783 protein-coding genes, 11 tRNA genes, 15 pseudogenes, 1 CRISPR repeat array and 2 riboswitches (2 of these 812 running past the window's edge) are annotated in these 922,746 nt (G+C 31.4%); of the genes and pseudogenes, 322 read left to right on the plus strand and 487 right to left on the minus strand.

The window, feature by feature from the left end; genetic code table 11:
- The 3 genes in view from K8354_RS12545 to K8354_RS12555 are tightly spaced (each overlapping or abutting the next) and all read left to right on the plus strand, a layout consistent with a single transcriptional unit that may run on beyond the window.
- A protein-coding gene (locus K8354_RS12545) for a BatA domain-containing protein (protein WP_223440340.1) crosses the window boundary here: on the plus strand, positions 1 to 17 show its 3' portion. 1,273 nt of this gene lie to the left of the window's left edge; the window shows 17 of its 1,290 coding nt (coding positions 1,274–1,290); its start codon lies off the left edge, out of view; its stop codon occupies positions 15 to 17.
- Positions 14 to 2,242 (plus strand): ABC transporter permease, encoded by a 2,229-nt coding sequence (locus K8354_RS12550; RefSeq protein ID WP_223440343.1) that lies wholly within the window; start codon positions 14 to 16, stop codon positions 2,240 to 2,242. Before K8354_RS12545 ends, K8354_RS12550 begins: the two co-directional genes overlap by 4 nt.
- Positions 2,232 to 3,971 (plus strand): hypothetical protein, encoded by a 1,740-nt coding sequence (locus tag K8354_RS12555; RefSeq protein ID WP_223440345.1) that lies wholly within the window; start codon positions 2,232 to 2,234, stop codon positions 3,969 to 3,971. Before K8354_RS12550 ends, K8354_RS12555 begins: the two co-directional genes overlap by 11 nt.
- 181 nt (positions 3,972 to 4,152) lie before the next feature.
- On the opposite strand, the gene K8354_RS12560 is transcribed toward K8354_RS12555, so the two are convergent.
- The 4 genes and pseudogenes from K8354_RS12560 to K8354_RS12575 all read right to left on the minus strand — a co-directional run.
- A tRNA-Ser gene (locus tag K8354_RS12560) sits at positions 4,153 to 4,237 on the minus strand.
- A 2-nt stretch (positions 4,238 to 4,239) separates the two neighbouring features.
- The gene (gene rimM, locus K8354_RS12565; protein ID WP_223440353.1) at positions 4,240 to 4,764 is read right to left on the minus strand and encodes a ribosome maturation factor RimM; all 525 of its coding nucleotides are present in this window, start codon (positions 4,762 to 4,764) and stop codon (positions 4,240 to 4,242) included.
- A 19-nt stretch (positions 4,765 to 4,783) separates the two neighbouring features.
- The gene (locus K8354_RS12570; RefSeq protein WP_223440357.1) at positions 4,784 to 5,314 is read right to left on the minus strand and encodes a 30S ribosomal protein S16; all 531 of its coding nucleotides are present in this window, start codon (positions 5,312 to 5,314) and stop codon (positions 4,784 to 4,786) included.
- 227 nt (positions 5,315 to 5,541) lie between these two features.
- Positions 5,542 to 5,716, minus strand: a pseudogene (locus K8354_RS12575) (IS1595 family transposase); the annotation flags it as partial.
- 220 nt (positions 5,717 to 5,936) lie between these two features.
- On the opposite strand from K8354_RS12575, the gene K8354_RS12580 reads away from it, so the two are divergent.
- The 3 genes from K8354_RS12580 (at position 5,937) to K8354_RS12590 (ending at position 8,381) form a co-directional block, all read left to right on the plus strand.
- A complete protein-coding gene (locus K8354_RS12580) occupies positions 5,937 to 6,407 on the plus strand; it encodes an Hsp20/alpha crystallin family protein (protein WP_223440359.1) in 471 nt (156 codons plus the stop codon).
- Positions 6,408 to 6,701: 294 nt separating this feature from the next.
- A complete protein-coding gene (locus K8354_RS12585; RefSeq protein ID WP_223440361.1) occupies positions 6,702 to 8,207 on the plus strand; it encodes an IS5 family transposase in 1,506 nt (501 codons plus the stop codon).
- Between the two features lie 12 nt (positions 8,208 to 8,219).
- The gene (locus K8354_RS12590) at positions 8,220 to 8,381 is read left to right on the plus strand and encodes a hypothetical protein (RefSeq protein ID WP_223440363.1); all 162 of its coding nucleotides are present in this window, start codon (positions 8,220 to 8,222) and stop codon (positions 8,379 to 8,381) included.
- A 241-nt stretch (positions 8,382 to 8,622) separates the two neighbouring features.
- Here K8354_RS12590 and K8354_RS12595 read toward each other — a convergent pair whose 3' ends face one another.
- Both K8354_RS12595 and K8354_RS12600 read right to left on the minus strand, forming a co-directional pair.
- Complete coding sequence (locus K8354_RS12595; protein WP_223440364.1) at positions 8,623 to 8,892, minus strand: type 1 glutamine amidotransferase family protein; 270 nt, start codon at positions 8,890 to 8,892, stop codon at positions 8,623 to 8,625.
- Between the two features lie 210 nt (positions 8,893 to 9,102).
- Entirely contained in the window at positions 9,103 to 13,131 is a 4,029-nt protein-coding gene (locus K8354_RS12600; protein WP_223440371.1) for a hybrid sensor histidine kinase/response regulator transcription factor, read from the minus strand.
- A gap of 417 nt (positions 13,132 to 13,548) precedes the next feature.
- Here K8354_RS12600 and K8354_RS12605 point away from each other — a divergent pair, with 417 nt between their 5' ends.
- The 12 genes and pseudogenes from K8354_RS12605 to K8354_RS12655 all read left to right on the plus strand — a co-directional run bounded on the left by K8354_RS12605 (position 13,549) and on the right by K8354_RS12655 (position 29,786).
- On the plus strand, positions 13,549 to 14,667 hold the full coding sequence (locus tag K8354_RS12605) for a PKD domain-containing protein (protein ID WP_223440378.1): 1,119 nt from the start codon (positions 13,549 to 13,551) through the stop codon (positions 14,665 to 14,667).
- Between the two features lie 3 nt (positions 14,668 to 14,670).
- The gene (locus K8354_RS12610; protein ID WP_223440381.1) at positions 14,671 to 17,820 is read left to right on the plus strand and encodes a SusC/RagA family TonB-linked outer membrane protein; all 3,150 of its coding nucleotides are present in this window, start codon (positions 14,671 to 14,673) and stop codon (positions 17,818 to 17,820) included.
- An 18-nt stretch (positions 17,821 to 17,838) separates the two neighbouring features.
- Entirely contained in the window at positions 17,839 to 19,335 is a 1,497-nt protein-coding gene (locus tag K8354_RS12615) for a RagB/SusD family nutrient uptake outer membrane protein (RefSeq protein WP_223440383.1), read from the plus strand.
- Positions 19,336 to 19,664: 329 nt separating this feature from the next.
- Complete coding sequence (locus K8354_RS12620; protein WP_223440385.1) at positions 19,665 to 21,530, plus strand: alpha-1,3-galactosidase-related protein; 1,866 nt, start codon at positions 19,665 to 19,667, stop codon at positions 21,528 to 21,530.
- A 370-nt stretch (positions 21,531 to 21,900) separates the two neighbouring features.
- Positions 21,901 to 23,682, plus strand: coding sequence for an RICIN domain-containing protein (locus K8354_RS12625; protein WP_223440387.1), 1,782 nt, complete (start codon positions 21,901 to 21,903; stop codon positions 23,680 to 23,682).
- Positions 23,683 to 23,746: 64 nt separating this feature from the next.
- Positions 23,747 to 24,670 (plus strand): sialate O-acetylesterase, encoded by a 924-nt coding sequence (locus tag K8354_RS12630; RefSeq protein ID WP_223440389.1) that lies wholly within the window; start codon positions 23,747 to 23,749, stop codon positions 24,668 to 24,670.
- Positions 24,671 to 24,691: 21 nt separating this feature from the next.
- Positions 24,692 to 26,344 (plus strand): sodium/sugar symporter, encoded by a 1,653-nt coding sequence (locus tag K8354_RS12635; protein WP_223440391.1) that lies wholly within the window; start codon positions 24,692 to 24,694, stop codon positions 26,342 to 26,344.
- A gap of 394 nt (positions 26,345 to 26,738) precedes the next feature.
- The gene (locus tag K8354_RS12640; protein WP_223440393.1) at positions 26,739 to 28,628 is read left to right on the plus strand and encodes an alpha-1,3-galactosidase-related protein; all 1,890 of its coding nucleotides are present in this window, start codon (positions 26,739 to 26,741) and stop codon (positions 28,626 to 28,628) included.
- Positions 28,629 to 28,852: 224 nt separating this feature from the next.
- The gene (locus tag K8354_RS12645) at positions 28,853 to 29,002 is read left to right on the plus strand and encodes a hypothetical protein (RefSeq protein WP_223440395.1); all 150 of its coding nucleotides are present in this window, start codon (positions 28,853 to 28,855) and stop codon (positions 29,000 to 29,002) included.
- 11 nt (positions 29,003 to 29,013) lie between these two features.
- A pseudogene (locus tag K8354_RS12650) lies at positions 29,014 to 29,379 on the plus strand (glycoside hydrolase family 2 TIM barrel-domain containing protein).
- An 89-nt stretch (positions 29,380 to 29,468) separates the two neighbouring features.
- Positions 29,469 to 29,600 (plus strand): hypothetical protein, encoded by a 132-nt coding sequence (locus K8354_RS18710; RefSeq protein ID WP_302850509.1) that lies wholly within the window; start codon positions 29,469 to 29,471, stop codon positions 29,598 to 29,600.
- Between the two features lie 3 nt (positions 29,601 to 29,603).
- A complete protein-coding gene (locus tag K8354_RS12655) occupies positions 29,604 to 29,786 on the plus strand; it encodes a hypothetical protein (protein WP_223440397.1) in 183 nt (60 codons plus the stop codon).
- A gap of 32 nt (positions 29,787 to 29,818) precedes the next feature.
- Here the strand turns inward: K8354_RS12655 and K8354_RS12660 are convergent, their stop codons facing one another.
- The 5 genes from K8354_RS12660 to K8354_RS12680 all read right to left on the minus strand — a co-directional run bounded on the left by K8354_RS12660 (position 29,819) and on the right by K8354_RS12680 (position 37,746).
- Positions 29,819 to 31,039: an acyloxyacyl hydrolase gene (locus K8354_RS12660; protein ID WP_223440399.1), complete on the minus strand. Its 1,221-nt coding sequence runs from the start codon at positions 31,037 to 31,039 to the stop codon at positions 29,819 to 29,821.
- A gap of 43 nt (positions 31,040 to 31,082) precedes the next feature.
- The gene (locus tag K8354_RS12665; protein WP_223440409.1) at positions 31,083 to 32,249 is read right to left on the minus strand and encodes a trans-sulfuration enzyme family protein; all 1,167 of its coding nucleotides are present in this window, start codon (positions 32,247 to 32,249) and stop codon (positions 31,083 to 31,085) included.
- Positions 32,250 to 32,399: 150 nt separating this feature from the next.
- The gene (thrA, locus tag K8354_RS12670) at positions 32,400 to 35,801 is read right to left on the minus strand and encodes a bifunctional aspartate kinase/homoserine dehydrogenase I (RefSeq protein ID WP_223440412.1); all 3,402 of its coding nucleotides are present in this window, start codon (positions 35,799 to 35,801) and stop codon (positions 32,400 to 32,402) included.
- Positions 35,802 to 35,865: 64 nt separating this feature from the next.
- Entirely contained in the window at positions 35,866 to 36,318 is a 453-nt protein-coding gene (locus K8354_RS12675; protein WP_223440414.1) for an OsmC family protein, read from the minus strand.
- A gap of 147 nt (positions 36,319 to 36,465) precedes the next feature.
- The gene (locus K8354_RS12680) at positions 36,466 to 37,746 is read right to left on the minus strand and encodes an O-acetylhomoserine aminocarboxypropyltransferase/cysteine synthase family protein (protein WP_223440416.1); all 1,281 of its coding nucleotides are present in this window, start codon (positions 37,744 to 37,746) and stop codon (positions 36,466 to 36,468) included.
- A gap of 193 nt (positions 37,747 to 37,939) precedes the next feature.
- Positions 37,940 to 38,093, minus strand: a riboswitch (SAM riboswitch).
- Between the two features lie 433 nt (positions 38,094 to 38,526).
- Here K8354_RS12680 and metK point away from each other — a divergent pair.
- From metK to K8354_RS12700, 4 genes are all read left to right on the plus strand, one after another.
- Complete coding sequence (gene metK, locus K8354_RS12685; protein ID WP_223440422.1) at positions 38,527 to 39,783, plus strand: methionine adenosyltransferase; 1,257 nt, start codon at positions 38,527 to 38,529, stop codon at positions 39,781 to 39,783.
- 227 nt (positions 39,784 to 40,010) lie between these two features.
- Positions 40,011 to 41,762, plus strand: a complete 1,752-nt coding sequence (locus K8354_RS12690) for an LruC domain-containing protein (RefSeq protein ID WP_223440424.1) — start codon at positions 40,011 to 40,013, stop codon at positions 41,760 to 41,762.
- A 363-nt stretch (positions 41,763 to 42,125) separates the two neighbouring features.
- Entirely contained in the window at positions 42,126 to 44,603 is a 2,478-nt protein-coding gene (locus K8354_RS12695; protein WP_223440426.1) for a zinc-dependent metalloprotease, read from the plus strand.
- Between the two features lie 83 nt (positions 44,604 to 44,686).
- On the plus strand, positions 44,687 to 46,279 hold the full coding sequence (locus tag K8354_RS12700; RefSeq protein WP_223440428.1) for a carboxypeptidase-like regulatory domain-containing protein: 1,593 nt from the start codon (positions 44,687 to 44,689) through the stop codon (positions 46,277 to 46,279).
- Between the two features lie 45 nt (positions 46,280 to 46,324).
- Here the strand turns inward: K8354_RS12700 and K8354_RS12705 are convergent, their stop codons facing one another.
- Positions 46,325 to 47,062, minus strand: a complete 738-nt coding sequence (locus tag K8354_RS12705) for a TrmH family RNA methyltransferase (protein WP_223440430.1) — start codon at positions 47,060 to 47,062, stop codon at positions 46,325 to 46,327.
- A gap of 69 nt (positions 47,063 to 47,131) precedes the next feature.
- On the opposite strand from K8354_RS12705, the gene tamL reads away from it, so the two are divergent.
- The 3 genes from tamL to accD all read left to right on the plus strand — a co-directional run bounded on the left by tamL (position 47,132) and on the right by accD (position 51,842).
- Entirely contained in the window at positions 47,132 to 49,612 is a 2,481-nt protein-coding gene (gene tamL, locus K8354_RS12710; protein ID WP_223440432.1) for a translocation and assembly module lipoprotein TamL, read from the plus strand.
- Between the two features lie 113 nt (positions 49,613 to 49,725).
- Positions 49,726 to 50,793 (plus strand): class II fructose-bisphosphate aldolase, encoded by a 1,068-nt coding sequence (gene fbaA, locus K8354_RS12715; protein WP_223440434.1) that lies wholly within the window; start codon positions 49,726 to 49,728, stop codon positions 50,791 to 50,793.
- A 191-nt stretch (positions 50,794 to 50,984) separates the two neighbouring features.
- Positions 50,985 to 51,842, plus strand: a complete 858-nt coding sequence (gene accD, locus K8354_RS12720; protein ID WP_223440443.1) for an acetyl-CoA carboxylase, carboxyltransferase subunit beta — start codon at positions 50,985 to 50,987, stop codon at positions 51,840 to 51,842.
- A 26-nt stretch (positions 51,843 to 51,868) separates the two neighbouring features.
- Here accD and K8354_RS12725 read toward each other — a convergent pair whose 3' ends face one another.
- Both K8354_RS12725 and K8354_RS12730 read right to left on the minus strand, forming a co-directional pair.
- A complete protein-coding gene (locus K8354_RS12725) occupies positions 51,869 to 52,687 on the minus strand; it encodes a TlpA family protein disulfide reductase (protein ID WP_223440445.1) in 819 nt (272 codons plus the stop codon).
- A 2-nt stretch (positions 52,688 to 52,689) separates the two neighbouring features.
- Positions 52,690 to 53,367: a bacteriocin fulvocin C-related protein gene (locus K8354_RS12730; protein WP_223440454.1), complete on the minus strand. Its 678-nt coding sequence runs from the start codon at positions 53,365 to 53,367 to the stop codon at positions 52,690 to 52,692.
- Between the two features lie 154 nt (positions 53,368 to 53,521).
- Here K8354_RS12730 and rpsO point away from each other — a divergent pair, with 154 nt between their 5' ends.
- Together rpsO and K8354_RS12740 are read left to right on the plus strand one after the other, a co-directional pair.
- A complete protein-coding gene (rpsO, locus tag K8354_RS12735; protein WP_223440463.1) occupies positions 53,522 to 53,791 on the plus strand; it encodes a 30S ribosomal protein S15 in 270 nt (89 codons plus the stop codon).
- Positions 53,792 to 54,042: 251 nt separating this feature from the next.
- Positions 54,043 to 56,295, plus strand: coding sequence for a polyribonucleotide nucleotidyltransferase (locus K8354_RS12740; protein ID WP_223440465.1), 2,253 nt, complete (start codon positions 54,043 to 54,045; stop codon positions 56,293 to 56,295).
- 361 nt (positions 56,296 to 56,656) lie between these two features.
- Here the strand turns inward: K8354_RS12740 and K8354_RS12745 are convergent, their stop codons facing one another.
- Complete coding sequence (locus K8354_RS12745) at positions 56,657 to 57,010, minus strand: DNA gyrase inhibitor YacG (protein ID WP_223440467.1); 354 nt, start codon at positions 57,008 to 57,010, stop codon at positions 56,657 to 56,659.
- Between the two features lie 131 nt (positions 57,011 to 57,141).
- Between K8354_RS12745 and K8354_RS12750 the strand changes: the two genes are divergently transcribed.
- The 8 genes from K8354_RS12750 to K8354_RS12785 all read left to right on the plus strand — a co-directional run bounded on the left by K8354_RS12750 (position 57,142) and on the right by K8354_RS12785 (position 63,381).
- A complete protein-coding gene (locus K8354_RS12750) occupies positions 57,142 to 58,254 on the plus strand; it encodes a tyrosine-type recombinase/integrase (RefSeq protein ID WP_223440469.1) in 1,113 nt (370 codons plus the stop codon).
- A gap of 7 nt (positions 58,255 to 58,261) precedes the next feature.
- On the plus strand, positions 58,262 to 59,341 hold the full coding sequence (locus tag K8354_RS12755; protein ID WP_223440471.1) for a hypothetical protein: 1,080 nt from the start codon (positions 58,262 to 58,264) through the stop codon (positions 59,339 to 59,341).
- Between the two features lie 181 nt (positions 59,342 to 59,522).
- On the plus strand, positions 59,523 to 60,431 hold the full coding sequence (locus K8354_RS12760; RefSeq protein ID WP_223440473.1) for a DUF5694 domain-containing protein: 909 nt from the start codon (positions 59,523 to 59,525) through the stop codon (positions 60,429 to 60,431).
- 64 nt (positions 60,432 to 60,495) lie between these two features.
- Positions 60,496 to 61,578 (plus strand): alpha/beta hydrolase family protein, encoded by a 1,083-nt coding sequence (locus K8354_RS12765; protein WP_223440481.1) that lies wholly within the window; start codon positions 60,496 to 60,498, stop codon positions 61,576 to 61,578.
- Between the two features lie 167 nt (positions 61,579 to 61,745).
- Positions 61,746 to 61,955, plus strand: coding sequence for a hypothetical protein (locus tag K8354_RS12770; RefSeq protein WP_223440483.1), 210 nt, complete (start codon positions 61,746 to 61,748; stop codon positions 61,953 to 61,955).
- Between the two features lie 115 nt (positions 61,956 to 62,070).
- Positions 62,071 to 62,424 carry a hypothetical protein gene (locus tag K8354_RS12775; RefSeq protein ID WP_223440485.1) on the plus strand — a complete coding sequence of 118 codons (354 nt, stop codon included), beginning with the start codon at positions 62,071 to 62,073 and terminating at the stop codon, positions 62,422 to 62,424.
- A 199-nt stretch (positions 62,425 to 62,623) separates the two neighbouring features.
- On the plus strand, positions 62,624 to 62,902 hold the full coding sequence (locus tag K8354_RS12780; RefSeq protein ID WP_223440487.1) for a hypothetical protein: 279 nt from the start codon (positions 62,624 to 62,626) through the stop codon (positions 62,900 to 62,902).
- Complete coding sequence (locus tag K8354_RS12785; protein WP_223440489.1) at positions 62,902 to 63,381, plus strand: hypothetical protein; 480 nt, start codon at positions 62,902 to 62,904, stop codon at positions 63,379 to 63,381. Before K8354_RS12780 ends, K8354_RS12785 begins: the two co-directional genes overlap by 1 nt.
- A gap of 282 nt (positions 63,382 to 63,663) precedes the next feature.
- Here the strand turns inward: K8354_RS12785 and K8354_RS12790 are convergent, their stop codons facing one another.
- Positions 63,664 to 65,160: an IS1182 family transposase gene (locus K8354_RS12790; RefSeq protein WP_223440491.1), complete on the minus strand. Its 1,497-nt coding sequence runs from the start codon at positions 65,158 to 65,160 to the stop codon at positions 63,664 to 63,666.
- Between the two features lie 305 nt (positions 65,161 to 65,465).
- On the opposite strand from K8354_RS12790, the gene K8354_RS12795 reads away from it, so the two are divergent.
- Positions 65,466 to 66,638 carry a gliding motility protein GldB-related protein gene (locus K8354_RS12795; protein WP_496559643.1) on the plus strand — a complete coding sequence of 391 codons (1,173 nt, stop codon included), beginning with the start codon at positions 65,466 to 65,468 and terminating at the stop codon, positions 66,636 to 66,638.
- Positions 66,639 to 66,756: 118 nt separating this feature from the next.
- On the opposite strand, the gene ltrA is transcribed toward K8354_RS12795, so the two are convergent.
- Positions 66,757 to 68,037: a group II intron reverse transcriptase/maturase gene (gene ltrA / locus K8354_RS12800; protein WP_223440495.1), complete on the minus strand. Its 1,281-nt coding sequence runs from the start codon at positions 68,035 to 68,037 to the stop codon at positions 66,757 to 66,759.
- Between the two features lie 604 nt (positions 68,038 to 68,641).
- Here ltrA and K8354_RS12805 point away from each other — a divergent pair.
- Together K8354_RS12805 and K8354_RS12810 are read left to right on the plus strand one after the other, a co-directional pair.
- A complete protein-coding gene (locus K8354_RS12805; protein WP_223439360.1) occupies positions 68,642 to 69,637 on the plus strand; it encodes an IS110 family RNA-guided transposase in 996 nt (331 codons plus the stop codon).
- Between the two features lie 847 nt (positions 69,638 to 70,484).
- Positions 70,485 to 70,769 (plus strand): addiction module antidote protein, encoded by a 285-nt coding sequence (locus K8354_RS12810; protein WP_223440496.1) that lies wholly within the window; start codon positions 70,485 to 70,487, stop codon positions 70,767 to 70,769.
- 372 nt (positions 70,770 to 71,141) lie between these two features.
- Here K8354_RS12810 and K8354_RS18915 read toward each other — a convergent pair.
- The 5 genes and pseudogenes from K8354_RS18915 to K8354_RS12835 form a co-directional block, all read right to left on the minus strand.
- Positions 71,142 to 71,238: pseudogene (locus tag K8354_RS18915) on the minus strand (transposase); the annotation flags it as partial.
- Between the two features lie 24 nt (positions 71,239 to 71,262).
- Entirely contained in the window at positions 71,263 to 71,421 is a 159-nt protein-coding gene (locus K8354_RS12820) for a hypothetical protein (protein ID WP_223440498.1), read from the minus strand.
- Between the two features lie 295 nt (positions 71,422 to 71,716).
- Positions 71,717 to 71,790, minus strand: a tRNA-Asp gene (locus K8354_RS12825).
- Between the two features lie 62 nt (positions 71,791 to 71,852).
- Positions 71,853 to 72,773 (minus strand): DUF58 domain-containing protein, encoded by a 921-nt coding sequence (locus K8354_RS12830; protein WP_223440507.1) that lies wholly within the window; start codon positions 72,771 to 72,773, stop codon positions 71,853 to 71,855.
- A 1-nt stretch (position 72,774) separates the two neighbouring features.
- Positions 72,775 to 75,345 (minus strand): M1 family metallopeptidase, encoded by a 2,571-nt coding sequence (locus K8354_RS12835; RefSeq protein ID WP_223440509.1) that lies wholly within the window; start codon positions 75,343 to 75,345, stop codon positions 72,775 to 72,777.
- A 239-nt stretch (positions 75,346 to 75,584) separates the two neighbouring features.
- On the opposite strand from K8354_RS12835, the gene K8354_RS12840 reads away from it, so the two are divergent.
- Both K8354_RS12840 and K8354_RS12845 read left to right on the plus strand, forming a co-directional pair.
- Positions 75,585 to 76,349, plus strand: a complete 765-nt coding sequence (locus K8354_RS12840) for a polysaccharide biosynthesis/export family protein (RefSeq protein WP_223440516.1) — start codon at positions 75,585 to 75,587, stop codon at positions 76,347 to 76,349.
- A gap of 6 nt (positions 76,350 to 76,355) precedes the next feature.
- Entirely contained in the window at positions 76,356 to 78,725 is a 2,370-nt protein-coding gene (locus K8354_RS12845; RefSeq protein ID WP_223440523.1) for a GumC family protein, read from the plus strand.
- A 126-nt stretch (positions 78,726 to 78,851) separates the two neighbouring features.
- On the opposite strand, the gene K8354_RS12850 is transcribed toward K8354_RS12845, so the two are convergent.
- The 25 genes from K8354_RS12850 to K8354_RS12970 all read right to left on the minus strand — a co-directional run bounded on the left by K8354_RS12850 (position 78,852) and on the right by K8354_RS12970 (position 103,419).
- A complete protein-coding gene (locus K8354_RS12850; RefSeq protein ID WP_223440525.1) occupies positions 78,852 to 79,682 on the minus strand; it encodes a glycosyltransferase family 2 protein in 831 nt (276 codons plus the stop codon).
- Positions 79,683 to 79,726: 44 nt separating this feature from the next.
- Positions 79,727 to 80,263: an LbetaH domain-containing protein gene (locus K8354_RS12855; protein ID WP_223440534.1), complete on the minus strand. Its 537-nt coding sequence runs from the start codon at positions 80,261 to 80,263 to the stop codon at positions 79,727 to 79,729.
- Positions 80,264 to 80,348: 85 nt separating this feature from the next.
- Positions 80,349 to 81,479, minus strand: coding sequence for a glycosyltransferase (locus K8354_RS12860; protein WP_223440536.1), 1,131 nt, complete (start codon positions 81,477 to 81,479; stop codon positions 80,349 to 80,351).
- Positions 81,480 to 81,497: 18 nt separating this feature from the next.
- Positions 81,498 to 82,607: an EpsG family protein gene (locus tag K8354_RS12865; protein WP_223440538.1), complete on the minus strand. Its 1,110-nt coding sequence runs from the start codon at positions 82,605 to 82,607 to the stop codon at positions 81,498 to 81,500.
- Positions 82,608 to 83,690: a glycosyltransferase family 4 protein gene (locus K8354_RS12870; RefSeq protein WP_223440540.1), complete on the minus strand. Its 1,083-nt coding sequence runs from the start codon at positions 83,688 to 83,690 to the stop codon at positions 82,608 to 82,610.
- 3 nt (positions 83,691 to 83,693) lie between these two features.
- On the minus strand, positions 83,694 to 84,776 hold the full coding sequence (locus tag K8354_RS12875) for a glycosyltransferase WbsX family protein (RefSeq protein ID WP_223440542.1): 1,083 nt from the start codon (positions 84,774 to 84,776) through the stop codon (positions 83,694 to 83,696).
- A 10-nt stretch (positions 84,777 to 84,786) separates the two neighbouring features.
- On the minus strand, positions 84,787 to 86,208 hold the full coding sequence (locus K8354_RS12880; RefSeq protein WP_223440545.1) for an oligosaccharide flippase family protein: 1,422 nt from the start codon (positions 86,206 to 86,208) through the stop codon (positions 84,787 to 84,789).
- A gap of 5 nt (positions 86,209 to 86,213) precedes the next feature.
- A complete protein-coding gene (locus K8354_RS12885) occupies positions 86,214 to 87,506 on the minus strand; it encodes a hypothetical protein (protein ID WP_223440546.1) in 1,293 nt (430 codons plus the stop codon).
- Between the two features lie 70 nt (positions 87,507 to 87,576).
- Positions 87,577 to 88,236: a class I SAM-dependent methyltransferase gene (locus K8354_RS12890; protein ID WP_223440548.1), complete on the minus strand. Its 660-nt coding sequence runs from the start codon at positions 88,234 to 88,236 to the stop codon at positions 87,577 to 87,579.
- A gap of 108 nt (positions 88,237 to 88,344) precedes the next feature.
- Positions 88,345 to 89,418: a hypothetical protein gene (locus K8354_RS12895; RefSeq protein WP_223440550.1), complete on the minus strand. Its 1,074-nt coding sequence runs from the start codon at positions 89,416 to 89,418 to the stop codon at positions 88,345 to 88,347.
- Positions 89,419 to 89,542: 124 nt separating this feature from the next.
- Positions 89,543 to 90,592, minus strand: a complete 1,050-nt coding sequence (gene pseI / locus K8354_RS12900; RefSeq protein ID WP_223440552.1) for a pseudaminic acid synthase — start codon at positions 90,590 to 90,592, stop codon at positions 89,543 to 89,545.
- 8 nt (positions 90,593 to 90,600) lie between these two features.
- Entirely contained in the window at positions 90,601 to 91,311 is a 711-nt protein-coding gene (locus tag K8354_RS12905) for a PIG-L deacetylase family protein (RefSeq protein ID WP_223440554.1), read from the minus strand.
- On the minus strand, positions 91,289 to 91,975 hold the full coding sequence (locus K8354_RS12910) for a formyl transferase (RefSeq protein WP_223440556.1): 687 nt from the start codon (positions 91,973 to 91,975) through the stop codon (positions 91,289 to 91,291). The genes K8354_RS12905 and K8354_RS12910 overlap by 23 nt, the downstream gene beginning before the upstream one ends.
- On the minus strand, positions 91,972 to 92,928 hold the full coding sequence (locus K8354_RS12915) for an ATP-grasp domain-containing protein (RefSeq protein WP_223440557.1): 957 nt from the start codon (positions 92,926 to 92,928) through the stop codon (positions 91,972 to 91,974). The genes K8354_RS12910 and K8354_RS12915 overlap by 4 nt, the downstream gene beginning before the upstream one ends.
- Positions 92,929 to 92,934: 6 nt before the next feature.
- Entirely contained in the window at positions 92,935 to 93,633 is a 699-nt protein-coding gene (locus K8354_RS12920) for a metallophosphoesterase family protein (protein ID WP_223440559.1), read from the minus strand.
- On the minus strand, positions 93,630 to 94,304 hold the full coding sequence (locus tag K8354_RS12925) for an SDR family NAD(P)-dependent oxidoreductase (protein WP_223440566.1): 675 nt from the start codon (positions 94,302 to 94,304) through the stop codon (positions 93,630 to 93,632). Before K8354_RS12925 ends, K8354_RS12920 begins: the two co-directional genes overlap by 4 nt.
- Positions 94,305 to 94,307: 3 nt before the next feature.
- Positions 94,308 to 94,880 carry a GNAT family N-acetyltransferase gene (locus K8354_RS12930; protein WP_223440568.1) on the minus strand — a complete coding sequence of 191 codons (573 nt, stop codon included), beginning with the start codon at positions 94,878 to 94,880 and terminating at the stop codon, positions 94,308 to 94,310.
- A gap of 9 nt (positions 94,881 to 94,889) precedes the next feature.
- Positions 94,890 to 96,197: an aminotransferase class III-fold pyridoxal phosphate-dependent enzyme gene (locus K8354_RS12935; protein ID WP_223440571.1), complete on the minus strand. Its 1,308-nt coding sequence runs from the start codon at positions 96,195 to 96,197 to the stop codon at positions 94,890 to 94,892.
- Positions 96,190 to 96,957 carry a cytidylyltransferase domain-containing protein gene (locus tag K8354_RS12940; RefSeq protein ID WP_223440573.1) on the minus strand — a complete coding sequence of 256 codons (768 nt, stop codon included), beginning with the start codon at positions 96,955 to 96,957 and terminating at the stop codon, positions 96,190 to 96,192. Before K8354_RS12940 ends, K8354_RS12935 begins: the two co-directional genes overlap by 8 nt.
- Positions 96,948 to 97,826 carry an aldo/keto reductase gene (locus K8354_RS12945; RefSeq protein WP_223440575.1) on the minus strand — a complete coding sequence of 293 codons (879 nt, stop codon included), beginning with the start codon at positions 97,824 to 97,826 and terminating at the stop codon, positions 96,948 to 96,950. Before K8354_RS12945 ends, K8354_RS12940 begins: the two co-directional genes overlap by 10 nt.
- On the minus strand, positions 97,819 to 98,340 hold the full coding sequence (locus K8354_RS12950) for a GNAT family N-acetyltransferase (RefSeq protein WP_223440577.1): 522 nt from the start codon (positions 98,338 to 98,340) through the stop codon (positions 97,819 to 97,821). Before K8354_RS12950 ends, K8354_RS12945 begins: the two co-directional genes overlap by 8 nt.
- The gene (pseC, locus tag K8354_RS12955) at positions 98,327 to 99,514 is read right to left on the minus strand and encodes a UDP-4-amino-4,6-dideoxy-N-acetyl-beta-L-altrosamine transaminase (RefSeq protein ID WP_223440585.1); all 1,188 of its coding nucleotides are present in this window, start codon (positions 99,512 to 99,514) and stop codon (positions 98,327 to 98,329) included. Before pseC ends, K8354_RS12950 begins: the two co-directional genes overlap by 14 nt.
- 3 nt (positions 99,515 to 99,517) lie before the next feature.
- Entirely contained in the window at positions 99,518 to 100,528 is a 1,011-nt protein-coding gene (pseB, locus tag K8354_RS12960; protein ID WP_223440591.1) for a UDP-N-acetylglucosamine 4,6-dehydratase (inverting), read from the minus strand.
- A 281-nt stretch (positions 100,529 to 100,809) separates the two neighbouring features.
- Positions 100,810 to 102,219 (minus strand): hypothetical protein, encoded by a 1,410-nt coding sequence (locus tag K8354_RS12965; RefSeq protein WP_223440593.1) that lies wholly within the window; start codon positions 102,217 to 102,219, stop codon positions 100,810 to 100,812.
- Positions 102,220 to 102,282: 63 nt separating this feature from the next.
- On the minus strand, positions 102,283 to 103,419 hold the full coding sequence (locus K8354_RS12970; RefSeq protein WP_223440595.1) for a glycosyltransferase family 4 protein: 1,137 nt from the start codon (positions 103,417 to 103,419) through the stop codon (positions 102,283 to 102,285).
- A 1,014-nt stretch (positions 103,420 to 104,433) separates the two neighbouring features.
- Here K8354_RS12970 and K8354_RS12975 point away from each other — a divergent pair.
- The 3 genes from K8354_RS12975 to K8354_RS18860 all read left to right on the plus strand — a co-directional run bounded on the left by K8354_RS12975 (position 104,434) and on the right by K8354_RS18860 (position 105,512).
- Positions 104,434 to 104,694: a class I SAM-dependent methyltransferase gene (locus K8354_RS12975; protein ID WP_223440598.1), complete on the plus strand. Its 261-nt coding sequence runs from the start codon at positions 104,434 to 104,436 to the stop codon at positions 104,692 to 104,694.
- A 63-nt stretch (positions 104,695 to 104,757) separates the two neighbouring features.
- Positions 104,758 to 105,327: a methyltransferase domain-containing protein gene (locus tag K8354_RS12980; RefSeq protein ID WP_223440600.1), complete on the plus strand. Its 570-nt coding sequence runs from the start codon at positions 104,758 to 104,760 to the stop codon at positions 105,325 to 105,327.
- Between the two features lie 68 nt (positions 105,328 to 105,395).
- Positions 105,396 to 105,512 carry a DUF6044 family protein gene (locus K8354_RS18860; protein ID WP_223440602.1) on the plus strand — a complete coding sequence of 39 codons (117 nt, stop codon included), beginning with the start codon at positions 105,396 to 105,398 and terminating at the stop codon, positions 105,510 to 105,512.
- Between the two features lie 234 nt (positions 105,513 to 105,746).
- Here K8354_RS18860 and K8354_RS12990 read toward each other — a convergent pair whose 3' ends face one another.
- Both K8354_RS12990 and K8354_RS12995 read right to left on the minus strand, forming a co-directional pair.
- Positions 105,747 to 106,310 (minus strand): PIN domain-containing protein, encoded by a 564-nt coding sequence (locus K8354_RS12990; RefSeq protein WP_223440604.1) that lies wholly within the window; start codon positions 106,308 to 106,310, stop codon positions 105,747 to 105,749.
- On the minus strand, positions 106,300 to 106,755 hold the full coding sequence (locus K8354_RS12995; RefSeq protein WP_223440605.1) for a helix-turn-helix domain-containing protein: 456 nt from the start codon (positions 106,753 to 106,755) through the stop codon (positions 106,300 to 106,302). The genes K8354_RS12990 and K8354_RS12995 overlap by 11 nt, the downstream gene beginning before the upstream one ends.
- Before the next feature lie 1,172 nt (positions 106,756 to 107,927).
- On the opposite strand from K8354_RS12995, the gene K8354_RS13000 reads away from it, so the two are divergent.
- Positions 107,928 to 108,389, plus strand: coding sequence for a mobile mystery protein A (locus tag K8354_RS13000; protein WP_223440607.1), 462 nt, complete (start codon positions 107,928 to 107,930; stop codon positions 108,387 to 108,389).
- Complete coding sequence (locus K8354_RS13005; RefSeq protein WP_223440609.1) at positions 108,380 to 108,976, plus strand: mobile mystery protein B; 597 nt, start codon at positions 108,380 to 108,382, stop codon at positions 108,974 to 108,976. Before K8354_RS13000 ends, K8354_RS13005 begins: the two co-directional genes overlap by 10 nt.
- Positions 108,977 to 109,362: 386 nt before the next feature.
- On the opposite strand, the gene trxA (K8354_RS13010) is transcribed toward K8354_RS13005, so the two are convergent.
- The 17 genes from trxA (K8354_RS13010) to K8354_RS13090 all read right to left on the minus strand — a co-directional run bounded on the left by trxA (K8354_RS13010) (position 109,363) and on the right by K8354_RS13090 (position 138,324).
- Entirely contained in the window at positions 109,363 to 109,680 is a 318-nt protein-coding gene (trxA, locus tag K8354_RS13010) for a thioredoxin (protein ID WP_223440617.1), read from the minus strand.
- Positions 109,681 to 109,954: 274 nt separating this feature from the next.
- Complete coding sequence (gene metF, locus K8354_RS13015) at positions 109,955 to 110,908, minus strand: methylenetetrahydrofolate reductase [NAD(P)H] (RefSeq protein ID WP_223440627.1); 954 nt, start codon at positions 110,906 to 110,908, stop codon at positions 109,955 to 109,957.
- A gap of 424 nt (positions 110,909 to 111,332) precedes the next feature.
- Positions 111,333 to 114,431, minus strand: coding sequence for a vitamin B12 dependent-methionine synthase activation domain-containing protein (locus tag K8354_RS13020; protein WP_223440635.1), 3,099 nt, complete (start codon positions 114,429 to 114,431; stop codon positions 111,333 to 111,335).
- A gap of 15 nt (positions 114,432 to 114,446) precedes the next feature.
- Entirely contained in the window at positions 114,447 to 115,466 is a 1,020-nt protein-coding gene (locus tag K8354_RS13025) for a homocysteine S-methyltransferase family protein (protein ID WP_223440638.1), read from the minus strand.
- 48 nt (positions 115,467 to 115,514) lie between these two features.
- A riboswitch (SAM riboswitch) is annotated at positions 115,515 to 115,668 on the minus strand.
- A gap of 245 nt (positions 115,669 to 115,913) precedes the next feature.
- A complete protein-coding gene (locus K8354_RS13030) occupies positions 115,914 to 116,243 on the minus strand; it encodes a 2Fe-2S iron-sulfur cluster-binding protein (RefSeq protein WP_223440641.1) in 330 nt (109 codons plus the stop codon).
- A 709-nt stretch (positions 116,244 to 116,952) separates the two neighbouring features.
- Entirely contained in the window at positions 116,953 to 118,491 is a 1,539-nt protein-coding gene (locus tag K8354_RS13035; RefSeq protein ID WP_223440643.1) for a sugar porter family MFS transporter, read from the minus strand.
- Positions 118,492 to 118,501: 10 nt separating this feature from the next.
- Positions 118,502 to 119,968 carry a glycoside hydrolase family 30 protein gene (locus K8354_RS13040; protein WP_437440129.1) on the minus strand — a complete coding sequence of 489 codons (1,467 nt, stop codon included), beginning with the start codon at positions 119,966 to 119,968 and terminating at the stop codon, positions 118,502 to 118,504.
- A 107-nt stretch (positions 119,969 to 120,075) separates the two neighbouring features.
- Positions 120,076 to 121,920 (minus strand): glycoside hydrolase family 3 protein, encoded by a 1,845-nt coding sequence (locus K8354_RS13045; protein ID WP_223440647.1) that lies wholly within the window; start codon positions 121,918 to 121,920, stop codon positions 120,076 to 120,078.
- A 67-nt stretch (positions 121,921 to 121,987) separates the two neighbouring features.
- Positions 121,988 to 122,845 carry a glycoside hydrolase family 16 protein gene (locus tag K8354_RS13050; protein WP_223440648.1) on the minus strand — a complete coding sequence of 286 codons (858 nt, stop codon included), beginning with the start codon at positions 122,843 to 122,845 and terminating at the stop codon, positions 121,988 to 121,990.
- Positions 122,846 to 122,885: 40 nt separating this feature from the next.
- Entirely contained in the window at positions 122,886 to 123,089 is a 204-nt protein-coding gene (locus tag K8354_RS13055) for a hypothetical protein (protein WP_223440650.1), read from the minus strand.
- Positions 123,090 to 123,277: 188 nt separating this feature from the next.
- Complete coding sequence (locus K8354_RS13060; protein WP_223440653.1) at positions 123,278 to 125,968, minus strand: carbohydrate-binding protein; 2,691 nt, start codon at positions 125,966 to 125,968, stop codon at positions 123,278 to 123,280.
- Positions 125,969 to 125,982: 14 nt separating this feature from the next.
- Complete coding sequence (locus K8354_RS13065; protein ID WP_223440655.1) at positions 125,983 to 127,182, minus strand: DUF4959 domain-containing protein; 1,200 nt, start codon at positions 127,180 to 127,182, stop codon at positions 125,983 to 125,985.
- An 11-nt stretch (positions 127,183 to 127,193) separates the two neighbouring features.
- Positions 127,194 to 129,113, minus strand: coding sequence for a RagB/SusD family nutrient uptake outer membrane protein (locus tag K8354_RS13070; protein WP_223440657.1), 1,920 nt, complete (start codon positions 129,111 to 129,113; stop codon positions 127,194 to 127,196).
- A 10-nt stretch (positions 129,114 to 129,123) separates the two neighbouring features.
- Positions 129,124 to 132,240: a SusC/RagA family TonB-linked outer membrane protein gene (locus K8354_RS13075; protein ID WP_223440660.1), complete on the minus strand. Its 3,117-nt coding sequence runs from the start codon at positions 132,238 to 132,240 to the stop codon at positions 129,124 to 129,126.
- 55 nt (positions 132,241 to 132,295) lie between these two features.
- Positions 132,296 to 134,725, minus strand: coding sequence for an Ig-like domain-containing domain (locus K8354_RS13080; protein WP_223440662.1), 2,430 nt, complete (start codon positions 134,723 to 134,725; stop codon positions 132,296 to 132,298).
- 260 nt (positions 134,726 to 134,985) lie between these two features.
- Positions 134,986 to 137,862 carry a helix-turn-helix and ligand-binding sensor domain-containing protein gene (locus tag K8354_RS13085; protein WP_223440664.1) on the minus strand — a complete coding sequence of 959 codons (2,877 nt, stop codon included), beginning with the start codon at positions 137,860 to 137,862 and terminating at the stop codon, positions 134,986 to 134,988.
- A 27-nt stretch (positions 137,863 to 137,889) separates the two neighbouring features.
- Positions 137,890 to 138,324: a winged helix-turn-helix transcriptional regulator gene (locus tag K8354_RS13090; RefSeq protein WP_223440666.1), complete on the minus strand. Its 435-nt coding sequence runs from the start codon at positions 138,322 to 138,324 to the stop codon at positions 137,890 to 137,892.
- A gap of 144 nt (positions 138,325 to 138,468) precedes the next feature.
- Here K8354_RS13090 and K8354_RS13095 point away from each other — a divergent pair, with 144 nt between their 5' ends.
- Both K8354_RS13095 and K8354_RS13100 read left to right on the plus strand, forming a co-directional pair.
- Positions 138,469 to 139,353, plus strand: a complete 885-nt coding sequence (locus tag K8354_RS13095; protein ID WP_223440668.1) for a nuclear transport factor 2 family protein — start codon at positions 138,469 to 138,471, stop codon at positions 139,351 to 139,353.
- A 12-nt stretch (positions 139,354 to 139,365) separates the two neighbouring features.
- Positions 139,366 to 140,235, plus strand: a complete 870-nt coding sequence (locus tag K8354_RS13100; RefSeq protein ID WP_223440670.1) for an SDR family oxidoreductase — start codon at positions 139,366 to 139,368, stop codon at positions 140,233 to 140,235.
- A gap of 364 nt (positions 140,236 to 140,599) precedes the next feature.
- Here the strand turns inward: K8354_RS13100 and K8354_RS13105 are convergent, their stop codons facing one another.
- From K8354_RS13105 to K8354_RS13115, 3 genes are all read right to left on the minus strand, one after another.
- A complete protein-coding gene (locus K8354_RS13105) occupies positions 140,600 to 141,040 on the minus strand; it encodes an eL24 family ribosomal protein (protein WP_223440672.1) in 441 nt (146 codons plus the stop codon).
- A 65-nt stretch (positions 141,041 to 141,105) separates the two neighbouring features.
- Positions 141,106 to 141,429, minus strand: coding sequence for a hypothetical protein (locus tag K8354_RS13110; protein WP_223440674.1), 324 nt, complete (start codon positions 141,427 to 141,429; stop codon positions 141,106 to 141,108).
- Positions 141,430 to 141,432: 3 nt separating this feature from the next.
- On the minus strand, positions 141,433 to 142,917 hold the full coding sequence (locus K8354_RS13115; protein ID WP_223440676.1) for a tyrosine-type recombinase/integrase: 1,485 nt from the start codon (positions 142,915 to 142,917) through the stop codon (positions 141,433 to 141,435).
- Positions 142,918 to 143,896: 979 nt separating this feature from the next.
- Between K8354_RS13115 and K8354_RS13120 the strand changes: the two genes are divergently transcribed.
- Both K8354_RS13120 and K8354_RS13125 read left to right on the plus strand, forming a co-directional pair.
- Positions 143,897 to 144,247, plus strand: coding sequence for a hypothetical protein (locus tag K8354_RS13120; protein ID WP_223440678.1), 351 nt, complete (start codon positions 143,897 to 143,899; stop codon positions 144,245 to 144,247).
- Between the two features lie 23 nt (positions 144,248 to 144,270).
- Positions 144,271 to 145,167 (plus strand): hypothetical protein, encoded by an 897-nt coding sequence (locus K8354_RS13125; protein ID WP_223440680.1) that lies wholly within the window; start codon positions 144,271 to 144,273, stop codon positions 145,165 to 145,167.
- Here the strand turns inward: K8354_RS13125 and K8354_RS13130 are convergent.
- The 9 genes from K8354_RS13130 to K8354_RS13170 all read right to left on the minus strand — a co-directional run bounded on the left by K8354_RS13130 (position 145,161) and on the right by K8354_RS13170 (position 159,988).
- On the minus strand, positions 145,161 to 146,165 hold the full coding sequence (locus K8354_RS13130) for a hypothetical protein (RefSeq protein WP_223440682.1): 1,005 nt from the start codon (positions 146,163 to 146,165) through the stop codon (positions 145,161 to 145,163). The genes K8354_RS13125 and K8354_RS13130 overlap by 7 nt on opposite strands.
- A 147-nt stretch (positions 146,166 to 146,312) precedes the next feature.
- Complete coding sequence (locus K8354_RS13135) at positions 146,313 to 147,074, minus strand: hypothetical protein (RefSeq protein ID WP_223440684.1); 762 nt, start codon at positions 147,072 to 147,074, stop codon at positions 146,313 to 146,315.
- 59 nt (positions 147,075 to 147,133) lie between these two features.
- Positions 147,134 to 148,696, minus strand: coding sequence for a tetratricopeptide repeat protein (locus K8354_RS13140; RefSeq protein WP_223440686.1), 1,563 nt, complete (start codon positions 148,694 to 148,696; stop codon positions 147,134 to 147,136).
- Positions 148,686 to 150,815 (minus strand): ATP-dependent DNA helicase, encoded by a 2,130-nt coding sequence (locus K8354_RS13145; protein WP_223440688.1) that lies wholly within the window; start codon positions 150,813 to 150,815, stop codon positions 148,686 to 148,688. Before K8354_RS13145 ends, K8354_RS13140 begins: the two co-directional genes overlap by 11 nt.
- A 20-nt stretch (positions 150,816 to 150,835) precedes the next feature.
- Positions 150,836 to 151,189 (minus strand): DUF3127 domain-containing protein, encoded by a 354-nt coding sequence (locus K8354_RS13150; protein ID WP_223440690.1) that lies wholly within the window; start codon positions 151,187 to 151,189, stop codon positions 150,836 to 150,838.
- Positions 151,190 to 151,880: 691 nt separating this feature from the next.
- Positions 151,881 to 157,027: a CRISPR direct-repeat array (repeat unit 37 nt; unit sequence GTCTTAATCCTTGTTTTAATGGAACTTACTTTTTGAG).
- Positions 157,028 to 157,169: 142 nt separating this feature from the next.
- Positions 157,170 to 158,141, minus strand: a complete 972-nt coding sequence (gene cas1 / locus K8354_RS13155; protein WP_254713023.1) for a CRISPR-associated endonuclease Cas1 — start codon at positions 158,139 to 158,141, stop codon at positions 157,170 to 157,172.
- Positions 158,142 to 158,153: 12 nt separating this feature from the next.
- Positions 158,154 to 158,582 carry a CRISPR-associated endonuclease Cas2 gene (gene cas2 / locus K8354_RS13160; RefSeq protein WP_223440704.1) on the minus strand — a complete coding sequence of 143 codons (429 nt, stop codon included), beginning with the start codon at positions 158,580 to 158,582 and terminating at the stop codon, positions 158,154 to 158,156.
- Positions 158,566 to 159,639: a CRISPR-associated primase-polymerase type B gene (locus tag K8354_RS13165; RefSeq protein ID WP_223440706.1), complete on the minus strand. Its 1,074-nt coding sequence runs from the start codon at positions 159,637 to 159,639 to the stop codon at positions 158,566 to 158,568. Before K8354_RS13165 ends, cas2 begins: the two co-directional genes overlap by 17 nt.
- A gap of 28 nt (positions 159,640 to 159,667) precedes the next feature.
- Positions 159,668 to 159,988, minus strand: a complete 321-nt coding sequence (locus tag K8354_RS13170) for a hypothetical protein (RefSeq protein ID WP_223440708.1) — start codon at positions 159,986 to 159,988, stop codon at positions 159,668 to 159,670.
- A gap of 87 nt (positions 159,989 to 160,075) precedes the next feature.
- Here K8354_RS13170 and K8354_RS13175 point away from each other — a divergent pair, with 87 nt between their 5' ends.
- Positions 160,076 to 161,149 (plus strand): helix-turn-helix transcriptional regulator, encoded by a 1,074-nt coding sequence (locus tag K8354_RS13175; protein WP_223440710.1) that lies wholly within the window; start codon positions 160,076 to 160,078, stop codon positions 161,147 to 161,149.
- A gap of 3 nt (positions 161,150 to 161,152) precedes the next feature.
- Here the strand turns inward: K8354_RS13175 and K8354_RS13180 are convergent, their stop codons facing one another.
- From K8354_RS13180 to K8354_RS13280, 21 genes are all read right to left on the minus strand, one after another.
- Positions 161,153 to 161,470 (minus strand): hypothetical protein, encoded by a 318-nt coding sequence (locus tag K8354_RS13180; RefSeq protein WP_223440712.1) that lies wholly within the window; start codon positions 161,468 to 161,470, stop codon positions 161,153 to 161,155.
- Positions 161,471 to 163,072: 1,602 nt separating this feature from the next.
- Positions 163,073 to 163,312: a hypothetical protein gene (locus tag K8354_RS13185; RefSeq protein ID WP_223440720.1), complete on the minus strand. Its 240-nt coding sequence runs from the start codon at positions 163,310 to 163,312 to the stop codon at positions 163,073 to 163,075.
- Positions 163,313 to 163,389: 77 nt separating this feature from the next.
- Positions 163,390 to 163,629: a hypothetical protein gene (locus K8354_RS13190; RefSeq protein WP_223440722.1), complete on the minus strand. Its 240-nt coding sequence runs from the start codon at positions 163,627 to 163,629 to the stop codon at positions 163,390 to 163,392.
- Positions 163,630 to 163,706: 77 nt separating this feature from the next.
- Positions 163,707 to 163,946, minus strand: coding sequence for a hypothetical protein (locus K8354_RS13195; RefSeq protein WP_223440724.1), 240 nt, complete (start codon positions 163,944 to 163,946; stop codon positions 163,707 to 163,709).
- Between the two features lie 77 nt (positions 163,947 to 164,023).
- A complete protein-coding gene (locus K8354_RS13200; RefSeq protein WP_223440726.1) occupies positions 164,024 to 164,176 on the minus strand; it encodes a hypothetical protein in 153 nt (50 codons plus the stop codon).
- A 179-nt stretch (positions 164,177 to 164,355) separates the two neighbouring features.
- Entirely contained in the window at positions 164,356 to 164,535 is a 180-nt protein-coding gene (locus tag K8354_RS13205; RefSeq protein WP_223440728.1) for a hypothetical protein, read from the minus strand.
- A gap of 294 nt (positions 164,536 to 164,829) precedes the next feature.
- Positions 164,830 to 166,200, minus strand: a complete 1,371-nt coding sequence (locus tag K8354_RS13210; RefSeq protein ID WP_223440730.1) for an ATP-dependent DNA helicase — start codon at positions 166,198 to 166,200, stop codon at positions 164,830 to 164,832.
- Positions 166,201 to 166,262: 62 nt separating this feature from the next.
- Entirely contained in the window at positions 166,263 to 166,655 is a 393-nt protein-coding gene (csx20, locus tag K8354_RS13215; protein ID WP_223440732.1) for a CRISPR-associated protein Csx20, read from the minus strand.
- Between the two features lie 24 nt (positions 166,656 to 166,679).
- Positions 166,680 to 167,900, minus strand: a complete 1,221-nt coding sequence (gene csx2 / locus K8354_RS13220; RefSeq protein WP_223440738.1) for a TIGR02221 family CRISPR-associated protein — start codon at positions 167,898 to 167,900, stop codon at positions 166,680 to 166,682.
- Positions 167,901 to 167,902: 2 nt separating this feature from the next.
- Positions 167,903 to 170,290 carry a TIGR03986 family type III CRISPR-associated RAMP protein gene (locus tag K8354_RS13225; protein WP_223440745.1) on the minus strand — a complete coding sequence of 796 codons (2,388 nt, stop codon included), beginning with the start codon at positions 170,288 to 170,290 and terminating at the stop codon, positions 167,903 to 167,905.
- A 9-nt stretch (positions 170,291 to 170,299) separates the two neighbouring features.
- Complete coding sequence (locus tag K8354_RS13230) at positions 170,300 to 170,710, minus strand: TIGR04423 family type III CRISPR-associated protein (protein ID WP_223440753.1); 411 nt, start codon at positions 170,708 to 170,710, stop codon at positions 170,300 to 170,302.
- Positions 170,710 to 172,080: an RAMP superfamily CRISPR-associated protein gene (locus tag K8354_RS13235; protein ID WP_223440760.1), complete on the minus strand. Its 1,371-nt coding sequence runs from the start codon at positions 172,078 to 172,080 to the stop codon at positions 170,710 to 170,712. Before K8354_RS13235 ends, K8354_RS13230 begins: the two co-directional genes overlap by 1 nt.
- Positions 172,081 to 172,082: 2 nt before the next feature.
- A complete protein-coding gene (locus tag K8354_RS13240; RefSeq protein WP_223440762.1) occupies positions 172,083 to 173,537 on the minus strand; it encodes a hypothetical protein in 1,455 nt (484 codons plus the stop codon).
- A gap of 3 nt (positions 173,538 to 173,540) precedes the next feature.
- Positions 173,541 to 174,113 (minus strand): RAMP superfamily CRISPR-associated protein, encoded by a 573-nt coding sequence (locus K8354_RS13245; RefSeq protein ID WP_223440764.1) that lies wholly within the window; start codon positions 174,111 to 174,113, stop codon positions 173,541 to 173,543.
- Entirely contained in the window at positions 174,094 to 175,623 is a 1,530-nt protein-coding gene (locus K8354_RS13250; RefSeq protein ID WP_223440765.1) for a Cas10/Cmr2 second palm domain-containing protein, read from the minus strand. The genes K8354_RS13245 and K8354_RS13250 overlap by 20 nt, the downstream gene beginning before the upstream one ends.
- 13 nt (positions 175,624 to 175,636) lie before the next feature.
- On the minus strand, positions 175,637 to 176,305 hold the full coding sequence (locus tag K8354_RS13255; RefSeq protein WP_223440767.1) for a CRISPR-associated endonuclease Cas6: 669 nt from the start codon (positions 176,303 to 176,305) through the stop codon (positions 175,637 to 175,639).
- Positions 176,306 to 176,408: 103 nt separating this feature from the next.
- Entirely contained in the window at positions 176,409 to 177,407 is a 999-nt protein-coding gene (locus K8354_RS13260) for a helix-turn-helix transcriptional regulator (protein WP_223440769.1), read from the minus strand.
- Positions 177,408 to 177,679: 272 nt separating this feature from the next.
- Positions 177,680 to 178,081 (minus strand): hypothetical protein, encoded by a 402-nt coding sequence (locus K8354_RS13265; protein ID WP_223440771.1) that lies wholly within the window; start codon positions 178,079 to 178,081, stop codon positions 177,680 to 177,682.
- 56 nt (positions 178,082 to 178,137) lie between these two features.
- Positions 178,138 to 178,320, minus strand: a complete 183-nt coding sequence (locus tag K8354_RS13270) for a hypothetical protein (protein ID WP_223440772.1) — start codon at positions 178,318 to 178,320, stop codon at positions 178,138 to 178,140.
- Between the two features lie 126 nt (positions 178,321 to 178,446).
- Positions 178,447 to 179,415 (minus strand): hypothetical protein, encoded by a 969-nt coding sequence (locus K8354_RS13275; RefSeq protein ID WP_223440780.1) that lies wholly within the window; start codon positions 179,413 to 179,415, stop codon positions 178,447 to 178,449.
- Positions 179,416 to 179,429: 14 nt separating this feature from the next.
- The gene (locus tag K8354_RS13280) at positions 179,430 to 180,740 is read right to left on the minus strand and encodes a tyrosine-type recombinase/integrase (protein WP_223440789.1); all 1,311 of its coding nucleotides are present in this window, start codon (positions 180,738 to 180,740) and stop codon (positions 179,430 to 179,432) included.
- 701 nt (positions 180,741 to 181,441) lie between these two features.
- On the opposite strand from K8354_RS13280, the gene K8354_RS13285 reads away from it, so the two are divergent.
- Entirely contained in the window at positions 181,442 to 183,679 is a 2,238-nt protein-coding gene (locus K8354_RS13285) for a hypothetical protein (protein ID WP_223440791.1), read from the plus strand.
- Positions 183,680 to 183,804: 125 nt separating this feature from the next.
- On the opposite strand, the gene K8354_RS13290 is transcribed toward K8354_RS13285, so the two are convergent.
- The 9 genes from K8354_RS13290 to K8354_RS13330 form a co-directional block, all read right to left on the minus strand.
- The gene (locus K8354_RS13290; RefSeq protein ID WP_223440793.1) at positions 183,805 to 184,281 is read right to left on the minus strand and encodes a hypothetical protein; all 477 of its coding nucleotides are present in this window, start codon (positions 184,279 to 184,281) and stop codon (positions 183,805 to 183,807) included.
- A 214-nt stretch (positions 184,282 to 184,495) separates the two neighbouring features.
- Positions 184,496 to 184,888 carry a hypothetical protein gene (locus K8354_RS13295; RefSeq protein WP_223440794.1) on the minus strand — a complete coding sequence of 131 codons (393 nt, stop codon included), beginning with the start codon at positions 184,886 to 184,888 and terminating at the stop codon, positions 184,496 to 184,498.
- A gap of 36 nt (positions 184,889 to 184,924) precedes the next feature.
- Positions 184,925 to 186,820 carry a hypothetical protein gene (locus K8354_RS13300; protein WP_223440796.1) on the minus strand — a complete coding sequence of 632 codons (1,896 nt, stop codon included), beginning with the start codon at positions 186,818 to 186,820 and terminating at the stop codon, positions 184,925 to 184,927.
- Between the two features lie 43 nt (positions 186,821 to 186,863).
- A complete protein-coding gene (locus K8354_RS13305) occupies positions 186,864 to 190,271 on the minus strand; it encodes a UvrD-helicase domain-containing protein (RefSeq protein WP_223440804.1) in 3,408 nt (1,135 codons plus the stop codon).
- 4 nt (positions 190,272 to 190,275) lie between these two features.
- The gene (locus K8354_RS13310; RefSeq protein WP_223440812.1) at positions 190,276 to 193,377 is read right to left on the minus strand and encodes an exodeoxyribonuclease V subunit gamma; all 3,102 of its coding nucleotides are present in this window, start codon (positions 193,375 to 193,377) and stop codon (positions 190,276 to 190,278) included.
- Between the two features lie 6 nt (positions 193,378 to 193,383).
- Positions 193,384 to 195,180, minus strand: coding sequence for an exodeoxyribonuclease V subunit alpha (gene recD / locus K8354_RS13315; RefSeq protein ID WP_223440820.1), 1,797 nt, complete (start codon positions 195,178 to 195,180; stop codon positions 193,384 to 193,386).
- 200 nt (positions 195,181 to 195,380) lie between these two features.
- Positions 195,381 to 195,947, minus strand: a complete 567-nt coding sequence (locus tag K8354_RS13320) for a hypothetical protein (RefSeq protein WP_223440822.1) — start codon at positions 195,945 to 195,947, stop codon at positions 195,381 to 195,383.
- Positions 195,948 to 195,971: 24 nt separating this feature from the next.
- Positions 195,972 to 196,181 (minus strand): hypothetical protein, encoded by a 210-nt coding sequence (locus K8354_RS13325; RefSeq protein ID WP_223440824.1) that lies wholly within the window; start codon positions 196,179 to 196,181, stop codon positions 195,972 to 195,974.
- Positions 196,182 to 196,515: 334 nt separating this feature from the next.
- Positions 196,516 to 197,130 (minus strand): hypothetical protein, encoded by a 615-nt coding sequence (locus tag K8354_RS13330; RefSeq protein ID WP_223440826.1) that lies wholly within the window; start codon positions 197,128 to 197,130, stop codon positions 196,516 to 196,518.
- 424 nt (positions 197,131 to 197,554) lie between these two features.
- Between K8354_RS13330 and K8354_RS13335 the strand changes: the two genes are divergently transcribed.
- A complete protein-coding gene (locus tag K8354_RS13335) occupies positions 197,555 to 198,469 on the plus strand; it encodes a helix-turn-helix transcriptional regulator (RefSeq protein WP_223440828.1) in 915 nt (304 codons plus the stop codon).
- Between the two features lie 202 nt (positions 198,470 to 198,671).
- On the opposite strand, the gene K8354_RS13340 is transcribed toward K8354_RS13335, so the two are convergent.
- From K8354_RS13340 to K8354_RS13365, 6 genes are all read right to left on the minus strand, one after another.
- The gene (locus tag K8354_RS13340) at positions 198,672 to 199,076 is read right to left on the minus strand and encodes an eL24 family ribosomal protein (RefSeq protein ID WP_223440830.1); all 405 of its coding nucleotides are present in this window, start codon (positions 199,074 to 199,076) and stop codon (positions 198,672 to 198,674) included.
- Between the two features lie 35 nt (positions 199,077 to 199,111).
- Positions 199,112 to 199,321 (minus strand): hypothetical protein, encoded by a 210-nt coding sequence (locus K8354_RS13345; protein WP_223440832.1) that lies wholly within the window; start codon positions 199,319 to 199,321, stop codon positions 199,112 to 199,114.
- Positions 199,322 to 199,434: 113 nt separating this feature from the next.
- Entirely contained in the window at positions 199,435 to 199,848 is a 414-nt protein-coding gene (locus K8354_RS13350; protein ID WP_223440834.1) for an eL24 family ribosomal protein, read from the minus strand.
- A gap of 85 nt (positions 199,849 to 199,933) precedes the next feature.
- Entirely contained in the window at positions 199,934 to 200,101 is a 168-nt protein-coding gene (locus K8354_RS13355) for a hypothetical protein (RefSeq protein ID WP_223440836.1), read from the minus strand.
- A 222-nt stretch (positions 200,102 to 200,323) separates the two neighbouring features.
- A complete protein-coding gene (locus tag K8354_RS13360) occupies positions 200,324 to 201,646 on the minus strand; it encodes a tyrosine-type recombinase/integrase (protein WP_223440838.1) in 1,323 nt (440 codons plus the stop codon).
- 109 nt (positions 201,647 to 201,755) lie between these two features.
- Positions 201,756 to 201,828: transfer RNA gene (locus K8354_RS13365), tRNA-Met, on the minus strand.
- Between the two features lie 113 nt (positions 201,829 to 201,941).
- Between K8354_RS13365 and era the strand changes: the two genes are divergently transcribed.
- Positions 201,942 to 202,826: a GTPase Era gene (era, locus tag K8354_RS13370; protein ID WP_223440847.1), complete on the plus strand. Its 885-nt coding sequence runs from the start codon at positions 201,942 to 201,944 to the stop codon at positions 202,824 to 202,826.
- Positions 202,827 to 203,038: 212 nt separating this feature from the next.
- On the opposite strand, the gene K8354_RS13375 is transcribed toward era, so the two are convergent.
- Positions 203,039 to 203,563 carry a GTP-binding protein gene (locus tag K8354_RS13375; protein WP_223440850.1) on the minus strand — a complete coding sequence of 175 codons (525 nt, stop codon included), beginning with the start codon at positions 203,561 to 203,563 and terminating at the stop codon, positions 203,039 to 203,041.
- Between the two features lie 81 nt (positions 203,564 to 203,644).
- Here K8354_RS13375 and der point away from each other — a divergent pair, with 81 nt between their 5' ends.
- Positions 203,645 to 204,955, plus strand: coding sequence for a ribosome biogenesis GTPase Der (gene der, locus K8354_RS13380; protein ID WP_223440857.1), 1,311 nt, complete (start codon positions 203,645 to 203,647; stop codon positions 204,953 to 204,955).
- Between the two features lie 148 nt (positions 204,956 to 205,103).
- Entirely contained in the window at positions 205,104 to 207,491 is a 2,388-nt protein-coding gene (locus tag K8354_RS13385; RefSeq protein ID WP_223440859.1) for a GAF domain-containing protein, read from the plus strand.
- A gap of 2 nt (positions 207,492 to 207,493) precedes the next feature.
- Here K8354_RS13385 and K8354_RS13390 read toward each other — a convergent pair whose 3' ends face one another.
- The 5 genes from K8354_RS13390 to K8354_RS13410 are packed head-to-tail and all read right to left on the minus strand — an operon-like array spanning position 207,494 to position 214,720.
- Positions 207,494 to 208,702 carry a Pycsar system effector family protein gene (locus K8354_RS13390; RefSeq protein WP_223440861.1) on the minus strand — a complete coding sequence of 403 codons (1,209 nt, stop codon included), beginning with the start codon at positions 208,700 to 208,702 and terminating at the stop codon, positions 207,494 to 207,496.
- Positions 208,703 to 208,762: 60 nt separating this feature from the next.
- Complete coding sequence (locus tag K8354_RS13395; RefSeq protein ID WP_223440863.1) at positions 208,763 to 209,476, minus strand: DUF2490 domain-containing protein; 714 nt, start codon at positions 209,474 to 209,476, stop codon at positions 208,763 to 208,765.
- Positions 209,477 to 209,490: 14 nt separating this feature from the next.
- Positions 209,491 to 210,090, minus strand: a complete 600-nt coding sequence (locus K8354_RS13400) for a DUF4956 domain-containing protein (protein ID WP_223440864.1) — start codon at positions 210,088 to 210,090, stop codon at positions 209,491 to 209,493.
- A 2-nt stretch (positions 210,091 to 210,092) separates the two neighbouring features.
- Positions 210,093 to 210,866 (minus strand): polyphosphate polymerase domain-containing protein, encoded by a 774-nt coding sequence (locus K8354_RS13405; protein ID WP_223440866.1) that lies wholly within the window; start codon positions 210,864 to 210,866, stop codon positions 210,093 to 210,095.
- A 59-nt stretch (positions 210,867 to 210,925) separates the two neighbouring features.
- Positions 210,926 to 214,720, minus strand: coding sequence for a lamin tail domain-containing protein (locus K8354_RS13410; protein ID WP_223440874.1), 3,795 nt, complete (start codon positions 214,718 to 214,720; stop codon positions 210,926 to 210,928).
- Between the two features lie 340 nt (positions 214,721 to 215,060).
- Between K8354_RS13410 and msrB the strand changes: the two genes are divergently transcribed.
- The 9 genes from msrB to K8354_RS13455 all read left to right on the plus strand — a co-directional run bounded on the left by msrB (position 215,061) and on the right by K8354_RS13455 (position 225,209).
- Complete coding sequence (msrB, locus tag K8354_RS13415; protein WP_223440882.1) at positions 215,061 to 215,513, plus strand: peptide-methionine (R)-S-oxide reductase MsrB; 453 nt, start codon at positions 215,061 to 215,063, stop codon at positions 215,511 to 215,513.
- Complete coding sequence (msrA, locus tag K8354_RS13420; protein WP_223440891.1) at positions 215,506 to 216,042, plus strand: peptide-methionine (S)-S-oxide reductase MsrA; 537 nt, start codon at positions 215,506 to 215,508, stop codon at positions 216,040 to 216,042. The genes msrB and msrA overlap by 8 nt, the downstream gene beginning before the upstream one ends.
- Before the next feature lie 71 nt (positions 216,043 to 216,113).
- Positions 216,114 to 217,670: a protein adenylyltransferase SelO gene (locus K8354_RS13425; protein WP_223440892.1), complete on the plus strand. Its 1,557-nt coding sequence runs from the start codon at positions 216,114 to 216,116 to the stop codon at positions 217,668 to 217,670.
- A 66-nt stretch (positions 217,671 to 217,736) separates the two neighbouring features.
- On the plus strand, positions 217,737 to 218,681 hold the full coding sequence (locus K8354_RS13430) for an aldo/keto reductase (RefSeq protein ID WP_223440899.1): 945 nt from the start codon (positions 217,737 to 217,739) through the stop codon (positions 218,679 to 218,681).
- Positions 218,672 to 219,181: a peptide-methionine (S)-S-oxide reductase gene (locus K8354_RS13435; protein ID WP_223440911.1), complete on the plus strand. Its 510-nt coding sequence runs from the start codon at positions 218,672 to 218,674 to the stop codon at positions 219,179 to 219,181. The genes K8354_RS13430 and K8354_RS13435 overlap by 10 nt, the downstream gene beginning before the upstream one ends.
- A gap of 305 nt (positions 219,182 to 219,486) precedes the next feature.
- A complete protein-coding gene (locus K8354_RS13440; RefSeq protein WP_223440913.1) occupies positions 219,487 to 220,506 on the plus strand; it encodes an XdhC family protein in 1,020 nt (339 codons plus the stop codon).
- A 3-nt stretch (positions 220,507 to 220,509) separates the two neighbouring features.
- On the plus strand, positions 220,510 to 221,109 hold the full coding sequence (locus tag K8354_RS13445) for a nucleotidyltransferase family protein (RefSeq protein WP_223440915.1): 600 nt from the start codon (positions 220,510 to 220,512) through the stop codon (positions 221,107 to 221,109).
- A gap of 14 nt (positions 221,110 to 221,123) precedes the next feature.
- Positions 221,124 to 224,816: a metallophosphoesterase gene (locus tag K8354_RS13450; protein WP_223440930.1), complete on the plus strand. Its 3,693-nt coding sequence runs from the start codon at positions 221,124 to 221,126 to the stop codon at positions 224,814 to 224,816.
- 9 nt (positions 224,817 to 224,825) lie between these two features.
- Positions 224,826 to 225,209, plus strand: a complete 384-nt coding sequence (locus tag K8354_RS13455) for a DUF423 domain-containing protein (RefSeq protein WP_223440933.1) — start codon at positions 224,826 to 224,828, stop codon at positions 225,207 to 225,209.
- Here K8354_RS13455 and K8354_RS13460 read toward each other — a convergent pair.
- The 13 genes from K8354_RS13460 to K8354_RS13520 form a co-directional block, all read right to left on the minus strand.
- Complete coding sequence (locus K8354_RS13460; RefSeq protein WP_223440936.1) at positions 225,206 to 226,042, minus strand: hypothetical protein; 837 nt, start codon at positions 226,040 to 226,042, stop codon at positions 225,206 to 225,208. The genes K8354_RS13455 and K8354_RS13460 overlap by 4 nt on opposite strands.
- 68 nt (positions 226,043 to 226,110) lie before the next feature.
- Positions 226,111 to 226,932, minus strand: coding sequence for a TPM domain-containing protein (locus K8354_RS13465; RefSeq protein WP_223440939.1), 822 nt, complete (start codon positions 226,930 to 226,932; stop codon positions 226,111 to 226,113).
- Positions 226,929 to 227,366 carry a TPM domain-containing protein gene (locus tag K8354_RS13470; RefSeq protein ID WP_223440942.1) on the minus strand — a complete coding sequence of 146 codons (438 nt, stop codon included), beginning with the start codon at positions 227,364 to 227,366 and terminating at the stop codon, positions 226,929 to 226,931. Before K8354_RS13470 ends, K8354_RS13465 begins: the two co-directional genes overlap by 4 nt.
- Positions 227,367 to 227,978, minus strand: coding sequence for a LemA family protein (locus K8354_RS13475; protein WP_223440944.1), 612 nt, complete (start codon positions 227,976 to 227,978; stop codon positions 227,367 to 227,369).
- Positions 227,979 to 228,048: 70 nt separating this feature from the next.
- The gene (locus K8354_RS13480; RefSeq protein ID WP_223440947.1) at positions 228,049 to 228,801 is read right to left on the minus strand and encodes an SDR family NAD(P)-dependent oxidoreductase; all 753 of its coding nucleotides are present in this window, start codon (positions 228,799 to 228,801) and stop codon (positions 228,049 to 228,051) included.
- Positions 228,802 to 229,039: 238 nt separating this feature from the next.
- Positions 229,040 to 230,098: a phosphotransferase family protein gene (locus K8354_RS13485; protein WP_223440949.1), complete on the minus strand. Its 1,059-nt coding sequence runs from the start codon at positions 230,096 to 230,098 to the stop codon at positions 229,040 to 229,042.
- Positions 230,095 to 231,315 carry an acyl-CoA dehydrogenase family protein gene (locus K8354_RS13490; protein WP_223440959.1) on the minus strand — a complete coding sequence of 407 codons (1,221 nt, stop codon included), beginning with the start codon at positions 231,313 to 231,315 and terminating at the stop codon, positions 230,095 to 230,097. Before K8354_RS13490 ends, K8354_RS13485 begins: the two co-directional genes overlap by 4 nt.
- A 247-nt stretch (positions 231,316 to 231,562) precedes the next feature.
- Positions 231,563 to 235,216 carry an AAA family ATPase gene (locus K8354_RS13495; protein WP_223440962.1) on the minus strand — a complete coding sequence of 1,218 codons (3,654 nt, stop codon included), beginning with the start codon at positions 235,214 to 235,216 and terminating at the stop codon, positions 231,563 to 231,565.
- An 11-nt stretch (positions 235,217 to 235,227) separates the two neighbouring features.
- Positions 235,228 to 236,430 carry an exonuclease SbcCD subunit D C-terminal domain-containing protein gene (locus K8354_RS13500; protein ID WP_223440964.1) on the minus strand — a complete coding sequence of 401 codons (1,203 nt, stop codon included), beginning with the start codon at positions 236,428 to 236,430 and terminating at the stop codon, positions 235,228 to 235,230.
- 247 nt (positions 236,431 to 236,677) lie between these two features.
- Positions 236,678 to 237,451, minus strand: a complete 774-nt coding sequence (locus K8354_RS13505; RefSeq protein WP_223440967.1) for an SDR family NAD(P)-dependent oxidoreductase — start codon at positions 237,449 to 237,451, stop codon at positions 236,678 to 236,680.
- Positions 237,451 to 239,265 carry an acyl-CoA dehydrogenase family protein gene (locus K8354_RS13510; RefSeq protein WP_223440969.1) on the minus strand — a complete coding sequence of 605 codons (1,815 nt, stop codon included), beginning with the start codon at positions 239,263 to 239,265 and terminating at the stop codon, positions 237,451 to 237,453. The genes K8354_RS13505 and K8354_RS13510 overlap by 1 nt, the downstream gene beginning before the upstream one ends.
- Before the next feature lie 161 nt (positions 239,266 to 239,426).
- A complete protein-coding gene (locus K8354_RS13515) occupies positions 239,427 to 239,756 on the minus strand; it encodes a MerR family transcriptional regulator (RefSeq protein WP_223440972.1) in 330 nt (109 codons plus the stop codon).
- 92 nt (positions 239,757 to 239,848) lie between these two features.
- The gene (locus K8354_RS13520; protein ID WP_223440975.1) at positions 239,849 to 240,811 is read right to left on the minus strand and encodes a M23 family metallopeptidase; all 963 of its coding nucleotides are present in this window, start codon (positions 240,809 to 240,811) and stop codon (positions 239,849 to 239,851) included.
- Positions 240,812 to 240,970: 159 nt separating this feature from the next.
- Here K8354_RS13520 and alaS point away from each other — a divergent pair, with 159 nt between their 5' ends.
- From alaS to K8354_RS13535, 3 genes are all read left to right on the plus strand, one after another.
- Positions 240,971 to 243,589, plus strand: a complete 2,619-nt coding sequence (alaS, locus tag K8354_RS13525) for an alanine--tRNA ligase (RefSeq protein WP_223440978.1) — start codon at positions 240,971 to 240,973, stop codon at positions 243,587 to 243,589.
- A gap of 220 nt (positions 243,590 to 243,809) precedes the next feature.
- The gene (locus tag K8354_RS13530; protein ID WP_223440981.1) at positions 243,810 to 245,111 is read left to right on the plus strand and encodes a protein kinase; all 1,302 of its coding nucleotides are present in this window, start codon (positions 243,810 to 243,812) and stop codon (positions 245,109 to 245,111) included.
- A gap of 27 nt (positions 245,112 to 245,138) precedes the next feature.
- Complete coding sequence (locus K8354_RS13535) at positions 245,139 to 246,095, plus strand: GSCFA domain-containing protein (protein WP_223440983.1); 957 nt, start codon at positions 245,139 to 245,141, stop codon at positions 246,093 to 246,095.
- Positions 246,096 to 246,256: 161 nt separating this feature from the next.
- Here K8354_RS13535 and K8354_RS13540 read toward each other — a convergent pair whose 3' ends face one another.
- The gene (locus K8354_RS13540) at positions 246,257 to 246,571 is read right to left on the minus strand and encodes a rhodanese-like domain-containing protein (RefSeq protein WP_223440986.1); all 315 of its coding nucleotides are present in this window, start codon (positions 246,569 to 246,571) and stop codon (positions 246,257 to 246,259) included.
- Between the two features lie 10 nt (positions 246,572 to 246,581).
- A complete protein-coding gene (locus tag K8354_RS13545; protein ID WP_223440989.1) occupies positions 246,582 to 248,327 on the minus strand; it encodes an aromatic amino acid hydroxylase in 1,746 nt (581 codons plus the stop codon).
- 296 nt (positions 248,328 to 248,623) lie between these two features.
- On the opposite strand from K8354_RS13545, the gene gpmI reads away from it, so the two are divergent.
- From gpmI to K8354_RS13565, 4 genes are all read left to right on the plus strand, one after another.
- Entirely contained in the window at positions 248,624 to 250,141 is a 1,518-nt protein-coding gene (gpmI, locus tag K8354_RS13550) for a 2,3-bisphosphoglycerate-independent phosphoglycerate mutase (RefSeq protein WP_223440990.1), read from the plus strand.
- Positions 250,141 to 250,758 carry a thioredoxin family protein gene (locus tag K8354_RS13555; RefSeq protein ID WP_223440994.1) on the plus strand — a complete coding sequence of 206 codons (618 nt, stop codon included), beginning with the start codon at positions 250,141 to 250,143 and terminating at the stop codon, positions 250,756 to 250,758. Before gpmI ends, K8354_RS13555 begins: the two co-directional genes overlap by 1 nt.
- Positions 250,759 to 250,938: 180 nt before the next feature.
- On the plus strand, positions 250,939 to 251,742 hold the full coding sequence (gene map / locus K8354_RS13560) for a type I methionyl aminopeptidase (protein ID WP_223441011.1): 804 nt from the start codon (positions 250,939 to 250,941) through the stop codon (positions 251,740 to 251,742).
- 195 nt (positions 251,743 to 251,937) lie between these two features.
- Positions 251,938 to 252,708: a class I SAM-dependent methyltransferase gene (locus K8354_RS13565; RefSeq protein ID WP_223441014.1), complete on the plus strand. Its 771-nt coding sequence runs from the start codon at positions 251,938 to 251,940 to the stop codon at positions 252,706 to 252,708.
- Positions 252,709 to 252,715: 7 nt separating this feature from the next.
- Here K8354_RS13565 and K8354_RS13570 read toward each other — a convergent pair whose 3' ends face one another.
- From K8354_RS13570 to K8354_RS13580, 3 genes are all read right to left on the minus strand, one after another.
- A complete protein-coding gene (locus tag K8354_RS13570; RefSeq protein WP_223441017.1) occupies positions 252,716 to 254,008 on the minus strand; it encodes a hypothetical protein in 1,293 nt (430 codons plus the stop codon).
- Positions 254,009 to 254,183: 175 nt separating this feature from the next.
- Positions 254,184 to 255,506, minus strand: a complete 1,323-nt coding sequence (locus tag K8354_RS13575; protein ID WP_223441020.1) for a hypothetical protein — start codon at positions 255,504 to 255,506, stop codon at positions 254,184 to 254,186.
- A 37-nt stretch (positions 255,507 to 255,543) separates the two neighbouring features.
- On the minus strand, positions 255,544 to 256,536 hold the full coding sequence (locus K8354_RS13580; RefSeq protein WP_223441022.1) for an FAD:protein FMN transferase: 993 nt from the start codon (positions 256,534 to 256,536) through the stop codon (positions 255,544 to 255,546).
- Positions 256,537 to 256,649: 113 nt separating this feature from the next.
- On the opposite strand from K8354_RS13580, the gene K8354_RS13585 reads away from it, so the two are divergent.
- The 4 genes from K8354_RS13585 (at position 256,650) to K8354_RS13600 (ending at position 260,423) form a co-directional block, all read left to right on the plus strand.
- Positions 256,650 to 257,501 (plus strand): OmpA/MotB family protein, encoded by an 852-nt coding sequence (locus K8354_RS13585; RefSeq protein WP_223441024.1) that lies wholly within the window; start codon positions 256,650 to 256,652, stop codon positions 257,499 to 257,501.
- 242 nt (positions 257,502 to 257,743) lie between these two features.
- A complete protein-coding gene (locus tag K8354_RS13590) occupies positions 257,744 to 258,964 on the plus strand; it encodes a DNA cytosine methyltransferase (protein WP_223441027.1) in 1,221 nt (406 codons plus the stop codon).
- Positions 258,961 to 259,293: a hypothetical protein gene (locus tag K8354_RS13595; RefSeq protein WP_223441030.1), complete on the plus strand. Its 333-nt coding sequence runs from the start codon at positions 258,961 to 258,963 to the stop codon at positions 259,291 to 259,293. The genes K8354_RS13590 and K8354_RS13595 overlap by 4 nt, the downstream gene beginning before the upstream one ends.
- Positions 259,294 to 259,295: 2 nt before the next feature.
- Positions 259,296 to 260,423, plus strand: coding sequence for a phospholipase D-like domain-containing protein (locus tag K8354_RS13600; protein WP_223441033.1), 1,128 nt, complete (start codon positions 259,296 to 259,298; stop codon positions 260,421 to 260,423).
- A 50-nt stretch (positions 260,424 to 260,473) separates the two neighbouring features.
- Here the strand turns inward: K8354_RS13600 and K8354_RS13605 are convergent, their stop codons facing one another.
- The gene (locus K8354_RS13605) at positions 260,474 to 260,839 is read right to left on the minus strand and encodes a DUF8840 domain-containing protein (RefSeq protein WP_223441037.1); all 366 of its coding nucleotides are present in this window, start codon (positions 260,837 to 260,839) and stop codon (positions 260,474 to 260,476) included.
- Positions 260,839 to 262,191, minus strand: a complete 1,353-nt coding sequence (locus K8354_RS13610; RefSeq protein WP_223441039.1) for a DEAD/DEAH box helicase — start codon at positions 262,189 to 262,191, stop codon at positions 260,839 to 260,841. The genes K8354_RS13605 and K8354_RS13610 overlap by 1 nt, the downstream gene beginning before the upstream one ends.
- A 100-nt stretch (positions 262,192 to 262,291) precedes the next feature.
- Between K8354_RS13610 and K8354_RS13615 the strand changes: the two genes are divergently transcribed.
- The 9 genes from K8354_RS13615 (at position 262,292) to K8354_RS13655 (ending at position 274,454) form a co-directional block, all read left to right on the plus strand.
- Complete coding sequence (locus tag K8354_RS13615) at positions 262,292 to 263,056, plus strand: TatD family hydrolase (protein ID WP_223441041.1); 765 nt, start codon at positions 262,292 to 262,294, stop codon at positions 263,054 to 263,056.
- Positions 263,056 to 263,550, plus strand: coding sequence for a methylated-DNA--[protein]-cysteine S-methyltransferase (locus K8354_RS13620; RefSeq protein WP_223441043.1), 495 nt, complete (start codon positions 263,056 to 263,058; stop codon positions 263,548 to 263,550). The genes K8354_RS13615 and K8354_RS13620 overlap by 1 nt, the downstream gene beginning before the upstream one ends.
- A gap of 58 nt (positions 263,551 to 263,608) precedes the next feature.
- The gene (locus tag K8354_RS13625) at positions 263,609 to 266,986 is read left to right on the plus strand and encodes a DUF8818 domain-containing protein (protein ID WP_223441048.1); all 3,378 of its coding nucleotides are present in this window, start codon (positions 263,609 to 263,611) and stop codon (positions 266,984 to 266,986) included.
- A 71-nt stretch (positions 266,987 to 267,057) separates the two neighbouring features.
- The gene (locus K8354_RS13630; RefSeq protein ID WP_223441050.1) at positions 267,058 to 267,444 is read left to right on the plus strand and encodes a hypothetical protein; all 387 of its coding nucleotides are present in this window, start codon (positions 267,058 to 267,060) and stop codon (positions 267,442 to 267,444) included.
- 72 nt (positions 267,445 to 267,516) lie between these two features.
- Positions 267,517 to 271,836 (plus strand): CusA/CzcA family heavy metal efflux RND transporter, encoded by a 4,320-nt coding sequence (locus tag K8354_RS13635; RefSeq protein WP_223441053.1) that lies wholly within the window; start codon positions 267,517 to 267,519, stop codon positions 271,834 to 271,836.
- A gap of 2 nt (positions 271,837 to 271,838) precedes the next feature.
- On the plus strand, positions 271,839 to 272,960 hold the full coding sequence (locus K8354_RS13640; RefSeq protein WP_223441056.1) for an efflux RND transporter periplasmic adaptor subunit: 1,122 nt from the start codon (positions 271,839 to 271,841) through the stop codon (positions 272,958 to 272,960).
- A 55-nt stretch (positions 272,961 to 273,015) separates the two neighbouring features.
- The gene (locus tag K8354_RS13645) at positions 273,016 to 273,576 is read left to right on the plus strand and encodes a DUF3575 domain-containing protein (RefSeq protein ID WP_223441072.1); all 561 of its coding nucleotides are present in this window, start codon (positions 273,016 to 273,018) and stop codon (positions 273,574 to 273,576) included.
- Between the two features lie 76 nt (positions 273,577 to 273,652).
- The gene (locus tag K8354_RS13650; protein WP_223441074.1) at positions 273,653 to 274,150 is read left to right on the plus strand and encodes a DUF3575 domain-containing protein; all 498 of its coding nucleotides are present in this window, start codon (positions 273,653 to 273,655) and stop codon (positions 274,148 to 274,150) included.
- A 91-nt stretch (positions 274,151 to 274,241) separates the two neighbouring features.
- Entirely contained in the window at positions 274,242 to 274,454 is a 213-nt protein-coding gene (locus K8354_RS13655) for a YgaP family membrane protein (RefSeq protein WP_223441076.1), read from the plus strand.
- A gap of 54 nt (positions 274,455 to 274,508) precedes the next feature.
- Here the strand turns inward: K8354_RS13655 and K8354_RS13660 are convergent, their stop codons facing one another.
- Positions 274,509 to 276,050: a glycine--tRNA ligase gene (locus K8354_RS13660; protein ID WP_223441084.1), complete on the minus strand. Its 1,542-nt coding sequence runs from the start codon at positions 276,048 to 276,050 to the stop codon at positions 274,509 to 274,511.
- Between the two features lie 45 nt (positions 276,051 to 276,095).
- The gene (locus tag K8354_RS13665; RefSeq protein WP_254713024.1) at positions 276,096 to 276,566 is read right to left on the minus strand and encodes a class I SAM-dependent methyltransferase; all 471 of its coding nucleotides are present in this window, start codon (positions 276,564 to 276,566) and stop codon (positions 276,096 to 276,098) included.
- 259 nt (positions 276,567 to 276,825) lie between these two features.
- On the opposite strand from K8354_RS13665, the gene K8354_RS13670 reads away from it, so the two are divergent.
- Both K8354_RS13670 and K8354_RS13675 read left to right on the plus strand, forming a co-directional pair.
- A complete protein-coding gene (locus K8354_RS13670; RefSeq protein WP_223441105.1) occupies positions 276,826 to 277,395 on the plus strand; it encodes a ComF family protein in 570 nt (189 codons plus the stop codon).
- A gap of 56 nt (positions 277,396 to 277,451) precedes the next feature.
- Positions 277,452 to 279,068 (plus strand): Ig-like domain-containing domain, encoded by a 1,617-nt coding sequence (locus K8354_RS13675; protein ID WP_223441108.1) that lies wholly within the window; start codon positions 277,452 to 277,454, stop codon positions 279,066 to 279,068.
- A gap of 64 nt (positions 279,069 to 279,132) precedes the next feature.
- Here K8354_RS13675 and K8354_RS13680 read toward each other — a convergent pair whose 3' ends face one another.
- Positions 279,133 to 280,281: a cystathionine gamma-synthase gene (locus tag K8354_RS13680; RefSeq protein WP_223441125.1), complete on the minus strand. Its 1,149-nt coding sequence runs from the start codon at positions 280,279 to 280,281 to the stop codon at positions 279,133 to 279,135.
- 483 nt (positions 280,282 to 280,764) lie between these two features.
- The gene (locus K8354_RS13685) at positions 280,765 to 281,220 is read right to left on the minus strand and encodes a DinB family protein (protein ID WP_223441128.1); all 456 of its coding nucleotides are present in this window, start codon (positions 281,218 to 281,220) and stop codon (positions 280,765 to 280,767) included.
- A gap of 42 nt (positions 281,221 to 281,262) precedes the next feature.
- Here K8354_RS13685 and K8354_RS13690 point away from each other — a divergent pair, with 42 nt between their 5' ends.
- Entirely contained in the window at positions 281,263 to 281,610 is a 348-nt protein-coding gene (locus K8354_RS13690; protein WP_223441130.1) for an arsenate reductase family protein, read from the plus strand.
- 24 nt (positions 281,611 to 281,634) lie between these two features.
- Here K8354_RS13690 and K8354_RS13695 read toward each other — a convergent pair whose 3' ends face one another.
- The 3 genes from K8354_RS13695 to K8354_RS13705 all read right to left on the minus strand — a co-directional run bounded on the left by K8354_RS13695 (position 281,635) and on the right by K8354_RS13705 (position 284,146).
- Entirely contained in the window at positions 281,635 to 282,111 is a 477-nt protein-coding gene (locus K8354_RS13695) for a DUF4252 domain-containing protein (RefSeq protein WP_223441132.1), read from the minus strand.
- A gap of 163 nt (positions 282,112 to 282,274) precedes the next feature.
- Complete coding sequence (locus K8354_RS13700; protein WP_223441134.1) at positions 282,275 to 283,255, minus strand: glycosyltransferase family 4 protein; 981 nt, start codon at positions 283,253 to 283,255, stop codon at positions 282,275 to 282,277.
- 69 nt (positions 283,256 to 283,324) lie between these two features.
- Positions 283,325 to 284,146, minus strand: a complete 822-nt coding sequence (locus tag K8354_RS13705) for a DUF8457 domain-containing protein (RefSeq protein ID WP_223441135.1) — start codon at positions 284,144 to 284,146, stop codon at positions 283,325 to 283,327.
- A 124-nt stretch (positions 284,147 to 284,270) separates the two neighbouring features.
- On the opposite strand from K8354_RS13705, the gene K8354_RS13710 reads away from it, so the two are divergent.
- From K8354_RS13710 to K8354_RS13730, 5 genes are all read left to right on the plus strand, one after another.
- The gene (locus tag K8354_RS13710) at positions 284,271 to 284,936 is read left to right on the plus strand and encodes a thymidine kinase (protein WP_223441137.1); all 666 of its coding nucleotides are present in this window, start codon (positions 284,271 to 284,273) and stop codon (positions 284,934 to 284,936) included.
- Positions 284,937 to 285,005: 69 nt separating this feature from the next.
- Complete coding sequence (alr, locus tag K8354_RS13715; RefSeq protein ID WP_223441139.1) at positions 285,006 to 286,106, plus strand: alanine racemase; 1,101 nt, start codon at positions 285,006 to 285,008, stop codon at positions 286,104 to 286,106.
- Positions 286,107 to 286,158: 52 nt separating this feature from the next.
- Complete coding sequence (gene mscL, locus K8354_RS13720) at positions 286,159 to 286,566, plus strand: large conductance mechanosensitive channel protein MscL (RefSeq protein WP_223441155.1); 408 nt, start codon at positions 286,159 to 286,161, stop codon at positions 286,564 to 286,566.
- Positions 286,567 to 286,844: 278 nt separating this feature from the next.
- Positions 286,845 to 287,843, plus strand: a complete 999-nt coding sequence (locus tag K8354_RS13725; RefSeq protein WP_223441158.1) for a glycosyl hydrolase — start codon at positions 286,845 to 286,847, stop codon at positions 287,841 to 287,843.
- 68 nt (positions 287,844 to 287,911) lie between these two features.
- A complete protein-coding gene (locus K8354_RS13730) occupies positions 287,912 to 289,756 on the plus strand; it encodes a PLP-dependent aminotransferase family protein (protein ID WP_223441170.1) in 1,845 nt (614 codons plus the stop codon).
- Positions 289,757 to 289,830: 74 nt separating this feature from the next.
- Here K8354_RS13730 and aat read toward each other — a convergent pair whose 3' ends face one another.
- On the minus strand, positions 289,831 to 290,457 hold the full coding sequence (aat, locus tag K8354_RS13735) for a leucyl/phenylalanyl-tRNA--protein transferase (protein WP_223441182.1): 627 nt from the start codon (positions 290,455 to 290,457) through the stop codon (positions 289,831 to 289,833).
- 122 nt (positions 290,458 to 290,579) lie between these two features.
- Between aat and K8354_RS13740 the strand changes: the two genes are divergently transcribed.
- On the plus strand, positions 290,580 to 291,209 hold the full coding sequence (locus tag K8354_RS13740) for a YqaA family protein (RefSeq protein WP_223441186.1): 630 nt from the start codon (positions 290,580 to 290,582) through the stop codon (positions 291,207 to 291,209).
- 30 nt (positions 291,210 to 291,239) lie between these two features.
- Positions 291,240 to 291,479 (plus strand): DUF1456 family protein, encoded by a 240-nt coding sequence (locus K8354_RS13745; RefSeq protein ID WP_223441189.1) that lies wholly within the window; start codon positions 291,240 to 291,242, stop codon positions 291,477 to 291,479.
- Between the two features lie 177 nt (positions 291,480 to 291,656).
- Here K8354_RS13745 and K8354_RS13750 read toward each other — a convergent pair whose 3' ends face one another.
- Together K8354_RS13750 and K8354_RS13755 are read right to left on the minus strand one after the other, a co-directional pair.
- A complete protein-coding gene (locus K8354_RS13750) occupies positions 291,657 to 292,025 on the minus strand; it encodes a DUF3127 domain-containing protein (RefSeq protein ID WP_223441192.1) in 369 nt (122 codons plus the stop codon).
- A 5-nt stretch (positions 292,026 to 292,030) separates the two neighbouring features.
- Positions 292,031 to 292,891, minus strand: a complete 861-nt coding sequence (locus K8354_RS13755) for a flavin reductase family protein (protein WP_223441195.1) — start codon at positions 292,889 to 292,891, stop codon at positions 292,031 to 292,033.
- A gap of 126 nt (positions 292,892 to 293,017) precedes the next feature.
- Here K8354_RS13755 and K8354_RS13760 point away from each other — a divergent pair, with 126 nt between their 5' ends.
- Positions 293,018 to 294,169 carry a sensor histidine kinase gene (locus K8354_RS13760; RefSeq protein ID WP_223441198.1) on the plus strand — a complete coding sequence of 384 codons (1,152 nt, stop codon included), beginning with the start codon at positions 293,018 to 293,020 and terminating at the stop codon, positions 294,167 to 294,169.
- 177 nt (positions 294,170 to 294,346) lie between these two features.
- On the opposite strand, the gene K8354_RS13765 is transcribed toward K8354_RS13760, so the two are convergent.
- Both K8354_RS13765 and greA read right to left on the minus strand, forming a co-directional pair.
- The gene (locus K8354_RS13765) at positions 294,347 to 294,736 is read right to left on the minus strand and encodes an HIT family protein (RefSeq protein WP_223441201.1); all 390 of its coding nucleotides are present in this window, start codon (positions 294,734 to 294,736) and stop codon (positions 294,347 to 294,349) included.
- Between the two features lie 69 nt (positions 294,737 to 294,805).
- A complete protein-coding gene (gene greA, locus K8354_RS13770; RefSeq protein WP_223441204.1) occupies positions 294,806 to 295,279 on the minus strand; it encodes a transcription elongation factor GreA in 474 nt (157 codons plus the stop codon).
- A 108-nt stretch (positions 295,280 to 295,387) separates the two neighbouring features.
- Between greA and K8354_RS13775 the strand changes: the two genes are divergently transcribed.
- The 6 genes from K8354_RS13775 to K8354_RS13800 all read left to right on the plus strand — a co-directional run bounded on the left by K8354_RS13775 (position 295,388) and on the right by K8354_RS13800 (position 304,306).
- On the plus strand, positions 295,388 to 295,819 hold the full coding sequence (locus tag K8354_RS13775) for a phosphoribosylaminoimidazole carboxylase (RefSeq protein ID WP_223441207.1): 432 nt from the start codon (positions 295,388 to 295,390) through the stop codon (positions 295,817 to 295,819).
- A gap of 52 nt (positions 295,820 to 295,871) precedes the next feature.
- On the plus strand, positions 295,872 to 297,029 hold the full coding sequence (locus K8354_RS13780; RefSeq protein WP_223441211.1) for a 5-(carboxyamino)imidazole ribonucleotide synthase: 1,158 nt from the start codon (positions 295,872 to 295,874) through the stop codon (positions 297,027 to 297,029).
- Positions 297,030 to 297,191: 162 nt separating this feature from the next.
- On the plus strand, positions 297,192 to 297,671 hold the full coding sequence (gene purE, locus K8354_RS13785; RefSeq protein ID WP_223441216.1) for a 5-(carboxyamino)imidazole ribonucleotide mutase: 480 nt from the start codon (positions 297,192 to 297,194) through the stop codon (positions 297,669 to 297,671).
- 221 nt (positions 297,672 to 297,892) lie between these two features.
- Positions 297,893 to 299,908, plus strand: a complete 2,016-nt coding sequence (locus K8354_RS13790) for a M3 family metallopeptidase (RefSeq protein WP_223441219.1) — start codon at positions 297,893 to 297,895, stop codon at positions 299,906 to 299,908.
- Positions 299,909 to 300,248: 340 nt separating this feature from the next.
- Complete coding sequence (locus K8354_RS13795) at positions 300,249 to 303,869, plus strand: CheR family methyltransferase (protein WP_223441221.1); 3,621 nt, start codon at positions 300,249 to 300,251, stop codon at positions 303,867 to 303,869.
- Between the two features lie 20 nt (positions 303,870 to 303,889).
- On the plus strand, positions 303,890 to 304,306 hold the full coding sequence (locus tag K8354_RS13800; protein WP_223441223.1) for a response regulator: 417 nt from the start codon (positions 303,890 to 303,892) through the stop codon (positions 304,304 to 304,306).
- Between the two features lie 152 nt (positions 304,307 to 304,458).
- Here K8354_RS13800 and K8354_RS13805 read toward each other — a convergent pair whose 3' ends face one another.
- Positions 304,459 to 305,628, minus strand: a complete 1,170-nt coding sequence (locus K8354_RS13805) for a glycosyltransferase (RefSeq protein WP_437440130.1) — start codon at positions 305,626 to 305,628, stop codon at positions 304,459 to 304,461.
- 69 nt (positions 305,629 to 305,697) lie between these two features.
- Positions 305,698 to 306,171 carry a heme-binding domain-containing protein gene (locus K8354_RS13810; RefSeq protein WP_223441229.1) on the minus strand — a complete coding sequence of 158 codons (474 nt, stop codon included), beginning with the start codon at positions 306,169 to 306,171 and terminating at the stop codon, positions 305,698 to 305,700.
- A gap of 124 nt (positions 306,172 to 306,295) precedes the next feature.
- Between K8354_RS13810 and lpdA the strand changes: the two genes are divergently transcribed.
- From lpdA to K8354_RS13840, 6 genes are all read left to right on the plus strand, one after another.
- Positions 306,296 to 307,696 carry a dihydrolipoyl dehydrogenase gene (lpdA, locus tag K8354_RS13815; RefSeq protein WP_223441231.1) on the plus strand — a complete coding sequence of 467 codons (1,401 nt, stop codon included), beginning with the start codon at positions 306,296 to 306,298 and terminating at the stop codon, positions 307,694 to 307,696.
- 67 nt (positions 307,697 to 307,763) lie between these two features.
- Entirely contained in the window at positions 307,764 to 309,086 is a 1,323-nt protein-coding gene (locus tag K8354_RS13820) for an anthranilate synthase component I family protein (RefSeq protein ID WP_223441234.1), read from the plus strand.
- Positions 309,087 to 309,141: 55 nt separating this feature from the next.
- A complete protein-coding gene (locus tag K8354_RS13825; RefSeq protein WP_223441237.1) occupies positions 309,142 to 309,339 on the plus strand; it encodes a hypothetical protein in 198 nt (65 codons plus the stop codon).
- A 78-nt stretch (positions 309,340 to 309,417) separates the two neighbouring features.
- Positions 309,418 to 309,657 (plus strand): hypothetical protein, encoded by a 240-nt coding sequence (locus tag K8354_RS13830; RefSeq protein WP_223441240.1) that lies wholly within the window; start codon positions 309,418 to 309,420, stop codon positions 309,655 to 309,657.
- A 14-nt stretch (positions 309,658 to 309,671) separates the two neighbouring features.
- Entirely contained in the window at positions 309,672 to 310,598 is a 927-nt protein-coding gene (locus tag K8354_RS13835; protein WP_223441243.1) for a sterol desaturase family protein, read from the plus strand.
- Positions 310,599 to 310,930: 332 nt separating this feature from the next.
- The gene (locus K8354_RS13840; RefSeq protein WP_223441246.1) at positions 310,931 to 311,575 is read left to right on the plus strand and encodes a LamG domain-containing protein; all 645 of its coding nucleotides are present in this window, start codon (positions 310,931 to 310,933) and stop codon (positions 311,573 to 311,575) included.
- A gap of 86 nt (positions 311,576 to 311,661) precedes the next feature.
- Here the strand turns inward: K8354_RS13840 and K8354_RS13845 are convergent, their stop codons facing one another.
- Both K8354_RS13845 and K8354_RS13850 read right to left on the minus strand, forming a co-directional pair.
- Positions 311,662 to 313,608 carry a beta-helix domain-containing protein gene (locus K8354_RS13845; RefSeq protein ID WP_223441249.1) on the minus strand — a complete coding sequence of 649 codons (1,947 nt, stop codon included), beginning with the start codon at positions 313,606 to 313,608 and terminating at the stop codon, positions 311,662 to 311,664.
- A 211-nt stretch (positions 313,609 to 313,819) separates the two neighbouring features.
- Positions 313,820 to 316,558: a carboxypeptidase-like regulatory domain-containing protein gene (locus K8354_RS13850; protein ID WP_223441267.1), complete on the minus strand. Its 2,739-nt coding sequence runs from the start codon at positions 316,556 to 316,558 to the stop codon at positions 313,820 to 313,822.
- A 268-nt stretch (positions 316,559 to 316,826) separates the two neighbouring features.
- On the opposite strand from K8354_RS13850, the gene K8354_RS13855 reads away from it, so the two are divergent.
- Complete coding sequence (locus tag K8354_RS13855) at positions 316,827 to 319,079, plus strand: inorganic phosphate transporter (protein WP_223441269.1); 2,253 nt, start codon at positions 316,827 to 316,829, stop codon at positions 319,077 to 319,079.
- A 58-nt stretch (positions 319,080 to 319,137) separates the two neighbouring features.
- Here the strand turns inward: K8354_RS13855 and K8354_RS13860 are convergent, their stop codons facing one another.
- From K8354_RS13860 to K8354_RS13895, 8 genes are all read right to left on the minus strand, one after another.
- Positions 319,138 to 321,336 carry a patatin-like phospholipase family protein gene (locus K8354_RS13860; RefSeq protein WP_223441271.1) on the minus strand — a complete coding sequence of 733 codons (2,199 nt, stop codon included), beginning with the start codon at positions 321,334 to 321,336 and terminating at the stop codon, positions 319,138 to 319,140.
- Positions 321,326 to 323,131, minus strand: a complete 1,806-nt coding sequence (uvrC, locus tag K8354_RS13865) for an excinuclease ABC subunit UvrC (protein ID WP_223441280.1) — start codon at positions 323,129 to 323,131, stop codon at positions 321,326 to 321,328. Before uvrC ends, K8354_RS13860 begins: the two co-directional genes overlap by 11 nt.
- 30 nt (positions 323,132 to 323,161) lie before the next feature.
- Entirely contained in the window at positions 323,162 to 323,767 is a 606-nt protein-coding gene (locus tag K8354_RS13870) for a DUF4230 domain-containing protein (protein ID WP_223441282.1), read from the minus strand.
- An 81-nt stretch (positions 323,768 to 323,848) separates the two neighbouring features.
- On the minus strand, positions 323,849 to 324,481 hold the full coding sequence (locus K8354_RS13875; RefSeq protein ID WP_223441284.1) for a lipoprotein signal peptidase: 633 nt from the start codon (positions 324,479 to 324,481) through the stop codon (positions 323,849 to 323,851).
- Positions 324,482 to 324,524: 43 nt separating this feature from the next.
- Positions 324,525 to 325,136, minus strand: coding sequence for a hypothetical protein (locus K8354_RS13880; RefSeq protein ID WP_223441286.1), 612 nt, complete (start codon positions 325,134 to 325,136; stop codon positions 324,525 to 324,527).
- Positions 325,137 to 325,456: 320 nt separating this feature from the next.
- A complete protein-coding gene (locus tag K8354_RS13885; protein ID WP_223441288.1) occupies positions 325,457 to 325,834 on the minus strand; it encodes a TraR/DksA family transcriptional regulator in 378 nt (125 codons plus the stop codon).
- A 4-nt stretch (positions 325,835 to 325,838) separates the two neighbouring features.
- Positions 325,839 to 329,315 carry an isoleucine--tRNA ligase gene (ileS, locus tag K8354_RS13890; protein WP_223441302.1) on the minus strand — a complete coding sequence of 1,159 codons (3,477 nt, stop codon included), beginning with the start codon at positions 329,313 to 329,315 and terminating at the stop codon, positions 325,839 to 325,841.
- A 147-nt stretch (positions 329,316 to 329,462) separates the two neighbouring features.
- Positions 329,463 to 330,221: a TerB family tellurite resistance protein gene (locus tag K8354_RS13895; RefSeq protein ID WP_223441319.1), complete on the minus strand. Its 759-nt coding sequence runs from the start codon at positions 330,219 to 330,221 to the stop codon at positions 329,463 to 329,465.
- Between the two features lie 161 nt (positions 330,222 to 330,382).
- Between K8354_RS13895 and K8354_RS13900 the strand changes: the two genes are divergently transcribed.
- From K8354_RS13900 to K8354_RS13910, 3 genes are all read left to right on the plus strand, one after another.
- Positions 330,383 to 330,793 (plus strand): BrxA/BrxB family bacilliredoxin, encoded by a 411-nt coding sequence (locus K8354_RS13900; RefSeq protein ID WP_223441322.1) that lies wholly within the window; start codon positions 330,383 to 330,385, stop codon positions 330,791 to 330,793.
- A 147-nt stretch (positions 330,794 to 330,940) separates the two neighbouring features.
- The gene (locus K8354_RS13905) at positions 330,941 to 331,180 is read left to right on the plus strand and encodes a hypothetical protein (RefSeq protein WP_223441325.1); all 240 of its coding nucleotides are present in this window, start codon (positions 330,941 to 330,943) and stop codon (positions 331,178 to 331,180) included.
- Between the two features lies 1 nt (position 331,181).
- The gene (locus tag K8354_RS13910) at positions 331,182 to 331,841 is read left to right on the plus strand and encodes an HD domain-containing protein (RefSeq protein WP_223441327.1); all 660 of its coding nucleotides are present in this window, start codon (positions 331,182 to 331,184) and stop codon (positions 331,839 to 331,841) included.
- Positions 331,842 to 331,843: 2 nt separating this feature from the next.
- Here the strand turns inward: K8354_RS13910 and K8354_RS13915 are convergent, their stop codons facing one another.
- Entirely contained in the window at positions 331,844 to 332,029 is a 186-nt protein-coding gene (locus K8354_RS13915; protein WP_223441330.1) for a hypothetical protein, read from the minus strand.
- Between the two features lie 3 nt (positions 332,030 to 332,032).
- Positions 332,033 to 332,905 carry an AraC family transcriptional regulator gene (locus K8354_RS13920; RefSeq protein ID WP_223441332.1) on the minus strand — a complete coding sequence of 291 codons (873 nt, stop codon included), beginning with the start codon at positions 332,903 to 332,905 and terminating at the stop codon, positions 332,033 to 332,035.
- Positions 332,906 to 333,086: 181 nt separating this feature from the next.
- Between K8354_RS13920 and K8354_RS18715 the strand changes: the two genes are divergently transcribed.
- A complete protein-coding gene (locus K8354_RS18715; protein WP_302850510.1) occupies positions 333,087 to 333,218 on the plus strand; it encodes a hypothetical protein in 132 nt (43 codons plus the stop codon).
- An 11-nt stretch (positions 333,219 to 333,229) separates the two neighbouring features.
- On the plus strand, positions 333,230 to 333,811 hold the full coding sequence (locus tag K8354_RS13925; RefSeq protein WP_223441350.1) for a T9SS type A sorting domain-containing protein: 582 nt from the start codon (positions 333,230 to 333,232) through the stop codon (positions 333,809 to 333,811).
- 77 nt (positions 333,812 to 333,888) lie between these two features.
- Here K8354_RS13925 and K8354_RS13930 read toward each other — a convergent pair whose 3' ends face one another.
- The 3 genes from K8354_RS13930 to K8354_RS13940 all read right to left on the minus strand — a co-directional run bounded on the left by K8354_RS13930 (position 333,889) and on the right by K8354_RS13940 (position 337,919).
- On the minus strand, positions 333,889 to 334,671 hold the full coding sequence (locus K8354_RS13930) for an enoyl-CoA hydratase/isomerase family protein (protein WP_223441353.1): 783 nt from the start codon (positions 334,669 to 334,671) through the stop codon (positions 333,889 to 333,891).
- A 43-nt stretch (positions 334,672 to 334,714) separates the two neighbouring features.
- Positions 334,715 to 336,124: a sensor histidine kinase gene (locus K8354_RS13935; protein ID WP_223447685.1), complete on the minus strand. Its 1,410-nt coding sequence runs from the start codon at positions 336,122 to 336,124 to the stop codon at positions 334,715 to 334,717.
- Positions 336,125 to 336,587: 463 nt separating this feature from the next.
- Positions 336,588 to 337,919 carry an MATE family efflux transporter gene (locus K8354_RS13940; RefSeq protein ID WP_223441356.1) on the minus strand — a complete coding sequence of 444 codons (1,332 nt, stop codon included), beginning with the start codon at positions 337,917 to 337,919 and terminating at the stop codon, positions 336,588 to 336,590.
- 96 nt (positions 337,920 to 338,015) lie between these two features.
- Between K8354_RS13940 and K8354_RS13945 the strand changes: the two genes are divergently transcribed.
- The gene (locus K8354_RS13945; RefSeq protein WP_223447687.1) at positions 338,016 to 338,807 is read left to right on the plus strand and encodes a universal stress protein; all 792 of its coding nucleotides are present in this window, start codon (positions 338,016 to 338,018) and stop codon (positions 338,805 to 338,807) included.
- Between the two features lie 89 nt (positions 338,808 to 338,896).
- Here K8354_RS13945 and K8354_RS13950 read toward each other — a convergent pair whose 3' ends face one another.
- Positions 338,897 to 341,635 carry a PD-(D/E)XK nuclease family protein gene (locus K8354_RS13950; RefSeq protein WP_223441364.1) on the minus strand — a complete coding sequence of 913 codons (2,739 nt, stop codon included), beginning with the start codon at positions 341,633 to 341,635 and terminating at the stop codon, positions 338,897 to 338,899.
- A 78-nt stretch (positions 341,636 to 341,713) separates the two neighbouring features.
- Here K8354_RS13950 and K8354_RS13955 point away from each other — a divergent pair, with 78 nt between their 5' ends.
- Positions 341,714 to 342,496: a nitrilase family protein gene (locus K8354_RS13955; RefSeq protein WP_223441367.1), complete on the plus strand. Its 783-nt coding sequence runs from the start codon at positions 341,714 to 341,716 to the stop codon at positions 342,494 to 342,496.
- A 113-nt stretch (positions 342,497 to 342,609) separates the two neighbouring features.
- Here K8354_RS13955 and K8354_RS13960 read toward each other — a convergent pair whose 3' ends face one another.
- The 17 genes from K8354_RS13960 to K8354_RS14040 form a co-directional block, all read right to left on the minus strand.
- A complete protein-coding gene (locus K8354_RS13960; RefSeq protein WP_223441370.1) occupies positions 342,610 to 343,590 on the minus strand; it encodes an acyl-ACP desaturase in 981 nt (326 codons plus the stop codon).
- Between the two features lie 5 nt (positions 343,591 to 343,595).
- Entirely contained in the window at positions 343,596 to 344,324 is a 729-nt protein-coding gene (locus tag K8354_RS13965; RefSeq protein ID WP_223441373.1) for a lysophospholipid acyltransferase family protein, read from the minus strand.
- Between the two features lie 3 nt (positions 344,325 to 344,327).
- Positions 344,328 to 344,750, minus strand: a complete 423-nt coding sequence (locus K8354_RS13970) for a hypothetical protein (RefSeq protein WP_223447689.1) — start codon at positions 344,748 to 344,750, stop codon at positions 344,328 to 344,330.
- Positions 344,751 to 344,869: 119 nt separating this feature from the next.
- On the minus strand, positions 344,870 to 346,519 hold the full coding sequence (locus K8354_RS13975; protein WP_223441376.1) for a hypothetical protein: 1,650 nt from the start codon (positions 346,517 to 346,519) through the stop codon (positions 344,870 to 344,872).
- Between the two features lie 12 nt (positions 346,520 to 346,531).
- On the minus strand, positions 346,532 to 349,066 hold the full coding sequence (locus tag K8354_RS13980; RefSeq protein ID WP_223441380.1) for a TonB-dependent receptor: 2,535 nt from the start codon (positions 349,064 to 349,066) through the stop codon (positions 346,532 to 346,534).
- 218 nt (positions 349,067 to 349,284) lie between these two features.
- Complete coding sequence (gene pgi / locus K8354_RS13985) at positions 349,285 to 350,850, minus strand: glucose-6-phosphate isomerase (RefSeq protein ID WP_223441383.1); 1,566 nt, start codon at positions 350,848 to 350,850, stop codon at positions 349,285 to 349,287.
- Positions 350,851 to 350,853: 3 nt separating this feature from the next.
- Entirely contained in the window at positions 350,854 to 352,125 is a 1,272-nt protein-coding gene (locus K8354_RS13990) for a peptidoglycan DD-metalloendopeptidase family protein (protein ID WP_223441386.1), read from the minus strand.
- Between the two features lie 97 nt (positions 352,126 to 352,222).
- A complete protein-coding gene (locus tag K8354_RS13995; protein ID WP_223441389.1) occupies positions 352,223 to 352,993 on the minus strand; it encodes a DUF3108 domain-containing protein in 771 nt (256 codons plus the stop codon).
- Positions 352,994 to 353,127: 134 nt separating this feature from the next.
- A complete protein-coding gene (locus K8354_RS14000; RefSeq protein ID WP_223441392.1) occupies positions 353,128 to 354,045 on the minus strand; it encodes a tryptophan 2,3-dioxygenase family protein in 918 nt (305 codons plus the stop codon).
- A 467-nt stretch (positions 354,046 to 354,512) separates the two neighbouring features.
- Positions 354,513 to 355,673, minus strand: a complete 1,161-nt coding sequence (gene hppD / locus K8354_RS14005) for a 4-hydroxyphenylpyruvate dioxygenase (RefSeq protein ID WP_223441395.1) — start codon at positions 355,671 to 355,673, stop codon at positions 354,513 to 354,515.
- A 294-nt stretch (positions 355,674 to 355,967) separates the two neighbouring features.
- On the minus strand, positions 355,968 to 357,134 hold the full coding sequence (locus K8354_RS14010) for a homogentisate 1,2-dioxygenase (protein ID WP_223441404.1): 1,167 nt from the start codon (positions 357,132 to 357,134) through the stop codon (positions 355,968 to 355,970).
- A 316-nt stretch (positions 357,135 to 357,450) separates the two neighbouring features.
- Positions 357,451 to 357,957 carry a ferritin gene (locus K8354_RS14015; protein WP_223441407.1) on the minus strand — a complete coding sequence of 169 codons (507 nt, stop codon included), beginning with the start codon at positions 357,955 to 357,957 and terminating at the stop codon, positions 357,451 to 357,453.
- A 113-nt stretch (positions 357,958 to 358,070) separates the two neighbouring features.
- Positions 358,071 to 358,358: a hypothetical protein gene (locus K8354_RS14020; protein ID WP_223441410.1), complete on the minus strand. Its 288-nt coding sequence runs from the start codon at positions 358,356 to 358,358 to the stop codon at positions 358,071 to 358,073.
- 111 nt (positions 358,359 to 358,469) lie between these two features.
- Positions 358,470 to 358,700 carry a hypothetical protein gene (locus K8354_RS14025; protein WP_223441412.1) on the minus strand — a complete coding sequence of 77 codons (231 nt, stop codon included), beginning with the start codon at positions 358,698 to 358,700 and terminating at the stop codon, positions 358,470 to 358,472.
- Positions 358,701 to 359,480: 780 nt separating this feature from the next.
- A complete protein-coding gene (locus K8354_RS14030; RefSeq protein WP_223441414.1) occupies positions 359,481 to 360,536 on the minus strand; it encodes an NAD(P)/FAD-dependent oxidoreductase in 1,056 nt (351 codons plus the stop codon).
- Between the two features lie 72 nt (positions 360,537 to 360,608).
- Positions 360,609 to 360,845 carry a NifU family protein gene (locus K8354_RS14035; RefSeq protein ID WP_223441416.1) on the minus strand — a complete coding sequence of 79 codons (237 nt, stop codon included), beginning with the start codon at positions 360,843 to 360,845 and terminating at the stop codon, positions 360,609 to 360,611.
- Between the two features lie 162 nt (positions 360,846 to 361,007).
- Positions 361,008 to 362,150 carry an Mrp/NBP35 family ATP-binding protein gene (locus tag K8354_RS14040; RefSeq protein ID WP_223441418.1) on the minus strand — a complete coding sequence of 381 codons (1,143 nt, stop codon included), beginning with the start codon at positions 362,148 to 362,150 and terminating at the stop codon, positions 361,008 to 361,010.
- A 237-nt stretch (positions 362,151 to 362,387) separates the two neighbouring features.
- On the opposite strand from K8354_RS14040, the gene K8354_RS14045 reads away from it, so the two are divergent.
- Together K8354_RS14045 and K8354_RS14050 are read left to right on the plus strand one after the other, a co-directional pair.
- A complete protein-coding gene (locus tag K8354_RS14045) occupies positions 362,388 to 362,627 on the plus strand; it encodes a hypothetical protein (RefSeq protein WP_223441420.1) in 240 nt (79 codons plus the stop codon).
- 5 nt (positions 362,628 to 362,632) lie between these two features.
- Positions 362,633 to 363,670: a hypothetical protein gene (locus K8354_RS14050; protein ID WP_223441422.1), complete on the plus strand. Its 1,038-nt coding sequence runs from the start codon at positions 362,633 to 362,635 to the stop codon at positions 363,668 to 363,670.
- Here K8354_RS14050 and K8354_RS14055 read toward each other — a convergent pair.
- From K8354_RS14055 to K8354_RS14065, 3 genes are all read right to left on the minus strand, one after another.
- Positions 363,662 to 363,997 (minus strand): MGMT family protein, encoded by a 336-nt coding sequence (locus K8354_RS14055; RefSeq protein ID WP_223441423.1) that lies wholly within the window; start codon positions 363,995 to 363,997, stop codon positions 363,662 to 363,664. The genes K8354_RS14050 and K8354_RS14055 overlap by 9 nt on opposite strands.
- A 304-nt stretch (positions 363,998 to 364,301) precedes the next feature.
- Positions 364,302 to 364,976, minus strand: coding sequence for a tRNA (guanosine(46)-N7)-methyltransferase TrmB (gene trmB / locus K8354_RS14060; protein WP_223441426.1), 675 nt, complete (start codon positions 364,974 to 364,976; stop codon positions 364,302 to 364,304).
- A gap of 9 nt (positions 364,977 to 364,985) precedes the next feature.
- On the minus strand, positions 364,986 to 365,207 hold the full coding sequence (locus K8354_RS14065; RefSeq protein WP_223441429.1) for a DUF6341 family protein: 222 nt from the start codon (positions 365,205 to 365,207) through the stop codon (positions 364,986 to 364,988).
- A gap of 41 nt (positions 365,208 to 365,248) precedes the next feature.
- On the opposite strand from K8354_RS14065, the gene K8354_RS14070 reads away from it, so the two are divergent.
- Positions 365,249 to 366,178, plus strand: a complete 930-nt coding sequence (locus K8354_RS14070) for a DUF6427 family protein (RefSeq protein WP_223441432.1) — start codon at positions 365,249 to 365,251, stop codon at positions 366,176 to 366,178.
- On the opposite strand, the gene upp is transcribed toward K8354_RS14070, so the two are convergent.
- Entirely contained in the window at positions 366,167 to 366,826 is a 660-nt protein-coding gene (upp, locus tag K8354_RS14075) for a uracil phosphoribosyltransferase (protein WP_223441435.1), read from the minus strand. The two genes, K8354_RS14070 and upp, sit on opposite strands and share 12 nt — an antisense overlap.
- A 150-nt stretch (positions 366,827 to 366,976) precedes the next feature.
- Between upp and K8354_RS14080 the strand changes: the two genes are divergently transcribed.
- The 8 genes from K8354_RS14080 (at position 366,977) to K8354_RS14115 (ending at position 373,939) form a co-directional block, all read left to right on the plus strand.
- Positions 366,977 to 367,894 carry a DMT family transporter gene (locus tag K8354_RS14080; RefSeq protein ID WP_223441438.1) on the plus strand — a complete coding sequence of 306 codons (918 nt, stop codon included), beginning with the start codon at positions 366,977 to 366,979 and terminating at the stop codon, positions 367,892 to 367,894.
- Positions 367,895 to 368,010: 116 nt separating this feature from the next.
- Positions 368,011 to 368,877, plus strand: coding sequence for a YicC/YloC family endoribonuclease (locus K8354_RS14085; RefSeq protein ID WP_223441442.1), 867 nt, complete (start codon positions 368,011 to 368,013; stop codon positions 368,875 to 368,877).
- A gap of 106 nt (positions 368,878 to 368,983) precedes the next feature.
- Positions 368,984 to 369,577, plus strand: a complete 594-nt coding sequence (gene gmk, locus K8354_RS14090) for a guanylate kinase (protein WP_223441444.1) — start codon at positions 368,984 to 368,986, stop codon at positions 369,575 to 369,577.
- Positions 369,578 to 369,657: 80 nt separating this feature from the next.
- Positions 369,658 to 370,242: a nicotinate (nicotinamide) nucleotide adenylyltransferase gene (nadD, locus tag K8354_RS14095; protein WP_223441447.1), complete on the plus strand. Its 585-nt coding sequence runs from the start codon at positions 369,658 to 369,660 to the stop codon at positions 370,240 to 370,242.
- A gap of 51 nt (positions 370,243 to 370,293) precedes the next feature.
- The gene (locus K8354_RS14100) at positions 370,294 to 371,160 is read left to right on the plus strand and encodes a M23 family metallopeptidase (protein ID WP_223441450.1); all 867 of its coding nucleotides are present in this window, start codon (positions 370,294 to 370,296) and stop codon (positions 371,158 to 371,160) included.
- On the plus strand, positions 371,160 to 372,659 hold the full coding sequence (locus tag K8354_RS14105) for a GH3 auxin-responsive promoter family protein (protein ID WP_223441453.1): 1,500 nt from the start codon (positions 371,160 to 371,162) through the stop codon (positions 372,657 to 372,659). The genes K8354_RS14100 and K8354_RS14105 overlap by 1 nt, the downstream gene beginning before the upstream one ends.
- Positions 372,660 to 372,913: 254 nt before the next feature.
- Positions 372,914 to 373,363: a 6-pyruvoyl trahydropterin synthase family protein gene (locus tag K8354_RS14110; protein ID WP_223441456.1), complete on the plus strand. Its 450-nt coding sequence runs from the start codon at positions 372,914 to 372,916 to the stop codon at positions 373,361 to 373,363.
- Positions 373,364 to 373,399: 36 nt separating this feature from the next.
- A complete protein-coding gene (locus K8354_RS14115) occupies positions 373,400 to 373,939 on the plus strand; it encodes a hypothetical protein (protein WP_223441459.1) in 540 nt (179 codons plus the stop codon).
- A 73-nt stretch (positions 373,940 to 374,012) separates the two neighbouring features.
- Here K8354_RS14115 and K8354_RS14120 read toward each other — a convergent pair whose 3' ends face one another.
- The 5 genes from K8354_RS14120 to K8354_RS14140 form a co-directional block, all read right to left on the minus strand.
- Complete coding sequence (locus tag K8354_RS14120) at positions 374,013 to 374,762, minus strand: LVIVD repeat-containing protein (protein ID WP_223441463.1); 750 nt, start codon at positions 374,760 to 374,762, stop codon at positions 374,013 to 374,015.
- Between the two features lie 5 nt (positions 374,763 to 374,767).
- Positions 374,768 to 375,262 (minus strand): hypothetical protein, encoded by a 495-nt coding sequence (locus K8354_RS14125; protein WP_223441465.1) that lies wholly within the window; start codon positions 375,260 to 375,262, stop codon positions 374,768 to 374,770.
- Positions 375,263 to 375,310: 48 nt separating this feature from the next.
- Positions 375,311 to 375,877, minus strand: coding sequence for an aminoacyl-tRNA hydrolase (gene pth / locus K8354_RS14130; protein WP_223441480.1), 567 nt, complete (start codon positions 375,875 to 375,877; stop codon positions 375,311 to 375,313).
- Positions 375,878 to 376,226: 349 nt separating this feature from the next.
- Entirely contained in the window at positions 376,227 to 376,817 is a 591-nt protein-coding gene (locus K8354_RS14135) for a 50S ribosomal protein L25/general stress protein Ctc (protein WP_223441483.1), read from the minus strand.
- A gap of 64 nt (positions 376,818 to 376,881) precedes the next feature.
- A complete protein-coding gene (locus K8354_RS14140; RefSeq protein WP_223441486.1) occupies positions 376,882 to 377,823 on the minus strand; it encodes a ribose-phosphate pyrophosphokinase in 942 nt (313 codons plus the stop codon).
- Between the two features lie 252 nt (positions 377,824 to 378,075).
- On the opposite strand from K8354_RS14140, the gene K8354_RS14145 reads away from it, so the two are divergent.
- On the plus strand, positions 378,076 to 378,318 hold the full coding sequence (locus tag K8354_RS14145; RefSeq protein ID WP_223441494.1) for a GIY-YIG nuclease family protein: 243 nt from the start codon (positions 378,076 to 378,078) through the stop codon (positions 378,316 to 378,318).
- Positions 378,319 to 378,323: 5 nt separating this feature from the next.
- Positions 378,324 to 378,405 (plus strand) — tRNA-Leu (locus tag K8354_RS14150).
- Between the two features lie 263 nt (positions 378,406 to 378,668).
- On the opposite strand, the gene K8354_RS14155 is transcribed toward K8354_RS14150, so the two are convergent.
- From K8354_RS14155 to trhO, 25 genes are all read right to left on the minus strand, one after another.
- The gene (locus K8354_RS14155; protein ID WP_223441497.1) at positions 378,669 to 381,806 is read right to left on the minus strand and encodes a type I restriction endonuclease subunit R; all 3,138 of its coding nucleotides are present in this window, start codon (positions 381,804 to 381,806) and stop codon (positions 378,669 to 378,671) included.
- Positions 381,803 to 383,167: a Fic family protein gene (locus tag K8354_RS14160; protein WP_223441500.1), complete on the minus strand. Its 1,365-nt coding sequence runs from the start codon at positions 383,165 to 383,167 to the stop codon at positions 381,803 to 381,805. Before K8354_RS14160 ends, K8354_RS14155 begins: the two co-directional genes overlap by 4 nt.
- Positions 383,168 to 383,188: 21 nt before the next feature.
- The gene (locus K8354_RS14165; RefSeq protein WP_223441503.1) at positions 383,189 to 383,329 is read right to left on the minus strand and encodes a hypothetical protein; all 141 of its coding nucleotides are present in this window, start codon (positions 383,327 to 383,329) and stop codon (positions 383,189 to 383,191) included.
- A 121-nt stretch (positions 383,330 to 383,450) separates the two neighbouring features.
- The gene (locus K8354_RS14170; RefSeq protein WP_223441506.1) at positions 383,451 to 384,482 is read right to left on the minus strand and encodes a PD-(D/E)XK nuclease family protein; all 1,032 of its coding nucleotides are present in this window, start codon (positions 384,480 to 384,482) and stop codon (positions 383,451 to 383,453) included.
- A gap of 9 nt (positions 384,483 to 384,491) precedes the next feature.
- Positions 384,492 to 387,392 (minus strand): TrlF family AAA-like ATPase, encoded by a 2,901-nt coding sequence (locus tag K8354_RS14175; RefSeq protein WP_223441509.1) that lies wholly within the window; start codon positions 387,390 to 387,392, stop codon positions 384,492 to 384,494.
- 49 nt (positions 387,393 to 387,441) lie between these two features.
- Positions 387,442 to 388,746 (minus strand): restriction endonuclease subunit S, encoded by a 1,305-nt coding sequence (locus K8354_RS14180; protein ID WP_223441519.1) that lies wholly within the window; start codon positions 388,744 to 388,746, stop codon positions 387,442 to 387,444.
- Positions 388,743 to 389,840 carry a PDDEXK nuclease domain-containing protein gene (locus tag K8354_RS14185; RefSeq protein ID WP_223441535.1) on the minus strand — a complete coding sequence of 366 codons (1,098 nt, stop codon included), beginning with the start codon at positions 389,838 to 389,840 and terminating at the stop codon, positions 388,743 to 388,745. The genes K8354_RS14180 and K8354_RS14185 overlap by 4 nt, the downstream gene beginning before the upstream one ends.
- Positions 389,830 to 391,392, minus strand: coding sequence for a type I restriction-modification system subunit M (locus K8354_RS14190; RefSeq protein ID WP_223441539.1), 1,563 nt, complete (start codon positions 391,390 to 391,392; stop codon positions 389,830 to 389,832). Before K8354_RS14190 ends, K8354_RS14185 begins: the two co-directional genes overlap by 11 nt.
- Before the next feature lie 194 nt (positions 391,393 to 391,586).
- A complete protein-coding gene (locus K8354_RS14195) occupies positions 391,587 to 392,426 on the minus strand; it encodes an SPFH domain-containing protein (protein ID WP_223441541.1) in 840 nt (279 codons plus the stop codon).
- 11 nt (positions 392,427 to 392,437) lie between these two features.
- Complete coding sequence (locus tag K8354_RS14200) at positions 392,438 to 392,881, minus strand: NfeD family protein (protein WP_223441544.1); 444 nt, start codon at positions 392,879 to 392,881, stop codon at positions 392,438 to 392,440.
- A 113-nt stretch (positions 392,882 to 392,994) separates the two neighbouring features.
- A complete protein-coding gene (locus K8354_RS14205; RefSeq protein ID WP_223441547.1) occupies positions 392,995 to 393,297 on the minus strand; it encodes a hypothetical protein in 303 nt (100 codons plus the stop codon).
- Positions 393,298 to 394,546: 1,249 nt separating this feature from the next.
- Positions 394,547 to 395,530 (minus strand): DUF4837 family protein, encoded by a 984-nt coding sequence (locus tag K8354_RS14210; protein WP_223441549.1) that lies wholly within the window; start codon positions 395,528 to 395,530, stop codon positions 394,547 to 394,549.
- Between the two features lie 390 nt (positions 395,531 to 395,920).
- Positions 395,921 to 397,234: a lytic transglycosylase domain-containing protein gene (locus K8354_RS14215; RefSeq protein ID WP_223441561.1), complete on the minus strand. Its 1,314-nt coding sequence runs from the start codon at positions 397,232 to 397,234 to the stop codon at positions 395,921 to 395,923.
- Positions 397,235 to 397,239: 5 nt separating this feature from the next.
- A complete protein-coding gene (locus K8354_RS14220; RefSeq protein ID WP_223441565.1) occupies positions 397,240 to 398,001 on the minus strand; it encodes an exodeoxyribonuclease III in 762 nt (253 codons plus the stop codon).
- A gap of 53 nt (positions 398,002 to 398,054) precedes the next feature.
- On the minus strand, positions 398,055 to 398,282 hold the full coding sequence (locus tag K8354_RS14225) for a hypothetical protein (RefSeq protein WP_223441568.1): 228 nt from the start codon (positions 398,280 to 398,282) through the stop codon (positions 398,055 to 398,057).
- Between the two features lie 304 nt (positions 398,283 to 398,586).
- Complete coding sequence (locus K8354_RS14230; RefSeq protein WP_223441571.1) at positions 398,587 to 399,240, minus strand: 3-oxoacid CoA-transferase subunit B; 654 nt, start codon at positions 399,238 to 399,240, stop codon at positions 398,587 to 398,589.
- 39 nt (positions 399,241 to 399,279) lie between these two features.
- Positions 399,280 to 399,537: a four helix bundle protein gene (locus K8354_RS14235; protein ID WP_223441589.1), complete on the minus strand. Its 258-nt coding sequence runs from the start codon at positions 399,535 to 399,537 to the stop codon at positions 399,280 to 399,282.
- A gap of 114 nt (positions 399,538 to 399,651) precedes the next feature.
- Positions 399,652 to 400,353 (minus strand): CoA transferase subunit A, encoded by a 702-nt coding sequence (locus K8354_RS14240; protein ID WP_223441592.1) that lies wholly within the window; start codon positions 400,351 to 400,353, stop codon positions 399,652 to 399,654.
- A gap of 93 nt (positions 400,354 to 400,446) precedes the next feature.
- A complete protein-coding gene (locus K8354_RS14245) occupies positions 400,447 to 402,720 on the minus strand; it encodes a penicillin-binding protein 1A (protein WP_223441606.1) in 2,274 nt (757 codons plus the stop codon).
- Positions 402,717 to 403,223, minus strand: a complete 507-nt coding sequence (locus K8354_RS14250; RefSeq protein ID WP_223441609.1) for a gliding motility lipoprotein GldH — start codon at positions 403,221 to 403,223, stop codon at positions 402,717 to 402,719. Before K8354_RS14250 ends, K8354_RS14245 begins: the two co-directional genes overlap by 4 nt.
- The gene (locus K8354_RS14255; RefSeq protein WP_223441612.1) at positions 403,198 to 404,652 is read right to left on the minus strand and encodes a PSP1 domain-containing protein; all 1,455 of its coding nucleotides are present in this window, start codon (positions 404,650 to 404,652) and stop codon (positions 403,198 to 403,200) included. Before K8354_RS14255 ends, K8354_RS14250 begins: the two co-directional genes overlap by 26 nt.
- A gap of 400 nt (positions 404,653 to 405,052) precedes the next feature.
- The gene (locus K8354_RS14260) at positions 405,053 to 412,306 is read right to left on the minus strand and encodes a thrombospondin type 3 repeat-containing protein (RefSeq protein ID WP_223441627.1); all 7,254 of its coding nucleotides are present in this window, start codon (positions 412,304 to 412,306) and stop codon (positions 405,053 to 405,055) included.
- Positions 412,307 to 412,458: 152 nt separating this feature from the next.
- Positions 412,459 to 413,148, minus strand: a complete 690-nt coding sequence (locus tag K8354_RS14265) for a response regulator (protein ID WP_223441630.1) — start codon at positions 413,146 to 413,148, stop codon at positions 412,459 to 412,461.
- A 15-nt stretch (positions 413,149 to 413,163) separates the two neighbouring features.
- Complete coding sequence (locus K8354_RS14270) at positions 413,164 to 415,065, minus strand: sensor histidine kinase (RefSeq protein ID WP_223441633.1); 1,902 nt, start codon at positions 415,063 to 415,065, stop codon at positions 413,164 to 413,166.
- A gap of 278 nt (positions 415,066 to 415,343) precedes the next feature.
- On the minus strand, positions 415,344 to 416,408 hold the full coding sequence (gene trhO, locus K8354_RS14275; protein ID WP_223441635.1) for an oxygen-dependent tRNA uridine(34) hydroxylase TrhO: 1,065 nt from the start codon (positions 416,406 to 416,408) through the stop codon (positions 415,344 to 415,346).
- A gap of 232 nt (positions 416,409 to 416,640) precedes the next feature.
- Here trhO and pflB point away from each other — a divergent pair, with 232 nt between their 5' ends.
- The 7 genes from pflB (at position 416,641) to K8354_RS14310 (ending at position 424,609) form a co-directional block, all read left to right on the plus strand.
- Positions 416,641 to 418,896 (plus strand): formate C-acetyltransferase, encoded by a 2,256-nt coding sequence (pflB, locus tag K8354_RS14280; RefSeq protein WP_223441638.1) that lies wholly within the window; start codon positions 416,641 to 416,643, stop codon positions 418,894 to 418,896.
- Positions 418,897 to 419,047: 151 nt separating this feature from the next.
- Complete coding sequence (gene pflA / locus K8354_RS14285; RefSeq protein ID WP_223441641.1) at positions 419,048 to 419,770, plus strand: pyruvate formate-lyase-activating protein; 723 nt, start codon at positions 419,048 to 419,050, stop codon at positions 419,768 to 419,770.
- 11 nt (positions 419,771 to 419,781) lie between these two features.
- Complete coding sequence (locus K8354_RS14290) at positions 419,782 to 421,041, plus strand: L-lactate MFS transporter (protein WP_223441643.1); 1,260 nt, start codon at positions 419,782 to 419,784, stop codon at positions 421,039 to 421,041.
- Between the two features lie 188 nt (positions 421,042 to 421,229).
- Complete coding sequence (locus K8354_RS14295) at positions 421,230 to 421,724, plus strand: hypothetical protein (RefSeq protein ID WP_223441645.1); 495 nt, start codon at positions 421,230 to 421,232, stop codon at positions 421,722 to 421,724.
- Positions 421,725 to 421,873: 149 nt separating this feature from the next.
- Entirely contained in the window at positions 421,874 to 422,863 is a 990-nt protein-coding gene (locus tag K8354_RS14300; RefSeq protein ID WP_223441656.1) for an aspartate-semialdehyde dehydrogenase, read from the plus strand.
- 7 nt (positions 422,864 to 422,870) lie between these two features.
- Positions 422,871 to 423,917, plus strand: coding sequence for a 2Fe-2S iron-sulfur cluster-binding protein (locus K8354_RS14305; protein ID WP_223441659.1), 1,047 nt, complete (start codon positions 422,871 to 422,873; stop codon positions 423,915 to 423,917).
- Positions 423,918 to 423,940: 23 nt separating this feature from the next.
- Entirely contained in the window at positions 423,941 to 424,609 is a 669-nt protein-coding gene (locus tag K8354_RS14310; RefSeq protein WP_223441668.1) for a LysE family translocator, read from the plus strand.
- Between the two features lie 54 nt (positions 424,610 to 424,663).
- Here K8354_RS14310 and K8354_RS14315 read toward each other — a convergent pair whose 3' ends face one another.
- The 10 genes from K8354_RS14315 to K8354_RS14360 form a co-directional block, all read right to left on the minus strand.
- Positions 424,664 to 426,502 (minus strand): M1 family metallopeptidase, encoded by a 1,839-nt coding sequence (locus tag K8354_RS14315; protein ID WP_223441670.1) that lies wholly within the window; start codon positions 426,500 to 426,502, stop codon positions 424,664 to 424,666.
- A gap of 23 nt (positions 426,503 to 426,525) precedes the next feature.
- Positions 426,526 to 428,163, minus strand: a complete 1,638-nt coding sequence (locus K8354_RS14320; protein WP_223441672.1) for a S8 family peptidase — start codon at positions 428,161 to 428,163, stop codon at positions 426,526 to 426,528.
- Positions 428,164 to 428,168: 5 nt separating this feature from the next.
- Entirely contained in the window at positions 428,169 to 429,011 is an 843-nt protein-coding gene (locus K8354_RS14325; protein ID WP_223441674.1) for an MBL fold metallo-hydrolase, read from the minus strand.
- A 138-nt stretch (positions 429,012 to 429,149) separates the two neighbouring features.
- Positions 429,150 to 431,531 (minus strand): penicillin-binding protein 1C, encoded by a 2,382-nt coding sequence (gene pbpC / locus K8354_RS14330; protein WP_223441676.1) that lies wholly within the window; start codon positions 431,529 to 431,531, stop codon positions 429,150 to 429,152.
- A gap of 88 nt (positions 431,532 to 431,619) precedes the next feature.
- Entirely contained in the window at positions 431,620 to 437,163 is a 5,544-nt protein-coding gene (locus tag K8354_RS14335) for an alpha-2-macroglobulin family protein (protein ID WP_223441678.1), read from the minus strand.
- 133 nt (positions 437,164 to 437,296) lie between these two features.
- Positions 437,297 to 437,367, minus strand: a tRNA-Cys gene (locus tag K8354_RS14340).
- Positions 437,368 to 437,422: 55 nt separating this feature from the next.
- Positions 437,423 to 437,803, minus strand: a complete 381-nt coding sequence (locus K8354_RS14345) for a VOC family protein (protein WP_223441682.1) — start codon at positions 437,801 to 437,803, stop codon at positions 437,423 to 437,425.
- A gap of 9 nt (positions 437,804 to 437,812) precedes the next feature.
- Entirely contained in the window at positions 437,813 to 438,169 is a 357-nt protein-coding gene (gene folB / locus K8354_RS14350; protein ID WP_223441693.1) for a dihydroneopterin aldolase, read from the minus strand.
- A 63-nt stretch (positions 438,170 to 438,232) separates the two neighbouring features.
- A complete protein-coding gene (locus K8354_RS14355) occupies positions 438,233 to 438,643 on the minus strand; it encodes a DUF2452 domain-containing protein (protein WP_223441696.1) in 411 nt (136 codons plus the stop codon).
- A gap of 247 nt (positions 438,644 to 438,890) precedes the next feature.
- On the minus strand, positions 438,891 to 439,106 hold the full coding sequence (locus tag K8354_RS14360) for a zinc ribbon domain-containing protein (RefSeq protein ID WP_223441699.1): 216 nt from the start codon (positions 439,104 to 439,106) through the stop codon (positions 438,891 to 438,893).
- A gap of 109 nt (positions 439,107 to 439,215) precedes the next feature.
- On the opposite strand from K8354_RS14360, the gene K8354_RS14365 reads away from it, so the two are divergent.
- Together K8354_RS14365 and K8354_RS14370 are read left to right on the plus strand one after the other, a co-directional pair.
- Positions 439,216 to 440,907 (plus strand): glutamine--tRNA ligase/YqeY domain fusion protein, encoded by a 1,692-nt coding sequence (locus tag K8354_RS14365; RefSeq protein WP_223441702.1) that lies wholly within the window; start codon positions 439,216 to 439,218, stop codon positions 440,905 to 440,907.
- Positions 440,908 to 440,960: 53 nt separating this feature from the next.
- Positions 440,961 to 441,266, plus strand: a complete 306-nt coding sequence (locus tag K8354_RS14370) for a DUF6370 family protein (RefSeq protein WP_223441705.1) — start codon at positions 440,961 to 440,963, stop codon at positions 441,264 to 441,266.
- A gap of 45 nt (positions 441,267 to 441,311) precedes the next feature.
- On the opposite strand, the gene K8354_RS14375 is transcribed toward K8354_RS14370, so the two are convergent.
- Positions 441,312 to 442,613, minus strand: a complete 1,302-nt coding sequence (locus tag K8354_RS14375) for a hypothetical protein (RefSeq protein ID WP_223441709.1) — start codon at positions 442,611 to 442,613, stop codon at positions 441,312 to 441,314.
- Positions 442,614 to 442,758: 145 nt separating this feature from the next.
- On the opposite strand from K8354_RS14375, the gene K8354_RS14380 reads away from it, so the two are divergent.
- The 6 genes from K8354_RS14380 to K8354_RS14405 all read left to right on the plus strand — a co-directional run bounded on the left by K8354_RS14380 (position 442,759) and on the right by K8354_RS14405 (position 451,817).
- Complete coding sequence (locus K8354_RS14380; RefSeq protein ID WP_223441712.1) at positions 442,759 to 445,161, plus strand: TonB-dependent receptor; 2,403 nt, start codon at positions 442,759 to 442,761, stop codon at positions 445,159 to 445,161.
- A gap of 97 nt (positions 445,162 to 445,258) precedes the next feature.
- The gene (locus K8354_RS14385; RefSeq protein ID WP_223441714.1) at positions 445,259 to 447,319 is read left to right on the plus strand and encodes a hydantoinase/oxoprolinase family protein; all 2,061 of its coding nucleotides are present in this window, start codon (positions 445,259 to 445,261) and stop codon (positions 447,317 to 447,319) included.
- 2 nt (positions 447,320 to 447,321) lie between these two features.
- Positions 447,322 to 449,001, plus strand: a complete 1,680-nt coding sequence (locus K8354_RS14390) for a hydantoinase B/oxoprolinase family protein (RefSeq protein WP_223441717.1) — start codon at positions 447,322 to 447,324, stop codon at positions 448,999 to 449,001.
- Positions 449,002 to 449,014: 13 nt separating this feature from the next.
- Positions 449,015 to 449,323 carry a cupin domain-containing protein gene (locus K8354_RS14395; protein WP_223441720.1) on the plus strand — a complete coding sequence of 103 codons (309 nt, stop codon included), beginning with the start codon at positions 449,015 to 449,017 and terminating at the stop codon, positions 449,321 to 449,323.
- Between the two features lie 27 nt (positions 449,324 to 449,350).
- Positions 449,351 to 450,649 carry a cytosine permease gene (locus K8354_RS14400; protein ID WP_223441739.1) on the plus strand — a complete coding sequence of 433 codons (1,299 nt, stop codon included), beginning with the start codon at positions 449,351 to 449,353 and terminating at the stop codon, positions 450,647 to 450,649.
- Entirely contained in the window at positions 450,633 to 451,817 is a 1,185-nt protein-coding gene (locus K8354_RS14405; protein ID WP_223441742.1) for a proline dehydrogenase family protein, read from the plus strand. The genes K8354_RS14400 and K8354_RS14405 overlap by 17 nt, the downstream gene beginning before the upstream one ends.
- Positions 451,818 to 451,821: 4 nt before the next feature.
- Here the strand turns inward: K8354_RS14405 and K8354_RS14410 are convergent, their stop codons facing one another.
- Positions 451,822 to 454,455, minus strand: a complete 2,634-nt coding sequence (locus tag K8354_RS14410; RefSeq protein WP_223441745.1) for a DUF5916 domain-containing protein — start codon at positions 454,453 to 454,455, stop codon at positions 451,822 to 451,824.
- Positions 454,456 to 454,695: 240 nt separating this feature from the next.
- Here K8354_RS14410 and rplM point away from each other — a divergent pair, with 240 nt between their 5' ends.
- The 4 genes from rplM (at position 454,696) to tsf (ending at position 457,531) form a co-directional block, all read left to right on the plus strand.
- The gene (gene rplM / locus K8354_RS14415) at positions 454,696 to 455,151 is read left to right on the plus strand and encodes a 50S ribosomal protein L13 (protein ID WP_223441748.1); all 456 of its coding nucleotides are present in this window, start codon (positions 454,696 to 454,698) and stop codon (positions 455,149 to 455,151) included.
- Positions 455,151 to 455,537 (plus strand): 30S ribosomal protein S9, encoded by a 387-nt coding sequence (gene rpsI, locus K8354_RS14420; RefSeq protein ID WP_223441751.1) that lies wholly within the window; start codon positions 455,151 to 455,153, stop codon positions 455,535 to 455,537. The genes rplM and rpsI overlap by 1 nt, the downstream gene beginning before the upstream one ends.
- 166 nt (positions 455,538 to 455,703) lie before the next feature.
- A complete protein-coding gene (gene rpsB, locus K8354_RS14425; RefSeq protein WP_223441755.1) occupies positions 455,704 to 456,534 on the plus strand; it encodes a 30S ribosomal protein S2 in 831 nt (276 codons plus the stop codon).
- Positions 456,535 to 456,559: 25 nt separating this feature from the next.
- On the plus strand, positions 456,560 to 457,531 hold the full coding sequence (tsf, locus tag K8354_RS14430) for a translation elongation factor Ts (RefSeq protein ID WP_223441764.1): 972 nt from the start codon (positions 456,560 to 456,562) through the stop codon (positions 457,529 to 457,531).
- Between the two features lie 135 nt (positions 457,532 to 457,666).
- On the opposite strand, the gene K8354_RS14435 is transcribed toward tsf, so the two are convergent.
- From K8354_RS14435 to K8354_RS14505, 15 genes are all read right to left on the minus strand, one after another.
- Positions 457,667 to 458,200 (minus strand): hypothetical protein, encoded by a 534-nt coding sequence (locus tag K8354_RS14435; RefSeq protein ID WP_223441766.1) that lies wholly within the window; start codon positions 458,198 to 458,200, stop codon positions 457,667 to 457,669.
- Between the two features lie 226 nt (positions 458,201 to 458,426).
- Positions 458,427 to 458,693 (minus strand): heavy-metal-associated domain-containing protein, encoded by a 267-nt coding sequence (locus tag K8354_RS14440; protein WP_223441768.1) that lies wholly within the window; start codon positions 458,691 to 458,693, stop codon positions 458,427 to 458,429.
- Between the two features lie 5 nt (positions 458,694 to 458,698).
- Positions 458,699 to 459,064, minus strand: coding sequence for a rhodanese-like domain-containing protein (locus tag K8354_RS14445; protein ID WP_223441771.1), 366 nt, complete (start codon positions 459,062 to 459,064; stop codon positions 458,699 to 458,701).
- 4 nt (positions 459,065 to 459,068) lie between these two features.
- Positions 459,069 to 460,475 (minus strand): MBL fold metallo-hydrolase, encoded by a 1,407-nt coding sequence (locus K8354_RS14450; RefSeq protein ID WP_223441774.1) that lies wholly within the window; start codon positions 460,473 to 460,475, stop codon positions 459,069 to 459,071.
- A gap of 12 nt (positions 460,476 to 460,487) precedes the next feature.
- Positions 460,488 to 462,215: a SulP family inorganic anion transporter gene (locus K8354_RS14455; RefSeq protein WP_223441777.1), complete on the minus strand. Its 1,728-nt coding sequence runs from the start codon at positions 462,213 to 462,215 to the stop codon at positions 460,488 to 460,490.
- 31 nt (positions 462,216 to 462,246) lie between these two features.
- Entirely contained in the window at positions 462,247 to 463,269 is a 1,023-nt protein-coding gene (gene ruvB / locus K8354_RS14460) for a Holliday junction branch migration DNA helicase RuvB (protein WP_223441794.1), read from the minus strand.
- A gap of 311 nt (positions 463,270 to 463,580) precedes the next feature.
- On the minus strand, positions 463,581 to 465,971 hold the full coding sequence (locus K8354_RS14465; RefSeq protein WP_223441811.1) for a GumC family protein: 2,391 nt from the start codon (positions 465,969 to 465,971) through the stop codon (positions 463,581 to 463,583).
- Between the two features lie 786 nt (positions 465,972 to 466,757).
- Entirely contained in the window at positions 466,758 to 468,536 is a 1,779-nt protein-coding gene (locus K8354_RS14470; protein ID WP_223441825.1) for a cytochrome c oxidase subunit I, read from the minus strand.
- Positions 468,537 to 468,569: 33 nt separating this feature from the next.
- Complete coding sequence (locus K8354_RS14475) at positions 468,570 to 469,574, minus strand: cytochrome c oxidase subunit II (RefSeq protein ID WP_223441828.1); 1,005 nt, start codon at positions 469,572 to 469,574, stop codon at positions 468,570 to 468,572.
- 35 nt (positions 469,575 to 469,609) lie between these two features.
- The gene (locus K8354_RS14480; protein WP_223441831.1) at positions 469,610 to 471,055 is read right to left on the minus strand and encodes a quinol:cytochrome C oxidoreductase; all 1,446 of its coding nucleotides are present in this window, start codon (positions 471,053 to 471,055) and stop codon (positions 469,610 to 469,612) included.
- Between the two features lie 26 nt (positions 471,056 to 471,081).
- The gene (locus K8354_RS14485; RefSeq protein WP_223441834.1) at positions 471,082 to 471,630 is read right to left on the minus strand and encodes a c-type cytochrome; all 549 of its coding nucleotides are present in this window, start codon (positions 471,628 to 471,630) and stop codon (positions 471,082 to 471,084) included.
- A gap of 10 nt (positions 471,631 to 471,640) precedes the next feature.
- Positions 471,641 to 472,168, minus strand: coding sequence for a DUF3341 domain-containing protein (locus tag K8354_RS14490; protein ID WP_223441836.1), 528 nt, complete (start codon positions 472,166 to 472,168; stop codon positions 471,641 to 471,643).
- 2 nt (positions 472,169 to 472,170) lie between these two features.
- Positions 472,171 to 473,634, minus strand: a complete 1,464-nt coding sequence (nrfD, locus tag K8354_RS14495) for an NrfD/PsrC family molybdoenzyme membrane anchor subunit (protein WP_223441845.1) — start codon at positions 473,632 to 473,634, stop codon at positions 472,171 to 472,173.
- A 20-nt stretch (positions 473,635 to 473,654) separates the two neighbouring features.
- Positions 473,655 to 476,729, minus strand: a complete 3,075-nt coding sequence (locus tag K8354_RS14500; protein ID WP_223441851.1) for a TAT-variant-translocated molybdopterin oxidoreductase — start codon at positions 476,727 to 476,729, stop codon at positions 473,655 to 473,657.
- Positions 476,730 to 476,802: 73 nt separating this feature from the next.
- Complete coding sequence (locus K8354_RS14505) at positions 476,803 to 478,113, minus strand: c-type cytochrome (RefSeq protein WP_223441854.1); 1,311 nt, start codon at positions 478,111 to 478,113, stop codon at positions 476,803 to 476,805.
- Positions 478,114 to 478,307: 194 nt separating this feature from the next.
- On the opposite strand from K8354_RS14505, the gene K8354_RS14510 reads away from it, so the two are divergent.
- Positions 478,308 to 478,676, plus strand: a complete 369-nt coding sequence (locus K8354_RS14510) for an SPOR domain-containing protein (RefSeq protein WP_223441857.1) — start codon at positions 478,308 to 478,310, stop codon at positions 478,674 to 478,676.
- An 87-nt stretch (positions 478,677 to 478,763) separates the two neighbouring features.
- On the opposite strand, the gene K8354_RS14515 is transcribed toward K8354_RS14510, so the two are convergent.
- The 9 genes from K8354_RS14515 to K8354_RS14555 form a co-directional block, all read right to left on the minus strand.
- Positions 478,764 to 480,341 carry an NADP-dependent glyceraldehyde-3-phosphate dehydrogenase gene (locus K8354_RS14515; protein ID WP_223441859.1) on the minus strand — a complete coding sequence of 526 codons (1,578 nt, stop codon included), beginning with the start codon at positions 480,339 to 480,341 and terminating at the stop codon, positions 478,764 to 478,766.
- Positions 480,342 to 481,046: 705 nt separating this feature from the next.
- Complete coding sequence (locus tag K8354_RS14520; RefSeq protein ID WP_223441862.1) at positions 481,047 to 481,322, minus strand: transposase; 276 nt, start codon at positions 481,320 to 481,322, stop codon at positions 481,047 to 481,049.
- A gap of 116 nt (positions 481,323 to 481,438) precedes the next feature.
- Entirely contained in the window at positions 481,439 to 482,701 is a 1,263-nt protein-coding gene (ilvA, locus tag K8354_RS14525; RefSeq protein WP_223441865.1) for a threonine ammonia-lyase IlvA, read from the minus strand.
- Positions 482,702 to 482,778: 77 nt separating this feature from the next.
- Positions 482,779 to 484,254: a ketol-acid reductoisomerase gene (gene ilvC, locus K8354_RS14530; protein WP_223441868.1), complete on the minus strand. Its 1,476-nt coding sequence runs from the start codon at positions 484,252 to 484,254 to the stop codon at positions 482,779 to 482,781.
- A gap of 158 nt (positions 484,255 to 484,412) precedes the next feature.
- Positions 484,413 to 484,943: an acetolactate synthase small subunit gene (ilvN, locus tag K8354_RS14535; protein WP_223441871.1), complete on the minus strand. Its 531-nt coding sequence runs from the start codon at positions 484,941 to 484,943 to the stop codon at positions 484,413 to 484,415.
- Positions 484,944 to 485,059: 116 nt separating this feature from the next.
- Entirely contained in the window at positions 485,060 to 486,793 is a 1,734-nt protein-coding gene (gene ilvB, locus K8354_RS14540) for a biosynthetic-type acetolactate synthase large subunit (RefSeq protein ID WP_223441886.1), read from the minus strand.
- Between the two features lie 140 nt (positions 486,794 to 486,933).
- Complete coding sequence (gene ilvD, locus K8354_RS14545) at positions 486,934 to 488,610, minus strand: dihydroxy-acid dehydratase (RefSeq protein ID WP_223441888.1); 1,677 nt, start codon at positions 488,608 to 488,610, stop codon at positions 486,934 to 486,936.
- A 392-nt stretch (positions 488,611 to 489,002) separates the two neighbouring features.
- The gene (gene leuB / locus K8354_RS14550) at positions 489,003 to 490,124 is read right to left on the minus strand and encodes a 3-isopropylmalate dehydrogenase (protein WP_223441900.1); all 1,122 of its coding nucleotides are present in this window, start codon (positions 490,122 to 490,124) and stop codon (positions 489,003 to 489,005) included.
- Positions 490,125 to 490,199: 75 nt separating this feature from the next.
- Positions 490,200 to 491,375, minus strand: coding sequence for a 2-isopropylmalate synthase (locus K8354_RS14555; RefSeq protein WP_223441902.1), 1,176 nt, complete (start codon positions 491,373 to 491,375; stop codon positions 490,200 to 490,202).
- A 131-nt stretch (positions 491,376 to 491,506) separates the two neighbouring features.
- Here K8354_RS14555 and K8354_RS14560 point away from each other — a divergent pair, with 131 nt between their 5' ends.
- From K8354_RS14560 to thrC, 4 genes are all read left to right on the plus strand, one after another.
- Positions 491,507 to 493,072, plus strand: coding sequence for a hypothetical protein (locus K8354_RS14560; protein ID WP_223441904.1), 1,566 nt, complete (start codon positions 491,507 to 491,509; stop codon positions 493,070 to 493,072).
- Positions 493,073 to 493,387: 315 nt separating this feature from the next.
- Positions 493,388 to 495,823 (plus strand): bifunctional aspartate kinase/homoserine dehydrogenase I, encoded by a 2,436-nt coding sequence (gene thrA, locus K8354_RS14565; protein WP_223441915.1) that lies wholly within the window; start codon positions 493,388 to 493,390, stop codon positions 495,821 to 495,823.
- An 89-nt stretch (positions 495,824 to 495,912) separates the two neighbouring features.
- Entirely contained in the window at positions 495,913 to 496,833 is a 921-nt protein-coding gene (locus K8354_RS14570) for a homoserine kinase (RefSeq protein WP_223441918.1), read from the plus strand.
- A 274-nt stretch (positions 496,834 to 497,107) separates the two neighbouring features.
- A complete protein-coding gene (thrC, locus tag K8354_RS14575; protein ID WP_223441934.1) occupies positions 497,108 to 498,391 on the plus strand; it encodes a threonine synthase in 1,284 nt (427 codons plus the stop codon).
- A gap of 171 nt (positions 498,392 to 498,562) precedes the next feature.
- On the opposite strand, the gene K8354_RS14580 is transcribed toward thrC, so the two are convergent.
- Positions 498,563 to 503,032, minus strand: a complete 4,470-nt coding sequence (locus K8354_RS14580) for a collagen-binding domain-containing protein (protein WP_223441948.1) — start codon at positions 503,030 to 503,032, stop codon at positions 498,563 to 498,565.
- A gap of 979 nt (positions 503,033 to 504,011) precedes the next feature.
- Here K8354_RS14580 and K8354_RS14585 point away from each other — a divergent pair.
- The 3 genes from K8354_RS14585 to K8354_RS14595 all read left to right on the plus strand — a co-directional run bounded on the left by K8354_RS14585 (position 504,012) and on the right by K8354_RS14595 (position 506,390).
- Entirely contained in the window at positions 504,012 to 505,661 is a 1,650-nt protein-coding gene (locus K8354_RS14585; protein ID WP_223441951.1) for a sodium/sugar symporter, read from the plus strand.
- A gap of 551 nt (positions 505,662 to 506,212) precedes the next feature.
- Positions 506,213 to 506,284 (plus strand) — tRNA-Gly (locus tag K8354_RS14590).
- A 20-nt stretch (positions 506,285 to 506,304) separates the two neighbouring features.
- Positions 506,305 to 506,390: transfer RNA gene (locus K8354_RS14595), tRNA-Leu, on the plus strand.
- A 455-nt stretch (positions 506,391 to 506,845) separates the two neighbouring features.
- Here K8354_RS14595 and K8354_RS14600 read toward each other — a convergent pair.
- The 6 genes from K8354_RS14600 to K8354_RS14625 all read right to left on the minus strand — a co-directional run bounded on the left by K8354_RS14600 (position 506,846) and on the right by K8354_RS14625 (position 521,296).
- Positions 506,846 to 510,148 carry a chemotaxis protein CheB gene (locus tag K8354_RS14600; protein ID WP_223441954.1) on the minus strand — a complete coding sequence of 1,101 codons (3,303 nt, stop codon included), beginning with the start codon at positions 510,146 to 510,148 and terminating at the stop codon, positions 506,846 to 506,848.
- A gap of 580 nt (positions 510,149 to 510,728) precedes the next feature.
- Entirely contained in the window at positions 510,729 to 511,121 is a 393-nt protein-coding gene (locus K8354_RS14605; protein ID WP_223441958.1) for a response regulator, read from the minus strand.
- The gene (locus tag K8354_RS14610; RefSeq protein ID WP_223441961.1) at positions 511,114 to 511,767 is read right to left on the minus strand and encodes a response regulator; all 654 of its coding nucleotides are present in this window, start codon (positions 511,765 to 511,767) and stop codon (positions 511,114 to 511,116) included. The genes K8354_RS14605 and K8354_RS14610 overlap by 8 nt, the downstream gene beginning before the upstream one ends.
- Before the next feature lie 3 nt (positions 511,768 to 511,770).
- Positions 511,771 to 512,202, minus strand: coding sequence for a response regulator (locus K8354_RS14615; protein WP_223441963.1), 432 nt, complete (start codon positions 512,200 to 512,202; stop codon positions 511,771 to 511,773).
- Positions 512,203 to 512,360: 158 nt separating this feature from the next.
- Positions 512,361 to 516,359: a CheR family methyltransferase gene (locus K8354_RS14620; protein ID WP_223441966.1), complete on the minus strand. Its 3,999-nt coding sequence runs from the start codon at positions 516,357 to 516,359 to the stop codon at positions 512,361 to 512,363.
- A 116-nt stretch (positions 516,360 to 516,475) separates the two neighbouring features.
- Entirely contained in the window at positions 516,476 to 521,296 is a 4,821-nt protein-coding gene (locus tag K8354_RS14625; RefSeq protein WP_223441969.1) for a PAS domain S-box protein, read from the minus strand.
- 466 nt (positions 521,297 to 521,762) lie between these two features.
- Here K8354_RS14625 and K8354_RS14630 point away from each other — a divergent pair, with 466 nt between their 5' ends.
- From K8354_RS14630 to K8354_RS14640, 3 genes are all read left to right on the plus strand, one after another.
- On the plus strand, positions 521,763 to 522,323 hold the full coding sequence (locus K8354_RS14630) for a tyrosine-type recombinase/integrase (protein WP_223441984.1): 561 nt from the start codon (positions 521,763 to 521,765) through the stop codon (positions 522,321 to 522,323).
- 186 nt (positions 522,324 to 522,509) lie between these two features.
- The gene (locus tag K8354_RS14635; protein WP_223441986.1) at positions 522,510 to 523,007 is read left to right on the plus strand and encodes an Xre family toxin-antitoxin system antitoxin; all 498 of its coding nucleotides are present in this window, start codon (positions 522,510 to 522,512) and stop codon (positions 523,005 to 523,007) included.
- On the plus strand, positions 523,007 to 523,468 hold the full coding sequence (locus K8354_RS14640) for an RES family NAD+ phosphorylase (protein ID WP_223441988.1): 462 nt from the start codon (positions 523,007 to 523,009) through the stop codon (positions 523,466 to 523,468). Before K8354_RS14635 ends, K8354_RS14640 begins: the two co-directional genes overlap by 1 nt.
- Before the next feature lie 370 nt (positions 523,469 to 523,838).
- On the opposite strand, the gene K8354_RS14645 is transcribed toward K8354_RS14640, so the two are convergent.
- Complete coding sequence (locus tag K8354_RS14645) at positions 523,839 to 524,954, minus strand: ISAs1 family transposase (RefSeq protein ID WP_223441990.1); 1,116 nt, start codon at positions 524,952 to 524,954, stop codon at positions 523,839 to 523,841.
- Positions 524,955 to 525,146: 192 nt separating this feature from the next.
- On the opposite strand from K8354_RS14645, the gene K8354_RS14650 reads away from it, so the two are divergent.
- The 4 genes from K8354_RS14650 to K8354_RS14665 all read left to right on the plus strand — a co-directional run bounded on the left by K8354_RS14650 (position 525,147) and on the right by K8354_RS14665 (position 528,462).
- Entirely contained in the window at positions 525,147 to 526,682 is a 1,536-nt protein-coding gene (locus K8354_RS14650) for a YifB family Mg chelatase-like AAA ATPase (protein ID WP_223442006.1), read from the plus strand.
- 251 nt (positions 526,683 to 526,933) lie between these two features.
- Positions 526,934 to 527,320: a hypothetical protein gene (locus K8354_RS14655; RefSeq protein ID WP_223442010.1), complete on the plus strand. Its 387-nt coding sequence runs from the start codon at positions 526,934 to 526,936 to the stop codon at positions 527,318 to 527,320.
- Positions 527,321 to 527,365: 45 nt separating this feature from the next.
- Positions 527,366 to 527,815 carry a hypothetical protein gene (locus K8354_RS14660; protein ID WP_223442013.1) on the plus strand — a complete coding sequence of 150 codons (450 nt, stop codon included), beginning with the start codon at positions 527,366 to 527,368 and terminating at the stop codon, positions 527,813 to 527,815.
- 137 nt (positions 527,816 to 527,952) lie between these two features.
- Entirely contained in the window at positions 527,953 to 528,462 is a 510-nt protein-coding gene (locus K8354_RS14665) for a hypothetical protein (RefSeq protein WP_223442016.1), read from the plus strand.
- A 275-nt stretch (positions 528,463 to 528,737) separates the two neighbouring features.
- Here the strand turns inward: K8354_RS14665 and K8354_RS14670 are convergent, their stop codons facing one another.
- Positions 528,738 to 529,571 carry a DMT family transporter gene (locus tag K8354_RS14670; protein WP_223442019.1) on the minus strand — a complete coding sequence of 278 codons (834 nt, stop codon included), beginning with the start codon at positions 529,569 to 529,571 and terminating at the stop codon, positions 528,738 to 528,740.
- Between the two features lie 383 nt (positions 529,572 to 529,954).
- Complete coding sequence (ahcY, locus tag K8354_RS14675; protein WP_223442022.1) at positions 529,955 to 531,262, minus strand: adenosylhomocysteinase; 1,308 nt, start codon at positions 531,260 to 531,262, stop codon at positions 529,955 to 529,957.
- A 62-nt stretch (positions 531,263 to 531,324) separates the two neighbouring features.
- Here ahcY and K8354_RS14680 point away from each other — a divergent pair, with 62 nt between their 5' ends.
- The 4 genes from K8354_RS14680 (at position 531,325) to K8354_RS14695 (ending at position 534,247) form a co-directional block, all read left to right on the plus strand.
- The gene (locus K8354_RS14680) at positions 531,325 to 531,951 is read left to right on the plus strand and encodes a 4'-phosphopantetheinyl transferase family protein (protein WP_223442032.1); all 627 of its coding nucleotides are present in this window, start codon (positions 531,325 to 531,327) and stop codon (positions 531,949 to 531,951) included.
- A 128-nt stretch (positions 531,952 to 532,079) separates the two neighbouring features.
- Positions 532,080 to 532,712: a nicotinamide riboside transporter PnuC gene (pnuC, locus tag K8354_RS14685; protein ID WP_223442034.1), complete on the plus strand. Its 633-nt coding sequence runs from the start codon at positions 532,080 to 532,082 to the stop codon at positions 532,710 to 532,712.
- A complete protein-coding gene (locus K8354_RS14690; protein ID WP_223442037.1) occupies positions 532,673 to 533,275 on the plus strand; it encodes an AAA family ATPase in 603 nt (200 codons plus the stop codon). The genes pnuC and K8354_RS14690 overlap by 40 nt, the downstream gene beginning before the upstream one ends.
- A gap of 33 nt (positions 533,276 to 533,308) precedes the next feature.
- Positions 533,309 to 534,247: a phosphatase PAP2 family protein gene (locus tag K8354_RS14695; protein WP_223442040.1), complete on the plus strand. Its 939-nt coding sequence runs from the start codon at positions 533,309 to 533,311 to the stop codon at positions 534,245 to 534,247.
- 169 nt (positions 534,248 to 534,416) lie between these two features.
- On the opposite strand, the pseudogene K8354_RS14700 reads toward K8354_RS14695, so the two are convergent.
- A pseudogene (locus tag K8354_RS14700) lies at positions 534,417 to 535,253 on the minus strand (serine hydrolase domain-containing protein).
- Positions 535,228 to 535,545, minus strand: a complete 318-nt coding sequence (locus K8354_RS18630; protein WP_254713025.1) for a serine hydrolase — start codon at positions 535,543 to 535,545, stop codon at positions 535,228 to 535,230. The pseudogene K8354_RS14700 and the gene K8354_RS18630 overlap by 26 nt, the downstream one beginning before the upstream one ends.
- A 131-nt stretch (positions 535,546 to 535,676) precedes the next feature.
- Here K8354_RS18630 and K8354_RS18920 point away from each other — a divergent pair.
- A pseudogene (locus K8354_RS18920) lies at positions 535,677 to 535,810 on the plus strand (IS91 family transposase); the annotation flags it as partial.
- 263 nt (positions 535,811 to 536,073) lie between these two features.
- On the opposite strand, the gene K8354_RS14705 reads toward K8354_RS18920, so the two are convergent.
- From K8354_RS14705 to K8354_RS14735, 7 genes and pseudogenes are all read right to left on the minus strand, one after another.
- Entirely contained in the window at positions 536,074 to 536,376 is a 303-nt protein-coding gene (locus K8354_RS14705) for a type II toxin-antitoxin system RelE/ParE family toxin (RefSeq protein WP_223442043.1), read from the minus strand.
- Positions 536,373 to 536,615, minus strand: coding sequence for a type II toxin-antitoxin system ParD family antitoxin (locus tag K8354_RS14710; protein WP_223442046.1), 243 nt, complete (start codon positions 536,613 to 536,615; stop codon positions 536,373 to 536,375). The genes K8354_RS14705 and K8354_RS14710 overlap by 4 nt, the downstream gene beginning before the upstream one ends.
- A 499-nt stretch (positions 536,616 to 537,114) precedes the next feature.
- Entirely contained in the window at positions 537,115 to 537,954 is an 840-nt protein-coding gene (gene dinD, locus K8354_RS14715) for a DNA damage-inducible protein D (RefSeq protein ID WP_223442049.1), read from the minus strand.
- 190 nt (positions 537,955 to 538,144) lie between these two features.
- Positions 538,145 to 539,629: an alpha/beta hydrolase gene (locus tag K8354_RS14720; protein WP_223442053.1), complete on the minus strand. Its 1,485-nt coding sequence runs from the start codon at positions 539,627 to 539,629 to the stop codon at positions 538,145 to 538,147.
- 21 nt (positions 539,630 to 539,650) lie between these two features.
- A complete protein-coding gene (locus tag K8354_RS14725; protein WP_223442056.1) occupies positions 539,651 to 540,316 on the minus strand; it encodes a helix-turn-helix domain-containing protein in 666 nt (221 codons plus the stop codon).
- 184 nt (positions 540,317 to 540,500) lie between these two features.
- Positions 540,501 to 540,782: pseudogene (locus tag K8354_RS14730) on the minus strand (tyrosine-type recombinase/integrase); the annotation flags it as partial.
- 325 nt (positions 540,783 to 541,107) lie between these two features.
- A tRNA-Gln gene (locus tag K8354_RS14735) sits at positions 541,108 to 541,179 on the minus strand.
- 171 nt (positions 541,180 to 541,350) lie between these two features.
- Here K8354_RS14735 and K8354_RS14740 point away from each other — a divergent pair.
- Positions 541,351 to 544,467 carry a glycosyltransferase family 117 protein gene (locus K8354_RS14740; protein WP_223442060.1) on the plus strand — a complete coding sequence of 1,039 codons (3,117 nt, stop codon included), beginning with the start codon at positions 541,351 to 541,353 and terminating at the stop codon, positions 544,465 to 544,467.
- A gap of 314 nt (positions 544,468 to 544,781) precedes the next feature.
- Here K8354_RS14740 and K8354_RS14745 read toward each other — a convergent pair whose 3' ends face one another.
- Positions 544,782 to 545,075: a thioredoxin family protein gene (locus K8354_RS14745; protein WP_223442066.1), complete on the minus strand. Its 294-nt coding sequence runs from the start codon at positions 545,073 to 545,075 to the stop codon at positions 544,782 to 544,784.
- Positions 545,076 to 545,159: 84 nt separating this feature from the next.
- On the minus strand, positions 545,160 to 546,383 hold the full coding sequence (locus tag K8354_RS14750; RefSeq protein ID WP_223442069.1) for a metallophosphoesterase: 1,224 nt from the start codon (positions 546,381 to 546,383) through the stop codon (positions 545,160 to 545,162).
- 105 nt (positions 546,384 to 546,488) lie between these two features.
- On the opposite strand from K8354_RS14750, the gene K8354_RS14755 reads away from it, so the two are divergent.
- The 13 genes from K8354_RS14755 to K8354_RS14815 all read left to right on the plus strand — a co-directional run bounded on the left by K8354_RS14755 (position 546,489) and on the right by K8354_RS14815 (position 564,960).
- Entirely contained in the window at positions 546,489 to 547,319 is an 831-nt protein-coding gene (locus K8354_RS14755; protein ID WP_223442086.1) for a sterol desaturase family protein, read from the plus strand.
- A 43-nt stretch (positions 547,320 to 547,362) separates the two neighbouring features.
- Positions 547,363 to 550,218, plus strand: coding sequence for a DNA polymerase I (polA, locus tag K8354_RS14760; protein WP_223442089.1), 2,856 nt, complete (start codon positions 547,363 to 547,365; stop codon positions 550,216 to 550,218).
- Between the two features lie 143 nt (positions 550,219 to 550,361).
- Positions 550,362 to 553,085: a phosphoenolpyruvate carboxylase gene (locus K8354_RS14765; protein WP_223442092.1), complete on the plus strand. Its 2,724-nt coding sequence runs from the start codon at positions 550,362 to 550,364 to the stop codon at positions 553,083 to 553,085.
- A 433-nt stretch (positions 553,086 to 553,518) separates the two neighbouring features.
- Entirely contained in the window at positions 553,519 to 553,725 is a 207-nt protein-coding gene (locus K8354_RS14770) for a hypothetical protein (protein WP_223442096.1), read from the plus strand.
- 101 nt (positions 553,726 to 553,826) lie between these two features.
- Complete coding sequence (locus K8354_RS14775; RefSeq protein WP_223442099.1) at positions 553,827 to 554,480, plus strand: succinate dehydrogenase cytochrome b subunit; 654 nt, start codon at positions 553,827 to 553,829, stop codon at positions 554,478 to 554,480.
- 7 nt (positions 554,481 to 554,487) lie between these two features.
- A complete protein-coding gene (locus tag K8354_RS14780; RefSeq protein ID WP_223442102.1) occupies positions 554,488 to 556,398 on the plus strand; it encodes a fumarate reductase/succinate dehydrogenase flavoprotein subunit in 1,911 nt (636 codons plus the stop codon).
- Between the two features lie 6 nt (positions 556,399 to 556,404).
- On the plus strand, positions 556,405 to 557,148 hold the full coding sequence (locus K8354_RS14785; protein ID WP_223442105.1) for a succinate dehydrogenase/fumarate reductase iron-sulfur subunit: 744 nt from the start codon (positions 556,405 to 556,407) through the stop codon (positions 557,146 to 557,148).
- 9 nt (positions 557,149 to 557,157) lie between these two features.
- On the plus strand, positions 557,158 to 557,544 hold the full coding sequence (locus K8354_RS14790) for a hypothetical protein (protein ID WP_223442108.1): 387 nt from the start codon (positions 557,158 to 557,160) through the stop codon (positions 557,542 to 557,544).
- A gap of 48 nt (positions 557,545 to 557,592) precedes the next feature.
- Complete coding sequence (locus K8354_RS14795) at positions 557,593 to 558,414, plus strand: alpha/beta hydrolase (RefSeq protein ID WP_223442111.1); 822 nt, start codon at positions 557,593 to 557,595, stop codon at positions 558,412 to 558,414.
- Between the two features lie 91 nt (positions 558,415 to 558,505).
- The gene (gene tilS, locus K8354_RS14800; protein ID WP_223442122.1) at positions 558,506 to 559,825 is read left to right on the plus strand and encodes a tRNA lysidine(34) synthetase TilS; all 1,320 of its coding nucleotides are present in this window, start codon (positions 558,506 to 558,508) and stop codon (positions 559,823 to 559,825) included.
- On the plus strand, positions 559,825 to 561,792 hold the full coding sequence (locus K8354_RS14805; protein WP_223442125.1) for a protein-disulfide reductase DsbD family protein: 1,968 nt from the start codon (positions 559,825 to 559,827) through the stop codon (positions 561,790 to 561,792). Before tilS ends, K8354_RS14805 begins: the two co-directional genes overlap by 1 nt.
- 46 nt (positions 561,793 to 561,838) lie before the next feature.
- Positions 561,839 to 562,225, plus strand: coding sequence for a hypothetical protein (locus K8354_RS14810; protein WP_223442128.1), 387 nt, complete (start codon positions 561,839 to 561,841; stop codon positions 562,223 to 562,225).
- Between the two features lie 155 nt (positions 562,226 to 562,380).
- Entirely contained in the window at positions 562,381 to 564,960 is a 2,580-nt protein-coding gene (locus K8354_RS14815) for a phosphoenolpyruvate carboxylase (protein ID WP_223442130.1), read from the plus strand.
- Positions 564,961 to 565,162: 202 nt separating this feature from the next.
- On the opposite strand, the gene K8354_RS14820 is transcribed toward K8354_RS14815, so the two are convergent.
- Positions 565,163 to 565,516 carry a hypothetical protein gene (locus K8354_RS14820; RefSeq protein ID WP_223442133.1) on the minus strand — a complete coding sequence of 118 codons (354 nt, stop codon included), beginning with the start codon at positions 565,514 to 565,516 and terminating at the stop codon, positions 565,163 to 565,165.
- Between the two features lie 318 nt (positions 565,517 to 565,834).
- Between K8354_RS14820 and K8354_RS14825 the strand changes: the two genes are divergently transcribed.
- The gene (locus K8354_RS14825) at positions 565,835 to 566,662 is read left to right on the plus strand and encodes a universal stress protein (protein ID WP_223442136.1); all 828 of its coding nucleotides are present in this window, start codon (positions 565,835 to 565,837) and stop codon (positions 566,660 to 566,662) included.
- A gap of 88 nt (positions 566,663 to 566,750) precedes the next feature.
- Here K8354_RS14825 and K8354_RS14830 read toward each other — a convergent pair whose 3' ends face one another.
- Genes K8354_RS14830 through K8354_RS14845 form a run of 4 tightly spaced genes read right to left on the minus strand, consistent with a single transcriptional unit; the run spans position 566,751 to position 570,260 of the window.
- A complete protein-coding gene (locus K8354_RS14830) occupies positions 566,751 to 567,608 on the minus strand; it encodes a universal stress protein (RefSeq protein WP_223442139.1) in 858 nt (285 codons plus the stop codon).
- 60 nt (positions 567,609 to 567,668) lie between these two features.
- The gene (locus tag K8354_RS14835; RefSeq protein WP_223442143.1) at positions 567,669 to 568,520 is read right to left on the minus strand and encodes a universal stress protein; all 852 of its coding nucleotides are present in this window, start codon (positions 568,518 to 568,520) and stop codon (positions 567,669 to 567,671) included.
- A 25-nt stretch (positions 568,521 to 568,545) separates the two neighbouring features.
- Positions 568,546 to 569,391 carry a universal stress protein gene (locus K8354_RS14840; protein ID WP_223442146.1) on the minus strand — a complete coding sequence of 282 codons (846 nt, stop codon included), beginning with the start codon at positions 569,389 to 569,391 and terminating at the stop codon, positions 568,546 to 568,548.
- A 23-nt stretch (positions 569,392 to 569,414) separates the two neighbouring features.
- Entirely contained in the window at positions 569,415 to 570,260 is an 846-nt protein-coding gene (locus K8354_RS14845) for a universal stress protein (protein WP_223442149.1), read from the minus strand.
- A 138-nt stretch (positions 570,261 to 570,398) separates the two neighbouring features.
- Here K8354_RS14845 and K8354_RS14850 point away from each other — a divergent pair, with 138 nt between their 5' ends.
- The 6 genes from K8354_RS14850 (at position 570,399) to K8354_RS14875 (ending at position 575,419) form a co-directional block, all read left to right on the plus strand.
- Entirely contained in the window at positions 570,399 to 570,884 is a 486-nt protein-coding gene (locus K8354_RS14850; RefSeq protein ID WP_223442152.1) for a pyridoxamine 5'-phosphate oxidase family protein, read from the plus strand.
- 88 nt (positions 570,885 to 570,972) lie between these two features.
- Positions 570,973 to 571,572: a CDP-alcohol phosphatidyltransferase family protein gene (locus K8354_RS14855; RefSeq protein ID WP_223442154.1), complete on the plus strand. Its 600-nt coding sequence runs from the start codon at positions 570,973 to 570,975 to the stop codon at positions 571,570 to 571,572.
- Positions 571,573 to 571,684: 112 nt separating this feature from the next.
- Positions 571,685 to 572,290 carry a WG repeat-containing protein gene (locus K8354_RS14860; protein ID WP_223442157.1) on the plus strand — a complete coding sequence of 202 codons (606 nt, stop codon included), beginning with the start codon at positions 571,685 to 571,687 and terminating at the stop codon, positions 572,288 to 572,290.
- Between the two features lie 99 nt (positions 572,291 to 572,389).
- A complete protein-coding gene (locus K8354_RS14865; protein ID WP_223442160.1) occupies positions 572,390 to 573,478 on the plus strand; it encodes an efflux RND transporter periplasmic adaptor subunit in 1,089 nt (362 codons plus the stop codon).
- Positions 573,475 to 574,734 (plus strand): ABC transporter permease, encoded by a 1,260-nt coding sequence (locus tag K8354_RS14870; RefSeq protein WP_223442163.1) that lies wholly within the window; start codon positions 573,475 to 573,477, stop codon positions 574,732 to 574,734. Before K8354_RS14865 ends, K8354_RS14870 begins: the two co-directional genes overlap by 4 nt.
- 13 nt (positions 574,735 to 574,747) lie before the next feature.
- Positions 574,748 to 575,419, plus strand: a complete 672-nt coding sequence (locus K8354_RS14875; protein WP_223442167.1) for an ABC transporter ATP-binding protein — start codon at positions 574,748 to 574,750, stop codon at positions 575,417 to 575,419.
- 60 nt (positions 575,420 to 575,479) lie between these two features.
- On the opposite strand, the gene K8354_RS14880 is transcribed toward K8354_RS14875, so the two are convergent.
- From K8354_RS14880 to K8354_RS14890, 3 genes are read right to left on the minus strand one after another with little or no spacing between them, the layout of a single operon-like run.
- On the minus strand, positions 575,480 to 576,445 hold the full coding sequence (locus K8354_RS14880; RefSeq protein WP_223442183.1) for an MlaD family protein: 966 nt from the start codon (positions 576,443 to 576,445) through the stop codon (positions 575,480 to 575,482).
- Positions 576,446 to 576,450: 5 nt separating this feature from the next.
- Positions 576,451 to 577,206 (minus strand): ABC transporter ATP-binding protein, encoded by a 756-nt coding sequence (locus tag K8354_RS14885; RefSeq protein ID WP_223442189.1) that lies wholly within the window; start codon positions 577,204 to 577,206, stop codon positions 576,451 to 576,453.
- Positions 577,203 to 577,985: an MlaE family ABC transporter permease gene (locus tag K8354_RS14890; RefSeq protein WP_302850511.1), complete on the minus strand. Its 783-nt coding sequence runs from the start codon at positions 577,983 to 577,985 to the stop codon at positions 577,203 to 577,205. The genes K8354_RS14885 and K8354_RS14890 overlap by 4 nt, the downstream gene beginning before the upstream one ends.
- Before the next feature lie 525 nt (positions 577,986 to 578,510).
- On the opposite strand from K8354_RS14890, the gene K8354_RS14895 reads away from it, so the two are divergent.
- Together K8354_RS14895 and K8354_RS14900 are read left to right on the plus strand one after the other, a co-directional pair.
- The gene (locus K8354_RS14895) at positions 578,511 to 584,246 is read left to right on the plus strand and encodes a sensor histidine kinase (RefSeq protein WP_223442190.1); all 5,736 of its coding nucleotides are present in this window, start codon (positions 578,511 to 578,513) and stop codon (positions 584,244 to 584,246) included.
- Positions 584,233 to 584,916 carry a response regulator gene (locus K8354_RS14900; RefSeq protein WP_223442193.1) on the plus strand — a complete coding sequence of 228 codons (684 nt, stop codon included), beginning with the start codon at positions 584,233 to 584,235 and terminating at the stop codon, positions 584,914 to 584,916. The genes K8354_RS14895 and K8354_RS14900 overlap by 14 nt, the downstream gene beginning before the upstream one ends.
- 647 nt (positions 584,917 to 585,563) lie before the next feature.
- Here the strand turns inward: K8354_RS14900 and trhA are convergent.
- Entirely contained in the window at positions 585,564 to 586,211 is a 648-nt protein-coding gene (gene trhA, locus K8354_RS14905) for a PAQR family membrane homeostasis protein TrhA (protein WP_223442208.1), read from the minus strand.
- Positions 586,212 to 586,412: 201 nt separating this feature from the next.
- Between trhA and arfB the strand changes: the two genes are divergently transcribed.
- From arfB to K8354_RS14925, 4 genes are all read left to right on the plus strand, one after another.
- A complete protein-coding gene (gene arfB, locus K8354_RS14910; protein WP_223442211.1) occupies positions 586,413 to 586,817 on the plus strand; it encodes an alternative ribosome rescue aminoacyl-tRNA hydrolase ArfB in 405 nt (134 codons plus the stop codon).
- Positions 586,818 to 587,274: 457 nt separating this feature from the next.
- Positions 587,275 to 589,623: a TonB-dependent receptor gene (locus K8354_RS14915; protein ID WP_223442214.1), complete on the plus strand. Its 2,349-nt coding sequence runs from the start codon at positions 587,275 to 587,277 to the stop codon at positions 589,621 to 589,623.
- Positions 589,624 to 589,924: 301 nt separating this feature from the next.
- Positions 589,925 to 590,116, plus strand: a complete 192-nt coding sequence (locus tag K8354_RS14920; RefSeq protein ID WP_223442216.1) for a hypothetical protein — start codon at positions 589,925 to 589,927, stop codon at positions 590,114 to 590,116.
- Positions 590,117 to 590,148: 32 nt separating this feature from the next.
- The gene (locus tag K8354_RS14925; RefSeq protein WP_223442220.1) at positions 590,149 to 591,012 is read left to right on the plus strand and encodes a sigma-70 family RNA polymerase sigma factor; all 864 of its coding nucleotides are present in this window, start codon (positions 590,149 to 590,151) and stop codon (positions 591,010 to 591,012) included.
- A gap of 10 nt (positions 591,013 to 591,022) precedes the next feature.
- Here K8354_RS14925 and truB read toward each other — a convergent pair whose 3' ends face one another.
- From truB to K8354_RS14960, 7 genes are all read right to left on the minus strand, one after another.
- Positions 591,023 to 591,712, minus strand: coding sequence for a tRNA pseudouridine(55) synthase TruB (gene truB / locus K8354_RS14930; RefSeq protein ID WP_223442223.1), 690 nt, complete (start codon positions 591,710 to 591,712; stop codon positions 591,023 to 591,025).
- 10 nt (positions 591,713 to 591,722) lie between these two features.
- A complete protein-coding gene (locus K8354_RS14935) occupies positions 591,723 to 592,532 on the minus strand; it encodes an undecaprenyl-diphosphate phosphatase (protein ID WP_223442227.1) in 810 nt (269 codons plus the stop codon).
- A gap of 2 nt (positions 592,533 to 592,534) precedes the next feature.
- Positions 592,535 to 592,777, minus strand: coding sequence for a DUF3098 domain-containing protein (locus tag K8354_RS14940; protein ID WP_223442230.1), 243 nt, complete (start codon positions 592,775 to 592,777; stop codon positions 592,535 to 592,537).
- A gap of 56 nt (positions 592,778 to 592,833) precedes the next feature.
- Positions 592,834 to 593,712 carry a cell division protein FtsX gene (locus K8354_RS14945; RefSeq protein ID WP_223442245.1) on the minus strand — a complete coding sequence of 293 codons (879 nt, stop codon included), beginning with the start codon at positions 593,710 to 593,712 and terminating at the stop codon, positions 592,834 to 592,836.
- Between the two features lie 235 nt (positions 593,713 to 593,947).
- Positions 593,948 to 594,349, minus strand: coding sequence for a methylmalonyl-CoA epimerase (gene mce / locus K8354_RS14950; protein WP_223447693.1), 402 nt, complete (start codon positions 594,347 to 594,349; stop codon positions 593,948 to 593,950).
- Between the two features lie 9 nt (positions 594,350 to 594,358).
- Positions 594,359 to 595,780: a DUF5689 domain-containing protein gene (locus tag K8354_RS14955; RefSeq protein WP_223442248.1), complete on the minus strand. Its 1,422-nt coding sequence runs from the start codon at positions 595,778 to 595,780 to the stop codon at positions 594,359 to 594,361.
- Between the two features lie 20 nt (positions 595,781 to 595,800).
- Positions 595,801 to 598,557 carry a carboxypeptidase-like regulatory domain-containing protein gene (locus K8354_RS14960; protein ID WP_223442251.1) on the minus strand — a complete coding sequence of 919 codons (2,757 nt, stop codon included), beginning with the start codon at positions 598,555 to 598,557 and terminating at the stop codon, positions 595,801 to 595,803.
- Positions 598,558 to 598,691: 134 nt separating this feature from the next.
- Here K8354_RS14960 and K8354_RS14965 point away from each other — a divergent pair, with 134 nt between their 5' ends.
- Positions 598,692 to 599,747: an endonuclease/exonuclease/phosphatase family protein gene (locus tag K8354_RS14965; protein ID WP_223442255.1), complete on the plus strand. Its 1,056-nt coding sequence runs from the start codon at positions 598,692 to 598,694 to the stop codon at positions 599,745 to 599,747.
- Positions 599,748 to 599,809: 62 nt separating this feature from the next.
- Here the strand turns inward: K8354_RS14965 and K8354_RS14970 are convergent, their stop codons facing one another.
- From K8354_RS14970 to K8354_RS14985, 4 genes are all read right to left on the minus strand, one after another.
- Complete coding sequence (locus K8354_RS14970) at positions 599,810 to 600,283, minus strand: hypothetical protein (protein WP_223442258.1); 474 nt, start codon at positions 600,281 to 600,283, stop codon at positions 599,810 to 599,812.
- A 4-nt stretch (positions 600,284 to 600,287) separates the two neighbouring features.
- A complete protein-coding gene (locus K8354_RS14975; protein WP_223442261.1) occupies positions 600,288 to 601,670 on the minus strand; it encodes a DUF6973 domain-containing protein in 1,383 nt (460 codons plus the stop codon).
- 138 nt (positions 601,671 to 601,808) lie between these two features.
- Positions 601,809 to 603,359, minus strand: a complete 1,551-nt coding sequence (locus K8354_RS14980) for an Rne/Rng family ribonuclease (protein WP_223442263.1) — start codon at positions 603,357 to 603,359, stop codon at positions 601,809 to 601,811.
- 324 nt (positions 603,360 to 603,683) lie between these two features.
- Positions 603,684 to 603,974, minus strand: coding sequence for an HU family DNA-binding protein (locus tag K8354_RS14985; protein ID WP_223442266.1), 291 nt, complete (start codon positions 603,972 to 603,974; stop codon positions 603,684 to 603,686).
- A 141-nt stretch (positions 603,975 to 604,115) separates the two neighbouring features.
- Between K8354_RS14985 and mutY the strand changes: the two genes are divergently transcribed.
- The 4 genes from mutY to gldD all read left to right on the plus strand — a co-directional run bounded on the left by mutY (position 604,116) and on the right by gldD (position 607,582).
- Positions 604,116 to 605,162: an A/G-specific adenine glycosylase gene (mutY, locus tag K8354_RS14990; RefSeq protein ID WP_223442269.1), complete on the plus strand. Its 1,047-nt coding sequence runs from the start codon at positions 604,116 to 604,118 to the stop codon at positions 605,160 to 605,162.
- Positions 605,163 to 605,248: 86 nt separating this feature from the next.
- Positions 605,249 to 605,689, plus strand: a complete 441-nt coding sequence (locus tag K8354_RS14995) for a single-stranded DNA-binding protein (RefSeq protein ID WP_223442271.1) — start codon at positions 605,249 to 605,251, stop codon at positions 605,687 to 605,689.
- 20 nt (positions 605,690 to 605,709) lie between these two features.
- Positions 605,710 to 607,041, plus strand: coding sequence for a gliding motility-associated protein GldE (locus K8354_RS15000; RefSeq protein ID WP_223442274.1), 1,332 nt, complete (start codon positions 605,710 to 605,712; stop codon positions 607,039 to 607,041).
- Complete coding sequence (gene gldD, locus K8354_RS15005; protein ID WP_223442277.1) at positions 607,034 to 607,582, plus strand: gliding motility lipoprotein GldD; 549 nt, start codon at positions 607,034 to 607,036, stop codon at positions 607,580 to 607,582. The genes K8354_RS15000 and gldD overlap by 8 nt, the downstream gene beginning before the upstream one ends.
- Before the next feature lie 60 nt (positions 607,583 to 607,642).
- Here gldD and K8354_RS15010 read toward each other — a convergent pair whose 3' ends face one another.
- From K8354_RS15010 to rplU, 15 genes and pseudogenes are all read right to left on the minus strand, one after another.
- Positions 607,643 to 609,424 carry a MutS-related protein gene (locus tag K8354_RS15010; RefSeq protein ID WP_223442280.1) on the minus strand — a complete coding sequence of 594 codons (1,782 nt, stop codon included), beginning with the start codon at positions 609,422 to 609,424 and terminating at the stop codon, positions 607,643 to 607,645.
- A gap of 5 nt (positions 609,425 to 609,429) precedes the next feature.
- Entirely contained in the window at positions 609,430 to 610,503 is a 1,074-nt protein-coding gene (locus tag K8354_RS15015) for a HesA/MoeB/ThiF family protein (RefSeq protein ID WP_223442282.1), read from the minus strand.
- A 125-nt stretch (positions 610,504 to 610,628) separates the two neighbouring features.
- The gene (locus K8354_RS15020) at positions 610,629 to 611,738 is read right to left on the minus strand and encodes an NTP transferase domain-containing protein (protein WP_223442285.1); all 1,110 of its coding nucleotides are present in this window, start codon (positions 611,736 to 611,738) and stop codon (positions 610,629 to 610,631) included.
- 86 nt (positions 611,739 to 611,824) lie between these two features.
- The gene (gene moaC / locus K8354_RS15025; RefSeq protein ID WP_223442288.1) at positions 611,825 to 612,298 is read right to left on the minus strand and encodes a cyclic pyranopterin monophosphate synthase MoaC; all 474 of its coding nucleotides are present in this window, start codon (positions 612,296 to 612,298) and stop codon (positions 611,825 to 611,827) included.
- Positions 612,299 to 612,463: 165 nt separating this feature from the next.
- Positions 612,464 to 612,753, minus strand: a pseudogene (locus tag K8354_RS15030) (GIY-YIG nuclease family protein).
- 239 nt (positions 612,754 to 612,992) lie between these two features.
- Positions 612,993 to 614,225: a molybdopterin molybdotransferase MoeA gene (locus K8354_RS15035; RefSeq protein ID WP_223442291.1), complete on the minus strand. Its 1,233-nt coding sequence runs from the start codon at positions 614,223 to 614,225 to the stop codon at positions 612,993 to 612,995.
- Positions 614,225 to 614,761, minus strand: coding sequence for a GRAM domain-containing protein (locus K8354_RS15040; protein ID WP_223442294.1), 537 nt, complete (start codon positions 614,759 to 614,761; stop codon positions 614,225 to 614,227). Before K8354_RS15040 ends, K8354_RS15035 begins: the two co-directional genes overlap by 1 nt.
- 83 nt (positions 614,762 to 614,844) lie before the next feature.
- Entirely contained in the window at positions 614,845 to 615,837 is a 993-nt protein-coding gene (gene moaA, locus K8354_RS15045; RefSeq protein ID WP_223442297.1) for a GTP 3',8-cyclase MoaA, read from the minus strand.
- Positions 615,838 to 616,251 carry a YeeE/YedE thiosulfate transporter family protein gene (locus K8354_RS15050; RefSeq protein ID WP_223442300.1) on the minus strand — a complete coding sequence of 138 codons (414 nt, stop codon included), beginning with the start codon at positions 616,249 to 616,251 and terminating at the stop codon, positions 615,838 to 615,840.
- Positions 616,252 to 616,311: 60 nt separating this feature from the next.
- A complete protein-coding gene (locus K8354_RS15055) occupies positions 616,312 to 616,869 on the minus strand; it encodes a YeeE/YedE family protein (RefSeq protein WP_223442304.1) in 558 nt (185 codons plus the stop codon).
- Between the two features lies 1 nt (position 616,870).
- On the minus strand, positions 616,871 to 618,103 hold the full coding sequence (locus K8354_RS15060) for a 3-deoxy-D-manno-octulosonic acid transferase (protein ID WP_223442307.1): 1,233 nt from the start codon (positions 618,101 to 618,103) through the stop codon (positions 616,871 to 616,873).
- Positions 618,104 to 618,318: 215 nt separating this feature from the next.
- Positions 618,319 to 619,041 carry a LytR/AlgR family response regulator transcription factor gene (locus K8354_RS15065; protein ID WP_223442310.1) on the minus strand — a complete coding sequence of 241 codons (723 nt, stop codon included), beginning with the start codon at positions 619,039 to 619,041 and terminating at the stop codon, positions 618,319 to 618,321.
- Positions 619,042 to 619,107: 66 nt separating this feature from the next.
- Positions 619,108 to 621,051 carry a sensor histidine kinase gene (locus K8354_RS15070; protein ID WP_223442338.1) on the minus strand — a complete coding sequence of 648 codons (1,944 nt, stop codon included), beginning with the start codon at positions 621,049 to 621,051 and terminating at the stop codon, positions 619,108 to 619,110.
- Between the two features lie 126 nt (positions 621,052 to 621,177).
- The gene (gene rpmA / locus K8354_RS15075; RefSeq protein ID WP_223442341.1) at positions 621,178 to 621,438 is read right to left on the minus strand and encodes a 50S ribosomal protein L27; all 261 of its coding nucleotides are present in this window, start codon (positions 621,436 to 621,438) and stop codon (positions 621,178 to 621,180) included.
- A 59-nt stretch (positions 621,439 to 621,497) separates the two neighbouring features.
- Positions 621,498 to 621,869: pseudogene (gene rplU / locus K8354_RS15080) on the minus strand (50S ribosomal protein L21); the annotation flags it as partial.
- Positions 621,870 to 622,131: 262 nt separating this feature from the next.
- On the opposite strand from rplU, the gene K8354_RS15085 reads away from it, so the two are divergent.
- Positions 622,132 to 623,445, plus strand: coding sequence for a M16 family metallopeptidase (locus tag K8354_RS15085; protein ID WP_223442344.1), 1,314 nt, complete (start codon positions 622,132 to 622,134; stop codon positions 623,443 to 623,445).
- A gap of 47 nt (positions 623,446 to 623,492) precedes the next feature.
- The gene (locus K8354_RS15090; protein ID WP_223442347.1) at positions 623,493 to 625,541 is read left to right on the plus strand and encodes a M16 family metallopeptidase; all 2,049 of its coding nucleotides are present in this window, start codon (positions 623,493 to 623,495) and stop codon (positions 625,539 to 625,541) included.
- Positions 625,542 to 625,632: 91 nt separating this feature from the next.
- Here the strand turns inward: K8354_RS15090 and K8354_RS15095 are convergent, their stop codons facing one another.
- Complete coding sequence (locus K8354_RS15095) at positions 625,633 to 626,508, minus strand: DMT family transporter (protein ID WP_223442350.1); 876 nt, start codon at positions 626,506 to 626,508, stop codon at positions 625,633 to 625,635.
- A 136-nt stretch (positions 626,509 to 626,644) separates the two neighbouring features.
- Here K8354_RS15095 and K8354_RS15100 point away from each other — a divergent pair, with 136 nt between their 5' ends.
- Positions 626,645 to 627,166, plus strand: a complete 522-nt coding sequence (locus tag K8354_RS15100) for a cation transporter (RefSeq protein ID WP_223442353.1) — start codon at positions 626,645 to 626,647, stop codon at positions 627,164 to 627,166.
- Positions 627,167 to 627,215: 49 nt separating this feature from the next.
- Positions 627,216 to 628,181: an L-threonylcarbamoyladenylate synthase gene (locus K8354_RS15105; protein ID WP_223442370.1), complete on the plus strand. Its 966-nt coding sequence runs from the start codon at positions 627,216 to 627,218 to the stop codon at positions 628,179 to 628,181.
- 67 nt (positions 628,182 to 628,248) lie between these two features.
- Here K8354_RS15105 and K8354_RS15110 read toward each other — a convergent pair whose 3' ends face one another.
- Positions 628,249 to 628,605, minus strand: a complete 357-nt coding sequence (locus K8354_RS15110) for a phage holin family protein (RefSeq protein ID WP_223442373.1) — start codon at positions 628,603 to 628,605, stop codon at positions 628,249 to 628,251.
- Between the two features lie 249 nt (positions 628,606 to 628,854).
- Here K8354_RS15110 and K8354_RS15115 point away from each other — a divergent pair, with 249 nt between their 5' ends.
- The 4 genes from K8354_RS15115 (at position 628,855) to K8354_RS15130 (ending at position 631,378) form a co-directional block, all read left to right on the plus strand.
- Positions 628,855 to 629,406, plus strand: coding sequence for a class I SAM-dependent methyltransferase (locus tag K8354_RS15115; RefSeq protein ID WP_223442376.1), 552 nt, complete (start codon positions 628,855 to 628,857; stop codon positions 629,404 to 629,406).
- 513 nt (positions 629,407 to 629,919) lie between these two features.
- Entirely contained in the window at positions 629,920 to 630,432 is a 513-nt protein-coding gene (locus K8354_RS15120; RefSeq protein ID WP_223442379.1) for a GFO_1088 family ECF-type sigma factor, read from the plus strand.
- A complete protein-coding gene (locus K8354_RS15125; protein WP_223442382.1) occupies positions 630,416 to 630,844 on the plus strand; it encodes a hypothetical protein in 429 nt (142 codons plus the stop codon). Before K8354_RS15120 ends, K8354_RS15125 begins: the two co-directional genes overlap by 17 nt.
- Positions 630,845 to 630,883: 39 nt before the next feature.
- Positions 630,884 to 631,378 (plus strand): hypothetical protein, encoded by a 495-nt coding sequence (locus K8354_RS15130; protein WP_223442385.1) that lies wholly within the window; start codon positions 630,884 to 630,886, stop codon positions 631,376 to 631,378.
- 84 nt (positions 631,379 to 631,462) lie between these two features.
- Here K8354_RS15130 and K8354_RS15135 read toward each other — a convergent pair.
- Positions 631,463 to 631,663, minus strand: a pseudogene (locus K8354_RS15135) (16S rRNA (cytidine(1402)-2'-O)-methyltransferase); the annotation flags it as partial.
- On the opposite strand from K8354_RS15135, the gene K8354_RS18720 reads away from it, so the two are divergent.
- Positions 631,644 to 631,769: a hypothetical protein gene (locus tag K8354_RS18720; protein ID WP_302850535.1), complete on the plus strand. Its 126-nt coding sequence runs from the start codon at positions 631,644 to 631,646 to the stop codon at positions 631,767 to 631,769. The pseudogene K8354_RS15135 and the gene K8354_RS18720 sit on opposite strands and share 20 nt — an antisense overlap.
- Before the next feature lie 92 nt (positions 631,770 to 631,861).
- Here the strand turns inward: K8354_RS18720 and K8354_RS15140 are convergent.
- Positions 631,862 to 632,056: pseudogene (locus K8354_RS15140) on the minus strand (16S rRNA (cytidine(1402)-2'-O)-methyltransferase); the annotation flags it as partial.
- On the opposite strand from K8354_RS15140, the gene K8354_RS18725 reads away from it, so the two are divergent.
- Entirely contained in the window at positions 632,037 to 632,162 is a 126-nt protein-coding gene (locus K8354_RS18725) for a hypothetical protein (RefSeq protein ID WP_302850536.1), read from the plus strand. The pseudogene K8354_RS15140 and the gene K8354_RS18725 sit on opposite strands and share 20 nt — an antisense overlap.
- Before the next feature lie 92 nt (positions 632,163 to 632,254).
- Here the strand turns inward: K8354_RS18725 and rsmI are convergent, their stop codons facing one another.
- From rsmI to K8354_RS15155, 3 genes are all read right to left on the minus strand, one after another.
- Positions 632,255 to 632,926, minus strand: a complete 672-nt coding sequence (rsmI, locus tag K8354_RS15145) for a 16S rRNA (cytidine(1402)-2'-O)-methyltransferase (protein WP_223442388.1) — start codon at positions 632,924 to 632,926, stop codon at positions 632,255 to 632,257.
- A gap of 5 nt (positions 632,927 to 632,931) precedes the next feature.
- Positions 632,932 to 634,056, minus strand: coding sequence for a Fic family protein (locus K8354_RS15150; RefSeq protein ID WP_223442391.1), 1,125 nt, complete (start codon positions 634,054 to 634,056; stop codon positions 632,932 to 632,934).
- Between the two features lie 106 nt (positions 634,057 to 634,162).
- Positions 634,163 to 634,522: a cupin domain-containing protein gene (locus K8354_RS15155; RefSeq protein ID WP_223442393.1), complete on the minus strand. Its 360-nt coding sequence runs from the start codon at positions 634,520 to 634,522 to the stop codon at positions 634,163 to 634,165.
- 170 nt (positions 634,523 to 634,692) lie between these two features.
- On the opposite strand from K8354_RS15155, the gene aspS reads away from it, so the two are divergent.
- The 4 genes from aspS (at position 634,693) to K8354_RS15175 (ending at position 639,814) form a co-directional block, all read left to right on the plus strand.
- On the plus strand, positions 634,693 to 636,447 hold the full coding sequence (gene aspS / locus K8354_RS15160) for an aspartate--tRNA ligase (protein ID WP_223442394.1): 1,755 nt from the start codon (positions 634,693 to 634,695) through the stop codon (positions 636,445 to 636,447).
- Positions 636,448 to 636,556: 109 nt separating this feature from the next.
- A complete protein-coding gene (locus K8354_RS15165) occupies positions 636,557 to 637,270 on the plus strand; it encodes a DUF6503 family protein (RefSeq protein WP_223442396.1) in 714 nt (237 codons plus the stop codon).
- A gap of 1 nt (position 637,271) precedes the next feature.
- Positions 637,272 to 637,907 (plus strand): hypothetical protein, encoded by a 636-nt coding sequence (locus K8354_RS15170; RefSeq protein ID WP_223442397.1) that lies wholly within the window; start codon positions 637,272 to 637,274, stop codon positions 637,905 to 637,907.
- A 125-nt stretch (positions 637,908 to 638,032) separates the two neighbouring features.
- Complete coding sequence (locus K8354_RS15175; protein WP_223442399.1) at positions 638,033 to 639,814, plus strand: chloride channel protein; 1,782 nt, start codon at positions 638,033 to 638,035, stop codon at positions 639,812 to 639,814.
- Positions 639,815 to 639,834: 20 nt separating this feature from the next.
- Here the strand turns inward: K8354_RS15175 and K8354_RS15180 are convergent, their stop codons facing one another.
- Positions 639,835 to 640,368 carry a tubby C-terminal domain-like protein gene (locus K8354_RS15180; protein ID WP_223442401.1) on the minus strand — a complete coding sequence of 178 codons (534 nt, stop codon included), beginning with the start codon at positions 640,366 to 640,368 and terminating at the stop codon, positions 639,835 to 639,837.
- A complete protein-coding gene (glpQ, locus tag K8354_RS15185; protein WP_223442402.1) occupies positions 640,358 to 641,347 on the minus strand; it encodes a glycerophosphodiester phosphodiesterase in 990 nt (329 codons plus the stop codon). Before glpQ ends, K8354_RS15180 begins: the two co-directional genes overlap by 11 nt.
- A gap of 122 nt (positions 641,348 to 641,469) precedes the next feature.
- On the opposite strand from glpQ, the gene K8354_RS15190 reads away from it, so the two are divergent.
- Positions 641,470 to 641,709 carry a hypothetical protein gene (locus tag K8354_RS15190; RefSeq protein WP_223442404.1) on the plus strand — a complete coding sequence of 80 codons (240 nt, stop codon included), beginning with the start codon at positions 641,470 to 641,472 and terminating at the stop codon, positions 641,707 to 641,709.
- 139 nt (positions 641,710 to 641,848) lie between these two features.
- Here the strand turns inward: K8354_RS15190 and K8354_RS15195 are convergent, their stop codons facing one another.
- Positions 641,849 to 642,070: a hypothetical protein gene (locus K8354_RS15195; RefSeq protein WP_223442407.1), complete on the minus strand. Its 222-nt coding sequence runs from the start codon at positions 642,068 to 642,070 to the stop codon at positions 641,849 to 641,851.
- 473 nt (positions 642,071 to 642,543) lie between these two features.
- Between K8354_RS15195 and K8354_RS15200 the strand changes: the two genes are divergently transcribed.
- Both K8354_RS15200 and K8354_RS18865 read left to right on the plus strand, forming a co-directional pair.
- Positions 642,544 to 642,765 carry a hypothetical protein gene (locus tag K8354_RS15200; RefSeq protein WP_223442409.1) on the plus strand — a complete coding sequence of 74 codons (222 nt, stop codon included), beginning with the start codon at positions 642,544 to 642,546 and terminating at the stop codon, positions 642,763 to 642,765.
- Positions 642,732 to 642,860, plus strand: a complete 129-nt coding sequence (locus tag K8354_RS18865; protein WP_367890433.1) for a T9SS type A sorting domain-containing protein — start codon at positions 642,732 to 642,734, stop codon at positions 642,858 to 642,860. The genes K8354_RS15200 and K8354_RS18865 overlap by 34 nt, the downstream gene beginning before the upstream one ends.
- 384 nt (positions 642,861 to 643,244) lie before the next feature.
- Here the strand turns inward: K8354_RS18865 and K8354_RS15210 are convergent.
- Positions 643,245 to 643,318: transfer RNA gene (locus K8354_RS15210), tRNA-Asn, on the minus strand.
- Positions 643,319 to 643,502: 184 nt separating this feature from the next.
- Between K8354_RS15210 and K8354_RS15215 the strand changes: the two genes are divergently transcribed.
- Together K8354_RS15215 and odhB are read left to right on the plus strand one after the other, a co-directional pair.
- A complete protein-coding gene (locus K8354_RS15215) occupies positions 643,503 to 646,238 on the plus strand; it encodes a 2-oxoglutarate dehydrogenase E1 component (protein ID WP_223442413.1) in 2,736 nt (911 codons plus the stop codon).
- Positions 646,239 to 646,461: 223 nt separating this feature from the next.
- Positions 646,462 to 647,685, plus strand: a complete 1,224-nt coding sequence (odhB, locus tag K8354_RS15220) for a 2-oxoglutarate dehydrogenase complex dihydrolipoyllysine-residue succinyltransferase (protein WP_223442415.1) — start codon at positions 646,462 to 646,464, stop codon at positions 647,683 to 647,685.
- Positions 647,686 to 650,707: 3,022 nt separating this feature from the next.
- Here the strand turns inward: odhB and K8354_RS15225 are convergent.
- Complete coding sequence (locus K8354_RS15225) at positions 650,708 to 651,652, minus strand: L,D-transpeptidase (protein ID WP_223442418.1); 945 nt, start codon at positions 651,650 to 651,652, stop codon at positions 650,708 to 650,710.
- Positions 651,653 to 652,685: 1,033 nt separating this feature from the next.
- Complete coding sequence (locus K8354_RS15230) at positions 652,686 to 653,564, minus strand: OmpA/MotB family protein (protein WP_223442421.1); 879 nt, start codon at positions 653,562 to 653,564, stop codon at positions 652,686 to 652,688.
- A gap of 1,426 nt (positions 653,565 to 654,990) precedes the next feature.
- Between K8354_RS15230 and K8354_RS15235 the strand changes: the two genes are divergently transcribed.
- The 5 genes from K8354_RS15235 (at position 654,991) to K8354_RS15255 (ending at position 657,568) form a co-directional block, all read left to right on the plus strand.
- Positions 654,991 to 655,452 carry a hypothetical protein gene (locus tag K8354_RS15235; protein WP_223442423.1) on the plus strand — a complete coding sequence of 154 codons (462 nt, stop codon included), beginning with the start codon at positions 654,991 to 654,993 and terminating at the stop codon, positions 655,450 to 655,452.
- A 12-nt stretch (positions 655,453 to 655,464) separates the two neighbouring features.
- Positions 655,465 to 656,403 carry a DnaJ C-terminal domain-containing protein gene (locus K8354_RS15240; protein WP_223442425.1) on the plus strand — a complete coding sequence of 313 codons (939 nt, stop codon included), beginning with the start codon at positions 655,465 to 655,467 and terminating at the stop codon, positions 656,401 to 656,403.
- A 13-nt stretch (positions 656,404 to 656,416) separates the two neighbouring features.
- Positions 656,417 to 656,677 carry a heavy-metal-associated domain-containing protein gene (locus K8354_RS15245; RefSeq protein ID WP_223442427.1) on the plus strand — a complete coding sequence of 87 codons (261 nt, stop codon included), beginning with the start codon at positions 656,417 to 656,419 and terminating at the stop codon, positions 656,675 to 656,677.
- Between the two features lie 94 nt (positions 656,678 to 656,771).
- Complete coding sequence (locus K8354_RS15250; protein WP_223442429.1) at positions 656,772 to 657,179, plus strand: hypothetical protein; 408 nt, start codon at positions 656,772 to 656,774, stop codon at positions 657,177 to 657,179.
- A 29-nt stretch (positions 657,180 to 657,208) separates the two neighbouring features.
- A complete protein-coding gene (locus K8354_RS15255) occupies positions 657,209 to 657,568 on the plus strand; it encodes a hypothetical protein (protein ID WP_223442431.1) in 360 nt (119 codons plus the stop codon).
- 396 nt (positions 657,569 to 657,964) lie between these two features.
- Here K8354_RS15255 and K8354_RS15260 read toward each other — a convergent pair whose 3' ends face one another.
- From K8354_RS15260 to K8354_RS15270, 3 genes are all read right to left on the minus strand, one after another.
- Positions 657,965 to 658,351 (minus strand): hypothetical protein, encoded by a 387-nt coding sequence (locus K8354_RS15260; protein ID WP_223442433.1) that lies wholly within the window; start codon positions 658,349 to 658,351, stop codon positions 657,965 to 657,967.
- A 503-nt stretch (positions 658,352 to 658,854) separates the two neighbouring features.
- On the minus strand, positions 658,855 to 659,220 hold the full coding sequence (locus K8354_RS15265; protein WP_223442435.1) for an arsenate reductase family protein: 366 nt from the start codon (positions 659,218 to 659,220) through the stop codon (positions 658,855 to 658,857).
- Between the two features lie 31 nt (positions 659,221 to 659,251).
- Positions 659,252 to 659,446 carry a hypothetical protein gene (locus K8354_RS15270; RefSeq protein WP_223442437.1) on the minus strand — a complete coding sequence of 65 codons (195 nt, stop codon included), beginning with the start codon at positions 659,444 to 659,446 and terminating at the stop codon, positions 659,252 to 659,254.
- A 489-nt stretch (positions 659,447 to 659,935) separates the two neighbouring features.
- On the opposite strand from K8354_RS15270, the gene K8354_RS15275 reads away from it, so the two are divergent.
- The gene (locus K8354_RS15275) at positions 659,936 to 661,903 is read left to right on the plus strand and encodes a heavy metal translocating P-type ATPase (RefSeq protein ID WP_223442440.1); all 1,968 of its coding nucleotides are present in this window, start codon (positions 659,936 to 659,938) and stop codon (positions 661,901 to 661,903) included.
- 37 nt (positions 661,904 to 661,940) lie between these two features.
- Here K8354_RS15275 and manA read toward each other — a convergent pair whose 3' ends face one another.
- The 24 genes from manA to K8354_RS15395 form a co-directional block, all read right to left on the minus strand.
- Positions 661,941 to 663,146 (minus strand): mannose-6-phosphate isomerase, class I, encoded by a 1,206-nt coding sequence (gene manA / locus K8354_RS15280; RefSeq protein WP_223442442.1) that lies wholly within the window; start codon positions 663,144 to 663,146, stop codon positions 661,941 to 661,943.
- Between the two features lie 73 nt (positions 663,147 to 663,219).
- The gene (locus tag K8354_RS15285; RefSeq protein WP_223442449.1) at positions 663,220 to 663,975 is read right to left on the minus strand and encodes an SDR family NAD(P)-dependent oxidoreductase; all 756 of its coding nucleotides are present in this window, start codon (positions 663,973 to 663,975) and stop codon (positions 663,220 to 663,222) included.
- A 238-nt stretch (positions 663,976 to 664,213) separates the two neighbouring features.
- Complete coding sequence (locus tag K8354_RS15290) at positions 664,214 to 665,146, minus strand: hypothetical protein (RefSeq protein WP_223442451.1); 933 nt, start codon at positions 665,144 to 665,146, stop codon at positions 664,214 to 664,216.
- A 125-nt stretch (positions 665,147 to 665,271) separates the two neighbouring features.
- On the minus strand, positions 665,272 to 665,721 hold the full coding sequence (locus tag K8354_RS15295; RefSeq protein WP_223442454.1) for a hypothetical protein: 450 nt from the start codon (positions 665,719 to 665,721) through the stop codon (positions 665,272 to 665,274).
- 578 nt (positions 665,722 to 666,299) lie between these two features.
- Complete coding sequence (atpG, locus tag K8354_RS15300; RefSeq protein WP_223442457.1) at positions 666,300 to 667,166, minus strand: ATP synthase F1 subunit gamma; 867 nt, start codon at positions 667,164 to 667,166, stop codon at positions 666,300 to 666,302.
- An 8-nt stretch (positions 667,167 to 667,174) separates the two neighbouring features.
- Positions 667,175 to 667,534: a four helix bundle protein gene (locus K8354_RS15305; protein ID WP_223447697.1), complete on the minus strand. Its 360-nt coding sequence runs from the start codon at positions 667,532 to 667,534 to the stop codon at positions 667,175 to 667,177.
- Between the two features lie 43 nt (positions 667,535 to 667,577).
- Positions 667,578 to 669,155 (minus strand): F0F1 ATP synthase subunit alpha, encoded by a 1,578-nt coding sequence (atpA, locus tag K8354_RS15310; protein ID WP_223442475.1) that lies wholly within the window; start codon positions 669,153 to 669,155, stop codon positions 667,578 to 667,580.
- Positions 669,156 to 669,176: 21 nt separating this feature from the next.
- Positions 669,177 to 669,734 (minus strand): ATP synthase F1 subunit delta, encoded by a 558-nt coding sequence (gene atpH, locus K8354_RS15315; protein ID WP_223442478.1) that lies wholly within the window; start codon positions 669,732 to 669,734, stop codon positions 669,177 to 669,179.
- Between the two features lie 6 nt (positions 669,735 to 669,740).
- On the minus strand, positions 669,741 to 670,241 hold the full coding sequence (locus K8354_RS15320) for a F0F1 ATP synthase subunit B (protein ID WP_223442481.1): 501 nt from the start codon (positions 670,239 to 670,241) through the stop codon (positions 669,741 to 669,743).
- Positions 670,242 to 670,369: 128 nt separating this feature from the next.
- Positions 670,370 to 670,558, minus strand: coding sequence for an ATP synthase F0 subunit C (gene atpE / locus K8354_RS15325; protein WP_027076586.1), 189 nt, complete (start codon positions 670,556 to 670,558; stop codon positions 670,370 to 670,372).
- Positions 670,559 to 670,594: 36 nt separating this feature from the next.
- Positions 670,595 to 671,731 carry a F0F1 ATP synthase subunit A gene (atpB, locus tag K8354_RS15330; protein ID WP_223442485.1) on the minus strand — a complete coding sequence of 379 codons (1,137 nt, stop codon included), beginning with the start codon at positions 671,729 to 671,731 and terminating at the stop codon, positions 670,595 to 670,597.
- Positions 671,732 to 671,811: 80 nt separating this feature from the next.
- The gene (locus tag K8354_RS15335; protein WP_223442487.1) at positions 671,812 to 672,201 is read right to left on the minus strand and encodes a DUF6168 family protein; all 390 of its coding nucleotides are present in this window, start codon (positions 672,199 to 672,201) and stop codon (positions 671,812 to 671,814) included.
- Positions 672,194 to 672,439 (minus strand): AtpZ/AtpI family protein, encoded by a 246-nt coding sequence (locus tag K8354_RS15340; protein WP_223442489.1) that lies wholly within the window; start codon positions 672,437 to 672,439, stop codon positions 672,194 to 672,196. Before K8354_RS15340 ends, K8354_RS15335 begins: the two co-directional genes overlap by 8 nt.
- Positions 672,375 to 672,827, minus strand: coding sequence for a bactofilin family protein (locus K8354_RS15345; RefSeq protein ID WP_223442492.1), 453 nt, complete (start codon positions 672,825 to 672,827; stop codon positions 672,375 to 672,377). The genes K8354_RS15340 and K8354_RS15345 overlap by 65 nt, the downstream gene beginning before the upstream one ends.
- Before the next feature lies 1 nt (position 672,828).
- Positions 672,829 to 675,042, minus strand: a complete 2,214-nt coding sequence (gene porW, locus K8354_RS15350) for a type IX secretion system periplasmic lipoprotein PorW/SprE (protein WP_223442495.1) — start codon at positions 675,040 to 675,042, stop codon at positions 672,829 to 672,831.
- 122 nt (positions 675,043 to 675,164) lie between these two features.
- Positions 675,165 to 675,860: an ABC transporter ATP-binding protein gene (locus K8354_RS15355; RefSeq protein ID WP_223442499.1), complete on the minus strand. Its 696-nt coding sequence runs from the start codon at positions 675,858 to 675,860 to the stop codon at positions 675,165 to 675,167.
- 7 nt (positions 675,861 to 675,867) lie between these two features.
- Positions 675,868 to 677,334 carry a DUF5687 family protein gene (locus tag K8354_RS15360; RefSeq protein ID WP_223442501.1) on the minus strand — a complete coding sequence of 489 codons (1,467 nt, stop codon included), beginning with the start codon at positions 677,332 to 677,334 and terminating at the stop codon, positions 675,868 to 675,870.
- Between the two features lie 50 nt (positions 677,335 to 677,384).
- On the minus strand, positions 677,385 to 678,101 hold the full coding sequence (locus tag K8354_RS15365) for a hypothetical protein (protein ID WP_223442504.1): 717 nt from the start codon (positions 678,099 to 678,101) through the stop codon (positions 677,385 to 677,387).
- An 11-nt stretch (positions 678,102 to 678,112) separates the two neighbouring features.
- Positions 678,113 to 678,811, minus strand: coding sequence for a hypothetical protein (locus K8354_RS15370; RefSeq protein ID WP_223442507.1), 699 nt, complete (start codon positions 678,809 to 678,811; stop codon positions 678,113 to 678,115).
- The gene (locus K8354_RS15375) at positions 678,808 to 679,482 is read right to left on the minus strand and encodes a hypothetical protein (RefSeq protein WP_223442510.1); all 675 of its coding nucleotides are present in this window, start codon (positions 679,480 to 679,482) and stop codon (positions 678,808 to 678,810) included. The genes K8354_RS15370 and K8354_RS15375 overlap by 4 nt, the downstream gene beginning before the upstream one ends.
- 2 nt (positions 679,483 to 679,484) lie before the next feature.
- Positions 679,485 to 680,162 carry a hypothetical protein gene (locus K8354_RS15380; protein ID WP_223442513.1) on the minus strand — a complete coding sequence of 226 codons (678 nt, stop codon included), beginning with the start codon at positions 680,160 to 680,162 and terminating at the stop codon, positions 679,485 to 679,487.
- Positions 680,163 to 680,165: 3 nt separating this feature from the next.
- On the minus strand, positions 680,166 to 680,813 hold the full coding sequence (locus K8354_RS15385) for a hypothetical protein (protein ID WP_223442516.1): 648 nt from the start codon (positions 680,811 to 680,813) through the stop codon (positions 680,166 to 680,168).
- A 4-nt stretch (positions 680,814 to 680,817) separates the two neighbouring features.
- Positions 680,818 to 681,474, minus strand: coding sequence for a hypothetical protein (locus tag K8354_RS15390; protein WP_223442518.1), 657 nt, complete (start codon positions 681,472 to 681,474; stop codon positions 680,818 to 680,820).
- 1 nt (position 681,475) lies between these two features.
- The gene (locus tag K8354_RS15395; RefSeq protein ID WP_223442521.1) at positions 681,476 to 681,814 is read right to left on the minus strand and encodes a PadR family transcriptional regulator; all 339 of its coding nucleotides are present in this window, start codon (positions 681,812 to 681,814) and stop codon (positions 681,476 to 681,478) included.
- 149 nt (positions 681,815 to 681,963) lie between these two features.
- On the opposite strand from K8354_RS15395, the gene K8354_RS15400 reads away from it, so the two are divergent.
- Positions 681,964 to 682,800, plus strand: coding sequence for a heparin lyase I family protein (locus K8354_RS15400; RefSeq protein ID WP_223442523.1), 837 nt, complete (start codon positions 681,964 to 681,966; stop codon positions 682,798 to 682,800).
- Positions 682,801 to 682,803: 3 nt separating this feature from the next.
- On the opposite strand, the gene trxA (K8354_RS15405) is transcribed toward K8354_RS15400, so the two are convergent.
- Complete coding sequence (gene trxA / locus K8354_RS15405; RefSeq protein ID WP_223442532.1) at positions 682,804 to 683,169, minus strand: thioredoxin; 366 nt, start codon at positions 683,167 to 683,169, stop codon at positions 682,804 to 682,806.
- Positions 683,170 to 683,419: 250 nt separating this feature from the next.
- Here trxA (K8354_RS15405) and K8354_RS15410 point away from each other — a divergent pair, with 250 nt between their 5' ends.
- From K8354_RS15410 to K8354_RS18870, 12 genes are all read left to right on the plus strand, one after another.
- Positions 683,420 to 685,486 carry a prolyl oligopeptidase family serine peptidase gene (locus tag K8354_RS15410; RefSeq protein ID WP_437440113.1) on the plus strand — a complete coding sequence of 689 codons (2,067 nt, stop codon included), beginning with the start codon at positions 683,420 to 683,422 and terminating at the stop codon, positions 685,484 to 685,486.
- A gap of 84 nt (positions 685,487 to 685,570) precedes the next feature.
- On the plus strand, positions 685,571 to 687,646 hold the full coding sequence (locus K8354_RS15415) for a M13 family metallopeptidase (protein WP_223442535.1): 2,076 nt from the start codon (positions 685,571 to 685,573) through the stop codon (positions 687,644 to 687,646).
- Positions 687,647 to 688,018: 372 nt separating this feature from the next.
- Positions 688,019 to 688,480, plus strand: a complete 462-nt coding sequence (locus K8354_RS15420) for a T9SS type A sorting domain-containing protein (RefSeq protein WP_223442538.1) — start codon at positions 688,019 to 688,021, stop codon at positions 688,478 to 688,480.
- Between the two features lie 5 nt (positions 688,481 to 688,485).
- Entirely contained in the window at positions 688,486 to 689,256 is a 771-nt protein-coding gene (locus tag K8354_RS15425) for a DUF8740 domain-containing protein (protein WP_223442541.1), read from the plus strand.
- A gap of 3 nt (positions 689,257 to 689,259) precedes the next feature.
- The gene (locus K8354_RS15430) at positions 689,260 to 691,245 is read left to right on the plus strand and encodes a hypothetical protein (RefSeq protein ID WP_223442543.1); all 1,986 of its coding nucleotides are present in this window, start codon (positions 689,260 to 689,262) and stop codon (positions 691,243 to 691,245) included.
- Between the two features lie 103 nt (positions 691,246 to 691,348).
- The gene (locus K8354_RS15435) at positions 691,349 to 691,702 is read left to right on the plus strand and encodes a hypothetical protein (RefSeq protein WP_223442546.1); all 354 of its coding nucleotides are present in this window, start codon (positions 691,349 to 691,351) and stop codon (positions 691,700 to 691,702) included.
- Complete coding sequence (locus K8354_RS15440) at positions 691,702 to 691,821, plus strand: type II toxin-antitoxin system RelE/ParE family toxin (protein ID WP_223442549.1); 120 nt, start codon at positions 691,702 to 691,704, stop codon at positions 691,819 to 691,821. The genes K8354_RS15435 and K8354_RS15440 overlap by 1 nt, the downstream gene beginning before the upstream one ends.
- Before the next feature lie 858 nt (positions 691,822 to 692,679).
- Entirely contained in the window at positions 692,680 to 694,173 is a 1,494-nt protein-coding gene (locus K8354_RS15445) for an ATP-binding protein (protein WP_223442552.1), read from the plus strand.
- Between the two features lie 229 nt (positions 694,174 to 694,402).
- Positions 694,403 to 694,633, plus strand: a complete 231-nt coding sequence (locus K8354_RS15450; protein ID WP_223442555.1) for a hypothetical protein — start codon at positions 694,403 to 694,405, stop codon at positions 694,631 to 694,633.
- 508 nt (positions 694,634 to 695,141) lie between these two features.
- Positions 695,142 to 696,296 carry a hypothetical protein gene (locus tag K8354_RS15455; protein WP_223442558.1) on the plus strand — a complete coding sequence of 385 codons (1,155 nt, stop codon included), beginning with the start codon at positions 695,142 to 695,144 and terminating at the stop codon, positions 696,294 to 696,296.
- Between the two features lie 616 nt (positions 696,297 to 696,912).
- On the plus strand, positions 696,913 to 697,089 hold the full coding sequence (locus K8354_RS15460; RefSeq protein ID WP_223442561.1) for a hypothetical protein: 177 nt from the start codon (positions 696,913 to 696,915) through the stop codon (positions 697,087 to 697,089).
- Positions 697,090 to 697,123: 34 nt separating this feature from the next.
- Positions 697,124 to 697,369, plus strand: coding sequence for a type II toxin-antitoxin system RelE/ParE family toxin (locus tag K8354_RS18870; RefSeq protein WP_223447699.1), 246 nt, complete (start codon positions 697,124 to 697,126; stop codon positions 697,367 to 697,369).
- A gap of 326 nt (positions 697,370 to 697,695) precedes the next feature.
- Here the strand turns inward: K8354_RS18870 and K8354_RS15470 are convergent, their stop codons facing one another.
- The gene (locus K8354_RS15470; RefSeq protein WP_223442564.1) at positions 697,696 to 698,226 is read right to left on the minus strand and encodes an RNA methyltransferase; all 531 of its coding nucleotides are present in this window, start codon (positions 698,224 to 698,226) and stop codon (positions 697,696 to 697,698) included.
- Between the two features lie 450 nt (positions 698,227 to 698,676).
- Between K8354_RS15470 and mutS the strand changes: the two genes are divergently transcribed.
- Positions 698,677 to 701,250 (plus strand): DNA mismatch repair protein MutS, encoded by a 2,574-nt coding sequence (mutS, locus tag K8354_RS15475; RefSeq protein ID WP_437440131.1) that lies wholly within the window; start codon positions 698,677 to 698,679, stop codon positions 701,248 to 701,250.
- Positions 701,251 to 701,252: 2 nt separating this feature from the next.
- Here mutS and K8354_RS15480 read toward each other — a convergent pair whose 3' ends face one another.
- Positions 701,253 to 701,897 (minus strand): hypothetical protein, encoded by a 645-nt coding sequence (locus K8354_RS15480; protein WP_223442569.1) that lies wholly within the window; start codon positions 701,895 to 701,897, stop codon positions 701,253 to 701,255.
- Between the two features lie 24 nt (positions 701,898 to 701,921).
- A complete protein-coding gene (locus K8354_RS18730; RefSeq protein ID WP_302850512.1) occupies positions 701,922 to 702,479 on the minus strand; it encodes a 2Fe-2S iron-sulfur cluster-binding protein in 558 nt (185 codons plus the stop codon).
- A 289-nt stretch (positions 702,480 to 702,768) separates the two neighbouring features.
- Between K8354_RS18730 and K8354_RS15490 the strand changes: the two are divergent.
- Positions 702,769 to 703,110, plus strand: a pseudogene (locus K8354_RS15490) (MutS-related protein); the annotation flags it as partial.
- 67 nt (positions 703,111 to 703,177) lie between these two features.
- Here K8354_RS15490 and K8354_RS15495 read toward each other — a convergent pair.
- On the minus strand, positions 703,178 to 703,684 hold the full coding sequence (locus K8354_RS15495; RefSeq protein WP_223442571.1) for a hypothetical protein: 507 nt from the start codon (positions 703,682 to 703,684) through the stop codon (positions 703,178 to 703,180).
- A 156-nt stretch (positions 703,685 to 703,840) separates the two neighbouring features.
- Here K8354_RS15495 and K8354_RS15500 point away from each other — a divergent pair, with 156 nt between their 5' ends.
- On the plus strand, positions 703,841 to 704,122 hold the full coding sequence (locus tag K8354_RS15500) for a Sec-independent protein translocase subunit TatA/TatB (protein ID WP_223442581.1): 282 nt from the start codon (positions 703,841 to 703,843) through the stop codon (positions 704,120 to 704,122).
- A gap of 87 nt (positions 704,123 to 704,209) precedes the next feature.
- On the opposite strand, the gene K8354_RS15505 is transcribed toward K8354_RS15500, so the two are convergent.
- The 3 genes from K8354_RS15505 to K8354_RS15515 form a co-directional block, all read right to left on the minus strand.
- On the minus strand, positions 704,210 to 704,851 hold the full coding sequence (locus K8354_RS15505) for an O-methyltransferase (RefSeq protein WP_223442583.1): 642 nt from the start codon (positions 704,849 to 704,851) through the stop codon (positions 704,210 to 704,212).
- A gap of 385 nt (positions 704,852 to 705,236) precedes the next feature.
- Complete coding sequence (locus tag K8354_RS15510; RefSeq protein WP_223442585.1) at positions 705,237 to 705,803, minus strand: sigma-70 family RNA polymerase sigma factor; 567 nt, start codon at positions 705,801 to 705,803, stop codon at positions 705,237 to 705,239.
- A gap of 29 nt (positions 705,804 to 705,832) precedes the next feature.
- A complete protein-coding gene (locus K8354_RS15515; protein ID WP_223442587.1) occupies positions 705,833 to 706,336 on the minus strand; it encodes a nuclear transport factor 2 family protein in 504 nt (167 codons plus the stop codon).
- Positions 706,337 to 706,470: 134 nt separating this feature from the next.
- Between K8354_RS15515 and panB the strand changes: the two genes are divergently transcribed.
- Genes panB through K8354_RS15550 form a run of 7 tightly spaced genes read left to right on the plus strand, consistent with a single transcriptional unit; the run spans position 706,471 to position 710,282 of the window.
- Positions 706,471 to 707,289, plus strand: coding sequence for a 3-methyl-2-oxobutanoate hydroxymethyltransferase (gene panB, locus K8354_RS15520; RefSeq protein WP_223442590.1), 819 nt, complete (start codon positions 706,471 to 706,473; stop codon positions 707,287 to 707,289).
- Between the two features lie 27 nt (positions 707,290 to 707,316).
- Entirely contained in the window at positions 707,317 to 707,535 is a 219-nt protein-coding gene (locus tag K8354_RS15525) for a hypothetical protein (RefSeq protein ID WP_223442593.1), read from the plus strand.
- A gap of 2 nt (positions 707,536 to 707,537) precedes the next feature.
- Entirely contained in the window at positions 707,538 to 707,993 is a 456-nt protein-coding gene (locus K8354_RS15530; RefSeq protein ID WP_223442596.1) for a VOC family protein, read from the plus strand.
- Between the two features lie 45 nt (positions 707,994 to 708,038).
- Positions 708,039 to 708,977, plus strand: a complete 939-nt coding sequence (locus tag K8354_RS15535) for a 2-hydroxyacid dehydrogenase (RefSeq protein ID WP_223442600.1) — start codon at positions 708,039 to 708,041, stop codon at positions 708,975 to 708,977.
- A 35-nt stretch (positions 708,978 to 709,012) separates the two neighbouring features.
- Positions 709,013 to 709,471 (plus strand): DUF1801 domain-containing protein, encoded by a 459-nt coding sequence (locus tag K8354_RS15540; protein ID WP_223442603.1) that lies wholly within the window; start codon positions 709,013 to 709,015, stop codon positions 709,469 to 709,471.
- Positions 709,472 to 709,474: 3 nt separating this feature from the next.
- Positions 709,475 to 709,861, plus strand: coding sequence for a VOC family protein (locus tag K8354_RS15545; RefSeq protein WP_223442606.1), 387 nt, complete (start codon positions 709,475 to 709,477; stop codon positions 709,859 to 709,861).
- Between the two features lie 22 nt (positions 709,862 to 709,883).
- On the plus strand, positions 709,884 to 710,282 hold the full coding sequence (locus K8354_RS15550) for a DoxX family membrane protein (RefSeq protein ID WP_223442608.1): 399 nt from the start codon (positions 709,884 to 709,886) through the stop codon (positions 710,280 to 710,282).
- A gap of 264 nt (positions 710,283 to 710,546) precedes the next feature.
- On the opposite strand, the gene K8354_RS15555 is transcribed toward K8354_RS15550, so the two are convergent.
- From K8354_RS15555 to K8354_RS15570, 4 genes are all read right to left on the minus strand, one after another.
- Complete coding sequence (locus K8354_RS15555; RefSeq protein WP_223442610.1) at positions 710,547 to 711,401, minus strand: class I SAM-dependent methyltransferase; 855 nt, start codon at positions 711,399 to 711,401, stop codon at positions 710,547 to 710,549.
- 171 nt (positions 711,402 to 711,572) lie between these two features.
- Positions 711,573 to 713,450 (minus strand): tRNA uridine-5-carboxymethylaminomethyl(34) synthesis enzyme MnmG, encoded by a 1,878-nt coding sequence (gene mnmG / locus K8354_RS15560; RefSeq protein WP_223442612.1) that lies wholly within the window; start codon positions 713,448 to 713,450, stop codon positions 711,573 to 711,575.
- A gap of 45 nt (positions 713,451 to 713,495) precedes the next feature.
- Positions 713,496 to 713,909 (minus strand): rRNA maturation RNase YbeY, encoded by a 414-nt coding sequence (gene ybeY, locus K8354_RS15565; protein WP_223442623.1) that lies wholly within the window; start codon positions 713,907 to 713,909, stop codon positions 713,496 to 713,498.
- Between the two features lie 2 nt (positions 713,910 to 713,911).
- Positions 713,912 to 717,271, minus strand: coding sequence for a DUF4175 family protein (locus tag K8354_RS15570; protein WP_223442626.1), 3,360 nt, complete (start codon positions 717,269 to 717,271; stop codon positions 713,912 to 713,914).
- A 110-nt stretch (positions 717,272 to 717,381) separates the two neighbouring features.
- On the opposite strand from K8354_RS15570, the gene K8354_RS15575 reads away from it, so the two are divergent.
- From K8354_RS15575 to K8354_RS15590, 4 genes are all read left to right on the plus strand, one after another.
- Positions 717,382 to 718,209: a hypothetical protein gene (locus tag K8354_RS15575; RefSeq protein ID WP_223442628.1), complete on the plus strand. Its 828-nt coding sequence runs from the start codon at positions 717,382 to 717,384 to the stop codon at positions 718,207 to 718,209.
- Between the two features lie 220 nt (positions 718,210 to 718,429).
- Positions 718,430 to 719,956 carry a glutamate--tRNA ligase gene (gene gltX, locus K8354_RS15580; protein ID WP_223442630.1) on the plus strand — a complete coding sequence of 509 codons (1,527 nt, stop codon included), beginning with the start codon at positions 718,430 to 718,432 and terminating at the stop codon, positions 719,954 to 719,956.
- Positions 719,953 to 720,504 (plus strand): hypothetical protein, encoded by a 552-nt coding sequence (locus K8354_RS15585; RefSeq protein ID WP_223442633.1) that lies wholly within the window; start codon positions 719,953 to 719,955, stop codon positions 720,502 to 720,504. Before gltX ends, K8354_RS15585 begins: the two co-directional genes overlap by 4 nt.
- A 323-nt stretch (positions 720,505 to 720,827) precedes the next feature.
- On the plus strand, positions 720,828 to 721,748 hold the full coding sequence (locus K8354_RS15590) for an SPFH domain-containing protein (RefSeq protein WP_223442635.1): 921 nt from the start codon (positions 720,828 to 720,830) through the stop codon (positions 721,746 to 721,748).
- A 77-nt stretch (positions 721,749 to 721,825) separates the two neighbouring features.
- Here the strand turns inward: K8354_RS15590 and K8354_RS15595 are convergent, their stop codons facing one another.
- The 3 genes from K8354_RS15595 to rnr all read right to left on the minus strand — a co-directional run bounded on the left by K8354_RS15595 (position 721,826) and on the right by rnr (position 725,146).
- Entirely contained in the window at positions 721,826 to 722,017 is a 192-nt protein-coding gene (locus K8354_RS15595; protein WP_302850513.1) for a Sec-independent protein translocase subunit TatA/TatB, read from the minus strand.
- A gap of 43 nt (positions 722,018 to 722,060) precedes the next feature.
- Positions 722,061 to 722,750, minus strand: a complete 690-nt coding sequence (locus K8354_RS15600) for a head GIN domain-containing protein (RefSeq protein WP_223442638.1) — start codon at positions 722,748 to 722,750, stop codon at positions 722,061 to 722,063.
- A 170-nt stretch (positions 722,751 to 722,920) separates the two neighbouring features.
- A complete protein-coding gene (rnr, locus tag K8354_RS15605; protein ID WP_223442654.1) occupies positions 722,921 to 725,146 on the minus strand; it encodes a ribonuclease R in 2,226 nt (741 codons plus the stop codon).
- 112 nt (positions 725,147 to 725,258) lie between these two features.
- Here rnr and K8354_RS15610 point away from each other — a divergent pair, with 112 nt between their 5' ends.
- From K8354_RS15610 to K8354_RS15660, 11 genes are all read left to right on the plus strand, one after another.
- Positions 725,259 to 726,188, plus strand: coding sequence for a diacylglycerol/lipid kinase family protein (locus K8354_RS15610; RefSeq protein ID WP_223442658.1), 930 nt, complete (start codon positions 725,259 to 725,261; stop codon positions 726,186 to 726,188).
- A 238-nt stretch (positions 726,189 to 726,426) separates the two neighbouring features.
- Positions 726,427 to 727,026, plus strand: a complete 600-nt coding sequence (locus K8354_RS15615; protein WP_223442661.1) for an RNA polymerase sigma-70 factor — start codon at positions 726,427 to 726,429, stop codon at positions 727,024 to 727,026.
- A 77-nt stretch (positions 727,027 to 727,103) separates the two neighbouring features.
- The gene (locus K8354_RS15620; protein ID WP_223442664.1) at positions 727,104 to 728,231 is read left to right on the plus strand and encodes a FecR family protein; all 1,128 of its coding nucleotides are present in this window, start codon (positions 727,104 to 727,106) and stop codon (positions 728,229 to 728,231) included.
- Between the two features lie 45 nt (positions 728,232 to 728,276).
- The gene (locus K8354_RS15625; RefSeq protein WP_223442671.1) at positions 728,277 to 731,564 is read left to right on the plus strand and encodes a SusC/RagA family TonB-linked outer membrane protein; all 3,288 of its coding nucleotides are present in this window, start codon (positions 728,277 to 728,279) and stop codon (positions 731,562 to 731,564) included.
- 3 nt (positions 731,565 to 731,567) lie between these two features.
- Positions 731,568 to 733,013 (plus strand): RagB/SusD family nutrient uptake outer membrane protein, encoded by a 1,446-nt coding sequence (locus tag K8354_RS15630; RefSeq protein ID WP_223442673.1) that lies wholly within the window; start codon positions 731,568 to 731,570, stop codon positions 733,011 to 733,013.
- Positions 733,000 to 734,466: a hypothetical protein gene (locus tag K8354_RS15635; protein WP_223442676.1), complete on the plus strand. Its 1,467-nt coding sequence runs from the start codon at positions 733,000 to 733,002 to the stop codon at positions 734,464 to 734,466. Before K8354_RS15630 ends, K8354_RS15635 begins: the two co-directional genes overlap by 14 nt.
- A 10-nt stretch (positions 734,467 to 734,476) precedes the next feature.
- A complete protein-coding gene (locus tag K8354_RS15640) occupies positions 734,477 to 735,616 on the plus strand; it encodes a cytochrome-c peroxidase (protein ID WP_223442679.1) in 1,140 nt (379 codons plus the stop codon).
- Between the two features lie 29 nt (positions 735,617 to 735,645).
- On the plus strand, positions 735,646 to 737,079 hold the full coding sequence (locus tag K8354_RS15645) for a T9SS type A sorting domain-containing protein (protein ID WP_223442693.1): 1,434 nt from the start codon (positions 735,646 to 735,648) through the stop codon (positions 737,077 to 737,079).
- 134 nt (positions 737,080 to 737,213) lie between these two features.
- A complete protein-coding gene (locus tag K8354_RS15650) occupies positions 737,214 to 737,390 on the plus strand; it encodes a hypothetical protein (RefSeq protein WP_223442695.1) in 177 nt (58 codons plus the stop codon).
- A gap of 909 nt (positions 737,391 to 738,299) precedes the next feature.
- Complete coding sequence (rpiB, locus tag K8354_RS15655; protein WP_223442697.1) at positions 738,300 to 738,734, plus strand: ribose 5-phosphate isomerase B; 435 nt, start codon at positions 738,300 to 738,302, stop codon at positions 738,732 to 738,734.
- Positions 738,735 to 739,062: 328 nt separating this feature from the next.
- Positions 739,063 to 739,503: a GNAT family N-acetyltransferase gene (locus K8354_RS15660; protein WP_223442699.1), complete on the plus strand. Its 441-nt coding sequence runs from the start codon at positions 739,063 to 739,065 to the stop codon at positions 739,501 to 739,503.
- A gap of 151 nt (positions 739,504 to 739,654) precedes the next feature.
- On the opposite strand, the gene K8354_RS15665 is transcribed toward K8354_RS15660, so the two are convergent.
- Together K8354_RS15665 and K8354_RS15670 are read right to left on the minus strand one after the other, a co-directional pair.
- A complete protein-coding gene (locus K8354_RS15665; RefSeq protein ID WP_223447705.1) occupies positions 739,655 to 740,221 on the minus strand; it encodes a pseudouridine synthase in 567 nt (188 codons plus the stop codon).
- 4 nt (positions 740,222 to 740,225) lie between these two features.
- Positions 740,226 to 741,017: an aldose 1-epimerase gene (locus K8354_RS15670; RefSeq protein WP_223442701.1), complete on the minus strand. Its 792-nt coding sequence runs from the start codon at positions 741,015 to 741,017 to the stop codon at positions 740,226 to 740,228.
- Positions 741,018 to 741,132: 115 nt separating this feature from the next.
- On the opposite strand from K8354_RS15670, the gene recA reads away from it, so the two are divergent.
- Both recA and K8354_RS15680 read left to right on the plus strand, forming a co-directional pair.
- The gene (gene recA, locus K8354_RS15675) at positions 741,133 to 742,146 is read left to right on the plus strand and encodes a recombinase RecA (RefSeq protein WP_223442703.1); all 1,014 of its coding nucleotides are present in this window, start codon (positions 741,133 to 741,135) and stop codon (positions 742,144 to 742,146) included.
- A 320-nt stretch (positions 742,147 to 742,466) separates the two neighbouring features.
- Positions 742,467 to 743,006: a GNAT family N-acetyltransferase gene (locus K8354_RS15680; protein WP_223442705.1), complete on the plus strand. Its 540-nt coding sequence runs from the start codon at positions 742,467 to 742,469 to the stop codon at positions 743,004 to 743,006.
- Position 743,007: 1 nt separating this feature from the next.
- Here the strand turns inward: K8354_RS15680 and K8354_RS15685 are convergent, their stop codons facing one another.
- The 3 genes from K8354_RS15685 to K8354_RS15695 all read right to left on the minus strand — a co-directional run bounded on the left by K8354_RS15685 (position 743,008) and on the right by K8354_RS15695 (position 744,579).
- Positions 743,008 to 743,160, minus strand: coding sequence for a PspC domain-containing protein (locus K8354_RS15685; protein ID WP_223442708.1), 153 nt, complete (start codon positions 743,158 to 743,160; stop codon positions 743,008 to 743,010).
- A gap of 89 nt (positions 743,161 to 743,249) precedes the next feature.
- Positions 743,250 to 743,681 carry a dUTP diphosphatase gene (gene dut / locus K8354_RS15690; protein ID WP_223442711.1) on the minus strand — a complete coding sequence of 144 codons (432 nt, stop codon included), beginning with the start codon at positions 743,679 to 743,681 and terminating at the stop codon, positions 743,250 to 743,252.
- Positions 743,662 to 744,579 (minus strand): alpha/beta hydrolase, encoded by a 918-nt coding sequence (locus K8354_RS15695; RefSeq protein WP_223442714.1) that lies wholly within the window; start codon positions 744,577 to 744,579, stop codon positions 743,662 to 743,664. The genes dut and K8354_RS15695 overlap by 20 nt, the downstream gene beginning before the upstream one ends.
- 94 nt (positions 744,580 to 744,673) lie before the next feature.
- Here K8354_RS15695 and K8354_RS15700 point away from each other — a divergent pair, with 94 nt between their 5' ends.
- The 3 genes from K8354_RS15700 (at position 744,674) to K8354_RS15710 (ending at position 747,804) form a co-directional block, all read left to right on the plus strand.
- On the plus strand, positions 744,674 to 745,669 hold the full coding sequence (locus K8354_RS15700; RefSeq protein ID WP_223442717.1) for an NAD(P)H-dependent glycerol-3-phosphate dehydrogenase: 996 nt from the start codon (positions 744,674 to 744,676) through the stop codon (positions 745,667 to 745,669).
- Positions 745,670 to 745,871: 202 nt separating this feature from the next.
- A complete protein-coding gene (locus tag K8354_RS15705; RefSeq protein WP_223442720.1) occupies positions 745,872 to 746,531 on the plus strand; it encodes a hypothetical protein in 660 nt (219 codons plus the stop codon).
- Positions 746,532 to 746,535: 4 nt separating this feature from the next.
- Positions 746,536 to 747,804: an MFS transporter gene (locus K8354_RS15710; RefSeq protein ID WP_223442723.1), complete on the plus strand. Its 1,269-nt coding sequence runs from the start codon at positions 746,536 to 746,538 to the stop codon at positions 747,802 to 747,804.
- Here the strand turns inward: K8354_RS15710 and K8354_RS15715 are convergent.
- Positions 747,801 to 748,574: a DUF547 domain-containing protein gene (locus K8354_RS15715; RefSeq protein WP_223442726.1), complete on the minus strand. Its 774-nt coding sequence runs from the start codon at positions 748,572 to 748,574 to the stop codon at positions 747,801 to 747,803. The genes K8354_RS15710 and K8354_RS15715 overlap by 4 nt on opposite strands.
- A gap of 22 nt (positions 748,575 to 748,596) precedes the next feature.
- Here K8354_RS15715 and K8354_RS15720 point away from each other — a divergent pair, with 22 nt between their 5' ends.
- Positions 748,597 to 749,301 carry a TIGR04283 family arsenosugar biosynthesis glycosyltransferase gene (locus K8354_RS15720; RefSeq protein ID WP_223442729.1) on the plus strand — a complete coding sequence of 235 codons (705 nt, stop codon included), beginning with the start codon at positions 748,597 to 748,599 and terminating at the stop codon, positions 749,299 to 749,301.
- Positions 749,302 to 749,342: 41 nt separating this feature from the next.
- Here the strand turns inward: K8354_RS15720 and K8354_RS15725 are convergent, their stop codons facing one another.
- Both K8354_RS15725 and K8354_RS15730 read right to left on the minus strand, forming a co-directional pair.
- Positions 749,343 to 749,672 carry a hypothetical protein gene (locus K8354_RS15725; protein ID WP_223442731.1) on the minus strand — a complete coding sequence of 110 codons (330 nt, stop codon included), beginning with the start codon at positions 749,670 to 749,672 and terminating at the stop codon, positions 749,343 to 749,345.
- 261 nt (positions 749,673 to 749,933) lie between these two features.
- Positions 749,934 to 751,580: a glycerol-3-phosphate dehydrogenase/oxidase gene (locus K8354_RS15730; RefSeq protein ID WP_223442734.1), complete on the minus strand. Its 1,647-nt coding sequence runs from the start codon at positions 751,578 to 751,580 to the stop codon at positions 749,934 to 749,936.
- A gap of 74 nt (positions 751,581 to 751,654) precedes the next feature.
- On the opposite strand from K8354_RS15730, the gene K8354_RS15735 reads away from it, so the two are divergent.
- Together K8354_RS15735 and K8354_RS15740 are read left to right on the plus strand one after the other, a co-directional pair.
- Positions 751,655 to 754,975 carry a S8 family serine peptidase gene (locus K8354_RS15735; protein ID WP_223442737.1) on the plus strand — a complete coding sequence of 1,107 codons (3,321 nt, stop codon included), beginning with the start codon at positions 751,655 to 751,657 and terminating at the stop codon, positions 754,973 to 754,975.
- Between the two features lie 334 nt (positions 754,976 to 755,309).
- On the plus strand, positions 755,310 to 758,627 hold the full coding sequence (locus K8354_RS15740; protein WP_223442740.1) for a S8 family serine peptidase: 3,318 nt from the start codon (positions 755,310 to 755,312) through the stop codon (positions 758,625 to 758,627).
- Positions 758,628 to 758,671: 44 nt separating this feature from the next.
- Here K8354_RS15740 and K8354_RS15745 read toward each other — a convergent pair whose 3' ends face one another.
- From K8354_RS15745 to K8354_RS15760, 4 genes are read right to left on the minus strand one after another with little or no spacing between them, the layout of a single operon-like run.
- A complete protein-coding gene (locus tag K8354_RS15745) occupies positions 758,672 to 759,214 on the minus strand; it encodes a pyridoxamine 5'-phosphate oxidase family protein (RefSeq protein ID WP_223442743.1) in 543 nt (180 codons plus the stop codon).
- A gap of 2 nt (positions 759,215 to 759,216) precedes the next feature.
- The gene (locus K8354_RS15750; protein ID WP_223442746.1) at positions 759,217 to 759,897 is read right to left on the minus strand and encodes a LytR/AlgR family response regulator transcription factor; all 681 of its coding nucleotides are present in this window, start codon (positions 759,895 to 759,897) and stop codon (positions 759,217 to 759,219) included.
- Positions 759,894 to 760,949 (minus strand): sensor histidine kinase, encoded by a 1,056-nt coding sequence (locus tag K8354_RS15755; RefSeq protein WP_223442749.1) that lies wholly within the window; start codon positions 760,947 to 760,949, stop codon positions 759,894 to 759,896. The genes K8354_RS15750 and K8354_RS15755 overlap by 4 nt, the downstream gene beginning before the upstream one ends.
- Positions 760,936 to 761,592 carry a hypothetical protein gene (locus K8354_RS15760; RefSeq protein WP_223442752.1) on the minus strand — a complete coding sequence of 219 codons (657 nt, stop codon included), beginning with the start codon at positions 761,590 to 761,592 and terminating at the stop codon, positions 760,936 to 760,938. Before K8354_RS15760 ends, K8354_RS15755 begins: the two co-directional genes overlap by 14 nt.
- 219 nt (positions 761,593 to 761,811) lie before the next feature.
- Between K8354_RS15760 and K8354_RS15765 the strand changes: the two genes are divergently transcribed.
- On the plus strand, positions 761,812 to 763,287 hold the full coding sequence (locus tag K8354_RS15765) for a Na+/H+ antiporter NhaC family protein (protein ID WP_223442755.1): 1,476 nt from the start codon (positions 761,812 to 761,814) through the stop codon (positions 763,285 to 763,287).
- Between the two features lie 504 nt (positions 763,288 to 763,791).
- Here the strand turns inward: K8354_RS15765 and K8354_RS15770 are convergent.
- From K8354_RS15770 to pheS, 3 genes are all read right to left on the minus strand, one after another.
- Positions 763,792 to 764,103: a GIY-YIG nuclease family protein gene (locus tag K8354_RS15770; protein ID WP_223442758.1), complete on the minus strand. Its 312-nt coding sequence runs from the start codon at positions 764,101 to 764,103 to the stop codon at positions 763,792 to 763,794.
- 4,156 nt (positions 764,104 to 768,259) lie between these two features.
- Positions 768,260 to 768,655: a hypothetical protein gene (locus K8354_RS15775; RefSeq protein ID WP_223442767.1), complete on the minus strand. Its 396-nt coding sequence runs from the start codon at positions 768,653 to 768,655 to the stop codon at positions 768,260 to 768,262.
- Positions 768,656 to 768,812: 157 nt separating this feature from the next.
- A complete protein-coding gene (pheS, locus tag K8354_RS15780) occupies positions 768,813 to 769,832 on the minus strand; it encodes a phenylalanine--tRNA ligase subunit alpha (RefSeq protein WP_223442783.1) in 1,020 nt (339 codons plus the stop codon).
- 197 nt (positions 769,833 to 770,029) lie between these two features.
- Here pheS and gdhA point away from each other — a divergent pair, with 197 nt between their 5' ends.
- The 11 genes from gdhA to K8354_RS15830 all read left to right on the plus strand — a co-directional run bounded on the left by gdhA (position 770,030) and on the right by K8354_RS15830 (position 778,973).
- A complete protein-coding gene (gene gdhA / locus K8354_RS15785) occupies positions 770,030 to 771,385 on the plus strand; it encodes an NADP-specific glutamate dehydrogenase (RefSeq protein ID WP_223442786.1) in 1,356 nt (451 codons plus the stop codon).
- A gap of 106 nt (positions 771,386 to 771,491) precedes the next feature.
- Entirely contained in the window at positions 771,492 to 772,112 is a 621-nt protein-coding gene (locus tag K8354_RS15790) for a LysE family transporter (protein ID WP_223442789.1), read from the plus strand.
- Between the two features lie 7 nt (positions 772,113 to 772,119).
- On the plus strand, positions 772,120 to 772,959 hold the full coding sequence (locus K8354_RS15795; RefSeq protein ID WP_223442792.1) for an alpha/beta hydrolase family protein: 840 nt from the start codon (positions 772,120 to 772,122) through the stop codon (positions 772,957 to 772,959).
- Between the two features lie 68 nt (positions 772,960 to 773,027).
- Positions 773,028 to 773,513 carry a zinc ribbon domain-containing protein gene (locus tag K8354_RS15800; RefSeq protein ID WP_223442795.1) on the plus strand — a complete coding sequence of 162 codons (486 nt, stop codon included), beginning with the start codon at positions 773,028 to 773,030 and terminating at the stop codon, positions 773,511 to 773,513.
- 11 nt (positions 773,514 to 773,524) lie between these two features.
- On the plus strand, positions 773,525 to 774,244 hold the full coding sequence (locus K8354_RS15805) for a zinc ribbon domain-containing protein (RefSeq protein ID WP_223442798.1): 720 nt from the start codon (positions 773,525 to 773,527) through the stop codon (positions 774,242 to 774,244).
- Positions 774,245 to 774,432: 188 nt separating this feature from the next.
- A complete protein-coding gene (locus K8354_RS15810; protein ID WP_223442800.1) occupies positions 774,433 to 774,696 on the plus strand; it encodes a hypothetical protein in 264 nt (87 codons plus the stop codon).
- A gap of 121 nt (positions 774,697 to 774,817) precedes the next feature.
- Positions 774,818 to 774,943, plus strand: a complete 126-nt coding sequence (locus tag K8354_RS18735; protein WP_302850514.1) for a hypothetical protein — start codon at positions 774,818 to 774,820, stop codon at positions 774,941 to 774,943.
- A gap of 101 nt (positions 774,944 to 775,044) precedes the next feature.
- Positions 775,045 to 775,605, plus strand: coding sequence for a hypothetical protein (locus K8354_RS15815; protein WP_223442803.1), 561 nt, complete (start codon positions 775,045 to 775,047; stop codon positions 775,603 to 775,605).
- Positions 775,606 to 775,771: 166 nt separating this feature from the next.
- Positions 775,772 to 778,033 (plus strand): type I restriction-modification system subunit M/S, encoded by a 2,262-nt coding sequence (locus tag K8354_RS15820; RefSeq protein ID WP_223442806.1) that lies wholly within the window; start codon positions 775,772 to 775,774, stop codon positions 778,031 to 778,033.
- A 417-nt stretch (positions 778,034 to 778,450) separates the two neighbouring features.
- Positions 778,451 to 778,714 (plus strand): type II toxin-antitoxin system Phd/YefM family antitoxin, encoded by a 264-nt coding sequence (locus K8354_RS15825; protein ID WP_223442808.1) that lies wholly within the window; start codon positions 778,451 to 778,453, stop codon positions 778,712 to 778,714.
- A gap of 1 nt (position 778,715) precedes the next feature.
- Complete coding sequence (locus K8354_RS15830; RefSeq protein WP_223442811.1) at positions 778,716 to 778,973, plus strand: Txe/YoeB family addiction module toxin; 258 nt, start codon at positions 778,716 to 778,718, stop codon at positions 778,971 to 778,973.
- A 318-nt stretch (positions 778,974 to 779,291) separates the two neighbouring features.
- Here the strand turns inward: K8354_RS15830 and K8354_RS15835 are convergent.
- Positions 779,292 to 779,365: transfer RNA gene (locus tag K8354_RS15835), tRNA-Ala, on the minus strand.
- Between the two features lie 40 nt (positions 779,366 to 779,405).
- Here K8354_RS15835 and dinB point away from each other — a divergent pair.
- From dinB to K8354_RS15905, 14 genes are all read left to right on the plus strand, one after another.
- Positions 779,406 to 780,488, plus strand: coding sequence for a DNA polymerase IV (gene dinB / locus K8354_RS15840; RefSeq protein ID WP_223442824.1), 1,083 nt, complete (start codon positions 779,406 to 779,408; stop codon positions 780,486 to 780,488).
- Between the two features lie 11 nt (positions 780,489 to 780,499).
- Positions 780,500 to 781,009, plus strand: coding sequence for a GNAT family N-acetyltransferase (locus K8354_RS15845; protein ID WP_223442827.1), 510 nt, complete (start codon positions 780,500 to 780,502; stop codon positions 781,007 to 781,009).
- On the plus strand, positions 781,006 to 781,452 hold the full coding sequence (locus K8354_RS15850; RefSeq protein WP_223442830.1) for a GNAT family N-acetyltransferase: 447 nt from the start codon (positions 781,006 to 781,008) through the stop codon (positions 781,450 to 781,452). The genes K8354_RS15845 and K8354_RS15850 overlap by 4 nt, the downstream gene beginning before the upstream one ends.
- Positions 781,453 to 782,562: an NAD(P)/FAD-dependent oxidoreductase gene (locus K8354_RS15855; protein ID WP_223442832.1), complete on the plus strand. Its 1,110-nt coding sequence runs from the start codon at positions 781,453 to 781,455 to the stop codon at positions 782,560 to 782,562.
- A gap of 68 nt (positions 782,563 to 782,630) precedes the next feature.
- Entirely contained in the window at positions 782,631 to 783,794 is a 1,164-nt protein-coding gene (locus K8354_RS15860; RefSeq protein ID WP_223442835.1) for an NAD(P)/FAD-dependent oxidoreductase, read from the plus strand.
- Positions 783,794 to 784,513: a methyltransferase domain-containing protein gene (locus K8354_RS15865; RefSeq protein ID WP_223442837.1), complete on the plus strand. Its 720-nt coding sequence runs from the start codon at positions 783,794 to 783,796 to the stop codon at positions 784,511 to 784,513. The genes K8354_RS15860 and K8354_RS15865 overlap by 1 nt, the downstream gene beginning before the upstream one ends.
- A 50-nt stretch (positions 784,514 to 784,563) precedes the next feature.
- A complete protein-coding gene (locus K8354_RS15870) occupies positions 784,564 to 785,616 on the plus strand; it encodes a type III polyketide synthase (RefSeq protein ID WP_223442840.1) in 1,053 nt (350 codons plus the stop codon).
- Between the two features lie 61 nt (positions 785,617 to 785,677).
- Positions 785,678 to 786,238 (plus strand): transposase, encoded by a 561-nt coding sequence (locus tag K8354_RS15875; protein WP_223442857.1) that lies wholly within the window; start codon positions 785,678 to 785,680, stop codon positions 786,236 to 786,238.
- Between the two features lie 56 nt (positions 786,239 to 786,294).
- Positions 786,295 to 786,735: a 3-hydroxyacyl-ACP dehydratase FabZ family protein gene (locus K8354_RS15880; protein ID WP_223442860.1), complete on the plus strand. Its 441-nt coding sequence runs from the start codon at positions 786,295 to 786,297 to the stop codon at positions 786,733 to 786,735.
- A gap of 87 nt (positions 786,736 to 786,822) precedes the next feature.
- Positions 786,823 to 788,094 carry a beta-ketoacyl-[acyl-carrier-protein] synthase family protein gene (locus tag K8354_RS15885; RefSeq protein WP_223442863.1) on the plus strand — a complete coding sequence of 424 codons (1,272 nt, stop codon included), beginning with the start codon at positions 786,823 to 786,825 and terminating at the stop codon, positions 788,092 to 788,094.
- 63 nt (positions 788,095 to 788,157) lie between these two features.
- On the plus strand, positions 788,158 to 788,409 hold the full coding sequence (locus K8354_RS15890) for an acyl carrier protein (protein ID WP_223442866.1): 252 nt from the start codon (positions 788,158 to 788,160) through the stop codon (positions 788,407 to 788,409).
- Positions 788,409 to 788,969, plus strand: a complete 561-nt coding sequence (locus K8354_RS15895) for a 4'-phosphopantetheinyl transferase family protein (RefSeq protein ID WP_223442868.1) — start codon at positions 788,409 to 788,411, stop codon at positions 788,967 to 788,969. The genes K8354_RS15890 and K8354_RS15895 overlap by 1 nt, the downstream gene beginning before the upstream one ends.
- Positions 788,962 to 789,513, plus strand: coding sequence for a YceI family protein (locus tag K8354_RS15900; RefSeq protein WP_223442871.1), 552 nt, complete (start codon positions 788,962 to 788,964; stop codon positions 789,511 to 789,513). Before K8354_RS15895 ends, K8354_RS15900 begins: the two co-directional genes overlap by 8 nt.
- A complete protein-coding gene (locus K8354_RS15905) occupies positions 789,494 to 789,952 on the plus strand; it encodes a GreA/GreB family elongation factor (RefSeq protein ID WP_223442874.1) in 459 nt (152 codons plus the stop codon). The genes K8354_RS15900 and K8354_RS15905 overlap by 20 nt, the downstream gene beginning before the upstream one ends.
- Before the next feature lie 37 nt (positions 789,953 to 789,989).
- Here K8354_RS15905 and K8354_RS15910 read toward each other — a convergent pair whose 3' ends face one another.
- From K8354_RS15910 to K8354_RS15925, 4 genes are all read right to left on the minus strand, one after another.
- Positions 789,990 to 790,913: an ABC transporter ATP-binding protein gene (locus tag K8354_RS15910; RefSeq protein ID WP_223442877.1), complete on the minus strand. Its 924-nt coding sequence runs from the start codon at positions 790,911 to 790,913 to the stop codon at positions 789,990 to 789,992.
- A gap of 6 nt (positions 790,914 to 790,919) precedes the next feature.
- On the minus strand, positions 790,920 to 791,405 hold the full coding sequence (locus K8354_RS15915) for an ABC transporter ATPase (protein WP_223442880.1): 486 nt from the start codon (positions 791,403 to 791,405) through the stop codon (positions 790,920 to 790,922).
- A gap of 83 nt (positions 791,406 to 791,488) precedes the next feature.
- Entirely contained in the window at positions 791,489 to 792,100 is a 612-nt protein-coding gene (locus tag K8354_RS15920; protein WP_223442883.1) for a thioredoxin family protein, read from the minus strand.
- 122 nt (positions 792,101 to 792,222) lie between these two features.
- On the minus strand, positions 792,223 to 793,170 hold the full coding sequence (locus K8354_RS15925; RefSeq protein ID WP_223442886.1) for an NAD-dependent epimerase/dehydratase family protein: 948 nt from the start codon (positions 793,168 to 793,170) through the stop codon (positions 792,223 to 792,225).
- A gap of 177 nt (positions 793,171 to 793,347) precedes the next feature.
- Between K8354_RS15925 and K8354_RS15930 the strand changes: the two genes are divergently transcribed.
- Both K8354_RS15930 and K8354_RS15935 read left to right on the plus strand, forming a co-directional pair.
- Complete coding sequence (locus K8354_RS15930; RefSeq protein WP_223442889.1) at positions 793,348 to 793,950, plus strand: hypothetical protein; 603 nt, start codon at positions 793,348 to 793,350, stop codon at positions 793,948 to 793,950.
- Positions 793,951 to 793,952: 2 nt separating this feature from the next.
- Positions 793,953 to 794,471 carry a nuclear transport factor 2 family protein gene (locus K8354_RS15935; protein ID WP_223442891.1) on the plus strand — a complete coding sequence of 173 codons (519 nt, stop codon included), beginning with the start codon at positions 793,953 to 793,955 and terminating at the stop codon, positions 794,469 to 794,471.
- A 378-nt stretch (positions 794,472 to 794,849) separates the two neighbouring features.
- Here the strand turns inward: K8354_RS15935 and K8354_RS15940 are convergent, their stop codons facing one another.
- The 5 genes from K8354_RS15940 to K8354_RS15960 all read right to left on the minus strand — a co-directional run bounded on the left by K8354_RS15940 (position 794,850) and on the right by K8354_RS15960 (position 802,138).
- A complete protein-coding gene (locus K8354_RS15940; RefSeq protein ID WP_223447707.1) occupies positions 794,850 to 795,329 on the minus strand; it encodes a regulatory protein RecX in 480 nt (159 codons plus the stop codon).
- A 72-nt stretch (positions 795,330 to 795,401) separates the two neighbouring features.
- Positions 795,402 to 798,935, minus strand: a complete 3,534-nt coding sequence (locus tag K8354_RS15945) for an efflux RND transporter permease subunit (protein WP_223442894.1) — start codon at positions 798,933 to 798,935, stop codon at positions 795,402 to 795,404.
- Between the two features lie 7 nt (positions 798,936 to 798,942).
- Positions 798,943 to 800,115, minus strand: a complete 1,173-nt coding sequence (locus K8354_RS15950) for an efflux RND transporter periplasmic adaptor subunit (protein ID WP_223442897.1) — start codon at positions 800,113 to 800,115, stop codon at positions 798,943 to 798,945.
- A gap of 10 nt (positions 800,116 to 800,125) precedes the next feature.
- The gene (locus tag K8354_RS15955) at positions 800,126 to 801,532 is read right to left on the minus strand and encodes a TolC family protein (protein WP_223442900.1); all 1,407 of its coding nucleotides are present in this window, start codon (positions 801,530 to 801,532) and stop codon (positions 800,126 to 800,128) included.
- Positions 801,533 to 802,138, minus strand: a complete 606-nt coding sequence (locus tag K8354_RS15960) for a TetR/AcrR family transcriptional regulator (RefSeq protein WP_223442903.1) — start codon at positions 802,136 to 802,138, stop codon at positions 801,533 to 801,535.
- A gap of 127 nt (positions 802,139 to 802,265) precedes the next feature.
- On the opposite strand from K8354_RS15960, the gene K8354_RS15965 reads away from it, so the two are divergent.
- Together K8354_RS15965 and K8354_RS15970 are read left to right on the plus strand one after the other, a co-directional pair.
- The gene (locus tag K8354_RS15965; protein ID WP_223442906.1) at positions 802,266 to 803,237 is read left to right on the plus strand and encodes a polyprenyl synthetase family protein; all 972 of its coding nucleotides are present in this window, start codon (positions 802,266 to 802,268) and stop codon (positions 803,235 to 803,237) included.
- Positions 803,238 to 803,465: 228 nt separating this feature from the next.
- Positions 803,466 to 803,539 (plus strand) — tRNA-Ile (locus K8354_RS15970).
- A 182-nt stretch (positions 803,540 to 803,721) separates the two neighbouring features.
- Here the strand turns inward: K8354_RS15970 and K8354_RS15975 are convergent.
- The gene (locus K8354_RS15975; RefSeq protein WP_223442909.1) at positions 803,722 to 804,378 is read right to left on the minus strand and encodes a hypothetical protein; all 657 of its coding nucleotides are present in this window, start codon (positions 804,376 to 804,378) and stop codon (positions 803,722 to 803,724) included.
- A gap of 87 nt (positions 804,379 to 804,465) precedes the next feature.
- Here K8354_RS15975 and K8354_RS15980 point away from each other — a divergent pair, with 87 nt between their 5' ends.
- Positions 804,466 to 805,011, plus strand: coding sequence for a hypothetical protein (locus tag K8354_RS15980; protein WP_223442912.1), 546 nt, complete (start codon positions 804,466 to 804,468; stop codon positions 805,009 to 805,011).
- A 183-nt stretch (positions 805,012 to 805,194) separates the two neighbouring features.
- Positions 805,195 to 805,860 (plus strand): DUF4468 domain-containing protein, encoded by a 666-nt coding sequence (locus K8354_RS15985; protein WP_223442915.1) that lies wholly within the window; start codon positions 805,195 to 805,197, stop codon positions 805,858 to 805,860.
- A 136-nt stretch (positions 805,861 to 805,996) separates the two neighbouring features.
- On the opposite strand, the gene K8354_RS15990 is transcribed toward K8354_RS15985, so the two are convergent.
- The 7 genes from K8354_RS15990 to K8354_RS18740 all read right to left on the minus strand — a co-directional run bounded on the left by K8354_RS15990 (position 805,997) and on the right by K8354_RS18740 (position 814,552).
- Positions 805,997 to 807,106: a YbjQ family protein gene (locus tag K8354_RS15990; RefSeq protein WP_223442930.1), complete on the minus strand. Its 1,110-nt coding sequence runs from the start codon at positions 807,104 to 807,106 to the stop codon at positions 805,997 to 805,999.
- Positions 807,107 to 807,591: 485 nt separating this feature from the next.
- Complete coding sequence (locus K8354_RS15995) at positions 807,592 to 808,407, minus strand: hypothetical protein (RefSeq protein ID WP_223442932.1); 816 nt, start codon at positions 808,405 to 808,407, stop codon at positions 807,592 to 807,594.
- A 91-nt stretch (positions 808,408 to 808,498) separates the two neighbouring features.
- Positions 808,499 to 809,398 carry a hypothetical protein gene (locus K8354_RS16000; protein WP_223442935.1) on the minus strand — a complete coding sequence of 300 codons (900 nt, stop codon included), beginning with the start codon at positions 809,396 to 809,398 and terminating at the stop codon, positions 808,499 to 808,501.
- Positions 809,399 to 809,543: 145 nt separating this feature from the next.
- A complete protein-coding gene (locus K8354_RS16005; RefSeq protein WP_223442938.1) occupies positions 809,544 to 810,476 on the minus strand; it encodes a hypothetical protein in 933 nt (310 codons plus the stop codon).
- 42 nt (positions 810,477 to 810,518) lie between these two features.
- The gene (locus K8354_RS16010) at positions 810,519 to 811,679 is read right to left on the minus strand and encodes an alpha/beta hydrolase (protein ID WP_223442940.1); all 1,161 of its coding nucleotides are present in this window, start codon (positions 811,677 to 811,679) and stop codon (positions 810,519 to 810,521) included.
- Between the two features lie 27 nt (positions 811,680 to 811,706).
- A complete protein-coding gene (locus tag K8354_RS16015; protein WP_223442943.1) occupies positions 811,707 to 813,425 on the minus strand; it encodes an alpha/beta hydrolase-fold protein in 1,719 nt (572 codons plus the stop codon).
- Positions 813,426 to 813,496: 71 nt separating this feature from the next.
- Positions 813,497 to 814,552 (minus strand): helix-turn-helix domain-containing protein, encoded by a 1,056-nt coding sequence (locus K8354_RS18740; protein ID WP_302850515.1) that lies wholly within the window; start codon positions 814,550 to 814,552, stop codon positions 813,497 to 813,499.
- A gap of 747 nt (positions 814,553 to 815,299) precedes the next feature.
- Here K8354_RS18740 and K8354_RS16025 point away from each other — a divergent pair.
- Both K8354_RS16025 and K8354_RS16030 read left to right on the plus strand, forming a co-directional pair.
- Positions 815,300 to 815,518 (plus strand): hypothetical protein, encoded by a 219-nt coding sequence (locus K8354_RS16025; RefSeq protein ID WP_223442946.1) that lies wholly within the window; start codon positions 815,300 to 815,302, stop codon positions 815,516 to 815,518.
- Between the two features lie 60 nt (positions 815,519 to 815,578).
- Positions 815,579 to 816,580 carry a reverse transcriptase domain-containing protein gene (locus K8354_RS16030; RefSeq protein ID WP_254713027.1) on the plus strand — a complete coding sequence of 334 codons (1,002 nt, stop codon included), beginning with the start codon at positions 815,579 to 815,581 and terminating at the stop codon, positions 816,578 to 816,580.
- Between the two features lie 94 nt (positions 816,581 to 816,674).
- On the opposite strand, the gene K8354_RS16035 is transcribed toward K8354_RS16030, so the two are convergent.
- From K8354_RS16035 to K8354_RS16055, 5 genes and pseudogenes are all read right to left on the minus strand, one after another.
- Positions 816,675 to 817,583, minus strand: a complete 909-nt coding sequence (locus K8354_RS16035; RefSeq protein ID WP_223442947.1) for a helix-turn-helix domain-containing protein — start codon at positions 817,581 to 817,583, stop codon at positions 816,675 to 816,677.
- Positions 817,580 to 818,077, minus strand: a complete 498-nt coding sequence (locus tag K8354_RS16040; RefSeq protein ID WP_223442950.1) for a hypothetical protein — start codon at positions 818,075 to 818,077, stop codon at positions 817,580 to 817,582. Before K8354_RS16040 ends, K8354_RS16035 begins: the two co-directional genes overlap by 4 nt.
- 12 nt (positions 818,078 to 818,089) lie before the next feature.
- Positions 818,090 to 818,905 carry an SDR family oxidoreductase gene (locus K8354_RS16045; RefSeq protein ID WP_223442953.1) on the minus strand — a complete coding sequence of 272 codons (816 nt, stop codon included), beginning with the start codon at positions 818,903 to 818,905 and terminating at the stop codon, positions 818,090 to 818,092.
- Positions 818,906 to 819,794: 889 nt separating this feature from the next.
- A complete protein-coding gene (locus K8354_RS16050; protein ID WP_223442955.1) occupies positions 819,795 to 820,748 on the minus strand; it encodes a Fic family protein in 954 nt (317 codons plus the stop codon).
- Positions 820,749 to 820,925: 177 nt separating this feature from the next.
- Positions 820,926 to 821,636, minus strand: a pseudogene (locus K8354_RS16055) (transposase); the annotation flags it as partial.
- A gap of 240 nt (positions 821,637 to 821,876) precedes the next feature.
- On the opposite strand from K8354_RS16055, the gene K8354_RS16060 reads away from it, so the two are divergent.
- Both K8354_RS16060 and K8354_RS16065 read left to right on the plus strand, forming a co-directional pair.
- A complete protein-coding gene (locus K8354_RS16060) occupies positions 821,877 to 822,848 on the plus strand; it encodes an IS110 family RNA-guided transposase (protein WP_223442962.1) in 972 nt (323 codons plus the stop codon).
- Between the two features lie 81 nt (positions 822,849 to 822,929).
- On the plus strand, positions 822,930 to 823,754 hold the full coding sequence (locus tag K8354_RS16065) for a reverse transcriptase domain-containing protein (protein ID WP_437440132.1): 825 nt from the start codon (positions 822,930 to 822,932) through the stop codon (positions 823,752 to 823,754).
- A gap of 113 nt (positions 823,755 to 823,867) precedes the next feature.
- On the opposite strand, the gene K8354_RS16070 is transcribed toward K8354_RS16065, so the two are convergent.
- From K8354_RS16070 to K8354_RS16250, 37 genes and pseudogenes are all read right to left on the minus strand, one after another.
- Positions 823,868 to 825,478, minus strand: a complete 1,611-nt coding sequence (locus tag K8354_RS16070; protein ID WP_223442965.1) for a hypothetical protein — start codon at positions 825,476 to 825,478, stop codon at positions 823,868 to 823,870.
- Between the two features lie 57 nt (positions 825,479 to 825,535).
- Positions 825,536 to 826,279, minus strand: a pseudogene (locus K8354_RS16075) (transposase); the annotation flags it as partial.
- A gap of 130 nt (positions 826,280 to 826,409) precedes the next feature.
- Positions 826,410 to 827,321: an alpha/beta hydrolase family protein gene (locus K8354_RS16080; protein WP_223442968.1), complete on the minus strand. Its 912-nt coding sequence runs from the start codon at positions 827,319 to 827,321 to the stop codon at positions 826,410 to 826,412.
- Positions 827,322 to 827,505: 184 nt separating this feature from the next.
- Positions 827,506 to 827,961: a hypothetical protein gene (locus K8354_RS16085; RefSeq protein WP_223442970.1), complete on the minus strand. Its 456-nt coding sequence runs from the start codon at positions 827,959 to 827,961 to the stop codon at positions 827,506 to 827,508.
- 26 nt (positions 827,962 to 827,987) lie between these two features.
- Positions 827,988 to 828,485, minus strand: coding sequence for a hypothetical protein (locus K8354_RS16090; protein ID WP_223442973.1), 498 nt, complete (start codon positions 828,483 to 828,485; stop codon positions 827,988 to 827,990).
- Between the two features lie 260 nt (positions 828,486 to 828,745).
- Positions 828,746 to 828,946 carry a hypothetical protein gene (locus K8354_RS16095; RefSeq protein WP_223442976.1) on the minus strand — a complete coding sequence of 67 codons (201 nt, stop codon included), beginning with the start codon at positions 828,944 to 828,946 and terminating at the stop codon, positions 828,746 to 828,748.
- Positions 828,947 to 829,050: 104 nt separating this feature from the next.
- Positions 829,051 to 829,929, minus strand: a complete 879-nt coding sequence (locus tag K8354_RS16100; RefSeq protein ID WP_223442979.1) for a pepsin/retropepsin-like aspartic protease family protein — start codon at positions 829,927 to 829,929, stop codon at positions 829,051 to 829,053.
- Between the two features lie 67 nt (positions 829,930 to 829,996).
- A complete protein-coding gene (locus tag K8354_RS16105; RefSeq protein WP_223442982.1) occupies positions 829,997 to 830,788 on the minus strand; it encodes an AraC family transcriptional regulator in 792 nt (263 codons plus the stop codon).
- A 107-nt stretch (positions 830,789 to 830,895) separates the two neighbouring features.
- The gene (locus tag K8354_RS16110) at positions 830,896 to 832,485 is read right to left on the minus strand and encodes a serine hydrolase domain-containing protein (protein WP_223442986.1); all 1,590 of its coding nucleotides are present in this window, start codon (positions 832,483 to 832,485) and stop codon (positions 830,896 to 830,898) included.
- Between the two features lie 136 nt (positions 832,486 to 832,621).
- Entirely contained in the window at positions 832,622 to 833,422 is an 801-nt protein-coding gene (locus K8354_RS16115) for a helix-turn-helix domain-containing protein (RefSeq protein ID WP_223442988.1), read from the minus strand.
- A 149-nt stretch (positions 833,423 to 833,571) separates the two neighbouring features.
- The gene (locus K8354_RS16120; RefSeq protein ID WP_223442991.1) at positions 833,572 to 835,059 is read right to left on the minus strand and encodes a serine hydrolase; all 1,488 of its coding nucleotides are present in this window, start codon (positions 835,057 to 835,059) and stop codon (positions 833,572 to 833,574) included.
- Between the two features lie 68 nt (positions 835,060 to 835,127).
- Positions 835,128 to 836,900 carry a DUF6624 domain-containing protein gene (locus K8354_RS16125; RefSeq protein ID WP_223442993.1) on the minus strand — a complete coding sequence of 591 codons (1,773 nt, stop codon included), beginning with the start codon at positions 836,898 to 836,900 and terminating at the stop codon, positions 835,128 to 835,130.
- A 38-nt stretch (positions 836,901 to 836,938) separates the two neighbouring features.
- Positions 836,939 to 837,706 carry a CPBP family intramembrane glutamic endopeptidase gene (locus K8354_RS16130; RefSeq protein WP_223442996.1) on the minus strand — a complete coding sequence of 256 codons (768 nt, stop codon included), beginning with the start codon at positions 837,704 to 837,706 and terminating at the stop codon, positions 836,939 to 836,941.
- A 101-nt stretch (positions 837,707 to 837,807) separates the two neighbouring features.
- A complete protein-coding gene (locus K8354_RS16135) occupies positions 837,808 to 838,968 on the minus strand; it encodes a hypothetical protein (protein ID WP_223442999.1) in 1,161 nt (386 codons plus the stop codon).
- 124 nt (positions 838,969 to 839,092) lie between these two features.
- Positions 839,093 to 840,007 carry a pepsin/retropepsin-like aspartic protease family protein gene (locus tag K8354_RS16140; protein ID WP_223443002.1) on the minus strand — a complete coding sequence of 305 codons (915 nt, stop codon included), beginning with the start codon at positions 840,005 to 840,007 and terminating at the stop codon, positions 839,093 to 839,095.
- A gap of 39 nt (positions 840,008 to 840,046) precedes the next feature.
- A complete protein-coding gene (locus tag K8354_RS16145; protein WP_223443005.1) occupies positions 840,047 to 840,409 on the minus strand; it encodes a hypothetical protein in 363 nt (120 codons plus the stop codon).
- Positions 840,410 to 840,443: 34 nt separating this feature from the next.
- Positions 840,444 to 841,364 carry an NAD(P)-dependent alcohol dehydrogenase gene (locus K8354_RS16150; RefSeq protein ID WP_223443008.1) on the minus strand — a complete coding sequence of 307 codons (921 nt, stop codon included), beginning with the start codon at positions 841,362 to 841,364 and terminating at the stop codon, positions 840,444 to 840,446.
- Between the two features lie 3 nt (positions 841,365 to 841,367).
- Positions 841,368 to 841,988, minus strand: coding sequence for a hypothetical protein (locus tag K8354_RS16155; protein ID WP_223443011.1), 621 nt, complete (start codon positions 841,986 to 841,988; stop codon positions 841,368 to 841,370).
- Between the two features lie 81 nt (positions 841,989 to 842,069).
- Positions 842,070 to 842,651, minus strand: a complete 582-nt coding sequence (locus K8354_RS16160; RefSeq protein ID WP_223443014.1) for a Crp/Fnr family transcriptional regulator — start codon at positions 842,649 to 842,651, stop codon at positions 842,070 to 842,072.
- A gap of 777 nt (positions 842,652 to 843,428) precedes the next feature.
- The gene (locus tag K8354_RS16165; RefSeq protein WP_223443017.1) at positions 843,429 to 843,851 is read right to left on the minus strand and encodes a hypothetical protein; all 423 of its coding nucleotides are present in this window, start codon (positions 843,849 to 843,851) and stop codon (positions 843,429 to 843,431) included.
- Positions 843,852 to 843,865: 14 nt separating this feature from the next.
- The gene (locus K8354_RS16170; RefSeq protein WP_223443020.1) at positions 843,866 to 844,381 is read right to left on the minus strand and encodes a hypothetical protein; all 516 of its coding nucleotides are present in this window, start codon (positions 844,379 to 844,381) and stop codon (positions 843,866 to 843,868) included.
- A 372-nt stretch (positions 844,382 to 844,753) separates the two neighbouring features.
- Positions 844,754 to 845,191 (minus strand): toxin-antitoxin system YwqK family antitoxin, encoded by a 438-nt coding sequence (locus K8354_RS16175; RefSeq protein WP_223443023.1) that lies wholly within the window; start codon positions 845,189 to 845,191, stop codon positions 844,754 to 844,756.
- Between the two features lie 265 nt (positions 845,192 to 845,456).
- Positions 845,457 to 846,116, minus strand: coding sequence for a hypothetical protein (locus K8354_RS16180; RefSeq protein WP_223443026.1), 660 nt, complete (start codon positions 846,114 to 846,116; stop codon positions 845,457 to 845,459).
- 113 nt (positions 846,117 to 846,229) lie between these two features.
- Positions 846,230 to 847,060 carry a hypothetical protein gene (locus K8354_RS16185; RefSeq protein ID WP_223443029.1) on the minus strand — a complete coding sequence of 277 codons (831 nt, stop codon included), beginning with the start codon at positions 847,058 to 847,060 and terminating at the stop codon, positions 846,230 to 846,232.
- A 632-nt stretch (positions 847,061 to 847,692) separates the two neighbouring features.
- Entirely contained in the window at positions 847,693 to 848,106 is a 414-nt protein-coding gene (locus tag K8354_RS16190; RefSeq protein ID WP_223447714.1) for a DUF2750 domain-containing protein, read from the minus strand.
- A 218-nt stretch (positions 848,107 to 848,324) separates the two neighbouring features.
- Entirely contained in the window at positions 848,325 to 848,852 is a 528-nt protein-coding gene (locus K8354_RS16195; protein WP_223443031.1) for an RnfABCDGE type electron transport complex subunit D, read from the minus strand.
- A gap of 155 nt (positions 848,853 to 849,007) precedes the next feature.
- Positions 849,008 to 849,523 (minus strand): hypothetical protein, encoded by a 516-nt coding sequence (locus tag K8354_RS16200; RefSeq protein ID WP_223443036.1) that lies wholly within the window; start codon positions 849,521 to 849,523, stop codon positions 849,008 to 849,010.
- 160 nt (positions 849,524 to 849,683) lie between these two features.
- A complete protein-coding gene (locus K8354_RS16205; RefSeq protein WP_223443039.1) occupies positions 849,684 to 850,199 on the minus strand; it encodes an STM3941 family protein in 516 nt (171 codons plus the stop codon).
- Between the two features lie 286 nt (positions 850,200 to 850,485).
- A complete protein-coding gene (locus K8354_RS16210) occupies positions 850,486 to 850,914 on the minus strand; it encodes a hypothetical protein (protein WP_223443042.1) in 429 nt (142 codons plus the stop codon).
- Between the two features lie 86 nt (positions 850,915 to 851,000).
- Positions 851,001 to 851,417 carry a hypothetical protein gene (locus tag K8354_RS16215; protein WP_223443045.1) on the minus strand — a complete coding sequence of 139 codons (417 nt, stop codon included), beginning with the start codon at positions 851,415 to 851,417 and terminating at the stop codon, positions 851,001 to 851,003.
- A 170-nt stretch (positions 851,418 to 851,587) separates the two neighbouring features.
- On the minus strand, positions 851,588 to 852,103 hold the full coding sequence (locus K8354_RS16220) for an STM3941 family protein (protein ID WP_223443039.1): 516 nt from the start codon (positions 852,101 to 852,103) through the stop codon (positions 851,588 to 851,590).
- A 143-nt stretch (positions 852,104 to 852,246) separates the two neighbouring features.
- A complete protein-coding gene (locus tag K8354_RS16225) occupies positions 852,247 to 852,546 on the minus strand; it encodes a hypothetical protein (RefSeq protein ID WP_223443046.1) in 300 nt (99 codons plus the stop codon).
- 372 nt (positions 852,547 to 852,918) lie between these two features.
- On the minus strand, positions 852,919 to 853,533 hold the full coding sequence (locus K8354_RS16230; RefSeq protein WP_223443048.1) for a hypothetical protein: 615 nt from the start codon (positions 853,531 to 853,533) through the stop codon (positions 852,919 to 852,921).
- A 127-nt stretch (positions 853,534 to 853,660) separates the two neighbouring features.
- On the minus strand, positions 853,661 to 855,157 hold the full coding sequence (locus tag K8354_RS16235) for an IS1182 family transposase (RefSeq protein ID WP_223443050.1): 1,497 nt from the start codon (positions 855,155 to 855,157) through the stop codon (positions 853,661 to 853,663).
- A 221-nt stretch (positions 855,158 to 855,378) separates the two neighbouring features.
- A complete protein-coding gene (locus K8354_RS16240) occupies positions 855,379 to 855,855 on the minus strand; it encodes an SRPBCC family protein (protein ID WP_223443052.1) in 477 nt (158 codons plus the stop codon).
- A 366-nt stretch (positions 855,856 to 856,221) separates the two neighbouring features.
- A complete protein-coding gene (locus K8354_RS16245) occupies positions 856,222 to 856,446 on the minus strand; it encodes a hypothetical protein (RefSeq protein ID WP_223443054.1) in 225 nt (74 codons plus the stop codon).
- Between the two features lie 104 nt (positions 856,447 to 856,550).
- On the minus strand, positions 856,551 to 857,087 hold the full coding sequence (locus K8354_RS16250; protein WP_223443056.1) for a hypothetical protein: 537 nt from the start codon (positions 857,085 to 857,087) through the stop codon (positions 856,551 to 856,553).
- Between the two features lie 224 nt (positions 857,088 to 857,311).
- Between K8354_RS16250 and K8354_RS16255 the strand changes: the two genes are divergently transcribed.
- The gene (locus K8354_RS16255; protein ID WP_223443059.1) at positions 857,312 to 857,554 is read left to right on the plus strand and encodes a hypothetical protein; all 243 of its coding nucleotides are present in this window, start codon (positions 857,312 to 857,314) and stop codon (positions 857,552 to 857,554) included.
- 400 nt (positions 857,555 to 857,954) lie between these two features.
- Here K8354_RS16255 and K8354_RS16260 read toward each other — a convergent pair whose 3' ends face one another.
- The 12 genes from K8354_RS16260 to K8354_RS16315 all read right to left on the minus strand — a co-directional run bounded on the left by K8354_RS16260 (position 857,955) and on the right by K8354_RS16315 (position 872,998).
- Positions 857,955 to 858,470: a hypothetical protein gene (locus tag K8354_RS16260; RefSeq protein WP_223443036.1), complete on the minus strand. Its 516-nt coding sequence runs from the start codon at positions 858,468 to 858,470 to the stop codon at positions 857,955 to 857,957.
- Positions 858,471 to 859,269: 799 nt separating this feature from the next.
- Entirely contained in the window at positions 859,270 to 859,962 is a 693-nt protein-coding gene (locus K8354_RS16265) for a DUF6843 domain-containing protein (protein WP_223443062.1), read from the minus strand.
- A gap of 163 nt (positions 859,963 to 860,125) precedes the next feature.
- A complete protein-coding gene (locus tag K8354_RS16270) occupies positions 860,126 to 860,656 on the minus strand; it encodes a hypothetical protein (RefSeq protein WP_068359808.1) in 531 nt (176 codons plus the stop codon).
- 247 nt (positions 860,657 to 860,903) lie between these two features.
- Positions 860,904 to 862,304 carry a hypothetical protein gene (locus K8354_RS16275; protein WP_223443065.1) on the minus strand — a complete coding sequence of 467 codons (1,401 nt, stop codon included), beginning with the start codon at positions 862,302 to 862,304 and terminating at the stop codon, positions 860,904 to 860,906.
- 347 nt (positions 862,305 to 862,651) lie between these two features.
- Entirely contained in the window at positions 862,652 to 863,089 is a 438-nt protein-coding gene (locus K8354_RS16280) for a toxin-antitoxin system YwqK family antitoxin (protein WP_223443023.1), read from the minus strand.
- 1,284 nt (positions 863,090 to 864,373) lie between these two features.
- On the minus strand, positions 864,374 to 865,228 hold the full coding sequence (locus K8354_RS16285; RefSeq protein ID WP_223443068.1) for a CPBP family intramembrane glutamic endopeptidase: 855 nt from the start codon (positions 865,226 to 865,228) through the stop codon (positions 864,374 to 864,376).
- Between the two features lie 201 nt (positions 865,229 to 865,429).
- Positions 865,430 to 866,068 (minus strand): hypothetical protein, encoded by a 639-nt coding sequence (locus K8354_RS16290; RefSeq protein ID WP_223443071.1) that lies wholly within the window; start codon positions 866,066 to 866,068, stop codon positions 865,430 to 865,432.
- Positions 866,069 to 866,184: 116 nt separating this feature from the next.
- Positions 866,185 to 867,309, minus strand: coding sequence for a tyrosine-type recombinase/integrase (locus K8354_RS16295; RefSeq protein WP_223443086.1), 1,125 nt, complete (start codon positions 867,307 to 867,309; stop codon positions 866,185 to 866,187).
- A 936-nt stretch (positions 867,310 to 868,245) separates the two neighbouring features.
- Positions 868,246 to 869,595, minus strand: a complete 1,350-nt coding sequence (mgtE, locus tag K8354_RS16300; RefSeq protein ID WP_223443101.1) for a magnesium transporter — start codon at positions 869,593 to 869,595, stop codon at positions 868,246 to 868,248.
- Positions 869,585 to 870,388 carry a 16S rRNA (adenine(1518)-N(6)/adenine(1519)-N(6))-dimethyltransferase RsmA gene (rsmA, locus tag K8354_RS16305; RefSeq protein WP_223443103.1) on the minus strand — a complete coding sequence of 268 codons (804 nt, stop codon included), beginning with the start codon at positions 870,386 to 870,388 and terminating at the stop codon, positions 869,585 to 869,587. The genes mgtE and rsmA overlap by 11 nt, the downstream gene beginning before the upstream one ends.
- A 360-nt stretch (positions 870,389 to 870,748) precedes the next feature.
- A complete protein-coding gene (locus K8354_RS16310) occupies positions 870,749 to 871,078 on the minus strand; it encodes a DUF4286 family protein (RefSeq protein WP_223443107.1) in 330 nt (109 codons plus the stop codon).
- Positions 871,079 to 871,192: 114 nt separating this feature from the next.
- Complete coding sequence (locus K8354_RS16315) at positions 871,193 to 872,998, minus strand: tetratricopeptide repeat protein (protein ID WP_223443110.1); 1,806 nt, start codon at positions 872,996 to 872,998, stop codon at positions 871,193 to 871,195.
- Between the two features lie 124 nt (positions 872,999 to 873,122).
- On the opposite strand from K8354_RS16315, the gene K8354_RS16320 reads away from it, so the two are divergent.
- Positions 873,123 to 873,266 (plus strand): hypothetical protein, encoded by a 144-nt coding sequence (locus K8354_RS16320; protein WP_223443114.1) that lies wholly within the window; start codon positions 873,123 to 873,125, stop codon positions 873,264 to 873,266.
- Between the two features lie 195 nt (positions 873,267 to 873,461).
- On the opposite strand, the gene serS is transcribed toward K8354_RS16320, so the two are convergent.
- Together serS and K8354_RS16330 are read right to left on the minus strand one after the other, a co-directional pair.
- Positions 873,462 to 874,736: a serine--tRNA ligase gene (serS, locus tag K8354_RS16325; protein WP_223443118.1), complete on the minus strand. Its 1,275-nt coding sequence runs from the start codon at positions 874,734 to 874,736 to the stop codon at positions 873,462 to 873,464.
- A 370-nt stretch (positions 874,737 to 875,106) separates the two neighbouring features.
- Positions 875,107 to 876,045: a bifunctional riboflavin kinase/FAD synthetase gene (locus K8354_RS16330; RefSeq protein ID WP_223443121.1), complete on the minus strand. Its 939-nt coding sequence runs from the start codon at positions 876,043 to 876,045 to the stop codon at positions 875,107 to 875,109.
- Positions 876,046 to 876,166: 121 nt separating this feature from the next.
- Between K8354_RS16330 and K8354_RS16335 the strand changes: the two genes are divergently transcribed.
- The 3 genes from K8354_RS16335 (at position 876,167) to K8354_RS16345 (ending at position 882,928) form a co-directional block, all read left to right on the plus strand.
- Entirely contained in the window at positions 876,167 to 878,527 is a 2,361-nt protein-coding gene (locus tag K8354_RS16335; RefSeq protein ID WP_223443124.1) for a penicillin acylase family protein, read from the plus strand.
- A gap of 157 nt (positions 878,528 to 878,684) precedes the next feature.
- Positions 878,685 to 881,402, plus strand: a complete 2,718-nt coding sequence (locus tag K8354_RS16340) for a TonB-dependent receptor (protein ID WP_223443127.1) — start codon at positions 878,685 to 878,687, stop codon at positions 881,400 to 881,402.
- Between the two features lie 17 nt (positions 881,403 to 881,419).
- Positions 881,420 to 882,928, plus strand: a complete 1,509-nt coding sequence (locus tag K8354_RS16345; RefSeq protein WP_223443130.1) for an SGNH/GDSL hydrolase family protein — start codon at positions 881,420 to 881,422, stop codon at positions 882,926 to 882,928.
- Positions 882,929 to 883,006: 78 nt separating this feature from the next.
- Here K8354_RS16345 and K8354_RS16350 read toward each other — a convergent pair whose 3' ends face one another.
- Positions 883,007 to 884,221 (minus strand): aminotransferase class V-fold PLP-dependent enzyme, encoded by a 1,215-nt coding sequence (locus K8354_RS16350; RefSeq protein ID WP_302850516.1) that lies wholly within the window; start codon positions 884,219 to 884,221, stop codon positions 883,007 to 883,009.
- 101 nt (positions 884,222 to 884,322) lie between these two features.
- On the opposite strand from K8354_RS16350, the gene K8354_RS16355 reads away from it, so the two are divergent.
- Positions 884,323 to 885,645, plus strand: a complete 1,323-nt coding sequence (locus tag K8354_RS16355; RefSeq protein ID WP_223443132.1) for a serine hydrolase domain-containing protein — start codon at positions 884,323 to 884,325, stop codon at positions 885,643 to 885,645.
- A 75-nt stretch (positions 885,646 to 885,720) separates the two neighbouring features.
- Here the strand turns inward: K8354_RS16355 and K8354_RS16360 are convergent, their stop codons facing one another.
- The gene (locus K8354_RS16360; protein ID WP_223443134.1) at positions 885,721 to 886,644 is read right to left on the minus strand and encodes a hypothetical protein; all 924 of its coding nucleotides are present in this window, start codon (positions 886,642 to 886,644) and stop codon (positions 885,721 to 885,723) included.
- A 354-nt stretch (positions 886,645 to 886,998) separates the two neighbouring features.
- On the opposite strand from K8354_RS16360, the gene K8354_RS16365 reads away from it, so the two are divergent.
- The 4 genes from K8354_RS16365 to K8354_RS16380 all read left to right on the plus strand — a co-directional run bounded on the left by K8354_RS16365 (position 886,999) and on the right by K8354_RS16380 (position 889,296).
- The gene (locus K8354_RS16365) at positions 886,999 to 887,319 is read left to right on the plus strand and encodes a helix-turn-helix domain-containing protein (RefSeq protein ID WP_223443136.1); all 321 of its coding nucleotides are present in this window, start codon (positions 886,999 to 887,001) and stop codon (positions 887,317 to 887,319) included.
- A gap of 3 nt (positions 887,320 to 887,322) precedes the next feature.
- Positions 887,323 to 888,126: a DNA cytosine methyltransferase gene (locus K8354_RS16370; protein ID WP_223443138.1), complete on the plus strand. Its 804-nt coding sequence runs from the start codon at positions 887,323 to 887,325 to the stop codon at positions 888,124 to 888,126.
- Positions 888,126 to 888,314 (plus strand): hypothetical protein, encoded by a 189-nt coding sequence (locus K8354_RS16375; RefSeq protein WP_223443141.1) that lies wholly within the window; start codon positions 888,126 to 888,128, stop codon positions 888,312 to 888,314. The genes K8354_RS16370 and K8354_RS16375 overlap by 1 nt, the downstream gene beginning before the upstream one ends.
- A gap of 172 nt (positions 888,315 to 888,486) precedes the next feature.
- Positions 888,487 to 889,296 (plus strand): NgoPII family restriction endonuclease, encoded by an 810-nt coding sequence (locus K8354_RS16380; RefSeq protein WP_223443144.1) that lies wholly within the window; start codon positions 888,487 to 888,489, stop codon positions 889,294 to 889,296.
- A gap of 244 nt (positions 889,297 to 889,540) precedes the next feature.
- On the opposite strand, the gene K8354_RS16385 is transcribed toward K8354_RS16380, so the two are convergent.
- The 11 genes and pseudogenes from K8354_RS16385 to K8354_RS16435 form a co-directional block, all read right to left on the minus strand.
- Complete coding sequence (locus K8354_RS16385) at positions 889,541 to 889,747, minus strand: hypothetical protein (protein ID WP_223443147.1); 207 nt, start codon at positions 889,745 to 889,747, stop codon at positions 889,541 to 889,543.
- Positions 889,748 to 889,897: 150 nt separating this feature from the next.
- Positions 889,898 to 891,211, minus strand: a complete 1,314-nt coding sequence (gene sufD / locus K8354_RS16390; RefSeq protein ID WP_223443150.1) for a Fe-S cluster assembly protein SufD — start codon at positions 891,209 to 891,211, stop codon at positions 889,898 to 889,900.
- A 45-nt stretch (positions 891,212 to 891,256) separates the two neighbouring features.
- Positions 891,257 to 891,656 (minus strand): annotated as a pseudogene (locus K8354_RS16395) (four helix bundle protein).
- Positions 891,657 to 891,680: 24 nt separating this feature from the next.
- Positions 891,681 to 892,430, minus strand: coding sequence for a Fe-S cluster assembly ATPase SufC (gene sufC / locus K8354_RS16400; RefSeq protein WP_223443154.1), 750 nt, complete (start codon positions 892,428 to 892,430; stop codon positions 891,681 to 891,683).
- A gap of 63 nt (positions 892,431 to 892,493) precedes the next feature.
- Positions 892,494 to 893,939 carry a Fe-S cluster assembly protein SufB gene (gene sufB, locus K8354_RS16405; protein ID WP_223443157.1) on the minus strand — a complete coding sequence of 482 codons (1,446 nt, stop codon included), beginning with the start codon at positions 893,937 to 893,939 and terminating at the stop codon, positions 892,494 to 892,496.
- 39 nt (positions 893,940 to 893,978) lie between these two features.
- Positions 893,979 to 894,371: pseudogene (locus K8354_RS16410) on the minus strand (four helix bundle protein).
- A gap of 35 nt (positions 894,372 to 894,406) precedes the next feature.
- Positions 894,407 to 894,736: a HesB/IscA family protein gene (locus tag K8354_RS16415; RefSeq protein ID WP_223443160.1), complete on the minus strand. Its 330-nt coding sequence runs from the start codon at positions 894,734 to 894,736 to the stop codon at positions 894,407 to 894,409.
- Between the two features lie 106 nt (positions 894,737 to 894,842).
- Positions 894,843 to 895,901: a cytochrome-c peroxidase gene (locus K8354_RS16420; RefSeq protein ID WP_223443163.1), complete on the minus strand. Its 1,059-nt coding sequence runs from the start codon at positions 895,899 to 895,901 to the stop codon at positions 894,843 to 894,845.
- A gap of 37 nt (positions 895,902 to 895,938) precedes the next feature.
- Positions 895,939 to 896,691: an MbnP family protein gene (locus K8354_RS16425; RefSeq protein ID WP_223443166.1), complete on the minus strand. Its 753-nt coding sequence runs from the start codon at positions 896,689 to 896,691 to the stop codon at positions 895,939 to 895,941.
- Positions 896,692 to 896,694: 3 nt separating this feature from the next.
- Positions 896,695 to 898,014 (minus strand): hypothetical protein, encoded by a 1,320-nt coding sequence (locus tag K8354_RS16430; RefSeq protein ID WP_223443170.1) that lies wholly within the window; start codon positions 898,012 to 898,014, stop codon positions 896,695 to 896,697.
- A gap of 16 nt (positions 898,015 to 898,030) precedes the next feature.
- Positions 898,031 to 899,275, minus strand: coding sequence for a choice-of-anchor B family protein (locus K8354_RS16435; protein WP_223443173.1), 1,245 nt, complete (start codon positions 899,273 to 899,275; stop codon positions 898,031 to 898,033).
- Between the two features lie 170 nt (positions 899,276 to 899,445).
- Here K8354_RS16435 and thiL point away from each other — a divergent pair, with 170 nt between their 5' ends.
- Positions 899,446 to 900,495 carry a thiamine-phosphate kinase gene (gene thiL / locus K8354_RS16440; RefSeq protein WP_223443177.1) on the plus strand — a complete coding sequence of 350 codons (1,050 nt, stop codon included), beginning with the start codon at positions 899,446 to 899,448 and terminating at the stop codon, positions 900,493 to 900,495.
- A gap of 33 nt (positions 900,496 to 900,528) precedes the next feature.
- Here the strand turns inward: thiL and K8354_RS16445 are convergent, their stop codons facing one another.
- From K8354_RS16445 to K8354_RS16485, 9 genes are all read right to left on the minus strand, one after another.
- Entirely contained in the window at positions 900,529 to 900,984 is a 456-nt protein-coding gene (locus K8354_RS16445; protein WP_223443180.1) for a hypothetical protein, read from the minus strand.
- 561 nt (positions 900,985 to 901,545) lie between these two features.
- Positions 901,546 to 901,848, minus strand: coding sequence for a type II toxin-antitoxin system RelE/ParE family toxin (locus K8354_RS16450; protein ID WP_223443195.1), 303 nt, complete (start codon positions 901,846 to 901,848; stop codon positions 901,546 to 901,548).
- Positions 901,833 to 902,069 (minus strand): hypothetical protein, encoded by a 237-nt coding sequence (locus K8354_RS16455; RefSeq protein ID WP_223443198.1) that lies wholly within the window; start codon positions 902,067 to 902,069, stop codon positions 901,833 to 901,835. The genes K8354_RS16450 and K8354_RS16455 overlap by 16 nt, the downstream gene beginning before the upstream one ends.
- Before the next feature lie 369 nt (positions 902,070 to 902,438).
- Positions 902,439 to 904,811, minus strand: a complete 2,373-nt coding sequence (locus K8354_RS16460) for a TonB-dependent receptor (protein ID WP_223443216.1) — start codon at positions 904,809 to 904,811, stop codon at positions 902,439 to 902,441.
- Positions 904,812 to 904,963: 152 nt separating this feature from the next.
- Positions 904,964 to 906,073: a helix-turn-helix domain-containing protein gene (locus tag K8354_RS16465; RefSeq protein WP_223443219.1), complete on the minus strand. Its 1,110-nt coding sequence runs from the start codon at positions 906,071 to 906,073 to the stop codon at positions 904,964 to 904,966.
- Position 906,074: 1 nt separating this feature from the next.
- Positions 906,075 to 907,193, minus strand: a complete 1,119-nt coding sequence (locus K8354_RS16470) for a helix-turn-helix domain-containing protein (RefSeq protein WP_223443222.1) — start codon at positions 907,191 to 907,193, stop codon at positions 906,075 to 906,077.
- The gene (locus K8354_RS16475; RefSeq protein ID WP_223443224.1) at positions 907,193 to 908,314 is read right to left on the minus strand and encodes a helix-turn-helix domain-containing protein; all 1,122 of its coding nucleotides are present in this window, start codon (positions 908,312 to 908,314) and stop codon (positions 907,193 to 907,195) included. The genes K8354_RS16470 and K8354_RS16475 overlap by 1 nt, the downstream gene beginning before the upstream one ends.
- Positions 908,315 to 909,281: 967 nt before the next feature.
- Complete coding sequence (locus K8354_RS16480; protein ID WP_223443227.1) at positions 909,282 to 909,854, minus strand: PepSY domain-containing protein; 573 nt, start codon at positions 909,852 to 909,854, stop codon at positions 909,282 to 909,284.
- A gap of 73 nt (positions 909,855 to 909,927) precedes the next feature.
- Complete coding sequence (locus tag K8354_RS16485) at positions 909,928 to 910,707, minus strand: alpha/beta fold hydrolase (RefSeq protein WP_223443230.1); 780 nt, start codon at positions 910,705 to 910,707, stop codon at positions 909,928 to 909,930.
- A 92-nt stretch (positions 910,708 to 910,799) separates the two neighbouring features.
- Between K8354_RS16485 and K8354_RS16490 the strand changes: the two genes are divergently transcribed.
- Together K8354_RS16490 and brnQ are read left to right on the plus strand one after the other, a co-directional pair.
- Positions 910,800 to 912,347 (plus strand): serine hydrolase, encoded by a 1,548-nt coding sequence (locus tag K8354_RS16490; protein ID WP_223443232.1) that lies wholly within the window; start codon positions 910,800 to 910,802, stop codon positions 912,345 to 912,347.
- 5 nt (positions 912,348 to 912,352) lie between these two features.
- Positions 912,353 to 913,648, plus strand: coding sequence for a branched-chain amino acid transport system II carrier protein (brnQ, locus tag K8354_RS16495; RefSeq protein ID WP_223443234.1), 1,296 nt, complete (start codon positions 912,353 to 912,355; stop codon positions 913,646 to 913,648).
- Here the strand turns inward: brnQ and K8354_RS16500 are convergent.
- The 5 genes from K8354_RS16500 to K8354_RS16520 all read right to left on the minus strand — a co-directional run bounded on the left by K8354_RS16500 (position 913,643) and on the right by K8354_RS16520 (position 917,570).
- On the minus strand, positions 913,643 to 913,945 hold the full coding sequence (locus tag K8354_RS16500; protein WP_223443244.1) for a type II toxin-antitoxin system RelE/ParE family toxin: 303 nt from the start codon (positions 913,943 to 913,945) through the stop codon (positions 913,643 to 913,645). The two genes, brnQ and K8354_RS16500, sit on opposite strands and share 6 nt — an antisense overlap.
- Positions 913,929 to 914,162: a hypothetical protein gene (locus K8354_RS16505; protein ID WP_223443247.1), complete on the minus strand. Its 234-nt coding sequence runs from the start codon at positions 914,160 to 914,162 to the stop codon at positions 913,929 to 913,931. Before K8354_RS16505 ends, K8354_RS16500 begins: the two co-directional genes overlap by 17 nt.
- A gap of 195 nt (positions 914,163 to 914,357) precedes the next feature.
- Positions 914,358 to 916,109: a T9SS type A sorting domain-containing protein gene (locus K8354_RS16510; protein ID WP_223443250.1), complete on the minus strand. Its 1,752-nt coding sequence runs from the start codon at positions 916,107 to 916,109 to the stop codon at positions 914,358 to 914,360.
- A gap of 305 nt (positions 916,110 to 916,414) precedes the next feature.
- Entirely contained in the window at positions 916,415 to 917,005 is a 591-nt protein-coding gene (locus K8354_RS16515; RefSeq protein ID WP_223443253.1) for a hypothetical protein, read from the minus strand.
- Between the two features lies 1 nt (position 917,006).
- Positions 917,007 to 917,570 (minus strand): YceI family protein, encoded by a 564-nt coding sequence (locus K8354_RS16520; protein ID WP_223443256.1) that lies wholly within the window; start codon positions 917,568 to 917,570, stop codon positions 917,007 to 917,009.
- Between K8354_RS16520 and K8354_RS18745 the strand changes: the two genes are divergently transcribed.
- Together K8354_RS18745 and K8354_RS16525 are read left to right on the plus strand one after the other, a co-directional pair.
- Complete coding sequence (locus tag K8354_RS18745; protein WP_302850517.1) at positions 917,569 to 917,703, plus strand: hypothetical protein; 135 nt, start codon at positions 917,569 to 917,571, stop codon at positions 917,701 to 917,703. The genes K8354_RS16520 and K8354_RS18745 overlap by 2 nt on opposite strands.
- A gap of 2 nt (positions 917,704 to 917,705) precedes the next feature.
- On the plus strand, positions 917,706 to 918,575 hold the full coding sequence (locus K8354_RS16525) for a winged helix-turn-helix domain-containing protein (protein ID WP_223443259.1): 870 nt from the start codon (positions 917,706 to 917,708) through the stop codon (positions 918,573 to 918,575).
- A gap of 8 nt (positions 918,576 to 918,583) precedes the next feature.
- On the opposite strand, the gene ppk2 is transcribed toward K8354_RS16525, so the two are convergent.
- On the minus strand, positions 918,584 to 919,375 hold the full coding sequence (gene ppk2 / locus K8354_RS16530; protein WP_223443261.1) for a polyphosphate kinase 2: 792 nt from the start codon (positions 919,373 to 919,375) through the stop codon (positions 918,584 to 918,586).
- A 206-nt stretch (positions 919,376 to 919,581) separates the two neighbouring features.
- Between ppk2 and K8354_RS16535 the strand changes: the two genes are divergently transcribed.
- The gene (locus K8354_RS16535) at positions 919,582 to 920,364 is read left to right on the plus strand and encodes an alpha/beta fold hydrolase (RefSeq protein ID WP_223443272.1); all 783 of its coding nucleotides are present in this window, start codon (positions 919,582 to 919,584) and stop codon (positions 920,362 to 920,364) included.
- A 58-nt stretch (positions 920,365 to 920,422) separates the two neighbouring features.
- Here K8354_RS16535 and K8354_RS16540 read toward each other — a convergent pair whose 3' ends face one another.
- Positions 920,423 to 921,715 (minus strand): aminopeptidase P family protein, encoded by a 1,293-nt coding sequence (locus tag K8354_RS16540; protein ID WP_223443274.1) that lies wholly within the window; start codon positions 921,713 to 921,715, stop codon positions 920,423 to 920,425.
- A gap of 218 nt (positions 921,716 to 921,933) precedes the next feature.
- On the minus strand, positions 921,934 to 922,746 hold the 3' portion of the coding sequence (locus tag K8354_RS16545; RefSeq protein WP_223443276.1) for a DEAD/DEAH box helicase. It continues 498 nt past the right edge of the window; 813 of the gene's 1,311 nt are visible here — the last part of the coding sequence; the start codon falls outside the window, past its right edge; it ends in the stop codon at positions 921,934 to 921,936.

A 922,746-nucleotide genomic window follows, 5' to 3' on the forward strand; every position in this document is an offset into this window, starting at 1 on the left:
AAATTAGAAAGCAATGATAACTTCTGCTAAAAAAATATTGACAAGATTTACAAAAAAATGGCAATTATTATTGTTGTTAGAAGTTTGTTTGTATGCCTTTGGAATAAGTGCAATGGTGTATTTATTAAGTCAGAATTTTATCCTAACGATTAGTGTTTTTATCATTTCATTTCTTATTTCTTTATTGATTATAAAGCCATGGAAAATTAACATTCAAACAACAACACAATTCGTAGATGCAGAATTAGAAGATTTAGAAAATAGTACCAGCTTATTTTTAAAGGCAGCAGAAGATCTTACTTCATTAGCAAAACTTCAGCGTTCTAAAATTGAGCAAAAACTGCAACAAGAAATAAAAAAAATAAAATTCCCGGTTAAAATAAAACGAGCAATTAGCTACGCTTTTCTTTTTGTTATTATGGGTTTCGTAGGGTTTTTCTTTAATATCAAAAGTTATTTTAGTACTTCTTTTGTTACAGAATCACCAATAAAAACAATTAGTTTCAAAGCAATAGATGCTGTTGGCAATGCATATCAACCACCAAAAATAATTGAACAAAATCTTAGAATTCGTTTTCCAAATTACACAAATTTAAGTACCAAAAACACGGATAATATGAATGTGAAAGCTGTTGAAGGCTCAAGAATAACGTGGTCTCTTAAATTTAGTAATAACATAAAAAAAGTAAGTATAGAAAGTACTAGTAATTCTTATGAAATGTTGTTACAAGACGGAGCATATAAAGGAAGTATTTTGCTGAAAAATTCAGGGTTTTATAACTTTCATTTCTTGGACACTTTAAATCAAAAATACACCTCTAGTTTGTATGCTATTGAAGTATTAAAAGATGAAGCACCCAAAATTGAAATTAATGGCCTAGAGGCTTATAAGAGTTTTAATTTTAACGATGAAAAATTATTAGATTTTATCTCAATTATAAGTGATGATTTTGGTTTAGAGAAAGCACATATAATTGCAACCGTGAGCAAAGGTTCAGGCGAATCTGTGAAGTTTAGAGAAGAGAAAATGTTGTTTAACTCAGTAATAGCGCAAGGAGAAAAATCAGTTGCGCTTCCTAAGCAAATTAATCTGGATAATTTAAAAATGGAGCCAGGTGATGAATTATATTTTTATGTAGAAGCATCAGATTTAAAAAGGCCTCAGTTTAACATTGCAAGAAGCGAAACTTATTTTGCAACTATAAAAGATACGGTTACCGATAACTTTTCAGTAGAAGCTACTTTAGGAGTTAATAGAATGCCAGATTATTTTAGAAGTCAACGTCAATTAATTATTGATACTAAAAAACTGATTGCCAATAAAAAGAAATTAACGGATTCTGAATTTAAATTTAAAAGTAACGAGCTAGGTTTTGATCAAAAAGTTTTGCGAACAAAATATTCGACTTTTATGGGCGATGAAAATGAAAATACAGATTTAGTTACTGAAGAAAATTTAGAAGATTTTGAAAGTGAACATGCAGAACATGGAGATGAAGAAGATGATCCTTTAGCAGCGTATTCTCATAAACATGATACTGAAAACGAACATAATTTAGTGGATGAAAAAAGTAAAAATGATAGCAAAAATCCATTACAAGAATTTACTCATAATCATGCTGATGCTGAGGCAGCAACTTTATTTGAAGCGTCTTTAAAGTCCAAATTATTAAAAGCGCTTCAACATATGTGGGATTCTGAATTGCAATTACGAGTATACAAACCAGAAAAATCTTTACCTTATCAATATAAAGCTTTAAAATCTTTACAAGAAATTAAAAATAGTGCTAGAATTTATGTGCATAGAATTGGTTTTGATCCTCCACCAATTAAAGAAAATAAACGTTTAACAGGTACATTGAAAGATGTAAAAAGTTTTTCTAAACAAGAAGAAATACCTATTGATGATCAATTTAAATTTATGAGACAAGCATCTTCTAGATTAGAACTTATGATTCAAAATAAAGTAAAAACAACAAAAACAGATCAATTTTTATTTGAAAAAGCGGGTAATGAATTAGCATTAATTGCCATTGAAAAACCTGGTGAACATCTTAAAACCTTACAACAATTAAAGGAGTTAACTACGTTTGGAGAAAAATCGATTGTATTCCTAAAATCTACACAAAAAGGCTTGATAAATGCAATTCCTAATTTAAAACCAAACCCCAGTCAATCCAATCGTTTTAAAGATGAATTAACTGAAATATTATTAAAAGAATTACAAATTAATGATCAATAATATTCAATTTGAAAATCAATATTTTCTTTTACCAAGTATTTTAATTGGCATCCTTGTTTTTGCGTTTTTTATTTGGAAAGAATGGAGCAGCAACACTAAAAAAAGATTTGTTGTAAATATCATTGTTAGCGGAATTGCAATAATTTGTCTATCGCTAATCGCTTTAAAACCAACAATTCTTACTGAAGTTAAATCACAAGAAATTGCCATATTGACGGAAGGATATAAAACCAAAACTTTAGATAGTTTACAGAAAATAAATCCAAATTTAAAGGCAGAAAAATATATGAAAGGAAAGCGTTTGTTTGATGAAAAAAATGAACCTTCTTTGATTTATATATTGGGAAATGGAATAGAAAATTTTGATTTATGGCAATTAGAAAATACTCCTTTTAAATACATTGATGGAAAGCCAATTTCTGGAATAACAAAATTAAAATATAATGCGAAACCCATTGCTGGACAACCAATTTCTATTCAAGGTTTATATACTGCTCCAAAAACTGGAAATAAATTGACCTTAGAAGATCCAACTGGAGCTACATTGGATTCTATAGTTTTTAAACATACCGATCATCAGAAATTTAATTTGTCAAGTACATCTAAAATTGCTGGACAATTTTTATATGCTTTAGTAGAAAAAGATTCTTTAAATAAAGTTATTAAAATGAACCCTTTACCTGTTGAAATTATAGAAAGAGAAAGTTTAAAAATTGCTATTTTTAATTCTTTTCCAACTTTTGAGACAAAATATCTAAAGAATTTTTTAGCCGAAAATGGTCATAAAGTTGTTGTGAGAAATCAACTTACTACAAATCGTTCTAAATATGAATATTTTAATACAAGTAAACAAAATATTTCTATCACTAGAAACGTATTAAAAACTGTTGATCTTTTAATTATCGATGCAAAATCATTTTTAAATTTATCCAAGAAACAAAATAATATTTTAATAGACCTTGTTGAAAACGAAGGTTTAGGAATTTTCATGCAACCAGATGTAAGCCTTTTTACAACAAAAAATAAATTTGGTACTTTTCAATTTTTATCAAATAAAAATAGCTCTTTTACAACATCGAGTTCTAAAAATAGTTTTAAAAAATATAACTACGCATTTAAAAAAGAAACTTTCATAGAACCTATACATAAAGATGAGAACCATATTTATGCAGCATATAAAATTACAGGAAATGGTAAAATAGCTAGTACTGTAGCTAAAAACACCTATGAATTACTTTTATCTGGCAACACAAATACATACCAGCAATTTTGGACTGATATCATAAATACAGTCTCTAAAAAACGATTAAACTCAGTTCAATATAAAAGTAAGATGCTTTTTGGTTATGTAAACCAACCATTTTCTTTTGAGTTAAAAACGAACGCAGAAAAACCAATAATTACAAACAAAAATGATGTTAAGATTCCATTAATTCAAGATATTGGTTTAAGACATCTTTGGTATGGAAAAACGTATCCTAAATCTAATGGTTGGCAACAATTAAAAACAGCAAAAGATAGCGTTCATAAATTTTCTTTTTATGTTATGAATTCTGATAGGTTTTCTTCTTTAAGAGCTTATAATACTTCCGTTGAAAACAAAAGATATTTTAATAATTCAAGAACTAAACTTTCTAATTCCACGTCAAATAGAACGATAAATCCTATCTGGTTTTATCTTGTATTTTTAATCTGTGTCGGATATTTATGGTTGCAACCGAAGTTATAAAAAGGTGATTATTTTAATTTATTCTAAAATGAATTATTCATTAAAAGTGAATAATTCGGGTAAATACGACTAAAAGGGTTAAAATCCATAAAAAAAGACCGACAATACAAAAATCATACAAATAAAGAAACTAAAAAACCTCAACTTATTGAAAATCAATATGATGAGGTTTTTTACATCGCAGAGAGGAAGGGATTCGAACCCTCGATACGTTGCCGTATACACACTTTCCAGGCGTGCGCCTTCGACCACTCGGCCACCTCTCTTTTTATAAATACAATTCGATCAATCCTTCCGGAGTATCTACTTGTATAGTTTTGTGTTCTCTGTCTACTTTTTTAATAAACTCATCTACCATCGGAATAAAAATCTCGGTTCCATCTCTATCAATTTCAAAAAGAGGTTGTGCAGCTTTATCATTTATATGAACAATTGTGCCAACTTCACCAAAATTAGCATCTACAACTGTAAAACCAATCACTTCATGAAAATAAAATTTATCACCAGTTAATTCTGGTAACAAAGTTGATGGTAAATAAATACCACATTTTAAAATAGTTTCTGCTTCTTCTTCAGAATATACGTCTTCAAACTGAACACGCAATTGATTCCCTTTATGGAGCGAACTTTTTTCAATAAAAAATGGAACCAGATTACTGCCAAACTCGACATAAACTGATTCCATTTCTGTATACAACTCAGGTTCATCGGTATCAAGCTTGATCACGACTTCGCCTTTAAAACTATATTTTGTAACGATTTTGCCTAAATAAAAACAATCTTCTTTACGCATTTTCGTGATTCTTTATAATTTATTCTGCTGCCTTTGCTGCTGCCTCATCAATTGTATCAGGAGTCTCCTCAACAGCTTCTTCAACTACAACTTCTTCAACAACTGGTTTTGCTGCTTCAATTCTTGCTTCGTTCACTGCTTTTTCTGCTGCTAGTGCTGCTGCTTTTGCATCAGATTCTGCTTTAGACAATCCAGCTTCTTTATCTGCAACTTTTGTAGCTTTTTCTTCTAACCAAGCTGCAAATTTAGCATCTGCCTGCTCTTGCGTTAAAGCTCCTTTTCTTACACCACCAGCCAAATGATTCTTTAACATGGCACCTTTATAAGATAAAATGTTTTTCGCAGTATCAGTTGGTTGTGCTCCATTTTGTAACCATTCTACAGCTTTATCAACATCTAAATCAATCACCGCTGGGTTTACATTTGGATTGTATGTTCCTATTTTTTCTAGGTAACGACCATCTCTTTTTGCACGAGCATCTGCAGCAACGATCCAATAAAATGGCTTGCCTTTTTTACCGTGTCTTTGTAATCTAATCTTTACAGACATAATTTGTTAATTTATTAAGGTTCTCGACCTTGATTATTAAAAATCTTACCATCTCGTAGTAAGTGGGCGCAAAAATACAAAACCTTTTTTAACTAAAACCCTAATTACCAATATTTTTTTGGGCGTTTTAACGAGCTTTGCACAGCACAAAGTTATGCACGCCATAATCGTTCTAAAAGGAAAAGTATCAATAAGTAAAAACAATAAAATTGTTTTTAGGTTAGCAGTTAAGAACATATAATTTTACTTTGATATATTTTTTCAGCGTTCACCATTCTTACTAAAATTATTAAAAATGTTCTTTTTGCTTTTTGAGCGATTAATTCTATAACAAAACTCATCAAGATATCTTTCGATGTTAAAATCGCTTACTGATGAATAGGTAGTTCTTACCCATGATTTTTCAACAGATTTCATTAATTCTCTAATTTTATGCATAAATTTTCTTGCTGTTGCCATCTTTAAATACACAATATAATTGCGACTTTAACGAATTAAATTGGTGTTCATATATATAACATTTTTGAGCAATGATTTTAGAACTGACTTGTATCATTTCAGAAACCTAAATACTATAATAATTTAGCATTAAATATATTGTTTAACTTTAAATATTAAAATTATGTCATTAGTAAAATTTAGAAATAGAAGACGCCCATTTGGAGGTCTCAATACGCGTAGCTTTTTCGATACCGATGGTTTTCTTGAAAATAGATTATGGAATTCACCATTATTATTAGATGATTTTTGGAATGGACATTCAAGCGAACCTGCTTTAAACATTAAAGAGGAAGATGATAAGTTTGAAATTGAATTGGCTGCTCCAGGATTCTCTAAAGAGGATTTTGAAGTAACTATCGATAATGGATTTCTTAACATCTCGGCAGAAAAATCAGAATCTAGAAAAGAGAAAGAAGACAATTATACAAGACAAGAGTTTAGTTATAATTCGTTTTCGAGATCTTTACAGTTACCTGAGAGTATAAAAGAAGAAGACGTAAAAGCGAGATATCATGATGGAATTTTGAGCTTTGATCTTAAAAAGAAGGAAGAAGCCAAAAAATTAGAACCTAAGAAAATAGAAATAGCTTAACAGCTTTAATTTCTATGTAAGAAAATTCTTTCTGGTTATTAAACCAAATCGCCCTCTACCTAAACCAAATAAATGTTAAAAATATTATGGTTTGGTAGAGGGTGATTTTTTAGGTGACCCTTTTTTTCTAATTATTTTTGAATTAAATTAATTCAAAAATGATACCTAGGGCTTGCTGAAAAACACCTTACATCTGTTTAATATTTTTAAAATCAGTTAAATAGGTTCTTATTTTTCATTAAAATCCTTGTCATAATGCAGAGATATTTAACTTACGTTAAATATCTCTGCATTATGATAAATTATATTTCAGAACACCAGTTAAGCATTGAAGGTTTTGCAACACCATTTGAGACGTCGCTTCTGCCAGAAAATCGTTGGGTAAAGTTAGCTCAAATAGTTCCATGGGATACTTTTGCTAGTATTTACATGAGCTTGATGAATACAAAACTAGGTCGACCAGGTATTTCGCCACGCATAGTTTTGGGTGCATTAATCATAAAACACATGGAGAACTTAGACGATAGAGGCGTTATCGCAACGATTCAAGAAAATATTTACATGCAATATTTTATAGGTTTAAAAGGGTATAACCCACATCCTGTTTTTGATCCCTCTTTGTTTGTTGAAATACGTAAACGCATAGGTATAGATAGTTTTGATAAGTTAACCACAGAACTCATAAAGTCAAGTAGTGCCAGTTCAGACAACAAGCAGATTGCAAAGAAAAAAGATGAAGATGAGCATCCACCCAACAAAGGGAAACTTCAGATGGACGCTACTGTTGCCGACCAATATATTACCTACCCAACAGATAGTAAACTTTTAAATGCAAGCAGAAAGCAATTAGAAAAAATGATTGACAAACTCTACGCATTATCAGGTAAAAAAGGAACAAAGCCACGAACCTATAGACGTAAAATGAATACCGCTTTTTTAGACTACGCCAAGAAAAAGAGAAAACCGAATGCTGCTCATCGAAAAATGAACCGTAAACTTTTAGAATGTGTTAAAAGAAATCTAAAGCATATCCATAAGCAGCTCGATTATTTTGAATCCAAAGGCCAAGCTTTTCCTCTAAGCCACAGAGAACAAAAACTGTTTTGGGTTATTCAAATACTTTATGACCAGCAAAAACAAATGTATGACCTAAAAACAAAAAGTTGTAAAGACAGAATCGTCAGTATTTTTCAGCCACATGTACGTCCTATAGTTCGTGGTAAAACAAATGCCAAGGTAGAATTTGGCTCAAAATTAGGTGTAGATTTAGAAAACGGTTTTGCCAGAATCAATACCCTAAGTTGGGACGCTTATAATGAATCATCAGATCTGATTTCACAAGTAGAAAATTATAAAACTTTACACGGCTATTACCCCGAACTTGTTCAAGTCGATAAAATCTATGCCACACGAGAAAACAGAGCTTGGCTTAAACAAAGAAATATCCGAATAACTGCACCACCACTAGGACGAAAAAGCAAAGAGCAGCTTGAAGAATCCTATTATGAAAAACAAAAACGAAGAAAAGAAGCAGCAGAACGAAACCACATAGAAGGGAAGTTTGGGCAAGGTAAAAACGGCTACAATCTAAATAAAATAAGAGCTCGATTAAAAAATACCTCTGAGAGTTGGATTGCTACAATATTTTTTATTATGAATTTGATACGATACCAAAAAATTAATGTTTTTTGGCTTCAAACTTCAATAAAAATATTAATAAATACAATACTATTGGCTTTTAAAAACATCATAGAGCCGTTACAAATTCAAAATAGAAAATATGACAAACAGTATGTATAAAATCATCTTTAAGTGAATTTTAAATTCCTAGTTTCTCAGCAAATCCTACCTAATCCTATTATTATTATTATTATTATTATTATTTCTATTCAAAATGTTGTTCAAAAACTAGATACTGGTATTGATAAAGGATTAAGTTCAAACGAAGTCCATAAACGACTCTCATTCGGATAGATTTTTAAAAGTATACAAATCCGTTAATTGCTGCATTTAATTTTCAAGTGTAGCTGATTCTAATAAATCTAACTTCTTAAATTACAATTCTTACGCAAAAGAAGTCATGCTAATTGCAATTAGAAATAATAATAAATGTTATTTCAATCCTATATGATACATTTCTTTTTTACTTCAATTTTACAACCTATTGAATCCATTCCTGTAACAATTGATCTGTTTTATTGAATGAAATAGGAATTTATTTTTGTTCTAATTGCTCAATAATTTTTAGCGCAACAGATTTTGAAGATAAGTAATTTTGACCTGTAATGAAACGATTATCTACCTCTACATGTACACTATTTCTTGGTGAATATTTAAAATGCCCTCCTCGTTTTTCTATGGTTTTAGTGATAAGAAACGGAAATTGCTCAAAGTAGGCAGCACCTTCCCTTTCAAACGCATCTGGATAGCCGTTTACTCTTTTTACATCAACTAAATATTTTCCATCTTTTGTTTTAAGATGCATAATACCTGCAGTGTTTTTGCCCCCTATAAATTGGCTTCAGGATAAAATGCTTTTTCAATGAACATGCGTGATAAAATTTTATTCAAAAAATGCTCAATAATTAGGGCTTGTAGGTGCTAAGTAATTTATAATACCATTTTAGACAAATAATAGTATAAGCTTTCAGAACTAGTTAATTCGTAAACAAAATTTCATTACCATACCAAAATATTATATGGTAGATTTTAGTTTTTTATCTGCTATATATTTCGTGGCAGTTTTTCCATTATATTTTTTAAATGTATTATTGAAATGTGTATAGCTATTTATTCCCACCGCATCCATTGCCTCTTGTATTCGGTCACAGCCTTCATCAAACATTTTTGCTGCGTATTGCATTTTTATTTTATTTACAAAAGAGGTGGTTGTTTGGCCCAATAAACCCTTTAACTTTCTATGTAATTGCATTCTGCTTAAACCTATTTCTGTGGCAAAATCTTTTGTAGAAAAGTTAGGATTACTCATATTATCTTCAATAATTTTTGAAATTTTTGATATCAATTTTTGGTCATAAGGAGAATATTGATCTTTTACTTGAATTGTAATATTTTGTGTAATCAAAAATTCTCTAAATTTATTTCTAGTATTTAAAATATTTAAAATTTTTTGATGGAGAGATTGCGTATTAAAAGGTTTTGTAATGTAATCCCAAGCACCAGCTTCAAGCCCTATTTTTACATGTTCTTCTGCTGTTTTAGCTGTTAGTAAAAGCAGAGGTATATGAGATGTCTTTATGTTTTTTTTAAGCTCTTTGCACATTTCAATACCATCCATTTCAGGCATCATTACATCGCTTATAATTATATCTGGTAAATATTTTACAGATTTTTCAATTCCTTCAAGACCATTAGACGATTCTAATATTGTGTAGTGAGATTTTAAACTGTTTTTTAGATAGGCGCGTAAATCATGATCATCTTCAATAATAAGAACTCTCTCTCTTTTTTCTGAAATTTCTTTTTTTGGTTTATCAAATTCAATCGATATATCATGGAAAGAACTAATTTCTTTTGTTTCCTTAGAAAATTCATTTTCTTGATAGTCTTTTTCGGAAACAGGAATCGTAACAATAAATTCTGAGCCACCATAATTACTATCTGTAACATTAATATCTCCTTTATGAGCTCTTATTAATTGATAAGTTAGGTGCAAACCAATGCCTGATGAAGAGCGATCTTTGCCATGCACAAAACGCTCAAAAATTTTCATTTTTTCTTTATCAGAAATTCCTTTTCCACTATCTCTAATAATAATATTTGCAATCTTTCTGTTCTTTTTCCAAATAGGTTTTATTTCGATTTCAATAATTCCATTTTTCGGAGTAAATTTAAAAGCATTAGATAATAAGTTGTAAAGAACTTTTTCCACGACATCCATATCAAAATAGCACTCAAATGCATCTGGAGTAATTATATTTAAATTAATTTCTTCTCTTTTAGCCTGCCATAAAAAAGCTTTCGTTGTTTCTTTTGTAAAATCAGCAAGATTATTGAGAGATACATTTAGAATGTTAAGATTCGCATTCACCTTTCTAAAATCTAACAGCTGAGTAACTAAAAACATCATTCGTTTTGTATTTCGTTGAACTATCTGAAAACAAAAATCTCGCCGATCTTTACTTAAAGTAGATTCCATAAGATCGTTAAGAGGACCAATTATAAGGGATAACGGCGTTTTAAACTCATGCGCTACATCAGTAAAAAAAGTAAGTTTAAGTTCATTAATTTCTTGATCCTTGTTATGTTGAATATTTTCTAATTCTATTTGATGTTTCAATTTTTGCCTATTGCTTAGAAAAAAGATAAAACTTAAAATGATGCCAAGTATTAAAGCAATGTAGCATAAGTATGCCCATATTGAAAACCAAGGAGCAGGTAATATTTTAATAATTATTTTTTTGGGGTTACCACTCCAAACGCCATCGTTGTTTGCTGCCTCAACATAAAAAGTATAATTTCCTTGTTCTAAATTAGAATAGGTTGCAAATTTTTGATTACCAACAACATGTATCCATTCTGTATCATACCCATCTAACTTATACTTAAAAAGATTTTCAGAGGCATTTGCATAGTTTGTTCCAGAAAATTCAAATAGAAAATTATTTTGCTTATAATTTAAAGTAAGTGTTTTAGTAAGGTTTATAGATTTTTGAAGCACTTGTTGTCCAAAATAATTTTTTCCAGCAGAAATACTGATGTTGTGTATTTTAAAATCTGAAATAGCAACATTAGTCTTATAAGGATTATCTGTTATTTCTAAAGGATTAAAATAGTTGATGCCTTTAATATTCCCAAAAAACAATTTACCATTTTTATCTTTTCCAACAGCCTCGGTAAAGGTGCTAGACAAGAGTCCGTCTTTATAAGTATAACGATGCACACTGTTTGTATCGATATCAAAACGAATAAGCCCTTGAGAATTGGTGAGCCAAAGATTTCCTTGTTTGTCCTCAATTATTCCCATAATTTTTCTATCTACAATACCTTCTGTAGAAATTTGGATAATTTTATTTGAATCTATTGATTTTTTTAAAAGACCAGCATCAGTTCCTATCCATAAAGTTCCATTTTTACTTTTTAGAAAACACCAAATTGTATTGTTAGTAATATGATAACTATTTTGCATCGATTCACTGTAAACTTCTAATGAAATAAAATTTCCTTCACTCGTTAAATTTAGTTTGTAAAGACCATCAGAAATAGTACCAATCCAAATACAACTTGCATCTTTATCATAAAGGAGACTAAAAATTCGTTTATTTCTTAAAACCTCTGTTTGCGGATATAAATAATGAATCCAATCTGTATTGTCTCCATTTCGAATAATAAGACCCGAAAATGAACCAAAATACTGAGTTCCATTCCCATCTTCAATTATCGAAGAAACGCTTAGTGGAAAAACAGGATTATGATTCGTAATTAATTTATCCTGCCTAAAATTTATATTTTTTTTATCTTTTAAAAATAAGCCCCTATTAGACCCCACAAATACCGACTCCTTGATTTTAGTCATAAAAAGAGGGTCAAAATTAACTTCAGTGTAAATTTTATAGGTTTCATTATTTTTAAATGAATATTGAAAGCAACCATTATTTTGAATCCCATAATAAAGATTATTGTCATCGATCATTAAGGTGCTAATGTTTGTATTCTGTAAAAGTTTTGTAGATTTTTCTAAAGGAATACTACTAATTTTTTTTTGCGATAGATTTGTATAACAGAGACCTTGACGATTTCCTACCCATAAGGTATTTGTGTTATCTAAAAAAAGAGATAAAACGGTATTGCTTAATAAACTTCGTTCTTTATAAAAACTAGAAATATAATTTTTTTCAATTTCATAGCTAGAAACATTCATTTTAAATACCCCAGAGTTCAATGTTCCAATCCAAACAGTGCCGTCTTTAGATTTACAAATTGAACTAATCGTCTTTTCAGAAAAAGCATCTAATTGATCAACTGTAACCTTATTATTTTCACGTTTTATAATATTTAATCTCTGATATCCTCCTGCCCATATATTTTGATTGTTATCCTCTATTAAATCAGAAAATTGTTCGCTATCTATTTTCTTTAATTGACTGCAAATATTGTCTTTCCAAACCCATACCCCTCTGTTTGTTGCAAAATAAAAGGACTTATCTTTACTAATTAAAATTTTATTGACACTTAAACCAGTTAATGGAAGCTGAACTATTTCTGCTTTTGGTTGTTTATCGCTATCAATAATTTTTAATAAACCGTTCCCAGTTGCTATGTATATTTCGCCCTTGTCATTCTCTGAAATATCATTAATTAGATTAAATCCTAGAGGAGTTTTTATTCTTACAAACTTTTCAGTTTCTAAAGAGTAGTAATTAAGACCATTTCCATCGGTTCCAATCCATATTCTTTTTTTTGAGTCTTCGAATAAGCAAATTATTCGATTGCTAGAAAGACTTTCAATATCTCCTGTTTTATTTGAAAAATTTAGTGTTTTAAAACCATCATATCTGTTTAACCCATCATAAGTGCCTATCCAAATAAACCCAAAGCTATCTTGTATAATGCAACTTACATCATGTTGTGTAAGCCCCTCGGTTACAGTTAGGTTATTAAATTGTAACTCTTGGGCATTTAAAGAAGTAAAAAATGTAAAGATATAAAGCAATAAACCTAGCCATAATCTTTTAATAAGGTGCTCTTTTTGAAGTGTTTTCATTTTAATATAATGGCTTACCTTGTGTATTTGCAAAAATTACAAGTTACTTATCATATTTAATGATAAAGGTAAAATATTGTTATGATCAATAACTAAAAAAAGTTCGAATAATTTTTACTGAAATCAATATATGTTACATTAATTGCCAAAAATGTTACATATTCATATAAATACAGAGATACCCATTCTAAATTAAAATCGACAGTTATTATCTAATCTTCAATTATAGTATTGTTAAATTTCGAAAAAAATAAAATTGTTACATTATGTTTAATTGATGTTACATTATTGACAATAGAACAATAGTAATCTATCTAAATTTGTAAACAAGCAGCTGTCAATATTTAAAGTAAAAAACTTTTTGATTTAATTGGCGTCTATACTATCAACTAAAAACAAATTTAAATTTATGGCTTTATGAAAAAATTATTAATGTACAAACCATTAAAGTATGTACTTTATACTTTAATGTTATTATTCGTTTTTACGTCATGTGACGAAGATGAAACAAGCACTCACAGTGGAATAATAGAACTGTTGGCAACAGCTTCAACTGATAAGACAGTTGCAGATGGGGGTGAAGTAAAATTTATTGACTTATCTCTTGGGGTTAAAAATAGAGTTTGGACCTTTCCAAACGGAGATCCTGCAGTTTCAGAAGTGCCTGAAGTTGATGTTATCTTTCAAGAAGAAGGGGAAGTGATAGTTACTTTGGAGGTAGAATTTATTGATGGAACCAAAGAAACAACTCAATTTCCTATTACCGTTTTTCCAGAACTCATTGCAGATTTTACGCCATCGCAAACCAAAATAAAAGTTGGGGAGACTGTAACCTTTACAGATACATCAATTGGTAATCCTACTTCATGGTTTTGGGAATTTGAAGGTGGTACACCGGCTACCTCTACAGAACAAAACCCAACAGTAACATTTAATGTTAACAAACCTGTTACTGTTTTATTAACAGTAATTAGAGCATTAGATGAAAGTGAGGCTATGATTGAGAAGACGGACTTAGTTCAAGTAGGCCCAGTAGAGTTGATGTATAATGGTAGTTTTGAGGATGGATTAGTAACAGATTTTCAAACATGGGCTGGTGTAGGTTTTCCTTTAAATTTAGTTTCAGGAGGAGCTAACGGAACAGGTTATGCTGTATACTATGATCATGCTGATTACGGAGCCGCAGAAATAATGAGTAGAGACAAACCCGCTGATAAAATGATAACAGTTGAAAACGGTAAGAGTTATACTGTTAGTGTATATCTTAAAGCTGATGAAGCTAGTGTTCTGCAAATATCATGGTTTCAATTGGGCAACAATCCTTTGAGTCCATGGGATTATTCATCCGTCTGGGGAACTAATGGTCAAGTACTTACCACCGAATGGCAAAAAGTTTCGTTTGTAGCTAATATTCCAAATGATGGAAAAGTAAGAGGTAATTCCTATCCAAATTTTAGTATTGGTAAAGTAGATGGCTCAGCTACTATTAATACAAAGGTTTATATGGATGAATTCTCGATAAAAATTGTGGAATAAAAAATGAAATATATAGAAAATATAAGTATTATGAAAATAACTACAATTAAGCACATGTTGTTTGTGGTAGCATTACTAGTTACTAGTATGGTTTATTCGCAAACAAAAATTAAAGGAAAAGTTACAGATGAAAATGGGATGCCATTACCAGGTGTAACCATTATAGTTAAAGGAACTAAGAGCGGTACAGCTTCTGATTTTGATGGCAATTATTCAATAGATGCCTCTTCTTCAGGAACACTTGAATATTCGTATCTTGGATTCCTAACCCAAGAAATAAGTATAGGAGGAAAAACTATAATTAATGTCACAATGAAGCCTTCTATGGAATCTATAGATGAGATTGTGGTTATTGGGTATGGATCACAAAGTCGTACAGATGTTACAGGTGCTGTAGCTTCTATAAGCAACAAAGTTTTAGAGTCTAGACCGATTACAAATATTGAGGATGCCCTGCAAGGTCAAGCAACTGGTTTATCTATCAGTGCAACTGGTGGTCAACCTGGTGCGGCAACAAAAATTAACATTAGAGGTGTAAGTTCTGTAAGCGGAAATTCGCAGCCTTTAATTGTTATTGATGGTTTTCCTATAACTGATGTAGCAACTTCAGGAGGCGGGAATTTAGAAGCATTTTCTGGACAAATGAGTCCATTAGCATTTATCAATCCCGATGATGTTGCAACAATAGAAGTGTTAAAAGATGCGTCTGCTACTGCAATTTATGGTAATCGTGGCGCTAACGGAGTCATTATAATTACTACTAAAAAAGGGAAGAGAAGAGGAGAAGCCGGTATCACATATAGTACATACTTAGGTGTGCAGCAGATGAACAAAAGGATGGATGTCATGGATTTTGCTGGATACGCAAAATATCAACAAGAAACCAACCCAGAGAATAGGCTTTTTACATCTGAAAACGGTGTTCCGTATGTTTTTGAGAATCCAGATGCTATGAATTTTAATTGGCAAGATAGAGTATTTAGAACAGGGATTACTCAAAATCATTCTTTATCACTTCAAGGAAGGTCAGATAATACAAATTATGCCGCATCAATTTCGTATAATAAAAATGAGTCTGTTTTAATAGAAACTAATTTTGAGAAATTCACCAATCGTTTTTCAGTAGATCATAAATTTAATGACTTAGTTACAGTAGGTGGAAGTCTTAGTTATAGTAATATTGTTAATAACGGTGTTCCTACTGATGGTAGAGAAGGCACTGCTATTGGTATTGTACTTAATTCTGTAAGTGCAAGTCCGTATGATTTATTTAACACCGATACTCAAGCTTATTTTAGAAGAGCTGGTGTACCTCAGCCTCAAATAGATAATGTTCTACAGACAAGTATAGGTCGACCTGATAACGTAGCCGAAAATACGCAGTTAGACAAAAATATTAACCGTACTCTTAGTAATTTATATGCAGATTTCAAATTCTTTGATTGGCTATCTTTTAAAACTACTTTCGGACTTGATATTTACAATCTTAAAGATCAGCAATTTTATTCTACAAATACACCATGGGGTCAATTAAATAATGGTGTTGCTGTTGAAGCAAATGTTAATTCAAAGAATATTTTAAGCGAAAATTATTTTACTTTATCCAAACAATTTGATAAGCATAGTGTTAATTTGGTTACAGGATTTTCTTACCAAAAAAACCAAAATTCGTTTAGTAGAATTGAAGGAAGAGATTTTCAAAACGAGACTCTAGGTTATAATTCGCTTCAGGGAGCAGGAGAATTTTTAGCGTCATCAGCGGCTGATGAGCTAGTCTTAATATCCTATTATGCTAGAGCAAATTATTCATTCGATAATCGTTTTCTTCTTACTGCATCCTATCGTAGAGATGGTACTTCAAGATTTCAAAAAGATAAATGGGGTGACTTTTTTGCAGGGGCCTTTGCATGGAACGTTCATAATGAAGAATTTCTAAAAGACTCTAAATATATCTCTAACCTAAAGTTAAGAACTAGTATTGGGCAAGTTGGTAACGCTAGTGTACCAGTTCAGGGTGCTTTACTAGATCAACAATTTTCTAATTATACGTTTAACGGAGCTTCTGTTAATGGAGCCAGTCCTCAAAATTTAGAAAATCAAAATCTTTCTTGGGAAACTACAACACAAACGAATGCAGGTATAGATCTTGGATTATTTGATAATTCACTTAATATTTCAGCTGATTATTACATTAAAAAAACTACTGATCTGTTATTACAAACCCCCGTAAGTATTTCTACAGGATTTTCTCAAGGATGGTTTAATATTGGTGAAATAGAAAATAGCGGTATTGAGTTTTCTATTGATTATGCATTAACTACTAAAAGTGGTTTTGGTTGGGATACAAAATTTAATTTTAGTGCTCAATCAAATACAATTAATGCTTTAGGTAATGATGGAGAACCTATTTTTATTGATGTTAATTTTGACTCAATTTCTACAGATGAAGTGATTCTGCAGGTTGGAGGCTCAATAAATGATCTTTTTGGCTATACAACAGATGGCATCTATTTGCCAGGTGATTTTAATCCAGATGGAACTCCAGTAGCTGGAGTAGCCACAGCTGGAGCTGGAGAGCAACCGGGTGATATTAAGTACAAAGATCTAAACAATGACGGTGCAATTGATGGATTTGACCGATCTGTGATTGGTAATACATTGGCTGATGTTTTTGGTTCATGGAGTAACAGTTTCTCTTATAAAGGAGTTGAACTAGATGTTGTGTTTCAATATTCCTATGGTAATGATGTATTTAATGCAACGAATACAAGAATCGCATCATTCCCTGGAGGAGGCGGTAATCATTCTTCAGTATGGCTAGATCGATGGACACCAGAGACTCCAAATAATACGCAATATGCAAGAGTGCCTTCTTTAAGACCAGCAGACTACTTGGTTGAAGATGGTTCATTTATAAGATTACAAACCGTAAGGTTAGGCTACAATTTTCCTTCAAAAATTACATCAGCATTAAAAATAAAAAGTGCAAAAGCATATGTTGCCGGGAACAATTTAGCTTTGTTTACAAATTATTCAGGATTTGACCCTGAAGTGTCATCAAACCTAGGCGGTGCTCCATTTGTCCAAGGATTTGATAATGGTGCTTTTCCTAGAGCTACAACATATTTGATGGGTCTAAACATTCATTTCTAACAATTAAACTATTTAAAAATGAAAAATTTATTATTAATTATATTTTCAATTATTTTGCTTTCTTCTTGTGAGGATCAATTAGACATTCCACCTAAAAGCAATCTAGAATTAGCTAATTTCTTTGCTACCCCAGAAGATTTTGATTTAGCTCTTGTTGGGGCTTATGATCCAATTGCCGTTCATCAAGGTGATAGAGGTTTTGGTACTTATTTTAAAGGCCTATTGATGATGGGACGTGCAGGAACTGATGAAATGTATGTGAATCAAGGGTTTTGGGATGCAACTGGTAAAGAGATAGGTAATTACACCTTTACTTCCTTTTCTAGAATACCAAATGCTGTTTGGGAACAGCAATATGTTGGTATAAATAGATGTAATGTTGTTATTGGAAAAATTAAAAACACGAATGTAACAATGCCAGAGGCTACAAAACAAAGAATTCTGGGAGAGGCAAGTTTTTTAAGAGCATTTTATTATTTCCAACTCGCACGTTTTTACGGAGGCGTACCGATTATAACCGATGAAACAAATTTGAATGAATTTAGAAATATCAGAAGTACATTGGCAGAAACATATGAAAGGATTGTAAGTGATTTAAAAGTTGCTGAAGAGAACATACCAGTTATTAATGAGCCAGGAAGAGCATCTAAATATGCCGCTAAATCATATTTAGCAAAGGTGTATTTGCAAATGTCAGGTGAGCCCCTAAATGATACAGCTGCAGCTCAGAATGCGGCAGCCTACGCAAAAGATGTTATTGATAATGGACCTTATGCTCTTGAACAAATCTATAGTGATGTATTTGAATTAGAGAATGAACATGGTCCAGAATATATTTTTAGTGCAGAATACATAGCAACCGCTAACGAAGGCGGAGAGGTAGCAACCTGGTCTGGACCTCCTGGATTTTATCAACACACAATTGCATATAGTATAGTTCGTGCTATGCCAGAATTATATAATTCATATGCTGTTGGAGATGTTAGAAGAGATCGTAACGTGGTAGACTATATGATAATAGATGCAGAAGGAAATACGGAACCAACAAATGATGGTTTTTATTACGCGTACAAATGGAGACATGATCCAAATCCTGAAACAAGAGGATATGCAACAGAATGGCAATCTCCTTTTAATTTTCCTTTAACTCGTTTTGCTGATGTTTTATTAATATATGCAGAAGCTCAAACCCGTGCAGATGGAAGCCCTAACGCAGATGCTTATACTGCAATTAATAGAGTTCGCACAAGAGCTGGTTTGCCAAATATAAGTGGACTTTCTGGAGCTGATTTCTTAGAAGAGGTTTTGGATGAAAGAAAAAGAGAGCTTTGTTTTGAGGGGCATCGTTGGGCAGATTTAGTTCGATATGGTAAATTAGTTGAGGTTGTGAAAGCATCAACTGAAGGTAATCCTTTTGCGGCAGCAAATATTAGAGATCATCACGTATTGTTTCCTGTGCCAGATAGAGAGATACAAGTTAGTGGTGGCGATTTAGTTCAAAATCCTGGTTACTAATCGTTAAATAAAATCTCTATTAAAATAGTCCCCCAATTTTTTACAATAGAGATTTTTTTAAGCTAATGATAGCTTTTTCCAGTGCGGAAAAGTAGTAGTTGAAAAAATAGGCTAAAAGATATATGTAAGATATTTCTTTCAGTAATTTTTATAACTCAGAAAATTAAAAAAATAATCAATAATTTTTGTAGTACTCAATATCTTCTGTTTCATAATGGTAAGAAGATATAAAACTGGCAAAAGAGTATACAATTAGTACTGAAAATTAAAATGAAATCAAGTGTTCATTTTTAAAATGAGTTACTATATATCATTAAAAAAAAATAATAATGAGCAAATATATAACCCTAATAGCACTATTTTTAGTTGTATCAAGCAGTTGCTCGCTACAAAAAAATAACACAAAACATGTTGTTTTTGAGCCAACAAATAATAATGATGATTATACCTCAAAAGTATTTGATGCGCTTCAAAATGATAAAGAATTAGATTGTAATATCGAGTTCAAGACTGGCGTCTACCATTTTTATCCAGAGAATGCCTATGAAAAATATGTGAAAATTTCTAATAATGATAATGGACTGCGTAAATTTATTTTTGCTCTAGAAGGAAGAAAAAATATAACCATAAATGGTAATGGATCTACTTTTGTATTTCACGGTAGTGTAATTCCTTTTTTAATTGAAGATTCTAAAAATATTCATATTCAAAATTTAAATATTGAATATGATTTTCCTTTTGATTTCGAAGGAGTTGTTGTTGCTAACAATGAAAAAGAAAAAACATTTGATTTAAAAGTTCATCAAGACAATACATACAAGATAAAAGATGACATCCTTTATTTTAGTGGATATGACTGGGAAATAGGTTTAGGTGAAAACATTGTTTACAATGCAACAACAAAATCTCCAGAATATTTTACGGCACACTACGAACATAATTTCCATAAAAATTTCTTAAAAGCTCAGGCTTTAGAAGATCGAATTGTGAGATTTTCAAACACTAACGCCGCAAAAGTACCTCCTGTAGGCAGCATATATTCTGATAAAGGACCTCATAGTGAAAACAGAAATATTGTTGGCTTTCGAGTTTATAAGTCTAAAAATTTAAAACTCGATAACATCAATGTGTACCATTCTGGTGCAATGGCACTAATTGCTGAAAAAACCGAAACAATCTCATTAAATGAATTTAATGTTATTTTAAAAGAAGGATCTTCAAGAGTAATTTCTGCAACAGCAGATGCCACACATTTTATAAACTGTAAAGGCAAGATAACTCTTAACAATTGCAGATTTGAAAATATGCTTGATGATGCAACGAATGTTCACGGAACGTACATGACCAATACAGAAGTTATAGACTCTGTAACTGTCGCTGTCAAATTTGGTCACTTTCAGCAACAAGGATTTAACTTTGCTCAAAAAAGTGATACCTTAAGATTTATAGATAGAAACAATTTACTTCCGGTAGGTATAGGAGTGGTTAAAAACATTCAGATGATTAATGAAAACTACTACACGATTACTCTTGAAGAACAAATTCCTGAGTTTTCTGAGAAAAAAATTGCGATCGAAAATATCACTTGGATGCCTTCCTTAGAAGTCACAAATTGCACGGTAAAACAAAATAGAGCGCGAAGTTTGTTAATTTCAACATCAAGGTCAGTACTGATTGAAAACAACTACTTTGCTTCAATGATGGCAGGTATTAGAATATGTGGTGATGCAAATTTCTGGTTCGAATCTGGGCCAGTATCAAACGTAGTGGTTAAAGGAAATACTTTTGAAAATTTAGGGATTGGCGGTCATGCGCCGCAAGCAATATTGCAAATAGATCCAATTATTGGAAAAAAATATAGAGGAGATGGGTATTACCATAAAAACATCCTTTTTGAAAACAATACTATTAAAACATTTGACCCACTAATTATTTATGCGCTTAGTGTTGATGGATTAACGATAAGAAATAACACAATTATCCAAACAAAAAATTACCCGAAAATTTTTAGTGAATTATCTCAGTTTGATATTCAAAATTCTACTAATATTAAAATAGAAGGAAACACCTATAAAGGTGATAATAAAGCTTCTATTAGCATATTGAATTGTAAAATATTGAAAATTGAATCGAACCAAAATGGTTTCGAAAAAAATGTAATCAAAAACCCCAACAAATATTTTTATCAAAATTAAACTTTGTCTTTTTATCAAAATTAGTTTGATTAATTAGCCTGAAAATGGGGCTGCTGAATTACAGTCCCATTTTATTTAAAAAGACTTAGTAGTACCTAAAAATAAATTAAATAATAAAATTAATGGTTAATAATTAATAGTATGAATACGATTCCTTTAGATGCATCTTCATCAAAATTAAATTTGTTTTTTTTCATGAAAGTTAGTTTGATTAATTAGTTTGAAAAATGGGACTGCTGGATTACAGTCCCATTTATGAAACAATTCTTTTACTAAAAAAAATGTTAAAACTAATCGCTAACAATTAAAATAATAAACACTATTCCTTAAGAATTATTTTACTCTAAAGGATTGAATTAAAAATATCTTTATGAAATACATTCTATTTCCTGTAAATTACAAGGCGCCTACAACTGCATTATTAATAGTTTATATGTTGTTGTTTTCAAGTAACATAATGGCACAATGTTGGTCTTTTTCTATAGATAGCCCGCAAACAATTAGTCAATCAACGTTTCCAAATGATGTTCGCGGTTATTTTCCTGACGGAAATATCAACGTTTTAGAAATTGGTTCGAGCTATTATACATTTTGGGCCATGTACAAAAACTACAGAAGCATCTCTAATTCTCCTTTACTACAAAATCATGTAGGGCAATTAAACCCTTCAACATCAGTTTTTGGTGGGCGCGAACCTGACAATGGTTCATCCAATGGTTTTAGTGATGGGGGCATGTGGTTCATAGGTATTAGAGAATTAGACGATGGTAGGTTAGTTGGATTTTTTCATGCAGAATCACACTGGTATCCACGCACTACTCAAGGGTGGCAAGCATACAAATCAATCGGTGTTGCGTACTCTGATGATAAAGGTTTGACCTGGGGAACTCCAGAATTAATTTTAAAACAATCCACAAACAAACCTGCTGCACCTGAATGGTCTGGATTAGGGGATGGTTGTGTTATTTATAATCATTTAAATAATAAATACTACTGTTATTATACACCCGTTTCTGGAAGTGTAAATCTCAGTATGGCTGTTTCTTCAGACCCTGAGGCCAAACCAGACTCTTGGACCAAATGGTATAATGGTTCTTTTTCTCAGCCAGGTATTGGTGGTTTAGATTCTCCAATAGCAGGTTTATCGAGCAGACCAGGAGCTAATCCGTCGGTTCATTGGAACACCTATTTAAATAAATTCATCATGGTATGGCATGGATGGAATGAAAAACTATATATTTCTGCTAGCGATGATGGAGAAGTTTGGGAATCTCCTCAGATATTGCTTGATGAAGGTGCTAAAACTTGGTATCCTGTTATCGTGGGTACAGATAGCACAAAAGGAGGGCAAACGATAACTTTGTATTATGGGAACAATTTTCAATTAGATGGCAGACGTACGTTATCATACAGAACTATTACTTTTAACAACGGTAAAGACATCGTAGAGACTTCAAGTCAGCTTCTTCAAAACGGAAGATATTCCATTAGAAATGTATCAAATAACAAGAATTTAGCTGCTACAGGAGCTAGTTCTTTTGATGGTGTTCTAGTATTTCCGGATACGTATACTGATCAACGATGGGATATAACCCACTTAGGGAATAATGAATATCGTTTGACGCATGCTTGTTGTGGTGGAGTTTTAGATGTTGAAAACTCGCTATGTGCTAATAATAGTCAAGTATTAAGTGCAACATCTAATAGTGCTAGTACAAGTCAAATATGGAAAATAGACATATTAACGGATGGTAATTTTGTTCTAAGACCAAAAAACTGTTTAACACAAGCTCTAGGCAGGCAAAACTCGTCCTCTGATAATATAGTAACTCTAGATTACGATGCATGTAATGAATTACAAAATTGGTCTTTTGTAGTTGAGAGTTTATCCAATGATGACTTTAAAAAAGAAAATTTAGTATCAATTCAATCAAATCCTGTAAAAAACAAACTAACAATTAAAGGTATTACGAATAGCAATAATATATTAATTGATATCGTCGATATACAAGGATCTATAGTGGTTTCTAAAGCTTATACTGTAGAAAATGATCTTGTAAATGTTCATGTTAAAAATCTAACCTCAGGCTTGTACTTTATAAAAATAAAGTATCAAAATAGTGTTAAAACACTCAAATTTCTAAAAGAATAATCGTATCACAAATCATCTAATTTCAGTGAGTACAATTGATATGTTCGAAATTCTAAAAAAAATTATGCAAAAAAAAATCCTTTTATGCTGCACTATAGTTTTTACAGCGTTTACTCATTTCAGCCAAAATTTAGAGAAAGAAACGTTTAGACTTTTTTTTCTTGGAGGTCAATCCAACATGGAAGGTCATGGATTGAACTCAGAATTACCAGATTCACTTTCTAATACGAATCAAAATGTTTGGATTTTTCATGGCATGTCTGCACCAGATGAAAATGAAAATGGTGGCTTAGGCAAATGGGATCATTTAAAACCAGGAAACGGAGCTGGGTTTAAGTCAGATGGATTTAAAAACAAATTATCTCATAAATTTGGACCAGAACTATCTTTTGGCAAAAAAATACAAGAACTATACCCCGGAGAAAAAATAGCTATTATTAAATATGCCCGAGGAGGTTCTTCGATTGATCGACGAGCTGCTCGTGAATATGGTTCATGGGAAATTGATTTTAACGGATCTGTTGGGGTGAATCAATTTGATCACTTTTTAACCACTTTGAAAGGAGCACTAAATTCTAAAGACATAGATGGTAATGGGATAGAAGACATCTTAGTTCCTAGCGGAATTATTTGGATGCAAGGAGAAAGTGATGCAACAATTACAGAAGATATTGCTAGTAATTATTATTCAAATCTTAAAAGACTTATGGATTTGATACGTGGTGCCTTTCGTGAAGATGACTTAGCTGTGGTAATCGGTAAAATTTCAGATTCAGGAAAAGATAATGATGGAAAAACATGGGAGTTTGGCGAACTAGTTCAGTATGCACAAGAAAAATATGTAAAAACTGATAAGAAAGCTTCAATTGTAAGAAGCACAAAAGATTATAACTACGCTGACCCTTGGCACTACAATAGTAACGGATATATTGATTTGGGAATAAAATTCGCAGAAGCGATCTATAATCTCAATAAAAAGAATGATTAATAATTATTTTGGATTCAAATTATGACATCAAGTTTTGAATTTTTAGATTACGCCATTTTTATAGCGTATGCTATTTTAATTTTAGGAGTCGGTTTATGGGTTTCTAGGGATAAAAAAGGACATCAAAAAAATGCCGAAGATTATTTTTTGGCCAGTAAATCCTTGCCTTGGTGGGCCATCGGAGCCTCCTTAATTGCTGCGAATATTTCTGCTGAGCAATTTATTGGAATGTCTGGTTCTGGATTTGCCTCCGGATTAGCCATTGCTTCGTATGAGTGGATGGCAGCCATCACCTTAATTATCGTAGGAAAATATTTCTTGCCCATTTTTATTGAAAAAGGCTTGTACACCATTCCTGAGTTTGTTGAAAAACGATACTCTACCAACTTAAAAACCATTTTAGCTGTTTTTTGGATTGCTTTATATGTTTTTGTAAACTTAACCACTGTTCTGTATTTAGGTTCTCTTGCCTTAGAAACTATTATGGGAATTCCGATGATGTATGGAGTTGCTGGTCTAGCATTGTTTGCAGCGGCGTATTCCTTATATGGAGGATTATCAGCAGTAGCTTGGACGGATGTAATTCAAGTAGTTTTTCTAGTCATTGGTGGTTTGGTAACGACGTACTTAGCATTGAATACAGTTTCTGACGGACAAGGTATGTTTGCAGGATTGACAACCATTTACGAGGCAGTTCCTGAGCGATTTGCGATGATTTTAGATGAATCGAATCCTGAGTATAAAAACTTACCAGGTATTGCAGTTCTTGTTGGAGGAATGTGGGTTGCGAATTTATATTACTGGGGTTTTAATCAATATATCATCCAAAGAACTTTGGCGGCGAAATCGTTAAAAGAAGCACAAAAAGGGATTTTATTTGCAGCCGGTTTAAAATTAGTAATTCCGTTAATTGTTGTAATTCCTGGTATTGCAGCCTATGTAATGGTCAACGATCCTGTAATTATGGCGAGATTAGGAGCAGCCGGATTAGAAAATTTACCAACTGCCGAACAAGCAGACAAAGCCTATCCTTGGTTATTACAGTTTTTACCAACAGGATTAAAAGGAGTGGCGTTTGCAGCTTTAGCAGCAGCTATTGTATCCTCATTAGCTTCGATGTTAAATTCAACGTCTACCATTTTTACAATGGATATCTACAAACAATACATCAATAAAACTGCAAGTGATAAAGCCACTGTAAATATGGGTAGAATTTCTGCTGGTGTTGCTTTGTTAATCGCTTGTATTATGGCACCATTATTAGGCAATTTAGATCAAGCATTTCAATTTATTCAAGAATATACAGGAGTTGTAAGTCCAGGAATTTTAGCGGTGTTTATGTTAGGATTGTTCTGGAAGAAAACCACGAACAAAGGTGCTATTATTGGTGCTTTGGTATCCATTCCAATTGCCATGTATTTTAAAGTAGCGCCAAAAGGATGGTCTACAAGTTCGCTATTTGTGGATGTGCCGTTTATGGATCAAATGGGATACACTGTAATTTTGACCATGATTGTAATTGGATTGGTAAGTTACGTTCAGCACAAAGGTGCAGATGACGAAAAAGGGATTGATATTTCAAAAGAAATGTTTAAAACAAGTCCGTTATTCAATATTGGTGCATTTGCAATTATGCTGATTTTGGTAGTACTGTATAGTGTTTTTTGGAATTAAGAAAATTTATCAATCTTTTTTAACATTACTGCAAGCATAAGGAGTTGAACTGATTTTACGCTAATTTACAAGTTCTATTGAATTATAGATTTTTTACCTGTGTGATTCTTATTTTGATATTCAGTTGTAAATGCACTTTTATAGACTTTACAAGATTTTAACTCATTAGGAGTCATAACAATTTATGTATAAAGCATTGTATAATTATTCACAATAGCAAGCAAAACAATATAATGATCGCTTTTCTACATATTAATCTGAACACAAATATGTTAGAGTAATCTGTTACATGATAGCTCAATTTTTTAATATGGAATAGAAAAAAAAGTATTACAAAAGCGCAAAATTATAGAAATACATTCTTGAAAATAATATTCTTTAAAACAAAAAAATTATGGCAAATATTAAAAATAACTTAATCCAACTGTTCTTGTTAATGATAACTGGGTCAATATTTACTCAGGAGTTTAAACTAAGTAATTATCTAAAAGAAACAGAAAAAGATGCAACGCTTTCAGTAATTACCATGTTACAGGATGCCTCAAAATATAAAAACAGTTTAATAATCATTGAAAAAGGTACCTATCATTTTTATCCCGAAAAAGCGTATGAACAATATAGTTTTATTACAAATCATGACAATTCTTTAAGAAGAATCGCATTTCCTATAAATGACTTTAACGGATTAACAATTAATGCCAAAGGAGCCAAGTTTATCTTTCATGGTGTAATGATGCCTTTTAATATAGAAAACTCAAAAAATATCGATATTTCTGGCCTCACCATTGATTGGCACCTCCCTCTGCATGGCGAAGGTCTTATTGAAGCGAATGACACCATCAACAACACCTTTGATATTAGACTTGCTGAAAACATGCCATACACAATCCGTAATGAACAACTTTTCTTTATTAAAGAAGGTTTTGAACATGATTTGGCTCATGCCATCTTGTTCGATCCAAAACGTAAAGCAGTAGCATACAAAACCTCTAAATACACACCTTTAAAAATAACAAATCCTATTAAAATCCGAAACAAAGATAAGTTTGATTTTAACAATTATATAGATTTTAGAATTCCAGAATATGAGAAACAAAACCAAGAATATGCAATAAAAGCTAAAGAAATAGCACCTGGCTTAATTAGAATCTACAGCAATAATAAAAAGTTATTACCTCCGGTAGGCATGGTTTTAGTTTGTAAAGGAAGGTTTGGAAAAGATAGGATTGCTAATGCTTTCTATATTCATAAAAGCAGTAATATTAAACTTCGAAACCTTACTATTAATTATGCAGGAGGAATGGGCATTCTTGGTGAACGTAGTAAAGATATTACATTAGAAAGCGTTAACATATTAACAAATCCCGAAAATAATCTTATGGTATCAACGACCGCAGATGCAACACATTTTTCTAGTTGTAAAGGTAAAATTGTAATCAACAATTGCGATTTTAAACATCAGCTCGATGATGCAATAAATGTCCATGGCGCCTATGTTCTAGTTGAAGACGTGCTTGCTCCCAATAAAATAGGTGTAAGAATAGGACACTTTCAGCAAGCTGGATTTCAATTTGCCGAAACTGGAGATACCGTTGGGTTTATCAATCAACATAAATCTGCTGATGTAGCGTTTAAAGCCATTGTAAAATCGTATTATAAATTAAATAAGGATTACTATATCATTACCTTTCATAAAAAAATAGGACATAAACTCAATAAAGCATATATAATTGAGAACTTAGACTGGTATCCAGAAGTAACAATAACCAACAATATTTTTGCAGATAACCGAGCAAGAGGTATTTTATTAAAATCACCCAAAAAAACCATTGTAAAAAACAACTATTTTAGTAATATGATGCAGGCTATACTTATAAGCGGTGGTATAAACACCTGGTGGTATGAATCTGGTGGTGCCCAAGATATAACTATTGAAAATAATAATTTTGGAGATTGTAATTACGATGGAGGAAAAAGGCCTGTGATAAGTATTAGTGGCAAACTGAATAATAAAGGTAGAATGCTGGGTAAAATCATTATTGAAAATAATACATTCAATAATTTCAATCCTGCTATATTAGAAGCAACTGGAGTAAAACAATTGGAATTCAGTAAGAACACTATCCATAATTCAAAAACTTTTAAACCTACCTATCCTAGTGCATACGTTATAAAAATAAAACAGGTTGAAACCTTGAAAATAGAACAAGTAGAGATTGATACTGATTTTATCAATAGGATAAAAATTGAAGAAGTGAAAAAGAATTTATCTGATATTCGGTAAACGATTTTTGAATTACGAAACCATGTTAAAAAACCTGTTTTTACCATATAAAAAAGCACTTGAAAAATAAATACCAAAATTAATGATACTTAAAAAGCAATTCCATTATTCACAATTACACTCTTTATTACAGGGGGGCAATGTTTGCACAAGAACCATGAAAGCCAAAAAATTGAAATAATGGTCGCCTGAAAATCCAAATTTATATGATATAAAGGTAAGGTATGCAGGAAATACAAATTGGATTTAGAACACTTGAAGTAAAAGGAACCAATATTTTGGTGAATAAGAAATCTGCATTTTTACGCGGAATTTCCATTCATAAAGAAAATGGCATACGAGGAGGAAGAGCAAACTTGCGTGAAGATGCTTAGATGTTACTGGGTTGGCAAAAGAATTAGGATGTAATTATGTTCGTCTGGCACACTATCCTCATAACGAAAATATGACGCTTGTAGCTGACGAACTCGGCATAATGGTATGGTCAGAAGTTCCTGTTTATTGAACAATTCAATAGAAAAATCTAGATACTTATAAAAATGCAGCAGCCCAACTTAATGATATGATTAGACGCGACAAAAACCGCGCTTCTATCATTATTTGGTCCATGGCAAATGAAACACCAATCACCACAGAACGAAGGGAATTCTTAAAAAAAATGATTAATTCTGCCAAAAGTTTAGATGCTGTTCGCTTCATAAGTGCTGCATTAGAACGTCATTATAAAAAAGAACAGAGAATACTCACATAATTGAAAATCCACTTTTAGAATACGTTGATGCTGTCTCATTTAACGAATACATTGGGTGGTACGATGGAACGAAAAGTGTAAAACAGCCGGTGTTCGATTTTGAATTTGATAAACCAGTAATCATTTCCGAATTCGGTGCTGGTACTTTGCAAGGCTTACATGGTGATAAAACTGAAGTTTGGACAGAAGAATTTCAAGAGGATTTGTATAAACAAACATGATTAATGTTAGATAAGATTCCCCAATTAAGAGGATTAACCCCATGGATATTAGCAGATTTTAGATTACCGAGACGTGTTCTTACCAATATTCAAGACGGCTGGAATCGCAAGGTTTTAATTTCAGAAACGGGTAATAAAAAGAAAGCATATTATGTGCTGCAGGACTTTTACAAAAAAAAAAGCTAACCAGCAGTATAAACTATTTTTTATTGTCGATGTTAAAACGTTTTGCCAAAAGTAAATTGAAGCGGAATGGCAACACCATCGTTTCTAGTAAAAATATTACCATTTGAATAATGCATCAGACGCAATTCGAAATTATATTTTCTTTCTTTTCCAAAAAACAATCCAAAACCCATGGTATCATGATAGGTTACTTTAGGACCACTTTTAAAACCATCAATATCACTTTTGGTGATAAATGCCGGACCAATGATGGAATAATTTGTATAAAAATCATATGTTTTTTTTCTTAGTAAGTAGAATCTTACTACTGGAAAAATAGAAAATGCAAATACATTTGATTGCCCAACTTCTGATTGAAAATAAGTAATACTAGTACCCCAATCTAAAGAAAAAATCTTTTCTGATCTAAAAAGTAATCGCTGATATGTTAAAGAAAAAGCATGTTGTGCCCTTACGGCTCCTACCCAAAAAATAGGAACTCCAAAACTCTCAAAATTACCAACGGGAAGACTCATAGCAAAAAATTGATTCACTCCAAATCCAAGGGCTCCTGTGCCATAACTCACCTGAAAAATATTCTTTGGAAAAAAGTATCCATTGTTGGTGAATGCTTCAGCAGTTTTATCATCAAGTTGTTGCAAATGATATTCAAAACCCAAAGTTGCTTGCGAAATAGAAGGCTGATTGTGTTTTAGAGCTTTTGGTAAAAATGTTCCGCTTAAAGACAAGCGCCATTTATCATTTAAACGATATTGTAATCCAAACCCATAAATTAAACTCGCAAAATGCGCATCTTCATAAATTACTTGATCCTCGATAGAAAAACCAAATCGAGTTAGATTTGCAATTCCTGCCTCCGCATAAAAAGAAGTTTTATCATAGAGTTTAAAATCTTTTTTTAAAGATAAAGACCAAGCGTTAATCCAAACACTTCTCTCGTAACCAATATTATTTACATTATCATACTTAAACCAAGATGCGGGTCTCATCGTGCCAAATTGAAGAGACCAATTTTCCGTTATCTTATGACCTAACAACAATCTTCCAGAAAACCAGTTTCTACTAAAAGTTTCTGTTTGATATCCATCCATTAAATTAGCATTCGAAAAAGGATAAAAAATACCACCAAAATTTAAACTATAATACGAGTTGGCTAAAAAGTTGGTAAACTTAGTTTTTGGGTTTTCCTTTTTTTGAGAAAAACCATGCATTGTAAAAAACAATAGCATGATTAAGAGGTGTTTTTTTTTCAAAAGTGGGTCGAATTTCCTCAAATATAAGTATTCTAAAACTTTGCTAAAAATCTAAAGCTTGCGAAATATCTTCAATAATATCTTCAATATTTTCTAAACCGACCGAAATTCTTACCAATCCATCTGTAATACCAACTTCTAATCGATCGCTTTCTGACAAACGGCCATGTGTGGTAGATGATGGATGCGTAACAATAGATCTCGTATCTCCTAAATTTGCTGATAAAGAACACATTTTAATATTGTTTAAAAATTTTCTCCCAGCTTCGATACCTCCTTTAATTTCGAAAGCAACGATATTACCTCCTAATTTCATTTGTTTTTTGGCTATTTTGTACTGCGGATGTGATTTTAAAAAAGGATATTTTACAAATTTCACATGGGTATTTCCCTCTAAAAACTTGGCAACTTTTAAAGCATTCTTGCAATGTTTTTTAACTCTAACCACAAGCGTTTCTAAACTTTTTGATAAAATCCAAGCATTAAATGGCGACATTGCTGGCCCAGTATTTCTTGCGAATAGGTAAATTTCTCGCATCAACTCTTTCTTCCCCACAGTGACTCCGCCTAAAACTCTTCCTTGCCCATCAATTAATTTTGTGGCAGAATGAATGACCAAATCTGCTCCAAATTTAACAGGTTGTTGCAAATAAGGTGTAGCAAAACAATTATCAACAATAAAAATTAATTGATGTTTTTTAGCAATTTTACCAAGCAATTTTAAATCTAAAATATCTACTGCCGGATTTGTTGGCGTTTCAATATATAAAATCTTTGTGTTTTCTATAATCAAACTTTCTACCAAATGAACCTCATTTACTTTAAAATAAGAAGTTTCGATGTTCCATTTTGGTAAATATTTGGTAAACATATTATGTGTAGAACCAAAAACGGATCTGCAAGAAACCACATGATCTCCTGCTTTTAGCAACGCTGCAAATGTTGTAAAAATAGCAGACATGCCGGTGGCAAAAGCATACCCAGCCTCTGCCCCTTCCATCGCAACAATTTTATCTACAAATTCGGTTGTATTCGGATTTGTAAATCGGCTGTATAAATTCCGTTCTTTTTCTTCTGCGAAGGATGCTCTCATTTCTTCAGCATCGTCAAAAACAAAACTAGAAGTTACATATAAAGGTGTAGAATGCTCAGAAAATTGAGATCTTTCTGTTTGATTTCTAATGGCTTGTGTTTCGAAATGTTTGCTCATTGATTATAATCATTTGTCCTGCAGGGTCTTTTTTCGACCTTGTAGGTATTTCATTTATTGAAAAGTATCTACAAGATTTTTGGAAATCTTATAGAAGAATTACTAATATAAACTATACCTACAAGGTTTTTGAAACCTTGCAGGAAAACACTAATTATTATGTTTTGCCAGTCGTAAAATGTCTCCAAAAACACCTCTTGCAGTTACATTTGCCCCTGCTCCTGCTCCCTGAATTACGATGGGTTGCGCTCCATAGGATTCGGTATAAATTTCAAAAATTGCATCCGAACCTTTTAAAGCACCTAAAGGCGTAGTTTTTGGAATAGAAACTAATTTTACCTCTAAATTTCCTTTGTTTTTTGATAAATCGCCACTTAATTCGCCGATATACCGCAAAACGTGATTTGGTTTTTGACTGTCTTTTAGAGTCTTGTAATCCTTATTTAACAAGTCCAAATTTCTTAAAAAATTATCGGCAGAACCTTCTCTTAAATGTTCTGGAATTAAGTTTTTAATAACCACTTCATCCAATTCATTTTCCAAATCGAGTTCTCTTGCTAAAATCAGTAATTTCCTAGCAACGTCATTTCCACCTAAATCCTCTCTTGGATCTGGTTCTGTAAATCCTTTCTCAATTGCTTCTTTTAGCACCTTAGAAAAAGGAACATTTTCAGCAGAAAAATTATTAAACAAATAGCTTAATGAACCTGAAAACACCCCTCTAATTTTGGTGATATTTTCTCCGGATTCATGCAATAAACGAATGGTATCAATTAAAGGCAAACCTGCACCCACATTCGTTTCATATAAATATTGCTTTTTATGTTTTTTTAACTTCACCCTTATTTCTTTGTAAAAATCATAAGATAAGGTATTTGCAATTTTATTACAAGAAACCAAATCAAAACCAGCTTCTATAAAAGGAATGTAATTACTCACAAAATTTGCGCTTGCGGTGTTGTCAACAGCTATCAAATTTTCAAAATGATGTGTTTCTGCAAATGCAATAATATCTTTTACTGAAACATTCTCAACACCACTTTCTGATAGATTTTTTTTCCAGTTTTTAGAAACTCCATGCTTGTTTAACAATACTTTTTTAGAGTTTGCCACTGCAAAAACATTGAACTGAATTTTTCTCCTTTCTAAAATAGATAGTGTATTTTCTATAATTTGATCGATTAAGGTTCCGCCGACCAAACCTTTTCCAAAAATGGCAATGTTTATTTTTTTTGTCACTCCAAAAACCTGTCCGTGAATTACGTTAACGGCTTTGTGTAATTCGTTCTTCTTAACCACCAAACTTACATTTTTACCAGTAACTGTGTTATTGAATAAAAGTGGTACAATTTGGTTTTTGATCAAGGCATTATAAGGATGATGAAATTCACTTAAATCTTGACCAATAATTGAAATTACGGCTACATTATTAACAATAGAAATACGATTTACATCTTGCGAATAAAAGTCATTTTCAAATTCTTTTTCTAATGAATAAACAGCTTCTTGCGCCCTATCTGCTTCAATAATTATACCAATGCCTCTTTCTGAAGAACCTTGAGAAATAATACTGATACTAATATTTTTATCGCTTAAAACTTTAAAAATTCGTGCATCTACACCTACTTTGCCTAGCAAACCTCTACCTTCAAAATTTAGCAACGCAACATTATCAATTGTAGAAATAGATTTAATTCCTTTTGTAGACGATTCTGATGTAATTAACGTTCCTTGATCTTCTTTATTAAACGTATTTAAAATACGAAGATCTATGTTTTTTTCTAATAACGGAATGATGGTTTTTGCATGTAAAATAGTTGCTCCAAAATTGGCTAATTCATTGGCTTCCGAATACGATAATTGGGAAATCTTTTTAGCATCTGCAACCAAATCAGGATTTGCTGTAAAAATTCCGTTTACGTGTGTATAATTTTGCAACTCATCCACATCTAAAAAATTAGCTAATAAAGAAGCTGTATAATTACTACCATTTCTTCCTAGAGTAGTGGTTTCTCCTTTTTTATTTGCTGCAATAAAACCTGTTACGATATGAATAATATCCTTATTTTCTTTAAAATAAGCAAGTACATTCTCTTTAGAAATCGGGATGATGGGTTGCGCGTTTCCAAAGTTTTCATCCGTAATAATTAAATCTCTAGCATCTGCTATATTTGTAGCAATGTTTTCTTTTTCTAATAAACTTGCTATTAATTTTACTGATAACAACTCGCCCTGCGCTAAAACTTCATCTTTAATTTTTTGACTATAATCCCCTAACAAAGAAACCCCTTCAAAAATGGTAGCTAATTTTATAAACTCTTCAGAAAAATCTACTTCTTTGTTTGGTACTTGTTGATATTTTTTAAACTTTTCAAACTTTGTTTTATACGCTGTTTTAGCAACAGCTTTCTTCAAAATAGCTTCTAAATCGTTGGTCGTATTCCCCCTAGCAGAAGCCACAACCGTAATTTTTTCTTTATTCTGATATTTACTTTTAATGATTTCTATGGCATTTTCTAAACCTTTTCCGTTGGCTAAAGACTTCCCTCCGAACTTAAGTATCTTCATTTTTTTCTTTCTATAATCTTTATTGAAAATTGGTTCAATAATCACCTGTAATTGATCATATTCGATTAAAAAAGCATCATGACCGTGCACAGAATTTATTTCATTATAGGTAACATTTTCTTTGGTCAATGCTAACTTTTTATGTGTTTGCTTATTTTCTTCTGCTGTGAAAAACAAATCAGAATCTACACCTATAATATGAATATCCGCTGTAATTGAATCTAGAATTTCTATATTTTTTTTACCGCCATCCGTTACATCAATTGACCTAAGTAATTGATTCATCAATTTATAAGACGATAATTGATACCGCTCTTGTAATTTTTTTCCGTGATGCAACAACCAACTTTCTACATTAAAAATACTAGAATTTTCTTTTTTAGAGCGCTGAAAACGTTCCTTAAAAGAGGCTGGAGTTCTATAGCACAGCATGGCATGCATCCTAGCATCATGAACCGGATTACTGGAATTTAGTAAAAACTGTTCTTGAATTTGGCAATTACCAATCAACCAATCTGTAGATTTCCAATCTGTGGCAACTGGAATAAAATGTTGGGTTAATTTTGTGTTTAAGACAACCATTTCCCAAGCAATTCCGCCTCCTAGAGAACCGCCAATTAAAGCAAAAAGTTTATGAATTTGTAACTGCTTCAATCCTAATAAAAAAATATGAGCAATATCTCTGGCAATAAAACTTTTATAATCATCAATTACAAAACCATCAAACCCATTTCCAGGGATGTTAAACCCTAAAATTGTGTAGGTATTTGTATCGATTGTTTTTTCGTTTCCAATAATAGCTGACCACCAACCTTTTTTACCAGCAACATCGCTGTTTCCTGTTAAAGCATGATTCACCAACACCACCGGAGCTGAACCCAATTCTTGACCAAACAATTGATAACTTAACTGAATATTTTTAAATAGCGTTCCGCTTTCTGTCGTAAAATTTTCTATGTTGATATGTTGTAATTTATTTTCCATATGATTTAACAAGGGAGCATGCTCCCTTGCTTTTTAGCCAGCTCACTTGCTTTTTTAGTTTATATTATTGAATTGCGTATTGCTTTTCTATATTGATTTTTATTGGAGTAACATTCAATAAATTGTCTTTTACTGGGCATCTTTCTTGAACTATTTTTAACCAAGAAACTAAGGTTTCAATAGGTGCATTTGTTTCTGGAATTAGTTTTAAGTTTATTGCTTTAAAACCTGCTCTTTCGTTATTAGAAATTCCAAATAATTTATCTGGATTGATATTTCCCGCTACTTCAATTTTTAATTTATCGATTGTAAAATCCAATTCTTTTGCCACTAAATGCCCAACAACATTTAAGCAACCAGCCAAACCTGCCAAAATATATTCTACAGGATTTGCGTTTTCATCTGTTCCTCCTAAATCTTCTGGCTCATCCACCACCAATTGAAAATTTCTTGTTTTTGCAATAAATTTTGCAGGAGATGAACTTTCTCCTTTTACTGTAAATATTAAATCGTTCATATTATTTTATTTAACAAGGGAGCATGCTCCCTTGCTTTTTAGCATGCTTCTTTGCTTTTTAGCAAGACCCCTTGTTTTTGTTTGTTGATGATTTCACTTTTTTACAACAGACTTAAATCTATTGCTATTGCTATTTTATACCAAAACTTATTTTGGAATTTCAGCAAAAGCCGCTGTTAAATCTGCTTTTAAATCTTCTAAATCTTCAATACCCACAGACAATCTAATTAAATCTTGAGAAACCCCTGCACTTGCTTGTTCTTCGACATTTAATTGCTGATGCGTTGTACTTGCCGGATGAATAATTAAAGATTTTGTATCTCCTATATTTGCCAATAAAGAGAATATTTTGGTTTTATCTGCAATTACTTCTGCAGCTTCAAAACCTTTTTTAGGACCGAAAGTTACAATACCACTTTGTCCTTTTGTTAAATATTTATCTGATAAAAATTTGTATTTACTGCTTTCTAATCCCGGATAATTAACCCATGCAACTTCGTCTTGCTGCTCTAACCATTTTGCCAATGCCAATGCATTTGTAGAATGTTGTTTTATTCTAACAGGTAAAGTTTCTAAGCCTTGAATAATATTAAAGGCGTTTATCGGACTTAAAGCACCTCCAAAATCACGCAATCCTTCTAAGATTAATTTAAAAACAAAGGAAGCTGCACCTAAAGTTTCATAATATTTTAACCCATGATATCCTGCAGAAGGTTCTGTAAATTCTGGAAATTTACCATTTGCCCAATTAAAAGTACCCGCATCTATAATGGCGCCTCCCATCGTAGTTCCTTGTCCGCCGATATATTTTGTTAAGGAGTGAATTACAAGATCTGCACCATGTTTAATAGGGTTTAACAATACTGGAGTTGCCACGGTATTATCAACAATAAAAGGAACTTCTGCTTTCTTTGCCTCTGCAGAAATTGCTTCTAAATCTAAAACATCTAATTTAGGATTCCCTAGAGACTCTACAAAAAACGCCCTCGTATTCTCTTGCACAGCTGCTCCAAAATTAGCTGCATCTGAAGCATCTACAAAGGTAGTTGTAATTCCGAATCTTGGCAAGGTTACACTCAATAGATTGTAGGTTCCGCCATATAAACTACTTGAAGCAACAATATGGTCTCCTGCTTTTAAAAGTGTTAATAAACCTGTTGAAATTGCTGAAGTTCCAGATGCGAAAACTACGGCTCCAATTCCGCCTTCTACAACTGCCAAACGATCTTGTAAAATTTGATTTGTTGGGTTGTTTAAACGGGTATAAATAAATCCTAATTCTTTTAATGAAAAAAGATTTGCAGCATGCTCTGAATTGTTAAAAACATAGGCTGTTGTTTGATAAATAGGAACTGCTCTTGCGCCTCCGTTTGCTGTTACGTCGTGTCCTGCATGCAACGCGTTGGTTGCTAATTTTAATGTACTCATTTTTCTGTTTTTTTTGAGTTAATTTAGATTCCCGCTTTCGCTGGAATAACATTTTCAAAAGAACACAATATTGCATATTGTGAATCAATTTGCGATTAAAACAAAAGTCAAATGCATCAATTTTTAATGATGTACCCACTAGAAAAATGTTATTAAGAAAAATAGAATGTTTCCATAAAAGGAACATTCTTTTTTGTTATCTATCCTTTATTGTTTGTCCCTGAAAATAAATTCAGCATAAAGAGTAGAATGTAGCACCTTCTTTGAGATACTGAATAGATTTCAGCATTTACAAAGGGTTGCTAAGGCTTCAATGGGTCTAATCCCTTCACCTTTCTTGATAACATTTCAATAAGTTCTTGAACTTTGTGAGCGCAAATATTGCAACAGAAAATATTAGTATCCAAACAAAATAGTATTTATTTTTAAAATAGTATTAATTTGATACTTTTTCATCTTTTATTTTATGTATTTCTTAAAAATATCAACTTTAAGTGTGCAAAAATCATTTATTGATGATGGTATCACAAATAATTATCACAAAAAAACAATAGACTTTAAATTTATAATGTATTTTTGCGACTTAACCAAGAGGAAAAATTTGAACTGATTGCAACCTCTAGTACTGAAATTAATTCAGTACCTAAATTGTAAAAGAATATCTATTTTAGAGATTCTGAAACAAGTTTAGAACAAAATGCTAAAGCAGTAATTCCATACTACTTTTAGCGACCTAGCAATCTTTTTTATATTCCTCAACAAACTTAAAATAAGATACTTATGTCATATTTATTTACCTCAGAAAGTGTTTCTGAAGGACACCCTGATAAAGTAGCAGATCAAATTTCTGATGCTTTAATTGATAATTTTTTAGCTTTTGATAAAAATAGTAAAGTTGCTTGCGAAACGCTAGTTACCACCGGACAAGTTATTTTAGCTGGTGAAGTAAAATCTGAAACCTATTTAGACGTTCAGAAAATTGCAAGAGATGTAATTAACAAAATTGGATACACAAAAGGCGCCTATCAATTCGATGGAAATTCTTGTGGAGTGCTATCTGCAATTCACGAACAATCTCCAGATATTAATCAAGGAGTAGATAGAGCCAATCCAGAAGAGCAAGGTGCTGGAGACCAAGGAATGATGTTTGGTTATGCAACCGATGAGACTGAAAATTATATGCCGTTGGCATTAGAACTATCGCATAGATTGTTAATAGAACTAGCAGCATTACGAAGAGAAAATGACGAAATTCCCTACCTAAGACCCGATGCTAAAAGTCAGGTAACTATTGAATATTCTGATGATAATGTACCTCAAAGAATAGATGCTATTGTCATTTCTACACAACATGATGATTTTGATGCTTCCGAAGAAGTGATGTTAACGAAGATTAAAAAAGATATTGTAGAAATTTTGATTCCTAGAGTAGTCGCAAAATTACCAATTCATATTCAAAAATTATTTACAGATAACATCACCTATCACATTAACCCAACAGGTATTTTTGTGATTGGCGGTCCTCATGGAGATACTGGTTTAACAGGTCGAAAAATCATTGTGGATACCTATGGAGGAAAAGGTGCGCATGGTGGCGGTGCTTTCTCCGGAAAAGACCCGAGTAAAGTTGATAGATCTGGAGCATATGCTACTAGACATATTGCTAAAAATTTAGTCGCTGCAGGATTGTGTAAAGAAGTTTTAGTGCAAGTTTCTTATGCTATTGGGGTTGCAAAACCTACGAGTATCAATGTAGACACGTATAGAACTTCTACGGTTGATTTAACCGATGGAGAAATCAGTAAAATTGTAGAAACTATTTTTGATATGCGTCCTTATTTTATAGAGCAACGTTTAAAATTAAGAACGCCTATTTATTCTGAAACTGCTGCTTATGGGCACATGGGTAGAACTCCAGAAATAAAAACTGTTACATTTTCAAACCCTATGGGAGAAACGATTTCTGAAGAAGTAGAAACTTTTACTTGGGAGAAATTAGACTATGTAGCTACTATAAAAAAAGCATTTAACTTATAAAATTCCCTGAAAAAAGCATAAAAAGAGGCTGTCTGAAAAGACAGTCTTTTTATTTTTTACATAATTTTAATCTTTACAAGTTACATTCTCTAATTACCATTCATCGACACATTATGGTAATTCCTTGCAACTAAACCCATAATAATCGTATTTTTCTTTCAAAATGACATTCCTAGAGTATCTTGCAGTCCATTAGAACATCATATTAATTTTACAGAATACAAACTATGAAAAATTTTAATCTTTATTTGTTATTAGCTTTTACGATAATTTTAAGTTCTTGTGTATCAAACCAGTTAGACATGCAGCAACCTGAGGAAACAGTAGTATCCGAAGATGCTTTACAAATGCTAGAAAACTTATCAATTCCAAATAATTTTAATTTTGATACCGAAAGAGTTGTCACATTAACGATAAATGACGCGACACCTCATGTAAGATATGATATGTATGCCTATTCAAATGAATATGGTGCCGAAGCTGAAAATATTTCTGAAGCCCTCAATAATTTATTATACTCTGGTAAAACAGACAACAGTGTTATTAATCATGTATTTAGCTTACCTAGCGTTTACGAGAAAGTATATGTAGTAAGAAAAGATGGACTTGAATATTCTTCAGAGATTTTAGATGTGTTAAACAATAAAATTAATTTAACAGTAACGTCAAATAAGTCTGCAAGTAAATCTGCCACTCGTTATAAATCTAACGGCAACCCTTGTACAGAATGTACCGACAATTTCTTTTTAAATAATGATTTTGAAGACGGACCAACACTTCCTAATAATTATATTATTACAGATGAAAATAATGTAGATGGTTGGTCTACAACAGCCTCAGATAATAAAATTGAGCTTTGGAAATCTGGCTTTAATGGCGTACCAGCTAAAAAAGGATCTTATTTCGCAGAACTAAATGCAAATAGAAGTTCAGCTTTGTATCAGCGTATTTGTACAAGTCCTGGTGCAGAGATCAGTTGGTCTGTATGGCATAGAGGTAGATCTGGCGTAGATAACGCGCTCGTTAGAATCGGAGAAAATTTAGCCACTGCAACCACTGAGGCAATTATGACCACTGGTAACACAGCTTGGGTTCAGTATTCAGGAACATATACGGTACCCGAAGGACAAGCAGACACTTATTTTATTTTTGAAGCCGTAGGCTCAGGAAGTTATGGTAACTTTATTGATAATATTCAAATCACAGAAAATAGTCCTGGTGATTGTACCGCAATAAGCAATAAAATGTATTACCCAACTGAGCTCACAAATGCAACTTTAGCATTCGAAGACTTATGGCCATATGCAGGCGATTATGACTTTAATGATTTAGTAATCAGTTACAATATCAAAACTCTTTTAAATTCAGAAAATAAGGTAACGCAAGTAAATTATAATTACACGGTAGAATCAATTGGAGCTAGTTTTAAAAATGGCTTTGGTATTGAATTAGAAGGCGTTTCACCTTCGGCAATTGCCAGTGTAACGGGACCGAATTTAACAGAAGGATTTATAACAAATAATGCCAATGGAACAGAACAAGGTCAACCCAATGCGGTAATTATTTTCTTTGACAATGCACATGTAAATGTTGGGATAAACAATACCATTTCCATAATATTTGAAACTCCTATAACCACAGCTGAATTAGGTACTGCTCCGTTTAATCCTTTTCTAATCATTAACAAAAACAGGCTTAAAGAAGTACATTTACCGAATAAACCAACTACCTATTATCCTACAACAACGACTATTGCAGTAGGACCAACCGTTAAAGATAGTGATGGTGATTTTAAAACACCTGCTGGTTTGCCTTGGGCTATTAATGTGGCAGGACAATTTAAGGCTCCAAAAGAAAAAATAATCATCACCGATGGCTATAACTTCTTTGCAGATTGGGCAACCTCAGGCGGCACTGTTAAAACAAATTGGTATCAAGATTTACCTGGAAATAGAAATAATGAAAACTTAAAAGATTAAAGTTAAACTTTTGCTAGGGCATTTAAAATGTAGAAACTTCAGATGAAAATTTCATTTGAAGTTTTTTTATGTTCATTATTTAAGGTAACTATCTATTACATAAATAATATTAACTGCACTAATTTTACAGAAAATTTCGATGCAATTAAATTTTAATTACATTCGTAAAACCTATGTATTATGCTATTTAAAGTATTAAAAAACTACAAAACAAAAATCTCTAATCACTTATAACCAAATTAAAACGAGCGTAACAATAGTACTTATTTGTCATAAAAAAATCATTTTGCTTTAACAAAAGTTTAAGGTTTATGCATTTATAGATTCAGTAATTTCGAAACCTAATTCAAATCAAATCACATTATGACAAACAAAGTACTATCGCGACTATTTATAGTTGCACTTGTTTTTGGTTTTTCTGTTGATGCACAAGCACAATTTTGGAAAAAGAAAAAGAAGGAAGAACCAAAAAAGGTAGCTCCAAAACCTAAACCTAAAAAAGGAGATATTCAACCCTATGGCAAAGTGGTTACCAAAGACCATAAAACTGATGATGGGTTATTTAAAATTCATACAGAAGACAGTAATTACTTGATGGAAATTCCTAATGATCTTTTAGGAAGAGAGATGTTAATGGTTACAAGAATTGCTAAAACAGCTAGTGGAATCGGATTTGGTGGCGGTAAAACCAACGAACAAGTTTTACGTTGGGAACGCAAAAACAAACAAATTTTATTAAGAGTAGTTTCTCATTCTGTGGTTGCGGATACAATGTTACCAGTAAATGAAGCTGTTGTAAACTCTAATTTTGAACCTGTTTTATATTCTTTTCCTATAAAGGCATTCAATAAAGATACAACAGGAGTTGTTATAGATGCTACAGCATTCTTAGCTGATGATGTAAAACCTATGGGCTTTCCTCAACGCTATAGAACCGCTTACAAAGCCTCTAGATTAGACAAATCGCGTTCTTATGTAGAAAGAGTAAGCAGTTACCCTGAAAATATTGAAATAAGACATGTAAAAACGTATTTTGCAAGTGCTCCTCCTTCAAACAGAAGTTTAGGTTCTATTTCTGTAGAAATGAGTAACTCAATGATTTTATTACCAGAAGAACCAATGAAGCGCCGATATTTTGACGAAAGAGTAGGATGGTTTGGCACAGGACAAACAGATTATGGTTTAGAAGCTCAGAAAAGTAAAACTGTTAGATTTTTAGATAGATGGAGATTAGAGGTAAAAGATGAAGATATCGAGAAGTTTAAAAGAGGAGAATTAGTAGTTCCTAAAAAACAAATTGTTTACTATATAGATAGAGCTACGCCTGAAGTTTGGAGAAAGTATATTAAGCAAGGTATTGAAGATTGGCAAGTTGCTTTTGAAGCTGCTGGTTTTAAAGAGGCTATTATTGCAAAAGATCCTCCAAGCAAAGAAGAAGATCCAGATTGGTCTCCAGAAGATGTTCGTTACTCTGTGGTGCGTTATTTAGCATCTCCAATTCCAAATGCAAATGGACCTCACGTTAGTGACCCACGTACTGGAGAGATTTTAGAGTCTGATATCAACTGGTATCACAACGTAATGAGTTTATTACGTAACTGGTTCTTTGTGCAAACTGCAGCCATTAATCCAGATGCACAATCTGTTGAGTTTAAAGATGAAGTAATGGGCCGTTTAATTCGCTTTGTTTCTTCCCACGAAGTTGGTCATACCTTAGGTTTACCTCATAATATGGGTTCTAGTGTTGCTTACCCTGTAGATTCTTTACGTTCTGCATCTTTTACTAAAAAATTCGGAACAGCACCTTCTATTATGGATTATGCTCGTTTTAATTATGTAGCTCAGCCAGAGGACAAAGGCGTTGCACTTATGCCAGATATTGGACCGTATGATAAATATTCTATCAGCTGGGGTTATAGACCAATTTTAGAGAAAACTGCAGAAGAAGAAAAGTCAATTTTAAACCAATGGATTTTAGATAAAGCAGGAAATCCAATTTATCGTTTTGGTCGTCAGCAAAGAGGTGTTGTAGATCCAAGTTCTCAAACAGAAGATTTAGGTGATGATGCTGTGAAAGCAAGTGACTACGGAATTAAAAACTTAAAGAGAATTATACTAAATCTTGAAAAGTGGACCACAAAAGAAGGTGAAACTTATGAAGAAATGGAAACAATGTATGGTCAGATTGTTGGACAATTTGCAAGATATATGGGCCATGTTTCTTCTAATGTGGGTGGTATTTATGAAAACTACAAAACTACTGATCAAGAAGGTGCCGTGTACACACACGTAGATAAAACGCGTCAAAGAGAATCTTTACAGTTTGTTATTGATCAATTATTTAAAACACCAACCTGGATGTTAGATAAAGATTTCTTTGCTAAAGTGCAATCAAGTGGAGTTTTAGAACAAGTTAGATCTTTACAAGTAAGAACTTTAAACGGTGTTTTAGATACTGGAAGAATGGCAAGAATGATTGAAAACGAAACCTTAAATGGAAACGAAGCTTATAATTTAGTTTCGATGTTTTCTGATTTGAGAAAAGGAGTTTGGTCTGAAATCTACAACGGCAGAAGTATCGATACGTATAGAAGAAACCTACAGAAAGCACATATAGATCGTTTGGCTTATTTATTAAATGATGCGCCAAATCAAAGAGGTCGTTTTGGATCTCCTTCTGTAAATGTAAGTCAGTCTGATATAAAATCTTTTGCAAGAGGAGAGTTAAATAGATTAAAGCGAGATGTAAGAAATGCAGCGTCAAGAGCTTCAAATACTACGTCACGTTACCATTTGCAAGATGTTGTCGCTAGAATTGATATGGCTTTAGATCCTAAATAATTGAATTGTTATTCTATTTTATAAAAAAAACCACGCATTCATTGGCGTGGTTTTTGCTTATAAAAATCTACAAATTATCTTCCTTGAAAAACATACTACTTATTTTATTATTTTTTAGTTGCGCCTTTACAAGCTCATTTTCGCAAAAAAAAATAGCTTGCAGAGTTTTAGATGCTGCTACTAAAAAACCCGTTGTGTATGCAACAATAATGCTACAGAAAATAAACAGAGGAACCCATGCCGATTTTAATGGAAACTTTGAAATACCTAGCCGGTATAAAGAAACAGGAATTATAAGAATATCTTCTATTGGTTATCAAACCAAAGAAATTAAGCTAATGGCACTTAAAAATAATACCTTAAATATTATATACTTGTCTGTTTCCAATAGTCGCTTGAATGAAGTTATAATTACCGCATCAAAAAAGAAAAAGAAAAAACTTTTAGGAGTCCAAATTGTTAGAAAAGCAATTGAAAATATCCTTGAAAATTATCCGATAGAACCTCATTCTTATATTGGCTATTACAAAGACTACCAGCAACCTGTCGGAGACTCCTATCAAAAAATTATAAAATCAGAAAATCCTGTAAAATACATCAATGTAAATGAAGCTATTATAGAATCTTTTGATGATGGCATGGATAGCGATAAATTAAAAAGCAAAAAGAATCAGTCCTTATTATACCATTATAAGGCTAATGACAAATTTATTCAAGACAGCACACTTACAATTCCTTATGATAATAAGAGTAAAAAATATTCAGAAAGTGTTTATATCACCCCTTTGGGAGGCAATGAATTAAATATATTAGACTTAACCAATGCGATTAGAAATCATGATAAAATGTCATTTTCTTACAGCAATGTTTTTGCAAAAGATTTTATTCGAAATCATAAATTTAGAGTAGAAAATATTGTTTTTTCTGATAATGTTCAACTTTATGAAATTTCGTTTTTTTCAAAAAAAGAAAAAACAAGTTATGAATATGCTGCTAAAGGAAGTATTTACATTTCTAAACAAAATTTCGCTATTCATAAACTAAACTATACGCTATATAATAGAAACAGCAACAATCCGCAGTACTCGGTTACGATAGAATACAAGGCTAAAAAAGATAAAATGTATTTAAATTACATCACCTTTAACAACTTTTTTGAAGCCTATAATGGTCACTATTTTAAAATGGATAAAGCAACATTTAACGCTAAAGAAAATGGCTTTAAAATTTCTTTTAATAAGCAAATAGACGTTAGCAGTTTAGAACCTTTTAAAAGGAATTTTAAAATCTATTATAAAAATCAAAGCTTAAAAATTACGGGGATCCATACTTTTGATACTGACAAAAGAACGGTCACTGTTTTTATTGATGAAAAATCAATGGAAAAAATAAACCTTAAAAAGGAAAGAGAAAACCCTAATTACGCTAATTATTTTACATTTGATGTCCATCATATTAAAGACCTCAATGGTTTTAAAATTAATGAAAGAACCAGTTTAAAAATGAACCAATATAGAGAGTTTTTTGTGCAAGAAATTTTTGAAAATAAGCGTCTTCCTCTTCAAAAAAACTTTATTGACAAGCGTTTACCATTATCTAAATCTGTTATTACGCCATTAAAAACAGAAAATGATTATTGGATGAACACTCCTTTAAAAAGTAAAAAAAATAATTAATACCAATACTTTTGCTACGGTTTATGATAACTTTAAAGCTACTCATTAAAAATATGAACTTCGTTTAAACTCACTTAACAAAATAGCGGTTGCAGTGGCAACGTTTAAACTTTCTGTTTCTTGAGTTTCTCCAAATCTTGGAATTGAAATTCTATTTTTGACTAAAGACTTTATGTTCTCAGAAATGCCGTTTGCCTCATTTCCCATAATTAAAATAGCGTCTTTTGGCAACGCTGCTGTGTAGACATTTGCACCCTCCATATCCGCAATAAAAACTGGTAATACAGCTTCTTGTAAATACGTTTCCAAATCTACATAGCGAATAGCAACTCTTGTTAAAGACCCCATACTTGCCTGCACTACTTTTTGATTGTAACAATCTACAGTGTCTTTTGAGCAAATTAATTGCTGAACACCAAACCAATCGCACAATCTTATAATGGTCCCTAAATTTCCAGGGTCGTTTACCGTATCTAAGGCAATAATAATACCCGATTGTTGAAGTACTTTTTCATCAGGAATTTTAAACAATCCTACAACTTGGTTTGGTGTCTTTAGATTGCTAATTTTTTGTAACTCCTTTTCTGAGATTCTAACAATTTTATCCGAAGAAATATTGGTTATAAAATTATCCGTGGCATATAAAATTTCTAATTTAAAAGAAGAATTTAACAACTCATTGACTACTTTTATACCTTCAGCAACGAATAAATGATGTTTTTGTCGATACTTTTTTTGAGATAAACTTGTTATAATTTTAAGTTGATTTTTTGAGATACTCATTAATTGGGTGTAAATAGAAATAAATCATTGAAAAATACTATTTTTGATTTTCTTTGGAGTGCTAAAATAATGAAAAAACTTTCGTTCTATTTTTTATTTATAATCTTTTTTGCATCGTGTAATTCTACAAAACGTGTTGCAGATGGCGAGTTTATGTTAACAGAAAATATTATTAAGATTGATAGCGTAAAAAAGAAAGGATCAGAACTTCAAAAATATATCTTACAAAAAAGAAACCAACGTTTTCTAGGGCTTCCTTTAGGGCTCTATTTTCACAATATAGGAAATCGTAATAAACCAAAAACAGTTACGGATTGGGCAAAAAAAAATCCAAGATCTTATCGGTTTATTAAAAAAATATTTTCAGAAAAACAGAGTATTGCCTATGCCAATTCTTTTATCAAATTAAATAAATTATTTTTAAAATACCCAGGTCCGGAAATCATCAGTAACAGGAAAATAAGAAAAACGACCGAAAATTTATGGGCCTACTATAAAACACAAGGATATTTTAAATCTTCGGTAAGTGCTAAGATACATAGAGATTCTGCTCATAAAAAAGCAACAGTTACTTATTATATTCAGAAAGGAAAACCAACTATTTTAGATACCATAAATATTAAAATAGAATCTACAGTTTTAGACTCTATTTATAAAAATTCTGGCTTAGAAACGTTATTAAAAACCAACGATCAGTATAAAGATCAAACCTTTAGAAACGAAGCAGGTAAAGTTGTAAAACTTTTTAGAAATAATGGTATTTATCATTTTTCAGAATCTGCCTTAGGCTTTTATGTAGATTCTACCAGAACAGATTATAAAACCAATGTAAATTTTATAATGGCGGCAAATAGATTATTAGAAGAAGACGGACGCTATATAGAAAAGCCTTTTAAAGTACATACCATAAAAGAAGTAAATGTTATTACCGATTATTCTTTTACAAGAAAAGATGAAGAAATCAAAGAATCAACCTCCTATAAAGACATTAACTTTGTGTCTTATAATACACTAAAATATAACCCGAAATATTTATCGGAATCTATTTTTCTGAAGCCTGGAGAAGTCTATAAAGATACTTTGATAAATTTAACAAGAACTCATTTAAAATCTTTACAAAATTTTAAATCTACCAATATAAAATTTACACAGATAGCTGGTACGGACAATGAATTAAAAATGGATGTGTATCTATCTCCATTAAAAAAATATACGTTAATTACAGAAACAGAATTAACACACTCTAATGTTCGTAATTTTGGTATTTCTGGTAAATTTTCTATTACCGATAGAAATGCTTTTAAAGGTGCAGAACTATTAAAATTATCTTTTTTAGGCTCTTGGTTTAATGCCAATACGGGTCCTGGTTGGGAAATTGGGGCAGATACCTCTTTAGAAATACCTAGATTTGTAGCTCCTTTTGGCTTAAGCAAATTTGTACCGAAAAGAATGTCGCCAAGAACACTGTTTTCTTTAGGATCTAGTTTTCAAAAAAATATTGGTTTAGATAGACAGACTTTTACCATTTTAACCGATTATAAATGGCAATATAACCCCAGAAAAACCATTCAATTAGAAATTTTAAACACTCAGTATATACAAAACTTAAATGTGAGTAGTTTTTTTAACATTTATAATTCTGAATATGAAAGTTTAAATAATGTTGCCAAAGTATTTTACAATGATAGTAATAGAGCACTAAATCTTCCGGAAGAAGCAATTTCTTTTATGAATAGCTTAGCAGATAATACAAGCTTTAAAAACTCTAACCCAGAAGAATATAATATAAGTTTAAACATTTTAAACCGGTACAATATCATTACTTCAGATTTTTTAATTCCTACCATTGCCTATACTTTTACGTATAATAATCAAATGGATTTTAAAGATAATGATTTCTCTTTTTTTAGAATTAGAGTTGCCAATTCTGGAAATATTTTAGGCTTATTATCTAGCAAGGAAAACGAAAATAATAAAAAAACATTTTTAAGAATTCCTATAGCTCAATATTTTAAAACCGATATTGAATACAAAAAGTTTTGGGACATTGGTAACAACGCAGTATTTGGTTTAAGAACATTTTTAGGTGCCATTATAACCTATGATAATTCTGATGTACCGTTTACTAAAAGTTATTTTGCTGGTGGTTCTAATGATATTAGAGCTTGGCAAACTTATGAATTAGGGCCAGGAAGCAGAAATTCTGGCTTAGAGTTTAATGTTGGTAACTTTAAATTTTTAACCAGCATAGAATACCGATTTGATGTTGTTAGCAAATTAAAAGGAGCCTTATTTATTGATGCTGGAAATATCTGGGATATTTCTGGATCTAGTTTTGTAGAAGATGAAGCTAAATTTAGTGGTTTTTCTTCCTTGCAAAATATAGCTGTAGGATCTGGCTTTGGAACAAGATTAGATTTTAATTTTTTAATTTTACGTTTTGATGTTGGCTTTAAAACCTATGAACCTTATTTAAATGGAAGCAAATGGTTTAAAAATTATAATTTTAATGCTGCCGTTTATAACATCGGAATTAACTATCCTTTTTAATAAAAACGACCTTTAAACGCTATAACGTTTTCGTCAATTAATTGATATTTGGCGCTTTTAATCTACTATTTTTTAGTATTTTTGACAAGAAATTATATCTAAAAAACATAAAGATGAGTCATAACATAAAACCTGGTGTAGCAACAGGAAAAGAAGTTCAAGAAATTTTTAAATTAGCTAAAGAAAAAGGATTTGCTTTACCAGCAGTAAATGTTATTGGTTCTAATACAATTAATGGTGTTTTAGAAACGGCAAGAGATTTAAACGCGCCCGTAATTATTCAATTCTCTAACGGAGGAGCTCAGTTTAATGCAGGAAAAGGTTTGTCTAACGAAAATGAAAAAGCAGCCATTGCGGGTGCCATTGCGGGTGCAAAACATATTCATGAATTGTCTGTTGCTTATGGTGTTCCTGTAATTTTGCATACAGACCATTGTGCCAAAAAATTATTACCTTGGATTGATGGCTTATTAGATGCCTCAGAAAAGCATTTTGCTGAAACTGGTAAACCTTTATATAGTTCTCACATGATAGATTTATCTGAAGAACCTTTAGAAGAAAATATTGAGATCTGTAAAACCTATTTGGCTAGAATGAGCAAAATGGGTATGACTTTAGAGATTGAGTTAGGGATTACTGGTGGTGAAGAAGATGGTGTAGATAATTCTGATGTTGATGTTTCTAAATTATATACACAACCTGAAGAAGTTGCTTATGCTTATGAAGAATTATTAAAAGTGTCGCCACAATTTACCATTGCAGCAGCTTTTGGAAACGTTCATGGAGTTTATAAACCAGGAAATGTAAAATTAACACCAAAAATTTTAAAGAACTCTCAGGAGTTTATCACAAAAAAATATGGCGTTGAAGAAAATCATATCGATTTTGTATTTCATGGCGGTTCAGGATCTACTTTAGAAGAAATTAGAGAATCAATTGGTTATGGAGTTATCAAAATGAATATCGATACAGACATGCAGTTTGCTTTTACAGAAGGTATTCGTGATTATATGCAAGAAAAAGCAGCTTATTTAGCAACTCAAATCGGGAATCCTGATGGTGCTGATCAACCAAACAAAAAATACTACGATCCAAGAAAGTGGTTGCGTTTAGGTGAAGAAACTTTTAAAGCTCGTTTAAAACAAGCTTTTGCAGACTTAAATAACGTAGATACTTTATAACAATTTTTATAATTAAACAGAAAAAGCATTTTGACATATATTCAAAGTGCTTTTTTTTTGATTTAAAATCGCCTCAAAAAAGAATCAATCAAAGGAAATTAAAAGTTCATAAAAATCTTTTACATTTGTAACCTACTTTCTTACAAGAAGAATGATAAAAAATATTCAACAATAAATAAAACAAACTATCTATGGCTTGGTTTAAAAGAACTGATAAAGGAATACAAACTGCTACAGAAGATAAAAAAGACACTCCAAAAGGCCTTTGGTATAAAACGCCTAGCGGCAAGGTAATCGATACTGAAGAACTCAAAAAAAACTTATATGTAAGTCCAGAAGACGGCTATCATGTAAGAATTGGTAGCAAAGAGTATTTTGAATTATTTTTTGATGACAATAAATTTAAAGAATTAAATGAGACTTTAACCTCTAAAGATCCTTTAAAATTTGAAGACACAAAAAAATACCCAGATAGATTAAAAGCTGCTCAAGAAAAAACCAAATTAAAAGATGCTGTAAGAACCGCTGTTGGTAAATCGTTAGGTAAAGATTTAGTAATTGCTGCTATGGATTTTGCCTTTATCGGTGGGTCTATGGGTTCTGTAGTAGGTGAAAAAATTGCGCGTGCCATCAATTATTCTATAGAAAATAAGATCCCATTTTTAATGATCTCAAAATCTGGTGGAGCAAGAATGATGGAAGCATCACTTTCTTTAATGCAACTAGTAAAAACATCGGCAAAATTAGCGCAATTAGCAGAAGTTAAAATTCCTTATATTTCTTTGTGTACAGACCCAACAACGGGTGGTACCACTGCTTCTTATGCCATGTTAGGTGATATTAATATTGCAGAACCCAATGCGTTAATTGCTTTTGCCGGACCAAGAGTTGTAAAAGATACCACTGGAAAAGAATTACCAGAAGGGTTTCAAAAATCTGAATTTGTCTTAGAGCATGGCTTCTTAGATGCTATTTATGAGCGGAAAGATTTAAAAAAACAAGTAAATTTATATATCGATTTAATACAGAATTTACCTGTTAGAAATTAAAAAAAGCCAGCTTTATGCTGGCTTTTTTACTCATTTAAAAGTCTTTCTATTTCACTCTCTAGTTTATATAAAAAAACATCCTTATCACTAATACTCAAACTACCATTAAATCGTATTTTTCCATTTTTCAAAATTATGTTATGAGGGTATTTATTAAAATCTAACTGTCTTGGAATTGTGTCTGATGTTGCAAATAATTTAGGAAATTTATAATTATATTTTTTTATCAACTTTTTAGCATAACCCAAAGTATCATTTCTTATTGGAATGTTTACCGCATAAAAAAGAACATTTGAGTTATTTTTATAACTTAAATATTTTTTCTCAAAATCAGGAAATTTTTCAAAACAAACACCACAATTTGTTGTCCAAAAATCTAAAACTATAACTTTATCTTGGATTGTATCTATTCTAATTTTACTGTTAGTATAAACTAGTTCCATTTTTGGCGACTTAATAATTTTTCTAGCTCCGTAATTTTCTGTAACATACCAAAGATTATTAAATGCATATAATCCAACAAATACTAATGTTATTGAATAAATTATTTTAAAAATAGCTAGTTTACGTTTTAAATAATACCCAAATAAAAAAGTTAATGGGGTAAATATTAAATAAATAATTACATTATTTATTTTACTATCTGGTAAAAATAAATGAATAATCCATATTGTTGTCAAAGGTAAAAATGAAGCTAAAACATCTTTGTAAGATAAGAGCATACTTACTATAAAAGCACCTATCATAAAAATAGGAAATATAATTCTTTGCGTTTTCAAAAAGAAAACACAAAGAATATAAATCAAAATTGTAATAGTGCCATTAAATATTATTTTTTTTAGCACTTTTAATTAATTATTATATCACCTTTACAATAGCCATCACAAACGGTACTACCAAAAACACCACAATCAGTATTTGCTTTTTTACAAACATCAGGTTCACTACACGTATTATTCCAGCCAGGGCAACCACCATCATAATAACACGTGCATGTATCTGGCTCTCCAGAAATCTTTTGTGCTGTAATATTAGATCGAACATTAGCTTTCAAATCCGCAATAGTAAAAAAAGTTAAATATATGAATTCTGAGCTCCAATTAAATTCTTTTGCTCCAATCATTACTTGGTCATACATTTCGTTAGAAAAATCTTTAGATGTTGGAACTTCATAATTAATTTTTTTAAAGGCTTGTTCAAACCATTTTAAATATGCTGTTTCTTCTTCAGGTAACTTTAAATTCAAAATATAATTTATTTTTTCTTGCCAAATTAATTTTCTTTTTTTTGCTGGCAAGGCTTGAAGTATTGCTCTTTGTTTTGCAATAGAAAATTTCTTTATATCTTTTCTATTGTAAGTCAAAATTTGTTTTTTATTTTCTTTTACCCACCGGTTTATTTCATCATCATGTGAAAATTCATGAATTTCATTATCACTACAATTGATGAATAAAACTGTTAAAAATAAAATTAAGCATGTTGAATAAAAATTTTTTTTCGTAATAAAATAATTTAAATTAATCATATGTGTTAAACTTCATAGCTAAGAAGAACACGATAATAATAATAATAATAATAATACTACAATCAAAATAAATCATTTTAAAAAATAATAGTATCTTTGCACCCTCAATGAACACTTCATTGAACTACATAAAAATCATTTAAATAATATTGGCATGTACTTAACTAAAGAAGTAAAAGAAAGTTTATTCGAAAAACACGGTAAAGGAAAAAACGATACCGGTTCTTCAGAAGGACAAATCGCGTTATTTACGCACAGAATTAACCATTTAACAGAGCACTTAAAAAGAAATCGTAAAGATTATAATACAGAGCGTTCTCTAGTAATGATGGTAGGTAAACGTAGAAGTTTATTAGATTATCTAAAGAAAACTGAGATCAACAGATACCGTGCGATTATCAAAGAATTAGGAATTAGAAAATAATTCTTACAAAAAAGAGGGGCTATAAATGTTCCTCTTTTTTTCTTGAAAAAAATTCTTGAAGCACTTTAGCTTCAAAAAATTAAAATTGTTATTCCCATGAATATGGGAATCTGAAAAATAAAAAATCTGATAGTAACTACATCAGCATCAATATAAAAAGTCAGAATTACCAACAATAATTCTGTATTTCCATTGCAACAACAGACAACAACACAGCAACAATTAGTAATTAAAAATTAGCATTAAAATTTATGATTCCAAAAGTATTTAGAGAGGTTATAGACCTTGGTGATGGTAGAGAAATTTCTATCGAAACGGGAAAATTAGCAAAACAAGCCCACGGAAGTGTTGTTGTACAATCCGGAAAATGTATGATGTTGTGTACAGTAGTTTCCAATTATGAACAAAAAGATCTTGGTTTTTTACCATTAACGGTAGATTATAGAGAAAAATTTGCAGCGGCAGGTCGTTATCCTGGTGGTTTCTTTAAAAGAGAAGCAAGACCAAGTGATGGCGAAGTATTAACAATGCGTTTAGTAGACCGTGTTCTACGTCCGTTATTCCCCAAAGATTACACAGCAGAAACACAAGTAATGATTCAGTTAATGTCTCATGACGAAAACGTTATGCCAGATGCCATGGCAGGTTTAGCAGCATCTGCAGCGATACAATTATCAGATTTTCCATTTGAATGTGCAATCTCTGAAGCAAGAGTTGGTCGTATCAATGGCGAATTTATCATCAACCCAACAAGAGCACAATTAGCAGAATCTGATATCGACATGATGATTGGTGCTTCCGCAGATTCTGTGATGATGGTGGAAGGTGAAATGGATGAAATTTCTGAAGAAGAAATGGCAGACGCTATTAAGTTTGCACACGAAGCTATTAAAATACAATGTGCTGCTCAATTAAGATTAGCTGAAGCATTTGGTAAAAAAGAAACTCGGGAATACGAAGCTGCCAGAGAAGATAAAGATTTAGAGCAAAAAGTGCATGACATGGCATACGATAAAGTATATGCTATCGCAGAAGCTGGATCTTCTAAACATGAAAGATCTGCTGCATTTAAAGAAATAAAAGAAAGCATTAAAGCTACTTTTTCTGAGGAAGAATTAGCAGAGTATGGTGGTTTAGTTTCTGAGTATTATCGTAAAGCCGAAAAAGCTGCCATTAGAGATTTAACCTTAAATGTCGGTTTGCGTTTAGATGGTCGTAAGACAGATGAAATTAGACCAATTTGGTGTGAAGTAGATTATTTACCATCCGTGCATGGTTCGTCAATCTTTACTCGTGGAGAAACACAAGCTTTAGCTACCGTTACCTTAGGTACTTCTAGAGAAGCAAATAAAATAGACATGCCATCTTACGAAGGTGAAGAAAATTTCTATTTACATTACAACTTCCCTCCTTTTTGTACAGGTGAAGCAAGACCAATTCGTGGAACATCTCGTAGAGAAGTTGGTCACGGTAATTTAGCGCAACGTGGTTTAAAAGGAATGATTCCTGATAATTGTCCCTATACCGTAAGAGTAGTTTCTGAAGTTTTAGAATCTAATGGTTCTTCTTCTATGGCAACTGTTTGTGCTGGTACAATGGCATTGATGGATGCAGGTGTACAAATGATAAGACCTGTTTCTGGTATTGCAATGGGATTAATTTCTGATGCAGAATCTGGAAAATATGCCGTATTATCTGATATTTTAGGTGATGAAGATCACTTAGGAGATATGGATTTTAAAGTAACTGGTACTTCTGAAGGAATTACTGCTTGCCAAATGGATATTAAAGTAAAAGGACTAAGCTACGAAATTTTAGTGAATGCACTAAAACAAGCGCGAGAAGGTCGTTTACATATTTTAGGAAAAATTACGGATACCATTTCTACTGCAAATGAAGATGTAAAAGAACATGCACCTAAAATGGTTAACAGACGTATACCGAATGATTTAATTGGTGCATTTATTGGACCAGGAGGAAAACATATTCAAGAATTACAGAAAGAAACAGGAACTACGATCGTAATTACCGAAGACGCTGTTACCGAAGAAGGAATTATTGAAATTCTAGGAACAGATCCGGCAGGAATTGAGACAGTAATTACCCGTATTGAGTCGATGCTTTTTAAACCTCAAGTAGGAAGCGCTTATGAAGTAAAAGTAATTAAAATGTTAGATTTTGGCGCTGTAGTAGAATATATGGAAGCACCAGGAAACGAAGTTTTATTACATGTTTCTGAGCTAGCTTGGGAACGCACTGAAAACGTTACTGATGTTGTAAATATGGGCGATATTTTTGATGTGAAGTATTTTGGTTTAGACCCAAGAACTCGTAAAGAAAAAGTTTCTCGTAAAGCATTGTTAACAAAACCAGAAGGCTATGTAGCAAGACCACCAAGAGATGACAAACGTTCTGGCGGACGAGATAGCAGAGGAAGTAGAGATAATCGTGGACGTGATGATAGAAAACCAAGAGCACCAAGAACACCTAGGAAAGAAGAATAATCTTTAATTTCTTTTTTAATTAAAATAACGAACCTGTTACGTATTTTGTACTGCATTCATTTCAGTATAAATACTTAACAGGTTTTTTAGTGTATTTATAATGTTCGGATGATTATTGGAGTGATTATTATTAAGCATACACTAGAATTATACCAATTTATATGTATACTGCTGTGTACATAAATTTAATTCTTTTTTTATTCATTGAAATTAAAAAAGAATTAGCATAGCCCTTGGTACGGTCATTTTTTTAAATAAAAAGTAAGCGCAAAAGAAACGATTTATTACCACATTATATGCCTAAAATGGTATTAATTACGCCCTGTAAAGTTAATTGCAAGCAATATTACATGGCCATATTTTAAAGAGTTCTTTTTCTCACGATTAGTATTTCATCATACGAAAAAGACATCCAACCAAAATCATAAACCCAGTAAAACGTTTTATTATTGCTATTTACATGCCAATGAGTGTTGTATTTAAAATTGAATTTCTTTTTTTCTAAAATTATTCGAGATACTTTTTTTTGCAAAATATTTTTCCCCAAAACTTCTAACAATATAGATCGATTTCTGTGTAAAATAGTATCAATATCCTTTACGGCAATAGCAGTAACTTTTCTTAAATTAACATGATAATAATTTTTACAGCGTTGTGAGCAAAATTTCTTATCGCTTCTTCCCTTTACTAATTTATTACAGATTTTACATTTCATAGTCTCTGTAAAGATATGTTTTTTAGATTATTGTGAATTAGCCGTTTTTAACGGTTAAAATACTACTGCCTTTACATCAACAATATAATCATACTATTATCTACTATATTTGGTATTCTAAGTATAAAATTATGCAACATATACCCATTATTTACCAACCTTTAAAAAATGCTAAAAGAATTAAGGTATATATTCCTTATGAATTAAAGGAATTACGGATTGCTTTTAAGAAGCTAAACACTACTTTTTGGCATCCTAATCAAAAATTATGGTCTATTATGTACACCCAAGAAAACGTTACATTGTTAAAAAAATTATTTGGAAAAAATTATAAAACAGTAAATGGTGTAACACCAACCCCAATTGAAAAAATACCTTTAAATAAGTATGCATCAGAACAACTTTTTAGGTTGGAAAAAGTCCTAGTTTTAAAAAAGTATAGCGCTTCAAGTATTCGTACTTACAAAAACATGTTTTCGGTGTTTTTGACTAAGTTCTCCAGTAGAGACATAAATCTTGTAACTAAAGAGGAAATAGAAGGTTTTGTTTATGAGTTAATTACAAAAAATAAAATCAGCGAAAGCTATCAAAATCAAATTATAAACGCCATAAAGGCATACTATGAACATGTTCTAAAACTGCCAAGAGAATACTATGAAATTCAGCGTCCTAAAAAGTCTGTTAGTATTCCTAATGTTTTAAGTAAAGAAGAAGTTTTAAAAATTTTACAACATCCTCAAAACATCAAACACAAAGCTATTTTATGGACAATATATAGTGCCGGACTTAGAATTTCTGAAGTCCTAAATTTAAGAATAACAGACATTCATTCGAAAGAAGGGTACTTGTTTATAAAAGATAGCAAAGGCAAAAAAGATCGAAAGACTATTTTATCTGATTATCTAGTACAATTATTGAGAGCCTATTATAAAAATGAAAAACCCTCCTATTGGCTTTTTGAGGGTCAGACCGGAGGAAAGTATAGCACTACTAGTGTTCGAGCTATCTTTAGAAAGGCTGTAAAAGAAACTGATTCCAATCCTTGGGCAACCGTGCATACACTTCGCCATTCTTTTGCCACGCATTGTATCGAAGACAATATAAACTTAAGATATTTGCAAAATATGTTAGGACATAGCTCTCCAAAAACAACAGAAATTTATACCAAAACCATTCATATAAATAAAAAAAACATAAAAAGTCCTTTGGATAGGTTACTAGAAAAGACTAATTTTAAAACTTAGAATATATATGCGATATATCAACAATGCGCATATACAATTGTTGGCAACAATTAAAACGAAACCTATGAACAGAACATTACACATTCATAAAAATTTAACAACATTTGGAATACCAATATTGATTATTGGAATGATGATAATCCTTGCGAAATCATCGATTTTTATAACAAATCCTGATGTACTCTCGATTGGAATTACGTTCGACTTATTATTGACAGTCCCTGTCATCTACTTTATGCTTCTCAGAAAAACGAGTATTCCAAAGACAACTGTCGTACCTTTTTTAATTATCGGAATGGTAGTCTGTTCCTTAATACTACCGATAGAAAATCAATATTATCTAGACCTTTTTAAGACTTGGATGTTTCCAGTAGTTGAGTTATCGATAGTGTTATATATCATATATAATGTTACCATAACAATAAAGGGATATAGAGTAAATAAAAGTGATGAAGTTGACTTTTTCAAGGCACTAAAAAGCACTTGTTACGAAATACTTCCAAAAAGATTAGTTATTCCTGTAGTGACAGAAGTTGCTGTTTTCTATTATGGATTTATTTATTGGAAAAAAAGGAAGCTTAAGGAAAATGAATTCTCTTACCATAAAGACAGTGGAACAGTTTCATTACTAATTGCAATAATTTTCGTTATTGCTGTAGAAACTGTTGTTCTGCACATTCTTCTTCAAAAATGGAATGATACGGTTGCTTGGATTTTGACTTTTTTGAGCATTTATTCTGGAATTCAGCTTCTTGGTTTTCTAAAATCATTGTCTAAAAGACCAATATTAATTAAAGATAAAAAACTGTATCTGAAATATGGAATAATGAACGAAACAACTATCGATTTAAATAGTATCGACAATATTGAGATTTCGTCAAAAGATATAGAACTCAACAAGGAAACACGCAAACTATCATTTTTGGGAGAATTAGAAAGCCACAATATCATTATTAGGTTGAAGCAAGAAAACGAACTGACAGGATTATACGGAATTAAACGTAAGTACAAGAATTTAGCCTTACACGTTGACGAGAAAAATGAATTTGTGAACCGAATAAACAACGCCTTACAACAATGGCAATAAGTTATTGTTTGTTCTAGCCTACTTACGTAAACACTCGCGGATTTTCTATTCGGTTTTAATTTGCTAGATTGGGTGACTAAAACACGCAACAAACCATATATAAACATCTTGGCATCAATATTCCAAAACCGCAACAGTCGAACACAAATTCAATTTTTTGTAAAACAAAACATATTTTAAAATGAAAAATCTGATTTATGGGATTACAATGTTAGCACTATTTTCTTCTTGTAAAAAAGAGGTCGAAAAAGTAATACAAGAAAATAAAAAATCAGAGGTAATAAATTCAATTTCAGTACCAAATTCATTTATTGGTAAGCACAAAACAAGAGCTATGGTTTTAGGTGTTTTCCATTTTCATAATCCTGGTTTAGATAGTTATAAGGAGAAATTCGCTTTTAATATTCTCGAAGAAAAAAGGCAAAAGGAATTAGATATTCTTTTAGATAAAATTGCCAAATATAAACCAACCAAAATCTTAATCGAATGGCCTCGAATAAAGATGGACAGTATTACGAATGTACAATATCAAAATTATCTTAATGGGTCATTTAAGCTTGATGATAAAAAAAATGAAATCTATCAAATTGGTTTCAAGCTTGCAAAAAAATTAGGCCATAATAAAATTTATTGTTCCGATGCTTCCGCAGATTGGTTCGGAGCTGAATTGGATTGGGACAATTATGACCGAAATGCTTATTTAAAAGCCAAAGGGCAATATGAAAAAAGCAAGCGTTATGATTACGATTCGTTTTATGAACTCAGTGATTCGTTAAAGTCTGTTCAGACGTTAACTGAACATCTAGCCTTAGATAACAAACTTGAAAATAGATTAAAAGACCATCAAGCCTACCTTACCGAAGTTGTTTTAGAAGGTGCTGGAGACACTTATATAGGGTCCGATGCAGTTGCAAGGTGGTATAGGAGAAATCTGAGAATTTTTGCAAATGCATACGATTTTACAAATTTTGATAAAGAAGAAAGACTTTTGCTTATCTATGGTTCAGGACACGTTTGGCAATTAAGACAACTATTTACAGATTCACCAGATTTTGATTATGTCGAGGCAAACGATTATCTGAAAGAATAAATACTGTTACCAAAAAAGAAGTAACAAACCTGTATATCGATCGTCTTGTAAGAAAGAATATAAAATGATGACCAAAAATATTTACCAAATAATACTTTTAGTTTTAGTGATTTCATTTTCGGGATGTAAAAAAGAAAAGGTATACGAAAATCCAATTTCTGAAAATATTACATTTAAAAACATTAAGGATAACATAACACTTTCTGGAACACTATCAATACCAAGCAAAGATGGAATTTTTCCCGCGGTAGTTTTGATAAGTGGAAATGGAGAACACAATAGAAATGAAGAATTTGGAAATTTCAAACCCTTTTTAGATATTTCGAATTACTTGACAAAACAAGGAATTGCTGTTTTGAGATATGACAAAAGAGGAGTAGGAGAATCGACAGGTAATTACGATTCAGCCAATTCTTTTGATTTTGCAAATGACGTAACTTCTGCAATTGAATATTTGCTTACAAGAGAAGGAATTAAAAAGAATAAAATTGGTTTAATTGGTCATAGCGAGGGTGGTTTAATTGCACCAATAGTCGCTTCTCAATCTTCAAATGTAGCTTTTATTGTTTCTTTAGCAGGACCGAGCTTATCTGGCGACAAAATATTATTATCGCAACAAAAAGCTATTGCTTTAGCAACAGGTACAGATAAATCAGAAGTCAATAAAAATCAAAAATTAAATCGAGATGCTTTTGAGATAGTCAATCTTTACAAAGACGGAGATACCTTGAGAAAAAAAATGACTGAATACATTGAAAAAATGTCCTTAAATGACCCTGATAAGCCTGAAAATATGACTTATGATGAATATGTTAATGCTCAAGTAAATAGTATTTTAAGACCTTGGATGGTAAATTTTTTAAGGTACAATCCTAAAAAATATATTGAGCAAGTTCAAGTTCCAGTTCTAGCTCTAAATGGAACAAAAGATTTGCAAGTTTTGGCTTCTGAAAACTTACCAGAATGGAAAAGAATTTTAGAAAGTTCAGGCAATAAAAATGTAACAATAAAAGAATTGCAAAATCTAAATCATTTATTCCAAACTTGTGAAACTGGTCAGCCAGATGAATATGAAAAACTTAACGAATCCTTTTCTGTAATAGCAATGAGCGAAATAAGCAAATGGATTAAAAAACAAACAAAATAACTGTTGCCAACAATGGCTATAAGTAATTGCTTGTTCTCGCCTACTTTAGAAATTCCTTCGGAATTTCCAACTTGGTGTGTACTTGCAAAGTTAAGTGCTAATCCACGCAACTACTCATAGCCTAGACCGTTGCCATTCATTGCGGAACGCACTCAAAACTGAAAAAAATGAAAGAAAGTAATAAGAAAATTTTATACTACTTAGCATTATTAGTTAGTATTATTCTTTTAATAAAAAGTATTTGCGAACTTGATTTTGAAAATTTAAGTAATGGTCCATTTTCTAATATAATTTCTTATGCTTTTTTTACATTAGTTTTTTTAAGGTTAATTAAAGAACAAAAAGAAAAACTAAAATCTCACTCAAATTCGGAATGAAAATGACATCTGAATTTTTAGCTTGTTTACGGAATCGGATTCTGAATTTAAAACCAAACTTTATACGGAATTTAGCAAGTTGCGGAGTTTCTCACTCAAACGGAATTGATAAACTATGAATAAAGCAGAAATTAAACGGAATAAATTAAAGTCTGTTTTTAAAAACAACTCTTGGTTTCTTTGGGTTATTCCATTGTTTATAATTGTGAGTTATACAAATGGAATAGAATCTGGATTATACATCTCTGGAATAATGATTTCAGGAATTGCATTGGGAATAATTATTCCGATTATAATAGGTGCATTTTCAAGAAAATACAAATTGAAAACAATTTATGGAGAAATAATAATTTTCCTAATTTCTACATCTTTTCTATATTTCTATATTCCTGACAAAAGACTTTTGGCATTTATGATACCGTTTAGTATTCCAATGATAATAATCGGACTTTTAAATTTAAGAAAATAAACTCGCGACTGAATTTAAGTAAAAGAAAAAACAACGAAATGGCAACACCGTATATAAAAAATTGCTAGTTTTAGTTAAACCAAAGTAAGTTGCTCGTTTGCTAGCTTCTGATTTTCCTTCGGAAAATCCTCGCACACAAACACGCAACTTTCCATATACAATCACGTTGGCAACCATTACTCACTCATAATCTGAAAATTTGAAAATAGTTAAATTCCATATTGAAAAAATAAAACCAAAAGAAGAAAGAATTGGAAAATACAATATGGAAGATGTATTTGAATTTAAAACAGTCGGAATTATAGGTTTTATAAAACATAAGAGAAGAAAATGGAAACTAAAAGCTGTTGAATACTTCATAATTACTGATATTTATTTCTTTTGGAAAGGTTTAGAATTAAGTAATAGAATTGCTATAATAGCTGTTATAATTGGTATCATATTATATATTTTAGATAAAACTTATTTTTTAAAATAATGAAAGAAACTTTAGAGTATAAAATATTAAAACACTTATCAGAAAACAATAATGGTAAATTAATTGACATTTCTGGAATAGAGGAAAAAAAAGAGAAATTAAAAAGTGTAATAAAGGATTTAAAAGAACGCGAATTTATAGAAACAGAACGACATCCACCAACTGTTAAAATTAGTGGGAATTGGGTAAGTTCAGGAAATTCGGACAAGCCTGATAAATGTAAAATAAAGTTTTTAGGAACGGAATATTTAGAATCTTTAAAACCCAAAACTATTCCAAACGATAGGAAATTATATTTAATACTTTTCATGGTTTTTAGCTGTATTGGTTCTTATGGAACTTATAAAACAATATTCCCTAATGTTTCAGAGTCTGAATTTGAGAATTTAAATAGAAAATATGATTCCATAGTAAAATTGAATTTATTACCCATAGAAAAAAAGTTAGATAGCACATTAACTTCCAAAAGTCGTGAGTAATTAAAAATAGTTTGAATTTATCAAAGGCGGACTGAAAAAAACGGTTGCCAACACCGTGTAAAAAAAATTGCTTAATTATTGCTTTCATTTTGTTCATTGTTTTCTAATTTTATATATTTATAAATCGGAAAGTAAACGCTCATTTATAACGCAACTTTCCTTACACAAAACCGTCAGTCTGTCTCAAAAATACCCAAAATTATCAATTTTAAGAGTTCTTAAATGTATTTTTTGAAAACTAATTGAGATTTTTGCTCTTTTACTCAAATACGTTTTAAGACTTTAAATTTTTATTATAACAGCATTATATGGCTTTAATATGCTAAAAATACCCGATAATAAAGCCTCTATTACCTTTTTAAAGTTATCCGATAAGTCCTTAAAACTGACTATATTCATAATTCGTTTTAGATTATAAACTAAAGCTATCAATCCAAAGTCTGCACTGGCTCTTATAATACCTTTTTTGGTCATGATGTGATCAAAACCCCAACCACGCTTTATCGTTCCATAAGGATGTTCTACCAAAGCCTGTCTTTTTTTATAGAGGTTTCCACTTTCTTTTATACGTTTGGCATTGTTTTCTATATGCTCTGTATATTGACTACGTTGAATAACCTTTCCGTTAGCTTTTGAAGTAGTGCATTGCTCTCTAACCGGACAGCTTTTACAAGTTTTGGTTTTGTATTGTTTAAAGGTGTAATTTCTACCTTTATAATGTGATCCATTGCTTTTTAAAGTATGACCTTCTGGACACGTATAAGTATCTTCTTCTTTGTTGTAAACAAAATATTCTGCATTATAATCTGGATTTGGCGCTTGACTTTTTCTGCCTATTGCTGGAATCGCTACTAGAGTCTTTATACCAAGTTGATCTGCTGTGTGGAATTCGCTTCCTGTGTGGTAACCTTTATCATAGAGCGCAGTAAACTCATTAGATTTTAAAATATCTTTAGCTCGCTTGAGCATATCACCCATGGCTTTTTTGTCATTCTTATTGGTGATTTTATAGTCAATTAGTAACTTGTGTTCTGCATCTACAGTAGTTTGGGCAGTATAGCATACTTCTGTTATTGATCCTCTTACAATTTGATGTTTACTTTCGGGGTCACTGGTTGAAATTTGAGGATTCTCTGTAGTTTTGTCTTTTTCTAGTTCTTTTTGAAGAGCCTCATATTTCTGGCGTTGATTCTTACGCTTATTAATTTGCTTTTCTATTTCTTCTTTCTTATCACCATCAGCTTTGGAAAGATCTGCATTATGCTCTTCTAACTTCTTGTCGATATAATCCAAATGACGTTTTATCTTCTTTTTATTGTAGTTGTTTTTCTTGCTATTCTGTGCTCTGAGCTTCGTGCTATCACCAGCTATCAAAACACCGCCAATTAAATTAAAGTTCTTGGCCAACTCAACACTATATCTAAATACACGCTTTATAGCTTTAGGATTATCTTTTCTAAATCGGGCAATGGTATTGTGGTCTGGTTTTAAGGTTTTCATTAACCATATAACCTCAATATTACGTCGACATTCCTTTTCTAACACTCTAGAACTTCTCATCCGGTTCATATAACCATAGATATAAAGTTTCAGTAAATCTGCGGGATTATAAGGCGGTCTGCCTTTAGATGCTAGAACATTAAACCCCATTTCTTCTAGGTTTAATGAATCGACAAACTGATCTATTAGACGTACAGTATTATCTTCTGGTACCATATCGTCTATGCAAGTTTTAAAAAGTACAGTTTGTCCTCTGAGTTCTCCTTGTAAATATTCCATGTATAAATATACTGAATATCAATTATTTAATCGAATATTTAGACACTTTTTTTAAGGTGAATTAGGTGCTTTTTGAGACAGTCTGCCGTTGGCAACAAGCTTGACCGAAAACTGTAACAAAATTCAAAAGCCATAGTCTTTAGATGAAACACTAACCAATGAAAAATACAATTTTAATAATACTTTTTACTTTTACACTTTTTGGGTGTGAAAAAAAAACTGATGAATCAAATAAGAATATCATCACTTCAGATATTACAAATTTTTGGAAAGCATAAGATAAAATATCTTCTACTCAAGATTCCATTTTACAATACAAATATCTCGATAGTTTATACTTTAAAAATGGAACTGTAGGTTTAAAAGGAATTAGGCAAGCAAGAAATTATACACCACAAGATTACATAACATCAATTAATAATTACCCAAAATTTTGGGCTTCTATTAGAGAAAACACCTTGCAAGCAGAAAAATTGGGTTCTGAATTGGAAAATGGAATAAAAAAATTAAAGACACTTTATCCTGAATTAAAACCAGCGAAGATATATTTTTCTATTGGCTCATTTAGAACACCAGGAACTACAATCGATAGTTTAGTCCTTATTGGCTCTGAACTTTCAATGGCAGATAGTAAAACAGAAACAAGTGAATTTCCAGAAAACTTATCTCATTTAAAATCTTATTTTAATACCAACCCAAACAAACATCTTGTGTTTTTAAATTTACACGAATATGTTCATACCCAACAAAATCCAAGAGCATTTAATCTTCTTTCTTTAGCTCTTTACGAAGGTGTAGCTGAATTTGTAGCAACAAAAGCTCTTGAAGTTTCATCACCTAATCCTCAAATTAAGTTTGGAAAAGAAAATGCTCAAAGAATTAGAGAAGTATTTGAAAAAGAAATGTTCTATCCTAATAACCGTTACAAATGGTTAGATGGAAATGACCCAAACGAATTTGGAATGAGAGATTTAGGCTATTCTGTAGGATATCAAATTTGTGAAAATTATTATAATCAATCTGAAAACAAAACTGAAGCCATAAAAAAAATGATTGAATTGGATTACACTAACGAAAACGAAATTGAAGAATTTGTTAAAAAAGCTAATTATTTTTCTGAATCATTAGATAAGCTTTATCAAACATTTGAGAGTAAACGTCCTACCGTTAAGAGAATTAAGCAATTTGAAAACAAAAGCCAAAACGTAAGTCCAAAAACTAAAGAAATAACAATTGAATTTTCAGAGCCATTAAACGGACAAAATACGAGTGTAGATTTTGGAGAATTAGGAAAAGACGCATTCCCAAAAGGAACATTAAATGGACGGAGTTGGGGAGAAGATAATACTTCTTGGACAATACCTGTAGAATTAGAACCGAATAAAAAATATCAAATATTAATCGGAAACAATTTTAGGACAGAAAGAAGTATTCCTTTGAAACCATATTTGATTGAATTTACGACAACTGAAAAATAAAAAGCCAGTTGCCAATCGAGTAGACGGCTGACTACCAAAGGTAGCCAGTGCGCCTCTCACACCACCGTACCCTTCGACTGCGCTCAGGATAAACCAAGCGGGTCTCGTATACGGCGGTTCACCAAATTGAAGTTTGCTGCTTATTTATGTAATCTATCATTGGTTTATAACCTTTTCTTTTAAGCCTAGAAAGGGTAATTGTAGTTTTAAGTATAGGGCTTTGGGCTACTGCCCAACCTCCCATTCTTGTTCTACTCCAAGCATACGCTTGTCCTTCTTCGATGCCTAATTGAATGCCATTTTTACGTTTCCTCTCTAGCTTTTTCCAATCGTGCCAAATGCAATATCGTAACCTATTTCGCAACCACTCATCCAACTTTTTAAGTTTAGCATAAATGTTTGTTAATCGGTAATTATTCATCCAACCCCTGCAAACTTGATTTAGTCGCTCGAGTCTTTCTAATAAAGACATTGGTTTGGTTTTCTTGGTTAAACTTTTAAGATTGCGCTTAAACTTTTCCCAACTTGCCTGTTTTACTACTAGTTGATACTGCCCTTTTATACCTTTCTTATAGATTGGCACAAAACCGTGTCCTAGCAATTTAAAATTTACAGGTCTGCGTATACCACTCTTGGCTTTGTTTATAGGTAGTTTTAATTTGTCTCTAAGAAACAAATAAATGCTATTTCCTATTCGTTTTGCCTCGCTTTTGCTTTTAGCATATATACTAAAATCATCCGCATAGCGAACGTATCGTAAACCTTGATTTTGCATTTCTTTATCCAGAACGTCTAATATAATATTAGACAGTAAGGGACTTATTGGACTGCCTTGCGGAATTCCTTTTCGGCGTTTATGGAGTTTTCCATGTATTGATATGGGAACTCTAAGCCATTTCCGGATTAAACACAAGGTGGTTGAGCATTGTACTTTGTTGTAAATAAGTTGTAGTAGGATGCAATGGTCGACTTCATCGAAGAATCCTTTTAAGTCAATATCTACAATATCCTGATAGCCATCATTGATGTATTGCCGGGCTTGTAGTACTGCTTTTTGGATGTTCTTCTGTGGGCGAAATCCGTAACTAAAGGTTTCAAATTCGTATTCGAACTTAGTCATTAATTGCTGACTTACTGCCTGCTGTAGCCACCTATCTACTACCGTTGGTATTCCTAAAAGTCGAGTTTTACCTTTTCCTTTAGGGATCGTTACTCCTAAAATTGCTTGTGGTACATAGCTATTATTACAAATGGATAGCAGTAGTTCTGACCTATTTTCCCTAATGTATTCAGGGAGTTTTTGATGAGACATATTGTCTATTCCACTTGCTCCTTTATTGCGCAGAACTTGACGTGCTGCTTTATAAAGATTCGTAGCTTCTAATACTTGGGCAATCATAGTTTTAAATAATTTGTTTACTCCTGTTGCCCTAAGACTAGGCTAGCAATGCCTCCTAGTCGAATTGCAACGTAATTTAATGTTCTGTCCTTCCTTACTTGTGAGACCGTGAGGGTTTTTCCCTCCTCATTTCCTGCAAGTACTATGACTTCTGCTGACTTCTCTATACAGCCAACTCGTAGCTCTAGAGACCTCCCCAGGTAATGGCATCTTCTTTCTCTCAATTCCTGCCGTATCTACATAAGTACCTTTTTAGTGTTCGTGGGGCGTTACAATGATGTGCTTGCTTACCCAAATACTTATGCCTCTGTACCTGCCTGCCGGCCTTTAGATTTGTAAAACAAAAATATTAACTTAAAAAAAATCATAATTGAATTGATCTTTCTTTTTTTGCTTCTTTTTTTCTTTGTTAATAACTCTAATTTTGTTGATAACTAAATACATAAAAAAGAACGGGGTGAACTTTTCTGTCGGCTAGATTAATGACCTATTGCCTGTATTAGTCCTCGTTCTTTATTAACCAGGTTACAAGGACCAAATAGAATACTAGAATTTACCTTATAAAGGTGTTAGTCAAGGTAACCATTTTAAACTTTATAAAATTATGAATATTAAAGACACAGTTGGCATCGACATGAGCAAATTAACTTTCGATGCAAGAATCCATTCCAGTCAAATTGAAAGTGAATTTCAAAATGACAAAAAAGGCTACAAAAAATTGGTTGATTGGACTTACAAGAATTCTGAGTTACCAAAAGAGAACATCATTTTTGTGTTTGAACACACTGGACTTTACTCTGATGGTTTATCCGTTTATTTAGCATCAAAACACATTCCTTTTTTTCTAGTTCCAGGTCTTGAAATTAAACAATCAATGGGAATGACAAGAGGTAAAAGCGATAAAGCAGATGCAAAAAAGATAGCAAAATATGCTTATCGAATGAGAGATGAGATTACACCTACAAAGCTTTCGTGTAAGGAAGAACAAAGCCTTAAGCACCTTCTTTCTCTCCGCCAGAGGTTAGTAAAGCAAAGAGCTGGTTTTAAAGCTTCGCTTAAAGAACAAAAGCGTGTGCTTGTTAAAAAAGATAATAAAACACTCCTATCCACTCAGCAGAAAATGATTAGCTACTTGACTAAACAAATTCAAGAAGTAGAACATGAAATGATGGATGTTTTAAAGAGTAACCAAAGCATGCTAAATAATTATAAGCTAATAACATCCATTAAAGGTATCGGATCTCAGACAGCTCTGTTTATGATAGCATACACAGCTAACTTTACTAAGTTCAAAAACCATCGAAAATTTGCATCTTATTCTGGTATTGCTCCATTTCAAAATCAATCTGGAACTAGTATAAGAGGTAAAACTAAAGTGAGTAATCTGGCAAATAAAAAAATAAAAAGTCTTCTTGATTTGTGTGCAAAAACAAGTATCCAACATAATGCTGAAATGAGAATTTACTATGAAAAAAGAGTAGCAGAAGGAAAGAATAAAATGAGTACAATAAATATAATAAGAAACAAATTAGTATCAAGAATATTCGCGGTTGTTAATAGAAAAGAGCCTTATATAGACACCATGAAATATGCTGCTTAAAATTGTTGATAACTTTAACATTTCTTGGCTGGTTTAATCATAGAATACAGGCAGGTACGGTTTCTGCTTGGCCTGTCCTGAGCGTAGTCGAAGGGTCAGTACCGAGTTTTGTAGTTCCGCTTCCTTCAGTTCTAACCTCGCGGTTAACAACCTTGCGACTTACTAATGGTTCAAAGCGTTACCCTTGCCCATAAGGGACTTGCACCCTCTAGATTAATTATTTATCTTTCGATAAATTAAAGACGCCCATGCTGGGCACACACAATGGCTAAACGTAATGCGGACTTTAGGGCAAAACCGAAAGGTCTGTGTATATTTATAGTGTCGCTAAATCTTTGGGATTTAGCTTTAGACAAGAAAAAATAAAACTAAACCAAAAGCTTTAGCTTCGTGCGCAGACGGAAACGAAAAGTTTCCTTATTACCGCACTACGCTTAGCCTAGCCGTTGTGGTGCATTTTCACAGACCGCTCGAAACAGATGATATTCTGTTTGATTAATCTAAATATTTGACTATTTTTGTATCTAAATGGATACGACTTAAATGATAGTTACCGAAAAAACAACTGAATTTGATAAGTGGATTAGAAAGCTCAAGGACATAAGAGCAAAAGCAAAAATCCTCTTCCGAATTCAGAAACTCGAAACAGATGAACATTTTGGAGATTGTAAACCTGTTGGAGACGGAATTAGCGAAATGTGAATTAATTACGCTAAAGGCTATCGAGTTTACTTTAAAGAGAAAGACAATAAAATAGTCGTTCTTCTAGTCGGCGGAGATAAGTCGACTCAACAAAAGGATATTGAAAAAGCGAAAAAAATTTGGAACAAAATAAAAAATGATTGAAATGGAAACTACAAGATTTGACATAGCGGATTATTTGGAGAGCGAAGAAATGATTGCTGAATATCTCAATACAGTTCTCGAAGATGGAGACAGCTCTGATTTGATGGTTGCAATTGGACATATTGCAAAATCAATCGGAATGACAAAAATTGCGGAAAAAACTGGAATGAGTAGACCAAGTCTTTATAAAGCATTGTCCGACGGAGCAAAACCACAATTTGGAACAATAATGAAAGTTTTGAAAGCCATTGGCGGACAAATCAACGTAAAACCAGTATCAGCGTAAAAAAACGACACCACAATCGAGTAGTAGACGGCTAACTACCAAAGGTAGCCAGTGCGCCTCTCACACCACCGTACCCTTCGACTGCGCTCAGCATAAACCAAGCGGGTCTCGTATACGGCGGTTCACCAAATTGAAGTTTGCTGCTTATTTATGTAATCTATCCACTAGTGTCCACTTAAAATAATTTGAAAACCAGTTGATTAGTATTTTGTTCATTGACATTATTGTAATCTGATTTCATAAGTAACTCATTTAAAGGTGTTTTATCAATTAATGATGTTGATAAAATTTGCAAAATTTCATAATTTGAACGGTTTATTTGTAAATCTCTTGAGACTATTGAAACTAAACAATATGTTGCAATTGCTACATTGATTTGTATTCGCAAAGCGTTTTCTGATCTGCCCCAAAAAGTTTTCACTTTTAGATGTTGTTTTATCCATTTAAAGAATAATTCTACTTGCCATCTTCAGAGTTTAAATTAAACACCTTTTTAATTTGAAATAAACTCCTTGATACTTTTATTACTTTCCACTTTATGCTGTAAGTTACTATCTAACTCTTTATAGAAGTTGATGTTTGTTAAGGACTCCAAAGAATCTATTGAAATTACATATGAATAAATAGAAGCTCCTGATTTTTTATTAGGCATTAAAAAAGCAATTCTGGAGTGTCTAATACCATTTTAGACATATAATTCCTTAATAAATCGTTTCTTTTTCGCTTACTTTTTATTAAAAAAAATAACCGTAACGAAGGCTACGCTAATTGTTTTTTAATTTCAATGAACCAAAAAATACTTCAATTTACTTACACGGCATTACACATATAAATTGGTATAATATCTCTGCAAATTAACTAAATCCTACAAATTTTTGAATTGATCCGATAGTAAGGTTTTGAAGTAAAATGCAATAAAAAAAGCATCTCATATGAGATGCTTTTTGCGGTCTGGACGGGACTCGAACCCGCGACCTCCTGCGTGACAGGCAGGCATTCTAACCAGCTGAACTACCAAACCGTTGCTTATAGCGGGTGCAAATATAACACACATTTTTAGATATGCAAACAGAAAATGAAAAATTATTTAATTTTTTTTCTTTGAAGCAAATATGCTGTCAAAATATCGTTAAATCCTTGGTGAATATCAACAGGAACATAATCAATTTTATATTGTAAGCATTTGTTTTTTAATCCCTTAAAATAATGAGACGCCAATTCAGCATATTTCTGCTGTATATTTTCCGCAAATACATTTATTTCTTCGCCAGTTTCTACATCTACAAATTTTTTCGGTGCATTGTCAAAATTAAAGTTTAATTCTGTTTTTCCATCATAGGTATGAAACAAAACCACCTCATGTTTGTTATATTTTAAGTGTCTTAAAGCTTCAAATAAAGCCTCATCTTCTTTGGTGGTCTGAAACATATCTGTAAAAAGAAAAATTAAAGAGCGTCTGTGCATCTTTTCTGCAATTTCATGCAAATATTGATAGGTTTCTGTGGCAGCCTTAGATGTAGAAATTAACAACTTTTCTAACTGATGCAATAACATACTTCTATGGCGCTCACTACCTTTTTCTGGCGCATAATATTCATAAGAATCTGAGTACACACTTAAGCCAACGGCATCTCTTTGTCGTTTTAAAATCTCCATTAAAGAAGCCGCTGCTACCGCCGCAAAACCAATTTTATTTAAATTTTCTACGGTTTGCGTTTTTACCACAGGATAATGCATCGAAGCCGAATTATCAATAATAATATGGCAGCGCAAATTGGTCTCTTCCTCATATTTTTTGGTGTATAGTTTTTCTGTTTTTGCAAACAATTTCCAATCTATATGCCGTGTACTTTCGCCATTATTGTATAATTTATGTTCAGAAAACTCTACAGAAAAACCATGAAACGGACTTTTATGAATTCCTGTTATAAAACCTTCTACAACCTGTTTGGCAAGAATGTCTAGGTTTTTTATTTCTGTTGATTTTATTTCAGCTACCTTCATTTTAGTTCTTAATTTTTTGAGCTCGCGTTAAATTATCTGTAGTTTGTAACAACTTTTTTAATAAAATCGGATTGTAATTTGGATGGTCTTTTAAGAAGCTATTCAAGATTTCAAAAGCTTCTTTTGATGAGTAATTTCCGATGGAACTTGCCAACCAGCCTTTTGGAAAGAAAATATCGCCCGTCAATTGCACTTCTTCTAACTTCTCTAAAATAGATTTTAAATATTTTGTAGACGATGCATGCTGCAACGGATGATGTATATTATTCAACGCCACTTGTACCCAAGATTCTTTTTCTCTATGCTCCTTTTGTAAAAGTGATCTCATAAAAGCATCTCTTTCAATTTCATCTTGAGATACTGAAGGCAACAACCACCTAAAACGTTCTAATCTATCCTTATTAGAAATTCTAGTTTGTTGTACTTCTAGAATTTCTGTTGCTTTTGGATGTTTAAAAATCGCTAACTTCATGGCTAAAGAGGTGAAATCATCTTCGTTTAAAAAGAGGTTTTTAATTGTCTTTTCTTCTTTCCAAATTTGATATAAATTTTCTTTTCCTTGATTTGAAATAGCAATAGCCTGATACAATCCGAATAAGGTCTTTTTAATATTTTTAGGAAACCCTTTTTCTAACAACCCAAAAATTTCGCTTTCTGTTTGCTGCTGAATGCTTTTCCGTTGCTTCTCTGTAAGGAAAGTCCAAAATATAGCTTGAAGTCTTCCTGACACATAATTGCTAATCAACTCGTTTTTCTCCACTTTAATCGCCCCTAAATACACTTGAAAAGTTTCTAAAGGAGTAACCTTCCCTATCAGCATATTTTCATACAAATTAATAAATTGATAGCCTCTTGAAACCTCGTCTTTGATGTATTTATAATTTCCTATTTCTTTTTTGTAAATAGGAAAAACGCCATACCCAAATCCGTTTGTATTGTATAAAACCTGACCTGGTTTAAAATCTAATGTTGCCTCAGTAATATCAAAAGATTTACCCATATTTTTTATGTTGATGTTTTTTACATATCCTCTAGCGTCTTTTAGTTGAATTTTAAAAGATTGTGTCCAAACTTTTCTAGAACCATCTTCTGCATTTTGATGAATGATAAATTTGGTTACATTCCCTTTTTCATTGTATTCAATTTCTTCCGAAAAAATGGGTCTTCCTGACGAATTTACCCAAACATCAGACCAATTTTTAATTTCCCCTGCTGATTTTTCATCCAAAATTGAGACCAATTCATTCCAATCTGCATTCGTATTTTGGTACGTTTTTATGTAGTCTTGAATTCCTTCTTGAAAAACAGCATCGCCCAGCAAATTCTCCAACTGGCGCATCATAATTGGCGCTTTATTATAAATAATTCTTCCGTAAATAGAACCTGCATCCTTTAAATTTCCTAAATATTGACGAATGGCATTCGTACCTTTTGTTCGGTCTTCAGAATATGCACTTGGGTAATGCGTCATCATAAAACTTAAGGTATGATTCACTTCAGGAAACACAGGATTGATAATTTTGTCTGCCATAAAATTAGCAAACACCTCTTTCATCCAAACATCATTAAACCATTTCATGGTCACCAAATCGCCAAACCACATGTGCGAAGTTTCGTGTGCAATTAATTTTGCTCTGCCTAACTTTCTGTTTTGCGTGGCGTTTTTATCTAAAAACAAGGAAGATTGCCGATATTGAATAGCGCCAACATGCTCCATTCCTCCATATTGAAAAGGCGGAATTGCTGCAAAATCCATTTTTTGGAATGGAAATTTCACTTGTGTGTAAGCCTCTAAAAATTCAAGCGCATTTTGATGAATTTTAAAAACCTCAGAGACACTTTCTTTTATCTTTTCCTTATTATTTTCTCTGTACAAGAAGCGCATATCAAACGCACCAGGGTTTTTAGTTTCCTCCTTAAAAACGCCCGCTACAAAAGAAAATAAATAGGTACTCATGACATCTGACGTCGCAAAAGTATGTTCCGTAAAATCGCCCTCTTCTTTTGTGCTTTTTTCAAAACCTCCTGCTAAAACTTTCCAGTTTGCCGGCGCTGTAATTTTTAAATTGTACTTGGCTTTAATATCCGGCTGATCAAAACAAGGAAACAAGGTGCTTGCTCTATCCGGAACCAATAAAGTGTATAAAAACTCGTTATTTCTGTTCAGAGATGTTTCTCCAGCATCAAATACTATTTCTACCGTATTTTTGCCTACGTTCAGTTTTGTTTTATCAAGAATGATATGTTCTTTCTGGTGTTTAATTTCTGATACGTTCGTATTTATTTTGATTGATTTTAAGTTTGATGTGGCTTCATTAAAATCTAACAGCACATCATTTTTTAAATCATTTAAAGTGAAGTTAACTTGCAGTCTAGAAGCTATTGGATCTTGCTTTTCTTTAGGGATTTTAAAATCTAAATTGTAGGTAACCTCAGTAATTTGTTGTTTTCTGTATTTTGCCAACTCAAAAGAAATTCCTTTTTCAAGTTTTATTTTAGAATTACTTTTTTTATGACAAGAAACTAAAATGACAAAAAAAGCAAATAATGGGAAATACAAATAATTTTTCATACTAAAGTTTAGATTCTAAAAATAAAGAAAGGCTTGCTGTTAGCCAAACCTTTTAAGGAATAAATCTATTCGGGCTTTTTTATCAAAAAAAGAATAAGCTGCTTTTAAAATAGTCTACTTATTAAAACTTTTTGTAATATTGTGTTCTTTAATAAATAAGAAAAATACTTATAATACTCAGGGTAAACTAGATGAAACTTTATTTAAATAAAACGCTGTTTTCCGAAAATTATTCAAAAATGAACAAAGTTAAAAAAAAGTATTTTAAGCGTTTCGCTGTTATACTATTGAGCAGTTTTCTCTTAGGGTGTGTTTCTTCAAAAAAAATTAATTATTTTCAAGATACTACCAATATAAACATAAAAGAAGAATTAGAAAACTATGAGCCAACGCTTCAAATTGGTGATATTTTATCGATAAACGTATCTACCATTGAAAAAGATGCCGCAATTCCCTTTAATCTTTTTGAGGCTCAAACGTTGGCAAACCAAATACCGTTGCCTTATATTATAAATGCCGATGGCGAAATTAGTTTTCCTGTTTTAGGAAAAATTAAAGTAGTTGCAATGACAACCAAGCAACTTACAAATTTCTTAACAAAAAAATTATTACTTTATTTAAAAGATCCTATTGTTAATGTTCGAATAACCAACTTTAAAATTACGATTCTAGGTGAAGTTAAAAATCCGGGGAATTACCCTGTATTAAATGAAAGAATCTCTATTATTGAAGCTTTAGGACTCGCTGGTGACTTAACTATTTATGGAGATCGTGAAAATATTATGTTAATTAGAGAACAAAATGGTAAACGTATTTTTGAAACCATAGACCTTACCAACAAGGAACTATTTAACAAACCCTATTTCTATCTAACTCAAAACGATGCGCTTTTTATTCCTTCAAACAAAGCGAAAGTAAATGCATCCAATGTGGGGCCAAATACATCTGTAATTATTTCTTCTATATCAATATTAGTTACGCTAATAGCTATTCTTGTAAGGTAAAAAACTATGAAAGAAACCAATAACATTGATTTAAGTTTATCAAAAAAAGACGCCTTTAATTTAAGAGAATTTCTAGAGCAATATTTATTTCATTGGAAATGGTTTGTGTTAGGATTTATCATCTCCATATTTTGTGGCTTTTTGTATTTACGCTACACCACTCCTCAATTTCAAGTGGTGTCTACCATTTTGATACAAGATAGCGAAAACCAAAACATTTCATCAGAACTTTCTGCCTTTCAGGATTTAGGAATAGCAACCAGTGGAAAATCGATGTTTCTTACCGAGATTGGAATTTTAAAATCACGCAGTCTCATGGAAAAAGTGGTCAAAAAGCTAGGCATAAACAAAACCTACTTGGCTAAAGGGAGTTTTCGTGATTCAGAAATATACGGAAATGGCCTCCCTTTTAAGCTAAACTTTTTTGAGAAAGACTCGTTACTTTATAAAAAGGACACATCATTATCAATCATACCAACTTCAAAAACTAATTTTAACCTATTTGATGCCGATGGTAAAAAGGTAGGAAGCTATCTATTTGGCGAAAATGTAGCAAGTAGTATGGCTGATTTTACGGTAACACCTACAAACAAGGAACCCATTGAAATCGGATTAAAAATTAAAATCATCATATCTAAAGTAGAATCTGTTGCAAACTACTACAGGTCTAAAGTGCAAATTGAACCTGTTAACAGAAAATCTAGTTTGGTTGAAATGACTCTTAGAGATGCCAACAAGCAAAAATCCCGAGAGATTTTAAATGTTTTACTAGAGCAATATAATATTGAAGCCATTATAGATAAAAGTCTTATTGCTAAAAATACAGGCATCTTTATAAATGAAAGAATAGAAGCCATATCCAAAGAGCTTACCATGATGGATAAAGATGTGGAAACTTTTAAAACAAGTAATAATTTAACGAATATTGCCTCTGAATCTACTCTTATTTTAAATGCTAACAATGAATTAGAGAAAGAAACAGTAGCTTTAAAAACACAACTAAAACTTGTAGAATATATCATTGAGTATGTTGCTGAAAATGACAACAAGCTGATCCCTACTGATCTTGGTTTGGAAAGTGCAATATTAAATCAGAATACGGTAAGGTTTAATGAAATTTTACTAGAACGCAACAGATTGCTTCAAAGTTCCAATAGTTTAAACCCAGTGATTGTAAATTTAGACAATCAAATATCGAATTTAAAAGCAAATATTGCACAAAGTTTAGAGAATCTAAAATCTTCATTAACAATCTCTTTAAATGATTTAAAAAAACAAGAAGTAAGACTAAATTCTAAAATAACCTCTGTACCAAAAAAAGAGCGAGAGTTTAGAGACATCCAGAGGTCACAACAAATTATAGAATCTTTGTATTTATATTTATTACAAAAAAGAGAGGAAAACTCCATAACCTTAGCCGTTAAAGCACCCAACGCAAAAATAATTGATCCGGCTTATGGTAGCGATATTGCTGTATCTCCAAGGCGTATTATTATTTATCTTATGTCTGGTACCATGGGATTAGTGGTTCCTTTTGTTATTCTTTATCTTATCTTTTTATTTGATAATAAAATACACAAAATTGAAGATTTAGAGTCTGTTTTATCGGTTCCTATTTTAGGAGACATTCCGAAGTTTAAAAAAGCTGAAAACTTTATCATTAGTCATGAAGATGTAAGTCCGTTTACAGAAGCATTTCGTATTATAAGAACGAATATGTTTTTTATGCTTTCTAAGCTAAACAAATCTTCAAAAACCATCTTTGTATCGTCAACAATTAGCGGTGAAGGAAAATCTTTTATTTCCATTAATTTGGCTAGAATCTTATCATTATCTTCAAAAAAAGTATTACTAATTGGTGGTGATATTAGAAGTCCTAAAATTGCGGAGTATATCAATATTCCCCAAAAACAAGGGTTAACCCATTTCTTGGCAGATAATACCCTACAACCAGAAAGTCTTATCGAAAAACCCACGGATCTAGGTTTTGATATTTTACAAGGTGGTTATATTGCCCCTAATCCGTCAGAATTACTGATGAACGGTCGTTTTGATGAATTACTTTCTTACGCTAAAAAACAGTATGACTATATTATTATTGATACAGCCCCTGTAAATATGGTGACAGATACGGTGTATTTAAGTCAAGATAGAGCAGACTTATTCATTTATGTCATCAGAGCAAACTATTTAGATAAACGTATGCTTAAAATCCCTGAAAAATTGCATGAAACCAACCGATTGCAAAACATGGCAATCGTTCTGAATGACACCGATGTAAATGGGGTTCATGGCTATGGGTATGGATATGGTTACGGATATGGGTATGGACAAGGAGCCATCAAGAAAAAATGGTATCAGAAAATTTTTAGATAGTGTATAATAAATTTGGTGTGTTCCGTTTGGTTACGATTTGTGATCTGTTTTAAAAATTAGTATTACTCCAATGTATTAATGAATAGATAAATGCGTTGCAGTGCTCCTACTAAAATTATTATTTCCTTATTTTTTGTAATTTAGTTTCAGCAATGTTTTATGATTAATTTTGGATCGCTCAGCATCAAAAAACCAACCCCATTTATTAAAATATTTGATGGCAGATTGTATGTGATATGATAATAGTTTTTTGCTTTTGTAAGATCCCTTTTCGTAATTATGAACAATCGATACTTTTGGATAATAAACTAAACGACTAACCCCGCTTACTCTGCGACATAAATCAACATCTTCTAAATACATAAAAAAACGATCATCAAAACCATTTACCGTTTTTAGTATAGAAGTTCTTATCATCATAAAACAACCTGATAATACTGGAATTTCTGCCTCTTCATCGTATGAAAAGAAACGCAATTCGTATCTATTTTCGAGTCTCTTTTTCATCCCTTTAAAAGGAATAAAACGTCTTAAAATAAGGTCTTTAGGAGACGGAATCAATTTACAAAGATGCTGAGTATTCCCGTTTGGATAAATCACTTTTGGCATTAACAATCCAATGGAAAGATCTGATGCTGCCTTATGAATTAAATCCTTTATAATGGAAGGTTTAAAATAGACATCAGGGTTTAATAAAATATGATATTCACTTTCTAGTTGATAGGCTTTATTAAAAGCAATATTATGCGCAGCACCAAAACCTATATTTTTATCATTAAAAACATAGACAACTCTCGAATTATCACAAAGCACTTTCAGTGAATCATTGGCAGAATTATCAATAATAAACAGCACTGATTTAGATCCGTATCCCAAAAAGGAATCGATCACTTTTTTGATATCTTCTTTAGCGTTGTGATAGACTACGAGAGATGCTGTTAGCAAAGGTTCTTTCATTGATTGTGATTAATATGTTTTTTAAAGCGATATAAATCTATTTGCTATGAAATGTATTTTTCCCATCGCTGAGACTCAAAATTAAAACTCTTGATAGGTTTTGCCGGAATGCCCACAGCAACAACATAATCAGGTAAACTTTTGGCAACTACAGAGTTTGCACCTACAATAGTACCTTTACCAATAGTAACTCCAGGAAGGACAGTTACAAATTCTCCAAGCCATACATTATCATTAATGATAATACTTTTTGCAGAAAATTTTCTATCATTCGGCGGTGTATTTGGATGATCATCGTTCTCATTACCTGAATAACTGCCATGTAAACAATCTGAAATATATATTTTACTTGCCATTAACACATTATCTCCAATATGCACGGACTGCACCGCAGCGATATGCACATAGTCATTTATTTCGACATTTTTACCTATGGTCAAACAAATTCCATTCTTCTTATTCAAGGGAAAAGCTTCAATTCTACAACCAAAACCTGTTGTAAAATGATCTCCAATTTTGATGTACCTTTTATTCCTGATATCAAAAGGAAGTCTAATTAACCTTGCATTGCTAAAAAACAATTTTGTATAAAGAAATGATAACCTTATTCTTATTGATCCTATTATACCATATTTTTTTATCCTATTTTATTTTTTAGAAAATGACTTATTTTATGAGTAGTGCAAATAATTCGTTCCATCCTTTAACAAAAGGTTGCTCGTACTGAACCGCTTTGGTTTCATGGAACAACAATTTATTTTTTGCAGCATTTATAAATAATTTTGATAATTGAACAGCATCATCCGGATTAAAAAAACATACAAAATCATAATGACCCACTGTTTCCTTTGCATACGGCAAATTAGAAACAAACATAGGCTTGTTAAACTGTTTAAATTCACTTAAAGGTAACCCCCAACTTTCTAATTTAGAAGGAAAGATTAAACCATCGCATTTAGAATAATATTCATACACCTCTTCTCTTTTTATCAACCCAATAAATTTAAGGGTTTTTATATGTTGATATTTTTCAACGATTGTTTTAGCATACTTATTTTCTGAACCGTCAATCGTTATCATAACATTTATGTCTATATTTTTTAATTTTGACATTAATTCCATGGCTTTACAAATCACTTCAATATTTTTAAAAGTTCTGGGGAATGTGGGAAAAAAGAATACTTTTCGGGTCGGCTCTTTTTTTGCGATTTCTATGTTGCTTTTCTCTAAAAATCTTTGCGTTATTTTTGTGATTTCTGGTGGTGCTGTTATAATTTGATTTTCTTTTAGGCCAAACATTTCTTTAAATTGATGTTTAATCCATAACTGTTGCACGATGACAAATTTATTTCTTTTAATATTTATTTGATACAAGTATTTATAAAACAATCTAAAAAAAAATTGAACAGGTTGCAGATAAATATCACTTAAATTTACTGTATTAAAAGGAGTTACATTATGACAATATACTGCTTGTGGTATTGTACCAACATTCGGTGTCATATCATGCAAAGACAACCAAAAAAAAACTTGATGCTCTTTTGCTAATTTGTTGAAATAAATATACTCATAATACAGACGATAAAAATAAGACTTTCTTGATTTTGGGAATTCAATAAACCTTATATTCATATACTCCCTTGTATCAAACAAACTATTTTTATGCACTAAAGCGATAAAGTTGTAGTTCTTTACATAATTGCTTGTATTTAAAAAAGTTAAACAATCTTTGATAATGGATAAGGTACCTCCTTCAAAAAGATTAATACCAGAGATTACAATATTTTTTTTTACCATTTTTTCTAGATAAAATTATTATTCGAGTCGATATCTAAACACATCTGAGTTGATAAAAAGACCTTTATACGGGAGAAATAAATCTGAATATCCGGCTATGGATTGCAATAACAAAAAATAGGAAACTATAAATAATAAAATTAAGAAATGAACCGTGTAATGTTTATCTTTTAAAAGAATAAACTGGCTTGCCAACAGTAAACACTCCATGACACTAAAGTATAAACTCCCTCTATTCACTAAAATTATTAAAGAACTTGAAAATAAAGCATAAATAACCAAACCAACAAAGTATCCGTTAAAGATTATTTTATAATAAGGCAATTTAAGTGTTAAAAAGGTATAATTATACAGGAACAAACCAAAAAATAACAACCTTTTTAATAAACCTAATAGACTTAGTGATCGGGCTTCCTCCTCATACGTACTGCCATAAAACATTACTTTATAGGCACCAACATCTCCAAGAATATTACCGGCAAAAGAAAAAGCTAAAATAGGCAAATTTGTTTTTCCAATAATAAAAGAAATAATTAAAATGGTAAATAGCCAGGATCTCTTTATGTTTATATTTAAAAAATAGTAGACAATAAAAAGAATTGCCGATCTATGAAAGAGAAACGCGAGGCCAATAAAAAGAAAAAATTTAAGGGTACTTTTATTGAACAGATACCGCAACGAAAATAAACAAATTCCTAGTGCAATTAATTGCCTATTAGAACCCATAACGCCCATAGTAGTCGCATAAAAAACGAATAAGGATATAAAAAAGTAGGGTGTTAATTTTTTAAACGCAGAAAAAATTAAAAAATAATAAATAAATGCATGGGCAAAAAGGAATACACTATAATTATTCCAGAAAAGTTTTATAATGAAAACAAACAAATTATACCCACGTTCAAAACCTGATGAAGAATAATAAATATCTGAAATGGAATTGACTAGGTTAAAATGTTCTAAATAAGGCTCCCAATCGGTGCCTGTTTGCCAGCGTAAACCCACTTGAAAAACAAAAAGACAAAACACAAAAACGGCCATCACTTTTTGCTGAATATCCAACAAATTTGTTCTTAATTCAAAAAATGAAAAAATCAATAAAACGACTAGCGTAAAAATGTATATGCTCATTTACATTCGGTTTTTATAGAAGGCATTCAACTGACTTAAAATATGGGCATTTGAAAATGTGTTATCATAAAATGCTCTGTAAGGCCCATTCAATTTCAATTTTGCAAAATTTAATTTTTCAATAATACTGTCAACGGTATTCTCAAATAAAAATTCTTTAGAAATGATCACTTCAGGAATGGCACATCTATTGGACGCAATTACGGGTTTATTAAATAAATAACCTTCAATAATTGGCAAACCAAAACCTTCTGCATACGCTGCAGGTATTAATACAATGTCACATTTTGAATAATATTCCATCAAATCGGCATCACTTACATACCCTAACAATCGAATATTTTTTAAACTCAATGATTCGATTTGATTCTTATAAAAATCATACAAAGGTCCTTTTCCTGCAATGAAAAACTCAAAATCAGTATGCTTTAGTTGTTGGGCTAATTCAATCAGCAAGTCAATTCTAGCTCTTTCTTCCATGCTTCTAACCGTAAATATTTTAATGGCGCCGGGTTTAAATTCTGGTTTTAGTGAAAGGTTCTTTTTACTATTACCCATCATTTTAGCGCTTTCAAGATGTGAAGTGTTCGGAATAATTACAAAGTTTTCGTTGCCAGAAAACAAACTCATTTTTTTTGAATATTTGGAGATAAAATGAACATCATTCACTCTCATATATAAATAAAGCTCTAATACATAAAAAATATTTTTTAATGTATGTTTGATGGCTTTATGTTGATAATACAAAGCATCATGCACGGTAAATAAATGAGTTTGCAAGATACCAAACATACTCATTAAGGTATTATGTGAGTGTATAAAAATGGATTTTTCTCTTCTTTTAATTCTTATCATCAACCAATTGAACACAAAAAATTTTAAAAAATTACTTTTTATACCGATACATAAAAGTCCTTTATATTTATAAACACTCGTTGTATCATCCCAGTGGATATAATAATTTATGGCACTGACACTTGCTTTTGATTGAAAATCTATGACATTTTCTACCCCTCTTTTATGTTTTAACATATTGTTAAAACCTAAATACACCACTTTTGTATTTTTAAAGCTTTGGTTCATAAATTATTTGACAATATGCTTTTTAAGTACCTCTAAATACTTTTTGCCCCATCGCAAGTCTGGCTCCATATAATTACCTTCTGCCCACTCATTCCATGATTTTAAAAATATGATTTTATTTTCTGATTTTTTAGCATCTACAATATCTACCACGCCTTTTACATGTTTTTCAAAATATGCGGGTGTTGAATTGGTTAATACCAAACCTTCCCGACCACTGCGAGCTGTATGATCCCATCCTGGTATGATGGTTGGAAATACTTTTTCTAGGCTATCTTCTTCGGGCGTAATAAAATATTTTGAAACGGTTTTATATGGATATGCTAAAGGCACATTTCTGAATACTCTGTTCAATCTATTGTATACTTTTTGTCCAAAAGTACGATGATTTAAGGTGTAATTAAATAATCTTGTGCTATTCGCAGCATCAAACCCGTTTGCCAATATATCTTTAACCTTTATCTTAGCATCAATCGCATGTCCCACAAAATAAATTCTTTCTAAGCCATTTTCTAGCGCTAGTTTTTGCCAGGTTTCCATAAAAACTTTCACTTCTGGCTCTAAAGGTTTGTAAATCATAAACAACGGTCTATTATTTATGGTGATGTATCTTTTATCCTTAAATGCCGGAAGCACTTCATAAAAATGAGCTGTATAATCTGCTATACCAGGATATTTTTGTTCTATTAAAATATTACGATTGGTCATGCCATGCGCAAAACCTTTCCAGGTTTCATTTGCCCAAGCTAAACTAAACGGAAAATCAGGCTCTCCAGAAGCTAACACTTCATTAAAAGGGCGTTCAATTAAACGTTTACCATTTCCAAACCAGTAATGCCAATAAATAAAACCTTCCACACCATAAGCGCGCGCCATATCTGCTTGTGCTTTTCGTGTTTCAGGAACTCTTAAATCGTAATAGCCTAAATCCGCAGGAACTCGGGGCTGATAATGCCCTTTAAATAGCGCTTTTGCTTTACCAACATTGGTCCATTCTGTAAATCCTTTTCCCCACCAAGCATCATTCTCTGGTATTGGGTGGTATTGGGGTAAATAAAATGCAATGACACGTGCTTTTGTTTTCATGCGACTCTTTTTATTTTTTGATAAAACCTTTTATCATTTTAATTGGATTGATGGAAAGGATTATAGATAACCCAAAAATAACAACTAATAAAGCCATAGATTTTAAGGCTATGGAAAACAGTATATCATCAATTTTAAGGATATAAACCAAAATATAAATGGATACTGCTACCAGCAATAAACTACCAATGGGTCGATAATGGCTTATGTTAAGTTTTGCATACCAAATGGATATAGATAACATTACAGTCATTGCAAAACTTGAAACAATAGCAGCCGTGAACAAGCCATATTTTGGTAAAAAAATCATATTTAAAGTTACACTTATCGTTGCACCAATCATACTTATGAGCGAGTTTATTTTTGTCTTTTCTTTCGCCGTAATTATGGTTCCGTATAACATGCTCAACGATGCGCTATAAACGCCAATGATAATAAGAGGTACATACCAATAGGCTTCATGAAATTTAATATCTGTCATTAATATAAAAAATTCTTTAGAAAAGACGCTTAAACAAAGCACACCAATTAATAAAACATAAACAAAACTATTCCGTATGTTTTCAAAAATAGCTAAGAATTGCTTACTTCCCCAATTTTTAAAAATATAGGGTTCAAAAGCTTTGTATGCGCCATAAGAAAATATATTGAGTATGAATGCAATTGTGGCTGCAATACTATATATTCCTAAGTCGCTAAGGCTTAAATATCTGTCAATTAATATTCGATCTGAAATTGTTGTAAGGTAATATGCGATGGATCCTGGAACGAGGGGCAGTGAAAATGCCAAAACCTTTTTTATTTGTGTTAAATTTAAATTCCAAATAATATGATTACGCACCATCATTAAGAAAATAAATGCAAAAATAAAATTAACAATTAAATTCGCATATAAAACTCCCAAGGCGGTGTAGTTAAAATATATAACTAGCACTAAGGTTAAAATAAAGGTGATGACACCTCTTAAAATATTTAATATTGTTAACGGTAAAGGTTTTTCTATGACTCTAAAAAGTGCAGAGGGAAGGATAGAAAATAAATTAAAAAAATTGATAAAAATGGCCACAACTATATAAGGGTAAAAATCAATATTACTACCTAAGGCGTGCAAAAGAGGTTCGCCAAAAAACAGTAAAAGAGCTACCAGTATCGCATTTAATAAAATAACAAAAGAAGATAAATTTCCTAATAATTTTTTTTGTTCTTCAGAAGATTTACATCGATAATAAAAAACCAAAAAATAGGTATTGATGCTCAAAAATCCTAGCGCCAATAAAAAGGTATTTAAAGTGTTTACGTAGTTTACAATACCGTAATCAGCCGGCGTTAAATATTGGGTAAGAATTGGTAGGGCTATAAAACCAATAAGTCTAGGAATAATATCTCCTAAAGCGTAAATAGTGGTGTTTTTAATTAACTTATTTTTACTCATGCTGCTTAGTTAATTAACTCTTTTAGCACGGATAAATCAAAATCTTGAATATAATCATGTACCAAGCTATAGTCAGTCTGTGCATTCGCTTTGATCATTTTCTCTAATTCAATTTCATCCTCGGCAATCATTAATTTCTCTTCAGAACCATCAAAAGGCGGTACCGATTTATATCCTAAAAGATTGATATCTCCGATCTGTTTTGGATCAAATAAAATATAATTTACGCCCTGAATTAATGCTTCTAAAAGTAAGGTGGAATTCACACCAATCACTAAAGAAGACCTATCCAGCGAAGCTTCTAATGCTTGCGTATCCTTCACGTAAAAATCTTGGTCTAAAAAAGCATGTACCCAATCTTTATTCATTGTAGGGTGTGTTCTATACCGCACTTTCTTTATCCCAAACTTTTGTAAAACCGTTTGTACCATATAAAGATATAAAGCGGTTGTACTTGGGTCTGTAATGACCGTGTTGTCATATTCATGTTGCACCCAAGTTGCCGATGTTGGCGGAATGACCAAAACGTCTGACAAATTAGACCTTACTGTTTTCTTTCTATCTAAATTTTTATATTTAGGATTTCCTACGGCTTTAACCTTTGAAGCGTCAAAACCAGCATCGATATAATTTTGTTTAATTTTTTCACTCCATACCATCAAATAATCAGATCTATTATCTACTTCTAAACTATAAATACCCGGCATTCCATGCGAAAAAATAAAGGAAGGGCGATTCATTTTTTTAAAAATATCAATACTATATTTACTATAAAAGTATTGGTCTGTATACAATAGTAAAGCCCTAAAATTTTGTTCTTGATATTGCGTAACTAGATACTCTTGAAAGACCTCTAATTCAGCATGAAATTTATCATCTAAAAATTTGTGAAATTTATCATTTCTGATGGTCTCTTGCATATTTAAATGCCATTTTAACGTTTTATAATCTCCGAAAATATTTTTCTTCCGTAAGGGGTGCCATATTGGAGAATACAAATCGAAGCCTAGCTGTGAAAAAAGCGCAATATCTTTTTGTGGTATTTTTAAGGTAGATAGTACGCTACTATTTAACGAACTATTTTTATTGGGTTTTACGAATAAGGCATTCGCATATTGAAAAATTTGTTTTAATTTTTCTTCCGTGCTAATCTTCTTGTTTCTAAAATATCCTTCAGACATATACGATTCTGAAATATAAATTTGAAAATCTAATTCCACTTTAAAAAAATCAATATATTTTTTTGACAATTTAGAATCTGCATTGTCTCTTAAATATTTTATTAAATAATTGTTCATTGAAAAGTAAAACTAATTTTAATATAATTTTTGCCTTAGTGATGTTAAAATTTTTAATCGATACTTTAAGCTATTTTAAACTTACTTTTAAAAAAAACTGTAAGCTCAAAAATTCTTCAAAAATGCCAAATGTTAACATATTCAATGTAGTTCTTTTACATTTTATACTCTTTAAGTTTGATTCTATCTTATCTATCTTTAACTCTGGAAAAGATTCAAATAATTTTTTCATGTCTTTTTTACAAAAAAATCTCAAATGAGTCTTATCAAATATCCCATAATCTTCATACTCAAAACTACCTTTTACCACTACTTTATATAAGGCATTTGCGTAACGAAAATTTGGAAGGCTTACGTATATAGAACCATCCTTTTTTAAATAAGGCAACAAGGTGGCAATTGTATTTTCTGCATCTAATAAATGCTCAAGTACATCTGCTAAAATAATAGCATCAAAGTATTTTTTTTTGAATGGTAGCTCTTTTTGTTGTTCAACATTGTCTATTGTAAATGAATCGAAATACTCCTTATTTTCGCAAACATCGACTAAATCATAGGCATGTATTTCTTTGGCAACACCTGTTTGTTTTAGTTCGGTTAAGGTTGCTCCTGTTCCTGTGCCAACTTCTAACACAATCAAATCTTTATGTGTACCTATAAATGAAATTACATCTTTCCGAATATTAGAAAAGTAAAGTTCATTTTTCTTTATTTCATATTGTTCTATCATCCTTTTAAATTTGATTTATACTTATTTATTTTTATCAATAATACTCCCTTTTCTACCAAAATAACTTTATTCAAATATTATAATGCTTTTTTTATGCATTCCATATTGCTACAATACCTTTTCCAAATTGATGGCTGCTACATATACAGATGACCCTCGGGTATTTTCAAAAGAAGTATAGTAGCTAAGCCATAATATATTATCTTTTATTACCATTCCGGGGTATGAGCCATCACCAAAGCTAGGAATATCAATAACTTGCTTGTAGGTATTTGTTTCTAAATCATAGACGCCTAAATAAACCCAACTAAAAAAAGCTCCAGAAAAAAGCAACTTATGATCCTCAAGTATTAAAAAATTGGGACCTCTAAAATTCTCAAAATCAATTTCTCCAAACCAATCCCAATCTTCAGTAGGATTCCGAGTTCTTCCCAACAAGGTAGACCCCTTATTTCTTCTTACCATAGCAAAGAACTCCCCACTAGTACTGACTCTAATTGTGGTCTCTGATGGATCTTTAGGAATGGGGTTAAACACATTTTGTTTTGAAAAAAAAAGACCGTCATTACTCTTATAAAGGTCAAAAATATCATTCCCATTATAACCCACGGAATACGCCTTATTTTCATGCCAAGTAATACGCCAAGGCCACGCCTCATTCCCTAAAATACTATTGGCTACTGGGGCAAGATTATCTAACAAAACAGGTTTTGGTTCTTGCCAACCCGTTGTTTTTGAATACTTTAAATTATACCCTGTAAATGATTTTATTTGTTGATTTTCATATGTTGAACCATGAATATATAATGATAATTCATCGCTGTTTATTGCAAATTTTGGATCTCTTAAATCAATACCCGTTTGAACAATTTCCTGAATAAAATTCCATTCTAAACCATCTGCGCTGCTGTATAAATGCACAACACCATCTTCTCCATAAGCATGCTTGTCTGCCTCTCTAAAGACCAGGAAAAATTGATTATCAAAAAAAGTAATGTCCGTAAAGGCCTTATGTCTTCCTTCTTCATAGGCTACTCTGGTTATTTTTATGGTATCTGCAGCAGGTTCAATTATTTCTTGATCATGGGCGTTACAAGACAAAACAACGCAAACAATAAAACCAACAATTAGGCATTTTATTTGCTTGATACTAATAGGGTATCTGCGTATTATTTCTTTCATAGTGTGTACTTTAATGTCATGACCGAAAACTTATTTACATGTTTTTTATTCATTTAAAAACTTGAATAATATCTATAATTTATCATTTAAAATTACGGGTATAAGCTTTCTTAAAACCTTTAAATTAGGCTAAACCGTCGGCTAGCATATTGAAGCTTAAAGGCGTTCCTCTTTCAATATCTACCTGTACCTTTTTACCTAGTATTTCTTGATAATATTTTGGATGCATTCCAAATCCTGGTCTTATCGACCTCATGTTTTTTTCAGTAATGATTTCACCTACTTTTATATCTTCTACAACGTATAAAGAGCGACAAAAATCTCTACCATGTCGTTGTTTAGCCGTTAATGTATAATCTACAACACCAATAGCACTTTCTGCTTCTCTTACCGCTTTTACCATAGCAGTAAACTCTTCTTCATTCATCGAAAAAGAAGCGTCTGGCCCACCGATTGAGCGATCTAATATAAAATGTTTTTCTATAATTTTAGCTCCTAAAGCTGCTGCCACAACGGGTACCGTGCTTCCCATGGTATGATCAGATAAGCCACTAATAACCCCGTAACGATCCGCTAAATCTTTAATCATACATAGATTTGCCTCTTCTATTGGCGCAGGATAACTAGAAGTACATTTTAACAAAGCAATGTTATTATTCCCCATTCTTTTGCAAGCTTCAAGCGCTAACGCTATGTCTTCTTTTTCTGCAATTCCTGTAGACATAATAACTGGTTTCCCTTTGGATGCTACTAATTCTATCAACGGAATATCTGTAATCTCAAACGAGGCTATTTTATACGCTGGAACCTTTAAATTCTCTAAAAACTCCACAGAGCTTGCATCAAATGGTGAAGAAAAACAAACCAAACCTTCTTCTTTGGCAACTTGCATCAACTCTTCTTGCCATTCCCATGGGGTATATGCTTTTTGGTATAATTCGTGTAGATTTTGATTTTCCCAAATGGTACCTTTTACAATAAAATCGTCCTTATCTGAAGCAATCGTCATGGTATCAGCTGTATATGTTTGTAATTTTATACAATCTGCGCCCGCTCGTTTTGCAGCTCTTACTGTTTCAATAGCGGTCGTTAAACTTCCATTATGATTTGCAGATAATTCTGCAATAATAAATATTGGTGAATTTTTATGTATTTCTATACTTCCTATTTTCATATTACATGTTAATTTATAGATCTTATCAAGCAAAAAGCTTCTGCAAATTTAGTACCGACTGTTATGCCCCATCTTTGCGCCTGAATTTTTAAAGCCTCTGGAGATCTTGGATGCGGATACTCCCGACGCTCAAATTCATAGCTTTCCATGCCTTTTATTTTAGCATTTAGGTTGTTCTCTGCAATACTAAAAAATAAATTCGGTAAAAAATGTTTTGGATCTGAAGGGGATCTCCATTCTGTACCAGAAGGTGTTTCAAAGGTAATAATTGTATTTACTTTTTCATCTTGCAAAGGTCGGCAACTAGTAATGACAGCCTCAAAAGTTCTCTGATGATCTATATTTACATCGCCTCCATGATGTGTGAATATAACTTCTGGTTGAAAACTTTCTTTTTCTTTTTCTATGACCTTAATAATATCTAATAAGGCAACAGCATCGAACCGGTTATCAGGAAAATCAAAAATACTATTACTATGATATCCTATTGCTTTTTGAGCATTTTGAATGTTTTCTCTATGTGTTGCTAACTCTTTTTTCCATAAATCTACATCTCTATCATTAGACCGAGAGGTAATCCCTTCGCCAAGAATAACAACATGTGTTTGCACCTTATATTCACTAATTAACTTATGCATTGTAGCGCCCAGTCCTAATAACTCATCATCCGGATGTGCCACTACAATCATTATCTTTTTATTTCTTAAAAATTCTAACATGTGCAGTAATTATTTCTTCGTCTGTATTCTGATTCGCATTTGTAAATTCAAATTTTAAGGCAGAAGTCTCTAAAAACGCATGAGGATAGCCTTCTGCATCTAACATTCTTATATAATCAAATACTTTTTCTAAATCTTCTATTTCTTTAAGGTTACTCTCTTTTGGGGTACGCCTTTTAAAAGTGACTATTTCACCCGCTTGTTTTTTTGGTTTTAAATCCTTGGCTATAATTTCTAGAATCATCCGCTCTATCATGTCGTTAGCGCTTGTAAAAATCTCTGTAGCACTTCCTGTTAAAGACAATGGTCTTTTTAAATAAATTGGACCTGCATCTAGTTCTTTCACTACTCGTAATGCTGATATTTGGGTTTCTTTATGTCCTCTTACTATTAGATTCTGTAGTGGACTTCCGCCTCTGCCAAAAGGCAAATCTGTCATATGAAAAACGATACACTCATAATTTGAGTATATTGATTCTGGAATGATATACGACCAATGTGGAATAAAAATTTTATCAATTTTTCGTTTACCTAAAAAATTACACGTAAAGTCATCTCTATGATCAATCAATATCCAGTCAGTATTCTTATATTGATTTTCTAACTTAGAAATTAAATCTTTATTCCATTTTTTTTCCGATACTATAATATTCGTTAGTTTCATAATTGGGAAATGTATTCCTCATGACCTTTATAAAATCGTGTACCAATTTTTGGTGTTTTATAGGTTGAAATTTCTTGTTTTAAAATATCTTGTATAGACCACTCTAGATCTTTAAAATCTAAAAGATGTCTAAACAACACTGTACTCGAAAATCGTGGATTTATTTCAAATATTTTAGGCACATTATCTTTAATTCTTAACTGTACGTTGATGCTACCTCGAAGATCTAGTTTTACTGCAATCGTTTCTAATAAATGAGTAATTGTATTATTTTCAACAACCTCGCCATAAACACTATGACCTTCAAGAAGCTCTCTTTTAAAAATTAAAGAGCGGATTATACCTTTACTACTTCTAAACAAACCACAAGTAAATTCTCCTTGATAATCATTTACAAACTCCTGAATGATATAGTTTTCCTTATTGTTTTTAGTATAAAATAAAAACTCATCAAAAGAATTAATTTTATAAATGTCTTTGCTTCCTGAACCTTTTCTAGACTTTAAAATTAACGGAAAAGATGTTATCTCTTTTACATCTTTGGCTAAAACTGTTTTTAGGAAAGGAAACCCTTCTGCCTCTAAAAACTGAACAGTTCTGTATTTATCAAAACCAACTTCTAATGCTGATGCCGATGCTGTTATCATTTTGGCATTCCCTATTTTATACAATAGATTTTGTTCTGAAAAATAACGCAATTCTGGCTCTGACATTGGAATTAGTATATCAATAGCATTCTTTTCAATAAATACCTCCAAATTTTTTAAATACTCCGGATGTTTACAAGGTAGACCAACAGAAAAATTAGGATAGATAAATTGAGCCGCATTTTTATCAGAAATATCAATACCATATAAGTTCTTGGTGAAGGTTGATTTTAAAAGTATTTTCCCGATACTTTGCCCAATATCTCCACCACAGCCTGTTACTAATATGTTATACGTTTTACCCATACTTCTTTAATTTCTTTTTAAAACCTGAGTTAGATATTTAATATCTGAGTCTTTCTTAGCAACCTCATCAATTAATTTTTCAACATTATACGCTGTTGACAACATTTGAAAACACTTATTTTCTGTGTTGATAATGCACCAAGATGCTTTTCCTCCTGCTTGTCTAGATTGCCCCACAGAACCTGGGTTTATTACAATACTATTTGTGTTTTTAACAGCAAATTGATAATGAGAATGCCCAATTAAAACAAAATCATGCTGTTCTGAATCACATTTTTCTATGATTTCCTGATGAACATCTGGGTAAATATAATAATCATTTAACCATGGGCTACCATGAGACATCAATAAAGACGTTTTATCAAATTGAACAGACCTTGTTTCTGGTAAATCTTTTAAAAATTTTAACTGTTCTAAAGACAACTTATCTATTGCATTTTTATGACCACTGCCATACTTTAATCTAATAGATTCCTTTAAATTCGGATTCGCTATTAAATCTTCTAAAATATATTCGTGATTTCCTTTTATCATATCAAAACTCCACTCAGACAATGCTTTCAGTATTTTATCCGGATGATAATAATACCCAACAATATCGCCTAAAATTAAGAGATGCTGCACACCTTCTTTCTTAGCCTTTTTTAAGACTTCAACAAGCGCATCATAATTGCCATGAATATCAGAAATAACAGCTATTTTCATTCTATTACTCCTATTGTTTTAAGTATGTCTTTAGCTACCATAATAGGTGCTTTTAATTGCCCTTCTTTTTCTAACTCTTTAAAGTTTTCAACATCAGGAAAATCACTTTCTCTGATACTTTTTTGCATCCCAGTATCCATCACTCCGGGATCTATGTTAAAAAAACGATGTTGTTTGTATTCGGTTTCAGCAACCTTAAAAAACATTTGAATACTCGCTTTGGATAAACAATACAGAGACCAATTAGGAATGGCGCTGTTTGCAGCTCCTGAACTTATGTTTACAAACGTTAATGTGTTTGTATTAAAATTCTTTAGAAAATATTGCGTTAGCATTATAGTTGATTTTATATTCACTGAAATAGTTTTGTCTATTGCCGCTTCCTGTAACTCCGAAATTTTTGCAATCGGCTCAATGATACTTGCATTATTGATAAAATAGATTGCTTCATTGCCAATGACATCTTTTAAAACCTTTATTTTTTCTCCCACAACATCTGCAGACAAATCAATTTGTAAAAAAAAGAATCGTTCTGAAGGATATTCTTTTTGTTCGTCACTTATACTTCTAGAGATGGAAATTACAAAACAATCTTCCTCTTTCATTAAGGCATCAACAAATGATTTGCCTAAACCTCGATTGGCTCCTGTTATAACGAATGTCTTTTTCATCTTTTAAATTACTTTATGATGATTTGTATTAAACTTACTATGTATAATGACGTCTTTATAGGATCCATTAAAAAAATAGTGCTTTTTTAATATCGCTTCTTTCACAAAACCTGACGCTTCGATGGGTGCATATAAATGCGGCCTAAGATCAAAGGCAAAAGTGAATATTTTATAAAGGTTGAGTTCATGAAATGCAACTTGCTCAATCAATTTTAAAAATGTTTTCCAATGCATTGAAAATTGTTCTTTCTCTAATTTGGTGTTCATAATAAAAGAAATTTCTGCATTTTTATCGATCCAATTAATGTGTACTAGACCACCGTAACCAATACAAATAGTATCTTTTAAATACGAAAATAAGATTTGGTTTGGTTTTTCTTGATGAAACAAGTTGTTTACAATTTTGTTAAAATAATTTTCTTGATCTTCCTCTGTAAGTGGTTTTTCTTGTCTTAAATGATATACCTGTTCATTTCTCCAATGTAAAATATCCATACGATCTTGATATCTAATGGGTACAATTGAGTACTCATTAAATAAAAATTTTTGGTTATTTAAAACTTTGTAAGAATTCATTGGAGTAAATTAGTTTAATCTCTTAAAACCTGAATGACATACAGGTCCTTCTAATAAATCATTAATATGTAAGGTTCCTGACTCGCATTTTGCTATTGTTGCATAAATGGTATCTAACACATCTAAATAGGTTTCTAAATGTTCGTTTGTATGCTTGATACAAGCATAAAATTGGGTACTCGCCAAAAAACCTTTTTTTAGCATTTCTTGGGTAATCAATGTTTTATAGGCAGCCGCATTTTCACTATTAAACCCATACGTAGTCATTGCAGGAATCCCTGAAACTGTAATATCTAAATTGTGGGTTTGGGCTAGTCTTTTCCAACCATCTTGCATTTTACTTCCTGTTTTTGTAATTGTTTTCCAAGACTCTATGCGTTCCATTACTTTTAAAGTAGCTAAGGCAGCTGTAGGACCAATTCTTTCGGTCCAAAAGGTGCTGCTTATAAAAGTATTTTGTGCTGCTTCCATTACAGATTTTTTTCCAACAACTGCTGTTAAAGCATATCCATTTCCTAATGTTTTTCCTAACATAATCATATCAGGCTCTACATTAAATTTTTGAAAAATCCCTCCAAATGTTTCTCTAAATCCAGAAGAACATTCATCAAAAATTAAAACAATATTTTTTTGAGTTGCTAATGCTCGAACTTTCTCTAAAAAGTTATTTTCAGGTCCGAAATTCCGCATCACCTCCATTTTAATAACTCCTATATTGTTGTTTTCAACAATTTCCAAAAGTTCTTCATAATTGTTATAATGAAAAGGGAATACTGAATTTTTTAAATTTTTGGGCACTCCTTTTGGGCTTAATCCAGGAATTAAATGAGAGGACAAATCGTCTCCTCCATTATGATTGGCAGATAAATACCAATCATGCCAACCATGATAACCACAGATAGCAACATTGTCTTTGCCGGCTGCAGCTCTTGCAATTCTAATAGCAATCGCATTGGCTTCACCTCCAGTTCGTGCAAACCTTACCATATCTGCCCAAGGATTCATTTCTATCAGTTTTTCTGCTAGATATGCTTCTTCTGGACAATTTAACGTACTCATATTTCCTTTCTTTACAGTTTCAATAACTGCAGCATCTACTTCATCATTGCCATAACCAAGTGTATTGGTTCCAATACCCATAATTGACATATCTAAATATTCTTTACCATCTAAGTCCCAAACTTTACAGCCTTTCGATTTAGAGAAATACGCGGGCCAATGTTCTGGCAAAAACATTTCTGGTCGTTTAGAAAGCAGCATAGTTCCTCCAGGAATAAGTGTTTTCGCTTTTGTATACAAATCTTGTCCTTTACCCATTTGTGTCGTTTTTTAATGATTTTAAAAGCCCCTCGTTTCTAATAATTTGATTATTCATTGAAATCAAATCATTGTCAATAATATAATTAGTGTACTCTAGCCAGGTTTTCTCTGTGCCTAATTTTTGAATTAAATATTCAATTAAATTAAAATCTCTTGGTTCGTCTACAGTCATTCTAATCTTAGAAAAATCTTTTTCGCAATCAAAATTTTTACTGCTAAACACATTATCTCCTTTTCCATTCGCATTATTGCGAATATAAGGTGTTACATGTTCTAAATCTGATTTTAAGTTTGCATTTTCCCAAGCTTTTTCTAGGGCCGAAAATTTAAAAACCTCTACATCTTGACCATCTGGGAAACGCTCTAATAAACTGTTTGATACATAATCGTACTTATTATTATGAGCAAAACTTATAATATCATCAACCAATTTAGCATCTAATAAAGGGCAATCTGATGTTACTCTTACAATCCAATCAGCATTACTATTTTTTACTGCTTGATAAAAACGATCTAAAACATTTGATTCTGAACCTCTAAAAGCCTGGTAACCCCATTCTTTTGCTTTATCAAAAATGACTTTATCTTGATGATTAATGGTAGTAGCTACAAATATTTCTGAAACTTTTGAGCTTTTTTTTAACCGGTCTAAATGTATTTGAAGTAATGATTGTCCGTTTACTTCTTTTAACACTTTTCCGGGTAATCTTGTGCTACCTATTCTTGCTTGCGATATTAAAACCGTTTTTAATTCCATAGAGAAGGGTTTAATAATTGAACATCTTCTACTTTTATCTTATTTATTTGATCAATTAAGGCAGCGTCTATGCTGTGTTTTACGGACTCTATATTTTGTTCTAGTTGTTTTAATGAATCAACACCTATCAGAACATTGTCAATAAGTGTTTGTTGCAAACAATAATTTAAAGCCAATTGCGCCGTAGAAATTTGATTCTTATTTGATATTTTTAATATTTCTAAAAGTTCTTCTTTTAAATTTTGTGCTATTTTATTTTTTGAATTTATATCCTTAAAAAATAATCCTTGAAGAAATGCTGATCTTGTGTGAATTATTTTTCCTTTTGATTTTGCTTTTTCTAAAATAGTACCTCGCTGACAAATATTATCAAATAAATTAAATGGCAACTGTATAATATCTACATCATCATTTAATAAAACATCTTCAATTTCTTTATTTGTGTACACGGATACACCTACATATTTTATTTTATCCGCTTTTTTCAGTTGAATGAGCGCGTCAAAATAATTGATATTTTCTTTATAACTTAAAAAGCTATGAAACAATAAGGCGTGTAATTTTGTAACCTTTAAATCGTTTAAATAACTAATAACTTTATCACTAATATTTGAGTTAAATTGATGTGGTAATTTTGTGATAATTTCAAATATTTTATCAGGGTTTTTTTCATGAAAAGTCCCGATTACGGAATGAGCATTTCCATAAGCTTCTGCAGTATCTAAAATTTGGATTCCTTGATTAAAAGCATGTTGTAAAATTTGATGACTGCTCTCTAAACTAACTTGACCATTGGTATTATTAATACCATAATCAAGCCCAAACTGAACTGTGCCTAAAATAAGTTTAGAATTTAAGTTTTTAACCATTGATTGACATTCTTAAAGAATTACTTATTGTATGATTATATTCTTTAGTTCCAGAGATAATTTCATCGATTTTAAACCCTATTTTTTTATATAATTGAACAGCTGATCTATTATTTTCAATGACTCCCAGTGTAACTTTTGATAATTTAAGCTCTTTAAAACAAAAATTCAATATTGTATTTGAAGCTTCTTTCGCATACCCTTTTCCCCAACTTTCCTTATCTCCAATTAGAATTCCGTATTCTCCAGATTTTGTTTTCATATTTATGGGATCTATCTTAATATTTCCAATGTGCTTTTTAGAACCTTTTAGGTGAATTGCCCAAAAATAAACTTCATTTTTATATTGACTTTCAATATATTTCTTTAAAAGATCTAAGGTATAACCTCCGCTTGTTTCAAGATACATATTTACTTCGGAATCATTAATCCAATGAACATAATCCATTGAAATATGTTCTTTATTAACTCTTTTATAAAATAAACGCTCAGATTCTAATTCAATATTTCTCACTGTAAAATAAATTTATAGAATCAATCACATAAGCTTGTTCTTCATCTGTTAAAATTGGATACATTGGCAAACTAATACAATGCTTATAATAATTTTCTGCATTTGGCATATCTCCTTCTTTCCATCCAAACTGCTGATAATAAGGCATTAAATGGCAGGGAATATAATGAATTTGAGCAAAGATATTTTTATCTCTTAAATGATTATACAAGCCTAATCGGTCTTGAACCTCTATAACATATAAATGATAAGCATGCCCCTCAATAACCCCCGATTGTCCTTTAATAAAGGATTTATTTTTAAAAGCATCAAAATAATTTGAAGCAATTTCTCTACGTTTTTCAATACCTTTATCTGACCTTGAAAGTTGACTTAACCCTAATGCAGCTTGAAAATCTGTAAGCCTGTAGTTAAATCCTAAATTTTGCATTTCCATATACCAACCAGGGTAGGTTTCTTTACCACCAGCCAATGCAATTGAATTCGTATACGCATTATTATTTTTTACAATACCGTGTGTTCTTAATTGCAATAGTTTTTGATATAGCTTTTCGTCATTAGTGGTAATCATGCCACCTTCTCCTGAAGCAATATGCTTGACTGGGTGGAATGAAAAAATAGCTAAATCGGCATAGTTTCCATTGCCGCAATTTTGAGTCTTATGATTACTATCCTTAAAACTTCCTCCTGGTGAATGACAAGCATCTTCAATGATCCAAAGGTCATGCTGGTCGGCTAATGCTCTAAAAGCCTCTAAGTTATTTGCTCTACCTGCAAAATCTACAGGAATAATTCCTTTATACGTGCCTTTTGGTGAAGCTTCTAAAAGTGTTCTAACTTTATCAATATCTAACAAATAAGTTTCTGGATCAATATCAGAAAAAACGACTTCTCCGCCACAATAGCGCACACAATTGGCAGACGCGGCAAAAGTAATCGGTGTTGTAATTACTTTATCTCCTTCTTTAACCCCTAAGGCTAATGTACATAAGTGCAAGGCAGCTGTTCCATTTGCCAGTGCTATGGCATATTTACTTCCAATATATTTAGCAAATGCAGTTTCAAACGCTGCAATTTTAGGACCCTGCGTTAAATAATCTGACTTTAAAGTTTCAACGACAGCTTTTACATCTTCTTCAGTAATATTTTGGCGTCCGTAAGGTATTGCTTTCATAGTTTACACTTTAAAATTAGGGTCTACATGTTCCTTAATTAAAGTCCGCAGAGAATCTACTGTTTCCCATTCCGTATTTGTTCCCGAATTATAAGCGAACCCACTAGGCACCAATTTTGCTTTAAAATTTGATATAAATTCATTTAAATTCCACATAGTCGCTTGAGGAAGTATCACAAAATATTCACCTATGTCATAGGTAAAAAAGGAATCTGATGAGGTAATCATTTCTTCATGGATTTTCTCTCCTGGACGAATCCCAATAACTTTATGTTCGCAATCAGGTCCTATGGCTTTAGCAATATCCATAATTTTATAGGAGGGTATTTTAGGAATAAAAATTTCACCTCCCCACGCAGTTTTCAAAGCATGCAGCACCATATCTACTCCTCCTTGCAAAGTGATATTAAACCTTGTCATTTCCTTTACGGTAATTGGTAGCACACCCTCTTCTTTCTTTTTTAAGAAAAAAGGAATAACAGATCCGTTAGAACCCATGACATTTCCATATCTCACTACAGAAAACTTGATATTGTTTTGTCCTCGGATATTATTCGCGGCAACAAACAATTTATCGGAAGTTAACTTTGTAGCACCATATAAATTAATGGGAGCACATGCTTTATCTGTAGACAACGCAACAACATGTTGAACTTGTGTTTGAAGTGCGGCTTGAATTACATTTTCAGCTCCTCCTACATTTGTTTTTACGCATTCGTCAGGATTGTATTCTGCAATATGTACATGTTTCATTGCAGCCGCATGAATTACATAGTCAATACCCGAAAAAGCTCTAACTAAACGCTCTCGATCTCTTACATCCCCAATAAAAAATCGTACTTGTGGATATTTAGCTACAGGATAATCCTGCTCCATTTCATATTGTTTTTGTTCATCTCTCGAGAAAATGACCAATCGTTTTACACCTGGCCATTTTTTTAAAATATGGTGGGTTAAAGCTTTACCAAGAGAACCTGTACCGCCAGTAATTAATATCGATTTATTATGTAACATCTTATTTTCTACTATTTAAAACTAATTTTAGAAACTATTTAATTTATTAATTGTGTTGTAATATCTACTTTTTTATTTCGTCTAAACTGAAACTGAACGCATAAAATCATATATTTAGAACTATTATTTTAATGGTTTACTAAAATAAGACTATAAGTTAAATGGCTTCTGTATTTTTATGTAAAAGTTAGCAAATGATAAACCTAAAATAAATCCTCTAGTAGCAAAAATTATGGATTCTCTATAAATTCTACGATGCAAAATTTTATTCATTGTGGCAATTATAGATTACTATAGCTTGTCTTATTCATATATTCTTTTGTTTTTATTCCGTAATTATTCATTACGATCGGAAGAATATCGCAAGTAGGTAATTGTTCTTTAACAAAATTTGAAATCTCGTTTTTAGGGTGATAAGAAAACAAATGCCCTTCTGGAATATGATAAGCCGTACAAGAAGATTTATCATCAATGATTAAGTTCTCTAGCCCACTATCTTCAAAACTAAAATGAACAGCACCTAGACTAACATTTATTTTTTTAACGTTGCGTAATACAATATCTATTGAAAAATAGTTATCGTCTTTCTTTCGGTAGTTAATCTTTTCACCATTAATGGTCAACTTTTTTAGATTTTCTTCAAAAATTTCTACACTACCCTCCTGTAGTATAAAATTAAATTGTGGCACCATTGCCGGCATTTTTTTATATTGGCTGGGCGCATTAATACCCAACATCTTCATAAACTTTTCAGCATCTGCAATAATGACTTGTGTTTCTGTAGGTTCGCATTCAATAGCTTCTTGCCCCATACTAGAAGTAATGATCAATTTATACTCTTGATTTTTATCAATAAACTTTGATAGTTTTTTTAACATCTTATCCGTATGATCCATAGAAAAAAGTATTTCGTTACTATAGGTGCGTATCCATTCACCATCATAGTCTAAATTTTCGTATTCATCAGGAAAAAGTGCCGCCCAATATCGATGCATACTAGACGCTACATGGTTGGTAAAAAAAGTAACAAAATCAGGTTTTTTATCATTTAACTGTTTAAAAAACACATCAAAAGATAAAACTGCTTGAAATGTTCTCCTTCTTACATTTTTCCAAGGATCAATTTTTTCTTCTACCAATTGCTTAGCCACACTAGTCATCGTATCTAGTTTAAATCCGAATTTTGTAATTTGTACAAGTCCAGCCAAGATTTCACCGTACGGTAAAGCGTTATCAACATTACGCCCTGATTTTCTTGATAGATTTAAATTAATTTTCTGAAATAATTCGATATCCTTTGGGAAACATTCGTGATTTGGAGCAAACACGTCAGGTATATAGAAATCATAATTTTCTGTATTTTTTGGTACCGTTTGCGTATGTAAAGACCCAAAAACACCTGTCTTTATGCGATTACTTGATAAGATGTCCCATATTGGAGGAAACTCTTTATCAACTTCGGTAAGATTTTGATTAAAATCGGAAACAAAATGTTGATGACTTGGCACCCCTCTGTGTAATGTTGGCCAAGTGTTCCAAGGAGAAAGATGTCCTTTATTTTCAGTTATCGTTTCGTATTTCTTAAATTTGGGATAATTCTTAGCCAGCCAAGAGTTTGGCCTCATCTTCATGTAATATTGAAAAACTCGAATTGGAACCTCATTTAATTCAAAAAAAATTATCTTATTCATAATGCTTTCATACTTTTGGATGTAAATTTTTATTTTACGAAAATAAGGTATTTGTTAGAGTGGTTAAAATAAAATTTGAATTGCTGAAATTAAATGTTTAAAACTATTTTTTTTTCCAATATTCGCTTTCAGCTTGTAAAATAGCCCTAAAAAGAAGATAAAATAGAAAATCGAAATCCCCAACATTTGAAAACTATTAAAATAGGTAGACATGTATATAATTGAGACCGCTATTAAAAAATTAAGACAGCATAAAAACAAACTCGCTTTAAAATGCGTGAGCCCTGAATCTATTAATATATGATGGATATGATTTCTATCGGGATAAAAAGGACTGCTTTTTTTAAGTAAACGAACTCCAATGACTCTTAGAGTATCAAAACCAGGAATAAAAAAGATTCCGCTAATAACAATAAGTTTATTCTCTGCAACAAAAGAATATTCAGACAATAAAGAAATATCCATTGTTAAAAACTTTAAGGAAAAAACGGCGATGCAGAAACCCATTATTAAAGAACCTGTATCTCCCATAAATATTTTTTTTGTAAGAGACACATTGTATCTAAGATAAGCAAGTAAAATACCTATTAAACTTAAGCAAAACAAAAAATAAAAATAAATACCTGCTGCATAAAATAGAAATGCATAAATACTAAAAATAGCAATTCCGATAACAGAGGCCAAACCATCGATACCGTCTATTAAATTATACGAGTTTATAATGGTTAGCATAACTATCGTAACCAAAATATACGATACAATCGGCGGAATACCTTCAATCCCTAAAAACCCCTCTAAAGAAGTTATCTTATAACAAGCACAAAAAATTACAAAAGAAATAGCAATCAACTCTGCCCCTACTTTAGCTCTGGGTGCAGAAATTACTAAATCATCCTTTAATCCTACAGCGAACATTAAAGCCAATGCCCCTAGCAAATTTATACCAATGCCGTCGACATCCCAATTTTTAATAAAAATAAAAGCAAAAGATATGGTCAGAAAAAATGAGACACCGGCCATTGTAGGCGTGGAAATTTTATGCGAACTCCTTTCAGGTGGCAAATCAACTAAATCTCTACTATGAAGAATTTCTCTTATTTTAGGAATTAAAATAGTTACCATTATAAAAGATCCAATGAGAGAAAGTATGGATATTACATAAAGATTGTCGAAAGTTAAACGCTGTATGAATGATTCCATTACTATTTTCCTTTATTTCTAATAAAATTATAACTTACCTAAATACTTTAATATAAATTATTTTAAATAATCAATATTAAGATATTTTTACTTTATCAAAACAAGGGATTCATTTTTATAGTGCAAGTTAAACATATTTCTTTTAAATGTAATTTAATTGAACACAACAAATAATATACATATTTAAACTCTAAACTAAAGAAAGCTACTAAAAAACATCTTTTGATGAATAAATATCATGATAATAATATTAACAAATATAAAAAAGGAAATAGTAATGTTGTGGAAATGTATAGGTAATTTAAGACATCAATTAAAAGTTATGGCTTACAAATAACAACATAACTAGCTAAATTCAATTTTATTTCCTTTTTATTTCACTATTAAATATACCCTTACTACCCTTTAGACATCTAATGCCGTAATACATGGTTTCTTTTTCGCTTCCTTTTTATTAAAAAAATGACCATCATCAATGCGATGTCAATTCTTTTTAATTTCAATAAATCAAAAAATAATTCAATGGGTGTAATTACCATAATTAAGAAGAAATAAACTTTAAAGAGCATCTATAAATCCAGAAATAGATTGTTTATAAAATTTACAATTTCAATGAAACTATTTGATTTTTAGCAACAGTCTTCTCTTCTTTTCTCTTCTCTTCGGTTTTTCTGATCTTGGGACGCAAGTGTATCCAAAATTTTAATTTTTTTTTAAAAAAAATGACGAGAATACGGAAACCCGTAAAGATTATTAAAATATTGCTAGTAGTTTTGAGGAAAAATATGGAGGATGTATTTGTGATATGAGCAAATAAGAAAAACTCATTCGTCTAAAGTACTGTGTTTGCTAGTTTTTAAATGAAACCGAAAAATCGAATTGATGGTATCGCATTCAAAAAGCATACAAAGGTACATAAAGATTTAAAAAAGAAAAAATAATAACAATTATAGCTATATGCGATATCACAGCAATGAGGGTATATAATTGTTAGTTACAATTAAAACTAAAATTATGAAAAATTTTGAATTAAAAAAACATGACAAATATGATTACTTCTCAGTTGAACCAATGCCTAGTAAAAAGGAACTGAGTACATTTTATAAGAATGAATACTACCAGAAAGATTCTGGTCAATATGCTAAAAATTATTCAGACATTGAACTTGAATACTTTGCGAGTGATTGTAAGGTGTTGCAGCGACTATTTTCAAGAACTTTCCCTAATTCCAATCGGAAATCGATTCTTGATGTTGGTTGTGGCGAAGGGTATTAAAGTAATTTTTTTCTAAAAAACAATTGGGATGTTAATTGTTTCGATTATTCTGAATTTGGTATCATGACCCACAATCCCAATCTTAAAAATCACTTTGTCAAAGGTGAGTTAGAGAACTTGTTAAAAGAAGTAAAACAAAAAGAACAAAAGCATTCTATTATTCTTCTAAAAAATGTCCTTGAGCATGTTATTTCACCAACTTCAACACTTAAGCTTATTAAGGACATAATGGATGAGGAAACTTTGCTGTATATCGATGTGCCAAACGACTATTCTTCATTTCAAGATTTTTTAATTAAGAATAGTTATACTAAAAACACATGGTTTTGCCCACCACAGCACTTGCATTATTTTCAATTCGATTCGATACAAAAACTTCTTCAGGGTGAAGGGTTTGAAATAGTTAGTTTACAAGCTGGTTACCCAATCGAACAATTTTTGGTAAATGAATTTTCTAACTATGTTAAAAATAAACATACTGGAAAATCGGCTCATCTTTCAAGGTGTGAAATCAGTGCTTTTTTATTAAATCAAGGCATAGATAAATATATAAAGCTAAAAGAAGTCTACGGTGATTTGTCATTTGGACGAGAAATTCATGTTAGCGTAAAACTCAAAAACAAAAGCAACTAGCAAGGTGTATAATGCATAACCTTCGGGATACGGCGCCATACAATATACGTTCTATGCAAATAAAACTAATGAAAAAAGAACTTATAATATCAATTAGTCTTCTAATAATTAGCTTTTTACCAATCTTCATATTAGGTGAACAAAGCTGGATTACGATTCATGATAATTTAGATTCGGGAGTGTAATTTTGAAAAAAAATAGGGGTGATGTATTTGTGATATGGGCAAGTAAGAAAAAACCATTCATCTAAAGTACTGTTTTTCTTAGTTTTTAAATGAAACCGAAAAATCGAACTGATGGTATCGCATTCAAAAAGCGTACAAAGTTACAGAAAGATTTAAAAAAGAAAAAATAATAACAATTATAGCTATATGCGATATCACAGCAATGAGGATATACAATTGTTGGCAACAATTTAACTATAACTGAGTATGTAGAAAATCAGCAGTATCTTTTAATCCTCGATTTCTTAATATATCCAAAACTTGAAACTCATCCAAATCAGGATTTCTTCTATTCAAAACTAGCTCTTTAAAAGCTTTGACAGCCAGATCTGGATTTAAATCAACGATATCTGTGAGAAAGTCGTCAGCAGTTTTTGCTGTTAAACCAAAAGATGCTAAATATTCTTTTGGAAAATCCTTAATGTTGTTTGTAACAATAACATTTGCATTTGTCTTAATAGCAGCTGCCAAAACGTGTCTATCTTTAGGGTCTGGTAGTTTAAGGCTACTGATTAAACCCGAATAATTATTAACCAAAGCATCAGGGAATGCTTGATTTGCTCTATTAGCTCTTTTACTTGATTCCTCTAAGCTTACACCTTTTCTCGACATTATGTCTTTCCATTCATCAAAAATATGCTCACTCCATTTTGGAGTAAACATATCATAATATGCAAAACAGAAAAGTAAATCTCTAATCTCAATTGGATAAATAACATTTGTATCTAGGACACATTTAAATCTAACACTATGAATCATATAAACCTAATTCTTCATCCGACTTCATCATATCAATAATATGCTGTTTCTGAATTTTCTTCATGCTCTTTTTATGTTTCATAACATCTTCAAATTTAACCCTTCTATGTTTACCAACTTTAGTGAATTCAATTTCACCTTCTTCAAGAAGTTTAACTAAATGAGGTCTTGAACAACCTAAAATTTCAGCAGCTTTTTGAGTTGTGATCTCTGTCGCAACTGGGACAAGTGAAAAAGGCTTTCCTTGGCTCATTGCTTTTAATATTTCACCAAGAAATTTTAAAGCACTTAAAGGAATTTTAATTTTTTCTTGAGTTTCTTCAATTTCTATCTCTGGATTTTCCGACTTCAATTGTTCTATTACAGAAGCCAAAGCATCATAGGATTCTATTGCTAATTTTTGCTCATCTTTCGAAGGCCTATTGATTTTCTTAAAAGTTTCCATTGTCGCTGTTTCAATATAGTTTTATACAATATTAAACGAAATAAACGAAACAATCTTACAATTTTATGTTAAAATTAAAAAACTATTGCCAATCACGAAGCATATGGCGTGCCGACCTGTGCCGTGTTTCGGTATAGGCCAACGCTATGTGCCTTGTTGACCGATCCATTGCTAAGAATAAGGCAGGAAAACGACGGTTTGGGTTTGGGTTTTAAAAGGAGTGTGATTGGAGAAAAGAGCGCGTTTTCAATATTTCTAGTACATACGAGCTATGTATAATGCGTTTTTTAAATTTTTAGTCCTTTTAGAGCGTGTTTTAGGGCTCATTTTTTTGAGTTTAGACACTAGTATACTACGGGCACATTGCCATTTCTTTACTATTTGTATTTCAATTTTTTACGTATTGCTATCTTGTTATACGCTTTTGGAGGACCTCTACCATCGAATGTTAACAGCGTGATTAAAACTCCTTTTTTACAACTAGGGCCGCAACGATGTACCTATTTTTCTATCAAAACATACTCATCGATCACATCTAAATCTTTATTGGCTAATTGAAGCTGGAGGTGTGGTCGCTTTTTATTACTCTTTTGAGCGTTACAATGATCTGTTTGCTTACCCAAGTAAATATGCCTATGTGCCTGCCGGCAGCCAGGCAGGTAGGATTTCTGCTTGGCCTGTCCTGAGCGTAGTCGAAGGGTCAGTACCGAGTTTTATAGTCTCGCTTTCTTCAGATGTAACTTCGCAGTTACCACCATTGCCACTTACTAATGCTTCAAGAAGCCTGTCCTGAGCGAAGTCGAAGGGTTACTCCTGTGCATAAGGGGCTTACACCCTGTAGATTCATTATTTACCTTTCGCTAAATAAAAGATGCCCATACTGGGCACACACTGCATATAAAAAATAGGCGAAACACTCCTAAATTCATAGCTTTGAACTCGTATCAAAGTTCGTGCTTAGCCCAAAGTTTGGTGCTTCGTAATCGCCTACTTTTCATATACTAAACGTTGGCTTTAATTTAAACGAGAACCTTTTAGACTAATTTATTCATACATATGTGTATGATTATTTACATAAAAGAATACACATAAGTATTCTTTTTTTGTATATTTATACATATTTGTATACTTTTGTTTTGATTTACATACTTATATGTATAAAATATTGACGAATGAGAAACAAGAAAAAACTACTCGTAGAACAATTAGACCAAAAACTGGCTTATTTTAAAGATGCAGGAATGATCCTGGTCCCACAAAAAGGATGGGTAAATACTATTAGAACCACTCTTAATATGACAAGAGACCAATTAGGGACCAAACTTGACTTGACTAAAGGAGCTATTCAAAAAATCGAAGAACGTGAAGCTACAGGTCAGATAACTATAAACAAACTAAAGGATGTTGGCAATGCCTTGAATATGAAGTTTATATATGGTTTTATTCCTAAAGATGGGACCATCGAAAGTCTAATCAACTTAAAGGCTGAAAAACTGGCCCGAAAAATTGTTTTAAGGACCAATCAAAATATGAAATTAGAGGACCAAGGAATCAGTGAAGATAAAATTGAACATTCCATAAATGACTTGGCTAATGAAATAAAAAGGGAAATGAGAAAGTCATTATGGGATTAGATTTAAAATACGCAGATGGCCAAACACCTTTAGATGAAGACGAAAAAGAAGGTCTAAAAATAAAATTAATAACAACTCAAAAAGAACTCGATGAATTTGAACAGTTAAATATTGAAAATGCTGTAGAATGGACTATTCGAGCTAATTTAAAACCTGAAAAAATATTGACTGAAAAGTTTATAAAAGATTTACACAAAAAAATGTACGGCGATGTTTGGAAATGGGCAGGTGAATTTAGAAAGACTGACAAAAACATTGGAATAAAATGGACTCAAATCGGAATAGAACTGAAAAATCTAATTGATGACACTAAATATTGGTTAACTAACAAGACTTATCCACCTAAAGAAATTGCTATTAGATTTAAACATAGAATCGTAGCAATTCACTGCTTTCCCAATGGAAATGGTAGACACTCAAGAATGATGGCTGATATAATTATTGAATCTATTTTCGGAAAAGAAATTTTCAGCTGGCACCAGTCAAATATGGTTAGCCTAGATGCAACAAGAAAAGAGTATATCATAGCATTAAGAGAAGCTGACAATGGACATATAATACCATTAATAACATTTGCAGAAAACTAAAAAACTATTACCAATAACTAACCATATGCCATGCCGACCTGTGCCGTGTTTCGGTATAGGCCAACGCTATATGCCTTGTTGACTGATCCATTGCTAAGAATAAGGGGGAAAAACGACCGTTTGGGTTTGGGTTTGGGTTTTAAAAGGAGTGTAATTGGGGAAAGTAGAGAGTTTTTAATATTCGGCTGTGCTCAGCCTAACGAATACCTTATAAAAAACTAATTTTAAAACGGAAAAATTATCAGACAGAGTTTAAATTACACTCCCAATATTTTTTTAAAATTAGTATTACAATACACTTTTAAATATAAATAATCTGTTCCCTACAAAACAAAAAAGGTTTAACATCCGTTAAACCTTTATACTATTATAAAAAATGAATACTTCTATAATGCAGCATCAATCTTACCTGTATAGGTTTTTTTAGGAGCAACTCCTACTTGCTTATCAATCACTTCTCCGTTTTTAAAGATTAAAACAGTTGGTATGTTACGAACACCATATTTAGCAGCAAATTCTTGATTAGCATCTACATCAACTTTACCTACAATTGCTTTTCCTTCATATTCAGCGTGAATTTCATCTACAATTGGCCCTACCATTCTACAAGGTCCGCACCAAGCTGCCCAAAAGTCTACCAATACTGGTTTGTCTGATTGTAATACTACTTCGTCAAAATTTGCGTCTGTGATTTCTAATGCCATTTTATATCTATTTTAAATTGTTATTTCGTTTAAGATTACAAAAGTAGTCTTTTTATGTTTGCTCAATATTTTACAAAAATTGCTTTTTACTATGTATCTATCAATAGTTCTTATGCTGACAGCTAGAATGTTGCTTAAAAAAATAGTTTCAATTTAACTTATTTTTAGAAATTTATCCCCTGTAATTCCCATCACAAAAAAGTAAAACACACCTGTATCAAGACTCGTAATTAAAACCAAAACTCAACTTTTAAAATTGAAAAACACTTTTATTTTAAAACAACTCTTTCGCAATTGCCTGAATATTATCACTTTTACCCATAGAATAATAATGTAAAACTGGAACGCCTGCCGCTAATAATTCTCTAGATTGCTGAATTGCCCATTCTATCCCCACTTGACGAACCTCTTTACTCGTTTTACAACTTTCTACACTATGAATTAAAGTTTCTGGCAAATCGATTCTAAAAACCTGTGGCAATAATTGCAGATGTCGTTGCACAGCAATTGGCTTAATCCCTGGGATTATAGGAATATGAATCCCCATTTTTTTTGCAGCCTCTACAAACTCAAAATACTTCTGATTGTCAAAAAACATTTGCGTTACCACATAATCTGCGCCTGCAGCTACTTTTTCTTTTAAACGCTTTAAATCGGTTTGTAAAGAAGGCGCCTCCAAGTGTTTCTCAGGATACCCAGCAACACCAATACAAAAATCTGCTTTATTGGTCGCTTCCATTACATCATGTAAATATTTTCCACAATTTAAATTCTGAATTTGAGTAACTAAATCTTTTGCATATTTATGACCTCCATTTGAAGCTTCAAAATATTTTTGATGACTCATCGCATCTCCTCTTAACGCCATTACATTATCAATTCCTAGATAATGACAATCTACCAGCAAGTATTCTGTTTCTTCTTTTGTAAAACCTCCACACAACACATGGGGCACAGTATCAACATTATATTTGTGTTTTATTGCTGCACAAATACCCACAGTTCCTGGTCGCATTCTTGTAAGTTTTCTATCTAATAAACCTTCTTTTTCTATATACACATATTCTTCCCTCGAAGTGGTTACGTCTATAAAAGGTGGATTAAATTCCATTAAAGGATCAATATTGTTGTATAATTCCTGAATATTTTTTCCTTTTTTGGGCGGAATTATTTCAAAAGAAAATAATGTTTTTCCGTTCGATTTTTTAATGTGATCTGTAATTTTCATAAGCCTCCCTTAATCCCTCCAAAGGAGGGAAACTGTTGTGGGTTATTTTCTGTTATTAATTTATTTTATTAGGGCGTTCCCTAAAAAGGTCGCGCTTTCCATTATATCTTTTTATGCCAAATACAATTCAGCATTTGCTTTTTTTATCAGAAAGTATTTTTAAAATCCTGATGACACTAAAATGAGTCAGCATAAAAAGGATGCCATTGCAATCGCTAACGCAACTTATTTGCCAACTTAATTTCGAATACAGTGAAGCAATTTTCCTTTTTAACTGGATATTGCTGCCTCATTCTTCCTCGTAATGACCGACTTTTTCTTTGACGAATTTTCTTTTTTAAATACATTCAAGGCTTTTGAAACCTTGTAACATAATTATATATCGCAGACCTCACAGGTTTTAAAAACCTGTGAGGTCTATAAATTATTCTTCAGCCAGAGTTGGATGCAACCACTTTCTTGCTTTCTCTTTTGTAATTCCTTTTCGCTCTGCAAAATCAGTCACTTGATCGTTCGTAATTTTCCCTAAACCAAAATATTTGGCTTCTTTATTCGCAAAATAATAACCAGATACCGCTGCTGCTGGCCACATTGCCAAGCTTTCTGTAAGCGTAACCCCTATGTTTTCTCTTACTTGTAGCAAATCCCAAATTGTTTCTTTTTCTAAATGATCCGGACATGCTGGATACCCCGGTGCCGGGCGAATTCCTTTATAATTTTCTTTAATCAAATCTTCATTGGTTAAACCTTCATCTGCATCATAACCCCAATGTTTGGTTCTAATTTGTTTGTGCAAATATTCGGCCAATGCTTCTGCAAATCTATCTGCAATGGCTTGTGCCATAATCGCATTGTAATCGTCCTCTTTATCTTTATAACTGTCTGCCAATTCTTGTGCCCCAAAAATTGCCACACAAAAAGAACCCATATAATCTGTTTTGCCTGTTTCTTTTGGAGCTATAAAATCTGATAAAGCAATATTAGGAATGCCTGGTCGCTTTTTTAATTGCTGACGTAAAGTTCTAAAAACGGCTACTTCTTTTCCTTTTTTCTGAACAGAAATATCATCATCATTTACAGTATTGGCTTCAAACAGACCAAAAACTGCTTTTGGCTTTAAAAGCTGTTTTGCAATGATTTCTTGCATCATTTTTTGAGCATCTTCAAAAAGTTGCGTTGCCTGCTCTCCAACAATATTGTCTGTTAAAATAGATGGATATTTACCGTGTAAATCCCAACTTCTAAAAAACGGACTCCAATCTATAAAAGGCACTAATTCTTTTAAACTTAATTGCTTTAAAACCTGAATCCCCAGCTCTTTTGGCTTTTTAATTTCAGTCATTTTCCAATCAATTTTATATTTTCTCCTGCGCGCCTCTTCAATTGAAATGTATGATTTTTCCTTTCCTCGCTTTAAAAACTTAACTCTAAATTCGTCGTAATCTTTTTTTAATTTTGCAACATATAAATGGCTCGTTTTCTTATTCAATAAATCACCCACCACAGTCACAGCTCTCGAAGCATCATTTACATGAACTACCGCGTTTTTATATTGGGTATCAATTTTCACAGCAGTATGCGCTTTAGATGTGGTTGCGCCACCAATAAGTAAAGGAATTTTAAAATTTTGTCGTTCCATTTCTTTGGCTAAATAAACCATTTCATCTAACGAAGGAGTAATTAATCCGCTTAAACCAATCACATCAACATTTTCTCTTTTTGCCGTTTCAATGATTTTTTCTGGTGGCACCATGACCCCTAAATCTACAATTTGGTAATTATTGCAACCCAAAACAACACTCACAATATTTTTACCAATATCATGCACATCACCTTTTACAGTCGCCATTAAAATTTTACCTGCCCCCTCCGCCCCCGAAAGGGGAACTTGCGCATTTTTGCGAATAACTTCTATAACTTTATCTAAATTAAATAAAACATCTTCATTTGTAAATCTAACAACAGAAAGCCCCTTACTTTCTAACCATTCTGTTCGTTGTTTATCATTTTCTTTATTTTCTGGTAATTGATGTATTAGTCCATCTATTTCAATAACTAACTTTAATTTTAAGCAAATAAAATCTGTAATATATGGACCTATTATATGCTGCCTTCTAAATTTATGTTCATCTAATTGTTTATTACTTAAAACATTCCAAAGCATTTTTTCTGCTTCTGTTGGTTTGTTTCGCATTTCTTTAGCAAATTCTTTCAATCTATCATATAAGATTGGGTCCGCAAGTTTTCTATAATCTATTTTTTTGGTCTGCTGAGAAGTTCCCCCTTTGAGGGCGGAGGGGGCTTTTTTTGCTTCCTCTATAAAAGGATTTAAATACCCCACTGCTTTTTTCATTACTCTTGCCGATTTTACCACCTGTGGCAAAAACATTTTTCCTGCACCAAATAAATCTCCAACCACGTTCATACCGATCATTAAATGCCCTTCGATGACTTCAATTGGTGCAGAAGCTTCTTGCCTTGCTTGCTCTACATCTTCTATGATAAAAGCATCAATTCCCTTCACTAAAGCATGTGTAATTTTTTCTTGTAAAGATTTTTCTCTCCAAGATAGATCTGCACCTGCTTCTTTTTTAGAGCCTTTTACAGTTTCTGCAAAATCTAACAACCTTTCGGTAGCATCTTCTCTTCTGTCAAGAATAACATCTTCTACCCGTTCTAATAAATCTTTAGGAATGTCATCATAAACCTCTAACAAAGCAGGATTTACAATTCCTATATTCATACCTGCCTGAATAGCGTGATACAAAAACACGGAATGCATTGCTTCTCGAACGCCATTATTTCCTCTGAATGAAAAAGATACATTGCTAACACCACCACTCACGGAAACATTGGGTAAATTTTCTCGCACCCATCTGGTTCCTTCAATAAAATCGATGGCATTTCTTTTATGCTCATCCATCCCTGTCGCAACAGGAAATATATTTAAATCGAAAATAATATCTTCGGATGGAAAGTGGACAATGTCTACCAATATTTTATAAGAACGTTTGGCTATTTCTATTCTACGTTCATAATTATCTGCTTGCCCAACTTCATCAAAAGCCATGACAATTACCGCAGCACCGTAGCGTTTTATTTGCTTTGCTTCCCAAATAAATTTGTCTTCACCTTCTTTTAATGAAATGGAGTTTACTATACATTTTCCTTGCACAACTTGCAAACCTGCTTCAATGATTTCCCATTTAGAGCTATCAATCATCATTGGTACTCTGCAAATATCTGGCTCAGCAGCAATTAAATTTAAGAAACGTACCATGGCTTCTTTTCCATCAATCAAACCATCATCAAAATTAATATCGATAATTTGTGCACCTCCATCAACTTGATGTCTTGCAACATCTAAAGCTTCATCGAATTTCTCTTCTTTTATTAAACGTAAGAATTTTTTAGATCCCGCTACATTTGTTCGTTCTCCAACATTTATAAAATTGCTGTTTTCGTTTAGAACTAAAGGTTCTAAACCAGACAAATGCATATATTTAGTTTGTTTTACTTTCATCTTCTTTCTATCATTTTAATAAGACCTTTCGACTGCGCTCAAGATGACAGCTTCACGTGGTTTATATTTTGCTGCAATATTAGCAATTACACGAATATGCTCTGGCGAAGTTCCGCAACACCCACCAATAATATTAATTAAATCTTTCTTTAAATACTCTTCTATTTGCTCTCCCATTTCTTCTGGAGATTCGTCATATTCACCAAAAGCATTTGGCAAACCAGCATTGGGATGTGCAGAAATGGCAAAATCTGTTTTATTCGCGATGGATTCTAAGTGAGGTTGCAATAAATTAGCGCCCAAAGCACAATTAAATCCGACAGATAATAAAGGAATATGAGAAACAGAAATCAAAAAAGCTTCTGCGGTTTGCCCAGACAATGTTCTACCAGAAGCATCTGTAATAGTGCCACTTAACATAATAGGAATGTTGATATTTCTTTCTTCCTTTACTTCTTCAATAGCAAATAATGCTGCTTTTGCGTTTAAAGTATCAAAAACAGTTTCTACCAATAACAGGTCAACTCCTCCATCAATTAAAGCTTCGGCTTGCTGTTTATATGCGATTCTTAAATCGTTAAATGTTACAGCTCTATAACCTGGATCATTTACATCTGGAGACATACTTGCTGTTCTGTTTGTTGGCCCTATAGAACCTGCTACAAAACGAGGTTTATGGGGTTCTTTGAGAGTAAATTCGTCTGCAACTTCTTTGGCAATTTTAGCCGATTGATAGTTTAATTCATAGACTAAATCCTCCATTTGGTAATCTGCCATGGCAATTGTTGTACCAGAAAATGTATTGGTTTCTATGATATCTGCACCCGCTTCAAAATATTTACCATGAATGGTTTTTATAGCTTCTGGTTGGGTAATAGACAATAAATCATTATTACCCTGCAAAGAAGTTGGGTAGTTTTTAAAACGTTCTGCTCTAAAATCTTCTTCTGTAAATTTATAAGCTTGCAACATGGTACCCATGGCACCATCTAAGACTAAAATTCGCTCTTGTAAAGCGTTGTATATATTCGACATTTTTTGATATTTTTATCAATATATGTCATCAGGAAAAGTGTTTTTTCGCTGTTATCTGTCAAAATATTCTGAAATTAATTCAGCACGTTTTGTAGAATGTAGCACCTTCTTTTGTCTTTAAAATTAAAGATCTTGATTTTCATCAAGACAAGGGTTGCCAAGGCTTCAACGGGTCTAATCCCTCTACCTTTCGTGATAACATTATCAATAAGTGAATGAACTGGCTACAAATTAACGGATTATTTTTTTAAATAAATAATGTTATGAAGAAAAAACCTACAAATTCATAAACTTTAAAATTGAATGAGGTTCATCTATTTTAATACTTACTATTTTTATTTTATATAACAACTTGCTAGCTCTATATTCGTTGTAATTTAGACCGATTTCTAATATCAAAAAATAGTTTCAACGAGTTCTTTTCTAAAAGTTTAGCACTTTTTAACGCTAGGATTCTGGAGCTAATTCCACTTCTAATCCGTCTAATTCAGAGGTAATTTGTATTTGACAACCTAGCCTACTGTTATCTTCTACATAAAAAGCTTCTGCTAACATGGCCTCTTCATCCGCTGAAATTTCTGGCAATTTATGATCAGATAATATATAACATTGACAAGAAGCACACATGGCCATTCCACCACAAATTCCGATGGTACCTTCCTCTGCTAATTCGTAAGAGCGAATAACCTCCATCAAATTCATTGCCATATCTGTGGGTGCCACCAACTCATGGGTTTCACCATTTCTATCCGTTATTTTTATATTGATGTCTTGCATCTATTTTCTTTTTAATAAAATTATGTGCAAAGTTAAAGAAACCCAACAAGAATATGAGAGTATACCCTTTGAAATTAAGATTTTGTGATCGAGCGTCTAAAAGGAGTTTCAACCTAAATCTTTCACAGAATCGTGCTTAAAAGTCTCTCCTTACACAGCTAAACTTCTTAGTAATTTTTTGACGAAATTTTCCTCTAATAATTGAAATAGCGAAGCAATATCTGTTCTTGCATTATTACGATTTCTAGCACTAGTTCTTTGTAAAACTGAATTTAAGTATTCAATGACTATTTTCTTTGTAATAAAGGTGATGAGATGGCTATAAAGTTCTTTTGATTCTAATCATTTTTCGAATGCTCCTAAAACGTTTACGGTACGTAAAAGTAAGAAAGTTAAAGGCATAAAAAAAGCGGATTGTCGTAAACAATCCGCTCTATTATTGAGGACAACCTAGTAGCGGGAACTGGACTCGAACCAGTGATCTTTGGGTTATGAGTTCGAGGAAAACACTCATTTCTACCCTTTTCAACCCTATTTATTTTAAAATCGTGTTCAGTTTAGATCGGATTATTTATATAATTTTCTCTGTGCAATTTATCAATTTTTATAATGAAAATAAAAACTATTTTTATTATTCGAAAAGTAACAAAACAGTTCAAATTAATACAAAAAAAATCAACAGTTTCTATACAATAAAATTAGTTTAAAACTAATTTTTTATAAACGCTGTTTCCAATTCTTCTAAAGATTTTCCTTTGGTCTCTGGCAATATTTTTATAAAAATTAAAAAACCTATTAAAGCGATGATTCCAAAGATAAAAAAGGTGAGTGCATTCCCTAAATTTGACAATTCCCAAGGAAAAATAAGTTGCACAACCGAACTTATTAAAGAGTTTACAAATGCAATAACACCGATTGCTAATCCTCTATATTTAATAGGATATAACTCAGAAAGTAACACCCACATAACAGGCCCTAAAGAAAATGCAAAACAAGCAATAAAACCTAAAATACCAATAAGTACTAAGTTTGCATTCATAGTGGTTGCTGCTTCTAAAATACTACCGTCATTTTTGCTGTAAATTCTATTTCCTAAAACACTTTTTACATCGTCCTTAAAGTCGATATCATTATCATACACTTTATCAACTAACGGTAATAATTTTTGAGAATCTTGAAAATCAAACTGACTTACTTTATTTTCAGTTAGTTGATAAGTTGCTTGATTAAATCCATATGCGCATAATAATAAACTTACTGCTACACCAGCTGTTCCAATTAACAACAAGGGTCTTCTGCCCATTCTGTCAATTAAATACATCGCAATAAAAGTAAAAATAACTGTAATTGTGCTTAATAAAATTCCGGATGAAAAAGCAGCATCTGTTCCAATTCCTGTTTGTTTAAATATGGATGTTGCATAAAAATATACAGCATTGATTCCTGTAATTTGCTGCAAAATTCCAACAACTAATCCTACCATTAAAATAAAACGTAAAGAAGGTTTTAATAAATCTGTAATTTTTAAAGGTGATTTATTTTTATCTGCTTGTACATTTTTATCAATTGAAGCTATTTCTAATTCTGCTTTTACTTTACCATGAATTTGATGTAACACCTGTTTTGCTTCATCATATTTTTCTCGTAAATACAACCAACGTGGACTTCTAGGAACAAAAAATAAAAAGATAAAATACAACAATGCAGGCACTAGTTCTACTCCTAACATCCATCTCCAAACATTTTCATCTGTTAAAAAAGTATCACCAGAAGTATTGTATTTATTAAAAAAATAATTACTTAAAAAAGCTGCAAAAAAGCCAAGAACTATATTTAATTGCTGAATAGCTACCAGCTTTCCTCTGTTTTCGGCGGTAGAAATTTCTGCAATATACATGGGTGCCAATACTAAGGCTGCTCCAAAAGCCAAACCACCGATCATTCTTGCGATATAGAGTATTTCATAAGACCACGCTAATGCCGAAAAAACAGCTGAAATTGCGTATAAAAAAGCAACGAAAAGTAACATCTTTTTCCTACCTATTTTATCACTTAACCTTCCAGAAAACAACATGGCTATCATTGCTGCAAAAGAAGGCGAACTAACTACCCAACCAGATTGAAGATCACTTAAATTAAACTCAGGACCTGCGTAAGACATTACACCCGAAATAATGCCTGCATCGAATCCGAAAAGAAATCCTCCTAAGGAAACTACAAAGGCTATTAATGTTAATTTTTTGGTCATAAAAGTGATTTTAATTGATTACAATGGTTTGAATTGCATGTGGCAATAGTTGTAATTTAGATGTTTTTAAATCAATTGTAATTGTATAGTCTAAAGTTTTATCAGAAGTATTCATTGCTATAATTGCAATACTGTTATTTGTATTTTTAAAAGCTGTAGAAATAATACTATTAGAACTTGTAACACTGGTAATTCTTTTTGCTCCTGGTCTTATAAATTTAGAAAAATGACCAATGTAATAAAAGGAGTTTGTAAAGGTTAACTCATCTGTTTGTGTGTTTCCATGAACTGGGGCAAAACATAAATTTCCAACATGATTTGGCCCTCCAGTTTCATCTAAAAGGATATTCCAATCTGTCCATGCAACAGTGCCATTGTTAAAATCTTTAATCATCGATTTTCCATAACGTTCTGCTAATGATGGATCTTCATTTTCTAATCTTTTAACGTCATATCCTTCATTACATCCTTCCGTAAAAATCAGTTTTTTATCGGGATACGCTTCTTGTACGCTGGCCACATTTGAAAACATTGGATTGTCGTCTTTCCAATCTTCATACCAATGAAAACCTGTTCCCCAAACGTATTTTGCGGCTTCTGGATCGTTTAAAATAGTACTTGCTCTTTGATATAATAAATCTCTATTATGATCCCAAACTATAATTTTTTTATCGCCTAAACCATCTTTTTCTAATGTTGGTCCTAAATAATTTTTTAAAAAATCGCGCTCTTCTTCTGCTGTATAAATACACGATTCCCAACGTTGCACAGCCATTGGCTCATTTTGAATAGAAAGACCCCAAATTGGAATTCCCTCTTTTTCATAAGCTTTTATAAATTTAGAGTAATAATTTGCCCAAGGTTGGTAAAATTCTTCCTTTAATTTACCTCCTTTTAACATGCTGTTATTTGTTTTCATAAATGCAGGAGGACTCCAAGGACTTGCATACATGGTTAATTTGCCACCTGCAGCTTCAATTGCTTTTTTTGTAAACGGAATTCTATATTTTTTATCATGATCTACAGAAAAGGTTTTGAGTTCTTTATCACCTTCTTTAACATAGGTGTAACTTGCTGTTGAAAAATCGCAACTGTGAATAATTGTTCTTGCTAACGAATAGCCAATCCCTTTTTCTATATCAAAATAGGCTTCTAAAAACAGCTTTTGGTTTTCTTTTGATAATTTATAAAAGGTTTCTGCAGAAGCATCTGTTAAAGCTGCACCTATTCCTACAAATTCTTGAAATTGATTTTTAGGATCAACTACAATATCTATCTCTGTTTCTAACGGTTGTTTAAAGTCTGAAAATGAAATGGTATCTGTTAGTGTAAGTTTTAATTCTGAGTTATGAGCTGTGGTATAAACTTTTACTGTTGCTGTTGCAATATCAAAAGAGATTTGTTCTTTTTCTAATTGATTTTCATCATTGCTTTTTACTTCTTTACATTGATAAAAACCAAAAGAAATAAGAAGCATACAAAAATATAAAGACTGTCTTTTTAAACTTTTTTTCATCTGTTTATTTGTTATTGATAAAGTATCAAATTTAATTATTGTACTAAAAAATCGAAATTTAGTGATGGCTACTTTTTATCACTTTCGTTGTTTTTATAAGTTAAACCGTACCCAAAATTATACAATGGTTCTTTTGATGTATCCCAAAAATTAACACCATATTTTTCATTAAAATCTTCTACAGATTTAGGCCAAGAATGTGGCAATTTACCCATAAAATCGTAATCACCAAAAAGCACCTCTGCAATTCCATCTCCTTCTGATCCTGGCAACCAAGCAGCAATAAATGCATCGGATACATGTATTTGTTTTGTAGTTACTAAAGGTCTTCCAGAAATTAAAACAACTACTGTTTTAACGCCATTTTCAGCATATTTTGTTATGTATTTTTGATGTGACTCACTTAAAGTTAGTTTATTTTCTTTATTCGAATCATTAATATCTCCAAACATTTCTGCATAAGGTGTTTCACCCACAACAATGATGGCTACATCTGCATCAAAATGATTTTCTGTGGCTTCTTTATCATAAACAATTTCTGCTTTGGTAATGGCTTTTATGCCGTCTAAAATAGTCGTTGCACCTTTGTAATTTTCTCTTATACCTTGCCAAGCCATTGTCCAACCACCAGATTGCAATCCTGAATTATTAGCATGTTCCCCTACCACAACTATTTTTTTAAAGTCTTTACTTAATGGTAAAATACGATTCTTATTTTTTAACAATACTAATGATTCACGAACAGCCTCTCTTGCTTTATTTCGATGATTTTGACTTCCAATTTTTGAGATTAAAGATGAATTTGGATATGGGTTTTTAAATAAATCGAGTCTAAATTTTTGTCTTAAAATTCTTTTAACAGCATCATTAATTCTATCAATAGAAACCAAATCATTCGCAACTGCATTTTTTAATCCATTTTGAAAAACTTCTAAATCACCATCAACAGCCATCAACACATCTACACCTGCATTAATTACTTCATTTTTACCAAACCTAGAATAGCCTTTCCAATCAGATATGACAATTCCGTCAAAACCCATATTTTTTTTTAAGGTATCGTTAATTAAAACTTTATGAGCGTGCATTGGTATGCCTGTTAACGTGTTAAATGAAGCCATTACTGCGCCTACTTTCGCTTTTACAGCAGCTTTGTAAGGTGGTAATAATTTTCCTGAAACTTCTTTCATAGATAAAGACGTATTTCCTCCTTCTATTCCGAAATCTGTTGCTCCATCGCCAATAAAATGTTTAGCCGTTGCCATTACTGTATGGCTGTCTTTTAAATTTCCTTGAAGACCTTCTATTGAAGCTTTTGCCATTTTAGTTGTTAGTACCGTGTTTTCTGAAAATGCTTCGTACACTCTTCCCCATTTTTCATTATAAGGAATGGCAACACAAGGGGAAAATGTCCAATTAAAACCTGTAGCTTGCACTTCAATCGCTGTAATTTGAGCAACTTCTTTTACCAAAGTTGTATTTTGAGTTGCGCCCAAACCAATATTATGAGGAAAAATAGTTGCGCCTTGAAAAGTATTTTGACCATGAACAGCATCTACCGCAAATAATAAAGGAATTCCTAAACGCGTTGATAGGGCTTTTTCTTGCAAAGCTTTAAATCTGTTTTGCCATCCTAAAGCATCATTTCCTGGATTTGGGCCTTGAGTATGGATTACAGATCCAATGAATTTTGTGGCAATATCATTATCTGAATCCATATCTGCAAAATGTCGTACTTGAGACATTTGCCCTATTTTTTCGTCTAAAGTCATTAAGGCTAATAATGAATCAACTTTGTTTTCAATACGTCTATCTTCATTAAAATAAGTTTTGTTTTTACATCCGTTTAAAACGGAAATCAAAAAAACAATTGATAGCAAGTAAAATTTAGGTTCAATCCTTGATGGAATCATATATTTTTATGAATAAAAGTTTATCGGTATATTAGGTTTAAAAAGTTGGTTTTATGAAACTTGATGATTATTTATATTCGTGTTTTACCCAATCAACTTCCATAACCCACTCTTTACTCTTCATTGGAGAATCTGTAATTTTAGCAAAATTTAAAATAGCAAACATAGGCTCAGGATATTTGTCTCCTTCACCAACATTTCTATAGATCTCTTTATCATCCACTCTGTACACTAAATCACTACCTTCCCACTCAACAGAATACTCATGATATTCATTTAGAGTAACATCAAAACCTTTTCTCAAGCTCCACCAATCACCTTTATCACATTCGCCTAAACTTTTGATAGCACCTGCTGTAAAATGGTCTTTTTGATGATCTCCGTGATGTTCAAAAATATCAATTTCACCAGAACCTGTTAAAGGCCAACAAATATTTTCATTTTCTTCTTGTACGGGTGATTCGTTATTTTGTGCACCTAAAAGCCACCAAGCAGGAAACATACTTGGCTCCCCATTACTCCCTAATTTTAATCTTGCAGTCCATTTACCTTTGATAAATTCTTTTTTGTTTTTAGATACAATGCGTCCTGCTACATATTGCGTTTCTGGATGCTGTTTTCCATTTTTATCCAAGTTATCACAGGGGCTTGGTTTACCTGTATCTACCACTTTCAATTTTAAGGTACCCTCACTCACTTCTCTTGTTCCAAATTCACCATCAGGCACATAGCAATGTGTTTCATTATTTACCCAAATGCGTTGGTCTTGCCAATTATTTGAATTAAAAGTATCGAAGTTGTCTAGAAAATCTACTTTCCATTCACCCGAAGTTGGGTTTTTATTTGAATCTTTTTTTTCTTTTGGTTTACATGCGAATATTAGTGTTCCTAATAAGATTAAATTTAATAAAAATATTTTTTTCATGATTCGTTTTAAATTAGGTGTTTAATAATGTTATTCAAGTTTAAATGGTAGCTGACTCTATGGCAAAATACAACTCATTATCATCTATAAATCTTAGAATCAATATTTTACTCAATTCATCTATAGTTGATAAATCTTCTTTTTGGTTTTTTATTACTTTTAAATTGTCATCCATTTCTTTATCGCCATAAAAAGGTTTTTGAGCCTCTAGATATTCAACAATTTGTTGTTTGAGTGTTTTCATAGTTTTTCCTGATATCAATTTACTAATACCTTCTGTTTCTATTGCATTTACAATTCAAATTGATTGAAAATACTCTTTTACTTTTTTCAGTAATCTTCTCTTTTGCCCTTTTGATATTGCAAAAGGAATTGTTAGAATTAAATAGATAACATTAAAAGGTGCTGCAATTTTCTTCAAGTTGAATTTGTTTAATTTTTTATTATTTTTTTCTGAAATTGCCCTTTGTTTGTTTCGATTATTAAGAAATAAACTCCCGGTTTTAAGTTCGATAAATTATATACGTTCTTTATTAAATCAGGTTGTATTTTGTTTATCAAACGACCATTCGCATCAATAATACTTAATTTCTGAAGAACTTGTTCATTATTTAATATAATTTGGTAATTCTCTGAAACAGGGTTTGGAAATATTGATATATCATCACTTACGACATCTTCAGTGCTTAAGCTACTTACAAATTCAAACTCAAACCAATTCATATTAAAACCACTTTGTAACACTTTCATTTTTAACGTATAAATACCCTCGTTTAAAGTTGTTTGTGCAGCACTTGTTTGCCAAGATTGCCAGCCACCAGTTACAGGTAAATTCATGATAGAAACACTTTGCACATTCTCATTATTTAATAATTCAAATTCTACTTCACCAACATTTGATTCTGCTGCTGTTCTAACATTTAAATTATAATTTCCACTATCCGCAATATAGATTAAGTATTCTGCATAATCTCCAGCATCTGTGAACCCTATATTTTGCCCTGCACCAGTATCCGTTGTGCTTTCTGTTTGTAAACCAAATTGATTCGAAAAGTCCTCTGCTTGAATTTTTCCAGGCACTAGAAGTCTAGTTATCAAATTATTTTCTACAATTTTACTTTGAAAAGCAGGTAAAGTAGCGTTAAATGTTGATGTAATACTGTTACCGTTATAACTGACTTTAATTTCATCTTGATAAAATAAATAATTCTCTAACTCAATGGTAATTAATCGATTATTAGAAGGATTTATTGCTGATGATGTTATGGTCCTTGTGGCATTATTTACAGTTACTTCAAACAAATCATTTGTAAGTTCTTGACTGTTTAGAGGATGATTTAAAATGATTTTAATCGATTTTTCATCATCATTTGTGCTAGCACTTAAAACATTAAAAGCGGGTATAGCCTCTGTTGATTGTAAGAATTCGATACTACTCATATTGTAAGATGCATTGCCATCTACCAAAATTTTAAGCACATGTGTACCTGCTTCAATATATTTATTGGTAACCGTTTGGAATACAAAGTTATTCCAACCGCCTGTGCTTCCTAAAGTAACAGCTCCTGCAAAATCAACATCATCTAAAAAGAACTTTGGTTTTCCGCCAGTTTGTTCTGTAGCATATCTAAATTTGAAATTGTAGAAACCCGTTTCTTCAACATTTACGGTATATTTTAACCATTCGTTTTTTTGTGTAAAACCAATATGATACCCATTACTATTTGTATTGTCTGTATTGGTTTGAATATCTACACCATCGTTTCTATAGTTCCAACCAGAGTTCCAAGGCTGATAATTGCCCGTAGACAAACTATAATTTCCATAATCCATATCGTTATACGCAATACCATTGCTCCCTAAATCATAATCAGAAAGATAAATGAGCCCTGGAATGGTATGGTTTTTATACGGAATGTGGGTTTCATCTTGTGGTTGTCTAATACAGGCATCCACAACATCTCTATAGTATTCGTTATTATCTACTAATAAATCGTCCGTTAACTGTTTTAATCCGTCGATGGCATCTTGTGCTGATGGCTGTGTAGCTTCGCCTTTCCAATAGTTAATAATGGCTTCGTATTTTGGATTTGAATTTATTGAAAAAGGACTTACTATTGTCTCAATTCTTTTCCAAGGCCACCAAGACCAACCAATATCATTGTCTTCAAATAAATTGATAGCTTCTGTGTACCAAACATTCGAATTTTCACCAGATTCTCCCATCCAAAGTGGTACGTTGTGTTGGTTTCTCATATCTAAAACCCACTGAATGGAAGCAGTATCATTATAGGTCCAATATTTATGGAAACTATAGACCATATTCGAATCCCAAGGAGGCGTTAAACCTGTAAAATCATTGGCAAACCAGTTTCCTTCAATATAAATAATATGATTGGAGTCATGGGCTCTTATGGCATTGGTTGCTCTTACGTACAAATCTCTCAAAACTCCAGATTCTAAAGGCCAGTTGACTTCATTAAGTAAATCATATCCGCCAATCCATTCTTTGTCTTTGTATCTTTCTGCTAACTTACCCCACAAAGCAACGGTTTTGCTTTTATTCAATTCGCTTTCCCAAAGAGAAGGTTTATCTGAGTCATAATCTGAAATTGCTGCGTCTTGACCTTGTCCTCCAGGAGCTGCATGTAGGTCTAGAATAAGATAAATTTCATTTGCTTCGCACCAAGTTAAGAGTTCATCAACCATTTCAAAACCTGTTTCTAACCAAGTATTTTCGCCTTGTACAGGTTCAGCTTCTATGGGTGGTGTAAACAAATTGTAATGCATAGCTAAACGTACACTGTTATATCCCCATTTTTTAATGGAATCTAAATCTTGTTTGGTAAAAAAATTCTTGCGCCAATTGGTGTAAAACGTTTTGGTTTCTTCTTCTCCAATTAACAGGTCTAATTTTTCTATAAACTCATGTTGAGTGTCTGCGGCTCCAGAAGAATTCATCATATAGCCTTCTTGTAACATCCAACCACCTAAGCCTATTCCTTTTAATAAAACTTCTTCTCCTTTTGAGTTGATGATTTTTTTACCTAAAGTTCTTAATCCTTGGGCATTGAGAGAAATTGCACCTATTAAAAACAGATACATTACATATTTTTTTATCATTTTTTTTTTGTTTTTTATAAATTATCTAAACCATATAAGGTAATTTCTGAGCCAACAGTAATCTGAGTACTACCGTAATTTGAAGTGATCGAAAATTTTAAATATCTAAATTGCTCTGAAGTGTTTGGTAAACTAAATTCGTGACCCTCAATAGCTTCTTGAAAAGCCGCTGTAGTAATATTACCTGCTGCATCTCTTGGGTCTCCAATATCAAATTGACCTAATAAATCCCAAGTTTGGCCGTCATTACTGGAGTATAAATCGAACGTTTTTATGTTTTCTTCTTGATAATGATACGTAACACCTCCACCATTAAACCAAAATGCTCTTTGCCAAACTTTAAATCGCTGAATTTTTACATTTTTATTTAAATCAATCACAATATCTAAAGGAAAATTTAAGCTACCTCCATTATTATCTCTGGTGATGATAAAATAACTATTATCGGCATCTGTTTCTACAGTATCAACTACATCATCCCAAAAATTAACGGTTCTACCTTCAAAAGCATCTCCGTTTATGGATTGATTAGCAATAAGTGTCCAAGTTGATTTATCTATCTTTTCTTCAAATAAAGGAGTATATTTTCCTTTTTCTACAAGTTCTGTAATATTACCATCAAAGTCTTCGACCTTAGTGAAAAACGTTAACTCTTTAGCTGCTAAACCTCTTATAAAAATACTTTCTTGAGGATTATTTGATGACAATATTCTAATGGTTTCTTCGCCATCATCAAGAATATGAACATAGACAAAAACAGTTTTAGAGGCTATGTTTTCCCAAGTGATTTTTACCCCTCCTAAATCTGGAGTAATATTGACACTCTCTTGTACTAAAAAAATAAAAGATTCTAAAGGTGTAAAAGCTACTTCTACAGTATTAGATACATTTTTATTCAAATCAATTACATACAACTTTACGTTTACAGGTGTAGATTGATTTAATCCATTTACTTCAATAGAGGTATTATGTTTGCTTGCCACTTTAAAAACTTCTTCTCCTTGCGAATTTGTATAAATTGCTTTTACATACAAAATATCATCATCTGATGGAAGCGAATAATTAATAATGCCTCCTCCATTAGTAGGAGTAACACTCACATTAGATACAATTCCTGGAGCTGTTCTATCTATATTATCATCTTCTGAACATGCAATAATTGTTATAAAAACAAAGATTGCAAAGAATACGATTTTATTAATTTGTTTTCTCATAATGTCTATTTTTACCAACCTGGATTTTGAACTAGATTAGGATTTCTTGATAATTCTGTAAAGCTTATAGGCTGGAAATAATCTCTAGGGGAGTTAAAAGAACGCTGACCTATTTCTTTAATTTGATAATAATTTGCTTCGGAGTCTTCATTAATAGACCAACCTCTAATTGGCGTTGAAAAATACTCTGTTCCTAATTTCCATCTTCGAACATCGTAATAACGATGAGCTTCAAAAGCCAGTTCTATAGATCTTTCTTGCCGTATAATTTCTCTTAAACCTTCTTGACTTAAATGTTTGTTAATAGAAATTGCGTTATCCGGATTACTCCAAGCATCTTCTACTGAGGGTATTCCTGCTCTTTCACGTATCATATTTAAAGATTCATAAACTAGTGCAGATGGCCCACTAACCTCATTTAGTGCCTCTGCATAATTTAAATACAATTCACTTAATCGAATCATTGGCCAAGGATAAGAAATGGCTTTATTATAAGCGTCTCCTTCGGTATCTTGGTGTACCAACTTTTTTAAAGCATAACCCGTTTCTAGAAAATCGCCTGTATTTGCAACTCTACCGTGTGTTTCTCCGCTTCTCATTTTTAAATTCCAAATACTACCCCAAGTTCTATTGATACCCCTATCAAAACCCAAAGATGCATAAAAACGAGGTTCTCTATCTAAGTTTAATTTTGCAGTTCTATTGGCAAATTGGGCATAAAAACGTTGATTAAAAGCGATAGAAGCAACATCATATCTATTGGTATAATCGAAATTTTTATCCTCATTAATGGGTAATCCGTTTTTTGTGTAATAGGTTTCTGCCATTCTTAAAGTTGGCGATAACCATTGCCAAGCAGCTTCTAGAGCAGATGAATTTGGATCTTTCATTAAAGCAGGAGATTGAATTTGCCAAAACTGCCCATTAGTTACTGGGCTTGAGTTACCCCAAACTAATTCAGAATTCCAAGGATCTGTAATTGCAAAACGATTACTATATTGATCTCTAACAAATTTAAATTGAAAATTATTCGCATCAAAAGTAGGTGGAGTATCTGTATAATAATACATACTTACCCCTTGAGCTATCGCAGCATCTAAAGCCTCTTTTGCTGCATCTGCAGCTAATTGCCACTTAGATTCATCAAAATTTTGATTAAAAAAATGTTCGCCATCTTTATTTACGAAATTTGAGTAAAACTCAGTATTTCCATTAAACAAAGGGCTTGCACTATATAAAAGCACCCTTGCTTTTATTGCCCTTGCAATTACCTTGTCTATTCTGCCTAAATCATTATTACCAACAACTCTTTCGGGTAAATTAGTAATGGCCTCATCAATAGTGTTTGTGATGTATAAAAAGCACTCATCTACTGTTTTTCTCTCTACTCTTACGGCTTCGTCAGACGCATCTATAGGCAAATTAATATCTATTATTGGGATAGGGCCATAATTACTTAATAATAAAAAGTGATAAAATGCCTTTAAAAAACCAACTTCCGCTTTCCATTGATTTTTTTCTGATTCGTTCATATCAACAACCAAATCAATATTTTCTATAAGTATATTACAACTTCTAATTCCTTCCCATAAAGACCCTTGTCCTCGGCCAATAGCACCAAAACCAGACCAATACCCCATTAAGGGGTTAGAAACCGTTTGTTGCCCTTTCATAACTCTAATGGCATCGGGTTCTTTTGGCACTGGTACAGCCAATTCATCACTTAAAAGCGCATAACTTGAGTACGTACCATCATTTTGAGGCAAATAACTGTAGCAATTAGCTAGCGCATTATAAGCTGTTTCTTTTCTATTAAAAAGTAACCTTAATTCTTGTGTACCATCTGGTACGATGTCTAAATATTTTTCACAACTACTAAAAGTGAAGATTGAGAAAAATAATACTAGTATAATTTTATTTTTTATTTTCATTTTTTTCGCTTTAAAAATTAACTTGAACTCCTAGATTAAAAACCCTTTGAGGTGGATAGCCTAAACCATTACCTGCCATCTCGGGATCCCATAAATCAAATTTTGAAAAATGGAGTAAGTTAACACCTGTAAAATAGACTCTGGTTTGGGTTTCAGAAAAAACCTTACCTAAGGATTCTGGTAAAGTATACCCAAGTTCAACATTTTTTAGCCTTAAAAAATCTCCACTTCTTAACCACCAAGTAGACTGCTTTTCATTATTATCTATAGCATAAGTAGCTAAACGTGGCCAAAATGCATTAGGATCTGGATTGTTTTCTGACCAATGATTATCTGCGATAATACTTAACGCATTTCGTTCGTTTACAAAAGGAGAAATATCATTTGGATTAATTAAGAATGATGTTCTTGCAACTCCTTGCATAAAGACAGAAAAGTCGAAATTCTTATATTTAGCTGAAAACCCAAAACCATATACAATTTCTGGCACATTTGGCCTACCAATTGGCACTTGGTCAGATTCATTTACAACACCATCATTATTTACATCTGTATATTTAATGTCTCCCGGTAAATAAGAGTTTGTTGTAGAGAAACCATTAAATTGTTCTGGAGAATTATTGATATCTTCTTGATCTACAAATAATCTTTCAGCGATATAACCCCATTGTTGATTTACTGGATGACCAATTCTACTTAAATTTTGATCTTGAAATTCTGGTTCACCATTTATCAATACTTCATTTGTGGCGTATGTAAAATTACCTCTTGCTGTAATGTAAAAATCTCCACTAAATGCGTGATTGTAATCTACAGATAAATCGATACCATTTGATCTTACTTCACCTATATTACTACTAATTACTGTAGTAAGCCCAGAAGTTTCTGGTATAAATTGACGTTCCATATAGATGTCTCGTCTATTTTCTGTAAAAATATCTGCAATAACATTTAATTTATTAAAAAGACCAAATTCTATACCAATATTAGACTTTGTGGCGATCTCCCAACTCACGCTTTCATTTGCATATCTATTAATAATAAAACCATTGTAATAGTTGTTGTAATTAGAGCCAAAAGAATACCCTGTTCCACCATTATTTAAGTTCACATCAGATAAATAGAAAAAACGATCACTAGCACTTGAAATTCCATCATTACCGACTAATCCATAAGAATATCTTAATTTAAATAAGTTAACAGCTGGTAAGTTTTTTTCAAAAAATTCCTCATTAGATAGTATCCAACCAAATCCTACAGAAGGGAAAAATCCGAAACGATTTTCCTCTGCGAACTTTTCTGATCCATTATATCCAAAATTAAATTCGCTAAAATAACGATCGTCAAAGCTATAGGAAGCTCTACCAGAAATACCGGTATTTCTCGAGGGCAATGTAGAAAAAGCAGTATTACCACCAATAGTATTTAGAGCTTCTTGAAAATAATTAACCAATAAACCACTCACTGCGTGTTTTTCGTTAAAAGTTCTATTGTATTCTAAGACAGCTTCATAGTAAAAATTACTATTCCCGTTATTATTTACAGTTGGGTTGTTTAAAAATTCTGTTCCTTCTTGAATTTGAATTAATGAATTGACAACGCCTGTTGGTGTTTGCACCTCAGATGAACCGTAAAAAAATGGCGTAAAACTTCGTTCATTTTGATTTTCTGTATACGTTCTTACAGAAGCCATTGCACGTAATTTTAAACCTTCGGTAATAAACTTTAAATCTTGATTTACTTGAAATTGAGCTAAGGTTGTATTTGCGAATCGATCTCTAAATCCTCTTACACTTTCAGCATATGGATTTGGAAAACCACCATTCCCTTTATTTCCAAAAAGTGTGTGATTAAAGGACTGAGTGTTTTCATCCGCTTCGTAAACTTTTGGAAAATTAGCAGGATTTGCTTGCGAAACTTGATAAAATATATCTGTTGCACTTACTACAGGACCATTATATCTTTCGAACAAAGAATAGAATTTAGCAGAAACCTTTGTTGTTTTAGTTAAGTTTATATTAATATTCGCTCTTAAATTAGATCTACTGATATCAATATTATTATTAAAATTATTTAAAGGATCTACCCTTAACAAACCGGTTTCTTTTGCGCTTGTAACAGATAAGTAATATTGTGCTACTTCTCCACCTCCATTTATGTTTGCGTTAAATCTTCTATTCATTGTAAAATCTTTAAACAACTCATTATGCCAATTTACATCTGGGTAAAGATTCGGGTTTAATCCATTACGAGTTCCTTCAATTTTCTCTTTAGAGTATAATAATGTAGCAGAAGGATCTCTCATTCTTTGTGCTCTATTATATAGCTCCATGTAGTCTACAGCGCCTAAAAAATTATTTACCTGAGAAGGTGCTGACATTGAATTTTCATAACGTACAGATACTTTTGCTTTTCCTTTTTTACCTTCTTTTGTGGTTACTAAAACAACACCATTTGCCCCTCTAGCTCCATATAAAGAGGTTGCTGTTGCATCTTTCATAATTGAAAAAGAAGCAATATTATCTGGTTCTAAACGCGCTAAATCGTCTGTGGTAATTTGTAAACCATCTAACAAAATTAATGGGCTATTGTTAAAACCAAACGTTGTAACACCACGAATAAAAAATGCTGCATTGTCGGCTCCTGGCTCCCCTGATCTTTGATAAGAAATTAAACCAGAAATTTGTCCAGCTAATGCGTTGGTTATATTGGAAGTAGGTTGTTTTATGTCTCCAACTTTCATAGAAGTTACCGAACCAATAACACTAGTTTTCTTTTGTTTAGAAAAGGCAACAATCTGTATTTCCTCTAATTCATCTAAACTTTGTTTTAAAATTACATTAATTTTCTTTTGATTGGAAACAATTACTTTTTTTGTTTCATACCCTAAATACGCAAATACCAAGACTGCATTGGGTGTCTTTATATTGATTGCATATTTACCATCAAAATCTGTACTTATACCATTTGTTGTACCCTCTACTAATACAGATACTCCAGGAAGCGGATTTCCTATATCATCATAAACTTCACCTGAAACTACAACGGTTTGGGAATATGAAGAAAATGTAAGTAAAAAAATTACAAAAGGTAATAATTTTAACAATAATGTTTTTCCTTTTTTCATTGATTGATTATTTAATAGCACAGCAAAAGCAAAGACTTTTGCTGTGCTATACTTTTTATTCTTTAATTAACTTCTTAAACATTCCGTTAATTTCTAGAAAGTAAAATCCAGGTTTCAAAGTTTCTATAGATAATTCATTTGTTTCTATGGTCTTTTTAAGAACTTGTTTCGAATTGATATCAAAAATTCTAATGTCTTTTTTACCATCTAAATTGCTAAAACGAATCATATCATTTGCAGGATTAGGGAAAAATTGAAAACTTGTTTTGTCAAAATCATTTGCAGATGCAGTACCTTGTAATTGTGGTCCTTTTAGATCATCTATATAAAAATCTCCAGTAACGGCTCCATTTCCTGGCCCAATAAAGATAAAAATATGATCAAAGTTTATGCCGTCGGCTAACTCAGACGCATCAATATAAATCGTTTGCCATTGGTTTGCTTCTAGAATATCTCCCCATACTTCAAGATTTGCGTTTTGATCACCATCTTCTTTTGCATCAGAAAGTTTAAACATAAAGTTAGTGGCAACAGAAGAATATACTCTAAAAGAAAAAATATCGTCTTTCGTTGCATCATAAGGTGCATTTAATTGAAAATGAATTCTTTCCCATCCACCCCAAGTATCTCCTTTGGTCCACTTCGTAACCATATTTGCACCCCCTGCTGGATCTGCAACAGTTTCGTAAGCTCCTGGCACGTCTCCCATAGATTCTGAGACTGCTGTTAAAGAAGCGCCATCAAAGTCGTTATAAGTAACCATACTAATACCTGAAGTATTTGTTGTAAAAGTTGCCCAAACTCCTGTAACATTAGTGTTATTTTCTTTGTACTTAATTACATCGTCTTTAATACCAAACCAATATTGTGTATTAGCTTTTAGTAAATCTGATGGTTTTATTGAAATACTATTCTTAACATCATTTATGGAAGTAATTGATGAAACAAGCGTTCCTGAAGCATCACCCTCTCTTAATTCAACAAAAGGAGAAATATCAGTAATTGTTGAGCCGTCTAAATTTACAAACTGAAAATTTGATGAAATTGTAGGATTGCTAAGTAATGAAACTCCTGTTGCGTCATTTTCTGGACTTAAAGTTGTTTCTACTGCAGGTGGCACATTACTTTTTAAATAATCATCAAAATAATAAACGTCTCCTGCTACTGAACCTCCAGAACGATCTCTGTCAAAATAGATTTGTGCTCTATCATAGTTACTTGCTGTAGTTGCACCATAGTTAAAAATTAACTCTACCCATTTATTGGTTTCGGTCACATCAATTATTTGTTCTTCTCCTTGACCCCAATCTGGATAATTTTGTAATTTAACAGTTACAGCCACGGGTTTACTAACCCAAACTTTTACCTTAATAAAGGGGGTTTCTGCAAAATCTAAAGGAGCTAAAGGAGTTGCCCCATCAACTAAACTGTTTTCTAAACCAGAATCGTTACCTGCATGAGTGTACTCTCCAACATTTGCCGAAGTGTTGATTCCTGAGGGATCTGGATTAGCAATTTTTGCAAAACCTGTACCTGCCCAAGATTCAAAACCTACATTTTCATTGGTTGTATCAAAATCAAATAATATTTCATTAACGTCTCCAGTAACCGCTGCTTTTGTAGTGAAACTTGCAGCAAATCCTGTTACAGCTTCGTCTGTTGAGAATTCGATTGTATTATCTAACACGCCGTACCAGTAGGTTGTTGAGTTGCTTAAATCGCTTGTTGGATCTATAATAATTTTGTTTTTATCACCATTAATACTGGCAGAAAAAGGCACATCCGCACCGTTTACATCATCTACTCTCAAAGCAATTTTTCCAGTTAAATCTGTAATTTCGGAATCATCTAAGTTTCTAAAATTTCCATTGGTTCCAATTTCTAAGTTGGTATTAATAGCAACATCTACAGCACTATCCGCTGGACTATATACTGCAGCTGGTGTAGTGTACATAGCAGGCCCTTTTATATCATCAAAGAAATAGAAATCTCCTTCAGTTGTATTTGCACCCCCTATTATGATAACAATATTATTCATATAGATATTAGAATACGCACTAAAATCAAAAGTTAGTTCTACCCATTTGTTAATGTCAGTAGAAGTTATGGAAGATGTTACTTCTATATTATTACCCCAATCTGGTGCATTTTCTAAATGGAAAGTAACATCAATTTCTTCGGTTGCGAAAACCTTCATTTTAAAGACTGGGTTTGATGCTAAATTAAAAGGCATTGGAAATACAGAATTGGGATCTATAACTCCAATTCCAATTCCGTTGTCACTACCGGCTGTAAATTGACCTACAAAACCTGAAACATTCGTTTCATCGGGAGCAGGGTTTGTAACTTTAGCAAAAGTTGAAGATGTATTCCAACTATTAAAAACAATGTTGGGATTGTTTGTGTCAAAATCTACGTGTGTAACCTCTTGGGCATTTGCTATGCCAAAAGTTAAAAACAGCATTAAAAGTAATCTTAGTTTCATAATAAATTAATAATTAGGTTAAAATAACATACATTTTAGATAATTGCTTAGTTGTTCATATTATGAATAAGTCATAATTTTGTTTCATCTAGGAAACGGGTACAAACAACATCATAATTATATTGGACCCCAAAATTGAGCTAAAACTTGTTATTTAACAATTTATTAACCTCTACAAAAATCATATTACAGATAAAATTACCTCTACAAAACCTTTGTTAAAAATTATAAAATACTGATTTTTAGTTATTTGTAATTTTTTAAAACTTTTGAATGTAGTTTACTAAGTTTTCTTCTTTATCTAAATTAAATTTTTTACGTAATCTATATCTACTTTGTTCTACACTTGTAATGGCAACATTCATTAAGGAAGCAATTTCTTTTGAGGAAAGGTTTAGTTTTAAATAAGCACTTAACTTAATTTCATTAGAAGATAAATTGGAATGTTTTTCTCTTAAATTTTCGAAAAATTGTGAGTGAGAATTGCTAAAATGCAGTTGAAAGGTCAACCAATCTTCCTTATCTACTAAATGATTATTAATTTTTTTTACTACTTTTTTTACGGGGTAATGTAATGAACTGTTCACCAACTCTTCATCTATCTTTTTAATATCATTAATTAAATCGGTTAACAATTCGTTTTTCTTAATGTTATTTAAAGTAGAAGAAGCTAAGGCTGCATTTTTCTTTTTAATTTCTAAGTTTAGGTTTTCTTCTTTTAATAAGAGTAATTTTTTGTCTGCCTCTAATTTTTCTAACTCAAATTTCTCCTTTTGCCGCTCTCTTTTTTGTTTTTCTAACTGCTTTAAACGGTTTACATATTTTATGTTTTTTCTATTTAAATATGCCCAATAGCTAAAAAAGATAACAATAAAAGCTATTACATAAAAAGCGATAGCCCATTTACTGATATACCATGGATATGCTATATAAAAAGGAATTTTAACTATTTTAGAAGCTACTTCATTTTCGCCTTTGGCTTTTATTTCTAATACATATCCCCCAGAAGAAATACCTGGAAAATTTATCTCGCGAGTATTTACCCAATTAGACCAACTGCCGTCTTTAAATCCGTTTAGTTTATATTGTATTAGTTTAGAATTTCCTAAAGGTGTTTTTGGTAAGGCAATTTTTACTTTCAAGTAATTATTGGAATACGGAATTTTTAATTCTTCTATTTCATCTATTGGAGCTTTTATCGTATCTGTTACCCCAATTAATTCTATAGATTTAACAAGGGGCTCAGAATTAAAATTTAGTTTTTTATTTCTTTTAATGTTGTGAAAAACAATACCATCTTCTATACCAATTCCAAAAGTATTTTTATCTATTTTTTTGAATTTGTTAAAATCATTTAAATGCTTATTCCAAAAATTATAAAAAGAAGCTTCGTTAATGTTAAAACGATTTTGATCTCTTAACACATAGCCTAAAGATTTTGGTGTAGAATACCAAAATACATTTTCGTCCTGGTAAATATGATTAATATTCTGTATCCCTTTAAAAATTTCTGTAGGGTATTTGGCTTTTGTGAACACATTATCAATTGTGTCATAAAAAAAGAATCCTTTACGATTGTAAAAAACTAGATTGCCATCAATTTTAGCAAAGTAAGCATAAGGGGCTATATTGGGGTTGTCTGCCCCATAAAACTCAACGTCTTCAAGGTGTAATCCATCAAAAGACAATCTTAACCTGTAATACCCTTTAGAAGGATGTGCTACCCAAATTTGATCATATTGATCGAACTCTATAAAACGAGAAGATTCTCCAAAGTTTTCGAACTTTCTTATAAATTTCCATTGATTATTGTTTTTCTTAAAAACAGCTAATCCAGAATAAAAGCCAACATATAATAGGTCTTTGATTTTAGGGTGTTTTTTAAAAATCCAACCACCACCTTCTATATGAATAGTTTGTAACGATTTATTTTTAATAAAAGAAAGTCCTTTTTGACTTCCTACTAAAATTTCATCATCTACTTCATCAATTTCCCAAATTCTATCTGTACTTGCATCAATCAATTGTGGTTCAGATAACGAATTGTGAATGTTTTTTGCAAACAAACCTTGATTGGTACCTAAATAGAGTATAGAATCTTTTAAAAAACTTGTGTATACCGTTCCAAAATTACTTTTGGTATCTAATAAATATTTAGAATTATTATTTATTTCGATATAACTGACCCCCGATTCTGTACTTAACCAAATATTATTGTTTAAATCATTAAAAATTTTTTTAACAGCATTGTTGTCGATGCCTTTTGCCTTGTTAATATGTGTTATTATTTTTCCTTTATCAGAAATAATGTAAAAACCATTTCTTAGAGTTCCTACAATAAATTGTTGGTTAGTATATTTTGCTACATCTGTAATGATAAACTTTTCAAATTTTGTATTTTCTACCCAGTCTTTTTTTTCTAAAGCATTATTTTTAAGACACCAAAAACCATTATTTTTAGTTGCAATTAATACTGTATTGTCTTTTTCTACAAATACATCAATAATATCCATAGCAATATTTTCTGTACCTTTTACTAGTGTTCTTTCACTATTTATTATTTGGAATAAGCCCACAGAAACGTCTTGAAAAAAAGCACTCTTATTAGATATAAAAAGGTTACTAAACCCTTTATTTGCCTGAAAACTTGTTAATTTTTCTGTTAAAGGATCAAACGCATATATAAACTGAAATGATTGAAAAAAAATCTTTCCCTCAATTTCAATAATATTTGTAAACACTGGCAATAATGGCGCTTCTTTACTTGGGTATTTAAAAAACAAACTTTTATAGGTAAGTTTTCCGTTTTTAGTTTTAGACCAAAATCCAAAACCACCATGACCTCCTGTATAAATATGTTGATCATCTTTATATAAAACCGATCTTAGGTCTGACTGATCTTCAACGGAATAACTCGTCCATCTAAATCCATCAAATTCAATTAATGCACCTGAAGTAGCAAAATAAAGCAATCCATTTGCATCTTGAGAGATATCAAAAACCTTTAAATCTTTTTTTACTTCTTCTTTTGAAAAATTTTTAATGAGTGGTACACCTGGAAGATTTGAAAATTGGCCTAGTAAAGAATTTGAAAAACAGAAAAATATTAGAAAAAAAAATAGTCTATTTATTTTCATAGATAAAGTAATTTATTGTTTTTTAACTTAGTTCTTTGTTTTAGCTAGTTTTTCTATATAGTTTTCTATTAACATACTTCCAAAACCAGCTTTATCATTTCTCAAAAATTCCACACTTTCATTATTACCCATTGTAGGATGTACTTCTCTTAAATGCTTATCACTCCAAATTCCTAACTCAATAATTAAAGGCGTTAACTCTAATGCTTTTTCGGTCAAGTGATAGTAAACCGATTTTTTATTAGTAGGTAGTTTCGATTTTGTAATCAGTACAAATTCTTCTAATTGTTTCAGTTTGGTGGCAAGAATATTGGTCGCAATTCCTTCGTCGCTCTCGGTAAAATCCTTGAAAGTTTCTTTGTTTTCAATTAGCATCTGCTTAATAATTACCAGCATCCATTTATCCCCTAAAATATCAAGAGCCGAAGTAAAAGGGCAATTGCATCTAAATTTTATTTCCATTCGTTGTTGCTTTTATCGATTGCAAAGATAGTAAAATATATTTTTTACTTGCAAAATGAAATTAATCTTAGTTATTACTTGCATATTGAAAGTATTTTAGTACTTTTGCTTGCGAAATACAAGTAATAATTCATATAGAATAGAATGAAAAAAGTAATCACAGTAATGATGTTAGCAGGTATTCTTGCTTCCTGTAAAACAACAAAAACGAATAAAACAAGCGAGAGTAATCATTCAAAAACAACAACAATGAGTAAAAAAGAAACCGTAGGCACTTTTTTAGGTGCTGTAATGCAACAAAATCCTGAAAAAATGAGAGAATTGGCGAATACTAATTACATTCAGCACAACCCATTTATCCCAACAGGACTAGAACCATTCATACAAATGCTTCCTATCCTCAAAGAAAACGGAACAACTGCTGAAAATATTAGAATGTTTCAAGATGGAAATTATGTGTTTATGCACAACATTTGGCGAAATGCAAAGCCTTTTGGGGCAGATGAAATGGTTTCATTTGATATTATCCGATTAGATGAAAAAGGAAAAGTAGCCGAACACTGGGACGCTATGACGCCTTTGATAAAAGAAACAGCAAGTGGCAGAACACAAACCGATGGTTCTACAACCTTGTCAGATTTAGATAAAACCGAAGCAAATAAAGCTTTGGTTACTTCTTTTATTAATGATATACCGATGGGTAAAAATCAACATAAAATTGCAGAATACATCAGTATAGAGCAATATGACCAACATAATCCTCAAATAAAAGATGGTTTGAATGGGTTGGGCGAATTTTTCCAATATCTATCTTCACAAAATATAGTATTTAAATATACCAAACTTCACAAAGTATTGGGCGAAGGCAACTTTGTTCTTACCGTAAGCGAAGGCGAATTGATGGGAAAGAAGCAAGTATTTTATGATTTATTCAGACTGAAAAACGGTAAAATTATAGAACATTGGGATGTAATTCAAGAAATTCCAACCGAAGGTTTAGCGAATGATAACGGAATGTTTAACTTTTAAAATTAGATGATAATGAAAAATATAATAATCACAGGAAGTAGTAGCGGTTTTGGTCTAAAAGCTGTTAAAGATTTTGCAGATAAAGGCTATCAAGTATTTGCGACAATGCGAAACCTAGAAGAAAAAAACGCAAAAGTTAAAACAGAATTGGAAGATTATTCATCTCACATTAAAGTGGTTGATATGGATGTAACTAATGATACTTCTGTAGAAGAGGCTATGGACAGCATTCTTAAACAAGCAGGAAACATAGATATTTTAATTAACAATGCAGGTATTATGTATATTGGCATAACGGAAGCATTTAGTGTTGAACAGGCCCGCTTTCAGATGGAAACCAATTATTTTGGTGCGATCAGAACCATGCAAGCCGTTTTACCTGCAATGAGAAAATCAGGTTCTGGCTTAATTATCAACACCTCTTCGCTCGTTGGTCGTATATCGCCACCATTTTTTGGAACTTATACCGCTACAAAACACGCTTTAGAAGGTTATTCTCAAGCCTTACGTTATGAGGTTTCTCCTTTTGGTGTAGATATCGTAATGGTAGAACCAGGACCTTTTGGAACAGGGTTATTGGCATCAGGACAAGCTCCTACTCATAGCGATACTCTGGAATCTTATGGTGAATTGGCAGGTGTTCCTACCGCAATGGGCGAAAGTTTTGCTAAAATGTTACAAAGTGAAGATGCTCCAGACCCACAATGGGTAGTAGATGCCTATTTAAAATTAGCAGAAAGGCCATTTGGCAAACGTCCTACTCGAACTGTTGTAGGAATTACTTGGGGCGTTGATGAAATTAACGAATTAACACAACCTATTCAAGATAGAGTTCTTAAAGAAATGCAGTTAGAAAATGTACTTGGCGGCATTTCGGCATAACCAGTTAACTTTCAAATAATTTAATAAAATCACAAGGGTTTCGGCTCTTGTGATTTTTTTATCGGAATGTTTGGAGAAATTGGCTACAACTTATTAATAACAGCTATGGTTCAGGAATTGCATATACAACTTCTCAAAAAAATTTAAAAAATGATCATACCGTAATCATGAGTGGAAGAAATTTTTCTAAACTCGAAAAAGTAGCGCAAGAAAACCCGAAAATTTATATATTTCAGAGTGATGTGAAAGATGACACAAAAGTAAGAATTATGGTATTTCAAAAATAGAGGCAGTTCAATTTAGAGATGGATTACTCGATTTGATTAAAAAAGCAAAATTAGAAAATAAAACAAAAAGAAGTGTCTTAACTTTTAAACGACAGTCTATTTCCTAAGTAAACTAACTTATTGGTATGTAAATCAAAATAAGGAATTTGTCCCATTAAGTTTGGTGGTAAATTTTTAATTTGATGATATCGTTTTAAACTAGCCGCTAGTTTTAAAACATCCCCTTTAGTTGCCGGTTTATTTTCTTCTGGAGTAAAAATATTTTTAGCAATTTCAACGATACCTGCTCCAATTGCTGAGTTCGCAACTCCGGCTGTACTTATTTCATCTACTTTTACTTTACTAGTCCCCTGCTCTTTCTCTTTTATTTGAAGTTCAGTAGACTTTATTGCTAGTCCAACATTTTTAAAACGATGAAATGAAACCCTGCAAGAATTGCTACAAAACTTCTGTACCTTCCTTCTTTTTGGTACAAAATCCTTTTTACAGTATCGACAGCAATAGTATTGCTCTTCCATATTTTTTGTGTATTAAGCGTTAATTGTACGTACAATTAACGCTTAATTGCAATAAAGTGCAACTTTTATTCGATTTTTATATCAAAAACGGTTTCTAACAAATACTTTTGAGATTCTTCATCTGTAAGATACTGTTGTTTTTTCTTCTTTACTTTTTGTTTAGTTGAAGCAATTTCTTCTTGCAGTATTTCTGGAATATTTAAGTTAATCATAACGCATTCCCGCATAAAATCCTCTTCAGCTTGGGTTTTTCTAAAACTAGGAAAATCTTTATCAATATCTGATTTATGCAACACATAAGCCGCATTTTGTAGCGTAAAATGACCTAAATACTTTTTATACCTTTCATCTTTACTTGAATGAACATCCATGACTAATAATTCTGCCAAATACTACATTGCAAATAAATGATCTTTGTAATTATTAATTAAAATTGAAAATTGTGCTAGATTTAAGACGGATTCATATTCAGCCAAATCAAATAAATTCTCCTTTAAAGCACGTTGCTTTTTGAATACTTCTTGTGATTCGTCTTTATCATCCATAAAAATAATATCCATTTTTTTCCCCGCCATAATTAAGACATCAAATGCCCAATCAATTTCATTGAGCACTTTTTCTTCCATAAAGACTTCAACATAACTTTTTGGTATATAAAACAAGAATGGATACGAAGCTCGGTCTCTTAATTCTTCAAAAATCGCATGTACTTTTCTAGGTTCCTTGTTCATGTTATTTGAATAATTTTGAGTAATCTTCAGGTAAAAATCAGGTAATTCATCAAATAAAATACTAGGAATAATTTTCGTTTTTAACGGGCTATTTTTTGCCTTAAACTGAACTGTTTTTGTATTTAAATTGATGTCTTTTATTTTCAAACGACAAACCTCAATGGGTCTTATAAAAGTATAAGAAACAAATTTTATAAATAGTAATAAAAGGGGGGCTTGTTTTTCTAAATAGGTAAAGATGTTTTCTTGCTCTTTTCGAGTATAGGTTTTATGTCTTGTGGGTTTCGATTTTAATACAGGAATTGTTGGGATGTAGTCTTCAGTGGCCATTTCATTGTTCTTGAGCACTTGAAAAAGACTTCCTAATTCAGTCCGATAGTTGTTCCTACTTCGTGGGCTTGTTTCTAAAAGGATACTATTCAAAAAGGCTGTGAGATCTTTTCTTGTTATCTCTTTGATGTTTTTCTTATCCGGACAGGTCTTTTGTATCCAAGTAATAAACCGGAGTATTTTACTTCTATAATCTCGAATCGTTCCTTTACTGACTTCTTTTTCCTTGAGGTCTAAAGCAGTATCAAATGCTTTTTGAATGGAAATCCCTTCTTCTTTTGGTTGAATTTGTGAAGTTTTTTCTTTTTCAGAAAACTCTTTTTCTTTTGATTTCTTACTCTTTTGTGTGGTCTCTTTTTTGGTATTGACTGTGAATGACTTTTCGTCTATGGCTTCTTGAATAGCTTTTTTTATAGCATTATTGACCCTTGATGAAATAACTTCTTCTTTTTCCTTCTCAATGGAAGTTTTGGTTGCCGATGATCTTTTTAATTGATCGTACAACTCAGCATTATCTGCAAATGGATTGTAGCCTTGGCGCAATAGATACAGTAAATTTTTACGATACGAAGTTAGAATTGTGAGTCGAGCTTCTTTGGTTTTGTATTTATTTACTTTTCCATAGATGTTTCCCAATCTTTTCATTCTTCCTGTTTTAGGATTCCGAAAGGAAAAATACACATACCAGCGCTTGGAAAGGTCTCCGTCTGCTGTATAGATTTTGGGTAGCGAAAAATGGGTTTTCTTTTTCAAATCGTGTCCCAAATCGTGTTCATTTTTAATCGTAAATGTAAGAAATTCGCGAATTAAAGGCATAAAAAAACAGTTTAGTGACCTAAACTGTTGATTTATATTGATTTAAAATAGTAGCGGGAACTGGACTCGAACCAGTGACCTTTGGGTTATGAGTTCGAGGAAAACACTCATTTCTGCCCTTTTTTAGCTATATTTTGATTAAATTGTGTACGAAAGTGTGTACTCTAATTTATAATAATTTTCTTCTCAAATGTAATAAAAAAACTCAAATAATTCTCAATCTATATCTTTAAATAGTTCATCTACTTTTACAATTAACAGATCATAACAATCAACCATATTTTTACCCCAACTTAACCGATTTTCTAATTCAAAATTCATGCTATTATTATTTATTGCAGTGTGTTCGAGTTCATGTACTTTCCTTTCTACTTTTTTATTAAATTTTATTTTTTGTCAATAATTATTTAAAACTAGAGGAGCCTCATCATCTTTTACATTTTTTTTAAAATGAAGTAGTTATTGCGCAATCTTTTAGTATTTTAGAAAATGGTTTGGAGCGTACTAAGTCATAAAATTGATTCCTTGAAATAGGTTTATTTCTTTTAATATTTGTCATAAGTTTAAGTGCTATATCTTAGATAAAATTTATTGATTTTTAGCAATTTAGCGTTAAGCTTACGTAACATTAACGCTAAATACAGGTTATGACTAATTAACGGATATACAATTAAAAAATAAAAAACTATGAATCCCCTGATTAAAGATAAAATTAAAAGTGTCATTTCTAATAAATGGATTGATGGTCTTGTTGAAAAAAAAATTAGAATATTTGACCGAAATGTTTACGTCTGCAATAGAGTTAAATTATGCTAAAAAATAATATAAATTAACTTTTTCCTTTAGAAATAGGCATTCTTATATCTTGTGCAAATAGACTGCACATCACAGAAGTATATTTGTACTGTAAAAAAATAATTTATACTTTTTATCTTGATAAGAGAATTAAAAAAATCAACTACAATTTGAATATCTATTTATGACACCGCAGGAAATTAAAGAAATACTTATTGACAGTTGTTTGCAACAAAATCCTGATATCTTTTTTAAAACGTTGTTTTTAGAGAATGTAAAAACTAGTTTTCCTTCAAAGATAAATTTTTTTCATTTTTTTTGTCATATAATTGATAATACCAAAGAAAATTCTATTGGACAACTTCATTTAGAATGCATAGAAAAAGACATCCCTGATCAACATATCGTTGCTGCGGATACTTTGGAATTTTACAGTCATTTAAAATTTTATGATGAACGCCATACCTATCCAAGAATTATGATTTATTATTTAATTATCAATAAAGAAATAACATTTGATATTAGTCCTTTTTAAAAACTAAAAAACATTGGAAAACCATGAGTGATTATACATATTACATTGATAATAATGCTATCCAATTAGGAGATCTAGCCTATAGTATTGGTGATTTTAAATGTGCTTTTGACAATTATAACAAAGCATTGAATAGATTACGAAAATATCAAGGTGATAGAATGGCGCCTATGATGATAGCTTCTGGTCTCGTAAAAAAAGTAAATGAAACTTCTAATCTAGTACATGGAGGAACATCCACTTTGAAGTTTGATCCTTGGAAGTTGTCAAAAACTTCCTTTGTAAAGGGAAAGCAATGTTTAAAACATCTTTATTTAGATAAACACAAAAAACAGTATAAAACTCCAATTAGTGAGGAAAAAAAGCAATTATTTAAAAAAGGTCATACTTTTGAAGATACTGTTAGAAACACCGCTTTTCCTAATGGAATTAACATTAAGGAAACAGTAGGCTTCAATTTTGGTTATTTCAACTCGTATACAAAGTTTTTACTTCAAAATTATCAAGAACAAGTGCTTTATGAAGCCACCATTATTGAAGATGAAGTTTTGGTAATGTGTGATGTTTTGGTTCAACATAAAAATGGGAAAATTGATGTCTATGAAATAAAGCTACATACCCAAGTAAATGAAGCTGTTTTGGCAGATTTAGCTTTACAATATGCTATTTGTAAAAAACGCTTTGGTTCTAATTTGAACTCTTTTAATTTGATTTTAAGAGCTCCGGGTAAAACGCCGAATTGGAAAATAGAAAATGTAACTGACAATTTGGAACCTCAAATACCCCATGTTGATGAAAAAATTAAAGAATATAAGACTGTTTTATGGGGTAAAGAGCCTAATGTAGGCATGGGAACTCATTGCCAAACACCTTATGAATGTGATTTTATAGACTATTGTAAAAAAGTAAGGAATCAATGATAGTTTAAACCATATTGAGCAACAATCTCGGTATGTTTATTATGTAACTTTAGATATACTTCTAAGTCATAACTTACATCATAATTTTTATCTTTATAATGTTCTGGTAATGGTTTATATTTCTCTATAAAGTATTCATGAAGATCATATATTTTATTAAAATACTCCAACACATGTTCAAATCCTGTTAGATCAATTTTGATGGTTACTTTTTTTATTTTGGCACTAGCAATTGAATTTTTGGAATATTTTTTAGGAAGTTTAAATCTAACAGCACCATATAAATTATCCTGATTTTTGAAAAACCAAATTAACTTTTCTTCTTCTGTTTTAAGTTCTTCAAAATCTAAAAGTGCTTTTGTAGCTTTCTTATTATTCGCATACACTTTACTTATATCATCTAAATCACTTTTTATTCTTTGAGTTTTTTGAAAAAGTCTGTGTCTATTAAACAGCATCTCATAGGGATGACGATTATTGAAATAATCTTTAAAAAACTTATATTTTTTGTACCACTCAACAAATTGTTTTAGTGTTATGGGTTCTTTAAATTTTGAGACTTCATTCACTATATTTTTATACTGATTTTTAATCTGCGTGTATACTTCAGAAGGTTTGAATTTCACTTTATCTTCTTCATAAAACAATATATTTAAATTATATTTTTTTGCCAAATTTCTATTATTACTTAGTTTACTACAAATACAGAGGCCATCTATAAAAACACCATCTTTACTTTCTATTAGTATGTCCAGATAGTGACCCGAATTACAAACAAATGAAAGACCTTCATATCCTATGTGGCAAACACCTTCACAAGTACCTTTATAGCTTTCATCAAACCTAGAATAACCTTGCTTTTTTAATTCATTAAATTCAGATGATATTTTTTTTAGAAAAGTCTTTTTACTGACTTCCATGTATAGTACATTATCATGCAAATATTCTCCGAATTTAGCAGTATTAAAGTTTTTAAGGGCTTGAATAATATGTTGCATACTAGTTTTATGAAAAAATGGCTAATCTAATTTAAACTAGATACTTTTTTAGTGATTGTTTAAAAATTATTTTATTTAAGATTTACTTTTTTTATTTATCCCAAAACGATTCTTTTTAAACTTAAAGGATCCTTTTAATTCTTAATTTTATTTTCTTAAATCTATTTCTTTAAAAACAATTGAATCCATATGAGGTGTTGGTCTATATTCAATAGCATCATCCATTACAAATTCAGTACTATCAAATTGTAATTTTCCTTGTCTAAATTTAACTTTTGTTTTTAAATAAAGAGAAGGGCAACAATGCGCATCTTTATGATGACACATAGATACTCCTTTTAAAAAACCATCTTCTATTTTTTGATATCTAAACGCATTAGGCCAACCTTCTCTTTTACATCCACAAATTTCGGTTTCATTGGTAACATCCTCTAGCACAAAATTAGTACCCTGATTTATAAACACGTAAAAAAAAGTTACTTCATTATAACCATCCGATCTAAAAACACTAATAATACAATCTCGTTTATGGTCTTCATTTAAATCTCCAAATATGATGGAATTATTTGCATACTCTTGTTCATTTATTTTTATTGGAAGCGGGTAATAACTAATGTTTTCCTCATATTCTTTTCCTCCAAATAATTCAATTGAATTTTTTGTATCGTAGTCTTCTATGACTTTTATATAATTACTCTTTTTCTTAAAATTTAGAAATTCTTCTTCTGTTATTGTTTCAGGTTTAAACTCTACAACAAGATTTTTGTATACAACTTCAAAATTATTTTTTTCCTCCTGTATAATTTCTTTATTTATGTCTGAATTATTCTCTGTAGCTTTTTTAACACATTGAATAAACAAACAAGAAATTAAAATTAACAGCCAAAAGAATACATTTGGAGTTTTCATTTTTTTGTACATTAAATTTGATATTTTATGAAAGCAAACTTATTAAAGATATATGCAAGCTATTTGCATCTTTTAAAAACCTTCCATCCCCACTCATTCTTCTTTTTATTGTAAGATAAAATTATTTTCGCAGCAACTTCATCACCATCTTTTAAATGGTGTTTTTTTATAATATCTGGTGAAACAAAGTTCTTGTTTATAAATCCAAAATCTCTGTTTTCAGGGATTCGTATCTTCCCAGAGATTTCTTTTATACATTCTGAAACCTCATCTGCACTTGGTTTTATGGTTAATACTGTGTAAAAACCTTCATCACCCTTTTGGTTTATTCGTGCTTTGTAAATATCACCAATTTTTGGGTTTATTTTTAAATGTTTGTAACTGAAAAAACCATAAATACTTTTGTCTTTGATAAAGTTTGCTATCTTTTTATTCGTATTTACAAAATCGATGGTGATTACTAATTCCTCATGATTGTTGTACAATAGTTCCTCTGCAAGGATGGATTGCTCTTGGTAAAACTTTTTATTACTTTTAAGATCTGGATTTTTTTCGAACCAATTTTGATGTGTATACTTAATTAATTCGTTATTGATTTTCCAATCATTCTTTTTTCTAATATTCATTGCATTTAAAACTTCTACAGAAGCCTCACTGTACAACTCCTTTTGAACCAGCAATTCCGCTAATTTTTGATGCACGTTTACTAAAAAACTTTCTTTAGTATTTAATGTTAATGCCTTGCATAAGCATGGTATTTGTATATCAATATCATCCGCATGTGCTTCACCTAATAATTCCCATACCCAGAAATCATTTTTCTTCTTTTTCACAAAAGGAATTAATGAATTTTTGGCATCCTCAAATCTATTCAAGGCTAACAACAATTTAGACTTGTAATACAATGAATACTGATATTCAGGATGTTTGTTAATGACCTCATTTAGAAAGGATAAAAAATATTCTGTTTTATTAACATCTATTTTAGTTGACATAAATCTGCCTTCAACCTCAATAATTTCTACCTTTAATAATACTTTTGAATAAGCAATAATCACTTGTTCAACAAAAGACATTGTCTTTTTTCCTTTGATTTCAAATGGCTCAAAATCTTCTTCTAAAAAATTATCAAAACCAGCCCATTGAAATACTTCTAAATATGTGCTTCCAGAATGGATCATATCATTTGGGGCTGAATTTACATTAAACGGGTTTTCTTTGAAAGCTTTGTGTAAGGATTTTAACAAAAAACTATGCCCTTTTGATGGTGCTAGTTTTAGCGATTTTATTGCTTCAAAAATTGATTTTGCCGAGTTGAATTTGTCAGTATTATTCAGTGTGCTTTTTAATATTTGAAAATTATGTCCTCCAATCGCCCAACAAAGCTGTTCGTAAAACATCCCTTCATCTTCTGGTAATTTTAATTCAAAAACTTTTAAAATTATTGGTAAAAAAGCATCTTGATTCCCTTGCTGTTTTTTTAACATTGCATAATATACCCAAGCCAAATTTCTCTTCGCCCAAATATTCTCTGGTGTTGCCTCCAGTTCGCTTTTTGCCATCGCCAAAGCTTCTTCTAATTTACCTGAATCTCTTAGTTCTTTGATTTCTTTAGATGGCATATTGTTCTAATTTTTTGATTAATAGTTGTAATTTTATATCCTCTTTGCAGTTGAATGTTTTTGGGAGTGCCCTAGAAAAACTTCCGTTTTTTTTGAAATAGAATTGTATATTGGAAGTTACACTATCCGTAACTAGAAAATATTGAACAAAATATTTATTTACTTGTTCATCAATATTGGTTATGACTATATCTAATTCTTGACAACACGCTCTCACAACAAAATATAATGATTCCAAAAAATCTACACTTGGCTTGTAAGCTAACATGACACCTGTCAAGTCGTTATGATTGAAAATATCTTCAAGTTCTTTTTCTTCGGCAGTACCTCTTTTATTTAGTACTTCAAATTGATTAACAAAATGACCTGAAGCCTTATGACTTGCTTTTAATATAAACTCTTGAGTTGCATTGTAGCTCACGGTATATCTTTCTAAATAATCTCTGGACGCAACATTAATGATTGCATAATTCGTAGCTTCTAATTTTTCTTTTACCTCCCAATACTTTAAACTTTTTGCTTTGTGATCTGTTGCCTTATGAAAGGGTGATGTATTGACGTTTTCCAGATACAATGCATTGTTTGGTATTCTACCAACATTAGTGATCTCTGCTATTTTTAATTTACTAAACGTAGTTAAATGAGGAGGGTTTATCGCATAAACTGTATTTACACCTCGAGTTGTGGCTGTATACGTCCATCTTAAGGCATCATTACTTAAACCTGCTCTGCCAGAATAGTCTACAAACACCTTATCCCATTCACCACCTTGAGATTTATGGCAAGTAATTGCATAGCCATATTTTACCCTCAAAGCATTGTAAAATGGATCTTTGATTAACGCATCTTTAAATTCTTTTGAACCTACTTTGAACTTAGATAATCCGTTTTGTCTTCTCTTTTCTTGTTCTTGATTAAAACGCATTACAAAATTGATATATAATGCCTTTGTCATGTCTAATGTTAAATCTCTATCAATACTATTTAACAAATCATCAATAATATAACAGCATATATCTTCATCAAAATGAGGCACTCTAAATGCTATTTCTCTAAATTTTAATTTGATAATTTCTTTTATTCTTTTGCCATTACGCAGCACATACACTGGGACAGATTGCTCAACCGTATGTTGTGAAACCTGAACCACTTTTGCCAAATCTCCGTTATACAATTCTGTCTTGTACGAATATTGATTGTTATTATTTATCATGATGATATCTCCTGCTACAATTGCTTTCTGGTCTGGAAATAACACTTCTCTTAATGCAAAATTATAATGGTAGGCTTGTGCATTTGAAAATGATATGATTACACCATCTCCTATTTCTGGATTTGGGTAAAGGTTTGTAAACTGATTAACGATATCATACGAATCTAACTTTACAAAACTTTCTTGATCATATTTTAACTCGATTGTATTTCTTGATGATTCTTTTAAAAGTGCTCTAATACTATTTGCATTTTCTAATATTAAATTATCATCTTGTCTCATAACTTGCGTTAGTTCTGAAAACTCACAAGCATATCCTAATTCCTTAAAATAATCAATTTCTAGTGCTTTGGATTGATTATCGCCAACTGGTGGCAGCTGAGCCGGATCTCCTACAAAAATAATTTTATTGTTTTTATTTGTCGTAAAAGTGTGCATCAGCAAATCATTTAGAAGAAAGTTAGTTCCAAAATCAAACAGTTCGTTCTTAGCTTCTTTAGAAGAAATCATAGACGACTCATCTACAATTAACACCCTTTCATTATTTGACTCTAAATCAATTGGGAAGTAATATTTTACACTATGATCTGCCAATTCTTTAGATTCTGCATTAATTGCTTTTAAATCTTCTAATTTATAAATACTGCTATGTATAGTTCTACCAAAACCTGTCTTATCCTTTAATACTTTAGCAGCTCTTCCTGTAGGTGCTATAATATTAAAAAGTCTTTTATTTTCTTCTAAATATTTTACTATCCCACTAATTAAAGTTGTTTTCCCAGTACCTGCATAACCTTGAAGGATAAATATACTTTTATCACTTTCTAGGAAATCATTTATGTGACCAACTGTATTTTGTTGATCTCCATTTAGTCTGATATTTTGGTAAAAATTTTTTAATTTCATGGTTTTTGCAATTCTTATTATTAAAAAGGTAAACCGTCATCTTCCTCTTCCAATTGACTTTGATCAAAAGTTTCTGGTTGTGGGATATTTCCCATACCTACTTTCTCATTTTGCACACTTTCAATTTTCCAAGCTTTAATATCTGTGTACCATCTGTTATTGTATGGTCTACTTTCAATATCAAAATCAACAACAAGCTCTTTACCTACTTGTAAAATCTCGTTGTTAATTTTATCTCCCCAGATAGATATACATATCTTTTTTGGGTACTGTGCATCGGTCTCCACAATAATATCTTGCTTTTTCCATTCTCCGTTTTTGCTCGTTCCTGTTTGTAACGGTAGACATTCTATTAATTTCGCTTTTAGTTGCATTTTTTATTTCTTTTAATATTATAGTACAAAGATGCGATACATGTGTGCAGTGTATTTGCATTATTATTGATTCTCTATTCTTATTTCACTTTTTTAGCACCCTTGAGTTTTTTCGGCTACTTATTTTTTACAAACTCATTTCTAAATCTAATATTCTTAGCATTCGGGTTTTCATTTTGTTTTTTTTAAACTGCTCTACAGTTCTTCTTCTCTTAACAATATAATCGCCTCTTAGAAATCTATTTTCCCTCCCAAAGCTATATCGTAATTACCTCTAAAATTTCATTTTCACTAGAACTTTTTAAATAGCGTGTATACGCTGCGATATTTTTAATTTTATCATAAATTCTTATAAATCCATCACTAAATTTTACTTGAATAGTGCTTCCGCCTGGTTGATGAGATAATGGGTTTGTTCTATATTGGTCTGCTACTAAAAATGAATTATTTGATTCTTGTCCTAAATTGTTAAAAATTGGATTTATGTTATAGCCTATGGTTTATGGTTTTAGTTGTTTACTTGCTATACGAACAATATAAGCCTCGCATAGAAACCTATTTTAAAACTAACATTTATGAAGGAAGCTTTTTATTAGCATAGATATAAAAGAAACAACAAAATCTTTATACTGTATTCATGAACTTACTTTTTCAAAAAAGCAATGGACAGACAAGAATTGGTAATCAGAATGTGTTAATCCTTGTTTTAATGGAACTTACTTTTTGAGACGGTTACAAATTGATTAGTAAAAACTCTAAAAAATGTCTTAATCCTTGTTTTAATGGAACTTACTTTTTGAGACTTTTACATCTAAGGACTTAGAGAAAATGACAAAAAGGTCTTAATCCTTGTTTTAATGGAACTTACTTTTTGAGAAAATGCACGCAATTGGGATAACAAAAGCAGAAGAGGTCTTAATCCTTGTTTTAATGGAACTTACTTTTTGAGCTGGAGAAAAAACTGGGTGGCTGCGTTATTGGAACTCGTCTTAATCCTTGTTTTAATGGAACTTACTTTTTGAGCATTGATATTCATAACATTAGCAATATTTATTTGCGTGTCTTAATCCTTGTTTTAATGGAACTTACTTTTTGAGTCATCCCTAATAGGTTGGTAGATCTGAATGACGAAAGGTCTTAATCCTTGTTTTAATGGAACTTACTTTTTGAGTAAAACATTATATGGATTGTTATGACAAGTGGGGTAAGGTCTTAATCCTTGTTTTAATGGAACTTACTTTTTGAGATAGTTTCACTACAAGTAAAGCAAGATATGCTATAGTCTTAATCCTTGTTTTAATGGAACTTACTTTTTGAACTAAAAATAAAGTAAATTATGCGCTTATTTGTGTAGGAGTCTTAATCCTTGTTTTAATGGAACTTACTTTTTGAGCTGGTCACAAAGCGCTCATTGCTTTAAGCTTTACGGTCTTAATCCTTGTTTTAATGGAACTTACTTTTTGAGTCTTAACAGACCCTTTTTACGTATAGATTGGAAATAGTCTTAATCCTTGTTTTAATGGAACTTACTTTTTGAGTTACAACTGCTGGGTGTATTATTTGTAGCGTAAAAGTCTTAATCCTTGTTTTAATGGAACTTACTTTTTGAGTTGTATCTGTAATGGATATAGAATCTTGCCCTGAATCGTCTTAATCCTTGTTTTAATGGAACTTACTTTTTGAGTAATTCAACCAAGTGGTAATCCTGCATTTCTTACTGTCTTAATCCTTGTTTTAATGGAACTTACTTTTTGAGCCCGAAGATTATCTGTGTCTCTTCACGAGGATACTCTTGTCTTAATCCTTGTTTTAATGGAACTTACTTTTTGAGTGACCAAATGGACACCAAAGGCGAAGGAGGAGAGAGGTCTTAATCCTTGTTTTAATGGAACTTACTTTTTGAGATTGTTAATGAATTTAGTGAATGTGTGGGACCACTTAGTCTTAATCCTTGTTTTAATGGAACTTACTTTTTGAGTCAGAATTTAGAGGAAACTCTACAGGAAATCTAGTTGGTGTCTTAATCCTTGTTTTAATGGAACTTACTTTTTGAGAAAAAAAGTAAATCATAGTTTGTAACCTCTTCACGGGAGTCTTAATCCTTGTTTTAATGGAACTTACTTTTTGAGCAATTAGTACGCCCTGGGTATGTTCTAACAGACATGAGTCTTAATCCTTGTTTTAATGGAACTTACTTTTTGAGCCGTGTACGACGAGCTATATGCTTCTGGTATACGTGAGTCTTAATCCTTGTTTTAATGGAACTTACTTTTTGAGTTTAAGTAAAAGTCAAAAGTTAGAGCTTTTATACAAGTGTCTTAATCCTTGTTTTAATGGAACTTACTTTTTGAGAGGACAAGAAAAGTCCTACCTTTTATTACAATAGCGATAAGTCTTAATCCTTGTTTTAATGGAACTTACTTTTTGAGCTTTGTGAATCCATGGAGAATAGTAATGAATCTGAAATTGTCTTAATCCTTGTTTTAATGGAACTTACTTTTTGAGTGTTTTACAGATTACTTTTCTAAAAGAATTGGCGAAGTGTCTTAATCCTTGTTTTAATGGAACTTACTTTTTGAGCAATAACGACTTCTTGTTACCCACTGAAGTAGAGGCATGTCTTAATCCTTGTTTTAATGGAACTTACTTTTTGAGCAATTAGTACGCCCTGGGTATGTTCTAACAGACATGAGTCTTAATCCTTGTTTTAATGGAACTTACTTTTTGAGTTTAAGTAAAAGTCAAAAGTTAGAGCTTTTATACAAGTGTCTTAATCCTTGTTTTAATGGAACTTACTTTTTGAGAGGACAAGAAAAGTCCTACCTTTTATTACAATAGCGATAAGTCTTAATCCTTGTTTTAATGGAACTTACTTTTTGAGACTTATTGTTCGTCCGACACGAATAGCTTCCAAAGAAGTCTTAATCCTTGTTTTAATGGAACTTACTTTTTGAGGAATTTAAAGAAGCTGGTTTTGAAGGAACAGAACTTGAGTCTTAATCCTTGTTTTAATGGAACTTACTTTTTGAGGAATTTAAAGAAGCTGGTTTTGAAGGAACAGAACTTGAGTCTTAATCCTTGTTTTAATGGAACTTACTTTTTGAGACTCGTGAAGAGTATACAGATGCCCTAAAAACAGATTGTCTTAATCCTTGTTTTAATGGAACTTACTTTTTGAGTCGAGAGAAAGTTTGTATATCATAGCCCTGTTACTGGTCTTAATCCTTGTTTTAATGGAACTTACTTTTTGAGACTTATTGTTCGTCCGACACGAATAGCTTCCAAAGAAGTCTTAATCCTTGTTTTAATGGAACTTACTTTTTGAGGAATTTAAAGAAGCTGGTTTTGAAGGAACAGAACTTGAGTCTTAATCCTTGTTTTAATGGAACTTACTTTTTGAGACTCGTGAAGAGTATACAGATGCCCTAAAAACAGATTGTCTTAATCCTTGTTTTAATGGAACTTACTTTTTGAGTCAATCGAGCAAACGCTAAAACAGCAAGATATGATTAGTCTTAATCCTTGTTTTAATGGAACTTACTTTTTGAGATTATGCCAGAAAAAGCTGCAGGAAAGATGAAAGACGCGTCTTAATCCTTGTTTTAATGGAACTTACTTTTTGAGAACTATAAATTATGAACTTAAACATTCCTGGTGTAAGTCTTAATCCTTGTTTTAATGGAACTTACTTTTTGAGATAACTTAACTTATTACATGGAATATTTCATAAAAATGTCTTAATCCTTGTTTTAATGGAACTTACTTTTTGAGCTAATCAAGAGCTAACTGAAGCCATTAATGAGCGTATGTCTTAATCCTTGTTTTAATGGAACTTACTTTTTGAGTCTTGGTTCAAGTATGGGCAACAAACAAAGAGTGTGAAAAGTCTTAATCCTTGTTTTAATGGAACTTACTTTTTGAGCCAGTCACTTGAACTTCTAGGAATAGAAGTAATTAAAGTCTTAATCCTTGTTTTAATGGAACTTACTTTTTGAGAACACAGCAAATCAAGGTTCCTTAGAGGTATTAGTGGTCTTAATCCTTGTTTTAATGGAACTTACTTTTTGAGATAAAACAAATTTCGATAAACAAAACAAAATATTTTGTCTTAATCCTTGTTTTAATGGAACTTACTTTTTGAGTTGACTTGAAGGACGGAAAAAAAGGATTGAATGCAAGTCTTAATCCTTGTTTTAATGGAACTTACTTTTTGAGTCCTTGAAAAAAACGGTTACAAATTAATAAGTAAAAAGTCTTAATCCTTGTTTTAATGGAACTTACTTTTTGAGACAAAGATTATTTAAGTAAACCAAACCAAGGACTACCTGTCTTAATCCTTGTTTTAATGGAACTTACTTTTTGAGAATTAGCAGAAGCTATTGATGAAAGAATAGCTGATTGTCTTAATCCTTGTTTTAATGGAACTTACTTTTTGAGTTAAAACTTTATTAGCTAAACCTTATAAGCTTGTGTGTCTTAATCCTTGTTTTAATGGAACTTACTTTTTGAGCTGGAAGTAAAGGAGTCTAATGCTGGAAACCTCGTACTGTCTTAATCCTTGTTTTAATGGAACTTACTTTTTGAGCCCAAAGAATTTGGGATAACTATGAACGGGAACAAGGTCTTAATCCTTGTTTTAATGGAACTTACTTTTTGAGTGGAAAAAGATGTCATTTACCAAAATCAGAAACACTAGTCTTAATCCTTGTTTTAATGGAACTTACTTTTTGAGAAAGAACAAATCTTCGAGAAGTACAAAGAAAACCGTCTTAATCCTTGTTTTAATGGAACTTACTTTTTGAGGACAACTTATTAGTTGAAGTGTGGGCTAATAACAGGTCTTAATCCTTGTTTTAATGGAACTTACTTTTTGAGTCAACGTAGAAAAACTAAACTACTATGGTTCAGGAATGGGTCTTAATCCTTGTTTTAATGGAACTTACTTTTTGAGGCTAAGTACATGCATTGGCTTAGAGTTATGGAAGAAAGGTCTTAATCCTTGTTTTAATGGAACTTACTTTTTGAGAAGAAGTACCATACATCTATAAGTATAAGTTAGCGATTGTCTTAATCCTTGTTTTAATGGAACTTACTTTTTGAGCCTGAAACACATGCGTTACATAATATGCGTGTGTATGTCTTAATCCTTGTTTTAATGGAACTTACTTTTTGAGCAATGCTGACGTTTTTATCATCCCTAACGGATTGGTGTCTTAATCCTTGTTTTAATGGAACTTACTTTTTGAGACAATGTTTTAACTTCTGTGAAAGCAGGTGATAGTTTGTCTTAATCCTTGTTTTAATGGAACTTACTTTTTGAGATTAATTTTAAACCTTTAAAACTTTTACAATGGATAGTCTTAATCCTTGTTTTAATGGAACTTACTTTTTGAGTTTTTTAGAAAGATATTTTAAAGATGGATGCCCTTACAGTCTTAATCCTTGTTTTAATGGAACTTACTTTTTGAGTATCAAGTATAGCAAAGAGGAAACTAAAGTCCTTAAGTCTTAATCCTTGTTTTAATGGAACTTACTTTTTGAGCGTTTTTAACAAAGGACGTAGAAAGTGTTTCCGAATTGTCTTAATCCTTGTTTTAATGGAACTTACTTTTTGAGTTTTTTGTTATAACGGTATTACCGAGTTCAATCGTGTCTTAATCCTTGTTTTAATGGAACTTACTTTTTGAGCGTTTACAAGGATTTATCAGGTGCAGAAGCTGTCTATGGTCTTAATCCTTGTTTTAATGGAACTTACTTTTTGAGACTGTTATTTCTTTATTGGAGGAAAGATTAAATTTATTGTCTTAATCCTTGTTTTAATGGAACTTACTTTTTGAGACCTGAATTTCTAAACCGCTAAAAATCAATTTATTAAGATCAATTTTCTTAATAAAACCTTGATATAAACCATATTTTAGTACCTTTTTTTGCGTTTGCAAAACTATAAATTATTTTTAACTAAAGTACATATAATATTTAATTATTCTTTAAAAACTTTTAATTTTTGAGCAAAACTTTTTGCCCAAAGCTCAATATGGTTGGTACGAGATCTGCTATTGCCTTTAATCGGTATAATTTCATCCATATAATTATTAAAACTATTTACTAATATTCGTTTACCATTTTCATTTAACAACCAAACCTGGTTATTAATATCAAAAAAATCTGGAAACATTATTTTTTGCATGCATAAATCTACTACAACAAAATCTGCCCAAACTCTAAAAATCTCTATAACATCATACACTAAAACAGGTCTGTTATAGGTATCTCTATGAAAAACACCCAAATAAGGGTCTATACCCGCTACTATTAAGGCACGCTCTACATGTATATAAAGTATGCCGTAACAATAATTTAGCATGGCATTAAACATATCAAATGCAGGATGCTGGCTTCTCTTTTTAAACTTATACATATCTGGTAAATTGTTATTTAAAACTTCAAAATACAATTTAGAACTATACCCTTCTATCCCCCTTATTTTATCAGTAATTAATTTAGTATTTTCTTCTTTTAAGTTTATCAATTTTTCTATGGACTTTTGTAACTTTTTATAGCTAATTTCTATATGCTGCTTATTAGAGTAATCATATTTTTGTAACGAAATTATGAGCGTTTGCTGGTTTTCTATCTTTTGTTGCATTAAGTTCTTAATCCATACAATGGCTGCATTAGATTTGCTAAATGCAGCTTGGTTTTTACGTATACTAGAAATACTACCGTATTTAGAACTCCAAATACGCCCTTTTGGCGTACCTGTTTTGCCTATTAAAATAACTTCAATTTCATGCGCTATCGCTAAAAACAAAACGTTAGATGTTAATTGAACAGATTTGTTAAGTAATATAGATTTTACCTTAGAAACCGGCACATTATGGTATTCTTTTTCATACCCTACAACAAACATATCGTTCTTCACCTTTATACTTGCACCGTATTTATTTATCACCAACTGCATTGCTTATATAAATAAGGTTGCTTTGTGATGCACAATAATATCAAAATCAATATTTTCTCCAATTATGGTTGTTTTGTTTAAAATATCTTCTCCAATTGGTATGATAAAAATAGAATCTTTGTTGGTATACATATCATTAATCTCTTTTAATGTTTGTTGAATTTTTTGGTACAATTCTCTTTTAATATTTCCAAAAAAAACAGAAAGTTGCACTCTTACTAATCCGTTTCTTTCTAAATAAGTAGAAACATAAGTTCTTATTTTAGAATCGCTTATATCATAAATTATATAAATATAAACACTATTTAGGTTTTTTTTATTTTTACTAATCAGCTCCATAATTTTCGAAATTCTTACATTTATAGCCTCTAAACCATCTACTAATGGTTTTGCCTCTTCAACAAGTTGATTTAGATTAGTCAACCCCGCCATCCGCCTCTTTTGTGTTAATGCTATCAAATTCAAATGCGGATCTTTCTTCTTCTTCTTCATAATTGTCTGAATTGGTATTGTAGATTAAATTTTCTATTATTAAAACGCTTGCTTCTGCTAATTGCGCTGCCGGTTTTTGCGCTAGGTTTTTTACAACCGTAAACCCTTTTTTACCATAATAAATATTAATAATTGTATTTAAACTTGTATCGCCAATCTTAAGTTTTAAGCCGTAATTAATTTCATCTATACTTATTACATTTACATGATGTTTACTAAAATTAGTTGGTAATAGTTCTTTAAGTTCTTTTAATGGTGCAGGTACCGTGTATTGTTTTTGTTTTTTAAGTGTTTTAGGTTTTAGTGTTTTTAATATCTCTGCATACGTTTGGTTAGAGATGGCTGGTTTACCCGGTTTTATTGCTGCACTATTATCTTTATTAAGAACATCTTCTATCTCATCTATAAAAGGAAACATGGTATCTGAGTAAAAATCTACCTCTAAATTGGTTGCATTATTATTATAATACACATTTTCATCATAAGACAAAAAACATATTCTAGTAGCATCACTTGTACTAAAATCTACATAATTTTCTAGAACATACTGTTTTGCAAAACTTCTAGAAAATATCTGATAAAAATTACTGTATTCTTTTAAAGAAGCAATAGGGTTGCTTAATTTAAAGACAACTTTTAGACCGGTACCACTTGGCGAAATAAACGCTAACTTTACTCTTGCATCTTTACATATTGTTTCTTTTAATGTCGTAATTTTCTCTTCATCTCCGTAAGCATCAATATCTATAATAAGAAAATCTACTTTACAAAAGTTTTCTGAACATCGAAAATTATCTTTAAACTCTGCTCCAATAAAATAAGGTAATTTTCTTTTTAAAAAACCGAAAGATGCTTTATCTATACCCCTTACCTTTCTTAGTTTATCAACGGTATATTTTAAAGATTTGTCTGAGAATTTTTGTATTAAATTACTCATAGATATGGCACTAAGAGGCACTGTGTTAGATTTTGAAATGTCTGTACTGTAATAAACCATTAGATTTTGTTTTTTAAATTGTGAATAATTAACTTAAATATTTATGTTTTCTTTTGATGTTTTTCCAGGCTTTTAAGTTTTTATAAACCGTAATAATTGCTGCTCCACTTGCATCTGTCATGACCACTAAATTCATTAAAGAATCTCTTTTTAAAGATTTTGGTACTTCTTTTTTGCCAGTGTTTTTTAAACTGTAAAAACAAAAGCCTTGTTTATAAATTGGCGTGGCATTTTCTAAGATAAAAACAATACTTTCGTTATTTACTCCGCGTTGTTTAGATCTTTTATTAGAATGATCTGTATGGCTATGCATTTGATTAATAGAAGTACTTATTAAATTTGAATTCATAATTGTAAGTTTTAAATAATTAGTTTAAATTTGAGTTATAATTATAATATAGATCTCACTTAGAAATCTATCTTCCAAGCCAAAAAAATGCCTGTTAGCTACTCTCCACATCTTAGATTAAAAGAATTAGAAAAACTATTACAAAATACCTTGCATTATCCAGAAGGTTGCGAAAAAGAAGAATATCAGGGCGTTTGGACAAAACAAGAGTTAGCCGAAAAAATTTCTGAAATATTTAGTTTAGAGAGAACTCTAACAACTAAAACAATAGAAAATGATCTTAAAAAAATGGAAGAAGACTACCACGCTCCCATCGATAAAAAAAACATTTATTTACAAGGTTTTAAAGTAAAATCTAATGGTACAAATGTAAAAAAAGTAGGTTATTTTTATTACGATACAAAAATCTCTATATTTAATAATAATAATTTATCGCAAGAAGATTTAAAAAACTTAAGAACTGTGGTAGATATGCTCAAGCAGTTTAAAGGTTTTAGTTATTTTGAAGATGTAGATGTATTGATAGATAAATTAGAGTTAAAGGCTTCTAAAAATAACCATGCTTCAATAATTTTTGAAACTATAGATGAGTTTACGGGCTTAGAACATGTAGATCTCATTGCAAGTGCCATTAAAAATAGCAAAGTTTTAAAAATAAAATACCAGCCTTTTTATGAAAGTAAACCGGTAACCTATACAATACACCCATACCAACTTAGAGAATATAACAATCGTTGGTTTGTTTTAGCACATACAGAAGAGTTTAAAGAAAGAAAATTAGGTGTTTATGGTTTATCTAGAATAACAGAAGAACCAAAATTAATAGCTAAAACTTTTATTAAAACCTACACCAATTTAGTAAAAACTTATTTTAAAGATATTATTGGTGTTACCAACTTCTTAGATGATAAAGTAGAACATGTTGTTTTTGAAGCTTATGGTATGCGTGCAAATTACATTAAAACCAAACCTTGGCACCCTAGTCAACAAATTGTTTCCGAAACAGCAGATACCTGCACTTTTTCTTTAGATATTAAAATTAATAATGAGCTTATAGCGTTAATCTTACAATTTGGTCTTGATATTAAAATATTAGAACCTGCATCTTTACAAAATACTATTATCGATACATTAAAAAAAGCGACAGATTTATATGCTTAATAATTAAAACTGAAATGTAATTTTTTTCCAGCGCTGGTTATTACAATATTTTAAGGTTAATCTTGCATTTTTAACGGAATGTTTAAGTTCTTGTAAAAACTCAAGAACAGCTTGTAAATTATTTTCTGGCACAAATAACTCGGCATTTTTAAACTGATCTAATTCGTTAATAAGAGACGCAAAACCATCTTCATGATTATTTTCTTTAAAATAAATAATACTTCCTTCAGAAGTGTATTTTTTAGCAATATATTTAATAGAATCTGTTTCTTTGTAAACGACAGTTTGTTTATCTAAAGCAAATTGAGTTGTATTTTTCATATCATTATTTTTAATTGGGTAATCTCTATTTTTTACTATTCTTACTATTTTTATTATTATTACTATTTTCTAAAATGGCTGCTACTAAAGCTAAAGCCGCGAATGCTATTTTATACATAATTTTACTTTTTTTTTGATGATTTAAATGATTTTTTACTTTTCTAATTCTTGTCTTTATTTATTCATGATTACTTTCTTTAACTGCTTTTTCTTCTTCTTGATCTACATAAATTTTTGCTATCGTTAATGCTGCTCCTAAAACTGTTAATATTAATTTTACGTTCATAATTTTACTTTTTTTAATGATTAAAATGATTTGTTACTTGTCTAATTTATTGCTGTTCTCGTTATCTGAATAATTCTTTACTAAGTCAATTGCCAATTCTAAAATGGTTATTATTGTTTTTGTGTTCATAATTTTTGTCTTTTGTTGATGAATAATAATTTGTTACTTCCCTATTTTTTGTTCTTGTTTTTGTCGTTATTTGAATAATTATCTACCAAGGCGATTGCCAATCCTAAAAAGGCTTTGATTACTGCTGGATTCATAATTCTATTTTTTTGTTGATTAATAATAATTTGTTACTTCTCTAATTTTTGTCTTTGTTTATTGATGATTACTTTCTTTAACTGCTTTTTGTTCTTCCTGATCTACATAAATTTTTGCTATTGTTAGTGCTGCTCCTAAAAGTGCTAATATTGTTTTTGCGTTCATAATTTTTGTCTTTTGTTGATTAATAATAATTTGTTACTTCCCTATTTTTTGTTCTTGTTTTTGTTGTTATTTGAATAATTATCTACTAAGGCGATTGCCAATCCATAAAATGGCTCTGATTACTGCTGGATTCATAATTTTAATTTTTTGTTGATTAATAATAATTTGTTAGTTCTTTAATTTTTGTCTTTGTTTATTGATGATTACTTTCTTTAACTGCTTTTTGTTCTTCCTGATCTACATAAATTTTTGCTATTGTTAGTGCCGCTCCTAAAAGCGCTAGTATTGTTTTTGCGTTCATAATTTTTGTCTTTTGTTGATTAATAATAATTTGTTACTTCCCTATTTTTTGTTCTTGTTTTTGTCGTTATCTGAATAATTATCTACTAAGGCGATTGCCAATCCTAAAATGGCTGTGATTACTGCTGGATTCATAATTCTATTTTTTTGTTGATTAATAATAATTTGTTACTTCTCTAATTTTTGTTCTTGTTTTTGTCGTTATCTGAATAATTATCTACTAAGGCGATTGCCAATCCTAAAATGGCTGTGATTACTGCTGGATTCATAATTCTATTTTTTTGTTGATTAATAATAATTTGTTACTTCTCTAATTTTTGTCTTTGTTTATTGATGATTACTTTCTTTAATTGCTTTTTGTTCTTCCTGATCTACATAAATTTTTGCTATTGCTAGTGCCGCTCCTAAAAGCGCTAGTATTGTTTTTGTGTTCATAATTTTTGTCTTTTGTTGATTAATAATAAGTTGTATACTTAGTAATATAATGTTCGCTTAGAAAATTTGTTTCCAAGTGGTTTTTTTTAGTTATTTACCTTCTATACTAACAATATAACTTTCGCATAGAAATCTATTTACCAACTGAAAAACTATATCGGAATCACTTCCAGAATTTCATTTTCACTAGAACTTCTTAAATAGCGTGTATACGCAGCAATATTTTTAATTTTATCATAAATTCTTATAGATCCATCACTGTATTTTACTTGAATGGTGCTTCCTCCTAGTTGACGTGATAATGGGTTCGTTCTATATTCGTCTGCTACTGAAAATGAATTGTTTGATTCCTGTACTAAATTGTTAATAATTGAAGTTCTGTTATAAGACATGGTTTATGGTTTTAGTTATTTACTTTCTATACTAACAATATAACCGTCGCATAGAAATCTATTTACCAACTGAAAAACTATATCGGAATCACTTCCAGAATTTCATTTTTACTAGAATTTGTTAAATAGCGTGTATACGCAGCAATATTTTTAATTTTATCATAAATTCTTATAGATCCATCGCTGTACTTTACTTGAATGGTGCTTCCTCCTGGTTGACGTGATAATGGGTTCGTTCTATATTCGTCTGCTACGTAAAGTGAATTGTTTGATTCTTGTACTAAATTGTTAAAAATTGAAGTTCTGTTATAAGACATGGTTGATGGTTTTAGTTATTTACTTTCTATACTAACAATATAAGCGTCGCATAGAAATCTATTTACCAACTCAAAAATTATATCGGAATCACTTCCAGAATTTCACTTTTATTAGAATTTCTTAAATAGCGTGTATACGCAGCAATATTTTTAATTTTATCATAAATTCTTATAGATCCATCACTGTACTTTACTTGAATAGTGCTTCCTCCTGGTTGACGTGATAATGGGTTCGTTCTATATTCGTCTGCTACGTAAAGTGAATTGTTTGATTCTTGTACTAAATTGTTAAAAATTGAAGTTCTGTTATAAGACATGGTTGATGGTTTTAGTTATTTACTTTCTATACTAACAATATAAGCGTCGCATAGAAATCTATTTACCAACTCAAAAATTATATCGGAATCACCTCCAGAATTTCACTTTTATTAGAATTTCTTGCATAGCTTGGATGCTTCTCTAGGTTTTTCCCTTTTTCCTTTTCTAAATAAATTTGAGCTACTACTGTTGCGAATCCTAAAATGGCTACTACTACTTTTACATCCATAATTTTTGTTTTTATTGGTTTATGATTATTATTTTTCAGTTATTTACTTTCTATACTAACAATATAACTTTCGCATAGAAATCTATTTTCAATCTGAAAAACTATATCGGAATCACTTCTAAAATTTCTTTTTTATGAGCACTTTTCTATGATTTCTGTATTGCTCATAATTCCACTTTTTAAACTGCTACTACTTCTATTTTAATTCTTGACAAATTTATAAAAATACTATGCAATATAATTGCACAAATAATGTCACATTCATAATTTTTCATTTGTCCGAGTTTTTTTTCAAAGGTTTTTACATTTTTAATTTTATCAGAAATTCTAATAGATTCATTACCGTATTTTACTTTCATGGTATTTCCTCCTAGTTGATGTGATAATGGGTTTGCTCCAGATACGTCTGCTACAAAAAATGAATTGTTTGATTCTTGTCCTAAATTGTTAAAATTTAATTTCTTTTATAAGACATGGTTTATGGTTTTAGTTATTTGCTTCCTATACAAACAATATAACTTTCGCTTAGAAATCTATTTACCTACTGAAATTTATGAAGCATTTCATAGCCATAAATACCATAAAAAAAGGCATAGGTATAAGAAGCAATTCCTAAAATTTTATAAAATATAATGAAGTTTAATAGCTGTAAGCTAATAGGAATACGAATATAATTCTTTGGATGCTCTGGTTACAGCAGTATAATTCCAACGTAAGTCTTTCCAATTCGTATTTTTATGTAGATACACGTTTTCCCATTCTCCTCCCTGAGATTTGTGTACGGTTAAAGCATAACCAAATTTGGCTTGCATTGCACTCATATAAGGATCATCATCAGCATTTTTAGATTTTTTGTAACAGTTATTAACTTTAGACTGCTCAATTGCCAATTTTATAAATATTTCCTTACTCAAGTAATCTGTCTCTATATATAAAAAGTCGGTTAATATTTTTGTAGTTACATATATCGAATCCTGATTTAAGTCTGTAAATTCAACTTTTACCGTGTGAAACAACAAACCACCTTTAACACCATCCTCGTTAACTACTTTCACAATTTTACCTGTTTCACCTTTTGGAATAAGGACAGCTCCGTCTGCGTATTTGGAGTTTAAATAAATGATATCACCAACTTCAATTGCTTTTACTTGAGGCCCAAAAATATTTTTCCGAACATCAAGGTTCATTTGTAAGACACTCTTTCTTGTCCATCCCAGAGCGATGGCTTTTTCTAGTTTTGAAGCATTAAATTTTAAAGAAAAATCTTGAATAAACTGCTGGTAAGACTGAAAATTATTGGGGATATTTAAATGTAGAGTCTTGTTATTTAAATCAATTTTATTTTTTACCTGTTGAGCAAGTTCAAGAATATACGAATCGCTTTCTTGACGTAATATTTTTGTAAGTTCAAATTTCTCAATCTCCTTCAAGTAGTGTTCTTTCATATACGCTATATCTAACGCAGGCGCAATGCCAAAATATCCAATTGGAGGAAGTTGGTAGCTATCCCCAACAAATAATATTTTGTTTTCAGCACCTAAATAGCTTACGTGTCTATGCAAGTCTTTTAATAAAGAGTTTTTTGAAATTAAATTTCCTTCTTCTACTGCCTCGTCAGATATCATTGAAGATTCATCAATGATGTATAAGGTTTTAGTTGCTTGGATTTCTTCTAAATCATCATCAAATAACATACTGTTTATTTTAGGAACAAACATGCTCTGAATTAAAACGCCATCTTTATTTTTAATTTCTTTAATTTTATAGATTTCAGAATGAATAGTATTTGTTTTAACACCCGTTTTTTTTGATAAAACTTTAGCTGCTCTATTCGTTGGAGCTAATAAAACTACTTCATCTACATAATATCTTACGTCATTAATAATACTTTTTATAACCGTTGTTTTTCCTGTACCAGCAGCCCCTGTTAAAATAAAAATATCTTGTTTGGAGTTAACAAACGCTCTAATAATAACAACTGCCTCTTTTTGATTTTTTGTTAAAGTAATTTTTGAATTTTTCATGTGTGTTAGTTTAATTTAAACACAGTATATCCTTTAGTATGGAAATCTATTTTCTAAGTCAATTATTTCTGATATTTTCTAAATTGAACATGCTTAAAATTCTTAGAAATTTTAATAGATCCATCTGGTAAATACTCTTCTTCATGAACTCTTTTAGAGGTTGCATAAATGGGGATAAAATCTTGTTCTAAACACCAGTTAATAATATTAAAAGTTACCCCAAAATCTCCCTGAACAATCACAAAATCACTTATAGATGCTTCTGCTATTAACCATTTTTTAATGGGTGCAATAATTGCTACGATGTCTTTGGGTTCTGGAGGAATATTTCCCCATAAATTTTGCAGTTCTACAGGTAACCTTACAATATCGGTAACTTTATAAGTAGTTTTTAACTCTACTATTTGATCCTCTACTAAGTTATGAGAAAATAATACAAATACTTTTTTTTTCATTTTAATTTTAATTTAGCGAGACTATTATTTCATCAATCTAGTTGCCTTACTTAATTGGTTTTCTAAATTATTAAAATCGTTTAAATAGGTGTCATGTCTTTTATCTAACATATGAGCCACATTGTTACGAATTTTGTTTACAGACTTAAAAAGTTTATATAATTCTTTATCAATTCTAGACAATTCTCTTTTTGCTTGATTTCTTATCTCCTCATTAGAAGATTTGTCAAAATCAATCTTCTCAGCGGCATACGTTATTATAGATTCTGTAAGGGTTAAATAAGAAACGCCAAACATTTTTTTTGAAAAATACCATTTCGCTAGGTCTAATTGAAATAAGGAATTCTTTTTAGAAGTATCAAAACTATTTTTAAAATCTTGAAAAGCTTTTTCTGCAATTAATCGTTCTATTGAATCTAATTCAGAAAAATCGAATTTTAAAATACGTTCGTATTGTTTTTTTATTTCATGTGAATAATTAAGACTTAAAGCTGTAGAAAAATTCTTAATTAATTTAGATAAATCCTTATTTTTAGTTTCAAGTAATTTAGCTAATGCAAAACCATCTGCTTTTTCGGTAAAGGTATTGGCAGCTTTAATATTCTCATGTAATTCAGATATGACATCTAACTGCACTATAGGAGCGATATAATTATTCTCTCTCATAATATCTAGCATTCCATAAGAGATCCCTTTAATTTCAAAATTCTTTTTACTTACATCTTTTAAATAATTTAAAACATTCATTAATAATAGCGGAAGAGATCTAAAACTATGTGTTATATCTAGGTACACTTCATCTCCATCATTTATTAATTCTTCTATTTTTAAGACTTGTTGTATGTTAAAATCCAACTCCTCTTTATTTAACCCGTACTGAATTAAAATTGGGATTAATTTTTTTTGATGTTCAAAATGTTTTAAAATTTTGTCTTCATTCTCTAATACTTTAGAATCTTTATTAAATTGTGGTACAACGTCATGTAATTCTAGATAATTATCTGCAAACTCTCCATCTTCACCAATATAGGTTCTATAGACTTCTTCCCACATAGATCTTAATGTACCTATATAAAGTATCTTATCTACATTATAATGCGTATCTAGAACCTTCGTTACAAACGATTCTTCGTATATCTGTTTATCTATTTCATATTTTACAGTTCTATATTCTCTTTTTTCTTTTTTACTTTTATCATTATCAACGCTCCCCGTTCCTAAAAAACTTATTAAAATTTTTGCCATATCTATACTATTTTTTTTAAACAGTCCTTTGCAATATCAGCATCGTACCACTTGGTAATTCTCTTTTCGTTTCCTTTACCTTCTTGCCAGCCATAAGCTAACTTTTTATTCTGTAATTCTAGTTTACCTATTTTAATAAGTAAGGCTAAATGCTCTTCTTCAAAACCAGAGCCTAAAATCGTTTTGTTTGGCAATTTTTTAACCCAATTATCTGTATTATTCGCAAATTGCTTAAAATTATCTTTATTCTTAATATTTTCGGGAACTCCAGAAACTGCTTTTAATTTACGTAAAGCCGCCTCTACTTTGTCTTTATATATTGAAAATTTATAGGTATTCAAAAAGTTTTCAAACTCAGGTATTGAATTAGAACTCATCGCAGTAGTATACGCTTCTGTTTCTTGTTGTTTTGCTTTTTCAAGTTCAATGGATGCTATAAACTGAGGTAGACTTCCATCTTCTTTTACAAGCATAGCTTCTTTATATATTTTTAAAGCTAATACAAATTTACCATCTTTTTTAGCTTGTTCGGCTTCTCGTATTTTAGTATCAAATTTTAATTTTAAAGCGGCTTCTCTTTTTAACTTTTTCTCATGTAAAATTTCTTGTTTTGCATGCATTTCCTTTTTAAATTCTGAAGTCAATAAAGATTGAGGGCCAGTAAATGAATTTAGACTAGAATACTCTGCTAAATATTTACTCTCTGCTTTGTAATTAATAAAATCATTTTCACCTTTACCCCTTCCCATAACAGGGTTTACTAAAGTGGCTTCTGCTTCTTTGCTAGGAGAAGAGATTAATGCGAATAACTCTCCAATAGCTTTTTGCTCAATCCAGTTACTTCCAAGAAAAGTATTCATTGCATACTCAAAAATCTGCATTTCATTCGTAAACTTCTCTATAGTATTCACTTCTACCTTAATTTTACCAAAGCCCAATGATTTTGCCAATCCTAAATTATGAAAACCGTCTTTTTTTGCATGAAATGAAATTGCAGAGACTAAAGCCCCTAACTCAACAGGTCTTAGGTTATGATACCTAATTTTAGTAGTAAATACACTTCCTTTTTCTAAAGGCCTAAATGTTGTAAATACCTTTTTATTTTTTAATTGATCGCTAGAGTATTTGATATTTTTAACATCATTATGAACAGGATATTTTTTAAATCCTTTTAAATTTCCTTGTTTTTGATACGCATTTTTTCCAATTGATTTATCTAAATAAAATGGAAAAAAAGAAGCTTTTGGCCCTCCTAAAATTTCTTCATATTTTTCATTACTAACGACCGCATTAGCACTTTTAGCATGCCCGAACATGACACGACCTTTTAAAGCCTCACTCTCTTCACCTAAATTAGTATATCCAAAAATCGTTGTTGCTAAATCTTGTGAGATATCTTCTTTATTATAGCCAACTATAGGAAACATTTCGTGAATACTGTTTTCGTAAGGCAACTTATACATAAATGCTAACCCAAAATGTTTAATATCTTTCTCACTCTTATTAAAAAAAACAGGAACAGCCTCTCCTTTAACTAATCTTTCACGCCAAAACTCCCAAGCTTTAGAAATATTTACTTTATCATGGTCTAAATAAATAAATTTAAAATCTTTTTGTTGTTTATCTGTTACCTCATAGGTAGTTTTTGTTTCATGAAAAAGCACAAATTCATGGGCTTTTCCCGAAGGTCTACCTCCTCCTCCTCCTTCTTTACGTTGACTAGATTGCCCTGTAAATACAATCGTACCACTTTTCCCCTCATCATCATGAACTGCCACAGATTTATTTTTCCCTTGAACAGAACTAAAAGAATTAGAAAGTTCTTTTCCTTTTACTTTATTATACTTATCAATAATAGAAGTATCAGAAGGTCTTGTTTTGTAATCAGACCTAAATGTTGTCCCTAAAACGGCATCAACTTCTTTATGATGTATATGCAGAAAATCACATTCTTCAATAAGCCATTTTCCTTCTCCTCCCATTTTCATCCATCCAGCACAAACTTTGTTTGTGTTATAAGATTTCATATATAGAGAATTTTGAGTTAAATCTCTAAATGAATATCGGTCATCATTTACCAAGTTTGGGTTTAACCTCGAAAAACTCATGATTTCTAATACAGAACGAAAAAGTCCTTTTAAAGAAGATCCTGGAATAAAGAAATGTTTCTTGCCTTCCTTATCAAAATAATGAGAGAACTCATTCGTTTCAGCATCTTTGTTATGTCCATTTCTTATAAAAATGGGGGTTTCGGCAGTTATTTTTAGCTCAATTTCTCCACTTTCTCCATCAGAAAAAGGCACATCGTGACTCACTTGGTTTGCCCATTCAGGTGTATATACTTGATCTTCATTTGGAGCAGGAACAAAATTATAAGTTGACTTTATCATAGTTTTTTATTATTTGGCTTTATTAAATCCACAAAATATAAGAGCTTTCATTTTTAAAACAGGCATCTCTTCGCATAAATGATCCTCTTCTTCTATCCAAACCTGCTTAAAGTTTACTTTACTAATGTCTTTTAAGCGATGAGGTAAATAAACTTTATTTTCTAAAACAGCTCCTTTTTCTTTCAATGCATTTAAATCATATTCAGCTATTTGATAGTTTCCGGTATGTTGTATATGTATAGCCGTTTTATTTTCTTTACAAAAAAGTAATGCTTCTATTATAAATGGGTTGATTGAAACAGCATCAAAATCGTATATTTCATTTAATACTACTTCTGGTTCGCTTTCATCAGACTTCCAAACATAACCTTCAAAAGCCATTTTGGGTATTTCTTTTAAATTATGATATATCGCTTTCATTAATTCTCATTTTTAGTGTTATAATTATACATTTCTATACCATTTTTCAGCACTACTCCTGTAAATACACCATGCCCTTTAGTGGTCATTCCTCCTAATGGTAGTAATCCTTTCGCAATATCTTTCAATGCTTCTTCAAAAGACTCCGTAATTATTTTATCATTCAACGCTTCTTTTGATTCTTTTACATACACATCAAAACAAAAACCATTTCCCAATAAATTACTCACCTTTTCACTAAACAAAGCACCATTAAGAGCACCACCCGTAAAACGGTCTATAGCAACGTGATTAAAAATTTTATTGTTAGCGATTTCTTCATCTGAATAATACCAATCATTTATAAATACATTTCCCGCTTGTGGCTCAGTAACGTCTTTACCTGCTTTACCAAATAAAGTTCCAACAGCTCTATTATTAGACCCAATAGCACCATTACCTTCATCTGCATATTGCTCTTGTTTTTTATTACAATGAAATGCAGTTCTATGAGCTATCGCTCCCTTAATAGAGGAGGCTGGTATTACTGTTTGCTTTTCGAATTCTTGTGTATTATTTTTATAAACAACAACCTCTTCTTCTAAAGGTTTATTATCGGCATCCTCGTCTCCAAAACCTTCACTAAAAACAAAAAAGGAATCAGGAGATAAATTCAGTCTATAATGTGTATATCCAGCAGTTGGACTCTTCTTTTCTTCTAAACCTATTTCTTTAAAAGGTAAACTGACATTAAATGAAGGACTAAAGTTTACATATGCTTTAAAATCTTCTTCAATTTCTAAGTTATATGTTTTATTAAATAATCCTATTACTTTTAAACTACCATAACCATTTCTGGTTCCTGAGCCAATTCTAAAGGTTGGACTTTGAACTTTTTCTATTAATGATGCCCAAATTTTATTATCATCTAGAGTGCCTTTTAACTCCATTTCAAACACAAATCGAACACCTTTATAAACAACTTCATTGTCAAAAAGTCCATTTGTTTCTGCAACCCCCTTTTCTGTTATCCGAACATGTTGTCGAGATGGTAAATTGTTAAACCTGGCTGTAACTTTAGGTTCAATATTTTCTAAAATTCCTTCACTAACTTTTGTATCGTTCAACATCATGCATGCAGCACTTAACTTCAATAATGAACCTGCTCCATCTTTTTTACTTTCAGCATCTCCAAATATTCGTGAACACCAGTCTTCATTGTTGAATGCATGCCTTAAAACACCTGTGAGTGAAGTTCCTAAAATCATAGGAAATCCATTGACATCTTTTTGTACAAGCGCATCTTTAAGTAATGAAGATTCTCCTGACCCCACAAACAAAGGGGTTTCCGCTTCTATAATAAATCTTGCGATATAACGTATCTTTTTCATAATTAGCTTCTTTTATTTTCTTTTGCCATTTCTGCTGCAAACTTGGCAATAAATACCGTTCCTAAATCTTTATTTTTATCAAATACGTTTTTGAAATTATTGAGGTTTTTATCCCAATATTTTTCATAAGCTACTCCATGTGTTAAATAACCACTCTCTTTATTAAAAAGTTGGTTATTTAAAGCATCCATATCCTTAGCTTTGGTTGCGTATGCACGGATTCCGCCCCATTGGCTTGATGAAATCTTTTTTAAACTTTGTATTTCACGGCTATTTGAGTAAATCTCATTTTGAATACTTTCAGAAATAGCTAAATCAAACTTTTTCAATGCTTGTTGCTGTTTTAAAAATTTTCCTAAAACTGTTTTAGAATCCTTTACCAACTCTGAGGAGCTCTTTTCGAGAGCATTATTAGCTTCCTGTTTAAATTCAAAACCCGCCATTGGTTTTTCAACACCCTCCTTTAAAAACTCCGGATTATAAAGTATTCTTCCAAAGCCTTCTGCTTGATGCAGCCCTACCTGATTGGATGTATTCTCTAGCACCCTATTCTCCACATAGAAGACTGAACCTTTTAAAATACAATCACGCTGCGAATTCGTAGTATTTCTTTTAAAATTCCAAGAAGAATACGAATACGTTCTCACCTGACTCTTCTCCCAGTTAATCTTACCAGAAGATATGCCCAATTGTTCTTCAGTTGGTTCAAATGTAGACTGACCAAATTCATTGTTAAAACAAAGATTACTTTGTGCATACACCAAAACATAGTTTTCATTTTTAAATGAAGAAATTGTGGCTGGATTCGCAATTCGTTGGATCTGTACTTGTCCAAATTCGGCATTTTTAGATTTACCCAAGCGTTGAATTCCTGTTAAACTATCAGAAACCACTTTCATATATTTGTCATCTTTAAAACAAACAGAAAAAATAAATTCTTGACCCTTCCCCAAAGATTCAAAACCAAACATGGCTCCGTCTTTAGAATTTCTTGTTTTTCTATCTTGAGCAGATTTTATGGCAAAATTCTTTTTAATTGATTTCAAAGTTTTGCCATCAGAAAAGACATAACCAGCCCTTTGCTGTTTCAATTGCAAGCGAGTTTGATCAGTTTCTCTTAAAGGATGATTATTCTTGTTTAATAAGTGATGTAAGTATACTTTAGATGTATCTGTACCTATTTCATTATTTAATTTATCCATAAATAAAGAAGAAGGCATTGCATAACCAATGGATTCGTTACTCGAAATAGTAGCATCTCCAAAGGAAACCAAACCAGAATGGAAAACATCAAAAGCTTCTTCTGGTTTGAGTTTACTGTACATTTTCCCGGCAACAATTCCTAAAAAATTACTACCAGGTATATAATCTAACGTGCTCATATTTCCTTCAGTGGCTAACGAACTGTTCAGTACAACATCCGACAATAAGGTGCATTTATAAAATTCTTCTTTCATAACTTAATTTTTTAATTCAATAGTACATCTTCCTAAACCTCTATTTCTATTCGATCCTAAATGGCGTAACATTTTTAATCCCATTTCTAAAGTTGGTACAGCCGCTTTATCCAGACCTGCCATATAGCCCTCAATAACTAAAGGAATACAAACTTCCATTGTTCTTAATGAAGACTGCTTAGCTACTCCAGCATTATCAATTGATGTGGAAGCTATATTGCGATACAAAAATTGAGATAATGTGCCCATAGCCTCGTTTCTTTCAGCGGCAGGAAGCTCTGCATTTGAAAAAAACAAACAACCAGGCATTGTTTTCAAAACCTTTCCTTCTGTATCTCTAACTTCATAGCCAAAATGCTTATCAATAAAAGATTTAGTAACTACATTAGGTTGAACCTCCATAATATCGATTAAGGCGTCCTTTAATAAGCCTTTCATGGTTTTTCCAGGCAGGTAAGGCAAATTATTAGCATCTTTAATCACCACTGCATCTGAATCTGCTCCAGAACCTAAACCTGACCCTGCGTGCCAATCGCTTAAAAAGGTGATTTTATAATTAATTTTCTCTGTTTCCATAATTAAAGCTGTGTAAGGTGATTAAATCTAATAATTGTGATTTGTTATTTTTCTTTGCATTATTTTTTTCATTTTCTAATTGGAGCTCTTTATAAAAATCACTATTGATTTCTTTCATCCGTTCTAACATAAAAAACGCAGTAGCATCATCTTTATAGTATTCCGAAACAATTTGGCGCAGTTTTCCTACTGCCTTTGATTTATCGGATGCATTAGCTTCTTTAGCAATGATGTCTAGTTTGTTATTTAATTGATCTAGTTCATTCATTAAATAAGGCCCAGCATAAAAATCTAGGCCACTAGATGTTTTTAAAGTTCTTTCTTTTAATTCTTTTAAATCTGCTACAAATGAATCTTGAACCTTATAAAAAGCTACCGATGATTTTGGTATGTTACCATATTTATTTTCACAATCGGATGCTTTGACCTTTTTCTTAGCGTCCCCACAAAGATCTTCTGCTAAATTTAATGCGTAATGCAAAGGATAGGATTCTTTTACATAAGCAATACCCGCACAGGCTGTTATTCCTTTTTCGTAACCAGCCAAACCTAAGGCTTCAAATTCCTCTCTACTTGTAATCTCAAATGCTCGTAAAAATACTTTTGTAAATTCTAAGGCTAAATCAGCACGTATAATAACCGTTAAATCATCTCCACCTAAAACAACGGGTCTTATTGGATACCTATAATCTGGTTTATGTTCTTTTGAAATCACATCGCTTGAGATCACATCTCTAAATGCTTGTTGAACCGCATTTTTAGTAGCAGTTTCAATAGCATTTGAGAAAGCACTAAATTTACTTTCTTTCATTAATAAACCACCTACGTTTTGAATGATAGAACCCAAACCATTACCATCTGCATGAATAACAGCAATCCAAGAGTTTTTTCCTGACTTAGTGATATCAGAGATGTCAAATGCTATCTCTCTATTTTTAACATCTAATCCCGATATTTTTTTAAACAGATTTTCTTTTGATTGATCCTCCCCTTTTTCTTTTTGCGAAGCAATAGCACTCCTTTTCTTCGCTGTAGATTCACAGATGACTTCTTTTTTATTATTTCTATCATTTCTTTGGGTATATGCCACACCGCCTGTTCTTCTAGATCTTTCTACACCCATAAACCCCATTTCAATAGGTCTTTGAGATATATTTCGTTGGGTTTTAAGTTTTTTCTCTAACAAATCAATAGCGCTTGGTAAATCATTTTTTTCTAGATTTACAACAGCTTGACTAACCGTTACTCCGGGAGCGTGCTCCATTGCTGATTTAGGGAAGTTTCTCACTACTTTCTTACAATCATCCATATTATCAAATACATACTTTACATTTCCTGCGGCTCCCATGATTAAATTTTCTTTTTTAAAATCTGTTACAGATTTTTCAAATAAAGAAGTGCATAATTGTTCTATCAACTCACTTGCACCAATAATTTCTGCAAGTTTATTGGTCTTAAAAATAAAACTCTGAATACCTTGAACGGAGGCTCCGTATAAATATTTACTCATATAATAGCATTTTTTAATTATAAATAGATTCCAAGACCCCATACCCTAAACTTGCATTTTTACCGATCCCAATATAATTTGGTAACTTAATGTTACAAGAGAATGTTATATTAAAGGCCATTCTAGGGTTTTGTTTAATTGTTATTTTTTTTATGTTATTTACTTTATTAATACGTACTTTTATTTGACTAGTTAGCAGCCACCCGATACCTTTTGCAAAGGATAATATATTTCCAATTATGATTTTTTCGAGAAATTCTAGTTGTTCAATTTCCGATTTTAATGAAAAGTATACTTTATGATTCTTTTGATTTAAAGGCAACCAGTCTATTAGTGTATAATTAAAACTATCAGTGGTAACATTTAAAGAAGCAGTCGCTAAATTTAATTCATCTACAATTAAATCATATTTACGATTTCCTAGCATTATTCCTTCCTGATGATTAGAGAAAAAATGAAAACTACTTTCTACCCCTTTATCCAAACATAACAATAATGGTTTCCCATTTTTTCTCTTATATTGAATTAATGGGTATGCGTATCTAAAACCTTTATCATTATGATTATGAAATAGCTCATGCTCCAATCCTGATGTTTGAATTATGGCTCCCCTAAAATAAGGGATTTCAACAGAGGATATACTGTTTTCAAAAGTAACAGTCAATATTTTAATCTTTTTCATTTATTTTTTTAAAATTATTTTATGTCCACTATAAATTTAAAGTTTATAAAAAATTACAATGCAAATATAAAATTGAATTACGCAACGTAATCGCACAATTGATTTATGAATACAAGTTTATCATTTTACTTGAATTTTCTTTTAGCTGTTCTCTTAGTTCTGCTGGCTCTAAAACCTCTACATCTTTACCATAAGACAAAATTTGTTGTATCAATTCAGGATTTATAATAGCCATAAACCAAACTTGATCTTGTTTATCTTCTTCAAAAAATTCTTCGAAATCTGGAATAAATGGTTTTGTTTTAAAGTAGTTTTGTCTACCGTTATGAAACCGCAAAATAACTTTTTTAATTTCTGAATCTTTAGGTCTCACGACTCCTATCATTGTTCTAAAGAAGCTATCCCAATCCACTTCTGAAGTTTTATGAATTTCATCTTCTATAATCGAAATTTTAACTAATCTTTCATCTAAGGGCACACTCCATGTTTCATTGTAATTGGTATTATTTAAACCAAAAACAAACCATCTTCTGTTGTACTGCTTCAAAATATGAGGGTGAAATTCGAAAGCAGTTGGTATCTCGTCTTGAAAACCTTTATACGTTATGTGCAACACTTGTTTTTTCTTTATGGCAAAGTATAAAGGCTTTAAATGTTTTATTCCTTTGTATTCTTCATTTTGATCGTAGAATAATATTTTTGAAGTATCTGTTTCCTCATCTTCACCTTCTTGAAATTTTACTAAAGCCTCTGCAAGTTTATTGTACTTTGGATGGTTCTCGAATCTTTCTAAGAGTTGTTGAGAAGCGTTAATTAAATATTGTTCATACTCTAATAAAGGTTTCTGTGCTATTGAAAAATTTGGATTTGTATATCTTAAAATTCGAATATTTGCAGGAAGAGGTGCTCCAAAACCTTTTTCTTTATCTCTAAAGATATTTAAATCAGCTCTTAACGTTCTTTTTTCAATACCTTCTCCAGGATATAATTCAGCTATTTTATCATTTATATACTGTAATAATTGATTAAAAGTAAATGTTCTATTTCTAAAACAGTAATCGAGTAAATTATATCTTACATGTGCATGTTTGCTGTTTGCCATTTTTCTTTTTCTTCTCTCTTTTTTAATACCTCCTCGATATGAAAAAAACTTTCACACCGGGACAAAAACCTTGTCATTGAAGTAATTAAATTTAGTTTTATTTGTGCAATTTTGACCTATAAAAGGTAAAACCTAAAGGTATACATTTTGCAGAAGTAAAGCAAAAGGAAGCAGAAGAAATAATTTCAGAAATAATAAAACGTTTTTGTTGTTTTTTGATGAAAATCTTTTTACTTAAAAAGCAAACAGAAAAAATAGTATTAATGTTTTTTTTAATTAGATTTAAAACCAAAAATGGAGCCGTTTTCATTCTTTTTCCTCATTTCGATGAGCTCATCCATTTTAAAATTTAGTTGACTAAGTTCAAGTTTTAGTTGACTAATATCTTGTTTTGTGGCCTGTTTATTCTCGAATTTGGTCATTAAATCCGTAATAATGTTAACACCAAACATTGCAGCTGCTGCATTTCCAACTCCTGCGAAACTCATTTGTTCAATTTTATTTTTCCCTGTCTTGATGTTGTTTGCTATTGTGATTTCTTCCCCTTTTGGTTTTTTGCTTTTCAATTGATGTGTGCGGACTCTGCAACTATCACTACAAAACTTTTGCACCCCTCTTCTTTTGGGTACATACTCTTTTCTACAGTATTGGCATTCATAGGTTCTTGTTTCCATTTTGCGTTAAGTTTACGTACGATTAACGTTTAATCGTGGTTTGTTAAATTTATTTTTCACCTTTTGTTAAAAACATGATCCAATAAATAGCGAATAGACTCCTCTCTTATAAAAACAGGTTTTCTTGTTTTTGGACTCTTGTCAAGTATTTTGAAATCATTCTTTAGTTTTTCAAACAACAACAATTGCTCTTCTTTTGGAAGGGTTTTTGCTACTTGATAAACGGTTTCTGAATTCATTTCTAATCTTTAACTTAGGTGTATTCTAAATTAAGGATTAGGCTGCCAAAAGTGACTTATGAATGGACGTCGGAAAGATGTCTTTTTATGTCCGTAAAGACGGTTTTATGTCTGCAGTGTAATTTTCTAGTTTTTGAGCGTCAGATTTTTAAGTTCTTCTCTGAATTTTTGCACTCTAAAATCGTGTTTTCTGTTATTTTTCTCTGAATAATTTCTAATTTTAGTCATGTTCATTTCATGCCTGTTATTTACATAATCCATAAACAACTTCTTTGTTCCAGATACTTTCTCAAGATCACGCAAAGACTGATACAAACTTTCTATATGTGATGGTTTTTCTTCTGTAAAATTATCTATCTTATACTCTACCCACACAAATACATCAAAACTTACAAATAGATTTTGATATACCTGATAGGCATCTTTTAACTTCCCAAATTTACTGAAGGCCAAATCTTCTATAAATTGGTAGCGGTCATTTAGACTTATCAGGACTTTTAGCTGCTTTTCAAAATATAGCATATGTAAGAATGTTTCATCTTCTTTGAATTTAGAAGATTTAAAATAGGCTTCATCACCACTTAAATATGGAATTAAATTTTCATAAGTAGCAAGTGTTGAACGGACTCCGTTCCTCATTCCTTTTAGTTTCAGAAATCTATTGAATTCTTTTGCATTTTCTATGCCATTTTTAGAAATTTCCTTGTTTTGAAAATCTAGTTTTACATTTATAAGATCGTAAATTTCTCTAAAAATATCAATGGCTATCAACCTTTGATCTCGGTGCTCCATTCCGAAAATACGATCATTAAACTCTTTAAAAAACACATAGAAATAAGTATCAATATCTACTTGATATATCTCTAGTATGTATTCATAAAATTCATCCTTCAACTCTTGATTTGGTTTCTTTTCTATACCTAAATCTGGTAAGTACAAAAAGCCTTCCTTGACGTTTAGTTCTGATGATGAAGCAACAGTCATAGAAACATATACCCCAGCTTCCACTAAAATCTCTAGCTGTTTTTCCTTTGGAACATCATAAAAATCTGTGTTTTTCTTGATGCAGGACCAATACTTTCTTTTCTTCTCCATAGTATCTTATTTTTTTAACTGAAATCCTCTGAGTAATCTTCAGGTAATTCTGCATCAATATCTCTTAAATATTTTTCCAAGGCATCTATTGTAGCATGACCCGTAATCCCCTTCAATTTATTTTTTACTCCCTGTGCACTCATCGTTTCTCTATACTTTACATATAATTTAGTAACATGGGTGTGTTTAAAACTGTAAATTCCGTAATCAGTTCCCAACTTCAGATGATCTTTTACAGATTTGAAACGTTTCGAAAATTCACTTCGTTTATTGATGGGTTCTGCATCCCAAGGCTCTCCTATTTCATAACGACCAAACAAATTAGCCTTTGAGTCTTTTTCTGATAAATCTGGTAATTTTTCTAATAAGATTTTAGGAATGATTTTTTTCTGAACTGGCTTTGTTTTTGCTTTTATGTACATCCTTTTATTTTCAATATCTATATCTTCTACTTTCAATCGACAAATTTCTATGGGACGTAAAAAATTATAGGATACAAATTGAATGAACAACAATAAAAAAGGATCATTCTTCTCTAAATAGGCATAAATATCTTCCTCTTGTTTGGGTGTATAGGTTTTATTTCTTTTGGGGATGGATTTTAATTTAGGGATTCTTCGTACAAAATTCACTCGTATCCATTCGTTGTCTTCTAATAGTTGAAACATAGAAGCGATATCTGTTCTAGTGTTATTTCGAGTTCTAGCACTTGTTCTTTTTAAGACATCATTTAAGTATTCTGTAACAAACTTCTTTGTAATAAAACTTACAGGATTGTTATAATAATTATTTGCTTTCAACCATTTCTCAAAAAGCCCTATCCTACTCTTATACTGCACAAAAGAGTTTTTATTCATCATACTGACCTTTAGGTCTAAGGTGAACGAAATACTTTCTCCAATACTTTTTCCTGGCTCTTCTTGCGTTGTTTGTGGTATTATTCTTTCTGCTTGTGGAACAACTTCTGTTGGTTGTTCTTTTGTTGAAGTTTCGTCCGTGGTTTTTATTTCTTCTGATGAAAATAGGCTCTCTTCTAATTTACTATTATCTTCATAAGGATTAAACCCATATTCCAACAATTCTAAAAGAGATTGTTGCATGGTCTTTAAAAAAGCATAACGTTCTCTTTTGGTTTTATACTTATTTGCCCCTGCTTTGATGTTCGGTTGCCTTTTTAGTTTTCCTGTAGCTGGATTCCGAAATAAAAAATAAACATACCAGGGCCTCTCTAATGCATCTTTTTTTTCTGTAGTTGATAATTTAGACCACATCGAAATATCTATACCACCAGTGTAGATTCTTGGCTCAGAATAATTCAGTTTCATAGTAAAATTGTGCACGTTTTTGTGTACGTTTCGTAAAAGTAAGGAATTTAAAAGCATAAAAAAACGAATTGTGAGACACAATTCGTTGATTTAATTCATTTTATGCTTGTAGCGGGAACTGGACTCGAACCAGTGACCTTTGGGTTATGAGTTCGACAAAATGTCGAAATAAGCCCTTATTTATAGATTATCAACACAAAAACGTTTACGATAGCGTTTACGGTGATTCATAATTAATTTGAAATCAAAGATACATAATTTTGAATGTGTTTTGACCCCTATAAAAAAAGAATTTAAGAATAAACAAGCTGACTGAAAATGCAATTAATTTTACAATATATCCAGTTTATTATGATTCTAGTTGTGCAGGAATGTAAATGGGAATTAGAGAATATTCAATTCAGAATTTATTAATGATTCAGAATAGAATTGAATTGAATTGAACCTTTTTCGGATGAATTAATAACTGATTTTGGATTTTCAGAATTAGAAAAAACAAGAAATTCCAACTAAATTTCCCAATCGAAAACAATAAAATAAAGTTAGCAACTCCTTCAAAAAAAAATTGCTATCTTTAAAACTTATTGCTTTTTTGCAAACTTCTAAATTTCCTTCGGAAATTCCTCGTTCTCAAAATTGCAACTTTACATACAAAACTACGTTAAATGATATGCCTAAAGACAACATAATTTAAAATAAATATGGGACATAGAATTAAGACATATTCGCTTTCTGAATTAAACAAAATTAGTACTCCGGGTAAGGTTGTTCCTGCCCTATTCTGGTTAATACCTATAGGAGAATGGCGCAGTAACGAATTAGAGAGGCTTTGGCATCAGTTTACCAAATCTAAAAGCACCTGCAATGAAATGGGACTCATGTTAGTTAATGACACTTTTGCGAGTAATTATGATCCAAATCAAACTTCAAATTTATCTGATTTAACGGGCAGATTATCTGACATACTTCCCTCAGGCACTTCTAGAATATATGGTGAAGAATTTCAACCTAACAAAAAGCGTAAGAAACAAGCCCTAATTCTTTCAGGTGCATACCCCCAACCAGGATGGGGTGTTCTTATTTCATTTAATAAAGAACTTGATATTGATAAATTAGTTGAAAACGCTATAGACCCTAATTTAAAAACAATCTTTATTGGCGCTTCAAAATCATATAAAGTATGGAATGATTTAAAAGGGAATAAACCTATCAAAGAAAATGTAGAATATCTAAAAAAGGGAAAAGAGCATTGTCTTCGGTTAAATCAACTCTTGAACTCAATATTGTCGGAGTATAACGAGAAGCATATAAATGATTTTTATTTTCAAGTACTAAAAAACAAGCAAAATGCAACATCGTCTATGTTCTATGAAGAATATTTTGGTATACTAAATCCATTGTTTGAGATAGTAGATGATCGATTTATTTTATCTCTTATGATTTTAAAATCTTTAAAAGATTTAAGTAAAGGTGAAATAAATTCGGTTTTAAAGCGGTTTCTTTCGGAACATCACCATAAAACAAATAATCTATTTAAATCAGAAATAAACAACAAAATAAAAGTAGTAGCAGGAAAGCTATTAAAACTAACAGAGAATGAAAAGCCAACAGAAAAATTTGATTTTTGGGCAAATAGCATCTATAATTCTAAAATAGATGAAATAGCAGAGATAATCAAAAGCTTAAATGAAAAATTTATACGTATCATTGGGGATTTAGTCATTACAATAGATAATCAAGAGGAAGTTTATAATTCAGAGCTTAAAGAATGGAATGAAAAAGAAGAGACTTCCCGTATTTCATTTCATAGAAATTTGCAAAAGGTTCTGAACGCACATTTGACTTATGGCCAGGGTTTCTTACTTAATATTGAAAACCTAACGAAAGAATTAAATTTATATTCTAAATCATTTTCTTGGGACCCTGCGAGAATGATTGGCGGGAAAATTATATCAGCAGGAGTCCAAATTGAAACACTTGATATCATTCAAAGGGTAAAAGAGATAATTCCTGAATTTTCTAGCGAATCTAATAACTCAAACTACGATAAATATACTTTAATCAATGGAAGTCTTTTTACTGATTTTGTTCATTACATTTCTTTAAAAGACCCTAGCCTTTCTCCGAGAGAGGCCACCAAACAACTTCTAGAAAAGACAATTCGTTCTTCCGAAATTATAAAAGTTCTTAAAAAAGAAAATAATAGTGAATTTAAAAATAAAACTAACAATCAAATGGTTGAAACATTGTTAGTAGAATTTGGTTGGCCAGCTGATGAAATTAGTAAACAAGATAAGCTTGCTGATTGTATAATAGAAAATCAAGGAATTAACACAATTAATACATCTTTTACAGGGAATCACATTCGGAAAATATGTGAAAATTATTTCAAAGATTTAGTTGATACATTATCTTCTAGTACAGGATTTTCAGCAGAAGAACTTTTTGGCCTAGTGATGAGAAAAGACCCAGAATTTCGTTCAAAAAATAAGGGTTGGCATTATGAAATTAGTAAATTAACATTTGGGAGTGCAAGTCGTATACTTTCCGTGTTGCTAAGTGAAGTTTATCCAGATAAAATTAAGATTTCAGAACATTTCATTAAAAGCATTACAAACTTAGGAAGTAAATTGAATGGTTTAAGTCACGACCCACCTGTAGGAGAAACTTCCTCCTTAATTGAAGATATACTAGCACTTTTGAAATACACAAAAGAACTTATTTCTGAAATGCCATGGCACTTCTATCCAGTTCAAAGAAATGGTTATCAACCAACAGTATTAACAGGAAGTGCCTGGAGTCATAGTTATAAAGAAAGTAGGCAGTTAAGTATAATTCTTTGGACTAATGATAATTCTGAAAGTTTATTGATTTGGAATCCAACTAAAGTTAACCCTGTAGTACCAGATGGAATAATAATAAATAGGCCACAAAACTAAAATACATTTCATATAATAAAACCTAAACTGCATTAAAACGTAGTTTAGGTTTGATTATTATAAACTAGACGACTACTTAGTAATTTTATGACTAATTTTCTTGGGCCACTTTTTAAATATTTTTTTTAATTCAATTCATGGTAAAGCTCAACAGTCTCAGGGAATTTTAACACATAATTTTCAAACACTATATTGGGCATTTTTTGCGTAATGAATTCGCTTAGTTGTTTCGCCTGTTTTTGCTTTGTTTTACTCAGGAATTCCAAGGTGTATTCGAAATTTAAGGATGTCCTACTGTTTCCATTGAATTTATGAGGTATTTTAAAACGGTAGTTTTTTATAAAATCTAGTGACGATGTCGTAATTGAATATGGTTCTTCAGAGATTTCTATACCCATAAAATTTTCAATGTCCAATAAGTCAAAACATACCTCTTTATTTTTAAAATTACTTGTTAAAACGGATGTCTCAATAATTATTTCATAATTTATGAAATCAAGAGCAATAGCATCAATGTCTTCATCTAAGATTAAAAAGTACCTAAATAAAAATTCCTGTAAAGATGCTTTAGAGTTAATTCTTTGAATTTCTGTTAACTCCATTAAGTACCAAAGTGTATTTCTATAAACGAGATCATAATTTTTAACTAAGTCTCGATCAGCATATTTGAAAAAATTTATTAGTTTGAGCATTAATTAAGAGAGTAAAACATTATTTCTGTTTTCTTTTTATGAAATATAATTTTAATTGTATGCACAAGGCAGGGTTTCATCTTTGCATATATAGCCATAGAGGATGGTTTTTAAATATAGTAGCCTATTCATTTGTGCGAACAGAGTTTTTTTTTGATTTATAACACATGTCAATACAGATATAACCTGTTGAGCTTACTGGTCCACAAGCCATACCTGTTTCTGTTATGGCAAAACAGATATGGTTTTCTGTTTCTTCGATTGTGTTAAGTTTTTCCATAAGGCTGTTAAAATCATCAACATCAACCCACATTTCGTCATCAAACTCTACCCCCTGCTCTGTTAATAGGGTTTTTATCCAATCATTTGCATAAGGAAAAAATCCGTTATCAAAATCAAGATAATGAAATATCGTTGCTGGAGAAGGCTTAAAATCGTCTTCAAATAAAATCTGTTGTCCTGTTACCGGGCAAAAAAATGTATAAACATCTGACCTGTTAATCTCTATTGTTTGCATATTATTTATTTTTTATGTTGTAAGAGTCATTAATATTTATCTATAAACAGGCATACCATTTTCCATACCATCAAATAGACCAATATTATATGTTGGTTCTAAATCTGTCTTTAAATCTATAAATTTGGATAGCAGAACCGTTTTCTTTGTTTTCGAATTATAGGTGATAAATTCTCCTACTTCAAAATTCAATATTTCATCTTGTGATATAGTTATTTCAATCGTTTCAAATTTTGATTCAAAGCCCATTAACTTTTTTGCAGACATGATAATGGTTTTATTTTTAGTTTTAAATGACTGCGGGATTAAAAAATCGATATTCGCCATAGCAATTCTATAAGTATCTATCAATCCTGGTATGTAATGGCTTAGTGTGTCCATAAACGCTTTTGAATCGTAAGGCGGATGTGCAAACCTGTTTCTAATAGATACGATTTCATTAAATATATAATTGACGCTTTTTGAACTTAAATCATCATTAAACGTTCCGAAACATTCTAACAATATATTATTTTTTATTAAAATTTTATTTAATATACTTTGGATTCTAGAAAATGTACCATCACTTGGCTTCTTATTATAAAATTCTTGTTCTATAATTTTAATAAAGTCCTCGTCTATTTTATCTGATAACATATATTCTTCTAAAGGAAAGAATAATCTCGTCTTAATTAAAATATTTAAAAGATGTAATCCTGATGTTGCCATATCCATCTCTGAATCTGACCTAACATAATCTCTATAAGCTTTCTCAATGACAAAAGGCAATGGATTCTCATACATTTCGATAAGCTTATGCTGCTCATCATAATACAAATTAAGGTATTGCAACCTTTTACGTGTTAAAATATTTCTCAATTTAAAATGCTCTACATTATTAAGAAGAGAGTTTAATTGACTTTTCATTCTATTCCTATTTATACAATCTTCAAGAATGAATTGTAATTGAGTATATTTTCCTTGAATAAATTCTATCGAAGTTGGGTGTTTTTTATCAAATAAATTAGCCATAATATTTTTCCCTTCAATTGATTTTGACAAAAACTCTCTAATGAAAAAATATGAATTATTCTTTGCTAATCTAAACACAAGGCTAATTGAAAGATTTCTTTCTTCATCAATACCATTAACATCTGAAAAACTAAAAGTTGAATAATCTAAATTACAACCTATATCCCCTTTATTAAAAGATGTCGTTGGTTTTATTTTATCTAAATTACTTGTGTATACTTTTTTTTGCTCATTAATTTTATCAGAAATCAACTCTAAACACTTAGAATATTGATCTTCAATTGAAATTTCAGACATTTCATCTAAAGAACAATTATTCGGTGCATTATATAATTCGTCAAAGATTTTTTTTAAATCAATAAAACTAAAATTCTGTACAAAATTTTTATATGGGAGGATATTTTTCGAAAAATACGGAACATAAACATAAATATTTTCAAATATATCTGTTAATTTTATCTCCTTAAATTTAAATTCTTCTACTAGTCTAAATTTAGGTTTTTTTGCAATTTCTGAGAAAAAGTCGATGATCTCTTTTAAAGTTTCTAGATTCAATAATTCTAAAGAGAATGAATATAATTCAGGCACATATTCTTCACCATCTCCTTCCCAACCCGTTAATCCTTCATAATAAATTGTTCCATAAAGATAAAAAGAGGCTATTAAGTTTGAATCAATCTCAATATTTAACAACTCATGCATATCAGAAATATTTTTTTCTAGTCTACTAGTTTTAGGGTTTAATTTAGGAAACCACAATTCTTCATAATCTTCGTATAGTATTCCACAACCTAAATCAATCTGTAGCCAAAGTAATTTATCTAACTCCTTTTCTTGAATTTCACTATTAATTACTCTCCCTCCATATTCTCTGGCAACAAACTCTTTTATATCATCATAAAAATTATACTTATTTTCCATTTTATTTTATTTTATTTTTATTGATTGTTAATTAATTTTCAATTCAAGTTACAGTATTCAAGCAAAAAATATTCTCTAATTTATTTACTGTTTCTAAAGGTAATTTTGTTGTAAAAATTCCAGTATTAGAATCTTTACGCACTCCTCTTAAAAATACATATATAACACCTCCAAATTGCTTTTCGTAGTCAAAGTATCTTATTTTACTTTCAAGAAAACGCTTGGCTGCCATAGTATATAAAAAATACTGTAAATGATAGTTACTCTCATTCATTGCGTCGTTTAATTTAGTAGGGGTATAATCCTCTAACGTATCTCCTAAATAATTGGATTTCCAATCTAGCACATAATACTTATTATCGTGCTCAAAAAACAAATCAATAAAACCATTTAACATCCCCTTTAGGTTTACGTTCTTAAATGACAACATTACATTTTCTGTTTGCAAATCGTATAACTTACTTAAATGCATCTCATCTATTTTCAGGTCAAACTCAAGTTCGTTAATTCTTTTCGTATTCAAAATTTCACTTAATTTAAAAGGTGAAGCATTATTAATTTCTATTGTTGTATTAAGAATTTGATTAAGGAAACTAGGTATTTGTGGGCGATATAACTCCTGTTTTTTAGGATTATATTTTTTCAAGTTTATATCGATTGTTTTATCCCACTTCTCATCATTTGTAAAATCGATAAACTCGAATATAGCATGCAACATATTACCAACATGAGCCCCCCGTTCTAATTCTTTAAAAATAAAATAATCGTACCCCTCATTATCATTATCAAAATTCTTTTTAACAGTAGCATGAGGCAAGCTTAAGAATGAGAAACTCATTTTAAGCCAGTCTTTGTCTTTAAGCTCAAATACTTCAGGCTCTGCAAAATTTAAATGCTCCACAAAGGTGTTTTTAGGTTCGTAAGTTATCTCATGACTTTCGTATGGCATAGTTTTTAGATAAGCTGAATTTTGTTTCTCTTTAAGTAGTTCACCAATAGAGCCTTTACCTTGCGTAAAGAGATACAATTGGTATTTAGCTCTTGTTAAGGCCACATATACAAGTCTTCTGTTTTCTTGTTCTGACTGAATAATAAATTCAGGATTATTGGCCTCGGGCTTATTATAATTAGGTTCAAAAAGATAAGTGCCATCTTGATTTCTAAAACTAGAAAACGCTCCTTTAGACTTCACTTCCAAATCTAAAAAAGGCGCTATGACGATATTATATTGTAGACCTTTACTTTTGTGAATAGTTACTATTTGTATAGCTTGCTCGTCAGTTTCTAATCGCCTTTCGTATTCATTGCCCTGTATTTCTTCACCTTCTATCGCTCTTTTAAGAAAAGCTATAATGCCATTTAGCTCATAGCCGCGTTCGTTTTGCAAGCGCTGTAAGGCCTCTGCTAGCTGCATAACATTTGAATAAGACTTAAGACCTGATTTTTCTATAGCATCATAACTCCCTAAAAGATTTTTTCGAGTTTGATAATCTTCATAAAAACTAACTAAAGCGGCATACACCCCTTTATTGTTAAATTGTTTAAAATATTTTTTAGCTCGTTCAATATGAAAATTAAGGTTTAATTTTTCTACATTACTTCTTAAATAGCCTGTTAATTTCGATAATAAAGCTTTATTAATATTTGATGGCGATGGCTCTTGCATGGCTTGCAGTGCATAAAGAATATCTTTCGCTTCGGGCACACTAAATATTTTAGAGTCATCAATTAAAATCGAAGGAATGCCTAAAGCATCTAAATTATTTTTTATTTCCTTCCCATCATAACCAGAACGAACCAAAATAGCAATATCTGAAGCTTGGATAGGCTGTTCTTTATCATCTTTACCTTTAATCACTCCCTTACTTAATAAATGCTGCACATGATTTGCTGTGTCTATATATATATTGGGTTTATTATTATATCCATTAAAAATAACGATAGGCTTTTCATAAGTTCCGTCTATATGACAAGCCCTAGTTTCTGTGGATTTGGAAGCGTCGACGCGGTGATAGATTATCTGTTTATCTTCCGTACTTTCTTTCTCATTAGAGAATACACCAATACCTTTTGAATCATCTTTATGATAATCAGTTTCACTAAAAATTTCATTCAACCCATCTATAAGCCGACTTGTAGACCTAAAATTAGTGTTCATTGTATAACAATTAGCCACAGCACTCCTAGCATTAAAATAAGTATTTATATCGGCTTTTCGCCAACCGTAAATAGATTGTTTAGGGTCGCCTATGTAAAATAAAATATTGAAGTCATTATTAAATACCGTGTTAAAAATCTCGTATTGAAATTTATCGGTATCTTGAAACTCATCCACAAAAACAGCTTGATACCTCACTCTAAGTAGGTTTATTAACTTTTCATTTTTATTAGTTACAATCGACCTGTGTAAATTTTCAATTAAATCATCAAACGAAACTTGATTTAATGAATGTAATAGTTGTACAATTTCTGTTTCTTTACTCTTAAAAAGAGTCTCCATTAGTCTATTAAAAAAATTATACTTTACACTATTTTTTTTCTTTCTAAGTTCCTTAAATAATTTAATTTCTTGCTCAAAAATTGCTCTAGCATGCCGTGCCGATGTTTTTAAAAGAAAATTAACAAATTCTCTTTCATCATCTAACTTAACAATATAATTATTTCTTGTACCATTCGCATAACCTGGAGCTTCATAAGTATTAATCCTATTAACATAACCCTCCTTTTCTCGAATTATAATATTCTTTATTTCTTCTTCAACCTCAGTCTCATTATCTTCGATGCTTTTATTGAAATCAAATTCAAATGTATTCTTATTTAGTTTTTTGTTTTCAAGCTTGTTCTTCAAAGCATCTTTAAAAACCCCTAAGTCAAAATAAGAAAACCAATCTTTAAAAATTTTGTATTTAGGAAAATCTCCAATTAGCTTTATTAAATCACACTTGTCAATTTTTGAAACCTCTTCCCTCCAAAAATCCTTTACCATATCTGCCCTAACTTCTGACAAATCTTCTAATAATTTAAGATTATAACCCTGACCTGTTTCAAAAGCAAATTCTGTTAAAATATTTTGACAAAAACTATGTATCGTAATAATACTCATTTCATCTAATTGTTGAATCGCTTTTTCAAGTAGTACTTTAGAGGCTTCTTTTCCATTAGAATCTACTATATCTTTAATATCGTCATTATCAATATCAATATGATATTTAGCGTATTTATAAGCCTCTCGTACAAACTTTCTAATTCGTATTTGTAATTCTGCAACGGCATCATTAGTAAATGTTACCATTAAAATTTCTTTAAGCTGTAATTGTTTTTCGAGTAATAAGCGTAATGCTAATATTGCTATAGAATAGGTTTTTCCTGTTCCTGCACTTGCTTCAACTAAATTACTACCTTGTAGATTTGCAGTGCTTGCCTTAAACGGTTTAAAATTTATTTCTGCCATCTTTTTAGTTGAATTTATTAAATATTGTTTCATTTAGAAACTTAGAGTTATCGTAAAAACGCTTCTTGTTTTCTAAATCCTCAAAAAACAAAGATTCTTGTTCTTTTTTAACATACTCGCTTAAAAAACCATCCTTCTCAAGAATAGGCCCTATGGGCTCTTCAGCTAACGATTCTGAATCTAATTGTAACAAAGCCTCTGATATATAGTCGTTAATATAAAAAGGATTTAGCCCTTTATTTGAAGCTAAAAAATGGTTTAATAATGTTTTTATAAAACTCTCAGAATCCACCACATTACTTATAACACTTGACTGTAACCTTTTATCGAGCCACAAGAAATACAATTTTATGTCTGGCCACATCTGTTTTAAAAACAATAGATTAATAAAAGCCTCAAATTGATATTTTTGTTTACTCTTACTTACATTTGAAAAAATGTGTAATTGCTCTTGGTTATTAACATAAACAGCATCTATTTCCCCTTTAATAAGGTATAAAACACCTTCAATTTCTACTTTATTATTTATTAATACCTGCTCTTGTGTATACCCTTCTTTTAGTTGCTCTATTTCATTAGTTAATTCACTTAACTCATCTTGCAAATTTTCAATACAAATGTCGCCATAGGTTCCTAATGGTAAATTCCCTTGAGCTTTTAATGTTTTTATATCTTGAGAAGTAGGTTTAGGGTTTTGAGTTACCTGAGTTTTTAAATACCACTTTTCCAAAGTACCTAGAGCAAATAACTCTGAATCTTCAAAAACTTCTGTTTCTTCTCGATAATATATTTTCAGTTTTTTATTGTAATAATGTTTAAATGAATCTTTAAAAAAGTTAATAAACTCGTATAACGGAATTTCAATGATTTTTCGGTTGTCTTTATTGTCGTTTTCTTCTTTTGGATTCGATTTATTAAAAGAAGAATCATCATGCGCACCGCTAGAGGTTTTTGTTTTCCCTAAATAAGAATAATAACCTGGTTTATTATTAAAATATTTTGAATTGAAGCTATGAAGTGGATGTTCTTTTACAAAACCTTCTATATTTAAATAATCTAGCAAACCATCTACAAGCGAAGAAGGCGCCAGTTCTGCATTATTTTTTGAACTTTTACCAAGATAACTAATATACAAGTGCTCTTTTGTAGATAAAATTGTTTTAAGAAAAAAGGACTTATCTTTTTCTCTTATATCTTGTAAAATAGATTCAGGATTAGACTTTATTAAATCGTAACTTAATCGTGTAGTTTGTCTTGGGTAATCTTGTGAATTTAAACCCAACATAGCCACTATTTTATTAGGCAATGGAATTGTATTTGATAAAGGACAAAAACGAATACCCTTGTTTGTTTCTGTTTGTGAGGTTTTATCTAATCCTTCTAGTATAGATAAAATAATAGGGTGAATAATCTCAAAAGATATTGTATCACCTAATGTAAACACAAAATCTACTTCGGCCAACTTTGTTGTTAGATATTCAATTTGATATTCCTTTTCTTTATCAAAGAATAAATCTAGGCCATCATGTAAATACAAAATCCAATCTTTTAGATTTCTTTCTACGTTTAATCCATCAAGAAAATCATATAAATTATGAATTAAATAGTTAAATCTAACTAAATCGTCTGCTCCGCTACCCTCTACCTTATCAATAAGTAAATACTCTTCTTCACCATCGTCAAACCATTCTTCACCAGACATTAACATACCATAACACAAACGTTTTAAACCGTTTGTCCAAGAAACTAAATTTGTTTCATTGAATTTATCACCTTTAAAAGCATTTTTAATGTTAGCTTGTTTAATAAGTTCTCGAAGTAATTCGACATCTTTAAACTCATATTTGACTAAAATAGAAGGAAATTCTAATAACTGCATCACTAAAGAAGGTTGCATATATTTTTTATCTATTTGTAATATAGCTTGCAGAGCATTTACAGAAGAATCGATTATATTTTCCTTCTTACCAACAATATGATAAGGAAATGAATAAGGAGTGTTTTCAAACACGGCGCTTATGGCAGGAGCATGTGTATTAAGGTCTGAACAATATACTACGATATCTCTTGCACCAATACCATTTTTTGAATCATCAACTAATTTTACTAAATAGTTATACAACACTTCTACCTCTCTAATTGGTGAAAAACATGAATTAATTGTTATTGAAGTATCGTTATCGTTAACTTTTGGACTTTCTAAATTTTTATCTTCGACTAAAGACATTTTTATTGTATCAAGTAAACTATTTGGTTTTTCATTATTATAATTATCTAACCAAATTAACTCTATACCTTTACTTTTAAAAGCTTTAAGCATATAAGTTGAAATACCTTTCAGGTTATGAACAAGTTCATTATTATAATGCTCCTTAATTTCTTTTATAGTTGATGAATAAAATATTTTTACATCTATTACCTCGCTTATTTCAATAAAAAGATTGAGCAGATAAGTGTTAAAATCTGAAACATCAAATAGATATAAAACAGGCAGTTTTTCCTTTAAAAGTTCTTGTTGCTTCTTTATTTTTAATGCAGAAGTTATATAACCAAATAGTTGATTATCATCTATACAATCAATAGCGTTTATTTTCTCCTTAAAAGCTCGCCATAAATAGTATTGCCATGCTTCATCTGAATCATCAGTATCAAAATCTTCGACTATCCAAGACTCTAACCTATCCGGCATGTATAAACTATACTGATTGAAAAGGGTTGAAATTTTATCTGCTAATGCAATCTGATATGCAGGCTTACCCCTATAGTAATCAGCAATACTTGAAAAATTATCTTTAAATATTTCATCATCGAGCAATTCAAAAATAATCCAGCGCTGTTGTAAATCATTCAATACGAATTTATTTTCATCTTTACCTCCTAAAATTTTATAGACTATTGATAACAAATCTTTTGCAGAACAAGTTTTCAAATTAGCAGCAATTCCGTTTTCTTCAGCAATTTTAATTTTTAAATACTGCATAACTCCAACATTACTGCAGGCAATAAAATCGGGTAAAAAAACAGAATGGGTTCTAATTTTTATCTGATTCGCTAACTCATTAGCTAGAGGTTCTATTGTAAAGGCGCTATATACTTGAATACTCATAATTAACTAATTTATTCTATCTATAATTCCTGAAGTTCTTTTAACTCGCTTTTGTACTATATTAAATATGACATCTTCTGTAGCCTGAATAATAACTTTAGATTTCGCTCTAGTTACTGCAGTATAAAGCAGTTCTTTAGTAAGCAAGTCATGTTTGTTTTTTTCGGGTAAAACAATCAAAACATTATTAAATTCTGAACCTTGACATTTATGAATGGTCATTGCATACACTGTTTCGTAACCACCTATGAAAGAAGGTAATATTCCGTCACGAAGCTCACCATTCTTATCTAAAAAGTAGGCCATCCTTATACCATCTTTGTCTTTTCTCATTAAACCAATATCACCATTAAACAGATTTAACTCTCGATTATTTTTATTCACCAGAATCGGTCTGTTTATATAATTATCAGCATCAATTTTAATTAGGTTATGTTTCTGCAAATACCATTCTACTTCCCTATTAATTGAATACACCCCGTGTTTCCCTTCTCTAACAGCACACAAAACACGAATATCATTTAACTTGCCAATAGCTTTTACAACATCAGTTTCATCAATGTAATCCTTATATTTTTTTATAAACTCTTTAAATACAGCAACATCATAAGCCTCATCAAATCGTATAATTTCAGAACCTGATTTCAAAGTTGTCTTGACAACTTCTATATCTTCATTCATAATTGCTTTACTAAATTTATCAATAACTATAGATTCTTGATTTACCCTCCTATTTAAAACCAATTCTGTTATATGATTCTTTAAAAGTTTTGAATCGATTGGCTTTGTTTCATTTATCGTATTGTTTGCGTTAAGAAAAGAATTTAAAAACCCTAAACGCTCTTTAGAGAATAGGTTAAGAGTCTTCATACCATCTGTTACAGCAGAATTACACAAGTCGCCAAACATACTCCCTGCTTCAACCGATGCTAATTGATTTTTATCTCCAATTAATATAAGGCGTTTTGAAGAATCAACAGCACTTAAAAGTTTTGCAAATAAAGGCACATCTATCATTGAGGCTTCATCTACAATCACCACATCAAAATCTAATTGATTATTTTTATCATACCTAAAATATGGGGAATTAGGTTTATAGCCCAATAAACGATGAATAGTACTAGAGTTTAATTCATCGATTTTACTTTTTAAAGGTTCTTCTTTAGCTAAAGAGTTCTCTTTAAGCGATTCTAGAACCCTAACAGCAGCCTTACCTGTTGGTGCTGCTAAAGCTATTTTAATAGATGAATTAGAAAAACATAAGGCTACAATTAATTTAGCAATTGTTGTAGTTTTACCCGTACCAGGCCCTCCTGTAATTATTGAAAAATTATTTAAATAGGAATTAATACAACCTGTAAGTTGCCAATCTGTTATGTCTAAGTTCTCATCTTGAAGACCAAATAGTTTATCTTTAATATACTTTAGCTCCTGCTTTCTGTTTGAAAGTTCAGATTGTTCAATACGAATAAAATCTTGGATTTTATCAATGATTTGACTTTCGTAGTTAAAATACCTATAAGTGTAAAATTTATTATTGTAAACCACAAAAGGCTTCTTTTCTTCTGTACTAACTGATAATAAATTTGTTGAATTAGACAATGCCTTCTCTGAAAAAGGCTCAATTCTTTCACGCACTTCTGGTGCCCAAGACTCGTACTCACTCTTTAAATCGGTGCCAGATAAATCTATGCATATATGCCTATCCTGTAGCCTTTTTGACAGTAAATACGCATAAGGTTTTAAGTTCTTATCTGCTACTAATTCTGAAAACTGAAAATGTATATCATTAATAAATGTCATATAAATATACTTAATTTGTTTATTCTTAAATTATAGAAATTGTGCTATAACTAGCCCCTAATTTTTCTAATTTTATTTGTGTTGTAATTCGTTCTTTTAGCGCCTCGACATAAAAAAAAATACCAAATCTTTACTTAAATCGATTTTGTGCAGTTGCTTTCCAATGTGCCAATCTGATGTATGTAATATTCTCATATCGTTTAATCAATAAATGATAAATCTAGTTTTAAGGGTTCTTCAGTAGAAATAGGTCTGATAGTTGTAAGACTTTCAAGACCTCGACCACAATCTACTTTTATTTTAAAGTTTGGTTTATCTGGCGAAAAAACATTTGTACTGCTTAATAAGCCATTTAATTGCTCCTTTTCTTTTATCTCCTTGAAACAATCTCTATAGTCATCATGCATTAAACTACACACGTCTAAAGAATACCGATATGGGCATCGTGAAAATCTCATAAAATAATCACCTTGCCACTGCCATTCTTCCACACTCGATTTATACATAACTGTAGCAGCAAACTTAACTGAAGACCACCTAAAATCTACATAATGCATTGTTGTAATGCTATAGTTGCTATTAAGAGAATCGGTTATAGAAAAAACACCATAAGCTTTTTTTATTTCTAGCTCCTGCTTTTTCTCTGTCAAGTTTTGAATATGCTTTTGTTTCAGTTCGATTAGCTTCTCTTTATTGAGAATTATTTGTTCATTCTGGAATTGTATTCCATTAAAATGAGATGATAAATTATTTTTATTTAATGTCATAAGTTATTTGCTGAAAAGGTTATATTACCAATTACTATAGTCTGTTAAATTTAGTTCCGCCCCGTCATAATCACGTTGTACTATTTTAACAACTCCAAGACCTGTTGGTCGAAACTTAAATGTAAACTGGAAGTCCTTTCCAAAAACATCCAAGAACTCATCTGGAATTTCAGGGAGTGCTTTTTTCCATTGAATAATTTTCATGACTTCATCCTTATTTAGTTCAAATTTCATTTCTTTTTGGATTTTAGTTTTATCTTAGAATTAATTCGCTGCACATTACTTTTCAAATAGATAAATTTCTGAGTACTTTATGAGTTACATATAAAAAAGTTTTACGCTAATGAAATAATCTTTCTTAATACTTGGAGGATATTAAAATTATATACTCTCCTAGCTATAACACCTTAATAATTAACAAATTATTACGTACATTTTTTTATTTTGAACATCATTGAAGAGGAACAAAAAATCAATAAAAGTCGATATGTAAAGAGTTGAATTCAAATAGCAATTTGTTTCGATTTTTAAAGATAATTATTATTTTTAACTATTTTATTGCCAATTATCATTTTTTAGGTATTTTTTTTGATGTATTTAAAAGACAATATCGATAGGTGATCAAGCTATCCGTTTCTTTAGTTGGCAAAATCTCACCTTTATAATTTAACCCTATTAAAAGTTTATGTTCGGTCGTAGAATATTGTATATCAGAAATAATAAATTCAAGGGATTCGATAGTAAACTCTTGATTTTCTATAAAATATTTGCCTATCATACCCACTTCTTTTTCAATTAAAAACAAACTTGCATCCTTTACCATTTTAAAAGAGTTGTAGCTAACATTGAACAGCGGAAACAACGTTTCTTGAACAAGTAGGTCTTTGATCGTAAATTTTTGTAAATATTTTCGTCCTCTTTTGATCTCAATTTTATTCTTATGATTATAAATTAAACCACCAAATACCTCAATTTGTAAATCATAAATAGTTTGGTATTCTGGAATACGCAACAATTTAAAAAACCGAATATCTAAAATAGCATCTTCAATAGTTTGCTTTAATTTTGCTGCAGTTTCAATAAAACGTTGAAAATATGTTGAATCAATTTTTAAACTATAAATTTTGAAAGACTCTCCATAAAGACGAACCTTTATTGGGGGCAATAAAGTATTTGGTTTCATTTTTTTTCAATTAGATTCTTAATCCATTCATCTTTCTAAATAGTAATCACTAATTAATTAATAAAAGTGAAAACTTAATAATAGATATATCCCAAGCATTAGAAATCTTAAGTTGAGCTTCAGCAAATGCTCTAGTCCAATTTTCATCCTCAAGGCTATATTTTAAAAGTATGGGTGATGAATTATCATTAGTTCTCCACCGATATTCATTACTGTTATTTGACATGATTCTATTTTTTTAAAAAAATTGCTAATGCGAATATTATAAAACATGAATGCCAAATAATGGCGCACATCATAAAAAAGATGTAAATTGATCTCCTATAACACCAATCATCAATGAAACAGAAAATCAAAACGTATTTTTTGATACCTTTTGGTATTCAAAATCATAGTTCAATAATTCTAAACTAAAAATAGAGAAATGAGTACACACGTAATTTCTAGAAGAATTCAAGATATTATCCAATTTATATATGATACATATTATCCCTCAAAAAATAAAATTATAAGTTTTTTAGAAACACGAGACTTTAAAGTATCTTCAAGAACTTTTGACAGAGACTTAGAAAGAATAAGAAGTGATTTTGGCTTAGTGATTTCATACAACAAAGCAAAAGAAGGTTACTTTATAAACGAACAAAAAAGTATGAAAGTAACCTCTTTTTTTAAATTTTTAGAAATCGTTACCATCGCTGATATTTTTAGTGAAAGTTTAGCTAATAGTAATACAACGCTAGAATATGTATCTTTTGATGATTCAAAATCGTTTCGCGGAATTGATAGCTTAAAAACAATACTTATTGCTATTAATCAAAATCGAAAAATATGTTTTGAGCATGAAAATTACCTAAAAAAAACGGTTAAAAAACATTGCATTAGTCCAATATTACTAAAAGAATATGAAAATCGTTGGTACGTAATAGGAGTAACAGATCTATTGAAAACGACACGTACTTTCGGACTTGATAGGGTCAAAAATATTAAAATAAAGGAGTTATCAAAGGTGAAAAAAGAAGACTATTCGAAAGATTTAAAAGCTTTTGATAATATTATAGGTTTAGATCATGAAAACAATTCCAATCCAGTAAAAGTACAATTATTAATCAATGAGCTACACCTCAACTACCTAAGAAGTTTGCCTTTACACCATTCTCAGGTAATACATTCTAAAAATGAAAAAGAACAATTTTTAGTAGATTTTTACCTTGTGCCCAATTTCGAATTCAAATCTCAAGTGCTAAAAATGGGAAGTGATGCGCTTGTCATCCATCCCAAAAGTTTGAAGAACGAAATCAGAGAGTTGCTGAGCATTTCATTAGCTAGGTATCAAGAATAGTTCAAGATGGTGAAAGTATAAATTTACGACTTATCGGATATCAATTGATCAATAACTTTTTTAAAAATATTTATGGGTTTCCACAAGAGACTGCAAAAAAACCCATTTAATTTGAAATTAATTTCCAAAAAAATATTTTGTCGCTTAACTTTAGGTATATATCTATGGAATAATTAATCGATCGTGATAGTAACTATCATCATTACAGATACAACAAAACACCCAATTCAACGTCAAAGTAAGGACGTTGTCCATTGAAATTAGGCCGCATATTTTTTATAAGGTGATATCTCTTTAATTTATTTGCAATGCTTTGAATGTCTTTTTTGGTAGCAGGTTTGTTTTCTTCTGCAGTGAGTAATTTTTCTGCTAAATTAACGGCCAGATTCCCAATCGCTGAATTTCCAACGCCCGCTAAACTAATCTTATCAATACTCGTCTTTTCAGTTTTAGTAACCCCTTTTAAGGTGCTTAATGCTTTGCTGACTTTTGTTTTTTGGTGGTGTGATTTTGATCTACAACTGTTACTGCAGAACTTTTGAACCTTTCTTCGAGTGGGCAAAAATTCCTTTTTACAATAATCACAACAATATAACCGTGTTTCCATATGCGTTAGTTGAACGTTCATTTGACGCTTAATCCCTATAAAAGCGTTTTTGTTTGACGTTTTCTATTGTTGAAAACGTTTTCTAACAAATACTTTAGAGCCTTTTCTTTGGTGAATACTTTTACTTTTTTAGGGGAATTGAGTTTTGGAGAGATTTCAGAATCTTTCTTTAATTTATCCCATAATAGCTTTTGCTCTTCGATGGGAAGAGCTTTTACTACTTGATAAACTACGTCTGAATTCATATCTAAATATAAATTTAGATACTTCTTTTTTTATGCTTGTCGGCTACGATCATCTAGAACCAGCTAATGTCACTTAAAGTCACTTAGAGTCACTTAACTTTCCTGAAACTGGCTCACTTAAAATCAAAATAAACCACTATTCTCAATTCAACATCAAAGTAAGGACGTTGTCCATTTGAATTAGGCCAAATGTTTTTTACCAGGTGATATCTCTTTAATTTATTGGTAATGCTTTGAATATCTTTTTTGGTAGCAGGTTTGTTTTCTTCTGCAGTGAGTAATTTTTCCGCTAAATTAATGGCCAGGTTTCCAATCGCTGAATTTCCAACGCCCGCTACACTAATCTTATCAATACTCGTCTTTTCAGTTTTAGCAACCCCTTTTAAGGTGCTTAACGCCTTGCTGACTTTTGTTTTTTGATGGTGTGATTTTGATCTACAACTATTACTACAGAACTTTTGGACCTTTCTTCGGATGGGTAAAAATTCCTTTTTACAATAATCACAACAATATAACCGTGTTTCCATATGCGTTAGTTAAACGTTCGTTTGACGCTTAATCCCTGTAAAAGCGTTTTTGTTTGACGTTTTCTCACAAATACTTGATAGCCTTTTATTTGGTGAATACTTTTACTTTTTTAGGGGAATTGAGTTTTGGAGAGATTTCAGAATCTTTCTTTAATTTATCCCATAATAGTTTTTGCTCTTCGATGGGAAGTGCTTTTACTATTTGATAAACTACGTCTGAATTCATATCTAAATATAAATTTAGATACTTCATTTTTTATGCTTATCGGCTACGATCATCTACAATCGGCTAATGTCAACTAATGTCGAATAATGTCGAATAATGTCGAATAATATCAGGGTTCCGAAACACTTTTAACTGAAATCATTCATTTCAAAACCTGTTTAAAGATTTATTCTTTTGATAAAAGTGGAATAAAATAGAGATCTTAGGCAAGTGAACTATTTTGAAGTTTACAAGTTTATTCGTTGTAAGTTACCTCAAAAAGTTTGAGTAATCTTCTGGCAACTCAGCATCAATATCTCTTAAGTATTTTTCTAATGCCACCATCGTAGAATGACCTGTAATGGGCATTAAATTACTTTTAGCTTCATGCTGAGACATTTTCTCTCGAAACTTTCTGTAAAGTTTGGTAATAGAGGTGTGTCGAAAACTATACAGTCCATACTCTACCCCTAATTCAAAGTGATCTTTAATCACCTTAAAACGTTTAGAAAACTCATTTCGCTTGTTGATAACATCTGCAGCCCACTCTTCCCCGATGTTAAATCTTCCAAACAAATTTGAAGTTGGTTTAAAGTTCGATAAATCAGGTAGCTCCTCCAATAAAATTTCGGGAATAATTTTAATCTTCACAGGCTTATTTTTTGCCTTTACATACAATTTCTTATCCTGAATATCAATATCACCAATTCTTAATCTACATACTTCAATGGGTCTTAAGAAATTGTTAGCAAAAAACTTTACAAACAACCATAAATGAGGATCTACTTCTCGCATATGCTCATAAATCTCTTTTTCTATTTTTGGGGTATATGTTTTGTTTCTCTTAGGAACTGATTTTAAGACAGCTATTTTTTTGACAAAATTGTCCTCTATAATTTCATTGTCCTCTAATAATTGAAATAGCGAGGCAATATCTGTTCTCGCATTATTACGATTTCTAGCACTAGTTCTTTGTAAAACTGAATTTAAGTATTCAATGACCATTTTCTTTGTAATAAAGGTGATGGGATTGTTATAAAGTTCTTTTGATTTTAACCATTTTTCAAATGCTCCTATCCTACTCTTATATTGAACAAAAGAATTTTTATTCATCATGTTAACTTTCAGCGATAAGCCAAATGCAATGGTTTCTGCGATCGTTAAGGAAGGTGCTTCCGTTTTTTGGTTTGTTACTTGTTTGTTTTCTGGAATAGTCTGCTGCTCATTTTTAATCTTGACTTGTTTTGGTTTTTTGGCAACTTTATTGCTCACCTCTGGATTCTCCGAAAAAATCGAGGCTTCTAAGGCACTATTATCCTCATACGGATTGAATCCATATTGCAATAATTGCAATAAAGCCTGTTGCATCGTTTTTAGAAAGGCGTACCGTTCTCGTTTTGTTTTTAATTTATTTACACCTGCTTTGATAAAAGGTTCTTTTTTTAATCTGCCTGTCTCAGGATTTCGAAAAGAAAAATAAACAAACCAATCTTTGGAAAGCACTGTCTTTTTTTGTTCAGAAGAAAAGCTCGACCATTGTGAAATATCCACTCCTCCAGTGTAGATTTTTGGTTCAGAATAATTCAATTTCATAGGTAAAACGTTTACGGTAGCGTTTACGGTACGTAAAAGTAAGAAAGTTAAAGGCATAAAAAAAGCGGATTGTCGTAAACAATCCGCTCTATTATTGAGGATAACCTTGTAGCGGGAACTGGACTCGAACCAGTGACCTTTGGGTTATGAGCCCAACGAGCTACCTACTGCTCTATCCCGCGATTTGGATTGCAAATATACTACATAATTAAAGTAATCACCAAACAATATTTCATTTATTTTTTATTCAATCAAAATTTATACTAAAAAATGAAAAAGAAGCTATCTTTGCAGCATGGTACACAAATCAGGTTTTGTAAATATTATTGGAAATCCAAATGTTGGTAAGTCTACGTTAATGAATGCTTTAGTAGGTGAAAAACTATCTATTATTACCGCCAAAGCACAAACTACAAGGCATCGAATTTTAGGAATTGTAAATGAAGAAAACTATCAAATTGTTTTTTCTGACACCCCAGGAATCTTAAAACCAGCGTACGAATTGCAATCTTCTATGATGGATTTTGTAAAATCTGCACTAGAAGACGCCGATATTCTTATTTATATGGTAGAAATTGGCGAGAAAGAACTGAAAAATGAAGCTTTTTTTAACAAAATAATCAATAGTAAGATTCCGGTAATGTTATTGTTGAATAAAATTGACAAATCCTCTCAAGAGGAAGTTGAAGAAAAGGTTGAATATTGGAAAGAAAAAGTACCAAACGCCGATGTATTTGTTATTTCTGCCTTAGAAGGATTTAACGTTGCTGCCGCTTTAGAAAAAATAAAACAGTTATTACCAGAGGGGCCTCCCTACTACCCAAAAGACCAACTAACAGATAAACCAGAACGCTTTTTTGTGAATGAAAAAATTAGAGAAAAAATACTAATTCATTACAAAAAAGAAATTCCGTATGCAGTAGAAGTTGAAACAGAAGAATTTATTGAAGAAGAAAACATTGTAAGAATCCGATCTATCATCATGGTAGAACGTGAAACTCAAAAAGGCATTATTATAGGTCATAAAGGAAGTGCACTAAAAAGAGTTGGTGCAGAAGCAAGAAAAGATTTAGAGAAATTCTTTGAGAAAAAAGTCTTTATCGAATTATATGTTAAGGTGAATAAAAACTGGCGTAGCGATAAAAACCAATTGAAACGTTTTGGGTATAATCAAGGTTAAACCATCAAATATTTTTCATATTTCTTGTGTTTAAAAAATCTTTATAAACTACATTAATTTTAATCGAAAAGAATTCCTCGATGCTCTGCGTCGGGGTTTCCGTTGAAATTGTCATTCCCGTAAAAACGGGAATCTAAAGGCCGGTAGGCAGGCACATCTATGGCGCTACCTCGAGGATAGTTTGTTTCAAGAAATTCTTTATAAATCCAAAATTAGGCACCAATCACTTTAATCATAAAATCGTGCAAGTCTTTCATTTGTTTTTTACCAGTATCTTTTCCTATTTTCCCTAAAAAATAAAGTAAAATCCATAGTAATGGCAAAGCAATAACCATCGCAAGCGGAAAAAAAATAGATTCATTTAAAGAAAATCGCGTATATAGCAATGCGCCAAAAGCTAAAAATGAAATTCCGATTACAAAATGAACAAACATAAATAAAGTCCAAACTTGCGGTTTGGGCCCAAATAAACCTTTTAACTGTGATGTTTTTTTAGTTTCTTCTAAAATCTCTAAATGCAGCTGTGGCGACCAAAAATGTTCGTCCTTTTTAGCCACAGAAATAAAAATATGATCATCAACAATATTGCCGATAAACAAACATTTTTTATTTGTAAACTCTTTAGAAAATCTTTGTATAATTTCTTGATTATTTTCTTCCAAATCTATTGAAAACCTAGGGCGAAGAAAAATTTCGCTATTTTGTTTCTCTATAATAACATTTAATTGATCATTCATAAAAACCTATTTTATAACAGTTTAAATTTACAATTATTTATCATATAGTAAATTGTATCTTTGCAAAAAATTTCAATTCAAATGAATAGCATTGTTGCCATTGTAGGAAGACCAAATGTAGGGAAGTCAACACTTTTTAATAGACTGGTTCAAAGAAGAGAAGCTATTGTAGATTCTGTAAGCGGAGTTACAAGAGATAGACATTACGGAAAATCTGATTGGAATGGAAAAGAGTTTTCTGTAATCGATACTGGGGGATATGCTATTGGTTCTGACGATATTTTTGAGGAAGAAATTAGAAAGCAAGTAAATTTAGCCATTGAAGAAGCCGATTTAATTGTTTTTGTGGTAAATGTAGAAGATGGCATTACCCCTATGGATGCTGAAGTTGCAAAACTTTTACGTAAAGTAAAAAAACCAATTTTTACGGTAGTGAATAAGGTTGACAATGCGATGAGAGAGCCAGATGCCGTAGAATTTTACAATCTAGGTTTGGGAGATTACTTTACCATCGCATCTATTAACGGAAGTGGCACTGGAGATTTATTGGATGCATTAGCCGAAAAAATGCCAGCCAATGAACCAATAGATTTAGAAGCAGAAGAACTGCCAAGATTCGCTGTTGTGGGTAGACCCAACGCAGGAAAATCTTCTTTTATAAATGCATTAATTGGTCAAGATCGAAACATTGTTACGAATATTGCAGGGACTACAAGAGATTCTATTGATACCAAATACAACCGTTTTGGTTTCGATTTTAATTTAGTGGATACAGCAGGAATCCGTAAAAAATCTAAAGTTAAGGAAGATTTAGAGTTCTATTCTGTAATGCGTGCGGTGCGTTCTATTGAATATTCTGATGTCATTATTTTAGTAGTTGATGCCACTAGAGGGTTTGAAGGACAAGATCAAAGTATTTTTTGGCTAGCAGAAAAAAACCGAAAAGGAATTGTAATCCTTATTAATAAATGGGATTTAATTGAAAAAGAAACCAATACATTACGTGATTTCGAAGCGATGGTTCGAAAACAAATTGAGCCATTTACAGATGTCCCTATTGTATTTATTTCTGCGCTAACAAAGCAACGTTTGTTCAAAGCCATGGAAACGGCTGTTGAGGTTTTTGAAAAGAGAAAAAAGAAAATACCAACTAGCAAGTTAAATGATATCATGTTAGAAATCGTTAAAAACAATCCGCCACCGGCAACGAAAGGGAAATATGTAAAGATTAAATATTGCATGCAATTGCCTACAAAAACGCCTCAATTTGCATTTTTCTGTAACTTACCGCAATATGTTAGAGATTCTTATAAACGTTTTTTAGAGAATAAATTAAGAGAAATTTACGATTTTTCTGGCGTGCCAATTACTATTTATTTCAGACAAAAATAAACACAAATATATTCCTGTTTATCTTTTTTAGGTATTTATTAAATTTACAAAACCATCAGGACAAACATAAATTGTTTTAGTGCGTAACGTTTAGCACCTTTTGACGAGTAACATTGAAATCGTATTTTATCAACTTCATTTAAAGTATATGAAAATCATAAAATCTCATTTAGATTCAGAAAAGGAATTACCCTTGCAATTAAAAATATCTTTTCAAAAGGTTTTTGTGTTATTTAAAAAATATGCGGGTTCAGAATTTTTGCAACACCCTTATCATAGTGCCGCAAAAAAAATGTTACTGCTTTTTGAAAAACACCCTGAATTAAACGAAGGTTTTTCTGATTACTCTTTACTAGAAACCTATAAAGATGAAATTGATTTATTACTCAATCCATTATTTCCTGAACCTTTATTGCTGAATGAAATAAAAGCAGTCACTGTGCCTTTTTCATTTATCTCTTTTAAATTTACAGATCGTTTTGAAAATATCATAAATAATGCTGGTGACGATTATAGGTTAAAAGTAACTAATTTTGAAGATGATAGTATGTACATTGTAGCATGTACCTTTATTTTAGCTAATGTGCATGGTTATCATGTTGATGTAAAAAGACCCTTTTATTTTAATATACCAGACAAAACCACTGGTACTATGAAATATTACAGAGCTACCTATAATGCAGATTTTTCTGAAATTATTGCCACCAAAGATGCTCCTAAAATTACCGAAGAAGATTTTAAAGAACTACTAAACAACTTCGATAATATTGAATTATGGAAAGAAAAAATTCCTCCAAATAGTTATATTTTCAAAGGCTTTGGTCTCATGAGTTTATTTGATGTTACTTCAGAAGAAATGCTTTCTTCTATTAAAGCAAACTTGCTAGCTGGTGGTCCTAATTTAGTAAAAAAGTTACAAAATAATTTAAGAGATTTTTATGCCTTAAAAGATTTAAAACTAGGCTTTTCAATTTTTGATAAAATCAACTCAAAAATTTGTGAAACTGTTACCAAAAAAACAAATAGTCTTATCCTAGAACAGCATACAGAAATCAGTTGCGATAAGCGTTATTTTTGTGACGGAATTATACAGAAAGTTTTTACCAATAATGAAACTTTCATCATTTCTGATGTCGAAGAATATGGTAATAACACTGATAAAAATCCTTTTTATAAAAACCTACATAATTCAGGTATAAAAAGCATCCTTTTAATTCCTATTCAATCTAGTATTAATGGAAATTTAGCATTGCTAGAAATTGCATCTCCAAGAGCTTATGACTTAAACTCGGTAAACATTAATAAATTAAAAGATATTATTCCTGTTTTTGAAGCTGCAGTGAAAAGAACTTCAGAAGAACATCAAAATATTTTAGAAGCCACAATTCAAGAACATTATACAAGCATCCATAATGCCGTAAAATGGCGTTTTTATGATGCTGCAGAGAAATATCACGAAGAGCATAAAACGAATGAAAACGTAAAATTAGAGCAAATTGTGTTTAACGATGTATATCCTTTATACGGCCAGAGTGATATAAAAGGCTCATCGGAAGCAAGAAATAATGCAATTCAAGAAGATTTAAGTACGCAATTATCTTTGGCCATTAATGTTTTAAAAGATGCCTGCAAAAGCGAATCTTTACCAATTTACAATGAATTGATGTTTAGAGTATCTACATACTTAAAGGATGTAAAAAAAGGTTTACATGCTGGCGACGAAATAAATATTTTAGAGTTTTTAAAACAAGATATTTATCCTGTTTTTAATCATATTAAAAAAATAAATAGCACGCTTTCTAAGAAAGTAAGTATTTATATGGAACGTTTAGACAAAGAATTGGGCGTTGTTTATGAGAAAAGAAAAAATTACGAAAACAGTGTAACTATTTTAAATAGTAAGCTTGCCAAATACATTGATAAAAAACAGCAAGAAGCTCAAAAAATGTACCCGCATTACTTTGAAAGATATATAACCGATGGTATTGAATTTAATATGTACATAGGGCAATCTATTACTAGAGAAGATACGTATGATGCTATTTATCTCCATAACTTACGTTTATGGCAATTGCAAACCCTATGTGAAATGGAAAACATTGCTTTTAATGAACTTAAAAACATGGAGCAAGAATTAAGAGTTGCTTCCCTTATTTTGTTGCATAGCACTCCTTTGGCTATAAAATTTAGAATGGATGAAAAGCAATTTGATGTTGATGGTGCCTATAACATTCGTTATGAAATTATTAAAAAAAGAATTGATAAAGCACATATAAAAGGAACGGATGAACGTTTAACTACTCCGGGCAAATTGGCCATTGTGTACTCACAAGATAAAGATGCGTTAGAGTATGTAAAATACATCAACTTTTTGCAATCCAAAAATCAATTGGGTACCATAGAGTTTTTGGAACTAGAAGATTTACAAGGCGTTTCCGGTTTAAAAGCACTGAGGGTTGAAGTTATATATCAAAAAGATTTTGACGAGAAAAACACCATTACTTTTAATGATTTAATCAAAGAAATTGAAGCTTAAATTTATAAAAACGTTCCTGTTTCTTGTATTTTAAAAGCAATTGCAAACGTTAAAACACTTACAATAATACCAATCATAAAGACGGTATAGGTAAGTCTTAATATTTTATATTTTCTATTTAAGACCAAGCCTAAAAAATATAAATCTTTGGTGAGAGATCCATATAAATAATCTCTGTCTTGCATCATTTCTGAAATACCCCACTCAAAATCTGATAATTCCATTTGATGAAAATTACCAAAGAACAATAAGTTTACTTTTTTATTGGCAACATCTTCCTTTGTAAACTTACCTTGTGTTACATTGGGTCTTGTTGCTAAAATTGATAAAATAATAGAGGCAACCGTAAAAATTATAAAGACAACTGTTGGTAATATTAAGTAATTATTTGAAGGATTATCTAGTTTTGGCAACAAATTAGACAATGCCAAAGATACGATAATGGCGTTTACAGAAAGTAAAATATTGGCTTTTGTATCTGCAATATTACTTAGTGTCATATGGTTTTTTAACGCGACTCTAAACATCGTTTCTACACCTCTTTCTGGAACGTTGCTTTTATTTTTTTTAAGGTCTAAAGCTTCTTTTTTCTTCTTATTCTTCTTTAATTCGTCTTCTAATTTCTTTTGATTTATAAGTAATTTAGATAAATTTTTGTCTTTTCCTTTGGTCCAGTTTTTTAAAGCATACTCTGAATGATATTTATGTACATTAATCAAAAAATCAATATTAGTAGCAAGCCATTCAGCATCCGTAAATTTTTTATTTGCTAGTGTTTCCCACTCTCTTCTTAGCAATGCTGATTTATCATCAAAAGTTTTATCTCCTAAATGCGCACAATCTGAGTCTGTAATTATTTTTTCTAAATCATTTGCGGGTTTATGCCCCATTTTAGTAGCCATAATTAAAGCTGAAATTGCTTCAATTCTTTTAACTTCTACCTTTTTTTCTTGTAAAAATTGCGTCAGAATTTTAACACTTTCCTGTTCATGGTTTTCTGCTCCTTTTATAAAACCTGTATCATGAAACCATGCGGCAACTAATAAGTTTTCTGCATCTTGTTCAGAAAGTTTTAGAGAATCAATAAAACCTTGAACTTCTTTAACAACTCTTTGTGTATGAGCTAAATTGTGATACACAAATTTATTACTTAGCTTTTTACTAAATAAATCAAAAATGTATTTTTCTGCTTCTTTAACAAGTATACTCATTCTAATTTCATTTTAAATTCTAAAATAAATACAAAGAGTTGGTCAATAAGTTAAAATATTTTAATTTATCGAGTAGCTATAATCTAAACCGAATATGGTAACATCTCGTGGTAATCTTACGATAATACTTCGTTCATAACGATAATATATTCCAAATTTCCCGAACTTCTTTAAATTATAACTAGTCCCAAAAGTTAATCTATATTTACTATAACGCATGGCTTCACCTTTACGGAACCTGTGAAAAGCTTCGGCTGAAAACTCTGGATCTAAAGGCCATTTTCTAATGTTATATTCTAAACCTGTTTTAAATCGTAAGTTTTCACTAGGAATATCTCCTTCTGCTTCGCCAACACCCAACTGGTTCTTGTTTTGATATCGAAATCTATGGGATACCTCAAACCTGTTGATATCATATTTATAAGATAGATCTAAATTATATCTAAAATGATTCTCATAGCCTTGTATTTTACCTTGATCATCGTTCTCATTTATATGCCTTAGACCAACACCTATTTCAAAGTTATCAAATAGCTCATATTCTATATTAAATTGAGAGAAATACTCTTCTATGGTTGTGGCATTATCTTTTAATCTAATATTTTGCTCTACACCAACTTTTAGTTTTTTTCCAATAGAATAATCTACACCTACTGAACTCCAAAATGCGAAGTCATTCGTGTCTTCTAATTGAGAAAAAGCAGTATTTGTGCATACCAGCAAACAAAATAGTACCTGAAAAAAAGTTAATTTAAAATATTTTGCAATTTTCATATTCTTACTTAGAATTATTTATTGTAATGATAAATTCTTATTTCAGCAGAATCTTTCAAAAAATCAACTTTCCCAATGGTTAATTTATTAATAACCAAACCTGTTCTATTTTCTAAATCTTCTTTCAATAAATCGTAATTTTCTGGCTTAATATTATCTATATTCTCGTAAACGATGTCTTTATAAATCTGATGCTTAGAATGCCAAACTTTTTCTAAAATTGCGATTGCACCAACCACCATCAAGTTTCCGAATAAAACCTCAAAATAGCTCATTTTTTTATTTACAAAAGCATTCATGATAGAAACACCAATGACCACAAATAAATACGTCATTTCTTTGATGGCTATGGAATCTGTTCGATACCGAATGATACCAAAAATAGCAAAAAGACCCAAAGCTAAGCCAATATCCAATTTATATTTTTTTAATGTAAAGCACAGCAGAAAAACCACAATACCAATTAAGTAATATGTAAATACATAACTTTTATCGCCAGTTACAGAATAATATAACCACCTAATAATTAGGGTTAAGAATGCAATATTAACAGTGAATAAAAATGCTAATTTAAAAAAATCATCATCAAATAAAGGGACATTAAGAAACTCCATAGTTAGGCAGAAATTTTATCTATTTTAATTAACTTTTGTTTGAACAAATTATACTTCAATTCTTTATACAAATTAACCATTCCTATACAATACTTACTAATACTATAGGGATTATATCTATATTTTTTTAATACTTTAACAACGGTAGACTTTCGGTCAAATTTGCGCTGTTTTACTTCTATTACAACTAAATTATGATACTTTTTTTCTTGGTCTTTTATGGAATATGATAAATTTAGATCAATCGTAGCTCTCTCATTGTCTTTAACATTAGCGAGTGTTATTCTTTTAAAACTATTCCATAAACTTGGTTGTAAATCAAACTTTTTAGAAGTGGTTTTAAAAATAAAATCTTTTAACTCTTGCGATAAATCTAAATCAAAATCTGGAATTCTTATCCTCGATTTATTTGTTTCTCCCTTTCCATTTTTCTGCTTTATTTCTAAAAAAGTTAGATCAGAATCTACATATTTACGTTGTCTTATTTTGGTTCTATGCACCCTTCCATTATGATGATCGAAATAGAATTTAAATTTAGATGTATCAAAATAAACAGAAGAATAGTTCATAATTCTTCTATCTTTTATCTCTAAAACGCGATAATCTTCCTTTAAATCATTTAAAATTTGATCTAAAGAATGTATATTTATGGTGTATTTAGTATCTGTTCTTTTCATTAAAGAAACAGCATCCATACCTTCTAGAGAAATACTTTCGAAACGATTAATTGTAGCAAAAATTTTTTCTAGTACTGTATCTTCTTTTTTAGTCTCCATGAATTCTATGAATCAAAATTGTAATGCCTACACCCGAGCAATAATATTTTTTTTGTTCCTTATTTTTTTATTATTTTTCTATTCATGGTCTTGTTATTAGACGATATTTTTACTAGGTAAACACCGCTTGAAAAAGTGCTCATGTCAATCAATAAATTTGAAGAATCAGTAGCATCCCTGTAAACTAACTTACCAAAAACATTATAAATTGATACTGCATCAATCACTTGACTTGCATGAATTTTTATCTGATCATTAGTAGGATTAGGAAAAACTTTTAAGTCTTGCATGGCATCAAAGGTCTCTGTAGAAAGCGCAGTTTCTATACCCTCAACAGCTATATTGTTTAACAAAACAACTTTACCATCATCCGCAGTCATATTTGCACCACCAAAACGAATTCTTACCTTAAAATTTGGGTTGTTATTGGCTAAAGCTACATTAGAAAAATCTATTTCTTTCTTTTCATATTGTGCTGTAATAGTGGGTGAATACGAAATATTAGTTGCGATCCAATTGGATCCATTCCAATAATCAACAATTAAGCTTTGCGCTGCTCCATCAGAATTTATGGCAAAAGAAACTTTTATTTCTTTAAAGTTGGTTGTTGCCAAATTTAACTGAATCGTATTTTCTAAACTACCAGACCTAAAAGGTTGCTTTACCTGCAACCCTCTCATTACTATTGAGTTATATGGAGTGTCGTTATTTGCAAAAGCACTGTAATTTATAGATGTCGGTGCATTCTTTCTTTCTAAAGATGCTTTTCTCCAATTTGGATTTGTACTTGTAAAAGGATAACCGCTTAAGGACGAAGTATACACCAATTCTGCCGTTAAATTATTTCTAGAATACGTAGAATTTACTGTTTCTAGTGGAGTATCATTGGGTATATTTCTGTCGAACAACCAAAAATAGGCTAGATGAGAGAAATCATCAATCACATCATAATTAGCTTGAATTTGCATATTACTAGTAGGCGTAACTGTAATCACGCTATTTGTTGAACTAACATCTCCTGACCAATTCGAAAAAGAATATCCTGGTTTTGCTTTTGCTTCTAAAGTTATAGGAACACCATTAAAATAGTCACCCGTCCATGGATACGGATTTTCATCAACACCTACTGTTGAAGCATTAATATCTATGGTATTTATTTTAATATGACCTGCTTGGTCGTCAGAAACGTTCAATTCTAAACCAACTGTATTTGTAAAACCAAATAAAGTATTTATTTGACCTTTTAATTCATCAGGTCTTTTTTCTATCCATTTTAAAAGTGCTTCTTTATCTTCATTTTCATAAAATTCAAGTCTAGGCGCACGGTTTTCGTCTTCCTCTAAAATAGGACTAATTTCATCGAAAGTCTCATTTACAACAGATTTAAAACGTGCTTCTTTAAATGCGGTATTTAAAACATCTGCAAAACGGTTTATAAACTTAAACTTAAACTCCTCATTATCTAGCAAATGCCCCATCAATGAACTGTTTATAGAATTATCTCTACCCTCTTCTTCATCTGCGTGCTTTTCTAACCAATTGGCATCATCACTTTTTAAAGCTGCTTCAAAGTCTTGAGTAGTTAAACGCCACTTACCATCTCCAAAACCGTCATTTACTTTTGTTCTTGCTTTCCAGTATTTTATTTCGTAACTATCATCTTCTGCGAAGATTGATAATAAAACATGGTTTATAAATGAATCAATATCTAAAAGCTTTTCTACTTGTGTATAATTAGCCGGCGTAGCCATGTTATTTTCAATAATAAAATCTCTAAAATCTTCATAACTAGCATAATCTGTGTCATCACCTTCATCAATTTCACATTTACCAACTTTACAATCCACAATGACAATATTGTCTTCATCTAAATCAAAGTTGTTTGCAAAATGAAATCTATCCATACGGTCTCTTAAAGCAGTAATTCCCCAAAATTCGCCATTAAAAAAATGAACGGCAGCTTCAATCCTGGTAACTCCATTAAAAATAGGTTGCATTAAACGGCTAAAAACAACGTCATAGGCTACTTCGCCACCGGCACCATTACCTCTTAAAAGCAAACGCTTAAAATTGTCATTATACACATTGGGCGCTCCTGGTATTTGTTGTTTGAATAAATCATGATCAAAATCATTTTCTCCGTAACTGTCTCTTGCATACAAACGAAGATTCTTTATAATATCTTGTCTAGAATTATTTCCATGAATTCTAAAACCTGCATCCGCATTCATTACTGAACTTAAACTAACATCAAAAAATTGAACGTTTATAGGATATTCCCAAGTAGCTCCGCTTCTCCAATAATTATTAAATTCTGGTCTCCACGATTGATTGTTCGTTGGGTTTTCGGTTCTCCAAGTATCAAAATCAACACCTGCAGTATAAATACCATCATTGTAATCAAATAGATGTTTTTCGTTGGTTTGTAAAGATACAACAGGCAAATTATATGGGTTTCCGCCACTCCAAACAAAAAATGTTTTCGAGGAAGTTTTAGACCCCACACCATTCACAAAGGTTCGTGCTTTTACCACCGTTGCTTTTCTTACTGGATTTGGCGGGGTATGCAAGGGTCTTTGAACTGTATTCTTATTCGCTAGTTTATCTGGATCATTAGAACGATCTACAATACGAATGGGTGCGCTATAAGTTTTAGAGGTAAATGTCTCGCTTAAGAGCGGTCCAAAACTCTCTCCTATTTCAAAAGGATACTCGTTTTTATAATTAAAACTTGTACCCGATAAATTATTGATATCGGGTTCAGAACCGTCTAGTGTATAAATTATAACTGAATTTAAATTTTCACTGGTCAATGTTAAATCGAATGCACTTGCATGCAACCCAGATTTATGAGAGAATGCAGGTGGCTTAATTAACGTATTTGAACCTGCTGTAATGTTCGATGATCCAGGTGTTGGTTCATCAAAATACACCCAAGAACCCGTACCATCTGGTTGTTTACCATATGAAACACCAGGTTCTAAATAGACTACTGGCGTACCACTAACTAAGGCACCATTTTTATTGGTTAAAAAAAGAATATCATTGCCCGAACTAATATTAAAATTAGTATGCAATTGCTGCCCAGGCGCTGCTCGGTTCTTACCTGACGCCCAAACTAATATATATTGGTTAGGCAATAAAATAGTTGCAGGGAATTTCCATTTAAAAAGATCATCTCTATCATTAGACAATCCAAATTCTGCTAAATTTATGGTGGTAGTACCATAATTATAAATTTCTATCCAATCTTCAAAATCTCCGTCATTATCAGCGTTTGTATCCTCATTCGCCGTCATAAATTCATTAATTGAAATTTTTTCTGTTGCTACTGGTATCGTTCCTGTGTTACTTGCGTTTGGAGTAGGAGCGCCAAAAACCTCCAAAGATCCATTACCATCAACGCTACGACCATAAGACGTATCTCTCTCTAAGGCTAATGCTGGCACCTCACTTAATTTAGTACCATTCGCTTTGGTTAATACGAGCTCTTCACCACCAGCACTAATTTTAAAACTAGTATGTAATGGCAGGCTTGCGTTAATTCTATTTTTACCAGAAGCCCAAACTAATAAAAAACTTTTAGGCTGAATTGTTACCGTAGGAAAGACCCATTTAAAAGGTTCAGTTACATCATCGGACAGACCATATCCGAATAAATTTATGGGTGTACTACCATAATTATAGATTTCTATCCAATCATTAAAATCCCCATCTTCATCAGCGACCGTAACGCCGTTTGAAGACATCATTTCATTGATTGAAACATCATTTTGAGCAAAGGAACTGAAAACATTAAAAAATAGGATAAGAAGTAATGTAATATATTTTATTTTAAAATTAGGGTGTATCATTGCAACTGTTATTTAATTTTTTTTAATCACTCAAAACGTCTATTAGCATTCATTAAAACATGCTATTCTAGAAAAATTATTTCTACCGAAATAAAATTAATAGGAAAGAACAAATATATATAAAACTTTTTCGGGATATAAAAAAATAATTGCTAAAAACACTCATTTTCAAAGTCCTGTTTGCTAATTTTGAGTTCTAGAACAAATGCGTCACGAAAATTTTTTATAGCAACGACATTGTAAATTTACTAAATGTCATAGAAGATTGTTAGGTACCGATATTTTATGCGTCTAAACGTACCAATAGAATTATCTGACAATTTCTACTAAAAACTAAAATATGTTAACATGGAAAGAGGTTATTAGCTTCGCAACAAAAGGAAACCCAACTCCAGATAAAAGAGTTGAGAAAACAGCGAAAGAATGGAAGGGATTATTAAATCCAGAACAATTTAGAATTACACGACAAAAAGGAACCGAAAGACCACATACTGGCGCTTTATGTAGCATTTATGATGAAGGGCAATACAATTGTATTTGTTGTGATACACCGTTATTTGATTCTACAATTAAATTCGATTCTAGTTCTGGCTGGCCTAGTTTTACACAACCTATTAAAGAAAATGCTATCAAATACCATAAAGACACTTCTTTTGGCATGATAAGAGTTGAAGTGATGTGCAACACCTGCGATGCTCATTTAGGTCATGTTTTTCCTGATGGACCTGAACCTAGTGGTTTGCGGTATTGCATCAATTCTGAATCTATGAAACTAGAAAAAGAAAATGAATAAAAATTTACAAGTTGCCACTTTAGGAGGTGGTTGTTTTTGGTGCACAGAAGCCGTATTTCAAAAAGTAAAAGGGGTAGAAAAAGTAGTCTCTGGCTATGCTGGCGGAAATGCTCCTGGTAGACCTACTTATAGAGAAATTTGTTCAGGTTTAACAGGTCATGCAGAGGTAATTCGAATCACTTTTGATGATACAATTATTTCTTATGAAGATATTTTAGTCATTTTTATGACCACACACGATCCGACTACTTTAAATAGACAAGGCGCAGATAGAGGGACTCAATATCGTTCTGTAATTTATTATCATGATGAAACACAACAAAAAATTGCCACGGAAGTATTGAAACAAATGCAACCCTATTATTCTGATAAAATCATCACAGAATTAAGTGCTTTGCCTACTTTTTATGAAGCGGAAAAAGAACATCAAAATTATTACAGAGAAAATACACAACAAGGATATTGCAGCTATGTTATTGAACCGAAACTGGCGAAATTACGACAATTACATGCTGACAAATTGAAGTAATGAATTTAAAAAATCAAGAAAAATACTGGTTTTAATTGATGAATAACTGATTTCTACAAAAACCAAGATACATGAAATTACAAATAAAAGACACTTTTACCAAAAATTTACCTGCCGATAAAATACTTGAAAACTCAAGAAGACAAGTTACTGAAGCGGTGTTTTCTTTTGCAAATCCCAAAAAAACCAAAGCGCCAAAAGTTTTACATGTTTCGCAAGAAATGGCTTCTGAATTAGGTATTTCCGAAGAAGAAACAAAATCAGAATTCTTTAAAAAAATTGTTACAGGAAATGAAGTTTATCCTAATACAAAACCTTTTGCAATGTGTTATGGTGGTCATCAATTTGGCAATTGGGCTGGACAATTAGGAGACGGAAGAGCTATTAATTTATTTGAAGTTGAGCATAAACAAAAAAACTGGAAAGTACAATTAAAAGGAGCTGGTGAAACACCCTATTCAAGAACTGCAGATGGTTTGGCTGTTTTGCGTTCTTCGGTAAGAGAATATTTATGCAGTGAAGCGATGTATCATTTAGGCATTCCCACCACACGTGCTTTGTCTTTAAGTTTATCTGGCGATGACGTTTTAAGAGATGTTTTATACGATGGAAATCCGGCATATGAAAAAGGTGCCATTGTTACTAGAGTAGCTACTTCTTTTTTACGCTTTGGAAATTATGAAATTTTTGCTGCAAGAAAAGACATAAAAAATTTAAAAATTTTGGTGGATTATACGATTCATCATCATTTTTCGCATTTAGGAAATCCATCCAAAGAAACCTACATACAATTTTTTAAAGAGGTTTCAGAACGTACTTTAGCCATGATTATTCATTGGCAACGTGTCGGTTTTGTGCACGGAGTCATGAATACCGATAACATGTCTGTTTTGGGTTTAACCATCGATTTTGGTCCTTATGGTTGGTTAGAAGGATTTGATTTTGGTTGGACACCCAATACTACAGACCGACAACACAAACGTTACCGATATGGAAATCAGCCCAATATTGGGTTATGGAATTTATATCAACTCGCAAATGCGTTGTATCCCATTATTCAAGAAGTGGCTCCTTTAGAAGCTGTTTTAAATCAGTATAAAATTGATTTTGAACAACAATCTTTAGAGATGATGAAATCAAAACTAGGGTTATATACTTCGGATGAAAATGATACAAAATTAATGCAAAATTTAGAAGATACTTTGCAATTGGTAGAAACTGATATGACCATTTTTTTTAGAAGCTTAAGTAATTTTACAGATGCCGAATCGGGGTTCCAATTGATTAAAAAATCATTTTATGACTTTGATACTATTTCTGATGAGGTAAAATCTCAATGGGACAGTTGGTTTCAAAAATATGCTGAAAGATTGCAAATTGAGCGTCTTTCATCCGAGGAAAGAAAAGAAAAAATGGATACTGTAAATCCTAAATATGTGTTACGAAATTACATGTCTCAATTGGCTATTGATGCCGCAGATAAAGGCGATTATTCTTTAATTGATGAATTATATCAACTCTTAAAAAAACCTTACAGTGAGCAGCCAAAATATGAAAAATGGTTCGCAAAAAGACCCGAATGGGCAAGAAATAAAGTAGGTTGTTCTATGTTATCTTGTAGTTCATAAAACTATTTACAAATTAAGACCTCACAGGTTTTAAAAACCTGTGAGGTCTCTTAAAATAACACAAAAATGAAATTAGGCTTAGGAACCGCAGCTTTAGGAAGACCTCAATACATTAATGTTCGTACAGAAACTTGTGATAATTCAGACTTAACTGAATTTAAAAAACAAAGTTTTGCTGTTTTGGAAGCTGCTTACAAATCAGGAATCAGATATTTTGATACAGCTCCTGGCTATGGTTTGGCAGAAGAATTGGTGTTAGAATGGCTGCAAACAAAAAACGATAGTACTATTGAAATTGCTACAAAATGGGGCTATACATACACCGCAAATTTTGATGCGAATGCCACCGTGCACGAAGTAAAAGAACATAGCATCCAAAAATTAAACGAGCAATGGAATTTTTCAAAACAGCTCCTACCCTATTTAAAAGTGTATCAAATTCATTCTGCCACTTTAGAAACGGGTGTTTTAGAAAATAAGGCAGTTTTAGAGCAATTAGCAATTTTAAAAAAAACACACAATCTTAACATCGGGTTAACCACAACAGGAACCAATCAGGTTGAAGTGATTAAAAAAGCATTAGAAGTTTTGGTGGATGGCGCATTTCTTTTTGATGTTTTTCAGGTAACTTACAATTTTTTAGAGCAAAGTTTACAAGAAATTACTACGGAACTAAATCGTAAAAACAAAACGATTGTAATTAAAGAAGCTTTGGCAAATGGCAGGATTTTTAGAAATTCTAAATATCCACATTATCATGCGCTATATGCAGTTTTAGAGGAGTTATCAAAAAAATACTTGGTAGGTGTAGATGCAGTTTCTTTAAAATATTGTGAGCAAACCATTCCGAATAGTATGGTTTTAAGCGGCGCAAGCTCAATTCATCAATTACAAGAAAATGTAAAGCTCAATAATTTTTCGCTTGCTAAAGAAGATATTGAAACCTTAAATTCATTTAAAAAATCTCCCGATTTCTATTGGTCTGAACGAAAAAAATTACATTGGAATTAACCAAAATTGCATTTGGTGGTGGTTGCCATTGGTGCACTGAAGCTGTTTTTCAATCGTTACTTGGTGTACAAAAAGTAGCACAGGGTTGGGTTGCATCCACAGAAAAAAATAATACTTTTTCTGAAGCCGTAATAGTTTATTTTGATGACAAAAAAATCGATTTAAAAACATTGATTACCATTCATTTAAGAACACATAAAAGCACCAGTAATCACTCCATGAGAACTAAATATCGTTCTGCAGTTTATTATTTTTCTAATCAACAAAAAGAAGAAAGTCAAAAAATAATCGAGCATTTACAATCAGATTTTGAGGCTATAATCATCACACAAATAGTAGCATTTAAAAACTTTCAACCTTCTAAAAAAGAATTTCAGAATTACTATCAATCGAATCCTAACAAACCTTTTTGTAAAACTTACATTAATCCAAAACTAAAATTCCTAATACAGAACTTCCCAAATCATATTGATAAAAGTAAAGTTTCTCGTTGTTATTAAGACAACCCAAAAAAATAAATATCATTAAAAACATTAAAAATAATTTTAATTTTAAAACTGAAAGAATTTGCACAAATTGCCAAGAAAAACAAAAAAAGGAAAGCGAATTTTACAAACTGAATAAAGGAAGTAAACGCATTGGAAAATGATCAAACCTATACTAGTTTTATCAATAAAATTACAGAAAATAATGTTAGTAGAATTGTTCTCTATAAAGATACTTACGAATGTAAAACTTGTAAAATGAGTTCTCAATAATTGCTATAAAAGTTTTATATTTATCAATTAAATTTTAGTTTTTATACATGCTTTACGAATTCAGAGAAATCATTAACCAAGCAGTAATCAACCAACAAAAAGGATTGAAAAACGTGCTGGCAACTGTGGTTTTTCTAGAAGGTTCTTCTTATCGAAAACCAGGTGTTAGAATGCTAATTTCTAATGATTTAAATTCTGTTGGCGCCGTAAGTGGCGGTTGTGTAGAAAAAGAAATTATTCATAGAGCAAGGACTGTTTTTTCTGACAACAAGCCAAAAGTAATTACTTACGATGGTCGCTATAAATTAGGCTGTGAAGGAATTTTATATGTGCTCATTGAGCCTTTTTTTGTTTCTAATGCCTTTATAACTGCTTTTTCTGAAGCAAATTCAAAAAGACAAACCTTAAAAATTGAAAGTCACTATAAAAAAGAAAATGAGGTTTTTGGTGATTTTGGTTCTACAATAAGTTTTGAAAATAAACAACAGTTTCAGTTCGCAGAAACCTTTAAACCTCAAAATAAAAATGAAGTTGCAGTTTTTACACAAATTTTAGAACCCGCATTTAAACTCCTAATTATTGGTGGTGAACATGATGCCGTAAAACTATGCAAAATGGCCTCTAATTTAGGTTGGGAAATAGAGGTCATTACGTCTATTAAAGACCCAAAACAACTCGTAGATTTTCCGGGTGCAAAAACTGTAATTGGCGCTAGTCCAGAAAGCATCGAATTTAAAGATATTGCAGAAAATTGTGCTATTGTAATTATGAATCATAGTTACGTGCAAGATTTAAAATATGTGATAAAGCTTTCTGAATATCAGCCAAAATATATTGGAATTTTAGGTGCGCCTAATAGAAGAGAGCGCTTATTTAATGAGCTTTTTGAGTTTGTTCCAACTATTTCTGATGAATTTATAGGCAACATTTACACACCCGCAGGCCTGCATATTGGCGCACAAACTCCAGAAGAAATCGCACTCTCTATTGTTGCCGAAATAATAGCTGTCACTAGAAAAAAAGAGCCATTTTCTTTGAGAAATTTAAACGGTAAAATTCATAGTTAATCGATGAAAAATATCGCTGTTTTAGTATTAGCTGCCGGAAAAGCATCAAGAATGAATAGCATTAAACAGCTAGAAATAATTAGCAAAAAAACACTATTAGACATCTCTTTAGAGAAAATTAAATGGATTCTTCCCAACACTATTTTCTGTGTTTTAGGAGCAAATTCTACTCAAATAAAACAAGAAATTGCCACAAAAAATATTCAATTTATTATCAATAAAAACTATGAAAATGGCTTGAGTTCAAGTATTGTTGCCGGAATACACTATTTTAGGAAAAATAAATTAAGTTTCTCTGGAATTTTAATTCTTTTAGGAGATCAACCCGCTATTGAAATTTCCTACTTAAAAAATATGATTGATTTATTTGAGAAAAATAACGATACCATTATTGCCTCAAATTATGGAGATAAATTAGGGGTTCCTGCTATTTTTCCTGAAAAATATTTTGAGGCTTTGCTATTGATCAAAGGAGATCAAGGAGCAAAAGAATTCATCAATCAAAGAAAAAATGAAGTTGTTTGTCCGAAAATAGTTACCAACTTTTTTGATATAGACACTCAAGAAGACTTATTCCTATTTAAAAATTCAATTTTAAAATAGCCAATTTTATTCCTATGAAATTATTCAAATACTTCTTATTTTTTATCCTACTTCTTTGTATTTCTGCTTGTGCTACTTTAAAAATGCAAGTGGCAGAAAATGAAGTTTTTGAAGAGAAACAAGACAGCTCAAAATTGGTACATTCTTTTTATTTAATTGGTGATGCAGGAAATTCTACTTTAACTAAAGATTCGCCCGCTTTAATCTATTTAAGAAAGAAAATGAAAGGCGCTTCTAAAAAATCTACCTTACTTTTTTTAGGTGATAATGTGTATGAAAGCGGAATTCCCAAGAAAAAATCTAAAAAATATCCTTTAGCAAAAAGAAGAATTAAAGCACAAACTAAAGTTGCCGAAAAATTTAAAGGAAAATCAATTTTTATCCCTGGAAATCATGATTGGTATCATGGTTTAGAGGGCCTGCAAAGAGAAGAAGAATTGGTAAAAAAAGAGTTGGGAAAAAATTCTTTTTTTCCAGAAAATGGTTGCCCGTTAGCACAAGTAGACATTTCTAAAAACATCGTTTTAATTATTGTAGATACCCAATGGTATGTAACAAATTGGGACAATCACCCAACGATCAATGATCATTGTGAAATTAAAACAAGAAGCAAATTCTTTGATGAATTTGAAGGAATGATAAAAAAAGCAAGAGGAAAAACAACAATTATTGCCATGCATCACCCCATGTTTACCAGCGGCTCTCATGGTGGTAAATTTTCTTTTCGTAGCCACTTAAGTCCTTTACCAATTTTAGGTACGATGAAAAATATACTTCGTAAAACCTCAGGAATTTCGAATGCAGACATCCAAAATAAAAAATATAATGAGCTCAAAAAACGCATTGTAACTTTGTCTCAAGAAAATGACAAAATTATTTTTGTTTCTGGTCATGACCATAATTTACAGTACATAGTACAAGATAATATTCCGCAAATTGTTAGTGGCTCTGGCTCTAAAACAAAGGCAACCAAATTATCTGGCGGTGCAAAATTTACGTATGGTGCGCAAGGTTTTGCCATATTAGACATTTATGAAAACGGATCTTCAGAGGTTCGCTTTTTTACGGTAAAAGACGACAAAATTGTATACCAAACCCAAGTGTTAAAAGCAGATGAAAAAAAGGTCTTTAAAGCATTTACAAATAAAGAAATAACCGGAAAAAAGGCTTCAATTTACACGCAAGAAGAAGTAACTAAAAGCAAAACATATCGCTATTTATGGGGAGAACGGTATCGCAAATATTTTGGCACAGAAGTACATGCACCTACAGTAAATTTAGACACACTTTTTGGCGGATTAAAACCTGTTAGAAAAGGTGGAGGACATCAATCTAAATCTTTACGATTAAAAGATAAAAAAGGGCGCGAATATGTGATGCGCGCTTTGCGAAAAAATGCCGTGCAATATTTGCAAGCTGTGGCTTTTAAAGATCAATATATAGAAGGGCAATTTGATGATACAACTACAGAAAATTTATTGTCTGATGTTTTTACAGGTTCGCATCCTTATGCTCCTTTTACCATTGGAAAATTATCTGATGCCATTGGCTTATATCACACAAATCCTGTTTTATACTATATTCCCAAACAAAATAGTTTAAGACAATTTAATGATGAATTCGGTGATGAATTATATATGATTGAAGAACGTGCAGCTTCTGGACATGGAGACAAAGCGAGCTTTGGTTTTTCTGATACCGTAATTAGCACCGATGATTTATTGATGAATTTAAATAAAAATGAAGACCATATTTTAGATGAAGAAGCCTACATAAAAGCGCGCTTATTTGATATGTTAATTGGTGATTGGGACCGTCATGAAGATCAATGGAGATGGGCGGTTTTTAAAGAAAAAAAGCAAGTAGTTTATAGACCAATTCCAAGAGATCGAGATCAAGCCTTTTCTATTTTTGGTGATGGTGCTTTGTTAAATACCGCTACAAAATTGATACCTACATTGCGTTTAATGAAATCGTATAGCGAAGAGTTAAAAAGCCCTAAATGGTTTAATTTAGAACCCTATCCTTTAGATATGGTGTTAATTTCTAGATCTGGTAAAAATGTATGGGACCAACAAGTTAAAGGTATTCAAAATAATATTACAGATGCGGTTATTGAGGATGCATTTACCGGTTTTCCTGAGGAAGTAAATGATGAAACGATAGCACAAATAAAAAGAAAATTACAAGGCAGAAGACGTAATTTACAGATAATTTCTGATAACTATTTTAATGTTGTCAATAAGTTTCAGGTAATTAGAGGAACTCAAAAAGATGATTGGTTTGAAATTGAAAGATTGCCAAATGGACAAACAAAAATTACTGCCTACACCATAAAAAAAGGTGATAAAAATAATGTGTTCCTTGAGCGCATTTATCATACATCGGAAACCAAAGAAATTTGGATTTATGGTTTAGATGATGAAGATAAATTTATTGTAAAAGGTGATGGCAACAATCTAATAAAATTAAGACTTATCGGTGGTCAGAATAATGACAAATACACCATTCTAAATGGTAAAAACGTAATTATTTATGATTTTAAATCAAAGAAAAACACTTTTAAAACCAAAAAAGGAAGAAGAAAATTAACAGATGATTACGAAACAAATGTGTACGATTACAAAAAATTAAAAAGCAGTAGAAATGTAATTACGCCAACTATTGGCTATAATCCTGACGATGGCGTTAAAATTGGATTTGCAAACACATATACCGCTTATGGTTTTGAAAGAAATCCTTTTACTTCTCAACATTCGCTTGCTGGCGCCTATTATTTTGCAACGAATGGTTTTGAACTTGATCACTCATCTGAATTCGCGAACATTTTTGGAAACTGGAATTTTGGTGTAAACGCAACTTTTACGAGTCCTAATTTTGCAATAAATTATTTTGGTGTAGGCAATAACTCCCCCAATCCAGAAGCCAATGATATCGAAGAAGAGGATTATAACAGAGTAAGAATAAGTAAACTATTTGCAGGTACTTTTATACAATGGAAGAGTGATTTAGATGCAAAAATAAAGCTCGGTGTAAAATATCAAACCATTAGGGTAGAAAATACACCAAATCGATTTGTAAACAGTCAATTCTCGGCGAGCAATGCTATTTTTGAACATCAAGAATTTATAAATACAGAGGGGAGTTATCAATTTGAAAATATAGATAATCGCGCTTTTCCAACCATGGGTATGAAAACGGAGATCTTTGCGGGTTATACTACAAACATTAACAATACCAACCATTTTGGATATCTAATTCCGTCAATTTCTTTTGATTACAAGTTGGTGGCTAGCGGGCAATTGGTATTCGCCACAAAACTAAAAAGTCATTTTACTTTTGGTGACACTTATGAATTTTATCAAGCCGCCAGTATTGGAGGGAATGACGGCTTAAGAGGATACAGAAATCAGCGTTTTACAGGTAAAAATTCCTTTTACCATAGTTCTGATATTCGTTTAAATTTAAGAAGTTTTAAAACAAGTTTAATCCCTTTGGATGTTGGCCTTTTTGGAGGATTTGATTATGGACGTGTTTGGGGACAAGAAAGCTTAACCCTAAATACCTTATTTATAAACAAAAAACTAAACACCTCTGCTGGAGGTGGCGTTTTCTTTAATGCCGCCAATATGGTTTCTGGAAACATTGCTGTTTTTAATAGTGATGACGGTTTAAGATTAGCCTTTTCATTCGGATTTGAATTTTAATATTTTACAATGACACAAATAGCATTAATTTTTGGTTCTTTATTTGGACTTACAGCCGTTATATTTGGCGCTTTTGGCGCGCACTTACTAAAGAAAAAACTTACTTCAGATCAATTACAAAGTTTTGAAACCGGTGTAAAATATCAAATGTATCATGGCATACTTTTACTTGTTTTAGGTTTTAATTTAAAGACAAGTACCGCCTTTGACAACTCTATGATGTATGCTTTTATAATAGGAACTTTTCTGTTTTCTTTTTCTATTTATGGTTTGGTCATTTCATCTGCAAACCATAAGAAATTAAAGTTTTTAGGCCCCATAACCCCTTTAGGAGGTTTATTTTTGGTTGTAGGCTGGGCACTATTGATTTGGAAATTTTTCTTTCCGTACTAGTTGATGGTAATTTCATACAAATTACCACCTTCTCCACCCGCTTTTTCATCGGTAACAAGCAATTTATTGGATCCTTTAAAACAGATTCCTTCTTTTTGAGTTTTATGCTCTAATTCAATTTCTTCAACAGTTCCTGAAAAGAAGTCATCTTCTTTAAAGTTTGAAAAAATAAGAACATTTCTTTGAGATAATAAAGCCACTTTTGTGCCATCATCAGAAATATCTGCTGAAGTTATCCAACATTTTAAATCTTTACAATTTTTATATTCTCCGATTAATTTTGCAACATGATTTCCTTTCTTAGCAGGAAGTTTATAGAGAAAAGTTCTTCCATATTTTTTCTTAACTCTACTTTTTGTAAAAATATAGATGTAATTTTTAAAGTAAAAAAAGGCTTCTGCATCAAAAAGTAAGCTTTTCTTTTTAGATGAAAATTTTTCTTGATTTTCATACTCAAATTCTATCTTTTCTACTTCAGCACTTTTTTTATTTAAATACTTCTTATCAATTTTTAAGATTTTTAAATTCTTTCTTTTACTTAAGTTGTTCCCAAAATCACCGATATAGATATTGCCTTTTTCATCTGAAGTTAAATCTTCCCAATCACGATTTTTAGTTTTTACATAAATCTCTCTTTTAATCTTACCTTTTTTTGAAACAGCGAATAATTTTGGCTGGTTCCCACCATCATTTATCATCCAAATAAAATCCGACTTCACTTCAAATTCTACTCCAGAAACTTCTTTTAAACTTTTGGGCAAATCTGCTAGAATCTTTAATTGCCCAAAATTTTGACAACTAGCAACTATCATAAAAGTAAAAAAAACGACCATTTTTCTTATCATAAAACTTTAATAAAAATTTTTATTTTATTTATAAAATAGCTGTGTAAAAAATTAAATTACCATCCGCCAGAAGCTCCGCCTCCACCAAAACTTCCACCGCCAAAACCACCTCCAAAGCCTCCTCCGCCTGAAGAACCGCCAAAACCACCTCCAAAACCGCCACTTCTGCCAGAGTTACTTAAAACTATGGCAGTAAAAATAGTATCTGCGAGTGAACCTCTTCTAAAACCTCTTCCGCCTCCTTTATTGTTTTTGTTTCCTCTAGAAATTAAAAGAACGATAATGATAATAATGATGACAAAAACGAGCACTCCAGGATCAAAACCTTTCTCATTTTTTTTAGGGGTTCCTGTAAATTCGCCGTTTAACGTTTTAAAAATATAGTCGACTCCCCTATCTAAACCGCTATAAAAATCGCCTTTTTTAAATTCGGGGATCATAACCCTTTCAATAATTCTTTTCGATTGAAAATCTGTTAATACATACTCAACACCTTTTCCTACTTGGATGGCTATTTTCTTGTCATCTTTAGCCAATACAACTAAAACGCCATTGTCTTTTTTTGCATCGCCAATTCCCCATTTTTCGCCCCAATTGGCGGCTAAATAGCTGATATTCTCCCCTTCGGTAGATGCGATAATAGCAATCACAATTTGTGTCGAAGTGGTATCTGAATAACGGATTAATTTATTTTCTAAACGGTTTTTTTGTGCATCCGAAAGTAAGTTTACATAATCATATATACTCGTTTGAAACTTTGGTTTTTCAGGAATTTTAAATCCTTGAGAACATACATTTAAGGCACTAATAAAGGCAAATAAAAAGATAATCTTTTTACCAATAACGATTAACCGAGAACTATCAATTAAATTTTTCATCCTTTAGAAACCTCATTAGAAAGTTCATTGGTATCATTGGTTTGATACGGAAAATGAGCTTTTAATTCTTTACCAGCTATTAAAATTCCTGCAACAATACCTTGTTTAAAATTCCCTTTTTTAAAATGATGCTGAATCCTATCTTTTGTTGCATTCCAAAAATCTTTAGGCACCACGTTATTGATGCCTTCATCTCCACAAATTACAAATTTTTTATCATGTACGGCTACATAAATTAAAACACCATTTGCATCTTTGGTAGCCTCCATTTTTAAGAGATAAAACACTTCTAACGCACGTTCATAGTGGTCTTTCTCTGAGGAAGCTTCAATATGCACACGAATTTCACCAGAAGTATTTTTCTCTGCAGTTTGAATAGCAGAAACAATCTCTTCTTCATCTTTTTGGGTAAGAAATTCTTCTACTTTAGACATTTATTCTTTTTTATTATTAAAATCAAAATTGATATCCGGTGCATTTTCTGATCCCGCATTTGCTTGATAACGATTCATTTCTTTAAAATTAAAGATCCCTGCTAATAAAGAGTTCGGAAAGATTTTAATATGTTTATTATAATTATTAACACCTTCATTAAAACGATCTCTGGCAACATTAATCCTGTTTTCAGTTCCTTCTAGTTGACTTTGTAATTCTAAAAAATTTTGATTCGCTTTTAAATCGGGATACCGTTCTACAGAAACTAATAATTTAGACAATGCTCCGTTTAATCCAGATTGTGCTTGCTGAAACTGCGCCATTTTTTCAGGTGTTAAATTATCAGCATTAATATTTACAGAAGTTGCTTTTGCTCTTGCATTAATAACATCTGTTAAGGTACTTTTTTCAAAATCTGCAGCACCTTGCACTGTTTTTACCAAATTTCCTATCAAATCATTTCTTCTTTGATAGGCACTTTCTACATTAGACCAAGTTGTTTTTGCATCTTCTTGCAAAATCACAGCATTGTTATTAAATCCTTTTGCCCAACTGTAAAATCCGAAGGCGACTGCCACAATTATTATTACGGGAATTAACCATTTTTTCATAATTTCTAATTTTTATTTTTTTGAATGATATTTTTATTTATACAAATTTACTAAATATTCTCGTCAATTTTTAGAGCGATGTTCCGCCATCTAATGTGATGGTTTGTCCTGTAATAAACTTTGTATTATCAGAAGCTAACCAAACCACCGCATCCGCAATTTCCTCAGTTTTTCCATATCGTTTCATGGGAATGACACTTTTTAAAATGGCATCCATTTCTGGTTTTGCATTGAGTAATTGATTTAACAAAGCAGATTCTGTATAACCAGGACACACCGCATTTATACGTATGTTTTTGGAGGCATACTCCATCGCTGCTGATTTTGTCATCCCAACTACTGCAAATTTACTGGCACTATAGCTAATATTATTGGGTGATGCTTTTAAACCTGCTAAAGAAGCAATATTTACAATATTGCCATAACCTTGTATTAAGAATTGGGTCAAAGCTACTTTCATGCAATAAAAAACGCCAGTTTGATTTACTGAAATTACGCGATTCCAATCTTTTAATAATGATTCGTGTGTCTTTAACAAATTAGGACCGATTCCGGCATTATTGACAATGACATCTAAACGACCAAACTGTTCTACCGTTGTGTGTATTAAATTTTCTACTTCTTCAAACTTTGCAACGTTCGCTTTTATAGGTAGCGATTTCCCTCCATTTGTTACAATTTCTTCAGCCACTTCTTGTGCTTTTTCTAAATTGATGTCAGAAACGACCACCGTTGCTCCCTTTTTTGCAAAATGAATTGCTGTTGCCTTCCCGATACCAGAACCTGCTCCTGTAATAATTACAATCTTGTTTTTAACTTTCATATTTATTAATTTGGGCGTTCCCTAAAAAGGTCGGGCTTTACACTATATCTTTTTGCGAAAAGCAAAAAGGATGCCGCTTCAATCCCTAACGCATATTAGTTTTTATTAATGAAGCTAAGGAATTTTATTAAAAATTATTGAAATTTATAATTCCTTTTTTTAATTTCTTTTGACTTTTATAGAATTCTAATAGTTTTTTAAAACACAATATTCTATTTTAAAAACATAGGATGACTTACTAATCTATCGATTTGGTTTGAATTGCTTTTAAAGCCAATTTACAACACAATTCCGATGCTTTATTTAAGTTTGAAAATCGTTCATCTGTAGTAAAACCTTTGGAAAATCGATAATATATTTGTTGTGCAATTACAGCTATTTTAAACAAACCAAAAACGTAGTAAAACACTAGATGCGCTGTATTTCTACCTGATTTTTGCAGATACATTTTTGCAATTTCACTGCGAATCGGATTTCCTTCGAAAATAGTTGGGGAAGGGATTCCTTGTTTCACAAAATCATGATCTGTTGCCACCGTCCAATATCCCAAAGAAGTTCCTAAATCCATAAAAGGATCTCCTAAAGTTGCCATTTCCCAATCTAAAACAGCCGCAACTTCTTGCCAAGAATCGTCTTTAAAAACTACATTATCATATTTAAAATCATTATGAATTAAACAATGTTCGTATGCTTTTGGTTGATGCGCTTCCATCCATTCCATGACCATTTCGGCTTCCAGATTTTCGGCTGTTTTTGCTTTAATATATTGCTTCCCCCAATTAAAAACTTGTCGCTGCACATATCCTTCAGGTTTCCCTAAATCGGCCAAACCAATCGCGTTATAATCTATGGCATGCAATGCTACTAAAGTATCTAACCAAGAATCAGCAATCGTTTTATAATCTTCTGCCGCTATATTTCGTTGATGTGCTTCTTTATAATTTAAGATGATGCCTTCTACCTTTTCCATGATATAAAAATCACTTCCTAAAATCATTTCATCATCAGAAAAAGTAAACATTTTTGGCACTTTAGAGAATGCTTTGTTTACCCCGCTTTGCACTTTGAATTCTCGATGCATATCATGACCTCGTTTGATTGCGCCCTTAGGTGGTTTTCTTAAAACATATTCTTTTTCTTCAATACTTAAAAGATAGGTTAAATTAGAAAATCCATGTGTAAATTGCTGCACAACTAACTCACTTTCCACAGTGCTGATCAGTCCGTTTTCTTGAAGATATTTCTTTAATAAAACGTCATTTAATTCTTCGCCTTTTCTTACTTTTTGATTGCTCATACGTTATTCCCGTATTTTTTAATACAACTTTTACCGAGTTGATACATGTGCACTTCATCGGGTCCGTCTGCCAAACGCAACATTCTTGCAACCGCAAAATAATGTGGTAAATACGTGTCTTGCCCAACACCTTTTCCGCCTAAAACTTGCATCGCTCTATCGATTACTTTTTGCGCCATATTTGGAGCCACAATTTTAATCATTGCAATAATATCTTTTGCCTCTTTATTTCCTACCGTATCCATTTTATCGGCTGCGGATAGCGTTAACAGTCTTGCTTGTTCAATTTCGCAGGCAGATTTTGCAATTTCTTGACGAATACTACTATACTCATAAAACTTCTTGCCAAAAGTTTCTCTTTCTAAAGTTCTTTGAGACATCAATTCTAGAGCATATTGCGCCATGCCAACCAAACGCATACAGTGATGAATTCTGCCCGGACCTAAACGTCCTTGCGCAATTTCAAAACCCCTACCTTCTCCCAGAATTAAATTTTCTTTTGGCACCCTAACATTCTCTAAAATAATTTCCGCGTGTCCTTCTGGCGAATCATAAAAACCTAAAACAGCAAGTGGTCTTATAATTTTTAATCCTTTTGAATTCATAGGCACTAAAATCATGCTTTGTTGCTGATGCCTATGTGCATCCGGATTTGTTTTACCCATGACAATGGCTATTTCGCAATGCGGATCCATGGCTCCTGAAGACCACCATTTGTGACCATTAATCACATACTCATCACCCTCTAAAACAATCGAAGTTTCGATGTTTGTAGCATCGGAAGAGGCTACTTGTGGCTCTGTCATTAAAAAAGCAGAACGAATTTCTCCGTTTAGTAAAGGTGTTAACCATTGTTGCTTTTGAGCATCACTTCCGTATTTTGCTAAAACCTCCATATTTCCTGTATCAGGGGCAGAACAGTTAAAAATTTCTGAAATCCAGATTTTCTTTCCCATAATTTCTGCTAATGGTGCATATTCTAAATTGGTAAATCCTGGACTTAAATCTCCGTACTCTTTTGGAAGAAATAAGTTCCATAAACCCGCTTCTTTGGCTTTTTGTTTTAGCATTTCTGTTTTAGGGAAACGTTTCCATAGATTCGCTACATCATTTTGAAAAGCAATAAATTCTTCTTCTACAGGAACAATATGTTCTTCTATAAAAGCAGTTAACTTTTGTTGTAATTGAATTGATTTTTCTGAATATTTAAAATTCATAGCTTACCATCTAATTTATCCGGTCTCGCGCAGTCATGACCTTATTCATAATTTAAATAATATTTACCTCTCGAGAGCTGCGTTCTTTAATTTCATCAAAAAATATTTTAATGATTAATACTACTCGATAAAATTTTTATACACGAGTTTGCACTGTATTTTTTAAATACAAAACGGATAGTACAATATAACTCAAAAAATTATGACATTAACACTCTAAAATATAATCTATTGAGAATTTCACTTTTTATATCAGCGCAACTGTACTAATTCCGTTACTTTTTTTTGTGATTTTTATTTGGGTTGGAATCCGTTCTTTTAAATTTTCTACATGTGAAATAATGCCAATTAATTTGCCTTCTGATTGCAAAGTCTCTAAAGTAGCAATAACGGTTTCTAGCGTTTTATTGTCTAAAGTGCCGAATCCTTCATCGATAAATAAAGAATCTATTTTTACATTTTTACTAGCCAAATCAGACAATCCTAATGCCAAAGCCAAACTAATAATAAACTTTTCTCCACCACTTGAAGTATCTACTAACCTTGCTTGATCTGTTTGATAATGATCAATTAAATTAAAATTAAGTTCTTCTTTTGGTTTGTAAACTTCTTCCATTTTTAAAGAATATCGTTTGTTTAACTTCAATAAATGTATGTTCGCCAAATCTAATAAATGCTTTAAAGTAAGTCTTTGCACATAGGTGTTAAACGCATCTTTTGAGTTTCCTATAATTCGAAATAATTCTTTCCAAACATCGCAAATTAATTCTTGATTTGTTATTTTTTTATAGATTTCTTGATTCCTATTTTTAATTTCTTGGTCTTTTCTAAATGCTTCAAATATTTTACCTTTTTCCGTTGATAAGTCTTTGTTTTTACTTTTTAATTTCTCTAAAGTAAGCTTACTTTCTTCTTCTGAAATTTCAAAATTTTTGGAGGCATTTAAATCTGCTGTATCCTTTAAATTTGTTTCCTGTAATGTTTTTAATCGAAGTTGTCGCTTTTTTAAACCTTCTTTATTTTCAGTATATTTTAAGATATCTTCTTTATGCAACAAAGCATTTTCAACATCTTGTTTCGAATTCAAATCACTATGTTCTAGTTGTGAAGCTAGTGAGGTAGACCAAACAATGAACTCTTCTTTTAACTTCTTTTGAGCATTCTCATTTTCAATTTTTAGAGCTTCCTTGTTAGTTTTAACGTCTAATAGGTTTTGCCGCTCCTTTTTACTTTCTTCTAATTTATCCGTCAACTGTTTTTTAACAGCTTGTAAACTTTTTCTTTTTGTTTCAACCGATATATTCATGGGTAAAATAGCAACGCGTTCATTTTTTAAATATCTAGAAGTAACCTCAGATTTTTCGATCGATTCTTTACAATCTTTTTCAGTTTTAAAATGAATTTCTAATTGTTTTTGATTATTCACCAAATTAGTATTGATAACCGCAACGTTCGCTTTTAAGGCATCTAACTTCTTTTGAGCAATCTTATAGCGTCTAATTTCGCTTTCAATTTCATCGATAAACCTATTCGTTTGTTCTATTGAAGGTACTTTGAATTCGAATTTAGATAATTTAACTCGCAAACTATCCTCTAAAATTTCACAAGACTTTAATCCTTCCTCAATCAATTTTTGTTTATCCTGAATATCTAATTCTATGTGTTTTATCTTTTCTATGAAAGCGATATCTTTTATTTTTAAAGCTTCTGTAGATTGTCTTTTACCCGTCAAAATCGTATCGGCTTTATCCTTCTGAATTTGCAATTTTCGAGCACTTGTAATTTGAATATTTAAAAGTTTTATCTTTTCTGTGGATGCATCTAATACAGTTTTAATACGAGGTTTATTTGTTAATTCGCAATCCATATTTAATTTTGACGCCTCTAATTCAATGCTCGTAATTTCTTTAACAATCGATTTAATTCGTTTTGTAATCCCAACAATTTCAGTTTGTAAACTAACCTCCTTTTTATCTAAATCAGCTTTAGATTCTTTTATTTTTTCTAATTCAATTTTACGGTTCTGAAACTCTAATTCCGATTTTGAAACACCAATAGTGTCTAGATGTACTGCAAAAGGATGCTCTGTAGAACCGCATAAACTGCAAGGTTCTCCAACTACTAAATTTTGTCGATCCTCTTCATATTTCGCAATACTTTTTTCTAAATTTAAGATTCTCTCTGCATCCAAAACAGCCGTTTCTTGTTTTTTAATTTGCTTCTCAAAATCGATAATTTCCTTTTGAATACTTTCTAATGATTTAACAAAAGCATGCTGTCTCTTTGTAGAAGCATCTTTTTCTTTAAACTCTTTTTGATATTGTTCTGATAAATTTTGAAATTGCTTCCAATTGGATTCAGTGGCTGATACTTTATCTTTTTCCGCCAATAAATTCGTTAAATTATGTTTCTCTAATGCTAGATTAATTAGGGTAAACTCCTTCTCATCCTTCTCAATTTCACGCAGCTTTTCATCGAGATTTTTCTTGTTTTTTAAAAATTCAGATTGGGTAATTTCTAGCTTTTTTTGCTGGCTATCAACAAACAACAAATTTTGTTTTACAGTTTCCTTATTGTTTTTTAACGTGATTAAATCTGTTGTCCAATTTGATATTTGTGCATCAACTTCCTCTAAAAATTTATGACTAGCTACATACGCTTCCCCCTTTTTTATATAGCCTTTTTTTTCATTCAATTCAGTTGATAATTTTGCTTTAGTAGCTTTCAAAGAACTAATTTGTTGAATTAATTCTTCTAATTTATCTGATGTTTTTTTTCTGTTTTCGGCTTCATTCTTAAGCTTGCTGTCTAGTTCCGTAACCAAGTCAAATTTTGGCAACCAATCACGAAATTCCTTTTCAGAATTTTCTAATGATATCGCTTCTTTTGTAGTTTGCTGCTCTATACTTTCAATTTGTGGTTTTAATTTAGATAATTGATTTTTTAAATCAATACCTTGGTTTATGTTGTCGGTGCGAGATTTCTCATTTCTATTTAAATTTTGAATTAATTCTTGAAACTGTGCTGCTTTTTCGTGGATATCTAATAATTGAAAATCATTTTTATGATATATAAAATCAGCTTTTAATACTTCATCAACTGCTTCTAATTGTACAGAATCAGTTGCCAATTTTTTAAAGTTTACATACCAATTTACAGCAAACTGAATTGCTTCTATCTCTTTTTCTGTCCGTAGAATTTCAGCATCTAATACTTTATCTTTTTGATTTAATTCAATTTTCATTTCTTCAGATATCATATCATCCGAATTAATTTTAGCCTGAATATCTCTTAAAAGACTTTCTTCTTTAGATTTTCTATCTGAAATTCCCTGCCCAATTTTCTTATAGATTTCTTCTCCTGTAATTTGCTCTAGCAGTTTTCCTTTTTCGGGACCTTTCGCTGTTAAAAATGAAGCAAATTCCCCTTGAGCCAGCATTACCGATCTTAAAAATTGATTATAATCTAATTGCGTAACCCTTAAAATTTCTTCTTTTAAACTCGTTTTTTGAGTGGCCAGAGTAACCTTACTTGTCAAGTTTTTTAATCTTACCTCCTCTATAGGCTTGTTTAATTTTTTACCTGCTTTAGAAGCCAAACGCATTCCCCAAAAAGCCTCATAAACCAAATGATCGTTTTCGAAAGTTACTCTACTAAAAGCATCATTGGCACCATGACTTACCACATCTATTAAACTACCTTTAGAATTCTTAAAACGCGGAACACTTTGATACAGAGCTATAGTGATGGCATCTAAAATAGTTGTTTTTCCCGCTCCGGTTGATCCTGTAATTGCAAACAAACCAGCGTCTCTGAATTGCTCGTTTTCAAAATCAATCAGAATAGGTTTCTCTGATTTTAGTGAATTTATATTTTGTAATTCTATTTTTAAAATTTTCATAACAAAATACCTTATTGGTTTTTAACAGTTTGTAAAATTTCATTAAATGCATCAGATACTTTTGGCTTTTCGGATAAATTGACACCCATTTCTTTACATTTTAATTTAAAGACTTCTGTTGGCAACAATTCTTTAATAGATTTTGTATTTTTTAAAAGCTCCTCAATTCCGATATTGGTTTGCTGTTTTTTTAACGATGTTTTTAAAATTTCAAACGAATATTTTTCAGCCTCCTTTTTTAACGCGTTTGTATTTATAGTATGATTTTCGTTTAAGATGATTTCAACCCAAGGTGTTAACTCATGGGCATTAGAAATAAGATCTGGAAACTTTTCTATGCATTCACTCACGGTTCCATTGAGGCAATAAAAATTTCTAAAACAAGGGACTACAACGTCTTTAATCGTTGTTATTTTACTTTCTTCTACCGTTAAAACAAGTATTTTTTTATCATAATTTACCTCACTAAAACTTAAAATATTTGGTGAACCAGAATAGCGTACTTTTTCATTTCCGCCAATAATTTGTGGTCTATGTAGATGCCCTAAAGCAATATAATCAAAATATGTTGGAAAATCTGCTGCGCCAATATGGCCTAAAGTTCCTACATAAATATTTTGTTCACTATCAGAAATGGTACCTCCAACTGCAAATAAATGTCCCATGGCAATAACCGGAACCTTTTTTGTATTGATCAATTTACACTGTTCTGCCGCCAATTGATAATGATTAATTAATGCTGTTTTGTATTTATCAGTTAAATCCTCAAAAGATTCGCCTGCAACGGCACGACGAATATCGCCATCGCGCAAATACGGCACAGCAGCAATAATTACCTTTTCGTTATCGATATCAATCTCAAAAATCTCATCTACTATATTTTCAGTTGCCTTGCCTACAACTTTTATCGAAAGTACTTCTAGCAATTCTTTTGGTGCATTTAAAATGCCTGCAGAATCGTGATTTCCTCCTGTAATCACAATAAATTTACAGGTTGTTGTTTTTAATTTTATTAAAAAGTTATAGTACATTTTCATACTTTGATTCGATGGTGAACCCGAATCAAAAATATCACCAGAAATTAAAAGCACATCAATTTTTTCCTCGTTGATATAGTTTTCAATCCATTTTAAAAACAAAGTTTGCTCTTCAAATTGAGAATTTTCATGCAGTCTGTGTCCTAAATGCCAATCTGCGGTGTGAAGTATTTTCATAAAGTTATTGGGGTTTTTCTAGCTTATTTTTTTATTTGATACGACTGTTTAACAACCATAAATCATCCTTAAATAGGATGATTTTAGATAAAAACAAAGAATTGAAAATTGATGTTTTTACCCGCTATTTTTAGATCTCAAAAATACTTAAAGTTTTAAAAAATTAACTATTATTTTTATGCACATCCAAATACTAACCTTGTTTCTAATGGATAAATTTTATTGATTTTAAGAAAATATATAATTTTTAACCCGCAATCATATAACCTCCATCGGCTGTATACACGCCACCTGTCATATAATTGCCAGCATCCGAAGCCAACAAACAGGCCAAACCTACCATTTCTTCTGGCATTCCCATTCTACCACTCGGAATTGATTTTTCTAACTTATGCAGCATTTTTTCGTTTTGCCATAGCGCTGCGCTAAATTTTGTTTTAATCAATCCTGGGCAAATTGCGTTCGCCTTTACACCATATTGCCCCCATTCTTTTGCTTGATTTTTTGTCAGCATTAAAATTGCAGCTTTACTTGTACTATAAATTCCTAGGCCAAAGCCTGGCGTTAAAGCTTCTACGGATGCTATATTAATAATACTTCCTTTTTTGTTCGTTTTAAAATGTGGTAACACCAAGTTAGACAAAGACCAAGGTGCTTTAACATTAACCTCCATAATTTTATCAAAAATTGCTGGATCTACTTCTTCAATCGGACTATACACCGGGTTAATTGCAGCATTATTTACCAAAATATCAATACGCCCAAAAGCTTCAATTGTTTTCGATATCAGATTTTTACGTTGTTCTTCTTTCCCAATATGACAGGCAATTGAGATTGCTTTCAAACCTTCCGCTTTAAACTCTTTAACCACTTCATCACAGGCTTCTTGGCTTCTGCTAGAAATTACAACTTGTGCGCCATTTTGTGCCAATCCTTTTGCAATGGCCTTTCCGATTCCTTTGCTAGAACCCGTGATAATGGCAACCTTATTTTCTAAATTAAATTGTAGTTTTACATTCATTATAAAATATATTCTTTATCATTTTTAATGGTTAAAACTTCATTATTCATTAAAGATTCTGCTAGTGCATTTGTTTTCGGAACTTCATATTTAAAGTAGAATTTCATGGTATGAATTTTACTTTCATAAAAAATTGCTGAATATTTTCTATCCGTATTAATTAAGTTATCTGAAGCATCGACAGCCATTTCTAACCATAACCAACCTAAAACCACAATACTCATATACTCCATAAACAAATTAGCGTCTGCCAAATAGCGCTCGTAATTTCCCTCTTTAGCAAAAGGCATTAATTTACCCAATATTTTTTGAGAAAGCTGTAATTTATTACCTAAAGTAGTTGCGTATGATTTTAAATCTTCATGATTTGAAGCAGCAATAATTGTTTTCAAAATTTCTGCGGATAGCAATTCTAAACCCATACCATTTTGTAGCGTAACTTTTCTACCCAACAAATCTTGTGATTGAATTCCTGTTGTACCTTCATATAAGGCCATAATTCGAATATCTCTATAATATTGTTGTAAAGAAAAATCGGTACAAAAACCATAACCTCCTAAAACTTGCAAACCATTATCGACTGATTCTGCTCCTGCTTCTGATGGATATGTTTTTACAATAGGAATAATCATTTCTAACAATAAATGATACTTTTCTTTCTCTTCTTTTGAGGTTGCTGTGGTTACAATATCATGATATTTTGCAGCCAACATAACCAAACTTAAAGCCCCTTCTACAATCGATTTTTGCAACAATAACATCCTTCTAACATCTGGATGTTCTATAATTAAACTCTGTTTTTCAGTCGGGTTTTTCTTTCCATCGGCAGATAATTTTCTTCCCTGAGGTCTTTCATTGGCATATTGCAAGGATGTTCTGTAGGCAGCCATTGCAATCGCTGCAGCTCCTCTGCCCACAGCAATTCTAGCACCATTCATCATTAAAAACATTTGATTTAAACCCTTATGTTCTTCACCAACAAGCCAACCTCTGCAATCGTCTTGATCTCCAAAACCTAAATGCGTGGTGCAATACCCTTTTTGCCCCATTTTCTGAAAATCGGCAACCGTCATAACATCATTATATGTTAAAGATCCATCAGGTTTTAGTCTGTTTTTTGGAACAACAAACAAAGATATTCCTTTGGTTCCTTGAGGAGCCCCTTCAATTCTTGCCAAGACCAAATGCACAATATTTTCTGCAAATTGATGATCGCCGCCAGAAATAAATATTTTCTGACCCGTAATTTTATAAAATCCGTCTTCGGTTGGCGTTGCTTTTGTGGTAATATCAGAAAGTGAACTTCCTGCCTGTGGCTCTGTTAAACACATGGTACCTCCCCAAACTCCTGATAACATATTCGGAACATAGGTCTCTTTTAAAGCATCTGCACCAAATTCTATGATTAATTCTGCAGCGCCTAAAGTTAAACTAGGATACCCTGGTAAATGATTATTTGCAGCATCCATAATATATAAAGCCGCATGAAAAACAGATGATGGAATCTGTAAACCTCCATCCTCATAATCAAAAAGGGCGGCAATAATGCCCATTTCTCCCGATTGATGCATCACTTTTTGAACTTGCTTATGAACAATAACAGTTCCATCCTTATGATAAGCCGGAGTTTCATCCATTTCTTTAAAATAGGGATATAACTCTCTGTCAGAAAATTCTTTGACAGAATCTATAAACAAGTCTAAAGACTCCATATCATGTTCTTGAAATCTTTCTCTTGATAGTAAATTTTCTAATTTATGAATATCATAAAGAATATATTTTAGTGTTTCTATGTCGACATACTTTTTTGGCATTTTCTTAAAATTTTAGCGTGAATATTTAGAAATTCTGATTGAACAGCTTCTATATCTTCAAATATACTAAAAATTACTATGCACGCATAACAAAATAGAAAAACTATGCATTCTCAAGTAGATACAATTTACTTGAGAAATTCATGATATGAATTTAAATCTTAAAGTTGATTCTTAATTTTTTGTAGTTCTGCCCTCACTGCTTCTAGTCTACTAATAATTTCGTGAGTATTATACACCCCTTCAGGATTTTTTTTGAGTTTCTGTTTTGCGCCTTCTAAAGTAAAACCGCGCTCTTTGACTAAATTGAAAATTAATTTGAAGTTTTTTATATCCTCTTGCGTAAAAAGTCGATTCCCTTTCGCATTTTTTTTTGGCTTAATAATCGAAAATTCTTTCTCCCAAAAACGCACCAAAGAAGTATTTACCTTAAAGGCTTCGGCAACTTCTCCTATTTTATAATATCGCTTTTCGGGTAGATCTATGTGCATTATTGTGTAATTGTGTAATTGTGTAATTGTGTAATTGTGTAATTGAAAAATACGCTTAAACTATTCAACAATTAACCATTTTCACAAAATTATTAATCGTAAGATTGGCTTTCTTCAGATGCCTGTTGCAGGTTTGCAAATTCCCCTAAAGACAAATCTCCATAATAAAAATTAATAGGATTTAACGCAATATTATTTTTATGAACTTCATAGTGTAAATGAGGGGCAACCGATAAACCTGTATTACCAACATAACCAATTAAATCTCCACGCTTAATATCTTGTCCTCGTTTTACAACCATTTTACTTAAATGCGCATAAATAGTTTTATAACCATAGCCATGGTCTATATAAATTACATTTCCAAAAGTACTGCTTCTTTGGGCTCTGTATATTTCTCCATTTCCAGATGCATAAACTGGGGTTCCTTTGGGTGCCGTAAAATCCATTCCTTTATGAAACTTATTAATTTTTAAAATAGGATGCATTCTCATTTTGTAACCAGAAGCTACATAAAAATCTCCTTTTTTAATAGGTAAAATTGCAGGGATAGAAGCCAACATAGCTTCTTTTTCTTTTGCTAAAGCAACTATTTCATCTAAAGATTTAGATTGCACAACCATTTGTTTTGATAAAATATCTACTTCTTTGGTTAATTTTGTGATCAAATTAGAGTTGTCAAATCCTTCTAAATTTTTATACCTATTTACGCCTCCAAAACCCGCCTTACGTTGCTCTTCTGGTATAGGATTTGCCTCGAAATAACTTCTATAAATATTATTATCTCTTTCTTGTAGCTGTGTTAAAATTTTAGAGCTTTCCTCTAATCTTTTATCAATCAACTTATAATGAAATTGAAGGTTTTCTAGTTCTCTTTTTTGAGCACGTTCAGACGGTGATGTAATAATTTGACTAAAACCAATGAATCCAAAAAAGGCAATTAATATAACACCTAAAAAAATAAAAAGTACTCTTCTGTAATGATCACTCTTTTTTACAGTAATTTTTCTGTAAGAAAGCGTATCCTCATCATAATAATATTTTACTTTTGCCATATTGATAAATGTACTATTTTTGTTGTATTAGCGGTTTAATTTGATAAAACTTAGGTACAATAACATGTAAATTTACAAAATGTTTTACAACTGCTTTTTTTAAGCTCTTTTTTTTAAAAATAAATTAACATAATTCCACTTATTGGAAACTTCTCATATATGAAATCTCAAGATATCCGTGCTACTTTTTTAGACTTTTTTCAAAAAAAATCACATTTAGTTGTTCCTTCTGCACCCATGGTAACCAAAGATGATCCAACATTAATGTTTGTAAATTCTGGGATGGCTCCTTTTAAAGAATATTTTTTAGGTAACGGAATACCAAAAAGTAACAGAATTACAGATTCTCAAAAATGTTTGCGTGTTTCTGGCAAACACAACGATTTAGAAGAAGTGGGCTACGATACTTATCATCATACTTTGTTTGAAATGTTAGGAAATTGGTCTTTTGGTGATTACTTTAAGAAAGAAGCAATTGGTTGGGCCTGGGAATTACTGACCGAAGTTTACAAGATTGATAAAGATATTTTATATGTAACCGTTTTTGAAGGTAGCAATGATGCTGATAATTTAAAAATGGACACAGAAGCATTCGATTTATGGAAAGAATTTATTGCTGAAGATAGAATTCTAAAAGGCAATAAAAAAGATAATTTCTGGGAAATGGGCGAACAAGGGCCTTGCGGACCTTGCTCTGAAATTCATGTAGATATTCGTTCTGCAGAAGAAAAAGCCAAAGTAGATGGCCGAACATTAATCAACGAAGATCATCCTCAAGTAGTAGAAATCTGGAATTTGGTTTTTATGCAATACAATCGCAAAGCAAACGGTTCTTTAGAAGAATTACCGCACAAACATATCGATACCGGAATGGGTTTTGAACGTTTGTGTATGGTTTTACAAGGCGTGCAATCTAATTACGATACCGATGTTTTTACACCCATTATTAGAGAAATAGAAACCATTACAAATACCAAGTATGGCTCTAATAAGGAACAAGATATTGCCACACGTGTAATTGCCGATCATGTTAGAGCTGTTGCTTTTTCTATTGCCGATGGCCAGTTACCTAGCAACACCGGAGCTGGTTATGTAATTCGTAGAATTTTACGACGAGCCGTTCGTTATGGATTTACATTTTTAAATAAAAAAGAACCATTTATTTATAGATTGGTGAATGTTTTAAGCAGCAAAATGGGAACTGCTTTCCCTGAATTAAAGGGTCAAAAACAACTAATTGAAAATGTAATTAAGGAAGAGGAAACTTCTTTTTTAAGAACTTTAGAACAAGGTTTGGTTTTGTTAGATGGTATTATAGCAAGTTCAAAAACCAAAAAAATTGCAGGTCATAAAGTATTTGAATTGTATGATACTTTCGGATTTCCGATAGATTTAACGGCTTTAATTTTATCTGAAAAAAATTATACTTTAGATGAAAAAGGTTTTGAAGAAGAATTACAAAAGCAAAAAAATAGGTCGCGTGCTGCCAGTGAAATGAGTACAGAAGATTGGACAATTTTAGTGGAGGATGCAGTTGAAGAATTTGTAGGATATGATTTACTAGAAGCGAATGTAAAACTAACCAGATACAGAAAAGTAACTTCTAAAAAAGATGGAGAAATGTATCAATTGGTCTTTAATTTAACTCCTTTTTACCCTGAAGGTGGAGGTCAAATTGGCGACAAAGGATATTTAGAAGATACGCATGGAGATATTATTTACATCCTAGACACCAAAAAAGAAAACAACGTAATCATCCATTTCACTAAAAACCTTCCTAATTATTTAGATACTAGTTTTAAAGCTATTGTTGATGCAAAACATCGCTCTAAAACAGAAAGCAACCATACAGCGACGCATTTATTACATCAAGCTTTAAGAGAAGTTTTAGGAACTCATGTAACCCAAAAAGGTTCTGCCGTAAACTCAAAATATGTACGTTTTGATTTTTCTCATTTTTCTAAAATGTCTTCGGATGAAATTCAAGATGTAGAAAATTTTGTAAATGCTCGTATTTCTGGAAAACTACCTTTAGTTGAAAAGAGAAATATACCCATGCAACAAGCAATTGATGATGGTGCAATGGCTTTGTTTGGAGAAAAATATGGAGACACCGTAAGAGCCATTCAATTTGGAAAATCGGTAGAATTGTGCGGTGGAACACATGTAAAAAATACTAGTGATATTTGGCATTTTAAAATAAAATCTGAAAGTGCAGTTGCGGCCGGCATTAGAAGAATTGAAGCGATTACCAAAGACGCTGTTAAAGATTTCTACACCGAAAATAACAGTGTTTTAGTAGCAGTAAAAGAACTTTTAAACAACGCAAAAAATCCATTAAAAGCAGTTCAAAAATTACAGGACGAAAATATAGCTTTGCAAAAACAAGTGGAACAATTATTAAAAGAAAAAGCTCAAAATTTATCCGGAGAAATTAAAAATCAATTACAAGAAATTAATGGGGTTCAATTTTTAGCAACAAAAATAGATTTAGATGCAAACGGAATAAAAAATTTAGCATTTGCCATCGGTAAAGAATATCAAAATTTATTTTTATTATTTGCAACCGCTCCATCAAAAGACAAAGCAATGCTAACATGTTACATTTCTAAAGAGTTGGCAAATGAGCGCGGTTATAATGCCGGAACTGTCGTAAGAGAATTAGGAAAACTAATACATGGTGGCGGAGGTGGTCAAAATTTCTTTGCTACTGCTGGCGGTAAAAATCCTGGCGGAATCCCTAAAGCTTTAGAAAAAGCAAAAGATTATTTGGTGTAATTTTTAAATACGTTCATTTGAAAACAAATCGACAGAAATTGATATTTGCTCTAGTAGTTACCATCGCTATCCTTGTATTAATACTTTCGGGTATCGGAATTTGGAGAACAAGTTTATTTCTATTTGATCATCAGTAATTGTTAAGCATCTATAACAATTCATTGTCTTTACTGATAATAAGGCGCAATAATAGTTATATTCGCAAACTATTATTTGATGCATGAAAAATACTTTACAAGAATTAAGATCAGGAAGCCTAATGGGTTCAAAAAGATTAAAACTGGCTTGTGGCCTAAAGCAATTTCCAGAAGAAATCTTATCGCTTGCAAAAACTTTAGAGATTTTAGATTTATCGAACAACCATTTATCTGAGTTACCTGAAAGTATCTCTCAACTGCAGCGTTTAAAAATTATATTTTTCGAAAACAATAATTTCGAAGAATTTCCAAAAGTGCTCCAAAAATGCCCTGAGTTAACGATGATTGGTTTTAAATCCAATCAAATTCATACCGTGCCAGAAAATGCCTTTCCATCAAAATTAAGATGGTTAATTTTAACCAATAATCGCATTCAAAAAATACCAAAAAGTATTGGGACTTGTTTTTGGTTGCAAAAATGCGCTTTAGCAGGCAACCAAATTGAAGCATTACCTTCTGAAATGGCAAACTGCGTAAATTTAGAACTTTTAAGAATTTCGGCAAACAAACTCCAATCAATTCCGGAGTGGTTATTCCAACTACCAAAATTATCTTGGGTGGCTTTTGCTGGAAATCCTGCTTCGTATCAAGTTCCAAAAAATAATGATTTCGAATCTTTTCATTGGAATAATTTCATTTTGAAAGAGCAACTTGGAGAAGGTGCCTCTGGCATGATTTCAAGAGCACATTGGACATTAAAAAAGGAAGATGTAGCCGTTAAGGTTTTTAAAGGAGCTGTAACCAGTGATGGATTGCCTGAGGATGAGATGGAAGTTTCCATATCAGCAGGATCGCATCAAAATTTAATCGAAGTTTTAGGAAAGATAAAAAGCCATCCTGAACAAAAAAGTGGTCTTATAATGAAACTCATATCTCCTTCATTTGTCAATTTAGGAAACCCGCCTAATTTAGAAACTTGTACAAGAGATGTTTTTGATGAAAAAACTGTTTTTACAGCTAAAGAATCACTCAAAGTTGCGAAAAGTATTGCGTCTGCTGCTGCACAATTGCATAGCCGGGGAATTAATCATGGGGATTTGTATGCGCATAATATATTGGTCAACGCCCAAGGAGAATGTCTTTTGGGAGATTTTGGTGCTGCTATGTTTTATGATATAAATTCAACTTTAGCGCATCTTATTCAACGAGTTGAGATTAGGGCATTTGGATGTTTATTAGAAGATCTTTGGAATTTAATAGATAAAAACAAACTTGAGGAAAATTTATTGACCAAATGGCAACAATTAATTATAGATTGTACAATTCCTGAAGTTAGTTTACGCCCTAGTTTTTCGGAAGTTTTAGGCAAATTGAATCACTTTTAAATTGGTAAACTTTTTGAACAATAATTCATGAAACTTCAAACTCAAATACCTATTGGTAAAGAATCTAGAAACCCTATTGGTTACCATTCAAAATTACTGCTACTGGGTTCTTGTTTTTCAGAGAATATAGGTCATCAATTCAATTATTTTAAATTTCAAGCTAGCCAAAATCCCTTTGGAATCCTTTTTCATCCAAGAGCTATAGAAACTTTTATTACTCATGCTATCAATGAAAAAGTATATTCAGAAAAAGACATCATTTTCCAAAATGAACGATGGCATTGTTTTGATGCCCATTCTAGTGCTAGTTCTGCTGATAAAAATGAGCTTTTAATCAATTTAAACACCGCAATAGTATCTACCAATAAAAAGCTAAAAGAAGCTTCTCATATAATAATTACATTAGGCACTTCTTGGGTTTACAGGTTTATCGAAACCGATATCATTGTGGCGAATTGTCATAAAATTCCGCAGAAAAAATTCTTAAAAGAGTTGCTTTCTGTGGATGAAATTTCGGAATGTTTATCTTCGATAATTGCGATTTTAAAATCTGTCAATACAAATATAAATGTGATCTTTACGGTTTCTCCTGTAAGACATTTAAAAGATGGTTTTATAGAGAACACCCAAAGTAAGGCGCATTTAATTGCTGCCATTCATACTGTTATCGATCTTAGAAAAAACACTTATTATTTTCCTTCTTTTGAAATTATGATGGATGAATTAAGAGATTATCGTTTTTATACAGAAGACATGCTGCATCCCAATAAAACTGCCATCAATTATATTTGGGAAAAATTCGTGGATACTTGGTTTTCTTCTGAAACAGCATCGATTATGAAAGAAGTTGATACAATTCAAAAAGGAATTCTGCATAGACCTTTTAATGAAAAATCTAGCGAGCATCAACAGTTTTTAGCCAATTTAGAAAACAAAAAAAAGAGCTTGCATCAGCAATACTCTTTTATAAACTTTGAAAAATAGACTCTTATTACACCACTTTAATTGTATAATACCGAAATAAATTGTTTCTTTTTAGCTTAGTTTTTATCAAAAAAATTATCTTGATACATACTGTGCTAATTATTTTTAATATGGATATATAATTCAATTTATTTATACCACATTAAAAAATGAAATTGGTATTATTTGTCAATATATTGATCTACATTTTGCCAAGGACCACCATTGATTGCATCGATACCATTTTGCTTTAAAAACTGCGTAGCTTGTCCGCTTCTACCTCCACTTTTACAAACCGCAATGATTGGTTTATTCCAAGACTTTATCTTGTCAATTTCTAGAGGAATTAAATTTAGAACGATGTTTTTAGCCCCTTTTATATGACCACTATTCCACTCCATTAGGGTTCTAACATCTAAAACAATGGCACCTTTTTCTAAATACTCTTTAATTTCAACACTCATATCTTTTCTTTTAAACATGTCAAATAACCCCATGTGATTTTTTTTAATTTTGATGCAAATTTAAGCCATTTTCTATAAGTGCTGTGTAACTTTTATTACTTTTTAAATCTATTAAGATGTTTAAAAGATCATTTTTAATCGAAAAATTGTGATTTAAAGCTAATTCATACAATTCTAAAAGCAACAACCAATCGTTCGGAAATTTTAGTTTTAAATGATTCAATATTGCTATAATTTTTTCTTCCGTTACAGAATTTTCTACTCTCATTTCTCTTACTTTACTGTACAAAAAATAGAGTTCTTTCTCTGATTCAGAATAGGTAATTTTATGAGTTTTTATTTCAGAAACTTTGCTATAATCCTCAAAAGAAGCAACATCTGCGGCGCCAGAGTATGCTGAAATTACTTCTTTACCAATTGCCATATCATATAAACCCCATTCGGGCTGAAATAGTATTTCATTTTGGTAAGTAACCGTGCAATCATCTAAAGTAATAATGAGTATTTTACCTCTTAAATCTCTTGTTCCCGTAATTGCTTTTCCTTTTACAATAACACCACTTTCAAACTCCAAGGTCATGAATTCGCCTTCGTAAATTCCGTATGCTTTTAAATCTCTAGGACTCATATCTTCAATAGGCAAATTAATTCCTTTTAATTTACCCACCGGACTCCCAAAACCAGCTGGATGCCTTGTAACACCGTGACCAATTAATTCCTTATCCCTATTTGCCAAAGCAGTTTTTCCGACTGTTTGAAAATACGCAACCTTGTTATTTTTATATTGAATAACGTTTGTGAAGACCCCCGATATTTGAATACCTGTAGTTAATTCAATAGTTCCTAAGTTTTCAGAATTTATGAGTTTCTGAACACCTTTTAAGCCACCAGTTCTTAAAGCCATTGTATTTGCAAATTCGTCTAATACCAAACTCAAATAAGCAAAATCGGGTGTTACAAACAATTGAGGCTGCGGTTTTGTAATATCAAAATTGATGGTTGCTGCATGGATCGAATACGGAACTTTTTTTACTTGAGGCTGCATACACCATGCACTTTCTCCTATCGAAGAAAGCAAACCAGCTCCGTATATTTTAGGATGTTCTAAACTTCCAATTAATCCGTACTCTACAGTCCACCAATGCAAGTTTCTTATTTGCGCCATTTCAGACAATTCGCCCATATTTTCTTGCAACCATTCTACTTTTTCTTGGGCATCATCAATTTCTTTTTGAGTAGCATTCGGATTCTCTTTTAAGATCGATAACCGTCGAATTGCTTCATACACCTCATAATCTTTGGCAGAGGAAATTGCCTTACTCCCAATTTCACCAAAACGTCTTAAATATTCGGCGTATTCAGGATTTGCAATTATGGGTGCATGCCCTGCAGCTTCATGAATAATATCTGGCGCAGGAGTATATTCTATATGATTTATAGTTCTCATATCAGAAGCAATGACCAAAACATTATACGCTTGAAATTCCATAAAAGCATTCGGCGGAATAAAACCATCGACCGAAACTGCTGCCCAACCAATTTCTTTTAAAATTCTATTCATACCCTCCATATGAGGAATATTTTCTAGAGAAATCCCTGTTTTTTTCAGTCCAGGAATGTACGATTTATGTGCAACTTTGCTTAAATAATCCACATTCATTCTCATAACATAACGCCAAACTGCTTGATTTTGAGCAGTATATTCTTGATAAGGCTGTTTTACAATAAATTTATGCAGATGCTTAGGCAACTTGGCAGTAACACTATTGATTTCAAAATGAGTTTCCATTAAAAATATGATAAATTTTGACGGTAAATTTACGAATTTTGCAATGAATTTATACTTTCATTACAGTTAAAAATTAATTTGAAAATAAAAATAACTTATTATTATTGAAAACACAATTATACTATTTATTAGGTAAACCTTATTTTTCCTAATAAATCAGCAGTAATATTTTATTAAGAATCAAAGCAGTTCACAAATCAACATTGCGGTAATAGATAAAAGTTACTTTATCGCTTTCGTAAAAAAATAAGCATACCTTCAAAATCTTTCTTACTTTTACTACTCAATTTAGACAAATGAACAAGAAAGTTATCTTAATGATTTTAGACGGATGGGGAATTACACAAGACCCTAAAGTATCCGCAATTTATAATGCTAAAACACCTTTCATCAATTCTTTATATGACAAATACCCGAATGCACAATTGAGGACTGATGGAGAATATGTGGGGTTACCTGAAGGTCAAATGGGCAATTCTGAAGTTGGCCACATGAATTTAGGTGCTGGTAGAATTGTGTATCAAAATTTGGCTAGAATTAATAAAGCGGTTAAAGAAAAAACGTTAGGAAAGGAAAAAGTGCTTTTAGATACTTTTAAATATGCTAAAGAAAACAATAAAAACATTCATTTATTAGGATTAGTTTCTAATGGTGGAATTCATGCTCACATAGACCATTTAAAAGGATTGTTAGATGTTGCAAAAGAACAAAACGCTGATAATGTCTATTTACACGCTTTTACTGATGGTAGAGATTGTGACCCAAAATCAGGAGCGTTTTTTCTTAACGAGATCCAAGAATACATGAAAAAAAGTACAGGTGAATTAGCGACCGTTACAGGTCGTTACTATGCCATGGATCGAGATAATAGATGGGAACGTGTTCATGAAGCTTATGATGGAATTGTAAATGCCGTTGGAACAAAAACTACGGATATTATTGCAACCATCAAACAAAATTATGAAAAAGGTTTGACAGATGAATTTCATAAGCCTATTATTATTACCAATGAAGATGGATCTCCAAAAGCGCAAATAAAAGAAGGTGATGCCGTAATTTTCTTCAATTATAGAACCGATCGAGGAAGGGAATTAACCAATGCTTTATGTCAGAATGATTTTCCTGAATTTCAAATGAAAAAATTAGATTTATATTTTACAACCATGACTTTATATGACGCTTCTTTTAAAGGCATTCATGTAATTTATAATAACGATAATATTAAAAATACGCTGGGTGAAGTTTTATCAAAAGCTGGTAAAAAACAAATTAGAATTGCCGAAACTGAGAAATATCCTCATGTAACATTTTTCTTTTCAGGCGGACAAGAAGCACCTTTTGAAGGAGAATCTCGTATTTTAAGAAACTCTCCTAAAGTAGCAACTTATGATCTTAAACCAGAAATGTCTGCCTTCGAATTAAAAGATGCTTTGTGTGCTGATTTAAAAAAGGGTGACGCTGATTTTGTTTGCTTAAATTTTGCAAACGGAGATATGGTTGGGCATACAGGAATAATGGATGCCGCCATTAAAGCCTGTGAAGCTGTTGATATTTGTGCCAAAGAAGTAATAGAAACTGGTTTAGCAAATGGCTATTCCACGCTACTAATTGCAGATCATGGTAACTGCGAAACCATGATGAATCCTGATGGCTCTCCTCATACAGCGCACACCACAAATCCTGTTCCTTTTATTTTAATTGATGACGAAATAAAATCTATTCATAGTGGAATTTTGGGCGATATTGCTCCCACAATTTTAGATCTTATGGGAGTTGCACAACCAAAAGAAATGACTCAAAAATCACTTTTATAATGATAAAAAACACGTTCTTACTTTTATTAATCGTCTTAGGTTTGGCTTGTAATTCAAGTAAAACCACTGCAGAAAAGAAGATTGTAATCGAAAACAAAACTGAAAACATAATTAAAATTAAAGAAATTGTAAGGCAAAAAGCAAAACCTATTACTGCTCAGAAAAATGACAGAGGGTATTTAATTGGCATAGCTAATAAATCATCTTTTGCAGACGCTTCTTTTAAGCCTTGGTTTGACAGCAGATACAACGAATACAAAACAGATCAAGAAATCATTGAAAAACTCAAAAAAGAAATAAATAAATTTACAATTAAAGGATTTATGGGCACTTGGTGCGGAGATAGCAGAAGAGAAACGCCTCGTTTTTATAAGATTTTAGAAGAAACTGGTTTTGATGAAACTTATTTTGAACTTATTACTGTGGGCAGAAACAAAAAAACACCAGATAATTTACAAGAAGGATTCAATATCATTAGAGTGCCTACTTTTATTTTCTTTAAAGATGGAAAAGAAGTTGGACGCTTTGTGGAATATCCGAGAGAAACTCTTGAAAAAGATATTTTAAAAATTGTTACTGGACAGCCTTATAAGCACTCTTACGATAAAAGCGAATAAATTTTCATGCATGCTACACTTCTTTTTTTTAATTAGATATGCGGAGGCATACCGATAAAAATGTCTCAAAATAAATTTAATTTCTGTCGTATCTTAGTTTAATAGTTTCTTTTCGCTTTAGACAATCTCCAAGAACTAAATTCTAATAAATATAGTAACTTTGCAGCTCAATTTTTGAAAATGATTAAAATTAAAACCAAAGAAGAAATAGAAATAATGCGCGAAAGTGCACTTGTTGTTTCTAAAACATTAGGAATGCTTGCAAAAGAAGTAAAACCTGGTGTCACTACTTTATATTTAGACAAACTGGCAGAAGATTTTATTAGAGAACAAGGTGCAATACCTGGTTTTTTAGGTTTGTACGATTTTCCGAATACGCTTTGTATGAGTCCGAATTCTCAAGTGGTTCATGGGTTTCCTACCAGCGAACCTTTAAAAGAAGGTGATATTATCTCTATAGATTGTGGTGCTTTAAAAAATGGTTTTTATGGAGATCACGCCTATACTTTTGCCGTTGGCGAAATTGATGTGGCAACAAAAAAGTTATTAGAAGTTACCAAAGAAAGTTTGTACGTCGGTATCCGAGAATTTAAAGCAGGAAATAGAGTGGGTGATGTTGGTTTTGCTATTCAGAATTTCTCAGAAAAACATGGTTATGGTGTTGTAAGAGAGTTAGTAGGCCATGGTTTAGGGCGCACTATGCATGAAGATCCAGAAATGCCAAATTACGGAAAGAGAGGAAGAGGAAAAAAGTTTGTAGAAGGGATGGTTGTCGCCATTGAACCGATGATCAATATGGGAACTCAAAAAATAAGACAGCATTCTGATGGTTGGACAATTACTACGTTAGACAACAAACCGTCAGCGCATTTTGAGCACGACGTTGCTATTGTAAACGGCAAACCAGAACTACTTTCTACCTTTAAATACGTAAATGAAGCTTTAGGAATTGTTACGAACGAGGAAGACGAGTTTAGACAATAGCAAACGCTAAATTCATAAATTATACGAATACCAAATTTATACTTAAATTAATATGACCTTTTTATTCTGCAAACAAGAAGCTTACAATAGTATAGGAGTTTGTATGGAAGTCCATAAAGAATTAGGGTTATTAGTGAATTTTGGAGAAGATCGTTTAACCTACAAAAGAGTTATTTTGTGAAATTAGTGTAATTCGTGTCTATATTCAAAACTATACTCAACACCATACCAAGACCTTTATTAATTAAAGCAAGTTATTTGGTACGTCCAATAATAGCTTTAGCACTAAAAGGCGATACCTTTACAGACCCAATTGACGGCAAATCGTTTCGTAAATTTTTACCTTATGGATATGGAAAACAGCGAGAAAACGCCCTTTCTCCATCCACCTTATCATTAGAAAGACATCGATTAATGTGGCTTTTTTTAAAAGATGAAACTGATTTTTTTACCTCTACAAAAAAATTCAAAACACTTCATATTGCGCCAGAACAATGTTTTTTAGAGGTCTTCAGAAAACAGAAGAATCTAACATATATTACTTCTGATTTAGAATCTCCTATTGCCGATGTAAAAGCTGATATTTGCAATTTACCATTTGAAGATAATTCGTTTGACGTTGTTTTTTGCAACCATGTTTTAGAACATATTCCGGATGATACAAAAGCCATGCGCGAATTATTTAGAGTCCTAAAAAAAGGCGGGTTTGGTATTTTTCAAATTCCGCAAGACATCACTAGAAAAACAACTTTTGAAGACGCTTCTATTACAGACAGAAAAGAACGTGCAAAAATATTTGGGCAATACGATCATGTAAGAGTCTATGGTTTAGATTATTTTGATAAGCTACGTTCTGTGGGTTTTAAAGTGGATGAAGTTGAGTATACAAAAAAAATCGCTCCAGAAAAACTAGCACGATTTTGTTTGATGAAAGGAGAAATACTTCCGGTTTGTTATAAAAACTAAGCACTACTTATTTTGAGAAATTCCTTAAGAAAACAGACATTTTTTCTAATTTTTCTTCTCCTAAAACAATCATTCCATCTCTAATGATTTGATAGTATCCATTTTCTAGTTTTGCAATCCTAGATTTGCCTGCGTAATTATCAGCGATATCGACTGCTTTTCGAACTTGTCTTCCGTTTCTATTGATCCAAAAAGTCTTACCATCTTTAATGGCTTCAAATTTATCATTATAAAATATACCCAAAAATTGATAATCTGTATTTGTCTTTAAAAAACTACCATCTATCGAGCATAAAAAACCTTTTAGCATCGAATTTTCTTCACTATACATTGGGTGCATACCCCCTCCTAGGTGTCCCCCAAAATTATACCAAACTTTATGAATTTTAGCTTTTCCTTTTTTATTATATCGATCAATAATATCTGCTTTGCTTAATTTTCTTAAAAGTTCAATTTCATTAGCAACTCTCACATATTTTCTTGCATTTAAATCATATACTAAAGGCATACTAGCATTGTTAGGATATGTTACTAATCGCCCGTTACCTCTTGGCAACATCACGGTTCCAAAATGAGTAGAAAGCGGATTAAAATTTGATACTTTAGGGAGTTGAAAACCTATTTTATTTTTTGAATTATACGCATAAATTTTAGAAGGATTTACTTTTTCGTTTTTAAGAATTATAAAACCATCAAAACTTAAAAAATCTTTATACTCAGAAGCTTCTAAAACCACTTCTCCCACATCTGTAATGATTCCGAAAAAACCATTATTTTCATAAACAGCAATTCCATTTTTATTAAAGTTATAAAGATTATCTGCCTTTATAGCTAACGTAAGAGATTTATTTTTCCAAATAGTTTTTAAAGAATCTATTCTTCTTAATTCCTTTTCTTTAATAATTTTCTTTTTTAAAATTTCAATATTCTTTAATGCTAAAGATAGAATCTCTTCATTATTCTTATACATTATAGAATATTTATTGTTAGCTAAATCAAAATATTTTAAAGAATAATATTTTGCCTTTTCTAAAAACTCTAATTGCTCTTTTAAAGTTGCTCTTTTATGATGCACCTCAAAGTAAACCGATGCACCGAGAGCTGCCATGTCTCTATTTAATCGAACATTTTTGTATTGAATTGCTTGCTCAAAATAAAGGAGAGCCTTCTGATAGTCAATACTATTTTCTATTGTTTTGTAGGCTTTTGCTATACTTCGATTTGCGAGGGTTCTATTAGATTGTGCTTGAACTATTGAATAAGTCAGTATAAGAATAATTGTGATTAAAAATTTTCTCATATTTTTATTTAATACCATTTAATTTTCGGGTACAAATGTAAGAAAAATTAAGACTTAAGAACACAGTGAAAAAACCAAACTTAATTAAAATTTGGTTTATCGAATATTTATTTTTTTATAAATAATTATTAAAACTCTGAAAACTAGAGATACTATCTGCTAAGAAAACTAATTATTATTTTTTTGGAAATTTTTGTAAAAAAAGTGACCTATTTTCTAATTTTTCTTCTCCTAAAATAATGACTCCTTCTTTTATGATATGAAAACCGCCGGAATCTAGTTTCTTAATCTCAGAATTACCTGAATAGTCTTTGGCTTCTTCTCTAACCTGATTTAATTTAGTTCCGTTTTGGTTTATCCAAAAAGATTCAGTGTCACTTATTGCTTGAAAATTATTATTATAAAAAGTTCCAATAGCTTTATAACCCGAACTTGCCTGCAACAAACTACCATCTAGGGCACATAGAAAACCAAATAATTTAGGGTTTTCAGTTTCATACAAAGGATAAACACCTCCTCCTATATGACCTCCAAAATTATACCAATTCTTACCAATCTTTATTTGATCATCTTTGTTGTATTTATCAATTTTATCTGCCTTTTTGAGATTTTTAAATAAATCTTGAAGATCTTGCGTGAATTTAACAACGTTTTTAGCATTTAAATCATAGATAAATGGCTCATAAGAGTTGTTAGGATAGGTTACTAATATTCCATTTCCTCTTGGCAACATAACGGCTCCATAATGTGTAGAAAGCGCATTAAAATCAGCTATCCTTGGCAGTAAAAAACCTTCAGAATTATTCGTATTAAAACTATACAATTTCGTGGGTTCTGTAATTCTATTTTTCAGAATGATGTATCCGTCAAAAACTAATGCGTCTTTATATTCATCGGCTTCAAAAAGAACATCTCCTACATCATTTATAATTCCGAAAAAACCATTTTTTGAATATAAAGCAATATTGTTTTTATTGAATTTGTAAATACTATCTGCTTCAAAAACTAAAGAATTGTATTTATTTTGCCAAACCGTTTTTAAAGAATCTATTCTTTTTAATTCTTTTTGTTTTTTGATAAATGCTAGTCTCTTCTTTTCTAATTCCTCTTCTAAAACTTCAGTAGCTTCCATTATTTTAATAGAACGAGGTACGTTTGCATTATACTCTTCGGAAGTTACATCTTCAAACAAACTAAAATATAAATCTGAATATTCTTTCGCTTTTTTTAAAAACTCTAATTTTTCTTCAATCGTCGGTTTTTTTAGGTGCAATTCAAAATAAATTGAAGAACCTAAAGAGGCTATTTTTCGATCTGAAATAGTATCAATATTCTCCAGTGCATTCTCAAAATCAGAAAGTGCAGCCTTATAGTCTAAACTACTTTCTATAGCAGTATTTGCTCGCTTTATATAAAAATTTGCAATCGCAACCTTTTTTTGCGCATTAATTAAAGTAAATGATATCAGAAAAACTATTGAGAGGATTGTTTTTTTCATATTTTAAGGCTTTTCTCTTGCAAGATAATAAAAATATCTAATTATACATATAGTTCGTATATTCGTTGATGTTACCGTCAGCATCAGAGAACAATAGAATTGCTTGTATTTTAGGATTTTTCTCTAAAAATACAATACTCTTTTCTAGGCCCATCGCCATAAATGCAGTTGCGTAGGCATCTACATCAGCACAATCTATACTGGCAATTACAGAGGCACTTAATAAATTGCTTTCTGTAGCGAACCCCGTTTTAGGATTGATAGTATGTACATACTTTTTTCCGTTCTCTGCAACTCTATATTTTCTATAGTTGCCAGAAGTTGCCATCGATTTATCTGAAAGATTTATGACCTTAAACCCTTCATTATCTATTGCGTTTACAGGGTTTACCAATTTAATAATCCATGGTTTATTGTTATCTTTGGTTCCTTTTGCACGTATTTCCCCACCAATTTCAATTAAATAATTATCAATATTTTTATCATTTAAAAAACGGGCAACAATATCAATTGCAAAGCCTTTGGCAATAGAATTAAAATCTAAATATATTTTAGGATGCGCTTTCACAATTTGTCCTTCAATTAACGCTACTTTATCTAAACCAACAAATTGCATATACTCCTTTACTTGATCATCTGTGAGATTCAATTTTTCTGTTTTAGGCCCGAAACCATATGCATTTACCAAATTACCAACGGTTGGGTCAAAATAACCATCTGTTTCTTTATAAATCTTTTTTGATTTTTGAAAGACTTCCTTAAAAATAGTATCAATAAAAACGCCTGTTTCTCCTAGATTCACTTTCGAAATATCCGAAGTTGAAATGTAAGTCGATACGGAATTATTAATCCTAAGAAATAAACTATCTAGTTGCTTTTGGTAATTGTCTTTGGCATTTAAATACGTAATTTTGTAGGTAGTGCCGAATATTCCACCTCTTAAAGTAAAGTTTTGCGTTTTTATATCCTGATTACAAGATACAAAAATTGTTAAAACTGCAAAAATCAGTAACGTTTTAGTTGTTTTCATAAAATTTTTAATGGGATACAAAAATACGACATAAAATTTTCACAAATTATGGATTACACGCACTAATATCTATCTATTTTGTTAACTTTGTACTATAAATTTTATTCTAAATTATGAAAAAAATAACAGTATTACTCCTATTAACAACAATCTTAGTAAGTTCTTGTGTTTCTAAAAAACAATTTGTTGATTTAGAAACAACACACGCCCAAACCAAAGATGAGTTACTAAAAACTGAAACAACTTTACAAAAGTATTTAATTGAAAAAGAGAAACAAGAAACCAAATTAGCGGCTCTTGAAGAACAAATTAAATATTTTAAGGATGACAAAAAAACGGCTTTAAAACAAGTAGAAAATTTAACAGTTTTAACGCAATCTTCTTCTGAAAATATTAAAACTGTAATTTCTCAGTTAAACGAAAAAGATAAGTATATTAATGGTATTAGAACTGCCATGACTCAGAAAGATTCTATTAATCTTGCTTTAAAATATCACTTAACAAAAAACTTAACAGAGGGTATTCGAGATGAAGATATTGAAGTTAACGTTGAAAAAACGGTGGTTTTTATTTCAATTTCTGATAAATTATTATTTAAAAGCGGTAGTTACAATGTAACTGATAAAGCTTATTCTGTTTTAGAGAAAATTGCCAAAGTAGTTAAAGATCAACCTAAAATGGATGTGATGATTGAAGGTCATACAGATAACACACCAATTAAGAGAAATTTAATTCAAGATAATTGGGATTTATCTGCTTTAAGAGCTACTTCAATTACCAGAATTTTACAATACAAATATGGTGTAAAACCACAAAGATTAATTGCGGCAGGTAGAAGTCAATATATTCCATTAGCACCAAATGATACTGCTGAAAACAAATCTAAAAACAGAAGAACAAAAATTATCATCATGCCAGAATTAAATCAATTCTTTAATTTATTAGAGCAAGATGCTTCTAACTAATAATAGCTTTTTATAAATTCTAAAACCATCTGAAATTCAGATGGTTTTTTTTATATAAATTTTTTAAAAATAGTAGCGTTGCTCTTATACCTTGAATTTTAGGTTTTGACAACATTACTTTCTCAGAAAATTTAGGTAAATTCGTTTAACTTCAATGCTAAAAAAAACTTTTCGCATTTTCATCAAGCTCGTTGAATTACCAGAATAAAATACTATTTTTGTTTTTAAATACAAAATAAGGTTTGATAACAGAAAAAAAAATGATTGGTATTGAAGAATTTGATGGAAAAAACTATCAAATAAAACTTGTTGAGCCAGAAGATAAAGCTGTTATTACGCACTATTTACATAATGTACACAATGGCGTTTCTAAACATTACAGAGAAGATGCTTTAAAAATTATCAAAAACTTTGTAGAATACAAACAAGACGAAAATATTTCCATTGCAGAAGAAGATGCTTTACAACAACTACTTTTTGAAGTAGAAAATGTTCCTTTTCCAACTCCCGAAAATTATAAATTTAAATTTATAGATTTATTTGCAGGAATTGGTGGATTTAGGTTGGCTTTGCAAAATGTTGGCGGAAAATGTGTTTATACGAGCGAATGGGAAAATGCAGCAAAAAAAACTTATAGAGAAAATTTTGGAGAAATTCCATTTGGCGATATTACAAAAGAAACTACAAAAAATTACATTCCTAAAGGATTTGAGGTTTTGTGTGCAGGTTTTCCTTGTCAAGCATTTTCAATTGCAGGAAATAGAAAAGGTTTTGCAGATACAAGAGGAACTCTATTTTTTGACGTAGAACAAATTATAAATAAACATAGACCAAAGGTTGTTTTTTTAGAAAATGTTAAAAATTTAGTTTCACACGATAAAGGAAAAACATTTAAAACTATAATTGAAGTTTTAGAAAAGAAATTAGGTTATAAAGTTTTTAGCTCAATTTTAAATTCAGTTACTCACGCAAATATTCCTCAAAATAGAGAAAGAATATTTATTGTTGCTTTCGACCCAAATCAAGTAAAAAATTGGAGTAATTTCAAATTTCCAGAAAAAATTGAATTAACAAAAACTATTCATAATATTTTAGAAAAAGGAAAACAAGAAACTAAATATTATTATCCAAAAGAGCATAAATACTATCCAGAACTTGAGAAAACTATGACTTCTAAAGACACTGTTTATCAATGGAGAAGAGTGTATGTCAGAGAAAATAAAAGTAATGTTTGTCCTACATTAACAGCCAATATGGGAACTGGAGGTCATAATGTTCCTTTAATTAAAGATAATTTTGGAATTAGAAAATTAACACCAAGAGAATGTTTTTCTTTTCAAGGGTATCCCAAAAACTACATTTTACCAAATCTTGCTAATAGTAAATTATATATGCAAGCTGGTAACTCTGTAACAACAACTTTAATAGAAAGAATTGCTAAAGAAATAATAAATGTTTTATGAAAAATATAGATACAAAAATTTTAGATATTAATTTTTCTCTTGATAAAAATTTAATATCACTCCCAGAAAATGTTTATGCTATAAAAGTTCATAATATTGATTCAAATTATTATTTTAAAATAGCTGTAAAGCATGATAGTTTTTGCCCAAATATATCATCAAGTTATGAAGAATCTCAGTTTCTTGATTATTTAAGTAATCTAGAATATAAATTGATTGAAGAATATTACAAGTCAAAAAATAAGCAAAAGCCTGAGAATTATAGTACTGTTTTAGAAATAATTACTAATGAAAAAGGCGAATTATATAGGTTAGCAAAAGCGGTTTAATAATGAAATCATTTGCAGAATTAGATTTAGAGAATGATGGGAATTATTTAAAACTACTTTCTGCTGTTTCTAAAATTTCAGGACTTTTTAGTGAAAGTGCCGTACCTTTTATTAATTATAGAGTTGCCGAAAATATATTTTGTAGAAGTTTTGAAGCAAATAACCTATCACGTTCTGATACTGCTTTTGATGCTGATTACAATTCTATCGGCATTGGTTTAAAAACGTTTATTTCAAAAACAAATAACAGCACAGAAAAAGTAGCGGAATTTAATAGCCTTTCAAGAGATTTAAAAAATTATAAAGGTAAAGACCTTGCTTTAAAACTTGGAGAATACAGAAATGAAAGAATTAATTTAGCGAATAGAGTTTACGATATTGAATCTTCACTTTATCATATTGTAGCAAGAAGAGAAAAAGAGTTACTTCTTTTTGAAACAGATTATAATCAAATAGACATTGCAAATATCAATTCTGTAAATAGTAATAAAGCAAGTTTACAATTTGAAGATGGTCATAATTTTTATTCTTTTAATTATTCAAAAAGCACATTATATAGAAAATTCATAATTCCCGAAAAAGCTTTTAGATTACCAATAGATATTATTGAAGACCCTTATAGTTTATTACTTGATTTATTTTCAAGCCATCAATATAAATCTGCAAAAGATAAACTTATAAAAGGAGAAAATTATATTGTTTTACCACTTTATGGAATTAAGAAAAAAGAAAAATATGTTTTTGAAAAAAGTGGTTTAAATCAATGGAATGCAGGCGGAAGAAAAAGAAACTTAGGAGAAATCTATATTCCTATTCCTAAAAATATTCATAATGAATATCCAAAATTTTTTCCAGAAAGAGATGAAACTTTTAATTTGGAAATTCCAACAGGAGAAGTTTTTGAAGCAAAAGTTTGTCAAGATAATTCAAAGGCATTAATGACAAATCCGAACAAAGCTTTATCTGATTGGCTTTTAAGAAAAGTACTTCAATTAAAAGAAGGAGAATTGGCCACAATTGAAAAATTAGATAAATTAGGTTTCGATAGTGTAATAATAACTAAAAATGAAAATTCAGAATTTAAAATTGACATCATGAAAACGGAAAGTTATGATAAATTTTTGGAATAATTAAAAATCGCATATTAGGCAAGAAACCATGCACAAAACATCAAACAATCCTACTCCAAAACCTTTACAAAATCTTCAAAAGCAACATAATAAGGTTGATTTTTAAACACAGGATTTTCAACACTTTCTGCATTGGCAATTCCTACACCGGCAAACCAAACTTTGGCATTTTGCTTTTTGGCATGTGCTATAAAAGTCTCCATCCAAAAAACATCATAGTCATTAGGATTTTGAAGATTGGCCGTTGCTTTTACCAAAACAAAAATGGTAGGTTCTCCTTTTTTAAACAACACATACTGCGGATGTCTTTTTAACTGACTATTAATTGCTTGAAACTCATAGCCCATTTTCTCTAACTTTTCGCCAACAATGTTCATTGCCAAATTATGCAACTCTTGTTCGGTTAAAATCTGCATTATTTCTTTTTATTATGTTTGTTATAATTTTTATCGCCTCTCGTTTTTGGCTTCTTATATTTCTTAGCAATTTCTCTTCTATAAGAACCTCCTAGGTTTACTTGACTGTTCTTTTCGCTCTTTTCATGAAAAGCAGGTCCTGGAACATATTCTAACGATGTTCTATTTTTAGAAATACCTTGATCTTCTCTAGGGCGCTCATCTTCTGTGAGCATTGTAGAAATTTCGACCTCTTCGGGCAGTTCTAAAACCGGAATTTGATACGCCATTAAAGCCTGAATACGTTCTTTTGACTCCTGCTCCTTTTCTGTTGAAAATAGAATTGTTTTTCCTTCTTTTTCAGCACGACCCGTTCTACCAATTCTGTGCATATAATTTTCCGGGAAATCTGGTGTATCAAAATTAATGACGTGACTTACATCATCAAAATCTAAACCACGTGCCATCACATCTGTAGCAACTAAAATTCTATTTTTACCCTCATCGAACTGTCTAATAGATCGAATTCTATAATTTTGTGTTTTGTTAGAATGAATAACGCAGCTTTCGCTGCCAAAAATTTCTTCTAAATGTTTAAAAAGCAAATCTGCAGTTCTTTTAAAACCTACAAAAATTAATACTTTTTGAAAATTTTCTTTGTCTTTTAAGAAATAATTCAACAAATTAACTTTCGTGAAAAAATTAGGAACGTTGTAAGAAATTTGTTCAATATTATCGAGCGGAGTTCCGCTAACCGCAACCGAAATTTTTTCAGGATTTTTAAAGAAATCATTAATTAACAAATCAACATCTTCAGTCATCGTTGCAGAAAACAACACATTTTGCCGCCTTTCAGGCAGTATATCAAAAATATTCATCAATTGAAATCGAAATCCTAAATCTAGCATCACATCCACCTCATCGATCACCAATTTCTGAATCGATTTTAGTTTTAACGCATTGCTCAATCCTAAATCATACAAACGTCCTGGTGTTGCTACAATAATATCTTGCCCTTGCAAAATAGCTTGCTTTTGTGTGTTGATGTTCGCGCCACCATACACACCTAAAACACGTACATTTATGTATTTTGCTAATTTTTCAACTTCTTCAACTACTTGCAAAACCAATTCACGGGTGGGAACTAACACTAAAATTCTTGGGTGTTTTTGTTTAGAAAACTTTAAATCACGCAAAATTGGCATCATATAAGCAAATGTTTTACCCGTTCCGGTTTGCGCAATTCCCACAACATCTTTACCAGATCTCACCACAGAAAATGCCTGTTCTTGAATGGGTGTTGGGTTCTGAAAACCCAAATCGTCAATACCATATTGAAGTTGATTTGATAAGTCTAAATCTTTGAAAGTCATTGTCTAAATTTTATGCAAAGGTACGTTTTATAAAAAAGTGTATCAATAATGATTTCAGTTTTAATATTGTTAATTTTGCTGATAAATTCAATATAAAAAAATGATTACAGATACCCATACACATTTATATTCTGATCAGTTTAACGAAGACCAAGCTGCCATGATGCAACGCGCAAAAGATGCCGGTGTTTCTCGTTTTTTTATTCCTGCTATAGACTCATCACACACAGATAGCATGATGCAATTAGAAAAAAACTTTCCAGAGGATGTGTTTTTAATGATGGGCCTGCACCCTACCTCCGTAAAAGATAATTATTTAGAAGAATTAGCACACGTAAAAGAATGGATTGATAAAAAAGACTTCTATGCAATTGGCGAAATCGGTATTGATTCGTATTGGGATAAAAGCTTTTTAACACAACAACAAGAAGCTTTTAAAACCCAAATACAATGGGCAAAAGAAAAAAAACTACCGATTGTAATTCATTGTAGAGATGCTTTTGACGAAATTTTTGAAGTTTTAGAAACCGAAAAAAGTGAAGATTTAAGAGGAATTTTTCATTGTTTTACAGGAACTTTAGATCAGGCACAACAAGCCATTTCTTACCATATGAAATTAGGCATCGGCGGTGTAGCTACCTTTAAAAATGGTAAAATTGATACATTTCTCCATAAAATAGACATGAAACATATTGTTTTGGAAACCGATTCGCCATACTTAGCACCTGCTCCTTTTAGAGGAAAAAGAAATGAAAGTGCCTACATTACGAAGGTTGTTGATAAATTAGCAACTATTTATGGTCTATCTTTTAAAGAAATAGCTTCCATTACAACACAAAACTCTAAAGATATTTTTGGAATATAATGGAAAAACCACAAACCACTTATTACAAAACACCCATAGGGATTGCTGAAATCACAGGAGATAAAAACGGAATTCAATCTATTTCTGTTTTAGATGACGGAACCATTTCAGAGGATGTATTAAGAGCAAAAACCCCAGAATGCCTGCAAGAATGTGTCGTGCAATTAGAAGAATATTTTAACGGAAAAAGAGCTAGTTTTAACCTAACGGTAAACCCAAAAGGGACTAAGTTTCAAATAAAAGTTTGGAAATCATTATTGAAAATTAACTACGGAAAAACAAAAAGTTACTTAGAACAAAGCAAAGCTTTAGGAGATGTAAAAGCCATTAGAGCCGTGGCAACAGCCAATGGTAAAAATCCTATTTGGATTGTTATTCCTTGTCATCGTGTTATTGGTTCTGACGGGTCTTTAACGGGTTATGCTGGCGGAATTTGGCGTAAAAAGTGGTTATTAGCGCATGAAAATCCTGTAAAACAACAATCTCTTTTCTAATTTGAGGGTTATTAAATCATAAAAAACATATTTTTACGTTAGTACTGTATCGTTTTATATGCTTCAAAAATATTTTCTTTTTGTTCTTTTTTTTGTTGGATTTTCTCTCCAAGCACAAAAAATATCTTCAGATTTTAGAAAGAAAATTATTGAAGTAAAAACAGATACCATTCAATTAGATTCTGTTCCGATCAATCCCCAAAGATTTAAAGTTTTAAACGCCCAGAAAAAGAGGATTTTAGCATCCGAATATCGTGTTAATTTCAGTGAAGCGCTTTTAATCATCAACTCAAAAAAATATCCAAAAATTACCGTAGAATATTTTAGAATTCCTGAATTTATTACAAAAGTATATCGTCCGTTTGATGAAAACTTAATTCTACAAAACACTCCGAACAACGGAACTTTATACAGTTTAACCACCAACAAAAAAACTTCTGAAATACAACTTTTTGATGGTTTACAAACTAGGGGTTTTATTAGCAGAGGCATTACTACTGGTAATAACCAAAATGCCGTAACCAACTCGGCTTTAGATTTAGAAATTTCGGGGAAACTATCAAAAGATGTAACCTTAAGGGCTAATATTTTTGACACCAATATTCCCATTCAAGATAATGGATATTCTCAAAATTTAACCGATTTTGATCGAATTTTTATTGAAATGTTTAGCGATGAATGGCGCGTTAAAGCAGGTGATATTTCTTTAAAAAACAACACCAGTTTCTTTTTACCTTTTACCAAACAAATTGCAGGGTTAGAAGTTGAAGCCAATCTTACCGAAAAGATAAAGGTAGCTGCTTCTGGAGCTGTAGTTCGGGGTAAATTTAACAACTTTAGGTTTATTGGTACCGAAGGAAACCAAGGACCTTATAAACTTTTTGGAGCCAACAATGAAGCGGCTATCTTAATTATTGAAGGTAGCGAGCAAGTTTTTGTGAATGGGGTGCTACTAAAACAGGGAGAAAATAATGATTATACCGTAAATTATAATTTAGCCGAACTGACGTTTACCACTACTTTTCCGATTACGAATGATATGAGAATTACAGTAGAATTCCAATATTCAGATCGGAATTATACGCGTTTTATTACCTATGAAAAAGCAACCTATGAAAGTGATAAGTTTCAGATTTCGGGCTATTTTTATGCTGAAAATGATGCCAAAAACCAACCTTTACAACAAAGTTTAACCGAGGAGCAAAAACAGATTTTAGCAAATGCGGGCAACAATACGGATGCTATGATTGCTGAAAGTGCTTTTATAGATGCTTTTAACGAAAATAAAGTTTTGTATCAGAAAATCAGTTCGGTCAATGAAACATATTTTGAATACTCTACCAATCCAAATGATGAATTATACAGTGTTAATTTTTCTAATGTGGGTCTTAATCAGGGTGCTTATATTCTAGAAAACACCATAGCTATCGGTAGTATTTTTAAATTCGTTGGAAATAATCAAGGGAATTATGATCCTATTATTCGTTTAGTAGCTCCGACAAAATCGCAGTTTTTTGTTATAAAATCAGGCTACCAGCCTACCCAAAAAACCAATGTAGAAACTGAAATTGCCTTGAGTAATAACGATGCCAATTTATTTTCTACGATTGATGATCATCAAAATAAAGCACTTGCTGCAAAAATAGGTTGGCAACAGGTTTTAATGGATAAAAGATGGCAATTATCAGCCAATATCAATCATGAATATGCCCACAAAAATTTTAGAAGTATTCAGCGTTGGGAATCTGTTGAATTTAATAGAGATTGGAATCTTTTAACGAATAATGCCACTAAAAATTATTTTCAGTCTAAACTGTTACTAAAAAACAAAAAGAACGATTTTATTTCGTATCGGTTTAACAACTTGAATTATACGGATACTTTTAACGGAATTAAACACGAGTTTCAATCGAGAATGAACTTCGAAAAAACAACTTTTTTTGCCGATGCAAGTTTCTTGGCAAATACCTCAACTTTAGAAGATAATTCGTTTTTGGTAGCAAAAGCAAAAGCTGAACACTCTTTGAATACCACTTGGTTTGGCGCATTGATGAACTTTGAAACCAATAGCAGAAAAAATATTGAAACGCAAGATTTCATCCATACAAGTCATCGTTTTAAAGAATATGAAGGATATCTTGGACTTGGAGATTCCGTTAAAGTATTTGCTAAAATTGGTTTTAATTATAGAGATAATGACAGTATAAAATCGAACCAATTTACAGAAATTAATCAAAGAAAAACTTTCTACATCAACAGCAAACTCATCAAAAATAAAAAGACCAATTTAAGTGTATATGCCAATTATAGAATAACCAAAAACAGTTTTACGGAGAATGAAAAAGCATTAAACTCAAGACTTGTTTTTAACCAGAAACTATTAAACAACTTTATCAATTTAAGTACTGTTTATGAAACCTCATCGGGCAATGTTGCGCGACAAGATTTTATTTATGTGCAAACCGAACCTGGTTTGGGCTTTTATACCTGGATTGATTACAATGCTGATGGCATTAAAGATTTTAATGAATTTGAAATTGCCTTATTTCAAGATCAAGCAAATTATTTACGGTTGCCAAAACCTAACGTACGTTTTATTGCTACACAGCGCGCAAAATGGAATCAAACCTTAACCATAAACCCTAGAAATTGGGCAACAAAAACAGGCTTTAAAAAAGTAATTTCTCACTTTTATAATCAGAGTTTTTTATCCGTAGAAAATGAACAAGAAAGAACTGAAAATTCATTTCAATTAAACCCGTTTGATTTTAATGAAAATTCTTTAGTACGCCTAAATTTAAACATTAGAAATAGTTTGTATTTCAACAAAGATTTACAAAAAAACAGCATGACTTTTACCTATGGAAACTCAAAACTAAAACAGCAATATTTTATTGGAAATCAAGAAAACAACATCATTTTACAGCGATTAGATTATGAACATAAATTTGCAGATTTTTGGTTGCTAAACTTTATGGGAAAAAATTCTTTAAACGTTCTTGAAACAGAAAACTTCACCGATAGAAACTTTAAAATACAGGCCTATGAAATAAATCCAAAAATTAATTTTTTATACAATGAAAATAATCGATTCTCTGCTTTTTATCACTTTAAAGACAAAAAAAATCAGCTTCAGAATTTAGAACAATTACAACAGCAGCAATTTGGAATTGAATATTTTTTTATAGGAAAAAAGAAAAATCAAGTTTCGGCAAACCTCAATATTTTTTTAAATGATTTTTCTGGAGATGCTAATTCGCCCGTAGCCTATCAAATGTTAGAAGGCTTGCAAGCTGGTAAAAATTATACATGGAGTTTATTATTTAACCGAAAATTAAACTCATTTTTAAACATAAATCTCAATTATTTAGGTAGAAAAAGTGAAAATTCTAAAGCCATTCATACGGGTAGTGTGCAGTTAAGAGCAACTTTTTAATTTGTTAAAGTTTAATGTTTGTAACAATTATTACAACTTTAGTTAAAAAAAAATCTTTCCTTTGTCTTATTATGTTAAAAACTTTTGCAATATTTTTATCAAGCTTAATTCTTTTACAGAGTTTAGATATTGGTTTAGAAGATATTTCTAAAATCAATGTATTGCTAGAGCATGCCCAATTTCATCAAGAAAAATACGGAGATTCTTTTATTGATTTTTTAACTGAGCATTACGGAAGTAGTGAACATGCATCAGATCAGCACAAAGAACACAAAAACTTACCTTTTAAGAAAGACGGTTTAACACATACCCATTTGCCTTCTGTTTTTACTTTAAACGCGCAAATTTTTGAATTGAAAAAAAGCGTTATCGTTCAAACTCAACAAAATTATTTTTATAAAGATTCTTTTTCCTTCTTTGAGAAACCCTCTGTTTTTCAACCGCCCAAGTACTCATAAATTTATTTTAGATTTTTGTATCCTATTTTTTTAAAATAGGAATTTATTTAATTATCAAAATTTTTATAAATTATGTTAGAAAACATTATAAAGTTCAGCTTAAAAAATAAGCTGCTTATTTTCCTCTTTACAACATTTATTGTTGGGTTTGGTATTTTTTCTTTAACCCAAATACCTATTGGTGCTGTGCCAGACATTACCAATAACCAAGTGCAAGTTATTACCACCTCTCGCAATCTGTCTACGCAAGATGTTGAGCAATTCATCACGTATCCTGTAGAGTTAGAAATGGCAAATTTACCAGGGGTAGATGAAATTAGATCGGTGTCCAAATTTGGTTTATCGGTAGTCACCATCGTTTTCGAAGACGCTATGGGCACCTACTTACCTAGACAATTAATTGCTGAAAAAATTAAGTCGGCATCAGAAAAAATTCCAGCTGGCTTTGGAACACCTACAATGGGACCGATTACCACAGGTTTGGGTGAAATTTATCAATATATTTTAGATGTAAAACCAGGGTATGAAGATCGATATTCTACCACCGATTTACGCACCATTCAAGATTGGATTGTAAAACGTCAACTTTCAGGTATTCCTGGGGTGGTTGAAGTAAATACTTGGGGTGGCTTTTTAAAACAATATGAAGTTGCCATCAACCCAAACAAACTAAATGCCATGCAAATTTCGGTGATAGAAATCTATGATGCTTTAGAAAAAAACAACAGTGTTGCAGGTGGTGGTTATATTGAAAAAGGGAATGAAACCTTTTTCATTCGGGGCGAAGGTTTGGTAAAAAACCTAGAAGATATCGGAAATATTGTCGTTAAAAATGAAGGCACACCTATTTACGTTAAAGACGTTGCCAAAATTGGTTTTGGGAGTGCTACCCGTTTTGGTGCCATTACAGGAAATGGACAAGGAGAAAAAGTTCTTGGTCAAATTATGATGTTGAAAGACGGAAACTCTAAAGCCATTATTGATGCCGTAAAAGAACGCGTTCTAGAAATAGAAAGTAGTTTGCCAGAAGGTGTCTATATAAACGGATTTTTAGAGCGTAGCGAACTGATCGGAAAAACAACTTTTACAGTTTCAGAAAATTTAATTTTAGGTTCTTTAATTGTGATTTTTGTGGTCGTATTATTACTGGGTAATTTGCGTTCTGGTTTGGTTGTAGCTTCTGTAATTCCGTTAAGTTTACTGTTTGCTATATCCTTAATGAACGTCTTTGGGGTCGATGCAAACTTAATGAGTTTGGGGGCCATAGATTTTGGAATTATCATTGATGGCGCTGTGATTATTGTTGAATTTATTGCCTTTAAAATTATCAGCGAAAGCGAAAAAATAAAATCTCTTGGCACTGAGGCAAAACAAGAAGAAATTGATGCAATTACCTTAAAAAGTGCTTCAAAAATGATGAATTCCGCCATTTTTGGACAATTAATCATTTTAATCGTTTTCATTCCGATTTTATCTTTAAGTGGTGTGGAGGGTAAAATGTTTAGACCAATGGCACTCACATTTAGTTTTGCCTTAATTGGTGCCATGTTACTATGTTTAACATACGTTCCTGTGGTATCATCGCTCTTTTTAAAACCTCAAAAACAAAGTGCAAAAAACGTTTCGGTTAGAATTATGAAGGTTTTAAACTCTTGGTATGGCCCTTCTATACATTGGGCATTAGGACATAAAAAAATCGTAATTAGTTTAGCCGGATTGCTGTTAGCGAGCAGTGTATTTTTATTTAGCACCATGGGAGGCGAATTTGTTCCTACGTTAGATGAAGGAGATTTTGTAATTCAACCTGTATTAAAAACAGGAACTTCATTAGGAAAAACGATAGAAATTACGACAAAAATTGAGCAAATATTACTCGAAAAATTTCCTGAAGTAGATCAAGTGGTTAGTAGAATTGGAGCAGCCGAAGTTCCTACAGACCCAATGTCTATGGAAGAAAGTGATGTTATCATCAAATTAAAACCAAAAGATGAATGGGTTTCTGCTAAAAGCAAAGACGAACTAGCAGATAAATTTAAAGAAGCGTTGTCTATTATTCCGGGTATGGAAGTAGAGTTTACACAACCTATAGAAATGCGTTTTAATGAATTGATTACTGGTGTAAGAGCAGACATTGCTATTAAAATTTTCGGAGATGATTTATCGATGCTCGCAAATAAAGCAAATGAAGTAAAAGAACTCATTAAAAATGTAGATGGTGCCTCTGATATCATTATAGAAAAAGTAGAAGGTTTACCACAAATGAGTGTTCATTATGACAGAGCTAAAATTGCCCGTTATGGATTAAATATTGCTGACATTAATCAGATGATTACCATGGGATTTGCAGGAGGAACTGTTGGTAATGTGTTTGAAGGTGAAAAACGTTTCGATTTAGTGATCCGTTTGGATAAAAAAAATAGAAAAAATCTAGAAAGCCTAGAACATTTGTATATCGATACTCCAAACGGAACTAAAGTTCCGCTTGATGAATTGGCAGAAATTAAATACACAACAGGTCCTGCAAAAATTTCTAGGGATGATACTCAGCGCAGAATTGTAATTGGTATTAATGTAAGAAACCGAGATTTACAATCGGTTGTAGATGACATTAGAACAATTATTGATGATCAATTGAAATTGCCAGTAGGTTACAAAATAACATACGGCGGACAATTTGAAAATCTACAAAGTGCCAAAGCACGTTTAATGGTTGCCGTTCCGATAGCTTTAACCTTAATTTTTCTATTATTATATTTTGCATTTGGTTCGGTTAAAGAAGCTTTATTAGTTTATTCTGCAATTCCGCTTTCTGCAGTAGGCGGAGTTTTATTGCTTTGGTTGCGAGACTTACCTTTTAGCATCTCTGCAGGCGTTGGTTTTATTGCGCTGTTTGGTATCGCTGTTTTAAATGGTATTGTACTTATTGAGCATTTTAAAGAACTTAAAGAAGATGGGGTAAATGACATTGAAGAACGCATCAAACGAGGAACATCAGAAAGATTACGTCCTGTGCTCTTAACGGCAGCCGCCGCCGCTTTAGGATTTATTCCAATGGCGCTCTCCACAAATGCAGGAGCAGAAGTACAACGACCATTAGCTACTGTGGTTGTTGGTGGTTTAGTTACTGCCACCATTTTAACGCTCATTGTATTACCTGTTTTATATGCCTGGTTTGAAGAAAAAAAAGAAATCAAAATGAATAAAACTGCACTCGTAACAATCATAGGTTTGTTTTTTATGGCACATACCCAAGCGCAATCAAAATTAACCTTAGAAGAAACGTTGGCTCTGGCCATCGAAAATAATGCAGGTTTAAAAGCTTCTAGTTTAAAGGTAGATGAAAGCAATGCCATGATTGGCAATGCCTTCAATTTTAATAAAACATCTATTTATTATAGCTATGATGAAAATAATCTAGCCACCAACAACCTCCCTATAAAGGTGTTTGGAATTGCCCAAGATTTTAAATTTCCAACCGTTTATTTGGCTGATAAAAAGATAAATAAAGCAAAACTAAATTTAGCGCAAACCAATTATAAGATGCAATTTCAGCAACTTCAAAAAACAGTTTATGCCAAATATTATCAATTGAGTTATACTAAAAACAAGGCAGCAACCTATCGTTTTTTAGACAGCTTATATAAAGATTTTGCTAAAAAAGCAACCCGTAGATTTGAGTTAGGGGAAACCAATTACCTAGAAATGATTACCGCCAGATCTAAACAAAAGCATTTAGAAACGTTATATAAACAAGCTTTACAAGAGGTTTCTATTTCTAAAGAGCAACTTAACGCGGTTGTACAACAAGATGGTTTAGAAATTATAGATCAACCGCTTCAAAAATTAGAAATTAAAGATATTTCGATGAATAATAATGTTGGTCTCCAATATTTTGAAGATGCTAAAAACTATCAGCATACATTATATACAAGAGAGAAGCAAAGTTTGTTGCCAGATATTAGTGTAGAATATTTTCAAGGAACCAATAGCCAATTGAATCGAAATATTATTGGGTATCAAGTAGGTTTAAAAATTCCGTTGCTATTTTCTGGGAATGCTTCGAAAATAAAGGCTTCGAAAATAGCTCAAAACATTGTCATAGAACAACAGCAAGATTACAGGGTACTATTAAATGCAAAACACAATGAACTTTTAGCAACTTTAAATCAATATAAAGAAGCGATCAATTACTATGATACGGAAGGAAAAAATCTAAAAAACGAAATTATTAAAACCGCAAATAGAACCTTTCAAGAAGGTGAAATCGATTTTTTTCAGTACATACAAAGTTTGGAGACTGCCAAAGATATTGAGTTATCTTATTTAGACAATTTAAATGCCTATAACCAAACTATTATCAACATTAATCACCTTATTTTAAATACTTTTTAAAGATGAAAAACATATATATCATTTTATTTTCTTTTGCTTTTTTAGCATGTGGAAATCAAGAAAAAAACACCGAAACCATCGAACTAAGTGCAGTAAATAGCAACCTTATAGAAATTACAAAACAACAATTTGAAAGCGAAAACATGCAATTAGGGGCATTGTCAGAGCAAAATTTTAACACTATTGTAAAAGCCAATGGAATGCTTGATGTTCCGCCAGAAAATAGCGCTAGCGTAAGTACTTTTGTAGGTGGTTATGTTACTAAAATTCCGCTTTTAATTGGTGATCAAGTTCAAAAAGGACAACTCGTAGCTAGTTTGCAAAATACCGAGTTTGTGACCATACAACAGCAATATTTAGAAATTACGGCGCAGCTTCAATTTCTAAAAAGTGAATATGAAAGACAAAAAACATTGTTTGCTGAAAAAATTACCTCACAAAAAAACTTCTTAAAAGCAGAAAGTACTTACAAAAGTAATTTGGCAACCTATAACGGTCTGCGCAAAAAATTACAAATGATGAACATCAATCCGAATGCTGTTGAAAAAGGAGAAATCACTACAACCATCAATTTATATGCGCCCATTAATGGTTATATCACCAGCGTAAATGTAAGTAATGGTACTTTTGTGTCTTCTGCGAGCGAATTGTTAGAAATTGTTAATACAGATCACATTCATCTAGAGTTGAATGTTTTTGAGAAGGATATTTTAAAGGTCAAAAAAGATCAAAAAATAGTATTTAGAGTTCCAGAATCTTCAGATAATAGTTACCTAGCCAAAGTTCATTTAGTAGGAACTTCTATTGATGAAAACAGAATGGTAAAAGTACATGGACATATAGAAAATGAAGAAATCCCTTTTATTACAGGCATGTATATTGAGGCAGACATCTTTACAGATTCTAGAAAAATAGTAGCAATACCAAAAAGTGCCATCAAAGAAAATGAAAATAATTATTTTGTTTTAGCTTTAAACCAAGAAAAAGATGACAAGTATATATTTGATAAAATAAAACTGGATATTGGTGTGCGAGACGAAAACTATTTGGAAGTTTTAAATAGCGAGGATATAAAAAATAAAAAAATTCTTACCAAAGGTATTTTTATGCTATTAAATGATTGATAATAAATTTTCGAAACCCAAAAATTTATTATGTTTGTTACTCTAAAATATACAGATGAAAAGATTTTCTTTATTACTATTGATTATTATGTTTTCTCTTTCAGTAAAAGCGCAAGAAAAATTGCCTCAAGACATCAATAAAAAACATGAATTAAAATTAAATGCTTTTAGTTTAATTGTTTTTTCTTCGTTAGATATTTCTTATGAACGTCTTTTAAATAAAGACTCATCCTTTGGTGTTGGTGTTTTTTATAATTTTAATAGTATCGATAATGATTTATATTATCCAAAAAAATTCTCAATAACACCTTATTACAGATGGTTTTTTACAGATAGCAGATTTGCTAGAGGTTTTTTTGTAGAAGGATTTGGCATGCTGAACACCTATGAAGATCAGGAGTACTTTTGGGGAAGTCCAAAACAAACTGAACAGGAAACAAGTTTTGCCTTAGGTATTTCGGTGGGTGGTAAATTTATTATAAAATCTGGTTTTACAGCCGAAGTTTATGCCGGTGTTGGAAGAAATTTATTTAATAATAATAGCGTTGATGATTCTATAGATTTGGGTAATGATATTATTACAAGAGGCGGAATTTCACTTGGATATCGGTTTTAAATCAGAAAACTAAAATTTAGCGCTTTCATGTAATACCAATAGTTACATGAAAGCGTTGTTGTAAAAAACAAAATATATGAAAAAGATTATTGTACTATTTACATTATTTCTAAGTACTTATACTTTTTCTCAAAAAGAAATAAAGTTAGATATTGTTGATGCCATAGCAATTAAAAGTTTAGAGTTGTCTTATGAAAATTACGTGACAGATGATTCTTCTGTAGGTATTTCTGCATTGTTTAATTTGGAAGCGCAAGATGTTGATTTTCGATACAATGAAAACATGATGATTACGCCATATTATCGTCATTATTTTTCTACAGATAAGCAATGGAATTTCTTTGGAGAAGGTTTTATAGGCATCAATTCTGGTAAAAAAGAAACAGTAAAAAATTCTGGAGAGTACGATGTTAAGTATACCGATGGCGCTTTAGGAATTGCTATAGGTACAAAATATTTAGCTACAAGTGGCTTAGTTATTGACGCTTATGCGGGCATTGGCCGTAATTTATTTGGTTCTGAATCGCCCGTAATAGTTCCTAGAATCGGTTTAAATATTGGCTGGAGACTTTAATAAAATTTACAATATAAAATAAAAAACCTAAAAGTTAATCCTTTAGGTTTTTTTATTAACTTTATTCATTCAAATTTTAAATTGTAGGATTATGAAAAAAAACATGGGTTCTATCGATAAGGTTGTAAGAATTCTTATCGCTGTTGTCATTGGCATTCTATTTTATACAAATGTAATAGTTGGTACTTTAGGCATTATTCTTTTAGTTGTAGCTGGCATATTTGTAGCAACAAGCTTTATAAGTTTCTGCCCTCTTTACGCACCATTCGGAATCAGTACTTGTGCTATTAAGGATAAAAAATAAACAAAAAGTCCTCATCAATTTGATGAGGATTTATTGTTTTAAAAAACCAAGTTGCTACATTTTCTGCAACCAAGTTTTTACAGCAACTTCTGCCTTGATAATATCTTTTAAATCTTCAATAGCAACACGTTTTTGCTCCATGGTATCTCTATGTCTTATGGTAACAGAATTGTCTGTTAAAGAATCATGATCTACCGTAATACAAAAAGGAGTTCCTGCCGCATCTTGTCTTCTATAACGTTTACCAACAGCATCTTTTTCATCGTAAAAAACATTAAAATCCCATTTTAAATCATCCATAATTTTACGCGCAACTTCTGGCAAACCGTCTTTTTTCACCAAAGGAAAAATAGCTGCTTTAAAAGGAGCTAAAACTGCGGGTAATTTTAAAACTGTTCTTGTGGTTCCGTTTTCTAATTCTTCTTCTTGTAAAGAATTAGAAAATACTGCCAAAAACATTCGATCTAAACCAATAGAAGTTTCTACCACATAAGGCACATAACTTTTATTTTCTTCATGATCAAAATATTGTAATTTTTTACCAGAATATGCTTCGTGTGCTTTTAAATCGAAATCGGTTCTAGAATGAATTCCTTCTAATTCCTTAAATCCGAATGGAAAATTAAATTCTATATCTGCTGCAGCATCTGCATAGTGTGCTAGTTTATCATGGTCATGAAAACGGTAATTTTCTGCCCCTAAACCTAAACTTAAATGCCATTTTAAGCGGTTTTCTTTCCATTGTTCATACCATTCTTTTTGCGTTCCTGGTTTTACAAAAAATTGCATTTCCATTTGCTCAAACTCGCGCATTCTAAAAATAAATTGTCTTGCCACAATTTCGTTTCTAAAAGCTTTTCCTGTTTGCGCAATTCCGAAAGGAATTTTCATTCTACCCGTTTTTTGCACATTCAAAAAGTTTACAAAAATTCCCTGTGCCGTTTCTGGGCGCAAATAAACTTGTGTAGAATTTTCTGCGGATGCACCAATTTGCGTTCCAAACATCAGGTTAAATTGTTTTACTTCTGTCCAATTTTTAGAACCAGAAACTGGGCAAACAATCCCTAAATCAATAATCAATTGTTTAAAACCTTCTAAGTCATTTTCTTCTTGAACTCTAGATAATTCCGCCGTAATTTCATCCATTTGTTTTTGACGACGCAACACATTTAGATTTGTTTTTACAAACTCATTTTCATCAAAAGACGCACCAAAACGTTTTTGTGCTTTCGCGATATCTTTCTTAACTTTATCTAGAATTTTTTCTCTAAAATCCTCTACCAACACATCTGCCCGGTATCTTTTTTTAGAATCTTTATTATCAATTAAAGGATCGTTAAATGCATCTACATGCCCAGAAGCTTTCCAGGTAGTTGGGTGCATTAAAATAGCGGCGTCGATACCTACAATGTTTTCGTGCATTTGCACCATTGCTTTCCACCAATAATCTCTAATATTTTTCTTGAGCTCAACTCCGTTTTGAGCATAGTCATACACAGCGCTTAAACCGTCATAAATTTCAGAGGATTGAAATACATAACCGTACTCTTTTGCGTGCGATAAAACTTTTTTAAATTGATCTTCTTGTTTTGCCATAATTACGGCAAATATAAAGGTTTGCTACATTTTTTCAAGCAAAAATTACTCGACTTTTTTACATCGATAAATAAAAGCTGGAGGAATATTTAAAGGCTCGAAACCCAGTGAAATAGACTCTTTAAATACTTCTTTTAATTTTTTAAAATAACTTAAACTATATTGGTATTGAATATAGATTCCGTTTGGATGTAAAGCTTGAAAAGATTTTTCTAAAATTTCATCGGAAACTTCCTCGGGAATAATGGTTAAAGGCAAACTAGAAATAATATAATTTACTTTATCAATTTTTAGTTTTTTTAACTCGTAAAGAATTTTTTCTGCCGATACTTTTAAAACAACTAGCTGCGGATGCCTTAATTCTTTTAATTGGCAGTAAAAATTATCATTAATTTCAAAACAAATTAAGATGGCATTTGGTGCCAAATTATTTAAAATGTATTTGGTAATTGCTCCATTTCCTGGACCTAATTCTACTAAAACTTGTGCTTTCGTAAAATCAATTTCTTTTATCATCCTTTTGGATAAAAAACGAGAACTGGGTGCAACCGTTCCTAATGTTTTGATATTTTTTACAGCTTCTTGAAAAAATTTTATTCTACTATACAATTGATTTCTCTTATTTATTAAGTATCTTTCTAAAAAAAGTTTTGTAAAGATGATACTTTTAAAAGATATATTCGATCTTTTTTATCCAAATTTATGTACAATTTGTAATGAGCACTTAGTTACAAATGAAACCGTGATTTGTACGTTTTGTAGACATGACTTACCGATGACTAATTTTATTGATTTTAAAAATAATAAAGTTACCCAAACTTTTTATGGCAGTGTTTTATTGGAAAAAGCGTTTTCTTTACTTTATTACAGAAAAAAAGGAAGTACACAAAGATTAATTCATGACTTAAAATACAAAGGCAATGAAGAAGTTGGTCTTTTTTTTGGGAATTGGATTGGTGAAATTTTAAAAGAAAATCAAGAATTTAATACTGTAGATTTTATAATTCCTGTGCCCTTGCATCCAAAGAAACTGAGAAAAAGAGGCTATAATCAGGTAACAAAATTCGGGGAACGCCTATGTCATCATCTTAAAATTCCGTTTAAAGAAAATAATTTAATTAGGATCTCCGCTACTAAAACTCAAACTTTTAAAGCTCGTTTTGAACGTTTTAAAAATTTAGAAACTAAATTTTTATTACAAAACCCTTCTTTTTTTAACGATAAACATGTTTTGTTAATTGACGATGTAATTACTACTGGAGCAACTTTAGAGGCTTGTGCCAAAGAATTTGAGAGATCTAAAAATTGTAAAATAAGTATTCTAACAATGGCCTATACAGAATGAATTTTATGATTTTAAATTCAAAAATTAATTGTTAATTTGTATCAAATTTATTTTTTGTGAAAACCTTTTACAGATTTTTCTTTTTTATTATCCTACTCGTTTTTATTTCTAATTGCGCTAGAACTGGCAGACCAGAAGGTGGCCCGAAAGATGAAGACGCACCTGTATTTGTTACTGCAAATCCGCCTTACGAAAGCATCAACTTTAATAAAAAAGAAATTAAACTATTTTTTGATGAATTTATAAAATTAAAAGATCTTAATAAGCAGCTCGTGGTTTCTCCGCCCTTAAAATACCCTCCTTTAATAACACCTCAAGGAACTGCAAGTAAGCAAATTACCATAGAAATTTTAGACACGTTGTTTCTGAACACTACCTATATTTTCAATTTTGGAAACGCAGTTGAAGATAATAATGAAAGTAACAAACTTGAGAATTTTAAATATATTTTTTCTACTGGTACTTATATCGATTCTTTAACAACTTCTGGTTCTATTAAAGATGCTAAACTTCTTGAAACTCCAAAAAGAAATAATATTTTATTGTACAGAATAGATAGTACTTTTAATGACTCAATTGTATACAATAAGAAACCAAATTATATTACAAGTACCTTAGATACCACAATTTTTAAATTTACAAATTTAAGAAAAGGTAACTATTTAATGATTGCTTTAAACGAGTCTATAAACGATTATATTTTTGATCCTAAAAACGATAAAATTGGTTTTGTTTCAGATACCATTCAATTACCAAGAGACAGCATAATTGCCCAACCTATCATCCTATTTAAAGAAGAACAACCTTATGAATTTAGAAGAGGCAAAGAGGTTTTTAGAGGAAAAATAGAATTTGGCTTTGAAGGTGATGGAAAAGACATGAAAATAAATATGCTTTCTGACGTGCCTGATGATTTTAAAAGCATTTCGAAATTTGAGGTTGACAAAGACACTTTAAACTATTGGTTTACACCCTTTGAAGCAGACTCCTTAAATTTTACCGTTGAAAACAAACAAATTATAGATACTTTAACGGTAAGGTTACGCAAGGAAAAGATAGATTCTTTAGTAATGAACGCTACTGTAAAAGGGACTTTTCATTTTAGAGACACTTTCTTTTTAACAAGTAATACTCCTATTATAAAAATAGATACTAGTAAAATTAGTTTCTTTGACAAAGATACTATTGCTGTTAATTACAAGATACTTTCTTCTAAAAAAGAAAATAAAATAGGTTTTATTTTTAAAAAAGACCCTGAACAGAAATACAATTTAAAATTTTTACCGAATTCATTCACAGATATTTATGACGTAAAAAATGATACTTTAACGTATAAGCTAGACACAAAAAAGATTGATGATTATGGCAGGATAACCCTCAATATAGAGAACATAAATTCTCAAAATTTAATCATTGAAATCTTATCTGGAAAAGATCAAGATCAACTTGTAGAGCGTCAATTTACAGCGACCTCTACAAAATTAGTTTTCGATTTATTAGAGCCCCAAAAATATACCATAAGAGCTATTATTGATACCAATAAGAATAATAAATGGGATACTGGAAACTACTTAAAGAAACGGCTTGCAGAAAAAATTATCTATAACGAAGCGATTAATAATTACGATTTAAGAGCTAATTTCTTTTTAGAAGAGATTTTTAAAATTGAATAAATTCACAATTTAAAAACAAAATTCATTCGCATACTTGTGCATTCTTAATGATACTCTCATGACTTTATGCATTTAAAGCTTGTTCTAAATCTGCCAATAAATCTTCGATATCTTCAATACCAACACTTAACCTCACTAGTGAATTCGTAATTCCTATTTTTAAGCGTTCTTTCTCTGGAATCGATCCGTGAGACATAGTTGCAGGATGATTTACCAAGCTCTCCACCCCACCTAAAGATTCTGCCAACGTAAACAGTTTTGTGTTTTCTAAGAATTTAAAAGTTGCCTCTATACTTTCATCCTTTAACTTAAAAGAAACCATGCCTCCAAAATCTTTCATTTGCTTTTTGGCAATTTTATGACCTCGATGATTTTCTAAACCCGGAAAGTAAACCTGCCCTACCTTAGCGTGGTTCTCTAAAAAACTCGCTACTGCACGACCGTTTTCACAATGACGCTGCATTCTAATGTGTAACGTTTTTATACCTCTTAATGCCAAAAAAGAATCCATGGGTGCTGCAATCGCTCCCGCTGCAAACTGAATAAAATGGATTTCTTTTGCCAACGTTTCCTCTTTTACCATTAAAGCTCCCATGATTAAATCTGAATGACCTCCTAAATATTTTGTTGCAGAATGCATCACAATATCTGCTCCTAAAGTTAAAGGTTGCTGCAAATAGGGTGTTGCAAACGTATTATCTACCGCTATTAATATGGCTGAATTTATATCTTTTACAGCCACCGAAATAGCTGCTATATCTGCAATTTTCATCAACGGATTGGTTGGTGTTTCGAGCCAAACTAATTTTGTTTTTTCTGTAATTGCATTGGTAATATTCACTATTTCATCGGTATCTACATAGGTAAATTCCAATCCGTATTTTTGGAATAGTTGCGTAAACATTCTGTAGGTTCCGCCATATAAATCGTTTCCAGCAATGATTTCATCACCGGGTTTTAACAATCTTAAAACACAGTCTATGGCCGCCATTCCGGATGAAAACGCAAAACCATGCGTACCATTTTCTATGGATGCCAAACTGTTTTCTAAGGCAGTTCTTGTTGGGTTAGTTCCTCTTGCATAGGCATATCCTTTATGTTTTCCGGGACTAGATTGTGCAAACGTGGATGTTAAAAAAACAGGAGGCATAACCGCTCCTGTTGCTTCTTCTGGTTTTTGACCTCCGTGAATTGTTTTGGTATTAAACTTCATTTTCACCTTTTTTGATGTTATTACAATTATTTTTTGTATTTCCTAAAAGCTAGAACGGAAAGCTGGAAATAGCTCCTAATACCAACTCTGTTTTGAAATTACTATAAAATAAAATGATGATTTTTTTCATTATAGGAAATTAGTGTTGTCCGATTAAAATTAGCTAAAGTGTTTTAAAGTATTGACAGTCTTGATTTTCAAGAGTTTTTAAAGTAGTACACCTTGCTATTAAAACCGCTTTAGAATTTAAGATGTATGAAAAATTTAAAATCGTAAGAATTTTGTTTTTCAGTTAGTTACATTCAAGTCTTTGTTCTTGATTCTAACAGCGAAAGCGGTCTTTTTATCTTTTATCGGACAACAATGATAGGAAATAGAAAAATAAAACAAAGCATTCGCTAAGATTTCTTTTTAATGTTGAAATAGAAAGGAAAAAAGGGCGTTTTATTGCGGTCATTTTTATGCAGAAATGGCATATTACTACTACAAAAACTTTTTAATAGATCGTATAATTCCGTAATGAATACCTTCATGAAAATTATTAAACGGAATGGCAATTTCCATAGAATTTAAAACAATGCCTGTACTCGTTGCATATTCATTATAACTCTTAAAAATACCTGCATTAAAATCTTCTTCTAGAGTATCGGGTAGACCGATTAATAAGTCTATAACTTCCTCAAATTCTTCTTCTGTAAAAACTTTTGTAGGAGCAGTTCCTTTTTTATGTGCTTCGATTAAATCGTCTGGACATAAGCAATCTAAACCCGCTAATTTATAGTGCAACAATTGTTGTGTAACGACTAAATGCGCTACATTCCAAGCAATATTATTTTTGAATCCATCTGGGATTTTGTGCAACTGTTCTAATGTTAATCCTTCTAATTCTTTTAACAGCAGTGCTCTCGATTTTCTTAAAATATCAAATTGTATGTTCATTTTTTATCTGTAATTTTGATTCTGTAAATATAATCCATAAAAATGAAGAAAGTCTATTTTTTAAAAACTTGTGATACTTGCAAAAGAATTTTAAAGGAAGTAAATACAACTGGTTTTGAGCTTCAAAACATCAAAGAAAACCCTGTTACAGCATCTCAATTAGATGAAATGTATGCACTTTCTAAAAGTTATGAAGGCTTATTTAATAAACGTGCAAGATTGTACAAATCTCTAGGTTTAAAGGATAAAAACTTGACAGAAACGGATTTTAAAAACTATCTTTTAGAGGAATATACTTTTTTAAAACGTCCGGTTTTTGTTGTAGAGGGTGAAATATTTATTGGTAATAGCAAAAAAGTTGTGCAAGAATTAAAAGAGAAGATTGGTTAAAATCTTCTCTTTTAATTCTTCATTTTAGTCTGTTGAAATTTTTATATCTGAAGAAGAAATCATTGCTGCTAATTCATCTTTGGTAATTTTGGTTTCTAAGCCAAACAGCACAAAGTTATCATTCTCGCTGTTTGCTCGGATAATAATTTCTCTGATAAAGTTATTCTTTTCTACAAAAAATAATTCAGCTTTACTGCCTTTATCCTTTACTCTCGCTAAGGTTTTTAATTGATTATTTCTTCTAAATTTTTTAAAATCACTCGCAATTACACCATCTTCATTATCAAAAATCATCAACTTAAAATCACTCGATTTTTTTATGATGTTCATTAAATCGCTATCCTCTTCATCATCTAAAAATGAACCCGCTAAAGAGGCTGATAAATTGATTGAAAAAGTTGATTTCTCTTTATTGCTTGTATAAAATTTTTCGAAAGCTACTTTTTGCGCTGAAATAGTAGTCATAAAAAGCGCAAATAAAATGGTTGTTAATTGTTTCATGATTGTCTGTTTTAATTTAAGACGACCAAGTATAGAATTTGTTACAATGGCTAATTTGTAGGAAATATCTTTTGAGTGATCTATCCTTTTTAAAGAAATTATATGAAGACTACTTTTTAATTTAAAAATTTTTCAGGGAGATCCTTAACAACTAAAACTACAGTTATTGCTTATAAATATTCATTAAACCTTCCGCTTCTTTGCTGGCACTCCAGTTTTTAATGATTTCTTTTCTGGCTTGTTTTCCTAAAAACGGAATTTCGCCTTTTAATTGTTTTGACAACAGAGACTCTAATTCAGCACTATTTCCGGCTTCAAATAAATAACCATTTTTTGTATCAGAAATTAATTCAGAATGCACACCCACATTTTTAGTAGCAATTACTGAACATTCGCAAGACATTGCTTCTGCGGTTACGAGAGAAAATCCTTCAGAAAAACTTGGAGCCACTACAATTTTTGCCGCCTGATAATATGAAATGATATCTCTTGTTTCATTGATAAAATAGACTTGATTTTCTATTTGATGCTTCTTTGCTATCAATTTTAATTCTTCTAAAAAAACTGGTTTATCTACTTTTCCCACAATCACTAGCGCCCAATTTTTGTGTTCTTTTAAAACTTTTGCAGCTTCTAGCAAAACAAGTTGCCCTTTCGCCTTTCTTACTCTACCTACATTTAGAATGATATTTTTTTGCTGAACGTCCTTTAGAATACCCTTATTTTTTGGTAAAAATTCACTTACTTTTACTCCGTGACCTACAACAGTATTTTCAATCCCTAAATTATTGCTCATACTTTTAATGAGCGTAATTACTTTGTCCGCTTTCTTTAAAAGAAATTTAGTTAAGCCGGAAGGAACCGTTTCTGCATGCCTGGTTGCAATTAATGTAAATTTTGCTCCTAAAAAACGAAACCACAACATTCTGATAATTTCATTATTTCTATGACAGTGCACAACTGTTTTTTGATCCGAAAATAAAATGGTTTTTAATTTTGATGTGCTAATTTGTGGTCCGTCAATATTAGAACCATAGACGTAAGTTTCAAAATTATCAACAAAAAAAGGAAGCACATTTTCTACACTTCTAGTAACGCCAGTTTTGCGTTTGTGAAAATGTGTATGGATTAAAACTGGTTTCAAGAATTAAAATTTAGATTTTTAAAGTTGATTTTTAAATTTTATCCGTTAAACTCAAAAATTCGAAACCTTTTAAGCGAATTTACGTTCAATAATTTCTAGAAAACGAATTTCCAATTCCTCATGATTAGACCAATTATAATCTGGTTTTACCATTTTATCAATAAAGTCTTTAGCCTCTTGATCTGATTTTAAAGTGTTTAATTGAGAAATTACCCTGTTAAAATCTTCCTGACTACCTTCAAATAGATTTTTTACAAAGACAATTCTGTCATTTAAACCTATTTGAATATGACCAGACAATTTATCATTTAATGATTTCGGTTTTGCCTTTTCAAATAAATCTGCCATTAAATCCACAGAAAATGTATCTTGTAATTCTTCTTCTAAAGACATTGTTTTACGTTCTTCAACTTTAACTACGTCACTTAATTCCATGGAATTTGTTTCGACCTCGACATCCTTAGAAATCTCTTTTTCAGAAAACATGATTTCTTCTAATTCTGCAAATGGCTGTTCTATAACTTCTTCAACTTTAGGACTTTCTTCTTCTGCAACTGGCAAAATCTCAATTTCTTTTTCAACTATTTTTGGTGTATCAATTGTAGTAGAAATTACTTTTTCTTCTGCTCTATTTTCTTCCTCAATAATTTCTTTTTCTGCAAGATGCTCCTCTTTTTTAACGTAGGCTTCTTCAACTATTTCTAATAATTCTGATTTAGTTTCTTTTAAATTAGGAGTTGAATTGACATATTCCTCTACAAATGCCAAAACAGAAAGTTTTTCATAAATTTCTTTCGATTTTTCTTTTAACAAAAACACATTCTCTTTGTTTTTCATCTGTAAAATACTGTGTGCTAAACTTATTAAATCGCCTTCTATTTTCTTGTACATAAATTGTTTGTTCGTGTTCTGAATCAAGTTCAGAATAAATTATTTTTTAAGCCTAAATATGTATAAATTTGTTGACAATCAACGTAAACAAAATTACAAAAATTATAATGCTTAAAATTACAAAATGTTTCTTGAAAATACAGTAAATCATACAGAACAATTTGGATGGATAGAAGTAATTTGTGGTTCTATGTTTTCTGGAAAAACTGAAGAATTAATCAGACGTTTAAAACGTGCACAATTTGCAAAACAAACCGTAGAGATTTTTAAACCCGCTATAGATACACGTTATGATAATGAAGAAGTAGTTTCTCACAACGATTCTAGAATTCGTTCAACTCCTGTGCCTGTTTCTTCAAATATTAGACTACTGGCAAGTAATGTAGATGTAGTGGGTATTGATGAAGCGCAGTTTTTTGATGATGAAATTGTGGCGGTTTGCAACGATTTGGCAAATAGAGGCGTTCGTGTCATTGTAGCCGGACTAGATATGGATTTTAAAGGAAATCCTTTTGGCCCCATGCCTGCACTAATGGCAACCGCAGAATATGTAACAAAAGTACATGCCGTTTGCACACATACAGGGAATTTAGCACATTATAGTTTTAGAAAAGCTCAAAATGACAAGTTGGTAATGCTAGGTGAAACCCAAGAATACGAGCCATTAAGCAGAGCTGCTTATTATAAAGCTAACAAAAAGAAACAAGAGCAAATTGCCTTAGAAAAACAAACTGAAATCAAAAACCTGCAAAAAGCTGAGCATAAAAAAGATATGGAATCGAATTCATAAAAATTGAAATAGATTTACAAATATTTGAAAAATACAAACTAAAGATCCTGAAACGAGTTCTGCATACCTATGAATAATCATGTTACAGTTTTAGAAATTGATGCCCATGCGCTAGAACACAATCTCAATTATTTCAAAAAAAAATTACGACCTGAAACTAAAATTTTAGCGGTAGTTAAAGCTTTTGGTTATGGAAGTGACGGTGTTAAAGTGGCTACTTTTTTACAAGATAAAGTAGCTTATTTTGCGGTTGCGTATACACATGAAGGTGTTGCTTTAAGAAATGCAGGTATAAAAACCCCTATTCTTGTTTTGCATCCTCAAATACCCAATTTAAGAGAAATCGTAGATTATCGTTTAGAACCAAATTTATATAATTTTAAAATTTTTAATGCTTTTTTAAAATTAGCAGATGACATTCCTTTAATCAATTATCCTATTCATATCAAGTTTAATACGGGTTTAAATCGACTAGGTTTTTGGCATACAGATATTCCTAAAATTATTTCTGAATTAAAAAAATGTACGCATGTTAAAGTGCAATCTCTCTTTTCTCATTTAGCAGCTAGCGAAGATTTAGAAGAACAAGAATTCACAGTAAAACAATTGAATAATTTTGCACACATAGCAAAACAATTCTATACATATTTAGACTATGAGCCGATGTTGCATATTTTAAATACTTCTGGGGTTGTCAATTTTGCAAAAGCACAATTTGATATGGTACGAATTGGCATTGGTTTGTATGGTTTTGGAAATGATGATCAAGAAACTGCTCAACTAAAAAACACCCATAATTTAAAATCTATTATTTCTCAAATTCATTTTATTGAACCCGGTGAAACCGTAGGTTACAACAGAGCTTTTGTTGCAAAAAGTCCTACTAAATCTGCTACAATTCCTGTAGGTCATGCGGATGGTATCTCTAGAAAATTAGGAAATAAAAAAGGCTACGTACTTATCAACAACCAAAAAGCAAAAATTATTGGTAATGTTTGTATGGATATGATCATGGTGGATGTTACTAAAATTGATTGTCATGAAGGTGATGAAGTGCTTATTTTTAATAGCCAAAAAGCCATTAAACATATAGCACATATTTCTGAAACCATAGTTTACGAGACTTTAACGGCTATTTCTCAACGTGTTAAGAAAGTATTAAAGTATTAGTTATTTTTACTACTTTCGCATGATAACTAATTAAATTAAAATTAAAATGGGAATGCTTAAAGAATTTAAAGACTTTGCAATGAAGGGAAACCTAATTGATATTGCAGTAGGTTTTGTTATGGGAGCTGCTTTTAAGCAAGTAGTAACCTCTTTTACTGGCGGAATTGTTTCTCCTTTAATAGGCTTATTATTTAGTGCAGATTTAAAAAAATTAAAATGGATTGTTAAAGAAGGTGTTGCCGATGATACTGGAAAAATTATAGGGGAAGTAGTCGTTTTATATGGCGACTTTTTAACCAACGTTATCGATTTTATTATCGTAGCTTTTGTAATGTTTATGATTGTTAAAGGCGTAAACGCTACTAAAAAGAAAGAGGCACCTGCTCCACCTCCAGCTCCTAAAGGACCAAGTCAAGAAGATTTATTGGCTGAAATTAGAGATTTATTGGCGAAAAAATAAATAAAAATATTTTGAACTCAAATATTTAAAACCGAGCAAATGCTCGGTTTTTTTTATGGGTAAGAATTACGCTATTATCAGTGCACAAGTCCAGAATATTTTATGTCTCGGTCTTTTTATGCTATAAATCCTTTTAACATGGCATAATCTTTTTGTAAATTGACGAACATTATAAACTTTTTTGTGCCCTGAAAACTCATTTTACAATCTTTCTACTTATTTTACTTTACACAAATAATACTTGGATAAAAAAATCATCTAAACCAACCCATAAAAAAATGAACCTTAATAAATTTGAACCTAAAGACGGAGAATGCTTATTTTTTATTGGTCAAGATTTAGAGGCCGTTGGTGGGCTAAAGAATTACAACGAAGGCTATGCAGATACTTTTGAAATTCCGGCAGGTGTTACCGTCTATACAAATTTATCTTCTGGAGGTAACTCTTTTGGATATAATTTTAAAGGTTTAGACGGCATAAAAACTAAAGCAAATTGGGGAGCAGGAGATACTTGTGCGCACTATTATATCGAGGATCCTAAATTTAAAAACAGTATGATATCAATAGGTTTGTCTTTGGTAAATGCTGAAAAAAGTATTGCTAAAGGAAAAAATGATGAACTCATTATTGAATTTGGAAATTGGATTAAAGAAATAAAAAGACCCGTTTTTTTAAGAATTGGCTATGAATTTGATGGTTGGGATTGGAACGATTACGAAAAGAAATATTTTTTAAAAGCTTGGAAACGCATTCATAGAATATTTACAGATATGAATGTTAATAACGTAGCCTATGTTTGGCAATCTAAAGGCACTGGTTCTAACCAAGAAATTTTAGAAGATTGGTATCCTGGAGATGATTTTGTAGATTGGTGCGGCTATTCTTATTTCGGAAATCCTGATGAAGAAATGATCACTTTTGCTAGAAAACATAAAAAACCTGTTTTTATAGCAGAAGCAACTCCCGTTTTTCAAGAAGGAAATCTTTATTTTGATGCAGATATATCCAAAGAAAAAATAGCTAAAAAGGCTTGGAATGAATGGTTTATTCCATTTTTTAGGGTGATCAATGAAAACCAAGATGTTGTAAAAGCGTTCAGTTACATCAACGTAAATTGGCCATCTCAACCCATGTGGATTGATAATTTATCGTTTCAAAAAGTAGATTCTAGAATTCAAAATAGTACATATCTTTCTAAAAAATGGATCGCAGAAATTAGCAAACCTAGATATTTAAAAGCTACTGATCGTTTGTTTTCTAAATTAGGTTATGAATAATTATCTTGTTTCTGAACTTTAAAAAAATCTAGTTATTGTATCTTTGATTTCTATTTAAAGTAGGAATTATGCAAGAAAATAAGATACTAGAGTACGTACAAGAGCTATTAGACAATATGCCTATAGATTGGCTAAACCTAACAACTCATAGATTAGATATTTACGACGAAAATTTGGCGAAAACTCAATTTTTACATCAACTAGAAAGCTTATTCCTGCACAATAATTCCGAGGTATCTGCACTCCATAAATTACCAACTGCGTATGATTATATTCGTTTAGGACATCCTTTATCTTGTATCTTAGAATGGGTAATTGCCAAATTAAATAACCAGAAATCAGAAAATGTCATCAGTTTTTCTTCAAAAACGATTCCTATTTTAGCAATTTTAAGAAAGAATTTAGTAGCCAATAAAAATACCCAAATTATGTATTCTGAAGAAATATCAGACTTTTTTGATGCTGAAATTATCAGAAATATTTATGGGTATCATTTTGAATTGAAAAAGGTTAATGCCTTAACAGATATTTCTAAATTTGATGGAAGTACTATCTTTATTTCACAAAATGGGGAAATTTCTAACTTCGAACTTCATCCAAATATTGATTTTTTCATCCAAATTACACCAGAATTAGGAAGTGTTTTATTGATAAACGGCATAAAAAATGAAAATTATATTTCAGACATTCAACATGTAAGAAGAAGAGAAACGATTGCCATGACGCCTGCCAATTCACTCATAGCTTTAAAATCTATCATAGAAAAATCTTCATTTGAGCATCAAAAAAGTGCTATTGAAACTAATAAAAAAAATGTTTTAAACTCCATTAAAGAAATTACGGGCACTACTTTAAAACCTTTAGTTGCTTCCAGCGGACTATCAATTCAGTATGCCATTATGATGGGATTAATTCATGATGCACAAGAAAATCATACCGGAAAAGCGATTAAATTTATTGTTCCGCCAAACTGTTATGGTGGTACCAATGACCAAGCAAGGCGTGTTGCTAAGTGTCTTAAACATGTTGAAGTGGTAGATTTACCTGTAGATGGTGAAAATGATATGGTACAAAGTATTGATACTATTTTAGCTAAAATTGCGATTGAAGATGCTGTTCCCTATATAATTGCAGAAATACCTACAAATCCAAGAGTTGAAGTTCCGAATCTTATCGATTTAGAAAATGTTTTAAGCAAAAAACGTACAACTGCAAATGGAGCAACTGCGATTGATCCTGTTTTTATTTTAGATCAAACATTTTGTCCTAATGTTCACTTTTTAGGTGAAGGAAAAATTCTATCTAGCATTAGAACCATTTCATATGCTAGTGGCTCAAAATTTCCGAGTGGCGGACAATGCACTGCTGGTTATTGTGTAGGAAATGTAAAAACTGCCGCTTTAATGAACAAAATAGAAATCCATTTAGAACTTTGTGATAATAAAGCAACAGCGCTGCAAATGGACATATTGGCAAAACAATTGCCTTCTATGAATCAAAGAATTTGGGATGCTTATAAAAATACACGAGAATTTGTAAACTTTATTCATGAGACTTTACCAACAGCAAAAATTAATTTTGTTTCAGAGCAATTGGCAAAACAACAGTTTACACCTTCTGTTTTTTCTTTAGATTTACCAACGAAAGGTAACAGTGACGAAGAAAAAGAAACTTATAAACGAGCTTTGAATTTGAAATTAATCAACTTAATGATTACAAAAATTCCTGATGAAAGTAAATTCTGTGTTAGCTACGGACAATTAAAAGGATGTTATTGGACAATTCCTGCAACCTCAACGCAAGGAACCACAAAAGAAGGCGATAAAGATTATATTGTGAGAGCTTCTCTTTCACCTAACATGGATTTAGAACTTCATAAAAAAGTGTTTTTAGAATTTGTAAAGATGATTTGACAAACTTAAAAATTGTTTTCTTTTGATTGAAAAGAATGTTTTTTTTTAGAGATTCTCAACAAAAAAACCTAGACTCAACTTTTCAAAATCTCCAAAAACAAATCTCTTTCAATTTCTTTTGCCCCTAAACTTGCTAAATGTTTGTTATAAATTTGGCAATCTATTAATTTATAGTTGTTGCTTTTTGTTAAATGAATAAAGGCCAATTTAGAAGCATTAGAAACCCTGCTAAACATACTTTCTCCGCAGAAAATACTATTAACTTCTACCCCATATAAACCTCCTACCAATTGGTTGTCTAACCAAACTTCGATCGATTTTGCAATTCCTTTTTTATGCAGGTTGATATAGGCTTGCTCCATCTCATCAGTAATCCAAGTTCCAAAACCATCATTTCTGTTTATGTTTTTACAATTGTAAATTACTTCTTCAAAAGCGGTGTTCTCAGTAATTTTGAACTCGTTTTTATGGATAATTTTTCGCATCGATTTTGATACTTTTAAATCACCAGGAAACAAGACCATTCTATCAAAAGGGCAATACCAAACTATGGGATCACCTTCCGAAAACCATGGGAAAATTCCGTTTTTATAAGCATGCACTAATCTTTCCTCAGATAAATCTCCACCTAAAGCTATAATGCCATCTTTCGTAGTCAAATTGTAATTTGGAAATTCTATGTACTCATTTAACCAGATCATGATTTAGCTTCTTTTAATGCGAATTTAATAAATTCTTTAAAAAAAAGTTAATCTAAACTCATAAAGCCATTTATAAAGAATTTGTTCCTATTTTTGCATTGTTATTAAAAACAACTTATTTCTTGGAAGAAAAGCAAAAAAAAAGAAAAAAAAACACTGCATTTATAGGTAAAAGACTCCATGTTTATTATGGAAGAACTGGTTTTTATTTATTTGTTTGGGAGAGTATAAAAAAAGCTTTTTTACCAATAGTGGGGGTTGTTATTGCCTTATATTTCTTTAACAAATACGTTTACGATATTAATGAAGGTTTAGAAAACATTACAGAAACCTTTTCTACGATAGGCGTATTAATTACGTTTTTTACTTCGGAAACATTGCTAGGGTTAATACCTCCAGAAATATTTATCGCTTGGTCTAAAAAAACAGCGCATCCTGTTATTAATTTATCCATTTTAGCAACACTTTCTTACTCAGGCGGTTTACTTTCCTATTTCCTTGGTAAACTAACGTTAAAAATAGAATCTGTAAAAAATTACCTAGAGGTAAAAATGGCTGCAAATCTTAAAAACACTAAAAAATGGGGCGGTTTTTTAATTTTGGTGGGTGCTCTATTACCACTACCTTTTTCAATTGCATGTTTAGCAGCAGGTATGATTAAATATCCTTTTAGAAATGTGGTTTTCTTTGGTTTATTCCGTTTTTTACGTTTTGCTGCGTATGCTTGGGCTATTTTTCAAGTAGTAGATTAAATCAACCTTAAAAATAAGTACCTTTGCCTTATGGGATTAACAAATAATGACATTTTTAAAAAATTAAGAGTTGCACACAAATTAAGGGACACTGATATTATTGATATTTGTGCTTTGGTTGATTTTAAAGTAACAAAAGGTGAATTAGGTGCCATTTTTAGAGCAGAAGAGCATCCGAAGTATATAGAATGTGGAGACCAATTTCTACGTAATTTTTTAAATGGTTTAATTATTCATTTGCGCGGTCCTATGCCTGCTAAAATGAAATAAACTTCTTTTATTGCACCACATACTTATCTATTTTGATATAAGAGTTAAAACAGTATTCAAAACATTTTTAGAAATAAGGCATTTATATACAAATTATAAGAAACAAAAAAGAGTGTAATTTTAAAAAATTACACTCTTTTTTGTTAGGATCTATCCTAATAAATCTTGCCTTATTTTTTAAAATGGTAAATCGTCTGGCTCTTCATCAGAAACTTGAGATGCAGGCTCAAATTGATCTACAGGTGGTAAATTTTGTGCTTGTGGGGCTTGAGACAAACTCTCTATTCTCCAACCTTGCACAGAGTTAAAATATTTAGCTTCACCTTGTGGATTAATCCATTCTCTACCTCTTAAATTAATCGAAACTTTTACATCTTGCCCCACATTATAATTATTTAATAAATCTGTTTTGTCTTGCACAAATTCAATCATAATCATCTGTGGATATTGCTCATCTGTCGTTACAACCAATTCTCTTTTTCTGAATCCGTTTGCACCGAATGTTTGCACCTCACCAATCAATTTTACTTTACCTATAACTTCCATAATATTTATTTTAATAAAAGTACTTTCCAAGCACTTTCTACATCATTCTTTTTTAAATACTCTTGAGCAAATGTATGTTTTTTTGAAGTTTCTAACCCAATAAATTGTGGATGTTCTTTTCCAAAGTTATTAACAGTGGTTTCAGAAGGCAATTGCTCTACATTCCCTAACATCCCCAAATTATTCCCTGTTAAAATGCTACTATTTCGAATTTCTGACGGAATTACATCGATCCCAATTCCCAATGTAGAAATTGGTTTCGGAATTTCAAAAAAGCCATCTTTAGCCCTTGAATAATAACTTCCGCCTGCTCTTGCAACCAAATCAATTTTATGCTGATCTATTGCTCCATTTTCATCTAAAACATCCTCCGAAATATGAATTTTTACAACTTCACAAACAATTAAATTTCCTGCGCCTCCTTCATCACCTGTAAAAATTACATCATTTACCTTACATTCAAATTGCACAGGAGATTCTGCAACTCTAAAAGGTTTTATGATATCTGATTTTAGCATGGTAAATCCTGCCTTTTCAAACTCATTAACACCCGCAGGATATTCTGTAGAACTCAACGACATTTGCTGAACAATAGCATAATTCACCACATTTATTACTACTTCTTTGGTTGCCAAGGCATTTTCTAACGTATGTTTGGTTGTATTATCTCGCACTCTTCTGGCAGGAGAAAAAATCATAATTGGCGGATTTGAGCCAAACACATTAAAAAAACTAAATGGAGACAAATTAGGATTTCCATCAGCATCCACAGTACTTGCAAAAGCAATTGGTCTGGGCGCTACGGCTCCTAGAAGATAACCATGGAGTTTACCTGTTGATATTTCTTTGGGATCTATAGAAAGCATACTCAATAAATTTAAAATGAATGTCCTCTTATCAGTGCACTAAAAATGACTAATAATTTTTCTACTTGTAAAGATACTATCAAATCTTGAAATGAGTTATATACAGGAAACCTTATCTTTGTTTTGATGAAAAATTTTTCGAATATTCTGCTCTTTAAGCGCGTTACTATCTTTATTTCGTTTGTAATTGTAACCTCAATTCTATGGAATACCTATACCTTCTTTCAAAAATTTAAGCAAGAAGAACGTGTAAAAATGCAAATTTTAGCCACTGCTCAAAAAGAAATAGGGAATAACGAAAATTTAGATGCCAATGTAGATTTATCATTAATGGTCATTGAGAATAACCATAGCATTCCTATGATTTTAGTTAGTGAAAAAGGTGAAATTTTAAATTATCAAAATTTAGATTCTGTAAAATCTTTAGACCCCGCATATCTAGAAAGCGAATTGCTAGATATGAAGTCTGAAAACGCTCCGATTGAAGTAAGTTATAAAGGCAAAAACAAACAATATATTTATTATAAAGATTCTGATTTACTGAACAAACTCACCTACTATCCCTTAGCTTTAATCTTAATTTTAGTACTGTTTGTTTCGGTTGTTTATTTGTTTTACAGCTCTAACAAAGCAGCAGAAACAAATCAACTTTGGACCGGAATGGCGAAAGAAACTGCCCATCAAATAGGCACGCCTTTGTCTTCTTTATTAGGTTGGATTGCCATCTTAAAAATGGAAAAAGTAGATGAAACCTATATCGAAGAAATAGAAAAAGATGTGCATCGATTAAATATTATTGCCGATCGATTTTCTAAAATTGGCTCTAAACCAGAACTGAAAAAAGAAAATATTGTAGTACTCACAAAGCAAGCTTTTGATTACTTCGAATCTAGAAGTTCTAAACAAATTTCATTTTCATTTTTTACTACGGATGATGAACTCTACACAAACCTAAATAAAGAACTATTTGGTTGGGTGATAGAAAACCTCATCAAAAATGCTATTGATGCGATGTTAGGAAAAGGTGAATTAACCTTGAATATCACAGGTAATCAAAAAAAGGTAGAAATTACAATTTCTGACACGGGCAAAGGGATGCCTAAAAAATTATTCAAACGGATTTTTACACCTGGTTTTACGACTAAAAAACGTGGCTGGGGATTAGGTTTATCGCTCTCAAAACGTATAATAGCAGATTATCATAACGGAAAAATATTTGTAAAAAAATCTGAAATTGGCAAAGGAACTACTTTTGAAATTTCTTTGGATAAAGTTTAATTTTCGAAATTTTTCTTCATGAAATACCCAAAAGAAAAATCTCTAAAAACCAAATCAAAAAACTAAATACATACTTTTTAGGGTGATAATTTATTGCCCTACATAAGGAGAGATAAAAATCATCATAACCTACACATGGCAAAACTTCAAGCTAAACCAACTCTTATAACTTTTTCATCATTCAAAATTATCAGCAATACTTGCGGCTATAGCAACAAATTCATCCTTTGATAATTTCACTTTATGCGTAAATTGCATGTCAGACATCACATTGGTAGGCACCAAATGCACATGAACATGTGGTACTTCTAACCCGATAACGCTCATTCCTATTCGTTGGCAAGGCACTGCTTTTTCTAGCGCTTTTGCAACTCTGTATGAAAAATCCATTAAGGAGCTGTACGCTTCTTTTGATAAATCAAAAATCTTATTTTCTTCTTTTTTAGGAACCACTAACGTATGTCCTTTGGCATTTGGATTGATGTCTAAAAAAGCAATAAAATCGTCATCTTCGGCTACTTTGTAACTTGGTATTTCTCCTGTAATTATTTTTGTGAATATGCTCATTTTTAAGCTTTTAGTTATTCGATTTTGGCTGTTTGCTAGTGGCTACTCACCAAAAGCAAAAAACTATTTTTATCTAGAAATCGCTACAACCTCAAATTTCATAATTCCGTTTGGCACTTGAATTTCTGCTATATCTCCCACTTTTTTACCCAATAAACCTTTACCAATTGGCGAGTTTACAGACAATTTTCCATTTCTAACATCCGTTTCTGAATCGGCAACCAAAAGGTAAGAAAACTCCATTCCGTTGGCAATATTTTTTATTTTTACTTTAGAATGAATCAATATTTTTGACGTATCTAATTGGCTTTCATCTAAAATACGCGCATTCGAAATCACATTTTTTAATTTGGCTATTTTAAACTCTAAATGAGATTGTTCTTCTTTTGCTGCATGGTATTCTGCGTTTTCACTCAAATCGCCTTTATCTCTTGCATCGGCAATTTCTTGGGTTACTCTTGGTCGTTCAACTTGCTCTAGTTGTACCAATTCATCTTTCAATTTCTTTAATCCTTCTGGTGAATAATAAGATATATCGCTCATCGTTTTTTAATTTAAAAAATCCCATTACCTTCACAGGAATGAGATTAGATTACAAAGGTACAAAATAATTGTAACTTGCAATCGTTTTAGTAAAAACCCAATGTACTTATGTTTAAAAAAATCTTGCTGTTTATTTCATTTATAACAATTTACAGCTGTACAGAAAATAATCTTCCAGAGAATTGTATTCGACCCATTTCTTTTTCCATTAATAGATCCTTAGAAAACCCTGAGTTTAATTCAATTTTAACTGTTGGTAGTGTAGAAATAGATGGCGGATACAAAGGGATTTTAATCATGAACGCTGGCTTAGATCGGTTTCTTGCTTATGATAAAATATGCCCCGTAAACGATTGCAATTCCCCGATGGTTTATGATGAAATTAACAGACCTAATATTTTGAAATGTACGTGTGATGGAAGCGAATATGGTTTGGGAGTAGGAATTGGTGGACAACCTCAAACGGAAGGATTTGTATGCCCTGCGGTAGAATACAGTGCTGTTAAAATTGGTAACTCAATTCGAATCAGCAATTTTTAGTAGCTTCTTGTCATATAGATGATTATTTTTGTGAATTACAAAACTTTACAACGTGATAAATTATTTTTCTTCAGATTTTAAATTAGGTATTTTAGGTGGTGGTCAATTGGGAAGAATGCTCTTGGCAGAAACTCAAAAATTTGACATTCATACTTCAATTTTAGACAGCAATAAAAATGCTCCTTGTGCAGAAATTTGCAACACTTTTGTGGTGGGCGATTTATTAGATTATGATGCCGTTTACAACTTTGGTAAAACGATGAATCTTTTAACCATAGAAATAGAAAATGTAAACTTAGATGCTTTAGATACCTTGGAGGACGAAGGAATAACGATTTATCCGAAACCCAAAGATTTACGGATTATTCAAAGCAAAGCCAGACAGAAAAATTTTTATGTAGATAACCAAATACCCACGGCAGCGTTTTCTCATTATGCTTATTTAGAAGAATTGAAACATTCGTATGAAAACGATATCATCAATTTTCCTTTTGTATGGAAAGCGGCTCGATTTGGTTATGATGGCAATGGAGTAAAAATTGTGAGAAATATCGCTGATTTAAACAGCTTGCCCAATGTAGAATGCATTACCGAAAAATTAATTCCCTTTAAAAACGAATTAGCTGTTATTGTGGCAAGAAATGCCACTGGTGAAACTACAACCTACCCAGTGGTAGAAATGGAATTTCATCCAGAAGCCAACCAAGTGGAGTATGTAATTTGCCCAGCAAGAATAGATTTTAAAGTTGCTGAGAAAGCAAGAGAATTGGCTTTAAAAGTAGTGAGTACCTTAAATTTTGTAGGTTTATTGGCTGTAGAAATGTTTCAAACTATAGATGATAAAATTTTGGTTAATGAAATAGCTCCAAGACCCCACAATTCAGGTCACTATTCTATTGAAGCAAGCTATACCAATCAATTTGAACAACATTTGCGTTCTATTTTAAATCTCCCACTAGGAAATACAGACAGCAAAGTGGCAGGAATTATGGTAAATTTAGTTGGTGAAGAAGGGTTTTCTGGAGAAGTGGTTTATAAAAATATTGAAGAAATTTTAAGAATTGACGGCGTTACACCTCATATTTATGGAAAAAAAGAAACACGTCCTTTTCGTAAAATGGGTCATGTAACGATTGTAAATGCTGATATTGATACCGCTAGAGCGATTGCGCAAAAAGTGAAAGAAACGATTAGAGTGATTTCTAAATAAATTTGATTTAGTGCAAAAAATGCAATAGTTCAAAATTATAGAAAACTCAGTATATGCAAAATTTACACGTACTTAAAATATAAAAATGAACTACCTAAGTTTACTCGGTAGTTCAAAACAAATTTAAAATTTCTTTTTCAAAAGAAATAAAAAACTAATAGTATGATAGGAATAATAATGGGAAGCGATTCAGATCTTCCAATAATGCAAGAAGCTATTGACATTTTAGAAAGTTTTGACATTCAAATAGAAGTTGATATTGTTTCTGCACACAGAACACCCGAAAAATTAGTTGAATATTCTAAAAATGCTCATTTACGAGGCATCAAAGTAATTATTGCTGGCGCAGGTGGCGCCGCTCATTTACCTGGTATGGTGGCAAGTATGAGTCCGTTACCAGTTATTGGTGTTCCTGTAAAAAGTAGGAATTCTATTGATGGTTGGGATTCTGTTTTATCTATTTTACAAATGCCAGGAGGCGTTCCTGTGGCAACTGTAGCGTTAGATGGTGCAAAAAACGCAGGCATTTTAGCCGCTCAAATTATCGGAACTTCAGACCAATGTGTTTTAGACAAAATTATAACCTACAAAGAAGGCCTAAAACTAAAGGTTGAGCAAGCGTCTAAACGCGTAAGAAAATAAAAATGTTTACTTGAGTATAAAAAACCTTAACTGCACTCGAACAGAAACTATTTAGAAGCAGTCTTTTAAGTAAAATTTATAGATTATAGAAATTATTTTTATGAAATATTTTACACATATTCATGAATTTGTGACATAAATTTGCATAATAAAAACGCTAAGAATTAAAATTCAATAAATAAAATATTGAATTTAAAACTTTAAACTCTGAACTTACTAGAATGAATCCACTTTTAAAAGATTTTAATACGGCTCCGTTTTCAAAAATAAAAACGGAACACTATATAACGGCTATTCAAAAAGGAATTGAAATGGCAAAATTAGAAATTGCTAAAATTGTCCAAAATCCTGATGCACCTAGTTTTGAAAACACCACGGTTGCTTTAGATTTTACAGGCGAAAAACTCAACCGAATTACAAGTATTTTTTTCAATTTAAATGCTGCCGAAACCAATGATGAAATTCAGAAAATTGCCCAAGAAATATCACCTTGGCTAAGTGAATTTAGAAATGACATCACCCTAAATGAAGCCTTATTTAAAAGAGTAAAAGCTGTTTTTGATAGTAAAGAAACGCTAGATTTAACTGCTGAACAAAGCATGTTGTTAGAAAAACAATACAAAGGTTTTACCAGAAATGGTGCAAATTTAAAAGATGATGATAAAAATAAACTACGCGAGATAGATGCTAAACTTTCTAAATTATCATTAAAATTCGGGGAAAATGTCTTAGCAGAAACCAATGCTTTTGAATTACATATAACCGATGAAAAAGAGCTATCCGGATTACCCGAATCTATAAAAGAAGCTGCGGCAGAAGTTGCTAAATCAAAAGAAAAAGAAGGGTATATTTTTACATTAGATTACCCAAGTTATATTCCGTTTTTAACCTATGCAGACAATCGAGAATTGCGCAAAAAAATGGCCATTGCTGGGGGTAAAAAAGCGTTTCAAGACAACGAATTTAACAATGAAAAAATAGTTTTAGAAATTGTAAAACTGCGCCATGAAAGAGCCAATTTATTAGGATATAAAACCCATGCGCATTTTGTTTTAGAAGAAAGAATGGCAGAAAACCCAGAAAAAGTTATTGAATTTTCTAATAATTTACTGAAAAAAGCCAAGCCTGCTGCGCAACGTGAATTTAAAAATTTAGAAAATTACGCAAAAAAATTAGATGCTATAGATCAACTTCAAAAGTGGGATAGCGCATATTATTCAGAAAAATTAAAAAAAGAAATTTTCGATTTAGATCAAGAAATTTTAAAACCTTATTTTAAATTAGAAAATGTTATTGCAGGTGTTTTTGAAATTGCAAATCGTTTGTATGATTTAAAATTTGAAGAAGTTACTACGATTGACAAATATCACGAAGATGTAAAAACTTACCACGTCACAGATTCAGAAGACAATTTTATATCGGTTTTTTATGCTGATTTTCATCCCAGAAAAGGAAAAAGAAATGGCGCTTGGATGACGAGTTATAAATCGCAACAAGTTAAAAATAATATTGATGAAAGACCTCATGTTTCCATTGTTTGCAATTTTACAAAACCTACAGCAACCAAACCTTCTTTGTTAACCTTTAACGAAGTGACTACCTTGTTTCATGAATTTGGTCATGCGCTGCATGGCATGTTGGCAAAGACAACTTATAACAGCTTGTCTGGAACTTCTGTTTCTTGGGATTTTGTTGAATTACCAAGTCAGGTTTTAGAAAACTGGTGTTATGAAAAAGAAGCTTTAGAATTGTTTGCCAAACATTATGAAACAGGTGAAATCATCCCGATGAAATATGTTGAAAAAATTAAGGAATCCGCTAGTTTTCATGAAGGCATGCAAACATTACGTCAATTAAGTTTTGGATTGTTAGACATGAGCTGGCATTCTCAAGATCCATCAAAAGTAACATCTATAAAAGAATTTGAAACCAAAGCTTTTGCTGAGACGAAACTCTATCCAGATGTTTTAGAAAACTGTATGAGCTCATCTTTTTCCCATATTTTTCAAGGAGGCTATTCTGCTGGTTATTATTCTTATAAATGGGCAGAAGTTTTAGATGCTGATGCTTTTGAATACTTCTTAGAGAAAGGAATTTTTAATAAAGAAGTTGCCTCTAAATTTAAAGAACATGTATTATCAAAAGGTGGTACAGAAAAACCAATGGAATTATACAAACGTTTTAGAGGACAAGAACCTAAACCAGATGCGCTCTTAAAAAGAGCTGGTTTAATTTAAGTTCTATATTTTACAATTAGAAAATCGATTGCTTATTTAATTTTTCATATTACCTAAACAATCGATTTTACTTATTTAATTTTTAAGACTTTTTAGTTTTGTGTACTACATACAAATCTAAAAAACATGTCTTTTCCCTTCTAACAATTGATTTTTTTAAAAAAAAAATTTATCAATTGATTTTTTCCTTAATTTAGCTTTCAACAAAGAAAGATGTAGTACAAACCTTTTTTGAACAAGTATTTGTTTTACACTTACCGAAAAGAATCACGGATATATTTTAGAAAAATATTAAATCATAAGAGTTTTTTATGTCATTATACCCTAATTCATAAAAATAATGAAAAAGAATAATTCAGATTTACACGTTGTGGGTATTGGTGCATCAGCTGGTGGGCTAAATGCACTTAAAGAATTATTTGATCATACGCCTAGTAATACCGGAATGGCTTTCGTAATTATTCAACATTTATCTCCAGATTTTGTAAGCCTAATGCCCGAGTTGTTAAGCAAGCATACAAGCATGAAAATCTATATTGCCCAAGATAAACTAACCATTAAGCCGAACTGCATCTACCTAAACGAAAGGAATAGTAATTTACGCATAAAAGGGAGAGAATTATATCTTGTAGACAAAGAGCCAAAATACAACCTTAATTTACCTATAGATATATTTTTTCATACATTAGGAGAAGAATATAAAGAAAAATCAATAGGAATTATACTTTCAGGAACTGGTTCTGATGGTTCTCGAGGTATTAAAACCATAAAAGAAGGTGGCGGTGTTGTAATGGTTCAAGAACCTAATTCGGCCCAATTTAATGGTATGCCAAATGCTGCCTTAGCGACCAAGAATGCAGATTTTATTTTAAAACCAGAAGACATAGGGAAAACTCTCCAAAAGTTACCGATTATTAGCTTATCTTTATCTTCTAAAGAATATACTTCAAAATCATCCGACTTCTTAATTGAATCCATTTTAACTGCAGTTTATAAGCATTCTGGCACAGATTTCAGGGAATATAAAAGAAATACCCTTTTAAGACGTATTAAAAAAAGAATGGGTATTAATAATATCGAGGAACTAAACGACTACTATACATTTCTTTTAAGTAATGAATCAGAAAAAAAAGCATTAAAACAAAGTTTTTTAATTAATGTTACTCGATTTTTTAGAGATGATGAGGCATTTCATCTCATGGAAACCAAGATTATACCCACAATCTGTAATTCTATACATAAAAGTAAACCGTTACGCGTTTGGTGCGCTGGTTGCTCTACAGGCGAGGAAGTATATTCAATTGCCATATTAATTGACCAATATATAAGGGCTAAAAAGCTACATCTTGATTTTAAAATATTTGCTACAGACATCGATGGCATAGCCCTAAATGCCGCTAGTTTAGGCGAATTTCATATCAATACTGTTAACGAGATTCGTAAAGAGCATTTAGAACAATATTTTATAAAATTAGGCTCAAAAATTAAAATATCAAAACGAATACGAGAAAAGATTGTGTTCTCGAATCATAATGTTTGTTTAGATCCACCATTTATTAAAATGGATTTAATTACCTGTCGTAATCTGTTAATTTATTTAAACAATAAGGTGCAATCTAAAATAATGAAACGTTTTCATTTTTCTTTAAATAAATTTGGATACTTATTTTTAGGCAACAGCGAATCACTAGAAGGCATCTCAAAAAAATTTAGAACGATAGACGTTAAATGGAAAATTTTTCAAAATATTAACGAAGAGAAATCTCTGATATCAAAGGCAGATATTTATAATCCTGAGAGTATCCCTAATTTTAAAACTCCAAAACGAACATCTTTCAGTAAAACCTATAACAACCCAGAAAATCCTGAACTTGTATTTCATAGATATTTAAGTACCAAGTTTAGCCCAGATGCTATTTTTATTGATAAAGAATATAATATTATTTTTATTAGCGGCGATGCCGGAAAAAGATTGTCTCATAATGCAGGTTTATTTCAAAGAAACTTATTAAAAAATGTTAGTCCACAAATTGCTACAATTATAAGAAATGGTATCAGGCGCTTAGAAAGTGAACAAAAAGATATTTCTATTAAAGATATTGTTAATCAGTACGAAAATTATACCTATAAATTTGATATCACCATATACAAACCCAAAGATAATAAAGACCTACAAGATACCTATGTATTAGAGTTTAGTAAAAACGTAAAAGCTGATATAAACATTCTAGAAATTAAGGATGTACCCTATGATGAGATTTTTCAAGCAAGACATGAATATTTAGAAAATGAGTTAACAGCAACCAAAACTGAATTACAAAATGTAGTTGAAGAGCTAGAGACTAGTAATGAAGAACTCCAATCTTCTAATGAAGAGTTAATGGCCTCTAATGAAGAATTACAAAGCACAAATGAAGAGTTTCAATCGGTAAATGAAGCATTGTACACTGTAAATTCAGAGTTACAAGAAGCTAACAAAAAATTACAATTATCAACGAATGACATTAATAATGTTTTTAACAGCAGCGAAATAGGCACCTTATTTTTAGATACTCAATTATGTATTAGAAGGTTTACACCCTCCTTAAAAGATCTTTTTAATCTTGAAGAATCAGATTATGGCAGACCCATTACTACTTTTGCTTCTAACTTTAGCCGCACCATCAAAGATACGATTTTGGTTAACTCAAAAAAAGCATTAGACGAGCAACATACCATCGAAGAGGAAGTCATGGATTCGACAGGGAATTATTATTTAGTAAAAATTTCACCCTATATTACACAAGAAAAACAAATAGAGGGTATCGTCATAAATTTTATAGATATCGCTTACATAAAAAAAACTGAAACTGAATTAAAAAGAAGTATTGACATGCTTAATATTTCTCAGGCTAGTGTTAAACTAGGAGGATGGGAATTAGATCTGATAACAAATAATTTATTTTGGACAGATGAAACCTATCGAATTCTTGACACCTCTCCAGAAGAACATACCCCAACCGTAGATGACGGTGTATCGCTTTTTTTACCAAAATCTCAAGAAATCGTTTCAAAAGCCCTAGAAGAAGCGATAAAAACGGGCAAAGGATATGATTTAGATCTTCAAATATATACAAAAAAAGGGCGCGTAATAAATGTACGAACAACTTGTATTGTAACCATGAATAACGGCAAACCCGCGAAGTTAAACGGAGTTTTTCAAGATATAACATCACAAAAAAATATTGAAAGGGCGTTAACAAAAGCAAAAGAAAAGGCTGAAGAATCTGATCAATTAAAATCCGCTTTTTTAGCCAATATGAGTCATGAAATTAGAACGCCTATGAATGGTATTCTTGGTTTTACCTCTTTATTACAACAACCTGAACTAAAAGATGAAGATAAGAAAACCTATGTAAAAATTATTGAAAAGAGTGGAAATCGTATGTTAAATACGGTAAATGATATTATAAATATCTCAAAAATTGAAACAGGTCAAATGGAGGTGACTCTGAAAGCGTTTAATATCTCTAAAGAAATAGAAAATATTTATCTTTTTTTTAAAGCGGAAGCCAGCAAAAAAGGAATCGCTTTAAAACTTCAAAATTTGATACCAAAAAATGAGGGTATAATTACCTCTGATTTTCGGAAAATAAATGGTGTTTTCATAAATTTAATAAAAAATGCCTTAAAATTTACCGACCATGGAAGTATAGAAATTACTATTGATAAAAAAGACAAACTACTTACCTCTTCTATAAAAGACACAGGAATTGGTATTCCGACAAAAAGGCTAAAAGCTATTTTTAACAGATTTACACAAGCAGATATTAGCGACGTTCGTGCTTTTGAAGGCTCTGGTTTGGGTTTAACAATCTCAAAAGCCTACGTAGAACTTTTAGGCGGTAAATTATGGGTAGAATCCGAAGTTGGAATTGGTACTACCTTTTATTTTAACATTCCAATACAAACAAAAAAATAAAACTCTGAAAATATAGAGATATGAATAAAAACGAATTTGAAAATACCTCAGGACACAAAGCTACAACCTCCAATAAACTCAAAATTTTAATTGCTGAAGACGATTATGTTAGCTATTTATACATTTCTACCATTTTAAAAAATATAGCCAAAGAATTAATCCATGCCAAAACAGGTATTGAAACTATTGAATTGTGTAAAAAGCATCCTGATATTGATGTCATATTGATGGATATTAAAATGCCAATTCTTAATGGGTATGAAGCGACCAAAAAAATAAGAGAATTTAATAAAGACGTTACAATCATTGCACAAACTGCCTATGCTTTATCGGGCGATAATGAAAAAGCCATCGATGCAGGGTGTAGTGATTACATTACAAAACCGATCAATAAAGAAATACTATTACAAAAGCTCGATAAACAAAGAAGTTCGTAATTTGATGTTTTACTACTATTTTAGAAATATAAAACTCTAATAAATCCCTTCTTTTTAGCTTACTTTTTATAAAAAATAATAAATGGTAGTAAATCAACCATGCATAAACGACTATTTTAATCAACTAAATATTCAAAAAACAGAACGTTATACTACAGCTTATTTTTAGCTTCAATCCATTTACTCATATACTTTGTAGCTTGTAATGTTTGAAGTTGCAACAAATTCCCTAAAAAATTCTGAGTTCTATGCGCTTCTAAATTACCCTGAATTTCTTCGAGTCGGTCTATAAAAAGTGGACTCAATTTCTCTTTATCATATATTTTATTGATAATTTCAACTCCGTTCTTTTGAGCATTCTTCCAGTATTTTTCATCTTGATATAATTGAACAGCTTTCCTCGAAAATTCCTCAAAATCGTTTGTTATAAATCCATTCCAAGGTATGTTTTTATGCATTCCTTCCGCTCCAATAACCGTTGTAACGCTTGGCGTTCCGCAAATCATAGCTTCCGATAATTTTCCTTTTATACCGGCTCCAAATCGTAAAGGTGCTAAAACTACTTTTGCTTTTTCGATGACTTCTTGAGAGTTTTCTGCAAAACCTTTAATCATAAAACCTTCTTTTTTATTTTCTAGTTGTTGTATTTGTTGATTTAAATACGCGCCGTAAATATGTAGTTCTGCTTTGGGTAGCATTTTTCTAATCGTACTCCAAACTTCTTTTTTTAGAGTAATTACGGCATCAACATTCGGTTTATGAAAGAAATTACCAATAAACACAAAATGGTTCCGATCTTTAAAAGGCTTCCACTTTTTAATATGATTCTGATCGATTTTATGGAATAAAAAAGGCAAATAATAGAGAATATTTTCATCAATCTTAAAAACAGTTTTTAGCAAATCCATTTCATAAGTTGAAATAATTAAAGACAAATCGCACCGCAAAATAGCTGCAATTTCTCTTTTTGCATCCTTAGAATTTAATAAAACTTCGTTTGTGAATTTTGTTCCTTTCTTTAACTGCTGATGACGAACTTTTCTTAAAAAATGCAAATCTTCTGTATCTAAAATTCGGATTGCTTTTGGGCAACTTTCCGTCACTCGCCAACCAAACTGTTCTTCGGTCATAAACCGATCAAAAACAACAATTGTAGGCTTTAAATATTGCACAAACACATCAAAAGAAGACGCATTTAGTGCAATAGAAACCTCATCAATTCCTAAAGCTTTTAAATCTGCCGCATTCTCTGATTTTTGCGATGCTGATGCAAAGGTTACTTTAAATTGTTGTTTTAAAAACAACGCTATTAACTGCAACATTCTACTGCCAGCAGCAGAAGAATTTGGTTCTACCCAAACTGTTCCAATAATTAAAACATGTTGTTCCAATTACTTTGCACCCATTTGCGCTTTGTAATCTGCTTGCACTTTTTTACCCCAAGTAACTACTGCATCAATTTGTTCTTGTGTTAAGTTTGCATCTTCATGAGTCCAAGTGTAAGAGTCTAAAGGCATTTCTTTTTCTGCCACTTCTTCATGCAACTCATCCATTTTATGTTCTTTCTTTTTTAAAGAATAAGAACTCCATTCAGAAAAATTTAAATGTTTTTTTCCATCTTGCACATGCTCATCTAGCCAATAATTAACCGGTGTTATATTATTATACCAAGGATAATTAGTCTTCGAAGAATGACAATCGAAACACGTAGTATTTAAAATTTTTAAAACGTCTTTTGGCGGGTTTGTTTCTGCAATAAATGCATTCACAGTATCTAATTCTCCATCATTTTTTTCAGGACCAAAAAACTGTGCAGTTAGCAATGCAACGATGATAACGATTCCTATTTTTTTAAGAATATTCATTGGATAAATTTTTAGATCATATTAAATGTAAATTTAATAAATATAGAACGTAAATCTACTAACTTCCATCAGTATTCTATAAAAATATGCTTATTTTTGTTTGATTTTCAATTAAAAACATCTCATGAAATACGATATTATTGTTATTGGTTCAGGACCTGGAGGATACATTGCCGCAATTAGAGCATCACAATTAGGAAAAAAAGTAGCACTCGTTGAAAAATATGCAACTTTAGGCGGAACTTGTTTAAATGTAGGCTGCATACCGTCTAAAGCATTACTAGATTCTTCGCATCATTATTATGATGCTGTTCATCATTTTGAAGAGCACGGAATTTCTGTAGAAAAACCAATATTCGACTTTACCAAAATGGTGGCAAGAAAAGCCAATGTTGTAGAAACCACCACTGGCGGAATCAAATATTTAATGGATAAAAATAATATTGATGTTTTTGAAGGCATGGGTTCTTTTGAAGATGCCACTCATGTAAAAATCACAAAAAATGATGCGACTTCAGAAATCATTGAAGGAACTAATATTATTATTGCAACCGGATCAAAACCAGCAAACTTACCCTTTATACAACTCGATAAAGATCGTATAATTACATCTACAGAAGCTTTAAAATTAAAAGAAGTGCCCAAACATTTAATTGTAATTGGTGGCGGTGTCATTGGTTTAGAATTGGGCTCTGTATACAAGCGACTAGGTGCAGATGTTACCGTTATAGAATACATGGATAAGATTGTTCCAGGAATGGATGCCGATGTTTCTAAAGAATTACAAAAAGTATTTAAAAAGCAAGGAATTAAATTTGCAACGAGTCATAAAGTAAATTCTGTTGAAAGAAACGGAGATACTATTGTTGTAAAAGCAACGGATAAAAAAGATAGAGAAATAGAATTTTCTGGTGATTATTGCTTGGTTTCTGTAGGAAGAAAAGCATATACAGAAGGTTTAGGTTTAGACAAAGTTGGCGTGGAGGTAAATGAACGCGGGCAAGTTGCTGTAAACGATCATTTGCAAACTAATGTTAAAAATATTTATGCCATTGGCGATGTTGTAAAAGGTGCCATGCTTGCGCACAAAGCAGAAGAAGAAGGTGTTGTGGTTGCAGAGTATTTAGCCGGTGAAAAACCACATATTGATTATAATTTAATTCCCGGTATTGTATATACGTGGCCAGAAGCTGCTGCGGTTGGTAAAACCGAACAAGAATTAAAAGATGCAAAAATAGAGTATAAAGCGGGTAAATTTTCGATGCGCGCTTTAGGAAGATCTCGGGCAAGTGGAGATATTGATGGTTTTGTAAAAGTTTTGGCTGATAAAAAAACAGATGAAATTTTAGGAGTACATATGGTCGGTGCACGTGTTGCAGATTTAATTATGGAAGCTGCGGTTGCCATGGAATTTAGAGCATCTGCAGAAGATTTAGCCAGAATTTGCCATGGCCACCCAACGTATTCTGAAGCGGTAAAAGAAGCTGCAAAAGCGGCATGGGATGGAAAACCATTAAATGCTTAAAATTAGTAATATTCATCTATAGACCTCACCCGTTTTAAAAACCGGGTGAGGTCTTTTTGCTTACCATATGCAGAGAACCAAAAAAACTTATCCTGTTAAAAATGTTCAAAAATTTAAAGGTCGATTATTGCAGTGGGCCCAACAATTTGAAACGGTTGTATGGTTAGATTCTAATAACTACAAACAACAGTACACTAGTTTTAATTGCGCTTTGGCTGTTGAAGAATTCACTTCTATAAAAACGGATTACCACAATGCTTTTGAAAAATTAAAAGAATATCAATCCATCACAAAAGATTATATTTTTGGCTATATTTCTTATGATGTTAAAAATGATGTGGAGCAACTTTACTCTGCCAATTTTGATGGGTTAGATTTTGCCGATTTATACTTTTTTCAACCACAAAAATTATTTTTTATCAAAGGAAATTCGGTTGAGTTTCATTATTTAAATATGGTGGATGATGAAATGGAAGAAGATTTTAAAACAATCTGTAATACGAACACTATAGAAAGATCCTCTAAAAATTTAGAAAACGATATTAAAATAAAACTGCGAATTCATAAAGATGAATATTACCAGAAAATAAACAAAGTTTTAGATCATATTAAAAGAGGTGATATTTATGAAGCTAACTTTTGTCAAGAATTTTATGCTGAAAATAGCGCCATCAATCCTTTTCATGTGTATCAACATTTAAACAACATCTCAGAACCTCCATTTGCGGCTTTCTTAAAAATGGAACATCAATATGCCTTATGTTCATCGCCAGAAAGATATATAATGAAAAAAGGTTCAAAAATTATTTCTCAACCTATTAAAGGTACTGCAAAACGTTTGCGAAGTGCCATTGATGATCAACAAATTGCATCCGATTTATCGAGAGATATTAAAGAACGTTCTGAAAATGTGATGATTGTAGATTTGGTAAGAAACGATTTATCAAAAACAGCAAAAATAGGTTCCGTAAAAGTTGAAGAGTTGTGCAAAGTCTATTCTTTTAAACAAGTACATCAAATGATTTCTACGGTGGTTTCTGAAATTGAAGAAACAATGCATCCTGTAGAAGTAATCAAAAGCACCTTTCCGATGGGAAGCATGACGGGCGCTCCCAAATTTTCTGCCATGAAAATTATAGAAAATTTAGAAGAAACAAAACGCGGATTGTACTCTGGAACTATTGGTTATTTTACTCCAGATGGTGATTTCGATTTTAATGTAGTGATTAGAAGTATTCTTTATAATGAGGAGAAAAAATATATCTCGTATTCTGTGGGTGGCGCAATTACTGCAAAATCAATTCCTGAAAAAGAATATGAAGAGTGTTTGTTAAAAGCAAAAGCCATGAAGTATGTGTTATTACATTCAGAATCCTTTACAATTAATTAATTATATTTTAAACTCTTTACCTTCTTTATCTTGTAAATTGTAATCAAAAAAAACAATGAACTTTAAACTATCTGATAAAGAATACAAGAAATTAATTATTGAAATTGCCATACAAATTAGCCCTATTGTCATTCAAAGACCTCAAAACAATATTGCTGCAGCTGAGCAGGTTGCATCCCTAGCAAAAGACATAACAGATGCTGTAAATACTGTTTTAGAGAAGCAACTTAAGAAAGACAAAACAAAGCTGTAAAAATAATTTTTATTGATTTCTTAAAATAAGCCCTATACCAAAAGTAGTTTTCTTTTTTTTTCTCTTTATATTTACACGATGCTTTTAAACCAAGGGGAAAAATTTCAACTTATTTTTAATAAACTTCAAGAAAAACAAACTGAACAAAATATGTTCAATGCGTTTTTATCCGTGTATCCTGAGGAATGGAAACAGTTAAAAATTACATTTTCTAAATTTAATCGAAGTAAGCAATTCGGTAAAACAATTCCCCTACCAAAACCAGAGCAATCTTTAAGAAAAGAGATTAGAATTTGGTTAAAAAATAATCGTCAATAAAAATATTTAAAATAATGGATTTTACAAACCCGCTTGTCTACGGCGTTCCCTGTTTTTTAGGGCTCATTTTATTAGAACTTACGTACAGTAAAACAACCGAAAAAAAAGAACTTTATAACTGGAAAGACTTAGCTTCGAGTTTAACCATGGGTATTGGTTCTGCGGTTTTGGCACCACTGATTAAAACTATATCTGCCATTATCATTTTTAATTATGTGTATGAAGTTTTTAATCCTTTAGTAGAAGGTGTTCGCACCAATATTATGGGATGGGAATCTTTTGGATATGCTTGGTATGTTTGGCTTATTTGTCAGTTTTTAGATGATTTTAGCTATTATTGGTTTCACAGACAAAATCATATGGTACGCTTTCTTTGGGCGGCACACATTGTGCATCACTCTTCAGATAATTTTAATTTAGGCACTGCAGTTCGTAATGGTTGGTTTACTATTTTGTACAAACCGTTTTTTTATATGTGGCTTCCGGCTATTGGTTTTCCGCCAGAAATGGTGGTGGTTTGTTTAGGTATTGAAGCATTATGGCAATTTCAATTGCATTCTGTTTACATTCCTAAATTAAAGTTTGTCGATGTCATTTTTAACACCCATACCATGCATCAAGTACATCACGCAAAAAATGTGGAATATATGGATAAAAATCATGGTGGTTTTTTAAATATTTTTGACAGAATTTTCGGAACATGGAAAGAGTTAGACGAAGAAATTGATATTCAATATGGGGTTACAAAAGCACCAAACTCCTACAATCCTTGGGTTATTTTAACTCACGAATACAAAGATATTTGGAACGATACCAAAAAATCTAGCAATTGGTATCATAAAGCAATGTATGTTTTTGGACCTCCAGGATGGAGCCATGACGGAAGTACTGTAAGCGTAAAACAAATGCAAAAGATACTTTTAGAGGAAAGAAAAAGTTAGCCATTCTAAACTTTTTGAATTTATTAGAAAAAGTTGTTTTAAAACAATATCATTAAATAGACTTTTATTGCTTATAGCACTGCGCAAAAACCAATTTTAGTAAAATATAAAGGCTATAATTCTATTGCCAATTTGACGATTTTTGCTACTACTACGCTACTATCGTAAAAATTCTTGAACGATAGATTTTAAAATTTATCCTATTTTTACATACTCTTAAATGAATGAGTAAATTTTAATCGCCTAAAAAAATGATTCTCAACTTAAGAAATCGCTTACTTATTTTATGCAGCATTGTGCTATTTGGCTGTAATTCACTCAATACTGTATTTATGAAAGAAAGGGATTCTTTTAAAGAAAATTTTGATGATTTAGAAAAATTTCAAAAAGATTGGGAAAACAATTCTTGGAAAAGTCCTGCATCTTACTCCCTAGAAAACAAGCACCTTAAAATAACAACAAGAGCAAATACCACCGATCGTGTAAAAGTAAGAACGCAAAAAAAAGGGTTTACTACCGGAACTTATAAATGGCGCATCTTTGTACCTAAATTTACCTTGTATGAAAAAGTTAGTATTGGCGCCTTTTTATATCACAATGAAAAAAAAGAATATGAATTTGATTTTGAGATTGGATCCGGGAATAAGGACGATAGAAAAAAAATCAATCTAAAAGATGATGAGGCCATTGTGTACTGTGTTTCGCAATTTTCACCATCCAATTCTAGTCACTTTTCTGTGAAAATGAATGCTTATGCTGATTTCGAAATGGAGTTGATGGACGTTGATGGTTTCTATTTGGTAAAATGGACGATCAATAATAGTTTGGTAAAAACCTTACAAACCAAAGTAAAAAGCAGCATTGGTTTTAGAGTTCATAATAGTTTAGAGAACTTACATTTTATGGGCGATGTAGCGACAACTAAAGAAAATTATGTACTTTTTGACTCTTTTAGTTATAAAAATGACGCTGAATAAGGGGAGAACTAAATCAAAAAAAAAGATGATCTAAAAATTAAATTTTAGACCACCTTTGATAAGATAGCTTTTTTTTACTTTACTTCTTATAATTCAGCTTCAATCCAAGTCCAGCTAGAAATATCCACTTGAGAACCAGAATTGTAAGTACCCGTTAATACTGCTGCAGCACCATCAATAATTACGTTTGCTAAAGGTCCATCATCAGCCATATCTATATTTGTATCATATCCTGATAAATATAAATTTGTGATTGTTGCTCCAGATTGTTTTTTAAATTGTAGCGCAATTCCACCTGTAGTAGAAATAGCAGTTACATTGGTAAATATAGGATTTGCGTTTTCTTTATCTGCCTCAAATGCAGTAGAAAAGTTTGGTATGGTATGAGAAATATACGTATTTGTTACCGTTCCACTCCAACCTTCTGTCCAGTCAACAGAATCATCTTCGTTATTTTCTAAGTAAAGATTTGTTACAGATACTGCACCACCATAAAACTCAACACCATCATCTGCACCATTTATAACCGCTATGTTTTCTATAATAGTTCCAGAACCAACTGCATAGAAAGAAATTCCATTATATTCAGATTCTGAGTTAATTGCAGCACCTGTACCTTTAATTACTAAGTTTTTGATTGAACCAGAACTATCATCATCAGTAGTTCCTCCATACACAAAACCACCAACCTCAGCTGTTGAATTTGCTCCAGATGTTGTAGTTGCTTTACCACAAATTGTTAAACCACCCCAATCACCAGGCTCTCCGTTAGTTGAAGACATTACTACAGGATTTGAAGTAGTTCCTTGAATGTCTATTTCACCATCGATTAAAACAGCTAAATAAACATCTACACCACCAGATCTAGCACTAATTTTTGTTCCAGCAGGAATAGTTAATTTACCATTAGCTTCAACTATAAAAGAAGAACTTAATCTATATTTTTTAGAACTATCTAAGGTTAGCGAAGTACTTAATGTACCGCTTAAATCTACAACTTCTGTAAGTTCTGCACTAGCCCAAGAAAATAATGCAACATCTACGGTAGCTGGAGCATTATAACTTAATGCAGGATCAGCAGTTGCACCATCAATAATTATGTTTGCTAATGGTCCATCATCTGCCATATCTACAGTAACATCATAACCCACTAAAGATAAACCAGTAATTGTTGCACCAGATTGTTTTTTAAATTGCAAAGCTGTACCACCAACAGAAGAAACTGCCGTTAAGTTTATTAATTTAGGATTTCCGTTTTCTTTATCAGCTTCAACCACTGTAGAGAAATTTGCTTTTGTATTTACAATGTATGAGTTTGTTACGGTTCCGTTCCAACCTTCTGTCCAGTCTATTGAATCATCTTCGTTATTTTCTAAATAAAGATTTGTTACAGATACGGTACCACCAAAAAACTCAACACCATCATCTGCACCATCAATAACCGCTAAATTTTCTACTACTGTTCCTGAACCAACCGCATAAAAAGAGACACCATTATACTCTGACTCTGCATTAATAGCTGCACCAGTTCCTCTAATAATTAAGTTTCTAATAATACCTGAACTGTCGTTATCTGTTGAACCTCCATAAACAAAACCACCAACTTCTGCTGATGCATTGGCACCAGCTGTTGTAGTAGCTTTACCACATAAAGTTAAACCTCCCCAATCTCCAGGAGCACTATTTGTTGACGACATAATTACAGGGCTTCCTATGGTACCATTAACATTAATTTTACCACCTTGTAAAACAGCAATATAAGTATCTACACCCCCAGCTACAGCATTAATTTGAGTTCCTGCAGGCACATTAAGCGTTACATCATCTTGAATTAAAAAAGAACCAGATAAAGTATAAGTAATAGAAGCATCTAAGGTATAGTTTTCATCTAATGCCCCGTTCATAATTCCGTTTTTAAGATTCTCTATTACTTGAGAATCTACAGTAATAATTGGATCTGGATCGCTGCTACAACTTGTAAATGTCAATCCTAAGATTGTAGCGAAAAGAAATAAAAATTTTAAATTTTTCATCGTTTAATTTTATTAATTGTTTTGTTTTAATTTTCTACAAAAATGATACTAATTGTTTGCTTGTACTTTAAGTAAATATTAAGTGATTGTTAATGTTAAAAAGAAAAAATTGATTTTTGTTAACTTATTGTTATGCCAAAAAAAATCGATTTTTAACCATTAGGTCAAAAATCGATTTTTTTGAATTTAGAAAAGATATAGTTCTTATCTTTTAAAAAGTGTATTTTAAATTCAATGATAATTGACTACCCTTTTTATATTGTAAAACAGTTTCGGTATTCGTTATGCCTGTATTTATGTTTCTAATATCTTGGGTTTGCTCTATTGAAGGATTTAAAAGGTTTCTTCCAATAACTCTTGCTGTTAATTTTTCTGTAATTTCTTTACTTAGCACCAAGTCTAAAGTCACAAAGCCTTTTTCTATAATTTCATCATTAAATAATGTATCGCTACTTGCAAAACTTTCTGGGCTACCCAAAGCAAATATTTTATCAGAAGAATAATTACCAGATAACGTTGCTATAAACTCTCTTTCTTTTTTGTTGCTATACGATAATGTACTATTTATAATAAAGTCTGATGCTCCTTGTAATGATGATTCTGTTTTATTATTATATTGAAAGTTGGTTAACAAGTCTTGTGTTAGCCACATTTGAGTTACGTTACCTGTTAAGTTTAGTAAATTCTCTTCATCTTCATTTTTTAAAAAGCCTACTCTACCTTCTACCTCTATTCCAAAAATATTAGCCTCATCTCCCGTATTGTTAAATTGGAAAATACCTGCAGAACCTCTAGCTTGTGCTAGGTTGATAGGGTCTTCAATTTTCTTATAAAATGCTGTTGCAGAAATTAATTCTTCACTAGTTGGGTAAAATTCCCATTTTAAATCTACGTTATACACATTAGATCTTTCTATATCTGGGTTTCCTTTTGTGACCCTTCCTGTTGGAGACACATATTCGAAAGGTGCAAATTCTTTAAATTCTGGTAGCGTTTGCGAAATACTTGTTGCAAAACGAACAAAATTTCTATCATCTAACTCGTATTTTAGGTTTATACTTGGGTTTAAGTTATTGTAATCTCTATTTAAAGAACCTGTTCTTCCTTGAAAGTTAGCAACATCCCATTCTACAAAAATTTCATCTCTTTCATATCGAACACCAACATTACCTGTAAACTTATTAAACTTAAAATCAAAATCTACAAAACCTGCTAAAGCATCAAAAGTACCATTATATCTATCTATTGTTCTTTCTACCAATCTTAAACCATTATTAAAACCTGTTGATGTAAAAGTTAAAGAAAAATCATCTACACTAGGCACTTGAAAACCTTCTGCATCCACTCCAATAAAAAGAGAGCTAAATGTTCTCTCTTTATGTCTGTAGTTTGCCCCAAAGTTTAATTTAAATGGCAAGTCATCATCTTCATCTTTTTCACCTAAAGACCAACCATCTTTTATGTATGCGTTGATTTCATTATCCTCGATTTTTTGGCTAGACTTTCTTTGTTGAAAAGCACTATTATTTGCGTATTGAACCGATGTAGGATTTAAAATAGTTACTTCGTTTCTAATTCTATTTGGTTCTTCTGCTAAAATAAAGTTGAACCCAACAGCCCATTTTAAGGTATTATTTTCAAATAAACTATGTTCTCCTAGAATTTGATTTACAAACATCAATGTTTGTTTAAAGTTTTGGTCTCTTACAAAAGCACCATCTTCTTCTGGTTCTTGTTCAAATACAAAACCTAAACCATTTCTACCTTGCTCGTATAAATAATCTACACTTTTTGCAACAAACAAAGAGTTGAACTTAATTTTATGATCTTCATTTAATTTTAAGCCAACATTAGCATACGCAGTAGTATTTACATTTGAACTAAATATTTCTACATCATTAAAAATTTGTTCAACAATATTTGCCCTTGCTATTTTAAAAGTACCTGTTTGATAATTAAATGTTTTTGAATGGGAAGCAGTTGCAAAAACCGACAATTCTTTACCAAATACATCAAACTTTGTACCTCCAGAAAGTGAAACACTAAAGTTCATAGGTGCACTTTGACTTCTAGTATCCCAACCTTGTCTTGTGATTAAATCTTGCACAGCAAATTGCTTTTGATGGAAGCCCATGGTTACATCATCTGTAATAATTGTTCTTCTAAAATCACCAAATTGCCCCATTACGTTTGTATTAGAACCGCCAGAAACTCCTATAGAAAACTCTTTTCTTCTGTAACCTTTGGTCTCAACATTTACATTTCCAGATGCTTGATCTAAATAATTTGAGGTCGTATAAGTTTTGCTAACACCAACATTCTCTATAATATTTGTTGAAAATAGACTTAAGTTAATGTTTTTATTATCAACATTATCAGAAGGAATCGGTAAACCATTCATTGTAGTTGATAAATATCTATCACCTAAACCCCTTACATAAATATCTCCTGATCCTTCACTTTTGGTTACACCAGATATTTTGGTTGTGGCATTAGATGCATTAGATACGCCTGTTTTAGCTAGTCTTTCTGCTCCAATACTTTCAACAATTACTGTTGCCTTTTTTTGCTTTAATAATAAAGCAGATTCTTTTTCTCTACTTGTCGTTGTTTTTATAACCACATCATCTAACGCAACACCTTCCTCTGCAGACATTATTTGATTTAGGGTAATCGTTTCTCCCGCTTTTATTGTGAATGCTTTTTGAACACTTTTATATCCTAAAAAACTAAAAACTACAATATGGTTTCCTACGGGCACTTTTAAAGTATAGTTACCATCAAAATCTGTTGTAGTACCTATTGTAGTGCCTTTTATTTGAACGTTCGCAAATGGCAAAGGTTCGTTATTTGTTTCTTTATCGGTTAATAAACCTTTTAATGTACCTTTATCTTGGGCAGTGAATAACTGACTCAATGTTAACAAAGTAATCAATAGAATTTTCTTCATTTTTAAAATATAAATTTTACGGTACAAAAGTAGGCCCACATCTGTAAATTGAATGTTAGCTATAAATTATGCTTGGGTTAAAAACATGTTAACTAAATGTTATTAGAATTAACCACAAACACTTCTTAATTCTCTTATTTAGTTAGTGTCTCTTATGAATTAAAATGATAAATTTACCAGCGAATTTGGCAAAAATTTCATAACATTAAGATAACACTATCAATTTCTTGTGTATTTAACTTTGCTTTTTTAAAAATGAAAACTAAAAATGGGAGATCCTTATATTTTAATGCTGATTGCTTTAGCTGTTTTAGCTATTGTTGATTTAGTTGTAGGCGTCAGTAATGATGCTGTTAATTTCTTAAATTCAGCCATTGGTTCTAAAGCTATTTCTGTAAGAAATATTATGATTATTGCTAGTGTTGGAGTCTTTTTTGGCGCAATTTCTTCTAGCGGCATGATGGAAGTTGCAAGAAAAGGCATCTTTAACCCTAACATGTTTATGTTTCAAGACGTCATGTATATTTTTATGGCGGTTATGATTACTGATATTTTACTGTTAGATGTTTTTAATTCCCTTGGCATGCCAACATCTACAACAGTTTCTATTGTTTTTGAATTATTGGGTTCTGCGGTAGTTATTGCTATTATAAAGATTACTCAAAGTGATACTGAAAACCTTTCTGCAATTTGGAATTATATTAATTACAATACAGCATCAGAAATTATAGTAGGCATTTTACTCTCTGTCATTGTCGCTTTTACTGTTGGTGCTATTGTACAATATTTCTCTAGGGTTATTTATTCCTTTAATTTTGAAAGTAGACCCGCTTATATAAATTCCTTATTTGGGGGATTTGCCATTACGGCAATTACCTATTTTATTATTATAAAAGGATTAAAAGGAACTCAATTTTATGGCAGTTTAAAAGGATATTTAGAAGGAAATACACTAGAAATTATTTGTATCAGTTTTGTACTATGGACAGCTGTTTCTCATTTAATCACCAAAGTTTTTAAGCTCAATATTTTAGTTTTAATTATTGGTATTGGTACATTTTCTTTGGCAATGGCTTTTGCTGGTAACGATTTGGTAAATTTTATTGGTGTACCTATTGCTGCATTAAATTCTTATGAAGCTTGGAGTATTTCTGGTATTGATCCTGAGTTGTACCCAATGAGTAGCTTAGCAAAAAAAGTACCTTCTAATATTTGGCTTTTACTTTTGGCTGGTACCATAATGGTTATTACCTTATGGACATCTTCTAAAGCAAAATCTGTTATTGAAACTGGTATTAATTTATCTAGACAAGGAGAAGGTCATGAAAAATTTCAACCCAATACTGTTTCTCGCCTTGTAGTTCGTTTTTCTATGTTTATGAATACAGGTATTAATTATATTATTCCTAACAAAACTCAAAATTACATTAACAATAAATTCGAAAAACCTGTTATAAAGTTACCAAAATCTAAAACCTTTGAAATGCCTGCTTTTGATTTAGTAAGAGCATCTGTAAATCTTATTATGGCAAGTGTGTTAATTTCTATAGCTACTTCTATGAAATTACCTTTATCTACAACCTATGTAACTTTTATGGTTGCTATGGGAACTTCTTTAGCGGATAGAGCTTGGGGACGTGAAAGCGCAGTTTATAGAGTTGCCGGAGTTTTAAATGTTATTGGAGGTTGGTTTTTAACAGCTATTTTGGCTTTTGTAGCCGCTGGTATTGTGGCTTATTTAATTAGTTTACATATTGCTTTTATTCCTATTTTGTTAATTCTTGTTACTTTCTTAATCACAAAAAATTCAATAGCGCACAGAAAAAAATCACAAGAAACAAAAAGAAAAACGCATATTGAAAGAACCGAGTTAATTACGATTAATGGAGTTATTGAAGAAAGTGCAGATCATATTTCTGGAGTTGCAGACAGAATTAACAAATTATATACAAATGTTGTAAATGACTTGGCAAATCATGATTTAAATAAACTACGAAAAACAGATAAACACGTAGAAAAACTGAATGATGAAATTGATGAATTGAAAGACAATGTTTTCTATTTTATTAAATCTTTAGATGAAACCTCGGTACAAGCAAGTAGATTTTACATTATAGTATTAGGCTATTTACAAGACTCAGCACAATCTATTAGTTACATTTCTAGAGCTAGTTATAAGCACGTAAACAACAACCATAAAAATTTAAAAAAGGTACAAATAAAAGATTTAAAAGAAATAAATAATCAACTTTCTAATATTTTAAATAACGTTAGTCATGTCTTTAAAACTAGAGATTTTGATGATTTAAATCCTCTTTTAATTGAAAAAAGAGAATTACTAAAAGGTGTTTCTGTCTCTGTAGAAAAACAAGTTGCTCGCATTAGAACAGACGAAACAAGTCCCAAAAACACTACTTTATATTTTAGTGTTTTACTAGAAACTAAAGATTTAATAAAGGCTTTAATGAATTTATTAGAAACGTATGAAGAGTTTTATTATAGCACAAAACAAGTACAATAAAAAAACATCATTACCTGAGTAAACAAAACCATAAATTAAACTTTATGGTTTTTTTTTATTAAAACCAAAATCCTAAATTGAATAACCAATAATTTTGTTTCGTATCTGGAGACCAACTGTATTTTAACTCAATAGGACCAATTATAGAATCATAACTATAGCCCAGCGCATACCCAGAATAAATATTTTTAAAAACATCAATATTTTCAAAAACATTATCTTCTAACCGAGCATAATTAGCAATAACAGTAATATAATTTTTTTCATAAAATCGATATCTTAGGTTAAATTCTGACTTTACAAAAGAATTGTTAGACAAATCTGCAAAATCATAACCATAAAAAGAAACAAAAGTATTTATGTAATTTTGATTGTAGCCACCTAGATAAAAATCAAAAACATTAGAAGTAGGATTATTTAATGTAAACCCTGCTTCATGGGTATTTTGGAACGTGAGTCTATCACCAAAACTAGTAGCAAAACCCAAAGTTCCTTTTGCTTGCCCAAAAGATTTAAAATCTTGATTGTAGTTAGAGGAGGCCATGTACCACTTAAAGTTTAAATCAGCAAAATATCCTTTTGTTACAAAATACTTTTTATCATAGGTGTCTAATGTTAGGTAGCCAAAAGAACTATGATAAGTACTATTGTCTAATATAGTTTCGTTATTATTTGTTGTAATCGTTGCTGTTTTTGCCTTTAAATATTTGTGTTCTATACCTAAACCCAATGCAAATTTTCTATTAAATGTAGTTTGCACAAATAATTGATTGGTAAAATCTGTATAATTTACGTTAATCTTACTAACATTAGGTAAAATTCCTGTAATTAAATTATATTTTGCATTGTCTCTAAAATGGTCATATCGAGATCTAAAACCATAACTTATGTAAAAACCATTATCTACAAAATAGTTTAAATTATATCTTAAATTATCCCCCAACATCACATCTAAAGAAAACAAATCGTTTTTATTTAATAAATGTTTTTGACGATAATTTGCCAATACACCAGATTTATACAAGAAATCGTAATGTGCACCTAAACTAATTGTTGCATTGTCTTTAGTTTCTTTTAAAATAAAGTTTAACAGGTAAGAAGCATCCTCTTTTCTTTTTAAGCTATAAAGTATTCTATCATAATTTTTAGTACCCGATAATAATTGAATTCTCTCTGAAATTTCTTCTCTAGAAAGGCTATCACCTTCTCTAATCTTCAACTTACCTAAAACATAGGCTCTTGTATAATCTTCTATACCCATAATATTGATACTTGAAATACGCCTTCTAGCCCTATTAACCTTAATTGGTTTTCTCTTCTTTTTAATTGTCTGTTTAGCTGCTATTTCTTTAAATATTTTGGTAAATTTTTCTACTTCTTCTTCCCCTTTTTTTATAATTTCATTTTTTTTATCAAAATCAACAACTTTATATTTAAAAATATCTGGGTGAATATACACGTCTAACTTAACTTTTTCATTCTTGCTTTTGTCATACATTTGATAGCCCACAATCTGATTTAAAATAGCAATTAATGATGTTAATTTTTCTTTTTCATACAATCTTCCTTGAACATCAGCACCAATGATAATATCCATCCCTTTAGCTTCCATTATTCCTACGGGAAAATTATTTGCAAGACCTCCATCTATTAAAAGTTTATCTTTTATCGTCACCGGATTTAATAAGGTAGGGAAAGAGCCACTTGCCCGCAATGCCAGTGGCAAAGAACCTTCTTCTAGCAGTACTGCTCCGCCGTTTTCTACGTCGGTTGCAATGCAGAAAAAGGGAATGGGTAGTTTAGAAAAATCTGTGATATCTTCTGTTGTATCTAACAATTCAAAAAGAAAATTCAAAATATTTTGCCCTTTAGAAACTGCCTTTGGTAAACCTACTGAACCCGCTGTGACAGGCAGCGTAATTTTTGTTTTTTCTCCATATTCTTTTTCAAAAAAAGTAGAAGCCTTTCTTGGTAACTCATCTCTTAGCAAAGAAATAAAATCGGTCTTTTTTACAATTTCTTCTATCTCTATAGCAGAATAACCCGCAGCATACAAACCACCAATAATAGCGCCCATACTAGTACCCCCAATATAATCTAACTGAATCCCTGCCTTATCAATTGCTATTAAAGTGGCAATATGTGCAAAACCTTTTGCGCCCCCACCACTTAAAACCAAGCCCACTTTGGGTTGCTTTTGCTGTGCAAAAAAAATAATAGGAATAATAAAAAATAAAAAAAATAATTTATGGTTCATTTGCTTTTTTAGAATGATAAAACTGATAGACTTTCATAGCCCTAGCATTTCCAATTGCTTCTTTAATATCTTCAAAAGAAGCTTCTTTTACGCGCTTTGCCGACTTAAATTTACGCAATAAAGTTGTAATAGTCTGCTGACCTACGTCAGGAATTTGTTCTAATTCCGATTTTATAGCACTTTTACTACGTTTATTTCGATGAAAAGTAATGCCAAATCTATGTGCTTCGTTTCTTAAATACTGGGTAATTTTTAAAGTTTCAGATTTTTTGTCTAAATATAAAGGAATAGGATCGTCTGGATAATAAATTTCTTCTAATCGCTTTGCAATGCCTATGATTGCAATTTTACCTCGCAAACCTAAAATATCTAAACTTTTTAATCCTGAAGATAACTGTCCTTTTCCTCCATCAACAATAATTAATTGCGGCAAAGAGGCGCCTTCTTCTAACAAACGTTTGTATCTTCTATACACAACTTCTTCCATAGAGGCAAAGTCGTCTGGACCTTCTACTGTTTTTATATTATAATGTCGATATTCTTTTTTACTAGGTTTTCCATCTCTAAAAACTACACAAGCCGCAACAGGGTTTGTACCCTGAATGTTAGAGTTATCGAAACATTCTATATGCCTTGGCTCTTCATGTAAACGCAAATCTTTTTTCATTTGCGCCATAATCCTTTTTACATGCCTGTCTGGGTCTACAATTTTAATTTGCTTAAATTGTTCTTGTCTGTAATACTTTGCATTTCTTTCTGATAATTCTACAATACGTTTTTTATCGCCTAATTTAGGAATCGTTACTTTTACACTTTCGCCCAAATCTACCTTAAAGGGTGTGTAAATTTCTGGTGATTGCGAGTGAAAACGTTGTCTAATTTCAACAATAAATAATTCTAATAATTCTTTATCGGTTTCATCTAATTTTTTCTTAATTTCTGTGGTATTCGATTGAATGATTGAGCCGTTAGAAATCTTTAAAAAGTTTGCGTATCCGTGAGTTTCATCAGAAATAATAGAAAACACATCTACATTATTTATCGAAGGATTTATAATGGTACTTTTCGATTGATAATTACCTAATAAAACTAATTTCTCTTTAATTTTTTGCGCTTCTTCAAACTCCATATTTTCGGCAAAGCTCAACATCATCTTTTGAAATTTATCTAAACTTTCTTTAAAATTTCCTTTTACGATGTTTCTAATTTCTTTTATAGACTCGTTGTATTGCGTCTCTGTTTCTAAACCTTCACAGGCACCTTTGCAATTTTTTAAATGATATTCTAAACAAACTTTGTACTTCCCTTCACTAATATTTTGATGACTTAAATCGTAACTACACGTTCTTATCGGATACAATTCTTTTATAAGATCTAATAAAACTCTTACCGTTTTTATAGACGTATAAGGACCATAATATTCAGACCCATCTTTAATGACTCTGCGGGTACTAAAAATTCTAGGAAAACGTTCTTTTTTTATACAAATCCAAGGATAACTTTTATCATCTTTTAAAAGAACATTGTATTTAGGTTTGTACTTTTTTATAAGATTATTTTCTAATAAAAGTGCATCTGTTTCTGTATTAACAACAATGTGTTTTATATTTACAATCTTTTTTACAAGAACTCTAGTCTTTCCGTTTTCGTGGGTTTTAGTAAAGTAAGAAAGAACTCTTTTTTTTAAATTTTTTGCCTTACCGATATAAATAATAACATCGTCTTTATCAAAATATTGATAAACTCCTGGTTCATTCGGTAGTGTTTTTATTTGAAGTTCTAAAGGTACAGACATATTCAAAAGTACTTCTTTTAGAGAAATAAATTAATCAATTATGGCATCAAATTCTGATAAAAAATTTGAGTTTGTGCGGTCTACAATCTGCCAGCCATATACTGCGGATAATTGATACACCTTAGAAATCTCTTCAAAAAATCTTGTTTTTGCTTCCTTCTTTAAATTTGTCAGCACAACAGTTTGTTTAATTTTTTCAATACTTTTTTTATTAATTTGATTCAAATCTTCTTTAGAAAAAGCATTAAACTGACTTTGTTGTAAATCGAAATATTGCACATCGGGCGCAATCGTAATTTCTTCCTCAGGAATTTTATGAATGTAAATTTTCTTTGCTAAAGAATCTATTTGAATCTCTAGTTTAGATAAATCGTAACCCACCTCAACCTTTGCATTTACAGTAACAATGGCTTGTTTATCAAAAGAAACATAATCGTAAAAGTATTTTTTAGAATCAGAAAAGTTGTAAATTTCAGAAAAGTTTCCGCTAGAAACCACGAGTTTACTCATGTTTTTAACAGCGTTTAAAACTACTTTAATTTCTTCTTTAGACTGATGATTTTCTTCTTTTTGATACCAAAATTTGGCAATAAAAAATCCGAAAATAAAAACTAGAATATACCGTGAAATGCGCATAATAAAGAGGTTAGATTTTTAAAATGTAGAGCTCGCGCATGTTCATAAAAAAATGAGATGCTTATTTATACTAAGCGTTCGCTAAACTTTAACTTTATGGGTATCAGCTTTCTTTTCTTCCTTTGGAAAGGCGTGTTTGCTAAAAATAAAAAGTAAAGCGACGCCGATTGTTATAAAAGAATCTGCAGGATTAAAAATATATTGAAAAAAAGTAAAAGAATCTCCACCAACAAACGGAATCCAATTGGGTAAATCGCCACTCCATATCGGGAAATAAAACATATCTACCACTTTTCCAAAAAATAAAGTTCCGTCAGTAACTTCAGGAAATAATGTTGCTACGCTATGTGTAGGATGATCAAAAATAACTCCGTAAAAAACCGAATCTATAATATTACCTACGGCTCCAGAAAAAATAAGTGAAATACCAATAATCACTGCGTTATGAACTTTACGCTTTATATTACCAATTAACCAAAACATAAGCACTGTTACCGCAACCAACCTGAATAATGTTAGAAAAAGCTTGCCTGCTTTACCGCCGAGCTCAAAGCCCATTGCCATGCCGTTATTTTCTGTAAAATGAATTCTGAACCAATCAAAAATAACGACTTCTTCACCTAAAACAAAATTTGTTTTTACGTAAATTTTTATAACCTGATCTAAAATTATTGCGATTACAATCGTAAGAATTGCAAGACTCTTCTTTGACATTTAATTGGAATTTGAACTCACAAAAATAACAATATTATTGTGTTTATTGAGCTGTTAAGAAAATATTAGCTTTTAAAGAGGTTATTGTAAGTTTATTGATTGCATTGGGCTCTTTTTTTTGATATTTTTTTTGATAAAAAACGGTGTCAACTTTAATCTTACCATTGTTAGAAATTACATAAACATTGACATCTTTTGTAGAGGCATATACAAGTCCGGCATATAATTTTAATAGTGTGTTTGCTTTAATTTCGTTCAATTTTACAATACCATTTTCTATATATATTTTCAAATCATTTTTAAAATCTTTGGATTCAATATCAACATTATTTCCAAAAACAATTACTTTTTTACCTTTTGGTACTTTTATAATTGCATTTGCTCGTTGCAGCCTTTCCGTGATAAATTTTCTGAAAATAATTTCTTTTTCTTGAATTTTATCTAGCTTAAATTCTATTTGAATTTCATTATTTTTTTCTTGTACCCCAATATGCTGCTCATCCGAGTTTTTTGCGAACAACGTAATTTCTATAAAATTGGTATCTGAGTTTTCTAGTACAAAATCGTCTAAACCTTCTGTAAGAATTGTTATTTCTTTGAGGTTGGATGTAAACTTTTTTAGAACTTTTTTCTGCGAAAAGCTACTCCATGTCATTGTTAAAAAAACAAATACGAAGCATTTCCTCAAAAATTTAAAAATTACTTTGCTATTTTTATATTTAAAGAGCACAATCTTATTTTAAGAGGTTCGTATAATGACAAAAATTTCAAATTTATTTTGAATTGCAATTTATTTTTTTTCAAAAATTAGTGTTTTCCAAAATAAAAAACCGAAGCTCGTCTTACTCTTTTTAAACTAACCTTTAATACTTTTCATAATTATTTAGAGACTGTTCATTTTAAAAAGCATAAAATTCTTTAACGCTGCCCTTTCAATAAAGTCAGTGTCAAAGAATTTTATAAGCAAGCAATAAATTACTGCTTTCTTTTCGCCTCTATACTCAAGGTAGCGTGTGGCACTATTCTTAAGCGCTCTTTTTGAATTAATTTTTTAGTAACTCTGCAAATTCCGTACGTTTTATTTTCTATACGCAAAAGGGCATTTTTAAGATCTCTGATAAACTTTTCTTGTCTAATGGCCAATTGCACGTTTGCTTCTTTATTCATTACTTCAGAACCTTCATCAAAAGATTTAAAGGATGGTGAAGTATCATCTGTACCGTTATTTGCATCATTCTTGTATGCTGCTTCTAACAAGGCCAAATCCTCTTCTGCTCTTGCTATTTTTTTATGAATAATTTCTTTAAACTCTTTTAAATCTTCTTCTGAGTATCTTACTTTAACATCTGACATTATGCTACAATTTTTCTATTAATATTCTACTTTTAATGGTATCAAATTCAATATCTGTTCCATTATTTAACACATCCACAAAAACCAATTCTTTGGTTAAGGTTTCACTCATAATGTAGTCCTTATTATCCAAGATAGATTGCTGTAAGTCTTGATAGTTTAAGACCGTTAACTTAATTTTATCTGTTACCTCTAAACCGTTATCTTTACGAGCATTCTGAATTCTATTAACCAACTCTCTGGCAACCCCTTCTTTTCGTAATTCTTCTGTTAAAGTAACATCTAAAGCTACTGTTAATGCGCCTTCATTTGCTACTAACCAACCCTCTATATCTTTGGATGATATCTCTACATCTTCGACACCTAAAGTAATATTTTTTCCATTAACGTCTATAGAAATGTTTTTATCTTTTTCTATTTTGTTAATATCTTCTTGTGAAAATTTTTGAACCTCTGCCGCAACAAATCGCATTTCCTTTCCAAACTTTGGACCTAAAGCTTTAAAATTAGGTTTTATTTGTTTGATTAAAATATCTGAAGCATCTTCTAATATCTGAATTTCCTTAATATTTACTTCATGTTTTATTAAATCTGCAACAGCTAAAATTTCCTCTTTTTGCTGCTCATTATCAACAGGAACCATAATTTTTTGTAAAGGCTGGCGTACTTTTATTTTCTCTTTTGCTCTTAGTGAAAGTACTAGAGAAGAGATAGTTTGTGCGTTTTCCATTTTACGTTCCAAGCTTTTATCAACAAAATTGGCATCATATTTAGGAAAATCTGCTAAATGAATACTTTCTGATGTTTCTTTATGCGTAACAGCATTTAAATCTTGATACAATTTATCCATAAAAAAAGGAGCAATCGGCGCACCTAATTTGGCAATTGTAACCATACAGGTGTACAATGTTTGGTATGCAGAAATTTTATCAGTTTGATAATCACCTTTCCAAAAACGTCTTCTACTTAAACGCACGTACCAATTACTTAGATAATCTTGTGTAAAATCTGATATCACTCTCGCGGCTCTTGTAGGCTCATACTCAGCATAAAATGTATCAACTTTATGAATTAAAGTATGTAATTCTGATAAAATCCAGCGATCTAATTCTGGTCTTTCGTTTAGAGTGATGTCTGGTTCGTTATAAGAAAAACCATCAATATTGGTGTATAAACTAAAGAAAGAATACGTGTTATATAAGGTTCCGAAAAACTTGCGTTTCACCTCTTCAATTCCGGCTAAATCAAATTTTAAATTATCCCACGGATTTGCATTAGAGATCATATACCAGCGCGTTGCATCTGCACCATAGGTGGATAAAGTAGTAAAAGGATCGGTTGCATTTCCGAGTCTTTTTGACATTTTATGTCCGTTTTTATCCAAAACCAACCCATTTGAAACCACGTTTTTATACGCAACAGAATCAAAAACCATGGTGGCAATAGCATGTAATGTATAAAACCAACCACGAGTTTGATCTACACCTTCTGCAATAAAATCTGCTGGAAAGGATTCATTTTCATCAATTTTTTGTTTATTTTCAAATGGATAATGCCATTGTGCATAAGGCATAGAGCCAGAATCAAACCAAACATCTATCAAATCGTTTTCGCGTTTCATAGGTTGTCCTGATGCTGAAACCAACACAATTTCATCGACAATATTTTTATGCAAATCTATTTTTGCATAGTTTTCTTCAGACATGTTATCAACTTCAAAATCTTCAAAAATGTCTAATGGGATAAATCCCATTGCTACTGATTTTTTCATCTCAGCTTTTAATTCTTTTACAGAACCAATGCAGATTTCTTCTTTACCGTCTTCTGTTCTCCAGATTGGCAAAGGAATCCCCCAGTAACGAGAACGCGATAAATTCCAATCGTTTGCGTTTGCCAACCAGTTACCAAAACGTCCAGTTCCGGTAGATTCTGGTTTCCAGTTGATGGTTTTGTTTAACTCATACATTCTATCCTTTACATCGGTTACCTTAATAAACCATGAATCTAATGGATAATATAAAATTGGCTTATCTGTTCGCCAACAATTAGGATAACTGTGTTTATATTTTTCTACCTTAAAAGCCTTGTTTTCATTTTTTAGTTTTAAACCCAGTCTTTCATCAACGGATAAATATGTATCTTGATTTTTTAAAACATCTTTTAAACTCTTTTGCTGAATTTTTAATTCAACCTCAAAATCAGCTTCACTCAAATATTCTGATTTTACATATTCTCCGGCAAAACCATAAATAGGATCTTTTATTTCTGATCTGAATTTTCCTTGTAAATCAACTAGAGGCACTAAATTATCATTTTCGTCTTTTACCAATAGAGGCGGAATTTCTGGACTAGCCTGTTTTGCAACCAGAGCATCATCTGCTCCAAATGTTGGCGCTGTATGCACGATTCCTGTTCCATCTTCTGTAGTAACAAAATCGCCAGAAATTATTCTAAAAGCATTTTCTGAATTCTCGAAATTAAGATTATAGTCTAATAATTGTTCGTATTTTATTCCGACTAAATCTTTACCTGTAAATTCTTTAATTATGTAAAAAGGAATTTTCTTATCACCCGAATTGTATTCTTTTAAAGCGGCCGCATCTTGAACCTGAAAATTATTTTTGCCTCCGAATTGTTTTCCAACTAACTTTTTAGCTAGAATTACTTTTATTGGTTTAAAAGTATATTGATTAAAAGTATCAACTAAAACATATTCAATTTTAGGCCCAACAGTTAATGCCGTGTTACTTGGCAAGGTCCACGGAGTTGTGGTCCAAGCAATAAAATGAATATCTCCTAAATTTTGTAAAAAATCTGGAAGTGTTTCGTTTACCGCTTTAAATTGTGCCACCACAGTAGTATCTGTAACATCTTGATACGTTCCTGGTTGATTTAACTCATGAGAACTTAAACCCGTTCCTGCTTTTGGCGAATATGGCTGAATGGTATAGCCTTTGTAAATTAATTTTTTTGCATAAATCTGTTTTAGCAACCACCAAACCGACTCCATATATTTCGGTTCGTAGGTAATATATGGATCTTCCATATCTACCCAATAGCCCATTTTTTGAGTTAAATCGTTCCAAATATCGGTATAACGCATTACTGCTTTTCTACAGGCAGCATTATAATCTTCTACAGAAATTTTTTTACCAATATCCTCTTTGGTAATTCCCAACTCTTTTTCAACCCCTAATTCTATTGGTAATCCATGTGTATCCCAACCAGCTTTTCGCTTTACTTGGTAGCCTTTCATGGTTTTATATCTCGGAAAAATATCTTTGATGGCACGTGCTAAAACATGATGAACTCCTGGAAGTCCATTTGCTGAAGGAGGTCCTTCAAAAAAAACAAAAGGCTCTGCACCTTCTCTTGTAGAAACACTTTTCTCAAAAATGTTATTTTCTTGCCAATAATTAAGTATTTCTTCTGCTACTTTGGGTAAGTCAAGTCCTTTATATTCAGGAAATTTCGCTTTCATTCTGTCTCTTTTCTAATCAGGATGCGAAATTAAGAATTTTCTTGTAATGTTTGTCTTTTGAATGTTTAAAAGTTTCCTTAGATAGTAAACATAAAGGATTTGCAGTTTGCTGAAGGTTCTTAATAAAATGAAATTTTAAACTTTTCTTTAAAGTCCTCTTTCAGCTTTTATTTTTTCATACGCATCTTGAATGCTTTGAAATTTATCTTTGGCTCCTTTTAAATGCTCTTCGCCTAAGTCTTGCAATTTATCTGGATGGTATTTTTTCACCATTTTTCTGTAAGCCGTTTTAATTTGGCTATTGGTAGCTCCTTTTTCGGTCTCTAAAATTTTATAAGCGTTATCTGAATCATCATAAAACATCGCTTTTATAGACTCAAAATCATGAGAATTGATGTATAAATACCCCGCAATCTTTTTAATCTCTTCTACTTCTTTTTCAGTAACAAACTCATCTGCTTTCGCAACACCAAACAGAAAATGTAAAAGCTGTAAACGAGATGCATGTGGCATATGTGCTCTTATTTGAATACAAACTTGACGCGAAGAAATTTCTTTTTTAACAATTCCTTTAAAAAGTTTAAAAGCATTGTTTGCTCTTTCCTTACCATACATTCCTAAAAATTGAGAACGCACAAATTCTAACTCACGCTTGTCTATTTTGCCATCCGCCTTAATAACAATAGACGCTAAAACAAGTAAACTTATTTCAAAATCTCCAGATTGCGTGTTTACATTTCGATTACCTCCTTGTACCCTTCTATCGTAATCTACCCTTTCTTGTGTAAAATCTTCTTTATCAAAACCATCTACAAAACTACCCACTGCAAACCCTATGGCTGCACCGATTGGCCCGCCTAAAGTAAAACCTAAACCAGCTCCTAACCATTTAGAAAAACTTCCCATAAAACATTCATATTTAAGGTCAAATATACAGAAACATCTCAATTTTTAGGATGTTTTATAAAAATCAATTTTATTGATATATCTATCAATACAAGAATTAATTTTCAGTTTGAATGCTACTTTTTTTATTTTTATATTTGCAACTTAAATTATAGACAATTATGTATCCAGAAGAATTAGTAAAACCAATGCGCGATGAGTTAATAAACGCTGGTTTTGAAGCATTATATACCAGTGAAGACGTACAAAATGCAATGGCCAAAGAAGGAACAACTTTAGTCGTTGTAAATTCTGTTTGTGGTTGTGCAGCAGGAACTGCAAGACCTGGAGCTATAGCTTCTTTACAAGCCTCTAAAACTCCTTTAAATTTAACCACTGTTTTTGCTGGGGTTGAAAAAGAATCTACGCAAAAAGCGAGAGAATTTATGATTCCTTTCCCTCCATCATCACCGGCAATTGCCTTATTTAAAGATGGTAATTTAGTGCACATGTTAGAGCGTCATCATATTGAAGGAAGATCTGCACAAATGATTGCGCAGAATTTAGCAGGAGCTTACGAAGAATTTTGCTAGAACTTTATCTTAAATCCTTTAAAAAAGGAATTTAAAATCCACTTTCTTAGTGGATTTTTTGTTTGCTATCAAATCTTTAAAAAACCAATACATTAAAGAGCGCTTGTGAAGTTTACCTCATAAATTTCTAATCTATTACATAAAAATATGGCATCTCCATTTTCTACATATTCAAAAGAAGAACTCTTAAAGAAGTTTAAAAACCAGAAAATATTTATAAGTATTCAAAGTATTGTAGTGCTCTTGATGATTATTTTTGGTGTTTTTTCTACCCTAGAAAAAGGGGTTTCTTTTCATACTTTTTTGCCTTTATTCTTTATTCCGATGTTATTTGTGATGATTTATGAAATGAAAAAAATCAAAAAAGAACTACTTTCAAGAACATAAGATGAATCAAGATACCATTATTCCGAATACAATTGCTTTTGTAAAAGAAGAATTAAAAAATGCTGAAGGCGGGCACGATTGGTTTCATATAGAACGGGTTTTTAGAAACGCTCTGTTGATAGCCAAAGAAGAAAAAGTTGATGTTCTTGTCGTTTCATTAGCTGCTTTACTGCATGATATTGCAGATCCTAAATTTCATCAGGGTGATGAAACTATAGGCCCTAAAAAGGCTACAAAATTTTTAATCGCTCAAAAAGTACCTAAAGAAATTGGGCAACATGTTGTAAAAATCATTAAGCATGTTTCGTTTAAAAATTCTTTAAGTAACGATAAAAGAAAATTCACATCTAAAGAATTAGAAGTAGTGCAGGATGCCGACAGATTAGATGCCATTGGGGCCATTGGAATTGCACGTTGTTTTAATTATGGCGGTTTTAAAAACAGGGAACTGTATAACCCTGAAATTCTACCCAACTTAACCCTAACCAAAGAGGAATATAAAAACTCTAACGCGCCAACAATCAATCATTTTTATGAAAAATTGTTATTGCTAAAGGATCAAATGAATACTTCTACCGGCAAACAAATTGCATTAAAAAGGCATCAATTCATGGAAGAATATTTAAATCAATTTTATAGCGAATGGAATGGAAAACTATAATTTTAGCTTTCTTTTGCCACCTCTAACGCTGTAATCTTATATTCTAAGATTCCTAGTTCTTCGCCAAATTCTACAATTTGTTCTACTGTTAAATCTTTGCTCGAATTTACAAAATCTTTTAATTCTTTACTTTTAAAAGTGTAATATTCTAATGCTTTTTCAATTTTGTCTTCTAAAATAATTTCCATAACTTATTGTATTAAATCTTTCATTTCGCTTCGATATGTAGAAGCCGTTTTTCCTGTAAACTCTTTGAATAATTTATTAAAATGAGAAAAGTTATTAAAACCGCACTCAAAACTAATTGCAGTAATACTCATAGCACTCTCTGCCAACAACTTAGTTGCATGTACTACTCTATATTCATTTACTAATTTTGTAAATGTTTTTCCTGTAGATTTTTTAAAGTACCTACAAAAAGCTGGTTCTGTCATACTAACAATACCGGCTACTTCATCTAAACTCATGTGTTCTTTAAAATTATCATTAATATGTTTATAAATAATTTCAATTTTATTACTGTCTTGACGTGTAGCCTCAAAAGCAAAACCATTTGCATTTAGCAACGTATAATCATCTGTAGTCGCTAAATCATTTAAAATTTCTATAAATGAAGTAATTCTAGAAGGTCCTTGTAACTCAACCAACTGCTCTATTTTTGCACCAATTCTTTGCTTAATTTCTATATTAAACCGAATTCCTTTTTTTGCACGCTCAAATAGCGCATCAATAGCCATCATTTCTGGAATTTTAAAAAAATCCTTTCCTAAAAAATCTGGCATAAACTGTATTAAAGTTTCAGAACCGTTTGTTGTTAAGCGATCTAAATACCCAATATGCGGCAAATTAGATCCTATTAATACTAACTGACTATTATTAAAGTAGCTTATATGATTGCCAATATGTCTTTTTCCTTTTCCTTTATTTACATATACCAATTCTATTTCTGGATGAAAATGCCAGAAGGGTGTATTGGTTTTTAAGAACTCTAGGTGCTTCTTTACTAATAAAGAACTACCAAAATTTGGTGTAATTTTCTCTAGAGTTGGTTTTCTCTGTATCATATGTACAAAAATACAATGAAGAAAAAGAACTATCTATATAAAATTATCAAATTTATATACTAAATTAACTTAACAATAAATTAACACTGTGTATATTGTTAATTTAGAACACAAACTTACCAATTCTATTGTTTTTACATACGTATTTCAACCATAACTTTGCAGTATAAAAATAAAAATTATGTTAAACAAAGAAAGTTTTTTATTTATCACAGTAATGGTAGTTTTTATAATTCTTTTTGCAACACAATTGGTAGCAATAGGATATTTAATTTTAGAGACTAAAAATAACAAAGAAGAGCGTATTAATTAAAAATAATTAAAATGAAAATAATGAAAAGAAAAGTATTGATTATAGTTTTTATGTTGGTAACATTTATAAACTATGCAAACAACTCAGATTTTGAAAACGGGTTCGACGCGAGCAAGGTAAAAGTAGAATTTAATCATGTTAAAAAAGGCCATCAATTAAGTATTAAAGATGAAAAAGGGGTTACGCTTCATTCAGAAAACATCAAAAAACAAGGTAAACTTGTAAAAACTTTTGATTTTTCTGAACTAGAAAACGGGAACTACACTTTAGAATTGGATAAAGATTTTCAAATCGTTATTCAATCTGTTACCATAAAAAACAACAAGGTAACTTTTAATGAAGCGGCTGACAAAATTATCTTTAAACCTTTTATTAGAAACAAGGAAAATAAGTTAATGATTACTAGAAATAATTTTGATAAAAAGCCTTTGGAAATTGATATATACTATAATGGCGAAATTATCTATTCTGAAACTGCCAATAGTGATGTTATTTTAAATAGAGTTTATCGTTTAAATAAAGAGATTAAAGGAGATTATTCAGTTATTGTGCGCAATAATGGAAGAAATTATGTAAATAAATTTAAATATTAGTTTAGTTAGCTGTTGAATTTAAAATGTAAATTCAAAAATAAAACGAGCCTTTATTGGCTCGTTTTTTTTTGTTTATATTAATTTCCAGGAAAATTTGGCTTTCTTTTTTCTAAAAAAGCGGTGGTTCCTTCTTTAAAATCTTGCGTACCAAAGCATTTACCAAATTCTTCAATTTCTACATCAAAACCATTTACGCCATCTTCAAAATTAGCATTTACAGCCTTGATAGCTCCAGAAATTGCCACAGAGGAATTGCGCATTATTTTACCAGCTAATTTTTCTGCCAAGGGCAATAATTCTTCAGGCGTTGTCACATGATTTACCAAAGAACAGTTTTTAGCATCTTCTGCAGAAATCATACTTGCGGTTAAAATTAGTTCCATGGCTTTGCCTTTACCAACCAATTGTGCTAAACGTTGCGTGCCTCCATACCCAGGAATTACCCCCAAAGAAACTTCTGGCAACCCCATTTTAGCATTGTCTGATGCAATTCTAAAATGACATGACATTGCCAACTCTAATCCGCCTCCTAAAGCAAAACCATTGATCGCCGCAATGACTGGTTTCGATAAGTTTTCAATTAAATTAAACAAGATTTCTTGTCCTTTTCTTGCCAAATTAGCACCTTCATCCACAGAAAAATGTGCAAATTCAGAAATATCTGCACCCGCTACAAAAGCCTTATCACCAGCACCTGTAAGAACAACTACTTTAATATTGTCATCTTCTTCTAAAGCCTCAAAAGCTTCACTTAATTCATGGATCGTTTCACTATTTAAAGCATTTAACTTTTTGGGTCTGTTAATGGTTACTTGTGCTAAAGCATTATTTTTTTTTACTAAAATATTGTTGAATTTCATCCTTTATATTTTTTAAAATTTTTCTTGATACGTGTATTATGAATTATTCCTTTGGTAAAATTACGGTAAAAACAGTACCAACTCCAAGTTTTGATGTAAAAGAAATAGAACCATCATATGCCTCAATAATATTTTTAATCATTGGCAAACCTAGCCCCATGCCGCTTGATTTAGTTGTAAATTTAGGCTCAAAAATTAAATCTTTTACGTCTTCAGAAATTCCTTTTCCGTTATCAGAAACCGAAATTTTTATAGTAGTTTTATCCGAGATTACTTTTACTTCTATAATAGGTTTTTCTTCTTTTTCTGAAGCTTGCATTGCATTTTTAACTAAGTTGGTTACAATTCTAATTAATTGTGTTTTATCTAAATTCGCATATATTTCTTCTTCACTTGGTAGGTAAGAAATAAAATCTTCGTTAAAAATATCTAACGCTAATTTTACAACACTTACTACATTAATTTTTTCTTTTTTTTGTGTAGGCATTTTTGCGAAATCAGAGAAAGCCGAAGCTATAGAAGTCATTACATCGATTTGCTGAATGAGTGTTTGGCTATATTCTCTCAGTTTTGCCTTTATATTCTTATCCGTAGGATCAAATTTTCGTTCAAAACTTTGCACTGTTAAGCGCATTGGGGTTAGCGGATTTTTAATTTCATGCGCCACTTGTTTTGCCATTTCTCGCCAAGCTTGTTCACGTTCACTCTTTGCTAATTTCACCGCACTTTCCTCTAACTGATCAATCATATTATTATAAGCATCTACCAACACTTCAATTTCTGAACTGGCAGAGCCCAGCATTATTTTTTCGTTACGTTCATTGATTCGCGTACTTTGCATTCTATCAGAGATTATTTGAATAGAGCGGGTTATATAGGTAGATAAAAAATACGCCAAAGCAATGGCAATCATCAACATTAACAAATACACCAAACTTAACCTTGCTATAAATTCTTTGAGTTCTTTTTCAATTTCTGAATTGTCTTGTGTAAACTGTAGTTCTAGAATTCCGATTCTTTTAAACTTCGGATCATTTATATACGTATAAGATGATTGGTAACTAACGCCCTCTTCTCTTCTCGTTTTTAATATTCTATGATTTGAGTTTTGAGACAACTCGTTTAAACGATTATAAGGTAAAGGTTCAATTGAATTTTCTTCGAAAGCATTTATTTTTGATGACACCAATAAATTACCATGAAGATCAAAAATTGATATATTTAATTTATTAATAGATGAAATTTCATAAATACGTTCTTGAAATATTTTTGCTATATTTTGTGTATTTACAGGATAACTCGTTTTATTTCTTAACTCAAGGTCTATAGTTTCTTGAGTAGTAGCCTCTTTTCTTTCAAAACGCTGAATATTATAGTCTTGTGTTTGTTCATCATACTGAAAAACAGTAACTACCAAAATTAAGATTGATGCTAATAACACCAATAAAATCATGGATAAAAAGATTCTTATTTTTAAGGATACGTTTTTAAAGTTTAGCACTATTCTTCATATTTTAAAGATTTTATAATTCTAAATAACATTTAAATAAATTTAAGGATACCAGTAAAGAAACTTAAATTTTTAACGGATATAAATTCGGATTTTTAAACCTACATCTAGCAAGAAGTATTCCAAAATAGTATTTCTGCAAAAAATTAAAATGTATTCATTTAAAAAGTCCAAGATAGCTAAAATAAAGATTTTAGGTTCCCTGCTAAAGCTAGAAAGAAAATATTAACAAAAACCCTAAAGTACAGTAGCTAGCAACTCTATTTAATTAAAAAAGTGACTCTTTTTAAGAACTAAAAATCCAGTAGCTCAATCTAGATTTATAATGTCCTGTAAATAATAGGAATTACTTTTTAATGGATACAATTAGGAGAAAAAGAAACAATTTTACGCTGTAAATATCAGCTTAAAATGATGTAACCGGTAAAAATTTCTTTCTAAATTTTAAAATTAGCGGAATTCCTCTTGCCAGAATCCAGCAGGTAAAAGCAATCCAAATGGCAACTAATTTATAATCTAACCAATCAAAAAAGAATAATGTAGGAATAAATATAAATCCTGTAGAAAGCAGTAAAACGTTTCTTAAGTATTTCATTTCTCCCATTCCTTTAAACATTCCATCATAAATAAAAGTAATCGCATTAAGTGGTTGCATAAGAATAACAATCCAAAAAACATCATAGAATTGTTCTAAAACGAAAGGATCTTTTGTAAAAATACGACCAATGGAATTATAAAAAGCAAATCCAAAAATGACCATGATAATTCCTGTAAAAAAACCATACTTAACCAGTTTATTGCTCAACAGAATTAAAGACTTATCATCTTTTGCTCCTAATAATTTACCTGCTAAAATATTCCCAGCACTCGAGTATCCATCGACTATAAATGCTCCCAACAACCAAATATTTAAGCCAATTGTGTAGGCAGCAATATATTCTTTACCATATTCTGTGGCAAAAGCAGTCGCTAAGTATAATGCAGTATTTAGGGCGATGGTTCTGATAAACAGATTGCCAATCATTTGTAATAAATTCGGAACTTCTTTATGAAAAGGTAATTTTATTTGTAAAGAAATCGTTGTTTTTTTAAGCAACAATACAACTGAAATTATTGCCATAGTAATTTGTGCAATTACACTAGCATACGCAGCACCCTCTATATTCATTGCAGGTATAAAACCTTCAACTCCGTAGACAAAAATAATATCTAACGCAATATTTAATAAGGCACCAATAATGGCAATTATCATTGGATAAGAAGTATTTTGTAATCCTCTAAAGGTTCCGAAAATAGCAAATACTAAAAGTGAAAAAGGAAAACCAAAAATCCTAATTTTAAAATAAATGACACAATATTCTAAGATGCTACTAGACGCATTGTAAAATTGAAAAATTTGTTTTGCAAACGGATAAGAAATTGACAAAACCAGAAGACTACCTGCAACAATAATAGCAATAGCTTGTGCGGGTAAACTTTTAATTTCATCTAATTTATTGGCACCTACGTACTGTGAAATGATCGAAGAAATTGCACTTCGAACTTGCCCAAAAACCCAAACAAGCATCGAAATAAAAGCACCTACAATGCCTACCGCTGCTAAACTTTCTGTAGCATTTTCTTGAATATTACCAATAATGGCGGTATCTGTAATCGATAATAATGGCTCTGCAATACCCGCAATTAAAGCAGGAATTGCCAATTTATTAATACGTCTAAAACTTAGATCTACTTTCAAAAAAAGAATATTTTTACAAAGGTACAGATCTAAAAAATGAGAAAACACATTACTTACTGAAAAATGAGTAACTTTGTTGCTTTAAAAATTTCTACCATGCAAAACATTTTAGTACCTATCGGATTTACAGAAAACGCTCAAAACACTTTGCAGTATGCCATTGATTTTGCTGCCGACATCAATGCAAAAATATTTGTTTTTAGAGCGTACAGTTCACAATCTAAAGCAGGAACTATTATAAATATTGATGCTATTATTGCTCGTGAAACCAATTTGTATTTGCGAACGATGGTCAATTCTGTTGATAAAAAAAATGTAGATATTAAACTTATCTCAGCCAAAGGGTCTGTGGTAGATAGTGTTTTATCTATTGATGATGAATTGGGAATTGATCTCATTATTGTTGGCGCCAAAAGTAATTCAATAAAAGAAGAAATATTTTTAGGAAAAACGGCTGGTAGTATCGTAAAACAGACTGAACTACCCATATTAACAATTCCTGAAGGTTATCAATATACCCCTGTAAAAAGCATTTTAATGGCTTTTAAATCTGGCATTATAAAAAGTAAAACAGCTTTATCTCCTTTACAATATATAGTAAAGAAATTTAGCGCTCAAGTAAACCTATTATTGGTAAAAACACCAAGTTATACCCAAGAAGATTTAATTTTACATCCAGATTTAGAAAAACTACAAACTACTTTAACCGTTACTGAAAATGCAACAACTTTTCAAGGGGTTTTAGAACATATTAAAACGTATAATCCTGATATGATTTGTGTTATTACACGTAAAAGAGGATTCTTTCAAAAGCTTTGGGAAAAAAATACAATCCTTAAAGAAGAATTTTTTACCAATCTTCCTTTGTTGATTTTGAAAGGCAAGTAAGATTTTAGTAACCCTTAAAAAATAAACGATTTATAGAACCGATTTCATTTTAAGTTGATCTTCAGAAATTATCAAGACTTGTTTGTATATTAATATTTCAAATCAGCTGGTTCAATAAAAGCAATTTCCGAGTTGTAAATTTCTTGGATATAACCTTTTAATTCTGTCATAAATTCTTCTAATTTTTCTTGGGTAATAGCAGTATCTGGTTTTCTATAATTAGACGAAAAATTAATAGCTAAAAATCCTTGGTTCAGATTTTTAAATGAAAATATCCCAGCTTTTAAAGTTTTAGAAAAATCAAAATTTTTGCTTTTTGAATATAAAAACGCATACAATAAAACTTGAATACCTTTATACTGTTGTTTCTCTCTCAATTTTTCAAAATCTAAAACTTTTAATTCCGAACCTTTTACCATTCCAGATTTATAATCTATAATTCTAACTACACCATTAAGCTCATCAACTCGATCTACATTTCCATGAATTTTTATCGGAAAATCAATACCTTCAATTTCTATTTCTGTGGATAAATTTTCTTCTGTAGCAATAATTTTTAGTTGATTACGCTCGTCTTTTAATAATTCTTTTTCTTTAGATAAAAAGTTAGATACAAATCGATTTGCTACTTCAAAAATTAAGCGATTTTTTCCTGTGGATAGATCTCCATTTTTAAAATGTATTTCAAAATGTTTGATAACCAAACCTTTTGCTATTTTTTCCATCTCTAAAATATGATTTACTTTTAAAAACTGCCCCATAAAAGGTTGGTACATTTCATCTAAAGTTTCATGCACAACTGTTCCTAAAGTATTGTATGCCACGGTTTCCTCAACATCATCGAACTCCTTTATTCTTAAAACTTTTTGCTTATAAAAAGCAAAAGGATTGTATAAATAACTCGTTAAAGATGATGGAGAGAAGCCGGCTTTTGCAATTTCTTTTAATCGCTCAAAAACCAACTCATTTTTTTTAATTTCTTTTAATTCAGAATTTTGAGCCACTACTTTAGGAGAGACAATTTTCTGAACAATATCAGTTCTCATCGCTTCTAATTGTGTTATAAATCTACTTTTTTCTCCACTTCCAAAAATATCATGTTCTGTATTATATACGATAAAAATATTTTTTGGCCTTTGCAGTAATCTAAAAAAATGATAGGAAAAAATAGCATCTTTTTCTCTGTAAGTTGGCAACCCATACTCAACTTTTACATCAAAAGGAATAAAAGAATTTTGCTGACTGCTTGCTGGCAAAACCCCTTCATTTGCAGAAGCCAAAATGATGTTTTCAAAATCCAAAACCCGTGTTTCTAGCATCCCCATTAATTGCAATCCTTTTAAAGGTTCTCCTTGAAAAGATATGTTTTCTGATGAAATTAATTGTTTAAAAAACAATGACAATGTTTTTAAATCTGTGAAATAGTGAAACTCATTTTGCAAGGTTTGCAATTGTATAAAAACCGTATAAAAACGAAAAAGGTATTCTTTTTCTAAAGGATTTACAGCTTCTTTTAAAAGGTTGATGAGTCCTAAAATTCTTTCAATAAAATCTTCTACCGAAGTAAACGTTTTAAAAATTCTTAAAATAATATTTTTAACTTCTGTAGTTTCATTTTTTAGAAAATCAGCTAGATGACTTTCTTTAATAAAAGTTTGATTTTCTTTTGCTATTGCTGCCGTTAAATCATCTATAGAATCCAATAAACTATAAATAGCTTGATGTTTAAAAAAACGAATGACCTCTTTGTAATAAAACTCATTTACAATGCTTTTTTGTAATTTTTCTTGTGAAATAAACAACTGAAATATTGAAAACAATAAACCCGTTGTAGGGATGTCTTTTAAAGGATATCCCATCGTAATATTAATTGCACTGATATTTTTTGGTAAAGAATTTAGTGCTACGGGCAAAAGTGTTTCATCTGCTAAGACTAGGGCTGTATTCTTAAAATTGGGAATATTTTCTAATATTTCACCAATATATTTTATTTGTGTATTGTTTTTTGCTGCTCCAATAACTTGAATGTTTTTGGGTGCTGAAAATGAATTTCCTAACGATTTTAATGGATTTTTTTCATAATATCTCCAGCTAGCTTTATACTTTCTAATAAATTTTCCGGCTTGATGATTTGCATTAAAAAAAGCTTCATCTATATCCCAATAAATTTCTGAATTTCCTATTTGTAAAACTCTTTGAAATAATAGTTCTTCTGCTTTATTCAAAGCATTGAAACCAATAAAAAAGAATTTCTTATTCTTGTTTTTTTCTAAAAAATCATCAATTTTACCACAAGCTTCTCTATACATTAAACCCTGATAACCAATATTTTTATGAATCAAAAATTGATAAAAAGCATTATAATACGTATTTAATTTTTCTAAAAAAGAATAATGATCTTTTATAAGATCTGTTTCTTTAAAAGTGCCATGAACCGACCATTTTTTTAGTCGCTCAATATCTCTTAAATACATAAAAATATCGTTTGTATTAATTAAATGCTGATCAATCTCATTGAAATCTTGCAATACCGTTAACGCCCAAGAAGAAAATGTATCAAATGAGTCTGGATTTTTTTCAACACGCTTATAAATCGTGTAAAAATGAAATAATAGCTGAATACTATCTGACTTATGAATACCAGAAACTCTTTGGATAAATTGCTCTATATTCAACATTTCTGGCAAGAAACCTACAGAAATTTTATCTTTAAAGGTTTGTTTTGCAAAAATTTTTGCTCTTTGTGATGGCAAGATAAAAACAGCATCCTCAAAAGAATTTATCGTTTTTAAAATATCATCTATCGTTTCAGAAATAAAAGAATGCATAGGATTTATAGCTTTTTTTAGAGTTTGTAAATTACAAAAACTTACTTTTATACTTCTCTAATCTTTAAATTTATTTTTATGTCTAATGAACTACATGTAGTCGGAATTCAAGCTGATCTGTTTTGGGAAAATCCGTCTAAAAACCGTTCCTTTTTTGAAGAAAAAATAAACAGTTTACCAAAAAACATCGATTTAGTGGTGCTTCCAGAGATGTTTACAACAGGTTTTACCATGAATCCTGAAAAGGTTGCAGAAAAAATGGATGGAAAAACTATTTCTTGGATACAAAAAATTGCATCAGAAAAGCAATTGGCTATTGTAGCTAGTTTCGTAATTGAAGAAAATAACAAGTATTATAATCGATTGGTTTTTGGGCATCCTTCAGGAAAAATAGAAACCTACGATAAAAGACATTCTTTTACTTTGGCAGGAGAAGATAAGGTTTATACCTCTGGAAATGAAAAATTAATAGTTGACTATAAAGGTTGGAAAATTTGCCCGTTAATTTGTTATGATTTACGATTCCCTGTTTGGGCAAGAAATACTGAGAATTATGATCTTTTGATTTTTATGGCAAATTGGCCTACAACAAGAATTAAAGCTTGGGAAACACTTTTAAAAGCGCGTGCTATTGAAAATATGAGCTATGTGATTGGCGTAAATAGAACTGGTAAAGATGCCAATGAATACGAATATTCTGGAAATTCTTTAATCATCGATTATTTAGGCACTACGCTTGCTAGTTTAGAAAAAAATGAAATTGGATGTATACAAACAATTGTAAGCAAACCAAATCAGCAAAAAACAAGAGAGAAACTAGGTTTTTTAAAGGATATGGATTCTTTTGTTATTTCAAAATGACCTATTTTATAGGCAGATCCCCTTCAAATTTTGAAAATCTGAAGGGGATTTGTATTTTGCTCAAGATCAATTATAAACAGAAAAAGCTACTGTTTCTTTACAAGGAAATTATTTTATGCTGGTAACATCCACTTAAATTGAAATTTAGTATCTGGAACTACGATTCTATCTGTAATTCGATACATTCTAGCGGGCAGTTTCATTAAATAATCTCTTGCTTTTTCTGCTTCTGGGGTAAGACCCGTAATCTTATCTATTTCCCAAGTTTCATTTAATTTCTGTAAAATATCTACATAATCAAATCCGGTATAGACACCAACGCGTTGGGCTACCGTAGAAAAATCGTCAAAAAGACTTCCTTTTTCCCCAAACGATTCTCTTAAATGCATTGCTGGCATCACAATTTTATGTTTCATCATGTGCTGGAATGCTAGCATCATTTCACTAGGATCTATCTTAAAAATTTCTTTCACAAAATGTGCGTATGCTTGGTGATGACGCATTTCATCACCTGCAATAATTTTAGACATTTTTGCCAATGCTTTATGTCCTTTTTTTCTTGCAATTTTAGCTACATTATTATGCGAAACATAGGTTGCTAATTCCTGAAAAGAGGTATATATAAAGTTCTTATAGGGATCTGTAGAAGTACCAATATCAAAACCATCTGCAATTAAATGCTGTGTAGAAATTTCTACTTCACGCATGTTTACGCGACCTGATAAATACAAGTATTTATTTAAAACATCACCATGTCTGTTTTCTTCTGCTGTCCAAGTTCTTACCCATTTTGCCCATCCGTTGTCTGGATCTTGATTTACACCATCTAAATCTAGCAACCAAGACTCATAGGTTGGTAAGGCTTCTTCTGTAATGGTATCTCCTACTAAAACGACCCAGAAATCATCATGCAGTTCTTTTGATAACTCACGAATTTCCTCTACTTCTGTGATAAAAGAATCCTTTTGTGAGTTGGGCAGGAAATCTGTAGGTTGCCAAATTTTTTCAGCCGGAATTAAATAAGTATCCACAAAGCTTTGCATACTTTTCTCTAAAGTTAGCATTACTTCTTTTCTAATATTTTTAATAGACATATTTTTTATTTTATGTGTTCTTTAATTGCTATTTCGGTACGTTCCAATAAGGCATCAAAACGCAAAGAATCTATTTTAATGGGTTGGTGTGTAGTAATGGTAATTGGACTCCCGATTCCTAATGGAAATTTACCGTATTTGAATACTTTCCATGAATTATTAATCGTTACCGGAACAATATACCCTTCTTTATTATATTTAGCAAGCATTTTTAATCCATTTGGTGCAAATTTTTTTGGTTCACCAGTTCTACTTCTGGTTCCTTCCGGAAAAATTACTGCCCCCCATTTATTGGTATTGATATTTTTAGAAAACTTAATCAATTCTCCAATTGCTTGTTTTGAATCTTTTCTATTGATGAGTGCTGCGCCACCTTTTCTTAAGTTATAAGAAACACTTGGAATCCCTTTACTTAACTCTATTTTTGACACAAACTTTGGATGATGTTTTCTAAAATACCACCCTAAAGGCGGAATATCAAAGGTAGATTGATGATTTGACACAAAAATAATAGAGGTATTTTTGGGCAATTCAAAATTATTCTTCAGTTTCACCGTAATGCCTAAAAGAAGTAGCGATTTCATCAAACTATAATTCATAATAGCAACTACTTTTGAGTGTCCCTTAGATCCGAAGAGATTAAATGCCAACCACTGAAACGGATGAAAAATAATGAGTAGTGCAAAAAACACTACAGCAAAAATGGAAGAAAGTATATAGCTTATAAACTTCATAATTTAAAACCAGTTACTCCAAGGTATTCTAGACAAGATGAGTAGCAATCCTATTCCATAAAAAATAACAAAAGTTTTAAATTTTGCAACATCTGTAGTTTTCTTTTTATGTTTAGACCAACCTATCGTGATAAAAACAAGGGCTAAAATCATTGTAATTGGGTGTTCTATAGCTAACAAACGAACTTCTTTTGTTTTCATAACGGTACTTGCATCCGTTGTTAACAACTCGAACCAAGGTGACATAAAATACCACACAAAACCGATTAATAATTGAATATGTGATACAATTAAAGCAAACAAACCAATACGTAAATCTTTGTCTGTAAATTGTTTTTTTTGAGTGAAACCAATAATTGCGTTTATCACGGCAACTATTAAAATTAAGAGCACTAAATATGCCCAGTAGGAATGTATGTTTTTCATCATTATGGTTGATTTTTCTAATCAAAACAAAGTTACTAATTTTTATGCATAAAAAAACCACCTACGATGAGGTGGTTTTTAAAGTATTCTAAAAATTTAGAAATTGTACTGATTTACTATTATTGTAAAACGTATTCTGTACCGTTATTAATAACGTTCATAATATACACTGCATCTCCTGGCTCCCAAACATTGTAAGAAACAGAGAATTTTTGATCCAATCCATATTGAGGAAAGTTATTTAATAAAATAGTATTTATTTTTTCAAGTCTTACTTCAATAGTTTCTTCATCTCTACCCGATCTTACATCAAAGTTTTGGAAATTACCATTACCTACTAGTTCGTAATCTGCTGCGGTTAAGGTATACTTAATAGTATTATCTGGCACCCAAGTTACGCCATCATGACCAAACTGTAATACAATTTCAGTACTTTCAGAGATTGTATTCCATTCATTACCATCAAACATGAAATTAACATTTATAGTTGATACACCTCCACTAAAGTTATTATATTGTACTGCAACGAAAGCATCAGCAGCTGCGAAAGGGAATAAAGTTGATTTTAAATAAATTTTAATTCTGCGTTCTGCATCTTCCGTTGTACCACTAAAATTAGCAAAACGACTACTACCTCCCATTATACCATATTCTTCTGGAGTAAAAGTAATTGGCGCATCCCATTCATCCGTTAGAACAAATCTATTTGTAGTTGATTCTAAAGTAAATTCATATATAGCATATATTTTAACATCGAAAATATTGAAATTAGCACCATCATATTGAAGGATCATTGTTAAAATAGGTCTACCTGCTCCATCAAAGGTATCATAAGTAATTACATAAAAATCTCCTGCAACTGCATCTGGGTAATTATTTTGTAAAATTCTTTCAATTTTTTCTCTTCTAACTTCTACATCTGCCTCTGGGCTAGAATCTCTAATATCAAAATTATTAAATTGTCCATTTCCTATAAAAGCATAATCATCATTATTTAATGTGTACGTTGTAGTTTTTGCAGGATCTGTAGGATTTTCCTCTAACTGAACTAACAATTCTAAATCTTTAGAACTACCATCAAAAACTTCATAAGTAACCCTAAATTTTGTTCCAAATTCTGTATCTGGAAAGTTATTTAATAAAATGGTTTGAATTTTAGTTCTTCGAACCTCAAGGTCTTCTTCGGCTCTACCTTCTCTAATATCAAAATTATCAAAACGTCCGTTGCCTACTAGATCATAATCTTCATCTGTTAATGTATATTCTTCTATTGTAGGATCTGTAAGGTATGTTAAGTCATACACTGTTCCTTTTACTTCATTAGGAAATTTAGCACTAAAAAAAGTATTAACATCTCCTAAATCATTAAGAGCAGAAAGTCCGATATCTGAATAATCTGCGTCTGATAAAGTGTATACTTTCTTAGCAATAGCACTTACAGGATTAAAAAGATTATAGGTTACGATTGCAGATGATGCGGCAACAATTTCTCCATTACCATCAAAATCAACCCCTAAATTAGGGTAATTGGCTGTTAAAAATCCTGGTAGCATCGTTTTTGCTTCATCTTCAGTATCAAAGTAAAAATTACTTAAACTTAAAGATGTATAATCATCTTCTGTTAATGTAAAGACAAGATCTTCTACATCACCGTCATTTGCTGTTTCTGCTTCTATAATAGCATCTACTTCCGCATTTACATCCTCTAAAGGATTACATGAAGTAAATAAGAACGCTGTAATTGCGAATAAATAAAATATTTTTTTCATTTTTAAATATGTTTAAAAGTTAATTTTTGCTCCTACACTAAATGTTCTTCCAAAACCGTAATAAACTCTTGCGGTATTAGCTACAGAGCCTGCACCGTCTTGCGAGTCTGAAATATATGTGGTATCAAAAACATTGTTAACTCTGGCGATAATTGAAGTATCAAAATTACCGAATTTAAATTTATGTCTTATAGAAGCGTCAAACAAATCGAATGAAGGAACTTTCCATGCATCTGGTCCTGGCTCTCCTCTGTCGCTTGGGTCAAAATCAGAATATAAATCTGCAAAATGGTTGTAGTCAATTGAAAGCGTAGTTTCTGGTGTTAACTCGTAGCTTGTACCCAAAGCAAATGTAGTTTGGGCTGCATCACCAACGTGTACATCTTTTATGTATAAATCTACAGTTTCTACTACTTCATTATTTTCATTAAAAATTTGAACGTCTAATACATCATTAGCCCATCTCCAATCTCCTAAAGAAGCCATACCAGTAAATTTTAATTTATCTGTAGCTCTGTATATAAAATCTACTTCTATTCCTTGGTGAATCGCATTTACTCCTAAAATGTTAGCAAAAGCTAAAGTACGATCAGGTTGCTGAAAACTTTGAGTTTCTGTTCTATCATTCCAAGTCGTTCTATATAAGTTTACATTACCTGTTAGTTTTGCACTTCTAAAAGTATATCCTAACTCATAACTTGTAATTTTTTGATTTGGCGCATCTTCGTTGGTATCTATGTTGTTTCTATTAGCAAAAACTGCATTAAAGAAAGGTGCTCTTTCAAAATATCCTAAGTTAGCAAATACCCCATGCTTTTCATCTAAATTGTAGTTTAAACCACCTTTAGCACCAAATCCAATAAAAGAAAATTTTTCTGAAGTTTGATTTGGATCTGAGTCTAAATATATAAAACGATCTACTCTTTGATAAGATGTGTTCGATACGTTCAACGATACAAATCCAGAAAGATCATTTTTAGAATATTCTAGTTGCGTAAAAGCACCTAACCAATCTACTAAACCATCATTGTCATATAAAATTCGGTCTCCAACTTGCGCTTGATTGTCTGGGTTATTTATGTTACTGTCATCCGCAAAGAACTGACCTCCTAAAAGATCTGTAACCTCTGTAAAGTGTATTCCTGTATAACCTCTATAATCTAATCCCGTTAAAAAAGTTAATTCATCGGTTAAATCTGTTTTTAATGTTGATAGAATTCCGTACCAATTATGGTCATTTCTAGAAGCTCTTAAAATTGATTCAGAACCGGCATTTCCTAACGCCATATTTTCGTCTACAATTTTGTCGAAATTAATCGTCCCTAGGTTCCCGATTCTATAATTATCATCATCAAAACGGAATTTGTTAACTCCTTGGAATCCACCACCACCACCTGATCCGAAGGATACATAAGCTGCCGTAGAAATAAATGTTTTATCACTTAGGTCCCAATAATGATTTAAAGAAATTTGAGGTTTGTGGTAAAAGTTATCTTCAGAATTTGTTAATTGCCCATCCTTGTAACCCCAGTCAGAATTAAACTTTCTACCGCTTTCAGCTTCTCTAAAAGTAGCTATGGTATGTCTATTTTGTCTTTGTCCGTGTTGTTGCTTTGCACCAAAAGCCGTTAATGCCAAAGTATGCTCTTCGTTAAATTTTTTAGTAACATTAACAAAGTAATTAAATCCTGTAAAAGGAGTACCGTCTACATAACCTCTACCCGTAGTTTGAGCTGCTTGCACAGATACGGCAATACCGTTATCCATTAATCCTGTAGAATATGTTAAACCATATTTTTGGTAACCATCATTTGCTACTGAGTAACCGAAATTACCACCTTCTTCAACATCAGAAGTTTTCGTTAGGATGTTAATTGTACCCCCAATAGAAGGCACGGCTACTTTAGAAGCTCCTAAACCTCTTTGAACTTGCATTGCGCTTGTTACATCACCTAAACCAGCCCAGTTAGACCAAAATACTCTACCATTCTCCATATCATTAACGGGAACACCGTTAATCATTACGGCAACATTTTCCGAGTTAAATCCACGTAAATTAATACGTCCATCACCATATCCACCACCTTGTTTTGTAGCATATACTCCAGGTGTAGATTTTAAAATTTCAGGAAATTCTTGAGTTCCTAATTTTAATTCAATTTCTGCTGCTTTTACTGTAGAAACTGCAACAGGCGTTTTTCTATCTATTGCGAACGAGTTAGAAACTACTACAATTTCATCTAAAGTTGAATCTTCTAGTAAAACGATTTTGCCTAGATTCGTTTTTGCCGAAGAATAGGATACTTCTTTTGTTTTGTAACCGATAAAAGAAACAACAAGAACGCCAGAGTTAGATTTTACGTTCAAGGTAAAGTTACCATCAAAATCTGTTGAAATTCCGTTTTTTGTTCCTTTCTCAAGGATACTTGCTCCTGGCAACAATTGGCCTGTTTCGTCAACAATTGTACCTGTAATTTTAGTTTGTCCTAATACTGTAGCCGTTACAAAAAACAAAGCTGCAAATAATAAGTTTTTCAAATTTTTCATTATTTAAATTAAGTTTTGAATGTTATGCAAAATTGGAGTTTTTGGTTCGTTGGTATGTTAAGTTAATGTTAAGTTTTAACAATAAATTAAGAAATTTAAAATACAAAAAAAACACCTAAAAAACTCTTAATGAATTCTTTAGATGCAATTAAATTGTTTAAGAAATGATAAATTAAAAGTTAAAATTTTAATTTATTAAGTTTTTTTTACTCGTCAAATTAAGCATTCAATAATTTTTTAGCAAGTTCCTTACCTAATTCAACCCCAAATTGATCGTAGCTATAAATATTCCATAGAATACCTTGTGTAAAAATTTTATGCTCATATAAGGCGACTAACTTTCCTAAAGACCTAGGCGTCAACTTATCAAATAGAATGGCATTGCTAGGTCTATTGCCTTCAAACACTTTAAAAGGTAATAATGTAGCTATTTTATCTTCATCACCAGAAAATTTTAATTCTAAATGAACCTCTTCTTTTGTTTTACCAAAGGCCAAAGCTTCCATTTGACCGTAATAATTTGCCATTAACTTTTTGTGATGATCTTTTAAACCATATAAAGATTCTTTATAACCAATAAAATCACAAGGAATTAATTTTGTGCCTTGATGTACCAATTGCATAAATGCATGTTGCATATTGGTCCCTGTACTTCCCCAAACAATTGTACCCGTTTGGTAGTCTATTGCCTCTCCATTTCTATCAACACTTTTACCATTACTTTCCATAATTGCCTGTTGTAAATAATCTGGAAGTTTCTTTAAATATTGCGAATACGGCAATACTGCCTCCGTTTCTGCTAAATAAAAGTTGTTATACCAAATACTTATTAAAGCTAGAATTACGGGAATATTTTTATCGAATGGTGTGTTTTTATAATGGATATCCATTTCTTCTGCACCCTCTAATAAAGATTTATAATTATCAAAACCTACAGACAAACTGATTGATAAACCCACTGCAGACCATAATGAAAAACGACCTCCTACCCAATTCCACATCGGGAAAACATTCTTTTTATCAATTCCGAAATCGTCTACGGCTTTTAAGTTTGTAGAAACCGCAACAAAGTGTTTAGGAATATCAAAAATGGTAGCCGATTTTAAGAACCAATTTTTAAGGGTTTCCGCATTTGTAATCGTTTCTTGTGTTGTAAATGTTTTAGATACAATGACAAACAAGGTGGTCTCCGGGTTCAATTTTTTCATCACTTCTGAAACATGATCCCCATCAATATTAGACACAAAATGTGTTGTTAATTGATTCTTATAAAATTGTAAAGATTCTACAATCATATCGGGTCCTAGATCAGAACCTCCAATACCAATATTTACAATATCTGTAATAGACTTACCGGTATATCCTTTCCATTTTCCTGAAATTACTTTATTGCTAAAGCTTTTTATTTTTCTTAATGCTGCCTGAATTTGTGGTTTTATATTTTTACCATCCACTAAAATAGGTTCATCTGAAGTACTTCTTAAGGCAGTATGCAAAACCTCTCTTCCTTCTGTTACGTTTATAATTTCTCCAGAAAATTGTTTTTCAATGGCATCTTTTAAATCCACTTGGTTGGCTAAATCTACCAATAAACCAAGTGTTTCTTTTGTAATTCTATTTTTAGAAAAATCTACAGATAAATCATCCAATACCAAAGAGAACTCTTCTTGCCTATTTTCTTCTTTATATAAATCTTTAATATTGATATTTTTAATATCACTAAAATGATTTGTTAATGCCTTCCAAGCATTGGTTGAGGTTGGGTTGATATTTTTCAAAGCCATAATTTAATTTTGTGCTATAATTTCTGTTACTTTTTCTGGTTTTTCTGCAGGAACTCGGTTATAATCTAATTGATATTTTAAAGGTTGTATAAAATCAAAAAACATAGGTTTTACATCTTTATTCATTGGTTTTGCTGCTGGTAATTTTTCTTTTAAAGGATCTACTTGCTTGCCATACTTCCAGAAACGATAGCAAACATGAGGACCTCCTGTATTTCCGGTCATACCAACCCAACCTATAACATCACCTTGTTTTACATAATCTCCTTTTTTTACTTTACGCTTGCTCATATGCAGGTATTGTGTAGCATAAGTACCATTATGTTTAATTTTTACATAGTTGCCGTTTCCGCCTCTTCTAGCTGATTCTGAAACAGTACCGTTTGCAGTAGCAATAATAGGCGTACCAATTCTAGCAGCAAAATCGGTACCTCTATGCGGTTTTACCCGGTTTCCGTAATAGGCAATTCTTCTTTTTAAGTTATATCTTGATGAGATTCGATATTGAAATTTAATAGGTGCTTTTAAAAATTGACTTCGCAACATTTTTGCATTCTCATCATAATATTCATGAATGTTTAAAATAGAATCCGCTAAAAAACGAAAAGCATATAAATCTTTACCTTTATGCCTAAAAACGGCAGATTTTACCTTGCCATATCCTGCAAAAGTAGAATCATCAATAAATTTTTCTTCATAAACAAATTTAAAAGAATCCCCTTTTTGAAGTTTATAAAAATCTAACGTCCAAGCATAAATATCTGCAATTGTCCAAGTTAAATTTGTATTCAAACCTAAGCTATCCATGGTGGCAGAGAGGCTAGAGGTAATAACACCTTCTATTTCTTTTTCTATAATTTTAATTGGTTTTTTATAGCGAATTGCGGTAATTGTAGAATCTTTAAAATCGAGTATGGTAGCATTTATTTTATCATGCTTGTAAATAAAAATTTGAGCTATTTCGGTAGAATCTTTGCTTGCTAATATAGTATATGGTTTTCCAGCTCGCACTCTTCTCACATCAAAAGTATCTTTAACAACCGAAGCGATTTGATTTATTTTAGGATACATTACATGATGCCTGTCTAAAATTACACCAAAACTTTCTCCATTTTTTATGGTGTCTTGGATTACTCTATAATCATCAATTTTGTAACCAAACCTAATCTCTGGTACTTTTTTTGCAATAACAGGAGGTAATTTTGGTTTAGTTTCTTGCTTTTTACAGGAAGAAAGAGACAGAATAAAAGCGAATACTATTACTATTTTTCTCAAGAATTTATGGCTTTTGAATCAATTTTCAAAAATACAAATAAAATTGAATTATATGATATCTAAGAAGATAAGTTCATGAAAGGTTTTATTAAAAAAATTAAATTTTCTTAAAAGGATTTGCTAAACCTTCGTAAGATTCTAATTCTGCTCTTAAAGAACCTACAGATAGAGAAGCCATCATTTTAATAGGAATTTTATTCGCATCATCGGTAATCCAAATGGTAACACTTTCTTCTGCCTTAAAAACTCGTCCAGACTGGACTAAGGGTCTAAAAATTAAAGAATTTACTTTTCCGAATTTTGTTCTTAAAACTTCTCTTCCTAAAAACCTTAGTTTAAAAGGATATACTTGAGAATCCATAAATATATCAATCGCAATTTCATCTCCTTTCTCTAAATTCTTTACGTTTTGATTTCTTAAATAATAAAAAGAAGACATCATGTCTTGAATATCTAAAATTGAAATTGTGGTATCTTTTTGATGGATAAAATCTTGAACATATGCAATTTTAGCTGTATGATTAAAAGAAGTTATTCTATGCTTTTTATATCCGCCTTCATTAATTTTTCTTTTAAACAAGTATGGCTTAACACTGTCTTTATCAAAGTAAGATTCATAAACATCATCTACTGCAAAAAACCACTTAATCATCCCAGATGTCCAACCTGAACCTTTTGTATGAAAAACTTTTTTACCATTAAAATCCTCTTCTTTTATCTCTAAAACAGCAGTACCAGCTCTTAAAAAACCACTATAGCTCATTTTATATCGCAATGATTCACCACTTTTAAAAGCAATTTCTTTTTTTTGACTAAAAGTCGTTGTTAAAAAAAATAAGGTAAAAATGAATAGGATTTGTGTTTTCATAGAAATCAAACTTATAAAAAAGTAATGACAATTACCGTTCCAAAATGAAAAAAATTAATTATAATGAATTTATCTAGTACTATTTAACGATTCATTTAGATTTTATAATCATTATATTTAAAGAGCTCTTTTCCTTAAAAGGTTCCCCAATTTTCTAATTCACTTGCACTCCATAAATAAGGATAAAATATTCTTCTTTGATACTTTGGATGCATATATGTACGCCAACTACTGCCACCGGTAGCTTCTAAATCCTTCTCCTTTCCCCCTAAATACTTACCCGCAGCATTATAATGAGCCATTACCCATTTTACGTTTACCGTATAATCATAATGACGCATTGCCTTGATTAAATCTTTATTTTCTTGCACTTCTTTAGGAAGTTGTTTAAATTTTAAGGACAAATTAATGTCATTATAATCTTCCATAAAATCGATAAAATCTCCCATATATTTTTTCTCAAAGAGATTTAATAAGGTTGATTTTTGCCCGGTAGTATAGTTTTTACCTGCTGCTTGCCAATACAAATGATTATATGCATTTTTAAAAGAAGAGTTTCTATCTATGGTTTTTCTAAAACGAGCATCAATTAGATTAATGAGCTCTGTAGATGCAAACTCAATTTTACGGTATTGCGCACTTTGAAATCCACTTGCTGGTGTTAGCGTATTTCTGAATTTTAAATATTGTTCTTTCTCCATGCCCTCTGCCATTACATTAAATGAGCTGCATAACATATCAAAATATCTGCTAATTCTGCCTAAATGCATCGTAAATTTATCCGCAGAAACTTCTGTGGATTTCGCAACTTGATTTATTTCCCATAAAATCATTTTAAACAATAGCTCATTTACCTGATGATACATGATAAAAACCATTTCATCTGGCAATGTTGTTCTAGGAATTTGCAACCCTAAAAGTGCATCTGTCTGAATATAATCCCAATAGGTAATTGGTGTACTCCATAACAAACCCTCTAACATAGCATCCACAGGAACACCTAGTTTGTCATATTTTTCTTCTATTTCTTTTAAGATTTCTTCTCTTTCCATTTTTTTGGTTGAATAATAGTATGAATAACTAACTTAATTTTACAAAATGTATAATTGTTGATGTAATAATTAAAACAAAACATAGAATTAGTATGAAGTAAATAAACAATCTAAGAATAGGGTTTCCTTTTGTTAGCTTATCAACTAAAGGAATCAATGGTTTTAATTGATTTTTCATTGTTTTTACTTTTAATATCAATTTACATTTCAAATGCCGTATAAAATTAGTTTCTTTTTCACCCATTTGTCGTCATAAAATAGAACCGTAGCTATTGCTATGCTTAAATTTTATTCCTAAACTGGATAAAAAATAATTCAAATTTTTAATACGCTATTTAAAACACAAATTGGTATAATCATTACAAATATATAATAGTTTTTAATCAATAAGACCTCACAGGTTTTAAAAACCTGTGAGGTCTACGATTATTTATTGTGCAAACTGCTAATGTAAAACTGCCTATTTTTTAAAGTGTTCCTCTTTTTGCTTGCTCTCTTTCAATAGACTCAAACAACGCTTTAAAATTTCCTGCACCAAAACCTCTTGCCCCCATTCTTTGAATCACTTCAAAAAATAAGGTGGGTCTATCTTCTACGGGCTTTGTGAAAATTTGTAACAAATACCCTTCTTCATCGGCATCAATCATAATGCCTAAACCTTTTAGTTTTTCTATATCTTCTTTTAATTCATGGCTATGCTCTTCTAATCTCCCGGGAACTGATCTGTAATATTCATCGGGAGGTGTCGATAAAAATTCTATTCCGTTTGCTTTTAATTGTGATACTGTTTTGATAATATCGTCTGTAGCAACTGCAATGTGTTGCACTCCAGCTCCTTCATAAAAATCTAAATATTCTTCTATTTGAGAACGTTTCTTTCCTTCTGCGGGTTCGTTTATTGGAAATTTGATTCGCCCGTTTCCGTTAGACATAACTTTACTCATCAAAGCAGAATATTCTGTATGAATCTGCTTGTCATCAAAAGATAAAAAGTTCACAAAGCCCATAACATCTTCATAGAATTTTACCCATGAATTCATTTGGTTCCAACCTACATTACCCACCATGTGATCTATATATTTTAAACCTGAAGTTGGCGGATTATAATCTGATTCCCATTTTTTAAAGCCTGGCAAAAAAGTTCCCTTATAATTTTTACGTTCTACAAACATATGCACAGTTTCTCCGTAGGTATAGATTCCGGCTCTTACAACTTCGCCGTTTTCATCGGATTCTACTGTCGGTTCCATGTAAGATTTTGCACCCCGCTTTATCGTTTCTGCATAGGCTAATCGTGCATCTTCCACCCAAAGTGCTATGACTTTAACACCATCGCCATGTTTTACAATATGATCATTTATGGGCGATTTACTCGTTAATGGCGTTGTTAAAATAATTTTTATTTTGTCTTGTGTTAACACATAACTTACGCTGTCTTTCGAACCTGTTTCTAATCCGCGATATGCGTGCGATTGAAAACCAAATGCAGTTTTATAAAAATGGGCAGACTGTTTTGCATTGCCCACATAAAATTCTACATAATCCGTCCCTAACAATGGAAGGAAATCTTGTGCTCCTTCGAATATTTTTTCGAGTCCGTAATTGACTGATTTTATTTCTTTTGACATCTTTTTTGATAATTTTGTAGACCTCACAGGTGTTAAAAACCTGTGAGGTCTTTGTTGTTTATAAATTAGCTATTGACTTATTGAAAGCAATTAGATTACAAACAAGTTTAGCCCTGATTGCAGCGGCATCCTTTTTGTTTTTCACAAAAAGATATAGCGGAAAGCAGGAAATAGCTTCTAATAATTTTAATTTTTAATGAACTTTTTAATGTTTTAGATTCCTGTCTGCACAGGAATGACAGTATCATTTTTACCACAAACTTTACGCATAAGCGTTTCTTGCGTTTGGGAATATTAAGATGGGCTTTCCAACCAAGATTTATAATATTCCTCATCCGCAATTTTCATGGCTTCTTCGGTAACTTGCAGTGGTTTAAAGGTGTCTACCATCACTGCCAGTTCTTCGGTTTTTGTTTTGCCAATACTGCGTTCTGTTGCTCCGGGATGCGGCCCATGAGCAATTCCTGCCGGATGCAAAGAAATATGTCCTTGATCGATATCGTTTCTACTCATAAAATCGCCATCTACATAATACAAAACTTCATCAGAATCGATGTTGCTATGATTGTATGGCGCAGGAATTGAGTCTGGATGATAATCATACAAACGGGGTACAAAACTACAGATTACAAATGTATTGGTTTCGAAAGTTTGATGCACTGGTGGCGGTTGATGAATTCTTCCTGTAATGGGTTCAAAATCATGAATTGAAAGTGCGTAGGGGAAATTATATCCATCGTAACCCACCACATCAAAAGGATGCGAAGCATAGGTCATTTCTATAATGTCACCTTGCTTTTTTACTTTGATTAAAAAATCGCCCAACTCATCATGAGTTTCTAGTTCGTGAGGTCTTCTTAAATCTCGTTCACAAAAAGGCGAATGTTCTAACAACTGTCCGAACCAATTCCGGTAGCGTTTTGGAGTATACACAGGCGAATAAGATTCAACGATAAAAAGTCTGTTGTTTTCGTCATCGAAATCTAGCTTGTAAATAATACCACGTGGAATTACTAAATAGTCTCCGTATTTAAAATCGATATTACCAAGATGTGTTCTTAATTTTCCAGATCCTTTATGAATAAAAATAACTTCATCGGCATCTGTGTTTTTGTAAAAATAGGTTTTCGTTGATTTTTTTGGGGCTGCTAAAATAATATTGCAATCCGAATTGGTTAAAACAACTTTTCTGCTTTCTAAATAATCATTTTCTGGCGGAACTTGAAATCCAATAAATTTATACGATTGAATGTTGTTTGCTTTTGCAATTTTTGGTTTTACAGAATATTGTTTTCCGATATGCTTGACCATTGTAGGTCTGTGTTCGTGGTAGGAATTGGTAGACATTCCGTCGAAACCAATAGTACCAAACAATTGCTCGGCATATAAGGTTCCGTCTTTTTTGCGGAATTGCGTGTGTCTTTTGGGTGGAATTTTCCCTAATTTATGATAGAAAGGCATTTTCTAATGTATTAAATGATTAATAAATTGAATGATTAAAACCTGAGCGTCTTTAATACTTAAGAGTTTAGAATTTTATTATGAGCATCTTAAGACACTAAAATAAAGCTCAGTATAAACAGAGGAATTATTGTAAGCAATCTCATTCAGGATTACGCTTCATTAAAAACTTTAAGTGTGCTAGTAAATCTAAATACATCTCAATCGATTTAGTGAATTGAACAAAGATAAGAAAAAGAGAAGTAGATATTTAAAAAGAAACAAAAAACCCGAAACTTTTAAGTTTCGGGTTTTATAAATTTATCATCTTAAAGCCTTATTCCGTTGGCAAACGTTCATCAATCATTTTTAATGGCATATCTCCCATTAAATCAAAAACGTCTAGAATACTTCTTACGGCATCTTCTTCTTCTACTTGCTCAGTTACAAACCATTGTAAAAAAACTTCGGAAGCAAAATCATCTACACTTCTTGCTTTTTTAAAGCATTTATAAATAGATTGCGTAACTTGAATTTCTTGATCTAAAGATTTCTCATAGATTTCTCTTAACCCTCCAAATTCATTATTTACCTCTGTAACTGCAGGAGACAAAGATGCGCCACCCGCGTCATTTACAAATTCAAAAATTTTCATTGCATGACCTCTTTCTTCTTCTGCTTGCTTATAAAAAAAAGCTTTACTATTTAAAAGTTCACGCTGATCGCACCAAGATGCCATTGCCAAATAGGAAGCAGATGCATGCATTTCTAATGCTATTTGTTCGTTTAAAACATCCATTACCTCCGGATGAATCGTCATTTGTCTTCTTATTGCTGTTTTCATTTCTCTATATTTTACCTCAAAGATACGGTTAAAATGGGCAGATTACAGGACTGTAAAAAATTTAAAAACATTCTAAATAAAGCTATTTTGTATTAGGTTTGTATTAGGAAACATTAAAAATCAGAAAAGCAGTAGGCTAATTCTTCCTTTAAATCTATTAACTTAAAAATTTCTAAAAATACAAGATGCTTTTTATCAGCAATAAACAACAAAACAAAATTGTCATTTTCAATAATATTTTCTAAATTTTTCGGAGTGGTTAAAAAATTTATTTTGTTTCTTAATTGAAGTAGTTGTGGAAAAGTAAGCGTCATTATTTTTTTATCTATCTTTAATTGATAGTTACAAAAAGTGTGTTTTGTAAGTTGAATACTAAAGGTTACATCACTCAAAATTTCCATGCCTCAAAGTTAATTATTATTTAGAATAAATAAAAACAATAAATATAAAAAGTTTTGACTTTTTTTATTTTACAGGAAATATCCAGTTCCTAACAATTTATAGAGAGTTGTTCATAAAACAACAACAATCATTATAACAGTAATTACTTTTACCCAAATTGATGTTGTTTTTTCTGCAATGATAAAACTTGCGTCTAAAGAATTTGACTGCAATAAAATATCTTTTGTTTGATAAATAGGATTATTCAGGTTTGATATTTTAATTCTTTTTTTAATCTCGGGAGTTATATTTGAATATACTATTAAAGTAGTTATAGAGATTAATACAATTGTGTCAAACATCGAAAAAAAATTACCAAAATTAAAAAACTCAACTAACAGAGTTATGCTAGGAATTATAAATAAAAGATAAATCAATAATCTTGGTAAGCGAGATGTTTGTACTTCTGTTTGAATATCATTTTCCTTGAAATTTCTTTTTGGAATTTTGCTGTACTATAAAAACAACATCGAAATAATAAAGAAAGATCCCAAAGCAAACATTAACAAATCAAAAAATGTTGTATGATTTCCAAAAGGATAAGGACCTAAAAGGCCTAAAGCTATCATATCTCTAATTTTCCTATAAACTAAGAAAAATTACTTTTAGATTAATAATCTTCGATTCATTTTACATATCAAAATAACAAATCGTAATATTTATCATTTCGACTTTAGGAGAAATCCCATAATTTTAAAATCAAAAAATAATGTAACTTTTTGTGATTTCTCCCTTTGGTCGAAAAGACAACTTTTATGCAATTTTTATCATTGTTGTCCGATAAAAGATAAAAAGACCGCTTACGCTGTTAGAGTAAAGAACAAAGACTTGAATGTAACTAACTGAAAAACAATATTATTACGATTTTAAATTTTTCGATACATCATAAATTCTAAAGCGGTTTTAAAAGCAAGGTATACTACTTTAAAGGCTCTTCAAAATCAATACTATCAATACTTTAAAACACTTTAGCTAATTTTAATCGGACAACACTAAATTTTTATAATTATTTTGATCTTTTATAAATACCTACAAGGTTTTGGAAACCTTGCAGGAAATCTTAAAACTTAAAGAAATAAATTTTACTCTATCTTTTTAATCACTGCTTTTGGCGCTTCTTTTCTCGTTCCGTCAAAACCATCTACGCCACCAACAGTTGTATATTTCATCACATATTTTTTATTTGGATAAATACGTTGATACGCGCTTTGACACATTAATGTGGCTTCGTGAAAACCGCAAAGAATTAGTTTTAACTTTCCTGGATACGTATTTACATCTCCAATAGCATATATTCCTGGAATATTGGTTTGGTAATCTAACGCATTATTTACTTTAATAGCATTTTTCTCTATTTCTAATCCCCAATTTCCAATAGGGCCTAATTTAGGTGATAAGCCAAAAAGTGGAATAAAATGATCGGTTTCAATCGTAAAAGATTCTTCTCCTTTTTGAATAACAGTAACACCTTCTACTTTATCAGTTCCAAGAATACCTTTTACTTCGGCAGGAGTTATCAAGGTAATTTTGCCTGCATCTTTTAATTCCTGAACTTTATCTACAGAATCTAAAGCACCTCTAAACTCATTTCTTCTATGAATTAAGGTAACAGATGCTGCCACGTCTGCTAAAAATATAGACCAATCTAAAGCTGAGTCTCCACCACCAGAAATTACCACCTTTTTATCTCGGTAAAATTCGGGATCACGGATGATGTACTCCACGCCTTTATCCTCAAAATCTGTGATTCTTGGTATTGGTGGCTTTCTTGGCTCAAAAGAACCTAAACCGCCTGCAATGGCAACTATTTTTGCTTGATGTTTTGTGCCTTTATTTGTAGTCACAATAAAAGATTCATCCTCTTGCTTTTCTATGGTTTCTGCCCGCTCTCCTAGTGTAAATCCAGGTTCAAACTGCTTGCATTGTTCTAATAATTTCTCGGTTAAATCTCCTGCTAAAATTTCTGGATATGCCGGAATATCATAAATAGGTTTCTTTGGATAAATTTCTGAACATTGTCCGCCAGCTTGCGGCAAGGCGTCTATTAAATGACAACGTAATTTTAATAATCCTGCTTCAAAAACGGTAAATAATCCTGTGGGTCCGGCTCCTATAATTAAAATATCTGTTGTAATCATTAATTTAATCTATAATTTCATTAAAAGTAATTAAATCACTTATGCACTTGTGTTACAAAAGTCACATAAGGTTTAAGCAACATTAATTACTTCTTCTATTTGTGGAGCGTACTTTTTAATGGTTGCTTCTACGCCGTTTTTTAATGTCATTTGATTTACAGAACAACCTGTACAAGCACCTTCTAACTGCACTTTTACAACAAAATCTTCTATAGAGAGTAATTTAATATTACCCCCATCGCTCATCAAAAAAGGACGGATTTCTTCCAATGCTTTTTCTACATTGTCTAAAGTTTCTTGTGCTGTCATATATATAACCCTCTTAATCTCTCCTGTTTAACTGCGCTTTTACAGCCTTGGAAAGAAACTCAAAACGGGTATTTTGTGTTCTTATTTTATTTTTTAATAGCAAACCCATTGTTCCTCTTTTTTTTCATAACATTTGCTTCTCTTAGGCAATGTTACGATGGGCTATTTCTTTTTTACGGCACTACAACCACTCATTGTAGTAATTCTCACCACTTCCGTGGGTGGCAAGTTTTCATTTCTTTTTAATAATTGGGATAGCATTTCTTTGGTAATTTCATTGAAAGAAGCCTCTAAAACAGTACCTTCTTGCAAGGCAACAGGGTGCCCTACATCACCAGATTCGCGAATACTTTGTACCAAAGGAATTTCTCCTAAAAACTTAGTTTTAATATCTTCTGCTAAATTTTTTGCACCATCTTTGCCAAAAATATAATATTTATTATCTGGTAATTCTTCTGGTGTAAAATAGGCCATATTTTCTATAATTCCTAAAACGGGAACTTTAATACTGTCTTGTTGAAACATTGCAACTCCTTTTTTTGCATCTGCCAAGGCAATATTTTGTGGTGTACTAACCACAACGGCGCCATTAATAGGCAACGCTTGTACAATAGATAAATGCACATCTCCTGTTCCTGGAGGCAAATCTATCAACAGAAAATCTAAAGTACCCCAATCTGCATCAAAAATTAATTGCTTTAATGCTTTAGAAGCCATTGGTCCTCGCCAAATTACAGCCTGATTTGGATCTGTAAAAAACCCTAAAGACAATAATTTAACGCCGTAATTTTCTACAGGCTTCATTTTAGAACGCCCATCTACATTTACTGAAAGTGGTTTTGCTTTTTCAACATCGAACATAATATGTTGCGAAGGTCCGTATACATCGGCATCTAAAACACCCACGCTAAAACCCATTTTTGCCAATGAAATTGCTGTATTTGCAGTAATGGTAGACTTTCCAACTCCTCCTTTACCTGAGGCGATTGCAATAATATTTTTTATATTCGGAATCTCTTTTCCTCTTATTAAGTTCGGATCTTGTTTTGCTACTGGCTTTTCGACTTTTAAATTAATTTTTACTTCAATTTTTTTGTCGATTTTCGTTTGAATTACTTTCGTAATTTCAGACTCCATCTTCTTTTTTGCTTGTAATGTAGGATTGCTAATCGTTACATCTACAATTACCTCATTTCCAAAAGTAACTACGTTCGTAACGTTCTTGTTTTCTATTAAACTTTTCCCTTCTCCTGGAGCAGTAATCGTATCTAATACTTTGTATATATCTTGTTTATTAAAACTCATAAATCTTTTTTAGATTATTCTTATTTAATCTAGATTGCAAATATACTGCTTCAAAACAAGAAAATAAAACGAATAAATTGTGATTATTTATAGATTGATAGGTGGAGTTTATAAGTTAAACTTATATATATTTAGTATTATTAATTATAATTTTTATATTTTTGATACGTTATCTATGTATATCTATTCTTGATATGGCATAATTTATGTAACCATTACTACAAAAACCTAAGCGCCATGACTAAAGTTATAAAAGAAATATACAATTCTTTCAATATTGTTTTTGATAATTTTTTTAATTCTGATGATTCTTTAATAAGTAAAGAAGGGCAACAAATTCTTTCTAACTCTAAAGATAAAAAAGCTTATTTTGATGCTTTGGAAGAATTAAAGAATAATAAAACTAACGAATCGAAAGAAGTTTTAACTAAAGAAATCACTTTATCTAATGGTGATAATATTACAGTTGTTTATTAAATGATATGCCAGAATTAGCATTAAACACTATAATTCTAATTGTTCTAATACTATTTCCAGGTTTAATTGTTAGAAGATTTTATTTTATTGGAAATTTTAGCAAACAATATTTCAAGGGAGAATGGAGTGAGAGAATAGTTACAAGCATATTTTGGGGTTTAATTACTCAACTGATATCTCTTTTACTTTTCAGCTATACATCTTGGGCGAAAGTAAATGATTCTAATGAAGTAATTAAAACCATATTTAATGGTAAGATACCAGATAATTTAATTACGGATTCCAATAGTATCATTTTTTTGTTAACTTATATCACATTTTCTTTGATATTATCAGCAACTTTAGGTTATTTAGCTCATAAAATAATCCGTTTATTAGGTTTTGACATTAGGAACTCTGCATTTCGTTATTCCAATAACTGGCATTATTATTTCAAAGGAGAAATTTTAAAAACTGAAGATTTCTCAAAATATAAAAAGTTAAAAATTCTCTTTACTTGGGTAGATGTTATTATTGACACTAAAGATGGGAAAAATAAAATGATTCAAGGTGTTTTGTCACAATATACCATAAATAACAAGACTGGAGATTTAGAATATCTTTATATTGATGAAGCTGAAAGATGGAGTAATAACTCAAAAAGTTTTAAACCTGTAAATAGCCATATCTTTGTTGTCCCTTTCAAAAATGTTATTGATTTTAATATACGCTATAATTACACACTCAGAGTAAATAAATTTTTAACAAATATTAAAAAACTTTTTTCATCAGTTTTAACCCTCGTTGTTATAGGGATAATTTTTATTGCTCCATGGTATATTGCTAAATCGCATATAGGTGTTTTTAGAATAATATTTTCAATTTTTTTAAATATTTTTTTATCGGGAATGATTTTAGCTCCTTTTATAAAAGCAAAACCTGGAACAATAAAGAAAAAATGGGGTATCCAAGAATATTTATTTTATATAATTTTCTTAATTATATTTATAGCTATAATAGCTGTATTGTTAGGATATAGATATAATTTTAATAATTCATTCTAAATTAGTCATAGGATTCCAAAAAACCTTTTCAAAATCTTGAATTTGATTTTCAATAACAACAATCCCTTCATTTTCTAATAATTGTTGCATTAAAGTTGCGCCATCAAAATGATGTTTTCCTGTCAATAATCCTTTTCTATTTACCACTCTATGCGCAGGCACTTCTACAACTTGATTATGAGAATTATTCATTGCCCAACCCACCATTCTGGCAGATTTTGCAGCCCCTAAGTAGGTTGCAATTGCCCCGTAACTCGTAACCCTACCAAAAGGAATTTTACGTGCAACGACATATACTTTCTCGAAAAAATTATCTGATGCTTTCATTTTGTAAATCTATACTTAATAGTGATAATTATTACACATCGTTTTCTCGAAGAACTAGATCAATTCAATGTTTTTTTTAAATAAATTAAATCCCCTAAGGAAAATGAATTATTGCAAAAATTAATAATTCTGATAATTTATAAACTAAGCGTTTAGATAACCATTTGATTTGTCATTCCAAAAAGTTAAAATGAAAGGTTTTACCTTACTAAGATAAAGATTCTTCCATGGCTTCCAATACTTTTTTAAATCACTAAAAGTTTCGATATCAAAAAAAGTGATTTGTCAATTTAGATCTAGAAAATTAAGCGTATTTTAATCTAAACTGAATATAAGTAATCCATTTATCAACCTCTAAATACTGATTTTCATAAAAAGTTTGCGTTTCTGTAACTTCCTTAGGTGCCCCTTCATTATGATATACATTATGATTTGCGTATAAAATTTCATGCCCTGCTCCCTGCAACAGCCCCAAAGTATATCCATGCATAAACTCTGAATCTGTTTTCAAATTAATAATACCGTCTTGTTTTAAAACATGATGATACTTCGTTAAAAAACTAGGATTGGTCATTCTATGTTTTGTTCGCTGGTATTTTATTTGAGGATCTGGAAAAGTAATCCAAATTTCTGAAACTTCATTTTTAGCAAAGATACCATCGACCAACTCAATTTGAGTTCTTACAAAAGCTACATTGTCGAGATTTTCTTCTAGGGCAGTTTTTGCACCTCTCCAAAAACGTGCACCTTTGATATCGATACCAATATAATTTTTATCTGGATTTTTTCTTGCTAAGGCAATGGTATATTCACCTTTACCACATCCCAACTCCACAACAATAGGGTTATCGTTTTTAAAAAAGTGATGCCACTCCCCTTTTAAAGAAAAGTTGGTAACCACTTCTTCCCTTGTAGGTTGAATGACATTTTTAAACGTTTCATTTTCTTTGAAACGCTTCAGTTTATTTTTACTTCCCAAAGTATCGAATTAAGCTCTGTCTTCTGTTCCTTCTGTTAAGAATTTTTTAGACTCCTTCATCCAATACACAAAAAGAACAATTAATATACATAGAAAACCAAAGTTTGGTATGTTAGAAATCCACCAACCTGCATCTGCACTAGCGATTTCTAAACGAATCCAGGTAAAAGGCATAAATAAAACATCAGTAAATAAACTACCAATCCACTCGAAAATATTGCTTGCTATCATAACTTAATTATCTTTACGGCACAAAAATAACAAAAGAATCAATGCTAGCCAATTTTTTAAACAAATCTAAACCGATTAACTTCATTACTTTGTTAATTGTTTTTTTTGTTGATTTTGTACCTACTCTGTATTTCGCGTTTTTTACGGATGGTTTTACAGGAGATAAACTTCTAAAAAGCATCCTCTTACTTTTCCTTTTTTTATTTATTTTCTTTCTTTATAATTTTATTATCGCCAAAAATAAATTGACGTTCGACAATTCTTACGCCTATTTTTTATTTACGCTACTTATCATACCGATTTTACCCAATTTAATAGATTATAAAATCTTAATACTTGCTAGTATTTATCTACTATTTATCCGCAAAATTTATAGTTTACGTTCAGAAAAAAATGTTTTAGAAAAACTTTTTGATAGTGGTTTTTGGCTAGGAATTTTATGTATACAAGAACCTTTTTTCATCCTATTTATTTTGTTAATTTTTGTTGCCGCCTTATTACATAAAAAAATAAATATCCATACACTTTTAGTACCTATTATTGGATTGATTACCCCATTATTTATTTATTTCACCTACTTTTTTTGGGTTGATAAAACGGAAGAATTTATCAATCTTTTTAAACTTCACCTTAATTTTGACGTTCAAGTTTATGCACAAACAAAATATTTTTGGCTAACAACGATCCTATTGCTCTTCACAACTTTAGCAGCATTTTTAAAATCTACAAAGGTTCTATCTATTAATAATACCTTTAGAAAAAGTTGGATTTTACTCATTGTTAATTTTATGATTCTTATTTTTTTCTTGCTTTTTTTACCTGAAAAAAATGGATCAGAACTTATTTTTATTTGGTTTCCGGCTTCTATCATTTTAACCAATGGCATTGAACTTATTAAGAAAAAAGCACTCAAGAACGGTGTACTTTATTTCTTTTTAATAAGCAGTATACTTTTCTCTTTATTGCGATAATTTTGGACCAAAAGCTAAATCACCTGCATCACCTAAACCCGGAATAATATATCCTTTATCATTTAATTTATCATCAATTGCGGCAATCCATAAATGTGTATTTTCTGGAAAATTTTTCGCAACAAAATCAATTCCTTCTTGCGCGCCTATCACAGCGATAATATGCAATTCTTTTGGAGTTCCGTTTTTTTTAATTGCCTCGTAAACAGCCACTAAACTTTGACCGCTTGCCAACATAGGATCTGCCAATAGAAGCGTTTTATTTTCAATCTCAGGAGCCGCAAAATATTCAACTACGATTTCAAATTCATCCTCATTATTTGGGTGATGTCGATATGCAGAAATAAAACCATTTTCAGCTTTATCAAAATAATTTAATAACCCTTGGTGCAAAGGCAAACCCGCTCTTAAAATGGAACATAAAACCAAATCATTATTAGGTAATTGCACTTTTTTACTTCCTAAAGGTGATGCAATCGAAACTTCCGAATAAGAAAGCGCTTTACTTAATTCATAACCCAATATTTCGCCAATTCTTTCGATATTTCTTCGAAAACGTAAAGAATCTTTTTGAATTTTTTTATCTCTTATTTCGGCAATAAAAGTGTTTAAAACTGAATTATGAGCTCCAATATGATGTATTTCCATTTTTGTAAATTATACCAACAAATGTAATATTATAAAATTTGTTTTTTTAACCGTTACAGAAAATGAAAGTTACAATTAAAAAATCTTTTCTTGCTTCAGTATAAAATTAAAATGCAACTTTGCAAACTAATTTTTTCGAGTTTAATTACAATGAATACAAGAACATTGGCGCTCATTGCCGTTTCTATAGCCACACTAATTTATGGCATAAATTACACCATTGCCAAAGAAGTAATGCCTTTGTATGTAAAACCTTTTGGATTTATTTTAATAAGAGTTTTTGGCGCGACTGCTATTTTTTGGTTGGTTAGTTTATTTATAAAGCCCGAAAAAATAGACAAAGCAGATTTTAAGAAAATCTTTATCGCTGCAATTTTTGGTATTGCTTTAAACATGCTCGCCTTTTTTAAAGGCTTGAGTTTAACAACGCCCATAAGCGCCTCTGTAATGATGGTAATGTCGCCAATTATGGTGCTAATTTTTTCTAGTATTTTAATTAGAAAAGCCATTGGTAAGCAAAGAATTTTAGGCGTTTTTATTGGTTTAATCGGTGCTATTTTATTAATTACTTATGGCAACACTGCCAATGGAACACACGCCAATAATAATTTCGGAAACTTATTAGTGTTTATAAATGCGGCTTCTTATGGTTTGTATTTAGTATTGGCCAAAGATTTAAGTAAAAAATATCATCCGATAACCTTTATCAAATGGTTTTATTTATTTGGATTAATTTTAGTAATTCCTTTTGGATATCAAGAAATAACAGCAGTTATTTGGCAACAGATCCCCACTAAAATTTATTGGAATATTGGTTTTGTGGTCATTTTTACAACCTGCATCACTTACCTTTTTAATCTCTATGGATTGTCTAAACTAAAGCCAACAACAGTAAGTGTTTTTATATACTTGCAACCTGTAATCGCTACTATTTATGCTTTAATTGTTGGGAGCGATACTTTAAATTTAATGAAAGTTTCGGCTACTATTTTTATCTTTTTGGGCGTATATCTCGTAACCAAACAAGTAGAAAAAGCTCCTAAAACCATCAAGACCTCCTCATTTTAAAATTAAAAATGAACTAAAGTTTCTCTTTCCATCATTTCAGATATTTCGATTGTTAACAACGATAAAATCAACAAAATAAATAGGTATATTTGCCAATCATTTAAAACAGCGTTTGTATGATTCAATCGATGACTGGTTACGGAAAATCTGTATTGCAATTGCCAACAAAAAAAGTAACCATAGAAATAAAATCTTTAAACAGTAAAAATTTAGATTTAAACGTCAGAATTCCTTCTTACTACAAGGAAAAGGAGTTAAACGTTCGAAAAAAATTAGCAAAAACCTTGGTAAGAGGCAAAGTAGATTTTTCAATTTTTGTTGAAATGACTGCAGATGAAACAGCTACAACAATAAATCACGGTGTTGTAAAACAATACATGCAGCAATTAAGAAACGTTACGCAAACGGGTAATTCTGATGATGTGGAGCTTTTAAAAATGGCAGTTTTAATGCCAGACGCTTTAAAAACAGAACGTGCCGAATTAGATGAAAATGAATGGGCGCTTATAAATCAAAGTGTCGATGCTGCCTTAGAAGAAATTGTACAATACAGAATAGATGAAGCAGCTTCTTTAGAACTGGATTTTAAAGAAAGAATTGCGAATATCCAAACCTATTTAGAACAAGTAAAAGCCTTAGATATTGATAGAATTGAAAACGTAAAAACACGTTTAAAAAAGGCTATTGATGATTTAAAAGTAGATACAGACGAAAACAGATTTGAGCAGGAACTTATTTATTATCTGGAGAAATTAGATATTAATGAAGAAAAAGTTCGTTTAGAAAATCATTTAGATTATTTCTTACAAACACTAAAAACGCGAGATTCTAATGGAAAAAAACTTGGTTTTATTGTGCAAGAAATGGGAAGAGAAATCAATACAACAGGCTCTAAAGCTAATTTTGCACCAATGCAAAAAGCGGTTATTCAAATGAAAAACGAGTTAGAGCAAATTAAAGAACAGATTTTAAATGTACTTTAAAAATTAACTTGTCTCCTTGAGCGCAGTCGAAAGATTCATAAATGTATCGATTGCAATTAGGTTTCGACTGCGCTCAACCAGACAATAGTTATCAATATATATTATTATGAGTGATTTTAAAGGAAAATTATTTGTGTTTTCAGCACCTTCAGGTTCTGGTAAAACTACCATTGTTCGCCATTTATTAAAACAAAAAAGATTTAATTTAGAATTCTCAATATCAGCAACTTCTAGAAAGCCAAGAGGCGATGAAAAAAATGGTAAAGATTACTATTTTATCTCTTTAAAAGAATTTAAAAACCATATTAAAAACGATGATTTTTTAGAATGGGAAGAAGTTTACCGAGATAACTTTTACGGAACTTTAAAGACAGAAGTTGAGCGAATTTGGGCTCAAAAAAAGCATGTTATTTTTGATATTGATGTCGTTGGCGGTTTAAGAATCAAAAAGAAATTCCCGAATGAAACCTTATCTGTTTTTGTAAAACCACCTAGTGTAGACGAATTAAAAATCCGACTTAAAAAACGAAAAACAGAAAGCGACGAAAAAATAAATATGAGAATTGCGAAAGCTTCTATAGAATTAGCAACCGCTCCACAATTCGATAAAATCATAAAAAATTACGATTTAGATGTTGCTTTAAAAGAAGCGGAAGTTTTAGTGAGTAATTTTTTGGGATTAAAAGAGAATAAAGAGTAGAGAAACAAGAAAATAGACATAAAATGAAGGTGGGTAAGGAATCTCTTTTCTTTCGTCTTTTTTATATTATCTTTTAAAATATGAGTAAAATAGGATTATACTTTGGTACGTTTAACCCAATTCACGTGGGCCATTTAATTATTGCTAATTATATGGTAGAAAATTCAGATTTAGATGAAATTTGGATGGTGGTTACGCCTCATAATCCTTTTAAGAAAAAGAGCTCACTATTAGAAAATCATCATCGTTTTGAATTGGTGTACAGAGCTACAGAAAGTTATAAAAAAATTAAACCCTCCGATATTGAGTTTAAATTGCCACAACCTAATTATACGGTGTATACTTTGGCTCATCTAACCGAAGTATATCCAGAGAAAGAGTTTTGCCTCATTATGGGCGAAGACAATTTAAAAAGTTTTCATAAATGGAAAAATTATGAAACTATTTTAGAGCATCATCATATATATGTATATCCTAGAATTGCAGCAGGAACCATATCCCATCAATTTAAAAATCACCCAAAAATTCATCCAATTAATGCGCCTATTATAGAGATTTCATCCACTATGATTAGAAACGGAATTAAAAATAAAAAGAACATACGGCCCATGTTAACCAAAGAAGTTTGGGAATATATCGATGAGATGAATTTTTATAAAAAATAGTTTCGCTATTTTTACGTTATCTATTAAAAACCTATTTAGAAAAATATTTTTTTGAAAAAAACACAGAAGAAAAAAGGAAAACTAAAACAGAAACTAACTGACAAATACAGATTAGTTGTTTTGAATGAAGATACTTTCGAAGAGCGTTTTTCATTAAAACTCTCTGTCTTAAATATTTTTGTTTTAGGAGGTGTCCTTTCTTTTTTATTGATTTTAATAACAACTTTTATCATCACGTTTACACCGATTAAAGAATTTATACCCGGGTATTCATCGACAGATTTAAAAATAAAAGCTACAAAACTGGCATTAAAAACGGACTCTTTAAAAAGAAAGTTAGATTTAATGCACGATTATACAAAAGCTTTACAACCTATTTTAACAGGAGAAATAAAAGCGACCATTATTGATTCTATTCCCATAGATTCTGAAAAAAATATCATAAAAGATAGTTTATTAAATGCCTCTCGAGAAGATTCAATTTTTAGAGAAAAGATAGATAGTCAAGATCGTTTTCCTATTCAAAATAATGGATCTAGCAATGTAAAAATTGTCTTTTTTGCTCCTTTAACAGGTGTAATTTCTCAAGATTTTGATGCAAAAACAAAGCATTTAGCCGTAGATATTGTTGCTAAAAAAAATGCGCCCGTAAAAGCAACTGCAGATGGCACTGTTATTTTTTCTGGCTGGACCACAGAAACAGGAAATGTCATTATTTTAAAACATGCTTACAACTATATTTCTGTTTATAAACACAACGGCAACCTACTAAAACAACAAGGAGATTTTGTAAAATCTGGCGAAGTAATTGCTAGTGTTGGGTCTACCGGAGAGTTCAGTACGGGACCACATTTACATTTTGAACTTTGGAGTGATGGTTATGCCGTAAATCCTACAAATTTGATTGATTTTAAATAATGAGTATAAAATCTTTTTTCGCGATTCCGTTTGCCAAAATTGCTACTGCCCGCGTTTATCAATGGGCAAAAAATCCGCATAAAACACAAGATAAAGTTTTTAAAAACTTAATAAACAAAGCTAAAAACACTGCTTTTGGTAAAGACCATGATTTTAAAAATATTAGTACGTATGCTGATTTTAAAAATCGTGTAAAAGTTACTGATTACGAAGGATTAAGACCCTATGTAGAGCGAATGGTTGCTGGTGAATCTGATGTTCTTTGGACAGGGAAACCCTTGTATTTCGCTAAAACCTCGGGGACCACTTCTGGCGCAAAATATATTCCGATTACAAAAGAATCGATGCCAACGCATATCAAAGCGGCTAGAAATGCGCTATTATTCTATATCAAAGAAAAAAATGATGCAAGTTTTGTAGACGGAAAAATGATTTTTTTACAAGGGAGCCCAATTTTAGAAGATAAAAACGGCGTAAAACTAGGCCGATTAAGTGGTATTGTAGCGCATTATGTACCAAAATATTTATTAAAAAATAGATTACCAAGTTGGGAAACCAATTGTATTGAAGATTGGGATACCAAAGTAAATGCTATTGTAGAAGAAACTGTACATGAAAATTTATCTGTCATTAGCGGAATTCCGTCTTGGGTACAAATGTATTTTGAAAAATTGATTGAAAAAACGGGAAAATCCATTTCAGAAATCTTTCCAAATTTTAATTTCTTTATCTACGGAGGCGTAAATTTTGAACCTTATAAAAATAAGTTTGAATCTTTGATTGGTAAAAAGATAGATTATATAGAATTGTATCCTGCCTCTGAAGGATTTATTGCCTACCAAGATTCACAAACAGAAAAAGGAATGTTACTGCAATTAAACTCTGGCATTTTCTATGAATTTATTCCTGCAAAAGAATTTTACGATGAAAACCCTACAAGAATTTCTTTAATAGATGTAAAAATAGGGGTAAATTATGTAATTATTTTAAACACAACTGCCGGACTTTGGGGCTATAATATTGGCGATACAGTAGAATTTACATCTACAGAACCTTACCGAATTAAAGTTACTGGTAGAATAAAACATTTTATATCCGCCTTTGGCGAACATGTTATTGGCAAAGAAGTAGAAAAAGCTCTAAATAACGCTATATCAGGGACCAATATCAATATAAGTGAGTTTACGGTGGCGCCTCAAGTAAATCCAGAAAATGGTTTACCGTACCACGAATGGTTTATAGAATTTACCAACGAACCAAAAAATTTAGAAGAATTTTCGACTAAAATTGATGCTTCTATGCAAACCCAAAATATTTATTATTACGATTTAATTGTGGGTAAAGTGCTACGCCCTTTAGTCATTAGAAAAGTAAAAAAAGGAGGTTTTCATGAGTATATGAAATCCATTGGAAAATTTGGAGGGCAGAATAAAATTCCACAATTATCTGATAACCGAAAAATTGCAGATGTTTTAAAAAGTTTTTTGAAAGATTCATAAAATTGGAGGCAATTATTTATTTTTAGTTTTAGCATTCCTTTTGGTTATTGTCTACTTTTACAACAAATTTAGAAACAGACGTTAAATAATAAATTGTCAGTTCTAGTGAAATTTGAAAGATGAAAAAATTGTATCGAGAACACTTTAAAATCTAGCAATTTTTAGGTTTAAAAAAAGAAATAATAAAAGTTCTCGATACAATTTCGATAAAAAAATAGAAATCACTCGAACTGACAGTTGCAACACAATATTAAATGAGCACAATTAGAATTACTAAACAATTTAATTTCGAAACAGGACATGCTTTATATGGTTACGACGGAAAATGTAAGAACGTTCATGGCCATTCTTACAAGCTTTCTGTAACCGTTTCTGGCAAACCCATTAAAGATACTACCAACGTAAAATTTGGGATGGTGATTGACTTTGGTGATTTAAAAAAAATTGTAAACGAAGAAATTGTAGACGTTTTTGATCATGCAACCGTTTTTAATAAAAATACACCACATGTGGAATTGGCAAAAGAACTAATAGATAGAGGTCATGATGTTTTATTAGTAGATTATCAACCCACTAGCGAAATGATGGTAATTGATTTTGCTAAGAAAATTAAAATACGATTACCAGAAAATATTAAATTACATGCTATTAAATTACAAGAAACAGACACTAGTTTTGCCGAATGGTTTGCACATGAAAACTAAATTTTAAAACTTATCTTTGTCAAAAAAAAAAATCTCATGAAATTCTTAAAATTTATTTTGGTGCTAAGCATCTCTATTTCGATGTATAGTTGTGGTGACGATTCTAATGAAACACCTCTTGTATTATCGAATGCTAATATTGAAGGTACTTATGATATTACTAGCATGATCGTTGAACAAGTAGAAACTGTTGCATCTTCATCAGGAAATTCAAATCTTATTTTAACTACAATAACGGGTGTTGCAGATTCATTTGATGATATTAATTTTACACTGAATGCAAACGGAACGTATACTGCTGTTGGAGGTTATAGAGTTGTAATCACAGAAGTTCCGAATGGAGGAAGTCCAATTATCGATAATGAAATCATCATAATCAATGCATCAGGATCTTATCAACTAAATACAACAAAAAATACAATTACTTTTAATCCTACAAGTGGAGAATTTATAGAAGGAGCGTTTACCATTGATACATTTACCCAAACAGCAGTTATTATAAGTCAAGAGGATATTAAAGTTGCTGGTAATACAACCTATACTTTAAAAGGTTCTATAAGGCTTTTAAGAAAATAATTACACTTTTTAAATAAAAAAGCTATTTATATTTAGATAGTTTTTTGTTGTTGTTGAAAAACTATAGAGACCACTAGAACGCAAATTCACTAATTTTTTTAAAATCCGTAATATCATTTACATCCAACTGATATTGCGCAATATTATGTTCTGAAATGATAAAAGCATTATGATTTCTGATGATAATATCAAGAGCACCGGTTGTGGGTATTTCGTTTATATATAGTGAATTACTTGGGTCTGTCACATCAAAAATCTTTACAGAATCATCACAAACCAAAAGAAAATTTGAGCCATATAAACTTAATCCTTTAGGCTGTGTTAAACCTCTAGTATTTAATAAAATTGGGTTTTCTATATCTGTAATGTCATAGGTTTTTAATTCATTTACCGAGCCACCACAATTCTCATTCGTATGCAAAGTAACATAGGCATTTGTGCCGTTTGCAACCACAGGATCGCAGGCTCTAAAATGATCTGATTGAGACATTTTTTTTGGCAATTCTGCATTACTAATATCATAAATATACATGGCATTTTGCGAACCGATAAATAAGTAATCTTGAAAACTAAACAAAGTTTCTATATCAAAACCCACATTTATAGAATTCACTTTCACAGGATTTGTAGCATTTTCAATATTAAAAACAGATAAATTACTATAATCTACCGTATATAAGTAACTCCCTTTTAAAGAAAAAGTTGCCATTGATCCGCCCTGACCGTCGGTAAATTCTGAGTTTGATGTGACATCATTAGCGTCTTGACTGCATGAAATAATACATAAAGTGATAATAAATAGTTTGCTTATTTTCTTTAACATAACGTCTATTTTTGAATCCAATTAACCACAACTTTACCCTCTTCATAAAACCATTCTCCATTAGGCGCTTGAAGTGGCGGAAAAACATTTTTGACTCTTTTATTTACAACTGCCGTTAAAGCATTAAAATCAAAAGTTAAAACCACCAAATCTGTTGCTTGATTTATGTAAAGTACATTATTTCTGATGGCAATATCTGTTGCCCCTGGTGCTTTTAGAAATTTCTTTTGAATCGGATTTGAAGGATTTGAATTATCAAAGATGTGAAAGCCTGTTCTTTTATCATTTATAAAAATAAAATCATCAATAATATATATTTTTGAAGCTTCTTCTACAGATTTCTTATCCTGTAAGAGAATAGAATTTTCAAATTCTGTGGTTGTCAATACAATAGGATTATATCTTGAAAACACAGGGTCTACAGAAATATTTTCATTTTCATTGTTAAAAAAACAATTGAAAAAAGAAAAACAGCAAAGAATTAACAGTAATTTCCTCATAGCATCTTATTTAAGGTCTGAATATAACCATTATTTTTGGAGTGCTACTTATTTTCCATTAAATGTATTCATTGTATTTGCTAAACCCGCAGTACCAAAAGAGGTAATTACTTTAGAGGATGTTGGTAAACGTTCAATTAAAGAACTAATTTCCTCTTTACTCCATTCGCCGAGAACATAGTCTACTTGCCGTCCTTTAGAATAATTTGACCCCACTCCAAAACGAAATCTCGGATACTTATTTGTCCCTAATTTTTCTTGAATATCTTTTAGACCGTTATGCCCACCATCACTGCCTTTTGCTTTAATTCTGATGGTTCCAAAATCGATATTTAAATCGTCTGTAACAATCAAAATATTTTCAATAGGTATTTTTTCTTTATCCATCCAATATTTTACAGCTTTTCCACTTAAATTCATATATGTATTCGGTTTTAAAAGGATAAAAGTTCTTCCTTTGTATCGAAAACTTGCAACATCCCCTAATTTCTCGGTTTCAAAAGAAACCTTGTATTCATTGGCAACTTCGTCAACAATTTTAAAACCTATATTATGGCGTGTGTTTGCATATGCATTACCAATATTTCCAAGCCCAACAATTAAAAATTTTTTCATCAATTCTTCGTTAATTTCAACTTTTATATGATATGTATGTAACCCTGTAAAGCGATCATTAATAATTTCTTTTTGATTATTTTTTTATCAAAAAAACACCGAAATAAAGGCTTTGATATTTGTTTTTAATGTCTCAAAAAATAATTCAATTTATTTACACAACATTATAAAATCACATGGAAATTCAATATTTTATAATAGAAGTTTCTTTAATTTATTCTGCAAAAATAGTAAGAAATAAATTCAATAAGACCCTAAAATGAGTTCATGCTAATCTTTACATAAATTTAAGGCAAGAAAAAAGCGTTACAAATTTGTAACGCTTTTTATAAAATTATTATTTTAAAATTTATTCTGCTGCTGCAGTTTCTTCTTCCTCTTCTTCAACTGCCGTTGCATTACGTGAAGTTCTAACTTGAACCACCACTGTATTGTCTGGGTGCATAAATGTATAAGCATCATTAAATATTGATGCTACAGTTAGTTTACTTCCAATTCTTAATTTAGAAATATCTGCAGTTACGAAATCTGGTAAATTAGCTGGTAACGCTTTTACTTTTAATTTACGATTGGTAAAACGTAAAGAACCCCCAGATAAAACTCCAGGCGATACACCTGTTAATTTAACAGGAATATTCATTGTAATTTCTTTATCATCAAATATTTGATAAAAATCTACATGAAGAATCTTATCAGAAACAGGGTGAAACTGAATGTCTTGTAAAATAGCTGCCGTTTTTTGTCCATCAACATCAAGAATTGCAGTATATACATTTGGAGTATATACCAATTTCTTAAACGCTTTTTCTTCTGCTGAAAAGTGTATTGGTGTTTCTCCTCCGTATATAACGCAAGGAACCATACCAGCATTACGTAAGGCTTTAGTAGAAACTTTGCCCACGCTTTCTCTTTTTGATCCTTTAATTGTAATTGATTTCATTACTTTTTGTTTAAATTAATTTTTTCCCGTTTGTCCTCTATTTAGGAAGATTCAGACGGGATATTTACATTAAAAATTGTCCACTAATTGAGGTGTTGTCCTGTACTTTATGCATCACATCCGCAAATAATGGGGCGCAAGATACAACTTTTATTTTAGAGGTCTCTTTTTTTAATGGAATACTATCGGAAACTATTAATTCTGTTAATCCAGAGTTTTCAATTTTTTCATACGCCCCTCCAGAAAGTATCGGATGCGTACAAATAGCTCGCACGCTTATGGCGCCTCTTTCCATCATTAAATTGGCTGCATGGGCTAAAGTTCCTCCGGTATCTATCATGTCATCTACCAAAACTACATTTTTACCTTTTACGTCTCCGATCAACTCCATATGACCAATTACATTTGCTTTTATTCTTTGTTTGTAACAGATAACAACATCACATAATAAATGTTTGGAATATGCATAGGCTCTTTTAGAACCGCCCATATCTGGAGATGCGATTGTTAAGTTTTCTAGATTTAGATTTTTTAAATAGGGTAAAAATATGGTAGATGCATACAAGTGATCTACTGGTTTTTCAAAAAATCCTTGAATTTGATCTGCATGTAAATCCATGGTCATAATTCTTGTAGCTCCTGCAGATTGTAGTAAATTAGCAACCAATTTTGCACCGATTGCTACTCTTGGTTTATCTTTTCTATCTTGTCTTGCCCACCCAAAATAAGGCATGACTGCTGTAATATGCCTAGCAGATGCTCTTTTTGCGGCATCTAACATCAATAACATTTCCATTAAATTATCTGCATTTGGAAAAGTTGAACCAATAATAAAAACACGTCTTCCACGAACTGATTCTTCAAATGCTGGTTGAAACTCGCCATCACTAAAGTAAGTGGTATGTACTTTACCTAAAGGCATGTTGTATTCTTTTGCTATTTTTTCTGCTAAAGCGGTACTTTGCCTACAGGCAAAAAGCTTTGGGGCAAGTGAGCTTGTGATCATAAAATAAGGTTTTTAGTGTGTTGTTTTGTCATAACAAAAGTAGAAATTATTTATTGAGTTTAGAATTAATTTTAATAGTTTAAATTTAAAAATAATTAGTAACTTTGCAATCCATAAAAAGCCAAATTTTGAATTAGGTTTTAGAAAAGCAATCCAAAAAAGGGATGCTCTTTAGCAAAACTTTTAAATTGCTCAAGTGGCGGAATTGGTAGACCTGTCTGCCGACAGGCAGGCGCGCTAAATGAAATTAAAATGTATGTAGTTTATGCTATTTCTAGTTTAAATAGAAATTACATTTATGTTGGATTAACTTCTAATGTAGAAGAAAGATTGAAAAGACATAATGACGGTAGAGAAAGAACTACTAAGGCTTATGCTCCTTTTAAATTAATTTATTTAGAGAAAGCAGCAAATAGAATAGAAGCAAGAAAAAAAGAAAAATATTGGAAATCTGGAATTGGTAAGGAAAAGTTACGATCTTTACGAGATTCTTAGTAATTGCTCAAGTGGCGGAATTGGTAGACGCGCTGGATTCAAAATCCAGTTCTTTCGGGAGTGTGGGTTCGATTCCCACCTTGAGTACAAAAAAACCCTGTAAATCAATTGATTTACAGGGTTTTTACTTTTTAGTAGTAACGTTACGGTAACCAACAATAGCATTATAAGGTCATTCATAAAACTAAAAGCCTTTGATCTTAATTTTTGGCTCAACAGAAATAGCGAAAAGTGACCCTGTATAACTTTTTATTTCCCCCAAGTAATTTCATTCTTTTCATCTAACCTTTCAAGTTCTAATTTAGTTTTTAAAATTAGTGATTATAACTTTTTTGACATTGAAATAAAAATTATCTATGATTCTTAAAATTCTCTGCTTGTTCAAAAATCTCTTTATAAACTTCATCTTTGGTAATGGGCGGATATCCATTTTCTGCTAATAGAATTATTAAATCTACTTTTAATTCTGCTTTTATATCATCACGATGATTCCAATCTGTGTATTTAGCTTTATCATCCACTACTTTCTTGACTTCTTTAGCCAAGTGAATTAATTTATCCTCAGGATAATCAAAATCATATTTATGAGCAATAGCTTTCAGAATATCATAGAATGCTTTTTCTTCAAAATCAATTCCCATATCTTGAAAAGAACTTTTCTCTTTTCTTAATTCTTGGTATAAGTCAATAATTTCATCTGTGAAATCTTCCAAAACTCTACTTTGTAAAATATCATCGTCTTTACGCTCATTGTATTTATCAACGATACTTTTAAACTTTTTAGAAAAATCTATTCCTTGAACTTTATTTGTTTTCTTTAATTCATCGATAGCCTTTAAAAGCAACTGCTGTAATAGCTTTATTTTGGTATTTGGTAGTTTTATTTTTTCAATTTTGGCTAAATATGCTTCATCAAAAATATCTATTTCGCTCTGATTATCTTCACCTAACTTAAAAATTTCCTCAACTCCATCACTTTGTAAAGCTTCTTTTATCAATTCTCTAACTTTAGCATTCATTTGCGCAGTATCGGGCGCATTTCCTTTTGTTAACTTAAACACTATAGAACGAATTGCTACATAAAAATGAATATGATCTTTTTGAAGTTCTGTAAACTCATTAGCTCCACAACAAATATCGTAGGCAGCTTTTAAACGCTTTACAATATTCATAAAACGTGTTTCTAAATTCTTGGTAAGCTGAACAAATTCGGCTCCTTTATTTAAACATTCTAATTGTTTGATGCCTATTCCAGAAAAGTAATCCGAAGCATCAAATCGATGAAACAGTTTTGCTAATAAATCTAATTGATCTTTTACAACAACAATAGACGTTTCTATATCTTCAAAGTTCTGACCATCTAAAGCAGAATATTGTTTTAGAGCCAAATTCATTTGCTTTTTAAAACCAATATAATCTACGACCAAGCCTTTTTCTTTAGTTTTATATTTTCTATTGACTCTAGAAATAGTCTGTATTAAATTATGTTGCTGAATTGGCTTATCTATATACATGGTATCTAAAAAAGGAACATCAAAACCTGTTAACCACATATCTACTACAATAGCAATTTTAAAGTTAGATTTTTCATTTTTAAACTGTCGATCTAGCTCTTTTCTGTCGTCTTTTGTTCCTAATAAGTGGTACATCTCTTTTGGATCATCTTTACCACGTGTCATGATCATTTTGATGCGCTCCATGGGTTTGATTTCCTTCTTTTCTTTTTCTGACAACTCTGAGCCTTCTTCAAATGCTTTTAATGCTGTCCATTCTGGACGTAAAGCAATAATTTCTTGATATAAATTAAATGCTATGGGTCTAGAACTACAAACAAATAAAGCCTTCCCTTTTAAAGTAGCACCTTCTTCAATTCTCGTTTCATAATGTTTTACAAAATCTTCTGCCACTGCTTTAATTCTATCAGGGTCACCAATGACAGCATTCATATTTGCAGAGGCTTTTTTACTTTCTTCTATTTGATAATCGTTTGCGCCTTCTTCTGCACAAACTCTGTAATAATCCTCTATTTCGTATAGTTTTTTACTTTCTAAAATTACTTTTGCGGCTCTTCCTTCATATACGATTCTTACCGTAATATCATCTTTTTCAGATTCTGTCATGGTATAGGAATCTATAATATCTCCAAAGACACTTAACGTTGCATCAATTGGCGTACCTGTAAAACCTACATACGTTGCATTGGGTAGTGAATCGTGCAAATATTTAGCAAAACCGTAAGTTTTCTCTACACCATATTCTGTAACTTTTATTTTTTGATCTAGATTAATTTGACTTCTATGCGCTTCATCAGAAATACAAATTACATTGTTTCGTTCCGTTAGTAGTTCAAGGTCTTCTGTAAATTTATGAATGGTTGTTAAAAAGACACCACCACTTTTTCTGCCTTGAAGTAAGTCTTTTAATTCTTTTCTACTTTCTACACTAACTATGGTATTATCGCCAATAAAACCTTTAGCATTTGTAAACTGCCCCGATAATTGATCATCTAAATCTGTTCTATCTGTTATAATTACTAAAGTTGGACTTTTAAAATGTTTACTTCTCATTAACAAACGAGCCAAAAACAACATGGTGTAACTTTTACCACAACCTGTTGCTCCAAAATACGTTCCTCCTTTACCGTCTCCTTTTGGTTTTTGATGCAGCTTTATGTTCTCTAATAATTTTGTTGCTGCATAATATTGTGGATACCGACACACAATTTTTAAATCGTGTTTATTGCTATCTGGAAAGTAAATGAAATGATGAATAACTTGCCTTAATCTGCTTTTATTAAATAAACCTTGAATCATGGTATACATCGAATTGATGCCGTCTACTTCTTTATCTAATCCCAATACTTTACGCCAAGCATAATAAAACTCATAATTCGCAAAAAACGAACCCATTTTACTATTTATACCATCGCTAATTATACAAAAAGCATTGTATTTAAATAACTCTGGAATATCTCTTCTATATCGAACTGTTTGCTGTTCGTAAGCATTATGTAGCGTTGCATTTTTACGAATTGCAGATTTAAACTCCATAACCACTAATGGCAAACCATTGATGTATAAAATACCATCTGGAATCCGTTTTTCGTAACCGAAAATTTCTAATTGATTTACAATTTTATAAACGTTATTATCTCTTTCAGAATAATCTAACAGATGAATGTATAGGTCTTTTTTAGAACGATCTTCTCTTTCTAATTGAAACCCATTACAAACCAATTTCATAATTTGTTTGTTGGACTCATACAAATCTGAAGCACTAAAAATTTGTAATTTTCTAATTACACTTTCTATTTCATTCGCTGTAATGTTTTCTTTTTGATAATTATTCTGTAAATAATTTTTGATATCTGCTTTGATCAATACTTCATCTTGTTTACGAGCAATTGTATTGCCTAAAACATGAGGAATCCCTTCTTTACCCAATAATTCTATAAAAACATTTTCTAATTGTGCTTCTGTAAATTTCATTGTTTTTTTACGGTTTTGCCTTTTTGAGTTAATCGGTATTTTTGTTTTGAGCTCTTCGGTTTATCCGGAATTGTTAACGCCACTAAACCACTTTCTATTGCTGGTTGCAAATAATTATATAAAAATGTAGGTCTATGTTTTAGACCAACTAAACTCATTAACTCTGTGCTACTATGTTCATTTTTTATAATTTTAATAAGTTGCTCAACTTGTTCGGTGACTTGTTCGGTGACTTGTTCGGTAACTTGTTCGGTAACTTGTTCGGTAACTAGGACTTTTTGGTAATGAGCATTAGGTAAAGTCATTCGTAAAAAATTATCAGAAAACTTAAAACAATCTTTACTATAGTTTTCTAAAATACGCGGTACACCTGAACCTAATTGTTCTACCAAACCAAGATCTTTAAAAATTCGCATAATTTCTTTATTTCTTGGCACAGAATAGCCTTCAAAAAATTCTTCTTTGCTTAATCCGTTTGGCAAACCACCTGTGGATGTTATTTCAATTCTATCATCAAAAATTTCAATTTTTGGAGGTACTTCTGTGGTATAATCATTATGTACAAACGCATTTAAAATAGCTTCACGTAAAGCAATAGGCGACCAAGGACGTAATTCATCACGCTCTTTAGCTGTAATTGTAGTACTTGCTTTATTTTCTATGTCAATTTTATCTAATGTTTGTTTTACTGCCTTTATTAAGGATTCATATCCATAATCTGCGTTTTCTATTAACTGCGCTCTTGTAAGTCCTTTATATTTTGCTACTTTCAAAGAAGTATTATTCGTATCTGCCATTAAATAAGCAACATAATTATAACCTCCAGTTTCTGTTAATAACTCTAAATTTTTAGCAAACTGCCTGTTTAAAGTGATGCCTTTAGCCTGATAATAAATTTTAAGTTGCTCAAAAGCTAATTCTTGATATGTTGCTTTAATTTTTCCAATAGAATTACGTGTCCGTTTTGCATATAATTCATCTATCATTTTTTGAGACATCGGCTCTGATGTAGTTCCTGAACGAAAGTAGCATCCTTTTTCTGACATCCCGTACTTTTTTAAGTAGTATGGCTTTTCGGAACCGCTGGCAACAGTAACCTTAATAATATTCTTATGATCTACTACTACCATAGCAACATCAAACAAACCTAAACAAGATGGTAAAATGTTTGTTTTTAGCTTATCTTTAATTTTTAGCATGTTAGCATCTAAATCAGAAACTCCCTGTGCCACACCATGTTTATCTATGCCGATATAAACGACACCACCTTCTTTGTAATTTAAAAACGCAACAACCTCCTTTTCTAAATGAAGGTCTTTTGTCAGTTCTAATTTATACTCTATTCGGTTTGTTTCAGACATGTATTTCCATATGAGATTGATTTAAAGCACCTCGTAATACTCTTTAACTTTTGCAGGTTTCCAAACAAAAGGAAGTTGTATTTCTGGAATGGCAATTTCGCCAGACTTTATACCACTTAATAAGGTTTCTACGGGTTGTTGATGTACAGAGTATTTTGCCATGAATTATAGTATGTTTTTTACTTAATTGCTTTTTCTAATTTCCTACTCTCCAAAAAAGTTTCTAATTTTTTAAAAATAGACATCAGTTTGTCCTCTTCAATTTTTTTAGCAATAAACTCAGCTAAATTACTAAACGATAAATCTCCTTTTTTTCAAGATAATACCCAATACCTGCAAAATGAGCCCATCCTATATGCTTCTTCGTATAGAAATCGTCATTTAATATTTGCATTTCATCTGAAGTGAAATCTATATTTTTATACCTCGTTAAACCTTCTAACGCTTCACCTTTGAGCTCGACTACCATATAAATTCGTTTTTTATCATCTTCATACAATTCACCAAAAACAATTGTAAACATTAAGTTAGGCAATTTAATACTTGTAAAATATCTTAACCTACCACCTGTATTATTCAACTTTAAAAAAGGTTCATCATTATCATTTAAAATATGACAAGCCTGCTCTACTTGTTGTTTTACATGCTCTTTAAACCTATTTAAAAAACGTGCTGTATAATGTATATTGTTTCTGTTTTTTAAGTAAAATTCAATATCGTTTGTATTCATGGCGTCCGTACTTAAATTTATGATATTTTGATACAAGTCTTTTAAAAACACAACGTATTTGTCATTAGCATCTAACAAATAGTTACCTAGGTTACTCATGACCTGTTTTAATAATTGTAGGTGTGTTATATTAATAAAGTGTGGATGATTTATTCTAGATATTGTTTTTAAAGATAAAATAACTCCTATTTTATTGGTTGCTTTTACATCCTTATAATATAGGTCTAAATCATTATTGAGGTGATGGTACACCTTGTTTTCTATAATAATTGCTTGATCATTATTATGCAATAGAATATCTATCCGTTTTTGATCGCTTACTCCAAGTTCTGTAAACACCTCAAAATCAAAAAATGTTTCAATCTGTTTACTTTCTAAATTAATTAGCTCTAATAAACTACTAACAAACAAGTCTTTTAATTTGTGTACTTCGTTTACGTTAAAATAAAAGGCATACATATTAGACAACACATTCTCGTAATGTGGTTGTTTGGCAATCCCTAAAAAGGTTTTTGGTTTCCTTTTTATTTTTGGGATTTCGTTTTGGTTGAGAAAGGTTTGTAGTTGTTCTGAATTAAAATTCATTTTTTTAGATTATCTAGCCTGAAAGTACTTGTTTTTTCGATTAGTAAAAGCTGGCATTGCTCCTTCAAGAATATTAACAATTGAATCATTAATTTCTTTATTTTCGATACTACCAGAAATAAATGAAAATTTATTATTGTTCTTTTTATCTAATGAAACACTTATTACTTGTTCTGCATCTGCCACTACTGCTAAATTAGGATTATGGGTTACCATAATAATTTGACGTCTTTTTTTAGCTCGCTTTATGAATGGAACTAAAATATTTGCTACACTATGATTATCTAAATTATCTTCAGGTTGATCAATTATCAGCGGGCAGTCATTTTTATCCAATAAAAGATAAAAAACTAATAATAATGCGCCTCTTTCTCCTGGAGATAATTGATCTAAATCTTTATCATCTTGTCTTAATTTATAATTGTAATCTAAATAATCTAGGGAGGAAATATATTCATATAAACCTATAACATCACTAACCTGATCTACAATATATTTTCTAGTTGTAGAATCTCCTTCACTACGCTTGTCAAACTTAAAGGTGTCAAAAATTTCATTTACAAAACAAATAAGATCCTTTTCTGAATTAAAATTTATTTCCGAAATAATTTTTTCTAATTGATTTTCTCCTTCCAAACTCCCTTTGAAGGTTCCTAATTTAGCTTGATTAATATAGCTTAAAAAGTTATTGATAAATCTAACATTCAAAACTAATGATGCATCAATCGAAATCGGATATTCCTCAAGTAGATCTCCATTCTCTTTAATGGTTTCATCCATTTTTGATTTAATTTCCTTGTATATTTCTATTACTGCAAACTTTTTCTTAAAAATTAATTTGATTTTTTCAATCCTGCTATTATATTGAAACTCTAAATCTTTCTCTAAATCTTCATCAACATATCGAATTTGTTCTTTGTAATACTCAACAGTTTCAGAGGTCAATTTATCTCCAATAATATTTTTTTTACTTAAATCAAATGCGGCTTTTTCTAAAATATATTTTTGGTAAACTTGTTGTTCTGAGTCTAACTTTTCTTTTTCAGCTATTAATTCGACATCTAGTAAACTTAATTTATTCAATATACTATTTGTCTTTTCATCTTCTGTGAGTTCTCCTTCTCCTAATTCCTTTTTTAGTTTATCTAGCTGAGTTTCTTTTAGAGCAATGAGTGCTTCAATTGTTGAATAATCAGTGTCGATTTTTATGACATTCAAAATTTCTAAACCAAAATCATTGAATTTTAAGCCGATTGGCTCAAGAAAACTCTTAAATTCTTTAGTCTTAAGTTTGATTGATTCTAGTGAATCAATTAAATATTTTAAATCAATTAATAAGGTTTGTTTTTCAGCAATATTATCAGATTCTTTGTTTTGAAGGTCTGCAATTTCTTTTTTTATATCCTCAACAACTTTTAACTGTTTTGCTGCTTTTTCTTTTTTTAATTCATCAATATTTGGGTCTAAAACAACTGTAGGTTCAACTAAAGCAGCTAATTCCTCCTCTTTTTGTTTTTTCTTAGCCTCTAACCCACTTTTATAAAGAGGATATTCTTTTTTTTCTAGTTCAACAATTGACTTGTTTATTTTAGAAATATCATTTTTAAGTAAATCAATTTCAATTTCTACATTTTCTTTATGATAGTTAAGAAGTTCATCAAACGATTTTTTATCAAATCTATCTGAGTTATCAATGTGATCGAATACCACTTTTTCAATTTCTTGTTGAAACTCTTTAGTGTTTTCAATTTCATTAGTTAACCTTTCAAATTGACCCTGAGGTAAGTACTTTACTTTATCAATAAGCTCAATATCTGTACTTGATAAATTCTTAGCATCACTTTTAGCACCACTCTCCCAAGTAATCATTCCTTCAAAATTATCTGCATGTTTTCCATCTCTAAATTTATTCTTTTTCAAAAATGAAAAATCATCATGCTTACTATATCCAGAACACAGTGCAACAACATCTGCTACAGCACTTTTACCACTCCCTTTATTTCCAATAACAACCGAAAGTTCTTTATTTATAGGTATCTTAATTTTTGTAAACCAATCACCATGTTTTCCATCATACCCATCAATTGAATCAATTTCTAATTCTTTTATGTATTTGGTTCTATTGAGTCTAACTTTATCTAAAATTGAAGGAATCTCTCCAACAAATACTCTTTCCTTAGGTTCATTTGTTACCTGCTTTAATCCTTCAAAAGTCAAATCTGCTTTGATCCAAGTATACTTACTCCCAATTACTCCTATAGAATGAGCATCACTATTTTGGAACAAAGGCATGTCATATTTTAACCAAAACTCACGATCTTGAACTATGTTTAAAGGATTATCACTCGAATGTATCAACAAAGAACATTGTGAAGCTAATTGCTCATAAGTTGTACTAGTTCTTCCGTTCCCTTTACCTCTAGACAAAAAACCTATCAAATACTTTCCTCTTAGATTTAATGATTCATCTTCCAACTGCTCTCTAAGATGATCAAATTGAATCACTGCTTTTTTAAAATCATCCTCGTTCGTTAAATCTGCAGACTTCTTTTTTGTAGCTCCTACATTTACATTTAAGTTATCTAGAAGTTTTTTTATTTCAATTTCTGAAGCCTCTTCAGAAAAAATAACATGTAAATCAAGACAATCATCATCTTTATTTTGATAGTCTAGTCTTAATTCTAAATTCAAAAACACCTGTATATCTTTCTTTCTTAACTTGTTTACAAGAATATACTCTTCTTCTGAAAACTTAAAATAATTAGTAAGACCAACTAATGATATGTTTTCGTTTTCTATTTTTTTTATAAACTCCTCATCTGTTGCTGTATATTTATTCATGAAAGTATGTGGGCTGTGCATATGTAAATCCCATTTTCTCCATTCAGCCCCTTTATTAAATTCTTTCATAGCTTATCTTACTTAAATTATTTAAATGCTTTTTCTAACCTTATATATTTTAAACTACTGCTGCTTTAGTTTCTAATTTTGACATTTTAGAAAGGATTAAATCTTTAAACTTTTGCAAATAAATTTGTTGCTGAACACTTTTATAGTTAAAAAGTAAAGAAATTTTAGATTCAAAAGCAATTAATACTTTTTCTTTAGGTAAAACAATTCTCAAATTCTTAATTTGATCTGGTGAAATATTTGCTTGATTTGCACTACCTGAAGAACCTGCTAAAAGTTCCAGATGCTTTTCTTCTTGAGAGATAAAAAGGTAAGCGAATTGTTTTACTTGATTATACTTTGGTAATAACTTGCAAACTCGTTGATTTAATAAAGAAGGTGTATTAAAATAATATCTCCCAACTTGTCCAACTGCTGAATTAATTTGATTGGCACCAGAACCAGTCATTGTTATTAGAGTATCACCTTTTTCAATTATAACACGTTTAAGTTTGTCATTTAAGATATTATTATAAAATTGAGACTCATCTATTGAAACCAAAGGAGGTTGGATGTTTTTTATTTTTAATATTGGATAATCTCCTTCACTTGAAAAGTCAAAACTTTTAAAAGCAAATCCATTTATAGTTTCTACTACATCTCCAAAAACACCCTTTTCCCAACCAACTGGAATCTCAACATCCAATTCCTCATTAAAAACCATTTCCCCTCCAGACGATTTATAAGGTTTTCCTTCTAATTCAGGTGATCCCGAAACAAGCTCGGGACAACTTTCCTTTGTAATCGGAAAGTTGAAATCTACAAACCAATGTTTATACAAGGCTTGTGCAGTATCTTCTAATTTTTGGTTTAAGGTTTCGTTTAATTTAATACGGTTTACTATGGTGTTGTATTCTTTAACGATTTCGCGTTGTTTTTCTATGGATGGGACTGGTAATTCAATATTAATAAGAGATACCCATGGTAAACCACCTCTTACATCTGCATCAGTATAGAACCAAGCATTTCTATCAAATTCTTTTCTTGAAAACCACATCATTAAATATTCGGGAGCTAATTGCGTCTCATCTTTAATTTGAAAAACATCATAAGCGGGAGATACAATAAAAGGGGTTTCGTCTTTAGATAATGCAATTGGGATTCTATAATCACGACCAACATGCATTCTATTACATGCAAATTGTCCTTTTTTTATTATTTTATATTTTTTTAAATCAACACCGACAGTGTTAGCCACTGAAGGCATAAAAAACTTATCAATATTAATTCCCTGAAGATTTAGATAAATTCCTTCATTATTTTTTATATTGACCTTTTCTATAAAATCGCCTATTTTTCTATACTTATTCCTCATTTTTTTTGTGCCATTTGGAGTTTAAAATTGAGTTTTTCTCTTTCAATTTCTGCCCTTAGTTCTTCTTCGGTAGGTAAATACAACTTGTATTTAGTTGCAAATAATTGTTCGTTTCCTTTTAGTATAGAGTATTTTGCAATATCTGTGTCGGTTTCAGAACACAACACGATGCCAATGGTAGGATTATCGTTTTCGTTTTTTTTATGTTCGTCATACATGCGCACATACATATCCATTTGCCCAACATCTTGGTGGCTTATGCGTTCGGTTTTTAAATCTATAAGTACAAAGCATTTGAGGATGTAATTGTAAAACACCAAGTCTAAAAAATAATCTTTGGCTGCTGTTCTTATCAGTTGTTGCTGTGCTACAAAGGCGTATCCTTTTCCTAATTCTAATAAAAAATGATGCAAGTCGGCTATTATGGCTTTTTCGAGTTCTTTTTCTGTATATCCTTTGTTTGGCGGTAAATTTAAAAACTCTAAAACGGTAGGGTTTTTTATAAAATCGAGTTTGTTTATTTGCAGTTCTTGCGTTTTTTCTAACATCTCATTAATTACATCCTCTTTATGCTCAGAGAGTAAAAGTCTTTCGTAATATTGTGTAGAAATATTACGGTCTAAAGTTCTTACCGACCAATTATTTTCGCTTGCTTCTTTAATATAATAGTTTTTTGCTTTGTTGTTGGTTAATCGCATAATAAGACGAATGTGCGACCAACTTAATTGTGCGAACAGCGTTCGCACAATTTGAATTTCATTGTTATTAGTGTTGTTTGGTACAGAAAGTGCGGACATTGTTCGCGTCATGTCATCTGCAGAAAAAACAGTATAAAACTGGCGATATTCCCAAAGGCTTCTTTTAGAAAAGCCGCTACCAAATTCTTTGGTTAAAGTTTCTGAAAGTGATTGCACAATAAATTTACCATAATCGGCGCGTTCTGCACCACTTTGTTCTTCTTCAACAATTCGTTTTCCTATTAACCAATAAGAAACCACCATAGCCGTATTTACCGAATTATATACTTGCTTTTTAGCTTGTTGAATAATGTCTTTAATTTCGGTAATAAAACCGTTTTCGATATTATAACTCATAACCCAATTCTTTAAACACGTTTAATAAATCTTGTTTAGAGATCGCTTCTTGCTCTAGTAAATCTTTCATTTCACTTTGAAGGGTTTGCATTTTCTCATCAAAATTGATGTTTTCGTCTCTATTAACAAATTCTATATATTTACTGGGCACTAAGGAATAATCTCTTTTACGCACTTCTTCAAGATTTGCAGCATAGCAGAATTCTGGAATATTTTTGTAGGTTCCTGAATCTTGTTGCCAGTTATGAAGTGTTTTTGAAACGTATTCAATGTTTTCAGAACTAAATTGTATAAATTTCTTTTCAAAAGGCACACCAACTTCTCTTAAATCTAAAAATAGTATTTCATCTTCTCTATTTCGATAATTCTTTTCAACATCATTAATTTTAACCTTACGTTCTTTTCTGTTGTTATTTAAAATCCAAATAGTAACACTAATATTAGTCGTATAAAACATGTTTTGTGGCAGAATAACAATAGACTCTACCAATTTGTTTTCAATTAATTTTTTACGTATTTCATATTCGGTTCCTCCGCCAGATAAAGCACCATTGGCTAATATAAAACCCGCAACTCCGTTTTCTGAGAGTTTAGAGACCATGTTTAAAATCCAACCATAATTGGCATTTCCTGTTTGTGGTACGTCGTACCCTCGCCAACGTGGGTCGTCTAATAATTCGCCTGTTGCTCTCCACGCTTTTTGGTTAAATGGCGGGTTTGCCATGATGTAATCTGCCTTTAAATCTGGGTGTTGGTCTTTACCAAAAGTATCTGCTGGCACATCGCCTAAATTGGCTGCAATACCACGAATGGCAAGGTTCATTTTTGCTAACTTATAGGTGGTTGCAGTATATTCTTGTCCGTAAATAGAAATGTCTTTTTTGTTTCCATGATGGCTGTCTATAAATTTCATAGACTGCACAAACATACCTCCAGAACCACACGCAGGATCGTAAATCTTCCCTTTGTAAGGTTCTATTAACTCTGCAATCAAGTTTACAATACTTTTGGGTGTGTAGAATTCACCTTTTCCTTTTCCTTCTGCAATCGCAAACTTGCTTAAAAAGTATTCGTACACACGGCCAACAATATCTTGTTGTTTATCTTTTAAAGTGTCTATATTATTGATGGTATCTAGTAAAGCGGCTAGTTTACTAACGTCCATATTTAAACGAGAAAAATAGTTGTCTGGCAACGCTCCTTTTAGTGATGGATTGTTTTTTTCAACCGTGTATAAAGCGGTATCTATTTTTAGCGCAATATCATCTTGTTTGGCATTGGCGATGATATAGCTCCAACGAGATTCTTCGGTTAAATAAAAGACATTTTTCTGTGTGTAGAATTCCACCATGTCTACAAACTTTTCTTTGCCATCGTCAATAATTTCTTGTCTACGAACTTGAAATTTATCACTTACAAATTTTAAGAATATTAGTCCTAAAACTACGTGTTTGTATTCTGAACTTTCTACTGTTCCTCTTAATTTGTTTGCAGAATCCCAAAGGGTTTCTTCTATTGATTTTTGCTTTTTAGCAGTTGCTTTTTTAGCCATTAATAAGTTCTAATTAGGTATAATTATAGTTTTCAAATAGCGCTATTATTTAAAGACAACTATTTTATTTGATTGTTCTTTAATAAAAATTATTGAAGAAGCATTTTTTTGTTAAAAATACACAATAAAAAATGGCCAACAAATTTGTTGGAGGCAATATCAATAAATTATATACGGCTTGTTACGCAGCAATTTTATTTTTTATTTGTTGATATTTCAAACATTCCTTGAAAATTATTTGGTAAGAAAACTTTGTCACTTGGATTCGCTGTTATTGCTTTCATCCCGTCAATATACTTTTGCGACATAATTATTTGACCTGCAATTTCAGGGCTTGTGTTTTCTTTTAATTTTGATATATAAATACTTTCTGCATCCGCAATTATTTTTATGGCTTCGGCTTGCGCTTGGGCTCTAATTAATGTTGCACTTGCTTGTGCTTTTGCTCTTGTTACTTCTGCCACTGCTTCCCCTTCCGCTTCTGCTGTCAACGCACGTTTTTTTCGTTCCGCTGTCATTTCTTGCATCATCGCTTCTGCCGTTTCACTAGAATAGTTAATTTCCTGAATTTCTATTCGTGTAAATGTAATGCCCCATTTAGAGGCAGTTTCTGCTAATTGGGCAGCAATTTTTGTATTTAAATTCTGTCTTTCAGATAAAACTTGATCAAGTTTAATTTTACCAATATTTGCTCTTAAGGCATTTAAAGCAAGATCCGCAATTGATTTTGGCAAAATATCAATATCGTAAACTGCTTTTACAGGGTCTGTAATTCTCCAGTATATTGAAGCATTTGCATCAATAGTTACATTGTCTAACGTTTGACATTGCCTTGATGGTGTGTCTGTTTGTTGTTCGGATAATTCAATTAGGTAGCTACTTTTATTCGCAGCACTATCCCATTCATAAACAGTTTTAAAACTTTCAATTATTGGTAATTTAAATCGTAGTCCTTCTCTTTGTACTTTTGAATGTTTTCCAAATCGCTTAATTAAAACAACGTGATTTTGCGGAATAGTGTAAATTAAACTCATATTCTTTTTTTTTAGATTATTAACTTATTCGATTTTGTGTCTAAAACTTTATATTTATTTCCATTTTTGATTTCTTTATCCGTTTCAAATTGGTGTAATTCACCATGTATGAAAATAAATTTTTCGCCTTCAAATTCTTTGATAATTCCTTCTTTTCCAATAAATCCTTCAATACCTCCTATATGTTTACTTGGGGAAATAAATTTGTCATTGACTTTTTCTAGAACCTTTCTCCAGACCCAATAATGAAAAACGACAAGCGCAACCCAAATTAATATCCCAAAAAGAATTTGATACAGAATTGGCATATCAATTTCTTTTGCAAACGTAAACGTTAAAATAATGTATGCTATATGTGTTGGGATGTCGGAATTGAAAAATATATCTACAAGTATCAAAATTATTGATGAGACAATTAAAATCTCATTTATGGTCATTCCTACTATTTCCATCATTTTGGATTTTTATTGATTTTTCAATTGTTGGATAATGGTTTGGCTATGAGTAGTTACATAGGTTTGCAATAACTCATAGCTTTTGTTGAGAATAATGATTTGCTTGTTTAAATTCACATATCCATTGTAGCTACTCCGATTGCTCCAAAAACAATAATTAATAAAATAATCCCTATTAATGATATAACTAATCCTGCAATTGATAAACCTTTGGGGGTTTTAAACACACCAACAAAAGATAAAATAAGTCCTAGTACCCATATAATCCATCCTAAAATGGGAATCCATCCAAGAAACAAAGCTATTAAAGCCATTACAAATCCAGCTGTTCCTATTCCATTTGATTTTTTTTCTTCTTGATTAATGATAATTGTTTGACCAGAATTGTCTTGATTACTGTTTTTACTGTCTGTCATTTTTTTTATTTTTGTTGTTTATTATTTGGTTATCCCTTTATATTGTGCCGAACAATTATATATCCTCATTGCTATTATATCCCATATAGCTATAATTATTATTATTTTTTCTTTTTTAAATCTTTGTGTAACTATATGTCTTTTTTGAATGTAATACCAACAATTCGATTTTTCGGTTTCATTTAAAAATCCAAAAACAGTACTTTAGACGAATGGTTTTTTGTTACTTGCCCATATCACAAATACATCACCCCTATTTTTCTTCAAAATTACCTGCAATGTTTTAATATTCTTTACGGGTTTCCTCATTCTCGCAATTTTTTTTAAAAATTTTTAAATTTTGGACACAGCTGTGTCCTATCATCAGAAAATCCGCAGTAAAGAGAAGAGTATTGCTGAAAATCAAATAGTTGCCTTGAAATATAAATTTTATGAGCAATCTATTTTTATTGTGAGCGAAAAAGAAATGATTGGTTATCGCAGTTTAGGATTAAATTCCTATTAAAAATGACATTGAATTGAAACTAAAAAAGGACTGATAGAAAAATAAGGTAAGGATTTTCAATAGTTAAAGGAAGTGCCTATATTTATAATGCTATGTGCATAAATCAAATTATTTTATGATTCATTGAAAATAAAGAATTTTTTGAGACGAACGATCCTCGGGGCAGCTCCATAGAGTTACCCCTCGTTTCATTTTGACCTAAAAAGGTCAAAAACCAAAATTCTATTATTTAGATTCCCGTTACCCAATCTAGTTGAGCATAAATTTCACGGGAATGACAATTTCAACGGAAACCCCAACGCAGCCCATCGAGGAATTCTTTTCTAATTAAAAAACAATTAGCGTAGCCTTCGTTATGGTCATTTTTTTTTAATAAAAAGTAAGCGAAAAAGAAACGATTTATTACGGCATTAGATGTCTAATATGGTATTATACCAATTTACATTTCAAATGCCGTATAAAATTAGTTTCTTTTTCACCCATTTAGAACGCAAATTGGTATTAAAGATAAATATCAAAATAAAAACAGGCGATAGGTTTGGGATTCGCCACAAGGCAAAACTTTTATTTAAAACTTTACAAAATCTAGAAGTACCTATAATCAGAAACCAGTATACCTAAAACGAATTGAACCCTATAATGCTCTAATAACATTATAGGGTTCAATTGCTATCCTTTTCATCTAAAAGTATCAGGACAAGAATTTTATGAATTCAATTTCCTTTAGTTACTAGAAAGAAAAAATTATTGAATCTTCAAGGTTTTTGCAATGGCCTCTAACTCAAAAAGAAAAGCTCTTTTGTTCACAGAGGGTGCGTAGGTAAAACCTTCAATGACTACAAGTCTATTATTTTTTTTATCAATAATCGTATAATTTACAAAAGGACCCGCCATAAAATCATTTTTTACTTCCCATTTTCCACGAGTTTCATACGCCTTTTTGCCATCTATGACGGCATCAATAGTAAACGGAGTATAAGCTTCTTCAGTAATCATGTGCATGGTTTCTGGTTTAGCACCGGGTATGTATTTTTTACCAATTTTATTTCTAATGGATACAATACTATCTACAATTTGTGTTTCATCTATGAGAGGAACTGTATATAATAAAATATTATTACTCCCTGATTTTGCAATACCACTAGTTAAATGATTTCGCAACCATAAAAAATCTCCAGTATCATCTACCGTGTTAAATTTTGTAGGAATCGTTAAAGAAACCCCTAAATTTTGAAGTGTTTTATATTGCGAATTATCTTGCTTATCTTTTAGGAAGATACTTTGCATAAATGCGATGTCTGCATCTAAAAATATTTTCCGAATTTCGTTTTTTCTTTCTTGTAAAATTTTTATAATTTCCGCATCATTTTTCGCTTGAACGTAAACCACTGTTTGAGGCTGTGAATACACATTTGTTTTTACATTAAAACCAGGTACCTCTCCTTCTGTAACTATTAAAATATTTCTACTAGACTTCATCATAGAACTAAAGCCACTTGGTGCCACTTGAGAAACTGATAAAATTGGCTCTGGCTGGGGCAAACCTACCATTAATTCCCCAAAAGAATTTCTAATTTCCTTACCGATATCGCCAGTCCAATCGCTAATTTTTGTAACAACCATCACTTTATTAATCTTCCCTATAGATTCTCTTAAAACCATCTTGTCATTGCCGATACAAGACGTTAATAATATGGTCATAACGATAATTGCAAATATTTTTTTCATGGATTTTGATTTTATAAGATACTTTTTAATTGTTGATTATTTAATGCTCATCAAAAATTGTTCCATTTTTTACTTTGTTTTAAAACCTGATTCGCGTTATTATTGAAAAACATTGTTGTCCGATAAAAGATAAAAAGACCGCTTTCGCTGTTAGAATCAAGAACAAAGACTTGAATGTAACTAACTGAAAAACAGAATTATTACGATTTTAAATTTTTCGATACATCATAAATTCTAAAGCGGTTTTAATAGCAAGGTGTACTACTTTAAAAACTCTTGAAAATCAAGACTATCAATACTTTAAAACACTTTAGCTAATTTTAATCGGACAATACTAATTGAAAAAAACTAAAATGAACATTTTTTATTCACTTTCTTTCACTCCAACTACTAGTAAGGAAGCTTTTTTGGATAAATATACAAACGCTGGCCTATTTTTAATTTACTACTCTTCATTCTATTCCAACTCTTTATACTGCTTACCCTTACCCCAAATTTATTAGCAATTTTACCCAAATAATCACCACTTTTTACCCTATAAAGAATACGTTTATCCATTTCAAAGTATTTCGGCAAGGGTTTTTCTCTTTTAGCATCGTCAGCAGTAGCCAAAGCGTACAATTCTTCTTCCTTGTCCAAAAATTCAACTATCGAACTACTTGGCAGTCTTACCGCATAATTTCTATCCTTTAAAAAAGGAATAATATCTAGTTTATAAGACGGATTTAAATGCCATAATACTTCTTCATCAACATCTATAATTTCAGAAATCTGATCAAAACTAATGGTTCTTTTTACCTGAATTGTATCCGTCTGAAAATCGAAAAACTTCGGAAGTTCTGAATAAATTTTATGCTCTTCTGCATACTCAAAAATATACATTGTTGCATAAAAAGCTGGCACATAACCAGCGGTTTCTCTCGGTAAATAAGGTCTAATATTCCAATAATTTCGATACCCCCCAGAACGCTTGATTGCTTTTCTTACATTTCCTGGGCCAGAATTATAGGCTGCTAATGCCAAATCCCAATCACCAAAAATGGTGTACAATTGACTTAAATATTTACAAGCTGCAATCGTAGCTTTTACAGGATCGTACCTTTCATCAACATAAGAACTTACCTTTAAACCAAACTGCTTGCCGGTTCCATACATAAATTGCCATAAACCAGAGGCACCCACCCTAGATCTTGCTCTAGGTTTTAGTGCAGATTCTACAATCGATAGATACTTCATTTCTAGAGGAATATCATATTGATCTAAATGCTGTTCAAACATCGGGAAATAATATTTTGCCTTTGCCATTAAAGCAGGATAATATTTTTTACGATATAATACATAGCTGTTAATTACTTTTTCTAAAGCCGGATTGTACGCTAAGTTAAAGGGCGTTTTTTCATTTAATGCGGCTAACCTTATTTTTAACAAGTCAGAAGTTAGCGTCTGTTTAGAATTATCAATGATATCTTTATCATTAATTACATACTCTAAAGTATCTATTAATGCTGAATTTAATTTTTTATCAACCAATAAACTGTCCATTAGTTTTAAATCGGCATCCGTATACAATTCATTTACAAATGGGTTTTTTAAAGAATCTATTGCAATCAATACACTATCTTTTTGACGAACGGTAATGCTATCTTTTTGTGCTTGAGAAAACACAGAAATACTCGCCATAAAACACACTAAAAAATACTTCATAAATTTTATAAATCTAATTCTAATGCAATAGGGCAGTGATCTGAATGTTTGGCTTCAGGCAAAATATAAGCTCTAGAAATTTTTTCTTTTAAAGGTGTTGCCACCATAGCATAATCTAAGCGCCAACCTTTATTATTTACCCTAGCATTTGCCCTATAACTCCACCATGAAAATTCTTGCACGCCTTGATGTAAATATCGAAAACTATCTATAAAACCACTATTGATAAAACTACCCATCCAAGCTCTTTCTTCGGGTAAAAAGCCAGAAACTCCTTTCATTTTTGGATTATGAATATCTATTTCCTCATGACAGATGTTATAATCTCCACAAATCACTAAATTAGGAATTTCTTTCTTTAAATTATTGATATATTCCTGAAATTCATCCATATAATTTAGCTTAAAACTGAGCCGCTCTAAATTGTTTCCTGACGGAAGATATAAACTCATCACAGAAACCTTATCAAAATCTACACGAAGGTTTCTACCTTCAGAATCCATAGTTTCTATACCTGTTCCATATTCCACATGATTCGGTTTTTCTTTACAAAAAACAGCTACGGAAGAATAGCCCTTTTTTTGCGCAGAAAACCAATAGTGATAAGGATAACCAGCATCTTCAAATTTTAAAAGATCTAATTGTTCTTTGTGCGCTTTAATTTCTTGAATGCAAATTACATCTGGATTTGCAACTTGCAACCAATCTAAAAAGCCCTTTTTTAAAGCTGCTCTAATTCCGTTTACGTTATATGATATTATTTTCATGAAAAACTCTTATTTTAATTTCCCCAAAGGGGAAAAATGCTCTTGTTTTAAAATTAATTGATTACTATTGGCTTCTTTAAAAAAATCCAAGTAATTTGTGTTTTCTCTCCTGTTTGTGTACTAATTTTCTTTTTTCTTGGCGCTAAAAAAACAACTAAAACTGCAGAGATACCGCCTCTTATCATCGAATTTTCTATTCCGAGAACAAAACCAAAAAGAAACATAAAAATAAGTGTCAGTAAAAAAATAACCAAATAAGGTTTCTTTGCTAAATACTCCATTACAAAACTTATATTTTATGATTTATTACTTTCTTAAAAAACAACCATTTTATTTGTTCTTCCGACCCGTTTTGTTTCTCAATAACTTTCACCTTTGGTGATAAAACATATGCAATTACTGATGATATCAGGGCTTTAATACCTGTATTTTGGATGATTTCAAACCGGTCAAATACTAAAAATAAGATGGTAAAAAGTGCTGGATAGATTAAAAAATATGTTTTCTTAAAGAGTTGCATTAAAGAATAATTATTTGATGAAATACTATTTAGATTTTAAAGATTATTGAAATTTACGCTTTCTATTATATAGCCATTTCTGGAATTTCTCCATGAACCACCAAAGTACCCTCTGTAGCATTTTGAATTTCTTCTACAGAAACTCCAGGAGCTCTTTCTAACAAATGAAAAGCATTATTTTTTACTTCTAAAACCGCTAAATTAGTCACTACTTTTGTCACACAACCCACACCCGTTAATGGCAAAGAACATTGCTTTAAAATTTTAGATTCGCCTCTTTTATTGGTATGCATCATTGCCACAATAATATTTTCTGCGGATGCGACTAAATCCATGGCTCCTCCCATTCCTTTCACCATTTTCCCTGGAATTTTCCAGTTTGCGATATCTCCGTTTTGAGAAACTTCCATAGCGCCTAAAATGGTAAGATGCACATGTTTACCTCGAATCATCGCAAAACTCATCGAAGAATCAAAAAAACTTGCTCCAGGCATGGTCGTAATGGTTTGCTTACCCGCATTGATGATATCTGCATCCTCTTCTCCCTCAAAAGGAAAAGGACCCATTCCTAAAACGCCATTTTCAGATTGAAATTCAACTTCAATATCATCTCTTACATAATTTGCAACCAATGTCGGAATTCCGATTCCTAGGTTTACATAAAATCCATTTTGAACTTCTTGTGCAATTCTTTTTGCGATTCCGTTTTTATCTAACATATCAATGTATCAATTAAATAATTTAAAAATGTACCAATTCTACTTTCGAGATTTAATACTTGTACTTAATATTTTATATAAAATCAATCCTAATTCATTTACCTTTTTACTCAACTCTAAATGAGTAGGATATGTTTTTAATTTTTCACATAAAATTAACCAATATTTAGTTTCCTCTAACTCTATGGCTGCAATTTTCATTTTATGAATAAAATCTGCTTTACTTTCTGCATTTTGTGCTTCGTGAATATTTGCACCAATACTTGTTCCTGATTTTAATAATTGACGAGAAATCACATATTTTCTTTCTGCTTGTAAAACTTCACATTAATTAATGATCGTTAATGCAACTTCAATTGATTTATCAACTACAGGATTTTTCATTGTTATATTATTGTATTGGTAAATTGATTAATTGCGTTTACGCACCGTTCGTTGCTCAATTCTCTTTTCATACTCTTTTCCTTGAAAAATGCGCTGCACAAATATCCCTGGAATATGAATCGTATTCGGATCTAACGCACCAACAGGCACCAATTCTTCTACCTCGGCAACGGTAATTGCAGCGGCACCACACATATTTGCATTAAAATTCCTTGCAGTTCCTTTAAAAATTAAATTTCCAGCAGCATCGCCTTTCCACGCTTTTACAAAAGCAAAATCAGCTTTAAATGCAGGTTCTAATACATGCATTTTGCCATCAAACTCTCTTGTCTCTTTTCCTACTGCTACCTCGGTTCCATAACCTGCAGGGGTGTAAAATGCAGGAAATCCTGCTTGTGCCGCTCTGCATTTTTCGGCTAAAGTACCTTGTGGGGTTAATTCTACTTCCAATTCACCTGATAACATTTGACGCTCAAATTCATCATTTTCACCAACATAAGAAGAAATCATTTTTTTAATTTGCTTATTTTGAAGCAATAAACCCAAACCGAAGTCATCTACACCTGCGTTGTTTGAAATACAAGTAACCTCCCTAACATCTAACTTTACCAATTCTGAAATTGAGTTTTCCGGAATGCCACACAAACCAAAACCACCTAACATAAAAGTCATGCCACTTTTAACCCCTATTAAGGCTTCTTGAACGTTTTTTACTTTTTTGTTTATCATATGAATTCAATAATTTATTTATATTTATTTTGAAACTAAAATACTGAAACGAATTCAACAAAAGCAAGTCTTGAATATTCCTACTATAAAATCTTAAAAATCAGTATCTTCTTCAATAATTGTTTTTTCTGTTTCTTCGCCTAACTTTTTATCACAATCTATATTTATAGATAAATCCTCTGGCTTCTCAAACTCCTCTTTACTAATATTTAAGGATGTATCAGCATAACATTTTTTCATAAATAATGCCCAAGAAGGCAAAGACATCGTTGCTCCTTGACCTTTTCCAATCCCCGCAAAATGAGTGGCTCTATCTTCACCACCCGTCCAAACTCCTGTTGCTAAATTTGGCACCATTCCCATAAACCAGCCATCCGATTGATTTTGAGTTGTTCCTGTTTTACCAGCAATCGGATTTTCAAATTCGTAAGGAAATCCCGTAACTGCCTTTCCTCCTGAAGTCCAATTAGAACGCAATCTAATTCCGGATCCTGATTGTGTTACCCCTTCTAATAAATTTAAGATTACATAAGCAGATTCTTCACTTAAAACCTCTTGTGTTTCAGGTACAAAATCTTTTAAAACCGTTCCGTTTTTATCCTCAATTCTGGTTATAATCATGGGGCTAACTCGCAAACCTTTATTGGCAAAAGTACTATAAGCACTCACCATTTCATATAAAGACAAATCAACGGCACCTAGAGCAATTGAAGGATTTGCTTGAATCTCTGTTCTAATGCCCGCCGCTTTTGCCAAACGTACTACGTTTATTGGTGAAACTTTATCTATTAAATTTGCTGAAATTGTATTTACCGAGCCTGCTAAACCATCTTTTAAGGTGAGCATTCCTCCGTATTTATTACTCGAATTATCTGGCGTCCATGCTTCAGGAATACCGTATTTTCCTTTCGGAATTGTATATCGAATATTCGGTAAAACATCACAAGGAGACATCCTTAACTGATTAATAGCCGTTGCATATACAAAAGGTTTAAAGGTAGAACCCACTTGCCTTTTTTGTTGAGCAACAGCATCATATTTAAAATGTTTATTATCTATACCACCAACCCAAGCTTTGATATGGCCGGTTTGCGGTTCTATAGATAATAACCCTGAACGTAAAAAATGCTTGTAATACTTAATGGAATCGTTTGGAGACATTACTGTATCTTTATCTCCTTTCCATGAAAACACTTTCATTGCTGTTTTTGTATTGAAAATTTTATCTATTTCTTTGGATGTTTTTCCAACTATTTTTAAACGTTTATATCTTTCTGAGTTCTTTTTTGCTCTATCATAAATACTATTAACCTGACTTTTTTCTAAATCATAAAAAGGTGCTGTGCTATTTCTTTTTTGTTCCTTAAAAAAATACGATTGTAAATTTGCCATGTGCTCTGAAACAGCTTCTTCGGCATATTTCTGCATTCTAGAATCTATGGTTACATAAATTTTTAAACCATCACTAAAAATATCATATTCTTCTCCATTCGGTTTTGGATTGTTTTGCACCCATCTACGCATCATTTTTTGCAAGTGTGTTCTAAAATAAGTAGCATAACCATCACTATGACTTTCTGGAGTGTATGAAAGGTTTAAAGGTAATTGTTGCAAATTAACTTTTTCTCCTTCCGTAATAAAATCATTTTTTGCCATTTGAAGTAAAACAACATTTCTTCTTTGTTTTACAAGCGCTTCTCTTCTTAAAGGGTTAAAATAAGATGAATTTTTAAGCATTCCTACAAGCATTGCAGATTCATGAACCTCTAAATCTTTTGGTTCTTTTCCAAAATAAATTCTTGCCGCCGAACGAATACCCACTGCTTGATTTAAAAAATCATATTTATTTAAGTACATCGCAATAATTTCTTGTTTGGTATATTGCGATTCTAATTTAGTAGCAACAACCCATTCCTTCATTTTTTGCCCAACTCTTTTAAAAATATTTCTAGATGCCCTTCCTGTAAACAACATTTTTGCCAATTGTTGCGTAATCGTACTTGCCCCTCCACTTCCTGGTTTTAAAATAGCTCTTGCAGTTCCTTGAAAATCGATACCTGAATGTTGATAAAAACGTTCGTCTTCTGTAGCTACTAGGGCATTTACTAAATTTTCTGGCAACTCTTTAAACTTAACAGGTGTTCTATTTTCTTTAGCATATTTACCAATAGTTACCCCATCTGAAGAAATTACCTCTGTGGCTAAATTGGTTTGCGGATTTTCTAATTCTTCAAAAGTTGGCAAGGTTCCAAACCCACCTACTGAGGCCATAAAAAAAAGACCCGCTATAATAATAGATCCTCCCAAAATGAGGCCCCAAAACCAAATTATATATTTCTTAAAACTTGTGGTTACTTTCTTTGTCATTTTTGTTCTATTTTCTCTATACTAAAACCTACATCTTGCACACCCTCTAAAAAAGGAATTGCATTTACTTCTCCACTTTTTCTCATGGCATGACGAATGTTTAGCACATACCTCCCAGATTCGGGAAATACTTTTTCTTCTTTATAAAATAATTTATTTTCTTTAATATCTGTAAAACCTTTACCTAAATAAGCACCCCTTGCATCCGTCATTTCATACTGTAAAGTATCGATTACTTTAGTGCCGTTCGGAAAATTTAACTCTGTGATTAGGTATAAATTACTAAAAGGGTATTCTCTATTATTCCTAATATGTATAAATAAATTTTTAGGTTGTAATGTATCTACTACATCAAATTCAAAAGAAATATTTTCATGAGCTTTCCAAGCAGCACTTGGCACTGATTTATATTTTGTAAACTCTATTTTATCTGCACAAGAAATACAAAACATACATAATGCCAAAAAAATAAAATTTTTATTTTTCTTGAGGATTATCTCCATTTCTTGGCTTTTTATTATTTCTGTTCCTATTATTTCTTCTTGGTTTTTTAGCCACAGTTCCTGCTCCTCTTGGCTGATTTGGTTTTGATTCAGCTTTTGGTTTGGCAACTACTTTTGATCTTGGAGCTACGTTTGATTTTGTTGCTGCGTTTGGCTTTGGTGCTGGTTTTGGTTTTAAATTCGGATTCGGCTTTTGATTTGGATTCGGTTTACGCCTTCTCTTTTGTTGTTGTTGTTTTTGAGGGGCTTGTGTTGGTTCATTCGCTCCAACAGCAACGGGTTTATTCTTTCTATTATTTTTATTATTTCTTCTTTTACTTTTCTTTGGTGTATCAAAACGAGTTAAACTATCTTCGCCACTAGCATCTTCAAAATCTACTTTTACAGGAATTTCTACATCAGATTCATAATCCTCTAACGACATAGATTTCTCATTATTTTTATTCAATTCAATGATTTCATGCACCTGATCTAATGTTAATCGAAACCATTTAAAACGCTCTGTTTTATAAGTATACCAAAGATGTTTCTTAAAAATATCCATCTTTACATAAACAGCTTCGCCTTTTTCTGTATTTAAAACTAGATCTTGTTTTGGAAAAGATTTTAACGCATCTAAATAGGTATCCAACTCATAATTTAAACAGCATTTTAACTTTCCACATTGTCCTGCTAATTTTAAAGGATTTAAAGACAATTGCTGATAACGCGCTGCCGAAGTGCTTACTTTTCTAAAATCGGTTAACCAAGTTGAGCAACATAATTCTCTACCACAAGAACCAATACCTCCTAATCTAGCCGCTTCTTGTCTTGCTCCTACTTGTTTCATTTCTACTCGAATAGAAAAAGCACCTGCTAAATCTCTAATTAATTGCCTAAAATCTACTCTCGAATCCGCAGTATAATAAAAAGTAGCTTTGTTTCCATCTCCTTGATATTCTACATCAGAGAGTTTCATTTGCAAACCTAGTCGTCCTAATATTTCTCTTCCTTTTCTTTGTGTTTCTTCTTCTTTGGCCCTTGCTGCTTGCCAAACATCAATATCTCTTTGACTCGCTTTTCTATAAATTTTCTTTATATCTTCATGATCAGCAGTAATTTTATGCTTTTTCATTTGCACTTTTACCAATTCTCCCGCCAAAGAAACCGTGCCGATATCGTGCCCAGGAGAACCTTCTACTGCAATAATATCTCCCATAATGATGGGCAAATTATCTACATTTTTAAAGAAATGTTTTCTTCCGTTTTTAAAACGGACTTCGAAAATATTAAAACGTTCTTGTCCACTTGGTAAACTCATGTTAGAAAGCCAATCAAAAACTGCTAGTTTTTCACTTCCACTTCCACAACTGCCAGAACCGCAATTACCATTACTCTTACAACCTTTTGGTACTCCATTTTCTGTTGTACCACAACTTCCACATGCCATGTTAATTATATATTTTTATCCGTTTTTAATGATCAGTAATTTGTTTTAAGCATCAATAACACAAAAACAATTGCTAAAAATTTAAAAACGTATGATTCATAATTTGATTATCAGACTGATACACAAACACAACCTAATCTCCACTAATTCGTAAATATACGTATTCTTTAAGAATGAGAAAACAGGTGTATAAAAGTTCTCAAAACAACTTTTTCTTTTTAATTATACATCAAATGTAGTTTAAACGTTTATTTAATTTTTGTGCTATTTAGAATTTGCAGGCTTTGAATTAGAATTCGCTTAAAATTTGAGTTTTTGTCAAAAAAAAGACCTCAATTAAGAGGTCTTTGTATATTGAATTAATCCTTAATGTCTAATTCTTCTCTTTTTAATTTTATTTTTAATCCTTTACAATTCTTTTATTTATTGCTCCTTTATCTGTAGTAATTTTAATAAAATAAACTCCTGCCGATAATTCTTCAACATTTAAAATGGTGTTATTAGTAGTATTTAATCTTTTACCTGTTGCATTAAAAACTTCTACCTTTTTTAATTTTAAACCATTGGATAATAAAATTTCAACGAAAGAACTTGCTGGGTTTGGATATGCTGCAACATTTTCTTTTAAGAAATTATCAATAGATAATGCGTTACAAGACATACTATAAGTTGCTGTTGCATCTTTTTCCCATCCGGTTTTTGCTAAAGCAGCTTCTACGTTATCAACTTCAATACAGCCTAAATTAGGGTTGTTTGTAACGTCTAATTTTATTAAAATAGCGTTGTTAGCGTTTTTTAAATTTAAAGTTGTTAACCTATTGTTTCTTGCATCTAAATCTGTAATGTCTGTTAAATTAGAAATATTAATCTCTGTTATTAAATTGCCTGAAACATTTAATTTTCTAACTTTATTTTTAGCTCTTGCTAAACTTTTTGTTTGTTTGGTAGATTTAGATATTAAAACCACAGATGACGCTGATAAAAATGAATTTATACTTGTAATTACATTGTTAGAAATATCTATACTACCTGCATTTGTAAAAGCTTCTAAACCAGTAATTGTTGCGATATTTTGACCACTAAAATTTAAATCTCCAGTAAAAGCTTGAGCTTCTTCGTATGTAACCTTTCCATCGCCATCTATATCTAAACTAGGGATTGCTAACACAGCAGCATCAAGATTGGCATCAGTAGTATAAATAGTCCATTCTGCGTTACAATCTGTGTTATAATTTGCTGATGTGTCTTTATTGATCCAATTTGTTTCAGAAAAAGCTACATCATCAACTGCAATACAAGTTAAATCTGGATTGTTTCTAATATCAAAATCTGTAATTAAAGTATTTGCTCCGTTTCTTAAATATGCTCTTTCAATATTATTATTGTTTAAAAACAAGGTTTTAAGATTTACATTTTGATTGATATCAAAATTGATAAAGTTATTAAAACTAGCATCTAAATACTGTAGATTTTTGTTGTTTGTAACATCTAAACCTGTTAAAGAATTGTTTTTAATATATACATATATCAAATTGATATTTTTAGAAATATTTACTGATGTAAAGTTATTATCCCTTAATCCTAAATGCTCTAAATTAACAAGATTGGTAATATTTATAGTTGATAAATTATTTTCATCAACCGTTAAAAGAATCAGTTTTGTGTTTTTAGAAACATCTAAACTTGTAAGCTGATTTGCACCACAACCCAAAGTCGTTAATTCTATATTATTCGTAACATTTAAACTAGCTAAGTTGTTATTATCGGCTTGAACGTATGTTAGTTTTAAATTAGTAGAAAAATCTAAAGCTGAAATGGTATTGAATTGACAATACAACGTTTCTAAATTTATAAACCCTTCTATTCCTGTTAAATCCGAAATTCCTTTAGAAGCAATATTTAACTCAGTAACAACAGCAATATCTGATGTTCTTACTTTTCCGTTAATAATTCCATCAGAATCAATATCCAAATCTAATAAAGCTTGTTCAAAATTTGGATCAGGGATTAAGGTGAAATTCGATGTAATCACCACATCATTGCCATCTCCTCCTTGATAATTGATATAGAACGTAGCTGATGATCCTTTAAAGTTTGGTACTTCATCGCCTTGGTTTAATACAACACCTTGGTAGGTGAATTTTCCTTGAACGGCATCTGTGCCATCGTTCACAACTACTAGAAACTCATTCCCAGCTTGTGGCGTGTAACCGCCTATGGTCGTTAATTCTACATTGTTTAAATCAACCAAACCGGATACTTGCAATGGAAAGTACTGTCCTGCTGTTGCCCCTGTTCTGGTTGGACCGCCTATATAAAAATTCAACTTTGATCCCGTCTCAAACTTCGTTACTTGATTCGCTGATGCATTTTGTACACTCAAGCCTAAATAGTTTGGATAAAATCCGCCTGTTAAACTTGTCAAACTAATCGATCCATTATTCGAGATTGAACCAGCGCCTGTTACATAAATATCAACTCCTTGACTACTGTTTGCTCCTTTGGTTCCTATTAACATAATAGCGCCTGTTGATGTTAATGAACCAACTCCGCCTTGGATACTAATTCCATTATTTGATGAGTTTTGATCGCTTGTAACTAGACTGCTTCCTCCAGTTCCTGTAATCGTAAGAGTACCTGCTGATGAATAACCTCCTGATTGACCTGCCACAACTCCTGTATTTGTCGTTGATGCTTCTATTCCTCCTCCAGTTCCATTGACTACTACTGCGGCTCCTAAACTTGAAATAGCTCCTCCTAAGTTCCCTGAATATACTCCTATATTCGTGTTCCCTGCAGAAGCTCCTCCTGTTCCTTCCACTAATAATGTTCCTGTGGTTCCTCCATAAATACTCCCGCCGGATACCGAAACTCCCCAGTTATTACTGGCTGTAGTTCCTCCTGTACCTTTTACCGTTACTTGACCTGTGCCTGTTGAACGAATACTTGAGATATTTACCAGTTCTACTCCTTTGAAATTCCCTGGGGTTAATCCTGTCGCATTCGCCTCTACATATAAAGCTCCATTCTCGGTAGCGATACTACTGCGTTCTCCTAATGAAATGTTTTTACTTACTTTAAATGTTGCGGTTCCTGTCCCCTTTAAATAAAAACCTGATATAATATTGTTACTCACCGGTTGCATATCTAACCAATCTTCATCACCATCGGATGCATCATCTGTTAAATCGATATTTAAATTTGCATTTTCGGCAAACGTAATCGAGGAACCAAATAAATATACCTTGTCATTGCCTGCTCCTCCATTGACCGTTAAACTTGGCATGTTCGTGAAATAACTATCGAATTCTATTACATCATCGCCGCCTGCACCATTGATCTCTATTGATGTTAATCCTGACATTGGAATACTTATTGGTAATGAACCAATACTTGCTCCATTCGACCTGTATATGCGGTCTGTAGCATTGAACACAATATTACCTGCTTCTTCACTTACTGTCAAAGTATCTCCATTGCCTGAAATATCTATTATTACTAAGTTGCCATCTGTGGTAGTGATCTCGTAATCAGGATTCTCTTCTGGATTAACAACTAACGTGTATACTTTCTCTTGTCTACATCCATTGGCATCGGTAATGATAATGTTATAAACTACAGTATTCTGTGTTGTTAAAAAATCATTTAAAAATTGTGCATTCACATTCGACGCATTCGCCACAAATTGTGGCCATGTTGTGCTATCATCTGGATTTACGCCTTCTACTGGATTGCTTGTGAAAAAGTTTCCTACAAAAGCTCCTCTGGTAGTGAATTCAACTGTAAATGGTGCTGCTCCTGATACAATATCAAAATTTGACATGCGTACCGTTGCTCCATTAAATTCTAATGTAGTTGCGGTTAATGTTCCTACTTCTAACGATCCTGCAACTAAGGGGCAGTTGTCTTCTGTATCTAAAATCCCATCATTGTCATCGTCTTCATCACAAACATCTCCTTGTCCATCTGCGTCGGTATCTAACTGATCCGAATTCGATGTGGTAGGACAATTGTCTTCTGAATCTATGATACCATCGCCATCTGTATCTGATGGATTAACAACTAACGTGTATACTTTCTCTTGTCTACATCCATTGGCATCGGTAATGATAATGTTATAAACTACAGTATTCTGTGTTGTTAAAAAATCATTTAAAAATTGTGCATTCACATTCGATGCATTCGCCACAAATTGTGGCCATGTTGTGCTATCTCCTGGATTTATGCCTTCCACTGGATTGCTCGTGAAAAAGTTTCCTACAAAAGCTCCTCTGGTAGTGAATTCAACTGTAAATGGTGCTGCTCCTGATACAATGTCAAAATTTGACATGCGTACCGTTGCTCCATTAAATTCTAATGTAGTTGCGGTTAATGTTCCTACTTCTAACGATCCTGCAACTAAGGGGCAGTTGTCGTCTGTATCTAAAATCCCATCATTGTCATCATCATCATCACAAACATCTCCTTGTCCATCTGCGTCAGTATCTAACTGATCCGAATTCGATGTGGTAGGACAATTGTCTTCTGAATCTATGATACCATCGCCATCTGTATCTGATGGATTAACAACTAACGTGTATACTTTCTCTTGTCTACAACCATTGGCATCGGTAATGATAATGTTATAAACTACAGTATTCTGTGTTGTTAAAAAATCATTTAAAAATTGTGCGTTCACATTCGATGCATTCGCCACAAATTGTGGCCATGTTGTGCTATCTTCTGGATTTATGCCTTCCACTGGATTGCTCGTGAAAAAGTTTCCTACAAAAGCTCCTCTGGTAGTGAATTCAACTGTAAATGGTGCTGCTCCTGATACAATATCAAAATTTGACATGCGTACCGTTGCTCCATTAAATTCTAATGTAGTTGCGGTTAATGTTCCTACTTCTAACGATCCTGCAACTAAGGGGCAGTTGTCTTCGGTATCTAAAACACCATCATTGTCATCATCATCATCACAAACATCTCCTTGTCCATCTGCGTCGGTATCTAACTGATCCGAATTCGATGTGGTAGGACAATTGTCTTCTGAATCTATGATACCATCGCCATCTGTATCTCCAGGATTAACAACTAACGTGTATACTTTCTCTTGTCTACATCCATTGGCATCGGTAATGATAATGTTATAAACTACAGTATTCTGTGTTGTTAAAAAATCATTTAAAAATTGTGCATTCACATTCGATGCATTCGCCACAAATTGTGGCCATGTTGTGCTATCATCTAGATTTACGCCTTCTACTGGATTGCTCGTGAAAAAGTTTCCTACAAAAGCTCCTCTGGTAGTGAATTCAACTGTAAATGGTGCTGCTCCTGATACAATGTCAAAGTTTGACATGCTTACCGTTGCTCCATTAAATTCTAATGTAGTTGCGGTTAATGTTCCTACTTCTAACGATCCTGCAACTAAGGGGCAGTTGTCTTCTGTATCTAAAATCCCATCATTGTCATCGTCTTCATCACAAACATCTCCTTGTCCATCTGCGTCGGTATCTAACTGATCCGAATTCGATGTGGTAGGACAATTGTCTTCTGAATCTATGATACCATCGCCATCTGTATCTCCAGGATTAACAACTAAGGTGTATACTTTCTCTTGTCTACATCCATTAGCATCGGTAATGATAATGTTATAAACTACAGTATTCTGTGTTGTTAAAAAATCATTTAAAAATTGTGCATTCACATTCGATGCATTCGCCACAAATTGTGGCCATGTTGTGCTATCATCTGGATTTACGCCTTCTACTGGATTGCTCGTAAACAAGTTTCCTACAAAAGCTCCTCTTGTGGTAAATTCAACTGTAAATGGTGCTGCTCCTGAAACAATATCAAAATTAGACATGGTTACTGCTGGTCCGTTAAAACTTAAAATTGTTGGATTTAACGTTCCTATTTCTAAAGTACCTGCCACTAATGGGCAACTGTCTTCGGTATCTAAAACACCATCATTGTCATCATCATCATCACATGCATTACCTAAACCGTCATTATCTGTATCTAATTGATCTGGATTTGAAATTAATATGCAATTGTCTTCTGAATCATTAACGCCATCTCCATCTGTATCTCCAGGATTTACTATAACATCATAAACGCCTTGATATCTGCAGCCATTTGCATCTGTAATTATGATATTGTAGGTAACCGTGTTTGATTTTGTTAAAAAAATATTATAAAATTGACCATTTACATTGGTATCATTTGCAATAAATTTTGGCCAAGTTGAAGAATCTGCTGGATCAACACCTATTGTAGGATTTCCTTGAAAAAAGCTTCCTACAAAAGCACCACTTGTGGTAAACTGGACTTTATAGGGGGCAGTTCCCAATGTAATATCAAAATTGGGCATGGTAGCTGCTGATCCATTAAAAGTTAAGATTGTTGGATTTAATGTACCTGGTATTACACAATTTTCATTAATATCTAAAATACCATCATTGTCATCATCATCATCACAAACATCTCCTAAACCATCAGAATCAGTGTCTAATTGATCTGGGTTAGCAATAGAAGGACAGTTATCATCTTCATTTAAAATACCATCACCATCTGTATCTTCTGGATTTGTCTCTTTTGGGTTAACAACTATATTGTAAACACCTTCATAACTGCATCCATTGGCATCAGTAATTATAATATTGTAGGGTACGTTATTAGATTTTGTTAAAAAATCATTATAAAATTGACCATTTACATTGGTATCATTTGCAATAAATTTTGGCCAAGTTGAACTATCTGAAGGATCTACTCCTGTTGTTGGATTACTTGTAAAAAAGTTTCCTATAAAAGCGCCTCTTGTAGTGAATTGAACGGTGAATGGCGCTACTCCTGAAATAATATCAAAATTACTCATTGTTACTTCAGGACCATTAAAGTTTAAATTTGTAATGTTAAATGTTCCTGGTTTTAATTCTCCTTCAAAAAGAGGACAACTATCTTCTGCATCTAAAATTCCATCATTATCATCATCATCGTCACAAATATCCCCTAAACCGTCATTGTCTGTATCCAATTGATCGGGGTTTGCTGTTGTTGGACAGTTGTCTTCTGGATCATTAACGCCATCTCCATCCGAATCTCCAGCATTTACAACAATTGTATATACACCTTCATAGCTACAACCATTTGCATCTGTAATAATAATGTTATAAACTACATTGTTTGTTTTTGTTAAAAAATCATTTAAAAACTGGCCATTTACATTTGTATTATTTGCAATAAATTGTGGCCAAGTTGTATTGTCTGCTGGATTAACACCTTCTGTTGGATTACTGATAAAAAAGTTACCAATAAAAGCACCTCTCGTAGTAAATTGAACTGTAAATGGTGCTGTTCCTGAAATAATATCAAAATTACTCATTGTTACTGCAGCACCATTAAAATTTAATGTTGTTAGATTTAATGTCCCGGGAACAAGACAGTCTTCATTGGCGTTTAAGGTTTTTTCTTCACTTTTATTATGATCCTTACTTGCAAAAACATAAGAAGTATTTGAAACTTTTGTTTCAAAATTACTATAAGCATACGCTTGATTAAAATCAAAGTTAAACGTTTGATCAAAATCTGAAACCGAAGGAGACCTTATTTGAGATAAACCTAAAAAAGAATTGAAAACTAGTAACGAAAGCAATAATTTTAATTTCATAATGAACTTTGTTTATTTTTTTTTCAAAAACTCTTAGTAATTTTTATTTTTAAAAAAATAGAATTAATTTTTATAAAACAAAGCAAATAAAAAAAGGGTAGTATATAAGAAGTTTGTTCTGAAAAGCTATTTTTTGTTCTGAAATTAAAGAGCTAAAAATACCTTAAAAGATTGTTTTTATAATTTTTAGAAAGTTTAAATTTCTGATCAGCTATGGTTACCGAAACCGCATCTACTCTTTCTACAAATGTTGGGTTTACTGCTATACTTCTACTAATTTGAAATAAACTTTTTGATGGCATTTGATCTAAAAAAGCCTTTAAGGAAGATCTAATTAATGTTGATTTTGATTTGTATAATAATCGAACATACACATGTTCTGCTTCTACATACAACAATTCTGAAAGATGAATATTATAAGTGGTTCTACCTACATTTATAGATGTATACACTTTGTTTTTATCATTTATATTGTCAAAAACAATATCTATTGTTGTAAGAAGTGTTGCATTATTTATAGGCTTATTAATATACCCTTTTGGTGATAGTGCTTTAATATTTTGTAATGTCTCTTTATCATTAAAAGACGAGATAAATAAAAAAGGTATTCCGAAATTTTCGTTAATAAAATGAGCAACATCTAAACCTGTTTTATTTCCAGAAATTCTAATATCTATTAATACCAAATCTACTTTTGTAGTTTTTAACAATAGCTCTGCAGCGTTGTAATTGATGGCTATTCCTGCACAATTATAACCGTGATTTAGAATGGATTTTTTTAATAATTGAGCGATTAGTATTTCATCTTCAACAATTAAAATATTTTTTTTATTTGTCAACATAAATAGTAAAAAAATTTAAAGTTTTTTCTTTAATTTGATTTTATAAGTAGAACCATCTCTAACTATTTTACCCTCTAGTTGCTCTACCATACTATTTATAATAAATAAGCCCAAACTTCTATTATTGTCTTTTATTATAAAACCCTCTCCAGAGTCTTTGTATAAAATAGTAATCCAACTTTTTTCGTAAATTATTTTTAAGTCAATTTTTAATTCATCATTCGTTTTTGCGTGCTCAAGACTATTACTAATAAGTTCATTCATTAATATACCAATAGGTAAAGCAGTGTCAATAGTTACATGTATATTATCTACAAATTGTTTGTATTCAATTTTTCTGGAAGATAAACTTATTAAAGAATTAAATATTTTATCTAAATATTCTTCCAAATTATAAGATTTTCCTAAAATATTATTTTCAGAATAAATAAACTGTTCATGCGCAATAACAATGGCACTAATTCTGTTCTCTAAGTGTTTGAATTTTTCTAGATAAAAAACGTCTTCAATTTCTTCAGATTGAAATTTTATCAAACTAATAATTAGTGATAAATTATTTTTTACTCTATGGTTTAGTTCTTTTAATAAAATTTTACTTTCATTTAATTTTTGATCAATTTGATTTTTAGCATCTTTTAATTTTTTTCTATTTTGAAACATTATCAATAAACTAATGGTTGTAATGACTAAAAGGATTAAAATAAAAACGGTAGAAATTACTACAGTTTTGTATTTATTTTCACTTTCTGACGCTTTTTGAGATATAATTTCTTGTTCTTTTAAAATTTTATTAACTTGATACTTAGCTAAATCGAGATTTCTATTTTTAGAATTTACAGAATCTCTAATAAACTCAAATTTAAAAAGTGTTTCATCGGCTTCTTTATTTTTACCAAGCGCATCTAAAATTCTACTTTTTAGATTGTATAAATTACTTAAATTATTAATTGAAAGTTTTTCCGAACCCACAAAAATGGCATCATTAATATATGTCAATGCCTTTTGATATTCACTATTTTTAAAATAATAGGTACTTATAAAATGATTTGCGAAAACGGCTGTATGGATTTCTCCATAGAAATTTGAATGCGCATTGAGAAGGAATTTTCTGGCAAATTTTAAATTATCTACTGAAAAGTTATTTTGATTCCAATATTGTTGAAGTAATATATAGTCTTTTATATAAGGTCTATATCCTTTTAAATACCCGTCTTTTCTTTTAGAATTTATAACCTGCACGGCTTTTTTTTGGTATATTTTCGCACTATCTAATGCGCTTAATTTTATAAAAATAGTGGCCAAATCATTATATATAATGGCTGTTCTTACGGGTTCAAACAACAAGGAATCTTTAATTAATTTTTGTAAATAAATTTTTTTTGCCTCCTTATAATAACCAGCTCTTATTAAGATTTCTGCATATACTTTATCAAGGTTTTCTGGCTCTGTTTCTTTATAATAATTATATTTCTTACCTAACCTTCTTAAATCAGAAAATTGCTCTAACATATTAGGCGTATTGCCTGAATAACGATAAATATTAAAAATACCCCAATACACATCTATAGCTCCTTTTGAATCTTTTAAGCCAGGTATTTGCAATAGTTTATATAAATAGCTTAGAGCAACATCACTATTTTTAAGCGTTAAATTTGCATGAATGATATAATGGTACAGCGCTGCTTTTTTATATCGGTCTTTTAGATTATCTAAAGTTTTCTCATAATCTTTTGCTCGTTTTTCTAAAGCAATAATTTCGTCTTTTGGTAGATTAATAAACCTTACAATTGTACTATCTATAACCACAAAATTTTTATCATTTTGATATGCCTTTTCTAGTGGTAATTGACACCATAAGAACCCAGAATTAAAGTAGATTCCTAAAGAAAACAAAAAACTAACTACCCAATATTTCATAATAAACCTTAAAAAATTGATTCTGTTATTTTAACACAAAATAGCAAGTACGTTTTTTTAAGTTTCATTTTTATAATTAATGTTCTAAAATAGCTTTTTTTGTTCTAGGTATAGTATTAAAAATAATTTTGAAGTGAAATTATATTTTTTAAAGTACTTTTTAACTCTTAAACTTCTTCTAATCCAACTATTAAAATATCATAATTTAAATATAAGATGTGTATGTACTCAGAAACATTTCAAAAGTATTCATCTAAGCTAGAGTTCTAAAAAAATTGTTACGAAAGTGTACTTTTTTTTTCTGAAAGCTTATTTTTCTTAAACTTCAAAACCTCACTACGCCCTTTTTTAAAGATTTTATTGCTCGCAAATTTTCCTTTTCTGAGTTCTTTTTGTTCCTCATAAGATAAATGAATGATCTCTTGACAATCTGTAGAACAGGTGTTTTCCATTTTTTCTGAACATTCATCACATTGAATAAACAATAAATGACAGCCTTCATTGGCGCAATTGGTATGCGTATTGCAAGGTTTACCACATTGATGGCAATTGGATATCACATCATCGGTAATTTTTTCTCCTCTTCTGTGGTCAAAAACAAAATTTTTACCAATAAATTTATTTTCTATTCCTTCTTCATTTACTTGCCGCGTATATTCTATGATGCCACCTTCTAATTGAAAAACATTTTTAAAACCTTTGTGTTTGTAGTAGGCAGATGCTTTTTCGCAACGAATTCCGCCAGTGCAATACATCAATAAATTTTTATCCTCTTTATTATCTTTTAAATCTTCTTCAATAATATCTAAAGAATCTCTAAATGTGTCTACATCTGGTGTAACAGCGCCTTCAAAATGACCAATTTCACTTTCGTAATGATTCCGCATGTCTACACAAATCGTATCAGGATTCGCCAACATTTTATTAAATTCTTCGGCATTTAAATGAACTCCTTTATTGGTTACATCAAAAGTTTCATCATTTAACCCATCGGCAACAATTTTATTTCTAACTTTTACCTTGAGTTTTAAAAACGACTTGTTATCTTGCTCAATAGCAACATTTAAACGAATATCCTTTAAAAAAGAAATAGTATCTAATTGTTCTTTTAAGGCATAAAAATTTTCTGATGGCACTGATAATTGTGCGTTAATCCCTTCATAAGAAACATAAATTCTTCCTAAAACATCTAAAGAGTTCCATTCTAAAAATAATTTATCTCTAAGAATTTGTGGATTTTTAATTTGGTGATATTGATAAAAAGAAATGGTAAGTCTTTCTTTACCAGCTTTATCAATTAATGCAGCGCGTTGTTTGGCGCTTAACTTATTGTACAGTTGCATGCTATACTTTTTAGGTTAAACAAAATACTTTTATGCAAATGTAATTAATTTTTAAAATTGAAAGCGACTAAAAACCAAACCTTTTATCTTACTGATTTTCAACACAAAAACAACTACAACGTTTTCTTAAATAATTACAAAACCTAACTTTTGTCATGTTTTAAAAATAATTTCACTACTAAATTTGTATCGTAATTAAAAAGAAATACATAGAAATATAAAATATACGATCATGGAAGTACAAGAAATCATTTTAGAAAAACCACAAAAAGCAGCCTTTAAAAAAGGAGTTTGGAATACCTCTATAAACGTTAGAGATTTTGTTGTAAAAAACATTATATCTTACTATGGAGATGATCAGTTTTTAACGGGTATCAGTAAAAAAACTCAAAAACTTTGGGAGGCTTGTAAAAAAGAAACTGAAATTGAAAGAAAAAATGGAGGAGTTCACTCTGTGGATACAGAAACCATTTCTGGAGTTTCAAGTTTCAAAGCAGGTTACATCGACAAAGAAAATGAAGTAATTGTTGGTTTGCAAACAGATGCGCTTTTAAAAAGAGCTATGAAACCTTTTGGAGGTTATAAAGTAGTACAAAAAGCACTTGAGGAGCAAGGTGTAAAACCAAGTGAAGACATTAATACCCTCTTTACAAAGTATGTAAAAACACATAATGATGGTGTTTTCGCAGCCTATAATGCAGAAATCAAAAAGTTCAGATCTTTAGGATTCTTAACAGGATTGCCAGATAATTATGCTCGTGGTAGAATTATTGGTGACTACAGACGTGTGGCTTTATACGGAATTGACAAACTAATTGCGGTTAAGAAATATGACTTAGCCAATATTGAAGGCCCAATGACCGATGCCGTGATTCGTTTAAGAGAAGAAGTTTCTGAACAAATCAAAGCATTAAAAGAGATGATTGTCATGGGAAATCATTACAATTTAGAATTAAATCGTCCGGCAGAAACGGCTCAAGAAGCGGTTCAATGGACCTACATGGCGTATTTAGCTGCTGTAAAAGAGCAAGATGGCGCTGCCATGTCTTTAGGTAATGTTTCTACTTTTTTAGATATCTTTATTGAAAGAGATTTACAAAGTGGTGCCATTACAGAGGTGGAAGCACAAGAATATATCGATCAATTTGTGATGAAATTAAGAATGGTACGTCACTTAAGAATGGCTGCTTATGATGATATTTTTGCCGGAGACCCAACTTGGGTTACAGAAGCAATTGGCGGTATGTTAAACGATGGGCGCTCTAAAGTTACAAAAACGGCATATCGTTTTTTACACACTTTATATAATTTAGGTCCATCACCAGAACCAAATATTACCGTTTTATGGTCTCCTTTATTACCAGAAAACTTTAGAAAATTCTGTTCAAAAGTTGCAATCGATACTTCATCAATCCAATTTGAAAATGATGATTTAATGAGAACTTTAAGAGGTTCTGATGATTACGGAATTGCTTGTTGTGTTTCTTACCAAGAAATTGGGAAACAAATTCAGTTTTTTGGAGCAAGAACCAATTTAGCTAAAACATTATTATTAGCGGTAAATGGCGGTAAATGTGAAATTACTGGAACCCAAATGGTCGTTGGAATTGAGCCTGATACTGATGAATACCTAGACTTTGATAAAGTAATGGCAAACTATAAAATAGCCATGACTAAAGTTGCAAAAGTGTACAATGATGCGATGAACATTATTCATTACATGCATGATAAATATTACTACGAAAAAGCACAAATGGCTTTAATTGATACAAATCCGCAAATTAATATCGCTTATGGTATTGCTGGATTATCTATTGTAGCAGATTCTTTATCAGCCATTAAATATGCAAAAGTTAAACCGATAAGAAATGAAGATGGATTAACGGTGGACTTTAAAATTGAAGGCGAATTTCCGAAATACGGTAATGATGATGATCGCGTAGATATTTTTGCACACAATGGTGTAGAAGACTTTAACAATGAACTTAAAAAGTTAAAAGTATATAAAGATGCAGAGCCAACCATGTCTGTTTTAACCATTACATCAAATGTTGTTTATGGTAAAAAAACTGGGGCTACGCCCGATGGTAGAGCTTTAGGTGTTCCTTTTGCTCCGGGTGCAAACCCAATGCACGGTCGTGACACAAACGGCGCTATTGCTTCTTTAAACTCTGTAGCAAAAATTGATTATAAAGATTCTTTAGACGGAATTTCTAATACTTTTTCAATCGTTCCTAAATCTTTAGGGGCTACAGAAGAAGACAGAATAGACAATTTAGCGACCACTTTAACTGGATATTTTGAACATGGTGCACAACACCTAAATGTAAATGTATTCGATAGAGAAACTTTAATAGATGCTATGGAACATCCAGAAAATCACCCCCAATTAACCATTAGAGTCTCCGGATATGCTGTTAATTTTATACGGTTAACAAAAGAGCAACAAATGGAAGTAATTTCACGTTCTTTTCACGAATCTATGTAGTGCTTTTTATGTATTTATGAGGGATTCAAAAAAAAAAATAAGGTTTGCCCCCTTTACTTTTTAAAAGTAATAGCCTTTTTTTTTTAATAGAATCCCTTTTTTTATTCACTTAAATCCTAATCCCATTAAAACTTCAACAAACATATTAAATGTGCATTCTATTGAGTCTTTCGGAACACATGATGGACCGGGCATTAGAATGGTTATTTTTTTACAAGGTTGTAAATTAAAATGCCAATATTGCCATAACCCAGATACCATTGATACCCATGGAGGTGAAGAATATTCCATAGAAGATTTGGTACAAAGAGCGCTAAAAATGAAGTCTTATTTTGGTGATAAAGGCGGCGTAACGGTTTCTGGCGGAGAACCTCTTTTACAAGCACAGAATCTTATTCCGTTTTTTAAACGATTAAAAGAAGAAGGAATTCATACCAATATTGATACGAATGGACGCATGTTAAATCATCCTGTTGTAGAATTATTAGATTCCTATGCCGATTTAGTAATGCTAGATATTAAACACATGACAGAAGAAGGATTTCAGCAAATTACAGGTAAAAAAAATAAAGAAACTACCTTTAATTTTGCCAAACACAGAGAAGCTTCTGGCAAAAAAATGTGGTTACGATATGTGCTTATCCCCGGAATTACAAATACCCCAGAATTATTACATCAATTAGGGAGTTATTTTAAAGAATATAAAACCATAGAACAAATAGAATTGCAGCCTTACCATAAATTAGGCATTCATAAATGGGAAGCTTTAGGTTGGGATTATCCATTAAAAGATGCTAGAGAAAACACAAAAGAAGAGTTAGAAGAGGCTTTTAATATTCTTAGTAACTACTTTAAAAAAGTTAAAATCAATTAAAAACAATTAAAATGAGTACACCCAAACTAAAAAACAGATGGTTCATTGCGGCTTCTGCGGTAGGCATTCATATTTCCATAGGATCTGTTTACGCCTATTCAGTAATGACTAACCCCGTAAAAGATGTGTTTGATGTGGAAGGAAGTGTAATAAAATGGGCATTTAAAATAGCTATTTTGTTATTAGGTTTGTCCGCAGCCTTTTTAGGACGTTGGGTAGAAAAAGTAGGCCCAAAAATTAGCGGAACCACTGCAGGAATATTTTATGGAGTAGGAATTTTAGGCTCAGGATTGGCTGTACAATTAGAATCTCTTTGGCTATTTTATGTATGTTATGGTGTTATTGGAGGAATTGGTTTAGGTTTAGGATATATTACTCCCGTAAGTACCTTGGTTAAATGGTTTCCAGACAAGAGAGGTCTAGCTACAGGAATGGCAATTATGGGCTTTGGTTTTGCTGCTTTAATTTTTGGTCCAGTAATGGCAAAATTATTTGAAACTGTAGGGGTTTCTAATGCATTTTATGTTTTAGGAGTTATTTATATGGTATTAATTTTATCTTCTGCCAGCTATATCGAAAGGCCTCCAGTTGGTTATGTACCTGAAGGATATAATGAAGGAGAAGGAAAAGTAATCAAAGAAGATTTAACAAATATTACTGCCAATGAAGCTTTAAAATCTACTCGTTTTTATTATATCTGGATCATGATGTTTATCAACATTGCATGTGGTATTGCTATTATTTCAGCTGCAAGTCCTATGATGCAAGAAAAGTTAAATTACACGCCCATGCAAGCTGCAGCTATTGTGGGTTTTATAGGAGTTTTTAATGGATTAGGACGTATTACTTGGTCTACATTATCAGACTATTTAGGAAGAGCTAACACGTTTATTGTCTTTTTTGCCTTTCAAATTTTAGCCTTTTACTTCTTACCAAAAATAGGTATAGAAAGTGTTTTCTTAATTATATTATTTACCGTAATTACCATGTATGGAGGCGGTTTTGCAATGTTACCTGCATTTTTAGGCGATTTATTTGGCACCAAACAATTAGGCGCAATTCATGGAATGGTTTTAGCCGCTTGGGGATTAGCAGGTGTTATTGGTCCAACAATTTATGATATGGTAAAACAACAAACAGGATCATTAGATACAACTCTCCTAATTTTTGCAGGCTTATTTGTTGTAGCATTTATTGTTTCAATAATGATGAAAATCTCCATAACAAAATCTGAAAAATTAAAAAAACACCAATTGAGCATCATCACCTAATCACACTTCAGTTCACTCACAAAAGATCTTTCACTATTTTCATAAGGAAAGATCTTTTTAATTTTAAAAAAAAGTATTTCAAATAGTATTTTAAAGTATCTTTCCGAAATATTGTAACTGCCTAAGGTTATAATTCATTCCTGTTATCAGGTGCAATAAATACTAAAATCTATTCTAAAACCCTAATTATGAAATACCTCTTATTTGTCATTGTGTTAATGCTATCTTTACATAATACTGCAGCTCAAGAACTCCCGAAAAAATCTGAAATTTTTGTACGGGTATACAATAATGTAGGTGAAAAAATTGCTAAAGGAAAAATTCTCAGTATAACTGAAAATTCTCTGATTCTAAAAAAAGGAAGTAGTTCTGTTACAATTCCGTCTAATGAAATTTCGTATTTAAAAACCAAGAGATCTAATGGACATAATGTTTTATTGGGTGCATCTGGAGGTTCTATATTAGGGCTTGCCATAGTTGCTTCCGAAAGTGGAAATTCTAATGCTGGTTTTGGCGGCACAGCAAAAGGTCTCGCGTATGCCGGAGCAATTGTAGTGGTATTTATTGGAAGTGGAGTTGGTTATCTTACCACACTTTTTAAAAATTCTAACCAATATATAATTAATGGAGATACTGCAAAATGGCAAGGTTTTAAAGAAGAAATGTATGCCCCAAAATACTAAAATTACCTCAACTAGTTTAATTTTAAACATCTAAAATTTATCTGCTAAAATTTTAAACTTTCATTTAATTAGTATCAATTAGGTAATTTATTTCGATTTTTTTTTTAGCATCTTTGCATCCTATAATCGTAAAATAAATATTTAATCTGATGAAAATAGCAGTAGTTGGCGCAACTGGAATGGTTGGTACCGTAATGTTAAAAGTTTTAGAAGAACGCAATTTACCAATTACAGAATTAATTCCTGTAGCATCAGAAAGATCTGCTGGTAAAAAATTAAACTATAAAGGCAAAGAATATACCATAGTAACGTTGGCCGATGCTGTAAGTCTAAAACCAGATATTGCTCTTTTTTCTGCTGGTGGAGATACTTCTTTAGAATGGGCACCAAAATTTGCAGAAGTTGGAACCACCGTAATCGATAATTCATCAGCTTGGAGAATGGATCCGACTAAAAAATTGGTGGTTCCTGAAATCAACGGTGCTATTTTAACTGCTGATGATAAAATTATTGCAAATCCTAATTGTTCTACCATTCAATTGGTGATGGCTTTGGCACCTTTGCACAAAAAATATAAAATGAAACGTTTGGTGATTTCTACGTATCAATCTGTTTCTGGAACGGGTGTAAAAGCGGTTCAACAATTAGATAATGAGGAAGCTGGTATTGATGGTGAGATGGCATATCCTCACAAAATTGGGAGAAATGCATTGCCACATTGCGATATCTTTTTAGAAAATGGCTACACCAAAGAAGAAATGAAATTGGTAAAAGAACCAAAGAAAATTTTAGGTGATGAGTCTTTTTCTGTAACAGCAACTGCGGTAAGAATTCCAACTGCTGGCGGACATTCTGAAGCTGTAAATGTGCAGTTTTTAAATGATTTTGATTTGGATGAAGTTCGCGAACTTTTATCAGCAACTCCAGGTGTAATTGTACAAGATGATTTGGCAAATAATGTATATCCAATGCCAATTAACGCCCATAATAAAGATGAAGTTTTTGTTGGACGCATTAGACGCGATGAATCCCAAAAAAATACCTTAAATTTGTGGATCGTTGCTGATAACTTACGAAAAGGTGCGGCAACAAACACAGTTCAAATAGCTGAATATTTAATCGCAAAAAATTTAGTCTAAAACATTTATGGCAACATTTCACAAAGTACACATACAAGAAGTTAAACAAGAAACCGCCAACGCGGTTTCTGTGTTATTTAAGATACCTGAAAATTTACAATCTGATTTTAAATTTACGTCAGGTCAATACGTTACCTTACAAAAAGAAATCAATGGTACCGAAATTAGAAGAGCGTATTCTATCTGTTCAACACCCAAAAGCGGCGCTATTAGAGTTTCTATAAAAGCTGTTGAAAACGGAATCTTTTCTACCTACGCAACTTCTCATTTAAAAGAAGGAGACGAAATAGAAATCACCGCTCCTGAAGGACGTTTTTTACTGAATCCTGAGCCCAATAAAAACTACATTGCATTTGCAGCAGGTTCTGGTATTACTCCAATTTTATCGATGGTAAAATCAGTTTTAGAAAATGAATCAAGCTCAAGTTTTACTTTAGTTTACGGAAATAAAACGGTGGCTGATACCATGTTTTATGATGAACTAAATGCACTAAAAGAAAAGTTTTCAGGCAGGTTCAAGCTACATTATATTTTTAGTAGAGAAAATGTAAAAAATCAATTGCAAGGTAGAATTGATAAAAGTGTGACCAACTACTTTGTAAAAAACATGTACAAAGAAACTTCTTTTGATGCTGCTTTTATATGTGGTCCAGAAGAAATGATTCATGAAGTTTCTAAAACATTAGAAAGCAATAAAATAGCAAAAGAAAACATCCATTTTGAATTATTTACCGTTTCTATTGATGAAGAAGCTGCAGATCAAGTAAAAGAAGGAACTACCCAAATTACGGTATTGTTAGATGATGAAAAAACAACATTTACCATGCAACAAACCGATGATATTTTAGCGGCAAGTTTGCGCAACGAATTAGATCCTCCGTACTCTTGTCAGGGTGGAGTTTGCAGTTCTTGTCTGGCTAAAGTTACCGAAGGGAAAGCTGTTATGGTGAAAAATTCCATTTTGACTGATAGTGAAGTAGCAGAAGGTTTCATCTTAACTTGCCAAGCGCATCCAACAACATCTACCATTACCATTGATTTTGATGACGTTTAAAATCCGTATTTTTGTAAAATTCTATGGACATTTACGACTTTAAAAATGCAATTCTTATCGGGTTTTTCATGGCTTTCATGATTGGCCCTGTATTTTTTATGCTCATTCAAACGAGTATTTTAAAAGGAGCTAGAGCCGCTATTATTTTTGATTTAGGCGTTATTCTTGGCGATATTTCTTTTATTTTAATTGCGTATTATGGCAGTAGATCTTTATTAGAAAAAATTAAAGATGATCCTAGATTATTTTTTATCGGTGGGTTGGTTTTAATTATTTATGGTCTTATTACCTATTTTGATAGAGAAAATAAAAAGGAGGCGATTGCCTCTGCTAAAAGCATTGAAGTACCTATTGTGAAAAACAATTATTTAAAATTATTGGTGAAAGGATATTTCTTAAATTTTATAAATATTGGCGTTTTAGCTTTTTGGCTAGGAACCGTTTTAGTCATTGGCCCGACTTTAAACATGAATCAAAATGCTATTTTTGCCTATTTTTCGGTCATTATTGTCTCTTATTTTATCACTGATTTAAGTAAAATATTTTTAGCAAAACAGTTAAAGAATAAAATGACACCAAACGTTATTTATCGCGTAAAAAAAATAATGGGCATTACTTTAATTATATGCGGTGTCTTTTTAATCTTAAAAGGGTTTATTCCTAATGAAAAAATAAATGAGTTTATGCAATAAAAAAAGAGAGGTTTTATTGGATAAAACCTCTCTTTTTTTTATTTTACTTACTTGTTATTTTGTGACTGTATTGTTTTCTAAATTAATATCTGCCATCAATCCACTTTTATCAATCGTAACCGATTTCACTTCTTTAGTAGCCTTAAAAGTATACGTTGGGTGCGCCCAAGGCCAATCTTCTATCACATTCGCTGTCGTTGGTTTTGATCCTCTCATCATTCGTAAAGGAATATTGAAACTTTCTTTTGTATCGTCTTGATAAACAACTTCTACATCTATAGGCATTGGCATTTGCCCAATTCTTTCTAGGGTTACTGAGTTCCCTTCAACAGATTTAATTCCATAATCGATTGTATGTGTAGTTTGTGTCCACTCATTCAAATACCAATCTAAATGAATACCAGAAACTTTTTCCATAGAACGTTTAATGTCATTTGGCGTTGGATGTTTAAAACTAAAATCTGTAAAATACTTTTTCAAGCCTTTTGCTACATTTTCTGGACCAATTACATATTCTAATTGCGATAAGAAAATATTTCCTTTTGAATAACTAGCAGTTCCATAAGCCCAATTTGTATTATAGCGGTCTGCATGGGTTGATAAAGATTCTTCATATCCTCTTTCTACAATATTTTTGTACCCTCTGTAAGAACCTGCATGTGGATTTTCTTTACCCGATTCTAAAATTTCATTCTCAGCTTTATTAGAAATGTAAGAGGTAAAACCTTCATCCATCCAAGGATGTAAACTTTCATTAGATGCTAATAAAAATTGAAACCAAGTATGTGCCATCTCATGCGCAGTTACGCCAAATAAACTACCAAAACTTCTTTGACCTGTTACTAAAGTAGACATTGCATATTCCATTCCGCCGTCTCCACCTTGAATTACAGAATATTGTTTGTAAGGATATTGTCCAACATTGGCGCTGTAATACGCTATTAATTCCGCAGTTTTAGGTTGTAATTTTTTCCAATTTTCTAAATATTTTGCTGCTAATGTTTTCTTATAATAGAAATGTAAATCAACACCACTTTCTGTTTTTAAAATGTCATGTATGTATTCTGGATCTGCAGCCCACATAAAATCATGCACATTGGGTGCTTTAAAATGCCAGGTTAATTTATCGCCTTTAGGCAAGTTTAACGGTTTTGTTGCATCTTCATAACCATGACCAACTTCTTGCGGGTTTTGCACATATCCTGTTCCGCCCACTACATAATTTTTATCAATATGAATGGTTACATCAAAATCTCCCCAAACTCCATGAAATTCTCTTGCCAAATAAGGAGGTGTGTGCCAACCTTGAAAATCATATTCTGCCATTTTAGGATACCATTGCGCCATAGATAATGCAACATCTTCCTTACTATTTCTTCCTGAACGTCTAATTTGAACAGGAACTTGCGCATCAAAAAGCATCTCAAAAGTTACACTTTCACCAGATTTAATGGGGGTGTTTAATTGCACTTCTAAAATAGTTCCTACGGTTTCAAAAGAAACTGCAGCCCCATTTTGCTTTAAAGAATTTACTTTTATATATCCTATTTCATTAGGTTGTAACTTGCTAATTCTGTCACCAACTCGTCTATCTGGGTCTTTAATATTTAAAGAACGAACGTCCATTTGAGAGCCTGGCTGAAATGCATTAAAATATAGATGATAAAAAACTCGATCTAAATCGTCAGGAGAATTGTTGGTGTATACTAGTTTCTGAGTTCCTTTATATTGATACTTATTTACATTCATATCAATATCCATTGTGTAATCTACATGTTGTTGCCAATAGGTAGATGCAACCGTGTCGTCCTTCTGCAAGTTGGTTACGTTTTTTGTTTCACTGCAGGAAAACAGTAAAAAGGAAGCAAAGACTATAGATAAAATTTTTCTCATGTTTGATTGTATTTTTAGTTTGATTATTTTCTATGCACCATGTTATCTGCCATTATTAGCGCATTGTAAGCATTTACAACTCTCCCTGAAACTGATAAATCTGTAAACGGCACTTTTTCTCCATTCGGATTTTCTCTACTTTGTGAGCCTGGTTTAATGACATCCATCGCAATTAATGATCCAGAATTCATTAAAATGTGCTTTACTTGACTGGCTGTTAACTTTGGATAATAAGAACGAATTAATGCAGCAACACCAGCCGTAGCTGGAGCTGCCATAGAAGTTCCACTAAATTTCTCGTATTCATTCTCTGGAGTTGTTGAATAAATTTGTACCCCTGGAGCAAAAACATCTACATTTAATTTTCCGTAATTAGAAAAATTGGCTGGCAAGTTTTCGTTGTAATTAGCACTCATGGCGCCGATTGTAATAACATTGTCGGAAATTTCTGTTTTTAAATCTTTAGAATCATTCGGATAGGTTAATTCTTCATCAATGTTTTTACCATCATTTCCTGCTGCATTTACAATTAAAACATCTTTTGAAGCAGCATATTGAATCGCTTCCCAAACCCACTCTTTTTTTGGTGAATATCCTTTACCAAAACTAGTATTTAAAACTTTTGCCCCATTATCTACTGCATACCGAATTGCTAAAGCAACATCTTTATCATACTCATCACCATCAGGAACTGCTCTTACCGCCATAATTTTTACATTATTGGCAACGCCATTCATCCCTACTTCATTATTTCTTAAGGCTCCAATAATTCCAGATACATGAGAACCATGAGCTTCTGATTTTATAGAATGCCCCACTTTGTTATCACCATAAATAGTAATTTCCATCGTATTTTCATCATCTCCTATGGCAGTTCTATAATTATTTTTAAGACCATCTCCAGTCAACAATTTATCGGCAGTTTCTACTAAGCCCGTTAATTCGTCAATAGCTTGCTGCATAGAAGTAATACCAAAAGCATACATTTGGTTGGCAACCGACACACTTTGCACAAGAGCAAGTTCTGTTGATTCGATCGCTAATACATCATCTTTCGTGTATTCTGCTTTCTTTAAATGCGATTTTATTATTTTATCAGCATTCGAAACCCCAGCTAACATTTGGCCATATCTCAGCTTGTTCATTTCTGCTGCCTTCACTTTTTTTTCATAGACTGCTTTTGCTCTATCCACAGTTTCTGAATCTGCAATGGCAGGATTGGCAATAATACGACTCAACTCTGTATTTTCTTTATAAATAGATCCTAAAAAGTTCCATCCATGAATATCATCGATAAAACCATTTTTGTCATCATCAATTCCATTGCCTGGAATTTCTTTTGTATTTATCCATGCATTTCCCTTTAAGTCTTCATGTGTTAAATCTGTTCCAGAATCAATTACGCCTACAACAACTTCGTTCCCTTTTTTTCCTGATAAAAAAGCATAAGCTTTCGCCACACTCATTCCTGGAATCGAATCCTGTATTAAATCTAAATGTTGCCAATTTTGACTTTCAACATCTGATAATGGCATTTTTTTGGCCGTTGCAGAAACAGCAGTTGAAGTCCCCATTGGAACCGGAATGTTTGCGATTGATTTACAACCTGTAAATGCTAAAACTGCAAACGCAGTGTATAAAAATGGTTTTATTATTTTCATTCTAATTAATTAAATATATCTGTAAATTTGTGTGTTTCTTTTAATCGTACTCCTTTTTCTGTATGTTTTAATGTGCAAATTTCGTTGTGCGCATCGTGCTCTAAAAAAAGATAATAATTATGATCGGCAGCTTCCTTTAAGAAATTACCTTTTTCTTTTATTGTTAGCAAAGGCCTCGTATCATAACCCATAACATACGGCAAAGGAATGTGACCCGTTGTAGGTAATAAATCTGCCATAAAAACCAAAGTTTTATCTTGGTATGTTAATTTTGGTAACATTTGTTTTTCTGTGTGACCGTCCATAAACAGGACATCAAACCCAACTTGATCCATAGAATTACTGTGGATAAAATTTAACTGTCCGCTTTCTTTGATTGGATTGATATTTTCTTTTAAAAAAGAAGCTTTTTCTCTTGGGTTGGGTTCGGTTGCCCATTTCCAATGTCTGTCATTAGACCAGACTTTTGCATTCTTAAAAGCAGGAATTAGCATACCGTCTTTAGTTCTTTCAATGACACCTCCACAATGATCAAAATGCAAATGTGTTAAAAAAACATCGGTAATATCGTCTCTATGAAAACCTAGTTTCGCTAGAGAAATATCTAAAGAAAAGTCGCCAAATAAATAGTAATAACTATAAAATTTATCCGATTGTTTTGCACCTAAACCCGTATCTACAAGCGTTAAACGATCACCATCTTCAATAAGCATACAGCGCATACTCATCTCTATTAAATTATTGGAATCCGCAGGATTTGTTCTTTGCCAAATTGTTTTTGGTACAACACCAAACATCGCACCACCGTCTAATTTAAAATTACCTGTTTCAATAGGATATATCTTCATGGTTTTCTTCTGTAAGTTATTTGAGTGGTTAAAAATACGCTATTCATCAATATTCACAAAACTATAACTTCTAAGGTTTTCCTAAATAAAGAAATTAATATTCTCTATATTATAAAATACTTAAAAACTACATGAAATTTAGTTCTTAATAATGATTTGTTGTTGAATTTCCTCCCCAAAATTATCGATTACTGTAATCTTATGATGACCAATTTTAGGTGCAATTTGAAACTCATGAATTTCGTTTGTTTTTCCTAAATAGCTATTATTTAAATACCAATATAGCGTAATTTTTTTATTAGCATGAGCAACTTTTAAAATGATTCCGTTTTGTTTTCCCTCAAAATCTCTGGGTAAAAAAATGGTGCTTTTTTCTGTTGGATATATAAATTTCATTCCGTTTTCTATTCCTCTAAAACAATCATTTCTAAATTTTGGCAACGGTTTGTAGAAAGGATTTTTAACCTTATAATAATACTCCATTAAAGGAGGCAAGACAAACCAAGATTTCTGTTTGATGTTTTCTATCGATGCACACGAAGTATTTACCTGATAATTCTCTGATGCGTCTACATGTATAGAAATATGAAAAGGACAAGGTGCTGTTTTTAACCCTGAATTCTGAACATATTCTAGCTTTTTACGTTCACAGATTTCTGTAGCCCTAAAACCACTTTTAGTACAAATTTCGATTTCAGTCATTTCATCAAAAGGTTTTTCAAACCAATCTGATTTTGGTAATTTATCAAAAACATCAAATAAAATAGGCGCTGCACTTTGCACTCCTACCAAACCGGGCCTTCCTTCTCCGTCTGCATTTCCTACCCAAACGCCCACAACATAGTCTTTGGTGGTGCCAATTGCCCAAGCATCTCTACAACCAAAACTTGTGCCTGTTTTCCAAGCAATTTGTTTTGCAGCATCAAAAAATTCCCAATTTCCTTCAGCATTGGGTCTATTTACTTCTTTTAAACTTTGAAAAGTCAAGTAAATCGATGCAGCATCAAAAATAATTTTTTCTGACGATTTTACGCCAAAATCGATTTTTTCATCCCCATAAAAAGTAGGCTCACAAAACTCATTTGTACGATATCTACTAGAGTTTTCTGTATAATGATTTACAGTAGATGCCATGGAAGCGTAACTTTTACATAAATCCCATAAGTTACTTTCTGCACCTCCTAAAACAAGTGTTAACCCATAATGATTCGCATTTCTTCGGATATCTTTTAAGTTTAATTTTTGCAAATAATCATGAAATTTCTGCAAACCAAATTTTTGCAACATTCTAACTGTAGGTACATTTAAAGATTTTGCCAATGCTAATTTTGCTGAAATGGCGCCTGCATACTTTTTATCAAAATTTTCTGGTTGATAACTGCCGTAGTTTATCGGTACATCTGCGACTAAAGTATTCGGTAATAACTCGCCACTATCTAACATCGCTGCATATAAAAATGGTTTTAAAATACTTCCTGTACTTCTTGGTTTCGTAACAATGTCTACATCTTTTTGATGCTTTTTTGAGGTTAGCGTATTTCCTACATAGCTTAAAACTTGTCTTGTTTTTACATCTAAAATCAGTACCGCAATATTATGAATTCCGTTTTTACGCAATTGATTATACTGATTTTTAACAATATCATTTGTTTGTATTTGCAAGCGCTTATCTATAGTAGTTTTTACAATTTCTCCTTTGTTAACTTTATGAATTCTTTGTAATAAATGGGGTGTAATTTGTGGTAAATTATAGGGTTTTTCAGGGATTTTTTCTAAAATTGATAACGCATAGGTTAGTGTATCAATCTCGTTTTTGGCGAGTAATTTTTGTAACAATCGATTTCTTTTCGCTACTAATTTCTGTTGATTTTTTCCGGGATACATTAAATTTGGCGCATTCGGCAACACGGCTAACGTTGCAGCTTCTGCCCAAGATAAATCTGCAGATTTTCTATTAAAATAACGCCAAGAAGCCGCATCTAGTCCAACAACATTTCCGCCAAAAGGAGCATTTGAACTCCAAAAAGTAAGAATTTTTTCTTTGGATGCTCTCAATTCTAATCGTGTTGCCAAAACTAGTTCTTTTAATTTTTCAAAATAGGTTCTTGATCTGTCATCTCTGCTCAATCGAATGACTTGCTGCGTAATGGTGCTCCCTCCTCTTTTTATGCTTCCTGCTTCTAAATTTTGTTGGAAAGCCTTAAAAATAGAAACTGGATTAAAGCCTGGATGTTGATAAAAATGTTCATCTTCAAACTGAATTAAGCAGGTTTTAAATTTATCGGGAACAGCATCATTATGCGGAAATCTCCATTGGCCGTCTTGTGCAATTAAGGCCCCTAATAATTCATTATTTTTACTTGTAATTACTGTAGATGTTGGTTTTGTAAACAGCTGCTTTGGCAAACAAAAGGCATAGAAAATTATCAAAATCAAAAGAAATATTGTTTTCTTTTTGTGTTTCTCCTGCAAGGTTTTAAAAACCTTGTAGGTATAGTTGTATAACTTCTCTTTTTTCAATTTAATTTTTTGGAATAAAACTCAATTGTACAATTATAAACCTACAAGGTCTTGGAGACCTTGCAGGATTGACTAATAAATTATTGATCTACTTCACTACCTCAACCCAACTTCCTTTCGTTCTCACCAAATAATCATTGTCATACATTGCTTCTACTTGAATTCCTGGTAAATAGTAAGTTCCTAAATATGCCGCGTTTAACAACACTGTAAAAGTTTTTGTTTCTGGTACTTTTGATTGCTCTTTCAAATCGAAGTAAAAATTAACACGATCGTCTCTAATATCGGTATAGCGAGCTTCACTTTTTGTCGATGTTCCAAAATCTGTAAAACGAGTGTTTACGATTTCCCATCCTGAAGGAAAAATTTGCGTAAGCGCAATATCATTTATGGCTTCATTTTTAGAAGTACTCACATTAATTTCAGCGACAAAATCCTGACCTTGTTTTAGTGTTTTTATATCAATTTTATTTCCTTGAACATCTTTATAATTCACAGAAACGCTTAAACCTCTACTTTCTGAAAGTTCATCACCTAAAGGCAACTTCCCTAAATTTATAATTCTTGCAAACACAATATTATCATCAACATTCTGAATTGTAATTGAATTTAGACCTTCTTTTAGCTCAATTTTTCTTTGCAGAAAAGAACTATTTGTGGTTATTTTCTCTGTTTTATTAGTATTTGTGTAGTTTAAATTGATGGATTTTCCGCCATTTTTAACCACCATTTTTCCAATAGACACTAAACTATAAGCGGTTGTTTGCGTGCTTAACCAATGATTACTAGACAATTCTTTGGCAATAGTTTCCGCCAACTCTTTTGTGCTTTTATCATTTAGTAATAACATCGTTTCTAAAGCCATCGCTCTATTTCTGGTTACAGAACCATACGTACGATGATCGTAGTTCACAAAGTTTACATTGGCAGTTTTTATAATGGCATCACTCGCCTCTTTTTGCCCCACCAAAGCATAAGCGGCGGCTAATCTCCATTTTGCTTCATTGGTAATTTGTTTAAATTCTCGCAATCTATTCATGGCCGATAAATCTGGACTTCCTGCCAAAGCTAGCGTGTATAACCTGTATGCTTGTGCAAAATCTGTGGTATACTGCGTATAGCTTGGTCGCCAATTTCTAGCTTCTTTTTTTTGATATTTAATAAAATTAGACTTGAACGTTAAGGGCAATACAAATCCTTTTTTTGCTGCTTCTAACATAAAATGACCAGCGTAACTAGTTCCCCAATCACTCACATTATTTTCTCCCATCCAATAACTTAAACCTCCATTTACTTTTTGAAAATCACCTAATCGTTCGATTCCTTTTTCTATATTTTTTTGAACTTCAGAGCGTTTTGCTGAGGTTAAATCAAACAAATCATTTAAAAATAATTGCGGAAAAACACTGGAGGTCGTTTGCTCAACACAACCATGAGGATATCGTATTAAATAATCTAATCTACCAGAAAAATTAATTGGCGGAATCGTTGATAATTCTAAGATTGCCGAGTTTGAACCTTCCACTCCAAAGGTATCAAAATTGATGATTTGTGTTTCTGTACCCTGAATAGTTTTATCAAGGATTGTTGAAGTCATCGGATTAGGATTTACGACATCGAGTTCTACTTTATAAGATGCTTTTTCTCCGTTGCCGGATGCAAGAATCTCCACAGTATGAACACCATTCGCTTTTAAAACATCCAACTCAAAATACACCATTTTCTCGTCTGGTTTCTCAAAGTTTACGGTTTGTGTTTTGTTCCCAACAACAGCTATTCCGTTTGTTGTTTTTATTTGAACTGTTACGTTTTTCACTTTTTTATCCATCGCAAAAACGGAAATTGGCAAAGTAACTTTTTCTTTTGGTGATAATTTTCTTGGTAGCGTTGCCAGCACCATTAATGGCTTTTTAACAGGCACTGTTTTTTCGGTATTTCCGAAAGCTTCATTTTTAACATCACCTGCAACCACCATCGTTCTCACGGAACCGATATAATTTGGCAACCTAATTTTATGGACTTTTTTTGCTCCTTTTTCTAAATAAAAAGGTCCTAAATATTTTACTACAGGTTTAAATCTATTGGCTTTTTGATTTTTTCCTTTTGATACACTTCCGTCTCCACCAATTGCAAAAACTTGATCTATGCTTCCTGAATATGCGCCTATAACGTCATCAAAAATATCCCAAGTTTTTACCCCTAAAGCTTCTCTTGCATAAAAATCGTCGTATGCATTTGGCGTTTTAAATCGTGTTAAATCTAACAAACCTTCCTCTACAATTGCCAAAGTATAAGTCATTGATTTGTTATTCTTTTCCGATACTTTTACAGAGAACTCTTCTTCTGGTTGCAGCACATCTAACATATTAATTTCTGGCTCTAATTTTGTGTTTTTGTCTCCTACCAAAATCGGAATTACACCATACAACCGAATTGGCAAATCGTTTTCTGAAACTTGATGTGGTTGCAATAAAGAAATATTTACAAACACATTGGGCGTCATATTTTTTTGAATCGGAATTTCAACGGAAGTTGTTCCTTTTTGAGTTTCTACCCATTTTGTTTCTAAAACTCTTGAACCATTTTCAATACTGATGAGCGCTCTTCCTTTGCTTCCTGAAGGAAATATTATTTTAGCAGTTTCACCAACATTATAGCTTTCTTTATCCGCAGAAAATACCAACATTTTTGCAGCTTCTTTGTCGCCAGAAGTTGAGTTTTGCCACCAATTTTTATAGAAATAAGCGGTTCTTCCCGTTGCGTGACCACTTTTTTTATCAATAACTCGTATTAAAAATCTTCCTCTATCATTTTCTGGAATATTCAACTTAAAAACACCTTCTCCTTTAGAATTGGTAACCACTTTTAAAGTTTGATAAGGCTTATGATAACTACTAGATGTATATGCTGATAAATTATCTTCAGAAGAACTCCACCACCAACGCCATTTTATTTGATACACCTGCACTTCAATTTCATCATTTTTAATTGGCATTCCTTTTTCATCCACAGAGATTAACGAAAAAGTTTGATTTTCATCAGTAAAAAAAGATCCGTATTTGTTTCCTTTAGGAGATTTTAATCCTACAAAAGAGGTAAAAGGCGCATATTTTTTTGTGAAAGCATCCATTGAAAAATCACCACCATTTTCAAATGCTCTTACTAAAAACTGAACGTTTAACATTCCTGGAGCATTTTTACCAACGGTTAACTTATTGCTAATTTTTGCCAATCCGTTGTTATCTAATTTCCCCTCAAAAAGGGTAATTTCTTCGGATGAAAAACTTCTTGATGGATCTAAAAAAACATACGCTTTATAGTTTTCAAAACTAAAATTTGAGGCCGAAACTTTTGCTTTCACCTCCGCTTTTAAGTTTTTAGCAGGGGTTCCATGCAACCACTTTACATCTAAAGTTCCTTTTATCGGCTTGCTAGAAGATAGAATTTCATCTTCAAAATCTACTTTAATTTTTAAACGGTTTGGTTTAACCGTTTCAATTTTTAAGGTTTTATAAAACTTTGCACCTCCAACTGAAACTTTTGCGGAATAATTCCCTGTTTTTGCCTCTGGCGAAGTAGTTACTGTAAATTTATAAAACTTATGAAGATTTTCTGAAGTTACCTTTTTGTAAACTAACTTTCCATTAGGATCAGTAACTTCTAACTTTATAGGATGATTTTTAGGCAATTCATTCTCTACATCATTCAACAAAAAAGTTAAATGCAAAGAATCTCCAGGTCTCCAAACACCTCGTTCGCCATACAAATAGCCTTTTAATCCTTGCTGAGTTTTGCTGCCAGAAACATCAAACTTACTCAACGACAAGGAATTACCGTCTGCTAATTTAAGATATCCTTTATTTCTTCCTTTCGAAACCATGGCAAAAGCCGCATTTTTTGATGAATTGATGGTTACAAAACCATCTGAATCCGTTGAAGACGATGCGATTTCTTGCTGTTGAAAGTTAAATAATTTTACGTTTGCTCCCACTTCGGGTTGTGCATTTAAAATATTGTTCACTGCCAAGAAGTAAGAGTTTTCGACTCCTTGTTTTACGATAATTCCTAAGTTTGATGCCAATACGTTTTGAGCAATCATTTTATCTTGGTCGTAATACGCTTCGTGGCATGGATTTTCTCGTTCTCGCCAATTATAATTTTCGTTTTTATACCTATATAATTTATTGTCCCAATACAACTCTTCCCTTATTTCCTCATCATCAACTTCGCTATAATCATCCTCATTAAAAGCATTTGAATCATTTTCAGAATTTTCATTTCCTAAAGTGCTACAATCGGCAAAAACTTGATTTTTATTATAATTGAGTTCAATTCTGTAGATTGCTCCGGGTTCGGTAGCCACCATTTTAGAAATATCAATGCTATATGCTTTCCATTTTTGCGTATTGTTTTGTTCATTATTAATTAAAGTAATGGTTTGTTTGGCAACTCTTCTTCCAACTCTTTTTAAATCATACTCGTTGTTGCTATTCAAATTATTATCCTGTAAAAACTGCAACACATTGTCTTCAAAAACTTTAATAATTCTAACATCCACTTCCCGCACATTAACGGCTTCAAAATTGAACTTTAAATTCTTTGAATTCGGTAAAATAGTTCCGTTAGAAATGGCTCTTATTTGTGGTTTTTCCTGTTCAAAAGAGATCGTTTCCTGAAATGTGTCTTTAAGTTTATACTCCTCTGTATCTTTAATTCCTTGAAAAACCGAAACTAAAATATCTCCAGAGAACTTGGCTTCAGAAAAAACTTTTAACTCATTACCGTTGACAATAAATCTTGGTTTTACTAAATTCTCAATCACGACCAATCCGTCAAAATTTTGTTGCTTTTTTAGTGTATTCGAAAAATTAACAGAAATATACTGCTCATTGGTGTTATTCACGCTTATATGAACAACTTTAAAATTATTTTTACCAGGGATGATAATTTCATTTTCACCATTGTTTTCCGCATTTATAGCAGCACCATTCCACTGAACAACTAATTTAGAATCCTCTTCAAAACGGTGAATACTATCAATTTTGAACTCAAAAATTTTTCCTGACTGGTAAGACTCATTCCAAACAACATTTTTATCATCTCCTTTTTGCGAGGCCTTCAGAAGTGTTTTTGCATTTTCTAAGGAAATAATATCTGCAGATTTTACAACACCTTCTAAATATTGATACTCTTTTGAATACGATTGTAACACCTCTGTTTTAATTGAAAAGTTTGGTGCAATTGTTTTAAATTGGAATGTATAATCTTCAAATTTTTCTGGAATACTTTTATAAATTTCCGACAACTTAACCGTTACTGAATATTCGGTATCTGGCTCTAAATTTTCATCAGGAATAAAAATAAAAGCATGTTTATTAAAGATTTCAATTTTTCCGCTTACAAAGGGTTTTATGGATAAAATATCTGCAGAGATTTCTTGATTCGCTTCCCAGCCTTCTACATCTTTAACAAGATTTATATTTAACTTTTTCTTCACCGAAACCACCCCAGACGTTGTGTAACTTATATATTCTTTGAAACTATAAATATTATCGATTGCTATTTTCTCTTTTTTACAAGAAAAAATTAATAAGAAAATAATGAGAATTGAGGGTAAGTTTTTTAGTTTCATAGCTGATGAATTTAATATCACAACCAAAAATAGTGATTTAACCATGGAAAAAATTACGAATTGAGAATTCGTAAGGTTCTTTTTAGAATTCGAAGGATATAAAAAACCTCAATCTTGTAGATTGAGGTTTTTGAGGTGTCTAGCGGATTCGAACCGCTGTACATGGTTTTGCAAACCATTGCCTAGCCACTCGGCCAAGACACCTTTTTTAAATTGAGATTGCAAATTTACGCAAATTTACAAGTACTGCAAGCATTTTTTATGTTTTGATTTTCCAAGGCGGATTTACTCTGTTTTCTCCACCGTAAAATAAAATAATTTGATTGCCATCTATATCTTTTAAGCGCGCCTCACGCCACAACCATGACGTATCATTTGGTTTTTCCTCAAAATGGATTCCTTGTTTCATCAAATCAGCCACCTTTTCATCTAAATCCTCACATTCAAAATAAATATAAATACCATCTCCTCTTTGCATTTGGTCTACTTTATGAATCGAAAAAGTTGAGTTTCCATCTGGGCAAACAAACCTTGCATAGTTTGGTAAAGCCTCGACAATTAATTCTAATCCCAATGTTTTATAAAAAGGAATTGCCTTGGTTACATCTAAAGAAGGAACTGTAATTTGATTTAAATTCATTGATGAATATTACCTTTCTTTTGTCAAAATAACAACAACTTCTTCTACATTTCCGCCAATTGGAGGATTTATTTTTGAAACTGAAACCGTTGCTTTTTCAATCATTTTTAGTTCTCTAAAAAAACGGTCTAGAATCCTCTGAGCAACTTCCTCTAACAATTTAGAACGAATTGCCATTTCTTCTTTTACCACATGATTTAAGTGCACATAATCTACCGTGTCAGCTAATTCATCTGTTTTTGCTGATTTTTTTAAATCAGCTTCTACGATTACATCAACCCTATATGCTGATCCAATTTTTGCTTCTTCGTCTAAACAACCGTGATAAGCGTAAAGTTTGATGTTGTTTACTTTTATGATTCCCAAAATAATTTGATATTTTAAAATACCTACAAGGTTTTTAAAACCTTGCAGGATAAATATAGTTTGTTACTCTATTTTCTCCCACATTTTATCTGTATTTAACCTGAAAGAACCAATGTAATCAAAGCTACATTGTGCTGGTTCTATGATTGATAAAAATGGCTCTCCATTTCTATTATTGTATAAATGATAATTCTCACCAAAAATAGGTTCGAAACTAAACTTTGCGTTGTAAATTAAATCATTGTATTGAAACTTTTGCATTAAGGTTTCATACTCCTTTTTAACTTCGTCAAACTTCGATTTTAGTTGTTTATTTACACGTTGAATTCCGTCATTTTTCCAACTTGCCGTGTTTAATGGCTTAATTACAGGAGAACTTGCAGAAGTTCCGTAAGGTTTTAAAGCCGCATCATATTGTTGCGTTTCTTCATTAAAAACAACTAAATCTGGTTTTTTTTCTGCGTCTTTATTCATCCTGCAAAATTACGATAAAAAATAAACACGAAACTCCGTTTTTAGAAAACTTTAACTGGCAAAAATGCCCGCGTTAGCGATTGAAGTGGCATCCTTTTTATCTCTTTTTCGAGATAAAAAGATATAACGGAAAGCGCGACCTGAAAGGAAACGCCCAAAATATTCAAAATAAATTCTAAAATAAATTAGGAATTAGTTCAATTTGTAATTTCAAATTCGTTTTCAAACCTCTTAAAATTGAGGTTCACTAACTCGTAAAAAAGTCGAAAACGTTGCTTATTGCGCTTGTTTTGGTTTTGTAGAACTCGGTGTACGTGCAGCGTTCGCAAGTTACGCTGGTATATTTCTGATTCTGAATATCGAATATTTTAGATAATGTGCCGCCGGTTGCTCGTAATTGCCCTAATTTATATGTTTTACAATTGCATTTTGGGCAGGTGTAATTTCTAATTTGGTCGCTCATAATTTTTGGTTTTATGTATTAGTTGTTGAAATTACAAATTTGTTACAAATCCTCAATGTCTATAAAGTATTTTATGTAATTTTGTGCTATAATTTTGTATATAAAAAACATGTCTGAAGAGAATAAATCGCTCAATTTTTTAGAGCATATAATAGAAGAAGATTTAGCAAATGGAATGCCGAAAGAGAATTTACGATTTCGTTTTCCGCCAGAACCCAATGGATATTTGCATATTGGTCATACCAAAGCTATTGGCATTAGTTTCGGTTTAGGTGAAAAATACAATGCACCCGTAAATTTGCGTTTCGACGATACAAATCCGGCAAAAGAAGAGCAAGAATATGTAGATGCTATTAAGGATGATATTTCTTGGTTAGGATATTCTTGGGCGAATGAATGTTATTCTTCAGATTATTTTCAGCAATTGTTCGATTGGGCAGTTTTGTTGATCAAAGATGGAAAAGCCTATGTAGATTCGCAAACCTCAGAAGAAATGAGAGTGCAAAAAGGAACGCCCACTCAAGTTGGTACAAATAGTCCTTTTAGAAACAGATCTGTAGCAGAAAACTTGGAATTATTTCAAGGAATGAAAGATGGAAAATTTAAAGAAGGTGCACATACTTTGCGTGCAAAAATTGATATGGAATCTCCGAATATGTTGATGCGTGATCCTTTAATGTATAGAATTATGTACAAAACGCATCACAGAACTGGCGATGATTGGTGCATTTACCCAATGTATGATTGGACGCATGGTGAGAGCGATTATATTGAACAAATTTCGCATTCTTTGTGCTCTTTAGAGTTTAAACCTCATAGAGAATTGTACAATTGGTTTCGTGATAACGTGTATGATTTTAGTAAATCTGAATATCCGAATCCACCAAAACAACGTGAGTTTTCTCGTTTAAATTTGAGTTACACCATAATGAGTAAACGTAAGTTGTTAACGTTGGTTGAAAACGGAATTGTGTCTGGTTGGGATGACCCAAGAATGCCTACAATTTCTGGTTTGCGAAGACGTGGTTATACACCTGCTGCGATTAGAAGTTTTGTAGAAACTGTTGGAGTTTCTAAACGCGAAAATGTAATTGATGTAGCGCTTTTAGAATTTAAAATTCGTGAGGATTTAAATAAAACGGCCAAAAGAGTTATGGGCGTTTTAGATCCTGTAAAAGTGGTTATTACCAACTATCCGGAAGGAGAAGAAGAAATGCTAATGGCTAATTATAACGATTATGAAGAGGGATTTGGAAGTAGAGAAGTTCCGTTTTCTAGAGAACTTTATATCGAAAAAGAAGATTTTAGAGAAGAAGCAAATAAGAAATTTTTCCGATTGAAATTAGGAAGTGAAGTTCGTTTGAAAAATGCCTATTTTATCAAGGCAAATAGCTGCACAAAAGATGAAGATGGCAATGTAATTGAAATTCAGTGTACGTATGATCCGTTAACAAAATCTGGAATGGATACTGAAGAAAGCAAACGTAAAGTGAAAGGAACTTTGCATTGGGTTTCTGTAAAACACGCTTTAAAAGCCGAAGTAAGATCGTATGATAGATTATTTTTAGATGAAGCACCAGACGCTCACAAAGACAAAAATTTTATGGAATTTATTAACCCAAATTCTCTAGAATTCATTGAAGCTTTTATAGAACCGAGTTTGCAAACGGCTGCCATTGGCGATCGTTTTCAGTTTCAACGTTTGGGTTATTTTAATGTGGATGTTGATAGTACGGATGCCAATTTAATTTTTAATAAAATTGTAGGTTTAAGAGATTCTTGGAAATCCCCATTGTCCTAAAGGACATTTCCCCAAAGGGGAATATTAGACTAAACTTTTAAAAAATAAACATTATGAAAAAATTACTTTTAGTATCGGTTTTTTTAATTGCGATTTCCTGTGGCAATAATAAAGAAATAACACAAGTTGCAGAAGTATCTTGTGGTCAGTGTAAATTTGAATTAGATTCTGAAAATGGTTGCAGTTTAGCCATTAGAATTGATGAAAAAGCGTATTTTGTTAAAGGTTTTAAAATTGATGATTTTGGTGATGCACATGATGAACATACTGGTTTTTGTAATGTTATTAGAAAAGGTGAAGTTACTGGTTATGTAGAAGATGGTAAATTTATAGCAAGCTCTATTGAGTTGGTTGAGTAACCTATTTGTAAAAGGCTTGCCTAATACAAATTTGTGTTTTAAACATTAAAGATACTGTTTAATTTTTTCTTCCACAAAGGAATCTACATCACTAAAATTCAAATAAAAATCTTTGTTATTTTTTAATAAAGCATTCAATTTATTGTTGTTTTTCCATAACAAAACTTTTCCGTTTAAAACATCTGCTCCTGAATAAACTAACATATAACTAATAAATAAATCTTTTTCTAGTGGATTAACCCTAATGGAAAACTGCGAAAAAGAATTATTTTTTTCTGAAAATTCAGAAATCAAATAGTTTTCAGTTTTATTAACGCGACCAATACCTTTAAAATTATTATTATTAATCTTTAATGTTAGTTCTCCAAGGCTGTTTAATACTTTGAAATAGATCGGTATTAAATAATTATTATCACCAAGATAGAAGCCACAATATTCACCAATTAAAAAATTTACAATTTCTAAACGGTTTGGAGAAATTGCTAAATCTGAAGCCTTATGAGGTAAAATACTTTCTACTTCCATTCTTTGAGAATATAAATAATGATGAAAAATAGGGTTTACTTCATTCGATTTTACTTTAATTTCTTGTGCTTCTTTATCCTGCACTTGTTCAAAAATCAACTTACCAATTACTGGACTATTGTTTCTATTAAATCCGCAATAAGCCCCTAACAATACGGGTTTAGTTTGCATATTGTTTCCAAAAAATATATTTACAAAACACTCCTTATTAAGATTAGAATTTTCTTTGCTAAAATAAAAAGATAATGCACTTTCACCAGTAGGAACACATTTACCAAAATAGGTGTAGAATATTGGTTGTGAATCTCGTTCCCAATATAAAATTTCCCAAGAAGCTGTTTTCATTTTATAAATGGTGAACTTAGATTTTATAAAATATTGACGATTTTCGATATAATAACCTACATAGTAGAGTGCGTCTATAGCACTTGAATTTTCGTCAATATTGGTTCCTTTTTCCTGTTCTTTTATGTCTTCAGTAATAAAAGTAGAATTATGAATATAATCGCTATAAGAATTATATCCGGCTGCCAATAAAAGTAACGACAAATAATCCCTCCTTAACTTGGTATACTTACTATTTCCTCTATCTATTTCTTTTATTTTATTATATAAATACTTCCCATTAATCCACTGACCTGTAATTTCAGTGATAAATCCTTTTAAACTTGGACGTTCAGCATTGAAGTCTCCAAAACCATATAACTGGAATACAGTAAGTGTTTTTATTTCTATGGAATAATGTTTAGAAAAAACAGCTAAAAGCTCTTTTTGTAACCCTATAATCAAACTATTAGATACTGTAATTCCTCTTGCATTCATAATAAATAAAAATATTAATAGTTCACAAAATACATTTATTCCAGTTAAATTCCTATTTTAAATTAATAATATTAAAATAACAGGAATATAGGAATTAATCCTAATCTATTTGTAAAATTGCGTAACTAATTTAAAATAAGTAAAAATGAAAAATCTAATTTTAACCCTTTTTTGTATCACTTCATTGATGGTATTTGGGCAAAACACAAAAGATATTGGCGGTAAAGTTTTAGATGCAACAGGCAACCCCCTGCCTGGAGCAACCGTTATAGAAAAAGAAAACCCACAAAACGGAACAACAACTGATTTTGACGGTGAGTTTATCCTTAAAGTTAGTCAAAACGCTAGCGAACTCGTAATTTCTTACATTAGCTATGAAAGTAAAACTGTAAAAATTACTGGCAATTACATAAACGTTGTATTAAAGCCAAAAGAAAATCAGCTTGATGAAGTCACTATTAAAGGTTTTCCATCCGTAGCGAGTAAGGCACGTGTTAGATCACAAGCCATTCAGAGTTTACCAGAAACTACTGTGGCCATAAATGCAGCTACTATTGAAGCTAGTGGTATTGATAATATTCAATCCTTTACATCACAAATCTCTAATGTAACTTTTACGCAAGCACAGCAACCAGGTGTAAATTTTTTAACAGTACGTGGTATATCCCAAATTAGAAATGCTGAATCGCCAGTAGCGGTGGTTATTGATGGAATGACTTTACCAGATGCAAGTGCAATGAACATGTCTCTGTATGACATTGAATTATTAGAATTTGTAAAAGGTCCTCAAGGAACACTTTACGGTAAAAATGCGATTGCAGGCGCTGTAAACATCATAACGAAAGACCCTACAAATAATAATAAAACTAAAGTAATGCTCAATACGGGTAATGGTGGTTTGTTAGGTGCTGGTATTTCTAGTTCTGGAGCTTTTGTAAAAAACAAGTTTTATTACAGTTTAAATGGTCGATACTCTTCTTTTGATGGTTTAATAAACAATACATTTTTAAATCAAAAAGTAGACTTTTCAAAAGAATACAATTTTCGTGCAAAGTTAAAATACAAGTTCAATCCACGTTGGTCAGCAACCTTTGTACAAGATAATTTTAAAGTGGAAGCAGGTGGTAATTACTATGTGACTAAAACAGATCTTTTTGATGCAACAATACCTGTACTGGCCGATGATGACTATTCTAGTGAACCTTTTGGAGATGTTTTAGGAGATTCCGATTTATCTAATGCCTTAAGCAGTTTAAAAATCGAAGGTTCCTTGGAGAATGCAAAGTTTCAATCGGTTACTTCTTATAATGCCACAAGACGTTATTACATCGGAGAAAATGATTACTCTCAATACGCCTTTAGCAAAGTTTCTCAACAATCAGATTCAGATACGTTTAGTCAAGAATTTAGACTAACATCAAATGCTGCCGAAGAAACAAAATTAAATTATACTTTTGGTACCCTATTTCAAAATAGTAAACGCTATTTAAATACCTCTACGTTTTTAAATAATACCTACTACGAAGGTGGTTTTGTAGATGCATCTGCTGCAAACGCAAATTATAGTGCAACAGGTTTAGTGGGTAATGACGATGACAACACCATACAAACGATCGCTGCTTTTGGTTTTATAGATTATAAAATTACAGATAAGTTTACATTATCTGCAGGAATGCGTGTAGATTATGATAAATTAACAAACGAGTCTCGTATTTCAAATACTTCCATAGAAAATGACATTACCGTATGGCAACCTAAATTCTCTTTAGCTTATGAATTTTCTGACGCTGTATTGGGATATGCAAATTATGGACGTGGCTATAGAAGCGGTGGATTTAACTCTGATGCAACTGTAAAATTTAATAAAACCTATGAAGCAGAATTTACTAACAACTATGAGATTGGTTTAAAAACAAGTTTCTTAAACAATAGAATTATTTTTAACAACGCATTTTATATCATCGATTTTAAAAACCAACAACAATACACATTTATACCTGTAACGCCAGCTGTATTAGGAATATATAATTTCGATGAATCTAGAATATCAGGTTTTGAAACGGAAATAAAATTTAAAGCAAGTAATACCTTAGACTTTTTTGCAGGTTTAGGATTAAATAACGGTGAAATAAAAAAAGGTACTTACAACAGATTAACTAACGCTGCTGCATTCGATTATACCACAAGTGAAGTAGTAGATGTTAGCGGAAATACCTCTCCTTTTACCATAGAAAGTACCTTTCAAATTGGGACTAATGCCAACTTTAAACTATCAGAAACTTCTAAATTAGGGTTTCATTTAAATGTGGATAGCAGAGGTACACAATATTGGGATCCTTTAGAAGAGTACAAACAAGATCCATACACATTAGTAAACGCCAGAGTAAATTTAAAGTTGAGTAAAATTGATGTGAGCTTGTGGGCAAATAATATTTTTGACACTAAATTCAATACCGAGTTTTTCCCAACAGCAGAGTTTGGTTTTAATAACTTAAGATTTCCAAACACCCCAACAACGGTAGGTGTAGATTTATCTTACACATTCTAAATTTAATAAAGCAGTCCAACCCTTTGTCTTTTATCAAGTAAAAATGATAAAGATTGGCTGCCTGTATAATATATTTAAATAAATAACACGAACATTTATGAGAGTCGCAACAGATATTGGTGGAACCTTTACAGACTTAGTTTTTTTCGATTACGATAAAGAAACTAAAGAGGTTAAAAAAGTAGAGGTATCCAAATCCAGCACAACACCAGGTGAGTTTGAAAAAGGAATCCTAAATACAATTAAAAAAATAGATTTAGATTTAAATACGATTGAATTTTTTGCTCACGGAACAACTGTGGTGATCAATGCCATTACGGAACGAAAAGGATCTAAAACTGCATTAATTACCACCGAAGGCTTTAGAGATGTTCTTGAAATTGCAAGGGGTACAAGACCCGATTTGTATAATTTCAACTTTAAAAAAGAAGAACCCTTTGTAGAGCGTTATTTACGACAAGAAGTAAAAGAACGTATCAGTTATTTAGGTGAAATTATAACGCCGTTAGACTTATCTTCAGTAGATGATCTAATTACAGAATTTATAAAAGAAGAGGTAGAAGCCATCGCCATTTGCTTTTTACATGGCTATAAAAACCCAGTTCATGAGAAACAATTAGCGGAATACATTCGTACTAATTACCCGCAATTTGAAGTGATCACTTCACATGAAGTTACCAGAGAATGGCGAGAATATGAACGTACGAGTACTACCGTATTATCAGCCTATGTAAAACCCATAGCCACAAAATACTTAAATAATTTAACGCATCATTTACAAGAGTTAGGGTATAAAAACAACCTATATATTATGCAGTCTAATGGTGGTATTACTACGATTGAAGATGTAAAGGCAAACCCAATTACCTTAATCGAATCGGGGCCTGCAAGTGGCATGCTTGGTGCTGTAATGTTAGGCAGAACTATTGGTAAAGAAAACTTATTGGTCTTAGATATTGGTGGTACTACTGCAAAATGTTCCTTAATTGAAAACGGCATACCAAAAATAGTAACCACTTATAATATTGAAAAAACAAAAACCCAAGCCGGGTTTCCAATTTTAACACCCGTCATAGATATTGTAGAAATTGGTAACGGTGGTGGCAGTATCGCTTGGTTAGACGATGGTGGTAAAATGCGTGTTGGACCAAAAAGTGCCGCCGCAAATCCTGGGCCTTCTTCTTACGGAAAAGGTGGAACAAACTTTACAACTACAGATGCAAACGTAGTTTGTAACCGTATTCATAAAGACTACTTTTTGGGTGGCGAATTAAAACCAGATTTTGATAGCTTAAAAAACGCAGCAAAACCACTTTGTGATGAATTAGATATGACCATGGAAGAAGTTGCGCGAGGTGTAATTCGTGTCGCAAACTCTAATATGGTAAATGCCTTAAAAAGTGTTTCCGTAAATAAAGGATACGATCCAAGAGATTTTTCTTTGGTGGTTATTGGCGGCGGCGGTCCAATGCATGGCGCTTATTTAGGTGAAGAATTACAAATGCCAGAAATTATAGTTCCCTTAAATGCAGGTGTATTTTCAGCCTTCGGGATGTTAATGTCAGATTTAAGAAGAGATTATATTCGCACAGACGTTATGGCTTTAAATGTTGATAATTTTTCAATCTTGAATAGTGTTTTTCAAGAAATGAAAAATGAAGCTACAAAAGCCTATGAAAGAGATGCATATCAAAAAGAAGACATTCAATTTGAATATTTTTTAGACCTGCGTTATGACGGACAAGAACACTCAGTAAAATTGAAGTTATCTGATATCGATAACTTAAAAATGGATGAAATAGAAAATGATTTTCATCAACTACATAAAAAGAGATATGCTTTTAGCCTTGCAGATACTCACATAGAAATTGTAAACTTTCATCTAGTAGCCGAAGTTATTGTAAATAAACCTGTTATTAGTAAGATTGAAGCTAAAGGTTATTCCGTTGAAGACGCTTTAATTGCTACTGAAAATGTTGATTTTGATGAATCTGGCATCCACGAAAGTCGCTTTTTTGACAGAAATAAATTAGACCCAGGAATGACGATTTCAGGTCCCGCCATTATTGTAGAAAGTTCTACTTCAACAGTTGTGCCTCCAAAACATCAATTTAGTATTGATATCTACGCAAACATCATCATCAGTAAAATAAAGTAATTATGAGCTTAAATAAATTTACATCAGATATAATTCAAGATTCATTGATCTCAATTGGTGAGGCGATGTTTGAAACCATCCAACGAACCAGTATGAGTCCGATTATTTACGAAGCATTAGATTATGCAGTTGGCATTACAGACGGAGAAGGAAGATTGTTGGCACAAGGAAACGGAGTCATTACTTTTTTAGCTGCAATGAGTCTTGTGGTAGAAGAAACAATAGAGCGTTTTAATGATGACAATCCTATAAAAGAAGGTGACGTTATCATTGCAAATACACCTTATGTAGGTGGTGGTACGCATTTATCAGACATTGCCATTATTACCCCTATTTTTTATAAAGGAGAACGTGTAGCTTTTACAGTAAATAAAGCACATTGGACAGATATTGGTGGGACCAACCCAGGTTCTGTATCTACCGTTTCTACAGAAATTTATCAAGAAGGAATGCATTTTCCTTTCATCAAAATTAAGGATGAAGGCAAACTAAATACTGCTATTATCCAAATGATTGAAGCCAATGTACGTTTACCAAAAAGTACCTTAGGCGATTTGTATTCGGGTATTGCGGCTAATGATGTTGGTGCAGAACGCATTCTGAAACTTATAGATAAATATGGTTTAGAAGCTTACAAACAAGCGGCTAAAGAATTTATGGAATACGGCGAGCGCATCAGTTTAAAAGAATTACAAAAAATTCCGAGTGGTGTCTATGAAAACACAGGATATATAGAAAATGATGGCTTTGGAAATGGTCCGTTTCCAATAAAATTAAAAATAACCATCTCTGATGAACATATGATCTGCGATTTTACCGGGTCTCACGAGCAATTAAAAGGTCCCTTAAATTTATCTAGAACAGGATTGGAAACTGCAGTAAGAGCCGCCTTCAAATCGATTACTACACCAACACTACCAGCTAACAATGGGTCTTTTAAACATGTAAAATTAATATGTCCAGAAAAAACAGTCGTAAGTGCTGAATCACCAGCGCCTACATCCGTATATTATGAGGTGTTTTTGGCAGCTATCGATTTATTATTAAAAACATTGGGACCTATTGTTCCAGAAAAATTGCCTGCAGGGCATTTTAGATCGGTGTGTGTAACCTATATTTCGGGTATTCACCCAGTAACCAACGAATTTTATGTGCAAGCAGAACCACTTTCTGGTGGTTGGGGCGCTTGCGCCTATCATGATGGAAACCGTGGACAATTTTCGTATGCCCATGGCGAATCGTACAATATTCCTGCAGAAACCAGAGAACGTAAATATGGTGTTGTTGTAGAAGAATACGCTTTTCATAATGAAGGTGGTGGATACGGTGAATTTCAAGGTGGAAATGGACAATATTTAACATTTGAAATTCTCTCTGACGAAGCATTTTTAACAGGAGCATTTTTAGGATATTCTATTCCAACTTGGGGATTAAAAGAAGGTAAAGAAGGAAGTTACAATTATTTTACCGTAATAAGAACCGATGGCACGGAGGAGGAATATAACATTGTAACCAATGTGAAACTAAATAAAGGCGATAAGGTAAAGTTAGTTACAGCAACTGGTGGCGGTTATGGAAATCCGAAAGATAGACCTTTAGCTAAAATTCAAAATGATATAAAAAACGGTTTTATTACCAAAGAACAAGCATTGGAGCATTATCCTGCAATGATTGAAGCTTAATTCAAAAAAAAATATGGAAGTATTACCGTTGACGTATCCCAAAAAAGATTATCTAAAATACATCATTAAAAAACAAGAAGAAGGTGTAGCTGTAGATTGTGGTTCGGTTGTTTTAAAAAAAGGACAAGTACTTCCGTTTAAAACTCTTGAATCTCATGAAATCACCTATTTAGTTGCTGGTAAATTAAAAGTTTTTACCAAAGATGGGAATGAAAAAATAATGATTCAAGGCGATTTAATCTATTTGAATAAAGACGAAATCCGAAAAACAGAAACCTTAGAGGATAGTAAAATTCTGTTCTTCTTGTTTAAAAAAGTATAAATGACCTCATAAATAAACGCATTTAAAATGGAAGATTCACCAACCAATTCAAAACAAACTTCTGATTGCAATTCAGATGTTATACCATTAAATCAAAGACAACCTTGGCATGTGCCCGCTTTTATTTTTGGGGGATTAGAATTTTGTATTCCTGTATTACTAATAGGTGGTATATTAATAGGTAATTTTAGTCTGTTAGAAATTGTAGGTATTTTAATGATTGCCCTTGTTTTCTTTCAATGGATCGGTAATGCAATACAGGGCTATATTGGTGCTAAAACCGGTTTAACATCATCGGCTTTAGCGGCTTTGAGTTTTGGAAAAGAACAGTCTAGAATTATTGTAGGGATTGTTATTTTAGCTTTAACCTTAGGTTGGTGGGCCATACAAACTTCTGTTGCCGCCGATGCTTTTAGTGCTTTGGTCGGTATTAATAAAAACGACGATACCTTCTTGTATGTTTTAAGTACAGCGCTTATTGGTATCCTTTTTGCCATTCCGTCAATATTAGGGTATGGATCTATAAAATGGGTAGATTATGTCGCTATTCCCGCAGGATTACTCCTAGTTACAGTGGCGCTATATTTATCGATAAATAATATGGGTTGGGAGACCATGGCTGCTTGGAATCCAGAAGGTAGCATGTCTTTTGTTGAGGCAATTAATTTAGTAATAAGCATTAATGTTGCTCAATGGTTAATTGCACCAGATTATACAAGATTTGCAAAACCTACTTGGAGAGACAATATTTTAATTCCTTTAGGGATTATCATTGTTGGTTTTCCCTTATTTATAGTCGGTGGTATTATGTCTATGGGTACAGGGAATTCAGATATTGTTCAGGTGATGCAAGAGTTAGGTTTTCCTGCCTGGGGCTTTGTTGTGCTTTGGGTGGCTACTTGGACAAGTCAATTGGTTAGTAACTACACTGGTGGTTTAGTATTGTGCAATATGTTTAATTTACATAGTGATAAAAGCAGAAAAATAATGACGCTCCTATTTGCTTTAGCAGGTATTATTTTGGCTTTATTAGGTATAATGGATCAGTTTGTAAACTTTTTATACGCCATTGCACTTATTGTTCCTGTAATAGCAGGAGTTATAATGGCTCATTTCTTTTTTGTTGATAAAACTGAAGTAACCACAAATCAATCCTGGAATTGGTTAGCCACTGCAAGTATTTTAGTAGGGCTTATAGTAGGTTATATAACACAATACCCATTTCCTATAGGCTTTCCAGCAGTTCAGTCTTTAGCTATATCTGGCATTTTATATGCCCTTTTAACGAACATAAAGAAAACAAAATTAATTGAAAAAAATATTTGACAACACCGAAATTGCGCTGGCACTAAAATCTGATTCAGAATTAAACAGAGCCTTATTTTTATTTGAAATGATAAAAAAAGCGCCATTAGTTAAAATCGGAGCAGCAGTTACAAATTTTGCTTTAAAGGCAAAATTACCCGTAAAACAATTAATTCGAGCTACCGTTTTCGATCATTTTTGTGGTGGAATCAACCAGGAAGATTGCCGTGTAGTTATCAAAAAGATGCACACTAAAAATGTACATACTGTTTTAGATTATTCGGTAGAAGGAAAAGAAGAAGAAGCCCAATTCGATTATGCGCTTCAAAAAATATTAGAAACATTAGAGTTTGCAAAAGAAGATGCCTCAATACCGTTTATTGTATTTAAACCAACAGGTTTTGGTCGTTTTAAAATTTACCAAAAACTTACAGAAGGAACTACTTTAAATGCTGCTGAAAATAAAGAATGGAACGCGATTAAGGAACGTTTTCATAAAATTTGTAGCAAAGCGTTTGAATATAGTATTCCTATTCTTATTGATGCAGAAGAAAGTTGGATGCAAAATTCTGCAGATGCGCTCATTGAAGAAATGATGGAGAAATACAACAAAAAGGATGTTATTATTTTTAATACACTGCAAGCCTATCGTTGGGACAGATTAGATTATTTAAAAGGTTTACATGAGCGCGCAAAAGGCAAAGGTTTTAAAATTGGAATGAAATTGGTAAGAGGTGCGTACATGGAAAAAGAAAGAGATAGAGCTTTAAAACACAATTATAAAGATCCAATTTGCGTAGACAAAAATACTACCGATAATTTATACAATGAGGTCTTAAACTACATGGTAAATAATTTGAATGATATGGTAATTTTTGCAGGAACACATAATGAAGAAAGTTCTTATCTACTCATGAAAATGATGAAGAAAAATAACCTTTCTGAAAATGACAAAAGAATTTGGTTCGGGCAATTATATGGCATGAGTGATAATATTAGCTATAACTTATCTGCACTAGGATACAATGTCGCAAAATATCTTCCGTTTGGACCTGTAAAAGATGTAATGCCTTATTTAATAAGACGCGCTGAAGAAAATACTTCTGTAGCCGGACAAACTTCAAGAGAACTATGCATCATCAAAAAAGAGAGAGCTCGAAGAAAAATAGAAAATCAAAAAAAGCATTAAGTTATTACCGCGCAAAACGATACGTAAATTTTACAAGGAACGTATCATTTGCTGGCGCTCTAAAAACTTGGTCAGAAACACTATCAACTAAATCATCACTCACTTCTGCACTACCAGAAGAACCTCGTGCCCAAACTAAAAATAATTCTGAACCTGGAATGTATTCCCATCTTGCTACTAAATTTGTTTGTAATTGTACAAATGAAAAATCTGGATTAGAAAAACTATAATCTGTGATTCCATTTGTATTTTCATCAATCGTATAAACGTCATTTTCAAAACTTATTTGTTGCTCGTTATAAACAGATATTCGATCATTTATACTTTCACCTAAAGGATTTAAAACATAATTTAAATCTGTATATTGACCTTTACTAATAAACGGCTGACCGTAAAACTGCAAAGAAATATCTGGTGTAAAACTATAATTTAAGCGCAATGTGGTCGTTAAAGTTTGATTTTTAATTCTTCCTAAAATATATCTCGTATCGTTATTAACTTCTATTCCAGAGGATTCTGTAACATATTGTGTTCTATCAAAGAGGTTTGCATACTCAATATTAAAAGACATGCTAAAAGCATCTGTTGGTTGATAATTAGTTCGAATTACAAAACGATCTCTACCTACAACATTTTCAGAACTACGTCTGTTTGTATATCCTAATGTAAAACTAAATAGTTTGCTATTATCAGAATTCAGAAAAAAGTACAAAAAAGAAGTATCTGGCATCCTCCATCTAGGACCGCCCCTTAAAAAGAAATTATCGTAAGAATTTATACTTAAACCAAAACCAGAATTTGTAGACCAATTGTTAATGTAGCTAATTCGACCTTGCGCCTCGAACTGCATTCCATTTAAATTTCCTCCAAAATCGTAGTCACTACTTTGTTCTAAACTAAGATTTATATTTCTGTAAATATCTGTGGGAACCTGCCACAAATACCTCAAGTTTCCAAACTGAATAATCTCATCGGTTCTTCTTAAAAAACCAACATCATTTAATTCTAATTCTGGAGAACGCCAAATTACCCCACCATTATAGCGCCAATTTCCTCCACCATTTTTACCGATCTCTACTCTTCCTCCTGTCCCTGTTAAAGACGTTTTATTTTCATCAACAGAAACATGTGTGGCATCGGTTCTTTGAAAATTATGTCGTAAAGTTTGCTGAGTTGCTGTGATTGCCTCGGTACTTCCTAAAACATGACTAAAAATAGTATTTCCCTCTATATAATATTCTCGATCTTTCCAATTGTGCTGAAAATCTGCTCCGGCAGTATATCCAGCTGTGCGCATTTCATTAAAGTTGCCATTTAAATTTCTATTGGTTGCTGTAAAAATTCCGCCAATAAATGAATTTCGATCATTAAAATCTTTTTGAGCTCTGGCCACAAAATAATTGGTCATAGGCTCTACAATTTCCTCTCTTTCCGTTCCGTCAGTTTGTCTAATCGTAGCATATTCATTAGCAGTAACACTTTCTAAAACACCAATAGACCAACCATTTCTAGTTTTACCAGAAAATTTTGCAGCTCCTAAAATTGTTGAATTTTGAGGAACATCTGCAAATTCACCAGGATTTAAAGTGGCATATCTATGCGGATTTCGCCCAATTCTTCTGCTATAAAAAAGATTGTCCCGACCGTTTGCAAATTCAAAATCAAAAATATTAAAATTCTCTACAAAAAATGGTCGTTGTTCTCTAAAGAAAATCTGAAATCCGTCTAAAGCAATTGCTCCTGGATCTGCTTCTACTTGACCAAAATCTGGATTGATGGTTAAATCTAACGTTAAATCATTGGTAATTCCGATTTTTGCATCTAAACCAGCGTTTAAAGAAAAATCACTTCCTGTTTTAAAAGGGTTGCCAATTTCTTTAGGATATATATCTTGTTGTAAAACTGTAAAAGGCTGAATTTCTAATTGCTTTTGCGGAACTAAATTTTTCAATCCGTGTAACTCTCCTGCTTCACTTATAAAGCCAGTTTGCGTGTTTGGAATTCTTTGCCAAAGAGAACGTTCTTGAAATCTAAAAATAGTTCTATTCACGTTAAATCCCCAGATTTGCTCTTCTGCTTTTCCGAATCTTAACTGACTAAAAGGTATTTTCATTTCTGCTGTCCAACCTTTATCATCTACCTTTGCATTGGTGTACCAAATAGGGTTGTAACTATCATCCCAATTACTTCCATTTTGAGAAGCCAACTCCTCTCCTTTTACACCTGCGGCGGTTGTGGTAAAAACAAACGCAGTTCTTTGATCATGATAACTATCTATGATCACATTTACACGATCTCCTTGAAAACCATCTCTTCTACTTAAACGCTGTTGAATTAATTCTGGTTCCGCATCAAAAGCTCTTATGGCGATATACAAATATTTTGCATCATACATCACTTTAAACTTCGTTTGATATGCAGGCGGGGTTCCTTCATCAGGATCTTTTTCAGTAAAATCTGACGACCATTCTACCGCATTCCAAGCATCATCCAAAATAGCACCATCTATAACCGGAACTTTTATCAATCTTTTTGTTGTATAAATTCTTTTTGGAATTATGTTTTCTGGCATTTCTTGTGCACCTACATTTGCACCTAAAAAGATAAAAAAGATTAAGAAAGTAAAGAGGAATTTCATTTATTTTGATCAATTATAATGACTTCAAAAATATGCAAAAAAAGATACTCGAATTAGACTACAAAAATAGGTTTCTATTTTCTTAAGTTTATGTTAATTATGAATTCAATATTTTATGAAATTAATAAATAAAGAAATATTGTAAAAGCCTATTTGTCAATTAAATAAATATTACTACATTTGCACTCCTTTTTTAAGGAAAACATATTTTATTCATAAACAAAAACTAATAGTGTAATTATGAACACATTAAGTTACAAAACAGTATCAGCAAACAGCGCTACCGTTAACAAGGAGTGGGTTTTAGTTGATGCGGACGGGCAAACGTTGGGTCGTCTAGCTTCTAAAATAGCAAAGCTAATTAGAGGTAAATACAAACCAAATTTTACTCCTCACGTAGATTGTGGAGATAACGTGGTTATCATCAACGCAGAAAAAATTGTTTTAACGGGTAACAAATGGAGAGACAAATCTTACATTCGTCACACAGGGTACCCAGGAGGACAAAGATCGCTAACGGCAACAGAAATGTTTGAGAAAGATCCTACAAGATTAATCGAAAAAGCAGTAAAAGGAATGTTACCTAAAAATATTTTAGGTTCAGCACTTTACAGAAACTTGTATGTTTATGCAGGTACAGAGCACAAACACGCAGGTCAAGCACCTAAAGCTATTAACCTTAACGATCTTAAATAATGGATATAGTACACAAAATCGGTAGAAGAAAAACAGCTGTTGCTCGTATCTATCTTTCGGAAGGAACAGGAAACATAACAGTAAATAAAAAAGACTACAAAAGCTATTTTACTACTGGAACTTTACAATATAAAGTGCAACAACCTTTAATGTTAACAGAAAACTTAGAGTCTTACGATATCAAAGTAAATGTTTACGGTGGTGGAATTACAGGTCAGGCAGAGGCTATTCGTTTAGCAATTACCAGAGCTTTAGTTTTTATTGATGCAGATCATAGAGCTGTATTAAAACCAGAAGGATTGTTAACACGTGATCCAAGAATGGTAGAACGTAAAAAATTCGGTCAGAAAAAAGCACGTAAAAAATTCCAATTCTCGAAACGTTAATACTGGATTTGTTTCAGTATTTGCTGAAACATTTTCAATATTTATTTTTAGAGAACTGTTGTTATTACACAAATTTAATAGTAAACAGTTTAGCATCTAAATAGTTAAGACTCGAAAGACTACCTAACTATTGATTTCAAAACAGAAAGTAAACACATTTTAAAAAATGGCAAACATAAATATTCAAGAATTATTAGACAATGGTGTTCATTTTGGACACTTGACTAGAAAATGGAACCCTAACATGGCTCCTTATATATATACAGAACGTAATGGTGTACACATCATCGATTTGTATAAAACTGCTGCTAAAATAGAAGAAACTTCAGAAGCTTTAAAAAAGATTGCAAACTCTGGACGTAAAATTTTATTTGTTGCTACTAAAAAGCAAGCAAAAGATATCGTTGCTGAAAAAGCTAAAGCTGTAAGCATGCCTTTCATTACAGAAAGATGGCCAGGTGGTATGTTAACAAACTTTGTGACGATTAGAAAAGCGGTTAAAAAAATGACCTCTATTGATAGAATGAAGCAAGATGGTTCTTTTGATGCCTTGTCTAAAAGAGAAAAACTACAAATTAATCGTCAGAGAGAAAAATTAGAGAAGAATTTAGGTTCTATTTCTGATATGACTCGTTTACCAGGTGCTTTATTTATAGTAGATATCAAAAAAGAGCATATTGCCGTAGCAGAAGCTAGAAAATTAAACATTCCTATTTTTGCAATGGTAGATACCAACTCTGATCCTAGATTAGTAGAATATGTAATCCCTGCAAATGATGATGCTTCTAAGTCAATAGACAAAGTATTATCGTATGTAACAAATGCAATTGCAGAAGGTTTAACGGATAGAAAAGCAGATAAAGATAAGGTAAAAGAAGCGAAAGCCCCTAAAAAGGAAACAGCTCCTAAAGTGGAGGCAACGGTAGCAGCCGAAGCTCCTAAAGTAGAAGAAGCAAAAGCTAAATCTGCTGAAACATCTGCTGAAGAAACAAAATAAATACAACTTAAAACATAAAAATAACATGGAAACAGTAAAGATTAGTGCTGCTGATGTTAAAAAATTAAGAGAAGCAACGGGCGCTGGAATGATGGACTGTAAAAAGGCATTAGTAGAAGCTGCTGGAGATTTCGATAAAGCAATTGACATTTTACGTAAAAAAGGTCAGAAAATTGCTGCAAAAAGAGCTGATAGAGATTCTACAGAAGGTGTTGCAGTAACAAGAATTAATGATACTAACACTATGGGTGTTGCTATTGTTTTGGCTTGTGAAACTGACTTTGTTGGTAAAAATGAATCATTTGTTGCTTTAGGAGGTCAATTTGCAGACATCGCTTTAAATACAGAAAGTAAAGAAGAGTTTTTAGCTGCTGATTTTGGTGGTATGACTGTTGCTGAGAAATTAGTTGAGCAAACTGGTGTGATTGGTGAAAAGTTAGATATCACTGCTTTTGAAAAAGTAGAAGCTGCTTATGTGGGTGCTTATACACACATTGGTAAAATTGCTGCTTTAGTTGGTTTGTCTGCAGTTGTAGATAATGCCGAAACTTTAGTAAAAGATATTGCAATGCAAGTAGCCTCTATGGGCGCAACTACTTTATCTTACAAAGATTTTGATGCCGCGTATGTAGCTGCTGAAACAGAAGCTAGAATCGCTGTTATTGAAAAAGATAATATAGAGTTAGGTAGATTAGGTAAAACATTAAAAAATGTACCTCAATTTATCTCTATGTCTCAATTATCTGAAGAAGTTTTAGCAAAAGCTGAAGAAGCTGCAAAAGCTGAATTGGCTGCTGAAGGGAAACCAGAAAAAATATGGGATAGAATTTTACCAGGTAAAATGGAAAGATTCATTTCTGACAACACCACTTTAGACATGGAGCAATGCCTTTTAGATCAAGCTTTTATTAAAGATGAAAAGAAAAGCGTAGCAGCATATGTAAAAACATATGGTAACGTTGAGGTTTCTTCTTTTAAAAGAGTTACTTTAGGTTAAACATCCTTTTTAAACATATTATTAAAAACCACCCAATTCGGGTGGTTTTTTATTTATGAATAGTTCGGCTTAAAATTATTCACTCCATTCAGAAGGACATAATACCAATTTACATTTCTAATGCCGTATAAAATATTAGAAAAAAGAAAAACCAATTCCTAAAGAAATACTGTCTAATCTATTGTTTTTAAAGCCTATAATTCCTTTTCTATGAAAATCTAATCTTACTATGGTATGCCATCTTTTTTCTCCAGCAACCTGCGATCCTATTCCGAATCCATAATAATTTCCATCAGGATATATTGATGAGGGTCGCCACATTTTACCAAAACTTATTTCTGCAAAAAAAGCATCATCTTCATCTTCCGAAATGTTGTACTTTAAACTCGTATACGCTGGGAAGGCACTTGTTGCATAATTCCAATGATAATCAAAACCACCATTAAAGCTGATAGCGATTCTTCTTTTAAATTCGTAACCAAAACCAACTCTAAAAAAAATTGCTGCTGGTACAATGAGTGGCTCTCCGTCATCTGGCTCTATCGTGTAAAATTCATTAATACCAAATGTTAAGTTTGCTGAACCTGTAAAAAAAGGTCTTCCCAGTTTTTCTTGAGATGCAAGTTGTACTGCATAAAAAATTACAAGTAATAGAATTATTTTTTTCAAAATTTCGTTTGATTTTTTGAGGCAAAAACTACTCCAGAAATAAATTTAGAATAAAGCTTAAATAGCTTTAAACTATCGCAAATTACTATCAAAAATAATTATACTATTTTGATACAAGTCCATGCCATCTTAAAATTAAGATCAACCTTAAAAACCGAGATTCCTTGAACTAAAGTTGCACTTTTCATAGCCCAGCTAATATCAAAATTAAATTTCACTATAAAATTTAAGAATCCATTTTACCAACGGCACAACTCACAAAAGATTTTGCTTTGTGTAATACCGTATTTTTATCACCAACTTCTGGATAGCCTAATTTAGATAATTTTTCCTTTACCGCTATTAAAACATTCTCTGTAGCATGCACTGAAACTAAGGAATCCTCAATATTAATGGCTATATCTTCTATACCCTCTATACTTAATAATCCTTTTTTTATAGTAGCTGCACAACCACCACACTTTAAATTTTCTATTTTGATTTGTGTTTTCATAATTTCTAATTTTCCATTTTCCATTGATTATATCCGCCCAAAACATTCACGACTTTAAAGCCATTTTCTTGTAATATCCGAGCAGATGTTTCACTTCTATTTCCAGATCTACAATACAAATAAACAGGTTTTTTTGTATCTAATTGATTCTTTGCTTTTGTATAAAAATCAGCATCAAAATAATCAGCAAACAAGGCTGTTTTTATAAATCCTGCTTTAATTTCTCCAGGAGTCCTAACATCTAATAACTGAATGCTATCTTTTGCTAGTAATGCCCTTAACTCTAAAGTAGTAATTCTTTCTATTTCTTGTTTTTTATCACAATTGATAAAAATAATACTGAGTAAAAAAATATAAAAAGCTTTGTTCATTTCTTTATTTTAAAGTTGATGGACATACTGGACTTGTCGTTTTAATACTTGTTTTTTTTATCGCGGTATACCCTCCGGATACATCAACCACATTATGAAATCCTCTTGCCTTTAAGATAGATGCCGTAATTACAGATCGATATCCGCCAGCACAATGAATATAAAAAGCTTCTTTTTTAGGAAATTCAGAAATGTGTTCATTTAAGAAATCTAAAGGAGTATTCAAAGCATTTACGACATGCTCACTTGCATATTCACCCGGTTTTCTAACATCAAAAACAGCTACATTTTCTTTAATTTTTTTCTCTAATACTTCTGCAGAAACCGACTCTAAAGTATCTATTTCTTTATTCGCATTTTTCCAAGCATCAAAACTGCCCTCTAAATAACCAATTACATTATCAAAACCTACACGAGCTAAACGAATAATCGTTCCTTTCTCCTCTCCTACTGGCGTTACCAGCAAGATAGGTTGCTTAATGTCTTTAATTAAAGCACCTACCCAAGGAGCAAAAGTACCTCCCAAGCCAATAAAAATAGATTGAGGTATAAAGCCTTTTATAAATTCAGATTGATGTCTTACATCTAAAATTAATGCATTTGTTTCATTGGCATGAATCTCAAAAGCTTCTACAGAAAGAGGTTTTGCACTATTTTCTATCACCTGATTTACATCTTGATATCCTTCTTTATTTAATTGAACATTTAGTGGAAAATAAGCTGGTGGCGGTAATAAACCCTCTGTAACTTCTTTTACAAATTCTGCCTTGGTCATATCTGCTCTTAGTGCATAATTGGTCGCTTTCTGATTACCGATTGTACCTACCGTCTCTTTACTTAAATTTTTACCACAAGCAGAACCAGCTCCATGTGCAGGATATACAATAACATCATCTGCCAAAGGCATTATTTTTTCTCTTAAACTATCAAATAGAAAACCTGCCAAATCTTCTTCTGTAATATCTCCTTTTTGAGCTAAATCGGGTCTTCCTACATCCCCTAAAAAAAGTGTATCTCCACTAAAAAGCGCATGATCTTTTCCGTTTTCATCTTTTAACAAATAGCAAGAACTTTCCATAGTATGTCCTGGAGTATGCAAAAGCGTAATCGTGATATCTCCTACTTTAAAAACTTGGTTATCTTCCGCAATTATTGCCTCAAAATTTGTTTTTGCTGATGGCCCAAACACTATTTTTGCGCCTGTTTTTTCGGCAAGTGTTACATGTCCGCTGACAAAATCTGCATGAAAATGTGTTTCAAAAATATATTTGATCTTTGCTTTGCTTTTATTTGCCTTGTCTATATAATCTTGTACTTCTCTTAATGGATCAATAATGGCAACTTCGCCATTACTTTCTATATAATATGCTCCTTGTGCTAAACAACCTGTGTAAATTTGTTCTATAATCATAATTCTATTATTTTATTTGTATGCTTGATGTATATATTTTGCATATCTTTCTTGATGTTTTCTATCTCCTGTTTTGTAATATTTTACAGCTTGGTTGGCTCTCATAAAAAAGTTATTGACATCTATAATGTCTAAAATTCCACTTTTAAATAAATCATCTCTAACAGGGCCTTTTACGCCTGCAAAATAAAACTGAACTTCTTTTTTTTGATAAAACTTAATGCGTTCTTTTAACATTTCTACTCCTGTACTATCTACTCTATTAATGCTTTCTGCATCCAATACTATCAATTTTAATGCCTTCCCTTTTTTCTCTGCCATATTATCTAAATTATCTCTAAAATAATTTGAATTGGCATAAAATAATTGGGCGTCAAATCGAAACACTAAAATATCATCATCGATAATTACTTCTTCAAAACGGTTTTTATTTCTATAAAAGTTTGAGTTCGGCACCTTCCCTAGCTCCGTAACATAAGGCCTAGATGTTCTGAATATTAATACAATTAAAGACAAACTAACACCGACCATAATTCCGTGTTCAATACCCAACAATAACGTTGCCAAGAACGTTGCCATCATCAACCAGAAATCTAAATTATTTGCTTTCCATAAAAAGGCAGCTTCTTTAAAATTGACCAATCCAAAAACGGCTACAATAATAATTGCGGCTAATACTGTTTTTGGTAGATGATAAAATAGAGGCGTTAAAAAAAGCAATGTAATTATTACCATAGCCACTGAAATTAATGCCGCCATTCCTGTTTTTGCACCACTCTCTTGATTAATTGCAGATCGTGAAAAACTAGATGCAGAAGGATATGCTTTAAACAAAGAACCCACCATATTACTCAATCCCAGCGCTATTAATTCTTGATTGGGTCTTATTCTATATTCATCTTGCTTGGCTTCTAAAGATTTACCAATCGAAATAGTTTCTAAATAGCCAACCATTACTAAAGTAAATGCAATTGGTAAAAGTTCTCTAATGAGGTCTACATCAAATTCTGGAATTCCGAAAACAGGCAGCCCAGAGGGAATATCTTTTATAATTGCAACATCGTTGAAACTATATCCAAAATATTTCATAATTACGATTCCTAGTATTACGACAATTAGTGCATTCGGAATCTTTTTATTTACCTTTCTTAAAATGATAATGATCATTACTGAAATTAAACCAATAATACTTGTGTGTGCATTATACTTTGCTATTTGAAGCCAAATATCTTTTAATATATACTGAATTTGATCGCTTTGAATAAAATCTACCCCTAATAAATTTCTAAATTGATTGAAGCCAATAATTAAAGCTACTGCCGATGTAAACCCAGTAATTACTGGTTTTGACAAAAAATTTACAATAAAACCTAAACTAAAAACACCTAAAATAAATTGTATGGTTCCAACCAATAAACCCAATAAAATTGCAATTGAAATATAACTTTCTGATCCTGCTAAAGCTAAAGTAGAAACACCAGTGGCTACAATTAAAGAATCCATGGCTACAGGACCAATGGCAACTTGTCTGGAAGAACCGAAAATGGCGTACATTACCTGTGGAACTAAAGCACAATATAAGCCATAAATTGGAGGTAAACCTGCAATTAAAGCATATGCAATGCCTTGCGGAATTAAAATAATACCTACGGTTATACCCGCAAATAAATCTCCCTTAAAAAGAGATTTATTGTAGTTCGGTAACCATTCTAAAATTGGTATTACTTTTTTTATATTCATTTTTATTGAAATATGCTTTAAATCTAATTCTTTAAAACAATTCTCCTTGATTTATTCCTTTGACTCTTCCTAAATGTTTATACGCTAAATCTGTAACTTCTCTTCCTCTTGGTGTTCTCATAATAAAACCTTGCTGAATTAAAAAAGGTTCATATACTTCTTCAATGGTCTCTGTATTTTCAGAAACTGCGGTTGCAATTGTACTTAAACCTACAGGACCTCCTTTAAATTTATCAATGATGGTTACTAAAATTTTATTATCCATCTCGTCTAAACCATGTGCATCTACATTTAGGGCTTTCAACGCATATTTTGCAATTTCTATCGTGATATTTCCATCGCCTTTTATTTGAGCAAAATCTCTAACTCTGCGCAGCAATGCATTTGCAATTCTTGGTGTTCCTCTGCTTCTACCTGCAATCTCTATAGCAGATTCCATAGAAATAGGAACTCCTAAAATATATGAGCTTCTTTGTATAATGGTTGTTAATAATTCTGTTGAATAATAATGCAAACGACTACTTATACCGAAACGAGCTCTCATGGGTGCCGTTAGTAATCCTGAACGGGTTGTTGCACCGATTAAGGTAAAAGGTTCTAAATTGATTTGAACGGTACGTGCATTTGGCCCAGATTCAATCATGATATCAATCTTATAATCTTCCATAGCAGAGTACAAATATTCCTCTACAATAGGACTTAGTCGATGAATTTCATCAATAAAAAGTACATCTCGTTCGTCGAGGTTTGTAAGCAAACCTGCCAAATCTCCAGGTTTGTCTAAAACTGGTCCAGAAGTAACTTTAATTCCGACTTGCAATTCATTTGCTAAAATATGAGCCAATGTTGTTTTCCCTAAACCTGGAGGCCCGTGAAATAAAGTATGATCTAGCGCCTCTCCTCTTTGATTTGCTGCCTCTACGAAAATTTTTAAATTATCAATTGCTTGATTTTGTCCTGAGAAATCCTCAAAAGAAAGCGGTCGCAATTTTTTTTCTACATCTAAATCTTCATTAGACAAATTACTATTCTCAGGATTTAAGTTTTCGTTCATAAAACAAAGATAATAGATTTTAAAATAGATGCCACGTAAGTTTTGTTACATAACATAAAACCTTTCCAAATTTTGGAAAGGTTTTATGTTATGTACTACTTATAATAATTAGTAAGATTATTCGCCTTTTAGTAAAAATATTGTTTGTAGAGCAAATTTTGCATATTCAAAATATTCACTTCCATCATTTTCAGTATCTAAACGTTTACGCGATCATGCGACTATCTGTATTTTTGTAGTATTTTACCAAAAAGTTACAACTATAGGCATAGACGTCTCCTTTTTCTAAAAACGATAAGCATATTGAACAGCTAAATTATATTTATTTTTTTTAATATTTTTTTATACCAACCTTTCCGTAATCCCTCACTCTCAGCACCATAACCATAACCATAACCATAGGCATAGCCATAGCCTTTCCTTAAGTCTGTTCCATTGATTAATAGTGCCATATTGGGCAAACGTTTTTCTTCGTACATTTTCTTTGGAATTTTCAATAACCGTTTATCCAAATAATTAGCACGAACCACATAGATTACTAAATCAGGTTTATTTTCGCTTAATAACAAAGTATCCGCAACAATATTTACAGGAGGTGTATCTACCACCACATAATCATAATGTTCTTTACCGTATTCCAATATCTCTTTAAAACGACCATTCATCAATAATTCTGCTGGATTTGGAGCATTTACACCTGCTTGTATCATATCAAAACCTGTAGATTCTACATGTTGTATTGTATTTTTTACTTCTAAACTTGTATCCATTAAAAAATGAGTTAATCCATTCTGTACTGGTACATTTAAATAAGTTGCCAACTTAGGTTTTCTAATATCCGCCCCAACAACCAACACTTTTTTATTAGCCAAAACTAATACTGTCGCTAAATTTATTGTCGTAAAAGTTTTGCCTTCTTGACTTATTGTACTCGTTATAAAAATTGATTTTGGACCGCTTTGAACGCCCAGCATAAAGTTTAGATTGGTTCGGAACAAACGAAAGGCTTCGGCTACAAAACTTTCATCATCTTTAGATATAATATTAAACTTGTTTCCTAATGCTGTTTTTGGGATATTACCAAGGATTGGCATTTTAAGTTCCCTTTCCAAATCTTCAATATTGTGTATTTTAGTATCTAATGCAAGAATAATAAATATAATGATAAATGGTATTCCAAAACCTACTATAAGTGAAAGAGAATATACTTTTTTAGGATTAATATTTACTGGACTATTACTACCATAAACACTCTCAATAATTTTTGCATTAGGAGTAGTAGCTGCCAAACTAATAGAATTTTCTTCCCTTTTTTGTAGCAAATACAAATACAATGTTTCTATAATTTGTTGTCGACGTCTCAAATCTCTGTACTCTCGTTCTTGTTTAGGAACCGATTGAATCTTTGAACCCATCAACTTTTCTCTTGTTTTTAGAGATTTTAAAGAAATATTTAAGGAAGACTCTAAATTCACCAAACTTTGTAACATACTTTCCCTTATGTTTTTCAACTCTGAATCTAAATTAATAAGTATTGGATTCCTCATCCCAGAGCTTTTCTTAATTCGTTTTCGCTCTAATAACAATTCATTATAAATCTGTGTAGATGAAGCAAAAGAGTTATCAGATAACCCTAAATTCTCAGGAATTAAATCATCAAAGTTATTTTTAATATAAGACGATACATAAGATATTAGTTTTAGCTGTGTATTTATGTCTACAATACTTTCTTCTATGCTAGAATTAGAAGACAACGCCATCTCAGCTTCCTTTTGAACATCCGTTATTTCATTAACGATCATAAATGATTCAACATTCCTATCCAGAAGAGATAGATCTTTTGTAATGACAACCAATCTTTCTTTTATAAAATCATTGGTCTTTACAGCGATGGCATTTTTATCAATTATGGCATTTTGATTATACTTTTTTACCAAGCTATAGAGAATATTTTTTGCTTTTTGTTTTATACCGTGTTGCATACTTAGTTTAACCAAACTAGATTTTACATCAGCTGGCTCAATACTAATAGTCTTTTTTAGTTGACCTGCCACTGATTCGATTGACCGAATAGCAACTCTGTATCCGTCATTATAATTAGAAAATTCAGATTTCGTAGGGGTTAAAATAAATTTAATTTTATCAATGGTGATTGTTGCACCATAAGTAAACTCCCCAATAGATTCTTCACCAGAATCTTCTAACGAAAATTGCGTTTTAGAAATTGGTATGACTTTAAATGAACAGGTTTCTGAATTTAATATTGAGTCTTTAGTTAAAAAATTTATCTTAAAAGGCAAAACATCTTTATCCACCTCATATTCTCTAATTAAGTTTTTTTTATAGTAAGTAACGTTGAGTTTTAAATCTTTTACGACTTGTGCAACCAAATCTTTAGACCTAAGAATACCCAATTCATTATCGAAAGAAGACCTCATGTCACTCATTACTCCTAGATCCTGAAAAGCAGAGAGTTCGCTCTGCCCTCCTCCAGAATCCTTATCATTTATCAAAATGGTTGTTGACACCTCATAAATTCTTGGCGTATATTTTAAATTTAAAAATCCGTAAATTACAGTTAGCACAACTGATAACAAAAACCATTTGTAATACGAAAAGTATTTTTCAACTTCTGCCCGTATATTAAATGAATCATGATCCTCTTCAGAATAGATAGCAGCCGCATTATTATTTTCTAACATAACCTTTTAACTGATAAGTTAAAATCAAAACGAACAAATCTACCATCTATATTCATATAACTAACAAAATTGAATTTTATAAAATTAAAGCGATATAATTTATTGTTGAATTCATTGAACATACAATTCATAAAATTGTGCGCATAAAAGACTAGATAACGAATCAACACTTCATCAATTAAAATTAATATTATCAACAATATTTCTTCTTTTGTACATTCATAGCGGAGTTTTGTATACACATATTCGAAAATATCTTAATCCTATATAGCCAAAGAATAATAACTAGTTGACATAACCAATATAATAGCATATAACCTATTAATCATTGAACATAGTACATACCTGAAAGTCATATGAGTTTTAATATGGACTGTTAAAATCGTTAACTTCTTTCCTTATACATACGCTAAAAGTTTTTATTAAAGCGTATTTCATTTACCAAGTGCAACTAAATAGGAAATACATTTCGATTCCCTTAAATCTAAAATGAAGAAAACAGCTTTAAAAATATCATATATATTAAAAAAATTTATTTCAAATCATTACCTACTTTTAATACCAATAATAAATATAATTACATCCTCATAATTTAAAATTTTTATGCTTATTGCTATAAAATCGTTTCTACCCAATCTATATTAAAAGGATTCATAGATTTAAATAATTATATCTTCTGACGGGCGCAAAGATAATAGAATTTAAAATAGTTTTCGAGTAAGACTTTTTTACAAAAAAACCTTTTCAAATTTGAAAAGGTTTTATATTTTTAAATAGACTTAAACCTTAAGAAGGTTCTTCTCCATCTAGTAAAGGTGTTGTCTGTAAAACAAAATCTTCACCATGTAGATAATCACTGTCATCATCTTCTGCGTCCACACGCTTACTATAATCATAAGCCCATCTATGAACCTCTGGCAATCTCCCTGGCCAATTTCCATGAATATGTTCTACTGGTGTAGTCCATTCTAACGTATTCGACTTCCAAGGATTTTGTGTTGCCTTTTGGCCTCTATACATTGATATAAAGAAGTTTGCTAAAAATATAATCTGAGCGACGCCACCAACTATTGCAAACAAAGTGATTACCACATTCACGTCCGCTAAATCGTCAAACATTGGAAATGCTGTATTTGAGTAATATCTACGTGGTAAACCTGCTAAACCAATAAAATGCATTGGCCAAAATACCCCGTAAGCACAAACTATTGTAATCCAAAAATGCCAATAGCCCAATGTCTTATTCATCATTCTCCCATACATTTTAGGAAACCAATGATAAATACCAGCGTACATTCCGAATATTGCAGAAACCCCCATAACCAAGTGGAAATGCGCTACTACAAAGTAAGTGTCATGAATAGCGATATCTAAAGCAGAATCTCCCAAAACTAATCCTGTTAAACCTCCGGTTACGAAAGTAGAGACTAATCCGATTGAAAATAACATCGCGGGATTTAACTGCAAATTACCTTTCCATAAAGTTGTAACATAATTAAACGCTTTTACCGCTGACGGAATTGCAATTAATAACGTTGTAAACGTAAACACAGATCCTAAGAAAGGATTCATTCCGGAAATAAACATATGGTGACCCCAAACAATTGTGGATAAAAATGCAATTGCCATTATTGACATTACCATTGCACGATATCCAAAAATAGGCTTTCTCGAATTTGTTGATATAATTTCTGATGTAATTCCTAAAGCAGGAAGCAGAACGATATATACCTCTGGATGTCCTAGAAACCAAAATAGGTGTTCGAACAAAACTGGTGATCCCCCTTGATAATGCAATACTTCGCCCGAAATAAATATATCTGACAAATAAAAGGATGTTCCAAAGGATCTATCAAACATTAATAGTAATGAAGCCGATAACAAAACCGGAAAAGAAACCACTCCAATAATAGCAGTGATAAAGAATGCCCAAATTGTTAATGGTAATCTTGTCATTTTCATTCCCTTTGTTCTTAAATTAAGCACGGTAACGATATAATTAAGTGCACCAATTAAAGAAGATGCAATAAATATCGCCATAGAAACCAACCATAATGTCATACCTGTACCAGAACCAGGAATTGCCTGCGGTAATGCACTCAATGGAGGATAAACCGTCCATCCTGCTGATGCTGGACCTGCCTCCACAAACAATGAAAACAGCATGATAATACTTGACAAAAAGAATAACCAATAAGACACCATATTTAAAAAACCTGATGCCATATCTCGTGCTCCAATTTGTAAAGGAATTAATAGATTTGAAAAAGTACCACTTAAGCCCGCCGTTAATACGAAAAAGACCATTATAGTTCCATGAATAGTTACTAAAGCCAAATAAATATCAGGGCTCATTACACCATCTGTTTGGTGCGGTCCTAAAAAGGCTTCTATAATTGAAAATGATGTGTCTGGCCAAGCCAGTTGTAACCTAAATAACATAGACATTAACACAGCAATAACTCCCATGAACATACCTGTTACCAAGAATTGTTTAGAAATCATTTTATGATCTTGACTAAAAATATATTTTGTTACAAATGTTTCTTTATGATGTTCTGACATAATTGTATTTATTTGTAGTGTGTATTTTATTTCTTATTGAATAACTGAAGCCAAAGTTGGTTGAAGTGCAAGCCATTTATCATATTCTTCCTGTTCTACAACCGTAATTTTCATTTGCATACTGTAGTGAGATGCTCCACAAATTTTATTACAAAGTATTAAATAATCAAATTCGTACAGATCTTCACCTTTAGCACTCCTAATTTTATTAATGCCCTTCGTTTTTGCCATAACTTCTGGCTGTTGTCTCATCTCTTCTGTAGTGTACTTAGGTGTAAACCCAAACTCAGTAACCATACCAGGAACACAATTCATTTGTGCTCTAAAGTGAGGCATATATGCCGAGTGCAACACATCTTGAGAACGGAACTTAAAATGTATTTTTCTACCTTTTGGTAAATATAATTCTGTTACTTGCTTATCATCCTGGGAGTTTTTATCCGACATATCGACTCCCATGGTATTAATACCTTTAATATAGTTTACATTTCCTAATCCTAATGTATTGTCCTCTCCTGCATACCGAGCATCCCATCTAAATTGTTGAGAATATACCTCGATAACAACAGCATCTTCATCAGACAAATCCATAATATTATTCCACTGCCATAAACCATATCCAATTAAAACAACTAAAACAATAGCTGGAGTAACCGTCCAAATCAGTTCTAATTTATGGCTATCAGCATAAAACTTTGCTTTGTTTGCCTCGTTTCCTCTGTATTTAAAAGTAAAATAAAAGATTAAAAACTGCATGAAAAATTGAACAATACCGATCAACCAGAAGGTCATGTCGAATAATCTATCATCGTGCTCTCCTTCTACTGAGGCAGCTTCTGGCAACATTAAAACATTCATTGCAATTAAACAATAAATCATCATCGCATATAAGAACACCATAAAATATAGTGCATACTTTCCTTGTTTAGAGTTATCCTTATCGTTTGCTATTACTCCTCTAAAATCTAAAATCCGTGTAATTTGCCAAAAACTTACACCTATTGCAACGCCTATAAAAATATAAAATAGAGCTAACATATATATCTTTTCTTAATTATTTAAATCTTAATTTATTAATGATGATCTCCCGAACCTTCTCCTCTGTGTTCGATATTATAGTAATGGAAATGCTCACTTTCTTTCAAGAAAGGATTACCTTTTGGTACTGGATTTGCTTTCGCAAATGCACTGAATACTGTGAATATAAAAATACCTAGAAAAAACAGTAAAGCACCAAACTCGGGAATTCCGAAATACCACTGACTTCCTACGGTAGCCGGCATCACCATAACGAAAACATCTACGTAATGACCACAAAGAATTACGATTCCACCGATGACCACAAACCAAGGTATACTTTTATAATCACTATTCAATAATAACAATATTGGAAAAACAAAATTCATAGCTACCATGGCTAAAAATGGCACTTTATACTCTTCAAAACGTGCAACGAAATAAGTAGTCTCTTCAGGAATATCTGCATACCAAATCAACATAAATTGGGAGAACCACAAATAAGTCCAAAATACAGAGAAACCAAACATAAATTTCGCTAAATCATGAATATGGCTATCATTTACTCCAGGTAAAGCATCTTTAGATCGTAAATAAATCGTTACAAAAGCAATGACCGTTAATGCACTTACCAACAAACTAGCTAATACATACCAACCAAATAAAGTTGAAAACCAATGCGGATCAAGACCCATAATCCAATCCCAAGACATCATAGTTTCTGTAATCATAAACAAAAACAAAAAACCTACCGATACATTATAATTTTTCTTATACGTTTTATAACCATCATTTGCCGTATCTTCTGCGATAGAATTCTTTCGAATAAACCATCGATAAGCATTCCAAATTAATAGATAAATAATACTTCTAATTGTCCATCCTGGAGTATTAATCCACCAAGATTTTCCATCAACAATTGCATCGTAATTTGGGCTTGACGGATCGAATGTGCCTTCAGTCATCCATACAAACATATGGTTCCAATGCAATACAGATGCTGATAAAATAACCAATATCATAATAATAGAAACCGGTACTAAATTTGCTGTAATCGCCTCCATCACCCTAAACAAAACTACCGACCAAGCTGACTGCGCTACTCTTTGCGAAGCATAAAAAGCCAACACTAACAAAGTAACTCCTAAAAAGAAAAATAAAGAAACATATAAAGCTGACCAAGGTCTATTTTGTAGTTGATGAAAAACATGCTCCGCATGCGCATCTTCATGACTTACACCATGATCTTCTGATCCATTATCTGCATGTTCCACATGTTCAACAGTAGCAGCAACATGGCTTTCCTCTTTATGATCGCCTGCAACTGCATGATTATTAGCTCCTGCATGATCATCCACATGGGATGAGGCTTCATGAGACATCATTTCCTTTACATCTTCAACAGAACTTGGAGCATTATAAAAGCCCACGCCTATACCTATTGCTCCAATAAGAATTAGTGCAAACGATAACATTTTTAATTTACCCGAGAATTGATACATATCTTTCGTATTCTATCTTTATGTAATTATTTTAATAAATCCGAACGCAATTTTTCAACATAGTGAACAACTTGCCAACGTTCGTTATAAGTCAATTGACCTGAATGGGAACCCATTAGATTTCTACCATGAATCAATACGTGATAAATACTACCTGCAGTAATATCTCTGTCTTTATAATTTGGAATTCCTTCAAATTTTTCTGCCTGTGACAAATAACCGTTTCCATCGCCTTTTTTACCATGACAAGAGATGCAATAAATTTCATACATCGCCTTCCCGTTTTCTAAATTCTCTTCAGTTAATTCTAAAGGATTCATTAATTCGGTCTTTGCTTTGTCATAACCCTCTGGTGTATTCGCAATATCATAAGCAGGATGTCCTCCTTTAGGAATTGTCCCTGCAACAGGCTTACTATTTACTGGTTTACCATTTAAACCTTCGGCATCATCTGTATCATAAGGCACAGAAACATACATGTCTGGCATATACTCAACCTGTGGTGTTCTTTTATTATTGCAAGAAATAATACTTACAAAAAACAGTAAAGCGATAATTAATTTTATACTCTTCATTATCTATATTTTAGTGCTTATCTACTACATTAATTTCTACAGCTCCTGTTTTTGTTAATAATGTAGTTAACTCGTCTACATTATTTTTTACAGGAATTTCCATTAAAAAATGATCGTCTGTAGTTCTAGGATCTGGATTTTCAGCTTCTTTGAATGGCCAAATTCTACTTCTCATATAAAAAGTAATAACCATTAAGTGAGCTGCAAAAAACACTGTTAATTCAAACATAATTGGCACAAATGCTGGCATGTTCTCCAACCAAGAAAAACTTGGTTTACCACCGATATCTTGAGGCCAATCTTGAATCATCATATAATTTGTCATCCAAATAGCGAAAGATAATCCTGTTATCCCGTAAAAGAAAGCAGTAATTGCTAATCTTGTTGGCGCTAATCCCATGGCTTTGTCTAAACCATGAACTGGAAATGGACAAAATACTTCTTCTATGTGATGGTGCTCTGCCTTTACTGCTTTTACTGCGTCTAGCAAAATTTCATCATCATTGTAAAATGCATGAATAACTTTTGATGATTCCATAATTATCCTTTTTTATTTTTATCAGCCTTATCTTCACCTTTATTGTCATTCAACAAAACAATTGCTGGCTTTGTAGGTATTCCTTGTTCGCTTCTCTTCTTGTAAAATTCACCAGAAGATTTTAATATTGTTTTTACTTCTGCTTGTGCTATCACAGGGAATGTTCTTGCATATAATAAAAATAACACAAAGAAGAATCCGATGGTTCCTATAAAGATACCGACATCTACAAACGTAGGTTCAAAACGCCACCAAGTAGACGGTAAATGTCCTTTACTTAATACAATCGCTATAATATCAAAACGCTCAAACCACATCCCGATGTTAATAAATATAGAGATGATAAAAGTCCAAATAAAACTTCTTCTAATTTTCTTAAACCACAACAATTGAGGTGTTAAGATATTAAAAAATAAGAGCGAATAAAAAGCCCAAGCATAAGGCCCCGTTGCAGCACCTACAGATAAATATGTATAATTTTCATAAGGTGAGCCCGTGTACCATGCTATGAAAAATTCAGTTGCATAGGCTACAGCCACAATACCTCCTGTTAAAATAATTACAATGTTCATATACTCAATGTGCATACGTGTAATGTAATCCTCTAAATTAGTAACTTTACGCATTATACCTAATAATGTTTGCACCATCGCAAAACCTGAAAAGATTGCTCCGGCAACAAAATAAGGTGGAAATATTGTTGAATGCCAACCTGGATTAATAGAAGTAGCAAAGTCCATCGATACAATGGTGTGTACAGAAAGTACAAGTGGTGTTGCTAAACCAGCTAACACTAAAGATACTTCTTCAAAACGTTGCCAATCTTTTGCTCTACCAGACCAACCAAATGATAACAAAGCATATATTTTCTTTTGGAAAGGCTTTACTGCTCTATCACGAATCATGGCAAAATCTGGTAATAAACCTGTCCACCAAAAAACTAGTGAAACGGATAAATAAGTAGAAATTGCAAATACATCCCACAATAAAGGAGAGTTAAAGTTTACCCATAACGATCCAAATTGATTCGGAAGTGGTAATACCCAATAAGCATTCCAGGGTCTTCCCATGTGAATAATTGGGAACAATCCTGCTTGAAAAACTGCAAAAATTGTCATTGCTTCTGCAGAACGGTTTATCGCCATTCTCCATTTTTGGCGGAATAATAAAAGTACCGCAGAGATTAATGTTCCTGCGTGACCGATACCTACCCACCATACAAAGTTTGTAATATCCCAAGCCCAACCAATGTTCTTGTTTAATCCCCAAACTCCAATACCTGTTCCTACAGTGTAAAAGATACAGCCAAATCCCCATAACATTGCTGCTAAAGAAATGTAAAACGCCATGTACCAATTCTTATTTGCCTTACCCTCTATAGGCTTAACAATGTCTTCGGTAATATCGTGATAGCTCTTATCACCTAATACTAAAGGTTCCCTTATGGGTGCTTCGTAATGAGACATATTTTATACCTTAATTTTAATTACGCTTCGTTTGTATTCTTAATTTTCACTTGATAGATTACATTAGGTTTCGTCTGCAAGTAATCTAATACATTATAAGCTCTTTTATCTTCTGCTAAAGCAGCTACTTGATCTTCTTTATTATTTACATCACCAAAAACTAGTGCTCCAGTGGTACAAGCTGACGAACATGCTGTTTCAAATTCATCTGTATTCACTGCTCTTCCTTCTTTTTTAGCCTTTAGAATTGTTGCCTGTGTTAACTGAATACACATCGAACATTTTTCCATAACTCCTCTAGAACGAACTACTACATCTGGGTTTAACACCATTTTACCATATTGGTTGTTCATATTGAAATCAAACTCATTATTGTCTGAATATTTAAACCAATTAAAACGACGAACTCTATATGGACAGTTGTTTGCACAATATCTAGTACCTACACATCTGTTATAAGTCATTTGATTTTGACCTTGACGACCATGTGTTGTTGCAGCAACAGGACAAACAGTCTCACAAGGAGCATGATTACAGTGCTGACACATCATTGGCTGAAAAGTAACCTCTGGATTTTCTGCTTCCGTCTCTAATCCTTCGTAGGTTGCCGCAATTCCTAATCCTAATTCTTTTGCGTCTTCTCGAGTTTCTACTTCCGATGAATAATATCTATCAATACGCAACCAGTGCATATCTCTACCAACTCTTACTTCGTTCTTACCAACAACAGGAACATTATTTTCTGCATGACAAGCCACTACACAAGCGCCACAACCTGTACAAGATGTTAGATCGATAGATAGGTTAAAGTGATGACCCATCTCTCTGTTATGCTCATCCCACAAATCAATTGTATTCGCTTCTACCTCTTTATGATCGTAAGAAACATAAGATGGTTTATTCCAACCATGCTCGTGATCTTTAGGTGCTATTGTATTGTATTCTTTTAAAGAAGCAACTTTTAAAATATCGTGACGACCTGCAATTGTTTTTTGCACTTGTGTACAAGCAAACTTATGAGTACCCTCAACTTTTTCTATGTTAACTCCGTATTGTATATTATTCGAGTTTGTGTATAATGCATATGCATTTACACCCACTTGCATTTCTTCTTTTAAACCAAAAGTTCTACCAAAACCTAAAGATAAACCTAAAGAACCTTTAGCCTGACCAGGTTGAATCATTACAGGAACTACAACTTCTTTACCATTAACAGATACCTTTGCATAATTTCCATTAATTGCACCGTTATCTTGAACAGGATTTTCAAAACCTAACGCTTTCCCATCTGCTGGGGACATGGTTAAATAATTATCCCAAGATGTTCTTGTTATTGGATCTGGAAATTCTTGTAACCAAGGATTATTCGCTTGCTTACCATCCCCTAAACCAGTCTTCGTATATAAGTTTAGTTCAAAATCTGATGACTTTGTATCTTTTACTAATGCTGCCGCTACTGAACTAATAACCACAGATTCAACTTCAGCTTCTTCCTCTTCAATTATTACCTCTTCAATAACTTCTCTTTTAAAGAACCCATTATGTAAAGCTTTGTTCCAAGAAGCTCCATTTAGAATATTTTCTAAAGCAAAAACTTTCAAATAATCGTAATATTTTACTGAATTACCTGATAAACTTAATATTATATCTTGAAATTGACGTGTATTAAATAATGGCTGAATTGTTGGCTGCATTAAACCATACGTAACTTGATCGAATTGAGCATCTCCCCAAGATTCTAAAAAGTGTGGTGTCGGTAAAGCATATTCCATTGCATCCACCGTTTCATTATTTTCGGTTGATAACGCTACTTTTAAAGAAACTTTTTTCAAACCTTCTGTAAAATCAGCCGCACTTGATAAAGAATACACCGGATTTACATTGTATGAAATTAAACCTGCAACTTTACCAGCTTTCATATCGGATACCAATTGAGCAACCTCAGCATCGTTTCCTTGACGGATGTTTAATGTATTGTTCGTGTCAATAACTTCACTACCAATTGCTTTGTTAATTGCCAAAGCAATTAATTGTGCATTTTTATCGTTTAATCCTGTTAAAACAACTCCTTTAGAACCTGACTTTCTTAATTCAGAAGCCATTTTCTTCACTTCTGCATCTACAGGAGTCGCTTTAGAAGAAACGTTTTCACCGGTAATGTACTTGTATAAATTTAACAAAGCAAAAACTTGATCCGAAGGTTTTACAACCACTCTTTTATCTGAGTTTGCTCCAGTTAAAGACATATTACTTTCAAACTGAACATGATAAGACATGTGACCAGCAGCTGGTTTTCTACCATTGATGTAAGCCTTCTCAAAACCTCCATGAAAATCTCCTAAAAAATCTGCTCCAAAAGAAACAATTGTTTTAGCTTTATCTAAATGATACTTAGGCAAAGTACGTTTGCCATACATTGCCATCATTGCATCTGCAGCACCAGATTCTGAAACTGCATCATATACAATATGTTTTGCATTTGGATATGCAACTATAAATTCTTCAACAATTTTAGAAGTAGACGGACTTGCCATAGTGCCTGTTAATAAAACAACAGGTTTGTTACTATTTTTTAAGTTCGTTAAAGCTCTTTTTATTTCATCATCAGCCTGATTCCAACCAATTACTTCTTTATTTTTTGTTGGCTCTTTGATTCGTAACTTCTCATCATATAAAGAAAGTACAGAAGCCTGAACTCTAGCACTTGTGGTTCCGTTTGCCTCTTTATTTGGCATAATTTGAATAGGACGACCTTCACGTGTTTTTACTAACACGTTTGCAAAATCATAACCGTCTGCCATTGAAGTTGCGTACCAATCAGCCACACCTGCAATAATATCATTAGGTTTTACAACATAAGGAATCGATTTTCTAACCGGACCTTCACAAGCAGCCAATGAAGCTGCCGCAGTGGTAAAACCAACATACTTCAAAAAATCTCTACGCGAAGTAGATGAATTCTCTAATGTTTCTTTATCACCTAAAAACTCATCTGTTGGAATTTCTTCAACAAATTCATTTTTATTCATCGTTTCAACAATAGAACTACCTTTTAGTTCCTCAACACTTTTCCAGTATTTTTTGTTTGAAGCCATTGTTTATTTATTATTTATTGATTAAAAGATTTTAAAATAATCCTTCGAATCTTTTAATATTTGAATCTCTTAATTAATAGTGACATTTACCACATTCTAAACCACCCAATTGCGCAATAGTAACTTGCTCAACATCATATTTTTCTGCCAATTCTTTATGGATTTTCTCGTAATATTCATTCCCTTTCAAATCAACATTTGTTTCTCTGTGACAATTAATACACCAACCCATTGTTAAAGGAGAAAATTGATACATTTCATCCATTTCTTCCACAGGACCATGACATTTCTGACACTCTAATCCTCCAACTTTTACATGCTGTGAGTGATTAAAGTATGCGAAATCAGGTAAATTATGAAGACGAATCCATTTAATTGGTTTTGTATCTCCTGTATATTCTAACAATTCAGGATCCCAACCGGCAGCATCGTAAATTTTAGCAATTTCTTTATCTAATTCTTGCTTGCCATAGGTTACTCCATCCCATTCTACAACAGTACCTTCTGCTACTTCTGCGATATTCATGTGGCAATTCATACAAACATTTACGGAAGGAATACCAGAGTGTTTACTGTGTTTCGCGGATGAATGACAATATTGACAATCAATCTTATTTTCGCCTGCATGAATTTTATGAGAAAATGCGATAGGCTGCAAAGGAGAATACCCCTCATTAACCCCTACTTTAAAAATAGTTCCAAAACCGACATAAGCACCCATCAACAAAATAAATATTGTGGATAAAACTTTTAAGAAAGTGTTTGCTTTCAAGCCTTCCCAAAGCTCATGTAAATCTCTTCTTACATTCGATTTTTGACCTGGCGCTGTATTTCCTTTTAATTCGTTGACCTGCTTCAATAAACCAGCAATCATTAAGAAAGCCACAATAATTGCCGCTGCCAATAAATAAATGATCCATTTAGGGGCATCTCCACCGCCTGTTCCTGCACCTCCATCTAAAGCCACCTCACCTGCTGCAACTTTTTTTACAGGGTCACCAACCGTGGTGTAATATAAAATATCATTGATTTGCTGATCGCTTAACTGCGGAAACGCAGACATCGCAGAGCCATTGTATTCTTCATAGATTGCAATCGCATCTCTGTCGCCGGAAGCTCTTAATTCAGCATTGTTTTTAATCCAAGCAATTAACCAAGAATTTTCTCTTCTTTCTTCGACACCACCAAGCATCGGTCCTACTAATTTCTTGTCTAATTTATGGCAAGATGCACATAAAGATTTGAACAACTTTCTACCTTCTTTTTGACGTGCTTCATCTATTTCTTGCGAGTGAGACGATAGAGTAAAAGCAAAAAACAGAATGACTGTAAAACTCTTTAAAAGAATTTTGATTAAACTACTGTGTAACGCTACACTTTTCATATTTACAAACTATTTTTAGTATCGTGTATAAAATAGCTCAAAAAACGCTTTTTGAACAGTTTGTCAAAAGTAGTACATATTGCTAAAATTTTAAAAAGGAAAAGACGGTTAAATATTAATTTATAATCGTTATAAATAAGGAGAATACTCAACATATTCTAAACGTAGTCGTTATTTTTGTAAAAATAATTCTTATGAAAAATAATACTTTTTTAGTTTTTTTAGTTTTTCTTTTAGGTATTGGTACAAGTGAATTTTTTGGTCAGAATGCCACAAATAGTAGCAGTGAAATTAAAAAATTAATCGCAAAAAAAAGATCATTTAATAGCACTTATGGATACGGTTACAGAATTCAAATTTATTATGGTAATGAAACCAATGCTAGAAGCATACAGAGTAAATTTAAAGTTACCTATCCGGGTGAATTCACAAAACTTGAATATGACAAACCTGATTGGAAAGTTCTAGTGGGCAATTACAAAACAAAGTTAGAAGCAGACAAAGCTGTTATCAATTTCTCTGAAAAATTTTCTGGATTGATTGTAATCCCTCTTGGAAAATAATGATTAATACTATTTTATAAAAACTAAAAAACCGTTACAATAATTAAATTATAACGGTTTTTTTATACTCTTAAAATAAGGATTTCACTATAAAATATAATCTGTACTTATAAAATTAGAAGCCTTTTTGTCTAATAATTCTTGTAAAATGGCATTGTTATAGACGGTATCTTTAGAAGCCACAAAAGTTCTAATAGAAAATGAACGCAAGGCATCATGCACGCTTAAGGTGGCTACGGCAGAATCTTTTCTTCCCGTAAACGGATACACATCTGGCCCGCGCTGTGCGGCACTATTTAAGTTTACTCGGCAGACTAAATTTACTAAAGTATCTATTAACGGTGCCAGTGTTTTTACTTCACTACCAAAAATACTTACCTGTTGTCCGTAGTTTGAAGCTGCCATATCATCTAAAGGTTCTTGAATATTTTTAAAAGAAACTACCGGAATTACCGGACCAAATTGCTCTTCATCAAAAACTCTAGAATCTTTAGAAACTGGATATAATACGGCCGGAAAAATATAGTTTTCTGTGGTCTCTCCTCCTTTTTTATTCATAATTTTCGCTCCCTTTTCAGTGGCGTCATCAATTAATTCTTGAATATATGCAGGTTTACTAGGTTCTGGGAGTGGTGTTAGTTTTACACCCTCTTCCCATGGATTTCCAAATTTTAAGCCATCTACTTTCTTGGCAAAACGTTTGTTAAATTCATCTACAATATGTTCATGAACATATACTATTTTTAACGCTGTACAGCGCTGCCCGTTAAAAGAGGTAGTTCCTGCAATACACTCATCTATAGCCAAATCTAAATCTGCGTCTGGTAAAACTATCGCAGGATTTTTAGCTTCTAACCCCAACACCAACCGTAATCTATTTTTCCGTGGATGATTTTCTTGAATTGCATTAGCAGATTTACTATTCCCAATCAAGGCTAAAACATCTACAAGACCTGTTTTCATAATAGGTGTTGCTAATGTTCTTCCTCTCCCATAAATAATATTTACCACACCTGCAGGAAAACTGTTCTGAAATGCTTCTAACAAAGGAGATAATAATAAAACTCCATGTTTTGCTGGCTTAAAAATAGCTGTATTTCCCATCATTAAAGCAGGAATTAACAAAGCAAAAGTTTCATTTAAAGGATAGTTATAAGGTCCTAAACATAAAACAACTCCTAACGGACCTCTTCTAATATGTGCATGAACACCGCTATGTTTTTCAAACTTTGCAGAATTTCTGTCCATTTGTTTGTAATCTTCAATAGTATCGTAAATATATTCTACGGTTCTATCGAATTCCTTTTGCGAATCTGGTAAAGTTTTACCAATTTCCCACATCAACAATTTTACAATTTCTGCTCTTTTGGTTTTCATCTGAATTACAAACTTCTCCATGGCTGCAATTCTACCTTCTACTTTCATGGTTGGCCATAAACCTTGGCCACGATCGTAAGCTTTAGCAGCGGCATTTAAAGCTTCAATACCTTCTTCTGCCGTTAAATCTGGAACTGTACCAAGTAAAGTTGGCTTATAATCTTCTGTTGATGAAATAGTTGAAAATACTTCTGCATGCACACCTTTCCATTCTTTTAATTCGCCACCAACTAAATATGTATTTTGATTAACAAGTGAAGTAATTTTATATTCGTCCGGAATTCCCATTGATTAATTTATTAAATTATTGACCATAAATTTACGGAAAATTGATGTTTTGGCTCTACTTTTTTTTTACAAACAAAAAAGTGCGATTTTCATCGCACTTTTTTAATGATTTATTTTCGATATAATTTCACTCAAAACGTAATCAATCAAACTAATAAAATATTTATTGCTTTACTGGTTTCATTTATCTTGATATAAAACAACTTGCAAGCCGTTTTACAATTCGTACTTTTCAAACTCTAAAAAAAGCATATCAACTTTAGCTTCATTTTCATTTTTACAGGAATAGATTCCTAAAAGAAGAAATAAAGCAATTAGTGAAAATATATTATTGTTTAGTTTTTTCACTTGGTTGATCATTTAGTTAATTAATTGTAAATGTTCCTATTAAATCAATAAATTTATTTTATGAAGAAAAATTTAACTAGAAAGCATTCTTCACAACTACTTATAGAGACACATATCATCAATAATTTGTTGTAAAACTTGATTATGAGGTTTAAGTTTATGCTTATTCCTATTTGTTTGAATATATTTTGTTGTATTCTGTAATTGTTCTTCAGTTAAAATTTCTTTTGGAGCACTATATTTCTGTTGCCAAATTGGTTTTCTTTTTGACAAAGGAGAACTCTTTTGTAGCAAGGAAGCATGCTCCTTTGTCAAACGTAATCTTGATATATTTTTAGAAGTAACCGCTTTTATTTTCTACATTATCTTTGAAACATGGTCAATATCACAACTCAACAATAAATGAATATGGTCTGAACAAATATTATACGCAAGTAACTTTAAGTTATCATCTTTTACAATTTTCGAAATTGTTTGTGTAACCAACAACTCTTCTTCTTGTGTAAAATAAATAATATTTGGATATGGATTTGTTCCCATTTCCCTTAATTTTCTAACATTAAACTTTATCATTCTTGATGAAGTTCTGCTATCGTGAATTGGAGTAGTTATATGATATATTTTTTCGCTCATATTTATTTTCAACAAGGGAGCATATGTTTGGAGAAAGGGAGCATGTGTTTGTAGCAAGGGAGCATGTGTTTGTAGCAAGGGAGCATGTGTTTGTAGCAAGGGAGCATGCTCCCTTGTTAAACCAAAAAATCAAACAAATCTGGTTTATCATTTAAATATTCACCATAAAAATTCCTTTCTTTCATTCTGCTAATTAAAGGCTCTAAATCTGTTGATAATTTTAACTCTAAACCAACTACAGCAGAACCATTTGCTCTGTTATTCTTTTTAGTATATTCAAAATGTGTAATATCATCATTTGGACCTAGAATTTCGGCAACAAATTCTTTTAAAGCACCAGCCCTTTGCGGAAATTTAACGATAAAATAATGTTTTAAATTAGCATATAATAAAGCCCGTTCTTTAATTTCTGCGGTTCTTGTAATGTCGTTATTACTTCCGCTTACAATACAAACCACATTTTTCCCTTTAATTTCTTCGGCAAAAAAATCTAAAGCTGCAATACTTAAAGCACCTGCTGGTTCTACGACGATAGCATCTTTATTATACAAATCTAAAATTGTTTGACAAACTTTCCCTTCAGGAACCGTAATTATATCTTGCAAATTTTGCTGACAAATTGCAAAGTTTAAATCGCCTACTTTTTTTACCGCAGCGCCATCTACAAAAGAATCTATAGTCTCTAAAGCAGTATTTTTTTTGTTTTGAAAAGATGTTAACATAGAGGGCGCTCCTTCTGGCTCTATTCCTATTATTTTAGTTTCTGGTGATCTATATTTAAAGACTGATGATAATCCTGCAGATAAACCACCGCCACCAATCGCCACGAAAACATAATCTATTTTTACATCACTTTGCTCTAAGATTTCTAAACCTACCGTGGCTTGACCTTCAATCACTTTTTCATCATTAAAAGGATGAATAAATGTTTTATTTTTAGCATCGCATTCTAATTTTGAAGCATTAAAAGCATCATCAAAAGTATCTCCCTCTATTATAATTTCTATAAAATCTTCACCAAACATTTTTACTTGGTTAATTTTCTGATTTGGTGTGGGCGATGGCATAAAAATAGTGCCTTTTATTTGTAAAAGCTTACAAGACAATGCCACTCCTTGTGCATGGTTTCCTGCACTTGCACAAACAATTCCTCGTTGTTTTTCATCATCATTTAAAGAAGACATTTTATTGTAAGCACCCCGAATTTTATAGGAACGAACCACTTGTAAATCTTCTCTTTTAAAAAGCACATTTGCATCAAACTCTTTAGAAAAAGTACTGTTTTGATTCAAAGGAGTTTTATAGGCCACTCCTTCTAAATTTTTAGCGGCTTTTTTAATGTTTTCTATACTCGGAAAATAGATTTGTTTTGTTTGCATTGTTCAAATGTAAAAAAGAAACCTGTCAAATTTTTAAATCTGACAGGTTTATTAAAAGAATTGGAGTATCTTATTTTTTATGCAGATTTTATCACTTTCATCGCTGTCATAGAAGCTCTTAATTTTGCGCCTACTTTTTCTACTGGGTGATTTCTAATAATTGCATTAATTCTAATTAATTCCTGATTGTCAACAGCATTAGAATCTGTAAATTTTTGACCGATTAAATCTGTAGAAACTGTTTTCATAAAATCCGTTAATAAAGGTTTACAAGCATGATCGAATAAATAACAACCATATTCTGCTGTATCAGAAATTACACGGTTCATTTCGTATAATTTTTTACGTGCAATTGTATTGGCTATTAATGGCGTTTCGTGTAAAGATTCATAATATGCAGAAGCCTCTATAATTCCGGATTCTGTCATTGCTTCAAACGCCAATTCTACACCTGCTCTTACAAAAGCGACTAACAAAGTTCCGTGATCAAAATATTCTTGTTCTGGAATTTCTTGGTCAGTAACTTGTTGTTTTTCAAAGGCAGTATTGCCCGTTGCAGCTCGCCAAGTTAATAAGTTTTTATCATCATTTGCCCAATCTTCCATCATGGTTTTAGAAAAATGACCGGTCATAATATCATCCATATGTTTTTGAAACAACGGACGCATAATGTCTTTTAATTCTTCGGATATTTCAAAAGCTTTTACTTTTGCAGGATTAGACAACCTGTCCATCATATTGGTAATTCCGCCATGTTTTAAGGCTTCTGTAACCGTTTCCCAACCGTATTGAATTAATTTCGCAGCATAACCCGCATCAATTCCTTCTTCCACCATTTTATCAAAAGATAAAATAGCTCCTGTTTGCAATAAACCGCATAAAATAGTTTGCTCTCCCATTAAATCGCTCTTCACTTCTGCAACAAAAGAAGATTCTAACACGCCTGCTCTATGACCTCCAGTTGCTACTGCATACGCTTTTGCTTGCGCCCAACCTTTTCCTTCTGGATCGTTTTCTGGATGCACCGCCGTTAATGTTGGTACGCCAAATCCTCTTTTATATTCTTCACGCACTTCCGATCCCGGGCATTTTGGTGCCACCATAATTACCGTTAAATCCTCACGAATTTTCATTCCTTCTTCAACGATATTAAAACCGTGGGAATACGATAATGTTGCTCCTTTTTTCATGAGCGGCATGATTGTTTTCACAACATTGGTATGTTGTTTGTCTGGTGTTAAATTTAAGACAACATCTGCAGTAGGGATTAGTTCTTCATACGTACCCACTTCAAAATTGTTAGAAGTTGCATTTAGATAAGATTCTCTTTTTTGATCAATCGCAGCTTGTCTTAATGTGTAAGAAATCTCTAAACCAGATTCTCTCATATTTAAACCTTGGTTTAAACCTTGTGCTCCACAACCTACAATAACAATTTTCTTTCCTTTTAGTGCAGTTACGCCGTCTTCAAATTCTGAAGCATCCATAAATCTACATTTTCCTAACTGCTCTAATTTTTCTCTTAATGTTAATGTGTTAAAATAATTTGACATTTTTATTGTTTTTGTTTGTTGATATGAATAAACAAAAAGGAAAAAAGAGGTGAAAGAAAAGAGAGAATAAACGTAAAAGACTTATTAAATATTACCTGCTCTTTACTCTTTTATCTTTGTTCTATTTTCTTTTTTCTACTTTACTCTTTTATCTATTTTTAGTTGTTGTATTTTTTTAGTAGGGCTGATATTTTCATTTCTTCTTTGGTCACAGCAATTAAACCTGAACGTGTATATTGCATAATACCATAGACACTTAACTCATCATATAATTCAGCTATTTCTTCTTTTCTTCCTGACTTTTCAAGGACAAAAAATTCTTTATTTACCGTAACAATTCTAGCATTACTTTCTTTAATGATGTTTTGAATTTGACGTTCTTCAAATAACAATTCTGATTTGATTTTAAACAATCCAGAAATTTGATAAATAATTTCTTCAAGAGTATGAAAATATGCTTTAATTACCTCTACTTGTTTTTCTATTTGACCAATAATCTTCTTTACGTTTACCTCGGTCATATTCACTACAATTGTAAATTTAGCTACCCCGTCAATTTCTGAAGGAGAGATATTTAAACTCTCAATATTGATATGTCTTCTTTGAAAAATTGCTGATATTCTATTCAACAATCCAATATTGTTTTCAGTGTAAATTGATACTGTGTATAGTTGTTTTTCTGTATTCATACTCTTTAGTTCAAGGTTTAAAGTTTAAAATTCAAAGTTGAATTCTGAATGCTTCAATCATTGTTCTTTTAATCTTTATTCTTTATTCTTTGTTCTATATTCTTTTATCCAACTTCCTACTCCAATCTTATCTCTGAAACACTAGCTCCAGAAGGAACCATTGGAAAAACATTTCCTTCTTTTTCCACACAAACCTCTAAAAAATAAGCTTCTTTACTTGCCATCATTTCTGCAACTGCATCTGCTAATTCTTCACGTTTTGTAACTTTTTTTGCTTTGATGTAATACCCTTCTGCAATTGCTACAAAATTTGGGTTTATCATTTCTGTGGATGCATACCGTTTGTCAAAAAACAACTGTTGCCATTGGCGCACCATTCCTAAAAAATCATTATTTAAAACTACAATTTTTACTGCCGCTTTTTGCTGAAAAATAGTCCCTAATTCTTGGATGGTCATTTGGTAACCACCATCACCAGAAATGGAAACAACTTCACGTTCTGGCGCTGCCATTTTGGCTCCAATTGCTGCTGGCAACCCAAAACCCATGGTACCTAACCCACCAGAAGTAATATTACTTTTTGTTTTATTAAACTCTGCATATCTGCAAGCAATCATTTGATGCTGACCAACATCTGTTACAATTGCTGCTTCGCCTTTGCTTTGAATATTAATTTCCTTAATTACTTCACCCATCGTTAACCCTTCTTTCGTTGGATGAATGTCGTCTTTAATTACTTTTTCATATTCAATTTTATATAAATCTTTAAATTCTTGATGCCATTCTTTATGAGAATTTTCATCAATTAAAGGTAAAATGGCTTTTAAAGTTACTTTTGCATCTCCTAAAACAGCCACATCTGTTTTTACATTTTTATCAACTTCTGCAGGATCAATTTCAAAATGGATCACTTTTGCTTGCGTTGCATATTCATCTAATTTTCCGGTAACTCGATCATCAAAACGCATTCCGATGGCAATTAAAACATCGCATTCATTGGTTAATTTATTGGGGGCATAATTACCGTGCATGCCTAACATCCCAACATTTAAGGGATGCGAAGTTGGTAATGCTGAAGCTCCTAAAATTGTCCAAGCCGCAGGAATTCCTGCTTTTTCTACCAATGCTTTAAATTGTTCTTCGGCTGCACTTAAAACAACTCCTTGACCCCAAACTATCAAAGGTTTTTTTGCAGCATTTATCATTTTTGCGGCAGCCTCTAAAGTGCCTGCTACTGTTTTTGGAATAGGCGTATAACTTCTTATTTTCGTGCATTTTTCATATAAGAAATCAAATTCTTCGAATTGTGCATCTTTTGTGATATCTACCAAAACAGGTCCTGGTCTTCCACTTTTTGCGATGTAAAATGCTTTTGCCAATGCTCCTGGAATATCAGCAGCTTTTGTAACCTGGCAATTCCATTTTGTCACAGGCGTAGAAATACCAACGATATCGGTTTCTTGAAATGCATCACTTCCTAACAAATGAGACGCCACTTGCCCTGTAATACAGACCATAGGTGTAGAATCTATTTGAGCATCTGCAATACCCGTAATTAAATTAGTTGCTCCTGGGCCCGAAGTTGCAATGGCAACACCCACTTTACCAGAAATTCTTGCAAAACCTTGCGCAGCGTGCGTTGCACCTTGTTCATGTCGTGTTAAAACATGATGAATTTTATCTTGATATTTAAACAACTCATCATAAACTGGCATAATGGCTCCGCCAGGATATCCATAAATTATTTTTACATCTTCTTCAATTAAGCATCTAACAATAGCTTCACTACCCGAAATTCTTTGCGTAGTTTTTGATGAAATTTCTTTGTTGCTTATGGTTTGGGTTTCCATAGTATTTGATTTAATAAGAGAGAAAAGAATAGAGAAGAAAGAATAAAGACCAATATTCTCTAAAATATTTCTCTATTAGCTTTATTCTTGTTTCTATCTTCTTGTTTCTGTTTTCTTGTTTCTATTTTCTTCTTTACAAACTACGCATCTGTAATACATCCTTTTGAAGCAGATGCAACTATTTTTGCGTATTTGTATAAGATTCCTTTTGTATGCTTTAATGCTGGGGCCACCCACTGTGCTTTTCTTTCCGCGATTTCTTCATCAGAAATTAAAACATTAATTGAATTGTCTTCTGCACTAATTCTAATGGTATCACCTGTTTTTAAAATTCCGATAGTTCCTCCGGATTGGGCTTCTGGCGTAATATGACCTACTACAAAACCATGTGTACCTCCAGAAAAACGACCATCTGTAATTAACGCTACAGATTTTCCTAAACCTGCGCCCATAATTAACGAAGTTGGTTTTAACATTTCTGGCATTCCTGGACCTCCTTTTGGACCCACATATCGAATGACGACAACATCTCCTTTTTCTACTTCACCGTTTGAAATACCCGCATTGGCAGCTTGCTCTCCGTCATAAACCACCGCTTTTCCTTCAAAAAGCAAGCCTTCATTTCCTGAGATTTTTGCAACTGCTCCTTCCGTTGCCAGGTTTCCGTAAATTATTTGAATATTTCCTGAAGATTTTAATGCTTTATCCTTAGGATAAATGACATCTTGATCTTCAAATTCCATAGCTTTAATACCTGCTAAATTCTCTGCTAATGTTTTTCCTGTAACCGTTAAACAGTCTCCATGTAAATAGCCATTATCTAATAAATATTTCATAATTGCAGGCGTACCACCAATTCCATGAACATCTTCCATTAAGTATTTTCCCGATGGTTTTAAGTCGGCAATTAACGGCGTTCTATCACTTACTCTTTGAAAATCTTCTAAGGTAAAGTCAATATCAGCAGCGTGTGCAATGGCTAAAAAGTGCAATACTGCATTTGTTGATCCTCCCAAAGCATTTACGATTGCAATGGCGTTTTCTAAAGATTTTTTAGAAATAATATCTAAAGGTTTTAAATCTAATTCTAGTAAATTTTTAATTGCCAAAGCGGTTCTTTCTGCTTCCGATAATTTATTAGGATTTTCAGCAGGAATTGATGAGTTGTAAGGCAATGCAAACCCCATACATTCTATAGCAGATGCCATGGTATTTGCCGTGTACATTCCGCCACAAGCCCCCGCTCCCGGAATAGCTCTTTTTATAATTTCTCTATATTCTTCTTCTTCAATTTCGCCTGCCATTTTTTGCCCTAAAGCTTCAAAAGCAGAAACGATATTTAATTTTCTTCCTTTATAATTTCCTGATGCGATGGTTCCTCCATACATCATAATTGAAGGTCGATTTAAACGTAACATCGCAATAACTGCCCCGGGCATATTTTTATCACAACCTACCACAGAAACTAATGCATCGTAACTTTGAGCATTCATAACTGTTTCTATAGAATCTGCAATAATATCTCTAGAAGCTAATGAATAATTCATACCAGACGTTCCCATAGAAATTCCGTCTGAAACACCAATGGTATTAAATCCTAAACCAACTAAACCCGCAATTTTAGATTCTACTTTTACTTCTGCAGCCAAGTTGTTTAAGTGCATGTTACACGGATTCCCGTCATAACCTGTACTTGCAATACCAACTTGCGCTTTGCTCATATCTTCATCTTTTAAACCAACCGCATACAACATTGCTTGTGAGGCAGGTTGAGATTCATCTTGTGTTAATCTTTTGCTGTATTTATTTAATTCCATTTATTGTATTATTCAAATTGTTGACTAAATTACTATGTTTCTCTATTTTTACTGTGCAAACCGCAATACAATTCTTTAAATTCAGGTTTTAAAATAAACACTTAAATTTTTGTAAATAAGTAGTTTAACTATAATTTATTATGACATTCAATGCTTGAAATAAATTCATAAAAAAACCTTCTTTTTTAAGGAAGGTTGATTTTAAAAAATAGTGACTAAAGTTGGCAACTATATCTAGCCCAGATTGAAGACTTTGTTTGAGCTCTTTTTTGCCTTTTTCGGGCAAAAAAAGCGAGTGCGGAAAGCTGGAAATAGCTTCAAAAAAAATAGATTCCTGTTTTCATAGGAATAACAATCTATCTGTTTTTTCGATAAAAATCGAAAAGTATTTTTTAGATAATGGTACTTTGACCCATATGAATGTTCGTAAAATTCATATTGCTGTCATCTTGATTGGTAATATAATCTGCAATAAAATCTCCTACTTTAGAGGTGGATGCAGAAAATTGCGTTTTTCGTTTGATATCTTTGGTTGTAATTCCCAGTGTAATTGATTTTTCTACGGCTCTTTCTACGGCGTCTGCCTCTTCATGCAATCCTAAATATTTTAACAACATTGCTACCGCTAAAATCGCTGCTAAAGGATTGGCATAATTTTTACCTGCCGCCTCTGGATATGCACCATGAATAGGCTCAAACAAAGCATTTTCATCACCAATAGATGAAGATGCTAACAAGCCGATGGTGCCGCAAATTGCACTTGCTCCATCAGAAATAATATCACCAAATAAGTTTTCAGTTAAAATTACGTCAAACTGTTTTGGATCTAGAATAAGTTTCATCGCTGCATGATCTACATACAAATATTCTAGGGTTACGTTTTTATATTCTTTGGCAATCTCAGTAACTGTTTTTCTCCACAAACGTGAAGTTTCTAAAACATTTGATTTATCGATTAAAGTTACTTTTTTATTTCTTTCTTGGGCAGATTTAAAAGCTAGATGAGTTATTCTAGAAATTTGATCAACCGTGTAAGAACTAATATCAAACGCCTCTTTCTTGTCTGCACTAAGTTCTTTTTTTCCGAAATAAATTCCGCCTGTTAACTCTCTAAAAATAACAAAATCTGTTCCTTTAACTACCTCTCTTTTTAAAGGAGAATTTGAAATTAAATTATCGTAAGCTTTTACAGGTCTTACATTACAATATAAATCTAATTCTTTTCTTAACCGGAAAAGACCTTGTTCTGGACGCACTTTTGCACTCGGATTATTGTCATATTTTGGATCACCAATGGCACCAAATAAAATGGCATCTGCTGCTCTGCATATTTTTACAGTTTCTTCTGGCAAAGGGTCGCCAGATGCTTCTATGGCGCAAGCGCCCATTTGCGCTTCTTTATACAAAAAAATATGGTCGTATGCCTCTGCCACGGCATCTAAAGCTTTTTTTGCTTGGTCGGTTACTTCGGGGCCAATACCATCTCCAGGAATTACAGCTATTGTATATTTCATGTATTCAAATTCTTAAATTTAATCAGGTCAATAATAGGTAAATTAGACGCGAACACAAAATTAATTAGGCTTTTTTTAAGCCACTATTATTTTAGAAATTTTATTTACCTTGTCCATAATTACATGGATGTCTTCATCTCTTACTTCTTTTTGTTTATCGGCAGTTTCTAAAAAGAGTTCGTAAGCAGCATCTAATTGAATTTTAGTTAATTCGTATCCTATCTTTTTGGCTCTGTATGCTAATGCTGCTCTACCGCTTCTTGCTGTTAAAACAATAGCACTTTCTGTAACCCCCACATCTTCAGGATTCATAATTTCGTAGGTTTCTCTGTTTTTAATGACACCGTCTTGGTGAATTCCAGAACTGTGTGCAAATGCATTTGCACCTACAATTGCTTTGTTAGGCTGCACAGGCATTCCCATACTTTCACGAACCATTATACTGGTATCGTATAATAATTTTGTATTGATACTGGTTTCTAAATTTAAATAAGGATGTTGTTTTAAAATCATGACAACTTCTTCTAAAGCTGTATTTCCTGCGCGTTCGCCGATTCCATTGATAGTACATTCTATTTGGCGTGCACCATTAATGACACCAGAAATAGAATTTGCAGTTGCCATACCTAAATCGTTATGGCAATGACAGGATAAGATTACATTTTCAATGCCTTTTACATTTTCACGTAAATATTTCATTTTTGCACCATATTCTTCTGGCAAACAATAACCCGTTGTATCTGGAATGTTTAAAACCGTAGCGCCTGCCTTTATTACTTCTTCACAAACTCGAGCTAAAAAATCATTGTCCGTTCTACCCGCATCCTCTGCATAAAATTCAACATCTTCTACAAAAGACTTTGAATATGAAACTGCATGAACAGCTCTCTCGATGACTTTTTCTCGCGTTGAATTAAATTTAAATTTAATATGAGAATCGCTTGTTCCTATTCCGGTATGAATTCTTGGATATTTTGCATATTTTAAAGCCTCTGCAGCCACTTTAATATCATTTTCAACGGCTCTTGTTAAACCGCAAACTGTTGCATTTTTAACTATTTTTGCAATTTCTGATACCGAAGTAAAATCTCCTGGACTAGAAACAGGAAAACCGGCTTCAATTACATTTACGCCTAAGAAATCTAACCTTTCTGCAATTACCAATTTCTGCTTTGTGTCTAATTTACAACCAGGAACCTGCTCACCATCTCTTAAAGTTGTATCAAAAATTTGTACCTTGTTATCTTGCATAATTTTGTAAAGATTATCTTTGTGAAGAATCAAATGTATATCTTAAAACTTAAAATTTTATAATTTACATAGCCTTTGCACGATTTCTATTCTCTTAATTAAAAATACAATTGCTTCATTAAAAGATACTTATGAATAAAATTGATACATTAGCCAATCATCAAAATGATGCTCTTTTTGTTTTGATTAAGTCTTTAACCAAGTCAGAAAAGAGACAATTTAACTTATATGTAGGACGATTAGGTGGTAATATTGATGCGAAATTTTTCTCTCTTTTTAAGTTTTTAGAGAAATTAAAAACTTATGATGAAAAGGTGATCATAAAAAGTGGTATTGTTTCGAAGCAGCAATTATCAAACTTAAAAGCACATTTATACAAACAAATTTTAATTAGTCTTCGTTTAAATCCTGCCCATAAAAATATTAGAATTCAAATTCGTGAGCAATTAGATTTTGCTACCGTATTATATCAAAAAGGATTGTACAAACAGAGTTTAAAACTATTAGATAAAGCGAAACATTTAGCCTTAGAAAATGAAGAAAAAAACATTGCCTATGAAATTGTTGAGCTCGAGAAAGTAATTGAAACACAGTACATTACCCGAAGCTTAAGCAATAGAGCAGATACCCTTTCTATGCAAGCAAAGACTTTAAGTCAGCAAAATGTTGTTGCTAGCAAACTCTCTAACTTATCATTGCAATTATACAGTCATTTACTACAAAATGGTTATGTAAAAAATAATGAAGAATTGGAGTTTGTGAATGCCTATTTCTATAGTAAAATTCCTGAATATCATTTTGAAGAGCTTGGCTTTAGAGAAAAATTATGGTTATATAAGTCTCATTTATGGTTTAGTTTTTTAACGCAAGATTTTTTACATAGCTACAAATATGCCAATAAATGGGTAGATTTATTTAAAGAAGACAAAAAACATATTTCTCAACATCCTGTTTTTTATTTAAAAGGAAAAAACTATTTGCTAGAGGCTTTATTTTTTGTAAAAAAAATAGACACTTTTAAACAAGTTTTGCACTCTTTTGAAGAAGAGATTGAGCAAAACATCATTCCTTTAAATACCAATACTGAACTTCTAATTTTTCAATATTTATATGCGAATAAATTGCATTTACATTTTTTACAAGGCTCTTTTTCTGAAGGTGAGTATTTAGTTGAAATCATTAACGAGAAAATTAAAAAATACAAAAACAGGCTAGACAATCATTATATTGTAATGTTGTATTATAAGATTGCTTGTTTGTATTTCGGAATGGGTAAAAATGAAATTTGCATCTCTTATTTACAAAAGATTATAAAATCAAAAAACTTGAGTTCTGCAGAAGATTTACAATGTTTTGCAAGAGTTTTAAACCTAATAGCGCATTATGAATGTGGTTTAGATTATGATTTAGAAAGACAATTTTTAGACACCTACAAGTTTTTATTAAAAATGGAAAATCTGCAAGAAGTGCAGAAAGTATTTTTAAATTCTATTAGAGATTTGAGCGATGTTTTTCCGCATGAAATAAAAAATGAATTTAAAAAGATTTATAAAAAATTAAAAAAGTTTGAAAACCATCCGTATGAAAAAAGAGCTTTTTTATATTTAGATATTTTATCTTGGTTAGAAAGTAAAATTAAAAACAAACCCATCGCATTAATTATTAAAGAAAAAATAAATAAAGATATTAAAAAGTAAATAATATTCATTTTTATAGTTTATTCTTTGCGAAAATGATATTTATTAAAGAAATTCTTAAAATAATTCTGATTAAAATTTATCAAAATAAATAATACTTCTACATTTACCCCGTGAATGTATCAAAAAAAAATACAAAAAAAATCATAACCTCGGCTGGGGTTTCTTTGTATGTGCGCCAAAATATTCGCATAACGGCTACAACAACCCTTTAGGGGTTCTCTTCTATTCATATTATTTAAGGTTACCTTTTGTTTTGAGCCACATCAAAACAAACTCACAAAAATTTATTTATCTCAATATCTATCATTCAACATGAAAGTATTAAAATTTGGAGGCTCATCAGTAGCAAACTCAGAAAACATACAAAAAGTTATCGCAATTATTGCAAATGCATCAAAAGAAGATAAAGTCGCAATAATTGTTTCTGCTTTCGGAAAAACAACAGACAAACTCATAGCAGGATCTAATAGTGCTTTAGAAGATATTACCGTTGCTAAAGAAATTTTAGAAACCATAAAAGAGCTTCATTTTAGTGTAATTGATGCTTTAATTTCTAAAAGTAAAAAAGAAGTAATTAAAGAGGTTACCACTTTGTTTGATCAATTACAATCTATGTATGAAGGCATTTTCTTATTGCAAGAATTATCGAACAAAACCTTGGCAAAAGTTTCTAGTTTTGGCGAAAGACTCTCTTCTTTTATTATTGCAAATGCAGCCAAAGAGACTTTAAATGCTACTCATGGAGAAAGTAGAAATTTAATTATTACCAACAATAATTACCTAAATGCTCAGGTAAATTTTAAAATTACCAACAAAAATATAACTGATTTTTTTGATAAAAACAAACATCAGGTTACTGTTTTAGGTGGATTTATTGCTTCAAATAATCAGGAAACAACTACTTTAGGAAGAGGTGGTTCAGATTTTTCTGCAGCTATTTATGCTGCCGCATTGAATGTTGCTGAGTTACAAATCTGGACAGATGTTAGCGGCATGTATACTGCAAATCCGAGCGTTGTAAAACAAGCATTTCCAATCAATGAAATTTCGTATGAGGAAGCTATGGAGTTATCTCATTTTGGTGCAAAAGTGTTATATCCGCCAACAATTCAACCTGCATTAAGAAAACAAATTCCAATTCGGATTAAAAATACGTTTAACCCCACAAGTTCTGGAACGTTAATTTGTAAGCATCCTAAGAATAGCAGCGGTGTAAAAGGGATTTCACATATAGAAGATATTAGCTTAATTACACTAGAAGGTGGCGGAATGATTGGAATTCCTGGTTTTTCTAAACGCTTGTTTGAAACACTTTCACAACAATTGATCAACGTTGTTTTTATAACGCAAGCTTCCTCTGAACATTCAATTTGTGTAGGTGTTTATGAAAATGATGCTGAAAAAGCGAAAGAACTTTTAGATGCTACTTTTAGCATAGAAATAGACCGTAAAAAGATTAAACCGATTCTTGTTGAAAAAGACTTGGCAATTATTGCTGTGGTAGGAGAAAGCATGAAAAATCATCAAGGTTTAAGCGGACAAATGTTTAGTGCATTGGGCAGAAATAACGTAAACGTTAGAGCCATTGCCCAAGGTTCATCAGAAAAAAACATCTCTGCTGTTATTAATAAAAAGGATGCAAAAAAGGCGCTAAACACATTGCACGAACAATTTTTTGAAGAAAAAATAAAGCAATTAAACCTATTTGTAACGGGAGTAGGTAATGTTGGCGAACGCTTTTTAGCGCAATTACATCAACAGAAAAAATTCTTAAAAGAAAATTTAAAACTCAATATTAGAGTCATCGGAATTGCAAATTCTAGAAAAATGGTTTTTGACAATAGTGGCATCAACCTAAATACCTGGAAAGAACGTTTAAAAAATGGAGAGCCAACTAGTTTAGAACGTTTTTATAACAAAGTAAAAGAATGCAATCATAGAAATAGTGTTTTTATCGATAATACTGCAAATCAGCAAGTTTCTGAAGTCTATGAAAAGTATTTACGAGAAAGTATTTCTGTGGTAACTTGTAATAAAATTGCTTGTGCTTCTAGCTTTGTTAATTATAAAACGTTAAAAGAAGTTTCAAGAAAATTCAATGCTTCCTTTTTGTTTGAAACCAATGTTGGGGCAGGTTTACCAATTATAGATACGTTGAAAAATTTAATCAATTCTGGGGATAGAATCCATAAAATTCAAGCCGTTTTATCAGGTAGTTTAAACTTTGTTTTTAATAATTATGATGAAGATACTACCTTTCACGATGTAGTTGCACAAGCGCAAGAAGAAGGATTTACGGAGCCCGATCCAAAAATTGATTTAAGTGGGGTTGATGTTGCTAGAAAAATTTTAATTTTGGCTAGAGAAAGCGGATATCAACTAGAATTAGAAGATATTGTTAATAACGCTTTTTTACCCAAGGAAACATTAGAAACGGTGAACAACGATGACTTTTATGCTTCGTTAATTAAACATGAAGCTCATTTTCAAAATATTTATAAACAAGCTGATGATGAAGATTGTCGTCTAAAATATGTTGCTGAATTTGTAGACGGAAAAGCCAATGTTGGTTTGCAACATATTCCTGCCGAACATCCTTTTTATAATTTAGAAGGAAGTGATAATATTGTTTTATTTTACACGGATCGATATCCAGAAAATCCGCTGATCATAAAAGGTGCCGGTGCCGGTGCAGACGTTACTGCTTCTGGTATTTTTGCAGATGTAATAAGAATAGCTAATCAATAAGTAGACAGTTCGCAGTCGCAATTTTCAGTGAGCAATTGACTGTAAACTGCGACCGAATACTGTAAACCGAATACTGCAAACCAAAATAAATGAATTATTTAAAAATATTTTCTCCAGCCACAGTAGCCAATGTTTCTTGCGGATTTGACTCTTTAGGCTTTGCTGTAGACGCTGTTGGGGATGAAATGACCTTTACCAAAACTGTTCAGAAAGGCGTTAAAATAACCAATATTACGGGCGCTAATTTAACCTACAATGTTAACGAAAACGCTGCCAGTGCCGTAGTTCAAAAAATATTAAAGGAAGCCAATGCTAATTTCGGAATTGAATTAACCATTCACAAAGGATTTTCTCCAGGAAGCGGATTAGGAAGTTCTGCTGCCAGTGCTGCCGGTGCTGCATTTGGTGTCAATCAGTTCTTAGAAAACCAATTTTCTGAACTAGAACTTACAAAATTTGCCATGTTTGGTGAAGAAATTGCCTGTGGTTCTGCAATCGCAGATAATGTAGCTGCCGCGATCTACGGAGGTTTTATTTTAGTAAGAAGTTACGAACCTTTAGAAATTATAAAATTACCTGTTCCGGATGCTTTAAGAGTAGTGGCAATTCATCCACAAATAGAAGTAAAAACAAAAGATGCTCGAGAAGTTTTACCAGAAAAAATTGCATTAAAAGATGCCGTTACCCAATGGGCAAATGTGGGTGGTTTAATAAGTGGTTTATACACAAATAACTACCATTTAATAAGTAATTCTTTAGTGGATATTATTGTAGAACCCTATCGTAAAAAGTTAATTCCTTTTTTTGATACTGTAAAATCTAGCGCTATTAGTGCAGGCGCATTAGGCGCAGGAATTAGCGGATCTGGTCCAACAATTTTTGCCCTTTGTAAAGGCGATGAAATTGCTAACGAGGTTTACAAATCCATTAAAGAAAGTTATAAAAATACAGGAATTAAATTTGAGATGTTTATTTCGAAAATAAATCCAAACGGAATAAAAATAGTATAAAACATCTCGATACAATTTCGCTAAAAAGCGAAATCACTCGATGTGACAGCACGTTCTGTCAGTTCGATTGATTTTGGAGAAACGAAAAATATTAAAATAGTTATTGGTTTTTAGTTGATGGATGTTGGTTCATTCCTTCACCAAAAACTAAAGAACATCAACTGGAGAAATTAAAAATTATTACACAATAAAGCCCAAAATAATATAACATAAGAGTAAGAGTAAGAGTTCCTTCCCTTTGGGAAGGTTAGGATGGGCTTTTAAAAACCAAATTATGAACTACTACAGTTTACATCACAAATCACCAAAAACAACTTTTAAAAATGCCGTTGTACAAGGTTTGGCAAAAGATAGAGGCATCTATTTTCCAGAAAATATTACGCCACTTTCAAAAGATTTTATTGAAAATATTTCTGATTATTCAAATCACGAAATTGCATTTGAAGCCATTAAACAATTTTTAGGTGATGAAATTCCGGAGGATATCCTAAAAGAAATTATAGCCGAAACTGTTTCTTTTGATTTTCCTGTGGTTAAGGTTGATGACAATATTGCCACATTAGAATTATTTCATGGTCCTACCATGGCGTTTAAAGATGTTGGTGCTAAATTTATGGCAAAATGTTTAGAATATTTTAATCGTGATCATGAAGAAGAAATTACGGTTTTAGTTGCAACTTCTGGCGATACTGGTGGCGCTGTTGCCAACGGATTTTTAGGTGCTAAAGGTATAAAAGTAGTGATTCTTTATCCTTCAGGAAAAGTAAGTGATGTTCAAGAAAAACAATTAACAACTTTAGGTCAGAACATTACTGCCCTAGAAGTAGATGGTGTTTTTGACGATTGCCAAGAAATGGTAAAAACTGCTTTTTTAGATGAAGAAATCACAAAAACATTAACCTCTGCAAACTCTATAAATGTGGCGCGTTGGTTACCACAAATGTTCTATTTTTTCTTTGCCTATAAAGAATTAAAAAAACAAAATAAGGAATTGGTTTTTTCTGTACCTAGTGGAAATTTCGGCAATATTTGCGCCGGAATTATGGCGCAAAAACTAGGGTTACCCATCAAACATTTTATCGCTTCTACGAATATAAATGATACGATACCCAATTATTTAATAGATGGAGTTTACAAACCAAAACCATCTAAAGCTACTATTTCTAATGCCATGGACGTTGGGAATCCAAGTAATTTTATCAGAATTCAAGAATTGTTTAACAATGATTTAGAAACACTTAAAAAAACCTTTTCTTCGTTCTCTTTTACAGATGATGAAACTCGTGCTGCCATGAAAGAAATTTATAAAAATTCTGGTTATGTTGCAGATCCTCATGGAGCCGTTGGTTATTTAGGCTTGAAAAAGTATGGTTTACAAGAAAACGAATTTGGTGTTTTTTTAGAAACTGCGCATCCTGTAAAATTTTTAGATGTTGTTGAAAGTACCTTGCCTGTAAAAGTAGCGATTCCTGAACAAATTCAGAAAGTAATGAACCATAAAAAAGTAGCAATCAAAGCCTCTTCTTATGAGGATTTAAAAGCATTCTTGACTTCATAAAATCAGAAAAAGTCTTGTTAATTTAAATTTCTAAGACTTTTTTTGGTGTTTTTCTCAACCACTCAATATTATTTTATTCCGAGGTAATTGTCCATTTTAAAACATAAAAAAACGCCTTCACAAAATTATGAAGACGTTTTTTTATTTTATTGTTTTTAAAATTCCGATCTATTATTTAAAAATAATTTTAGAAGTTCCGTAATTCACTTCTGCACTATTTACTTGTAATAACATGACGCCCGTTTTTACTTTAAAATCAAACTCTAATTCGTTTTTACCAGCTGTTAATTGTGCTTTGCCTCTATAAATTACTTTTCCTGTGATGTCTGATAAGGTTACTGCAGCTTCTGTATCAGTTTCACTGAATAATAATAAGTTTACATTGCCTTTACTTGGATTTGGATATGCCATAAACTCATTTTCAAACTTCTCGATTTTCTGAACCGTCTGACTCTCTACTGCCGTCTTGGTAAATCGTACATCAGAAATTGTTAAATCTAATTCTTTCGTTTGTGCCTCTACGGGTAAGAATGTAAAAGTTAACGTCGTTAAATCTTCTGCTGTCATGTTCTCTTGGCTAGCGCTTGAAGTAAACACATCAAAAGGAACATAATAGGTTTGCTCTTCTTCTGAGAAATCTACCATCACTCTGTATTGTGATTTCCAATCTTCAATGGAGGATTTGATCAAGCCTAACTCCATCAATCCAGATCCTTTTGCTGTAAAAGCTACATAGTTGTATTCAGAGTAATCTGCCGATAAAGTACCTGGTAATAACGATTTGTAAACCGTTAGGTAATCATACTCACTCGTTGCCGTAATTTCTATATTTCTGTTGATTGGGTGTTCATCGTCTTGGTATTCTCTATTAAAATTATTTGATACAAAATAATTTTTTACCTCAGTGTATTGCTTATCATAGTCTAAGCCCCAATTACCATCAGCATGGTAGAAGGCATCTTCTATTTCACCATTTACTTTTACGAGCGCATCATATTCATATCCATCTTTGATGTCAATTTTTAAAACTTGCTCTAGCGCTGTGTTTACAGGATTGTATCTGTATTTTACATTATTGGCAGTTTCTGAATATAATTCTTCCATAGAAATCTCGGTATTTAAACCCGTTTTGGTACTTCTTAATAGAATCACTAAATCTGCTTTGTCTCTTGAAATTTTTGCTGCATACGTTTCTGGAACTTTTTGAATTTCTGTTTGATTTATAGGAATAAACGTTTTTAAATTTGCTAAAATATCGCTTACTAACTTTTTAGTATCCTCTGGGTTTGTAGACCATACTTGAAAGTTATACACATCATTAAATTTGGTATATGCATTTACATACCAGTTTGTCTGAAGAGTATACCTATTATCATTATTGTTCTTTGCCGTTGCAAAAGAAATCGCATACTCTACCAATCCGTTTCTTTGTTTAATTCCTTGCATTAAGAAATTATAGCCTTCTAATTGCACTGTTTGGATATTTAAAATCTCTGCGCCTCTTAATCGGTCACAAGATGCTTTGGTATGATTGTAAATCTTATCCGAAGTTTTAATTCCTAACACAACTCCTTTTGTTTTGCCGTCTAAAGAAAAATCTACAGACAATACTTCATCGGCTACAGTGTAATCTAAAATATCCGTTGGAGAAGTGATGTTGGCTACATTTCCGGCTACCAATTCTGAAGGAAACATGTCTAACATCGTTTGTCCTTTTCCTTGATAAGGCTGTAAAGACTTCATCTTCTTTTTGTTGTAAACGTTTTCACTAGACTTTACAAATTCTGTTGGCACTGAATTCTTTTTTCTTGATACGTATATTTTTGAAATTGCGTCTCCTAAAGATTCACTTTCTACCCCTCCGCCATTTCCACTAGATACTTCGCTAGATTCTATCACAAAAGGAAACGTTGTTGCTACTGAACATCCGTTTGAATTGATTCCTGTTAAGGTAAGCGTATACATCCCTGCTTCTGAAAAAGCAAAATTTACTTCTGCTTGATTTGGGTATAATACTGAACCTTCTCCTGGTAAAGACCAAGAATAGCTTGTATAAGCTGTTGGGTTTTCTAAAGTAAAGTCTTTGTTTACAGAACCATTTCCTGAACTTCTAGTGCGCATTGTAATTATCGCATCTGCTACTGGTAAAACAGTAACTTGTGCTGTTATGGTATCTGTTCCAAAACTATTCATAGCAGACAAAGTAACCATATATGTTCCTGCTGATGCATACTTTTTTGTTGGATTCATTAATGCGCTACTCGTTCCGTCTCCAAAATCCCAAGTATATGAAATTGGATCTAATGGCTGAGATATTAATCCTGTGTTGGATACATTATTAAAGACAAAAGTATTACTTGTTAAACACTCATTATTATTTACATTAAAGGCTGCTATAGGCGCAACTGATGGTGGCGCGGGTGCTTTTACTTCGGCTGTAAAATTGGCACATTCAATATCTCCTCCATCTTGCGTAAATGAGGATGCAATTACTTGTCCTAAAATAGCTGTTGTATTCACCGTTTTTATAACCTCTGCAAAGGGTGCATATACAGTTCCCAAAATTTCTTGACTTCCTTCTAAATGCAATTCAGTTGTATTATAAAAGTTATAAAGCACATTCGGTGCATCTTGATCTGCAATACCTCCTTGAGACCAAACATCCCAATAAAATACTCCTGGTGCATCTACATTAATCACTAAAACCTTATCTGAATCTGGGTGATTTTGTGTTGTAAACGTCTGAACACTATTTAAATCTGCTCCTGTTATATTCATGTAATTCGTTCCCTTGTTCAGAAAAACCTCTACTTGGCTCGGTAATACGGTATTTGCTATTGAATTACCCGCATTATCTTCTAAAGAAACATTGTGTGCATTTTCTGACATACTAATGGAGTTCGTTCTCAATTCTTGAAATGCTAAAGAAAAATCAATGATATTTTGCGCAAAAACAGCATTGCTTCCTGCCGAGGCATTAAATGCTGCTGCGTTCCCCATTAATTGAATATAAGAACTTGCATTATAATCAGATTCTGGTGTTATTCTTATGGGTGTGGGCGCATTTTCTGGATCTACATACCATGCATTTGATCCATTACTAACACCAATTTGAGCATACTGGCTAGCGCTACTTACAGTTAAAACACCCGAAGTATAATTTACCTGACCACCCACGAGTAAACCAAGCTTGTTTCCGTTGTTCTCAAAACAGCCACAATCTTGCGACCCTACTCCATACGTACCGTTAATCGTAACATCGCCACCGACTGCTAAACTTCCGTTGGTATGACCACTTGTTAAAGTTGCATTGTTCTCTACAAAAACACTAAAACAGTCTGCTGGTGATGTTGGAGTATATGGAATTCCTACAGTATTTACCGTAAAAGTAACATCATCTGTTGTTGTTCCACAACTTCCGTCGGCAGCAATGGTATACCTAATAGTAACTTCTGTATTGATGCTAATATCATCTGGTGTGTACGTAGAACCGTTAAGTATTCCGCCACCAGAAATGATAGACCAAGTTCCTCCAGAAGGATTCCCTTCTAATATTTTTGTCTGATTTTCTGCCATTGTAGATGAAGATGTTATATTGTCTGCAATTTGCTTTTGTGTAACTGTTATGTTCAGGATTTGATTCGCAGCACAAACAATTGCATCCTGAGATTTTATCGATGAACTTCCTTCTATGGTTACTGTTGTATTTCCGTCTGAGCCATTATAAGTAACACCATTTGCCAACCACTGATAGGTGTCATCTGAACAAATTGCTATCTCTGTTACTTCAGGCGCTGGACGTGAAGTTTGATTCCATAAAACTTCTGGCTGCGTGCTATTATTAGCCGGTATCATCCAAAATACATTCGCTGCACTTAAAGTCCCATCAAGAACCCAATCCTTAATATGAGAAGCATTATACGTTTGCCCATCATTAGCTACCCAAGAAGCACTCATATCTACATTTACATTATTTGTCCAGTGCCAAATAACATATTGAATTGATAGATAAAAATTATTAAAAAGAGATACAGGAAGATCTGATGGCGCATAATCTGGATGATAAATTAAAGATACTGTGCGTTGCACAAGTTCTCTTATTTCAGCTTTTGTATAGAGCTCATTCTCAAAACTAATATCTGCATCAGGCGTTAATGTTGTGAAGTAAATTTCATTTTCACTTGGGGCATCGATACCTAAGGCTAAACAAAATGATGGAACACCACTATTATTTAATGTAGATCTTGAAATACCATATCTAGTACCTTGCGTTATTCTTAGAGACGTTTCAGGTGAACATACCTCTGAATTACTAAACGATTTACTACTTTTTATCGTAATTTTATTTTTTGGTTTTGAGCTATAACCATTAGCTGCTAGGTAATTCTTTTTATCGTCCAATTCAGATGTCAAAGTTTCTATAGTCTTAGGCGCTGCCGTATTCCATAAATGACCTCTTTTGTCATTTTTTATATTTGTCCAATTAGCATTATAGGCTTCATAAAAAGAAACTGAATTTTCTTTTTGAGAAGCATCATTTATAAACTCATGGGTATCTGTTAAATTATTTGCGTGATTAATCTGAACGGTTGACACGAAAAATAACATCAATAGTAAGGTGATTTTTGTAGGGAGATTCATAATTGATGATTTAATAGGGTTTATATTTTAAAAAATCGATATCCAAGTATTAAAAAATGATTGCTAAAAATTAAGAAAATACAGTATTAATTGCATATCGAATTTAACTTTATCATGAAACAATAACTATGACAAAAGTCACAATTAAACAATACTTACTGTTTGATATTCTCTTTTCTTTGGATCATTTTTAGCGGTTACTTAATTCAATTTTTAGGATGCATTTTAGCAATTTGAAATAGGTTTTTTAATTGATGGATGATTTCTCTGATGATCTCTATACATCAACTTCTTAATTATTCCATAAAAAACTTACACCGTCCTTTACGGAATTTAAAAAAACATACTGGTATTTAATTATTCTCCAAAACTGTTCAATAGGTTCGTAAACGAATACTTAAAGGCATCAACCTAATGCACATATTAAAAGAATGGCTATTTGTTTTTATAATTGGGGGAAGTATAAATAATTAACATTATAAAATTACAATAAAATGAAGATAAAGTTGCTAAAAAAAAGGGCGCGGTAGTATTTGAGTTTCTTTTGAATATAAATGTATTTAAGTACGGAATAAGTGTTTTCATGAAGGGAATAATATGTGTTCTTTTTAATGTGCTTGCAACTTCAAAGACAAAAATTATCCTAATTTATGGCTTTTATAAAAACCTTTAGTTTCGCTTACAAGAAGTTCGGAATGCTATTTTAAATTCCGAAGTTAATATCTTTAAGAAATGAAATACAAATAATAGCGTTGAACAGAAAAGTTAAAAAGCGTATTTAAAGCTGCTTTTATTTGAAAAAAATAATTAGACGATAAAATAAACAAAACTGTATTTGCAGCACACTTATCTAACCTTTTAGATGAATAACACCCCTATTTATGACCAATATCAGCCCCCTTTTATCAATAAATACCTATTAATTTTACAGTACCTTTAGAACCAAATTAATAATTTACAAAACACAAAATAACAATTTATGAAAGCAGGATTTGAAATGTGGGACTATGTCGTCTTCATTACGTATGCCATTTTAATTTTAGGAGTCGGTTTATGGGTTTCTAGGGATAAAAAAGGACACCAAAAAAACGCAGAAGATTACTTTTTAGCCAGTAAATCTTTGCCTTGGTGGGCTATTGGAGCTTCCTTAATTGCTGCCAATATTTCTGCTGAACAATTTATTGGAATGTCTGGTTCTGGTTTTGCTTCTGGATTAGCCATTGCTTCGTATGAGTGGATGGCTGCCATCACCTTAATTATTGTAGGAAAGTATTTCTTACCAATTTTTATTGAAAAAGGATTGTATACCATTCCTGAGTTTGTCGAAAAACGATACTCTACCAATTTAAAAACCATACTCGCCGTTTTTTGGATTGCTTTATACGTTTTCGTAAACTTAACCACTGTTTTGTATTTAGGTTCTCTAGCATTAGAAACCATTTTGGGAGTTCCGATGATGTATGGGGTTGTGGGCTTAGCATTATTTGTTGCTGCTTATTCTTTATATGGAGGTCTTTCCGCAGTTGCTTGGACAGACGTGATTCAAGTCGTTTTTCTAGTCATTGGCGGATTGGTAACAACCTATTTGGCATTAAACACCGTTTCTGACGGACAAGGTATGTTTGCTGGCTTATCTGCAATTTATGATGCTGTTCCAGAACGTTTTACGATGATTTTAGACGAATCAAATCCTGAGTATAAAAACCTGCCAGGAATTGCAGTGCTTGTTGGAGGAATGTGGGTGGCGAATTTATATTATTGGGGTTTTAATCAATATATCATCCAAAGAACTTTGGCTGCAAAATCATTAAAAGAAGCACAAAAAGGAATTCTATTTGCAGCATTTTTAAAGTTAGTCATTCCGTTAATTGTTGTAATTCCAGGAATTGCAGCCTATGTAATGGTCAATGATCCTGAAATTATGGCGCGTTTGGGTATGGCAGGCTTAGAGAATTTACCAAGTACAGAACAAGCTGATAAAGCCTATCCATGGTTGTTACAATTTTTACCAACAGGGCTCAAAGGTGTGGCGTTTGCAGCCTTAGCAGCAGCGATTGTATCTTCTTTAGCATCCATGTTAAACTCAACGTCTACTATTTTTACAATGGATATTTATAAGCAATACATCAATAAAAATGCAAGTGATAAAGCTACTGTAAATATGGGTAGAATTTCTGCGGGTATTGCTTTGTTAATCGCTTGTATTATGGCGCCTTTATTAGGAAACTTAGACCAAGCATTTCAGTTTATTCAAGAATATACAGGTGTTGTAAGTCCGGGTATTTTAGCCGTATTTATGTTAGGATTGTTCTGGAAAAAGACCACCAACAAAGGTGCAATTATTGGGGCATTAGCTTCTATTCCAATTGCGATGTATTTTAAAGTAGCGCCAAAAGGATGGTCTACGAGTTCGCTATTTGTTGATGTTCCGTTTATGGATCAAATGGGGTATACTGTAATTTTGACTATGATCGTAATTGGTTTGGTAAGTTACTTTCAACATAAAGGTGCAGATGACGAAAAAGGAATTGACATTTCTAAAGCAATGTTTAAAACGAGTCCGTTATTTAATATTGGTGCGTTTGCAGTCATGTTAATTTTAGTGGTATTATATAGTGTATTTTGGTAATAAATTATGAAATCAATTATGAAATGGTGCGAAAAACAGCTGGTATTTTTAGCACCATTTCCTTTTTTTAAGGATGAAGAAAAAAACAACGATTGCAAATACTAGGGAAATTCTTTTCGATTAAAAATAATTGGAAAAGTTTTCATTCTAGTATTTTTTTTTAAAAAATAAGCTAAAAAGAAACGATTTATGACAGCATTATAGGATTCAATGAATGTTACAGCCTTTAAAGTGTGTTTTTTTAATTTTCTAAATATAACTTCTTCTTTTTTATAAAACGGAATTAAAAACATAAAGCTGTTGCATATAAAAATCATAACTAAATGATTAACAACAACTTTTACAATAAATCAACATGAATAAACTCTTTAAAAATAGCTAAAAAACTTTTGGTAAGAGCTTATATGTAAACGCTTTTATTACTTGAATTCTTTTTTTTAAAAAAACTTTTTAAAAAAGACGAAAAGTATTTGTGAGATCTATAAAACTTATTATATTTGCACCTCTAAAATAACGATTTTAGAAATTAAGTTCATAAAAATATCAAGACTGCGAAAGTAGCTCAGGGGTAGAGCATCACCTTGCCAAGGTGGGGGTCGCGGGTTCAAATCCCGTCTTTCGCTCTATTTTATATCATACCAATGCTGAAGTGGTGGAATTGGTAGACACGCTGGACTTAAAATCCAGTGGTCAGTAATGGCCGTGCGGGTTCAAGTCCCGCCTTCAGTACAAGAACCGTTGTTAATCCTTTGATTTTCAACGGTTTTTTGGTTTTATTGACTTTATTTTGCCAACTATTTGCCAACCATTTTAAAAAACCTTGCTTTTTCATTCAGAAATACAGAAAACATTTATACGCCAAAAAGCAACTTGGTTTTATTCAAATTGCTTAGTTTTCATTTATATAACTTTAATAAACTTTATTAATTTCTGTTTTTTTTATAAAATAGACTTACCGTATTTTTTTAAAATATAAAATATGGTGGGACCAAAATTATTATGATCTATACCTTTATAGAAAACCTTATTTTTAAAATTTTTATCAACTAAAATGAGTATTCCTTCTTCAATTGGAATGGACTTCCTTATAATTTTGTACTTAATTATTTTTGGGTTCCAACTCTATATATCGATTTTTACCACTTTTTCAGCTAAGTTTAGCTGTGCTAAAGTTTAATTTATTTTCAGCTTTTTTGTGCTGTATTATTTCTAATCACGGTGTGAACCAAAGGATGATTATCCAACTCGTATTTGTATAATATTGTTTCGGCCAAAAAAACAGAATCGTCTTTTCTCCGAAATTTTGTTTCAACCTTTATCAGGTCTTTATTTTCTAGCTGTTTTAATACTTCTTTAGCGAACGATAATTCGTCTAGAGCATGCAGATCGAAAAACTTTTGTTGAAGAAACTCGTCTTTTGAATATCCAAATTCTTTGATTGCCTGACTATTTATGTTCATAATATTCATATCCAAATCATGAATAATAATGACATCGGATGAGTTTTCGAAAACTATTTTGTATTTCTTTTCGCTTTCTTTTAAAGCTAATAATGCTAATTTTTGTTGATTTATATTTTGAATTGTTCCCGAAATTTTGATGATTTCGTTGCTTTCATAAACGGCCTCTCCCATGGTACGCACCCAAACTTGGTTTCCATTATGGGTTGTAATCATCAGCTCAGTAGTAAACGATTTACCCATATGAATCGATTTATCTACTAATTTACGGATAATTGATTGGTGTTCTGGGATATAAAAACCAATGACAGAATTTAAATTTGGCACAAAATCTAGTGGCACTTCGTGAATTCTATAAGTTTCTTTTGACCATGTGATTTTAGTTGTTTTAGGGTCAAAATCCCAGCTGCCCAATTGTGCAATTCTACTCTTTTTTTCGAGTAATTTTTCACTTTCTCTTAGTGCTCGTTTGGTCTTTTTTAGTTCAGCAACATCCACAAATGTAATTACTACTCCGGTTACCTCATTATCAATGGTAAGGTACGGCATAATGCGGCAGATAAAGCTTTTTTCTGCGTTCTCAATTTCTTTTTCTATGGTATTCAGAGTATGAATTACATGTAAAATATCTTTTTGAAAATCAGGATAATTTAATCCGGTCGAAAAATTTTTAATGGGCCTGTCAATATCCGCATTCATCAACTCCACAAATTCTTTGACTTGGGGCGTAAATTTTTTTATTTTCGAATCTAAATCAAAAAATATTGTAGCAATATTCGTTTTCGTGAGCAAATTGCTAATATCGTTGCTCATATCCGATAATTCACCAATTTTTTTCTGATGTTCGCTATTGACCGCAATCAGTTCTTCGTTAATAGATTGCAACTCTTCTTTTGAAGTTTCTAATTCTTCGTTGGTACTTTGCAATTCTTCGTTAGAGGATTGTAGCTCTTCATTGGTTGCTTTTAATTCTTCGGTGGTGCTATCTGCCACTTCAATCACAGATTGTAAATAACTTTTTGTGTTTTTTAGTTCCTCTTCTATAACTTTGATATAATTGGTATTCTTATCGCTAAAACTAATCGCTATATCATCTGTAAACAGTTCTTTTTCGGTAATATCTTCGAAAACTACTAGAAATAGATTGCTAACATCATTTTTAGGTTCAATCGGTTTTATATGAATATTTATAAATTTGTAATGATTATCGGTTTTAATATATAATTTTTCTTCTATTATTTTTTTGTTTTCCCGAACGGCTTTATTCAAGGCAATACTAAGTTTTATTCGAATATCGGGTTTCGCCATATCTATGATATTCACACTTATAACACCCTTTACTGGTTGCAAATAGGTAGCTGTTTCTCCTTTTAAATAGAGGATATCGAATTTATTATCAATAATTGCGGCAGCGGGTGTAAAATTTTCAATAATTTCGTTCTCTGCAATAGATTTCAGGGTTATTTTTTCTTTCACTATGGGCTTTTCTATAATTTGATTTCTTTCTCTTTTAGCTGGATAAAAAGAAGGTAAATCATAAACATTGTTTGATAAAACGTTATTTTTTTTATAAAGTTTCCACTTATTATCTTTTGTGGTAAATAAGTTACGGTTTTTACCGATTGTTTCTGATGAGCCCAAAAATAAGAAACCATTTGGGTTTAATGCATAATGAAACGTAGCTATTATTTTTTTTTGCAAATTGCTATTCATGTAAATCAGTAAATTTCGGCAACTGATAAGGTCTACTCTTGAGAAAGGTGGGTCTTTTGCAATGCTTTGTTCAGCAAACACAATCATATCGCGCAACGATTTATTTACCAAGTAATTATTTTCTTCCAAGCTAAAATACTGATTCAAATAGTGTTCGGGTACATCAATTGAAATACTATCAGGATAATATGCCTGTCGCGCTTTATCTAATGCATTTTTATCTATATCGGTAGCAAAAATTTGCACCTTATAATGGCCTAAAGAATTTTTAAGCATGTATTCTTTAAAGAGCATTCCCATGGTGTATACTTCCTCTCCAGTAGAGCATCCGGGCATCCAAATACGAATAGGAGCATTTTCATTTGCCTTAGAAAATAATTCGGGAATTACATTGTCGTAAACATACTTAAAGGCACCTGAGTCTCTAAAAAACTGAGTAACTCCAATCAAAAAATCCTGAAATAAAGCATCAACTTCTGCCCTGTTTTTTTGAAGAATTGCAACATATTCCTCTTTATTGCTCACTTGGGCAATTTTCATACGCCTTTCTATACGTCTTTCTATGGTATTTGGTTTATAGGAAGTAAAATCGTGTCCGGTTTCTCTAAGTAATATGTTAAATATTTTTGATAAGATATTGATACCGTAATCTTCAGTAATAGGAATGCTCTCTGTAAAATCAAAAATAGATTGAATATAAGTAAGCAATTTTTCCGACATTTTATCGGCATCTAAAATATAATCAACCAAACCAGTATTTATGGCTCTTTGAGGCATTCCTTCATATTTTGCATCTTCGGGAGCCTGTGCAAACACAATTCCGTTTTCAGACTTTATATCCCGAACTCCTAGCGCACCGTCGGCACCTGTTCCTGATAAAATTACGGCAATGGCATTGTCTTTTTTATCGTTTGCTAATGATTTTAGAAACCGATCAATCGGCATTCTAAAAACGCGTGGTTTAGCACGCAAAGTCAATATCAATTTGTTGTTTTTAATAATTACATCTGAGCCTGGCGGAATAATATATACGGTATTAGGTTCTACGTTTACTCCATTAATAATTTGATATACCTCCATTTTAGTATAGCGCTTTATTAAATCTACGAGTATGCTTTTATGGTTGGGATCGAGATGCTGTATAATTACATACGCCGCACCCGTATTTGGCGGAATCGTATGAAAAAATTTTTCTAATGCTTCTAAACCTCCGGCAGAAGCGCCGATACCTACAACAGGTGTGCTTTGCATGTTTTCATCTTGAACAAAAACTGTTGTTTCCTCGTTTTTCTTTTCCCCTATTTTCTTAGCCATTTTTTTATACTTTGGATGCTATCGAATGTAAGTAAAATAAATATATTTAACAAGGTATTGAAAATTTAATATATTTTTCATTATTGTCCGATAAAAGATAAAAAGACCGCTTTCACTGTTAGAATCAAGAACAAAGACTTGAATGTAACTAACTGAAAAACAATATTATTACGATTTTAAATTTTTCGATACATCATAAATTCTAAAGCGGTTTTAATAGCAAGGTGTACTACTTTAAAAACTCTTGAAAATCAAGACTATCAATACTTTAAAACACTTTAGCTAATTTTAATCGGACAACACTATATCTTTTTAGAGAAAGATAACTCAACTTTAGATTTTAATTGAATTCATTCACAAAACATAACAAAACATTAAAACACAAAAATTAATGCCAATTTGTATCAAAAAAAGCCATTTTTAAAGATTGCCATAGATCGCAAACAAATTTTTTAAATGGACGTAGCACTAATACTATATTTCTATCCGATTTAGACAAAAATGAAAGGTTTAAAAAAAACCCCTAGCGCAGGTTTTACAGAGTTTTAATAAGAAGGACTAACAGTGCACAATTTTTTATTTATGCTGTTCCATTTACTATTGTTCTAATTGTGTTTTGATCTATTGGTTTGTGAATAAACTTTTTAACAATTTCATAACTATTCGCTTTAAGGATGTCGCTTTCGTCTATGGAAGATGAAACTATATACAATTCGATATTTTCGATATTAAAATATTTGTTTTCTTTTAGTTGATCTAAAAAGCCCCAACCATCTAAAACAGGCATATTAATATCTAAAAGAATAATCACTTTTTCTTTGGTATTGCTTAATTTTTCTACACCATTAATACCCAATTCGCCATCTTCAAACTCATGTAATTCTAAAGATGATACTGCCAAATTTTTAGACATAATTACGGTAAGCAACCTAAAAATTTGGTCATCGTCTATAATCATTAAGTGTTTAGTCATTGTTCACTTTGTTTAAGTTTAACGTTTGAGCTTCTTTGATAATATTTTTAACAATATCATCCATTTCAATAGAAGATGTTTTTAATTGTTCTAACCAAAATTTTAGATCCTTATTATTTTCATTTAGGGTTTCTATCATATCAATAACACCTAGTATTCTTGCTAAAGGTGCTCTTACAATATGTGACTGTGTCCAGGCAATATGTTTCAATTTCTCGTTCTGATTCTCTATTTGCCCAACATAATTGTTTCGACTAATTGCAAACTCAATACTTTTATGCAAAAGACTTGGATTGATTTCGTCTTTAATAAGATAATCGTGCACTCCTAACTCTAAACTTCTTTTTGCAAGTTCGAGATCTGAATATCCTGTTAATATAATGATAGGAATTTGAGGAAAATTTTTGGTCATATTTTTTATTAATTCAAGCCCACTCATGTCTGGTAAGTTTAAATCAAGTAAAATTAAATCAACATGCTTTTTTTCTCGCAGAAACTCTAAAGTACTTTTAAAATCCTGATTTTTATGAATTTTTACGCCATTAAAGGTTTCCAACAAAAAGTCTTCAATCAAAATATAATCTCCTGGATTATCCTCTAAAACCAAAATACTGATTCCTTTATTTTTATTAGAATTTCTTTTCATTTTCTATTCTGATAAAGTAGATAGTTGTATCCAAAAAGCTTCTATTTTTAAGATAGCCTCTAAAAACTCATTCATGTCTAATGGCTTTTTTACATAGCTATTTGCATGGTTATCATAAGCCAAATCAATATCTTTTTGATTAGATGAAGTAGTAAGTACAATTACTGGAATTTTTTTCAATTCAGTATCTGTTTTGATTTTTTTTAATACTTCATGACCATTATAAATTGGAAGATTGATATCTAGTAATATTAGGTCGGGTCTTTTTGCTGCTGAAAAAGAACCTCTCTTGTATAAAAAATCTAACGCCTCTTGTCCATTTCTTGCCACATTCATTTCACTTTTTACTTTGCATTCTTCAAAAGCATCGAGCGTTAAGACAATATCGCCTTCATTGTCTTCAACTAAAAGAATGTTGATTGGTTTTAGATTCATATTATATTTTTAATAGCTCGTTAATGTAACGAGCAAAAAGGTACATCTGTTACTGTAGATGCCAACCACAGAAACAAATTTACAATTTTTTTACAAGTTCTCAAACCTATTTTGTACCCCAGTATTTAGTTTCTTTAAAGAGATTCGTTTTTCTTCTTTTAATGCTTATAATGCATAGGAATTGTAAAATAAAAGGTACTTCCTTTTCCTAATTTAGAGGTAAGCCAAATTTTACCTCCATGCAATTCTGTTATCTTTTTACACAAAGCAAGACCAATGCCATTGCTATCTTTGTTTGGCCTTATACTTTTAAAAATTTTAAAAATGTTTTTAGATTGATTTTCTGGTATCCCTATACCATTGTCTGTCAGAGAGAATAGAAATGCACTTTTTTCAATACGGCACGATAATTTAATTCGTGGTGGGGCATCTCCTCTATATTTAATGGCATTGCTAATTAAGTTGGCTAATAATCTGCTAAATAACATTGGGTAAACCGTTATTTTTTGTGGTAATATATCGATAGAAATAGTACCTTCTTCTACCTTTAAATCCTGATTAAATTGTTTAATTACCTTTTGAATAATATCTTGTAAAACCACTTTTTCTAACTCTTCTTGAATAGCTCCTGTTCTTGAATATTGTAGCAGATTCTCAATCATTTTATAAAGTTCTTCAGCAGATGAATGAACAATGTCAAGATATTCCTCTTTCTTTTTTTTGTCTAATTTTTCTCCTTTCTTTTTTACAATATCTAACAAACTTTTAATGTTTCGAACTGGCGTTTTTAAATCATGTGAAGCCACATAAGCAAACTCCTCTAAAGCCGAATTTGCCTCTTTCAGTTTATTCATTTGAGTTTGAATCTTTGTATTTAAGGTTTGAATTTGTGTTAGGTATTCTTGTTGTTTTGAAATATCAGTTTGAATAGAGAAAAAACCTATAAATTTATCTTTAGAATCATAAAGTGGTTCTGCCCTTATATTTGTTAAATATTTATCTCCTTTTTTGGTATAATTCATAATGTTAATGTCAAAAGATCTTTGATTCTTAAAAGCCTCAGACATTATTTTAATAACTTTAGCATCACTTTCTTCTCCCTGAAGAAGTTTACCTGGTTTTATACCTAATACTTCCTCTTCAAAATAACCAGTAAGTTGCTCAAAAGACTTGTTTACAAATATAATTCTACCTTCAGTATCCGTAATGATTACAACACTATTGGTTTGCTCTGCAATAAGAGAGTTTCTTTTGTATTCTGTTTCTCGCAGGGAACGTTTTTGTATATCACTTGCGGTAAGTAATATTCTAAAATTACCGTCACTGTAGTTATTAATAGGTTGTAAATTGGTTTCAAACCAGTGATTTATACCTTTTTTAAGCTTGAGTTGAAATTCGATTAAGCCACTTTTTTTGTTTTTAGCCAACTCTTTAACAGCTTGTAGTATATCGTCTAATTGATTTGTGTCTTTGATGCTACTGAAAAAATTCATGCCAAGTAGCTCTTCATAAGTATAGCCGGTTAAAGCAGAGGCAGATGGGGTGCAATATTCAATACTTCCTTTTCGGTCAATAATTAAGACCATGTCATTTAGGTTTTGTGAAATGAGTTCTAGGATCTCTGTTTGATTGGCATGCTTTAACTTTAAGTCGGCAAGTGCAGTATCCGACAATTGAATTTCTTTTTTATATGCATTTACTTGAGTAAGATCTATAAAGATCAGCACAACCCCTTTAATTTCATTTTGGTTGGTTCTAAAAGGATTAATTTTTAACAAATACTCTTTCCCCTTAGCATCTTTAACACTGGTTTCATAAGGTAAAAAGGTTTTCAATACCTCCTCTATATGCTCCATAAAATTTTCTAGCTGAATCTTTGCTCTAAAATGACTTATATTTCTACCGATATCATAAGAAATTAAATCTAATATTTTTTTAATAGCAGGTGTAAATCTGCGAATATTTAATTGTGCATCTAAAAAAAGAATGGCTATTTCTGCGCTCTGAATAAGATTGTTTAAATCGTCATTAGAGGCACTTAGTTCTGTGTTTTTTTGTTGAAATTCTGAGTTTACCGTATACAGTTCTTCATTCACAGATTCTAACTCTTCATTAGAACTTTGTAATTCTTCATTGGCAGCTTGCAATTCTTCATTACTCGATTCTAACTCTTCAATAGTGGTTTGTAAAGTTTCTCTATTTATCCGAAGTTCTCGTTCTAATATTTCAATACGTTCACTAGAAGCAGAACTGATATTTATTTCTTTAAAAGGAGTTTTGTTTTGCTTCTTTTTTTTTGCTTCGAACGTTAAAAATAAATAGTTTTGATTATTATCAATCTTTTTAGTTCTGATATGAATTTGTAAGACCTCTTCATTTCCATAAAAAGGTTGTAAGTCTTTAGGAATAACAATATCGGTTAAAGTAATGGGTTCTTTGTCATTAAAAACTTTGCTTACCACTACTTCAATAGGCATCGCTAAGTTATTAGGAATCATTTTTAAAGCATTAGAAGTGATTTCTCCTGGAGGAAGTCTTAACCATCGATGTATATTTCCTGTAGTATGTAAGAGATTGAATTGCTCATCCATGACCAAAGAATCAGGTACATACTCTTGAATTAAATTATGATGAATTTCGCTTAAAATCTTACTTTTTCCATGACTAATAGGATAATTTATAATAGGAAGTGACGAGACTTTATTCATTTTGTTTCTTTGCAATCTAAGTTTAGGACGATGTACAAATTTTTTATTTTCTCGATTGCTATAAATTTTATATTTTTTATCTACCTCTTCAAATTCTTCATAAGCAGTGCCAAGTGTTTCACTAGATCCTAAAAATAAAAAACCACCTGTTTTTAATGAATACTGAAATAAACTGAACAGTTGTTGCTGAACGGATTCATTTAAATAAATTAATAAGTTTCGGCAACTCACCAAATCAATTCTATTAAATGGGGCATCTTGAATTAAATTATGACAGGAAAAAACAATCATTTCCCTTATTTCTTTGGCAATTACGTAGCCATGTCGTTGTGGAACGAAATAAGAATTAAAATATTCAATCGGAATTTCATGACTAATTACTTCAGAAAAAACTCTATTGCTGGCAGTTTTTATGGCTTCTTTATCAAAATCAGTCGCAAAAATACTAACATCAAAAAGAAGCTTATTTTTTCTCAGATAATCTTTTAATAAAATAGCAATAGAAAAAGCTTCTTCACCAGTAGAACATGCCGTTACCCATATACGGATTGTTTTTGTTTCCATATTCTGTGCTACCAGCTCCGGAATTACTTTGTGCTTTAAGACCTCAAAGGATTCTTCATCCCGAAAAAAGCGCGTTACACCGATTAATAATTCTTTTGAAAGAAAATTTGCTTCTCCAGGATTATTGTCTAAAAACTGATAATAGTCTTCCATCCGAGTGTAATTCAACAAATTCATTCTTCTTCCAATACGTCTCGATACGGTTGTATGTTTGTAGCCCGTAAAATCAACTTCAATAAGTTGTTGTGTTCGTTTTAAGATTTTTGTAATTAGTTCTTTTGCTGTTTCGTATGTATATTGATTTTTATCGAATTCTTGTTTATTATTGAAAAAATTATGGATTTCTCCATTTATATCTTTAACCCTACATATTTTATCCACCGACCCAGCATTGATAGCACTATTTGGCATTCCGTTAAACTTCGCTTCTTCAGGTTCTTGAACTACAACATAGCCTCCCTTTTCTTTGATAAACTTAACACCATCTTTGCCATCACTCCCTGTACCCGATAAGATTACCGCACAAGCATTCTCTTCTAACTCATTTGCCAGCGATTGAAAAAAGATACTAATAGGAAAACTTAATTTTCGGTCTTCTTTTTCATACAAAACAAATTTACCATGTTTAATTTCTACAAATTTTTTGGGTGGATTGAGATAAATATGTCCTTTTTCTAGCATCATGCCATTTTGTATGACGCTAATAGGAAGCTGTGTATGCCGCGCTAACAGCTCATCCATAAGACTTTTATGGTTAGGGGCAAGGTGCTGTATAATTACATAGGCAAAAGAAGTGTCTGGTGCAACCTGCTCAAAGAAAATCTCTAACGGTTCTAAACCTCCTGCTGAGGCCCCAATGCCTATTATTGGAAATTGTTTTTTCATTATTTTTTTTTATAACAACTTAGATTGAAAGCTGTAGACTATTACTAAGATTGCTGCTAACCAAATTTTTCATCCAAAAAATTCTACTTATTTTTTTAATATTTGACCTTTGATATTTATATCAACTCATTGATCATTGATTTTTTAGGTATTGTAAAATAAAATATAGAACCTATTCCTAAAGAAGACTCCAGCCAAATTTTACCTCCGAGAAATTTCACATATTTTTTAGCAATTGAAAGTCCTACTCCGGTACCTTCAAATAGTTGATTATTGTGCAGTCTTTGAAACAAGGTAAATATTTTATCAAAAAATAATGCATCAATTCCAATACCATTGTCTTTTACAGAAAACGTCCATTCCTTGTCATTTTCTTTTACGTTTATTTCAATATTAGGAGCCAAATCTTCTTTTGAATACTTTATTGCATTGTCTAAGAGTGCATAAATCACTTTGGTCATTGCCGACTTGTAAGAATAAATAATAGGTAGTTCTGGAGCAGAAATAGTTGCCGACTTTTCCGAAATTATTTTTCGGTGATGTTGCTTAAATCCTGATAGTATATCATTCAAATTTACTTCTTCCATAGGGTCCGAAAGTTTGTCTGCTCTTGAATACTCTAATAAATCTAAAATAATATGCTTCATTCGCTTTGCCCCATCTGTTGCAAAATAAATATATTGATGCGCCTTAGCGTCTAATTGGCCTCCATATTTTCGCTTTAATTGATCCATAAAGCTAGAGACCATCCTTAAAGGCTCTTGCAAGTCATGAGAAGTAATAAAAGCAAATTGCTCTAATTCTTCGTTAGATCGTTCTAATTCTTTCGTATAAGTTTTTAAGGATTGGTTTAAAGTCAATAACTCTTTTTCATGGTTTTTCTGTTTTGTAATATCTGTCATTGCTCCAATCATTCTGATAGCCTCTCCTTGATCGTTACGGATAATTAAACCTCGATCACTAACGTATATAATTTCACCGTTCTCATTAAAAACCCTGTATTTACCTTCCCAATTAGTTTTTGAAGGGTTCATCATGGCAGCATGTATACTTTTCTTAATCTCTTGTTTATCTTCAGGGTGAAATGTATGCTCCCAAAAATCATCACTATTTAGTTCTTTAGAAGTAGCCTTACCAACAAACTTTTGAATATTTTTAGATCTGTAAAAGATATCTTTACGAATATCCCAATCCCAAATAGCATCAGAAGTAGCTTCTGTAACTTTTTTAAACCGTTCATTGGCTTCAGCTAGTCGGAGATCACCTTGTTTTTTTAGGGTTATATCCTTAAAATAAACAGATAATCCTTCTTCAGAAGGATAAACAGAAACATCACACCACATATCACGTGACGAGTAATATTCCTCAAAATTTATATTTTCACCTGTTTGCATTGCTTTATGATAGTTTCTAGAAAAATCACTTTCAATAGCATCAGGATATAATATCCACAAATTATGTCCTAAAACATCTTCTCGCTTTTTCCCCATCAATTCTTCTGTCTCTTTATTCCAGTAGGTAATAATCCAATTTTTATCTACGGCAAAAAAGGCATCTCCAATACTTTCTAGAATATTATTCTTTTCTTCAAAAGCTTTTAATAATTCTTCTGCCACTCTTTTTCGTTCATCTATATTCTTAAAAAAGGCAGAAACACCTCCTTTAGTGGGGTAGGCGTTGATTTCGTACCAGCAATTATCACCAGGATACCAATACTCAAAAGTTTCTGATTTTCCTGTCTTGGCAACTTTATGATATTTCTTTTCTAATAAGGTTCCTTGAACAGGGCCAAACTCTTCCCAAAAATTATTTCCTAAAACGTCTTGGCTTTTTCTTTTTAATAAGTTTTCTGCTTCCTTATTAAAATAGGTAAAATTCCAGTTTTCATCTATGCGATAAAATGCATCAGAAATACTTTCTAAAATATCAACCCGATCTTCTTGTGCTACCAAATAATTTTCCTCGAAAGTTTTGCGTTCTGTAATATCTAGTATCAATGAATTCCATAAAATGCTTCCATCATTTAATCTTTGGGGCATGCCTCGTCCTTCCAAATAGCGGAGCTCTCCGCTAGAATTTAAGCTGCGCCATTCTGCTTTCCATAGCGAGAGATTTTCGGCAGATTCTTTAATAGAAGCTGCTAAGTGTTCCATATCTCCGGCAGCGGCAACTTGATCCCATATTTTTTCAGGATATAACCTAGCTTCTTCCTGAGTAAGTCCCCATATTTGAGAAGATCCTTTACTCACATATAATATTTCATCTGTACCATCAGCTTTTAGTACATATTGAAAAACGGCCCCTGGTAGGTTATCAGTGATGGTTTTTAATTGAATTTCTGCAATTCTACGTTTATGAATATCTTGGTAACTACCAAAAATTCGCTGGCATTCTCCATCAATAAATTCTGCGTGACCAATGGATCTAATCCATTTAATTTGATTATTTCCCAGATTAATTGGGAGCTCTAAATCAAAAGCTTCGCCGGTATCAATCAGGTTTTCTGCTGCCTTACGTGCTATTTCTTTGTATTCTCTTAAATATAAATCATAACTTTTGCTTAGTGAGGGCTTATAATCTTTGTCTACCTCTAATATTTTTCTGACCATAGGCGACCAATACATATTCTCGGTATTTTCTTGTTGTACCATATTTAATTCCCAACTACCAATTTTAGCCATTTTAGAAGCTTGATCATACAGTTCTACAGCTTTATATTTTTCTGTAATATCAAAAATTAAGCTATTAAAAATGATGGTTCCATCTGCTTGTTTATTGGGGCTTCCATAGCCTTCATGCCACCTAACATCTCCATTGGGTAATACGTTTCTCCATTGTACATTCCATTTTTTATTATTTGCAATAGATTCTTTAATGGATGCTTTTACAAGCTGAAAATCACCACCCGCTTTAATTTGATTCCATATCAAATCATGATTCAATTCACATTCTTTTGGACTAAATTTCCATACATCTATAGAAGCTTTGCTCACATTATGCAGGGAGTTTTTCCCGTCAGGAGCTATCATATATTGAAAAGAAACTCCAGGAAGATCATCTTTAATAGATTTTAATCTTAATTCACTTTCCTTACGATCATGCATGTCTTTAAAACTACCGTAAATACGAACACAAACACCGTCAACAATTTCTGCTTTTGCAGTAGTACGCACCCAACGTTCTTTTTTGCTAGCAGTAACAATAACAGATTCAATGTCATAAGGTTCTCCCGTTATCAGACACTCCTTAAAACTTGATCGCGCTATATCTCGGTAATCCTCTCGGTAAAAATTGATCGCCTTTTCGATATCGGGCACAAATGTAGCGGGGTCGGTTTCATATATTTGGTGCACTTGATCAGACCAATAAATCGTATTTTTTACCAAATCAATTTCCCAACTACCAATCTTGCTTAATTTTGTTACTTCGTCTAATAATTCTTGATTTTTGACTTCCTCGGTAACATCTAGTATTACAGAATTAAATAGCACCGAGTTGTCAGCCATAAATTCGGGGGTTCCCATTCCATGAAGTATACGTTTTTCTCCATTTGGTTGTATTATTGGAAACTTTATGTTCCATTGAGATTTGTTTTTAACAGCGTTTAAGATACTTTGTTGTACTGCTTCAAAATTCCCGCCTGCTCTGATTTGATTCCAAACCAATTCTGGGTTTTGTGTGATTTTTTTCGAACTATAGCCCAAAATTTTCTTGGCTCCACTACTTACATAGATAAATTTATCTTTATCATTTGGGTAAAATAGGTATTGAAAAACTGCACCTGGTATATTGTCTGATAGATTTTGTAATCGGCTTTCTACTTTTTTGCGATCAGTAATATCTCGAGAAACTGCAATGATTTTTTGTACAGATTCAGATGGATTATGAACAGGCGAAACTAACACATCCCACCATTTTGGAGCCCCTTTAGTTGTAGGACAAAATACCGTAAACTGAGAACTTTCTCCAATCAGCGCTTTATCAAAAGATTCTTTTACTAAGATTTCATTTTCTTTGCCCCAAAGAAGCCACCATGCCTTATTTTTAACTTGTTCAAAATCGTCAAAACCCATAAGACGAAGCCCATTGTAATTCATAAACTGAAGACGACCTTGCTTATCGATTACTTTTACACACTCAGGACTGCTTTCTAATACGGTACGACTAAAGAATTCATTTGCCTCAAGTTGTTTTTTAACATTCATTTGTTCGGTTACATCTCTTGAATTGGCAACAATACCATTTACTGCAGGATTATCAAGCATATTGGTTAAGACCATTTCAATCCAACGCCAATTTTTGTTACCATCTAGCAATCGAAAGGGCTTAACTTTCACTTTATGCTCAGTGGTAATTCGTTTCATATAATCCGCCGATTTTTGTACATCATCTGGATGAATAAAATCAAAGATTGTATTTCCCTCAAATTCTTCTGGTGTAATGCCTAATATGGAAGTTGTGGTAGGACTTGTATAGCTATATTTACCATCGGCATCGATAATACTAATCATATCGCCACCTTCTTGCACTAATGCTTTAAAACGTTGCTCACTTTGAAGAATTTGCTTTTCTTGTTCTAATCTTTGCGTAACATCTTGACAAATTACAAGGTGGCATTTACGACCAAGAAAATCAACTTTGTGCCCATTAATTTCTACTTGAATAAGAGTACCATTCTTTTTTTGGTGCGTAAAAGTGCCAAAATAGATGCTTCCTGCTCTATTTTCTATATCAAGATGAGCATTGATAAGCTTTGAAACTTCTTTTGATGGCCGCAAGTCTTTTAAGGTCATACTCAAAAATTCTTCTCTTGAGTATCCGTAGTGCTTTATGGCACATAAATTTACATCTAGTATTTCTAAGGAGGTATAATCGTATACCCAAGAGGGAATTGGGTTTAATCTAAAAAGACTCTTATCTAATGTATCTTGTTCCATTTTTATATTTTATGGGAGGCGCACAAAGCTCTAGGAAAACAAGACTTCCAAAAATTAAATACGGCATAAAGCATAAATTTAAAAAATAAATTTGAGATTTAAGGTACTCTAAACTTTTTTAATTGGTCTAAAGCTAAAAAATATTTTCACGAAAACTACAAGGTTCTAAATAGCATAAAAAAAGTATAGATTATTTTTATCAAAAACTCATACTATCTAACTAAAAATCAGTTTATTAATGTTAAATAGCCATCTCAATACTCCTTTTTACGAAAACTTTCTCCTTTTTTTATTTCAGACAAGAATAACAGCCTATAGAGATGCAGGTGAAATAGAACATGTAAGAAATTATTTCAAGGAAAGAGCAACGCGTTTTTGAGGAAAAGGTAAGATTGATGATAAAACTAAAAATGGCCTGATATGGTTGGCTCGTGATCGAGATAATTTCGAGTATTTTAATTTTTTTATGACTGAATTTAAAGATGTTTTATCCACGAAAAGATATGCAAAGATGAGAGATCGTTTACTCGTCGAAGAAGGTAAAGAACAATTGTTTGGAACCCAGTGGAACTTCAAAAATTCTAAACGTGTTCCTCACCCAATTCAAAAACCTGAATATGTAGACACTCCAGCCGGCCTTAGAATTTCTGAAGTCCTAAATTTAAGAATAACAGACATTCATTCTAAAAAAACGTACTTGTTTATAAAAGATCGAAAGACGATTTTATCCGCTTATTTAGTAGAACTATTAAGAACCTATTATAAAAATGAAAAACCCTCATATTGGCTTTTTGAAGGTAAGACGGGAGGAAAGTATAGCACGACGAACGTTCAAGCTATTTTTAGAAAGGCTGTAAAAGAAACTCATACCAATTCTTGGGCAACCGTCAATAGACTTCGCCATTCTTTTGCCACGCATTGTATCGAAGACCATATAAACTTGAGATATGTACAAAATATGTTAGGACATAGCTCTCCAAAAATAACAGAAATTTATACCAAAACCATTCATATAAATAAAACATAAAAAGTCCTTTGGATAAACTGCTGGAAAAGAGTAATTTTTAATCTTAGAACATATATGCGACATATAGACAATAAGGATATACAATTGTTGTAGGCAATTGTATATCCTTCTCTAAACTTTATCTGTATATTTGTCGTTATAGAAAGCATAAATGTCGTATATTTATACTTCTAAAAAATATTTCACATGGAGAAAACTTTAACAGCTAAAAAATTAAAAGAAAATAGTGAATTAAAGGTATTCGTTAGGCACTTTAAGAGAGGCAAAGACCTAAAGACTAAAGAAATAACCTACACTCGATTCTTAAGAGATAAACTACTTGTTGCAAACGCAGTCAAAAGAGGAGTTCCTAACATTTTATTTAGTGAAATTAAATCCAACTCTCCTTTTGATGACAAACAGTGGTCTTCGTTCTTAGATATTAACGTACGAACCTTTCAAAGGTATAAGAAAGTAAAAACACATATCTTTAAACAAATACAAAGCGAAAAAATATTTGAACTTGCCGAAGTTGTTAGTTTAGGTAATGAAGTTTTTGACAGCCCTGAACATTTTATGATTTGGCTTAAAACACCTTCAATGGCTCTAGGGAAAATTAAACCAATTGACTTATTAGATTCATCTTATGGCAAAGATATGGTCATTGCTGAATTAAACAGAATTGAACACGGAATTTTTGTTTAATGATAGTTTACAGATTAATTCGTAAGAAATATAAAGATCAGCTTTTAGGCTATGGTGCATCCCTGAATGGTCAACGATGGAATTCAAAAGGTACAGAAGTGATTTATACAGCACAAACTCGAGCACTTGCAAACAGTGAAGTTGCTGTACATATTTCTTTGGGTATTTTACCAAGTGACTATCATATGGTAGACATAGAAATACCTAATTCTCTAAAAACATTAAACATCAACGAAAAAAAACTTCCAAAAGGATGGAATTCTCTACCCTCTAAACCTGAAAGTCAAAATATCGGGGATGAGTTTGTCAATGAAAATCTATATCCTGTTTTAAAAGTACCCAGTGTAGTTGTTAAAGGAGAGTTCAATTATATTATAAACCCAAAACATTCAGATTTTTCTAAGATTAAAATAATAAATACTGAGCCATATCCATTTGATCCTAGATGTTTTAACAACTAAACAGTTTACAATAACTAAGCATATGGCGTGCCGATAGGCTAACGTTATATGTCTTGTTGACTGATCTGCTCCTAAGGATAAGGGGTAAAACGACGGTTTGGGTGTGGGTTTTAAAAGAAGTATGATTGGGGAAAGTAGCGTATTTTCAATAGTTCTATTGCATACAAGCTATTTATGATGCGCTTTCTTTAATTTTTAGTGAGACTATAAAACACCTCTCAGCATAAAATCTAAACCTCCATGTTTTTGGTCATTGGTGGCGCGAAACCTGAGGAAATAACCTCCTTTTTTACAACTATACAACCTCTTCTTGAGCATAAAAATAAATGCTATTTTTTCTAATGATCGTTTCTAACCCAGGGCAAACGCATTAAACTTTCATCAGGTTCAAAACTTTTATTAGGTAATGATTGTCCCATCCTGCTTTCATTCTTCTACTCTTAACCCCTATTTTACTTGATTTTTCGTTTTTCAATAAGTTAAGTGCTATTTTGTTAAGTATAGAGAAGTTTTGAGTTGCGTTACCAGCTCTTTTTCTAGAAGCATCTTCAGAGAAAGCGACATCTAGAGTCCAGTGTAGCTTGTTTTCAATAGTCCAATATGAGCGAATAGCTTTTTGGAAGTCTTGGGGATTTGCTTTTAAATTTGAAATATAATAACGTACTGCTGTTTCTATAGGTTTCTCTGAGTTTTTAAATTCTCTTGTGCTTTCTATTTTTATAATCGTGTTTAGCTTACACCAATTATTGTTTTCAGGTATGAAATGAAAGTTGCTTATAATGCTGCATTTTCGCGTTTCCATGCGTCCATGATCTAAGTCATCAGTTGTATTGGTTTCTATTGTTTTTCCAAACCTGAATTCATCCTCAATGTGTTCTAGTAATTTAGGCTGATTGCCTTTTACAGCTAAAATATAATCGGCTTTTTTATCTATAATGGCTGAGGCTATTTCTGTTTGACAGCCCATAGCATCGATCGTTACGATGGTGTTCTCTAAAGATAAAGCTTCTAATAGCATTGGTATGGCAGTAATCTCGTTTGATTTTTCCGATACCTTAACCTGACCAAGAACTAGATTATTCTCATTAGCCCAAGCACTAACCATATGGACTGGAGATTTTTTCCCACTAGCTTTAGCGCCTCTAATTGTTTTACCATCAATAGCTATAACTTCTTTGGGCTGTAGCTCTGCTAAGGTATTCACCCAAGTTATAAAACAAGATTCAAATTGTGCGCTATCTATATTAGAAAACACACGGTTAAAGGTATCGTGAGAAGGGATACCATTAGGTAAATCTAGGAATGTACGCAGAAATTCTTCTTTGGATTGTGCATAGTTTTCCATTTCATTCCAACTATCTGCACCACAAATCACTGAAATTATTCCAATAACAAGGATGCTTTCTAAATCGTAAAGCTGCTTGTGTGAGCGTCTAAAATCGGGTATTTGACCAAATATGGTCTTAAGTTTGTTTGTTGTTTTCAAAATATATAAATTACTGATTATCAATGTAATATACAATTTTAAAACAACAAAAACAATAAATAAATCATTGATTTACAATAATTTAAATGGAAAATATAAATACAATTATTATGGTTTTTAATGCGTTTGCCCTGGTTTCTAACCAAGGGATTGTTATTTTTAAAAGATTTTTTTTTATCTTTAACAAAAAAAATGCTTGTAAAAGTTTACGGCTCTGCTGTTTTTGGAATTGAAGCGACTACAATTATTGTTGAAGTTAACATTGATAAAGGAATTGGCTACCATTTGGTAGGCTTACCAGACAAAGCTGTAAGCGAAAGTTCGTATCGAATTTCTGCAGCTTTAAATAATAACAACTACAAACTTCCCGGAAAAAAAATTATTATTAATATGGCACCTGCCGATATTAGAAAAGAAGGTGCGTCTTATGATTTAACCTTGGCTATGGGGATTCTTGCAGCCTCAGGTCAAATTCAATCAGAAAATATTGATCAATACATTATGATGGGAGAACTTTCTTTAGACGGAAGCTTGCAACCTATAAGAGGTGTTTTGCCAATGGCGATAAAAGCCAGAGAGGAAGGTTTTAAATATTTTATTTTACCAAAAGAAAACGCCAAAGAAGCTGCCATTGTAGATAATTTAACTGTTTTAGGCGTAGAAAATATTTTAGAAGTAATCCATCATTTTAGTGGTGAGACAAAAATTGAACCAACAATTGTAGATACAAGGGCAGAGTTTTATAAAAACATCGACTTTCCAGAATTTGATTTTTCGGATGTAAAAGGACAAGAATCTATAAAACGTTGTATGGAAATTGCCGCTGCTGGCGGACATAATATTATTTTAATTGGTCCTCCAGGTTCTGGGAAAACCATGTTAGCAAAAAGATTGCCCAGTATTTTACCTCCAATGACTTTGCATGAGGCTTTAGAAACTACCAAAATTCATTCTGTAGTTGGTAAAACTAAAAATAATGGACTGTTATATCAAAGACCTTTTAGAAGTCCGCATCACACAATTTCTAATGTTGCTTTAGTAGGTGGCGGTCAATACCCAAGACCTGGAGAAATTTCACTTTCTCATAATGGTGTGCTCTTTTTAGATGAGTTGCCAGAGTTTAAACGAGAAGTTCTAGAAGTAATGCGCCAACCTTTAGAAGATAGAGATGTTACGATTTCTAGAGCAAAATTTACGGTTACCTATCCCTGCAGCTTTATGTTAGTGGCGAGTATGAATCCAAGTCCGAGTGGTTTTTTTAACGATCCAAATTCGCCAATGACCTCCTCTCCACAAGAAATGCAGCGTTATTTGAGTAAAATATCAGGACCTTTATTAGACAGGATTGATATCCATATCGAGGTTACGCCTGTCCCGTTTGAAAAATTATCCGAAGAAAGAAAAGGAGAATCCTCTGTTGACATCAGAAAACGTGTCACAGCCGCAAGAGAAATTCAATCTGAACGTTTTAAAGATTCCGAAAACATTCATTACAATGCACAAATGACTGTAAAACAAATTCGTGCATATTGTAAATTATCTCCTGAAAGTTTATCACTCTTAAAAACTGCCATGGAAAAATTAAACCTTTCTGCAAGAGCTTATGACAGAATTTTAAAAGTTTCTAGAACCATTGCCGATTTAGCAAATATTAAAGATATTTCTCCAGATCATATCGCCGAAGCCATACAATATAGAAGTTTAGATCGAGATGGTTGGCTAGGATAATACTTGTTTTTGTTGAAGATTACAGTAATTTAAAATGATAAATGGTATCAACTTATCTCCATATTTAATTCTATACTTGCATAAAAAAGTATCCTTTAAAACGAATAAAGAAGACTAAAATTCAGGATTTTTGTACTTTTCTATAAATAGCTTAAGAAATTTAGTATCGCATTTTATCGCAATTACTGATATATATCATAATTTACCTCCTACATCTGCCCTACCTTGCTGCTTTATAATAAATTAAGATCATGGATATTTCTTTATTCTTATTAAAATTTTGGGGATGGTACTGTGTTATTTTCTTTTTTGTTTTGACATTTAATCCTAAAAGAACAAGACAAATTATTGAAGATTTAAAAGATCAGAAATTTACAATTCTTATTTCATTTTTAGCAATTATAATTGGCTTACTAAATGTATTATCTCATAACATTTGGGAACCCCATATTTCGCTTTTAGTAACTCTTTTTGGTTGGTTAGCCCTTATTCTGGGAGTAGCCTTGTTTACGTTTCCTAAAATAATGGTAAAATGGATTACAATCTTCAATATTAAGTTTATACAGGTTTTGTATGTACTGCTTTTTTTTGTGGGATTATTTTTGTTAAACGACGCTTATGGCATAGTTCTCTATTAAAATTAAATATTATAACAACATAAAATTAATCTAAAAAATAATCACATGAAAAATCAAAAATGGCATATAAAATATCTTAAATGGTTTTCTGCGGATGAAATATATGAAACCTCTAAAAACTGGAATTCAGAGTTGTACTTCATAAAAGATGAGCAACATTTTTTTCAACATCTTTTTCATCAATTTGCTGCAAGTTTTATAAAATCTAAAGAGCTTTTTAAAATTAAAAGAATTCTATATGATTTAACCGAACTACAAGAAGAGTGCACTATTTTAATTTGGATTATTTCTAAACACGTCAATAATTTAAATTTATTAATAGATGATGTAAATCAAATAAGAGAGGAAAAAATTTATAAAGAAACGCACCAACAAATATTTGAAGCAATGGATGATTTTCTTTTGAAACATAAAGAGTTTAAAAAAACCCTCTTTAAAATGGTTACAGATGATTTAAAATCATCCCCAGAAAAAATAAGACTAGCGCAACAATAATGAAACAAAAATTAAGCACTATTTTTTTATTTTTAGTCTGTTTAATCATGATACATTGCAGTAGTACAAAGCTTGTTAAGCAATGGAAAAATCCTGATATAAAGAGTCTTTATATATCTAAAGTTTTAATCGTTGGCATGACTCCTAATATTAATACCCGTAAAGAATTTGAATTACGACTTAAAAAAGAGTTTGAAGCCAGAGGCATTGAAGCTGTTATAAGTTTAGAAGTCTTTGAACCAAGTTTTACAGGTGAGAAAGTAAACGCTTTAGAGTTACAAACCATTGAAAATATTTTAGCAGCTAATTATTTTGATGCCATTTTATTTACCAAACTCATTGGTTCTGAAACAAAATTAGCGTACTCAAACACCTTTAAAAACAGTAAATATTTAAACCTTAAATTTAAAGAAGACTACTACGAACATCAAGAAATATTTTATAATCATAAATACTATGATAAATATAAGGTATACCACGCAGAAACCTCTTTATTTTGTATTTGTCCTACTAAAGATCGTGAATTGGTATGGAAAGGATATATCGATATTTCAAGTCCTACTTCTGCAGAAAAAAGCCTGAAAGATTATGTAAAGGTTTTAATTTCAGCTTTAGAGGAGCAACTTCTTCTGCCTAAAACTTTATAAAAAGTAAAACATATGAAATGTCTTTTTTTTTAGAAAATTGATATTTTTAAGTATTTATTTTTTGTACATTTTCTTAATAAATGACAAAAATACATATCATTAAATATCCAGCAACTACGTATTTAAATATCACCTTAAAACAACACTCCAGTATTTCAGATGAAAATTCCACTTATTTTTAAAGTGGATAAAACCTATGTAGCCATTAAAAATAGTACTAATACTAATTCTACATTTCAAAGAAATTAAAACAATAGGAACTACCTAATTTTTTGTCATCTACTTAAGTAAATATTATAAACCAATCCTATCAATATTAAAAAAACACCAAATAAAGTCCATAAATTATAAATTTCACCAAACCAAAAAGTCCCAATAAAAATCATAAAAACAACTTCTAAATACTTTAAAGGAGCAATGAGATTGGTTTCACGAGATTGCAGTGCTTTCGTCATATATAATTGCCCAACATAACCAAAAAAACCTAAACTTAATAAAAGCAACCATTCTACTAAATTAGGTGCTATCCAATTATTTATAGACATTATTCCGCCAAACAAGAATGCCATCATCATAAAATAATTAATGATGATTAATGGGTTTTCGGTATTGCCTATTTTACGAATCACGACAAAAATTATACCTAAAGAAATTGCAGATAAAAAGACTAAAATTAATCCAGTAGAATCCATATCTGTCCCAAATCCTTTAATAATTAGAACCCCCGTAAATGCAACCAGAAACAACAACCATTGCATCGGTTTTATTTTCTCTTTTAAAAAAATAAATGCAAAAATAGCTGCAAAAATTGGAGATGTATAGCGCATGGATACTGCGGTGCCTATAGATAAATAATTTAAAGATTGAAAAAAGCATGTTAACGAAACTACACCTGCAACCCCTCTTAAGAGTAACCATTTTTTATGGTTTCCGAAAAACGGTATTTTTTTTGCTATGATAAGCGGAATTGTAAAGAGCAAAGTCCCTATAGATCTAAAAAAAACAATTTGATACGCGCTAAAATTAGCTAAATATTTTACAATCCCATTCATGATAGCGAATGCGATGACACTTAAGATCATATAAAAAATTGCGGTTGAATTCTTCATTATAAGAAGCTTGGTTGTTTTAATTACTGCTAAAGTTTGGGCAAAAATAGCAATACTTAAAATAAGAAGATGCTTTTTTTTAGAATCTGAAACTCGCGTTAAGGATTGAACGGCCTGTTTGAAGTCTCACGGTTTTTCTCGAAAAGCGAGTGGCTATTTGACTTCGCTAAAAATAAATTTCAGTTTGTTAAAATGCCCAATTTCTTAATACAATTTTTAAATAAAAATTACTCGAAATAAAAACCCTCTCAAATTAATGAAAGGGTCTACTAATTTTATGATAAGATTCCTGCCAGAGTTTATCTTGAATGAAGTCCAAAAGTAGGAATGACAGAATAATTTAAGGTTTTTGGTAATTACCAAAACTACCAACCAAAAACTATTTAGTATCTATAATGCTCTGGCTTAAAAGGACCCGCTTGAGTTACACCAATATAATCTGCTTGGTCTTTGCTCAATTCTGTTAATTCCACACCAATTTTTGCCAAGTGTAAATACGCTACTTTTTCATCTAAATGTTTTGGCAACATATACACTTCGTTTTTGTATGCTTTTGCGTTGTTCCAAAGTTCCATTTGCGCCAAAGTTTGGTTTGTAAATGAGTTAGACATTACAAAACTTGGGTGCCCTGTTGCACATCCTAAATTTACCAAACGTCCTTCTGCCAATAAAATAATATCTTTTCCGTTGATATTGTATTTATCTACTTGTGGCTTAATCTCAACTTTTTCGCTGTTTGCATTTAAATAAGGAACATCAATTTCATTATCAAAATGACCAATATTTGCAACAATTACTTTGTCTTTCATGGCTTGGAAGTGCTCTGGACGAACAATTCCTTTGTTTCCTGTAGTGGTAATAATGATATCAGAATTTGCAACTACAGTTTCTAATTTCTTCACTTCAAACCCATCCATTGCAGCTTGTAATGCACAAATAGGGTCAATTTCTGTAACGGTAACTATAGAACCTGCACCTTTAAAAGAAGCGGCTGTACCTTTACCAACGTCTCCATAACCACAAACCGTTACACGTTTTCCTGCTAACATAATATCGGTTGCTCTACGAATTGCATCAACTGCAGATTCTTTACAACCATATTTATTATCGAATTTCGATTTTGTAACAGAATCGTTAATATTTATTGCTGGCATTGGCAATGTTCCGTTTTTAACACGCTCGTATAATCTGTGCACTCCAGTTGTTGTTTCTTCTGACAACCCGTTGATTCCTGCAGCCAATTCTGGATAACGATCTAAAACCATATTTGTTAAATCTCCACCATCATCTAAAATCATATTTAATGGCTTTTTGTCTTCACCAAAAAATAAAGTTTGCTCAATACACCAATCAAATTCCTCTTCATTCATTCCTTTCCAAGCATACACTGGGGTTCCTGTTGCAGCAATTGCAGCAGCGGCTTGGTCTTGAGTAGAAAAAATATTACAAGAACTCCAAGTTACTTCTGCTCCTAAAGCTTGTAAGGTTTCTATTAAAACAGCTGTTTGAATGGTCATATGTAAACATCCTGCAATTCTTGCACCTTTTAAAGGTTGTTCATCTCCATACTCTTCTCTTAAACTCATTAAACCAGGCATCTCTGCTTCTGCCAATTCAATTTCTTTTCTTCCCCAATCAGCTAAAGAAATATCTTTAACTTTAAATGGCACGTAAGCTGTTTTTGTACTCATATTATGTATATTTATGTTCTATTTTTAGCGATTGCAAAGTTACAACATAGAATTTAAAAAATATGGCTCTTTACAAAACATTAACTATCAGTTTATCTACCAAAGTTTTCATCTGGAAAATCGAAGAATCTTTAAACGAATTGCGTCAAGGAATCATTTTGACCACAAACAATTCAAAACGTTTAAACTCCATGAAATCTGAATTGCATCAAAAAGGATTTTTAAGTATTAGACATTTATTAAAAGAAACCGGCTATGCAGATGCCGATGTAGTCTACGATGAATTTGGTAAACCACATTTAAAAGACGGTAAATTTATTTCTATTACACATTCTTTTAACTTTACAGCTATTATTATTTCTGATGATTTACCTGTTGGTATTGACATTGAAAAACAACGTGAAAAAATTTTAAAAATTGCCCATAAATTTACGCCTTTTGAAGAGTATAAAACAATTGCAAATGTTGATGCTTTAATTAGCAAACTAACCATTGTTTGGGGAGCGAAAGAGAGTTTGTATAAAATTTATGGAAAGAAAAAACTGCGCTTCTTGCATCATATTTATATTGAAGATTTCAAGTTCTTGGATAAAAAAACCACTGGAGCTATTCGTTTTAACGGAGAGGAAGCTATGTACAATATTGAGTTTTTAGAGTTTGAAAACTTTACTTGCGTGTATGCTTATTAAAAAAGTTACAAAATATCAAGTTTAAAGTATACAGTTATAGCTTTCATAATCAGAGATATATTACAAGTTACTTTTTATCTATAACACGGAATAACTTCTTACTTTTGGAGCTTCAACATCAATAAAATATGTCAGAAACTTTTGATTTCTTTTTTGGTCAATATAAAGAATACTCAACCCTAGACACAGCACTTGAGATTATTGCCGTAATTTTTGGTTTTTTATCCGTTTGGTTTTCCAAACAAAATAAAATTTGGGTATTTCCAACAGGGATGATGAGCACCATCATCTTTGTGTATTTACTTTTAAAATGGCAGCTTTTAGGTGATATGATGATTAATGGTTACTATTTTATAATGAGTGTTTATGGCTGGTATATTTGGACGCGTAAGGTAGATGAAACACAGGTAACACCCATTTCTACGATCACAAAAAAAGAAAAATATATGGCTAGTTATATCTTTTTAGCAACCTTAATTTTTGTGTATTTAGTATATACCTATTTTGAAAAATGGACTTCTTGGGTTGCTTATGTAGATACTTTTACTACGGCTATTTTCTTTGTGGGGATGTGGCTTATGGCAAAACGAAAAGTAGAAAACTGGATCTTTTGGATTGTTGGAGACCTCATTTCTATACCTTTATATTTTTATAAAGGATTTACATTTACAAGTTTTCAATATTTAGGATTTACCTTTATCGCAATATTTGGCTATTTAACATGGAAAAAAAGCTTACACAAGACCCCATTAACCTCGTAAAAGTTGTTTTATTTGGACCAGAATCTACAGGGAAAACGACACTTTCTCGTCATTTAGCACGTCATTACAATACTGTTTGGGCGCCAGAATTTGCTCGAGACTATTTGCAAAAAAAATGGAATAATGAACGTAAAACTTGTGAAGCCGCAGATTTAATTCCGATTGCCATTGGGCAAATGAAATTAGAAAATAAATTAGCAAAAAAAGCTGATAAAATTCTAATTTGCGATACAGATTTACTAGAAACTAAAGTCTATTCAGAAGAATATTACGGAGGTTTTGTAGATAAAAAACTAGACAAAGCTGCCCAAGAAAACACCTACGATCTCTATCTTTTAACCTACATAGATACCCCTTGGGAAGAAGACGACTTGCGAGATAGACCTGGACAACGATTAGAAATGTTTCATGCTTTTGAGAACGCTTTAAAAAAACATAATAGACCGTATTTGCTCTTAAAAGATGATAAAAAAGTACGCCTAAAAACAGCAATCAAAGCAATTGATAAAATAATGTCTGAGAAGAAAAACCTTTATTTTTTCTCAAATAATTCTGATGATTAATTGTAATTTTACTTTAAAAATAAAAACGGATACATGAGATTTTTTATAAACTGCTTCCTACTTTTCTTTTCTTTAACGGTTTTGTCTCAAAATAACCTTCAAAAGAAAAATCATTTTCAAACTATTGGGTATGTTTTTAAAACTAGTTTTAACACTGTACCAAGCGATTTCGTTTTTTTAGGAAAAGAGGTTTCAGATGATTGGAAAAAGACAGGATTTTATGCTGCCGGTATTTTAGGATTGATAGCAACCGATAAAATCACAACAAAAGCTTGGCAAAATTATGTTGAACCCAATATAGATTATAGATTACCAAATATCACACCTGATTTTTTAAAAGGAACTAGAGAAAATTGGACTCAAGGTAGCAATGCTTATCTTACCTATCCTATTATCGGTTTGTATGTTGGTTCTCTACTTGGTAACAATGAAAAAGGTCAATTTGCCGGTTTAAATTCTCTTAAGGCCTTAGCATATTCTACGCTGGTAACACAGATTGCTTTAAAAACTATTTTTGGTAGAAACAGACCTTTCCGACCTTTAAATTCACAAACCGTAGATGGACGAAATAACATAAATCCGAATGAGTGGACAAATAATAATTGGGATTTTTTTAACGGAAGGAGAAATACAATTTTGTTTTCAGACCCAACAGGAACAGCATTGCCATCTATGCATGTAACTGCCTATTTTGCTTTGGCAAAAGTAATTCAGATGGAGTACGATAATTATTGGGTGCCGTATAGCATAATGACTGCTGTTTTTTTCCATAATGTAAAATCTCATAACCATTGGATTAGTGATATGGTTGTTGGCGGACTTGTTGGTACCTTAATAGGCCGATCTGTTGTAAGAAGCAGCTGGAAAGCAAGAGGTATTCTAGATAGAAAAAAGCAAAAAAAGATTTCCTTGAATTATACTCCGAGTTTCTCACCAGAATTTACGGGACTTAGAATTGTTGGTACTTTTTAACCGATGGCAATTAACCAATAATTCATGCTAAGTATTATTAAAAAAAGGTATAAAGCGATATCTTTAAAGAGATCAAACGAAAAAGCTAACCACTTTAATTTAGTCTCAAAAATAAGTTCTAAAAACACCGTTTTTTATCAAGGTAAAAGTATTTTGATTGTACCCGATTTTATTTCTTAATTAAATCCTTGAGTGTTTTGTTTACTATTTTACTTAATAATTTTGATGTCTTCGGTCCACTTTGATTCGTGATAACAGATATCCCTAAATTATATTTTGGATAAATGAATAACGAATTTTGAGTGCCACTTGTGCCACCGTGATGACTGTATGAAGTACCGTATTTATCCTTCCAAACTCGCCAATAATAAGCTATTTGCAAGGAACTAGGCACCTCATAAAGAGCTTTGTGAGATTCAGAAATTATTGGATTTTTACTATTTAATTGTAATTTGGCATATCTCAAAATATCCATAATTGTCATTTTCATTCCGCCTGCTGTTCCCCAAAGCGAATTGAACTGGTTAGGTGATTAGACTTCATTATCTATCCAATATCCACGGACTAGTTTTTTCTTCTGTGTTGAGTCTAATTTGATTCAAGTATTTATCATTTCGTATTTGCTAGAGAAACTTTCTTTTAGCAACTCGTCAATACTTTTTTGATAGACCGTTTCTAATATATAACCAATTAATTCAGCCCCTGCATTAGAATAAGAATAATTAGTTCCTGGTTCTGTTTTTATTGAGATAGTCTTTAAATCTTCCAAGAATTTTTCCTTAGCATAAGACTTTTCTAATTCCAAATATACTTCAGGTACGCTTTCATTTAATTTTTCAAATACACCATTCATATGCAATGGAAGAAACATGGGCAATCCACTCGTATGTGTAAGTAAGTTCTTTATGATAATTGGTTTGTCATTATATTCTAAATTCGAATAATCACCTTTTAAATATATCCTGATATCATCTTCCAATTTAATTTTTCCCCTCCAAGATAGCATTTGCTACAAGGTAACCTGTAATGGTTTTAGATACAGAACCTATTTCATAAATAGTTTCGTTGTTTGGTGAATTACCTTTACCCTTTACGATTTCTCCAAAATGCTCTGTGTAAAATTGATTGTCTTTATAGACGCCAACAGAAACAGAATTGATATTCTTGTTTTTTAAAAATCTAAGACCGTTTTTTTGAATAACTTTGAGAATAATGTCATTAAAATTATTTTCTTGAGAAAATGTATTTTCAAAAAAAACAATAGAAAAAAGGAATGTGAAGAATAAGGCGTATTTCATTTTTTTAGAATTCTTTCCTCAAAAATAAAGCCAAAATTCCAGTTTTGTGGAGTTAATTATTGAATTCTGAAGGTTTTTTTATCGAATGTTGGGTAACGTTATTCTTTAGTTTAAAAGAATATGTCTTGGTAGAAAAATCGGTACATCGTTGCTGCCCTAGTTGTAAAAAAGGAGTCTTAATCACGTTGTTAACATTCGATAGTAAAGACCCTATAAAAGATTCTAAAAAGGTAACCGACGTAAAACATTGAAATACAAACAGTAAAAAAATGCCAATGTGCCCATAAAGGATACTACTGCCTAAACTCAAAAAATGCCCCCTAAAATGCCATCTAAAAGGACTAAAAATTTAAAAAACGCATCATAAATAGCTCGAATGCAGCAGAAATATTAAAAACGCTCTCCTTCCCAATCACACTTCTTTAAAACCCAAACCGTCGTTTTCACCCTTATCCTTAGGAGCAGATCAGTCAACAAGACATATAACATTAGCCTATCAGCACGCTATATGCTTAGTTAAGGCGTTTTTTATTTCAGTCGTTTTTTAATATCCATTCTCTGATGCAAAATTCTAACGATTTCTACAATCTCATTTTCCACTTTTCTGTAAAAAATCAGATGCGATTTGATTTTCGTTACTCGATAGTTTTTTCGAGTTTGTTCTGCGGATTTTCCAAATAGATAGTTTTCCGCAATAAATTCAATCTCTCCGATTATTAAGTCATAATATCTATCAGCTTGTTCTTTAGACCATTTGTGAAAAGTATAAACCCAAATATCATTTAAATCATCAATAGCTTGTTTACTTATTTGATATTTGTTTTTACTCATAAGTGTTGGCGATGTAACTCAGACAGGTTTTGTTTCGGGTCAAAATTTTCAACAAATCCGCTATTTTCTCCAACTTCGAGAGCTTTAATCAATTCTCTTTCCTTTTTTTCTTCCCGTTCTAACAAACGTAATGCTGAACGAATTACTTCGCTAACCGAACCATATCTACCAGAATTTACTTCTTCTCTGATAAAGTCTTCAAAATGATTTCCAAGTGATATTGATGTATTTTTTCCCATTTTGGTTATAATTTTACTCAAATGTACCAAATATTGGTAACGTAACCAAATTGCACATAACTTGTTTGTGTAAGGAAATTTGCGTGGTTTAAGAACTAAAGCAAGTAAATAAAACCCGAACCAAGAAAAATCCACGAGGATTTTCGTAAGTTGGCAAAGAGAAAAAATCAAACTATTTTTAAAACGGAAAAATTATCAGACAGAGTTTAAATTACACTCCCAAATGGCAATGTGCCCATGCAGGATACTACTGCCTAAACTCAAAAAATGACACCTAAAATGCCATCTAGAAGGACTAAAAATTAAAAAAAGCGCATCATAAATAGCTTGTATGCAATAGAACTATTGAAAATACTCTACTTTCCCCAGTCACACTCCTTTTAAAACCCAAACCCAAACCGTCGTTTTACCCCTTATCCTTAGCAATGGATCAGTCAACAAGGCATATAGCGTTGGCCTATCGGCACGCCATATGCTTAGTTATTGTGTGTAGTGCATTTTAGTTTAATTTGTCTGGATTTTTCCCAAGTCTTTTCGGTTCAGAACTTACTCTTCTTTCAAGTTTTTTAATATCTTCTTCTGCGGGTAATTCCTCTGGTTTTATACCTCGTTTTAATAGAATGTTTCTGACTCCACGATTGTTTGTAATATGTTCTGCAGAAATTTGTCTTTCAGTTGAAAGTCCTTTTTCTTTTGTGTTGAAAACAGTTATTTCTGTTGCAAAATCTTTTGCTTTTATTGTTATGGTTGGCAAGAAGTCAGCAAGTGCTCTTCCTTTAGGTAATCCCAATTTGTTTTTCATCTGTTGGGTAGTTTTTCCAAATAAGGCTTGGTCACCTTTGCTTCTTATTAATCCAAAATTCCTATCGTTACCAGTTTGTTCGTAAATTAGTTCAGAAAGTTCTTTTTCTGATAATGTTAGTTTTTGTCTCGCCTGTAGTCTTTTCCAGTCTTTTATCCTTTTCTCAATTTCCTCAAATTTTCGAGTTTGTATAGCAAAGTAATTTTGAGCAAATGCTATTTGTTCTTTTCTTGGGTCTCCATTTTGAGCTATTAAGTAACAAGCGTATCTTGTCAACATAATATCATCAATTTTCCGTTGACTTCCAGAGCCTAGTTTAACCATTTTGTTGACGTCAACAAAATGGTCTAAAACTTCGTTACCACTTATCTCACAAGAGATTTTTGATTTAACAATTACTTTTTGGAAATTTCTCCATTCAGAATAGCCTAATAAGTGCTGTATGTCCCTAGCAAACCAAAATTCAATTCCATTTTCAGTCGTTTGAGAATGGTCCTCGAATGTATTTGATAATGATTTTATTACTTCTGATTTCATTTTATAAAAATACGAATTTTATATTAATTTTGAAGTTTTTTGAGCATTACCCACAACGGTATTGTGTATGGTTAGTTGCGTAGGCTAGGAACTAAGTTAGCAAAAGAAAACGAACCAGAGGAAATTGCGAAGGAATTTCCAAGTAGGCGATCACCAAGCAATTGACTATACACGTTGTTGTACGTAGTTTTTAAAAGTTTAGACTTCTGATAAATTCACTTGTAATTTTTGAAACTTCTGCAGAGTGTTTACCAAACCATATCCAATGGTCAGCATTCTTCACAGTATGAAACTGGATGTCATTTCCTAATTTTTTCATTTCTTTATGAAAAGATACTGCGATTTCATAAGGACAATTTCTATCTTTTTCTCCATGAATTAAAAGCATTTTAATAGGACTCTTTTTTAATAAATGGTTTGGTGAAATTTCTTTGGCTATTTCTTTATTTTCGTACTGTTCAGTAATCCATCTATTTTCTCTAGTTGTTAAATCATAAACTCCTGCATTTACTATGATAACATTAGGCACTGCATTTACTCGCAGATTATCTGTACTCTCATTCCAATTCTCAATAAGTGTTATTGCTAAAGATAAATGACCTCCAGCTGAATCTCCTGTGGCAATAATTTTATTAGAATCTATATTATATTTTTCCGCATTTTCTCTTATCCAGCGAATTGCAGATTTAGCATCTTTAACAGACTCAAAGGGGTAAGTATTATGCCTTCCTTTTATTCGATATTCAACAACAGCAACTACCCAGCCTTGTTTGGCGTATGATTCTGCTGTACTAAAAAACCAGTCAGGTTTCCCTTCAGACCAACTACCTCCATGAAATTTTACTATTGTAGGTCGCTTTCCTTTGAATTCCTCAGAATTTGGTATAAACAAATGCATATCTAATTTAAAACCATCTACTTCTTTATAGGTTTCTATAAGGTGATTATCTCTTCCCATTTTATGAGAATTATAAACTTTGCTAATACTTTTTTTATATTCAATTGTTTTACAAGAGGCAATAAAACTAGAATAAATTTTGTCTATATTTTTTATTCCAAAATTGTTAATATGGTAGTCTAGATATTTGTGTTTCCAAAAATCACTGATTTTACTATTGGTGAATATTTTGTCTATAACACTCCAGTCTGCTCGTAATTGCTGATTGTCTGATTTGCTAAAAACACCGCTTCCTAATTTTTTATCAGATTCAATTTGAATGTGTGAAGTTATATATTCTTTTAACTCTCTAGTTGAAAAAAAACTTGTGTCGTTAAAGATTTTTAAGTTCTGGTTCAGTTTAGATTGATTTGTTTTAGATAGGGAAATTTTTTCACCTGTATATCTTTTGTGAAGTTCAGGGTATTCTAAAATAAACTTGTCGAATACCAATTTAATTAATACAGTTTCCTCATTAAAGGTTTTCTTGTCCAATTTACTTTTATTATTGTCAAGATATTGAGTAAAGATGGACTGTAATGAATCTATCTTTTGTGTAAAATCATTTTGGTTTAGAATATATAATGGGTACTTATTTCCTTTAATAAAATTCGATATTGGTTTCGCAAATTCTAATTGTTCTTGCAAGTAGAGTTCTTTATTCTTTTCATAATCTGCATTTTCACAACTTTGTGTAAGTATTATTAAGGACAATATAAAGAATAGTTTTACTCTCATGTTTTTGTTTTTGGTAGTTTGTTAATCGCGAAATACATCATTTGTAATCAGCCATTTTCCATTTTTAAAATGCCATTCTGTAATACCTATTTGATTACTAACTTTTCCTTTGTATCTATAAGTGTTCTTGTATTTTTCTACAGCTATGGTGTCACTAACATTTATGGATATAGAATTATATTCAATTAATTCATAATCATTATTCACAATGTCATTCATCATTTGGCGAATTTGAATCTTTCCACATACTGAATTTAAAATACAAGCATTATCATTATATATTGTGAGTACTGAATCAACTTGTTTGTTGTTCATCCATTTTTTTATGTTTGATTGATTATTATGTATGATTTCAGTTACTTCTTTGGTTGATTGTTTATTAGAGTTAATGACAAGTTTGAAAATAAGAATAGAAACAATAGAAGTCGTTAAAAGTATAAGGATAGTTCTAACTACATTTTTTCTCGAATTATTTGAGTTTTCTGATTTTATTGAAGAACTAAAACCATCAAAATCCAGAACCTTAAAAATTAACTTAAGCGTATAACTTCTTGGTGTAACTTCTGTAGACTCTATTCTTTGAATAGTTCTTAAGCTTATATTGCACTTTTCAGCCAGTTCAGTTTGCGTTAATCCTTTATCAAGTCTTAACTCTAATATTTTTTTTCCTAATTGGGGTTGTTTCATTTCTTTGAAATTCGATGCAAGATTAAATCAATCTTTAATTTCTATCAAATTTAAGCAATGTATTTGATACGTCATTCATATGACATATAGCTTGGAAAGAGAGATGTAATGTGACTTTTGGAACTGGGATTAAATTACGTACAACAATTGTATATGAGCATTGTTGATATATCGCACATATGTTCTACGTTTTAAAACTAGTCTTTTCTAGTAAACTATCCAAAGTACTTTTTATGTTTTTTTTATTTATATGAATGGTTTTGGTATAGATTTCTGTTGTTTTTGGAGAGCTATGTCCTAACATATTTTGTAAATATCTTAAGTTTATATTGTCTTCAATGCAATGCGTGGCAAAAGAATGGCGAAGTGTATGCACGGTTGCCCAAGGATTGGAATCAGTTTCTTTTACGGCCTTTCTAGAGGTAGCCCGAACGCTAGTAGTGCTATACTTTCCTCCGGTCTGACCCTCAAAAAGCCACTAAGAGGGTTTTTCATTTTTATAATAGCTTCTCAATAGTTGTAAAAGATGATCAGATAAAATAGTCTTTCGATCTTTTTTGCCTTTACTATCTTTTATAAACAAGTTTTATTTTTTAAAAATCACTTCGTGAAAAGGTGGGTAAATTGCTATGAAAAAATTGATGATAGCCTTCCATATGCTCACTATCTTATTCTTTTATGCTATAAATTCTAGTAAGGAAATAAAATAATAATCAACACAAAAACCGACACAGGAAATGCCCTAAAAAGATAAAAGCAACTTATAATCAATAGATTAAAAGTTGCTTTTGTTGGCCTACAAGGACTCGAACCTTGAATGTCGGTACCAAAAACCGGTGTGTTACCAATTACACCATAGGCCAATGCTTTTATGCGGGTGCAAATTTAATCGAAAGTTTTAATTATACAAACATTTTTTAATAAATTTTATCTTTAACAAAATTTTATGAGGTGTTTTCTAAACAGAAAAAAAGGTATCACCTACTTTTTAGTATATTTATTAGTAAATTCGCCCACAGATTATTATCAATTTTATGACATCAGAAAACTTTAAAAAGTGGAATCTCATTTTAGGATGGGTAACATTTGCAATAGCTTTAATTACCTACACTTTAACGTTAGAGCCAACAGTAAGCGCATGGGATGTAGGTGAATACATAGCAACCTCTGTAAAACTAGAAGTTGGGCATCCGCCAGGAGCGCCTCTTTTTCAAATGTTGGGTGCATTTTTTGCTATGTTTACTACAGATAAAGCTGAAATTGGTAAAATGGTCAATTTTATGTCTGCTTTAGCTAGTGCATTTACCATACTTTTTATGTTTTGGACGATTACTAATTTAGCCTTAAAACTCTCTGCAAAAACAGGAAACATCTCTAAAGGAAAACGGATTGCTGTTTTAGGCAGTAGCTTAGTAGGTGCTTTAACATATACTTTTTCTGATAGTTTTTGGTTTAGTGCTGTAGAAGGCGAAGTATATGCAATGTCTTCTTTTTTAATGGCATTATTATTTTGGTTAGGTCTAAAGTGGGAAAGTGAAATGCATATGGCCAGAGGTCACAAATGGCTAGTTCTTATAAGTTTTGTGGTCGGTTTATCTTTCGGCGTTCACATTCTTTCTCTATTGGTAATTCCTGCCATTGTAATGTTATATTTCTTTAAAACATACAAAAATATCAACCTAAAAACAACTGCTATCGCTACAGTTATTTCTGTGTTTGTTTTATTATTAGTATTTAAATTCATCTTCCCTTTTACGCTAAAATTCTTTAGTGCGTCAGAATTGTTTTTTATCAATACTATTGGATTGCCTTATAATTCAGGAAGCATCATTGCCGCTATTATTTTAATTGCTTTATTTTATTTTGGATTAAACTACACCAGAAAAAAGAAAAAATTAACGGCAAACACGTTAATCCTTTCCTTATTATTTATCATGATTGGTTTTTCATCATGGTTAATGTTGCCGATTAGAGCCAATGCAAATACTACGATTAATGAAAACAATCCGTCAAGTGCACGTGAATTATTAGCCTATTATGAACGTGAACAGTATGGTGATGCCAATGTTTTTTATGATACCTATTATTCAAATACGTATAATAGAGAGCAAGATGCTAATAATCCCACCAGAGACGACAAACCAAAATACGAGCAAATAGACGGTAAATATGTAATTGTAAACAATTATAAAGATGTTTTACCAAATTGGTCGGACAAACACAAAGGGTTTATCCCAAGAATGGTGAATCCTGCTTCAGAAAAGATGTATAAGACTATTGCAGGAATCCCTGCCAATAGCAAGCGTAGACCCACTTTTGCTGAGAACATTAAGTTTATGATTAGCTATCAATTTGGGTATATGTATGGCCGTTATTTTATGTGGAATTTTGTTGGGCGCCAAAATGATATTCAAGGAAATTTAGATATTTTTAACGGGAACTGGCTAAGTGGAATTGATGTAGTTGATGAAGCAAGATTAGGCTCTCAAGACAAGCTTCCTTGGCAAGTTTTACTCAACAAAGGACGAAATACGTATTATTTTCTACCACTTTTATTGGGTCTTATTGGGTTGTTCTTTCAAATAAAATGGGATAAGCAAAACTTTTTTACGCTATTTCTCTTTTTTGCTTTTACAGGCTTTGCCATTATTTTCTATACAAACCCAAAACCTTTTGAACCAAGAGAACGTGACTATGCCGTTGTTGGGAGTTTCTACATTTTTGCCATTTGGGTAGGTTTCGGCGTACTTGCCTTATATGAATATTTAAAATACTTAGGATCAAGAAGAAAAATAGCACTCGGCATTACGTTAACGTGTTTACTAGCAGTACCTTCTTTAATGGCCTTTGAAAACTGGGACGACCATGATAGGTCTAACAGATACACAACACGATTAAATGCACAGGCATATTTAGAAAGTTGCGATCCCAACGCCATTATGTTTACCATTGGTGACAATGATACCTTCCCACTTTGGTATATGCAAGAGGTAGAAGGCATTAGAACCGATATAAAATTGGTAAATACGAGCCTCTTTCAAACAGATTGGTATATAGACCAAATGAAAAGAGCTAGTTACAAAGCGGCTCCTATTCCATCGCAATTAACGCATGATGAATACAAATACGGCACCTTAGATGTTGCTTATTATTTCGCTGAATTATTTCCTCAATTAAAAGATTCTGTACTTGAGTTAGATGATTATATGAAATGGATCCGTAGCGATAGTAAAAGAACTTTCTATGATTTAGATGATGATGGGAATCCGGAAAAAATATTACCAACAAATAAAATTAGAATTCCTGTTAACAAAGAAAATGTTCTAAAATATGGAATTGTAGCACAAAAAGATGCCGATAAAATTGTGCCTTATATTGATATTACTATTGATAGAGCGCTCGGAAAAAACACTATTTTAATGTTAGATATCTTAAATAATTTTAATTGGGAACGCCCTATATATTTTACAGGGGGCTCTAATGCCGATAGCGAATATATTTGGCTTAAAGATTATTTACAATTAGATGGTGTTGCGTTTAAATTGGTGCCGATTAGAACTCCTACTAAAATATACAACAAAAACGGACAGTTAGAAAGAGAGCTAACTTTGTTTGATATTGGTAGAATTGATCCAGAAAAAATGTATAAAAACATACAAAAATGGGACTGGAGGAATATTAACGACGGTAAAATTTATTTAGATGAACAAACCAAACGAAATGCAATTTCTTTACGAAATAGTTTGATGCGCTTATCTAAGGCTTTCGCCATAGAAGGAGACACCTTAAAAGCGATTGAAGTTTTAGATTTTTCTCTAGACAAGTTAGCCATCGAAGATTTTGATCACTACAGCCTATCCATGGATTACCCAGAAATGTATTACAAACTTGGGGAACAGGAAAAAGCAAGAGAAACTGCTGAAAACTTAATTCGTTTATTTAAGGAAAAGTTAGTATGGTTCAGTACTTTTTCTGTAACAGATTTCGATATGATTTTTGAGGAATTCGACATGACTTTTAGATACTTATACAAAGGTATTGTAGACCAAGTAAGGCAATATGATACAGATGAAAATTTTGTAAGAGAACTAGAAAATGAGTTTAATGATACCTTAACTTTATTTGAGCATATTATGCCTCAAGAAGAATAATAATACCCGTTATTGTTTGAAATTACTGAAAAAGAAAATGATTCTTTTTTCTTATAATACTAAAAAATAGCCTTAGTAATGGTTTCTTTTTTAGTTGAAATAGAAAAGAAAAGGCGCATTTCATAACGGTAATTTCGAGCAATAAATGGTCTAAGAATACGAATTTGGGTGTATTATTTGGATACAAAAAATTGAATTATTTTTTGATGAATTGAAGTTAAAAACAATTAAACAAATTTCTTTTCGGTACTTTTTTGATAAAAAGTAAAATCAAAAAGAAACGATTCATAGTAAGAAATAGAATAAAGTTGCTGTTAAGCGTATTGGTGTACGAGACCAATTAAAGTCTCCGCATCTTGAATACCTGTTTGGCGCCATTTCATTTCGCCATTTTTATAAATCATAAAAGTAGGATTTCCTTTTACACGCAAAGCATCTGCCAAAGTTTCATTTTTCTTAATATCTATTTTAATTACTTTAGCAGTATCCCCTAAAGCAGCAGCAACTTCTCTTAAAATAGCAAGACTATTTTCATCCTCATCCCAATCTGAATAAAAGTCAATTAAAACAAGGGTATCTGCACCAATCAATTCTCCAAATTTTTTCATAATACAATGTTTTTAAAAGGAAAAAATAAATTCTATATATTTCTTTAAAACAAATATAAGAAATCTTATTAAATAAGCTGAGGATCAGGACTTCTTCAATTCTATGACCGTAATTTCTGGCCAAATACCAACGCGTCCAGGAAAAGCATGATACCCAAAACCTCTGTTTACATTCACATATCTGCCATACTCCTCATACAATCCTGCCCATTGTTTATAAACAAATTGTGATGGACTAAATTTTAACCAACCCGGAATTTCAATGCCCATTTGCAAACCATGCGTATGTCCACTTAACGTAAGGTGATAATTAAAATCGTCATTTTTTACTTTTTCTTCCCAGTGACTAGGATCGTGAGACATTAATATTTTAAAATCCTCTTTTTTTATTTTTGCTGATGCCCGCTGTAAATCTCCAGCTTGATTGAAGCCTCTTCCCCAATTTTCAACACCAATCAATGCAATTTTTTGCCCTCCTTTTTCTAAATATCGATGCTCATCCAACAATAAATCAAAACCAATTTTTTGATGAATATCTTTTACTTTCTGGAAATTGTCTATTTTGTCTTGCGGATTTTTCCAATCCATATAATCTCCATAATCATGATTTCCTAGAATGGCATATTTTCCTTCTTTGGCTTCTAATTTATCAAAGACATCCAACCAATTATCCATTTCATCTGCTTTATTATTTACAATATCACCCGTAAATAGCATTAAATCAGATTTTTGCTCATTGATTAAATCAACCCCGTATTGTATTTTTTTCTTATTCGTAAAGCTTCCAGAATGAATATCTGAAATTTGCGTAATCGTGTACCCATCAAACGCCTCTGGCAAATCATCAAAAGTTAATTGATACTTTATGACTTTATAATTGTATTTTCCTTGTACAATTCCGTAAATAAAAGACGCAAAAGGAATCGCGGCTAAGCCCAATGCTACTTGAGAAATAAACTTTCTTCTACCCACCAAAGATTGTGTTTCTTCACTAGAAATTGCAGACATTAATTTTAATCCGCCTCGATAGGCATCCTCGCCAAACAGCACCAAAATAATGACTAATTTTGGGATAGAAAAAGTTAACAAAATTCCCATTGCCAGCTGAAATTGCGGGGTTTGACCTTGACTTCTATCATACGTTAAAATGGTAAGCAAAAAATAGAGATACACACCAACACTTATGGCTAAAAAAGAAAACCTTATCAGCGCACTTTTAGAAATTGTTTTAAACACTTGAAACGTATAAATTTCTATAGCAATGATTAAGGTAACTAAAATAAGAAGTGGAATTAACCAACGGGGCATACAATATATTTTTTAAATCTATCAAAGGTAACTTTTAAAAAATGAATGATTTTTAAGATCTTGTTAAAGTTTTTTTAGTAATTTTAGAGACTAATTTTAACTCAAATGATTGATTCAATAGTCACTTTTTTTGAAAATTTAACAAGCCTACAGAAATTTCTTTGGGTGGTTGCTTGCCTTTGTTTATTCTGGATGCTAGAAGGCATTTATCCTCTAAAAAAACATCCATATAACAAATTGAAACATGCTAAAACAAACCTGATTCTACTAATCTCTACCCTACTTATTAATGTACTATTTGGGATTATAACTGTAGGTGTTTTCTTATGGATAGAAACCACCAATTTTGGGTTGCTAAATTGGGTAGATTGGCCCGTTTGGGTAGAAATTATTTTAGCAATTATGATTTTAGATTTCACATCGCAATATCTTGTGCATTTTTTACTACATAAAGTGCCGTTTATGTGGCGATTTCATGCGGTACATCATAGCGACACCCATGTAGATGTAACGTCAGGAACCAGACATCATCCTATCGATTTTATTTTTAGAGAAACCTTTGCCCTCATTGGTGTATTCATTGCAGGTTTGCCCGTTTCTTATTATTTAATGTATCGTATTTTAACGGTACTATTTACTTATTTTTCGCATGCAGATATTCAATTACCACTTTGGCTAGACAAAACCATTAGTTATGTTTTTATTTCGCCAAATACCCATAAATTTCATCATCATCATGTAATGCCTTGGACCGATACCAACTTCGGGAATATCTTTTCTTTTTGGGATCGCATTTTTGGAACCTTTATATATAAAGACACTAAAGATATTATTTATGGTGTTGATATTTTAGACGCAGAAAAATCTGAAGATATTCTATATCAATTAAAAGCTCCTTTTAAAAAGGATTTAAAATCGGCTTCATATAAAGCCTAATTTATTTTAGATTTTTGTAATTTTATCTTTTCAAAAAGATACAATGGCAGATCAAAAAAGAGTTTTTTTAGTAGATGCATATGCATTAATTTTTCGCGGATATTACGCTTTTATTAAAAACCCCAGAATCAATTCGAAAGGATTAGATACCTCCGCCATCATGGGTTTTATGAACTCTCTTTTAGATGTTATTAAACGAGAAAGACCCGATCATTTAGCCGTTTGTTTTGATCAAGGAGGAAGTGCTGACAGGGTAGAGATGTTTGAAGCCTATAAAGCCAACAGAGATGCAACTCCAGAAGCTATAAAATTAGCCATACCTTATATTAAAGAGATTTTAAAAGCCATGCACATCCCCATCATGGTAAAAGAAGGTTTTGAAGCAGATGATGTTATTGGTACACTATCTAAACAAGCAGAAAAAGAAGGCTACCAAACTTTTATGGTAACACCAGATAAGGATTTTGCACAATTGGTTTCTGAAAATATTTTTATGTATAAACCCCGTTTTGGTGGTGGTTATGATATTTGGGGCGTTCCTGAAGTGTTAGCAAAATTCGGAATAACAGATCCTTTACAAGTCATTGATTATTTAGGAATGATCGGAGACGCTTCAGACAATATTCCTGGGTTACCTGGGGTTGGCGAAAAAACAGCCAAAAAATTTTTAGCTGCCTATGGTACTGTAGAAAATTTGTTAGCAAATACCCATGAGCTAAAAGGAAAAATGAAAGAGAAAGTAGAAGGCGCCAAAGAATTAGGCTTACTTTCTAAGAAATTGGCAACCATTATGCTAGATGTTCCTGTATCTTTTCATGCCAAAGATTTTGAATTAAACCAACCAAATCTTGAGAAAGTTACTGAGATTTTTAACGAACTAGAATTCAGGAATCTACTAACCAATTTCTTAAAAACATTTGACACCGAAACAATTAAAAACACCCCAAAAACGGCTAAAAATAGTACTTCTGCTGCATTAGAAAAATCAAAATATAACAAAGCAGCTTCAGTAGTAGCAGGTCAATTTGATTTATTTGCAGCTCCAGGCGCAGGAAATATGACCAAAGCAGAAACTGCATCAGGGTTTAAATCTATTGAAAATACCAATCATTTTTATCAACATATAAATACTGCCTTCGCAAGAAAATTATTATTGCAAAAATTAATGCAACAAACTTCTGTCTGTTTTGACACAGAAACGACGGGTTTAAAAGCCTTGGAAGTTGAGTTAATCGGAATTGCGTTTTCTTTTGAAGCTGGCAAAGGATATTATGTTTCTTTTCCAGAAAATCAAGACGAAACAAAAACTATTTTAGAAGAATTTAGACCGTTCTTTGAATCCGATGAAATCGAAAAAATTGGTCATAACCTAAAATATGATATCAAAGTATTATCCAATTATGCGATGCCTGTAAAAGGCAAATTATTTGATACGATGATTGCGCATTACCTCATCAATCCAGATATGCGCCATAATATGGATATTTTAGCAGAAACCTATTTAAATTATCAACCTGTTTCTATCTCAGAATTGATTGGTAAAAAAGGTAAGAATCAACTTTCTATGCGTGTGGTTCCAATTGCAGATCAAACCGAATATGCCGTTGAAGATGCCGATATTACCTACCAACTAAAAGAACATTTTACAAAAGAATTAGAGAATGGAAATGTAATTAAATTATTTGAAGAAGTCGAATTGCCGCTTGTTTCTGTTTTAACGTCCATGGAAATCGAAGGAATTAACATCAACACAGAATTTCTGAACGAATTATCTGTTGCTTTAACCGATGACATTAACCGTTTGGAAAAAAATATTTTCGAAATGGCAGGAGAAGAATTCAATATTGCTTCGCCAAAACAATTAGGGATTGTTTTATTCGAAAATATGAAATTGGTTGATAAGCCTAAAAAGACCAAAACAGGTCAATATAAAACAGGCGAAGATATCTTATCTTATTTGGCAAAAGACCATAAAATTATTAGAGATATTCAAGAATATCGTCAATATAAAAAATTACAAAGTACCTATGTAGATGCATTACCCATTGAAATCAACCCAAAAACAGGGAGAATTCATACGCAATATATGCAAGCAGTTGCGGCAACAGGAAGGTTAAGTTCTAACAATCCTAATTTACAAAACATACCGATTAGAACAGAACGCGGTCGTGAAGTTCGTAAAGCATTTATTCCAAGAAATGAAAATTATATTTTATTAGCGGCGGATTATAGCCAGATTGAGTTGCGAATTATTGCAGCTTTAAGTGAAGAGGAAACAATGATACGTGCTTTTAAAAATGGCGAGGATATTCACGCATCTACCGCTGCAAAAGTTTTTAACGTTCCGTTAGATGAAGTTACACGCGAACAAAGAAGCAATGCTAAAACAGTAAATTTTGGTATTGTTTACGGAGTTTCTGCTTTTGGGTTGAGCAATCAAACGGATTTAAGTAGAAGTGAAGCCAAAGAATTAATTGACACCTATTATGAAACCTATCCAAAGTTAAAAGCTTACATGTCTGCACAAGTAGATTTTGCGCGCGAGCACGGTTATGTAGAAACTGTTTTAAATAGACGGCGCTATTTAAAAGATATCAATTCTAGAAACGCTGTGGTGAGAGGTGCTGCGGAAAGAAATGCGGTAAATGCTCCTATTCAAGGTTCGGCTGCTGACATTATAAAAATAGCGATGATTAACATTCACAATCGTTTTGAGGAAGAAAATTTTAAATCTAAAATGCTATTACAAGTGCATGATGAACTAGTTTTTGATGTTTATAAAGAAGAATTAGAAACCATTAAACCCATTATTAAATTCGAAATGGAAAATGCTTTTAAGATGAATATACCTTTGGATGTAGAAATTGGGACAGGATCTAATTGGTTAGAAGCTCACTAGATTAAAAGGCTCTTTTTTTTTCGAATTCCCAGCGCACGATTTTTTTAAAAAATTATTTTCAATTAAATTAGCATTCAAATATGATTTTAATCATAAAAGAGAACTTTTTGATTCTCTAATTTTGCTCAACATAATAAAAACGAATGAAGAAAAAAACAAAAACATTGGAATCCGAAGGGTTGCAAAAAATTAGAACAGATTTTGCTTATCTAATTTCCATATTTAAGGAAATGCTCCAATCTGTAGGAGAAGAAGATTTAGCCGAAATGATTCCTCAAGAAAATGATCATTCATCTATAAAACATACTGACATTCAAGATGAAAAAGTAGCACAAGTAATCGGTATTTATTTTGAACTTCTTAATTCAGTAGAAGAAAATGCCGCCGCTCAATTTCGGAGAAAAACAGAGAGCCAGAATGGCTTAGAAAGTATCCGTGGATCTTGGGGAGAAACTTTAAAGTCTTGGCAAACATCGGGCATTAATGAGCAAGAAATTGCAAAATTATTACCAAAAGTTAAGGTAATGCCTGTGCTAACGGCACACCCATCCGAAGCAAAAAGATTAACGGTTTTAGATATTCATAGAGAACTCTATAAATTATTGGTAAAAAATGAAAATCCTCTTTGGTCTCAAGCAGAACGCTCAATAATACGACAAGAAATAAAAAGTTTGTTAGAACGTTGGTGGCGAACTGGAGAGATTTATCTACAAAAACCAAGATTAGAAGATGAACGCAGCAATGTAATGCATTACTTTGAAAATGTATTCCCAAAAGCCTTACATTTAGCCGATGAGCGTTTGCTGAATGCATGGAATTATATGGGATTTTCAAAGGAATTATTAGAAAATCCAGAACAATTTCCTAAAATAGAATTTGGTAGTTGGGTTGGTGGAGATCGAGATGGTCATCCCTATGTTACCCCAGATTTTACGGCATCTACGCTAAAACTTCATCGCCAATCGGCTTTGAAAATTATGATGAAAAAACTAGTTGAGCTTGCAAAACAACTAAGTTTTTCAGAATATCTAAATGACATTCCAACAACATTTATTCTTGATTTAAAAGCAACTGCAGAAAAATTAGATGAAGAAGGACAAAAAGCGTTAGAACGCAACCCTTCTGAACCTCTTCGCCAGTTCATTAATTTGTTAATTGTACGTTTACAAAATACCATTAACGAACGTTTTGATCTTGATGCATCTTGCTATTATAACAGACCAGCAGATTTAGCTGCAGAATTAAAGAAGTTAAGACAACTTTTAATTCAGTTAGGCGCAAATCAAATCAATATAGAATGCCTTTTACCGATCGAACGATCTCTAGATTGTTTTGGCTTTCATTTAGCAAAGTTAGATATTAGGCAAAACAGTGAGTATCATGAGAAAGCAATAAGCCAAATACTAAAAGCTTCTGGCGCTGCAGATTCAGATTATGCAAACTGGAACGAAGAAAAAAGATTGTCTTTTATCAATCAAGAACTAATTAGCAACCGTCCATTTTTGGTGGCTGGAACTTCATGCGGACCAGAAGCTGACAATCTTCTTGGATATTTTAGAGCCATTAAGGAGTATGTAATGCTGCACGGAACCGATGGTATTGGTTCTGTAATTGTAAGTATGACGCGTAGTTTAAGTGATTTAATGGTTGTTTTTCTATTCTTAAGAGAAGTAGGTTTAAAAGACGATAATTTACCAGTTGTACCATTACTAGAAACTATTGATGACTTGATTGCTGGTCCAGAAATACTGAAAGCCTACTTAACACATCCCATTGTGCAAGAAGTGCTAAAAAGTAAAAAAGCTTTAGTGCAAGAGGTGATGTTGGGCTATAGTGATAGTAATAAGGATGGCGGAATTTTAACCAGCCGATGGACTATTTATAAGGCAGAAGAAAATCTTACCGCAGTAGGAAAACAACTCGGAATTGATCTTTGCTTTTTTCATGGTAGAGGTGGTACCATTAGTAGAGGTGGTGGAAAAATTCATCGTTTCTTAGAAAGTATGCCTGCTGGCGCTATGAGTGGTCATATAAAAGTAACGGTACAAGGTGAAACTATTGCCGATCAATTTGCGAATCGTTTAAATGCTAGTTATAATTTAGAAATGTTGGTTTCTGGTACAGCCCGTCAGGCGATGATCTCTACTAACGAGACTAAAAACGAAAAATTATACGATATCATGGATCGTCTTGTAGAAATGTCTAGAAGTAATTATAGACAATTGTTAGACCATCCGAAGTTTATAGAATTTTACAGTCAAGCTACTCCAATAGATGTCTTAGAACAAAGTAAAATTGGTTCTAGACCAGCCCGTAGAACCGGACAAAGATCATTGAACGATCTTCGTTCTATACCATGGGTATTCAGCTGGAACCAATCAAGATTTAATCTTACAGGATGGTTTGGAACAGGCGCCGCACTTGGAAAATTAGCAGAACAGTACCCAGAAGATTTTGAGTATTTAAAAAAAGAAGCGCAAAATTGGCTTTTCTTAAAGTATGACTTGATTCAAATAGAAACAAATCTGCTAAATTCTGATACCAACATCATGAAAGTTTTTGCAGATTTAGTACAAGATCCTAGTGTTAAAAATGAACTCATGGAGCTTATACTAACGGATTATAACCTTTGTCTGCAGCAAATTGAAAACTTGATGAGTGCATCTGTAGAAGAAAGAAGAATCTCTAAACTAGAAAACAACAAACTTAGAAAAGAGGCCTTAGAAGTATTGCATGCAATTCAAATAGAATCGTTAAAAAATTGGAGAGCGCAGAAAGAAAGCAATCCAGAGGAAAGCAATAAATTATTGTTAATGCTTTTATTACTGGTAAATGCACTCTCTGGTGGATTAAAAAGTACAGGTTAAAATAAAGAAGGATAGGGTATTTATTCCTTTTCAATCCGTTTGAAACGAAGGTAAAAAAATAAAAAGAATATCCTATTCTCATAAACTCATAGCGGAAAAGAAGTATTTAGATATGATTTATGCGCATTTATGTTCATAAAACGGTACTAAAGCATTTCTTTTTCGCTTACTTTTAATACATAAAGAACTATTTTAGAGAAACTCTACTCATTCTTTCTAATCCATCAAAAAAAAAATCAATTTATTAGTACAACATTATACAATTAAATTGGTTAAATTTATATTTGAAATATCGTAGATTTTTATACAAACGCATGTAGCCTTTGTTTGTTCTCAAGTTTTCTAATAATAGAGGCATACAAGAGTAATTAACTGATAGGTGTGTGCCATGTTGCTTAAATTAAGATAAATATTAATAGATAAAAAATAAATTATGATTAAGAGATTAGATTCCAAAAATGAAAATAAAAAGCAATGTGATATAAACATTGTTAGTTGTAGTGCGTCTGGAAGTTTTTTAAAAAGCATTTACGATAAACATTTAAAAATATATAAAACTCCTGAAGTTATAATAAAATTTATAAATAAAGAAAAATCTAAAACAGATTTTTTAATAAACAATCCACCTTTCGGATTATAGCATTACTACTAACAATGTATCGCTTACAAATAAACATTTCATTATAAGTCTAAAACATAGCATTAAGCATTTTCATAATCATTTAAAAATACAGATAACCGATGTTTTTCAAAAAATCAATCATTGCACTGACAGGTCTATTTTTATGTATTTTTTTGATTGTTCATCTCTCTGCAAATTGTATTTTGTTATTACCAGAACATATTGCTAGAGATGTATACAACGCCTATTCTACAACGTTACGAGAAAGTCCCTTTATTAAAATCATTGCGTATGTTTTGTATCTCTCCATTATTCTTCATGCTTTTTACGCTTTCATCATAACGCTTAAAAATCGAAAAGCAAAACCTCAAAAATATGTTGTTGATAATTCCAAAGAAAATAGCACATGGACTTCAAAAAACATGGGCATTTTAGGAATGCTTATTTTAATTTTTATCATTATCCACCTTGCCAATTTTTGGGCACGTATAAAACTAGGATTAGGAGAAGAAGTAGGTTTTGATGCGCATGGAAATAAAGATGTTTATGCAGTAACTTATAGCCTATTTCAAAACATCTATTTTGTTATATTTTATACATTAATTTCTGTTCCGTTGGCATTGCACTTGCATCACGGATTAAAAAGTGCCTTTAAAACTTTAGGATTTTATCATAAAAAAGGGTTGAAAATTTTGGCAAAAATAGCCTTGATATATGCAGTAATAATGGGCATTGGTTTTGCCATCATTCCGTTTATTGTGTACCTCAAATAGTTAGCATATGAAATTAGATTCAAAAATACCTGAAGGAAAACTCGAAGATAAATGGCGTAACTATCAAGTAAAATCGCAGTTGATAAATCCGGCAAATAAGAAAAAACTAAATATTCTTGTTGTGGGTTCTGGATTATCTGGCGCTGGTGCTGCAGCAACTTTAGCCGAATTGGGGTATGATGTAAAATGTTTTTGCTACCAAGATTCAGCAAGACGGGCGCATTCTGTAGCTGCTCAAGGAGGCATCAATGCTGCAAAAAACTATCAGCACGATGGCGATAGTGTATATCGCATGTTTTATGACACTTTAAAAGGTGGTGACTTTAGGTCTCGAGAAGCCAACACCTATCGATTAGCAGAATTATCTGCTCCGCTTATTGATCATTATGTGCAGCAAGGAGTTCCGTTTGCAAGAGAATATGGAGGAACCTTAGTCAATCGAAGTTTTGGTGGTGTACAAGTACAGCGAACATTTTATGCACGTGGACAAACTGGTCAACAACTACTTTTAGCCGCGTATTCACAATTGTATAAAATGGTTCGTGCTAAAAAAGTTGAAATGTTTCCGCGTAGCGAAATGCTAGACTTAGTGGTCATTGATGGAAAAGCAAAAGGCATCATTGTTCGAGATTTAGTTACTGGCGAATTAAAACGTTTTGCTGCAGATGCCGTAGTATTGGCTACCGGAGGATATTCTCGTGTCTTTAGATTGTCAACTTTAGCCATTGGGTGCAACGGAAGTGCTTTATGGAAAGCTCATAAAAAAGGCGCCTTATTTGGAGCGCCAAGCTTTACTCAAATTCATCCAACAGCACTGCCACAATCTAGTGAGGCTCAATCTAAACTCACCTTAATGTCTGAATCACTCAGAAATGATGGTCGTATTTGGGTTCCAAAAATGAAAGCAGATACTAGAAAAGCGAATGAAATTCCTGAAGAAGAACGCGATTATTACTTAGAAAGACGTTACCCTAGTTTTGGTAATTTGGCGCCTCGCGATATTGCATCGCGTGCAGCAAAAGAACGAATTGATGCAGGTTTTGGCGTTGGTCGCTTAAAAAACTCGGTGTACCTAGATTTTAAACATGCTATTGAAAAATTTGGAATAGAAACCATTGAAGATCGCTATGGAAATCTCTTTAAAATGTATAAAAAAATTACAGGTATTGATGCTTATAAAGAACCCATGCAAATTTCACCAGCAGCACACTTCTCTATGGGCGGGCTTTGGGTAGATTACGAACTGATGACAACAATTCCTGGTTTATATGCTATCGGAGAATGTAATTTTTCTGACCATGGAGCCAATAGATTAGGTGCTAATTCATTATTACAAGCTAGTGTTGATGGTTATTTTATATTACCAAATACCATTAATAATTATTTGGCTTCCGAAATAAAAACAACAACCATAACAACAAATCACCCGGAATTTGAAAAAGCTGAAAAAGAAACCAAAGCAAACATTCAAAAAGTACTTGCTATCAATGGCACAAAAACAGTAGATCATTTTCATAGAGAATTAGGCAAAGTAATGTGGCAAGAATGCGCCATGAGCAGAAACAAAGCGGGTTTAGAAAAAGCAATTTCTCAAATTAAAACCATTAGAGATCAGTTTTGGGAGGATGTAAAAGTTACCGGAGATGATAAAGAAATGAATACGGAATTAGAAAAAGCCCTGCGTTTGGCAGATTTCATTGAATTAGGAATTTTGATGTGCACGGATGCTTTAGAACGTGAGGAATCTTGTGGTGCTCATTTTAGAGAAGAGTTTCAAACGGAAGAAGGCGAAGCAGTTCGTAAGGATAAAGAGTTTTCTTATGTTTCTGCTTGGGCATATCATCAGGGCGATTTTAAATTACATAAAGAAGCTTTAGAATTTGAATTTGTACAACCTTCTGTAAGAAGCTATAAGTAATATAGTATGAAAATAACATTTAAAATTTGGCGACAAGAAAGTCCAAAAGATAAAGGAGCCATAAAAAAATACGAAGTAGATGGTTTAACGGAAGACATGTCTTTTCTAGAAGCTTTAGATCATCTAAATGAATTATTGGTTCTTAAAAACGAAAAAGTCATTGCTTTTGAATATGATTGTAGAGAAGGTATTTGTGGGCAATGCGGTGTTTTTATTAACGGTAGAGCACATGGCCCGCATGATCATATAACCACTTGTCAATTGCACATGCGTAGTTTTAAAGATGGCGATACTATTGTGGTTGAACCTTGGCGCGCAAGCTCATTCCCGATTATTAAAGATTTAGTTGTAGACCGTTCTGCTTTTGATCGAATTATAGAACAAGGTGCTTTTATCAGCTCAAAAACGGGTACTGCTCCAGAAGCCAATGCCATTCCCGTACCTAAAGAAATTTCAGATCGTGCTATGGATGCTGCCGCCTGCATAGGCTGTGGCGCTTGTGTGGCGACTTGTAAAAATGCATCTGCTGCCCTATTTACTGCTGCAAAAATTAACCACCTTAACAGTTTACCGCAAGGAAAAGCCGAAGAACATAAACGTGTGGCAGAAATGACGTATCAAATGGAAAAAGAAGGTTTTGGAAATTGTACATTTACAGGCGCATGCGAAGTAGAATGCCCCGAAAGTATTTCAATTGTGAATATTGCAGAAATGAACGCACGCAGAATTCAAACGAATATCATTGGCTAATCAAGAAAAATGGAATTAGATTACATAGAAAATTATAATGGTCTCAAAGAAAATATTGTTCGTCTTTATAACTTTAACAAAGCAGAAGCCATTCAATTTAGATCTCTTTTAATAGAGACTGTTATCGAAAAAAAACAAAAACTAGATTTGGCACAATTCGATTTTATAACGCCCCGTAATTGTAATTTAATTTTCGGGTTGTTTAAATCTGATGAAGGAATTCTTACCAAAGACAACCAAACTTTTTTTTGTATTTTAACCTTAGAGGGTTTTAAGAATATGGTAAAACTAATAGAGCCATTCTGTAAAAAAGAATCTAAAGCCCATCAGTATTTATATGATATTGACAACCCTACGGATCTTTTGTTTTGCCCATCGGCAAGCTCTATAGACTGAGGATAAAAAAGGAGATTATTTAGACAAACATAAAACACATCGCCAAACATGACACACAAAGAATTCAATTTTAATATTTACAATACCGAATTTTACGGTCAATATTGGCAAGGAGAAAACACAAAAGCAGTTGTTGTTTTAGTGCATGGAATGGGAGAACATTCTGGGCGCTATCAACATGTTGCGGAAAAGTTGACGGATCATGATTTTTCTGTAGTCGCTTTTGATCATTTTGGTCATGGAAAAACAACTGGAAAAAGAGGTCATAATCCGAGTTTTGAAGCGGTTTTAAAAAGTATTTCAACAACGATAGAAAAAGCCACAGAACTCTTTCCAAACAAACCGATTTTTTTATATGGGCATTCTATGGGTGGTAATGCGGTGATCAATTATGCCATCAGAAAAAAGCATGATTTAAAAGGCATTGTAGCTACAAGTCCGTTTTTAAAATTGGCTTTTGAGCCTCCTAAAATTAAATTAGCAATGGGTAAAATCTTACAAAAAATTGCTCCGTCCATAACGATGGGTAATGAATTAGATGCCCATGCTGTTTCTAGAGATCCTATAGAAGTTCAAAAATATATAAAGGATCCTTTGGTGCATGATCAAATAAGTCCTAATTTTTCATTAACCTTTATTGAATCTGGTCAATGGGCGATTGGAAATGCCAACAAATTAAAAACTCCTATGTTTTTAGTACACGGAACCGATGATAAAATCATTGATTATCAAGGAACACAAGAATTCGCAAATAATACTGACCACGCAGTACTAAAATTATATAAAGGCGGTTATCACGAATTGCATAATGATTTATGTAAAGAAGAAATGTTACAAGATGTTGTTGATTGGTTGAATTCTCAACTTTAATTTTATCATAGACCTCACAGGTTTTAAAAACCTGTGAGGTCTTATAACGTTATCTTATTCATTTTTAATTTTCGTATTTTTACCCCTTAAAATGATACAAAAATTCACAAAACATATCAACAGCAATTTCCCTTTTTTAAAGGGTAAAAAAATACTGATTGCTATTTCTGGAGGATTGGATTCGGTGGTTTCAACACATCTTTTTTCTGAATTAAAGTATCCAATTTCTTTAGCACATTGCAACTTTCAATTAAGAGGAGCTGCTAGTGATTTAGATGAAGAATTTGTCTATAATTTATCTCAAAAAACGTCTAATCAGATTTTTATAAAAAAATTTAAAACAGAGGAATATGCAAAAAAGCATCAACTTTCTACCCAAATTGCTGCAAGAGAATTGCGTTATAATTGGTTTCAAGAATTAGTTGAAAAACACAATTTCGATTATATATTAACGGCGCACCATGCAGATGATAATTTAGAAACTTTTTTAATCAATTTAACAAGAGGTTCTGGATTAGAAGGTTTTACAGGAATTCCGGCAATTAACGGAAATATTATCAGACCACTTTTACCTTTTTCTAGAGCAGAAATTTTAACGTATGCTCAAGAAAATGATATACATTGGAGAGAAGATGCGAGTAATGCATCAACAAAATATATTCGGAATAAAATTAGACATCAAGTTGTTCCTATTTTAAAAGAAATCAACCCAAGTTTACTTTCCTCTTTTGGAAAAACTCTGAAAAATTTGCAAGAAAGTCAACAAATTCTTGAAGATCGAATTGATGATATTTCATCCGAAGTAATTGAAAAAAAAGAGGCTATTGCTAAAATAAATATTGCAAAAATACAGCAACTCTCGAACCCAAAAGCCTATTTGTATCAATTATTAAAAGCATATAATTTTACAGAATGGAATGATGTTTACCATTTGCTGTCAGCACAATCAGGCAAACAAGTTTTTTCTAAAACACACCGTTTATTAAAGGACAGAGACTTTTTAATTGTATCAAAAAAGACAGATGTCACCTTGAGCGCAGTCGAAAGGTCTTTTGATATTAACGAAGATGAATTAGAAATTACAAACCCAATTCACTTAAATTTTGAAGAAGTTACTAAAAAATCAACAGAAAACAACCAAACTATTTATGTTGATAAAGATTTGTTAAAGTATCCATTAACCATAAGAAAATGGAAAATTGGAGACTATCTTTATCCAACAGGAATGCAAGGAAAAAAGAAGTTGAGTAAATTTTTTAAAGACGAAAAGTTTTCTCTTATTGAAAAAGAAACCACTTGGTTACTTTGCAGTGCTAAAAATGAACTTATTTGGGTGATTAATTATAGACAAGACAGGCGATTTTCATCAAAATTATCCACCAAGAATTACTTAAAAATTACAACATTATAATGAAGAAATTTATAGCACTTTTTATCTTATTATTCTCTTTATTTTTAAATGCGCAAACACAAGATAATCCCATAAAAATTGAAACCTCTGTAAAAAAAATATCGGACACAGAATATGATATTATTTTTAGCGCAACATTATATAAAGGTTGGTATTTATACTCGCAATACAATCCTGAAGATGCTTCTCTTCCGCTAGAAATTACCATTCCAGATGCTACCACAGATTATAAATTAGTTGGTAAGGCGGATGAAAAAGATACCTTTAAAAAATATTCAGAAACTTGGGAAAAAGAAGAAATTGTTTTTAAAAACAAAGCAATTATTACCCAAAGAATTCAATTAACAAACAAAGAAATTACGAGTATCAAACTAAATTTCTTTGGTCAGGTTTGCGAAACAGCTTGTATTAATATTGATGAAAATTTTACCATTTCTTTGCTTGGAAACGAAATTAAAGAAGACATTACAATTGATGACAAAAGTAAAATTCTAGCTAAAAAATTAAAATTAGATTTAAAAAATACATCACTTTTAAAAAACACAACAGATACAGGTTCCGAAAGTTCAAACGGATTATTCAGCATCTTTTTTCTCGGTTTTATTGGCGGTTTGTTAGCACTTTTAACCCCATGTGTGTTCCCGATGATTCCTTTAACAGTATCGTTTTTCACCAAACAATCGCAACATAAAAGCAAAGGAATTTTTAATGCAATTTTATACGGATTTTTTATTGTAATTATCTATATTTTATTGAGTCTTCCTTTTCACTTTTTAGATAATTTAGATCCAGAAATATTAAATACCATTTCTACAAACGTTTGGTTAAACATTTTCTTTTTTGTGGTTTTGGTCTTTTTTGCATTTTCTTTCTTTGGCTTTTATGAAATAACGCTACCAAGTTCTTGGGGAAATAAAATGGATTCAGCTTCTTCTGTGGGCGGTCTTATTGGTATTTTCTTTATGGCATTAACCTTGGCAATTGTTTCCTTTTCTTGTACAGGTCCTATTTTAGGATCTTTATTAGCTGGTTCTTTAACTTCAGATGGTGGTGCTATGCAATTAACCGCTGGTATGACTGGTTTTGGTTTGGCATTGGCATTGCCTTTTGCGTTGTTTGCGCTGTTTCCGAGTTGGTTAAATTCTTTGCCAAAATCGGGCGGATGGTTAAATACCACAAAAGTAGTTTTAGGGTTTTTAGAATTGGCTTTGGCTTTTAAATTTTTGTCAAATGCAGATTTAGTGGCGCACTGGGATTTCTTAAAACGGGAAGTATTTATGGGAATTTGGATTGTAATTTTTATCGGATTAGGTTTGTATTTGTTCGGTAAAATAAAATTCCCGCATGATTCACCGATCAAAAAACTATCCTTTTTTCGTATTTCATTTGGTGTTTTGGTGGTTGCTTTTGTGGTTTATATGGCGCCAGGAGTTTTAAAAAACCCTACATGGAATTTAAGTCTTTTAAGTGGTTTTCCTCCTCCTCAATTTTACAGTTTGTATGCGCAAGAAAGCGATTGCCCTTTAGGTTTAGATTGTTATAAGGATTTTGATGAAGGTTTGGCAAAAGCGATTGAAGTTAACAAACCTATTTTATTAGATTTTACAGGTTGGGCTTGCGTAAACTGCAGAAAAATGGAGGAAAATGTTTGGAGCGAATTAGATGTGTATCAAGTTTTAAAAGAGGATTATATTCTGATTTCTCTGTATGTAGATGATAATGAAAAGCAATTGCCAGAAGCAGAACAATTCGATTTTTTAAAACCAAACGGAAAGGTAAAAAAAATACGAACGGTTGGCGATAAATGGTCTACGTTTCAGGTCATCAATTTTAAAAATGCCTCACAGCCTTATTATGTTTTATTAAGTCCAGATTTAGAAGTTTTAAATAGTGCACAGCAATATACAGACAGAGACACCTATTATAATTGGTTGCAAGAAGGTTTACAAACTTTTAATGAAAAATAACGTGTATCATTTTTGATAATTAATTTTGATGAAAATCTAAAAAAATATGAAAACCAAAGGCTCATTTTTAGTTATAATTTCTCTTTTTAGTATTGCTGTTAATGCTCAAAAAAAGAACATAAATTTATCAAACAAACCTGCAAGTATTTATACGTTTTCTAAAGCTATAAGTGATAAAAATGGTTTTTCTGCCATCAACAAAAAATTACAACTTACTAATTTTAATTTCGTTTATGTGGATCTTTTAGACTTAGATTTGAATCGAATGTCTATAGATTCTAATAATCTTAGGAATACTCCTTCTGCTTATATTTTTGATGATTATAAAAGATATCAAGATCGAAATTTGCTAAAAGGATTTTTACTAGAAAACGATCCAACTCGTTGGAACTTGCAATGCCAGAACCCACTTTCTGTTCAACCTATTGAATAAAAAAACAAATTCAATACTTTTACTAGAAATTAAACATCTACATAAAAATCAGCTATATTTATATCGTTTTCGTAGATTTTTAAAACATTATTCGTAAAAAGCTATGTTCTTTACTTTTTGTTTTTTGTAATTTCACGGTATAAAACAAAAAAAATATGTCTGCATTACCAAAATTGACGAGATTTAATGACAATGTGTTGTCTAAATATCAAATTTACAACAGCATATTTATCACCCTTCCTTTTGATAAAATTGATAATACGGGAGTATTACTGCCGCTGTTTCATAAAATTTGCGAAAAAGGTTTTAAAGAAGGAAATAATCCTACAGAAATTGTAGAGCAGTTTTTCTATAAATATCTAGATACTTTAAATAAAAAAGATAAAAAGGATTTACTGTTTCAATTCATTCAATATATAGAACGCCAAGTAGTTTTATTTGATGCCATTGAAGACGCTGCTTTTCCGATTGTAAATAATATGGACGGTTTTGGTACCCTGCGTAATTCTAAAGAAACTGCCTTTTTAAGTGATAAAAAAGAAGCCCTCAAAAAGCATTTAGAAGATTTTAAGGTTCGCATTGTTTTAACAGCACACCCTACACAATTTTATCCAGGTTCTGTTTTAGGTATTATTACAGATTTAGATAAAGCCATTCAAAATGACGATTTATTATTAATCAAAAAATTGTTGGCGCAATTAGGAAAAACACCCTTTTATAAAAAAACGAAACCAACACCTTATGATGAGGCCATCAGTTTAATTTGGTATTTAGAAAACGTGTTTTATCATTCTGTTCCTGAAATATACAATTATATTCAGCACAATATCTATGATGGTCATCCTATAGAAAATGAAATTATAGATCTTGGTTTTTGGCCTGGAGGCGATAGAGACGGAAACCCTTTTGTTACAACTCAAATAACCTTAGACGTAGCCGAAAAATTACGTCAGGCGATTTTAAGAAGTTATTATGGTGATATAAGAAGTTTAAAAAGACGCTTTACTTTTGATGGTGTTCAAGAAATTTTATCTCAAATAGAAAAACGCTTATACAAACATGTTATTAGAAGCTATAGCAAGGTTAATTTTTCTCAAAAAATACTATTAGAAGAATTATATGCGGCGAGAGAAATTGTTGTAGACAAGCACGACTCTTTATTTATTGAAGAATTAAATGACTTTATTAACAAGGTACGTATTTTCGGTTTTCACTTTGCTACGCTAGATATTCGACAAGATAGTAGAGTGCATCACAAAGCATTTACACAGATTGTAGATGATTTAATAAGCGCCGGCGATACGACGTTTCCTGAAAACTATCATCAGTTATCAGAAAAAGAGCAAATTGAAATTTTAGCAGTCACAAAAGGAAATATAGATCCTAAAATGTTGTCTGATGAGATGTCTATAAGTACCATAGAATCAATTTATGCCCTTAAAACGATTCAAAAGAGAAATGGAGAACGTGGCGCAAATCGATACATTATTAGTAACAATCAATCTGCATTAAATGTAATGCAAACTTTTGCGATGCTCAATTTATGTGGTTTTGAAAATGAACTCCCTGTAGACGTCATTCCGCTTTTTGAAACTGTCGATGATTTAGAAAATGCGAGTGATGTAATGCGCACTTTATATACCAACAATAGTTATCGATACCATTTATCGAAAAGAAAAAATAAACAAACCATTATGTTAGGGTTTTCCGACGGAACAAAAGACGGTGGTTATTTAATGGCAAATTGGGGTATTTTTAAAGCAAAAGAAGCGCTTACAAAAATTTCTAGAGAATTTGATATTGAAGTTATTTTCTTTGACGGTCGTGGCGGACCTCCTGCAAGAGGTGGCGGAAAAACACACCAATTTTATGCTTCTTTAGGACCAACAATTGAAGACAAGGAAATTCAATTAACAATTCAAGGTCAAACCATTAGCTCTAATTTTGGGACTCTAAACTCATCTCAATATAATTTGGAGCAATTAATAAGTTCTGGAATTAAAAATGAGGTTTTCACAAAAGATCAATTAAATGATTCACACAGAACTATTATAGATGATTTGGCAAAAACGAGTTATAAAACCTACGTTGATTTTAAAAATCATCCGCAGTTTTTGCCGTATTTAGAGCAAATGAGTACCTTAAAATATTATGCAAAAACAAATATTGGTAGCAGACCTAGTAAGCGTTCTAATTCTGATACCCTAGATTTTTCTTCGTTAAGAGCCATTCCATTTGTAGGAAGTTGGAGTCAGTTAAAACAAAATGTCCCCGGCTTTTTTGGTGTAGGAACTGCGCTAAAAAAGTATGAAGATGCCAATCGTTTTGATGAGATTGTAGAGTTTTACAATGCGTCAGATTTCTTTAAAACCTTGCTAGAAAATAGTATGATGAGTTTAACAAAATCATTCTTTGGTTTAACTGCTTACATGGCGAATGATGCAGTTTTTGGAGATTTTTGGAAGTTAATTTTTGAAGAATATACCATTACAAAACGCTTACTATTAAAATTAACCGGGCACAAAGAATTGATGGAAAATTATCCGGTAGGAAAAGCATCAATAGCAATAAGAGAAAGTATTGTACTGCCGCTACTCACGATACAGCAGTATGCATTAAAGCAAATTCAAGAATTGCAAAAAACCGAAGGAAACGCTGAAGAAATAGAAGTCTTTGAAAAAATGGTGATGCGTTCTTTATTTGGTAATATTAATGCGAGTAGAAATTCTGCTTAATTTAGGGCGATAAATAAAATAGTAAAATGCAACCCTATTTTGGTTGCATTTTTTTTTGATAAAAGTAAACGAAAAAGAAAGGATTTATGAACACTTGATATGTTTCAACTGCTTGTACTTTTGAGTCCGTAACATTTTTACTAGTTAAAACTCTTATAAAGGAGTTCTTAAAATAATGATACCTCATCCCATAGAAATATTATTAGGAATGTTTTGTTTTGTGTGCTATAAATTTTACAGGAATTGAATACAGTTTAGATGTACTTGCTTTGTCTATTGAAAGTGTTTTTTTATTTAATGAGGTTTTTATGAACCTAATAATCTCAAAATCTTCAGAATCAACCGACATTACGGTAATTTCGTTATGCTCATTTAATTTAAATTCGACATTTACAACGATATCTTGATAAACCGATGTTTCGTCTATATTTAATAATTTTTTGACTTGTTCCTGTAAGGTAAGGCTATCTTTTGGCAATGTTCCCATTGTATTTGCAAATATTTGGCTGCTAAATGTTATTAAGATTCCGAATAGTAATGTTTTGATTGTCTTCATTGTTTAAAATTTAAATGATTAATATACTATGTAGACGAAACTATCCATATTTTGTTACAGTACTATGCATTGCATAGTACAAATTAACAAGATTTAATAGATTATGCCTTGTACTTTTTCTTTAAATACAGGTAAAAAATAAAGCATTGCCTTTGTTAGAGTCGTTTTTTTAACAAAAAGTAAGCGAAAAAGAAACGATTTATAATGATATACTATGTCTAAATTGGTATCATGGATATTTTAAAACGCGAATTCATAATGATGCTTATCATTTTACATTTCTTGATTCTTTGGTATTTTTAGAAAAATTACGATACCATGAAACATATTCTTTTACCCACAGATTTCTCTGCAAACTCTATTCATGCCATAAGATATACCATGCAATTATATGAAAATTCGTCGTGTTCCTTTTCTATTTTATATGTTCAAAAAGAATCTAAACTCATTGTTGATGTTTTAATGGCAACTTCTGAAAAGACTAATAATTATCAATCAGAAAAAAAAAGGAAAAAAAAAGAATTGAATGAATTAGTTCTCCAGTTAAAGGAAGAAAACAAAAATCAAAATTTTACATTTAAAGTATTTTTTGATACCAATTCTTTAACTGATGCCCTAAAAAAGGTGATTATTTCAGAAAATATAGACCTTATTATTATGGGTAGTAACGGTGCCACAGCAATAAAAGAAGCAATTTTTGGCAGCAATACCTTAAATGTTATTAGAGAAGTAGATTGTCCTGTTCTCGTGATTCCTGAAAATTACAATTTTAAACCTATCCATTCCGTTTTGTTCTCAACGGAACAATGTAAAGATTTTAAAACAGATAAAATAAAACCGCTTACCGAACTTTTAAAATTACAAAAAGCTTCTTTAAGCATCTTAGACATCAACTCGAATCAAGAAGAAAAACAGCAGCATAAAACTGCTTTAGCTACTCTATTTTTAGAGATTCCTTTTGATTACTATAGTATTCAGCATCTTCCTGTACCCGTTGCTATTAATGCGGCCATACAATTGTTAAATTTTGACGTACATGCTTTATTTATAGAATCCACATCCTTTATTGATCGTTTTATTTATGGAACTGAAGATGATGATATTAGCTACGGAACTAAAATACCTTTACTTGTTTTACATGCATAAAAATTATGTAGATCCTTAAATAGCATCCGTTTAAAAAAGTATAAATCAATAAAATTATATCCGTTATTGTTTAAAATTACTTTACATTTTAGTTTTTTAAATCTTGCAACGCTAACACAGGCATGTTGGTGCTAACGCCTAATTCTTTTACCATAGGGCTCGAGAAAATACTTCCGAAAGAATCATGTTTCTTGTTTACAAAAGCTATCATTTTACCATCTCTACTTTGAGTAAAATCCTGATTGCTTTCTTGCAAATATTGATGGAATACCCTTTGATGTGTATACTTAGTTGAACCTAAAATCTTATCGAGTAAAATTTTATTTTGCTTTTGTTCCTTGCTAAATTCCTTATCACTTTGAATATACAAAACTCGAATTGTTGCATTGGTTACTTTTGAAATTTCTATGAGTGTTGCCATTTCATTTTTCTTGAAATGGATTTTAAAATTAGTAGCAAACACAATTTCTTTTGGATTTTTAAAAATAATATCACCAGGAATAGACAATACCGCAGAGCTTCTAAACTTTTTGATCGTGTTTAACGTATTACTACCCAAAATCGCGTTTTCATCATCAGTCTCTCCGCGCATTCCCATAATTATCAAGTGGATCTCTTTCTTTTCTATAATTCTTTTAAGAACGTCATGAAAAGTTCCGAAATCATTCAAAAAATGAAGAGTATGATTTCTATTGTCATCAATAAAAGAAACTTGAGACTTTAAATTTTTCATGTTTTTTTCAGCCTGTTCTTCTACTTCATTTAACTTTTTAAAGGTAGACTCTAAACTTAACAAGATTTCATTTTTGAATTCTGGAAGTGGAAGATAATAAGAATGAATTATAAAAAATTCGCAAGACTGTGTTTTGTATAATTCAATAGCATAATGTATAGCATTATAGGCATTTTTTGAAAAGTCTGTTGGTAGTACTATTCTTTTTGTCATGCTATCTATCTAAAAAAATATCATAAAAGTGCATACATTAGTTAGTTAAAAGTTTGATATTTATAAGTCATTGCTCGGTAAAATTAATAATGGAGTTCTAATAGTTTGTGATATTTCTTTGACCAGATTTTCTCTAAATAAAGCACTCAAAAAACTATGTTCATGATAGCAAATAGCCAATATATCTATTTGTTCTTTATAAACATACTCCATAATGGTATCTGCTTTGCTTCTTGTTTCAGGAAGCCATTGAAGTTCGAAACCATCTTTTTTAGACGTTTTTAATAAATTTTGAAGGTGCTCTAATTGCGTATCATTCAATTTTTCTCCCTCAAAAACATAAATAATTTTTGTTTTGGCATTAAATAATTTGCTAATTGCTTTTAAGGGAGCTAGCTGTTTTTTTGAATAGCCTCTTTTAAAACCTGAAGCAAGTCCTAATTTTTTAGGTTTTTTATACTCTAGTTGATCTGGAATTATTAAAAGAGGAACTTCTTTGATGCTTTCTATAACTTCAAAACTATTGCTGCCAATAAAATAGTTTTCTTTAGCTGCTGCTCCTTTGCTGCCCATCACTAAAAAATCTACATTTTCTTTTAGAATAACTTTTTGAATTGCTTTTATTAAAAAAAAGGAGGAGGCAATAATTTGGAAAGTATGTTTAGTTGGTTCTATATCGCTTATAAGTTTATGTTGCACCGCTAAACATTTTGCTTCTGAAGTAGAACAAAGTTTGCTAACCAATTCTTCGGATTTATAAACATAAAAAGGATCTGTAATTTGCAGAATTTGGTCTTTAAAAGAATTTAAAATAATAAACCTACAAGGTTCTTTCTCAAATAATTTAGCAGCATAATATAAAGCGCAATAAGCATTATTTGAAAAATCTGTGGGTACAAGAATCGTTTTCATAATACAGAATATGTATGTTTATAAATTACTGTTTTTTAGAGGGTATTACCAAAAATGGCACATTGGTGCGATAAACCATTTCATTCACTATAGGTTTAAAAAGTAAATTCTCTAAGAAATTATGTTTGTTATACAGCATTATTAAGAGGTTAATTTTATACTTTATTTCATAGGTTTCGATGGCATCTACAAGATCTTGCTTTTCTGCAACATGAAATAAACGTAAAGTATCAATAAAGAAAACATCTAAAAAAGCTTCCATTTTTTGCTGTTTTTTTTCTAAAGGAACGCTGTTATATACATATAAAATATGCAGTCTAGAATTATTTGCTTCACAGAGTTCTCTTATAAATGAAAAGTATTTGTTAGATTTCTGAAATCGATAATCCGTAGGCAATAAAACTTGAGTTGGTTTTATATATTTAAATTCAGCAGGAACAGCAATGATAGGAAAATTTAATTTTTTAATAGCTTTCATGGTATTGGTTCCTATAAAAATCTCTTTGGCTCCTGTAGCTCCTTTAGTTCCCATAATGACTAAATCTATTTTCATCTCTTTGATAACTTCTTTCATATGAGGTATTAAAAGATTAAATGACGCCATTGAAATGAATGAATGATTTTCATTTTTAAATTTCTTTTTGAAAAAATTTTCAGTTTCTTTTAGTTTTTGTTCTGCTGTTTCTTTTTCTATATTTTGTATCGCCGGCGGAGAATAAGTATCTAACATACTACCTGTATTGGTAACCAATGGTGTATAGGAGTGAATAAGAAAAAACTTACATTTTACATCTTTATATAATTGAACGGCATAAGAAATCGCATTGTCTGCGTTGTCTGAAAAATCGGTTGGTAATAAGATTCGTTTCATAATTAAGTTTGTTTTTTTTATGATTAGCGGTGTAAATTTTGAAGTACTAAAAAAGGAATTTGTATTTCTAATCCTATCTTCTCAATAGTAGAGTTATATAGAATATGTTCTAAATAAGAATGCCGTTGATTTACCATAACAAGCAAATCTATTGCATCTTCTTTAATGATTTTATTGATACTATTTGTTATACCATTTTCAGGAGTTTGTAAAAATGTACATTTGTTATTTTCAAAAAATTGATCTAAAAATGATTTATTGTCTAATTGTCTGTGTAACGATTCTTTAAAATCAGATATATATAAAAAAGTAATAGTTGCTCCAAAACTCAATGCCAAATTACTTACTAATGCAAGTTCTCTGTATTTAAAAGGCAACATATAATCCGAAGGAAATAGTATCTTTTTAAGGCTCTTTTTATAATAACCGAAAGGAACAGAAAGCACAGGACATTTTACATATTTTATAACTTGTAACGTTTTACTCCCAAAAGTTATATTGCTCTTATTCATTTTTCCTTTGGTTCCCATAACCACCAAATCAATATTTTCTTTATCTACAATTTCATTGGTTTCATCTACCAGACCTCCAAATCTAGAAATAGAAGTAAAGCTATGTTTGGTGTTTAAAGAAATACCAAGCACCTCGGCAATTTCTTTTTTTAATGACTTGTCTACTTTTTTTTGATAAATTTTTTTGAGTTCTTCAAAATCCTCTCTACTCAAATCCTTTGCAATGGCATACAACTCGTCTGCATATGCATGTAATATGATAAATTTAGTTTTCTCATATTTCATTAAATACATCGCATACTTTATAGCGTTTAAGGATGTTTTAGAAAAATCTGTTGGAATTAATATTTTTTTCATTTTAAAATGTCTTCAAGCATTTTACAAAATTAAGTTCGAATTCAAATAGATAAAATGACGCAGGTCATTTGGTTCATTTACAAAGCACTTTATTTTTACAGAAAAACTTATTCACTATAAAACTAAATAAAAATAGTTATGCTTAAACCTCACTACGATAAAGAAATAACCGAAATACTGAATTCAAAATATATTGGTAATTTAGGGTACATTTATAAAAATGAACCTTATGTTGTACCGATTACTTATTTCTATAATGAAAATGAAAATAACATTATTTGTTACTCAAATATTGGCCATAAAATAACCGCTTTAAGAAAAAAGAAGCAAGTTTCGTTATGTGTATCTACCATACATTCATTAAATGACTGGAAATCGGTCGTCATCAAAGGAACCTACAAAGAACGCTCAGGTAGTGGAGCAAAAGCAATACTTCATCAATTTTCATTGGGAATTAAGAAGATTATTAAAAATCAAGAAAATAAAGAGCTCAGTTTTATACATGAATTTTCTTGCAAAGTTAAAAACAATGATATCCCTGTAATATTTACGATTGAGATAAATGATATTACAAGTAAAAAAGGGAATTCTAATTCTAATTCTAATTCTATTGAACAATTATAATGTTACCCTGTTGTAATTGACGCAACATTTATCAAAGTAAATAGGCGCTAACTTTTAGTTGTTTTCTAGGTTTTAAGTATGCAATATTATGCTGAATTTCAAAAATTTTAATGTTGCAGATTGGTTCTCATTTTATCGTATTGCCGCTGCCCCAATTCTTATTGTATTATTAATTTATAAGCAAGAACTGTTTTTTACATGGTTTCTATTATTTAGTTTTTGTACCGATGCTGTTGATGGTTATTTGGCAAAGAAGCTAAAAATAACAAGCGATAGAGGTTCTCAATTAGATTCACTTGGTGACCAAATAACATTTATTGTTAGTTTATTGGGGCTTTGGGTATTTGAACCTAGTTTTATAAAACAAAACATTACGTTAATTCTAATTGCCTTTATTCCCTATGGTTTGCAAATGCTAATGGCTTATCTTAAATATGGAAAAGCAACTGCATTTCATACCTATTTAGCAAAATTTTCTGCTATTCTTCAGGCATCTTTTATTCTTATTTCATTGTTTTTTGTACCCTACTACCCGCTATTTTATGGCATGCTAATAATTGGTTTATTAGAAACTATCGAAGAAATTATACTCATTTTAATGTATGATCATTGGGCATCAAATATAAAAGGAATCTTTTGCGCATTGAAAGATAAACGCAGAACAAGCAATACAAATGCATCGAAATAATACCATTGATTATTTGATATCGCTCTTATAAAAATGTAAATAGAACTGACCTTCATCATTTTAAACCCTTGCAAAGAATATTACTTTTACTCAAATAGTAACTTTATAAATTATGAAAAATTTTAAATTAATACTGCTATTTATTTTAGGTATCATGAATAGCGCAGGAGCACAACAACTCAAAAACATTAATGAAATAGGAGTGTTTAATGAGGGTCTTATCGCTATAAAGGTTGGCGATTCTTGGGGATTTTTAGACACCAATGGAGAGCTTGTTGTTGATTACAGAAAAGATATTGTTGGCACGTCTAAAGAGCCACCAATATTTAGTGATGGTTTATGCCTTATCAAAGAAAAACGAGAAGAAGTAGACTATTATGGCTATATAAATGTGAAAGGTGAAACCATTATTCCACCAGAATATATCGTAGCAAAACCGTTTAAAAAGGGTATGGCAAGCGTTATTACATATTACAAAACAGACACCGGTAAAAATGTTTTTGATCAAAATGTGGTCTATTATACATACCACGAATTAATCATTAATACTAAAAACGAATGTGTACTATACTTTAGAGAGCCCCGAAATTTATTGTTGCATAAATTAAAATTACAACAAGGAATTCCTAAAATACGAGCTAAATTTTTAAACGATCATCTTATTTCAGTTTTAGAGGATGACAACTCGTATAGTCTTTATAATTTACTTAAAGAGTAGTAATCCCTTTTATCATTAGCAATTATGGGTTTTAAAAAATACAAATAAGATGACCAAAAAATTGAGAGAAACCTCCTAAATTATGATTACAAAAATAAGATGAATAAATTATTTTTAGTCTTTCTATTTTCACTATTTATTGCTTCCTGTAGGTCTAAAGAAGAAAAAATAAAACCTATTTTAACTTCTATTTCTAGTTCTGTATATGTTTCTGTTACGGTGCAGCCAGATAGTTTATACCAAGTATTTTCTAGTGTAAATGGTATTTTAGAAGCTAATTTAGTTGCGGAAGGAGATCCTGTTTTGAGAGGAACACCCATCATTCAAATCGTAAATACAAATCCAAAATTAAGTTCAGAAAACGCGCTGCTCTCCTATCGTTTGGCACAAAAAAAATACAATAGTAAGGCAGCGATACTCATTGGTATTGAAGAGGAAATAAAAACTGCCAATCTTAAACTTAAAAATGATCATCTTAATTACCAACGACAAAAAAATTTATGGGAACAAAAAATTGGATCTAAAGCTGAATATGATGCAAAAAAATTAGCGTTTGAAATTACTACGCATGCTTTAAAAGGATTACAAAACAAATACAATCGTACAAAAACAGAACTTAAAACTCAATTGCAACAGGCTTATAACAACTATAAAACAGCACTCATAGCAACAAAAGATTTTAGAATTTCTAGTACCATAGATGGTACGTTGTATGCATTGTATAAAAAACCTGGAGAAATTGTAAACACACAACAGCCCCTTGCTATTATAGGAAGCACCAATTTATTTGAAATAGAAATGTTGGTAGATGAGGTAGATATTGTCTTCATTAAAAAAGGACAAAAAGTAATCATCAGTTTAGATGCCTATCCAGGGGATGTTTTTACTGCTTTTATTTATAAAATTTATCCTAATAAAGACAAACGAAACCAAACTTTTAAAGTAACCTCTCGTTTTGAAAAATCTCCTAAAACATTATATCCTGGTCTTTCTGGTGAAGGAAATATCATCACAGCAATTAAAAAAAATGTATTGACAATTCCGAGAGATTATCTTTTAGCAGGCAATAAAGTAAATACAACAAACGGTTTGGTACCTGTTACTATTGGTCTTCAAAATTTAGAGCGTGTAGAAATTCTATCAGGTATTTCTACAGAAACAGAGCTCATTAAACCCACAAAAAAATGAATTGGCACATTATCTTAAGCATTGCAAAAACACATTTGCTTACCAAGGTAAAACAAACAACAATTGCTGCTTTGGGGGTTACATTTGGTATTGGTTCTTATATAGCCCTGGTTAGCTTTATGACTGGACTTAATGGAATGCTAGACAATTTGATTCTAAATCAGACGCCTCATATTCATATTTACAATGAAATTGAACCCTCAAAAAAACAACCGATAGCTACACATCCAGACTTCGAAAATGCGTTTAACATTATAAAATCCATCAAACCAAAAAAAACGCAAACAAAAATTCACAACGCGCTACCACTTATTGATAAACTTCATAAAAATAAAGATGTCCGCACTGCAAACCCACAATTAAAAACACAGATATTTTATATTTCGGGAGCTATAGAATTAAGTGGAAATCTTATTGGTATTGATATTCTTAAAGAGGTTGAGTTCTTTAACTTTAAGGATTATATTGTAGAGGGCGAACCAAAAGATTTACTGAATAACAAAAACGGGATTTTTTTAGGTTCTGGCGTTGCCGATAAAATGTCGTTAAAAGTAGGAAATCGCTTACAAATAAGCACCATACAAGGAACTTTATTCCCTTTAAAAATTGTTGGAATATTTCAGAGCGGAATTGCTGATTTAGATAATATTCAGAGTTATGTGAATTTGAGTACTGCTCAAAATATATTAGGAGTACCTCAAAATTATATTACAGACATCAATGTAAAACTCTACGATATAGAAAAAGCCTTACCACTTGCAAAAAATATTGAACAACAATTTAGTTTAAAAGCAGTAGATATTACCACTGCCAATTCCCAATTTGAAACAGGCACTAATGTTAGAAACTTAATTACGTATGCAGTTTCTGTTACCTTACTAATCGTTGCCGGATTTGGCATTTATAATATTTTAAACATGCTTATTTATGAAAAAATGAATGATATTGCGATCTTAAAAGCCATAGGATTTTCAGGAAAAGATGTGCAATATATTTTTTTAAGTCAAGCTATTATTATTGGTTTTGTTGGGGGTCTTTTAGGCCTACTTATCGGCTATGTAATTTCTTCAATTATAGCCAAAGTTCCTTTTGAAACCGAAGCACTGCCCACAATTAAAACGTACCCTGTTAACTTTAATATTTGGTTTTATGCGATAGGAATCGTATTTGCCATGGTCTCTACTTTTTTAGCCGGGTATTTACCTTCATTAAAAGCTAAAAAAATAGATCCCGTACTCATTATAAGAGGACAATAATAAATACAACACTGTGATACTAGAAGCAAAAAAAATAAACAAACATTTTAAAAAGCCCATCTCTTTTCATGTTTTAAAAGATATTAATTTTTCGATAAAAAATGGCGAATTTGTTTCTATCATGGGAAAATCTGGTTGTGGAAAATCGACCTTATTATATATCCTTTCTACCATGGATACCGATTATGAAGGAGAATTATATATAAACAATGAACTTATTACAGGAAAAAATAAAAATGAATTATCTTTTATCAGAAACAAACATATAGGCTTTGTCTTTCAGTTTCATTATTTACTTTCAGAATTTAGTGTCCTCGAAAACGTAATGCTACCTGCTAAAAAATTAGGAGAAAAAACCCTAGAACAAATTGAAGCAGATGCTATGGAAAAACTAACGATTTTAAATATTGAGCAACTAGCTCATAAAAAAGCTTCTCAAATTTCGGGCGGAGAAAAACAACGTGTTGCCATTGCAAGAGCGCTCATTAATAATCCTATTATTATTATGGGTGATGAGCCCACAGGTAATTTAGACAGTCATAATGCTGAAAATGTGTTTACTATTTTTAAAAAGCTCTGTATGGAAGAAGGCCTTTCATTGCTGATTGTAACACACGATTTGGATTTTGCCAATAAAACAGATCGAATTATAGAAATGTTAGATGGTGAAATTAAATCAATTTAATTTTTTATAATATCATGTAAATAATACCAATTCTTTTAATTTTGGAAGTCTTTTTGCTTTTCATTCCTTTTGCCGTTCTAGCTTCCTAAAATAACCTCTAAATAAAAAGTTATGCTGTAAGGCTTCCATAGTTTCATTTAACTTTTGGGAGGCTTCCTTTATTTCTATCATCGTTGAATCTATGGTTTTTGGCAGTATTTCGTTTTTTGTAAGATAATTAAAAGTGCTTTTGGCAGTATTTAAATTCGCAGTCATAAGCTCTAGTTGTTGTGTTGTTTTTAAAATCGCTGCGCTTGATTCTTCTATATTAGTAGCCATTTTCAGCATGTTATTTCCTAAAATAGTATCCGTAAGTAAAATACCTACAGCACTTTGTTCCATATCTATTTTTGAAAACTTATAATTTAAAGATCCTATTAATCTTTGAGCACCTTTTGCAGATTGTTTTAGGTTTAATATAGTAGCACGAATATCTTTGGTTAAAAGCGAGTCTGTAATTAAAGTACCCAAAGCGCCTTTCCCTTTCAAAATTTGATCGGTAATTTTCAATAAATCTGCCGTTAACAACGCTGCATTTTCATTGGTTACATTTAAGGTAGTCAACATATCATCTGCCCCAATCTTGCTATAAGATTTAATGGTATCTTTAGAAACAACAGTTCTTAAATTCTCTTTACCAGGAAGAATATTAACCACCATACTCCCTACCAAACCATCGGATCCAATACTTGCAATTGCATCTTTTTTAATAAAAGCGCCCGTTTTTTCTTCAATCATCATTTGTACAACAATCTTGGTGTTAGTAATCATTTTAATGTCACTAACAGTGCCCACATTAATGCCAGAATACCGTATATTATTGCCTAATTGAAGTCCGTTTACATTTTTAAATACAGCAAAAAGTTGAATGTTTTTACTAAAAATATGTTGCCTATCGCCAATAAAATAGAGTGCAATTAATAGAATAAAAGTACCTAAAACTATAAATAAGCCTACGCGGGTTGTATTTGATACTAATTTTTCCATATTATTTAATTTTTAAAAAAGGCTTGAACTTTTGGATCTTTAGAATTAGATAGTTCCTCAAAAGTTCCTTCCACATAATTAATTCCGTCTACTAATAAAATCATTCGATTACTAATTACGCGCGCGCAATCAATATCGTGTGTAATGATTAATGATGATGTTTGATATTTTTCTTGAATAGTTCTCATTAACTGAATAATTTCTTTTGCGGTAATAGGATCCAAACCTGTGGTGGGTTCATCATATAAAATAATCTTTGGCTTTAAAATTAAAGCCCTTGCTAAAGCCACACGCCTTTGCATTCCTCCAGAAAGTTCTGCCGGCATTAAATCGATTGCTTTTACCAGACCCACATTTTCTAATGCTTCCATAACTAATTCTTCTGTTGTTTTAGAAGCATCTACTTTATCGCGATTTCTACGCAAAGGAAACTCCAAATTTTCTCGCACTGTCATAGAATCATACAAGGCACTTCCTTGAAATAAAAAGCCAATTTCTGTTCTCAACAAATCCAACTCTTTTCTACCTAGTTCTAAAATATCCGATCCTTTAATACTAATCATTCCAGAATCTGCTTGCATTAAACCCACCAAACATTTTATCATGACCGATTTACCAGAACCCGATTTGCCCATCACCACCAAATTTTCACCTTCGTATAGTTTTAAATTAAAACCATTTAACACCTTGGTATCTCCAAAACTTTTATGAAGATCTTTAATTTCTAAAACAGGTCGTTTATCTTGATTTTTTTCTTTCATATTTCAACAAAAATATCAGTAATAAATACGGCTATAAAATCGATTATAAAAAGTAGCATCGAGGTATACACTACTGCTGTATTAGACGCTTCTCCTACACCAACTGTGCCTTTTGAACAATGATATCCTTTATAGCAACCTACCAAACCAATGGCAAAGCCAAAGAAAAATGATTTTATTGTAGCCGGAATTAAATCGCTAAATTCTAGGGCATCGAATACCTTATTAAAATATAATAGATAGGAAACTTCTCCTTTTAAATTCTCGATAAGTGCAGAACCAAATAAGGCAATGGCATCTCCAATAAGAATTAATAAAGGAAGCATTAAGGTGGTCGCTAAAATACGTGTTACTACTAAATATTTAAAAGGGTTTGTGCCAGATACCTCCATCGCGTCTATTTGCTCTGTAACTTTCATAGACCCTAGTTCTGCGCCGATTCCTGAGCCAATTTTTCCTGCACAGATAAGGGCAAAAATTACGGGACCAATTTCTCTTACAATAGACAAACTTACCATAGATGGCATCCAAGAAGAAGCTCCAAATTCTAATAATGTAGGTCTAGATTGCAATGTAAACACCAATCCTAAAATAAAACCTGTAACCCCTACTAAAACCAAAGACCGATTCCCTATTAAGTAACATTGCCTTAATAATTCTTTCCCTTCAAAGGGAGATGTAAACAATTCTTTAAAAAAACGAATACCGAAATACGTCATAGCTCCCACTCCATCAAAAAAAAGTTTTGCTCTTGCAACTATGGAATTCGTTTCGCTCAATTTCTATCAATTTTGAAAAAATTAAAAATACGACTACTTAAACCGGTTATAAATGATCTAGGTCAGTTATAAAATGCAATAGTTGCCATTATATTAACCATCATTTCAGGGTACTTTTAAGCTTCAAAATATTTACAGGATAAAAATAGTATGTATTAAAAGTGCTCTACTTTTATCTTATTGTTTGATAACAATGATAATGCATTCAAACAAACAATACATTTATAAACGAAAACTTACAAGAAATAGAAGATTATATAGAAAATAATTATGGGTCTTTGTTAAACACCTTGGATAATCAAATTTGAGTTTGCCACAAATAAAGTAAATCATATAAATAAAGTTGCCCAGATTTCTATATCTTCGGAAGAGATTGCAGACCAAAAACTAGCTCACCTATACCTAATAAACATTGGAATAATTGTAAATTAAATAAGTTGGATAGCTCAAAAAATCAAATAGTAATTAAAATTCAGATATAACCATTTTTTTCTTATTTTTAAGGCAATTACGTAGACTTTAATTATGAAACAACCCCAACTAAATAATACCTTTCTAGACCAAAGCAAAGACTCTATTTGGATAGTTAATCTTGACTTTCAATTGATGTATGCTAATAAAACGTATTTAAACATTTTAAAAACAATTATAGGAAGAGAACCACAGCTTTATGAGTCTGTATTTCACGAAAAAGTTGAAGAATATGATCTTGAAAAATGGAAAGCATATTATACTCGGGCACTTAAAGGAGCATATTTTGACATAGAAGATCATTATTACAATTTAGATTTAGAAGAAACGCAATACGGTCAAACTACTTTTGAACCTTTAACAGGTGATGATAATACTGTTTTTGCAGTCGCTTGCCGATGGAAAAACATTACGAATATCGTAAAAAATAAAAATGAAGAGAAGCAACTATTGGATGCTTCTTTAGATGTTTTTTGTACCATTAATAAAGATGGCAATTTTGTGTATGTAAATGCGAATTCTTTAAAACATTGGGGGTACTTGCCCGAAGAGTTAATTGGCAAAGCATACAAAGATCTTATTTTAGAAGAGGATGTACCCAAAACGATGGAAGCTGCGGACAATCTATTTAGCGGACAAGATTTGAAATCATTCTCTAATCGCTACAAGAAAAAAAATGGCGGTATTGCTTATAATTTATGGTCAGCAAGATGGGACCATAACACCAATCTAATGTATTGTTCAGTAAGAGATAATGAAGAAAAAATTGAACAGGAAGAAAAAACACAACAAAGTGAGCAACGTTTTAAAGCTTTGGTTCAAGAAGGTTCTGACCTCATAAGCATACTAGATACAGAAGGAAACTATCTATACACGAGCCCCACAAACACTGCATTACTTGGTTTTGTGCCAGATGAAAAGAATGTTAGAAATATATTTGAATTTATCCATCCAGATGATGCAAAAAGAGTTCGAGCTAGTTTGCAAAAAGTAGTTACTGAAAATAAAGTGATTGTTGAACCCTTTCGGTTTCAAAATTACAAAAAAGAATGGCGTTGGCTTGAAAGTGTGCTCACCAATACGTTAGACAATTTTGCCGTGAATGGTATTATCGTAAATTCTCAAGATATTACAGATAAAATTAAAGAAAAACAACAACTAAAATTATTGGAAAGTGTCATCACCCATACAAAAGATTCTGTTTTAATTACCGAAGCAGAACCCTTTGATGAACCTGGTCCTAAAATTCTTTTTGTAAATGAGGCTTTTACAAAAATGACAGGTTATACTGCAGCAGAGGTCATCGGTAAAACGCCCAGAATACTGCAAGGACCTAAATCTGATAAAGCAGAACTTGCAAAACTAAGTAAAGCGATTAGAAACTGGCAGTCTTATGAAATAACGACCATCAACTACAAAAAAAACGGAGAAGAATTCTGGATTAACTTTGCCGTAACACCCGTTAGCGATGAAAACGGTTGGTATACCCATTGGATTGCCATAGAGCGAGATGTAACCTTAGATAAACAAAGAGAAGAAAATTTAATCATAGCAAAAGAAAAAGCAGAAAATAGTGAAGCTAAATTCAAATCTTATGTAAACCAATCACCGATTGCTGTTTATACAACAGATATAGAAGGTAAATGTATTTATGCCAATAAAACTTGGTTAGAGATAGCCGATATGAATTTAGAAGAAGCTCTAGGAGATGGGTGGATGAATGCGATTCATCCTGAAGATGAAAAGGATGTTGAAACGAATTGGAATACATCCATACAATCAGGAGGTAAGTGGCAATATGAATATCGGTTTATCAATAAACATAAAAAAGTTACGTGGGTTCAAGGAACCGCTAAAGAATTGTTTAATGAAGAAAATAAATTGATAGGATATCTAGGAACCAATATAAATATAACAGAGCAAAAAGAAGCAGAAAAAGCATTAAATAAAACAAAAGAAGAATTAATAGCTAGCGAAGAGCGCTTTCGGGAAATGTTTAACCATATGAGCAATGGTGTATGCCGATATACCGCTGTTGATGATGGAAAAAAGTTTATAATGGCAGATATTAATTTTGCCGGAGAGCGTTTGATTAATACTAAAAAAGCCGATTTTCTAGGTAAAAGCCTGCTTGATATTTTTCCAAAAATGAGCCACCAAGGCTTAACCGATACTTTTAAAAGAGTTTGGGAAACAGGAGTATCAGAATTTTATGACGAACAATTATACGAGGATAAGAACTTGTCTGCATATTTTAAAAATTTCGTTTACAAATTAAGTTCTGGTGATATCATTGCCATTTTTGAAGATGTAACGGAGCGTAAACTGGCAGAACAAAAAATTATCAAAGCCAAAGAAACAGCAGAAGAGAATGAACGTAAAATGAACGAAGCGCAACAACTAGCTCGTTTAGGCAGTTGGTATTACAACGTTGCAAAGGATGAAGTTGAATGGTCTGATGAAACTTATAAAATTTGGGGAATTAAACCAGAGGATGGACCCTTAAAATTTAACGATCACAAAAAAGCAGTGCATCCCAAGGATTGGCAACGTTTTGAAAATGTTGTGAAAAATGCCATTAAAAATGGTATTGCTTATCAGATAGAAATGCGTATTCTAAAACCTAATGGGGCTTATAAAACAGTGAGTGCCATTGCAACGATAATTTTTGACAAACACAATAAAGTAATTGCACTTAAAGGAACTATTCAAGACATTTCTGAACGAAAAGTCATTGAAAATAAACTAAAGATTGCTAAAGAAAAAGCTGAGAAAAGTCAGTTTTCTATGACCGAAGCCGGCAGAATGGCTAAAATAGGCTATTGGTCTTTTGATAAACCTACAGGTACAATGAGTTGGTCTAATTCTCTTCATCAAATGTATGGTTCTGATCCTAAAGACCCGTTACCAAGTTTTGATGAAATTCTTAACAGTTTTAATGAAGAATCCAAACAAAAATTGATAGAAGTTTCCTTAGCGCTTGATAATACTGGCATTGCTTACGAACAAGAATTAAAATTAACCAATTTAAAAAACGAAAAACGTTGGATACGAAACTTTGGGCAACAAATGCGCAATGATAAAAATGAAGTTATTGGCACTAGAGGCGTGCTACAAGATATTACGGACGCCAAGAAATTACAGCTAGCATTAGAGCTTTCTAAAAAAAATATAGAAGCTTCTTTAAAATTGGTAGAAAAAAGTGAGCGCTCTATGTCAGAAGCAAGTAAAATCGCTAAAATAGGGTATTGGGAATATCATAATCTAAATGATACATTTATATGGTCTGATTATATGTATCAAATTTTTGCAGTAAACCCAAAAGAGGGCATTCCTTCTCAAGTAGAAATACTAAAATGTTTTCATGAAGATTCTGTAAAAAAATTAAAACAAGCAATTTTAGAGCTTACTACAAAAGGTATTTCTTATGACATCGAAGTAAAAGTTGTTAATTTCAAAAATGAAGAACTTTGGGCACGAATGATCGTGCAACCTGTATATAATCATCAAAATGAAATTATAGGCAGAAGAGGTATGATGCAAAACATTACAGATGCTAAAAAGATACTGTTAGAATTAAAAAACTCTAAAGAAATTGCTGAAAACGCCTTAGTATTTGCAGAAAAAAGCGAGTATTCTATGAATGAAGCGGGTAAAATGGCAAAAATAGGATATTGGGAATACAACAGAGAAACCGTTGTTTTAAGTTGGTCTGATGCTATTTATAATATATATGGTTCTGACCCAAAAAATGGCGTACCAACACTTCTCGAAATTTTAAGCGTTTTCACGGAACAATCAAGAAAAAAACTACTGAATGCAACCTCAAATCTAACGAATAATGGAGTTTCTTATGATATTGACTTAGAGTTAATTAACTTTAAAAATAAAAGAATTTGGATCCGAGACCTAGGACAAGCCGTATACAACCATAAAAATAAAATTATTGGCAGAAGAGGTATGACGCAAGATATTACAGCTGCTAAGAACGCACAATTAGAAGTCTTAAAAGCCAAAGAAAAAATACAGAATAGCGAACTTAAATTTAAATCTTATACCGAAAAATCACCGCTTACCATTTATACAACAAATCTAAAAGGAGAGTGGATTTATGTAAATCAAACTTGGACCGAAATGACTGGGATGCCTCTAAAAGAATCTCTAGGCAAAAAATGGATGACGGCATTGCACCCTGATGATGTAGCATTAATAAAAAATAAATGGTTTGGATCTTTTGCATCACGAGGAAAATGGAAGTATGAATATAGGTTTATAGCGAAAAGCGGAGAAATTGTTTGGGTAGAAGGCTCTGCAAGAGAATTATATAATGATAAAAATGAATTGATAGGACATTTAGGCGTAAACGTAAATATAACCGAACGCAAAAAAGCCGAACAAGAAAAAAATAGTTTACAAAAAACGCTAGAAAATAGTCTGAATGAAATTTATATTTTTGATTCGGAAACATTACAATTTACTTATGCCAACAAAGGTGCGCTGCTAAACCTAGGCTATTCAGAAAAGGAAGTAAAATTATTAACTGTAATTGATATAAAGCCAGAATTCACTGAAACTTATTTTAGAGAGCTTGTTACTCCTTTAATGCAAGGTGAAAAAAATAAAATTATATTTTTTACAAAGCACCAAAGGAAAGACGGCAGCTTATACCCTGCGGAAATACATTTACAATTGGTTACAGAGGGCAATCACAAAAGTTTTTTAGCCATAGTCCTGGATATTTCAGAACGTAAAAAAGCTGAAGAAATGTATCGTTTATTGTCAGACCATACCAATGATTTAGTTTGTATGCACGATCGAGATCGTAAATTTACATACATCAGTCCATCCATAAAAAATTTATTAGGTTTTGAACAGACTGAATTATTACATAAAGAAGTGTTCGAAATCGTTCATCAAGAAGACATAGAACCTTTAAAAAAGGCTATTCAAGAAAGAATATTTAAAGGTTTAAATACAGACGCTTTTACCTTCAGAGCACGTCATAAAGAGGGTCATTATGTATGGTTAGAAGCTATAGGATCGCCCGTTATTGAAAATAAAAAAATTGTTTCCTTTGTTACTTCTACGAGAAACATTAACCAATGGATGTTGGCAAAACAAGAAATTGAAGAATATCAATCTTCTCTTCAAAGATTAACTTCAGAAGTTTCTTTGATTGAAGAAAAACAAAAAAAAGAAATCGCAGCCAATATTCATGATCATTTAAGTCAATCTCTTGTAATTTCAAAAATGAGAATTAGTGATTTAGAAAAAAGAGTTGAACTAAAAAGTGCTTACGAAGATTTAGACTTTATCAAATCACATATTTCTAAAGCTTTAGAAAATAGTCGTAAAATTACCTATGAACTATCGCCACCTATTTTATATCAATTAGGTCTTGTAGATGCATTAGATTGGTTCGCAGAAGATACTCAAGAAAAATATGGTATTGAATTTCAATTTAATAGTAATGTAGATAGGCTTAATCTTGATGAGTTTCAATCTATTTTAATTTTTAGATGTGTTCAAGAAGTGGTTACCAATGCTATAAAATATGCAGAAGCATCTTTAATGACCTTAGAATTTATAAAAGAAGAAGAAGCTATTCTTATTTTTATAAAAGATAATGGTAATGGCTTTGATACCAGCATCCTAAAAAAATCTAGTAGTTCTAGTTCTGGCTTTGGTTTGTTTGCTGTGCAAGAGCGTGTTAGAAACATGAAAGGAGATTTTACGATAACATCAGAGATCAATAAGGGTACCACTATTAAAATTTATGTACCTTTATAAAAGTTCGGATTTGTATATGAATGTTTTAAAGAAAATAAATATTGTTTTAGTTGATGATCATCAAATACTTCGTGATGGTTTAAGAAGTCTTATTGAGCAAAAGTCTAATTTACATATTGTAGGAGAAGCTGCAGATGGTAGATTTGCTATTAAATTATGTGCAAAATTAGTTCCTGATGTTGTTATTACAGATGTCGCCATGGCTGGCTTAAATGGTATAGAAGCCGCAAGACAAATTCATAAAAATCATCCCAACATTAAAATTATAGGTCTTTCTATGCATGCCAACAAGAAATTTATTCAAGGGATGTTTAAAGCTGGTGCCTTTGCTTATTTATTAAAAGATGGAGATACTGATGAGTTAATTACCGCGATTACGACTGTGATGCAAAATAAAAAATATCTTTCTAAAAATGTCAATCAAGATTATCTTACGCTTTTACACGAAAATAATGTGGTTCATGAAAAAAAAATAAGTTCAAGAGAAACTGAAGTTTTACAACTGCTAACAGAAGGAAATACGTCTAAAGAAATTGGTGAATTGTTATTTTTAAGCTCTAAAACAGTAGATGTACATAGAAATAATTTAATGAAAAAATTAGACCTATATACCATACCTGATTTAACCAAATATGCAATTCGAGAAGGCTTAACTTCATTAGGAGATTAATCAAAAACAAAAAGTTCGTTTACGGTAAACAACACACTTATACATCACTTTGCTTTATCGATATTTTATAAGGTTTTATATCGTTTTTAATATCAAAAAAATGTGCATTTTTTTAATAGTAGTTGTTTGGTTTACAATCCAAAAAATCAAGGAAGTATATTGCTTATCCCAATTGTACTTCGAAATAATTGCTTATAAATTTGAAATCTATTTTCTTTAGATTGCTATCAAAAATAAAGTATTGCAAAGATTCTAGTTGTATTTTATATTGAAAATAGAAACGAATTTAGAAGGCGTTATATCATTAAACCAGTAGTCTAATTTTACCTTTTTTTCTAAAAATTTTTACGATAATCATAGCCATAAAAAAAAAGTTAAAAACTGGGGGAAGTAATTAACTTTTAATTCTGTTATAGGGGAGACTATATGTTTTATATTGTGATTTAAAGATAAGCCCAGTTTAAAGATCTTACCATAAGCAAATTCCTTAAATTACACTACTATACATAAAAAGCTAAATGTTAAAAAGCCACTTAGCTTTTTATTTTTGTTTATGGACAAAATTTTATGTTTAAAATTATAGCTTAAAAATAAGTCCAATTTAAAACGATCACTATCAGCAATATAATTTTAAAATGTCTTGTTTATTAATTCGCTGTAACCGCTAGTAAAATAGCCACATAATGACAAACAGCCGCTGTTAATACAAAAAAATGCCAAACTGCATGGTTATAAGGATATTTATCCCACAAATAAAAAATAACACCAATAAGATAAAGAGCACATCCTATTAAAATCATTGTGAGGATATTTGCGGGAATACTTTCAAAGAAAGTGCTTCCACCAACAACCATAATACACCCCATAGCGATATAAATTAATGTTGAAAACACCTTCCATTTTCCTGTAAAGAAAATTTTAAAAATAATACCCACTGCCGTTAAACTCCATAAAATTGATAACAAAGTAATGCCGAAAACATCTTGCAAATACATCAATAAAAATGGCGTGTATGTACCTGCTATTAAGAAATAAATACTGATGTGATCCAGAATTTCGAGAATGCGTTTTGCTTGGGCATTTTGAAAACCATGGTAAAGTGTAGAAAAAGTAAAAAGCTGTAAAAAACAAAATCCATAAATAGCCGCACCAATGATGCCCACAGTATTATCACTTTTAATGGCAAAGGCTATTAAAATAGGAATACTTACAATGCCAAAAATAATTCCGAAACCATGCACGATGCTATTTACGAGTTCTTTCTTAATTTGTGTACTTGAGTTTTTTATTTGCATAAAAGTTTATTTTTACAGTTTTTTAAATGAAACCATTTTTGTAAAATTACTCAAATCTATGCTGAAATTATTTCCTTTGGATATAAAGTTTGTAATTTCCTCTATAGCTATTCCAAAATATTAAAAAATCAGTTTTTAGACAAAAAACAACATGAAAACTACTATTTTTGAATCATCATATTTAAGATATGAATAATGGCAATGAATCAAAAAACGATACTTTCTGAATTACAATTTAAAGCAACTAGAAGTTCTGGTGCTGGCGGACAACACGTAAATAAAACTTCGTCTAAAATTGAATTATCTTTCGATTTAGAAAATTCTAATTCCTTAAACGAGAATGATAAAGAACTACTAAAGGCAAAACTATCATCAAAATTAACTAAAGACAATATCTTAATCTTATTCTGTGAAGAAACAAGGTCACAACATAGAAATAAAGAGATTGCCATTAAACGCTTTTTAGAATTGTTAAAAACGAATTTAATTCGCCCTAAAAAAAGAAGAAAAACAAAACCAAGCAAAGGAACTCTTTTGAAAAGAGTTGAAACTAAAAAAAGAACTTCTGTAAAAAAAGCACTCCGTAAAAAACCAAAACTTAATTAAATTGCTACAAAGTTTTGATCTTGCTTAAAACGGTATTCTTTTTTGTTTTTGCAAAAAATATAGTTATTAGGTTTTAATCAAAAAAATAGGAAGCAGGAAAAGGTAGCCACTAAAAAAATCATTATTTTGTTTCACAATCAATTTTTCTAACTTAATTTTGCATCGTTCTCATAAAGGGGTGCTTTTTTTAGTATTCAGTTTGCAGTTGCAGTTTACAGTGAAAACTCTAAACTTAAAATTAAAAACTTTGAATTAAAAACGGCTGAGATCATACCCAATGAACCTAGAACAGGTAATGCTGTTTAGGGATACGAACGTTAAGAAAACAGCTAGCAAGTGTTTTTAATGAGTAGCGAAAAAGCAATTCTTTTTCGAACAATTTAACGTTCACATATTAATTATTCAATAATAACCACAAGAATAATTACCTCTTTTTATTCGTTTTAAAATTTTTAAAATGAAAAAAATATCTATTTTTTTATTCTTGTTTGTAAGTATACTTGCAAACGCCCAATCGTATCAACTTTCAGGAAAAGTTATCGATAAAAACAAAGAACCTTTGCCAGGAGCATCTATTTTGGTAAAAGAACTTAAAAAAGGAACTTCCGCAGACTTTGATGGCAACTTTAGCTTTACACTTAAAAAAGGAACCTATACCATAGAAGTCTCTTTTTTGGGTTACAAAACAATTTCAGAAAAAATTATACTTTCTAAAAATGAAGAATATATAATTCAACTGAATTCTGATGAAACCGTTCTAGATGAAGTTTTAGTTGCTGCTGTGCGTGCAAACACAGACATTCCGGTTACGTTTTCTAACCTATCAAAAAAAGAAATTGCAAAACGTAATTTAGGGCAAGACATTCCTGTTTTACTAAATTACATGCCTTCTGTGGTTTCTTCTAGTGATGCCGGCGCAGGTATTGGATACACGTATATGAGTGTGCGTGGTTCTAATTCAGAAAGAATTAATGTAACCTTAAATGGTATCCCATTTAACGATGCAGAAAGTCACGGTTCTTTTTGGGTAAATTTAGGCGATTTTGCATCCTCTACAGAAAACTTGCAGTTGCAACGTGGCGTTGGAACCTCTACCAACGGTTCTGGTGCTTTTGGTGCAAGTTTAAATATTTTAACAGATGCCGTTTCCGAGGAGGCTTTTGGAGAAATATCCAACTCTTTTGGTTCTTTTAACACCAGAAAACATACCGTAAAATTTAGTACCGGTAAAATTAATGATCATATAGAAATTGCCGGTCGTTTGTCTAATATTTCTTCTGATGGCTATGTAGACAGAGCTTTTGCAGATTTAAAATCGTACTTCTTACAAGGAAGTTATACCGATGAAAACACCCTAATAAAGGCGATTACCTTTGGTGGAAAAGAACAAACCTACCAAGCTTGGTTTGGTTTAACAGCAGATGAATTGGCTGAAGACAGAAGGCAAAATCCGTATACGTATGACAATGAAACAGACAACTACGAACAAAATCATTATCAATTGCATTGGAATGAAAAATTGAATGAAAATTGGTCAACAAATTTAGGCTTAAATTACACCAAAGGATCAGGATATTTTGAGCAATTTAAAGATGGTGAAGATGCTGCAGACTTTAATAATTTAATTGCCGATGGTAGCGATGTGATTGTAAGACGCTGGTTAGATAATGATTTTTATGTAGTTAATTTTAACACTAACTATAAAAAGGATAACTTAAACTTTATTACCGGCATTTCTTATTCAAATTATACTGGAGATCATTTTGGAGAAGTAATTTGGGGCAGTGAATTGGCACAGAATGTAAATATTAGAGATCGTTATTATTTTTCTGACGCCAAAAAAACAGACTTTTCTGCTTTTGCAAAAATAACGTTTGCTATCAACGAAAAACTTTCTGGATATGCAGATTTACAAGGACGTTTTGTAGGATACCAAACCGAAGGAATTACCAACGATATAGTACCGATTGATGTGGATAGAACCTTTAATTTTTTCAATCCAAAATTTGGTTTTACCTATAAAATAAACCCTAATAATAATTTGTATACCTCATTTGCTATTGCCAATAGAGAACCAAATAGAAACGATTTTGAAAACGGAGTGAACACTCCTGAAACTTTAAATGATTTTGAATTAGGGTGGCGTTTAAATAAAGAAAGCGTTAAAATAAACACCAATATATATTATATGGATTACACCAATCAACTCGTTTTAACAGGTGCTTTAGATGATGTGGGGCAACCTATCAGAGCAACTTCTGGAAACAGTTATAGACTTGGTTTAGAAATTGATGCAGATATTACCTTCTCAGAAAAATTCTCGATAAGACCCAATGCAGCTTTTAGTACTAATAAAAATAAAGATTTCTTTATTACAAGAGACGGAAACACAGCGCCACAGCCTTTAGGAAATACAGATATTTCTTTCTCGCCAGATGTAATTATCGGAAATATGTTTACCTATATGCCCGCAGAAAATTTGCAGTTTACATTTTTAACCAAATATGTGGGAGCACAATTGATGAGTAATTTTAGCAGCGCAATTTCTGATACAGATGTTTTAGATAGTTTTTTTACGTCTGATTTAAATGCAGTATATCAAATAAATCCGAAGAAAATTTTTAAATCAATTACATTTACCGCGTTAATAAACAACATTTTTAATGTAGAATATGTAGATAGAGGTTATTACTTTACATTTGATGATACTTGGTCTGCACAAGGTGTTACCACTACCGTAGATGGTGCCGGATATTATCCGCAAGCTACAAGAAACTTCTTAATTGGTGTTACTTTACGTTTTTAAAAATTAACCATTTTTAATTATTTTTGATTAAAAAAGAACAATAAATGGCCGTTTTTTAGATAAAACGGCTTATTTTTTGTATTTTTGTGCTTTATGGAAAAAGCGACTACTTCTCAAAAAAAAATTACTTCAATGTACAAATCTGGTTTTAAAGTCCTTTTAAATCCATTTTATATGTTTATTTTTTCTGCTTTCTAGCGATCAATTCAATTGCAAACACGTTTTGCACACACGACTTCAATCTTATTACCTATACGTACATCCAAAAATGTATTTCTAGCAACATTATTAATTTATTTATATGAAACTAATTCAAATTAGAAGAAAAACAAGACAAGAAAAATATTATTCCGCTGCCATGGGAATGCTCAACTCTAGAGTTACCTATATTAAAAAATATATCTTAGGATTTCCTATAAAAACAATTCATAAATACCGAGAAACTTATAGTGGTGAGGTAAAAAACTGTGAGGATTGTAATTTATATATTTAAAATAACTTCTTAAAAACACCTACATAAAAAATATGAGACAACTTAAAATTAGCAAACAAGTAACCAATCGTGATGCCAAATCTTTAGACAAATATTTTCAAGAAATAAGTAAAATAGACCTAATTACTGCCGACGAGGAAGTAGAATTAGCGGTGAAAATAAAAGCAGGAGATGAAAGAGCCTTAGATAGTTTGGTTCAAGCTAACTTAAGGTTTGTAGTTTCTGTAGCAAAACAATATCAAAATCAAGGTTTAAAGTTATCTGATTTAATTAATGAAGGTAATTTAGGCTTGGTAAAAGCTGCAAAACGCTTTGATGAAACAAGAGGTTTTAAGTTTATATCGTATGCTGTTTGGTGGATACGACAAGCGATTATGTCTGCTTTAGCAGAGCAATCTAGAATTGTGCGTTTGCCATTGAATAAAATTGGGAGCATCAGCAAAATTAAAAAGATATACTCTAAATTAGAGCAGCGCAATGAGCGCATCCCTACTTATGTAGAAATTGCCAACGAATTAGATACCACCGTTAACGATGTAGCCTTAAGTATGAAAAATTCTGGACGCCATTTGTCTATGGATGCACCCTTTAGAGAAGGTGAAGAATCAAATTTATACAGTATATTAGGTTCTGATGAATCTCCTAGACCCGACAGAAATTTGATGAAACAATCCTTAAGTTTAGAAATTACAAATGCTTTAGGATCCTTAAGTTATAAAGAGGCATCGGTCATTAAAATGTTTTTTGGAATTGGACAAACATCTCCTTGTAGTTTAACCGAAATAGGGGAAACTTTTAATATTACAAGAGAACGTGTAAGACAAGTAAAACAAAGAGCCATCAAAAGATTACAAAGAAAATCTAGTACAGAAGTATTGAGAACTTACTTAGGATAAAATTATAGATTTAGTTTTCTAAATTTTTAATAAAATCTTCAATTGAAGAAGCATTCTCAACAGAAAATTCACCAATCTTTGTTCTTCTTAAAGCTGATAAATGCGCTCCTGAGTTGAGTGCATTTCCGAAATCATACGCCAAAGAACGAATGTAAGTACCTTTGCTACAAACAATTCTAAAATCTACCTCGGGTAGGTTTATTTTTGTAAGCTCAAAACAATCAACAGTAACGGTTCTTGCTTTTATTTCAGTAGTTTCACCTTTTCTTGCTAATTCATATAAACGTTTTCCATCTTTTTTAATTGCAGAAAAAATGGGTGGTTTCTGTTGAATATCACCAACAAACTGTTTGGTCGTTTTTTTTAATAAATTTTCTGTAAGATGATCTATAGGAAACGTTTGATTGATTTCTGTCTCTAAATCATAGCTTGGCGTTGTTGCGCCTAGCGTAAAAGTACCTGTATATTCTTTTATTTGATTTTGATAGGTATGTATTTCTTTCGTTTGTTTTCCTGTGCAGAGAATTAACAAACCGGTTGCTAACGGATCTAAAGTTCCGGCATGACCCACTTTAATTTTTTTAATTTTAAATCGTTGTTTAATGTGCCAACGCAGTTTATTTACTGCCTGAAAAGAAGTCCATGTCAGTGGTTTATCAATCAATAAAACTTGACCATTTTTAAAATCTTCTTCCGTCATTAACAAAAAATTAAATACTTAATTTATAGATAAAAAAGTGAATGATTAACAAAGCAATTCCTAAAACAATTCTATAATAACCAAAGACTTTAAATCCTTTTTTACTTAAATAATCAATAAAAGATTTAATAGCAATTAATGCCACAATAAAAGCAAGAATATTACCAACAATTAAATAATTAATTTGATCTGAAGTAAGCTCAAAACCCTCCTTATAATAATCATAACTCTTTTTTGCGGTTGCTCCGAACATTGTTGGTACTGCTAAAAAGAAAGAAAATTCTGCAGCAACTTTTCTGTTAATCTTTTGCGTCATTCCACCAACAATACTTGCACCACTTCTAGAGGTTCCAGGAATCATGGCTAAACATTGAAAAAAGCCAATTTTTAATGCCATCATATAACTTATTTCGGTGTGCGCTGTAGGGTTTGCCTCATCATATTCTTCATTTGCTTTAAACCAATCATCAACTTTTAATAGAATAAAACCTCCAATAATCAGAGAAATAGCCACCGTTATAGGACTTTCTAACAAACTATCTATGACATCATTTAAAAGCAATCCTAAAACTACTGCAGGAATAAATGCCACTAATAGCTTAAAATAAAAATCCCAACTTTGAAAAAAGCGCTTCCAATACAAAACAACTACCGATAAAATGGCTCCTAATTGAATTACAATTGTAAAAAGCTTTGTAAAATCATCTGAAGCGATGCGCATAAAGGAGGATGCTATAATCATGTGCCCTGTTGAAGATACAGGTAAATATTCTGTGATGCCTTCTATCACAGCTAAAATAATAGACTCTATTAAATTCATAATTATTTTTTAGGGTGGGCTAAAATAGCATAAATTTCTATACCTAATCCAATAATTACCAAAGTTGGTGCTAAACGAATACGTTGCCAATTATAAATTTCTTCATTAAAAACATTAGGATCATCACTACCACCACCTGCCATAAAAATAAAGCCGAGCGCAATAAAAACAATACCAATTAACATGATAATATAGTTTCTTTTACCAAATAAAAATTCCTGTTCTTGATTCATTTTATTTTCCATTTGTATAAATTTATAAAGAATTTCTTGTGAAATAATTGTCTTAGTTCCTGTTTGTTTTAATAATATAGCTCGTCTGTTCGTAAGTTTAAAAAACGCTGTGTAGCGAAGAAAGTACTTAACATTGTAATGATAAATGCCGAAAAAATAACGCCTGCGGCGATATATCCTAACGTAATATAATCCTCTAAAAAATTTAAGCTTGGTATGTATTTGTCTAAATAATAAACAACCACTGCTAATCCTGCTAATGCTAATAAAGCACCCACCATTCCTAGTTTTATACTGCGCCAAATAAATGGTTTTCTAATAAAACCTTTCGTTGCGCCCACCATTTGCATCGTTTTAATATTAAAACGCTTTGAATAAATGGATAATCTTATAGAACTGTTAATTAAAATCATGGCGATTACAGCAAAGAAACTGCTTAAAACTAGCAACCAAAAACTAATTCGCTTAATGTTTTTAGTTAATATATTAATGAGTGGTTTGTCATAAGAAACATCTGCAACAAATAAGTTTTTTTGGAATTTTTTTTCTAATGCCTCCATTTTTTCTGGAGTTACAAAATCTGCCTTTAAGTAGATATCAATTCCGTTTTTTAGTGGATTTTCGCCAAGAAACTTCAAGAAATCTTCGCCAATTTCTGCACTATATTTTTCTGCTGCTTGCGCTTTACTTGTATACACAACATTTTTTGTAAAGTCTTCTTTTAAAAGAGATTCTCTAAACGTTTTTATTTGTTTTTGCGTTACTTTATCTTTTATAAAAAGTGTAATTGCTACTTTTTCTTTTACCAAATTGGCAACAGAAGTAGATTTTAATAAAACAAATCCTAAAATACCCACCATAAAAAGTACCAAAGCAATGCTTATTACAACAGAAATGTAAGAAGATTGCAAGCGCCTTTTTTGATAGGAGTCAAATTTTGAAGACATTAAGAATTACTTTTTAAATCGGTGCAATATAATAATTAACAGGCAGTTCACAGGCACAGTTCACAGTATTTTAACGTATACCCACAAAACATTACAATATCGTTTAAAATTAGTTTCCTTTAAAATTATTAATCTTTATAAATGGCAGAGTAACGAAAGCTATACTTCAGTTTTATGTTTTTATTAATGCTAAAATCATGTAAATTTTTATTCAAAATTACAAAATATAAGGGATCTAATCAATTTCTTGACATAACTCAATTAAAACTCCATTGGTAGTTTTTGGATGCAAAAAAGCAACTAATTTATTGTCTGCACCTTTTTTGGGAATTTCATTTAAAACCACAAAACCTTCTTCTTTCAATCTTTTTATTTCTGCTTTAATATCAGTGACTGCAAAAGCAATATGATGAATTCCTTCTCCTTTTTTAGCAATAAACTTTGCAATTGGACTTTCTGAATTGGTAGCTTCCAATAATTCTATTTTATTAGGTCCTGTTTTAAAAAAAGAAGTTTTTACTCCTTCAGAAAGTACTTCTTCTGTTTTGTAATGTTTTTCTCCAAAGAGAGCCGCAAATAATTGATTCGATTTTTCTAAATCCTTTACTGCAATTCCGATATGTTCTATTTTATCCATCATAAAAAATTATCTAGCGTTTATTTTAATATTATCTAATTCAAAAGTTCCATCAAAATTAATATTTCCAGTTCCTGTATATCTAAAAGCGATGTATGCCGTACCTGAATAATTAGATAACTCTATATATGTTGAATGTACCCAATTTTTAAAATTTTCTCCATCAGCAACAATTTTTGCAGGCAGAATATCCCAAGTTGCTGCCGTAATATTGCTTGGCGTTCCATCCCAATCCACAGAAATTAAAACTTCTAAATCACTTCCGTTAGCAAAGCTATTGGAAGTTTCGAAAGATAAAAACTCTTCCGTTGTGGTTTCCAAATTTACACTTTTTGTAATTAACCACGTTACCGTATTTGCATTACCTGAATTTCTAGAACCTACTCTTGCCGCTTTGCTCTGTGAATAAGTATCTGTATAAGATCGCCAAGATTGTGTGCCTTCTTCTCTATAATTTAACCAATCTGTAATACTAATTTCTCCTGATGAAGCTTCAAAATCTTCCGCTAATAAAATGGTTGGAAAATCACTTTCTGATAACGTTTCACATCGATTGCCTACCATAGAAACATCGTCTGCCGAGTTTAAAACCAAAACTAAAAAATCACCCCCAAAATCTTTAGAAACGATTGCATTTATAGTTCCTCCGCCAATGGGTAATGCTTTATTTGCAAAACTTGCAAAAGAGCTTGTTTCTAGAAGTAAATCTGCATATCCCAATGTTTGGCAGGTTTGTATTTTGCGTTGTGTATCAAAATCTTCTGTAGGATCCACATAGGATTTTCCTGATAAATCCGCAGGAAAAATAACCTCTTGCACTTGCACAAATGTACCAATATCCGACGCATTTAACCCCGCTAAAGAAACCAGTTTAGGAACAATAATTTCAGTTTTTTCAGAACGATATAAATGATTTCTAATTTGATTTGTTGAAATACTTTCTATTTCTTTTTCATCTGATGGACTCACTTTTCCTCCGATAGCAATGATGCCATCACCAGAATTGGTTTCGCCTAGATATAAATCTTTTAGATAAATATACACCTCTCTACCAATATTAAACTTGTTATAATTATTGGTGAGATTCACCGCAATTTTTATTCCTGATGTCGGATTTTCTGGAGCGTCTTGCATATAAAATTCTCTAAAATAATTCCCTTTCTGATCTGAAGAAACCACATACCCTTTCACCACAATATTTGAACTTATTTTAAGCGGCTCAGTTCCTGAAATGTATAACTCTTTTAATTCGCTGATTGGTTTTAGTTCTAATTGATTACTAGTAATGCTATCTAAAATATTGTTTAATCTTATATTTTCTTCGTTACCGATACTTTGAGGTACTGAATAATCTGCATCTTCTACGCAAGAAATAAATGAAATACTCGCCAAAAATGCTAGTATCAAAATGGTTGTTTTGCTCGTTTTCATAGTTGTTATTTTATTGTTTCTTATAAGCTTATGTTCATGTTTAAAAAGTAAGTGGTTCCTCTACCATACCAATATTTGTTGCCAAAAACAGGAGTTTCTAGTGCTTTATCCTCTCTTAATTGCCTAAAATTTGCATTTCTTCCTTGCTCAAATCCACCAGATTTATAGACTGTATTTAGTAGATTATTTACGGTTGCAAAAATGCTTACATATTTGCCTTTTATTTTCCATGACTTACCTCCTACCAGATTTACAACCATATAATTATCAAATTTTTCTTGTTCTAATAATTCTCTAGCCAATTCTGGGTCGTATTCTACAAATGGCAAACCATCATCGTCTGTATAAAAATTACTAGATCTGTTTAAGGGTGCGATATCTATAAAAATATTGCTGAAGAAATTTGCCGTAGCACCTATCCACCAATATTCAGGATCTCGATATTCAAAACCTACTGAATATGCATTTTGAGGACCTGCAGCTAGTTTATAATTTTTAAGGTTAGTTTGTCCGAAATCTTTAGAGCCATTGATAAAACCCGCAGCAACAGATTCGGAATCTGCTTCTGAAGTTAAGTATAAGTTTGGATTATTATCATACGTAAATTGCCCTATAGAAGCAGCTCCTTTTAATTTAATTTTAGGTGTAATTTGGACTTCCAAACCTAGTTCAATACCTACATGTTTTTTACGAATGCCTGTTAAAACCTCTTGTACAAAGGCGGTATTATCGCCACCAATTCCATCAGCAAAATAGAAAGAAATTTCTGTGGCATCTTTCATATAGTTGTAATATCCTGTTAATCTTGATGTAATTATAGGACTTCTAACAATGTAACTAACATCGGTAGAAAATATTTTTTCATTTTGTAAATCTTCTACAATATTGTTATTCTCTCTTGAGTTAGAAAAAGAATTTCTGATGGTTGGTGCCTTGGTTACAAAAGTAAAGTTAGCATCTAATAAATGACGCCCCGTAATTTTATAAGTAGCGCCTGCTTTTATACCATAATTTATAAAGTCTAATTTTTCTGATGGTCCTAAAGACGTTTCAGAAAACCCTCCGTTTTGATATAATCCTTCTCTTTGATGGGTTGTTCTGGAAACATTTGCAGCCACATAAAAATCTACTTTGCTATATTTAAATTGTGTTTGTGTAAAAGCGCTAATCACATCAGAATTTAAGTTATAATTATATCTAAAGGCATCGCCAACACCAACTACTCTATTCGGATTTAATAAATCGTTTTGGCTTTGTGCTTCCGTTTCGGCAAAATTATCAATATCTAAATACCCTGTACCACCCAATAAATTGATTACCTCAGCAAAACTATGAGAGCGCAAACGTCTATATGCTAGCTTTGCATTCAAGGTGATGTTGTTATTAATGGCGGTATTTAAAATTGAATTAATACTAAATTGTTTGTCATCATTTCTGTCTTCATACAAAACATAGGCATTATTTACGCCCGCTGCTTTGTTAGTGATATTTGCATCAAAAATCCGACTCCAATCTAACTGACCATCCTTTAAAAATATTTGTTGATTTTGATATGCGCCGGCTAAATCATTATTTCTCACAAAGAAACTTGGTAAATTTTGATAATAAGACGGACTCGGATTTGCGCCCGCATTAAAATCTAAACGACTATTGCCTATTTTTCCAAACTGATACGATACATTTGTTTGGATTAATGTATTTTCGGAAAGATCCCAAAAATGATTAAACATTAAAATAGGTTCTTTTACTTCTTTAATTCTAGAGTTTGTTTTTCTTCCGTTTAAATATCCCCAATATTCATTGTATGCAATACCCTTTAAATCAAAAACCTCTTGTGTATTGGGTGCTGCTTTACCTCTTCTATTGGGTGTAAAAATTGCTGTAAAATTAACGCTATGCTTTTTATTTATTATTTTCTCTATCGCCGTAAATAACGAATATGCATTATACGTTGTTCCTTCATTAAACCCCTCTAAACCCGATCTTCTACTAGCAGAAAAAGTCATAGCCCAACCACCACTTAAAATCCCTGTTGCATGTGTCGCCATTACTCTATGCTCGTAACTTCTGTTAGAAGATGAATAGGTAATTCTTGTTCCAGGTCTTTGTTCAGATGCTCTAGTGCTGATATTTGTAGCTCCTAAAAGCCCACCAAACGTAAAATTAGAGGCTGCTAAACCATTGCTAAATTCTTGATTTCTTAAAACGTCATTTAAACCACCCCAATTGCTCCATTGTGCTCTACCATCATAGAGTTTATTCATTTCAATTCCGTTAATTAATATTTTACCGTTCCCAGAATCTAAACCTCTTATTCTAAAAAATGAAGAACTAAACTCAAAAGCAGCAGTTCTTAAATAAATATCTCTTGTTGCTTGTAGTAAACCCGCAATATTATCTGCTGCACTAGCGTCGTCATTTAATTCATCATCAGTAAGTGTAATTAAACTTAAATCTTGATCTAATGAAAAATCTTTATACAGAAATATAGTTCCCAAATCTATGGTCTTTCCAGAGAGTTCTATTGGAAAATTTTGAGATTCGTATTCTTTAAACCTAATTTCTACAATATAGCTTCCGTTTGGTATGCTTTTTATCATAAAAATTCCGTTAGAATTTGTGCTTAGCTGAATCGGCGTGTTTACAATGCTTAAAGAAACACCTTTAAGTGGTTTTTCGGAATCACTATCTACAATGATTCCCTTTAATATATTTTGTGCGCTCACTGTATTCACAAAAAATAGGAACAACAATTGTATGGATATACGTTTTTTCATAAATTTTTGTCTAAATTTATGAACAAGAATTTAAAAAATTTTACGGGTTTCCACAATCACCAGTATTTTTTTTAAAATTTTATAAATTAAGTTGTCTTTTTACTTTTTTAAATGAACTTAAAACTTTGTAATTTATGAAAAAATCATTGGTCGTCATTAGCATCTCACTCCTCATGGTTTTTACTACTTTTTCTCAGCGTAAAGAAAAGAAGTACGTTATTAGAACCATTGCTTTTTACAATTTAGAAAATCTTTTTGACACTATAAATGATACGGCTATTAACGATGAAGCTAGCCCAATGATGGAATTGAAATCGAATAGATCTTTTGTATATTGGGATAAAATTGATAAACTAGCCAGTACCATTGCACAAATAGGATTCGATAAGGCACATACATCACCTGCCATTATTGGTGTTTCTGAAGTAGAAAATTTAAGTGTTGTAGAAGATTTAGTAAAATCTAAACATTTAATAAAAAAAGGATATGGCATTATTCATTATGATTCTCCTGATAAACGCGGAATTGATGTAGCTTTATTATATCAAAAAAGATATTTTAAACCAGTACATCACGAAGTTTTTAACCCAAATATTTATAGAGATAATTTTAAAGTATATACTAGAGATCAGTTGTTAGTTTCTGGTTATTTAGATGATGAATTGATTCATATCATCGTAAATCATTGGCCATCTAGAAGCGGTGGCGAAGCAAAAAGTAGACCATTGCGCGAAAAAGCAGCCTATCAAAATCTAAAAATATTTACCCAAATAAGAGCACAAGACCCCAGCGCAAAAATAATTACCATGGGCGATTTTAACGATGATCCGATAAATTCTAGTTTTAAAAAAGTATTAAAAACAAAAGCGAAGAAGAAAGAAGTAGGCCTTTTAGATATTTACAACCCTTATGAAGATTTGTATCGAAGGGGTTTTAATACCCTGGCTTACAGAGATAATCTGAATTTGTTTGATATGATTTTAATTTCATCGCCTTTATTAGACAAAGGCGATAAAGACTATACGACGTATAAAATGTACCAAGCTAAAATTTTTAACAAACGTTTTTTAACGGATAAAAAAGGGAGATTTAAAGGATATCCTTTTAGAAGTTTTTCTAATGGAGGCTACACAGGTGGGTATTCAGATCACTTTCCGGTGTATATGTACTTGATTAAAGAAAATAAATAAAACAGAATATTCTAAAAACAAAAAACCTCGCAATTCAAGAATTGCGAGGTTTTTTAGGTTGTTTATTCTTCTTTTGCTGCGTAACCTGTTATTTGGTTATCTTGAATAGCGATAATAAGTCTCCCAAAATCACCTCTAAAATGGGTAGTATTTGGTAATTGCAAACTCATTAATTCGCTACTATCAAATCTTGTAATTAATTGGTTTCTACCATCAGATAATTTTATTCTAAAATAACAACGCTCTGAAGGTATGGCTCTTATTTTACTTAAATCGGGTTTCCATCTGTTAGCATCTGTAAAATGAGGTGGTACAGTAAGAATACCGGTTTTTACTTCTCTCTCAAAATCAATAGAATCTGTAACAATAAATACATTGTCTTTAAAGCCTCCTATAATATATTTTCCTGTATAAACTTTATTCGTTGAATTTGAAAGATTAATTTGAAAACCATTTCTGATTACGTCTTCATCTTCGTCTATTAAACAAGAAATGAATAACAAACTGAATACTAGTATTTTAATAAATTTTTTCATAATGTTATAGTAATAAGTCAGGGTTTAAATTCGGATCTTTAGAAACATAACATGTATGCACATAAATAGTATTATATATTTTTCTTATACATGGGTCGTCAGGTGCTACACCAGCTCCTGTGTTTTTATCTATGTTTATTAAACCATTAGGATCTTGACTGCCAATACAGTTTGAATAATCGTTAGTTACAATAACAGCTGGATATTTTGGAGCTATTGTTCTTTCAAAATATACAGCATAATGTGTTGGTTTTGTAGCTATTTCGTTAACTACTTCTTGGTCAGAGTAATTAAATGATGGATTTGTAGGGTGTTCTTTTACAATATAACAACTCCTTAATTTAACTCTATCTAGTATGGCGTTAATTAACTCTGTTGTGCTTGGTCTTTTAATGGCTACATTAATACCCCAAACTTTTACAAAACTCGCTTTACTTAGCCATATTTCTGTACCCACTTTGTTATTGTGTAAATCCATTTCTTTAGAGTCTATGTTATTAGATGGACCACAAATACTTTCTCTTAAATCAGAAACATAAAGTGCAAAATTTGCTCTTTTAGATTTAGAAACCAATGTAAAATAGTTTTGTGCTAATAAGGCATTCCAATAAATATGTCTAAAAGCATCTTCTCTTGTATTACTAGAACCTATGATAGGGTATTGTGCCAAAGATTCAGATTTTGCTTTTGGCCCAGCTATACTATAGGCTATTATAGATCTAACAAAGCCATAACTTGGTGTAGTAAGAGCAATAGTACATGCTGCAATTTCAAATTCCGATTTATTTGTTGTGTTTAAATGATTATATAAATTTGGATTATTTGCAATTTCTTCTAAAACTAAATAATCTAAATTTTGTGAGTAATATTCATCTATAATTTGGTTGTTAGCATTTATATCACTTTCCGTAAAACCTATAAAATCATTTTGAATCATAGCAATGTTAGTTGTGCTATTGGAGTCAAAATAATTTATCGTTAAACCATTTAATTTCTCATAAGGCAAATTATGCACAACAACTTTAGCAGCTTCAAAAATTGCTTCTTTGCTTGGCAAATCTAAAGAATCTATAGTTTTGTAAGCAGAAGATTTATTGGCTTTTTTCTTTTTTCTTAGTTTATTATAAAGTTTTTTTAAGTACTTTTTAGTATGTTTTTCTTTTAATTCATCCTCTGTTGAATTAAATCTATGGTCTACTTCAAAACCTCTGTATTTAATTTTTTTCTGTTTTTCTGTTTTTTTAGATAAAGTTGTGTCTAAAATTACTTTTTTAAGTGTTTCCTCTTTACTAAATTCTTCGAGGTAAGTGTCATCTTGACATTTAGACATAAGTACTGCCCCCCCTACAAATAAAGAGAATAATAAGATTTGTTTCATCTTTTTCATAATATATTAAATTTAAATAGTTACAATTTTTTTACTAATGTAATCATTTTCAATGAAATAATTTACAAAAAACAAAAACCCGAAACTGTTTAAAGTTTCGGGTTTTTTTGATAAAAAATTATTGCCTTATTTATAAAGTTATTTTTCTTCTTTTGCAGAAGTAAATTTATAATGTAAGTATGTGTAAGCATCTCTAGGTATAATTGTAATCCACTTTTTATGTTTTAAATACCATTTAAAACGAATAGAATTTACTCCTTTTGTTAAATAGGAAGCAATAAAAGGATGAATATGTAACTGTATCTTTTTATCGGTTGATTTATGCTGCTCTGAATTGGTTATAAATTTCTCTAAATCCGATTCAATTTTATCTAACAACACAATAGGAGCCTCTACTTGTCCGTCTTTATTTGGGTTATCTTCGGTAGTCTTTATACTCAACTCAGGTCGTACCCTTTGTCTTGTAATTTGTACCAATCCAAATTTACTTGGAGGTAATATTTTGTGTTTTGTTCTATCAAAAGACATTTGTTCTTTTAAGTGCTGAAACAGTTTATTTCTGTTTTCAGCCTTATGCATATCAATAAAATCAATAACTATAATACCACCCATATCACGCAGTTGCAACTGGCGTGCTATTTCTGTAGCAGAAATTAAATTTACTTCTAATGCCGTATCTTCTTGAGAACCTGCTTTATTAGAACGGTTTCCGCTATTTACATCAATAACGTGCAAAGCTTCTGTATGCTCTATAACTAAATAGGCACCTCTGCTCATAGAAACTGTTTTTCCAAACGAAGTTTTAATCTGTCTTTCTATTCCGTATTTTTCAAAAATAGGAATTTCTGATTTATGCAACTTTACAATTTTTTCTTTTTCTGGATAGATTTCTTGCAGATACTCTTTTATTTCTACTTTCAAAGTTTCATCATTTGTTACAATATTTGTAAAAGTTTCATTCATCACATCTCTTAAAATAGAAGATGCTCTGTTTAACTCGCTTAATATTTTTGTTGGTGTGTTTTTGTTGGGAATACTTTTACACATTGTTTTCCAACGTTCTAGTGAGTTTTGCAAATCTTTATCTAATTCTGCTACTTTTTTTCCTTCTGCAACAGTTCTTAAAATAACGCCAAAACCTTTAGGTCTTATGCTCTTTGCTAATCTTTTTAAACGCTCTTTTTCCTTTGGATCTTCTATTTTTTGTGAAACAGAAACCCGATTAGAAAAAGGAACTAAAACCAAAAATCTACCTGCAATAGACAACTCAGAACTTAATCTTGGTCCTTTTGTAGAAATGGGTTCTTTTACAATTTGTACCAACAGGTTTTGCCCTGTTTTTAATACTTTGCTTATACTACCGTCTTTGTGAATATCTCCCTCTAAGGGGAAATTTTTTAAAGTGAAATCTTTATACTTACCTGTGCTTACTTTCTTAATGAACGAATTTAATGAGTTTACTTGCGCACCTAAATCGTGATAATGTAAAAATCCGTCTTTTGGATATCCTACATTTACAAAAGATGCATTTAAGCCGGTTAACACTTTTCCTATTTTGGCTAAAAAAATATCGCCTACAGAAAACTTGTTTCCAGTGGTCTCATTATTTAATTCAATAAGTTTTCCATCTCTTAATAAGGCAAAATCAATATCAGATGAATTTGAACGAATTATCAATTCTGTTTTCATACTGAACTGGTTTTAACACTGCACTTAATTGTGCAGATGGATTAATATTGTCAGGTATTTTGTAATACCGTGAGAAGATTTATTGCCTTACACAACAAATAAATCTTCGAATGTCAATGAACTTTTTTGGGTTGATTAATTAATTTTTTTCGCTAAGCTGCAAACGAAAAAGTAAGCATTAGCTTACTTTTTCTTTTTGTGTCTATTTGCTCTAGCTCTTTTTTTTCTTTTGTGTGTAGAGATTTTTGCTCTCTTTCTTTTTTTACCACTTGGCATAATGTTCTGGTGTTTTTTAAACCTTTAACGGTTTAGATTAGTATTTTGTTACTTTACAGCTACTTTATTCTTTACTCCTTCAGTAAAAGTTTTCGCTGGTTTAAAAGCTGGAATGTTGTGAGCTGGTATCTTAATAGTCGTATTTTTTGAAATATTTCTACCTGTCTTTTCTGCTCTTGTTTTGATGATAAAACTACCAAAACCTCTTAAATATACATTTTCGCCATTTTCTAATGCACCTTTAACTTCTGTCATAAATGCCTCTACTGTTGCTAAAACATCTGTTTTTTCAATTCCTGATTTATCTGAAATTTTTGATACGATATCTGCTTTCGTCATGTCTCTATTTTTAATGTATTTTTATATGTTTACCTCCAAAAATGCGGATGCAAATATATGATAATTAATCAATTCCAAAAAAATAAACACTTAAATTTGTGTGAATTTTATAATGTATTATTGTAAATCTATTTTTTATCCATGAAATTTTCTAACACTTTAATTTACTGGTACTTACAAAATAACAGAGAACTACCTTGGCGTAAAACTAAAAACCCATACTTCGTTTGGCTCTCAGAAATCATGTTACAACAAACTAGAGTTGCGCAAGGTATGGCTTATTACCTGAAATTTACAGACAAATTTCCAACAGTTTTTGACCTTGCAAAAGCAGAGGAAAGTAGGGTTCTTAAAATGTGGCAAGGTCTTGGTTATTACTCAAGGGCAAGAAACTTACATTACACTGCTAAACAAGTTGCAAAAGAATTAAATGGCCAATTTCCTGCAACCTATAAAGAACTTCTAAAGCTAAAAGGAATAGGAGATTATACAGCATCTGCCATTGCATCTATTTGTTTTAATGAACCCAATGCTGTGGTAGATGGCAATGTTTATAGGGTTTTATCTCGCTATTTCGGAATTAAAACTCCCATAAATTCATCCGCAGGAATTAAAGAATTTAAAACTTTAGCGCAAACTTTAATCGACACAGCACAATCCGGAACCTACAACCAAGCAATTATGGATTTTGGCGCTTTACACTGCAAACCTCAAAATCCGTTATGTGAAACCTGCCCTTTAGCGGATAGTTGTGTGGCCTTAGAAAAAAAATTAATCAAAGAATTACCCGTAAAAGAGAAAAAAATTAAAGTAAGAAACCGGTATTTTAATTTCCTAGTGATAAAAACAGAGGATGAAACAACTATTTTATCACAAAGAAAAGGCAAAGGAATTTGGCAAGGCTTGTATCAATTTCCGCTCATAGAGGGCACTGAAAGTATCAATAAAAATGAGCTTATTGCATCCAAAGAGTTTGTAAATTTATTTCCTAATGAAACTACTATTTCACTTTTCAACAAAAAAGAAATTGTCCACAAACTATCTCATCAACATTTGCATACACAATTCTGGATTGTAGAAACCAAGTTTGCATCCAAAGCTACTATAAAATGGTCTGAAATAGAAAAATATCCTGTTCCCGTATTAATCGCTAATTTTTTAGAAGTATATCAACCAAAAAGTAATTGATATTTTTAGTACTTTTGATATACTAATTAATTTGTCAGTTCGAGTAATTTTTTGAATTGATAAATGATAAAAATTGTATCGAGAACATGGCAGGAACAATAAACAAGGTAATTTTAATCGGTAATTTAGGCGATGCTGTAAAAATGCATTATTTTGATGACAAAAATTGTATTGGTCGTTTCCCGATTGCTACCAGCGAAACATACACAAACAAGCAAACAGGAGAAAAGATAACCAACACAGATTGGCATAATATTGTGGTTAAAAACGGGCTGGCAAAAGTCTGTGAAAAATACCTCACAAAAGGTGATAAAATTTATATTGAAGGAAAATTAAAAAACCGTCAATGGGAACAAGATGGTATAAAAAGATATGCAACCGAAGTGCATGTAAACGAAATGACGATGTTATCGACTAAAAAAACGAGTGATAATACTACGAATCCGGTACAAAATAATCAATCTTCTGTCGCAACTCCAAAAACTGTTGCAAAAGAAGAAGATGATGATGATGATCTACCTTTTTAATTAACCTATAATTTTTAAATTTGGACTCAGATCCCGAACATTTATTTTTAGTAGTCTTCGCTTCCATCGATTTTTTAACAGGAATAAATGCTCTTGTTTTAATGCTTTTATTCATTAGTTCTGCATTAATATCTGGTACAGAAGTGGCTTTTTTTTCGCTTTCACAATCCGATTTAAACACACTTGCTAACGAAAGCAAAGAAGAAAATATTATTGTTACTTTACTAGAAAAACCCAGAAAATTATTGGCAACAATTTTAATTACCAATAATTTTATCAATATTTTAATTGTACTCTTATTTGCTTCTTTAGCAGAAACATTGTTTGGTCATTTTGAGTATACGCTTGACCTATTTGTATTTAAAGTTCCAATTCGTTTTCTCATTGAAATTGTTTTAGTTACTTTCTTAATTCTCTTATTTGGCGAAGTTTTACCCAAAGTTTATGCCTCTAGAAATGCACTTCGTTTTTCTAAAATTATGGCTAAATTTATTCATGTTATAAATATTGCTTTAACGCCGTTTAGTTTGCCTTTGATAACACTTACAAAGTTTATCGAAAAAAAATTAGGGAGCAAAAACAATAGCTTTTCAGTAGAAACTTTATCGCAAGCCTTAGAGTTAACCTCAGAAGGTGCAACGACCAAAGACGAACAAAAAATATTAGAAGGAATTGTAAATTTCGGAAACACAGAAACAGTACAAATTATGAAACCAAGAATAGATATTTTTGCGCTTTCTGATTCTGAATCTTATGAGAATGTTTTAGCTAAAATTCTTGAACACGGATACTCAAGAAATCCCGTTTATAAAGAAAATACCGACAATATTATTGGAGTTTTGTATGCTAAAGATTTGTTAGCACATTTAAATAAAAAAAATTTTAAATGGCAAAGTTTATTGCGCAAAGCTTTTTTTGTGCCTGAAAACAAAAAACTCGATGATTTATTAGATGATTTTAGAGCACGTAAAAACCATTTAGCCATCGTAGTTGATGAATACGGAGGTACAAGCGGCTTAGTTACTTTAGAGGATGTAATTGAGGAGATTGTGGGCGATATTAATGATGAGTTTGATGATGAAGACTTACAATATTCTAAGATTGATGTAAATAATTATATTTTTGAAGGTAAAACGACCATCAAAGATTTCTGTAAAGTTTTAGAGGATGAAGACGAGGAAATTTTTGAGGAAGAAAAAGGTGAAAGTGAAACGATTGCAGGTTTTATTTTAGAAATTTCGGGGAAGTTCCCTAAAAAAGGTGAGAAAATAAACTTCAAGAATTATACGTTTACCATTGAAGCGCTCGATAAAAAGCGTATTAAACAAGTAAAAGCAACACGAAATGCGTAGTATTCTTATTCTGATTATCCTTTTTATGTTTATTTCTTGTAAGGAGGCAGTGCTGCCAAAACCTGCTGCTTATTTAAGTTTAGAATATCCTAAAAAAGAATATAAAAAACTCGCTGTAAAAAGACCTTATTCTTTTGATGTTTTAAAAACGACCACAATTGTTGATGAAGATAATAATTGGTTAAAGATAACCTATCCTAATTTAAAAGCTTCAATAGACATTACTTACCGACCTGTAGAAAATAACCTTAAAGAATTATTAACAGAAGCCGAAAAACTAGTCTTTAAACATGCTGTAAAAGCAGCACAAATTATTCCGAAAGACTTTACTAATGCTAAAAAAAGAACTTTTGGTACACTTTATGAAATTACAGGAAATGCCGCTTCTCATCTTCAATTTCATGTTACCGATAGTACAAATAACTTTATAAAAGGTTCTTTGTATTTTTACGCTAAACCTAATTACGATTCTATTTTACCTGCCGTAGCTTATATTAAAAATGATGTTCTGCAACTTATTGAAACTTTAGCGTGGAAGTAAGTAAACATAACTAGACCTCGCAGGTTTTAAAAACCTGTGAGGTCTTTAAATTCAATAAAATTAAACAATCTCCATTTTTTTCAACAAAAAACTAGCATTCATATTTTTACAAATTCCATTTTTTAAGGTATAATCAAAATGCAATTCGTCATTGATAATTTCCGCATCAAAATAGTAATTTTTAATCGTAGAAAATTCGTTTTCTAATTCGCACAAACTCACATCATGTGTAGCAATAATTCCTGTGGATTTCGATTTGGTCAATTTTTCGACAAACTTTTTAGAGCCAATGGCTTTATCTTTGCTATTGGTTCCTTTTAAAATTTCGTCGAGAATTATAAAATATTTTTCTTCAGATTTTTCAGGATCAATTTTATCAACAATAAATTTTAAACGCTTTAATTCTGAATAAAAATACGATTCGTCTTCCGTTAAGGAATCTGTAGTTCGCATGCTGGTGATTAGTTTTATTGGCGAATATTTAAAACGTTCTGCACAAACTGGCAAACCACAATTCGCCATAACAATAGACAAAGAAACGGTTCTTAAAAAGGTGCTTTTTCCTGCCATATTTGCGCCTGTTACTATAAAAAATTGTTCTTCATCAATCCTAAAATCATTATCTACTCTTTTATCAGCATTTAATAATGGATGCCCTAAATTACTAGCTTGTACAACCTGTTTTTCTGAGCTTATTTCTGGAAAAATAAATTTAGGATGATTAAAATGAAAATTTGCCAACGAATTTTGAGCGTCAAAATACGCCACTACTTGAAACCATTTTTCTGCAGTGTGCTTGTATTTAGCAATCCATTTCTCTACCCTACGTGCATTATAAATTTCAGACAGAAAAAAACCATTCCCTAAAACAGCAATAATCATATTATTTCGTTGATCAAAAGCATCTAATATTTTTGAAAACTCTTTGAAAATTATGGATGCTTTCTTGTCTTCGGATTGAATAACTTTTTGGTGCTGTAGTAATTTTTTTGAAGAAAAATGTTCTGACTCAATTTCATTTAATAGTGGATGATATTGCTTAAAAACACCTCTTACTTTATCTGTTTCCGTGTATAAATTACTGGTCTTTTTTACAAATATTGCCGTTATGAAAAGCCCCATAAAAAACCAAATAACGATAAAGGTAAATGAAATGAATCCGAAAGAAATTAAGGTAATTAAAACCAAAGAAATTATAGAAAATGCAATTTGAATCGTTGATACTATTTTAGGAAAAACTGATGTATACTTTAAAATCCATTCAGTAATAAATACTGTTTTCGTTTTAACGGTCACTAAATTTGCTAAAGCGGAAAAATGCTGACGCCATTTTATTTTTTCTGAAAGCTCTTTAATTGCTTCTTGTTTTTCTGAAATTTCGTCTATTTTATTCTCAGTAAGTATATTTGCCAATTCCGTTTTACCATCAATGGTTGCTGTTCTATTGGCATATTGAAAAAATGAACCTACCCCAAATAAATCGATATCATTGCTATAAAAATGAGCAGGATTCACAAATTCTTGACCGGCATCTAAATGATGAAAATCTCTATGTAAAACTTTAATCTCGGTAGTATTGATCTGTAGTTTTGCCTCAACAATATCTTTTTTTCTTTTTAGGTTGATGAATTTTACTACTAAAAATGAAAAAAGTAAAATTCCTAAAAAAGCAATGATTAAGACCTCTGGATAGGTTCCAAAAGTTAGGTACATCAGAAAACAAGTAATCAAAAAAACAGCCAATCGAAACACTCCCAAATTGAAAAGTTTCTTCTTAAAAAGTGCGACTTCTTTCTCTAATTCAATTTTTTGTTCTGAATAAAATTCTAAAGGATTTTTCATTGCTATTATTTGTAGCTAGAAATTCCGCCAGTTAAACTTAAAACTTCTAATGTTGGATATTTCTTTTTCAGCTTTTCTGTTGCTTTGTAACTATTAAATCCTCTTTGACAAACCATAATGTATGTTTTACTAAAATCGACTTCTATTTTTTCTGCGTCAAATTTAGTGATATGAATTGTTTTTTGAACTTCAAAAGGCAATTTTAAATCCTTTAAAACCGCTATAATTAAAAGATTTTTATCGCCTAATTTTAATTTTAAATCTTCAGGAGCTATTTGCCAATCTGGATTTTGATAGGCACAAGCAGCATCTATATAAGTTTGAGTATTAAATATTTTAGTAATTTTTTCTTTTAAAATAATAGGTTTTAACCTCATTTTTAATTGTGTATTCTCAAGCGAATTATAAATCAATAATTGATTTGTTAACGGTTTTCCTACCCCAAGAATCAATTTTAAAACCTCATTTACTTGCTGTGTCGCAATCATGCCAACAATAGAATTTAACGTTCCTGCTTCCTCACAATTAGGAATATCTGTTGCCATTTCTGGGAAAGCATCTCTTAAATTACTAGAATAACTTCCGTCTTTTTGTAATACATTAAATGAGGTAACATACCCATCAAACTTATATAAAGAACCATAAACCAGTGGTTTATTTCTAATGACACAAGCATCGTTTAACAAATATTTTGTTGGTAAAGAATCGGTTCCGTCAATCACAAGATCAAAGTTTTCAATCAACTGAAAAACATTCTCTTTCGTCATCGACTTGTTGGTAAAACTAATTTCTGTAAAAGGGGCTCTTTGTTTTATAAAGTGTGATAAGACCTCTACTTTGGGTTTCCCCACATCTTCCAAAGCATAAAAAACTTGTCGATGTAAATTAGAAATATCTACCCTATCAAAATCTACCAAATGAATCTTTCCAATTCCGCTTGCGGCCAAATGAACTGCAATCGGACTTCCTAAACCACCGCAACCCACCACTAAAACAGAAGCGTTTTGCAATTTTTGCTGCCCAACTTCACCAATTTCTGACAAAGTAATTTGACGTTTAAAAAGCTTATTTTTGTCCATTATTTATGACTAATTTAAGGTATTCTGGATACAAAATTTCTGAAAAATAAATTTCACTCGAACTGAAAAATGAGTTGTAAGTTCGAGTGATTTCGATTTTTCATCGAAATTGTATCGAGAACTTTTTAATTATTTGTAATCTCCTTTTTAGCAATTTCAAATTCTTCTGGAGTATTTATATTTCTAATAAAATCGTCCTCAATTTCAACAATTTCAACATCAGAATTAATTAACATTTTACGCGGACAAGAATAACCTTGTGCCAAATACTGCAATAAAATAGGATATGCTTTTGGCTCATAAATAGTAATTAATGGCTCAACAAATTCTTTATTTTTTCCTTTAATTGCAGTGGCAACTTTACTCGGATTTCTATGCTGTAAAAGTAACTGAACAATTTTAGCACTTACAAAAGGAACATCTGTGGCCAACACAAACCAGGCAGCATTTAGATCTTTTTGAAAAGCAGAACAAATTCCGCCAAAAGGACCTAAATTATAGAACTTGTCTGAAATTTCATTTTCTTTTTCTGAATCACTTTGGACAGAATAAAACGTTTTAAGGTTATTATTTTCTAACAATTCTTTTGCAAACTCTTTTTGAGGTTTTCCAAAATAATTCAATTTAGATTTATCTGTTCCCATTCTGGTACTTTTACCGCCCACCAAAACCAACCCTTTTACAGGTGCAATTTTTTCTTGAATAAGATGATCAATATGATTTGCTATTTTATCAACCTCATCAATTGTATAGCACCTCTTATTTTTAATATTTGGATATGTATCTACTAAAAAGTCAAAAAACTGAATGTCTTTTTTCAATTTGATAACAAACTGAATGTTGTCTAATTGTGCCAACCGCTTCAACACAGAAGCTTCTTTAGTTTCATCTAAAATCAAAATTTGTTTTGCTCCTTGGTAATGATTTCCGTTGATAAAAAGATAATCTAATTGTGCAAAACCTATACGTTGTTGAAATTTATTGATGATTCCAGAAGAGGTTATTTGTAGATTTCCTTCGTGATGAAACACGAATTCTGACAACCTATTTTTATCCACATTTTTTGCATGAGAAGCATCAAAATAACCCAATTTATATTGTGATAATTTCGCTGAAACCTCTTTTACTAATTCAGAAATAGTATTGCAATTTGTCCCTAAAATCGCAATTTCATTGGGTGCAAAATTATCGTTATTTCGTCTTTCTAAATTTGTATGTTTACTATGTTTTTTCATTTTTTCTGAAATTATTTCAGTTTTTTTATCTGTTTGAGCGAAGTCGAGAACTTTTTAAAACCTCTCGACGGCGATCAAGGAGAGAATTAATTTTTAATATCAGATTTCCCTCCGGTTTTTTCTAATAACTTTACTTCTTTGATAACCATTTTCTGGCTGATGCTTTTGCACATATCATACATGGTTAAACACGTAATATTAACGCCAGTTAACGCTTCCATTTCTACGCCTGTTTTTCCTTCAATCGTCACTTTACAAAAGACCTCTACATGCTCTGAATCTATAACATTGATATCAATATCTACACCGTTAATCAATAAAGGATGGCACATAGGTATCAATTCAGATGTTTTTTTCACTGCTTGAATTCCCGCAATAATTGCCGTTTGAAAAACAGGTCCTTTTTTGGTCATCAATTCGTCTTTTGTAAAATGAGAAATTACTTCCTCTCCTAAAAACATGGTTGCTTTTGCAATGGCTGTTCTTTTGGTAATTTTCTTTTCAGAAACATTGACCATCTTAGGATTGTGTTTTTTATTTATGTGGGTAAAATCGCTCATTTTTTCTAATTAATTTTCTCGATACAATTTCGATGAGTTCTCGATACAATTTCAATGAAAAATTGAAATCACTCGAACTGACATCGTATATGATCTGTTTTAATAACCTGCTGTCACTTCGAGTGAAATTTCCTTTTCAGAAATTTTGTATCGAGAAGCTTATACCTATTTAAACTTCTTCTTTGCTAAATTAGGGAGTTTTTCATACTCATCATTAATTAACGCCTCCTTTTTTGCTCTTGACCATTTTTTATTTGTTTTTCCGTATCAATTGCAAACCCTGCATCAGAAAACTCTGCATAGAACATCAACTCTAAAGGTCTTCTTTTGTAAGTGTAACTATCTTTATGTTTTCCTTGTTGATGTTCAAAAAATCGTTGCTCAAGATTTGATGTAAAACCTGTATAATACGTTTTATCAGAACATTTTAGAATATAAACGTAGTAGATTTTCATAGTTTCATTTTGATGAGTTCTCGGTACAAATTTTTCGTTCCTCAAAATTCACTCGAACTGACATCGCATATGATCAGTCTTAATAAACTTGCTGTCACTTCGAGTGAAATTTCTTTTTCAGAAATTTTGTATCGAGAAGCTTTTAAGTTCTATTTACTTTTTTACTTCTAAAGTGTTCTCGATACAATTTCGATGAAAAATCGAAATCACTCGAACTGACAGAGTGTTTAAAATAAAATTTATCTATACCTAATTATTGAATAATTTTCACCTTTTTTAAAGTCACTTTGATCACTTGGTAATTGAATAAAAGCATCCGATTTCACTAAACTCGCTAAATCACCAGATCCATTTCCTGAAATTGGAAACGCAACTAAATGTCCAAATTTATACACTAACCTTACTTGTAAAAAATAAGTTAAACTTGGTTTAAAAGAAACATCTTCCCCTAAGATTGCGGTTTCCTTTTGATGCTCTACACCAACAGATTTAAAATACCAAGGATAAAAATACACCAAACAATTTACAAAAGTTGAAATCGGGTTTCCGGGAAAACCAAAGACAATTGTTTGTTTTTTTTCATGCTGATAACCATGCTGTTCATTCTTGCTTAAAGAAGCTGTGCTTCCAAACCAAAAAGGTTTCCCTGGCCTTTGTGCAACTTTATGAAATCGTTTTTCAACTTGTAATTCTTCAAAAACTTCGGGTAAAAAATCAAACTTTCCTTTACTTACTGCTCCGCTAAAAAGCAGCACGTCATATTCTTGTAAATAGTTTTCAATTTTTGATTTTAATAAGGGTTTGTCATCGGTAATATGCGCAGTTTCTGCGGTAATATTCAAACGTTCTAGCAAAGAAACTAAAGTAAATACATTGCTTCTTCTTATTTGATGTGCTAAAGGAATTTCATCTACCGCAACCAATTCATCACCTGTAGAAATAATCATTACTTTAGGTTGTTTGGCAACTTTTACAAACGATTTACCAACGGTTGCCAAAACACCTATCTCGGCTGCTGAAATTTTTGTGTTCTTTTGGATTAAAACCGTTCCTTGCTTTCCATCTTTCCCTTTTACATGAATATTTTGTCCGTCATTTACAGCATCAATATGAAGGATTGCAAATCCGTTTTCAATAGAAATGTCTTCATATCTAATAACCGTATTTGTGTTTTTTGGCAAAACCGCTCCCGTCATTACTTCGATACAATTTTCTGAATTTTGAAGTGTAATTTGTGGACTTCCTGCTGCTTGAATTCCTTCTATTTGAAAGCTCCTTCTACCTTCTTTAAATTGAGGGAAATCAATTGCAATACCATCCATAGAAACTCTATTAAATGGCGGAAAATCTCTATCTGCCGAGATTTCTTCTTTTAAAATTTTACCAACAGATTTTAAAAACGGAATTTCTTCAACTCCAAAATCTTGAGTTGCATTTAAAACAGTTTCTAAAGCTTGTGCTACTGAAATCATTAAGCAATTCTTTTTTGAATTCGTTGAAGTTGAGTATCTCTATCGTTTATCACAAAACAATATTCTTTTTTTTCTTTAGTAATTACTTTTATACCATTATCGACAGTTTTCATTGTTTTTCTTTTTTCAACTTCAACGATATCTGAATATTTTATATTGGTCTGTCCTTTCTGGATATTTAAAGAATGACTTTTAAAAATTAATCTTTCGTTTGTCAGGAATATTTTCCCTCCCACACCTTCTAATCCTCTAAATATGTTTGCAAAAATTTCTTCTTCAATTTTTTCATTTTCAAGAAGCTCTGGCTTTATATTATCTATTCGTTTTCCTACAAATTTTTTCATAAACCAAGGAAATAGAAAAATAAAGAAGAGCGTCATCGAAACACCATAAATTACAGCCTGTATAATTACCATTTCAATACTTTGAGCTGTATTTAACAAATACAATATTAAACCATACAATACGGTTGTAGAAACGGCTAACAAAGTTATTTGTTTCCAATTCAATATAACTTCAAATTCTTTTTTCATCATTAGCATATTAGATTTTTACGTATATAGGAATGAGAATACCTATTACACAAGAGTATTTTCCCCTTTGGGGAATTAAAAGGGGATTACCCTCCAATTGTACTCATACTTTCAGAAGCGCCACCATCTTTTCTATTGGCTTCTGCAATAAAACCATTTTCTGGTTTGTCTTTTATCAAACTTAAAAAGAGCTCTTTTAAATCGTCATTACTCGCTCCTTTTCTTATAAAATCTCTTAAATTAAAAACTCCGTCATCAAACAAACAATTTTTAAAAGTTCCGGTGGATGTAATTCTGATACGATTACAATCATTACAAATTGTTCGTGTAAATGCAGGAATAATACCCACAGTTCCTAAATGATTTTGGATGGAATAATTTCTTGAAGTTGAAGATTTTTCAGACTGAATTTCAGTGACCTCAAATTCCGTTTTTATCTCTTCTAAAATTTTTCTAAAGGTCCAATTTTCTTGCATCTCGCGTTGTCCTTTTCCATTAAAAGGCATTTCTTCAATAAAACGGACAGCCACATTTTTATCTTTTGTCAATCTTACAAAATCCACAATTTCATCCGTATTAAAACCCGATTGAACGACTACATTCAGTTTTAAATTTAAACTGCTTTTTTCTAATAGTTCAAAAGTTTTATACACCTCAGGAAAGACATCTCTCCGTGTAATTTTGGCAAATTTTTCTCGATCTAAACTATCAATGCTTAAATTGATGTGTTTTACTTTTTCTAACTGTTCAATTTTATCAATATGATGAGAAATTAAAGCCCCATTTGTGGTAATATTAATTGCATCTAACAAATCGTTATAAGACAACATTTCTAAAAAGCCCACAAAGTCTTTTCTTACAAAGGGTTCTCCGCCCGTTAACCGAACTTTATTGACACCCAATTCTGTTAAAACGCGAATTAATCGATACATTTCTTTAAACGTCAGTAGCTCCTGTCTTGGCACAATATCTATTCCGTGAGCAGGCATGCAATATTGGCAACGTAAGTTACAACGGTCGGTAACTGCCAAACGCACATATTCTATTTGTCGTCCAAAATTATCTATTAATTTGCTCATTTAATTTGGCAATTTCTTACTTAACAGTCCATAAATAAATGCTCCTAAAAGTGCACCAACCAATAAAATTAGAGCCGGCACCAATTTAAAACCTAATATTACAAAAATGGGTGCCGCACAAGCTCCAGAAATTGCCCAGCCTAAACCGAATAAAGTTCCGCCAAAAATGGTGCTTATAAATCCTTTTTTCTTTGGTTTTGGTACTATTTTATTTCCGTTGATATCCTTAATTTTTCCACTTTTAAATAATTGCATAAAAACCAAAGAGATGACCACTGCTCCGCCAATAATTCCGAACATATGAAACGATTGAAACTTGAACATTTCGTAAAAACGATACCAAGAAATGGCTTGCGTTTTACTTAAAACAATGGCGAAAAAAACTCCTAAAATTAAAAATTTAATATTTTTCATTTGTATATATTTTGATGACTAACAAATTTTTGAAATCTGATTGTCAGAATGTTTTTTAGATTAAAAAAGAATCGGAATTATAAACCAAGTTGCGATGATCCCGCCAATAAAAAAGCCAATAACCGCTAATAAAGACGGTAATTGTAAACTGCTTAAACCCGTAATTGCATGTCCAGAAGTACAACCGCCTGCATACCGTGTTCCGAAACCAACTAAAACTCCCGAAATTATTAAAATGAGAAAACCTTTTAGTGATGAAAAAACGTCTTCTCCAAAAATCTCATCAGGAAAATATTGGTTTCCAACATTTGAAAAACCTAAATCTGTCAATTCTTGCACCGTTGTAGGATTTAAGTCTATGTTTTGATTTGGAATTAAATAATTTGCAGCAATAAAGCCACCAATAATCAATCCGATTACAAACATCAAGGCAAAATCTCGTTCTTTCCAATCTTTTTTAAAGTAATCAGAAAATTTTCCGGCGCCCGCCATAGAGCAAAGTGTGTCGAAATTTGTAGAAGCTCCAAAATTCTGTCCAAAATAAAAATATAATAACAACGAAATTGCTATTAATGGGCCACCGATATACCAAGGCCAAGGTTGTAAAATCAAATCCATTTTATAATTTTGTATTTAAATAATCCATAATTAATTTTGTAGCACCAAGGTTCTGTTGAATATATTTCTTATTGATTTCTCCGGTTGATTTTCGAAAACCTTCATCCTTATAAAGTTTAGCAAAAATACTAGAAAAATCCTTCTGATGATGTATAGAAATGCATCCTTTCCGCTTCACTAAATCAACAGCTTCTTGAAATTTCTCATATTTATTTCCTATGACCACAGGAATACCAAAAGTTGCTGGCTCTAGAATATTATGTAAACCGGTTTTTAAACCTCCACCCACATAAGCAACATTAGCAACCGCATAAATTTTAGTTAAAATACCAATCGTATCAATAATAAAAACTTGATATTCTTTTAAATTTTTACCTGCTTTTGTAGAATATAAAATTGTTTTTTTTTGGATTGATTTCTGAAGTTCTAAAACAGCATCCCCATTCATATTGTGTGGCGCAATGATAAACTTTTCATTTTCCGAAGCGTCATGATTGATATAATTCACTAACAATTCTTCATCTTCTTTCCAGGTACTTCCGGCAACAACAAGGTATTGATTATTTTTAAATTCAGAAATAAAATCGAGTCTATTGTCTTGTTCTAAAATTTTAGAAACCCGATCAAAGCGAGTATCTCCAGCAATCGTTACATTCTTAAAATTAATAGTGTTTAACAAGGTTTTAGAAGTTACATTTTGAACAAAAAAATGATCAAAAGCTTCTAAAGATTTTTTCATAAAGCCACCATACCATTTAAAAAACAACTGATTTTCTCTTAAAATACCCGATACCAAAATTGTTGGAATCTCCTTATTTTTTAATTCATACAAAAAATTTGGCCAGAACTCATATTTTATAAAAACTACCAAAGTAGGATTTACTTCTTTTATAAATTTTCTTGCATTCGATTTTGAATCTAAGGGTAAATAACAAATAGCATCTGCTAACTTATAGTTTTTTCTAACTTCATAACCGGATGGGGAAAAAAAAGTAACTAGAATTTTATATTGTTTGTATTCTTTTTTTAACGCTTCTATAATTGGTATTGCTTGCTCAAATTCGCCCAAAGAAGCCGCATGAAACCAAACTGTTTTTTCGTTTTTTAGTTCGGCTATTTTTAAGAATGTTTCATTTCTTCCCTCAACAAAAAGCTTTAATTTCTTATTGAAATATTGTAAAACAAATAGAATTTTAGTTGCTAAAAAAACAAGTGCCTGGTACATAAATTTCATCCCTGTAAAAATACAAAAACGAACTTGTATTTTTACAAAAAAAAAGTTACCTAAAAAAAGGTAACTTTTATTACAAATGAAGTAAATCTCTTGTCCCCCAACATTTAATTTACTACGTAGAGTATTATTATAATAATTAAAGATATAAACTATTTTAAAAATTGAGGTTAAAAAAGTTCTTAAACACTTTTTTAATGTTCTTAAACACTAAATCATTAAATATACGTAATTGCTTTTAGAACATTTTCCTTGTATTTTTTCCCTATCGGGATTTCTATATTTTCTACTATTAGAAAAGTATTACTTATTTGTTTTAGGTGCTGTTTATTGATAATGAAACCTCTATGAACTCTTAAAAAATTATTATTTAATTTATGAATTACCTCATTTAAGCTAGATCTGGTCACAATATTTTGATTGTTTTTTAAAACGATCTCGATATAAACATGAGCGCTTTTTAAATACAATATATCTTTAAAATAAATTTTTTTAAAATTACTTTTATCTTTTACAAAAAGAGAATCAACAACGCTAAGGTTGGTGTTTTTTAAACTTTGTTCTTGACTAGAAAAATTATGCAAGGCAATTTCAATAGATGTATACAATTCTTTTTTAGAAAACGGCTTTATTAAATATGCATTGGGCATTACTTCTTTTGCTTTATGTAGCGTGTAAGAATCCGCATTTGCGGTTAAAAAAATAAAAGGAAAATTATATGATTGTCTTATCTTTTTTGCCAAATCGATACCTGTTTTACTACCTGATAAATGAATATCTAAAATTGCAATATCTGGCTTTTCTCTTTCTATGGTTGCAATAGCTTCTGTGTATGTAATGGCAGGATCTATGGGGATATAAGAGAGTTCATACAAAGCTTTACAAATATCATCTGCAATTAGAACCTCATCTTCAACCACTAATACTTTTATTTTATCCATAAAGATTTAATTCAAAATTAATGAGGTTTTAAAACTTATTTTTTACATATTTCATAAACAATACGACTAATGTGTCATTTTTCTGGCGTGTTCATCTTTAAAATAAATTACAAATTTCGCTCCATTTATATTTGTTTGAGTAATACTACCATGCAATTGTTTTACCAATCTGTAGATAAGTTTTAAACCTAAACTAGTAGTTTTTGCAAGGTCTAAATCATTTGATATTCCTGATCCGTTATCTTCAATAATTAATTTATAATTATGCGCGTGCTCTTTTGAAATTTGAATAAAAAGAGTGTTCTTTTTATCACTTGTAAAAGCATATTTAAATGAGTTTGTAATTGCTTCATTGATAATTAAACCTAACGGAATGGCTGTATCTACATCCAAAAAAATATTTTCTACTTCAATTTTTGTAGCAACTTTTATTTTCAATTCGTACACGAATGATATTTCCTTAATTAATAAACTTATATATTCGTTAAAATCTATTAAACCACTTTCATTTCTAAATAATTTTTGATGGATTAAAGCCATCGATTTTACTCTGTCTTTACCTTGTTTAATGCGATTGATTGCCTGTTCATCTTCTATACCCTCTAACTGGAGTTCTAACAAACTAGATATAATTTGAAAATTATTCTTAACACGATGATGTACTTCTGTCATAAGAACTTCTTTTTCCTTTAAAGTTTTTCGAATAATGTTATTTTTTTCCGATAAATCTTTGGATTGTCTTTTTATTTTCATGATAATAATAAAACAAAAAAACAAAAATATCCCTGCCAATGCAGCTATAATGGCATAAAGATCTTTCTTTTCTTTTTCAAAAATAATTTCTTTTTCCTTCTCTTTAACAACTTGTTGTATTTTATAATTCGCTAAGGAATTCGAGAGATCTTCTGAATAAATTTTTTTGGTATTATTTATATTTTTGTCTTTATAACGAAGCGCTAAATCATAAAATTTGTAAGTTGCTAATGTATTTGAACTAACTTTATAAAATTGATTCAAATCATTTGGACTTAAATCTTTGGCTAAAACCTCTAAATTTTCTATCAAAGTAGGGATGTCTTTCGCATCAAACTTATTTAAAATTTTCTTTTTTAAAAATTCATCTTTCTGTAGCTTACCAATTAACTTTATGTATAACACATAGGTAAATTTCTTTGTATCTGGATCATTAAAAAGAATACCAATTAAACTGATGACTCTTTCATTATGCCCTCCTTTAAAAATATAAGCATCAATTAAATGTTCTATGGTACTGTGATAATAAGGACTCGTTGCCGCTAGTTCTTCCTGTAACTCCAAACCTTTTTCGCTAATCGCGATATATTCATCTAATTTCCTTTCGTTCACTAAAAAGTCTGATAAATGATATAAAAACATAATTTCTAGTTGCTTATCATTTAACTTTCGTGCGGTTTCTAAAGCTTCTAAGCAAAGTTCTTTTCCCTTCGGATCATTCTGAATTAAATACATCACAATAGGATGCGTTTTTATCTTTGTTTTAGCTCTTAAAACATCCTTATTAGAATCACTAAATTTGTTGATGTATTGCTCTAATTTATGCTGCTCTACCGAAGCTTTATCTAAACTAACCTCGTCTCTTAATTTAGATATTTGAGTCCATTTAATTTCTACATACTCTAAATTTATATTTTTAGTATTCGTAGGCTCGATTACATGACGATTGATAAAATTAGAAATCTGATCATAGCTTTGGGAGCGTCTATTTCCTAATCCAGAAATAAAAGAATAAAATTCTGAATATGAAACGGGTTTATTGTTTATAATATTTCTATAAAAATCGTAATACCTTCCTTGCTCTATCTTTAAATCTAAATAATATGCTGCAGAGTCCAGTTTATTTTCAATAATATACCTTTCTACTTTTAAGTTATATGGTTCTGGTATATTTTTCTTTTCGCTAAAAGAATTTAAAGATTGTGCAGAAGTAATAAACGTTGTAAGGAATAAGAGAATAAAATAGGGGGTTCTCATGAGTTTGATTAATATTTCTATAAATTTAATCAAAGAAATTGGAAAAGCAACAATATAATTTTAAAAATAAAAACGCTCAGACTAATAAATTAGTCTGAGCGTTTTTATTTAAAAAAACTTAATTTCTTATACCTCGAATGGAGTTATAGAAACATAAGATCTATTGTCTTTTTTCTTACGAAATTCAACAACTCCATCAACTTTTGCATGTAAAGTATGATCTTTACCCATGTAAACGTTTTCTCCTGGATTGTGCGTTGTTCCTCTTTGACGAACAAGAATATTACCTGCAATTGCAGCTTGTCCTCCAAATATTTTTACTCCTAGACGTTTCGATTCTGATTCTCTACCATTCTTCGAACTACCTACTCCTTTTTTATGTGCCATGATGTTATGGTTTTAAAATTGAAATTCTAATTTAGTTAAAGCTTTTATTAATTTAATTCAGCTTTAGGAGCAGCTTCTTTTGCAGGAGCAGCTTCTTTTTTCGCTAACTTTTTAGCACCAGTAGTCGCTATAGATTCAATCTGAATCTCGCTTAAGTACTGTCTATGTCCATTTTTCTTTATGTAACCTTTTCTTCTTTTCTTCTTGAAAACGATTACTTTATCACCCTTAAGGTGATTTAAAATTTGAGCTGTTACTGAAGCTCCTTCTATAGCTGGGGCGCCAATGGTTACGTTACCAGCGTCGTCAAGTAAAAGAACATTGTCAAAAGTAATTTTTGATCCTTCTTCTCCTTGTAAACGATGAACGTACACTTTTTGGTCTTTTGCAACTTTAAATTGCTGCCCTGCTATCTCTACGATTGCGTACATACTAATTAGTTTTGCGTATTTCTACTTATTAATGCATTTAACTTACTGAAAATGCGGATGCAAATATACTTATTTTTTATAATTTAACAACATTGCTTCTTATAAATTTTTTATATACCATCAATTAGAAATATTATACAATTTTAACGCTATTTTAAGAGCTATCTTTCTTATTTTTGAAGTTGACCATTTGTGTAATCTTTAAGTAAAAAACTAGAAAGCCTTGCGTCAAACTCAAATATAAACTATTAAAAAAAAATCAATGAAGAAAAGTATTTTATCTCTTGCTTCCGCAATGTTATTTGTTTTTGCAACAAATGCACAAAAAGTGGAATTTGAAGAGTACGATTTAGATAACGGAATGCACGTTATTTTGCACAAAGACACTTCTGCTCCGGTAGTAATAACCTCTGTAATGTATCATGTTGGTGCTAAAGATGAGCAACCAGGAAGAACAGGAATGGCTCATTTTTTTGAACATTTATTGTTTGAAGGAACAAAAAATATAGGTAAAGGCGAGTGGTTTAAAATGGTTTCTTCGAATGGCGGAAGAAATAATGCAAATACTACAGACGATAGAACATACTACTATGAAATTTTTCCTTCTAATAAATTAGAATTAGGACTTTGGATGGAATCTGAACGTTTATTGCATCCTATTATTGGTCAAGATGGCGTTGATACACAAAATGAAGTTGTTAAAGAAGAAAAAAGATTGCGTGTAGACAATCAGCCTTATTCGCGTTTTTTAGAATATGTTAAAGAAAATATGTTTAAAAAACATCCCTATAAAGGAACCACGATTGGTAAAATGGCAGATTTAGATGCTGCTACTTTAGAGGAGTTTTTAGCATTCAATAAAAAGTTTTATGTACCTAATAATGCAACTTTAGTGGTTGCGGGTGATATTGATGTAGCTTCCACAAAAAAAATGATTCAGGATTATTTCGGACCGATTCCAAGAGGTGCAGAAGTTAGTAAAGACTTCCCGATGGAAGATCCTATCACAGAAGCAATGACTGCAAAAGGCTATGATGCAAATATTCAAATTCCTGCAATTATGGCGGCTTACAGAACGCCTTCTATGAAAACAAGAGATTCTAGAGTTTTAGACATGATTTCCTCTTACCTAAGTACCGGAAGAAGCTCCGTGCTTTATAAGAAGTTAGTTGATGAGAAAAAAATGGCTTTACAAGCGGGTGCTATCAATGTAAGTCAAGAAGATTACGGAACTTATATTTTATTTGGTTTACCGCAAGGTGAAACAAAATTAGAAGACATCATTAAAGAAATTGATGAAGAAATTCTTAAAATGCAAACAGAATTAATTTCAGAAAGAGATTATCAAAAATTGCAAAATCAGTTTGAAAATAATTTTGTGAACTCAAATTCTAGTGTAGAAGGTATTGCAAATTCTTTAGCACGTTATCATGTTTTATACGGAGATACCAATTTAATCAATAGTGAAATTGAGATTTTCAGATCAATTACCAGAGAGGACATTCAAGCAGTTGCAAAAAAATATTTGAATCCTAATCAACGATTACTTTTAGAATATTTGCCAAAAGAAAAATAATATAGCCTCAATCTTAGATTGAGTTTTCAAAAAATAAGACATAAATTATGAAAACAAAAATTTTATCATTCATAGCATTTCTTCTAGTATCTGTTGCCGTAAATGCACAAATAGATAGAAGTACCATGCCAAAACCAGGACCAGACCCTGAAATTAAATTAGGTACACCTACCACCTTTACCTTAAAAAATGGTTTAAAAGTTATTATGGTAGAAAACCATAAACTACCGAGAGCATCTGCAAGTTTAACGATTGATAATAAGCCTTACTTTGAAGGTGAAATTTCAGGAGTTTCTGGAATGATGGGGAGCTTATTAGGTCGTGGAACTACTAATATTAGTAAAGACGAATTTAATGAAAAAGTAGATTTTTTAGGCGCCAATGTTGGTTTTGGTAGCTCTTCTGCCTATGCATCTTCCTTAAAAAAATATTTTCCTGAGATATTAGGTTTAATGGCAGATGGCGTAAAAAATTCTCAATTTACGCAAGAAGAATTTGACAAAGAAGTTCAAATTACCTTAGATGGTTTAAAATCTGATGAAAAAAATGTTACCTCGGCAGCAAGACGTGTAGAAAATCTTTTAACTTTCGGTAAAAATCATCCTTTTGGAGAATTTACATCAAAAGAAAGTGTTAAGAAGATTACATTAGAAGACGTAAAAAAGAACTACAACACGTATTATAAACCTAACAATGCATATTTGGTAATTGAAGGTGATATTGATACAAAAGAGATTAAAAAATTAGTAAAAAACTTATTTTCAGATTGGGAAAAAGGAGAAATTCCTGCTTACACCATGCCTGAAACGAAAAACGTGCCAACCACAGAAATAAATTTTGTGAACATGCCAAATGCCGTGCAATCTGAAATTGCAGTCATCAATAATGTAAATTTAACTTTAGGAGACAAAGATTATTATGCTGCTTTAATGGCGAGTAATATTCTTGGTGGTGGCGGAACTGCTCGTTTATTTATGAACCTTAGAGAAGACAAAGGATATACGTATGGATCTTATGCTAGCTTAAGACAAAACAGATATGCGGGTACTTTTAGAGCAACGGCAAGTGTTAGAAACATGGTAACCGATAGCTCTGTTGTAGAGTTACAAAGAGAAATTAATAAAATTAGATACCAAAAAGTAACTCCAGAAGAATTGAAAAATTCTAAAGAAGAATACATTGGTGGTTTTGTAATGGACGTGCAAAAACCAAGAACTGTGGCTAATTTTGCCTTGAATATTGAACGTTACAACTTACCAAAAGATTTCTATGCAAACTACATTAAAAATATAAAAGCAGTTACTTTAGAAGATGTTCAAAATGCTGCTATTAAATATTTTAGAGGTGACAGAGCAAGAATTGTAATTACAGGAAAAGGAATTGATGTTTTAAAGAATCTAGAAAAAACAGATTACGTGATTAAATATTTTGATAAATATGGAAATCCGACTGAGAAACCAGAAATGACCATGCCAATTCCAGAAGGAATGACTGCTGGAAATGTAATCGATAAATACATCGAAGCTATTGGAGGCAAGGAAAAGGTAATGGCTGTAAAGACAACCATGATGATTGCAAATGCTACCATTCAAGGAACACCTTTAGTAATGACCATGAAAGCTGCTGCACCTAATAAAACTTCTCAAGTAATTTCTGTGATGGGAAATGTTGCGCAAAAAGCTGTTTTTAATGGTACTACTGGATATCAAGAAGCAAGAGGTCAAAAAATGGATATGCAGCCAGCACAAATAGAAGAAGCAAAAGCTAATTTAGTTCCTTTCTCTGACATGGCATATACAAACGGAACATTAGACCGAATTGAACCTGTTGATGGCGTAAACTACTTTGTAATTAAATACAATGACAAAGAAATATTTTATAACATGGAGTCTGGTTTAAAAACAAAAGAAGTAAAAACAGTAAAAACTCCAGACGGAAAAGAAGTTCAAGTTCCTACTACTTTTAGTGATTATAAAGAAGTAAACGGCGTTATGTTTCCATACACAATTGGTCAGAAAATGGGTCCAATGGATTTAAATTTTGAAATAAAAGAAATTAAAATAAATGAAGGCGTTTCTGATGCTGATTTTGAATAATTATTTTTAAAAATAGAGTATATAATAAAGAGTCAAGATATATTTCTTGGCTCTTTTTATTAAGTAGTTTATCAACTCAAACAATAAAATCTTAACGATTCTTATTCACCAAATAAACACCAAATAAAATAATAGCTCCAGCAAATATTTGAATACCACTTAACTTTTCTCCATCTAAAAATCCCCAGAAAATAGCTACTAAAGGAATTAAATACGCCACAGATGATGAAAAAACAGGATCTGAAATATGCACCAATTTATTATAAATAGTTTTTGCAATTCCTGTTCCTACAATCGATAAAATGGCTAAATAGCCCAAAGACTCCATTAAAACTTCATTTTTTACATCCAACGTAGCAAAGAAATCTGTACAACCTAAAACAATAATTGCCGGAACTAGTAATAGTAAAAAATTACCCGTTACAATAGATAATGCAGGTACATCACTCAAATATTTTTTTATCATATTTGCGTTTAAAGCATACCCAACAGAACCTATAATGATCAAAAAAGCAAACCAATAATTCTGATTCGGGTTTAAAGAAGCTCCTTTTAAAATCAGAATTAAAGTTCCTACCAAACCGATTAAAATTCCAAATAGCTGCTTTCTTTTAAATGTAAAACCAAAAATTGAAGCTCCTAAAATTAAGGTATAAAAAGGTGTTAACGAATTTAAAATCGATACAATGGAACTATCGATGTTGGTAATGGCAAATGCAAATAAGAAACCAGGAATAAAAGTACCCGCCAATGCTGTAAATACAACATACCTATAATGCTCTTTTTGAATCTTTTTTAACGACGGAAAAGCCACTGATAATAAAAAAATTGCGGTAAAAATCATTCTCAAAGCACCTACCTGTATTGGTGTTAAACCGATTAAGGCTTTTTTCATCAAAATAAAAGAACTACCCCAAACTAACGCGAGAACTAGTAAATAAAACCATTTTTGTTGTTGAGGATTCATAAGTTCGGTAAATATTTGCAAAAATCTGATATTTATTTAAATAGCTATCTAAATATTGATAAATTTGCACAATAACTAAATGCCAAAACTTGATGACCTTTTAAACAGGTTTTTATAAACTTATAAATTTATTCTCATGAAAATTCAAAAAGTACTATCCGCTATTGCAATTGCGTGTTTCGTTCTAATAGGATGTAAAGACGAAGTGAAAAAAGAAGTGAAAAAAGAGCAACTTTCTTTAGCTATTTCTGGAATGACCTGCGAAATTGGTTGTGCAAAAACCATTCAATCTAAATTATCTAAAAAAGAAGGCGTTTTAAATGCTAAAGTAATTTTTACCGATAGTATTGCCAATATTGAATTTGATTCAAATACAACCTCTAAAACAGCTTTAATTGCTTTTGTAGATGGTATTGCTGGTGGCGATTTATATAAAGCCTCTGAAGCTTCAATAGTTTCTAAAAAGGCGCATGTATGTTCAGGTAACTGTAAAGAAAATTGTGAAATGCATGCAGCTTCCGAAAGCACTAAAAAAGCACATGCGTGTTCTGATGCTTGTAAAGAAAAGTGTGAGATGAAAGCTGAAAAAATGAAAGCCGAAAAAATGACTTGTAAAGAAGATTGTACTATGGCTTGTTGTAAAGATAAAAAAGCTTAATTATCGATTACATAATCACTATAAAAAATAGTGGTTTTATACTATCACCATGAGCATCATTTCTAAAGATATAACAAAAGCCATTACGCTATTATCAAATGATGAATTGGTTGCTATTCCTACAGAAACTGTCTATGGTTTAGCAGGAAATATCTTTAGTGAAAAAGCGATTCAACGTATTTTTGAAACCAAAAAAAGACCCTTTTTCAATCCGCTAATTGTTCATATTTCTTCGGTTGATGTTCTAGATACGATTGTTTCTCATGTTCCTGAAAAAGCAAAAATATTAGCCAATACTTTTTGGCCAGGATCTATGACTTTGGTCTTAAAAAAGACTAAAAAAATTCCTGATATCATTACAGCAGGCAAAGATACAGTTGCGGTGCGTGTACCAAATCATCCTGTAACTTTAGAGCTACTTAAAAAACTACCTTTTCCTTTAGCCGCGCCAAGTGCCAATCCTTTTAACCAAATTAGCCCTACAAAACCAGAACATGTAGAACACTATTTTAAGCATGACATTCAAATGGTTTTAGATGGGGGTGCTTGTAAAAATGGCATAGAATCTACCATTATTGGTTTTGAAAATGACGAACCTGTTGTTTACAGATTAGGCGCTTTAGCTATAGAGGATATTGAAAGTGCTGTTGGTAAAATCACCATCAAAAATAAAAAGGAAGAAAACCCTGATGCTCCAGGAATGTTAGACAAACATTATTCACCAAAAACTAAAACTATTTTAACATCTTCAATTTTAGCTGAAATTGAAAATCATCAAAATAAAAAAATTGGTGTTTTAGCTTTTAATACTTCCTTTAAAAGTGATAAAATTGCGGCTGAAATTATTTTGTCAATCACTTCTAATTTACAGGAAGCGGCATCAAAATTATATGACAGTTTGCATCAACTAGACCATTTAAATTTGGATCTTATTATTGCCGAAAGACTCCCTGACATTGGGTTAGGAAAATCGATAAATGACCGTTTACAACGTGCTTCCTTTGTGGCTTTATAAACTTATTTATAAACTTAAAAGTCAAAAATAAAACGAGATATCTTACACTAAGGTTTCTTCTAATTCGTCATTCATAATTCATACGATCCTCATCTAAAAGTGAAAACAAGAAAGACCTAAAGATAGACAGTAAAATACTAAAAAATAACGCTGCTAAAAAGCCTGAAACTGCAAAACCATCTACCAATTTATCTGCCAATAGAATGATAATTGCATTAATTACAAACAGAAACAAACCAAAAGTGACTAAAGTTGCCGGAAGTGTAAAAAATACCAAAAGCGATCTAACAAACATATTTAATAACGAAATTACAATAGCAACAATAATTGCAGAAATATAGCCATCTATGACCACTCCAGGTAAAATATTGGCTAACAGAATCACTGCTAAAGCCGTTAATAAAATTTTTAAAAAGGTTTTCATGTGCTGTAATTTAACCTATTGATTGCTAAAAGTGTACCGAAATAAAAAGCCTGAAGTTTTGACAGGTTTAAAAAATATCATTTGTTTCTAGACACATTTTCTTCTAATTGAGCCCAAGGTTAATTTAAATAATACAGATGATTATATATCTTTGTTAAAATTCGCCTCCATTTAGTAGAAAATATGGGACTTTATAATAAATATATTCTTCCGTCAGTAATTGACTTCGCTTGTAAACAAAACGCTAGCATGCGCCAACGAATGAAAGTAATTCCATTAGCTGCCGGAAATATTCTGGAAATTAGAGTGGGCTCAGGATTGAACTTGCCTATCTATGATAAAGAAAAGGTAACGCATTTAACTGCCATCGATCCCTCAAGAGAAATATGGCAGAAAAACAGCATTGATGTACAAAACCTACCCTTTGAGTTTGCATTTACAGAAGCATTTGCCGAAAATATACCAGAAGATAATAACCAATTTGATGCCGTTGTAATTACCTATGCCCTTTGTACAATTTCAGATACAAAAAGAGCCCTTGAAGAAGTACGAAGAGTCTTAAAACCAAATGGAAAATTAATTTTTTGCGAACATGGCAAAGCTCCGGATAAAGTTACGCAACAATGGCAACATAGCATTAACCCCATATGGAAACGTCTCGGTGGTGGTTGTCATTTAAATAAAGATATTCCATTCATCATTCAAGAAAATGGATTTAAAATAAAGACTTTAGAAAAAATGTATATCCCAGGATGGAAACCTGCAAGTTTTAACTATTGGGGTACCGCTGAAGTTTACTAAAATATTTACAACTCAAAACAACAGAAACTATTTTTGGCACAATTACAATTACAATTACAAAAAAGGATTCGTTTCTCCTATTTTTACTCTTGTTTTAAGAAAAAAGACGGTTATTGCTAACGTTTGTTAGTCGCTAACTCACAAATACCTTTCTAATTTATAGCACTTTAAAATTGTATGTATTTTTCTTTTAAAACTAGTTTTGATAAAATGGCAACTGAATGCCAAATGCAAACAATTTTCAAGAACCAAAATTTTCAGCCATTTTATTATCAATTTCTAGGTTAAAATAAGCTGCTGGTGTAAACGTATAATTGTCTTTTAATGACTAGATTTTTTTATGAAAATAAGATTTCTGATGGAGTCTATTTTAGTTTATTTTGAATTCTTTTGTTCTTAGTTTATTTTTTGTGATCATCCCAAAATTAAATAAAGTTAACCATTTCAATATATTTTAAAGAAAAACAATTTTATTTGTTATGAATCATTCATATTTTTCGTTATACAAATAGCATGAACAAACAAGATTTTAAACAGAACGTCTTTTCATTTTCAGAAAGAATTTACCCTATGGTTGCAAGAATGCTCGGCGGCAATCATAATGCTGAAGATGCAATTCAAGAAATAATGCTAAAACTCTGGGAAAAACGAAATCAGGTTGCAAAACACCCAAATATAAAAGGTTTGGTATTCTTAACAGCTCGAAATTATTGCATAGATGTGTTGCGTAAAAAATCACTTTTGGTAGATGATGCTACTTCTTATTTAAAGGTAATAAAATCATCGAATGATAACTCTGATATAGAATGGCAAGAACTTAATAGAATTATTCAGGAAATTCTAAAAAAGTTACCTGAACAACAAAAAGAGGTTTTTGTAATGCGCGATTTAGATGGATACGAATTTAAAGAAATATCGGCAACACTAGAAATTACAGTAGAACACGTTAGAGTTTTAGTATCAAGAGCAAGAAAATTTATAGGAGCATCCTTAGAAAAAACATACCATTATGAACAAGGAAAATAGGAAAGATATTATCAAGAAATACAAGTCTGGTACGTCTAATTTAGAGGAGGAAAAATTGCTATTTAACAGTGCAGAAAAAACGGATGAACCTTTAAAAATATGGGCTGATTTTGTGAAGCAAAACCAAAAAGAAATTCCAGAAAACTTGAATGATAAATTATGGGCATCTTTTGAAGAAAAAACTAAAAAATCCAATAAATTTAAGATTGGAATACTATCTGCTGCTGCATCAATTACGTTGATTTTCTCATTGTTCATTTATAATAGTAATCAAAATACACTTACAGAAACAGAAAAGCAAGCGTTATTAAACGAAGCCAAAAATATGTTTATTGAAGCTGACAAAGAAAAAGTAATGTATCGAAAAATCTTAGAAAATGATTTGGTCATTGTTTACACAAAAACACAATAAAAATAAATAAAGTCTATTAATAATTAAACATCAATAAAAATGAAAAAAATAATATTTGCATCAATTATGATACTGTGCTCACTTTCAATAGTCCGAGCACAGGAAGAAAAAAGCGATAAAGAAAACCTTTTGGTAAAATTAAAAAAAGGTGCAACACCAATTATTTATGTAGATGGTAAAATTTTCGATTTCCCTATGGAATTGATAGATCAAACTCAAATAGAATCGATGTTTGTCATAAAAGGAAAAGATGCAATTGCTAAATACAAAGCACCAAATGGCGTTATTTTAATAAAAACAAAAGCGGCAAAGCAGTTAGATTTTTCTTATATAAAAGCAGGCGAGCATTTAAAAGAAATGGCCAATAAAAACGATCCAAAAGTAATTATTGACGGCAAGGTTGCTGATAAAAAAACGCTTGATACATTAAGTCCGAATACTATTGATAAAATGGAAGTAATAAAAGGAGAAAAAGCCATTAAACAATACAATGCGCCTAACGGTGTCATTATTATCACTACAAAAAAAATGTAATCAATTCAAAATATCTTCATTGAAATACTCAGCCAAATAAAACTTTAAAATCGTTTTATTTGGTTGAGTTTTTTTTGGAATACTTTATTTTGATGATTTCCCTTCAACAACAATAACAATCTCCCCTTTTGGTGGTTTATTTGTATAATGCGCTAAAACTTCAGTAGCAGTTCCCCTTACAGTTTCCTCAAACATTTTTGTGAGTTCTCTTGAAACAGAAACTTGCCTGTCAGCGCCAAAATATTCTACAAAATGTCCCAATGTTTTGACTAATTTACTGCCAGAAAATATTGAAAGTGTGGATGTTGTAAAAGGAGAGAAAGCCTTAAAAGAATATAATGCACCAAATGGGGTAATTATTATTATCAAAAAGAAGAAAAATAAAAAGTAATTTTAATTACATGCCCAATTTCAGACCTCACAGGTTTTCAAAACCTGTGAGGTCTTTTCGAAGAGTACTATTTATCTTCCAATAATCAATAGCTATTTCTTCCCTTCAACAATAATAACAATCTCCCCTTTTGGTGGTTTATTTGTATAATGCGCTAAAACTTCAGTAGCAGTTCCTCTAATCGTTTCTTCAAACATTTTTGTGAGTTCTCTTGAAACAGAAACTTGCCTGTCAGCGCCAAAATATTCTACAAAATGTACCAATGTTTTGAGTAATTTACTGCCAGAAAATATTGAAAGTGTGGATGTTGTAAAAGGAGAGAAAGCCTTAAAAGAATATAATGCACCAAATGGGGTAATTATTATTATCAAAAAGAAGAAAAATAAAAAGTAATTTTAATTACATTCCCAATTTCAGACCTCACAGGTTTTCAAAACCTGTGAGGTCTTTTCGAAGAGTACTATTTATCTTCCAATAATCAATAGCTATTTCTTCCCTTCAACAACAATAACAATCTCCCCTTTTGGTGGTTTATTTGTATAATGCGCTAAAACTTCAGTAGCAGTTCCCCTTACAGTTTCCTCAAACATTTTTGTGAGTTCTCTTGAAACAGAAACTTGCCTGTCAGCGCCAAAATATTCTATAAAATGGCCCAGTGTTTTGACTAATTTATGCGGAGATTCGTAAAAAATCATGGTTCTCCTTTCTTCGGATAAAAGCAAAAAACGTGTTTGTCTTCCTTTTTTTACAGGCAAAAAACCCTCAAAAACAAACTTGTCATTGGGCAAACCCGAATTTACCAACGCAGGAACAAAAGCCGTTGCACCTGGTAAACAATCTACTTCAATATTGTTTTCTACACAGGCTCTTGTCAATAAAAACCCAGGGTCTGAAATAGCTGGAGTGCCAGCATCGGAAATTAAAGCACAGGTTTCTCCATTTTGTATTCTTTGCACCACACCTTTAACCGATTTATGCTCATTATGCATATGATGACTGTGCATTTGAGTGGTGATTTCAAAATGTTTTAAAAGTTTTCCGCTGGTGCGTGTGTCTTCTGCTAAAATAAAATCGACTTCTTTTAGAATTCTGATGGCTCTAAAAGTCATGTCTTCTAAATTACCAATGGGTGTGGGTACTAAATATAGTTTACTCATAATAATTAGTGGTTAAAAATGTCTAAATAATCATCAAAAATATAAAGACGATTTCTTTGAGAACCTGTTATTTCCTTTAAGATTTTTAAATTCTCAAGTTTACTTATCAATTGGTATGCAGATTGTGGGTTTTTCTCTATAATTTCAGCGACTTTTTGTGCATCAATAACAGGATTGCTGTATAAATAATCTACTATTTTATGGGCGTCAGAACTTCTTGCTCCTAATTCAGCAATGTTCTCTTCCGTGGATTTTGAAAGATGCATAATTGCATTAAAAGTTAGTACTCCTTTTTTTGAAGTTTCTATTATTCCAGTTAAAAAAAACTTAAACCATTGGTTAATATCATTATGTGTTCTGACTCTCATTAAATTATCATAATACAAACTTCTATGTTTTTCAAAAAAATCTGATAAATATAAAATAGGTCTTTTAAGAATGCCTTTACTAACCAAATACAGCGTAATTAATAATCTGCCTACTCTGCCATTTCCATCTAAAAAAGGGTGTATTGTTTCAAATTGATAATGAATCAAAGCTATTTTTAACAAATCTGGCATCGGGTTTTCTAAATCGTTTGCAAACTTTTCTATATCAGAAATCAATTCTATGACTGTGTTGTGAATAGGAGGTATAAAAACTGCATCATTTATAGAAGCTCCTCCAATCCAATTTTGACTGGTTCTATATTCTCCTGGTAATTTATGATTGCCCCTAACGCCTTGTAATAAAATTTTATGAGTTTGTTTTATCAAACGACTTGAAAAAGGAAGTGTATGCAGCAAACTTACAGCGTGATTCATTGCCTGAATATAATTCTGTACTTCTTCCCAATCATCTCTTTTTTCGCTTGAGATATCTTCTTTTTTAAGAAAGACTTCCTCCATATTCGTTTGTGTACCTTCTATTTTTGAGGATTGTGTAGCTTCTTTTGCAATGTGCATTTGTGTAAATAAATCGATATTTACATATTCAGAATGCATATCTAATCTTCCTAATTGTCTATCTGCAAGGCTTAATAATTGAATCAGTTTCATATCACTTATCATCCAATCTCTATTAATTTGAGTAGGTTGAAAACTTTTGTAATATCCTTGATTTTGATAGAACCCTGAATTAAAATTTATCATAATAAGAATTCTTTTATTATGTAAATATATTAAAAAGTCATAATTAAATAATTATAATTATGATTATTGTCAATATTTCATAATAACTACTATTGTAATTATGATTTTAAATACGTTCATAATTCTCCACAGTAATATCTGCCATCACATTTCCTGTATGTTTTATAGAAAGCGGTTCAAATAATAAAACATGAACTTCTTCTTTGGCAATAGGTTTGTGTTCAACACCTCTCGGAACAATAAAAAATTCACCTTTATGTAAAGTGATGGTTTTGTCTTTGAACTCAATGTCTAATGAGCCCTTGATTACCATAAAAAACTCATCTTCATTTTCGTTTGTATGCCAAATAAATTCGCCTTTTAATTTTGCCAATAAAATTTGTTGTCCATTTAATTCGCCTACCTTTTTAGGTGACCAATGATCTGAAAATAAATTTAATTTTTCTTGAATGTTTATTGCGCCCATATCAACAAATCTACAAAACTAATTTCGCGTTACCGATTGAAGCGACATCCTTTTTGTTTTTTACAAAAAGATATAGCGAAAAGCGGGGTATTTCTGTTTAGAAATGAACGCCCAAAAGATTATTATTCAGTCAAAAATGTTTAGTTTTGTAGCCTAAATTTTAGAAGAAAATGTATAGAAGTCATTCTTGTGGCGAGTTAAGAGCATCGCATGTAAATACAGAGGTAACTTTATCTGGTTGGGTACAAAAATCGCGTGATAAAGGGTTTGTCATTTGGGTTGATTTGCGAGACAGATATGGAATTACACAGTTAATTTTTGATGAAGAACGCACACCGAAAGAAATGATGGAAAAAGCAAAATCTCTAGGAAGAGAATTTGTAATACAAGTTACAGGAACCGTGATTGAGCGAGAATCTAAAAACGCAAAAATGACAACGGGCGCCATTGAAGTTTTAGTTTCTAAACTAGAGATTTTAAACGCGTCGGTAACCCCACCTTTTACCATTGAAGATAAAACGGACGGAGGAGAAGACATCCGAATGAAATATAGGTATTTAGATATCCGCAGAAATCCTGTAAAAGACAGTTTAATTTTTCGTCATAAAGTAGCCATGGAAGTTCGTAAATACTTGTCTGATCAAGAATTTATTGAAGTGGAAACTCCGTATTTAATCAAATCTACTCCAGAAGGTGCCAGAGATTTTGTGGTGCCAAGTAGAATGAATGAAGGGCAATTTTATGCCTTACCTCAAAGTCCGCAAACTTTTAAACAATTGTTGATGGTTGGCGGAATGGACAAGTATTTTCAGATTGTAAAATGCTTTAGAGATGAAGATTTACGTGCTGACAGACAACCAGAATTTACACAAATTGATTGTGAAATGGCGTTTGTGGAGCAAGAGGATATTTTAAATGTTTTTGAAGGATTAACCCGTCATTTATTAAAAGAAGTTAATAATGTTGAGGTAGAGAAATTTCCAAGAATGTTATATGATGATGCCATGCGTTTGTACGGAAATGACAAACCAGATATCCGTTTTGGGATGGAGTTTTGCCCCTTAATCCCCAAAGGGGAAACGTTTGGGTTTTCAATTTTTGATGATGCAGAACTGGTTGTTGGAATTACTGTAAAAGGTTGTGCAAATTATACTAGAAAGCAAATTGATGAATTGGTAAACTGGGTAAAAAGACCTCAAATTGGTGCTTCCGGTTTAATTTGGATAAAACATGAAGAAAATGGAAATGTAAAATCTTCAGTAAATAAGTTTTTTGATGAAGATTATTTAAGGTTTTTTGCAAATGAAATGAAAGCAGAAAAAGGTGATTTAATGTTAGTTTTGTCTGGCGAAACCAATAAAGTAAGAACACAACTATCTGCTTTAAGAATGGAATTGGCAGAGCGTTTAGGCTTGAGAGATCCTAAAGTATTTGCGCCACTTTGGATAATTGATTTTCCGTTGTTAGAATTAGATGAAGAAACAGGTCATTACCATGCCATGCACCATCCTTTTACTTCACCAAAACCTGGACAACTAGCATTGTTAGACACAGATCCTGGCGCTGTAAAAGCAAATGCTTATGATTTGGTCTTAAACGGAAATGAAATTGGTGGAGGTTCTATTAGAATTCATGACAAAAAAATGCAAGCAACCATGTTGCGTCATTTAGGTTTTTCTGAAGAAGATGCCAAAGCACAATTTGGCTTTTTAATGGATGCTTTTGAATATGGAGCGCCACCGCACGGTGGTTTGGCTTTTGGTTTGGACAGATTGGTGGCCATTTTAGGCGGCCAAGAAACTATAAGAGATTTTATTGCATTTCCAAAAAACAATTCTGGACGTGATGTAATGATTGATGCGCCTGCTTTTATTGATGATGCGCAGTTAAAAGAATTGAGTTTGAAGCTAGATATGAAAGCATAACAAATAATTTGTAAATATGAAGAGCTCACAAGTTTCTTGTGCTGAACTTGATTCAGTATTAAAACCTTTGAGCTCTTTTTTACTGCTAATTTTTTACTATTTTTAAAGGATGAAACACCTTATTACACTTTTACTCCTTTTTACTTCAATAATTAGTTTTGCGCAAAAAATTACGGGTGATGAGCTGCTAGAAAAAGCCATAAAATTTCACGATCCAAAAGGAAATTGGGCAACTTTTAATGCTGAATTTTTTGTGACCATGGAAACACCAAAAAGTTCAGATAGAAAAAGTAACATTCATATAAATTTACCCAAAGAATATTTTTCTATGGTGGCTGTAAAAGATACCATTACCTCTGAATATGTTATAAACAAAGGTGTTTGTTCTATGGCAATTAATGGGGATAAAGCTCCATCCGAAGAGAAAAAAAAGCAATTTGGACTAAGTTGTGAGCGGGCAAAATTGTATAAAAATTACTATACCTATTTGTATGGTTTGCCCATGAAATTAAAAGATGAAGGCACAATCATTCACCAAAAAGTAACAAAAAAGAAGTTTCAAGGAAATGAATACTTGGTTTTAAAAGTAACCTATCTAAAAGAGATTGGTAAAGATACTTGGTACTTTTATTTTAATCCAAAAACCTATGCCATGGAGGTGTATCAGTTTTTTAAAGACGAGTCTCAAAAGGACGGAGAATATATAGTCTTATCTGGTTTAGAAACCATCAATCATATTAAAATACCTAAAAACAGAGCTTGGTATTATAATAAAAATGATGGGTATTTAGGAACCGATACTTTAATCACAAAAAAAGAGTAGCATGACATTTCCAAAAGAATTTAAAGAAGCTTTAAGTCATTTGCCATCGAAAGAAAAAGATAAATTAATTTTACGCTTATTAAAAAAAGATGTGGTTTTGGCAAATCGTTTACTTTTTGAGCTAATCGGCACAAATACGGTAGAAGAACAAAGAGATAAATTAGAAACCAATCTGCTGTATAGAATAAAAAAAGAAGCAGAAAGTGGGCATTATTCAATAGGTTATTTAAATTGGGATGTACGAGAGTATAGTGGTTTAATAACACAACATGTAAAAATTACCAAAGATAAATTTGGGGAGGCGTATTTGAATTTAATAATGATTAATGAAATTTTATCCATCAATAGAAATTTTATTTTAGAAAGTCGCCCGCTTGTAAAAAGAAGGAAATTCTGTGTTGGCGTTATCGCTAGAGCTTTTAAAATTTTATTGCTTATTCATAAATTAGACGATGATTTTTTAATGGAACTTGAGCCGCATTTAAAACAATTTGCAGAACTAATTGCAGACAATCAATTTTTGATGGATACGGCTATAAAAAATGGATTGGATATCAACTGGCTTCATCGTACAGAAATTCCGGAGGATATTATTTCCATTCATAAAGAAATTAGAGCAAACGGTTTTTTAAAATAATGATAAAGTAAAAAACATAGATGGATCTTTAAGCATAAAAAGTAGGTTTACAGATGCAGTAATTTAGAGTAAATTACTAGCATTAATTTCTATTTATTTGCATTAAATGACAGCAACAAAAAACAATGGTATCAAGAAAAAAAATATTTAAGAAAATTCTCATTTGGAGGTATAAAACAATTTCTGAACGACAATTTTTATATATTTTAAGTATTTTGGTTGGTTTTTTAGCAGGATTGGGAACTGTTTTCTTAAAAAACTTTACACACTATATTCAGTTGCTCTTATCGGTAGATTTTTTAAAGAAATCTGAAAATTCTTTATATTTTGTGTATCCCATAATTGGTTTGATCCTTGTTGCCATTATCAAAAAGAATTGGTTAAAAAAACACATTGGGCATGGTATTTCTACGACACTTTTTGCTATTTCTAAAAGAAAAGGAATTATTCCTAAATACAACATCTATGCTTCATTACTAACGGCGCCTTTAACGGTTGGTTTTGGTGGTTCTGTAGGTTTACAGGGCCCCGCAGTGAGTGCAGGAACAGCTTTAGCCTCCTACACCTCTCAGCTGTTTCATATGAGCACAAAAACAAGGATGCTTTTAATAGGCTGTGCAACTGCAGGCGCCATGTCTTCTATGTTTAAAGCGCCTATTGCCGGAATTGTTTTTGCCTTAGAAGTCTTTAGTTTAGACATTGCCTTTGTTTCTTTGGTGCCGTTGCTGTTGGCATCTATTTCTGCCATTATTACTTCGTACTTTTTTTTAGGCTCAGAGGTTTTGTTGGGTTTTGAACTAAATGATAAATTCGAAATTAACGAATTAGGTTTTTATGCTATTTTTGGAATCTTTACAGGTATTATTTCCATTTATTTTTCAGTAGTCTATTTTGCCATCAGAAAGTTCTTTTATCAATTTAAAAAACGATATGTACGATTGCTAATAGGGAGTTTCATTATCGCTTTTATTTTATATTTAATGCCTTCTTTATATGGTGAAGGATATGGATTAATCAACAATTTACTAAAAGGAAATCATATCGCAGCCATTGGCAATACTCCCTTTTCTTTTGATCATGATAATATTTGGATGGTAATTCTTCTATTACTGCTCATTACTTTTTTTAAGGCAATTGCCATGAGTACAACGTTTGCCGCTGGCGGAGTTGGAGGTATTTTTATCCCGACTTTAGTAATGGGAAGTGCTTTGGGCAATGCTTTTGCAAAAATGATTAATAATTCGGGTTTAGGATTTGAAGTTTCTGAAGCCAATTTTACATTAATTGGTATGACTGGGTTAATGGCTGGAGTTTTACACGCACCCTTAACCGCTATATTTTTAATTGCAGAAATTACAGGAGGTTATGATTTATTTGTGCCTTTAATGTTGGTTGCTGCCATCTCTTTCTCGTTTACCAAATATTTTGTTTCTAATTCCATTTACACCTATAAATTAGCGCAAAGAGGAGAACTTATTACGCATAACAAAGATAAAAATGTAATGATGATGCTACAGATAGACGAGCTCATCGAAACTAATTTTAAACCTGTTCAACCAGATATGTTATTGGGCGATATGTTAAAAAAAGCAGTTGCCAAATCTGCAAGAAATATTTTTCCGGTGATTGATAAAAAAAATCAATTTTTAGGAATTGTTTTGTTAGATGATATTCGACCTGTAATGTTCGATTCGAAAATGTATACAACAGTAACGGTAGAAACTTTTATGAAAGCTGCCCCCGAAACCATTCTAGATACAGATTCTGTAGAAAAAGTAATGGACAAATTTAAAACAAGCAATGCATGGAATTTACCGGTTGTAAAAAACGGAATATATATAGGTTTTATTTCAAAGTCTAAACTACTAAATGCATATAGAAATAAATTAGTAGAGGTTACTTCTTAGGTGAAAATGATTACGAGAATTTAATCCCAAGGCTCCAAATTAACCTCTAATTGTTTTTGACTCGTAAGTATTGATTTTTGTTTTTGTTGCATTTCTCCAATTTTTAAGCAAGAGAACAATAAAAAACAAACTTCTAAATCTTTTTTATCCAAAAGTTGTAGTTTAATATGATTTGTAAAGTCTTTGTCTAAAAAAGATTCATCAATTTCTGCAATTTTAGCACCATTTTTAAAAATAGATGTTTTCTTTTTAAAATGACTTTGTACCTCATACGTAATCTCATTAAAATCAATTGCGTAAATTGTTTTTCGATTGTTCTGAGAAATAAGATGTATCAAATTTCCATTATTTTCTTTGATGGTATAGACCATTTTCCATTTCCAAAATTGAAATTTTTTAATTATCGAGAAAATCAATTTTCCCTCTGAATTAAAGAGTTCACACCCAAATTTACCAAAATCTGTAAACCATTGAGAGTGGTAAATTTGTTGCTCAGACTGAAAAACAACCAACTTGTCGTCAGTATGTTTTATGGCATAGGTTTCAGTATTCATTGTTGTTTTCTTTTAAAAAATTGATTACTACATCCGGAAAATCGGTAAAAACACCATCTACATTGGCATCTATTAAAATTGTTTGCATCATTTCTTCAAAAGTATCAAATTCTGCCAAAGCATCTGCTCTAAATGTGTAAGGATGCACTTTTAACCCTAATTGATGCGCATCAGAAACTAACGAAGTAAAGCTATATTGATCCTTCACTTTTGAAGCTAAAATTTGTTTGTACCATGGGCCAATTCCGTCTGCATAGGTTGCAAAATGTTTTAATTCTTTGGCTTGTTTAGGATGCTCTATTAACTGAACTAAAAATAATTCTGACTTTAATTCTTTTCGAATGCGTTCTAATTCCTGCGCATTAAAGCACTGCAAAATACAGTTGTCTTTTTTGGTTTTATAGCCATAATCCGCAAGTACTTTTAAGACAATTTCTGTTATATTTTTTCCTTCCTTTTGATGAAATTCAGGAGCTTTAATTTCAGGATAAATTCCGATATTTTTTTCGGTCGATGTATTTAAACCTTGAATTAATTCAATTTCTTCTTGCAAAGAATGGATTTTAAAATTCCCTTTTCCTTTCGGAAAGCGATTTTTGTATACTTGTTCTCCCGTTTTTGGATTAAACCGTTCGGTAACTTGCAACGTTTTTAGCTCATCAAAAGTAAAATCAATTACATAAAAACGATTGTCTTTTCTGTTTCTACTTGGAAATATTGTGGCAACATTGGTCACATCATCTAAATAAATATCATGAATTACTATCGGAATATTATCTTTAGATAACACTAAATCTTGCTCAATAAAATCAGCATTCATCGCATGTGCCATGGCTTTAGCTTCTAAAGTGTGTTCAGGTAAATATCCAGAAGCACCTCTATGCGCAATGACTATTTTTTTAGACATGGTTACTTGTTTTTTATTTTGATGGCAAGAAAGAATCATCAAACAAACCAAAAATAAGAAAATTGACTTCATAATGATGAAATATAATTTTATAAAATAATATGCTGATCAACGATCAACCTTAAAAAAGAGTAAAATTCGTGAAACTTGTGTCATAAATATAATTAAAGATATAACTTTTGTAAATTTGCAGCATGAAATTAGCAATAAAAATAATGTTTATCATCTTTGTTATTTGGATGATTACTGGAGGATATCTTTTGAACACAGAACACGAAAAAGCAAAAGTTGTTATGGGACTGGGTGTTTTGTATTTGTCTTTTCTTTTTATGCCTTTGTTTATTTATTACAGATACCGAGATGGTAAATACAAAAAATACATCTTAAATGATCAGAAAATAAGAGAGGCTTTTAATCAACATTCCAAAAAATAACCACTGCTTTCTTAAAATTTAAACAGAAACTCCGAGGCAGTTCTATGAACCTTCGGTGCTCTTGCCAATTTTACTGAAAATGCTAAGGTTAAAACAACATAAAATAGGGCTATTTATACTTCTAAAAATGCATGAGGTTTTACCATAAACCTTCTTGTATGGATACCTTTTCTGTTTTTAATTTTTTTTCGGCAATATCAATTAAATCTCTTAAAAGTGCTCCATTATAAGCATCTAACTGACTTAGTAGTAATTTATAGTTTTTAATTATTTCCAATAATTCTTTTGTTTCTACCGTTTCTAATTGGCTACGAAAGGCTTTAAAGGATTGTTTGATTAATTTATCGTTTAGACTGCTCATTTATAATTTTTAACAAAAGTAACCAATACTTGGTTTTTAAAAAAGAGCGTATTCAATAGTTTTTATAATTTCTACAGGATGGAAGATTCATGAATACCCATTTTAAAAACCGAATTTTTCCTAAATATATTAAGCTTAAATTATAGAATTAAATTGGCTTCAGAAACTGTTTTAGTCCTCTAAAATAGTTAAATTATTTTTGCTCTACGCTTAAAATTACAGATAACATCATTAATTTTTCTGTTAATAAAATGGTTTATTTTGTTCATAAATATTAAGGTATAAATCTGCTTTTGAATTTTCCATAACATAAAACTAATTGGATTTTATTAATTTTTGCTATCTTTAAAATCTGATTTTCAGTTAAAAAAATAAAATAATTAGAAAAATATAGGAGTTATTTTCTAAGTTTAAGTTTATGAATCTAATTCACTTTTTCTAATAGTAAACATTCAATCTTTAAATGCGTAACAATGGAAACAAAATTACACAAAATTATCACACTTTTATTGGTCACTTTACTGCCCGCATCAATTCTAATTGCACAAACTTTGCCAGAAGGAAACATCATGAAAGATATTGATGGAGGTACTTTTATTATGGGAAACAATAGTTTAAAAGGCTCAATACAGGTAAGCAATCTACCATTCAAATATATGCTATCACTGGACAACTTGTTGTTGGTTTTAAAATAAATTCTGAGGTTCAAACTATAAATGTAAGCAGTTTATCTAAAGGAATTTATATTTTAGAGATTGACGAAATTCTAAAAAAATTGGTTATCAATTAATACCAATTCTACTTCTCTAATGGTTGGCGTTCTAAATTTATAATTTATGTTCTTTAGATGCTATAAAAAATAAAAGCATCGCATGCGTTAGAGTTGTATATTTTACAAAAATATAAAGGATATAGAACCGAATTTAGTTAGTCATTTTGATGTTTCTTTAGTGCAATGCTACGCTTGCATATTTTAGATATAAAATTCTACCTATATTAGGAACTCAAATATCCATGAAAAATCTTAAAATTTTATAATATAGTGCAGTTTATTTGAGGTAAACTAAAATTTGATTGCCCGCTAGATTTGACATAGCCCCCAAATTCATTGTTTAACTTATTTTCTGTAAAAATAAAAGCCTTTACATTTCTGTAAAGGCTTATTACTCTTAGGCTCCCCCTCTTGGACTCGAACCAAGGACCCTCTGATTAACAGTCAGATGCTCTAACCAACTGAGCTAAGGAGGAGTTTGCTACACAAAATTGTGTTTAGCGAGTGCAAATATATACCTTTTTAGAATATTGCCAAATTTTTTTTTATAAAATTTAATAAAATTTTATCAGGTTATCTTTAAAATAAGCGAGGGCACTAATACTAAAAATTGTATTTTTGTTAAAATTTAATAATTAGCAAAAAAGTATAAATTTTAATATGGATAAATTTTCGTTCTTAAACGCAGCACATACAGGCTTTATAGGTGATTTATACAACCAATATTTAGAACACCCGGATGCAGTAGAACCAAGCTGGAGAAGTTTTTTTCAAGGGTATGATTTTGCAAATGAAAATTATTCTTTAAAAGAAAAAGAAGAAGTTTCTGTAGAAATTCCGCAAGAAGTTAAAAAAGAATTCTTGGTGGCAGACTTGATCAACGGATACAGAACAAGAGGTCATTTATTTACAAAAACAAATCCTGTTAGAGAAAGAAGACAATACCAACCTTCTTTAGATATTGAAACCTTCGGTTTATCAAAAGACGATTTAAATAGTTATTTTTCTGCCGGAGAAATTTTGGGTTTAGGAAGAGTAACCTTATCAGAAATTATTGAGCATTTACAAAATATTTATTGCGATTCTATTGGAGTTGAATATATGTACATGCGAAATCCTGAAAAATTAAAATGGTGGCAATCTAGATTGAATGAAAACGAGAACCACCCAAAATATTCTACCGAAGCCAAAAAGTATATTTTAGGAAAATTAAATCAGGCAGTAACTTTTGAAAGTTTTTTACAAACAAAATATGTAGGCCAAAAACGTTTTTCTTTAGAAGGAGGAGAAACTCTAATTCCTGGAATTAGTGTAATGTTAAGAGATGCTGCAGAAAAATATGGTGTAAAAGAGTGTGTTTTAGGAATGGCTCATAGAGGTCGTTTAAACACCTTGGTAAACATCTTTAAAAAACCAGTTAGAGATTTATTTAGTGAGTTTGAGGGTAAAGATTTTGAAGATGAAGATATCGATGGTGATGTAAAATATCATTTAGGTTTAACACTAAGTAAAACCTACAGAGACGGTAATGAAATCAAAATGAATTTAGTGCCAAATCCATCGCATTTAGAAACTGTAGCCGCGGTTGCCGAAGGGATTACAAGGGCTAAAATTGATAGAAAATATGCTGGTGATTCTAGTAAGATTTTACCCATCGTAATTCATGGAGATGCTGCCATTGCCGGGCAAGGAATTGCCTACGAAATAGTGCAAATGGCAAAATTAAACGGCTATAAAACGGGCGGAACAATCCATATTGTGGTCAATAATCAAATTGGTTTTACTACAAATTATTTAGACGCACGTTCAAGTACCTATTGTACAGATGTTGCCAAAGTAACATTATCACCGGTTTTACATGTAAATGCCGATGATACAGAAGCTGTATGCCATGCAATGCAGTTGGCATTAGACTTTAGAATGAAGTTTCAAACTGATATTTTTATCGATTTACTGGGCTATCGTAAATACGGTCATAACGAGGGTGATGAGCCACGTTTTACGCAACCAAAACTATACAAAGCAATTGCGAAACATAAAAATCCTAAAGATATTTATGCTGATATCTTACTAAAACAAAATTCAATAAGTTCATCTTATGTAAAAGAAATTACAGATGAATTTAAAAGAATGCTTGAAAAAGAATTTGACAACTCTAAAAAAGATAAAAATTCTAAAGTAGAAGAGTTTATGGAATCTACTTGGGAAGGTTTTGAACGCGAAGATCAAGCAGCCATGTTGCAAGTAGTACAGACCAAGTATCCAGAAAATCGATTAAATAATATTGCAAAAGTAGTTTCTACAGTTCCTGAAGGTTCAACTTTTGTAAGAAAGGCAGAACGTATTTTGCAAGGAAGAGCTAAAATGGCATTCGAAACCCGTAAATTAGATTGGGGAATGGCAGAAAATTTAGCCTATGGTTCTTTAATGGAAGAAGGATTTAATATTCGTATTTCTGGACAAGATGTAGAAAGAGGAACTTTTTCTCATAGACATGCTATTTTGCGTGATGCCGTTACCGAAGAAAGAATTAATTTACTGAATACAAACCCCGATTCTAAAGGGCAAATGACCATTTACAACTCCTTATTGTCTGAATATGCCGTGTTAGGGTTTGATTATGGTTATGCAATGGCAAATCCGAATACATTAACAATTTGGGAAGCACAGTTTGGAGATTTTTCTAACGGAGCTCAAATAATGTTCGACCAGTATATTTCTGCCGCAGAAGATAAATGGAAAGCTCAAAACGGAATTGTAGTTTTATTACCTCATGGGTATGAAGGGCAAGGTTCTGAGCATTCATCCGCAAGAATAGAACGCTATTTACAATTATGTGCAGAAGATAATATGACCGTTGCAAATTGTACAACTCCAGCAAATTTCTATCATTTATTGCGTCGTCAAATGAAACGAGATTACAGGAAGCCTTTAATTGTCTTTACGCCAAAGAGTTTATTGCGACATCCAAAAGTGGTAAGCTCCATTCAAGATTTAGCAAATGGAGAATTCCAAGAAGTAATAGACGATACGTTAAATCCAGAAAATGTAAAGAAATTAGTTTTTTGTATGGGTAAATTCTATTATGACTTACTAGAGGAAAGAGAAAAATTAGAAAGAGACGATATTGCTTTGGTAAGAATTGAGCAATTATTTCCGTTACATAAAGAAAAAATTCAGGCAATTATAGACCGATATCCAACTATTGAAGAATATGTTTGGGCGCAAGAAGAGCCAAGAAATATGGGAGCTTGGAGCTATATGTTGCAACGTTTTGAATTGAAAAATTTAACAGTACGTTCAAGAAAATATTATGCAGTTCCGGCGGCTGGTTCTAGCACAAGATTCAAGAAAAGACATCGAGAAGTTATTGATAGTGTTTTTAAGATAGCGTAAGTGCGTTAAGGATTGAAACGGCATCCTTTTTTGCTGTCAGTTCGAGTGAAATTTCTTTTTCAGAAATTTTGTATCGAGAACAAAACAAAAAAGATACAGTGTAAAGCCTGTTAAAACGCCCAAAAATAAAAAAATACCGATACGGTTTTGAGAACCTTGTCGCATTAAAAAAGTATATCAATTAAATGCCTAAATAAGTTTGGCAACTATAAAAAAAGAGACCATGAGTGTTTTAGAAATGAAAGTTCCTTCTCCAGGAGAATCGATTACAGAAGTAGAAATTGCAACTTGGTTAGTTGAAGATGGAGACTATGTTGAAAAAGACCAACCGATTGCAGAAGTAGACTCTGACAAAGCTACATTAGAATTGCCTGCTGAAGAAAGTGGAATTATCACTTTAAAAGCAGAAGAAGGTGATGCGGTTGCTGTGGGTGCAGTGGTGTGCTTAATAGACACAAGTGCAACTAAACCTGATGGAGATGCAGCAAGTAAAGAAGATGAGGCTCCAAAAAAAGAAAAGGAAGAAACGAAAATTGAAGTAAAAGAAGCTACGAAAGCAGCAACCTATGCAACCGGAACTGCTTCTCCTGCTGCTAAAAAAGTATTGGCCGAAAAAGGAATGAGTGCTTCCGCTGTAAAAGGAACCGGAAAAGACGGAAGAATTACCAAAGAGGATGCCGTAAAAGCAGTGCCTTCTATGGGAACTCAACCAGCCAATGGTTCTAGACATACAGAGCGCAAAAAAATGTCTATGTTGCGCAGAAAAGTTGCGGAACGTTTAGTTGCTGTAAAAAATGAAACAGCCATGTTAACTACTTTTAACGAGGTAAACATGCAACCAATTTTCGATTTACGTACAAAATATAAAGAAAACTTTAAAGCAAGGCATGGCGTTGGTTTAGGCTTTATGTCTTTCTTTACTTTGGCAGTTGTAAGAGCCCTAAAAATGTATCCTGATGTGAATTCTATGATCGATGGAGACTTTCAAATAAAACAAGATTTCCAAGATATTTCAATTGCAGTTTCTGGTCCTAAAGGATTAATGGTACCCGTAATTAGAAATGCAGAAAATTTATCTTTTAGAGGCGTAGAATCTGAAGTAAAACGTTTAGCAATAAGAGCTAGAGATGGGCAAATAACGATTGATGAAATGACAGGAGGAACTTTTACAATTACCAATGGTGGTGTGTTTGGTTCTATGTTGTCTACACCAATTATCAACCCTCCGCAAAGTGGTATTTTAGGAATGCACAATATTGTAAACAGACCGATGGCAGTAAACGGCGGTATTGTAATTCAGCCAATTATGTATGTTGCTTTGTCTTACGATCATAGAATTATTGATGGTAGGGAATCTGTAGGCTTTTTAGTTGCTATTAAAGAAGCGTTAGAAAATCCTGTTGAATTATTGATGGATGGAAATATAGAACGCGCATTAGAAATGTAGTTTTTAAAAATACTTTTATAAAACCAAAAAGCCGATAACGAATTAATTTAGTTATCGGCTTTTAGTTACAACTCTTTTAAATTTATAGGATTCCTAATGATACGAATACCATTTTAGACCTATAAATTGGTATAATTTGATTTTCAGAAAATTGATTATAAATTTAATATCATTGTTGTCCGATAAAAGATAAAAAGACCGCTTTCGCTGTTAGAGTAAAGAACAAAGACTTGAATGTAACTAACTGAAAAACAATATTATTATGATTTTTAATTTTTCGATACATCATAAATTCTAAAGCGGTTTTAATAGCAAGGTATACTACTTTAAAGGCTCTTCAAAATCAATACTATCCATACTTTAAAAGACTTTAGCTAATTTTAATCGGACAACACTAATTTAATATAGAAACATACTCTTTAGATGTTATTGAAAATAAAAGCATAGTTGCGTTACCTTTGTATATTCTATTGAAATAGAAAGGAAATAAAAACGAATTTACTCATCCTATTTGATTTTTATTGGATATTGTATTCCATAAAGCCATAATAAATCCTCTCTTTTTTGCTTACTTTTTATCAAAAAAAAGACTGTAAGGAAGGTTCTGCTAATTATTTTTAATGCCGTACATCATTAAATCGTTACAAGAAAATATCCAATACAATGATTTCAAGAAGAATACAATATATTTTATTCTTTACACGTAGCATTATTCTTGTAAAAAAAAGATTTTTAAAACCAAAAATAGAAAGGCTAAAAAAAATATCTATTTATAAAAAAAAACTGGAGGTTATTAAAAACCTCCAGCCTCTTAAGGATATAAAAGTTATCTTTTATACCGATTCAATCCCCCAATTGACTCTTATATGCCAATTATCATTTACAATAACTGGTACTCTATTTTTTAATTTTAAATATTTTAACAAAAAGTAAAAACGGAAAGCCTAAACTTTCCGTTTTCTATGAAGTTCTTATTATTTTATCAATCAATTCCAATCAGTTAAAAACTTCTATCTCTAGAAAGATTTTACAAACGAATTTTTAAAAGACAAAATGCTAATTACTTCATACGACCCCTGCTACTTTGCAGCAAGCAGAAATCGTTTTTAAGAAACCGAAACACCCAAATGTTTCGATTTCTTAGAAGCTATAAAATATAGTTTAAAAGACTTACTACTTAGATATTCCTATGGCTAGGAATATAAATCACAAGACCTAAAATATGTTTTATAACTCCAAAATTTAAAGGATACTGCTATCCAATAATCTCTATTTTAAAATTTTCAAAGAACTTACTTTTTCTTATTTGCACTACAAATATACATGCACTTTAGAGCACAGACACTGACCTAGATCAGTTAGGGAGTTTTTTTTTATAAAAAATATTTTATACCAATTCTGTATTTCTTTTTGATTGTCTATAAAATAGTCCTTGGCTTTATTCTACAATTAAAAAGAGGTTTCTTTAAATTAAAAATGAGAAGCCTAAAAGATAATCTATGTATAAAAAAAACTGGAGGTTATTAAAAACCTCCAGCCTCTAAGTATGAAAGCTACCTTTCATACCGATTCAATCCCCCAATTGACTCTTATATGCCAATTATCATTTACAATAACTGGTTCTCTATTTTTTAATTTTAAATATTTTAACAAAAAGTAAAAACGGAAAGCCTAAACTTTCCGTTTTCTATGAAGTTCTTATTATTTTATCAATCAATTCCAATCAGTTAAAAACTTCTATCCCTAGAAAGATTTTACAAACGAATTTTTAAAAGACAAAATGCTAATTACTTCATACGACCTCTGCTACTTTGCAGCAAGCAGAAATCGTTTTTAAGAAACCGAAACACCCAAATGTTTCGATTTCTTAGAAGCTATAAAATATAGTTTAAAAGACTTACTACTTAGATATTCCTATGGCTAGGAATATAAATCACAAGACCTAAAATATGTTTTATAACTCCAAAATTTAAAGGATACTGCTATCCAATAATCTCTATTTTAAAATTTTCAAAGAACTTACTTTTTCTTATTTGCACTACAAATATACATGCACTTTAGAGCACAGACACTGACCTAGATCAGTTAGGGAGTTTTTTTTATAAAAAATATTTTATACCAATTCTGCATTTCTTTTTGATTGTCTATAAAATAGTCCTTGACTTTATTCTACAATTAAAAAGAGGTTTCTTTAAATTAAAAATGAGAAGCCTAAAAGATAATCTATGTATAAAAAAAAACTGGAGGTTATTTAAAACCTCCAGCCTCTAAGTATGAAAGCTACCTTTCATACCGATTCAATCCCCCAATTGACTCTTATATGCCAATTATCATTTACAATAACTGGTACTCTATTTTTTAATTTTAAATATTTTAACAAAAGGTAAAAACGGAAAGCCTAAACTTTCCGTTTTCTATGAAGTTCTTTTTATTTAATCCATCGATATCAATCAGTTAAAAAATTCTAACTTTAGAGAATTTTAAAAACGAATTTTCAAAAGAAAAAATGCTAATTACTTCATACGACCTCTGCTACTTTGCAGCAAGCAGAAATCGTTTTTAAGAAACCGAAACACCCAAATGTTTCGATTTCTTAGAAGCTATAAAATATAGTTTAAAAAGACTTGATATTTATATATTCCTATTGCTAGCAACATATATCACAAGACCTCAAATATGTTTTATAACTCCAAAATTTAAAGGATACTGCTATCCAATAATCTTTATTTTAATATTTTCAAAGAACTTACTTTTTCTTATTTACATTACAAATATACAGGCGATTTAAAGCATAAACACTGACCTAAATCAGTTAGCGTGTTTTTTTTAAAAAAATGTTTTACCCTAATTTAAACTTACAACCCCTTCCATAAATTGTTACTTTTTCGCTTACTTTTTATCAAAAAAAATTAGTTAAAACTGCTATTTGTTCGATTAAAATAAAAAGCCTAAAGCAATTTTGATTTCTTTTTAGGTACTATTATCTTGTAAATATCAATATGCTAAAAATCTCTTAAGTATTTTAATTCTTCTGATATCCATAGATATCCTCTAATAATATCTGCTCTCCAGATTCATCAACAATAGTAAGATTGTAGTTAATGTTTATTTTAGTTCCTAATGTTGCGTGGTAGTATATAAGCCAAGCAGCGGCTTCATTAGTGGCAATACAACCATTAGAATAAGGTTTGCCCAATGAAATAGGATTGGTGGTAGGATGAATCATTTGCCCATTTCTGATACCATTTATCTCTGTTTCAATAAAAGGAATTTGAGGTAATCGCGTCACTTTTTTATCATCTCTAGTGGTACTAAAATACTGCTTACCGTTTACAGGATCGTAATAATCAGGATTCCTGATATGATCAACAATACTTCCGGTTCCAGTAATAGTTCTTAAATCGGTTACTCTATTGCCCATTTTTAAGTATTTCTTTTCATTTCTGCCTACTCTAATGGGAAACTCATATAACAAAACTGAATCTTCATAAATGCGAAGTTTATATTCTGGTATATTCACATCTATAATTGTGTTTTGAAACGAAGAAATAATTTCTTCCGCTTTTGCTAAAACAGGAACCATAAAGACACTATTTTTTTTTAACACAACCATTTCTCTTTGATTGTATACAAAAGAATCTTTGGCTTTCATTCTATAATAATCAGTATTTTGAAGTCTATCAATAATCCGAGGATTTGCTCTTACCAAAAGATGTTCTGTTAAAGAATATGGTGTTAAGGAGTCATAACGAGTCACTAAAGAGTCTATAAATTCAAAATAATGCTTAACAGTGATATTTTTTTTTACGTGAATAGTAAACAAAGTGTCATTTACAACAACTACTGTTTGGGTAATTTTATTCTGTGAAAAGTTTTGTCTATTATTTTCTTTAAGATAGTATAATAAGACGATTGCCAATCCTACCATTCCAAAAAGTTTGCTATATATTTTATTGAATAAGTGCATTTAAATTGAATAGGAATGAGTAACGAATCTTTTATTTTTTAATTCTCTAGTTGAATTGTATTTGTAAAAAGAGAATTCTTTAAAATTAAAACAGAAGGCCTAAGAAATTACTTATTTATAAAAAAACTGGAAGCTATAAAAACCTCCAGCTTTTTGGTGGCATAAAAAACTTTTTATACCGATTCAATTCCCCAATTGACTCTTACTATTTTTTTAATTTATACTGTAATTTATAAAAGTAAAAACGGAAAGCCTGAACTTTCCGTTTTCTATGAAGTTCTTTTTATTTTATTTATAAATACCAATCAGATAAAAAATTCTATCTCTAGCAAATTTTTACAAACGTATTTTTAAAATAAAAATGTCAATTACTTCATATAACTTCTCCTACTTTGCCATAAGCAGAAATCATTTATCAAAGAAATCGAAAACCCCAAATATTTCGATTTCTTGGAAGATATAATGTAGTTTAAGAATACTTGCTCTTTCTATAATCCTATTGCTAGAAACATATATCACAACACTTAAAATACGTTTTATAACTCCAAAATTTAATGGATATTACTACCCAAAAATCCACACTTTAATGCTTTCAAAGAACTTACTTTTACAAGTACACTGCAAATATACATGCGCTTTATACTATAAGAACTGACCTAGGTCAGTTGGAGTATTTTTTTTATATAAAAAGTTATTGTTGTCCGATTAAAATTAGCTAAAGTGTTTTAAAGTCTTGATAGTCTTGATTTTAAAGAGTTTTTAAAGTAGTACACCTTGCTTTTAAAACCGCTTTAGAATTTATGATGTATCGAAAAATTTAAAATCGTAATAATATTGTTTTTCAGTTAGTTACATTCAAGTCTTTGTTCTTGATTCTAACAGCGAAAGCGGTCTTTTTATCTTTTATCGGACAACAATGATAAAAAGTATTTTATACTAATTCTCATTTGAAATTAATTGGTATCACAAAAAGTAAAAACGAAAAGCGTGAACTTTTCGTTTTCTAAAAAGTTAATTATTAACTTCTATAATTTTAGTTTGAAGACACCGTTTCTGGCATTGCTAGCAAATTAAAAAATTCATCTAATTTTGGAATAATAATAATTTCGGTTCTACGATTAGATGCTCTACCCTTTGAAGTTTTATTGGTGTCTTTTGGCATATATTCAGATCTTCCACCGGCCGTCATTCGTTCTGGCTGCACATTAAAATTAGTTTGCATTAACCGGACAATAGCTGTTGCTCGCTTGGTACTTAAATCCCAATTATCTTCCATACAATTTGTTTTGATAGGAACTGTATCTGTGTGTCCTTCAACAAGAATATCTAATTCTTTGTGATCATTGACAATTTTTGCTATTTTACCAATAACGGCTTGTGCAGATTTATGAACTCTATAACTACCCGATTTAAATAGCATTCTGTCTGAAATAGAAACATATACAACTCCTTTCTTAACCTCAATATTTATGTCTTCATCGTCAAAATTATTTAAAGATTTTTTCAAATTCATGACCAGTGCAAGGTTTAGAGAATCTTTTTGTTGCATAGAGTTTGTTAAATCTTTAATATATGTGTTTTGTTCATTTAAAGCCTCTAAAGACTTCTTAATGCTTTCTGCCCCAAATTTACTGACAATAGAAAGATCAGAAAGTCTCTCTAATAAATTGGTGTTTGTACTTTTAAAATAATCAGATTCTTTTTCTAATACCTTCACCCTATTTTTTTCATTCGCTAGGTTATTTTCGATTACTAAGAGTTCGTTAGACTTTGTTTCTAGTTCGTTTAAAGTAGTTCTAAGTTCGCCCTCACAAACTGCCACACTGTTTTCTAAATCTGTATATTTTTTCTGACTTACGCAGGATGTTAAAAGTGTCAGAACAATAATAGTAGTAAACTTTATAATTTTCATTTTGTTTAGTTTTAATGATTAATACTGAAATATTTATTAGCAAAGAAACCCACAAAAGTTAATTGAATCAATGACGTGAATCAGTTATAACCTAAATATACCCTTCGTTAAGCATTGATTTTTAAATATTTAAACATATCGTATTTTATTTAAGTCCAATAATGATTGTTATTTTATAATAATTTAACTAATTGTATATCACTATGATCTAAACGGTGGAATAACCGCAATAAAGAACAGACTACTTATTTATGAGTTTCAAAACAAAATAATCTTAACTAAAATTGTAAATCTATTCTGTATTGAAACCTATAATCATCTTCCAAATTTCTTTAAAAAAGAGGAATTCTTTCTTTGGTTCTATAAAAAAGTGAGAGCCGTGTAACATTATTTTAATCAAATAATGTTACAATAAATCGTCTTTTTATGGCTTACTTTTTATTAAAAAAATGAGCATAACGAAGACTACATGAATGCTGTTTTAAAATTACTGTAAAATAAAATGATGATTTTTTTCTTTATAGAAAATAGAAAAATAAAGCATCGCATTCGTTACGATTTCTTTTTATGTTGAAATAGAAAGGAAAAAAGGGTGTTTTATTGAGGGCATTTCAATGCAGAATTGGTATCATGTAAATTCACTTAAAGATTGCTTCATATTTTAAAGAGTTCAATTTGTAAAAAAGGTAATTTCTATTCATAAAAAAACTGGAAGCTATAAAACTTCCAGTCTAATAATGGTCTGAAAATTAATTTTCATACCAACCCCAACTATTACTGTTATGCTTAGGTCTTATTAAGCACATATATTTTTAATTCTTTTTTAAAAGAGTAAAAACGGAAAGCCTAAACTTTCCGTTTTCTATGAAGTTCATATTATTTTATCTAGCAATACCAATTAATTAAAAAATTCTATCTCTAGCAAATTTTTACAAACGGATTTTTAAAAGAAAAATGCTAATCACTTCATACGATCTCTGTTACTTTGCAGCAAATAGAAATCATTTTTTTAAAGAAATCGAAACACCGAAATGTCTCGATTTCTTCGAAGATATTAAATGTAAATCGAAGACTACTTGTTCTTTATATACTTCTATATACATCACAAGACTTAAAAATACACCTCAATAACTCCAAAATTTATTAGATATTACTATCCAATAAATTATCTTTTATCAAATTATCAAAGAACTTGTTTTTTAATTATACTACAAATATACAGTCACTTTATAGCCTCTAAAATGACCGGGGTCAGTTGAGGCATTTTTTTAAAAATAAAATTACATCTTGTCATAATATTACTTCTAAAATATGAACTCATTTCATTACCATCTAAAATAAATAAAGCTTACTGACGCTCGTCATTTTACAAAACTTCTTCTGGTTGCATCTTTATAACTCTAATTTAGAACCTAAGACAAAACCTATGGACAATGAGACTCCTTATCATATAATTCGAAAAGAACTTCGAAGCTCTATAAAGGAAAAACTTCCTAAACTAAAGCTCCTAAAGAAGAAAGAAGATGAAATTAAATTCTATGATGTACTCTTAGATATTGAACCTAATATCAAAAAGCATATCATTAAAATAATACATACTGATATTCAAAAAGTTCATTTTAAGAAGATTACATACAACTTGAATAATCTTATAGATCAATTATTTATTGAAACTTATGATCATATTGAAAATTTCTCTGATGACGATGAGTTTTATATATGGCTTTACAAAAAAACCAATGAAATTCTAGATGATGTTATGATACAAGAACTAGAAGAAATTGCACAAATAAGAAACAGCTCACTTAAAAAGGTTCAGCAACTGTTAAACGAAACAAAAAAAGCATTACAAATAAGTTTTTTCAACAGATATCCTGTCAACTCATAACGCTCTTTGTAAATGGAATATAAAGATTATTATAAAATATTAGGTGTTAAAAAAGACGCTTCTTTAAGAGAAATTAAAAGAGCGTATCGAAAACTTGCGGCTAAATATCATCCGGATAAAAACCCTAATAACAAAGGTGCAGAAGAAAAATTTAAAGAAATTAACGAAGCAAATGGAGTTTTAAGTGATGCAAAAAAAAGAGAAAAATATGATGCTTTAGGGTCTAATTGGGAAGCCTATCAACATACAGGAGATGACTGGAAAAAGTATGCAAACCAAAATACCAGAAGAAGACGTACTTATCAAGGGGATCCTTCAGGGTTTTATGGGCAACAAAACGGCGGAGAAACTTTTTCTAGCTTTTTCGAAACTTTTTTTGGCGGTGGTAGACAGCGAGCTAGAGGACAACAAGCAGAATTTTCTGGTGGTGACATTCAGGCTGAAATGCCCATCACACTTATGGAAGCATATCATGGAAGTAAGCGCACTTTTAAAATTCATAATTCAACTTTAAGAATCAATATAAAACCTGGTTCTTATCATGATCAACAATTAAAAATTAAAGGAAAAGGGCAGCCAGGCATACAAGGAGGAAAAATGGGAGATTTATACATCACCTTAAAAGTACAGCAAGATGATCGCTTTAAAAGAAAAGCAAACGACTTACTTTATGAGATTCCTGTAGATTTATATACAGCCATTTTAGGGGGTAAAATAGGCATAACAACTTTTACCGGTAACTTAAAAATAACAGTCCCTAAAGGAAGTGAAACAGGAAAAACACTCCGAGTAAAAGGAAAAGGAATGCCTATATATGGCAACCCGACAGAATTCGGAGATTTATTGGTAAAATTAAATGTGAATTTACCTAAAAACCTGACAAAAGAAGAAGAAGAAATTTTTAAAAAATTACAAAATTTAAGAGAATCAAAAACTGTAAATACTAATTAAAAACGACCTACTTATGAGTTTATTAGACAAAAAAATCATACCAGGAAACCACGGCAAAACATTTGGAACCAATGCAAAAACTAGCGATGATTTAAAGAGTATTAAAACTAAAATATTAGAGTTAGAAGGAATAAAAAGTGTGGAGCTTAATAATACCGTTTTTCCAAAAGAATTTACTATTCATACGTCTAAACTAGTTACAATAGAGGAAATAGAAGAAAAAGTAAAGGCTGCTGGTTTTCATTCAGTACCAAAAAAAACGTTTATACTCTGATCAATACTAACTTTTAAACACCATAAAAACAAAGGTTTATTTACTTTACTATAAATAACAAATTAAATTCATAATTAAAATAAAAACATATATCATGAAAACTAAAATAGCAAATCCAAAAACAGCATTACTTTTAGAGGCAGGATTAAACGTACTTCATTTTGAAAGTGTAGAATGGTTAGATACTATTGCCTTTTGGAAAGACGAAGTAAAATTCTTTTACAAGATTTTAAGTGAAAAAGAATCTTCAGAAAAAAATAATTCGGACTACCATAGAATGCTAAAAACACTCGATAAAATTCATCTTGATTTGTTTGATGATTTAGAGCATAGCATTATTGAACACGAAAAATTATTATCAAAAATAGAACAAGGACATAAAGGAGTTTCAGATTACGAATACCGAGAAAAACATCGTCATATTTATGCCCGAATGGACACTTTTACCAATGATTTTAAAAACTTTAAACGAGTTGTTTTTCAATATATAAAAGGGTTATAGTAAAAAACATCATCTAAAAAACAAGCACCATGAAGCTAATCATATACCCTAAAGAACAAAAGACATCTGAATCTATTCAGAACCTTATGGAATTTTATTACAGTCTAAAAATGCATCATTTGGCAAGCGACCTATTGAATAAAGGATTGTCGCCAGAACAAATTTCAAATGCCGTGTCGATGGCTATTAAAATAGCCCAATCCTCGGGTATTGGAACTCAAAAGCATTTTATGCCTGTTTATAGTTCCATAGATCAACAAATAATTAAGGATTGTAAGCTTTCTGCTATAGGGTATGGATTGGTATTGATGAATGCAAACCCAAATTTAGCAGTTGTAGGAGACTTTCAAGTAAGTTTATTAAAGAAATTTATGATGATAGAAGATTAATTTTAAATACTTATGAGATATCGTTATACTCCATAATGATATCTCATTTTTTACTTTTAAAAAGATTTTTTATATTAATTGGTCTTCCAAATGAATGTTTGTAAATTTAAAATCAATTTTCTTGAGATGCTTTAGAAAATAAAAGCATAGCATTCGTTGCAGTTATTTATGGTATGGATATAGAAAGGAAATGAAAAATAATTTAGTCAGATATTTTAATGTTTATTTCGAACTACACAATTTTAGATATATAATGCCGCAAAAAATTGTCTTTTTTCCTTACTCTCTACAAAAAATGACGGCAACGAAAGCTACGCTCATACTTTTTAAATTTCAATGAATTAAAAAAATAACACTCATTTATTTACGCGGCAGCATACATTTAAATGGGTATTATTACATATACTTCGTTAAAAATCTAAAAAAATCTTTTTTAAGTTCTGCGTAAATTTGCCTTTGTGTTTCCATGTCTTTTCTGCATTTCAAATGCTTTTTTGTTAATTGCACATCCAAAGCATTTTTTCCTGTTTTACTTTGCCCAGCAATGCGTGTTTCATGTTCCTCGATATTTTCTTGCAAATCTTCGATAACACCGCCATGAAATATAAATTCATTTTGATAATGCTCTAATTGAGATAAAACCTCTTTATCCGTCCAGCGTGTTACCAATTCACTCAAACGATTATTAAAAGATTTTAATTCATCTCTCCAAAAGGCGAGTTCTCCTTTCCATTGTGTATGCTCAAAATGCATATTAGAATTAAATAAAACTTCTGTGATCATAATAGTATATTTTTAATAATATCAAGCTCAAAGATTGTATTTTATCGATTCATTAAAACTGATCTTAGTCATTTTTGAAAATTTTAATACAAAATCATCTACTATCAATTCTATTTTGAAATTACTGTAAAATAAAATGATGCTTTTTCTTGATAGAAAATCATTGTTGTCCGATAAAAGATAAAAAGACCGCTTTCGTTGTTAGAATCAAGAACAAAGACTTGAATGTAACTAACTGAAAAACAGTGTTATTACGATTTTAAATTTTTCCATACATCATAAATTCTAAAGCGGTTTTAATAGCAAGGTGTACTACTTTAAAAACTCTTGAAAATCAAGACTATCAATACTTTAAAACACTTTAGCTAATTTTAATCGGACAACACTAATAGAAAATAGAAAAATAAAGCATAGCATTCATTACGGATTCTTTTTATGTTGCAATAAAAAGGAAAAAAGAGCGTCTTATTGCGGTCATTTCAATGCAGAATTGGTGTCATCATCTAAATTTTAATAATATCCGTAGGCGTTTCAATCAAAATAGTTTTGTCTCCTCTTAAAGCGATCGGTTGCTTCATAATCTCTGGATGATGTTGTATCATTTTTATCCAGTCCTCAGTTGAAAAATTATGAGGTTCAAAATTTGATGTATAAGAAGGATGTTCTTGGTTTACCAAATCGCTTACCGCCAAATGCAACCTATCTGAAAGTTCTACAATTTGTGTTCCAGTAAGCTTTGTTTTTAAAATATCTATTTCTTGTATTGGTAAACCCTCAGCTTTGGCATAAGCCAATGTTTGTTTTGCTCTGACAGATTTAGAGCTGTAAAACAAGGTAATCTGTCTGTTTGAAGTGGCTATTTCTCCCATAATTTCATCGATTTATCCGTTTTGTTACCCCTTAAGTATGATGCTTTAGCAACTCTTTTAGGCTTTCTAAATACTCTTGCAAAACTTGTTTATTGATATGTGGATATTTACTTTCGGGAAGCGTAACTGGGTTTTCATCCAAATTACGATAGAGCTCTGGATATTTAGTTTCAATAACCGAAGTAAGTTCCGATATTTCTTTTAGAATATATTGTAAATCTTCCATAATGTATAATGTTCTTTAATCTATTTAAAATTGGTGTATAATTAATTGTATACGGATATTAAATTCATAATTCAGAGCAAATACCAATAGTTTTTGCTTGTTAAGAGGATAAACCTTTTTACAAAATAAATATAATTAAGTGGGCGTGTTTATAAAATGACCTGCATCATTTACAAATACATCATCAAACATTTACTTTGCAGTATCATTATTTTTAAATGATTAATTGTATGAATTATACCATAATCGGCAATATCGTTGCGCATAAACAAGCTATTTTTACTTCCAAAAAACAAATGCATCCTTTGGTATCAAAAGCAATTAAATAGATATTCCAAACCTAGTTGAATTATCTCTAAATTCCTTTACTGTTATTTTAATACGATGTTTTATGAATTTTCTTGGAATACCATCAAGTTTATATTCATCTAAATTTATACATATACTCTCAGAATAAATTTTAAATTTGATATATACAAAATTTATGTCATGAATAAGCAAGAAACCCATCATCATAAAGGAATTGAGATTTTTGGAAAAAAAACAGAACTCTATTTTGCGGTTTTATGCGGACTATTTCTAGTTATTGGTTTTCTTATTGCAACGTTCACTGCTTTACCCTTTTGGTTTTCTCTATCCTGTTATCTTATCTCTTATTTTTTTGGAGGTTATTTCATTTCCATTGAAGCATTCCAAAAAATTATAAAAGGGGGTTTTGATATCGATTTTTTAATGATTGCGGCGGCGGCTGGTGCTGCATATATAGGGAGTTGGGCAGAAGGCGCATTACTTTTATTTCTTTTTAGTTTAGGGCATGCTTTAGAGCATTATGCTATGAATAGGGCTAAAAAATCTATCAAGGCTTTAGGAGAATTATCACCCAAAATAGCACTTTTAAAAAAAGACGGAAAACTTACAGAAATTCCCATAACAAACTTAAAAATTAACGATATTATTGCTGTAAAACCGAACACAAAAATTGCAGCAGATGGCGTAATTATTAAAGGAAGTAGTAGCTTAAATCAGGCTCCCATAACTGGAGAAAGTATGCCTGTTGATAAAACATATATTGAAGATATTGATAATTTACCGGCGTTTAATGACATCGATAAAAAACATATTGTATATACAGGAACCATAAATGGAGATAGCAGTTTAGATGTTTTAGTACTAAAATTAAGTAAAGATTCTACCGTTTCTAGATTAATTAAAATGGTGAGCGAAATTGAAACTCAAAAATCTCCCACCCAAAGAATTACTAAAAAATTCGAAAAATATTATGTACCCATTGTAATTGTAAGCGTCTTTTTATTATGTTTTACATACTTAATAATTGATGAGAATTTTGAGCAAAGTATTTATAGGGCTATTACCGTTTTAGTTGCTGCAAGTCCTTGTGCACTAGCCATTTCAACACCTAGCGCTGTTTTGAGCGGAATTGCAAGAGCGGCTCAAAAAGGAGTACTTATAAAAGGCGGAAAAGCTTTAGAAAGTTTGGGGGAGATTACCACCATCGCTTTTGATAAAACAGGAACGCTCACAGAAGGAAAACCGAAACTGACCAACGTAATTCCTTTACATAATTTTGATGAAAAAGAATTGGTACAACTCATTCTAGAAATAGAAAGTTTAAGCAATCATCCGCTAGCAAAAGCCATCGTAAAAGACATCAAAAGTCAGTATAAAATTCTGGTAACCAACAAAGCTAGCAATGTAAATGCTATTCAAGGAAAAGGAATTGAAGCTACTTATCAACAAGAAAAAGTATTTATTGGAAACATAAAATTGATGGAAAGTGCAGAAATTTTGGTAGATGAAGTTACTATTTCTAAAATGAAGGCTCTTTTAGAAAAAGGTCATACCGTAATGCTTATCGGTCTAAAAAATAAAATTATCGGATTAATTAGTGTGATGGATCTACCTAGAAAAATGGCAGCAGATACACTTAAACGGTTAAAAGAAATAGGCATAAAGCGCATGATTATGCTTACTGGAGATCATCAAAATGTAGGTGATGCTATTGCAAAACAAATTGGACTTACAGAGGCGAAAGGAAATTTATTACCAGAAGATAAAGTAAATGCCATAAAGGTGCTTTTAAAGCGCGATGGAAAAATAGCGATGGTCGGTGATGGTGTAAATGATGCACCTGCAATGGCTTTAAGTACGGTAAGTATTGCCATGGGAGCAGCCGGTAGTGATGTTGCTTTAGAAGCTGCAGATGTTGCATTAATGTCTGATAAAATTGAAAACTTACCTTTTGTTATCGGTTTGAGCAGAGCGTCTAAAACCATTATAAAACAAAATATCTTTATAAGTTTAGCGGTAGTTTTTTTACTCGTTCCTGCAACAATCTTTGGGCTCACAAATATTGGTTTAGCAGTCGCTTTTCATGAAGGCTCTACAATCGTTGTAGTTCTAAATGCTTTACGATTATTGCGCTTTAAAACGAAATAACCTCAATTTTATAATTTATTTTTGATCACTTAACTATTTATAAAGGAGCTGTTGCTTTATAAAATATAGCATTTTTAGAAGTTGAAATTTTATAAGAAGCATTGGCAAGAATTAGCACAGAATCTCCTTTTTGGAGGTGTAACGTTGTGTTGTGTTCTGTAATCGTTGCTTCGCCTTCTAACAAAATTAAAATTTGTGCGGTTTTTGTTTCCGATTGATAATTTTGAGAAGTATTTAAAATAAGTTGACTTAATTCGAAATCTGGCGCAGGACTTCTATAAATGCGCTCAATGCCATCCGCTTGCATTTCGCCTTGCATAATATTAGGAATGGTTGGTTTGAATTCTATATGCTTTAATAATTCTGGAATATCGATATGTTTAGGCGTTAAACCACCTCGTAAAACATTATCTGAATTTGCCATCAATTCCATATTTTGACCTTCTAAATAGGCATGAGGAATTCCTGCATCTTGAAAAACGGCTTCTCCTTTGTTGGCCTTTACGATGTTAAAAAAATAAATAGAATAAATGCCTTTGTCTAAAATTGTTGTATCCGAAGAAGAATCAACGGCCTTTGCTGCCCAATAATCAGGATTTGACTTTTCTAATTTCCCTGCTTTATATGCCGGCAAAACTCGATCAATTAAGGGTTGTAATATTCGGTTATTTTCTTCATCTGACTGTTCCATGACTTTTTTGTAGAGTCCGAAATATCCCTGACTTTCAAAAACAGGCACTAAATGTGTAAATTCTGGAATATTTTTAAGTGTGGCAATTAGTTTATCTTTTGATAAAAAACCATGCAACAACCAAAACTCGCCTAATGCCACCATAATTTCTGGCTTATGGTTGTCGTCTTTATAATTTCTGTTCGCGGCATTTAAAGGAATGCCCTTTTCATTCTCTAACTTAAACCCCTTTTCTGCCTCTATTTTAGTAGGATGAACTTGTATCGATAACATTTCTTCTACGTCTAAAACTTTGAATAGAAATGATAATCTTCCAAATTTACTCGCTATTTTTTGACCTAATGATGCTATTAAATGCGCCTTTAAAAATTTGTTTAAAGGTCTTTCTTCGTTTTCAATAAGCACTTCAGAAGGTGCCTTTTCATGTGCTCCTAACCAGTATTCAGCGCATTTTTCTCCAGTAACGGCTATTCCTAATAAATTTGGAATAAATTTAGAGCCACCCCAAGCATAATTTTGAATTTTTCCTTTCAAAGGATATAATTTTGTCATGGTAGTTTGATTTAAAATTGTGTTGAAATTTGATTTCGATGTTTAAAAACATGAATATGTAAGTAAACGAAGTCTATTGATTCTTATTCAAAATGGTAGCACTAGCTTGTGCTGTTGGATACACCACTAAATCTTCGATATTTACATGATAAGGTCTGGTAATTACAAAATGAATAATATCGGCAATATCCTCTGCTTGTAAAGGCTTAAATCCTTGATACACTGTTTTTGCTCTTTCTATATCACCTTTAAAACGCACATCAGAAAACTCGGTTTCTACCAAACCTGGATGAATTGCCGAAACACGTATGTTATGTTCATTCAGATCTAACCTCATCGACTTATTTAAAGCATTTACAGCAAATTTTGAGGCACAATATACATTTCCGTTCGTGTAGACTTCTTTACCCGCAGTAGAGCCAATATTAATGATAAATCCGCTATTATTTGCTATCATTTGCGGAATTATCGCTTTAGAGACATACAATAATCCTTTTACGTTAATATCTAACATCGCATCCCAATCATCAATATTACCATCTTGAATGGTGGATAAACCATGCGCATTACCTGCATTATTAATTAAAATATCAATGTTTTTAAAGTTTTCTGGAAGTGATTTGATTGCTGCCGAAACTTCTTCTCTTTTAGCAACATCAAACTGTAAGGTAGTTACCTCTGTTATTTTTGAGAGTTCTTCTTCAAGCTGTTCCAAACGATTTTTTCTTCGTCCACAAAGCACTAATCTAATCTTATTTTTAGCAAACAACTCTGCTGTTGCTCTACCAATTCCTGAAGTTGCTCCTGTTATAAATGCTGTTTTGGTCATAAATTCTTTTATTTTTTATCCTTAGATTCTTGCTATCGTTTATCTCGATGATCAAACAAAAAACAGCAATATCAGTACAAATATAAAACTATAAAACGATAAAAAGTAGGGCTATTTTTCTTTTGTAAAAACCAATTTTTCCTGAATTTTAAGCAAAGAAAAAACCGTCCCCCTCAGGACGGTTTCCCTTTCAATTGGTTATTAAGAAATAACCAATCAAAAATCAACTAACCAAACTTTATTTTAAATTTCTTCTATTTTTTGTTTTTCTTTCTATTTTAGTACGTTTTCTGTTGTTATTTCTTACAACATCCTTTGCACTTTTAACAGTTCTTTCACCTTTTAAATATTGTACAAATCCTCTTCCAGAAAACTCATAAGTTGTGTCTGAATTTAAATGATATAAACTGATTCTACTGTCATTAATAACGCTTAATTCGAACTCTTCAATATCTCCACCATCATAAATCAATGTTAATATTTTTAAATCTTCATACCCTGTGACATCAAAGATTTCATAATCGCCTACATAATCCCAATTAATAGAATCAACTTGAGTGCCAAAGCTATCCTGAGAACTATAAAATGTTGTTATATTTTCTGGTGTAAATTGCAAATAATTTTCATCATCAAACGCATTGGGTAAACCTCCTATAGCATCTACCTTTGCCCAGGCAATATATTCTTGTAAAAAGTATTCTATATTTTCATAAAACAGTTGATCGTAATCGAAATTATTCCTGTTATATCCTATTAAATAATAACTTACATTTTGTCTAAAATTATACAATCTTATCTCATTATCCGATAAAATAGTTACTTCAAAATCATTGGCACCATCTAAATCATGATCGGTTTCTAATACACCACTAAAAGTATTATAAGTTCCTACATCGATGCCCAAACCATTCCCCGTTCTACCAATATCTACAATATTATTATTTGCATATAAAATTCCGTTGATAAACGATAAGGTAAATGCTCTTGAAACATATGGAATGTCGCCAGATCCTGTGGTTTGATGATAATCTACATACCAAATATCATATCTAGAAACTACGTCTTCTAATGACGGTTGAAAATTGTCGAATGAATCGTTATAAACCGTTGAGCATGAACTGAACATTGCTGCGCTAAGCACAATGGCTAAAAGTAGTTTTAAAGTCTTCATAAGCTGTCTATTTAAGGGTTATGCTTTATGAATATTCAAAATGTGTGCCAAAAATAATTCTTCCTCTAAAAAAGAATTTATGGATTGTTTTTAAGCGATTCAGAAGATGAAGAAAAAAGGAAACCCTATTCTTTTTCTATCCCTATAATTTTAAAGTACTTCTTTTTGCCTTTAATTCTATAGCTAATAACAGCTTCATTGTCTTTTAATTGAAAAGGCATTTCTTTTAAAATAGGGACAGCGTTTTGAAATTCCTTTACAGGGTTTTCATCAAGAATTAAATCTTGTTTCTCTTTGCTTTTAAAATAACCAAGCACCAACTTACTTTCGTTTGTATGTTTTACTTGCAAGTCCGTACTTCTTTTATCAAAAAAAACACTATCAAATTGAATCATTTTGTTTGATGTGTAAGTGATTTTCAAACTCTTTCCTTGAATACCTTGTTGCTCATCATACCAATTTTGCACCACTGCTGAAGTAATTTGAAAAGGTGGATTTTTATCAAACTTGGCAGATCCACATTTTGAGAAAGCGAGTATAACCAACAGCATAGAGAAAATATTTTTTGTTTTCATATCACGTATTTATTTCATCAAGATCAATTCTTATACCAAGATATAAAAAAGATAAGAACTATTTTTGAAGAATACATTAATTCTATGGAAACACAAAAGCGAATCAAATTGATTCGCTTTTGTATATTAGTTTGATATCTTGTGTATTCTCTTATATTTCGTCTAATTGTTCAAAGCTTCCGCAGTTAATAAATTTGACTACACTGCGTTTCGTCTAATTGTTCAACGCTTCCGCAGTTGATAAATTTGACTACACTGCGTTTCGTCTAATTGTTCAACGCTTCCGCAGTTAATAAATTTGACTACACTGCGTTTCGTCTAATTGTTCAACGCTTCCGCAGTTAATAAATTTGACTACACTGCGTTTCGTCTAATTGTTCAACGCCTCCGAAATTGATAAATTTGACTACACTGCGTTTCGTCTAATTGTTCAACGCTTCCGAAATTGATAAATTTGACTACACTACGTTTCGTCTAATTGTTCAAGGCTTCCGAAATTGATAAATTTGACTACACTGCGTTTCGTCTAATTGTTCAACGCTTCCGAAGTTGATAAATTTGACTACACTGCGTTTCGTCTAATTGTTCAACGCTTCCGCCCCACCAACAATTTCTAAAATTTCATTGGTAATCGCTGCTTGACGCGCTTTGTTGTATTTTAACAACAACTCATCTCTTAAATCAGTTGCATTGTCTGTTGCTTTGTGCATTGCCGTCATACGAGCACCGTGTTCGGATGCAAAACTATCTCTAATCGCTTTATATAATTGCGTTTTTAAAGATTTTGGGATTAACGCTAAAACAATTTCTTCTTTCGAAGGTTCAAAAATATAGTCAGAATTTACTGCTGAAGCATCTCCCTCTAAAATAGGTTTAATCGGTAAAAACTGTTCTACTTGAGGTAATTGAGTTGCTGCATTTTTAAATTGATTGTATACCAATTCAATTTTATCATAGTTTCCATGTACATACATCGCCATTAACTCTTCTGCAATCACAGCAACGTTATCAAAAGTTAAATCGTCATAAATATCATTTCTTGAATCGACAACCTTATAATTCTTAGATAAAACGGCAGCTCCCTTTTTACCAATACCAAAAATATCTACTGTTTTATCTGAATATTTTTCCGCAACCGTTTTAATAAATTCTTTAGAAATTGATGAATTAAAACCACCACATAAACCTCTGTTAGAAGTTATTACTACCATTAAAACTTTTGAAACCTCTCTTTGATCAGAATAGACTCCACCAGCATCACCCTCTAACGTAGCACTTAAATTTTGTAATAATTCAGTTAGTTTAGAAGAATAAGGTCTCATGGCTACAATAGCATCTTGAGCTTTTTTCAATTTTGCAGCAGATACCATTTTCATTGCAGAGGTAATCTGCATAGTAGAACCGATTGAGGTAATTCTGTTACGTATTTCTTTTAAGTTTGGCATATTTCAAGTTATGAATTATGAGTATAGAGTTCAGAGTTTTTAATAATTGAAACTAAAATTCTAATGAACTCTTCACATTTATTTTTCAATTCTACAGGAACATTTCTTCCTGTGGCTTTTAATATTTCTATCCAATATTTGGTTTCATCTGCTTCTTTTAAAGCAATACCAAATTTATATTTAAAATCTTTTTTACTATACCCCCTTTGTGCTTCCCTAGTATTGGCTCCAATACTTGTTCCACTTCTTAACAATTGAGAGGCTAATTCAAAATCTTTATTCTCTTTTAGAGTGTCACAAAATCTAACTATTTCGCAAGCAAACTGAAAGCTCTTGATTCTAATAGGACTTTCATTTAGTTTACTAATAATTTACAACTCTGAACTCTTAACCCTTGACCCTGAACTTGGGTTATGCGAAATGAGTAGAAATCTCTTTAGCTGCTGCTACTAAAACAGCAATTACTTCGTCTGTTAATTTACCAGCCTTTAACGTATCTAAAGTGTCTCTATGTTTTGCGTTTAAGTAATCTAGATAATCCGTTTCAAATTTCTTTACCTTATTTACAGGAACATCTTTTAATAAGTTCTTAGAACCCGCATAGATAATTGCAATTTGATCTTCTACAGTATACGGATCATTTTGTGCTTGTTTTAAAATTTCAACATTACGCTGACCTTTAGAAATTACACTCATAGTTGCCGCATCTAAATCAGATCCAAACTTTGCAAACGCTTCTAATTCACGGTATGCTGCTTGATCTAATTTTAAAGTACCTGCTACTTTTTTCATGGATTTAATCTGTGCGTTACCACCAACACGAGATACAGAAATACCTACGTTAATTGCTGGACGAACACCCGAGTTAAATAAATCTCCATCTAAGAAAATTTGTCCGTCTGTAATAGAAATTACATTTGTTGGAATATATGCAGAGACATCTCCTGCTTGTGTTTCAATAATTGGTAATGCGGTTAAAGAACCTCCACCTTTTACAATTCCTTTTAAAGAATCTGGTAAATCGTTCATTTCACTTGCAATTTTATCATCATTAATGATTTTTGCAGCACGCTCTAATAATCTTGAGTGTAAATAAAATACATCACCAGGATACGCCTCACGTCCTGGAGGTCTTCTTAATAATAAAGAAATTTCACGGTAAGCCACGGCTTGTTTTGATAAATCATCAAAAATAATTAAAGCAGGTCTTCCAGAATCTCTAAAATATTCTCCAATAGCTGCTCCAGCAAATGGTGCATATACTTGCATTGCTGCAGGATCTGATGCATTTGCCGCAACGATTGTTGTATATGCCATTGCGCCTTTTTCTTCTAACATATTTGCAATGGATGCAACTGTAGAAGCTTTTTGACCAATAGCTACATAAATACAGTATACTGGGTTACCAGCATCGTAAAATTCTTTTTGATTTAAGATAGTATCTAAAGCAACTGTAGATTTCCCTGTTTGACGGTCACCGATAATCAACTCACGTTGACCTCTACCTACAGGAATCATTGCATCAATAGATTTAATACCAGTTTGTAAAGGTTCTGTTACTGGCTCACGATAAATAACACCAGGAGCTCTTCTTTCTAAAGGCATTTCAAAGGTAACTCCTTCAATAGGTCCTTTACCATCAATAGGACTTCCTAAAGTATCTACAACTCTTCCTACAATTTCTTCACCTGCTCTTAAAGAAGCAATGCGTTCTGTACGTTTTACTGTAGAACCTTCTCTAATAGAAGTAGAAGCACCTAATAATACAACACCTGCATTATCTTCTTCTAAATTTAGAACGATACCCTCTAAACCGTTGTCGAATTCTACTAACTCACCATATTGTACGTTAGACAATCCATAAACACGAGCAATACCATCACCTACTTGTAAAACGGTACCTACTTCGTTTAACGTAGCCTTTGCTTCAAAATTTGTTAACTGTTGCTTTAAAATTGCTGATACTTCAGCTGGTTTGATACTTGCCATCTTTTATAATTTGATGTATAATTAAATTTTTGGGATATAATGACTGTTGTCAAATTCCTTTTTCAATGCATTTAAATAACTAGAGATACTTGCATCGTATTGCATATCTCCCACACGTAATATAAATCCGCCTAAAATATTTGGATTGATTTCGTTCTCTAAATTAGCTTTATCGCCTGTTAAAGCAACTATTTTTGCCAAAACTTTGGCTTCAATTGCTTTTGTTAAAGGCACTGCAGTTGTAACTTTTGCAACTTGCATATTCTTATCAAAATCATAAATAATTGCATATTGTTTAGCAATTGAATGCAACATTGCAATTCTTTTATTGTCATTTAACAAATGAAATAAACCTAAAGAGATATTGTTTATTTTACCTTTAAATATGGCATTTAAAACATTTATTTTATCCGAAGATTTTACGATTGGACTTTCTAACATTACTTCAAAATCACTATTCTCAGAAATTGTCGTAGCAATAAACAACATATCGTTGTTTACAGCAGTCTGTTCGTTAGAATCTTTAGCCAGATTTAAGATTGCTTTTGCGTATCGTAATGCTGCTCTTGAATCTTTCATATTGTTTTAATTTAAAGTAATATCTTTTAAGATTCCTTCCACCAATGCTAGTTGATCTTTCTTAGATGATAATTCTCTTTTAATTACAGACTCTGCAATATCTATTGATAAATGTGCAACACTCTTTTTTATTTCTGCTAAAGCTGCTTGTTTTTCTTGTTGAATAGAAGCTTGTGCAGTTTCAATTAGTTTGGTGGTCACTTCTTTTGCATCCTCTTTTGCTTCAGCAATCATTTTATCTCTGATGTCTCTTGCCTCCTTCATCATCGCATCTCTTTCAGCTCTTGCTTCTTTGACAAGCTTCGCATTATCTGCTTGTAAATTTTGCATTTCTTTACGGGCATTTTCTGCAGCAGCTAAGGCATCTTCAATTCCAGATTCTCTTTCTTCTAAAGATTTTAAAATTGGTTTCCAAGCAAATTTTACCATCAAAGCTATTAATGCTAGTAATAGTATTGTTGATACTACAAATAATCCTGGAGAAAAGTCGTTTAGTAAAGTTTCCATTCTATAAATAAATTAATTTCTTCTTTTGTTTAATTTTGATGTATTGATTTGAAGCAGATACATAAAAAATTTAAAAATAGGTTCTGTAACCAACCGTTACAGAACACTATTTTTTGTTTTTGTTTGGCTTATTTTCCTAAGAATAATGCACCAAATGCTAAACCTTCTAATAATGCAGCGATAATAATCATTGCTGTTTGAATTTTCCCAGTTGCTTCTGGCTGACGAGCAATACCTTCCATTGCTTTTCCACCAATTTGACCTAGTCCGATTCCTGCTCCGATTACGATTAATCCTGCGCCAATCATGTTGTACATAATAATTGTATTTATATTAAATTAAACAAACTTGTATTAATGAGCTTCTGCGTGATCATCTACCGCCATACCAATAAATAATGCTGAAAGCATTGTAAAGATATAGGCTTGTAAAAAAGCCACTAAAACCTCAATTAATGTTATAAAAAATGATAATACTAAAGACAATCCTGTTGCACCAACAACCCCTAAAGATTCTTTAAGTGTAAACATAATTGCTATTAGACTCATTACCACAATGTGACCTGCTGAAATGTTTGCAAACAAACGAACTAATAATGAAAATGGCTTTATAATTAAGGCACCGGCTAATTCTATAACCGCTAAAATAGGACGAATTAAAACAGGTACTCCTGGCATCCAAATCATGTGCATCCAATATGCTTTTGTACCACTCACCGAATAAATTACTAAGGTAAAGATTGCCAAACAAGCTGTAACCGCTAATTGACCTGTAACATTAAATCCTAAAGGTGTTAACCCCGCTAAATTTAAAACCCAGATAAAAAAGAAAACCGTTAATAAATACCCTGTAAATCTTCTATAATGTTTTTCACCAATATTTGGTCTTGCAATTTCGTCACGAACATATAAAACCAAAGGCTCTAAAACTCTTGCAAAACCTGTAGGTACTTTTTTTGTTTTGTATTGATTTGCCAATCGAGAAAACCAGAATAATAACAAGAAACCAATTAACAAGATACCAACCACACTTTTAGTGATTGAAAAATCTAAAACTTTATGAGCATTTGTAGCATGATGCGTTTCATCAAAAGAAACTGTAGAGGCATCATGATCTAATTCTAATATTTTACTATGAACTTTAGCAAACTTTAATCCCTTTTTTTCTACGATTACATGACCATCGTCATTATGATGAAATTCTGAAGACATAAAAGTTACTAAACCTTCCGAAGACCAAATAATTACTGGCAAAGGAAAACCGAAATGTTTTCTTTCTCCCTGATCTGAAGTGTATGAAAACAATGAAAAATCATGAGAGTCCTTGATGTGATGCAAAATATAAGCATCTACTTCTTCCTTCGTATTTACGCGTTCTCCATCGTTTTGACTGTCGCTGTGTTGGTCTATACTCGAAGCAAAAATTGTGGCCGAAGAAAAGGCTAAAATTGCTATTGTAAGAAACTTGATTGATTTTTGTGCAATCTTCATTGTTAAAATACGCTTTCTAAATTCGGTGCAAAGGTATGTAATTAATCAAAAGTAAAAAACATTTTTTTGTCGCTTTTTATTTATTCTTTTTTATTGAGAATTTTAGCCACAAAAAAAGCTTCTGTTAATAAAAATATGAACGCAGGTATCAGCAGTGACACTCTTGCAATTTGAGGTAAATTTTCTTCTTTAAAGATAGGCCGATAAAAGAGTGCACAGAAAAGTACGATTTTTAAGAAAAGAGTTCCTAAATAGATGAAACCAAGTTGAGAAAAAATCTTATCAACATTTGAAAATAGTTTAAAATTTACACAAACTAACAGGGAAAAACCAAGATGAAATACATACACTTGTTTCAGCGAAAATGGTAAGGTTATGGCTTGTTTCTCTATGTAATTTTGGTGTAAAGAAAAACTTAAAAAAAAGACTCCAAAAAAAAGTAGAAAATAAATAAAAATACTCTTAATCATTAATTCTATTGGCTTGTTTAATTAATGAATACATGGCTAAAAAGATGGCTAGAAGTGTAATTGTTTCTGTTAAAAAGGAAGTTTCAAAAGTACGGTCTAACCATTTGCCTAATAAAAAACCAAGGTAAATGGTAAGCCCCATTTGCAAGCCTGCTCCTGAAAGTTGAATTGCTTTATTGAAAGGCTTTTTGTTTTCCTTTTTTTTGTGGGTACCCGTTTCGTTTTGATTTTTCTCCATCCTCTTTTTTTACTTCTTTCGTACTTACTTTCATTAAACATGAGGCATTGAATGTAGCCCCTGGCTCTACCGAAAGTTTACCAACAATAACATCTCCAGAAATATTGGAGACCGCTTTTAAAGTAAGCGTTTTCTCCACATTTAATTCCCCAGAAAACCTACCTTCTATATCTGCATTTGTGGCTTCTATTTTACCTTGAACAAAACCACCACTGCCAATAATAACTCTTCCCTTTGTTTTTAATTCGCCTTCTAAAACCCCATCAATTCTAAAATCTCCATCTGAAATAATCTCTCCTTTAATTGTGGTGTTTTTTGCAATTACATTTCTTTCCATTTTGTTTGGATTGATTATTTTAGAAGTTTCCTTTTTATCTTTGTTAAACATTTTACTTGGTTAATTGTACTATAATTTCTTTAGCCTTTTTTCCTTCTTCTGTATTTCCATAACTAACGGCAACAAATTCTAACGCTATTTTATAAGATTCCTTATCTTTAATTTTACCGATTGCAAAAGCTTTTAAGAGTTCGAATTTAGGAACTAAATCTGAATTAGGAATTGTGACTACAAAAGTATTAATTTTTTCAATTACCTCTTCAAATTTAGAATCTTTGTAATCATAATACATTTTTTTATAGGCTGTTTCTACTTCATTTACGGTAACTTCTTCTTTAAAATCTGTATTTGGGTTTAAAATTACTTGCGCAAATTTGGTATTCGGATAGTCCGTAAGAATAACCTTTTTATATTTCTCCGCCTTTTCTGTATCTCCCAGATTCGTGTTAATTTGATATAAATGCCAATTGATGGGTAAAATTAATTCTTTATTCGGTTGTAAAGAATCCACTCTTTCTAACCTGATTTTTGCTAATTTTTGATTTTTAAATTGCTCTTTATAAATTAATCCTAACTCATATAAAGCTTGATTTCGATCTGTTTTTAAACTATCAATTACCTCTTTTTTTGTGGGAATTAAACTTAAATAGGCCTCTATATCGTATTTAACGTTTGCTTTTGTTACTTGCGCAACATCATCTTTTGCCGCAGTGCCAATGGTGGCTTTTTCAGACCACCTCCAGTTATCTTCTAGTTTTCTTGAACCCCAAGTTTTTTTAAAGGCTGTTTTTCCGAAACTTAAAGATTGATTATTATAAAAATACCATTTTCCTTTATCCGCAGCTTTTATACCCCCAGCAGTGTTTCCAAATGCCATTTGATTTAATCTTAATTGTGCCGCAGCTTCATCTGCCTTTTTTAATTTTTCTATATACGCTTCAAAATAATCTTTTTGATCTTCTTTTGATAAGGTTGCAATTTTAATAATACTATCATTTGTAGCAACTACTTCTTCAAACTTAATTAAGGATGCTAAATTTCTGTATTTTCTTTTAACACGTCTTATTCGGAGGTTTAAACTGTCTTTAGACACTTGTAAAACACTATCATAATAAGCACTTGCATATTGATATTCTGACTCTTTAAAATATAAATTACCTAATTTTTCGTAGGTAAATGTTTTCTGTTGATCACTACCATTTTTAGCCCTTAAAGAATTGTTGTAAAATACTTTGGCCAATTTAATGCTGTCGTTATCTTGATGCAACACCGCTGTTTGATAATATAATTCGTCTAAATACGGTCTATTATCTCTATTTTTTATCAACTTTCGCAACCTTTCTAATACCGCAATAGAAGAAGAATCATTGGTGGTATTTCTTGCCAATTCGATATTTGCATGAATGCGATATTTATAGGGTGCTTTTTTAAAATTGATTAATCTCTTGTACACTAAGTTTGCAGAATCTTTTTTATTTTCATCACTATACATCTGGCCTAAAATAAATAAATTTCTTGCAGATTGTTCTCTATTTTTTAAAGTTCTTGTTGCTAATTGCAACTGTTTTTTTGCTTTCTGTAAACTATCACTTTTTACATACGCCATTGCGAGTGCTGTATGGCCTTGTTCTTTAATTTCATCGGGTAAATTGGCCTCTAAAGTATCCCTAACCACCAATAAAAGTTTCATGGTTTCTATGGCCAATTCTTCATTATCCATTCTAATATTTGTTTTGGCTCTCCAAATTTTAGTTTCTGCAATTAAATCTGCATTCGGATATTTGGCAATTACATAATTAAATGCTTCTACCGCAGGTACAAAGCGTTGCGAATAGTACCGAGCTTTGCCTAATAAAAAATAAGCATCGTCTATTTGACTGTTGCGTTCAACTCCATAGATATTCATACCATGTTTCTGAATGGCTTTTACAGCTTTTTCTTCTGCCCTTTCAAACTTAGTTAATTCTTTCTTGTCTTCATTTCCACCAAAACCTGCTCCCGGACTGTTGTTAAAAGTGGCTACGACAATTTTGTCTTCTTCAAATTCTATCGGTTCTATGGGCAAACGTTTAAACCAATCGTCTTTGTAATTGGTGTTTATTTCTTCAAGCCCTTGTTGAAAGGCTTCTTTACCATTAAATAAAACGTTGAATTTTGTTGTTAGTGCATGAAAATTTCTATTAATAATGGTATCTTTTTTTGTACTGCAAGAAAAGATGGTTACAAAAATAATGAGGGTAAAAAATATTCTTTGAGTGTTTTTCACACGGATAAATCTAAATTAAATAGTTGTTTTTAAAAAACTAAAAGCTCTTATTGATAACTAATTTCTGATGAAAATAGTATAAATAAGAGCGTAAAAATAGTAATAAAATAAGAATAGGTTGCTTAAACAGAAAAATAGCTCTCTAATTCTTTTAATGTTTCTGTTGATGTTACAATATCTTTAACCACATTTCCTTTGTCTAAAACCACAATACGCTCGCAAACTTCGGTTACGTGGGTTAAATCGTGACTAGAAATTAAAACAGTAACTTCTCTATTTTCTGTGAGTTCTTTAATGATGGTTTTTAATCTTATTTGTGTTGTTGGATCTAAATTTGCAAAAGGTTCATCTAAAATTACCACTTGCGGATTTCCCATCATTGCAGCCACAATTCCTGCTTTTTTCTGATTTCCTTTACTTAAATCTCTTAAATATTTTTTCTTCCCAACAATTTCTCCGTTAAAAAACTCATCAAATTGAGATAAAAAACTTTTTACATCAGCTTTGTTCATACCTCTTAAATCGCCAATAAACTCAAAATATTCTTCTGCAGTTAAATACCCAATTAAAAAAGATTCATCAATAAAAGAACCTGTAAAAGATTTCCAATCTTCGCTTTCGTTTACTTGAATGTCGTGATTTATAATAGCTCCAGTTGTGGGTCTTATTAAATCTAATAAAATATTAAAGTAGGTTGTTTTTCCGGCTCCGTTATTCCCCACCAAACCAAAACTTTGACCTGTCGGAATTTCTAGAGATTCTATATGTAATACTTCTGCTTTTCCGTATTTTTTTGAAAGTTGCGTAGTTTGTATCATTTTCTTTTTAATTTTCTTGATTAAATGCGTGAATCATTACGTATTTATTTTTGATATACTTTTTTGTGATGGATGCCATTAACTTTTTATGCAATGCAATGCCTATAAAGCCTAAAATAGCCAAAGTTAAGGTAGCTATTTCAAAACTTACCAACCAATTAATCAATCCAAAAATTGCCATTGGCAGTAACATTAAAGGAAAACCAATGATCCATTGCACAGCGCCCGTTCCTTGAAAGTTAAAGGCTGCTTTTTCATCTAAATTTATTTTTTTTCTATTAAAGGTTCCTCCATATAAAATTACATGTGTATTTACACCAACATTGTAAATCATTGCTGCAAAATGGACTACTAAAATTTTCCATCCGAAGTAAACATACGGAATTCCTAAAAGAAAAAGAGCAACAACACTAATCGTCATAATTGTAAATTTTGATTTTAAATAACGCTCGTATTTAAAATTTTGACTCATGAGCATTTTGTAATAACTGCTGTCCCAAGCCGGAATAAATTGCCCAAAATTGATTAAGAAGGTACCTGTTGAAAATATCCCAACCAAAACATAAATGACCTCAACATCTTTTAGAGCCGATTGTGGATAAAAATACAACCCATATAACAAACCAAGTGCCAGCATCCAAATACCAGATTTTGTTCGTTTATTTCGCCACATTAAACGTAAATCGTTTTTAATAAATGGCGCTAAATCTCCTAATCTTTCTGTAAAAGATAAATCTGCAGAGCTTACCTCTTTTGTTTTTTCTGATATCAACGCATCTAAATACACTTCATTTCGCAATTGTTTGTAATTCAATACATACAACACCAGTAAAATAATTGCAAAAACGATGACTGTTATCGGATTTTGGTAGATGAAATCGAATCCTGTACCTACAAACCCAGGTAAATTGAACAACTCAAAATATTGCACTATATAACCTCCTAGAAGTATGGCTATTAATGTTCCGAAAGCAATATTATTTTTGTTGATTAAAAAGTTCAGAAAATTTACAGATTGAATTATTAAAATTACTGTAAATAACCAGCCTAAAACTCCTGACACATCATACCCTTCTTTGATTAAAACAACCGAAAACGGAATATAGAAAAACAACCCCATGATATTGAAAAATGACAAAGAAGATTTTGCCAAAATAAAATGAACAATTTTACTTTTTTTAATCGGTAATACTAGCAGTGGTTTAATATTCATTACAGGTAGTTTCTGCATAAGATACCTGAAAACTAAATCGCCAACGATGGCATACATTAAAAAGGAGTTGACCAATACTAAAGGATCTTGATCTGGGAATTGCTTTTTAAGAATGAAATACCCTCCGATTCCTACAACAAGAAAAGAAGCTGCAAAGTACAGCGCAAAAAAGACCAAAAGGATGTTTAAAAAAACACTCTTTTGCCAATTGGCAGACCTAAAATATTGTTTCCATTCTAATTTTAAAAAGTGTGAAATCATATATTAGTTTTTAGTTAGTTATACTATTAGTAAAGAAACGATACGTTTTGTTACAAATTTTTTACCATTTTATATTCTGGGTAGGTTTCATGTAATAATTCTTCCGCTTTTTGGGGGATAACGTAAGTAATTAAGTAAAACAGAATAATAACAATGGTTGCTGAAAAAGATACGAACAATAGCCAGTGATTTTCCAAAGAACTGAAACTTACATTTGTTAAGTTGATACAATTAAACAAATTCACCAAAGCGAGCCCTGTAAAACCATTTCTTGAAGTTCCGATCATTGCTTCTAAAAGAAAAACTTTTTCTTCCTTATTTTTTTGTTTTTTCTGTTTTTTCTGATTTTTTCTTGACTTGTATAGTACAATCATATCATACATAATTAAAACTAAAAAACTTCCCATCAAAACATATTCTGAAAATGGTATTTTTAAAATAAAGAAAAGAGTCAAAAAGAGGGTGGTTGTAATTACTATTTTAGGCAATGTAAACCATTCTTTTAAAAACCTCCACAAAATCTTTCTATAACGCTTGTTCATCTGTTTTTGTTTGGCTTCTATGACATCCATAAAACCAAAAATTCCAAACTTTTTGAAGGATTTATCTCGGGCTTGTTCAAAAGTTAAATTGGGTGTTTCCTCCCAAATACTTTCTATATCATTGGCCAAATGATCTACCAATTCGGTTTGCACATCATAATGATATACATAATGTTGCCGAGTAAATTTGTAAAGATTTTCTATTTGTTGTTCTGTGAGTTTCATCAACATAACAATTAAACCATTTTAAATTCTGGATAGGTTTCTAATAATAATTGATTCGCTTTTTTAGGAATAACCACTAAAGTGATATGGCCTAAAATAATAACAAACGTAATTAAAAAGGCAGATAAAAACTTTTTAAAATCTCCCATCATTAAAAAATCTTTTGATGAAGTAAATGGAAAGTCGAAAAAGTAAAATAACATCACAAAAACATTAGCCATTCCGTTAACACTTATAATCTGTTCAAACATCCATATTTTGCCTGTTTCTTTCTGCTTTCGTTTCAATTTTTGTCCTTTTACAATCATAAATAAGAATTGTAAAATCATTAGTGTAACAAATATTCCTATATAAAGATAATAAGCATATTCCATTTTTTGTAGTTGATAAAATCCATAAAACAAAACCATAGTAAGTACTATTTTTGGCAAACCAAACCACTCTTTGATGAATTTGAAAACCAATTTCAAGTACTTTTTAGTCATTTGCCATTGTTTCTTTTCAACAACATCCATAAAACCAAAAATGCCGAATTTTTTGAAGGATTTGTCTCTTGCTTGTTCAAAAGTTAAATTAGGTTTTTCTATCCAAATCTGCTCTATATCATTTGCCAAATGATCTACCAGTTCTGTTTGCACATCATAATGTTCTACATAATGTTTTCTGGTAAATTTGTAGAGTTCTTGAATTTGAGTTTCTGTTAGTTTCATTCGCCAATCAATTTTTGTTTAATCGCTTTTATGTTTTTTATGTTTTTTAAGTGAATTAAAATTCCTGCTACAGAAAAAATGCTGTTTATACAGGTCACTAAAAACCAAATGAATAATTGTGTTTCTTTTGTGACAGGGAAAATTCCATCTGGTTTTGGGAATTGTAAAAACAGATTTAACATCAGAAATGAAAAGAAAATATAAAAACTGCTATAAACCAAATAACCCGATTTTTTCATCCGTAAAAATTCTTTGAAATACAAAACAAGACCTAATGTTATGGGAGTAAATAGTAGAAAAATGGTAATTGTTTTAAAAACAAAATAATTACCAAATAAAAAAACCAAAGAATACAAGCTTATCAAGAAAAGCATTAAAATAAAAGACTTTGGGCTCGTAAACAAACTAACAACTTTGTTAAAATACTGTTTTCTAACTATTTTATTGATGTCTAAAAGACGTTTTTTATTTAGCCCTTCTAAATTTCTATTTAATTGCAAGGAATAAAAAGAATTTTCTAAAGCACTGTTGTAGGATTCTCCTATTTCTAAACGACTTTCGATATCAGAAACAACATGATCTAATAGCTCAAGTCGAATGTCCCAATAGGTAATTCCGTTTTTTTCTAAACGGTTTTCTATATATTGTATTTGTTTTTTTGATAATTCCATTGCTAAACAATTATATTTGGATATTGTTCTTTTACTAATTTTTTATTTTGATAATACACATATTCTCCAGACCAAAAGAAGAGTAAAATCATTACAAAAATGGCTAATTGTATGTTATTGTAATCAGCATTTAAAAAACTTTCTTTACTTCTAAATGAATTTCCTAAATGAAATAATTGATACAAATTCAAAGCAACCACATTAAAATGATTTGATTTATCTAACACAAGAAAACTTTCTTTTTTGTTCTTTTTTCTATAAAAAATAACACTTATATTTAGTAGATACGAAAAAATTAAAATTGTAATTAAAACATCAAAAAAGGTTTTTGTATCCTTAAAAAGACTCATTATTTGAAATAAAACAAAAAACAGACCTACCGTAATAATTATTTTAGGAAGTTTAAAAAAGGTTGTTAAATGATGTAACGATTGTTTGTAAAACTTTTTAGTAACCGATTTTGTTTTCTCTTCTAAAAGTTTGCTAAACCCTCTATCAGAAAAATTTCTATGGATGTTTTCAATTTCTTTTTTAAAATGTAAATCAGGATTTTCATCTAATTTTGGCTCTAAGATATTGGCAAAATGATCTACAATTTCTGTCCTAACATCATAATGCTTAATTCCACATACATAAATATAGTTGTGTATTTGTAAAAGTTGTTCTTTTGTTAATTCCATACTTTATGAAATTTTATGTTTTAAAATTGCTTCTTTGTGCTTTTTATAGAAATGAAAATAACTAAAAGTCGCGTAAATAAAAGTGCAGAACATGCCAATGTTAATGCCGTTTAATTCTTTTAATTTTGTAAAAAATATGGCTAAAACAATTAAACCAGTAAAAGCACTTAAACTTTGCGATTTTAGCACAAAACTATAAGTAGTTTTTAATTTATAATTTCTAAAAACTAACATATACATAAAAGCTAGAAAACTTAAAACTGTAACTCCTTTAAAAAGGATAAAAGAAACGTGCTCTGTAGGGTTTTCAATTTTAAAATTAAAATGAGTTAACAATAAAAATGGTAAAAAGTAAGATGCTAATAAAAACACATACTGTTTCCAATATACTTTTTTAGCTTTCTGAATTACAATTTTTGGTGCAGAAAAACCTAACCCAAAAAACATACTTGTTGCTTCTTCTAATTTCGGATTCCAGTTTTGTTTTGCAGTTGCAAAGGCATGATGAAAAGTAACTTCATTTTCAATTATTTTATCTTCAATTTCTGAAACAATATGATCTAAAACTTCTATTCGTAAATCTACATAAGTAATATTTTTTGAATTTAAATAATTTTCTACTTGCTGTATTTGTTCTTTTGTTAATTCCATAGCGTTAGTTTAACAAGTGTTTGTATTTTTCTAAAATGATTTTCTTTTCTTTAAACATTGCAATTAAGGAGGCTATACTTAACGAAAATGCAAAAAACCAGTATAAACTAAAAACAAAAGAGTAATCAGAAATAAAGTCTCTATTTTCGATAACTAACGGAATCATTACCATCATATAAGGGATGCCAAACCCTAAACCAGTTCCTAAAAACTGAACTTCTTTAAACTTTCTTAATTTCTTTGGTTTTATAGTAGAAGTAAATAGTGAAAACCCATAAATAAAAAGTACAGAAAAAAAGAAGCATAGCCAAATCACTTCATTACTTAAGTTTTCTGATAAAAAATACATTAATAAAAAGGTAAAAAGAGTAATTGGAATCCTTTTTATATTTGTAAAAAAACTAAAATATTGTACCCAAACTTTTTTATCATAATCTACTTGTACTAATTGAACTCTACTATCTGTAAACCTTCTAATAAACCCTAACTCGTTTGATAAATATTGAGATAGGTTTCCGTTTTCTGATGTTTCTTCAAAGTCAGACACCAAATGGTCTATTAATTCAACGCGAACTTCTTCATTTACTTGAGGATATTTTCTATCTAAAAAATCCTCCAAAAAATTCAACTGTTTTTCTGTTATTTCATAGCGCTTTTCCATATTACTCCAAACTAAATTTAGGGTTTACCAAATGCTGCATCGTTTTTAAAAACTCTTGCATTTCTTCCAATTTATTGGCGGTTTCTTTGGTGCCGTTTTCGGTTAATTTATAATATTTTCGCAATCTATTCCCAACTTTTGCAACCTCTACATCTAACAAACCATCTGCTTCTAATTTGTGCAAAGCTGGGTACAAAGCACCTTCCGTAATTTTCAATTCGCCTTTGGTGAGTTCTTTTACTTTTTGCGTAATTTCATATCCGTACATTTTATCATTACTTGCTAATAACTTTAAAATAATGGTTTGTAAAGAACCTTTGTATAATTTTTGATTTCCCATTTTATTGGTGATTTATATCTCTATATTTGTTTGTGTCCAAGTACTAAATACAAATATATACATAATTTTGTTATGCATACAGAACTTATGTATTAAAAAAGTTTTAAAAACGAGGGTTTTTTAAATTAATCATCAAAATAAAGATAAGAATGAAGCAATTTTTTAATAAAACTATAAAAACGCAACACCTAGTCATATTTCTACTTTTTTGCGTTTACTCTTTAGGTTATGGTCAAATAAAACTTGAAGCGAATGGGAAAGGTAAAACGTATGAATTGATAAATTCTGTTCTAATCAATGAGAAGAAGATAGCTGTAGAAGTTCCAGATTGTAGTCATGAAGATTTTGGAAGACATATTTCTGAAAAGTTCGATTCAGACTTAAATAAATATGTATTTGAGTTTATAATTCATATTAAAAATGATAATGATCGATGTAAAAAAACTAATAGACAACGAAATGAAATTAAAGCCACTAAAAAATCAAACGAAATTATTTTAGCAAAAGAAGGAGAAAAATTAAATTATAAATGGAAATTTAAATTAGAAGAAGATTTTCAAGTTTCCAAATCTTATACAGATCTTCATCAAATTAGGTATCATAAAGAAGATGGTAATGAACCATTATTTATATTTACTGCTAAAAAAAGAAAGGGAGAGCCAAAGTTTGAAGTTGTTTATATAAAAAATGGTGAAAAGGAAATTTTGCAGAGTATTAAATTGTCTAAACTTACAAATCAATGGATTTTAGCAGAGGAAACTATAAGTTACGCGAAAAACGGAACTTATAGCTTAATCTTAAAAACTTTAGATGGTAATTTAATTCTTAAAATTGAAAATAATAATATTCAAACTTGGTTTGAAACGATGAATTATGCCATACCAAAATGGGGTATTTATAGAAGCTTAAAACACGCTGATCAATTAAAAGATGAAAAGGTATATTTTGCTGATTTTGAAATAAACAACCTCAAAATAGATAAATAAAAGTTATACTGGTTTTTCTACCTTTAAAACATCGGCAATAACACGTTCTAATTCCGTTTTTGGTAACGCTCCATTTGCCATTTGTGGCTCACCTTCTGCAGGGCAAAACAACATAGAAGGAATACTTCTAATTCCGAATGCTGCGGCTAATTCTTGCTCTGCTTCAGTATCAATTTTATAAATATCAATTTTACCTTTATATTCTTCAGACAATTGTTCTAAAATTGGCGCTAAGGATTTACAAGGTCCGCACCAATCTGCATAAAAATCAATGAGAGCCGGTCTTTTTCCTTCGAACTTCCATGCATCATTTTTTTCAAAATTAAATACTTTTTCTAAAAATGCTTCTTTTGTTAAATTTTCTGTCATAATTAAAAATTTTTTTTTCTTACTAGTAAGGTAGTCGTTTTCTATGAAAAAACATTACAATTATCGTTTTTAAAATTTCATTAAAAACAGTAAACTATTGATAATCGTATACTTATATTTTATTTAAATCTTAATTTGCTCAATTTATTAAATATAAAAGCCTTTACCAAAATAATTATTTTTTTCAGATTCTTTACGCTCGTTTAATTTTCGTTTCTTGCAGAAAAGAAAAAAATAAAGAAATCCTAACGTGACGTATCCTAAAACAACAAAAAAACCAGTTGTAGATTCCTTTTTTGGAACTCCTGTTGTAGATAATTACAGATGGCTAGAAGATGATCAAAGTCTAGAAACAGAAGACTGGGTAAAAGCTCAAAACGAGGTTACTTTTAATTATTTAAATAAAATTCCTTATCGTGCACAATTAAAAGAACGTTTATCAGAATTATGGAATTTCGAAAAAATAGGAGCTCCATTTATAGAAGGAGATTACACCTATTTCTATAAAAATAATGGATTGCAAAATCAATATGTAATCTACAGAAAAAAAGGAGATGGTGAAGAAGAAGAAATTTTTTTAGATCCTAATACTTTTTCTGATGATGCGACGACTTCTTTAGGTGTTTTAAGTTTCTCTAAAGATGGAAAAACAGCTGCTTATACAATTTCTGAAGCAGGATCTGATTGGAGAAAAATTATTGTGATGGATGCCATATCTAAAACCATTAAAGAAGATACTTTAGTAGATGTAAAATTCTCTGGAATTTCTTGGTATAAAAACGAAGGTTTCTACTATTCTAGTTACAACAAACCTAAAGGAAGTGAGTTGTCTGCAAAAACAGACCAGCACAAATTATACTATCATCAACTAGGAACTTCACAAAAAGAAGATACCATTATTTTTGGTAAAAAACCATCAGAAAAACATCGCTATGTTAGTGGTGAGGTTTCTGAAGATAATAACTATCTTTATATTACAGCGCGCATATCAACCTCAGGAAACAAATTATTTATTAAAGATCTTTCAAAACCAAATAGTCCATTAATTACTGTTTTAGACCATACAGAAAGTGACACCTATCCTATTGAAAATGCAGGTAGTAAAATATATGTAGTAACAGATTTAAATGCACCGAATAAAAAAGTTGTTACCGTAGATGTCGCAAATCCTACTCCAGAAAATTGGATAGATTTTATTCCTGAAACTGAACATGTATTGCAGTTAAATTCTGGTGCAGGGTATTTCTTTGCAACCTATATGATGGATGCTGTTTCTAAAGTTTTTCAATATGATTTTGACGGAAAACTAATTAGAGAAGTAAAATTACCTGGAGTTGGTTCTGCTGAAGGATTTGAGGGAAAAAAAGAAGCTAAAGCCGTTTATTTTTCATTTACGAATTATAATACTCCTAGTTCTTCTTATAAATTGAATCCAAAAACCGGAACTTATACATCTTACTGGAAACCTGCAATTGCTTTTAACTCGAAGGCATATGAAAGCAAACAAATATTTTATACCTCAAAAGACGGAACAAAAATACCAATGATGATTACGCATAAAAAGGGTATAAAATTACACGGAAAAAACCCAACTATTTTATATGGTTATGGAGGATTTAATGTTAGCTTAAAACCTGCTTTTAGTATTACAAACGAAGTTTGGATGGAACAAGGTGGTATTTATGCAGTTCCCAATTTAAGGGGTGGTGGAGAATATGGAAAGCAATGGCATGACGCCGGAACCCAAATGAAAAAACAAAATGTTTTTGACGATTTTATTGCCGCTGCAGAATATTTAATAGCAGAAAAATACACCTCTTCAGCGTATTTAGCAATACGCGGTGGTTCTAATGGCGGCTTATTAGTAGGTGCAACCATGACACAAAGACCCGATTTAATAAAGGTTGCTTTGCCAGCCGTTGGTGTTTTAGACATGTTACGTTATCATACGTTTACTGCTGGCGCAGGATGGGCATATGATTACGGTACTGCCCATGATAGCAAAGAAATGTTTCATTATTTAAAAGGATATTCACCCGTACATAATGTAAAAAAGGGAGTGCAATATCCTGCAACTTTAATCACTACAGCAGATCATGATGATAGAGTTGTACCTGCACATAGTTTTAAATTTGTCGCAGAATTACAAGCAAAGCAGTCTGGAGATCATCCTACATTGATAAGAATAGAAACCAATGCAGGTCATGGAGCAGGAACTCCTGTTGCAAAAACGATAGAGCTATATGCAGACATTTTTGGTTTTACTTTATTTAATATGGGATTCAAGCAATTACCAAATCCGTTAGAGAAAAAATAAAAGCATAATTATTCATGATTTTTTTTAACTAACTTTGATACAATTATTTAAATTCAGATAATAATCAATTAACACACAAAAAAAATGAAAACACTTAAAAAAGTATTTCTTGTTTCTGCAATTGCCTCTTTGGGAATCGTTGCCTGTAAGCAAGAAAAACCAGAAGAAAAAACTCCTGGAATCGCCTTAGAAAATATGGATACAACTGTAAAACCTACAGACGATTTTTTTAGATATGTAAATGGCAATTGGATTGACAAAACAGAAATTCCAGATGATCAAACCTCTTGGGGTGGTTTTAATCAATTGCGAAAAAAAACAGATGCAGATGTTTTAGGGATTTTAAATACAGCTATCGAGGAAAGAAATTTTCCGAAGGTAAAAGACGCAAAAGGAAATGAAATAGATTCTGACCAAGAAAAGGCCGTTAATTATTACCAAACCATTATGGATACAGTGGCTAGAAATGCCCAAGGAAAAGAGCCTGTAATGCCTTTTTTAGCAAAAATAGAGGAAATTAAAACCAAAAAAGACGTAGAAACGTATTTAACAAAAATGGCGCCATACGGAGGTGGCAATTTCTATGGGTTTGGTGTTTATAACGATTTAAAAAACAGCAGTGAGTACGCAGGATATTTGGGCGCTGGAGGTTTAGGGATGACCAGAGATTATTATGTGGATGAAAAAGTAGCGGATAAATTAGCAAAATATCAAGAATTTGTGGCAAAAATGTTGCAAGAATTTGGAGCTGATGAAACCACTGCAACTAAAAATGCCGCGACCATTGTTGCTTTTGAGAAAAGTTTAGCGGAGCCAATGATGACGAAAGAAGAACGAAGAGATACGCGTAAAATGTACAACCCAATGTCGGTTGAAGAACTTACAGAATTAGCTCCCGAAATAGATTGGAAAGCGCATTTAGTAGGAATTGGTGTTCCTGATATTGATAGAGTTATCGTTACAGACCCTGGTTATTTTAAAGCCATGAGTACTGTTTTTAAAGAGCGCTCTGTAGCCGATATAAAACTATTATTACGTTGGAGTACGATTAACAATTCTTTAGGGTTATTATCAACCGATTTAGAAACTGCCAATTGGGAATTTTATAGCAAAGAGATGCGTGGGGCTAAAAAACAACGCGCAAGAGATGAACGTGCTTTAGGAAATTTAAATGGTGCTATTGGAGAAGCTTTAGGAAAGTTATATGTAGAAAAAATGTTTCCGCCAGAAGCAAAAGCAAAAGCAGAAGAAATGATTGACAATGTGATGCTTGGGTTTGAAGCTAGAATTGCCCAATTACCTTGGATGACCGAAGAAACGAAAGAAAAAGCCTTAGAAAAATTACATAAACTAACGGTTAAAATTGCGTATCCTGATGTTTGGAAAGATTATTCTGAATTACAAGTAAAAGGACTAGAAAATGGCGGAAGTTATTTTGAAAATTCTATTAATGTTTCTCAATGGAATTATTCCCAAAACATGGCTAAATTAGGAAAAGAAGTCGATAGAACGGAATGGGGAATGTCTCCACAAACCGTAAATGCTTACTTTAATCCGGTAAATAATGAGATTGTTTTTCCTGCAGCAATTTTACAACCTCCTTTTTATGATTATAAAGCAGACGAAGCTGTAAATTATGGCGGAATTGGTGCGGTGATTGGACACGAAATTTCACATAGTTTTGATGATTCTGGTGCTCGTTTTGATGGTGATGGAAACTTAAAAAATTGGTGGACAGAAAAAGATGCTGAAGCATTTAAAGTCGTTGGCGATCAATTAGTAAACCAATACAGTGATATTATTGCTATAGATAGCATGCATTTAAATGGAGCCTATACTTTAGGAGAAAATATTGGCGATTTGGGAGGTGTGCAAGCTGCTTATGAAGGTTTACAAATTTTCTTAAACAAAAACGGAAGGCCTGAAAACATTGACGGTTTTACTCCTGAACAACGTTTTTTCCTCTCTTGGGGAACCATTTGGAGAACTAAAATGCGTGATGAAGCGTTAAAAAACTTAATTATGACCGATACACATTCTCCAGGAATGTATAGAGCGTATATGCCTCTTAAAAACATTGATGCTTTTTACGCTGCTTTTGATGTGCAAGAAGGTGATAAAATGTACTTAAAACCAGATGATAGAGTAAAAATTTGGTAGCGAATTATTGCTACAAATTCTTTTAAAATAAAAAGCATTCAAGATTTCTCTTGAATGCTTTTTTTGCTTCAAATGAACTAAAAATCATCAGAAATATTGTCTATAATTTCAACTTTTTAAAAGTGATTTTTTTTGCAAAAATCCGCAAGTAATACTAAATTATTTATCCTACTTTTGCTTCAATTACGAATGTATATTTTAAGTATCATTGCATTTCAAAATCAACAATAAAAGCATATAACAGATTAATTCTATTATTCTTTTCTAATTACGCTCTGTGTTTAGACGGCATAAAATCTAACAAAAATCATAGAATACTTTAAATGGTCTTTATACATTGCAAGTTTCTATTTTTATATCAAAAAAGAATACATGAAAAAACAGATACTCATAGCATCCCTTTTATGTGTTGCACAAGCTTTGTGCTCGCAAGAAACCATTCCTGCTTCTGGAGGAGAAAGCACAGGAACAACTGGATCAGTAAGTTACACAGTTGGTCAAATTTTTTACACGACTCATGGAGCTATCGCGCAAGGAGCGCAGCAAGCTTATGAGTTTCAAACATTGAGCAATCCTGAACTGACCACAGTAAGTTTAGCAGTATCCACGTTTCCAAACCCTACTTCAGATGATATTGTGCTTAAAATATCCGATAGTCCTTTAAAAAATTTAGAGTACTTTCTTTTTGACTTGAATGGAAAATTGATTGCGAAAGGACAAATTTCAAAGACAGAGACACCCATTAAAATGCAGCAAGCATCCATCGGCATTTATCATCTAAAAGTAACTCAAAAACAAAAAGTTTTAAAATCGTTTAAAATCATTAAAAAGTAAATACTATGAAGAAATTTTTCCCTCAACTAGTAGTAGCCTTCTTAATTACAGCGAGCGCCTTTTCCCAATCGCCAGAAAAAATGAGTTACCAAGCAGTGGTAAGAGACGCTAACAATACCTTAGTAACTTCCCAAATTATAGGAATGCAAATTAGCATCTTACAAGGCGAAACATCGGTGTATACTGAGACACAAACACCCACAACCAATACCAATGGTTTAGTGAGTTTAGAAATAGGCACAGGTACCATCATAAATGGCAATTTTACTGAGATAGATTGGGCAAATGGCATCTATTTTATAAAAACAGAGATTGACGTAACAGGTGGCACTACCTACACCCTATCAGCAACCACCCAATTATTAAGTGTTCCTTATGCACTGCACGCAAAAACAGCAGAACGTATTGAAGGAAATCTGTACTTAAATGCAAATTCAACAGTGCAATTAACAGGAGTTATCAGTAATGATATTCATGCATTAACCTCAAGCGGAGGCACTATTTCATGGACGGGAACCGAAGGAAATTTATACAGAATTGTATTAACTGAAGACGCTATACTTCAAAATCCAACGAATCCCATTACAGGCGCTACCTATATGTTTTTAATAAATCAAGATGCGTCTGGACTATGGACATTAGATTATGATGATAAATTTTTGTTTCCAGATGGTATAGACCCGGTCATAGATTTCAACGCTCACTCCAAAAACTTAATGACGACTATTTTTGATGGGACTGACTTTTTAGTGGTATCTATAAAAAACTTTTTATAGAACATGAAAAAAATATCATCTCTATTTTTAATATTCAGTTCCTTCGTCTATTCGCAAGGAATCAATTCTGGGTTATTTTTTTCACAAGCAGCAGCAAATTCAAGCAAGGCAAAAAAAGTAATTATTACTTTTGATGCGCCTCCGAATACAGTAAATGTAAAAACCTCATACTATAAATACAATAAAGAATTTGCATTTTCTTTTGGAATGGATGATGGCTTAATTGGTGCCTATAATACGGCTGTGCCCTTATTTACTGGGGGAACGGTGATTCATCAAGATGGGCTTACAGAAGGATATCCTGGTTTATTTTATTCAGATGGCGCGGGTACTACTATTCCTTTTGCCGCCACGATGAATGTTAATATGAAGAATATAGGGGTTTCAGCCGGAGCCAACATGAGTGAGGCCATGCTAAGAGATGCTTATATAAAAGGCTTTGCATTAACCAATCATGGATTTACACCAAGAACCCAGTTTGATCTTGATGGTTGGGACGATGACCCGGTGATTAGAGACCAGCAAATTAGGTATGAAATAGAAGAAAACTACAACCAACTAAAAGCGGTTATAGGCATCAAGATTGACAATTTTACAGCGCCTAGTAATGATGATTCCTATCATGCCATTACCACTCAAATGAAGACTGATGGTTTTCTAAAAATTGTGAACAACATCGGCAACCCAAGCAGAGACAAAGGGCATGATTTTACTGCCGAATATTGGATGGCTAATGAGGCTACTCGCTGGTTTTCAAGAGATTTTACCATTTGGACAGAGGGTGCTGTAAATAAAACCCCAAGTGATTTTGATTTTATAAATACCAAACTAGCTGCTGTAGGCAATGAGCATGCATGGTTTACACTTGGCGTGCATAATGTAGATATCAGTGAAACCGGTTCTACCGGTGGAGCCTCTTTAAAATACCTTGATTTTAAATATGTGATGGAAGGTTTAGAATTAAATTACGGTATTAAAGGAGCCGATAATATCTGGATGGCTCCTATTAACATGGTCTATGAATACTTAATTTCGGCGAGAGATGCGAGCTATTCGGTGCATACCGTTGGCAATAAAGCCACGATATCGTTTAACTTTTCAGCCGTAAATCCAAAGTTTTTAGAACACGCTTTGTCTTTAATTGTAGACGCAGATACCAATATTACGAACATCGCTTATGAAGGATTCGATGTACATTCTTCGAAAATAAATTATCAAAATTTAGGCAATCATACCGCATTGATTAATGTTGCGTATCAACCACCTTACCATGCCACTGCGTATCAAAGATTAGAGGCTGTCGTAGCAGTAAACTCTGTGAAAGCTACTCTATCGCAATCAGATCTTGAGTATGCACAAGGATTGGTAAATGCGCTACCTCCGGGAAACTTTAAAGAAGGTCTTGCTGCAGATTTAGAGAATATTAAGGTAGTATTAGGTTCGGTAGTCATAAAAATAGATTTTGGGAGAAGTCTGCATAGTTATATCTCTCCTTATCCATGGAATAATCTAGCCACACCAGACGCACCAGGGCACTTAGCCGGCGCTAAATTGACAAATATGGATACTACTACTTCAACAAAATCAGGCATAGATTTAGAAGTAATAGCGCCGTTTGAAAATTATGACGCTAATTTTTCTGGAACGAATGGAGATCCTCAAGCCAACTTCCCATTTGAGGCAGAAAGAGACTGTTTTAAAACACCTGCGGGCCTTACATCTACATTAAGACTCACCAATTTAAATGAAAATAAGGTATATGACTTCACCGCTTTTTCTTCAAGAAATGTTATCGGAACTGCTACTGAAATAACAATTAATGGAGAAACAGTAACCATAGATCATAAAAAGAATTTATATGACCTTGTTTCTATAAACAACGTGGTTCCGAATGCTGGCGGAATCTTAGAGATACACATAAAAGGTACCGGATCAAGTAATGTTCATGGTTTTTTAAATGTTTTACAAATTACAGAGAAAAACCCTTAGTAATACTATCTACAACTTCAGTTTACCTTAATAAACATTTAAAGGGTTAATCTAAAAGAACAAAAGCACCTGTTTTATCAAGAAACAACGAAATATAAACAGGATGTTTATTACTTCTAAATCTGTGTTGGCCGTATGCAATGAAATTCGTCAATTAAAGAAAAATAGAAAATTAAATTGGTTATTTTGTATCTTTGATGAAAAGATGAAAAGCTATATAAAAATGAACTTAGAAGCTCGAAAAATAGAATTTGTACAAGAATTTTTAAAACTTCAAAATGAAGAAGTAGTTTTGCGTCTTGAACAAATTTTGAAAAAAGAGAAAAAAACCTCAAACGATAGCATATTTAAACCTATGACTCAAGATGAACTGAATAAAAGAATTGACAAATCGGAATCTGATTTCCGAAATAATCGATTTAAAAATAGTTCTGAACTTTTAGCCAAATACGAATAATGACTTTGAAAATTATTTGGTCTGAATTTGCTGAAACTCAACTTGACGAAATTTACCAATATTACGAAAAGAAAGCAAGTCCAAGAATTGCAAAAAAACTTCTTAAAGAAATTCATTAACAAACCAGATAAATTATTGCAATCACCATTAATTGGACAATAAGAAGAGTTTCTTAGACAAAGAAATAATGTTTATCGTTATTTAGTATTCAAAAACTATAAACTAATTTATTCATTAGATTCAAAAAATGGATTTATAAAAATTGCTGACGTTTTTGACACCCGACAAAATCCACTTAAAATTAAAAGAGCGAAGTAATTGCCAGTTGACAATAACTAAGCATATGGTGTTCCGACCTGTGCCGTGTTTCGGTATAGGCCAACGATATATGCCTTGTTTACTCATCTATTGCTAAGGATAAGGGGGTAATTGACAGTTTGGGATTGGTTTTTAAAAGAAGGGTGGCTGTGGTAAGGAAGTTTTTTTAATATTTCTATTATATTCAAGCTCTATTTATGATGCTTTCTAATAACTTATTCTTAGACAACGCTCAGATAAAAACTAAATAACAAAGGAAAACTAAGTAGAACATAAAAAGCATTATACAAAATAAGCCGTACAAAATGTATAGCTTTTTTTTGCTTATTTAGAATATTCCCGTTCACTTCTTTGTTGGTTTTCATGATAATCAGTAGTCCCTTTATCTGAATTTTAAAAGATTTTAAAAGATTTTAAAAAAATTGCCCAGATTACGGAAACCCGTAAAGAATATTAAATTATTGATGGTAGGTTTGAAAAAAATCAGGAATCATGTATTGTGATGTAATTTCAATTTATGTACATGAAGTTGTTATATTCCAGCGTATGATCAAGTTACATTACTTGCACCAATATACAAAGGATTTTATCAAGAGGAAAAACCAAATATAAACAGGATGTTTATTCTAACATAACATATTGTAGCCAATGCTAAAGAAATGAAGAAATTTGATTTAAACATTGAACAAATTCTAGAAAATTGGGAAACATATCACGCAATTCGTGAAATAATATCCAATGCACTAGATGAAAAATTACTGACTGCCACTGATGAAGTTGAGATAAATAAAGAGAATGATGTGTGGATTATACGTGATTTCGGTAGAGGAATTAAATATAATCATTTAACTCAAAATGAAAATAAAGAAAAGCTATCAAATGATAATGTAATTGGCAGGTTTGGAATTGGATTAAAAGATGCTTTAGCGACATTTGAGAGAAATAAAGTTAAAGTAGAAATAATATCAAAATTTAATCGAATTACCATTTCAAAATCAAAAAAACAAGATTTTGAAGATTTATTCACTCTTCACGCAATTATAGAAGATTCAGCTAAACCAAATTTCATCGGTACAGAATTTAAATTAGTGGGCATAAATGACTTGGATATTGAAAAAGCAAAAAAATTATTTTTAAAATTCTCTGGAGACAATATTATAGAAACTACAGAACAAGGACAGATAGTTTCCAAAAGTAGTGATAAAGGAAGTATTTATGTAAATGGAGTGAAAGTAGCAGAGGAAGAAAATTTTTTATTCAGTTACAACATCACTAAATTAAACTCTTCTTTAAAAAAATCATTAAACAGAGAACGAACAAATGTTGGTCGAACTGCATATACTAATTCTGTTAAGAAAATATTATTAAATGCAAAATCAAAAGGTGTCGCTGAAATTCTAGCAGATGACTTAACAAATATAAACATTGGAACTGCCCACGATGAATTATTATGGATAGATGTCCAAGAACATTCTGTAAAGATTCTAAATCAATTAGGGAAATATCTATTTGTAACTTCTTTCGAAGCAATGCAATTTCCAGATATGATTGACCAAGCTAAAAACAACGGGAATAAAATTATCATCATTCCCGAAAACTTAAAATATAAAATTAATGATTCCATAGATTTATCAGGAAACCCTATTAATGATTTAGGACAATTCGTTGATGATTACAATGATAGCTTTGAATTTAACTTTATCGAGCCGAGTGCACTAAATTCAAGGGAAAAAATTATTTATGATTCTACCAATAAAATAATTGATTTATTCGGTGGATTACCAAATCAAGTAAAATCAATAAAAATTTCATCAACAATGAGAACAGATTTTTTTAGCGAAAATGAAACTTTAGGACTTTGGAATGGAGAGCTAAAATCAATAATAATTTCTAGAAAAACATTAAAATCACTAAAAAGTTATTCCGGTACTTTAATTCACGAGTTGATTCACGCGAAAACTGGTTATGACGATGTTACAAGAGAATTTGAAACATCTCTAACAAATTCAATAGGTGAACTATGTGAAAAATTAATTCGTAACGAAAAAGCGAAGGGCACAAAGCCGTATAAAAGTAATGCCGGGGATTTTACTAAATCAGAAACTAATTCTAATAAGAAAAATAAATCTTGGCTGAATAGGCTATTTTCTTAAAAATGCCACTACTCTTATACGTATTCCAAATGATTGCAATCTAAGAAGATATACAAGAACATTAACATATAATGAAAGAAGAGGAATTTTAGATGTACTAGACGGTTATGATGTTCTTGAATCAGGAATTAAAAATTAACATGAAGTAAAGTAAGTAACAACTTTAGCAAATATTACCCGGAAATTCTCAAAACCAACCTAAATTAAAAATTTTAAACGAAAAATAAATATGGAAACGAAAAATTGCCCTTACTGTTCTGAAAGTATTCTTGAAACTGCAAAAAAATGCAAATTTTGCGGAGAATTTATCGATGAAGAATTAAGAAAGGAACGAAAAAAAGAAGAAAACAAAAAACAGCCAGTACAGGAAATAATAGTTCAGAAAAAAAATAGTGGATTAGTAACATTTATATTAGTCCTTGTTGCTATTATTCTTCTTGTTGCTTTACTTGGAGTTTAATGTTTTTAAAAATTTCAATATTAATTTTTCTTGTAAATCAAATTCTTCAATATTTTGGGATAGGAAATTACTTTACAATTTGCTTTCTTGATGATTTATTATTTTTTCCAGTTTCGTATTCATTCATTGAATACTATTTTGAAATATTGAAAAAGGAATTTACGATAACAACTAAATTCGCAATAATAGGAATTATTATCACATCAGTTGCATTTGAAATATTACTACCAATTGTGAATGAAAAATACACTTCCGACATTTATGATATTCTTTTTTATACACTTGGTGGCATAATATTCTTAATCTTTGGAAAACGGAAAAAGAGTAAACAAAATTTGACTCTGAAAAAAACATTTGCTCAGCCATAAAAAAATTGCTGGTAAAAGATAATTTACATTAGACATTCCGCACTTCACTTATATTTGTGTTTTATTTGCTAAATTTAGTACTTAAAACACTCAACTAATCTTATATAATAACATTGTTAATTATACAAAAAACGAACAAATTGATAAAACTTTTTAGTAAAACATCTGAAAGTATAGATGGCCCTTCTGGTAATAACGAAAATTCATACAACTATTATCACAAAAGTAATCGAAAAGATATTGAGATTATTAGAGTAACTCTAGAAAGTTGGTTTTCAAAATATCCAGAATCAGAAAAAATAGAACTAAAAAGTCGCTTTAGAAAAGACTTGGATTCTGCCTTTTTTGAACTTTTCCTTTTCGAAATGTTTAGAAAGCTAGGCTTTAATATTACAATTCATCCTAAACTTGAAAATTCAAATAAAAGACCTGATTTTCTGGTATCAAAAGATGGGTTTCAAGCATACATTGAAGCAAAAATTTGCCTGGATAAGACAGAAGAAGAAATGTCTTTTGAACGACGTCAAAATGAATTCTATGACCAATTAAGTAAAGTTAAGATAAGAGGGTTCCTTTTGCGAATAGAAAAATTAAATTTTAAATCTCAAAAACAGCCAAGAGTTAAAGAATTAATCACAAAAATAGAACTAGAAGTAAATAAACTAGACTCAGAAGAAATAAGAACTAGAGTGGAAAAATATGGTTTCGATGGTTGTCCAAATATTAAATTTGAAAATAAGGATTTTAAAATTTCAATTCAGCCATTACCACTAAATAAATCAAAAAAAGATAAAATAAGTAAAAACCCCATTGGAATGTTTCCAATAGAAACTTTTTGGGGCGGAGGTGAAAACTCACTTCGACAATCGATTCTTAAAAAAGCAAAACGTTATGGGAAGTTTGAGGTTCCATTTTTAATTTGTATAAATGCTTTAGGAAAAATAAGTTCAGGAAAAATAGATATAGAAAACGTAATTTGGGGTTCCTTAAAATATAGTTATTCCACGAATCCCGAAAATAAAGACGTGAAAATAACGCGAAACAGTGATGGAATATTTTATAATTCAGGAAAAGAAAAATTAAAAAATGTTACTGGAATTATGGTTACAAAGGTCTTTCCATCAAATATTCCAAATTCAAAATATTGGCTATTTGAAAATCCATTTGCCCGGAATAAATTCGACTTTGAGAAACTCAATTTAGTTTATAATTATTTAAATGGAAACGAAATAATAAGTCGAGATGGCAGTGATTTCGATGAAATTTTTGGAATATCTAAAGATTGGTTAAATTAAAAAGTTCTATTTACAAGACGTTTATAATTGGTTTCTAAATTGTGATTAATTAAAAGTAGATGAGAAGATATGAAAACTTTGTATGAATAAGCCAACGCTAAAAACCACACCCATTTACAATTCTCTAAACTCAACCCTACACCAAAAATCACAAAAGAGTATGTCTTGCCAACGCTAACATTCAACCTAAATAACAAACAAAGGAAAACCACGCAGAACGTGAAAGGCACTGTAAACAATAAGCCGTAGAAAATGTATGTCCAATTACTTGTTAGTTACATCCAATAGAAACTCTTCTACAAACACAAAAATCACTTAAACCGAATTATCATTTAAATAAAAATATGTATTTTAGATTTCATAATTAAAATGGATTATTTATGGAAACGATAGCGCATATAAAAAATAATTTAATTGCAAGAAATAAAGAATTTATTGAAACGAACTATCCTCTAAGCAGAGCCATAAAGGTATTTCGCTCGTTTCATTTTGACCTAAAAAGGTCAAAAACCAAAATTCTATTATTTTGATTCCCGTTTTCACGGGAATGACAATTTCAACGGAAACCCCGACGCAGAGCATCGTGGAATTCTTTTCGATTAAAGATTCTTCAGATTTGAATTTTTTAAAAACGCTTCAAACAATTTTTGACACTTCAGAACAAGCATTATTTCAGCTATCTTCCGAACAGGAAACCTCAATTTTAATCGGAAGAAAACAAATAGGCGCTAAGGAATTTTCGAAAAATGAAGTTGTAATTTCCGAAATGAAAGAATGGCTGACAAAAAAATAATTTAGTCAAATAATGCCAAATTGAACTTAAGAAAATTCTTGAGTTTTATAACGAAAGAAATGGGTCAAAAAAATACAGCTTAAAAATACTTACCGAAACAGAGTCAATATTAAAAACACTATCAAAAAGTGAATATATTGGGAGATTAACCTCAAATAAAAAAACACGAGTAATCCCAATGAAAGTTTATCTTATTTTTTATGAAATAAATGAAAATATTATTGAAATTGTTTCTTTTTGGGACAATAGACAAGGCGAGCAGAACAAGAAAATAAAGTAAGAATCTACGATTTTCCAATAACTAACTATTTGGCCCACCCATAAACCAAAATTACATATTTTGCTGCCTGATCCGGAATTTAAAGTAATTGGAAGTTCCAAGAGTTAGCACTAGCTTAAAAAAAACAAGAGCGATTTTAAAGACCTTTAAAGCCTTTTTTTTCAGTTGAAGGTATATCTTCAGGGCAGTGTCTTGTTACTTTAAGAAAGGAGCATCTACCATAACAATAATCCATCACTATTGCTCTGTTAAGGAATTCGATTTGATAAGACGGTAAACGAAGGTTTGTGAGTGGGTTTATCAATCAAAGACACCAATCATCCTTTTTATTTTTTCAACTTGGTAAACAAATCCCAAAGCACTACTCCTGTGGTTACAGAAATATTTAAAGAATGTTTGGTGCCCAATTGCGGAATTTCAATACAAAAATCGCTGGCATTCACAACGGCTTGCTGCACACCTTTTACTTCATTTCCCATTACAATGGCATATTTCTGGTTTTTCTTCGGATAAAAAGTATCTAATTTTGTGCTGTTTTCTGCTTGTTCAATCGCCAAAACTTTTACATTTTCAGCTTTTAATTTTTCAACTAACGCTAAAGTATCCTCTACATATTCCCATGCAACAGATTCTGTGGCGCCCAAGGCAGTTTTATGAATATCCTTGTTTGGTGGGGTTGCGCAAATTCCGCATAAATAAATTTTTTCTATCAAAAAAGCATCACTCGTTCTAAAAACAGAACCAATATTATTTAAACTTCTAATATTGTCAAGAACCACTATTAAAGGCGTTTTTTGGGTCGATTTAAATTCATCAACTGAAATTCTATGTAATTCGTTATTTTTTAGTTTTCTCATATTTAATTTTTAAGGTTTGGCTTAAGCCAAAAATATTATCTTTTTTTACAGTGGGTTGAAACCCATTGCTAGTGATCATGATAGTTTTTATTTCTTTTTGCTAATTTTCATCCTGTTGAATCGCATCCTGCTTCAGCAGGATGTATAAAATTGTAATCCTTAAAATGGCTTTAGCCAAAATATAAATAACATCAATTTTTAGATCAGTTTTCAAATTGATTTCAAATTTATATATCTTTACATGACTAAACAACAGAATTCTCTTGTTTAAATTTTTGGATTCAAGATTTATTAGCCCCTATTTAGGTTTGTTTACCATCCTTTTATTGTATAATCTATAAACTTTGTGGATAACTTGAAACAAAAGAAACTTTAAACTTTTGTAAATTCGCATAAAACAAAAAAACTCTACTCTTGGCAAAATCAAAAGTAAAAAAGGTAACTCCTTTAATGAAACAATACAATGCCATCAAGATTAAATATCCTGATGCTATGTTGCTTTTTCGTGTAGGAGATTTCTATGAAACTTTTGGGGAAGATGCTAAAAAAGCAGCGGGAATTTTAGGCATAATTCTTACCAAACGAGGCGCTGGAAGTGAAAGTGAAACAGCGTTGGCAGGTTTTCCGCATCACTCTTTAAATACCTATTTGCCAAAGTTAGTAAAAGCAGGTATGCGTGTGGCCATTTGCGATCAATTAGAAGATCCTAAAATGACCAAAACTATTGTAAAACGTGGGGTAACGGAATTGGTAACGCCAGGTGTTTCTTTAAACGACGAAGTTTTACAAAGTAAAACGAACAACTTTTTAGCCGCAGTTCATTTTGAAAAAAAACAACTCGGAATCTCCTTTTTAGATGTTTCTACTGGTGAATATTTAGTGGCACAAGGAACGGCTGAATACATCGATAAATTATTGCAAAATTTTTCTCCTAGCGAAGTTTTAGTACAAAAACAACACAAACAACAATTTTTAGAATTGTTTGAAAATAGATATTATACGTTTTATTTAGATGATTGGGTGTTTCAAAAGGAATATGCCAACGAGACGTTACAAAATCATTTTGAAGTTAAAAGCTTAAAAGGTTTTGGAATTGAAGATATAAAAACCGGCATTATCGCCGCCGGTGCTGTGCTATACTATTTATCAGAAACGCAACACAATCAGTTAAAACATATTCAACATATTAGCAGAATTGCGGAAGATAATTATGTTTGGATGGATCGTTTTACCATCAGAAATTTAGAGTTGTATAATCCTAATTCTGTAAATGCAGTCACGCTTTTAAACGTTATTGACAAAACTATTTCACCCATGGGCGGAAGGCTGTTAAAACGTTGGTTGGCGCTTCCTTTAAAAAATATTGAAGCCATTAAAAATCGGCATGAATTGGTAAAATTTTTTATAGATTCTGATGATTTTTCAAAAACAGTTACTTATCAATTAAAACAAATATCAGATCTAGAACGATTAATTTCTAAAGTTGCTACCGGCAAGGCGTCGCCAAGAGAAATTGTATTGCTAAAAAACTCTCTAAAAGCAATTTTACCCATTAAAGCATCCGCAGAAAAAAGCAAAAATAAAACGGTAAAAGAACTCGGTCATCAACTGCATCCTTGTGAAGATTTAATTCATAAAATTTCTGAAACTTTATTTGATGAAGCCCCGGTAAACATCAACAAAGGAAACGCAATTGCCCCGAACGTACATCAAGAATTAGATGATTTACGTGCTATTTCATCCACCGGAAAAAAGTATTTGGATGACATGTTGGCTCGAGAAACGGAACGCACCGGAATCTCTAGTTTAAAGATTTCGTTTAACAACGTTTTTGGGTATTATATTGAGGTTAGAAACTCGCACAAAGATAAAGTTCCAACAGAATGGATTCGGAAACAAACCTTGGTGAATGCCGAGCGTTATATTACCGAAGAACTTAAAGAATACGAAACTAAAATTTTAGGCGCGGAAGAAAAAATTCAAAAAATAGAACAAGAAATCTTTTCTAAATTATTACAATACATCATTCAATTTGTACACGTGGTGCAAGAAAATGCACAAATCATTGCAAAAATTGATTGTTTGCGTTCTTTTTCAGTGTTAGCAGTTGACAACAATTATGTGCGACCACAAATGGATGAAAGTACCGATTTAGAGATTAAAAACGGGCGTCATCCTGTTATTGAAAAACAGCTACCGATCGATCAAACCTATATTGCCAATGATGTGGTGTTGAATAGAAATCAGCAACAAATTATCATGATTACTGGCCCAAACATGTCTGGTAAATCGGCTATTTTAAGACAAACTGCTTTGATTGTTTTATTGGCTCAAATGGGAAGTTATGTGCCTGCTCAAAATGCTAAAATTGGTATTGTTGATAAGATTTTTACACGCGTTGGTGCAAGTGATAATATTTCTATGGGCGAATCTACTTTTATGGTAGAAATGAATGAAACGGCGTCGATCTTAAACAACGTTTCTGAGCGTAGTTTAATTTTATTAGATGAAATAGGGCGCGGAACTTCTACCTATGACGGAATTTCTATTGCTTGGGCAATTTCAGAGTTTTTGCACGAACATCCTACAAAAGCAAAAACGTTATTTGCAACACATTATCACGAACTGAATGAAATGACGGCTACTTTTGAGCGCATTAAAAACTTTAATGTGTCTGTAAAAGAATTGAAAGACAATATTATTTTCTTACGTAAATTGGTTTCTGGAGGCTCAAACCATAGTTTTGGTATTCATGTTGCTAAATTAGCTGGAATGCCAAATATGGTGATCCATAGAGCGAATAAAATATTGGCACAATTAGAAAAAAACAACAAAAACGAAGACGTTAAAAATGCGTTAAAACAAACACAACATGAAGAAATGCAGCTCAGTTTTTTTCAGTTAGACGACCCGCTTTTAGAAAATATTCGTGAAGAAATATTAACCATAAATATTGATACCTTAACGCCTATTGAAGCCTTAATGAAATTGAATGAGATTAAGCGAATGTTGGTTAAGAAATAGGATTAATGCTTATGATTTTTTACACCTTTTTTTTCATAGTATAATTCCATCGCTAATTTTCTTTGTTCACTTTCTTTAAAAGTTAAATTAAAAAACTCTTTATAAGAATTAGTTTTTATTGCAGTGTTTAATTTAGTTTCCAATCTTTTTTTGAGTTTTTCAACTAAGTCTAGTTTAAACTCTGAATTAATACTCTCATTATATAAATATTCATAAAAACGATATGGATGGGTAAAACCTAAATTTTCACCCAATTTTTTAGAGTTTTCTTCAGATTCCCAAATATAATACCCTATTTTTTTCCATTGATATGTTATTCTATACTCGGCAATTCTTAGTGCATTCCAATCTTTCATTTCTATCATTAAAACCACGCCTAAAGAATCGCTATATTTATTTATTCTCTCGCTTATAAATTTAAAGTCTTTAACACCTTTGTTAAAAGTTATACTATCAATATTAATAGAAAAATTTTTATTTAAATACTTGTACTCTTTACTTAGAAAGTCTATTTTTTTAAGACTATCTATTTTCTTTCTTCTATTTTTTAGATAGTTTATTCTATCTATTTTTTTATCATTTACTGTTTGTGAAAAAAATGATGCTATTGTAAAATATAGCATCAATGTTAAAGTGATCTTTTTCATATCATAAAAAAATTGTAGCTACTATTAAATATGCTCTTCTGCACCGATTAAAACAGTGCAATCTGCCTCTGGATACGCTACACAAGTTAAAATAATATCATCAGCTAATTGCCAATCGTCCAAAAAAGTTTGTTCAGATTGGTCAACCTTACCTTGAAGTAAATAAGCCGCGCAAGTTGAAGAAGCACCAGCTCTATCTGAATAAGGCCAATCAAAACCCGCCTCCTCTGCTGCATCTAACATATATTCATCATCCTCACAGTCAAATGTTTGTAACCCTCCATTCCCATCTGCCCAATCCCATCTAATTTTATAAACTGCCTTTTTACTTAAATTTTTAGATTTATTATTTTTAATAGATATTTCTTCTTTTCTCTTAACAGAATAATCATAATATTTCTGAACTGTACCGTATTTATTTATAATATTAGTTTTTGAGAATTCTGTGAACTGTGATTTCATTTTAAACAAAACCTCTACTTCCTCAAATGTAAGTTTTTCTTCAGAAATCGGCTCATTTTCACAACTCGTTATAAAAATACTAAAGGCAGCAATTATTGCAATTTTTTTTAAATTTTTCATTTTGATATAATTTTAATTTTATCCTACTTTTTCTATTTTCAGAATTTAAACTCGACTGACCACATTTAACTTCTTTTTTCAGCTGTCACATATTTTGATTTAAGATAGTAAGTCTTTTTTTACTCTTTAAAAGTCACCTATTGTAATTAGGAAATAGTTTTTAAATTATTAGCTAATGACTTTATTACTTGTAAGCAAATATATATGCTTTTTGAAAATAGAAAGTATGCATTTTCATTACTCTTAGTAAGAGAAATAAATATATTAAAAAAATAGTTTTCATTACATAAAACTGAAAGACAATATTATTTTCTTGCGTAAATTGGTTTCTGGAGGCTCAAATCATAGTTTTGGTATTCATGTTGCTAAATTAGCTGGAATGCCAAATATGGTGATCCATAGAGCGAATAAAATATTGGCACAATTAGAAAAAAACAACAAAAACGAAGACGTTAAAAATGCGTTAAAACAAACACAACATGAAGAAATGCAGCTCAGCTTTTTTCAGTTAGATGATCCGCTTTTAGAAAATATTCGTGAAGAAATCTTAACCATAAATATTGATACCTTAACGCCTATTGAAGCCTTAATGAAATTGAATGAGATTAAGCGAATGTTGGTTAAAAAATAGTTAGATGTTTTTAAACCCAAGAGTAAACGATTATTAATCTTATCTAGTAATTTTTGAAACTACATTTTTAAATCGTTCTTTTTAACGCTAATAATTTATTAGTAGCACTAATATAACTGTTGTAAATAGATTCAAATTGCATCAATTCATTTAAACTATAAGGTGCTTTTGTAGCAGTACCAATAATTTTATCTCCATTTTTTAAACGAATCGACTTAAAAACATTTTCAGACGTATGGTTAACAATAGTTCCTTTAAACGTATTAACTTGAACGATTTCATTCGCTAACAATCGTTTTTCTCCAGAAAGTTTGTCAAAAAAATACACCTCAGCGTTTATCTCATTTACACCTCTCATCCTTTTTACAAGATTTGCTTCTACATAAAACATAAATTCTGAAGAGGGTCTGCACTCAAACTGCTGTTTAGAGAGCATTTCAACGATGTTTATTTCTTCTAAATTTAAACGGGATTCCGGGTTTGTTTTGTTTTTTGTGCTAAAGGATTTTGCACTAAAGGAAAAGATTCCAATCAGCAACACAGCGATTGCCATGACTTTTTTTAGAGATTTCATGTTGGGGAATTTTATATTTATGAGGTAAAGTTACTCGTTTTGTAATCCTTATACAAGTTACAAGAAAAATTTTAATCATTTAAAATAGTGTATAAATTCAATTTTACAAGTAGTTTTGAATTAATTTACTATAATTACTATTATCTTTGTCATCTCATGAACGTATATTTTTTATTTATTGGAGGTCCTGAAATTTTTGTCATCATGTTAATTGTGGTGATGGTTTTTGGTGCAGATAAAATTCCTGACATTGCAAGAGGTTTGGGCAAAGGAATTCGTCAAGTAAAAGATGCAACCAATGACATTAAGAGAGAAATTAATGACAGTTCTAAAGAACATGGTTTAGATAATAGCATCGGAAAAGACATCAAAAAAGAAATCGATAGTGTAAAAGAAAATATCGATGATTTAACGGGTCCTATTAAAAGACAGTTATAAGTTTCTGCTATTTTTTATTTTCTTAGAACTTCATTGAAATTACTGAGTTTTGCAAGAAACTAAATGAAACATAGTACATAAAAAAAATTACTTTACTCTACTAATTGTCAAACCGTCTCTTATGGGCAGTAATACAGTTTCTATTCGGTCATCTGTATTTAAAAGTTTGTTATAAGCCAAAAGTACTTTTGTATCCAAATCTTTAGGATTTAATTCTTCTACAACTTTGCCGCTCCACAAAACATTATCCGATAGAATAATACCTCCAGGATTCATTTTATCAATAATCAGATGAAAATAATTTACGTAATTAGATTTATCAGCATCGATAAAAACCAAATCGAATTTCTCTTTTATTGTAGGAATAATCTCTAAAGCATTTCCTACTTTTTGTTCAATTTGATGTCTAAAACCAGATTTCTCAAAGTATTTATTTTGCAAAGTTTCTAATTCTTCATTTTTATCGATGGTAATAATTTTTCCTTTGGATGCCAATCCTTCTGCAAAACACAACGCAGAATATCCTGTGTAAGTTCCTATTTCTAAAATAGTTTTTGGTGCAGTTAATTTTGCAATCATCGATAAAATTCTACCTTGAAAAGCACCACTTAACATTCTTGGGTTTAAAACCTTTTGCCAAGTTTCTCTACTTAATTCTTGTAAAATTTTTGGTTCTTGTTGCGAGTGCTCCACAACATATTGATCAATATTTTCTGGTAAAAAATGCATACTTTTTATTTTGAAAAGAGAAATCCAAAAATACAAAAACGGAATCTATATCGCTATAAATTCCGTTTCAATATCACAAAAAATCAAAAATTGTAAGGTAGCAAGCTACAAAAACTTTAGCCCTTTATTTTATTGAATTCTATTGCTAATTTTTCTTTATCCGTTTTTGATAAACAATTTTTATGTTGTTTGCAATGGGTTGCTTTCGTTCGGAATAACAGTGTCATTCTGTTATTTTGATTAGAATATAGTTTACAAATTTTACATTGTAAAAAATGCCAATTTAACTTCAACTTTTCTGCCAAGGTTGCCTCGTTATATTGGCTTTTGTCGCAAATTAGTGTAGCCTCATCACAAGAGATCATCCATTTTTTTAACATATTTCTTACGTATTAAACCAATTATCCTCCATACATTTTCTTAATTGCATTCTGGCTCTATGAATTATAACCCATAAATTGGACGCCGTTATGTTTAACTCCTTACAAATTTCTTCAGTTTCAAATTCTTGAATGGTTTTCATTTTAAAAACCATGGCATATTTCTCTGGTAAATAATCAAGACAAACATCTAACTGACTCTTTAATTCTTCGTTTTCTATGAGTTTTTCAGAGGCATTATCCCAACTTTGTGGCACCCGTTCTTCAATCCAACTACCTTCATTTTTGCCATCATTATAAAAATTCATTCTAACTTCTGCTTGCCCTTTTTTAGAATTTATTTTTCTATAATGATCAATCACTTTTCTTTTTAAGATAGCAATTAACCACGTTCTTTCAGACGCTTTTCCTTGAAAATTTTTAGCAGATTTTAACCCAGCAAAAAAAGTTTCTTGCACCAAATCTTTGGCTATATCTTCATTATTTACCCGAATAACAGCATAATTAAACAAATAATCTGCATATTTATCGATCCAAATATCTGGATTTAAAACGTTTTTTTCTTGAGACATTTAAGATTTTAAAAGAACCAAATATAATGTTATTTTTTCTCTTTTACTTGTTGGCAATTTTCTGTTCTTCTCATATCCACTAAAAAAATAATTTCCCATTTCCCATTGTTATTAAAAAGTTGAAAAGAATTAGCTCCACAATGGCTAAAATTACCGTTAAAATAAAACTCGTAGGGTGTCCAAACGGAGGCTAGATTTCCATCAATTTTAATATCAAAAGAAAGCAATTTTTCTAAATAAATATCTGTTGGCTTTTTATTTGCTATCGATGTAAGAAGCGCTTCTTTTGATTCTGTTTGTAAAACATTCTTTCCTTGCTTATTTGTTGAGGTTGTTTGAATTTTAATATTTTTATGCAATGTGCTCTTCATTAAGGTACTATCGCCTTTGTGCAAACCCTTAAAAAAAATTTCGATGACACTTTTAATCTCTTTTTCTTGCAGGTTTTCTTGATGGTTTTCTTGCAGATTTTCTTGAGCTAACATATTCATAGAAACTATGAAAATGAAAAATATAAGCGCGTTTTTTAACATAATTAATTATTTTTAGGATTTAAAATTAGTTTATTTGTAATCAATAACGATTAACATCACCAAAAATACCAAAATATTTACTAGTATAATATCTAATGATATTCCTTACTTTTACCTCACTAAAAAACGAATATATGTCCGCAGCAAAAAAACAGTACAAAAGAATTACTGTAAAATCATTGGTAGAAATGAAAGCAAATGGAGAAAAAATTTCTATGTTAACTGCTTATGATTATACCATGGCAAAAATATTAGACAGCGCTGGTTTAGATGTGCTTTTGGTTGGAGATTCTGCTTCTAACGTAATGGCAGGTCACGAAACTACTTTACCCATTACTTTAGATCAAATGATTTACCATGCAAGCGCTGTTGTTAGAGCTATTGAGCGTTGTTTGGTAGTGGTAGATTTGCCTTTTGGTAGCTATCAATCTGATCCTAAAGAAGCATTGCGATCTGCGATTAGAATTATGAAAGAATCTGGCGGACATTCCATAAAATTAGAAGGCGGTAGAGAGGTTAAAGAATCGATAAAACGTATTTTAAATGCCGGAATTCCTGTGATGGGACACTTGGGTTTAACGCCACAATCTATCTATAAATTCGGAACATATACAGTGAGAGCCAAAGAAGAAGAAGAAGCAGAAAAACTAATGGAAGACGCCTTAATGCTAGAAAGAATTGGTTGTTTTGCTCTTGTTTTAGAAAAAGTACCTGCAAAATTAGCCAAAAAAGTGGCAGAAGCGTTAACCATTCCTGTGATTGGAATTGGAGCAGGAAATGGTGTGGACGGTCAAGTTTTAGTAACACACGATATGATAGGAATGACCCACGAATTTAACCCGCGTTTTTTGCGCAGATATTTAGATTTGTTCGCGGATATGACCAATGCTTTTGAAAACTATATAACGGATGTAAAAAGTGGTGATTTTCCGAGTGATAAAGAACAATATTAACTAAAGAAACGTAAAAAAGCTTTGTCTATGAAAAAGCTCTTAAAAGTAATTTCTGACTATTCCATTATTCTCTTTGGAGCCCTTATTATTTCTGAAAAATTTATTGATTTAGGGTATTTTAACAGTCCTAATTTCACGAACTTATTAGTTGTAATCTATTTAATATCAAGTTTATATCACTCAAAATTAGTGATGAAAGAAAAAGACATGAAAATACAAAAACTTGAAAATCAACTTAAAAATTAACCATGATTAAAGGTCTTTTCGAAACCCATATTGCTGTTGAAAATTTAGAAAAATCTATTGATTTTTACACCAACGTATTGGGTTTAGAAAAGTGCAAAACAATGGATACCCGAAGACTCGCTTTTTTTTGGATCGGAGAACCAAAAGAGTACATGTTAGGTTTATGGGAAAAACCAAAAAAAGAAATTCAAATGCAACATTTTGCCTTTAAGTGTGATGCTGAGTGGATTTTAAAGGAATCCATAAACCATCTAAAAGAAAGAAACTTACCCTTTAGAAACTTCTTAAACGATGGTTCAGAAAGACCCATGGTTTTTGCTTGGATGCCTGCAATTTCTATTTATTTTGATGATCCTGATGGTCATTCACTAGAATTTATTGGCATTCTTAAAGGAACTCCTCGACCAGAAAAAGGAATTATTTCTTATGATAAATATTTGGAATTAGAAAGACAGTAACTTTTAAATTGTAATGGGTTTGAACCTTTAGTCAAAAAAATAATCATGAAAATCCTTCACCTAGACACAAATCATCCTTTATTAATAAATCAACTCAATGATTTAGGCTTTACAAATGATGAAGATTATACTTCATCAAAAGAAAAAATTGACGCTAAAATTCATTTGTATGATGGTTTTATTCTTAGAAGTCGTTTTTCAATTGATAAAAATTTCATCGACAAAGCAACCAACTTAAAATTTATTGGTCGTGTTGGTGCAGGTTTAGAAAATATAGATTGTGACTATGCAGCTTCTAAAAACATTGAACTTATTGCTGCCCCAGAAGGAAATAGAAATGCGGTTGGCGAACATACTTTAGGCATGCTTTTATCGCTTTTTAATAAATTAAATAAAGCAGACAAAGAGGTTAGAACAGGACGCTGGTTGCGCGAAGAAAATAGAGGAATTGAACTTGATGGAAAAACAGTTGGTTTGATTGGCTATGGAAATATGGGGAAATCTTTCGCCAAAAAATTACAAGGTTTTGATGTTACCATTTTGTGTTATGATATAAAACCCGAAGTTTCAGATAGAAATTGCCAACAGGTTTCACTAGCAGAATTGCAAGAAAAAGCGGATGTTTTAAGTTTGCATACACCTCAAACTGAACTTACAAAAAACATGGTAAACTCAAGTTTTATGAATGGTTTTAAAAAGAATTTTTGGTTAATTAACACCGCCCGTGGTTCTGCCGTTGTTACGAATGATTTGGTTGATGCTTTAAAATCGGGTAAAATTTTAGGTGCAGGTTTAGATGTTTTAGAATACGAAAAATCATCTTTTGAAAATCTTTTTTCTGATGATAAAATGCCGATAGCTTTTCAATATTTAATCCAAGCAGAAAATATTTTGTTAAGTCCGCATGTTGCTGGTTGGACAGTGGAGAGTCATCAAAAACTGGCGCAAACCATCGTCGATAAAATTAAATTAAAATTTTGTTAACTTTAGGCATTTAATCATCGACCAAAACAAAATAGATGTTATACGAAGCAAAAACTCCAGAAGACTATATATCACAACTGCCCGAAGAGCGCAAAAAAGTATTGGAAAAGTTAAGAAACATCATTCAAAAAAACATGCCAAAAGGTTTTGAAGAAGGCATAAATTATAACATGATTGGCTATTATGTGCCGCACACAATTTATCCGAACGGGTATCATTGTAACCCAAAATTACCGCTCCCATTTTTAAATATCGCCTCACAAAAAAACTCCATAAATTTATATCACATGGGTATATATGCAAAACCTGAGTTACAAAAATGGTTTGTAAATGAATATCCAAAACATTGTAAATATAAATTAGATATGGGTAAAAGCTGTATCCGTTTTAAAAAGATAGCGGATATCCCATTTGATTTAATTGGGGAATTGGTGCGTAAAATAAACGTTCAAGAATGGATTACGATATATGAATTGAATACAAAAAAGAAATAATTTATGAAAAATAGAGTAACAGGTATTGGAGGATTGTTTTTTAAAAGTGAGGATCCAAAAGGAACTAAAGAATGGTACAAAAAACATTTAGGATTCAATACAGATGATTATGGTGCTACTTTTTGGTGGAAAGATCAACAAGGAAAAAGTTGTTCAACGCAATGGAGTGCTTTTAAAAAAACAACCGATTACTTTGAGCCCTCTAAAAAAGACTTTATGTTTAATTATAGAGTTGAAAATTTAGTGGAATTATTGGCCGAATTAAAAAAAGAAGGTGTTACCATTGTAGGAGAAATGCAAGAATTCGAATATGGAAAATTCGGTTGGATTTTAGACAACGAAGGAAATAAAATTGAACTTTGGGAACCCATAGATGCTGCTTTTCAATAAAAATTAAAAACCAATATAATTTATGAAACTATTATCAAATTATCCAACAGAAGTCTTAGTGCTACTTTTTTTAACGGTAACTTTTTTACAATCCGGAATTGACAAACTTTTGGATTGGAAAGGGAATGTTTCTTTTATCGAAGATCATTTTAAAAACTCACCCTTAAAAAATAGCGTCCCCTTATTATTAGCCGTTATTTTAGTTTTAGAAATTGTTGCTGGCTTTTTAATGTTGTTTGGCGTTTATCAATTATATACTTCTGGTGCCAAAGAAATTGCTTTATTAGGAATAGAGCTTTCTGCCGTTACTTTAATTTTCTTGTTAATAGGACAACGTCTTGCAAAAGATTATGCAGGAGCGATGTCTTTAGCCGTCTATTTTATCATTACGGTTTGGGGTGTTTATTTATTAAATAACTAAAACTTATTAAAAATAAAATTATAATCTATTTTACTTATAACAAAAGGGCTTAAAACACGTGTTTTAAGCCCTTTTCTATTTTTACTAAAGTGTTTCTATACAAAACGAACTAACGGTAAATTAACTGCTTTTAAAATCGGTTTTTACACCGAAATATATGTATAATGCCATGTAAATAAATTGAATTCTTTTTTGTTTCAGTGAAATAAAAAAGTAAGCCAAAAAGAAACGATGTATTACAGCCTTGCATGTATAAAAATTATTTTACTGTTTTTTAAGTACATAAATTAAAGATGAATACTCCTTTGTCTTTTTTGCCCTCAAATTAGAAACAAAACCTCTATAAAATGATTGTATTGGGTTCATTTTTCCCGTTTTATATTTGTTACTTAAAAGAGCAACATAATATGCATCAAATTTCATTGGGATTGTTTTTGTGACCACCATGTTTACCCCAGAAAATAATTTAGAGATTGCTGTTTGAGAAAAATGCCACAAATGTCTTGGCACGTCAAAAGCAGCCCAATGTTCTTTATAATATTTTGAGTCGTCACTTTTAAAATTAGGAACCGCAATTAACAAACGACCATTTTCGGAAAGCAAATTATGCAATGCTAAAATGTATTCCTGTAAATTTTCTACGTGTTCTAAAACATGCCAAAGTGTAATTACGTCAAATTTTTGATTTTGAATTTCAGCTAAATCTTTATTTAAAGTAATTCCTTTTTTTAACGCAATATTTCGTGCCTCTAAACTGGGCTCTGTTCCAAAAACATTCCAAGAATTATTTTTACAAACACTTAAAAAATCCCCTGTTCCTGCTCCAACATCTAAAATATTTTTTGAGGCTGTTTTAAAAGAATTAATCAGTTTTAATTTTCTTTTTAAAGTGATATTTTTTACCGCTTGATACACTTTATCTAAAAGTGACTTATTAGAATCTGTATGAGAAATATAATTTTCACTTTTATAATACGCAGCTAAATTTTTAGGAACCGGAACCGTGACTAACATATCAAAGACAACGTTCTTTTTTACCTGATACATTTCACTAGAAACTGTATAATCTTTACAATCTAAAAAAGGCTGTAAATCTTTATAGAAGTCTATTTTTTTCATTTTTAGCAACACTTAAATTTGAAATTTCTTATTTATTAACTTGCAGTTCAAAATAAAATTGAGATATAATAATTGGTGAAGTATATAGTTAATTTTAAAATGTTCCACGAGGAACATTTCAAAATTTCACAAGAATTTCTTCCCTTTGGGAAGATTAAGATGGGCTTCTTTTTATCTACCCATGTGCACCAACAACACAGAAATATCACTCGGAGAAACTCCGCTAATTCTGCTCGCTTGAGAAATTGAAGTTGGTTGAATTCTTCCCAACTTTTCTCTAGCTTCTAAAGACAACGATTGTATTCTTTGATAATTAAACGAAGATGGAATTTTTACATTCTCTAATCTATTTAATTTATCCGCATTGTTCTTTTCTTTATTGATATAACCCGAATACTTTAAATGGATTTCCGCTTGTTCTATGATTTCATTATCAATATTATTTTCTTCTAAAAAACTACTTAATTTCTTAAGATTTTTAAAGTCAGAAAAACTTAATTGTGGTCTTGCTGCAATTTTAAAAAGCTTCATAGATTGATTAATTAAAGCTAAATTTTTACGCTCTAAAATCGGATTAATTTCTTTTTGATGAACACTCGTTTCGTTTAAAAATTTAATTAATACATCTGTTTTACGTTGTTTTTCAAGAACCCTTTCCATCCGCTCTTTTGATGCCAAACCAAGTTTATATCCTAATGGAGTTAATCTTAAATCGGCATTATCTTGCCTTAATAATGTTCTATATTCTGCCCTAGACGTAAACATTCTATAAGGTTCTTCTGTTCCTTTTGTAATTAAATCATCTATTAAAACCGCAATATAAGCTTCGTTTCTTTTTAAGATAAAAGGTTGTTTGCCTTGCGTTTTTAAAGCTGCATTTACACCCGCCATTAAACCTTGTGCCGCAGCCTCTTCGTAACCCGTTGTTCCATTTATTTGACCTGCAAAAAACAAGTTCTCGATTAATTTCGTTTCTAAAGAATGCTTTAATTGTGTTGGTTGAAAAAAATCATATTCAATTGCATAACCATATCTTAAAAACTTGACGTTTTCAAAACCTTCTACCGCCCGTATTGCTTTATCCTGAATATCTTCTGGCAATGAAGTAGAAAATCCGTTTACATACATTTCAACCGTTGTCCAACCTTCTGGCTCCACAAAAATTTGATGCCTATCTTTCGTTGCAAATCGATCTACTTTATCCTCAACGCTTGGACAATATCTTGGTCCTGTAGATTGAATTCTACCATTAAACATTGGCGATCTATCAAAACCTTCTCGCAACAAATTATGTACTTTCGGACTTGTATAGGTTAACCAGCAAGATCGTTGTTTTTTCAGAGGACTAGTAGACGGTAAATAAGAAAATTTTTCTGTGATTTCATCTCCAGGTTGCTCTATCATTTTAGAATAATCCAAAGACCTACCATCCACTCTTGGGGGTGTTCCTGTTTTCATTCTACCCGCTTCAAAACCTTTTGCAACCAATTCTTCTGTAATTCCTGTTGATGCTCCTTCACCTGCTCTACCGCCACCAAAACTCTTATCACCAATATGAATCAATCCATTTAAAAAAGTACCAGCAGTTATAATAACAGTTTTCGCTTTTATCTCTAAACCCAAAGCTGTTTTTACTCCAATAATTTTGTTTTCATCGAACAATAAACCATTTACAGAATCTTGATAAAAATCTACATTTTCAGTTTGTTCTAGCATGGTTCTCCAGCACTCTGCAAATTGCATTCTATCAGATTGCGCTCTCGGACTCCACATGGCAGGTCCTTTAGATTTGTTTAACATTTTAAACTGTATCGCCGTCTTGTCTGTAACAATTCCGCTATAACCACCTAAAGCATCAATCTCTCTAATTATTTGTCCTTTTGCAATTCCTCCCATTGCCGGATTACAACTCATTTGCGCAATATTCTGCAAATTCATTGTTATCAATAAAGTATGTGCACCCATATTTGCAGCAGCCGCAGCGGCTTCACTTCCTGCATGGCCTCCACCTACTACAATTACATCGTATGTTATTGAAAATAAACTCATTATATTAGCGTTCCACGTGAAACTTTTATTTTATTAATTTGATAATCAAAACTTTAAATACAATAAAGCTTTGTTTTCTTCCTTTCTCATCACCATTTTTTCATCAGCAGATTTATCCTTTAAACCCATATAATGCAGAATTCCGTGAATCATTACCCTGTGGAGTTCTTCTTCAAAAGTTACGCTATATTCTTTAGCATTTTCTTTAACTCTTTCTACGGAAATAAAGATATCTCCATTTATTAACTTCCCTAAAGAATTATCAAAACTAATGATATCGGTTAACGTATCATGTTGTAAAAACTCAACATTTAACTTTAAAAGATATTCGTCATCACAAAAAATATAATTGACTTCACCAAGTTCAAAACCTTTATCTAACACTACTTTCTCAATCCAATTTTCCAATTGAGTTTCATTTTTTATAGCAAATTCAGTTTCATAATTAAACGTTATCATCCTTACCCTTTCTTAGGATCAGAAAAGTATTCTCTGACCTTCTTTTTATAATTTTGCTGCAAAGGTAAGGTTTGTCTATTTAATATTTCTATTTGATTGTAAAACTGCTTTTTAAATTCTAATGCTTTTGCTTTATTTCTTTGATTCTCTATTTTATTTACGTTCGCCTTACGTTTTTTGTCTTTACCTTGCTCTAAAGAAGCCTTTTCTAGCTTCAATAATTCATAATTTAGATTTTGCATTTTTTGAAGTGTACTTGCATTAAATCCTTTTTCTAAGATTTCATTTTCTAATTCCTCCATGCTTTTCAATGCTTTTTTAGCATTCCCATTCCCTTTAGCATTTCCATTATCGCTTTCTTTAATGGCATTTTGTAATTCTTGTCTTAATAAAGATTGTTGCTTAAAAATCTCATACAATTCGCCATCCAAATCATCATTAGAGCCTTCGCCGTCTCCACCAGATTTTCCATTTTCTCCATCTTTTTCTATTTGACCATCCTTTCCCTTCCCGCCATTATCTCCAGGTTTTTCGCCTTTTTTGTCACCTTCTTTTTCCCCGCCTTTCTTTAACCCTTCCTTCATTATTTGCGATACACCCTCTTGCTTTTTAATTAAATCGGGTAAGCTAAAACCTTCGCTTTTTCCTTTTTTTACTTTGCCCATTTTCATGGACATATTATTCTTCATGCTATTTAACATGTTGCTTAAATAATCGGCTAAATTATTCGTGGACGTCATTACATATCGTTGATTGGAAATACCGTTACTAAATCTATTTTCAGAGAAATTTTCTAAAGATTGATCCAAATTATAATGAACAGCAGACAAATCATCTTGAATTTTAGTTGAAATTTTTGGTACCCGCATTGACAATACATACAAACTATCATCAATATGTTCAAAATAAGTTTTTATCTGATTTTGCTTTTTTAAATCGCTACCAAAATCTGGATGAGACGTTGAAATGCTACTAAACTTCTCCATTAAAACTTCTTGCTGAAAAGAAAAAATAACCAAGTTTTCTAAAATCTTACGCAAATCTTCCATATTTTCTTCTACGGAATCTGCCTGCATATCCATCATTGCCTGTTGCATTTTAGAACTCATCTCTTTCATCTTTTTAGATGATTCCTTTTGACTTTTTTTTGCTGCTTGTTTATTTTGCTTTTCTAAACTTTCTTCTGCCTTTTTAAGTTCCTCATCAATATCATCCTCTTCTTGATCAACCTCTGGCAATTCCATTGGTTCTTTTAACTTTTCATTGTCTAGATTCAACTCTTCCAGTTCTTTCTTAATCGACTCAAATTTTTTCTTGACCTCTTTTTGTTCTTCCAAAGAACTGTCATCTTTCTTTTCTAATTCTTCTTGTTTTTTAGACAATTCTTCAACCTTGTTCGCAATTTGCATCGCTTTTTGTTCCACATAAAAACGTTTTACCATTTCTAATGTTTTCTCTAAACTACGTTGTTGTTGTTTATTTTGTTGTGCTAATTCTTTCGCTTTTTGAACTAAATCTTCTTTATTTAATTTATCAGCCATTTTTTGGATTTCATCCAACAGCTTTTGTTGCTTATCTAACTTTTTAAGTTCTTTAATACGTTCTTTTAAATCTTCTTTTTTTTCTTGCAACGTTTTATCTTTCTCCTCTTTTTCGTCTAAATTTTCTTGTAATTTATCCGTTTGTTTTTGCATCATTTTTTTATATTGTTCTTGACGCTTGATAAAATTTTCTACCTTCTTTTTATCATTAAAATTGATGCTTTTTTTATGCTGCAACTCTTGCTGTATATTTTCTAATTGTTCTTGTTGCTTTTTCTGTTTCTGAACAGAGTTCTCTAAATCATTAATCGTATTTCTTTGTTCTTGCAACAACTCCTCCTCTACTTCAGTATCTGTTTTTTGGCGATATTTAAAAACTTTACTTATTGCTTTTTTATTCCCATTGATGGCGTCATTATCTGAAACTTGAAAATACAATTCATAATTAATTCCTTTTTCTAGATTTAAACCATCAGGAAATTGATAGAAAAAAGTTTGAATATTTTGTCTTGTAATTTGTAGATTGAATTGTTGCATTCTTTCAGCATTTTCTTCATCATAATAAATCAACTCTAATTTTCGCAAACCATAATCGTCAGAAATCTGCCCAGCAAATTGTACTGTTCCACGTGAAATGCTATCCATATTTGAAGTCACAGAAATTATAGGAAACTCATCTTTTACAACGTCCACAGAAAACTGTAAATTCTCGTAGTCTTGTAACTTTCTGTTTGATGCCGATATTTGATAATTAAATGCATTTCTTATTTGCTGTTGATATTCAAAATTGTCATCAGCAATAACCTTAAACTTTTTTATTTTATCATTGTTGATAAAAGTCAAATTATCAGTTTGATTCGTTTTTACGTTCCAAGTTATCGTAGTGCCTTCAGGAACTGTTAAATTGCCAGAATTTTGAATCGTTTCACTGTTTCTCCCTAAATAATTAGGATAATTTAACTCCAAAGAAACCTTATTGATTGTTGGTGTACCAATTACATTAATTTGATATTCTTCAGACTGAATTCCATTGGCTTCTACATAAAAATTAATAGGTTCTTGCACGTCAGGAAACGTATAAGAAAAAGATGCGCTACCATTATTTTGAAGATAATACTGTTGGTTATTAAAAATGATTCTTGCCTCATTAGGAATTACTTCTCCAACAGTTTTTACAACAATTGTAACTGGTTTTCCTTGAATGACTTCTAAACTTTGATTCATCAAAGAAAACGAAAATGGCGCTGGTGGATAATAAGCAGTTCTGTGATGTACTACCCGTTGTAAGCTTTCAGTTAACAAATCCTTACTAACTGTAAATAAGCTAATTACATAAACGAAAATAGGAATAATTGCATATTTTAAATACTTTTTATTCTCTTTAAAATCAACCGCTTTTACAAACGGAATGGGTTGTAATTCTGCTGATTTCTGGTTGATACTCGCCAAAATTAAATCTGATTCTTGTGCGTTTTCTTTAAGCTGTAAAACGTTTAACAATTTGTCTCGAACTTCAGGAAAATGTGCTCCAATAATTTTTGAAGATTCTTCCAAAGAAATTCCTTTTCGAAATCCTATCAACTTAAAAATTGGGATGGCAATAAATCGAATTAACAGGAAAACTTCCCCAACTATAAATAACCAAAATAAAATTGTTCTAGCTGTTGGTTTTAACCACAAAAAATACTCCAAAAAAAGTGTAAAAAAGAAATACAAAAAACCTAATGAAAAGAATAAAATGGTTCCTTTTATCAACTCATTGGTATAGTACTTTTGTGTAAACTGATGTAATTTTTTCTGTATGTTTTCGAATTCGCTCATAATCAACAAATAAAAGTACTAATTTTGATAAGATTTTTAAGCAAATATTTGTTAAAACAATTTGTAAGTATTAAGATTTTACATCCACTAAAAACATATAATCCAAAAATATGCAATCAATAACCTTACTTTTTTCGCTATTTATAACTTCAACTCTACTGGCTCAAAGTCCCTGGACCAAAGAAAAAGGAGATCTGTTTGTGAATGTTTCTTACACAACAATATCAGATTATAATGAAATTTTTGGAGATCCAGATTATTTTACAAACGGAGAAATAACAGATAATACCTATCAAATTTATAGCGAATATGGTTTATCTGATAAAACTACTTTCTTAGCAAGTATTCCTTTTAAAAACATTTCATTAGATGAATTTAAATTTTGTAATGGAAATACTTGTATTGGAGAAGATTTTAACGAAAAAGCTTTCGGAAATATTTCTTTGGGGATAAAACATCAATTTTATAATAAAGGTTGGGTTATTTCTGGACAATTTGTTACAGAATTAAATACAGGTTCTTTTTATGACACTTCTGGAATTAGAACTGGTTATGATGCCTTTACTTTTACACCTCAATTATTAGCAGGAAAAAGTTTCGGAAAAACATTTTTTCAATCTCATATTGGTGTTGATTTAAGAACGAATGATTATAGCAACAACTTTAAAATTGGTGGAGAATTTGGTGGAAAGGTTTTAAAAAATATTTGGTTAATTGGCTTTGTAGATGTTGTAGAATCTTTTGAAGATGGCAATAGAATAAATTATAATCCATTAAATGGATTATACCAAAATAACCAAGAATATGGTGCTTATGGTTTAAAGGCAATTTTACAATTGTGCGATTTAGGGGTTTCAGCAAGCTTTGCAAATGCTTTTTCTGGAAATAATGTACCAAAACAAAGCGCTTTTTCTATTGGTATTTTTAATACTTTTTAATGGGAAAATTTATAAGATTTTAAAAAATAAAACTAACTAGACCTCAACGCTTTTAAAAAACTTTGAGCACTTCTCATATCAATTATTATTATAGCATCTAATTTCTATTCTCTTTTAGAAAAACTATCTTTGTAGCATTAAAAAAAGAACCTTAAAATTTCTTTAAGGTTTATTAAAAATGTATCTTCTGCAAAAGCAGGAATCTAAAAAAACAAAGAAAATGAAATCTAATGTTCGTGTTCGTTTTGCACCAAGTCCAACAGGACCTCTACATATTGGTGGTGTAAGAACTGCTTTATACAATTATTTATTCGCTAAAAAACATAAGGGTACTTTTATTTTAAGAATAGAAGACACCGATCAAACACGTTATGTTGCCAATGCAGAACAATATATAATTGATGCTTTAAAATGGTGTAATATTCCTTTTGATGAAGGGCCAAATACCAACGAAAAATTTGGTCCTTACAGACAATCTGAACGTAAAGAAATCTATAAAAAATATGCCACTATTTTGATAAATTCTGGTTGGGCATATTATGCTTTTGATACTTCAGAAGCTTTAGATGCTGAAAGAAAAAATCACGAATCCGATGGAAAAACTTTTATCTATAATTGGCATAACAGAGAAAAAGGACGTTTGGTAAATTCTTTGGTTTTGTCTAATGAAGACGTTCAAAATAAAATTGCTTCTGGAGAAAATTATGTAATTCGTTTTAAAACTCCACAAGATGAAGTTTTAGAAATGTATGATGAAATTAGAGGAAAAATAACCATAAACACCAATACTTTAGACGATAAAATTTTATTTAAAAGTGATGGAATGCCAACGTATCATTTAGCAAATATTGTTGATGATCATCTTATGGAAATTTCTCACGTAATTCGTGGCGAAGAATGGTTGCCTTCCATGCCGTTGCATATTTTATTGTACCGAGCTTTTAAATGGGATGCTCCAAAGTTTGCGCATTTACCATTGATTTTAAAACCCGTTGGCAAAGGGAAATTAAGCAAAAGAGATGGAGATAAACTAGGGTTTCCTGTGTTTCCTTTAGCCTATACAAATACAGAAACTAATGAGATTTCTAGAGGGTATAAAGAAGATGGCTATTTTTCGGATGCTTTTATAAATATGTTAGCTTTTTTAGGATGGAATCCTGGAACAGAACAAGAACTATTTTCTTTAGAAAACTTAATACAGGAATTCGATTTAAAACGTGTAAGCAAATCGGGTGCAAAATTTAATCCTGATAAAACAAAATGGTTTCAACAGCAATATATGCAAACTAAAAATAATTCGGAATTAACGGATCTATTTTTACCTATCTTAGCTGATAAAGAAATTCATAAAGACAAATCGTATGTATTAAAAGTGGTTTCCGCTATCAAAGAACGCGCAATTTTTGTTGCAGATTTTTGGGATTTATCATCTTTCTTTTTTGTGGATCCAGAAGAATATGATGCCAAAGCATCCAAGAAAAACTGGAAGGAAGACACCTCAGATTTAATGCAAGAATTAATTACTATACTCTCTGCCATCACAGATTTTTCATCAGCCAATACAGAAAAAGAAATCAAAGCATGGATTTCTGGCAAGGAAATTGGTTTTGGTAAAGTAATGCAACCTTTACGCTTAAGTTTGGTTGGCAAACTAGCCGGGCCTCATTTGTTTGATATTATGGACATGATTGGGAAAGCAGACACCATACAAAGAATTAAAAACGCCATCGAAAAACATTCATTATGAAAAAAGTAATCCTGTTATTTATTACCTTAATTAGCTATTCAACCTACAGTCAATTTAACAATATGAATCAAGGAAATCGTCAAAATCTGCGTCAACGTCAAATGCCACAAACGCCAAGACAAGCTCCAGAATTTAAATATGAAGTAGAAAAATACTTAGGTATTGTAGTGTACGATATTGAGCGAGCTGCAAAAAAATCGAAGATAAAACGAACATCCGATACGGGAAAAGCATTTTCTAAAACCCTAACCGCTTACAATAGAGAAATAAAAGATCTTCGAAGAATTAATAGTTTTACCTTGAGAAGTACTAGAGAAATGGTTGAAAATTTTCAAAGAAATGCTCAAAAAACAGGAGATGCTTCTGGCCAAAAGAAAGTACAAGAAACCATGGCAGAAAATCTGAAACCTATTTCTGAAGTTTTAAAAACAAAAGATCTAGAATTAGATAAAAAAATGAAAACAATTTTATCTAAAAAACAATATGAAAAGTGGATTAATTATAATAGAAAACTCTTTAAAGTTTTTCCTACTGAAGTAACAGAATAACTAAAAATATGTTGTAAAAAACCCTGAAAATAAATGTTTTCAGGGTTTTTTACAAATTATAACTTTATAATGCAACATTTTTAAAGAAAACGTCCTATTCATACCAACTCTGTTTTGAAATTACTGTAAAATAAAATGATGATTTTTTTCTTTATAGAAAATAGAAAAATAAGGCATAGCATTCGTTACGGTTTCTTTTTATATTGAAATAGAAAGGAAAAAAGGGCGTTTTATTGCGGTCATTTCAATGCAGAATTGGTATCACACATACTAAAATTCAGTATCTTTACAATACACAGAAGTAATCACTTAAAAATAAAATTATGATATATACGTTGCCATACATTATTGTTATTGGAATTATTCTTTTTGCCGCTTTCTTTATGGTGAAACAACAAACTGCTGCGATTATTGAACGTTTTGGAAAATTTCACAGCATTCGTCAATCTGGTCTTCAATTAAAAATTCCATTAATCGATCGAGTTGCAGGAAGATTGAGTTTAAAAATTCAGCAATTAGACGTAATTGTTGAAACAAAAACTTTAGATGATGTTTTTGTAAAATTAAAAGTTTCTGTGCAGTATAAAGTAATCTCCGATAAAGTATATGATGCTTTTTACAAGCTAGATTATCCGCACGAACAAATAACTTCTTATGTTTTTGATGTTGTAAGAGCAGAAGTTCCGAAAATGAAATTAGATGATGTATTTGTGAAAAAAGATGACATTGCCATTGCCGTTAAATCAGAATTAAACGATGCCATGATGGAATATGGCTACGATATTATTAGAACTTTAGTGACTGATATTGACCCAGATGCTCAAGTAAAAATAGCCATGAACCGAATTAATGCCGCGGATAGAGAAAAAACAGCCGCTCAATATGAAGGAGATGCACAACGAATTTTAATTGTTGAAAAAGCTAAAGCAGAAGCAGAAAGTAAGCGCTTACAAGGACAAGGTATTGCAGACCAAAGAAGAGAAATTGCACGTGGTTTAGAAGAATCTGTAGATGTACTAAATAGAGTTGGTATTAATAGCCAAGAAGCCTCTGCTTTGATTGTAGTTACACAACATTATGATACGTTACAATCTATTGGTAGCGAAACCAATTCTAATTTAATCTTGTTACCAAACTCACCACAAGCGGGTAGTAATATGTTAAACGATATGGTTGCTAGTTTTACGGCTAGTAATCAAATTGGGGAAGCCATGAAAAGTCAAAAACCTAAAGAAAAGAAATAGTTATTAAAAATAATGCCTATAAAAAAGCTCAATTTGTTAGGTACAAATTGAGCTTTCTATTTTATATAAACAAAAGATTATTTCTTTTCTTCTAATTTTTCTTCACCTTCTTCTTTTGAAGCCTTTTTAAACTCTTTTAAACCACCACCGATACCTTTCATTAATTCTGGAATTTTTTTACCACCAAACAATAATAAAAGTGCTAAAGCGATAAGAATCCAGGATCCTCCTCCAGGCATTCCTAATAAAAAAATATTTAAAGTATTCATAATTTCTAAATTTTAATAGTACAAAGATACAAAAAGGATTCTATTAATTTCTTTTTTGAATAATACCACCCATTATTTTTTTATCTTTAATAACTTCTGGGTTTCCTTTATAAAAAATGGAACCTCCAAAACTTACTTTAGCATTCAAAGTTTCTCCTGCCATAATTTCTGCTTTTGCTCCCGTTCCTGCCTTTACCGTACTATTTGATTTCGTTTGTAAACCAAAACCATTATAAACTCCGTACAAATCTACATCCACTGTTTGGTTTTTTACGGAACCGGTTAGTTTTACAATCCCACCAGAGGAAGCTCTTACTTCTAAATGTTTCACTTTTAAAACTAAATTGATAAAAGCTCTTTCTTGCGCGTTTACTTCTAATTTATCTTGTATAATTTCTTTTGCTGTAATTGTTGCACCTTCATTTGCATCTATGGTAGCCAAATTTTCATTATAATATAAGGTAACTAAAACTTCTCCGTCTGCTAAATTATCCTCCGGATTTAGTGAAAAAGGTAATGATATTTTTAAAATGTTATTCACATTCTTAACCTTTACATTTTCTGATTTTTTGCCAGTAATTACTAATTTATTCTCTGTAGATTTTATCAACTCTAAAGCAATACCGTTGTAAACTTTTAAGATTGTATAATCCCCTAAATTTTTAGTAACTGTGCTTTGCGCTACTTGTGATATGCTAAATAATATTGCACTTATAAAAACTATTTTTTTCATTATGATTGAATTTGATTGATCATTACTAGATTTAAATCAATAAGTGTACCACTATAAAGACTTTTTTTGTTTTTTATTGTGACAAAACTATAAAATTATGAATACTTTTAACTACTAAAACAGCAACTTTATGAGGTATTTAAACCCTAAAAATGGCAGCTATTATAAAATTAAGATAGCTCTTCTATCAAATTAAAATCTAAATGTTTACGTTCTAAATCTGTATTTTTTACTTTTATTTTTACAGCATCACCCAGTTGATACATGTTTTTAGTAGATTGCCCAATAATAGCATACTGCTTTTCATCAAAAATATAATAATCGCTTTTTATATCTCTAATTCTTACCATTCCTTCGCATTTATTGGATGAAATTTCTACATAAATTCCCCATTCTGTAACACCTGTAATTACGCCATCGAAAACTTCATCTTTATGATCTTGCATGTATTTAACTTGCATGTATTTTATCGATGATCTTTCTGCTTTAGAAGCTAATTCTTCTCTTTTTGAAGAATGCTTACACCTTTCTTCATAAGGAAGCGCTTTCGGCGAATCTCCTCCCTCTAAATAATGTTGTAATAATCTGTGTGTCATTACATCTGGATAACGTCTTATAGGCGATGTAAAATGACTATAATAATCAAAAGCCAGACCATAATGCCCAATATTATTTGTGGTATAGACTGCTTTAGACATCGTTCTAATGGTTAAAGTCTCAATCATGTTTGATTCTGCCTTTCCACTTACAGCGCTTAATAATTTATTTAAAGATTCTGATGTAGATTCTTTCGTTTCTGTATTAATTTTATATCCGAATTTGCTAATAATGTTTTGTAAAGAAGCCAATTTCTCATCGTCTGGTTCGTCATGAACTCTATAAATAAAAGTTTTACCCGAAGGTTTTCCTTTGTTACTTCCTATAAATTCTGCTACTTTTCTATTTGCTAATAACATAAATTCTTCAATTAATTTATTAGCATCTTTCGATGTTTTAAAGAAAACGCCCATTGGGTTTGCATCTTCATCTAAATGGAACTTCACTTCTACTCTATCAAAAGAAATAGCGCCTTGTTTCATACGTTTATCACGCATCATTTTTGCTAATTTATCAAGGGTTAAAGTAGCCTCTACAATTTCTTTAGTTACTGTATATTCCTTATCTGTGATAGAAATATCCAAAGGCATTTGATACGATTTCATCTCCTCAGAAATCTCACAATTTTCTATAATAGATTGTGCTTCTTCGTAGGCAAAACGCTGATCTGAATACGTTACAGTTCTACCAAACCATTCATGTATAATTTGTGCTTTTTCGTTGATTTCAAAAACAGCAGAAAAGGTTAATTTTTCTTCATTTGGCCTTAAAGAACAAACGCCGTTAGAGAGCATTTCTGGCAACATTGGCACTACTCTATCTACTAAATAAACAGAAGTAGCTCTTTTATAAGCTTCATCATCTAAACTAGTTTTTGGTTGCAAATAATGAGAAACGTCTGCAATATGAATGCCTATTTCATAATTACCATTTTTTAGTTTTGTAAAGGATAAAGCGTCATCAAAATCTTTTGCATCTTTCGGATCTATGGTAAATGTTAAGTCCTTGCGCATATCTCTACGTTTAGAAATCTCTTCTTTAGTAATTTCTAAAGGTAAACTTTCTGCTTCTTTTTCTATTTCGGGCTCAAATTCGTAAGGTAAATCATACTCTAATAAAATAGAGTGCATTTCTGTACTATGTTCGCCAGGTTTACCAAGAACTGTGGTAATTTTTCCAAACGGATTTTTAGAGTTTTGAGGCCAATCTATTAATTTTACTTGCACTTTATCGCCATCTTCTGCCCCATTCATTTTACTTTCGGCAATAAAAATATCTGCGTACATTTTCGTACTATCAGGAATAACAAAACCAAAGTTTTTGCTCTTTTGTAAAACTCCCACAAATTCTGTTTTAGCCCGCTCTAAAACTTCTACAACATCTGCTTCTAACTTATTACTGCGTTTTCTCTTATATACATAAGCTCTAACCACATCACCATGCAGACCTTTACCTAAATTTATATTCGGTATAAAGATATCATTTTCGTAATCATCGGTTATAAAATATCCATTGCCATTAGACGTAATGTCTAAAGTTCCTAACGAGTATTTTCTATCCTCATTGATTTTAAATTTTCCTCTTTCTACTTCCTTAATTTTTTTATTGGCAGTTAACTCGGCTAATTTCTTTACAATTTGTGTTTTACCATCAGTATCAGAAATTTTTAATTTTGCAGCAATTTGTTTATGGTTATAAACCTTCGTGCTATCTTCGTTTAAAATTCTAAATATATTTTTAGTTAAGTCTTTTACAACATTCCCTTTCTTTTTATATATTTTTTTCTTCTTTCTTGTCATTAATTCTTACTTCTTGATTATGTACTACCAAAATACGATTATTAAATGTATTTGTTGATTAAAAAATAGTTATCAAACTATTATTGTATTTTGGCTTTTTAAATTTTTATTTATGTCTAATTCCGTCAAGCTAAATGCTGGCTCTTGGTTTATAATTGCAAATCCTACTTCTGGAAATCGGAATTTTTCTAAACAATGGAAGGAAATTCAGCAATTATTAACACAAGAGAACATAGACTTCTCTTTTGTTTTTACACAGTTTTCTAAACATGAAATTAAATTGGTTGATGCTGCAATTCAACAAGGGTTTAGAAATATTATTTCTGTAGGTGGAGACGGCACACTACATCATGTAGTAAACGGAATAATGTTGCAAAGATATGTAAAAACTTCTGATATAACTATTGCGGTAATTCCTTTAGGAACAGGAAATGACTGGATAAAGACCTATAACATTCCGAATTCGATTAAAAAAGCAATCCATATCATTGCTAATAAGAAAACAATTTTACAAGATATTGGCGTTTTACAAACTGAAAATAACATAATTTCTTATTTTAACAATGTTGCAGGTTTAGGATATGACGGCTATATTGTTTACAAACTAGAAAAATTAAAACGTTTTGGAGCTATTGCGTATTTGTTAGCCGGAATTTCTGGTCTACTTTTTTATAAAAAAGCTGATTTTAAAATTATTTTTGATGATAAAATAATAGAAACCAAATGCTTAATGGTTTTATTCGGAATTTGTAAATTTTCTGGTGGTGGCATGCAGTTTACAAAAGATGTACATACAACTGATGGTTTGTTAGATATAACGATTGCTAAAAATTTAAATTTATTTGATTTAATCATCAATATAAACAAACTATATAACGGACATATAGCAAGTCATAAAAAAATAGAAACCTACAAAACCAAAGAAATAACGGTAATTCCAAAATATTCCAATTCAATGATTCAGGCAGATGGCGAATTGATTGGAAAAGGGAAAGTAAAGGTAAAAATTATAGAAAAGGCGTTGAATTTTGTGGTGAATTAAATTTTTTATCTTTGCAATTTGCCAAAATAATAAAACCTTTAACTTATTCATATATAACTGATTATACCCAAATACCCAAAATTTTTCAAGCTCACAAAAGTTTGGTTTAAAGAAAAAGATTCGGCAAACATATCTGTCTTTATGAAAACAAATTCTTTTGTAAGATGTTGATTTTATTTAGATTCGTACCATAATAGCAAATACCTTAATTTAAAAGAAACGCTTCTTTTGACTAAAAATGAAAAAAACAGAAAATAAAGAGCTTATAAAATTTGTTCACTTTAAAAAAGGAAACGAAGCGGCTTTTGAGTACTTTTTTTATAAATTTTACAACCACATTGTTGGCTTTTGTATCCAATTTATTTATGATGAAAATGATGCTAAAGAACTTGCACAAGAAGCTTTTTTAAATCTTTGGACCCAAAGAGAAAAAATAAAAACTGTAAACGGAATATCCTCTTTTTTATATACCTATTCTAAATCTAAATGCCTAAATATTATTAGACATAGAAAGGTAAAAGAAAAATATATAAACCAAACTTTAAACAAAAAAGAAGCGCAATTAAATACAGAAATATTAGAATCCTTGCAATTCGATTCTTTAACTATCACCGAACTCGAAGATCTTATTTTTAGTTCTATTGAGGAATTACCTAAAAAAACCAAAGAAATTTTTAGAAGAAAAAGAATAGATCAGAAAAAAAACCAAGAAATTGCTGATGAAATGAATATTTCTATCAAAACGGTAGAAGTTCATTTTTCTAACGCAATAAAGGTTTTAAAGACTAAATTGTCAGATTATCTGCCAGCAATCTTACTTTATTTGATATTAAATTAACATTTTTTTTAGGGTTTTGTACTACTAATGTGTACAAACAGTAGAGGGGTTTGCATATTCTCTACTAAAAAAGTAAAATGATTCAGAATTTAATATTTAAATATTTAAACAACCAGGCTTCAGAAAATGAAGTTTCTAAGGTTTTTGATTGGATTGAACAATCAGAAGAAAATAAACAAGAATTTATTCGTTTAAAAAAATTATGGATGTTATCTGGATCTTATTCCAACACCAAAAATTTATTTGAATGGAATAAAATTAAAAATAAACTTTCTGCACCCAAAAAATCAATTTTTAACCAAGTTTTAAAATACGCTGCTGTTCTTGTATTGCTGGTGGCTGGTGCTCATTATATCACCACTATTTCTGTTAAAACTGAGGAGAAAAATACAGTAGAAAATTTTGTTATTTTAGAAAAAAGCTCAGGTACAATAGAATACATTTCTGATAAAAAAGATAAAATTGTAAAAGACACTTTAGGAAATATCATTGCCAAAAAAAACAACAAAGAGCTTATTTATTATAAAAATCCCTCAACTAAAAAAACGATTTATAACACGATAAAAGTTCCGTTTTCTAAAACCTTTAAAGTGGTACTTTCTGATGGAACGATTGTTCATTTAAATGCTGGGACTTCTTTTACGTATCCAGAACAATTTAATTTGGCGAATAATAGAAAAGTAAGCTTACAAGGAGAAGCTCATTTCGAGGTGTTTAAAGACAAAACAAAACCTTTTATTGTAGAAGCAAATGATGTAAATATCGAGGTTTTAGGCACCACTTTTAATCTAAGTAACTATGAAGAAGATGGTTTTATTGATTGCGTTTTAACGGAAGGTTCTGTGCGTTTATCAGAAAGAGATAATCAAGAAAACGCTATCTTTTTACAACCAAACCAAAAAGTAACTTGGCAAAAGAATAAAAGTAGTTTTATAGCTAAAGACGTAAATCCTGAAAACTACACTGCTTGGATTCATGGTGAATTAGTATTTCATAAAGATTCTTTTACCAATATTTCAAAAAAAATAGAGCGGTATTATAATGTTAAAATCATTAATAATTATACTTTTTTAGCTTCTCAAGAATTTACTGGGACTATAAAAATTAAAGAATCTAATGTAGAAAATATTTTAGAACTTTTTAAATTAGATACACCGTTTACCTATAAAAAAAAGCAGAATATTATAGAAATTTATCATCCTTAGGATATAGAAATGATCCATAAAACATCCAAATATTCATCCCCAATAATGAAAAAAACTTTTTTTCTTTTAGGTTTTCTATTCTTAATAGTTTCAAGCACGTTTTCACAAACTGTGACTATTAATAAAAAAAATAAACCTTTAAGAGAAATTATTGAAACACTAGAAGAACAAACAACGTACAGAGTTTTATTCAATACGAATAAAGTAAGTAGTTCTAAAAGAGTATCTATAGAAGTTCGCAATGTAAGCTTAACAGAAGTGCTAAATCTACTCACTAAAAAGATAAATGTTGCCTATGTGATAAAAGATAAGCAAATTCTATTTATTGATAAAAAACCTGAAATTAAAAAGAGAGAAATCTCTGGAATTGTAAAAAGTAAGTCGGACAATTTTGGGATCCCAAACGCAACCATACTTATGAAGGGAACTAAAAAAGGAGCCATTACAGATTTTGATGGTAATTTTAAGTACCTTATTCAGTCCAAAGATATAAAATCTGTAATTTTAGAATTCTCTTATTTAGGTTTTCAAACCAAAGAAGTTACTCTAGGAAATGAATCGTATTTTGAAGTTTATTTGGAGGAAGAAACTACTAGTTTAAGTGAAATTGTGATTACATCCTCTTACGGAACTTCTAAACTAAAAGAGGAAGTTGTGGGTAGCATTGCATCGGTAAAAGCATCAGAATTAGGCGTAGAACAACCTGTGGTTTCTTTTGATGAACTTTTAGAAGGACAAATTGCTGGGGTATCCATTCAAGCCGGACCGCAATTAGGGGAATCTGTAAAAATAGATATTAGAGGTCAAGGTTCAATCACTCCTTTAAATGGTAATGTAGTGGGTACTTCTACCCAACCTTTAATTATTATTGATGGTATTATTTTATCTGAAGAAACAGGTTTAGATGGTAATAACTTTTTTGATGTTGGTGAGGGTCTTTTATCTGAAAACATCCTAAATCCTTTAGCAAAAATTGGCATTGATGATATAGAAAGTTTTAATATTTTAAAAGATGCTGCTGCTGTTGGTTTGTATGGTGCAGATGCTGCAAATGGAGTCATTATTATTACTACTAAAAAAGGTAAAAAAGGAGCTTTAAAATTTACAGCCTCCACTCAAATGGGTGTTACCACTGCTTTTAATGGTTTAAAATATTTAAACGGAGAGCAATACCAAACCGTAATTAACGAATACAATTTAAATAGCGGTAATCTACAAAACATTCAACCTTGGAATGGTGTAAATACAGATTGGTTTCATCTGCTAAATACCACAGGTGTTTTTAACAGAGTTAATTTTAGTGCTTCTGGTGGAATTAAAAACATTACTTACAGAGCAAGTTTAGGATATCAAAAAACAAAAGAAGCTCAAATTAACAACTCTTTTCAAAAACTAAATTCTTCATTTTCTATAAGATATAATAAAAATAAGTTCAATACATCACTCGTATTTTCTCCCTCAATTACTTTAAAAGAAGACCCAAATAAATTGTATTCTTTTGCATTACCCCCAACAATTCCTGTGTTTGATGATGATGGTAATTACACACCATTTGCAAGCTTTGGTAATCCATTAGCGGTTGCCAATCAAAACATATCAAAAGCACAAACAATTGCTTTTTTAACAAGCATTAATGCAAACTATAGTTTTAGCGATCGCTTAAAATTTTCCACTTTATTTGGGTTTGATTTTTCTAATAAAGATGAAGATCGGTTCTTTTCAGGATTAAATGGTTCTGGAGATTTTGGTACAGATAACGATTCTCCTTACTTTAGAGACGAAACAGATAGTTTTGGTTTGGTAAAAGGGAGACGTATGTTAAGAAACAGAGATACAAGACGTTGGAACTGGAATGCCTCTTTAGCTTACAACAATACTTTTAGAGAACATCATAATATTGATGGTATTCTAGGAATAGAAGCCCGAAAAGAAAAAGTAAATTTTGGCTACGAAAGAGGAAATGGTTTTGATAATTTAAGTGTACCTCAACCCATTTCTACTGCCTTTGAACAAGATTATCAAACCGATTTTTCTGAAAGTGCAGGTAGGTCTCTATTTAGTCAATTTAATTACAACTTTAAGAAAAAATATTTCTTTTTAGTCAACTTTAGAATCGATCAAAGTTCTGCTTTTGGTGATGATAAAAACACCGCTTTTAATGGTGGTATTGGTGCTAGTTGGAATTTAAGCAGTGAATCTTTTTTAAGTGATAGTAATTTTGTAGACTTTTTAAGAACAAGAATAAGTTATGGTACCACAGGTAACTCAAGAATTGGTTCTTACAGAGCGTTAGGTTTGTATACCTTAAATCAAAATGGATACAATGGTTTGCCTTATGGAAATTTAACGAGTGCCCCTAACCCAAATTTAACTTGGGAAACGAATAAAAAATTTAACTTTGGTATCGATTTTAACTTTTTAAAACGTTTTAAATTTACCACAGATTTCTTTAGAGATGTTATTGTAGATCAAATTGTTTCTAGAGATGTCATTATAGAATCTGGTTTTACATCAGCACAAATAAATGGTGCAGAAATGTACAATCAAGGAATTGAATTTTCTTTAAATGCGAACGTTGTAGATTCTGATAAATTTTCTTGGAGTTCAAACTTTAACATTACTACTATTAGAAATAAAGTAACTTCTTTAGTAGGTTTAGGTTCAGATTTTTCTTCAGCAGAAGCAGCAAGAGCACAAACAGTGGGCTATGCAACCTCTACTCTTTGGGGTTTTGATTTTATTGGAATTGATCCTGCAACAGGCCGTGAATTGTTTAATATTGATGATCAAATTTATGATGGCGCGCAAGTAAGATCTTTGTTTGATGCTTCTAATTGGAAACCCATTGGTGACTCTCAAGCTGAATTTTTTGGGGGTATGCGGAATTCATTTACTTATAAAAACTTTAATTTAAACATTATTACCTCTTTTACCTATGGTGCAGATATTTTAGTAGATAGAGTATTGTTTGATAATTACAGAGTGTTATCCAACAGAAATATTAGTGTAAATGTTTTTGAAGATGCTTGGTATAATCAAGGAGACAGTGCTATTCATCCTATAATTATAAATGATAATCCTTTAATTTCTAACTCAACAAAATATCTTTTTGATACTTCTCATATCAAATTAAAATCTATTAGTTTAAGTTATAATGCACCTGTTAAGCAAATGAAAATACCTTTAAATTCTCTTTCATTTACCTTAAACGCATCCAATTTATTGTACTGGTTTAAAAATACATCACCAGATGGAAAAAATGGCGTTTCTGAATTTAGAAATCAATATCCTGAAGCAAGAACATTTACATTAGGAATAAACACAACTTTTTAGAAAATGAAATTATATAAAACATCTTATTTTTGCTGTCTTTTTTTAATAGTTTCTTGTAGCGATTTTTTAAAATTAGAACCTGGACAACAAATATCAATAAACGAACAGTTATCAACCAAAACCGGTTTACAATTGTCCTTAAATGGTTTGTATTATGATATTGAAGACTTGGTTTCATCAGTTCAAGTTATATATCCAGATCTACAAGGAGGAAACATCACTTTTAGCCCAGTTATTAACAATAAAGAAGTCAGTGTATCTTCTGTCATAGAAAACAGTTATAGTTTTAGTGATTTTGCAGAAGATTCTGATTATAGTGGATTTTATACCTCTTTGTATGATATCATCAATCAAGTAAATGTTATCTTAGATTATTTTGATACCTATACTTTTTTATCCGAAGATGAAAGAAACCAATTACAAGCAGAATTAATGGCTATGAGAGCTTTTGCTCATTACCAAATTACTCTAATGTATGCACAAAACTATAATTTTACTGCTGATGGATCTCATTTGGGTATTGTATACAACACATCACCTTTGTTAATTGGTGTAGATTTTCCTGCAAGAAAAACAATGCAAGAAACCTATGAATTATTAAAAAATGATTTAGATACCGCACTTTCTTTATTTACCAATACTCAATTTTTAGCTGGTGCTAGTATTTCTTTATTTAATACAACCACAACAGAAGCTTTGTATGCAAGAGTTGCACTACAAATGAACGATTGGGAAAACGCATTCAATCATGCAAATACTATCATTACAACTTCTGGTATCAACTTAACATCAAAAGATATTTATGTTTTAGAATGGGAAAAAGAGGAAGATCCTATATCTGAAATTATTTTTGAATTTTCTGCACGTAGAACTTCTGAAGGTGCCATATCTCAATCCATATCTCAATGGTTCAAATACGAAACCGATCAAAACTACGCAAGATATGTTGCTTCTGGAGATTTATTAGACTTATACACCCCTGATGATATTAGAACAAACATGTTTTTAGAACAGCAATTACCAACAAATGTAAATGGTATAGCTGTAAATTTACCATACTATTTTACAAAAAAATATCAAGATGGTGCTGGTACAACTTTTATAAGGTTAAGTGAAATGTATCTAATAAGAGCAGAAGCCAATGCAAGGTTAAACAAACCCACAGAAGCTTTACAAGATTTAAATAGTATAAGAGAAAGAGCAAATTTATCAGCATTAAATACTACTACTAATTTATTAGATGAAATATTTTTAGAACGCAGAAGAGAACTCGCTTTTGAAGGGCATTTATTGTACGATATTATGCGCTTTAAAAAGGATGTTATAAGAAATAAAGGATGTTTAGCAAACGTATGTAATTTAAATTATCCTTCTAATTTCTTTGTTTTACCGATACCACAATCAAGTACAGAATTAAACGAAAATATACAACAAAATGAAGGTTATTAAAAATATACTTTTAGTAATTATCACTGTTCTTTTTCTAAGCTGTGAAAAAGAAGACAATAAAAGATTTACAGGAGAAAATAACTCTTTTGTTCGTTTCTTTTTATTGGTAGATAGTAATAATGGTGTACTAGAATTCCCTGAAAAAGATGGTGGTTTAGTGGCGACCTCTCAATACTTAAAAGATAACTTAAAAACATTAAAAATACCTGTTGCAATAACAGCCGGAAAAATAGAAAACACCATAGATATTTCTTTTACTGCGAATGTTATCGGACTGACTAATTATACAATTACCCCTGCAAAAACAATCTCTTTTCATAATGAAAAAAGAGTAGATACCATCTATATTAAGGTAAATGAAAAGTGGGATTTAACAAACAATCCAGAAATAAAACTAAGTTTAACAAATAGTTCTAATAACGCTATTTCTTTAGGAATTCCCAACGATAATCTTTCTAATAAAGATTTAACTATCAACTTTACAGAAACTAATTTTCCGTATTCTTTTGATATCAATAGAAAAGAAATAGAAGGTATTAATGATGAATCTTTTGATTTTAAAGTGCTATTTCCAAATGGTTTTATTGCTGCAGATATAGAAAATACAGCGCTTTTTAGTACGCCATCAACTTTTAATTATTCCATAGAACAAAAACCAATTACAAAAGAAGATGAAGTTGAATTTACATTTACAGTACATGAAAATTTAGCAGAAGATACTTCTTTAGATACCTCTTTATCCTTGGCGGATATTCCTAATTATGTAAAAGGAATCAACAAATATTTAGACATTAACAAACCGATAAAAATTGATAGAGAAGGAAATCCAGCACTCAATTTTTATGATCTTTCCAATCCTTTTTATCGATTATTTGGAGAATATTGGAGGTACAATACCAATGATATGCTCTGCGAATGGAGAAGCACTTCTGTTTTTCCGAAACCGGTAATTGTAGATAAAAACAATACTAACGGATTTTTATATTCTGATAATGGCACACCCAATGATGAATCTGATGACATCTATCATCATCAATATAAATTAGGTTTTGTTGGTAATTTTGCTCCTGTAGGTACAAATCCTTTTGCATTAAGAAATCTTTTTAATGGTGCTTCTGTTGAGTCTCCTGGATTTAATTTAGTGGAAGCTATAGAGTTTTTTCCTAAAGATGGTAATAACCATACCGAAGGAATTGTAAATGTAGTTACCCAAAGAATTGTAATCCTTAAAAGTGGCGAAGGAACAGCATTTAATGTACCTATTAGCGGAACAGGAACCTATAAATTAATGGATGCAACCTCTAATTTATGGAAAATAGATATGGAAATTCTTGTAGATTGTTCAGAAATTAATGGCGAAATTATAACAAGAAATTATATTTTATATAACAATAGAAATTACCCAGATCCAGAACCTATAAATGTTCCTTGTCCCTCAGAAATTGACTTATAAATTTAAAAAAATGAAAAATTTAGTTTTAGTTATTTGCACAACATTGTTTATTTTTTCTTGTAAAAAGAAAGAAGATACCTATGAAGATATTGCATCTTTAAGAAAAATATATTCACAACCAGATGCTACCAAATGGCCTAAACCTCATTTAGATTCTTTAATAGATAAAAGCACTTTTAAAGATATTGGAGTGTTACCTGAAGTTGAATATCCTGAAGATAATCAATATTCTAAAGAGAAGAAAAAATTAGGTAAAACCTTATTTTTCGATCCAAGATTATCTAAAAGCGGACAAATAGCATGCGCTTCTTGTCATAATCCAGAATTAGGTTGGACCGATAATTCTACGCGTTCTTTTGGTCACGACAGACAAACTGGTGGTAGAAATTCTATGACTATTTTAAACGTTGCACATGCCAAAGAACTTTTTTGGGATGGTAGAGCTGTTAGTTTAGAGGATCAAGCACGTTTTCCTATTCCTGATCAATTAGAAATGAATATGGATTTAAAATTTGCTGTAGACAACATAAAAAAAATAGAAGGTTATAGGTCTCTTTTTACGGCTGCTTTTGGTGATGAAGAAATTACCATGAAAAAAATTCAATATGCAATTGCTACCTTTGAAAGAACGGTAAAAAGTCCTAAATCTAAATTTGATAAGTTCATTACCGGAAAATCTGACCAGTTTACAGATGAAGAAGTGTTAGGTTTACATCTTTTTAGAACCAAAGCTAGATGCATTAATTGTCATAATACTGGGTATTTTAGCGATAACCAATATCATAATGACGGTCAAGCTTTATTTGGTGCCAAAGACGAAGATTTTGGACGATACAATGTGACCGGTAAAATTGAAGATATTGGTAAATTTAGAACACCAACGATAAGAGAAGTTGCCAACACAAGACCTTGGATGCACCATGGGCATTTTCCATCGCTTTTAGATGTTGTGGAATATTATAATCTAGGAAACCCTGCACCCATTCAAAAAAAATATTTAGGAACTCCGAGAGATTCTCTAATTCCTAAAACATCACCCATCTTAAAAAGATTGGAATTAAATAGAAAAGAAATAGATGCTTTAATCGCTTTTATAAAAACAATAAGCACCCCAAAAAGTAGAACTTTAATACCTAAATTACCACAATAAATATTTATTAATAATTAAAATCAAACATTATGAAACAAAAATTACTTTTAGCAATTGCATTCATTGCATTTTTAACAACGAATGCCCAAGTAACGAAACTTAAGGAAATTAATGATTCTGGAGATTCAAGTTCACAACCCTCAAACCTATTTGTTTTTAACAACAAAATTTATTTTCAAGCAGATGATTCTAATGGCTCAAACACACCCGGAGGTGCAGATTTAGGCGATGAATTATGGGTTACAGATGGTACAGAAGCAGGTACTACATTTTTAAAAGATTTAAGAACAGGTTCTGACAGTTCTGGTCCTAGTTTCTTTTTTGAGTTTAATGGTACGATGTATTTTAGTGCAAACGAAACAGGAGATGGAAATGTTTTATTTTCTTCTGATGGAACAGCAGATGGCACCACATCTATTGGTGGATTATTTGTTTTTAATCCTTTAGAATTAGACGGTTTAGTGTATTATATTAATACCACTGACGACAATGGTTTGTATGAATTTAACGGAACTACCCAAACAAAAGTTGCCAATGCTGGTGCAGAACATGTAAATTTCTTAGGAGCAAACTTCACATCACTTAATGGTAAAATAATTGGTTATGGAAGTACACCAACAGATGATCCAACCATTGGTGTAGAATTATATGAATACAATCCTGAAACAGACTCCTATGCTTTAATTAAAGATATTACTGGAGATGATGGAAATGCTGGTATTAGTAATTTTGTGACCATAGGTTCTGAAGTTTACTTTGAAGCAACAGGTAACGTATGGAAATCAGACGGTACCACAGACGGTACGATAGCTGTTGAAAGTGCAAGTAGTATTGGTGGCACAAATAATTATTTTGTTTGGAATAATGCCTTGTATTTTGAAGGTGATAACTTTGAAGGTTCTAACGATCAATTATGGAAGTATGACCCAGCAACCGATACAATATTAAATGTTAGTAATATTACAGGAAGTACAGCAACTGGTGGTAATAATCATGATCCTTCAGATTATGCTGTTTTAGGTGACTATTTATATTATAGAGGAGAAAATTCTGATGATAGTAGTGGATATATCTTTAGAACAAATGGTACTACTTCAGAAAATTTAGACAGCACTATCAAAGACATTGATGAAATTACTGTTTTAAATGGTAAATTATATTTTGAAGGTGACGACGGTGTAACAGGAAACGAATTATATATGTTAGACCCGGCTACATTATCTATTACTAAGGTTTTTAAAGACTCTTTAGAGATTTATCCTAACCCAACATCAGATTATATAAATATCTCTTCTGAATACCTTGATAATGATTTTAAAATATACTCTCTATTAGGTCAAGTAGTTAAAAAAGGAAAAATAACTTCTTCTAAAATAAAAGTTTCAGATTTAAGTACTGGAAGTTACATTTTAAAGGTTACTAAAGATCAAAAAACAGTTACTAAAAAGCTGGTAATACAATAAACTTTATTTTTAAAAGAGTCCCCCCGAAAACCACTTGACATTGTTAGGTGGTTTTTTTTTGTTAAATAAATCTTAAATTTAGTGTAACGTTTCTTAAAATAAAACGTCTTTATACTATAAGACCCACTTTTAAGATGAAAAATCTACGTAAAATTATCGCTTTATTTGCATTCATATTCCTTTTAGGAATCTATGTATCTATTAAAACGATTACTGCATCTTTAAATAAAAGTGAAGTTCAAGATAAAACTACTGTTGAAATACAGAAAGACACCCTATATCTTTTAAAGGCTGAAAAGAAAACGGTTTAGTTTACCGATAATACCTATTTTAGTTCACAATTAGTTGCATCAAATTCTATTATTTCTTGAATTCTTTCATATTTTAAATAATTGACATTGTCTTCGCTGCTATTTTTTTTATTTTTTACTTTTATACCAATTATTATTCAAAATTACTTTGAAAGAAAATAAAGGTCTTCCTCTCTATCTATAAGAAAAAAATAAATGAACCTTCTTTTATATTTTCTTTTTTAATTAAAATAGATAGAGAAAAAGGTTACTAAACCAATTTTATTTTCAATCATTTTAAAAATGCTATTCTAAGATTCGTTTATATTTTATTTTTAAACACTTATCAACATTCTATATTATAATTATTTTTCTTTTATAAATTTTTAAAAAACAATGATGGTTATAATAGTGTGTGAATAGCTACTATAAAATAAATACATTTTCTTTTCATATATGAGTTATTAAAAAACACTGACATCTTATGAGTTTTTAATCGCTTAAAAATCAACTTAAAAATACACTTATGAACAAAACTTATAAACAGTCATCAACTTAAAATTCTTAATAGTTTTGGAGGAAACTGATGTAAATAAATTGTAAATTTTATGTTGATAAACTTTTATCAAAAACTCATAATAAAATTTGTGTATGTGCTAAACTCCCTTGTATTGTAATAAAAATTAGATTCACCAAAAAAAGTTTCGAGTTTTTCATAGCAACTTCTTAACAATTCTTAAAAAGGTTAAAAACTTAAAAATTAAAGAGTTATTAAAAATGTATAAATTATCATTGTTTATAACTGTTGATAACCATAAAAAACTATATTTTTGTTGATGTAACTTCGTCATTGCGAGGTACGAAGCAATCTTTTAATTTACAGATTACTTCAATCGTAGCCTCTTTCGTAATGACATCAATAATTAAATTATGACAATTGCCATTGGTAACGATCACGCAGGTACTGAATATAAATTCGAAATTATAAAACATTTAGAAGAAAAAGGCTATAAAGTTTTAAATTTTGGCACCGATACAAATGCTTCTATGGATTATCCAGATGCCATTCATCCAACCGCAGAAGCCGTAGAATCTGGTAAAGCAGCATTCGGTATTATTTTGTGCGGTTCTGGTAATGGTGCACAAATGACAGCAAACAAACACCAAGGTATTCGGGCTGCTTTATGTTGGAATAACGAATTAGTCGCGTTAACAAGACAACACAACAATGCCAATATTTTAACGATTCCTGCTCGTTTTGTTTCTTTACAGCAAGCCATAGGTTTTGTAGATATTTTTTTAACGACAGAATTTGAAGGAGGTCGTCATCAAAATAGAGTTGGTAAAATTTCTTGTGCCGGATAAAAACTTCTCGATACAAAATTCTTAAAAAAGAATTTCTCTAGAAGTTACAGCATGTTTATTTATAACCATAAAAAGTGTTGTTAGTTTGAGTAATTTCGATTTTTCATCGGAATTGTAGCGAGAACATTTATAATTTAAAAGGATGATTTTTACAATAAAAACAAAACCTTAACGAATGCTATGTTTTATTTTTCTATTTTCAATAAAGAAAAAAAATCATCATTTTCTTTTACGGTAATTTCAAAACAAAATTGAATTAAATAAACGAATGTCATTTCGAGTGATTCCGATTTTTCATCGGAATTGTATCGAGAAATTTTTATAAATAATGAATTTCAGTATAAAATATTTTAATGAATTAACAATTCACGAATTATATCAAATATTACAATTACGCTCAGAGGTTTTTGTAGTAGAACAAGATTGTGTGTATCAAGATTTAGATTTTAAAGATCAAAAATCGTTGCATGTTTTTGGGGTTAAAAATGATAAAATTGTAGCGTATACACGTATTTTTAAACCTGGAGATTATTTTAAAAATGCCAGTATAGGTAGGGTAGTAGTGCAAGAAAAAGAACGTAAGTTTGGTTACGGACATGAGGTAATAAAAGCTTCTATAAAGGCCATCAAAGACTATTTTAAAGTAGATGCTATTACAATTTCTGCACAACTGTATTTAAAAAGTTTCTACCAATCTCACGGATTTAAACAAGTAGGAGAAGGCTATTTAGAAGATGGTATTCCGCATATTAAAATGATTAGAAGTTAATCTTTTCTTTTTTTTGTCATCCTATATAATAAGTAACCAAAACCCACTAAAAAGTGTAAAATTATAATAGCCGCTACAATATATAAAGTGGTGTTCGAATTGTTCATAACACAAAATTAAATAGAATTCTTAATTTTATTTGTCACATTTATTACATAAAGTGATGTACTTCTTTTACCTCCCCAACTTCTAAATTATCTAACTTAATTTCGCCAATTCTAACCCGAATTAATCGCAATGTTGGATACCCTACCGCAGCGGTCATTTTTCGCACTTGTCTAAATTTTCCTTCTCTAATGATGATAGAAACCCAACTTGTTGAGCCATGCCTTTCATCCCTAATTTTTTGACTTCTTAAAGCAAATTTAGGATCCTCAATTAAAAAAGCTTTTCCTGGTTTAGTGAGGTATTTTTTACCGTTCAAACCAATTTCTACCCCTTTTTTTAATTGTTCTACAGCTTCTTGTGTAATGTTACCATCAACTTGCACGTAATATTCTTTTTCAAATTTACTGCTTCTAATTTCTTGTGATACTTTACCATCTGTCGTTAAAAATAGCAATCCTTCAGAAGCCACATCCAAACGCCCAATTGCCATGGTTCCTTCAGGAAAATCATACAATTCTCCTAATAATTTTTTTTGTCTCTTTGCAGGATTTACAAATTGAGAAATCATTCCCCAAGGTTTATGAATGATGAAATGACGGTGTTTTTTAATCAACTTAAAGGATCTTTATCATTACAGAAAAACTATTTTTTCCTTTAGATAAAGACATATTTTTTTCTGAAAATTTTTGATCTGTATACGAAGTGTATTGTGTTATTGGCTCAATACAAATCATATTATCAACTTCTGTCCACAACATAAAATTATTGAAACCTTTTGTGGTAATTTCTACATCATTTTTATCAATATTTTTTAAGACAATTTTTTCTTTTCCAAATACAGGAAAAGCATTGGAACCAGCTTTGTAAACGTCAGATAATGTAATTTTTTCTGAACCAGCTTTTAAAATTTCTTTTCCAGTATCTGACAATAAAAAAGCAGGATGATAACCTAACATAAAAGGCATCTCTTTTTCTGAATTAATAATAAAATTGATGGTTAAAATATCATTTTCTAAGGTAAAATTCTTTTCAAAAGTAAAATCAAAAGTCCAAAATAATGCTTCTTCAGATGATTTTTCTGGAAACTTACTGTTTTTAATTTTGGTGTTTTTTTCGTAGTTTTTAATGAAGTTAGCACTCTTTTCATCCGAAGAAATTAAAGAATACTCCATTTCACGCAACAAACCATGTTGATCTTGAATACAATCACCTTTTTTGGTATGCACTCTAAAGTTATTTTTATCCGTTGGACCAATGATAGGAAACATTTCATCATCGGATTTACGCCAACCTTTATTTCCTTTTTGATGTATATATTCTGTATTATTTTTTTGAAAACTAATTAATTCCCCGTTTTCAATAGCAACCGTGCTATGTGCGTTTTGTAAATATATTTTAGAAGTCATAAAATTTAAATTTATAGTGTAAAAATACTATAAAAATGTATTTTATTTTTTAGGAGAATAGCATTCCTTTTTTGTAACTTGTGCAACCAAATTAAAAAGAAATTTAGACAGATTTATGGCGGCAGACAAAGAAAATAAAGAAAAAGTAGCAAAACTTAAAGCATTACAACTCACTTTAGATAAGTTAGATAAAACTTATGGAAAAGGTGCTGTAATGAAAATGGGAGATTCTGTAGTTGAAGATATAGAAGCCATTTCGTCGGGTTCTTTAGGGTTAGATTTAGCCTTAGGAGTGGGCGGATACCCAAGAGGAAGAGTCATTGAAATTTACGGGCCAGAATCTTCTGGTAAAACAACACTTACTTTACACGCAATTGCAGAAGCACAAAAAGCTGGTGGTATTGCCGCGTTTATTGATGCAGAACATGCTTTTGATCGTTTTTACGCAGAAAATTTAGGAGTTGATATAGAAAATCTTATTATTTCTCAACCCGATCATGGTGAACAAGCTTTAGAAATTACAGAAAATTTAATACGTTCTGGAGCCATCGATATTGTTGTAATTGATTCGGTTGCGGCGTTAACACCAAAATCTGAAATTGAAGGTGAAATGGGAGATTCTAAAATGGGTCTTCATGCGCGTTTAATGTCTCAGGCATTACGTAAATTAACAGGTACCATTTCCAAAACAAAATGTACCGTTATTTTTATCAATCAATTAAGAGAAAAAATTGGTGTAATGTTCGGTAATCCTGAAACCACAACAGGAGGAAATGCACTTAAATTTTATGCTTCTGTTCGTTTAGATATTAGAAGAAGAACACAAATTAAAGATGGCGATCGCGTTATTGGAAACAGTACCAAAGTAAAAGTTGTAAAAAATAAAGTAGCACCTCCTTTCCAAGTAGCAGAGTTTGATATTATGTACGGACAAGGAATCTCTAAAGTTGGAGAAATTTTAGATATTGGTGTAGAACTGGGCATTGTAAAGAAAAGTGGTTCATGGTTTAGCTATGGAGAAACAAAATTAGGCCAAGGACGAGATTCTGTAAAAGGATTGATTAAAGACAACCCTGAATTAGCAGAAGAACTTGAAGCTAAAATAAAATTAGCTATCGAAAACCAATAGTAAACACTAAAAGTTCTAAGTATTATTTTTATTAAAACTGCTGCAGAAGTAATCAATCTGCAGCAGTTTTTTTATCTTTTTAGTATCATTGTTGTTCGATAAAAGATAAAAAGACCGCTTTCGCTGTTAGAATCAAGAACAAAGACTTGGCTGTAACTAACTGAAAAACAATATTATTATGATTTTAAATTTTTCGATACATCATAAATTCTAAAGCAGTTTTAAAAGCAAGGTGTACTACTTTAAAAGCTCTTGAAAATCAATACTATCAATACTTTAAACCACTTTAGCTAATTTTAATCGGACAACACTATTTTAGTATGATAAAAATTTCAGAAAACATACAACTAAAGCCAATTTTAGCGTCAGATTTAGAAAATCTTTTTAGACTGATGAAAGAAGTGTATGGGTTAGCTTATAGTCATTTTTGGGTTGATAAAGGCAATTGGTACGTAAACTCGCAATATTCAAAAGAACATATTTTAAAAGAGTTATCTGTAGCAAAAGCAGCCTATTATTTTGTACTTTATAAAAACGAAATTATTGGTAATTTTAGGTTTGTTTGGGATGAAAAACTACCTAATTTATCCGAAGAAAAACAAGTAAAATTACATAGAATTTACCTGCATCCAAAAGTGCAAGGAAAAGGAATTGGCAAAGAATTACTTACTTGGTTAGAGAAAAAAGCGCTTCAAAAGAAGTATCAGGTTATTTGGTTGGATGCCATGAACGCGCAAGAAAATGCCTTTCAATTTTATAAAAAATTAGGCTATACATATCATTCTCACACATTTTTATCATTCGATTTAATGCATGATGAAGTCAGAAAAATGAGCCAACTTTATAAAAAGCTAGATTAAATTATTCTTTGGATAAGATTTTTACCAACCATAAAATTAAATAAGCTCCAACACCAAAGCCAGCTAATAACACTAACAATACAAATAATATTCTAATATTTTTTGCGGTGAATTGTGTTTTTGTACTCAACCATTCACATACTCCTAAAATCATACTTGTTGTTTTAATATTTGAGATGAAAATATTTTTTTTAAAAAAATTCTTATCAGAGTTTTCCCCCCTTTGGGGAATTAAAGAGACTTTTAAATTCCTGTGCTTCCAAAACCACCAGAACCACGCTCAGTTTCAGATAAAATTGTAACTTCTTGCCAATTTGCACGCTCGTGTTTTGCAATGATTAATTGTGCAATCCGTTCACCATCGTTTATAATAAATTCTTCATTTGATAAATTCACTAGAATCACACCAATTTCTCCACGATAATCTGCATCTACAGTTCCAGGAGCGTTTAAAACAGTAATTCCTTTTTTAGCTGCCAATCCGCTTCTAGGTCTCACTTGCGCTTCAAAACCAACCGGTAAAGCTATAAATAATCCTGTCTTCACAATAGCTCTTTCTAACGGTTTAAGCGTTATAGAAGCATCAATATTAGCTCTTAAATCCATTCCTGCAGCACCTTCTGTTTCGTAATTAGGAGTTGCGTGTTTCGATTTGTTAATGATTTGTACGTTCATTTGTTTCTATGTTATATAAAAAAGTAATTACTGCTAAAAATTCTGCTTTCCAAAAAGCTTCTGTATGTTGTCCTTCAGGAACAATTTTTGTTTTTAAATACTCTTTTGTGAAGCCTACATCTTGTAAGATTTTCGCCATATTTTCGGTATCCGGAACCATGGTATCGCCTTCTTTTCCGCCTACTAAAAAATAGAGTTTCGAGTTTTGTTGATTTCCATTTTCTTTGGCAAATTCAAAAACTTCTTCAGAAAACCAAAAAGAGGTAGAAAGTGCGCCTATTTTGCCGAAAACTTCCGGATATTTTAAGCCTCCATAAAAAGAAATTAAACCTCCTAAAGAGCTTCCAATAATAGCTGTATTTTTTGCATCAATTTTTGTTCTATAGTTTTTATCAATAAAAGGCTTTAATTCATTGGCTAAAAAATTGATATACATAGCTCCTTTTCCTCCTCCATATTTTTGGTGTTGCCAAGGTGTATATTCCTCAATTCTTTTTTCTCCACCATTTTCAATGCCAACAACAATAAAGCTTTTACCTGTTTTTTTATAAAGTGTATTTAAAGTTTCATCGATGCACCATTCACCCACAAAAGAAGTTTTATGATCAAACAAATTTTGAGCATCGTGCATATAAATTACAGGATATTCTTCGGTGGATGTTTGATAATTTGGAGGTAAATACAACCAAATTTTATGCGAAATATCATTTAAACCATCAATGATAAACTCTTTTTTTAGAATGGAAACATTTGCTGATTTTGTAGATTTTTTTTCATCAATTTTTTCATCAATTTTTTCATCCGTTTTTACTTCGGATTCTATTTTTGTTTCAGGAACTTTTTTACAAGAATTGAAGGTTAATAATAGGAAACAAAACAAAAAGAGAATTCGTTGCATAAATGACAGTTGATTTTTTACAAATATAATAAATCAGTCAAGTTTTCATCAAAAGATACTAATTTTCTTACATTTGAAATCAAAATATATACGTATGATTGAACATCAGAAGATTGCTGTTTTTGGAGGTGGAAGTTGGGCAACGGCTATTGTTAAAATGTTGATAGAGAACCTAGAAACTGTGGGTTGGTATATGCGAAATACGCAAGCCATAGAACATATAAAAGAAAATGATCATAACCCTAAATATTTACGTTCTGCAGAATTAGATGCAGCTCGTTTGGATTTATCGGACGATATTAATTATATGGTGGCTAAGTATGATGTGCTAATTTTTGCAATTCCGTCTGCTTTTTTAACAAGTGAATTAAATAAATTATCCGAATCTTTAGTTGATAAAACTATTTTTTCTGCCATTAAAGGAATTGTTCCGGAAACAGGTTTAATTGTTGGAGAACATTTTCATAAAGAGTACCATATTCCCCTAGAAAATATTGGTGTAATCACAGGACCTTGTCATGCAGAAGAGGTGGCTATGGAGCGTTTGTCATATTTAACAATTGCGTGCCAAGATGAAGCCATTGCTGCAAAAATGTCGCTAGCTTTAGGGAGTTGGTATATCAATGTAAAAACCACAGATGATATTATTGGAACAGAATATGCCGCAGTTTTAAAAAATATTTATGCAGTTGCTGCAGGGATTGCGCACGGTTTAGGCTATGGTGATAATTTTCAATCGGTCTTAATGAGCAATGCTATTCGAGAAATGAAACGTTTTATAAAAAAGGTTCATAAGATGAAGCGAAACATTAACAATTCTGCTTATTTAGGCGATTTGTTAGTGACAGGATACTCAACCTTTAGTAGAAATAGAATGTTCGGGAATATGATAGGAAAAGGATATACGGTAAGGTCTGCCCAACATGAAATGAGTATGATTGCCGAAGGGTATTACGCTACAAAAAGTGCTTATAAAATTAAAGAAGAAAAAGGTACAAAAACTCCTATTATAGATGCGGTTTATAACATTTTGTATGATGATAAAGATCCAAAAAAAGAATTTAAAAAGTTGACCAATAAACTGGATTAATTGTTTCATTAAAAAGAGCTTCTTGCCGTTTTTTACCTTAAGTTTCTCTTAAAATTGTCATTCCCTTAAAAACGGGAATCTAGAATAAAATTAATATTTATAAAAGAATTAAAATGTTCAAAATTCTTCTATTATTAAAAGATAGTTGAATGTAATAAATTGTTTATTTTTGAACAATTATTTAGGTTTTTAAACTTTTATCATGAAAACAATACAAGAAGTTGTAGAAAGTACCATTCGAAAAACACCATTTATAGAAGAGGCTTTAAATGAAAAATTGATTAATGTTTCTTCTCTAGCAAGAATTATTTTACCCGAAGTTTCAGAAAAGTTAAATAAAGAGGTAAAAGTGGGTGCAGTAATGATGGCTATTAATAGACTTTCACCTGCAAGCGAATTACGCATCAGAAAAAATATAAAAAAGTTAGCGTTAGATTTAGGAGATGTAATCGTTCGGTCTGATTTATGTGATTTTACGTTTAAAAACACCCCTGCTTTATTAAAAGAAATCGCAAAGATTTTAAATAAATCGTCTGAAAGTTCAGATTATTTTTTAACAGTTTCTCAAGGTATTTTTGAAACGAATATTGTAATTAGTAAAAATCTACGACCTTTTGTAGAAGAAATTTTTGAAAATGAAATGCTAACACATAGCATGTTAGATTTGGCCTCTATTACCATAAAATTACCCAAAGAAAATCAAGCACAATCGGGTATTTACTACTTTATTTTAAAGCAATTGGCTTGGGCAGATATTCCTTTACAAGAAATTATTTCTACAACAAATGAAATGACAATCGTTGTAAAGGAATCAGACATCAATCAAACATTTGCTATTTTAATGGATATGAAATTAAGCTAAGAAAATGCCAAAGCAAGATCCTTATGCAGCCTTAAGAATAAAAGAATTCAATATTTTTTTATTTGTAAGATTTTTACTCGTTTTTGGTTGGTCCATGCAATTTATTGTCATTGAATGGCAAGTATATTCCATCACAAAAGATCCTCTATCCTTAGGAATTATAGGTTTAATGGAAATAATTCCCGCGTTTTCTATGGCTTTATTTGCAGGTCATATTGTAGATCAAAGAGAAAAAAGAAATCTATTAGCACTCTGTACGGGCGCTTTTTCATTGATTAGTTTAGGCTTATTTTTGCTAACTACGGATACCGTTTTAAGTAGTTGGTCTACCAATGCTATTTTATATTGTATTTATGGATTGGTCTTTTTTGGTGGCTTTTTACGCTCTTTTTTCGGACCTACCATTTTCTCTTTAGTAGCCTTGTTGGTTCCTAAAAAAATATATCATAATGCAGCAACTTGGAGCACCAGTACCTGGAAAACAGCTTCTGTTTCTGGAGCGCTTTGTGGAGGTTTTTTTATAGGTTGGATGGGCGTTGATAAAACACTTTCTATCGTTTTTATTTTGGTAACGCTTTCATTTATCACCATTTTTCAAATAAAGAAAAAACCTATTTTAAATACAAAAATTGGCGAACCTGTTAAAGAAAGTTTGAAAGCGGGTATTAAATTTGTGTTTCAAAATAAAGCAATTTTAGGAACCTTAACGTTAGATATGATTGCGGTTTTATTTGGTGGAACTGTTGCTATTTTATCCGTTTTTGCGCAAGATATTTTAAAAGTAGGTCCGGAAGGTTTTGGCATTTTAAACGCCTCTATTTCTATAGGTAGTATTGTAACGATGTTGTTAACAACCTACATTCCTATCAACAGAAATACGGGTAGAAAAATGCTAATCTCTGTCTTTATCTTTGGAGTAAGCATTATTGCTTTTGGCTTGTCGTCTATTTTCTGGGTGAGTGTTTTAGCCTTGTTTGTAAGTGGTGCAGCAGACGGAATTTCAATGGTGATTCGTCAAACCATATTACAATTAAAAACACCAGATGATATGAGAGGCAGAGTAGCTTCTGTAAACTCTATGTTTGTGGGTTCTTCTAACGAGCTAGGCGCATTTGAAAGTGGTTTAGCAGCTAAAATAATAGGTCCTGTAGCGGCCGTAGTTTTTGGCGGAACCATGACTTTAATAACCGTTGTTACTACAGCAATTGTAAGTCCTACAATTAGAAATTTAGATTTGACTGAAGATATTCAAGAAAATGAAAAGGAGGATTAATCATAAATGGTAGTAGGAATCGTTCTATAATTGTTTAATAATAACGTCCAATCGTAGGTTTTAAATTCTAAATTTTTTGGTTTTTCAGGGGTAATTTTATAATTAAAAAGAAGATCTCTTGCACCAGAATTTCCTCCAAAATCTCCTCGAAACCAAGACATCAAAGCCACTGAGGTAGCTGTTTTAGTTCTTTTGTTGTAGGTGGTTTGTTCCTTTAGATATTCTTTGGTTATAAAGTATAATTCTTTCTCTAAATTTTCAGCGCTATAAATGGCAACGGGCGGGCAGCTTTTTGCACCACAATTTAAAGCAAAATGAATTCTCCAATCTATCTTATCTACGCGTAATTTACGTTCCCATGAAGCAACAAACCATTTATTTAAATAACCTAAACTTAGTTTAATTTTCGATTTTCTAATAATTCCGTGTTCAATAGCATCAAAAGATAAAAGCTCTCCGGCAATTTTAATCCTTTCCTCACTAAAAAAGGTACCTTTATCTTCATATAATTTAGGGTTTTCCGTCAATGAAATTTGAATAAATGCGTTATAAATATTTACCCAAAATGCTATTTTTTGTTGGTCTGTTTTCAATGCTGTAACGAGTTCATCTAACGTACTTTCTGATAAAATTTTTACTTGTTTTTCATAGGAAGTATCCTCCATAATATTTTGTAGTAAATCTTGAGAAACTTGATTATAGTTTACATTATTTTGTGCGCTAACTGTAAAGACGGATAAAAAAAAGAAGGAAATTAAAAACTGTTTCATAATAAATTACGTAGGTTTAAAGATGATATTAAGTATAATAATTCCGGTGTACAATGAACAACAAAACCTTATAAAGATTCTGTCGTTTTTAAATGAGCAAGCTAACAAACTTCCCATAGAAATCATTGTTTCTAATTCTCCAGAATCAATTGACGAGAGCGGTATGGTTTGTAAAAATTTTGATAAAGTTACGTATTTTGATGCTGTTAAAAAAGGTAGAGCTGCTCAAATGAATGCAGGTGCAACAATAGCTAAAGGCGATATTTTATTGTTTTTACATGCGGATATAATTTTGCCTAAAGATTTCTACAATCAGATAATATTGGCAATTAAAGAGGGAAACAAAGCTGGTTTTTTTGCATATCAGTTTGATAAAAAAACATTTTTACTGCGTATAAATAGTTCTTTTACCCAAAAAGATGGTTTTTTTGCTGGTGGAGGAGATCAATGTCAGTTTTTTACAAAAGAAACTTTTGAAGCTTTACAAGGCTACAATGAGGAGTTTTGCATCATGGAAGATTTTGAAATGATTGATAAAGTAAGAAAGCATGGAATTTCTTTTAAGATAATACAATCTAAAGCAACGGTAAGTGCCAGAAAATATCAAACAAATTCTTGGCTTAAAGTAAATTTAATTAACGGATATGTTTTTTTAAAATATAAGTTAGGGGTTCATCCCATAAAGCTGCGTAAAACCTATCAATCGCTTTTAAGAGAAAGCCTATAAAAAAACCCCGTTTATTATACATAAACGGGGTTTTTAGTTTTTTATGATTGCTTTAAAGAAGTAATTATTTTAACAGTTATGTTTTTGCCTGTTTCTTCTCCGTCTTCGTTTAAATGTTCTATTTCTTGGTTTTTCCAAGTAAGTGTAAATTTCTTACCGATAAAAGTATCATCATATAAGTCTATTTCAATTTCATCATCTGTATCGTAAAACAAATGTTCTTTATTTTTATCGTCTACAAATTTGTATAAATCATCATCTGTAATTCCTTTAAAAGTAGCTACTAATTTATTGTCTTGAAATATTGATTTTTTTGCCGAAAAAGAAATGGTAATTAATAGCACTAAAGCTACTTTATATATGGTTTTCATAATTTATTATTTTTAGCTTGTTATTATAATTCTTTTGAAGTTTCTTTTTCCCAAAAAAAAACTTTTTTACTGAAGTTGAATTACAATATTTGCATAAGCTAAAATTTATAAATTAAGCAATTCAAATATACATTATTTTTCAATTGATACTACAAATCAATTTAAATTTTCGTGCTAAAAAATGTTGTTTTTAATATTTTCTAAGATTGATATAAATATTTTTAAATCAATTTATTAGGGTGCTATTCAATTCAAATAGTTTTACTCAAAAGTGGTGGCTTCTTTTAGTTGTTCTTCTAATTCCTTTTGATGTTTATTAACAATTTTATCATCCCAAGAAAACGCTTTTTTAAACTCTTCTAATACCAAATTAGTGTACAAAATTACGCTAGGTATGTCAAAAAATAAGCGTCCTGTTCTGCGCATAAAAAAATCAGTCGGATTGCTCGCCATTTCATAGTTTATGGTAAACCAAACTTCTGCTTTTATCATTTTTTCTGGCATATTATCGTGCATTAAATCATCAAATTTTTGCAAAATAATATCGGTTTGTTTGCCATAATTATAGACTAAATATTGTGCATCTTTTTCATCAAAATCTACTTCTGCAATTCTATTATGAATGGCATCTATATAACTTCTTACTTCAGATGAATTTTTAAATGTACCACCAGAAAGTACAATTTCTTTGGTTTTGATAGCATCAAATTCTTTATCAAATCTCCGTTCGTATTTTTTACCTACCAAATCTACAATACGTTCCGCCATTTTTCGATAGCCCGTTAATTTACCCCCAGCAATAGAAATTAATTCTGAATCAGAAACAAAAATTTCATCCTTTCTAGAAAGTTCTGAGGCCGATTTTCCTTCTTCATGAATTAACGGTCGCAAACCCGCCCAAGAAGATTGCACATCATTTAGTGTAATAGTTATATCAGGAAACATATTGTTAACGGCAGATATTAAATAAGTGGCATCTACTAAATTTGTTTGAACGTTGTCTTTATCCTGCTGATAATTGGTGTCTGTTGTTCCAAAATAAGTAACTTTTCCACGTGGAATAGCAAACATCATTCTGCCATCCGGAACATCAAAATATACAGATTGTTTTACAGGTAATTTTTCATGAGCAACCACCAAATGTACACCTTTTGTTAAATGCAAACGTTTGCCCGTTTTAGAGTGATTTATTTGTCGCAATTCATCTACCCAAGGGCCACAAGCATTTACTACATATTTTGCTTTTATAGCAAATTCATCCCCAGAAATACGGTCTATAACTTTTGCTCCAACAACCCTATTTTCTTCGTAAATAAATTCTTTTGCTTCTATGTAGTTAATGATTCGTGCTTTATAATTGCAAGCAGTTTTTAAAACTTCTATTGTTAAGCGGGCATCATCAGTTCTATACTCGGCATAATAACCAGCGCCATTTAAAATATTTTCTGGTAGTAGTGGTTCTTTTTCTAAAGCTTCTTTTTTGTTGAGCATTTTACGTTGGTCTTCGCCTTCTACAGAAGCCAAAATATCATACACTTTTAAGCCAATGGAGGTTAACCAAGAACCATACGTTCCGCCATCAATTAAAGGTAAAATCATTTTTTCTGGAATCACCAAATGCGGCGCTAATTTGTGCACAATAGCACGCTCTGTACCGACTTCTTTTACCAACCAAAAGTCGAATTGTTTTAGGTAACGCAAGCCGCCATGTATCAGTTTTGTAGATTTGCTAGAGGTTCCGGAGGCAAAATCACTTTTTTCAATTAAGGCAACTTTCATTCCTCTAGAAGCCGCGTCTAAAGCAATTCCTGCGCCTGTAATTCCGCCACCAATAATTAACAAATCGAATTCTGTGGTTTTTAATTGTTGAGTACTATTTTCTCTGTTGAAAGACGAAAATTTTTTCATGCTAAAAAGTTAAATTTTGTGTAAAACGCGTTCAAACGTTTTATATTTGTTAAAAACACTACAAAAATAGCAATATGAATTACAAATCCTTTAAGCAATTATTTTTTATTTTATGTTTAATTTCTTTTTCTATGGTTTCTCAAAGCAAACTAGAAATAGAAAAAATGACGAAAGAATATGATCTCATAAAACTAGAGAATCTTAGTAATAAATTTGCTATTGATTTTGAGACTCAAAAAAATAAAGCATTGATAATGGCAGCCCAAAAAGGTTGGAAACTAAAATATAAAGACTTAAAAGGTGCCCAGCACGAATTAGTTGGTGTCACCAAAGAAGGTACACCACTGTATTATAAAACGTATAATGTTGATGCCGCTATTTCTACAAGAGCCAACTTTTTACATAACGGCGGAGGTCTTGGATTAAACCTAGAAGGTCAAGGAATGACAATCCATGTTTGGGATTTTGGTTTGCCAAGACTAACCCATCAGGAATATGACGGTATTGGAGGTGAAGATAGAGTTTCTATTGGGGATGGAACCGCAGGGTTAGGTGATCATGCCGGACATGTAATGGGAACTATTATTTCTTCTGGTTTTGATCCTGCTGCAAAAGGAATGGCACCGCAAGCAAAAGGTGTAGCTTTTCGGTATCAGCAAGATGCTGCAAAAGCTGCTGATGCTGCGGCAGATGGGATGTTAATATCCAACCATTCTTATGGTTTAGTGGTTAGAGATGATAACGATGAGCCTTCGCTACCAGCCTACTATTTTGGTTCATATATTAACAGCTCTAGAGATTGGGATGCTATTATGTACAATGCACCGTATTACTTGATGGTTACTTCTGCAGGAAACAATGGAGCTGACAATTCTGCAAATTTAGAACCTTTAGAAGGAAATGCCCCTTATGATAAATTAACAGGTATTGCAACTTCAAAAAATAATTTAGTGATTGCGAATGGAACGGATGCCGAAATAAATGAAGATGGAAGTTTAAATTCAGTAAATAGAAGCGCTTCTAGTTCTGAAGGTCCGACGGATGATTTAAGAATTAAACCAGACCTTATGGGCAATGGAGTGTTAGTATATTCTACTTTAACAACAGCTGATGATGATTATGCCTCTTATAGCGGAACCTCAATGGCTTCCCCAAATGTAGCGGGTTCTTTATTGTTATTGCAACAATATTATAATGAAACGTATGGTAATTTTATGAGAGCGGCTACTTTAAAAGGACTGGCTTTGCATACAGCCGATGATGTAGATATCGTTGGGCCCGATGCAAATACAGGTTGGGGATTGATGAATACCAAAGTTGCTGCGGAAACAATTACTGCAAATGGTTTTGAATCTTGGATTTCTGAAGAGGTTTTAAAAAATGGAGATACTTTTTCTATCAAGGTGAAATCAGATGGTTTAAGTCCTTTATTGGCATCTATTTCTTGGACAGACAAACCTGGAGTTTCGATTCAAGATAATATTACTATTGAACCAAATGACCCAACTCCTGCTTTGATTAATGATTTGGATATTAAAGTTACTCGAGAAACCGATGAGTTTAAACCCTGGAGACTTACAGGAGTGGATAGTAATGAAAAAGGAGATAATTTAGTAGACCCTTATGAAAGAGTAGATATCATGAATCCTTCTGCCGGTGAATATACCATTACAGTTACTCATAAAGGAACTTTAGAAGAAGATCAAAGGTTTTCTTTAATTGTTACCGGTATTTCAGGAGAGTTCACTTTTGTAGCCGATAGTTCAGAGAAAACATTTTGCTCAGATACAGATGCTGTTTTTAACTTTGAATATATTCCTGCTGTTGAAGGAACTACACAATTTACAGCCACAGGTGCTCACGAAGCAATGACGATGTCTTTTTCTGAAAATTCATTAAGTGCTGCTGGAAATTTTGACATCACTTTTGGAAATTTAATCAATGTTCCAGCAGGTACGTATGAAATTGAAATAACGGGGGATAACGGAAGTGAAACGCAAATAAGAAAAGTTAGATTCGAGGTGTATCATTCAAGTTTTGATAGGAATCCGTCTGAATTAGAATTTCCTGCGAACGGCCAAAAAGCACTAGCTGCAAAAGTATCATTACTTTGGAAAGAGAATTTAAATGCAGAAAATTATAGCGTAGAATTATCGGATTCACCTAGTTTTAATAATATTCTATTTACAGAAGAGGTTACAACTTTAACCATAGATATAGAGGATTTACAACTCAATTCTGTATATTATTGGCGAGTAAAACCAAAAAACAGCTGTGCTGATGGCGCATACTCGCCCGTTTTTAGCTTCCAAACGGGAGTTATAGATTGTGAAAACACCTTTACCGCCACAGATTTATCTGAGGCTATTATAGATCCGCTAGTTGCAAATGCTAGTGCTATCGCTACTATTAATGTTTCAGAAGAATTAACTGTAAATAACATTATTTTTACTACAGATATTTCGCATACAAGTGTTAAAGAGTTAACCATTACCATACAAGATCCTAATGGTAATAATGTGGTTGTTTTATCAAATTCAAATCCATGCTTAGCAGGTATTGCCGACATCAGCAACGCAACTTTTAGTGATGATGGAGAGACTTTATTTTGTGGTTTTTCAGCACCTGCCATTAGAGGAACCATTAAACCAGAAAATAACATGAGTATTCCTTTTATTGGACAAAATGCTTTAGGAGAATGGAAAATTATAGTTGAGGATAATGCCGAGTTAAATGGAGGCCAAATTAATGCGGCGTCTATTACTATTTGTGCATCAGCAGAGAATACAAGTATTCCAACATTTACTTCTACAAGTGTAAGTTTAGGAGGTAGTGCAGATTATGTACTAACTCCAGCCAATATGAGTGCTTCTACAGCATCAGAAACAGAAGAACAACAAGTGTTTGTTTTGGTAGCATTAGCAAAAAAAGGAGTTCTTAAAAAAGAGGGTGTAGCGCTAACGGCTGGAGATACTTTTACACAAGCAGACATAACAGCGGGTAAAATTTCTTTTACAAAATCTGAAATAGGTTCTTTTACAGATCTATTTATAGTAGATGTGACCAATGATGCTAAAGGATGGCTACCAAACCAAACTATTAGCATTCAGGAAGGCGTTTTAAAAGTAAATGAGTTTTCGTTAAATGAAATTTCTTTATGGCCAAACCCAGTAAAAGGAATTTTAAATATAAAAATAAATAATGTGAATAATGAAGATGTAAAAATTTCTTTATTTGACTTACAAGGAAGACAAATAAGTACGTCTACAAACAAGGTTACCAACACAACATTTACAAAAGAAATAGAGACCAGAAATATTTCTTCAGGTGTTTATTTGTTAAGCATAGCACAAGGAAATAAAAAAGCCACTAAAAAGATTATTATTTCTAAATAGACGTCATAATTTTATAATTCAAAGCCAGCACCTCCATGCTGGCTTTTTTTATTTTAAAATTGGTATTATTCTAGTAATTGTTTACAATTAAAAAAGAATTAGCAGAACCTTCATTACGGTCATTTTTCTAATAAGAAGGATGCGAAAAGAAATGATTTATTACGATATTATATGTCTATAAATGGCAATAACATCAAATATTTGACCAGTTTTGGGAAGGTTCGGAAACTAAATTTTTATTTTGAAGTATAAAAAGTGTTATAACCAAAAGTTTAAATTTTAGACAAAAAATATTTAAAGAGTTATATTTGCTAACAAAATAAAAAATAGCATTATGAATTACAAATCCTTCAAGCAAATATTCCTTATTTTATTTTTAATTTCTTGTTCTATAGTTTCTCAAAGCAAACAAGAGATAGAAAAAATGACGAAAGAATATGATCTCATAAAACTAGATAATTTTAGTGAAAAATATGCTAATGATTTTTATGCTGAAAAAGAGAAAGCATTGTTAATGGCAGCCCAAAAAGGGTGGAAACTAAAGTATACAGATTCAAAAGGTTCTCATTATGGATTAATTGGAGTTACAAAACAGGGAAAACCATTGTATTATAAAACGTATAATGCAGACGCTGCTATTTCTACAAGAGCTAATTTTTTGCATAACAATGGCGGATTAGGATTAAATATTGAAGGCCAAGGAATGACAGCCCATGTTTGGGATTTTGGCATACCAAGAGAAACGCACCAAGAATATGATGGAGTAGGAGGAGAAAATAGAGTTTCTGTTGGAGACGGAACTACAGAATTAGGTGATCATGCTGCACATGTAATGGGTACCATTATTTCTTCTGGTTTTGAGTCAGCAGCAAAAGGGATGGCACCGCAAGCAAAAGGTGTTGCTTATAGTTATGAAAATGATTTGTCAACAGCAACAGCCACCGCGGCAGACGGCATGTTAATATCAAACCACTCTTATGGTTTCTCTACTAGAGATGATGATGGTAATCCTTCACTACCTGCTTTCTTTTTTGGAGGCTATATTGATGAATCTAGAAATTGGGATAACATAATGTTTAATGCTCCGTATTATTTAATGGTGGTAGCTGCAGGAAATGAAGGAAATGATGAAGGTATAAATTTAGAGCCTTTACAGGGAAATTTTCTTTTTGATAAATTAACTGGACAAGGAACTTCAAAAAATGGTTTAGTCGTAGCAAACGGACAAGATGCTGCAATAAATGCAGACGGTAGCTTAAATACAGTAGAGAGAAATAGCTCAAGTACAGAAGGACCAACCGATGATTTAAGAGTGAAGCCAGACATTATGGGTAACGGAACTGGCGTATATTCTACGTTAGAAGCAGCGGATGATGCTTATGCCTCTTATAGCGGAACCTCAATGGCTTCTCCAAATGTTGCAGGCTCTTTATTGTTATTACAACAATATTATAAGGAAAAAAATGGTACTTTTATGAAAGCTGCTACTTTAAAAGGTTTGGCTTTACATACAGCAGATGATGTTGCAGCAATAGGTCCGGATGCAGATACAGGTTGGGGGTTAATGAATACCAAAAAAGCTGCAGAAACGATTACAACTAATAATTTTCAATCTATAATTTCAGAAATAGAAATAACACAAGGTAGCACATATACATTGGTCGTAAAATCTGATGGAGTAGCACCATTATTAGCTTCAATTTCTTGGACAGATGCACCTGGAGTTGCAAATACAGGTGTTGTAAATGACGCAACACCAGTGTTGGTAAACGATATAGATATTAGAATAACAAATAACTCAGAAGATAGTTCAGAGATATTTATGCCTTGGAAACTCACCTCTGTAGTTACAAATGAAAAAGGAGACAATATAGTAGATCCTTATGAAAAAGTAGAGATTCAAAATGCATTGGGAGAGTATACAATTACCATTAGTCATAAAGGAACTTTAGCAGGAGAATCTCAAAATGTATCCTTAATTGTTACCGGTGTTACTTCAGGAATAGGTTTATTTACAAGTGAAAATGCTAAAACATCCTGCGGAAATACAACCTCTTTTGATTTGAATTATGTGGAAACCATCGGAGGAACAACAACTTTTTCTGTTGAAGGGCAACCTACAAATGCTACTGTAAATTTATCAGACACTTCTTTAAGTGCAGATGGAGCGCTTACAGTAACTTTTGGAAACTTAGATAACGTGTTACCCGGATCTTACCCAATAAATATTACTGGAAAAAATGGAAATGAAATCACCACAACCCCCATTGAATTAAATGTAATAGAATACAAGTTTTCAGGCGAAGAAGTTGTGCCCGCATACCCCGAAAATGGTTTAACAGGAATTACTACATCAAAAGTTAATTTGTCTTGGGAAAAGTACACTAATGCAAAAACTTACCTCGTAGAGGTTTCAGAAAGTCCTACGTTTAACAGCATTTCATTTTCTGAAAATAGCGACGATTTACAGTTTTCAATTGAAGGCTTGCAAAGTGAAACCGTGTATTATTGGAGAATAAAACCTGAAAACACTTGTATTTCTGGGGATTATTCCTCTATAAATAGTTTTCAAACAGGCATAAGTGAATGCCCAAACACATATGTGGCTACAGATTTTTCTATGGCAAAAATAGACACCATAGCAGGGTCTAGAGCCTTTGTTCCTATAAATGTAACAGATACTATGTTTATTGATAAAATTTTAGTGACAACAGATATTAATCACAGTTATGTGCAAGATATAATTATTTCATTAGAAGGACCAGAAAGTATAGGCAGTACCCAAGTTGTTTTATTACAAAATCCTTGTGGTGAAATAGCCAATATTAGTAATGTTACTTTTGATGATGATGCAAACCCCTTAAATTGCAATAACATAGCACCTGCAATTTCTGGACCTGTTAAGCCAATAAATAATATGAGCGCGCCTTATACTGGTAAAAATGCTTTAGGAGAGTGGAAATTAATCGTTGACGATGGCTGGGATTTAGATGGAGGACAGATAAATGCTGCAAGTATATCGATATGTACGGTACAAAAAAATACAAATATTCCGTCATTAGCGCTTTCAGATATTATTGTTGATAAAAACTCTACCTATACAATTACTAGTAGCGATATAAGTGCTTCAACAACGGATGATGTTGCTACAAATCAAATATTTACGTTAGTAAGTTTGCCTACAAAAGGCTATTTAGAAATTAGAGGTGTTCAATTATCTCTGGGAGATCAATTTGATCAACATAAAATAAATGCAGGATTTATAAACTATGTAAACACGCAAACTGATTCTTTTAGTGATGAATTTAAAGTTGATGTAACAAACAGTTCAAAAGGATGGTTGCCTAATAAAACCATCAACATAAGAGAAGCTACGTTAAGCCTAGAAAAAAATGTTTTAGAAGAAATTTCTTTATGGCCAAACCCAACAAAAGGAATTTTAAATATAAAAATTAATAATGTGAATAACGAAGATGTAAAAATCTCTTTATTAGATTTACAAGGAAGACAAATAAGTACCTCTATCAATAAAGTTACCAATGCAAAGTTTACAAAAGAAATAGAGACCAGAAATATTTCTGCAGGTGTTTATTTGTTAAGGATACAGCAAGGCAATAAAAAGGCAACTAAAAAGATTATTGTTTCTAAATAATTACAAAGTTTATTTAAAAGCCAGTATACGTATGCTGGCTTTTTTTATTCTAAAAGATGTGTTGGTAAACCATCAATACTCGTTTGATTTTTGTTTTCCCAGTACTCTTGAATTCCTTCTGGGCCTTGTTCAGATGCCCAATTGTTCAAATCATTTCTTTCTCCTTTATACTCAAAAAACGGAATGGACATTCCGCAAGAAGTTTGAGCAGATTCAATCGTAATATCAAATATTTGGCGGGTTCCCGGAGTTTCAGGAAATAAAGAAATAATGCTATTCCATTCTTCATCTTTGGGTTTAATTTCTTTTCCTTTTCCGTATAACCGTAAGATATTAGGCACTTTTTCAAAAGAACAAAACATGATGGTAATACGTTCATTTTCTGATAAATGTGCTGCAGTTTCATTACCACTTCCAGTAACATTTAGCCATAAAACACGGTTTTTATGCAGCACTTTAAAAGAATCCATTCCTTTTGGCGATAAATTAATACGTCCAGAATTTGGCGCTGTGGCAACAAAAAATATTTTTTGTGCTTCAATAAATTTTTGAAGTTTTGATGTAATTTTGGTGTAAAATTTAGACATATTTATGCATTAAAATGATCAAGAAATTCTTTCTTATATTTTTGTCCTAAAGGTATTTTATTTGAGTTGATGATTGCCAAGTTCCCTTCTATATAATCCAGTTTATTTTTGTTGATGATAAACGATTTATGAACTTGTATAAAAATAGACTTTGGCAGGGAATTATGCATCATTTTTAAAGATTTATACGTTACTAAAAAGGTATTATTTAAATGCACTTTAATATAATCTCCTAAACCTTCTATAAAATAAATGTCTTCAATTTTTATCTGGTGTAATTTTTTGTCAGATTTTACAAAGATATACGCAATGTTAGCATCCTTTAAATCTTTAATTTTTGAAACTGCTTTTAAAAAACGTTCAAAAGAAAAAGGTTTTAACAAATAATCTGTGGCATCAACTTCAAAACCTTCTAAGGCATATGCCGAATAAGCGGTTGTAAAAATTACTTTTGGCGGGTTTTTTAGCGATTTGTAAAAATCAACTCCCGAAAGTTGAGGCATATTAATATCTAAAAAAAGTAAATCAACAGTATTGCTTTTTAAATATTCTAAAGCCTCTAAAGCCTCTAAAGCATTATTACAAATATGGACTAATTCTAAATAATCAATTTTATGTATAAATGATTTTAGAACATTTTGCGAAGAGGGTTCATCATCAATTATGAGGCAACTTATATTCATTTTTCTAAATCTAACGTTAGCTTTACTGTAAAAATAGTTTCGGTATTTTCAATTGAAAAAAGATGTTGATCAGGATAAATAATGGCTAAATTTTCTTGAATATTTTTTAAACCGATTCCATGTTCTTCTTTTGAATGATCATTTGTAGATTCTTTAAAATTATTAGAAATTACAAAATCTATTTTTTTGTTTTTAGCTGTTAATTTTACATCAATATAAGGATTTTTTATACCACTTTTTAATCCGTGTTTAAAACTATTTTCAAGTAAAGGCAATAACAACATTGGGTAGATTTCTAAATCTTCATCAACTTTGTACTTAAATTTAATAGTTGAATCGTTTACATGCCTATTTTTTTCAAATTCAATGTAATTATGAAGGAGTTCAATTTCTTTTTTGATGGTTATTTTATCAGCATTTATATCATAAATAACATATCTCAAAATATCTGATAATTGTAAAATTGCTTGGGTAACTTCTTTTTTTTCATCAATTGCCAACGAATACAATACGTTTAAAGAATTGAATAAAAAATGCGGATTAATCTGACCTTTTAAATAATACAATTGATTTTCTATATGCTGATTCTGAATTTTAAGCGTTTTGTTTTCTAATTGATTTAAATACACCCAATTTTCGGCAAGTTTTATCAGCGCAGTTAGGATAAAAAACACCGAAAAAATAAAATAGATTTCTATGGTATTATGATAGGAAATAAAGAAATAATCTTTAAAAAAGGTATTGACCAAAACATTAAAGAGCCAAGGATTTATCTGTGCAAACACAATAAGATGTATAACAAAAAGGATTCCGAAGAGTCCATATTTTTCCTTTTTAAGATATTTAGGAAGTAACCAATATAAATTTAAAGAGACAGGAACCACTAAAGTAAATATAAAGCTTGCGGTATAAATATAATCGATTTTTGCAGGCAAGGAACTTCCAGAAAAAAGAAATAGCAGAATCGCAAAAGAACAACTCCATAACACAGTGTTAAAAACGACTATGTTATGAGCGTTTGTTCCTTTTAAAAAAAGTTTATTTTGCTGCATCTATTTTACTTAATATAAATTTTGTTGAAGTATTCCATTTTTCTGCATCGTTAGAAGCCATGTATTTTTTAATAAATTTTTGCAATTCTTTAGAGCTTGCAGTCAACAAATACTGATCGTTTAAAACACCAAATGTTTCGTGTTTAATTTTTATTTTTTTCTTTTTAAAAAGGGCGTCAATTTTGTCTTCATCTAACCATCTTATTTCAATTTTCCCATTTTTTAAAACATCATATTTAACCAAACTGTGCGTATAAATGGAATGACTTTCTAACAAATTATCTATATTTTCTTGACGACCAAAAGGGAAAAAATCTAAATACCTTTGGTTGTTTATTACAAATGGTGTTGCAATAAACAAAACTTCTTGGTCTTCATAATTTCTTTTAATAAGATAACTGTTATTAAATTCTTTATACAATTGTAAATCTTCATCTTTCATTTTTCCTAAAGGGTTTTCTTTTAACATTTGTTCTTTAAAGGAAACAATTTGCCATTTTCCGTTTTTTGAATCTTGCCAATCTCCAATAAAACTATGATCAAAAGAGATGGTTTCTTTGGTGTAAAAAGGATGTAAAGATTTTACTACACAAGAAGTTAATAGTATCAAACAAAGTCCTAAAATTACGTTTCTAATTTTCATGAGTTTCAAATTTAAAATTATTTGCCACAAAAAAAGGGTAGCGGTTCATAAAAGGGAAATTTTTTAGACAAACACTGTTTTTTTCTCGATGAAACAGGGATTTATAAAATTAAGGAACCTGACTTTAATTTAAAATATGCAAATAACGAGTACAATTTTATAAATAACATTTTGTGATATTGATAAATTATTACCTTTAGCCTAAATAAACTTTTTTTTATGGAATATGGATTTTTATCAGTAATACCGCCAATTGTGGCAATCATTTTAGCATTAAGAACCAAGCAAGTGTACATCGCTTTGTTATTTGGTATTTGGTTTTCTTGGCTGATCATTGAGGGTTGGAACCCACTAACAGGAACATTAGCCATGATTGAAGGAATGGTCAATGTGTTTCAATCTAAAGGAAATACAAGAACCATTATGTTTAGTGCTTTGGTAGGTGCCTTGCTTATTTTTATTCAATATTCTAGAGGGGTAGAGGGTTTTATCAATATTTTAAATAGACAATTGGTAAAGCTAGAAGATAAAAAAACGGGTTACAGTAGAGTAATGGTGCAAATTTTAGCAACAATTACGGGATTGTTACTGTTTGTGGAAACGAGCATTAGTTCTTTAACCGTAGGAACTTTATATAGACCCATTTTTGATAAATTAGGAATTCCGAGAGAAAAGTTAGCGTATATAGCAGATTCAAGTTCTGCGCCTTCATCAATTTTAATTCCTTTTAATGCATGGGGCGCTTTTATTATGGGATTGTTGCTTACACAAGGAATTGACAAACCATTTTCTGTGATGATTGCTTCTATTAAATATAATTTTTATCCATTATTGGCTATAACAATTGTGTTTATTGTCATTTTTTCAAAGAACGATTTAGGCCCAATGAAAAAAGCCGAAACAAGAACGAAAGACACCGGTTTGTTAATGAATAAAGGATCTAAACCCATGGTTTCTGACGCAGTAACTTCATTTCCGCCAAAAGAAGGCATTGAAGCCAAAGCCTATAATATGATTGTGCCGCTTTTGGTCATGGTTTGTATGATGCCAATTAATTTAATGTACACTGGGTGGAGTGCTGTTAAGGAATCTACCTCTTTTTTAAATCACGCGTCACAAGCAATTGGCGAAGGCTCTGGCTCGTCATCTGTTTTATATGCAGTAATTACATCACTTTTGGTGGCTATGCTGATGTATTTTATTCAAGGAATCATGAGGCCAAAAGAAGCTATCAATTTAACATTAAAAGGTATTAGTGAGTTAATACCTTTGGCTTTGTTAATGTTATTAGCATTTGCTATTGGAGATGCTTGTAAAGAATTAGAAACCGGAATTTATGTTGCCAATGCAACAAAAGAATGGCTGTCTCCAGAGTTGTTGCCAGCTGTTGTTTTTATCATTAGTTCTTTTATTGCTTTTTCTACAGGAACTTCTTGGGGAACATTTGCTATTATGTTGGCAATTTCAGTACCCATGGCAAATATTCATGGTGCTGAGGTAACTATTGTGGTGGCTGCTACTTTAGGAGGAGGTATTTTTGGAGATCATTGTTCGCCAATTTCAGATACGTCTATTATTTCTTCTATGGCTTCTGCCAGTGATCATATAGATCATGTAAAAACCCAATTACCGTATGCTTTAGTGGGAGGTGCAATTACTGTTATTTTGTATTTGTTAATTGGTTTTTTTGGTTGATTTACCGAGGAAAGGTAGAGGTAAAATTTCGGTAAATCTAAATATTATTTCGTTCTCTTTTCCCTCACAGTTTGTCATTCCGTAGGAATCTTTTGCATACTGTTGCTCACTCTTGCGCGAGATCCTTTCAGGGTGATAAACAGAACGTATTTTTTACGTTTATCTTACTCACTTTCTATCCAGTTTCCAATTAGTTTCTCCACCTAGTTTTGTCATTCTGCAAGAATCTTTTGGGGTTTGGTTTGCTCATTCTAGTGTGAGACCCTTTCAGGGAGACAAACTGAACGGGTTTTGTGAGGTTTTCTCTTTCACTTTCCATCCAGTTTCCAATTAGTTTTTCCACCCAGTTTTGTCATTCTGTAAGAATCTTCGCGTGCTGTTGCTCACTGTTGTGTGAGACCCTTTCAGGGTGACAAACTGTGTGGGTTTGGTTTTGCTGTTTTCAATTAATTTGTAACTAGTTTTTCACACAATTTTGTCATTCCGTAGGAATCTCAGACAACTCTATTCAAACAAATAATTTAAAAAATCCATTTGAGCATTTTGCTCTTGAATCAAATTTATTTTCTTTTGTCTTGTTAAGTTTTTAATCTCTTTTTCTCTTGCAATAGCTTCTTGTATCCAACCAAAATGTTCGTAATGTAATAAATAATGTACATTGTATTTCGCAGTAAAACTTTTAGGGTTCTTTTTTTGTTTATGTTGCTGCAAACGTAATTTTAGATTATTTGTAACGCCAGTATATAAAACGGTTTTGTTTTTATTAGTAATAATGTATGCATAAAAATTGTATATACCTGGTGTGTGGGATATCATGTTTGGTGGTATTTAGTTTTGTTCTTTTTGAAAAACAGTAAAAATATGTAAAGTTTGTTATTCCAAAGGAATTTTTCGACTAGTTTTGTCATTCTGTAAGAATCTTTTGGGGTTTGGTTTTCTCACTCTTGTGTGAGACCCTTTCAGGGTGACAAACTGTGTTTGAGTGAAATGCCTATTGGTTTTGCGTTCTTGTTTGCATTTGGTTTGTCATTCTGCAAGAATCTTTGCGTGCTGTTGCTCACTGTTGTGTGAGACCCTTTCAGGGAGACAAACTGTGTGGTGTTGCGTTTCTGTTTCCACGGAGTTATCACTCAGTTTCAATCCAGTTTTGTCATTCTGCAAGAATCTTTGCGTGCTATTGCTCACTGTTGTGTGAGACCCTTTCAGGGAGACAAACTGTGTGGTGTTGCGTTTCTGTTTCCACGGAGTTATCACTCAGTTTCAATCCAGTTTTGTCATTCTGCAAGAATCTTTGCGTGCTATTGCTCACTGTTGTGTGAGACCCTTTCAGGGAGACAAACTGTGTGGTGTTGCGTTGCTGTTTCCACGCAGTTATCAGTCAGTTTCAATCCATTTTTGTCATTCTGCAAGAATCTTTGCGTGCTGTTGCTTACTGTTGTGTGAGACCCTTTCAGGGAGACAAACTGAATAGGTTTTGTTAGGATTTATTTCTCATTTTGCAGCCAGTTTTTATCCAGTTTTGTTATTCTGTAAGAATCTTTGCGTGCTGCTGCTCACTGTTGTTTGAGATCCTTTCAGGTTGACAAACAGAACGTGTTTCTCACTCACTTTCCATACAGTTTTGTCATTCTGCAAGAATCTTCTGGGGTTAGGTTTGCTTTTCTTTGTGTGAGACCCTTTCAGGGAGACAAAGCGTGTGGTGTTGCGTTGCTGTTTTCACGCAGTTACCGGTCAGTTTCAATCTAGTTTTGTCATTCTGCAAGAATCTTTGCGTGCTGTTGCTCACTGTTGTGTGAGACCCTTTCAGGGAGACAAACTGAATTGGTTTTTTACGGTTTTCTCACTCACTTTCCATACAGTTTTGTCATTCTGCAAGAATCTTTGCGTGCTGTTGCTCAATGTTGTTTGAGACTCTTTCAGTGAGACAAACTGTGTGGTGTTGCGTTGCTATTTCCACGCAGTTATCAGTCAGTTTCAATCCAGTTTTGTCATTCTGCAAGAATCTTTGCATGCTATTGCTTAATGTTATGTGAGACCCTTTCAGGGAGACAAATCGTGTGGTGTTGCGTTGCTATTTCCACGCATTTACCGCTCAGTTTCCATACAGTTTTGTCATTCTGAAAGAATCTTTGCGTGCTGTTGCTCACTGTTGTGTGAGACCCTTTCAGGGAGACAAACAGAACGTGTTTCTCACTCACTTTCCATACAGTTTTGTCATTCTGCAAGAATCTTCTGAGGTTTAGTTTGCTTTTCTTTGTGTGAGACCCTTTCAGGGAGACAAACTGAATGGGTTTTTTACGGTTTTCTCACTCACTTTCCATACAGTTTTGTCATTCTGTAAGAATCTTTGCGTGCTATTGCTTACTGTTGTGTGAGACCCTTTCAGGGAGACAAACTGTGTGGGTTTTGTGAGGATTTCTTTCTCATTTTGTAGCCAGTTTTTATCCAATTTTCGACCAGTTTTGTCATTCTGCAAGAATCTTTGCATGCTGTTGCTCACTGTTGTGTGAGACCCTTTCAGGGAGACAAACTGTGTGGTGTTGCGTTGCTATTTCCACGCATTTATCAGTCAGTTTCCATACAGTTTTGTTATTCTGCAAGAATTTTTGCGTGCTGTTGCTCACTGTTGTGTGAGACCCTTTCAGGGAGACAAACTGTGTGGTGTTGCGTTTCTGTTTCCACGGAGTTATCAGTCAGTTTCAATCCATTTTTGTCATTCTGCAAGAATCTTTGCGTGCTATTGCTTACTGTTGTGTGAGACCCTTTCAGGGAGACAAAGCGTGTGGTGTTGCGTTGCTGTTTCCACGCAGTTAACGCTCAGTTTCAATCCATTTTTGTCATTCCGTAGGAATCTTTGCGTGCTATTGCTCACTGTTGTGTGAGACCCTTTCAGGTAGACAAACTGAATGGGTTTTGTGAGGATTTATTTCTCATTTTGCAGCCAGTTTTTATCCAATTTTCAATCCATTTTTGTCATTCTGAAAGAATCTTTGCGTGCTGTTGCTCACTGTTGTGTGAGACCCTTTCAGGGAGACAAACTGTGTGGTGTTGCGTTGCTGTTTCCACGCAGTTATCAGTCAGTTTCAATCCAGTTTTGTCATTCTGTAAGAATCTTTTCGTGCTATTGCTCACTGTTATGTGAGACCCTTTCAGGGAGACAAACTGTGTGGTGTTGCGTTGCTGTTTCCACGGAGTTATCAGCCAGTTTCAATCCAGTTTTGTCATTCTGTAAGAATCTTTTCGTGCTATTGCTTACTGTTGTGTGAGACCCTTTCAGGGAGACAAACTGAATGGGTTTTGTGAGGATTTATTTCTCATTTTGCAGCCAGTTTTTATCCAATTTTCAATCCATTTTTGTCATTCTGAAAGAATCTTTGCGTGCTATTGCTCACTGTTGTGTGAGACCCTTTCAGGGAGACAAACTGTGTGGTGTTGCGTTGCTATTTCCACGCATTTATCAGTCAGTTTCCATACAGTTTTGTCATTCTGCAAGAATCTTTGCGTGCTGTTGCTCACTGTTGTGTGAGACCCTTTCAGGGAGACAAACTGTGTGGGTTTTGTGAGGATTTCTTTCTCATTTTGCAGCCAGTTTTTATCCAATTTTCAATCCAGTTTTGTTATTCTGTAAGAATCTTTGCGTGCTATTACTTACTGTTGTGTGAGACCCTTTCAGGGAGACAAACTGTGTGGGTTTTGTGAGGATTTCTTTCTCATTTTGCAGCCAGTTTTTATCCAATTTTCAATCCAGTTTTGTTATTCTGTAAGAATCTTTGCGTGCTATTGCTTACTGTTGTGTGAGACCCTTTCAGGGAGACAAACTGTGTGGGTTTTGTGAGGATTTCTTTCTCATTTTGTAGCCAGTTTTTATCCAATTTTCGACCAGTTTTGTCATTCTGCAAGAATCTTTGCATGCTGTTGCTCACTGTTGTGTGAGACCCTTTCAGGGAGACAAACTGTGTGGTGTTGCGTTGCTGTTTCCACGGAGTTACCGCTCAGTTTCAATCCAGTTTTGTCATTCTGTAAGAATCTTTTCGTGCTATTGCTCACTGTTATGTGAGACCCTTTCAGGGAGACAAACTGTGTGGTGTTGCGTTGCTGTTTCCACGCAGTTATCAGTCAGTTTCAATCTAGTTTTGTCATTCTGAAAGAATCTTTGCGTGCTGTTGCTCACTGTTGTGTGAGACCCTTTCAGGGAGACAAACTGTGTGGGTTTTGTGAGGATTTCTTTCTCATTTTGTAGCCAGTTTTTATCCAATTTTCAATCCATTTTTGTCATTCTGAAAGAATCTTTGCGTGCTGTTGCTCACTATTGTTTGAGACCCTTTCAGTGAGACAAAGCGTGTGGTGTTGCGTTTCTGTTTCCACGCAGTTATCAGTCAGTTTCAATCCATTTTTGCCATTCTGAAAGAATCTTTACGTGCTGTTGCTCACTGTTGTGTGAGACCCTTTCAGGGTGACAAACAGAACGTGTTTCTCACTCACTTTCCATACAGTTTTGTCATTCTGCAAGAATCTTCTGAGGTTTAGTTTGCTTTTCTTTGTGTGAGACCCTTTCAGGGAGACAAACTGAATGGGTTTTTTACGGTTTTCTCACTCACTTTCCATACAGTTTTGTCATTCTGCAAGAATCTTCTGAGGTTTAGTTTGCTTTTCTTTGTGTGAGACCCTTTCAGGGAGACAAACTGAATGGGTTTTTTACGGTTTTCTCACTCACTTTCCATACAGTTTTGTCATTCTGCAACAATCTTTGCGTGCTGTTGATCAGTATTGTTTTAGACCCTTTCAGGGTGACAAACTGAACGGGTTTTGTGAGGGTTTCTTTCTCATTTTGCAGCCAGTTTTTATCCAATTTTCAATCCATTTTTGTCATTCTGCAAGAATCTTTGCGTGCTGTTGCTCACTGTTGTGAGAGACCCTTTCAGGGAGACAAATTAAGTGTCAGTGACAAACAAGGTGCGCTATAAACAACGCATTACTTTGCTAAAATTCCACGTTTTTTAATCTCGTTAATCATACGTAAAGCACCTTCTTTGATGGTATTTTGATCGAAAATAAAAGTTTTTTCAAATAATGCATTTCCTTCGAAAAAAGTAACTTGAAAACGATTGTTTAACTTGAATAATTCAGGTTGAATAAACTCTATTTTAGCAAAAGAATTTGCAGGTAAAACATCAATTTTTTTACGAATCAAAGACGTTGTTTTTGTTTCAGAAAAACCTTGAGAAACAATTACCATCATTTCTAAAGCAACATTTTTATTGTTGATTAAATATACATTCCAATCATCAGTTTTATAAAGATCATTGTATTCATAAACAACTGCCATTTCTACATTGGTAACTTCAGGTATTTGAATGTCTTTTTTCATAATTTTATCTTCTCCCAAAGGGAGAAATTATTTATAAATTTATAGTATAAAGAAGTCTAAAGGTTTTTTGATTCAATCATATTTCGATCAAAATGAAAAATTGTTTATTTTTTAATTTGAGTTAGTTCATTCCCTTTGAGAAGGTTAGAATGAGATGTTAGAGTACACTTTTAAACTGCTCTAAAAAACGCTTGTCATTTTCGTAAAACATTCTAATATCAGGAATTTGATATAGCAACATGGCAATGCGCTCAATTCCCATTCCAAAGGCATAACCAGAATATTTTTTTGGATCGATGTTACAGTTTTTCAAAACATTAGGATCTACCATTCCGCAGCCCATAATTTCTAACCATCCGGTTCCTTTTGTAATTTTATAATCGGTTTCTGTTTCTAATCCCCAATAAATATCTACTTCTGCACTTGGTTCTGTAAACGGAAAATAAGAAGGACGTAAACGTATTTTAGACTTCCCAAACATCTCTTTGGTAAAGTATAAAAGTGTTTGTTTTAAATCAGCAAAAGAAACATCTGTATCGATATACAAACCTTCTACTTGATGAAAAATACAATGTGCACGGGCAGAAATATCTTCGTTTCTAAATACTCTTCCTGGAGAAATGGTTCTGATAGGAGGTGTGTTATTTTCCATATAACGCACTTGTACGGAAGAAGTGTGTGTACGCAATAAAATATCAGGATTTTGTTCTATAAAGAAAGTGTCTTGCATGTCTCTTGCCGGATGATACTCTGGCAAATTTAATGCTGTAAAGTTGTGCCAATCATCTTCAATCTCTGGACCTTCGGAAACCGTAAAACCAATTCTATTAAAAACCTCAATAATTTTATTTTTTACTAAGGATATTGGATGGCGTGAGCCTAACTCAATAGGTTCAGCAGGTCTTGATAAATCGCCATAAACACCTTTTTCTTCAACAGCATTTTCTAAAACATCATTTAATTCGGCTACTTTTCCTTCAGCAGATTTTTTTAAGTTGTTTAAGGCTTGCCCAAAATCTTTACGAAGTTCAGCATCTACATTTTTAAATTCAGAAAATAAATCTTTAAGCAAACCTTTACTGCCTAAATATTTAATTCTAAATGCTTCAACCTCCTCTTTCGTATTCGCCTTAAATGCATCTACATCACCAATAAGTTCTTTTACTTTATCTAACATTTTTTAAAAAAATTATCTGGCAAATTTAGCGTTTTTTAGGTACTTTTTTTAGTGTTTTTTAAAGTATTAGAAACCTCCTAACGAAATCGATTGAAATAAGGGTTTATCGCAATAAAATAAAAAATAGTTTTTATTTTATCAATTCAGAAAATATGTATCTTTGCCACGTTAAAATTTTATAAAATTCATAAAAAACTATGGCAGAAAATATCGATTTTAAAATTACAGAGTTTATGGAAATGGTTACTAAAAGAAATAACCATGAGCCAGAATTCCTACAAGCTGTTAAAGAAGTTGCAGAAACTGTAATTCCTTACATTGCTCGTAACGATATTTATAACGGTAAAAATATTTTACTGAGAATGGTAGAACCAGAAAGATTAATTTCTTTTAGAGTTTCTTGGGTAGATGATGACGGCGAAATACAAGTGAATAGAGGGTATAGAATTCAAATGAATTCTGCAATAGGACCTTATAAAGGAGGTTTGCGTTTTCATCCTACAGTAAATGCGAGTATTTTAAAGTTTTTAGCTTTTGAACAAGTGTTTAAAAACTCGTTAACAACTTTACCGATGGGCGGTGGAAAAGGAGGCTCTGATTTTGATCCAAAAGGAAAATCAGATAATGAAATTATGCGTTTTTGTCATTCTTTTATGACCGAATTATATAGACATATTGGTCACAATACAGATGTCCCGGCTGGAGATATTGGCGTTGGAGCGAGAGAAATTGGTTATATGTTTGGAATGTATAAAAAATTAAATAACACATTTACAGGGGTTTTAACAGGTAAAGGCGCTTCTTGGGGTGGATCTTTAATTAGACCAGAAGCTACGGGTTACGGAACGGTATATTTTGCGCAAAACATGTTAAAGCGTAAAAAAGACTCTTTTAATGGTAAAAAAGTGGTGATTTCTGGTTCTGGAAATGTGGCACAATATGCAGCAGAAAAAGCAATCGAATTAGGAGCAACGGTTTTAACTTTATCCGATTCTGGAGGATATATTTTTGATGAAGAAGGTATCAACACAGAAAAGTTGAAACACGTTATGTATATCAAAAATGATAAAAGAGGCAGAATTAGTGAGTACACAGATAAATACCCCAATGCAAAATATGTAGAAGGAAGCAGGCCTTGGTCTGTTGTTTGTGATATTGCTTTGCCTTGTGCAACTCAAAATGAGTTAAATGGTGAAGAAGCAGCAGTATTAATTAAAAATGGTTGTATATGTGTTTCTGAAGGTGCAAATATGCCTTCTACACCAGATGCAATTCACGCATTTACAAAAGCAAAAATCTTGTTTGCGCCAGGAAAAGCATCGAATGCTGGTGGGGTTGCAACATCTGGTTTAGAAATGAGTCAGAATTCATTACGTTTAAGTTGGACACGTAAAGAAGTAGATGATAAACTGAAAGATATTATGGAAGATATTCATGATTCTTGCGTTCAATATGGAGAGCAAGAAGATGGTACTATAGATTATATTTCAGGAGCAAATATTGCTGGTTTTGTAAAAGTTGCAGACGCAATGTTAGCACAAGGAGTTGTCTAAAAAATAGATTTTTTGAAATAGAATTTAAAACGCATCAATTTTTTTGATGCGTTTTTTTTGTACAACTTATTTTAAAAAGTAATCTTTACACAAAGTATTTTTACGCATGATGCTACTCTATCTTTTTTTCTTCGGATTTTTCTTCTCTTTTACAGGTTCTATAACTCCAAGTATGTTAAATATGACCGCCTTAAAAATTAGTTTAGAGAAAGGCCGGGAAGCGGCTAATAAATATGCTCTGGGGGTTTCTTTTGTGGTAATTCCACAAGTATTTATTGCTGTTGTTTTAACCAAATATATTGCAGAAAATCCTAAAATTTTGCAGACTTTAGAAAAGTTAGGAATTATAATTTTTATATTTTTATCCTTCTATTTTTATAGCGCATCTAAAAAAGGTAAAATTAAGATGGATGCTATGAAATCTAAAAAAGAAAATCCTTTTTTGACTGGTGTTACGCTCTCTGTTTTAAATATGTTTGCAATTCCTTTTTTTTCCGGAATCGCCCTATTTTTAGATGCTTTTAACCTATTTATTTTTGATGTTATTCCTGTAATTTCATTTGTTTTAGGCGCTGTAATAGGTTCTTTTTATATTTTATTTTTTTATGGAAAATTTGCAAAAATAATTCAGAAAAAAACAGGAGAACTCACAAAAGATATCAATATAATTTTAGCTATTTTAACAGCGGTAGTGGCTGTTTTAACCGGAATTAAACAAATTTTTTAAACAAGATATGAAAAATATTAAAAATAGTATTATTGATGGAAAACATCAAAAACCAATCGTAACAGACGTTTTTTATAACGAAACCCATCAACCCAAAAAAGTAGTTATTTTTTGTCATGGTTACAAAGGTTTTAAAGATTGGGGCGCTTGGAATTTAATGGCAGAAGCATTTGCAAAAGCTGGTTTTTTCTTTATCAAATTCAATTTTTCTCATAACGGCGGAACTCCAGAACAACCCATTGATTTTCCAGATTTAGAAGCTTTTGGGAACAATAATTACTCCAAGGAATTAGACGATTTAGAAAGTGTTTTAGATTGGATTTCGAGAACTACAGATTTTAAAAACGAAATAAATAGTACTGATATTTCGTTGATAGGGCATAGTAGAGGTGGCGGAATTGTATTGCTAAAAGCAAACGAAGATGCAAGAATAAAAGAAGTAATTACTTTAGCTGCGGTTTGTGATTTTGGGTCAAGAAGCACTATTACTGGTGATTTAGAAAACTGGAAGAATGAAGGTGTTAAATATGTTGTAAATGGAAGAACAAAACAGCAAATGCCTCATTTTTATCAGTTTTATGAAGATTTTAAAGCCAATGAAGAACGACTACATATTCAAAAAGCAGTAGAAAAAATAAAAGTTCCGCAATTAATAATTCATGGAGATCAAGATACCTCAATTTCTATTGATGAAGCGCATAAAATTCATTCTTGGAATGGGAACAGTATTTTAAAGTTCATAAAAAATGCAGATCATGTGTTTAATGTTTGTCATCCTTGGGAAAAAGAAAAAATGTCTAAAGAATTGGCAGAAACAACACAACTTTGTATCGATTTTTTAAAATAAATAAACAACAATTTTAAGGTACAAAAAATGGATTTCTATTGTATATTTAAGCAAATAAAAATGAAAACATGGCGTTAATTAAATGTTTAGAATGTAAAAAAGAAATTAGCGATAAAGCTAAAATTTGTCCAAACTGCGGAATGGCCTTAAAAAAGAAATCTAATATTATTTTACCTCTATTATTGGGTATTATCACCCCAATATTGATTATAAGCTTTTTTTTGCAATCAGAAAGTGAGAGTGAATTTGATTATAGAATTGATAAATCAGATAATTCCACAAGTAAAGAAAGGAAAAAAAGCAATTCTATTAGTAAAACAGAAGCAGCTTATTCAGCACAAAAATTTGTTGAAAAACAATTAAAAGCTCCGAGTACAGCAAAATTTCCTTCACTAAACAAGGCAAATATTAAAAAATCTAATGACGTTTATGAAGTTTCATCTTATGTTGACTCACAAAATGGTTTCGGAGCAATGATAAGAAGTAATTATACTGTAAAAATTAGCAGAAAAGATAACGGAAATATTACTCTTTTGGATATTAAAATTGATTAAATATAAAAAATATGGGGTTAATAAATTGTTCCGAGTGCAAAAAAGAAATAAGTGATAAAGCAAAGAGTTGTCCAAGTTGTGGAAACCCAATAAACCAATTAGTCGAACAAAGTAAGGATGTTGGTTTTGAATTATTGAAATTCCCTAAATTACCTGAAAATTTAAAAATTGGCAAACCAATTACAAATTGGACTGGCGATAGTGCTTTTGATGGATTTTATGAGCAAAAAGAAAATACTATTACTGAAATTAATTCAGGTAAGGTAAAAGTTAATTTACATACTCATGGAATTGAAATTTCACAAGGATTAATTAACTTCTTCCCCATTCATCAAACTCAAATAATTAGTATAAAAAAAGCATCAAGAGAAGAAATTGCAAAAACAAAGAAAAGCGTATTAGGAAGAGCAGTTGTTGGAGGGTTAATATTAGGACCAATTGGAGCTATTGTTGGTGGAATAAGTGGTCTAGATAAAGTAAAAACCGAAAATATTCATTATTTAGTTATTAATTACTGGGAAGTAGAATCTAAATCTGCAAAAACTTTACTAATAAGTGGAGTAAATAATTTGATTTCAGCATTTATAAAAAGGTACAAGGTAGAGCAAATAATTAATGTAAAGGAAAGAAGAAAAGCTGAAGATATTGAAATTACCCCAGCAATTTTAATTCAAAACATTTTAGGTCTTTTAGTAATAGTTTCTATGATAATTTACCTCTTATTTTTCTAATCTTTGAGAAAACACCATTATGAAAAAACAAAAGAAAAAAGAAACCTTACCTATATCGTTTCATAAGATATAATATCAAATGCTTATTACTTCTATTTGTTGCTAATGACAAAGGCAGTAACTCTATTTGCTAGAAATTTTAAATAGATTTTGTAACTTTATCAAGTAAATTTTTAAAAAAAATTATTATGACAGCACAATTAACAGTATTAACTGTAATCTTTTTAGGGGCTATTATATTTTTTCTCTTGATAAGAGAAATAGTATGTTGGTACTATAAAATAAACATTAGAATTGAGCTACAAAAAGAAACTAATAGCCTTTTGAGGAGGTTAGTTGAAAAAAATGAAAGTAAAGTAAGCGAAAAAAATAATTCTGATAGTTCAGAAACTACATTTTATGGTGATAAAGACGAATTAAAAAAAGCTCTTGGTGAACTTCGGGGTCAATAGTATGCACGAAATGACGCTTTAAAAACAACTTTATTTTTTTAACTTTTAAAAAAAACCTTTAATTACGGAAACTCGTAAAATTCTTTAAAACATAGATTGTAAGTTTGTTTAAAAAAAACTTATGATAGAAGATGCAGTAGCACAAATCGCAGGAATTATCAATACTTTTCCTGGTATTAAAGAAACTGTTATAAACATAAAAAGCCCTTTAGATAGTCTGCTAGAAAAGACTAATTTTAGAACGTAGAACATATATGCGATTTATCAACAATGAGCATATACAATTGTTGGCAAACATTTAAGCATATTATAGACAATAACGTGTGAAAGGAAAAAAACATAAAAAGTATGAGTAAAAGAAATGATGATTTAGATGCTATTTTAGAAGTACTTATGTTTAACGCTGTTCCTATATTTAAAGAATTGGCTAAAAACGCTTATGGTTCTGAAAAACTAACTAAAGAATCATTGAAAGATTCCCTTGCAAAATTAGAATTAGAAGATTGGATTCTTGAAAAATATTTGGACAAATTAGAGAAAGACGGCTATATTGAATATGAAAACGGATTTGTATCCATAAGCAATAAAGGAGAAAATTTCAAAATAAACGAAGGAGGTTTTAGAGGTGTTTCTAAAAAGAACAAAAAAGAGGAAGAAAGACAAGAAAAAAAAGATTGGATACTTAATTTTGACAAAAAATGGAGAATACCGGCATCAATAATAGTCGTTATCGGGGTTGTTTTTGGTGGCATAAAGTTATTTAACACTATGAATATCTCAAAATCAAACGAACCAATCGAAACAAAAAAAGGAAATATAGAACCAAGAGAAAATAGTATTGAATTACAGGAAAATAAAATTGAAAAAAAGGAGGTTGACAGCTTAAAGTCAACAAAAAAATCTGAATAATAAAACGATTTGCCAAAACCGTATAAAAATAATTGCGGTTTAGTGCTTAATCAAAGGACGTTGCGTGTTTGTAACGTCTGATTTTCCTTTGGAAAATCCTCGCATACAAACCAGCAACTATTCTTAAACATAAACGTTACCAGCAAGCTAAAAAAACTGACAACCAATGAAAGATCAAGAGATTAAAAATAAAATTTGGAACAAACTCAATAAACTGCGAGCTGACCGAAACTTCTCTGGTTTTCGTGACACTAAAATATTGGAATTTATCGGAGTAAAATTAGGGATTGAAAAACTTGATTCTATTCTCAATAATAAAGAATTATTATTGAAAATGGCAGAAACTTTTACAATTACAGCACCAACCTATGTTTATAATTTTATAGAGGAGATAATAAAATCAGAAAATAGTAAAACATTTTTTGACCCTTGGCTGACGGTTTCTTCACCTGCATTATACACAGAGAATAAAACTTTAAACGGAACCTGTATAAATAAAACGGAACTTGATATAATAAAAACGATATTCAAGGAAAAAAGCCAAAACATTAAACTTGGCGATACTTTAGAAATACTTTCGGAAACAAGTGAAAAATTAGAGTTAGTTGTTTCATTTCCGCCTTTCGGAATGCGAATTCAAAGTATAAATGGAACAAAAAGTAAATTTGATTTTGCAACAACTTTACTTTTAGAATGTGGGAAAAAAATTGAAAATGACGGTAAACTAATTTTCCTTGTTTCTAACTCTTTTTTCATGGATGAAAAAGGGAAAGAAGAACTAATGAAAAAAGGTCTTTTTGTTGAAGCTGTTTTTTCAATTCCTTCTGGTGCATTAGCCCCAATAACAAATATTGCTTCAAATTTAATTTTAGTTACTAAAAATAATATAGAAAAAACATTTGTCGCAGAAATATCCACAGACGAAAGCACAAATATTTCAATACTTAAAAATTTCAGAAGCCAAAAGGAAGGTAAAGCTATACAACTTGGTTGTTTTGTGGATATAAGGGAGTTTAAATCCTTAAACTCATTAGTTGCTGGAAAAGAAATGAATGATTTGGTTAAAAGAATTGGCTATCCGCCAATTCTTTTAACTGATATTTTGATTTCAATTAATGCACTGAAAGGCGATAATTCACAAGAAGTTGTGCATTTGTCAAACTCAATTTACTTACCAAAAGTTGGTAATAGTCCTGTAGTTGCAAGTTTGTCGGAACTGAAAATAAAACCGAAAAATTATTACCAAATTCAACTAGACGAGAAAAAAGCCAATGCAATTTATATAGCAAATTATTTCAACACGGCAGTTGGTAGAAAATTGAGAGCAAGTATAGAAGTTGGTGCAGTTATTCCACAGATTTCAAAATCACAACTCACAAAATGTATTTTCTATGTTCCAGACTTAAATACACAAGCGGAATTAATCGAAGTTGATAATAGAATACAGCAATTTACATTTAGACTTGATGAACTTCAAAGGAACTTATGGAAGCAACCTAAAAGCTATAAGTCAATTGTAAAGGAATTAAAAACAATCAATCAAGAAGAAAAACTTGAAAATTGGATTGATAAATTACCATTTCCAATTTCGTCAATTCTTTGGCGTTATTATGCTACTAAAAACAATAGTAAAAAAATTGAACATTTATTTCACTTCTTTGAAGCATTTTCAGAATTCCTATCAATGCTTATGTTAAGTGCTTTAGTTCAAGACAAAGAATTCTATAATGCAGAAAGTCATAACTGGATTGGCAAACAAGAAAAATTTAAAAATTGGTATTTAAGAGCAACTTTTGGTAATTGGAATAATCTAACGTCTAATCTTTCAAAAGCTATTAGAAAGTATCTTTCAGAAAGTGATAAAAAAGAGTATTGCAAAAATCTTTTTGGAAACCCAAGTGATTCTTTTCTTTCAATGATTACGAGTAAAGGAATTGTAAATGTACTATTTGAAGTTGCAAGTTTAAGAAATAAATGGAAAGGTCACGGAGGAATTACAAGTGAAACAGAAAACATTCAACGTGTTTTAACACTTGAAAAACAATTAAACGAATTTAGAAAATACATTGCTGATGCTTTTGACGAAACTACAATGCTATCACCAACAACGAGTAGTTTTGAAGATGGAATTTTCACATTTAATGCAAAACAGCTTATTGGTGCAAGAACACCATTTAATGAAATAACAATTAAAAGTCTAATTCCACTTGACAGAAAAAAACTTTATTTAAGCAATTCTCAACAGACAAAACCTTTGGAATTACTACCATTTATAAAATTCATAGAAGCAACAGACGCAATTTATTTTTATACAAGTATTGAAAGTAAAGATGTTCGTTGGGTTTCTTACCATTTTGACAAAGAAGCGGAATTGAAGCAACCTGCGGACAATGAATTATTTAAAGCATTTGATTTCCTGAAACAATAGACAATGAACAAAGAAAGCCTGTATGTAATAACTAAGCCTATGACCCGCCGATAGGCCAACGCTATATGCCTTGTTGACTGATCCATTGCTAAGGATAAGGGGTAAAACGACGGTTTGGGTGTGGGTTTTAAAAGGAGTGTCATTGGGGAAAGTAGAGTATTTTCAATAGTTCTATTACATACAAGCTATTTATGATCCGCTTTTTTTAATTTTTAGTTCAACACCATATATAATTTATTGCTAGTACTCGCCTACTTACGTAAATCCTTGCGGATTTTCTATTCGGTTTATATTTGCTAAATTAGTTACTGAACCAAGCAACAAAATCATACACAAAAACAACGTTGCTAGCAATACGAAAAATTTTGGGTAAATCATATTTTGTACATACATTTGTACTTAATAAAATACAATATTATGCTAATAACAACTGTTTCTGACTTCAGAAAAGATATTAAAAGTTACTTAGACAAAGTTGTGAAGAACTTTGAGACATTGATAATAAATCGCGGAAAAGATTCCGGAATTGTAGTTATGTCATTGCAAGAATACAATTCTTTAATGGCTACAAATCACGAACTGTCTTCACGAAAGAATGAATTAAGATTAGATTCTGCAATTGACAAGCTAAAAAGCGGAAGGACTTTTAACAAAGACCTAAAAGACCTAATCGAAAATTAAAATGAAGTATATATTCGTTGACGAGTCTTGGGAAGATTATTTGTATTGGCAAAAAACGGACAAGAAAAAGCTGAAAAAAATAAATGAACTTCTGGAAGACATCTCTCGAAATCCTTTTGATGGAATTGGAAAACCTGAACCGCTAAAACATAAATACGCAGGATTTTGGTCAAGAAGGATGGATAGCGAACATAGACTGATTTACCAATATAAAGAAGGAGAAATATTAATTGCGAAATGCAGATTTCATTATGACTGAAAAAAGCACTTTTGCCAATAACTAAGCCTATGACCCGCCGATAGGCGAACGCTATATATCTTATGGACTAATCCATCGCTAAGGATAAGGGGGAAAACGACGGTTTGGTTTTGAAAAGGAGTGTGACTGGGGAAAGGAAAGCGTTTTTAAGATTTCTATTGCAAACGAGCTATTTATGAACGACTATAACTTCTATTATGTAAAAAGAAAATACTTAATGGAAACTCAAATAATTTTACTAACAATGCGAAAATCGTACAAATTACAAAACCAAAAAACCCAACTACTTTAAAATAAAATAGTTGAAGTTTTTGTTTGTGGAGCATATCAGATTCGAACTGACGACCTCTACGCTGCCAGCGTAGCGCTCTAGCCAACTGAGCTAATGCCCCATTTATTGTGAGGTAAAAATACATTTTTTTATTGATATTCATGAAATTAGAACCTCCTTTTAGAAAAATCATTCATGTAGATATGGATGCGTATTATGCATCTGTAGCGGAATTAGACAACCCTGAATTAAGAGGGAAAGCCATTGCAGTTGGCGGAGGAGGAGAAAGAGGCGTGGTTTCTGCGGCTAGTTACGAAGCTCGAAAATTTGGAGTAAAATCAGCTATGAGCGGTGTTTTGGCGCGACAAAAATGTCCACATTTAATTTTTGTGAAATCAGATTTTGCACGCTATAAAGAACTCTCAAATCAAATTAGGAATATTTTTTATGACTATACAGATTTGGTGGAACCGCTTTCTTTAGACGAAGCTTATTTAGATGTTACCGAAAATAAAAAAGGAAATCCATCAGCAAACGCCATCGCCAGAGAAATTAGAAAGCGTATTTATGAAGAAACGGGTTTGCGAGCTTCTGCAGGGATTTCGATTAATAAATTTATTGCAAAAGTGGCTTCTGACATCAACAAGCCCAACGGACAAAAAACAATTCATCCAGAGGAGGTTCTTACCTTTTTAGAGGAATTACCCGTCAATAAATTTTATGGAGTGGGTAAAGTTACCGCCGCCAAAATGTATAATTTGGGTATTTTTATTGGAAACGATCTAAAGAAAAAATCGTTAGAAGAGCTGGTAAAGCTATTCGGAAAATCTGGAACTCATTATTACCATATTGTTCGCGGAATTCATCATAGTGCTGTAAAACCGAATCGAATTAGAAAATCTGTTGGTGCCGAAACAACGTTTAGTGAAAATATTTCTTCAGAAATTTATATGTTAGAACGTCTAGATCATATTGCCGATGAGATAGAAAAACGCATGAAAAAATCAAATACCAAAGGAAAAACAATTACCTTGAAAATAAAATATTCAGATTTTACACAACAGACAAGAAGTAAAACAAAAGCGCATTTTATGCAAACTAAAAAGGAGTTTTTTCCGACGATAAAAGAATTGTTATACCAAGATAAATTAACAAATTCTGTTCGTTTATTAGGGATTTCTTTCGGAAATTTAAACACCGAAAAGAAAGAACCAGTTTGGGTACAATTACAGTTTGATTTTTAAAAACTAATATAGTGACTTTAGAGAAAAGCAATATTGAAGATTTAGAAGAAATTTTTAAATTATATAAACAAGCATCACAATTTCAAGAAACTAAAAAAATGGTTGTTTGGCCAAGTTTTAGTAAAGAAATGGTCATTAACGAAATTAAAGAGCAAAAACAATTCAAAATTATAATTAGTAATCAAATAGCGTGCGTTTGGGCAATTGCTTTTACAGATCCGTTAATTTGGGGGGAGAAAAATAAAGATGCAGCTATATACATTCATAGAATAGCTACAAACCCAAATTTTAGAGGTAATAACTTAGTGAAAGAAATTGTAGAATGGTCTAAAAAGCATGCTAAAATCAATAAAAAAGAATATATTAGGATGGATACCGTTGGCGAGAACTTAGGACTTATAAATTACTACAAAAAATGTGGTTTTGAGTTTTTAGGACTCTCGAAATTAAATGAAACTAATGGTTTACCAGCTCATTACAAAAATGCAACCGTAAGTTTATTTGAAATTAAATTAACGTGAAAATAATTAGAACAAATTCAGAAAATAAAGATTTTATCGATTTGGTAAAACAATTAGACGCATATCTAAAAATTACTGATGAGGATGAGCACGATTTTTACAATCAATTTAATCATATTGATGTTATTAAAGAGGTTGTTGTTGTTTACGACGGTACAATTGCTCTTGGTTGTGGAGCGATTAAAAAGTTTGATAATCATACTGCTGAAATCAAAAGAATGTTTGTTTCATCCGAAAAAAGAGGATTGGGAATTGCTCAAAAAATAGTCACAGAATTAGAAGCTTGGTCAAAGGAATTAGGCTATGAAAAATGTGTTTTAGAAACAGGAAAAAGACAAATAGAAGCCGTAAAATTATATAAGAAATGTGGTTATAAAATCATTCCGAATTATGGGCAATATAAAAATATGGAAAATAGTATTTGCTTTGAAAAACACTTGTAAATGAATTATAGTTATTGGGAATTAAAAGAATGGTTTAGCAACATCGATTTTACAATTGTTGGTAGCGGAATTGTGGGCTTAAATTGTGCCTTAGAAATCAAAAAAAAGCATCCCAAAGCAAAGGTTTTAGTGCTAGAAAAAGGAATGTTGCCACAAGGTGCCAGTACAAAAAATGCGGGTTTTGCTTGTTTTGGTAGCTTATCAGAAATTATTGATGATTTAAAATCTCATACAGAACAAGAGGTTTTTAATCTGGTGGATGATCGCTGGAAAGGGTTACAATTATTAAGAAATAATTTAGGAGATAAGAGCATCGACTTTCAACAACATAAAGGGTTTGAATTGTGCGATTCTAAAGATTTTTTTGAAGAATGTATTGCTAAAAAAGAGCACATAAATAGGTTGTTAAAACCCATATTTAAAGAGGAAGTTTTTTCGATTTCTGAGAATACTTTTAATTTTCAAAAGGTACATCAAAAGTATATTGTCAATAATTTTGAAGGTCAGATTGATACCGGAAAAATGGCAGCTAAGTTGCTTTTTAAGGCTCAAAAAAACGGAATTAAAATACTAAACAATATTCTGGTAGAAAGTTTTGTTGAAAATGAGGGTGAAGTACACCTAAAAACCAATAGACTAGATTTTTATACTAAAAAATTATGTATTGCTACGAATGGTTTTGCAAATAAATTATTGAATGAAAATGTGCAACCAGCAAGAGCGCAAGTTCTCATTACAAAGCCAATTAAGAACTTACAAATTAAAGGAACTTTTCATTTAGACAAAGGGTATTTTTATTTTAGAAATATTGATGATAGAATTTTATTTGGTGGCGGTAGAAATCTCGATTTTAAAACGGAAGAAACTTCTGAATTTGGCGAAACTACGATCATACAAAATGAATTAGAAAAAATTTTAGAAGAAACCATTTTACCAAACACCAATTTTGAAATCGAACACAGATGGAGTGGAATTATGGGGGTCGGAAATCAGAAAAAAGCGATTGTAAAACAACTTTCTAATCACGTGTTTTGTGGCGTCCGTTTGGGCGGAATGGGTGTTGCTATTGGTAGTTTGGTTGGTAAAGAATTAGCAGAATTAATACAATAGGAAGATATATTGCTCAATTTTAGTTTATCTTGAACAAAGTTGAAAGACTTTAGGCGATACAAAAATAAATGGAGAAAAATATTCAAACTGCAAATCATATAAAAAGTAATTTAGTTGCAGACGTACTTATAATTGGTGGAGGATTAGCCGGATTATGCAATGCAATTCATTTATCAAAATTTGGTAAAAAGGTTGTGTTGATTGAAAAGAATTCCTACCCAAAACATAAAGTTTGTGGTGAATATATTTCTAACGAAGTGTTGCCTTATTTACAATTTTTAGACTTTAATCCGTTTGATTTTGGTGCGGTAAAAATTGGTCGATTTCAGTTGTCAACCACCAATAACAAGTTAATTTCTGCAAAACTTCCTTTTGGTGGATTCGGTATTTCACGGTATACCTTAGATTTTGAACTCGCAAAAAAAGCACTAGAAAATGGTGTTACTATCCTTCAAGATGAAGTGATAAACATTGATTTTAATCATGATTTTTTTCAAGTTGAAACCAAAGAAAATAAAAGTTTTACCTCAAAATTTGCAATTGGTTCTTTTGGCAAACGTTCTTTATTAGATGTAAAAATGGAGCGTAGTTTTATCCAAAAAAAATCACCATATTTAGGTGTAAAAATACATGTAAAAGGAAATTTTTCTAAAAATTTGGTGGCACTTCATAATTTTAAAGGAGGTTATTGTGGCGTTTCTAAAGTAGAAAATGACACGATTAATTTGTGTTATATCACCAGTTTTTCATCTTTTAAAAAATTTAAAAACATAGATGATTTTCAAGAAAATGTGGTGTTTAAAAATAGCTTTTTAAAAGAAATATTTCAAAATTCAAAAGCTGTTTGGGAGAAACCATTATCGATTAGTCAGATTTCTTTTGAAACCAAAAAACCAATAGAAAATCACATGATTATGTGTGGCGATGCTGCAGGAATGATTCATCCGTTGTGTGGTAACGGAATGAGTATGGCAATTCAGTCTGCACAAATAGCATCTAAACTGATTCTAAATTATTATGATGGTAAAATTACAACACGAATTGAAGTAGAAAAGCAGTACATTAGATTGTGGAACAAACAATTTAAATGGCGCTTAAAGGCAGGTCATTTTATTGCAATGCTGTTTAGAAATGCAAAAATTTCGAATGTGTTATTACAAGTTTTAAGAAGAATGCCGTTTTTATTACCTATAATTATTAAGCAAACCCATGGTAAATCAATAAAATTATAATGGATTTTTTCATCAGCACAAAACAAAGAACAGACAAAGAAGAATTGATGGATGATTTTTCTATCGGAGGAGATTTGTTGCGAGATACGTTAGATAAATTAGAGAATATAAATCGTTGGTTAGGTGGTAATAAAGTAACGGTTAATGGATTAAAAACAATATTAAAAAAGCACCCAAAAGAGCAAGAAATCACAATTGTTGATGTGGGTTGCGGTCATGGAGATATTTTGCGAGATGTAGCCAAATTTGGACGAAAGAATCATTATAAATTCAAATTAATTGGTATAGATGCCAATCCGACTGCGATTGCATATGCGATTGAATTATCAATAGAGTTTCCTGAATTGAGTTTTGAAACGCAAGATATTTTTTCGGATGAATTTAAAAATAGAAAGTTTGATGTAGTTTTAGCAACGTTATTTTTACATCATTTTAAAGAACCAGAACTAGTTTCTTATTTAAAGAATACTTTAAAACAAACAAAAATCGGAATCGTTGTAAATGATTTGCATAGAAACAAAATAGCCTATTATTTGTTTATGCTATTGTCTATATTTATCACTAATAAAATGATTATCGAAGACGGATTAACATCTGTTTTAAGAGGTTTTAAAAGAAAAGATTTAGAACAGATGACAACAAAAATAAATATTCAATCCAATATTTCCTGGAAATGGGCTTTTCGCTTTTTGTGGATTCTAAAGAGTAAGAAAGCATAAAAATAGTGCCAGTAATTAGTGCAAATTAGTGAAATTAGTTTGATGAAAATATGAAAGTAAAAATAACATCTGTTGCAAAGCAACTTCCCAAATATTTTAGAGAAACAAAAAATATCATTCCGTTTGTAAAATTGTGGATGCAAGATCAAGATAGTCGTTTTCAAAGAAAAGTCATCAAACTTTTTGAAGGCGCTGGTGTTGATAAACGGTATTCAATTATGGATCCTGAAGAAGTTTTTACAGCAACTTCTTTTGAAGATAAAAACAATATTTACACAAGAGAAGTTGTGCAATTAGCGGAACAATCACTTAAAAAATCATTAAAAAAAGCAGCGCTAAAAGCCACAGATTTAGATTATATTATTACCGTGAGTTGCACAGGAATTATGATTCCGTCTATGGACGCTTATTTGATAAATTCTCTAGGAATGAAACAAGATATTGTTCGTTTGCCAGTGACAGAAATGGGTTGTGCAGCCGGAGTTTCCGGAATTATTTATGCAAAGAATTTTTTAAAATCGAATCCTAATAAAAGAGCAGCCGTTGTTGCGGTAGAAGCACCAACAGCCACGTTTCAATTAGAAGATTATTCGATGGCAAATATTGTAAGTGCTGCCATTTTTGGAGATGGGGCTTCTGCTGTAATTTTGTCTTCTTATCAAGAAGATTTGGGACCAGAAATTATTGATGAAGCCATGTATCATTTTTATGATGCCACACACATGATGGGCTTTAATTTGGTGAATTCTGGGTTACAGATGATTTTAGATAAGGAAGTTCCTAAGAAAATATCAGATCATTTTCCGGCTATTATTCATCCTTTTTTAGAGAAAAATAACCTTACTATTGACGATATAGATCACCTAATTTTTCATCCAGGAGGAAAGAAAATTGTACAAACTGTAGAAGATTTATTCGGAGCTTTAGGTAAAAATATCGACGATACCAAAGAAGTTTTACGTTTGTATGGTAACATGTCTAGTGCCACTGTTTTGTATGTTTTAGAACGATTTATGGATCGGAATCCTGCGAAAGGAGAAAGAGGAATTATGTTAAGTTTTGGTCCAGGGTTTTCTGCACAACGAATATTGTTAGAGTGGTAATTTTGAGTCATAATACCTCACAGGTTTTTAAAACCTGTTAGGTCTGAAAAAAGTAATTTTTATGAAATACGAGGTTTTAGTTGAAGATTCTTTTTATCATATTTATAATTGTGGAAACAATAAAGAAGATATTTTTATTGAAGAACAGAATTATAGTTATTTTTTAAGATTAGTAAAGAAACACCTTTCTAAAACTTCTGATATATTGGCTTATTGTTTATTAAAAAATCACTTTCATTTCATTGTAAAAACGAAAGAAGAAGTTTTACCAAAACAAATATCACAATCATTTTCAAACCTATTTAATGCATATTCAAAAAGTATAAATAAAAAATATGGAAGAACAGGAAGTTTATTTAAAGATCGATTTTCAAGAATTAAGTTAGATAGTGAAGAATATCTAAAAAATTTGATTTTATATATTCATTTAAATCCAACCCATCATAATTTTATTGATGATTTTAGGAATTATAAATATTCTTCATATAATTCAATTTTATCTGATAAACCTACAAAGCTTTTGAGAGCAAATGTTATTACTCTTTTTGATGATAAAAAAAATTTTATAGATGCTCATAAAATTAAAGAAGTGACTATTTTAGAATCTATAACATTAGAGTAATAAGGAAAGACCTCACAGGTTTTTAAAACCTGTGAGGTCTTGTTAAATCAACAAAAATGAAGTCAAAACAAATCATAAAAAACTTACCCTACAAAAAACCATTTTTGTTTGTTGATGAACTCACTGAAATATCAGAAAAAGGAGTTACCGGTAATTATACTTTTCAAGAAAATGAGTTTTTTTACGAAGGGCATTTTAAAGATAATCCAATTACTCCAGGTGTTATTTTAACGGAAACAATGGCACAAATTGGTGTGGTTTGTTTAGGTATTTATTTGTTAAAAAGTGAAATTTTATCAGATAGAAAACCACAAATTGCATTAACTTCTAATGAAGTTGATTTCTTTTTACCCGTTTTACCCAATGAAAAAGTAATAGTAATTTCAGAAAAAGAGTATTTTAGATTCAACAAATTAAAATGTAAAGTAAAGATGATGAATGAGAAAAATGAGTTGGTGTGTAGAGGAATTATTTCTGGAATGATAAAGCCAATATAGACCTCACAGGTTTTAAAAACCTGTGAGGTCTAGAAAAGTTTTAGAGAATATTATATCAGTCAAAATCCGTGAAATCCATGTAAAAAAATGAATAACAGAGTAGTCATAACAGGTTTAGGAGTGGTTGCCCCAAATGGGGTTGGTTTATCTGCATTTACGAAGGCAATAAAAGCAGGCAAATCAGGAATTACGTTTCATCAAGAATTAAAAGACAAAGGTTTTTCTTGTTGTATTGGCGGAATTCCAGAAATATCCGAAGAAAAAAAACTCGAATATTTATCACCTTTGCAGTTACGTGGATTCAATAGCACATCAATTTTATATGGCTGTATGGCAGGAATTGATGCTTGGAAAGATGCTGGTTTTTCTGTGGATGAAAACTCTAAATTAGAGTATGATTCGGGATTGATTTTTGGCACAGGAACCTCTGGAATTGAAAAATTTAGGGAATCGATTTATAAAATTGATGATCAAAAAGTACGACGTTTAGGAAGCACTTCTGTAGTGCAAACGATGGCAAGTGGCATCTCTGCTTATTTGGGCGGAATTTTAGGCTTGGGCAATCAGGTAACGACAAACTCATCAGCTTGTACCACGGGAACTGAAGCGTTGTTATTGGGATTTGAACGCATTAAAACGGGTAAGGCAAAACGAATGCTGGTCGGTAGTTCTAGTGATAGTAGTTTGTATACTTGGGGAGGCTTTGACGCTATGCGAGTAATGTCTTATAAACACAATGAAACGCCCGAAAAAGGTTCAAGACCTATGAGTGAAACAGCTTCTGGATTTGTGCCTGGCAGTGGAGCAGGAGCGCTGGTTTTAGAATCTTTAGAAAGTGCTTTGGCAAGAAATGCAACGATTTATGCGGAGGTTTTAGGTGGAAATATCAATTCTGGCGGACAACGAAACGGCGGAAGTTTAACCGCACCAAATGCAGAAGCTGTTCAAAGATGTATTACGGATGCTCTTAGAGATTCCGAAATAGCATCCGCAGAAATTGATGCGATTAATGGGCATTTAACAGCGACCATCAAAGATAGTTTAGAGATAGAAAATTGGACCAAAGCTTTACAAAGAAAAGGAACTGATTTTCCTTACATCAACTCAATAAAATCGCAAATTGGACATTGTTTGGCTGCTGCAGGTGCTATTGAAAGTGTTGCAGCTGTTTTGCAAATTAAAGAACAATTTGTGTTCCCAAATATAAATTGTGAGGATGTACATCCAGAGATTTCTGAATTGATTGCTGTGGATAAAATTCCAACTACATTGATAGAAAAGAATATTAATATTGTCGCAAAAGCAAGTTTTGGTTTTGGTGATGTAAATGCTTGTGTTATCTTTAAAAAATATAAATAGTTTATACTTAAAAGGCTTCACAGGTTTTTAAAACCTGTGAGGTCTGAAAATTATCATACAAAAATGACAAAAGAAGAAATCATAAAGAAATTAACAACGATCGTAAAACCTTATATTCAAAATGAAGAAGGGTTTAAAAACATCTCTGAAAACACAGATTTTATCAAAGACTTAGAGATAAATTCCGCAAATTTAGTGGATATTATTTTGGATGTAGAAGATGAGTTTGAGATTGAAATAGACAACCATTCTATGGAGCAAATGTTGTCGGTAAAAGCAACTGTTGAGGTTATTCAAGCTAAAATAAATGCCTAATGATTGGCAATGATATTGTTGATTTAGACCTTGCAAAAACAGAAAGCAATTGGCAACGCAAAGGTTTTTTAGAAAAACAATTTACAGATTCAGAACAGAAAGAAATCTTAAATTCTGAAAATCCTTTTTTACAAGTTTGGTTGTTTTGGAGCATGAAAGAAGCGGCTTATAAATGCCATACACAGAAATGGAATAAAAGGTTTTTTTCACCTAAAAAAATTACTTGCAAAACAGTTTCAAAATTAAAAGTAGTTGTAGAGATTGAGAATTGTTTATATAGTATAAAGTATTTTATATCAAATAATTATATTCATTCTGTGGCTTTTGAGGATACGTCCGAAAAAATGGTTTCAGATTTATTTTTTATTGATAAAAATGAGAGTCAAACCAAAATTACAAACCAAAATTTATTGAGTCATTTCTCTTCTGAAATCGAGCTTCATAAAAATGAATTTGGCATTCCTTATTTGTATCAAAATAACCAAAAATTACCAATTTCTATTTCTACTTCTCATCATGGAAATTATGGTGCATTTGCATTTACCTTAAATAATGAATAGATTTATAAGAGTGAAAAATCTGTTTCTTGTATTGCTTATTTGTACGCTTACAAGCTTTTCTCAAGAGGCATCTAAAATTAATAATGAGTCTGAAATTACCTTTACAATCAAGAACTTTGGTTTTAATGTGGATGGTAATTTTAATGAATTCAAGGTTTTAAGCAATTTTAATTTCGCTGCGTTAAAAGAGTCTTTTTTAAATGTAGAGATTGATGTAAAGTCAATATTTACAGGAATTGAAAGTAGAGATCAGCATTTATTAGAGACGGCTTATTTTAATGCTAAAACGTATCCAAAAATTATATTTAATGCTACGGAAATAGAAAAAATAGCAAATTTTAAATACCTAGTAAAAGGTTTTATAACGATTAAAGGAATTAAAAAACGATTAGAAACACCCATAGAAATTATAGAATCAGGGGAAAATATTATTGTTAAGGCTAACTTTGAGCTCGATAGAAAAGATTTTGATGTTGGAGGAAACAGTTTGGTGCTTGCTAACAAAGTGAAAGTTAAAATGCGTTATGTCACAAATAAAAATTAAAGAAGCCCTTTTTAGGCACTGTGAATTATTTGTAAAGAAGCGCACAGAAACGGTTCAAGAAATAATTTCATCCAATCAAAAAGCTTTGCAATCAGAAACTAAAAGTTCTGCCGGAGATAAACACGAAACGGGGCGTGCCATGTTACAATTAGAAATGGAAAAAGCAAGTCAGCAATTAGAGGGAATTGCTATCATGAACCAAATTTTATCAAAAATAGTCATTGCAAAAAGTGGAGAAGTTGGTCATTTAGGAAGCATCATTATTACAGATAAAGCCAACTATTTTTTAAGTATTTCTGCAGGGCAACTTGTAGCTGAAGGAAAAAATTATTTTGCTATTTCTGTTTCTTCTCCTATTGGAAAGTTGCTATTAGGAAAGAGAAAAAATGAGGTGGTTGTTTTTAACGGAAATCAAATAAAAATTATTCAGATTTTGTAATCATATCCCATATTATTTTTCCGTGCTTTTTAAAAAATTAGGGTATAGATATAGAAACGGTTGTTAATTTTTCTATATCACAAAAATGATTCAAAAATACTTTTTGATTTTTAATTTCAGCTTCAATCAACCAATAAGAACCTTTAAAATACGAATTTAAAACGGTAGCTTTTAATGGCGATGTTTCCACAATTTTTAGTTGATGAGGATATAGCAGCTGTTTTTTATCTTGAATCGTAATCTCATTGACATCATCAAACAAAGCGGCTACATATTTTTCTTTTGGATTTTGGTATATTTTCTTCGGATTATCATGCGCTAAAATTGTATGATCTTTGATAATAAGTACGTGATCAGCAAAAGAGAGCGCATCGTTTTTATCATGCGTAGCAACAATACAAGCGATTTCTTTTTCTTTTAAATAACGAAACAAGTTTCGGCGCAAAGAGTTTTTCTTAAAGTTATCGATTTGTCCAAAAGGTTCATCTAATAAAATTAAATCAGGCTCTTTTGCCAAGGCTCTAGCAATAGCAACGCGTTGTTTTTGGCCACCACTTAAGTTTTTCACTTTTGTGTTCTCAAAAGCATTCATTTCTATGACTTTTAGCAATTCTTGCGTACGTTTTTCACTTTCCTCGGGATAAAAGCGAGACAGAAATTTTTTAATATTTTCTGATACAGAAATATAAGGCATCAAATCAAAATCTTGTGCCACATATTTAAAAAAATCCATGCCAGGAACTAAATGAAATTTAGGCCCTAAAACTTGATGCTCATTCCAAAAAATAGTGCCTTCTTTTAAATCTAACAAACCATAAATTACTTTTAAAAGTGTTGATTTTCCGCAACCACTTTCGCCCATTACGCAAAGATGTTCGCCTTTTTGCAAAGTGAAATTGAAATTATCTAAAACAGTTTTCTTTTTAGAATATCCAAAAGTGATGTTGTTTACTTGAAGCATAAAAAATTATAAAAAACGGTTATACCAGCTTTCTTCAATAGGAATTTCCCAAAAGTTTTTAAAATCGTTTTTATTGGTTATAAGATTGTCAAAAATGATGGTTTTGCCAGTAACAGCCCTCTTTTTTACTAGTTTTTTAAAGTCTTTCAGTTCCTTGTATTGTACAAATTCTCCTTGCTTAAAACAGGCATTCATTTTGTCTAACAACTCCACTTTATAGGTTTCTTGAAGTTCTAAAATAAAAGAGACAGAAGCATCAATATCTGTGTTTGTTAGCGTTGAATTTTCAGTATCAGCGATAAAAACGATAAACCGATTGTATAAAAATTGATAAGAGGCTTTAAAGTTTTCATCTTCTGGCTTCCAGTTTTCAACAAAAGCTTTTATTTTTTGTTCAATTTCGGCTATTTCAGTTGCATAAAACTTTCTGCTTGACGGATATACCCAAACTTTCGCCTCATTAGAAATTTTACTGTAGTCAACAAACATCATTTTAAATTTAGACAGCAAAGATACCAAAAGAAAAACCGCAAACTTGAAAGTAAGTTTGCGGTTTTTTATAATTTAACGAGTCTTTAGACTTCTGAATAACTTTTTTGGCTAATTAATTTTAGGAGATCTTCTTGAAGACTTTTTCCTTTATCTTTATTGTACCAAACTTGCAAATCTTGTTTTAATTGAGCATCTACAGCACCATGTTTTGCCTTGTAATCAGCAACCATTTTGGTGGCCACATTAGGTCTTGGTCCCCAAGTATTTAGTAAGTTATTTTCTGAGTCTAGAATAATTAATTTGGGAATGGCTCTACCGTTGTTGGTTAAAAATAAATCCATTAATTCTAGATTCTCATCACGTAACACTAACTTTAACTCAATATTTTCATTAAGAATCGCCATTTTATGAATAATGGGTAAATTTTGTGCTGCATCTCCGCACCACCCTTCAGTAATTAACAACCAAGTTTGTTTTTCTTTTATTTTTTGAAGGCTAGAAGTGGTTTCGTCTGCTATTTTAATAGTTTTATCTAAACGCTTCATTCTTCGATCATTCAACATACTAAAATTCGTAATTTCTTCAGATTGATTGGGTCCTGTTGATTTTCCTTCTGCAAGTAAATCACTGACTAGCGTTCTATATTCGGGGTATGAAAATGATCTTTTTAAACTTTCTTCAATAATATTTCTCATCGTATTTATTTTATGTAAAGGTATTTTTATTCATTCATTTTACTAGTAACCTTTGTTACAAAAGGATGTTTTCTAAGTTGATGAAGTAGACGAATTTAAAAGGAATCCTTACAATATTATTTTTACTGATTTTTTTCTAAATTTTCGAGAATATCTTTTGTCATCGATGTTAAATCGAATTGATGTTGCCAATTCCAATCTTTTCTTGTTTGAGAATCATCAATAGATTGTGGCCAGCTATCTGCAATTTGTTGTCTAAAATCTGTCTTATATGTAATTTCAAAGTCAGGAATCTGTTTTTTAATTTCTGAAGCAATTTCTTTCGGAGTAAAACTCATGGCTGCTAAATTATAACCATTTCTAATTTTCACATCTTCAGAATTTGCTTGCATTAATTGTATGGTTGCGTTTACAGCATCATCCATATACATCATTGGTAACCGGGTATTTTCAGATAAAAAACATTCAAATTTTTTATCTTTTAATGCTTTAAAATAAATATCAACAGCGTAATCTGTGGTACCTCCACCGGGTTTCGTTTTCCAAGAAATAATGCCAGGATAGCGCAAACTTCTTACATCAACACCAAATTTTTCATAATAATAATTACACCAAAATTCTCCAGAAACTTTGCTAATTCCATACACGGTAGAAGGCTCCATCACGGTTTTTTGAGGTGTATTCTCTTTAGGAGTTGTAGGGCCAAAAACTGCGATAGAACTAGGCCAATAAACCTTTTCTATGTGCTTATCTTTGGCTAAATCTAAAACAGCTAATAAGGAATTCATATTTAAATTCCATGCTTTTTGAGGATGTTGCTCGGCAGTAGCAGACAACATTGCCGCGAGCAAATATACTTGGGTAACTTTATATTTTTTGATGATTTTTAAAATCGTTTCTTTGTCTGTGGCATCAATAATTTCAAAAGGACCAGAAGTCATCATTTCTGCATTTCCTTCTCTAATATCAGAGGCAATTACTAGGTCATTGCCATATACAAGGCGTAATTTCTGCGTAAGTTCTGTACCTATTTGTCCGCTTGCGCCTAAAACTAAAATAACTGTGTTCATATTTTGAAATTATAGTATTAACAGCAGCAAAGGTACTTCTTTTTATTATTCGTAATTAACTTTACTTAAAACAAATATTTGGTACTGTATTCATAAATTAATTTGCCAATTTTTATCTATTTGTAAATTAGTTAACCTTTAAAAATTCCGTATTTTTACGTTCTAAATTAAAAAGTTTTGAAAAATTTATTCATTTTTTTTTCACTTATATTGCTATTTTCTTGCGATAAAAAACAGGAGAATAACAAAGAGGAACAAGACGATTCTAAACCCATGTTGAGTGTTGTAAAAAAACATGCTGCGATTAAAAAGATTGATACAGCATTTAATAAAGAGATTAAAGACTGGGAAGAGTTTCAGACGGTAAATAATTTTTTGGCAAGATTTAAAAAAGTTTCTCCGAATGAAATTTTAAGCAATGCTTCAGAGTTGAATGATTTGGTAAAATCTTTAATAGAAAGTGTAAAACCGCAACTTTTTAATACTGACTCATTTAATGCTAGGTTAAATATTTTGTATACAGAAACGTTGAGGCTAGTCGATATGAATTCCATACCCGCTATAACAGCGGATGAAGTGAATCTACAAATGGAAAAAATAATAGAAGCTTTTTCTGCAGTAAATTCTAAAATTAACTCAGTTTTAGCAAAAAAGAGATTTGAAGATGCCATCGATGTAGATGTAAAATTTATAGGTTTAGATTCTACTAAAATAGATAGTATTTCAAAAAAATCGATTAAAAGAGAATTGCTAGAAAGACAAATAAAGAAAAAAAATTAATCATGAAAAACCTATGTTCATTTTCTTTGCTAGTACTACTTTTTATCTCCTGTAATTCGGTTAAAGAGATTTCTTTAAAAGAAAATAGACAGATTCAAAACACGGTAAATACCACTTTAAATAATTGGCATTTGGCAGCTGCAGAAGCCAATTTTGATGCTTATTTTGATAAAATGGATCGTAATTCTGTTTTTATAGGAACAGATGCCTCAGAAAACTGGAGCAAAGAAGAATTTGCAGCTTTTAGTAAACCTTATTTTGATAGAGGCAAGGCTTGGAATTTTAAAACATTAGAACGTAATATCTTTATAAATGCTTCTGGAGATTTTGTTTGGTTCGATGAACTTTTAGATACTTGGATGGGAACTTGTAGAGGTGCCGGAGTGTTAGAAAAGCAAGGAACTACTTGGAAAATTAAACACTATGTGTTGTCAGTTGCAATACCGAATGAGGATGTTGAAGCAGTAATTGCTGCCAAGAAAAAGAGCGATGCTTTGTTTTTAGAGAAATTTAAAAATTAGTTTTTTTGAAGTTAAAATTTAAACTTCTCGATACAATTTTGCGAAAAAGCAAAACCACTCGAAGTAACATTTTATGGATGTTAACGTTTGAATTCGTCATTGTTAGTTCGAGTAAAATTTCTTTTTTCGGAAATTTTGTATCCAGAACCATGGTGGAAATTTTAATTTAAAAAGAATATTGATTCGTTTCTTTTTGTTTTGAAATAGAAAGGAAAAGAGGGCGGTTTATTGCGGTCATTTCAATACAGAATTGGTATAAAGTTTAAATTCCTAATTATCAGTTCGAGTGAAATTTCTTTTTCGGAAATTTTGTATCGAGAACCATCTTGGAAATTTTAACTTTAAAAGAATATGGATTCATTTCTTTAATGCAACAGCTCAAGCAACAACTTCATTGACTACTTTATAAATTAGTTCATTTTCAAAACCTTTACGCATTAAAAAGTCAATAAGTTTTTTCTTTCTTTTATATATATTTGGTTCAGAAATAACTGCATTTCTGTTTTCGGTAATTCTGTAAATAGTAGCAATATATTCAGCTTCATCAATTTCTTTTAAAGCTGTTTTTATATTGTAAGCAGAAATATCTCTAAATTTTAATTCTCTAATAATACGAGGTTTTCCCCAGCTTTTAATTCTGAATTTTCCACGAGCAAAACTTTTAGAAAACCGTTCTTCATTTAAGAAATTATCCTTCATCAAACTTAAAAGGATCATTTCTCTGGCTTCCGGAATTAATTGATAATCGCGCATTTTTTGCTCCACTTCTTTATGACATCGATCTTGATACACGCAATAGTTTTCTAGCTTGCGCTTTATTTCATCAACCGTAAAAGATTTTTTCTTTTTTTCAAACATGATTTCAAACATACAAAAAGGGTTGAAACCGTCATAATTTCAACCCTTTTTTAAACTAAATATTCTAAAAATTTAGATTTGATTTTTCTCATCAATTCTCACATCCTCACTAAAGGCAAGTTCAGCTTGTTCTTGTTGATGCGGTAATTGTCCTTTTATTCTCATTTTAAACTTGGTCACTAAAAAGAATAAAACAGGCACTACAATTAAGGTTAAAAAGGTTGCAATAAGCAATCCATAAATAACAGTTTTTGCCAAAGGTCCCCAGAAAACAACATTATCACCACCCATATAAATATTAGCATCAAACTCGCTAAATAATGTAAAGAAGTTAATGTTTAAACCAATTGCTAAAGGAATTAAGCCTAAAATAGTCGTAATTGCGGTTAACAAAACTGGGCGTAAACGCGCTGTTCCTGCTTTTACAACACTCTCAAACAAACTGTCTAAAGGTAAAAAACCGTCATCATCAATGCCATCTTGTATTTTTCTTCTATCAATTAAAAGTTGTGCATAATCTAGCAACACAACACCATTGTTTACTACAATTCCGGCTAAGGAAATAATACCTACCATCGTCATCATAATTACAAAAGGCGCTCCTGTAATCACTAAACCACCAAAGACACCAATAAAACTTAAAAAGATGGCTAACATAATAATTCCGGGTTTAGAAACCGAATTAAATTGGAAAATCAAAATAAAGAAAATAAGCATTAAACCAGTAAAGAAAGCACCCATTAAAAACGCCATTTGTTTATTTTGCTCTTCAATTTGACCTGTATAATCAATTTTAATACCTCTAGGTAAGTCTTTAAAACTCTTCATAGAATTCTGAATTCTCGCCACCACAGCACCTGCATCTGTTTCTCCAGGAGAAAGCGCAGAATAGACGGTAACCACTCTTCTTACATCTTTATGCTTTATAGCACTAAAACCAGAGCTATTGCTTTGAGAAGCCACTGCAGAAACCGGAATTTCTTTAATTTTACCAGATGCTTGATCTCTAAACGTTATTTTCTGATTAAAAACAGCACTCTTATCATATCGATCTTCTTTGTTAAAACGGACATAAATATCATAATCTTCGCCGTCTTTTTTATAAATTCCGGCTTTATTTCCAAAAATAGCAGACCTTAATTGTTGGCCAACTTGACCAGTTGAAACTCCTAATTCACCCGCTTTTTTACGATCGACCAAAACCTCCATTCCTGGTTTCGATTTGTTTACATCAATCTTTAATTCATCAACACCAGAAATACTTTGCATGTTTAGATAATCGCGCATTCTTTCTGCGGTAAAAATTAATTCTTCGTAATCTTCACCATTTAATTCGATGTTAATTGGAGAACCAGCAGGCGGACCATTAGCATCTTTTTCAACAGAAATTAAAACTCCAGGATAAATACCAACCAAGGCTTCTTGTACCTTTTGACGTAAAATTTCACTGTCTTCTCCACGCCTATATTTATACTCACGCATCGAAGCGGTAATTTTTCCTTTATGTGGCATTTCTGCGGATGAACCTCCATCTGTTTGTGGATTTCCAGCACCTTCACCAACTTGAGAAACTGTGCTTTCTACTAAGAAATTATAATCACCATCGGTATATTGATCCTGATTTAAAACACCAAAGACTTTTTGTTCAATTTCTTTGGTTATTTGGTTTGTCTTCTCAATATCGGTTCCTTCCGGATATTCGATATACACAATAATTTGATTGGGCTTGTTATCAGGAAAAAATTCAATTTTTGTTCTTTGTTCACCAACAGACCAACCAAAACCAGCAAAGGCAATGAATAATAAAATAAATGTACTTACAACCAAAATATAAGGTGTCCAGCCAGAAAGCGCATTTTTTAGGCGTCTTCCGTACCATTTCTCTAGAGAAACTAAGGTGTTTTTTTGAAAATAATTTGCGGCACCTCTCAAAACAAATCGATATACCCAAAGTGAAATTGCCGTAAATAAAATTAACGTTCCTAAAGCATTATATGCGCCGCCAAAAAAGAAAATTAGCAGACCAATAACCGCCATAATACTGGTTAATTGAATGATACTTTTTAGTGGCATGTCTTTATCCTCGATACTCATAAATTGAGAAACCAGCACAGAGTTAAAGAAAATAGCCACGAATAAAGAAGAGCCTAGAACAATAGACAAGGTAATGGGTAAAATAACCATGAATTGCCCCATAATGCCTGGCCAAAGCCCTAATGGAATAAATGCAGCAACCGTAGTTGCGGTAGAAATAATAATAGGAAAAGCAATTTCTCCAATCCCTTTTTTGGCAGCTTCAACTCGGGTCATTCCTTCTTCGTCCATTAAACGATACACGTTTTCAACCACAACAATTCCGTTATCCACCAACATTCCAAGTCCCATAATTAAACCAAAGAGTACCATGGTATTTAAAGTATAACCCATGGCGCCTAAAATCATTAAAGACATAAACATAGACATTGGTATGGCAAAACCAACAAAAATTGCGTTTTTAAATCCGAGGAAAAACATTAAAACAATCACTACTAAAATAACCCCAAAAATGATGTTATTCACCAAATCATCTACTTGGCCAATGGTTTTTGGAGATTGATCGTTGGCAATCGTTACCTCTAAATCTGGTGGAAAATTATTCGCTTTTGCTTCTTGGACAATTACACCAATTTTATCGGCTGCAGCCACCATATTTTCGCCAGATCTTTTTTTCACGTCTAACATCACAACGGCATTGCCATTCTCTCTGGCATACGTGGTTTTGTCTTTATCTCTAAAGCTTATAGATGCTACATCTTTTAAATAAATAGGGTTGCCTTTTTCAGCTTTGATTACAAAATCTCCTAAATCAGAAGGCGCATCGATTTCACCAATAATTCTGATGGTTCTTCGTTGCTGACTTGTAATAAAGTTACCTGCAGACATGGTTACATTACCACGATTGATGGCGTTTGTAATATCATCAAAACTAACTTTTGATGCCATCATTTTATAAATATCTACTGCAACTTCAACCTCTTTTTCTTGTGCACCACGAATATCTACTTTTTTAATCTCTGATAAATCTTCAATTTCATCTTGTAAATATTCTCCGTACTCCTTTAATTTTGCAACCGGATAATTTCCAGAAATATTAATGTTTAGAATTGGTACTTCTTCAGACATGCTCAACTCAAAAACATTGGGGCTTACTTTCGCACCATTAAATGTTGGCCAATCTTCGCCTGCTGTTTCTTGATCTATTTCATCTTTTACTTTCTGTTTTGCTTTATCAACATCTATTTTTTCATCAAATTCTACCGTAATAATAGAATAATCTTCTTGTGATGTTGAGGTAATTTCTACAACATTACTTACAGATTTTAATCGATCTTCTAGAGGATTTGTAATTAGTTTCTCGATATCTTCTGCGGTATTACCAGGATATACAGAACTAATGTAAATTTTAGTTTCGTTTATTTCAGGAAAATTTTCTCGGGGCATTGTAAAGTATGCCGAAATTCCTAAATAAAGAATTAAAAACATCAGCACATAAATAGTAGTTTTGTTATGTATTGCCCAAGAAGAGAGTTTAAACTCTTTGTCTACTTGTTTATTTTTCTTTGCCATTTTTTTACTATTTATTAATCACTTTTACAACCTGACCGTTATTTACACTTCTTGCGCCTTCCATAATAATTTCTGCATTTGGCAAAAGATGTTTGGTAACCTCAATCATATCTCCTTGCGTTTTACCTGTTTTAATAATTAATCTTTCTGTAACCGCTTCATTATTTTCATTTTTATCTTTTATGATATAAATAAACTGGTCTCCTTTTGCATTTTCAGAAATAATACTTTGCGGAATTAAGATAGCATTTTCATTCGTATAATCGTTTAATTTTAATCTAGCCGTTAAGTTTGGTTTTACATTTCCGCTTAAATTAGGAACGTCAATTTCTATTTTAAAAGAACGATTATTTGGGTTGATAAAATTACCAACTTGTCTTACCTTAGAGGTTAATGTTTCGCCAAGAACAGGGAAGTTTACTTCTACCTTTTTATTTTTTGTGATACTACCAATATAGGTTTCAGGAACTTCCGTTTCGATATACATATTCGATAGATTTACAATTCTAAAAATTTCAGCGCCAGCACCAGGGGCAACGACAGTTCCTCTTTCTTTAAAAATCGCATCTATAATTCCAGAAAATGGCGCTTTGATTGTCGCTTTGCCTAACTGACTTTTTAATTGTTCTACCGCACTTTGCTGCGTTTCAAAAGCAGTTTTAGTTTGTAAAAACTGAATTTCGGATCCAATTTTTTGTTCCCACAATCTTTTTTGACGCTCGTAAGTTGTTTTTGCTAATTGTGCACTGGCTTCTAATTGTGCCAATTGTTGAGACATGCCGCCATCGTCAATTTTTGCTAAAATTTGTCCTTTAACAACTTGTTGCCCTTCTTTTACAAGTACACTTTGTAAAATTCCTGGCATTTCTGGATATATTAAAATATTTTGTTTGGTTTGCACATTTCCTTGCAATTCTACGTAGTGTGTAAAAACCTGTTCTTTCACTTGGTACGTTGTAATTAAAGGCATATTTCGATTTGTATCTAGATCATTTATCTTGGCATTTAATTTTTTTAAGTCATCTGATAATGCGATTTGCTTTGCATTAATTTCTGCCTTTTTGGCTTTTATTTGTACTAAGTCGTTGGTCTCTAAAACATCCGATACAGACATTTCTTTTTTATCTCCGCAAGAAATGAATAGAAGCACTGTTAAAAGGGATAGGTACATGTTTTTCATGATAATTCTCTTATTTGATTGGTAAGTTTAAGGCGTTTTCTAAAGTTGCTTTGCTAGAAATAACATCTAACATAGATTGTATGTAATTTTGCTGCTGACTGTATAATTGATTTTGTGCTTGCAATAAATCGAAGCTAGAAGAAATACCTTCAAAAAATTTAATTCGTTGTTTTTTTTCTATTCTTTTTGCTAAACCAACATTCTTTTTTGCCGTTTGATAATTTTCTATGCTAAATTGGTAATCGTTTTTTGCCTTTTTAGCCTGCAAACTTAAACGCTGTTTGGTTTCTTCTAAACGTAAATCTGCAGTTTCTAAGGCTATTTTAGCTTGTGCTGTTGTAGATTTCCTTCCAAAACTACTAAAGATGGGCACATTAAGACTCACCCCTAACAAAGAAGATTGAAACCAACGTTGATCGCGGTCAAAAAGCGAAAATGTATCTGAAAAAGCCTGTGAACCATAGTTTACAAAAGCGCTTAAACTTGGTAAGGCTTTACTCTGTTCTAACTTTACCATTAAACGATTCCCTTCTCTATTATTTTCAGCAATTTTAAAATCGATATGATTGTTTACATTAAACGCTTCAGAAATTAAACCCAAATTAATATTATTGATTGCTAAAGCGTCTAAAGAATCGGTTAAAATTAGGTTAGTTTCAATAGGACTTCCCAATGCAAGATTTAGCATTTGATATGCTATTTCTTTCATCCTTTTTGCACTATTTAGTTGACTTTTTAAGTTGCCTAAAGTGATTTCTAATTGCTCAACATCTTCTTCTTCATTTAAACCATTTTCGTAAATCTTTTTAGCATCTTGGTAGTTTTTTTCAAGAATTGTAATGTTACTTTTTAAAATGTCGATACTACTTTCCGTCACTAATACATTTCCGTATGCATTGATCACAGCCTCTCTGGTTACAAGCGCTGTTTTTTCTTGGGCTTGCTTAGAAATTTTCAGAAATGTTTTCGCAGATTGTAATCCTACAAGATAAGAGCCATCAAAAAGCAATTGTGTTAGTGTTACAGAGGCATTTACATTTTGTTTTGTGCCAAAAACTACAGGAATAAAACCATCTGGCGGTGTCGGTTGGCTGTTTGCTTGTAAATTAAAATACTCTTCTACAGTTTCTATCGTAGAAGTAGTATTATCAAAAGCAGCTGCCGGTAAAAGGGATACAGGTTGTTTTAAAAAGTTTTGATAATCTACTTTTGCGTTTATTTGCGGTAAACCAATCGTGGTGGTTTCCCAAACTTTTTCTTTGGCTGAACTAATGTCATTGACAGCAGCTTTGTTATTATAGCTGTTTTCTAAAGCAAAACTAATAGCTTCCTCCAAAGAAAGTTTCATGGTTTTCTCTTGTGCTTTTAAAGAAATTGTAAAAGCAAAAAAAGAAAATATGTATAGATACTTTTTCATTTATAATTGATTGTTTTTTAGTTGATGTTCTAATTGTGTTAATCCTTTTAAGGTGCTTATGGAACGTAAGTGGTATTCTAAATAATAGTTCATTAACGTATTCATAGCGTATTTTTGTAACGGAAATAATTGCTGGTCTTTAATACCAATCATTCCATTAAAGTAAATTCTGCTTATAAAATCTACATCGATCTGAGATCTAAACAAACCCCCTTCTATTCCTCTTTGTAAATTATCTTGAATTGTTTTTTGCACCATATGAAACTGTTTCTTTTTCAGGGAGGCATAAATGGCAGGATAATATTTTTGAAGTTGATATAAAGGTGAAGATTTTTCATCTTTTAAATGTTCCATGACTACTTTCTTAATATGAAACATTTCATCGATTGGATTCATTTTTTGCTCACAAACCTGATCTATACTGCAGCAAATTGTATCAAACATATGATGTGTAACCGCATCAATTAAAGCCGTTTTATTATTAAAATGTTTATAAAGTGTTTTTTTAGAAATACCCAAAGAGTTGGCTATTTCATCCATGGTAACACTCTTAAAACCTAGGTTTAAGAATAATTCATTCGATTTTTCTATGATTTTATCTTTCATATTTCTGGGGCAAAAGTACAATAGGAAACTTTAGAAACAAAAAAAGTTTCCAAAGTTTTAATGATTTTTTAACATTTGATATAAAAAGAAAGATTTCTTTACATTATTTTTACATAAAAATACAGATTTGGAGATTTTACATTATCAAAAAGCATTTTTATCATATTTAGAGTCTAAAGATTGGGTACAAGAGCCGAAGAATTTATACGAACCGATCGATTATATTCTACAATTGGGAGGCAAAAGGATTCGTCCCGTGTTAACTTTAATGGCAGCAGATATTTTTTCTGATGATTATCAAAAAGCATTGCCAGCAGCTTTGGCGGTAGAGGTTTTTCATAATTTTACTTTAGTACATGATGATATTATGGACGATGCTCCTTTGCGAAGAGGAAAGGCAACCGTTCATGAAAAATGGGATATCAATACAGGAATCCTTTCTGGAGATGCGATGCTTATTTTAGCGTATCAATATTTTGAAAATTACGAAGCGGTTACGTTTCAAAAATTAGCAAAATTGTTTAGTAAAACAGCTTTAGAAGTTTGTGATGGCCAGCAATTAGATGTAGATTTTGAAACCAGAACTGATGTTTCAATTGATGAATATATAGATATGATTCGTTTAAAAACATCGGTTTTAGTTGCGGCAGCCTTAAAAATGGGCGCCATTGTTGCCAATACGAATGATGAAAATGCAGATTTAATTTACGATTTCGGATTAAATTTAGGCTTGGCTTTTCAATTACAAGACGATTATTTAGACACTTTTGGTGATCCAGAAACTTTCGGAAAACAGATAGGTGGAGACATCATCGAAAATAAAAAAACATTTCTGTATTTAAAAACATTGGAGGTTGCAGATATAGAAACAAAAAAGAAGTTGAAATATTATTACCGAAGAAAGTTAAAAGAGAATACTATTAAAATTACGGATGTAACGAGAATTTATCAAATAAATGATATTCCTTTTTTAATGAAGCAAGAAATTGAAATGTACACCGAAAAAGCTTTTGAGACGTTGACCAAAATGAGCATAAGCGAAGAGAACAAGCAAAATTTAAAAGATTTCGGATTGTGGTTGATGAAAAGAACGGTTTAATTGAAAAACATCTCCTTTTAGGGCCACATAAAGGTTGCTGTTTAAATTCTTACCCCAGAATCCAGGGGATTCTAAATAAAGAATTTACTGCTTTGATTGTTTTAACATAAAGAAATACTTTTATAGCTGTGCGTATTCATTAGCATTGTATCATAAATTCTTTATTTATTCTTCAATTTTATTTGCAAATAATTTAAAAATAATAGTACATTTGCACCCTAAATTATAGGTCCTATAGCTCAGTTGGTTAGAGCACCTGACTCATAATCAGGTGGTCCATGGTTCGAGTCCATGTGGGACCACGAAACAAAACCTTAACTATCTTTTAATAAGGAAGTTGGGGTTTTTTGGTTTTGTGATTTGTACGATTTTTGCATTGTTAGTAAGTTTATTTGTGTTTTCAGTTCATTTTTATCAAAAACCCACATCGTTTAGAGCGGTAAGTTGTATAATAAAATAAATATACTTTTTCTTTAAAATAGTGCTAATATAATATTGAATAAATTAAAACGGTAAAAGAAATAATTATTGACAATAGGCTAAATGCACAACCTTTAGGCTCTTTAAATTCATTTGTCTTTTTAGTGTTTAACTCTCTAATTAAGTCTCCGTTTTTATCTCTTTTAGCCACTTTTGTAATACTACAACCACAACCGCTATTTAGAGTGCATACTTCTGACGCAATTTTACATTCATCAAAAAAATTATTAATTGAATATCTTTTTTTACTTAAAGAATTAGCATATTCGCATCTTGGATGAGGGATTAAAGCTATTTCCTGTTTTATACCAATTTTATCATTTTTTGCTTCCTCTATATAAACTTTGTGAGACAATCTATGAAACTTGTTTATTTCTTCTATTGAACCACCTTCTTCTCTTCTAAAATGAGCCATACAATTATAAAGAAAAAATGCGTTTTGATAAAAAAGGCTCTCATCATTCGATGCTTGAAAAATATCTCCATTTTTTAAAATGGCTTTATTAAAAAGTAACCATAAATAATCGTGAAAAAAAACACCATTATTTGTGTGCCAGTTTTCATAAAGTCTCAAAACCTCTTTTTTAGAGTATATTTCTAAAATAATAGGATAGTTTGTTAGAAAAGAATCAAGTTTCTCTAGGCTGTACTTACTTTTCATAATAGCTTTTTTTCAAAGGTATAAAATAAAGTTGTTTTTAAAGCTTCATTTTGTAAATTACGTTCAGAAACTAATAAAAATAAGCCTATGAAAATTTTCACTACATTACTAATCTTTGCTGTTTACTTAAATTCTTTTTCTCAAAACTCTAAAACTGAATACAAAAACTTTAAACTTCAAGAAAATAAAACACTAATTTGGCAAAAAGTATTTGAATTTGATGCATCAAAAGATTCCATAGTTAAACTTTTGAAAGCTTTTAAATCTTCCAATAGCTTTATAAATAAATTAGATTACAATAACTATTCTTTTAGTGGTACATCTAATTACAGTAAAATTTCTGATATGAATGGAATGCCCTTAGGTGTTCAAACAGAATTTAATTGCTTTATCAAAATTGATGTTAAAGAACAAAAACATCGAATTACTATTTCTGATTTAAAGTTTAAACCAATAACTATAGATTTTGGCGGAATTGAAACGAATAATAGTTTTAGCATTGAAGATATTGCTGTACGAAATAATTATCACGAAATTCGGAAAAATAATACTGCTCGTAAAGTGCTTACCAATCTAAATAATGATTTACTTAATTTATTAACTCTAAAAGAAAATAAAAATGAAGATTGGTAAAAAACATCTATTATGATAAAGAAAATTATTGAAAATATTTTCGAAGTGTTCGAGGTGTACTATTGCAAATTTAACAGCTTAAAAGAAGTAAGAAACATTAATAGCTTTAATTATGTTTTGACTAATCAAAAACAAATCAATTATTAATTTTAAATTTGATAACTATTTAAAATTTACTTCAATATGAAAAAGTTAATAATAATTACAACTTGGATATTTGTAACCTCAACAATAAATTGTTATTCGCAAGAATATGAATATCAAGATAAAATTATTATTGGCGTTTTTGATGTTAATAAAAAGAATAAGACAGAAATTTTCAATTCAATTAGTAGATGGATTGCCTTAAATTATAATTCTGCAAAGGATGTTGTTCAATTAAAAAATACCGAATCTGGAGTTATTGTCGTAAAAGGGATTAATGAGTCTACTTTTAAAAATGCAAGAAAGGAGTTTTATAAAGATGAGTATCAGAATGAACTGGGAATAATTAAGTTTAACCATACAATGGAAATAAATGTAAAAGATAACAAGTTCAGAATAATTTATACTTTAACGGATGCTTATACACCAAATGGGTTTAATGATATTAATGCTAACGCAGAAGTAATGCTTGGTTTTGATATGGTTGAATTTACAGGATTAAAACAAGAAAAAGTTGATAGGTTCAATAGCTGGGTTGAAGAGATTTGGAAGATTGCTTGGATTAGTAAAAAGAAAAGAAAAAAATTCAAAACAACAACACATCCATTTTATGAGGGTGTCATTAAAGGCGTTAAATTAGATATAAAATCAACAATGACTTCGATTTACAAAAATGTAATTTCAACAAAAAAAGACGAATGGTAATTTAAATAGAATTTCCGCCTTTGTCATTAGGAATAAATAGAACTTATAAACATTTTATGTTTTAGCTTAAAAGCCCGTATAAATTTGGTTTCTTTATTCTTTTGATAGGCTTCGAGATCTGAAAAATTAAAAATTACTAAATACTTTTAATATTTTTAGAATTTGCTAATTCCTTTATTAAAAGAATTTTCTTATTTAAATAATCTTTCACTTTTTTAGGAGTTAGGTCTGCTCTAGCAAATCCATATTTATCTTTTTTGCAATAATGACATTTAGCTAAATCCATTTCATTCGGTTTTTGGCATTCGCCACATATCCAAACTTCTTTTTCGATAGATTTTAAAAATTGTTTTACAGTGGTTGTTTGTATTTGTATTCGTTCTATAAAACTTACGTCAATTTTTGAAATTAGATTTTCAATTTTTTCAATATCATCTATTGTGTAATATGACTTTTCAAGTGTAGATAAATGAAGTCCTATTTTTTGTGCATCCAACTTGCTACTCTCTATTATTTTTATTGTTTTGTCATAATCTAATAAATAAAGTTTTTTAATGATTTCAACAATATTTAATCCAGTTTTAAAATTGGTTTGTTCAATATAATCGTACAAATAAGAAGTACTTATCTCTGCATCCAGAAGACTAAAATAATCGTAAAGTTGTTCTAAATAAACTTTTAAATTTTCTTCGGAATATGCGAACCGCTTTTCAAGTCTATCTAATAAAAAGGGTATTACTTCAACTATTTTATTGTCAATTATAAATTTCCAATTATTATCAGTTAATTTTAAAGATTTATCTTCTAACATTTCTAACAACATCAACCTGTTTTCTAAAAATTCAATGTCTTCGGGATATATTTTGCCGTCTTGTTTTTTAATTACTTTCTTTTCTGCTGTAATACTTTCCCCTAAAACAGCAGTTCCAATTGCAGTAATCATAAACATTGATTTTCCTTTGCCTGATATTTCATCAATATCTACTTTTAAACCGATAACACAATTTCCACCAACCTCATAACAAGATTGTTTAATCTCACTTATTGCATCATTATAAATAGACTTTAATCTTTTTTGATAGGATTCTGACTTTCCACCAATTAAATCAGTAATTCCTCCTAAGAAATCACTAAAAACATTAGTTCCAAGGACTGTATGTGCTGAAATAGGTTTAATGTGCTGAAGTATTTTTATGCCACTTATATTTTCCGTAGTTGATACTTTAATATCTTTATATCTTTTCATATTTTTTTTTATAAAGATATAGATTAAAAATAATATTTAGTATTGAATTCTGAAATATGGTAAATGTTTATACGCCAAAAACTAAAATCCTTTCAATATCTTCAGTTGAAAAATGATCACTTTCTTTTATCTTTTGCTTCTTCTATACTGTTCGACATAGTTATTGGTTTTGGCATCGTTTCAAATCTGTATAACCAAATAGTTAAGATGCTTAAAATAGCTTTGATCCATTAAGGATTCATTTACTGCTTCATTCTTTGCAGTGTCTACACACGAACATAAAGTAAGCAGTAGGAGGATAGCTAAATGTTTTTTCATTTTGTTTGATTTAATTGATTACAACAAATTCTTTACCCGGATTTGCTGAATTTGTTTTAAAATATTTTGAGCCATTGCTTTGTTCCGTATGTTTCAATAGTCTTCGTTTATTTTGGAGAATTCTACTAATTCTTTATGCTCTGGTTTTTGTTCAGCAAGGCATTACTTTAATTGTAGTATTCTGAAAGTATTATTTCAGGAGACTGTTTTTCAATCTTATTTTTAATGTAATACCTGTGGTGGTACCCTACAATCAGTACAAATTTTTGTTTCGGCATACTGTTCATTGTCCTGATCGTATTCGCAACCATGGCATTATTCCTCTCATAATGTTCGAACTGTTCCCATTTGTTAAAATAGTCTTTTAATGAGATAGAATCACCTCTCGCATCCAACATGAGCTTATTATACTCATCTCTGGCGTTTACAAGTTTTTTCATTTCTGTATACTGAATTTGTTTTGCCTTCTCAAGGAGTTTGTCGGTGTACTTAGTGTTCAAGGCTTTCAGGCTCTCTGAAGATAAACTGTCCATCTGCATCCAATATTGAGCAAATTGATCCCAAATTTCTTGTTGTTGATTAGAAAACTGACCTGATCGTGCCATTTCATTTAACTTCTGGTAGACTTCATTAGCCTGAGGGAATAATCCAATTTCCACTCTGTATGAATTTCTACCTTCAAATTCAATTGGCCGTATCGATACATCAGGATGTTCTTTCAAATACCTTTTAATGGCCAGAGATTCATTTTCCTGGTCGTCAAATAGCGGTTTGAAATTGTCATCAAATGCTGTTGAATCTCGTTCCAGTAATATGACATCCGGTTTTGCCATTTTAATCGCCTGATAAATGGAGTCTGCGTTAACACCAGGTGTAGGAAAATGAACAGTTCCTATAATAGACAGTCCTTTAGATAATTCATTATCGCTGGATTGGCATCCAATTAAAACGAATATTAAGATAACAGTTATAAAAATTCTCATAGTAATTATTTAATCAGGTTTATATAATAATTGCTTGTAATTCTTTATTGTAAATAAAAGTGGAAAGTGAAGTATATCAAATGTCCAAGTCTTATTCTTTTAGTGCATAACGCAGATTAGGTACATCTAGAATTAATGTTTTGTCCAGAAATAATTTGTTTCCAGTCATTCCCCCTAAGTCACCACCTATGTTTGCTGCCTTCAAAACAAAAGCTTGTAACTTATTAGGCCATTCCATATATGTAACCGTAGTAAGAGGTATTTTTATAGAACCAAATTGAAACTCTCCATCGCTTTTAATATTATGCGCAGGAACCTGTGCCCCCCAAGAGGATATCATAAAAGATTCCATTTCTGCCCCTGGGGCTGCCAAGTCCCAAAATGTACTTTCTTCTACAATCAATTCAAACATACTTGAGCCAGAGTCGTACCATAATTCTACCGGCCGTTTATTTAATTGAGCATTGAGAAATATTTTACGGCCATCAAAGGTAAATGGCAAATAGTCGTTTTCTGTTTTTACTTTTTGGTCTTCAGAATTAGTAAGTGTAATCTGTTGATTTTTAAAATCCATAATCAACGGGTTTTTCTCTATAAAATCGTTTCCCACAGTACCGATAATTACAAATGAATCCTCTTCCCAATTAATTTTATTACCTAATCCCCTAAAACCTAAAGACTTTGCATTTACATCTACGGTGCCCACTTTTAGCTTGGCATTCATTGCCCTTACTTTTCCATCTATGGTATCTATTTTGAAAATATTACCATATTTCTCATTTATGGAAAGGATAGGATTATAGTACAATACTGTTGAAACCGCCCCAGTATCAAACTGCATATAAAATGTATGATCTGCTCCTGGAATACTTATTGGAACATACATGGAGCCATGAGGTTCAATTTTATCTTCAAGCTTGTGACTTCTCCAAATAAAATCAATAGGTTCACCCAAGTTGGAAACGCTTAGCTCATTTGGTGGAGCAGTCAAGAATTTATTTTTAAAGTAAAAGAAGCTGATGATCCCACCAGAAAGGATAAGGATTAATAAACCAAAGAGTATTCGTTTAAGTAGTTTCATTTTTCTTGGATTAAAAATTATGTAGGTTATGCCATTAGGCATCAAGATATCCATATTATTGAACACCAAACTTTTGATTTTTATAATCAATAATGATGGTATTATTTGTAAAGTAAGCGTTTCCAGTTATCCCCCAAATGCCGAGTTGTTTAAAACCATTTTCAAATTGAGCATTATCTAAAAAATGAACATTTGTTTCAGGTAATTTTATCCCTGCAAATTTTACATCAGTATTCACTTTACTGGAATAAACAGCCATTAGATTTCCCCAACTATTAACACTAATCGAATCAATGATTTTACCATCAGATATGAGTTTAGCATTGTTTCTAACAGTGAGTAAAGAAAACATGCTAGACCCCGTATCGAACATTAGCATCTCTTTGTTCCCATCGATATCAAAAGGAATCAATATTCTTCCATATTGCATTTTAAAGTTTTCGAAGTTCGATTTGCTGTATGCATTCGGTAGTTCTTTATAAATACAGATTTTTTTATTAGGATAATCAATTACCAATACTTTGTCCTGAAACAAATCAGGACCAATTGTACCAATATGTTTAGAGGATTTTGTCTGCAAGGAATCTACGGTGTAGACATCACCATAATTAGCAAATAAACCGATATCAATAGTTTTGAATTGTACATCACCCATCTTTAAATTTACTCCGCTTAACTTTATGTTTTTTTTGTTTTGGATAACAAATGTTTTAGTTGAGTCAATTTTGTTTTTTAATGATGGATATTTAACCATATAGGGTTGAATCGAATTTCCATAAAGAGTGGTATTCACAGCCCCAAGATCAAGTTGCATTGTAAATTCATACGGTAGAGCATCAATACTAACAGGAATGTTCAAGGTTACATTGGGAATGTACCTTCCATCAACCGTAGCACCATTCATGGTAAAGTTAAAACATCCGTATTCTTGACTAAAACTATAATTAGTAATTAGTGTGAAGATTATGGCAATGATTATTTTTTTCATAAGATTGAGGTTTAAGAGTATTTATTAACAGGGCACTTGTATTTAATTACCCATTCGATCACTATAGGTTTCAATTTCAAAAGAATACGTCTGCCCTTCTTTTGGTCGGATTACACTATTGAAATTATTAAAACCATTTGCCGATTTCACCCAGGCATCTTTATCCCAACTTCCACGAGTGAACTTAAATTCAGCCATATCTTTTAATGAAAGCTTAATTTCTCTTTGAAACGCTGATATTTTATTCATCTTTAATACTTCAGGTATCCAGTTGCCTAAAACCTCTTGATTACCCGTTATAAAAAGCTCATCATTTTCATTTGGCACTTTGGCTCTTATGGTAATTGAATAAGATTCATCACTAAACTCAGCATGTTGTTGCGGTAGAATTGTAGCGAAGTATTTTCTTAAGGCTGAGTTTACACTTGTGCCAAAATTTGACAAATGATCTTCATTAGGAAATTGCTCTACCAAAACCTGAACATTTGAATTTTCAGGAATTTCATTCAGCACTTTATACGCTCTTTGATTAGCAGATTTCCATCCTTTCCACTTTTGTTCGTCATTTTCTTCTGAATGACTCAAATAGATAAACTTGCTGCCCTTGAATTGATTAAAATCGAAGTCTTCTAAGCTTTTGGCCAAACGTTCCTCTTTGTAAGAGAGGTTAGGGGAAATTGCTATATAATTATCAAAAAGTGTTGGGTCATTTACTAAGGAATGTATAACAAATGAACCTCCTAAAGAATGTCCAATAGCTGTTCTATGTCTTCTAGTACGATAGTTATCTTCTACATAAGGAATGACTTCATTTTTCACGTAGGCTAAAAATTTATTCTGATTTCCGTAAGAACCTTGGTCAGTGATATCAAAATCTTCTGGAAGAAAATCATGATTTCTGGCATATACAGGATTTTCAATATAAGTTGCTGATATGCCCACTACAAGTGCACCTTTATGACTATCGCCCTGTAAGATTTCTGAAAGTGCACTTACATATTTTGGGAATGCTGAAGCCTGTGCGTCAAAAACATAGAATACATCATAATATCGATTTAAGTATTCTTCATACCCCAGAGGTTTGTAGATAGATATCTCTCGGGTTTGAGACAACTCTTTGGAAAATACCTTGATTTTCTCCACTTCTTGAGAAGTCATTGAGATGCTTAGTAAGCATAAAGCTATGATTAATAGATTTTTCATTGTAAAATGTTTTTAGTTTAAAGTAATTTAAATGCTCAATTGCTTCATTTCATCCAAATCAAAAAGCTTGTTTTTGAAGTACTTGTCAATACAATATTGTTTTGCTTTTTTACCTTCTTTTTTGAAGATGTTATGCTCTGCAGATAAAGTTGCAATGAGAAAGTTCAGTTTTAACAAGGTAGTTTTATTGCCTTTTTCCCAAATTGTGTTTTTTGTTGCGTAATCTCTGCTTTTTATCAATAGTGTTACCAATTTTTTGTACTCTTTCAATTGCTTGTATCCATTAACTATGTTATTAAAATTTCCAAAATATACTTCATTTTCAACAGTAATATCTAATTGATTAAATGCTTTTTCATATTGCTCCATAGCTTTACTAGTAGATTTTGAGTGATAATAAAAATTTCCCTTGTTCATAGCATCAAAACCTCCTGGTTCTTTTTTTACTTTATTTTTCCATAGTTTATGAGTTTCTACAAATTTTAATAACGCATCTAATTCATTTACTTTTTTATTGCTTATGATGTTCATCAAATGACTTTCTAGGTGACGTGAACTATATTTTATATCTAAACCGTATAGATTTCTCATATCAGCTATATAGTTATCTCTGTAATCGTAGAAAGTTTTATATTTTTCTAAAACCTTGTAGTCTTTATAAACAAATCGTATTCCATCAAATAAACTTTCAGGAACTAATGAATTATGGTCCTTGGAATACAAATTCTTTTGAAATTGAATCTTGGGATTTGCATTTGTATTGTACATTTTTTCATACTGATCACCAGCCTCAATTCTGTCAGTTGAATCGTAAGAGGCATTGGCTACAAAATAATAGAAAGGATTACCATTGTAGTTTTTAAATGCTTCGGCCATTCTTGTGTCCACATCTTTATTTTTTCTTTTACCGAAGAAATTGGTAGATATTGATAGAAATCCTCGAAACGGATTGTCTTCCTCTAGAAATAAGTAGTGATTGTATTCAGCGCCATTAGAATGGCCTATCATGACATTAAATCCAGAAGTACTGTATTGTTGGTTTATGTAAGGAATCAACTCTTTGAATAAGAAGTTTTTAAACTGTTGTCCAGTCTCTTCATATAAAACATCCAGATCTTTATTTCTATTGGATTCTCCATTGCTGTTTCCGTGAATTATTCCTATCAATATGGTTTCTGGAACAATTCCATAAGGATCACCTGCCATGCTTTCTAAATAGTTCTTAGCTACTTCAAAGTTTCTCCATTCACCATCGGTGATATAAAATACAGGGTATTTTTTCTTTGGGTCGTAGTTGTTGGGTAGTGCAATTTTAATTTGTCTACCACCACCCAAAACATATTGAGAAGGTAAAAATTCAATTTTATAATCTAAACCTAAAGCATCTCCGTCAAGAGCATTGGACCATCCTTTAATGGTGAAGATGTTTTTTGATTCTGATGATTCTAGTTTCTGGTTTGGATTGTTATTTAAAGTCTTTATGATTCCTTCAGAATTCCAATCTCCTTTTGTAAATTTAAATTCAGCTGGATAGGTAAGATCTATAGAAATGCTTCTCTCATAATCAGATATTTTTTCCATTTTCACGTGATTAGGATTCCAATTTCCGAATGCCTCCTGATTACCCGTTATATAAACGTCGTCAGTTTTGTTCGGTACAATTACTTTGATTGTTTGTGTCGCTTGACCAAAAACCATTGCTGTTAAAAACAACATGATTTTTAGTGTGATTAATTTTTTGTCCATTTTGATTGTTTTTTGAACAAATTTAAATGGCGATGTAAGAAAATTCAGGAAAACCGCGGATGATTTGGGGGCTAATCCTGGGGGTGATTTTTAAATTTGGCTACAAATTCCGCACGATTGCTCACTTCTAATTTGGCGTATAGATTGCGAATATGCGTTTTTACTGTATTTAAGGAAATGAAGAGTTCCGCAGCAATTTCTTTATTGGTTTTATCAGCAACCATAAGCTCGGCTACCTTTTCTTCCTGAGTGGTGAGACTAAAATCTACTGGAGTCTGTTGTATAGTTCTAGCTTGTTTTAATTTTAGGAACATTAATAGAATACCAGCAAAAAACAAAAGACATAAAATAGCTAAACCATAACTCAACTTTTTAAAGAAGGCCAATTCTTCTCTGGTTTCAGACTTATACAGATCATCCAAAAAGGATTTATACTGTTGTGCATAAAATGAATTATCATAATAGTTATTAAGTTGACCTAGAAGTTGAACGTAGAATTCTGGGTCATTGTTCAAGTCTTTTTTAAATGAATTTTTTGGTATGCTTCCTAGCAAAATTAAAGTAGTTAAGGGATGTGTTTTTTTCTCAATTACAAAAGACTTTAATTCCCTTAGATATTGCTCAGTAGTTTGACTGTTTATTTTCTGATTGTTAAAATCTGAGAATTCTTGGCGTAGTTTTTCAGTATACGATCCATAGGCTTTCCATTCTTTGTTAATGGGGTTGGTATTGCGATTACTGGAAAACCAGAATTTACTATTCCTTTCAAAGACGATGGTATCTTTATTGGAGAAAATAAAATTATCAAAGTTCTTAAGGTCCTCCATATCGTATTTTTGTACACCCTCAACATCTTCATCTAAATTGGCATATATACGGTAAAGTGCATGCTTGTCTGATAGTAAACTTCCTTCAAAAGAAAAATAGCCCAAACTATCAGTTAGTGTTGAAGTAATAATTTGGTCAGGTGAAATGCTGTTTACCTCATCAAATTGTAATAAACATAGATATACTCGTTTGTTTTTCTCTGGAGTATCTAGATATCCAGAGATAGAATATTGCCCATAACAGTAATTCCCTAATAAGAATATAATGAAAGGTAAAATTCGCTTAAGGTAAATACTCATAAAGAATAAAATCTGTTTTTTCAAATGACGGTTAAAAATAGTTAAATCATTTGATAAAAAAAAATCGAGCGAGAGCTCGATTTTAATTCAAAATTCGTGTGTAAATTTTGCCAACGGTTAGTATATGAAAAGTAGACGATTTTGAAGCACCAAACTTTCGGCTAAGCACAAAGTTCGATACGAGCGAATACCCTTGATATTATTGATATTTCGCCTATTTTTTATAGCCATTGTGTTTGCCCAGCATGGGCGTCTTTAATTTATCGAAAGATAAATAATTAATCTAGAGGGTGCAAGTCCCTTATGGGCAAGGGTAACGCTTTGAACCATTAGTAAGTCGCAAGGTTGTTAACCGCGAGGTTAGAACTGAAGGAAGCGGAACTACAAAACTCGGTACTGACGAACAGAAACCGTACCTGCCTGCCGGCAGGCAGGTACAGAGGCATAAGTATTTGGGTAAGCAAGCACATCATTGTAACGCCCCACGAACACCAAAAAGGTACTTATGCAGATACGGCAGGAATTGAGAGAAAGAAGATGCCATTACCTGAGGAGGTCTCTAGAGCCACGAGTTGGTTGTATAGAGAAGTCAGCAGAAGTCATAGTACTTACAGGAAATGAGGAGGGAAAAACCCTCACGGTCTCACAAGTAAGGAAGGACAGAACATTAAATTACGTTGCAATTCGACTAGGAGGCATTGCTAGCCTAGTCTTAGCGCAACAGGAGTAAACAAATTATTTAAAACTATGATTGCCCAAGTATTAGAAGCTACGAATCTTTATAAAGCAGCACGTCAAGTTATGCGCAATAAAGGAGCAAGCGGAATAGACAGTATGTCTCATCAAAAACTCCCTGAATACATTAGGGAAAATAGGTCAGAACTACTGCTATCCATTTGTAATAATAGCTATGTACCACAAGCAATTTTAGGAGTAACGATCCCTAAAGGAAAAGGTAAAACTTGACTTTTAGGAATACCAACGGTAGTAGACAGATGGTTACAACAGGCAGTAAGTCAGCAATTAATGACTAAGTTCGAATACGAATTTGAAACCTTTAGTTACGGATTTCGCCCACATAAGAACATCCAAAAAGCAGTACTACAAGCCCAGCAATACATCAATGATGGCTATCAGGATATTGTAGATATTGACTTAAAAGGATTCTTCGATGAAGTCGACCATTGCATCCTACTACAACTTATTTACAACAAAGTACAATGCTCAACCACCTTGCGTTTAATCCGGAAATGGCTTAGAGTTCCCATATCAATACATGGAAAACTCCATAAACGCCGAAAAGGAATTCCGCAAGGCAGTCCAATAAGTCCCTTACTGTCTAATATTATATTAGACGTTCTGGATAAAGAGATGCAAAATCAAGGTTTACGATACGTTCGCTATGCGGATGATTTTAGTATATATGCTAAAAGCAAAAGCGAGGCAAAACGAATAGGAAATAGCATTTATTTGTTTCTTAGAGACAAATTAAAACTACCTATAAACAAAGCCAAGAGTGGTATACGCAGACCTGTAAATTTTAAATTGCTAGGACACGGTTTTGTGCCAATCTATAAGAAAGGTATAAAAGGGCAGTATCAACTAGTAGTAAAACAGGCAAGTTGGGAAAAGTTTAAGCGCAATCTTAAAAGTTTAACCAAGAAAACCAAACCAATGTCTTTATTAGAAAGACTCGAGCGACTAAATCAAGTTTGCAGGGGTTGGATGAATAATTACCGATTAACAAACATTTATGCTAAACTTAAAAAGTTGGATGAATGGTTGCGAAATAGGTTACGATATTGCATTTGGCACGATTGGAAAAAGCTAGAGAGGAAACGTAAAAACGGCATTCAATTAGGCATCGAAGAAGGACAAGCGTATGCTTGGAGTAGAACAAGAATGGGAGGTTGGGCAGTAGCCCAAAGCCCTATACTTAAAACTACAATTACCCTTTCTAGGCTTAAAAGAAAAGGTTATAAACCAATGATAGATTACATAAATAAGCAGCAAACTTCAATTTGGTGAACCGCCGTATACGAGACCCGTACGTACGGTGGTGTGAGAGGCGCACTGGCTACCTTTGGTAGTCAGCCGTCTACTCGATTAGCAGTAGGCTTTTTTAATTTAAGTTTCTATATTCCAGTGGTGTTTTACCTGTTTTTTGTTTGAATAGTTTATTAAAATATTGTGGATATTCAAATCCTAAACTGTAAGCAATTTCATTGATGTTTTTTTCTGTATTTATCAAATAAGTTTTTGCTTGTTCTATTAGGTAAAAATGAATATGTTCTTGAGCGTTTTTACCTGTTTCTTTTTTTAATAGGTCGCTTAAATAACTAGGCGATAAATTTACCTGTTCAGCTAAAAACTTAACGCTTGGCAAACCTTGTTCTTTTACATTAGTTGTAGCAAAATAATTATTTAAAATGGTTTCTATTTGAGCCATAATCGACTTGTTTGTTTGGCTTCTTGTAATCATTTGTCTGCCATAAAATCTTGAACAATAATTCAATAATAATTCAATGGTTGAAACAATAATGTGTTGGCTATGCACATCAATATTTTCTTGAAGTTCGGTCTGAATTTTTTGGACACATTCAAATAAAATATTTTTCTCTTTGTCTGAAAGATGAAGTGCTTCTGATACCTCATAATTAAAAAAGCTATAGCTTTTCAATTTGTCATTTAATGAAGTTGCCCTAATTAAGTCAGGATGAAAAAACAAACCCCAACCCATCATATTCTCATTAGGTTCAATTTCATTATCAATTTCAATAGTTTGGTTAGGTGCAATACATATTAAATTACCGTCTTGAAAATCTATTGCTTTTCTGCCGTATTTGATATTGTTTTTGCAATAGTTTTTAAACATGACTGAATAAAAGTCAGTAGTGATTTTAGAATATTCCTCAACTTGCTCACTTACTTTACTAAAATCTAAAACGGCTACTAACGGATGATGACTATTGCCTAAATTGAATAATTTATATAAGTCTGCAACGCTATGAAGATTGATTATTTCTTTCATTTTTTCTCAACTAATTCTTTTAAATGTTCAATATAAAAGTGACCACGTTTTTCAGCAAAGAAGTCTAAAGATAGTAAAACAGTACATTGTATAAAAAGTCCCAAACCAAAGCCTTTCCAAAATCCATAACTTGATAAAGCATACATTAAAATGATGCCTAAAAAAATCATTGAAATTTCAAAATAGCGATAGTAAACAAAGTTTTTAATCACTTTCTCCATTCGTGGAATTTCCTCTGATTGAATTTTATGGGGTTCATTTTTTAAGATGGTCTCAACTCTTAAATTGTCTATTGGACTTCTCATAAAAATTGTTGTCCCAATAACTATTTGAATGATTGAAAAAAACACTAACGGAATGGCTAAACCTTTCCAAAAACTTTCTTTCATAAAAAAGAAAAAGTAGACCGATAAAATGATAGCGAAAACACCGAAACCCATAAATAATAGGCTTTCGGCTTTTTCGGCATTGAAATATTTTACAATTGGATCCATGTTTCTACTATTTTAAAGTCTAAATTGTGATTTGATACCGCCAATAAATGTAGCATCATCATATTGGTTACGGTTTGCCATAAGCATTTTAGCATCTTCTCCAGCTGTATATCTTAATTGATTTTTTCCATCTGTTGCCGCTTCAAATATTACTTCTGCCACCACACTTGCTGGCGAAGCATTTTCTCCCATTGTGGGCATTGCTGTCATTAATGCACCTACAATTTTTTGATATTCAGCCATAGATTCATCATTACTAAAATCAAAAGACCTGCCAGAAAAATCGGTTGCAATCATACCTGGTTCAACAATTTTTACTTGTCCACCAAATTGTTCTACTTCATAGTTAAGCGACTCAGAAATACCCTCAACTGCAAATTTTGTTCCGTGGTATAATGAACCCAATGGAAAAGTCATTTTGCCTCCTATAGAAGAAATATTAATAATAATGCCTTTTTTGTTTTTTCTAAAGTGTGGTAAAACGGTCTTGGTGACATCTAAAAGTCCAATAACATTGGTATTGAATTGTCTTAAAACTTGGTCTCGACTAAATGCTTCCAATGGTCCATATGCACCATAACCAGCATTATTAAGCAATACGTCAATGTTGCCAAATTTTTGAAGCCCTTCTTTAAATGCATTTTGAATGGAAGCTACATCTAAAACATCAAGTTGGGAGACCAAAACATTTGCTAATTGTTTTAATTCCTTTTCCTTATCAGGGTTTCTCATTGTAGCAATTACATTCCAGCCCTTAGATTGAAATAACTTTGCAGTTTCTTTTCCAATGCCACTACTTGCACCTGTAATTAAAATTGTCTGTTTCATTTTGTTGAATTTGAAATTATTAGGGTGCAAAGTTGTTTTTTTATATTGGTTGTTAGATAATACAAATTCAGGATGTTTGTATTCTTTTTGCGGATTTTTGGTCTCAGCTTACTGCTAACGTGTTTGTGTATGATTTCGTTGCGTGTTTAAGCACTAAAGTTAGCAAATAAATCACAGATAGAAAGTCCGCGAGGACTTTCGTAAGTAGGCTTTAACTAGCAATGAATTATACACCGTGTGTGTGCCCAGCATGGGCGTCTTTAATTTATCGAAAGATAAATAATTAATCTAGAGGGTGCAAGTCCCTTATGGGCAAGGGTAACGCTTTGAACCATTAGTAAGTCGCAAGGTTGTTAACCGCGAGGTTAGAACTGAAGGAAGCGGAACTACAAAACTCGGTACTGACGAACAGAAACCGTACCTGCCTGCCGGCAGGCAGGTACAGAGGCATAAGTATTTGGGTAAGCAAGCACATCATTGTAACGCCCCACGAACATCAAAAAGGTACTTATGTAGATACGGCAGGGATTGAGTAAAAGAAGATGCCATTACCTGGGGAGGTCTCTAGAGCTACGAGTTGGCTGTATAGAGAAGTCAGCAGAAGTCATAGTACTTACAGGAAACGAGCTGTGAATAGAAATCACAGAGGACTCAAAAATAAGGAAGGACTGAACGTAATTCTCTTCAAAATTCGTATAGGAGCACTAGTGGTAGCCTATGCCTAAACTAGAAGATAGTGCCGAGGGTGCAAAGAGCTTTGGTGTGATGATTTACGAACCGCCGTATACGAGACCCGTTTGGTTTATCCTGAGCTCAGTCGAAGGGTACGGTGGTATGAGAGGCGCACTGGCTACCTTTGGTAGTCAGCCGTCTACTCAATTGTACCCAGTTATTTTAAACGGTAAATTGTTTTATTTTTTTCTCCAATTTTTTCAAATAAGCCTAATTCAGCTCCTTTTTTTAAATCTCTACTTGCTGTCGCTGAAGAGATGTCTTTAAAAATATCCATATAATCTTTTCTTGTAAATTCAGTTTTATTCAATGAAACATAATATTCTAATCTGTCTTTTTCATTTAGTGTTCGATTATTAAAATCTAATAATTCACTAATTGAAATGTCAATTACATTTAGCATATATTCAATAAACTTAGTCGATTTCCCCGATTTATCAGATTCAGCCAAAGCTTTATAATATTTGTCTTGGTCTTTACTAATTAAAGTTTCAAAAGGCAAAAACTCAAAGATTGGATATTTTTCCATTAAAATTAAAGTTTGCCATAATCTTCCCATTCTACCATTTCCATCTAAAAATGGATGTATGAATTCCATTTCGTAATGGAAAACACAACTTTTAATTAATTCAATTTCATTAGACTTTTTTAAATATTCAAAAAGGTTTTTCATTAAGTATGGAACATTTCCAAAAGGTGGTGCTAAATGCTCAACTTTTGAGCCTTTTACAATTCCGACACTTTGATTTCTATATTTTCCGGAATTTTCAATTAAACCTTCCATTAAGTTTTGATGTGCTTTTAAAAAGGACTTTTCATTAGAAGGATTGTATTCTACTAAATTTTCATAGATTTTAATTGCATTTAAAACTTCTAGAACATCTTTTTTGGGACCAATAACTCTTTTGTTTTCTAAAAGAGCTGTTATTTGTTCTTCAGTAAGTTTATTTCCCTCTATTTTTAAAGAAGAATGGATTGTTTTGATTCTATTCTGCTTTCTTAATTTAGGTGAAGGTTTATTTAATAAATTAGCATTTATTTCCCCTATTTTTTCCGAAATTGAAGTTATTAACTTTAAAATAGAAGACGTTATTTCGTATGGTGGTTTCATTTTTGATACTATCATTTGATACTATCAAATATACAATCATTAATCTAAATTATCTTATGTAAGGGAATTTTTTAATTGGGCACAACGTGAGTCTGTGCAGAAACCTGTTTTAAAACTAAAATAAGTGATATTTACTAAATAAACTGTTTTTAAGCGACTTTAATTTTGCTTTTTGCTTTAGAGAATAGTTAATCCAACATGTTTTTTTGAGCTTAAAACAGCTTTAAAAAGTCGATATAGGTTAAAAAAGTAGTGTAAAATCCCTTTTAGATTGGTTTTTAGGTCTTCTGGCGAAAAAATAGACATGAGTCTTCTAAGGTTGTAGCAAATCATCATGATGTTTACTTCGGACAAGACATTGTTGTTGCCTTTCATAAGTGTATAAGTGAATCCCCACTGTCTTTTTAACGTTCCAAATTGATGTTCGGTAACTTGTTGTCTTAGTCGGTAATAGTTTGGGTTCTCATTGACTCTTTTTTCGTTTTCTTCAAGGTCTTCTTGGTAGATAGATCGCTCAATGAATCGTCCGTTTTTATTCTTTGTACATAGTGCTCTTAACTCACAGTTTTTGCAAGCTTGCCTGTTTTTATAATGCTTTACTTTATGATTTGCTTTTTTGTAGACCGTGCCATTGGTTCGTAAAGTTTGGTTTGCAGGACAAGTGTAATAATCGTCTTGTTTATTATAGCGAAATATTTGCATGTCAAACAAGCCATTTTTTTGCGAAGAATGTGCTTTTGGTGATGAAAACGTACTGATGTTGTTTTGAGAGCAAATAGCAATATGTTTTCCCGTTGTATATCCTTTATCGGTGAGGACATTCATGGTATCCAGTTGCAATAGTTCCTTGGCGTCAAGTGCCATTGGAGATAATGCATGTGTATCGTTTACCGTACCAGTACTGTCTTAAGTTAGCATTTTAATAAAAACACTAAATTAGACATATAAATTAGAAAGAACAAAAGAGGGGATTAAGGTTATTATATACGCAGAAGCTTTAGACTTCGTCAACATTGAAAATCACCTCTCTTTTCTACACAGATTTCGTACAGTTCTATGAGGCTTTTTAGACCTCGATTTTAAGTCGTTGAAACTCGCGTAGTATGTCCTTTCAAAAAACATTTTCTTATGAATAAATATATAAAATATTTTGGAATTGACATCAGCCATTTAGTTTTTGATGTTACAGATTCTGATGGTAATTACTATCAGTTTAAAAACAGTTTAATTGGATTTAAAAAATTCATAAAACTCTTGGATTTTAATAGTCATTGTGTGATGGAAGCTACCGGTTATTATCATTATCAATTAGCGTATTATTTACAGGAGAATAGCGTTGTATTATCCGTAGAAAATCCATTGTCAGTAAAACGTTTTATTCAGATGAAACTATCTAAAATAAAGACAGATAAAAGTGATTCTAAACTTATTTGTGAATACGCAAAACAAGTAGATTTAAAGCTTTGGCAAGGAAATTCAAAACATCAATTAGAATGTCTTCAAATGACTAGATTACTTTCTGTATATACAAAGCAGAGCACTATGTTAAAAAATAAATTACACGGAGAAGCTGTTTTAGGGCAACCTAGTAAATTAGTTGTTACTTCATTAAAAAGGAGTTTAAGACAACTCAAAAAAGAAATAGATACTATAGAAGAAAAGCTTTTATTGTTGGTAAATGAAGTGTATAAAGATGTTTTAACACGTTTGAAAAGTATTCCAGGAATAGGAAAGAAAACATCCTTAATGTTAGTGGTTTTAACTGATGGATTCGATCGTTTTAAAAGTGGCAGTGAGTTATGTAGTTATGCAGGATTAACCCCTATGATTAGGCAAAGTGGATCTAGTGTAAATGGTCCAGCAAGAATTAGTAAAATAGGTAATCAAAAGCTGCGAAACTTATTATTTATGTGCAGCTTTAATGCCTGTAAATATAATAAAGCTTGTAAGGCAATTTATGATAGAATAGTCGCAAAAGGTAAGAGTAAAAAATTAGCTTTAATTGCAGTTTGTAATAAGCTATTAAAACAGGCATTTGCCATCGCAAAATCAGGATTAATTTATGATGATGGTTATAAAAGCGTGTTAGTGAAAAATTAACGAGATTTTACTTGTTTTTTACCACAGTACTTCTTAAAAGGATTCTTCGATGAAGTCGACCATTGCATCCTACTACAACTTATTTACAACAAAGTACAATGCTCAACCACCTTGCGTTTAATCCGGAAATGGCTTAGAGTTCCCATATCAATACATGGAAAACTCCATAAACGCCGAAAAGGAATTCCGCAAGGCAGTCCAATAAGTCCCTTACTGTCTAATATTATATTAGACGTTCTGGATAAAGAGATGCAAAATCAAGGTTTACGATACGTTCGCTATGCGGATGATTTTAGTATTTATGCTAAAAGCAAAAGCGAGGCAAAACGAATAGGAAATAGCATTTATTTGTTTCTTAGAGACAAATTAAAACTACCTATAAACAAAGCCAAGAGTGGTATACGCAGACCTGTAAATTTTAAATTGCTAGGACACAGTTTTGTGCCAATCTATAAGAAAGGTATAAAAGGGCAGTATCAACTAGTAGTAAAACAGGCAAGTTGGGAAAAGTTTAAGCGCAATCTTAAAAGTTTAACCAAGAAAACCAAACCAATGTCTTTATTAGAAAGACTCGAGCGACTAAATCAAGTTTGCAGGGGTTGGATGAATAATTACCGATTAACAAACATTTATGCTAAACTTAAAAAGTTGGATGAATGGTTGCGAAATAGGTTACGATATTGCATTTGGCACAATTGGAAAAAGCTAGAGAGGAAACGTAAAAATGGCATTCAATTAGGCATCGAAGAAGGACAAGCGTATGCTTGGAGTAGAACAAGAATGGGAGGTTGGGCAGTAGCCCAAAGCCCTATACTTAAAACTACAATTACCCTTTCTAGGCTTAAAAGAAAAGGTTATAAACCAATGATAGATTACATAAATAAGCAGCAAACTTCAATTTGGTGAACCGCCGTATACGAGACCCGCTTGGTTTATCCTGAGCGCAGTCGAAGGGTACGGTGGTGTGAGAGGCGCACTGGCTACCTTTGGTAGTCAGCCGTCTACTCGATTAGCAAACGTTATTTTTTTATAAATTTTCTACTTTCATCTCCTGCTGTAAACTTGCTCTCTGTTATAATTTCAGATATTGGATTATCTAAAGGAAAACTGATTTGATTTCCATAACCACCTCTGTGCCAAAATCCATAATCTGTGAAATAATAATTTCCGTTTTCGCAATATACACTCCAAGTCATTTCATATTTTTTTCCATCCACTGTATATTCTCCAGTCCCATTTTCAAACATTTCTAAATCATACCAAGGGTAATTGGTTGGGTCATTTTGAGCTTCTTGTGTTATAATATTAACACTCCAACTACCAATAATTTGCGATTTAATATTATCCAAATCACTACACGCTTTAAAAATTTGTATAGGAAAACTACCACTAATTTCATTAAAATCATCTTTGTAGCTATAATTCAATTTCGTTTCAACGAACTCGTTTACTATGCTTTCGTCCATAATTTTTGCTTTTATATTTAGTTTTCCATCTTTAAATGCAATATTTTCTAAATTAATATTACTGCTTTCAATTGTAAAAGTCGCTTTACTAAAAAATAAATCATTAACATTTTTTGTTATTTCAGGATTAGAATCTGTTAATTCAGAAATTTCAAGTAAACTAATATTTGAGAAAAATAATTTATCATTTACAAAACTTATTGCCGAGTTTATTTTTTCAATAGCTAAATTATAAACATTTTGGTTAGAGAAAAATTTAGAAACATTACTATTGTTGTTATCTGTATCAGAATTAATTAATGCTCTAGATTTCGATTGCAAAGCAAAAGATTTTTCTATCTCATTATATAGAATTAATTCAGATTTCTTTGAACTTTTTGAAGCAAGGTCAGAATTTATTCCGTCTATGATAACATTTAGTTTTAAAATATTTCTATTAGCAAAATCTCTTTTTAAATCTTTTGCGACATCAAAAGCAACTATTGCTATTCCAGCTGCTATTGCTTTCGTTACTGGTTCAGGGTTTAGAATGGCTACAGCAGTTCCAACACCACAAGCTAATACAGCTGAAACATATTTTAAAAGTATTTTGATATCTCCTGCATCTACAGAACTTTTACCCGAACTTTTATTTAAAAAATCTCTGTTTAAAATTGCATCAAATTGATTTTGATTTGCTTTGTAAAATTTAGCCATTATAATTTTTTCATCTTCTGATGTATTTTGAAAATAGTTACTCAAATTTTCAAAATAGTTTTTGACATTATTTGAATTGTTAGCAGTTAATAAGTAATTATCAACATTTGTAAAATAAGTTGAAATATTTTCTTCGGGAGTTCCTAATAATTCTGTATCTATAATTTCATACTTAATTTTTAAATTATTTAAGTTTGGAATTTCTAAAATATTTTCTCCAATTTCGGAAGAATTGGGTACTGTAAAAGTTAATTCTTTTTCATCAGTTTTGTAAAAGAGAACATTAATGTTTCCAATCTTACCAGAATACTGTTCTTGAATGATATTGTCATTAGTAATTTTAACTAACGATAGTATTTTTATAGTACCTCCTTCAATAAAACTTTCTTCAGGTTCAATTATTGGGTCATCTTTACTACAGCTGTTAAATAAAGTTATGATTGTTAGAATGTATAAAAGTCTTTTCATTTTAATAGGTTTTAATTTTCAAATTTACTTTTTGTTTTTTTTAATTACAATACCTAATTCTACTGTAGTTTGGGCAGTATAGCATACTTCTGTTATTGATCCTCTTACAATTTGATGTTTACTTTCTGGGTCACTGGTTGAAATTTGAGGATTCTCTGTAGTTTTGTCTTTTTCTAGTTCTTTTTGAAGAGCCTCATATTTCTGGCGTTGATTCTTATGCTTATTAATTTGCTTTTCTATTTCTTCTTTCTTATCACCATCAGCTTTGGAAAGATCTGCATTATGCTCTTCTAACTTCTTGTCGATATAATCCAAATGACGTTTTATCTTCTTTTTATTGTAGTTGTTTTTCTTGCTATTCTGTGCTCTGAGCTTCGTGCTATCACCAGCTATCAAAACACCGCCAATTAAATTAAAGTTCTTGGCCAACTCAACACTAAATCTAAATACACGTTTTATAGCTTTAGGATTATCTTTTCTAAAGCGGGCAATGGTATTGTGGTCTGGTTTTAAGGTTTTCATTAACCATATAACCTCAATATTACGTCGACATTCCTTTTCTAACACTCTAGAACTTCTCATCCGGTTCATATAACCATAGATATAAAGTTTCAGTAAATCTGCGGGATTATAAGGCGGTCTGCCTTTAGATGCTAGAACATTAAACCCCATTTCTTCTAGGTTTAATGAATCGACAAACTGATCTATTAGACGTACAGTATTATCTTCTGGTACCATATCGTCTATGCAAGTTTTAAAAAGTACAGTTTGTCCTCTGAGTTCTCCTTGTAAATATTCCATGTATAAATATACTGAATATCAATTATTTAATCGAATATTTAGACACTTTTTTTAAGGTGAATTAGGTGCTTTTTGAGACAGTCTGACGGTTACCATTGTTGTAGGCAAGCTTTATTGTTTTATTCGATTTCTATTTATTGTTCATAATTTCTAAAGACTTTTGTTTTATCCAATTAACCGAAATTTCTATTGGTTCAGTTTTATTGGTATTGTGTCCTAATGATGGGAATAGGACATATTCAAAAGGTTTGTTCTGTGTCTTAAAGGTGTTAATATGTTCAATACACATTTTCACAGGAATTTGAATATCTTTTTCCCCAAAAACCCAAAGACCAGGAATTGAAAGAGTTTTGAGACTCTCTTTTGGGTCAGTAGCTTCAAATTGATATTTGTCAGGGTCATTTTTGATGTGTTCACGTGCGTCTTGTTCTGTATGATTATCCCAAAAATCGGTTCTCCCATTTGTATAAAACTGAAATCTCAATTGTTCAAGTGTGGTTATTGTAGGACTACTCAATAAAACCATAAATTCTACTAATGCATTTTTATTAGCAGTAATAGGAATTATCCATCCTGCTTGACTCGCACCTATAAGGCCAATAGGTAAATTTTCGTTTTTTTTATGGATTACATTAACAGCAGAACTTGCATCTTTGGCCAATAAATTTAGATTTTCAATCCTGATGTTATTGGTACCCACTTCAGGTCCAGCATAAACTCCTCCAGATTCCCCAACTCCACGTTTATCATAAGTTAACACCAAAATATCATTTTGAGCTAATAGTACAGCTAATTTTGTCATTCGAGGCACTTGGTCAGAACCGTGAACAATGACAACTGCTGAATGTGGATTTTTAGGACTATAAATTGTACCTGCTAATTTAATTCCTTCACTTTCGAAAGTGACATTTTCCGTTTTTATAGAATCTACGGATTGTGCTCCTTCTTGAGTAGATAGGGATTTTTTTTGTCCAATCGATTTATTGCAACCAATCATGGTTATGAAATGTGACAATAATAAAAGTTGACTTATTAATTTCATTTGTTGATTTGTAATTAAATTATTCTTTAAAGGAATTTTCGTTGCATTGTCTACAATGTTTTTGTGTATGGATTGTTGCGATTATTTGTATTAAAGTTGGTAAAAAAGGCTTAACAATTTATAGCCAATTATTTTTCAGATGGAAAACACTTAAGCAATAAACTTTACACGTTGTTTTGCTTAGTTATCTTTCCGTTTGCTTATTTATCCAATCCATTAATTCATCTTTATTTATTTCATTCCAAGTTGTCTGTGTATTCCGATTTTCGGATTGAGTATATTCTGTTTGTAAAACAATTAATTCCGTATTTTCATTTCCGGCAAGTTCTAATTCAGCTAAAAATCCAACAATGTCAGTCGAATTGTTTTCATATAAGGTTCTGTAGTACTTTTTTAATCTATATTTTATTTTAGGCTCAATATAAGCTCTAACAGCATAATTTTTGTAAAACTTAACATTTTCATTATTTTCATCAGAGTAGCTATAAGTCGAGAAATTGTGGTAATTATCTTGGGCTGTTTTAGGCGTGCCTTTCAAATTGGTTTCCAACATAAAATTCATAAATATTGGCTCCCAAAGGTCAATTCGATTGATTTTTATATCTCGTTTGTGTTGTTGCCATTTTCTTGTCCAATCCAATGTGAAATCACAAATAACAACTCCTTTTATGTTAACCTGAAAATCATAATCTCCCTTTTTATAAATTCAATATATTTCATCGCTCTATGTCCTACTAAACTTGCACCTAAAAAGAAAATGTTTTCATTAGGTAAATTATATTTATTAAACACCTCTTGAATTAAATTATGAGTAGAATTCATAGATGAATTAGAAAAGTAAAAGTCTAAAGGGATTTCAGTTGAAATTGACAATACCGCAAAGTTATTTTCAGATGCTTGACTATACATCTGCTTTGAGCTAAAATTCTTTTTGTCATACTTTGAATCTTCGAGAAAAATAAGTACACCTTTAATTTCTTTATTTTCAGGAAGCATTAGAGTATAACCTTTTTGAATAAAAGGCAAAAAGTCATTTTCTCTTATTCCAACTTTTAGACTAACATTTTTTAAAGGTTCGTAATATTCAACCATTTTCTGTGAAAAAGATTTAGTGCTAAAAATAGTAAGGAAGATTATAAATAATATCTTAAAAGGTGTTTTCATTATCGTTTTTTTGTTATATGCGAGACAACGGTTTGTATATTAGCCGTTAAAATGGCTTATGAGTTGTTAGCAACTGACTTTTTTTAATTTTCAAGGTTAGGTAAAATATATTCTTCAAAAATCTTTTCTGGTTGCTGTGTTTTTCCATTTCTATAATTTCCAGATGTAATAACTGCAACTGTTTTTAAACAAGGAATTACAAAAATATATTGTCCGCCATTTCCTCTTGCTTCAATAGATTCTATACTTTCTCATTCTTCTTATGATAAATGGGAATAATTTTCGGGTGAATATGCATTGGAGGCGGCCAATTGGTCGATAACAGACATTTTCTCAAGTTTATCGATTAAATCTTGATTAAAAATTTCTGTTTCTTGTTCATCGATTTTTTCATTTTTTTTTTCATTTTTACACCCTAACATTATTAAGGTACTTAATAGAATTCCTAATACATTTTTCATTTTAATACAATTTTCTCTTAGATTTAAGCTGACAGCTTGGGCAATGAGTAATTGCCTGTCCCTCTAGCATGTTGCCACACGTTTTTCATTTATAGTTTTGAAAACTAGAACTCACTGTTAATTTTTCTATTTGGCATTAGATAAACTTCTTTGTTTTTAAAATCTAAGATAATATGAAATCGTTTTAGCAGGTTACCTCCAAACAAAGCAGGTATATCTGAGTCAACTTTTGTCTTTGCAAAATCACCTGGCATATTATATATTTCAAAGCCTCCAATATCAATTCTTGGAATTAAAATGTAATCCGATTTTGCAACTGTACCATCTGTACCAAAACTAGTAGATTTGCCAATAACTTGATATTCATTTGCGAGTTTATTTTTGATTACTGTGTTGTAATACACCTTTAAAGTAGAGTTATAACCAGTATCTAACATTGTCCAAATCTTTACTTTTTTCTTTCCATTATATAATATCATTTTTATATATGGAAGACCACTTATAAATTTCAACTTAGATTTTCTAAACCTATCCGAATACTCTGGTAGCTTATCAGATATTAACAGTTCTTTACTTTCAAAATCAATTTCCACTATTTTATCTTCGAAAAAATCCCAACCAATTAACCCATCTAATTTTTCACTTTCGGGGTATGATATTCCAAGTACATCCTTTCCTGTGTAATCTTTTGTCCCTATTTTGACTAGATTATTAAAACTTTTACTTTCTTTTGAAGTACCATTACCACCTCCATTGTTTACTATGGTATCAAATTTAATATTTACATTTTTAGCCTCCATTTTTGTTTTATTAATCACCGTAATATTTGCCCCTAAATCAAACACCAAATTTAAGGTGTCAGACTGATTAATGAGTCCTTTTAAATATATGCGATTGTCATCACCTAATTCAAAAGCAATAACTTCTTGAGCATTTGAAATAGCAATTGAGAGAATAAATAGTAAGGTTAAGATTTGTTTCATTATTGACGTTTTTTAGTTTTTAGCAAAATTAGAATACCCTTAATAAACACTATTGTAAAATCTTGCACTAACCAATAAATAAAGCATTTTTAAAATCTAATGGATTGACACCTGTAAATCGTTTGAAATTTTTATAAAAGTGAGAAAGGTCGTAAAACCCACAATCAATTGCTGTATTAAATATTGGCCTTCCTTCTTTTAACATATTCTTGCTCTCTTGAATTCGAGATAACAGGACATAATTATTTGGTGTTAAGCCTGTTTCCTGCTTAAAAAGTCTTATGAATTTATACTTGTTCAACCCAAATTGACTTGCAGTTTTATCCAATGAAAAAGATTCAAAGTTTGTTTCATTGATGAAAGATTGAAATAATTTACTTGTTGCAAATTTTATAGGTTGAACGGAAGTACAATTTGTAACAAGTAATTTTAATACAGCAATGAGTCGATTTTCAAAATCGACTTCATTATTTTTAAAATGCATTGACAAAAAATAGAGTTCATTAAAAACATATTGGTCATAGATAATTTTATCTTCAAAAAACACAGGTTTCCCATTATTAAAATCTTTAATAGCTTCTGGTGAAACATAAAATGTAAAAAATGAGTTTCCTAAATCTTTGTCACAAGGTGTGGCGTGTACTTCATTTGGATGAACTATTGATAGTACTCCTTTAGGTACCAATATATCTTTATCATTAAGTTTAATATTAAAAGTGTTTTCTAAAATTAAAGCAATATTGAAAGTGTCGTGTGTATGATAAGGAAAATCTAATGTATGTGATTTTGCATTTAGTAATTCTAAACCATCAAGAATTGGTAGATGGTGATATTCACTTATGTTTCTTTTACTCGTCAATTTTAATTTTTTCTTAAATTATAGCTCGATTTTTTTAAATGTGTGGCAACAACGGTTTGTATATGAGCCGTTACAATGGCTTATGAGTTGTTAGCAACTGACTTTTTTTAATTTTCAAGGTTAGGTAAAATATATTCTTCAAAAATCTTTTCTGGTTGCTGTGTTTTTCCATTTCTATAATTTCCAGATGTAACAACAACAACAGTTTTTAAATTAGGAATTACAAATATATATTGCCCACCATTTCCTCTTGCTTCAATAGATTCTATAATTTCTCCGTTTACTTGATATGTGTTGTGCCACCACAAATAACCATATCCATTTTTTTCAGGTACATTCTCTAAGGTTAAGTGATTTTTAAATGAGTTTTTAACCCATTTTTTAGATAAAATACGTTTGGATTTCCATTTTCCTTTGTTTAGGTATAATTCCCCAAATCTCAACATATCTTTTGGTGTGAGGTACATCCCACCTCCAAAATATGGGTTGCCTTTCAAATCCGTTTGAATGATATAATTTGAGATTTCAAGTTTTTGAAAAAGGTATTTGTCCATAAACAACTCCAAAGGTTCAGAAACAACTGAATCCATTGCAACGCCAAGTAAAAATGGATTTGCTGAACCATAATTTGCCTTTGTATTGGGTTCATTTATCATTTTCGCTTTCAGAATCGTTTCTGTCCAATCTCCAGTAGGTTGGTAATTATTTTCAGATGCCGATGATTTTCTCTCTCTCGTATAATCGTCAGCATCTAGCCCAGAACTCATTGTTAAAAGGCTTTGAATATCAATTTCTGATTTTAAACTGTCTTTTAGAATTTGATATTTATTCGGTAAAAAGTCAAAAATGGATTGCTCAACTCTTTTAAATAATGATTTATCCCTTGCAATTCCAACGATAGCAGATGAAATACTTTTTGATGCCGAACGCATATCGTGTGGGATACTTGCGTTGTAGCCATCAAAATAATTTTCGTAAACTACTTTTCCTTTTTTTGAAATTAAAACAGAATGTGTGTTTGGTAACGAATCCTTTGAGATCAGGAATTCCATTTTAGTAAGTTGTAAAATAGACGCTTTATTCTCATATTGGAACCCGCCAATTTCCCAATCTGTTGTTGACTTTTTTAGTGCTACTTCTGTAAGTAAATTTTTTCCAAGATAGATACCTAATTGAATACTATTGGGTAGTAATTTCCCTCTAAACTGCAATCCAGTTTTAAAATCAGTAAACGAAATCAAATCATTTTCTTTTTGAAAATTGTCGCACCAGGTTCCTGTAAATCTATTGTCACCAAAAATAGGATAAGCTTGATAGTTATTTCCTTCTCCATTTTCAACACTCAAATAAAAATTAAGTGATTTCAACTCATCTACCATTAGTAGATTCCAAGTTCCTCTAAAAGTGTTGTTATTTGATTGAGTTAGTTTTAAATGGTAAAGAAGCATCCCAGACTTAATAAATCCATTAATCTCTTTGCCATTTTCAGATAATTGACCTTTAAAAGAATAATTTTCAGCAAAAGCTATTTCTAATATTGAAGTGCTTCTTGAATTAAAAGGATAATCGATTATATTTTGATAGTTAGAAATTTTGAATTTGGCATTTTCAAGTCCTAAATTTTCTATTTCTACCTGTAAGCTGAAGGTCTTTGTATTTTCTATTTTTCCTTCCCAACCACTCGTATATTCTGCCATATTTTGGGCGTAGGTTGAAAATGAATAAAAAAGAAAAAGAAGTGCTATTATGTTTTTAATTCTCAATTTTTGGTTATTTTATGATGAACAGCAAAGTTGAGATTAATTAAGTCCTCAAAATTGTATAAAATTAACATTATGAAATGTTCTTCAAAAGTTTTGAAGGTGTTGTCTTGTAGATTCGCTTAAAGTTCGTAATGAAATGACTTTGGTCGTAAAAACCACATTGATAACAAATTTCTGTCAATGAATATTTATTAGAAGTAAGCAAGCAAAGTGCTTTGTTCAATTTAATCAATCGAATGTAATTGCTAAGACTTGTTCCAAAATGTCGATTGAACTCTCTAGATAGGTGGACGGGATGGATTTCTAGTTTTGAACTTAAATTATTTAAGGAATGGTCTATTTGTTCTTCAATCAACAATTCTTTTAGTTGGTTTACCCAAGTAGGCTTTCTTGAATTACTACTTTTTGCTTCAGTTAGCGAATTAAATATATGAATCAAATTACTCTCAATACTCAAATTTGAATACGGGTCATTGATTTTAGTCTCAATAAATATCTGGTTCATTAAGTTTTTTATTATTGGACTTTTCAAATTAATACTTCCTTCAAAATCTGTTATTTGAATATCAAAAGTTGAAAACCAATTCTCATTCAGTTCAATATGAAAACCTCTTGTAAATTCAGGCGGTTTTATGTTGTAGTGTGAGTCTTGCCAATTATGAAACAGTAAACTTCCTGGCTCTAAATAATAGGACTCTTTTTTGTTAGATTCAAAGAGTTTTCCTTGAAGTAAATACGTGAAATATGGATTTTCGTGATAATGCCAATCAACTTTCCTGTGTGTGTATTCTGTATCGGTAATTATTAGATTTTCAAAAGCAGACTTTTGGTAATGCTTTCCGTAAAATTCGCCTGTTTTTAGTTTATTCATTCTGTTTTTTCAAATTACTGACAATGGTAAGCGTAGTGCGGGATTAGAAGCACTTACCTTTCGGTTTAACCATATGTTTGTTAATATTCAAATCGTTCAAATATAGCATTTTTGCCCGGATTACTTTTATACGATTTTACCAGTAGTTTTTATTCTTTGCTTTTCCTTATAAATTCGACTGGCTCTGATTGTAAATTTATTGTCAGTGATGAAATTTCTCCATTGTTATTTGTTCTAAAATTGATAGCAAATTCTGGATTGAATAAATCAGAAACATTTTTTAATGGCTTCATAACAAAAACGTTATAATGCAAATGTTCCAAAAAGAACTTATAAGATGGATAAATAGCATATAGATTACCGTCCTTAAGGTCTACTTCAATTGTTCCATAACCTTTATTTTCATATTTACCTATGAATGATGATAAGTTATGTGTTGGCTTCTTTTCAGAGTTTAATCCTTGCTTGATTTCACTTGGGACGTAAATATCACTTACGATTACAGGATAGTCTTTCAAATCAGTTTTTGGTAAATCCAACATTCTGTTTTTAATAATGTCTCCTATTATGTATGGTAGAATTGAATTAGTCTGATTGGTTAATACAGTAACACCTAACTTTTCAAAAGGATAGGTTAATACTAAAGAGCTAAATCCAGATGTGTTTCCTCCGTGGTAAACTTTATAATTTCCGTCTTGTGATTCCATTCGCCACCCAAAACCATCTCCAAAGAGAAAAACACTCTCTTCGTTTTTATTAGGCCTTATATTATGTATAGTAGTCGCATTGCGAACAAAATCTGTTGGCAAAACTTGCTTTTCTTTAAATTTTCCTTCGTTTAACCAAGCTATCATCCAATTTACCAAATCCTTTGCGGAACTTCTAATTCCACCAGCAGGTTTGTAATTTTGGTATTCTTCGTAAAGTACTTTTTTGACTTCACCTTTTACCAAACCATAACCGTATGAAAAATTATTAGTCATTTTCATACTTTTTAAATCTGTATAAGAATTTGACATCTCTAGTGGGTTAAAGATATTGTTATTCAAATTCTCCTCCCAAGATTCACCTGTCACTTCTTCAACAATTGTACCTGCTATAGTGTATCCCATATTACTGTAAATCCAACTATCCTTCGGTTTGCCTTCAGGTTTTATGTATTTTAATTTTTTTATGACTTCGAGTTTGCTTCGCTCAGGAAAAAGAACAAGTGTCCCATTGATTTCTCCAATTCCACTTTTATGTGAAAGTAAATCTTCAATGGTGATTAAATTGTCCATTTCAGAATTATAAAATTCAAGTTTTGGAATATATAAACTGGGTTTGTCTTTCAAAGAAATTTTATCTTCAAAATCTAGTAGTCCTAATAAGGAAGCCGTAAAAGCTTTAGAACTAGATGCAATTGGGAAAATTGTATTTTCATTTACAGGTAGATTTTTTTCTAAATCTCTGTATCCAAATCCTTTAGAGTATACTATTTGATTGTTTTTAACAACGGAAATTGACAAGCCAACAGCGTTATAAGATTTCATTAAAGTTTCTATTTCTTGGTCTAGTCCATCTAAAAGTGGTTCATTTTGCTGACCATAGCTCCATAATGAGATGGCTAATAATGATAAAGTGAATATTTTTCTCATATTACTATTTTAAATTCTGTGATTATTTTTTATTGTATTATTTTAATTTACTTTTAACAGGTTGGTATCTATTCTTTTTGGTTAAAAACATATCCATTGCTTTTAACATATTCTTCTATAGGTTCTAACCCTAGTTGAATTCTTCGTTGATTAACAGTCTTTACATCCACAATAGGCCATATTTTGTTCTTTTTTAAATCATTATCCCAAACGGCCTGAGTACCATAAATTTGCTTTTTTTTATTACGCATTAAAATACGGTCTTCAAGAAATGCAAGATGCCAGCCTTCTGATTCTCCTTTTTTTACGGACTCTTTTAAAAGTGGTAAGTATGTTTCCTGGGTTTCAAGGTCTGCATGCTGTATGATAAGCCAAAGGGCTTGATTGGCTTTTTCACCAACTGTATTTTTGCCTACCCAGCCAAACGTATCTATGATTGAAATAACTTGATTTAGTACAATAGAATCTTGTTGATGAATAAGTGTCCAAAAATAATCGTATTCTTCTGTGCCTCTTCCGAATTTCTCTTCTGCACCAGGAAGCAGAAGCCGCAAAGTTTGGTCTTTTGCACCCAATAATTCTAGCTGTTCTCTAATCTGGATTTTGGAGACTTGATAATTACTTAAAATTAAATCCAGACCTTTCTGCAAGAATTCATCTTTCTCAGCAGTTGTTTGCTTTATGTTATTTGTAGGTACATATTTTTCCCGAGCTGTTCCATTAATGTGATAAAGTTTTGCAGTAGAAAGTTTGTATCCATAATTCTGATATTTAAAACCAAAATCATAAACTTCTCCTGCCAGCCTTCTCATTTCAGAACCAACAATTTCAGCTCTTCCAATTCCTTCAAAACCAATGGCTAATCCTTCACCCATACTTCCTGTCCAACGTCCAACTAACACAATAACAGGTTTTGTGTAAGTTTCTCCTCTTGGAATTACATACTCAATCCAATTTCTTTCAACATCTGGATTACCTTCAGATTTTTCAATAAATGAATGCCGTTGATATGGTTTTTTTTCGGTAATAAACCTGCTCATAATACCACGGGCTTCATAAGAATCACCACCATTGGGGGTATTTCTTAAATCAAGGATTATACCATTGGTGTTCATTAAGTGATTTAAAGCTTTGTCAAATTCTGTTACTAAATTATCATTGCCGAGTGAATTGTTAATTCTAATGACTCCTATTCCGTTTACAATTTTTGAAGTTAAAAGACCATTATCTTTTTTGATTTTAATTTTGTCTAAATCAAATTCAATTACTTTGTTGTCGAGTAATTTTAAAGTTAAAATGCGAGGTTCATTATATCGACCTGCTAAGATTTTGTTTGCAATCCATTCTCTGGTTTCTTGATTGTTTTTGTCGTTGCAATGTGTCGGGAAATCAATAATTGCTTCCTGAAAGTCAGTTCCATTGAACTTTAGAATTTCAGCTCCAACTATATTTTGATTAAGGCTATCAACTTGTGTTTGCCAAACATTTGCTACTATTAATTTGTTATTTTCTATTGTTGTATAAATTGGTGCAAACAAACGAAATGAGGATTTTCGGTTTGTGTTTAATAGTAGGTGGCTATCATAAAATTCATTCAAAAAGTATTCAAAAAACAAAACAGTTTCCTCTTCAGTTTTTATATTTTTTATTTCATTGGAATAATACTCCTTTACACAGTTTATGTCAACATTTTTAGCCTCTAGATAAACATAATTTCGTATTACATCATTGATGATTTCCTCTAAATCTTCTTCAATTTTTGTGTGGTCAATTCTATTTTCCTGACCAAAAGTCAAATTTGTAATTAATAAAAGGAGAAGTATTAAGATTGATTTTTCCATAAATTTAGTTTTAGTTATTCAATTTTTGATATGAATAGTTAGGTAATTTTATTTTGTATTACAAAAGCGTTTTCTTTTTCCCATTTTTTGATAATCACAAACCATAGAACGACAGACACTCCAAAGATTACTAGTTTTTCGGTTCCGTTAATTCCATTTTTGATTAACGCATTGAACATCATAATTTGGATAATTAGATGAAAACACGCACTAGCTAATATTGACTTTGTTGATTCCGCTACTTGTCCAATTCCCCAACTTCCAACAACCATCATTGCAAAAAAGAAAAGATTATCACCAACAGAAGCTTTCGTTAAGAACGTTAAATGCCACAAGTACCAAATAAATCCGATTAGCAGATATTTACACCAAGGTTTTAATGATTTTAATTCTTCTTGTAAGTAACCTCTCCATCCATATTCCTCCATTATACAATAGAGTAAGGTGCCTGACATTGCAATAAAACCATAAATATGTTGATTTAACTCATAATCATTCTTTACCCCAATTATTGTTAAAATAATAATTGGAATAAATGCCATGATAAGGCTTTTTGATTTTGATGTTCCGAAAAGTGATATTTCTGTTTTTCTATTTTTATTCAATAATGAAATAGCTATCAGTGCAGCTATAACAACTCCACTTCCTTCAAAAAAAACAGAAGTTAGTACAAAAAGCCAGGAAGGCAATTTTTCTAATTCTGATTCGAATTCAAAAATATTAAATCGAAAAATATTGGAAATTACAGTTGCAATGATAAAAAATATCAATACTCTTTTCCAGTTTATATTAATTGTTTTAAACATTGGTTTAACTTATGAAATTATGGACACAATAAGGTTCAGAAAAAGAATGCTAATTTTCTTCATATTAGAATGTCATTTAAGCTTGAATCTAACATAGGCGATTATCTATTAATTAATTTTAAAATTGTTTGATGAAAATTATTTTCGTCAACACCTATGGTGGTCTTTAAATTTTCGAAAAAAAACTCTCCATCTTTTCCAGAATAAACCAGTTTCAATACACCATCAAAGCCATTTTTTTTTATAACTTCTTCACAAAGAAAGGCACTCATTACATAGTAAGAAAAATGCCTGTTTACCGAGGAATTCCGTCCTTTTTTGAATTCCTCTAAAAAATCAATAGTTGGGTTTCTTTCAATTTCATCCCGAAATTGTTCTTTTAATTCTTCTAAAGTATCATAACTAAGGCCATAACCACCGTAATAGGTTGAAATGCCGTTTACAAATGGCGAGTAAATTTCATCTTGATTTGGAAGATTGTAGTATAAATAATCACCAACGTAACCAAATATATAATTTTCATTATCTGTACCTGTTATATAAATTTCACCTTCGCTATCTGTAAAGCCTAAATCATAACATAAAAAATTACAATTATTAGCACTATAAATAAGGCCGTATGATTTCAATAGTTCGTCTATACTTTCAAACTTATAATAATCTAAAGGTATTATTTCTGTCTTGGTAAGTGCTGATAGTTCATTTTTCAATTCTGAGAATTCAACAGCTTTCTGATGATTTAAAGTGTTACTATAGTAATATGTTACACTATTGTATTTTTCAGATTTAAAGTTTGCTGTTCTTTCTTCAAAAGGGCTATAGAACCTGTAATGATCTTTATAGGGTACAGCCTTTATTTCAACAATTCTATAAATAAAAGGCTTACCATTTTGAGATCCAGATAAAGAAAAAGTCATAAAATATATTTCACCTTCATCTTTTGCTGAGTATGATTTAATCACAATTGGATTATTAAAAATTCTATCTGGACTATTTTTCCCAAAGCCTAATAGCTTATTGAAAAAGAACTCATACTTTTTTTGATGAATAGAATCAACATATTCGTCTGAAAAACGGCCATTTTGAGCTTCAGTTAAAAAGGCATTTAGTGATTTTTCTAGTTTTAAAGATTTTATACTATCTTTTTCAGCTAATTCAAGATTGAAGTTTTTTTCAATTGTAATTTGACCATAAGAGAAATTACAGATAACAGTGCATAAGGAAATTATTCCTATAATATTAATTTTTACACTTCCTGACATTGGCTTTTTCTAGTTTTTTAATTATAAAATGATTGATATTATTCCCAAGTATATAGTCTATGTGATATTTTTATAAAGTCTTTATACTTAAATATTTTTCAGTCTAATTTTGATTTTACTGTAACTATCCCTTTTTATCATCTTTCCTTAATTTCAAATAAATTTCTCCCCTGTTTTTATCAAAAATCAGGTTAAACTGCTTGATGAAACCACCTCCCATTACACTCATTTGCTGACGCCCAATCGTCCCCTCAAAAAAGCCAACAGGCACATCGTAAAATTGCATCTCACCAAGACTAAATTGAGGCAATACGCCTTTTTTGGTCCTTAAAATATTGCCGAAAGAATCTTTCAATTCCTCCTCTGAAGTAATTTCAATATGTTGACCAATTTGTGTTTGGTTGGAAAATTTATCGTCAAAAAGCAAAGCACCCGAGTAGCCAGAATGAAGTAAAAAAGGATTCTCAAAATCTAAGCTGTCAATGCGGCTTGTTCCTGTAATAAAGAGTAAACCATCTTTATTGTCCAGATTCATTTTAATGTAATCTTCAGTAATAGGAAGGGTATGATGAAGCTTTATTAAACTTTCATCAAAATTGATCTCCACGATATAATCATCAAAGAAGTTTAAACCAAATTTACCATCTGTCTCAGGGCCAGATTTTTCATTTTCCCAAATGCTAAGGCTATCAAAAACCATAGTGCCAATTTTTAAAGTATTGGCTTTACTATATCTTGAAGTGCCTTTACCTCCCCAGGCAGATGATTCCGATGTTTCTTTATTCCATTTTATGCTTTTAAGGCGTGCTGAAGATGATTTTATTACAGATGCAGAATTAGCTGCTGTATGAAACATCAAATCGAGTGTATCAGTTGTATTCAAAATTGCTTCAACAATGATGTTGTTGTGTTTACTTAGTTTGAATGGAATAGTATCTACAACGGTAATATCCTTATTTTTCGGAACGGTATGCTTACACCCAAAAAAGCAACTTACAATAAAAAACATTAGAAGTTTTGGATAGATTTTCTTATTCATTTCATATTAATTATTGACTATATCGAATAATTCATTACATCAAAAAGTACATTTTGAGTTCTCTGGCTTCCATATCACCTCAATTTTTGAAAGTCTGTCATAAAGCTCATTTGTAATTCCCAAATTATCTCCGGCACAGTTCAGTATAAATGATGCGTAATTTGCTGTGGGATCACAGTTGCCATAAAAGAAAACCCTTTCACCTTGACACAATGCCGTGGAATAATAGGAATATTCATCATTACGTACCTCATCAATGGCTTCTTTTAGCCAAGCTAATTCCTCTATCGGGTTCTGTACTTCACAAAGATTTGTTGGTAAAATGTCGTCTTTTTCGCATGAAATAAGTACGAGTGAAAATACCAAAATGACTGATTTTGTTAGATTTAAAATAGTTTTCATTTTATTCATCATTTAAATGTAGGGTATTGTTTTATTAGTTCGTTACTCTTATCACGACATTCCCCTTCTTTCTTCCTGTGGCTACATAGGCATGGGCGTGCTGCATTTCTTCCAGTGAATATGTTCTATCGATTATTGCTTTCATCTCTCCCTTTTCAAAAAGAGTTTTAATAAATTCCAATTGGACTTTTGTTTCGGTCGCGTAGGATAATCCGTCGACAGAAACAAATTTTCCCTCAGGATTTAAGAGGTGTCTACAAGATTTTCCCTTGGTGCAGCCAACGGCATCAAACAGGATATCGTAGCGGTTGGGTTGCTTTATAAAATCGTCCCTATCATAAAAAATCATACGTTCAACCTTCAGGGTTTTCATCAATGCTTCACTTGATGAACTGCAAACAACCGTTATTTCCGCCTTATAATATTGAGCGATTTGAATGGCGGCTATGCCCACCGAACCTGTGGAACCTATGATTAAGACCTTGGGCTTGGACCTTTGGGAAAGTCGGGCCTTTTCAAGAAAGAAGTGTGCTGATTGTCCACCAAAGATTAAGGCGGCTGCTTCTTCAAAGCTTGCGCTCTCTGGCATTAAGCATACAGGACTATGCTCCTTTACGGAAAGGTATTCAGCATATGTTCCAAAATGGAAACCTGTACTCCCGAAAACCTTATCTTGTGGTTTAAATTGGGTAACACTATCCCCAACTTCTTCCACAATACCGGAATAGACCGTTCCCATGACGGGTTTTCTTGGCTTTTTTAATCCTAGAACTACTCGCATCAGTGGCTTTAAAAAGCCTTTAATCGCAAGGCTTCTAACTTTCACATCAGCAGAGTTTACTGCGGTAGCCATTACCTTTATCAAAAGATCATGACTGCCGCATTTGGGCTTTTGTGCTTCTTGTAACTGAAGCACTTCGGGACTTCCATATTTGGTACAAATAACAGCTTTCATTGCCTAAAAATTAAATCCAAAATGCAGCCCGGGCTCTCCATAGAAAAACTTTGACCATTTGTCATCTTGCTGCTTAAATCCATCTGGCATTTCTGTATGGTATATCCGATGGGTAACAGCAAGAGATGGTTCAATGAAAAACCTGTTTTTGAACAGTTTAATATGGTAGCCTAGACGGTAGGTGTTGAAAATTTGAAAACCATTGTCGATTTTCTGATTATTCTCATCCATAAAACTTTGCCAGGCATTCATTACATGAATTCCCGTATAAAGACCTTTCCACCAAAATCGCTGATAAACCAGCGCAAAACCATACTCTCTAATGTATCCAGGAAACTTTTCTTCTGGGGCTTCAAAAGAAGCTCCGTACGGAATCCCGAGTGGCCAGGAGTATTTCCAAGTTTTTAGCTCTAAGGATACCACATCCTTTTCTGTGATGCGGTAACCGAAATTTAGCTGTGCAAAATCAGGTTTATTGGTCTGTGCGAAATTTCCCAACACGAAAAAGGTGCTTCCAATAAAATATCTTTTAGAAGTGCTATCTTGTAGGATGTATTGTGCATTGACGTGGAAGCAATTTGCCATCAAAATGACAAAACCCATCCTCATTATATTTTTTTGCATATCTTTCTTTTGTGTAAAATGATAATACAAAAGTAGATTAGTGAGCTGCTATAACTCGTTCACTTAAGTTAAGAAAGCAGACTAACCCTTATTTTTTTCATTGACTCTTGCTCTTAACCTACTTAAAGATTGTGGCTTGATTCCTAAAAAACTGGCTAATTGATATTGTGGGACCCGTTGGATTAAATCTGGTCGTTTTTCCAAAAGGTTGTGGTAACGTTGCTCAGGCGATGAGGTTTTGAAGGCATCAAAGTCCAATTGTTGTTTAATCAATAGTTCTTCAGACAATACCCTGCACATCGTTTCAAACTTTGGGAATTTCTGAAAAACTTCAACTTCCATGCTGGGGTCAGAAACCGTAAGGATGGAGTCTTCAACGCAAGAAATAGAATATGCTGAAGGCTTTCCATTTAAAACACAGGGAGGAGTTAAGCCTTCCATTTCTGTATAGAAAGCGGTTGTTTTTTCTTCTCCATCTATGACATAGTATGACCGAATACAACCTTTTAATACAAAAAATCCTTTATTCGATTTTTGTCCTTCTTCCAATAAAACAGCGCCTTTATTGAAGGAGTGAAATATATCTAGATCAATCAGTGTGTTTTTTTCTTCTTCTGTCAACGAAATGTATCTTGATATGAAGTCAAAGAGTAAGTTTTTCATTTATCGTCATGTTTTTCAAATTACTGGCAACGTATTTGTTTATGGAAAGTTGCGATTTTGTGAACGAGGAATTTCCGTAGGAAATTCAGAAGTTGATAAAATAGCAACAAACTTTGATAAAGCTAAAAATAGCAATTTTTTATAAACGGTGTTGTAAAAAGCGTGATTAATTTTTCCATTTTTGAGTTTGTTTTTTTCAAGTAATTTCGTTTTGCTCAAATTTCCAGAGTTTAGATTTTCTCAATTTTTTCAGTTCCGCAAACGTGCTAATTCAGATTTTGAGTAAGAACTCCAAATTTCTGCTTTTTCCACTTTGAGTAAATTTCCACGTTTCAAAATTCCGCAAACAGAGAAAATTTTTACTAGAATTTTCATTCGCGAGAGATTGTTCAGCATTTTTTTAATTTCCATTTTTCACAATTTTGGATTGAAAAATTTTTCAACATATTCTGTTCAAAAAAGTTAAAGGTAAAATGCACTTTTAAAAGGACTTATGCTTTTCTGAGGCATTTCAACCAGTTTTTTACAACGTGCTAGGTATATGGTAAGCAAGGGTTAGAATAACTTACTATTTCGGGCATTGAAAAAATAAATAAATATTAACTAATTTAAAAAAGCAACCTGTACCCCTTGTTTATTATATACTATGTTGTGTACAGTACTATTCAGATGCCAAATGATGTTTCAGACGAATTTAAGGAATATTGTAAAGAAAATAACATTACTTTAAAAAAAACGGACGTGTTATGGTTTTTCCTCCGATGTTTATGGGTATAACTAAAAATCTTGACTCTTTAAGTGACTAAATATATTTAAAGAAAAAGAATCAATTTCGTGTTGAAAATTTATATTACTTATTTTTAATTCTTTTGGTTTGTTTTCATTAAAATATTTTTCATGAGTTGAAAATGTTTTTTCTACAAATTCTCTTATTTTTAACAAAGAACTAATTTCTTGACTATAGATAATTTTACACATTAGTTCAGATTTATAAATAAGTACTTTTTTGTTGTTTATTTTATTAGTAACTAATGTCCTTGACCTTATTCCGTAATCAAATTCATTATTATTACTGTATTTATTATTAAAATAAATTTCTGATTCACAAAAAGTAGTTGTAATTAATTCAGTTGAGTTTTCTAATTCATTTAGATTGAATTCAAATTCTAATACTTTAAAATGGTTGTTAAATATCTGCATAATACTATTTTATATTATATGTATTTATTCCATAAATTAATTAATTCATTTTCGTATAATCTCCATATAATAAGCAATATAATACCACCAAAAACTGTAACAAATATTGAAAATAATAGTTTACCTAACCATTTTGATGTAGTTGAATTAATTATTTTATGTTTTATTTTTTTTATGCTTGGTATGCTTTTTTTTATTTTTTTAATAAAAGATAAATTAGAATAATCTTTCCTTTTAAGTATTTTAGTTTGCAAATACTCTTGATAAAATTCTTTTGAAACAATACCTTTTTCAATTTTAACACTAATTCCATTCACACCATTAAATTGGTTTTTGTGTTTTTCAGCAACTCCTTTACTCATTAAAGTTTTAGATACTTTTCCATCTTTTTTAAGAAATATTACTTTTACTACATTTTCAAGATTTAACACTTCCCAATCTTTATATAAATCTTTTCTTACATATTCACTTATCCAATCCCCAAAAGACAAACTTATTTCAATATTTGTTTCCCTGTGTTTTATTTTCATTCATTCAATTTCGGTCTACCGACCTCTATATTATAGTTTGTATTGTACACAACGTTGTTGTGTTATGGAAAGTTGCGATTTTGTGTGCGAGGATTTTCCAACGGAAAATCAAAGTGCATAAAAATGCAACTGCCTTTGGTTGAGCACTAAATATAGCAATTTACCATACACGGTGTTGTAAAATGCGGGTTTAAATTTCCTATTTATTTTTTCAGTCTGATTAATTTTCTTTTTTTGTAATAATTTTTGTTTCCAATTTTTTGGTTTTCTAAATTGCTAATTTGAGTAAATATTCCACAAATAAAATAATTCCGAAAGTTGCTCAATTCCGTAATTTTGGTTCTTCAGAGTTTGAGTTATGGAGTTAATTATTCAATCTTCTACACCTTCTTTACAATCTTCAATCGTTAACTTTCCTTCTTTAGAGTAATGGTACCAGATTCCAACTCTGATGCCTTTTTTAAAGTTTCCCTTGTTCATTAATTTTCCGTTTCCGTAATAATAAACCCACAAGCCTTCGTATAAATCATTTTCTATATTCCCTTTCATTAAAATTTGTCCACTTTCATAAAAACCAATAAACATTGTTGACTTGACATTTTTAAAGTAAGAAATGGTATTCAAGTTCCCGTTTGGGTAAAATTGGGTTTTTAAACCATACATTTTATCTGTTTTATTATATAGAATTTCTCTTATGTCTCCATTTGTATAATAACTGATTTTTTCTTTAATATTATTATCACTACAAGATGAAGAAAAAAATATTAAAGATATTATTAATATTAAATTAATAATTTTTATTCCCCTCATATTTGCTTGAATTTTTTTTAGGTTTAATTTCCTCTTTTGGACTAATTCTCAATTTTTTCTAACTTTAAAAGCAAAAAGTATATTTAAAGAACTTTCGTTTTAGATTAACTTTTCCGCTAGTTTTTTACAACGTTGTTGTATATGGTTTGTTGCGTGGTTTAAGCACCTAATATAGCAAATACAAACCGAATAGAAAATCCGCGAGGATTTTCGTAAGTAGGCTAGAACTAGCAATAAATTATATACGGTGTTACCACACGTTTTTTTATTCAATTTTATTAATTTCCGAAATATATTTCAATCTTAAATTTTCAATTCGATTCGATAAATTTAATTTGGCATTTAATGATTCGATTTTCGTTTTGTCGTTTTTAAAAAACTCAATTTTTTGTTCGTGTTTTTTTGTCACATCATCACTTAATGCTTTTAACTTATCAAGAAATTTTGATTGTAATAATGATTCTTTTGTTGTTCTGTCAGATTCTCGATAATATAGGTCGAGTAAACTTTGGAAATTTTTAGTCCAATCTTCTTTGCTTAATTCTGAAATATTTTCGTCAAACTTTTCTATTTTAAACTCTCCAATTTGATAATTATCAGACCAAAAATCCAAGTTGTTATTTTCAGTTTTTTCTATGTCTAAATAATTGTTTAAATATTCAGCCAATTTAACTTTCAGTTCCGCTTTTTTTTCAATTCCGATTAATTCAAGTTCAAACCTTTTGTATTTATTTGGTTCTAACTTTCTTGGATAACTTTCCATATTTGAAAGAACTAATTTTAAATCACTGCTGTTTTGCTCGTCAATAATTTCGAGTAAAATAAAATTTATATTTGTTCCTACGATGTTCATTTCAAATGTGTGGTAACGGTTAGTATAAGAATAGTAAGGGATTAAAAACGCACTTACTTTTCGGTTTAGCACTTAGCCAAATTTACAATTTTACCGTTATTTTTCTTTTAACCGTCAAATTGTAAATTTGGCGGACTTTGTTAATATGTACCAACTTTGGGTTCGGCACTTAACCCTTATTATTTTTATACATTGTTAGCCACTGGCTTTTCTATTCGGTCATTATTTATAGCACAAACAATCGCTTGATTCATTGTGTTATACAATTCTGTTGAAAGTTCATTATATTTTTTATTCGTTTCTTCATTCTCAAATCCCATATCATTCCAAGAGCCCATTCCGCCAAAAACAAAAGCCTTACTTGCGGATAAAAGTAACTGACGATTTTGTAAGTCATAATTCTTTATACTTATTAAATCGTTGTGATAAAAGTCGACTTCTGGTTTTTCTGAATTCAAGGTTTCTTTGGCTTTCTCAAATATATTTCCCCAATTTTCAGTTGTTTCTTTAAACGCAAAATCTGTTATTTTTTCAAGAATGCTATTTAGTTCGTTACGTGTCGTTTTTAAGTCAAATTGTTGATTTCGAGTTGGCTGTTTTTCGACTGCTTTCCCATATGTCACTTGCCAAGGTTTTTCAGTCAAATTTTTGTCGTGATTCCAATTACCAATCCAAAAATCAGAGTGGTTTGGATATACAGTTTCTATAAACCAATTTCCACCTCCGCCAACAAATCCGGCCAATTGATGGTCGTTTTCCTTTTCAGTTTGATGAAATAGACGAAGTTTAGTGCAACCATTTTTTTTAAGATTTCCAAACCAATCTAATGGATTTTTTGCTGTGATTATTTCCTTCTTTGCTGTGAAAAAATTCTTTTTCTTAATTTCTCTAAAATCTACAAAATCGCAAAATTGAAAAGACGAGTTTTCAGGATAAAATTCAGTCAGTTTTCCGTTTCTCAAAAATTCATTTCCAAAAGCGGTAATTGTGATAATTTGTACTAAAGTTCCTGTCATTCTCGATTTTTTCAGCTTGTGGCTAACGTGTTTGTGTTATGGAAAGTTGCGGTTTTGTGTGCGAGGAATTTCCAACGGAAATTCAGAAGTACGCAAAATTGCAACTAACTTTGATTAAGCACTAAAGTAGCAATTTTTTATACACGGTGTTGCAAGTAGTATTTTTTTTTCAGTTTTTAATTCCGATTTATTTGTTTTCAAGCTTTTTAAAATTCCGCATTTGAGTGATTTTTTTTAGCATTCAGATTTCCCGTATTTTGCTAAATTCCGCAAACTTGCTAATTCCGATTTCGAGTAAGAATTCCGTAATCTTGGTTTCCGACTTTGAGTGAATTCACACGTTTAAAATTCCACAAACAAGCTAAAATTCCGAAATGAATTTTTGAATAGCGAGAGACTGTTCAGTACTTTTAAAATTCCATTTTTTCCACTTTAAAACTCAAGAGTTTCGAACCGAAAATTATTCGATTTTGAGTGGTTTCCGCTATTACTTGCAACGGTCCGCGCATAACATAAGTGGCGACTTAAAATGCGCAATCTTTTCGGTTAAACTTTAAGTTTCTAAAAATACCAAAATTTTCGTTTCAATCACAAATCTCGCCATTTTTGTTATGCGCTGTTACCTGTAGGCTTTATTCGTTCATTACAGATTTCGTTTGTCTTTCCAAATCTTCAATTCCATTATATTTCTTAAAATCTAAATTTTTTTCAAGCGTTTTCAATTCAGTAATTAATTCGATTATCAAGTCTAAAGGTTCAGATTCAAATCCGAACATATTTTGGTCGAATTGAGTTCCGATTAAAAGTCCATCATTTTCCATTCCGACACAAAAGTTTTCCATAAATTCAGACAACTTAATTTCAACAACTTGATATTTTTTCCAACCATCTTTTATGCAAGATTTCGCTCTAACTTTTTCCGCCCAAAAACAAATCATTCCAATTGGATTTCCATCTTCATCATCATAATGTACAGAAGTTGAAGTTGCATATCCTTTTTTATTTTTTAAAGCGTAAACTATTTCAGATTCGCAAACAGTTTTCACGAAGTTCAAATGTCTATTTTTTACTGTAATATGGTTTTGTATCATCGTTGTTTTAGCTTACAGGTAACGTTGTTGTGTAATGAATGTTGCGTTTTTGTGAACGAGGAATTTCCGTAGGAAATTCATAAGTTTGCAAAGAAGCAACAAGTTTTAGTTTAACCAAATATAGCAATATTTAATACACGGTGTTACCACACGTTTTTTTTTCCGCCGTTTAATTAATTCAATTTTTTATTTTCTAAAATATCAAATCCGAAAAGTCCATTCCGAGTTTCAAATTCAACATTTTTGTATAAATTCATTTTCTCAAAATATTCGTTTTTGAATACCAATTCTTTGCTTTTCCCCTTATAAACTATTATAAATACTGGTTGTTCTTTATCTGTTCTACCTTTAGTTGTTCCACGAATTGTAGTTCGTCCAATAATTTCATAATTTTCAGTTTTTACTTCTTTTCCAGCAAAATAAAAATTTGTCAGCATAAAGATTGAGCAAGCAATAAATCCAAATCCAATTATGTAATGCATCCAAGAATATAAATATAATTCAAATCCGCTATATTCATAAGTCCGCTTGTAATTTTTAAAATCCGCTAAAAAACTCAAAATTCCGACTATTGTAATTATTGATGCAGGAATTTTCCAGTTAATAAATGTATTTCGATAAATTTCTATCTGAAAATACATTAATATTATTCCAATGAAGAAAATTAATGTATAAAATATCTTTCGTTGTTTTTTCGTCATTTTTGGTCAATGTGTGGTAACGTGTTTGTGTTATGAAAAGTTGCGTATTTGACAACGAGGAATTTCCAACGGAAATTCTGAAGTTGGCAAAAAAGCAACAACTTTTGGTGAAGCTAAAAATAGCAATTTTTTATACACGGTGTTGGCAACAGGCTTTATAAATCAATTTTTTCAAAATAATTATTCAATAATTCATTTTTTTCACTTATTGATTTCAGTGTTTTGTCTAAAATGTAAATTATAACTATAGCTATTAAATTTATTTGAATAAAATTATTTATATCTTGACTTATACTCAAGTCAAATTCACTTGCAATTCCTAAGTTAAAGGTCAAATTATTTTCAGTCCAATTATAACCCAACATAAAATTTCCTCCAGAGGTAAACATATAGGTTATTCCATTAAAGGAAATTCCTATTATTTGTATAAATTGAATAATCCAAGAATGAGAAATTCCTTTTTCAGTTTTTTTGAAAAGTATTATTCCAGCAAAGATTGAATACGAATAAAATAATATTGTTATTAAAAAAATAATAACGCTGTAAGAATTCATTTGAAAACCTTGGAGAAGAAACCAAACTATTAAACCTATTCCTGTTATTCCTCCTATAATCTCTAAAATTCCAATTCCTTTCAGTATGTTTCTTTTCTTCCTAATTTCTTCTTCCAAATCTTTTCTCATATACGTATTTTTTTGCTTGTTGCCAACTTGTTTGTGTATTGAAAGTTGCGTTTTAAATGAACGGCTATTTTCCGAAGGAAAATAGAAGTTTATAAAAAAGCAACTACTTTTAATTAAGCACTAATCTAGCAATTTTTAATACACGTTGTTACCCAAAGTTATTGTTTCGTTCAAATTCATTCATAATTAGTTTTTCCAATTTCTTAAAACTACAATTTAGATTTGTTGTCGTTAATGTAATTGGTGAACCATAATCTTTCAAATTCTTTCTCATAAGTTTCGATTGAAGAGAATTTTTCGCTTTTTTGATATATTTTTCAGAGTTTTCCAAGTCAACTAATATAAATTTGATAGACATTATTTCAATAATTCTGATGTCAATAATATCTTCCCATTCAATTAATCCAATACTATTAGAGTTAGTATAGTCGGTTATTCCTTTTGAATCAATAATTAATCCAGAATTTTTTTCAAATAATTTTTTTATTCCAATTATTAAAGTGAAACCAAAAAAAATTATGGCTAAGATTCCTAAAATCTGATTAGATTCAGATTCTTTTTCAGAAACTACCATCCATATTCCTAAAGCTACAAACCCAATTGAACCAAGAATATTTAATAATACTTTCTTTTTACTTATTGAAATTTCAATTTTTTTATTCATTTAAAAACATTTTCTTGGATTTGTAAATTTTGGGTAACGTGCTAAGTATATGGTAAGCAAGGGTTAGAATAACTTACTATTTCGGGCATTGAAAAAATAAATAAATATTAACTAATTTAAAAAAGCAACCTGTACCCCTTGTTTATTATATACTATGTTGTGTACAGTACTATTCAGATGCCAAATGATGTTTCAGACGAATTTAAGGAATATTGTAAAGAAAATAACATTACTTTAAAAAAAAACGGACGTGTTATGGTTTTTCCTCCGATGTTTATGGGGGCAACTAGTAATTCAAGCCATGATTCTTTAAATGACTAAATACATTTAAAGAATAAGAATTAATTTCATGTTGAATATTTATATTATTTATTTTTAATTCTTTGGATTTATTTTCAAAAAAATATTTTTCGTGATTTGAAAATGCTTTTTTTACAAAATCTAGTATTCCAGAAGTAGATGTTTTATCATGTATTGGTTTAAGATTGGCTCTTAACTCAGATTCATAAACAAAAACTTTATTATTATTAGTTTTGTTGGTAATCAGTGTTCTTGACCTTAATCCGTAATCAAAAACTTTATTTTCGTTATATTCTTTTTTGGAATATATTTCTGATTCACAAAAAGTATTAGTAATTAATTCGGTCGAGTTTTCTAATTGACTTAGGCTAAATTCAAATTCTAAAATTTTAAATTGCTTGTTAAGTATTTCCATAGTACTATTTTATATTATGAGTTGGTTAAAAAAAATAGATTTCGAAAGTCCAAAATTCAGATTTTACACAAGTTTAGTTGCTTTAATTATTTCAATAATAGCGTTAGTATCGACACTATTAGAGCAATAATAGCTAAGTAAAATCCCCACTTTCCATATTCAAAACTTTCGATTGTTCCCTTTCGGATTATTTCTTCTTGAACTTCTTTTCGTATATTTTTAATTTCATTATTATCCTCTTTTTTATTCTGTTTTTTAAGATATTGTAACCAACCTCCCTTTTCTAATACTTCTTCTCCAAAACTATTTATATGACAAACTTCTCCATTAAGAGTAATCAATCCTTTACTTTTCATGTATTCAGAAAGTAGTTCAGTTTGCATATCCCAACTTTCAATTTTTACACCTTCTTCATTTATGAAATCGGATTCATACATTCTTTTAGAATCACTTTCATTTAGTAATTTTAAATTTATATCAGTAAGTATATTGTATCTTTTCATTCAATTTAAGTCTACCACCCACTATGTTATAGTTTGTATTGTACACAACTTGTTTGTGTATTGAAAGTTGCGTTTTAAATGAACGGCTATTTTCCGAAGGAAAATAGAAGTTTATAAAAAAGCAACTACTTTTAATTAAGCACTAATCTAGCAATTTTTAATACACGTTGTTACCCAAAGTTATTGTTTCGTTCAAATTCATTCATAATTAGTTTTTCCAATTTCTTAAAACTACAATTTAGATTTGTTGTCGTTAATGTAATTGGTGAACCATAATCTTTCAAATTCTTTCTCATAAGTTTCGATTGAAGAGAATTTTTCGCTTTTTTGATATATTTTTCAGAGTTTTCCAAGTCAACTAATATAAATTTGATAGACATTATTTCAATAATTCTGATGTCAATAATATCTTCCCATTCAATTAATCCAATACTATTAGAGTTAGTATAGTCGGTTATTCCTTTTGAATCAATAATTAATCCAGAATTTTTTTCAAATAATTTTTTTATTCCAATTATTAAAGTGAAACCAAAAAAAATTATGGCTAAGATTCCTAAAATCTGATTAGATTCAGATTCTTTTTCAGAAACTACCATCCATATTCCTAAAGCTACAAACCCAATTGAACCAAGAATATTTAATAATACTTTCTTTTTACTTATTGAAATTTCAATTTTTTTATTCATTTAAAAACATTTTCTTGGATTTGTAAATTTTGGGTAACGTTGTTGTACAAGATTAGTTGCGTTGGTTAAGCAATATATTTACTAAATAATTACTGACAAAGAAAATCCGCGAGGATTTTCGTAAGTGAGCAAAAAGCAAGCAATTAATTTTGTACGGTGTTAGCAACTGTTTTATTCTCGATTATTTGACGTCTATTTATAATAAATAAGATTCCAAACTGCCATAATCCAATTGCAATGAATAAAGGATAAATCTCTAAACCAGATAAAACCTCCTTATATGTCGCAATAATTCCGATAATAACTCCAAGAATATAATCTATGGGTTTGAATCTTAATTTCGCATTTAGTTGAATAATTATTAAAGAAAGTAATCCTCCAAATCCACCAAGAGTTCTACTTCTAAACTCTAATAAGATTTCAGAGTTTTTAGTTGCGTACATAAGTGTTAAATAGAATGATATACATAGACATACTACAAGTAATAGCCCAGTTTTTTCCTTTAATGCCTTTTTCAAGGCAATTGCAATTCCAATTCCGAAGAATAATCCAGGAAAGTATAGCATTAAGATAAACAGTCCATCGTTCGTTTTTTCTCCGATAAACGTCAACAATAGATATAGGACTGTGACAATTCCGCCTATAATTAGAGTTCTATATTTATGTTTTAAATTCAAAGTTGGTCGTTTTTTTTTGTAATTGTTGCTAACGTGTTTGTACAGGATTAGTTGCTGTGTTTAAGCAATAAAGTTAATAAATAATTACTCACAAAGAAAATCCGCGAGGATTTTCGTAAGTAAGCAAAAAGCAAGCAATTAATTTTGTACGGTGTTGGCAATAGTTATTTCTTTTTTAAATTTCTGAATTTCATTATAATCTTCAATATTTAGAATTTCCAAAAGCTTTAACCAACTAATAATTCCTTTTTTGTAATAATAAATAAAAATTTCATTAAAAAATTCAATTTTTTCAGATTCAGTTTGTAAAAAATTACATTTTATTTTCTCTCCATTTTTCAGTATTAATGAAAACTGATTATTAAGTCCGTTTGATAAATGAGGAGAAAATTCCAACATTGAATTAACAAACGTTCCTTTAATGTCGTAAGCATTAAATTCAATCTTATTTATCTGTTCAATTTTATATTCTTTATTTCCAATTTGTATTCGGTCTTTCCAAAAAGTTAGTTTTCCAGAATATTTCCCTATTTCTCTTTCATATCTAAAAAAAGTGCTTATCATAAGTCCGATAATATAGATTGTTCCAAATATTAAAATTCCCGTTTCCCAACCCTCAAAATTAAATTCGTACGTTGCTTTTAAAAAGTAAATTAGAAATATTACAATTGTCCAAGAAATTGCAACAATATTTTCAGGGGAAATATGAATTCCTTTTTTCTTTTCGAATATTTTCAGACTTCTCGGATTCATTTTTAATTATTGCCAACGGCAGTCTGTCTCAAAAATACCCAAAATTATCAATTTTAAGAGTTCTTAAATGTATTTTTTGAAAACTAATTGAGATTTTTGCTCTTTTACTCAAATACGTTTTAAGACTTTAAATTTTTATTATAACAGCATTATATGGCTTTAATATGCTAAAAATACCCGATAATAAAGCCTCTATTACCTTTTTAAAGTTATCCGATAAGTCCTTAAAACTGACTATATTCATAATTCGTTTTAGATTATAAACTAAAGCTATCAATCCAAAGTCTGCACTAGCTCTTATAATACCTTTTTTGGTCATGATGTGATCAAAACCCCAACCACGCTTTATCGTTCCATAGGGGTGTTCTACCAAAGCCTGTCTTTTTTTATAAAGGTTTCCACTTTCTTTTATACGTTTGGCATTGTTTTCTATATGCTCTGTATATTGACTACGTTGAATAACCTTTCCGTTAGCTTTTGAAGTAGTGCATTGCTCTCTAACTGGACAGCTTTTACAAGTTTTGGTTTTGTATTGTTTAAAGGTGTAATTTCTACCTTTATAATGTGATCCATTGCTTTTTAAAGTATGACCTTCTGGACAAGTATAAGTATCTTCTTCTTTGTTGTAAACAAAATATTCTGCATTATAATCTGGATTTGGCGCTTGACTTTTTCTGCCTATTGCTGGAATCGCTACTAGAGTCTTTATACCAAGTTGATCTGCTGTGTGGAATTCGCTTCCTGTATGGTAACCTTTATCATAGAGCGCAGTAAACTCATTAGATTTTAAAATATCTTTAGCTCGCTTGAGCATATCACCCATGGCTTTTTTGTCATTCTTATTGGTGATTTTATAGTCAATTAGTAACTTGTGTTCTGCATCTACTGTAGTTTGGGCAGTATAGCATACTTCTGTTATTGATCCTCTTACAATTTGATGTTTACTTTCTGGGTCACTGGTTGAAATTTGAGGATTCTCTGTAGTTTTGTCTTTTTCTAGTTCTTTTTGAAGAGCCTCATATTTCTGGCGTTGATTCTTATGCTTATTAATTTGCTTTTCTATTTCTTCTTTCTTATCACCATCAGCTTTGGAAAGATCTGCATTATGCTCTTCTAACTTCTTGTCGATATAATCCAAATGACGTTTTATCTTCTTTTTATTGTAGTTGTTTTTCTTGCTATTCTGTGCTCTGAGCTTCGTGCTATCACCAGCTATCAAAACACCGCCAATTAAATTAAAGTTCTTGGCCAACTCAACACTAAATCTAAATACACGTTTTATAGCTTTAGGATTATCTTTTCTAAAGCGGGCAATGGTATTGTGGTCTGGTTTTAAGGTTTTCATTAACCATATAACCTCAATATTACGTCGACATTCCTTTTCTAACACTCTAGAACTTCTCATCCGGTTCATATAACCATAGATATAAAGTTTCAGTAAATCTGCGGGATTATAAGGCGGTCTGCCTTTAGATGCTAGAACATTAAACCCCATTTCTTCTAGGTTTAATGAATCGACAAACTGATCTATTAGACGTACAGTATTATCTTCTGGTACCATATCGTCTATGCAAGTTTTAAAAAGTACAGTTTGTCCTCTGAGTTCTCCTTGTAAATATTCCATGTATAAATATACTGAATATCAATTATTTAATCGAATATTTAGACACTTTTTTTAAGGTGAATTAGGTGCTTTTTGAGACAGTCTGACGGTCTCGTATAACCGTCAGTTACGGGTTAATATGCGTTTATTTTCGGTTTAGAACTGGCGTTAGCAATTCCGAGTGGATTCGGACGTAGTCGAATCCGCCGTAATTGCGGTTATACATTGTTGTACACAGTACTTTATTCATTTATAATTTCTTTCCATTTTTCAGACTCCGCAAACTCTTTTACAATTCGGTTTCTTTCAATTAGTAATTCGGTCATATACTTTTTCAGAAAGAGCTTGTCAGCTAACTTTCCTAAAATTCCAAAAGGCGATTTGTAGTCAAAAAAGTCAGTCATCAAGGTTCCGCCATTCGATTCCGAAAAGTGATGTTCGTGCTTAAATTTCGCAAACGCTCCTTTAACCATTTCGTCCGCAAAGTAATTCGGTCTGTCATATTCCGTTATTTTGGAAGTCAGTTTTTGATAGATTCCAAAGTGTTTAGCTCTCCAAGTTACACTTTCATTCATTCCAATTAATCCGCTTGTTTTTCCAGCGATTGCTTCTTCATTAGTTTGTTCAGTCGATATTTTGTGCAAATCGATACTTCGCGACAAGTCAAACACGATATTTCTGTCGGCTTTTATTTCAGTTTGAAGTTCGATTCTCGGCATTTTTGGGGTATTGTGTACAACGTGCTAAGTATATGGTAAGCAAGGGTTAGAATAACTTACTATTTCGGGCATTGAAAAAATAAATAAATATTAATTAATTTAAAAAAGCAACTTGTACCCCTTGTTTATTATATACTATGTTGTGTACAGTACTTATGGATGCAGATAATTCAAACAACCGTACAAATAAATTTAAGTATTTTTCCCAATCCCAATGTTTAGATGAAAGATTAAAGCAAATTAATTCTTTTAACTTTCCTTTTATTACAGAGTTTTATTCAGATCAAAATTTAGATGAATTAAAAGAAGCTGTAAATAAACTTAAAAAAGATTGTGATATATATTTAAGTTTCCTTGAAAATTCATTTAACTCCAAGTAGTTGTTAACTTTAATTTTTTTTTAGGTTTAGTTATATTAATACATTTCAGTTCAATTATATTTTCATCTGGATTAACAATAATAATTTCTTTAACTAGATATTCTTGTTCTTTCCATTTTATTTTATTTTCAACCTTTGTTTTGTGTTCTAAAACTACATTAAAATGTTTTTCAGGTTTTCGTTTATTTCTTACTGTTATTACATATTCCATATTACTATTTTATATTATGAATTGGTTTAAATCTGAAAATTTTTGTAAAGAAGTAAATGAATGGTCTAAAACTATATTTGCTTTTATAGGATTATATATTGTATTTAGGAAAATAGCATTTTTCCTAATTCGATTAATATTTCCACAACTATAATAAAAACTCCAAGAATCCATCCATATTCTTTTAGTATATTTATATGCTTTAGTTTTAATTCTAATTTTCTTATTTTATCGTTTTGCTCTCTAATATTTTTCTTGTATTCAAATTCGTCTATTTGAAATTTCTCAATTTTTTCAATTCTTTCTTTCTTTTTAATTTGCTTTATATTATTCTGTTTTTTTAATTCTATTTCTATTTCGATATTTTTAAAATACTGTTTAAATCCTCCATTATTTTTAAAAATTATACATTTAGTTCCGATAGGTATCAATGTAGTATTTCTAATATTCACCTCTGCTAATTTTAATTCCTCGAATATTAGCATTAACTTTCTGAAATACTCCTCCTTTTCGTGAGTTTCAGAAAAACCAAATACATTTCCACTTTGGTACTCTTGAAAATTATTTATATCCACTATTGCACTATATTCCGAAAGTTCGTTTAGTATTATATTTAAATCGTCTATCTCTTTATCTGTCATTTATTAAGTTTCGGTCTACCGCCCTCTATGTTATAGTTTGTATTGTACACAACGTTCTTGTATATAATTAGTTGCGTGAATTTAATATTAACTTTAAAAATAAGCAATATAAAAGAGGAACGCAATAAGTTTCCAAAGTGGAAACAACTAGCAATTAATTATATACGGTGTTGTGTGGCGTTTTTATTCGTTACTCAATATTCTTTTCCTGCGTAAAGAGAATTATGTCAGTTGCCATTAAAAATAAACAATTACCAGAAAGTCCAGAGTTAAAAGGTGAAATATCTATTGATGAAATAGAGAAATGTATTAAAAAAACAAACCCAAGTTTAAATCAGTCAGATGTATTAAATTTAGTTCATAGCATATCAGCTATAATAGGATATAAAGACAATTTTTGGGATGAAGTATTTAAAAAACGTTTGCAAAATCTTTATTCAAATCGTCCGTTGCATTTAATAGACTAAGTTTTGAATAAATCATTTGATTGTCGGTCGTAATTACGAGTGTTGCGTTTTCAGAATTTATTTTCTGAATAAAGTCAGAATACCAAGCGTGAATTTTAAACGAAATGGTTTTTCTGACAAAATCGAAAAGTTCTTTATTATTTAGTATGTCATGAGTATAGTATTCAAACGTACCTTTTTTTAGAATTACATTGTTTATTAATAAATCGTGGTTTATTTCCATGTTTCAATTTTAAATGAGTAACGTGTCTTAAATGACACACAACGTGTTTGTGTTATGAAAAGTTGCGTATTTGACAACGAGGAATTTCCAACGGAAATTCTGAAGTTGGCAAAAAAGCAACAACTTTTGGTGAAGCTAAAAATAGCAATTTTTTATACACGGTGTTGGCAACAGGCTTTATAAATCAATTTTTTCAAAATAATTATTCAATAATTCATTTTTTTCACTTATTGATTTCAGTGTTTTGTCTAAAATGTAAATTATAACTATAGCTATTAAATTTATTTGAATAAAATTATTTATATCTTGACTTATACTCAAGTCAAATTCACTTGCAATTCCTAAGTTAAAGGTCAAATTATTTTCAGTCCAATTATAACCCAACATAAAATTTCCTCCAGAGGTAAACATATAGGTTATTCCATTAAAGGAAATTCCTATTATTTGTATAAATTGAATAATCCAAGAATGAGAAATTCCTTTTTCAGTTTTTTTGAAAAGTATTATTCCAGCAAAGATTGAATACGAATAAAATAATATTGTTATTAAAAAAATAATAACGCTGTAAGAATTCATTTGAAAACCTTGGAGAAGAAACCAAACTATTAAACCTATTCCTGTTATTCCTCCTATAATCTCTAAAATTCCAATTCCTTTCAGTATGTTTCTTTTCTTCCTAATTTCTTCTTCCAAATCTTTTCTCATATACGTATTTTTTTGCTTGTTGCCAACGCTTGTGTATAAGAATAGTGCGTTTTTGTGTCCGAGGATTTTCCGTAGGAAAATCAGAGTGACCAAATGCGCACTAACCTTTTGATTAAGGAATAAATTTAAGCATTATTTCTTATACTTTGTTGGCAACTGGCTTTTTTCCGTTTGCTATTTTCTTGATTATTATTCCACTAATAAAAGTCGAGATTATTGTTAAAAATAAAATCATTCTATAATTCACATTATTTTGATGATATTTTAAAATTCCGTCATTGATTATAGGATTCGTTATTGTTATTTTTATAAACTGACTTTCGAGAAAGCAATAAAGACAGTAAAAAGTCGGAATTAAAATCAGATAGATTAGATTTAGTCCGATTATTTTTTTCAGAGAGCTAACCTTTCGAGATGTGAAATAAAATCCGATTGGCATTAAAATCAGAATGAAAGCAATGTCCGTTTCAAAAAGTCGAAAGTCCTTTCCTCCATAAAATCCGAGTTTGTAATCCGCCAAATATTTTACCGTTCTGCGAGTCAAAATCCGATAATCTAATTCATATCGCATTCCGAAAATAAAAGTCAGAATTACAATAAGAATTAATAAAATTAGTTTTCGTTTTCCTTTCAGCATTTCGTTTTTTTAGCTTGTTGCCAACGTGTTTGTATATGGTTTGTTGCGTGGTTTAAGCACTAAAGTTAGCAAATAAAAACCGAATAGAAAATCCGCGAGGATTTTCGTAAGTAGGCTAGAATTAGCAATAAATTATATACGTTGTTGTGGCTAGTTTTTATTTTTACACTTTTCCACTAAACTATCTGTTATTCTTTCTAATTTTCTAGAACTCTTAAAATCATTCCATTTTTCCAAACTATCTTTTGAACTTATTAAAAATTCTCTGTATGAGTAATTAATTCCGCCATTTGGATTTGGATTATATTTTGTTCCACCACCACTTAACCAAATTCCTTCAACACTTTCGTCAGGTTTATTTTCTGAATCGTCAAAGTACATATAATTCGCACGAGTTGGTATTTCTGTCTTTTTTCCTTTTTTGTCAATTTTAAAATATCGATTATTTATATATCCGCTTTTTAAATTTCCTTTATAGAGTAAAATTCCGTTTTCTGGAATTCGCAATTGTTCTCGGTTATCAATAATTTCAATTTCTTCTCCACAAGGCATTTCAGATATTACAATTGCTTTTCCTTTAAAGTTTTCAGGGAATATTAAATCAAGTTTTTGAGCTGTAGCTGTTCCAATTGTTCCCATTAAATAGAAAAACAAATTCATAAATGGATACCAAAGAATTATTGGCATTAAAATCCAAATTAATTTTGTTTTAATAGGTTTTTGAGAAAGTAATAATATTATAATTCCTATTACAAAAAGAGGTATTCCAAAAATCAGCCAATAAGGATTTAATGAAATTAGAAAAGACAAAATAATAATTACAATTCCAATTTTTCCTTTCATATTCAGGGTTTCGTTAAATTAGCCACAACGTGTTTATATATGGTTTGTTGCGTGTTTATGCAACCAAGTTAATAAATAATTACTGACATAGAAAATCCGCGAGGATTTTCGTAAGTAAGCAAAAAGCCAGCAATAAATTATATATGTTGTTGGCTGTAGTTTTTTAATATGTTCTTATAACTTCGTCATATGTTCTACACCAATTTATAATTTTTCCTTTGTCATTAAATTCAATATGATAAGTCTCGTATAAATATTTATTCGTTATATGAATATTCACAAAAATGCGTTCAGTTCCGTTTATTTCTTTGTGTGGTGCTGTTATCTGTAATTTTGGATAAGTTCCGTTTCCATTCCTTTTGATTTTGAATTTCTTTTTGTCCAAATTCGAGAAATCAAGTTCAAATCTATCGGAATCAATATTTAATTGAGTTTCTAAATAAGATTCCAATTCTTTAAATTGAGTTTTACTTTTCCAACTTATTCCCAAACAGATTGGATTGTAAAATCCCGTTCTTGGTGGATGAAAATCCATAACATATGGATAAACTTTTATTTTCTTTTTTGAAGGAAAAGAATCAATTATTGTTGATTGATAAAAGTCAAACGCAATTTGTTCATAAAATGGAAATTCGGTTTGCGAGATTCCAATTCCGCAATTGAGTAAGAAAGTCAGAAGTATTGCTTTTTTCAAATCACTTTATTTAGTATTCAATTCCAATTTAATTCAGTTTGCTTTTATAGAAAAGTCTTAATTAGTAAACACTATATTTCGTTTAGTTAACGGACTTTTAAATTACAGCCAACGGTTTGGCTATGCGTAGTGCGGGATTAAAAAGCACTTCACTTTCAGCCAGTTGTTATGTGTTTTAATATTCATTTACTTTCAATTTAGCACCAAAACCCGCATTACGTATAGCCGTTGTTGTGTGCCGTATTTTTTAATGTTTTGATTTAAATCCGTTCGAGAAACTTCCTGAATTATTTTCTCCTTTATAGTTTATCTGAACGCTGTATGATTTTCCCTTTTCTAACTTTTCTGTCTTTACCGTGAATAAGTTTATTCCTTTTTTAGACTTTGTTTTTAATGAACCGATTACTTCATCATTTTCATAATCCTTGATTTCAATTTCAACGTCTAATTGGTCTAAAAAGTAAATTTCTAATTCTACTTTCTTGTCTGAAATACTGTAAATATCTCTAATGTTGGTTTCGTCCGTTATGTATGTTCTTTCCCGTTTTGTCCCTTTTTCTATTCCCTTAATTTTTGAATAGGTAATTATCCCTTGTACGTTTCCAAACTCCACAAACGGCATTGGAAAAAACGGAAGAATAAAATATCGGTAAGGGTCAGGTGTTGCTTGAACAATTTTTTCATAGGTAAATCCATTGATTGTGTCTTTACTTACTCCTTGAAGAAAAAAAACCTTTTGTCCGTTTTGCTCAATAAGTTTGAGTTCTGTTGAGTATTCCTTAAATGGAATAAACTGATTACCATAATAGTAACCACTATCGGAAACATGCATTAAAAATTCTTCTGGTCCATCTTTTGAACCGCTTAGATAGTTGTAGCCATCAATCTCCATTTTAAGAGACTTATTACCGTCAATTATTGTATCTCCAATGTACCTGACGTTTTTAAATTGTTTGTCTTGGTATTCAGCCAACCCTGTTGAGTCGTTGTACCATTTTCTTCGATAAAACAATTGGATTTCATCTCCTGGTTGAATGTCAAATCGATTGCTGGTTTGAAAATCGTATTTAATTCCTTCTGAAATGTCATTGTAATTGTCTCCGTAAAGCTGTTTTGTATAAAACTGTCCATTACTTGAAACCGCTAATGTTTTCAATTCAGGAATAATTACAGCATAAATTTCTGAATTGTCAGTAGTGTAATACTTTCTTGGTGTTTTGTCGGTTGCTATTAAGCTATCTCTTGGGTAACTCCTTCTTGTGTCGATATATTCGAGTGAAGTTTTTACTAGGTTTCCGAAAAGTGTAGCTGTTTGTTCTTCCGTTTTGTTGTAGTCAATATTGTGAACCGTTTCAAAGTTTTTATTGAGAAGTTTATAATTACCGTTATCAAAGGATTCGAAATAGATTTCGGTTTTTTCAACGTCAGAATAGTCAACAAAGTCTTCCATTTTGATTTTTAAGAAATGTCTATTTTCTATCAGTGTGTCTTTTAAGTCTGTTCTTACTTGCAGTCCGATAAACTCATTCTTTTGGTCAAAGTAGGTTGCTCGAACATAGATTTTCGATTCAGCCATTTCTTTTCTGCTCTCTTGTCCAAAGCTGATTTGAGTTAGAAAAAGTAAAGTCTGAAGTATTATTATTCTCATTAATCGGGTTTCTTTATATGGCACACAACGTGGTTGTGTATTGAAAGTTGCGGTTTTGTGAACGAGGAATTTCCAGCGGAAATTCAGAAGTTTGCAAAAGAGCAATAAGTTTTAGTTTATGCTAAATATAGCAATTTACCATACACGGTGTTGTAAAATGCGGGTTTAAATTTCCTATTTATTTTTTCAGTCTGATTAATTTTCTTTTTTTGTAATAATTTTTGTTTCCAATTTTTTGGTTTTCTAAATTGCTAATTTGAGTAAATATTCCACAAATAAAATAATTCCGAAAGTTGCTCAATTCCGTAATTTTGGTTCTTCAGAGTTTGAGTTATGGAGTTAATTATTCAATCTTCTACACCTTCTTTACAATCTTCAATCGTTAACTTTCCTTCTTTAGAGTAATGGTACCAGATTCCAACTCTGATGCCTTTTTTAAAGTTTCCCTTGTTCATTAATTTTCCGTTTCCGTAATAATAAACCCACAAGCCTTCGTATAAATCATTTTCTATATTCCCTTTCATTAAAATTTGTCCACTTTCATAAAAACCAATAAACATTGTTGACTTGACATTTTTAAAGTAAGAAATGGTATTCAAGTTCCCGTTTGGGTAAAATTGGGTTTTTAAACCATACATTTTATCTGTTTTATTATATAGAATTTCTCTTATGTCTCCATTTGTATAATAACTGATTTTTTCTTTAATATTATTATCACTACAAGATGAAGAAAAAAATATTAAAGATATTATTAATATTAAATTAATAATTTTTATTCCCCTCATATTTGCTTGAATTTTTTTTAGGTTTAATTTCCTCTTTTGGACTAATTCTCAATTTTTTCTAACTTTAAAAGCAAAAAGTATATTTAAAGAACTTTCGTTTTAGATTAACTTTTCCGCTAGTTTTTTACAACGTTGTTGTATAAAAATAGTTGCGGTTTTGTCAACGAGGAATTTCCAACGGAAATTCAGAAGTTGGCAAAAATGCAACTGCCTTTGATTAAGGACTAATTTAGCAATTTTTTTTATACGGTGTTGTAATTAGTTGCGAAACATTTGAGTAAGCACAATTTAATTCCTTTTTCAACTTTTTCTCATTTGAGTAAATTCCTAAATTTTAATTTTAAAAGACAGTTTTCTAAAAAAAAAGCTGGGAAATTTCGCTTTTTGGGATTTTGCTAAATTCAAACATTTTAATTCCGCCAAGATTTTTCATTCCGCAATTTTGGAATTCCGTTTCAACATTTTTTCATAAGTAGAAATTCCGAAAAACTGCTAAATTCCGCATTTTTAAAAACCTTTAATTAGCGAGAGAGTGTTCCGCAAATTTCGCAATTTCTCGAACTTTAGAAACTTATAAATTCAGTATTTAACTAATTTTTATTGAGATTATGGATTTTCCTGAGCAATTAATTACAACGTTGTTGTATAAAAATAGTTGCGGTTTTGTCAACGAGGAATTTCCAACGGAAATTCAGAAGTTGGCAAAAATGCAACTGCCTTTGATTAAGGACTAATTTAGCAATTTTTTTTATACGGTGTTGTAATTAGTTGCGAAACATTTGAGTAAGCACAATTTAATTCCTTTTTCAACTTTTTCTCATTTGAGTAAATTCCTAAATTTTAATTTTAAAAGACAGTTTTCTAAAAAAAAAGCTGGGAAATTTCGCTTTTTGGGATTTTGCTAAATTCAAACATTTTAATTCCGCCAAGATTTTTCATTCCGCAATTTTGGAATTCCGTTTCAACATTTTTTCATAAGTAGAAATTCCGAAAAACTGCTAAATTCCGCATTTTTAAAAACCTTTAATTAGCGAGAGAGTGTTCCGCAAATTTCGCAATTTCTCGAACTTTAGAAACTTATAAATTCAGTATTTAACTAATTTTTATTGAGATTATGGATTTTCCTGAGCAATTAATTACAACGTTGTTTTGTATGGAAAGTTGCGATTTTGTTAACGAGGAATTTCCAGCGGAAATTCAGAAGTTTGCAAAAAAGCAACAAGTTTTAGTTTAAATCAAATATAGCAATTTTTTATACAAGGTGTTAGGCGCTGTGCTTTTCAGTCACAATTTTTCTTTAATTGCTTTTTTCCAAAAATAAATTCCAAAAACACAAGTCACGATAGCAAACATAATTCCGTTTTCGCCAAGCCAATGTTCCGCTCCTTCATTTTTTATTGTTAATTCGGGTAATATTTTTTGAATATATACATTACTTACTGCGTGAAAAATTACTGCTGGCCATAGGCTTTTAGATTTAAAAGTGTAATAAGTCATAATGAACGACATTGAGACTATAACAACATAAAATGTCGTCAATTCCAGGATTACATTTTCGCCATAATATACAATTAATGGCCAGTGCCAAGTTGCCCAAATAATTCCACTAAAAATGGAAACACCTGTAAAGGAAAGAACTTTTCTTAATTCATAAATAAAAAAACCTCGCCACCCAATCTCTTCCCCTAAAGTTGTTGCTGCTGCTCTTATTACTTCAATAGTTCCTAATAAGGTAATAGATATGATTGCAATCGATGTTGGATTTAGAGTTCCTATTCCAATCAAACCAAGTTCTTTTCCCCAATCTGTAATTGCTTCTTCATTTGTCAAACTTCCAAAGCCAAAAACCCAAATTAGTATATAAGTGATTAAGCCATATAAAGCAGGAATAAAATAAGAAAGTCGAATATATTTCCAATTTCCCCAATTCCAATTTAGTGAAGTAATAGGGCGTTTTATCAGTTTTAGCGTAATTATGGTAGCTATTGCAGGACACCACATTAGTCCTCCAATATATATTCGTGATGGATATAAATTAACTATCGCATAATGAAATAAAGAGCTTAAAATTGTAACAATAGCGAGGAAAATAAAGATTGTATTCCAAGTTTTTTTTCGTTCCGTTAGATTTTCTTGCATTTAAGTTTTCTGATTGGTTTGTTAATGGAAGACGATGAGTTCGTAGTTTTGTTACATTGCGCCTAACGTGTTTGTATATGGTTTGTTGCGTGTTTTAAGCACCTAATTTAGCAAATACAAACCGAATAGAAAATCCGCGAGGATTTTCGTAAGTAGGCTAGAACTAGCAATAAATTATATACGGTGTTGCCCACAGTATTTTTATTCCACTTTGATTTGTAATTCAGTCCAATTTAGATTCTTGGTTTCTATTTCGTTTAAATTAATTCCATTGTCGCTTAAAAACTTGTCAAAATCCGCAATTTCTTTATTATTACTCGGGTTTAATTCATCAAACGGAATGCTTAAAATGAATTTCTGATTCTTTTCCGATATTCCAAAAACATCGTCATTAGTTGCTATTTTTTCTCGTAAATCATAATCGTTATAAATCAGATATGTTGATTCACGATTTTTGTCAATTGATATTCCGATTGAGTAATCAGCATAATTTTGGTCTTCTGGTGGTGTTCCTAAAAACCAATAAACAAGATTGTGATAATTATAAGCAGTTAATAATTCGTTTTCAGGTAATTTTATTAAAGTCCAAGAACCAAAATCCGTTTTATTAATTGTAAAATTCACAGGTTCTTCTGCTGTAAATATTTCCGTCCATTCTTGAATTTTTGGTTGTATGTCTTTTAGACTTTTTCCTTTGACTAAAATAAAGCGATTATATGTTCCTTTTTCAGTCGTTTCTTTTGAGAATTCAGCCATTTCATTTTCGGATTTGGTTTGAGATTTACACGAAAAACTCGTTAAAATCAGAAGCGTAATTAATATTCTCGAAGTTTTTCTCATATTGTGGGCAACTTGTTTATATGCGGAACTTTTGTCCTATTTTGCTCCTAACTTGGCAGGATATGCAGAGGTTTAGTGTCTTTATATACTACTTAAATTTTCATAAATATAGTGGATTAAAATAGATCATCAAACGGATTTTTAATTTTTTTTAGACTTGTCTCTGTAACGTGTGTATAAATCATAGTTGTTTTAGGGCTGCTATGACCTAAAAGTTCTTGTATATATCTGATATCTGTTCCTTTTTCTAATAAATGAGTGGCAAAACTATGTCTCAAAGAATGTAATGTGGCTTTTTTTCTAATGTCTGCTCTAAATAGCGCATTTTTTAATACTTTTTGAGCACTAGTGTTACTGTATTTCCCACCTTTTTGCCCTTCAAATAGGTATTTTTTAGGTTTATAAGCAATGTAATATTCTCTTAAGATTTTTACGAACGCAGAAGACAGGAGTGTATATCTATCTTTTTTCCCTTTTGCTTGTTTAATATGAATTAACATCCTTTTGCTATCAATATCGGTAATTTCTAAATTAATAGCCTCACCAATTCTTAAACCAGCAGAATATAATAAACTTAGAAGAGCTTTGTGTTTTAGATTTGTAATGGTATTAAAAATTGATTTTATTTCATCAGTACTAAGTATAATTGGTAATTTTTTTTCTTTTTTGGGTCTTTCAATATGGATTTGGTCATAAGCATATCCTTTATATTCAAAAAATTTCTTTATACCACTAATAAATTGATTTTGATAAGAGATGGATTTACTAGGCTTATAAATATAATCATAACAAAAAGCTTCAACAATCTTTGTAGAAAATAAATCCACTTTTTTAAGAAGTGCATACTTTATATAAGTAGCAGTTACATCCACGTAAGTATTTACTGTATTTTCACTCAAACGCTTTTGAAATAGCCATTTCTCAAATTTTTGAAGTTCTATTTGATATTCAGTTGGAATTTCATCGATTAAATGGGAATTTCTTTTCTCTTCTATTTTACTTTTTTCAATAAAAGAGTGTAATTGAGAATAGTCAACAGTCCAATTAGTGTTTTTTAAATAACTAAAGATAATTCTTAAATTTTTTAAGGAAAGTTCAATATAAAAACATTTTAAAGTCTGACTCCAAAGAACATTTTCAAGTTTTTTGAGATGCTCTTTTATTTCATCATCATACTTAAAACGAATTGCCAAAACATTTTTATTTCGGTGTTTAGCTGTATTTAAAATTATTTTTTTCATAGCATAGAATTGTAAATTTAAGCTTTTAAAGTTGATTATCAATGTTCAGGGTCACCAGCAATACTAAATTTCTTTGATTTCAAAACATTCAGGCTACAAAACTCAAAACGATTGGTTATTTTTCCAAAACAAGCATAAATTCTCATTCCGTTTATTGAGTATAAATGCATCACATTTGTAAAATGAACCACATCAAAATAAAAACTATCTTGTTCTATAATAATTTATACCAATTTGTGTTTTAAATGGGGTAATAAAAATTTGAATTATTTTTTATCTAGTTTAGGAATAAAATTTAAGCATAGCAATAGCTACGGTTCTATTTTATGACGACAAATGGGTGAAAAAGAAACTAATTTTATACGGCATTTGAAGTGTAAACTGGTATTATTAGGTTAAACCAATGCCTTCTATTCTTTGTGCTTCGTTAATAAATATAAGTTTATGTGCACCTATAATACTTTTAATCTGTTCTGTATTTGGGGTGTTTAACAAAGTTCTTATACCAATTTAGGTTTATGACGCCGTGTAAATAAATTGAATTATTTTTTGATTCATTGAAATTAAAAAATAATTAGCGTAGCCTTTGTTACGGTCATTTTTTTTAATAAAAAGTAAGCGAAAAAAAAACGATTTATTGCGGCATTATAGGCCTAAAATGGTAGTACATTTAAAATCTCAGAAATTTTAAGTCCATCGCTATAAATAAGATATAAAATAGCTTTGTACTTCATGCTTTTTGGATGTTGTATAATTTTTAAAACAACTCTTTAAATAAAACGCACTTCATTGGCGGGTTCAGGTAGCCCTGATTGCAGCGGCATCCTTTTTGTTTTTCACAAAAAGATATAGCGGAAAGCAGGAAATAGCTTCAAAAAAATGAAAATAGGAGGTAGTAAATAGTTGATTGATTTTGATGAAAATATGGCTAAAATACTAGATTCCTAAAATTAATTTTGCAATCATAAAATAAATTAAAATTCCAAAAATATCATTACTGGTCGTGATAAAAGGGCCTGTTGCAATGGCTGGATCGATGCCTCTTTTATTCAAAAATAAAGGAACAAACGTACCAATTAATCCTGCCACAATAATCACGACAACTAAAGATGTAGAAATTGCCAAGGCTGTATTGATTTTACCTTCATACGCCCACACAAAAAAGAAAAGAAATAACGCTAAAACAAAACCGTTTAAGGCTGCTAAAAGCATTTCTTTTAACAATCTGCTATTAATGCTTCCTTTTACGTCATCATTCGCTAAACCTTGCACAATAATTGCGGATGATTGCACACCTACATTCCCTGCCATGGCAGCAATTAGCGGAGTAAAAAAGAATAAAACGGCATTTTCTGCAAACGTGTTTTCAAAAAGGCCCATGATTAAAAAAGCGCCAACACCCCCTAGTAAACCTAAAAATAACCAAGGCAAACGTGCTTTTGTAAGCTCTAAAATACTATCGTCAGAATCTACATCTTGTGTTAAACCCGCCGCCATTTGGTAATCTTTTTCGGCTTCTTCTTTTAAAACATCTACAATATCATCAATGGTAATTCTACCCAAAAGCACATTTTTATCATCGACTACAGGAATGGCTTCTAAATCGTATTTTGCCATGATTTTAGCAACTTCTTCATCATTTTCGTGCACATTTACAGCATCTACGGTAGATTTAGAAATATCGGCAATTTTTTGATCTGATTTGGCAATAATTAAGTCTTTTAAAGACAAACGCCCTACTAGTTTGTCTTCTTTATCTACCACATAAATAGAGTGCACTCTGGTTACTTCTTTTGCTTGCCCTCTAATTCTGCGCATACAACCAGCAACGGTCCAAGTTTCATAAACCTTTACAAGTTCTTTTGCCATTAGAGCTCCGGCAGTATTCTCATCATAAGACAATAACTCTCTAATATCTGCTGCTAATTCATCATCATCAAGTGCATTAATAACGCGTTTTTGTCTCTCTTCAGAAAGTTCGCCAATAATATCTGCGGCATCATCAGAATCCATTTCGCCCACTTCGTCTGCTATTTCTTGTGCTGAAAAATTTTCTAGGATTTTTTCACGAATATCTTCATCTAGCTCGGTTAAAATTTCAGAAGTTTTTTCACTATCTAAAAGTTTAATGATGTAGATAGCTTCTTCGAAATTTAATTCGTCTAAAACCTCTGCAATATCTGCAAAGTGAACATCAGAAAAAATAGCTGTTATTTCTTTATCGTTATTCGAAACAATTAATTCTGATAAGTGGTCTATAAAGGCATCGTTAAGTTCAAATACCATTGGATACTAATTTTTGGGTGAGTACAATAAATTCCTGAACAGACAATTGCTCAGGTCTTTTCGCAAAGATAGGTTCTTCTTTGAGAGTTTCCGAAAGATTGAAAGACTTTAAGCTAGAACGCAACATTTTTCTGCGTTGATTAAAGGCTGTTTTTACAACTCTAAAAAATATTTTTTCATCTACGGGCAATGAATAGTCTTTTTTTCTGATGAATCGTATAACACCAGAATCTACTTTTGGTGGCGGATCAAAAACAGTGGGTGGCACTGTAAATAAATACTCAACATCAAAAAAAGCTTGTGTTAAAACTGATAAAATTCCGTATACTTTAGAGCCTTCTTTTTCGGCAATTCTTTTGGCTACTTCTTTTTGAAACATGCCTGCAAATTCGGGCACAAATTCTCTGTTTTCTATGGCTTTAAAGACAATTTGAGTGGAGATATTGTAGGGAAAATTACCAATGATGGCTACTTGCTTTTTATGGAAAATTTCTTGAATTTCTTTCTTTAAAAAATCGCCCTCTATGATTTCAAATTTTTCTTTGGAGGTGTTTAAGTTTAAGTGCTCAATAGGAAAAACATCTTTTAAATAAGCAACAGATTCTCGGTCTAATTCCATGACCGTAATTTTTGGCTTTTTTTGCAATAAGTATTTGGTTAACACACCCATTCCTGGACCAATTTCCAAGACATGATCGTAACCTTTTTCTGTTAAAGCATCGGCAATATCTTTTGCAATGCTTTCATCCTTTAAAAAATGCTGACCTAAATGTTTTTTTGCTTTTACAGACACGCGCTTTCTTTTTTATCCTTCTTAAACAAAGATACAGGTATTGTCGGCATAGTGATTGACTGATTCAAATTTAAATTAAATCAAATGTATAAAAAGGTGGTTTTTATATACACATGCAGTTTCTAATCGAAAAGAGTTCCTCGATGCTCTGCGTCGAGGGTTCCGTTGGAATTGTCATTCCCGTGAAATTTATGCTCAACTAGATTGGGTAACGGGAATCTAAATAATAGAATTTTGGTTTTTGACTTTTTTAGGTCAAAGCTTGTGCTTAACTTGATTTCGTATGAAACGAGCGAAACCTGTCTGCCGGCAGGTACCTCTATTGCTTTGCCTCGAGGATAGTTCGTTTCAAGAAATTCTTTAATTCCCCAATTTTGTAGGATAAAACTCTTTAATTAACTTTAATTCTGTTCTAAAAGCCAACATTTTATCACCAAATTTTTTAAGACTTTCTATTTGCAATTTATCTGCATCCTCTTTATAATAGGCCTGTAAGTATTCTTTAGAGCGTGCTGTATATTGCACAGAATAGGTTTTTCCGCCCATTTCTTCATCAACCAAAACCTCGGTAAGTTTTGCCGATAAAAATTTGCCAGTATTTAAAACATCCGGAATATGTAGTTCCATCCAGGTTAACCATTCTTCATGAACAGTTTCATCAATATTTATGGTTACGTTGTATATGTACATTATTTTTTGGTTTTTTATTACTGGTCAATGATTCATGGTTTTTTGGCGAGTGTTTTTTTGATGAAGCTAAGAATTAAAAGCTATCAACTAAAACCAACAACCATGAACTATGAATTACAAATTATCTCCTCTTAATTTTCTGTATTTTTTTCTGGCTTCTACCAAATAAATGCTAGAAGGATGTTCAAAAATTATTTTTTGATAATATTCTTGCGCTTTTTCGATGTTATTTAAATGATAATGATAAGTTTCTGCCATCAAAAAATTTACATCATCTGTTAAAATACCTTGGTTATCTGCAGCTATAATTTTTTCTAAACTTACAATAGCTTCTTCATATCTTTTTAGTTTGATGTATAGTTCTGCTTCTAAAAAAAGTACGTCATCATAAATAACTTCTCCCGGAACCAAACCATTTATTAAAATATCTTTGGATGAAAAAAGGTTTGAAATTTCTTGCAAAGCATCCTCATTTTTATTCTGATAAGCCAAAAGTTCTGCCCTTGCTAATTGTTTTAATCCAGACGGAATAGAGTCTACAGGTTCATTGTCTGTAATTTTTAAAAATAGCGCTACTGCATCATTGGCAATGAGTTGTGTTGTAGAGCCTTTTAGTACTTTTAGTTGTGCTTTTGCCCACGTAAAGTCGCCTTTAAAATAACTTGTTTGTGCTACTTTAAAACGCGCTTGCTGCGCCAATTCATGGTTTTTTAATTGGGTTTGAATTTGAGAAAAATAAATTAAGGCTTTGTTAAAATTCCCTCTAAAAACCAATACATCTCCTAATTTTAGTTTGATTCTCGCTTTGTCAAATTTAGTTTTTGAAAACCCTAATGCTTGCTCTAAAACAGCAGTTGCCTGTGCGGGTTCATTTTTAGTAAATGTTAAAAAATCTGCATATTCTACAAGGAGTTCTATGGTTTGTGCATTTTTGCCAAATTGCATAAATAAAGATTGAAATAAGTTTTCCGTTTCAGGGTTTTTAGAAGCTACAGCAATTTTTATTAGGTATACATTCGCATCAATTTTTTCTTCATTTAAGATCGAGTTTTCATTTACAAAAGAAAAACACTGTTGAGCAGATTCATAGGCTTTATTTTCAAAAGCTATTGTACCCAAACTAAAAATTTCTGATAAATCTGTAGGGTTTCTTTGGTACAAAGCTTTTTCTTGCGTAAAAGCTTTTTCATATTCTTTTTGTTGCGCAAATAACCAACTTAATAAAATATTCCATTCGTTTTTAGGGTTGCTTGCAGCTTTTCTTAAAAGCGTTTTTCTAAATAAAATATTGGTTTCATTTTGGGCATCCTCCGTAATGTATATACTTGCATATCTTTGAATTAAGTTCAGATAACTTGTATTCTTATCTACTAAATTAATATACGCTTCAAACATTTGTTTAAAGTCTCCTTTTTCGCCATAAATCTGTGCTATTTGAAAATTATAGTTGGCGTTTTTATTGTTGTTCATTCCTTTTTGATACGCTAAAATGGCGTTGTCTAACAAGTTATAACCTTTAAAAAGACGCGCAATAATACTGGCATAAGAATCATTTATATCTATAGAATTGATGGCTTTTTCATAGTAAATCGTTGCTGCTTCTTTTAATTGTTGTCGCTCATAATTGTATCCTAAAAAAACATTTAAATACGTTTGGGAAGGATCTTTTTGAAGCTTTGTTTTTAGTAAAACTTCCGCAATTTTATAGTTTTCTGTTTCTTGATAGCAGCTAATTAACCGATTTAAATAAGAAGTATTAAAAGGACTTTTGTCATAGAGCTTCTTATAAATTTGAGTAGCTTTTTCATATGATCCTTGTCTGTAATAGGTTTCTGCTAAGAAAAAAGTATTCTGTTCTGCTTCTTGACTAAAAGAAAAGTTACAGAAAATTAGAAAAATAAGGATGAGGAGTTTTTTCATGTGAACCAAAGATAAAGAAGATAAATGTTAAATTTTTGTGAAACCATTCTTATTTTTTGGACTTCTTTGTAACATTTTGGCACAGATCTTGTCTATACTATAAATAACCAATCAAAACGAAACAATGAACGAGCTAACCAACAAATACGAAAACGCCAAACAAAACTCAATTGAGTTCATGAAAAACGGACAAATAAGTGCTTATTTAAATTCGCTTTTAGAGATGAACAAATACAAAAGATTAATGATTGCTGTGATTGCAAATTAAAATTAGTTTGCAGTTTTAAGTAACAGTAAGCAGTCATTAACTAACAGAAAATTGATACTGACAAATAGTTTACGTTGCAGTAAATAGTACTTAACGAAACGAAAACAGTTTATTAAGTGTAAGTATTTTTGTACATAAAAAGTAAGCTTTTTACGCAAAGCAGCGAACTGAAAAACTGCAACTGAAAACCGTTTACTATTTTATCATGTCAAACCCACAATAAGGAATTAAAACATCTGGAATTTTAATTCCGTCTTCTGTTTGATAGTTTTCTAAAATTCCGGCCAAAACTCTCGGCAAAGCTAAAGAGCTTCCATTTAACGTATGCGCAAATTCACTTTTTCCTTCGGCATTTTTAAAACGAAGTTTTAATCTATTCGCCTGAAAGGTTTCAAAGTTTGATGCAGAACTAATTTCTAACCATCGATCTTGAGCGGTAGAAAACAATTCAAAATCGAATGTAAGTGCAGCCGTAAAACCAGTATCACCACCGCACAAACGCAAAATTCTGTAGGGTAGTTTTAATTCTCTTAAAATATTTTTAATGTGTTCTACCATGCCGTCTAAAGCCTCGTAAGACTTCTCCGGATGTTCTATGCGTACAATTTCTACCTTATCAAATTGATGCAACCTGTTTAAACCACGAACATGCGCTCCATAACTTCCTGCTTCTCTTCTAAAACAAGGTGTATAGCCCGTACAACAAATAGGAAAGGCTGATTCTTGTAATAAATTACCCCGAAACATGTTTGTAATTGGCACTTCTGCGGTAGGTATTAAATATAAATCATCTTCTGTTACATGATACATTTGCCCTTCTTTGTCTGGCAATTGACCTGTACAAGTAGCAGATTCTTCATTGACCAAATGCGGAACTTGAACTTCAGTATAACCGGCTTCCGTGTTTTTATCTAAAAAATAATTAATTAATGCACGCTGTAATCTTGCTCCTTTACCTTTATAAACCGGAAAACCTGCACCCGTAATTTTAGTTCCTAATTCGAAATCTATGATGTCATATTTCTTTGCCAATTCCCAATGCGGAAGTGCATGGTCTCCTAAATCAGGAATCGCCCCTTCGCTAAAAATGTTCTCATTATCTTCGGCAGAAGTTCCTGCTTTTACAGAGCTATGCGGAATATTAGGAATTTGATATAAAAGCGCTTGCAATTCATTTGCAAAAGCAACTAAACTTTCAGAAAGCTCTTTAGATTTCTCTTTTAGCTGCCCAGTTTTTTCTTTAAGAAGATTTGCTTTTTGTATTTCTCCAGATTTAAAAAAACCACCAATTTCTTTAGATATTTTATTAGATTCTGCCAAGGTAGTATCTAACGCAACCTGAGTAGCTCTTCTATTTTCATCAGCCGTTAACACTTGCTCAATAATGGCTTCAGCGTTTGCGAAATTACGTTTTGCTAAACCTTCTAAAACGATGTTTTTATTTTCTCTAATAAACTGTACTTGTAACATTTTCTGTAAGAATTATGAAATGCAAAGATATAATTTGTGAAATAGTTTAACCCCGAATTCGTCAATAAAAAATAGGGGTAGTTTCTTTTATTTTCTTGTATTTTTTTGGGCGTTACCCGAAGGGTCAGGCTTTCGCACTCGCTTTTTTTGTAGAAAAACAAAAAAGAGCTCAAACAGTTGCTCAATCCTTAACGCAGATTGCGAAACTAAACAAGAATTTTTTTAAAATGCACTGGTATTATTTAGCTTTTTCTCCACATATTCTTGTCATGTAAACAAGGTAGAAATCTCAGAAGCTTCCGAAATTGCTCGCTCTCACACTTATAAGATTGCTAACAAAAAGATACACCACGATTATAAGTTCTTAAATTTAAGACTCTAAATTTTTAACAAGATAAGCTCTAGCAATTTCTTCATCTTTTTTAAGTTGATGAACTAACGAAGCTATAGAATCAAATTTATGTTCATCTCTCAAAAAGTAAAGAAGTTCAATGGTTAAATTCTGATGGTATAAATCTTGATTAAAATCAAAAAAATGAACTTCAATAGTTTGATAACCTCCATTTAAAGTGGGTCTACTCCCAATATTCATCATCCCATAAACTATTTTGTTATCAATTATAGATTTTACAACATAAACGCCCGTTTTAGGAATTAATTTATAAGTTTCTTTTATATCAATATTGGCTGTTGGGTAACCAATTTTACCTCCTAGTTTTTTGCCATTTACAACGGTACCTTGCAGCATAAAATGATAGCCTAAATAATTGTTGGCAGTTTTAAGCTTTCCGTCATGCAAAGCACGTCTAATTTTTGTAGAGCTTACAGAAACACTGTCTATGTCTTGTGCGGGTATTTCTTCCACTTTAAAATCATATAGATGACTATATTCTGTCAGTTGCTTAATATTACCTTCTCTATTTTTTCCAAAATGATGATCGTAACCAATAATCAATTTTGATATATTTAATTGGTTTACTAAAAGATCTCTCACAAACTCTAAGGCAGACATTCTAGAAAATTCTTTGCTAAAAGGATGAATAATTAAATAATCTAACCCCGTTTTTTCTAACAAACTAGCACGTTCATCAATGGTATTAATCAACTCGATTGAAGCATCTTTTTGCAACACCATTCTAGGATGCGGAAAAAAAGTAAGTACTACCGATTTTTTGTTTGCTTTTTTAGCTTCAGCAACTAATTTTTTTATAATTTGTTGATGCCCAAAATGCACACCATCAAAAGTACCAATCGTCACAAAGGTTTGTTCTGTAGAAGAAAAATTAGTTATATTATTTATTATTTTCAACAAAGAATATTTAGGCTACAAATCTACAATAACTAAATGTTTTGCTCATTATCAATACAAAGTTTTTGAGTAGAATAAATTTATAAAAATATTGTATTTTTGTGAAAATCCATTTTTCTAAATGAAAAAAACACTGCTTTATCTGGCTGCAATATTTCTTTTTTTACTAATTAGTATTTCAATATATGTACTAAACATAAACAACTACCAAAGAGAAGGAAAAATCACAATAGCGCTAAATGATCATCCTATAAAAATACATCGCGACAATAATGGTATTGCATACGTAATAGCGCAAAATAAAGCAGATGCAATTCGTGGGCAAGGCTTTATTTTGGCACAAGATCGTTTGTTTCAAATAGAATTTTACCGTGCTTTGATAAAAGGAGAAGCTGCGAGTTTAGTGGGTAGTTCTATGTTGCAATCAGACATAAAAATGCGTGTACTTAATTTGGTAGGCAATGCTAAAAGAAGTTATCAATACTTAGATGCCGAAACAAAAAAAATGTTAGATTGGTATTGTGAAGGGTTTAATGAATATTTAAAAGTGGGCAAAGATGAGTTCCCTGTTGAATTAAGTTTGTTAGGTATAAAGCCAACTCCATTAACACCACAAGACATTATTTCAGTTACACATTTTGTTGGTTTGTTTCATAGTCAAAATTTAGAAGATGAAGTTTTAAGTTTAAATCTAGCTGCAAGCATGGACAAAGCTTCAGAGCTTCTTCCACTTTCTATTAATTTAGATAGAACTAAGGAATTAAAAATTACAACAGATTCTATATCCTTGGCATTTTCATCTCAAACACATAAATTATTTCATCAACTTGAAAATCCTATGGTATCCTATCCAAAATTAGGTTCCAATAATTGGGCTATTTCAGGAAAAAAATCACAATCAGGAAAGCCTATATTATCAAATGATCCTCATGTTGATGCCAGAATACTTCCTGGTCTTTTTTATCCTATTGGATTATTTTGCCCGGAATTTAAAGCTGTTGGTATTGCTACACCAGGAATTCCTGGATTAATTTCAGGCAGAAATGAATTCGTTTCATTTGGCGTTACTAATGCTTACGGAGACAGTCAAGATTTATTTATTGAAGATGTCGAAGGTGCTTTTTACATGCAAGAAGAAAATAAAATTCCCTTTACTAAAAGAAAAGAAACCATCAAAGTTAAAGATAGTGCCAATGTTGAAATAGAAATTCGCCATACAAAAAGAGGTCCTGTTATTTCCGACTTTGATGTATTTAATATTCTAACAGATGATGTTGTAAGTTTACGATGGTCTTTAGCAGAAACTAAAAGTAATTCTATGGGTTTAGAGCGTATATTAGAAACTAAAAACGTTTTTGAATTTAGAGAAGCGCTAAAAGGCATGGACAATATGTTTTTTAATTATGCCATTGCAGATGTAGAAGGAAATATTGCACATCAAGCCACAGGGTTGGTTCCTGTAAGACGCAATAAAACAGGCGAAGTGCCTTCTAAAGCAAATCAACAAGATAATTGGTTAGGTTTTATTCCTAAAGATTCATTACCACACATGATAAACCCAGAAAGAGGTTGGATTGGCACAGCCAATAATGATACGCGTCCAGATGATTATCCTTATTATTATTCTAATCATTTCTCTCCATATTATAGATACCAAAGAATTACAGAACTATTATCAGAAAATAAAAAATTCAACGCTCAAGATATATGGCAAATGATTTTTGACGTAAAAAATATGCAAGCAGAGGCTTTAACGCCATTATTTGTTGCTGCTTTAGAAACAGAAGAAACCACTAAAGATATTGCAGCAATTTTAAAAAAATGGAACTATAAAGATGGTATTAATGAAGTTGGTGCATCTGTATACAACGTCTTATATAATGAACTTTTATATTTAGTTTTAAATGATGAATTGCCTGATGAGCTTGAAGATATGTATTGGGAAAACGTCTATTATTGGAATCAGAAGGTAGATGGATTTATAACATCAGAAAATGCTTTTATTGATAATATTGATACGCCACAAAAGGAAACACTTTCAGAACTAATTGTTGAGGCCGGACTTAAAACAAAACAACTTTTAACGGAAAGATTGGGTGCCAATCAAAATGATTGGACGTGGGGTAAAATACACACCATACATTTTGTGAGTCCTATTAAAAAAGAAGGTTTTGGAAGCGGTTTACTAGGTGCAGAGCTGCTACCTAAAGCCGGTTCTAACCAAACACTTAATAGAGGTGGTTTTATAAAAAATATAGAACATAAATTTGAAACAAGTTGGTTCAGTTCTTTTAGAATGGTAGCGGACATGAATGATAAAGAAAAAATGATTGGTATTTTATCCGGCGGAAGTGCAGCAAGAATTTTTCATCCATATTACAAATCGCAATTAGAAAAATGGAAAACGGGCGAATATATACCGTATTGGATTTCTAAAGAAAAGGTTATAGAATACTCAGAATTTCAATTGATTTTAGAATAGTGCAAACCCAGTTTTTTATGAGTAAAACGCATAAATATAGATATGATTTTCCTAAAAAATAACATCAAATTAGTTGAATATCATAAAAAAAATGAATTTTATTACATAATTCAAAAATTTTTGTATTTTGCACTATAGTTAACAAACAAAACAAATTATGATAAAAAATTTATTACTAGTTGCGTTTATAGCCTTTAGTAGCCTAGCAATGGTATCGCAAACCACCATTACGGGTACGGTTAAAGATGCAAAAACGGGAGAAACACTTCCTGGAGCCAACATTAAAATTTCTAGAAAATCAGTAGGAACAACTACAGATTTTGACGGTAATTTTGTTTTAGAAGTGTCAGATACTCCACCTTTTACCATAGAAATTTCTATGCTAGGGTATAAAATGGAAGAGATAGAGATTACAAAAAATAATCAAAAAGTATCGGCTGTGTTAACAGAAAATGAAACCTCTTTAGATGAAATTGTAGTATCCGCATCTAGAACTCCAGAACGTATTATGGAGTCTCCTGTAACTATTGAAAGAATGGATGCTAGAGCTATTAAAAACACTTCTTCACCTTCGTTTTATGATGGTTTGGAAAATTTAAAAGGTGTAGATATCAACACCAGTAGTTTAACATTTAAATCTGTAAACACAAGAGGTTTTGCTACGTTTGCAAATACACGTTTTATGCAATTGGTAGATGGCATGGACAATTCATCACCAGCATTAAACTTTGCTATTGGTAACCTTTTAGGAATGTCTGAATTAGATGTGTCTACCGTAGAATTACTTCCGGGTGCGGCATCAGCATTATATGGTGCAAATGCCTTTAATGGTATTATGTTTATGACAAGTAGAAGTCCTTTTGATGATGCGGGAATAAGTTTTTCAATGAAAGGAGGTATTACAAGTCAAGAGGCTGCTGGAAACAATGAATTTTATGACTTAAGCCTTAGATTAGCGCATCAATTTTCTGATAAATTTGCTGCAAAAGCAACTATTTCTTATTTAGAAGGAACAGAATGGTTTGCAACAGATACTAGAAACACTAGAAACGGAGAATATGCTCCTGGAGATAGATCTTTAAACGATTATGATGGTTTAAATGTTTATGGAGATGAAGTTGCTACTAGTTTAGGAGGGGCAATAGGTAGAGTTAGTAGAACTGGTTATGAGGAAAGAGATTTAATGAAAGATTATCAAGCAAAAAGTTTAAAGGTAAATGCAGCGTTGCATTATCGCCCTTTTGGAGATGATCGTTTAGAAGTAATTTTAAATTCTAAGTTTGGTACGGGTAACACTATTTACCAAGGAGCTAATAGGTATAATATTAGAAATTTCTTCCTTGGACAAACCAAATTAGAAGTAAAAGGGAAAAACTTTTTTATAAGAGGTTATGTAACTACGGAAGATGCTAAAGATTCTTACGATTCTCGTTTTGCGGCTATTAACATTAACAGAAGGTGGAAGTCTGACCAAGAATGGTTTACTCAATATGCCGGTGCTTATTTAGTTTCTGGTTCTCATGCTTTTGCAAGATCAACTGCAGATACTGGTCGTTTAATTCCTGGAACACCAGGTTTTCAAGCTGCTTTTGATGATGTTACTTCAGACCCAGATTTAATTACGGGTGCTAGATTTCAAGATCAAACAAAACTATATCATTCAGATATCAACTATAATTTTCAAGATGTTATAGATTGGGCAGAATTTCAAGTGGGTGCTTCTTATAGATTGTATTCTTTAAATTCTAATGGAAGTATTTTTACAGATAACGATGGTCCTATTGATTATGATGAATATGGGGTTTACACACAAATGCAGAAGAAATTTTTAGAAGATGATCGTTTAAAGTTTACTGCTTCAGTTCGTTATGACAAAGCACAAAACTTTGATGGAAATTTCTCTCCAAGAGTTTCTTTAGCGTACGCAGCTGGAGAAAATAAAAATGATAATTTTAGAGCTTCTTTTCAAAAAGGTTTTAGAAACCCAACTACACAAGATCAATATATTGGATTAAATGCAGGTGCTGCCATATTAGTTGGTTCTGCACCAGACAATTTAGATAGATTTACAAGTGCTCCTATAAATGTAAGTACAGCTGGGCAAGCATTCGTTGGCGGTGCTACGACTACTTTATCTGGTAGATTAGCTTATGAAAATTCTTTTTCAGCAAGTTCAGTGCAAAATGGTGCTCCAGCAAAATCTAGCTCTCCTTTAGTAAGACCAGAAGAAGTGACTGCTTTTGAATTAGGATATAGAGGTTTAATTAATGCTGGGGAGTCTAGAATTACAGTAGATTTAAGTGGTTACTACAACAGTTATGATGGTTTTATTTCTGGTAAAAACGTATTAGTACCTTTCTATGGAACCGTAGGTGATAATAGTTTATCTCTTTTAGCACTTCAAAATGGTGATTTTCAGGCATTCCAAACATACACAAATACCATTGCAGATATTAATTCTTACGGTGCTTCTATCGGTTTAAATACGAAGATATTTAATGGTTTCGACTTTGGAGTAAGTTATACCTATGCTAGATTTGAGTTTGATGAAGCCTCTGATCCAGATTTTGAAGCTGGTTTTAACACACCAGAAAACAAAGTTAAAATACAATTTGGTAAAACAGATTTATTTGAAAACTTCGGATTTAATGTAAATTTAAGATGGCAAGATGAATTTTTATGGGAATCTACTTTCTTAGATGCCACTGTAGATGCTAGAACTGTATTAGATGCACAAATTAACTATAGTGTTCCTAGTTGGAAGTCTGTATTTAAATTAGGAGGCGCAAATTTAGGTGGGCAAGAATATTTTAGTGCACCAGGTGTTGGTGCTGTAGGATCTCAATTCTATCTTTCTTGGACAATTAATAACTAATAAAAAAATATTATTTTATGAAAAATTATAAATATATAGGTTTGTTTCTTTTATCATTAGGCCTTGTTTCTTGTGATGTAGATAACACCTTACCTGAAATACAAGCTGAAGCAATTCCCGAAGTTGCATTAAATACAAACGGATTAGATTTTTCTAGTTACGTTTCTGTCGGAGCTTCTTTTACAGCAGGTTATACTGATGGAGCTATGTTTAAAGCAGCTCAAGAAAATTCTTTTCCAAACATTTTGGCAGGCAAATTTGGTACAAATTTTAACCAACCTTTAATGAATGACAATATTGGAGGATTAGTTTTTAACGGAACAGCTGTGCAACCACCAAGATTTTATTTTGATGGAGCAGGACCTGCAAGGTTATCTGCAACCCCAACTACACAATTAGGCGTGCCTGCTTCAGGTGGACCCTTTAATAATTTTGGAGCTCCGGGTGCAAAAAGTTTTCATTTAGGATTTCCTGGTTATGGGCAATTAAATCCTTACTTTGGTAGAATGGCTTCGAGCCCAACAGCTACCGTTATGGGAGATGCGTTGGCACGAAACCCAACGTTTTTTACCTTATCAGAAATTGGAGGAAATGATGTTTTAGGGTATGCACTTTCTGGAGGTTCAGGAGTAGATCAAACGGGTAATTTTGATCCATCAACCTACGGAGGTAATGATATTACAGACCCTAATGTTTTTGCCGATGTTTTTAGCGGTATGGTTACTGCTTTAACTGCAAACGGAGCAAAAGGAGTAGTGGCTAATGTACCTTACATTACAGATTTAGCCAATTTTACGACAGTACCTTATAACCCTGTGCCGTTAGATGCAGGAACAGCAGCAGCTGTTAATGGTGCATACGCTGCTTATAATGGAGGTTTACAACAGGCTTATGCAGCTTTAAACCAAGTAGCTCCAGGATTATTTACAGAGGAAGAACTGAATAAGAGATTAATTAACTTTTCAGAAGGTCAAAATCCAGTAGTAATTATTGATGAATATTTAACAGATTTAGGAGCTATAAATCCAGCTTTTGCTGCCTTACCTCAATTTAGACAAACTACAGCTGATGATTTGTTAGTGCTGGCAGGTGCAAGCTTTATAGGTACTCTAGCAGATCCTAGTAATCCTGCTTCGGTTAGAGGTGTTGCAGTAGCTTTAGGTGATCAATGGGTAATAACACCACAAGAACAAACGGCAATTAAAAATGCTACGGATGCATACAATACTACGATAGCTGCAGTAGCAGGCGCAAATCCAAATGTTGCTTTAGTAGACTTTAAAGGGGTTTTATCAGAAGCGTCTACGGGTATTACTTTTGACAACTACAATATGAATACTGGTTTGGTTACTGGCGGTTTAATAAGTTTAGACGGTGTACATTTAACAGGTAGAGGTTATGCTTTAATGGCGAATAAGATATTAGAAGCCATGGATGCTGAATTTGGTTCTAACTTTACTTCTGCTACAAATGGTTTAGCTAAAGCTGACGATTACCCTACTAACTATTCGCCTACATTACAATAGTAAAATAGTTTATATATAAAAAAGGTTGAGATTATAAAATCTCAACCTTTTTTTTTTGATATAAATATGTATTTCATTCTAAGAAAGCATCATTTTTGCTCGTTTTAAACCAGCAATAAACATAGCGATTTCTTCTTTGGTATTGTAAAATGAAAAAGAGGCTCTTACAGTACCTGGAATTTTATAATAATCCATAATAGGTTGTGCACAATGATGCCCTGTTCTTACAGCAATACCTAATTTATCTAGAATAGCACCAATATCATAAGGATGAATTCCATCGATATTAAAAGAAATAACCGCAGTTTTTTCATTGGTGGTTCCGTAGATTTTTAACCCTTCAATTTTTAGAAGCTCTTCTGTACCGTATTTTAAAAGCTCATTTTCATATGCAGCAATTGCATCAAATCCAATAGTGTTCATGTAGTCTATGGCGGTTCCAAAAGCGATTCCTCCACAAATATTAGGCGTTCCTGCTTCAAATTTATGAGGCAAACCAGCATACGTTGTTTTTTCAAAAGATACCGTAGCAATCATTTCTCCTCCACCTTGATAAGGAGGTAATTTTTCTAACCATTCTTTTTTTCCATATAACATGCCAACGCCTGTTGGGCCACATAATTTATGGGCAGAGGCCACATAAAAATCTGCATCTAATTTTTGAACATCAGGTTTTATATGAGGTGTTGCTTGTGCTCCATCAATTAAAACAGCAGCACCAACTTTATGAGCAGCATTGATAATTTCTTCAATAGGATTTACCGTTCCTAAGGCATTTGAAACATGATTACAGAAAACTAATTTGGTATTTTTATTTAACAATTTATGGTAAGTTTGCATGTCTAAGGCACCTTCTTCATTCATCGGGATCACTTTTAAAATAGCCCCTGTTTTTTCGCAGAGCATTTGCCAAGGAACAATGTTTGAATGATGTTCTAAAGCGGAAACAATCAACTCATCACCTTTCTTTAAAAGTGATGAAAATCCAGAAGCTACAATATTGATGCTATGTGTAGTTCCGGCTGTTAAAATAATTTCATACGCTTCTTTTGCATTAAAATGTTGTTGGATTTTAATACGAGCTTGTTCGTATTTATCAGTAGCTTCTTGACTTAAAGTATGAACGCCCCTGTGAATGTTTGCGTTGTAATTGCTATAATAATCTACAATCGTATCAATAACAATTTGAGGCGTTTGTGAAGTAGCAGCATTATCGAAATAGACTAAAGGTTTTCCGTGAACAGTTCTTTTAAGGATTGGAAAATCAGCGCGAATTTTATCAACATTCATCATACAAAACATATTTAATTGCAAAGATAAAGGTTGATTTTTTAAACGAATAACAAAGCCAATATGAATTTCTTATTTTTACATCATCAAATTCTTTTTTAATCATGAAAATTTTCAAGCGAATGCTACTTTTAGTAGCGGTATTTATTACAATTGTTGTTGTTTACAATTATCCAAAATTAAATATTATTGCAGGTTATTCTGCTAAAAATGCAGCTTCATCTGTTTTTGTAGCAAATAGATCTTTAGCGTTTACAGATACAACAGATAATAATTTTTCTCCGATTAATTTGGCAAGTGATCAAGTACAGATGCCTAAAAAAGCTGTTATTTCTAGCGTTTTTGGTTTGCTGAGTAGAACATCTTTTTACAGGGAAGGAACTGGAAGTGTGGTAGCACTAAAAGAGGAAGATATACATAAAAGTTATTTGGCACCAAAAAGAGGAGTTCCAGATAATGATACACCTTTTCCGTATGGGAATGCGGCGCAAAAAGACACGGTTTTCACGAATGTTGATTATGAGCAACTAGAGAATGCTTTGGATGTATTATTTGATCCTGAAAATAAAACAAGAGCGGCAGTTGTAGTGTATAAAAACCAAATTATTGCAGAACGATATGCAGCTGGTTTTGACCAGGAGTCTAAAATTTTAGGATGGTCTATGACCAAAAGTATTGTAGGTACTTTATTCGGTGTGTTAGAACATCAAAATAAAATGAATGTTTTCGATAAAGCTCCCTTTAACGATTGGCAAAATGACGAAAGAAGTCAAATAACAATTCATAATTTATTACAAATGAATTCTGGTTTAGAGTGGAATGAAGATTATAACACGATTTCTGATGTTTCTAAAATGTTGTTTTTAGAACGAGATATGACTAAAAGTCAAATAAAAAAACCATTGGTAGGTGCACCCAACGAAAGTTGGTATTACTCTTCCGGAACCACTAATTTATTATCAGGAATTTTAAGAAAGCAGTTTCAAACACACCAAGAATATTTAGATTTTTGGTATGCAGATTTAATTGATAAAATTGGCATGAATTCGATGCTTGTAGAAACTGATTTGGCAGGCAATTATGTAGGCTCTTCTTATGCTTGGGCAACCGCTAGAGATTGGTCTAAATTAGGACTGCTGTATTTACATAATGGTCATTGGAAAGGTAAACAACTTTTTACAAAAGAATGGGTAAAATACGCGACTACGCCAACGCCAACATCAGACGGTCAGTATGGTGGTCAAATTTGGTTAAATGCAGGGAAAACGTATCCTAATGTGCCAAAAAACATGTATTTCTTTAGCGGGTATCAAGGACAAAACGTATATATTTTGCCGGATAAAGATTTGGTGGTGGTTAGAATGGGCTTAACTAAAAACGCTGATGTTGATTTGTTATTGAGTGAAATTATAAAAAATATCAAATAAATAACATCAATTTTGGTGTATGATGTGGTTTGCATAAATTTTTGAAAGGAGTTTTGGAGAGTATTCCATATCAAATTAATATTTGTTCAGCGATTTTATTTTCTTTAGGTTCCTTTTAAAAAAACTATAGTTATAGTATGTAAATCCTTGAAAGTTTAAATGTTCTTCTAATGCAATTTGTTTTTTTTCTAGCTCTGTAAAAAATATTCTTTCCGCTTCTTCAAATTCATGATTTCTTAACCATTTACCCATGAAATTATTTTCTTCAGAAAACAAGATAGAAATTTCAATATGAGAATGGATTGCATCTAAATGATTTAGTCTTTCTTTTACATATAAATAACTGTATTTGGGGTCTTCTACATAATCATGAACCAGCAACATATCTACATGTTTACTTATTTGATCGGCTTCTTGCCGTGTAAATTTACCCACATAAGCTTCTATTTTTATATCTATGTTTGCGTCTTCAGCTAAACTTTTCATAACAAATAGAGAGTTTATATAGTACTTAAAAGAACTCTCTCTATTACAAGACATATTGGCCTTTTTTAAATAGGTTTCGCAATAATAACCTCCGTCCAACGATTGTTTTTTATTCCAATATTCATACTCAAGATTGTAGACATCAAATCGTTCTTCTTGTTTTGTTCTAGATACATTATAAGGGTGAATAGCTTTAATGAAAAAGTTACCAGTTTCGCCAGAGGCACTTACACTTTTTACATGGTGTTCTTTTTTTGCTTTTGCAATAAATTTTGCAAGAAGTCCGTTTTGAGATGCATCGCCCAAAGGAAACCTTTTATGCACTTTATTCAGGTCATATAGAATGATTTCTTCGATATCATTTTTATCTACAAATTCTAATAATTCTTTTTCTAGAGTATAAGAGCCTAGTATATTACTGAAATTATCGACATACATTTTTCTACCTTGACCCAAAGAAATTGATATAAACAGGATATAAAATGTAAATGATAAAAGCTCTAATTTTCTCATAAAAAAGTGTTGTAAATTATAAGTACTAAATATAGTTATTTTTTTCCTTAATTATTTAAAGATTAAAATTTATAGGTAGGTATCTACTGACCTTTATTGTATTATTTTTTGAAGCATTGAAATTAAAAAATAAGCAGTATAACATTTTTTGCGGCCATTTTTTTCAATAAAAAGGAAGCGAAACAGAACCGATTTATGACGGCATTATAGGACTAAAAAGGACATATAATATTTAAAAAGAGTGCTACAAAAGCTAAAACCAGTCAACTATTTTTGTGCTTTTGGTTTTTACCAACGCTAGAATTGAATATTTTAAATTAAAATGTTTATATTTGTCAAAAAATGACAAGTCTTATGAATACCACTTTTGGAGAGTACATTCGATTATTACGAAAACAAAACGAGTTGACTTTAACTCAACTTGCAGCGAAACTGAATTTGGACTCTGCAAATTTGAGTAAAATTGAGAATGGAAAAAGAGATTTTGACGAAAAACGTTTACCAAAACTTGCGAAAATCTTCAAAATCGATCTTACAGAATTGAGCAATGAATATTTGACCGACCAAATTGGAAAGCATATTTACGAAACGAATTGCACAAAACAACTTTTGCAAGTTGCGGAGGAAAAAGCAGAATACCGCAGAACACTTAATAAATCACTTCAAACAAAATAAAATATGAAAATAGTATCTTTTTTCGCAGGAGCTGGCGGACTTGACTTAGGCTTTCAGCAAGCAGGTTTTAATGTTATTTGGGCAAACGAATATGATAAAGAAATTTGGGAAACTTATGAAAAGAATCATCCAAATACAATTCTTGACAAAAGAAGCATTGTTAATGTTCCAGTTGACGAAGTTCCGGAGTGTGATGGAATAATTGGTGGTCCACCTTGTCAAAGTTGGAGTGAAGCTGGAGCAGCAAGAGGAATTAAAGATAAAAGAGGTCAGTTATTCTACGACTTCATCAGAATATTAGAAGCAAAACAGCCAAAATTCTTTTTAGCAGAAAATGTTAGTGGAATGCTAATTTCAAAACATACAGAAGCTTTAGAAGGAATAAAAAAACTTTTTAGAAACGCAGGAATAGGTTATGAACTTTCTTTTCAAATGCTAAATGCATCTGATTACAATGTTCCTCAGGACAGAAAAAGAGTGTTTTTTATTGGAATTAGAAAAGACTTGAACTTTAAATATCAATTCCCAACTGAAACTTTTCCTAAAATAGCACTTGAAGAAATTATAACAGATTTAAAAGAAGGTGTTTTACCTGCATTAGAGTTTAATAATACAAACGGAAATAATTGTTCTGTTCCAAATCACGAATATATGATTGGTAGTTTTTCAACCATTTATATGTCAAGAAATAGAGTAAGAAGTTGGGACGAACAATCTTTTACAATTCAAGCTGGAGGAAGACACGCACCACTTCATCCACAGGCACCAAAAATGAAATTTATTGAAAAGAATAAAATAGCAGCTTAATGAATATAGATTATGCAAAAACTTTAGATAAATGTGATGAAGTAAAAAAGAAGTTACAAGAACTTTCAACCTTACTTTATTCAAATGTGAAACAAGAATTATCTTCAAAATTTAATAGTGAAAAAAATAATATTGAGAATTGGATAGAAGAAATTGAATTTGAAATAACTAATTATAATCAAGATTAATTACCAATTTTTTTCAAGGTCATTAGGAATAACCTCTGAAATACAAGAAGTAATACATTGTTTTATTGAGAAGTTGAAGACAAAATAAATTCTGATAAACACAACCTGAAAAGTAATGAAGTTTTAAAGTAATTTTACTAATTGGATATTGAAAAATGTAAAGTTTAGGTTATTGTCTCGCTTTCTCGAAAGTGTAAAAATTCAATTTTCATATATAAATAGAGCTAATAATATGGGAGAAGCTCTTGAAAGTTATATTAAAGACGCTTTTGCAGGAACATTTGGAATAAAAGACGAATTAAAAAGAATGCAAACTTATAATCAAGAATTTTCTTGGTTAGGATCTCAAAATAATCCGCCTGATATTATGATAAAAGGTGGAGATGCTATTGAAGTTAAAAAAACTCAAAGTGCAAATACAAGTTTAGCTTTAAATAGTAGTTATCCAAAAACTGATTTAAGACACACAAGTCCTATGATTACAAAGGAATGTAAAGAGTGTGAAGATTGGACAATTAAGGATTTAATTTATTGCGTTGGGCATACGACAGATACAAGTGTAAAATCTTTGTGGATGGTTTATGGTAATTCTTACGCAGCTAAACACGAAACTTACCAAAGAATTAAAACAACTATTTCTGATGGAATTAAAACGATTCCAGACGTTGTTTTTGCAGATACAAAGGAATTGGGAAGAGTAAATCAAGTTGACCCATTAGGAATAACAAATTTGAGAATTAGAGGAATGTGGCAAATTGAAAATGCACGAAAAGTATTTAATTATTTACACGAACCTACTGGTAAAGACTTTGAATTAGTTTGCATAATTCCAACAGAAAAATATAATGGTTTTCCAAAAGAAAGTAAAACTAAACTTGAAACAATTAAAGAAAACGGATTTAGTATTGAGGATAAACATATAAAAGACCCAGATAATCCTGCTAAATTAATAGATTGTAAACTAATAAAACTATGCGTGTAAGTCAACACTAAAATCCATTCTCATTTGCAATTGGGTTCAGTCAACCAAACAAGCCAAAAATTGCAAAAGAGTATGTTTTTGCCAACGCTATCAAGTTTGTGGAAAGAAAAAGTCAGTACACAAGAACATATATAATTTATTGCTTACTTACTAAAATCTTCACAGATTTTTTTGGTCAGTAATTATTTATTAATTTAAGTTTGTAATTCATGGAACAAACCATAGATAAAAGAGTGCTATAGAATTAAGAACTCTTCTCTTTAATCAAACTTAAAGCAACTGCCAAAATTCCTAAACCGATGGTAATATAAGAGTTGGTATTGTCTTGTACGCTAACTAAATCTATATCTCCAATAGAAACTTTAGTTTCTGGTATTACTAGGGTATAAATTCCGTAAACCAATAAAATAACACCTGCAAATAGTAAAACTGTTTTTATTGTTTTGTTCATGATTTTTTAGTTGTTTAAAGAGCAATGTATATTCAAATGGCGCCCAATTGGAAACCTTTCTCCGCTTTTAAAGGTAGTAAAAAAAATATCAAAGAAAAAAACCACGCAAATTGCGTGGTTTGTATGGTATAAAATAAATTAACCTATTGATTATAAATTAAAACCAATGTTAACGCCTAATTTATTGGCAATTATTTTGGTAATTCTAGATTTTACTTCTGGGATTTTTACGCTTTCTAAAACAGTATTTGCAAAAGCATACATTAATAAAGCTTTTCCTTCTTTTTGCGGAATTCCACGTTGTTGCATGTAAAACAATGCATTATCATCTAGTTGGCCAATGGTACAACCATGGGAACATTTTACATCATCAGCAAAAATTTCTAGTTGAGGTTTTGCATTGATTGTTGCTCTATCACTCACTAAAACATTGTTGTTTTTTTGATACGCATTTGTTTTTTGAGCTTCCTTATTTACAATTACTTTTCCGTTAAAAACCCCCGTAGAACGCTCATCATAAATTCCTTTATAATCTTGATGAGATTCGCAATTTGGCTCAATATGATGCACTAAAGTATGGTGGTCTACATGTTGTTTTCCTTCAAGAATGGTAACTCCTTTTAAAATAGAATCGATATGTTCTCCATTTTGATAGAAGTTTAAGTTATTTCTAGTAATATTTCCTCCAAAAGAAAATGTATGCACCGAGGCTACACTATTTGATCTTTGGTTGACGTATGTATTATCTATCAACGAAGCGTTTAAGTCATCATTTTGAATTTTATACACATCTACCGTAGCACTTTTTGCTGCATAAATTTCTGTAACCGAATTTGTTAAAACTGCGTTTGATGTTAAGCTTTGATGGCGTTCAATGATCTGAACATGAGAGTTTTCTTCAACCACAATTAAGTTCCGAGGCTGCGTCATTGTTGCATGTTCAGAGCCTGTTGTAAAATTGATAATTTGTATCGGTTTTTGAACCTCTATATTTTTAGGAATATAGATGTAAGCACCTTCTGTAGCAAATGCTGTATTTAAGCTTGTTAAATTATCTTGCTTTGCAATTTTGTTAAAATATTTATCAATAACCGCTTTGTATTTAGGTTTGTTTAAGGCTGATGACATTAGGCAAACATCAAAATTTTCATGTGTTGTTGCAGACAGAAAAGAGCTGTATTTGCCATCAATAAAAACTACTTTATACGCATCTATATCGTGAATAAAATATTTTTTTACATCTGCTAGTTCAACAGATCTTCCTCTATCAGGAAATATGCTAAAATCATTTTTTAAAATGCTATTTAACGAGGTATATTTCCAAGCCTCTAACTTTTTAGTTGGGAAACCCAACTTTTCAAAATTTTCTAAAGCTTTAGATCTAATTTCGTGAATATCAGAATTCATGTCCACTCCATTTTCAAAAGCGACGTAAGAAGATAATATTTTGTCTTTTAATTCCATTGTTGTTATGTTTCAGGTTTTAAGTTTCTTTTGTTTCAAGTGGTGCTACTTGAATTTAGTTCCTTTAAAATCCTTTTTATTTAGATAACTAATAAAGTTAGCTATCTTTTTACTTAGTTTTACACACTCGTCTACTAGTTTTTCCAAGTCTCTTTCAGATATATAGTTCGAATCAAAGAGACGATAACATTGAGATCGAGTTTCACCAACCTTTTGCGATGGATAAAAATTGTCTAAATTCTAGGTTTCCATCTCTTTCAAAACCTTCTGCAATATTGTCCATTATAGAACCTGAAGAAGATTTAATTTGGTCTTTAAATCTAAAGTCGTTTTTTAGCTCAGTACTTTTAGAAATTAGGATTATCTTTTTAGATAACAGTCTCGCCTCTTGCCATATTTCTAAATCTTCAAATCTTTTTATCGTCGCTAAAACGTGAAACTTTATACTAAAGAAACCTTTTAAACTATTTTAAACCAATTCTTGCTTCAACCAGTCATAGCCTTTTGCTTCTAATTCTAAAGCCAAAGAAGCATCACCTGTTTTTACGATTTTACCATCGTGCAAAACGTGTACAAAATCAGGAACAATATAATCTAATAAACGTTGATAATGAGTAATCACAATCACTGCATTGTCTTTAGATTTTAGTTTGTTTACGCCATTGGCAACAATACGCAAAGCATCAATATCTAAACCAGAATCTGTTTCGTCTAAAATGGCTAATTTTGGTTCTAACATTGCCATTTGAAAGATTTCATTCCGTTTCTTTTCTCCACCAGAAAAACCTTCGTTTAAAGAACGTGATAAAAATTTACGGTCTATTTCTAACAATTCAGATTTTTCACGAATCATTTTCAGCATATCTTTGGCAGGCATGTCTTCTAAACCTTTGGCTTTACGAGTTTCGTTAATAGCAGTTTTTATAAAGTTGGTTACAGAAACTCCAGGAATTTCTACCGGATATTGAAAAGATAAAAACACACCGTTATGAGCTCTTTCTTCAGGAGCCAATTCACTAATATCTTCATCGTTTAATTCTATGATTCCGTTAGAAACTTCATACTCTTCCTTACCCGCAATGATGTTTGCCAAGGTACTTTTTCCTGCACCATTTGGTCCCATAATTGCATGAACCTCTCCTGCTTTCACCTCTAAATTTAATCCTTTTAAAATTGATTTTCCTTCAATAGAAGCGTGTAAATTGTTGATTTTTAACATGATATAAATATCTTATTTTTTATACTTTTTAATTTCTAAATATCTTTGGGGAACCTCAATAGCCTATCCTACAGAACCTTCTAAACTAATTTCTAGTAATTTTTGAGCCTCCACAGCAAATTCCATCGGCAGTTTATTAAGCACTTCTTTACTGAATCCGTTTACGATTAGCGCGATTGCTTTTTCAGTATCAATGCCTCGTTGATTGCAATAAAACAATTGCTCTTCACCAATTTTACTGGTAGTTGCTTCATGTTCTACTTGGGCTGTTTTATTTTTAACTTCGATATAAGGAAACGTGTGTGCACCACAAGCATTACCCATTAATAAAGAATCACACTGAGAAAAGTTACGGGCATTTTCTGCTCTTGCATTTATTTGTACTAAACCTCTGTAGGAATTTTGTGAATTTCCGGCAGAAATACCTTTAGAAATAATGGTCGATTTGGTGTTTTTCCCCAAATGAATCATTTTTGTTCCTGTATCTGCTTGTTGATGATTGTTGGTTACTGCAATCGAATAAAATTCACCGATAGAATTGTTTCCTTTTAAAACACAACTTGGGTATTTCCAAGTTACAGCAGAACCCGTTTCTACTTGCGTCCAAGAAATTTTTGCGTTGGTTTCACACAAACCTCTCTTGGTTACAAAATTGTAAACGCCTCCTTTACCTTCTTTGTTACCTGGATACCAGTTTTGTACTGTAGAATATTTAATTTCTGCATCGTCCATGGCAATGAGCTCCACAACCGCCGCATGCAATTGATTTTCATCTCTACTTGGCGCTGTACAGCCTTCTAAATAAGAAACATAACTACCTTTATCTGCAACCACAAGCGTTCTTTCAAACTGCCCTGTTCCGCCTTCATTAATTCTAAAATAGGTTGATAATTCCATTGGGCAACGAACACCTTTTGGAATGTAACAGAAAGATCCGTCAGAAAAAACTGCCGAGTTTAATGCTGCATAAAAGTTATCGCTTGTTGGTACAATTGTTCCTAAATATTTTCGAACTAATTCTGGGTGTTCTTGAATTGCTTCAGAAATTGGCATAAAAATAATTCCTTTTTCGCCCAAGGTTTTCTTAAATGTAGTGGCAACAGAAACAGAATCCATGACGATATCTACCGCCACATTGGCTAATTTCTTTTGTTCGTCTAAAGAAATTCCTAAACGTTTAAAAGTGTCTAACAATTCAGGGTCCACTTCATCTAAAGAGTTTAATTTTGGTTTCTTTTTTGGAGCAGAATAATAAGCAATGTCTTGAAATTTTGGCTTTTCATAATGCACATTTGCCCATTCTGGTTCTTCCATTTTTTCCCAAACTCTGTAAGCTTCCAAACGCCAGTTTGTCATCCATTCTGGCTCGTTTTTCTTTTTAGAAATTGCTCTCACAACATCTTCACTTAAACCTATTGGAAATGTATCACTTTCTATATCTGTATAAAAACCATAGGCATATTCTTTGGTTTTTAATTCTAATTCTAAATCGTCTTCGGTATACTTCATAGTTCAAAGTTTTGAATTTAAAGTTTAAAGTTGTGCTTATTAGCTTTTGTATTTGCTTCCTTTAAGTTCACTTTTCTTTAAATAATTTATAAATTCACCAATCATCTTGCTTAAAACCAATGATTGTTCTTTTAAGTTATTAAAATCTTTTTCATTAATATAATTCCTATTAAAAACTCTATATAATTGAGACCTTGTTTCTCCACAAGATGCTTTTGCGATTGATAAAAATTGAATAAACTCTTTGTTCCCATTTCTTTCAAATCCTTCTGCAATATTGTCCATGACTGAACCAGAAGAACCATCAATTTAATTATATAATCTGTAATCTTTTTTTAATCCTGTATTATTTGCGACCGTATTAATATCATTACAAAGAATTCTGGAAAGTTTCCAAATTTCTAAATCTTCAAATATTTTAACAGTAGCCATAACTTTAAATCTTAAACCTTAAATTTTAAACTTGTTTACAGAGAGAATGATTCCCCACATCCACAAGTTCTGTTGGCATTCGGGTTGTTAAAAACAAAACCTTTTCCGTTTAAACCACCTGAATATTCTAAGGTTGTGCCAATTAAATATAAAAAGCTTTTTTTATCAACAATAATTTTTACGTTATTTTCCTCAAAAAGCTTATCGTTTTCGGATTGTTTGTTATCGAAAGTTAAATCATAAGATAACCCCGAACACCCACCGCTTTTTACGCCCACTCTTACAAAATCGGTTGTAGCGTCAAAGCCATCATCAGTCATTAATTCTATGACTTTTTTCTTTGCTGTGTCTGAAACTTTTATCATATCTTTAAATAGATTAAATCTAAATTGTGGGCAAATATACGATATAAGTTGATAAATAAAGTTAAACTTTCATTAACAAAGCTAATAAACCTATTGGCTTTATTGATTATTCTTGAAGTGCAGAATTATTGATAAAATCGAAGTCTGAAAGCGACAATAAAAAGGCTTTTAAGTCTGCTTTTTCTTCATCAGAGAGTTGCACGCCACCTTCGTTTACTTTTTTCATTAAAGGGTCTATTGTTGATGAGGGTTGCAGCCCTTCTGAATAATGATTGATGACTTCTTCTAAAGTTGTAAACCTGCCATCATGCATATAAGGTGCTGTAAAAGCTAAATTTCTGATGGATGGTGATTTAAATTTTCCATGATCTGCAGGATCTCCGGTTACGGCGCCTAAACCTACATCAGAAAAACTGGAGTCTAAACCATTATTATGAAATTGGTTATCGGTCCATAAAGGATTGTTGTTACTGCCATGGCAATGAAAACAATCGCCTTTGGCTTCATCCATAAAAATATTGAAACCGTTTTGTTCTTGCGGGGTTAAAGTAGTTTCCCCTCTTAAATATTGATCAAATTTTGAGTTTCCAGAAATAATGGTTCTTTCAAATTGTGCAAGGGCTTTGGTTACTGCTACTGAGTCTATTTCTAAATTTCCGAAAGCTTGTAAAAATAAGGTTGGGTATTCTGGATGATTTTGCAATCTTCTTTCAACATCTTTCCAATTTGCATGCATCTCTATAGGATTTGAAACAGGCTCAAAAGCTTGTTTTTCTAAACTAAATTCTTTTCCGTCCCAATTAAAGAGTTCGTCAAAATTCCAAGCTAAATTAAACAAGGGCATGGCGTTTCTAAAGCCAAGTTTATCGTCAATTCCGTTGCTAAATTGTTGATTCTCTGCAAATGCATTTTGAGGATTGTGGCAACTTGCACAAGATTGAGTTTCATCACCGGAAAGAATTTTATCAAAGAATAACTTTTTTCCTAAAGCAATACCTTCTTCTGTTAAAGGATTGTTTGCTGGGATTACAGGGGCAATTAATTTATCTGCAAATAATTGAGGAACTTCTAAAGTGTATGAAATAGGTGTATAGATTTCTTCTTCTTTGGATGCGCAACGCATCAAAAGAAAAAAGCAAAGAAGAAATAGATACTTTTTGAACATGTTATTTTTTGGTATTAACGAATTTAAAATCCCAATATTAGGGTGTTACAACTCCAACAGAAAACACGCTTTTACCATTATCACTCATCATTTTTTGCGCTTCAAAATTAGGCATTAAAACAGTGTTTAGTTCGTTTAAATTCCAAGAATTAGGATTTTTAAACCATTCTGCGATATTCATTTTAATTTCTATGGTCGTATCATTTTTTAAATCGAAAGTTCCCATATCAACCTCAAAAGAAGTGTCTTGAAAAATTAAATTAGCAGGATCTGTTCTGTTTACAGCTCTAATGGCATGATAATTAAAGTTGGCATCAGCATTATTGGTGTCTTTGTATTTACCATCAAACTGCATGTAATGATAGCCACCTCCTAACATTCCTGGAACATTGAAAGAAACCGAATTTAAATCTTGATACACACCATCGATGTTGTTTGCATCTGTAAAACCAAACGTAAATTGTAAGAAATTAGAACCTTGCGGAATCTCTTCAAAAGTAAGTTCAGAACCCGTATTTTCTCCAATATTGATCAAATGATAATTTTTGATTACACTCCCTACAGAAAAAGTAGAAAGTACATATCTTAATTTTTCGATACTGACAGTTTCTCCATTTTGAGTGGTGAATTTAAAATTATTAAAATCGGATGAAGTTACTGGAATACCATCCCAATTTTGGGTAAATTTAAAAGTAACCTTTACAGGTTCAAAGTTTACACAGCAATCTGTTTTTTCATCACAAGAAGAAAAAACAAGTAGTATTAAAAATGTGCTAATTATTTTTTTCATAATCTATTTTATTTTGATGATAAGCCCGTCTGAAAACCCTTTATTTTCCGTAATATCTCCGTTATTGCTGGTACTTTCCCCAACTGCGATGACGGATTGATTGTTCAGTGTAATGACATCAAATAACAAATCATTTTCTAAACCTCCAATAAATTTTTGCCAAAGAATAGTTCCGTTTGCATCTACTTTTAAAACCCAAGCATCATTTTGACCTTGATTGGTAAAACTGGCATCAGAACTTCTAGAATTTCCTGCGATGATAAAGCCATTATCGGCTGTTTTAGAAATGGCACGGGCTACATCAAAACTAGAGGCTCCCAAGGTTTTTTCCCAAATTAAATCTCCATCGGGAGTAATTTTAACCATCCATAAATCTGCACCACCCTTGTTGTTGCTCACATCTTTGTCAGAACTTCTAGTATCACCCACCACCATAAAATTACCATCATTCGTGGCTGAAATAGCCCTTGCTTCGTCAATTTCTGAACCTCCAAAACTTTTCTCCCAAATTAAACTTCCATCCGAAGCTATTTTTAGAATCCAGAAATCATATCCGCCTTTAGGGTTAGAAATATTAAAATCTTCACTGTCTGAAGAAGCCGCAATTATATAATTGCCGTCCGCAGTTTCTACAGCACCAAAAGGTGTATCTGTAAAAGAGCCTCCATAATAGTTGCTCCATTCTAAATCTCCAGAATTGTTTAGTTTTAATGCCCAAATATCGCCGCCAGCATGTTTTTGAGCTGCTTTAGAATTCCCTTGTCCGTTGGATGCCGAAACATCTAGAACGCCGGTAATAAGATAGCCGTTATCTTGGGTTTGTAGTAAGGCGCTTCCAAAATCTGCGCCAGCATATCCAAATGTTTTTTGCCATAACACAGTGCCATTTTCACTAATTTTAAGTAGCCAAAAATCTTGAGCACCGGCATTAGAAGTAACATCATTATCAGAACTTTTGCTGTAGCCAAGAAGTGCGAAACCACCATCGGAAGTGGCAATTATATCTGCACCTCGATCATCATCTGAACCTCCAAAAGTTTTGGACCAAAGTAACGTGTCATCCGAAGAAAATTTTAGCACCCAAAAATCAAAACTTTCGTTGGTTTTTGTAGTGATATCAAAATCATTACTTTGTGTGTAGCCTAAAATTGCGTAACCACCATCCGAAGTTTTTACAACCGATTGATGACGATCATTTTTAGAACCTCCAAAGGTTTTTGTAAATTCAATGGTATTGGAATTTATGGATGGATTTTCTGTTAAATCGTCTTTTGAACAATAAATGAAGAGTGTTAGTATTACAATGTAGCAAATTTTTTTCATCGATTGGTTACCATTATTATTCTGATTTTTTAATCAGAAACAATCCTCTTTCAATGTCACTGATGACAATGACATTGCTTTCAAAATAGGGATATACATTCCAAGCTCCGTTAAATTGTGCCAAATTATTTGTTGGGTGTGTGTCGAAAAAACCAACTTCTGTCATTATTTTATTTTCAATGTCAGAAATATCTAGCATCCTAACACCTGCGGTATAATTTGCTTGATAATAGATATTATCTTTTACATAGCCGTTATGGTCGATGGCATCTGTGGTTCCTAAATATTCGAAATGAAGTTTAGGGTTGTCTAAGTCTTTAAAATCAAAAATAATACTCCTGGTTTTGTTTCCTAGACGAAATTCATCTAGTTCATCCCCCAAAATAAAATAGTTAAAATCTTCGGTGAACCATCCTTGATGCGTATAACGCACATTTGAGTAACTGATTGCTGATAACTGAATAGGATTGCTTTTATCAGAAATATCTACAATTACAACTTCCGTTTCATTGCTACCAATTAAAATTTCTTTGCCCACATGTTCTGTGTCAGGTCCGTTGTAAGTTACTACTTGCGCATCGTGCGCATAATTGGTAAACCCACCTTCATCGATTGGATTGAGAGCGTCTTGAATATTAATAAACAATGGGCCGCCTTTATAGGTACCATTTCTGCTAGTGCCCACAGGATATGCATATCCATTATCCTCATTAATAACTACGTTGTGAGCACTGCCAAAGTTTGTAAAGGTAAAATCTGGAGAAAAAACTTGTGGCGGATTTGCAACCCCTCTTAATCGCGTTAAATCGAAAACTTGCATTCCGTGATCATTGGCTTCACTTACAATAAAAGCATGATTGTTATATACTTTTACATCTCTCCAATCGCTATTAACAGTTTCTGTAGGTAAAAACCCAACGACAAAAGGTTCTGTTGGTGTGCTAATATCTACCATTGATACCCCTGTGTTTAAGCAGATAAGTGCATATTCTTTATTGTTCGTTGGGTCTGTCCAACCCCAAGAATCACTCCCGCTTAAATTATTAGGTGGCGTATTAGACAAATCTAAACCGTTTAAATCTATTTGCGCCAATAAATCATAGCCATCACAAGGATAACCGTCAGCTACACCGTTTACGCATTTTCCTTTTACATCTTCGGGAACTTCTGGAACTTCAGGTGAAATCGTTGGAGTTTCAACATCATTTTTGGAGCAACTTAGTGCTACCAAGACAAACAAAAAAAGAATTCTTTTAATCATTATATTTTTTTAGAAATTAGTTTAATTATGCAAAACTAAGAACATAGGAATACTGTTTTTAGTATTGCATGCAATTTTCAGTTCAAAAATAATGTTTTATAATTTGAATTCTTAAAAAATCTCTGTTAAAGTAGGTCTTTCAATTTTTAGATTGTAACTATCTTTGCAGTATGTTAGAAGACAAAAACCAAAGTAAAACATCGTTGGCTGAATTAGGAGAATTTGGCCTGATCAATCATATTACAAAATATTTTAAAGTGGCAAATTCATCTACGATTAAGGGTGTTGGAGATGATGCAGCTGTTTTAGATGCATCTGAAAAACAAACTTTAGTCACCACAGATTTGTTGATAGAGGGTGTGCATTTCGATTTAAGTTATATGCCATTAAAGCATTTAGGATACAAATCAGTGATGGTAAATTTATCGGATGTGTATGCCATGAATGGTGTTGCAGAACAAATTACGGTTTCTATTGCGGTTTCTAATCGTTTTCCTTTAGAAGCAATTGAAGAATTGTATGCAGGAATTCAGTTGGCTTGTGAAACGTATCAAGTGGATTTAATTGGTGGAGATACCACCTCATCTACCAAAGGAATTTTAATTTCTGTGACTGCCATTGGTAAAGCCAATAAAGAGGATGTGGTGTATAGAAACACTGCCAAAGAAACCGATTTAATTGTGGTTTCTGGTGATTTAGGCGCGGCATATTTAGGCTTACAAGTGTTAGAAAGAGAAAAACAGGTTTTTAAAGTTGACCCAAACAATCAGCCAGATTTAGACAATTACACCTATTTAATTGAACGTCAATTAAAACCTGAAGCAAGAAAAGATATTGCAGGTATTTTAAAAGAATTAGAAGTAAAACCAACGAGTATGATAGATATCTCTGATGGATTATCTTCAGAGCTTTTTCATATTTGCACACAAAGCAAAGTAGGTTGTAAAGTGTATGAAGATAAATTGCCTTTAGATCCGCAAGTAATTGCTACTTGTGAGGAGTTTGAACTAGATTCTACCATGGTGGCTTTAAGTGGAGGTGAAGATTATGAACTTTTATTTACAGTGCCAATTGCTGATTTTGATAAGATAAAGGGAAATCCACATTTTTCGATTATTGGGCATGTTACTGCAGAAAACCAAGGTTTGCAATTAATTACAAGAGCTGGTCAAGAAATTGAGTTGAAGGCTCAAGGTTGGAATGCGATGAAGAATGAGTAAAAAGTTGTAGTTCTGACAAAAATATTGAAGAACTTACTTCTGATTAATATTCCATCTGTAACCAAAATTTAAAATCCAATGAGTGGCAAGCTCTGAATCTGAAGAACTAAATGGATTAAACTCTATAGAAGTAATCCAGTATCCCTTTTTGCTAGGTTTAAAACTAGATTGTAAGTAAAATTGAAAAGGAAAAGGTCTTACCCCAACAATTACGTTAATATCATTAAATTTTTTACCAACTCCTATTTTACCAGTTACAATTGTTGGAAGTGCAAAACCTGCTTGATATTCAAAAATTGTGTTGTTTTCATTAATGAATGTTTTACCCCAAAGGAATGACGTACCAGGAAATACAAGATCACTAACCGAAGCAAGCCCAAAATTCCATTCTTTAAAAGAATGCTTAGTCTTGCCTATACTTGGTTCCTGTGCACTAACTGTTTTAAACAAAAAAAATGACAAAAAAGCGAAAAGCATTAGTTTTTTCATAGCAATAAGTTTTTTGAAAGTTACTTAATTTTTTCTGCTTGACCTATCTTTTCTTAAGTTTGTTTTTTTAAGCAAATTTTAATTTTTTCAAAAAAGAGTTCTAATAATCTTGCTTTTATCAAAATGAGCATCTGTTTATGCCTTCAGCAAAAATCTTGTTAAATTTTGATTTCAGTCTAAATCTAATATTTTAGGGTTAAAAGGCATTGTAATTGAGCTTGGTTTCCGTATATCATAATTATTACAATTGCTTTTTTGTGCGTTTATATTAGCATCAAATAGCACAATTATAGCAGTAAAAACAATGTTCAGATAAGAATGTAATTTCATTTTAAACCTGTATGCGTACTCATAATTATTACTATTAGATTTACAAAGGTGATTTTTTATGTTGATGATTCTAATATACAAATTTTATTTTACTTGTTAATAAAAGGAAACACAAACCTCTATAGTATTAGCTATATTACTGCCGAAAACCAAGGTTTACAATTGGTTACAAGAGCAAATCAAGAAATTGAGTTGAAGACTCAGGGTTGGAATGGTTTGAAAAATATGTAGTTAATATTCTTTAGGTTCTTTTCTTGCATAGCGTATTCTAATAATAAATATTGCTATTGTCTCTATAATATAAGAAATTCTGTAACTATGCTTTTCGTAAGCTCTAATATTTCCTTTATTGTTTGTTTTTAGAGCATCTAATTTATAGATTTCTGCATTTTCAGCGAGTATTGTAGTGGATTCGTAAATTTCACCAATTACTCTCGCTGTTATTCCAAGAGACTCCGTTTGCTCTAATAACGCTAGAAAAGCGTTATTTAAATCCGCATCAGCTTGGTGAGTCCAAATTATTGTTCTGACCATTTTTTAATACGTTCGCCCATTTGCTGATGTGTATAGGTTTCTCCTGTTTTAATCTGAGCAATAGAAGTATCTAATTCTTTATTATATTGATGAATATCAATTCTTTTTGAAGCTACTTTTTTCCTGCTTTTAAGCATTTTTTTAAAAACTTCAATAAGTGCTGGGTCTTCTAATTCTTGAAGTTCTTTTTGTATCCATTTTAAATCTGCTTGCGTACTCATAATTATTACTATTAGATTTACAAAGGTAATTTTTTATGTTGATGATTCTAATATACAAATTTTATTTTACTTGTTAATAAAAGGAAACACAAACCTCTATAGTATTAGCTATATTACTACCGAAAACCAAGGTTTACAATTGATTACAAGAGCTAATCAAGAAATTGAGTTGAAAGCTAAGGGGTGGAATGGATTGAAAGGAGAGTAAAAATTACATACAAAGAGACTGTATAAAAAGTATTAAAATTTGTCATTTCTACAATGGATAAATCCTATTTTTCGGAAATCAATTATATAGATTTTCGACTTCGCTCTAAATAACATTTAAATTAACTTTTCAGACAGCCTCTTTTGTTTTTACAGAAAGTTTTAATTACTTCTTCTTTGCTCATCATCATTACTAAAACGTCTGTTTTTAACATTCACTTTTTTGTTTCCAAAATCGTAAGAAAGCGATACTCTAAAATTTCTAGAACTAGCATTTTGAAAATAACTTTGATCAATACCACTTACTGTAGAATTATAATCTCTTAAACTTCCTGTATCTAAAACATCACTAAATAGCATAGATAATTTTATGTTGTTTTTAAAACTATGTTGCAAACCAAATGATAAGTGAAACATTTGTCCAAGGCTAAACAAACCATCATTATGAAAAGAACTGTACCAAGCATTTGCTTGCAATTTTGTGTTTTCAGTTAGCGAAAATGTGTTGTTAGATTCAGCGTAAAATTGAACTCCATTATTAATTTCTGCATCAATATTTTTTGTTAGTTCTGTAATATATACCAATAACCTTGCATCATTCTGGATTTTCCACCAGGAAAATGGACTGTATGAAAAACTTTCTTGTAATTGATACGTATACTGTTTAAAATAGTTTTCTCTAGTTACAATTTGATCTTGGTTTACAACATCTGTATTAAAAAATACTCCAAAACCATCTGTTGTAATGTTTAGCGAAAAACTTGTACCCCAATTGTTTTTATACAAATGCGAAATCTCAAAATTATCTGAAAAAGACGGCTGTAAAAACGGATTACCAACGCTGTAACTGTTATCGTTAATGTAAAAACGAAACGGATTTAAATCTCTAAAATTCGGTCTATTGATTCTTTTTCCATAAGAAAAATTGAAGTTGTTGTTTTCGTTTTTTGCATAAGATAAAAACAAAGTAGGAAAAAATTTACTGTAATTATTTATGTTTTCCTGATTCATATCTGCGCTTATTCCTGTGGTTTTTGTGTCTTCAAAACGCAACCCAAATTGCATCGTTAATTTGTCGTTTAATTTTGTGTTTCCAGAAAAATAAGTCGCTAAAACATTTTCTTTATATTTAAAATCTGTAGATTGATTTTGATCTAAAATTGGAGACCCAAAAAATGTATCAAAAAACAAAACACCACTATCTGTATTGGTAAAACTTGCTTTAATGCCATAAGAAAGATTTACTTTTTCAAATGGAAGGTTCATATCTAATTGAGAACTAAAATTGTCTATTTTTTGATTAGAAATGTTTAAAGCTGATGAACTTATGCCTTGAGAATTACCCAGAATGTCAAATTGTTCTGTATTGAAATCTAAATTTCTATTAGAAGTAAATGTAAAATAATCCGCATCAAAAGAAACTTGTTTTCCTAAGGAATCTAGTTTAGAAATAATATGAAAATTTACAGAACGATTGTTGTTGTCAACGTCATTTAGCGCATTGTTTTTTAAAGTTCTTTCTAAATTATTATTGGTATCAAAAATGGTTGAGGTAGTTGTAGCTTCCAAACCTGGTTTTGTATTATTTCCTAAATATTGTACACCAAAAGAGGTGTTATCGGAAACAGCATAATCAAACAAAAAACGTCCGGATAATTGATCATTTTGTTGTTTTCCATCAATGTCAATATCCCAAATATTTGTAGGATATGCTATTTCTAACCCTTCTAAATTTTCATAATCTCCTAGACTTACATTTACGCTTGCAGAAAATGAAACCTTATTTTTATTGTAGAAAAAATTGTTGTTTAAGGTTGTAAAATTATATTTATTTTGATTGTAAGAAATTGTTGTTGCGTTTTTCCAAGAATTTTGTACCCCTTTCTTTAAAATAATATTGATTAAACCTCCATTTCCTGATGCGTCATATTTTGCTGGTGGATTTGTAATGACTTCAATTTTTACAATATCGCTAGCGGATAATCCACTTAAAAATGCCACTAAGTCATCTCCAGCTAATGGAGATAATCTTCCATTAATCATTACTTGTGTTGCTCCTCTTCCTAAAATAGACAATTGATTATTTTGCAATTGTATGCCTGGAGTTACTCTTAATACATCAACACCATTTCCACCAACAGCAGCAATACTTTTATCTACATTAAAAACCAACCGATCTATTTTTCTTTCGATAACACTTTTTTCAGTTTTTATCAAAACTTCATCTAAAGCTTGTGCGTTTTCTTCGAGAAGAATTGTTCCTAAATCTAGGTTTGAAGCTACATTTATTTCATTTTTAAAGTTTTTATATCCTAAAAAACTAATTTCTAACGTGTAGGTTCCCTTTGGTATTTTTAGTTCAAAAGTTCCTGCATCGTTGGTTGTAGTTCCTGCAATTATTTTTTGATTGTTGTCTTTTAAAATAACATTTGCAAACGGAATAACTTCTGTTTTGTCTGTTACTTTTCCTGTAATCGTTTGTGCAGTTATTATTCCACTGAATAAAAAAGCAATCATAATTAAAACTTTTTTCATATTTGTTTTCATCGGTTTTGTTTTCGTTGATACAAATGTGCAACAGAAAAGAATTTTATGCGACCGAAAGCACAAAGTCGAACGAATTTCTAAAAAAGAAATCAGTTCGACTTTATTTTACAAACGTTCGACTTTATGTTAAGTGCTTGATATTAATATGTTTTACGAAACTGAGTAGGAGTTAAACCTGTATGTTTTTTAAAAGCAGTATTAAATGAAGATTTGGAATTGAAACCAACTTCATACAAGATTTCTAAAACTGTAATCTCTTTTTTTGCAGGATTTTTTAGAATTTCTTTAGCTTCTTCAATTCTATATTCATTTATAAAATCAAAAAAATGTTTGTCTAAATATTGATTGATTAAAACCGATAAATCTCTTGAGTTCATTTTAATTTCTTCGGCTAAATGTCTTAATGTTAAAGAAGGGTTTAAATACGGTTTGTTTGTTGACATAAATAAAGAAAGTTTTTCAATTTGTTCTTTATTATCTGCTTTATTTTGTTTTTCATCCAAATTTTTGGTCAATTCTATTTTAGAATTTACACCATTAAATAAATTAGGATATTTTAGAATTTTTAGAACATACCAGCAAACAAAATATAAAGTAACACTACTTAAAATAATTTCTGAAATTTGAAAAGAATCTCTGTCTCCAAAATATTTAAATAAATTTTTAATTAAAGCAAGGCTATATAAAACTCCAATAAAAAGCAAGAACTGAAACAGCCAATTATAAGTTTCTATAGTACCACTAGAATAATTTTCTACAAAAATTTTCTTGGCTCTTTTTAAAACAATAAACCCCATTATAATGTAAATAGCAAATTGAATATGCAAAGAAAAATGTAGAAAAATGATTTCAAATTGTTCATTATAATTTTCAAAAAGTGCAAGTTTTTCTGATGAATTACTTAAATAAAATCTGGGAATCATTACCAAATTTCCTATAACATAAGGCAGTATATGCCATAAGTGTTTCCATCTTAACTTAAAGTCTGAGTAACAAACAGAAAGAATGTATAGGTATAAAACAGGCATTAACAAATACGATAATTGGCTTTTAAAAGTTAAAATATTGCTTGTCATATCAATAAATAAAGACCAAGCCGTAAATTCAAAAGCACTTAACGTTAAATACACAGCAAAAATTTTATTGCTAAATTTATTAGTAGATTCAACAGAGAAAATAAAAAAGGCTAAAAGCAATGATATAGAAGTAGAAACAATTCCAATTAAATCTGATAGCTCTAAATTTTCCATTTTATTTATTTTTTCTGAACTGTGTTGGTGTTAGTCCAGTATGTTTTTTAAAAGCAGTATTGAATGAAGATTTAGAGTTAAAGCCAACTTCATACAAGATTTCTAAAACTGTAATCTCTTTTTTTTCTGGATTTTTTAAGATAGATTTTGCTTCTTCAATTCGATATTCATTTACAAAATCAAAAAAATGTTTATCTAAATATTGATTAATTAATACAGATAAATCTCTAGAATTCATTTTAATTTCTTCTGCTAAATTTCTTATCGATAACGACGGATTCAGATACGGTTTTTCAGTTTCCATATAAGACCTTAATTTTTTAATTTCTTTTAAATCGATGTTGTGTTTTTGATCTTTTTCAACAAATTCTGTGGTTAGTTTGGTTTTAGAATCTACACCATTAAAAAGGTTTGGATATTTTAATGCTTTTAAAACATACCAGCAAACAACTACCAAAACTACAATTGTTAATATATTTTGGGAATAAGAGAAATATTCTTGATTTCCAAAAAACTTAAAAATGTTTTTTATAATCGCCACAAAGTAAAGAATAGAGGTATAAAGAAGCAATTGAAACAGCCAATTGTAAGTTTCAATTGTACTATTAGCATAGTTTTCTAAAAATATTTTTTGGGCTTTTTTTAGGGCGATAAAACCAGCAATTAAGTAAATAGTTGATTGTAAATGCAATGCTATATGAGTAAAAATAGATTCATAAAGTTGATTAAAATTATGAAACAATTCAATTTTTTCTGCTGTAGAACCCAAATAAAAACGAGGTGTCATCACTAAATTTCCTATAATATATGGAGTTATGTGCCATAAATGTTTCCATTGCAACTTAAAGTCTGAATAACAAACTGACAAAATATACAAATAAAAAATAGGCATTTGTAAATAAGACAATTCTCTTGATGCAACCAACAAATTGTTTGGTTCAGGGAATAGTAATGACGCAAAAAAACCTGTGTATTCTACAGCGTTTAATATTAAATAAGACGCAAAAAGTTTATTGCTCACCTTATTTTTAGATGCAACAGAAAATATATAAAACGCCAAAAGTAGCGAGATAAAAGTGGTAATAAACCCAATGACTGTTGATAAATCTATTTTTTCCATTAACTATGGGTCTTTCTAAATTGAGTTGGTGTTAATCCTGTATGTTTTTTAAAAGCACTATTAAAAGAAGATTTAGAATTAAAACCTACTTCATACAAAATCTCTAAAATAGTAAATTTCTTTTTAGCTGGTTTTTTTAAAATCTCCTGAGCTTCTTTAATCCTATATTCGTTTACAAAGTCAAAGAAATGTTGGTTTAAATGTTGATTAATTAAAACTGATAAATCTCTAGAATTTATTTTAAGTTCTTCAGCTAAATTTCTAATCGTTAAAGATGGATTTAAGTATGGTTTTTTAGAGACCATAAACTCTTTTAAATAAGATATTTTCGACTGGATTTCTTGTTCTTTTTCAGAGTTTTTAAGTTCTTTAGAGGTTTTTAAAGCAACATCTACCCCTTTAAAAAGCTTAGGAGAATTTACGGCCTTTAAAAATAACCAGCAAATAAAAAAGACTCCAAAAAACAATACAATAGTTCTTAAACTATTAGTGTTTTCTATAGATAAATGAACACGAGCATAATTTTTAACTTGTGTTAAAACTTGACCAATTAATAATAAAAAAGCCAATTGCTTCAACCAATTGTAATTTTTAAAAGCTCTTTTATCTGTAAAATTTTCCAACAATAATTTTCGATACCTATGAATGTAATAAAACTCCGCAATTAAGTATGCTAAAGATAAAATATCTCCAAAATAGTTTAAGAATTGTATTTCAATAGTTGCATCATAATTTTTTATAAAGGCCATTTTAGCTTCAACATCAACTAAAAAAAAGTTGGGAAGTAAGATAATAATTGTAATTATCCAAGGTAATACATGTATTAAATGAATCCATTTTAACTTGAAATTGGAGTAAATAAGAGACAGGATATAAAGAAAAAGCAACGGATTTTTAAATGCAGAAATACTGTTTCTTAGCATATCTAAATTAAGAGATACTGTTGTAATATGACTGTAAAAAAAAGCGCTAATATCTATTGCTGTAATAATCAAAAAGGCAGCAAGTAATTGATTGCTTAATTTTTTTCTAGTTTTTACAAATAATAAAAACACAGAAAAAAGCAAAAATAGAATAACAATAAGTACAGCTAAGAAAGGAATTATGGACTCGTAATTCATAAGTTCTAAAATACTTAAAATATTGATTTTTCAAGTTGTTGAATAGTGTAATATACTACTTGTTTGATGGTAATTTCACTTAACTATCACGTTTTAAATAGAATTTATATTCCTCTCCTAGTTCCTTTGGTTTACTTCCAGATTTTAATAGTTCTACTGGCATAACCTTAAACTCGTTATCATGTTTTTTTGCCATAATCTAATGTATAAATATTTAGGGACTCTAAAAAATCGTCACAGCAAAGGTAGACACTCCATACTAATTATTAAAGATACTAAATTATAAACAAGCTTTTATTAACACTTTGAATGCGTGTATGAGTTCATCAGTATTTTCAATATGACTTATATGTCCATTAGATAAAACTACTATTTCTGAATTTTTTGTTATAGCTTCTTCAAAAGATGTATTATAATCTAAAACCAGATCGTTTTTGCTAATAATTAATAACTTTTTAAAACCATTCTCTGCTAAAATATGATTTCTATTTGGTCGAATTCAGATATTTGTTTCCTAGTGTATTTATATTCATCTTGAAATAGCATTCCAGAAATACCAAAGTAATCTCTTAGATTTATTAATACCAAGGGGTTATTTAATATATTTTGTCTGTCTATATTTGAAGAAGTTAAATCTTTTATTTAAGCAAATTTTGTGGGCAACTTTTTATATGTTAATCGCACTTGTGCAGATAGGATGTTAATAACTCCAGAAAATGTTTATAAATCCTATTCATAAAATACATTAATTCTGACCATATCATAAGTTTTTTTCCAATATTTTGATTGCCGAAAGATGTTTTTTTAGCTTGCACCTAACTAACTTAATATGCAACGTTTTAACGTTCTATATCAGAAGTTAAACGAAGTTGGTTGATTTTTTTATGAAAGTCAAGTTTGTTTGTTAATTATCCGTTTAATATGAATGGTAATTCTGTTTTTTTAAATCAAGAAGATTAATTATTACTTAGCTACTCCTTTTTCTCATACGCTTAGGGCCATACCAAAGCCAAAAACCCGTAACGGTAAACGTTAATAAAGCAAAGCCCATGACAAAAGTGTAGGATAATTTAATTTGATCGCTAGTAGTTCCGAAATAATAATCTAAAATGGATCCATCGTGTATTTTTTCAATAAAGTCAGAACGCCTTTTTTCGATGTGTAAAAGTTGCCCAGTAGCACCATCAAGTTGAATCCCCCAAAAGTGATCTTTAAAAATAAATTTTACCATTCCTTTATTTTTTCGGATATCGATTCTGTCAATTTCAATAGATATATCTGCTGAAACCGAATCTCTAAGAACCTTAGAGGCAATGGTGTGCAAGCTATCTATAGGAAGCCAGTTTTTTAAATCTGTAGAGACACCGATATGTGATTTTGCCTGAATGATGCCTCCTGTATTTTTTTTCCAACCGAGTAAAACTCCCGTTACAGATATGAAGACGAAAAAAACAAATAAGGACGCCCCTAAAGTTCTATGAATTTTTCTAGAAATACGCAGTAATTTCGCTTGCTTTTTCCTGTTAATGTTTTTTGGCATTTTGTTTTTTTGATTTACTTATTAAGAATTCTAGCAATACAAAGAGTTTGTGCAAATTTAAAATAAAGTGGGTTTAACAATTTTTCAAAAAGTCTTTGAAAACAGCAATTAATGCGACCCTATTTTCAAGATGACTCATATGACCATCAGGAAAAACTACGAGTTCAGAATTCGTTTTTTTGGCTTCTTCTAAAGAAGTTTGATATTCTAAAACTGGATCTTTTTCACCAATGATCAACAACTTTTTAAAAGTACCTTCTGCTAAAACATGGTTGGTGTTTTCTCTGTTTTTCATCCCTTCATTTGCCGCAATATAACCTTGTATAGAAGTTTTTAAAGCCTCTTTTTTAACCGCTTCAATCTCGTCTTTAAATTGTGATAAATTCTGTGGATGAAACAAATTTGAAATAGACATTTTCACCAAACTTTCAAAATTATTTTGCACCATTTTATTAGCTCTTGTTCTTAGCTTTTTTCGTTCTTCAGAATCTTCATTAGAAGTTGAATTTAATAAACACAAGCCCTTTATTTTTGAGGGATTCGTTTTGGCTAGCGTCAAAGAAATATAACCTCCTAAAGAATGACCAACCAAAATATATTTTCGAATTCTCAAGTGCTTTAATACAGCTTGAATGGTTCCTGCAAACAACTCCATAGAATGCACATAACCCAAACAATCAGATTTTCCATGACCTAACAAATCAATCGTAATTACTCGGTTTCTTTTGCTAAGTTCTGGAGTAATTTCATCCCACATAGTAGAATTTTCTAAAAACCCATGAATTAGAACAACAACAGTTCCTTTTCCTTGATCCGTATAAAAAATAGCAGCGTTTTTATAATCTAAAACCATAGAAACAAAGATACCATTTGATTCGTTTTTAGAAACTCAAAACATGATAAACTATTTACTATATTTGAGGTGAATTCAATACCACCAATCTTATGCTTTTCAAAAAAACAGCACTTTTTATTCTATTTTTAGTTTCCTTAACAATCAACGCTCAAATTAAGGAGAAAAATCTTGATAATTTGATACAGGAAACTTTAAAAACATTTGAAGTTCCAGGAATTTCGGTTGGTATTTTAAAAGATGGAAAAGTAGTTTATGCAAAAGGACATGGCGTTCGTTCTTTAACCAACAAAAAAGACATGAACGAAAATACGCTGGTCGGTGTTGCTTCTAATAGTAAAGGATTTACCTGTTTTGCATTGGCGATGATGGTCGATGCAGGAAAACTAAATTGGGATGATAAAGTAAGAAAACACATTCCAGAATTTCGAATGAAAGACGCTTGGGTTACAGAACAATTTACAGTGCGCGATTTGGTGACACACAGAAGTGGTTTAGGACTGGGTGCTGGAGATTTAATGTTTTTTCCGGAAGGGAATGATTTTACCATAAAAGATATTATCAACAATGTAAAATACTTAAAACCTGTAAGTTCATTTAGAAGTGAATTTAAGTACAATAACAATATGTTTATTATTGCTGGCGAAGTTTTAAAACGTGTAAGCGGTCTTTCTTGGGCAGAATTTATTGAAACTAAAATCATGAAACCTGTTGGAATGATCAATAGTAAAGGGTCTTACAATAGAGTTACCAATAGAACCAATATTATTGATGCACATACAAGAGCCGACGGAAAAGTGATTCAAATTCCGCATGATTGGAGCGAAACTGCAAACGCTGCGGGTGGCATAATGAGTAACGTTCAGGATATGCTTACTTGGGCTAAATTTTTAATGAATGATGCCGTTACTGAAAACGGAGAACGATTGCTGAGTGAGCGTCAATTTCACGAGTTATGGCAATTACAAACGCCGCTAAAAGTAGGTAGAAATGACAGCTATAATTCTAATTTTAGAGGGTATGGTTTAGGATGGTTTTTAACGGATGTAAAAGGCGGTTACAAACAAGTGTATCACACAGGTGGTTTATTGGGTACAGTTACTCAGTTTACTATGATTCCGGATTTAGATTTGGCAATTGTTGTGCTAACCAATCAAATGAATGGAAATGCTTTTAACACAATTACAAATACCATAAAAGATACGTATTTAGGATATGAAAATAGAAATTGGTTAAAAAAATATGGAACAAGAAATGCCAATTATTTAAAGTACAATGACAGCATAAAAGCAAGTGTTTTTGTAAAAATTGAAATTGCTAAAAAAGATAAAAGCCTCCCAAAACCCTCGCAAATTGTTGGCATTTATCATGATGATTGGTTTGGAAAAATCACCATTTCTCATGACGGAAATACCTATGCGATAAAATGCGAGCGCTCATCGAATTTGTTTGGGGAATTATTGCCTTACAATCAAACAACCTATGTTGCAAAATGGAACAATAGAAGTTATGATGCCGATGTTTTTATGCAGTTTTCCTTTGATGAAAAAGGAATTGCAACGGGTGCGAAAATGAAATATATTGCACCCATCACAGATTTTAGTTTCGATTTTCATGATTTAAACCTTACTAAACAATAGTAATTTTGAATAAAACAAAAGAAATTTGGATTGCAGGTTTTGCATTATTTTCACTCTTTTTTGGAGCGGGGAATTTAATTTTACCTCCTACACTCGGTTTTAAATCTGGTGCAGATTGGTGGATTGTTGTTCTGGGTTTTATCATCACAGCCATTGCAATTCCTATTTTGGCAATTTTTGCACACGCAAAATTACAAGGAACCTTATATGATTTTGGGAAGAAAGTTTCTCCTGTTTTTAGTACGATATTTTGTTTCTTGATTTATATCATTGCAGTGGCTATTCCATCACCAAGAACCGCTGCCGTAACTCATGAAATGGCGGTTCAACCTTTTTTTGATGTCGCACCAATTTTTACAAGTATTTTCTATTTTGTACTCGTGTTTCTTTTTGCAATCAATCGGACTCGTATTATTAGTTTGATCGGGAAGTTTTTAACCCCAATTATTGTCATTATTTTATTAGTAATTATCTTGATTGCCTTTTTTACAGCTCCAGGATCGGTGAATCCGTCATCTTTTAAAAATCCTTTTATAGATGGAATTTTAGAAGGATACCAAACTTTTGACGCCATTGCTGGTGTTGTGGTAGGTGCGGTAATTATCATTTCTTTAGATTATAGTAGCCATACCACTTTTGATGCTAAAAGAAGTTTGATAAGAAAAGCGGGCTTGATTTCAGGAACGGGTTTACTTTTAATTTATGGAGGTTTAATTTTAAGTGGCTCTTTATTTAGCTCAACTTTTTCCGAGAATGCTACCAGAACTGAAGTTTTAGCTGGTTTAAGCATACAAACATTGGGTAATTTAGGGACTACTTTTTTAAGTGTTTTAGTAGCTTTAGCCTGTTTTACAACTGCTGTTGGTGTGGTCACTGGAGCGTCAGATTACATCAAAGGAATTTGCAACGATTCTAAGAAAGCCTATATAATTACCGCTGCAATTGCTTCCATAATCGGAATTGTTGTTGGGAGTTATGAAGTAGACTTTATTATCACGCTAGCGGTGCCGGCGCTAATGTTTTTATATCCCATAACTATCGTATTAATTTTGCTAAATGTTGTGCCCAATCAGTATGCATCAAAATTGGTTTTTAGAGGGGTGGTTTTGGTGACTTTTATTTTTAGTATTCCAGATTTTTTAGGGTTTATTATTCCTAGAGAAAACTTAGTAGGCATTAAAAGTATCATTCCTTTGGCAAATTCTAGTTTAGGTTGGGTGTTGCCTGCTTTATTGGTTTTTGTTGGGTTGAATTTTAAGAAGGTTAGCGAACTGTTTGTTCATATAAAAAGGGAATTATAACTTTTTATGGTCAGGGTTTTTAAGGTTTGAAAATAAAGAAACGATCTCAATTGAATTTTTAATTATCCGATAATATAAGCTGTTATGCTTTTCAATAACTGCTTTTCGAATTTCTTTTTTCTCATAAGATTCAGGGAATATTTTAGGAGTTTTTGAGATTAATTCAATTGTATGATCTAGTTTTTGAGAAAATTTCCTTAACTCTTTTTCTGTCCAATTCTTTTCTAAATATTCAATGGTTTCTTTTAACTCGAAAATTGCATTGTCAGACCATAAAATATTATAACCACTTTTCATAAATTTTTCTGACATTTACGTGCGAAGTCAGCTTGCCCTCATTGGCATCTTGTATTCCTTTTTCTATTGACTTTTGCTCTTCAATAGAAATTTCATCCCACCAACCACTTTTTTCTTTTTTTCTCAGTTTCATTAATTTATCAATCAAGGAATGGTCTTCTAAAGTAGAAAGCCACTGAATTAATTCAATTTTCTTATGTTGAAGATTTGTATCCATGAAATCAAATTTACAAATTTCTTACTATATTTCAATTTTTAATGAGTACTTTTTAAAGTTGAAGGATATTTTGAAAATGGTACCTGCATTTACAAAAAGCTGTTTAGAATAAACAAATCAAGCCAATTCTATGCTATAAAATTGGCTTGATTTATTAAAAGAACTTCTGTTTACTGATTTAAGTAACAGAAATATTTATTCAATAATTAACTTCATACTTCCTGATCCAGAAGGTGTTGTAATTTTTGCGATATAAACGCCGCTTGCAAAAGTAGACACATCAATAGTTGCTTTTAAACTATTGGGTTGTATTACTGCAACTTGATTTCCAAGTATATCAAATAACGAAATACTAGCGATAGTTTTATTTTCTGAACTAAAAGTTAGTACCTCTTTTGCAGGATTTGGGTAACTATAAATCCCTGCGATATTCGATAAATTGGTATCTTCTGTACTTAATGTACTGCTTGTTTGTGCAATATCATCAATTAAAAAAGTAGCATTTGCAGATGCGTCATTTTGTGTGTTATACCCTAACATTAAAGATAAAACGCTGTATAAAGGAGGTCTATCTGTTGGAAAACTCCACGTATAAGTTGCCCATGCTCCAGAGACTGTTGTGATTGCATCTCTTTCGTCTGCAAACTCATTAGGAATTATACTTTCTACTTTTAGCTTTAACAAAGCACCAACAGGAGCATCTGTATACACTTTCATAGAAATAGAATTTTGTGTAGAAAAGTCAATATTGCTGGTTAAAATTAATTTACTTTTTGCCCATGGAGCACCACCACTTCGTACAAATTCACCTACAGTTGCACTTGGGTTGTTTTCGTCTACATAAGGATTTGCAATAACCGTCATAATTCCGCCATCTTCATTTATAAAATCGGATGTTACCACACTTGCTTCAAAATCTACAGGTAGCGTTGTAGGTATTGGTTCTGGCAAAGCAGCGCCAATAATTTGTTTTACATCATCAAATAGAAAAGTAGAAGTAGCAGAACCATCACCTACATTTCCAAAATCGAAAGAAAAACTTATTTTATTAAAAGGCTTTGTTTGTCCGCTAAAATTCCAACTTATAGTTTCCCATTCTCCAGAGGTTGTTGTTAAATAATCAGAATTGGTTCTTCCCTCAGCACCTTCTAACTCCAATTTAATTCTAGTACCCACAGGAGCTGTTGTAAACACATTCATAGAGATATGCCACATGGTAGATAAATCTAAATTGTTTGAAAGAAACACCGTACTTCTGGCTAAGAAATCACCGCCATCACGCACAACTTGACCTACTTTATCACTAGTGTTTGCATCGTTTTTTTCAGGATTATCAATTACATTCACTGTAGCACCTGAATAATTTAAAAAATCAGTATCAACAATATCCGATTCAAAATCAAGGGGCAAAGAAGTTGGTTTAGGCGCTGTTGGACCTTCAACTTGTGCGATATCATCAAAATAAAAAGTAGAATTTGCAGAACCATCCCCTACGTTTCCAAAATCGAACATAAAAACGAGTTCATTCAGCGTATTTGGAGTTCCTAAAAATACCCATTCTAAGGTTTCCCAAGCACCAGAAACGGTTGTAAAAGCATCTACTTCTGCAGACGGGCCAGTTCCTTCTAATTTAAACTTTACAATAGTTCCAACAGGAGCAGTTGTATACACTTTCATGGTGATTTTTGTTAATTCTGAAAAATCAAGATTATCTGTTAAGAGAATTTTACCTCCTCCATAAATTGCGCCACCATCTCTTATAATTTGAGCTACGAAATCACTGGTATTTATTCCAGATTTTTCTGGATTATCGGTTACAATGGCAGTTCCTCCGTCAAAACTCACAAGGTCTGAAGTAGCAACATCACCTTCAAAATTAATTGGTAGGCTTTGAGAAAAGCCTATTACAAATGTGAACAAGCTTAAAAGCAGTGTAATTTTTTTCATTTTTTTGATTGAAATTTAGGTTATACATCTTAGTGTTTTATTACACAAAGAACGCAACAAAGATAATTTTAGAAAATTGATAACTAGGCAAATAAACCAATACAAAAACAATACAACATCTATTTAGAATATTTCTCTTTTACTTTAGAAACTTAGTAATACATTCAATTTTACTAAAAACGGTCTAGCATGTTTGGTTGAGGTTGTTATCTTTTTACGGTATAAAACACTTTTGATATCACCTATAAATTTACTATCGGAAATTTTATGAATTGTTTTGTTTAATTTGGTAAGCATAGATAAAATTATATTGAGCACACTTTATAAACCAACTCGATTTTATTTAAAGTTTCCCAAACTTCATGGCTAAATTCTTTCGGCGAAAACTTGAAGAGAATTACGGTTTTCTTTTCTTTTTTACAAAAATGACTTTCAATTTTTACGTTTAAAACAAACCTTTTATTGGTCGCAAAATGATCGAAAGTAGCTACGTTTCCTTCAAAAAATGTAGTTGATTTTTTCTTGCTAATTTTTTTTATTGTTGCGTTTGCTTTTTGGTTGATATTATGGTCTTTTCGAACATCGTTTAAACCATCGAAATAGTTTTCTAAATCAGATTTTAATTGTTTTGCCGTCAGTTTTTTATCAAAATGAATACTCCAAACATAGGTATAAGACCAAAAAAAAGTATGTTCTGGAGTTCGCCATCCTTCTGGTGGAAAACGAACTTCTGCAACTCCTTTATACTTAATATTTTGTGCAAAACCGATAGGGAAAGGAAAAACTTCTTTTCCCCAAGTGCTGTCTAATTGTATTAAATTTTCTGTTTTTGTATGTTGCCCGAAGGTAAAGACTGAACAAAATAATGTGATACTAAAAAGTAAGTTTTTCATCATTTTATAATTTTATAGAAACTTCAAAACCAATGGCATCAGAAATGGCACCGTCTTTAAATTTGCTTTCATAGTTTACATTCCATCTTTTTCTATCAATTTTAAAACGTGTTTTTAGTTCTTTTTCACCATAATTAAATTCAGCGCGAAAATTAATCGGTTTTGTAATTCCTTTTAGCGTTAAATTAGCTTCTAATCTTGCGTTTGTTTTATCAGTATATTCCACTTTCGTAATTACTAATTTTCCTAAAGGATACTTTTTAACATCAAAAAAATCTTCATTTTTTAGGTGATCTACTAAACTTACTTTTCCTTTTTGTTCTTCAATATCTGTATTTGTAATCGAGTTCATATCAATCATAAATTCGCCACCCGTGATGACATCATCCGTTTTTATGAAATAACCTTCTTTAAAATTGATAAATCCGTCATGACCTCCAAAATAAAAGGTGTATTCTCCTATCCATTTTATACTACTTTTTTCAATATGAATGGGGAGTTTTTCTTGCGCAGAAAAAGTTGTATTTAAAAGAATTGTTGCTAAAAGAAATAGAATAATTTTTTTCATGAAGATTGTTTTTATATATGATTATTATGTTGGTGGTAAAACTATTTCAGGATCAGAAAAAAAGTGTCAAAAAAATGTAAAAGAAGTGTCAACAGATGTAAAAATTGATAAAATTGTAGGTTATTTGCAATGATTATGAATAGAAACACGTTTTTTTCGATTGTTATTTTTGCGAATGTTTTGTTGAGTATTTTGAGTTGTTCAATTCCTAAAGAAAATGAAATCGACTTTTCTGAGCGATCTAAAATAGCTTTAAGAGAAGTAGGCGATCAGTTATTACTTTCTCAAAAAGATTCCGTTTCTTTAATTTTACCTATTACAAAAATTGATGATTTTAAGTTCAAAATTCCTTTTGAAAAGGATCTTTCCTTTGAGCCAAATACCTTAGTAGAAATTGTTAAAAACGTTTTAGAAAAATCGAGAATATCAAAAAATTATCGAGTTGAAGTAATCAATTGCATAACAAATGAAGTGGCTTATAGTTACGAAATTAATGAAGAACAAGAACAAACATTGATACCTTGTGCAGGAAGAATTTTACCAAAAGCATGCTATACAATTGAAGTAAAATTTTTAAGGAAAACAACTCTTTTTTCAGAATATTCATATTTGTTCTACATCATCATTCCTTTACTGCTTGGAATGTTTTATAGACGGTTTTACTTGAATAAAAAACCAAAAAATATTGAAGTAACTGGCGATGGAAATATGATTAGTTTGGGCATTTTTCATTTTTATCCAGCACAAAATAAACTGATAAAGAAAGCATCAGAAATTAGCTTATCTAAAAAAGAATGTGAGCTCTTGACTATTTTTGTGGCAAACAAAAATCAAATTGTAAAAAGAGAAGAACTTACTAAAAAAGTTTGGGAAGATCATGGTGTTTTTGTGGGAAGAAGTTTAGATACGTATATTTCTAAACTCAGAAAAAAACTACAAGACGATGCTTCTATAAAGTTCATAAATGTTCATGGAGTAGGCTACAAGCTTGAGATAAATTCTTAATTTGATCATTAAAATTTCTCTGGCACAAAAGTTTGATAATCTATTGGCGGTCTTACATATGATTTTTCACCTGGTAATGGCGGAAGCTTCACTGGTTTTATATCCATTTTTTTATAAGGAATTTTGCTTAAAACATGACTAATACAATTTAAGCGCGCCTTTTTTTTGTTATCAGAATTTACAACAAACCAAGGAACTTGTTTGGTGTCTGTGTGGGCAAACATTTGATCTTTAGCCTTCGAATACTCCAACCATCTAGAACGCGATTCTAAATCCATCGGACTAAATTTCCATCGCTTTAAAGGGTTTGAAATTCGGTTTTTAAAACGTTTTTCTTGCTCTTCATCATTTACAGAAAACCAATATTTTAAAACAATGATGCCAGATCTCACGAGCATACGTTCAAATTCTGGACAAGAGCGTAAAAATTCATCATATTGTTTGTCCGTACAAAAACCCATTACTTTTTCTACACCGGCTCTATTGTACCAACTTCTGTCAAAAAGAATAATTTCGCCAGCAGCAGGTAAATATTGCACATAGCGCTGAAAATACCATTGCGATTTCTCTCTTTCTGTAGGAACTCCTAGGGCAACTACTTTACAAATTCTTGGGTTTAAAGGCTCTGTAAAGCGTTTTATGGTGCCACCTTTTCCGGAAGCGTCTCTACCTTCGAAAACCACCACTACTTTTAAATCTTCTTTTTTTACCCATTCTTGCATGTGAACGAGTTCTACATGCAGTTTAGCAAGTTCTGCCTCGTAATTAAATTTCTTTTCTTTTAAATTAGCTTTTCCCATAGTGGCAATTTACAAAAATTTGAAAAAAGATAGCATCAAAATTAGGTTTAGATGCTGTTTTTAAGGTGAATTCAAGAAGCGAACTATTTTAATTCATCAGTATCTCTAAAAAATTAAATACAAATAATAATTGGTGAAAATTAGGAATTTAGGATTTATAAGATTAAAAGTCTTATTTTTGAAAACTAATTCCCAATATAAAACACTTGTTAAACTACTACTCATATCCGCATCCCACTTCTAAAGAATGGGTAACTTTTGTGCATGGCGCAGGAGGGAGTAGTTCTATTTGGTACAAACAAATTAGAGATTTTAGGAATCATTTTAATGTATTAATTTTAGATTTACGAGGGCATGGAAATAGCAAACCAAAGTTAAAAGACACTTTTAACTCTAAATATACGTTTGATTCTATTACTGCTGATATTGTGGAGGTTGTAAACCATTTAAAAATTGAAAAATCTCATTTTGTGGGTATTTCCTTAGGTACAATTTTAATTCGGAATTTAGCTGAAAAAGAACCAGAATTGGTAAAAAGTATGATTATGGGTGGGGCGATTATAAAGATGAATTTCCGTTCGCAAGTTTTAATGAAAGTAGGAAATCTATTCAAATCTGTGGTGCCTTATATGTTGTTGTATAAGCTTTTTGCGTTTATCATTATGCCGAAGAAAAATCATAAGAAATCGAGATCTTTATTTGTAAACGAGGCTAAAAAATTATATCAAAAGGAATTTATACGATGGTTTAAACTCACTTCAGAAATCAATCCGCTTTTGCGTTTTTTTAGAGCAAAAGACATTAAAATTCCCACGCTCTATGTCATGGGAGCAGAAGATCATTTGTTTTTGCCTTCCATTAAAAATATTGTTGCCAAACATGTTACTGCGTCTTTGTTTGTAATTGATAATTGCGGGCATGTTGTGAATGTAGAACAACCGCAGACTTTTAATAATCAAACGATTCATTTTATCAATTCTTTGGCGTAAAAAAAAAGCGAGCATAAAGCCCGCTTTTCATATATTTTTATCCAAAGATTAGAAGATATTAACCTTGCATCAACTCTTCAATCTCATCGGCTTCAATCGGAATATTTCCCATTAAATTAAAAGGTTTCCCTTTTTCTTGAATCACAACATCATCTTCTAAACGAATACCAAAACCTTCCTCAGGAATGTAAATACCAGGTTCTACAGTAAAGACCATATTGGCTGTCATTGGCTCATATAAAAGACCATAATCATGGGTGTCTAAACCAATATGATGACTGGTTCCGTGCATAAAATACTTTTTATAAGCAGGCCATTTTGGATCTTCGTTCTGAACATCTGCTTTGTCTAACAAGCCTAAATTTAGTAATTCTGATGTCATTAGTTTACCAACTTCTACATGATATTCTTTCCAAAAAGCACCAGGAACTAGTAATTTTGTTGCTTCTTTTTTAACATGATTTACCGCATTATACACTGCTTTTTGTCGGTCTGTAAATTTACCAGAAACAGGTATAGTTCTCGTTAAATCTGATGAATAATTGGCATATTCTGCAGCAGTGTCCAATAAAATTAAATCGCCAGCTTTACACTGCTGATTGTTCTCTACATAATGCAATACATTCGCATTATTGCCAGCTGCAATAATGGGTGTATAAGCAAATCCTTTCGATCGGTTTCTAACAAACTCATGCAATAATTCTGCTTCAATTTCATACTCCCAAACACCGGGTTTTACAAAACCTAAAAGTCTTCTAAAACCTTTTTCGGTAATGTCACAAGCTTGTTGCATCAAGTCTAATTCTATAGGGTCTTTTACAGAACGTAAACGCTGCAAAATAGGATTGCTTTTTGCTACAGAATGCGCAGGATATTTAGCCAATAACCATTTTGTAAAACGGTCTTCGCGAGTTTCTGTCTGAACAGCAGCTCTGTAATGTTCATTGGTGTTGATGTAAAAAGTATTTGCATACGTTGTCATTTCGAACAAGATTTTCTCTAAATCTTGCAACCAATAAATCGTCTTAATTCCGCTTGTATTAAAAGCCGCTTCTTTGGTTAGTTTTGCACCCTCCCAAACAGCAATATGATCATTGGTTTCTCTAACAAATAATACTTCTCTTAAATCTTTATTCGGGCAATCAGGAAAAAGCATGAGTACGCTTTCTTCTTGATCTACACCACTTAAATAAAAGATATCTCTGTGTTGTTCAAAGGGCATGGTGCTATCTGCACCCGTTGGGTATATATCGTTAGAATTAAAAATAGCAATACTTTTTGGTTGCATTGCTGCCGTAAAATTTTTACGGTTTTTGATAAAAAGTTGTGAATTTATAGCTTGGTATTTCATGCTGGAGTTAATTTAGTAATCAAAGATAGCGATAATAAACAGCAACTTAAAATTAGATAAAAATTTTTGAAACTTTCCTAAAAGGTCTATGTTCTGAACTTGATTCGGTATTTGAACCTTTTATATGTTAAAATTAGACAAGAAAAGCCCTGCAAAATTAGAAGCTAAAATAATTTTAGCGTCTGATTTTGCAGGGTTTATTTAATGTCTAAAAATTTTTAATAACGTTTCTTCTTAGGAGCGCCAGTTCTTCCTCTTCCAGATGTAGCCCCAGCAGTTTTATTTCCTTTAAAATGAGGTTTGCTTTTTGGTTTGTCTCCTTGAGCATTAGAGTTTCCTTTCTTTTTACCAAAAGAATTTTTACTTTGGGTGGCAGCTCTTTTGGGAGGTGTTGTATCGGTAGGTTCAAAACCTTCTAAAACAGCAGTTTTTAATTTTTCATTTAAAACTTTTTCGATCTCCTTTTGGTATTCAGTTTCTTCACTACAAACTAAAGAAATTGCTTCTCCTGCGGCGCCAGCTCTTCCTGTTCTACCAATTCTATGTACATAATCTTCAGGTACATTAGGTAGTTCAAAATTAATTACATGAGGCAATAAAGGGATGTCTAAACCACGTGCCGCAATATCTGTTGCTACCAAAATTTTAATCGTATTCTCCTTAAAATTCTTTAATGCTTTTGTTCTTGCGCCCTGACTTTTATTCCCGTGAATGGCAGCAGCAGAAATTCCTGCTTTTATCAATTTTTCGGTTAGTTTATTAGCACCATGTTTGGTTCTTGTAAAAACCAAGACTTGATTCCAATTTCCGTCTTTTATCAATTGAATCGTCAACGCTGTTTTTTGGCTTTTATCAACCTTAAAAACTTTGTGAGATACTTTTTTTGCTGTAGAGTTTTGTGGTTCAGCTTCTACAGAAACAGGGTCTCTTAAAATGCCTTCTGCTAACTTTTTTATCTCTTTAGAAAACGTTGCAGAGAACATTAAATTTTGTCGCTTTGCAGGCATAAAACTAATGAGTTTATTTAAATC

Origin of the sequence: Polaribacter litorisediminis (assembly GCF_019968605.1) — a bacterium.
Classification (GTDB): domain Bacteria; phylum Bacteroidota; class Bacteroidia; order Flavobacteriales; family Flavobacteriaceae; genus Polaribacter; species Polaribacter litorisediminis.

Excerpts from the sequence above, each read along its gene's own strand:
- ilvA (WP_223441865.1), bottom strand. The coding sequence starts at position 482,701 with ATGCAAACAAAACAAATCTATTTTCCGAGTATAGAAAACATTAAAAAA.
- K8354_RS15595 (WP_302850513.1), bottom strand. The coding sequence starts at position 722,017 with ATGAATACTTTAAATATTTTTTTATTAGGAATGCCTGGAGGAGGATCC.
- tsf (WP_223441764.1), top strand. The coding sequence starts at position 456,560 with ATGGAAACAGTAAAGATTAGTGCTGCTGATGTTAAAAAATTAAGAGAA.
- K8354_RS13445 (WP_223440915.1), top strand. The coding sequence starts at position 220,510 with ATGAAAAATATCGCTGTTTTAGTATTAGCTGCCGGAAAAGCATCAAGA.
- K8354_RS12655 (WP_223440397.1), top strand. The coding sequence starts at position 29,604 with ATGTTAGATAAGATTCCCCAATTAAGAGGATTAACCCCATGGATATTA.
- K8354_RS14955 (WP_223442248.1), bottom strand. The coding sequence starts at position 595,780 with ATGAAAACGAGCAAAACAACCATTTTGATACTAGCATTTTTGGCGAGT.
- K8354_RS13535 (WP_223440983.1), top strand. The coding sequence starts at position 245,139 with ATGAAACTTCAAACTCAAATACCTATTGGTAAAGAATCTAGAAACCCT.
- K8354_RS14765 (WP_223442092.1), top strand. The coding sequence starts at position 550,362 with ATGAAGAAAAAAACAAAAACATTGGAATCCGAAGGGTTGCAAAAAATT.
- K8354_RS15955 (WP_223442900.1), bottom strand. The coding sequence starts at position 801,532 with ATGAAAAAGTATCTATACATATTTTCTTTTTTTGCTTTTACAATTTCT.
- K8354_RS15245 (WP_223442427.1), top strand. The coding sequence starts at position 656,417 with ATGAGTTTATTAGACAAAAAAATCATACCAGGAAACCACGGCAAAACA.
- gpmI (WP_223440990.1), top strand. The coding sequence starts at position 248,624 with ATGAACAAGAAAGTTATCTTAATGATTTTAGACGGATGGGGAATTACA.
- K8354_RS15100 (WP_223442353.1), top strand. The coding sequence starts at position 626,645 with ATGAAAATTCAAAAAGTACTATCCGCTATTGCAATTGCGTGTTTCGTT.
- pgi (WP_223441383.1), bottom strand. The coding sequence starts at position 350,850 with ATGGCTTTGAAAAATATCAACCCAACCTCAACCAATGCTTGGAAGGCA.
- K8354_RS16360 (WP_223443134.1), bottom strand. The coding sequence starts at position 886,644 with ATGAGAAAATTAGAGCTTTTATCATTTACATTTTATATCCTGTTTATA.
- K8354_RS13145 (WP_223440688.1), bottom strand. The coding sequence starts at position 150,815 with ATGAAATTAAAAAATTTTTACCAAAATATCAGACTAAATGGAGATCAA.
- K8354_RS16175 (WP_223443023.1), bottom strand. The coding sequence starts at position 845,191 with ATGAGGGGAATAAAAATTATTAATTTAATATTAATAATATCTTTAATA.
- ilvC (WP_223441868.1), bottom strand. The coding sequence starts at position 484,254 with ATGTCAAATTATTTTAACACATTAACATTAAGAGAAAAATTAGAGCAG.
- K8354_RS15175 (WP_223442399.1), top strand. The coding sequence starts at position 638,033 with ATGGTATCAAGAAAAAAAATATTTAAGAAAATTCTCATTTGGAGGTAT.
- K8354_RS15670 (WP_223442701.1), bottom strand. The coding sequence starts at position 741,017 with ATGACTTCTAAAATATATTTACAAAACGCACATAGCACGGTTGCTATT.
- K8354_RS16370 (WP_223443138.1), top strand. The coding sequence starts at position 887,323 with ATGAAAATAGTATCTTTTTTCGCAGGAGCTGGCGGACTTGACTTAGGC.
- K8354_RS12755 (WP_223440471.1), top strand. The coding sequence starts at position 58,262 with ATGCGATATATCAACAATGCGCATATACAATTGTTGGCAACAATTAAA.
- manA (WP_223442442.1), bottom strand. The coding sequence starts at position 663,146 with ATGACAAAATTATATCCTTTGAAAGGAAAAATTCAAAATTATGCTTGG.
- K8354_RS15430 (WP_223442543.1), top strand. The coding sequence starts at position 689,260 with ATGAAAAAAATATCATCTCTATTTTTAATATTCAGTTCCTTCGTCTAT.
- K8354_RS16010 (WP_223442940.1), bottom strand. The coding sequence starts at position 811,679 with ATGAAAAATCTATTAATCATAGCTTTATGCTTACTAAGCATCTCAATG.
- K8354_RS12680 (WP_223440416.1), bottom strand. The coding sequence starts at position 37,746 with ATGAGTACATTAAAATTAGCAACCAACGCGTTGCATGCAGGACACGAC.
- mgtE (WP_223443101.1), bottom strand. The coding sequence starts at position 869,595 with ATGGTATTTGAACTTAACGATGCCTTTATAGACCACTTATCAGAATTA.
- K8354_RS13695 (WP_223441132.1), bottom strand. The coding sequence starts at position 282,111 with ATGAAACAATTAACAACCATTTTATTTGCGCTTTTTATGACTACTATT.
- K8354_RS14380 (WP_223441712.1), top strand. The coding sequence starts at position 442,759 with ATGAAAAATCTAATTTTAACCCTTTTTTGTATCACTTCATTGATGGTA.
- K8354_RS13510 (WP_223440969.1), bottom strand. The coding sequence starts at position 239,265 with ATGCCAAAAAAGTATGTCGACATAGAAACACTAAAATATATTCTTTAT.
- K8354_RS14015 (WP_223441407.1), bottom strand. The coding sequence starts at position 357,957 with ATGAAAACAGCAATAAGAAGACAAATGACGATTCATCCGGAGGTAATG.
- K8354_RS13130 (WP_223440682.1), bottom strand. The coding sequence starts at position 146,165 with ATGCAACATATTATTCAAGCCCTTAAAAACTTTAATACTGCTAAATTC.
- K8354_RS13200 (WP_223440726.1), bottom strand. The coding sequence starts at position 164,176 with ATGGATGTAAAAGTAGTAGTAGCCATTTTAGGATTCGCAACAGTAGTA.
- K8354_RS14155 (WP_223441497.1), bottom strand. The coding sequence starts at position 381,806 with ATGAAATTTACAGAAGCACAATTAGAAAATGTTTTTATAGAATTATTG.
- K8354_RS15725 (WP_223442731.1), bottom strand. The coding sequence starts at position 749,672 with ATGAAAACCATATATAAAGTAGCTTTAGTGCTATTAATTACCATTTCT.
- aat (WP_223441182.1), bottom strand. The coding sequence starts at position 290,457 with ATGATCTGGTTAAATGAGTACATAGAATTTCCAAATTACAATTTGACT.
- recA (WP_223442703.1), top strand. The coding sequence starts at position 741,133 with ATGGCGGCAGACAAAGAAAATAAAGAAAAAGTAGCAAAACTTAAAGCA.
- ybeY (WP_223442623.1), bottom strand. The coding sequence starts at position 713,909 with ATGATAACGTTTAATTATGAAACTGAATTTGCTATAAAAAATGAAACT.
- K8354_RS15155 (WP_223442393.1), bottom strand. The coding sequence starts at position 634,522 with ATGGGCGCAATAAACATTCAAGAAAAATTAAATTTATTTTCAGATCAT.
- K8354_RS13325 (WP_223440824.1), bottom strand. The coding sequence starts at position 196,181 with ATGAAATTTGAACTAAATAAGGATGAAGTCATGAAAATTATTCAATGG.
- K8354_RS13040 (WP_437440129.1), bottom strand. The coding sequence starts at position 119,968 with ATGCTTCTTATTTCTTTTGGTTTTTATCAATGTAAAGAAGTAAAAAGC.
- K8354_RS14795 (WP_223442111.1), top strand. The coding sequence starts at position 557,593 with ATGACACACAAAGAATTCAATTTTAATATTTACAATACCGAATTTTAC.
- K8354_RS14830 (WP_223442139.1), bottom strand. The coding sequence starts at position 567,608 with ATGACAAAAAGAATAGTACTACCAACAGACTTTTCAAAAAATGCCTAT.
- K8354_RS13355 (WP_223440836.1), bottom strand. The coding sequence starts at position 200,101 with ATGAAGTATCTAAATTTATATTTAGATATGAATTCAGACGTAGTTTAT.
- K8354_RS15260 (WP_223442433.1), bottom strand. The coding sequence starts at position 658,351 with ATGATCACAGAAGTTTTATTTAATTCTAATATGCATTTTGAGCATACA.
- K8354_RS15640 (WP_223442679.1), top strand. The coding sequence starts at position 734,477 with ATGAAAAATTTAGTTTTAGTTATTTGCACAACATTGTTTATTTTTTCT.
- K8354_RS13500 (WP_223440964.1), bottom strand. The coding sequence starts at position 236,430 with ATGAAAATACTTCACACCGCAGATTGGCATTTAGGACACAGACTGCAT.
- K8354_RS13925 (WP_223441350.1), top strand. The coding sequence starts at position 333,230 with ATGAAAATAATGAAAAGAAAAGTATTGATTATAGTTTTTATGTTGGTA.
- K8354_RS13085 (WP_223440664.1), bottom strand. The coding sequence starts at position 137,862 with ATGAAAATAAATAGACTATTTTTTTTTCTAATATTTTTCTGTTTTTCA.
- K8354_RS13615 (WP_223441041.1), top strand. The coding sequence starts at position 262,292 with ATGATTACAGATACCCATACACATTTATATTCTGATCAGTTTAACGAA.
- K8354_RS16470 (WP_223443222.1), bottom strand. The coding sequence starts at position 907,193 with ATGGAAAAAATAGATTTATCAACAGTCATTGGGTTTATTACCACTTTT.
- K8354_RS15400 (WP_223442523.1), top strand. The coding sequence starts at position 681,964 with ATGAAGCAATTTTTTAATAAAACTATAAAAACGCAACACCTAGTCATA.
- moaC (WP_223442288.1), bottom strand. The coding sequence starts at position 612,298 with ATGAGCGATTTTACCCACATAAATAAAAAACACAATCCTAAGATGGTC.
- K8354_RS13470 (WP_223440942.1), bottom strand. The coding sequence starts at position 227,366 with ATGTCTAAAGTAGAAGAATTTCTTACCCAAAAAGATGAAGAAGAGATT.
- K8354_RS14210 (WP_223441549.1), bottom strand. The coding sequence starts at position 395,530 with ATGAAAAAAATATTTGCAATTATCGTTATGACCATATTATTAACGTCT.
- K8354_RS14895 (WP_223442190.1), top strand. The coding sequence starts at position 578,511 with ATGAAACAACCCCAACTAAATAATACCTTTCTAGACCAAAGCAAAGAC.
- K8354_RS13885 (WP_223441288.1), bottom strand. The coding sequence starts at position 325,834 with ATGTCAGATGTTAAAGTAAGATACTCAGAAGAAGATTTAAAAGAGTTT.
- K8354_RS14710 (WP_223442046.1), bottom strand. The coding sequence starts at position 536,615 with ATGGGAAAAAATACATCAATATCACTTGGAAATCATTTTGAAGACTTT.
- K8354_RS13205 (WP_223440728.1), bottom strand. The coding sequence starts at position 164,535 with ATGAAAGTAAAATACGGTAATGAATCTATTAGAATTTCTGATAAAATT.
- K8354_RS13800 (WP_223441223.1), top strand. The coding sequence starts at position 303,890 with ATGAATAAAAACGAATTTGAAAATACCTCAGGACACAAAGCTACAACC.
- K8354_RS15425 (WP_223442541.1), top strand. The coding sequence starts at position 688,486 with ATGAAGAAATTTTTCCCTCAACTAGTAGTAGCCTTCTTAATTACAGCG.
- K8354_RS13425 (WP_223440892.1), top strand. The coding sequence starts at position 216,114 with ATGAAATTACAAATAAAAGACACTTTTACCAAAAATTTACCTGCCGAT.
- K8354_RS14485 (WP_223441834.1), bottom strand. The coding sequence starts at position 471,630 with ATGAAGAGTATAAAATTAATTATCGCTTTACTGTTTTTTGTAAGTATT.
- K8354_RS15875 (WP_223442857.1), top strand. The coding sequence starts at position 785,678 with ATGAAATACGAGGTTTTAGTTGAAGATTCTTTTTATCATATTTATAAT.
- K8354_RS13275 (WP_223440780.1), bottom strand. The coding sequence starts at position 179,415 with ATGGAGAAGAAAAGAAAGTATTGGTCCTGCATCAAGAAAAACACAGAT.
- K8354_RS14250 (WP_223441609.1), bottom strand. The coding sequence starts at position 403,223 with ATGGAGATAATCCTCAAGAAAAATAAAAATTTTATTTTTTTGGCATTA.
- K8354_RS12625 (WP_223440387.1), top strand. The coding sequence starts at position 21,901 with ATGAAATACATTCTATTTCCTGTAAATTACAAGGCGCCTACAACTGCA.
- K8354_RS13390 (WP_223440861.1), bottom strand. The coding sequence starts at position 208,702 with ATGAGTATACTTGTTAAAGAAGCAGAAAAATACATTTTTGATTTATTT.
- dut (WP_223442711.1), bottom strand. The coding sequence starts at position 743,681 with ATGAACGTACAAATCATTAACAAATCGAAACACGCAACTCCTAATTAC.
- K8354_RS15060 (WP_223442307.1), bottom strand. The coding sequence starts at position 618,103 with ATGAAATTTATGTACCAGGCACTTGTTTTTTTAGCAACTAAAATTCTA.
- trxA (WP_223440617.1), bottom strand. The coding sequence starts at position 109,680 with ATGGCATTAGAAATCACAGACGCAAATTTTGACGAAGTAGTATTACAA.
- K8354_RS15375 (WP_223442510.1), bottom strand. The coding sequence starts at position 679,482 with ATGGAATTATCAAAAAAACAAATACAATATATAGAAAACCGTTTAGAA.
- K8354_RS14870 (WP_223442163.1), top strand. The coding sequence starts at position 573,475 with ATGAATTGGCACATTATCTTAAGCATTGCAAAAACACATTTGCTTACC.
- K8354_RS14920 (WP_223442216.1), top strand. The coding sequence starts at position 589,925 with ATGAAACTAATTCAAATTAGAAGAAAAACAAGACAAGAAAAATATTAT.
- K8354_RS14295 (WP_223441645.1), top strand. The coding sequence starts at position 421,230 with ATGAAATACCTCTTATTTGTCATTGTGTTAATGCTATCTTTACATAAT.
- K8354_RS14935 (WP_223442227.1), bottom strand. The coding sequence starts at position 592,532 with ATGAATTTAATAGAGTCTATTATTTTAGCTGTGATAGAAGGCATCACA.
- K8354_RS15730 (WP_223442734.1), bottom strand. The coding sequence starts at position 751,580 with ATGAAAAAATTTTCGTCTTTCAACAGAGAAAATAGTACTCAACAATTA.
- K8354_RS16280 (WP_223443023.1), bottom strand. The coding sequence starts at position 863,089 with ATGAGGGGAATAAAAATTATTAATTTAATATTAATAATATCTTTAATA.
- K8354_RS14045 (WP_223441420.1), top strand. The coding sequence starts at position 362,388 with ATGACTAAAGTTATAAAAGAAATATACAATTCTTTCAATATTGTTTTT.
- K8354_RS14050 (WP_223441422.1), top strand. The coding sequence starts at position 362,633 with ATGCCAGAATTAGCATTAAACACTATAATTCTAATTGTTCTAATACTA.
- K8354_RS16230 (WP_223443048.1), bottom strand. The coding sequence starts at position 853,533 with ATGAATCCGAGAAGTCTGAAAATATTCGAAAAGAAAAAAGGAATTCAT.
- K8354_RS16375 (WP_223443141.1), top strand. The coding sequence starts at position 888,126 with ATGAATATAGATTATGCAAAAACTTTAGATAAATGTGATGAAGTAAAA.
- polA (WP_223442089.1), top strand. The coding sequence starts at position 547,363 with ATGGCAGATCAAAAAAGAGTTTTTTTAGTAGATGCATATGCATTAATT.
- K8354_RS16520 (WP_223443256.1), bottom strand. The coding sequence starts at position 917,570 with ATGAAAAAAATTATTCTATTTCTTTTAGCAACAATTCTTTTAAATACA.
- pseB (WP_223440591.1), bottom strand. The coding sequence starts at position 100,528 with ATGTTACATAATAAATCGATATTAATTACTGGCGGTACAGGTTCTCTT.
- K8354_RS16310 (WP_223443107.1), bottom strand. The coding sequence starts at position 871,078 with ATGTACATATACAACGTAACCATAAATATTGATGAAACTGTTCATGAA.
- K8354_RS14105 (WP_223441453.1), top strand. The coding sequence starts at position 371,160 with ATGAGTATAAAATCTTTTTTCGCGATTCCGTTTGCCAAAATTGCTACT.
- K8354_RS14390 (WP_223441717.1), top strand. The coding sequence starts at position 447,322 with ATGAGCTTAAATAAATTTACATCAGATATAATTCAAGATTCATTGATC.
- K8354_RS15020 (WP_223442285.1), bottom strand. The coding sequence starts at position 611,738 with ATGAAAAAACATAGTAAACATACAAATTTAGAAAGACGAAATAACGAT.
- K8354_RS13100 (WP_223440670.1), top strand. The coding sequence starts at position 139,366 with ATGAAAAATATAATAATCACAGGAAGTAGTAGCGGTTTTGGTCTAAAA.
- K8354_RS13340 (WP_223440830.1), bottom strand. The coding sequence starts at position 199,076 with ATGGAAACACGGTTATATTGTTGTGATTATTGTAAAAAGGAATTTTTG.
- K8354_RS16225 (WP_223443046.1), bottom strand. The coding sequence starts at position 852,546 with ATGTACGCAACTAAAAACTCTGAAATCTTATTAGAGTTTAGAAGTAGA.
- K8354_RS12925 (WP_223440566.1), bottom strand. The coding sequence starts at position 94,304 with ATGAAAAAGACATTCGTTATAACAGGAGCCAATCGAGGTTTAGGCAAA.
- K8354_RS16160 (WP_223443014.1), bottom strand. The coding sequence starts at position 842,651 with ATGAAAAACTTACTCTTTGACTTCATATCAAGATACATTTCGTTGACA.
- K8354_RS12695 (WP_223440426.1), top strand. The coding sequence starts at position 42,126 with ATGACAAACAAAGTACTATCGCGACTATTTATAGTTGCACTTGTTTTT.
- K8354_RS15395 (WP_223442521.1), bottom strand. The coding sequence starts at position 681,814 with ATGGGAAATCAAAAATTATACAAAGGTTCTTTACAAACCATTATTTTA.
- K8354_RS13870 (WP_223441282.1), bottom strand. The coding sequence starts at position 323,767 with ATGCGCATTTCACGGTATATTCTAGTTTTTATTTTCGGATTTTTTATT.
- K8354_RS12845 (WP_223440523.1), top strand. The coding sequence starts at position 76,356 with ATGAAAGAAACCAATAACATTGATTTAAGTTTATCAAAAAAAGACGCC.
- ahcY (WP_223442022.1), bottom strand. The coding sequence starts at position 531,262 with ATGAGTACAAAAACAGCTTACGTGCCATTTAAAGTTAAAGATATTTCT.
- K8354_RS15860 (WP_223442835.1), top strand. The coding sequence starts at position 782,631 with ATGGAGAAAAATATTCAAACTGCAAATCATATAAAAAGTAATTTAGTT.
- K8354_RS14810 (WP_223442128.1), top strand. The coding sequence starts at position 561,839 with ATGAAAACCAAAGGCTCATTTTTAGTTATAATTTCTCTTTTTAGTATT.
- K8354_RS14080 (WP_223441438.1), top strand. The coding sequence starts at position 366,977 with ATGAATACAAGAACATTGGCGCTCATTGCCGTTTCTATAGCCACACTA.
- K8354_RS13875 (WP_223441284.1), bottom strand. The coding sequence starts at position 324,481 with ATGTCAAAGAAGAGTCTTGCAATTCTTACGATTGTAATCGCAATAATT.
- K8354_RS13120 (WP_223440678.1), top strand. The coding sequence starts at position 143,897 with ATGACACCGCAGGAAATTAAAGAAATACTTATTGACAGTTGTTTGCAA.
- map (WP_223441011.1), top strand. The coding sequence starts at position 250,939 with ATGATTAAAATTAAAACCAAAGAAGAAATAGAAATAATGCGCGAAAGT.
- rpsI (WP_223441751.1), top strand. The coding sequence starts at position 455,151 with ATGGATATAGTACACAAAATCGGTAGAAGAAAAACAGCTGTTGCTCGT.
- K8354_RS15285 (WP_223442449.1), bottom strand. The coding sequence starts at position 663,975 with ATGACCAAAACAGCATTTATAACAGGAGCAACTTCAGGAATTGGTAGA.
- K8354_RS13360 (WP_223440838.1), bottom strand. The coding sequence starts at position 201,646 with ATGAAATTGAATTATTCTGAACCAAAAATCTACACTGGAGGAGTGGAT.
- uvrC (WP_223441280.1), bottom strand. The coding sequence starts at position 323,131 with ATGTCTGTACCTTTAGAACTTCAAATAAAAACACTACCGAATGAACCA.
- K8354_RS15250 (WP_223442429.1), top strand. The coding sequence starts at position 656,772 with ATGAAAACTAAAATAGCAAATCCAAAAACAGCATTACTTTTAGAGGCA.
- K8354_RS16070 (WP_223442965.1), bottom strand. The coding sequence starts at position 825,478 with ATGAAAAGACTTTTATACATTCTAACAATCATAACTTTATTTAACAGC.
- K8354_RS15935 (WP_223442891.1), top strand. The coding sequence starts at position 793,953 with ATGAAAAACCTATGTTCATTTTCTTTGCTAGTACTACTTTTTATCTCC.
- K8354_RS14175 (WP_223441509.1), bottom strand. The coding sequence starts at position 387,392 with ATGAAAGAATTTAATAAAGGGGCTGAATGGAGAAAATGGGATTTACAT.
- K8354_RS15865 (WP_223442837.1), top strand. The coding sequence starts at position 783,794 with ATGGATTTTTTCATCAGCACAAAACAAAGAACAGACAAAGAAGAATTG.
- K8354_RS12610 (WP_223440381.1), top strand. The coding sequence starts at position 14,671 with ATGAAATATATAGAAAATATAAGTATTATGAAAATAACTACAATTAAG.
- K8354_RS12935 (WP_223440571.1), bottom strand. The coding sequence starts at position 96,197 with ATGGGTAAAGGACAAGATTTGTATACAAAAGCGAAAACACTTATTCCT.
- K8354_RS15660 (WP_223442699.1), top strand. The coding sequence starts at position 739,063 with ATGAATTTCAGTATAAAATATTTTAATGAATTAACAATTCACGAATTA.
- K8354_RS12760 (WP_223440473.1), top strand. The coding sequence starts at position 59,523 with ATGAAAAATCTGATTTATGGGATTACAATGTTAGCACTATTTTCTTCT.
- K8354_RS15990 (WP_223442930.1), bottom strand. The coding sequence starts at position 807,106 with ATGAAAAGATATAAAGATATTAAAGTATCAACTACGGAAAATATAAGT.
- K8354_RS12550 (WP_223440343.1), top strand. The coding sequence starts at position 14 with ATGATAACTTCTGCTAAAAAAATATTGACAAGATTTACAAAAAAATGG.
- K8354_RS14135 (WP_223441483.1), bottom strand. The coding sequence starts at position 376,817 with ATGAAATCAATTACAATTAAAGGATCAAAAAGAGAAAGCGTGGGCAAA.
- K8354_RS16035 (WP_223442947.1), bottom strand. The coding sequence starts at position 817,583 with ATGAAAGAAATAATCAATCTTCATAGCGTTGCAGACTTATATAAATTA.
- K8354_RS13280 (WP_223440789.1), bottom strand. The coding sequence starts at position 180,740 with ATGAAACTGAATTATTCTGAGCCAAGAATCTACACTGGTGGTATAGAT.
- K8354_RS16060 (WP_223442962.1), top strand. The coding sequence starts at position 821,877 with ATGAATAAATATATAAAATATTTTGGAATTGACATCAGCCATTTAGTT.
- K8354_RS13175 (WP_223440710.1), top strand. The coding sequence starts at position 160,076 with ATGCCTGTTAGCTACTCTCCACATCTTAGATTAAAAGAATTAGAAAAA.
- K8354_RS15150 (WP_223442391.1), bottom strand. The coding sequence starts at position 634,056 with ATGATAAATTTTAATTCAGGGTTCTATCAAAATCAAGGATATTACAAA.
- K8354_RS13835 (WP_223441243.1), top strand. The coding sequence starts at position 309,672 with ATGGATTTTACAAACCCGCTTGTCTACGGCGTTCCCTGTTTTTTAGGG.
- K8354_RS16365 (WP_223443136.1), top strand. The coding sequence starts at position 886,999 with ATGAATACCACTTTTGGAGAGTACATTCGATTATTACGAAAACAAAAC.
- K8354_RS14440 (WP_223441768.1), bottom strand. The coding sequence starts at position 458,693 with ATGAAAACACAAATCAAAATAGAAAATTTAAAGTGTGGTGGTTGTGCA.
- K8354_RS15960 (WP_223442903.1), bottom strand. The coding sequence starts at position 802,138 with ATGAAAGATAAAATCATAGAAAAATCGAATGAATTATTCTTAAACCTA.
- K8354_RS15740 (WP_223442740.1), top strand. The coding sequence starts at position 755,310 with ATGAATTACAAATCCTTCAAGCAAATATTCCTTATTTTATTTTTAATT.
- K8354_RS15870 (WP_223442840.1), top strand. The coding sequence starts at position 784,564 with ATGAAAGTAAAAATAACATCTGTTGCAAAGCAACTTCCCAAATATTTT.
- K8354_RS13600 (WP_223441033.1), top strand. The coding sequence starts at position 259,296 with ATGAAATCATTTGCAGAATTAGATTTAGAGAATGATGGGAATTATTTA.
- K8354_RS13330 (WP_223440826.1), bottom strand. The coding sequence starts at position 197,130 with ATGAAACCAAATACTTTATTGCCCCCAATAAAGGTTCGTCTTTATGGA.
- dinB (WP_223442824.1), top strand. The coding sequence starts at position 779,406 with ATGAAATTAGAACCTCCTTTTAGAAAAATCATTCATGTAGATATGGAT.
- K8354_RS13505 (WP_223440967.1), bottom strand. The coding sequence starts at position 237,451 with ATGAATGTAAAACTACAATTTAATTTAGAAAATAAGGTTGCCATTATC.
- csx2 (WP_223440738.1), bottom strand. The coding sequence starts at position 167,900 with ATGGCAAAAATTTTAATAAGTTTTTTAGGAACGGGGAGCGTTGATAAT.
- K8354_RS14055 (WP_223441423.1), bottom strand. The coding sequence starts at position 363,997 with ATGAAAGCATCAGATAATTTTTTCGAGAAAGTATATGTCGTTGCACGT.
- K8354_RS14165 (WP_223441503.1), bottom strand. The coding sequence starts at position 383,329 with ATGGCAAAATACTCTGTACATCAACAACCCGTAGAAACCTTATTAAGT.
- K8354_RS15735 (WP_223442737.1), top strand. The coding sequence starts at position 751,655 with ATGAATTACAAATCCTTTAAGCAATTATTTTTTATTTTATGTTTAATT.
- K8354_RS12790 (WP_223440491.1), bottom strand. The coding sequence starts at position 65,160 with ATGGAATATTTACAAGGAGAACTCAGAGGACAAACTGTACTTTTTAAA.
- ilvB (WP_223441886.1), bottom strand. The coding sequence starts at position 486,793 with ATGGAAACCCAAACCATAAGCAACAAAGAAATTTCATCAAAAACTACG.
- K8354_RS13730 (WP_223441170.1), top strand. The coding sequence starts at position 287,912 with ATGCAAGAAAATAAGATACTAGAGTACGTACAAGAGCTATTAGACAAT.
- K8354_RS14725 (WP_223442056.1), bottom strand. The coding sequence starts at position 540,316 with ATGAAACAACCCCAATTAGGAAAAAAAATATTAGAGTTAAGACTTGAT.
- K8354_RS15790 (WP_223442789.1), top strand. The coding sequence starts at position 771,492 with ATGATGCTACTCTATCTTTTTTTCTTCGGATTTTTCTTCTCTTTTACA.
- rplM (WP_223441748.1), top strand. The coding sequence starts at position 454,696 with ATGAACACATTAAGTTACAAAACAGTATCAGCAAACAGCGCTACCGTT.
- K8354_RS15555 (WP_223442610.1), bottom strand. The coding sequence starts at position 711,401 with ATGAAAAAAATAGACTTCTATAAAGATTTACAGCCTTTTTTAGATTGT.
- mscL (WP_223441155.1), top strand. The coding sequence starts at position 286,159 with ATGCTTAAAGAATTTAAAGACTTTGCAATGAAGGGAAACCTAATTGAT.
- K8354_RS14880 (WP_223442183.1), bottom strand. The coding sequence starts at position 576,445 with ATGGAAAAATTAGTATCAAATACAACCCGCGTAGGCTTATTTATAGTT.
- ilvN (WP_223441871.1), bottom strand. The coding sequence starts at position 484,943 with ATGAATACAGAAAAACAACTATACACAGTATCAATTTACACTGAAAAC.
- K8354_RS13970 (WP_223447689.1), bottom strand. The coding sequence starts at position 344,750 with ATGAAAAACATACATTCCTACTGGGCATATTTAGTGCTCTTAATTTTA.
- K8354_RS15200 (WP_223442409.1), top strand. The coding sequence starts at position 642,544 with ATGGAAACAAAATTACACAAAATTATCACACTTTTATTGGTCACTTTA.
- K8354_RS14030 (WP_223441414.1), bottom strand. The coding sequence starts at position 360,536 with ATGATTACAACAGATATTTTAATTATAGGAGCCGGACCCACAGGATTA.
- K8354_RS13450 (WP_223440930.1), top strand. The coding sequence starts at position 221,124 with ATGAAATTATTCAAATACTTCTTATTTTTTATCCTACTTCTTTGTATT.
- K8354_RS15910 (WP_223442877.1), bottom strand. The coding sequence starts at position 790,913 with ATGCTTCAAGTAAACAACATCACTTTTGGATATTCTAAAAAGAAAACT.
- K8354_RS12970 (WP_223440595.1), bottom strand. The coding sequence starts at position 103,419 with ATGGAATCATTCATACAGCGTTTAACTTTCGACAATCTTTATGTAATA.
- K8354_RS14975 (WP_223442261.1), bottom strand. The coding sequence starts at position 601,670 with ATGAAAAAGATGAAACAAATCTTATTATTCTCTTTATTTGTAGGGGGG.
- K8354_RS14845 (WP_223442149.1), bottom strand. The coding sequence starts at position 570,260 with ATGAAAAAAATATTAATTCCAACAGATTTTTCTAAAACATCCTTAAAC.
- K8354_RS15925 (WP_223442886.1), bottom strand. The coding sequence starts at position 793,170 with ATGAACACAGTTATTTTAGTTTTAGGCGCAAGCGGACAAATAGGTACA.
- K8354_RS16290 (WP_223443071.1), bottom strand. The coding sequence starts at position 866,068 with ATGAGAAAAACTTCGAGAATATTAATTACGCTTCTGATTTTAACGAGT.
- K8354_RS13655 (WP_223441076.1), top strand. The coding sequence starts at position 274,242 with ATGAAAAAAAACATGGGTTCTATCGATAAGGTTGTAAGAATTCTTATC.
- metF (WP_223440627.1), bottom strand. The coding sequence starts at position 110,908 with ATGAAAATTACAGATCACATTAAAAAATCGAACGGAAAAACATTATTT.
- msrA (WP_223440891.1), top strand. The coding sequence starts at position 215,506 with ATGAATAAAAATTTACAAGTTGCCACTTTAGGAGGTGGTTGTTTTTGG.
- K8354_RS14355 (WP_223441696.1), bottom strand. The coding sequence starts at position 438,643 with ATGAATAAAGACGCAGAAAAAAAACCAGATTTAGTTGTTTTTAATGAA.
- K8354_RS13945 (WP_223447687.1), top strand. The coding sequence starts at position 338,016 with ATGCAAAACATTTTAGTACCTATCGGATTTACAGAAAACGCTCAAAAC.
- K8354_RS13775 (WP_223441207.1), top strand. The coding sequence starts at position 295,388 with ATGTTTAAAAAAATCTTGCTGTTTATTTCATTTATAACAATTTACAGC.
- rpsB (WP_223441755.1), top strand. The coding sequence starts at position 455,704 with ATGGCAAACATAAATATTCAAGAATTATTAGACAATGGTGTTCATTTT.
- K8354_RS16205 (WP_223443039.1), bottom strand. The coding sequence starts at position 850,199 with ATGAATAAAAAAATTGAAATTTCAATAAGTAAAAAGAAAGTATTATTA.
- K8354_RS16090 (WP_223442973.1), bottom strand. The coding sequence starts at position 828,485 with ATGAAAACACCTTTTAAGATATTATTTATAATCTTCCTTACTATTTTT.
- mce (WP_223447693.1), bottom strand. The coding sequence starts at position 594,349 with ATGGATAAAATAGAACATATCGGAATTGCAGTAAAGGATTTAGAAAAA.
- K8354_RS14450 (WP_223441774.1), bottom strand. The coding sequence starts at position 460,475 with ATGATTATAGAACAAATTTACACAGGTTGTTTAGCACAAGGAGCATAT.
- K8354_RS14805 (WP_223442125.1), top strand. The coding sequence starts at position 559,825 with ATGAAGAAATTTATAGCACTTTTTATCTTATTATTCTCTTTATTTTTA.
- K8354_RS15615 (WP_223442661.1), top strand. The coding sequence starts at position 726,427 with ATGAAAAAAACAGAAAATAAAGAGCTTATAAAATTTGTTCACTTTAAA.
- mnmG (WP_223442612.1), bottom strand. The coding sequence starts at position 713,450 with ATGAGTTTATTTTCAATAACATACGATGTAATTGTAGTAGGTGGAGGC.
- K8354_RS13725 (WP_223441158.1), top strand. The coding sequence starts at position 286,845 with ATGAACCTTAATAAATTTGAACCTAAAGACGGAGAATGCTTATTTTTT.
- K8354_RS14660 (WP_223442013.1), top strand. The coding sequence starts at position 527,366 with ATGAAAAATCAAAAATGGCATATAAAATATCTTAAATGGTTTTCTGCG.
- K8354_RS14365 (WP_223441702.1), top strand. The coding sequence starts at position 439,216 with ATGTCTGAAGAGAATAAATCGCTCAATTTTTTAGAGCATATAATAGAA.
- K8354_RS13050 (WP_223440648.1), bottom strand. The coding sequence starts at position 122,845 with ATGAAAAAAATATTTTTATTAAATTTAATCTTATTAGGAACACTAATA.
- K8354_RS16525 (WP_223443259.1), top strand. The coding sequence starts at position 917,706 with ATGAATAGAAACACGTTTTTTTCGATTGTTATTTTTGCGAATGTTTTG.
- K8354_RS16540 (WP_223443274.1), bottom strand. The coding sequence starts at position 921,715 with ATGAAATACCAAGCTATAAATTCACAACTTTTTATCAAAAACCGTAAA.
- K8354_RS15590 (WP_223442635.1), top strand. The coding sequence starts at position 720,828 with ATGATATATACGTTGCCATACATTATTGTTATTGGAATTATTCTTTTT.
- pheS (WP_223442783.1), bottom strand. The coding sequence starts at position 769,832 with ATGTTAGATAAAGTAAAAGAACTTATTGGTGATGTAGATGCATTTAAG.
- K8354_RS13760 (WP_223441198.1), top strand. The coding sequence starts at position 293,018 with ATGAAAAATTTTTCGAATATTCTGCTCTTTAAGCGCGTTACTATCTTT.
- K8354_RS14300 (WP_223441656.1), top strand. The coding sequence starts at position 421,874 with ATGAAAATAGCAGTAGTTGGCGCAACTGGAATGGTTGGTACCGTAATG.
- K8354_RS14960 (WP_223442251.1), bottom strand. The coding sequence starts at position 598,557 with ATGAAAAAACGTATATCCATACAATTGTTGTTCCTATTTTTTGTGAAT.
- K8354_RS14265 (WP_223441630.1), bottom strand. The coding sequence starts at position 413,148 with ATGTTGACAAATAAAAAAAATATTTTAATTGTTGAAGATGAAATACTA.
- K8354_RS15950 (WP_223442897.1), bottom strand. The coding sequence starts at position 800,115 with ATGAAAAACATGTACCTATCCCTTTTAACAGTGCTTCTATTCATTTCT.
- K8354_RS15625 (WP_223442671.1), top strand. The coding sequence starts at position 728,277 with ATGAAAAAAACTTTTTTTCTTTTAGGTTTTCTATTCTTAATAGTTTCA.
- K8354_RS15180 (WP_223442401.1), bottom strand. The coding sequence starts at position 640,368 with ATGAATACTGAAACCTATGCCATAAAACATACTGACGACAAGTTGGTT.
- K8354_RS15715 (WP_223442726.1), bottom strand. The coding sequence starts at position 748,574 with ATGAAACAGTTTTTAATTTCCTTCTTTTTTTTATCCGTCTTTACAGTT.
- K8354_RS14115 (WP_223441459.1), top strand. The coding sequence starts at position 373,400 with ATGAAATTCTTAAAATTTATTTTGGTGCTAAGCATCTCTATTTCGATG.
- K8354_RS13020 (WP_223440635.1), bottom strand. The coding sequence starts at position 114,431 with ATGAAAGTAAAACAAACTAAATATATGCATTTGTCTGGTTTAGAACCT.
- K8354_RS14815 (WP_223442130.1), top strand. The coding sequence starts at position 562,381 with ATGTCTGCATTACCAAAATTGACGAGATTTAATGACAATGTGTTGTCT.
- K8354_RS12740 (WP_223440465.1), top strand. The coding sequence starts at position 54,043 with ATGATTCCAAAAGTATTTAGAGAGGTTATAGACCTTGGTGATGGTAGA.
- K8354_RS14160 (WP_223441500.1), bottom strand. The coding sequence starts at position 383,167 with ATGTCTGAAACAAACCGAATAGAGTATAAATTAGAACTGACAAAAGAC.
- K8354_RS14310 (WP_223441668.1), top strand. The coding sequence starts at position 423,941 with ATGGACATTTACGACTTTAAAAATGCAATTCTTATCGGGTTTTTCATG.
- K8354_RS13820 (WP_223441234.1), top strand. The coding sequence starts at position 307,764 with ATGCAGAGAACCAAAAAAACTTATCCTGTTAAAAATGTTCAAAAATTT.
- K8354_RS12785 (WP_223440489.1), top strand. The coding sequence starts at position 62,902 with ATGAAAGAAACTTTAGAGTATAAAATATTAAAACACTTATCAGAAAAC.
- K8354_RS13845 (WP_223441249.1), bottom strand. The coding sequence starts at position 313,608 with ATGAAAAATTTAAAATTTTTATTTCTTTTCGCTACAATCTTAGGATTG.
- K8354_RS12890 (WP_223440548.1), bottom strand. The coding sequence starts at position 88,236 with ATGATAGAACAATATGAAATAAAGAAAAATGAACTTTACTTTTCTAAT.
- K8354_RS15380 (WP_223442513.1), bottom strand. The coding sequence starts at position 680,162 with ATGGAATTAACAAAAGAACAACTTTTACAAATACACAACTATATTTAT.
- K8354_RS14850 (WP_223442152.1), top strand. The coding sequence starts at position 570,399 with ATGCTTAAACCTCACTACGATAAAGAAATAACCGAAATACTGAATTCA.
- K8354_RS15900 (WP_223442871.1), top strand. The coding sequence starts at position 788,962 with ATGAATAGATTTATAAGAGTGAAAAATCTGTTTCTTGTATTGCTTATT.
- pseC (WP_223440585.1), bottom strand. The coding sequence starts at position 99,514 with ATGAAAGCAATACCTTACGGACGCCAAAATATTACTGAAGAAGATGTA.
- K8354_RS13635 (WP_223441053.1), top strand. The coding sequence starts at position 267,517 with ATGTTAGAAAACATTATAAAGTTCAGCTTAAAAAATAAGCTGCTTATT.
- K8354_RS14145 (WP_223441494.1), top strand. The coding sequence starts at position 378,076 with ATGTATGTAGTTTATGCTATTTCTAGTTTAAATAGAAATTACATTTAT.
- K8354_RS14605 (WP_223441958.1), bottom strand. The coding sequence starts at position 511,121 with ATGACTAAACACTTAATGATTATAGACGATGACCAAATTTTTAGGTTG.
- greA (WP_223441204.1), bottom strand. The coding sequence starts at position 295,279 with ATGAGCGATATATCTTATTATTCACCAGAAGGATTAAAGAAATTGAAA.
- K8354_RS18735 (WP_302850514.1), top strand. The coding sequence starts at position 774,818 with ATGATAGAAGATGCAGTAGCACAAATCGCAGGAATTATCAATACTTTT.
- K8354_RS13810 (WP_223441229.1), bottom strand. The coding sequence starts at position 306,171 with ATGAATATTCTTAAAAAAATAGGAATCGTTATCATCGTTGCATTGCTA.
- thrC (WP_223441934.1), top strand. The coding sequence starts at position 497,108 with ATGAACTACTACAGTTTACATCACAAATCACCAAAAACAACTTTTAAA.
- K8354_RS13680 (WP_223441125.1), bottom strand. The coding sequence starts at position 280,281 with ATGAAGTTTAATACCAAAACAATTCACGGAGGTCAAAAACCAGAAGAA.
- K8354_RS18730 (WP_302850512.1), bottom strand. The coding sequence starts at position 702,479 with ATGAAAAATTTAAAAAAAATTGCAATAATTGCTGCCTTTAGTATTTTT.
- gldD (WP_223442277.1), top strand. The coding sequence starts at position 607,034 with ATGCGTAGTATTCTTATTCTGATTATCCTTTTTATGTTTATTTCTTGT.
- K8354_RS14695 (WP_223442040.1), top strand. The coding sequence starts at position 533,309 with ATGAGATTTTTTATAAACTGCTTCCTACTTTTCTTTTCTTTAACGGTT.
- aspS (WP_223442394.1), top strand. The coding sequence starts at position 634,693 with ATGTATAGAAGTCATTCTTGTGGCGAGTTAAGAGCATCGCATGTAAAT.
- K8354_RS15275 (WP_223442440.1), top strand. The coding sequence starts at position 659,936 with ATGAATAAGCAAGAAACCCATCATCATAAAGGAATTGAGATTTTTGGA.
- K8354_RS13045 (WP_223440647.1), bottom strand. The coding sequence starts at position 121,920 with ATGATTCCATCAAGGATTGAACCTAAATTTTACTTGCTATCAATTGTT.
- K8354_RS13960 (WP_223441370.1), bottom strand. The coding sequence starts at position 343,590 with ATGTCTATTAAAAATATTAGAAAAGAAGTAATGCTAACTTTAGAGAAA.
- K8354_RS15355 (WP_223442499.1), bottom strand. The coding sequence starts at position 675,860 with ATGATACAAACTACGCAACTTTCAAAAAAATACGGAAAAGCAGAAGTA.
- K8354_RS15335 (WP_223442487.1), bottom strand. The coding sequence starts at position 672,201 with ATGATTAAGAGTATTTTTATTTATTTTCTACTTTTTTTTGGAGTCTTT.
- K8354_RS15985 (WP_223442915.1), top strand. The coding sequence starts at position 805,195 with ATGAAAAAGTTAATAATAATTACAACTTGGATATTTGTAACCTCAACA.
- K8354_RS15770 (WP_223442758.1), bottom strand. The coding sequence starts at position 764,103 with ATGATATCCCACACACCAGGTATATACAATTTTTATGCATACATTATT.
- K8354_RS14865 (WP_223442160.1), top strand. The coding sequence starts at position 572,390 with ATGAATAAATTATTTTTAGTCTTTCTATTTTCACTATTTATTGCTTCC.
- K8354_RS14785 (WP_223442105.1), top strand. The coding sequence starts at position 556,405 with ATGAAAATAACATTTAAAATTTGGCGACAAGAAAGTCCAAAAGATAAA.
- K8354_RS16185 (WP_223443029.1), bottom strand. The coding sequence starts at position 847,060 with ATGACAGGAACTTTAGTACAAATTATCACAATTACCGCTTTTGGAAAT.
- K8354_RS14395 (WP_223441720.1), top strand. The coding sequence starts at position 449,015 with ATGGAAGTATTACCGTTGACGTATCCCAAAAAAGATTATCTAAAATAC.
- K8354_RS14040 (WP_223441418.1), bottom strand. The coding sequence starts at position 362,150 with ATGAGTTTTAATAAACAAGATATATACAAAGTATTAGATACGATTACT.
- K8354_RS12750 (WP_223440469.1), top strand. The coding sequence starts at position 57,142 with ATGCAACATATACCCATTATTTACCAACCTTTAAAAAATGCTAAAAGA.
- K8354_RS14750 (WP_223442069.1), bottom strand. The coding sequence starts at position 546,383 with ATGCCCCGTTGGTTAATTCCACTTCTTATTTTAGTTACCTTAATCATT.
- K8354_RS15365 (WP_223442504.1), bottom strand. The coding sequence starts at position 678,101 with ATGAAACTCACAGAACAACAAATAGAAAATCTTTACAAATTTACTCGG.
- K8354_RS13920 (WP_223441332.1), bottom strand. The coding sequence starts at position 332,905 with ATGATACAGAGAAAACCAACTCTAGAGAAAATTACACCAAATTTTGGT.
- K8354_RS16455 (WP_223443198.1), bottom strand. The coding sequence starts at position 902,069 with ATGAGTACGCAAGCAGATTTAAAATGGATACAAAAAGAACTTCAAGAA.
- K8354_RS14465 (WP_223441811.1), bottom strand. The coding sequence starts at position 465,971 with ATGTTAGAAAATAATAATGCGGCTGCTATCTATTCTGAAGAGGATCAT.
- K8354_RS14775 (WP_223442099.1), top strand. The coding sequence starts at position 553,827 with ATGTTTTTCAAAAAATCAATCATTGCACTGACAGGTCTATTTTTATGT.
- K8354_RS16315 (WP_223443110.1), bottom strand. The coding sequence starts at position 872,998 with ATGAAAAAACTCCTCATCCTTATTTTTCTAATTTTCTGTAACTTTTCT.
- K8354_RS16240 (WP_223443052.1), bottom strand. The coding sequence starts at position 855,855 with ATGCCGAGAATCGAACTTCAAACTGAAATAAAAGCCGACAGAAATATC.
- K8354_RS13755 (WP_223441195.1), bottom strand. The coding sequence starts at position 292,891 with ATGCTTTCTATAGATCCCAAAGAAATATCAACAGGTAAACTCCATGGT.
- K8354_RS15585 (WP_223442633.1), top strand. The coding sequence starts at position 719,953 with ATGAAAAAAGTAATCCTGTTATTTATTACCTTAATTAGCTATTCAACC.
- K8354_RS15815 (WP_223442803.1), top strand. The coding sequence starts at position 775,045 with ATGAGTAAAAGAAATGATGATTTAGATGCTATTTTAGAAGTACTTATG.
- K8354_RS13790 (WP_223441219.1), top strand. The coding sequence starts at position 297,893 with ATGAATCCACTTTTAAAAGATTTTAATACGGCTCCGTTTTCAAAAATA.
- K8354_RS14085 (WP_223441442.1), top strand. The coding sequence starts at position 368,011 with ATGATTCAATCGATGACTGGTTACGGAAAATCTGTATTGCAATTGCCA.
- K8354_RS16435 (WP_223443173.1), bottom strand. The coding sequence starts at position 899,275 with ATGATTAAAAGAATTCTTTTTTTGTTTGTCTTGGTAGCACTAAGTTGC.
- K8354_RS14580 (WP_223441948.1), bottom strand. The coding sequence starts at position 503,032 with ATGAATCTCCCTACAAAAATCACCTTACTATTGATGTTATTTTTCGTG.
- K8354_RS12995 (WP_223440605.1), bottom strand. The coding sequence starts at position 106,755 with ATGGAAACTTTTAAGAAAATCAATAGGCCTTCGAAAGATGAGCAAAAA.
- K8354_RS12990 (WP_223440604.1), bottom strand. The coding sequence starts at position 106,310 with ATGATTCATAGTGTTAGATTTAAATGTGTCCTAGATACAAATGTTATT.
- K8354_RS13090 (WP_223440666.1), bottom strand. The coding sequence starts at position 138,324 with ATGGAAATAAAATTTAGATGCAATTGCCCTTTTACTTCGGCTCTTGAT.
- K8354_RS13840 (WP_223441246.1), top strand. The coding sequence starts at position 310,931 with ATGAAAGAAAGGGATTCTTTTAAAGAAAATTTTGATGATTTAGAAAAA.
- K8354_RS15610 (WP_223442658.1), top strand. The coding sequence starts at position 725,259 with ATGTCTAATTCCGTCAAGCTAAATGCTGGCTCTTGGTTTATAATTGCA.
- K8354_RS14170 (WP_223441506.1), bottom strand. The coding sequence starts at position 384,482 with ATGAATTTTAATTCAGAACAACTACAAACCTTTCTCAACCAAAACGAA.
- K8354_RS12835 (WP_223440509.1), bottom strand. The coding sequence starts at position 75,345 with ATGAAAAATTATTTGTATTTCCCATTATTTGCTTTTTTTGTCATTTTA.
- thiL (WP_223443177.1), top strand. The coding sequence starts at position 899,446 with ATGTTAGAAGACAAAAACCAAAGTAAAACATCGTTGGCTGAATTAGGA.
- K8354_RS15240 (WP_223442425.1), top strand. The coding sequence starts at position 655,465 with ATGGAATATAAAGATTATTATAAAATATTAGGTGTTAAAAAAGACGCT.
- K8354_RS16025 (WP_223442946.1), top strand. The coding sequence starts at position 815,300 with ATGATTGCCCAAGTATTAGAAGCTACGAATCTTTATAAAGCAGCACGT.
- K8354_RS15230 (WP_223442421.1), bottom strand. The coding sequence starts at position 653,564 with ATGAAAATTATAAAGTTTACTACTATTATTGTTCTGACACTTTTAACA.
- trhO (WP_223441635.1), bottom strand. The coding sequence starts at position 416,408 with ATGCAACTGTACAATAAGTTAAGCGCCAAACAACGCGCTGCATTAATT.
- K8354_RS14690 (WP_223442037.1), top strand. The coding sequence starts at position 532,673 with ATGGAAAAAAAGCTTACACAAGACCCCATTAACCTCGTAAAAGTTGTT.
- K8354_RS18630 (WP_254713025.1), bottom strand. The coding sequence starts at position 535,545 with ATGAAATACGCCTTATTCTTCACATTCCTTTTTTCTATTGTTTTTTTT.
- recD (WP_223440820.1), bottom strand. The coding sequence starts at position 195,180 with ATGACATTTATTAATGATATACATTTTCAGTTTTCAGAATTAGTAGCA.
- K8354_RS12630 (WP_223440389.1), top strand. The coding sequence starts at position 23,747 with ATGCAAAAAAAAATCCTTTTATGCTGCACTATAGTTTTTACAGCGTTT.
- K8354_RS14200 (WP_223441544.1), bottom strand. The coding sequence starts at position 392,881 with ATGATGGAAATAGTAGGAATGACCATAAATGAGATTTTAATTGTCTCA.
- K8354_RS13955 (WP_223441367.1), top strand. The coding sequence starts at position 341,714 with ATGTCTAATGAACTACATGTAGTCGGAATTCAAGCTGATCTGTTTTGG.
- K8354_RS13080 (WP_223440662.1), bottom strand. The coding sequence starts at position 134,725 with ATGAAACTAAGATTACTTTTAATGCTGTTTTTAACTTTTGGCATAGCA.
- K8354_RS16505 (WP_223443247.1), bottom strand. The coding sequence starts at position 914,162 with ATGGATACAAATCTTCAACATAAGAAAATTGAATTAATTCAGTGGCTT.
- era (WP_223440847.1), top strand. The coding sequence starts at position 201,942 with ATGGTACACAAATCAGGTTTTGTAAATATTATTGGAAATCCAAATGTT.
- K8354_RS13300 (WP_223440796.1), bottom strand. The coding sequence starts at position 186,820 with ATGGAAAATAAGTATAATTTTTATGATGATATAAAAGAGTTTGTTGCC.
- K8354_RS16145 (WP_223443005.1), bottom strand. The coding sequence starts at position 840,409 with ATGAAAACTATTTTAAATCTAACAAAATCAGTCATTTTGGTATTTTCA.
- K8354_RS12840 (WP_223440516.1), top strand. The coding sequence starts at position 75,585 with ATGAACAAAGTTAAAAAAAAGTATTTTAAGCGTTTCGCTGTTATACTA.
- atpA (WP_223442475.1), bottom strand. The coding sequence starts at position 669,155 with ATGGCAAGTATCAAACCAGCTGAAGTATCAGCAATTTTAAAGCAACAG.
- atpH (WP_223442478.1), bottom strand. The coding sequence starts at position 669,734 with ATGAAAGATTCAAGAGCAGCATTACGATACGCAAAAGCAATCTTAAAT.
- K8354_RS16285 (WP_223443068.1), bottom strand. The coding sequence starts at position 865,228 with ATGCAAGAAAATCTAACGGAACGAAAAAAAACTTGGAATACAATCTTT.
- leuB (WP_223441900.1), bottom strand. The coding sequence starts at position 490,124 with ATGAAATATACAATAGCTGTAATTCCTGGAGATGGTATTGGCCCCGAA.
- ltrA (WP_223440495.1), bottom strand. The coding sequence starts at position 68,037 with ATGATTGCCCAAGTATTAGAAGCTACGAATCTTTATAAAGCAGCACGT.
- tilS (WP_223442122.1), top strand. The coding sequence starts at position 558,506 with ATGATACAAAAATTCACAAAACATATCAACAGCAATTTCCCTTTTTTA.
- fbaA (WP_223440434.1), top strand. The coding sequence starts at position 49,726 with ATGAGTCATAACATAAAACCTGGTGTAGCAACAGGAAAAGAAGTTCAA.
- K8354_RS13465 (WP_223440939.1), bottom strand. The coding sequence starts at position 226,932 with ATGAAAAATTTAATTGATAGTTCTCGGTTAATCGTTATTGGTAAAAAG.
- K8354_RS16320 (WP_223443114.1), top strand. The coding sequence starts at position 873,123 with ATGAACGAGCTAACCAACAAATACGAAAACGCCAAACAAAACTCAATT.
- K8354_RS15065 (WP_223442310.1), bottom strand. The coding sequence starts at position 619,041 with ATGGATAAAATAAAAGTATTAGTGGTTGAAGATGAGGTTCTAATTGCA.
- K8354_RS13150 (WP_223440690.1), bottom strand. The coding sequence starts at position 151,189 with ATGCAACTAAAAGCGAAATTAATAGAATGTCTACCGTTACAAACAGGA.
- K8354_RS15905 (WP_223442874.1), top strand. The coding sequence starts at position 789,494 with ATGTCACAAATAAAAATTAAAGAAGCCCTTTTTAGGCACTGTGAATTA.
- K8354_RS13580 (WP_223441022.1), bottom strand. The coding sequence starts at position 256,536 with ATGAAAACAACTAAAACGTTACTGATTTTTGCAGTTTTAACAATTTTT.
- cas2 (WP_223440704.1), bottom strand. The coding sequence starts at position 158,582 with ATGGCGGGGTTGACTAATCTAAATCAACTTGTTGAAGAGGCAAAACCA.
- K8354_RS16140 (WP_223443002.1), bottom strand. The coding sequence starts at position 840,007 with ATGAATAAGAAAATCTATCCAAAACTTCTAATGTTTTTTATTGTAAGT.
- K8354_RS15495 (WP_223442571.1), bottom strand. The coding sequence starts at position 703,684 with ATGAAATCTCTAAAAAAAGTCATGGCAATCGCTGTGTTGCTGATTGGA.
- K8354_RS13995 (WP_223441389.1), bottom strand. The coding sequence starts at position 352,993 with ATGAAAACACAAATCCTATTCATTTTTACCTTATTTTTTTTAACAACG.
- gmk (WP_223441444.1), top strand. The coding sequence starts at position 368,984 with ATGAGTGATTTTAAAGGAAAATTATTTGTGTTTTCAGCACCTTCAGGT.
- K8354_RS13105 (WP_223440672.1), bottom strand. The coding sequence starts at position 141,040 with ATGGAAGAGCAATACTATTGCTGTCGATACTGTAAAAAGGATTTTGTA.
- K8354_RS14755 (WP_223442086.1), top strand. The coding sequence starts at position 546,489 with ATGATTGATTCAATAGTCACTTTTTTTGAAAATTTAACAAGCCTACAG.
- K8354_RS14705 (WP_223442043.1), bottom strand. The coding sequence starts at position 536,376 with ATGAGTAAAAACAAATATCAAATAAGTAAACAAGCTATTGATGATTTA.
- K8354_RS15440 (WP_223442549.1), top strand. The coding sequence starts at position 691,702 with ATGACTTTGAAAATTATTTGGTCTGAATTTGCTGAAACTCAACTTGAC.
- K8354_RS15525 (WP_223442593.1), top strand. The coding sequence starts at position 707,317 with ATGAAAAAGCTCTTAAAAGTAATTTCTGACTATTCCATTATTCTCTTT.
- K8354_RS15570 (WP_223442626.1), bottom strand. The coding sequence starts at position 717,271 with ATGAGCGAATTCGAAAACATACAGAAAAAATTACATCAGTTTACACAA.
- K8354_RS13255 (WP_223440767.1), bottom strand. The coding sequence starts at position 176,305 with ATGAAAAAGATTAAAATATTGACTGTTACTTTTGAAAACAGTATATCC.
- K8354_RS15755 (WP_223442749.1), bottom strand. The coding sequence starts at position 760,949 with ATGCAGCAAAATAAACTTTTTTTAAAAGGAACAAACGCTCATAACATA.
- K8354_RS13185 (WP_223440720.1), bottom strand. The coding sequence starts at position 163,312 with ATGTCTTATAACAGAACTTCAATTATTAACAATTTAGTACAGGAATCA.
- K8354_RS13030 (WP_223440641.1), bottom strand. The coding sequence starts at position 116,243 with ATGCAAGACATCAATATAAAAATAACGGATAGAAATGGTGAAACCCAT.
- K8354_RS13195 (WP_223440724.1), bottom strand. The coding sequence starts at position 163,946 with ATGTCTTATAACAGAACTTCAATTTTTAACAATTTAGTACAAGAATCA.
- K8354_RS13625 (WP_223441048.1), top strand. The coding sequence starts at position 263,609 with ATGCTTCAAAAATATTTTCTTTTTGTTCTTTTTTTTGTTGGATTTTCT.
- K8354_RS15345 (WP_223442492.1), bottom strand. The coding sequence starts at position 672,827 with ATGTTTAACAAAGATAAAAAGGAAACTTCTAAAATAATCAATCCAAAC.
- K8354_RS15110 (WP_223442373.1), bottom strand. The coding sequence starts at position 628,605 with ATGAAAACCTTTTTAAAAATTTTATTAACGGCTTTAGCAGTGATTCTG.
- K8354_RS16050 (WP_223442955.1), bottom strand. The coding sequence starts at position 820,748 with ATGAAACCACCATACGAAATAACGTCTTCTATTTTAAAGTTAATAACT.
- K8354_RS16005 (WP_223442938.1), bottom strand. The coding sequence starts at position 810,476 with ATGAAAAAAATAATCATTGCCATAATCTTCACACTAATTACTAATTAT.
- arfB (WP_223442211.1), top strand. The coding sequence starts at position 586,413 with ATGAATCAAAAAACGATACTTTCTGAATTACAATTTAAAGCAACTAGA.
- K8354_RS15115 (WP_223442376.1), top strand. The coding sequence starts at position 628,855 with ATGCGCCAACGAATGAAAGTAATTCCATTAGCTGCCGGAAATATTCTG.
- K8354_RS15650 (WP_223442695.1), top strand. The coding sequence starts at position 737,214 with ATGAAAAATCTACGTAAAATTATCGCTTTATTTGCATTCATATTCCTT.
- K8354_RS14385 (WP_223441714.1), top strand. The coding sequence starts at position 445,259 with ATGAGAGTCGCAACAGATATTGGTGGAACCTTTACAGACTTAGTTTTT.
- K8354_RS15255 (WP_223442431.1), top strand. The coding sequence starts at position 657,209 with ATGAAGCTAATCATATACCCTAAAGAACAAAAGACATCTGAATCTATT.
- K8354_RS14185 (WP_223441535.1), bottom strand. The coding sequence starts at position 389,840 with ATGAGTTATAATATCGAAAACGGTTTTATTACCGAAATTAAAGACATT.
- K8354_RS14490 (WP_223441836.1), bottom strand. The coding sequence starts at position 472,168 with ATGGAATCATCAAAAGTTATTCATGCATTTTACAATGATGATGAAATT.
- K8354_RS14635 (WP_223441986.1), top strand. The coding sequence starts at position 522,510 with ATGGAGAAAACTTTAACAGCTAAAAAATTAAAAGAAAATAGTGAATTA.
- K8354_RS13750 (WP_223441192.1), bottom strand. The coding sequence starts at position 292,025 with ATGGAAGTTATAGGTAAAGTAAAATTGATTGGTGAGGTGCAAACATTC.
- K8354_RS15420 (WP_223442538.1), top strand. The coding sequence starts at position 688,019 with ATGAAAAAACAGATACTCATAGCATCCCTTTTATGTGTTGCACAAGCT.
- K8354_RS12865 (WP_223440538.1), bottom strand. The coding sequence starts at position 82,607 with ATGAGCATATACATTTTTACGCTAGTCGTTTTATTGATTTTTTCATTT.
- K8354_RS14640 (WP_223441988.1), top strand. The coding sequence starts at position 523,007 with ATGATAGTTTACAGATTAATTCGTAAGAAATATAAAGATCAGCTTTTA.
- K8354_RS15915 (WP_223442880.1), bottom strand. The coding sequence starts at position 791,405 with ATGATGTTTGTTGACTACAGTAAAATTTCTAATGAGGCGAAAGTTTGG.
- K8354_RS12860 (WP_223440536.1), bottom strand. The coding sequence starts at position 81,479 with ATGGTAAAAAAAAATATTGTAATCTCTGGTATTAATCTTTTTGAAGGA.
- K8354_RS12940 (WP_223440573.1), bottom strand. The coding sequence starts at position 96,957 with ATGGAATTAAAAACGGTTTTAATATCGCAAGCAAGAATAGGTAGCACA.
- K8354_RS14010 (WP_223441404.1), bottom strand. The coding sequence starts at position 357,134 with ATGCCTTTCTATCATAAATTAGGGAAAATTCCACCCAAAAGACACACG.
- K8354_RS15215 (WP_223442413.1), top strand. The coding sequence starts at position 643,503 with ATGGATAAATTTTCGTTCTTAAACGCAGCACATACAGGCTTTATAGGT.
- atpB (WP_223442485.1), bottom strand. The coding sequence starts at position 671,731 with ATGAAGATTGCACAAAAATCAATCAAGTTTCTTACAATAGCAATTTTA.
- K8354_RS12905 (WP_223440554.1), bottom strand. The coding sequence starts at position 91,311 with ATGTTAGAATTTTTAAGAAATAAAAAGATAATGATTGTAGTGGCACAT.
- K8354_RS16445 (WP_223443180.1), bottom strand. The coding sequence starts at position 900,984 with ATGAAAAAACTAATGCTTTTCGCTTTTTTGTCATTTTTTTTGTTTAAA.
- K8354_RS13290 (WP_223440793.1), bottom strand. The coding sequence starts at position 184,281 with ATGGAGTTAACAGAAATTCAAAGAATTAACTCTAAAGCATCTTTACAG.
- trxA (WP_223442532.1), bottom strand. The coding sequence starts at position 683,169 with ATGACAGAAAATTTAACAAAAGAAGCATTTTTAGAAAAAGTATTTAAT.
- K8354_RS14600 (WP_223441954.1), bottom strand. The coding sequence starts at position 510,148 with ATGGCTAAGAAAATAGGGGAAAAGAAAAACGAGGAAACAACAGTTTTT.
- K8354_RS13620 (WP_223441043.1), top strand. The coding sequence starts at position 263,056 with ATGGAAAAACCACAAACCACTTATTACAAAACACCCATAGGGATTGCT.
- K8354_RS14825 (WP_223442136.1), top strand. The coding sequence starts at position 565,835 with ATGAAACATATTCTTTTACCCACAGATTTCTCTGCAAACTCTATTCAT.
- K8354_RS15750 (WP_223442746.1), bottom strand. The coding sequence starts at position 759,897 with ATGAATATAAGTTGCCTCATAATTGATGATGAACCCTCTTCGCAAAAT.
- K8354_RS15620 (WP_223442664.1), top strand. The coding sequence starts at position 727,104 with ATGATTCAGAATTTAATATTTAAATATTTAAACAACCAGGCTTCAGAA.
- K8354_RS18860 (WP_223440602.1), top strand. The coding sequence starts at position 105,396 with ATGAAAAAAGAACTTATAATATCAATTAGTCTTCTAATAATTAGCTTT.
- K8354_RS13545 (WP_223440989.1), bottom strand. The coding sequence starts at position 248,327 with ATGGAAACTCATTTTGAAATCAATAGTGTTACTGCCAAGTTGCCTAAG.
- K8354_RS15360 (WP_223442501.1), bottom strand. The coding sequence starts at position 677,334 with ATGATTTCACACTTTTTAAAATTAGAATGGAAACAATATTTTAGGTCT.
- K8354_RS14855 (WP_223442154.1), top strand. The coding sequence starts at position 570,973 with ATGCTGAATTTCAAAAATTTTAATGTTGCAGATTGGTTCTCATTTTAT.
- K8354_RS16500 (WP_223443244.1), bottom strand. The coding sequence starts at position 913,945 with ATGAAAAGTGGTTATAATATTTTATGGTCTGACAATGCAATTTTCGAG.
- K8354_RS16100 (WP_223442979.1), bottom strand. The coding sequence starts at position 829,929 with ATGAAACAAATCTTAACCTTACTATTTATTCTCTCAATTGCTATTTCA.
- K8354_RS14110 (WP_223441456.1), top strand. The coding sequence starts at position 372,914 with ATGAGCACAATTAGAATTACTAAACAATTTAATTTCGAAACAGGACAT.
- K8354_RS13135 (WP_223440684.1), bottom strand. The coding sequence starts at position 147,074 with ATGAAAACTCCAAATGTATTCTTTTGGCTGTTAATTTTAATTTCTTGT.
- hppD (WP_223441395.1), bottom strand. The coding sequence starts at position 355,673 with ATGTCAAAAGAAATAAAATCAGTCAATTACGGACTCGAAAAAATATTC.
- K8354_RS13515 (WP_223440972.1), bottom strand. The coding sequence starts at position 239,756 with ATGCACATAGATCTACCCGAAAAGCGATATTATAAAATAGGAGAAGTT.
- K8354_RS13915 (WP_223441330.1), bottom strand. The coding sequence starts at position 332,029 with ATGGAAATTATTTTAGAAGACAAAATTGAAAAAGCATTAGAATATTAC.
- odhB (WP_223442415.1), top strand. The coding sequence starts at position 646,462 with ATGAGTGTTTTAGAAATGAAAGTTCCTTCTCCAGGAGAATCGATTACA.
- rsmI (WP_223442388.1), bottom strand. The coding sequence starts at position 632,926 with ATGAGTAAACTATATTTAGTACCCACACCCATTGGTAATTTAGAAGAC.
- K8354_RS14515 (WP_223441859.1), bottom strand. The coding sequence starts at position 480,341 with ATGGGAATTCCGGACGAATATAAAATTACTTCACTTGTTAATCAAAAT.
- K8354_RS15685 (WP_223442708.1), bottom strand. The coding sequence starts at position 743,160 with ATGATTTTAGGAGTATGTGAATGGTTGAGTACAAAAACACAATTCACC.
- rpmA (WP_223442341.1), bottom strand. The coding sequence starts at position 621,438 with ATGGCACATAAAAAAGGAGTAGGTAGTTCGAAGAATGGTAGAGAATCA.
- K8354_RS16460 (WP_223443216.1), bottom strand. The coding sequence starts at position 904,811 with ATGAAAAAAGTTTTAATTATGATTGCTTTTTTATTCAGTGGAATAATA.
- K8354_RS15805 (WP_223442798.1), top strand. The coding sequence starts at position 773,525 with ATGGGGTTAATAAATTGTTCCGAGTGCAAAAAAGAAATAAGTGATAAA.
- K8354_RS13795 (WP_223441221.1), top strand. The coding sequence starts at position 300,249 with ATGAAAAAGAATAATTCAGATTTACACGTTGTGGGTATTGGTGCATCA.
- sufD (WP_223443150.1), bottom strand. The coding sequence starts at position 891,211 with ATGGAATTAAAAGACAAAATATTATCTTCTTACGTCGCTTTTGAAAAT.
- K8354_RS15700 (WP_223442717.1), top strand. The coding sequence starts at position 744,674 with ATGATTGAACATCAGAAGATTGCTGTTTTTGGAGGTGGAAGTTGGGCA.
- K8354_RS13475 (WP_223440944.1), bottom strand. The coding sequence starts at position 227,978 with ATGAAAAAATGGTTAATTCCCGTAATAATAATTGTGGCAGTCGCCTTC.
- K8354_RS15890 (WP_223442866.1), top strand. The coding sequence starts at position 788,158 with ATGACAAAAGAAGAAATCATAAAGAAATTAACAACGATCGTAAAACCT.
- upp (WP_223441435.1), bottom strand. The coding sequence starts at position 366,826 with ATGGAAATACATCATATTGGAGCTCATAATTCAGTTTTAAACACTTTT.
- K8354_RS14965 (WP_223442255.1), top strand. The coding sequence starts at position 598,692 with ATGAAAAAATCATTGGTCGTCATTAGCATCTCACTCCTCATGGTTTTT.
- K8354_RS13245 (WP_223440764.1), bottom strand. The coding sequence starts at position 174,113 with ATGGAAACAGAGAAAATTAATTATAAAATCACCTTTTTAAGCGATTGG.
- K8354_RS14770 (WP_223442096.1), top strand. The coding sequence starts at position 553,519 with ATGATTAAGAGATTAGATTCCAAAAATGAAAATAAAAAGCAATGTGAT.
- K8354_RS15120 (WP_223442379.1), top strand. The coding sequence starts at position 629,920 with ATGAACAAACAAGATTTTAAACAGAACGTCTTTTCATTTTCAGAAAGA.
- atpE (WP_027076586.1), bottom strand. The coding sequence starts at position 670,558 with ATGTACAACATGATTGGCGCAGGATTAATCGTAATCGGAGCAGGAATC.
- K8354_RS16265 (WP_223443062.1), bottom strand. The coding sequence starts at position 859,962 with ATGAAAGGAAAAATTGGAATTGTAATTATTATTTTGTCTTTTCTAATT.
- accD (WP_223440443.1), top strand. The coding sequence starts at position 50,985 with ATGGCTTGGTTTAAAAGAACTGATAAAGGAATACAAACTGCTACAGAA.
- K8354_RS14220 (WP_223441565.1), bottom strand. The coding sequence starts at position 398,001 with ATGAAAATAATATCATATAACGTAAACGGAATTAGAGCAGCTTTAAAA.
- K8354_RS15125 (WP_223442382.1), top strand. The coding sequence starts at position 630,416 with ATGAACAAGGAAAATAGGAAAGATATTATCAAGAAATACAAGTCTGGT.
- K8354_RS16195 (WP_223443031.1), bottom strand. The coding sequence starts at position 848,852 with ATGACGAAAAAACAACGAAAGATATTTTATACATTAATTTTCTTCATT.
- K8354_RS12640 (WP_223440393.1), top strand. The coding sequence starts at position 26,739 with ATGGCAAATATTAAAAATAACTTAATCCAACTGTTCTTGTTAATGATA.
- K8354_RS14270 (WP_223441633.1), bottom strand. The coding sequence starts at position 415,065 with ATGAAATATTGGGTAGTTAGTTTTTTGTTTTCTTTAGGAATCTACTTT.
- K8354_RS15390 (WP_223442518.1), bottom strand. The coding sequence starts at position 681,474 with ATGGAAAAGCGCTATGAAATAACAGAAAAACAGTTGAATTTTTTGGAG.
- K8354_RS13095 (WP_223440668.1), top strand. The coding sequence starts at position 138,469 with ATGAAAAAAGTAATCACAGTAATGATGTTAGCAGGTATTCTTGCTTCC.
- K8354_RS15290 (WP_223442451.1), bottom strand. The coding sequence starts at position 665,146 with ATGAAGACTTTAAAACTACTTTTAGCCATTGTGCTTAGCGCAGCAATG.
- K8354_RS12930 (WP_223440568.1), bottom strand. The coding sequence starts at position 94,880 with ATGAATTCTTACAAAGTTTTAAATAACCAAAAATTTTTATTTAATGAG.
- K8354_RS14820 (WP_223442133.1), bottom strand. The coding sequence starts at position 565,516 with ATGAAGACAATCAAAACATTACTATTCGGAATCTTAATAACATTTAGC.
- K8354_RS15035 (WP_223442291.1), bottom strand. The coding sequence starts at position 614,225 with ATGATTTCAGTAGCACAAGCTTTAGAAACTGTTTTAAATGCAACTCAA.
- K8354_RS14305 (WP_223441659.1), top strand. The coding sequence starts at position 422,871 with ATGGCAACATTTCACAAAGTACACATACAAGAAGTTAAACAAGAAACC.
- K8354_RS12675 (WP_223440414.1), bottom strand. The coding sequence starts at position 36,318 with ATGAACGATTTAATATTTACAGTAAAAGGAGAAAGTTCATCTCCTGCA.
- K8354_RS12915 (WP_223440557.1), bottom strand. The coding sequence starts at position 92,928 with ATGGGTAAAACGTATAACATATTAGTAACAGGCTGTGGTGGAGATATT.
- K8354_RS15630 (WP_223442673.1), top strand. The coding sequence starts at position 731,568 with ATGAAATTATATAAAACATCTTATTTTTGCTGTCTTTTTTTAATAGTT.
- K8354_RS12665 (WP_223440409.1), bottom strand. The coding sequence starts at position 32,249 with ATGAGCAAACATTTCGAAACACAAGCCATTAGAAATCAAACAGAAAGA.
- mutS (WP_437440131.1), top strand. The coding sequence starts at position 698,677 with ATGAAACAATACAATGCCATCAAGATTAAATATCCTGATGCTATGTTG.
- K8354_RS13335 (WP_223440828.1), top strand. The coding sequence starts at position 197,555 with ATGAGTACACACGTAATTTCTAGAAGAATTCAAGATATTATCCAATTT.
- nrfD (WP_223441845.1), bottom strand. The coding sequence starts at position 473,634 with ATGTCTCATTACGAAGCACCCATAAGGGAACCTTTAGTATTAGGTGAT.
- K8354_RS14070 (WP_223441432.1), top strand. The coding sequence starts at position 365,249 with ATGCTAGCCAATTTTTTAAACAAATCTAAACCGATTAACTTCATTACT.
- K8354_RS13485 (WP_223440949.1), bottom strand. The coding sequence starts at position 230,098 with ATGAGCAATCAAAAAGTAAGAAAAGGCGAAGAATTAAATGACGTTTTA.
- K8354_RS15545 (WP_223442606.1), top strand. The coding sequence starts at position 709,475 with ATGAAAAATAGAGTAACAGGTATTGGAGGATTGTTTTTTAAAAGTGAG.
- K8354_RS12620 (WP_223440385.1), top strand. The coding sequence starts at position 19,665 with ATGAGCAAATATATAACCCTAATAGCACTATTTTTAGTTGTATCAAGC.
- rpsO (WP_223440463.1), top strand. The coding sequence starts at position 53,522 with ATGTACTTAACTAAAGAAGTAAAAGAAAGTTTATTCGAAAAACACGGT.
- K8354_RS16335 (WP_223443124.1), top strand. The coding sequence starts at position 876,167 with ATGAAAAAAACACTGCTTTATCTGGCTGCAATATTTCTTTTTTTACTA.
- K8354_RS15055 (WP_223442304.1), bottom strand. The coding sequence starts at position 616,869 with ATGGATTTGATTTTACAACCTTGGCCTTGGTATATCGGTGGCCCATTA.
- K8354_RS16515 (WP_223443253.1), bottom strand. The coding sequence starts at position 917,005 with ATGATGAAAAACTTACTTTTTAGTATCACATTATTTTGTTCAGTCTTT.
- K8354_RS13605 (WP_223441037.1), bottom strand. The coding sequence starts at position 260,839 with ATGCAGATTTTAACCGAACAAGAGTTGCATAATTTGGCAATGAACATT.
- ppk2 (WP_223443261.1), bottom strand. The coding sequence starts at position 919,375 with ATGGGAAAAGCTAATTTAAAAGAAAAGAAATTTAATTACGAGGCAGAA.
- purE (WP_223441216.1), top strand. The coding sequence starts at position 297,192 with ATGATAGGAATAATAATGGGAAGCGATTCAGATCTTCCAATAATGCAA.
- moaA (WP_223442297.1), bottom strand. The coding sequence starts at position 615,837 with ATGAGCAAATTAATAGATAATTTTGGACGACAAATAGAATATGTGCGT.
- K8354_RS12980 (WP_223440600.1), top strand. The coding sequence starts at position 104,758 with ATGACCCACAATCCCAATCTTAAAAATCACTTTGTCAAAGGTGAGTTA.
- K8354_RS15895 (WP_223442868.1), top strand. The coding sequence starts at position 788,409 with ATGATTGGCAATGATATTGTTGATTTAGACCTTGCAAAAACAGAAAGC.
- K8354_RS15880 (WP_223442860.1), top strand. The coding sequence starts at position 786,295 with ATGAAGTCAAAACAAATCATAAAAAACTTACCCTACAAAAAACCATTT.
- K8354_RS14195 (WP_223441541.1), bottom strand. The coding sequence starts at position 392,426 with ATGAGTTTAATTTACACTATTCCGCAAAATCACGTTGTTTTAATTAAG.
- K8354_RS15795 (WP_223442792.1), top strand. The coding sequence starts at position 772,120 with ATGAAAAATATTAAAAATAGTATTATTGATGGAAAACATCAAAAACCA.
- K8354_RS15885 (WP_223442863.1), top strand. The coding sequence starts at position 786,823 with ATGAATAACAGAGTAGTCATAACAGGTTTAGGAGTGGTTGCCCCAAAT.
- K8354_RS14655 (WP_223442010.1), top strand. The coding sequence starts at position 526,934 with ATGGATATTTCTTTATTCTTATTAAAATTTTGGGGATGGTACTGTGTT.
- K8354_RS14985 (WP_223442266.1), bottom strand. The coding sequence starts at position 603,974 with ATGACGAAAGCAGATATCGTATCAAAAATTTCAGATAAATCAGGAATT.
- K8354_RS15515 (WP_223442587.1), bottom strand. The coding sequence starts at position 706,336 with ATGTTAAAAAACGCGCTTATATTTTTCATTTTCATAGTTTCTATGAAT.
- lpdA (WP_223441231.1), top strand. The coding sequence starts at position 306,296 with ATGAAATACGATATTATTGTTATTGGTTCAGGACCTGGAGGATACATT.
- K8354_RS14925 (WP_223442220.1), top strand. The coding sequence starts at position 590,149 with ATGAGACAACTTAAAATTAGCAAACAAGTAACCAATCGTGATGCCAAA.
- K8354_RS15340 (WP_223442489.1), bottom strand. The coding sequence starts at position 672,439 with ATGGAGAAAAATCAAAACGAAACGGGTACCCACAAAAAAAAGGAAAAC.
- K8354_RS15510 (WP_223442585.1), bottom strand. The coding sequence starts at position 705,803 with ATGTCTCAAGAAAAAAACGTTTTAAATCCAGATATTTGGATCGATAAA.
- K8354_RS13495 (WP_223440962.1), bottom strand. The coding sequence starts at position 235,216 with ATGAAAATTTTAAAAATAGAATTACAAAATATAAATTCACTAAAATCA.
- trhA (WP_223442208.1), bottom strand. The coding sequence starts at position 586,211 with ATGCAAATAAAAAACTCAAGTACACAAATTAAGAAAGAACTCGTAAAT.
- nadD (WP_223441447.1), top strand. The coding sequence starts at position 369,658 with ATGAGTAAAATAGGATTATACTTTGGTACGTTTAACCCAATTCACGTG.
- K8354_RS15645 (WP_223442693.1), top strand. The coding sequence starts at position 735,646 with ATGAAACAAAAATTACTTTTAGCAATTGCATTCATTGCATTTTTAACA.
- K8354_RS14500 (WP_223441851.1), bottom strand. The coding sequence starts at position 476,729 with ATGGCTTCAAACAAAAAATACTGGAAAAGTGTTGAGGAACTAAAAGGT.
- K8354_RS16170 (WP_223443020.1), bottom strand. The coding sequence starts at position 844,381 with ATGAAAATAAAACACAGGGAAACAAATATTGAAATAAGTTTGTCTTTT.
- K8354_RS18740 (WP_302850515.1), bottom strand. The coding sequence starts at position 814,552 with ATGAGTATTTACCTTAAGCGAATTTTACCTTTCATTATATTCTTATTA.
- gdhA (WP_223442786.1), top strand. The coding sequence starts at position 770,030 with ATGGCAGAAAATATCGATTTTAAAATTACAGAGTTTATGGAAATGGTT.
- K8354_RS16245 (WP_223443054.1), bottom strand. The coding sequence starts at position 856,446 with ATGGAATATGTAATAACAGTAAGAAATAAACGAAAACCTGAAAAACAT.
- K8354_RS12555 (WP_223440345.1), top strand. The coding sequence starts at position 2,232 with ATGATCAATAATATTCAATTTGAAAATCAATATTTTCTTTTACCAAGT.
- K8354_RS15775 (WP_223442767.1), bottom strand. The coding sequence starts at position 768,655 with ATGAAAAAAGACATTCAAATACCTGAAGTTACCAATGTAGAAATGGCA.
- K8354_RS16465 (WP_223443219.1), bottom strand. The coding sequence starts at position 906,073 with ATGGAAAATTTAGAGCTATCAGATTTAATTGGAATTGTTTCTACTTCT.
- K8354_RS15760 (WP_223442752.1), bottom strand. The coding sequence starts at position 761,592 with ATGAAAATTAGAAACGTAATTTTAGGACTTTGTTTGATACTATTAACT.
- K8354_RS12645 (WP_223440395.1), top strand. The coding sequence starts at position 28,853 with ATGCAGGAAATACAAATTGGATTTAGAACACTTGAAGTAAAAGGAACC.
- K8354_RS16250 (WP_223443056.1), bottom strand. The coding sequence starts at position 857,087 with ATGACAGATAAAGAGATAGACGATTTAAATATAATACTAAACGAACTT.
- rnr (WP_223442654.1), bottom strand. The coding sequence starts at position 725,146 with ATGACAAGAAAGAAGAAAAAAATATATAAAAAGAAAGGGAATGTTGTA.
- K8354_RS16450 (WP_223443195.1), bottom strand. The coding sequence starts at position 901,848 with ATGGTCAGAACAATAATTTGGACTCACCAAGCTGATGCGGATTTAAAT.
- K8354_RS15480 (WP_223442569.1), bottom strand. The coding sequence starts at position 701,897 with ATGAAAAAGATCACTTTAACATTGATGCTATATTTTACAATAGCATCA.
- K8354_RS14780 (WP_223442102.1), top strand. The coding sequence starts at position 554,488 with ATGAAATTAGATTCAAAAATACCTGAAGGAAAACTCGAAGATAAATGG.
- K8354_RS14570 (WP_223441918.1), top strand. The coding sequence starts at position 495,913 with ATGAATTATTTAAAAATATTTTCTCCAGCCACAGTAGCCAATGTTTCT.
- K8354_RS14860 (WP_223442157.1), top strand. The coding sequence starts at position 571,685 with ATGAAAAATTTTAAATTAATACTGCTATTTATTTTAGGTATCATGAAT.
- K8354_RS14970 (WP_223442258.1), bottom strand. The coding sequence starts at position 600,283 with ATGAAAAAATTTATTAAAATACTAGTATTCAGTTTGTTATTCATTTCT.
- K8354_RS13665 (WP_254713024.1), bottom strand. The coding sequence starts at position 276,566 with ATGATAAAAGAAATTGATTTTACGAAAGCACAAGTTTTAGTAGAATTA.
- K8354_RS14940 (WP_223442230.1), bottom strand. The coding sequence starts at position 592,777 with ATGGAAAATAAAATGAATCAAGAACAGGAATTTTTATTTGGTAAAAGA.
- K8354_RS14900 (WP_223442193.1), top strand. The coding sequence starts at position 584,233 with ATGTACCTTTATAAAAGTTCGGATTTGTATATGAATGTTTTAAAGAAA.
- K8354_RS13950 (WP_223441364.1), bottom strand. The coding sequence starts at position 341,635 with ATGCATTCTTTTATTTCTGAAACGATAGATGATATTTTAAAAACGATA.
- K8354_RS15940 (WP_223447707.1), bottom strand. The coding sequence starts at position 795,329 with ATGTTTGAAAAAAAGAAAAAATCTTTTACGGTTGATGAAATAAAGCGC.
- K8354_RS15050 (WP_223442300.1), bottom strand. The coding sequence starts at position 616,251 with ATGAAAAATATTAAATTTTTAATTTTAGGAGTTTTTTTCGCCATTGTT.
- K8354_RS16275 (WP_223443065.1), bottom strand. The coding sequence starts at position 862,304 with ATGAGAATAATAATACTTCAGACTTTACTTTTTCTAACTCAAATCAGC.
- K8354_RS16095 (WP_223442976.1), bottom strand. The coding sequence starts at position 828,946 with ATGAAAAATGTATTAGGAATTCTATTAAGTACCTTAATAATGTTAGGG.
- tamL (WP_223440432.1), top strand. The coding sequence starts at position 47,132 with ATGAAAAAACTTTCGTTCTATTTTTTATTTATAATCTTTTTTGCATCG.
- K8354_RS16135 (WP_223442999.1), bottom strand. The coding sequence starts at position 838,968 with ATGTCAGGAAGTGTAAAAATTAATATTATAGGAATAATTTCCTTATGC.
- pth (WP_223441480.1), bottom strand. The coding sequence starts at position 375,877 with ATGAAAAAATTTTTAATTGTTGGGCTTGGAAATATTGGTAATGCATAT.
- K8354_RS14980 (WP_223442263.1), bottom strand. The coding sequence starts at position 603,359 with ATGAAAACAGAATTGATAATTCGTTCAAATTCATCTGATATTGATTTT.
- K8354_RS14125 (WP_223441465.1), bottom strand. The coding sequence starts at position 375,262 with ATGAGGAAATTACTGTTAATTCTTTGCTGTTTTTCTTTTTTCAATTGT.
- K8354_RS13295 (WP_223440794.1), bottom strand. The coding sequence starts at position 184,888 with ATGCAAACAATAGAGATTAACAGGTCAGATGTTTATACATTTTTTTGC.
- K8354_RS13065 (WP_223440655.1), bottom strand. The coding sequence starts at position 127,182 with ATGAGAAAACAAATTAATAAAATCGTATTCTTTGCAATCTTTGTTTTT.
- K8354_RS16235 (WP_223443050.1), bottom strand. The coding sequence starts at position 855,157 with ATGGAATATTTACAAGGAGAACTCAGAGGACAAACTGTACTTTTTAAA.
- K8354_RS14230 (WP_223441571.1), bottom strand. The coding sequence starts at position 399,240 with ATGTTAGATAAAAACGGAATCGCAAAAAGAATTGCACAAGAAGTTCAA.
- K8354_RS13630 (WP_223441050.1), top strand. The coding sequence starts at position 267,058 with ATGTTAAAAACTTTTGCAATATTTTTATCAAGCTTAATTCTTTTACAG.
- sufB (WP_223443157.1), bottom strand. The coding sequence starts at position 893,939 with ATGAAGTATACCGAAGACGATTTAGAATTAGAATTAAAAACCAAAGAA.
- K8354_RS13660 (WP_223441084.1), bottom strand. The coding sequence starts at position 276,050 with ATGGCAAAACAAGAAGATCAATTTAAAAAAGTTTTATCGCACGCAAAA.
- K8354_RS13405 (WP_223440866.1), bottom strand. The coding sequence starts at position 210,866 with ATGGAGACTAAAAAAGAAGATACAGTACTAGAAAAAATTTTTGCTACA.
- K8354_RS16040 (WP_223442950.1), bottom strand. The coding sequence starts at position 818,077 with ATGGATCCAATTGTAAAATATTTCAATGCCGAAAAAGCCGAAAGCCTA.
- K8354_RS13670 (WP_223441105.1), top strand. The coding sequence starts at position 276,826 with ATGACTAATTTTATTGATTTTAAAAATAATAAAGTTACCCAAACTTTT.
- rpiB (WP_223442697.1), top strand. The coding sequence starts at position 738,300 with ATGACAATTGCCATTGGTAACGATCACGCAGGTACTGAATATAAATTC.
- K8354_RS14345 (WP_223441682.1), bottom strand. The coding sequence starts at position 437,803 with ATGAATTTAAATCAAATTACAGTTCCTTCTTTAGATGTAACCAAGGCA.
- K8354_RS13645 (WP_223441072.1), top strand. The coding sequence starts at position 273,016 with ATGAAAAGATTTTCTTTATTACTATTGATTATTATGTTTTCTCTTTCA.
- K8354_RS16430 (WP_223443170.1), bottom strand. The coding sequence starts at position 898,014 with ATGAAAAAAATTTGCTACATTGTAATACTAACACTCTTCATTTATTGT.
- K8354_RS13575 (WP_223441020.1), bottom strand. The coding sequence starts at position 255,506 with ATGAAAAAAACAATCCTCTCAATAGTTTTTCTGATATCATTTACTTTA.
- alaS (WP_223440978.1), top strand. The coding sequence starts at position 240,971 with ATGAAATCTCAAGATATCCGTGCTACTTTTTTAGACTTTTTTCAAAAA.
- K8354_RS13400 (WP_223440864.1), bottom strand. The coding sequence starts at position 210,090 with ATGGAGTTTCTTAATGTCCCTTTATTTGATGATGATTTTTTTAAATTA.
- K8354_RS14475 (WP_223441828.1), bottom strand. The coding sequence starts at position 469,574 with ATGTTAGCTCTATTTTATATTTTTATAGGCGTTGCAATAGGTGTAAGT.
- K8354_RS13975 (WP_223441376.1), bottom strand. The coding sequence starts at position 346,519 with ATGAAAAAAATATTTTATTTATTCGCAATTACAGCGTTCTTATTTACT.
- K8354_RS13745 (WP_223441189.1), top strand. The coding sequence starts at position 291,240 with ATGGGATTAACAAATAATGACATTTTTAAAAAATTAAGAGTTGCACAC.
- K8354_RS16340 (WP_223443127.1), top strand. The coding sequence starts at position 878,685 with ATGATAAAAAATTTATTACTAGTTGCGTTTATAGCCTTTAGTAGCCTA.
- K8354_RS16355 (WP_223443132.1), top strand. The coding sequence starts at position 884,323 with ATGAAAATTTTCAAGCGAATGCTACTTTTAGTAGCGGTATTTATTACA.
- K8354_RS16215 (WP_223443045.1), bottom strand. The coding sequence starts at position 851,417 with ATGAAAAGATACAATATACTTACTGATATAAATTTAAAATTACTAAAT.
- K8354_RS14745 (WP_223442066.1), bottom strand. The coding sequence starts at position 545,075 with ATGAAAAAATTTGGAGAATTGATTGGTGCAGATACCCTTGTTTTAATT.
- K8354_RS15635 (WP_223442676.1), top strand. The coding sequence starts at position 733,000 with ATGAAGGTTATTAAAAATATACTTTTAGTAATTATCACTGTTCTTTTT.
- K8354_RS15975 (WP_223442909.1), bottom strand. The coding sequence starts at position 804,378 with ATGAAAAGTAAGTACAGCCTAGAGAAACTTGATTCTTTTCTAACAAAC.
- K8354_RS16030 (WP_254713027.1), top strand. The coding sequence starts at position 815,579 with ATGACTAAGTTCGAATACGAATTTGAAACCTTTAGTTACGGATTTCGC.
- K8354_RS14205 (WP_223441547.1), bottom strand. The coding sequence starts at position 393,297 with ATGACAGACAGTAAAAACAGTAATCAAGACAATTCTGGTCAAACAATT.
- K8354_RS13765 (WP_223441201.1), bottom strand. The coding sequence starts at position 294,736 with ATGAGCATATTCACAAAAATAATTACAGGAGAAATACCAAGTTACAAA.
- K8354_RS16255 (WP_223443059.1), top strand. The coding sequence starts at position 857,312 with ATGTCAGTTGCCATTAAAAATAAACAATTACCAGAAAGTCCAGAGTTA.
- K8354_RS14585 (WP_223441951.1), top strand. The coding sequence starts at position 504,012 with ATGAAAGCAGGATTTGAAATGTGGGACTATGTCGTCTTCATTACGTAT.
- K8354_RS13170 (WP_223440708.1), bottom strand. The coding sequence starts at position 159,988 with ATGAATTCAAATTTAATAAGTACTTCTATTAATCAAATGCATAGCCAT.
- K8354_RS15435 (WP_223442546.1), top strand. The coding sequence starts at position 691,349 with ATGTTTATTACTTCTAAATCTGTGTTGGCCGTATGCAATGAAATTCGT.
- K8354_RS15195 (WP_223442407.1), bottom strand. The coding sequence starts at position 642,070 with ATGAGCAGTCTAAACGATAAATTAATCAAACAATCCTTTAAAGCCTTT.
- K8354_RS14520 (WP_223441862.1), bottom strand. The coding sequence starts at position 481,322 with ATGAGCGAAAAAATATATCATATAACTACTCCAATTCACGATAGCAGA.
- K8354_RS16155 (WP_223443011.1), bottom strand. The coding sequence starts at position 841,988 with ATGCAAAAAAATATAATGAGGATGGGTTTTGTCATTTTGATGGCAAAT.
- K8354_RS13530 (WP_223440981.1), top strand. The coding sequence starts at position 243,810 with ATGAAAAATACTTTACAAGAATTAAGATCAGGAAGCCTAATGGGTTCA.
- K8354_RS12975 (WP_223440598.1), top strand. The coding sequence starts at position 104,434 with ATGAAAAATTTTGAATTAAAAAAACATGACAAATATGATTACTTCTCA.
- K8354_RS14120 (WP_223441463.1), bottom strand. The coding sequence starts at position 374,762 with ATGTTAAAGAAAATAAGCAAACTATTTATTATCACTTTATGTATTATT.
- K8354_RS12775 (WP_223440485.1), top strand. The coding sequence starts at position 62,071 with ATGAATAAAGCAGAAATTAAACGGAATAAATTAAAGTCTGTTTTTAAA.
- K8354_RS14630 (WP_223441984.1), top strand. The coding sequence starts at position 521,763 with ATGACTGAATTTAAAGATGTTTTATCCACGAAAAGATATGCAAAGATG.
- K8354_RS13000 (WP_223440607.1), top strand. The coding sequence starts at position 107,928 with ATGAGAAACAAGAAAAAACTACTCGTAGAACAATTAGACCAAAAACTG.
- K8354_RS13385 (WP_223440859.1), top strand. The coding sequence starts at position 205,104 with ATGAAAATCATAAAATCTCATTTAGATTCAGAAAAGGAATTACCCTTG.
- K8354_RS13190 (WP_223440722.1), bottom strand. The coding sequence starts at position 163,629 with ATGTCTTATAACAGAACTTCAATTTTTAACAATTTAGTACAAGAATCA.
- K8354_RS13180 (WP_223440712.1), bottom strand. The coding sequence starts at position 161,470 with ATGAAAAATACAACTCAATTTGCTTTAGATAAACAAACTGTCGTTTAC.
- K8354_RS13850 (WP_223441267.1), bottom strand. The coding sequence starts at position 316,558 with ATGAAGAAAATTCTATTGATTACTTTGTTAACATTGAGTCAGTTATTC.
- K8354_RS15810 (WP_223442800.1), top strand. The coding sequence starts at position 774,433 with ATGACAGCACAATTAACAGTATTAACTGTAATCTTTTTAGGGGCTATT.
- K8354_RS13860 (WP_223441271.1), bottom strand. The coding sequence starts at position 321,336 with ATGAACCATAAATTATTTTTTTTATTTTTTATTATTCCTATTATTTTT.
- sufC (WP_223443154.1), bottom strand. The coding sequence starts at position 892,430 with ATGTTAAAAATCAACAATTTACACGCTTCTATTGAAGGAAAATCAATT.
- K8354_RS14480 (WP_223441831.1), bottom strand. The coding sequence starts at position 471,055 with ATGTATCAATTCTCGGGTAAATTAAAAATGTTATCGTTTGCACTAATT.
- K8354_RS15505 (WP_223442583.1), bottom strand. The coding sequence starts at position 704,851 with ATGCATTTTTTACCAGAAAATATTGATCAATATGTTGTGGAGCACTCG.
- csx20 (WP_223440732.1), bottom strand. The coding sequence starts at position 166,655 with ATGAAAAAAAAAGTATTTGTATTATTTTCTCATAACTTAGTAGAGGAT.
- K8354_RS15695 (WP_223442714.1), bottom strand. The coding sequence starts at position 744,579 with ATGCAACGAATTCTCTTTTTGTTTTGTTTCCTATTATTAACCTTCAAT.
- K8354_RS15820 (WP_223442806.1), top strand. The coding sequence starts at position 775,772 with ATGAAAGATCAAGAGATTAAAAATAAAATTTGGAACAAACTCAATAAA.
- thrA (WP_223440412.1), bottom strand. The coding sequence starts at position 35,801 with ATGGAAAATAAATTACAACATATCAACATAGAAAATTTTACGACAGAA.
- K8354_RS15720 (WP_223442729.1), top strand. The coding sequence starts at position 748,597 with ATGATATTAAGTATAATAATTCCGGTGTACAATGAACAACAAAACCTT.
- K8354_RS12770 (WP_223440483.1), top strand. The coding sequence starts at position 61,746 with ATGAAAGAAAGTAATAAGAAAATTTTATACTACTTAGCATTATTAGTT.
- thrA (WP_223441915.1), top strand. The coding sequence starts at position 493,388 with ATGAAAGTATTAAAATTTGGAGGCTCATCAGTAGCAAACTCAGAAAAC.
- K8354_RS13345 (WP_223440832.1), bottom strand. The coding sequence starts at position 199,321 with ATGAATTCAGACGTAGTTTATCAAGTAGTAAAAGCTCTTCCCATCGAA.
- K8354_RS14240 (WP_223441592.1), bottom strand. The coding sequence starts at position 400,353 with ATGATAAACAAAAAAGTAAAAAACGTTCAAGAAGCCTTAATAGGGGTT.
- K8354_RS14180 (WP_223441519.1), bottom strand. The coding sequence starts at position 388,746 with ATGAGGAATAAGTATAGAAAAATAGGCGATTTTATAGAAAAGGTCAAT.
- K8354_RS14335 (WP_223441678.1), bottom strand. The coding sequence starts at position 437,163 with ATGAAACTAAAAAACTTACCCTCAATTCTCATTATTTTCTTATTAATT.
- K8354_RS12605 (WP_223440378.1), top strand. The coding sequence starts at position 13,549 with ATGAAAAAATTATTAATGTACAAACCATTAAAGTATGTACTTTATACT.
- K8354_RS15040 (WP_223442294.1), bottom strand. The coding sequence starts at position 614,761 with ATGATGAAAAAAGAATTTGAAGTTATATTGAATTGGAAACAAATAACT.
- K8354_RS13165 (WP_223440706.1), bottom strand. The coding sequence starts at position 159,639 with ATGGTTTATTACAGTACAGACATTTCAAAATCTAACACAGTGCCTCTT.
- K8354_RS14665 (WP_223442016.1), top strand. The coding sequence starts at position 527,953 with ATGACTCCTAATATTAATACCCGTAAAGAATTTGAATTACGACTTAAA.
- K8354_RS15745 (WP_223442743.1), bottom strand. The coding sequence starts at position 759,214 with ATGTCTAAATTTTACACCAAAATTACATCAAAACTTCAAAAATTTATT.
- K8354_RS13830 (WP_223441240.1), top strand. The coding sequence starts at position 309,418 with ATGCTTTTAAACCAAGGGGAAAAATTTCAACTTATTTTTAATAAACTT.
- K8354_RS13210 (WP_223440730.1), bottom strand. The coding sequence starts at position 166,200 with ATGAAAAATTCAAAAATTACTTTAACAAAAAATCAAAAAGAGGCAGTT.
- K8354_RS15105 (WP_223442370.1), top strand. The coding sequence starts at position 627,216 with ATGAGCATCATTTCTAAAGATATAACAAAAGCCATTACGCTATTATCA.
- K8354_RS15295 (WP_223442454.1), bottom strand. The coding sequence starts at position 665,721 with ATGAAAACAAAAAATATTTTCTCTATGCTGTTGGTTATACTCGCTTTC.
- K8354_RS14740 (WP_223442060.1), top strand. The coding sequence starts at position 541,351 with ATGACATCAGAAAACTTTAAAAAGTGGAATCTCATTTTAGGATGGGTA.
- rimM (WP_223440353.1), bottom strand. The coding sequence starts at position 4,764 with ATGCGTAAAGAAGATTGTTTTTATTTAGGCAAAATCGTTACAAAATAT.
- K8354_RS13395 (WP_223440863.1), bottom strand. The coding sequence starts at position 209,476 with ATGAAAATTGCAAAATATTTTAAATTAACTTTTTTTCAGGTACTATTT.
- K8354_RS15090 (WP_223442347.1), top strand. The coding sequence starts at position 623,493 with ATGAAAACAAAAATTTTATCATTCATAGCATTTCTTCTAGTATCTGTT.
- K8354_RS13310 (WP_223440812.1), bottom strand. The coding sequence starts at position 193,377 with ATGAGTATTCAAGTATATAGCGCCTTTACAATAGAACCTCTAGCTAAT.
- K8354_RS16485 (WP_223443230.1), bottom strand. The coding sequence starts at position 910,707 with ATGGTTTTAGATTATAAAAACGCTGCTATTTTTTATACGGATCAAGGA.
- K8354_RS15270 (WP_223442437.1), bottom strand. The coding sequence starts at position 659,446 with ATGGAAGATTTACAATATATTCTAAAAGAAATATCGGAACTTACTTCG.
- K8354_RS13555 (WP_223440994.1), top strand. The coding sequence starts at position 250,141 with ATGATAAAAAACACGTTCTTACTTTTATTAATCGTCTTAGGTTTGGCT.
- K8354_RS14560 (WP_223441904.1), top strand. The coding sequence starts at position 491,507 with ATGAATAAAATTGATACATTAGCCAATCATCAAAATGATGCTCTTTTT.
- K8354_RS13520 (WP_223440975.1), bottom strand. The coding sequence starts at position 240,811 with ATGGCAAAAGTAAAATATTATTATGATGAGGATACGCTTTCTTACAGA.
- K8354_RS12830 (WP_223440507.1), bottom strand. The coding sequence starts at position 72,773 with ATGAAGGTAGCTGAAATAAAATCAACAGAAATAAAAAACCTAGACATT.
- K8354_RS13900 (WP_223441322.1), top strand. The coding sequence starts at position 330,383 with ATGTATCCAGAAGAATTAGTAAAACCAATGCGCGATGAGTTAATAAAC.
- K8354_RS13935 (WP_223447685.1), bottom strand. The coding sequence starts at position 336,124 with ATGATTTTATTGGTGTTATTAGCATCAATCTTAATTTTGGTAGTTACT.
- K8354_RS13285 (WP_223440791.1), top strand. The coding sequence starts at position 181,442 with ATGGGACATAGAATTAAGACATATTCGCTTTCTGAATTAAACAAAATT.
- K8354_RS13140 (WP_223440686.1), bottom strand. The coding sequence starts at position 148,696 with ATGCCATCTAAAGAAATCAAAGAACTAAGAGATTCAGGTAAATTAGAA.
- K8354_RS14945 (WP_223442245.1), bottom strand. The coding sequence starts at position 593,712 with ATGTCTTCAAAATTTGACTCCTATCAAAAAAGGCGCTTGCAATCTTCT.
- K8354_RS15265 (WP_223442435.1), bottom strand. The coding sequence starts at position 659,220 with ATGGGAGAAATAGCCACTTCAAACAGACAGATTACCTTGTTTTACAGC.
- K8354_RS13430 (WP_223440899.1), top strand. The coding sequence starts at position 217,737 with ATGAAATTAGGCTTAGGAACCGCAGCTTTAGGAAGACCTCAATACATT.
- K8354_RS14410 (WP_223441745.1), bottom strand. The coding sequence starts at position 454,455 with ATGAAATTCCTCTTTACTTTCTTAATCTTTTTTATCTTTTTAGGTGCA.
- K8354_RS14615 (WP_223441963.1), bottom strand. The coding sequence starts at position 512,202 with ATGAATCTAAAACCAATCAACATTCTTTTAGTTGAAGACAATGAAGGC.
- K8354_RS16080 (WP_223442968.1), bottom strand. The coding sequence starts at position 827,321 with ATGAAATTAATAAGTCAACTTTTATTATTGTCACATTTCATAACCATG.
- K8354_RS15010 (WP_223442280.1), bottom strand. The coding sequence starts at position 609,424 with ATGAAAAATCCTTTAGAATTTTATTCAGAACAAAAAATTGAATTAGAG.
- K8354_RS12870 (WP_223440540.1), bottom strand. The coding sequence starts at position 83,690 with ATGAACCAAAGCTTTAAAAATACAAAAGTGGTGTATTTAGGTTTTAAC.
- K8354_RS15550 (WP_223442608.1), top strand. The coding sequence starts at position 709,884 with ATGAAACTATTATCAAATTATCCAACAGAAGTCTTAGTGCTACTTTTT.
- K8354_RS13265 (WP_223440771.1), bottom strand. The coding sequence starts at position 178,081 with ATGGAAACAAGAACCTATGAATGCCAATACTGTAGAAAAGAGTATGTA.
- K8354_RS13305 (WP_223440804.1), bottom strand. The coding sequence starts at position 190,271 with ATGGCAGAAATAAATTTTAAACCGTTTAAGGCAAGCACTGCAAATCTA.
- K8354_RS13540 (WP_223440986.1), bottom strand. The coding sequence starts at position 246,571 with ATGGGGTTATTTGACATGTTTAAAAGAAAAGATATGAGTGTTGAAATT.
- K8354_RS13690 (WP_223441130.1), top strand. The coding sequence starts at position 281,263 with ATGAAGAAAGTCTATTTTTTAAAAACTTGTGATACTTGCAAAAGAATT.
- K8354_RS15540 (WP_223442603.1), top strand. The coding sequence starts at position 709,013 with ATGTTATACGAAGCAAAAACTCCAGAAGACTATATATCACAACTGCCC.
- K8354_RS16045 (WP_223442953.1), bottom strand. The coding sequence starts at position 818,905 with ATGAAACAGACAATTTTAATTACAGGTGCAAGTAGTGGCATTGGAAAA.
- K8354_RS13905 (WP_223441325.1), top strand. The coding sequence starts at position 330,941 with ATGGCATCTCCATTTTCTACATATTCAAAAGAAGAACTCTTAAAGAAG.
- K8354_RS12850 (WP_223440525.1), bottom strand. The coding sequence starts at position 79,682 with ATGAAAGAACCTTTGCTAACAGCATCTCTCGTAGTCTATCACAACGCT.
- K8354_RS18745 (WP_302850517.1), top strand. The coding sequence starts at position 917,569 with ATGAAGATTGTTTTTATATATGATTATTATGTTGGTGGTAAAACTATT.
- K8354_RS14290 (WP_223441643.1), top strand. The coding sequence starts at position 419,782 with ATGAGTACACCCAAACTAAAAAACAGATGGTTCATTGCGGCTTCTGCG.
- K8354_RS14035 (WP_223441416.1), bottom strand. The coding sequence starts at position 360,845 with ATGACAGCACAAGAAACTTTAGACAATGTAGAAAAAGCATTGGAAGAA.
- K8354_RS13490 (WP_223440959.1), bottom strand. The coding sequence starts at position 231,315 with ATGAATTTTAAATATTCAGAAAAATCAATTCAATTACAACAAAAGTTA.
- K8354_RS14505 (WP_223441854.1), bottom strand. The coding sequence starts at position 478,113 with ATGAAAAGTGTAGCGTTACACAGTAGTTTAATCAAAATTCTTTTAAAG.
- K8354_RS12910 (WP_223440556.1), bottom strand. The coding sequence starts at position 91,975 with ATGAAACTAACGAATATTATAGTATCGGAAAAAAAATGGAATAAAGAT.
- K8354_RS14555 (WP_223441902.1), bottom strand. The coding sequence starts at position 491,375 with ATGCAAGATAACAAGGTACAAATTTTTGATACAACTTTAAGAGATGGT.
- K8354_RS16350 (WP_302850516.1), bottom strand. The coding sequence starts at position 884,221 with ATGATGAATGTTGATAAAATTCGCGCTGATTTTCCAATCCTTAAAAGA.
- K8354_RS15680 (WP_223442705.1), top strand. The coding sequence starts at position 742,467 with ATGATAAAAATTTCAGAAAACATACAACTAAAGCCAATTTTAGCGTCA.
- K8354_RS14445 (WP_223441771.1), bottom strand. The coding sequence starts at position 459,064 with ATGAACAAAGCTTTTTATATTTTTTTACTCAGTATTATTTTTATCAAT.
- K8354_RS12875 (WP_223440542.1), bottom strand. The coding sequence starts at position 84,776 with ATGAAAACAAAAGCACGTGTCATTGCATTTTATTTACCCCAATACCAC.
- K8354_RS12595 (WP_223440364.1), bottom strand. The coding sequence starts at position 8,892 with ATGCATCTTAAAACAAAAGATGGAAAATATTTAGTTGATGTAAAAAGA.
- K8354_RS14320 (WP_223441672.1), bottom strand. The coding sequence starts at position 428,163 with ATGAAAATAATAAAACCATTTTTATACACTGCGTTTGCAGTTTTAGCA.
- K8354_RS15445 (WP_223442552.1), top strand. The coding sequence starts at position 692,680 with ATGAAGAAATTTGATTTAAACATTGAACAAATTCTAGAAAATTGGGAA.
- K8354_RS13805 (WP_437440130.1), bottom strand. The coding sequence starts at position 305,628 with ATGTTGCAGTTAATAGCGTTGTTTTTAAAACAACAATTTAAAGTAACC.
- ilvD (WP_223441888.1), bottom strand. The coding sequence starts at position 488,610 with ATGGAATTAAATAAATACAGCAAAAGATTAACACAAGATGAATCTCAA.
- gltX (WP_223442630.1), top strand. The coding sequence starts at position 718,430 with ATGAAATCTAATGTTCGTGTTCGTTTTGCACCAAGTCCAACAGGACCT.
- dinD (WP_223442049.1), bottom strand. The coding sequence starts at position 537,954 with ATGAAATCAGAAGTAATAAAATCATTATCAAATACATTCGAGGACCAT.
- pflB (WP_223441638.1), top strand. The coding sequence starts at position 416,641 with ATGGAAGTACAAGAAATCATTTTAGAAAAACCACAAAAAGCAGCCTTT.
- mutY (WP_223442269.1), top strand. The coding sequence starts at position 604,116 with ATGAAATTTTCTAACACTTTAATTTACTGGTACTTACAAAATAACAGA.
- K8354_RS14885 (WP_223442189.1), bottom strand. The coding sequence starts at position 577,206 with ATGAAAGAAAAAAATCAAGATAAACGACCTGTTTTAGAAATTAAAGAT.
- K8354_RS13585 (WP_223441024.1), top strand. The coding sequence starts at position 256,650 with ATGAAAAAAATAACAGTATTACTCCTATTAACAACAATCTTAGTAAGT.
- K8354_RS16475 (WP_223443224.1), bottom strand. The coding sequence starts at position 908,314 with ATGAATTACGAGTCCATAATTCCTTTCTTAGCTGTACTTATTGTTATT.
- K8354_RS13125 (WP_223440680.1), top strand. The coding sequence starts at position 144,271 with ATGAGTGATTATACATATTACATTGATAATAATGCTATCCAATTAGGA.
- K8354_RS13250 (WP_223440765.1), bottom strand. The coding sequence starts at position 175,623 with ATGAGTAAATATTTATACGGAGCCTCCGTTCAAGGTATTCAGAGTTTT.
- K8354_RS16165 (WP_223443017.1), bottom strand. The coding sequence starts at position 843,851 with ATGCAGATATTTAACAACCATTTTAAAGTATTAGAATTTGAATTCAAT.
- K8354_RS16120 (WP_223442991.1), bottom strand. The coding sequence starts at position 835,059 with ATGAGAAAAATATTCACTTTATCATTATTAGCCATCTCATTATGGAGC.
- K8354_RS15415 (WP_223442535.1), top strand. The coding sequence starts at position 685,571 with ATGAAAACACTTAAAAAAGTATTTCTTGTTTCTGCAATTGCCTCTTTG.
- K8354_RS12880 (WP_223440545.1), bottom strand. The coding sequence starts at position 86,208 with ATGAGTAAAAATAAGTTAATTAAAAACACCACTATTTACGCTTTAGGA.
- K8354_RS14245 (WP_223441606.1), bottom strand. The coding sequence starts at position 402,720 with ATGACAAAGAAAGTAACCACAAGTTTTAAGAAATATATAATTTGGTTT.
- K8354_RS13595 (WP_223441030.1), top strand. The coding sequence starts at position 258,961 with ATGAAAAATATAGATACAAAAATTTTAGATATTAATTTTTCTCTTGAT.
- K8354_RS12580 (WP_223440359.1), top strand. The coding sequence starts at position 5,937 with ATGTCATTAGTAAAATTTAGAAATAGAAGACGCCCATTTGGAGGTCTC.
- K8354_RS14610 (WP_223441961.1), bottom strand. The coding sequence starts at position 511,767 with ATGAAAAGAAATTCTAATAAAAATAAAGGAATCAGTATTTTGGTTTTA.
- K8354_RS12690 (WP_223440424.1), top strand. The coding sequence starts at position 40,011 with ATGAAAAATTTTAATCTTTATTTGTTATTAGCTTTTACGATAATTTTA.
- K8354_RS12705 (WP_223440430.1), bottom strand. The coding sequence starts at position 47,062 with ATGAGTATCTCAAAAAATCAACTTAAAATTATAACAAGTTTATCTCAA.
- K8354_RS13070 (WP_223440657.1), bottom strand. The coding sequence starts at position 129,113 with ATGAAAATAAAAAATAAAATTATACTAGTATTATTTTTCTCAATCTTC.
- K8354_RS15980 (WP_223442912.1), top strand. The coding sequence starts at position 804,466 with ATGAAAATTTTCACTACATTACTAATCTTTGCTGTTTACTTAAATTCT.
- K8354_RS16015 (WP_223442943.1), bottom strand. The coding sequence starts at position 813,425 with ATGGACAAAAAATTAATCACACTAAAAATCATGTTGTTTTTAACAGCA.
- K8354_RS13260 (WP_223440769.1), bottom strand. The coding sequence starts at position 177,407 with ATGGCAAACAGCAAACATGCACATGTAAGATATAATTTACTCGATTAC.
- K8354_RS15450 (WP_223442555.1), top strand. The coding sequence starts at position 694,403 with ATGGAAACGAAAAATTGCCCTTACTGTTCTGAAAGTATTCTTGAAACT.
- serS (WP_223443118.1), bottom strand. The coding sequence starts at position 874,736 with ATGTTACAAGTACAGTTTATTAGAGAAAATAAAAACATCGTTTTAGAA.
- K8354_RS16345 (WP_223443130.1), top strand. The coding sequence starts at position 881,420 with ATGAAAAATTATAAATATATAGGTTTGTTTCTTTTATCATTAGGCCTT.
- K8354_RS13055 (WP_223440650.1), bottom strand. The coding sequence starts at position 123,089 with ATGAAAACACTCAAACAACAAATTGTTGAATATCTAGAGGCTCAAAAA.
- K8354_RS13640 (WP_223441056.1), top strand. The coding sequence starts at position 271,839 with ATGAAAAACATATATATCATTTTATTTTCTTTTGCTTTTTTAGCATGT.
- K8354_RS16420 (WP_223443163.1), bottom strand. The coding sequence starts at position 895,901 with ATGTTCAAAAAGTATCTATTTCTTCTTTGCTTTTTTCTTTTGATGCGT.
- K8354_RS15705 (WP_223442720.1), top strand. The coding sequence starts at position 745,872 with ATGAAAACAATACAAGAAGTTGTAGAAAGTACCATTCGAAAAACACCA.
- K8354_RS13455 (WP_223440933.1), top strand. The coding sequence starts at position 224,826 with ATGACACAAATAGCATTAATTTTTGGTTCTTTATTTGGACTTACAGCC.
- K8354_RS14325 (WP_223441674.1), bottom strand. The coding sequence starts at position 429,011 with ATGAAGATATATCCTATTGAAACAGGTAATTTTAAATTAGACGGTGGT.
- K8354_RS13235 (WP_223440760.1), bottom strand. The coding sequence starts at position 172,080 with ATGAAAAAGATACGTTATATCGCAAGATTTATTATAGAAGCGGAAACC.
- K8354_RS14360 (WP_223441699.1), bottom strand. The coding sequence starts at position 439,106 with ATGAGCGACCAAATTAGAAATTACACCTGCCCAAAATGCAATTGTAAA.
- K8354_RS14620 (WP_223441966.1), bottom strand. The coding sequence starts at position 516,359 with ATGAAAAAACAATTTCCAATAATAGGCATTGGGGCCTCAGCAGGAGGT.
- K8354_RS16385 (WP_223443147.1), bottom strand. The coding sequence starts at position 889,747 with ATGAACAAAACAATAAAAACAGTTTTACTATTTGCAGGTGTTATTTTA.
- K8354_RS12805 (WP_223439360.1), top strand. The coding sequence starts at position 68,642 with ATGAATATTAAAGACACAGTTGGCATCGACATGAGCAAATTAACTTTC.
- K8354_RS13410 (WP_223440874.1), bottom strand. The coding sequence starts at position 214,720 with ATGATACACCCTAATTTTAAAATAAAATATATTACATTACTTCTTATC.
- K8354_RS15825 (WP_223442808.1), top strand. The coding sequence starts at position 778,451 with ATGCTAATAACAACTGTTTCTGACTTCAGAAAAGATATTAAAAGTTAC.
- K8354_RS16130 (WP_223442996.1), bottom strand. The coding sequence starts at position 837,706 with ATGTTTAAAACAATTAATATAAACTGGAAAAGAGTATTGATATTTTTT.
- K8354_RS15710 (WP_223442723.1), top strand. The coding sequence starts at position 746,536 with ATGCCAAAGCAAGATCCTTATGCAGCCTTAAGAATAAAAGAATTCAAT.
- K8354_RS13350 (WP_223440834.1), bottom strand. The coding sequence starts at position 199,848 with ATGGAAACACGGTTATATTGTTGTGATTATTGTAAAAAGGAATTTTTA.
- K8354_RS13650 (WP_223441074.1), top strand. The coding sequence starts at position 273,653 with ATGAAAAAGATTATTGTACTATTTACATTATTTCTAAGTACTTATACT.
- K8354_RS12945 (WP_223440575.1), bottom strand. The coding sequence starts at position 97,826 with ATGGTTAAAAACTTAAATTCTAAACTTATTTTAGGCACAGTTCAGTTT.
- K8354_RS12765 (WP_223440481.1), top strand. The coding sequence starts at position 60,496 with ATGATGACCAAAAATATTTACCAAATAATACTTTTAGTTTTAGTGATT.
- alr (WP_223441139.1), top strand. The coding sequence starts at position 285,006 with ATGAATAATCATGTTACAGTTTTAGAAATTGATGCCCATGCGCTAGAA.
- K8354_RS14455 (WP_223441777.1), bottom strand. The coding sequence starts at position 462,215 with ATGAATATAAAAAAAGTAATACCAATTTTAGAATGGTTACCGAACTAC.
- K8354_RS13705 (WP_223441135.1), bottom strand. The coding sequence starts at position 284,146 with ATGTACAAGAAAATAGAAGGCGATTTAATAAGTTTAGCACACAGTATT.
- K8354_RS13035 (WP_223440643.1), bottom strand. The coding sequence starts at position 118,491 with ATGACCAAAAAATTAACATTAATAGCCTTTGTAGTTTCCTTAGGAGGA.
- K8354_RS13685 (WP_223441128.1), bottom strand. The coding sequence starts at position 281,220 with ATGAACATACAATTTGATATTTTAAGAAAATCGAGAGCACTGCTGTTA.
- K8354_RS16220 (WP_223443039.1), bottom strand. The coding sequence starts at position 852,103 with ATGAATAAAAAAATTGAAATTTCAATAAGTAAAAAGAAAGTATTATTA.
- glpQ (WP_223442402.1), bottom strand. The coding sequence starts at position 641,347 with ATGAAGTCAATTTTCTTATTTTTGGTTTGTTTGATGATTCTTTCTTGC.
- K8354_RS13880 (WP_223441286.1), bottom strand. The coding sequence starts at position 325,136 with ATGACATGGAGTAGCTTTTCGCAGAAAAAAGTTCTAAAAAAGTTTACA.
- K8354_RS14680 (WP_223442032.1), top strand. The coding sequence starts at position 531,325 with ATGGCTCTTTACAAAACATTAACTATCAGTTTATCTACCAAAGTTTTC.
- K8354_RS13610 (WP_223441039.1), bottom strand. The coding sequence starts at position 262,191 with ATGACTTTCAAAGATTTAGACTTATCAAATCAACTTCAATATGGTATT.
- K8354_RS15070 (WP_223442338.1), bottom strand. The coding sequence starts at position 621,051 with ATGAGAACCCCCTATTTTATTCTCTTATTCCTTACAACGTTTATTACT.
- K8354_RS13710 (WP_223441137.1), top strand. The coding sequence starts at position 284,271 with ATGTTTCTTGAAAATACAGTAAATCATACAGAACAATTTGGATGGATA.
- K8354_RS16150 (WP_223443008.1), bottom strand. The coding sequence starts at position 841,364 with ATGAAAGCTGTTATTTGTACCAAATATGGAAGTCCCGAAGTGCTTCAG.
- K8354_RS15765 (WP_223442755.1), top strand. The coding sequence starts at position 761,812 with ATGGAATATGGATTTTTATCAGTAATACCGCCAATTGTGGCAATCATT.
- K8354_RS16210 (WP_223443042.1), bottom strand. The coding sequence starts at position 850,914 with ATGGAAATACTTAACAAGCAATTTAAAATTTTAGAATTTGAATTTAGC.
- K8354_RS13240 (WP_223440762.1), bottom strand. The coding sequence starts at position 173,537 with ATGAAAGAAGAATTTTATAAATGCACCTTATTGTCGGATGTTGTACTG.
- K8354_RS14720 (WP_223442053.1), bottom strand. The coding sequence starts at position 539,629 with ATGAGAGTAAAACTATTCTTTATATTGTCCTTAATAATACTTACACAA.
- K8354_RS15535 (WP_223442600.1), top strand. The coding sequence starts at position 708,039 with ATGAAAATCCTTCACCTAGACACAAATCATCCTTTATTAATAAATCAA.
- K8354_RS14255 (WP_223441612.1), bottom strand. The coding sequence starts at position 404,652 with ATGGCATGTGGAAGTTGTGGTACAACAGAAAATGGAGTACCAAAAGGT.
- K8354_RS13460 (WP_223440936.1), bottom strand. The coding sequence starts at position 226,042 with ATGGTCGTTTTTTTTACTTTTATGATAGTTGCTAGTTGTCAAAATTTT.
- msrB (WP_223440882.1), top strand. The coding sequence starts at position 215,061 with ATGTTAACATGGAAAGAGGTTATTAGCTTCGCAACAAAAGGAAACCCA.
- K8354_RS16510 (WP_223443250.1), bottom strand. The coding sequence starts at position 916,109 with ATGAAAAAAATTACACTGCTTTTAAGCTTGTTCACATTTGTAATAGGC.
- K8354_RS15235 (WP_223442423.1), top strand. The coding sequence starts at position 654,991 with ATGGACAATGAGACTCCTTATCATATAATTCGAAAAGAACTTCGAAGC.
- K8354_RS13965 (WP_223441373.1), bottom strand. The coding sequence starts at position 344,324 with ATGAAGTTTATAAGCTATATACTTTCTTCCATTTTTGCTGTAGTGTTT.
- K8354_RS15800 (WP_223442795.1), top strand. The coding sequence starts at position 773,028 with ATGGCGTTAATTAAATGTTTAGAATGTAAAAAAGAAATTAGCGATAAA.
- K8354_RS14025 (WP_223441412.1), bottom strand. The coding sequence starts at position 358,700 with ATGTTTGACACAATTGTATTAATCTCTATAACTACTTTAATAGTATAT.
- K8354_RS18715 (WP_302850510.1), top strand. The coding sequence starts at position 333,087 with ATGTTAAACAAAGAAAGTTTTTTATTTATCACAGTAATGGTAGTTTTT.
- K8354_RS12600 (WP_223440371.1), bottom strand. The coding sequence starts at position 13,131 with ATGAAAACACTTCAAAAAGAGCACCTTATTAAAAGATTATGGCTAGGT.
- K8354_RS15855 (WP_223442832.1), top strand. The coding sequence starts at position 781,453 with ATGAATTATAGTTATTGGGAATTAAAAGAATGGTTTAGCAACATCGAT.
- K8354_RS13910 (WP_223441327.1), top strand. The coding sequence starts at position 331,182 with ATGAATCAAGATACCATTATTCCGAATACAATTGCTTTTGTAAAAGAA.
- K8354_RS16110 (WP_223442986.1), bottom strand. The coding sequence starts at position 832,485 with ATGGCAGAATATACGAGTGGTTGGGAAGGAAAAATAGAAAATACAAAG.
- K8354_RS13230 (WP_223440753.1), bottom strand. The coding sequence starts at position 170,710 with ATGAAAGCGATATATCATAATTTAAAAGAAATACCCAAAATGGCTTTT.
- K8354_RS14840 (WP_223442146.1), bottom strand. The coding sequence starts at position 569,391 with ATGAAACGAATCTTATTACCAACCGATTTTTCAGACAACGCAGACAAT.
- metK (WP_223440422.1), top strand. The coding sequence starts at position 38,527 with ATGTCATATTTATTTACCTCAGAAAGTGTTTCTGAAGGACACCCTGAT.
- K8354_RS12635 (WP_223440391.1), top strand. The coding sequence starts at position 24,692 with ATGACATCAAGTTTTGAATTTTTAGATTACGCCATTTTTATAGCGTAT.
- K8354_RS12920 (WP_223440559.1), bottom strand. The coding sequence starts at position 93,633 with ATGAAAATAGCTGTTATTTCTGATATTCATGGCAATTATGATGCGCTT.
- K8354_RS14000 (WP_223441392.1), bottom strand. The coding sequence starts at position 354,045 with ATGGAAAGAGAAGAAATCTTAAAAGAAATAGAAGAAAAATATGACAAA.
- K8354_RS15920 (WP_223442883.1), bottom strand. The coding sequence starts at position 792,100 with ATGAGAAATATTATTGAAGAAAGTTTAAAAAGATCATTTTCATACCCC.
- K8354_RS12730 (WP_223440454.1), bottom strand. The coding sequence starts at position 53,367 with ATGATTAATTTAAATTATTTTATTACGAAAAAAAATTTTTATTCAACA.
- K8354_RS14510 (WP_223441857.1), top strand. The coding sequence starts at position 478,308 with ATGAAAAATAATACTTTTTTAGTTTTTTTAGTTTTTCTTTTAGGTATT.
- K8354_RS13980 (WP_223441380.1), bottom strand. The coding sequence starts at position 349,066 with ATGAAAAATTTGAAAAACTTATTATTTGCAGCTTTGTTTTTTGTAACG.
- K8354_RS14225 (WP_223441568.1), bottom strand. The coding sequence starts at position 398,282 with ATGGAGTATTTAGCAAAGAAACCTTATTTGGTTATTTTTTTACTGACA.
- K8354_RS12820 (WP_223440498.1), bottom strand. The coding sequence starts at position 71,421 with ATGCCTAATAAAAAATCAGGAGCTTCTATTTATTCATATGTAATTTCA.
- pnuC (WP_223442034.1), top strand. The coding sequence starts at position 532,080 with ATGTCAGAAACTTTTGATTTCTTTTTTGGTCAATATAAAGAATACTCA.
- K8354_RS15600 (WP_223442638.1), bottom strand. The coding sequence starts at position 722,750 with ATGAAAAAAATAGTTTTTATAAGTGCAATATTATTTAGCATATCACAA.
- K8354_RS12745 (WP_223440467.1), bottom strand. The coding sequence starts at position 57,010 with ATGAAATGTAAAATCTGTAATAAATTAGTAAAGGGAAGAAGCGATAAG.
- K8354_RS12615 (WP_223440383.1), top strand. The coding sequence starts at position 17,839 with ATGAAAAATTTATTATTAATTATATTTTCAATTATTTTGCTTTCTTCT.
- K8354_RS14625 (WP_223441969.1), bottom strand. The coding sequence starts at position 521,296 with ATGGAACAAGATACATTAGATAAGAGTCTTTTTAGATTAAACCCAATT.
- K8354_RS14400 (WP_223441739.1), top strand. The coding sequence starts at position 449,351 with ATGGAAGATTCACCAACCAATTCAAAACAAACTTCTGATTGCAATTCA.
- K8354_RS13005 (WP_223440609.1), top strand. The coding sequence starts at position 108,380 with ATGGGATTAGATTTAAAATACGCAGATGGCCAAACACCTTTAGATGAA.
- K8354_RS14915 (WP_223442214.1), top strand. The coding sequence starts at position 587,275 with ATGAAAAAAATATCTATTTTTTTATTCTTGTTTGTAAGTATACTTGCA.
- K8354_RS16480 (WP_223443227.1), bottom strand. The coding sequence starts at position 909,854 with ATGCCAAAAAACATTAACAGGAAAAAGCAAGCGAAATTACTGCGTATT.
- K8354_RS12810 (WP_223440496.1), top strand. The coding sequence starts at position 70,485 with ATGGAAACTACAAGATTTGACATAGCGGATTATTTGGAGAGCGAAGAA.
- K8354_RS14190 (WP_223441539.1), bottom strand. The coding sequence starts at position 391,392 with ATGGCTAAAAAAGCAACTGCTAAAAAGCAAAAATCAATAGAAGAAACC.
- K8354_RS14065 (WP_223441429.1), bottom strand. The coding sequence starts at position 365,207 with ATGATAGCAAGCAATATTTTCGAGTGGATTGGTAGTTTATTTACTGAT.
- K8354_RS13855 (WP_223441269.1), top strand. The coding sequence starts at position 316,827 with ATGGGAGATCCTTATATTTTAATGCTGATTGCTTTAGCTGTTTTAGCT.
- K8354_RS14215 (WP_223441561.1), bottom strand. The coding sequence starts at position 397,234 with ATGAAGTATTTTTTAGTGTGTTTTATGGCGAGTATTTCTGTGTTTTCT.
- K8354_RS15470 (WP_223442564.1), bottom strand. The coding sequence starts at position 698,226 with ATGAGAAAACTAAAAAATAACGAATTACATAGAATTTCAGTTGATGAA.
- K8354_RS14140 (WP_223441486.1), bottom strand. The coding sequence starts at position 377,823 with ATGATCACAAGCTCACTTGCCCCAAAGCTTTTTGCCTGTAGGCAAAGT.
- pseI (WP_223440552.1), bottom strand. The coding sequence starts at position 90,592 with ATGAAAATAGGAAGTATAGAAATACATAAAAATTCACCAATATTTATT.
- der (WP_223440857.1), top strand. The coding sequence starts at position 203,645 with ATGAATAGCATTGTTGCCATTGTAGGAAGACCAAATGTAGGGAAGTCA.
- K8354_RS16415 (WP_223443160.1), bottom strand. The coding sequence starts at position 894,736 with ATGATAAAAGTTTCAGACACAGCAAAGAAAAAAGTCATAGAATTAATG.
- ileS (WP_223441302.1), bottom strand. The coding sequence starts at position 329,315 with ATGAAAGCGAAATTTCCTGAATATAAAGGACTTGACTTACCCAAAGTA.
- K8354_RS14670 (WP_223442019.1), bottom strand. The coding sequence starts at position 529,571 with ATGAAGAATTCAACCGCAATTTTTTATATGATCTTAAGTGTCATCGCA.
- K8354_RS15320 (WP_223442481.1), bottom strand. The coding sequence starts at position 670,241 with ATGGAAACTTTACTAAACGACTTTTCTCCAGGATTATTTGTAGTATCA.
- ruvB (WP_223441794.1), bottom strand. The coding sequence starts at position 463,269 with ATGAACGAAAACTTAAATCCTGAGAATAGTAATTTGTCTAATGAAGAT.
- K8354_RS14835 (WP_223442143.1), bottom strand. The coding sequence starts at position 568,520 with ATGAAAACGATTCTTGTACCCACAGATTTTTCAAATAATGCTTATTGC.
- K8354_RS16295 (WP_223443086.1), bottom strand. The coding sequence starts at position 867,309 with ATGAAAAAAATAATTTTAAATACAGCTAAACACCGAAATAAAAATGTT.
- K8354_RS15500 (WP_223442581.1), top strand. The coding sequence starts at position 703,841 with ATGAACGTATATTTTTTATTTATTGGAGGTCCTGAAATTTTTGTCATC.
- K8354_RS15830 (WP_223442811.1), top strand. The coding sequence starts at position 778,716 with ATGAAGTATATATTCGTTGACGAGTCTTGGGAAGATTATTTGTATTGG.
- K8354_RS13060 (WP_223440653.1), bottom strand. The coding sequence starts at position 125,968 with ATGATAAAAAAATATGTAATGTATCTGTTTTTAATAGGTGCAATTTCT.
- K8354_RS12570 (WP_223440357.1), bottom strand. The coding sequence starts at position 5,314 with ATGTCTGTAAAGATTAGATTACAAAGACACGGTAAAAAAGGCAAGCCA.
- K8354_RS15995 (WP_223442932.1), bottom strand. The coding sequence starts at position 808,407 with ATGAGAATTTTTATAACTGTTATCTTAATATTCGTTTTAATTGGATGC.
- K8354_RS13075 (WP_223440660.1), bottom strand. The coding sequence starts at position 132,240 with ATGAAAAAAGGAAAAACATTATTGTTAAAATTATTACCTTTTGTAATT.
- K8354_RS15085 (WP_223442344.1), top strand. The coding sequence starts at position 622,132 with ATGAAGAAAAGTATTTTATCTCTTGCTTCCGCAATGTTATTTGTTTTT.
- K8354_RS12585 (WP_223440361.1), top strand. The coding sequence starts at position 6,702 with ATGATAAATTATATTTCAGAACACCAGTTAAGCATTGAAGGTTTTGCA.
- K8354_RS15165 (WP_223442396.1), top strand. The coding sequence starts at position 636,557 with ATGAAACACCTTATTACACTTTTACTCCTTTTTACTTCAATAATTAGT.
- truB (WP_223442223.1), bottom strand. The coding sequence starts at position 591,712 with ATGACGGAAGAAGATTTTAAAAATGGTCAAGTTTTATTGATTGATAAA.
- K8354_RS12965 (WP_223440593.1), bottom strand. The coding sequence starts at position 102,219 with ATGAATAAGATAATTTTTTTTGAATTAAATGAGGTTCCAATTCGAGTT.
- K8354_RS13825 (WP_223441237.1), top strand. The coding sequence starts at position 309,142 with ATGAACTTTAAACTATCTGATAAAGAATACAAGAAATTAATTATTGAA.
- K8354_RS13115 (WP_223440676.1), bottom strand. The coding sequence starts at position 142,917 with ATGCCTTTAATTCGCGAATTTCTTACATTTACGATTAAAAATGAACAC.
- K8354_RS12895 (WP_223440550.1), bottom strand. The coding sequence starts at position 89,418 with ATGAAAGAAATAATACGCAGATACCCTATTAGTATCAAGCAAATAAAA.
- K8354_RS15370 (WP_223442507.1), bottom strand. The coding sequence starts at position 678,811 with ATGAAACTAACAGAAACTCAAATTCAAGAACTCTACAAATTTACCAGA.
- K8354_RS14020 (WP_223441410.1), bottom strand. The coding sequence starts at position 358,358 with ATGGAAATTTTGAGTGATGTAACCTTTAGTATTCAACTTACAAAACAC.
- K8354_RS15190 (WP_223442404.1), top strand. The coding sequence starts at position 641,470 with ATGAAATTAGCAATAAAAATAATGTTTATCATCTTTGTTATTTGGATG.
- K8354_RS14370 (WP_223441705.1), top strand. The coding sequence starts at position 440,961 with ATGAAAAAATTACTTTTAGTATCGGTTTTTTTAATTGCGATTTCCTGT.
- K8354_RS13270 (WP_223440772.1), bottom strand. The coding sequence starts at position 178,320 with ATGAATTCAGAAACCGTTTATCAAGTAGCAAAAACCCTTCCAAAAGAA.
- K8354_RS16115 (WP_223442988.1), bottom strand. The coding sequence starts at position 833,422 with ATGAATAAACTAAAAACAGGCGAATTTTACGGAAAGCATTACCAAAAG.
- K8354_RS16490 (WP_223443232.1), top strand. The coding sequence starts at position 910,800 with ATGCTTTTCAAAAAAACAGCACTTTTTATTCTATTTTTAGTTTCCTTA.
- K8354_RS13225 (WP_223440745.1), bottom strand. The coding sequence starts at position 170,290 with ATGATAAAGTCAACTTATAATTTTGTTCCTGCTCCAAATGAAGATCAA.
- K8354_RS14995 (WP_223442271.1), top strand. The coding sequence starts at position 605,249 with ATGGCAGGAACAATAAACAAGGTAATTTTAATCGGTAATTTAGGCGAT.
- K8354_RS15095 (WP_223442350.1), bottom strand. The coding sequence starts at position 626,508 with ATGAATCCTCAACAACAAAAATGGTTTTATTTACTAGTTCTCGCGTTA.
- atpG (WP_223442457.1), bottom strand. The coding sequence starts at position 667,166 with ATGCCAAACTTAAAAGAAATACGTAACAGAATTACCTCAATCGGTTCT.
- panB (WP_223442590.1), top strand. The coding sequence starts at position 706,471 with ATGTCCGCAGCAAAAAAACAGTACAAAAGAATTACTGTAAAATCATTG.
- K8354_RS15945 (WP_223442894.1), bottom strand. The coding sequence starts at position 798,935 with ATGGCAAAGAAAAATAAACAAGTAGACAAAGAGTTTAAACTCTCTTCT.
- K8354_RS16125 (WP_223442993.1), bottom strand. The coding sequence starts at position 836,900 with ATGGAAAAATCAATCTTAATACTTCTCCTTTTATTAATTACAAATTTG.
- K8354_RS13440 (WP_223440913.1), top strand. The coding sequence starts at position 219,487 with ATGCTTTACGAATTCAGAGAAATCATTAACCAAGCAGTAATCAACCAA.
- K8354_RS13025 (WP_223440638.1), bottom strand. The coding sequence starts at position 115,466 with ATGTCGAATATATACAACGCTTTACAAGAGCGAATTTTAGTCTTAGAT.
- K8354_RS13480 (WP_223440947.1), bottom strand. The coding sequence starts at position 228,801 with ATGAAAGTTAAAAACAAGATTGTAATTATTACAGGAGCAGGTTCTGGT.
- K8354_RS14470 (WP_223441825.1), bottom strand. The coding sequence starts at position 468,536 with ATGTCAGAACATCATAAAGAAACATTTGTAACAAAATATATTTTTAGT.
- K8354_RS15015 (WP_223442282.1), bottom strand. The coding sequence starts at position 610,503 with ATGGACAAAAATAAGCTTTTTAAACGTCAAATTACTTTGTCAGAAATT.
- K8354_RS15385 (WP_223442516.1), bottom strand. The coding sequence starts at position 680,813 with ATGGAATTAACAAAAGAACAAATACAGCAAGTAGAAAATTATTTAAAT.
- K8354_RS14790 (WP_223442108.1), top strand. The coding sequence starts at position 557,158 with ATGGAATTAGATTACATAGAAAATTATAATGGTCTCAAAGAAAATATT.
- K8354_RS14650 (WP_223442006.1), top strand. The coding sequence starts at position 525,147 with ATGCTTGTAAAAGTTTACGGCTCTGCTGTTTTTGGAATTGAAGCGACT.
- K8354_RS13570 (WP_223441017.1), bottom strand. The coding sequence starts at position 254,008 with ATGAGAAAATTTTTAATCACAATTATTCTTATACTGACTTATTCAATA.
- K8354_RS14375 (WP_223441709.1), bottom strand. The coding sequence starts at position 442,613 with ATGAATGCAAGAGGAATTACAGTATCTAATAGTTTGATTATAGGGTTA.
- K8354_RS14260 (WP_223441627.1), bottom strand. The coding sequence starts at position 412,306 with ATGAAATTAAAATTATTGCTTTCGTTACTAGTTTTCAATTCTTTTTTA.
- K8354_RS13930 (WP_223441353.1), bottom strand. The coding sequence starts at position 334,671 with ATGAAATTCAACAATATTTTAGTAAAAAAAAATAATGCTTTAGCACAA.
- K8354_RS13375 (WP_223440850.1), bottom strand. The coding sequence starts at position 203,563 with ATGAATGATCAATTAAATGTTATTATAGAGAAACAAAATAGCGAAATT.
- K8354_RS15575 (WP_223442628.1), top strand. The coding sequence starts at position 717,382 with ATGCAATCAATAACCTTACTTTTTTCGCTATTTATAACTTCAACTCTA.
- K8354_RS15130 (WP_223442385.1), top strand. The coding sequence starts at position 630,884 with ATGAAAAAAATAATATTTGCATCAATTATGATACTGTGCTCACTTTCA.
- K8354_RS15170 (WP_223442397.1), top strand. The coding sequence starts at position 637,272 with ATGACATTTCCAAAAGAATTTAAAGAAGCTTTAAGTCATTTGCCATCG.
- K8354_RS14315 (WP_223441670.1), bottom strand. The coding sequence starts at position 426,502 with ATGAGAAAAATTTTATCTATAGTCTTTGCTTCCTTTTTACTGTTTTCC.
- K8354_RS16425 (WP_223443166.1), bottom strand. The coding sequence starts at position 896,691 with ATGAAAAAAATAATTAGCACATTTTTAATACTACTTGTTTTTTCTTCT.
- K8354_RS13895 (WP_223441319.1), bottom strand. The coding sequence starts at position 330,221 with ATGGGAAGTTTTTCTAAATGGTTAGGAGCTGGTTTAGGTTTTACTTTA.
- K8354_RS15530 (WP_223442596.1), top strand. The coding sequence starts at position 707,538 with ATGATTAAAGGTCTTTTCGAAACCCATATTGCTGTTGAAAATTTAGAA.
- K8354_RS12885 (WP_223440546.1), bottom strand. The coding sequence starts at position 87,506 with ATGAACAATTATTTAATAAAATATTTAAGAGACAATGCAGATTCTAAA.
- K8354_RS15225 (WP_223442418.1), bottom strand. The coding sequence starts at position 651,652 with ATGCACTTATTCAATAAAATATATAGCAAACTTTTTGGAATGGTAGGA.
- K8354_RS13320 (WP_223440822.1), bottom strand. The coding sequence starts at position 195,947 with ATGACATTAAATAAAAATAATTTATCATCTCATTTTAATGGAATACAA.